At 60.5% G+C, this 906,131-nt stretch carries 846 protein-coding genes, 7 tRNA genes, 1 other RNA gene, 10 pseudogenes and 1 riboswitch (1 of these 865 running past the window's edge); of the genes and pseudogenes, 487 read left to right on the top strand and 377 right to left on the bottom strand.

Features of this window, described 5'->3' with window-relative positions:
• The first annotated feature begins 9 nt into the window (after positions 1-9).
• Positions 10-897 carry a 3-hydroxyisobutyrate dehydrogenase gene (gene mmsB / locus K3819_RS03520; protein WP_221398637.1) on the top strand — a complete coding sequence of 296 codons (888 nt, stop codon included), beginning with the start codon at positions 10-12 and terminating at the stop codon, positions 895-897.
• 94 nt (positions 898-991) lie between these two features.
• Here mmsB and K3819_RS03525 read toward each other — a convergent pair whose 3' ends face one another.
• Positions 992-1,336, bottom strand: coding sequence for a cupin domain-containing protein (locus tag K3819_RS03525; protein ID WP_007953863.1), 345 nt, complete (start codon positions 1,334-1,336; stop codon positions 992-994).
• Between the two features lie 568 nt (positions 1,337-1,904).
• Between K3819_RS03525 and K3819_RS03530 the strand changes: the two genes are divergently transcribed.
• Genes K3819_RS03530 through rfbA form a run of 5 tightly spaced genes read left to right on the top strand, consistent with a single transcriptional unit; the run spans position 1,905 to position 8,432 of the window.
• The gene (locus tag K3819_RS03530) at positions 1,905-2,876 is read left to right on the top strand and encodes a DapH/DapD/GlmU-related protein (RefSeq protein ID WP_221398638.1); all 972 of its coding nucleotides are present in this window, start codon (positions 1,905-1,907) and stop codon (positions 2,874-2,876) included.
• Positions 2,873-4,123 (top strand): hypothetical protein, encoded by a 1,251-nt coding sequence (locus K3819_RS03535; RefSeq protein WP_221398639.1) that lies wholly within the window; start codon positions 2,873-2,875, stop codon positions 4,121-4,123. Before K3819_RS03530 ends, K3819_RS03535 begins: the two co-directional genes overlap by 4 nt.
• A 22-nt stretch (positions 4,124-4,145) precedes the next feature.
• Positions 4,146-6,323 carry a prenyltransferase/squalene oxidase repeat-containing protein gene (locus tag K3819_RS03540; protein WP_221398640.1) on the top strand — a complete coding sequence of 726 codons (2,178 nt, stop codon included), beginning with the start codon at positions 4,146-4,148 and terminating at the stop codon, positions 6,321-6,323.
• 54 nt (positions 6,324-6,377) lie between these two features.
• Complete coding sequence (rfbB, locus tag K3819_RS03545; RefSeq protein WP_221398641.1) at positions 6,378-7,466, top strand: dTDP-glucose 4,6-dehydratase; 1,089 nt, start codon at positions 6,378-6,380, stop codon at positions 7,464-7,466.
• Positions 7,467-7,508: 42 nt separating this feature from the next.
• On the top strand, positions 7,509-8,432 hold the full coding sequence (rfbA, locus tag K3819_RS03550) for a glucose-1-phosphate thymidylyltransferase RfbA (protein WP_085611254.1): 924 nt from the start codon (positions 7,509-7,511) through the stop codon (positions 8,430-8,432).
• Positions 8,433-8,530: 98 nt separating this feature from the next.
• Here rfbA and K3819_RS03555 read toward each other — a convergent pair whose 3' ends face one another.
• Positions 8,531-9,667, bottom strand: coding sequence for an LLM class flavin-dependent oxidoreductase (locus K3819_RS03555; protein WP_039772929.1), 1,137 nt, complete (start codon positions 9,665-9,667; stop codon positions 8,531-8,533).
• Between the two features lie 155 nt (positions 9,668-9,822).
• On the opposite strand from K3819_RS03555, the gene K3819_RS03560 reads away from it, so the two are divergent.
• From K3819_RS03560 to K3819_RS03590, 7 genes are all read left to right on the top strand, one after another.
• A complete protein-coding gene (locus tag K3819_RS03560) occupies positions 9,823-10,698 on the top strand; it encodes an NAD(P)-dependent oxidoreductase (protein WP_221398642.1) in 876 nt (291 codons plus the stop codon).
• A 230-nt stretch (positions 10,699-10,928) separates the two neighbouring features.
• Positions 10,929-12,086, top strand: coding sequence for an oxidoreductase (locus tag K3819_RS03565; protein WP_221398643.1), 1,158 nt, complete (start codon positions 10,929-10,931; stop codon positions 12,084-12,086).
• A gap of 135 nt (positions 12,087-12,221) precedes the next feature.
• Entirely contained in the window at positions 12,222-13,322 is a 1,101-nt protein-coding gene (locus K3819_RS03570; RefSeq protein WP_039772925.1) for an efflux RND transporter periplasmic adaptor subunit, read from the top strand.
• Positions 13,319-16,396: a MexW/MexI family multidrug efflux RND transporter permease subunit gene (locus tag K3819_RS03575; RefSeq protein WP_011332346.1), complete on the top strand. Its 3,078-nt coding sequence runs from the start codon at positions 13,319-13,321 to the stop codon at positions 16,394-16,396. Before K3819_RS03570 ends, K3819_RS03575 begins: the two co-directional genes overlap by 4 nt.
• A gap of 9 nt (positions 16,397-16,405) precedes the next feature.
• Entirely contained in the window at positions 16,406-17,857 is a 1,452-nt protein-coding gene (locus K3819_RS03580; protein ID WP_221398644.1) for an efflux transporter outer membrane subunit, read from the top strand.
• Between the two features lie 130 nt (positions 17,858-17,987).
• The gene (locus K3819_RS03585) at positions 17,988-18,353 is read left to right on the top strand and encodes a helix-turn-helix transcriptional regulator (RefSeq protein WP_039772921.1); all 366 of its coding nucleotides are present in this window, start codon (positions 17,988-17,990) and stop codon (positions 18,351-18,353) included.
• Positions 18,354-18,427: 74 nt separating this feature from the next.
• Positions 18,428-18,985 (top strand): chorismate lyase, encoded by a 558-nt coding sequence (locus K3819_RS03590; RefSeq protein ID WP_221398645.1) that lies wholly within the window; start codon positions 18,428-18,430, stop codon positions 18,983-18,985.
• Positions 18,986-19,037: 52 nt separating this feature from the next.
• Here the strand turns inward: K3819_RS03590 and K3819_RS03595 are convergent, their stop codons facing one another.
• From K3819_RS03595 to K3819_RS03605, 3 genes are all read right to left on the bottom strand, one after another.
• Positions 19,038-19,313, bottom strand: coding sequence for a LysR family transcriptional regulator (locus K3819_RS03595; protein WP_007953837.1), 276 nt, complete (start codon positions 19,311-19,313; stop codon positions 19,038-19,040).
• 59 nt (positions 19,314-19,372) lie between these two features.
• Positions 19,373-19,882, bottom strand: coding sequence for a flavin reductase (locus K3819_RS03600; protein WP_007953834.1), 510 nt, complete (start codon positions 19,880-19,882; stop codon positions 19,373-19,375).
• 172 nt (positions 19,883-20,054) lie between these two features.
• On the bottom strand, positions 20,055-20,936 hold the full coding sequence (locus tag K3819_RS03605; RefSeq protein WP_221398646.1) for a LysR substrate-binding domain-containing protein: 882 nt from the start codon (positions 20,934-20,936) through the stop codon (positions 20,055-20,057).
• A 232-nt stretch (positions 20,937-21,168) separates the two neighbouring features.
• On the opposite strand from K3819_RS03605, the gene K3819_RS03610 reads away from it, so the two are divergent.
• Positions 21,169-21,933 carry a sulfite exporter TauE/SafE family protein gene (locus tag K3819_RS03610; protein WP_221398647.1) on the top strand — a complete coding sequence of 255 codons (765 nt, stop codon included), beginning with the start codon at positions 21,169-21,171 and terminating at the stop codon, positions 21,931-21,933.
• Here the strand turns inward: K3819_RS03610 and K3819_RS03615 are convergent.
• A pseudogene (locus K3819_RS03615) lies at positions 21,923-22,236 on the bottom strand (putative quinol monooxygenase). The gene K3819_RS03610 and the pseudogene K3819_RS03615 sit on opposite strands and share 11 nt — an antisense overlap.
• Positions 22,237-22,437: 201 nt before the next feature.
• Here K3819_RS03615 and K3819_RS03620 point away from each other — a divergent pair.
• The 3 genes from K3819_RS03620 (at position 22,438) to K3819_RS03630 (ending at position 24,997) form a co-directional block, all read left to right on the top strand.
• A complete protein-coding gene (locus K3819_RS03620; RefSeq protein ID WP_221398648.1) occupies positions 22,438-23,028 on the top strand; it encodes an NAD(P)H-dependent oxidoreductase in 591 nt (196 codons plus the stop codon).
• Between the two features lie 60 nt (positions 23,029-23,088).
• Complete coding sequence (locus K3819_RS03625; RefSeq protein WP_102718609.1) at positions 23,089-24,000, top strand: LysR family transcriptional regulator; 912 nt, start codon at positions 23,089-23,091, stop codon at positions 23,998-24,000.
• A gap of 103 nt (positions 24,001-24,103) precedes the next feature.
• Positions 24,104-24,997, top strand: coding sequence for an NAD-dependent epimerase/dehydratase family protein (locus K3819_RS03630; RefSeq protein ID WP_221398649.1), 894 nt, complete (start codon positions 24,104-24,106; stop codon positions 24,995-24,997).
• A gap of 135 nt (positions 24,998-25,132) precedes the next feature.
• Here K3819_RS03630 and K3819_RS03635 read toward each other — a convergent pair whose 3' ends face one another.
• Entirely contained in the window at positions 25,133-25,294 is a 162-nt protein-coding gene (locus tag K3819_RS03635; RefSeq protein ID WP_221398650.1) for a hypothetical protein, read from the bottom strand.
• A 257-nt stretch (positions 25,295-25,551) separates the two neighbouring features.
• Here K3819_RS03635 and K3819_RS03640 point away from each other — a divergent pair, with 257 nt between their 5' ends.
• The 4 genes from K3819_RS03640 to K3819_RS03655 all read left to right on the top strand — a co-directional run bounded on the left by K3819_RS03640 (position 25,552) and on the right by K3819_RS03655 (position 29,722).
• Positions 25,552-26,901 (top strand): GntP family permease, encoded by a 1,350-nt coding sequence (locus K3819_RS03640; protein WP_221398651.1) that lies wholly within the window; start codon positions 25,552-25,554, stop codon positions 26,899-26,901.
• Between the two features lie 15 nt (positions 26,902-26,916).
• A complete protein-coding gene (locus K3819_RS03645; protein ID WP_007953817.1) occupies positions 26,917-27,777 on the top strand; it encodes a MurR/RpiR family transcriptional regulator in 861 nt (286 codons plus the stop codon).
• A gap of 1 nt (position 27,778) precedes the next feature.
• Positions 27,779-29,236 carry an amidohydrolase family protein gene (locus K3819_RS03650; RefSeq protein ID WP_221398652.1) on the top strand — a complete coding sequence of 486 codons (1,458 nt, stop codon included), beginning with the start codon at positions 27,779-27,781 and terminating at the stop codon, positions 29,234-29,236.
• 117 nt (positions 29,237-29,353) lie between these two features.
• Positions 29,354-29,722 carry a glyoxalase superfamily protein gene (locus K3819_RS03655; RefSeq protein WP_064593313.1) on the top strand — a complete coding sequence of 123 codons (369 nt, stop codon included), beginning with the start codon at positions 29,354-29,356 and terminating at the stop codon, positions 29,720-29,722.
• On the opposite strand, the gene K3819_RS03660 is transcribed toward K3819_RS03655, so the two are convergent.
• The 4 genes and pseudogenes from K3819_RS03660 to K3819_RS29650 all read right to left on the bottom strand — a co-directional run.
• Positions 29,719-30,747, bottom strand: coding sequence for an AraC family transcriptional regulator (locus tag K3819_RS03660; protein WP_221398653.1), 1,029 nt, complete (start codon positions 30,745-30,747; stop codon positions 29,719-29,721). The two genes, K3819_RS03655 and K3819_RS03660, sit on opposite strands and share 4 nt — an antisense overlap.
• Positions 30,748-30,986: 239 nt before the next feature.
• Positions 30,987-31,370 carry a DUF6124 family protein gene (locus K3819_RS03665; protein ID WP_221398654.1) on the bottom strand — a complete coding sequence of 128 codons (384 nt, stop codon included), beginning with the start codon at positions 31,368-31,370 and terminating at the stop codon, positions 30,987-30,989.
• Positions 31,371-31,841: 471 nt separating this feature from the next.
• Positions 31,842-32,705 (bottom strand): methyl-accepting chemotaxis protein, encoded by an 864-nt coding sequence (locus K3819_RS29645; RefSeq protein WP_371857340.1) that lies wholly within the window; start codon positions 32,703-32,705, stop codon positions 31,842-31,844.
• Positions 32,706-32,747: 42 nt separating this feature from the next.
• Positions 32,748-33,761 (bottom strand): annotated as a pseudogene (locus K3819_RS29650) (methyl-accepting chemotaxis protein); the annotation flags it as partial.
• 244 nt (positions 33,762-34,005) lie between these two features.
• On the opposite strand from K3819_RS29650, the gene K3819_RS03675 reads away from it, so the two are divergent.
• Together K3819_RS03675 and K3819_RS03680 are read left to right on the top strand one after the other, a co-directional pair.
• The gene (locus tag K3819_RS03675; protein ID WP_221398656.1) at positions 34,006-34,677 is read left to right on the top strand and encodes a histidine phosphatase family protein; all 672 of its coding nucleotides are present in this window, start codon (positions 34,006-34,008) and stop codon (positions 34,675-34,677) included.
• Positions 34,674-35,495, top strand: a complete 822-nt coding sequence (locus tag K3819_RS03680; RefSeq protein WP_221398657.1) for a phosphatase PAP2 family protein — start codon at positions 34,674-34,676, stop codon at positions 35,493-35,495. The genes K3819_RS03675 and K3819_RS03680 overlap by 4 nt, the downstream gene beginning before the upstream one ends.
• A gap of 65 nt (positions 35,496-35,560) precedes the next feature.
• Here the strand turns inward: K3819_RS03680 and K3819_RS03685 are convergent, their stop codons facing one another.
• The 6 genes from K3819_RS03685 to K3819_RS03710 form a co-directional block, all read right to left on the bottom strand.
• Positions 35,561-36,994 carry a glycosyltransferase family 39 protein gene (locus K3819_RS03685; RefSeq protein ID WP_221398658.1) on the bottom strand — a complete coding sequence of 478 codons (1,434 nt, stop codon included), beginning with the start codon at positions 36,992-36,994 and terminating at the stop codon, positions 35,561-35,563.
• Between the two features lie 68 nt (positions 36,995-37,062).
• Complete coding sequence (rimJ, locus tag K3819_RS03690; RefSeq protein WP_134334110.1) at positions 37,063-37,650, bottom strand: ribosomal protein S5-alanine N-acetyltransferase; 588 nt, start codon at positions 37,648-37,650, stop codon at positions 37,063-37,065.
• Between the two features lie 216 nt (positions 37,651-37,866).
• Entirely contained in the window at positions 37,867-38,235 is a 369-nt protein-coding gene (locus K3819_RS03695; RefSeq protein WP_221398659.1) for a DUF6124 family protein, read from the bottom strand.
• Between the two features lie 138 nt (positions 38,236-38,373).
• Positions 38,374-38,856: an isochorismatase family protein gene (locus tag K3819_RS03700; protein ID WP_221398660.1), complete on the bottom strand. Its 483-nt coding sequence runs from the start codon at positions 38,854-38,856 to the stop codon at positions 38,374-38,376.
• A 503-nt stretch (positions 38,857-39,359) separates the two neighbouring features.
• Entirely contained in the window at positions 39,360-40,241 is an 882-nt protein-coding gene (locus K3819_RS03705) for an NmrA family NAD(P)-binding protein (protein ID WP_221398661.1), read from the bottom strand.
• A gap of 253 nt (positions 40,242-40,494) precedes the next feature.
• Positions 40,495-41,130, bottom strand: a complete 636-nt coding sequence (locus K3819_RS03710; RefSeq protein WP_221398662.1) for a glutathione S-transferase family protein — start codon at positions 41,128-41,130, stop codon at positions 40,495-40,497.
• A gap of 168 nt (positions 41,131-41,298) precedes the next feature.
• Here K3819_RS03710 and K3819_RS03715 point away from each other — a divergent pair, with 168 nt between their 5' ends.
• Positions 41,299-41,724: a MarR family winged helix-turn-helix transcriptional regulator gene (locus K3819_RS03715; RefSeq protein WP_260329026.1), complete on the top strand. Its 426-nt coding sequence runs from the start codon at positions 41,299-41,301 to the stop codon at positions 41,722-41,724.
• A gap of 66 nt (positions 41,725-41,790) precedes the next feature.
• Positions 41,791-42,339 (top strand): nuclear transport factor 2 family protein, encoded by a 549-nt coding sequence (locus tag K3819_RS03720; RefSeq protein ID WP_221398664.1) that lies wholly within the window; start codon positions 41,791-41,793, stop codon positions 42,337-42,339.
• A gap of 82 nt (positions 42,340-42,421) precedes the next feature.
• Here K3819_RS03720 and K3819_RS03725 read toward each other — a convergent pair whose 3' ends face one another.
• Entirely contained in the window at positions 42,422-43,024 is a 603-nt protein-coding gene (locus K3819_RS03725; protein WP_221398665.1) for a TetR/AcrR family transcriptional regulator, read from the bottom strand.
• Between the two features lie 172 nt (positions 43,025-43,196).
• Between K3819_RS03725 and K3819_RS03730 the strand changes: the two genes are divergently transcribed.
• From K3819_RS03730 to K3819_RS03745, 4 genes are all read left to right on the top strand, one after another.
• A complete protein-coding gene (locus tag K3819_RS03730; protein WP_221398666.1) occupies positions 43,197-43,475 on the top strand; it encodes a LysR family transcriptional regulator in 279 nt (92 codons plus the stop codon).
• Between the two features lie 141 nt (positions 43,476-43,616).
• Entirely contained in the window at positions 43,617-44,861 is a 1,245-nt protein-coding gene (gene mexE / locus K3819_RS03735; RefSeq protein WP_221398667.1) for a multidrug efflux RND transporter periplasmic adaptor subunit MexE, read from the top strand.
• Between the two features lie 11 nt (positions 44,862-44,872).
• Positions 44,873-48,067 carry an efflux RND transporter permease subunit gene (locus K3819_RS03740; RefSeq protein WP_221398668.1) on the top strand — a complete coding sequence of 1,065 codons (3,195 nt, stop codon included), beginning with the start codon at positions 44,873-44,875 and terminating at the stop codon, positions 48,065-48,067.
• Positions 48,064-49,482: an efflux transporter outer membrane subunit gene (locus tag K3819_RS03745; protein ID WP_221398669.1), complete on the top strand. Its 1,419-nt coding sequence runs from the start codon at positions 48,064-48,066 to the stop codon at positions 49,480-49,482. Before K3819_RS03740 ends, K3819_RS03745 begins: the two co-directional genes overlap by 4 nt.
• Positions 49,483-49,655: 173 nt before the next feature.
• Here the strand turns inward: K3819_RS03745 and K3819_RS03750 are convergent, their stop codons facing one another.
• Positions 49,656-50,192, bottom strand: coding sequence for a TetR/AcrR family transcriptional regulator (locus tag K3819_RS03750; RefSeq protein ID WP_260329027.1), 537 nt, complete (start codon positions 50,190-50,192; stop codon positions 49,656-49,658).
• 125 nt (positions 50,193-50,317) lie between these two features.
• Between K3819_RS03750 and K3819_RS03755 the strand changes: the two genes are divergently transcribed.
• The 12 genes from K3819_RS03755 (at position 50,318) to K3819_RS29360 (ending at position 59,968) form a co-directional block, all read left to right on the top strand.
• On the top strand, positions 50,318-50,962 hold the full coding sequence (locus K3819_RS03755; protein WP_221398671.1) for a glutathione S-transferase: 645 nt from the start codon (positions 50,318-50,320) through the stop codon (positions 50,960-50,962).
• A 71-nt stretch (positions 50,963-51,033) separates the two neighbouring features.
• Complete coding sequence (locus tag K3819_RS03760; RefSeq protein ID WP_163974008.1) at positions 51,034-52,005, top strand: alpha/beta fold hydrolase; 972 nt, start codon at positions 51,034-51,036, stop codon at positions 52,003-52,005.
• Positions 52,006-52,118: 113 nt separating this feature from the next.
• Entirely contained in the window at positions 52,119-53,117 is a 999-nt protein-coding gene (locus tag K3819_RS03765; RefSeq protein WP_163974009.1) for an NADPH:quinone oxidoreductase family protein, read from the top strand.
• Positions 53,118-53,237: 120 nt separating this feature from the next.
• Complete coding sequence (locus tag K3819_RS03770) at positions 53,238-53,936, top strand: alpha/beta fold hydrolase (protein WP_260329028.1); 699 nt, start codon at positions 53,238-53,240, stop codon at positions 53,934-53,936.
• 75 nt (positions 53,937-54,011) lie between these two features.
• Positions 54,012-54,179, top strand: a complete 168-nt coding sequence (locus tag K3819_RS29655) for an alpha/beta fold hydrolase (RefSeq protein WP_409348348.1) — start codon at positions 54,012-54,014, stop codon at positions 54,177-54,179.
• 17 nt (positions 54,180-54,196) lie between these two features.
• A complete protein-coding gene (locus K3819_RS03775) occupies positions 54,197-55,441 on the top strand; it encodes an MFS transporter (RefSeq protein ID WP_221398672.1) in 1,245 nt (414 codons plus the stop codon).
• Between the two features lie 71 nt (positions 55,442-55,512).
• The gene (locus K3819_RS03780; protein ID WP_221398673.1) at positions 55,513-55,728 is read left to right on the top strand and encodes a hypothetical protein; all 216 of its coding nucleotides are present in this window, start codon (positions 55,513-55,515) and stop codon (positions 55,726-55,728) included.
• Positions 55,706-55,927, top strand: coding sequence for a LasR-specific antiactivator QslA (locus tag K3819_RS03785; RefSeq protein ID WP_221398674.1), 222 nt, complete (start codon positions 55,706-55,708; stop codon positions 55,925-55,927). Before K3819_RS03780 ends, K3819_RS03785 begins: the two co-directional genes overlap by 23 nt.
• Before the next feature lie 1,064 nt (positions 55,928-56,991).
• The gene (locus K3819_RS03790; RefSeq protein WP_221398675.1) at positions 56,992-58,398 is read left to right on the top strand and encodes a YfjI family protein; all 1,407 of its coding nucleotides are present in this window, start codon (positions 56,992-56,994) and stop codon (positions 58,396-58,398) included.
• Positions 58,385-58,738 (top strand): hypothetical protein, encoded by a 354-nt coding sequence (locus K3819_RS03795; protein ID WP_221398676.1) that lies wholly within the window; start codon positions 58,385-58,387, stop codon positions 58,736-58,738. Before K3819_RS03790 ends, K3819_RS03795 begins: the two co-directional genes overlap by 14 nt.
• On the top strand, positions 58,722-59,702 hold the full coding sequence (locus K3819_RS03800) for an integrase domain-containing protein (protein WP_163974013.1): 981 nt from the start codon (positions 58,722-58,724) through the stop codon (positions 59,700-59,702). The genes K3819_RS03795 and K3819_RS03800 overlap by 17 nt, the downstream gene beginning before the upstream one ends.
• Positions 59,699-59,968 carry a hypothetical protein gene (locus tag K3819_RS29360; RefSeq protein ID WP_223518197.1) on the top strand — a complete coding sequence of 90 codons (270 nt, stop codon included), beginning with the start codon at positions 59,699-59,701 and terminating at the stop codon, positions 59,966-59,968. Before K3819_RS03800 ends, K3819_RS29360 begins: the two co-directional genes overlap by 4 nt.
• 162 nt (positions 59,969-60,130) lie before the next feature.
• Here K3819_RS29360 and K3819_RS03805 read toward each other — a convergent pair whose 3' ends face one another.
• From K3819_RS03805 to K3819_RS03840, 8 genes are all read right to left on the bottom strand, one after another.
• Positions 60,131-61,387 (bottom strand): integrase domain-containing protein, encoded by a 1,257-nt coding sequence (locus K3819_RS03805; protein ID WP_163974014.1) that lies wholly within the window; start codon positions 61,385-61,387, stop codon positions 60,131-60,133.
• Between the two features lie 186 nt (positions 61,388-61,573).
• Positions 61,574-61,963: a transfer-messenger RNA gene (gene ssrA / locus K3819_RS03810) on the bottom strand.
• 95 nt (positions 61,964-62,058) lie between these two features.
• A complete protein-coding gene (locus tag K3819_RS03815) occupies positions 62,059-62,337 on the bottom strand; it encodes a hypothetical protein (RefSeq protein WP_007953788.1) in 279 nt (92 codons plus the stop codon).
• A gap of 130 nt (positions 62,338-62,467) precedes the next feature.
• Entirely contained in the window at positions 62,468-65,290 is a 2,823-nt protein-coding gene (locus K3819_RS03820) for an FAD-binding and (Fe-S)-binding domain-containing protein (RefSeq protein WP_221398677.1), read from the bottom strand.
• Positions 65,287-65,958: a lactate utilization protein C gene (locus K3819_RS03825; protein ID WP_221398678.1), complete on the bottom strand. Its 672-nt coding sequence runs from the start codon at positions 65,956-65,958 to the stop codon at positions 65,287-65,289. Before K3819_RS03825 ends, K3819_RS03820 begins: the two co-directional genes overlap by 4 nt.
• Complete coding sequence (locus K3819_RS03830) at positions 65,958-67,409, bottom strand: LutB/LldF family L-lactate oxidation iron-sulfur protein (RefSeq protein ID WP_221398679.1); 1,452 nt, start codon at positions 67,407-67,409, stop codon at positions 65,958-65,960. The genes K3819_RS03825 and K3819_RS03830 overlap by 1 nt, the downstream gene beginning before the upstream one ends.
• Positions 67,406-68,230, bottom strand: a complete 825-nt coding sequence (locus K3819_RS03835; RefSeq protein WP_221398680.1) for a (Fe-S)-binding protein — start codon at positions 68,228-68,230, stop codon at positions 67,406-67,408. The genes K3819_RS03830 and K3819_RS03835 overlap by 4 nt, the downstream gene beginning before the upstream one ends.
• A gap of 150 nt (positions 68,231-68,380) precedes the next feature.
• Positions 68,381-70,075, bottom strand: a complete 1,695-nt coding sequence (locus K3819_RS03840; RefSeq protein ID WP_127796885.1) for a lactate permease LctP family transporter — start codon at positions 70,073-70,075, stop codon at positions 68,381-68,383.
• Positions 70,076-70,337: 262 nt separating this feature from the next.
• Between K3819_RS03840 and K3819_RS03845 the strand changes: the two genes are divergently transcribed.
• The gene (locus K3819_RS03845) at positions 70,338-71,105 is read left to right on the top strand and encodes an FCD domain-containing protein (RefSeq protein WP_039769141.1); all 768 of its coding nucleotides are present in this window, start codon (positions 70,338-70,340) and stop codon (positions 71,103-71,105) included.
• A gap of 50 nt (positions 71,106-71,155) precedes the next feature.
• Here K3819_RS03845 and smpB read toward each other — a convergent pair whose 3' ends face one another.
• Positions 71,156-71,638 (bottom strand): SsrA-binding protein SmpB, encoded by a 483-nt coding sequence (gene smpB / locus K3819_RS03850; RefSeq protein ID WP_007953781.1) that lies wholly within the window; start codon positions 71,636-71,638, stop codon positions 71,156-71,158.
• Positions 71,639-71,757: 119 nt separating this feature from the next.
• Between smpB and K3819_RS03855 the strand changes: the two genes are divergently transcribed.
• From K3819_RS03855 to K3819_RS03865, 3 genes are read left to right on the top strand one after another with little or no spacing between them, the layout of a single operon-like run.
• Positions 71,758-73,161, top strand: coding sequence for a sodium-dependent transporter (locus tag K3819_RS03855; RefSeq protein ID WP_039769144.1), 1,404 nt, complete (start codon positions 71,758-71,760; stop codon positions 73,159-73,161).
• A gap of 7 nt (positions 73,162-73,168) precedes the next feature.
• Positions 73,169-73,603, top strand: a complete 435-nt coding sequence (locus K3819_RS03860) for a type II toxin-antitoxin system RatA family toxin (protein WP_003221509.1) — start codon at positions 73,169-73,171, stop codon at positions 73,601-73,603.
• On the top strand, positions 73,596-73,910 hold the full coding sequence (locus K3819_RS03865; RefSeq protein WP_085611295.1) for an RnfH family protein: 315 nt from the start codon (positions 73,596-73,598) through the stop codon (positions 73,908-73,910). Before K3819_RS03860 ends, K3819_RS03865 begins: the two co-directional genes overlap by 8 nt.
• 61 nt (positions 73,911-73,971) lie before the next feature.
• On the opposite strand, the gene K3819_RS03870 is transcribed toward K3819_RS03865, so the two are convergent.
• Positions 73,972-74,499, bottom strand: coding sequence for an outer membrane protein assembly factor BamE (locus tag K3819_RS03870; RefSeq protein WP_074691914.1), 528 nt, complete (start codon positions 74,497-74,499; stop codon positions 73,972-73,974).
• A gap of 97 nt (positions 74,500-74,596) precedes the next feature.
• Between K3819_RS03870 and fur the strand changes: the two genes are divergently transcribed.
• Positions 74,597-75,001 (top strand): ferric iron uptake transcriptional regulator, encoded by a 405-nt coding sequence (gene fur, locus K3819_RS03875; protein WP_039769149.1) that lies wholly within the window; start codon positions 74,597-74,599, stop codon positions 74,999-75,001.
• A 75-nt stretch (positions 75,002-75,076) separates the two neighbouring features.
• Here fur and recN read toward each other — a convergent pair whose 3' ends face one another.
• Positions 75,077-76,750: a DNA repair protein RecN gene (gene recN, locus K3819_RS03880; RefSeq protein WP_085611296.1), complete on the bottom strand. Its 1,674-nt coding sequence runs from the start codon at positions 76,748-76,750 to the stop codon at positions 75,077-75,079.
• 240 nt (positions 76,751-76,990) lie between these two features.
• Between recN and grpE the strand changes: the two genes are divergently transcribed.
• From grpE to K3819_RS03920, 8 genes are all read left to right on the top strand, one after another.
• Positions 76,991-77,560 carry a nucleotide exchange factor GrpE gene (grpE, locus tag K3819_RS03885; RefSeq protein ID WP_039769154.1) on the top strand — a complete coding sequence of 190 codons (570 nt, stop codon included), beginning with the start codon at positions 76,991-76,993 and terminating at the stop codon, positions 77,558-77,560.
• Positions 77,561-77,662: 102 nt separating this feature from the next.
• Complete coding sequence (gene dnaK / locus K3819_RS03890) at positions 77,663-79,576, top strand: molecular chaperone DnaK (RefSeq protein ID WP_064593336.1); 1,914 nt, start codon at positions 77,663-77,665, stop codon at positions 79,574-79,576.
• A gap of 455 nt (positions 79,577-80,031) precedes the next feature.
• Positions 80,032-81,156 (top strand): molecular chaperone DnaJ, encoded by a 1,125-nt coding sequence (dnaJ, locus tag K3819_RS03895; protein WP_039769159.1) that lies wholly within the window; start codon positions 80,032-80,034, stop codon positions 81,154-81,156.
• A 9-nt stretch (positions 81,157-81,165) separates the two neighbouring features.
• The gene (gene dapB / locus K3819_RS03900) at positions 81,166-81,972 is read left to right on the top strand and encodes a 4-hydroxy-tetrahydrodipicolinate reductase (RefSeq protein WP_007953764.1); all 807 of its coding nucleotides are present in this window, start codon (positions 81,166-81,168) and stop codon (positions 81,970-81,972) included.
• 256 nt (positions 81,973-82,228) lie between these two features.
• Complete coding sequence (gene carA / locus K3819_RS03905) at positions 82,229-83,365, top strand: glutamine-hydrolyzing carbamoyl-phosphate synthase small subunit (RefSeq protein ID WP_221398681.1); 1,137 nt, start codon at positions 82,229-82,231, stop codon at positions 83,363-83,365.
• A gap of 126 nt (positions 83,366-83,491) precedes the next feature.
• A complete protein-coding gene (gene carB, locus K3819_RS03910; protein WP_039769162.1) occupies positions 83,492-86,713 on the top strand; it encodes a carbamoyl-phosphate synthase large subunit in 3,222 nt (1,073 codons plus the stop codon).
• The gene (gene greA, locus K3819_RS03915; protein WP_007953757.1) at positions 86,710-87,186 is read left to right on the top strand and encodes a transcription elongation factor GreA; all 477 of its coding nucleotides are present in this window, start codon (positions 86,710-86,712) and stop codon (positions 87,184-87,186) included. The genes carB and greA overlap by 4 nt, the downstream gene beginning before the upstream one ends.
• Positions 87,187-87,214: 28 nt before the next feature.
• The gene (locus K3819_RS03920; RefSeq protein WP_221399656.1) at positions 87,215-87,619 is read left to right on the top strand and encodes an MFS transporter; all 405 of its coding nucleotides are present in this window, start codon (positions 87,215-87,217) and stop codon (positions 87,617-87,619) included.
• A 9-nt stretch (positions 87,620-87,628) separates the two neighbouring features.
• Here the strand turns inward: K3819_RS03920 and K3819_RS03925 are convergent, their stop codons facing one another.
• Positions 87,629-87,937 carry a YhbY family RNA-binding protein gene (locus K3819_RS03925; RefSeq protein WP_007953753.1) on the bottom strand — a complete coding sequence of 103 codons (309 nt, stop codon included), beginning with the start codon at positions 87,935-87,937 and terminating at the stop codon, positions 87,629-87,631.
• Between the two features lie 101 nt (positions 87,938-88,038).
• Here K3819_RS03925 and rlmE point away from each other — a divergent pair, with 101 nt between their 5' ends.
• From rlmE to K3819_RS04010, 17 genes are all read left to right on the top strand, one after another.
• Positions 88,039-88,668 carry a 23S rRNA (uridine(2552)-2'-O)-methyltransferase RlmE gene (gene rlmE, locus K3819_RS03930; protein ID WP_007953751.1) on the top strand — a complete coding sequence of 210 codons (630 nt, stop codon included), beginning with the start codon at positions 88,039-88,041 and terminating at the stop codon, positions 88,666-88,668.
• A 202-nt stretch (positions 88,669-88,870) separates the two neighbouring features.
• Positions 88,871-90,778, top strand: a complete 1,908-nt coding sequence (gene ftsH / locus K3819_RS03935; RefSeq protein WP_011332403.1) for an ATP-dependent zinc metalloprotease FtsH — start codon at positions 88,871-88,873, stop codon at positions 90,776-90,778.
• Between the two features lie 8 nt (positions 90,779-90,786).
• Positions 90,787-91,638 carry a dihydropteroate synthase gene (folP, locus tag K3819_RS03940; protein ID WP_074691907.1) on the top strand — a complete coding sequence of 284 codons (852 nt, stop codon included), beginning with the start codon at positions 90,787-90,789 and terminating at the stop codon, positions 91,636-91,638.
• A 16-nt stretch (positions 91,639-91,654) separates the two neighbouring features.
• Complete coding sequence (gene glmM, locus K3819_RS03945) at positions 91,655-92,992, top strand: phosphoglucosamine mutase (RefSeq protein ID WP_221398682.1); 1,338 nt, start codon at positions 91,655-91,657, stop codon at positions 92,990-92,992.
• A gap of 65 nt (positions 92,993-93,057) precedes the next feature.
• Positions 93,058-93,813 carry a triose-phosphate isomerase gene (gene tpiA / locus K3819_RS03950; protein WP_007953744.1) on the top strand — a complete coding sequence of 252 codons (756 nt, stop codon included), beginning with the start codon at positions 93,058-93,060 and terminating at the stop codon, positions 93,811-93,813.
• 4 nt (positions 93,814-93,817) lie between these two features.
• Complete coding sequence (secG, locus tag K3819_RS03955; protein ID WP_011332406.1) at positions 93,818-94,201, top strand: preprotein translocase subunit SecG; 384 nt, start codon at positions 93,818-93,820, stop codon at positions 94,199-94,201.
• A gap of 22 nt (positions 94,202-94,223) precedes the next feature.
• Positions 94,224-94,309, top strand: a tRNA-Leu gene (locus K3819_RS03960).
• A 97-nt stretch (positions 94,310-94,406) separates the two neighbouring features.
• Positions 94,407-94,483 (top strand) — tRNA-Met (locus K3819_RS03965).
• A 138-nt stretch (positions 94,484-94,621) separates the two neighbouring features.
• Positions 94,622-95,080, top strand: coding sequence for a ribosome maturation factor RimP (rimP, locus tag K3819_RS03970; protein ID WP_039769696.1), 459 nt, complete (start codon positions 94,622-94,624; stop codon positions 95,078-95,080).
• Between the two features lie 47 nt (positions 95,081-95,127).
• The gene (nusA, locus tag K3819_RS03975; RefSeq protein WP_003221546.1) at positions 95,128-96,609 is read left to right on the top strand and encodes a transcription termination factor NusA; all 1,482 of its coding nucleotides are present in this window, start codon (positions 95,128-95,130) and stop codon (positions 96,607-96,609) included.
• A gap of 27 nt (positions 96,610-96,636) precedes the next feature.
• Positions 96,637-99,153 carry a translation initiation factor IF-2 gene (gene infB / locus K3819_RS03980; protein WP_221398683.1) on the top strand — a complete coding sequence of 839 codons (2,517 nt, stop codon included), beginning with the start codon at positions 96,637-96,639 and terminating at the stop codon, positions 99,151-99,153.
• Positions 99,154-99,312: 159 nt separating this feature from the next.
• The gene (gene rbfA, locus K3819_RS03985; RefSeq protein WP_007953741.1) at positions 99,313-99,714 is read left to right on the top strand and encodes a 30S ribosome-binding factor RbfA; all 402 of its coding nucleotides are present in this window, start codon (positions 99,313-99,315) and stop codon (positions 99,712-99,714) included.
• 4 nt (positions 99,715-99,718) lie between these two features.
• Positions 99,719-100,636, top strand: a complete 918-nt coding sequence (gene truB / locus K3819_RS03990) for a tRNA pseudouridine(55) synthase TruB (RefSeq protein WP_007953739.1) — start codon at positions 99,719-99,721, stop codon at positions 100,634-100,636.
• A gap of 141 nt (positions 100,637-100,777) precedes the next feature.
• Positions 100,778-101,047 (top strand): 30S ribosomal protein S15, encoded by a 270-nt coding sequence (gene rpsO / locus K3819_RS03995; RefSeq protein WP_011332409.1) that lies wholly within the window; start codon positions 100,778-100,780, stop codon positions 101,045-101,047.
• Between the two features lie 194 nt (positions 101,048-101,241).
• On the top strand, positions 101,242-103,347 hold the full coding sequence (pnp, locus tag K3819_RS04000) for a polyribonucleotide nucleotidyltransferase (protein WP_011332410.1): 2,106 nt from the start codon (positions 101,242-101,244) through the stop codon (positions 103,345-103,347).
• Positions 103,348-103,476: 129 nt separating this feature from the next.
• Positions 103,477-103,552 (top strand) — tRNA-Thr (locus tag K3819_RS04005).
• Positions 103,553-103,786: 234 nt separating this feature from the next.
• The gene (locus K3819_RS04010) at positions 103,787-104,086 is read left to right on the top strand and encodes a DUF6388 family protein (RefSeq protein WP_039769697.1); all 300 of its coding nucleotides are present in this window, start codon (positions 103,787-103,789) and stop codon (positions 104,084-104,086) included.
• 51 nt (positions 104,087-104,137) lie between these two features.
• Here the strand turns inward: K3819_RS04010 and nadC are convergent, their stop codons facing one another.
• Positions 104,138-104,986, bottom strand: a complete 849-nt coding sequence (gene nadC / locus K3819_RS04015; RefSeq protein ID WP_007953729.1) for a carboxylating nicotinate-nucleotide diphosphorylase — start codon at positions 104,984-104,986, stop codon at positions 104,138-104,140.
• A gap of 255 nt (positions 104,987-105,241) precedes the next feature.
• Between nadC and K3819_RS04020 the strand changes: the two genes are divergently transcribed.
• The 5 genes from K3819_RS04020 (at position 105,242) to K3819_RS04040 (ending at position 111,618) form a co-directional block, all read left to right on the top strand.
• On the top strand, positions 105,242-107,431 hold the full coding sequence (locus K3819_RS04020) for a DUF1631 domain-containing protein (RefSeq protein ID WP_221398684.1): 2,190 nt from the start codon (positions 105,242-105,244) through the stop codon (positions 107,429-107,431).
• A gap of 64 nt (positions 107,432-107,495) precedes the next feature.
• Complete coding sequence (gene ampD / locus K3819_RS04025; RefSeq protein ID WP_011332414.1) at positions 107,496-108,056, top strand: 1,6-anhydro-N-acetylmuramyl-L-alanine amidase AmpD; 561 nt, start codon at positions 107,496-107,498, stop codon at positions 108,054-108,056.
• On the top strand, positions 108,053-108,886 hold the full coding sequence (gene ampE, locus K3819_RS04030; RefSeq protein WP_039769185.1) for a regulatory signaling modulator protein AmpE: 834 nt from the start codon (positions 108,053-108,055) through the stop codon (positions 108,884-108,886). The genes ampD and ampE overlap by 4 nt, the downstream gene beginning before the upstream one ends.
• A 1,483-nt stretch (positions 108,887-110,369) precedes the next feature.
• Positions 110,370-111,074: a methyl-accepting chemotaxis protein gene (locus K3819_RS29660; RefSeq protein WP_371857714.1), complete on the top strand. Its 705-nt coding sequence runs from the start codon at positions 110,370-110,372 to the stop codon at positions 111,072-111,074.
• Between the two features lie 154 nt (positions 111,075-111,228).
• Complete coding sequence (locus K3819_RS04040; protein WP_221398686.1) at positions 111,229-111,618, top strand: hypothetical protein; 390 nt, start codon at positions 111,229-111,231, stop codon at positions 111,616-111,618.
• On the opposite strand, the gene K3819_RS04045 is transcribed toward K3819_RS04040, so the two are convergent.
• The gene (locus K3819_RS04045) at positions 111,619-112,395 is read right to left on the bottom strand and encodes a TatD family hydrolase (RefSeq protein WP_221398687.1); all 777 of its coding nucleotides are present in this window, start codon (positions 112,393-112,395) and stop codon (positions 111,619-111,621) included.
• Between the two features lie 3 nt (positions 112,396-112,398).
• Positions 112,399-113,394, bottom strand: a complete 996-nt coding sequence (cra, locus tag K3819_RS04050; protein WP_221398688.1) for a catabolite repressor/activator — start codon at positions 113,392-113,394, stop codon at positions 112,399-112,401.
• A gap of 306 nt (positions 113,395-113,700) precedes the next feature.
• Between cra and ptsP (K3819_RS04055) the strand changes: the two genes are divergently transcribed.
• From ptsP (K3819_RS04055) to K3819_RS04070, 4 genes are read left to right on the top strand one after another with little or no spacing between them, the layout of a single operon-like run.
• Positions 113,701-116,562, top strand: coding sequence for a phosphoenolpyruvate--protein phosphotransferase (ptsP, locus tag K3819_RS04055; protein ID WP_221398689.1), 2,862 nt, complete (start codon positions 113,701-113,703; stop codon positions 116,560-116,562).
• Complete coding sequence (pfkB, locus tag K3819_RS04060; RefSeq protein WP_221398690.1) at positions 116,562-117,503, top strand: 1-phosphofructokinase; 942 nt, start codon at positions 116,562-116,564, stop codon at positions 117,501-117,503. The genes ptsP (K3819_RS04055) and pfkB overlap by 1 nt, the downstream gene beginning before the upstream one ends.
• Positions 117,504-117,514: 11 nt before the next feature.
• Positions 117,515-119,248 carry a PTS fructose-like transporter subunit IIB gene (locus K3819_RS04065; protein WP_221398691.1) on the top strand — a complete coding sequence of 578 codons (1,734 nt, stop codon included), beginning with the start codon at positions 117,515-117,517 and terminating at the stop codon, positions 119,246-119,248.
• A 59-nt stretch (positions 119,249-119,307) separates the two neighbouring features.
• A complete protein-coding gene (locus K3819_RS04070; protein WP_221398692.1) occupies positions 119,308-120,849 on the top strand; it encodes an alkaline phosphatase in 1,542 nt (513 codons plus the stop codon).
• A gap of 54 nt (positions 120,850-120,903) precedes the next feature.
• Here the strand turns inward: K3819_RS04070 and K3819_RS04075 are convergent, their stop codons facing one another.
• Together K3819_RS04075 and K3819_RS04080 are read right to left on the bottom strand one after the other, a co-directional pair.
• Positions 120,904-123,432 carry a sulfite reductase flavoprotein subunit alpha gene (locus tag K3819_RS04075; RefSeq protein ID WP_221398693.1) on the bottom strand — a complete coding sequence of 843 codons (2,529 nt, stop codon included), beginning with the start codon at positions 123,430-123,432 and terminating at the stop codon, positions 120,904-120,906.
• Between the two features lie 132 nt (positions 123,433-123,564).
• Positions 123,565-125,886, bottom strand: a complete 2,322-nt coding sequence (locus tag K3819_RS04080; protein WP_085611309.1) for a TonB-dependent siderophore receptor — start codon at positions 125,884-125,886, stop codon at positions 123,565-123,567.
• Between the two features lie 207 nt (positions 125,887-126,093).
• On the opposite strand from K3819_RS04080, the gene K3819_RS04085 reads away from it, so the two are divergent.
• Positions 126,094-126,774, top strand: coding sequence for a Fe2+-dependent dioxygenase (locus tag K3819_RS04085; RefSeq protein ID WP_039769208.1), 681 nt, complete (start codon positions 126,094-126,096; stop codon positions 126,772-126,774).
• On the top strand, positions 126,775-127,533 hold the full coding sequence (locus K3819_RS04090; protein WP_260329029.1) for a tetratricopeptide repeat protein: 759 nt from the start codon (positions 126,775-126,777) through the stop codon (positions 127,531-127,533).
• A gap of 58 nt (positions 127,534-127,591) precedes the next feature.
• Here the strand turns inward: K3819_RS04090 and K3819_RS04095 are convergent, their stop codons facing one another.
• Entirely contained in the window at positions 127,592-128,755 is a 1,164-nt protein-coding gene (locus K3819_RS04095) for a type III PLP-dependent enzyme (protein WP_039769212.1), read from the bottom strand.
• A 585-nt stretch (positions 128,756-129,340) separates the two neighbouring features.
• Between K3819_RS04095 and K3819_RS04100 the strand changes: the two genes are divergently transcribed.
• Complete coding sequence (locus K3819_RS04100) at positions 129,341-130,255, top strand: hypothetical protein (RefSeq protein ID WP_221398694.1); 915 nt, start codon at positions 129,341-129,343, stop codon at positions 130,253-130,255.
• 54 nt (positions 130,256-130,309) lie between these two features.
• On the opposite strand, the gene K3819_RS04105 is transcribed toward K3819_RS04100, so the two are convergent.
• The 4 genes from K3819_RS04105 to K3819_RS04120 are packed head-to-tail and all read right to left on the bottom strand — an operon-like array spanning position 130,310 to position 133,734.
• Positions 130,310-131,467, bottom strand: coding sequence for a betaine/proline/choline family ABC transporter ATP-binding protein (locus K3819_RS04105; RefSeq protein WP_085611311.1), 1,158 nt, complete (start codon positions 131,465-131,467; stop codon positions 130,310-130,312).
• A complete protein-coding gene (locus tag K3819_RS04110) occupies positions 131,464-132,117 on the bottom strand; it encodes an ABC transporter permease (RefSeq protein WP_007953690.1) in 654 nt (217 codons plus the stop codon). Before K3819_RS04110 ends, K3819_RS04105 begins: the two co-directional genes overlap by 4 nt.
• Positions 132,118-132,130: 13 nt before the next feature.
• Positions 132,131-133,024, bottom strand: coding sequence for a glycine betaine ABC transporter substrate-binding protein (locus tag K3819_RS04115; RefSeq protein ID WP_221398695.1), 894 nt, complete (start codon positions 133,022-133,024; stop codon positions 132,131-132,133).
• 20 nt (positions 133,025-133,044) lie between these two features.
• Complete coding sequence (locus K3819_RS04120; RefSeq protein ID WP_172829515.1) at positions 133,045-133,734, bottom strand: ABC transporter permease; 690 nt, start codon at positions 133,732-133,734, stop codon at positions 133,045-133,047.
• Positions 133,735-134,250: 516 nt separating this feature from the next.
• Here K3819_RS04120 and K3819_RS04125 point away from each other — a divergent pair.
• Complete coding sequence (locus tag K3819_RS04125; RefSeq protein WP_011332431.1) at positions 134,251-135,834, top strand: peptide chain release factor 3; 1,584 nt, start codon at positions 134,251-134,253, stop codon at positions 135,832-135,834.
• A 336-nt stretch (positions 135,835-136,170) separates the two neighbouring features.
• Positions 136,171-136,431, top strand: a complete 261-nt coding sequence (locus tag K3819_RS04130; protein WP_064593354.1) for a hypothetical protein — start codon at positions 136,171-136,173, stop codon at positions 136,429-136,431.
• Between the two features lie 107 nt (positions 136,432-136,538).
• On the opposite strand, the gene K3819_RS04135 is transcribed toward K3819_RS04130, so the two are convergent.
• From K3819_RS04135 to K3819_RS29560, 10 genes are all read right to left on the bottom strand, one after another.
• Entirely contained in the window at positions 136,539-137,519 is a 981-nt protein-coding gene (locus K3819_RS04135) for a peptide ABC transporter ATP-binding protein (protein WP_007953682.1), read from the bottom strand.
• Positions 137,519-138,487 carry an ABC transporter ATP-binding protein gene (locus K3819_RS04140; protein ID WP_011332433.1) on the bottom strand — a complete coding sequence of 323 codons (969 nt, stop codon included), beginning with the start codon at positions 138,485-138,487 and terminating at the stop codon, positions 137,519-137,521. Before K3819_RS04140 ends, K3819_RS04135 begins: the two co-directional genes overlap by 1 nt.
• Positions 138,488-138,497: 10 nt before the next feature.
• Complete coding sequence (locus tag K3819_RS04145) at positions 138,498-139,424, bottom strand: ABC transporter permease subunit (protein ID WP_039769224.1); 927 nt, start codon at positions 139,422-139,424, stop codon at positions 138,498-138,500.
• 11 nt (positions 139,425-139,435) lie between these two features.
• Positions 139,436-140,446: an ABC transporter permease subunit gene (locus K3819_RS04150; protein ID WP_047597886.1), complete on the bottom strand. Its 1,011-nt coding sequence runs from the start codon at positions 140,444-140,446 to the stop codon at positions 139,436-139,438.
• A gap of 74 nt (positions 140,447-140,520) precedes the next feature.
• The gene (locus K3819_RS04155) at positions 140,521-142,116 is read right to left on the bottom strand and encodes an ABC transporter substrate-binding protein (RefSeq protein ID WP_085611314.1); all 1,596 of its coding nucleotides are present in this window, start codon (positions 142,114-142,116) and stop codon (positions 140,521-140,523) included.
• 78 nt (positions 142,117-142,194) lie between these two features.
• Complete coding sequence (locus K3819_RS04160) at positions 142,195-143,610, bottom strand: OprD family porin (RefSeq protein WP_064593356.1); 1,416 nt, start codon at positions 143,608-143,610, stop codon at positions 142,195-142,197.
• 177 nt (positions 143,611-143,787) lie between these two features.
• Positions 143,788-145,386: an ABC transporter substrate-binding protein gene (locus K3819_RS04165; RefSeq protein ID WP_074691859.1), complete on the bottom strand. Its 1,599-nt coding sequence runs from the start codon at positions 145,384-145,386 to the stop codon at positions 143,788-143,790.
• A gap of 300 nt (positions 145,387-145,686) precedes the next feature.
• Positions 145,687-147,312, bottom strand: coding sequence for an ABC transporter substrate-binding protein (locus K3819_RS04170; protein ID WP_064593358.1), 1,626 nt, complete (start codon positions 147,310-147,312; stop codon positions 145,687-145,689).
• Positions 147,313-147,572: 260 nt separating this feature from the next.
• Complete coding sequence (locus K3819_RS04175; protein ID WP_221398696.1) at positions 147,573-149,174, bottom strand: ABC transporter substrate-binding protein; 1,602 nt, start codon at positions 149,172-149,174, stop codon at positions 147,573-147,575.
• A gap of 419 nt (positions 149,175-149,593) precedes the next feature.
• Positions 149,594-149,755, bottom strand: coding sequence for a hypothetical protein (locus K3819_RS29560; protein ID WP_311736311.1), 162 nt, complete (start codon positions 149,753-149,755; stop codon positions 149,594-149,596).
• Positions 149,756-150,145: 390 nt separating this feature from the next.
• On the opposite strand from K3819_RS29560, the gene K3819_RS04185 reads away from it, so the two are divergent.
• Positions 150,146-150,505, top strand: coding sequence for a DUF6124 family protein (locus K3819_RS04185; protein WP_221398697.1), 360 nt, complete (start codon positions 150,146-150,148; stop codon positions 150,503-150,505).
• 186 nt (positions 150,506-150,691) lie between these two features.
• Here K3819_RS04185 and K3819_RS04190 read toward each other — a convergent pair whose 3' ends face one another.
• Positions 150,692-151,408, bottom strand: coding sequence for an SIMPL domain-containing protein (locus tag K3819_RS04190; protein WP_221398698.1), 717 nt, complete (start codon positions 151,406-151,408; stop codon positions 150,692-150,694).
• Between the two features lie 247 nt (positions 151,409-151,655).
• On the opposite strand from K3819_RS04190, the gene K3819_RS04195 reads away from it, so the two are divergent.
• From K3819_RS04195 to K3819_RS04215, 5 genes are all read left to right on the top strand, one after another.
• Positions 151,656-151,850: a hypothetical protein gene (locus tag K3819_RS04195; protein WP_221398699.1), complete on the top strand. Its 195-nt coding sequence runs from the start codon at positions 151,656-151,658 to the stop codon at positions 151,848-151,850.
• Between the two features lie 213 nt (positions 151,851-152,063).
• Positions 152,064-153,326, top strand: coding sequence for an ATP-binding protein (locus tag K3819_RS04200; protein WP_011332442.1), 1,263 nt, complete (start codon positions 152,064-152,066; stop codon positions 153,324-153,326).
• Positions 153,319-153,879, top strand: coding sequence for a response regulator transcription factor (locus K3819_RS04205; RefSeq protein WP_003221630.1), 561 nt, complete (start codon positions 153,319-153,321; stop codon positions 153,877-153,879). Before K3819_RS04200 ends, K3819_RS04205 begins: the two co-directional genes overlap by 8 nt.
• A gap of 96 nt (positions 153,880-153,975) precedes the next feature.
• Positions 153,976-155,703, top strand: a complete 1,728-nt coding sequence (locus K3819_RS04210; RefSeq protein WP_221398700.1) for an ABC transporter ATP-binding protein/permease — start codon at positions 153,976-153,978, stop codon at positions 155,701-155,703.
• Between the two features lie 131 nt (positions 155,704-155,834).
• Positions 155,835-156,584, top strand: coding sequence for a FadR/GntR family transcriptional regulator (locus tag K3819_RS04215; RefSeq protein ID WP_221398701.1), 750 nt, complete (start codon positions 155,835-155,837; stop codon positions 156,582-156,584).
• Positions 156,585-156,587: 3 nt separating this feature from the next.
• Here K3819_RS04215 and K3819_RS04220 read toward each other — a convergent pair whose 3' ends face one another.
• Together K3819_RS04220 and K3819_RS04225 are read right to left on the bottom strand one after the other, a co-directional pair.
• The gene (locus K3819_RS04220; RefSeq protein WP_221398702.1) at positions 156,588-156,809 is read right to left on the bottom strand and encodes a hypothetical protein; all 222 of its coding nucleotides are present in this window, start codon (positions 156,807-156,809) and stop codon (positions 156,588-156,590) included.
• A gap of 101 nt (positions 156,810-156,910) precedes the next feature.
• Entirely contained in the window at positions 156,911-157,285 is a 375-nt protein-coding gene (locus K3819_RS04225; protein WP_221398703.1) for a hypothetical protein, read from the bottom strand.
• 85 nt (positions 157,286-157,370) lie between these two features.
• On the opposite strand from K3819_RS04225, the pseudogene K3819_RS04230 reads away from it, so the two are divergent.
• Positions 157,371-157,460: pseudogene (locus tag K3819_RS04230) on the top strand (GntR family transcriptional regulator); the annotation flags it as partial.
• 7 nt (positions 157,461-157,467) lie between these two features.
• Here the strand turns inward: K3819_RS04230 and K3819_RS04235 are convergent.
• From K3819_RS04235 to K3819_RS04250, 4 genes are all read right to left on the bottom strand, one after another.
• Positions 157,468-157,821, bottom strand: coding sequence for a hypothetical protein (locus tag K3819_RS04235; protein ID WP_221398704.1), 354 nt, complete (start codon positions 157,819-157,821; stop codon positions 157,468-157,470).
• Positions 157,822-158,017: 196 nt separating this feature from the next.
• Positions 158,018-158,392, bottom strand: a complete 375-nt coding sequence (locus K3819_RS04240; protein ID WP_085611323.1) for a hypothetical protein — start codon at positions 158,390-158,392, stop codon at positions 158,018-158,020.
• A 102-nt stretch (positions 158,393-158,494) separates the two neighbouring features.
• Positions 158,495-158,686, bottom strand: coding sequence for a hypothetical protein (locus tag K3819_RS04245; protein ID WP_221398705.1), 192 nt, complete (start codon positions 158,684-158,686; stop codon positions 158,495-158,497).
• Positions 158,687-158,697: 11 nt separating this feature from the next.
• Positions 158,698-159,996 (bottom strand): phospholipase, encoded by a 1,299-nt coding sequence (locus tag K3819_RS04250; RefSeq protein ID WP_221398706.1) that lies wholly within the window; start codon positions 159,994-159,996, stop codon positions 158,698-158,700.
• A gap of 234 nt (positions 159,997-160,230) precedes the next feature.
• On the opposite strand from K3819_RS04250, the gene kdgD reads away from it, so the two are divergent.
• The 5 genes from kdgD (at position 160,231) to K3819_RS04275 (ending at position 166,902) form a co-directional block, all read left to right on the top strand.
• Complete coding sequence (kdgD, locus tag K3819_RS04255) at positions 160,231-161,142, top strand: 5-dehydro-4-deoxyglucarate dehydratase (RefSeq protein WP_011332448.1); 912 nt, start codon at positions 160,231-160,233, stop codon at positions 161,140-161,142.
• 61 nt (positions 161,143-161,203) lie between these two features.
• Positions 161,204-162,643 (top strand): aldehyde dehydrogenase family protein, encoded by a 1,440-nt coding sequence (locus K3819_RS04260; protein ID WP_039769256.1) that lies wholly within the window; start codon positions 161,204-161,206, stop codon positions 162,641-162,643.
• Between the two features lie 99 nt (positions 162,644-162,742).
• A complete protein-coding gene (locus K3819_RS04265) occupies positions 162,743-164,107 on the top strand; it encodes an MFS transporter (protein ID WP_039769701.1) in 1,365 nt (454 codons plus the stop codon).
• Between the two features lie 11 nt (positions 164,108-164,118).
• The gene (garD, locus tag K3819_RS04270; RefSeq protein WP_064593380.1) at positions 164,119-165,672 is read left to right on the top strand and encodes a galactarate dehydratase; all 1,554 of its coding nucleotides are present in this window, start codon (positions 164,119-164,121) and stop codon (positions 165,670-165,672) included.
• Positions 165,673-165,960: 288 nt separating this feature from the next.
• Positions 165,961-166,902 (top strand): AEC family transporter, encoded by a 942-nt coding sequence (locus K3819_RS04275; RefSeq protein ID WP_007953620.1) that lies wholly within the window; start codon positions 165,961-165,963, stop codon positions 166,900-166,902.
• Between the two features lie 37 nt (positions 166,903-166,939).
• Here the strand turns inward: K3819_RS04275 and K3819_RS04280 are convergent, their stop codons facing one another.
• The 6 genes from K3819_RS04280 to gatC all read right to left on the bottom strand — a co-directional run bounded on the left by K3819_RS04280 (position 166,940) and on the right by gatC (position 172,156).
• On the bottom strand, positions 166,940-167,320 hold the full coding sequence (locus K3819_RS04280; protein ID WP_011332452.1) for a carboxymuconolactone decarboxylase family protein: 381 nt from the start codon (positions 167,318-167,320) through the stop codon (positions 166,940-166,942).
• Positions 167,317-168,378: a calcium/sodium antiporter gene (locus K3819_RS04285; protein WP_221399658.1), complete on the bottom strand. Its 1,062-nt coding sequence runs from the start codon at positions 168,376-168,378 to the stop codon at positions 167,317-167,319. Before K3819_RS04285 ends, K3819_RS04280 begins: the two co-directional genes overlap by 4 nt.
• Before the next feature lie 46 nt (positions 168,379-168,424).
• A complete protein-coding gene (locus K3819_RS04290) occupies positions 168,425-168,799 on the bottom strand; it encodes a septal ring lytic transglycosylase RlpA family protein (RefSeq protein WP_039769262.1) in 375 nt (124 codons plus the stop codon).
• A 145-nt stretch (positions 168,800-168,944) separates the two neighbouring features.
• A complete protein-coding gene (gene gatB / locus K3819_RS04295) occupies positions 168,945-170,390 on the bottom strand; it encodes an Asp-tRNA(Asn)/Glu-tRNA(Gln) amidotransferase subunit GatB (protein ID WP_039769265.1) in 1,446 nt (481 codons plus the stop codon).
• A 10-nt stretch (positions 170,391-170,400) separates the two neighbouring features.
• Complete coding sequence (gatA, locus tag K3819_RS04300) at positions 170,401-171,852, bottom strand: Asp-tRNA(Asn)/Glu-tRNA(Gln) amidotransferase subunit GatA (protein ID WP_221398707.1); 1,452 nt, start codon at positions 171,850-171,852, stop codon at positions 170,401-170,403.
• A 16-nt stretch (positions 171,853-171,868) separates the two neighbouring features.
• Positions 171,869-172,156 (bottom strand): Asp-tRNA(Asn)/Glu-tRNA(Gln) amidotransferase subunit GatC, encoded by a 288-nt coding sequence (gene gatC, locus K3819_RS04305; protein ID WP_007953612.1) that lies wholly within the window; start codon positions 172,154-172,156, stop codon positions 171,869-171,871.
• 211 nt (positions 172,157-172,367) lie between these two features.
• On the opposite strand from gatC, the gene mreB reads away from it, so the two are divergent.
• From mreB to tldD, 8 genes are all read left to right on the top strand, one after another.
• Complete coding sequence (mreB, locus tag K3819_RS04310; RefSeq protein WP_002555108.1) at positions 172,368-173,405, top strand: rod shape-determining protein MreB; 1,038 nt, start codon at positions 172,368-172,370, stop codon at positions 173,403-173,405.
• A 176-nt stretch (positions 173,406-173,581) separates the two neighbouring features.
• A complete protein-coding gene (gene mreC / locus K3819_RS04315; RefSeq protein WP_260329030.1) occupies positions 173,582-174,676 on the top strand; it encodes a rod shape-determining protein MreC in 1,095 nt (364 codons plus the stop codon).
• A complete protein-coding gene (gene mreD / locus K3819_RS04320; RefSeq protein ID WP_064593386.1) occupies positions 174,676-175,167 on the top strand; it encodes a rod shape-determining protein MreD in 492 nt (163 codons plus the stop codon). The genes mreC and mreD overlap by 1 nt, the downstream gene beginning before the upstream one ends.
• Positions 175,168-175,369: 202 nt before the next feature.
• Complete coding sequence (locus tag K3819_RS04325; protein ID WP_085647684.1) at positions 175,370-175,966, top strand: nucleoside triphosphate pyrophosphatase; 597 nt, start codon at positions 175,370-175,372, stop codon at positions 175,964-175,966.
• A 57-nt stretch (positions 175,967-176,023) separates the two neighbouring features.
• Positions 176,024-177,481, top strand: coding sequence for a ribonuclease G (gene rng / locus K3819_RS04330; RefSeq protein WP_007953605.1), 1,458 nt, complete (start codon positions 176,024-176,026; stop codon positions 177,479-177,481).
• 75 nt (positions 177,482-177,556) lie between these two features.
• Positions 177,557-181,360: a YhdP family protein gene (locus tag K3819_RS04335; protein WP_221398708.1), complete on the top strand. Its 3,804-nt coding sequence runs from the start codon at positions 177,557-177,559 to the stop codon at positions 181,358-181,360.
• 58 nt (positions 181,361-181,418) lie between these two features.
• On the top strand, positions 181,419-182,279 hold the full coding sequence (locus K3819_RS04340; RefSeq protein WP_221398709.1) for a carbon-nitrogen hydrolase family protein: 861 nt from the start codon (positions 181,419-181,421) through the stop codon (positions 182,277-182,279).
• A gap of 5 nt (positions 182,280-182,284) precedes the next feature.
• The gene (tldD, locus tag K3819_RS04345) at positions 182,285-183,727 is read left to right on the top strand and encodes a metalloprotease TldD (protein WP_007953601.1); all 1,443 of its coding nucleotides are present in this window, start codon (positions 182,285-182,287) and stop codon (positions 183,725-183,727) included.
• 51 nt (positions 183,728-183,778) lie between these two features.
• Here tldD and yjgA read toward each other — a convergent pair whose 3' ends face one another.
• Positions 183,779-184,303 (bottom strand): ribosome biogenesis factor YjgA, encoded by a 525-nt coding sequence (yjgA, locus tag K3819_RS04350; RefSeq protein ID WP_007953598.1) that lies wholly within the window; start codon positions 184,301-184,303, stop codon positions 183,779-183,781.
• A 108-nt stretch (positions 184,304-184,411) separates the two neighbouring features.
• Here yjgA and pmbA point away from each other — a divergent pair, with 108 nt between their 5' ends.
• The 6 genes from pmbA (at position 184,412) to K3819_RS04380 (ending at position 189,690) form a co-directional block, all read left to right on the top strand.
• Positions 184,412-185,758 carry a metalloprotease PmbA gene (gene pmbA, locus K3819_RS04355; RefSeq protein WP_409348318.1) on the top strand — a complete coding sequence of 449 codons (1,347 nt, stop codon included), beginning with the start codon at positions 184,412-184,414 and terminating at the stop codon, positions 185,756-185,758.
• A gap of 161 nt (positions 185,759-185,919) precedes the next feature.
• On the top strand, positions 185,920-186,327 hold the full coding sequence (locus K3819_RS04360; protein WP_085647688.1) for a FagA protein: 408 nt from the start codon (positions 185,920-185,922) through the stop codon (positions 186,325-186,327).
• On the top strand, positions 186,308-187,684 hold the full coding sequence (locus K3819_RS04365; protein ID WP_221398711.1) for a lyase family protein: 1,377 nt from the start codon (positions 186,308-186,310) through the stop codon (positions 187,682-187,684). Before K3819_RS04360 ends, K3819_RS04365 begins: the two co-directional genes overlap by 20 nt.
• 27 nt (positions 187,685-187,711) lie before the next feature.
• Positions 187,712-188,152, top strand: coding sequence for a hypothetical protein (locus K3819_RS04370; RefSeq protein ID WP_007953590.1), 441 nt, complete (start codon positions 187,712-187,714; stop codon positions 188,150-188,152).
• 1 nt (position 188,153) lies between these two features.
• A complete protein-coding gene (locus tag K3819_RS04375) occupies positions 188,154-188,765 on the top strand; it encodes a superoxide dismutase (RefSeq protein WP_221398712.1) in 612 nt (203 codons plus the stop codon).
• Between the two features lie 31 nt (positions 188,766-188,796).
• Entirely contained in the window at positions 188,797-189,690 is an 894-nt protein-coding gene (locus K3819_RS04380) for a ZIP family metal transporter (RefSeq protein WP_221398713.1), read from the top strand.
• 38 nt (positions 189,691-189,728) lie between these two features.
• On the opposite strand, the gene K3819_RS04385 is transcribed toward K3819_RS04380, so the two are convergent.
• The 10 genes from K3819_RS04385 to K3819_RS04430 form a co-directional block, all read right to left on the bottom strand.
• Positions 189,729-190,004 carry an HPr family phosphocarrier protein gene (locus K3819_RS04385; RefSeq protein ID WP_085611337.1) on the bottom strand — a complete coding sequence of 92 codons (276 nt, stop codon included), beginning with the start codon at positions 190,002-190,004 and terminating at the stop codon, positions 189,729-189,731.
• A 15-nt stretch (positions 190,005-190,019) separates the two neighbouring features.
• Positions 190,020-190,877: an RNase adapter RapZ gene (gene rapZ / locus K3819_RS04390; protein ID WP_221398714.1), complete on the bottom strand. Its 858-nt coding sequence runs from the start codon at positions 190,875-190,877 to the stop codon at positions 190,020-190,022.
• 2 nt (positions 190,878-190,879) lie between these two features.
• Complete coding sequence (gene ptsN, locus K3819_RS04395) at positions 190,880-191,344, bottom strand: PTS IIA-like nitrogen regulatory protein PtsN (protein WP_007953580.1); 465 nt, start codon at positions 191,342-191,344, stop codon at positions 190,880-190,882.
• A gap of 11 nt (positions 191,345-191,355) precedes the next feature.
• Entirely contained in the window at positions 191,356-191,664 is a 309-nt protein-coding gene (gene hpf, locus K3819_RS04400; RefSeq protein ID WP_011332471.1) for a ribosome hibernation-promoting factor, HPF/YfiA family, read from the bottom strand.
• Positions 191,665-191,737: 73 nt separating this feature from the next.
• Positions 191,738-193,231 (bottom strand): RNA polymerase factor sigma-54, encoded by a 1,494-nt coding sequence (locus K3819_RS04405; RefSeq protein ID WP_011332472.1) that lies wholly within the window; start codon positions 193,229-193,231, stop codon positions 191,738-191,740.
• 186 nt (positions 193,232-193,417) lie between these two features.
• Positions 193,418-194,143 carry an LPS export ABC transporter ATP-binding protein gene (gene lptB, locus K3819_RS04410; RefSeq protein ID WP_007953572.1) on the bottom strand — a complete coding sequence of 242 codons (726 nt, stop codon included), beginning with the start codon at positions 194,141-194,143 and terminating at the stop codon, positions 193,418-193,420.
• Positions 194,143-194,688 (bottom strand): lipopolysaccharide transport periplasmic protein LptA, encoded by a 546-nt coding sequence (gene lptA, locus K3819_RS04415; protein ID WP_064593398.1) that lies wholly within the window; start codon positions 194,686-194,688, stop codon positions 194,143-194,145. The genes lptB and lptA overlap by 1 nt, the downstream gene beginning before the upstream one ends.
• Positions 194,675-195,247, bottom strand: a complete 573-nt coding sequence (lptC, locus tag K3819_RS04420; RefSeq protein ID WP_007953568.1) for an LPS export ABC transporter periplasmic protein LptC — start codon at positions 195,245-195,247, stop codon at positions 194,675-194,677. Before lptC ends, lptA begins: the two co-directional genes overlap by 14 nt.
• A gap of 8 nt (positions 195,248-195,255) precedes the next feature.
• Positions 195,256-195,780 carry an HAD family hydrolase gene (locus K3819_RS04425; protein ID WP_085611339.1) on the bottom strand — a complete coding sequence of 175 codons (525 nt, stop codon included), beginning with the start codon at positions 195,778-195,780 and terminating at the stop codon, positions 195,256-195,258.
• Positions 195,781-196,755: a KpsF/GutQ family sugar-phosphate isomerase gene (locus K3819_RS04430; protein WP_064593399.1), complete on the bottom strand. Its 975-nt coding sequence runs from the start codon at positions 196,753-196,755 to the stop codon at positions 195,781-195,783. It lies immediately after the preceding gene.
• A 275-nt stretch (positions 196,756-197,030) separates the two neighbouring features.
• On the opposite strand from K3819_RS04430, the gene K3819_RS04435 reads away from it, so the two are divergent.
• The 10 genes from K3819_RS04435 (at position 197,031) to hisC (ending at position 204,982) form a co-directional block, all read left to right on the top strand.
• Positions 197,031-197,843 (top strand): ATP-binding cassette domain-containing protein, encoded by an 813-nt coding sequence (locus K3819_RS04435; protein ID WP_064593401.1) that lies wholly within the window; start codon positions 197,031-197,033, stop codon positions 197,841-197,843.
• Positions 197,843-198,640, top strand: a complete 798-nt coding sequence (gene mlaE / locus K3819_RS04440; protein WP_007953561.1) for a lipid asymmetry maintenance ABC transporter permease subunit MlaE — start codon at positions 197,843-197,845, stop codon at positions 198,638-198,640. The genes K3819_RS04435 and mlaE overlap by 1 nt, the downstream gene beginning before the upstream one ends.
• Positions 198,640-199,107, top strand: a complete 468-nt coding sequence (gene mlaD / locus K3819_RS04445; protein ID WP_007953559.1) for an outer membrane lipid asymmetry maintenance protein MlaD — start codon at positions 198,640-198,642, stop codon at positions 199,105-199,107. Before mlaE ends, mlaD begins: the two co-directional genes overlap by 1 nt.
• Positions 199,108-199,118: 11 nt before the next feature.
• Positions 199,119-199,769 (top strand): phospholipid-binding protein MlaC, encoded by a 651-nt coding sequence (locus K3819_RS04450; RefSeq protein ID WP_221398715.1) that lies wholly within the window; start codon positions 199,119-199,121, stop codon positions 199,767-199,769.
• A complete protein-coding gene (locus tag K3819_RS04455) occupies positions 199,766-200,071 on the top strand; it encodes a lipid asymmetry maintenance protein MlaB (RefSeq protein ID WP_039769302.1) in 306 nt (101 codons plus the stop codon). The genes K3819_RS04450 and K3819_RS04455 overlap by 4 nt, the downstream gene beginning before the upstream one ends.
• A 115-nt stretch (positions 200,072-200,186) precedes the next feature.
• Positions 200,187-200,426, top strand: a complete 240-nt coding sequence (locus K3819_RS04460; protein WP_039769303.1) for a BolA family protein — start codon at positions 200,187-200,189, stop codon at positions 200,424-200,426.
• 22 nt (positions 200,427-200,448) lie between these two features.
• Entirely contained in the window at positions 200,449-201,714 is a 1,266-nt protein-coding gene (murA, locus tag K3819_RS04465; RefSeq protein ID WP_074691804.1) for a UDP-N-acetylglucosamine 1-carboxyvinyltransferase, read from the top strand.
• A 127-nt stretch (positions 201,715-201,841) separates the two neighbouring features.
• Positions 201,842-202,477 (top strand): ATP phosphoribosyltransferase, encoded by a 636-nt coding sequence (hisG, locus tag K3819_RS04470; RefSeq protein ID WP_007953554.1) that lies wholly within the window; start codon positions 201,842-201,844, stop codon positions 202,475-202,477.
• A 124-nt stretch (positions 202,478-202,601) separates the two neighbouring features.
• Positions 202,602-203,927, top strand: coding sequence for a histidinol dehydrogenase (hisD, locus tag K3819_RS04475; protein WP_064593403.1), 1,326 nt, complete (start codon positions 202,602-202,604; stop codon positions 203,925-203,927).
• A gap of 2 nt (positions 203,928-203,929) precedes the next feature.
• Entirely contained in the window at positions 203,930-204,982 is a 1,053-nt protein-coding gene (hisC, locus tag K3819_RS04480; RefSeq protein ID WP_221398716.1) for a histidinol-phosphate transaminase, read from the top strand.
• A 50-nt stretch (positions 204,983-205,032) separates the two neighbouring features.
• On the opposite strand, the gene K3819_RS04485 is transcribed toward hisC, so the two are convergent.
• Both K3819_RS04485 and algW read right to left on the bottom strand, forming a co-directional pair.
• Positions 205,033-205,452: a hypothetical protein gene (locus tag K3819_RS04485; protein ID WP_085611341.1), complete on the bottom strand. Its 420-nt coding sequence runs from the start codon at positions 205,450-205,452 to the stop codon at positions 205,033-205,035.
• Between the two features lie 188 nt (positions 205,453-205,640).
• Positions 205,641-206,798 (bottom strand): Do family serine endopeptidase AlgW, encoded by a 1,158-nt coding sequence (gene algW, locus K3819_RS04490; protein WP_085611342.1) that lies wholly within the window; start codon positions 206,796-206,798, stop codon positions 205,641-205,643.
• A 103-nt stretch (positions 206,799-206,901) separates the two neighbouring features.
• On the opposite strand from algW, the gene K3819_RS04495 reads away from it, so the two are divergent.
• From K3819_RS04495 to cysN, 3 genes are all read left to right on the top strand, one after another.
• Entirely contained in the window at positions 206,902-207,660 is a 759-nt protein-coding gene (locus tag K3819_RS04495) for a Nif3-like dinuclear metal center hexameric protein (RefSeq protein ID WP_085611343.1), read from the top strand.
• Between the two features lie 135 nt (positions 207,661-207,795).
• The gene (cysD, locus tag K3819_RS04500; RefSeq protein WP_007912374.1) at positions 207,796-208,713 is read left to right on the top strand and encodes a sulfate adenylyltransferase subunit CysD; all 918 of its coding nucleotides are present in this window, start codon (positions 207,796-207,798) and stop codon (positions 208,711-208,713) included.
• A gap of 9 nt (positions 208,714-208,722) precedes the next feature.
• Positions 208,723-210,621, top strand: coding sequence for a sulfate adenylyltransferase subunit CysN (gene cysN / locus K3819_RS04505; RefSeq protein ID WP_039769320.1), 1,899 nt, complete (start codon positions 208,723-208,725; stop codon positions 210,619-210,621).
• A 461-nt stretch (positions 210,622-211,082) separates the two neighbouring features.
• Here cysN and K3819_RS04510 read toward each other — a convergent pair whose 3' ends face one another.
• From K3819_RS04510 to K3819_RS04520, 3 genes are read right to left on the bottom strand one after another with little or no spacing between them, the layout of a single operon-like run.
• On the bottom strand, positions 211,083-211,988 hold the full coding sequence (locus K3819_RS04510; protein WP_221398717.1) for an acyltransferase: 906 nt from the start codon (positions 211,986-211,988) through the stop codon (positions 211,083-211,085).
• A 4-nt stretch (positions 211,989-211,992) separates the two neighbouring features.
• Positions 211,993-214,092, bottom strand: coding sequence for a phosphate acetyltransferase (pta, locus tag K3819_RS04515; RefSeq protein ID WP_085611346.1), 2,100 nt, complete (start codon positions 214,090-214,092; stop codon positions 211,993-211,995).
• Positions 214,093-214,152: 60 nt separating this feature from the next.
• The gene (locus tag K3819_RS04520) at positions 214,153-214,461 is read right to left on the bottom strand and encodes a DUF3565 domain-containing protein (RefSeq protein WP_085611462.1); all 309 of its coding nucleotides are present in this window, start codon (positions 214,459-214,461) and stop codon (positions 214,153-214,155) included.
• Here K3819_RS04520 and K3819_RS04525 point away from each other — a divergent pair.
• From K3819_RS04525 to K3819_RS04535, 3 genes are all read left to right on the top strand, one after another.
• Complete coding sequence (locus K3819_RS04525; protein WP_007959084.1) at positions 214,460-214,945, top strand: peptidylprolyl isomerase; 486 nt, start codon at positions 214,460-214,462, stop codon at positions 214,943-214,945. The two genes, K3819_RS04520 and K3819_RS04525, sit on opposite strands and share 2 nt — an antisense overlap.
• A 123-nt stretch (positions 214,946-215,068) precedes the next feature.
• Positions 215,069-215,551, top strand: coding sequence for a glutathione peroxidase (locus K3819_RS04530; protein WP_007959082.1), 483 nt, complete (start codon positions 215,069-215,071; stop codon positions 215,549-215,551).
• 157 nt (positions 215,552-215,708) lie between these two features.
• On the top strand, positions 215,709-216,812 hold the full coding sequence (locus K3819_RS04535; protein WP_064600676.1) for an NADH:flavin oxidoreductase: 1,104 nt from the start codon (positions 215,709-215,711) through the stop codon (positions 216,810-216,812).
• Here the strand turns inward: K3819_RS04535 and K3819_RS04540 are convergent.
• Both K3819_RS04540 and cysZ read right to left on the bottom strand, forming a co-directional pair.
• Entirely contained in the window at positions 216,781-218,001 is a 1,221-nt protein-coding gene (locus K3819_RS04540; protein ID WP_085611347.1) for a glycosyltransferase family 1 protein, read from the bottom strand. The two genes, K3819_RS04535 and K3819_RS04540, sit on opposite strands and share 32 nt — an antisense overlap.
• Positions 218,002-218,043: 42 nt before the next feature.
• A complete protein-coding gene (gene cysZ, locus K3819_RS04545) occupies positions 218,044-218,796 on the bottom strand; it encodes a sulfate transporter CysZ (RefSeq protein ID WP_011332493.1) in 753 nt (250 codons plus the stop codon).
• Positions 218,797-219,106: 310 nt separating this feature from the next.
• On the opposite strand from cysZ, the gene trxB reads away from it, so the two are divergent.
• Positions 219,107-220,069, top strand: coding sequence for a thioredoxin-disulfide reductase (gene trxB / locus K3819_RS04550; RefSeq protein WP_039769336.1), 963 nt, complete (start codon positions 219,107-219,109; stop codon positions 220,067-220,069).
• 180 nt (positions 220,070-220,249) lie between these two features.
• Here the strand turns inward: trxB and K3819_RS04555 are convergent, their stop codons facing one another.
• From K3819_RS04555 to K3819_RS04595, 9 genes are all read right to left on the bottom strand, one after another.
• Complete coding sequence (locus K3819_RS04555; protein WP_221398718.1) at positions 220,250-220,588, bottom strand: HopJ type III effector protein; 339 nt, start codon at positions 220,586-220,588, stop codon at positions 220,250-220,252.
• A gap of 121 nt (positions 220,589-220,709) precedes the next feature.
• Positions 220,710-221,804: a methyltransferase gene (locus K3819_RS04560; protein ID WP_221398719.1), complete on the bottom strand. Its 1,095-nt coding sequence runs from the start codon at positions 221,802-221,804 to the stop codon at positions 220,710-220,712.
• 2 nt (positions 221,805-221,806) lie between these two features.
• Complete coding sequence (locus K3819_RS04565) at positions 221,807-222,847, bottom strand: FAD-binding oxidoreductase (RefSeq protein ID WP_085611350.1); 1,041 nt, start codon at positions 222,845-222,847, stop codon at positions 221,807-221,809.
• Entirely contained in the window at positions 222,847-224,793 is a 1,947-nt protein-coding gene (locus tag K3819_RS04570; RefSeq protein WP_221398720.1) for a class I tRNA ligase family protein, read from the bottom strand. Before K3819_RS04570 ends, K3819_RS04565 begins: the two co-directional genes overlap by 1 nt.
• Positions 224,794-224,814: 21 nt before the next feature.
• Positions 224,815-226,050: a diaminopimelate decarboxylase gene (gene lysA, locus K3819_RS04575; RefSeq protein ID WP_256575337.1), complete on the bottom strand. Its 1,236-nt coding sequence runs from the start codon at positions 226,048-226,050 to the stop codon at positions 224,815-224,817.
• Between the two features lie 14 nt (positions 226,051-226,064).
• The gene (locus K3819_RS04580) at positions 226,065-226,439 is read right to left on the bottom strand and encodes a cupin domain-containing protein (RefSeq protein ID WP_221398721.1); all 375 of its coding nucleotides are present in this window, start codon (positions 226,437-226,439) and stop codon (positions 226,065-226,067) included.
• A 34-nt stretch (positions 226,440-226,473) separates the two neighbouring features.
• Complete coding sequence (locus K3819_RS04585) at positions 226,474-227,646, bottom strand: acetyl-CoA carboxylase biotin carboxylase subunit family protein (protein WP_221398722.1); 1,173 nt, start codon at positions 227,644-227,646, stop codon at positions 226,474-226,476.
• Between the two features lie 132 nt (positions 227,647-227,778).
• Positions 227,779-228,951 (bottom strand): MFS transporter, encoded by a 1,173-nt coding sequence (locus tag K3819_RS04590; protein ID WP_221398723.1) that lies wholly within the window; start codon positions 228,949-228,951, stop codon positions 227,779-227,781.
• Positions 228,948-230,246, bottom strand: coding sequence for a SidA/IucD/PvdA family monooxygenase (locus K3819_RS04595; RefSeq protein ID WP_221398724.1), 1,299 nt, complete (start codon positions 230,244-230,246; stop codon positions 228,948-228,950). The genes K3819_RS04590 and K3819_RS04595 overlap by 4 nt, the downstream gene beginning before the upstream one ends.
• Before the next feature lie 316 nt (positions 230,247-230,562).
• On the opposite strand from K3819_RS04595, the gene K3819_RS04600 reads away from it, so the two are divergent.
• The gene (locus K3819_RS04600; RefSeq protein ID WP_178076457.1) at positions 230,563-231,477 is read left to right on the top strand and encodes a LysR family transcriptional regulator; all 915 of its coding nucleotides are present in this window, start codon (positions 230,563-230,565) and stop codon (positions 231,475-231,477) included.
• 67 nt (positions 231,478-231,544) lie between these two features.
• Here the strand turns inward: K3819_RS04600 and K3819_RS04605 are convergent, their stop codons facing one another.
• The 5 genes from K3819_RS04605 to K3819_RS04625 all read right to left on the bottom strand — a co-directional run bounded on the left by K3819_RS04605 (position 231,545) and on the right by K3819_RS04625 (position 234,201).
• Positions 231,545-231,841: a DUF1244 domain-containing protein gene (locus tag K3819_RS04605; RefSeq protein ID WP_085611358.1), complete on the bottom strand. Its 297-nt coding sequence runs from the start codon at positions 231,839-231,841 to the stop codon at positions 231,545-231,547.
• 68 nt (positions 231,842-231,909) lie between these two features.
• Positions 231,910-232,281, bottom strand: coding sequence for a dihydroneopterin triphosphate 2'-epimerase (folX, locus tag K3819_RS04610; RefSeq protein WP_007957207.1), 372 nt, complete (start codon positions 232,279-232,281; stop codon positions 231,910-231,912).
• On the bottom strand, positions 232,282-232,842 hold the full coding sequence (gene folE / locus K3819_RS04615; RefSeq protein WP_085611359.1) for a GTP cyclohydrolase I FolE: 561 nt from the start codon (positions 232,840-232,842) through the stop codon (positions 232,282-232,284).
• Between the two features lie 22 nt (positions 232,843-232,864).
• Complete coding sequence (gene folM / locus K3819_RS04620; RefSeq protein ID WP_221398725.1) at positions 232,865-233,575, bottom strand: dihydromonapterin reductase; 711 nt, start codon at positions 233,573-233,575, stop codon at positions 232,865-232,867.
• Positions 233,576-233,631: 56 nt separating this feature from the next.
• Positions 233,632-234,201 (bottom strand): antibiotic biosynthesis monooxygenase, encoded by a 570-nt coding sequence (locus K3819_RS04625; RefSeq protein WP_221398726.1) that lies wholly within the window; start codon positions 234,199-234,201, stop codon positions 233,632-233,634.
• A gap of 211 nt (positions 234,202-234,412) precedes the next feature.
• Between K3819_RS04625 and K3819_RS04630 the strand changes: the two genes are divergently transcribed.
• Complete coding sequence (locus K3819_RS04630; protein ID WP_221398727.1) at positions 234,413-235,372, top strand: MerR family transcriptional regulator; 960 nt, start codon at positions 234,413-234,415, stop codon at positions 235,370-235,372.
• A 3-nt stretch (positions 235,373-235,375) separates the two neighbouring features.
• Here the strand turns inward: K3819_RS04630 and K3819_RS04635 are convergent, their stop codons facing one another.
• Both K3819_RS04635 and K3819_RS04640 read right to left on the bottom strand, forming a co-directional pair.
• Entirely contained in the window at positions 235,376-235,981 is a 606-nt protein-coding gene (locus K3819_RS04635) for a hypothetical protein (RefSeq protein WP_085608095.1), read from the bottom strand.
• 54 nt (positions 235,982-236,035) lie between these two features.
• On the bottom strand, positions 236,036-236,512 hold the full coding sequence (locus K3819_RS04640; RefSeq protein ID WP_221398728.1) for a PAS domain-containing protein: 477 nt from the start codon (positions 236,510-236,512) through the stop codon (positions 236,036-236,038).
• A 153-nt stretch (positions 236,513-236,665) separates the two neighbouring features.
• Here K3819_RS04640 and K3819_RS04645 point away from each other — a divergent pair, with 153 nt between their 5' ends.
• Entirely contained in the window at positions 236,666-237,121 is a 456-nt protein-coding gene (locus tag K3819_RS04645; protein WP_221398729.1) for a flavodoxin, read from the top strand.
• Here the strand turns inward: K3819_RS04645 and K3819_RS04650 are convergent.
• On the bottom strand, positions 237,111-237,998 hold the full coding sequence (locus K3819_RS04650; protein WP_221398730.1) for a LysR family transcriptional regulator: 888 nt from the start codon (positions 237,996-237,998) through the stop codon (positions 237,111-237,113). The genes K3819_RS04645 and K3819_RS04650 overlap by 11 nt on opposite strands.
• 95 nt (positions 237,999-238,093) lie before the next feature.
• On the opposite strand from K3819_RS04650, the gene K3819_RS04655 reads away from it, so the two are divergent.
• The 5 genes from K3819_RS04655 to K3819_RS04675 all read left to right on the top strand — a co-directional run bounded on the left by K3819_RS04655 (position 238,094) and on the right by K3819_RS04675 (position 242,036).
• Positions 238,094-238,480 carry a CidA/LrgA family protein gene (locus K3819_RS04655; RefSeq protein WP_085611365.1) on the top strand — a complete coding sequence of 129 codons (387 nt, stop codon included), beginning with the start codon at positions 238,094-238,096 and terminating at the stop codon, positions 238,478-238,480.
• The gene (locus tag K3819_RS04660) at positions 238,470-239,156 is read left to right on the top strand and encodes an LrgB family protein (protein WP_221398731.1); all 687 of its coding nucleotides are present in this window, start codon (positions 238,470-238,472) and stop codon (positions 239,154-239,156) included. Before K3819_RS04655 ends, K3819_RS04660 begins: the two co-directional genes overlap by 11 nt.
• A 132-nt stretch (positions 239,157-239,288) precedes the next feature.
• Positions 239,289-240,071: a class II aldolase/adducin family protein gene (locus K3819_RS04665; protein ID WP_039769359.1), complete on the top strand. Its 783-nt coding sequence runs from the start codon at positions 239,289-239,291 to the stop codon at positions 240,069-240,071.
• A complete protein-coding gene (locus K3819_RS04670) occupies positions 240,071-240,973 on the top strand; it encodes an alpha/beta fold hydrolase (protein WP_085611366.1) in 903 nt (300 codons plus the stop codon). The genes K3819_RS04665 and K3819_RS04670 overlap by 1 nt, the downstream gene beginning before the upstream one ends.
• 151 nt (positions 240,974-241,124) lie before the next feature.
• The gene (locus K3819_RS04675; protein WP_221398732.1) at positions 241,125-242,036 is read left to right on the top strand and encodes an SDR family oxidoreductase; all 912 of its coding nucleotides are present in this window, start codon (positions 241,125-241,127) and stop codon (positions 242,034-242,036) included.
• Between the two features lie 44 nt (positions 242,037-242,080).
• On the opposite strand, the gene K3819_RS04680 is transcribed toward K3819_RS04675, so the two are convergent.
• On the bottom strand, positions 242,081-242,338 hold the full coding sequence (locus tag K3819_RS04680) for a hypothetical protein (protein ID WP_064593445.1): 258 nt from the start codon (positions 242,336-242,338) through the stop codon (positions 242,081-242,083).
• Positions 242,335-244,395, bottom strand: a complete 2,061-nt coding sequence (locus tag K3819_RS04685) for an S-type pyocin domain-containing protein (protein WP_221398733.1) — start codon at positions 244,393-244,395, stop codon at positions 242,335-242,337. Before K3819_RS04685 ends, K3819_RS04680 begins: the two co-directional genes overlap by 4 nt.
• 719 nt (positions 244,396-245,114) lie before the next feature.
• Between K3819_RS04685 and K3819_RS04690 the strand changes: the two genes are divergently transcribed.
• From K3819_RS04690 to K3819_RS04705, 4 genes are all read left to right on the top strand, one after another.
• Positions 245,115-246,908 (top strand): DUF1302 domain-containing protein, encoded by a 1,794-nt coding sequence (locus K3819_RS04690; protein ID WP_221398734.1) that lies wholly within the window; start codon positions 245,115-245,117, stop codon positions 246,906-246,908.
• Positions 246,909-246,931: 23 nt separating this feature from the next.
• On the top strand, positions 246,932-248,299 hold the full coding sequence (locus K3819_RS04695; RefSeq protein WP_085611371.1) for a DUF1329 domain-containing protein: 1,368 nt from the start codon (positions 246,932-246,934) through the stop codon (positions 248,297-248,299).
• Between the two features lie 139 nt (positions 248,300-248,438).
• The gene (locus K3819_RS04700) at positions 248,439-250,991 is read left to right on the top strand and encodes a LuxR C-terminal-related transcriptional regulator (protein ID WP_221398735.1); all 2,553 of its coding nucleotides are present in this window, start codon (positions 248,439-248,441) and stop codon (positions 250,989-250,991) included.
• Positions 250,992-251,134: 143 nt separating this feature from the next.
• Positions 251,135-254,566, top strand: coding sequence for a dermonecrotic toxin domain-containing protein (locus K3819_RS04705; RefSeq protein ID WP_221398736.1), 3,432 nt, complete (start codon positions 251,135-251,137; stop codon positions 254,564-254,566).
• Between the two features lie 24 nt (positions 254,567-254,590).
• Here the strand turns inward: K3819_RS04705 and K3819_RS04710 are convergent, their stop codons facing one another.
• Positions 254,591-255,376 (bottom strand): IclR family transcriptional regulator, encoded by a 786-nt coding sequence (locus tag K3819_RS04710; protein WP_085611374.1) that lies wholly within the window; start codon positions 255,374-255,376, stop codon positions 254,591-254,593.
• Between the two features lie 163 nt (positions 255,377-255,539).
• On the opposite strand from K3819_RS04710, the gene hmgA reads away from it, so the two are divergent.
• From hmgA to K3819_RS04730, 4 genes are all read left to right on the top strand, one after another.
• The gene (hmgA, locus tag K3819_RS04715) at positions 255,540-256,835 is read left to right on the top strand and encodes a homogentisate 1,2-dioxygenase (protein WP_221398737.1); all 1,296 of its coding nucleotides are present in this window, start codon (positions 255,540-255,542) and stop codon (positions 256,833-256,835) included.
• A 3-nt stretch (positions 256,836-256,838) separates the two neighbouring features.
• The gene (gene fahA / locus K3819_RS04720; protein WP_221398738.1) at positions 256,839-258,143 is read left to right on the top strand and encodes a fumarylacetoacetase; all 1,305 of its coding nucleotides are present in this window, start codon (positions 256,839-256,841) and stop codon (positions 258,141-258,143) included.
• Positions 258,144-258,155: 12 nt separating this feature from the next.
• Positions 258,156-258,794, top strand: coding sequence for a maleylacetoacetate isomerase (maiA, locus tag K3819_RS04725; RefSeq protein ID WP_064593466.1), 639 nt, complete (start codon positions 258,156-258,158; stop codon positions 258,792-258,794).
• A gap of 81 nt (positions 258,795-258,875) precedes the next feature.
• Positions 258,876-260,273 (top strand): aromatic acid/H+ symport family MFS transporter, encoded by a 1,398-nt coding sequence (locus K3819_RS04730; RefSeq protein WP_221398739.1) that lies wholly within the window; start codon positions 258,876-258,878, stop codon positions 260,271-260,273.
• Here the strand turns inward: K3819_RS04730 and K3819_RS04735 are convergent.
• A complete protein-coding gene (locus K3819_RS04735) occupies positions 260,197-261,000 on the bottom strand; it encodes a SirB1 family protein (protein ID WP_085611378.1) in 804 nt (267 codons plus the stop codon). The genes K3819_RS04730 and K3819_RS04735 overlap by 77 nt on opposite strands.
• Before the next feature lie 184 nt (positions 261,001-261,184).
• Between K3819_RS04735 and K3819_RS04740 the strand changes: the two genes are divergently transcribed.
• Positions 261,185-262,204 (top strand): Glu/Leu/Phe/Val dehydrogenase dimerization domain-containing protein, encoded by a 1,020-nt coding sequence (locus K3819_RS04740; protein WP_085611379.1) that lies wholly within the window; start codon positions 261,185-261,187, stop codon positions 262,202-262,204.
• Between the two features lie 167 nt (positions 262,205-262,371).
• Here the strand turns inward: K3819_RS04740 and K3819_RS04745 are convergent.
• A pseudogene (locus tag K3819_RS04745) lies at positions 262,372-262,629 on the bottom strand (YebG family protein); the annotation flags it as partial.
• Between the two features lie 293 nt (positions 262,630-262,922).
• On the opposite strand from K3819_RS04745, the gene K3819_RS04750 reads away from it, so the two are divergent.
• Positions 262,923-263,423: a phosphate-starvation-inducible protein PsiE gene (locus K3819_RS04750; RefSeq protein ID WP_007957255.1), complete on the top strand. Its 501-nt coding sequence runs from the start codon at positions 262,923-262,925 to the stop codon at positions 263,421-263,423.
• Here K3819_RS04750 and K3819_RS04755 read toward each other — a convergent pair.
• From K3819_RS04755 to K3819_RS04765, 3 genes are all read right to left on the bottom strand, one after another.
• Complete coding sequence (locus K3819_RS04755) at positions 263,420-263,737, bottom strand: DUF3509 domain-containing protein (protein WP_085611380.1); 318 nt, start codon at positions 263,735-263,737, stop codon at positions 263,420-263,422. The two genes, K3819_RS04750 and K3819_RS04755, sit on opposite strands and share 4 nt — an antisense overlap.
• A 199-nt stretch (positions 263,738-263,936) precedes the next feature.
• Positions 263,937-265,238, bottom strand: a complete 1,302-nt coding sequence (locus tag K3819_RS04760; protein ID WP_221398741.1) for an HAAAP family serine/threonine permease — start codon at positions 265,236-265,238, stop codon at positions 263,937-263,939.
• A 63-nt stretch (positions 265,239-265,301) separates the two neighbouring features.
• Positions 265,302-266,678, bottom strand: a complete 1,377-nt coding sequence (locus K3819_RS04765; protein ID WP_085611382.1) for an L-serine ammonia-lyase — start codon at positions 266,676-266,678, stop codon at positions 265,302-265,304.
• A gap of 135 nt (positions 266,679-266,813) precedes the next feature.
• Here K3819_RS04765 and K3819_RS04770 point away from each other — a divergent pair, with 135 nt between their 5' ends.
• Together K3819_RS04770 and K3819_RS04775 are read left to right on the top strand one after the other, a co-directional pair.
• Positions 266,814-267,761 carry a LysR substrate-binding domain-containing protein gene (locus tag K3819_RS04770; RefSeq protein WP_011332523.1) on the top strand — a complete coding sequence of 316 codons (948 nt, stop codon included), beginning with the start codon at positions 266,814-266,816 and terminating at the stop codon, positions 267,759-267,761.
• 200 nt (positions 267,762-267,961) lie between these two features.
• Positions 267,962-268,369 (top strand): HPF/RaiA family ribosome-associated protein, encoded by a 408-nt coding sequence (locus tag K3819_RS04775; RefSeq protein ID WP_096819094.1) that lies wholly within the window; start codon positions 267,962-267,964, stop codon positions 268,367-268,369.
• Positions 268,370-268,440: 71 nt separating this feature from the next.
• On the opposite strand, the gene fecA is transcribed toward K3819_RS04775, so the two are convergent.
• The 3 genes from fecA to K3819_RS04790 all read right to left on the bottom strand — a co-directional run bounded on the left by fecA (position 268,441) and on the right by K3819_RS04790 (position 272,339).
• The gene (fecA, locus tag K3819_RS04780; RefSeq protein ID WP_221398742.1) at positions 268,441-270,774 is read right to left on the bottom strand and encodes a TonB-dependent Fe(3+) dicitrate receptor FecA; all 2,334 of its coding nucleotides are present in this window, start codon (positions 270,772-270,774) and stop codon (positions 268,441-268,443) included.
• A gap of 150 nt (positions 270,775-270,924) precedes the next feature.
• Positions 270,925-271,854, bottom strand: coding sequence for a DUF4880 domain-containing protein (locus tag K3819_RS04785; protein ID WP_085611384.1), 930 nt, complete (start codon positions 271,852-271,854; stop codon positions 270,925-270,927).
• A complete protein-coding gene (locus K3819_RS04790) occupies positions 271,851-272,339 on the bottom strand; it encodes a sigma-70 family RNA polymerase sigma factor (RefSeq protein WP_064600677.1) in 489 nt (162 codons plus the stop codon). Before K3819_RS04790 ends, K3819_RS04785 begins: the two co-directional genes overlap by 4 nt.
• 175 nt (positions 272,340-272,514) lie before the next feature.
• Between K3819_RS04790 and K3819_RS04795 the strand changes: the two genes are divergently transcribed.
• From K3819_RS04795 to K3819_RS04820, 6 genes are all read left to right on the top strand, one after another.
• Positions 272,515-272,820, top strand: a complete 306-nt coding sequence (locus K3819_RS04795) for a DUF3649 domain-containing protein (RefSeq protein WP_039769401.1) — start codon at positions 272,515-272,517, stop codon at positions 272,818-272,820.
• The gene (locus K3819_RS04800) at positions 272,817-274,406 is read left to right on the top strand and encodes a PepSY domain-containing protein (RefSeq protein ID WP_221398743.1); all 1,590 of its coding nucleotides are present in this window, start codon (positions 272,817-272,819) and stop codon (positions 274,404-274,406) included. Before K3819_RS04795 ends, K3819_RS04800 begins: the two co-directional genes overlap by 4 nt.
• A complete protein-coding gene (locus tag K3819_RS04805) occupies positions 274,407-274,733 on the top strand; it encodes a DUF3325 domain-containing protein (RefSeq protein ID WP_221398744.1) in 327 nt (108 codons plus the stop codon).
• A gap of 1 nt (position 274,734) precedes the next feature.
• Positions 274,735-275,301 carry an RNA polymerase sigma factor gene (locus K3819_RS04810; RefSeq protein ID WP_085611387.1) on the top strand — a complete coding sequence of 189 codons (567 nt, stop codon included), beginning with the start codon at positions 274,735-274,737 and terminating at the stop codon, positions 275,299-275,301.
• Positions 275,298-276,287: a FecR family protein gene (locus K3819_RS04815; RefSeq protein WP_085611388.1), complete on the top strand. Its 990-nt coding sequence runs from the start codon at positions 275,298-275,300 to the stop codon at positions 276,285-276,287. Before K3819_RS04810 ends, K3819_RS04815 begins: the two co-directional genes overlap by 4 nt.
• Before the next feature lie 104 nt (positions 276,288-276,391).
• Entirely contained in the window at positions 276,392-278,821 is a 2,430-nt protein-coding gene (locus tag K3819_RS04820) for a TonB-dependent receptor (protein ID WP_221398745.1), read from the top strand.
• Here the strand turns inward: K3819_RS04820 and K3819_RS04825 are convergent, their stop codons facing one another.
• Positions 278,822-279,697 (bottom strand): helix-turn-helix domain-containing protein, encoded by an 876-nt coding sequence (locus tag K3819_RS04825; RefSeq protein WP_064593498.1) that lies wholly within the window; start codon positions 279,695-279,697, stop codon positions 278,822-278,824.
• 139 nt (positions 279,698-279,836) lie between these two features.
• On the opposite strand from K3819_RS04825, the gene K3819_RS04830 reads away from it, so the two are divergent.
• Positions 279,837-280,739 carry a DMT family transporter gene (locus tag K3819_RS04830; RefSeq protein ID WP_064593500.1) on the top strand — a complete coding sequence of 301 codons (903 nt, stop codon included), beginning with the start codon at positions 279,837-279,839 and terminating at the stop codon, positions 280,737-280,739.
• 28 nt (positions 280,740-280,767) lie between these two features.
• Here the strand turns inward: K3819_RS04830 and K3819_RS04835 are convergent.
• The 4 genes and pseudogenes from K3819_RS04835 to K3819_RS04850 form a co-directional block, all read right to left on the bottom strand.
• Positions 280,768-281,226, bottom strand: a pseudogene (locus K3819_RS04835) (DUF2165 family protein).
• A 203-nt stretch (positions 281,227-281,429) separates the two neighbouring features.
• Positions 281,430-282,404, bottom strand: a complete 975-nt coding sequence (locus K3819_RS04840) for a D-glycerate dehydrogenase (RefSeq protein WP_085611390.1) — start codon at positions 282,402-282,404, stop codon at positions 281,430-281,432.
• Positions 282,405-282,969: 565 nt separating this feature from the next.
• On the bottom strand, positions 282,970-283,344 hold the full coding sequence (locus tag K3819_RS04845) for a DUF6124 family protein (protein ID WP_221398746.1): 375 nt from the start codon (positions 283,342-283,344) through the stop codon (positions 282,970-282,972).
• A 329-nt stretch (positions 283,345-283,673) separates the two neighbouring features.
• Entirely contained in the window at positions 283,674-284,642 is a 969-nt protein-coding gene (locus K3819_RS04850) for a LysR family transcriptional regulator (protein ID WP_039769420.1), read from the bottom strand.
• 182 nt (positions 284,643-284,824) lie between these two features.
• Between K3819_RS04850 and K3819_RS04855 the strand changes: the two genes are divergently transcribed.
• The 4 genes from K3819_RS04855 (at position 284,825) to K3819_RS04870 (ending at position 289,723) form a co-directional block, all read left to right on the top strand.
• Complete coding sequence (locus K3819_RS04855) at positions 284,825-286,324, top strand: efflux transporter outer membrane subunit (protein WP_085611392.1); 1,500 nt, start codon at positions 284,825-284,827, stop codon at positions 286,322-286,324.
• 139 nt (positions 286,325-286,463) lie between these two features.
• On the top strand, positions 286,464-288,656 hold the full coding sequence (locus tag K3819_RS04860) for an FUSC family protein (protein ID WP_221398747.1): 2,193 nt from the start codon (positions 286,464-286,466) through the stop codon (positions 288,654-288,656).
• On the top strand, positions 288,646-288,846 hold the full coding sequence (locus tag K3819_RS04865; RefSeq protein WP_003221811.1) for a DUF1656 domain-containing protein: 201 nt from the start codon (positions 288,646-288,648) through the stop codon (positions 288,844-288,846). Before K3819_RS04860 ends, K3819_RS04865 begins: the two co-directional genes overlap by 11 nt.
• A gap of 10 nt (positions 288,847-288,856) precedes the next feature.
• Entirely contained in the window at positions 288,857-289,723 is an 867-nt protein-coding gene (locus tag K3819_RS04870; RefSeq protein WP_085611394.1) for an HlyD family secretion protein, read from the top strand.
• 143 nt (positions 289,724-289,866) lie between these two features.
• On the opposite strand, the gene K3819_RS04875 is transcribed toward K3819_RS04870, so the two are convergent.
• Together K3819_RS04875 and K3819_RS04880 are read right to left on the bottom strand one after the other, a co-directional pair.
• Positions 289,867-290,265, bottom strand: coding sequence for a DUF4440 domain-containing protein (locus K3819_RS04875; protein WP_221398748.1), 399 nt, complete (start codon positions 290,263-290,265; stop codon positions 289,867-289,869).
• Positions 290,262-291,632 carry an MFS transporter gene (locus K3819_RS04880; protein ID WP_221398749.1) on the bottom strand — a complete coding sequence of 457 codons (1,371 nt, stop codon included), beginning with the start codon at positions 291,630-291,632 and terminating at the stop codon, positions 290,262-290,264. Before K3819_RS04880 ends, K3819_RS04875 begins: the two co-directional genes overlap by 4 nt.
• 109 nt (positions 291,633-291,741) lie before the next feature.
• On the opposite strand from K3819_RS04880, the gene K3819_RS04885 reads away from it, so the two are divergent.
• Entirely contained in the window at positions 291,742-292,623 is an 882-nt protein-coding gene (locus K3819_RS04885) for a LysR family transcriptional regulator (protein WP_221398750.1), read from the top strand.
• A 100-nt stretch (positions 292,624-292,723) separates the two neighbouring features.
• On the opposite strand, the gene K3819_RS04890 is transcribed toward K3819_RS04885, so the two are convergent.
• Positions 292,724-293,548: an SDR family oxidoreductase gene (locus K3819_RS04890; protein WP_064593520.1), complete on the bottom strand. Its 825-nt coding sequence runs from the start codon at positions 293,546-293,548 to the stop codon at positions 292,724-292,726.
• Positions 293,549-293,583: 35 nt separating this feature from the next.
• Positions 293,584-294,048 (bottom strand): hypothetical protein, encoded by a 465-nt coding sequence (locus K3819_RS04895; protein ID WP_039769436.1) that lies wholly within the window; start codon positions 294,046-294,048, stop codon positions 293,584-293,586.
• A 179-nt stretch (positions 294,049-294,227) separates the two neighbouring features.
• Between K3819_RS04895 and K3819_RS04900 the strand changes: the two genes are divergently transcribed.
• Positions 294,228-297,056, top strand: coding sequence for an RHS repeat domain-containing protein (locus K3819_RS04900; RefSeq protein ID WP_221398751.1), 2,829 nt, complete (start codon positions 294,228-294,230; stop codon positions 297,054-297,056).
• A gap of 77 nt (positions 297,057-297,133) precedes the next feature.
• Here the strand turns inward: K3819_RS04900 and K3819_RS04905 are convergent, their stop codons facing one another.
• The 13 genes from K3819_RS04905 to yaaA form a co-directional block, all read right to left on the bottom strand.
• Complete coding sequence (locus tag K3819_RS04905) at positions 297,134-298,585, bottom strand: mannose-1-phosphate guanylyltransferase/mannose-6-phosphate isomerase (RefSeq protein WP_064382465.1); 1,452 nt, start codon at positions 298,583-298,585, stop codon at positions 297,134-297,136.
• 216 nt (positions 298,586-298,801) lie between these two features.
• A complete protein-coding gene (locus K3819_RS04910; RefSeq protein WP_064593524.1) occupies positions 298,802-299,458 on the bottom strand; it encodes an alginate O-acetyltransferase AlgF in 657 nt (218 codons plus the stop codon).
• Between the two features lie 14 nt (positions 299,459-299,472).
• Positions 299,473-300,645, bottom strand: coding sequence for an alginate O-acetyltransferase (locus K3819_RS04915; RefSeq protein WP_085746987.1), 1,173 nt, complete (start codon positions 300,643-300,645; stop codon positions 299,473-299,475).
• Between the two features lie 10 nt (positions 300,646-300,655).
• Positions 300,656-302,221, bottom strand: a complete 1,566-nt coding sequence (locus tag K3819_RS04920) for an MBOAT family protein (RefSeq protein ID WP_221398752.1) — start codon at positions 302,219-302,221, stop codon at positions 300,656-300,658.
• A gap of 193 nt (positions 302,222-302,414) precedes the next feature.
• Positions 302,415-303,539 (bottom strand): mannuronate-specific alginate lyase, encoded by a 1,125-nt coding sequence (locus K3819_RS04925; RefSeq protein ID WP_085647737.1) that lies wholly within the window; start codon positions 303,537-303,539, stop codon positions 302,415-302,417.
• An 8-nt stretch (positions 303,540-303,547) separates the two neighbouring features.
• A complete protein-coding gene (locus K3819_RS04930; RefSeq protein ID WP_039769449.1) occupies positions 303,548-304,999 on the bottom strand; it encodes an alginate O-acetyltransferase in 1,452 nt (483 codons plus the stop codon).
• A gap of 10 nt (positions 305,000-305,009) precedes the next feature.
• Entirely contained in the window at positions 305,010-306,581 is a 1,572-nt protein-coding gene (gene algG, locus K3819_RS04935) for a mannuronan 5-epimerase AlgG (protein ID WP_221398753.1), read from the bottom strand.
• 26 nt (positions 306,582-306,607) lie between these two features.
• Complete coding sequence (locus K3819_RS04940) at positions 306,608-308,095, bottom strand: alginate export family protein (protein WP_085611404.1); 1,488 nt, start codon at positions 308,093-308,095, stop codon at positions 306,608-306,610.
• On the bottom strand, positions 308,092-309,603 hold the full coding sequence (gene algK / locus K3819_RS04945; protein ID WP_409348320.1) for an alginate biosynthesis TPR repeat lipoprotein AlgK: 1,512 nt from the start codon (positions 309,601-309,603) through the stop codon (positions 308,092-308,094). Before algK ends, K3819_RS04940 begins: the two co-directional genes overlap by 4 nt.
• A gap of 9 nt (positions 309,604-309,612) precedes the next feature.
• A complete protein-coding gene (locus K3819_RS04950; protein ID WP_039769455.1) occupies positions 309,613-310,782 on the bottom strand; it encodes an alginate biosynthesis protein Alg44 in 1,170 nt (389 codons plus the stop codon).
• A 35-nt stretch (positions 310,783-310,817) separates the two neighbouring features.
• Complete coding sequence (alg8, locus tag K3819_RS04955; protein WP_163974069.1) at positions 310,818-312,299, bottom strand: mannuronan synthase; 1,482 nt, start codon at positions 312,297-312,299, stop codon at positions 310,818-310,820.
• An 83-nt stretch (positions 312,300-312,382) separates the two neighbouring features.
• A complete protein-coding gene (locus K3819_RS04960; RefSeq protein WP_011332560.1) occupies positions 312,383-313,699 on the bottom strand; it encodes a nucleotide sugar dehydrogenase in 1,317 nt (438 codons plus the stop codon).
• 810 nt (positions 313,700-314,509) lie between these two features.
• The gene (gene yaaA, locus K3819_RS04965) at positions 314,510-315,289 is read right to left on the bottom strand and encodes a peroxide stress protein YaaA (protein ID WP_064382456.1); all 780 of its coding nucleotides are present in this window, start codon (positions 315,287-315,289) and stop codon (positions 314,510-314,512) included.
• A gap of 138 nt (positions 315,290-315,427) precedes the next feature.
• Between yaaA and K3819_RS04970 the strand changes: the two genes are divergently transcribed.
• The 6 genes from K3819_RS04970 to K3819_RS04995 all read left to right on the top strand — a co-directional run bounded on the left by K3819_RS04970 (position 315,428) and on the right by K3819_RS04995 (position 320,645).
• Positions 315,428-316,552 (top strand): polysaccharide deacetylase family protein, encoded by a 1,125-nt coding sequence (locus tag K3819_RS04970; RefSeq protein ID WP_221398755.1) that lies wholly within the window; start codon positions 315,428-315,430, stop codon positions 316,550-316,552.
• 349 nt (positions 316,553-316,901) lie between these two features.
• Entirely contained in the window at positions 316,902-318,296 is a 1,395-nt protein-coding gene (locus K3819_RS04975; RefSeq protein WP_011332563.1) for a PhoH family protein, read from the top strand.
• Between the two features lie 102 nt (positions 318,297-318,398).
• Positions 318,399-318,872 (top strand): cyclic pyranopterin monophosphate synthase MoaC, encoded by a 474-nt coding sequence (gene moaC / locus K3819_RS04980; protein ID WP_064382454.1) that lies wholly within the window; start codon positions 318,399-318,401, stop codon positions 318,870-318,872.
• Positions 318,869-319,111: a molybdopterin converting factor subunit 1 gene (gene moaD / locus K3819_RS04985; protein WP_064593540.1), complete on the top strand. Its 243-nt coding sequence runs from the start codon at positions 318,869-318,871 to the stop codon at positions 319,109-319,111. Before moaC ends, moaD begins: the two co-directional genes overlap by 4 nt.
• Positions 319,112-319,114: 3 nt before the next feature.
• A complete protein-coding gene (gene moaE, locus K3819_RS04990) occupies positions 319,115-319,567 on the top strand; it encodes a molybdopterin synthase catalytic subunit MoaE (protein WP_011332565.1) in 453 nt (150 codons plus the stop codon).
• Between the two features lie 301 nt (positions 319,568-319,868).
• On the top strand, positions 319,869-320,645 hold the full coding sequence (locus K3819_RS04995; protein WP_085611408.1) for an ABC transporter substrate-binding protein: 777 nt from the start codon (positions 319,869-319,871) through the stop codon (positions 320,643-320,645).
• 107 nt (positions 320,646-320,752) lie between these two features.
• On the opposite strand, the gene K3819_RS05000 is transcribed toward K3819_RS04995, so the two are convergent.
• The 5 genes from K3819_RS05000 to K3819_RS05020 form a co-directional block, all read right to left on the bottom strand.
• Positions 320,753-321,394 carry a transcriptional regulator gene (locus K3819_RS05000; RefSeq protein WP_064593544.1) on the bottom strand — a complete coding sequence of 214 codons (642 nt, stop codon included), beginning with the start codon at positions 321,392-321,394 and terminating at the stop codon, positions 320,753-320,755.
• Between the two features lie 93 nt (positions 321,395-321,487).
• Positions 321,488-322,615, bottom strand: a complete 1,128-nt coding sequence (locus tag K3819_RS05005; RefSeq protein WP_085611409.1) for an FAD-binding oxidoreductase — start codon at positions 322,613-322,615, stop codon at positions 321,488-321,490.
• Positions 322,616-322,767: 152 nt separating this feature from the next.
• A complete protein-coding gene (locus K3819_RS05010; protein ID WP_221398756.1) occupies positions 322,768-323,712 on the bottom strand; it encodes an ornithine cyclodeaminase family protein in 945 nt (314 codons plus the stop codon).
• A 124-nt stretch (positions 323,713-323,836) separates the two neighbouring features.
• Positions 323,837-325,303, bottom strand: coding sequence for an ATP-dependent RNA helicase RhlB (rhlB, locus tag K3819_RS05015; protein ID WP_221398757.1), 1,467 nt, complete (start codon positions 325,301-325,303; stop codon positions 323,837-323,839).
• A 96-nt stretch (positions 325,304-325,399) separates the two neighbouring features.
• Positions 325,400-326,056, bottom strand: a complete 657-nt coding sequence (locus K3819_RS05020) for an alpha/beta hydrolase (RefSeq protein WP_221398758.1) — start codon at positions 326,054-326,056, stop codon at positions 325,400-325,402.
• Positions 326,057-326,524: 468 nt separating this feature from the next.
• Between K3819_RS05020 and K3819_RS05025 the strand changes: the two genes are divergently transcribed.
• From K3819_RS05025 to K3819_RS05040, 4 genes are all read left to right on the top strand, one after another.
• On the top strand, positions 326,525-327,556 hold the full coding sequence (locus tag K3819_RS05025) for an amino acid ABC transporter substrate-binding protein (RefSeq protein WP_007957332.1): 1,032 nt from the start codon (positions 326,525-326,527) through the stop codon (positions 327,554-327,556).
• Between the two features lie 65 nt (positions 327,557-327,621).
• On the top strand, positions 327,622-328,803 hold the full coding sequence (locus tag K3819_RS05030; protein WP_039769483.1) for an amino acid ABC transporter permease: 1,182 nt from the start codon (positions 327,622-327,624) through the stop codon (positions 328,801-328,803).
• Between the two features lie 10 nt (positions 328,804-328,813).
• A complete protein-coding gene (locus tag K3819_RS05035; protein WP_007957335.1) occupies positions 328,814-329,911 on the top strand; it encodes an amino acid ABC transporter permease in 1,098 nt (365 codons plus the stop codon).
• Between the two features lie 11 nt (positions 329,912-329,922).
• Entirely contained in the window at positions 329,923-330,687 is a 765-nt protein-coding gene (locus K3819_RS05040; RefSeq protein ID WP_007957337.1) for an amino acid ABC transporter ATP-binding protein, read from the top strand.
• A 52-nt stretch (positions 330,688-330,739) separates the two neighbouring features.
• Here the strand turns inward: K3819_RS05040 and K3819_RS05045 are convergent, their stop codons facing one another.
• A complete protein-coding gene (locus tag K3819_RS05045) occupies positions 330,740-331,225 on the bottom strand; it encodes a type II TA system antitoxin MqsA family protein (protein ID WP_085611413.1) in 486 nt (161 codons plus the stop codon).
• Positions 331,222-331,533 (bottom strand): type II toxin-antitoxin system MqsR family toxin, encoded by a 312-nt coding sequence (locus K3819_RS05050; protein ID WP_085611414.1) that lies wholly within the window; start codon positions 331,531-331,533, stop codon positions 331,222-331,224. Before K3819_RS05050 ends, K3819_RS05045 begins: the two co-directional genes overlap by 4 nt.
• Before the next feature lie 166 nt (positions 331,534-331,699).
• Between K3819_RS05050 and K3819_RS05055 the strand changes: the two genes are divergently transcribed.
• From K3819_RS05055 to K3819_RS05075, 5 genes are all read left to right on the top strand, one after another.
• Entirely contained in the window at positions 331,700-332,359 is a 660-nt protein-coding gene (locus K3819_RS05055; RefSeq protein ID WP_085611415.1) for a FadR/GntR family transcriptional regulator, read from the top strand.
• Positions 332,349-333,653 (top strand): CynX/NimT family MFS transporter, encoded by a 1,305-nt coding sequence (locus K3819_RS05060; protein WP_085611416.1) that lies wholly within the window; start codon positions 332,349-332,351, stop codon positions 333,651-333,653. Before K3819_RS05055 ends, K3819_RS05060 begins: the two co-directional genes overlap by 11 nt.
• Positions 333,654-333,753: 100 nt before the next feature.
• A complete protein-coding gene (locus K3819_RS05065) occupies positions 333,754-334,227 on the top strand; it encodes a nuclear transport factor 2 family protein (RefSeq protein WP_085647748.1) in 474 nt (157 codons plus the stop codon).
• 39 nt (positions 334,228-334,266) lie between these two features.
• Positions 334,267-334,569 carry a GIY-YIG nuclease family protein gene (locus tag K3819_RS05070; RefSeq protein WP_221398759.1) on the top strand — a complete coding sequence of 101 codons (303 nt, stop codon included), beginning with the start codon at positions 334,267-334,269 and terminating at the stop codon, positions 334,567-334,569.
• Positions 334,570-335,296: 727 nt separating this feature from the next.
• Positions 335,297-336,232, top strand: coding sequence for a glutathione S-transferase family protein (locus tag K3819_RS05075; RefSeq protein ID WP_085611418.1), 936 nt, complete (start codon positions 335,297-335,299; stop codon positions 336,230-336,232).
• Positions 336,233-336,263: 31 nt separating this feature from the next.
• On the opposite strand, the gene K3819_RS05080 is transcribed toward K3819_RS05075, so the two are convergent.
• Together K3819_RS05080 and yejK are read right to left on the bottom strand one after the other, a co-directional pair.
• Positions 336,264-336,614, bottom strand: a complete 351-nt coding sequence (locus tag K3819_RS05080) for a glutaredoxin family protein (RefSeq protein WP_085611419.1) — start codon at positions 336,612-336,614, stop codon at positions 336,264-336,266.
• Positions 336,614-337,618: a nucleoid-associated protein YejK gene (gene yejK / locus K3819_RS05085; protein WP_039769496.1), complete on the bottom strand. Its 1,005-nt coding sequence runs from the start codon at positions 337,616-337,618 to the stop codon at positions 336,614-336,616. Before yejK ends, K3819_RS05080 begins: the two co-directional genes overlap by 1 nt.
• 396 nt (positions 337,619-338,014) lie before the next feature.
• Here yejK and K3819_RS05090 point away from each other — a divergent pair, with 396 nt between their 5' ends.
• On the top strand, positions 338,015-338,296 hold the full coding sequence (locus K3819_RS05090) for an HU family DNA-binding protein (protein WP_007957357.1): 282 nt from the start codon (positions 338,015-338,017) through the stop codon (positions 338,294-338,296).
• 123 nt (positions 338,297-338,419) lie between these two features.
• On the opposite strand, the gene rlmF is transcribed toward K3819_RS05090, so the two are convergent.
• From rlmF to K3819_RS05115, 5 genes are all read right to left on the bottom strand, one after another.
• Positions 338,420-339,442, bottom strand: a complete 1,023-nt coding sequence (gene rlmF / locus K3819_RS05095) for a 23S rRNA (adenine(1618)-N(6))-methyltransferase RlmF (protein ID WP_007957358.1) — start codon at positions 339,440-339,442, stop codon at positions 338,420-338,422.
• Positions 339,443-339,574: 132 nt separating this feature from the next.
• A complete protein-coding gene (locus K3819_RS05100; protein ID WP_221398760.1) occupies positions 339,575-342,421 on the bottom strand; it encodes a valine--tRNA ligase in 2,847 nt (948 codons plus the stop codon).
• A 199-nt stretch (positions 342,422-342,620) separates the two neighbouring features.
• The gene (locus tag K3819_RS05105) at positions 342,621-343,013 is read right to left on the bottom strand and encodes a DNA polymerase III subunit chi (protein ID WP_221398761.1); all 393 of its coding nucleotides are present in this window, start codon (positions 343,011-343,013) and stop codon (positions 342,621-342,623) included.
• 8 nt (positions 343,014-343,021) lie between these two features.
• Entirely contained in the window at positions 343,022-343,450 is a 429-nt protein-coding gene (locus tag K3819_RS05110) for a DNA polymerase III subunit chi (protein WP_064593578.1), read from the bottom strand.
• Between the two features lie 60 nt (positions 343,451-343,510).
• Positions 343,511-345,001, bottom strand: coding sequence for a leucyl aminopeptidase (locus tag K3819_RS05115; RefSeq protein WP_221398762.1), 1,491 nt, complete (start codon positions 344,999-345,001; stop codon positions 343,511-343,513).
• Positions 345,002-345,308: 307 nt separating this feature from the next.
• On the opposite strand from K3819_RS05115, the gene lptF reads away from it, so the two are divergent.
• The 8 genes from lptF to pdxJ all read left to right on the top strand — a co-directional run bounded on the left by lptF (position 345,309) and on the right by pdxJ (position 353,734).
• Positions 345,309-346,430, top strand: a complete 1,122-nt coding sequence (lptF, locus tag K3819_RS05120) for an LPS export ABC transporter permease LptF (protein WP_064593584.1) — start codon at positions 345,309-345,311, stop codon at positions 346,428-346,430.
• Positions 346,423-347,484 carry an LPS export ABC transporter permease LptG gene (lptG, locus tag K3819_RS05125; RefSeq protein ID WP_007957365.1) on the top strand — a complete coding sequence of 354 codons (1,062 nt, stop codon included), beginning with the start codon at positions 346,423-346,425 and terminating at the stop codon, positions 347,482-347,484. The genes lptF and lptG overlap by 8 nt, the downstream gene beginning before the upstream one ends.
• A gap of 172 nt (positions 347,485-347,656) precedes the next feature.
• On the top strand, positions 347,657-349,453 hold the full coding sequence (gene lepA / locus K3819_RS05130; RefSeq protein ID WP_039769508.1) for a translation elongation factor 4: 1,797 nt from the start codon (positions 347,657-347,659) through the stop codon (positions 349,451-349,453).
• A 9-nt stretch (positions 349,454-349,462) separates the two neighbouring features.
• A complete protein-coding gene (lepB, locus tag K3819_RS05135) occupies positions 349,463-350,317 on the top strand; it encodes a signal peptidase I (RefSeq protein WP_064382430.1) in 855 nt (284 codons plus the stop codon).
• A gap of 182 nt (positions 350,318-350,499) precedes the next feature.
• Positions 350,500-351,189, top strand: coding sequence for a ribonuclease III (rnc, locus tag K3819_RS05140; protein ID WP_011332589.1), 690 nt, complete (start codon positions 350,500-350,502; stop codon positions 351,187-351,189).
• Positions 351,182-352,084, top strand: a complete 903-nt coding sequence (era, locus tag K3819_RS05145) for a GTPase Era (RefSeq protein ID WP_039769512.1) — start codon at positions 351,182-351,184, stop codon at positions 352,082-352,084. Before rnc ends, era begins: the two co-directional genes overlap by 8 nt.
• Before the next feature lie 169 nt (positions 352,085-352,253).
• Positions 352,254-352,943, top strand: a complete 690-nt coding sequence (recO, locus tag K3819_RS05150) for a DNA repair protein RecO (RefSeq protein WP_039769514.1) — start codon at positions 352,254-352,256, stop codon at positions 352,941-352,943.
• 47 nt (positions 352,944-352,990) lie between these two features.
• Positions 352,991-353,734 carry a pyridoxine 5'-phosphate synthase gene (pdxJ, locus tag K3819_RS05155; protein WP_064382428.1) on the top strand — a complete coding sequence of 248 codons (744 nt, stop codon included), beginning with the start codon at positions 352,991-352,993 and terminating at the stop codon, positions 353,732-353,734.
• 52 nt (positions 353,735-353,786) lie between these two features.
• On the opposite strand, the gene mltF is transcribed toward pdxJ, so the two are convergent.
• A complete protein-coding gene (gene mltF, locus K3819_RS05160) occupies positions 353,787-355,247 on the bottom strand; it encodes a membrane-bound lytic murein transglycosylase MltF (RefSeq protein WP_011332593.1) in 1,461 nt (486 codons plus the stop codon).
• 285 nt (positions 355,248-355,532) lie between these two features.
• Between mltF and purL the strand changes: the two genes are divergently transcribed.
• Both purL and K3819_RS05170 read left to right on the top strand, forming a co-directional pair.
• Entirely contained in the window at positions 355,533-359,429 is a 3,897-nt protein-coding gene (purL, locus tag K3819_RS05165; protein ID WP_221398763.1) for a phosphoribosylformylglycinamidine synthase, read from the top strand.
• A gap of 5 nt (positions 359,430-359,434) precedes the next feature.
• On the top strand, positions 359,435-359,746 hold the full coding sequence (locus K3819_RS05170; protein WP_221398764.1) for a YqfO family protein: 312 nt from the start codon (positions 359,435-359,437) through the stop codon (positions 359,744-359,746).
• 702 nt (positions 359,747-360,448) lie between these two features.
• Here the strand turns inward: K3819_RS05170 and nagE are convergent.
• From nagE to K3819_RS05205, 7 genes are all read right to left on the bottom strand, one after another.
• Positions 360,449-362,164, bottom strand: coding sequence for an N-acetylglucosamine-specific PTS transporter subunit IIBC (gene nagE / locus K3819_RS05175; RefSeq protein ID WP_221398765.1), 1,716 nt, complete (start codon positions 362,162-362,164; stop codon positions 360,449-360,451).
• 23 nt (positions 362,165-362,187) lie between these two features.
• A complete protein-coding gene (gene ptsP, locus K3819_RS05180) occupies positions 362,188-364,701 on the bottom strand; it encodes a phosphoenolpyruvate--protein phosphotransferase (protein ID WP_221398766.1) in 2,514 nt (837 codons plus the stop codon).
• Positions 364,702-364,736: 35 nt separating this feature from the next.
• On the bottom strand, positions 364,737-365,759 hold the full coding sequence (locus K3819_RS05185; RefSeq protein WP_221398767.1) for an SIS domain-containing protein: 1,023 nt from the start codon (positions 365,757-365,759) through the stop codon (positions 364,737-364,739).
• Positions 365,740-366,846, bottom strand: coding sequence for an N-acetylglucosamine-6-phosphate deacetylase (gene nagA, locus K3819_RS05190; protein WP_221398768.1), 1,107 nt, complete (start codon positions 366,844-366,846; stop codon positions 365,740-365,742). The genes K3819_RS05185 and nagA overlap by 20 nt, the downstream gene beginning before the upstream one ends.
• A 30-nt stretch (positions 366,847-366,876) precedes the next feature.
• Positions 366,877-367,608 (bottom strand): GntR family transcriptional regulator, encoded by a 732-nt coding sequence (locus K3819_RS05195; protein WP_039769530.1) that lies wholly within the window; start codon positions 367,606-367,608, stop codon positions 366,877-366,879.
• 330 nt (positions 367,609-367,938) lie between these two features.
• On the bottom strand, positions 367,939-368,454 hold the full coding sequence (locus tag K3819_RS05200; protein WP_085611429.1) for a murein L,D-transpeptidase family protein: 516 nt from the start codon (positions 368,452-368,454) through the stop codon (positions 367,939-367,941).
• A gap of 102 nt (positions 368,455-368,556) precedes the next feature.
• Positions 368,557-369,108, bottom strand: coding sequence for an NUDIX hydrolase (locus K3819_RS05205; RefSeq protein ID WP_085611430.1), 552 nt, complete (start codon positions 369,106-369,108; stop codon positions 368,557-368,559).
• A gap of 147 nt (positions 369,109-369,255) precedes the next feature.
• Between K3819_RS05205 and K3819_RS05210 the strand changes: the two genes are divergently transcribed.
• From K3819_RS05210 to purT, 5 genes are all read left to right on the top strand, one after another.
• The gene (locus K3819_RS05210) at positions 369,256-369,855 is read left to right on the top strand and encodes a CoA pyrophosphatase (RefSeq protein ID WP_221398769.1); all 600 of its coding nucleotides are present in this window, start codon (positions 369,256-369,258) and stop codon (positions 369,853-369,855) included.
• A 47-nt stretch (positions 369,856-369,902) separates the two neighbouring features.
• Positions 369,903-370,427 carry a gamma carbonic anhydrase family protein gene (locus K3819_RS05215; protein ID WP_025112181.1) on the top strand — a complete coding sequence of 175 codons (525 nt, stop codon included), beginning with the start codon at positions 369,903-369,905 and terminating at the stop codon, positions 370,425-370,427.
• Positions 370,424-370,639 carry a DUF1289 domain-containing protein gene (locus K3819_RS05220; protein WP_007954618.1) on the top strand — a complete coding sequence of 72 codons (216 nt, stop codon included), beginning with the start codon at positions 370,424-370,426 and terminating at the stop codon, positions 370,637-370,639. The genes K3819_RS05215 and K3819_RS05220 overlap by 4 nt, the downstream gene beginning before the upstream one ends.
• A gap of 64 nt (positions 370,640-370,703) precedes the next feature.
• Positions 370,704-371,171, top strand: coding sequence for a preQ0 transporter (locus tag K3819_RS05225; RefSeq protein ID WP_221398770.1), 468 nt, complete (start codon positions 370,704-370,706; stop codon positions 371,169-371,171).
• A gap of 100 nt (positions 371,172-371,271) precedes the next feature.
• Complete coding sequence (purT, locus tag K3819_RS05230) at positions 371,272-372,453, top strand: formate-dependent phosphoribosylglycinamide formyltransferase (protein ID WP_039769540.1); 1,182 nt, start codon at positions 371,272-371,274, stop codon at positions 372,451-372,453.
• A gap of 46 nt (positions 372,454-372,499) precedes the next feature.
• Here the strand turns inward: purT and K3819_RS05235 are convergent, their stop codons facing one another.
• From K3819_RS05235 to K3819_RS05245, 3 genes are all read right to left on the bottom strand, one after another.
• Positions 372,500-373,816: an MFS transporter gene (locus K3819_RS05235; RefSeq protein ID WP_221398771.1), complete on the bottom strand. Its 1,317-nt coding sequence runs from the start codon at positions 373,814-373,816 to the stop codon at positions 372,500-372,502.
• A 235-nt stretch (positions 373,817-374,051) separates the two neighbouring features.
• Entirely contained in the window at positions 374,052-375,293 is a 1,242-nt protein-coding gene (locus K3819_RS05240) for a transporter associated domain-containing protein (RefSeq protein ID WP_221398772.1), read from the bottom strand.
• Positions 375,294-375,305: 12 nt separating this feature from the next.
• Complete coding sequence (locus K3819_RS05245) at positions 375,306-376,118, bottom strand: inner membrane protein YpjD (protein WP_039769548.1); 813 nt, start codon at positions 376,116-376,118, stop codon at positions 375,306-375,308.
• A 209-nt stretch (positions 376,119-376,327) separates the two neighbouring features.
• Between K3819_RS05245 and ffh the strand changes: the two genes are divergently transcribed.
• From ffh to K3819_RS05275, 6 genes are all read left to right on the top strand, one after another.
• Positions 376,328-377,704 carry a signal recognition particle protein gene (gene ffh, locus K3819_RS05250; RefSeq protein ID WP_085611434.1) on the top strand — a complete coding sequence of 459 codons (1,377 nt, stop codon included), beginning with the start codon at positions 376,328-376,330 and terminating at the stop codon, positions 377,702-377,704.
• A 249-nt stretch (positions 377,705-377,953) separates the two neighbouring features.
• The gene (gene rpsP, locus K3819_RS05255; RefSeq protein ID WP_003185073.1) at positions 377,954-378,205 is read left to right on the top strand and encodes a 30S ribosomal protein S16; all 252 of its coding nucleotides are present in this window, start codon (positions 377,954-377,956) and stop codon (positions 378,203-378,205) included.
• Positions 378,206-378,210: 5 nt separating this feature from the next.
• Positions 378,211-378,747, top strand: coding sequence for a ribosome maturation factor RimM (rimM, locus tag K3819_RS05260; protein WP_064593627.1), 537 nt, complete (start codon positions 378,211-378,213; stop codon positions 378,745-378,747).
• Between the two features lie 3 nt (positions 378,748-378,750).
• Positions 378,751-379,503, top strand: coding sequence for a tRNA (guanosine(37)-N1)-methyltransferase TrmD (gene trmD / locus K3819_RS05265; RefSeq protein ID WP_039769553.1), 753 nt, complete (start codon positions 378,751-378,753; stop codon positions 379,501-379,503).
• Positions 379,504-379,548: 45 nt separating this feature from the next.
• On the top strand, positions 379,549-379,899 hold the full coding sequence (rplS, locus tag K3819_RS05270; protein WP_003175895.1) for a 50S ribosomal protein L19: 351 nt from the start codon (positions 379,549-379,551) through the stop codon (positions 379,897-379,899).
• Positions 379,900-379,990: 91 nt separating this feature from the next.
• Complete coding sequence (locus tag K3819_RS05275) at positions 379,991-380,404, top strand: acyl-CoA thioesterase (protein ID WP_011332614.1); 414 nt, start codon at positions 379,991-379,993, stop codon at positions 380,402-380,404.
• 114 nt (positions 380,405-380,518) lie between these two features.
• Here the strand turns inward: K3819_RS05275 and K3819_RS05280 are convergent, their stop codons facing one another.
• A complete protein-coding gene (locus K3819_RS05280) occupies positions 380,519-382,330 on the bottom strand; it encodes a sodium:proton antiporter (protein ID WP_221398773.1) in 1,812 nt (603 codons plus the stop codon).
• A gap of 107 nt (positions 382,331-382,437) precedes the next feature.
• Here K3819_RS05280 and xerD point away from each other — a divergent pair, with 107 nt between their 5' ends.
• From xerD to K3819_RS05315, 7 genes are all read left to right on the top strand, one after another.
• Positions 382,438-383,334, top strand: a complete 897-nt coding sequence (xerD, locus tag K3819_RS05285; RefSeq protein ID WP_039769558.1) for a site-specific tyrosine recombinase XerD — start codon at positions 382,438-382,440, stop codon at positions 383,332-383,334.
• 143 nt (positions 383,335-383,477) lie between these two features.
• Positions 383,478-384,209, top strand: coding sequence for a bifunctional protein-disulfide isomerase/oxidoreductase DsbC (gene dsbC, locus K3819_RS05290; protein ID WP_039769559.1), 732 nt, complete (start codon positions 383,478-383,480; stop codon positions 384,207-384,209).
• Positions 384,210-384,341: 132 nt separating this feature from the next.
• Positions 384,342-385,646: a homoserine dehydrogenase gene (locus tag K3819_RS05295; RefSeq protein ID WP_011332618.1), complete on the top strand. Its 1,305-nt coding sequence runs from the start codon at positions 384,342-384,344 to the stop codon at positions 385,644-385,646.
• Positions 385,647-385,712: 66 nt separating this feature from the next.
• Complete coding sequence (gene thrC, locus K3819_RS05300) at positions 385,713-387,122, top strand: threonine synthase (RefSeq protein ID WP_221398774.1); 1,410 nt, start codon at positions 385,713-385,715, stop codon at positions 387,120-387,122.
• Positions 387,123-387,241: 119 nt separating this feature from the next.
• A complete protein-coding gene (locus K3819_RS05305) occupies positions 387,242-388,612 on the top strand; it encodes a transporter substrate-binding domain-containing protein (RefSeq protein WP_221399660.1) in 1,371 nt (456 codons plus the stop codon).
• Between the two features lie 118 nt (positions 388,613-388,730).
• Complete coding sequence (locus K3819_RS05310) at positions 388,731-389,138, top strand: response regulator (protein WP_085611438.1); 408 nt, start codon at positions 388,731-388,733, stop codon at positions 389,136-389,138.
• A gap of 165 nt (positions 389,139-389,303) precedes the next feature.
• On the top strand, positions 389,304-389,585 hold the full coding sequence (locus K3819_RS05315; RefSeq protein ID WP_085611439.1) for a DUF3509 domain-containing protein: 282 nt from the start codon (positions 389,304-389,306) through the stop codon (positions 389,583-389,585).
• Between the two features lie 174 nt (positions 389,586-389,759).
• Here the strand turns inward: K3819_RS05315 and K3819_RS05320 are convergent, their stop codons facing one another.
• Both K3819_RS05320 and K3819_RS05325 read right to left on the bottom strand, forming a co-directional pair.
• The gene (locus K3819_RS05320) at positions 389,760-390,653 is read right to left on the bottom strand and encodes a TIGR02285 family protein (RefSeq protein ID WP_221398775.1); all 894 of its coding nucleotides are present in this window, start codon (positions 390,651-390,653) and stop codon (positions 389,760-389,762) included.
• A 13-nt stretch (positions 390,654-390,666) separates the two neighbouring features.
• Positions 390,667-391,866: a CaiB/BaiF CoA-transferase family protein gene (locus K3819_RS05325; protein ID WP_221398776.1), complete on the bottom strand. Its 1,200-nt coding sequence runs from the start codon at positions 391,864-391,866 to the stop codon at positions 390,667-390,669.
• A 146-nt stretch (positions 391,867-392,012) separates the two neighbouring features.
• Between K3819_RS05325 and K3819_RS05330 the strand changes: the two genes are divergently transcribed.
• The 4 genes from K3819_RS05330 to K3819_RS05345 all read left to right on the top strand — a co-directional run bounded on the left by K3819_RS05330 (position 392,013) and on the right by K3819_RS05345 (position 396,316).
• Positions 392,013-392,555 carry a YaeQ family protein gene (locus tag K3819_RS05330; protein WP_064593644.1) on the top strand — a complete coding sequence of 181 codons (543 nt, stop codon included), beginning with the start codon at positions 392,013-392,015 and terminating at the stop codon, positions 392,553-392,555.
• Positions 392,556-392,609: 54 nt separating this feature from the next.
• A complete protein-coding gene (gene recJ, locus K3819_RS05335; RefSeq protein ID WP_085611441.1) occupies positions 392,610-394,319 on the top strand; it encodes a single-stranded-DNA-specific exonuclease RecJ in 1,710 nt (569 codons plus the stop codon).
• Positions 394,320-394,587: 268 nt separating this feature from the next.
• The gene (locus K3819_RS05340; RefSeq protein ID WP_221398777.1) at positions 394,588-395,694 is read left to right on the top strand and encodes an NADH:flavin oxidoreductase/NADH oxidase; all 1,107 of its coding nucleotides are present in this window, start codon (positions 394,588-394,590) and stop codon (positions 395,692-395,694) included.
• 88 nt (positions 395,695-395,782) lie between these two features.
• Positions 395,783-396,316, top strand: a complete 534-nt coding sequence (locus tag K3819_RS05345; protein WP_221398778.1) for a GNAT family N-acetyltransferase — start codon at positions 395,783-395,785, stop codon at positions 396,314-396,316.
• A gap of 157 nt (positions 396,317-396,473) precedes the next feature.
• On the opposite strand, the gene K3819_RS05350 is transcribed toward K3819_RS05345, so the two are convergent.
• Positions 396,474-398,102 (bottom strand): glucan biosynthesis protein D, encoded by a 1,629-nt coding sequence (locus K3819_RS05350; RefSeq protein WP_221398779.1) that lies wholly within the window; start codon positions 398,100-398,102, stop codon positions 396,474-396,476.
• 404 nt (positions 398,103-398,506) lie between these two features.
• Here K3819_RS05350 and K3819_RS05355 point away from each other — a divergent pair, with 404 nt between their 5' ends.
• Entirely contained in the window at positions 398,507-398,692 is a 186-nt protein-coding gene (locus K3819_RS05355) for a hypothetical protein (protein WP_007954656.1), read from the top strand.
• A 10-nt stretch (positions 398,693-398,702) separates the two neighbouring features.
• Here the strand turns inward: K3819_RS05355 and K3819_RS05360 are convergent, their stop codons facing one another.
• From K3819_RS05360 to K3819_RS05405, 10 genes are all read right to left on the bottom strand, one after another.
• Positions 398,703-398,906 carry a hypothetical protein gene (locus K3819_RS05360; RefSeq protein WP_085611443.1) on the bottom strand — a complete coding sequence of 68 codons (204 nt, stop codon included), beginning with the start codon at positions 398,904-398,906 and terminating at the stop codon, positions 398,703-398,705.
• Positions 398,907-399,006: 100 nt separating this feature from the next.
• The gene (locus K3819_RS05365) at positions 399,007-399,513 is read right to left on the bottom strand and encodes a Bro-N domain-containing protein (RefSeq protein ID WP_085611444.1); all 507 of its coding nucleotides are present in this window, start codon (positions 399,511-399,513) and stop codon (positions 399,007-399,009) included.
• Between the two features lie 406 nt (positions 399,514-399,919).
• Entirely contained in the window at positions 399,920-401,404 is a 1,485-nt protein-coding gene (locus K3819_RS05370) for an APC family permease (protein ID WP_085611445.1), read from the bottom strand.
• A 145-nt stretch (positions 401,405-401,549) separates the two neighbouring features.
• Entirely contained in the window at positions 401,550-402,974 is a 1,425-nt protein-coding gene (locus tag K3819_RS05375; RefSeq protein ID WP_221398780.1) for a gamma-aminobutyraldehyde dehydrogenase, read from the bottom strand.
• Positions 402,975-403,145: 171 nt separating this feature from the next.
• Positions 403,146-403,955 carry an ABC transporter permease gene (locus tag K3819_RS05380; RefSeq protein ID WP_085611447.1) on the bottom strand — a complete coding sequence of 270 codons (810 nt, stop codon included), beginning with the start codon at positions 403,953-403,955 and terminating at the stop codon, positions 403,146-403,148.
• Entirely contained in the window at positions 403,945-404,880 is a 936-nt protein-coding gene (locus K3819_RS05385; protein WP_085611448.1) for an ABC transporter permease, read from the bottom strand. Before K3819_RS05385 ends, K3819_RS05380 begins: the two co-directional genes overlap by 11 nt.
• A 1-nt stretch (position 404,881) precedes the next feature.
• A complete protein-coding gene (locus tag K3819_RS05390; protein ID WP_085611449.1) occupies positions 404,882-405,919 on the bottom strand; it encodes an ABC transporter ATP-binding protein in 1,038 nt (345 codons plus the stop codon).
• A 127-nt stretch (positions 405,920-406,046) separates the two neighbouring features.
• Positions 406,047-407,198 carry a putative ABC transporter substrate-binding protein YdcS gene (ydcS, locus tag K3819_RS05395; RefSeq protein WP_221398781.1) on the bottom strand — a complete coding sequence of 384 codons (1,152 nt, stop codon included), beginning with the start codon at positions 407,196-407,198 and terminating at the stop codon, positions 406,047-406,049.
• Positions 407,199-407,280: 82 nt separating this feature from the next.
• Positions 407,281-408,768, bottom strand: a complete 1,488-nt coding sequence (locus K3819_RS05400) for a gamma-aminobutyraldehyde dehydrogenase (protein ID WP_134023660.1) — start codon at positions 408,766-408,768, stop codon at positions 407,281-407,283.
• A gap of 99 nt (positions 408,769-408,867) precedes the next feature.
• Positions 408,868-409,782 carry a LysR family transcriptional regulator gene (locus K3819_RS05405; RefSeq protein WP_007954670.1) on the bottom strand — a complete coding sequence of 305 codons (915 nt, stop codon included), beginning with the start codon at positions 409,780-409,782 and terminating at the stop codon, positions 408,868-408,870.
• A gap of 176 nt (positions 409,783-409,958) precedes the next feature.
• Here K3819_RS05405 and K3819_RS05410 point away from each other — a divergent pair, with 176 nt between their 5' ends.
• From K3819_RS05410 to K3819_RS05425, 5 genes and pseudogenes are all read left to right on the top strand, one after another.
• Entirely contained in the window at positions 409,959-410,681 is a 723-nt protein-coding gene (locus K3819_RS05410) for a tellurite resistance TerB family protein (protein ID WP_221398782.1), read from the top strand.
• 81 nt (positions 410,682-410,762) lie between these two features.
• The gene (locus tag K3819_RS05415) at positions 410,763-411,755 is read left to right on the top strand and encodes a formylglycine-generating enzyme family protein (protein ID WP_260329040.1); all 993 of its coding nucleotides are present in this window, start codon (positions 410,763-410,765) and stop codon (positions 411,753-411,755) included.
• Between the two features lie 129 nt (positions 411,756-411,884).
• A pseudogene (locus K3819_RS29665) lies at positions 411,885-412,176 on the top strand (DUF533 domain-containing protein); the annotation flags it as partial.
• A gap of 57 nt (positions 412,177-412,233) precedes the next feature.
• Positions 412,234-413,226 (top strand): SUMF1/EgtB/PvdO family nonheme iron enzyme, encoded by a 993-nt coding sequence (locus K3819_RS05420; RefSeq protein WP_221398783.1) that lies wholly within the window; start codon positions 412,234-412,236, stop codon positions 413,224-413,226.
• A 92-nt stretch (positions 413,227-413,318) separates the two neighbouring features.
• On the top strand, positions 413,319-414,320 hold the full coding sequence (locus tag K3819_RS05425) for an SUMF1/EgtB/PvdO family nonheme iron enzyme (RefSeq protein WP_221398784.1): 1,002 nt from the start codon (positions 413,319-413,321) through the stop codon (positions 414,318-414,320).
• 32 nt (positions 414,321-414,352) lie between these two features.
• On the opposite strand, the gene K3819_RS05430 is transcribed toward K3819_RS05425, so the two are convergent.
• The 4 genes from K3819_RS05430 to K3819_RS05445 all read right to left on the bottom strand — a co-directional run bounded on the left by K3819_RS05430 (position 414,353) and on the right by K3819_RS05445 (position 420,412).
• On the bottom strand, positions 414,353-416,845 hold the full coding sequence (locus K3819_RS05430) for a LysM domain-containing protein (protein WP_221398785.1): 2,493 nt from the start codon (positions 416,843-416,845) through the stop codon (positions 414,353-414,355).
• Positions 416,846-416,864: 19 nt separating this feature from the next.
• Positions 416,865-417,698, bottom strand: coding sequence for a DUF4123 domain-containing protein (locus K3819_RS05435; protein WP_221398786.1), 834 nt, complete (start codon positions 417,696-417,698; stop codon positions 416,865-416,867).
• Positions 417,695-419,770 carry a type VI secretion system tip protein TssI/VgrG gene (tssI, locus tag K3819_RS05440; RefSeq protein ID WP_221398787.1) on the bottom strand — a complete coding sequence of 692 codons (2,076 nt, stop codon included), beginning with the start codon at positions 419,768-419,770 and terminating at the stop codon, positions 417,695-417,697. Before tssI ends, K3819_RS05435 begins: the two co-directional genes overlap by 4 nt.
• 126 nt (positions 419,771-419,896) lie before the next feature.
• Complete coding sequence (locus K3819_RS05445) at positions 419,897-420,412, bottom strand: Hcp family type VI secretion system effector (protein ID WP_039767797.1); 516 nt, start codon at positions 420,410-420,412, stop codon at positions 419,897-419,899.
• A 525-nt stretch (positions 420,413-420,937) separates the two neighbouring features.
• Between K3819_RS05445 and K3819_RS05450 the strand changes: the two genes are divergently transcribed.
• The 14 genes from K3819_RS05450 to K3819_RS05515 all read left to right on the top strand — a co-directional run bounded on the left by K3819_RS05450 (position 420,938) and on the right by K3819_RS05515 (position 436,512).
• The gene (locus tag K3819_RS05450; protein WP_074691247.1) at positions 420,938-422,560 is read left to right on the top strand and encodes a methyl-accepting chemotaxis protein; all 1,623 of its coding nucleotides are present in this window, start codon (positions 420,938-420,940) and stop codon (positions 422,558-422,560) included.
• Positions 422,560-423,096 carry a chemotaxis protein CheW gene (locus K3819_RS05455; protein ID WP_085647773.1) on the top strand — a complete coding sequence of 179 codons (537 nt, stop codon included), beginning with the start codon at positions 422,560-422,562 and terminating at the stop codon, positions 423,094-423,096. The genes K3819_RS05450 and K3819_RS05455 overlap by 1 nt, the downstream gene beginning before the upstream one ends.
• A complete protein-coding gene (locus tag K3819_RS05460; RefSeq protein ID WP_221398788.1) occupies positions 423,093-424,370 on the top strand; it encodes a protein-glutamate O-methyltransferase CheR in 1,278 nt (425 codons plus the stop codon). The genes K3819_RS05455 and K3819_RS05460 overlap by 4 nt, the downstream gene beginning before the upstream one ends.
• Entirely contained in the window at positions 424,367-425,050 is a 684-nt protein-coding gene (locus tag K3819_RS05465) for a chemotaxis protein CheW (protein ID WP_007954679.1), read from the top strand. Before K3819_RS05460 ends, K3819_RS05465 begins: the two co-directional genes overlap by 4 nt.
• Complete coding sequence (locus K3819_RS05470; RefSeq protein WP_221398789.1) at positions 425,047-427,341, top strand: hybrid sensor histidine kinase/response regulator; 2,295 nt, start codon at positions 425,047-425,049, stop codon at positions 427,339-427,341. Before K3819_RS05465 ends, K3819_RS05470 begins: the two co-directional genes overlap by 4 nt.
• Positions 427,338-428,348, top strand: coding sequence for a chemotaxis response regulator protein-glutamate methylesterase (locus K3819_RS05475; RefSeq protein WP_085612267.1), 1,011 nt, complete (start codon positions 427,338-427,340; stop codon positions 428,346-428,348). The genes K3819_RS05470 and K3819_RS05475 overlap by 4 nt, the downstream gene beginning before the upstream one ends.
• Positions 428,349-428,396: 48 nt before the next feature.
• Entirely contained in the window at positions 428,397-429,398 is a 1,002-nt protein-coding gene (locus tag K3819_RS05480) for a PleD family two-component system response regulator (protein ID WP_011332645.1), read from the top strand.
• A 226-nt stretch (positions 429,399-429,624) separates the two neighbouring features.
• Positions 429,625-430,720 (top strand): peptide chain release factor 2 gene (prfB, locus tag K3819_RS05485; protein ID WP_102621447.1). Its coding sequence is split into 2 segments (ribosomal slippage): positions 429,625-429,696 and positions 429,698-430,720, totalling 1,095 coding nucleotides; the frame shifts between segments, so codons are not numbered across the junction.
• A 69-nt stretch (positions 430,721-430,789) separates the two neighbouring features.
• Complete coding sequence (lysS, locus tag K3819_RS05490) at positions 430,790-432,292, top strand: lysine--tRNA ligase (protein WP_102686535.1); 1,503 nt, start codon at positions 430,790-430,792, stop codon at positions 432,290-432,292.
• Positions 432,293-432,410: 118 nt separating this feature from the next.
• Entirely contained in the window at positions 432,411-433,115 is a 705-nt protein-coding gene (locus K3819_RS05495; protein WP_011332647.1) for a TetR/AcrR family transcriptional regulator, read from the top strand.
• Between the two features lie 141 nt (positions 433,116-433,256).
• Positions 433,257-433,811: a hypothetical protein gene (locus K3819_RS05500; protein WP_102717180.1), complete on the top strand. Its 555-nt coding sequence runs from the start codon at positions 433,257-433,259 to the stop codon at positions 433,809-433,811.
• A 33-nt stretch (positions 433,812-433,844) separates the two neighbouring features.
• Positions 433,845-435,122, top strand: a complete 1,278-nt coding sequence (locus K3819_RS05505; RefSeq protein WP_064593712.1) for a flavohemoglobin expression-modulating QEGLA motif protein — start codon at positions 433,845-433,847, stop codon at positions 435,120-435,122.
• A gap of 149 nt (positions 435,123-435,271) precedes the next feature.
• Complete coding sequence (locus tag K3819_RS05510) at positions 435,272-436,186, top strand: alpha/beta hydrolase (protein WP_085612269.1); 915 nt, start codon at positions 435,272-435,274, stop codon at positions 436,184-436,186.
• The gene (locus tag K3819_RS05515; protein ID WP_011332651.1) at positions 436,183-436,512 is read left to right on the top strand and encodes a hypothetical protein; all 330 of its coding nucleotides are present in this window, start codon (positions 436,183-436,185) and stop codon (positions 436,510-436,512) included. Before K3819_RS05510 ends, K3819_RS05515 begins: the two co-directional genes overlap by 4 nt.
• Positions 436,513-436,580: 68 nt before the next feature.
• On the opposite strand, the gene K3819_RS05520 is transcribed toward K3819_RS05515, so the two are convergent.
• The 3 genes from K3819_RS05520 to K3819_RS05530 all read right to left on the bottom strand — a co-directional run bounded on the left by K3819_RS05520 (position 436,581) and on the right by K3819_RS05530 (position 438,545).
• Positions 436,581-437,375, bottom strand: coding sequence for an OmpA family protein (locus K3819_RS05520; protein ID WP_039769619.1), 795 nt, complete (start codon positions 437,373-437,375; stop codon positions 436,581-436,583).
• Positions 437,376-437,430: 55 nt separating this feature from the next.
• On the bottom strand, positions 437,431-437,835 hold the full coding sequence (locus K3819_RS05525; protein ID WP_221398790.1) for a DUF4398 domain-containing protein: 405 nt from the start codon (positions 437,833-437,835) through the stop codon (positions 437,431-437,433).
• 365 nt (positions 437,836-438,200) lie between these two features.
• Complete coding sequence (locus K3819_RS05530; RefSeq protein ID WP_011332654.1) at positions 438,201-438,545, bottom strand: hypothetical protein; 345 nt, start codon at positions 438,543-438,545, stop codon at positions 438,201-438,203.
• A 214-nt stretch (positions 438,546-438,759) separates the two neighbouring features.
• Here K3819_RS05530 and ppc point away from each other — a divergent pair, with 214 nt between their 5' ends.
• The 7 genes from ppc to K3819_RS05565 all read left to right on the top strand — a co-directional run bounded on the left by ppc (position 438,760) and on the right by K3819_RS05565 (position 446,061).
• Positions 438,760-441,390 carry a phosphoenolpyruvate carboxylase gene (gene ppc, locus K3819_RS05535; RefSeq protein WP_221398791.1) on the top strand — a complete coding sequence of 877 codons (2,631 nt, stop codon included), beginning with the start codon at positions 438,760-438,762 and terminating at the stop codon, positions 441,388-441,390.
• Positions 441,391-441,678: 288 nt separating this feature from the next.
• Entirely contained in the window at positions 441,679-442,329 is a 651-nt protein-coding gene (gene adk / locus K3819_RS05540; protein ID WP_064593717.1) for an adenylate kinase, read from the top strand.
• A gap of 94 nt (positions 442,330-442,423) precedes the next feature.
• Positions 442,424-443,098 (top strand): tRNA (adenosine(37)-N6)-threonylcarbamoyltransferase complex dimerization subunit type 1 TsaB, encoded by a 675-nt coding sequence (gene tsaB, locus K3819_RS05545; RefSeq protein ID WP_085612270.1) that lies wholly within the window; start codon positions 442,424-442,426, stop codon positions 443,096-443,098.
• 230 nt (positions 443,099-443,328) lie between these two features.
• Positions 443,329-443,637, top strand: coding sequence for a hypothetical protein (locus K3819_RS05550; RefSeq protein WP_007954720.1), 309 nt, complete (start codon positions 443,329-443,331; stop codon positions 443,635-443,637).
• The gene (locus K3819_RS05555; RefSeq protein ID WP_221398792.1) at positions 443,637-444,497 is read left to right on the top strand and encodes a DUF72 domain-containing protein; all 861 of its coding nucleotides are present in this window, start codon (positions 443,637-443,639) and stop codon (positions 444,495-444,497) included. The genes K3819_RS05550 and K3819_RS05555 overlap by 1 nt, the downstream gene beginning before the upstream one ends.
• Positions 444,498-444,529: 32 nt before the next feature.
• Entirely contained in the window at positions 444,530-445,366 is an 837-nt protein-coding gene (locus tag K3819_RS05560) for an oxaloacetate decarboxylase (RefSeq protein WP_221398793.1), read from the top strand.
• Between the two features lie 2 nt (positions 445,367-445,368).
• On the top strand, positions 445,369-446,061 hold the full coding sequence (locus K3819_RS05565) for an extensin family protein (protein WP_085612273.1): 693 nt from the start codon (positions 445,369-445,371) through the stop codon (positions 446,059-446,061).
• A 4-nt stretch (positions 446,062-446,065) separates the two neighbouring features.
• Here the strand turns inward: K3819_RS05565 and K3819_RS05570 are convergent, their stop codons facing one another.
• Complete coding sequence (locus tag K3819_RS05570) at positions 446,066-446,680, bottom strand: energy transducer TonB (protein ID WP_221398794.1); 615 nt, start codon at positions 446,678-446,680, stop codon at positions 446,066-446,068.
• Positions 446,681-446,773: 93 nt separating this feature from the next.
• Here K3819_RS05570 and K3819_RS05575 point away from each other — a divergent pair, with 93 nt between their 5' ends.
• Positions 446,774-447,556: a class I SAM-dependent methyltransferase gene (locus K3819_RS05575; protein ID WP_064593732.1), complete on the top strand. Its 783-nt coding sequence runs from the start codon at positions 446,774-446,776 to the stop codon at positions 447,554-447,556.
• Between the two features lie 45 nt (positions 447,557-447,601).
• Here the strand turns inward: K3819_RS05575 and K3819_RS05580 are convergent, their stop codons facing one another.
• Entirely contained in the window at positions 447,602-448,237 is a 636-nt protein-coding gene (locus K3819_RS05580) for a TetR/AcrR family transcriptional regulator (protein ID WP_085612275.1), read from the bottom strand.
• A 94-nt stretch (positions 448,238-448,331) separates the two neighbouring features.
• On the opposite strand from K3819_RS05580, the gene K3819_RS05585 reads away from it, so the two are divergent.
• From K3819_RS05585 to K3819_RS05595, 3 genes are all read left to right on the top strand, one after another.
• The gene (locus K3819_RS05585; RefSeq protein WP_221398795.1) at positions 448,332-449,432 is read left to right on the top strand and encodes an efflux RND transporter periplasmic adaptor subunit; all 1,101 of its coding nucleotides are present in this window, start codon (positions 448,332-448,334) and stop codon (positions 449,430-449,432) included.
• Between the two features lie 6 nt (positions 449,433-449,438).
• Positions 449,439-452,507, top strand: a complete 3,069-nt coding sequence (locus tag K3819_RS05590; protein ID WP_221398796.1) for an efflux RND transporter permease subunit — start codon at positions 449,439-449,441, stop codon at positions 452,505-452,507.
• Between the two features lie 482 nt (positions 452,508-452,989).
• Complete coding sequence (locus tag K3819_RS05595) at positions 452,990-454,384, top strand: Fic family protein (protein WP_221398797.1); 1,395 nt, start codon at positions 452,990-452,992, stop codon at positions 454,382-454,384.
• Here the strand turns inward: K3819_RS05595 and K3819_RS05600 are convergent.
• The 3 genes from K3819_RS05600 to plsB all read right to left on the bottom strand — a co-directional run bounded on the left by K3819_RS05600 (position 454,381) and on the right by plsB (position 458,108).
• Positions 454,381-455,070: a DUF4197 domain-containing protein gene (locus tag K3819_RS05600; RefSeq protein WP_221398798.1), complete on the bottom strand. Its 690-nt coding sequence runs from the start codon at positions 455,068-455,070 to the stop codon at positions 454,381-454,383. The two genes, K3819_RS05595 and K3819_RS05600, sit on opposite strands and share 4 nt — an antisense overlap.
• Before the next feature lie 22 nt (positions 455,071-455,092).
• Complete coding sequence (locus tag K3819_RS05605) at positions 455,093-455,491, bottom strand: YbaY family lipoprotein (protein WP_221398799.1); 399 nt, start codon at positions 455,489-455,491, stop codon at positions 455,093-455,095.
• A gap of 115 nt (positions 455,492-455,606) precedes the next feature.
• Positions 455,607-458,108, bottom strand: coding sequence for a glycerol-3-phosphate 1-O-acyltransferase PlsB (gene plsB / locus K3819_RS05610; protein WP_221398800.1), 2,502 nt, complete (start codon positions 458,106-458,108; stop codon positions 455,607-455,609).
• A gap of 237 nt (positions 458,109-458,345) precedes the next feature.
• Here plsB and K3819_RS05615 point away from each other — a divergent pair, with 237 nt between their 5' ends.
• On the top strand, positions 458,346-458,555 hold the full coding sequence (locus K3819_RS05615) for a cold shock domain-containing protein (protein ID WP_007954750.1): 210 nt from the start codon (positions 458,346-458,348) through the stop codon (positions 458,553-458,555).
• A gap of 153 nt (positions 458,556-458,708) precedes the next feature.
• On the opposite strand, the gene K3819_RS05620 is transcribed toward K3819_RS05615, so the two are convergent.
• From K3819_RS05620 to K3819_RS05635, 4 genes are all read right to left on the bottom strand, one after another.
• Positions 458,709-459,086: a hypothetical protein gene (locus K3819_RS05620; protein ID WP_039769649.1), complete on the bottom strand. Its 378-nt coding sequence runs from the start codon at positions 459,084-459,086 to the stop codon at positions 458,709-458,711.
• Between the two features lie 75 nt (positions 459,087-459,161).
• A complete protein-coding gene (locus K3819_RS05625) occupies positions 459,162-459,971 on the bottom strand; it encodes a putative RNA methyltransferase (protein WP_221398801.1) in 810 nt (269 codons plus the stop codon).
• Positions 459,971-461,122, bottom strand: coding sequence for a succinyl-diaminopimelate desuccinylase (gene dapE / locus K3819_RS05630; protein WP_221398802.1), 1,152 nt, complete (start codon positions 461,120-461,122; stop codon positions 459,971-459,973). The genes K3819_RS05625 and dapE overlap by 1 nt, the downstream gene beginning before the upstream one ends.
• 98 nt (positions 461,123-461,220) lie before the next feature.
• On the bottom strand, positions 461,221-463,812 hold the full coding sequence (locus tag K3819_RS05635; protein ID WP_085612282.1) for a glycosyltransferase: 2,592 nt from the start codon (positions 463,810-463,812) through the stop codon (positions 461,221-461,223).
• A 274-nt stretch (positions 463,813-464,086) separates the two neighbouring features.
• On the opposite strand from K3819_RS05635, the gene tcdA reads away from it, so the two are divergent.
• The gene (tcdA, locus tag K3819_RS05640; protein ID WP_039769652.1) at positions 464,087-464,905 is read left to right on the top strand and encodes a tRNA cyclic N6-threonylcarbamoyladenosine(37) synthase TcdA; all 819 of its coding nucleotides are present in this window, start codon (positions 464,087-464,089) and stop codon (positions 464,903-464,905) included.
• Positions 464,906-464,930: 25 nt separating this feature from the next.
• Here the strand turns inward: tcdA and K3819_RS05645 are convergent, their stop codons facing one another.
• The 4 genes from K3819_RS05645 to K3819_RS05660 all read right to left on the bottom strand — a co-directional run bounded on the left by K3819_RS05645 (position 464,931) and on the right by K3819_RS05660 (position 468,062).
• Complete coding sequence (locus K3819_RS05645; protein WP_085612283.1) at positions 464,931-465,335, bottom strand: SufE family protein; 405 nt, start codon at positions 465,333-465,335, stop codon at positions 464,931-464,933.
• A complete protein-coding gene (locus K3819_RS05650) occupies positions 465,332-466,537 on the bottom strand; it encodes an aminotransferase class V-fold PLP-dependent enzyme (RefSeq protein WP_221398803.1) in 1,206 nt (401 codons plus the stop codon). Before K3819_RS05650 ends, K3819_RS05645 begins: the two co-directional genes overlap by 4 nt.
• 150 nt (positions 466,538-466,687) lie before the next feature.
• Positions 466,688-467,722: a 2,3,4,5-tetrahydropyridine-2,6-dicarboxylate N-succinyltransferase gene (dapD, locus tag K3819_RS05655; protein WP_007954762.1), complete on the bottom strand. Its 1,035-nt coding sequence runs from the start codon at positions 467,720-467,722 to the stop codon at positions 466,688-466,690.
• Between the two features lie 31 nt (positions 467,723-467,753).
• Positions 467,754-468,062, bottom strand: coding sequence for an arsenate reductase (locus tag K3819_RS05660; protein WP_042607053.1), 309 nt, complete (start codon positions 468,060-468,062; stop codon positions 467,754-467,756).
• 236 nt (positions 468,063-468,298) lie between these two features.
• Between K3819_RS05660 and K3819_RS05665 the strand changes: the two genes are divergently transcribed.
• The gene (locus K3819_RS05665; protein WP_221398804.1) at positions 468,299-469,930 is read left to right on the top strand and encodes a Na+/H+ antiporter; all 1,632 of its coding nucleotides are present in this window, start codon (positions 468,299-468,301) and stop codon (positions 469,928-469,930) included.
• 23 nt (positions 469,931-469,953) lie between these two features.
• Here K3819_RS05665 and K3819_RS05670 read toward each other — a convergent pair whose 3' ends face one another.
• The 5 genes from K3819_RS05670 to map all read right to left on the bottom strand — a co-directional run bounded on the left by K3819_RS05670 (position 469,954) and on the right by map (position 476,472).
• Positions 469,954-470,628, bottom strand: a complete 675-nt coding sequence (locus tag K3819_RS05670; protein ID WP_221399662.1) for a hypothetical protein — start codon at positions 470,626-470,628, stop codon at positions 469,954-469,956.
• A gap of 173 nt (positions 470,629-470,801) precedes the next feature.
• On the bottom strand, positions 470,802-471,164 hold the full coding sequence (locus K3819_RS29370; RefSeq protein ID WP_260329041.1) for a hypothetical protein: 363 nt from the start codon (positions 471,162-471,164) through the stop codon (positions 470,802-470,804).
• Between the two features lie 539 nt (positions 471,165-471,703).
• A complete protein-coding gene (gene dapC / locus K3819_RS05680; protein ID WP_221398805.1) occupies positions 471,704-472,903 on the bottom strand; it encodes a succinyldiaminopimelate transaminase in 1,200 nt (399 codons plus the stop codon).
• 43 nt (positions 472,904-472,946) lie between these two features.
• Positions 472,947-475,649 (bottom strand): [protein-PII] uridylyltransferase, encoded by a 2,703-nt coding sequence (locus tag K3819_RS05685; protein ID WP_221398806.1) that lies wholly within the window; start codon positions 475,647-475,649, stop codon positions 472,947-472,949.
• A gap of 40 nt (positions 475,650-475,689) precedes the next feature.
• Positions 475,690-476,472, bottom strand: a complete 783-nt coding sequence (map, locus tag K3819_RS05690; RefSeq protein WP_039769663.1) for a type I methionyl aminopeptidase — start codon at positions 476,470-476,472, stop codon at positions 475,690-475,692.
• Between the two features lie 374 nt (positions 476,473-476,846).
• On the opposite strand from map, the gene rpsB reads away from it, so the two are divergent.
• From rpsB to ispD, 23 genes are all read left to right on the top strand, one after another.
• Positions 476,847-477,584, top strand: coding sequence for a 30S ribosomal protein S2 (gene rpsB / locus K3819_RS05695; RefSeq protein WP_008052780.1), 738 nt, complete (start codon positions 476,847-476,849; stop codon positions 477,582-477,584).
• A 190-nt stretch (positions 477,585-477,774) separates the two neighbouring features.
• A complete protein-coding gene (gene tsf, locus K3819_RS05700) occupies positions 477,775-478,638 on the top strand; it encodes a translation elongation factor Ts (RefSeq protein ID WP_064593783.1) in 864 nt (287 codons plus the stop codon).
• Between the two features lie 211 nt (positions 478,639-478,849).
• Complete coding sequence (gene pyrH, locus K3819_RS05705; RefSeq protein ID WP_011332683.1) at positions 478,850-479,593, top strand: UMP kinase; 744 nt, start codon at positions 478,850-478,852, stop codon at positions 479,591-479,593.
• A complete protein-coding gene (gene frr, locus K3819_RS05710) occupies positions 479,590-480,147 on the top strand; it encodes a ribosome recycling factor (RefSeq protein ID WP_011332684.1) in 558 nt (185 codons plus the stop codon). The genes pyrH and frr overlap by 4 nt, the downstream gene beginning before the upstream one ends.
• A gap of 14 nt (positions 480,148-480,161) precedes the next feature.
• Positions 480,162-480,917: a polyprenyl diphosphate synthase gene (uppS, locus tag K3819_RS05715; protein ID WP_007954779.1), complete on the top strand. Its 756-nt coding sequence runs from the start codon at positions 480,162-480,164 to the stop codon at positions 480,915-480,917.
• Positions 480,917-481,723: a phosphatidate cytidylyltransferase gene (locus tag K3819_RS05720; protein WP_064593785.1), complete on the top strand. Its 807-nt coding sequence runs from the start codon at positions 480,917-480,919 to the stop codon at positions 481,721-481,723. The genes uppS and K3819_RS05720 overlap by 1 nt, the downstream gene beginning before the upstream one ends.
• The gene (ispC, locus tag K3819_RS05725) at positions 481,720-482,910 is read left to right on the top strand and encodes a 1-deoxy-D-xylulose-5-phosphate reductoisomerase (RefSeq protein WP_221398807.1); all 1,191 of its coding nucleotides are present in this window, start codon (positions 481,720-481,722) and stop codon (positions 482,908-482,910) included. The genes K3819_RS05720 and ispC overlap by 4 nt, the downstream gene beginning before the upstream one ends.
• 53 nt (positions 482,911-482,963) lie before the next feature.
• A complete protein-coding gene (gene rseP / locus K3819_RS05730) occupies positions 482,964-484,316 on the top strand; it encodes a sigma E protease regulator RseP (RefSeq protein WP_221398808.1) in 1,353 nt (450 codons plus the stop codon).
• Between the two features lie 74 nt (positions 484,317-484,390).
• Entirely contained in the window at positions 484,391-486,781 is a 2,391-nt protein-coding gene (gene bamA, locus K3819_RS05735; protein WP_039769675.1) for an outer membrane protein assembly factor BamA, read from the top strand.
• A 45-nt stretch (positions 486,782-486,826) separates the two neighbouring features.
• On the top strand, positions 486,827-487,330 hold the full coding sequence (locus K3819_RS05740) for an OmpH family outer membrane protein (protein WP_003222140.1): 504 nt from the start codon (positions 486,827-486,829) through the stop codon (positions 487,328-487,330).
• A 3-nt stretch (positions 487,331-487,333) separates the two neighbouring features.
• The gene (gene lpxD, locus K3819_RS05745; RefSeq protein ID WP_085612292.1) at positions 487,334-488,389 is read left to right on the top strand and encodes a UDP-3-O-(3-hydroxymyristoyl)glucosamine N-acyltransferase; all 1,056 of its coding nucleotides are present in this window, start codon (positions 487,334-487,336) and stop codon (positions 488,387-488,389) included.
• 106 nt (positions 488,390-488,495) lie between these two features.
• The gene (gene fabZ / locus K3819_RS05750) at positions 488,496-488,936 is read left to right on the top strand and encodes a 3-hydroxyacyl-ACP dehydratase FabZ (protein WP_003222142.1); all 441 of its coding nucleotides are present in this window, start codon (positions 488,496-488,498) and stop codon (positions 488,934-488,936) included.
• The gene (gene lpxA, locus K3819_RS05755; RefSeq protein WP_221398809.1) at positions 488,933-489,709 is read left to right on the top strand and encodes an acyl-ACP--UDP-N-acetylglucosamine O-acyltransferase; all 777 of its coding nucleotides are present in this window, start codon (positions 488,933-488,935) and stop codon (positions 489,707-489,709) included. Before fabZ ends, lpxA begins: the two co-directional genes overlap by 4 nt.
• Positions 489,710-489,711: 2 nt before the next feature.
• Positions 489,712-490,842, top strand: coding sequence for a lipid-A-disaccharide synthase (gene lpxB, locus K3819_RS05760; RefSeq protein WP_221398810.1), 1,131 nt, complete (start codon positions 489,712-489,714; stop codon positions 490,840-490,842).
• An 11-nt stretch (positions 490,843-490,853) separates the two neighbouring features.
• Positions 490,854-491,480, top strand: a complete 627-nt coding sequence (rnhB, locus tag K3819_RS05765) for a ribonuclease HII (RefSeq protein WP_064379016.1) — start codon at positions 490,854-490,856, stop codon at positions 491,478-491,480.
• A 76-nt stretch (positions 491,481-491,556) separates the two neighbouring features.
• Positions 491,557-495,078, top strand: coding sequence for a DNA polymerase III subunit alpha (dnaE, locus tag K3819_RS05770; RefSeq protein WP_085612295.1), 3,522 nt, complete (start codon positions 491,557-491,559; stop codon positions 495,076-495,078).
• A gap of 139 nt (positions 495,079-495,217) precedes the next feature.
• Entirely contained in the window at positions 495,218-496,165 is a 948-nt protein-coding gene (locus tag K3819_RS05775; protein ID WP_011332694.1) for an acetyl-CoA carboxylase carboxyltransferase subunit alpha, read from the top strand.
• A 146-nt stretch (positions 496,166-496,311) separates the two neighbouring features.
• The gene (gene tilS / locus K3819_RS05780) at positions 496,312-497,640 is read left to right on the top strand and encodes a tRNA lysidine(34) synthetase TilS (protein ID WP_221398811.1); all 1,329 of its coding nucleotides are present in this window, start codon (positions 496,312-496,314) and stop codon (positions 497,638-497,640) included.
• 274 nt (positions 497,641-497,914) lie between these two features.
• On the top strand, positions 497,915-499,546 hold the full coding sequence (locus K3819_RS05785) for a CTP synthase (protein WP_011332696.1): 1,632 nt from the start codon (positions 497,915-497,917) through the stop codon (positions 499,544-499,546).
• 5 nt (positions 499,547-499,551) lie between these two features.
• Positions 499,552-500,397, top strand: coding sequence for a 3-deoxy-8-phosphooctulonate synthase (gene kdsA, locus K3819_RS05790; RefSeq protein WP_007954807.1), 846 nt, complete (start codon positions 499,552-499,554; stop codon positions 500,395-500,397).
• Positions 500,398-500,553: 156 nt separating this feature from the next.
• The gene (gene eno / locus K3819_RS05795) at positions 500,554-501,843 is read left to right on the top strand and encodes a phosphopyruvate hydratase (RefSeq protein ID WP_007954808.1); all 1,290 of its coding nucleotides are present in this window, start codon (positions 500,554-500,556) and stop codon (positions 501,841-501,843) included.
• A 171-nt stretch (positions 501,844-502,014) separates the two neighbouring features.
• A complete protein-coding gene (gene ftsB, locus K3819_RS05800; RefSeq protein ID WP_003222158.1) occupies positions 502,015-502,293 on the top strand; it encodes a cell division protein FtsB in 279 nt (92 codons plus the stop codon).
• Positions 502,290-502,997, top strand: a complete 708-nt coding sequence (gene ispD / locus K3819_RS05805) for a 2-C-methyl-D-erythritol 4-phosphate cytidylyltransferase (RefSeq protein WP_221398812.1) — start codon at positions 502,290-502,292, stop codon at positions 502,995-502,997. Before ftsB ends, ispD begins: the two co-directional genes overlap by 4 nt.
• On the opposite strand, the gene K3819_RS05810 is transcribed toward ispD, so the two are convergent.
• Positions 502,994-503,890 (bottom strand): LysR substrate-binding domain-containing protein, encoded by an 897-nt coding sequence (locus K3819_RS05810; protein ID WP_007954817.1) that lies wholly within the window; start codon positions 503,888-503,890, stop codon positions 502,994-502,996. The two genes, ispD and K3819_RS05810, sit on opposite strands and share 4 nt — an antisense overlap.
• Positions 503,891-504,006: 116 nt before the next feature.
• Between K3819_RS05810 and K3819_RS05815 the strand changes: the two genes are divergently transcribed.
• From K3819_RS05815 to rpoS, 8 genes are all read left to right on the top strand, one after another.
• Positions 504,007-505,119, top strand: coding sequence for an S-(hydroxymethyl)glutathione dehydrogenase/class III alcohol dehydrogenase (locus K3819_RS05815; protein WP_221398813.1), 1,113 nt, complete (start codon positions 504,007-504,009; stop codon positions 505,117-505,119).
• A gap of 54 nt (positions 505,120-505,173) precedes the next feature.
• A complete protein-coding gene (fghA, locus tag K3819_RS05820) occupies positions 505,174-506,019 on the top strand; it encodes an S-formylglutathione hydrolase (RefSeq protein ID WP_221398814.1) in 846 nt (281 codons plus the stop codon).
• Between the two features lie 53 nt (positions 506,020-506,072).
• Positions 506,073-506,546 carry a 2-C-methyl-D-erythritol 2,4-cyclodiphosphate synthase gene (gene ispF, locus K3819_RS05825; RefSeq protein ID WP_085612298.1) on the top strand — a complete coding sequence of 158 codons (474 nt, stop codon included), beginning with the start codon at positions 506,073-506,075 and terminating at the stop codon, positions 506,544-506,546.
• The gene (gene truD / locus K3819_RS05830; RefSeq protein ID WP_011332702.1) at positions 506,543-507,601 is read left to right on the top strand and encodes a tRNA pseudouridine(13) synthase TruD; all 1,059 of its coding nucleotides are present in this window, start codon (positions 506,543-506,545) and stop codon (positions 507,599-507,601) included. Before ispF ends, truD begins: the two co-directional genes overlap by 4 nt.
• Positions 507,589-508,338 carry a 5'/3'-nucleotidase SurE gene (gene surE / locus K3819_RS05835; RefSeq protein ID WP_221398815.1) on the top strand — a complete coding sequence of 250 codons (750 nt, stop codon included), beginning with the start codon at positions 507,589-507,591 and terminating at the stop codon, positions 508,336-508,338. Before truD ends, surE begins: the two co-directional genes overlap by 13 nt.
• A gap of 41 nt (positions 508,339-508,379) precedes the next feature.
• On the top strand, positions 508,380-509,015 hold the full coding sequence (locus K3819_RS05840) for a protein-L-isoaspartate(D-aspartate) O-methyltransferase (RefSeq protein WP_170844894.1): 636 nt from the start codon (positions 508,380-508,382) through the stop codon (positions 509,013-509,015).
• 211 nt (positions 509,016-509,226) lie between these two features.
• Positions 509,227-510,108 (top strand): peptidoglycan DD-metalloendopeptidase family protein, encoded by an 882-nt coding sequence (locus K3819_RS05845; protein WP_221398816.1) that lies wholly within the window; start codon positions 509,227-509,229, stop codon positions 510,106-510,108.
• 106 nt (positions 510,109-510,214) lie between these two features.
• Positions 510,215-511,222 carry an RNA polymerase sigma factor RpoS gene (gene rpoS, locus K3819_RS05850; protein WP_007954831.1) on the top strand — a complete coding sequence of 336 codons (1,008 nt, stop codon included), beginning with the start codon at positions 510,215-510,217 and terminating at the stop codon, positions 511,220-511,222.
• A gap of 489 nt (positions 511,223-511,711) precedes the next feature.
• Here rpoS and fdxA read toward each other — a convergent pair whose 3' ends face one another.
• Together fdxA and mutS are read right to left on the bottom strand one after the other, a co-directional pair.
• Positions 511,712-512,035, bottom strand: coding sequence for a ferredoxin FdxA (gene fdxA / locus K3819_RS05855; RefSeq protein ID WP_007908827.1), 324 nt, complete (start codon positions 512,033-512,035; stop codon positions 511,712-511,714).
• A 163-nt stretch (positions 512,036-512,198) separates the two neighbouring features.
• A complete protein-coding gene (gene mutS, locus K3819_RS05860; protein WP_221398817.1) occupies positions 512,199-514,781 on the bottom strand; it encodes a DNA mismatch repair protein MutS in 2,583 nt (860 codons plus the stop codon).
• Positions 514,782-514,991: 210 nt separating this feature from the next.
• Here mutS and K3819_RS05865 point away from each other — a divergent pair, with 210 nt between their 5' ends.
• From K3819_RS05865 to recX, 46 genes are all read left to right on the top strand, one after another.
• On the top strand, positions 514,992-515,726 hold the full coding sequence (locus K3819_RS05865) for an XRE family transcriptional regulator (RefSeq protein WP_085612303.1): 735 nt from the start codon (positions 514,992-514,994) through the stop codon (positions 515,724-515,726).
• Positions 515,727-516,258: 532 nt separating this feature from the next.
• Positions 516,259-516,441, top strand: coding sequence for a Com family DNA-binding transcriptional regulator (locus K3819_RS05870; RefSeq protein ID WP_085612399.1), 183 nt, complete (start codon positions 516,259-516,261; stop codon positions 516,439-516,441).
• Between the two features lie 7 nt (positions 516,442-516,448).
• Positions 516,449-517,030, top strand: a complete 582-nt coding sequence (locus tag K3819_RS05875; RefSeq protein ID WP_085612304.1) for a DUF642 domain-containing protein — start codon at positions 516,449-516,451, stop codon at positions 517,028-517,030.
• A gap of 94 nt (positions 517,031-517,124) precedes the next feature.
• The gene (locus K3819_RS05880; protein WP_221398818.1) at positions 517,125-517,463 is read left to right on the top strand and encodes a phage holin family protein; all 339 of its coding nucleotides are present in this window, start codon (positions 517,125-517,127) and stop codon (positions 517,461-517,463) included.
• A gap of 73 nt (positions 517,464-517,536) precedes the next feature.
• Positions 517,537-518,058 (top strand): hypothetical protein, encoded by a 522-nt coding sequence (locus K3819_RS05885; RefSeq protein WP_221398819.1) that lies wholly within the window; start codon positions 517,537-517,539, stop codon positions 518,056-518,058.
• Between the two features lie 3 nt (positions 518,059-518,061).
• Positions 518,062-518,670 carry a phage baseplate assembly protein V gene (locus tag K3819_RS05890; protein WP_039771230.1) on the top strand — a complete coding sequence of 203 codons (609 nt, stop codon included), beginning with the start codon at positions 518,062-518,064 and terminating at the stop codon, positions 518,668-518,670.
• A gap of 14 nt (positions 518,671-518,684) precedes the next feature.
• Positions 518,685-519,017 (top strand): phage baseplate protein, encoded by a 333-nt coding sequence (locus K3819_RS05895; RefSeq protein ID WP_221398820.1) that lies wholly within the window; start codon positions 518,685-518,687, stop codon positions 519,015-519,017.
• The gene (locus K3819_RS05900) at positions 519,014-520,009 is read left to right on the top strand and encodes a baseplate J/gp47 family protein (RefSeq protein ID WP_221398821.1); all 996 of its coding nucleotides are present in this window, start codon (positions 519,014-519,016) and stop codon (positions 520,007-520,009) included. Before K3819_RS05895 ends, K3819_RS05900 begins: the two co-directional genes overlap by 4 nt.
• Complete coding sequence (locus K3819_RS05905; protein WP_221398822.1) at positions 520,006-520,641, top strand: phage tail protein I; 636 nt, start codon at positions 520,006-520,008, stop codon at positions 520,639-520,641. The genes K3819_RS05900 and K3819_RS05905 overlap by 4 nt, the downstream gene beginning before the upstream one ends.
• Positions 520,642-522,180 (top strand): phage tail protein, encoded by a 1,539-nt coding sequence (locus K3819_RS05910; RefSeq protein WP_221398823.1) that lies wholly within the window; start codon positions 520,642-520,644, stop codon positions 522,178-522,180.
• A gap of 2 nt (positions 522,181-522,182) precedes the next feature.
• Positions 522,183-522,617, top strand: a complete 435-nt coding sequence (locus tag K3819_RS05915) for a phage tail assembly chaperone (RefSeq protein WP_221398824.1) — start codon at positions 522,183-522,185, stop codon at positions 522,615-522,617.
• A 109-nt stretch (positions 522,618-522,726) separates the two neighbouring features.
• The gene (locus K3819_RS05920; RefSeq protein ID WP_221398825.1) at positions 522,727-522,912 is read left to right on the top strand and encodes a hypothetical protein; all 186 of its coding nucleotides are present in this window, start codon (positions 522,727-522,729) and stop codon (positions 522,910-522,912) included.
• 2 nt (positions 522,913-522,914) lie between these two features.
• Positions 522,915-524,081: a hypothetical protein gene (locus K3819_RS05925; RefSeq protein WP_064379034.1), complete on the top strand. Its 1,167-nt coding sequence runs from the start codon at positions 522,915-522,917 to the stop codon at positions 524,079-524,081.
• The gene (locus K3819_RS05930; protein WP_011332717.1) at positions 524,081-524,587 is read left to right on the top strand and encodes a phage major tail tube protein; all 507 of its coding nucleotides are present in this window, start codon (positions 524,081-524,083) and stop codon (positions 524,585-524,587) included. The genes K3819_RS05925 and K3819_RS05930 overlap by 1 nt, the downstream gene beginning before the upstream one ends.
• A gap of 116 nt (positions 524,588-524,703) precedes the next feature.
• Complete coding sequence (locus K3819_RS05935; protein ID WP_085612312.1) at positions 524,704-525,285, top strand: phage tail assembly protein; 582 nt, start codon at positions 524,704-524,706, stop codon at positions 525,283-525,285.
• A gap of 128 nt (positions 525,286-525,413) precedes the next feature.
• Positions 525,414-527,609 carry a phage tail tape measure protein gene (locus K3819_RS05940; protein WP_221398826.1) on the top strand — a complete coding sequence of 732 codons (2,196 nt, stop codon included), beginning with the start codon at positions 525,414-525,416 and terminating at the stop codon, positions 527,607-527,609.
• Complete coding sequence (locus tag K3819_RS05945; RefSeq protein ID WP_221398827.1) at positions 527,606-527,989, top strand: phage tail protein; 384 nt, start codon at positions 527,606-527,608, stop codon at positions 527,987-527,989. The genes K3819_RS05940 and K3819_RS05945 overlap by 4 nt, the downstream gene beginning before the upstream one ends.
• Positions 527,982-528,194: a tail protein X gene (locus tag K3819_RS05950; protein WP_007954888.1), complete on the top strand. Its 213-nt coding sequence runs from the start codon at positions 527,982-527,984 to the stop codon at positions 528,192-528,194. The genes K3819_RS05945 and K3819_RS05950 overlap by 8 nt, the downstream gene beginning before the upstream one ends.
• A 9-nt stretch (positions 528,195-528,203) precedes the next feature.
• A complete protein-coding gene (locus K3819_RS05955) occupies positions 528,204-529,232 on the top strand; it encodes a phage late control D family protein (protein ID WP_221398828.1) in 1,029 nt (342 codons plus the stop codon).
• 61 nt (positions 529,233-529,293) lie between these two features.
• Positions 529,294-529,878 carry a hypothetical protein gene (locus tag K3819_RS05960; protein WP_085612316.1) on the top strand — a complete coding sequence of 195 codons (585 nt, stop codon included), beginning with the start codon at positions 529,294-529,296 and terminating at the stop codon, positions 529,876-529,878.
• Positions 529,875-530,054, top strand: coding sequence for a DUF2635 domain-containing protein (locus K3819_RS05965; RefSeq protein ID WP_039771254.1), 180 nt, complete (start codon positions 529,875-529,877; stop codon positions 530,052-530,054). Before K3819_RS05960 ends, K3819_RS05965 begins: the two co-directional genes overlap by 4 nt.
• The gene (locus K3819_RS05970; RefSeq protein ID WP_221398829.1) at positions 530,054-531,550 is read left to right on the top strand and encodes a phage tail sheath subtilisin-like domain-containing protein; all 1,497 of its coding nucleotides are present in this window, start codon (positions 530,054-530,056) and stop codon (positions 531,548-531,550) included. The genes K3819_RS05965 and K3819_RS05970 overlap by 1 nt, the downstream gene beginning before the upstream one ends.
• Before the next feature lie 67 nt (positions 531,551-531,617).
• On the top strand, positions 531,618-531,965 hold the full coding sequence (locus K3819_RS05975) for a phage tail tube protein (protein WP_007908779.1): 348 nt from the start codon (positions 531,618-531,620) through the stop codon (positions 531,963-531,965).
• Positions 531,962-532,258, top strand: coding sequence for a phage tail assembly protein (locus K3819_RS05980; protein ID WP_003222226.1), 297 nt, complete (start codon positions 531,962-531,964; stop codon positions 532,256-532,258). The genes K3819_RS05975 and K3819_RS05980 overlap by 4 nt, the downstream gene beginning before the upstream one ends.
• 130 nt (positions 532,259-532,388) lie before the next feature.
• Complete coding sequence (locus tag K3819_RS05985; RefSeq protein WP_221398830.1) at positions 532,389-534,284, top strand: phage tail protein; 1,896 nt, start codon at positions 532,389-532,391, stop codon at positions 534,282-534,284.
• Entirely contained in the window at positions 534,271-535,506 is a 1,236-nt protein-coding gene (locus K3819_RS05990; protein ID WP_039771262.1) for a DNA circularization protein, read from the top strand. The genes K3819_RS05985 and K3819_RS05990 overlap by 14 nt, the downstream gene beginning before the upstream one ends.
• Positions 535,507-535,509: 3 nt before the next feature.
• Positions 535,510-536,553: a phage baseplate assembly protein gene (locus K3819_RS05995; RefSeq protein ID WP_085612318.1), complete on the top strand. Its 1,044-nt coding sequence runs from the start codon at positions 535,510-535,512 to the stop codon at positions 536,551-536,553.
• Between the two features lie 158 nt (positions 536,554-536,711).
• A complete protein-coding gene (locus K3819_RS06000; RefSeq protein WP_221398831.1) occupies positions 536,712-537,221 on the top strand; it encodes a phage baseplate assembly protein V in 510 nt (169 codons plus the stop codon).
• Complete coding sequence (locus K3819_RS06005; RefSeq protein ID WP_007954906.1) at positions 537,221-537,619, top strand: phage GP46 family protein; 399 nt, start codon at positions 537,221-537,223, stop codon at positions 537,617-537,619. The genes K3819_RS06000 and K3819_RS06005 overlap by 1 nt, the downstream gene beginning before the upstream one ends.
• On the top strand, positions 537,609-538,652 hold the full coding sequence (locus tag K3819_RS06010; RefSeq protein ID WP_221398832.1) for a baseplate J/gp47 family protein: 1,044 nt from the start codon (positions 537,609-537,611) through the stop codon (positions 538,650-538,652). The genes K3819_RS06005 and K3819_RS06010 overlap by 11 nt, the downstream gene beginning before the upstream one ends.
• Positions 538,640-539,239, top strand: a complete 600-nt coding sequence (locus tag K3819_RS06015; protein WP_221398833.1) for a YmfQ family protein — start codon at positions 538,640-538,642, stop codon at positions 539,237-539,239. Before K3819_RS06010 ends, K3819_RS06015 begins: the two co-directional genes overlap by 13 nt.
• Positions 539,240-539,253: 14 nt before the next feature.
• Positions 539,254-540,405, top strand: coding sequence for a phage tail protein (locus tag K3819_RS06020; RefSeq protein WP_221398834.1), 1,152 nt, complete (start codon positions 539,254-539,256; stop codon positions 540,403-540,405).
• Positions 540,402-540,917 (top strand): phage tail protein, encoded by a 516-nt coding sequence (locus K3819_RS06025; protein WP_103386535.1) that lies wholly within the window; start codon positions 540,402-540,404, stop codon positions 540,915-540,917. The genes K3819_RS06020 and K3819_RS06025 overlap by 4 nt, the downstream gene beginning before the upstream one ends.
• A gap of 127 nt (positions 540,918-541,044) precedes the next feature.
• Positions 541,045-542,139 (top strand): phage tail protein, encoded by a 1,095-nt coding sequence (locus tag K3819_RS06030; RefSeq protein ID WP_221398835.1) that lies wholly within the window; start codon positions 541,045-541,047, stop codon positions 542,137-542,139.
• 7 nt (positions 542,140-542,146) lie between these two features.
• Positions 542,147-542,713 (top strand): tail fiber assembly protein, encoded by a 567-nt coding sequence (locus K3819_RS06035; protein ID WP_085612324.1) that lies wholly within the window; start codon positions 542,147-542,149, stop codon positions 542,711-542,713.
• Between the two features lie 22 nt (positions 542,714-542,735).
• The gene (locus tag K3819_RS06040; protein WP_085612325.1) at positions 542,736-543,662 is read left to right on the top strand and encodes a hypothetical protein; all 927 of its coding nucleotides are present in this window, start codon (positions 542,736-542,738) and stop codon (positions 543,660-543,662) included.
• Positions 543,662-544,129 carry a phage tail assembly chaperone gene (locus K3819_RS06045; RefSeq protein WP_221398836.1) on the top strand — a complete coding sequence of 156 codons (468 nt, stop codon included), beginning with the start codon at positions 543,662-543,664 and terminating at the stop codon, positions 544,127-544,129. The genes K3819_RS06040 and K3819_RS06045 overlap by 1 nt, the downstream gene beginning before the upstream one ends.
• A gap of 40 nt (positions 544,130-544,169) precedes the next feature.
• Positions 544,170-545,066 (top strand): phage tail protein, encoded by an 897-nt coding sequence (locus tag K3819_RS06050; protein WP_085612327.1) that lies wholly within the window; start codon positions 544,170-544,172, stop codon positions 545,064-545,066.
• The gene (locus K3819_RS06055; RefSeq protein WP_085612328.1) at positions 545,067-545,513 is read left to right on the top strand and encodes a phage tail assembly chaperone; all 447 of its coding nucleotides are present in this window, start codon (positions 545,067-545,069) and stop codon (positions 545,511-545,513) included.
• 18 nt (positions 545,514-545,531) lie between these two features.
• Positions 545,532-546,692 carry a hypothetical protein gene (locus tag K3819_RS06060; protein ID WP_085612329.1) on the top strand — a complete coding sequence of 387 codons (1,161 nt, stop codon included), beginning with the start codon at positions 545,532-545,534 and terminating at the stop codon, positions 546,690-546,692.
• Complete coding sequence (locus K3819_RS06065) at positions 546,692-546,946, top strand: hypothetical protein (RefSeq protein ID WP_221398837.1); 255 nt, start codon at positions 546,692-546,694, stop codon at positions 546,944-546,946. Before K3819_RS06060 ends, K3819_RS06065 begins: the two co-directional genes overlap by 1 nt.
• A gap of 33 nt (positions 546,947-546,979) precedes the next feature.
• Positions 546,980-547,543 (top strand): glycoside hydrolase family 19 protein, encoded by a 564-nt coding sequence (locus K3819_RS06070; RefSeq protein WP_221398838.1) that lies wholly within the window; start codon positions 546,980-546,982, stop codon positions 547,541-547,543.
• Positions 547,525-548,055: a lysis system i-spanin subunit Rz gene (locus K3819_RS06075; RefSeq protein ID WP_221398839.1), complete on the top strand. Its 531-nt coding sequence runs from the start codon at positions 547,525-547,527 to the stop codon at positions 548,053-548,055. The genes K3819_RS06070 and K3819_RS06075 overlap by 19 nt, the downstream gene beginning before the upstream one ends.
• Before the next feature lie 68 nt (positions 548,056-548,123).
• Positions 548,124-548,624, top strand: coding sequence for a CinA family protein (locus K3819_RS06080; protein ID WP_221398840.1), 501 nt, complete (start codon positions 548,124-548,126; stop codon positions 548,622-548,624).
• Positions 548,625-548,707: 83 nt separating this feature from the next.
• Positions 548,708-549,766: a recombinase RecA gene (recA, locus tag K3819_RS06085; RefSeq protein WP_003222269.1), complete on the top strand. Its 1,059-nt coding sequence runs from the start codon at positions 548,708-548,710 to the stop codon at positions 549,764-549,766.
• A gap of 8 nt (positions 549,767-549,774) precedes the next feature.
• The gene (recX, locus tag K3819_RS06090) at positions 549,775-550,245 is read left to right on the top strand and encodes a recombination regulator RecX (protein ID WP_039771298.1); all 471 of its coding nucleotides are present in this window, start codon (positions 549,775-549,777) and stop codon (positions 550,243-550,245) included.
• Positions 550,246-550,325: 80 nt separating this feature from the next.
• On the opposite strand, the gene K3819_RS06095 is transcribed toward recX, so the two are convergent.
• Positions 550,326-551,444 carry a TIGR00730 family Rossman fold protein gene (locus tag K3819_RS06095; RefSeq protein WP_221398841.1) on the bottom strand — a complete coding sequence of 373 codons (1,119 nt, stop codon included), beginning with the start codon at positions 551,442-551,444 and terminating at the stop codon, positions 550,326-550,328.
• Between the two features lie 352 nt (positions 551,445-551,796).
• On the opposite strand from K3819_RS06095, the gene K3819_RS06100 reads away from it, so the two are divergent.
• Positions 551,797-551,991, top strand: a complete 195-nt coding sequence (locus K3819_RS06100) for a hypothetical protein (protein ID WP_011332745.1) — start codon at positions 551,797-551,799, stop codon at positions 551,989-551,991.
• Here the strand turns inward: K3819_RS06100 and K3819_RS06105 are convergent, their stop codons facing one another.
• A complete protein-coding gene (locus K3819_RS06105) occupies positions 551,992-552,417 on the bottom strand; it encodes a PA3611 family quorum-sensing-regulated virulence factor (protein ID WP_011332746.1) in 426 nt (141 codons plus the stop codon). It lies immediately after the preceding gene.
• 189 nt (positions 552,418-552,606) lie between these two features.
• On the opposite strand from K3819_RS06105, the gene K3819_RS06110 reads away from it, so the two are divergent.
• The 3 genes from K3819_RS06110 (at position 552,607) to K3819_RS06120 (ending at position 554,663) form a co-directional block, all read left to right on the top strand.
• Positions 552,607-553,350: a tRNA-uridine aminocarboxypropyltransferase gene (locus tag K3819_RS06110; protein WP_085612335.1), complete on the top strand. Its 744-nt coding sequence runs from the start codon at positions 552,607-552,609 to the stop codon at positions 553,348-553,350.
• A gap of 224 nt (positions 553,351-553,574) precedes the next feature.
• Positions 553,575-554,225 (top strand): response regulator transcription factor ErdR, encoded by a 651-nt coding sequence (gene erdR, locus K3819_RS06115; protein ID WP_007954938.1) that lies wholly within the window; start codon positions 553,575-553,577, stop codon positions 554,223-554,225.
• 75 nt (positions 554,226-554,300) lie between these two features.
• Positions 554,301-554,663, top strand: coding sequence for a diacylglycerol kinase (locus K3819_RS06120; protein ID WP_003222276.1), 363 nt, complete (start codon positions 554,301-554,303; stop codon positions 554,661-554,663).
• On the opposite strand, the gene K3819_RS06125 is transcribed toward K3819_RS06120, so the two are convergent.
• On the bottom strand, positions 554,660-555,586 hold the full coding sequence (locus tag K3819_RS06125) for a LysR family transcriptional regulator (protein WP_011332748.1): 927 nt from the start codon (positions 555,584-555,586) through the stop codon (positions 554,660-554,662). The two genes, K3819_RS06120 and K3819_RS06125, sit on opposite strands and share 4 nt — an antisense overlap.
• Positions 555,587-555,730: 144 nt before the next feature.
• Here K3819_RS06125 and fpr point away from each other — a divergent pair, with 144 nt between their 5' ends.
• Positions 555,731-556,510, top strand: a complete 780-nt coding sequence (gene fpr, locus K3819_RS06130; RefSeq protein WP_007908723.1) for a ferredoxin-NADP reductase — start codon at positions 555,731-555,733, stop codon at positions 556,508-556,510.
• Positions 556,511-556,579: 69 nt separating this feature from the next.
• Here the strand turns inward: fpr and tsaA are convergent, their stop codons facing one another.
• The 6 genes from tsaA to rimO form a co-directional block, all read right to left on the bottom strand.
• Positions 556,580-557,278 (bottom strand): tRNA (N6-threonylcarbamoyladenosine(37)-N6)-methyltransferase TrmO, encoded by a 699-nt coding sequence (gene tsaA / locus K3819_RS06135; protein WP_221398842.1) that lies wholly within the window; start codon positions 557,276-557,278, stop codon positions 556,580-556,582.
• Positions 557,279-557,391: 113 nt separating this feature from the next.
• On the bottom strand, positions 557,392-558,162 hold the full coding sequence (locus K3819_RS06140; protein ID WP_221398843.1) for an SDR family oxidoreductase: 771 nt from the start codon (positions 558,160-558,162) through the stop codon (positions 557,392-557,394).
• 127 nt (positions 558,163-558,289) lie between these two features.
• Positions 558,290-558,757, bottom strand: a complete 468-nt coding sequence (locus K3819_RS06145; RefSeq protein WP_085612338.1) for a DUF1456 family protein — start codon at positions 558,755-558,757, stop codon at positions 558,290-558,292.
• Between the two features lie 74 nt (positions 558,758-558,831).
• Complete coding sequence (locus tag K3819_RS06150; protein WP_011332751.1) at positions 558,832-559,542, bottom strand: rRNA pseudouridine synthase; 711 nt, start codon at positions 559,540-559,542, stop codon at positions 558,832-558,834.
• A gap of 83 nt (positions 559,543-559,625) precedes the next feature.
• On the bottom strand, positions 559,626-560,099 hold the full coding sequence (locus K3819_RS06155) for a GNAT family N-acetyltransferase (RefSeq protein WP_221399663.1): 474 nt from the start codon (positions 560,097-560,099) through the stop codon (positions 559,626-559,628).
• A 111-nt stretch (positions 560,100-560,210) separates the two neighbouring features.
• Positions 560,211-561,548 carry a 30S ribosomal protein S12 methylthiotransferase RimO gene (gene rimO / locus K3819_RS06160; protein WP_007954955.1) on the bottom strand — a complete coding sequence of 446 codons (1,338 nt, stop codon included), beginning with the start codon at positions 561,546-561,548 and terminating at the stop codon, positions 560,211-560,213.
• Positions 561,549-561,895: 347 nt separating this feature from the next.
• Between rimO and K3819_RS06165 the strand changes: the two genes are divergently transcribed.
• Positions 561,896-563,737, top strand: a complete 1,842-nt coding sequence (locus K3819_RS06165; RefSeq protein ID WP_371857891.1) for a potassium transporter Kup — start codon at positions 561,896-561,898, stop codon at positions 563,735-563,737.
• Between the two features lie 65 nt (positions 563,738-563,802).
• Here K3819_RS06165 and K3819_RS06170 read toward each other — a convergent pair whose 3' ends face one another.
• The 5 genes from K3819_RS06170 to K3819_RS06190 form a co-directional block, all read right to left on the bottom strand.
• Positions 563,803-564,129 (bottom strand): DUF3077 domain-containing protein, encoded by a 327-nt coding sequence (locus K3819_RS06170; RefSeq protein WP_064593889.1) that lies wholly within the window; start codon positions 564,127-564,129, stop codon positions 563,803-563,805.
• 560 nt (positions 564,130-564,689) lie between these two features.
• The gene (locus K3819_RS06175) at positions 564,690-565,985 is read right to left on the bottom strand and encodes a virulence factor family protein (protein WP_221398844.1); all 1,296 of its coding nucleotides are present in this window, start codon (positions 565,983-565,985) and stop codon (positions 564,690-564,692) included.
• A complete protein-coding gene (mprF, locus tag K3819_RS06180) occupies positions 565,985-568,624 on the bottom strand; it encodes a bifunctional lysylphosphatidylglycerol flippase/synthetase MprF (protein ID WP_085612343.1) in 2,640 nt (879 codons plus the stop codon). The genes K3819_RS06175 and mprF overlap by 1 nt, the downstream gene beginning before the upstream one ends.
• 279 nt (positions 568,625-568,903) lie before the next feature.
• A tRNA-Met gene (locus tag K3819_RS06185) sits at positions 568,904-568,980 on the bottom strand.
• Between the two features lie 204 nt (positions 568,981-569,184).
• Positions 569,185-569,261, bottom strand: a tRNA-Met gene (locus tag K3819_RS06190).
• 280 nt (positions 569,262-569,541) lie between these two features.
• Here K3819_RS06190 and dinB point away from each other — a divergent pair.
• Complete coding sequence (dinB, locus tag K3819_RS06195) at positions 569,542-570,603, top strand: DNA polymerase IV (protein WP_207985213.1); 1,062 nt, start codon at positions 569,542-569,544, stop codon at positions 570,601-570,603.
• Positions 570,604-570,651: 48 nt separating this feature from the next.
• Here the strand turns inward: dinB and K3819_RS06200 are convergent, their stop codons facing one another.
• From K3819_RS06200 to K3819_RS06215, 4 genes are all read right to left on the bottom strand, one after another.
• A complete protein-coding gene (locus K3819_RS06200; RefSeq protein ID WP_039771323.1) occupies positions 570,652-571,605 on the bottom strand; it encodes a hypothetical protein in 954 nt (317 codons plus the stop codon).
• Positions 571,606-571,622: 17 nt separating this feature from the next.
• Complete coding sequence (locus tag K3819_RS06205) at positions 571,623-573,338, bottom strand: proline--tRNA ligase (RefSeq protein ID WP_039771325.1); 1,716 nt, start codon at positions 573,336-573,338, stop codon at positions 571,623-571,625.
• 115 nt (positions 573,339-573,453) lie between these two features.
• Positions 573,454-575,013 (bottom strand): AmpG family muropeptide MFS transporter, encoded by a 1,560-nt coding sequence (locus tag K3819_RS06210; protein WP_221398845.1) that lies wholly within the window; start codon positions 575,011-575,013, stop codon positions 573,454-573,456.
• 43 nt (positions 575,014-575,056) lie between these two features.
• Entirely contained in the window at positions 575,057-575,398 is a 342-nt protein-coding gene (locus tag K3819_RS06215; RefSeq protein WP_011332761.1) for an MGMT family protein, read from the bottom strand.
• Positions 575,399-575,575: 177 nt separating this feature from the next.
• Between K3819_RS06215 and K3819_RS06220 the strand changes: the two genes are divergently transcribed.
• On the top strand, positions 575,576-576,583 hold the full coding sequence (locus K3819_RS06220; RefSeq protein ID WP_064593901.1) for a DUF481 domain-containing protein: 1,008 nt from the start codon (positions 575,576-575,578) through the stop codon (positions 576,581-576,583).
• A gap of 118 nt (positions 576,584-576,701) precedes the next feature.
• On the opposite strand, the gene K3819_RS06225 is transcribed toward K3819_RS06220, so the two are convergent.
• Complete coding sequence (locus K3819_RS06225) at positions 576,702-576,911, bottom strand: cold-shock protein (RefSeq protein ID WP_002554837.1); 210 nt, start codon at positions 576,909-576,911, stop codon at positions 576,702-576,704.
• A gap of 353 nt (positions 576,912-577,264) precedes the next feature.
• On the opposite strand from K3819_RS06225, the gene dcd reads away from it, so the two are divergent.
• Complete coding sequence (gene dcd, locus K3819_RS06230; RefSeq protein ID WP_007954988.1) at positions 577,265-577,831, top strand: dCTP deaminase; 567 nt, start codon at positions 577,265-577,267, stop codon at positions 577,829-577,831.
• A 106-nt stretch (positions 577,832-577,937) separates the two neighbouring features.
• A complete protein-coding gene (locus K3819_RS06235; RefSeq protein ID WP_011332763.1) occupies positions 577,938-578,147 on the top strand; it encodes a hypothetical protein in 210 nt (69 codons plus the stop codon).
• A 39-nt stretch (positions 578,148-578,186) separates the two neighbouring features.
• Here K3819_RS06235 and pdeM read toward each other — a convergent pair whose 3' ends face one another.
• The 11 genes from pdeM to K3819_RS06290 form a co-directional block, all read right to left on the bottom strand.
• Entirely contained in the window at positions 578,187-578,843 is a 657-nt protein-coding gene (pdeM, locus tag K3819_RS06240; RefSeq protein WP_221398846.1) for a ligase-associated DNA damage response endonuclease PdeM, read from the bottom strand.
• On the bottom strand, positions 578,843-581,329 hold the full coding sequence (locus K3819_RS06245) for a ligase-associated DNA damage response DEXH box helicase (RefSeq protein WP_221398847.1): 2,487 nt from the start codon (positions 581,327-581,329) through the stop codon (positions 578,843-578,845). Before K3819_RS06245 ends, pdeM begins: the two co-directional genes overlap by 1 nt.
• Before the next feature lie 59 nt (positions 581,330-581,388).
• Positions 581,389-582,153, bottom strand: coding sequence for an ABC transporter ATP-binding protein (locus K3819_RS06250; protein ID WP_039771333.1), 765 nt, complete (start codon positions 582,151-582,153; stop codon positions 581,389-581,391).
• 13 nt (positions 582,154-582,166) lie between these two features.
• Positions 582,167-583,285 (bottom strand): succinylglutamate desuccinylase/aspartoacylase family protein, encoded by a 1,119-nt coding sequence (locus K3819_RS06255; protein ID WP_221398848.1) that lies wholly within the window; start codon positions 583,283-583,285, stop codon positions 582,167-582,169.
• 12 nt (positions 583,286-583,297) lie between these two features.
• The gene (locus K3819_RS06260; RefSeq protein WP_085612349.1) at positions 583,298-584,008 is read right to left on the bottom strand and encodes an ABC transporter permease; all 711 of its coding nucleotides are present in this window, start codon (positions 584,006-584,008) and stop codon (positions 583,298-583,300) included.
• Positions 584,005-584,733 carry an ABC transporter permease gene (locus tag K3819_RS06265; RefSeq protein WP_007955000.1) on the bottom strand — a complete coding sequence of 243 codons (729 nt, stop codon included), beginning with the start codon at positions 584,731-584,733 and terminating at the stop codon, positions 584,005-584,007. Before K3819_RS06265 ends, K3819_RS06260 begins: the two co-directional genes overlap by 4 nt.
• Positions 584,734-584,789: 56 nt before the next feature.
• Positions 584,790-585,572: a transporter substrate-binding domain-containing protein gene (locus tag K3819_RS06270; protein WP_011332769.1), complete on the bottom strand. Its 783-nt coding sequence runs from the start codon at positions 585,570-585,572 to the stop codon at positions 584,790-584,792.
• 342 nt (positions 585,573-585,914) lie between these two features.
• Complete coding sequence (locus K3819_RS06275; protein WP_221398849.1) at positions 585,915-587,603, bottom strand: ATP-dependent DNA ligase; 1,689 nt, start codon at positions 587,601-587,603, stop codon at positions 585,915-585,917.
• Entirely contained in the window at positions 587,600-588,634 is a 1,035-nt protein-coding gene (locus K3819_RS06280; RefSeq protein WP_221398850.1) for a ligase-associated DNA damage response exonuclease, read from the bottom strand. Before K3819_RS06280 ends, K3819_RS06275 begins: the two co-directional genes overlap by 4 nt.
• A gap of 198 nt (positions 588,635-588,832) precedes the next feature.
• Positions 588,833-591,283 (bottom strand): penicillin acylase family protein, encoded by a 2,451-nt coding sequence (locus K3819_RS06285; protein ID WP_221398851.1) that lies wholly within the window; start codon positions 591,281-591,283, stop codon positions 588,833-588,835.
• 144 nt (positions 591,284-591,427) lie between these two features.
• The gene (locus tag K3819_RS06290) at positions 591,428-592,072 is read right to left on the bottom strand and encodes a glutathione binding-like protein (RefSeq protein ID WP_064593916.1); all 645 of its coding nucleotides are present in this window, start codon (positions 592,070-592,072) and stop codon (positions 591,428-591,430) included.
• Between the two features lie 147 nt (positions 592,073-592,219).
• Between K3819_RS06290 and K3819_RS06295 the strand changes: the two genes are divergently transcribed.
• Positions 592,220-592,777: a cysteine hydrolase family protein gene (locus K3819_RS06295; RefSeq protein ID WP_221399664.1), complete on the top strand. Its 558-nt coding sequence runs from the start codon at positions 592,220-592,222 to the stop codon at positions 592,775-592,777.
• Positions 592,778-592,926: 149 nt separating this feature from the next.
• Here K3819_RS06295 and K3819_RS06300 read toward each other — a convergent pair whose 3' ends face one another.
• Genes K3819_RS06300 through K3819_RS06315 form a run of 4 tightly spaced genes read right to left on the bottom strand, consistent with a single transcriptional unit; the run spans position 592,927 to position 594,634 of the window.
• Positions 592,927-593,133: an SEC-C metal-binding domain-containing protein gene (locus K3819_RS06300; protein WP_007955014.1), complete on the bottom strand. Its 207-nt coding sequence runs from the start codon at positions 593,131-593,133 to the stop codon at positions 592,927-592,929.
• A 5-nt stretch (positions 593,134-593,138) separates the two neighbouring features.
• On the bottom strand, positions 593,139-593,624 hold the full coding sequence (locus K3819_RS06305) for an LEA type 2 family protein (RefSeq protein ID WP_221398852.1): 486 nt from the start codon (positions 593,622-593,624) through the stop codon (positions 593,139-593,141).
• Positions 593,625-593,655: 31 nt separating this feature from the next.
• Positions 593,656-594,132: a YchJ family protein gene (locus K3819_RS06310; protein ID WP_011332777.1), complete on the bottom strand. Its 477-nt coding sequence runs from the start codon at positions 594,130-594,132 to the stop codon at positions 593,656-593,658.
• Positions 594,133-594,136: 4 nt separating this feature from the next.
• Entirely contained in the window at positions 594,137-594,634 is a 498-nt protein-coding gene (locus tag K3819_RS06315; RefSeq protein ID WP_011332778.1) for a DUF6231 family protein, read from the bottom strand.
• 199 nt (positions 594,635-594,833) lie between these two features.
• Between K3819_RS06315 and K3819_RS06320 the strand changes: the two genes are divergently transcribed.
• The 4 genes from K3819_RS06320 (at position 594,834) to K3819_RS06335 (ending at position 597,533) form a co-directional block, all read left to right on the top strand.
• Positions 594,834-595,529 (top strand): OmpA family protein, encoded by a 696-nt coding sequence (locus tag K3819_RS06320; protein WP_064593923.1) that lies wholly within the window; start codon positions 594,834-594,836, stop codon positions 595,527-595,529.
• 89 nt (positions 595,530-595,618) lie between these two features.
• On the top strand, positions 595,619-596,341 hold the full coding sequence (locus K3819_RS06325; RefSeq protein ID WP_039771352.1) for an OmpA family protein: 723 nt from the start codon (positions 595,619-595,621) through the stop codon (positions 596,339-596,341).
• Between the two features lie 162 nt (positions 596,342-596,503).
• Complete coding sequence (locus tag K3819_RS06330; protein WP_085612355.1) at positions 596,504-596,782, top strand: DUF1145 domain-containing protein; 279 nt, start codon at positions 596,504-596,506, stop codon at positions 596,780-596,782.
• Complete coding sequence (locus tag K3819_RS06335) at positions 596,775-597,533, top strand: collagen-like protein (RefSeq protein WP_221398853.1); 759 nt, start codon at positions 596,775-596,777, stop codon at positions 597,531-597,533. Before K3819_RS06330 ends, K3819_RS06335 begins: the two co-directional genes overlap by 8 nt.
• A gap of 142 nt (positions 597,534-597,675) precedes the next feature.
• Here K3819_RS06335 and K3819_RS06340 read toward each other — a convergent pair whose 3' ends face one another.
• The gene (locus tag K3819_RS06340; RefSeq protein WP_064382929.1) at positions 597,676-598,140 is read right to left on the bottom strand and encodes a CopD family protein; all 465 of its coding nucleotides are present in this window, start codon (positions 598,138-598,140) and stop codon (positions 597,676-597,678) included.
• Positions 598,141-598,239: 99 nt separating this feature from the next.
• On the opposite strand from K3819_RS06340, the gene dinG reads away from it, so the two are divergent.
• The 5 genes from dinG to pdxH all read left to right on the top strand — a co-directional run bounded on the left by dinG (position 598,240) and on the right by pdxH (position 606,101).
• Positions 598,240-600,384 (top strand): ATP-dependent DNA helicase DinG, encoded by a 2,145-nt coding sequence (dinG, locus tag K3819_RS06345; protein ID WP_221398854.1) that lies wholly within the window; start codon positions 598,240-598,242, stop codon positions 600,382-600,384.
• A 95-nt stretch (positions 600,385-600,479) separates the two neighbouring features.
• Positions 600,480-602,960 carry a beta-galactosidase gene (locus K3819_RS06350; protein ID WP_221398855.1) on the top strand — a complete coding sequence of 827 codons (2,481 nt, stop codon included), beginning with the start codon at positions 600,480-600,482 and terminating at the stop codon, positions 602,958-602,960.
• Positions 602,961-603,066: 106 nt separating this feature from the next.
• Complete coding sequence (locus tag K3819_RS06355) at positions 603,067-604,212, top strand: EstA family serine hydrolase (RefSeq protein ID WP_011332785.1); 1,146 nt, start codon at positions 603,067-603,069, stop codon at positions 604,210-604,212.
• A gap of 113 nt (positions 604,213-604,325) precedes the next feature.
• A complete protein-coding gene (locus tag K3819_RS06360) occupies positions 604,326-605,429 on the top strand; it encodes an OmpA family protein (RefSeq protein ID WP_221398856.1) in 1,104 nt (367 codons plus the stop codon).
• Between the two features lie 24 nt (positions 605,430-605,453).
• On the top strand, positions 605,454-606,101 hold the full coding sequence (gene pdxH / locus K3819_RS06365; RefSeq protein WP_085647844.1) for a pyridoxamine 5'-phosphate oxidase: 648 nt from the start codon (positions 605,454-605,456) through the stop codon (positions 606,099-606,101).
• A gap of 5 nt (positions 606,102-606,106) precedes the next feature.
• Here the strand turns inward: pdxH and K3819_RS06370 are convergent, their stop codons facing one another.
• Positions 606,107-606,343, bottom strand: a complete 237-nt coding sequence (locus K3819_RS06370; RefSeq protein ID WP_039771369.1) for a hypothetical protein — start codon at positions 606,341-606,343, stop codon at positions 606,107-606,109.
• A gap of 166 nt (positions 606,344-606,509) precedes the next feature.
• Here K3819_RS06370 and K3819_RS06375 point away from each other — a divergent pair, with 166 nt between their 5' ends.
• On the top strand, positions 606,510-606,974 hold the full coding sequence (locus K3819_RS06375) for a glycine zipper 2TM domain-containing protein (RefSeq protein WP_007969461.1): 465 nt from the start codon (positions 606,510-606,512) through the stop codon (positions 606,972-606,974).
• A gap of 63 nt (positions 606,975-607,037) precedes the next feature.
• Here the strand turns inward: K3819_RS06375 and K3819_RS06380 are convergent, their stop codons facing one another.
• The 3 genes and pseudogenes from K3819_RS06380 to nhaA all read right to left on the bottom strand — a co-directional run bounded on the left by K3819_RS06380 (position 607,038) and on the right by nhaA (position 609,279).
• Complete coding sequence (locus K3819_RS06380) at positions 607,038-607,292, bottom strand: colicin E3-like toxin immunity protein (protein WP_085612360.1); 255 nt, start codon at positions 607,290-607,292, stop codon at positions 607,038-607,040.
• A 49-nt stretch (positions 607,293-607,341) separates the two neighbouring features.
• Positions 607,342-607,976 (bottom strand): annotated as a pseudogene (locus K3819_RS06385) (toxin); the annotation flags it as partial.
• A gap of 118 nt (positions 607,977-608,094) precedes the next feature.
• Positions 608,095-609,279 (bottom strand): Na+/H+ antiporter NhaA, encoded by a 1,185-nt coding sequence (gene nhaA, locus K3819_RS06390; protein ID WP_221398857.1) that lies wholly within the window; start codon positions 609,277-609,279, stop codon positions 608,095-608,097.
• A gap of 246 nt (positions 609,280-609,525) precedes the next feature.
• Here nhaA and K3819_RS06395 point away from each other — a divergent pair, with 246 nt between their 5' ends.
• Positions 609,526-610,620, top strand: coding sequence for a PLP-dependent cysteine synthase family protein (locus tag K3819_RS06395; protein ID WP_221398858.1), 1,095 nt, complete (start codon positions 609,526-609,528; stop codon positions 610,618-610,620).
• 48 nt (positions 610,621-610,668) lie between these two features.
• On the opposite strand, the gene K3819_RS06400 is transcribed toward K3819_RS06395, so the two are convergent.
• The 3 genes from K3819_RS06400 to K3819_RS06410 form a co-directional block, all read right to left on the bottom strand.
• On the bottom strand, positions 610,669-612,282 hold the full coding sequence (locus K3819_RS06400; RefSeq protein ID WP_221398859.1) for an NAD(P)/FAD-dependent oxidoreductase: 1,614 nt from the start codon (positions 612,280-612,282) through the stop codon (positions 610,669-610,671).
• 95 nt (positions 612,283-612,377) lie between these two features.
• Positions 612,378-613,031 (bottom strand): COG3650 family protein, encoded by a 654-nt coding sequence (locus tag K3819_RS06405; RefSeq protein WP_221398860.1) that lies wholly within the window; start codon positions 613,029-613,031, stop codon positions 612,378-612,380.
• Between the two features lie 59 nt (positions 613,032-613,090).
• On the bottom strand, positions 613,091-613,690 hold the full coding sequence (locus K3819_RS06410; protein WP_064593949.1) for a short chain dehydrogenase: 600 nt from the start codon (positions 613,688-613,690) through the stop codon (positions 613,091-613,093).
• A 103-nt stretch (positions 613,691-613,793) separates the two neighbouring features.
• On the opposite strand from K3819_RS06410, the gene K3819_RS06415 reads away from it, so the two are divergent.
• Positions 613,794-614,702, top strand: coding sequence for a LysR family transcriptional regulator (locus K3819_RS06415; protein ID WP_221398861.1), 909 nt, complete (start codon positions 613,794-613,796; stop codon positions 614,700-614,702).
• Here K3819_RS06415 and K3819_RS06420 read toward each other — a convergent pair.
• From K3819_RS06420 to K3819_RS06435, 4 genes are read right to left on the bottom strand one after another with little or no spacing between them, the layout of a single operon-like run.
• The gene (locus K3819_RS06420; protein WP_221398862.1) at positions 614,651-615,166 is read right to left on the bottom strand and encodes a DoxX family protein; all 516 of its coding nucleotides are present in this window, start codon (positions 615,164-615,166) and stop codon (positions 614,651-614,653) included. The two genes, K3819_RS06415 and K3819_RS06420, sit on opposite strands and share 52 nt — an antisense overlap.
• The gene (locus tag K3819_RS06425) at positions 615,163-615,921 is read right to left on the bottom strand and encodes a DUF2063 domain-containing protein (RefSeq protein ID WP_085612368.1); all 759 of its coding nucleotides are present in this window, start codon (positions 615,919-615,921) and stop codon (positions 615,163-615,165) included. The genes K3819_RS06420 and K3819_RS06425 overlap by 4 nt, the downstream gene beginning before the upstream one ends.
• A complete protein-coding gene (locus K3819_RS06430; RefSeq protein ID WP_221398863.1) occupies positions 615,918-616,805 on the bottom strand; it encodes a DUF692 domain-containing protein in 888 nt (295 codons plus the stop codon). The genes K3819_RS06425 and K3819_RS06430 overlap by 4 nt, the downstream gene beginning before the upstream one ends.
• 25 nt (positions 616,806-616,830) lie before the next feature.
• A complete protein-coding gene (locus tag K3819_RS06435; RefSeq protein WP_221398864.1) occupies positions 616,831-617,136 on the bottom strand; it encodes a DUF2282 domain-containing protein in 306 nt (101 codons plus the stop codon).
• A gap of 282 nt (positions 617,137-617,418) precedes the next feature.
• On the opposite strand from K3819_RS06435, the gene K3819_RS06440 reads away from it, so the two are divergent.
• Complete coding sequence (locus tag K3819_RS06440; protein WP_221398865.1) at positions 617,419-618,657, top strand: DUF2599 domain-containing protein; 1,239 nt, start codon at positions 617,419-617,421, stop codon at positions 618,655-618,657.
• 106 nt (positions 618,658-618,763) lie between these two features.
• Here the strand turns inward: K3819_RS06440 and K3819_RS06445 are convergent, their stop codons facing one another.
• The 5 genes from K3819_RS06445 to K3819_RS06465 all read right to left on the bottom strand — a co-directional run bounded on the left by K3819_RS06445 (position 618,764) and on the right by K3819_RS06465 (position 623,765).
• Positions 618,764-619,465: an ABC transporter ATP-binding protein gene (locus K3819_RS06445; protein WP_003222380.1), complete on the bottom strand. Its 702-nt coding sequence runs from the start codon at positions 619,463-619,465 to the stop codon at positions 618,764-618,766.
• Positions 619,466-620,233, bottom strand: coding sequence for a high-affinity branched-chain amino acid ABC transporter ATP-binding protein LivG (gene livG / locus K3819_RS06450; protein WP_007959160.1), 768 nt, complete (start codon positions 620,231-620,233; stop codon positions 619,466-619,468).
• Positions 620,230-621,486, bottom strand: coding sequence for a high-affinity branched-chain amino acid ABC transporter permease LivM (locus K3819_RS06455; RefSeq protein WP_039771392.1), 1,257 nt, complete (start codon positions 621,484-621,486; stop codon positions 620,230-620,232). Before K3819_RS06455 ends, livG begins: the two co-directional genes overlap by 4 nt.
• Complete coding sequence (livH, locus tag K3819_RS06460) at positions 621,483-622,406, bottom strand: high-affinity branched-chain amino acid ABC transporter permease LivH (protein WP_007959165.1); 924 nt, start codon at positions 622,404-622,406, stop codon at positions 621,483-621,485. The genes K3819_RS06455 and livH overlap by 4 nt, the downstream gene beginning before the upstream one ends.
• Before the next feature lie 231 nt (positions 622,407-622,637).
• On the bottom strand, positions 622,638-623,765 hold the full coding sequence (locus K3819_RS06465) for a branched-chain amino acid ABC transporter substrate-binding protein (RefSeq protein ID WP_085612372.1): 1,128 nt from the start codon (positions 623,763-623,765) through the stop codon (positions 622,638-622,640).
• 351 nt (positions 623,766-624,116) lie between these two features.
• Between K3819_RS06465 and K3819_RS06470 the strand changes: the two genes are divergently transcribed.
• Complete coding sequence (locus K3819_RS06470) at positions 624,117-624,422, top strand: DUF2288 domain-containing protein (protein ID WP_085612373.1); 306 nt, start codon at positions 624,117-624,119, stop codon at positions 624,420-624,422.
• Between the two features lie 293 nt (positions 624,423-624,715).
• On the opposite strand, the gene K3819_RS06475 is transcribed toward K3819_RS06470, so the two are convergent.
• Positions 624,716-626,917, bottom strand: coding sequence for a hypothetical protein (locus K3819_RS06475; RefSeq protein WP_085612374.1), 2,202 nt, complete (start codon positions 626,915-626,917; stop codon positions 624,716-624,718).
• A 198-nt stretch (positions 626,918-627,115) separates the two neighbouring features.
• Between K3819_RS06475 and K3819_RS06480 the strand changes: the two genes are divergently transcribed.
• Positions 627,116-628,012, top strand: a complete 897-nt coding sequence (locus K3819_RS06480; protein WP_178076183.1) for an NAD(P)-dependent oxidoreductase — start codon at positions 627,116-627,118, stop codon at positions 628,010-628,012.
• On the opposite strand, the gene K3819_RS06485 is transcribed toward K3819_RS06480, so the two are convergent.
• A complete protein-coding gene (locus tag K3819_RS06485; RefSeq protein WP_221398866.1) occupies positions 627,903-630,185 on the bottom strand; it encodes a bifunctional diguanylate cyclase/phosphodiesterase in 2,283 nt (760 codons plus the stop codon). The genes K3819_RS06480 and K3819_RS06485 overlap by 110 nt on opposite strands.
• A 163-nt stretch (positions 630,186-630,348) precedes the next feature.
• Complete coding sequence (locus K3819_RS06490) at positions 630,349-630,702, bottom strand: YkgJ family cysteine cluster protein (protein ID WP_039771496.1); 354 nt, start codon at positions 630,700-630,702, stop codon at positions 630,349-630,351.
• Positions 630,703-631,003: 301 nt separating this feature from the next.
• Here K3819_RS06490 and K3819_RS06495 point away from each other — a divergent pair, with 301 nt between their 5' ends.
• Positions 631,004-632,353, top strand: coding sequence for an MFS transporter (locus K3819_RS06495; protein ID WP_221398867.1), 1,350 nt, complete (start codon positions 631,004-631,006; stop codon positions 632,351-632,353).
• A gap of 181 nt (positions 632,354-632,534) precedes the next feature.
• Here K3819_RS06495 and rapA read toward each other — a convergent pair whose 3' ends face one another.
• On the bottom strand, positions 632,535-635,381 hold the full coding sequence (rapA, locus tag K3819_RS06500) for an RNA polymerase-associated protein RapA (RefSeq protein WP_039771405.1): 2,847 nt from the start codon (positions 635,379-635,381) through the stop codon (positions 632,535-632,537).
• 242 nt (positions 635,382-635,623) lie between these two features.
• Between rapA and K3819_RS06505 the strand changes: the two genes are divergently transcribed.
• Positions 635,624-635,965 (top strand): hypothetical protein, encoded by a 342-nt coding sequence (locus tag K3819_RS06505; protein ID WP_007959194.1) that lies wholly within the window; start codon positions 635,624-635,626, stop codon positions 635,963-635,965.
• On the opposite strand, the gene K3819_RS06510 is transcribed toward K3819_RS06505, so the two are convergent.
• From K3819_RS06510 to K3819_RS06520, 3 genes are all read right to left on the bottom strand, one after another.
• On the bottom strand, positions 635,935-637,146 hold the full coding sequence (locus K3819_RS06510) for an aminotransferase class V-fold PLP-dependent enzyme (protein ID WP_221398868.1): 1,212 nt from the start codon (positions 637,144-637,146) through the stop codon (positions 635,935-635,937). The two genes, K3819_RS06505 and K3819_RS06510, sit on opposite strands and share 31 nt — an antisense overlap.
• Positions 637,143-637,613 carry a RidA family protein gene (locus K3819_RS06515; protein ID WP_221398869.1) on the bottom strand — a complete coding sequence of 157 codons (471 nt, stop codon included), beginning with the start codon at positions 637,611-637,613 and terminating at the stop codon, positions 637,143-637,145. The genes K3819_RS06510 and K3819_RS06515 overlap by 4 nt, the downstream gene beginning before the upstream one ends.
• Positions 637,614-637,701: 88 nt before the next feature.
• A complete protein-coding gene (locus K3819_RS06520) occupies positions 637,702-638,568 on the bottom strand; it encodes a LysR substrate-binding domain-containing protein (RefSeq protein ID WP_221398870.1) in 867 nt (288 codons plus the stop codon).
• Between the two features lie 185 nt (positions 638,569-638,753).
• Between K3819_RS06520 and K3819_RS06525 the strand changes: the two genes are divergently transcribed.
• Together K3819_RS06525 and ccoM are read left to right on the top strand one after the other, a co-directional pair.
• Positions 638,754-638,915 (top strand): hypothetical protein, encoded by a 162-nt coding sequence (locus K3819_RS06525; protein ID WP_007959203.1) that lies wholly within the window; start codon positions 638,754-638,756, stop codon positions 638,913-638,915.
• Between the two features lie 145 nt (positions 638,916-639,060).
• On the top strand, positions 639,061-639,177 hold the full coding sequence (ccoM, locus tag K3819_RS29565; protein ID WP_007959205.1) for a cytochrome c oxidase subunit CcoM: 117 nt from the start codon (positions 639,061-639,063) through the stop codon (positions 639,175-639,177).
• A gap of 572 nt (positions 639,178-639,749) precedes the next feature.
• Here the strand turns inward: ccoM and K3819_RS06530 are convergent.
• A complete protein-coding gene (locus K3819_RS06530) occupies positions 639,750-641,225 on the bottom strand; it encodes an inorganic phosphate transporter (protein ID WP_039771417.1) in 1,476 nt (491 codons plus the stop codon).
• 376 nt (positions 641,226-641,601) lie between these two features.
• Positions 641,602-641,802, bottom strand: coding sequence for a hypothetical protein (locus tag K3819_RS06535; protein ID WP_007957826.1), 201 nt, complete (start codon positions 641,800-641,802; stop codon positions 641,602-641,604).
• A gap of 641 nt (positions 641,803-642,443) precedes the next feature.
• On the opposite strand from K3819_RS06535, the gene pcaR reads away from it, so the two are divergent.
• The 11 genes from pcaR (at position 642,444) to pcaC (ending at position 653,485) form a co-directional block, all read left to right on the top strand.
• Positions 642,444-643,286, top strand: coding sequence for a pca regulon transcriptional regulator PcaR (pcaR, locus tag K3819_RS06540; RefSeq protein ID WP_007917109.1), 843 nt, complete (start codon positions 642,444-642,446; stop codon positions 643,284-643,286).
• A 295-nt stretch (positions 643,287-643,581) separates the two neighbouring features.
• The gene (locus K3819_RS06545) at positions 643,582-644,928 is read left to right on the top strand and encodes an MFS transporter (protein ID WP_011332817.1); all 1,347 of its coding nucleotides are present in this window, start codon (positions 643,582-643,584) and stop codon (positions 644,926-644,928) included.
• Positions 644,929-645,232: 304 nt separating this feature from the next.
• Entirely contained in the window at positions 645,233-646,090 is an 858-nt protein-coding gene (locus K3819_RS06550; RefSeq protein WP_003222404.1) for a CoA transferase subunit A, read from the top strand.
• Positions 646,090-646,869 (top strand): CoA-transferase subunit beta, encoded by a 780-nt coding sequence (locus K3819_RS06555; RefSeq protein WP_085612381.1) that lies wholly within the window; start codon positions 646,090-646,092, stop codon positions 646,867-646,869. The genes K3819_RS06550 and K3819_RS06555 overlap by 1 nt, the downstream gene beginning before the upstream one ends.
• Positions 646,866-648,071, top strand: a complete 1,206-nt coding sequence (gene pcaF / locus K3819_RS06560; RefSeq protein WP_178076184.1) for a 3-oxoadipyl-CoA thiolase — start codon at positions 646,866-646,868, stop codon at positions 648,069-648,071. Before K3819_RS06555 ends, pcaF begins: the two co-directional genes overlap by 4 nt.
• A gap of 36 nt (positions 648,072-648,107) precedes the next feature.
• The gene (gene pcaH, locus K3819_RS06565) at positions 648,108-648,812 is read left to right on the top strand and encodes a protocatechuate 3,4-dioxygenase subunit beta (protein WP_011332820.1); all 705 of its coding nucleotides are present in this window, start codon (positions 648,108-648,110) and stop codon (positions 648,810-648,812) included.
• A gap of 1 nt (position 648,813) precedes the next feature.
• Entirely contained in the window at positions 648,814-649,380 is a 567-nt protein-coding gene (gene pcaG / locus K3819_RS06570; RefSeq protein ID WP_039771428.1) for a protocatechuate 3,4-dioxygenase subunit alpha, read from the top strand.
• 191 nt (positions 649,381-649,571) lie between these two features.
• Positions 649,572-650,867 (top strand): MFS family transporter, encoded by a 1,296-nt coding sequence (locus K3819_RS06575; RefSeq protein WP_085647856.1) that lies wholly within the window; start codon positions 649,572-649,574, stop codon positions 650,865-650,867.
• A 46-nt stretch (positions 650,868-650,913) separates the two neighbouring features.
• Positions 650,914-652,278 carry a 3-carboxy-cis,cis-muconate cycloisomerase gene (locus K3819_RS06580; protein WP_085612403.1) on the top strand — a complete coding sequence of 455 codons (1,365 nt, stop codon included), beginning with the start codon at positions 650,914-650,916 and terminating at the stop codon, positions 652,276-652,278.
• Between the two features lie 12 nt (positions 652,279-652,290).
• Positions 652,291-653,082, top strand: coding sequence for a 3-oxoadipate enol-lactonase (gene pcaD, locus K3819_RS06585; RefSeq protein ID WP_085612383.1), 792 nt, complete (start codon positions 652,291-652,293; stop codon positions 653,080-653,082).
• A 10-nt stretch (positions 653,083-653,092) separates the two neighbouring features.
• Positions 653,093-653,485, top strand: coding sequence for a 4-carboxymuconolactone decarboxylase (gene pcaC, locus K3819_RS06590; protein WP_221398871.1), 393 nt, complete (start codon positions 653,093-653,095; stop codon positions 653,483-653,485).
• A 23-nt stretch (positions 653,486-653,508) separates the two neighbouring features.
• Here pcaC and K3819_RS06595 read toward each other — a convergent pair.
• From K3819_RS06595 to emhA, 5 genes and pseudogenes are all read right to left on the bottom strand, one after another.
• Positions 653,509-654,395 (bottom strand): annotated as a pseudogene (locus K3819_RS06595) (methyltransferase domain-containing protein).
• Between the two features lie 187 nt (positions 654,396-654,582).
• The gene (locus K3819_RS06600) at positions 654,583-655,842 is read right to left on the bottom strand and encodes an OprD family porin (protein ID WP_221398872.1); all 1,260 of its coding nucleotides are present in this window, start codon (positions 655,840-655,842) and stop codon (positions 654,583-654,585) included.
• A 290-nt stretch (positions 655,843-656,132) separates the two neighbouring features.
• Positions 656,133-657,593 (bottom strand): efflux RND transporter outer membrane subunit EmhC, encoded by a 1,461-nt coding sequence (emhC, locus tag K3819_RS06605; protein WP_221398873.1) that lies wholly within the window; start codon positions 657,591-657,593, stop codon positions 656,133-656,135.
• A complete protein-coding gene (emhB, locus tag K3819_RS06610; protein WP_085647861.1) occupies positions 657,590-660,754 on the bottom strand; it encodes an efflux RND transporter permease subunit EmhB in 3,165 nt (1,054 codons plus the stop codon). Before emhB ends, emhC begins: the two co-directional genes overlap by 4 nt.
• 3 nt (positions 660,755-660,757) lie before the next feature.
• Complete coding sequence (gene emhA, locus K3819_RS06615; RefSeq protein WP_039771445.1) at positions 660,758-661,915, bottom strand: efflux RND transporter periplasmic adaptor subunit EmhA; 1,158 nt, start codon at positions 661,913-661,915, stop codon at positions 660,758-660,760.
• Between the two features lie 266 nt (positions 661,916-662,181).
• Here emhA and K3819_RS06620 point away from each other — a divergent pair, with 266 nt between their 5' ends.
• Positions 662,182-662,814, top strand: coding sequence for a TetR family transcriptional regulator (locus K3819_RS06620; protein WP_064593995.1), 633 nt, complete (start codon positions 662,182-662,184; stop codon positions 662,812-662,814).
• Positions 662,815-663,301: 487 nt separating this feature from the next.
• On the opposite strand, the gene K3819_RS06625 is transcribed toward K3819_RS06620, so the two are convergent.
• From K3819_RS06625 to K3819_RS06640, 4 genes are all read right to left on the bottom strand, one after another.
• On the bottom strand, positions 663,302-663,955 hold the full coding sequence (locus K3819_RS06625; protein WP_221398874.1) for a hypothetical protein: 654 nt from the start codon (positions 663,953-663,955) through the stop codon (positions 663,302-663,304).
• Between the two features lie 168 nt (positions 663,956-664,123).
• The gene (locus K3819_RS06630; RefSeq protein WP_007957862.1) at positions 664,124-665,173 is read right to left on the bottom strand and encodes an alkene reductase; all 1,050 of its coding nucleotides are present in this window, start codon (positions 665,171-665,173) and stop codon (positions 664,124-664,126) included.
• 32 nt (positions 665,174-665,205) lie between these two features.
• The gene (locus tag K3819_RS06635; RefSeq protein ID WP_221398875.1) at positions 665,206-666,369 is read right to left on the bottom strand and encodes an MFS transporter; all 1,164 of its coding nucleotides are present in this window, start codon (positions 666,367-666,369) and stop codon (positions 665,206-665,208) included.
• Positions 666,370-666,402: 33 nt separating this feature from the next.
• Positions 666,403-666,705 (bottom strand): helix-turn-helix transcriptional regulator, encoded by a 303-nt coding sequence (locus K3819_RS06640; protein WP_007957866.1) that lies wholly within the window; start codon positions 666,703-666,705, stop codon positions 666,403-666,405.
• Positions 666,706-666,876: 171 nt separating this feature from the next.
• Between K3819_RS06640 and K3819_RS06645 the strand changes: the two genes are divergently transcribed.
• Positions 666,877-667,449, top strand: coding sequence for an ACP phosphodiesterase (locus K3819_RS06645; protein WP_221398876.1), 573 nt, complete (start codon positions 666,877-666,879; stop codon positions 667,447-667,449).
• Positions 667,450-667,463: 14 nt separating this feature from the next.
• On the opposite strand, the gene K3819_RS06650 is transcribed toward K3819_RS06645, so the two are convergent.
• Both K3819_RS06650 and olsB read right to left on the bottom strand, forming a co-directional pair.
• The gene (locus K3819_RS06650) at positions 667,464-668,258 is read right to left on the bottom strand and encodes a 1-acyl-sn-glycerol-3-phosphate acyltransferase (RefSeq protein ID WP_221398877.1); all 795 of its coding nucleotides are present in this window, start codon (positions 668,256-668,258) and stop codon (positions 667,464-667,466) included.
• Entirely contained in the window at positions 668,258-669,013 is a 756-nt protein-coding gene (gene olsB / locus K3819_RS06655) for an L-ornithine N(alpha)-acyltransferase (protein WP_064594004.1), read from the bottom strand. The genes K3819_RS06650 and olsB overlap by 1 nt, the downstream gene beginning before the upstream one ends.
• Before the next feature lie 153 nt (positions 669,014-669,166).
• On the opposite strand from olsB, the gene K3819_RS06660 reads away from it, so the two are divergent.
• The 9 genes from K3819_RS06660 (at position 669,167) to K3819_RS06700 (ending at position 678,306) form a co-directional block, all read left to right on the top strand.
• Entirely contained in the window at positions 669,167-670,072 is a 906-nt protein-coding gene (locus tag K3819_RS06660) for an acyl-CoA dehydrogenase family protein (protein ID WP_085612390.1), read from the top strand.
• Positions 670,073-670,103: 31 nt separating this feature from the next.
• On the top strand, positions 670,104-671,183 hold the full coding sequence (locus tag K3819_RS06665; protein WP_221398878.1) for a serine hydrolase: 1,080 nt from the start codon (positions 670,104-670,106) through the stop codon (positions 671,181-671,183).
• The gene (locus K3819_RS06670) at positions 671,180-671,482 is read left to right on the top strand and encodes a hypothetical protein (RefSeq protein WP_039771461.1); all 303 of its coding nucleotides are present in this window, start codon (positions 671,180-671,182) and stop codon (positions 671,480-671,482) included. Before K3819_RS06665 ends, K3819_RS06670 begins: the two co-directional genes overlap by 4 nt.
• A gap of 143 nt (positions 671,483-671,625) precedes the next feature.
• Positions 671,626-672,801, top strand: coding sequence for a M20 aminoacylase family protein (locus K3819_RS06675; RefSeq protein ID WP_221398879.1), 1,176 nt, complete (start codon positions 671,626-671,628; stop codon positions 672,799-672,801).
• Between the two features lie 79 nt (positions 672,802-672,880).
• The gene (locus K3819_RS06680; RefSeq protein WP_221398880.1) at positions 672,881-674,191 is read left to right on the top strand and encodes a citrate-proton symporter; all 1,311 of its coding nucleotides are present in this window, start codon (positions 672,881-672,883) and stop codon (positions 674,189-674,191) included.
• A complete protein-coding gene (locus tag K3819_RS06685) occupies positions 674,188-675,645 on the top strand; it encodes an amidase (protein ID WP_221398881.1) in 1,458 nt (485 codons plus the stop codon). The genes K3819_RS06680 and K3819_RS06685 overlap by 4 nt, the downstream gene beginning before the upstream one ends.
• Positions 675,646-675,704: 59 nt before the next feature.
• Positions 675,705-676,475, top strand: a complete 771-nt coding sequence (locus K3819_RS06690; protein WP_221398882.1) for an IclR family transcriptional regulator — start codon at positions 675,705-675,707, stop codon at positions 676,473-676,475.
• Positions 676,476-676,556: 81 nt separating this feature from the next.
• Entirely contained in the window at positions 676,557-677,147 is a 591-nt protein-coding gene (locus tag K3819_RS06695; protein WP_085605441.1) for a YceI family protein, read from the top strand.
• A 1-nt stretch (position 677,148) separates the two neighbouring features.
• Positions 677,149-678,306 carry a phosphatidylserine/phosphatidylglycerophosphate/cardiolipin synthase family protein gene (locus K3819_RS06700; protein ID WP_064594021.1) on the top strand — a complete coding sequence of 386 codons (1,158 nt, stop codon included), beginning with the start codon at positions 677,149-677,151 and terminating at the stop codon, positions 678,304-678,306.
• Between the two features lie 81 nt (positions 678,307-678,387).
• Here the strand turns inward: K3819_RS06700 and bglX are convergent, their stop codons facing one another.
• Positions 678,388-680,679, bottom strand: coding sequence for a beta-glucosidase BglX (gene bglX / locus K3819_RS06705; RefSeq protein WP_085647872.1), 2,292 nt, complete (start codon positions 680,677-680,679; stop codon positions 678,388-678,390).
• A gap of 260 nt (positions 680,680-680,939) precedes the next feature.
• Between bglX and K3819_RS06710 the strand changes: the two genes are divergently transcribed.
• The 4 genes from K3819_RS06710 to K3819_RS06725 all read left to right on the top strand — a co-directional run bounded on the left by K3819_RS06710 (position 680,940) and on the right by K3819_RS06725 (position 684,283).
• Entirely contained in the window at positions 680,940-681,548 is a 609-nt protein-coding gene (locus K3819_RS06710; RefSeq protein WP_039771481.1) for a LemA family protein, read from the top strand.
• 13 nt (positions 681,549-681,561) lie between these two features.
• On the top strand, positions 681,562-682,314 hold the full coding sequence (locus K3819_RS06715) for a YgcG family protein (protein WP_221398883.1): 753 nt from the start codon (positions 681,562-681,564) through the stop codon (positions 682,312-682,314).
• 28 nt (positions 682,315-682,342) lie between these two features.
• On the top strand, positions 682,343-682,960 hold the full coding sequence (locus K3819_RS06720; protein ID WP_039772747.1) for a TPM domain-containing protein: 618 nt from the start codon (positions 682,343-682,345) through the stop codon (positions 682,958-682,960).
• A gap of 90 nt (positions 682,961-683,050) precedes the next feature.
• Complete coding sequence (locus tag K3819_RS06725; RefSeq protein WP_085611653.1) at positions 683,051-684,283, top strand: SAM-dependent methyltransferase; 1,233 nt, start codon at positions 683,051-683,053, stop codon at positions 684,281-684,283.
• On the opposite strand, the gene K3819_RS06730 is transcribed toward K3819_RS06725, so the two are convergent.
• On the bottom strand, positions 684,273-685,187 hold the full coding sequence (locus K3819_RS06730) for a DMT family transporter (RefSeq protein WP_221398884.1): 915 nt from the start codon (positions 685,185-685,187) through the stop codon (positions 684,273-684,275). The genes K3819_RS06725 and K3819_RS06730 overlap by 11 nt on opposite strands.
• Before the next feature lie 169 nt (positions 685,188-685,356).
• Here K3819_RS06730 and K3819_RS06735 point away from each other — a divergent pair, with 169 nt between their 5' ends.
• The 4 genes from K3819_RS06735 to K3819_RS06750 all read left to right on the top strand — a co-directional run bounded on the left by K3819_RS06735 (position 685,357) and on the right by K3819_RS06750 (position 687,627).
• On the top strand, positions 685,357-685,938 hold the full coding sequence (locus K3819_RS06735) for a DJ-1/PfpI family protein (protein ID WP_064594029.1): 582 nt from the start codon (positions 685,357-685,359) through the stop codon (positions 685,936-685,938).
• A gap of 22 nt (positions 685,939-685,960) precedes the next feature.
• Positions 685,961-686,305: a YegP family protein gene (locus tag K3819_RS06740; protein WP_221398885.1), complete on the top strand. Its 345-nt coding sequence runs from the start codon at positions 685,961-685,963 to the stop codon at positions 686,303-686,305.
• 153 nt (positions 686,306-686,458) lie between these two features.
• Positions 686,459-687,103, top strand: coding sequence for a hypothetical protein (locus tag K3819_RS06745; RefSeq protein WP_085648634.1), 645 nt, complete (start codon positions 686,459-686,461; stop codon positions 687,101-687,103).
• Positions 687,103-687,627: a hypothetical protein gene (locus tag K3819_RS06750; RefSeq protein WP_064383015.1), complete on the top strand. Its 525-nt coding sequence runs from the start codon at positions 687,103-687,105 to the stop codon at positions 687,625-687,627. Before K3819_RS06745 ends, K3819_RS06750 begins: the two co-directional genes overlap by 1 nt.
• 53 nt (positions 687,628-687,680) lie before the next feature.
• On the opposite strand, the gene K3819_RS06755 is transcribed toward K3819_RS06750, so the two are convergent.
• Positions 687,681-688,562 (bottom strand): dihydrodipicolinate synthase family protein, encoded by an 882-nt coding sequence (locus K3819_RS06755; protein WP_085666794.1) that lies wholly within the window; start codon positions 688,560-688,562, stop codon positions 687,681-687,683.
• Positions 688,563-688,588: 26 nt separating this feature from the next.
• On the bottom strand, positions 688,589-689,371 hold the full coding sequence (locus tag K3819_RS06760) for an aldolase (protein ID WP_064594034.1): 783 nt from the start codon (positions 689,369-689,371) through the stop codon (positions 688,589-688,591).
• A gap of 108 nt (positions 689,372-689,479) precedes the next feature.
• Between K3819_RS06760 and K3819_RS06765 the strand changes: the two genes are divergently transcribed.
• On the top strand, positions 689,480-690,022 hold the full coding sequence (locus K3819_RS06765) for a helix-turn-helix domain-containing protein (protein ID WP_085611647.1): 543 nt from the start codon (positions 689,480-689,482) through the stop codon (positions 690,020-690,022).
• On the opposite strand, the gene K3819_RS06770 is transcribed toward K3819_RS06765, so the two are convergent.
• The gene (locus K3819_RS06770) at positions 690,023-691,042 is read right to left on the bottom strand and encodes a DUF4917 family protein (protein ID WP_221398886.1); all 1,020 of its coding nucleotides are present in this window, start codon (positions 691,040-691,042) and stop codon (positions 690,023-690,025) included. It abuts the gene before it with no gap.
• Between the two features lie 155 nt (positions 691,043-691,197).
• On the opposite strand from K3819_RS06770, the gene yiaY reads away from it, so the two are divergent.
• Positions 691,198-692,346: an L-threonine dehydrogenase gene (gene yiaY / locus K3819_RS06775; protein WP_221398887.1), complete on the top strand. Its 1,149-nt coding sequence runs from the start codon at positions 691,198-691,200 to the stop codon at positions 692,344-692,346.
• Here the strand turns inward: yiaY and K3819_RS06780 are convergent.
• The 3 genes from K3819_RS06780 to K3819_RS06790 form a co-directional block, all read right to left on the bottom strand.
• Entirely contained in the window at positions 692,343-693,509 is a 1,167-nt protein-coding gene (locus tag K3819_RS06780; protein WP_221398888.1) for an MFS transporter, read from the bottom strand. The two genes, yiaY and K3819_RS06780, sit on opposite strands and share 4 nt — an antisense overlap.
• A 17-nt stretch (positions 693,510-693,526) precedes the next feature.
• Entirely contained in the window at positions 693,527-694,762 is a 1,236-nt protein-coding gene (locus tag K3819_RS06785) for an aminotransferase class I/II-fold pyridoxal phosphate-dependent enzyme (protein WP_085611644.1), read from the bottom strand.
• A 209-nt stretch (positions 694,763-694,971) separates the two neighbouring features.
• Entirely contained in the window at positions 694,972-695,460 is a 489-nt protein-coding gene (locus tag K3819_RS06790) for a DMT family transporter (RefSeq protein WP_064594046.1), read from the bottom strand.
• 78 nt (positions 695,461-695,538) lie between these two features.
• Between K3819_RS06790 and K3819_RS06795 the strand changes: the two genes are divergently transcribed.
• Positions 695,539-696,462, top strand: a complete 924-nt coding sequence (locus K3819_RS06795; RefSeq protein ID WP_221398889.1) for a LysR family transcriptional regulator — start codon at positions 695,539-695,541, stop codon at positions 696,460-696,462.
• A gap of 4 nt (positions 696,463-696,466) precedes the next feature.
• On the opposite strand, the gene K3819_RS06800 is transcribed toward K3819_RS06795, so the two are convergent.
• Positions 696,467-696,754 carry a type II toxin-antitoxin system RelE/ParE family toxin gene (locus K3819_RS06800; protein WP_221398890.1) on the bottom strand — a complete coding sequence of 96 codons (288 nt, stop codon included), beginning with the start codon at positions 696,752-696,754 and terminating at the stop codon, positions 696,467-696,469.
• On the bottom strand, positions 696,744-696,983 hold the full coding sequence (locus K3819_RS06805; protein ID WP_221399665.1) for a CopG family ribbon-helix-helix protein: 240 nt from the start codon (positions 696,981-696,983) through the stop codon (positions 696,744-696,746). Before K3819_RS06805 ends, K3819_RS06800 begins: the two co-directional genes overlap by 11 nt.
• 154 nt (positions 696,984-697,137) lie before the next feature.
• On the opposite strand from K3819_RS06805, the gene K3819_RS06810 reads away from it, so the two are divergent.
• The 7 genes from K3819_RS06810 (at position 697,138) to K3819_RS06840 (ending at position 702,032) form a co-directional block, all read left to right on the top strand.
• The gene (locus tag K3819_RS06810; protein WP_221398891.1) at positions 697,138-697,875 is read left to right on the top strand and encodes a hypothetical protein; all 738 of its coding nucleotides are present in this window, start codon (positions 697,138-697,140) and stop codon (positions 697,873-697,875) included.
• 35 nt (positions 697,876-697,910) lie between these two features.
• Positions 697,911-698,633 carry a hypothetical protein gene (locus K3819_RS06815; protein WP_221398892.1) on the top strand — a complete coding sequence of 241 codons (723 nt, stop codon included), beginning with the start codon at positions 697,911-697,913 and terminating at the stop codon, positions 698,631-698,633.
• A 3-nt stretch (positions 698,634-698,636) separates the two neighbouring features.
• Positions 698,637-699,053, top strand: a complete 417-nt coding sequence (fos, locus tag K3819_RS06820; RefSeq protein ID WP_221398893.1) for a fosfomycin resistance glutathione transferase — start codon at positions 698,637-698,639, stop codon at positions 699,051-699,053.
• A gap of 60 nt (positions 699,054-699,113) precedes the next feature.
• Positions 699,114-699,752 carry a LysE family translocator gene (locus tag K3819_RS06825; protein ID WP_221398894.1) on the top strand — a complete coding sequence of 213 codons (639 nt, stop codon included), beginning with the start codon at positions 699,114-699,116 and terminating at the stop codon, positions 699,750-699,752.
• Positions 699,753-699,829: 77 nt separating this feature from the next.
• On the top strand, positions 699,830-701,179 hold the full coding sequence (locus K3819_RS06830; protein ID WP_221398895.1) for a bifunctional diguanylate cyclase/phosphodiesterase: 1,350 nt from the start codon (positions 699,830-699,832) through the stop codon (positions 701,177-701,179).
• A gap of 118 nt (positions 701,180-701,297) precedes the next feature.
• Entirely contained in the window at positions 701,298-701,453 is a 156-nt protein-coding gene (locus K3819_RS06835) for a KGG domain-containing protein (RefSeq protein ID WP_074691067.1), read from the top strand.
• Positions 701,454-701,528: 75 nt separating this feature from the next.
• Positions 701,529-702,032 (top strand): DUF4142 domain-containing protein, encoded by a 504-nt coding sequence (locus K3819_RS06840; RefSeq protein ID WP_085611638.1) that lies wholly within the window; start codon positions 701,529-701,531, stop codon positions 702,030-702,032.
• Positions 702,033-702,081: 49 nt separating this feature from the next.
• Here the strand turns inward: K3819_RS06840 and K3819_RS06845 are convergent, their stop codons facing one another.
• Positions 702,082-702,492: a low affinity iron permease family protein gene (locus tag K3819_RS06845; RefSeq protein WP_039772727.1), complete on the bottom strand. Its 411-nt coding sequence runs from the start codon at positions 702,490-702,492 to the stop codon at positions 702,082-702,084.
• A gap of 224 nt (positions 702,493-702,716) precedes the next feature.
• Between K3819_RS06845 and K3819_RS06850 the strand changes: the two genes are divergently transcribed.
• The 3 genes from K3819_RS06850 to K3819_RS06860 all read left to right on the top strand — a co-directional run bounded on the left by K3819_RS06850 (position 702,717) and on the right by K3819_RS06860 (position 705,606).
• Entirely contained in the window at positions 702,717-703,802 is a 1,086-nt protein-coding gene (locus K3819_RS06850) for a type I restriction endonuclease (RefSeq protein WP_074691069.1), read from the top strand.
• Between the two features lie 161 nt (positions 703,803-703,963).
• The gene (tam, locus tag K3819_RS06855; protein WP_221398896.1) at positions 703,964-704,734 is read left to right on the top strand and encodes a trans-aconitate 2-methyltransferase; all 771 of its coding nucleotides are present in this window, start codon (positions 703,964-703,966) and stop codon (positions 704,732-704,734) included.
• A gap of 20 nt (positions 704,735-704,754) precedes the next feature.
• Positions 704,755-705,606 (top strand): hypothetical protein, encoded by an 852-nt coding sequence (locus K3819_RS06860; protein WP_221398897.1) that lies wholly within the window; start codon positions 704,755-704,757, stop codon positions 705,604-705,606.
• A 127-nt stretch (positions 705,607-705,733) separates the two neighbouring features.
• Here the strand turns inward: K3819_RS06860 and K3819_RS06865 are convergent, their stop codons facing one another.
• Complete coding sequence (locus K3819_RS06865; protein WP_221398898.1) at positions 705,734-706,462, bottom strand: bifunctional 2-polyprenyl-6-hydroxyphenol methylase/3-demethylubiquinol 3-O-methyltransferase UbiG; 729 nt, start codon at positions 706,460-706,462, stop codon at positions 705,734-705,736.
• 528 nt (positions 706,463-706,990) lie between these two features.
• On the opposite strand from K3819_RS06865, the gene K3819_RS06870 reads away from it, so the two are divergent.
• A complete protein-coding gene (locus tag K3819_RS06870; protein ID WP_221398899.1) occupies positions 706,991-707,359 on the top strand; it encodes a DUF6124 family protein in 369 nt (122 codons plus the stop codon).
• Between the two features lie 507 nt (positions 707,360-707,866).
• On the opposite strand, the gene K3819_RS06875 is transcribed toward K3819_RS06870, so the two are convergent.
• The 14 genes from K3819_RS06875 to K3819_RS06940 form a co-directional block, all read right to left on the bottom strand.
• Positions 707,867-709,126 carry a type II toxin-antitoxin system HipA family toxin gene (locus K3819_RS06875; RefSeq protein WP_085611631.1) on the bottom strand — a complete coding sequence of 420 codons (1,260 nt, stop codon included), beginning with the start codon at positions 709,124-709,126 and terminating at the stop codon, positions 707,867-707,869.
• Positions 709,119-709,436 (bottom strand): helix-turn-helix transcriptional regulator, encoded by a 318-nt coding sequence (locus tag K3819_RS06880; RefSeq protein WP_221398900.1) that lies wholly within the window; start codon positions 709,434-709,436, stop codon positions 709,119-709,121. Before K3819_RS06880 ends, K3819_RS06875 begins: the two co-directional genes overlap by 8 nt.
• A gap of 492 nt (positions 709,437-709,928) precedes the next feature.
• A tRNA-Gly gene (locus K3819_RS06885) sits at positions 709,929-710,002 on the bottom strand.
• A gap of 170 nt (positions 710,003-710,172) precedes the next feature.
• Positions 710,173-711,057: an alpha/beta fold hydrolase gene (locus K3819_RS06890; RefSeq protein WP_011332879.1), complete on the bottom strand. Its 885-nt coding sequence runs from the start codon at positions 711,055-711,057 to the stop codon at positions 710,173-710,175.
• 316 nt (positions 711,058-711,373) lie between these two features.
• A complete protein-coding gene (locus K3819_RS06895) occupies positions 711,374-712,066 on the bottom strand; it encodes a pseudouridine synthase (RefSeq protein WP_064600709.1) in 693 nt (230 codons plus the stop codon).
• Between the two features lie 33 nt (positions 712,067-712,099).
• On the bottom strand, positions 712,100-712,318 hold the full coding sequence (locus K3819_RS06900; protein ID WP_221398901.1) for a cysteine-rich CWC family protein: 219 nt from the start codon (positions 712,316-712,318) through the stop codon (positions 712,100-712,102).
• Positions 712,319-712,323: 5 nt separating this feature from the next.
• Entirely contained in the window at positions 712,324-713,811 is a 1,488-nt protein-coding gene (locus tag K3819_RS06905) for a sensor domain-containing diguanylate cyclase (protein ID WP_221398902.1), read from the bottom strand.
• Between the two features lie 167 nt (positions 713,812-713,978).
• Positions 713,979-715,751 (bottom strand): allophanate hydrolase, encoded by a 1,773-nt coding sequence (gene atzF, locus K3819_RS06910; RefSeq protein WP_221398903.1) that lies wholly within the window; start codon positions 715,749-715,751, stop codon positions 713,979-713,981.
• Between the two features lie 24 nt (positions 715,752-715,775).
• Positions 715,776-719,408 carry an urea carboxylase gene (gene uca, locus K3819_RS06915; RefSeq protein WP_221398904.1) on the bottom strand — a complete coding sequence of 1,211 codons (3,633 nt, stop codon included), beginning with the start codon at positions 719,406-719,408 and terminating at the stop codon, positions 715,776-715,778.
• Between the two features lie 280 nt (positions 719,409-719,688).
• The gene (locus K3819_RS06920) at positions 719,689-720,330 is read right to left on the bottom strand and encodes an urea amidolyase associated protein UAAP2 (RefSeq protein ID WP_221398905.1); all 642 of its coding nucleotides are present in this window, start codon (positions 720,328-720,330) and stop codon (positions 719,689-719,691) included.
• Positions 720,331-720,341: 11 nt separating this feature from the next.
• Positions 720,342-721,067, bottom strand: a complete 726-nt coding sequence (locus K3819_RS06925) for an urea amidolyase associated protein UAAP1 (RefSeq protein ID WP_074691078.1) — start codon at positions 721,065-721,067, stop codon at positions 720,342-720,344.
• 13 nt (positions 721,068-721,080) lie between these two features.
• Positions 721,081-721,869, bottom strand: coding sequence for an ABC transporter ATP-binding protein (locus tag K3819_RS06930; RefSeq protein WP_129972868.1), 789 nt, complete (start codon positions 721,867-721,869; stop codon positions 721,081-721,083).
• Entirely contained in the window at positions 721,866-722,681 is an 816-nt protein-coding gene (locus K3819_RS06935; protein ID WP_085611623.1) for an ABC transporter permease, read from the bottom strand. The genes K3819_RS06930 and K3819_RS06935 overlap by 4 nt, the downstream gene beginning before the upstream one ends.
• An 18-nt stretch (positions 722,682-722,699) precedes the next feature.
• Positions 722,700-723,767: a putative urea ABC transporter substrate-binding protein gene (locus K3819_RS06940; protein ID WP_221398906.1), complete on the bottom strand. Its 1,068-nt coding sequence runs from the start codon at positions 723,765-723,767 to the stop codon at positions 722,700-722,702.
• 63 nt (positions 723,768-723,830) lie between these two features.
• Positions 723,831-723,931, bottom strand: a riboswitch (guanidine-I (ykkC/yxkD leader).
• Between the two features lie 283 nt (positions 723,932-724,214).
• On the opposite strand from K3819_RS06940, the gene K3819_RS06945 reads away from it, so the two are divergent.
• The 5 genes from K3819_RS06945 to K3819_RS06965 all read left to right on the top strand — a co-directional run bounded on the left by K3819_RS06945 (position 724,215) and on the right by K3819_RS06965 (position 732,924).
• A complete protein-coding gene (locus tag K3819_RS06945) occupies positions 724,215-724,478 on the top strand; it encodes a hypothetical protein (protein ID WP_064383076.1) in 264 nt (87 codons plus the stop codon).
• Between the two features lie 178 nt (positions 724,479-724,656).
• On the top strand, positions 724,657-725,058 hold the full coding sequence (locus tag K3819_RS06950) for a hypothetical protein (protein WP_085611621.1): 402 nt from the start codon (positions 724,657-724,659) through the stop codon (positions 725,056-725,058).
• Positions 725,059-725,262: 204 nt separating this feature from the next.
• The gene (locus K3819_RS06955) at positions 725,263-726,462 is read left to right on the top strand and encodes a glycosyltransferase family 4 protein (RefSeq protein ID WP_221398907.1); all 1,200 of its coding nucleotides are present in this window, start codon (positions 725,263-725,265) and stop codon (positions 726,460-726,462) included.
• 46 nt (positions 726,463-726,508) lie between these two features.
• A complete protein-coding gene (locus K3819_RS06960; protein ID WP_085611619.1) occupies positions 726,509-727,369 on the top strand; it encodes a hypothetical protein in 861 nt (286 codons plus the stop codon).
• Between the two features lie 2 nt (positions 727,370-727,371).
• The gene (locus K3819_RS06965; protein WP_221398908.1) at positions 727,372-732,924 is read left to right on the top strand and encodes a calcium-binding protein; all 5,553 of its coding nucleotides are present in this window, start codon (positions 727,372-727,374) and stop codon (positions 732,922-732,924) included.
• 77 nt (positions 732,925-733,001) lie between these two features.
• Here the strand turns inward: K3819_RS06965 and K3819_RS06970 are convergent, their stop codons facing one another.
• Positions 733,002-734,114 (bottom strand): enoyl-CoA hydratase/isomerase family protein, encoded by a 1,113-nt coding sequence (locus tag K3819_RS06970; RefSeq protein WP_085611617.1) that lies wholly within the window; start codon positions 734,112-734,114, stop codon positions 733,002-733,004.
• Positions 734,115-734,246: 132 nt separating this feature from the next.
• Between K3819_RS06970 and ung the strand changes: the two genes are divergently transcribed.
• Positions 734,247-734,942 (top strand): uracil-DNA glycosylase, encoded by a 696-nt coding sequence (gene ung, locus K3819_RS06975; RefSeq protein ID WP_085611659.1) that lies wholly within the window; start codon positions 734,247-734,249, stop codon positions 734,940-734,942.
• A gap of 3 nt (positions 734,943-734,945) precedes the next feature.
• Here ung and K3819_RS06980 read toward each other — a convergent pair whose 3' ends face one another.
• The 4 genes from K3819_RS06980 to K3819_RS06995 are packed head-to-tail and all read right to left on the bottom strand — an operon-like array spanning position 734,946 to position 738,978.
• On the bottom strand, positions 734,946-735,977 hold the full coding sequence (locus tag K3819_RS06980) for an AbrB family transcriptional regulator (protein WP_085611616.1): 1,032 nt from the start codon (positions 735,975-735,977) through the stop codon (positions 734,946-734,948).
• The gene (locus K3819_RS06985) at positions 735,970-737,484 is read right to left on the bottom strand and encodes a tripartite tricarboxylate transporter permease (protein ID WP_039772694.1); all 1,515 of its coding nucleotides are present in this window, start codon (positions 737,482-737,484) and stop codon (positions 735,970-735,972) included. The genes K3819_RS06980 and K3819_RS06985 overlap by 8 nt, the downstream gene beginning before the upstream one ends.
• Before the next feature lies 1 nt (position 737,485).
• Positions 737,486-737,944: a tripartite tricarboxylate transporter TctB family protein gene (locus K3819_RS06990; protein ID WP_039772692.1), complete on the bottom strand. Its 459-nt coding sequence runs from the start codon at positions 737,942-737,944 to the stop codon at positions 737,486-737,488.
• A gap of 56 nt (positions 737,945-738,000) precedes the next feature.
• On the bottom strand, positions 738,001-738,978 hold the full coding sequence (locus K3819_RS06995) for a tripartite tricarboxylate transporter substrate binding protein (RefSeq protein ID WP_039772690.1): 978 nt from the start codon (positions 738,976-738,978) through the stop codon (positions 738,001-738,003).
• Positions 738,979-739,428: 450 nt separating this feature from the next.
• Between K3819_RS06995 and K3819_RS07000 the strand changes: the two genes are divergently transcribed.
• Together K3819_RS07000 and K3819_RS07005 are read left to right on the top strand one after the other, a co-directional pair.
• On the top strand, positions 739,429-740,100 hold the full coding sequence (locus tag K3819_RS07000; protein WP_007957980.1) for a response regulator: 672 nt from the start codon (positions 739,429-739,431) through the stop codon (positions 740,098-740,100).
• A complete protein-coding gene (locus K3819_RS07005) occupies positions 740,093-741,484 on the top strand; it encodes a sensor histidine kinase (protein ID WP_064594105.1) in 1,392 nt (463 codons plus the stop codon). The genes K3819_RS07000 and K3819_RS07005 overlap by 8 nt, the downstream gene beginning before the upstream one ends.
• Here K3819_RS07005 and K3819_RS07010 read toward each other — a convergent pair.
• The gene (locus K3819_RS07010) at positions 741,478-742,299 is read right to left on the bottom strand and encodes an HDOD domain-containing protein (RefSeq protein WP_221398909.1); all 822 of its coding nucleotides are present in this window, start codon (positions 742,297-742,299) and stop codon (positions 741,478-741,480) included. The genes K3819_RS07005 and K3819_RS07010 overlap by 7 nt on opposite strands.
• A 35-nt stretch (positions 742,300-742,334) precedes the next feature.
• A complete protein-coding gene (locus tag K3819_RS07015; RefSeq protein ID WP_085611614.1) occupies positions 742,335-743,276 on the bottom strand; it encodes a folate-binding protein YgfZ in 942 nt (313 codons plus the stop codon).
• Between the two features lie 149 nt (positions 743,277-743,425).
• On the opposite strand from K3819_RS07015, the gene K3819_RS07020 reads away from it, so the two are divergent.
• Positions 743,426-743,680 (top strand): succinate dehydrogenase assembly factor 2, encoded by a 255-nt coding sequence (locus tag K3819_RS07020; protein ID WP_007957989.1) that lies wholly within the window; start codon positions 743,426-743,428, stop codon positions 743,678-743,680.
• The gene (locus tag K3819_RS07025; protein WP_064594109.1) at positions 743,664-744,116 is read left to right on the top strand and encodes a protein YgfX; all 453 of its coding nucleotides are present in this window, start codon (positions 743,664-743,666) and stop codon (positions 744,114-744,116) included. The genes K3819_RS07020 and K3819_RS07025 overlap by 17 nt, the downstream gene beginning before the upstream one ends.
• Here the strand turns inward: K3819_RS07025 and nadB are convergent.
• Complete coding sequence (gene nadB / locus K3819_RS07030; protein WP_064594112.1) at positions 744,085-745,701, bottom strand: L-aspartate oxidase; 1,617 nt, start codon at positions 745,699-745,701, stop codon at positions 744,085-744,087. The genes K3819_RS07025 and nadB overlap by 32 nt on opposite strands.
• A gap of 559 nt (positions 745,702-746,260) precedes the next feature.
• Between nadB and rpoE the strand changes: the two genes are divergently transcribed.
• The 4 genes from rpoE (at position 746,261) to K3819_RS07050 (ending at position 750,087) form a co-directional block, all read left to right on the top strand.
• Positions 746,261-746,842 (top strand): RNA polymerase sigma factor RpoE, encoded by a 582-nt coding sequence (gene rpoE, locus K3819_RS07035; protein WP_003172477.1) that lies wholly within the window; start codon positions 746,261-746,263, stop codon positions 746,840-746,842.
• A gap of 31 nt (positions 746,843-746,873) precedes the next feature.
• Positions 746,874-747,461 carry a sigma-E factor negative regulatory protein gene (locus K3819_RS07040; RefSeq protein ID WP_039772679.1) on the top strand — a complete coding sequence of 196 codons (588 nt, stop codon included), beginning with the start codon at positions 746,874-746,876 and terminating at the stop codon, positions 747,459-747,461.
• Between the two features lie 8 nt (positions 747,462-747,469).
• Positions 747,470-748,432, top strand: a complete 963-nt coding sequence (locus tag K3819_RS07045; RefSeq protein ID WP_221398910.1) for a MucB/RseB C-terminal domain-containing protein — start codon at positions 747,470-747,472, stop codon at positions 748,430-748,432.
• A gap of 284 nt (positions 748,433-748,716) precedes the next feature.
• The gene (locus K3819_RS07050; protein WP_236189711.1) at positions 748,717-750,087 is read left to right on the top strand and encodes a DegQ family serine endoprotease; all 1,371 of its coding nucleotides are present in this window, start codon (positions 748,717-748,719) and stop codon (positions 750,085-750,087) included.
• A 77-nt stretch (positions 750,088-750,164) separates the two neighbouring features.
• Here the strand turns inward: K3819_RS07050 and K3819_RS07055 are convergent, their stop codons facing one another.
• On the bottom strand, positions 750,165-751,598 hold the full coding sequence (locus K3819_RS07055) for a M48 family metalloprotease (protein WP_085611612.1): 1,434 nt from the start codon (positions 751,596-751,598) through the stop codon (positions 750,165-750,167).
• A gap of 97 nt (positions 751,599-751,695) precedes the next feature.
• Between K3819_RS07055 and K3819_RS07060 the strand changes: the two genes are divergently transcribed.
• Together K3819_RS07060 and K3819_RS07065 are read left to right on the top strand one after the other, a co-directional pair.
• A complete protein-coding gene (locus K3819_RS07060) occupies positions 751,696-751,935 on the top strand; it encodes a sulfurtransferase TusA family protein (protein WP_007958011.1) in 240 nt (79 codons plus the stop codon).
• 32 nt (positions 751,936-751,967) lie between these two features.
• The gene (locus K3819_RS07065) at positions 751,968-753,038 is read left to right on the top strand and encodes an AI-2E family transporter (protein ID WP_039772670.1); all 1,071 of its coding nucleotides are present in this window, start codon (positions 751,968-751,970) and stop codon (positions 753,036-753,038) included.
• Between the two features lie 123 nt (positions 753,039-753,161).
• Here K3819_RS07065 and K3819_RS07070 read toward each other — a convergent pair whose 3' ends face one another.
• Positions 753,162-753,635 carry a peroxiredoxin gene (locus tag K3819_RS07070; protein ID WP_064594118.1) on the bottom strand — a complete coding sequence of 158 codons (474 nt, stop codon included), beginning with the start codon at positions 753,633-753,635 and terminating at the stop codon, positions 753,162-753,164.
• Positions 753,636-753,645: 10 nt separating this feature from the next.
• Positions 753,646-754,206, bottom strand: a complete 561-nt coding sequence (locus K3819_RS07075) for a glycine cleavage system protein R (protein ID WP_007958014.1) — start codon at positions 754,204-754,206, stop codon at positions 753,646-753,648.
• 313 nt (positions 754,207-754,519) lie between these two features.
• Between K3819_RS07075 and dapA the strand changes: the two genes are divergently transcribed.
• The 5 genes from dapA (at position 754,520) to K3819_RS07100 (ending at position 758,213) form a co-directional block, all read left to right on the top strand.
• A complete protein-coding gene (gene dapA, locus K3819_RS07080; RefSeq protein ID WP_085747220.1) occupies positions 754,520-755,398 on the top strand; it encodes a 4-hydroxy-tetrahydrodipicolinate synthase in 879 nt (292 codons plus the stop codon).
• A gap of 17 nt (positions 755,399-755,415) precedes the next feature.
• Positions 755,416-756,531 (top strand): outer membrane protein assembly factor BamC, encoded by a 1,116-nt coding sequence (gene bamC, locus K3819_RS07085; RefSeq protein WP_064383102.1) that lies wholly within the window; start codon positions 755,416-755,418, stop codon positions 756,529-756,531.
• Between the two features lie 4 nt (positions 756,532-756,535).
• The gene (locus K3819_RS07090) at positions 756,536-757,297 is read left to right on the top strand and encodes an MBL fold metallo-hydrolase (RefSeq protein ID WP_221398911.1); all 762 of its coding nucleotides are present in this window, start codon (positions 756,536-756,538) and stop codon (positions 757,295-757,297) included.
• Between the two features lie 28 nt (positions 757,298-757,325).
• Positions 757,326-758,039 (top strand): phosphoribosylaminoimidazolesuccinocarboxamide synthase, encoded by a 714-nt coding sequence (gene purC, locus K3819_RS07095; protein WP_007958019.1) that lies wholly within the window; start codon positions 757,326-757,328, stop codon positions 758,037-758,039.
• An 84-nt stretch (positions 758,040-758,123) separates the two neighbouring features.
• Positions 758,124-758,213, top strand: a tRNA-Ser gene (locus K3819_RS07100).
• Between the two features lie 193 nt (positions 758,214-758,406).
• Here K3819_RS07100 and K3819_RS07105 read toward each other — a convergent pair.
• From K3819_RS07105 to K3819_RS07115, 3 genes are all read right to left on the bottom strand, one after another.
• Positions 758,407-759,150 carry an abortive infection family protein gene (locus tag K3819_RS07105; protein WP_221398912.1) on the bottom strand — a complete coding sequence of 248 codons (744 nt, stop codon included), beginning with the start codon at positions 759,148-759,150 and terminating at the stop codon, positions 758,407-758,409.
• Between the two features lie 101 nt (positions 759,151-759,251).
• Positions 759,252-760,178, bottom strand: coding sequence for an S-4TM family putative pore-forming effector (locus K3819_RS07110; RefSeq protein WP_221398913.1), 927 nt, complete (start codon positions 760,176-760,178; stop codon positions 759,252-759,254).
• A 4-nt stretch (positions 760,179-760,182) separates the two neighbouring features.
• Positions 760,183-761,181, bottom strand: a complete 999-nt coding sequence (locus K3819_RS07115; protein ID WP_221398914.1) for an SMODS domain-containing nucleotidyltransferase — start codon at positions 761,179-761,181, stop codon at positions 760,183-760,185.
• A gap of 158 nt (positions 761,182-761,339) precedes the next feature.
• Between K3819_RS07115 and K3819_RS07120 the strand changes: the two are divergent.
• Positions 761,340-761,939: pseudogene (locus K3819_RS07120) on the top strand (transposase); the annotation flags it as partial.
• Between the two features lie 89 nt (positions 761,940-762,028).
• On the opposite strand, the gene K3819_RS07125 reads toward K3819_RS07120, so the two are convergent.
• The gene (locus K3819_RS07125) at positions 762,029-762,319 is read right to left on the bottom strand and encodes a DUF3077 domain-containing protein (protein ID WP_221398915.1); all 291 of its coding nucleotides are present in this window, start codon (positions 762,317-762,319) and stop codon (positions 762,029-762,031) included.
• A gap of 401 nt (positions 762,320-762,720) precedes the next feature.
• Here K3819_RS07125 and K3819_RS07130 point away from each other — a divergent pair.
• A pseudogene (locus K3819_RS07130) lies at positions 762,721-762,903 on the top strand (type II toxin-antitoxin system HicB family antitoxin); the annotation flags it as partial.
• A 79-nt stretch (positions 762,904-762,982) separates the two neighbouring features.
• On the opposite strand, the gene K3819_RS07135 reads toward K3819_RS07130, so the two are convergent.
• Together K3819_RS07135 and K3819_RS07140 are read right to left on the bottom strand one after the other, a co-directional pair.
• A complete protein-coding gene (locus tag K3819_RS07135) occupies positions 762,983-763,873 on the bottom strand; it encodes a DUF2950 domain-containing protein (RefSeq protein WP_221398917.1) in 891 nt (296 codons plus the stop codon).
• Positions 763,870-765,270, bottom strand: coding sequence for a DUF3300 domain-containing protein (locus tag K3819_RS07140; RefSeq protein WP_221398918.1), 1,401 nt, complete (start codon positions 765,268-765,270; stop codon positions 763,870-763,872). Before K3819_RS07140 ends, K3819_RS07135 begins: the two co-directional genes overlap by 4 nt.
• Positions 765,271-765,527: 257 nt before the next feature.
• On the opposite strand from K3819_RS07140, the gene ppk2 reads away from it, so the two are divergent.
• Complete coding sequence (gene ppk2, locus K3819_RS07145; RefSeq protein ID WP_221398919.1) at positions 765,528-766,352, top strand: polyphosphate kinase 2; 825 nt, start codon at positions 765,528-765,530, stop codon at positions 766,350-766,352.
• 61 nt (positions 766,353-766,413) lie between these two features.
• On the opposite strand, the gene K3819_RS07150 is transcribed toward ppk2, so the two are convergent.
• Positions 766,414-766,605: a DUF1508 domain-containing protein gene (locus K3819_RS07150; RefSeq protein WP_039772660.1), complete on the bottom strand. Its 192-nt coding sequence runs from the start codon at positions 766,603-766,605 to the stop codon at positions 766,414-766,416.
• 275 nt (positions 766,606-766,880) lie between these two features.
• On the opposite strand from K3819_RS07150, the gene K3819_RS07155 reads away from it, so the two are divergent.
• The 6 genes from K3819_RS07155 to K3819_RS07180 all read left to right on the top strand — a co-directional run bounded on the left by K3819_RS07155 (position 766,881) and on the right by K3819_RS07180 (position 772,462).
• Positions 766,881-767,849 carry a glycosyltransferase family 2 protein gene (locus K3819_RS07155; RefSeq protein WP_221398920.1) on the top strand — a complete coding sequence of 323 codons (969 nt, stop codon included), beginning with the start codon at positions 766,881-766,883 and terminating at the stop codon, positions 767,847-767,849.
• A 3-nt stretch (positions 767,850-767,852) separates the two neighbouring features.
• Positions 767,853-768,563: a bifunctional 2-polyprenyl-6-hydroxyphenol methylase/3-demethylubiquinol 3-O-methyltransferase UbiG gene (locus tag K3819_RS07160; RefSeq protein ID WP_221398921.1), complete on the top strand. Its 711-nt coding sequence runs from the start codon at positions 767,853-767,855 to the stop codon at positions 768,561-768,563.
• Entirely contained in the window at positions 768,560-768,946 is a 387-nt protein-coding gene (locus tag K3819_RS07165; RefSeq protein WP_064594141.1) for a GtrA family protein, read from the top strand. Before K3819_RS07160 ends, K3819_RS07165 begins: the two co-directional genes overlap by 4 nt.
• The gene (locus K3819_RS07170) at positions 768,943-771,039 is read left to right on the top strand and encodes a DUF6311 domain-containing protein (protein WP_221398922.1); all 2,097 of its coding nucleotides are present in this window, start codon (positions 768,943-768,945) and stop codon (positions 771,037-771,039) included. The genes K3819_RS07165 and K3819_RS07170 overlap by 4 nt, the downstream gene beginning before the upstream one ends.
• Positions 771,040-771,112: 73 nt before the next feature.
• A complete protein-coding gene (locus K3819_RS07175; RefSeq protein ID WP_221398923.1) occupies positions 771,113-772,039 on the top strand; it encodes a LysR substrate-binding domain-containing protein in 927 nt (308 codons plus the stop codon).
• Between the two features lie 57 nt (positions 772,040-772,096).
• Complete coding sequence (locus K3819_RS07180; protein ID WP_221398924.1) at positions 772,097-772,462, top strand: 5-carboxymethyl-2-hydroxymuconate Delta-isomerase; 366 nt, start codon at positions 772,097-772,099, stop codon at positions 772,460-772,462.
• A gap of 3 nt (positions 772,463-772,465) precedes the next feature.
• Here K3819_RS07180 and K3819_RS07185 read toward each other — a convergent pair whose 3' ends face one another.
• Positions 772,466-773,401, bottom strand: coding sequence for a LysR family transcriptional regulator (locus tag K3819_RS07185; RefSeq protein ID WP_064594151.1), 936 nt, complete (start codon positions 773,399-773,401; stop codon positions 772,466-772,468).
• Positions 773,402-773,599: 198 nt separating this feature from the next.
• A complete protein-coding gene (locus K3819_RS07190; protein ID WP_221398925.1) occupies positions 773,600-774,784 on the bottom strand; it encodes a cyanate transporter in 1,185 nt (394 codons plus the stop codon).
• A gap of 298 nt (positions 774,785-775,082) precedes the next feature.
• Between K3819_RS07190 and K3819_RS07195 the strand changes: the two genes are divergently transcribed.
• From K3819_RS07195 to K3819_RS07210, 4 genes are all read left to right on the top strand, one after another.
• A complete protein-coding gene (locus K3819_RS07195) occupies positions 775,083-776,732 on the top strand; it encodes a phosphoethanolamine transferase (RefSeq protein WP_221398926.1) in 1,650 nt (549 codons plus the stop codon).
• Positions 776,733-776,862: 130 nt separating this feature from the next.
• The gene (gene rnd, locus K3819_RS07200; protein WP_039772643.1) at positions 776,863-777,996 is read left to right on the top strand and encodes a ribonuclease D; all 1,134 of its coding nucleotides are present in this window, start codon (positions 776,863-776,865) and stop codon (positions 777,994-777,996) included.
• Positions 777,993-778,286, top strand: coding sequence for a YcgL domain-containing protein (locus tag K3819_RS07205; RefSeq protein ID WP_007958052.1), 294 nt, complete (start codon positions 777,993-777,995; stop codon positions 778,284-778,286). Before rnd ends, K3819_RS07205 begins: the two co-directional genes overlap by 4 nt.
• Before the next feature lie 106 nt (positions 778,287-778,392).
• A complete protein-coding gene (locus K3819_RS07210) occupies positions 778,393-779,325 on the top strand; it encodes a D-2-hydroxyacid dehydrogenase (protein ID WP_085648592.1) in 933 nt (310 codons plus the stop codon).
• A gap of 126 nt (positions 779,326-779,451) precedes the next feature.
• Here K3819_RS07210 and K3819_RS07215 read toward each other — a convergent pair whose 3' ends face one another.
• A complete protein-coding gene (locus K3819_RS07215; protein WP_103386836.1) occupies positions 779,452-780,045 on the bottom strand; it encodes a nitroreductase family protein in 594 nt (197 codons plus the stop codon).
• A 279-nt stretch (positions 780,046-780,324) separates the two neighbouring features.
• Between K3819_RS07215 and K3819_RS07220 the strand changes: the two genes are divergently transcribed.
• Both K3819_RS07220 and K3819_RS07225 read left to right on the top strand, forming a co-directional pair.
• Positions 780,325-780,774, top strand: coding sequence for a YcgN family cysteine cluster protein (locus K3819_RS07220; RefSeq protein ID WP_085611599.1), 450 nt, complete (start codon positions 780,325-780,327; stop codon positions 780,772-780,774).
• A gap of 20 nt (positions 780,775-780,794) precedes the next feature.
• Positions 780,795-782,024: a hypothetical protein gene (locus K3819_RS07225; RefSeq protein WP_221398927.1), complete on the top strand. Its 1,230-nt coding sequence runs from the start codon at positions 780,795-780,797 to the stop codon at positions 782,022-782,024.
• Positions 782,025-782,027: 3 nt separating this feature from the next.
• On the opposite strand, the gene K3819_RS07230 is transcribed toward K3819_RS07225, so the two are convergent.
• The 4 genes from K3819_RS07230 to K3819_RS07245 form a co-directional block, all read right to left on the bottom strand.
• Complete coding sequence (locus K3819_RS07230) at positions 782,028-782,405, bottom strand: DUF2892 domain-containing protein (RefSeq protein WP_039772634.1); 378 nt, start codon at positions 782,403-782,405, stop codon at positions 782,028-782,030.
• 81 nt (positions 782,406-782,486) lie between these two features.
• Positions 782,487-782,957 carry an RNA methyltransferase gene (locus K3819_RS07235; protein ID WP_007958066.1) on the bottom strand — a complete coding sequence of 157 codons (471 nt, stop codon included), beginning with the start codon at positions 782,955-782,957 and terminating at the stop codon, positions 782,487-782,489.
• A 189-nt stretch (positions 782,958-783,146) separates the two neighbouring features.
• The gene (locus tag K3819_RS07240) at positions 783,147-783,518 is read right to left on the bottom strand and encodes a YajD family HNH nuclease (RefSeq protein ID WP_007944009.1); all 372 of its coding nucleotides are present in this window, start codon (positions 783,516-783,518) and stop codon (positions 783,147-783,149) included.
• Positions 783,519-783,567: 49 nt separating this feature from the next.
• Positions 783,568-784,254, bottom strand: coding sequence for a hypothetical protein (locus K3819_RS07245; protein ID WP_011332930.1), 687 nt, complete (start codon positions 784,252-784,254; stop codon positions 783,568-783,570).
• 79 nt (positions 784,255-784,333) lie between these two features.
• Between K3819_RS07245 and K3819_RS07250 the strand changes: the two genes are divergently transcribed.
• Positions 784,334-784,618 carry a hypothetical protein gene (locus K3819_RS07250; protein WP_039772629.1) on the top strand — a complete coding sequence of 95 codons (285 nt, stop codon included), beginning with the start codon at positions 784,334-784,336 and terminating at the stop codon, positions 784,616-784,618.
• On the opposite strand, the gene K3819_RS07255 is transcribed toward K3819_RS07250, so the two are convergent.
• Together K3819_RS07255 and K3819_RS07260 are read right to left on the bottom strand one after the other, a co-directional pair.
• A complete protein-coding gene (locus K3819_RS07255) occupies positions 784,615-785,088 on the bottom strand; it encodes a cyclic nucleotide-binding domain-containing protein (protein ID WP_007956482.1) in 474 nt (157 codons plus the stop codon). The genes K3819_RS07250 and K3819_RS07255 overlap by 4 nt on opposite strands.
• Positions 785,089-785,196: 108 nt before the next feature.
• Entirely contained in the window at positions 785,197-787,251 is a 2,055-nt protein-coding gene (locus tag K3819_RS07260) for a S9 family peptidase (RefSeq protein WP_085611596.1), read from the bottom strand.
• Between the two features lie 99 nt (positions 787,252-787,350).
• Here K3819_RS07260 and K3819_RS07265 point away from each other — a divergent pair, with 99 nt between their 5' ends.
• The 3 genes from K3819_RS07265 to K3819_RS07275 are packed head-to-tail and all read left to right on the top strand — an operon-like array spanning position 787,351 to position 789,200.
• Positions 787,351-787,851, top strand: a complete 501-nt coding sequence (locus K3819_RS07265) for a hypothetical protein (protein ID WP_039772625.1) — start codon at positions 787,351-787,353, stop codon at positions 787,849-787,851.
• A 16-nt stretch (positions 787,852-787,867) separates the two neighbouring features.
• A complete protein-coding gene (locus K3819_RS07270; protein WP_025110635.1) occupies positions 787,868-788,644 on the top strand; it encodes a class II glutamine amidotransferase in 777 nt (258 codons plus the stop codon).
• Positions 788,645-788,657: 13 nt separating this feature from the next.
• Entirely contained in the window at positions 788,658-789,200 is a 543-nt protein-coding gene (locus tag K3819_RS07275; protein ID WP_011332934.1) for a DUF2937 family protein, read from the top strand.
• 81 nt (positions 789,201-789,281) lie between these two features.
• Here K3819_RS07275 and K3819_RS07280 read toward each other — a convergent pair whose 3' ends face one another.
• On the bottom strand, positions 789,282-790,196 hold the full coding sequence (locus K3819_RS07280; RefSeq protein ID WP_085611595.1) for a LysR family transcriptional regulator: 915 nt from the start codon (positions 790,194-790,196) through the stop codon (positions 789,282-789,284).
• Between the two features lie 146 nt (positions 790,197-790,342).
• On the opposite strand from K3819_RS07280, the gene K3819_RS07285 reads away from it, so the two are divergent.
• From K3819_RS07285 to K3819_RS07300, 4 genes are all read left to right on the top strand, one after another.
• A complete protein-coding gene (locus tag K3819_RS07285; protein WP_064594172.1) occupies positions 790,343-791,629 on the top strand; it encodes an MFS transporter in 1,287 nt (428 codons plus the stop codon).
• Between the two features lie 66 nt (positions 791,630-791,695).
• On the top strand, positions 791,696-792,448 hold the full coding sequence (locus tag K3819_RS07290; protein ID WP_221398928.1) for a 5-oxoprolinase subunit PxpA: 753 nt from the start codon (positions 791,696-791,698) through the stop codon (positions 792,446-792,448).
• Entirely contained in the window at positions 792,445-793,149 is a 705-nt protein-coding gene (pxpB, locus tag K3819_RS07295; protein ID WP_221398929.1) for a 5-oxoprolinase subunit PxpB, read from the top strand. Before K3819_RS07290 ends, pxpB begins: the two co-directional genes overlap by 4 nt.
• Complete coding sequence (locus tag K3819_RS07300) at positions 793,146-794,063, top strand: biotin-dependent carboxyltransferase family protein (RefSeq protein WP_221398930.1); 918 nt, start codon at positions 793,146-793,148, stop codon at positions 794,061-794,063. Before pxpB ends, K3819_RS07300 begins: the two co-directional genes overlap by 4 nt.
• Positions 794,064-794,189: 126 nt before the next feature.
• On the opposite strand, the gene K3819_RS07305 is transcribed toward K3819_RS07300, so the two are convergent.
• Complete coding sequence (locus tag K3819_RS07305) at positions 794,190-795,368, bottom strand: VWA domain-containing protein (protein ID WP_016771218.1); 1,179 nt, start codon at positions 795,366-795,368, stop codon at positions 794,190-794,192.
• 12 nt (positions 795,369-795,380) lie between these two features.
• Positions 795,381-796,226, bottom strand: a complete 846-nt coding sequence (locus K3819_RS07310; RefSeq protein ID WP_007911294.1) for a MoxR family ATPase — start codon at positions 796,224-796,226, stop codon at positions 795,381-795,383.
• A 201-nt stretch (positions 796,227-796,427) separates the two neighbouring features.
• On the opposite strand from K3819_RS07310, the gene K3819_RS07315 reads away from it, so the two are divergent.
• Both K3819_RS07315 and K3819_RS07320 read left to right on the top strand, forming a co-directional pair.
• Positions 796,428-796,658, top strand: a complete 231-nt coding sequence (locus K3819_RS07315) for a DUF4160 domain-containing protein (RefSeq protein WP_064594177.1) — start codon at positions 796,428-796,430, stop codon at positions 796,656-796,658.
• The gene (locus K3819_RS07320; protein ID WP_085611592.1) at positions 796,646-797,146 is read left to right on the top strand and encodes a helix-turn-helix domain-containing protein; all 501 of its coding nucleotides are present in this window, start codon (positions 796,646-796,648) and stop codon (positions 797,144-797,146) included. The genes K3819_RS07315 and K3819_RS07320 overlap by 13 nt, the downstream gene beginning before the upstream one ends.
• Here K3819_RS07320 and K3819_RS07325 read toward each other — a convergent pair.
• Positions 797,143-798,219, bottom strand: coding sequence for a DUF748 domain-containing protein (locus K3819_RS07325; RefSeq protein WP_085611591.1), 1,077 nt, complete (start codon positions 798,217-798,219; stop codon positions 797,143-797,145). The genes K3819_RS07320 and K3819_RS07325 overlap by 4 nt on opposite strands.
• A 128-nt stretch (positions 798,220-798,347) precedes the next feature.
• Between K3819_RS07325 and cysK the strand changes: the two genes are divergently transcribed.
• Positions 798,348-799,322 (top strand): cysteine synthase A, encoded by a 975-nt coding sequence (gene cysK / locus K3819_RS07330; RefSeq protein WP_011332943.1) that lies wholly within the window; start codon positions 798,348-798,350, stop codon positions 799,320-799,322.
• Positions 799,323-799,510: 188 nt separating this feature from the next.
• Complete coding sequence (locus K3819_RS07335) at positions 799,511-800,449, top strand: aspartyl/asparaginyl beta-hydroxylase domain-containing protein (RefSeq protein WP_064594184.1); 939 nt, start codon at positions 799,511-799,513, stop codon at positions 800,447-800,449.
• Between the two features lie 44 nt (positions 800,450-800,493).
• Here the strand turns inward: K3819_RS07335 and K3819_RS07340 are convergent, their stop codons facing one another.
• Positions 800,494-800,673: a hypothetical protein gene (locus K3819_RS07340; protein WP_143492905.1), complete on the bottom strand. Its 180-nt coding sequence runs from the start codon at positions 800,671-800,673 to the stop codon at positions 800,494-800,496.
• A 431-nt stretch (positions 800,674-801,104) separates the two neighbouring features.
• On the opposite strand from K3819_RS07340, the gene K3819_RS07345 reads away from it, so the two are divergent.
• On the top strand, positions 801,105-801,968 hold the full coding sequence (locus K3819_RS07345; RefSeq protein ID WP_221398931.1) for a DMT family transporter: 864 nt from the start codon (positions 801,105-801,107) through the stop codon (positions 801,966-801,968).
• A gap of 57 nt (positions 801,969-802,025) precedes the next feature.
• Here K3819_RS07345 and K3819_RS07350 read toward each other — a convergent pair whose 3' ends face one another.
• Complete coding sequence (locus tag K3819_RS07350; protein WP_221398932.1) at positions 802,026-802,934, bottom strand: DMT family transporter; 909 nt, start codon at positions 802,932-802,934, stop codon at positions 802,026-802,028.
• Between the two features lie 84 nt (positions 802,935-803,018).
• Positions 803,019-804,644: a methyl-accepting chemotaxis protein gene (locus K3819_RS07355; RefSeq protein WP_221398933.1), complete on the bottom strand. Its 1,626-nt coding sequence runs from the start codon at positions 804,642-804,644 to the stop codon at positions 803,019-803,021.
• A gap of 414 nt (positions 804,645-805,058) precedes the next feature.
• Between K3819_RS07355 and aceK the strand changes: the two genes are divergently transcribed.
• The 5 genes from aceK (at position 805,059) to K3819_RS07380 (ending at position 813,252) form a co-directional block, all read left to right on the top strand.
• Entirely contained in the window at positions 805,059-806,780 is a 1,722-nt protein-coding gene (aceK, locus tag K3819_RS07360; RefSeq protein WP_221398934.1) for a bifunctional isocitrate dehydrogenase kinase/phosphatase, read from the top strand.
• A 177-nt stretch (positions 806,781-806,957) separates the two neighbouring features.
• The gene (gene hrpA, locus K3819_RS07365) at positions 806,958-810,869 is read left to right on the top strand and encodes an ATP-dependent RNA helicase HrpA (RefSeq protein ID WP_221398935.1); all 3,912 of its coding nucleotides are present in this window, start codon (positions 806,958-806,960) and stop codon (positions 810,867-810,869) included.
• Positions 810,870-811,153: 284 nt separating this feature from the next.
• A complete protein-coding gene (locus K3819_RS07370; protein WP_221398936.1) occupies positions 811,154-812,275 on the top strand; it encodes a beta-ketoacyl-ACP synthase III in 1,122 nt (373 codons plus the stop codon).
• 135 nt (positions 812,276-812,410) lie between these two features.
• Positions 812,411-813,022 (top strand): RNA polymerase sigma factor, encoded by a 612-nt coding sequence (locus K3819_RS07375; protein WP_221398937.1) that lies wholly within the window; start codon positions 812,411-812,413, stop codon positions 813,020-813,022.
• On the top strand, positions 813,016-813,252 hold the full coding sequence (locus K3819_RS07380) for an anti-sigma factor (RefSeq protein WP_221398938.1): 237 nt from the start codon (positions 813,016-813,018) through the stop codon (positions 813,250-813,252). Before K3819_RS07375 ends, K3819_RS07380 begins: the two co-directional genes overlap by 7 nt.
• Positions 813,253-813,380: 128 nt before the next feature.
• On the opposite strand, the gene K3819_RS07385 is transcribed toward K3819_RS07380, so the two are convergent.
• A complete protein-coding gene (locus K3819_RS07385) occupies positions 813,381-814,703 on the bottom strand; it encodes a putative porin (RefSeq protein ID WP_085611584.1) in 1,323 nt (440 codons plus the stop codon).
• A 283-nt stretch (positions 814,704-814,986) separates the two neighbouring features.
• Here K3819_RS07385 and K3819_RS07390 point away from each other — a divergent pair, with 283 nt between their 5' ends.
• Positions 814,987-816,111, top strand: coding sequence for a GNAT family N-acetyltransferase (locus tag K3819_RS07390; protein ID WP_221398939.1), 1,125 nt, complete (start codon positions 814,987-814,989; stop codon positions 816,109-816,111).
• Positions 816,112-816,126: 15 nt separating this feature from the next.
• Here K3819_RS07390 and aqpZ read toward each other — a convergent pair whose 3' ends face one another.
• The 5 genes from aqpZ to K3819_RS07415 all read right to left on the bottom strand — a co-directional run bounded on the left by aqpZ (position 816,127) and on the right by K3819_RS07415 (position 821,274).
• Positions 816,127-816,822, bottom strand: coding sequence for an aquaporin Z (aqpZ, locus tag K3819_RS07395; protein ID WP_039772593.1), 696 nt, complete (start codon positions 816,820-816,822; stop codon positions 816,127-816,129).
• A 223-nt stretch (positions 816,823-817,045) separates the two neighbouring features.
• Positions 817,046-818,878 (bottom strand): ABC transporter ATP-binding protein, encoded by a 1,833-nt coding sequence (locus tag K3819_RS07400; protein ID WP_221398940.1) that lies wholly within the window; start codon positions 818,876-818,878, stop codon positions 817,046-817,048.
• Positions 818,879-818,965: 87 nt separating this feature from the next.
• Complete coding sequence (locus tag K3819_RS07405) at positions 818,966-819,529, bottom strand: peptidylprolyl isomerase A (protein ID WP_011332958.1); 564 nt, start codon at positions 819,527-819,529, stop codon at positions 818,966-818,968.
• Between the two features lie 3 nt (positions 819,530-819,532).
• The gene (locus K3819_RS07410; RefSeq protein WP_085611580.1) at positions 819,533-820,336 is read right to left on the bottom strand and encodes an alpha/beta fold hydrolase; all 804 of its coding nucleotides are present in this window, start codon (positions 820,334-820,336) and stop codon (positions 819,533-819,535) included.
• Between the two features lie 14 nt (positions 820,337-820,350).
• Positions 820,351-821,274, bottom strand: coding sequence for a LysR family transcriptional regulator (locus K3819_RS07415; protein ID WP_011332960.1), 924 nt, complete (start codon positions 821,272-821,274; stop codon positions 820,351-820,353).
• A gap of 49 nt (positions 821,275-821,323) precedes the next feature.
• On the opposite strand from K3819_RS07415, the gene K3819_RS07420 reads away from it, so the two are divergent.
• From K3819_RS07420 to K3819_RS07430, 3 genes are all read left to right on the top strand, one after another.
• Positions 821,324-821,638 (top strand): 3-phosphoglycerate kinase, encoded by a 315-nt coding sequence (locus K3819_RS07420; protein ID WP_221398941.1) that lies wholly within the window; start codon positions 821,324-821,326, stop codon positions 821,636-821,638.
• Between the two features lie 159 nt (positions 821,639-821,797).
• Positions 821,798-822,397 carry an FMN-dependent NADH-azoreductase gene (locus K3819_RS07425; RefSeq protein WP_221398942.1) on the top strand — a complete coding sequence of 200 codons (600 nt, stop codon included), beginning with the start codon at positions 821,798-821,800 and terminating at the stop codon, positions 822,395-822,397.
• Positions 822,398-822,609: 212 nt separating this feature from the next.
• Positions 822,610-823,491 (top strand): carboxylate/amino acid/amine transporter, encoded by an 882-nt coding sequence (locus K3819_RS07430; protein WP_085611579.1) that lies wholly within the window; start codon positions 822,610-822,612, stop codon positions 823,489-823,491.
• On the opposite strand, the gene K3819_RS07435 is transcribed toward K3819_RS07430, so the two are convergent.
• Positions 823,436-824,341 carry a LysR family transcriptional regulator gene (locus K3819_RS07435; RefSeq protein ID WP_221398943.1) on the bottom strand — a complete coding sequence of 302 codons (906 nt, stop codon included), beginning with the start codon at positions 824,339-824,341 and terminating at the stop codon, positions 823,436-823,438. The genes K3819_RS07430 and K3819_RS07435 overlap by 56 nt on opposite strands.
• 169 nt (positions 824,342-824,510) lie before the next feature.
• Between K3819_RS07435 and K3819_RS07440 the strand changes: the two genes are divergently transcribed.
• Positions 824,511-825,152: a hydrolase gene (locus K3819_RS07440; protein WP_007956548.1), complete on the top strand. Its 642-nt coding sequence runs from the start codon at positions 824,511-824,513 to the stop codon at positions 825,150-825,152.
• A gap of 64 nt (positions 825,153-825,216) precedes the next feature.
• Here the strand turns inward: K3819_RS07440 and K3819_RS07445 are convergent, their stop codons facing one another.
• Positions 825,217-826,515: a mechanosensitive ion channel family protein gene (locus K3819_RS07445; RefSeq protein WP_064594211.1), complete on the bottom strand. Its 1,299-nt coding sequence runs from the start codon at positions 826,513-826,515 to the stop codon at positions 825,217-825,219.
• A gap of 191 nt (positions 826,516-826,706) precedes the next feature.
• Between K3819_RS07445 and K3819_RS07450 the strand changes: the two genes are divergently transcribed.
• Positions 826,707-828,047 carry a DEAD/DEAH box helicase gene (locus K3819_RS07450; RefSeq protein ID WP_011332966.1) on the top strand — a complete coding sequence of 447 codons (1,341 nt, stop codon included), beginning with the start codon at positions 826,707-826,709 and terminating at the stop codon, positions 828,045-828,047.
• A gap of 62 nt (positions 828,048-828,109) precedes the next feature.
• Here K3819_RS07450 and K3819_RS07455 read toward each other — a convergent pair whose 3' ends face one another.
• From K3819_RS07455 to K3819_RS07470, 4 genes are all read right to left on the bottom strand, one after another.
• Positions 828,110-828,709 (bottom strand): hypothetical protein, encoded by a 600-nt coding sequence (locus tag K3819_RS07455; RefSeq protein ID WP_221398944.1) that lies wholly within the window; start codon positions 828,707-828,709, stop codon positions 828,110-828,112.
• Positions 828,706-829,305, bottom strand: coding sequence for a papain-like cysteine protease family protein (locus K3819_RS07460; RefSeq protein WP_221398945.1), 600 nt, complete (start codon positions 829,303-829,305; stop codon positions 828,706-828,708). Before K3819_RS07460 ends, K3819_RS07455 begins: the two co-directional genes overlap by 4 nt.
• A 249-nt stretch (positions 829,306-829,554) precedes the next feature.
• Positions 829,555-829,830 carry a hypothetical protein gene (locus K3819_RS07465; protein WP_085611576.1) on the bottom strand — a complete coding sequence of 92 codons (276 nt, stop codon included), beginning with the start codon at positions 829,828-829,830 and terminating at the stop codon, positions 829,555-829,557.
• 80 nt (positions 829,831-829,910) lie between these two features.
• A complete protein-coding gene (locus tag K3819_RS07470) occupies positions 829,911-830,645 on the bottom strand; it encodes a thioredoxin family protein (RefSeq protein ID WP_221398946.1) in 735 nt (244 codons plus the stop codon).
• A 176-nt stretch (positions 830,646-830,821) separates the two neighbouring features.
• On the opposite strand from K3819_RS07470, the gene K3819_RS07475 reads away from it, so the two are divergent.
• Positions 830,822-831,214: a hypothetical protein gene (locus tag K3819_RS07475; RefSeq protein WP_039772548.1), complete on the top strand. Its 393-nt coding sequence runs from the start codon at positions 830,822-830,824 to the stop codon at positions 831,212-831,214.
• 62 nt (positions 831,215-831,276) lie between these two features.
• Here K3819_RS07475 and K3819_RS07480 read toward each other — a convergent pair whose 3' ends face one another.
• The 3 genes from K3819_RS07480 to K3819_RS07490 all read right to left on the bottom strand — a co-directional run bounded on the left by K3819_RS07480 (position 831,277) and on the right by K3819_RS07490 (position 833,346).
• Positions 831,277-832,146 carry a DUF6279 family lipoprotein gene (locus K3819_RS07480; protein ID WP_221398947.1) on the bottom strand — a complete coding sequence of 290 codons (870 nt, stop codon included), beginning with the start codon at positions 832,144-832,146 and terminating at the stop codon, positions 831,277-831,279.
• Positions 832,147-832,223: 77 nt separating this feature from the next.
• On the bottom strand, positions 832,224-832,940 hold the full coding sequence (locus K3819_RS07485) for a TorF family putative porin (RefSeq protein ID WP_221398948.1): 717 nt from the start codon (positions 832,938-832,940) through the stop codon (positions 832,224-832,226).
• A gap of 217 nt (positions 832,941-833,157) precedes the next feature.
• Positions 833,158-833,346: a hypothetical protein gene (locus K3819_RS07490; RefSeq protein ID WP_170844885.1), complete on the bottom strand. Its 189-nt coding sequence runs from the start codon at positions 833,344-833,346 to the stop codon at positions 833,158-833,160.
• 351 nt (positions 833,347-833,697) lie between these two features.
• Between K3819_RS07490 and K3819_RS07495 the strand changes: the two genes are divergently transcribed.
• From K3819_RS07495 to K3819_RS07505, 3 genes are all read left to right on the top strand, one after another.
• Positions 833,698-834,534 carry a S1 RNA-binding domain-containing protein gene (locus tag K3819_RS07495; RefSeq protein WP_074691138.1) on the top strand — a complete coding sequence of 279 codons (837 nt, stop codon included), beginning with the start codon at positions 833,698-833,700 and terminating at the stop codon, positions 834,532-834,534.
• 44 nt (positions 834,535-834,578) lie between these two features.
• Complete coding sequence (locus tag K3819_RS07500; RefSeq protein ID WP_221398949.1) at positions 834,579-834,983, top strand: DUF2177 family protein; 405 nt, start codon at positions 834,579-834,581, stop codon at positions 834,981-834,983.
• A gap of 295 nt (positions 834,984-835,278) precedes the next feature.
• Entirely contained in the window at positions 835,279-836,211 is a 933-nt protein-coding gene (locus K3819_RS07505; RefSeq protein WP_221398950.1) for a DMT family transporter, read from the top strand.
• Here K3819_RS07505 and K3819_RS07510 read toward each other — a convergent pair.
• The gene (locus K3819_RS07510; protein WP_085611572.1) at positions 836,156-837,337 is read right to left on the bottom strand and encodes an MFS transporter; all 1,182 of its coding nucleotides are present in this window, start codon (positions 837,335-837,337) and stop codon (positions 836,156-836,158) included. The genes K3819_RS07505 and K3819_RS07510 overlap by 56 nt on opposite strands.
• 104 nt (positions 837,338-837,441) lie before the next feature.
• Here K3819_RS07510 and ptrR point away from each other — a divergent pair, with 104 nt between their 5' ends.
• Complete coding sequence (gene ptrR / locus K3819_RS07515; protein ID WP_221398951.1) at positions 837,442-838,335, top strand: putrescine utilization regulator PtrR; 894 nt, start codon at positions 837,442-837,444, stop codon at positions 838,333-838,335.
• A gap of 142 nt (positions 838,336-838,477) precedes the next feature.
• Positions 838,478-838,606: a PA1414 family protein gene (locus tag K3819_RS29375; RefSeq protein ID WP_003184145.1), complete on the top strand. Its 129-nt coding sequence runs from the start codon at positions 838,478-838,480 to the stop codon at positions 838,604-838,606.
• 93 nt (positions 838,607-838,699) lie between these two features.
• Here K3819_RS29375 and K3819_RS07520 read toward each other — a convergent pair whose 3' ends face one another.
• The 6 genes from K3819_RS07520 to speB form a co-directional block, all read right to left on the bottom strand.
• Complete coding sequence (locus tag K3819_RS07520) at positions 838,700-838,948, bottom strand: phosphopantetheine-containing protein (RefSeq protein ID WP_039772540.1); 249 nt, start codon at positions 838,946-838,948, stop codon at positions 838,700-838,702.
• Between the two features lie 44 nt (positions 838,949-838,992).
• Positions 838,993-839,718: an MBL fold metallo-hydrolase gene (locus K3819_RS07525; RefSeq protein ID WP_221398952.1), complete on the bottom strand. Its 726-nt coding sequence runs from the start codon at positions 839,716-839,718 to the stop codon at positions 838,993-838,995.
• Between the two features lie 82 nt (positions 839,719-839,800).
• Complete coding sequence (locus tag K3819_RS07530; protein ID WP_039772536.1) at positions 839,801-841,180, bottom strand: sodium:solute symporter; 1,380 nt, start codon at positions 841,178-841,180, stop codon at positions 839,801-839,803.
• A 76-nt stretch (positions 841,181-841,256) separates the two neighbouring features.
• On the bottom strand, positions 841,257-842,768 hold the full coding sequence (locus K3819_RS07535; RefSeq protein WP_221398953.1) for a cytosine permease: 1,512 nt from the start codon (positions 842,766-842,768) through the stop codon (positions 841,257-841,259).
• Between the two features lie 55 nt (positions 842,769-842,823).
• The gene (locus K3819_RS07540; protein WP_007956584.1) at positions 842,824-843,246 is read right to left on the bottom strand and encodes a nuclear transport factor 2 family protein; all 423 of its coding nucleotides are present in this window, start codon (positions 843,244-843,246) and stop codon (positions 842,824-842,826) included.
• A gap of 10 nt (positions 843,247-843,256) precedes the next feature.
• Positions 843,257-844,207 carry an agmatinase gene (gene speB, locus K3819_RS07545; protein ID WP_003222717.1) on the bottom strand — a complete coding sequence of 317 codons (951 nt, stop codon included), beginning with the start codon at positions 844,205-844,207 and terminating at the stop codon, positions 843,257-843,259.
• Between the two features lie 307 nt (positions 844,208-844,514).
• On the opposite strand from speB, the gene K3819_RS07550 reads away from it, so the two are divergent.
• Complete coding sequence (locus K3819_RS07550; protein WP_039772530.1) at positions 844,515-845,408, top strand: LysR family transcriptional regulator; 894 nt, start codon at positions 844,515-844,517, stop codon at positions 845,406-845,408.
• Between the two features lie 5 nt (positions 845,409-845,413).
• A complete protein-coding gene (locus K3819_RS07555; protein WP_085611570.1) occupies positions 845,414-846,010 on the top strand; it encodes a tRNA-uridine aminocarboxypropyltransferase in 597 nt (198 codons plus the stop codon).
• A gap of 122 nt (positions 846,011-846,132) precedes the next feature.
• On the opposite strand, the gene K3819_RS07560 is transcribed toward K3819_RS07555, so the two are convergent.
• Genes K3819_RS07560 through K3819_RS07570 form a run of 3 tightly spaced genes read right to left on the bottom strand, consistent with a single transcriptional unit; the run spans position 846,133 to position 851,056 of the window.
• Positions 846,133-847,494, bottom strand: a complete 1,362-nt coding sequence (locus K3819_RS07560) for an HlyD family type I secretion periplasmic adaptor subunit (RefSeq protein WP_039772526.1) — start codon at positions 847,492-847,494, stop codon at positions 846,133-846,135.
• A 10-nt stretch (positions 847,495-847,504) separates the two neighbouring features.
• Entirely contained in the window at positions 847,505-849,664 is a 2,160-nt protein-coding gene (locus K3819_RS07565; RefSeq protein ID WP_085611569.1) for a type I secretion system permease/ATPase, read from the bottom strand.
• Between the two features lie 33 nt (positions 849,665-849,697).
• Positions 849,698-851,056: a TolC family outer membrane protein gene (locus K3819_RS07570; protein WP_064383226.1), complete on the bottom strand. Its 1,359-nt coding sequence runs from the start codon at positions 851,054-851,056 to the stop codon at positions 849,698-849,700.
• Positions 851,057-851,587: 531 nt separating this feature from the next.
• On the opposite strand from K3819_RS07570, the gene K3819_RS07575 reads away from it, so the two are divergent.
• Positions 851,588-860,242: a retention module-containing protein gene (locus K3819_RS07575; RefSeq protein ID WP_221398954.1), complete on the top strand. Its 8,655-nt coding sequence runs from the start codon at positions 851,588-851,590 to the stop codon at positions 860,240-860,242.
• 243 nt (positions 860,243-860,485) lie between these two features.
• On the opposite strand, the gene K3819_RS07580 is transcribed toward K3819_RS07575, so the two are convergent.
• The 4 genes from K3819_RS07580 to K3819_RS07595 form a co-directional block, all read right to left on the bottom strand.
• Entirely contained in the window at positions 860,486-860,857 is a 372-nt protein-coding gene (locus K3819_RS07580; RefSeq protein WP_085611567.1) for a DUF6124 family protein, read from the bottom strand.
• A gap of 503 nt (positions 860,858-861,360) precedes the next feature.
• Positions 861,361-862,962 carry a hypothetical protein gene (locus K3819_RS07585; RefSeq protein WP_221398955.1) on the bottom strand — a complete coding sequence of 534 codons (1,602 nt, stop codon included), beginning with the start codon at positions 862,960-862,962 and terminating at the stop codon, positions 861,361-861,363.
• A gap of 118 nt (positions 862,963-863,080) precedes the next feature.
• Positions 863,081-863,476, bottom strand: a complete 396-nt coding sequence (locus tag K3819_RS07590) for a YbaN family protein (RefSeq protein ID WP_119430030.1) — start codon at positions 863,474-863,476, stop codon at positions 863,081-863,083.
• 10 nt (positions 863,477-863,486) lie between these two features.
• Positions 863,487-864,074, bottom strand: coding sequence for a YecA family protein (locus K3819_RS07595; RefSeq protein WP_064594261.1), 588 nt, complete (start codon positions 864,072-864,074; stop codon positions 863,487-863,489).
• A 277-nt stretch (positions 864,075-864,351) separates the two neighbouring features.
• Here K3819_RS07595 and recQ point away from each other — a divergent pair, with 277 nt between their 5' ends.
• From recQ to K3819_RS07610, 3 genes are all read left to right on the top strand, one after another.
• A complete protein-coding gene (gene recQ / locus K3819_RS07600) occupies positions 864,352-866,481 on the top strand; it encodes a DNA helicase RecQ (RefSeq protein ID WP_221398956.1) in 2,130 nt (709 codons plus the stop codon).
• 134 nt (positions 866,482-866,615) lie between these two features.
• Positions 866,616-867,050, top strand: coding sequence for a MarR family transcriptional regulator (locus K3819_RS07605; protein WP_039765478.1), 435 nt, complete (start codon positions 866,616-866,618; stop codon positions 867,048-867,050).
• 127 nt (positions 867,051-867,177) lie between these two features.
• Positions 867,178-868,965 (top strand): FimV/HubP family polar landmark protein, encoded by a 1,788-nt coding sequence (locus tag K3819_RS07610; RefSeq protein WP_221398957.1) that lies wholly within the window; start codon positions 867,178-867,180, stop codon positions 868,963-868,965.
• A 6-nt stretch (positions 868,966-868,971) separates the two neighbouring features.
• Here K3819_RS07610 and K3819_RS07615 read toward each other — a convergent pair whose 3' ends face one another.
• Entirely contained in the window at positions 868,972-871,173 is a 2,202-nt protein-coding gene (locus K3819_RS07615) for a patatin-like phospholipase family protein (protein WP_221398958.1), read from the bottom strand.
• A 71-nt stretch (positions 871,174-871,244) separates the two neighbouring features.
• Between K3819_RS07615 and K3819_RS07620 the strand changes: the two genes are divergently transcribed.
• On the top strand, positions 871,245-871,532 hold the full coding sequence (locus tag K3819_RS07620) for a SelT/SelW/SelH family protein (RefSeq protein ID WP_039765482.1): 288 nt from the start codon (positions 871,245-871,247) through the stop codon (positions 871,530-871,532).
• Here K3819_RS07620 and K3819_RS07625 read toward each other — a convergent pair.
• Positions 871,526-872,419: a DMT family transporter gene (locus K3819_RS07625; protein ID WP_007958389.1), complete on the bottom strand. Its 894-nt coding sequence runs from the start codon at positions 872,417-872,419 to the stop codon at positions 871,526-871,528. The two genes, K3819_RS07620 and K3819_RS07625, sit on opposite strands and share 7 nt — an antisense overlap.
• Positions 872,420-872,491: 72 nt before the next feature.
• Positions 872,492-873,256 carry an AraC family transcriptional regulator gene (locus K3819_RS07630; RefSeq protein WP_085611563.1) on the bottom strand — a complete coding sequence of 255 codons (765 nt, stop codon included), beginning with the start codon at positions 873,254-873,256 and terminating at the stop codon, positions 872,492-872,494.
• 132 nt (positions 873,257-873,388) lie between these two features.
• Between K3819_RS07630 and K3819_RS07635 the strand changes: the two genes are divergently transcribed.
• Positions 873,389-874,204 carry a UDP-2,3-diacylglucosamine diphosphatase gene (locus K3819_RS07635; RefSeq protein WP_007958385.1) on the top strand — a complete coding sequence of 272 codons (816 nt, stop codon included), beginning with the start codon at positions 873,389-873,391 and terminating at the stop codon, positions 874,202-874,204.
• 151 nt (positions 874,205-874,355) lie between these two features.
• Here K3819_RS07635 and K3819_RS07640 read toward each other — a convergent pair whose 3' ends face one another.
• Together K3819_RS07640 and K3819_RS07645 are read right to left on the bottom strand one after the other, a co-directional pair.
• Positions 874,356-874,946 carry an HD domain-containing protein gene (locus K3819_RS07640; protein WP_221398959.1) on the bottom strand — a complete coding sequence of 197 codons (591 nt, stop codon included), beginning with the start codon at positions 874,944-874,946 and terminating at the stop codon, positions 874,356-874,358.
• Positions 874,947-874,970: 24 nt separating this feature from the next.
• The gene (locus K3819_RS07645) at positions 874,971-875,282 is read right to left on the bottom strand and encodes a DUF962 domain-containing protein (protein ID WP_041475173.1); all 312 of its coding nucleotides are present in this window, start codon (positions 875,280-875,282) and stop codon (positions 874,971-874,973) included.
• Between the two features lie 167 nt (positions 875,283-875,449).
• On the opposite strand from K3819_RS07645, the gene K3819_RS07650 reads away from it, so the two are divergent.
• Entirely contained in the window at positions 875,450-876,511 is a 1,062-nt protein-coding gene (locus K3819_RS07650; protein WP_011332998.1) for an AraC family transcriptional regulator, read from the top strand.
• Here the strand turns inward: K3819_RS07650 and K3819_RS07655 are convergent.
• Complete coding sequence (locus tag K3819_RS07655) at positions 876,468-877,922, bottom strand: TrkH family potassium uptake protein (RefSeq protein ID WP_039765494.1); 1,455 nt, start codon at positions 877,920-877,922, stop codon at positions 876,468-876,470. The two genes, K3819_RS07650 and K3819_RS07655, sit on opposite strands and share 44 nt — an antisense overlap.
• 121 nt (positions 877,923-878,043) lie before the next feature.
• Between K3819_RS07655 and K3819_RS07660 the strand changes: the two genes are divergently transcribed.
• The gene (locus K3819_RS07660; protein ID WP_221398960.1) at positions 878,044-878,610 is read left to right on the top strand and encodes a nitroreductase family protein; all 567 of its coding nucleotides are present in this window, start codon (positions 878,044-878,046) and stop codon (positions 878,608-878,610) included.
• Positions 878,611-878,615: 5 nt separating this feature from the next.
• On the opposite strand, the gene K3819_RS07665 is transcribed toward K3819_RS07660, so the two are convergent.
• The 6 genes from K3819_RS07665 to K3819_RS07690 all read right to left on the bottom strand — a co-directional run bounded on the left by K3819_RS07665 (position 878,616) and on the right by K3819_RS07690 (position 882,834).
• Entirely contained in the window at positions 878,616-879,956 is a 1,341-nt protein-coding gene (locus K3819_RS07665) for a HAMP domain-containing sensor histidine kinase (protein WP_221398961.1), read from the bottom strand.
• Positions 879,957-880,133: 177 nt separating this feature from the next.
• Positions 880,134-880,583 carry a Spy/CpxP family protein refolding chaperone gene (locus K3819_RS07670; protein WP_085611559.1) on the bottom strand — a complete coding sequence of 150 codons (450 nt, stop codon included), beginning with the start codon at positions 880,581-880,583 and terminating at the stop codon, positions 880,134-880,136.
• Positions 880,584-880,719: 136 nt separating this feature from the next.
• Positions 880,720-881,397: a response regulator transcription factor gene (locus K3819_RS07675; RefSeq protein WP_007958370.1), complete on the bottom strand. Its 678-nt coding sequence runs from the start codon at positions 881,395-881,397 to the stop codon at positions 880,720-880,722.
• A gap of 7 nt (positions 881,398-881,404) precedes the next feature.
• On the bottom strand, positions 881,405-881,815 hold the full coding sequence (locus K3819_RS07680) for a translation initiation factor 2 (protein WP_039765500.1): 411 nt from the start codon (positions 881,813-881,815) through the stop codon (positions 881,405-881,407).
• Between the two features lie 121 nt (positions 881,816-881,936).
• Positions 881,937-882,236, bottom strand: a complete 300-nt coding sequence (locus K3819_RS07685; RefSeq protein WP_039765503.1) for a YciI family protein — start codon at positions 882,234-882,236, stop codon at positions 881,937-881,939.
• 1 nt (position 882,237) lies between these two features.
• Positions 882,238-882,834, bottom strand: coding sequence for a septation protein A (locus tag K3819_RS07690; protein WP_011333003.1), 597 nt, complete (start codon positions 882,832-882,834; stop codon positions 882,238-882,240).
• 87 nt (positions 882,835-882,921) lie between these two features.
• Here K3819_RS07690 and K3819_RS07695 point away from each other — a divergent pair, with 87 nt between their 5' ends.
• The 8 genes from K3819_RS07695 to arfB all read left to right on the top strand — a co-directional run bounded on the left by K3819_RS07695 (position 882,922) and on the right by arfB (position 890,619).
• Positions 882,922-883,785, top strand: coding sequence for a PHP domain-containing protein (locus K3819_RS07695; protein WP_221398962.1), 864 nt, complete (start codon positions 882,922-882,924; stop codon positions 883,783-883,785).
• Positions 883,786-883,798: 13 nt separating this feature from the next.
• The gene (locus K3819_RS07700) at positions 883,799-884,428 is read left to right on the top strand and encodes an L-threonylcarbamoyladenylate synthase (protein ID WP_108563655.1); all 630 of its coding nucleotides are present in this window, start codon (positions 883,799-883,801) and stop codon (positions 884,426-884,428) included.
• Positions 884,429-884,548: 120 nt separating this feature from the next.
• Entirely contained in the window at positions 884,549-885,247 is a 699-nt protein-coding gene (locus tag K3819_RS07705) for a ScpA family protein (protein WP_170844946.1), read from the top strand.
• A gap of 11 nt (positions 885,248-885,258) precedes the next feature.
• On the top strand, positions 885,259-886,284 hold the full coding sequence (scpB, locus tag K3819_RS07710) for an SMC-Scp complex subunit ScpB (RefSeq protein ID WP_221398963.1): 1,026 nt from the start codon (positions 885,259-885,261) through the stop codon (positions 886,282-886,284).
• Positions 886,285-886,286: 2 nt separating this feature from the next.
• Positions 886,287-886,478 (top strand): DUF1289 domain-containing protein, encoded by a 192-nt coding sequence (locus tag K3819_RS07715; RefSeq protein ID WP_007958358.1) that lies wholly within the window; start codon positions 886,287-886,289, stop codon positions 886,476-886,478.
• Between the two features lie 154 nt (positions 886,479-886,632).
• Positions 886,633-887,850, top strand: coding sequence for a 23S rRNA pseudouridine(2605) synthase RluB (rluB, locus tag K3819_RS07720; protein WP_007958356.1), 1,218 nt, complete (start codon positions 886,633-886,635; stop codon positions 887,848-887,850).
• An 846-nt stretch (positions 887,851-888,696) separates the two neighbouring features.
• The gene (locus K3819_RS07725; RefSeq protein WP_064378594.1) at positions 888,697-890,115 is read left to right on the top strand and encodes an amino acid permease; all 1,419 of its coding nucleotides are present in this window, start codon (positions 888,697-888,699) and stop codon (positions 890,113-890,115) included.
• 90 nt (positions 890,116-890,205) lie between these two features.
• Positions 890,206-890,619, top strand: a complete 414-nt coding sequence (gene arfB / locus K3819_RS07730; RefSeq protein WP_011333010.1) for an alternative ribosome rescue aminoacyl-tRNA hydrolase ArfB — start codon at positions 890,206-890,208, stop codon at positions 890,617-890,619.
• On the opposite strand, the gene K3819_RS07735 is transcribed toward arfB, so the two are convergent.
• From K3819_RS07735 to phhA, 6 genes are all read right to left on the bottom strand, one after another.
• On the bottom strand, positions 890,616-891,803 hold the full coding sequence (locus tag K3819_RS07735) for an MFS transporter (protein WP_170844945.1): 1,188 nt from the start codon (positions 891,801-891,803) through the stop codon (positions 890,616-890,618). The genes arfB and K3819_RS07735 overlap by 4 nt on opposite strands.
• Before the next feature lie 95 nt (positions 891,804-891,898).
• Positions 891,899-892,078 carry a hypothetical protein gene (locus K3819_RS07740; protein WP_007958348.1) on the bottom strand — a complete coding sequence of 60 codons (180 nt, stop codon included), beginning with the start codon at positions 892,076-892,078 and terminating at the stop codon, positions 891,899-891,901.
• A 73-nt stretch (positions 892,079-892,151) separates the two neighbouring features.
• Positions 892,152-892,283, bottom strand: coding sequence for a hypothetical protein (locus tag K3819_RS29380; protein WP_007958347.1), 132 nt, complete (start codon positions 892,281-892,283; stop codon positions 892,152-892,154).
• A 332-nt stretch (positions 892,284-892,615) separates the two neighbouring features.
• Positions 892,616-893,809, bottom strand: a complete 1,194-nt coding sequence (locus K3819_RS07745; RefSeq protein ID WP_221398964.1) for an amino acid aminotransferase — start codon at positions 893,807-893,809, stop codon at positions 892,616-892,618.
• Positions 893,809-894,165 (bottom strand): 4a-hydroxytetrahydrobiopterin dehydratase, encoded by a 357-nt coding sequence (locus K3819_RS07750; RefSeq protein ID WP_166495453.1) that lies wholly within the window; start codon positions 894,163-894,165, stop codon positions 893,809-893,811. The genes K3819_RS07745 and K3819_RS07750 overlap by 1 nt, the downstream gene beginning before the upstream one ends.
• Positions 894,166-894,282: 117 nt before the next feature.
• Positions 894,283-895,074, bottom strand: coding sequence for a phenylalanine 4-monooxygenase (phhA, locus tag K3819_RS07755; RefSeq protein WP_039765515.1), 792 nt, complete (start codon positions 895,072-895,074; stop codon positions 894,283-894,285).
• 280 nt (positions 895,075-895,354) lie between these two features.
• Between phhA and K3819_RS07760 the strand changes: the two genes are divergently transcribed.
• The 9 genes from K3819_RS07760 to K3819_RS07800 all read left to right on the top strand — a co-directional run.
• A complete protein-coding gene (locus K3819_RS07760) occupies positions 895,355-896,917 on the top strand; it encodes a sigma-54-dependent phenylalanine hydroxylase transcriptional regulator PhhR (RefSeq protein ID WP_011333015.1) in 1,563 nt (520 codons plus the stop codon).
• Positions 896,918-897,121: 204 nt separating this feature from the next.
• Positions 897,122-897,862: a flagellar basal body rod protein FlgF gene (locus K3819_RS07765; RefSeq protein WP_007958343.1), complete on the top strand. Its 741-nt coding sequence runs from the start codon at positions 897,122-897,124 to the stop codon at positions 897,860-897,862.
• Positions 897,863-897,907: 45 nt separating this feature from the next.
• Positions 897,908-898,693, top strand: a complete 786-nt coding sequence (flgG, locus tag K3819_RS07770) for a flagellar basal-body rod protein FlgG (protein ID WP_039765524.1) — start codon at positions 897,908-897,910, stop codon at positions 898,691-898,693.
• 53 nt (positions 898,694-898,746) lie between these two features.
• A complete protein-coding gene (gene flgH / locus K3819_RS07775) occupies positions 898,747-899,442 on the top strand; it encodes a flagellar basal body L-ring protein FlgH (protein ID WP_039765527.1) in 696 nt (231 codons plus the stop codon).
• A 27-nt stretch (positions 899,443-899,469) separates the two neighbouring features.
• Positions 899,470-900,558, top strand: a complete 1,089-nt coding sequence (locus K3819_RS07780; protein WP_011333019.1) for a flagellar basal body P-ring protein FlgI — start codon at positions 899,470-899,472, stop codon at positions 900,556-900,558.
• An 11-nt stretch (positions 900,559-900,569) separates the two neighbouring features.
• The gene (gene flgJ, locus K3819_RS07785) at positions 900,570-901,862 is read left to right on the top strand and encodes a flagellar assembly peptidoglycan hydrolase FlgJ (RefSeq protein ID WP_221398965.1); all 1,293 of its coding nucleotides are present in this window, start codon (positions 900,570-900,572) and stop codon (positions 901,860-901,862) included.
• 21 nt (positions 901,863-901,883) lie between these two features.
• The gene (flgK, locus tag K3819_RS07790) at positions 901,884-903,929 is read left to right on the top strand and encodes a flagellar hook-associated protein FlgK (protein WP_221398966.1); all 2,046 of its coding nucleotides are present in this window, start codon (positions 901,884-901,886) and stop codon (positions 903,927-903,929) included.
• 13 nt (positions 903,930-903,942) lie between these two features.
• Entirely contained in the window at positions 903,943-905,514 is a 1,572-nt protein-coding gene (locus K3819_RS07795; protein WP_085611551.1) for a flagellar hook-associated protein 3, read from the top strand.
• 116 nt (positions 905,515-905,630) lie between these two features.
• Positions 905,631-906,131: the start of a glycosyltransferase gene (locus K3819_RS07800; RefSeq protein WP_221398967.1), read on the top strand. The gene runs 3,093 nt beyond the window's last position; 501 of the gene's 3,594 nt are visible here — the first part of the coding sequence; it begins with the start codon at positions 905,631-905,633; the stop codon falls past the right edge of the window.

The raw sequence follows: 906,131 nt of genomic DNA on the forward strand, positions 1-906,131 counted from the left end.
GGAATGGCCATGAAAATCGCATTTATCGGGCTGGGCAACATGGGCGCGCCGATGGCGCGCAACCTGATCAAGGCCGGGCATTCGCTTAACCTGGTGGACCTGAACAAAACCGTGCTGGCGGAACTCGAGCAACTGGGCGGCACCCTCCGCGCTTCGGCTCGCGAAGCTGCTGAAGATGCTGAACTGGTAATCACCATGTTGCCGGCGGCGGTGCATGTGCGCAGCGTCTGGCTCGGTGAAGACGGTGTTCTCGCCGGGATCGGCAAAGGCGTGCCGGCGGTGGATTGCAGCACTATCGATCCGCAGACGGCGCGCGATGTGGCGGCGGTGGCTGCCAAACAAGGCGTGCCGATGGGCGATGCCCCGGTGTCCGGCGGTACCGGCGGCGCCACAGCCGGGACGCTGACCTTCATGGTCGGCGCCACCCCGGAACTGTTCGCCACCCTGCAACCGGTGCTGGCGCAGATGGGCCGCAACATCGTGCATTGCGGTGAGGTCGGCACCGGCCAGATCGCCAAGATCTGCAACAACCTGTTGCTCGCCATTTCGATGGTCGGCGTCAGCGAGGCGATGGCGCTGGGTGATGCACTGGGGATCGACACCACGGTGCTCGCCGGGATCATCAACAGCTCGACCGGCCGTTGCTGGAGTTCGGAAATGTACAACCCGTGGCCGGGCATCGTCGAAACGGCACCGGCCTCGCGCGGCTACACCGGTGGCTTCGGCGCCGAGCTGATGCTCAAGGATCTGGGGCTGGCCACCGAAGCGGCGCGTCAGGCCCATCAGCCAGTGGTGCTGGGCGCGGTGGCGCAGCAGTTGTATCAGGCGATGAGTCAGCGTGGGGAAGGTGGCAAGGACTTCTCGGCGATCATCAACAGCTATCGCAAGCCGCAGTAATCGTCGTCAGGCCTGTGCTCGGCACAGGTCTGCACATCCAATGCAGTAGGTGTTGCCGGGAAATCACGTCGGGTGGTTTCCCGGCTTTTTTGTATCAGGCGAACACGAAATATTTGCGCACGGTCTCGACCACTTCCCAGGTGCCCTTCATGCCGGGCTCGACCACGAAGATGTCGCCGGCGCGCAGGTGGATCGGTTCCATGCCGTCCGGGGTAATCACGCAGTAGCCTTCCTGGAAATGGCAGTACTCCCACTTCACGTAGTCCACCCGCCACTTGCCCGGCGTGCAGATCCAGGTACCCATGATCTTGCTGCCGTCTTCGCTGGTGTAGGCGTTGAGGTTGACGGTGTGCGGGTCGCCCTCGAGCTTTTCCCATTTGCAGGCGTCGAGTACGGGCAGGGGATGGGTGTCGCGCAGAACGGTGATAGGTGCGGGCATGACGGCTCCAGGCCAAAGGGACTTAGAGCCGTCACCGTAGCTTTCGCGGGTACTGTCGGAATGTCTGGGGTCGACCTCCAGATGCCTGTAAGCGCTGGGGCAAGTCTGCGTGACTCGCGAATGCGCACCATCGCTGTGCATATCAGAAGGTTTTAGTACAAGCGTGCACCACAAAAGTTCAATCAATTTTTAGACTAAAACGAGATAACCATTCTGACACCTATTGCAAAACAAAATCGTCTGTACTATAACATTCGTACTAAAGAACTATTCCTCAAAACGGAGCTTCATCTGAGTCACGGACAGACTTGAATCGGCTTTTTCTCATCTCGACAACTGACTTGGCCTTTGGCTCAAGTGTGAACTTCTATCTGTTGTTAATGAATAATGACAGTTGAATGAACCGGACAGTTAATAAGTGGCGCGGACGCAATGTTTCGCGTGCTTTGAGTTGAAGCCTTAAATGAACAGTTAATTAATTATTTGTGCACTGGCGGATTTATATCTGCGGGATACGCACGCCTATCGGAATTTTATGTGCCCGGCATCAATGGAATGAGGCTTTATTGTGGACGACATAAACGTAATTGAAGTTTCGACGACTGTTGATAGTTCAAGTGAGCTTGGCCGGCACGTCTGGGTGCGTGCCGGCAGTCGCCTGACAAACGTGCAGATCGGCGATGACTGCTTCATCGGTTTCAGATGCGATTTGCAGCACGCGTCGGTCGGCAAGTCCAGCATGTTCGCCACTGGTGCCCAGTGCCTGGGGACGGCGCAGTCGCCGGTTCGGATTGCCGAAAATGTCTGGGTGGGCGCCAAGGCCACCGTGACTGCCGGTGTTTCCATCGGTGCCGGGGCCGTGGTGGCGGCTGGCGCATTGGTGACCGCGGATGTGCCGCCGGACGCAATCGTCGTCGGTCGCCCGGCGCGGGTCATTGCCCAGCGCACTGTGGTCGAGGACGGCCGGCCGAGCCCGGAACCGGTGCTGGCCAAAGTCCGGGACCGGGCGCGCCAGGGCTTGCCGTCGATGCTCGATCGGTCCACGCAGTCGGTCGCGCGGCTCAAGTCGCTGAACCCCGACACCCCGACCTGGGACATCAGCGACGACGCCTTGATCGATGCCGAATTGCGCGGCGGAGCGTCGGTGGAGATCGCCCGGGACTGCATTCTGATCGGGCGCAGCAGCCGTCAGGGCGGCATGTCACAACTGGGTGGCATCGAACTGGGCACCGGCACGCGGCTGGCCGCCGGTGTGGTTATCGAAGCAGCTGGCGGCGTATCCGTCGGTGCCTTCAGCGAGTTGTCCGAGGGGGTCACGATCGTGGCCTCCACCCATGATCATTCTTTTCGCTCACTGCCTTGGGAGGAGGCACCGGTGCGCATTGGAAGTCGTTGCGTTATTGGCGAGGGCGCCATCTTGGTAGGTCCACTGAATATTGGTGACGGTGCCGTTATCAAACCGTATTCGGTGGTGATAAGGGATGTATTGGAAAACACTGTGGTTCATGGCGTTGTTCAACTAATGGAGATTCAAGAATGATTTTATTTGCCCCCAATCCAACCGGTTCCGGTCACAACATGCGCGCGCTGTCCATCGCTCAGGCGATTAAAAAGCATCGCCCGGACATGCCATTGACCGTGGCACTGGCTTCCTTGCAGCCGACCTTCACGCCGATGTTCGAAAAGTCCGGCGTTGAAGTTGTGGATATTGCCGGTCGCTTGGTCGATTACTCGAAAAAGAGCAACTTGTCGAAAGAACTCGACTGGAATAATTACATTGGCGGTTATATCGCCAATACCTTCTTGTCCGGCGAGCGGATTCTGTCTTACCTGGCGCTGATCGCCGAGTACAAACCGACCGCCCTGGTGTCGGACTACAACATGGCCGCCTGCCTGGCGGCGATTTTCAGTGGTACGCCGCTGGTGTTCGTCACCGAGCGCTACGACTTCACCCTGTGCCAGCTCGAAGACCATGATCTGGCCGACGGCGGTTTCGAGGTCAATGCGCTGGAAATGGCCCGGGCCCGCACCGCGCTGCACAGCCAGTTCAACTGGATGATCAATCAGAGCCAACTGGTGCTGACCGACAAACCGTATGTGGCCTCTCTCGATCAGGGCACACCGGTGGCCGAAGCACTGGTCAGCGGCAAGGCGCATTTCGTTGGTCCGATGATCCGCGACATCCATGTGCAGACCGGTTTGAACGTGCGCGAGCAACTGAACCTCGGCGACTCGCCGTTCATTGTCGCCTCGATCAGCGGCACCACCATGTTTGCCCAGAACAAGGACGCGCTGCTCGCCGCCTACCTCGACAGCTTCAAGATCCTGCGCGAGCGCAATCCGGAACTGAAACTGGTGTTGCTGGGCCGTCAGGATATCCAGGCTCAGGACGGTGTGGTTTGTGTGCCGTACTACCCGGACTGGATGGGCCTACTGCGCGAAGCCAGCCTGCTGATTTCGGCACCGGGCTGGATCACCGTGACTGAAATCGCGGCGATGAATATTCCGACCCTGTTCCTGTTGTCGTCCAAGTCCGAATACCACGAACTGGAAGCTCTGCGTCGTCTGGAGTTGCTGGGCTTCCCGACGCATATCGGATACGACCGTGATCGTATCGTCGAACTGATCCAGGGCGAACTGGAAAAAGACACCGGCGCTTCGACCTATTACGCACCGCATCAGCAAGTGGCCGCGCCGGATGGCGAAGGTGCCGCCCGCGCCGCGACGCGCATCATCGAGTTGTGCCAGGGCAGCGTTGTGTCGCTGGCCGAAAGCAAAGCCGCTTAACCTCAAGGAAGAGGGATTCACCATGTCACTGCATCCGCAGTTTCTATTTGATCAAGGCCTCAAGGACATCGACCACGGCGGCTTTTTCGCCGTGACCGATGCCAGTGGCGAGGTCGCGATTTCCAGCGACAAGCAGTTGCAGGATCAGGTCGCCGCGACGCTCTATCAGGCTGAGCACGGCGACGATGTCGAACTGCGTTTTGCCCATGACGGGCTGATGCGTTTGCATGATGCGTCGAATGGCGGTTTCCACGAACTGGCCGACCGTTACTGGACGCCGCACGGCTCCGGACGCTGCCGCACGCTGGCATTGCAACTGGACGCACTGGCAGCATTGATTGCCTATCAGCGTCGGGTGCCGCAGGACGCGGCGAACAAGGCCGCGATCCACGGCCTGCTGGAAAAGGTCGAAGCGCTCTACGCCCGTTCCACCGTCGCCGGTCTGTACAGCAGCGACTGGTCGACGCCGCTGGAGCTGGCGACCTCGATCGATCTCGACATCAGCGCCACGGCCTTGCTCGCGCGTATCGACAATCAGCCGTTGGGCCTCGGCCTGGTCGGGCACTTGCAGGTTCATGCAGATAATCTGATCGGCCGGGTGGCCGGCAGCGACAGCCAATCCTGTGTCGATGTGGCGCTGACCCGTTGCGGTGTGCGTGCGCAGGTCAGCCTGGTGCTGGCGCAACTGGCTGATGCGCGCGACGACAATGCGCTGTCGAATCTGGCCCGTTCGTTCCTGCTGCAAACCCTGGCACTGTTCCGCGATCCGGCGTACGGCGGGTATTGGGATCGGGTCGGGATCAACGGCAAGGTGCGTTGCGACTGGCACACCTCGTACAAGAATCACGAGTCGCCATTCCCGATCAAGACTGCCTACGACGTGGCGTTGCTGTTGCAGGCGATTCAGGCCTTGCCGTCCGGCGCGAGCGAAGCGGATCGGGCTTCGGTGACGGCAGCGTTGCTGGAGTTCCATGACGCCCGCAATGGCGGTCTGTTCATGGGCAAGGGCTACTTCTGGTCGACCCCGGATGACCCGACCGTGCCGTTCATTCGGCAGTTCTGGGCGCCGCCGCGTCAGCCGGGGATTTTCAGTATCGGCAACCTGACGTACCTGCCGTTGCACCTGAAAACCCTGAGAACCCAGCTCGCCGCCGCTCACGCCTTGCAGTCCATCGAACCGGCCGCTGCCGTCACTCATCATGACGATGCGGCGTTGGTAAACCGTGAGCTGCAAGTGATCGATGGCGGTGGTGATGTGCAGCGCATTCACCCGAATGGCGTGCCGACCATCAAGGTCGATCTGCAGCGTTATCTGGCGTGGCTGGCCAAGGCCCGGGCGTCGAATGAAACGCCCTACGGGCTGACCGCCGAAACCGCGCCGCTGGGTTTCCGTGCCGACAAGACCTGGCAGGTTTTCTCCGGGCTGCATGTGATTTCGGACTTGCACGCCCTGGGCCTGCAAATCGAAAACAAGGCCAGCCTGATCGATTGCATCCGGGCTTCACAAAACACCGACGGCGGATTCGCCGAGCAACCGGGGCATCTGAGCGATGTGTTCGCCACCTACTGCGCGGTGTTGTCGCTGCGAGTGCTGGGCGCGTTGCCGAACGATATCGGCGGTTGCGTGCGTTACCTGCAAGCGTGCCAGAACCCCGATGGCGGGTTCGGCGATGTGCCGGGTTTTGGCTCGGACATCTGGCACACCAACCTGGCGGTGCTGTCGCTGCACGCCCTTGAAGCCAAGGCGCCGGACGAGCAGGGCGTGATGGCGTTCGCCTTGCGCTGCCGCTCGGCCGATGGCGGTTTCGCCAACAAGCCGGGTTATCCGCCGGACGCGTTTTCGGTGTACCGCGTGGTGTCGACGCTGTTCATTCTCAACCGACGCATCGTCGATGCCGAACAGACCGTCGCCTGGCTGCAAAAGCTGCAACTGGCCAATGGCTCGTTCCATTACCGGCCGGGCAAAGCGGTCAGTCTGGTGGGCACTTACATGGCCATCGCAGCGATGTATCTGCTCGACGCGCAGCCGACGTATCTGCAGGAATCGAAAGACTGGATCGCGGCCCATCAGAAGCAGGACGGTGGATTCGGCCCGCTCAACGCGACCTCGGCGACCACCGACGAAAGCTTCGTCTGCATCCAGACGCTGCTGATTCTCGAGCAAGGGCTGTCGCAATACTGGGTCGCGTTGTTGAACTGATCCGCACACAGCATCGAAGGACGTTCAATCATCATTTTGCCAGGGGAGGCGCTGATGAAAATTTTAGTGACAGGGGGCGCGGGCTTCATTGGCTCGGCCGTGGTGCGGTTTCTGATCGAAGAGACCGAATGTGAAGTGATCAACGTCGACAAACTGACCTACGCCGGCAACCTGGAATCGCTGGCCGATGTGTCCGATTCGCCGCGTTACCGTTTCTGCCAGGTCGACATCTGCGACAAGCCGGCGCTGGACGAGCTGTTCGCACGGCTGCAACCGGATGCGGTGATGCATTTGGCCGCCGAGTCCCACGTGGACCGCTCGATCGATGGCCCGCAAGCCTTCATCGAAACCAATATTGTCGGCACCTACACGATGCTCGAAGCGGCGCGTGGTTACTGGAACCGACTGGATGCGGCGCGTCAGGCGGCGTTCCGTTTCCATCATATTTCTACCGACGAAGTTTACGGCGACCTGGAACCCGAAGATCCGGCATTCACCGAGCGCACGCCGTATGCGCCGAGTTCGCCGTACTCGGCAACCAAGGCCGGTTCCGATCATCTGGTCCGCGCCTGGCATCGCACTTTCGGCCTGCCGGTGGTGATGAGCAATTGCTCGAACAATTACGGGCCTTATCACTTCCCGGAAAAACTGATTCCCCACGTCATTCTCAATGCGCTGCAAGGCAAGCCGTTGCCGGTGTACGGCGATGGCGCGCAGATTCGCGACTGGCTGTTCGTCGAGGATCACGCCCGCGCCCTGTATGCGGTGGTCACTCGCGGTGAGGTCGGGCAGAGCTACAACATCGGCGGCCACAACGAGAAGACCAACCTGCAAGTGGTGCACACCCTGTGCGATTTGCTGGAAGCACGCGGTGCGGAGAAGCCGCCGGGCGTTGCGCACTTCCGCGACCTGATCACCTTCGTCAAGGATCGTCCGGGCCACGACAAACGCTATGCCGTCGATGCCGGAAAAATCCACGCGACGCTGGGCTGGACGCCACAGGAAACCTTCGAAAGCGGCATGCAGAAAACCGTCGACTGGTATCTGGATAACCGCGCCTGGTGGGTGCGGGTGATGTCCGGTGCCTACGCGCTGGAGCGCCTCGGCGAACAACGCGACAAAGCCAAAGCCCTCGTGGCCTGAACACTCAGTCATTCAAAACTCACTGCTTGAAAGGAAAAAAGCATGGCCAAGTACAAAGGAATTCTGCTGGCGGGCGGCGCCGGCTCGCGTCTGCACCCGATCACCCTGGGCGTCTCGAAACAGTCGCTGCCGGTGTATGACAAACCGATGATCTACTACCCGCTGTCGGTGCTGATGCTGGCGGAAATCCGCGAGATCCTGATCATCTCCACCCCGGAAGATCTGCCGGGCTTTCAGCGCATGCTCGGCGACGGCAGCCAGTTGGGCCTGAGCCTGAGCTACGCGGTGCAACCGAGCCCGGACGGCCTCGCCCAGGCGTTCATCATCGGTCGCGAATTCGTCGGTGAAGACAACGTCTGCCTGGTGCTCGGCGACAACATTTTCTACGGTGCCGGCTTCGGTGAAACCCTGCTGCAAGCGGCGGCGCGTGATGAGGGGGCGACGGTGTTCGGTTACTACGTGGCCGATCCCGAGCGCTTTGGCGTGGTGGAATTCGATGCTGCCGGCAAGGCCCTGAGCATCTGCGAAAAACCGAGCGATCCAAAGTCCAACTACGCCGTCACCGGCCTGTATTTCTACGACAACGAAGTGCTGCAGATTGCCGCCGACATCAAGCCGTCGCCGCGCGGCGAGCTGGAGATCACCGACGTCAACAACGTCTACCTGCAACGCGGCAAATTGAACGTGTCGGTGATGGGGCGTGGCATGGCGTGGCTGGATACCGGCACCCACGATGCGTTGATGGAGGCCGGCAATTTCGTCCAGGCCATCGAGAAACGCCAGGGCCTGAAAATCGCCTGCCTCGAAGAAATCGCCTACCACAAGGGCTGGATCGACGACGCGCAGTTGCTGGTGCATGCGGGCAGCATGAGCAAGACCGGTTACGGTCAGTATCTGGCCCGTTTGATCCACAATGACGTGGTGGTGGCGATGGATGCGCAGCGCCCGTTGAAAGGCGCTGCCTGATCCAGTGTGGGAGCGGGCTTGCTCGCGAAAGCGGACTTCCAGTCAACGATATTGTTGAATGTGCCGTCCTCTTCGCGGGCAAGCCCGCTCCCACAGGGTCAGTGGCCGGTCACGCTGTCGAGTTGGGCAGCTTTGACCGTGGCGCGTGGATCGGCCGACGGGGTTTGCAAACGGGCCAGGCGATTGGCGTGCGTCGGCGCTTCGGCCGCCAGCGGCGAACGGCGTTTGCGGGTTTCTTCACGCAGCACCGGCAAGACTTCCTTGCCGAACATGTCGAGTTGTTCCAGCACGGTTTTCAGCGGAATGCCGCCATGGTCGAACAGGAACAGCTGGCGCTGGTAGTCGCCGAAGTACTCGCGGAAGGTCAGGGTCTTGTCGATGATTTCCTGAGGGCTGCCGACGGCCAGCGGAGTCATTTCCATGAACTCTTCGAGGGACGGGCCGTGGCCGTACACCGGGGCGTTGTCGAAGTAGGGACGGAATTCACGGCGCGCATCCTGCGAGTTGCGGCGCATGAAAATATGCCCGCCGAGACCGACGATCGCCTGCTCCGGCGTGCCGTGACCGTAATGGGCAAACCGCGCGCGGTAGAACTCGACCAGCGCCATGAAATGCTCACGGGGCCAGAGGATGTGGCTGGCGAAAAAACCGTCGCCGTAATAGGCGGCCTGTTCGGCGATTTCCGGGGTGCGGATCGAGCCGTGCCAGACGAAGGGCGGCAGGTCATCGAGGGGCCTGGGGATCGAGGTGAAGTTTTTCAGCGGGGTGCGAAAGCGTCCGCTCCAGTTGAGGTCTTCTTCGCGCCAGAGACGGTGCAGCAGGCGATAGTTCTCCATCGCCAGTGGCAGGCCGTCGGCGATGCTTTTGCCGAACCAGGGATAGACCGGTGCGGTGTTGCCCCGGCCGAGCATCAGGTCCATGCGGCCGCCGCAGAGGTTTTGCAGCAGCGAATATTCTTCGGCCAGGCGCACCGGATCGTTGGTGCTGATCAGGGTGGTGGACGTCGAGAGAATGATGCGTTGGGTCTTGGCTGCGATGTAGGCCAGCAGCGTGGTGGGAGAGGAGGTGATGAACGGAGGATTGTGGTGCTCGCCGGTGGCGAACACGTCCAGTCCGATGTCTTCGGCCTTCTGCGCAATTTGCAGGGTGGCCTGGATGCGCTCGGATTCGCTGGGGGTACGGGCGTTGGTAGGGTCTTGTGTGACGTCGCCAACGGTGTAGATCCCGAATTGCATAAAGCCTCCTTGCCTTGGGTAAAGGTGTGTTTGAAACCCTCGCCGCGAAGAATGAATCGTCGCGGCACTTGAAATGTACGCCTGTACACGTACAATCGCAATTCTGCATCATCGTCCAAACGGCTTTGAACACCTCATCGAGAGAGGAACGCGACATGGAACTGGGATTTATCGGTCTGGGCACGATGGGCGCACCGATGGTGCTGAACCTGCTGAAAGCCGGGCATCGGGTCCGCGTGTGGAATCGTTCGACGGCACCGCTGGAGGCACTGGCCACGGCCGGCGCCGAAGCTGTCGAGACACCGGCGCTGGCGGCCCAGGCCGAGGTGCTGATCTCGATGCTCGGCGATGACACGGCAATCCGCTCAGTGTTCTTCGACGCCAAGGCGCTGGACGGTCTGCAGGCCGGCAGCGTGCACGTCAACATGTCCACGGTGTCCGTGGCGCTGGCCAGGGAACTGGCGGCCGTGCATGAAGCACGCGGCGTCGGTTACGTGTCGGCACCAGTGCTGGGGCGAGTCGATGTGGCGGCTGCCGGCAATCTGAACATTCTCGCCTCCGGGCCCGCAGAAACGCTGGCCCGGGTACAGCCGTTGTTCGATGTGCTGGGGCGCAAGACCTGGACGCTGGGCGACACGGCCGAGGTGGCCTGCGCCGCCAAACTGTCGGCCAACCTGATGATCGCGTCGGCGATCGAGTCCTTGGCCGAAGCTTCGACCCTGGCCGGCGGCTACGGTATCAGTCGCGAGGCGTTCATCGAGATGATCACCTCGACCCTGTTTGCCGTGCCGGTCTATCAGGGCTACGGCAAGCTGATGGTCGATGAAACATTCGAGCCGGCCGGTTTCAAATTGTCGTTGGGCCTCAAGGATGTCCGCCTGGCGCTGGAAGCCGGTGAAGCGGCGCAGGTGCCGCTGCCGTTTGCCAGCGTGTTGAAGGACAACCTGCTGGACGGCATGGCCCATGGTCAGGCCGATCAGGACTGGGCCTCACTGTCGAAAGTCAGTGACCGGCGCGCCGGCGTGAAGTAATCCAAAAGTTTCAAGCAACGTAACTTGTGCGCAAGTTACGTTGGCCTCTTGCGCCTTGCGTAATTGTCGGACAGTGATTGCTCTTTTATTGGGAAATGAAAGAAGTCTGATAATAGTGCTTGTCAAATGTACGACTGTAGACGTACATTTTTATCGGGGTTTAACAACAATAAAAGTTCTGTCTGTTTTTTCGTCTGCTGATCGTAAATAAATAATAGCTAGGAGCCGTTATGAAAAATCTAATGCAATGGAACAGCCTTCCCTCCGAATCCAATGAATGGCTCGAGAAGGTGCGTGCACTGAATCCGCTGATTATTCAGCACCGCGATTACAGCGAGCAGACCAATGCGACGCACAAGGATGTGATGTCCCGATTCTTCAAGGAAGGTTTTGGCCGGACCTCGGTGTCCAAGGCGTTCGGCGGGTCCCAGGTCGATATCCAGACCACCTCGGCCCTGCTGCTGGAGTTCGCCCGGTTTGACGCCTCGCTGTCCTGGCAGCTGGCGGTGCAGGTTGCGATGGGACGCCTGTCGGATTACCTGCCGGAAGCTACCTCCGAAGCGATCTACAACCACTGCGACGGTTTCGTGATCGGCGCCATCCACTCCGGTGGCGAAGCGCTGCCGATGGGCGACGAGTACCTGCTGAGCGGCAAATGGGCGTTCGCCAGCGGCTCGGCCCACGCCGACTGGCTGGTCTGCACCGCCACCGTCAAAGGCACCGAAAACAACATTACTCCGGAAGTGCGGATGTTCTTCGTCCCCGCCAGCCAGTGCACCATCCTGCCGACCTGGGACACCCTGGGCATGCGCGGCACCGGCAGCCATCACTTCCAGTGCTCCAACGTGATCGTCCACAAGTCTTTCTCGCTGGATGTCGAAACCCTCAAGCAATCCCCCGAAGCGCGCAGCTCCCGGGCCTACGCCACCGGTTACTACGAGTTCGGCACCCTGGCGGCGATGTCCACCGTGCTCGGCGTGGCCCGGGCTGCGGTCGATCATTTCCGCAATGACCGCGCCGTGAACACCGACCCGGGCCTGGAAGGGGTGATCTTCGAGAAGACCGGTCGCGCCATCTCCTCGGTGCATACCGCACAACTGCTGCTGGAGGATGCGATCCATCAGGTGATCAACCGGGGTGAAACCGTCGGCGAACCGGTCAGCGCCCGCGTCGGCCTGGCAGCCTCGGTGCTGACCGAAAACTCGGTCAATGCGGTCAACCAGATCTACTCGATGGCCGGTTCCAAAGCCGTCTACAAGTCGCACTTCCTGGAGCGTTGCTTCCGCGATATTCACACCGGTTCGAAGCACTTCACGTTGTCGCCTTTGAACTTGCACGGTATCGGCAAGTACTACCTGGATAAAACCAACGTACTGGCCGCGGCGTAACAGCGGATAAATAAAGCGGGCGCGTTTACAAGTGAAAGTTCACAGGGATCGATAACGCGCCCGTCTTTAGTTGCACCTTTATTTTCTTAAAACTCAAACTTTTGTGCTCGCAGCAAAGAGTCAAGGGAGTGCCACATGCTTGCTCGAAACATTATCAAGTCGCTGATCTTTATTGTTCTTGTGGTGGTGTTGTCCGCTGCACTGGGCTGGCGTTTCTGGTCGCCGCCACCGGCGGCGGCCGAGCAACGGATCCCCAGCACCCGGGTCGGTCTGGCCGTGGTCAAAAAGCAGCCTTACACCTACTACCTCGAGGCCATCGGCAAACTCGAAGCCCAGCGTCAGGTGCTGGTGTCGGCTGAAGTCAGCGGCAAAGTGGTGGACATCGATTTCGAGTCCGGCGATGAAGTGAAGGCGGGGCAAGTGCTGCTCAAGCTCAACGACGCGCCGGAGCAAGGCGAACTGGTGCGCCTGAAAGGCGAGTACGAATCGGCCAAGGCCCAGTTCGCCCGGGTCCAGGAACTGGCCAAGACCGGCGCCGAAAGTCGTCGCGCCTTCGACAGTGCCCGCGCTCAATACGACGCGGCCAAAGGCGACATGGAGCGCATGCAGGCGCAGATCGCTCAACGCCATATCCGCGCGCCGTTCGCCGGCACCCTCGGCATTCGCCAGGCGCACCTGGGCCAATACCTGCAGGCCGGCAGCGCGGTGGCAACCCTGACCGATCCAGGCGTGCTGCGCGTCAACTTCACCCTCGCCGAGCGCGATGGCTCGCAAGTGCAACTGGGCCAGACCGTGCAGGCCAAGGTCGATGCCTGGGGTGATGTGACCTTCGCCGGCAAGATCGTCGCGGTCGATCCGCAGATCAACCAGTCCCACACCATCAACGTTCAAGCGGTCATCACCGACACGCAAAAACGCCTGCGTCCCGGCATGTACGCACGGGTCTCGGTGACCCTGCCGCAGACCGCCGAGCTGCTGATTCCGGAAACCGCGATCACCTACAACGCCTACGGCGAAAGCGTGTTCTCGGTCTACACCGACGAGGCCGGCGTGCAGAAGGTCAAGCGCGAAAGCATCAAGGTCGGCGAGCGCCGCGATGGCTGGGCGGTGGTCGACAAGGGCCTGACCGAAGGTGTGCAGGTGGTTACGTCCGGCCAGCTCAAGCTCCACGACGGCGTGGCGGTGGAAGGTGTCCCGGACACGATTGCTCTTAAACTCAGTGGGCTGGAAAAATGAATTTCACCGACCTCTTTCTTCGCCGCCCGGTGCTGGCCGTGGTGGTCAGCACGCTGATCCTGCTGTTCGGAGTGCGCGCGCTGATGAACCTGCCGATCCGCCAGTACCCGATGCTGGAAACGTCGACCATCACGGTTACGACGCAGTATCCCGGCGCCTCTTCGGAACTGATGCAAGGCTTCGTCACGCAGCCGATCAGCCAGGCCGTGGCCTCGGTCGAGGGCATCGACTATCTGTCGTCAGCCTCGACCCAGGGCCGTAGCCAGGTGACGATCCGCATGGCACTCAACAGTGACTCCATCGCGGCGCTGACCGAGGTCATGGCCAAGGTCAACCAGATCAAATACCGCTTGCCGAAGGACGCTTACGACCCGGTGGTGGAGCGCACGTCCGGCGGCTTCACCAGCGTGGCCTACGTCGCGTTCGCCAGCTCCAACCTGACCATTCCGGAGATGTCGGACTACATCTCCCGCGTCGTCGAGCCGATGTTCGCCGGCATCGAAGGCGTGGCCAAGATCAACATCATGGGCGAGCAGAAACTGTCCATGCGCCTGTGGCTCGACCCGCAGCGTCTGGCCGGTTACGGCATGACCGGGCAGGACGTTTCGGCGGCCATCGAGGGCAACAACTTCCAGGCGGCTCCCGGTCAGGTCAAAGGCCTGTACGTGGTCAGCAACCTGCGGGTCAACACTGATCTGAACAGCGTCGAAGACTTCCGCGACATGGTGCTGCGCAACGACAACGGCCACATCATCCGTGTGCGTGACGTCGGCACCGTGGAGCTGAACGCCGCCTCCACCGACACCAGCGGCGCGATGAGCGACGTACCGGCGCTGTTCCTTGGCCTGGACGCCGCACCGACCGGCAACCCGCTGGTGATCGTCAAACGCGTGCGCGAATTGCTGCCGCAGATCCAGGAAACCCTGCCACCGGGCGTGACCGTGCAGATCCCGTTCGAAGTGGCGCACTTCATTCAGTCGTCGATCGACGAGGTGAGCTACACCCTGCTCGAAGCGCTGGTGATCGTGGTGCTGGTGATTTACCTGTGCCTGGGCACGTTCCGCACTGTGCTGATTCCGCTGGTGACGATTCCGCTGTCGATGCTCGGCGCGGCGATGCTGATGCAGATGTTTGGCTTCAGCCTCAACCTGCTGACCTTGCTGGCGATGGTTTTGGCCATCGGGTTGGTGGTGGACGACGCCATCGTCGTGGTGGAGAACGTCCACCGTCACATTGAAGAGGGCAAGAGCCCGTTCGAGGCGGCGCTGATCGGCGCCCGTGAAGTGGCGGGTCCGGTGGTGGCGATGACCTTCACCCTGGCGGCGGTGTACGCGCCAATTGGCTTGATGGGCGGCCTCACCGGCACGCTGTTCAAGGAATTCGCACTGACCCTGGCCGGTGCCGTGGTGATTTCCGGCATCGTCGCGCTGACCCTGTCGCCGATCATGAGTACCCGTCTGCTGGACGCGAAAACCAGCGAAGGTTTCATGGCGGTCAAGGCAGATCGATTCTTCCAGTACCTGTCCCGTCGTTATGGCGCGCTGCTTGGCGGTTCGCTGGCGCGGCGCTGGATCAGCCTGAGCGTGGCGCTGGTGATCTTCTTCAGCCTGCCGTTCCTCTATCGCTCGGCGCAGACCGAACTGGCGCCGCTGGAAGACCAGAACATCCTGCTGACCGCGATCAAGGCGCCGCAGCACGCCAACCTGAATTACCTCGAGGCCTACGCCCACGAGTTGTACAAGACTTTCAACGAAATCCCCGAGGGTTACAGCAACTGGGTGGCGAACGGTTCCGACGGTCTGTCCAACAGTGTCGGCGGGATCAACCTGGTGGACTGGGAAAAGCGCGGCCGCGATGCCAACACCATCCAGCCTGACTTGCAGGCGCGGGTGAACCAGATCGAAGGCACGAGCATTTTCGTGTTCCAGATGCCGCCGCTGCCGGGCTCCACCGGTGGCCTGCCGGTGCAGATGGTGATCCGCAGCGATCAGGAATACCTGGCGCTGTACAACGTGATGGATCAGCTCAAGCAAGCCGCGCAGGCCAGCGGTCTGTTCGCGGTGGTCGACAGTGATCTGGACTTCAACAATCCGGTGGTGGAAATCCAGGTCGACCGGGCCAAGGCCAACGCCCTGGGCATCCGCATGCAGGACATCGGCGAAACGCTGAACAGCCTGATCGGTGAGAAGTACGTCAACCGGTTCTCGTTCCATGGTCGCTCCTACGACGTGATCCCGCAGTCGGTGTCGGCGGATCGCCTGACTCCGGAAACCCTGAAGCTGTATTACGTGAAGGACCAGAAGGGCAATCCGGTGCCGCTGTCGACACTGGCCACTCTCAGCGTCAAGGTCGAGCCGAATCGCCTGACCCAGTTCAACCAGCAGAACTCCGCCACGTTCCAGGCCATTCCGGCGCCGGGCGTGACCCTGGGTGATGCGGTGGGCTTCCTGCAAAAACAATCGGAAGGTTTCCCCGCCGGCTTCAGTTTCGACTGGCAGTCCGACGCCCGCCAATACGTGCAGGAAGGCAACAGCCTGGCGTTCACCTTCGGCCTGGCCCTGGTGATCATCTATCTGGTGCTGAGCGTGCAATACGAGAGCTTCCGCGATCCGTTCATCATCCTGATCAGCGTGCCGTTGTCGATCTGCGGGGCCCTGGTGCCGCTGGCGCTGGGCATGACGTCGATGAACATCTACACCCAGATCGGCCTGATCACGCTGATCGGTCTGATCAGTAAGCACGGGATCCTGATGGTCGCGTTCGCCAACGAGTTGCAGCGCCAGCAAGGCATGGACCGCGTGCAAGCCATTCAGCATGCCGCGCAGGTGCGTCTGCGGCCGATCCTGATGACCACTGCGGCAATGGTGGTCGGCCTCGCGCCGCTGTTGTTCGCCAGCGGTGCCGGCGCCAACAGCCGCTTCGGCCTGGGCCTGGTGATTGTTGTGGGGATGCTGATCGGCACCTTGTTCACCCTGTTCATTCTGCCGTCGGTGTACACGCTGCTCAGTTCGATCAAGCAACCGAGCCACGCACCCGAAGCCGAGCCGGCCGGCGTGCCGCAACCCATCCTGTGAGGACGTGACATGCATTCGATTACACGTTTGATGCTGGCGCCGCTGGCGGCATCCATCCTGTTGGCGGCCGGTTGTGTGAACTACGCCGGGATCGATCATCAGGGCAAATTGCTGGCGGTCGGCGATGCGCCGTCCGACAGCCTGAAAGACAAACTGCCGCCGGCCCAATGGCCGCGTGCGGACTGGTGGACATCGCTGGGCGACCCACGTCTGGGTGCTCTGATCGAAGAGGCGTATGCCAGCAACCCGGACTTGCAGGAAGTCGCTGCCCGGGTCGCGAAGGCCAACGCATTTCTCGACCTGCGCGACGCCGAGCGTTATCCGGAAATGGACGCATCGGCGGGTGTCACTCGCGGTCGGCTGTCGCGCTTCGAGGACTACAGCGGCGAGGGCCACAAGTACTTCACCGCACGCAATCTGGCGGTCAATTTCAGCTACACCTTCGACCTCTGGGGCGGCCAGCGTGCCGCGTGGGAATCGGCGCTCAACAGCGCACGAGCGGCGGAAGTCGATCTGCAATCGTCGCGGCTGATTCTCGCGGTCAACGTGGTCAAGGCCTACAACCAGTTGGCGTATGCGTGGCAGGTCTCGGAGCTCAATCAACGGGATCTCGAACGCCTGAGCAAACTGGTGGACCTGACGGATTCACGTTACGGCTCGGGCCTCGACAACCTGTCGCAACTCAAGCAGGTGCAGAGCCTCAAGGCGCGTTCGGAATCGACGCTGATCGGCGCCAACGAAGACATCGAAATCGCCCGCCTGCAGTTGTCGGCGCTGATCGGCAAGGGCGTCGATCGTGCGCACACGCTCGAGCGCCCATCGAATCTGCAAGCGAGTGTGGTGGCATTGCCGGCGCAGTTGCCGGCCCAACTATTGGGCCGTCGTCCGGACATCGTCGCCGCACGTTGGCGCGTGCAGGCCGAGACTAAAAACGTCGAGGCGGTGAAGACCACGTTCTACCCGAACATCAATCTGGTGGCGGCGGCGGGGTCCCATGCATTGACCGGTGATGCGCTGTTCGCCGGGGTCAGCAAGTTCTGGAACGTGGCGCCGACGGTGTCACTGCCGATCTTCGATGCCGGGCGTCTGCGCTCGGATCTCAAGGCCGGCAATGCCGAACTCGACAGCTCCATCGCACAGTACAACCGGGTGCTGAATTCGGCCCTGCACGAGGTGGCGATTTCGGTGACGCAGTTGCGTTCGTTCGAGCAGCAGATCGTCGTGCAGCGCGATGCCTGTGCAATTGCCCAGTCGTCCTACGATCTGTCGCAGTCGCGCTACAAGGCCGGGGAGGACACGTTCCTCGATGCGCTTAACATCGAGCAACAATTGATTCAGGACGAAATGCGCCTGGCCTTCCTCAACAGCAAGCACATCGACAGCTCGGTTTCGTTGATGGCAGCGCTGGGCGGCGGGTTCCAGGCGCCTGCGCTGGAGACCGCGCAGAGCAGCGATTTGTAGTTGTTTTGCGGGACGCCGCCTCTGGGGCGGCTGTCGCGGGGAAAAAACATCTTGTGTATAGTCTTACTGTTCTCGTATAGACGAATACAAGACGGATTTTTCCCGCCTATATCATCAAGGGTACCTACCTATGAACGTCCCGAATCATCCCAATCAGGATCAGATCCTTCTGGAAAATGTGCTGTCCGCATTGGGAAGCCCGCTGCGCCTGACCGTGTTGAAAGTATTGGCCGATGGCCAGGAACATCCGTGCGGCCGGATCCTCAAGGGTGCATCGAAGTCGACCATGACCCACCACTGGCGGGTTCTGCGTGACAGCGGTCTGATTTGGCAGCGCCCTTACGGTCGGGAAAACCTGCTGTCCCTGCGTCGTGAAGACATGGACGTGCGTTTTCCGGGCCTGCTCGACTCGCTGCTGTCGGCGGTCAAGACCGATGAACAGACCATCAGCGTCATCAGCAAACACGAAGTGACCGAAGAAGTCGGAGCCGAGTGACAGACACCGCCGGTGAAGGGTTGGCCTTCCACGGCAACCAACAATTCACCATCACCAGGAAGGTGTGAGCGGGTATGGATACAAGTCATTACTGGTCATCGCGACCGCTGTCGGAATTGACCGGCTCCGAGCATCACTGGCTGTTTTTGCCCGGGGCACTGACCCCACGTCTGAAAGCCATGGGCGATTATTCAATCGAAGTCGTCGAGCAGTCCCATGGCCCGCTCAATCCTGAAGAAGCGCAAGCGCTGAACGTGCCGCCAAACACCATTGGCTGGGTGCGTGAGGTGGTGATGAAGCTCGATGGCGAGGCATGTGTCACGGCGCGCAGCCTGACCAGCGTGCCGGCGCTGAATGGCGACTGGGCGGAGCTGAACGGCTACGGCCGTCGACCGCTGGCCGAGATTCTCTACACCTCGGAGCAGACCCTGCGCGAGCCTTTCCAATGTGCCTTGCTGCCGCCCGGTGCGCCGTTGGCCGCGCTGTCCTATCGCTACGCGCCGCAAGCCGAACGTCTGTTGGCCCGGCGTTCGCGTTTCACCCGCAATGGTTCGGCGCTGCTGGTCAGCGAGTGCTTCCTGCCAGCGTTCTGGGCTCGGGTCGAGTACGCTCAGGCGCTCAAGTCGGCCTGATGAAATGAAACCTGCGGAAGCGAACCCCCGCAGGTTTTTTTTCGCCGGTTTTTCAGAGCCGGATCACCGCTTCGATTTGCTTGATGGCCGGCGTCAGCGCTTGCGCCAGTTGCTCGGCTTTCGAGGTCGGGCGCATGGTTCTCGACGAGCGCAGAAACAACGGATCATCGAACCGCTTGCGCAGCCGTGCCAGCGATCCGCTGATGGCGGGTTGTTTGACGTGCAGACGTTCGGCCGTGCGGGACACGCTGCGTTCGCGGAACAGCACCAGGAAAATGATGATCAGGTTCAGGTCGATATCCGCGAAGTTGTCTTCATTGAATAGCATGGTTACATCCCTGTCATGACCCGCCGGCCGGCGTCAGTCGAGGCCGGCGGGTGTCTGGATCACTGCTCGGGTGCCAGGCGCAGTTCGTCGTTCAGACGGTAGTAACTGCGGTTGAAATAGACCAGGCCTTCCGTGGCCTCGCTGTGTTGCTGCAGCTCGAGAATTTCACAGTAGAAGATGCTGTGAGTGCCGACCTCGTCGACCTTGCTGACCCGGCAATCGAGGCTGACCAGCGCCTCCTCGATCACCGGCGAACCGGTCTTGAGGGTCTGGCAGTTCACGCTGGAAAAACGCTCCTGCATGCTCAACTGCCGATTGGCGAATGCGCCGGACGTCGACTGGTGGTCGCCGGTCAGGACGTTCACACACAGCACGCCATTGGTCTTGAAATGCTCGTGATTGGACGACGAGCGATTGACGCACACCAGCAGCGTCGGCGGTGAATCCGTCACGCTGCACACCGCCGACGCGGTAAAGCCGAAACGCCCCGCAGGGCCATCGGTCGTGACGATGGTGACGGCACTCCCCAGCATCGCCATTGCATTACGAAACTCCGTTGAATCAACCATCGCGTCACCTCATTCCATGTAGGTTTAATGGAGCCGATCCGTTCTTCCTTGTCCGTTGTCGTTGTGCGAAAACGGGTATCGGGCAACACGTTCGCTCTGGCGATATAGTACGTATGTATACGTACCTTGCAAGCTATTCCTTGTGCTTAATTTGCCAAAGAAAAAAACATGTTTACGGGAGTGCCAAGGCTTGCAACAAGGCTGTGGCATAGGGCGGCAACGCGGCGATGTCGCGGGCGCACAGCAACAGTTTGCGCCTGGCCCAGCCTTCACTCATCGGCAGGGTCTTGAAGGCTTGCGGCGCGGCGCGCTGAACCGCCGCCAGCGGCACGATGCCCAGGCCGGCACCTCGGGCCACCATGCGCATCACCCCGTCGAAGCCATCGGCGCGGATGCGGATCTGCATCCGCGAGCCGCTGTGCAGCGCCTGCTCTTCCAGGTAAATCGCCAAAGCGCTGTCGGCCTGCAGCCCGACAAAGTCATGGCGCAGAGCGTCGCTGAAACTGACTTCAGTCGCCTCGGACAGTGGATGATCCAAAGGCAGAATCAGCACCAGCGGGTCGTCGCGAAAGGCTCGGGTCTGCAAGTCGGTGGTGTCGATCGCGTCGGACACAATGCCCAGATCTGCCGCGCCCTGACGCAAGGCATGGGTGATGCGGGCGCTGGGCAGTTCCTGCAGATCGATGTCGAGGTTGGGATGCTCCCGCAGAAAATCCGCCAGCACCTCCGGCAGGTATTCACTGAGCGCCGTGGTGTTACACAGCAGGCGCACCTGGCCTCTGACGCCGCGGGCATATTCGGCCAGATCCTGTTGCAGACGTTCAGCCTGTTGCAGCATCACCCGCGCATGTTGCGCCAGGGCTTTGCCGGCCGGCGTCGGCGTGACACCACGGCGCCCGCGCTCAAGAAACTCGGTGCCCAACGACGCTTCCATCGCCCGGATCCGCGCACTGGCCGCCGCCAGCGACAGATGACTGCGAGCGGCGCCGGCGGTGATGTTGCCGCTGTCGAGGATGTGCAGGTACAGGCGCAGGTCGGTGAGGTCGAAGTGCATCGGACAGCCTCAATATCAGTGGTGTCAGTCCCGGCCTCATCGCGGGCAAGCCCGCTCCCACAGGTCCCGATGTCGAACACAAGTTCTGTGTATTACGCAAAAAACTGTGGGAGCGGGCTTGCCCGCGAAGAGGCCAGTGGCCGCAAAAAATATACTAGCCTCAGGCAGAGCGAGAGGCTGCCTCAGTGTATGACAGATTTTCAGTTGATCCTCGCAGGCGCACAGTATCGCCATGAACGCACTCGCAGATTTCTATCAAAACCTCGGTCTGGCCCTGTCATTGCTGGTGATGGCGACCTTCGTCGTCGCCGGGATGATCAAGGGCGTGATCGGCCTCGGCCTGCCCACCGTCGCCATGGGGCTGCTCGGTCTGGCTATGGCACCGTCGCAGGCTGCGGCGTTGCTGATCATTCCGGCAACCCTCACCAACGTCTGGCAACTGGCGTTCGGCGGACATTTGCAGGGGCTGGTGAAACGGCTGTGGCCGATGCTGCTGGCGATCTTCCTCGGCACGGCCATCGGCGCCTTGTGGATCGGCATGGCAGGCGGGCATTGGGTGGTGCGCGGACTTGGCGCGGCGCTATTGCTCTATGCGTTGAGCGGATTGTTCCTGCCGACGCTGAGTGTCAGTCGCCGCCATGAACCATGGCTGGGGCCGTTGTGTGGCGTGATCACCGGCGTCATCACTTCGGCGACGGGGGTGTTCGTGATTCCCGTCGTCCCGTACATGCAGGCCCTGGGCTTGAGCCGTGATGAACTGGTGCAGGCGCTGGGGCTGTCCTTCACCGTATCGACCCTGGCGCTGGCCGGCGGATTGCTCTGGCGCGGGTCGCTCGGCGGCACGGAACTGAGTGCTTCGCTGCTGGCGCTGATCCCCGCTGTCCTCGGCATGTGGCTCGGCCAATGGCTGCGCCAGCGCATCAGCGCCGCGCTGTTCAAGCGAGTGTTTTTCATCGGTCTGGGCGCGCTCGGCGCCCATCTGCTGATCAGCGGTTAGCGGACGACGGACTGAGCATTTCAATCGGGCGGATATCAAAATCCCGCTCCAGGTATTCCATGCGCTGGGCCAGGAACTGCTGCATGTGCGGCAGGTTCGAGTGCACGTCCAGATGCGCCTGGCTTTCCCAGATCTCGTAGAAGATGAACAGGCTCGGGTCTTCCTTGTCGCGCAGCATGTGGTACTCGATGCAGCCGGGTTCGGCGCGGCTCGGCTCGACGTAGGCGCGGAAAACGCTTCGAAAGCCTCGGCTTTTTCCGGGCGGGTCTTGGCGTGCAGGATGAAACCCTGGCGTTCGCTCATCGCAAAAAACTCCTCAGATTTAGATGGCGGCCAATCCTACGGCAACAATCGGCAATCGATTCGTGCGTTTTACTCAAATGATTTTTGCGCCATCGGTGCTTATTCCGCGCGAGACGGATCGCTAATCTGCCGCCATTCCATTTTTCCCCTTCTCCATCCAGCGCTCTGCGCTGCGCATCGGAATCCGATCGAGGCTCTCCCATGAAAAAAGTGCTGTTGCTCAATGGCGGTAAAAAATTCGCCCACTCCGACGGTCGCTACAACGCCACCCTGCACGAAGCGGCGTTGAGCGTGCTGGATCGTGGCGGTCTCGACGTCAAGACCACCTTCATCGACGAGGGTTACGACGTCGCCGAAGAAGTGGCCAAATTCCTATGGGCCGACGTGATCATTTATCAGATGCCGGGCTGGTGGATGGGCGCACCGTGGACCGTGAAAAAGTACATCGACGAAGTCTTCACCGAAGGCCACGGCAGCCTCTATGCCAGCGATGGTCGCACCCGTTCGGATTCTTCGCAGAAGTACGGCAGCGGCGGTCTGATCCACGGCAAGCAATACATGCTGTCGCTGACCTGGAACGCACCGCAGCAGGCGTTCGATGACCCGACCGACTTCTTCGAAGCCAAAGGCGTGGACGCCGTGTACTTTCCGTTCCACAAGGCCAACGAGTTTCTCGGCATGACCGGCCTGCCGACCTTCCTCTGTGTGGACGTGATGAAACGCCCGAACATTGAGGCCGACGTGGCGCGTTACGAGCAGCATCTGACCGAGGTGTTTGGCCTCAAGGCCTGACGCTCGGCTACTATCGAAGGCCTGAGCTTGCGCAGCAGGCCTTTCGATTCGAGGACACCCGTGAAAGCCAGATCCGATGAGTTGCAGATTTTCGTCTGCGTGATCGAATGCGGTTCGATTTCCGCCGCCGCCGAGCAGGTCGGACAGACGCCGTCGGCGGTCAGCCGCACGCTGTCGCGACTGGAAGCCAAGCTCGACACCACGCTGATCAACCGCACCACTCGGCGCATGGACCTGACCGAGGAGGGCAAGTACTTCTTCGAACAGGCCAAGCTGATCCTCGACCAGATGGACCAGCTCGAAGAGCGCCTGTCTTCGCGCCAGCAGACGCCATCAGGGCGACTGCGGATCAACGCCGCGTCGCCGTTCATGCTCCACGCCGTCGTGCCGTACATCGACGAATTCCGCCGGCTGTACCCGGACATCCAGCTCGAACTCAACAGCAATGACCTGATCATTGACCTGCTGGAACAAAGCACCGACGTCGCTATCCGCATCGGCACCCTCGCCGATTCGACGTTGCATGCCCGCTCGCTGGGTTGCAGTCCGCTGCTGATCGTCGCCAGCCCCGAGTACCTTGAGAAGCACGGCGCGCCGCAGGAAGTGGCCGATCTGAGCGAACACACCTTGCTTGGTTTCACCCAGAACGAAGGCCTCAACCAGTGGCCGCTGCGTTACGTTCACGGCGACCGTTGGCCGATCACCCCGGCAATCAGCGCCTCCAGCGGCGAGACGGTTCGCCATCTGGCGCTGGAGGGGCAGGGTATCGCCTGCCTCTCGCACTTCATGACCATCGACGACATTCGCGCCGGGCGCCTCAAGGTGTTGCTGGCGGAATTCAACAGCGGTTATCGCCAGCCGATCAACGCGGTGTACTACCGCAACTCGCAGCTGGCGCTGCGCATCCAGTGCTTCCTGGACTTCATCCAGAGCAAACTGGCGGCTTACGCCAGCGCTGATTTCAAGGGCTGATTCGTGATCCCTGCGCAACAGTGATTTGGTTTTGGGCGGGTTTTTCCACAGGACTCGCCGGTCGATACTCGCTCCATCACTTACTCACGCAGGGAGTTTCTCCATGAACGTATTCGTCACCGGCGCTGCCGGTTTTATCGGCGGCTCCATCGCCACCGCTCTGGTCCAGGCCGGCCACACCGTCACCGGTCTGGTGCGCAGCGCCGAACAGGCCAATGAGCTGAAAGCGCTGGGCATCACCCCGGTATTCGGCACCCTCGACGACAAGACACTGCTGGCCGAACAGGCCCGCGCCGCCGACGCCGTGATCAACGCCGCCAGCAGCGACCATCGCGGTGCGGTCGAAGCCCTGCTCGATGCCCTGCGCGGCTCGAACAAAGTGTTCCTGCACACCAGCGGTTCGAGCATCGTCGGCGATGCGTCCGGCGGCAAATCCAGCGACGTCATCTACTTCGAAGACAACCTGCCGGAGCCGACCGTCGACAAGGCCGCACGGGTGGCCATCGACAACCTGATCCTCGCCGCCGCGCAGGACGGCGTGAACTCGGCCGTCATCTGCAACACCCTGATTTACGGCCACAGCCTGGGCGTCAATCGCGACAGCGTGCAGCTGCCGCGTCTGCTGAAGCAGGCACGTAAAAGCGGCGTGGTTCGTCACGTCGGCACCGGTCAGAACATCTGGTCCAACGTGCACATCGAAGACGTGGTGGCGCTGTACCTGCTGGCCCTGACTAAAAACGTCCCGGGCACCTTCTACTTCGTCGAAAGCGGCGAAGCGTCGTTCATCGACATGACCACCGCCATGGCCCAGGCCCTGAACCTCGGCGAGCCACAAGACTGGCCACTGAAAGATGCCGAAGCCGAGTGGGGCTACGAGATGGCCAACTACGGCCTCGGCTCCAACAGCCGCGTACGCGGCAAACACGCCCGCGAACTGCTCGGCTGGGCGCCGAAGCGCACGTCGGTGGTTGAATGGATTCGTAACGAAATGGTGTGAGGGTTGATTAAACCCGAGAGGGCTTTGCGACTAACCTGTGAACGGCTGCCTTTGGGCAGCCGTTTGTGTTTTTGGATTTGTCTTGGCGCCGAGATTGAGTGAATTCGCCACTTTTTCAGAAACTGTATGACGACTCTATTCGGCCAGAGAAAGATGCAGAAACTTGCTGTCCTTGAGCTTCAGCTTGCGTTCAATCGATTCAACGCTCTGACCCGTTTCGATGGCTGTCGAGCTGGCAATCGCGCGTATCAACGCTTCGGCAGTGAGCTTGTTGGGGCGGCGGCGCGAAGCAGTCATGGCAGGAACTCGATAGAAAGCGTCTGCCGAGTATAGCGCCTGGACTGATGTTGAAAACCTTGTGGCCCGGGCGAAACCTTCAGCCGGGTCATGAAAATCCCACCCCGCGATTTTCATTATTCGCGACAAGACATATCCAAAAACGACAAGCCTTATCCCTCCACGAAAATTACTTTCACTTCGTTTGAAAACTCGATCTCGAAATGATTTATGAGTTTCACAACCCATTCGAACGTGACCCTTTCGAGGAGTACCGCATGACACCGTCCTTCGGCTATTGGCTGCTGGTGTACGCCGCCGTTGCCATCATCGCCCTGATCGTTCTGATCGCCCGTTACCGGCTCAATCCGTTCATTGTCATCACCCTGATTTCCATTGGCCTGGCGCTGGTGGCGGGGATGCCGCCGTCCGGGGTGGTGGGGGCGTACGAGGCCGGGGTGGGCAAGACGCTGGGGCACATTGCGCTGGTGGTGGCGCTGGGGACGATGCTCGGCAAGATGATGGCCGAGTCCGGCGGGGCCGAGCAGATGGCGCGCACGTTGATCGAGCGCTTTGGCGAGAAGAACGCGCACTGGGCGATGGTGTGCATTGCATTTCTGGTGGGGCTGCCGCTGTTTTTCGAAGTCGGTTTCGTGTTGCTGGTGCCGATTGCCTTTACCGTGGCGCGGCGGGTGGGCGTGTCGATTCTGATGGTCGGTCTGCCGATGGTCGCCGGGCTGTCGGTGGTGCATGCGCTGGTGCCGCCGCACCCGGCGGCGATGCTGGCGGTGCAGGCCTATCAGGCATCGGTCGGGCAGACCTTGCTGTACGCAATTGCCATCGGCATTCCGACGGCGATCATTGCCGGCCCCCTGTACGCCAAATTCATCGTGCCGCGCATTCAGTTGCCGGCGGATAACCCGCTGGAAAAACAATTCCTCGAACGCGAACCCCTCGACAGCCTGCCGGGTTTCGGCATCACCATGGCGACCATTCTGTTGCCGGTGGTGCTGATGCTGATCGGCGGCTGGGCCAACCTGATTGCCACGCCGGGCAGCGCTTTCAATCAATTCCTGTTGTTCATCGGCAACTCGGTGATCGCGCTGTTGCTGGCGACGCTGTTGAGCTTCTGGACGCTCGGCATTGCCCAGGGTTTTAACCGCGAATCGATCCTCAAATTCACCAACGAATGCCTGGCACCGACCGCCAGCATCACCTTGCTGGTGGGCGCCGGTGGCGGGCTGAACCGGATTCTGGTGGACGCCGGCGTCACCGATCAGATCGTCGGCCTGGCCCACGAATTTCACCTGTCGCCGCTGATCATGGGCTGGCTGTTCGCCGCGTTGATGCGCATCGCCACCGGATCGGCGACCGTGGCGATGACCACGGCTTCCGGCGTGGTCGCGCCGGTGGCCATCGGTCTGGGTTATCCCCACCCGGAACTGCTGGTGCTGGCGACCGGCGCGGGCTCGGTTATCTTTTCCCACGTCAACGACGGCGGCTTCTGGTTGATCAAGGAATACTTCAACATGACCGTGGCCCAGACGTTCAAGACCTGGACGGTGCTGGAAACCCTGATCTCGATTGTCGCTTTCGCCCTGACCGTCGGTCTTTCTTACCTGCTGTAGTCGGAGTTATCCGCCATGGACATCCTTTATCAGATCCGCGCCCGTCAGGATTCCTTCAGCGCCGGTGAAGGACGCATCGCCCGTCTGATGCTCGACGACGTAGGATTTGCCGCCTCCGCCAGCCTCGAAGAGCTGGCGCAGCGGGCCGAAGTCAGCACCGCCACGCTGTCGCGCTTCGCCCGCACCGTCGGTTGTCGCGACCTGCGCGATCTGCGACTGCAACTGGCCCAGGCCAGCGGCGTCGGCAGCCGTTTTCTCGACCCGGCGGGCACGCCCGAACAGTCGGCGTTTTACGGGCAGATCGTCGGCGATATTGAAACCACGCTTCGCCAGCATCTGGCGGCGTTCGACGAATCGCGCTTCGCCGATGCGGTGAAACTGCTGGGCCAGGCGCGGATGATCCACGCCTTCGGCATTGGCGGTTGCTCGACCCTGTGCAGCGATGAGTTGCAGGTGCGACTGGTGCGTCTCGGCTACCCGATTGCGGTGTGCCACGACGCGGTGATGATGCGTGTCACCGCCGCCAGCCTCAGCGCCGAGCAGGTGGTGATCGTCTGTTCGCTGACCGGCATCACCCCGGAGTTGCTGGAGACCGTAGCGCTGGCGCGCAACTACGGCGCACGGATTCTCGCCATCACCCGCGCCGACTCGCCGCTGGCGGAACTGGCCGACATCGTCCTGCCGCTGCAAGGCGCCGAGACCTCGTTCATCTACAAACCGACGGCGGCGCGCTACGGCATGCTGCTGGCCATCGACGTGCTGGCCACCGAGCTGGCACTGGCCAATCCTGAAGACAATCAAGAACGTCTGCGGCGGATCAAACTCGCCTTGGACGAATACCGTGGCGGCGACGATCACCTGCCGCTGGGAGACTGACATGCTGTACGACACCCTGATTCGCAACGCCCTGGTCATCGACGGCAGCAACAGCCCCGGTTACGCCGCCGACGTGGCGATCCTCGACGGCCGCATCGCGCGCATCGGCGACTTGGGCGATGCCCGCGCCACCGATGAAATCGACGCCGCCGGCCGTGTGCTGGCGCCGGGTTTCATTGATGTGCACACCCACGACGACACCGTGGTGATCCGCCAGCCACAGATGCTGCCGAAGCTCAGCCAGGGCGTGACCACGGTGATTGTCGGCAACTGCGGCATCAGTGCCGCGCCGGTCAGTTTGCGCGGCAATCCGCCGGATCCGATGAACCTGCTCGGCACTGCAGCGGCGTTTGTTTATCCACGTTTCAGCGATTACCGCGCAGCGGTCGAAGCAGCCAACACCACGCTGAACGTCGCGGCGCTGGTCGGGCACACGGCGCTGCGCAGCAATCACCTCGATGATCTGTTTCGCACCGCCACTGACGATGAAATCAGCGCCATGCGCGAGCAGTTGCGTGAAAGCCTGGAGGCGGGCGCCCTTGGGTTATCCACAGGGCTGGCGTATGCGAGTGCGTTCTCGGCATCCACCGATGAAGTCATGCAATTGACCGAAGAATTGAATGCGTTCGGCGCGGTGTACACCACCCACCTGCGCAGTGAATTCGAACCGGTGCTGGAAGCAATGGACGAGGCCTTCCGCATCGGCCGCCACGCCCAGTCGCCGGTGATCATTTCCCACCTCAAATGTGCCGGCGCCGGTAACTGGGGGCGCAGTCCGCAGTTGCTCGCCTCGCTGGAAGCCGCGGCGAAAACTCACCCGGTCGGTTGCGATTGCTATCCGTATGCGGCGAGCTCTTCGACCCTGGATCTGAAGCAGGTCACTGACGCCCACCGCATCACCATCACTTGGTCGACGCCGCATCCGGACATGGGCGGTCGTGACCTGATGGATATCGCCGCCGAATGGAACCTGTCATTGTTCGACGCCGCCAAACGCCTGCAACCGGCGGGCGCGGTGTATTACGGGATGGACGAGAACGACGTGCGCCGGATCCTCGCTCATCCGCTGTCGATGGTCGGCTCCGACGGCCTGCCGGAAGACCCGTTCCCCCATCCGCGCCTGTGGGGAGCTTTCCCACGGGTGCTCGGACATTTCAGTCGTGATGTCGGGCTGTTTCCGCTGCACACCGCGGTGCACAAGATGACCGGTCTGTCGGCCGCGCGATTCGGTCTGAAGGAACGGGGCGAGATTCGTGAAGGCCACTGGGCGGATCTGGTGTTGTTCGACCCGGCGACCGTGCGCGACGTGGCGGATTTCAACGACCCGCAACGTGCCGCCCAAGGCATCGACGGGGTGTGGATCAATGGTGTGTTGAGTTATCGTGACGGCCGGGCCAACGGGCAAACAGCAGGGCGTTTCCTGGCGCGCCAGGGCGATCTGCGCGACGGCTTTCGTTGAATTTTGCTGACTGCGTCACGGTGATGGCACATTGCAATTAAAGAAAGCCATCACCAAGCCGAATTGCTGACATCCACCCCGGCTACACTCTGGGGCCAATCAGTCAGGGAGCAACCCATGAGCTTCGGCAAAACCACCCCGATCCTGCGGATTTTCGATGAAGCCAAAGCCGTGGAGTTCTACGTCGACTTCCTCGGCTTCAAGATCGATTGGCAGCATCGTTTCGAACCCGGTTTCCCGTTGTACCTGCAGGTCTCGCGCGGCGAGTGCGTGCTGCATCTGTCCGAACACCACGGCGATGCAACACCGGGTTCGGCCCTGCGGATCGAGACCGATGAGCTGGAGGCGTTTCAGCAGCAGTTGCTGGCCAAGGAATACACGTTTTCGCATCCACAGATTCAGGCCATGCCGTGGGGCAGCCAGGACATGACCATCGCCGATCCGTTCGGCAATCGTCTGGTGTTTACCAACGCGATCAGCCTCTAGCCGTCGTTCGAGACCCGGTGAATGTGCCGAAACTCACCGGGCGGCATCCCGCGTCGGCTCTTGAAGGCGCGGTGAAAGGAGCGTGATTCGCTGAAGCCCAGATACTGGGCGATGTCCTGAATCGGCAGGGTGCTGTTGAGCAGGTAATGCTCGGCCAGTTCCTGGCGCAGTTCATCGAGAATCTGCTGATACGACGTGCCGGCCTGATGCAACTGGCGTTGCAGCGTGCGTACCGACACGGCGAGATGTTCTGCCACTTGTTCCTTGCGCGGCAGGCCTTCCTTGAGCAACTGGCGCAGGGTGCTTTTCACCCGCTGCTCCAGCGAAGCATCCTCCAGCGTCGCCATCAAACTCTGCGCGTGTTCTTCCAGCGTGCGCAGCAAATGTGCATCGGCCTGGCGCAACGGCAACTGCAAATACGGCAACGGCACGATCAACGCGGAATACGCCTGATCGAACAGTACCGGGCATTCGAAAAACTGTTCGTACTGCGCCAGCGTCGTGTCCGCCGGGATCGAGTGCTCCAGCCACACCGCGGCCGGCGACAGTCGGGTATCGGCGATCCAGCGTGCGTATTGCAGCCAGGAGCCAAGCACGTTTTCCACCAGATGCCGGCGAATCCGCGGACGCTCAAAGCGACAGCTCCAGATCAGGTGCACGTGGCCGTCGTGCACCTCGGCGCGACTGACGCCCATGTCGCCCACCAGTTTTTCGAACGGCATGATGCGGCTCATGGCATCGCCCAATGTCGCGCAATTCATGGTGATGTAACCCAGCACGCTCCACGAGTTGGGCAGGACGAAATTCGCCGCGTTGAGGCCGAACAGCGGATCGCCCGAGTGTTCGCAAAAGTAATCGAGCAAGCGCTCATGGGTTTCCCCCGGCAAGCGCAGGCTGTTGTCGCTCAACTGCTGCGCCTGCAACCCGGCCGCCGCCAACGCAGGCTCGATGGCCATGCCCAGGTGTTCGGCATGGCGCAGGTACTTGAGCAGCGGTGGGACGGAGGTGAAGCCGAGCGATTGCATGACCGAATCCTCTTGATCGAGGCCGCCGGGGGCGGATGAGCGCTCTGAAAGGTAATTTGAATCCGCGAATAAAGTAAATGGCTGACGCTTGCGCGACGTTGGGGGTTGAGGTGATCAACCCTTGGAGAATTTGAGCGAGACAAGCCTTAAGTCTTTGTGACAAAGCCCGCGTCCTGCGGGCTTTGTCATTGAACGATCAAGAAGAAGCGGCGAGCGCACCGCACTCGCCATCTCCCGCATCAATCCGTCGGCACGACCTTGTCCAGCGCACGGTTAACGGCCAGTTCGGCGATCATCACGATCTGGGCGATGCCTTGCAGGGTCTTGCGGTGGCTGCCCTCGACCAGCGCCACATGATTGTTGAGCATGACGGTGGCGGAGCCGAGGGATTCGCTGGCGTCCACCAGCAGGGATTCGGTATCGGCTTCGGGGTGAGCCTGGTAGAGGGTGTTGGGTTTGTAGGGCGCGGCCATGATGTGGGCGCTGAGTGGGCCCAGGTGATAATCGAGGGCGCGTTCGGCGGCTTCGTTGAAGCGTTTCGAACCGGGGCATTCGTAGGGGGATGCCGGATCCGGGATGACTGTGGGTTCGGTGAGCGGTGGGTTTGGCGTTACCTTGAACATGGGTGACTAACCTCTGGTTAGGCCGCACCTTTTCGCCGCTAAGCAAAAGGGTGGCAGCTGTGCGCAAGTTAGCGGACCGGTAAGTCACCCAAAACCCGGCGCACCCGAAGGTGCCATGCGCACAGCCACCATCAAGTGCAGGCTTGCGCCTGACTGGATTCGACATGTGCAACCGTTGGGGGACATTCCGAACCGCTAAGTTCGGTCACTGGAAATCAGTGACGCAATCAAATTACGCAGCCAGCCCAAGGCGCACAAGCCGGCGGATTCTGGCGTAGCCGTAGGCAACGGCGCAAGGTTTTGTGGGCTTCGGGACGTATCACGGCGTGTCATTAAACACCAATCGCCAACCGTGTGTAATTGCGTTTCAGAGCGCGTCATCCACTTCCTGAAGTTGGCAATTTTCCGGGTAAAAAAGAAGGGCAGCTTTTCAGCTGCCCTTCTTTGTACATCGGTTTTCGTGTGCAGGGTTTACACGCGGAAGTGGCTCACCATCTGCTGCAACTGCCCACCCAACCGCGCCAGTTCAACGCTGGACTTGGCCGTCTCATCACTCGCCGCCGCCGTCTGCTCCGACACGTCGCGGACGTTGATGATGCTGCGGCTGATTTCTTCGGCCACGGCGCTCTGCTGTTCGGCGGCTGCGGCGATCTGCTGGTTCATCGACTGGATGTTCGACACCGTGCGGGTGATGTTTTCCAGCGAGTCGCCAGCCTTGCGGGTCAGGGCGACGCTGCTGTCGGTCAGGGCGCGGCTGTTGTTCATCACGGCGGCCACTTGCTGCGTGCCGTTCTGCAGACCGGCCACCAGGCCTTCGATTTCCTCGGTGGATTTCTGCGTGCGCTGGGCCAGGCCACGGACTTCATCGGCGACCACGGCAAAACCGCGACCGGCTTCACCGGCACGGGCGGCTTCGATGGCAGCGTTGAGGGCCAGCAGGTTGGTTTGTTCGGCCACAGCCTTGATCACGTCCATGACGCTGCCGATCTTGTCGCTTTCCTGTTGCAGCACGCTCATGGCTTCGGTGGAACGCACCACTTCGCTGGCCAGACGCTCGATCTGGGCGATGGCTTCGTTCACCACTTTGTCGCCTTCACGGGCTTCGCCGTCAGCGGCGGCTGCGGCTTGCGAGGCTTCTTCGGCATTGCGCGCGACTTCCTGCACGGTGGCAGTCATCTCGTGCATCGCGGTGGCGACCTGATCGGTCTCGACCTTCTGGCTGTTCACGCCGGCGCTGGTCTGTTCGGTCACGGCCGACAGTTCTTCGGCGGCGCTGGCGATCTGGGTCACGCCGTCGCGGATGCCGCTGATCAGGTCGCGCAGGGTCACGCCCATGCGCGCGATGCCTTGTTGCAACACGCCGAGTTCGTCGCGGCGGGTGACGATCACGTTCTGGCTCAGGTCGCCGCTGGCGATGCGGTCGACCACGGCCATGGTTTCCTGCAGCGGACGGGTGATCTGACGGGTGATGATGAAGGCAGCGATGATACCCACCAGCAACGCCAGCAGGGTGCTGATCAGTTGCAGGGTGCGGGCCTGGGCGCTTTCCGCGTCACGGCGATCGAGCTGGATCTGATACAGCTGCTCGCTCAGGCTCACGATGGTCGTGCCCTGATCGGTCATTTCCTTGCGCGCCTGCACCGCATCGGTGTTGGCGTTCTTGAAGGCCTGCAAGGCGCTGCGGTAGTTGGTCAGTGCGGTTTCCAGCTGACGCAGGGCGTCCTGTTGGGTGCTGGCGAAATGCATGTTCAGTGGCTTGAGGCTGGCGATGGCCACGTCCAGTTGGCCGACGGCTTTCTGCTCGGTCTCGGCGTTGGCGGTGGCGGTGTAGCCGCGCACTTCGTAGCGCGCCAGGATAAAGGCTTCCTTGGCGGCGGTGACGGCCTGGAACTGCTCGAAACGCTCATCGCTCAACGGCATTTGCTGGACGCGGTTGCTCAGCGCTTCGATCAGGCCGTAGGCCGTCGCGGCACTGGAGGCCATCGAGTCGCGCGCCGTGTTGCCGGTGCGGTAGGCGTTACGCATCTTGTTGAGCGAAGTCTGGTACTCGGCGATGGTCGCCGCCTGCTCCTTGAGCAGCTTGACGTTTTCCGGGCTCTTGAAGCTGCTGATCAGCTTCTGCTGTTGGGCGGCGAACCCGTCGAGGGTGGTCTGCACGTTCTGCGCGGCGGTTTCGTCGCCGTTGGTCAGCATGTATTGCAGGCGCACCACGCGCAGTTTGGTCAGGCCAGCGTTGAGCTGGGTGATGTCGCTCATCCAGTTGCTGCGGTCAATCAGGCCGCCCAGGCTGGTCCAGCCAGTGAGTGCCAGGATGCAGGTCAGGGCCAGGACGAGGCCGAATCCGAGCCCGAGTTTCAGGTTCACGCTGATGTTGCCGAACCAGCTATTCATCAAAAATCCTCCAGAAAAACGTTGTGCGTCTTGATCGTCGGTCAGGCTGGAAGATTGTTGTTTTTTTGCGCCAGCAAGGGTGTAAGCAGGACTGTATCGGCCGCAAATCCGAGAGCTGAAAGGATTTTGTCCTACGGAATTTGTAACAGGCACTCACAAGACTTTTTTCACATGGGTTTCACTGGCTGCCCACGCCGTGCTCTCTAACCTCGCCGCATCGAATGACAAGTGATGGCGGCTTTTTGTGGAATTGCGACTGAGTCTGTTCGGCGTCAAACGCTCGATTGATCTGAGCGGTCTGGCCCGTTTTCGAAACACCTGGGTGGTATTGGCGGCCTCGGTGCTGGTCATTCCGCTGACCCTCTGGCTGCTCGCCCCGGCGGCGGTGCCGGACCTTGCCCACGGCAATGTGGCCGGGGCGCAGGCGCTGAAGGACGGTTGGAGCAAAGGCGAAATCATCGTGCTGGTGCGACACGTCGAGCGCTGCGACCACTCGAAAGCCGCTTGCCTGAGCGGCCACGATGGCATCACCGATCGCTCGCGCAGTGTCGCGGTGAGCGTCGGCGCGCAGTTCGAGCAGTTGGGCCTGGACAAGGCCGACGTCTACAACAGCCCGATGGTGCGCACGGTGCAGACCGCCGGCTACATGTTCAACAAGGCGGCGACCGGCGAAGACTGGCTGATCAGTTGCAAGGGCCGGATGCTGCAGGACGCGCTCGCGCACAAAGTCCCGGGACGCAACCTGATTCTGGTGACCCACAGCGAATGCATGGCGCAGCTGGAAAAAGACCTCAAGGTGCCGGCCTCGACCCTCGGATACGGCGCATCGCTGTTTGTTTCCGCCGCCAGCCCGGCGGCCCCACAGATGCTCGGCTTCATTGAAGCCTCCGACTGGCGCACGGTGACCACCCGATGAAATCCCGCTTTTACGCTTACAACTTCGGCATCCCGCTGCTGTGTGCCGCGCTGGTGTTCCTGATGTTCGACATGACCAACATCGACATCGCCTTCAGCAATTTGCTGTTCGATCCTCTGACCCACACGTTCCCGCTCGACAAGATCCACTTCTTTGAAAAACTGACCCACAAGTGGGCGCGGATCATTCCGAACTGGACGGCGGAAATCGCCTTGATTGGCGCCATGTTGTCGTTTGTCTGGCCGCTGGTGAAACCGCAAAAGCATCCGCGTCTGGGCGGGTTTCTCGAGCGCAGTAAAGTCGCCCCGGTGCTGCGCTTTGCCGCCGAGCAGCGTAGGGATTTTCTATTTGTGGTGGTGGCTTTCGCGGTCTGCACCGGGGTGATCCATTTCCTCAAGGCACACACCAGCGTCTACTGCCCGATCGAGACCACGCTGTACGGCGGAAAGATGCCGCACATCGAGTGGTACAACAATTTCCAGCTGTTCCACGAAGCGGGCGAAGGGCGTTGCTGGCCGGGCGGTCATGCTTCCGGTGGCTTCACCATGCTGGCGCTGTATTTCGTGGCGCGTCGTTATCAGTGGCGCTTCTCCAGCGCGTTGTTGTGGGGCTCGCTGCTGCTCGGTTTTGTCTACGGCACTACGCGAGTCCTACAGGGCTGGCACTACATGTCCCACACGTTCTGGGCCGGGATCTTTGTGTGGCTGGCGTGTTTGCTGACGGCGCTGGCGTTTTACGGGCGGGCTCGTCTGGAGTTGCCGGTGTTGAGCAAGCGAGAGCGGAAGGTGTTCGGCGCACAGCCTGAGGTTTCTCTCTAAGGTCTCGCCGCTGAAATGAAAAACCCGCCATCACCGGCGGGTTTTTTGTTTGTGCTGTTGTGGTTTCAATAGCCGACGAAGTAATACGCCTGGCGCCCGACCATCATGGTCTTGTGGACTTTCAGCGGGGCGGCGGGTTCGCTGTCTCCCGATATCACGGCGATATTCGATGGCGAGGCGCTGAGGAAGTCCTTCAATTGCGCATCGGTGTCCAGGCCCTTGAGGACGCTCCGGGTATAGAACACGCTGGCGCCGCCGACCCGTTCGTTGGCTTGAAACAGTGCGACCTGATTGCCGCTCGCCTGCAGGGCCTGAATGTGTTCGGTCAGCGGCAGGAACGACAGGTGTTTATCGGCGTTCGGCAGTGCCCATTGCGCGGCGCCAAGGTAGCTGGCGATGACCACCGCCAGTATCCCCGCCGCCACTGTCTGGCGGTGACGGGCGATTCGTCCGACAAAACCGTTCCTGTGATCCTTCAACCTGTCGAACAACACGCCCGCATATTCAGCTGCAATCACTGCCGCTGCGGGTGTCATCGACATCAGGTACACCGTGCGTTTGCTCGAGGCCAGGGTGAGCAGGATGAATTGCGCGATGATCCACAGGCTGAAAAACAGCAGGTAACGGTTGGCCTTCAGCTCCTTGCGAAAATGCCACAAGCCCAGGTACACCAGAATGTTCCACGGCAGGAACGCCTGCGGCAGCTTGGCGATGTAGTAGTAGAATGGCTCGTAGTGCCCGGCTTCGACGAACGATCCGCTGAAACGCCCGACGCTGTTGGTCAGCAACACTTCGCTGACGGCCTGGACGCCGCCGCGCTGATAGAGCACGGCGAGCCAGATCATCAGCGGGATTAGCCCGACAAGGGTCAGCAAACCCGGACGCAGCCAGTCCGTCAGCTTTAAGCGCTTGTCCATCAGGTTGTCGGCCAACAGAAAAGCGAAAATCACCACCCCCGGCATCGCCAGCCCGAGCACGCCTTTGCTCAACGTAGCGATCGCAATCCCGACTACAAACAGCAACGAGTTGCCCGGGTTCGATGCTCGCTGCGCCTGAAAAAAGGCCAGCAAAGTCATGGTCACGCCGAGGGCAAGCAGAGCATCCTCGCCGACCCCGCGCACGTTGCTCCAGTAACTGGCCATGGTCGCCAGCAGAATCCCCGCCGTCCAGGCGATGGCCTTCGGGCGTTCGAAGCGGCGCAACATGGCATACAGCAGCATCACGCTGAGCAACCCGGCCACCGCCGACGCCAGTCGCACCGCCCAGGGCGAGACGCCGAAAACCCGCAGGGCGCCGGCGTCCAGCCACAGGCTCAGAGGCGGTTTTTCCAGAAAGGGCTCACCGAACAGACGCGGTGTCACCCAGTCGTTGTCCAGATGCATCTCCATCGCAATGCCCGCAACCCGGGCCTCGGTGGAACCTTGCAGTTGATGGTTGCCGAGGGCGAAAAAGAACAGCAGGGCGGCAAGCAGAAGCAGGGAAGAGGCGGCACGCGACATGGGTTCAGGCAACCGGAAGTGAGCGGAAATCCGAGCTTACGCGGCCAATCCTTAATAATTTGTGAACGTCACGACAGCGGTCGCGACCAGCGTTGCTCCGACGTTTCGAAACGCGGATTGACCCGCGCCGTCAGCACATGATCCTGCCAGCGCCCGGCAATGTTCAGGTACGCCTTGGCATAGCCTTCACGCTCGAACCCGAGGCGCTCCAGCAACCGGGCGCTGCGCTCATTGCCGGGAATGTAGTTGGCCATGATCCGGTGCAGGTTCTGGGTCTCGAACATATAGGCGATGGCCGCCTCCAGCGCTTCCTGCATCAACCCCTTGCCCTGATGCGCCTCGTCGATGTGATAACCCAAATAACACGCTTGAAACGCACCGCGAATGATCCCGCTGAAATTGCAGGCCCCGATCATCTGTGCGCCGTCCGGGGTCAGCAACGCCATATGTACCGCCAGCCCGGCTTCGAAGGCGCTGGCCTGTATTTCAAGGCGTCGGCGAATCTGTTCAGTGGAAAAGTAATCGGTGGTACGAATCGGCGACCATGGAGCGAGGTGGCGTTGATTGCGCTGGTAAAAAGCGCTTTCCAGCGGCGCCTGATCCGGGTCGAGTACCGCGAGCGTGAGGCGTTGACAGGGCAGGGTCAGCAGCGGCATCGGGTGCTCCGGGTCTCGGGATTGATCACCAGAATTGCGCGGTGGGCGGGAAAATACAAATCGCCGCCAAATTGCGGCCGAAAAAAAGCCCGCAGGAGCGCGGGCGAACCGTAGTTTCTTGAATGAGCGAGGCCAATGTACACGGCCATCACCGCCGCCGGGGTGAAGAAAAGTTCATGTCGATGAACGACTTGCGTCATCGACGAACGGTCGCTTTCAGTGCACGACAGGCACCGTCGTACGGGGCACCAGATTCACTGGATCAAGGTTCTCCACGGCGCGATTGACCAGCATTTCGGTCATGATCGACAGCTGCCGGATCGCCAGCAACCGGCTGCGCTGAGAGCCCGTGAAATCATCGGCGATGTTCGCCGTCATCATGTTGAGCGCCGCCAGGGTTTCACAGGCATGGGTCAGCAGAGTGGCCGTGTCCACGTCGGTGCGCACGGAAAAAATCTCGTTGAAAGGCAGGGTTCGACGCGGCTTTCTCACGTGCTCCTGAGGCTGGGCAAGCACAGCGGGTTCTTTCGATTCGGTCTCGTGAGACGGTGTTTGATCAGGCAGGCTTGGGTTGTCTTTTTTCATGACGAGGCTCCATGGTTTCAGGCTCCCGGCGAATCCCTTTGGTAAACCATCTGCCGGGTTGCAGCGGAGCGCGAAGACTAGCGTTTGGAAGCATCTTGAACCAGTTCATGAAAGTCGACGCGGGTTGCGGGAAATTTCCTAGGACGCCTGCATGCAGGAATGAGGTTCGTCCGACGTCAGCGTGTGCTTGAAGTGATGTTCCCATAACCGCACCCCCAGCCCGCCCGAGCTATTCAGCGACGAGCCCACCGTCAGATCCGTGAGCAACGTCGGCTGCAAACCGGCATCGAACAGCGCAAACCCGGCGGCGAGGCAGCAGGTTTCGGTTTGCAGGCCGCAGACCAGCACGCGATCCAGGTTCAGGCTTTTCAGGTATTCGATTGTGTCCGGGGATGGCGCGTAGCCGTATTTGATGAAGATGCGGTCTGCGGCGATCAGGCTGTCATCGTCCACCGCCGGGTGCCGGCCGAGCTGGCGCTGGAAGGGTGTGCGGGTTTCATCATGGCGCTCGACTGTGGCGACGCTTGGCAATTTGCCGATTAGCGATTGAATGCCGTCGATCAGCCATTGCGGCGGGGAGAAGCAGGGTTGGACGTCGATGATCAGCAGTGCCTGGCGCATGAGGTCTCCCGGGATGAAGCTCCAGATGCGACAAGGCCCGCACTGGGCGGGCCTTGTCGTTGAGAGTTGGTGGGCCGGGGTAATCTGAATCTGGCTTTTATCATATTGATTTTTATGATTAAGATTCGTTTGGATTTTTAGTTGGAATACCAACTGGAATACCTTGCGAAATTGCACGCCACTTGGCCGCGCGCTTGTATTCGGCTGACAACTGTTCACATCCGCTTTGTCTAGCGTGCTTCGTATCCGAGTTGAGCGGTGAACTGAGTAAAGCTGCCGGGGGCGACAGGCAGAAATTGATCCAATATAGCGGTCATGACTCAACTTTTGTTGATCTTAGGCTCTCTATTTCGACCGGTTTACCTGACGCCATGAAGTAGGCTCGACATTGTGCTACCAGATTCCATAACAAGGGATACTGCCCTGCAACGTGTGACACCCGGAGGCAGGTTGGCTTACGGGTGTCTGGCTATAGCAACGCTTATCGCAACTCGACAAGGGCTTTATCTGCTGAATAGTTCCTTGTGCAAGGTCACGAACGCTTGAACAGTCATCGGTGGCTGTCCCGTAACTTTGCCAATAATGGAATCCTCACCCTCGAACACGCCGTGCTGGTAGTCCTTGGCAACTTCCAGCAAATGCTGAATGAGGAAAGGCTGTAGGCCGTCGCTCTGCAACTCCTGGCGGTACTGATCCAGTGTTATCGCCACGTACTTGATCTCACGACCCAATACTCTGCCGACTTCGTCAGCTACGCCCTGCTGGTTCAGTTCAACCGGACCGTACAGCGGGTACGTCCTGCCCTTGTGGGATTGCGGGTTTTCCAAGATGGCAGCGATCAGTCGAGCCTGATCCTCTGCTGCGATCGGGGCGTGACGACCTGAACCAAACGGCAGGCGAATCTCGCCGTGTTCAACAATATGTTTGCGCCAGTGCGGGTAGATCAGCCACTGTGCAAAGTAAGTCGGTCGCAAGTGCGTCATATCCAGGCCCGACCAGTCAAACACTCGCTCGGCAGTGTAGTGATTAAGGGCCGCGTGACTCTTGGCCACGCGACGTGCGGAAATTTGAGACATGTTTACAACTGACTCTACCCCGGCTTCTTTAGCAGCGAGAGCGAAGTGGGCAGTCGCTTCAATCAAGCCAGGTGCGATTGGATAAACGAAATAAGCTCGCTTGATGCCTTCAAGCGCTGCTCGAACCGTGTTCAAGTCCAGCAGGTCCCCGACCACAACTTCGGCGCCCAATTGGCGCAGTCTGGCCGCTCGATCATCGTTCGTGCGGACCAGCGCACGTACCGCGTGTTTTTTCTCGCGCAATATTTCAACGGTTCTCCGACCGGTAAAACCGCCGGCGCCGGTAACGAGTATGGTGGGGCTTGTCATCGTTCTTCTCTCTCTTTTGGTTTCCGACTGCATAATGGGCATGACTTGTATGATGGCTGTAATATAGTTATATGATGGTTATCATCTTTGTCAACGAATTCTTCAGTTCTAGGGAAATTCAGCACGTAAGTTTTAGAGGGGGGGCGTTGCTGGCGGGGGCTGGCGGGAGGTCAGCAATCTGACGAGAGGGCTGGCAACCACCGGAACGAGTTCCCTAACGGGGGCCGGAAGACGAAGTCGTCGCGCTGATGGATCATTTTCGCGATGACGGCTTGGATTCAAATGCCTGCATGCCCAGCTTCACTGCGGGTCGGGCTTCTATCAACGCCAGCCAGCGTGCCATAAGGGGCAACTTCTCCCAATCAATTTGGTCGCGAACCGATCTTGCAAAAGTAAACGCAGAAATATCGGCCATCGAGAAGGCATCGCCCGCTATGTACCCGCCCTCGAGAAATGCGTCTGCCGTCATCAGATGTTCCAACGCTCGCCGGTTTAGTGGCGCAGATGCATCTTGTTGCCCTATCTGGCGCAGAAAAAAAGCGGCGTGGCTTGGGGCGATAACATCCGTGACGAAGAAATAAAACCGGTCGTAGACCCTATACCGTTGAGCACTCGGCCCTTGGGGCGACAGCCGACCAGGGGCCTGTTCGTCAGCGAACTGAATGATTGCATTTGACTGATTGATTACAAGGGTAGGTGAGACGCTGTGATCTACAAATGTCGGAGCCTTACCTAACGGGTTAAGCGCCAGATATTCTGGGGCACGCTGATCGCCAGAGAGAAGGTCAAGACACCTCGGGGTAAATTCTATGCCCGCTTCAGCCAAGGCGATTGCAGCTCGCAGACTGTTCCCCGTTGATGCGCCATAAAGCTCTCGTACCTCAGACATAAATTGCTAGCCTCGTAAAATAGGTTACGCGAATGCGTCCACTAGGGACGATGTATGACTGTTTCAGCAATTTTGCTGACACTCTCAGTGTCTCGTCGGCGCTGAGCACAGCCTCAGTGCCTCAATTTTGTACTTGACTGGTGTGTATTTACACATATGATGGGTGTCATGAAAAGCCCCCATGGCGCCGACCTTTGTCATTGTCTCGCCGCCAGACGCCACGCGCGTCTGCTGACCCGCCTCTACGACCGGTACTTGTCTGCTGCGAATCTTACTGTCTCGCAGTTTTCCACTCTTGCGTTGATCAATGAACATCCCAGGATTCTAATCGCCGATTTGGCAGAGGTTATGGTCATGGAAAGAACCACATTAGTTCGGGCGCTGAAGCCATTGCAGAGCGAAGGTTATATCGCTAGCCATGCTGAAGGGCCGCGTTCTGCCATCAAGCTCTCGCTCTCTGCGCAAGGACGAGCAAAGTTGAAAGAGGCCGAACCCCACTGGAAAGCTGCGCAGCGTGAGCGTGAGGATCAAATCGGCGAGGCCTCAGCTGTACTGATTCGTAACTCGCTTCTTGAGCAAGCCGTCGGCAAGTAAATTTTTTTGCATGTTTAATGTGTAATTACACAGATAATTTTCTTACCCCGAAATGAGGAAGTACTCATGAAAGCTTTTCCAAGAATTTCGTCCGAGGGTGTTGTCGATCCAGCGGAGCGAATCAGCGCGATCGACTTCGTGAATAGGCTCAATTGGTGGTTCGAGACTTGGGATGTGGAGGCGATGGTCGATGCCTTTCTACCAGAAGCCGTCGCGTATCACTTCCATGGCACCATTAGTGGTCACGATGAGATGCGCCAGTTCTTCAAGAAGGACTATCCGTATCTGATTCCAGGGGTCAGCCGACACGCTACCAATCACATTGTCGATGTCGATGAAGACGGTGTGGTGGTGCGCTATCAGAATTTGCTTGTGCGCTACGCCACGCCAGAATCGGCTGCGATGCTGGGAGATGGCCAAGCCATCGATAGCCCCGATGATTTGCCCGCTATCTGGCTCTACTCGCCAATGATGGATCGCTTGCGTCGAACTGAACACGGCTGGAAAGTCTTCGAGCGGTTCATAGGCGGTTCCACCATCAACACGAGGCTCAACCCACCGACAACTGATCCTGTTCAGCTTGCCGAGTACATGCCCCAACTAAAGCAAGCGTAAAACCTTCCATCGTCGAGCAGAAGATGATGGGGGTGTCGTTCCACACATGTTCGGCATAGCGAAGCCCTTGCTGACAGTAAAGTCAGTCTTCATCCTTTGAGCGGCGCTTAGCAGCCCGCTCTTTTTTTGCGGGAGTGACAGGCCAGGCATTAATGACCGATTGCAGAAACTGCTCAGACAGTTCAGGGTTATCCAGCGCTCTGGCAATCAGCATCGCACCCGCGATCGATGACAGGACGCGTAGTGACTCTTGGTACTTCTCTTCATGATTTTCGCCTTCAACCAACGCCATCAGGGTGTCGATTAAATGCTCGACGCCTCTGGTGAAGGAGCTGCTGACGGTGCCACCGGTACGCGCGACATCCGCACCCAATGCAGGAATGGGACAACCCTCGGTCCAGTTATCCAGATGCGCTTGTGTCAGGTACGTCTTGACGAGCTCGGGAATGGATTTGGCATTTTGCCAATCCTGAATATTGGACTCGAATGTCCGGCTGACCGCTTCTGACGCGAGCTGTTCCTTGCCGCCCGGAAACTGTCCGTAGAACCCGCCATGGGTCAGGCCAACCGAGCGCGAGAGCTCGCCGATACCAATTCCGTCGATGCCTTTTTCCCGATATAGCCGTGACGCTGCAGTAAGGATGGCTTCTTTGTTGGCTGCGGCCTGGTCTTTCGTCACTTTCATGAAATTGCTCCTGTGGCCAGGTTGGCGTCGCCTGGACATAACGATGTAGCTGGGCTGGCTTTCATGATATTCGTCATATAAAGTTGCTGCAATGGCTGTATAGGCATCTGCAGAAGTCTCGCGGATCCCATGGCTTTAGCTCAAGTCAATAATTCCCCCGTGGACCGGCCCCATGAAACGTAATGATCTGCGCAGTATCGATCTGAATTTGCTGGTGGTATTCGAAGCGCTCATCCAGGAACGCAACCTCACTCGTGCTGCTGAGCAATTGTCGCTGGGCCAGCCCGCCGTCAGCGCGGCGCTGGTGCGACTGCGAAGGCTGTTCAACGACCCTTTGTTCGAGCGCATCGGTCGCCGGATGGTGCCCACAGCGCGGGCACTGAGTGCGGCACAGACGCTGGGGCCGGCGCTGGACTCCGTTTGTACTGCGATCACCAATACCAAGGTTTGACCGGGCCGATCCCTTTTTTTGACCTTAAACATGATAGCTATCATTATTGATGATAGCCAACTTCACTCCGTTCGATTCGTCGTGACCTCGCGCGAGGCCGAGAATCCGGAAAATTCATAAATCGTCTGGCGGACACACCCCATGGAACAGTCACTCAAACCTTTGCGTTATCCCTTTGCCGCGTTGGCGCTGGTGGCGCTTGCCGCGTGTGAGCGCGCGCCCAGTGCCGTTCAGGCTCCGGGGGCGCCGCACGTCACCGTCGCCAAGGTGCTTGAGCAGCCCATTACCGAATGGGATGAAGTCACCGCTCGCCTGGAAGCGCCGGAAACCGTAGAGGTTCGTCCACGGGTTTCGGGCCAGATCGAACGCGTTGCCTTTACCGATGGCGCGCTGGTGAAGAAGGGCGACTTGCTGTTCCAGATCGATCCACGTCCGTTCGAGCATGAGGTGCATCGCATCGAGGCGCAGCTGCAACAGGCTCGCGCCACCCTGGTTCGTACCGGTAACGAAGCGCAGCGCGGCCAGCGGCTGTTGAGCAGCAACGCGATCTCCGCCGAGCTGGCCGATACCCGCACGACCACCGCGCAAGAAGCCAGGGCGGGCGTCGATGCCATTCAGGCGCAGCTGGATTTGGCGCGTTTAAACCTCAGCTTCACCCGCGTCACCGCGCCGATCGACGGCCGCGTCAGCCGCGCGGAAATCACCGCTGGCAACATCGTGACCGCCGACACCACAGCGCTGACCAGCGTGGTCTCCACCGACAAGGTCTACGCCTATTTCGATGCAGACGAACGTATGTTCCTCAAGTACAGCCTGCTTTCCCGCCAGGGGCAGCGCGGTCAAGCCACGCCGGTGTACATGGGCCTGTCGAACGAGGAGGGCAACAGCCACCTCGGGCAGATGAACTTTGTCGACAACCAGGTCAATCCGAAAACCGGCACCATCCGTGGCCGCGCGGTGTTTGACAACGCGGACGGTCAGTACACCCCCGGTCTGTATGCCCGGCTGAAACTGGTGGGCAGCGCCGCCTATCCCGGCCTGCTGATCAAAGATGAAGCGGTGGGCACCGACCTCGGCAAGAAATTCGTGCTGGTGGTCGATCAGGACAACAAAGCCGTCTATCGCAGCGTCGATCTGGGGCCGAAGCTTGAAGGCTTGCGCATCGTGCGCAGTGGCTTGCAGAAAGAAGATCGTATCGTCATCAACGGCCTGCAGCGCGTGCGGCCCGGCGCAGTGATCGATCCTCTGGATGCCCCGATGGCCAGCCCGGAAACGGTCGCCACACTGGCCCGCCAGCGTCAGGCAGTCGATGCCTCCAATCAACCGGCTTCAGCTAAATCGCCTGCGCTGGTGAAAGCTGAATCTGCCGCTGCACCTCGCGGATAAGGAGCACTGACATGAAGTTCTCCCAGTTCTTTATCACGCGGCCGATTTTTGCCGCCGTGCTGTCGCTGCTGATCCTGATCGCCGGCGCCATCTCGCTGTTCCAGTTGTCGATCAGCGAATATCCGGAAGTGGTGCCACCCACCGTGGTGGTCCACGCCAACTACCCGGGTGCCAACCCCAAGGTCATTGGCGAAACGGTTGCCGCGCCACTTGAGCAAGCCATCACCGGCGTCGAGAACATGCTGTATATGTCCTCGCAATCCACGGCTGATGGCCGGCTAACCCTCACCGTGACATTCGCCTTGGGCACCGACCTGGACAACGCCCAGGTGCAGGTGCAGAACCGTGTGACCCGCACCGAACCGAAGCTGCCCGAGGAAGTGACACGCATCGGTATCACCGTAGACAAAGCCTCACCCGAGCTGACATTACTCGTGCATCTGGTGTCGCCGGACAAGCGTTACGACATGCTCTACCTGTCGAACTACGCGATCCTCAACGTCAAGGATGAGCTGGCGCGCCTGGACGGCATCGGCGATGTGAAGATGTTCGGTATCGGCGATTACTCGCTGCGTATCTGGCTCGATCCGGATAAAACCGCGTCACGCAATCTGACCGCCACCGATGTGGTCAATGCGGTGCGCGAACAGAACCGTCAGGTCGCTGCCGGGCAACTGGGTTCGCCTCCTGCGCCGAATGCCACGAGCTTTCAGATGTCGATCAACTCGCAGGGGCGGTTGGTCAGCGAAGAAGAGTTTGAAAACGTGATCATCCGCAGCGGCCCGAATGGCGAAATCACGCGCTTGAAGGACATTGCCCGGATCGAACTGGGTTCCAATCAATACGCCTTGCGCGCTTTGCTCAATAACCAGGAAGCGGTGGCGATGCCGATCTTCCAGCGTCCGGGTTCCAACGCCATCGACATCTCCGACCAGGTGCGAGCGAAGATGGCCGAGCTGAAGAAAAACTTCCCGGAAGGCATGGATTTCGAGATCGTCTACGACCCGACCATCTTCGTCCGCAGTTCGATTGAAGCGGTGGTGCACACGCTGTTCGAAGCACTGATCCTCGTGGTGCTGGTGGTGATTCTGTTCCTGCAAACCTGGCGCGCCTCGATCATTCCGCTGGTGGCCGTGCCGGTGTCGCTGATCGGTACGTTTGCCGTGATGCACTTGCTCGGCTTCTCGCTCAATGCGCTGTCGTTGTTCGGTTTGGTGCTGGCCATCGGCATCGTGGTCGACGATGCGATTGTGGTGGTGGAGAACGTCGAACGAAACATCGAGTCCGGGCTGGAACCGGTCGAGGCGACCAAGAAAGCCATGGGCGAAGTGACCGGGCCGATCATCGCCACGGCGCTGGTGCTGTGCGCGGTGTTCGTGCCAGCGGCTTTCATCTCGGGCCTGACGGGGCAGTTCTATAAACAGTTCGCGTTGACCATTGCCATTTCCACGGTGATCTCGGCGTTCAACTCGCTGACCTTGTCACCGGCGTTGGCCGCGGTATTGCTCAAGGCCCATGGCGCGCCGAAAGACCGTTTCTCCAAAGTGCTGGACCGCTTGCTCGGTGGTTGGCTGTTCAAACCGTTCAACCGCTTCTTCGAAAAGGCCAGCCATGGCTATGTGGTTGCGGTGGCCAAAATCGTTCGCGGCAGCAGTGTGGCGTTGCTGATCTACGCCGGTCTGATCGCCATGACCTACATGGGGTTCAGCACCACGCCGACCGGCTTCGTGCCCACCCAGGATAAAAAGTACCTAGTGACCTTCGCGCAACTGCCGGACGCCGCGAGTCTCGACCGCACGGAATCGGTGATCCGGCGCATGAGCACCATCGCCATGAACGAGCCGGGCTTCGATAGCGCCGTGGCTTTTCCGGGCCTGTCGATCAACGGTTTCACCAACAGCCCAAACGCCGGCATCGCCTTTATCGGCTTGCGCCCATTCGATGAGCGCAAGGATCCCGGCTTGTCCGCCGGGGCGATTTCCGCCTCGCTCAACGCCAAGTTCGGTGGCATCCAGGACGCCTACATCGCCGTATTCCCGCCACCGCCGGTGCAAGGCTTGGGTACGATCGGCGGCTTCCGTCTGCAGATCGAAGACCGCGGCAACCTGGGCTATGACGAGCTGTATAAAGAGACCATGAACATCATCGCCAAGAGCCGAAGCGCTCCGGAACTGGCCAACCTGTTCACCAGTTACACCGTCAACGTGCCGCAGGTCGAAGCCGCCATTGACCGGGAAAAAGCCAAGACTCACGGCGTGAAGATCAACGATATCTTCGACACCTTGCAGGTATACCTGGGCTCGCTGTATGCCAACGACTTCAACCGTTTTGGCCGGACCTATCAGGTCAATGTGCAGGCCGAGCAACAGTTCCGCCAGGAGCCTGAACAGATCGGCCAGTTGAAGGTGCGCAATGATCGCGGCGAGATGATCCCGCTGGCCACGTTCGTCAAGGTCAGCCCGACATCAGGCCCTGACCGGGTCTCGCACTACAACGGTTTCCTCACCGCAGAAATCAACGGCAGTGCAGCCCCCGGCTACAGCTCCGGCCAGGCACAGGCCGCCATTGAAAAACTGCTGAAGGCAGAATTGCCCAACGGCATGACGTACGAGTGGACTGACCTGACCTACCAGCAGATCTTGTCGGGCAACACGGCCCTTCTGGTGTTCCCGCTTTGCGTGCTGTTGGCGTTCCTGGTTTTGGCTGCGCTGTATGAAAGCTGGAGCCTGCCATTGGCAGTGATTCTGATCGTGCCGATGACCCTGCTGTCGGCGATTGCCGGAGTGATCATTTCCAAGGGCGACAACAACATCTTCACCCAGATCGGCTTGATCGTGCTGGTCGGCCTGGCCTGCAAGAACGCGATTCTGATCGTCGAGTTCGCCAAGGACAAACAGGACCAGGGCATGTCGCCGTTGGAGGCGGTGCTGGAAGCCTGCCGCCTGCGTCTGCGGCCGATTCTGATGACGTCCTTCGCCTTCATCATGGGTGTGATTCCATTGGTGACATCCACTGGTGCCGGCTCGGAGATGCGTCGCGCGATGGGTGTCGCGGTGTTCTCCGGAATGCTCGGTGTGACCTTCTTCGGGTTGCTGCTGACGCCAGTGTTCTTCGTTCTGATCCGTCGCTACATCGAGCGCAAAAACGCGCGCAACGTCACCAAGCCTCATCAGGCAAACGCACTCAATCAGGAGGCACATTCATGAACACCTTGAAGCTTTTTTTACCCAGCCTTCTGGTCGTCGCGCTCACCGCCTGCACGGTGGGCCCCGACTACAAAACGCCCGACACCGCGCCTGCCAACATCGTGTCGGCGCAAGCCGGCCACTACAATCAATCGCGTTTTGAAACGGTGTGGTGGCAGCAGTTTGATGACCCCACGCTGAACCAGTTGGTGAGCAAATCCCTGGAAGGCAACCGCGACTTGCGCGTCGCGTTTGCCCGCTGGAAAGCGGCCCGTGCGATTCGTGACGACATCAGCAACGACAATTTGCCGGTCGTCACTAGCCGCGTCAGCAGTCAGCAGGGCAAGTCGCAAGTGCCGGGCCTGACCGACAGCCGAGTTAATATCGAGCGTTACGATCTGGGCCTGGACATGGCGTGGGAAGTCGATCTCTTCGGCCGGATCCAGCGCCAACTGGAATCCAGCAACGCCCAGGAAGACGCTGCGGCGGCAGACCTGTATCAGCTTCGCGTCACGATGATTGCCGAGCTGGTGGATGCCTACGGCCAATTACGCGGCGCGCAGCTGCGGGAAAAAATCGCCCTGGCGAACCTGAAAAATCAGCAGGACTCGCGCACCGTGACGGTCAGCCTGCGCGACGCGGGCGTGGGCAACGAACTCGACGTGGTGCGTGCAGACGCACGTTTGGCGGCTGTCGAAGCGACTGTTCCGCAACTGCAAGCGGAGCAGGTACGGCAGAAAAACCGCATCGCAACACTCTTGGGTGAGCGCCCGGATACATTGAACGTGTCGTTGAACCCCGCCGAGTTGCCCGCTATCGCCAAAGCACTGCCGATCGGTGATCCCTCCGAGTTGTTGCGCCGGCGTCCCGATGTGCTCGCCGCCGAGCGCAGGCTGGCTTCCGCTACGGCAGATATTGGCGTGGCCACCGCAGACCTGTTCCCAAGGGTGAGCTTGAGCGGATTCCTCGGTTTCACCGCCGGCCGTGGTTCGCAGATTGGCTCCAGCGCGGCCAGAGCCTGGGGCTTGGGACCGAGCATTACCTGGGCGGCCTTTGACCTGGGCAGCGTACGGGCGCGCATTCGGGGTGCCGACGCCAATGCCGAAGGCGCCTTGGCCACCTATGAACAACAAGTGCTGCTGGCGCTGGAAGAGTCGGAAAACGCCTTCAGCGATTACGGCAAACGTCAGCAGCGGTTGCTGTCGTTGATCAAGCAGAGTGAGTCGAGCCGTGCGGCGGCAGACCTGGCGGCTATCCAGTACAAGGAAGGCACGGTGGATTATCTGGTGCTGCTGGATGCACAGCGTGAACGGCTGAACGCCGAGGACGCTCAAGCACTGGGTGAAATTGATGAGTACCGGGGAATAGTCGCGATTTACAAAGCGTTGGGGGGAGGTTGGGACAGCGGTGATGGCAGGGTCGCGAGCATTTATTGATAGACCGATCGAACCCTCTTGGCGGAATCTCTGGCGCTAGATCAGAAGCGATTCAGAGAGCGTGTAGCGTTTGCCTCATCTTATCGTTCGTCATTGCGGTTCCAGCAGCGATTGCTCGCACTTCGCTGCTGGTCTGGACTCCACAGGCAAGGCGTGTCGAGAACTGCGGCACCTTAAGGTAATAGGCCTGCCGAGCGATACGTCTCGATTGTCTTGTCATAAACGCTGATGTCATCACGCCCCCGAGCGATCAGCTGAGCGCCCTCCACAGCCGCATAGATCGCCAGCGCCTGCTGCTGTCGTTCCTCGAGGCTCAACTGTGGCCGGCAAACAGACAACACTTCCGTCAACCAGCGCACATTCAGTTCGGTGAAGCCGTCAACCTCTATCCTCACCTCTGGCGGTAAGTCATCGTATTCGGCGGACATGATCCCGCACAGGCACATGCGATTGTCGTTGACCAGTGCCAGGCGAAATACGTCGGTGTAACCCTTCATCCACACATTCAGGTCTTCGGAATGGGCGCGTAAACCATCAAGGTACTCAAGACCATCCTCGGTGTAACGTTTGGCCAAAGCCGCACCCAAGTCACCCTTGGTAGGGAAGTGGTAGTGAATGCTCGCACTCTTGATGCCGACCTCTTTGGCCAGTTCACGAAAGCTCAAGCCGTTGTAGCCTCGGGTCTGCACCATTTTTCGGGCAACCGCCATGATCGTTTCTCGCGTATCCGTCGTCACAACTTTACCTTTCTATCGATAGATAGACGTTGACAGTGAAAATGTTCTTGCCGTAGCTTATGCCTATCGATAGGTAGATAGATAGGTATGGAGCTCGTATGAAGATTTTTGATATTCCCGGTTTTCCTAACCCACTGCGCATTCGTATTGTTCTGGCCGAAAAAGGCCTGGACTCGCAAATAGAGTTCATCAAGATCGACCTGCCCGCAGCGGAACACAAGCAACCCGCATTCCTGGCGATCAACCCGCTGGGTACCGTCCCAGTGCTGCAACTGGATGATGGCACCAACATTTCCGAATGTACCGCAATCACCGAGTATCTGGACAACCTGGACGGCAACCCGACTCTTACCGGCAAAACGCCGAAGGAAAAGGCCATCATCCACATGATGCAAAAGCGCGCGGAGTCCGAACTGGCGGATCCGGTGGGGTTTTACTTCCACTACGCCACGCCGGGGCTCGGTGCCGCTCTGCAGCCATACAAGAGTCCTGAATGGGAAGGGCGTATCGATTGGGGCAACCGTCAACGCGACAAAGCGATCGCTGGAATGCACTACTTCGATCACGTCCTGCGTAGCCAGCCATATATCGCTGGCGAGCATTTTTCCATGGCCGACATCACGGTACTTGCCGGGCTGATTTTCGCCGGTTTCGCCAGTATTGCCATCCCCGATCAGTGCAGCGCGCTCTTGGCCTGGCAGGCAAACGTGCAGCAACGCCCAAGTGTAAAAAAGCCAGCCTGATCTTGCTCCGCCCCGACTGGCAATCAGTCAGGGCGGCCTTATACCAACTCGTCTTTTTCAGGTGCCTCTATATGACCCTTTTCAACACCCGAGGGGCGTTGCGCTATACCCTGGCCATCATCGCGCTGACGACTGCGTGCTCGACATTGACTGTTCAGGCCAGCACCACCCCAGCAGAAAAAAAAGCTGCACATAGCTACACCCATCAAACCGCTCCGACCCAGTTCGTCGAAGTCGAGGGCGCGCGCCTGGCATATCGTCGCTTCGGCAAACCCAGTGGCGTGCCACTGGTATTTCTCCAGCATTTCGTTGGCAACCTAGACAGCTGGGATCCCAAAGTCATCGACGGTTTTGCCCGTGATCGTGAAATTATCCTTTTCGACAATGCCGGCGTCGCCAGTTCCAGCGGTGAAGTACCGAACACCATCGAAGGCATGGCCAAATATGCCTCCGGCCTGCTGCAGGCACTGAACGTGAAAAAGGCTGACTTGCTCGGCTTTTCCATGGGCAGTCTGATCGCACAGCAAGTGACGCTTGATCATCCGAACCTCGTGCGTCGCCTGATTCTGGTCGGTTCATCACCTCGCGGTGGAGTTGGTATGGACTCGCTGACGCCGGAATTTCAGGGCTACCTGGCGAAAAAGCGTGCCGTACCGGATGAACTGCTGCTGGACGTTTTCTTTACCCAGACCGTAGAAAGCCAGGCCGCCGGACATGAATTCCTTACCCGTCTGCGCTCACGTAGGGTCAATCGCGATGTTGATGTCGATAGCAAGACTGCACCCGCACAAGCAGCCGCCATCGCTGGTTGGGGAGCGCCAGCCGGCAACGCCAACGACTACCTGAAAGGCATCAAGCAACCGACGATGGTAGTCGCCGGCAGCCATGACATTGTCTTCTACACAGTTAATGACGTGACCTTGCAGCAGAGTTTGCCCAACGCCCAGTTGGTTATCTACCCGGATTCAAACCATGGCGCGATCTATCAATACCCGGATCTATTTTTGAAACACGCCACGCTGTTTCTCAATGGGGTGAAGTAATCGAAACAATGCACTGACGATTTGCTCGGCAGTACATGCCGCACCACCGATTAGGCTCCAAGTCAGGCCTGCGTCTACAGATCTGACGAGCGAAGAATCCAGGATCTCAGATTATGAAAGCGATTCAGTTCCGTAGCTTCGGCGGCCCCGAAGTACTCGAGTACGTCGACTTGCCAACGCCCGTGCCGGGGCCGGGAGAGGTATTGATAGACACCTCTGCGATTGGGGTGAATTTTCCGGATATTCGTGAACGGTTAGGTATGTATAACCGGCCCGAAACACGCGTTGGTGGTGTCACGCTGCCGCATGTAGCCGGACTTCAGGTGGTCGGACGCGTTTCGAAAACAGGAGCGGGCGTTGACCCTGCCGTTGTCGGGCGCAAGGTCATGGCCTTGATGCCCAAAGGCGCATACGCACAGCAGACTATTGCCGGTGCTGACATGCTGGTAATGCTGGATGAGTCGGCAAACGACGTCGCCATGGCGGGTTTACCTTGTCAGGGAGTGACTGCGTTCCTCGCTCTACGCACATGCGGGCATTTACAGTCAGGTGAAAGCGTTTTGATCCAAGGCGCCGCCGGGGGGGTTGGCAGTCTGGCTGTGCAGATTGCTAAAGCCATGGGCGCGCAGACAGTTTTCGGTACGGCCAGCACTGAAAGTCGACGCGCATTCGTGCGCAGCCTCGGGGCCGACTATGCCATTAGCTACGACACTCCCCAGTGGCCGGAGCGGGTGCTTGAACTGACCGAGGGGCGTGGAGTTGATGTGATCCTCGAAACCATCGGCGGCGAAGTGTTCGATCAGAGTTTTGAGTGTCTCGCCATGCTGGGGCGTTGTGTGGTGGTGGGCTCCACGCGGGGGCCAGGCGAGGCATTGGCGCCTCGTCGGTTGATGGCCAAAGCGCAAACCTTGACCGGCATGTACCTGCCGACGTTCTTCCAGCGCCCTACTTTGATTCGCGAGGCTTTGCAATTCCTCGCTGATTGCGTTTCAGGCGGAGTGATCAGACCAGTCATCGGCGCGACGTTACCCTTGAGCGAAACGGGGCTGGCGCACGCCTTATTGGAGCGAAGGGAAGTTCAAGGCGTCATTGTGCTGGATCCAAACCTCTAAGAGTGATTCGCCGATTCCCCTGGATTTTTCTTGCGAACGAGGAACACAGGACCTTCCGTGGCGTTGATCAGGCGGCCACATACTCATCAGTAAATACGCCCATCACGAGAGGAGCGCGCTATGCGCCGTCACGGCTTCATTGCAAGTGCAAGATGTTTGACGCTCGGACTGATGCTCGCGTGGGGCGGCCATGCGACGGCAGCCGATATTCACTACCGGTTCATCACGGTCGCTGGCAACAATATGTTTTATCGGGAGGCCGGCGATCCTCATAAACCGACCATTCTGCTGCTTCATGGTTTTCCGTCGTCTTCGCACATGTTTCGCGACCTGATCCCTGAGCTATCACCGTTTTTTCATGTGCTGGCCCCTAATTACCTCGGTATGGGAAACAGCGCCGTCCCCACCGCAGCAGCCTTGACGCGGCTTACTTTCGACGCATTAGGTCAATCGATGGAAGAGTTGGTTCGGGAGTTAGGAATTAAAAGCGCGGTGATCTACATGCAGGACTTTGGCGGCCCTGTCGGAATGCGCCTGGCGACACGTAACCCACAGTGGGTGCGCGGAATGGTCATCCAGAACACGCCGATTACGCTGGATGGATGGGAGCCCGTGAGGCTGAAAGCGATTCAGGCAAACGTTGGTCCGCAAACGCCTGAGAAACGTTCAGCCGCCGAAGCGCGGGTTGTTCTGGCGACTGACCTGTTTCTTTATCAGCACGGTGCCCGCAATCCCGATGGCCTTAATCCTGATGCGTGGGCAAACGATGCCTTTGCGCTCAGCGATCCTGAGAAACGGCGAGCTATGACGGATCTGTAGCTCGACATCGGATCAAACCTCTCGTTGTACCCGCAATGGCAAGCTTACTTGCGAAAGGCTCAACCCACCACGTTGGTGGTCTGGGGAGATGGCGACCCGATTTTTACGCCACGAGGCGCAGATTCCATCAAGGAGTTCGTACCCAGGGCTCAGATCCACCATTACAACACCGGGCATTTCGCGCTGGAGGAAGAGCATCGCGACATCGCCCAACGCATTATTCAAGTCTTTTCCGGGCAATGAGGCATCAGGAGATTGGCATGTCGGATAGAGATAATACCCCCACAGGAGAGACAGCTCACCGGGCGGATGCCTTCGCCTTCCCCTTATTGGCCGTGGTGCTTTTCGCGTTCTTCTTTGCTGCGAGTACACCTTCGCCTCTGTTCGTGGTGTTTCAGCGTCATTGGGGATTTTCCTCCGGGATGTTGACCGTCGCGTTCTCGGTGTACGCCATCGCACTGTTGGTCGCTCTACTCAGCGCCGGGTCGTTATCGGACCATATCGGTCGACGTCCGGTAGTAATCGGCGCGCTTGGTTTGCAGACCCTGGCGATGATCCTTTTTGGCTATGCCAGTGATATAAATCATCTTATTGCCGCGCGTTGTCTTCAAGGGCTGGCGACGGGCATTGCCAGTGGTGCCTTGTCCGCGGCGGTGGTCGAGGCAGCACCTGCCAGCCACAAGAAGGTAGGGGTACTGTTCAGCAGCATCGCTCCGTTAGCCGGGTTGGCCACAGGATCGTTAATCACAGGGTTATCGATGTACTGGTTCAGCACACCGGAGGTGATGGTATTCGCGGTGCTGGCGTTCATTTTCTTGATTGCCGCGGTTGGAGTGGCGATAGTCCCGGAAACGGCGGCTCGGCGTGCCGGTGCTTTGGGATCCTTGAAGCCTCGTATTTCGGTGAGTGCCAGGGCCCAGGCTGCTTACGTTCGAAGCATACCGCTGTTGCTCGCCATCTGGGCGCTGTGCGGCCTGTACATGTCACTGGCGCCCTCGATTCTTTATGGAGTATTCAACGTGAACAACGCCGGACTCAACGGTCTTACCGTTGCTGCGCTGTGCGGTCCCGCAGCCATTGCAGCAGCGGCTTTGGGCCGCTTCCTCACGCTCTCTCTTTGCGCTGCAGTGGGTGCTATAGCCATGGTCGTTGGGCTGGGTGTCCTGATCATGTCTCTGTTGGGAGGAGGGGTCGTAGTATTTTTCATCGGCACGCTAATCGCGGGAGTTGGATCTGGAGCGGGATTCTCGGCGGTTCTGCAAACGCTGGCGCCACTCGCCGAAGAACATGAGCGAGCAGAGCTCTTCGCGGCGATTTTTGTGGCCTGTTATTTGTCGTTGAGCCTGCCTCCGATCATGGCCGGATTCGGAGTCGGAGTTTTTGGCCTGCTAGACACCAGCTGGGTTTATCTCGTCGCGCTGTTACTGGTAGCTCTGACCACTAGCCTGACGCATTGGCGCGCGTATCGTGGTCATCAAATAAGCACGTCAGCTGTCCAGTCATGAGACCCGTAGGAAAGCCAGGAGGGAAGGTAGCTGCCAGGCTATGCCTGACAGAGGCGAATGACAGTCGATTTATGGATTTCGTTTTTAAAGGAACGCCACTGCCGTTGATGATGTCGGCTATGTCTAAAGTGATTCACTTCAAGGCGGGTAAAGAGTTCCGATATCTGTCCGGTATCCCGGCTCGACGCGTGCATCAACAGATCGCCGAATACTCCTCTGTCCCGTTCGCTGAAGGCTTTCCCGGTATCAGAACCCCATGGGGCAATGAATTCAGCCCAATGGATTGAGGACGGCGTTCGTTGTGCGGAGACCTGGCTTGACGGCACATCACTACCGCTATGGTGGGCACTGGCGCAGAACCGAAAGCATCATCGCTCAGGTGATATACAGGAAGCGTTCGAGGTCGGCTTTCTGCTGCGGTTGCAGCAGACGCTAATCATGCGGCATGAAACCGCCACCTCCCAATCAACCAGCTTTGATGCTTGAGGCTGTATTTGACGTTTGAGTTATTGCTTTTCCCGCCAAACCCTCCGAACTAGCGATCTTTGATCGCGCCGATCGGAGGGTTCACTCGCTCTTTCTCGAAGCCACCTCGTTCCACCTTCCCTTTCAAATTTTTGATTAGCGCTGTAGCGTCATTTCCCCATCAGTAATTACCCACGATCTCTATCGAGCGCAGCTTCGGTGTCAGTGCGGAGGTTGTCGTGGGCCATGGCTAGAGAATTGGCGACACTGGCGACATCGGCGACAACCCACGTCGGACGTGCCCTGGAGCGTGGCGACAAAAGTGGCGACAGTCGCCACTTCTTGCCCCCTAATGCCCGGAATGCTTGACTGTCTTTTCGAGTGGGTATAAAAATTGGCGCACGGATCGCTGTCGTTGACAGCACCAGCCCAGGTAGCCAGAACCTTTAAGGCTACGCCACTTGCGTGGTGGATCTCCCGAAGTGCGATTAGCGTCCGGCGGCTCGCACGGTCACTCCCCAAGAGTGATGGATGCCTACTCGACTTAATCTGCCCACTGCGGCAGACGATGGACTTCCCCTGCTGCGCTGCAGCAACCTCACCCTTCGGCACACTCAGCTGCGCCAATCCGCGCCCGTCTCTTTCTCCTGGAAAGAGACGGGCGCTCCTACCGCTGCTGCAGCCCAACTCGTACACGGCTTTGCGGCATTCCCCCTCGTGACAATCGGCGTGACAAACACCGAAATCACCAGCAACAGCGATGCAGATGGTGGTGTCGCAGCCCAAGGAATGGATTGCACCTGACTGACAGTCAGGAATGCCCCGGTCATCGCCTCACTGCCTTCACCTGACTCAGGATCTCGCGGCGCCGGTCTCGTCAGCCAGCGTAGCCTCCACCCGCCCACTTCTTCGGAAGTGTTCAGGAGGCCAGATCATGAGATGCCCAAGCTCCCGGTCGTAAAGAGCCGCCAGTCCCGCGTTAGTGGACAACCCTCACAGGTCGCAGGGGCCTTGATCCCTGATAACACTCAACAGCTGTGGCGGGAGTACGTGAGGACAACCAGCAATCACCGAGGAGAGGGCCCATGCAGCAGTTAGATCCGAAGCTTGAACTACCACGATCCCCTCGACCGTTAATCGAGTCGAATCCGGAGGCCGAACCTTATCCGGTGCAGGCGTTGGGGGGCATTCTTGGTCCCGCGGTCGAGCGCATGGCCGAGGTGATCGGCGTGCCTCAAGCACTGGCAGCACAATCGGTCTTGGCTGCCTCAGCGCTGGCCACTCAAGGTCATGCAGGCTTACACCTCGACGGAAGAAATTACCCCTTGTCGCTGTACCTGATCACGGTGGCCGCGTCAGGTGATCGCAAGACCGCCGCAGACAGGTTTGCATTGCTGCCAGCACGACAATGGGAGCGTGAACAGTGGCAGCGCTACCGCGAACAGCTCTCCCGGTACCGCGCCGCACAGCGACAGGCGCAGCGTATCAATCCTGCCGACCCCGACTCCGCAAATGACGTGCAGCTCGAAGCGGAGCCCTCTGCACCTCGGTTGATCACCACAGACCCGACTATCGAGGCCTTAATTAAGGGGCTCTGTCATGACTTGCCCAGCATGGGGCTGTTCTGTGATGAGGGCGGACAATTCCTCGGTAGCAGCACCATGAGTCGCGATAACCGTTTGAAAGCGATCACGACCTTGTCGTCACTCTGGGACGGGAGCCCGATTGATCGTGCTCGCTCCATGGTCGGTGAAAGCCTACGAGCCTACGATCGGCGCGTGAGCCTGCACCTGATGCTGCAACCGTACTTGGCCATGCAGTTACTCAGTGATCCGTTGCTGCAAGGGCAAGGCATCCTCGGTCGCTGTCTGATGACCTGGCCCACGAGTCTGGCTGGACAACGCAGCTACCAGGCTGTCGACTTGTCCAAAGACGCCGCACTAAAGCGATATCACCAACGCCTTTCGGGCCTGTTTCATCAGCCTTGGTCACTTTCCGCTGACGGTGCTCTCCAGCTATCACCGTTGAACCTCAGTCCATTGTCCCGTCGTCGCTGGATTGATTTGCATGACGCCATCGAAGCCCAGTTGGGTGAATTTGGGGAGCTGGCCAGCGTGCGGCCTAGCGGATCGAAAGCCGCCGACAACCTGCTGCGCGTCGCTGGCATTTTGGCCGTGGTGGAGGAGAGCAGTGTCGTGGAGGTCGATCATATCCAACGAGCCTCCGCTTTAATCGGCTACTACCTCAACGAGATCCAGCGCCTGACTGAACAGGAACCGGTGTGCCGGGTAAAGGAAGAGGCGGACCGGCTGCTGCGCTGGCTCCAGATCAAAGATTGGAAGCGCTTCAGTATTCGAGAGCTGAATCGCAACGGTCCCCGCTTTGCCCGTAAGAGCAGCCGTCATGCAGCTAAGCTGCTGGTCGAGTTGATTGATCATCAGTGGCTGATCACCGACGGGAATACCTTCGAGGTGCGCCATGTGCAATCTTGATGAGGCGCTGCGCAACCATCTGGCTCAGCGCCAAAAGGAGCCGAAAGTGCGATTTGTCGCCGGTACTGTCGCCACTTTGTCGCCACGTTCAAAACCAGGCAGGACGAGGGTTGTCGCCGCTGTCGCCGATGTCGCCACCGTCCGTAAAACAATCACCTCGACGACCGCCATCATTCAGAGGTTGAAAGAGGAGGGCGCGCAGCTCTACGTCACCGACGACACGCTGTGTTTTCGCCCGACTGATTGGGCTCAGATCCCCATCGTGAGCGCGCACTGGCGAGCCCTTTTGCATGATCTCGCTGCAGTCGATCAGGAACAGAAAAATGGCACGGGTCGGTAAGCGAGCGGGGCGCAATTTCGGTTTCGGTCGCCAGCTTAGCTATGCTGGACGGCAAGCACTGAAAGATCTATTTGGCGACGGCCATTTTGCTACCGTCAAAGCCCATAGCGATCGCTGGCAGGCGTTCGTGCATTGGTGTCGATCCGATGAAGGACCGAGGGTCAACGACGCGCGCCAAATCGACCGCGAGATACTCATGCGGTACGCCGTCCACGTGCGGGAGCAGGTTGATCAGGGCAACGTCGGCATTGCCACCGCGCAGAACCGACTTTCCAGCGTCAACCGAACGATGGCCGCGCTGCGCGGTGATCAGTACGTCAAAATCCCGAGTCCGAGTAAGGCGCTGGGCTTGCAGCGCTCAAGCGTGCGTAGTGAGGCTCCGCAAGGCCAAGACCGTGTGCAGGTCAAGCTGATTGCGCAAGCGCTGTTAGAGCGACAGCAAGCAAGAGTGAGTGCCATTGTGCTCCTCGCTCGGGAGACCGGCATGCGCCTGCGTGAAGCCATCTTGGCGGACCTGCCACGGCTGCAACGAGAGGCTCATCGACTGGGCAAGATCAACATCCAGAATGGCACCAAAGGTGGTCGATCAGGGGCCTCGGCACCGCGCTGGATTACGGTCACGGATCAAGTTCGCGATGCCCTGGATTGGGCCAGCGCGACCTCACCCAATGGCAGCCGGAATTTGTTGGCGCCCGACGAAAGCTACAAAGACTTTATGCAGGCAGTTGTGCGACCTGCACGGGACATCCTGCATAAGCATGGATTGAAAGGTTTTCATGAGCTGCGGGCGGCTTACGCCTGTGAGCGCTATGAGCAACTAATCGGCTTTCCTGCACCCGTTAATGGCGGTCGTGTTCATCAAGAGGATCGAGCACTCGATCAGCGAGCCCGTAAGCAGATCAGCCACGAGTTGGGACATAACCGCATCGATGTGGTGAGTGCCTACATCGGAGGCCGGCGATGACGGCCGAATTCGACATAGCGTTGTTCCTGCGCCCCATGCTCAAAGGAGCACATGCCACGCAGCAGCGGCACATCAGGCAAGCAGAAAGGATGCACGAGGTGATTCGTGAACGCTGGGGTTGCGCGACTCCCTGGTCCTGGAGAGAAAAGCACGTGAGATGGTTTCTGGAGCACTATTTACGATGCTCAGCTCCAGCTACCATCTACTACTACGAGTTAACAGCGGGGTTGATCCGCCGTAGAAAGGCAAAAGTCGTGGTTGCCTGATAGACCTTTAAGCGTGAGCCCCTGAGTATGGGAATGCGGAGCCTCCCATACTCAGGGGCTTGGCTTAAAAAGCGCAGGTATACCAGAGATCTGGCAACTGTCGTCACTCCTTTCGCCCTACACGACACGGATCGTAGCCGGTGGCGCACACCTTTCGGATGTTCAGCGAATCGGTACGACGTTGCGGTCTCTGGTTTGATTGATCGCCGATGCCGACAGGCTGCCGGTGGCCGCCTTCTGGATATGTTCACTCCACCAAGCCATCATCGGACGCCGGCGTTCGATGTAATCCGTCCGGTTGTAGGCGCTACGAACTTCGTCCTTGTCGACATGCGCCAGTGCGACCTCAATCAGCTCCGGATCCCAGCCATGCTCATTCAGGATGGTGCTCGCCATCGAGCGCAAGCCGTGGCTGACTAGACGGTCCTGAAAACCCATGCGCTTCAACGCCATGTTGGCGGTCTGGCTATTGGCATGGGTGCGGGGATTTCTATCTGAGGGGAACACGTACTCTCTGTTACCGCTGAGTTGCTTGAGCGTCTCCAGTAACGACAGTGCCTGATCGGTAAGAGGGATTGTGTGCGGCCGACGCTTTTTCATGCGCTCTGGCGGAATGGTCCAAATGCGCTTGTCGAAGTCGATATCTGCCCATCGTGTGGTGGCTGCTTCGGCAGGGCGGGTCATCGTGTGCAGTTGCCATTCGATCAGGCAGCGGGTCGTGCGCTTGATGCTGGCGTTCGCGATTTCCATCATGAGCTCGGGAAGCTCCTCAGGTGGTAGCGCAGCCATGTTCTCTTTCTTGGGTTTCTTGAACACCGCCCGAATTCCATTGAGGGGGTTCGCAAATATCAGCCCGGAATTGACCCCGTAGGTCATGATCTCGTTGAGTCGTTGGCTCAATCGTTTGACGGTTTCGAGGCTTCCTTTGGCCTCGATTGGGCGAAGGATCTTGATAACCATCGGAGCAGTGATTTTAGAGAGCGGCGTTGTTTTCATGCTTGGGAAAACATGAAGCGTCAGCGATCTCCAAATGTCTTCGGCGTAGGCTTTGGTTACGGAGTCTTTCTTCAGCTCGAACCAGGCCGTGGCCACCTTCTCGAAAGTGTGTTCACTCTCAGCAAGTTTGGCTTGCCTTACCTCATCACGCTGGGTTTTGGGATCAATGCCCAAAGCGAGTAACTCACGCGCCTCTGCGGCTTTCTTCCGGGCGTTGGCTAGCGAGAGGTCGGGGTATGGACCAAGCGCCATGTTGATACGGCTTCTGGTCAACGGCTCGCGGTAATTGAAATTCCACATCATCGAGCCGCTGGCGCGTACTCGAAGCTGCAAGCCATCGCCGTCGCTGAGGACGAAGTCTTTACCAGTTGCCTTGACTGCCTTGAGCTGGCGATCGGAGAGGCGGGTTGCGTTAGTAGGCATGGGGGCTACCTCCAGCACCGTTTTGGTATCCTGAAAATAGCATTTGGCAGTCCGGGATACCACCTGGGATACCAAAGCGCCTGGAACTCAGAAACCCTGCAAAGCCCCCATAAGCGCTGAAACCCCTGTATTCACTGGATTTCAGGCACAAAAAAAGACGTCCGTGGACGTCTTTAGATGTTGAAGTGGTGGAGCCGGGGGGATTTGAACCCCCGTCCGCCAGTACTCCGCTGTCGGTACTACATGCGTAGCCGTGTCTATTAAGTTAACCCTCAGCGACCCGACGGGCAGGGTGCTTTGGGCGAGTTGTGTAAGTTTTAGCCGCTTCGTCCACAACGTACTGCACGGCGATTCTGTTCTATATGACAATCATTTTGGGTTTACAGACATCCCCTGATGATTGCTGGACCCGAAGGTACCAGGAGTGCATGTCAGCTGCAATTAAGCAGCGAGAGCAGCACCGTATTGGTCGTCATTGGCAACTATAAGTAGTTGCAACAGTGGATTTACGACTTCTGTTACCAAGTCGGCATGCACCTAGAGTTTCGCAACCGGCGTCGAATCCTAAACGGCCCCGAGCCTGGCGCTCTGTGTGGCTTATGAGCAACAAGCCTGCGCAGTGTACGCCAAACGGCTGACAAGGCCAACCCGAAGGTTGGCCTGAGCTTCGATCAGTTGTTGGTTCCGCTGGTTTTGCGGATTTCCAGAATGGTTTGCTGGGTTTCAGCCACGCATTCGTCGATCTTGCCCTGGGCCTTGAGTGCCTGGGCCTTCTGCACACTGGCTTCTACCCGTTGATTCAGGTCGGGTGATGCCATCGCCTGCGCCTTGGCGTTGTTGATGGTTTGCAGATTGGCATCGCACAGATCGGCGGGCTTGTCGGCGGCGAACGAAGCAGACGCCATCATCGAGGCAGTAACGAACAGACCTAACAGTACAGAACGTTTCATATGAATCTCCTTGAACTGAGGGATCCAGACTTCGCTGGCCGTCAGGACGGGCAACCGAATGGAGGACAAGCCCCGATTGTTCGGGGCCTGTTCTGTGGACTGCGGTCGCTCGCAAGGGTTCTATTTTTCTTCAGACGGCGGTTGCGGGGGCTTTGGCCCGGGTTACCCGGTCCACCAGATACACCAGACCGTGGTAGTCGATTCCGCCGTGTTGCGTCAGACCGATCTCACAGGTGCGGCTGGTGGAAATCCCCTCGCTGCAATGCTGCACCGCATCCTTGAGCGTTCGCAGTGAGTGGCTGTTGAGCTCCGGCGTGGTGAAACCCTTGTCGCCGGCGAAACCGCAGCAGTGAATGCCTTCCGGGATCACCACGTTCTTGCTGCATTGGCGCGCCAGTTCGATCAGCGCCTGGCTTTCCCCAAGGTGCTGAGTGCTGCAGGTCACGTGAACGGCAATCGGTGCTTCCTGCGGCGTGAACTCGAGACGATCCATCAGATGCGTACGGATGAAGCGCACAGGGTCATACAGATCCAGGCGAACATTTCCCACATCCTGCACCAGCCGCAACGTGCAGGGGCTGGTGTCGCAATAGATCGGATCGAGCCCACCGCGACTGGCCTGGAGCAATGCGCCGATCAGTTCCTGACGCTTGTGTTCGGCCTGTTCGGCATAGCCCTTGGACGCGAAGGGCTGGCCGCAGCAGAGGTTGTCCAGATTGTCCGGGAACACCACCTGATAACCGGCCTTTTCCAGCAGACCACGGGTTTTGTTGTACAGCGACATCTGCTCCTTGTCGCCCGCCGCCGGTCCCATCACCCGCGAGACGCAGGCCGCCAGATACACGACGCGCGGGCGCTCGTCCGACACGGCCGGGCTGAAGCGAATGGCTTTTTCCGGTTGCGGCATCGCGTGGGTCCACAGCGGCACCTGACCTTTGGACAGCCGACTCAGGGTCGCTGAAAGCTTCGCCAGACGCGGTGCACCCAACAACATTCGCGCACCGTTGGCCACATGCAGGGTGAAGCGCGCACCTTGCAGGGTGGTGGCGAAATTTCCTTCGATCAAGTTGGCGGTTTTCGTATGGGTTGCGTGACGGCCGCGCAGCTTTTTCACCAGCTCGCCGGTGTTGATGCCTACGGGGCAGCGTTGCGCACACAAACCGGTCGCGGCGCAGGTGTCGATGCCCTGGTACTCGTAGGCTTTTTCCAGTTCGGTGGTGTCGATACCGGCGCGCTTTCGCGCCTGGATGTCGCGCCAGATCACGATGCGCTGGCGCGGGCTCAGGGTCAGACCTTTTGAGGGGCAGACCGGCTCGCAGAAACCGCACTCGATGCATTTATCCACAATCTCGTCGGCCGCCGGCAGCGGTTTCAGGTGCTTGAGGTGGATCTGCGGGTCTTCGCTGAGCACCACGTCCGGATTGAGAATGCCGTTGGGGTCGAGCAGGCGTTTGAGTTGCCACATCAATTGATAGGCGTCACTGCCCCATTCCAGTTCGACGAAGGGCGCCATGTTGCGCCCGGTGCCGTGTTCGGCCTTCAGCGAACCGCCGAACTCCACGGCCACCAGTTGCGCCACGTCGTCCATGAACGCCTGATAGCGTGCGACTTCTTCCGTGCTGTTGAAGCCTTGGGTGAAGACGAAGTGCAGATTGCCTTCCAGCGCGTGTCCGAAAAGGATCGCTTCGTCGTAGGCGTGTTTATCGAACAGCTCGATCAGGCGGTTCACGCCGATCGCCAGTTGTTCCACCGGGAAGGTCACGTCTTCGATGATCACCGTGGTGCCGGTCTTGCGCACGGCGCCGACGGCGGGGAAGGTGTCTTTGCGGATCGCCCAGAGGCGAGCGTTTTCGACCGGGTCTTCGGTGAAGTCGACCTGCTTTTCCACCGGGAAGCCATTGAGCGACGCCATGATCTGCGCCAGTTGTTCCTGCAGCAACGTGGAAGAGGCGGCGCGGGATTCGATCAACAACGCGCAGGCATTGTTCGACAGCTGCTGTACGAAAGCTGGCATGCCGGGTTTGTCCTGCACCGAGCGCAGGCTGCGGCGGTCGAGCAGTTCCACGGCGGACACCGGTTGGCTTTTCAGCACGGTGACGGCGTTGCAGCAGGTTTCCACATCCGGGAAAACGATCAGCGCCGAAGCCTTGTTCGGGTGGTCGATCACCGTGTCGTAAGTCACCGCGCTGATGAAGCCGAGGGTGCCTTCGGAACCGACCAGCAAGTGGCTCAAGATATCCACAGGCTCATCGAAATCCACCAGGGCGTTGAGCGACAGGCCGGTGGTATTTTTCAGACGGTATTTGTGGCGGATTCGCGCGGCCAGTTCGGCATTGGCGCGGGTCTCGCGGCCCAATGTCGCCAGGCGTTCCAGCAATTTACCGTGGCTGACTCGAAACGCCTCGACGCTGGCGGCATCTTCGGTGTCGAGTCGCGTGCCGTCGGCCAGCACCAGACGAATCCCGGCCAGCGTGTGATAGGTGTTTTGCGCAGTGCCGCAGCACATTCCGCTGGCGTTGTTGGCGACGATGCCGCCGATCTTGCAGGCGTTGATCGACGCCGGATCCGGGCCGATCTTGCGTCCGAATGGCGCCAGCCATGCGTTGGCCTGGGCACCGATCACCCCCGGTTGCAGGCGAATTTGTGTGCCTTGTCCGCGGATTTCACGCGCGTTCCAGTTATCCCCAAGCACGATCAGCACCGAATCGCTGATCGCCTGGCCGGACAGGCTGGTGCCGGCGGCGCGGAAGGTCACCGGGACCTGATCGCGCAGGGCCAGTTTCAGCAGCGCCACCACTTCGTCTTCGGACTCGACGCGGATCACCAGTTGCGGAATCAACCGGTAGAAGCTGGCATCGGTGCCGAAAGCCAGGGTCGACAGCGGATCGTCGAAGCGGCGCTCGGCCGGAATCAGTTGCTGCGCATCGCGCAGGAAAGTCGCCGGTAAGGTCATTGGTCCTCCAGGATCAACACCACCAGGTCTTTCGGGCCGTGGGCGCCGTAGGCCAGCACTTGTTCGATGTCGGCGGTTTTCGACGGGCCGGAGACCAGCAATGCATTGGTCGGCATGCCTTGGGCCCACTCGAATTCCTGCTGCACCTGATAGAAGTTGTCACGAATCTGGCTGGCCTTGAGCAGGGCGAAATGCACCGGCGGCACCAGGCTCATCAACCGTGGCTCTTCGCGGGTCGGCCAGAGAATCAGGCTGCCGGTGGCGGCGATGGCGCCGAGGGTGCCGGTGAGGCTGGCCGGGGTGTCGTTGAACAGCTCGGCTTTCCATTCCTCCATCGGCCGGTCGTAGGATTTCAGCGCCGGCAGATCAGGATTGTTCGCCCAGTGTTGTGTGATGCGCTGCCCGTGAGGCGTAGTCGGTGCGATCAGCAGGCTCGGCAACTGACGGTCGCGCAGCAATTGGGCCAGCAGCGCCGGCCACCCATCAGCGGATGTCAGGTGGATTTCGGTGTGCACCGCTTCCATCAGTTTGCGCAGTTGCGGGATCCGTTGTTCGGCGCTGTAGGTGTAGGGCTGGGTCACCAGATCGACGTCGAAGTCGTCGGCAATCGGCGTGGTGCCGGTCAGACTTTTACGCAACTTGCCGAGGATATTTTGCTTGGCGCTCATCAACGGTCTCCTTGTTTGGCCAGGTGTTCGCGAGCCATGTCATGCAATGAGCGGGCGGCGGGTTTCGGTGCACTGTGATTCTGCGTCCACGGCCCGACGTTGTTCGGCGCCAGGGCGCGCAGGCGTGTGGCGAAAAACGCAAACAGTCGATACAGGATCGGCGAGCTGTTGAGCTTCGCCCAGGCGTTCCAGATGAAACGTTCCTTGCGCGAATACTTGCTGCCCTGACCGCGCATCACTTGATGTGGCGCGTCCGGGGCTTTGACGTTTTCTTCGCGCAGGCGGCGCAGCAGTGCGGGGATGGGAATCTTCACGGGACACACTTCACCGCAGGCGCCGCATAAAGAAGACGCGCTCGGGTGATCCGGGACTTTCGCCAGGCCGACCATGTGCGGGGTGATGATTTTGCCGATCGGGCCGGGGTAAACCTCGCCGTAGGTATGGCCGCCGACGCGGGTGTAGACCGGGCAATGATTCATGCAGGCGCCGCAGCGGATGCAGTTCAAGGTTTGGCGCAGTTCGCTGTCGGCGAAAGCCTGGCTGCGACCGTTGTCGAGCAGTACCAGATGCACTTCCTGCGGGCCGTCGAGTTCATGCTCCTTGCGCGGGCCGGAGATCATGTTGACGTAGGTGGTGATCGGAATGCCCAGCGCCGAGCGGGTCAGCAATGACAGCAGCGGCACTACGTCGCGCAGGTTTTCCACGACTTTTTCGATACCGGTAACGGCGATGTGCACCGGCGGCACAGTGGTGGTCATGCGGCCGTTGCCTTCGTTTTCCACCAGCAGCAGGGTGCCGGTTTCGGCCACGGCGAAGTTGACGCCGGATACGCCGATGTCCGCTTCGAAGAATTTCTGCCGCAGGACCCTGCGACCGATCTGAATGAGTTGGTCAACGTCCTTGGTGTATTCCACGCCAAGTTTGTCGTGGAACAAGGACGCGACCTGACCGGCATTCTTGTGGATTGCCGGCATGATTATGTGTGAAGGCTTCTCGTGGTCGAGCTGGACGATGTACTCCCCCATGTCGGACTCCAGACATTCAATGTCCCGAGCCTCGAGGAAATGGTTCATCTCCATCTCTTCGCTGACCATCGATTTGCCCTTGATCACTTGCCGCGCCTCGTGAGCGCGGATGATCGAAAGGACGATGCCATTGGCCTCGTCCACCGTTTCCGCCCAGTGCACTGTCACACCGTTGCGGGTCAGGTTCTGTTCCAGTTGCTCGAGCAGGTCGGGCAACTTGGAGAGCGCACGCGCCCTGATCGAGTTGCCCAGGGCGCGCAAGTGTTCTCTTTCGTGGGCATCGCTGAAAGCCGCTGCCCGCTTGGTCATCAATGAATCCATTGCAGTGCGGAAGTTGTTCCGTAACTGCGAATCGCCCAGGGCGTTGTGTGCCCGGGTGCGGAAATCTTCTACGGCAACCGTAGGAATAATCGTGGAAGTGCTCATCGCGCACCTCCGGTTCGTTGCCAGAGAAAGCTCGCCAGGTGTTGCCCGCGCAGTGCTTCCTGCTGTTTTTCCAGCGAGCCGTTGATGTTCATCAGGCAGCCGCAGTCGGCACTGAGTACCTGATGCGCGCCGGATTCCTTCAACGCCCGGGTCTTGTCAGCCACCATCGCGCCGGAAATGTCTGGCATACGGACGCTGAATGTCCCACCGAAGCCACAGCATTCGCTTTCGTGATCGTGGTTGACCCGTTCCACGTTGCTCAACTGCGCCAACAACTCGCGGCCGTGCAGGTGGGTGTTCATTTCCCGTCGCGCTGAACACGAGGTGTGCAGCGCCACTTTAACCGGTTCGCCGCGGTCCTTGAGCTGCACCTTGCAGACGAACAGCAGAAACTCGGCCAACTCATAGGTACGGGCCGCGAGGGCCTGAACCTGTTTCAACGTTTCCGGCTCGTCCTTGAACAAGTCGGCGTAATGCTCGCGGATCATTCCGGCGCACGAACCCGACGGCACCACTACCGGATAGTCGCCGGCAAACAGCGCCAGTTGCGAGCGCGCCACCGTCCGTGCCTGCTCGGTGTAACCCGAGGTGTAGGCCGGTTGTCCGCAGCAGCTCTGCCCTTGCGGGTAGTCGACCCGGATGCCTTCGCGCTCCAGCAAGTGGATCGCGTCCATCCCGGCTTCCGGATAGAACAGGTCGACCACGCACGTGCCGAACAGGTAGACCCGCGACGGTTTCTCGCTGGGGTATTGCCGGGGTTCGGGCAGTGGCGGTGCGACGCGAGTGGCGTTGGGCACAGCGTTGTAAAAAAGCTCGCTCATCAGGCGTGTCTCCGGGTGGGCCCGGTTATCCGTCTGTTGAGGCTGCCGAATATAGAGCGCGTTGCTTTCAGCAGCCTTACAGACCGGGTTGTGAATTGCTGACACCGGAATCACGAACCGGTGTCGGTTTTTTCCATGTTGCTTGTCGGCTTAATGCACCAGCATGCCGGTGAACCAGTAGGCCTGAGCCAAAGTGATGAGGCCGACAATCGTTGCAAAGAATAGGCTGTGCTTGAGGGTGAAGCGGAACAGATCGGATTCCTTGCCCACCAGGCCGGTTGCTGCGCAGGCCACGGCGATCGATTGTGGTGAGATCATCTTGCCGGTCACACCGCCGCTGGTATTGGCGGCCACCAGCAGGGTGTCGTTGACCCCGATCTGGTGTGCGGTGGTCGCTTGCAGCGAGCTGAACAGGGCGTTGGATGAAGTATCGGAACCGGTGAGGAACACGCCGAGCCAGCCAAGGAATGGCGAGAAAAACGGGAACGCTGCGCCAGTTCCGGCAAGCACCAGAGCCATGGTCGAGGACATGCCGGAATAGTTGGTGACGAAGGCAAACGCCAGCACCATGCCGATCGACAGGATCGGCCAGCGCAGTTCGTAGAAGGTCTCTTTCAAAGTGGTCAGACCAGTTTTGAAGTTGATCTTCAGCACCAGCATCGAGATCAGCGCGGAGAAGAAAATCGCCGTGCCGGTCGCGGAAATCGGATCGAGTTTGAACACGGCCGGGATCGCGGTGGGTGCGGCAACGATGGGTGCGGTCTTGATGACCAGTTGATCAAGGTGCGGAATCGCGAAGTTGAACACCCAGGCGTACATCGAACCGCCGGCAGCGAACATGGCCTTGAAAGGCTTGAGGGTCCAGATGGTCACCAGTACGGTGAGGATCAGGAACGGCGACCACGCCTTGAAAATTTCCCCGAGGCTGTAAGGCGAAGCGACGGTGGTGCGCTTCTGGCCGAAACCGCCGACGCTGGCAGTCACCACCGAAGCGGAAACAGCACCGGCAATGTGCTGGCCGGCGGCACGTTTCGGTTGCCAGACCTTCAGGAACAGGGTCAGCGAAATCAGACTGGCAAGGGCCGACGTGATGTCCGGCAGTTCCGGGCCGATGAAGTTCGACGTGAAGTATTGGGTGACGGCAAAGCTCAAGCCTGCGACCAGCGCCGCCGGCCAGGTTTCACGCACGCCGCGCAGGCCGTCCATCATGAACACCAGCCAGAACGGCACGAACAGCGACAGCAACGGCAGTTGACGACCGGTCATGGCGCCGATCTTGAACGCATCGATGCCGGTGACTTGCCCGGCCACGATGATCGGAATCCCCAGTGCGCCGAACGCAACCGGTGCGGTGTTGGCAATCAGGCACAGGCCGGCGGCGTACAGCGGGTTGAAACCCAGGCCAACCAGCAGCGCAGCGGTAATCGCCACCGGCGCGCCGAAACCGGCGGCGCCTTCCAGGAATGCACCGAAGCAGAAACCGATCAGCAGCACCTGCAGACGCTGGTCGTCAGTGATCGACAGCACCGAGCTGCGGATGACCTCGAACTGACCGCTCTTGACCGTCAGTTTGTACAGGAACACCGCTGCCACAATGATCCAGGCAATCGGCCACAGACCATAGGCGAAGCCATATCCGGCAGCGGCGAACGCCATGTCGACCGGCATCTGGAACGCAAAGATCGCCACGGCGATGGCCAGGGCGAGCGTGATACTGCCGGCCACATGACCTTTGAGGCGGAACACCGCCAGGGCGAGGAAGAAGAAAACGATGGGGATGACGGCCGCGAGTGCGGACACGCCGAGACTGCCGAGCGGGCTGTAGAGCTGTTGCCAGGTTTGCATATGGGGTGGCCCCTAATTGTTGTTGGTCAGGCACTGTCAGCGTACTTGGTTAATTGGTAAGACCAATTTACAAGTGCTGTCGGCTAGGGTAAAAGCCTTGATGTCGGTGTGTCAATTTGCCGCCCTAAAACTTTTGTCGAACAACCGGACGGCGAGTCGGATTGCACCGGTTGAATTGGCGTCATCTGGCAGGTGTCGGCGCAGCGTCGATAGGCCAGAATAGAGAGCCCGGCGAGCGGTCGGGATGGTGGAGAGTTGAGTGATGGGGTTTGATCAGATACGTCAGCGCCGTTTGTCTGACGACATTGTCGAGCGACTGGAAGGGATGATTCTCGAGGGCACGCTGAAGTCCGGCGAGCGCCTGCCAGCCGAGCGGACACTGGCGGAACAGTTCGGCGTTTCCCGGCCCTCGTTGCGCGAAGCGATTCAGAAGCTTGCGGCCAAGGGGTTGCTGGTCAGCAAGCAGGGCGGCGGCAACTATGTCGTGGAAAGCCTCGGTTCGACGTTCAGCGATCCGCTGCTGCAATTGCTGGAAAGCAATCCCGAGGCGCAACGTGATCTGCTGGAATTTCGCCACACGCTGGAGGCATCGTGTGCCTATTACGCAGCATTGCGCGCCACGGATGTGGATCGTGAACGGCTGACGGCTGCGTTTGAAGAGTTACAGGACTGCTATTCGCGTCATGACGAAGTGAGCCGGGCGGAAGAGGGCGCGGCGGATGCGAAATTCCACCTGGCGATTGCCGAAGCCAGTCATAACGCGGTGTTGCTGCACACCATTCGCGGGCTGTTCGATTTGCTCAAGCGCAACGTGGTGACCAACATCGGTGGCATGTACAAGCAGCGCACGGAAACTCGCGACATGCTGATCACCCAGCATCGGGAGTTGTATCTGGCGATTATCGAGGGGCGCGCGGAACAGGCGCGTGAGGTGTCCAGCCGACACATTCTGTATGTGCAGGAAGTGCTGGAAGAAGTGCGCCAGGAAGTGCAGCGCATGGCTCGCGCCGAGCGACGCAAAGGGATGTAAAAAAGACCGCCCCCGTGCCGGGCGCGGGAACGGTCATTCAGGCAGAGGAATCAGTCTTCCTTGCCCTTGTTGCGCACCGCACGCTGCAACTCGCGACCGGCATCGCGTTCGCGTTCGGTATCACGCTTGTCGTATTCCTTCTTGCCCTTGCCCAGTGCGATCTCGCACTTGACCATGTGCTTGCTCCAGTACCAGGACAGGCACACGCAGGCGTAACCCTTCTGCTGCACGGCGGCGGCGAGCTTGTCCAGTTCGCGGCGGTTGAGCAGCAACTTGCGGGTACGCACCGGGTCGGCAATGACGTGGGTGCTGGCGGTCATCAGAGGCGTGATGTGGCTGCCGAGCAACCAGGCCTCGCCATCCTTGAGCAACACGTAACTGTCGACCAGTTGCAGCTTGCTTGCCCGCAGACTTTTTACTTCCCAGCCGGCCAGGACCAGACCAGCCTCGAACTTGTGCTCGATGAAGTAATCGTGTCGCGCCTTTTTGTTTTGCGCGATGGTCCCTGTTGGGTGTTTCTTCTGTTTAGCCATAGGGGCGGCATTATATGGAGATAAACGGCTGTCGGCTACGGTGATGCTGCGTGCTTGAGCAGGTTGAGTGAATCCCGGACAATGCGGCCTCTTTTTCTAACGCTTGGGCGTGATAAACGATGTCGACAGACAAGGTTTCTGTCCACGGCAGTTGGGCTAGCCGCTGGGTTTTCATATTCGCCGCGACCGGTTCGGCCGTGGGATTGGGCAGCATCTGGAAATTCCCCTACATGGTCGGGGTCTACGGTGGCGGCGCCTTCGTGCTGATGTTTCTGGCATGTATCGCGCTGATCGGCATCCCGGTAATGCTCGCCGAAACCCTGATCGGCCGCCGTGCCCGCCAGAGTCCGGCGAATGCCCTGAAGGTGCTGGCGCGGGAAGCCGGGCACTCGGGCAAGTGGTCGTGGGGCGCGTTCGCCGGGATGATCACGGCGCTGCTGATCCTGTCTTTCTACAGTGTGGTCGGCGGCTGGTCGCTGGATTACATCATCGATATGGGGCGCGGAGACTTCCAGGGCGCGACGGCCGATCAGGTCGGAGCGTACTTCGGTAATGTCATCGCCGACCCGTGGCGCATCACGCTGTGGCACACGGTTTTCATGCTGCTGTCGGCGGTGGTGATCGCCAAGGGCGTGGTTGCCGGGCTCGAGCGCAGCCTGCGGATCATGATGCCGCTGCTGTTCGTGATGGTGCTGGTGCTGCTGGGTTACAGCATGACCACCGGGCATTTCATGGAAGGCGTGCATTTCATGTTCGACTTCCACCCGGAAAAAGTCCTCGACGGCTTGCTGCCGGCCATGGGCCACGCGTTCTTCTCCCTGAGCGTGGGCGTGGGCTCGATCATGATCTACGGCGCCTACATGACCAAGGAAGCCTCGCTGTCGGGCACGGTCGTCGGTGTGGCGCTGCTCGATACCTTTGTTTCGCTGGTGGCGGGTCTGGCCTTGTTTCCGATTGTATTCGCCGGTGGTTTGAACCCGAGTGAAGGCCCGGGGCTGATGTTCGTCAGCCTGCCATTTGCTTTCGGTAACGTGCTGTTCGGCCAGTTGATGGGCGTGGTGTTCTTCGTTCTGGTGGCCATTGCGGCCTGGAGCTCGGCGATTTCCCTGCTGGAGCCAATGGTCGCCTATCTGGTCGAGCGGACTAAAATCAGCCGTGCCTGGGTGACATTCTGGTTGGCGTTCACCTGCTGGTTCGTTGGCCTGGGCACGGTGTTTTCCTTCAATATCTGGAAGGAAGCCAAATTTTTCGTGAACGATGGTGGGGTGTTCCATCTCTACCAGTGGGGTGCGGCCGGTGGCCTGGACTTCTTTGGCGTGATCGACTTCTTCACCTCGCGCATCATGTTGCCGCTCGGTGGGCTGTGCTTTGTGCTGTTTGCCGGTTGGGTGATGGGGCGTGAGGCGGTACGTGATGAATTGTCGATTCGCAGCCCGGCGCTGTTCGCCCTGTCTCTGTTTTTGATGCGCTATGTGGCGCCCATCGGCATTCTTGTAGTGTTTGCCGCCCAGCTCTGGAAGTGACGCTTACATGACGACACATATTCAACGATCGGCGCTGCTGCCTTATCCGGCGCAATTTCTCTACGACCTGGTCAATGACGTGGCACGTTACCCGGAATTTCTGCCGTGGTGCTCGTCTGCTGAAGTCCTGGAAAGCTCGCCTGAGCACATGCGCGCCAGTGTCGGCGTGGCCAAGGGCGGCCTCAGTCAGCACTTCGTGACACGAAATACGCTGGTGCCGGGGCAGTCGATCGAGATGAACCTGGAGGAGGGACCGTTCAATCAGCTGCACGGCGTCTGGGTATTCAAGGCGCTGAACGAGAAGGCCTGCAAGATCAGTCTGGATCTGTCCTTCGACTACGCCGGGCCGCTGGTCCGCGCGACGCTCGGTCCTTTGTTCAATCAGGCGGCCAATACGCTGGTGGACGCGTTCTGCCAGCGTGCCAAGCAGATGCATGGTTGAGCCGGTGATCGAAGTCGAAGTGGTGTATGCGGCGGTTGATCGTCAGGTTTTGCGTGTAATCAGTGTTGCTGAGGGTACGACGGTGCGTGCGGCGCTGATGGCGTCCGGTATTGATGCTGAATTTCCGGAGCTGGATCTGAAGAGTTGTCCTTTGGGGATCTTTGGCAAAGTGATCGCTGACCCTGATGCCCGGCGGGTTCAGGAAGGCGATCGCATCGAGATCTATCGACCGTTGTTGGCTGATCCGAAAGAGGTGCGCCGTCTGCGTGCCGCCAAGGCTGCCGAAGCCAAGGCGCGAAACAAGTAGGGTGGTCGAACGGCAGGCAATAAAAAACCCGGAATTTCCGGGTTTTTTATTGCGTCGCAAATTATTGCGGCGAGGTGTCCAGCGGTTCTGGCGTTGGAACCGGAACGGTTTCCACGCCATCGACGTCCTTCTGGATCTGATCCAGCAAGGAGCCAGGCTTGGCCGGTTTTTCCGGTTTCGGCTGCTCGGCGTTTTCAGCAGGAGCGGTCACGCTGGTGCCGCTGTCCTTGCCGAGAATCGCTTCATCACGGCTGACGCCCGGCATGAAGTCACCGGACAGACTGACAAGGCGGTCATTCGAGTCGAAAATGACACTCATGCGTTCCTGCTGGCGTTCACCGCCACCAGGTTGCAGGCTGTACAGATAATCCCAGCGGTTGGCGTGGAACGTGTCGGCAAGCAGAGGGTTGCCCATGATAAACCGTACTTGCGGCCGGGTCATTCCCGGGCGTAACTGGTCTATCATGTCCTGCGTGACGACATTGCCCTGCTGGATGTCGATTTTGTAAACCCCGGGGAATGAACAACCGGCGAGTGCGAGCAGTCCCACAAAGGTGAAACTGGTTAGCAAGAGCTTGGTGTTTTGCATCGGTGGGCGACTTCCACTATCTTGGCTGGGACAACGTAAACGCCGATCATACCCGCATTAAGAGAAGCTGCGAAGCAGCATCGCGAGAAAGCTGACCATGGTTGAAAATAGCGAACTACGCAAAGCCGGCCTTAAAGTGACCCTGCCACGGGTCAAGATCCTGCAAATGCTCGACTCTACAGAGCAGCGTCACATGAGTGCCGAGGACGTCTACAAGGCGTTGATGGAAGCTGGCGAGGACGTCGGTCTGGCCACGGTCTACCGTGTTCTGACCCAGTTCGAAGCGGCTGGCCTCGTGGTCCGTCACAACTTCGACGGCGGCCACGCGGTATTCGAATTGGCCGACGGTGGCCACCACGACCATATGGTTAACGTGGAGTCGGGCGAAGTCATCGAATTCTTCGACGAAGAAATCGAAAAGCTTCAGAAGGCGATCGTCGAGAAGCACGGTTACGAGATGGTTGATCACAATCTCGTACTGTACGTACGCAACAAAAAGTAAGCATGTCGCGCGAATTTCAGGTTCGCGAAACGAGCGAAGGCGACCCAAGGGTCGCCTTCGTGCTTTCTGGCGTGCTTAAACCTTTGCGGTGACGACCATCTTTTTCGCGTGCGCCAAAGACTCTTTGGTCAGATCGATGCCGCCAAGCATGCGTGCGACTTCTTCTATACGGTCATTCTTGCTCAGCTTCGAAACAGCCGTGTGAGTGGCCTGCTCGCCTCGCACCTTGTGCACGAACAGATGCTGATGCCCCTGAGCCGCGACTTGCGGCAAGTGCGTAACCGTCAGTACCTGTCCGCGATCCCCGAGGCGACGCAGCAACTGGCCGACGATTTCAGCCGTTGGACCGCCAATCCCCACGTCCACTTCGTCGAATACCAATGTCGGTACGCGAGAGGTCTGGGCGGTAATCACCTGGATGGCCAGACTGATCCGTGACAGCTCACCGCCGGACGCCACTTTGGCCAGGGCCTTCAACGGTTGGCCCGGGTTGGCGCTGACCAGCAGCTCGACCTGTTCCAGGCCATTGGGTTGCAGTTCGCTGCTGTTGTTGGCGCGCAATTCGATGGTGAAGCGACCGCCGGGCATGCCCAGGCGTTGAATCTCCTGCTCCACCGCGCTTGCCAGGCTGCCGGCTGCCTGATGACGCAGCTCGCTCAGCTCCTGGGCCTTTTCCTGATAATGGCGGGCATAGGATGCAAGTTCCTCGGCGAGGCGTTCGATGGATTCATCGTTGGCGTCGAGGGCTTCGATTTCGTCGAGCAGCTTCTGTTGCATCTCCGCCACTTCAGTCGGCTGAATGCGGTGTTTGCGTGCCAGTGTGTAAATGGAGTCCAGACGTTCTTCCAGATATTGCAGGCGCGCCGGGTCGGCATCGAAATTGTCGAGAAAGCGATTGAGTTCGCCGACGGCTTCTTCGACCTGGATCTGCGCACTGGTCAGCAAGCTGCTCGCTTCACCCAGCGCGCCGACCGAATTGTTCACGCTCGACAGTCGATTGAGGCTGGCCGTCAGGGCATTCAGCACGTTGCCGGAATCGCTTTCGCTGCATTGCTCGACCACTTGTCGGCAGATGCCGAGCAGGGTTTCTGCGTTGGTCAGGTTCTTGTGTTCCTGCTCCAGTTCTTCCAGTTCGTTTTCGCCGAGGCCGAGGTTTTCCAGCTCCTCGAGCTGGTAGCTGAGCAATTGATGGCGTGCACGCTGTTCGTCGCCGGAATTGGACAGGCGTTCCAGCTCCTGACGGGTCTGGCGCCAGCGCTGGGCGGCCAGGTGAACCTGGCGTGCCAGATCGGTGGCCCCGGCGTATTCGTCGAGCAGGCGCCGGTGGGTGTCGGTCTTGAGCAGGGATTGGTGTTCGTGCTGGCTGTGGATATCGATCAGCAGCTCGCCGAGTGCCTTGAGGTCACCTAGCGGGCAGGGCGTGCCATTTATATAGCCGCGTGAGCGACCTTCGGACGTGATGACCCGGCGCAGGATGCACGGACCGTCGGTTTCCAGGTCGCGTTCCGCCAGCCAGGCACTGGCCTCGGGAATATCCGCCAGATCGAAGGTCGCCAGGATATCGGCCTTGTCGGCGCCCGGTCGCACCACGCCGCTGTCGGCGCGATCACCGAGCGTCAGGCCCAGGGCGTCGAGCATGATCGATTTGCCGGCGCCGGTTTCCCCGGTAATCACGCTCATGCCGCGATCGAGTTCGAGATCGAGATGTTCAACGATGGCGTAGTTGTGTACGGACAGGTGCACCAGCATAAAGGCCGCTCCCAGGCTTCAGGTCTGGTTATTTATACAGTGTTTTGTTTCGGGCTGACAATGCCCTCGCTCAGCTCAATGGAGAAGATCCGATCAAATGCTTGTCGCGCGCAGGAATGCCAATGCAGCACTTTTTTGTAGGGTTAATCGTTGTCAGCCCTTGAAGCCTGATTTTGCGGCCCCATATACCGGGGCAGAAGCGCGAATCGAACTCGCGGACGATATTGAAAGGAGAATTCTATGGCTGACGAACAGACAGTAGATACGCAAAACCCAGAAGCCAATCAGGCGCCCGAGACTTCGGGTGATGACCTGGCGACCCGTGTACAAGTGCTCGAAGAGCAATTGGCCGCCGCGCAGGATCAATCGCTGCGCGTAGCTGCCGATCTGCAGAACGTCCGCCGCCGTGCCGAGCAGGATGTCGAAAAGGCGCACAAGTTTGCGCTGGAAAAATTCGCCGGCGACCTGCTGCCGATCGTCGACAGCCTGGAGCGCGGCCTCGAGCTGTCGAGCCCGGATGACGAAAGCATCCGTCCGATGCGCGAAGGCATCGAGCTGACCCTGAAAATGTTTCACGACACCCTCACGCGTTATCAGCTTGTAGCTGTCAGCCCGCAGGAAGGCGAACCGTTCAACGCCGTGGAACATCAGGCAATGGCCATGCAGGAAAGTGATGTCCTGGAGCCGAACAGCATTCTGAAGGTATTCCAGAAGGGCTACCAGCTCAACGGTCGCCTGCTGCGTCCGGCGATGGTCGTGGTCAGCAAGGCGCCGGCGCCAGTTTCGCCTTCGATTGACGAGAAGGCTTGAAATTAGCCGCAAGGCCCCCATTTAGAAGTCAAGCGTTTAAGTATTACCGCAGTTAGCCACCACTGCTGCGGCAAAAAAATCCAAAGTTTCGGGAGAGTGAACATGGGCAAAATTATCGGTATCGACCTGGGGACTACCAACTCCTGCGTCTCCGTGCTGGAAAACGGCGTGGCCAAAGTTATTGAGAACGCCGAAGGCGCGCGTACAACGCCGTCGATCATTGCTTACGCCAATGATGGTGAAATTCTGGTAGGTCAGTCCGCCAAGCGTCAGGCTGTGACCAACCCGCACAACACACTGTTCGCAGTGAAGCGCCTGATTGGCCGCCGCTTCGACGAAGAAGTTGTACAGAAAGACATCAAGCTGGTGCCTTACAAGATCGTCAAGGCCAACAACGGTGACGCCTGGGTCGAGGCTTCCGGCAAGCAGATGGCTCCGCCGCAAATCAGCGCCGAAGTCCTGAAAAAGATGAAGAAGACCGCCGAAGACTACCTCGGCGAAGCGGTGACCGAAGCGGTGATCACCGTTCCGGCCTACTTCAACGACAGTCAGCGTCAGGCGACTAAAGATGCTGGTCGCATCGCCGGTCTGGACGTAAAACGTATCATCAACGAACCAACCGCAGCCGCTCTGGCTTATGGCATGGACAAGGCCAAGGGCGATCACACCGTGATCGTTTACGACCTGGGTGGTGGTACTTTCGACGTTTCCGTGATCGAAATCGCTGAAGTTGACGGCGAGCACCAGTTCGAAGTGCTGGCCACCAACGGTGACACCTTCCTGGGTGGTGAAGACTTCGACATGCGCCTGATCGACTACCTCGTCGACGAGTTCAAGAAAGAGTCCGGCATGGACCTGAAGAACGATCCTCTGGCCTTGCAGCGTCTGAAAGAAGCCGCTGAGAAAGCCAAGATCGAGCTGTCTTCTTCGCAGTCGACCGACGTCAACCTGCCGTACATCACAGCAGACGCGACTGGTCCTAAGCACCTGAACGTGAAGATCTCTCGTGCCAAGCTCGAGTCGCTGGTCGAAGATCTGGTGAACCGTACCATCGAGCCATGCCGTATTGCTCTGAAGGACGCCGGTATCGACGTCAGCAAAATTGACGACGTCATTCTGGTTGGTGGTCAGACTCGTATGCCACTGGTGCAGAAGGCAGTTACCGATTTCTTCGGTAAAGAAGCACGTAAAGACGTGAACCCGGACGAAGCTGTTGCCATGGGTGCTGCGATCCAGGGCGCCGTTCTGGCCGGCGACGTGAAAGACGTTCTGCTGCTTGACGTCAGCCCGCTGACCCTGGGTATCGAAACCATGGGTGGCGTGATGACCGCGCTGATCGAGAAAAACACCACGATTCCTACCAAGAAATCGCAAGTGTTCTCGACCGCCGACGACAACCAGGGCGCCGTGACCATTCACGTCCTGCAAGGCGAGCGCAAGCAAGCCGCACAGAACAAGTCCCTGGGCAAGTTCGATCTGGCCGACATTCCACCAGCTCCACGTGGCGTTCCGCAGATCGAAGTGACCTTCGACATCGACGCCAACGGCATCCTGCACGTAGGTGCGAAGGACAAGGCGACTGGCAAAGAGCAGAAGATCACCATCAAGGCCAACTCTGGTCTGTCGGATGAAGAAATCCAGAAAATGGTGCGCGACGCCGAGCTGAACGCCGAGGAAGACCGCAAGTTCGAAGAGCTGGCCGCTGCCCGTAACCAGGGTGATGCACTGGTTCACTCGACTCGCAAGATGATCGCTGACGCTGGCGACAAAGTGACTGCAGAAGAGAAGACTGCAATCGAAGCGGCCGTGGTTGCCCTGGAAGCTGCCGTCAAAGGCGACGACAAGGCTGCCATCGACGCCAAGGTTGAAGAGCTGTCGAAAGTCTCTGCGCCGGTTGCCCAGAAGATGTACGCCGAACAGGCTCAGCCTGAAGGCGCGGCACCGCACGACGAGAAAGCTGAAAAGGCTGACGATGTTGTCGATGCCGAGTTCGAAGAAGTCAAAGACCACAAGTAAGTTGTTGGTCGCCCGGTTGACTGCCTTGCGGCGGTGACTGGTAGGATGTCGCCGCGCGGGAGCTTGCTCCCGCGTTGGCGTATCTGGAATACGCGAATTTTTACAGCATGCGACAACGGCGGATTGAGTGACTTGTTCGTTAGAGCAAGTTCAGATGACTGGGCTCCATAACCAAGGCGCTGCGACGACTCATAGCGCGCTATGGGGAGGAGCAGCAACGCAGGGTATGGTGCTCAGGCATCGAAATTGCCTAACGGACAAGTCATTCAGTCCGCCCCAGGGTGCTGGCGGTATGGCCGGGAATGCTCCTGCTTTTCGCGCCGCAAATACCGCATGAACCAAAGACCAGGATCGTTGAATTGACGTGAGTTGGGTCCGGGCCTGTATTGGGGCTCAACGAGTTTGGCGAAGCTCAGGAGGGATTTGCCGAACGTCCTCAAGAGTATGAAGAACTTATGGCTAAGCGTGACTATTACGAAGTGTTGGGTGTTGAGCGCGGCTCAAGCGAAGCAGACCTGAAAAAGGCCTATCGCCGTCTGGCGATGAAGCACCACCCGGACCGTAATCCCGGTGACAAGGCGTCGGAAGATCTGTTCAAGGAGGCCAACGAAGCCTACGAAGTGCTGTCCGATTCCAGCAAGCGTGCAGCGTACGATCAGTACGGTCATGCCGGCGTCGACCCGAGCATGGGTGGCGGCGGTGCAGGCTTCGGCGGTCAGAACTTCTCCGACATCTTCGGTGATGTCTTCAGTGACTTCTTCGGTGGCGGTCGCGGCGGTTCCCGTGGCGGCGCTCAGCGCGGCAGCGATTTGCGTTACACCCTCGAGCTGAACCTGGAAGAAGCGGTACGCGGTACGACCGTGAATATCCGCGTTCCGACGCTGGTCAATTGCAAACCATGCGACGGTTCGGGCGCCAAGAAAGGCTCGTCGCCATCGACTTGCCCGACTTGCGGCGGCATCGGTCAGGTGCGCATGCAACAAGGCTTCTTCTCGGTGCAGCAGACCTGCCCGCGCTGCCATGGCCAGGGCAAGATCATTTCCGATCCGTGCGATTCCTGCCACGGCGACGGTCGTGTCGAAGAATACAAAACCCTTTCCGTCAAAGTGCCGGCCGGTGTCGACACCGGTGACCGCATTCGTCTGTCCGGCGAAGGCGAAGCGGGCACTCAGGGTGGTCCGACCGGCGACCTGTACGTGGTGATCAACGTCCGCGAACACGACATCTTCCAGCGTGACGGCAAGCACCTGTTCTGCGAAGTGCCGATCAGCTTTGTCGACGCGGCCCTGGGTGGCGAGCTGGAAATTCCGACCCTCGACGGTCGCGTCAAACTGAAGATTCCGGAAGGGACGCAGACCGGCAAGCAGTTCCGCGTACGCGGCAAGGGCGTGGCGCCAGTGCGTGGCGGTGGTGCGGGCGACCTGATGTGTCGTGTGGCCGTCGAGACGCCGGTCAATCTGAACCGTCGTCAGCGTGAATTGCTGGAAGAGTTCCGCAGTTCCCTGGCGGACGACAACAGCCACTCCCCGAAAACCACCGGTTGGTTCGACGGTGTGAAACGCTTCTTCGGCGATCTGTAAGGAGTCGGCATGCGACGTATAGCTGTGATGGGCGCTGCCGGGCGCATGGGCAAGATTCTGGTCGAGGCGGTGCAGCAGCGCGCGCCGCTGACCGGTTTGACGGCTGCGATTGTCCGCCCTGGCAGTACGCTGATCGGTGTGGATGCCGGTGAGCTGGCTTCGCTCGGTCGAATCGGCGTGCCGCTGTCCGGGAATCTGGAGTCGGTGGCGGAAGAGTTCGATGTGTTGATCGACTTCACCTTGCCGGAAGTGATGCTGAAAAACCTGGCCTTCTGCCGCAAGGCGGGCAAGGCGATGGTGATCGGCACGACCGGGCTGGATGCTGCGCAGAAGCAGTTGCTGGCCGAGGCGGGCAAGGATATTCCGATCGTGTTCGCCGCCAACTTCAGTGTCGGCGTCAACCTTTCGCTGAAGCTGCTCGACATGGCGGCACGGGTGTTGGCGGAAGATGCGGACATCGAAATCATTGAGGCCCATCACCGCCACAAGATCGATGCGCCATCGGGCACGGCCCTGCGCATGGGTGAAGTGATCGCCAATGCGCTGGATCGTGATCTGCAGAAGGTTGCGGTCTATGGTCGTGAAGGTCACACCGGTGCCCGTGAGCGTGAGACCATCGGCTTCGCCACTGTTCGCGGTGGTGATGTAGTGGGCGATCACACGGTGCTGTTTGCCTGCGAAGGCGAACGTCTGGAGATCACGCACAAGGCTTCGAGTCGCATGACGTTTGCCAAAGGCGCGGTGCGTGCGGCGTTGTGGCTGGATGCTCGCGAGCCTGGTTTGTACGACATGCAGGACGTGCTCGACCTGCATTGAGATGTTATGAATCCGGCGCAAACGCCCTGTTTGTGCCGGTTTCAATCCGCTGAGCGACGCCCTGTCGCATTCTCCGGCCTTTCAGGCTCATTGGCGGTAGACCAAAAATCCCTTTTTCTGTAAGCTACAGCTTTAGTGTGTCCACTAAAAGCGCGCAGAATAATTCAGTGAAGAAGCGGGGTGACGTGTCCATACGTCACTCCGCTTTTTTACAACCTGCGATTGCCCTTTCATGCGTTATTTACGGGAGGTCTTCTTGACTAAGCCAGCCATACTCGCCCTTGCTGATGGCAGCATTTTTCGCGGCGAAGCCATTGGAGCCGACGGTCAGACCGTTGGTGAGGTGGTGTTCAACACCGCAATGACCGGCTATCAGGAAATCCTTACCGATCCTTCCTACGCCCAGCAGATCGTTACCCTGACTTACCCGCACATCGGCAACACCGGCACGACGCCGGAAGACGCCGAGTCCGACCGCGTCTGGTCCGCTGGTCTGGTCATCCGTGACCTGCCGCTGGTTGCGAGCAACTGGCGTAACACGATGTCCCTGTCCGATTACCTGAAAGCCAACAACGTTGTGGCGATCGCCGGCATCGACACCCGCCGCCTGACCCGCCTCCTGCGTGAAAAAGGCGCACAGAACGGCTGCATCATGGCCGGCGACAACATTTCCGAAGAGGCGGCCATCGCCGCTGCGCAAGGCTTCCCGGGCCTGAAGGGCATGGACCTGGCGAAAGTCGTCAGCACCAAGACCCAATACGAATGGCGCTCCACTGTCTGGGATCTGAAAACCGACAGCCACGCGACCATCGAAGCCTCCGAGCTGCCATATCACGTGGTTGCCTACGACTACGGCGTCAAGGTAAACATCCTGCGCATGCTGGTCGAGCGCGGTTGCCGCGTGACCGTGGTTCCGGCGCAAACCCCGGCTGCCGACGTACTGGCTCTCAAGCCGGACGGCGTGTTCCTGTCCAACGGCCCTGGTGACCCGGAGCCTTGTGACTACGCGATCAAGGCCATCAAGGAAGTGCTGGAAACCGAAATTCCGGTCTTCGGCATCTGCCTCGGTCACCAGCTGCTGGCCTTGGCCTCCGGCGCCAAGACCCTGAAAATGGGCCACGGCCACCACGGTGCCAACCACCCGGTTCAGGATCTGGACACTGGCGTCGTGATGATCACCAGCCAGAACCACGGTTTTGCGGTTGACGAAGCGACCCTGCCAGCCAACGTCCGCGCGATCCATAAATCGCTGTTCGACGGCACCCTGCAAGGCATCGAGCGTACCGACAAGAGCGCGTTCAGCTTCCAGGGTCACCCTGAAGCGAGCCCTGGCCCGAACGATGTGGCCCCTCTGTTTGACCGCTTCATCAACGAGATGGCCAAGCGACGCTAAGCGCTCGCCTTGAGACTGTAGCGAGAAGCCCCTCGAGGGCGGCCCCGGAACCGGCGGCCCCCTCGGGACTTCAGAAATCGATCAAGACGGCTTGCCGACTGACCTGCGGATTTGAGTGACAAACCCATGCCAAAACGTACAGACATTAAAAGCATCCTGATTCTCGGCGCTGGCCCGATCGTTATCGGCCAGGCCTGCGAATTCGACTACTCCGGCGCCCAGGCTTGCAAAGCCCTGCGCGAAGAGGGTTACCGCGTCATCCTGGTGAACTCCAACCCGGCCACCATCATGACCGACCCGGACATGGCCGACGCCACCTACATCGAGCCGATCAAGTGGCAGACCGTTGCCAAGATCATCGAAAAAGAGCGTCCGGATGCCGTGCTGCCAACCATGGGCGGCCAGACTGCTCTGAACTGTGCCCTGGACCTGGAGCGCGAAGGCGTTCTGGAGAAGTTCGGCGTAGAGATGATCGGCGCCAACGCCGACACCATCGACAAGGCTGAAGACCGCTCGCGTTTCGACAAGGCGATGAAAGCCATCGGCCTGGAATGCCCGCGTTCCGGTATCGCCCACAGCATGGAAGAAGCCAACGCGGTGCTCGAGCGCCTGGGCTTCCCGTGCATCATCCGTCCGTCCTTCACCATGGGCGGCACTGGTGGCGGTATCGCTTACAACCGTGAAGAGTTCGAAGAAATCTGCGCCCGTGGTCTGGACCTGTCGCCAACCAAAGAGCTGCTGATCGACGAATCGCTGATCGGCTGGAAAGAATATGAAATGGAAGTTGTCCGCGACAAAAAGGACAACTGCATCATCGTCTGCTCGATCGAAAACTTCGACCCGATGGGCGTGCACACCGGTGACTCGATCACCGTTGCTCCAGCTCAGACCCTGACCGACAAGGAATACCAGATCCTGCGTAACGCCTCGCTGGCGGTACTGCGCGAGATCGGCGTCGAGACCGGCGGTTCCAACGTTCAGTTCGGTATCTGCCCGGACACTGGCCGCATGGTCGTGATCGAGATGAACCCGCGTGTATCCCGCTCGTCGGCTCTGGCCTCGAAAGCCACCGGTTTCCCGATCGCCAAGATCGCGGCCAAGCTGGCCGTCGGTTACACCCTCGACGAATTGCAGAACGACATCACCGGCGGCCGTACCCCGGCGTCCTTCGAGCCGTCCATCGACTACGTCGTGACCAAGCTGCCGCGCTTCGCTTTCGAGAAGTTCGCCAACGCTGACGCGCGCCTGACCACTCAGATGAAGTCGGTCGGTGAAGTCATGGCTATCGGCCGTACCTTCCAGGAATCCCTGCAGAAAGCCCTGCGCGGTCTGGAAGTGGGCGTTTGCGGTCTGGACGAGAAGGTCGACCTGAGCAACCCGGAAAGCATGAGCGTGCTCAAGCGCGAGCTGACCGTGCCGGGCGCCGAGCGTATCTGGTACGTGGCGGACGCCTTCCGCGCCGGCATGACCGTCGAAGAAATCTTCGGCATGAACATGATTGATCCGTGGTTCCTGGTGCAGATCGAAGATCTGATCAAGGACGAAGAGAAGGTCAAGACCCTCGGTCTGTCCGCTATCGACCGCGATCTGATGTACAAGCTCAAGCGCAAAGGTTTCTCCGACCAGCGTCTGGCCAAGCTGCTGGGCGTCACCGAGAAGAACCTGCGTACTCACCGCCACAAGCTGGAAGTGTTCCCGGTCTACAAGCGCGTCGACACTTGCGCGGCCGAGTTCGCCACCGACACCGCCTACCTGTACTCGACCTACGAGGAAGAGTGCGAAGCCGCGCCGTCCGGTCGCGACAAGATCATCATCCTCGGCGGTGGCCCGAACCGTATCGGTCAGGGCATCGAGTTCGACTACTGCTGCGTTCACGCGGCACTGGCGCTGCGCGATGACGGTTACGAGACCATCATGGTTAACTGCAACCCGGAAACCGTTTCCACTGACTACGACACTTCCGACCGTCTGTACTTCGAGCCGGTGACCCTGGAAGACGTGCTGGAAATCTGCCGCGTCGAGAAGCCGAAAGGCGTGATCGTCCAGTACGGCGGCCAGACGCCTCTGAAGCTGGCTCGCGCCCTGGAAGCAGCCGGCGTGCCGATCATCGGCACCAGCCCTGATGCCATCGACCGCGCCGAAGACCGTGAGCGCTTCCAGCAAATGGTCGAGCGCCTGAACCTGCGTCAGCCGCCAAACGCCACCGTGCGCAGCGAAGACGAAGCTGTTCGCGCCGCTGCGAAGATCGGTTACCCGCTGGTGGTGCGTCCGTCCTACGTACTGGGCGGTCGGGCGATGGAAATCGTCTACAAGGAAGAAGAGCTCAAGCGTTACCTGCGTGACGCGGTGCAAGTGTCGAACGACAGCCCGGTGCTGCTCGACCACTTCCTCAACTGCGCCATCGAGATGGACGTGGATGCGGTCTGTGACGGCAAGGACGTCGTGATCGGCGCGATCATGCAGCACATCGAACAGGCGGGCGTTCACTCCGGTGACTCCGCGTGCTCGCTACCGCCGTATTCGCTGCCGGCGCACATCCAGGACGAAATGCGTGAACAGGTCAAGAAAATGGCCCTGGAACTGGGCGTGGTCGGCCTGATGAACGTTCAGTTGGCGCTGCAAGGCGAAGACATCTACGTCATCGAAGTCAACCCGCGTGCTTCCCGTACCGTACCTTTCGTGTCCAAGTGCATCGGTATTTCCCTGGCAATGGTCGCGGCTCGCGTGATGGCCGGTAAAACCCTGAAGGAAATCGGCTTCACCAAGGAAATCATTCCGAACTTCTACAGCGTGAAAGAGGCGGTGTTCCCGTTCGCCAAATTCCCTGGCGTTGACCCGATCCTCGGCCCTGAGATGAAGTCCACCGGTGAAGTGATGGGCGTCGGCGACACCTTCGGCGAAGCCTTCGCCAAAGCCCAGATGGGCGCCAGCGAAGTGCTGCCGACCGGCGGTACCGCGTTCATCAGCGTCCGCGATGATGACAAGCCACTGGTTGCAGGCGTGGCCCGTGATCTGATCAACTTGGGCTTCGAAGTCGTCGCCACCGCCGGCACTGCCAAGCTGATCGAAGCCGCAGGTCTGAAAGTGCGTCGCGTGAACAAGGTGACCGAGGGGCGTCCGCATGTGGTCGACATGATCAAGAATGACGAAGTCACTCTGATCATCAACACCACCGAAGGTCGTCAATCGATCGCCGATTCCTATTCCATTCGCCGTAACGCCTTGCAGCACAAGATTTACTGCACCACCACCATTGCTGCTGGCGAAGCTATCTGTGAAGCGCTGAAGTTCGGTCCCGAGAAGACCGTACGCCGCTTGCAGGATCTACACGCAGGATTGAAGGCATGAATAAATACCCAATGACCGTCCAGGGCTCCAAGGCCCTGGAAGAAGAGCATGCTCACCTGACCAAGGTCGTTCGTCCGAAGCTCAGCCAGGACATCGGTACGGCCCGCGAGTTGGGTGACTTGAAGGAAAACGCTGAATACCATGCCGCCCGCGAACAGCAGGGCATGGTCGAAGCGCGGATCCGTGACATCGAAGGTCGCCTGCAGAACGCGGTGATCATTGATGTGACGACCATTCCGCACACCGGCAAAGTGATTTTCGGCACCACCGTCGAAATCGCCAACGTCGAGACTGATGAAAGCGTCACTTACCAGATCGTGGGTGAGGACGAAGCGGACATCAAGCTCGGCAAGATTTCGGTAGGTTCGCCAATCGCCCGCGCCTTGATTGCCAAGGAAGAGGGCGATACGGTCGTCGTGAAAACGCCAGGTGGCGATATCGAGTACGAGATTGTCGAAGTCCGTCACATCTGAGGGTGGGCGCCCGTTGCGTGCGGGCGCGATGCTCTGGCAACTGGCCCAGATGTTGTGGGTCGGTGGCCTGTGGCTGGCACACCTCGGTCTGCGGCCGGTGCTGGGTCAGATTGGCCTGGCTCCGCTGCTGATCGATGAGGTTGCAAGTACGTTTGAAGTGGCGGTAGTGGGTTTTGCCGTCGCGTGCGTGATATTTCAGGCTTTGGTGCTGGTACAGGCCGAGGGCCTTGCCAGTCTATGGCGGGATTTTCGCGGGCAGGTGTTGCTGATGGCGTTGTATGCGTGTGCGATGTTTGTCGCAGTGCGTGTCGGCTGGCCGGATGCGCAGCGCTGGCAGGTGTTCAGCTTTCTTGTGTTGGGTTTTTCCGGGTTGGTGCTGGTATTGCAGCCGGTGCCGGGATGGAGTGGCAGGGTGCGCGAAGCACACCCTTGACCCTTGCCATCACTTGAAGCGATGGACGTTCGACAGTTGCTTGTTGACGCTGAAGTTCTTGCGGTAAATCAGTGCCATCTTGCCGATGACTTGAACCAGATCGGCCTTGCCGGTCTTGCACAGCTCTGCAACGGACGCCAGGCGCGCCTCGCGATCGAGGATGTTGAGCTTGATCTTGATCAGCTCGTGATCTGCCAATGCGCGTTCGAGTTCGGCTAAAACACCCTCAGTCAAACCGTTGTCAGCCACAGTCAGAACTGGTTTCAGGTGGTGACCAATGGATTTGTACTGTTTCTTCTGCTCTGGAGTGAGCGGCATAATCTGACCCTTTCGTCTGGATTCTGTAAAATGGCGGCCATTTTACCCGAGGGCTCGTGGATCCGCCCAATTAATCACGACCCTAATCAACGAGGTGCCCAATGGCGCGTTCCAAGACAAGCCTTGGTTGGCTGAAAAGACATGTCAATGATCCCTATGTGAAGCAAGCGCAGAAGGATGGCTACCGCTCGCGTGCGAGTTACAAGCTTCTGGAGATCCAGGAGAAATACAAACTGATCCGTCCGGGCATGAACGTCGTCGACCTGGGCGCGGCGCCTGGCGGCTGGTCGCAGGTCACCAGCCGGCTGATCGGTGGTCAGGGGCGACTGATCGCCTCGGACATCCTGGAAATGGACAGCATCCCGGACGTGACTTTCATCCAGGGTGACTTCACCGAGGATGCAGTGCTCGCTCAGATCCTTGAGGCTGTGGGTAATTCGCAGGTGGACCTTGTGATTTCCGATATGGCCCCCAATATGAGTGGTACGCCTGAAGTGGACATGCCAAAAGCCATGTTCCTTTGCGAGCTGGCGCTTGATCTGGCGGAAAGGATACTCAAGCCGGGTGGCAATTTCGTGATCAAGATTTTTCAGGGCGAAGGGTTCGATGTCTACCTGAAGGATGCTCGCAAGAAGTTCGACAAGATCCAGATGATCAAGCCGGACTCCTCTCGTGGCAGCTCTCGTGAGCAATATATGCTGGCATGGGGCTACCGCGGTCGTAGCGAGTAAAACGAGGTTTTTTGGCGGGGTGATAGGTTTTTCGTATTTCGCCCCGCGCGCATAAGCGAATATTGTGTAGAAAGTGTTTCACAAAGGGTTACAGACGGCGCCTGCCAGAGCTGTAGGTAATGTAGTAAGTTAGGCCGGTGAATATCATGCGAAGCGCGCGCCAGTAGCGGAGCTTGCTTCAGAGGGTAGTTAATTGAACGATATGGCAAAGAATCTGATCCTGTGGTTGATCATCGCGGCAGTCCTGGTGACGGTGATGAACAACTTCTCCAGCCCTAACGAGCCGCAGACCCTCAACTATTCCGACTTCATCCAGCAGGTCAAGGATGGCAAGGTCGAGCGCGTGGCCGTCGACGGCTACGTGATTACCGGCAAGCGCAACGATGGCGACAGCTTCAAGACCATTCGTCCGGCAATCCAGGACAATGGCTTGATCGGCGACCTGGTCGACAACCACGTCGTGGTCGAAGGCAAGCAGCCTGAGCAGCAAAGTATCTGGACCCAGCTTCTGGTAGCCAGCTTCCCGATCCTGGTGATCATCGCGGTGTTCATGTTCTTCATGCGCCAGATGCAGGGCGGCGCTGGCGGCAAGGGCGGGCCGATGAGCTTCGGCAAGAGCAAGGCGCGTCTGCTGTCCGAAGATCAGGTGAAAACCACACTGGCTGACGTTGCCGGTTGCGACGAAGCCAAGGAAGAAGTGGGTGAACTGGTCGAGTTCCTCCGTGATCCGGGCAAGTTCCAGCGCCTGGGCGGCCGCATTCCTCGCGGCGTGCTGATGGTTGGTCCTCCGGGTACCGGTAAAACCTTGCTGGCCAAGGCGATTGCCGGTGAAGCCAAGGTGCCGTTCTTCACCATTTCCGGTTCCGACTTCGTCGAAATGTTCGTCGGTGTCGGTGCCAGCCGCGTTCGTGACATGTTCGAACAGGCCAAGAAACACGCACCATGCATCATCTTCATCGACGAGATCGACGCCGTTGGTCGCCATCGTGGCGCCGGTATGGGCGGCGGTCACGACGAGCGCGAACAGACTCTCAACCAGTTGCTGGTCGAGATGGACGGTTTCGAAATGAATGACGGCATCATCGTCATCGCCGCGACCAACCGTCCTGACGTGCTGGACCCTGCTTTGCTGCGTCCGGGTCGTTTCGACCGTCAGGTGGTGGTCGGCTTGCCGGACATCCGTGGTCGCGAGCAGATCCTCAAGGTTCACATGCGTAAAGTGCCAATGGGTGATGACGTTGCTCCGGCTGTTATCGCACGTGGTACTCCGGGTTTCTCCGGCGCCGACCTGGCGAACCTGGTCAACGAGGCTTCGCTGTTTGCTGCCCGTGCCGGCAAGCGCATCGTCGAAATGAAAGAATTCGAACTGGCCAAAGACAAGATCATGATGGGCGCCGAGCGCAAATCCATGGTCATGTCCGAGAAGGAAAAGCAGAACACCGCTTATCACGAAGCAGGCCACGCCATTGTCGGTCGCGTCGTGCCCGAGCATGATCCGGTCTATAAGGTGTCGATCATCCCTCGCGGTCGTGCGTTGGGTGTGACCATGTTTCTGCCGGAAGAAGATCGTTACAGCCTGTCCAAGCGTGCGCTGATCAGTCAGATCTGCTCGCTGTACGGCGGCCGTATTGCTGAAGAGATGACTTTGGGCTTTGACGGTGTGACGACTGGTGCTTCCAACGACATCATGCGTGCGAGTCAGATTGCGCGGAACATGGTGACCAAGTGGGGTCTGTCGGAAAAACTCGGTCCGTTGATGTACGCCGAAGAAGAGGGGGAAGTATTCCTCGGTCGCGGCGGTGGCGGTCAGAATGCCAGCTTCTCCGGTGAGACAGCCAAGCTGATCGACTCTGAAGTACGCAGCATCATCGATCAGTGCTACGGCACGGCCAAACAGATCCTCACGGACAACCGCGACAAGCTCGATGCCATGGCGGATGCACTGATGAAGTACGAGACGATCGATGCCGAGCAGATCGACGACATCATGGCTGGTCGTACACCTCGCGAGCCTCGCGATTGGTCGGGCGGCACCGGTACTGGCACACCGCCTGTCATTCAGGGTGAGCGTCCGGAAACACCGATTGGCGGTCCGGCTGCCGACGTTTAAGGTTTGAAATGACTTCTGTACAGTCCCTGACCCGGTTGCCTTGCGGCAACCGGGTTCTTGATTTGGCCCGGACGCATGTCATGGGCATTCTCAATGTCACTCCTGATTCTTTTTCCGACGGTGGCCGATACAGCCAGCTCGACGCGGCCTTGCGTCATGCCGAAGCCATGGTTGCGGCGGGTGCAACGCTGATCGATGTGGGCGGCGAGTCGACCCGCCCGGGCGCGCGGGCGGTTTCTCCGTTGGAGGAGCTGGAACGTGTCGCTCCCGTCGTCGAGCTTATCAATCGCGAACTGGATGTGGTCATATCGGTCGATACGTCCACTCCGGCGGTCATGCGCGAAACAGCGCGTTTGGGTGCTGGCTTGATCAACGACGTTCGTTCGCTGCGGCGGGATGGCGCGCTTGATGCGGCGGCGGCCACGGGATTGCCCGTGTGCCTGATGCACATGCTCGGCGAGCCTGGCGATATGCAGGATGATCCGCGTTATCAGGATGTCACCCGGGAAGTGGGCGAATTTCTTGCCGAACGCATGGCTCAGTGCGAGGAGGCAGGCATTCCGGCCGAGCGGATCATTCTTGATCCGGGCTTCGGCTTCGCCAAAACCCTGCAGCACAATCTAAGCTTGTTCAAGCATATGGAAGCCCTGCATGCGTTGGGGCGGCCGCTATTGGTGGGCGTTTCGCGCAAAAGCATGATCGGCCATGCATTGAATCGCCCCGTGGGTGAGCGTCTGTATGGCGGTTTGGCACTGGCTGCACTGGCATCGGTGAAAGGCGCGCGTATATTGCGCGTCCATGATGTGGCGGAAACGGTGGACGTGGTGCGAATGCTCGCAGCCGTGGAATCAGCCGAATAAGAATGATGGAGCACTTATGAGCAAGAAATATTTTGGTACCGACGGGATTCGTGGTCGCGTCGGGGAATACCCGATTACTCCGGACTTCATGCTTAAGCTCGGCTGGGCTGCCGGTATGGCCTTTCGCAAGATGGGTGCCTGCAAGGTGCTGGTCGGCAAGGACACGCGGATTTCCGGCTACATGTTCGAATCGGCACTTGAGGCTGGTCTGACATCTGCGGGCGCCGATGTAATGCTGCTCGGTCCGATGCCGACTCCGGCCATCGCCTACCTGTCGCGTACATTCCAGGCTGAGGCCGGAATCGTGATCAGTGCATCACACAATCCGCATGACGATAACGGCATCAAGTTTTTCTCCGGCAAGGGCACCAAGCTGCCCGATGAGCTGGAACTGATGATCGAGGAATTGCTCGATACGCCAATGACTGTTGTGGAGTCGAGCAAGATTGGCAAGGTGTCGCGAATCAATGATGCGTCCGGTCGCTATATCGAGTTTTGCAAGAGCTCTGTGCCGACCGGCACCAGTTTTTCCGGACTGAAGATTGTCATCGACTGCGCGCACGGTGCCACCTATAAAGTTGCGCCGAGTGTTTTCCGTGAGCTGGGTGCCGAGGTCGTCGTTCTGTCGGCTCAGCCGAACGGTCTGAACATCAATGACAACTGTGGCTCCACGCACATGGGGCAATTGCAGGCGGCGGTGTTGTCCGAGCATGCGGATCTGGGTATCGCCTTCGATGGTGATGGTGATCGGGTGCTGATGGTCGACCACACCGGGGCGATAGTCGATGGTGACGAGCTGATTTTCATCATCGCGCGCGATCTGCATGAGCGAGGCAAATTGAAGGGCGGTGTGGTCGGTACGCTGATGAGCAATCTGGGTCTGGAGTTGGCTCTGGCGGATCTGGGTATTCCTTTTGTGCGTGCAAATGTCGGCGACCGCTATGTGATTGCCGAATTGCTGGAGCGCGATTGGCTGGTCGGGGGCGAGAACTCCGGACATGTCGTTTGCTTCAACCACACGACGACTGGCGATGCGATCATTGCGGCGTTGCAGGTGCTGATGGCATTGAAAACACGCAACGAAGGTCTGGCGCAAACTCGTCAGGCCCTGCGTAAGTGTCCTCAAGTGCTGATCAACGTGCGCTTCGGCGGTGGCGACAGCCCGCTGGAGCACCCGGCTGTCAAGGAGGCGAGCGCACGCGTAACCCAGGCTATGGCGGGGCGCGGGCGTGTGCTTTTGCGCAAGTCCGGGACAGAGCCTCTGGTACGTGTGATGGTCGAAGGCGAGGACGAAATCCAGGTTCGTGGCTATGCCGAAGAACTGGCAAAACTGGTAACTGAAGTTTCTGCCTGATTCGGCTTGCCAGCCATGATTGTGTTGGGTAACATCTGCGCCCACTTTGACCGACGAGGTACAGCATGCGTCGCCCTATGGTAGCTGGTAACTGGAAGATGCACGGTACCCGCGCCAGCGTCGCTGAGCTGATCAACGGCCTTCGTCATCTGGCCTTGCCAAGCGGTGTTGATGTCGCGGTATTCCCGCCTTGCTTGTATATCAATCAAGTGATTGATGGCTTGAAAGGCAAATCGATCTCGGTCGGTGCGCAGAATTCTGCGGTGGAGTCCATGCAAGGTGCGTTGACAGGCGAGATTGCGCCGAGTCAGTTGGTGGATGCAGGTTGTTCCCTGGTGCTTGTCGGGCACTCCGAACGCCGCCAGATCATGGGTGAGCGAGACGGAATGCTGAATCGCAAGTTCGCAGCGGCACAGGCTTGTGGCTTGATTCCGGTGTTGTGTGTAGGGGAGACCCTGGAGCAGCGCGAAGCCGGAAAGACTCTTGAGGTTGTCGGGCGTCAGCTGGGCAGTATCATCGAGGAGCTGGGTGTCGGTGCTTTTGCCAACGCAGTGATCGCTTACGAGCCGGTCTGGGCGATTGGTACCGGGCTGACTGCAACGCCGCAACAGGCTCAGGATGTGCATAAAGCCATTCGCGAGCAGTTGGCGGCAGAGAATTCTGAAGTGGCACGAGGTGTGCGGCTTCTATACGGCGGCAGCGTGAAGGCGGCCAATGCGGTCGAACTGTTCGGCATGCCGGATATCGATGGGGGGCTCATTGGTGGAGCTTCCCTGAATGCAGATGAGTTCGGTGCGATTTGTCGCGCCGCGGGAAACTGAAAAAATGCTGGAAACAGTCGTAGTCGTTTTTCATCTGCTGGGTGCATTGGGCGTAGTTGCTCTGGTTTTGCTGCAGCAGGGTAAAGGTGCGGACGCTGGCGCGTCTTTCGGAGCAGGTGCTTCAAATACTGTGTTCGGAAGCCAAGGTTCCTCTACCTTTCTTAGTAAGTTTACTGCTATACTTGCCGCCGGTTTCTTCATAACCAGCTTGGGGTTAGGATACTTTGCTAAAGAGAAGGCTCATCAGCTGACTCAAGCAGGTTTACCAAACCCGGCAGTGTTGGAAGTTCCAAAGCAACAACCGGCTTCTGATGATGTCCCGGTGCTTCAAGAGCAAAAGTCGGCTACTCCAGCGACTGACGTACCTCCAGCTCAAGAGCAGAAGTAAGAAGGGTTTCAAACGTAGTATTGCCGAGGTGGTGGAATTGGTAGACACGCAACCTTGAGGTGGTTGTGCCCATAGGGTGTAGGGGTTCGAGTCCCCTTCTCGGTACCAATTAGTCAGGAGAGCCCGCTGTTGCGGGCTTTCTTGCAGGTGGAAGGTTACATTGACCCTAAAAGGGATCGGTCGTATACTTCCGCCCCAGCTTTGTCGCGGGGTGGAGCAGTCTGGTAGCTCGTCGGGCTCATAACCCGAAGGTCGTCGGTTCAAATCCGGCCCCCGCAACCAGTTTAAGGAGCCCCTTTTAAGGGGCTTTTTGTTAGCTGGACACTTTCAACGCCGCTGTTCGACGGCGTTTCAAGGATGGGCGTTTCGCCCATTTTTTTATTTTGCATAGCATGCACATACATGCACGAGGGGGTTCAGGTGTCGAGCAAGCTAGAAGAGTTGCAGGCCTTGCTGGCCCCGGTGGTCGTGGCCCTAGGCTATGAATGCTGGGGTATTGAGTTTTCGGCTCAAGGTCGCCACTCAATGTTGCGCGTTTATATCGATAAGGAAGGCGGCGTACTGGTGGACGATTGTGCCATCGTCAGCCGTCAGATCAGCGGTGTGCTGGATGTTGAAGATCCGATCTCCGTTGAATACACCCTTGAAGTTTCCTCGCCAGGCATGGAACGCCCACTGTTCACTCTTGAGCAGTTTGCCAAATATGTCGGTGAACAAGTGAAGATCAAGCTGCGCTCGCCTTTTGAAGGTCGACGCAACTTTCAGGGCCTTCTGCGCGGTGTAGAAGAACAGGACGTCGTGGTGCAGGTAGATGACCATGAGTTCCTGTTGCCGATCGATATGATCGACAAGGCCAACATTATTCCCAGTTTTGACTGAGACGCGGATCCCGCGGATCCAATGGCTTGCGAAAGGCGAGGCGTACGATGAGCAAAGAAGTACTGCTGGTTGTTGAGTCGGTATCCAATGAAAAGGGTGTACCGGCAAGCGTAATTTTTGAAGCGCTGGAGCTGGCTCTGGCCACTGCTACCAAAAAGCGTTTTGAAGACGAAGTTGATCTGCGTGTGGAAATCAACCGCCACACCGGTTCTTACGAAACTTTCCGTCGCTGGACGGTCGTCGAAGAGAATGATCTCGATGATCCGGCCATCGAAACCTGGCCGAGCAAGGTTGCTGAAACGCACCCTGGCGCCAAGGTTGGCGACGTCGTTGAAGAAAAGATCGAGTCCATCGAGTTCGGCCGCATCGCTGCGCAGACCGCCAAACAGGTCATCGTGCAGAAAGTGCGCGAAGCCGAGCGCGCTCAAGTGGTTGACGCTTATCGCGAGCGCCTGGGAGAAATCATCTCCGGCACCGTGAAGAAAGTGACCCGCGACAACGTGATCGTCGACCTGGGTAATAACGCTGAAGCGTTGCTGGCCCGTGAAGACATCATCTCTCGCGAAACCTTCCGTGTTGGCGTGCGTCTGCGTGCGCTGCTCAAGGAAATCCGCACCGAGAACCGCGGCCCTCAGCTGATCCTGTCGCGTACCGCGCCGGAAATGCTGATCGAGCTGTTCCGTATTGAAGTGCCGGAAATCGCTGAAGGCCTGATCGAAGTGATGGCCGCCTCCCGTGATCCGGGTTCGCGTGCCAAGATCGCTGTCCGCTCCAAGGACAAACGCATCGACCCGCAGGGCGCGTGCATCGGTATGCGCGGTTCGCGCGTCCAGGCCGTGTCGGGCGAGTTGGGTGGCGAGCGTGTCGATATCGTCCTGTGGGACGACAACCCGGCGCAGTTCGTGATCAATGCCATGTCGCCGGCAGAAGTGGCGGCCATCATCGTTGACGAAGATGCCCATGCCATGGACATCGCCGTTGGCGCAGACAATCTGGCTCAGGCCATCGGTCGTGGTGGTCAGAACGTGCGTCTGGCGAGCCAGCTGACTGGCTGGACCCTGAACGTGATGACCGAATCGGACATCCAGGCTAAGCAACAAGCGGAAACCGGCGACATCCTGCGCAACTTCATCGACGAGCTGGAAGTCGACGAAGAACTGGCTCAGGTGCTGGTAGACGAAGGCTTCACCAGCCTGGAAGAGATTGCCTACGTACCGTTGGAAGAAATGCTCAACATCGACGGCTTTGACGAGGACATCGTCAACGAGCTTCGCGCTCGTGCCAAGGATCGCTTGTTGACCAAAGCCATCGCTACTGAGGAAAAGCTGGCAGACGCCCATCCGGCCGAAGACCTGCTCTCGCTTGAGGGTATGGACAAGGATTTGGCGATGGAACTGGCGGTGCGCGGCGTAATTACCCGCGAAGACCTGGCCGAGCAGTCTATTGACGATCTGCTCGACATCGACGGCATTGACGATGATCGTGCCGGCAAGTTGATCATGGCCGCCCGAGCCCACTGGTTCGAGTAATTAGGCGCGGCCTGAGGAGAGAAGTGCATGACGCAAGTCACGGTGAAACAACTGGCCGATGAGGTCAAAACACCGGTAGAGCGCCTGTTGCAGCAGATGCGTGAGGCAGGTCTGCCGCACACCGCCGCCGAAGAAAATGTGACTGACAGTGAGAAGCAATCCCTGCTGACTCACTTGAAAAGCAGCCACAAGGCGAAAGTGGAAGAACCACGCAAGATCACGCTGCAGCGTAAAACCACCAGCACCCTGCGTGTGGCTGGCAGCAAAAGCATCAGCGTTGAAGTCCGCAAGAAGAAAGTTTTCGTACAGCGTAGCCCGGAAGAAATCGAAGCCGAGCGCAAGCGTGAACTGGATGAACGTCGCGCAGTAGAAAATGCTGCCCGTCAGAAGGCTGAAGAAGAAGCCCGCGTGCGCGCCGAAGAAGAAGCGCGTCGCCAGCCTTCTGCGCCGTCCGCTCCTGCCGAAGCCGTCGCTGCCCCTGCGCCAGTGGCCGAACCCGTGCGCGAAGCTGCGCCGGTTGTGGCTGCTGCCCCAGCTGCCGACACTCGCAAGCGTGACGAACAGCGCCGTCCGGACAAACCACGTGCTGACGACAACAACCGTCGTGGCGGTGGTGATGGCGAGCGCAAAAACGCTCCGCATCGCGCGTCGGTCAAGGAAAAGGCTCCGGCTCCACGTGTGGCGCCACGCACTACCGACGAAGAAAGCGATGGCTTCCGTCGCGGCGGTCGCGGCAAGGCCAAGCTGAAGAAACGCAACGCCCACGGTTTCCAGAGCCCGACCGGCCCTGTCGTGCGTGAAGTGAAGATCGGCGAAACCATCACTGTTGGCGATCTCGCCCAGCAGATGTCGGTCAAGGCTGCCGAAATCATCAAGTTCATGTTCAAGCTGGGCACCCCGGCCACCATCAACCAGGTACTGGATCAGGAAACTGCCCAGCTGGTCGCAGAAGAACTGGGCCACAAAGTGACCCTGGTCAGCGACACCGCCCTGGAAGATTCCCTGGCCGAGTCCCTGAAGTTCGAAGGTGAAGCGGTTCCTCGTGCGCCGGTCGTGACCGTAATGGGTCACGTTGACCACGGTAAGACCTCGCTGCTCGACTACATCCGTCGTGCCAAGGTAGCTGCTGGCGAAGCCGGCGGTATCACCCAGCACATCGGTGCATACCACGTTGAAACCGAACGCGGCATGGTCACTTTCCTCGACACCCCTGGTCACGCCGCGTTTACCGCCATGCGTGCCCGTGGTGCCAAGGCGACCGACATCGTGATCCTGGTGGTTGCGGCGGACGACGGCGTGATGCCACAAACCATCGAAGCCGTTCAGCACGCTGTTGCTGCTGGCGTTCCGCTGGTGGTTGCGGTGAACAAGATCGACAAGCCGGGTGCTGATCTCGATCGCATCCGCAGCGAACTGTCGGCTCACGGCGTGACCTCTGAAGACTGGGGTGGCGACACTCCATTCGTTCCGGTTTCCGCGAAGATGGGTACCGGCGTCGACGAACTGCTTGAAGCTGTATTGCTGCAAGCCGAAGTTCTCGAACTGACCGCTACTCCTTCGGCTCCTGGCCGTGGCGTCGTGGTTGAGTCGCGCCTCGACAAGGGCCGTGGTCCGGTAGCCACCGTTCTGGTTCAGGACGGTACGCTGCGTCAAGGCGACATGGTGCTGGTCGGCTCGAACTATGGCCGCGTGCGCGCCATGCTCGACGAGAACGGCAAGCCGATCAAGGAAGCGGGTCCGGCCATTCCGGTCGAGATCCTCGGCCTGGACGGTACGCCTGACGCCGGCGACGAAATGAGCGTGGTTGCCGACGAGAAGAAAGCCCGTGAAGTGGCTCTGTTCCGTCAAGGCAAGTTCCGCGAAGTCAAACTGGCTCGCGCTCACGCCGGCAAGCTGGAAAACATCTTCGAAAGCATGGGCCAGGAAGAGAAGAAGACGCTCAACATCGTCCTCAAATCCGACGTCCGTGGTTCGCTGGAAGCCTTGCAGGGCGCTCTGAACGGCCTGGGCAACGACGAAGTGCAAGTGCGCGTGGTCGGTGGCGGTGTCGGTGGTATCACCGAATCCGACGCCAACCTGGCACTGGCTTCCAACGCTGTACTGTTCGGCTTCAACGTGCGTGCCGATGCCGGCGCACGGAAGATCGTCGAGCAGGAAGGTCTGGACATGCGTTACTACAACGTGATCTACGACATCATCGAAGACGTCAAGAAAGCCCTGACCGGTATGCTTGGTAGCGACGTTCGCGAGAACATCCTCGGTGTGGCCGAAGTCCGTGACGTGTTCCGTTCGCCGAAGTTTGGCGCGATCGCTGGTTGCATGGTGATCGAAGGTGTTGTGCACCGTAACCGTCCGATCCGTGTACTGCGTGAAGACATCGTGATCTTCGAAGGCGAGCTGGAATCCCTGCGCCGCTTCAAGGATGACGCTTCCGAAGTACGTGCCGGCATGGAATGCGGTATCGGCGTGAAGAGCTACAACGACGTCAAAGTCGGCGACAAGATCGAAGTCTTCGAGAAGGTTCAGGTTGCTCGCAGCCTCTGACTCGCGCACTTCAAGGGCCACGTCGGGCCGCCGCATGCAAGTGCGCGGCACGGCGTCAGGACTCTAAACGCAACGCCCGGTCTGGCTTTTGTCAGGCCGGGCGTTTGCCGCTTTCAGACCTTGCGGGTTTCACCGCAGGGCAGTAACAGGTAACAAATCATGGCAAAAGAATACAGCCGTACCCAACGTATCGGCGATCAGATGCAGCGTGAGCTGGCCCAGCTGATCCGTCGTGAAGTCAAAGACCCGCGCGTCGGCCTGGTCACCATTACCGCTGTGGAAGTCAGCCGTGACGTCGGTCACGCGAAGATCTTCATTACCGTGATGGGGCAGGACAACGCCGAAGACATCGCGCAAAGCATCAAGGTGCTCAACGCTGCCGCCGGTTTCCTGCGCATGCAGCTGGCCCGCGAAATGAAGCTGCGCAGCGTGCCGCAATTGCACTTCCACTACGACGAAAGCGTCGTGCGGGGTGCGCACCTGTCGGCCCTGATCGAGCGCGCCGTGGCTGAGGACAATCAGCACGTGGCTGCGGCAGAACCCGAAGACACCAAGGAGTAACTCGGTGGCTCAGGTCAAACGTATCCGTCGTAACGTCAGCGGCATCATCCTGCTCGACAAGCCGTTGGGGTTCACCTCCAACGCCGCGTTGCAGAAGGTTCGCTGGCTGCTCAACGCCGAGAAGGCCGGTCATACCGGCAGTCTCGATCCACTGGCTACCGGCGTGCTGCCGCTGTGCTTCGGTGAGGCGACCAAGTTCTCGCAGTACCTGCTCGATTCCGACAAGGGGTATGAAACCCTGGCGCAACTGGGCAAGACCACCACCACGGCGGACGCCGAAGGTGAGGTTTTGCAGGAGCGCCCGGTGACCGTTGGTCAGGCCGACATTGAAGCGGTTCTGCCGAAATTTCGTGGGCAAATCAGTCAGATACCGCCGATGTACTCCGCTCTCAAGCGTGATGGCCAGCCGCTGTACAAGTTGGCCCGTGCAGGCGAAGTAGTGGAGCGCGAACCGCGTTCTGTTACTATTGCGCGCTTGGAATTGCTGGCCTTCGAAGGCGATACTGCGCGACTCGCGGTGGATTGCAGCAAGGGCACCTATATTCGCACCCTGGTGGAGGATATCGGTGAGCAACTCGGTTGTGGTGCGTACGTCGCTGAACTGCGTCGTACCCAGGCCGGGCCTTTCACCCTGGCGCAGACCGTGACCCTCGAAGAGCTGGAAGCGGTACATGCCGAAGGCGGCAACGAAGCGGTCGACCGCTTCCTGATGCCATCGGACAGCGGCCTGCAGGATTGGCCGTTGCTGCAGTTCTCGGAAGCGAGCGCGTTCTACTGGCTCAACGGCCAGCCGGTACGTGCCCCGGATGCTCCGAAGTTCGGCATGGTGCGGGTACAGGATCACAACGGTCGCTTCATCGGTATCGGTGAAGTGAGCGAAGACGGGCGCATCGCGCCGCGTCGACTGATTCGGTCAGAATGACCGGAAACCGGTCTGTGTAACAACAGGCCGGCGAGTGTGGCTGTCAACAGGCACGGTCACTACTCATTTATAGATACAGGGATTTGTCCCTGGCCTGTTGAAACTGTTTTTGAAACGGTTTCCTGATAAAAGGATTGCCTCATGGCTCTCGACGTTCAAGAAAAAGCTCAAATCGTTGCCGACTACCAGCAAGCTGTTGGTGACACTGGTTCGCCAGAAGTGCAAGTTGCACTGCTGACCGCCAACATCAACAAACTGCAAGGTCACTTCAAGGCCAACGGTAAAGACCACCACTCCCGTCGTGGTCTGATCCGCATGGTTAACCAGCGTCGCAAGCTGCTGGACTACCTGAAAGGCAAGGACGTGAGCCGTTACAGCGCTCTGATCGCTCGCCTGGGTCTGCGTCGCTAATCAGCGATTGCGCTATGAGGTTGGTTGTCTGTCAGACGTCAGCGGGTTTCCGCCGGCGTCCGGCAGGCTCCCAGCCTCAAGTTTTATCTGGATACACGTTTTACCCTGGACAGGCGTCGGGCCGATTCCCGGCATTGCCCAAGAATTTCGCAAGAAACCAGTTCCCCCAAGAGCCACAAAGAAGGTAGGACACCGTGAACCCGGTAATCAAAAAATTCCAGTTCGGTCAGTCGACCGTTACCCTCGAGACTGGCCGTATCGCCCGTCAGGCCTCCGGCGCAGTATTGGTCACCGTTGACGACGACGTCAGCGTATTGGTGACCGTAGTCGGTGCCAAGCAAGCCGATCCGGGCAAGGGCTTCTTCCCTCTGTCCGTTCACTACCAGGAAAAGACTTACGCTGCCGGTAAGATCCCTGGCGGTTTCTTCAAGCGTGAAGGCCGTCCTTCCGAGAAAGAAACCCTGACTTCCCGACTGATCGACCGTCCGATCCGTCCGCTGTTCCCGGAAGGTTTCATGAACGAAGTGCAGGTTGTCTGCACCGTCGTTTCCACCAGCAAGAAGACCGATCCGGACATCGCTGCGATGATCGGTACCTCGGCTGCCCTGGCGATCTCCGGCATTCCGTTCGACGGCCCGATCGGCGCCGCTCGCGTTGCTTTCCACGAAAGCACCGGCTACCTGCTGAACCCGACCTACGAGCAGCAGGCTGCCTCGAGCCTGGACATGGTTGTTGCCGGTACTTCGGACGCCGTGCTGATGGTTGAATCGGAAGCCAAAGAGCTGACCGAAGACCAGATGCTGGGCGCAGTACTGTTTGCTCACGACGAGTTCCAGGTCGTAATCAACGCCGTTAAAGAACTGGCTGCCGAAGCTGCCAAGCCAACCTGGACCTGGGCACCTGCTCCAGAAGCCACCGAGCTGCTCGCCGCTATCCGTTCCGAGTTCGGCGAAGCGATCTCCCAGGCTTACACCATCACCATCAAGGCCGACCGTTATGCGCGTCTGGGCGAGCTGCGTGACCAGGTTGTTGCCAAGCTTTCCGGTGAAGAAGGCCAGCCTTCGGCTGCCGACGTCAAAGCCGCTTTCGGTGAAATCGAATACCGCACCGTTCGCGAAAACATCGTTAACGGCAAGCCACGTATCGACGGTCGCGACACCCGCACCGTACGTCCGCTGAACATCGAAGTCGGCGTTCTGCCGAAGACCCACGGTTCGGCACTGTTCACCCGTGGCGAAACCCAGGCTCTGGTAGTCGCTACTCTGGGCACTGCCCGTGACGCACAACTGCTGGACACTCTGGAAGGCGAGAAAAAAGACCCGTTCATGCTGCACTACAACTTCCCTCCGTTCTCGGTGGGCGAGTGTGGTCGCATGGGTGGCGCCGGTCGTCGCGAAATCGGTCACGGCCGTCTGGCCCGTCGTTCGGTTTCGGCCATGCTGCCTGCCGCTGACGTGTTCCCGTACACCATCCGTGTGGTATCGGAAATCACCGAATCCAACGGTTCGAGCTCGATGGCTTCCGTTTGCGGCGCTTCCCTGGCCCTGATGGACGCTGGTGTTCCGATGAAGGCACCGGTTGCCGGTATCGCCATGGGTCTGGTTAAAGAAGGCGAGAAGTTCGCCGTCCTGACCGACATCCTGGGTGACGAAGACCACCTGGGCGACATGGACTTCAAAGTAGCCGGTACCGCCAAAGGTGTGACCGCGCTGCAGATGGACATCAAGATCAAGGGCATCACCGAAGAGATCATGGAAATCGCTCTGGGCCAAGCCCTGGAAGCGCGCCTGAACATCCTCGGCCAGATGAACCAGATCATCGGCCAGTCGCGTACCGAACTGTCGGCCAACGCTCCGACCATGATCGCGATGAAGATCGACACCGACAAGATCCGTGACGTTATCGGTAAGGGTGGCGCGACCATCCGTGCGATCTGCGAAGAAACCAAGGCTTCGATCGACATCGAAGACGACGGCTCGATCAAGATCTTCGGCGAAACCAAGGAAGCGGCTGAAGCAGCTCGTCAGCGCGTTCTGGGTATCACCGCAGAGGCCGAGATCGGCAAGATCTACGTCGGCAAGGTTGAGCGCATCGTCGACTTCGGCGCATTCGTCAACATCCTGCCGGGCAAGGACGGTCTGGTTCACATCTCGATGCTGAGCGACGCTCGCGTAGAGAAAGTGACCGACATCCTGAAAGAAGGCCAGGAAGTGGAAGTGCTGGTACTGGACGTGGACAACCGCGGCCGTATCAAGCTGTCCATCAAAGACGTGGCCGCTGCGAAGGCTTCGGGCGTTTAATCACCCCGCAGCTCCAGCGCAATGAAAATGCCCCGCCGTGAAAACGGCGGGGTATTTTTTTGTCCGTGAAATATCGAGTCATTCGGCGAAGTTGCCGACCTGCAAGACCGGTGCTAGGTTTAGCCCACCGCCCGTGTAGCTCAGCCGGTAGAGCAGCGCACTCGTAACGCGAAGGTCGCAGGTTCGATTCCTGTCTCGGGCACCACCTCTCCCTTATCCTTTTGAACCGGCATTTATGTTCCACAGGTCAACTTTTTGTGGGAGAGATGTAAAGAGCCGTGTAATTCGTCATGCAAACGTCCTATATTCGGTGCCTGCATGAGCATCGCCCAGCAGTTTTCAGATGATCCCGAATGGTTCCGAAGGCCGGACAGTCCGCGTCAGAGAGATCCTTGATGATCCAGATCCATCCTCCATTCCTATGATCAGCGAGAACGCCATGACCGAATTAACTCAAGAGCAACGTCACGAAGAAGCGCTTAGAAAATACATCCTGGATGTTCCGGATCTGAAGGAAGAGATCAAGGACCTGAGTCCCGATGATCAGAAAGACCAGATCCAGTGGGCGTTCGAAGATGAAGCCGAAGCCCAGGGCCTGCAGCCGTGGGAATTGACCCTCAAGTACACCAGCACACCTGAGGAGTTCGAGGCCAAGCGCCTGGAACTGCACAAGGAAGCGGCCGAAGTATTGGGCGTCGAGTGGGAAGAGTACTGCGAGATGAACAATCTGGTGGTCTGAAACAAAAACGCCAGCCTCGAAAGGGCTGGCGTTTTTTATTGCGTGATCGACTCAGATGCTCAGGCGCATCGACAGATCCACGGCCTTCACGTCCTTGGTCATCGCGCCGATCGAGATGTAATCCACCCCGGTCTGTGCGATCGGCAGCAGCGTGCTTTCGTTGATGCCGCCACTGGCTTCCAGTTTTGCCTTGCCGCCGTTCAGGCGCACGGCTTCGCGCATGTCGTCGAGGCTCAGCTCATCGAGCATGATGATGTCGGCACCGGCGGCCAGCGCCTCCTTCAGCTCTTCCAGACTTTCCACTTCGATTTCCACCGGCTTGCCCGGGGCGATCTTGTGCGCAGCGGCAATGGCCTGCGGGATGCCGCCGCTGGCAGCGATGTGGTTTTCCTTGATCAGGAACGCGTCGTAGAGACCGATGCGATGGTTATGGCAACCGCCGCAGGTGACCGCGTATTTCTGCGCCAGACGCAGGCCCGGCAGGGTCTTGCGGGTGTCGAGCAGTTTTACCGAGGTCTCGGCGACGAAGTCCGCCAGGTACTGCGCGCGGGTCGCCACGCCCGACAGCAATTGCAGGAAGTTCAGGGCGCTGCGCTCGCCGGTCAGTAGCGAGCGGGCAGGGCCTTCCAGATGAAACAACGGCTGATTCGGCGAAACCCGTTCGCCATCGCGCACCTGCCAATGCACCGCCACCCGCGGATCGAGCTGGCGGAACACCGCATCGACCCAGGCCGTGCCACTGATGACGGCGGCGTCACGGGTGATGATGGTGGCTTTGGCCAGGCGTTCGGCCGGGATCAGTTGCGCGGTGATGTCGCCGCTGCCGATGTCTTCGAGCAACGCACGGCGCACGTTGGCTTCGATTTCGGCGGTCAAATCGGCGAGACGGAGATTCGGCATAACGGGCTCCACAAACTAAGTGGTCCGATTATAGGGGCATGGCGTCGGCCAACCCAAGGCGAGAACAGCCACGCAGCGCTGCATCCGGTCGATTTTCTTTGAGCAAACCCGATTCTGTCGTGGTCACTTCAAGGTGCCGGCGCATAGGGGAAACCCTGACGGCTCTGGCGCCGGGGACATCTTTTGCAAGATAATCCGCCTTGCATTTGACGCCATGAGTTTGACGTCGGCAAATCACCGTTTCAGGAGGCTTGGATGCACAACGACGGGAATGTAGTGCCTCTGCACAAGGCCACTACCGATCAGGCGACTCACTCGCCGCTCGCCCGCCTGCCTGTGATTCTGCTTCAGGTTCGCGACAAGGCTGCCCAGCGCCTGCGCAACGGTTTGCAGGAGCTGTTCGATAACGCCGACGACACCCTGTTCGAAATGGCCGACCGGGCACGCAACGACGTCGAACAGAACATTTTTTTCGAGGCCATGCGCGACCTGCGCCTCAAGCGCAAGAACATCGAACGCGGCTTTCTCGAGCAGTTTTTCGAAGCCTTTGTCGGCCTCACTCAATTCGATCCCGTCCCCACCGTCCTGTCTCACGCCTTGCAATATGGGGACACCTCGGCGCGCACTGATGACATGGAGCGCAGCGTCGCGGTCGAAACCATGGTCGGCCGCGTACTCAATCGCGACGGCTTCGCCCTCGATCAACTGACCGCGCGGTTCAATGCGTTGTTGGGCAAGACTCTGAGCGATCATTACAACCCGCTGGGCCCGGCGATGCTTTGCGAGTACTTCCTGCAGGCCGGGCGCAATCTGGGGGTGGAGATCAAGGTCAAGCTGATCCTGCTCAAATTGTTCGAGCGCTATGTGCTGGCCGATACCGATCAACTCTACGCCGAAGCCAACCAACTGCTGATCGCCACGGGCGTGTTGCCCGAACTCAAGCCGGCACCGGCCCGTCGTGCCATCGATCAGGCCGTGGCCAGCGTGCAGAGTGAATTCAAGGGCGTCGACAAACCTCAGACGGATGCGGGCGTGCAGGACGTCTTCGCCGCGTTGCAGGAGTTGCTGCTGCATGTGCGCGGTACCGTTGCGCCGACCCTGGAACCCAGCGCTCCCGCCCAACCAATTTCCACCCGCGACCTGCTGCGCCTGCTCTCGCACCTGCAGCAATACGTGCCGGCGCTGGCGGTGCAGGACGACTTCGATCTGCGTCATCAACTTGAACAACTGCTGACCCGGGTCAGCGTGCGCAGCGGCAAGTCGCGAATTGTCGGCGGGGCTGACGAGGACGTGATCAATCTGGTGGCCATGGTCTTCGACTGCATTCTCGATGATCGCAACCTGCCGGATTCCCTCAAGGCGCTGATTGCCCGGTTGCAGATCCCGATGTTGAAGGTCGCGGTGATCGACAAAAGCTTCTTCAGCCGCAGCAGCCATCCGGCGCGCCGCCTGCTCAACGAAATCGCCGAGGCGGCGATGGGCTGGGGCGAGTGCGACGGTAATGCGCGCGACAGCCTGTACCTGCGCATCGAGCAAGTGGTGCAGCGCCTGCTGACGGATTTCGTCGATGACCCGGCGATTTTTTCCGAGTTGCTGGCGGACTTCCTCGCCTTCACCAGTGACGAGCGCCGTCGCAGCGAATTGCTTGAACAGCGTTTGCGCGATGCCGAAGAGGGCCGGGCGAAAACCGAACTGGCTCGCCAGCGGGTCGAGCAGGCGCTCAATCAGGCTTTGCTGGGCAAGGTCCTGCCACCGTCGGTGGTGACGTTCGTGCAAGACGCCTGGAGCAAGGTGTTGCTGCTGACCTGCCTCAAGCACGGCGATCAGTCCGCCGAATGGCAGGCCGACGTGCAGACCATGGAGCAATTGATCTGGAGCGTGCAGCGCCACGACGACGCCGAAGCCGGTCTGCGTCTGCTGGCGCTGGTGCCGGGGTTGCTCAAGTCATTGCGCGACGGCCTGAGCACTTCGGCCTTCGATCCGTTTGCCACCAGCGGTTTTTTCAGTGAGCTGGAAGCGCTGCATGTGCGGCTGCTCGAACCGTTCGGCGCACCGGATCAGTCCGTGCTGCCGGAAATGATCGAAGTGTCGCAGACGATTGTCCTGCAGATGGCCGACGACGGTCTCAAGCCACGCACGCCAGCGCGCTTGCCAGCCGACGATGTCGGTCTGCGCCAGGTCGAACAGTTGCGTCTGGGCAGTTGGGTGGCGTTCGAGGAGGACGAAGAACACACTCTGCGCTGCAAGCTGGCGGCGATCATCGAGGCTACCGGCAAGTACGTGTTCGTCGACCGCACCGGCATGAAAGTGCTGGAGCGCGACCGCACGGAACTGGCCCTGGCGTTTCGTCGCGGCGCGGTGCGGGCGCTGGACGACACCTTGCTGTTCGACCGGGCGCTGGAGTCGGTGCTCGGCAATCTGCGGCGGCTCAATCGCGGCAAGTGATCGCGCGCCGGGGGCCGATCACGGCATACTGGTCGCCAACACAGTCGGCGTTGAAGGAATCGGTATGCAGTTGGATCCCGCAAGCGGGTGGTGTCACGGGGTGCAGGTCTGCCCTTCGCCCAACTTCAATGAGCGCCCGGCGGGCGAAGTCTCCCTGTTGGTCATCCACAACATCAGCCTGCCACCGGCGCAGTTCGCCACCGGCAAGGTCCAGGAATTTTTCCAGAATCGTCTGGATGTCACGGAACATCCCTACTTTGCGGGGATCGCCGACCTGCGCGTGTCGGCGCATTTTCTGATCGAACGTGACGGCAAGGTCACCCAGTTTGTCTCCTGTCTTGAGCGCGCCTGGCATGCCGGCGTTTCGGTGTTCGAGGGACGGGAAACCTGTAACGATTTTTCCGTAGGCATCGAGCTGGAAGGCACCGATGATCTGCCGTTCACCGATGCGCAGTACCAGGCGTTGACCGTGCTGACCCGGCAGATACAGGCGGCGTTCCCGGCAATCACCGTCGAGCGCATCTGCGGGCACAGCGACATCGCCCCCGGACGCAAGACCGACCCCGGACCCGCATTCGACTGGGCACGCTACCGCGCCGCCCTGGCACAAGAGGAAGGACAATGAGTTTTCTGGTGTTACTGCTGGCGGTATGGATCGAGAAGTTCTCGGCTCTGCGCCAACGGGTGCAACGCGATGGCGGATGGATCCGCGAACTGCACAAGCTTGAAACCGGTGGGCTGGCGAAACAGCCGTGGCTGGTGCTGATTGTTCTGGTGCTGCTGCCGGTGGCATTGCTGGGCTTGTTGCTGCTGGTGCTGGAGCCGGTGGCCTATGGTCTGCTGGCATTGCCGGTGCATTTGCTGGTGGTGATTTACAGCCTGGGGCGGGGTGACCTGCTCGGCGAACTCGGGCCGTTTCGCGACGCCTGGCGCCGTGAGGACCTGCAGGCCGCCGCCCATGTGGCCAAGCGTGATCTGAACATCTGCGCCGAAAGCGGCGAACAATTGCTGGAGCAAGTGCAGCGGCATCTGTTGTGGCAGGCCTACCAGAGCTTTTTTGCGGTGATTTTCTGGTACTTCCTGCTCGGTCCGGTGGCGGCACTGAGTTACCGCTTGCTGGCGCTGGCGGAGGAAAACGCCCAGAACCCGGCGGTGGCCGAACGGGCAGGGCAACTGCGTCACGCCTTCGACTGGGTGCCGGTGCGCCTGCTGGCGGCGAGCCTCGCCCTGGTCGGCAATTTCGTCGCGGTCAGTCGGGTGATGCTGCACGAGCTGCTGAACTGGAACATCAGCGCCGCGCAACTGATCAACAGGGTCGGGCTCGCGGCCGGGGAAATCCCGCCGGCCGCTGTCGGCCCCGAAGGCATCAACACCCTCGACTGCCTGTGGGAGTTGCTGCTGCGGGCGGCGGTGCTGTGGTATGCCGGATTTGCCCTGTGGACAGTGCTGGCGTAGGCCGTTCGAGTAATGAGGGGGGCAATCCCCCTCGTTAACCTTAAGTTACAAAACCTCCCTTCGATTTGAGCTATACAGAGATAGCGCCCGATAGTGGCTATCTGCTGTCGCCCCGCGCCTGCCAATAAAAACAAGAAAAAACCAAGGGAGACTTCCAGTGAAGAGCTTGCTCTATCCCGCCGTCTCGCTGATGAACCGCTTGAGCTTCGGCATGAAGTTCAGCCTGATCAGCGTGCTGTTCCTGGTGCCGATGCTGGTGACCAATTTCTATCTGGTGCGCGATTCCTACCGCGAATTCCAGGGCACCCGGGTGGAGCTGCAGAGCCTCGACCTGCTGGGCAGCAGCCTGACCCTGCGCCGGGATCTGGAAACCCTCAACAATCTGGTGCAGATCAATGTCACCCTCGGCCAGTCCGGCAAGGCCGGCAATGTCGAGGCGCAGATCACCAGTCTTGAGCAAAACGTTCTGGCGCGCCTGCAAGGGCTGACGCCCATGACCGAGGATCCGGAGCAGATCAAATTCTTCGAGGCCAAGCGCGATGAAATGATCGCCGCTTTCAAGGCCCAGCAGGCGGAAAACTCTCTGCAAAGCAAAAGTGCGCTGATTGGCAAATTGCTCGGCAATGCGCAGATTTTCAGCCAGATCGTGGCCAGTCAGGCCGGATTGAGTCGCGACAACCAGAGCGACATACGCCAGCTCAGCGAGCTGATCACCGCGATCACGCCGGCCGTCACCCAGGCCTTGGGCGAAGGTCGGGCGATGGGCTCGTATTCATTGGGCCAGGGCTTTCTCAACAGTTCGTCGAGCACCCGTTTCGACGAGTTGCTGGTGCAGATCGAAAAGCTTCAGGCCGAATATGGCCTGAAATTGCAGGATGCGCTGGGTTCGAGCAAAGCCGCCCGTGACTCCCTGAGCGCCCCGGCCGATGCCAGCAAGGCGTCGCTGAAACAGGCCGGCACCCTGATCGAAGAACAAGTGGTGATGGCCGAAACCCTCGACGCCCCATGGCAGGGTTTTTATGACCAGCTCACCGGGCTGATGGACCAGACCTATCAGCTCAACGACGCCACCCTGAAATTCCTCGACACCCAATTGCAGCAACGCCTGGGGCAAAACCGTACGCACATGGTGCTGCAAGCCGTGGCGTTGTCGCTGGTGTTCGTGCTGATTTTCTATCTCTACGGTGGCTTCTATGCCTCGACCCGCGCCACCCTGAAAAACCTCGGCGCCATGATGGACAAGGTGGCGGCAGGCGATATGACGGTGAATTTCCGCGCCAACAGCCGCGATGAACTCGGCGAGTTGGGCGAAGTGTTCAACGGTACGGTGAGGAAAATCCATGACCTGATCGAACGGGTCGGCCACACCGTTGGCGAGGTCGAGCGGCAGGCGGGGCAGGTGGAAAACGTCTCGGCGCAAAGCAATCAGGCGGTCGCCGGGCAACGCACGCAGATCGAGCAAGTGGCGACGGCGATGAACCAGATGTCGGCAACGTCGCTGGAGGTGGCACGCAGTGCGGCGGCAGCGGTCAGCAGCGCCCACAGCGTGAACGATGAAACCATCAATGGGCGCGGACTGGTGGAATCGCAGCAGGGCAGCATCGCGGCACTGGCGAGCGAAATCGATCAATCGGTGCTGGTGATCAACCAGTTGGCCAGCGACAGTCAGTCGATCAGTCGCGTTCTTGAAGTGATCAAGAGCATCGCCGAACAGACCAATCTGCTGGCGCTCAACGCCGCGATCGAGGCTGCGCGGGCCGGTGAGCAGGGGCGCGGTTTTGCCGTGGTCGCCGACGAAGTCCGCACGCTAGCCAAGCGCACCCAGCAATCGACCGAAGAAATCGAGCAGATGATCGCCAAGCTCCATGGCGGCGTCGGCGCGGCAGTGAAGGCCATGGGCGTCAGCCATCAGATGGCCAACGGCACGGTGGGGCAGTCGGAGAAAGTCCAGCAGGCGCTGGAAAACATCCTCGGCGCTGTCGGCATGATCGTCGATCAGAACCAGCAGATCGCCGCTGCTGTCGAGCAGCAGACCGCCGTCGCCCACGATATCGACCAGAACATCGTCGAGATCAACCGTGCCGGCGAGCGCACCGCAGAAGGTGCGCATCAGACCGAAGACGCCAGCCGTGCGTTGTCGGCGCAGGTGGTCGAGTTGAAGCAGTTGATCAGCGCGTTCCGGGTTTGAAGCGACCTGCCTCCTGTGAGGCAGGTTTTTTCGGAATGGCTTGTAGTACTTTTTTGCCTACATCTGTAAGCCCAATCCTGTTTTCCTCCAGGCGCTGGTTTTTCGGCTTCAATGAACCAAGATCAATTCATTGACCACTTGGAGGAGATCGCACATGTCCGTCGCAACCCTGGGCGTCCAGGGCCGCTGCGCCCACTGCCAGACCACGCTGGCACTCAAACCCTGGCAGCTGAATGCCATTTCGATTCACGAAGCGTTCACCTGTGCGAATTGCCAGAAAAGCCTGGAATTGCGTTGCCCCAAGCAGATCAAACGTTTCCGTTCGCTCGACTCACTCGGCCTGCTGCGCGCCAGTGCGCTGGTGACGGTGTGCACCGCGCTGCTGGTGGCCCTGGTGATGGAATGGGTGGGCCTGCTCAGCGTCACCGAGCAGTTGAACGGATCGCTGGTCGCGATTTTCGTGTACTTCGCGGTGATTCGTTATACCCGGCAGCGTCAGCACCTGACGCTGATTCTCGACGCGGCCAAGGCCCACGCCGACTGACTACCAGCCGAACACCTCGCAGCTGTTGGCGGTACTGGCGGCAGCGAGTTGTTGCGCACTGATGTTCATCAAAGTGGCCAGTGAGTCGCAGATCGCCGGCAGATGCGCCGGCGTATTGCGCACGCCGGGGTACATGGCGGGCGCCATGTCCGGTGAGTCGGTTTCCAGCACCACCGAATCCAGCGGCAAGTCGGCCAGCACCCGGTGCATGCGCAACGCCTGCGGCCAGGTCGGTGCACCCCCGAGGCCAAGTTTGAAACCGAGCTTGATGTATTCCCGCGCCTCTTCACGGCTGCCAGCAAAGGCGTGGATGATGCCGGCGCGTTTGAGCTTGAAGCGCTTGAGCGTGGCGATCACCGCTGCATGGCTGCGCCGTACGTGGATCAGCGCCGGTAATTCGAAATCCGCCGCCAGTTGCAGCTGCGCTTCGAACAGCGCCTGCTGGCGTTCGCGGTCGAGGGTTTCGATGAAGTAATCCAGGCCGATTTCACCGACCGCGCACAGCTGCCGATGACCCTTTAGCCGTGTCAGCCAGTCGCCTAGTGCCAGCAAGTCTTGCGGCCGATGCTGATCGAGATAGACCGGGTGCAAACCGAAGGCCGCGTACAGATCGGCATCGCTTTGCACCAGATCCCACACCCGTTGCCAGTTACCCTCGTAGACCCCGAGTACCACCATTCGCCGCACCCCGAGGGCGCGGCTTTCGCTCAGCAGCGCCGCGCGGTCGGCGTCGAAGTCGGGGAAGTCCAGATGGGTGTGGCTGTCGATCAGCTCCACGGCTCAGTCCCGGTGAATACGCTGCTTGAAGGTACGGGCGATGGCCTGCACGCCGGGCTGGTAGTCCGATTGTTCGACCGCCGCCAGCGCCAGTTCCAGCGCCTTGTCGGCGATCAACTGGTGCTGCTGGGCCATGGCGTTGACCGGCAACGGCAGGAAGTCGAGCAACTGGGTGTCACCGAATGTGCCGAGACGCAGTGGGCGCGATTTGAGCGGGAAGTCATGCAGCGCGTCGAACACGCCCTGCAGCAGCACGTAGGACGTGGTCACCAGCGCATCCGGCAAATGCCCGAGACGTTGCAGAAGTTCTTCCATCAATTGCTTGCCGCACTCGCGGCTGAAGGATTCGGCGTGCTCGATCAGCACTTCGCCCTTGAACCCGGCCAGGGCTTGCTTGAACCCGGTCGCACGTTCCTGGCTGATGCTCAGTTCCGGGCGGGCGCCCAGCAGCACGATCTGCTTTGGCTGCGGATCGAGCAGGCTTTCGGTCAGTTGCAGGCTGGCTTCGCGGTCGTCGCTGACCACCGAGCAGAAATGTTCGGCATCCATCACCCGGTCGATGGCGATGATCGGCAAGCCCTTGGCCTGTAACTGACGATAACTGTCGTCACCGGCCGGCAGGCAACTGGCGACGATCAACGCATCGCAGCGTCGAGCGCGGAACAGTTGCAGCAGTTGTCGCTCGCTGTCCGGCGCATCGTCGGAGCTGGCGATCAGCAGCTGATAGCCCCGCGCCCGGGCGCCTTGCTCCAGCAGTTTGGCGATCCGCGCGTAACTGGGGTTTTCCAGATCCGGCAGGATAAAGCCCAGGGTCCGGGTATGCCGACTGCGCAAACCGGCCGCCTGTGGATTGGGGGTAAAACCGTGCAGATCGACCACCGCCCGCACCCGCTCGACGGTGGCGTTGCTGATGCGTTGCTGTTCGGCCTTGCCGTTGATGACGTAGCTGGCGGTGGTCACGGACACTCCGGCCAACCGCGCGATATCACTGAGTTTCAACCCGGGATTTCCTTGTTTTTTCGAGCTTGCCGCGACATTTTCGCCAATCCTACCCGATTCAGGCAGGCGACCATTGTCTCAGCGCATCCGACAAGTTGGACTTCAAGGATGGGACATTATCGAGTAACGTGCCGATCAATCTAGATTAAACGTTTCAGCAAGCGTATTTTCTACGTTTTAGACGCCTTTGGCCGGTTCTGCCGTGAAACCGCCAAAACTGCCTCCTGAAAAGGATGGCCTACAGCGCCTAAGCTGCAACCATTCAAAACAATACCTGGCGTCAAACGACGCCAAAAAGGAGATCGCATGCTCGAGCTCACTGTAGAGCAGATATCCATGGGCCAGTCGGCTGTGGATAAACCCGCCGCTTTGCAATTGCTGGCCAGTCATCTGGTCGCCGATGGACTTGTCGCCGACGGCTACCTCGCCGGCCTGCAGGCCCGGGAGGCTCAGGGCTCGACCTTCCTCGGCCAAGGTATTGCGATTCCCCACGGCACCCCTGAAACCCGTGATCAGGTGTTCGCCACCGGCGTGCGCCTGATGCAGTTCCCTGACGGCGTGGACTGGGGCGATGGCCAGATCGTTTATCTGGCCATCGGCATCGCCGCCAAATCCGACGAACACCTGCGCCTGCTGCAACTGCTGACCCGCGCCCTCGGCGAGACCGATCTGGGCCAGGCCCTGCGCCGCGCCAGTTCGCCGGAAGCACTGCTGAAACTGCTGCAAGGTGCGCCGCAAGAGCTGGCGCTGGATGCGCAGATGATCGGCCTCGGGGTCTCCGCCGACGATTTCGAAGAACTGGTCTGGCGTGGTGCGCGTCTGCTGCGCCAGGCCGATTGCGTGAGCAACGGTTTCGCCGGCGTGCTGCAGCAAGTCGAAGCGCTGCCGCTGGGCGATGGCCTGTGGTGGCTGCACAGCGAACAGACCGTGAAGCGTCCGGGCCTGGCCTTCGTCACCCCGGACAAACCGATGCGTTACCTCGGCCAGCCGCTCAGCGGTCTGTTCTGTCTGGCCAGCCTCGGTGAAGCGCATCAGGCGTTGCTCGAGCGTTTGTGCGCGTTGCTGATCGAAGGTCGCGGCCATGAACTGGGCCGCGCCACCAGCAGCCGTAAAGTCCTCGAAGTGCTTGGCGGTGAGTTGCCGGCCGACTGGCCGAGCGCACGTATCGCACTGGCCAACGCCCATGGTCTGCATGCGCGGCCGGCGAAGATCCTCGCGCAACTGGCGAAAAGTTTTGACGGCGAGATTCGTGTGCGCATCGTCGACAGTCAGGACAGCGCCGTATCGGTGAAAAGCCTGAGCAAACTGCTGAGCCTCGGCGCCCGTCGTGGCCAGGTGCTGGAAATCATCGCCGAGCCGAGCATTGCCGCCGATGCCTTGCCGGCCTTGCTCGCCGCCATCGAAGAAGGCCTCGGCGAAGAAGTCGAGCCGCTGCCAGCAGTCAGTCAGCAGCGTGAAGTGATCGCCGATATCGCCGAAGTCCTGAGCGCCCCGGCCTCCGGCAGCCTGCTGCAAGCGATCCCCGCCGCCCCTGGCATCGCCATCGGCCCGGCGCACATTCAGGTCCAGCAAGCCATCGATTACCCGTTGCGCGGCGAGTCTGCCGCCATCGAGCGCGAACGTCTCAAGCAAGCGCTGGCCGACGTGCGTCAGGACATTCAGGGCCTGATTGAGCGCAGCAAGGCCAAGGCGATCCGCGAGATTTTCATCACCCACCAGGAAATGCTCGACGACCCGGAACTCACCGACGAAGTCGACACCCGCCTCAAGCAGGGCGAAAGCGCCGAAGCGGCGTGGATGGCCGTGATCGAGGCCGCCGCAAAACAACAGGAATCGTTGCAGGACGCGTTGCTCGCCGAACGCGCCGCCGACCTGCGCGACATCGGTCGCCGGGTGCTGGCGCAACTGTGTGGTATGCAGACGCCCGCCGAGCCCGAGCAACCGTACATTCTGGTGATGGATGAGGTCGGCCCGTCCGACGTTGCGCGGCTGGATCCGGCGCGGGTCGCGGGGATTCTTACCGCCCGTGGCGGCGCCACCGCTCACAGCGCCATCGTGGCTCGCGCGCTGGGGATTCCGGCGCTGGTCGGCGCGGGCGCTGCGGTGTTGCTGCTGAAACCGGGCACGCCGTTGCTGCTCGATGGTCAGCGCGGTCGCCTGCATGTGGACGCGGATGCCGCGACCCTGCAGCGCGCCAGCGAAGAGCGCGACACCCGCGAACAACGCTTGAAAGCCGCCGCCGAACAACGCCATCAACCGGCGCACACCACCGACGGCCACGTCGTGGAAGTGTTCGCCAACATCGGCGAAAGCGCCGGTGTAATCAGTGCGGTGGAGCAGGGCGCCGAAGGCATCGGTCTGTTGCGCACCGAACTGATTTTCATGGCTCATCCACAGGCGCCGGACGAGGCGACTCAGGAAGCCGAATACCGCCGCGTCCTCGATGGCCTCGCCGGTCGCCCGCTGGTGGTACGCACCCTCGATGTCGGCGGCGACAAACCGCTGCCGTATTGGCCGATTGCCAAGGAAGAAAACCCGTTCCTCGGTGTGCGCGGGATTCGCCTGACTTTGCAGCGTCCGCAGATCATGGAAGCGCAGTTGCGCGCCTTGCTGCGTTCGGCGGACAACCGTCCGTTGCGGATCATGTTCCCGATGGTCGGCAGCGTCGAAGAGTGGCGTCAGGCCCGCGACATGACCGAACGCCTGCGCCTGGAAATCCCGGTTGCCGACCTGCAACTGGGGATCATGATCGAAGTGCCGTCCGCCGCACTGCTGGCGCCGGTGCTGGCCAAAGAGGTGGATTTCTTCAGCGTCGGCACCAACGACCTGACCCAGTACACGCTGGCGATCGACCGTGGTCATCCGACCCTGTCCGCCCAGGCTGACGGCCTGCACCCGGCGGTGCTGCAACTGATCGACATCACTGTGCGCGCGGCCCATGCCCACGGCAAATGGGTCGGCGTGTGCGGCGAACTGGCGGCGGATCCGCTGGCGGTGCCGGTGCTGGTCGGCCTCGGTGTGGATGAATTGAGCGTCTCCGGGCGCAGCATCGCCGAGGTCAAGGCACGCATCCGCGAACTCAGCCTGACCCAGACGCAAACCCTTGCTCAACAAGCCCTGGCCGTGGGCAGCGCCAACGAAGTGCGCGCATTAGTGGAGGCCCTGTAATGGCCAAGATTCTCACCCTGACCCTCAACCCGGCGCTGGACCTTACGGTGCAGTTGCCACGTCTGGAGGCCGGTCAGGTCAATCGCAGCGACGAGATGCAGACCCACGCTGCCGGCAAGGGCGTCAACGTCGCGCAGGTGCTGGCCGACCTCGGTCATCAACTGACGGTCAGCGGCTTTCTCGGCGAAGACAATCTGCAAGCGTTCGAAACCCTGTTCGCCAAACGCGGTTTCACCGATGCGTTTATCCGGGTGCCCGGCGAGACCCGCAGCAACATCAAGGTCGCTGAGCAGGACGGGCGCATCACCGACATCAACGGCCCGGGGCCGGTGGTCGGCGTGGTGGCGCAACAGGCGTTGCTGGATCGTCTGGTGCAGATCGCGCCGGGGCATGACGCGGTGGTGGTCGCCGGCAGTTTGCCGCGTGGCGTCACTGCACAGTGGTTGCGCGAACTGGTCGAGCGCTTGAAAACGTTGGGCCTGAAAGTCGCCCTGGACACCAGCGGCGATGCCTTGCGCGCGGCGCTCAAGGCCGGTCCGTGGCTGATCAAGCCGAACACCGAAGAACTGGCCGATGCGCTGGGTTGTGAAGTGGTGTCCCACGCGTCTCAGGTCGAAGCGGCCAATCGGCTGCACGCCCAGGGCATCGAGCATGTGGTGATTTCCCATGGCGCAGAGGGTGTGAACTGGTACAGCGTCGGCTCGGCGCTGCATGCCACGCCGCCGAAGGTCAGCGTGGCCAGCACGGTCGGTGCCGGCGATTCGCTGCTGGCCGGCATGCTCCACGGTCTGCTCAGCGCCGACACGCCGGAACAGACCCTGCGCACGGCCACCGCGATTGCGGCGCAGGCGGTGACCCAGATCGGTTTCGGTATTCACGATGCCGCGCAACTGGCGCAGCTCGAACAGGGCGTGCGCGTGCGCCCCCTGACAGAACAATAAGAGGGTTTGTCATGAAGTTAGCCATCGTCACGGCCTGCCCGAACGGCATGGTCACCAGTGTGCTGTGCGCCCGGCTGCTGGATGCCGCGGCCCAGCGTCAGGGCTGGAGCACCAGCGTCGAAGTGGTGGATGCCGCGCACCCGGAACGCGAGTTGTCGGCGGCCACCATCAAGGCCGCCGAGTGGGTGTTGCTGGTGACCACGGGACCGGTGGACATGACCCGGTTCATCGGCAAGAAAGTCTTTCGGATCGCGCCGGCGCAAGCCCTGCAGGATGTCGAAGACGTACTGCGGCGTGGCGCCGTCGAGGCGCAGGTTTACGTCGCTGCCGAAGCGCCGCCGGTGGTTGCCAGCGCGCAAGCGCCGCGTCTGGTCGCGGTCACTGCATGCCCGACCGGCGTCGCTCATACATTCATGGCTGCCGAAGCCTTGCAGCAAGCCGCCAAGCGTCTGGGCTACGACCTGCAAGTCGAAACCCAGGGCTCGGTCGGCGCGCGAAATCCGCTGAGCGCGGCAGCGATTGCCGAGGCTGACGTGGTGCTGCTGGCGGCTGACATTGAAGTCGCCACCGAGCGTTTCGCCGGCAAGAAAATCTACCGCTGCGGCACCGGCATTGCGTTGAAGCAATCCGAAGCCACGCTGAAAAAAGCCCTGGCCGAAGGTGTCGTTGAAAACGCTGCCGGCGACGGCAAGGCCCCGGCCAAACAAGAGAAAAGTGGCGTCTACAAACACCTGCTGACCGGTGTGTCGTTCATGCTGCCGATGGTGGTGGCGGGCGGGCTGATGATCGCCTTGTCGTTCGTGTTCGGCATCACCGCGTTCAAGGAAGAGGGCACGCTGGCGGCGGCGCTGATGCAGATCGGTGGCGAGACCGCGTTCAAATTGATGGTGCCGCTGCTGGCCGGTTACATCGCCTGGTCGATTGCCGACCGTCCCGGACTCGCGCCGGGGATGATCGGCGGTTTGCTGGCGAGCACCCTGGGCGCCGGTTTCATCGGCGGGATCGTTGCCGGGTTTATCGCAGGCTATGCGGCCAAGGCGATCAGTCGCTATGTGGCGCTGCCGCAAAGTCTCGAAGCGCTGAAACCGATTCTGATCATCCCGTTGTTCGCCAGTCTGTTCACCGGGCTGGTGATGATTTACGTGGTCGGCAAACCGGTGGCCGGGATGCTTGCGGCGCTGACGCATTTTCTCGACAGCATGGGCACCACCAACGCGATCCTGCTCGGTGTGCTGCTGGGCGGCATGATGTGCGTCGACCTCGGCGGGCCGATCAACAAGGCTGCCTATGCGTTCTCGGTGGGGCTGCTCGCCTCGCAGAGTTATGCACCGATGGCCGCGACCATGGCCGCCGGCATGGTGCCGCCGATCGGTCTGGGTATCGCCACCTTCATCGCCCGACGCAAGTTCGCCCAGACCGAACGCGAGGCGGGTAAAGCGGCGCTGGTGCTCGGGTTGTGTTTCATCTCCGAAGGGGCGATTCCGTTTGCCGCGAAAGACCCGTTGCGGGTGATTCCGGCGAGCATTGCCGGCGGTGCGCTGACCGGTGCGTTGTCGATGTACTTCGGCTGCAAGCTGATGGCGCCCCACGGTGGGCTGTTCGTGCTGGCGATTCCGAATGCGATCAACCATGCGCTGTTGTACCTGCTGGCGATTGTCGCGGGCAGTCTGCTGACGGCGGTGGTGTATGCGCTGGTCAAGCGCCCGGAAGCCGTGGAACTGGCGCTGGAGCCCGCGAAGGCGTGAGGTGTCACACCGCTTTCATCTAGCGGTGCTTAAGTTTTCCTTTTTTCAGGGAGAACACCATGAGCGATTTCAATCCCGGTCGCCGGCGCGTGATGCAAGCCGTCGGCGCCGGACTGCTGATGCCGGGGCTGGCGCCGGCCGTGATCGCGTCGGTCAAGGATCGACCGCAGCTCACTGACGGCGTGCAATCCGGCGATTTGCAGGGCGACCGGGCGATGATCTGGAGCCGTGCCGACCGCCCAGCGCAGATGGTGGTGGAGTGGGACACCCGCAGCCAGTTCCGCCATCCGCGCCGCGTGGTCTCGGCGCTGGCCGATGCCCGCAGCGATTTCACCGCCCGCGTCGAGCTCACCGGGTTGCCCGCCGATCAGGTGATTTTCTACCGCGTGTATTTCAAGGACGCCCGCACCGGCGTCGCCAGCAAACCGTGGCTCGGCCATTTGCGCAGCGCACCGACCGCGCGGCGCAATATCCGTTTTGTCTGGAGCGGCGACACCGTCGGCCAGGGCTTCGGCATCAACCCCGATATCGGCGGCATGCGCATTTATGAAGCGATGCGCATGCGCCTGCCGGACTTCTTTATCCACAGCGGCGACACCATCTACGCCGACGGCCCGGTGCCGGCGCAGCTGACCACCGAGGGTGGCCGGATCTGGCGCAACCTCACCACGGAAGCCAAGAGCAAGGTCGCCCAGACCCTCGACGATTATCGCGGCAATTACCGCTACAACCTGATGGACGAAAACGTCCGTCGCTTCAACGCCGAAGTGCCGCAGATCTGGCAGTGGGACGACCATGAAGTGGTCAACAACTGGTCGCCGGGCAAGCAGCTCGACGAGCGTTATCAGGAAAAAAATATCCACACCCTGGTCGGCCGTGCGCGTCAGGCCTGGCTCGAATATGCGCCGATGCGTTTGCAGGCGGCCGATGGCGGCGGGCGGATTTATCGCAAGCTCAGTTACGGGCCGATGCTCGATGTGTTTGTGCTCGACATGCGCAGTTATCGCGGCGCCAACGACGACAATCTCGGGGCGGAAAAACCGTTCCTCGGACGCGAGCAACTGAACTGGCTCAAGCGTGGATTGAAGGCCTCGAAAGCCCAGTGGAAAGTGATTGCCGCCGACATGCCGATCGGTCTCGGCGTGCCCGACGGCGAAGTCAGTCCTGGTGTTGCGCGCTGGGAAGCGGTGGCCAACGGCGATCCCGGTCCGGCCCAGGGGCGCGAACTGGAAGTGGCCGAATTGCTCGGGTTCCTGCGGGCACATCAGGTGCGCAATTTCGTGTTCCTGACGGCGGACGTGCATTACTGCGCGGCGCATCATTACCACCCGGAGCGCGCGGCGTTCCAGGATTTCGAACCGTTCTGGGAGTTTGTCGCAGGGCCGTTGAACGCCGGCAGTTTCGGCCCCAATCCGCTGGACAAGACCTTCGGCCCGCAAGTGGTGTTCGAGAAGGCGCCGGCGGTACAGAACGCCTCGCCATTTGCCGGGTTTCAGTTTTTCGGCGAGGTGAACATCGAGGGGCAGAGCGGGGAGATGAGCGTGGTGTTGCGGGATCTGGAGGGTGTGGCGGTGTTTGAGCAGAAGCTGCAGCCAGTCTGAATCCAGTGCTGAACCTGTGGGAGCACGGTTGCTCCCACAGTTACCCAAGGCGAATCAGTAAACGTCGCGACGATAACGACCCTGTTCGATCAGGCGTTCGACTTCGGCGGCGCCCAGTACTTCATTGAGCACCTGATCCACCCCCGAAGCCATGCCTTGAAGACTGCCGCAGATGTAGATCACTGCACCGTCCGCCAGCCATTTCTTCAACTCGCCGGCTGATTCGCGCAGGCGATCCTGCACGTAAATCTTCTCGGCCTGATCTCGCGAGAACGCCAGATCGAGGCGTTCCAGATCACCGTTGATCAACCACTCTTCCAGCTCTGCGCGGCAGAGGAAGTCGTGCTCGCGATTGCGTTCGCCAAACAACAGCCAGTGACGCTGTTGATTGTCGGCGATCCGTGCCTTGAGCAAGCTGCGCAGCCCGGCAAGGCCGGTGCCGTTGCCCAGCAGGATCATCGGCACCGAAGCGCTCGGCAGATGGAAACCGCTGTTGCGGCGGACCCGCAGGCTGATGCTGCCGCCGATCTGCGCATGCTCGGTCAGCCAGCCGGAGCCGATGCCGAGGCTGCCATCGGCATGCTGTTCCTGACGCACGATCAGCTCCAGTACGCCGTCGGCGGCAATCGAGGCGATCGAGTATTCGCGCATTGCCAACGGCACCATCGCATCGACCAGCGCCTGGGCGTGCAGGCCCACCAGATGGGCGCGGTGCTCGGGCAACTGGCGGCTGGCGAGGGCTACTTCCAGCGACTCTTGCAGGCCGTTGACCTTGACGCTGGTTTCGCCACGGATGCCGAGGCCGTCGAGGAAATGCTCGATGGCCCACGGGCAATTGCGCGGCAGCACTTCCACCAGATCGCCGGCCAGCCAGCTGCGGGAGGTCGGTGCGGTCAGACCCAGCAGATAGACCGGTGCGCCGGCGCTGTCCGGGTTCATCAGCTCGCGGCGCACCAGCGTCCAATTCTCGTAGCTCGGTGCTTGCCAGGTCTCGACCGGCGTTTGCCCGGTGATCAGGCCGAGCTGGGTCTGCCAGTGGCGCAGAGCGTAAGGATCGCCGCTGTCGACTTCGACCGGGGCGAACAGGGTCTTGCCGCCGTGTTCGCTCAGCCATTGATGCAAGCGTCGGGCAAAACCGCAGAAGTGTTGATACTGCCGATCGCCGAGGCCGAGCACCGCGTAGTTGAGGCTGTCGAGGGTCGAGGCGTTCTTCAATACCTTGCGCTCGAAACCGCGCGCGCTGTCCGGCGCGTCGCCGTCGCCGAAGGTACTGACCACGAACAGCGCGTTGTTCGATTCGCGCAGATCCTGCTCGCTGACATTCGCCAGCGGCTGCACCTTCACCGGCAATCCGGCGGCCTGCAATTGCCCGGCGGTCTGCCACGCCAGTTGCTCGGCAAAACCGCTCTGGCTGGCGAAACCGATCAGCCACGCCGGTGTATCGCCGGCCGGTTGGCCGAGGCCTTTGCGGGCATCCTTGATCTGCTTTTTCTTGCGCCGGCGATCCAGGTACAACAGCCAGCCGGTGATGAAGAACAGCGGCATCAAGACGGCCGCGACGGTGACGATGATCCGCCCGACCAGACCGAAATAGCTGCCGACGTGCAGCGCGTAAATGCTGGTCAGCAATTGCGCCTTGAAGCTTTTGTCGGCGTAGCGGTCGACGCGCTTGACCACGCCGGTGGCCGGGTCGAGGGTGATCTGGTTCAGCGCGCGGTCATGGGGCGAGCTGTCGAGCAGGTAGAACACGGTCGCCGGTTGACCGGCCACTGGCGGCATGCGGATGTTGTAGGCGGCGAGGCCGGGACCTGCGGAACTGTAGATGCTGAGCCACATGGCGGCGTAATCGGCAGTCGGCGCCGGACCTTCAGGGGCCGGGCCACGACCGCCGCGCACGCGCTCGTTTTGCGGTGCATCGGAAAGCAGTCGGGTCAGGCCCTTGTTGTACCACTCGTAGGACCAGGACAGTCCGGTCAATGCCAGCAGCAGATACACCAACATGCACCAGGTGCCGAACACCGAGTGCAGATCCCAGTTGAAGCTGCGGCCCTTTTTCTTCCAGTCGAGAGTCAGCCAGACGCGCCAGCTGTGCCACTGGCGCGGCCAGCGCAGGTACAGGCCGGACAGGCAGAAGAACAGCAGCATCAGGGTGCAGGCGCCGGTGATGTTGCGACCGGTATCGCCCATGGCGAGGAACCGGTGCAATTGCAGCATCAGGGCGAAGAAATCCTGGCCGGTGGCCTCGCCCTTGAACTCGGCGGTGTAGGGATCGAAGTAGCGCATCTCGCCCCGGCGCTCGCCTTTGGGCGGGGTGAACCAGACGCGTCCGGCGCTGCCGCTTTCGGTTTCGACCGAGAGCATCGAGACTTTCTTGCCCGAGGCCGCTTCGATGTGCGCCACCAGATCGGCGGGCGGCAGCACGCCGGCGACCTGCTTCTCGACCTGTAACACCGAAGGGTTGAGGGCTTTGAGAATTTCGTCCTGAAACGAATAGGCAGCGCCGGTGATGCCCATCAGGGCCAGCACCAGCCCGGCAGTGATGCCAAAAAACCAGTGCAACTGGAACAGGGTTTTCTTCAACACGTTGCTTGCCTTGTCCGTTCGGAGGTTGTGTTCACGGCGTGCATTATGCCGTGGCTTATCGAGAAACGTTCTTTATTACGTACAAAAGCCCCGCTCAAATGAATGAACGGGGCTCGGTACTTCCCTCTTCGATCAGAAGTGGAAGTTGGTGCTCAGCAATGCCGTACGGCCCGCCGCCTGGTTGGCGAAGTGGGTCGAGAAGGCCTTGTCGTAGTAGGTCTCGTTGGTCAGGTTCTGCACGTTCAATTGCAGGTCGACGTTCTTGCTCAGCTTGTACGCCGCCATCGCGTCGTAGCGAACGTAGGAATCGACCATGGTGGTGTTGGCCACGTTGCCGAACACGTCATCCACGTAGAACGCACCGCCACCGATGGTCAGCTTCGGCGTGACCTGGTAAGTGGTCCACAGGCTGGCGCTGTTTTTCGGCGTGTTGGGCAGCTCGTTACCGTTGTTGGCCTTGTTGGCCGGCAGGTCACCACCGTCCACCTGTTCGCTGTCCATGTAGGCGTAGCCGGCGAACACTTGCCACTTGTCGGTGATCTTGCCGCTGGCGGACAACTCGATACCTTGTACACGGGTCTTGCCGGCGTTTTCGTACGAGGTGGTATCGACCTGGACACGCGCGTTTTCTTTCTCGGTGCGGAAGATGTCGGCGGTCAGCGACAGGCGATCGTTCAGCAGATCCCACTTGGTACCGATTTCGTAGTTCTTGGTGGTTTCCGGCTCCATGTCGCTCTTGAGCAGGTTGCCATTGCGATCCGGCGTGCCGCCCAGCGGGTTGCCTTCCTGACCTTCACCCAGGGTGTTGCCCGGCGGAGTGGCGGAGGTGGCGTAGGACGCGTAGATGCTGCCGTTCTCTGCCGGTTTGTAGACGATGCCGAACTGACCGGTGACGAACTCGCTGGTGTCAGCACCCTTGGAGGTGGTGCGGCCAGCGTTGTTGTAAGTCTTGTAGCCGGTTTCGAAGTGGTCGTAACGCAGGCCCATGTTCACCAGCCATTGCTCGGACAGCTCCAGGGTGTCGAACGCATACAGCGCGTAGGTATCGGACTGGGTGTCGGTGCCGGCGTAGTTGCGCGAGATCGCGCCGTTCCACGGATCGTTCGGGTTCGGGTTCGACAGCGAGGTGCAGTTGTAGCCGCTGGCAGCGCCGATCAGAGCCGGATTGCAGTTGGTGGTCACGGCCGAGGTGCGCGGCGTGGTGTCGGTGTTGACGTTGTACGAGGATTTGCTGCTTTCCTCACGGGTGTACTCGACACCGGTGGAGAAGCTGTTCTTGAAGCCGGCAACGTAGAAATTGCCGAACAGGTCGGTCTGGTTGGTGGTGGTCTCGGTGTTGCTCACACGAGTGTTCGCACGACGCCAGACGCTGCCGTTGTTGACGTTGCCCTTGCTGTCGTCCGGCTGGGTCAGGATGTAATCCTGCATGCTGGTGCCGTGACGCAGGGTGTTCTTGATCGTCAGCGAGTCGCTCAGGTCATGCTCGATGGCGAAGGTCGCGGTGTCGGTGCGGCCCTTGCGGAAGTCGCGGTCCAGACCGTAGAAATTGCTGTGATCGCCGCCGGCGTACGGCTTGTCCGGGTTGGACTTGGTGCGCGCCGCCGAGCCGCCGGCCGGAATGGTGTAAGGGATGCCCGAATCCGGCGTGTCGTTGCTTTCGAGATGGTAATAATCGAGGTTGACGCGGGTGTCGGTACCCAGGCCGAAGGCCAGGGATGGCGCGATGCCCCAGCGGTCGTAGTCGACCTTGTCGCGACCGGCGACGTTGCTCTCGTGGCTCATCAGGTTCAGACGGCCGGCAGCGGTGTCGCTGAACTGGTAGTTGCCATCCATCGTGTAGCGCTGGGTCTGGTCGGAGCCCCAGGTGAAGCCACCGTCGAACGAGTTGCCCAAGTGCGCTTTCTTGCTCACCAGGTTGATGCTGCCGCCGGCTGCGCCACGACCGCCGATGGCGGAGTTCGGGCCCTTGCTGACTTCGATGTTTTCCACGGCGAAGATTTCGCGGCTCTGGGAGCCGGTATCGCGCACGCCGTCGAGGTAGGTGTCGCCCTGGGCGTCGAAACCACGGATGAACGGACGGTCGCCCTGCGGGTTGCCGCCTTCACCGGCACCGAAAGTGATGCCCGGCACGGTGCGCAGTGCGTCCTGCATGTTCAGGGCGCCGGTGTCTTTCAGCACTTGCTGCGGGATAACGGTGACCGAGCGCGGCGTGTCGACCAGCGGCGCGGTGTACTTGGGCGAGGAGGCTTTCTCGACCTGGTAGGAGGTCGAGTCCTGGGCTTCGCCGGTGATGGCGGTGGCGTCCAGGGCGATGGCATTGCCGGTGGCTTTGCTGTCGGTTTTTTCGGCGGCGAACACCATGTGGCCTGCGGAGCCGGCGGTGATTGCCACGCCGATGGCGGAAGCGAGCAGACGTGGTGAACTTACCGGTACTTGTGCTGGTTGACGTGCCATTTTTATTCCCCTCCCCAAGGATTTGAGGCGGCGGAATATAGGGTAAACAGGTATTCGTATCAATTGCGAAACATTACTATTCGCGACAAATTTACATTCTTTACAATTTAACCTTACGGTTTTTACCAGTTCATTCGTCTAGCGGGTTTTACACAGTCAATAAGAATCAATACCATTGGCATCCTTTTGCCATCTGGTGACGTCGCCATGCTCCTGCACATCCCCGCGCTGTTCGAGAAAGACGAAGTGCAGCGTATTCGCGAGGCGCTGGAACAGGCCGACTGGGCCGATGGCAAGATCACCGCCGGCTATCAATCGGCCAAGGCCAAGCACAATCTGCAACTGCCCGAAGGTCATCCGCTGGCCAAGGAAATCGGCGCGGCGATGCTCGAACGGCTGTGGAAAAATCCGTTGTTCATGTCTGCCGCGCTGCCGCACAAAGTATTTCCGCCGTTACTCAACTGCTACACGGCGGGTGGCAGTTTCGATTTTCACATCGACAATGCCGTACGCCAGCCCAAGGGCAGCATCGAACGGGTACGCACTGATCTGTCGGCCACGCTGTTTTTCAGCGAGCCGGAGGACTACGACGGCGGCGAGCTGGAAATCCAGGACACCTTCGGCACCCAGCGGGTAAAACTGCCCGCCGGCGATATGGTGCTGTACCCCGGCACCAGCCTGCACAAGGTCAACGCGGTGACTCGCGGTGCGCGCTATGCCTCGTTCTTCTGGACTCAAAGCCTGGTGCGCGAGGACAGCCAACGCGCGTTGCTGTTCGAGATGGACGGTGCGATCCAGCAGCTTACCCAGGACATGCCCGATCACCCTTCGCTGATCCGCCTCACCGGCACCTATCACAACCTGCTGCGCCGCTGGGTCGAGGTGTAAGTGGCGGACTTTCGGTTGCGCCGCGAGGAAGTCCTCGACGGCGAACGCCTCACGGCCATGCTCGAAGAAAGTCCGGCCCGCGCGGCTCAGGCGATTCTGCTGGCGGCGGGTGAGGGCGTGCTGGAAGCGCAGGCGCTGCTTGGGCAGATCCTGCTCGATGGTCACGGGATTGCTCAGGATCAGCCGCTGGCCTTGCGCTGGTTTGAAATCGCCGCAGGGCAAGGTCATCTGATGGCGCGCAACATGCTTGGCCGCTGTCATGAGCACGGTTGGGGATGCCCGGTCGATGCCGCCAATGCTGTGCAACATTATCGAATCGCTGCCGCCGGCGGGCTGGATTGGGCGATGTATAACCTGGCCAACCTGCTGGCGACCGGGCGCGGTGTCGCGGTCGATCATCTTCAGGCCATGGCGCTGTATCAGCGCGCGGCAGAGTCCGGGCATGCCAAGTCGATGAACCTGCTCGGGCGTTATCTGGAAGAGGGGCAAGTGTGCCCGGCGAATCCGGCAGCGGCCCGTGACTGGTATCGACGTTCGGCCGAAGGCGGGGATTTTCGTGGGCAGTTCAGCTACGCGGCGGTGTTGGCGGCTGAGGGGCGCGTCGATGAGGCGTTGGTCTGGCTGGAGAAAGCGCTGGCCGGCGGTAACCTGAATTTTCTGCGCGTGGCCAGCCAGACGCTGGCGAGCGCAACCGATCCGAGAATCCAGGCGCTGGCGCAGGCCTACACTCACCGTTGCGCCGAGTTACAGGACACCTGAATCGCAGCTACAAAAAAGCCCATGACACGTCATGGGCTTTTGCTTACCGCAGCAATATTTACACGTAGAACGATTTCAGCGGCGGGAAGCCGTTGAACTCTACCGCGCTGTAACTGGTGGTGTACGCACCGGTCGACAGCCAGTACAGGCGATCACCGATCGCCAGGTTCAGCGGCAGACCGTACTTGTAGTTCTCGTACATGATGTCGGCGCTGTCGCAGGTCGGGCCGGCGATCACGACTTCTTCCATCTCGCCTTTCTTCTCGGTCCAGATCGGGAACTTGATCGCTTCGTCCATGGTTTCGATCAGGCCGGAGAACTTGCCCACATCGGTGTACACCCAACGCTCGACGGCGGTGCGGGATTTACGCGCGACCAGCACCACTTCGCTGACCAGGATGCCGGCGTTGGCGATCAGCGAACGGCCCGGCTCCAGAATGATTTCCGGCAGGTCATCACCGAAGTCTTCCTTGAGGAAGCGGATGATTTCTTCGGCATAGGTTTCCAGGCTGTTGGTGCGGGTGATGTAGTTGGCCGGGAAGCCACCGCCCATGTTGATCAGCTTCAGATGGATGCCGTCTTCTTCCTTCAGGCGCTCGAAGATCACTTTGACCTTGGCGATGGCGGCGTCCCAGACGCTGATGTCACGCTGTTGCGAACCGACGTGGAAGGAGATGCCGTATGGCACCAGGCCCAGGTCGCGGGCGAGGATCAGCAGGTCCATGGCCATGTCGGTCTGGCAGCCGAATTTGCGCGACAGTGGCCAGTCGGCGGTGGTCGAGCCTTCGGTCAGGATGCGCACATAGACTTTGGCGCCCGGTGCGGCCTTGGCGATGTTGCGCAGGTCGGCTTCCGAGTCGGTGGCGAACAGACGCACGCCCTTCTCATAGAAGTAGCGAATGTCCTTGGACTTTTTGATGGTGTTGCCGTAGCTGATCTGGTCCGGGCTGACGCCACGGCTCAGCACTTTGTCCAGCTCATAGATCGAGGCGATGTCGAAGCTCGAACCTTTCTCTTTGAGCAGGTCGATGATCTCGACGGCCGGGTTGGCCTTGACCGCGTAGTAGACCTTGGCGAATTCGAAACCGGCGCGCAGGTCATCGTAGGCCTGGGCGATCATCGCGGTGTCGATCACCACGAACGGGGTTTCCTGTTTGTCGGCGAACGCCTTCATTTTCTGAAAGGTTTCGCGCGCGAAATAGTCTTCGACCTGGATCGACATACTTGGGACTCCTAGTGGCAAACGTCGTTAATCAATGGGTGCAAATGAACGTCCTCCGTATCCCCACTTTGGTTCGCCTACTTCCCAAGGCATGTCGCCGAAAGCAAAAAGGCCATGGGAAGCGGCGTGCCCTTGGCCTTGCTGTCTCGTCGTCAGTACTTGAGCCGGATGGATCGTTTCCAGCATGGACGTTCGGCGCGAACTTTAGGGCGTGAGGGGCCTGAGATCAACAAAAAATGTCGCGTTTCTGCACACTTCCGTCGTGCGGTGCCGCTCAGTCACTGGTGTAACCGACCTGCATGACAGGCTGATGTTCCCCTTGTCGTCACTTTCCGGTGGATTGCATGCGCAGTCCGCCTATAACCCTGCACGTTTTAACTCCGAAAAAATATCGCCGTAGCGTCACCTACTGTCATTTATGACAGGTGCTTAATTTCGTGATTGTTATTAGGGTGAATGCACAGCCATCACGCTGAAATGAGTTGAAGTGTCAGTTCTGAAAATTTCAATTTTCAGGCATCTACCTGCATGTAAGGAAGTTGCGAGTCTGCAGCAGGCAACTTGGTTTTGTAGAGGGTGATTGAGATGAAGCGAATAATTTTATGGATGTTTGTATTATTGCTGTCAGGGTGCGCTACTCACGAACTTTCGCCCAAGGTTGACTCTGATCAAGGTACCTCCGGTGTTCAATCCGCTGACACTGGAACTCTGGCTACAGGGCCCGAGATCGCGGGGTATTTGACCGAGGCCTATCACAACAAGATAAACATGTGTCGTGCCAATCCCAGCGCGCCACCGTTCCTGTGCAGCGGGGTATTGCTGAGAGCGACCCAGAACTCCACAGGGTTTCATTTCTGGAATCCTAACCCAAGCTCTACCGGTGTTTCTTTTTCCTGGCTGCGTGCGGATGCAAAGTTCGGAAAGTTAGTCTTCGGGTATAATAACGGCTTTATTTTTTATCCTTATTTTTTTAAACCTGCGGGCAAGATCGAACCGGAAATCCTGTGTTTTTTTCCGGTGGACGGTGCAACGACCCTCCGTGCAGACAAAGGGTGCGGGACTCACCCTGGGTTTCCCACCAGCGCTCCATGCCAATCGCAGAATATAAATACGGCTGTGCAATACCTGGCTCATTACAACAGTCTGCCGAGCAAATACCACACCCTGTGTGGATTCGATGTGCGCGACTATCTGAATCAGGGCGCGACGACTGCTTTCAATGAAGCGGTGAAAGCACAAGGGCAAGGTGGAACCTTCGCGTTCAACACGCAAAACGAGTTTCGGCTGGAAAAGTGGGGGCAGAATCTGGGAGCGACTTTGCCGATAGAAGCGGTGTTCTACCTCAACGATACAGGCAAGGCCGGTGCACAATATGATCAGCGTGATTTCAAGACGCAAACCGGTATCTGGATTCCAATGATTCGGATAACCCTTCCACAGACGCCAGCAGCCGACGCGACATTCCAGTACATCCCCGCCGATCAGGCCATTTCCTCCTGAACAAAAAAGGGCGGTGCTTATCCACAAGCACCGCCCTTTTTTACAGACCGTTCTTCACGTCAACGCAACTTCCGCCGGCGACACGATGCTGGTCTTGCCCCCTCGGGATTTACCCGAACTCAGATACTCGGCAATTGACTCCTGAGTCACCTCGCCAAGGAACACCCGCTCGGCATCCATCACTGGCAGCCATGAGCGATTGAACTCGTACATGCGCGACAACAGGATGCGCAAATGCTCGTCGTAGGCAGCCGTGGCGTTGAACTCGCGCAGGAACTGCGCACAGGTGCCGGTCTGACGGTGCAGGTCACGACGGCGCACATAACCCAGTGCCTTGTTCTCAGCGTCAGTGACGACGACATAGCGACGGTCATGTTCGTCCATCAACTCCAGCGCGTCGGTCACCGGGGTTTCCGGGCTCACCGACGGCGCGTTGTCCGCCGCGTCTTCGGCTTTCACCAGCAGCAGACGTTTGAGGGTGCTGTCCTGACCGACGAAGTTGCTCACGAAATCGTCCGCCGGATGAGCGAGCAGGGTGTCCGGATGGTCGATCTGCAACAGCTTGCCGGCGCGGAAGATCGCGATCTTGTCGCCGAGCTTGATCGCTTCGTCGATGTCATGGCTGACCATGATCACGGTCTTGTTCAGTGCGCGTTGCATCTCGAAGAACTCGTTCTGGATCATCTCGCGGTTGATCGGGTCCACCGCGCCGAACGGTTCGTCCATCAGCAGCAGCGGTGCATCCGCCGCCAGCGCACGGATCACGCCGATCCGTTGCTGCTGGCCGCCGGACAGCTCACGCGGGTAGCGATGCAGATACTGCTTGGGTTCAAGCTTGATCATGCTCATCAGTTCGCGGGCGCGGTCATGGCATTTCTGTTTGTCCCAGCCGAGCAGTTTTGGCACGACGACGATGTTCTCTTCGATGGTCATGTTCGGGAACAGACCGATCTGCTGGATCACGTAGCCGATGTTGCGGCGCAACGTCACTTCGTCGAGGTCGGTGGTGTCTTCGCCGTTGATCAGGATCTTGCCCGAGGTCGGTTTGATCAGGCGGTTGATCATTTTCAGCGTGGTGCTTTTGCCGCAGCCCGATGGCCCGAGGAACACACAGATTTCGCCTTCATTGACGGTCAGGCTTACCGAGTCCACGGCTTTCACATCTTTGCCGTTGCTTTGAAAGGTCTTGCTGAGGTTTTGAAGTTCGATCATTTGAGGAGTCCTTTTGGAGTCAGCGAACGTTGCAGCCACTGCAAAATGAGGTCGGCGAAAATCGCCAGAAGACTGACCAGCAGCGCGCCGACGATGAGCATCGACATGTCACTGCGGCTGATGGAGGCAAGGATCAGCACGCCGAGGCCGCCGGCGCCGATGGTCGCGGCGATGGTCATTACGCCGATGTTCATCACCACTGCGGTGCGTACGCCGGCGAGGATCACCGGCACGGCGATCGGCAACTCGACCATGCGCAAGCGTTGGCCGAAGGTCATGCCGATGCCGCGAGCGGCTTCGCGAATGCCCGGCTCGACACCGGTCAGGGCGAGATAGGTGTTGCGCATGATCGGCAACAGTGAATAAAGGAACACCGCAGTGATCGCCGGCATCGGGCCGAGGCCCTGGCCGAATTTCGAGTAGAACGGCAGCAGCAGGCCGAACAGGGCAATCGACGGCACGGTCAGCAGCACCGTGGCGCTGGCCTGCAAGGGGCCGGCGAGGCTCGGGAAGCGCGTCATCAAAATGCCCAGCGGCACGCCGATGAGGATTGCCAGGCTGACGGCAATGCCGACCAGGGTGATGTGCTGCCAGGTCAGGTGCATCACCTGCTGCCAGTCGAGGTGGGAAAAGGCGTTCAGGAATTCCATGACTTTTCCTCCTTTAATTCAGTGGATGCTGGCGCAGGAAATCGGCAGCGACTTTCGACGGGCTCTCGTGATCGACATCGACCCGTGAGTTGAGCTGGCGCATGGTTTCGTCGTCGAACAGCTCGGCCAGCGGCTTGAGTTGCTCCGCCAGTTGCGGGTGGGCGTCGAGGTAGGCCTGACGCACGACCGGCGCAGCGGTGTAGTCCGGGAAGTAATGCTTGTCGTCTTCCAAAAGCTTCAGGCCGAAGGCGTTGAGGCGACCGTCGGTGGTGTAGACCAGACCGGCGAACACCTGGCCGTTACGCAGCGCGGTGTAGACCAGCCCCGCGTCCATCTGCCGGATGTTCTTGCGGGTCAGGTTCATGTCGTAGAGCTTGACCATGCCGTCCAGACCGTCGGAGCGGTTGGCGAACTCGGTGTCCAGCGCCACCAGGTGATTGGTCTTGGCTTCAGCCTTCAGCACGTCGTTCAACTGACTGATGTTGCTGATCTGCGGGTATTCCTCGGTCACGGTTTTCGGCAGGGCGAGGGCGTAGGTGTTGCTGAATTTCGACGGTGTCAGCCAGACCAGGCCTTTTTTCGCGTCGAGTTCTTTCACCCGGGCGTAGGACTGTGCGCTGTCGAGTTTCTCGGTGACATGGTTGTAGGCCACCAGCGACACACCGGTGTATTCCCAGAGCATGTCCAGTTGCCCGGTTTCGTGGGCGCTGCGGGCCAGGTTACTGCCCAGGCCACCGGTGATCTGCGCGTCGTAGCCTTTGCTGCGCAGGTATTGCGCGGTGATTTCCGCGAGCAGGGTCTGCTCGGTAAATACTCGGGCGCCGAGGCGAATCACCGGTTTGTCGGCGGCTTGGGCGATCCCTGCGAAGAGCAGCACGCAGCCCAGAATCAAACTAAGTCTTTTCATAAATATTCCTTCGCAAAGCCTCAAGACGGGCGCAAACCACGTTCCAGCCAGAGACGGCTGGCGAGGGTGACCACGCCATCGAGCAGCAGGGCCAGCAGCGCAGTGCACGCGGCGCCGAGCAGCAGTTGCGGCTGATTGTTCAGGGCGATGCCGGGGAAGATCAGGCTGCCGAGGCTGTTGGCGCCGATCAGGAAGGCCAGCGGCGCGGTGCCGACGTTGATCGCCAAAGCCACTCGCACACCGCCGACGATGATCGGCACGGCGTTGGGCAACTCGACTTTCCACAGCACCTGGCGCGGGGTCATGCCGATGCCGACAGCGGCCTCTTTCAGCGAGCCCTGGACGTTTTTCAGGCCTTCGTAGGTGTTGCGCACAATCGGCAACAGCGAGGCGAGGAACAGGGCGAAGATCGCCGGACCGCTGCCGATGCCGAGAATCCCCAGGGCAATCGCCAGCACGGCCAGCGGCGGCACGGTGTTGCCGATGTTGAAGATCTGCATGAAGCGTTCAGCGCGGCCGACCATGGTCGGGCGGCTCAGGAAGATACCGGCGGGGAGGCCCACGACAAGGGCGGCCAGCATTGAGGCGAGGACGAGAATCAGATGAGCTTGCAGGTAAAACAACAAATCGTCGCGGTAGTGTTCGATCGTGTTGATGCCGATCCAGTGGACCAGCAGGGCCAGGAGCGCGATCACCACCGCACCTCCCATCAGCCCTTTGCCATAGCGGATAGCCACAGGCGGACTCCTTTTTTTAGTCGGCGAACGCAGTCCCGTGTTCAGTGGCCGGGGTGGTCAATTTTGTTAGCCCAACTTCGGCGCCAGAAGTTCATATCCTGCGTTGCTGTTCCTCGCCATAGCGAGCTATGACTCGTCACAGCGCCTTGGCTATGAACTGCTGGCATCCAAATTTGAGCCAACAAAATTGACCACCCCGGCCACCTGCCAAGCCTTGGCTGCCGGGAGAGTCGTTCGCGAGAAGCAGCTTTTTTTCAGCCCGGCAAAAGCGGTCTGAAAGCGAGCCATGAGCGCAGCCTCGTCAGGCTAACTTGCTGATTTTTCAGCCCCTGACGAATTGTCGTAACAGGGGATGGACGTCTCCGTGCTTTAAAAGGTTCCCATCCGAGGCAGCATTTGGCCACCCTTAATGTGCTCAACGGTTCGGTTATTGAATCGAGTTGGGCTATAATCGCCGCCCTTTTTTGAATCACCGCCAGGCGATTTCCCATGACCAGACAGGCCGCCGAAGTCGCGAAACGCCGCACTTTCGCCATTATTTCCCACCCCGATGCCGGTAAAACCACCATCACCGAAAAGCTCTTGCTGATGGGCAAGGCGATTGCCGTGGCCGGTACGGTGAAATCCCGTAAATCCGACCGCCACGCGACATCCGACTGGATGGAGATGGAAAAGCAGCGGGGCATCTCGATCACCACGTCGGTCATGCAGTTCCCATATCGCGAACACATGATCAACCTGCTCGACACCCCGGGCCACGAAGACTTCTCCGAAGACACCTACCGCACCCTGACTGCGGTGGACTCGGCATTGATGGTTCTCGACGGCGGTAAAGGTGTAGAGCCACGGACCATCGCGCTGATGGACGTCTGCCGTCTGCGTGACACGCCGATCGTCAGCTTCATCAACAAACTCGACCGTGACATCCGCGACCCGATCGAACTGCTCGACGAAATCGAAGCCGTCCTGAAGATCAAGGCCGCGCCGATCACCTGGCCGATCGGTTGCTACCGCGACTTCAAAGGCGTGTACCACCTGGCCGACGACTACATCATTGTTTACACCGCCGGTCACGGTCATGAACGCACCGAAACCAAGATCATCGAGAAGCTTGATTCCGACGAGGCCCGCGCTCACCTGGGCGACGAGTACGAGCGTTTCCTCGAACAGCTGGAACTGGTGCAGGGCGCCTGCCACGAGTTCAACCAGCAGGAGTTCCTCGACGGTCAACTGACCCCGGTGTTCTTCGGTACTGCATTGGGCAACTTCGGGGTCGACCATGTCCTCGACGCTGTGGTCGACTGGGCGCCGCGTCCGCTGCCACGTGTGGCCAACGAGCGCACCGTGGAGCCGGTGGAAGAGAAGTTCTCGGGCTTCATCTTCAAGATCCAGGCGAACATGGACCCGAAACACCGCGACCGCATCGCCTTCATGCGTATCTGCTCCGGCAAGTACGAGAAAGGCATGAAAATGCGCCACGTGCGTACCGGCAAAGACGTGCGCATCGGCGACGCCCTGACGTTCTTCTCCTCCGAGCGTGAACAGTTGGAAGAGGCGTATGCCGGCGACATCATCGGTCTGCACAACCATGGCACGATTCAGATCGGCGACACCTTCAGCGAAGGCGAAACCCTGGGCTTCACCGGTATCCCGCACTTCGCCCCGGAACTGTTCCGCCGCGTACGCCTGCGCGATCCGCTGAAATCCAAGCAACTGCGCCAGGGCCTGCAACAGTTGGCCGAAGAAGGCGCGACCCAGGTGTTCTTCCCGGAGCGCAGCAACGACATCATCCTCGGCGCCGTCGGCGTGCTGCAGTTCGATGTGGTCGCCAGCCGCCTGAAAGAGGAATACAAGGTCGAGTGCTCCTACGAGCCGATCACCGTGTACTCCGCGCGCTGGATCGAATGCAGCGACAAGAAGAAGCTCGAGGAATTCTCCAACAAGGCGGTGGAAAACCTGGCACTGGACGGCGGCGGTCACCTGACCTACCTCGCGCCGACGCGGGTCAACCTGGCCCTGATGGAAGAGCGCTGGCCGGACGTGAAATTCCGTGCGACGCGCGAGCATCACTAAGCGCTGATTGGCTGCCCCCAAAACCCCGTCGCGAAAGCTGCGGGGTTTTTTATTGGCGAAAAAATGCCCTGTGGGAGCGAGCCTGCTCGCGATAGCGGATGGTCAGCCGAAGTTGGATTGGCTCATAAATCGCCATCGCGAGCAGGCTCGCTCCCACAGGAGACCTTCCACATTAGATGGATTGGGTATAGGCGTTATTTCCAACCAGTCTCTACAGCCACGGCATTTCCAGCTGCTCCACAACGTCCTATCTGGTGAACCCGGCGGATCGGAACTAGATTTCAATCAGCGTCAGGTCAGCATGAATTTCTCACCTGGAACAGGATGGACTCGGCTATGAAAAGCAGGTTGCTACGGATTTTGCTGCTGTTGAAAGTGATGGTGATGCTGTCCCTCGGCACCGCGACGGCCTGGGCCGAGTGCGAGGATCACGATACCCAGGCGTCCAGCGGGCAGGTGGGGCACAGCGCGCTGATGCTGGCCAAGTCCGAGTCCGAGCCGGGCGATCAGGGCCAGGGCGGCAGCGCCGACGATGACGACTCGACCACCGACGAGCCGGACTCCGATGATCCGGATGAGGGCGACAGCCAGACGTAGATTCCGGACAAAAGAAAACCCCTTCTTTCTCGACTGATGCGCAATCGAGGCAGAAGGGGTTGGGTCAACTCATCAACAACCCGCCCCGGGAAACGGGGCGGGTTTTCTCATGCCGCGCCGTCGAGGAATTGCTCGGCGTAGTGGCACGCGACCTGACGCGTGTCGAGCTGGCGCAGGGCCGGCTCTTCGCTGCTGCAACGCGCGGTGGCGTATGGGCAGCGCTTGTGGAACGCGCAGCCAGGCGGCGGGTTCAGCGGGTTGGGCAACTCGCCGACGATCTTGATTTTCGGCTTGTCCGGATCCGGATGGATGGTTGGGGTCGCCGACAACAGCGCCTGGGTGTACGGGTGCAGAGGACGGGCATAGATGTCGTGCTTCGGACCGATTTCCACCGGGCGACCGAGGTACATCACCATCACGTCATCGGCCACGTGCTGCACCACCGCCAGGTTGTGCGAGATGAACACGTAACCGGTGTTGAACTCCTGCTGCATGTCCATGAACAGGTTCAGCACCTGCGCCTGGATCGACACGTCCAGCGCCGAGGTCGGTTCGTCCGCCACCAGCACTTTCGGTTGCAGCATCATGGCGCGGGCCAGCGCGATACGCTGACGCTGACCGCCGGAGAACATGTGCGGATAACGCTGGTAGTGCTCGGGACGCAAGCCGACCTGCTTCATCATCGCCTGGACTTTCTCGCGACGTTCGGCGGCCGACAGGTTGGTGTTGATCAGCAGCGGCTCGGCCAGCTGATCACCGATTTTCTGCCGTGGGTTCAACGATGCGTACGGGCTCTGGAACACCATCTGCACGTCTTTGCGCAGTTGCTTGCGCTGAGCCTTGTCGGCGCCGGCCACTTCTTGCCCGGCGATTTTCAGGGAGCCGGACGACGGCTCCTCGATCAGGGTCAGGGCGCGGGCGAGGGTGGATTTGCCGCAGCCCGATTCACCGACGACGGCGAGGGTCTTGCCCGCTTCCAGCTCGAACGACACGCCGTTGAGGGCGCGCACGGTGGCGTGGCCCTTGAACAGGCCACGGGAGACTTCGTAGTGACGGGTCAGGTCGCGGGCGGTAAGTACGACGGCCATTACGCCACCTCCTGGTTCAGCGGATAGAAGCAGCGGGCGAGGCTGTGGCTTTTCGGGTCAAGGGTCGGACGCTGCGCGCGGCAGCTGTCCTGCACGTACGGGCAGCGCGGCGACAGCAGGCAGCCTTGCGGGCGGTCATAACGGCCGGGAACGATGCCCGGCAGCGTCGCCAGACGCTCGGCACCCTGGCTGTGTTCCGGAATCGCCTTGAGCAGCGCTTCGCTGTACGGGTGGGCAGGGATGTCGAACAGTTGCGGCACCTGCCCGACTTCAACGGCCTGGCCGGCGTACATCACGCACACGCGCTGAGCGGTTTCGGCCACCACGGCGAGGTCGTGGGTGATCAGCACCAGGCCCATGTTCTGCTCTTTCTGCAACGCCAGCAGCAGGTCCATGATCTGCGCCTGAATCGTTACGTCGAGTGCGGTGGTCGGCTCGTCGGCGATCAGCAGTTTCGGCTCGCCGGCAATCGCCATGGCAATTGCCACACGCTGGCTCATGCCGCCGGACAGTTGATGCGGGTAGGCATCCATACGGCTGGCGGCGCCCGGGATTTCGACTTTTTCCAGCAGTTCGATCGCACGCTTGCGCGCTTGCTTGCCGGACATTTTCAGGTGCAGGCGCAGCACTTCTTCGATCTGGAAACCGACGGTGTAGCTCGGGTTCAGCGCGGTCATCGGGTCCTGGAACACCATCGCCAGGTCTTTGCCGACGATCTGCCGACGCTGGCGGTTGTTCAGCTTGAGCATGTTCTTGCCGTCGAAGCTCAGCGAATCGGCGGTGACGATCCCCGGGTGCTCGATCAGGCCCATCAGCGCCATCATGGTCACGGACTTGCCGGAACCCGACTCGCCCACGATCGCCAGGACTTCGCCCTTGTCGACTTTCAGGTCGAGGCCGTCGACGACCGGGGTGGCGTTCTTGTCGCCGAAGCGAACGTTGAGATTCTTGATTTCTAACAGTGACATGGGAATCTCCTCAGGCGGCGTTCTTGAGTTTCGGGTCCAGCGCATCGCGCAGGCCGTCGCCCATCAAGTTGATTGCCAGCACGCTGAGCAAAATGGTCAAACCAGGCAGACTCACCACCCACCAGGCGCGTTCGATGTAGTCGCGGGCCGAAGCCAGCATGGTGCCCCACTCAGGGGTTGGCGGCTGGACGCCGAGGCCGAGGAAGCCCAGGGCGGCGGCATCGAGGATCGCCGAGGAGAAGCTCAGGGTCGCCTGAACGATCAGCGGTGCCATGCAGTTCGGCAGCACGGTGATGAACATCAGGCGTGGCAGACCGGCACCGGCCAGGCGCGCGGCGGTCACGTAGTCGCGGTTCAGCTCACCCATCACGGCGGCACGGGTCAGACGCACGTAGGACGGCAAGGACACCACGGCAATCGCGATCACGGTGTTGATCAGGCCAGGGCCGAGGATGGCGACGATGGCCACGGCCAGCAGCAGCGATGGCAGAGCCAGCATGATGTCCATCAGACGCATGATGGTCGGACCGACCACTTTCGGGAAGAAACCGGCGAACAGACCCAGCAGGATCCCCGGGATCAGCGACATCACCACCGACGACAGACCGATCAGCAGCGACAGTCGTGAACCCTGGATCAGACGCGACAGCAGGTCGCGACCCAGTTCATCGGTGCCGAGCAGGAATTGCATCTGACCGCCTTCGAGCCACGCCGGCGGCGTCAGCAGGAAGTCACGGTATTGCTCGCTCGGGTTATGCGGGGCGACCCACGGCGCGAAGATCGCGCAGAAAATCACCAGCAGCATGAACAGCAGGCCGGCGACGGCGCCCTTGTTCTTGGCGAAAGCCTGCCAGAACTCTTTGTACGGTGACGGGTACAGCAGACTTTGATCCACGGCGGTGGCGGCGGTGACTACTGAGGAAGTTGGAGTGCTCATGGGTATTGACCTCAGCGCTGATGACGGATGCGTGGGTTGGCAAAGCCGTAGAGGATATCCACCACGAAGTTGACCAGAATCACCAGGCAGGCGATTAACAGGATGCCGTTTTGCACAACCGGGTAGTCCCGGGCGCCGATGGCTTCGATCAGCCATTTACCGATGCCGGGCCAGGAGAAGATGGTTTCGGTCAGGACCGCACCGGCCAGCAGGGTGCCGACCTGCAGGCCGACCACGGTCAGTACCGGGATCAGCGCGTTGCGCAGGCCGTGCACGAACACCACGCGCGACGGCGACAGGCCTTTGGCCCTGGCGGTACGGATGTAGTCTTCACGCAGTACTTCGAGCATCGACGAACGGGTCATCCGCGCGATCACCGCCAGCGGAATGGTGCCCAGCACGATGGCCGGCAGGATCAGGTGGTGCAGGGCATCGAGGAACGCGCCCATGTCATCGGCCAGCAGGGTGTCGATCAGCATGAAACCGGTGCGCGGCTCGATGTCGTAGAGCAGGTCGATCCGCCCGGACACCGGGGTCCAGCCCAGGCTCACCGAGAAGAACATGATGAGGATCAGGCCCCACCAGAAGATCGGCATCGAGTAACCCGCGAGGGAGATGCCCATCACCCCGTGGTCGAACAGGGATCCTCGCTTGAGGGCCGCGATCACCCCGGCCAACAGGCCCAGGATGCCGGCGAACAGCAGGGCGGCCATGGACAGTTCCAGGGTCGCCGGGAAGAGGGAGGTGAACTCGGTCCATACGCTCTCACGGGTGCGCAGGGATTCGCCGAGGTCGCCGTGGGCCAGTTTGCCGATGTAGTCCAGGTACTGGGCGTACAGCGGTTTGTTCAGACCGAGGCGTTCCATTGCCTGAGCGTGCATTTCGGGGTCGACCCGACGTTCGCCCATCATCACTTCCACGGGGTCGCCGGGAATCATGCGAATCAACGCGAAAGTCAGCAAGGTGATGCCGAAAAACGTGGGGATCAACAACCCCAGTCGGCGGGCAATAAAACTAAACATCGTGTGTGGTACCTCATCAGCCGGTTAGGCGTGCCCGGTTTCCCTGGGGTCAGGGAAACCGGGAGTTTTCTTATCTACTTCACCTGGGTGGTGGCGAAGTTATTGGTTGTCAGAGGGCTGATGTGATAACCCTCTACGTTGTTGCGCATTGCGGTGAACATGCGGGTGTGGGCCATGCTGATCCACGGTTGGTCCTGATTGAACAGCACTTGAGCCTGTTCATACAGCCTGGCGCGTTCGGCCGGATCTACTTTAGCCCGTGCTTCGTCGAGCAGGGCCTGGAATTTCTCGTTGCACCAGCGCGCGTAGTTTTCGCCGTTCTTGGCCGCTTCGCAACTGAGCATAGGCGTCAGGAAGTTATCCGGGTCGCCGTTGTCGCCCGCCCATCCGGCCGAGACCATGTCGTGCTCGCCGGCCTTGGCGCGTTTGAGCATCTCGCCCCATTCCATCACGCGGATGTCGATCTTGATCCCGACTTTCGCCAGGTCAGCCTGCATCATCTGCGCGCCGAGCATCGGGTTCGGGTTGGTCGGGCCGCCACCGTTGCGGGTGAACAGGGTGAACGTGGTGCCTTCCGGTACTCCGGCTTCCTTGAGCAGGGCACGGGCCTTGTCGAGGTCACGTGGCGGGTTTTTCAGCTCGTGGTTGTAGCCCAGCAGGGTCGGCGGGTACGGATTGACCGCAACGGTCGCGTTGCCCTTGCCGAACAGGGCGTTGACGTAGGCTTCCTTGTCGAAGGCGATGTCGATCGCCTTACGCACCCGCACGTCGCTGATGTACTTGTGCTGGGTGTTCATGGCGACGTACGAGACGGTCATCGCATCCAGTTCATCGACTTTCAGATTGCTGTCTTTCTTGATGCTCGGAATGTCATCCGGTTTCGGGTACAGCGCGATCTGGCACTCGTTGGCCTTGAGTTTCTGCAAGCGCACGTTGTTGTCGGTGGCGATCGCCAGGATCAGCGCGTCAGCCGGCGGCTTGCCACGGAAATAGTCCGGGTTGGCCTTGAAGCGAACCTGGGCGTCCTTGTTGTAGCGCTGGAAGATGAACGGCCCGGTGCCGACCGGTTTGTTGTTCAGGTCGCCGGTCTTGCTGGCCTTGAGCAACTGGTCGGCGTACTCGGCCGAATAGATCGAGGAGAACGCCATGGCGATGTCGGCCAGGAACGGCGCTTCGCGTCGGGTCAGGGTGAACTTGACGGTGTTGTCGTCGACTTTCTCGACGCTTTTGAGCAGTTCCTTGAAGCCCATGCTTTCAAAGTACGGGAAGCCTACGCTCGACAGCTTGTGCCACGGGTGATTCGGGTCCAGCTGACGCTGGAAACTCCAGACCACGTCGTCGGCGTTCAGGTCGCGGGTCGGCTTGAAATATTCGGTGGTGTGAAACTTGACGCCTTTGCGCAGGTGGAACGTGTAGGTCAGGCCGTCTTCGCTGATGTCCCACGACTCGGCCAGCGCCGGAATCACTTCGGTGGTACCGGGCTTGAAGTCCGCCAGACGGTTGAAGATGGTTTCGGCCACCGCGTCGGCAGTGACTGCAGTCGTGTACTGGACCATATCGAAGCCTTCCGGACTGGCTTCGGTGCAGACCACCAAGGGTTTGGCCGAGACGCCGACAGCGACACTCAGCAACGCAGCCGCGATGGCCGCACGTAGGGGAAGCATTTTCATCAAGAACCCTCTGCAATCGGTTGAAGACAAAAAGCCGAACGGCCGACTCGTCACTGAGTCAGCCGTCGGCTGGCGGTTTTACAGGATGTTGAATGGAACGGTGGTCACCAGACGGAACTCGTTGATGCTGCCGTCAGCCTGGTTTTCGCTGGCGCGGTGCGCGGTGTAGGTCGCACGAACGGTGGTGGCTTTCAGAGGACCGCTCTGTACCGCATAAGCGGCACCGATGCCGTATTCATAGTGGTGCTCGCCGTCCATCGACTGCACGCCATCGTAGCCGCCACCCTTGTAGTGAGTGCCGTCGATGCCCCAGCCGCGGGCCTGGTAGATGTTGAACTTCAGGCCTGGCACGCCGTATTCGGCCATGTTCAGACCGTAGGCCACCTGGAAGGATTTCTCGTTCGGGCCGTTGAAGTCCGACAGCAGGGAGTTGGCCAGGTAGATACCGTTGGTTTCGTGCAGGTAGTCGAAGTACTCGTTACCGTTCACTTCCTGGTAGGAGAAGGTCAGGGTATGCGCCTGGTGGGTCAGACCGAACGACAGGGAGTAGGTGTCGTTGTCGATTTCACCGAGTTTCTTCTTACCTTCGTCCACGGTCTTGTAGTAGTTCAGACCGGTGGTCAGGGCCAGAACCGAGCTGTCCCCCAGTACGTGGGTGGCGCCGAAGTAGTACTGGTTCCACAGGTCTTCGGCCTGGGTGCCCCACAGGCTGGTGGTCAGGCTGGCGAACGGCTGGTACGAGATACCGCCGGTGTGAACGTGGTCGGCTTCGGCATCGATCGCGCCGTATTCGGAGCGGAATTTGCTCAGGCTTTCTTCGGTACGCGGCGACACGCGGTCGAACGAGGCCAAGTCAAAGGACAGGTTGTTCAGTTCTTCGCTGTGGATCGCGAGACCTTCGAAGCTCGATGGCAGCGGACGGTTGCCGATCACATCGACCTGCGGGCTGCTGAAGTTCATGCGACCGGCGGTCAGGGTGGTGTTGGAGATCCGCGCCTTGACGTTGGCCAGGCCGACTTTGCTCCACTGGCCCTGGGCTTCGCCGCCTTCACGGGTCAGGGTACGGTTGTTGCCCGCGCCTGGACGGGTGCCCGGTGCGCCGCCGTTGTTGGCCGCCAGGTTCTCGCGGTCACGCTCCAGCGCGATGGCGTTGTACGCCGCCACTTCGGTGCTGAAACCGACGGTGCCTTCGGTGAAGCCCGAGTTGTACTTGACGATGGTGCCCTGCACCCAGTTGATACGGCGGTCGGTCGGGGTGGCCACACCATCCTTGCGATAGGTGAACTTGCCGCCGCGTTTCAGTTGTTCGTTCGCGTACCAGTTTCGGGTCGTGCCGCTGATTGTGGAGCCTTCGAGAAAGCCGGTGGCTTCAGCCTGGGCGCTCTTCTCGTTGACGGTCACCGGGGTGAACGCCTGGCTTTGGGTTTCCGCATAAGCCGTGGCGGTGATGCTGCTGATGGCCAGGGCCAGTATCGCGGTATTGCTCAGTTTCATGGGTGAAGCTCCTTTACTTTCTTTTTATGCCGGCTTTTTTGGGTTGGCCGGTTATTGGTTTAGAACTCATTCACACATCGCAAACGTTTGCAAAAGGCCTGATTGGCGAATTTCGGCAAAGCGCTTGCGTGAGGGGGTAGACGGCCCCCTCAGCATTGCGGCTAATCGGTTTTTTGTTTAATCGATGCTGACACCCGAAAACACGTTGCGACCGAACGGGCTCACCTTGAACCCTTCGACCTTGGCGCTCAGCGGCTGGTTGACCGTTGAGTGGGCGACAGGCGTGATCGGCACTTGCTGCTTGAGCAGTTGCTGGGCCTGTTTATAGAGCACGGTGCGCTGGTCACGGTCGGTGACGACCTTGGCCTGTTTGATCAGCTTGTCGTAAGCCGGATCGCACCACATGGAGTAGTTGTTGCCGCCGATGGCATCGCAGCTGTACAGCGTGCCGAGCCAGTTGTCCGGATCCCCGTTGTCACCGGTCCAGCCGATCAGGCTCACGTCGTGCTCGCCATTCTTGGTGCGCTTGATGTACTCGCCCCATTCGTAGCTGACGATCTTCACTTTCAGACCGATCTTGGCCCAGTCGGCCTGGAGCATTTCGGCCATCAGTTTGGCGTTCGGGTTGTACGGCCGTTGTACCGGCATCGCCCACAGGGTGATCTCGGTGCCTTCCTTGACGCCGGCAGCCTTGAGCAGCTCTTTGGCTTTTTCCGGGTTGTAGGCGGCGTCCTTGATCGTGTCGTCGTAAGACCATTGGGTCGGCGGCATGGCATTGACGGCCAGTTGGCCGGCGCCTTGATAAACAGCGTTGAGAATCCCCTGTTTATTCACCGCCATGTCCAGCGCCTGACGCACTTCGAGCTGGTCGAATGGCTTGTGGCGCACGTTGTAGGCGATATAGCCGAGGTTGAAGCCCGGCTTCTCGATCAATTGCAGTTTCGGGTCGTTCTTCAGTGCCGGCACATCGGCCGGACGCGGGTGCAGGGTGACCTGACATTCACCGGCCTTGAGCTTCTGCACACGTACCGAGGCGTCAGTATTGATCGCGAAAATCAGGTTCTTCAGCTTCACCCGGCTCGGATCCCAGTAGTGCGGGTTGCCGGTGTAGCGAATGTTCGAGTCTTTCTGGTAGCTCTTGAACACGAACGGGCCAGTGCCGATCGGCTTCTGGTTGATGTCGCTCGGCTTGCCTTCGGCCAGCAGCTTGTCGGCGTATTCGGCAGACAGAATGGCCGCGAAGCTCATGGCGATGTTCTGGATGAACGCGGCGTCGACGCTGTTGAGCGTGAACTGCACGGTCAGCGGCCCGGTCTTCTCGACCTTGGCGATGTTCTTGTTGAGGCTCATCCCGTTGAAATACGGGAACTCGGTCGGATAAGCCTTACGGAAAGGCTGTTGCGGATCGAGCATGCGGTTAAACGTGAACAGCACGTCGTCGGCGTTGAAATCGCGTGTAGGTTTGAAGTACGGCGTTGTATGAAATTTCACACCTTCACGCAGGTGAAAGGTGTACTTGAGACCATCCTCGGAAATATCCCAGCTGGTTGCGAGGCCCGGTACTACACCGGTCGCACCTTTTTCGAACTCGGCCAGGCGGTTGTACAGCGGTTCGGCGGCGTCGTTATCGGTCGCCGTCGTGTACTGCGCGGTATCGAAACCGGCCGGGCTGCCTTCGGAGCAGAACACCAGACTGTCGCTGGCGGCGAAACTGGCGGACGTGGCGGCCAACAGGCCGGCGCCCAGCAATGCGGAAAAAACCAAGGTATGGCGCATGACGCTCCCTCTTTTTTAGTGTTTTTCAATGCGCCGCGATCCCGTCCAGGGACGTTGTAGCTGCATTGAGCTCAAACCGAAACGAACAGCAAAACCGAAAGCCCACGCAGTCACTGGTCAGAACCCGACGGTAGGGGCCGTGGGTCTGGCAGTAAATGCGCTGAGTCCTAAAGACTCGTAGGAAAAGGCGACACGTCCTAAACCATCCCGGTCAGACGGGCTGGAAAGGGCTGTAGGCAAATTCCTTACTTCTCGGCAAAAAAAACAGCGGCGACGCTGAAAACGTCGCCGCTGCCTCTTTTATTTGCTGACGCTGACGCCGTAGAAGGAGTTCAAGCCGAATGGGCTGATCTTGAAGTCCTGCACGTTGGCGCGCATGGGTTGATACACCGTCGAGTGAGCGATAGGTGTCATAGGGACTGCATCTTTGAGGACGTGCTGCGCCTCTTTGTAGAGTTCGGTGCGCTTGGCCTGGTCAGTGGTGCGCTTGGCTTCTTTCACGAGGCCGTCGAATTTCTTGTCGCACCATTTGGAGAAGTTGTTGCCACTCAGGGAGTCGCAACCAAACAACACGTTGAGCCAGTTGTCCGGATCACCATTGTCACCGCTCCAGCCAATCAGCATGCCCTGGTTCTCGCCACCCTTGGAGCGCTTGATGTACTCGCCCCACTCGTAGCTCTGAATCTTCACGTTCAGACCGATTTTCTTCCAGTCGGACTGGAGCATTTCGGCCATCAGCTTGGCGTTCGGGTTGTACGGACGCTGAACCGGCATCGCCCACAGGACGATCTCGGTACCTTCCTTGACGCCGGCTTCCTTGAGCAGCTGCTTGGCTTTCTCAGGATCGTACTTGGCGTCCTTGATGGTGGTGTCGTAGGACCACTGGGTCGGTGGCATGGCGTTGACGGCCAGTTGTCCAGCGCCCTGGTAAACCGAATCGATGATCTGTGGCTTGTTGACCGACATGTCCAGCGCCTGGCGAACGCGCAGGTCGGCCAGCGGGTTAGGCTCGTTGCTGCCCTTGACCTTGTCCATCACGTTGTAGGCGATGTAGCCCAGGTTGAAGCCGGCCTGGTCAGGCATCTTCAGCGCAGGATCGGCTTTCAGTGCCGCGAGGTCGGCCGGACGCGGGAACAGGGTGACCTGGCACTCGTTCTTCTTCAGCTTCTGGATACGTACCGACGGGTCGGTGGTGATGGCGAAGATCAGGTTGTCGATCTTCACGTCTTCAGGCTTCCAGTATTCCTTGTTGCCGGTATAGCGGATGTTGGAGTCTTTCTGGTAGCTCTTGAACACGAAGGGACCAGTGCCGATCGGCTTCTGGTTGATGTCGGCAGCCTTGCCTTCTTTCAGCAGCTGGGCTGCGTACTCGGCGGACTGGATCGACGCGAAGCTCATGGCCATGTTCTGGATGAACGCGGCGTCGACTTCTTTCAGAGTGAACTTGACGGTGTGGTCGTCGACTTTATCGATCTTGGTGATGTTGGTGTCCATCCCCATGTCGGTGAAGTACGGGAATTCGGTCGGGTACGCCTTACGGAACGGGTCATCCTTGTTAATCATGCGATTGAAGGTGAACAGCACGTCGTCGGCGTTGAACTCACGAGTCGGCTTGAAATACGGGGTGGTGTGGAACTTGACGCCTTCACGCAGGTGGAAGGTGTAAGTCAGGCCGTCATCCGAGATGTCCCACTTGGTCGCCAGACCAGGAATCACGGCGGTGCCGCCACGCTCGAACTGGGTCAGACGGTTGAACATGGTTTCGGCTGAGGCGTCGAAGTCGGTTCCGGTGGTGTATTGGCCTGGATCGAAACCGGCCGGGCTGCCTTCGGAGCAGAACACCAGGTTAGTCGCAGCGGTGGCGAAAGGTGCGGAGGCTAACAAGCCTGCGCCGACTAAAAACGGAATGACCGCGTGTTTAAGCATGTTGGCCTCATGATTTGTTGTCATTTTTTAGTAGTGAGGTACGACCTCGTGAGTCGTGCCTGCGGATACTTATGCAGGGCCCATACCCAATGCAAGATCCAGAGCGCTCGGCGGCGTCAAAGCGTGGCACGAACGTACCTTAATGTCGCATCCGTATAACTTCTGACGCATTTGACCGTTTGCGGGCGGTTTTTACGGTGCAAATCGAGCCCCAAAACGGTGCATTGGTCACGCTGTGCGCGCCGGATTGGGGCCGGGTGTTACTTATTTATACCCACGCCATAGAAGGGGGTTAGACCGAACGGACTGATCTTGAAGTCGCTGACTTCCTTGCGCAGTGGCTGGAACACCGTGGAGTTGGCGATCGGCGTGATCGGCACCTGCTGTTTCAGGATCAGTTGCGCCTGTTGATACAGTTTTACCCGTTGTGATTTATCGGTGGACACCTTGGCCTGTTGCACCAGCTTGTCGTAGGCCGGATCGCACCATTTGGCGTAGTTGCTGCCCTTCACCGCCGCGCAGCTGTAAAGCACGCCCAGCCAGTTGTCCGGGTCGCCGTTGTCACCGGTCCAGCCGTAGATCATCGCGTCATGTTCGCCATTCTTGGCGCGCTTGATGTACTCGCCCCATTCATAGCTGACGATGTTGGCCTTGATACCGATCTTCTCCCAATCCTGCTGGATCATCTGTGCCGACATCCGCGCATTCGGGTTCGAGGCGCGCTGCACGGTCATGGCCCAGAGGTTGATGGTTGTACCCGGTGCAACCCCGGCTTCCTTGAGTAGCGCTTTGGCTTTCACAGGGTCGTGCGGCGCGTCTTTTATGTTCGGATCGAACGACCATTGCGCTGGCGGCAAGGCGTTTTGCGCCAACTGCCCTGCACTCTGGTAAACCGCCTTGATGATCGCCGGTTTGTCGATGGCCATATCCAGTGCCTGGCGCACTTTGAGCTGATCCAGCGGTGGGTGAGTGGTGTTGTAGGCGAGGAAGCCGAGGTTGAAACCGGGCTGCTTCAACACCCGCAGGTTCGGGTCTTTTTCCATCACTTCGATGTCGGCGGGGCGCGGGTAGCCGCTGACCTGGCATTCGCCGGTCTTGAGCTTTTGCAGGCGGACGGCGGCGTCCGGGGTGATCGAGAACACCAGGTTGTCGAGCTTCACGTCCTCGGGTTTCCAGTAGTCCTGGTTCGCGGCGTAGCGGATCTGCGCGTCCTTCTGGTAGCGCTTGAACACGAACGGGCCGGTGCCGACCGGTTTCTGGTTGAGGTCTGCTGCTTTGCCTTCCTTCAGCAATTGGGCGGCGTATTCGGCCGATTGCACCGAGGCGAAGCTCATGGCGAGGTTTTGCACGAACGCGGCGTCGACGTTGTTCAGGTTGAAGCGCACGGTGTTGTCGTCGAGCTTTTCCACGGATTTGATCGTGGTGTTCAGGCCCATGTCGGTGAAGTACGGGGACTCGGCGGGGTAGGCCTTGCGAAAGGCGTTGTCCGGGTCGAGCAGGCGCTGGAAGGTGAACAGGACGTCGTCAGCGTTGAAGGTCCGGGTCGGGGTGAAGTAGTCGGTGGTGTGGAATTTTACGTTTTGGCGCAGGTGGAAGGTGTACTGGAGGCCGTCCGGGCTTACGTCCCATTTGGTCGCCAGACCGGGTTCGATTTCGGTGCCGCCGCGTTTGAATTGGGTGAGGCGGTTGAAGACGGTTTCGGCGGAGGCGTCGAAGTCGGTGCCGCTGGTGTATTGGCTGGGGTCGAAGCCTGCGGGGCTGGCTTCGGAGCAGTAGACCAGGGTTGTTGCTGCGTTGGCGATTGGGGTTATGGCGGTCAGGGCCAGGGTTATTAGAAGTGGTTTGAAGGTGAATCGATCCATGGAGTCCCCGGGTGCACTGGAGGTAGTTGTGGGGAGGAGGGTAGCCGGGGTTTCGGTGGGCGCGGAAATATCGTTTTTCTAGGTGAGGTGTCTATCTCGGTATATCTGGGGAGGTCGTGAACATATCCGTTTCTTCGGGTGCTGCGGCTTATGGTTCCGCCCTGACGGCGGGTCACTTTTTACAAACGCCTAAAAAGTAACCAAAAACGCTTTGCTCCTGCGTTCGGCCCCTCGCTGGGGCTCGGGGTTCCTTCGTTCCGGGATTCATCCGGGGGCATCGCCTACGGTTTGCTTCGCTGCACCTCCTCTCGATGTGTTTGGCTTCGCCAAACGGTCGCTGCGCTCCCACCCCCGGATAAATCCCTCCACTCAGCCTTCCGACGTCGTCCGAAGATCAAAAGCGGTACTCGAGCTAACGCTCATCGTGTTGAGTGGTGGAAGCCAAAGCCAAAGCCAAAGCCAAAGCCAAAGCCAAAGCCAAAGCCAAAGCCAAAGCCAAAGCCAAAGCCAAAGCCGGAGCGGAGTTGTTTGCGTTTTAAAACCTCGAGTTCACCTCGGTATCTCACGTCTGCGTATTCCATTTAAACAACGCGGTCAGTCCCCTCTCCCTCCGGGAGAGGGCTAGGGTGAGGGCAGCTTTTGAAGCTGTTTAAATCTCAACAACAACCCAGGATCCTTCCCACAAGGTTTTCAGGTTGTCCGTCGGAAGCACGATCCCTAGTCTTTGGTTGTCGCAGAAAACTCTGTGATTGGGTGTGAGAACCCTGGCAAGTGAGTGTTATTAAAACGTCAGTCCGACCATAATTGCCGCCAGCTTTTGCTGCCTGTAATTGATTTATGGCGGCTGTGTGCGGGCAGACTTTGGTCTGGCCGGAATCTCCTTGCCCGGTTTCTCACCCCGCACATAGCTGCCACCTCTTCGCCGCGTGAGAACGGCATTGGGTGGCTTCAAGTCAGCAAGGAGTTAATCAATGAACAAGGTTGTCCCCGACCCACCCCTCGAATCAACCACGCCCCTCGAAGAAGCCATGCGCGCCGAAGACCTCGCCCGCAACCGCGAAGCCATCAAACGCGCTCTCGACTATTACCTGTGCCCCAATCCTTCCAAACCGCGCCCGAGCACGATGTACATGGTCACGCCCAACGTCGACACCGAAAGCCTGCTGGCCAACGCCTGCGAGTCCCTGGCCTCGGCCAGTACCATCGCCAGCAATTTCGCCAATGAGCTCAGCGGTTCGCAGCGCAGTACGGCGCTCGGGATCCAGCAGATCATCATGCTGGCCGAGCTCGCAGTGAACCGCGCGCTGGACCGGGTTGATCCGCAAACCTGACGACCGCGTCATCGTTCATCGCGGGCAAGCCCGCTACCACAGGGTCGTGCGCGATTTCAATAAATCCACAGAACTGGTGGGAGCTGGCTTGCCAGCGATGACGGCAGAGCTGACAACACAAATCCCGGGCACAAAAAAACCGGCGATCATCACTGATCGCCGGTTTTTCATTCAGCTGTCATTCAATCACTGCATCAACACTTCAATCGAGCCATCAGCGGTCAGGCTGACCTGGCTAGTGCCGGCTTCGACTTCAGGCGTGACGGGTGCCGAATCCATGCCCGCGGCTTTCATCATCATCGGGGCGCGCATGTAGGGTTGCGGGAAGCCGTTGCTGTTGAGGTTCAGGTTGACGATTTTGTAACCCTTGCCGCCCAGGGCGTCGGTGGCCAGTTGGGCGCGGGCCTTGAAGGCGGTGACGGCTTCTTTCAGCAGTTTGTCTTCGCTGGCCTTGCGGGTCGGGTCGGCGATGGCGAAGTCCATGCCGCCCATTTTCAGGTCGGTCAGCAGCTCACCGGTGAGTTTGGACAGGGCGGCGAAGTCGGCGCTTTCCAGGCGCAGTTCGGCGCGTTCGCGCCAGCCGGTGATTTTCTGGCCCTTGGTGTCGTAGATCGGGTAGCTGTTGCGGCTGCCCTGGCGCAGGGTGATGTCTCTGACTTGCTTGGCCTGGGCCAGGGCCTTGTTCATGGTGGTGCTGACGTCGGCGGCGAGTTTGGCCGGGTCGGTGTTTTGCTCTTCGGTGTAGAGGGTCACGATCATCAGGTCGCGGGCCACTTCCTGGCTGACTTCGGCGCGCAGGGAAATCTGGTTGTAGTGCAGCTCATCGGCGGCCAGGGCCGGAAGGCTGGCGATGCTGCCGACGGTCAGGGCGAGAAGGGCGGCGCTGCGGCGAAATGTGTGCATGAAAGCTCCTTGATGAGGGCGCAGGTGATGGTTCGGGGGCCTGCGTGAAACCATCAGACTCTAGCTTTTATGATCCGGTTCGCCCAGTTACAACTTCTATACAGATGCGAGTGCACCCCGTCGGTCGGAAACGCGGGGTACCTGTTAGTTCTGACAGTAGACGGATTTCGCAGGCAGATTGAGCATGTTTGTGAGCCGTCATTGCACTCGGCTGCAAACACGACAACTGCGAATAAGGAAATTGAAGATGAATGCACAAGAACGAGCGGATGCAGAAGCTCAAGGTTATTCAGTTTGGCTCCAGGAGCGAAGTCCAGGCAATTTTTCGTATTGGGTTTTCCTCAACAACAACGAGGTCGGCGGCCCATTTGGATCAGAGCCCGAAGGTTGGGATCACGTGAAGATGCTGCAGACAAAGGGGTCGTACGGAATGGGAAACTGACGAATCTCACAAGCCGGCTATCGAGAGCAGATAGCCGGCTTTTTTGTGCGTCAGGTCGCGGTGCGCAACGCCGGAGACCGCCCATAGCGAAGACGTCCTTATAGCCGCAGAAAATCTTTGCGCCATGTGGTCGTTTGCCGCACTTTCGCCTCTCGAGCTCGCGCCTTGGTTATACTCCGTGCGATCCGCCTGGAGCGCTCATCAGGAGAGCTCATGCTCGCCCCCGTACAATTGACTTCCGCCACTCGCCAGAACCTCTGGCGGCTGACTTTCATCCGCACCCTGGTGCTCGCCGCACAGGCCGGTTCCGTGGGCCTGGCTTACTGGCTGGATCTGTTGCCGTTGCCGTGGGTGCAACTGGTGATGACCCTCGGCTGTTCGATTCTGCTGTGTGTGTTCACCGCCGTGCGTTTGCGCACTTCGTGGCCGGTGACCGAGCTCGAATACGCGCTGCAACTGGCCTGCGATCTGGTTATCCACAGTGCCTTGCTGTATTTCTCCGGTGGCTCGACCAACCCGTTCGTTTCGTATTATCTGGTGCCGCTGACCATCGCTGCGGTGACGCTGCCGTGGCGTTATTCGGTAGTGCTGTCGGGCATTGCGTTGGCCTTGTACACCCTAATGCTGACGCACTTCTATCCGCTGGAAACCCTGCCGGTCGCGCGGGAAAACCTGCAGATCTACGGCATGTGGCTGAGCTTTGCCCTGGCGGCGGCAGTGATTACGTTCTTCGCCGCGCGCATGGCTGAAGAGCTGCGCCGCCAGGAAGAGTTGCGCGCGATCCGCCGTGAAGAAGGCCTGCGCGACCAGCAATTGCTGGCCGTTGCGACTCAGGCCGCCGGTGCCGCCCATGAACTGGGCACACCGCTGGCGACCATGAGTGTGTTGCTCAACGAAATGCAGCAGGATCATCACGACCCGATGCTTCAGGAAGACCTGAAGGTGTTGAAGGATCAGGTGAAGCTCTGCAAGGAGACTCTGCAACAACTGGTGCGTGCTGCCGAAGCCAATCGCCGGATGGCGGTGGAGATGCAGGACGTTACCGAGTGGCTTGACGAGGCGCTCAACCGCTGGCATCTGATGCGCCCGGAAGCCAGTTATCGATTCCAGCGTCTGGGCCAGGGCCCGTTGCCGCGTGTGGCGCCGCCGCCGGATCTGACCCAGGCCTTGTTGAATCTGTTGAACAACGCCGCCGATGCCTGCCCGGAAAACCTTCAGGTGACCCTGGACTGGACCGCCGAAGACCTGACCATCAGCATCCGCGATCATGGCGCCGGTGTGCCGCTGGCCATCGCCGAGCAGATCGGCAAACCGTTTTTTACCACCAAGGGCAAAGGTTTCGGCCTGGGCCTGTTTTTGAGCAAGGCCAGCGTGACACGCGCCGGCGGCTCAGTGAAACTCTATAGTCATGAGGAAGGCGGCACGCTCACCGAGCTGCGCCTGCCCCACGGCGCCCGAGGAGAGCAACATGAGTGACGAAATCCAAGTCGAAGGCGAAGAACTGCCGCATTTGCTGCTGGTCGATGACGACGCGACCTTCACCCGGGTGATGGCCCGGGCCATGGCCCGTCGTGGTTTCCGCGTCAGCACCGCCGGTTCCGCCGAAGAAGGCCTGACCATCGCTCAGGCCGATCTGCCGGACTATGCCGCGCTGGACCTGAAAATGGACGGTGACTCCGGGCTGGTCCTGCTGCCGAAACTGCTGGAGCTGGACCCGGAAATGCGCGTGGTGATCCTCACCGGTTATTCGAGCATTGCCACTGCGGTCGAGGCGATCAAGCGCGGCGCCTGCAATTACCTGTGCAAACCGGCCGACGCCGACGATGTGCTGGCAGCGTTGCTGTCCGAGCACGCCGACCTCGACAGCCTGGTGCCGGAAAACCCGATGTCGGTGGATCGCCTGCAGTGGGAGCACATCCAGCGCGTGCTGACCGAGCACGAAGGCAACATTTCCGCCACTGCCCGCGCCTTGGGCATGCACCGCCGCACCCTGCAGCGCAAACTGCAGAAGCGTCCGGTTCGTCGCTGAACCTGCGCTGAACGACCATCGCCAGCCCTCGCGATAAAACGCACCGATCATCTATGATCGGTGCGTGTCTGTTCTTTTCTTTATCGAGCCTTTTCCATGAATCAGAACGCTGAATATTCCGCGGTCAACGATACTGTGCGCGGGCAGTTTTTTCGCAAGGTGTGGGCCATGATCACGCCTTACTGGCGCAGCGAAGAGAAGGGCAAGGCCTGGACGTTGCTGATCGCCGTGATTGCGCTGACGTTGTTCAGCGTGGCGATCTCGGTGTGGATCAACAGTTGGTACAAGGATTTCTATAACGCCCTGCAGAAGAAGGATGAGGCGGCGTTCTGGCAGTTGATCCTGTATTTCTGCGGCATTGCGGCGGTGGCGATTCTTGGCGCGGTGTATCGCCTGTACCTGACGCAGATGCTGACCATCCGCTGGCGTGCGTGGCTCACCGAGAACCATTTCAAGCGCTGGCTCGGGCACAAGAATTACTACCAGTTGGAGCAGGGCGGCTACACCGACAACCCTGACCAGCGGATTTCCGAAGATCTCAATACCTTCACCAGCAACACCTTGAGTCTGGCCCTGGGGTTGATCCGCACGGTGGTCAGCCTGGTGTCGTTTTCGATCATTCTGTGGGGCGTCTCCGGCAGCATCGAAGTGTTCGGCATCGAGATTCCCGGCTACATGTTCTGGTGTGCGCTGCTGTATGCGGCGGTCGGCAGCTGGCTGACGCACCTGATCGGTCGCCGCCTGATCGGCCTGAACAACCAACAACAACGTTTCGAAGCCGACCTGCGTTTCTCCATGGTGCGGGTACGTGAGAACGCCGAGAGCATTGCGCTGTACAACGGCGAACCGAACGAGAATCGTCGTCTGAGCAACCGCTTCGGGCTGGTCTGGCACAACTTCTGGGACATCATGCGGGTGTCCAAGCGCCTGACGTTCTTCACCTCGGGTTACGGCCAGATCGCAATCATCTTCCCGTTCATCGTCGCGGCCCCGCGTTACCTGACCGGCAAGATCGAGCTGGGTGAGCTGATGCAGATCAACTCGGCCTTCGGCAACGTGCAGGAGAACTTCAGCTGGTTCATCAACGCCTATGCGGACCTCGCCGCGTGGCGCGCCACGTGCGATCGTCTGCTGAGTTTCCGCCAGGCCATGACTGACAACGAAGAACGTGCACCGGCCATCGACGTGCAGAATCAGGGCGATGAGCTGAAGGTTCGTAACCTCGGCCTCGATCTGGCTGACGGTCGTCACCTGCTGACCAGCGCCGACATGACTGTGGAGCAGGGCGATCGGGTGATGCTCAGCGGTCGTTCCGGCAGTGGTAAATCCACGCTGCTGCGGGCGATGGGCCATTTGTGGCCGGCCGGGCACGGCAGCATTCGCCTGCCGGCTTCGCGTTATCTGTTCCTGCCGCAAAAGCCGTATCTACCAATTGGCACGCTACGCGATGCCTTGAGTTATCCACAACCGGGCGACACCTACGCGCCCGAGCGTTATGCACAGGTGTTGGAGACTTGCCGTTTGCCGCATCTTGTCGCGCGACTGGACGAGGCCAACCACTGGCAGCGCATGTTGTCGCCGGGTGAACAGCAACGTCTGGCCTTCGCCCGCGCGCTGCTTTACGCACCGCAATGGCTGTACATGGACGAAGCGACGTCGGCGATGGATGAAGAAGACGAAGCCACGCTGTATCAGGCGCTGATCGATCAGTTGCCCGGCCTGAGCATCGTCAGCGTCGGCCATCGCAGCAGCCTCAAGCGCTTCCATCCACGGCATGTGCGCATCGACAGTGGTCACCTGGTTGAGCAGAACGTGACCGCCTGATATGTCCAAACAAACCCTGTGAGGGCTGGCTTGCCGCCTCCCACAGGGTTTGTGTGGAAACGGAAAGTGATCGTACAACCCGCTTGAGCTATGATGCCCACAAGCCGAATTTTCGAGACAAGATGCAGACCATGGAAAACCTGATCGACACCCCGCGCCTCCCTCGCAAGCGCCGCAGCCTGGCCCAGGAACTGGTGATGGTGCTGACCGAGCAGATCCGCGACGGTCTGCTCAAGCGCGGCGACAAGTTGCCGACAGAGTCGGCGATCATGGAGGCCCATGGCGTCAGCCGCACCGTGGTGCGCGAGGCGATCTCCCGGCTACAGGCCGCAGGGCAGGTGGAAACCCGCCATGGCATCGGCACCTTCGTGCTCGATACGCCGAGCCCGAGCGGTTTCCGGATCGATCCGGCTACAGTGGTCACACTGCGTGACGTGCTGGCCATTCTCGAATTGCGTATCAGCCTCGAAGTCGAATCCGCCGGCCTTGCCGCGCAGCGTCGCAGCACCGAGCAACTCGCTGCGATGCGCGCGGCCCTTGATGCGCTGAATGACAGCGTGGCCCACGCCAGCGATGCAGTGGCGTCGGACTTCCAGTTCCATCTGCAAATCGCGCTGTCCACCGGCAACCGCTACTTCACCGACATCATGACCCACCTGGGCACCAGCATCATTCCGCGCACTCGCCTGAACTCGGCGCGACTGGCCCATGACGATCAGCAGCACTACATGAATCGCCTGAGTCGCGAGCACGAGGAAATCTACGACGCCATCGCCCGTCAGGATTCCGATGCCGCCCGCGCGGCCATGCGCCTGCATTTGACCAACAGCCGGGAAAGACTGCGCCAGGCTCATGAAGAGGCGCAGGCGCAGGAAGGCTGAGGGTTACGGTTTCACTTCGCTAGTGACGTAATCCACGCGTTCGATGGACTCATCGAAGTTGAGCAGGAATGTTTTCTCCTCGACTCTGTAGCGCTGCCCCGGGAGTGCTTCGAATTCAATGTTGTCCCCCCGATTGACGACAAGGTCGAACGTCGTTGCATCCTTTATCTCTATCGGGCTCTTTTGGATTCCGGCAGGAAAGTGGAATCGGTGAACAATGCTCATGGGATGACCCCTCATTGGTTCAGTGGCTATTGAATGTTTCAGGAGCGACTGCGCCCGGGCCACGAGGGACGCTGGCGCAGAGTTGACTTCGAGTGGCGTGATCAAGCGCCAACGGTGTCCACAATGCTGAGCACTAGCGGTACTGATAGATGGGATTGTCCAGCAATTGTGGCGGTGTACCAGATTTCTACGGATCCGTCCCTGAAACGATAGTCAAACATGTTCGTCGCGGTACTCCTTTGTTCGTCTCCCGAGGTTTGAGTTTCGAAATAAGTAGTCCAGACAATAGGTGGACTGAAACGGTCAATCTTCACCGATAGAGTTATGTTGACTCTCTGACCCGCGTCTTTGCCTGCGTAATCAAAGTTGAGCAGGAACGCTCCTTGCAAAATGGTCGTATCCAAAACGCCGTCAGGTGCTTGCGGTGCTTTGGGTGGTGCTAAGGGAACAACCTGTGAAACTTTTAGCGTCTTCATTCATGTTTCTCCTTGAATTGGAGTGCTGTGAGTGCAGTGCCAGTTAATGCGGTTACCGTTCGCCGTCTCCATCCCGTCAGGATTCGATGCCGCCGGTGCGGCCATGCGCCTGCACCTGACCAACAGCCGCGAACGGCTGCGTCAGGCGCACGAAGAGGCGCAGGCTCAGGGGTGATTGTTGCTTATCGTTCGAGTTGAACTGTCAGCAATGGGGATGACTCAGCATTACCGTTGAATCTGGTGACGGTGTAATGCAATTCGGCCTTGGCACCGGGAACAAGTTTTTTCTCAAAGACATCTTTGGGGATGGCGAAGATCACTGGCCTTCCCACCTCGGCTGCGGTCAGTACACGGATCTCTTGCCATTCGTTACCGGTCGAGGTCCTTACGTGCATGTTAATCACGTCGCCAACAACGGCCTGGGAGAAAGGCGCTACAACGCTGTGAGCGTCTCCCTTCAGTTTGCCAACGTGGAGCACACCATTCACGGCTTCTTCGAGATCCGGTGCCGCCAAGGCTTTGACTTGTGCAGTCATGATCAAACTCCTTTTCACATCCATTTGAACCCTGTTCAGAACGCAGCCATGTTGTTGCGCTGACGGAGCCGGTTCGTTAACTCCTCAGCGATTGAAGTCGGGAATGGATGTGCACGGTACCTGTTAGAAATAACAGTTTCGACGAACGGTCGATGCCTTCGGAAAGGTATGCCTGGTCTGCAGGAAAACGGCCGGCTCAGGTCTCTATATGTAGCGTCAACGGTTCGGAGGAAGGCTCCAGACTGGCCTCATCAGCAAACTTGTAGCGCAGTTCAACGGTGCTGTTCAGGTACTTTTCCAGTTCGAATCTCGGGATGCTCAGTTCGATCCCGGTCAGGCCAACCATGTCATCGAGTACGTCATCCCAGACGCCGGTCGGCTCCGACAAACCAAGCCATTCAGGCTCTTCCGGGTCATCACCGAGGATCGGGTACACATCCCAGTTCGGCGGTGTGTTCTGGCCATCGGGTACACGGACGATCAGGTCGTCATCCAGCGTCGATAACCGCAGGATGATCGAGTCGCTGGCGTGATCGGGGAATTGTGGAAGGTGTGCAGCGGCAAACGTCATGTTTCGCTCTCCTTGAAAGATCTGCCGCGATCCTTCGCGGCAGTCGTCGCACTTTACCCGGCGAATCGGTGAGGCGCGCCGGAGCAATCTTGTCCGGGCATTTCAGCTGTGGGGCAGAATCGAACGATCCACCCTGACCGCCAGTTTTCCCGGGCCGGGCTTGACGTCGAACGTCGCCTGGCCATGAGCATCCACCGACGCGCGGGCGATAGCCACGCCATCGCACAGCAATTGCAGCGGCGCACCTTTCAATGATTGGCCCGAGGCCAGTTCCAGTTTCAATTTGAGGGTCATCGAATCGCTCCTTAATTCGTGTTGCCGGTTGGGTGATAGTCCTTGAGCAGCAGGTAAGTGCTCCAGCCCCACCAGTCGTCGACGGTGGCGGTGTCGTTGAGGTTGTTGACGTCCTTGCGCCGCAGGACTTTGTTGCCCTCGACGCGGAACAGTGGCGAGAAGTTGTTGGCCGGATTCAGCACGGCTGTCAGATCCGGCAAACGTTGCAGCGCGTTGAAGGTGGTCGGCACGTTGCCGCTTGAATAAGCGGCATACACCTCGTCCGCCGAATCCTGTACGGCTTGATTCACCTGATTGCGGTTGTCGGCGTCCGTGGCATCGAAGTAGCGCTTGTCACCGAACGCCCGCCATTGCTCGCCATGGCCGTTGCGTACCTTGAGGCCGAACTTGCTGTCTTCGTCGTGCATGAAGCGGGTGATCAACGAGCCCAGGTCACTCGGCGTCACCGCGGCGGCCATGGCCTTGCGCGGCACTCGCAAATGTCCGGAGGAGAACAGGTCGGTGAGGTAGTGATCGGCAAAAGCGTTCATCGCGTAGGCCCGTTCCAGTTGCAGTTCGTCTTGGCTGGCGTGGGCGGCAGCGGCGTTTTGCAGGGCAACGGTGTGCCCGGCGATGTAGGCTTGTCGGGCCCATTCGCCGAAATGGTCGGCGTTGTTCGCCGCCAGTTTCAGATAGCGACCGAGCGGAAACAGCGCCGAGACGAAACTGCCGCCGCCGGTGATTTTGTTCCACTCTTCCGACAACGTATCTCCTAACACGTCGTAGGCCTCATGAGGCTGCTTGCCGTCCTTGATTGCCTGTTTAACCGCGTCGATCTCCTTTTGCATGATCGCGAGAATTTGCGTCGCTTCAACTTTAGAAGCGGACAGCGCTGCGAGGCTGTCGAAGGCTGCCGTGAAGCGCTGAAGGCGATCAGCCGGGGTCGATCCTTCATTGATCGGGCGGTCGACGATTCCATAGAAATCACCACCCAGTGCCAGCACCTGGCCGTAGGTCAGCGCCAACCCGTTCGGCAGATGCAGGGGCACGTTTTGCGCGAGTAGCGGCTCGGCATTTTCAACGAAGCGCAGTCGGGTGTTATCGCCGATAGCCGTGTGTTCCGCACCTTCGAAGCGCAGTTGCGGCTTGCCTTTCAAGGCTTGAGCGGGCAGGGCGGTCACGGGTTCGGCATCGCTGTGCGCGTCGGCGATGTGCAACAGCAAGTGCGGGTTTGCGGCATTGAAGGCGATGCCGCCGGGGGTAAACAAGTCATCAAAACGAGCGATGACCGGTGCAGGCTTTTCGGGGCATTTTGTTTGTAGACCGGACATTTCTTTCTCCTTGATATGTCTTCGGCAGGTTTATTTAACTGTACGTACATACAGTTAAAATCAGCCTAGTCGAGAAATTTCCTACGTCAAAAAGAAATCCTGTCCGACAAAAAATGCCCTCCAACGATGAAATGCAGTTGACGGTTATATTTTAAGTTGTACGATGACCTACAACTTCGGCGAAGGCTGAACGGTCCACTCACAAAAAAACGTTGCTACCAGGGTGTTCGAATAATGAATCCACAAGAACTGAAGTCCATCCTCTCCGCCGGCCTGCTCTCGTTCCCGGTGACCGATTTCAATGCCCAGGGCGATTTCAACCGCGCTGGCTACATCAAACGCCTGGAATGGCTGGCCCCGTACGGTGCTTCAGCCCTGTTCGCCGCCGGTGGCACCGGTGAATTCTTCTCCCTGGCTGCCAGCGAATACTCGGAAATCATCAAGACTGCCGTCGATACCTGCGCCAGCAGCGTGCCGATCCTCGCCGGTGTCGGTGGTTCGACCCGCCAGGCCATCGAATACGCTCAGGAAGCCGAGCGTCTGGGCGCCAAAGGTCTGTTGCTGCTGCCGCACTACCTGACCGAAGCCAGCCAGGACGGTGTCGCCGCCCACGTTGAAGCGGTGTGCAAATCGGTCAACATCGGTGTGGTGGTGTACAACCGCAACGTCTGCCGCCTGACCGCGCCGCTGCTGGAGCGTCTGGCCGAACGCTGCCCGAACCTGATCGGTTACAAGGACGGTCTGGGTGATATCGAGCTGATGGTGTCGATCCGTCGTCGTCTCGGCGATCGCTTCAGCTACCTCGGTGGTCTGCCGACCGCCGAAGTCTACGCTGCTGCCTACAAGGCCCTGGGCGTACCGGTCTACTCGTCGGCGGTGTTCAACTTCATCCCGAAAACCGCGATGGACTTCTACCACGCGATTGCCCGCGAAGATCACGCCACCGTCGGCAAGATCATCGACGACTTCTTCCTGCCGTACCTGGACATCCGCAACCGCAAGGCCGGTTACGCCGTGAGCATCGTCAAGGCAGGCGCCAAGATCGCCGGCTATGACGCAGGCCCGGTGCGGGCGCCGCTGACTGACCTGACCGGCGAAGAGTACGAAATGCTCGCTGCGCTGATCGACAAGCAAGGTGCGCAGTAACACACCTCTATAAACAAGGCCGCTGAGCAATCAGCGGCCTTTTGCGTCAGGAGAATGATTCGTGACCAAGCGCTATGACAACTACATCAACGGTGAATGGGTCGCCGGTAACGATTACTCGGCGAACATCAACCCGTCCGAACTGAGCGACACCATCGGCGATTACGCCAAGGCTGACCTGGCTCAGGTCAACGCCGCCATCGACGCCGCGCGCGCCGCGTTCCCGGCGTGGTCGACCTCGGGCATTCAGGCCCGCCACGATTCGCTGGACAAAGTCGGCACCGAAATCCTCGCCCGCCGCGAAGAGCTCGGCACCCTGCTGGCCCGGGAAGAGGGCAAGACCCTGCCGGAAGCCATCGGCGAAGTGACCCGCGCCGGCAACATCTTCAAGTTCTTCGCTGGCGAGTGCCTGCGCCTGTCCGGCGACTACGTGCCGTCGGTGCGTCCGGGCGTCAACGTCGAAGTCACCCGCGAAGCCCTGGGTGTGGTCGGCCTGATCACCCCTTGGAACTTCCCGATTGCCATCCCGTCGTGGAAAATCGCCCCGGCCCTGGCCTACGGCAACTGCGTGGTGTTGAAGCCAGCGGATCTGGTGCCGGGTTGCGCCTGGGCCCTGGCCGAAATCATCTCCCGCGCAGGTTTCCCTGCCGGCGTGTTCAACCTGGTGATGGGCAGCGGCCGCGTGGTTGGCGAAGCTTTGGTCAACAGCCCGAAAGTCGACGGCATCAGCTTCACCGGCTCTGTCGGTGTGGGTCGGCAGATCGCGGTCAATTGCGTGTCGCGCCAGGCCAAGGTTCAGTTGGAGATGGGCGGCAAGAACCCGCAGATCATTCTCGACGACGCCGACCTCAAGCAGGCGGTCGAGCTGTCGGTGCAGAGCGCGTTCTACTCCACTGGCCAGCGTTGCACGGCTTCGAGTCGACTGATCGTCACTGCCGGGATTCATGACAAGTTCGTCGAAGCCATGGCCGAGCGCATGAAGTCGATCAAGGTTGGTCACGCGCTGAAGGCCGGCACCGATATCGGTCCGGTGGTTTCGCAAGCGCAGCTTGAACAGGACATGAAGTACATCGACATCGGTCAGTCCGAAGGTGCGCGTCTGGTCAGCGGCGGTGCTCTGGTGACCTGCGACACCGAGGGTTACTTCCTCGCGCCGACCCTGTTTGCCGACAGCGAAGCCTCGATGCGCATCAGCCGCGAAGAGATCTTCGGCCCGGTGGCCAACATCGTCCGCGTGGCCGATTACGAGGCAGCACTGGCCATGGCCAACGACACCGAATTCGGTTTGTCGGCGGGTATCGCCACCACGTCGCTGAAGTACGCCAACCACTTCAAGCGTCATTCCCAGGCCGGGATGGTGATGGTCAACCTGCCGACCGCCGGTGTCGATTATCACGTTCCGTTCGGTGGCCGTAAGGGTTCATCCTATGGCTCACGTGAGCAAGGCCGCTATGCGCAAGAGTTCTACACGGTCGTGAAGACCAGCTACATCGGTTCGTAAATCGCTGCACCCGCGCCGGGCCTTCGCCTGAGGCCCTGCGCGGCACAAGACCAAAGAATGTTTTACCCGCATAAAAATAATCAGTGGGAGTACATCTACATGCAATCGTCCAAGCCGACTCACGTCCGCTATTTGATCCTGCTCATGCTGTTTCTGGTGACCACGATCAACTACGCCGACCGCGCCACCATCGCGATCGCCGGTTCCAGTTTGCAAAAAGACCTCGGTATCGACGCGGTCACCCTCGGCTACATCTTCTCTGCTTTCGGTTGGGCCTACGTGGCCGGACAAATTCCCGGCGGCTGGCTGCTCGATCGCTTCGGCTCGAAAAAAGTCTATGCCCTGAGCATTTTCACCTGGTCGCTGTTCACCGTGCTGCAAGGCTTCGTCGGTGAATTCGGCATGTCCACGGCCATCGTCGCGCTGTTCATGCTGCGCTTCCTGGTGGGTCTGGCCGAGGCGCCATCGTTCCCCGGCAACGCACGCATCGTGGCGGCCTGGTTCCCGACCGCCGAGCGCGGCACCGCTTCGGCGATCTTCAACTCGGCGCAATACTTTGCCACCGTGTTGTTCGCGCCGCTGATGGGCTGGATCGTGTTCTCCTTTGGCTGGGAGCACGTGTTCATCGTCATGGGCCTGCTCGGCATCGTGTTCTCGCTGGTCTGGCTCAAGGTTATCCACAGCCCGCGCCAACACCCGATGGCCAACGAAGCGGAAGTGAAGTTCATCGCCGACAACGGCGGCATGGTCGACATGGACCAGAAACAAGGCAAAAAGGCTGACGGTCCAAAGTGGGATTACATCCGCCAGTTGCTGACCAATCGCATGATGCTCGGCGTTTACCTGGGCCAGTACTGCATCAACGGCATCACCTATTTCTTCCTGACCTGGTTCCCGGTGTACCTGGTGCAGGAACGCGGCATGACCATCCTCAAGGCCGGTTTCATCGCCTCGTTGCCGGCGATCTGCGGCTTTATCGGCGGCGTGCTCGGCGGGGTGATTTCCGATTACCTGCTGCGCAAGGGCCATTCGCTGACCTTCGCCCGCAAGGCGCCGATCATTGCCGGCCTGCTGGTTTCGAGCAGCATCGTGGCGTGCAACTATGTCGACGTTGAATGGATGGTGGTCGGCTTCATGGCCCTGGCATTCTTCGGCAAAGGCGTGGGGGCTCTGGGCTGGGCAGTGGTGTCCGACACTTCGCCGAAACAGATCGCCGGTCTGAGCGGTGGCCTGTTCAACACCTTCGGCAACATCGCCTCGATCACCACTCCGATCGTCATCGGTTACATCATCAGTTCCACCGGCTCGTTCAAATGGGCGCTGGTGTTCGTCGGTGCCAACGCACTCGTGGCGGTGTTCAGCTACCTGGTGATCGTCGGCCCGATCAAACGTGTGGTCCTTAAAGAGCCGCCAACCCAGGGCGGTTCCGAAGCCACCGGCAAATTGTCTCAAGCGCATTCCTGAGGAGCGGCGTCATGCAGTTGATTGAACATTCCGACTCGCCGCGCTACATCCGCCTGCACGAGCGGGACAACGTAGTGGTAGTGGTCAACGACCAGGGCGTGCCGGCCGGCACCGCATTTGCCGATGGCCTGGTGACGGTGGATTTCGTGCCGCAGAGTCACAAGGTCAGCCTCGTGGATATCCCCGAGGGCGGCACGGTGATTCGCTACGGCCAGATCATTGGCTACGCGTTGCAGCCGATTCCCCGTGGCAGTTGGGTCAGGGAAGATCAACTGCGCATGCCGACCGCGCCACCGCTGGACAGCCTGCCGCTGTCCACCGAAGTGCCGGACGCCCAGGCGCCCCTGGAAGGCTTCACGTTCGAGGGATATCGCAACGCCGACGGCACTGTAGGCACGCGCAACATCCTCGGGATCACCACCACCGTGCAATGCGTCACCGGGGTGCTCGATCACGCGGTGAAGCGGATCAAGGACGAACTGTTGCCCAAGTACCCGCACGTCGATGACGTGGTGGCGCTGACCCACAGTTACGGTTGCGGCGTGGCCATCACGGCGACCGACGCTTACATCCCGATCCGCACCGTGCGCAATCTGGCGCGCAACCCGAACCTCGGTGGCGAGGCGTTGGTGATCAGCCTGGGCTGCGAGAAATTGCAGGCCGGACAGGTGATGCACGAGGACGATGCCTCGGTGGATCTGAGCGAGCCGTGGCTGTATCGCTTGCAGGATTCCAGTCACGGTTTCACCGAGATGATCGAGCAGATCATGGAACTGGCCGAAGTGCGCCTGAAGAAACTCGACCAGCGCCGCCGGGAAACCGTGCCGGCGTCCGAGCTGATCCTGGGTATGCAGTGCGGCGGCAGTGATGCGTTTTCCGGCATCACCGCCAACCCGGCGCTGGGTTACGCCTCAGACTTGCTGCTGCGGGCGGGGGCGACGGTGATGTTTTCCGAAGTCACCGAAGTGCGTGATGCGATTTACCTGCTGACCTCTCGGGCGCAGAGCAAAACCGTTGCCGAGGAACTGGTGCGCGAGATGGACTGGTACGACCGCTATCTGGCCAAGGGCGAAGCGGATCGCAGCGCCAATACCACGCCGGGCAACAAGAAGGGCGGGTTGTCGAACATTGTCGAGAAGTCGTTGGGCTCGATCGTGAAGTCCGGCAGCAGCGCGATCAGCGGTGTGCTCGGCCCGGGTGAGCGCTTCAAGCAGAAGGGTTTGATCTTCTGTGCGACGCCGGCGAGTGATTTCGTCTGCGGTACGTTGCAACTGGCGGCGGGGATGAACCTGCACGTGTTCACCACCGGTCGTGGTACGCCTTATGGTCTGGCCATGGCGCCGGTGGTGAAGGTTTCGACTCGTACCGAACTGGCGCAGCGCTGGCCGGATCTGATCGACATCGATGCCGGGCGGATTGCTACTGGGCGCGCGAGCATCGAAGAATTGGGCTGGGAGTTGTTCCACTACTACCTGGATGTGGCGAGCGGCAAGCAGCAGACGTGGGCGGAGAAGCACAAGCTGCATAACGACATTACGTTGTTCAATCCGGCGCCGATTACTTGATCTGCTTGAGGGGTGTGGTGCCTGTACTGGCCATGCCCTCACCCCAACCCTCTCCCGGGGGGAGAGGGGGCTGACCGAGTTGTCTTTCGTTTTACATCGACCTGAAAAATCGAATTGATTATGGATTCGGCGACGTAGTTTCAGGTCGATAATTTTCTGGAGCATCCCCGGATCAGTCCCCTCTCCCTCCGGGAGAGGGTTAGGCGGGCGGCGCTCCGATGAGGGGCTTTTGAAGGTTTTGGCTTATCATTAGCCCCCTAACGACGCTCACCTCCAAGGCTCCCCGGCATGCTGGCTATTTTTCTTGAAACCCTGAACATCACCGCGCCGGTGTTTGCCATGCTGTTTCTCGGTGTGCTGCTCAAGCGCATCGACTGGATCAACGACAACTTTATCCACACCGCTTCGTCGCTGGTGTTCAACGTCACCATGCCGGCGCTGCTGTTTCTCGGCATCCTGCACGCCGACCTGCACGCCGCGCTGCAGCCGGCGCTGCTGATCTATTTTGCCCTCGCCACGCTGGTCAGTTTTGCCGTCGCCTGGGGCTGGGCGATTTTCCGTTGTCCGCGTGAAGATCGCGGCATCTACACCCAAGGCGCGTTTCGCGGCAACAACGGGGTGATCGGCCTGGCGCTGGCGGCGAGCATGTACGGTGACTACGGGATTTCCCTCGGCGCGATTCTCGCGGCGCTGGTGATCCTGTTCTACAACACCCTGTCGACCATCGTGCTGGCGGTCTACAGCCCGGTGATCAAGTCGGACCCGTGGAGCATCTGCAAAAGCGTGGTCAGCAATCCGCTGATCATCAGCGTGATCGCGGCGGCGCCGTTCGCTTATTTCAAGATCGGTCTGCCGGGGTGGCTGGAAACCTCCGGTCAGTACCTGGCACAGACCACGCTGCCGCTGGCACTGATCTGTATTGGCGGCACGCTGTCGCTGGCGGCGCTGCGCAAGAGCGGCAACATGGCGCTCAGTTCGAGTCTGGTGAAGATGGTCGGCCTGCCGGTGATCGCCACGCTGGGTGCATGGCTGTGGGGTTTTCGCGGGGCGGAGCTGGGGATTCTGTTTCTGTACTTCGGCAGCCCGACCGCCGCCGCCAGTTTTGTCATGGCCCGTGCGGCGCAGGGCAATCATGAACTGGCGGCGGCGATCATTGTGCTGACCACGCTGATGGCGGCGATCACCACCAACATCGGGATTTTCTTCCTGCAGTGGGGCGGGTGGATCTAGCCTGAGACCGGGCTTGCTCGCGAAGGGGACAGTGCTGTCACTCAGGCTTCTGGTAACTGTCGATCACTTCCTGCGCCGCGCGAAACGCATCGATCGCCGCCGGTACGCCCGCGTACACCGCGCAATGCAGCAGCGCTTCACGGATCTCATCGACCGTGCAGCCATTGTTCAACGCGCCGCGCACGTGGCCCTTCAATTCCTGCGGGCACTTCAACGCAGTCAGTGCAGCGAGGGTGATCAGGCTGCGGGTCTTCAGTGGCAAACCTTCGCGATTCCACACGCCGCCCCAGGCGTGTTCGTTGACGAAATCCTGCAGCGGTTGGGTGAACTCGGTGGCGTTGCCCAGCGCGCGGTCGACAAACGCGTCGCCCATTACCTGACGGCGGACTTCAACCCCGGATTTCTTCGATTCGGTCATGGCACATCCCTCTTGTGGTGTTGGCGGCGCCAGGCGCGCACGGACGTGAAAAACAGAAACGTCAGCAGCGTCGGCAGCACATAAAACAGCATCAATCGCTCGAGCTTGCCGGCCAGTGGCATGCCGGTGGTGAACGACACCACGTGCAGCCCGTACGCCAGATACAAACCCAGCAGCAGGAGACCTTCGGCGCGGGTCACGCGGTAGCCCGAATAGAACACCGGCAGGCACAGCAACGCGACGCCGAGCATTACCGGCAGGTCGAAATCCAGCGCATTGGGCGAGACCGACAGCGGTGTCGGCGCGATCAAAGCGGTGAAACCCAGCACCCCAAGCAGGTTGAACAGGTTGGCACCGATCACGTTGCCCACGGCGATGTCCCGCTGACCGCGCAGCGCGGCGATCAGCGAGGTGGCGAGTTCCGGCAGCGAAGTGCCGACCGCGACCACGGTCAGGCCAATCACCCGCTCGGAGAATCCCAGGTCAGTGGCGACGACCACGGCTGCACCCAGCAGCAAGTGCCCGGCAAACACCAGCATGACCAGACCGCCGACAATCATCAGCAGGCTGGTAAACCACGGGGCCTGCGGATCGTGGGGTTGATCGGAATGCGGGCGGGCCGAGTGCCGCGACTGGCGCAGCAATAATCCGAGATACAGGGCGAGGGCGCCGAGCAACAGAATGCCGTCGAAGCGCCCGAGCTCTTCATTCCATGCCAGCACGAACACCAGCAGGCTGGCACCGATCATCAGTGGAATGTCGAGGCGCACCAATTGCCGCGATACCCGCAGCGGAATGATCAGCGCCGACAGGCCGAGGGTGACGAGAATGTTGAAAATGCTGCTGCCGATCACGCTGCTGACGGCGATGTCCGGCGTGTGCGCCTGCACGGCTTGCAGGCTGACGGCCATTTGCGGGGCGCTGCTGCCGAGGGCGACGATGGTCAGGCCGATGATCAGCGGTCGTACATGCAGACGCGCGGCCAGGCGCACGGCGGCGCGCACCATCAGTTCGGCGCCGGCGATCAGCAGGAACAGCCCGCTGAGCAATTCGATCACGCTGATCAGCGGCAAGTCGGTCAGTCCGAAAATGGTGGACGCTCCATCAGTCGTCGAGGGCCTGCACCCGAACCCGGGCTGTTCCACTGCGCAGCATACCGAGCTGTTCGGCCGCCGCACGTGAAACATCGATCAGGCGGCCACGGGTGTGCGGGCCACGGTCGTTGATGCGGACCACGACGGATTCATCGTTTTTCAGGTTGGTGACCTTCACCCGAGTGCCGAACGGCAACTGGCGGTGGGCGGCGGTCAGGGAATTCTGGTTAAACGCTTCGCCGCTGGCGGTACGTTTACCGTGGTGTTTGGCTCCGTAATAGGAGGCGACGCCGGTCTGGTCGTAACCGTGCGGGTCGATGGTGTCGGTGCTGGCGCAACCGGCCAGCAAAGAGAGCAGGGCGCAGGCGCCGAGCAGACGTTTCATTCATAAGCTCCCAAGTGATCGTTCCCACGCTCCGGCGTGGGAATGCAACCCGTGACGCTCTGCGTCACACCGCAATGGACGCGGAGCGTCCGAGGCGGCATTCCCACGCAGAGCGTGGGAACGATCCTCAGGCGCGGGGCCATCGTCAGCCTTCGAGCTTGCTTTTCAGCAGTTCGTTCACTTGCTGCGGGTTGGCCTTGCCCTTGGAGGCTTTCATGGCCTGACCGACGAAGAAGCCGAACATCTTGCCGCGCTTGGCTTCGTCTGCCGCGCGGTATTGTTCGACCTGCTCGGCGTTGGCCGCGAGCATTTCGTCCAGCACCGCCGAGATTGCGCCGGTGTCGGTAACCTGCTTCAGGCCGCGCTTTTCGATGATCTCGTCTGCGCTGCCTTCGCCGTTGGCCATCGCTTCGAACACCACCTTGGCGATCTTGCCGGAGATGGTGTTGTCCTTGATGCGCTGCAGCATGCCGCCCAGTTGCTCGGCGGAAACCGGCGAATCCTCGATGTCCAGGTTCTGCTTGTTGAGCAGGCTGCCCAACTCGACCATCACCCAGTTCGCCGCCAGTTTGGCGTCGCCGCCGATGCTCGCGACTTTCTCGAAGTAGTCCGCCTGCTCACGGCTGGTGGCCAACACGTTGGCGTCGTAGGCCGACAGACCGAAGGCACTCTGGAAGCGCTCGCGTTTCTGCGGTGGCAGCTCCGGCAGGGTGGCGCGCACGTCGTTGAGGAACGAATCCTCGATGACCACCGGCAGCAGGTCCGGATCGGGGAAGTAACGGTAGTCGTTGGCTTCCTCTTTGCTGCGCATCGGACGGGTTTCGTCCTTGTTCGGATCGTACAGACGGGTCTGCTGGATCACTTTGCCGCCGTCTTCGATCAGGTCGATCTGACGCTGGATCTCGGAGTTGATCGCCTTCTCGATGAAGCGGAACGAGTTGACGTTCTTGATCTCGCAGCGGGTGCCGAACTCGACCTGGCCTTTCGGACGTACCGACACGTTGCAGTCGCAACGCAGCGAGCCCTCGGCCATGTTGCCGTCGCAGATGCCCAGGTAACGCACCAGCGCGTGGATCGCCTTGACGTAGGCCACTGCTTCCTTGGCGCTACGCATGTCCGGCTCGGACACGATTTCCAGCAGCGGCGTGCCGGCACGGTTCAGGTCGATGCCGGTGGCACCGCTGAATTCTTCGTGCAGGCTCTTGCCGGCGTCTTCTTCCAGGTGCGCACGGGTGATACCGACGCGTTTGACCGTGCCGTCTTCCAGGGCAATGTCCAGGTGGCCCTTGCCGACGATCGGCAACTCCATCTGGCTGATCTGGTAGCCCTTCGGCAGGTCCGGGTAGAAGTAGTTCTTGCGGGCGAACACGTTGTGCTGACCGATCTCGGCGTCAATCGCCAGACCGAACATCACCGCCATGCGCACCGCTTCCTGGTTGAGCACCGGCAGCACGCCGGGCATGCCCAGGTCGATCAGGCTGGCCTGGGTGTTCGGCTCGGAACCGAACTGGGTGGAACTACCGGAAAAGATTTTCGACCGGGTGGTGAGCTGGGTGTGAATCTCCAGACCGATCACGACTTCCCATTGCATGTGTGTCTCCTCAGAAGCCGGTTGGGGTGCGAGTGTGCCAGTCAGTGTTCAACTGATACTGGTGCGCAACGTTGAGCAAACGGCCTTCCTGGAAATACGGCGCGAGCAGTTGCACGCCAACCGGCAGACCGTCGACAAAACCGGCCGGCATCGACAGACCCGGCAGGCCCGCGAGGTTGGCGGTGATGGTGTAGACGTCTTCCAGGTAGGCAGCGACCGGGTCGCTGTTCTTGGCGCCGAGTTTCCAGGCCGGGTTTGGCGTGGTCGGGCCGAGGATGATGTCGACTTCATTAAATGCGGTCATGAAGTCGTTCTTCACCAGGCGACGGATCTTCTGGGCTTTGAGGTAGTAGGCATCGTAGTAACCGGCGGACAGCGCGTAGGCACCGACCATGATCCGGCGCTGTACTTCGGGCCCGAAACCTTCGCCACGGGAGCGCTTGTACAGGTCTTCCAGGTTCTTCGGGTCTGCGCAGCGGTGGCCGAAGCGCACGCCGTCGAAACGCGACAGGTTGGAGGAGGCTTCTGCCGGGGCGATCACGTAGTACGCAGGAATCGCGTGCTGCATGTTCGGCAGGCTGATTTCCTTGATCACGGCACCGAGCTTCTGCAGCTCTTTGATGCTGTTCTGGATCAGGTCGGCGATGCGCGGGTCGAGACCTGCACCGAAGTATTCCTTCGGCACACCGATGCGCAGGCCTTGCAGCGAACCGTTAAGACCAGCGGCGTAGTCTGGCACTGGCTCATCGATGCTGGTGGAGTCGTTCGGATCGAAGCCGGCCATACCTTGCAACAAAATCGCGCAGTCTTCGGCGGTGCGAGCCAGAGGGCCGCCCTGATCGAGGCTGGAGGCGTAGGCGATCATGCCCCAGCGCGAAACGCGACCGTAGGTCGGTTTCAGGCCGGTGAGGTTGGTGAATGCAGCTGGCTGACGGATCGAACCGCCGGTGTCGGTGGCCGTTGCGGCAGGCAACAGACGAGCGGCAACCGCCGCCGCCGAACCACCGGACGAACCGCCCGGTACGTGTTCCAGGTTCCACGGGTTTTTCACCGCGCCGTACCAACTCGACTCGTTGGCCGAGCCCATGGCGAATTCGTCCATGTTGGTCTTGCCCAGAGTCACGGTGCCGGCGGCGGCCAGCTCCGACACCACGGTGGCGTCGTACGGAGCCTTGAAGTTGTCGAGCATCTTCGAGCCGCAGCTGGTGCGGATGCCCTGGGTGCAGAACAGGTCTTTGTGGGCGATCGGCGCACCCAGCAGAGCGCCGCTCTCACCATTGGCCCGGCGCACGTCGGCGGCTTTCGCCTGCTCGAGGGCCAGCTCTTCGGTGAGGCTGATGAAACTGTTGAGCTGCGGATCGAGCTGGGTAATGCGCGCCAGCAGGACTTTGGTCAGCTCTTCGGAAGAAAACTTTTTATCGGCGAGACCGCGGGCGATCTCGGCCAGAGTCAATTGATGCATTGCAGGCTCTTTCCCTTTAGTCGATGACTTTCGGAACCAGGTACAGGCCGTTTTCGACCGCTGGTGCGATGGACTGATAAGCCTCGCGGTTATTGCTTTCGGTCACGACGTCGGCGCGCAGGCGCTGACTGGCTTCCAGCGGGTGGGCCAGCGGCTCGATACCGTCGGTATTGACCGCCTGCATTTCGTCGACCAGCCCGAGAATGCTGTTGAGGGCCGAAGTGATGTGTGGAAGATCGGCGTCATTAAGGCCAAGGCTGGCCAGATGAGCGATTTTTTCCACGTCGGAGCGTTCTAGCGCCATCGGGTTTCTCCAGTGGAAAACAGGACGGACGGCGTCCGTGTGTTAGATTGTCGGAACACTACCGCACTTCTACGGTCATAAGGCCGCGATTGTGGGGCTTGGTGCACAGAAAAGCGGCCAATTTAACATATTGGCGCCTTGCCCAAAATCCCTGTCGTTGTTAGAGTTTGCCGCACTTTTTTACCCACGCGTTGCCTAGGGTCCCTTTCCCATGTTCAAGAAACTGCGTGGCATGTTTTCCAGCGATCTTTCCATTGACCTGGGCACTGCCAACACCCTTATTTACGTGCGCGAGCGCGGTATCGTCCTGAATGAGCCATCGGTTGTGGCCATTCGGACACACGGTAACCAGAAAAGTGTCGTCGCTGTCGGCACCGAGGCCAAGCGCATGCTCGGCCGTACGCCGGGCAACATTGCTGCCATTCGTCCGATGAAGGATGGCGTGATTGCCGACTTCAGCGTCTGCGAAAAGATGCTGCAATACTTTATCAACAAGGTTCACGAAAACAGCTTTCTGCAGCCCAGCCCTCGTGTGCTGATCTGCGTTCCATGCAAGTCCACCCAGGTTGAGCGTCGTGCCATCCGTGAATCGGCCCTTGGTGCCGGTGCCCGTGAAGTGTTCCTGATCGAAGAGCCGATGGCCGCTGCGATCGGTGCCGGCCTGCCGGTTGAAGAAGCTCGCGGTTCGATGGTCGTGGATATCGGTGGTGGTACCACCGAAATCGCGCTGATCTCCCTGAACGGTGTGGTCTATGCCGAATCCGTACGCGTTGGCGGCGACCGCTTCGACGAAGCGATCATCACCTACGTGCGCCGCAACTACGGCAGCCTGATCGGCGAATCCACCGCCGAGCGCATCAAGCAGGAAATCGGTACGGCCTACCCGGGCGGCGAAGTTCGCGAAGTCGACGTTCGCGGTCGCAACCTGGCCGAAGGCGTTCCACGCGCATTCACCCTGAACTCCAACGAAGTGCTGGAAGCCCTGCAAGAGTCCCTGGCAACCATCGTTCAGGCCGTGAAAAGCGCCCTGGAGCAATCGCCGCCGGAACTGGCTTCCGACATCGCCGAGCGAGGCCTGGTGCTGACCGGTGGTGGCGCGCTGCTGCGTGACCTCGACAAGCTGCTGGCCCAGGAAACCGGTCTGCCGGTGATCGTTGCCGAAGATCCGCTGACCTGCGTCGCTCGCGGTGGTGGCCGTGCACTGGAAATGATGGACAAGCACACCATGGACCTGCTCTCCAGCGAATAATCGCCGGGTGCAATACGTGGGTGAGCGCACAGGCAGCACTTTGCAGTGCTGCCTGTTGGCGTTTATCTTCTGTCAGTCTTCATCCAGGCCGGTTTGATGCCGTATGAATAAACAGAACATTTGCCTGGGAGGAGCGGCTTATTAAACCGCTTTTCGCCAAGGGCCCCTCACTGGGCGTGCGCTTGTTGGTGTTGGCCGTGCTGTCGGTCGCGCTGATGGTCGTTGATGCGCGCTTCAGTCTGCTTAAACCCGTACGCAGCCAGGCCTCGCTGGTGCTGATGGATGCCTACTGGATTACCGACCTGCCCGGACGGTTGTGGGAAGGGATCGCCAGCCAGTTCGGCAGTCGCACCGAGCTCGTCGCCGAAAATGAAAAACTCAAGTCGGAGAACCTGCTGTTGCAGGGTCGCATGCAGAAGCTTGCCGCCCTCACCGAGCAGAACGTCCGTCTGCGCGAGTTGCTCAATTCCTCCGCGCTGGTCAACGAGAAGGTCGAAGTGGCCGAGCTGATCGGCATGGACCCCAACCCCTTCACCCATCGCATCATCATCAATAAAGGTGAGCGTGATGGCGTGGTGCTCGGTCAGCCGGTGCTCGATGCTCGCGGCCTGATGGGGCAGGTGGTCGAACTGATGCCGTACACCTCCCGTGTGCTGCTGCTGACCGACTCCACCCACAGCATTCCTGTGCAGGTGAACCGTAATGGTCTGCGGGCGATCGCCAGCGGCACCGGTAACCCTGAGCGTCTGGAGTTGCGCCACGTGGCGGACACCGCCGATATCAAGGAAGGTGATCTGCTGGTCAGTTCGGGCCTCGGTCAGCGTTTCCCGGCCGGTTATCCGGTGGCGACGGTCAAGGAAGTGATCCACGATTCCGGCCAGCCATTCGCCATTGTTCGCGCCGTGCCGACCGCCGCATTGAACCGCAGCCGCTACCTGCTGCTGGTATTCAGTGACAACCGCACCGCCGAAGAACGTGCCAACGATGCCGCGCAGGCTCAGGAAAACCTCGATGCCTTTGGTGGCGGTCCGGTGGTTCCGGCCACGGTGCCGAAAATCGTCACCCCGCCTGCCGCAGCCGCAGCCGCAACCCCTGCCACGACGACAGCGCCGGCTACGCCTGCCGCCGGCACCACGCCGGCCAAACCCGCTGCGAGCAAACCGCCTGCAGCTACACCCGCGGTCAGCAAGCCACCGGCCAATCAGCCCGCTGCTCGACCAGCGGCCAAGCCGCCTGTCACTGCGCCGGCGACCACCGGGAGGCAAGAATAATGGTCGGAGCTACCGCATCGCGTAACGGCTGGATCGTCTGGCTGACGTTTATCGTCGGCATACTGCTCAGCGTGTCGCCATTGCCGATTTTCATGGAAATCCTGCGCCCGCTGTGGCTGGCCTTGCTCCTGACTTTCTGGGCTTTGTACCTGCCGCATACGGTCGGCATGGTCACGGCGTTCTGCCTGGGGCTGGCCGAAGACGTGCTGCAAGGCGATCTGCTCGGTCAGAATGCATTGATCCTGACCCTGATCACGTTCCTGGTGCTGTCGTTGCAACAACGCTTGCGAATGTTCCCGATGTGGCAGCAGAGCCTGGTGATTCTGGTGATCTTCGGCCTCGCCCAGCTCGTACAGCTTTGGCTCAGTGCCTTGACCGGCAACCGTCAGCCGACCCTCGCACTGGTCCTGCCGGCACTGGTCAGTGCCTTGCTCTGGCCATGGGTCAGCTTCGCTTTGCGTGGATTGCGCCGGCGCTACAAAATCAACTGATTCGGTCAGGCATTTGCCCGTACCAGTGCCTTGCCTCGCAAATGAAGTTCTTTTTGGGCGAGCGGCTGTTGTTGCCAGACAAGGCGCCGTGACGAGTCATAGCGTGCTATGGCGAGGAACGGCAACGCAGTATGGCAACAACAGACGCCGACCAAAGGGAACAGCATTTGTGAGGCAGGGCACCAAACAGGGAGATGTCTTGATGAAAAAGCTTTACCTCGCCTCAGGATCGCCGCGTCGGCGTGAGTTGCTCACGCAGATCGGCATCCCGTTTACCGCCATCAGCGCGGACATCGATGAAACCCCTCTCGCCAATGAATCCCCATCGGCCTACGTCGAGCGCCTGGCGCGCGGCAAGGCCGAGGCCGGGCGGCGCACCGTCGTTTGCGACTTAGCGTTTTGCGTACTGGGCGCCGACACCGCCGTGGTGCTGGACGGCAAAATTCTTGGCAAACCGGTGGACGAAGCCGATGCATGCGCCATGCTGATGATGTTGTCCAGCAAGGAGCATGAAGTGCTGACGGCGATTGCCGTGCTCGACGGCCAGCGCTGCGAGTCGCGGGTGGTGCGCAGTCGGGTGCGGTTCCGTTCGATCAGTCGCGAAGAAGCCGCCGCCTACTGGGCCAGCGGCGAACCCCGGGACAAGGCGGGTGGCTACGGCATTCAGGGGCTTGGCGCGGTGTTCGTCGCCGGCCTCAATGGCAGTTACTCGGCGGTCGTCGGCTTGCCGGTGTGCGAAAGCGCAGAACTGCTCGGCCATTTCGGCATACCCTGTTGGCAAACCCTGAACGCGCAATAAGCGTCGAACGGACCAGATGCGGCCATTATCGTGAACATGCCTGAACGAGACCCTGCCATGAGTGAAGAGATTCTGATCAACATCACGCCGATGGAATCGCGCGTGGCGGTGGTCGAAAACGGTGTGCTGCAAGAAGTGCACGTCGAGCGTACGCAAAAGCGCGGGATCGTCGGCAACATCTATAAAGGCAAGGTGGTGCGGGTTCTGCCGGGCATGCAGGCGGCTTTCGTCGACATCGGCCTGGATCGCGCGGCCTTCATTCACGCCTCGGAAATTTCCCTGCGCGAAGGTCCTGCGGTGGAAAGCATCAGTGCGCTTGTACACGAAGGCCAGAGCCTGGTGGTGCAAGTCACCAAGGATCCGATCGGTTCCAAAGGTGCGCGGCTGACCACGCAACTGTCGATCCCGTCGCGTTATCTCGTGTACATGCCGCGCACCGCCCACGTCGGCATTTCCCTGAAGATCGAAGACGAAGCCGAGCGCGAACGCCTCAAGCAGGTGGTCAGCGATTGCGTGGCCAAAGAAGGCATCAAGGAGGCTGGCGGCTTCATTTTGCGTACCGCCGCCGAAGGTGCCGGGGCCGATGAGATCCTGATGGACATCCGCTACTTGCGCCGCTTGTGGGATCAGATCAACGAGCAGATCAAGACCATCGGCGCACCGAGTGTTATCTACGAAGACCTCGGCCTGGCGCTGCGCACCCTGCGCGACCTGGTCAGCCCGAAGATCGAGAAGATCCGCATCGATTCCCGGGAAACCTTCCAGAAAACCACGCAGTTCGTCGCCGAACTGATGCCGGAAATCGCCGATCGTCTGGAACACTACCCGGGTGAACGGCCGATCTTCGACCTGTACGGCGTCGAAGACGAAATCCAGAAAGCCCTGGAACGGAAGGTGCCGCTGAAGTCCGGCGGTTATCTGGTCATCGATCCAGCGGAAGCCATGACCACCATCGACGTGAACACCGGGGCGTTCGTCGGTCATCGCAATCTTGAAGAAACCATCTTCAAGACCAACCTCGAAGCCGCGACCGCGATTGCCCGGCAGATGCGCCTGCGCAATCTGGGCGGGATTATCATCATCGACTTTATCGACATGGAAGACGAAGAGCACCAGCGCCAGGTGCTGCGTACCCTGGAGAAACAGCTGGAGCGCGATCACGCCAAGACCAACATCATCGGCATTACCGAGTTGGGCCTGGTGCAGATGACGCGCAAGCGCACCCGCGAAAGCCTCGAGCAAGTGTTGTGCGAACCGTGCAGCAGCTGTCAGGGCCGGGGCAAGCTGAAAACTCCGGAAACCATTTGCTACGAGATTTTCCGCGAGATCCTGCGTGAAGCCCGGGCCTATCAGGCCGAGGGTTATCGGGTGCTGGCGAACCAGAAAGTCGTCGACCGGCTGCTCGATGAAGAGTCCGGTAACGTGGCCGAACTTGAAGGTTTCATCGGGCGCACCATACGCTTTCAGGTCGAAACCATGTATTCCCAGGAACAATATGACGTGGTGCTGCTCTGAACCCCTGCATCACCTTTTTCCTGAAACGGCTGGCCTCAGCTTTTTGCAGTATTTTTGCCATGGGAGCCAACTGACATGGAACGTCTGACACGCATTTTGGCCGCACTGACCCGCTGGGGTCTGGGCCTGTGCGCGTTGGTTCTGGTATTGATGGCGTTGTACGTCAGTCTCGGCCGGGAACTCACGCCACTGGTGGCCGAATACCGCGCCGATATCGAAGACAAGGCCAGTGCCGCCCTGGGCATGCCGCTGCAGATCGGCGAGCTGGAAGGCAACTGGAGCGGGTTTGCCCCGATCCTGCTGGCCCACGACGTGATGGTCGGCAGCGGCGCCAACGCCTTGCGCCTGGATCGGGTGCGCGCGGTGCCGGATCTTTGGGCCAGTTTGCTCGCCCGGGAAGTACGCATCGCGCATCTTGAACTCAACGGTCTGAAGATCAGCCTCAAGGAAGGCGAAGACGGAAAGTGGGCGCTGGAAGGCTTGCCGGTGCAGCAGGACCAGCCCATGGATCCCGAGCAACTGTTCAACCGCATGCAAATGATTCAGCAACTGTCGGTGCTCGACAGTCAGGTGACGTTGCAGCCGCTGGAGCAGGCGCCGCTGACCCTCACTTATGTCGGCCTCAATCTAAAGACCGGTTCCAGCCGCCAACGCCTCGATGCGCGCCTGACCCTGCCTGACGGTCAGCCTGTGGCGCTGAGCCTGCGCACACGACTTCGTCCGAATCAGTGGCAGAACAGCGAAGTGGACGGTTATGCCAGCCTGCCGCAGAGCGACTGGTCGAAGTGGCTGCCTGAGCGCCTGACCCAACAATGGAATTTCTCCGAGATCAAGGCCGGTGGCGAGCTGTGGGTCAACTGGCGAGAGGGGGCTTTGCAGAGCGCGGCGATCCGTCTCAATGCGCCGCAACTGACCGGCGCCTACGCTGAACGCAAGCCGATCCAGATCAACAATCTGGCGCTCAATGGCTATTTCCAGCGCGGTTCCGAGGGAGCCATTGTCACACTTGATTCGCTGGCGATGAATTTCGGCGAAACCCGTTGGGAATCCCATGTCCAGATCAAACAGACTGCCGCCACCGACAAGAACGAAGAACTCTGGCATCTGCAGGCTGACCGGCTCGACCTGACGCCGATCACACCTTTGCTCAATGCCCTCGGACCTTTGCCCCAAGGCGTCGCCACCGTGGTCGAGCGCCTGAAAGTAACCGGCGGTCTGCGTAACGTGCTGCTGGATTTCCGGCCGAACGCCACCGACGACAGCAAATTCAGCTTCGCCGCCAACCTCGATCAAGTCGGCTTCGACGCCTACCACGGCGCGCCGGCGGCACGGAATGTCAGCGGCAGTCTTACCGGCAATCTCGGTGGCGGCGAGCTGCGCATGGACAGCAAGGACTTCGTCCTGCACCTCGATCCGATCTTCGCCAAGCCATGGCAATACATTCAGGCCAACGCCCGGTTGACCTGGAAGCTCGATAAAGAAGGTTTCACCCTGATCGCGCCGTACCTGAAGGTGCTCGGCGAGGAAGGCAAGATCGCCGGCGACTTCCTGATCCGCCTGCACTTCGACCACAGCCAGGAAGACTACATGGATCTGCGGGTCGGTCTGGTGGATGGCGACGGTCGCTACACCGCCAAGTACCTGCCGCAAGTCCTGAGCCCGGCCCTCGATGAATGGCTGCGTACGGCGATTCTCAAGGGCGCGGTGGATCAGGGTTTCTTCCAGTATCAGGGTTCGCTGAACAAGAACGCCGGGGAAGCGGATCGCAGCATCAGTCTGTTCTTCAAGGTGCACGACGCCGAACTGGCGTTCCAGCCAGGCTGGCCGCACGTGAGCAAGGTCAACGGTGATGTGTTCATCGAAGACAGCGGCGTGCGGATTCTGGCCAGCAAGGGTCAGTTGCTCGACACCCAGGTCAGCGATGTCTTCGTCAATATTCCCCATGTGCCGAGCGGCGAGCACAGCCACATGTTCCTCGACGGCAGCTTTGCCGGCGGGCTGGGCGATGGCTTGAAGATTCTTCAGGAGGCGCCGATCGGCACCGCCGATACTTTTGCCGGCTGGGAAGGCGAGGGTGACCTGCAAGGCAAACTCAAACTCGATGTGCCGTTGGCCAAGGGTGATCAGCCGAAAATCCTCGTCGACTTCAAAACCGCCAATGCGCGCTTGAAGCTGGCGGAGCCGAAGCTCGAACTGAGCCAGCTCAAGGGCGACTTCCGCTTCGACAGCGCCAAGGGGCTGAGCGGGCAGAACATCAGTGCCCGGGCCTTTGACAAACCGGTGACCGCGCAAATCTTCGCCGACGGCGCCCCCGGCAAACTCAAGACCCGGGTCGCGGCGTCAGGGCAGGTCGAGGTCAAGAAACTCACTGACTGGCTGGGCGTGACTCAACCGTTGCCGGTGTCCGGGACGATTCCTTACCAGTTACAAGTGAATCTGGCCGGCGCCGACAGCCAATTGATGGTCAGTTCCAGCATGAAGGGTGTGGCGGTGGATCTGCCGGCGCCGTTCGGCATGGCCGCCGATGTCGGGCGTGACACGGTGTTCCGCATGACCTTGCAGGGGCAGGAGCGGCGTTACTGGGTCAATTACGATCAACTGGCCAATTTCACCTTCGCCGCGCCACCAAGCAATTTCGCCGATGGCCGTGGCGAATTGTTCCTCGGCGCGGGTGAAGCGGTGTTGCCGGGCAACAAAGGCTTGCGGATACGCGGCGTGTTGTCCGAGCTGGACGTCAAACCTTGGCAGGATCTGCTGGACAAGTACGCCGGCCAGGATCCGGGCGGCAACGCCAAGCAGTTGCTCAGCAGCGCGGACTTCAAGATCGGCAAACTCACCGCCTTCGGCACCACCCTGGATCAGGCAGCCGTGCAGGTGAATCGCAAGCCCGGTGCCTGGGCGCTGGCCCTCGACAGCCAGCAGGCCAAAGGCACGGCGGGCATTCCTGACGCCAAGGGCGCGCCGATTGCGGTGAACCTGCAATACGTGCGATTGCCAGCGCCGGACCCGACGGTGCAGGCCGACGAAAACGCGCCGGATCCACTGGCCTCGGTCGATCCAAGCAAGATTCCGGCGCTGGATATCACCATCAATCAATTGTTCCAGGGCCAGGACCTGGTCGGTGGCTGGTCACTCAAGATTCGGCCGACCGGCAAGGGCATCGCCCTGAACAACCTCGATCTGGGCCTCAAGGGCATCCTCCTGCAGGGCAGCGGCGGCTGGGAAGGAACCCCCGGTGCCACGACCAGTTGGTACAAGGGCCGGATCGGCGGCAAGAACCTCGCCGATGTGCTCAAGGGCTGGGGTTTTGCGCCGAGCGTGACCAGCGAAGAATTCCACATGGATGTCGATGGCCGCTGGCCGGGCTCGCCGGCGTGGCTGGCGACCAAGCGTTTCTCCGGCACCCTCGATGCGTCCCTCAACAAAGGCCAGTTTGTTGAAGTGGAGGGCGGCGCTCAGGCATTGCGCGTGTTCGGCCTGCTCAACTTCAACTCGATTGGCCGGCGTTTGCGTCTCGACTTCTCCGACCTGTTCGGCAAAGGCTTGAGCTATGACCGGGTCAAGGGTTTGCTGGTGGCGACCAATGGCGTTTATGTGACGAAAGAGCCAATCAAGTTGACCGGCCCCTCGAGCAACCTGGAACTGGACGGCACGCTGGATCTGGTGGGCGACAAGGTAGATGCCAAATTGCTGGTGACTTTGCCTGTGACCAACAACCTGCCGATTGCCGCGCTGATTGTCGGCGCGCCGGCCGTCGGCGGTGCGTTGTTCCTGATCGACAAGCTGATCGGCGATCGCGTGGCGCGGTTCGCCAGCGTCAAATACACCGTCAAAGGCCCGTGGAAAGAGCCGAAAATCACCTTCGACAAGCCTTTTTGAACAGCCAGCCCCTGAACCGATGGAGTAGCATGGCCGCATACCTCTTGCGGAGTGCGCCATGTCTTTAGCGGTGATTCAAATGGTCAGCCAGAGCGATGTGCTGGCCAATCTGCGCGATGCCCGACGTTTGCTCGAACAGGCAGCCAGCGCCGGCGCGAAGCTGGCGGTGTTGCCGGAAAACTTCGCGGCCATGGGCCGTCGCGACATCGCCGATATCGGCCGCGCCGAAGCGCTTGGCGAAGGCCCGATCCTGCCGTGGTTGAAACAGACCGCCCGCGACCTCAGGTTATGGATTGTGGCCGGCACCTTGCCGTTGCCGCCGGCGGGTCAGCCTGAGGCGAAGTCCCATGCCTGCTCGCTGCTGGTGAACGATCAGGGCGAAATCGTTGCACGCTATGACAAGTTGCACCTGTTCGATGTCGACGTAGCGGACAATCGCGGCCGTTACCGCGAATCCGATGACTATGCTTATGGCAGTGGCGTGGTGGTCGCGGACACGCCGGTCGGACGACTGGGTCTGACGGTGTGCTACGACCTGCGCTTCCCGGAGCTGTACAGCGAACTGCGCGCTGCCGGGGCTGAACTGATTACCGCACCGTCGGCCTTCACCGCAGTGACAGGGGCGGCGCACTGGGATGTACTGACCCGCGCGCGGGCCATTGAAACCCAGTGCTACGTGCTGGCGGCAGCCCAGGGCGGAACGCATCCGGGGCCGCGGGAAACCTTTGGCCACGGGGCGATTGTCGACCCGTGGGGCCGCGTGCTGGCGCAGCAGGAACAAGGCGAAGCCGTGTTGCTGGCCGAGCGCGACAGCAATGAACAAGCGTCCATCCGGGCGCGAATGCCGGTGACCGGTCATCGGCGGTTTTTTTCGCAGGGCGCACAGCGACCTGCTTCAGAACACGAATTTAAGGCGTAAAACCTATGAGCGAGTTGTTGTCCTCAGTCAGTGATCACCTGTTGGCGCCCGGCGGCGTGACGATCGAGAGCCTGCAAGGCGTGCTCGGTGATCTGGCGGGTCCAGGCATCGATGCGGCCGACCTGTATTTCCAGGGGCAGATTTCCGAGTCCTGGTCGCTGGAAGACGGCATCGTCAAGGAAGGCAGTTTCAACCTCGACCAGGGTGTTGGCGTGCGTGCGCAGTCCGGTGAGAAAACCGGTTTTGCCTACAGCAACGCGATCACCCTGGAAGCCCTCGGCGCAGCGGCCCGTGCGGCCCGTTCGATTTCCCGCGCCGGGCAGAACGGCACGGTGCAGGCGTTCAGCACCCAGGACGTCGCCCAGTTGTATGCGCCGGACAACCCGCTGGAAGTCCTGAGCCGCGCTGAAAAAGTCGAACTGCTCAAGCGCATCGATGTGGCGACCCGCGCCCTCGATCCGCGTATCCAGCAGGTCAGCGTGAGCATGGCCGGGGTCTGGGAGCGGATTCTGGTGGCCTCGACCGACGGCGGCCTGGCGGCCGATGTGCGTCCGCTGGTGCGTTTCAATGTCAGTGTGATCGTCGAGCAGAACGGCCGTCGCGAGCGCGGCGGACATGGCGGCGGCGGGCGTACCGACTACCGTTATTTCCTCGCCGAAGACCGTGCCATGGGTTATGCCCGTGAGGCGTTGCGTCAGGCGCTGGTGAATCTGGAAGCGATTCCGGCACCGGCCGGGACCTTGCCGGTGGTTCTGGGCTCGGGATGGTCCGGCGTGCTGCTGCACGAAGCGGTCGGCCACGGCCTGGAAGGCGATTTCAACCGCAAGGGCAGTTCAGCCTACAGCGGACGCATGGGCGAAATGGTTGCCTCGAAACTTTGCACCATCGTCGATGACGGCACTCTGAGCGGTCGTCGCGGCTCCCTGAGCGTCGACGACGAAGGCACCCCGACCGAGTGCACCACGCTGATCGAAAACGGCGTACTCAAGGGCTACATGCAGGACAAGCTCAATGCACGCCTGATGGGCGTGGCCCGCACAGGCAACGGTCGTCGCGAATCCTACGCACACTTGCCGATGCCTCGGATGACCAACACTTACATGCTCGGCGGCCAGAGCGATCCGGCGGAAATCATCGCCTCGGTGAAAAAGGGCATCTACTGCGCCAACCTCGGCGGCGGTCAGGTCGACATCACCAGCGGCAAATTCGTGTTCTCCACCAGCGAGGCTTATCTGATCGAGGACGGCAAGATCACCGCGCCGGTCAAAGGCGCAACATTGATCGGCAACGGTCCGGAGGCGATGAGCCGGGTGTCGATGGTCGGTAACGATCTGGCGCTGGACAGCGGTGTGGGCACGTGCGGCAAGGACGGGCAGTCGGTGCCGGTGGGTGTGGGTCAGCCGACCCTGAAAATTGATGCGATCACCGTGGGTGGCACGGGCGCATAAGAAGGGATGGAGCTTCGGGTGGCGCGCGGTGCGGCCACCCGGTGGCGAATATCAGCGCAGACCGCGTTGAGTCTCGTCCAGCTCACGGATGTACTTGAAGATCTTGCGGCTCGACGCAGGAGGTTTGTTTTGCGCAACCTCGTGCTGGGCCTGACGGATCAGGGAACGCAGTTGCTGGCGGTCGGCGTCCGGATAATCGACGACGAATTTCTCCAGCACGGCATCGTCACCGGCGATCAGGCGATCACGCCAGCGTTCGAGGTTGTGGAAACGCTCGTTGTACTGACGGGTAGAGGCATCGAGTTGATCGAGCAAGGTGAGAATCGCGTCAGTGTCCTGATCGCGCATCAGTTTGCCGATGAACTGCAAGTGCCGTTTACGCGCGATGTTCGCGGTGTGCTTGGGCGCATCGGCCAAAGCCCGGCGCAAAGCGTCGGTCAATGGCAGTTTTGCCTGCAAGTCGGGCTTGAGCGTTGTAAGGCGCTCGCCAAGGTCAACCAGAGCATGCAGCTCGCGTTTGACCTGGGATTTGCTTTTTTCTCCCGTATCGAGGGAGTCGTCGTAAGAATCAACCATGGTGGCAGTCCGCAAAGAAACGCCGCCATGATAACCAGTCGGGGGCCGCTTGTCCGGCCCGGTCGCTCGAAGGCCCCAGCCGAAAGCAGAATTTGAGTGGAGATGAGCATGAGTGCAGTTGAAAGCGTCGGCCCACAGGCATTGCCGGCACTGCAGGAACAGGTCGAGCAGATCATCGCCGAAGCCCAGCGTCAGGGTGCCAGTGCCTGCGAAGTGGCGGTGTCGCTGGAGCAGGGCTTGTCGACGTCGGTGCGTCAGCGTGAGGTCGAAACGGTCGAGTTCAACCGCGATCAGGGTTTTGGCATCACGTTGTATGTCGGCCAGCGCAAGGGTTCTGCCAGCACGTCTGCCACCGGACCGGATGCGATTCGTGAGACAGTCGCCGCCGCGCTGGCGATCGCCAAGCACACATCGGAAGACGAAGCCTCGGGGCTGGCCGATGCCGCGCTGATGGCCAGGGATATTCAGGATTTCGACCTGTTCCACGAATGGGACATCACGCCGGAGCAGGCCATCGAGAAGGCGTTGCTCTGCGAAGCCGCTGCGTTCGACGCCGATGCGCGCATCAAGAATGCCGATGGCACCACGTTGAGCACTCATCAGGGCTGCCGCGTGTATGGCAACAGCCATGGTTTCATCGGCGGTTATGCGTCGACCCGGCACAGCCTGAGCTGCGTGATGATCGCCGAGGCCGATGGCCAGATGCAGCGCGATTACTGGTATGACGTGAACCGCCAGGGCAGCTTGCTGGCGGATCCTGTGAGCATTGGTCAGCGTGCAGCACAGCGCGCGGCGAGTCGCTTGGGTGCGCGCCCGGTGCCGACCTGCGAAGTGCCTGTATTGTTTTCGGCGGAACTGGCGGGTGGGTTGTTCGGCAGCTTCCTGTCGGCGATTTCCGGCGGCAGTCTGTACCGCAAATCGTCATTCCTCGAAGGCACTTTGGGGCAGAAGCTGTTCCCGGAATGGCTGACCATCGACGAGCGTCCGCATCTGATGCGTGCCATGGGCAGTGCTTCCTACGATGGTGACGGCCTGGCGACCTATGCCAAACCGTTCGTCGAGAAAGGCGAGCTGGTCTCGTACATCCTCGGCACCTATTCCGGTCGCAAACTCGGCATGCCGAGCACCGCCAACGCGGGCGGTGTGCATAACCTGTTCGTTACCCATGGCGATGAAGACCAGGCCGCCTTGCTGCGACGCATGGGTCGTGGCCTGTTGGTCACCGAATTGATGGGTCATGGTCTGAACATGGTGACCGGGGATTACTCGCGTGGTGCGGCAGGTTTCTGGGTCGAGAACGGTGAAATCCAGTTCGCAGTGCAGGAAGTGACCATCGCCGGCAACATGCGCGACATGTTCAAGCAGATCGTCGCGGTGGGTAACGATCTGGAACTGCGCAGCAACATTCGCACCGGTTCGGTGTTGATCGAAAAGATGACTGTCGCTGGCAGCTAAGCCCAGGCCGGTACACAAAAAGGCGCGTCACCCGATTGGGTGGCGCGCCTTTTTCATGTCTGCAAATTTTTTGGGCTGCTCAGGGCAGCTGAAAAGCCACCCTTGTTTTGGTTCTCATTATCATCTAATAATAAATCTCATTATCGGATGAGCCCAGGATCATGAGTTCTGCCTTGCACGAGCAGCCGTACCTCGAAAGCTGGCGCTGGATGAGTCGCCAGATCCGTTGCGCGATGGATCCCGACGAACCACGACTGATCGAACATTACCTGGCCGAAGGCCGGTATCTGGCCTGCTGCACGGCGACCTCGCCCTGGATGATCGCTGAAACCTCCTTCCGTCTGCTGCTCGACACGGCCACCGATATCGCGTTGCCGTGGCACTGGCGCAGCCTGTGTCTCGATCAAGCCTGGCGCCCCTTGCGTGAAATGGAGCGCCTGTCGCTGTGCAAGTGCCGGCTCAAACGCTGGCAAAGCTACACCTGGCAGCTCGCCACCTGCGAGTTGCAACCCTCGATTCCTCTCATTGAATTAGTCCAAGGATTTACCGATGACCAAGACACGTATTGAGCGCGACAGCATGGGCGAACTGCAGGTGCCGGTGGACGCTCTCTACGGCGCGCAGACCCAGCGCGCAGTGGATAACTTCCCGATCAGCGGCAAGCCGATGCCGACCCAGTTCATCCGCGCCCTGATTCTGGCCAAAGCGGCCGCCGCGCGCGCCAACGTTGAACTCAACCAGCTCAGCGCAGCGCAAGGCAAAGCCATCAGCGATGCCGCCCAAGGGTTGTTGGAAGGCGACTTCATGCGGCATTTCCCGGTGGACATCTTCCAGACCGGTTCTGGCACCAGCTCCAACATGAACGCCAATGAAGTGATCGCCACCCTGGCCAGCCGCTTGCTCGACGAACCGGTGAACGCCAACGACCACGTCAACTGTGGGCAGAGCAGCAACGACATCATCCCGACCACCATCCACGTCAGCGCTGCGCTGGCTTTGCACGAACAACTGCTGCCGGCGCTGTTGCATCTGGTGCAAGTGATCGAGCGCAAGGCCGAGCAGGTGCATCACCACGTCAAGACCGGCCGCACCCACTTGATGGACGCCATGCCGGTGCGCATGAGTCAGGTGCTCAACGGTTGGGCGCAGCAACTCAAGGCCAATATCGGTCACCTGCAGGATTTGCTGCCAAGCCTGCAATCCCTGGCCCAGGGCGGCACGGCGGTCGGCACCGGAATCAACGCGCATCCGGAATTTGCTGCGCGTTTCAGCCGCCAATTGAGCCAGTTGACCAACGTCCAGTTCACGCCGGGCAAGGATCTGTTCGCCCTGATCGGCTCGCAAGACACCGCTGTGGCCGTATCGGGCCAGCTCAAGGCCACCGCCGTTTCACTGATGAAAATTGCCAACGACCTGCGCTGGATGAACTCCGGCCCGCTCGCCGGGCTCGGTGAAATCGAGCTTGAGGGCCTGCAGCCTGGCTCATCGATCATGCCAGGCAAGGTCAACCCGGTGATCCCGGAAGCCACCGCCATGGTAGCTGCGCAAGTGATCGGCAATGACTCGGTGATCACCATCGCCGGTCAATCAGGCAATTTCGAGCTGAACGTGATGCTGCCGATCATTGCCCAGAATCTGCTGAGCAGCATTGAGTTGCTGACCAACTCCAGCCGTTTGCTGGGTGACAAGGCCATCGCCACCTTCAAGGTCAACGAGTCGCGCCTCAAGGAAGCGCTGTCGCGCAACCCGATTCTGGTGACCGCGCTCAACCCGATCATCGGTTACCAGAAAGCTGCCGAGATTGCCAAGCAGGCCTACAAGCAGGGTCGCCCGGTGATCGACGTTGCGCTGGAGCACACCGACCTGTCGCGCAGCCAGCTGGAAGAGTTGCTCAATCCCGAGAAACTCACCGCCGGCGGCGTGTAAGCACCGCAACCGCTTTGGAGGTTCACCATGGAGCACTGGAAACGCACGATCGAACGGGCCAATCGCTGCTTCATGCTGGGCGAGCTGATCGATGCCCGCGAGGCCTACCTGCAAGCATTGGCCCTGGCGCAGGTGTTGTTCGAGCGCTGGGCCGATGCCGACGAAGCGGTGGCGGCCTGCGTCATCTCCCACCACAACCTGGCGGATCTGCATCTGCGCCTGAATCAGCCGGAGGAGAGCGCCGAGTACCTGTGCGCGATCCACCAGCGCCTGTTGCAGACCATGCAGGACGAGCGCCTGCGTCCGGCGCTACGTGAGGCGGCGTTGCGCCAGAGCAGCAAAACCTATGTCGAGCTGCTCAATTTCATCAGCGAACACGGCGAATACCCGCGCACCCAGCGTTTGCTGCACCCGGATACCGGCAACGCGCGCCGCGCGCCTGCCCCACATCACCATGGAGTCCATTGAAATGGCTTTTACCCTGCCAGCCTTGCCTTACGCCTACGACGCACTGGAGCCGCACATCGATGCGCAAACCATGGAGATCCACTACACCAAGCATCATCAGACTTACATCAACAACCTGAACGCTGCGGTCGAGGGCACCGAATTCGCGGAATGGCCGGTGGAAAAACTGGTCGCCAGCGTCCAGCAACTGCCGGAAAAACTGCGCGCGGCGGTGATCAACCAGGGCGGCGGTCATGCCAACCATTCGCTGTTCTGGGAAGTCATGGCGCCTAACGGCGGTGGCAAACCGGACGGTGCGCTGGCCAGGGCGATCGATGAGCAGCTGGGTGGCCTCGACAGCTTCAAGGAAGCCTTCACCAAAGCCGCGTTGACCCGTTTCGGCAGTGGCTGGGCGTGGCTCAGCGTCACGCCCGACAAGAAACTGGTGGTGGAAAGCAGCGGCAACCAGGACAGCCCGCTGATGAACGGCAACACGCCGATTCTCGGGCTCGACGTGTGGGAACACGCGTACTACCTGCGTTATCAGAACCGTCGGCCGGAATACATCAGCGCGTTCTACAACGTGATCAACTGGCCACAAGTTGCTGCGCGCTATCAGGCGGCGCTGGTTTAAGTCTTCTATAAAAACAATTCCAAGGCGGACTATGGGCACTGAGACACTGGCGATCGGAAGTGGGCGCATGTTTCGTTACGCAATCGGATCGCTGCTGCTGTTGGCGGGCATGACCTTGCTGGTCGCGCATGGGCTGGAATGGCTGAATCTGGAACCGAGACTGTCGCGGGCATTGCAGGGCGGCGCGATCTGCGCCCTCGGCACCGCACTCGGGGCAGTTCCGGTGCTGGTGATCCGCAACATGCCCCAGGCGCTGGGCGATACGCTGCTGGGTTTTGGCGCTGGCGTGATGCTGGCGGCAACCGCGTTTTCGTTGATCGTACCGGGAATCGCCGCCGCCGAAAGTCTGGGACTGAGCCCATGGGGCGCCAGCGGCCTGATTTGCTTCGGCATCATGCTCGGGGCGTTCGGCCTGTATCTGGTTGATCGCCGTGTGTCGGGGGCCTCGCCGGAAATGCTCATCGGCACCGTCGAACATCCGGTGATTCCGCCACGGATCTGGTTGTTCGTGTTCGCCATCATTGCCCATAACATCCCGGAAGGCATGGCGGTCGGTGTCTCGGCGGGCGGTGGAATGCCGGACGCAGACAGTCTGGCCATGGGCATTGCCTTGCAGGATGTGCCCGAAGGGCTGGTGATTGCCCTGGTACTGGCTGGTGCCGGTATGTCGCGGGTCAAAGCGTTTTTGATTGGCGCAGCGTCAGGTCTGGTCGAACCAATGTTCGCGCTGCTCTGTGCGTGGCTGGTCAGTCTTGCCGAACTGTTGCTGCCCTTGGGATTGGCGTTGGCGGCGGGCGCCATGCTGCTGGTGGTGACTCACGAAGTCATCCCCGAGTCGCGACGCAATGGCCATGAGAAGCTGGCAAGCCTGGGGTTGCTGATCGGCTTCTGTCTGATGATGGTGATGGATACCGCGTTGGGCTGAACCGGGAGGAGGGAGCAAGCTCCCTCACTTCAAGTGTTTCAACCACCTTCGTCGAAGTAGTTGTTGATCAGTGTCACCAGCGCGTCCATGGCTTCCTGTTCCTGATGGCCTTCGGTACTCAGGTGGATTTTGGTGCCCTTGCCGGCTGCGAGCATCATCATCGCCATGATGCTTTTACCGTCAACCGTGGTTTCCGGGGTGCGGCCGACTCTGATCGTGCAATCGGGAAACTGGCCCGCCACTCCGACGAATTTTGCCGATGCGCGGGCGTGCAGGCCCAGCTTGTTGATGATTTCGATTTCACGAGCAGGCATCGCGGTGTGAATCCTTTAGCTGAGGTCGCGGTGGCGAACCTGGACGTTCTTCAGGGTCTTCTGCAGCGCCTGGCCAAGACGTTCGGTCAGGTAAACGGAACGGTGATGCCCGCCGGTGCAGCCGATGGCAATGGTGACGTAAGCGCGGTTACTCGCGGCAAAGCGCGGCAACCATTTGTGCAGGTACGTGTAAATATCCTGGTACATCTCCTCGACCTCAGGCTGCGCCGCCAGATACTCGGCGACCGGCTGATCGAGACCGGATTGCGCGCGCAGTTCAGGTTTCCAGTACGGGTTCGGCAGGCAGCGTACATCGAACACCAGATCCGCATCCACCGGCATGCCGCGTTTGAAACCGAAAGACTCCACCAGAAACGCGGTACCCGGCTCCGGCTGGTTCAACAGGCGCAGCTTGATGGTGTCGCGCAGTTGGTAGAGGTTCAGATTGGTGGTATTGACCTTCAGATCGGCCAGATCGGCAATCGGGCCCAGCAGGGCGGTTTCGTCGTCGATGGCTTCGGCCAGCGAGCGGTTGGCATTGCTGAGCGGGTGACGACGACGAGTTTCCGAAAAGCGTTTGAGCAACGTTTCGTCATCGGCGTCGAGGTACAGGACATCGCACTGGATGTGCCGGCTGCGCACTTCCTCGAGCAACTCTGGAAAACGTGACAGATGACTCGGCAGGTTGCGGGCGTCGATCGAGACGGCCACCAGCGGCTGGAGCATTTCGGTATGAACCAGCGCACGTTCGGCCAGATCCGGCAGAAGGCCTGCCGGCAGGTTATCGATGCAGTAGTAACCGTTGTCCTCAAGGACATCCAGGGCAGTACTTTTACCCGAGCCGGAACGGCCACTGACAATGATCAAGCGCATGGTTACGGCCTGTTCTGTTCTTCCAGTACAACCTGGTACAAGGCTTCGTTGCTTGGCGCGCTGCGCAGTCTGTCGCGCACGTCCTTGCGGTCGAGCATGCTGGCGATCTGGCGTAACAGCTCCAGGTGTGCATCGGTGGCGGCTTCCGGTACCAGCAGGACGAAGAGCAAGTCCACGGGCGCGCCGTCGATAGCGTCGAAATCGATAGGGGCATCAAGGTGCATCAGCGCACTGATCGGCGCTTCGCAGCCCTTGAGGCGGCAGTGGGGAATGGCGATGCCGTTGCCAAAACCGGTGGAGCCCAGTTTTTCACGGGCAATCAATGCCTCGAAGACATCTTGCATCTCCAGATCCGGAACTTCCCGGGCGATCAGGTTGGCAATTTGTTCCAGGGCTTTCTTTTTACTGCCGCCCGGCACGTTCACCAGGGAACGGCCGGGGGTCAGGATACTTTCAAGTCGGATCATGGGGGTGGGGGTTATCGACCGGTAGCGCCCTGAAGCAGGCTCTGGGTCTTTTCCTTATGCTTTTTGAGTTGTTTATCAAGCTTGTCGGTCAGCGCGTCGATCGCAGCGTACATATCGGTATGTTCCGCGTTTGCGACGACCTCATTGCCGGGAATATGCAGCGTGGCTTCGATTTTCTGCTTCAGTTTTTCGACGCACATCGTGACTTGCACGTTGGTGATCTTGTCGAAATGCCCTTCGAGCTTCTTGAGCTTGAGCTCGATGTACTCGCGCAGAGGCTGGGTAACTTCCAGTTGGTGTCCACTGATGTTGACTTGCATACAGCTTCTCCTTCGTTGCCAGTGCATAAAGCGGCAGGCCGAAGAGCCTGCCACTGGAACGCTGTAACGTGGCTTACATCAACCGCTTGCGTTCGCTCGAAGGCGCGATTCCGAGGGATTCGCGGTACTTGGCGACGGTGCGGCGAGCCACCTGAATGCCTTGTGCCTCCAGTAAACCAGCGATCTTGCTGTCACTCAACGGCTTTTTCTGATTTTCCGCGGCAACCAGTTTCTTGATGATCGCGCGGATCGCCGTGGACGAGCATTCACCGCCCTCGGAGGTGCTCACATGGCTGGAGAAAAAGTATTTCAGTTCATATATGCCCCGTGGGGTATGCATGAATTTTTGCGTGGTTACGCGGGAAATCGTCGACTCGTGCATGCCAACCGCTTCTGCAATGTCGTGCAGGACCAGCGGCTTCATGGCTTCGTCGCCGTACTCCAGAAACCCGCGCTGGTGTTCGACGATCTGGGTGGCCACTTTCATCAGGGTTTCGTTGCGGCTCTGCAGGCTCTTGATGAACCAGCGGGCTTCCTGCAACTGGTTGCGCATGAAGGTGTTGTCGGCACTGGTGTCGGCGCGGCGCACAAAACCGGCGTATTGGGCGTTGACCCGCAGGCGTGGCACCGACTCCTGATTCAGCTCGACCAGCCAGCGCTCGTTGTCCTTGCGCACGATGACGTCAGGCACCACGTATTCGGCTTCGGTGGATTCGATCTGCGAACCGGGGCGCGGGTTCAGGCTCTGCACCAGTTCGATGACCTGGCGCAGCTCGTCTTCCTTGAGCTTCATGCGCCGCATCAACTGGCTGTAGTCGCGGCTACCGAGCAGGTCGATGTAATCGGTGACCAGGCGCTTGGCCTCGGCCAGCCAGGGGGTCTTGGCCGACAGCTGGCGCAATTGCAGCAGCAGGCATTCGCCCAGGTTACGTGCGCCGATGCCGGCCGGTTCGAATTGCTGGATGCGGTGCAGGACGGCTTCGATCTCGTCCAGCTCGATGTCGAGCTCCGGATCAAAGGCGTCGAGGATTTCTTCGAGGGTTTCGTCCAGGTAGCCCTGATTGTTGATGCAATCGATCAGGGTGACGGCGATCAGGCGATCGGTGTCGGACATCGGTGCCAGGTTCAACTGCCACAGCAGGTGGCTTTGCAGGCTCTCGCCGGCGGAGGTGCGGGTGGTGAAGTCCCACTCGTCATCGTCGCTGCTTGGCAGGCTGCTGGCGCTGGTCTGGTAGACGTCTTCCCAGGCGGTGTCCACCGGCAATTCGTTGGGGATTCGCTCGTTCCATTCGCCGTCTTCGAGGTTGTCGACTGTCGGCGCGGTCTCCTGATAGGAGGGTTCCTGGATCTCGGTGTTGGGCTTCTGTTCGGCGTTGTCGGCCATGGGATCGGAGTTGTCGAAGTCGTCGCCGTCTTCCTGGCGTTCGAGCATCGGATTGGATTCCAGAGCCTCCTGGATTTCCTGTTGCAGATCCAGGGTCGACAATTGGAGCAGGCGGATGGCCTGTTGCAGCTGCGGTGTCATCGTCAGCTGCTGGCCCATTCTCAAGACTAGCGATGGTTTCATGGCAGGGGCTTAACACCTTATTCGCCGGCGCTATGCGCCATCCACTACAGGGCGCCGGAGCGCCAAACTTAAGCAAATTATATGCCTGAAACTGTCGTGTTTGCCTAGAGCGCTGTAACAATAAAAGCGTATAAAAAGGCGCTTCAACGTTACAGCACCCGGACGGCTGGTCGGATGCTGTCGCGCTTACAGGCGGAACTCGTGACCCAGATAGACTTCCTTCACCAGATCGTTGGCGAGGATGGTCGCGGAGTCGCCTTCGGCGATCAACTGGCCGTCGTTGACGATGTAGGCGGTTTCGCAGATATCCAGCGTCTCACGGACGTTGTGGTCGGTGATCAGTACACCGATGCCCTTGGCCTTGAGGTGGTGGATGATCTGCTTGATGTCGCCGACCGAGATCGGGTCGACACCGGCGAACGGTTCGTCGAGCAGGATGAATTTCGGTGCCGTGGCCAGTGCGCGGGCGATTTCTACCCGGCGGCGCTCACCACCGGACAGGCTCATGCCGAGGTTGTCGCGGATGTGGCTGATGTGGAATTCCTGCAGCAGGCTTTCCAGCTCCTTGCGACGACCTGCCTTGTCGAGCTCCTGACGGGTCTCGAGGATGGCCATGATGTTGTCGGCCACCGACAGTTTGCGGAAGATCGACGCTTCTTGCGGCAGATAGCCGATACCGGCCTTCGCACGGCCATGCATCGGCTGGTGGCTGACGTCTAGGTCGTCGATCAGTACGCGACCCTGATCGGCCTGAACCAGGCCGACGATCATGTAGAAGCACGTGGTCTTGCCGGCGCCGTTCGGGCCGAGCAGGCCGACGATCTGACCGCTGTCGATCGACAGGCTGACGTCGCGCACGACCTGGCGGCTTTTATAGGCCTTGGCCAGGTGCTGAGCTTTCAGAGTTGCCATTACTGGGTTTTCTCGTCGGTTTTCTTCTTCGGCTGGATCACCATGTCGATGCGCGGACGCGCTTCGGTGACCTTGCTGCCAGTGGCTCGACCGGCGCTGGCCAGTTTCTTCACCGTGTCATAGACGATTTTTTCGCCCTGAGTGGTGTTGTTGTCCTTGTCGACGACTTTGGCCTTGTCGATCAGAACAACGCGGTTCTGCTGTGCGTGGTACTGAATGGTCACGCCCCAGCCCTGAACGGGTTTGGCATCACCGGCAGTCTGCAACTGTTCGAAGTAGGCGAGGTTGCCGACCGAGGTCACGACGTCGATGTCGCCGTTAGGCGCACGGGTCATGGTCACGGTGTTGCCTTTGACGATCATCGAACCCTGGGTGATGATCACGTCGCCTTTGTAGGTGGCAACGCCGTTCTTGTCGTCCAGTTGGGCATCGTCGGCCTGAATGCGGATTGGCTGCTCTTGATCGTTCGGCAGAGCCCAGGCGCTCACGCTTCCCAGTGCTGCGCCCAGACTGAGCAAAATAGGGAGGGTTTTAACGAGCCTCATACTGTCCTCTTACGTTCGATAGCAGGTGTATCCTGCTTTCCTTCAAATACGCTTTCATTCCTACGCCAGTCGATACACCGCCAGCGCCGTCGATTCTAACGGGTTGCTGGGTCTGCGCATATTGCTGCTGCGGGAACACCGTCATGCGAGTGGAGGTGATCAGGGTGTCGCGGTTCTTTTCGTCGGTGCGCTTGACGCGTACCGAGTCGATCAGCTCGACCTCGGTGCCACCGGAGTTCACTTCGCCGCGCTCACTGGTCACGTGCCATGGGAAATCGGTGCCACGGAACATGTTCAGATCAGGCTTGGTGACCAGTGTAATGTCGGTCGCCTTGACGTGCTCAGCCTTGTCGGACGTCATTTCGTACTGCACTTTGCCGTCTTCGAGGTACTGGATCGTGTGCGTATTGGTCGCGTACCAGTCGATCGGGCTTTCCTCTGCCGAAACCGGCGGTTTGTCGAGGAAGCGTTCCGGGCTGATGTTCCAGTAGCCGACCGCGCCGAATATCGCTGCGATACAACCGAACAACAAGATGTTGCGAAACTTTTTGCTAAACATGGTTGGACTCACAGATACGCATTGTTGGCGGCGTCGAGGCTGCCTTGGGCGCGCAGGATCAGTTCGCAGAATTCGCGGGCGGCACCTTCGCCGCCACGAGCCTGGGTGACGCCATGAGCGTGTTCGCGAACAAAAGGTGCGGCGTTGGCCACGGCCATGCCCAGGCCTACACGGCGGATCACCGGCAGATCCGGCAGGTCGTCGCCGAGGTAAGCCACTTGTTCATAGCTTAGGCCCAGTTGCTCCAGAAGACCGTCGAGAACGACCAGTTTGTCTTCACGGCCCTGAAACAGGTGCGGGATCCCCAGGTTCTTCGCCCGACGCTCGACCACCGGGGTCTTGCGACCGCTGATGATGGCGGTCTGTACGCCAGCGTTCATCAGCATCTTGATGCCCTGGCCATCCAGTGTATTGAAAGTCTTGAACTCGCTGCCGTCTTCAAGGAAGTACAGGCGCCCGTCGGTGAGGACACCGTCGACGTCGAAAACCGCCAGTTTGATGGCCTTGCCGCGTTGCAGCAGATCGTTGCTCATTTACATCACTCCTGCGCGCAGCAGGTCGGAGAGGTTGAAGGCGCCGATCGGGCGATCCTCTTCATCCACGACAACCAGCGCGTTGATTCGGTGGTCTTCCATGATTTTCAGGGCTTCGGCGGCGAGCATTTCGGCGCGGGCGGTCTTGCCGTGCACGGTCATCACCTGGTCGATGGTGGCGCTGTGGATATCAATGCTGCGATCAAGGGTGCGACGCAGGTCGCCGTCAGTGAAGATCCCGGCCAGCTTGCCGTCGGTTTCCAGGATGACGGTCATGCCCAGGCCCTTGCGGGTCATTTCCATCAACGCGTCCTTGAGCAGGGTGCCGCGCTGTACCTGCGGCAGTTCCTGGCCGGCGTGCATGACGTTTTCCACTTTCAGCAGCAGGCGTCGGCCCAGTGCGCCGCCGGGGTGGGAAAAGGCGAAGTCTTCGGCAGTGAAGCCGCGCGCTTCCAGCAGCGCCACGGCCAGGGCGTCGCCCATGACCAGTGCGGCGGTGGTCGAGGAGGTCGGCGCCAGGTTCAGCGGGCAGGCCTCGTGCTCGACGTGAACGTTGAGGTTGACCTCGGCGGCCTTGGCCAGCGGCGATTGCGGGTTGCCGGTGACGCTGATCAGCTGAATGCCCAGGCGCTTGATCAGAGGCAGCAGAGTGACGATTTCGTTGGTGGAACCGGAGTTCGACAGGGCCAGAATGACGTCATCGCGAGTGATCATGCCCATGTCGCCGTGGCTGGCCTCGGCCGGGTGCACGAAAAACGCCGGGGTGCCGGTGCTGGCCAGGGTCGCGGCAATCTTGTTGCCGATGTGCCCGGACTTGCCCATGCCGACCACGACAACACGGCCCTTGCTGGCCAGAATCATCTCGCAAGCGCGTACGAAATCGGCGTCGATATGGGGCAACAAGCCTTGTACGGCTTCCACTTCGAGGCGAATGGTGCGTTGTGCCGATTGAATCAGGTCGCTGGTTTGGCTCATGTCAGAAATCGTATAGCCCGATGAAAAGGCGGCGATTATAGCGGTTATGTTGAAAAGCCTCACGCAAGTTCGTCGTGCTTTGTCATTCCTGGTTACCAAAACTCTGTAAATAACGCTTCCAGCCCTTCAACTCGCAGAATGCGGGCCGGTGCAGGCCTTGGGCGCTTGCCCTTTGCAGTGATATAGTTCGCCGCCAGTTCGGCCTGCCCGGGATGTAGGTGCTTTCCTCAGAAAGCCAGGCGTCCGAGTGAGAGGCTGCATCGCAAGGAGTTTAGATGAGTGCCGATAACGCCTACGCGGTCGAGCTGAAGGGAGTCTCCTTCAAGCGCGGTGCGCGGAGCATTTTCAATAACGTCGATATCCGCATCCCGCGCGGCAAGGTCACCGGCATCATGGGGCCTTCCGGGTGCGGCAAGACCACACTGTTGCGCCTGATGGGCGCCCAGTTGCGGCCATCCAAGGGCGAGGTCTGGGTCAACGGCCAGAACCTGCCGAAGCTGTCGCGCAGCGATCTGTTCGATGCGCGCAAGCACATGGGCGTGCTGTTTCAGAGTGGCGCCCTGTTCACCGATCTCGATGTGTTCGAGAACGTCGCCTTCCCGCTGCGTGTTCATACCGACCTGCCGGAGGAGATGATCCGTGACATCGTCCTGCTCAAATTGCAGGCAGTGGGGTTGCGCGGTGCGATCGAGCTGATGCCTGACGAGCTGTCCGGCGGCATGAAGCGCCGGGTCGCCCTGGCCCGGGCCATTGCCCTCGATCCGCAGATCCTCATGTACGACGAACCGTTCGTCGGCCAGGATCCGATCGCCATGGGTGTGCTGGTTCGCCTGATCCGTCTGCTCAACGATGCCTTGGGCATCACCAGCATCGTGGTATCCCACGACCTCGCCGAAACCGCGAGCATTGCTGACTACATCTATGTGGTCGGTGATGGCCAGGTATTGGGGCAGGGCACGCCGGACGAACTGATGGGCTCGGACGATCCGCGTATCCGCCAGTTCATGACCGGTGAACCCGACGGCCCGGTGCCGTATCACTTTCCAGCGCCGGATTACCGCGCAGATCTTCTGGGGAAGCGCCGCTGATGCGCAGAATTACATTAATGGAGCGTGTGCGTCGTTTCGGCCTCGCCGGAATCGACAGCGTCGCAGTGTTCGGGCGTTCGACCCTGTTCCTGTTTCATGCCCTGCTCGGGCGTGGCGGCATCGGCGGCGGGTTTGGCCTGCTGGTCAAGCAGTTGCATTCCGTCGGCGTGATGTCGCTGGTGATCATCGTGGTGTCCGGGATTTTCATCGGCATGGTGCTGGCGCTGCAGGGCTTCAATATCCTGTCGAGTTACGGCTCGGAACAGGCCGTCGGCCAGATGGTGGCGCTGACCCTGCTGCGTGAGCTGGGACCGGTGGTGACCGCGCTGTTGTTTGCCGGTCGTGCCGGCTCGGCGCTGACGGCGGAAATCGGCAACATGAAATCAACCGAACAGTTGTCCAGTCTGGAAATGATCGGGGTCGACCCGCTCAAGTACATCATTGCCCCGCGTCTGTGGGCAGGCTTCATTTCCCTGCCGGTGCTGGCGATGATCTTCAGCGTGGTCGGCATCTGGGGCGGTTCATGGGTCGCCGTCGACTGGCTGGGCGTCTACGAAGGTTCCTACTGGTCGAACATGCAGAACAGCGTGAGCTTCGGTGACGATGTGCTCAACGGCATCATCAAAAGTGCAGTATTCGCTTTTGTCGTCACCTGGATCGCCGTATTTCAAGGCTATGACTGCGAACCCACTTCCGAGGGGATCAGTCGTGCCACCACCAAGACCGTGGTTTACGCCTCGCTGGCAGTACTCGGCCTGGACTTTATTCTGACCGCTTTGATGTTTGGAGATTTCTGATGCAAAACCGCACCCTGGAAATCGGTGTCGGCCTGTTCCTGCTGGCAGGGATCCTGGCTTTGTTGCTGCTGGCCCTGCGGGTCAGTGGCCTGTCTCCGACTTCGACCACCGATACCTACAAGCTTTACGCGTATTTCGACAATATCGCCGGTTTGACGGTCAGAGCCAAAGTGACCATGGCGGGTGTGACCATCGGCAAGGTCACCGCGATCGATCTGGACCGCGACAGCTTCACCGGTCGGGTGACCCTGCAAGTGGATAAAAGCGTCGACAATCTGCCGACCGACTCCACAGCATCTATCCTGACAGCGGGTCTGCTGGGCGAGAAGTACATCGGTATCAGCGTGGGCGGCGAAGACACCCGCCTCAAGGATGGTGGAACCATCCACGACACGCAGTCGTCTCTGGTACTGGAAGACCTGATCGGTAAATTCCTGCTCAATACCGTTAGCAAAGACGCCAAATGAGGAGCTTTTGAATGATCTCTACCTTGCGACGTGGCCTGTTGGTGTTGCTTGCGGCACTGCCGCTGGTGGCTAACGCCGTGGCGGCACAATCGGCGCACGATCTGGTTCAGGACACCACGAACCGGATGCTCGCCGACCTGGCGGCCAATAAAGAGAAGTACAAGCAGGATCCGCAGGATTTCTATACGGCGCTGAACAACATCGTCGGCCCTGTGGTCGATGCCGAAGGTATTTCCAAGAGCATCATGACGGTCAAGTATTCGCGCAAGGCAACCCCGGCGCAGATGAAGACCTTCGAGGAAAACTTCAAGCGCGGTCTGTTCCAGTTCTACGGCAACGCCTTGCTCGAGTACAACAACCAGGGCATCACTGTCGATGCGCCCAAGGATGAATCGGGCGACCGCACCAGTGTCGGCATGACCGTCAAAGGCAACAATGGCGCGATCTACCCTGTGCAGTACACCCTGGAGAAGATCAACGGCGAGTGGAAACTGCGCAATGTGATCATCAACGGCATCAACATCGGCAAGCTGTTCCGTGACCAGTTCGCCGACGCGATGCAACGCAATGGCAACGATCTGGACAAGACCATCAACGGCTGGGCCGGGGAAGTCGCCAAGGCCAAACAGTCGGCCGAGCAGAACGAGAAGCCAGCCCAATGACCGAGTCGGCCATTCGTCTGGACGAAGCCAGTGAGCTGCAGCTCAGCGGCGTGCTGGATTACCGCACCGGCCCGGATCTTCGGGAACAGGGCCGGGCGCTGATCAAGTCGTGCACCGCCCCGGCATTGGTGATCGATTGCTCGGCGGTGGAGAAGTCCAGCAGCGTCGGTCTGTCGCTGCTGCTGTGCTTCATTCGCGATGCAAAGGCCGCCGGCAAAGCGGTCAGCATCCGCGGGATGCCCGAAGACATGCGCGAAATTGCTCAGGTCAGCGAACTGACCGAGCTGTTGGCGCAACCCTGAACCCGCATCAATAGAGAAGCCCCCCGTCAGAGTCCTGCGCAGCGGGGTTCGCAGGCGCGGGGCTTTTTTGTATGATGTCCGACCCGTGCGCACAGGGCGCCGATTGAGGTTGAGCATGCAGGCCGTAGAAGTGAAGAGCTTCCTTGAAGGAAAGCTGCCAGGAACGCTGGTGGAAGTTGAAGGCGAAGGCTGCAACTTTCAGCTGAACGTGATTAGTGATGAACTGGCGGCGTTGAGCCCGGTCAAGCGTCAGCAAAGCATCTATGCCCATTTGAACCCTTGGATCGCCGATGGCAGCATCCACGCGGTCACTATGAAATTTTTCAGCAGCGCGGCCTGGGCCGAGCGCACCTGAGCCCTAGGGCGTCGAGATTCTTATGGATAAATTGATTATTACCGGTGGCGCTCGTCTTGATGGCGAGATCCGCATCTCCGGGGCGAAGAACTCCGCCCTGCCGATCCTGGCCGCCACCCTGCTGTGCGATGGCCCGGTTACCGTCGGCAACCTGCCGCACCTGCACGACATCACCACCATGATCGAGCTGTTCGGTCGCATGGGCATCGAGCCTGTGATCGACGAGAAGCTCAGCGTCGAAATCGACCCGCGCACCATCAAGACCCTGATCGCCCCGTACGAACTGGTGAAAACCATGCGTGCCTCGATCCTGGTGCTGGGTCCGATGGTTGCGCGTTTCGGTGAAGCCGAAGTCGCACTGCCTGGCGGTTGCGCCATCGGTTCGCGTCCGGTCGACCTGCACATCCGTGGCCTGGAAGCCATGGGCGCGGTCATCGACGTCGAAGGCGGCTACATCAAGGCCAAGGCGCCTGAAGGCGGCTTGCGTGGCGCTCACTTCTTCTTCGATACCGTCAGTGTGACCGGTACCGAGAACATCATGATGGCTGCCGCTCTGGCCAAAGGCCGTAGCGTGTTGCAGAACGCCGCCCGTGAGCCGGAAGTGGTCGACCTGGCGAACTTCCTCAACGCCATGGGCGCCAAGGTATCCGGTGCCGGCACCGACACCATCACCATCGATGGCGTCGAGCGTCTGGGCTCGGCTTTCTACAAGGTCATGCCTGACCGCATCGAAACCGGCACCTACCTGGTGGCCGCTGCGGTCACCGGTGGCCGCGTGAAGGTCAAGGACACCGATCCGACCATTCTCGAAGCCGTTCTGGAAAAACTCCGTGAAGCCGGCGCAGAAATCACCTGTGGTGAAGACTGGATCGAGTTGAACATGCACGGCAAACGCCCGAAAGCGGTCAACGTGCGCACGGCACCGTACCCGGCGTTCCCGACCGACATGCAGGCGCAGTTCATCTCGCTCAACGCCATTGCCGAAGGCACCGGTGCCGTGATCGAGACGATCTTCGAAAACCGCTTCATGCACGTCTACGAACTGCATCGCATGGGCGCCAAGATCCAGGTCGAGGGCAACACGGCCATCGTGACCGGTACTGAAATCCTCAAGGGCGCGCCAGTCATGGCTACCGACCTGCGGGCTTCGGCCAGCCTCGTGATCTCGGCCCTGATGGCTGAAGGCGATACCCTGATCGACCGCATCTACCACATCGACCGTGGTTACGAGTGCATCGAGGAAAAACTGCAGATGCTGGGCGCCAGGATCCGTCGCGTTCCGGGCTAGTCGCTGCATCTGGACACAGGGAAGTGTCCGTTGAATTCGTTTTGATCGGGGGTGGCAACGCCCTCGATGTATGTCCGGCGCCGATTGCGACCGGACATGAGTACCTTGATAAGGACTGACGTTTCCCATGTTGACCATCGCACTGTCCAAGGGCCGCATCCTTGACGACACCCTGCCGCTTCTGGCCGAAGCGGGCATCGTGCCGACCGAGAATCCGGACAAGAGCCGCAAGCTGATCATCCCCACGACCCAGGAAGACGTTCGCCTGTTGATCGTGCGGGCCACCGACGTGCCGACCTATGTCGAGCATGGCGCGGCCGACCTCGGCGTTGCCGGTAAAGACGTGCTGATGGAATACACCGGCCAAGGCCTATACGAGCCGCTGGATCTGCAGATTGCCCAGTGCAAGCTGATGACCGCCGGCAAGGTCGGCGCGGTCGAGCCCAAGGGCCGCCTGCGCGTCGCCACCAAATTCGTCAACGTCGCCAAGCGTTACTACGCCGAGCAGGGCCGTCAGGTCGACATCATCAAGCTCTACGGCTCGATGGAGCTGGCGCCGCTGATCGGTCTGGCCGACAAGATCATCGACGTGGTCGACACCGGCAACACCCTGCGTGCCAACGGCCTGGAACCCCAGGAACTGATCGCCACGATCAGCTCGCGTCTGGTGGTGAACAAGGCTTCGATGAAAATGCAACACGCCCGAATCCAGGCGTTGATCGACACCCTGCGCAAGGCAGTGGAGTCTCGACACCGCGGCTGATGTACCTGCGCGACCTTAAGTCGCGCCCGTCTATCCGCCTCATAGCCAGAATCTCAGGTGCCCAAGCGGAACGACTGCTAAGTTAGGGCGCCTGAGTTTTTGCCATTCCTATGAGGCTCTCGCTATGACCGCACCGACTGCAATTCGCCGACTCAACGCTGCTGACCCGGATTTCGCGCATCATCTGGATCATCTGCTGAGCTGGGAAAGTGTGTCTGACGACTCGGTCAATCAGCGGGTGCTGGACATCATCAAGGCTGTGCGCGAGCGCGGTGACGCGGCGCTGGTCGAGTTCACCCAGAAATTCGACGGCCTCGAAGTCGCTTCGATGGCGGATCTGATCCTGCCGCGCGAGCGTCTGGAACTGGCCCTGACCCGCATCACTGTCCCGCAACGCGAAGCGCTGGAAAAAGCCGCCGCCCGCGTGCGCAGCTATCACGAAAAACAGAAGCAGGACTCCTGGAGCTACACCGAAGCCGACGGCACCGTGCTGGGTCAGAAGGTCACGCCACTGGATCGCGCCGGTCTGTACGTGCCGGGCGGCAAGGCGTCATACCCGTCGTCGGTGTTGATGAACGCGATTCCGGCCAAGGTCGCCGGCGTGACCGAAGTGGTCATGGTGGTGCCGACCCCGCGCGGCGAAGTCAACGAGCTGGTGCTGGCGGCGGCATGCATCGCCGGCGTCGACCGGGTGTTCACCATCGGTGGCGCGCAAGCCGTTGCCGCATTGGCCTATGGCACCGAAAGCGTGCCGCAGGTGGACAAGGTCGTCGGCCCGGGCAATATCTACGTCGCCACGGCCAAGCGTCACGTGTTCGGTCAGGTCGGCATCGACATGATCGCCGGCCCGTCGGAAATCCTCGTGGTGTGCGACGGCCAGACAGATCCGGACTGGATCGCCATGGACCTGTTCTCCCAGGCCGAGCACGACGAAGACGCCCAGGCGATCCTGGTCAGCCCGGACGCCGAGTTCCTCGACAAGGTCGCCGCGAGCATCGACAAGCTGCTGCCGACCATGGATCGCGCAACCATCATCGAAACCTCGATCAACGGCCGTGGTGCCCTGATCCACGTGCGTGACATGACCCAGGCCATCGAAGTCGCCAACCGCATCGCCCCGGAACACCTTGAGCTGTCGGTCGCCGACCCGCAGGCCTGGCTGCCGCAGATCCGCCACGCCGGCGCGATCTTCATGGGCCGTCACACCTCCGAAGCGCTGGGCGACTACTGCGCGGGTCCGAACCACGTGCTGCCGACCTCCGGCACTGCGCGTTTCTCTTCGCCGCTGGGCGTGTACGACTTCCAGAAACGCTCGTCGATCATCTTCTGCTCCGAGGCCGGCGCTTCGGAGCTTGGCAAGACTGCATCGATCCTGGCTCGTGGCGAATCGCTGAGCGCCCACGCGCGCAGCGCCGAATACCGCATCAAAGACGAAGTGAAGGGGAACTGAACATGAGTAAATTCTGGAGCCCGTTCGTCAAGGATCTGGTGCCTTACGTGCCGGGCGAGCAGCCGAAGCTGACCCGTCTGGTCAAGCTCAACACCAACGAAAACCCGTACGGCCCGTCGCCGAAAGCTCTGGCGGCGATGCAGGCCGAACTCAACGACAACCTGCGCCTGTACCCGGATCCGAACAGCGATCGGCTGAAAAACGCCGTCGCCAGCTACTACGGCGTACAGAGCAATCAAGTGTTCCTCGGCAACGGATCGGACGAAGTGCTGGCGCACATCTTCCACGGTCTGCTGCAACACGATCAGCCGATCCTGTTCCCGGACATCAGCTACAGCTTCTATCCGGTTTACTGCGGCCTTTACGGCATCACGTTCGACGCGGTGCCGCTGGATGCGCAGTTCCAGATCAACCCGGCCGACTACGCCAAGCCGAACGGCGGGATCATCTTCCCTAATCCGAACGCACCGACCGGTTGCCTGCTGGCGCTGGAAGCGGTCGAGCAGATCCTCAAGGCCAGCCCGGATTCGGTGGTTGTGGTCGACGAGGCCTACATCGACTTTGGCGGTGAAACCGCGATCAGTCTGGTCGACCGTTACTCGAACCTGCTGGTGACCCAGACCCTGTCCAAGTCCCGCTCGCTGGCGGGCCTGCGGGTCGGTCTGGCGGTCGGGCATCCAGACCTGATCGAGGCGCTGGAGCGGATCAAGAACAGCTTCAACTCCTATCCGATCGATCGTATGGCCAACGTCGGCGCGGCGGCGGCGTTCGAGGATCGCGAGTACTTCGACAAGACCTGCGCACTGGTCATCGAGAGTCGCGAATGGGTGGTTGCGCAGTTGCAGGCCAAGGGCTTTGAAGTGCTGCCGTCGGCGGCAAACTTCATCTTCGCCCGTCATCCGCAACACGATGCGGCAGGGCTGGCAGCCAAACTGCGTGAACAGGGCGTGATCGTGCGTCACTTCAAGCAGGAGCGGATTGCCCAGTTCCTGCGGATCTCGATCGGTACGCCAGAGCAGAATCAGGCGTTGATTGAGGGGTTCGGGCAGTTGTAATCGCTAAAGGAACACAGTTCCCATGCAAGTGGGAACTGTGTAGCCAAATGTCAGGCGGGATTGATGTTAGTGACGGAGAACGTTCCAGAAACTTTGTCATTATTATCAGTGATGAAGTCAAAACTCCCTTCAGCGATCTGAAGATATTTTGAGAAGGTTATCTTTAGCGTACCTTCTCGCGCGTAATAATTTTTTCCGCTTGCGTCGGTAAGCATCCAGGTCATATATGGCTCCTGAAAATCATTCTTGTACTTGGCGGAATTGGGCCCGTCCTTGACGGTGCCTGGATACCCGAATGCGATCAGGGATGTGGTATCCGTGTATCCCGCTATATAGCCACCCTTTTCTTCTCCGAAATCATGAAGATCTACCTTTTTGAATTTAACTTCTGTGCCTCCGTTCACGCTGACAACCACTTCGCCAGTGGTCTTGGAGGTTTGCAGATTTTTAAGGGCTTCTTGAATATCCATTATTGCCTCGCTCTTCCAGGAAGTTGTCGAGGTTCAAGCGTAAGACAATGTTCCAGAGAATGAACCTGTCAGATCTGGCAGGTGGAGACAACTTTCTGCTTGGTCTTTAATAGCAAGAAGTAATAAAGCAGATGTAAGGAAATGAATGTTGTATGAGCGAGTGATCCCGCTCACACAGTCAGTCTTCCTTACTCTTCTTTTTCTTTCAGCGGCGCCGGTGGCGGACGCAGACCGATTTCGGCGGTCAGCTTCAGCTCCTTGCCATTGCGCATCACTTGAATCGTGACCTTGTCGGTCGGCTTGATCCGCGCCACCTGGTTCATCGACTTGCGGCCATCGCCGGCCGGTTCGCCGTCGATGCTGAGGATCACATCACCCAGTTGCAGGCCGGCCTTCTGCGCCGGGCCGTCGCGGAAAATCCCCGCCACCACGATACCCGGACGTCCGGACAGGCCGAACGACTCGGCCAGTTCCTGGGTCAGCGGTTGCACTTCAATGCCCAGCCAGCCGCGAATTACCTGGCCGTGCTCGATGATCGATTTCATCACTTCCATCGCCAGTTTCACCGGGATCGCAAAACCGATGCCCTGGGAGCCGCCGGACTTGGAGAAGATCGCGGTGTTGATGCCGGTGAGGTTGCCGCTGGCGTCGACCAGTGCGCCGCCGGAGTTGCCCGGGTTGATCGCCGCGTCGGTCTGGATGAAGTCTTCGTAGTTGTTCAGGCCCAGCTGGTTGCGGCCGGTGGCGCTGATGATGCCCATGGTCACGGTCTGGCCGACGCCGAACGGGTTGCCGATGGCCAGTGCGACGTCGCCGATGCGGATGTTGTCGGAGCGGCCGACGGTGATCGACGGCAGGGTTTTCAGGTCGATCTTCAGGACTGCGAGGTCGGTTTCCGGATCGCTGCCGATCACTCGGGCCAGGGTTTCGCGACCGTCCTTGAGCGCCACGACGATCTGGTCGGCACCGCTGGTGACGTGGTTGTTGGTCAGGATGTAGCCTTCCGGGCTCATGATCACCCCGGAGCCGAGGCTTGATTCCATGCGCTTCTGCTTCGGTGAATTGTCACCGAAGAAGCGGCGGAACTGCGGATCCTCGAACAGCGGATGGCTCGGCTTGTTGATGACTTTGGTGGTGTAGAGGTTGACCACCGAAGGCGCGGCGATGCTCACCGCGTCCGCATAGGACACCGGCCCCTGCTGCACGCTGGTGGTCTGCGGGGCCTGTTGCAGGTTGACGTCGAGGCTCGGAAGCCCGACCCACTGCGGGTAACGCTGAATAATCAACAGAGCGATAAGCACGCCGGCCAACAGCGGCCAGCCGAAAAAACGCAGCGCCTTGAGCATTAAGCACGTCCTGGAAAAGTTGCAGGCGGGGTCAGACCGCCCATAATGTCGCGCATTATACGAGGCCGCGCGTGCCTCTGAACGGGATATTTAGGAGTCTTTCATGGCCGTCGCCCTGAGCACCCTGGTCGAAGAAGCCGACCGTTACCTTGGCAGTGCGAAAATTGCCGATTATTGCCCCAATGGTCTGCAGGTCGAGGGCCGTCCGCAGGTGATGCGCATCGTCAGTGGTGTCACCGCCAGCCAGGCGTTGCTCGATGCCGCCGTCGAAGCCGAAGCCGATCTGGTGCTGGTGCATCACGGTTATTTCTGGAAGGGCGAGAACCCGTGCATCACCGGCATGAAGCAGCGCCGTTTGAAGACGCTGCTCAAGCACGATATCAGTCTGCTCGGTTATCACCTGCCTCTGGATCTGCATCCGGATGTCGGCAATAACGTGCAACTGGCCCGTCAACTGGACATCACCGTCGAAGGGCCGCTGGACCCGGACAACCTGAAGATCGTCGGTCTGGTCGGTTCGCTGAGCGAACCAATGACCCCGCGTGACTTCGCTCGCAAAGTGCAGGAAGTCATGGGCCGCGAACCGCTGCTGGTCGAAGGCAGTGCGATGATCCGTCGGATCGGCTGGTGCACCGGTGGCGGTCAGGGCTACATCGATAACGCCATCGCTGCCGGCGTCGATCTGTTCCTCAGCGGCGAAGCCTCCGAGCAGACGTTCCACAGCGCCCGGGAAAACGACATCAGCTTCATCGCCGCCGGCCACCACGCCACCGAACGCTATGGCGTGCAGGCGCTGGGCGATTATCTGGCGAAACGTTTTGCGCTGGAGCACATCTTTATCGACTGCCCGAATCCGATCTGAGCGCCCGAACAGGCAGGCATATTCATATACCCTTTCGATCTAGTTGGCGTCCTGATTAGAAGGGGGCGCTGTGCTAGGATTCCCCGCTCGAACACGGCCCGCTGGCCGTTCATAAGAAAGCTTTCGTGAGTAGCCATGGTCGACAAACTGACGCATCTGAAACAGCTGGAGGCGGAAAGCATCCACATCATCCGCGAGGTGGCCGCCGAGTTCGACAACCCGGTGATGCTGTACTCCATCGGTAAAGACTCCGCCGTGATGCTGCATCTGGCACGCAAGGCGTTCTTCCCGGGCAAACTGCCGTTTCCGGTGATGCACGTCGACACCCGCTGGAAATTCCAGGAAATGTACAAGTTCCGCGACAAGATGGTCGAAGAGCTTGGCCTGGACCTCATCACTCACATCAACCCCGACGGCGTGGCGCAGAACATCAACCCGTTCACCCACGGCAGCGCCAAGCACACCGACATCATGAAGACCGAGGGCCTGAAGCAGGCACTCGACAAGCATGGTTTCGACGCCGCTTTCGGCGGTGCCCGTCGCGATGAAGAGAAGTCCCGCGCCAAGGAGCGCGTCTACTCGTTCCGTGACAGCAAACATCGCTGGGACCCGAAGAACCAGCGTCCCGAGCTGTGGAACGTCTACAACGGCAAGGTCAACAAGGGCGAATCCATTCGTGTGTTCCCGCTGTCGAACTGGACCGAACTGGACATCTGGCAGTACATCTACCTCGAAGGCATCCCGATCGTACCGCTGTACTTCGCCGCCGAACGCGAAGTGATCGAGAAGAACGGCACGCTGATCATGATCGACGACGAGCGCATCCTCGAGCACCTGTCCGACGAGGACAAGGCGCGCATCGTCAAAAAGAAAGTGCGTTTCCGTACCCTTGGCTGCTACCCGTTGACGGGCGCGGTGGAGTCCGAGGCCGAAAGCCTGACGGACATCATTCAGGAAATGCTCCTGACGCGAACTTCCGAGCGCCAGGGCCGGGTCATCGACCACGATGGCGCAGGCTCGATGGAAGACAAGAAACGTCAGGGTTATTTCTAAGGGGTTGTCATGTCGCACGCATCTGATTTGATCAGCGAGGACATCCTCGCCTACCTGGGCCAGCACGAACGTAAAGAGCTGCTGCGCTTTTTGACCTGCGGTAACGTCGATGACGGCAAGAGCACCCTGATCGGGCGCCTGCTGCACGACTCGAAGATGATCTACGAAGATCACCTCGAAGCCATCACCCGCGACTCGAAGAAAGTCGGCACCACCGGTGACGACATCGACCTGGCATTGCTGGTTGACGGCCTGCAGGCCGAGCGCGAGCAGGGCATCACCATCGATGTCGCCTACCGCTATTTCTCCACCGCCAAGCGCAAATTCATCATCGCCGACACCCCCGGCCATGAGCAGTACACCCGCAACATGGCCACCGGTGCGTCCACCTGTGACTTGGCGATCATCCTGGTCGACGCCCGTTACGGCGTGCAGACCCAGACCCGCCGCCACAGCTTCATCGCCTCGTTGCTGGGCATCAAGCACATCGTTGTTGCCATCAACAAGATGGACCTCAAGGGCTTCGATCAGGGCGTGTTCGAGTCGATCAAGGCCGACTACCTGAAGTTCGCCGAAGGCTTGAAGATGAAGCCGACCAGCATGCACTTCGTGCCGATGTCCGCTCTGAAGGGCGACAACGTGGTGAACAAGTCCGAGCGCTCGCCGTGGTACACCGGCCAGTCGCTGATGGAAATCCTCGAGACCGTGGAAGTGGCGGGCGATCGCAACTTCACCGATCTGCGTTTCCCGGTGCAGTACGTCAACCGTCCGAACCTGAACTTCCGCGGTTTCGCCGGTACCCTGGCCAGCGGCATCGTCAAGAAGGGCGACGAAGTCGTGGTCCTGCCGTCGGGCAAGAGCAGCCGCGTGAAATCCATCGTCACTTTCGAAGGTGAGCTGGAACACGCAGGTCCTGGCCAAGCGGTAACGCTGACCATGGAAGACGAAATCGACATCTCCCGTGGCGACCTGCTGGTTCACGCCGACAACGTTCCGCCAGTGACCGACAGCTTCGAAGCGATGCTGGTGTGGATGGCTGAAGAGCCGATGCTGCCGGGCAAGAAATACGACATCAAGCGCGCCACCAGTTACGTGCCGGGCTCCATCGCCAGCATCGTCAACAAGGTCGACGTCAACACCCTCGAAGAAGGCCCGGCGAGCGCGTTGCAGCTCAACGAAATCGGCAAGGTGAAGATCGCGCTCGACGCGCCGATCGCCCTCGACGGTTACGACAGCAACCGCACCACCGGCGCGTTCATCGTCATCGACCGTTTGACCAACGGCACCGTCGGCGCCGGCATGATCGTCGCTCAGCCGGTGACCCACGGTACGGCTACGCATCACGGCAAGCTGGCCCATGTAGCGACCGAAGAACGCGCTCAGCGTTTCGGTCAGCAACCGGCTACCGTGCTGTTCAGCGGCCTGTCCGGCGCTGGCAAGAGCACCTTGGCATACGCGGTCGAGCGCAAGCTGTTTGATCTGGGTCGTGCGGTGTTTGTGCTGGATGGCCAGAACCTGCGTCACGATCTCAACAAGGGTCTGCCGCAGGATCGCGCCGGTCGCACCGAGAACTGGCGTCGTGCCGCGCATGTGGCGCGTCAGTTCAACGAAGCGGGTCTGTTGACGCTTGCGGCGTTTGTGGCGCCGAGTGCCGAAGGTCGTGAGCAGGCGAAGGATCTGATTGGCAAGGATCGTTTGCTGACGGTTTATGTTCAGGCTTCGCCGACTGTTTGCGCCGAGCGTGATCCGCAAGGTTTGTATGCTGCGGGTGGCGATAACATTCCGGGTGAGTCGTTCCCGTATGACGTGCCGCTGGATGCTGATCTGGTGATTGATACCCAGTCGTTGTCGCTGGATGAAAGTGTGAAGCAGGTGCTGGACCTGTTGCGTAAGCGTGGCGCGATTTAAGCGTTAGCTGCGAATGAAAAAGCCCGCCGATGAGTGATTATCGGTGGGCTTTTTTTGTTGTGTGAATATCCGTTTCTTCGGGTGTTGCGGATTATGGTTCCGCCCTTACGGCGGGTCACTTTGGCAAACGCCCCAAAGTAACCAAAGGTCTGGGCCCCGGCGTTCGGCCCCTCGCTGGGGCTCGGGGTTCCTTCGCTCCGGGATTCATCCGGGGGCATCGCCTACGGTTTGCTTCGCTGCACCTCCTCTCGATGCATGCGGCTGCGCCGCACGGTCGCTGCGCTCCCACCCCCGGATGATTCCCTCCACTCAGCCTTCCGATGGGGCCGGCACGTCAAAAGCGGTACTCGAGCTAACGCTCATTGTGTTGAGTGGTGAAGAGCAGGTGCGGGAAGGGGTGCTTTGCTCTTCCGGGGGAGCACCTGACAGCCAACCACCGTCAGGCGCTCCCACACGGAAGATCAGCGTCGGTTGGGATATTCGCGGTGCATCTGCTCGAGCAATGCATCCTTGTCTTGCCACAGTTGGTTGATCCAGCCCTGGAATTGCAGGCGGTATTCGCCGTCCTGGTCGTAGTTTTTGCCGATGAACTGCGGTGGGATTTTCAGTTCTTCGAAGTGCACCACTACGTCTCGGACGTTGCCGCACAGCAGATCCCAGAAGCCAGGGCGTCCGCCGGGGTAGTGGATGGTGACGTTGACGATCGATTCCAGCTGTTCGCCCATCGCATCCAGTACGAAGGCAATGCCGCCGGCTTTGGGCTTGAGCAGGTATTTGAACGGTGATTGCTGCTGCGCGTGCTTGCCTTCGGTGAAGCGTGTGCCTTCGACGAAGTTGAAGATGCCTACCGGGTTGTCGCGGAATTTCGCGCAGGTCTTGCGGGTGGTTTCGAGGTCTTTGCCTTTCTTTTCCGGGTGTTTTTCCAGATAGGCTTTTGAATAGCGTTTCATGAACGGGAAGCCCAGTGTCCACCACGCCAGACCGATGACCGGGACCCAGATCAGTTCCTGCTTGAGGAAGAACTTCAGCGGCTGGATGCGCCGGTTGAGCACGTATTGCAGCACCAGGATGTCGACCCAGCTCTGGTGGTTGCTGGTGATCAGGTACGAGTGTTGATAGTCCAGGCCTTGCAGGCCGCTGAGGTGCCAGCGGGTGCGGCGGACCAGGTTCATCCAGCCTTTGTTGTTGCTGATCCAGGCTTCGTGGGTGTGGCTCATCAGCCAACGCGAGGCGCGGCGTGCGAGGTCGAACGGCAGCACTTTGATCAGCGCCACGAGAAACAGGAACGAGCACAGCAGGATCGTGTTCAGCGCCAGCAGCAGCGCGGCGATCACGCCGCGCAGAGGGGCAGGGAGAAAAGCCAGCATCGGGTCAGATATCCAGAGGTCGGTTGGCAGCCTGAATCGCGGTCAGGGCAATGGTGTAGACGATGTCGTCGACCTGCGCGCCGCGCGGCAGATCGTTCACCGGTTTGCGCAGGCCTTGCAGCATCGGGCCGAGGCTGACGCAATCGGCGCTGCGCTGCACGGCTTTGTGGGTGGTGTTGCCGGTGTTCAGGTCGGGGAACACGAACACCGTGGCGCGGCCGGCCACCTGGCTGTTCGGCGCCAGTTGCCGGGCCACGGTTTCGTTGGCGGCGGCGTCGTACTGCAACGGCCCGTCGATCAGCAACGAGTGCTGTTGTTCGTGGGCGAGCAGGGTGGCTTCGCGGACTTTCTCGACTTCTTCGCCGGTGGCGGATTCGCCGCTGGAGTAGCTGATCATCGCCACGCGCGGGGTGATGCCGAACGCGGCGGCCGAGTCGGCGCTTTGCAGGGCGATCTCCGCCAGTTCGCTGGCGCTCGGGTGTGGGTTCATCACGCAGTCGCCGTAGACCAGCACTTCTTCGGGGAACAGCATGAAGAACACCGACGACACCAGTGTGCAGCCCGGAGCGGTCTTGATCAGTTGAAGCGCCGGACGGATGGTGTTGGCCGTGGTGTTGATGATGCCGGAGACCAGGCCGTCGACTTCATCCAGTGCCAGCATCATGGTGCCGATCACCACGGTGTCTTCGAGTTGCTGCTCGGCCATCGGCGCGTTGAGGCTTTTGCTCTTGCGCAGCGCGACCATCGGCTCGACGTAGCGCTCGCGGATCAGGTCCGGATCGAGGATTTCCAGCCCTGGCGGCAGCGCGATGCCCTGGGCCCGGGCTACGGCTTCGACGTCAGCCGGTTTGGCCAGCAACACGCAACGGGCGATCCCGCGTTCCTGACAGATTGCCGCCGCCTGCACGGTGAACGGCTCGCTGCCTTCGGGCAGGACGATGCGTTTGTTGGCGGCCTGCGCGCGTTGAATCAACTGATAGCGGAACACCGCCGGCGACAGGCGCATTTCCCGTGGCGTGCCACAGCGCTGGTGCAGCCAGTTGGCATCGAGGTGACTGGCGACGAAGTCGGTAATGATCTCCGCACGTTCGCGGTCATCGACGGGGATTTCCTTGTTCAGGCCGTTGAGCAGGTTGGCCGTGTCGTAGGAGCCGGTGCTCACCGACAGCACTGGCAAGCCAGCCTGCAATGCGCCACGGCACAGGTCCATGATGCGTGGGTCTGGCAGGGTGTCGCTGGTCAGCAACAGGCCGGCCAGCGGTACGCCGTTAATGGCGGCTAGGCTGACGGCGAGGATGATGTCGTCGCGATCGCCGGGGGTCACCACCAGCACGCCGGGCTTGAGCAGATCCACGGTGTTGCGCATGGTGCGCGCGCAAATGATGGTCTTGGTCATGCGCCGGGTTTCATAGTCGCCGGCGTTGAGCACCTGGGCGCCCATCAGGTCGGCGACGTCGCGGGTGCGCGGAGCGTTGAGTTCGGGCTGGAACGGAATGCAGCCGAGCAGACGGAAATCACCCGTGCGCAGCAACGGCGAGTGCTCTTTCAGACGCGCGGCGAAGGCGTCCATGCTCTCGTCGGTCTTGACCTTGTTGAGGATCACGCCGAGGACTTTCGGGTCTTTCGGCCCGCCGAACAGTTGCGCCTGCAACTCGACGCGGCCGGACAGTTCGGTCAGCACTTCGTTTTCCGGGGCCGAGACCAGAATCACCTCGGCATCCAGGCTCTTGGCCAGGTGCAGGTTGACCCGCGCGGCGTAGCTGGCGCTGCGGGTTGGCACCATGCCTTCGACGACCAGCACGTCTTTGCCGATGGCGGCCTGCTGGTAGAGGGTGATGATTTCTTCGAGCAACTCGTCGAGCTGACCGTCGCCGAGCATCCGCTCGACGTGGGCCAGGCCCAGTGGCTGCGGCGGTTTCAGGCCGTGGGTGCGCGCTACCAGTTCAGTCGAACGCTCAGGGCCGGTGTCGCCCGGATGCGGCTGGGCAATCGGTTTGAAGAAGCCGACTTTCAGCCCGGCACGCTCCAGCGTACGCACCAGCCCGAGGCTGATGGAGGTCAGACCCACACCAAAGTCGGTGGGCGCGATAAAAAAAGTTTGCATGCGGATTCTCTAAGGGTGCATGGCAATGGCGATCGTCTCTGTGTGCCGATCTGCCGCAATTCAGTCGCCAAGGTTATCGCTAACCGAGCCTTGAGCGCACCAACCGCAAGCAAAGGGTTGGCCTATTTTTTCAATACGTTGCGCGGCGTCCAGCACCCACGCCCGGGACTGCCAGGGCGGGAGGTGGCGCAGGTGCTGGGTGTGGCCGCAGGAGAGCTCGGCGACCCAGTGGCCGTCCTCGTCCTGATGGAATCCGCTGACGGTCACGGGCGCCAATCGATCCCGTCTGTCCGGGTTCTGTTCGCTTTCGGGCAAATCCTTGTTTAGACTTGTCCGTTCTTCATTCTTATGCAAAAGGTCTCGCCCCATGCTGATCGCCGCCAATAAGGCTGTCTCCATCGACTATACCCTGACCAACGACGCTGGTGAGGTCATCGACAGCTCCGCCGGCGGCGCTCCGCTGGTCTACCTGCATGGCGCAGGCAACATCATCCCGGGCCTGGAAAAAGCCCTGGAAGGTAAAGAAGTCGGCAACGAGCTGGACGTTTCCGTCGAGCCGGAAGATGCCTACGGCGAATACGCCGCTGAACTGGTCAGCACCCTGAGCCGCAGCATGTTCGAAGGCGTTGACGAGCTGGAAGTCGGCATGCAGTTCCACGCTTCGGCGCCGGACGGCCAGATGCAGATCGTCACCATTCGTGACCTGGACGGCGACGACGTCACTGTCGACGGCAACCACCCGCTGGCCGGTCAGCGCCTGAACTTCAAAGTGAAGGTCGTTGCCATCCGTGACGCCAGCCAGGAAGAAATCGCTCATGGTCACGTCCATGGCGAAGGTGGCCATCACCACTGATTTTCTGCGCTAAGCTTTCGAGTACTGGAGAGGCGCCCGAGGGCGCCTTTTTAGTCCGCGGCTGTCCTTGGTGGTCTCGCCAAGTGGCTGTTTCGAGTAGAAAACGGGAATCTGGAGTTCGTCATGAGTGCTTTTCACGACCTTAAGTTGACAGCCCTGGATGGCCAGGAGCTACCGCTGGCACCCTTCAAGGGCCAAGTCGTGCTGGTGGTCAACGTCGCCTCCAAATGCGGCTTGACCCCACAGTACGCGGCGCTGGAAAACCTTTATCAGCAATACAAAGGCAAAGGCTTCAGTGTGCTGGGCCTGCCGTGCAACCAGTTTGCCGGCCAGGAACCGGGCAGTGAGCAGGAGATCCAGGAATTCTGCAGCCTCAACTATGGCGTGAGTTTTCCGTTGTCGAAAAAGCTCGAAGTCAACGGTCACGACCGTCATCAGCTCTACCGTCTGCTGGCGGGCGAGGGCGCGGAGTTTCCCGGTGACATCACCTGGAATTTCGAGAAATTCCTGCTTGGAAAGGACGGCCGGGTACTGGCACGGTTCTCGCCACGCACGGCGCCGGATGATCCTTCGGTGATCACGGCGATTGAAAAAGCCCTGAGCTGAAACACAAAAATCGCAGCCCTCGAGCTGCGATTTTTTTCGCCTGCCTTTTGACCCTTAATCATTCAGATCAATAGTGCTATCGGTTGGTTGGAACTGCGCATATTATCGCCGTCATATGATTCGCATGACCGTCGATCAATTTTTCGTGGAGCCTCCCATGCCCGTGCAAGCCCTGTTCAAACCGTTCCAGCTCGGTGCCCTCGAACTGCCGACCCGCGTGGTCATGGCGCCCATGACCCGCTCGTTTTCTCCAGGCGGTGTGCCCAATTCCAAAGTGATCGAGTACTACCGTCGTCGTGCGGCGGCCGGTGTCGGCCTGATCATCACCGAAGGCACCACCGTCGGCCATCAGGCTTCCAACGGTTACCCGAACGTGCCGCACTTCTACGGTGAAGCCGCGCTGGCCGGTTGGAAAAAAGTCGTGGACGCGGTTCACGCCGAAGGCGGCAAGATCGTTCCGCAACTGTGGCACGTCGGCAATGTGCGCCGTCTGGGTACCGAACCGGACGCGAGCGTGCCGGGTTACGGCCCGTCGGAAAAACTCAAGGACGGTCAGGTCGTGGTGCACGGCATGACCAAACAGGACATTCAGGACGTGATCGCAGCCTTCGCCCAAGCGGCGAAAGATGCCCAGAGCATCGGCATGGACGGCGTGGAAATCCACGGCGCCCACGGTTACCTGATCGACCAGTTTTTCTGGGAAGGCAGCAACCAGCGCACCGACGAATACGGTGGCAGCCTGGCCAACCGTTCGCGTTTCGCCATCGAGCTGATTCAGGCCGTACGCGCAGCGGTGGGCGAAGGCTTCCCGATCATCTTCCGCTTCTCGCAGTGGAAACAGCAGGACTACACCGCGCGTCTGGTGCAAACCGCCGAAGCGCTGGGCGAATTCCTCAAGCCGCTGTCCGACGCCGGCGTGGACATTTTCCACTGCTCGACGCGCCGTTTCTGGGAGCCGGAATTCGACGGTTCCGACCTGAACCTGGCCGGCTGGACACGCAAGCTGACCGGCAAACCAACCATCACCGTCGGCAGCGTCGGCCTCGACGGCGAGTTCCTGCAGTTCATGGTCAACACCGACAAGGTCGCGCAACCGGCCAGTCTGGAAAAACTGCTGGAGCGACTGAACAACGATGAGTTTGATCTGGTGGCGGTGGGGCGTGCGCTGCTGGTGGATCCGGACTGGGCGCAAAAAGTGCGCGAAGGCCGCGAGCAGGACATTCTGCCGTTCAGCCGTGAGGCGTTGATGACGCTGGTTTGATCGTTGTGGGAGGCTTGTCGCGCAGGTCGCGGCAAGCCCCCAGCAAATGGTTTTCAAACTGTTCGACGATAGCCGCCCAACCCTGGCGGCTGGCGTGTTGGCGTGCATTCAGGCGCACGCAGCGCAACCTTTCGTCTTCTTCCAGCAGCCACGCTGCTGCCTCGCAGAACGCCTCTTCATCCCCGGGCATCGCCAGCACGCCGTTGTAGCCATGGCGAATATGCTGGGCCGCCGCGGCCTGGTCGTAAGCCACCACCCCCAGGCCTGAGGCCAGCGCTTCCAGCACGACGTTGCCAAAGGTTTCGGTCAGGCTCGGAAACAGAAACACATCCCCCGATGCGTAGTGCGCCGCCAGTGCTTCGCCACGTTGCGAGCCGCAGAAAATCGCCTCGGGCAGTTCCTTTTCCAATGCCATTCGTTGCGGCCCGTCGCCGATCACGATCAGCTTCAGATTACGTTGTGGGTAAGTGCCGGCGAGCTTTTCGAAACTGCGCTTGAGCAGACCGAGGTTCTTCTCCGGCGCCAAGCGTCCTACGTGAATGACCGCAATGTCCTGCTCGCCAAGACCCCATTGCTCACGCAAGGCATTCAGGCGCTTGGCTGGGTGAAACAACTGACTGTCGACACCCCGGGACAGTAGCGCGAGGCGTTCGAAGTGGCGACGCTCCAGCTCCAGGCGCTGGCTGACGCTCGGCACCAGGGTCAGGGCCGAACGATTGTGAAACCAGCGCAGATAGTGGGTGAGCACGCGGGTCAGCAAACCCAGCCCGTACTGGTGGGTGTATTGCTGGAAATTGGTGTGAAAGCCGCTGACCACGGCAATACCGAGTCGGCGTGCCGCGCGCAGTGCCGACAGCCCGAGCGGGCCTTCGGTGGCGATATAGAGCACGTCCGGGCGCTGGCGCGTCCAGCGTCGCAACAGTTTGTGCATCGACGACTGCCCCCATTGCAGCCCCGGATAACCCGGTAACGGCCAGCCTCGGCACAGCAGCAGCGAGTCATCTTCACTTCGCTGCGGATCGTCAGCCTGACGCGGTCGCACCAGTTCCACCCGATGCCCGCGTGCGCGCAATCCGTCGCACAGGCGGCCAAGGGTATTGGCCACGCCGTTGATTTCCGGTGGGAAGGTTTCGCTGATGAGGGTGATATGTAGAGCTGTCGTCATGGCCTCAGTGTCGGCTGAGGCCATGTCGTGGTTGTGACGTTCGGATGATGGATTTGTGACGTGGCCTCAGCGTTGCGTCACCAGATTCTCGGCCCCGCGCTCACGCACCCAGAACAGTGTCGCGCCAGCCACGGCCGCCGGCATCATCAGGATGTTCACCACCGGAATCAGCAGCACCAGATAGACGATCCCGCCAAAGCTCATGCTCTGCCAGCGCTTCTGGCGCAGCCAGGCGAGCATTTCGTTCCAGCCGAGTTTGTGGTTGTCCGCCGGGTAGTCGATGTACTGGATTGCCATCATCCACACCCCGAACAGCAACCACAGCGGCGCGGCGACGATGTTCACCACCGGGATGAACGAGAGAATGAACAGGCCGATGGCGCGGGGCAGGAAGTAACCGAGTTTGCGCATTTCCCGGGCGAGGGTGCGCGGGATCATGGCGATCAGTTCGCCCCAACTGAAGGCCGGGAAGTCGTCGGTGCCGCGCACCACCACTTCAACCTTTTCCGCGAGGAAACCGTTGAACGGTGCGGCGATCACGTTGGCGAGCATGGTGAAGGTGAAGAACACCATCAGCGCCACCAGCACCACGAACAGCGGCCACAGGATGTAGCTGAGGAAACTCAGCCATTCGGGCAGCGACGGCATCAGCGTGTCGACCCACAGGCTGAACTGGTGACCGGCCAGATAGATCAATCCGACGAACAGCACCAGATTGATGGCCAGCGGCAGCAGCACGAACAGGCGCAGGCCAGGGCTCAAGACCAGTTTGAGGCCCTCACGCAGGTATTGCGGGCCGGACAGAACAGGGGCGGGCATAAGGTGCTCCGAGCAAGGGAAAACGCGCCGACCTTACCGACTTTGCAGAACCTGTGAAAGCGCGGCAGCGGGATCGACATTCACTGTAACAAAGACGTCCATCTCGTCAGTGTGTCGGCATAGAGACCACCTATGAGCTGGATTGTTAAACCGTATTTCCTTAATCTTGCCCCCCTCGATACGCTGCACCCAACTTTTTACAGGACTGTCGAGCTCACGCCTTCCCCAAGGTTATCCACAGTCCTTTTTTATTCCCGCCGGCAGTCCGGCGTCCGGCCAGGTGTCTTGGTCGGTCAACAGGAGCAGGTTCATGTCTGAAGTCCGTCATTCGCGAGTGATCATCCTCGGTTCCGGCCCTGCCGGTTACAGCGCTGCCGTCTACGCTGCCCGCGCCAACCTCAAGCCGCTGCTGATCACCGGCATGCAGGCCGGCGGTCAACTGACCACCACCACCGAAGTCGACAACTGGCCGGGCGACGTCCACGGTCTGACCGGCCCGGTGCTGATGGAGCGCATGCGCGAGCACGCCGAGCGTTTTGAAACCGAGATCGTCTTCGATCACATCAACGCTGTGGACTTCGCTTCCAAGCCATACAGCCTGACCGGCGACAGCGGCACCTACACCTGCGATGCACTGATCATCGCCACCGGCGCCAGCGCCCGTTATCTGGGCCTGCCGTCGGAAGAAGCGTTCATGGGCAAAGGCGTTTCGGCCTGCGCGACCTGCGACGGTTTCTTCTATCGCAACAAGCCGGTGGCCGTGGTCGGTGGCGGCAACACTGCTGTGGAAGAAGCGCTTTACCTGGCGAACATCGCCAGCAAGGTCACCCTGATTCACCGTCGCGAAACCTTCCGCGCCGAGAAGATCCTGATCGACAAGCTCAACGCCCGTGTGGCCGAAGGCAAGATCGAGCTGAAGCTGAACGCGACCCTGGACGAAGTGCTGGGCGACAACATGGGCGTGACCGGTGCCCGTCTGAAGAACAACGACGGCAGCTTCGACGAAATCAAGGTCGACGGCGTGTTCATCGCGATCGGCCACACCCCGAACACCTCGTTGTTCGAAGGTCAGCTGGAGCTGAAGGACGGCTACCTCGTCGTTCAGGGCGGCCGTGAAGGCAACGCCACCGCGACCAGCGTCGAAGGCATCTTCGCTGCCGGCGACGTGGCCGACCACGTTTACCGTCAGGCCATCACCTCGGCCGGCGCCGGCTGCATGGCGGCACTGGACACCGAGCGTTACCTGGACGGTCTGCAGAACGCTTCGTTCTAAGAAAGCAGGCACCACGACAGTGATCGTTCCCACGCTCTGCGTGGGAATGCCTCATCTGGACGCTCTGCGTCCTTGGGACGCGGAATGTCCCCGGCTGCATTCCCACGCAGAGCGTGGGAACGATCTGACGAAAAAACCGGCCAATTGGCCGGTTTTTTCATGCCTGCGATTCGCGCGGAATCAGCGGCGGGTCAGCGGTTGCGCTTCGAACTTCACGCCCGCCAGACCGTGCTGGATCAGCGCACGGATATTGCCGTGATCGCTGCCTTCAGGCGTTGCCACGACCGAACGGTAGTGTTCGCCGAACGCCAGCAGTGCTTCTTCATCGCTCAAGCCTTCCAGCAGCGCCAGACCCAAAGTCTTGCACGAACCTTCGTTCTGCCCGGCCGCGTTTTCCACGCCACCATTGTTGAACGCCTGAGGCTGGTAGTCGTAACCGGCGGCGATGAAGGCCAGGGTGTCGGCAAAAATGTGTTCGCCGCTCTTGAGGTTGGCGCGCAGGGTGTTCAGATCACTCATGACTTACGACTCCTTCTCAACAGTTACATGTGATATTCACAAATATATTCAATAACTTACACATGGTAACTTTTTCGTGCCAGATGCGCGCCGGGTAATCGCACGGACGTGAAACTTATCCCTATGCCTTGCTGGCAAGCACGGTGTCGCGACAGCCATGTGCGCGATTGAGCTGCACATCGATGTGATCGAACCGGTTTCCAGACAGTAGCGCCACCAGAGAACTTGCGCTGAAGTTCTGCCCGCCCTCGGTCAGGATCTGTACATAGAGACTCATGAGCGCCGGCAGAATCGGCCCGGCCAGATCATCGTCCAACAAGGTTTCACTGACCGCCAGACATCCTCCTGGCCTGAGGTAATGGTGAGTATTGGCCAGCAGCTTGACCTGGTAATCATGACTCCAGTCCCCCAATACAGCGGAGATCAGCACCACATCGAAGTCAGCCTCGGTCAACGGCAGGCGATCGAAGATATCCCCTGACAGGCATGAAATTCGATCGCTCAATCCCTTGCGCTCGACTTCGGCGCGAGCGAAACGCGTGGCTTTTTCCAGATCAATCATTGTGATCTGCGCCTGAGGGATCGCCTGCGCAATTTCAATGGACACCTGCCCACCGCCGCCGCCCAGATCAAGTATGCGTAACGGGGTCGCAGAACCGACTCTCGCGTTCAGCGCATCGGCAATACGAGTCCCTGCGCCAGTGCTGAACGTGTTCATGGCCGTCATGAACACATTGAAGTCTTTCTCGCTTTTATCCAGCTCGGCATAGAACTCATTGGTATCGCCGTGCGCCGAGGACAGGTGCAGACGATCGGAGATCGGTTTGCCGCTTTTAAGCGACTCGGCAAGCTGACCGAACAACGGATAGACATGACGGCTGTGGTGCTCGACCGCCGAACACATATTGTTCTTACTATGGCGTGAGAGCAGTTTCTGCGCATCGCTTGAGTTGAAGAACTTTTCATCTCGCTGAATGATCAGTCCCACCGACAAACCGAAGGACACCAGTTTCTGGACTTGCGCCGCACTTAGCTGGCACGCGTCGGCCAATTCGCTGATTGCCGTTCCTGATGTCTCATCCAGATGACTGAACAGATTCACCTCGATACAACCGAATAACGAGGCAGACAGCATATAGCCATTAACCAAGGTGTGAACCAATGCTTCGGAACTTGGCAATTTACCGCGAAAATCAATCGTTCCCTGATTCTGCATATCTATGATCCCAGTATTGAGTTGATGTAAGCCAAAGTCTTGGCCGGTGCGTACTTGAAAGCGGCTCCTTCGCCGAAAGCCAATACATGTGTGTGGGCCGGCAATGCGGTTTGCGCCTCGGGTGGCAGTGAGGCGAAGGCGTCTGCCGAGCGGGTGGTTCGTACTTCGGAGAATGAAAGCGGCAAGGGTGCGAACCGCTGCAAATGTGCCAGGGCCTTGTTCAGATGAGCGTCGGCGCGGTCAGGCAGATGGTTTGGCGCAACGTCCCAATCCGGCTGAGGAACGCCAAATAGAATCTCGCCGCATGCGGTCGGACGAGCATGGAAGCCACTGTCGTGTTCGACCACAAAGGGCAGATGCGACAGGTTATGGCCTGCAAGCCGATGAACAGTGATGGTTCGATTGCGCACTACAGCCGGCAGTCCCAAGCGTTCGAGCAGGCTCGGCGTCCAGTAACCGGTGGCAAAGATCACCCCATGCGCCACGTAACGCCCCGCTTGCGTCAACAAGTGCCGTGCACCGGCACTTTGCTCCAGAGCCAGAACCGGATGGCCGAACCGGAAGGTCACCCCAAGTCGCTCACATGCTGAACGCAGTGCATGCCATGTGAGCAGGGGATCTCTGAAACCGGCGTGTTCATCTTCCACGGCGTAATCCACAGCCCCCCATTCGATATGCGGTCTGCGGGCCTGAAGTTGCGCACGTGAAAGAACCTGCAGGCCCCTCGGACTGGCCCCGTCCAGCAAAACCTCAGCTGCCGCACCGAAGCAGTAATAACTCGGGCAGGGACGGAAATCGCCAGCCAGGCCCAGTTCCGAGTAAAAACCGTGGCTTTCTACAACCTGGGCGCTGACAACAGGGTCAGGGTCGAAAAAACGTATCCCGGCCCCGGATGCAGTCGAAGCGTTTGTTACCTGGGACATCTGCTCGATGACACACACACGCAGCTTGCGTCGGGCCAGGTGCAGTGCGGTGCACAGACCAATGAGCCCGGCACCGACGACGAGCCAGTCGTAGTGGCTGGATACCTGGCGTGAGCTCATCAGCGACCCAGCTCGCCAATCACTTGCGGCATTATGCAGCCCAAGTGCAGACGCAGCAGCGCCACGGCTTCGGTCTCCAGGTACATGCTGGTGCGTCGCTCGCCGTGATCGGCCGAGTCCTCGAAGTCGTCGGCGGTCATCCGCTGGAAGCGGCTTACCACATCAAGCAGTTGCTTGACCGAGCTGGCGTACTGTTTGACGGCATAGCCGTTGGGTACACCAAGGGCGTTGCCCAAATGGATCTTGTGCCGATTGAAAAACGTGTCGTATTCCTGGTGCAACCGAGTCCAGGAACCGGGCTGGGGGACGACTCCCGCGAATTGCCCCTCAAGTCGCTGCCGATGAGTCGCGAACAACCGTGCCAGATCAGCCAGAGTGCTTTGACGAAAGCTTTCAAATTCACTGCGATCATAGTTTTCACGGTTGACGTCGGGTCTTTTCAGCGACAGGTAAAAGCGATACCAGTCAGCAACGGCCGGTGAGGTAAATACATCGTTGGCCCAGATCGCGTGGTTGCGACTGGTGGAGAATTTCAACTGATCCAACAGCAGAAACTCATTGACCACGAACGTCATCTTCAACGCCCGTACGCCCAGTGCGGCAAATAACTGTGGGTACAGATGGGCGTAATAGAACGAGTTGTCGAAACCCATCAGGTGAATGATTTCGAAGTCTGCGGCGTTCAAGCGTTCGATTGCCCGCCCGACATCACTGATTTCCTCGCCAAATACACTCTTGTAAATGGCGGCCAGGTAGCCGGCAGCCATTTCGATCCAGGCCAGATAGGATTGCCCCCTCAATTCCGGATGTTTTGATGGCACGCCCCATTCGCTGTGGAACGTCACCACATAATCTTCTTGCTTGAGCGCTTGTTGCTTGAGCAAGTACTTCTCGAGTTTAGGTGGCGCAGTGACCTGAAAACCGGCGTGTACAAAATCGGCAGCGCATCGGCCCAGATCCAGTACACCCTTTTTACCTTGCCGCAGCGTCGGCGCCGAACCGCACAGGTTGCAGGACACATCATGCAGGTTGTAGCTGTTATTGGGACTGCCGCAGTCTTCGCACACGCACCCGTTGGAGGGCGCCTGACAGGTGGGACAACCGCCCCGGGCAAAGGCGTCAAATACTTCGATCCGGCAATCGGCACACCATGCGATGTCCTGCGGTTTGATCTGCAGAATGTCTTTGGCCAGCAGGCGCTGAATAAAGTCGTGGACGAATTCGAGGTGAAAATGACTGTCGCAATCATGCACGTCGTCGTAATCGATACCGGCATTGTCAAAGGTGCTCAGGATCGATCGACTGAAATGTTCATAGACTTCGCGGGCAGGAACGTCCTGTTGCCGAGCCTTCAGGTCGACATAGGACTGATGCTTGTCCAGACCGACAATCAGGCTGGCCGGAGTGCCTTGACTCTGTAGATAGCGCTTGATGATATCGGCACAGATATAGGGCCCGGAAATATGCCCCAGGTGCAGATTGCCGTTAGGTGTCGGTGGCGGAGTAAACAGGATCTGGCGAGTGGTCCGGGGTTCGGGTTGTGATTCTGCGTCTTCCCACCAGATACTCATGAACTCGACTGGCGACTCAGGATGAGCCTCGATGTAGTGTTCGCTGAAAGGCTTGATGTAAATAACATCCCCGGCCGAGATATCGCTGCGAGTGTTGTCCTGAACAAACGCTCCATGACCGGATACGATGATGAACGTTTCATGTTCGTGATGCAGATGCGGTTGGCTTAGTGTCCCGGCTTCAACGGTGACACAGGCAGAACCGAAGGGTGTACGCAGCGACGGCTCAGGATAGAGACGCTTGATCAGTGCATTGTATTCATGACTGGATTTGAACTGTTGGTGCTTTCTGACGACTTCCATGCTTGTCTCCCCAACTTGCAAACTGCTAATCACCGGGCACACGAATCCCCGGATGCAGACTTGTGTCTGCACCCTTCATCCGTTCTTATTTTTTTAAATCGTTTCTAGCGAAAGTAACTCGTCGAAAGTCTGACGACGACGGATAACCCTGACCGAGTCGCCATCCAGGAGTAACTCCGGGATTAACGGTCGGGTGTTGTAACTGGATGACATGCTTGCACCGTAGGCGCCGCAATCATGGAAAACCAGCAAGTCATCCACCTGTAGATCCGGCAGCAATTGGTGATCGATTTCGCCGTTGCTCTGCTGAGTGAATACATCCCCAGCCTCGCACAACGAACCCGCCACCACGGTATTGCGCCACGTCCCCCGATCCAGCACCGGGATTTTCTGAATGGCAGTGATCTGGTGAAAACTGCCATACATGGCTGGCCGCATCAGATCGTTGAAGCCGGAGTTCACCAGCACGAAATGATTTGGCCCGACATCCTTCTTAGCTCTGACCTGAGTGACCAGGCACCCGGATTCAGCGACCAGAAGGCGCCCTGGTTCGATCTCCAGCGTCACCGAATGCCCGAGATGTGCTTCGATCTGGCGACGCGCCAGATCCCAGATCCGGAAGTACTCGTCGATGTCGATCTGCGGGTCATTGTCGCGATAGGCGATCGGCAATCCGCCCCCCGCCGAGATCGCCGAAATATCGAACGGGCAACGCAATACGTGCTCGACCATGCTTGCGCAGACACGTTGCAGATGCTCGTAATCGACGCCGGAGCCAATGTGCATGTGCAGACCCACCAACTCCAGGCCATAGGTTTCGATCAGTTGGTAGCATTCAGCCAGGTTTTCATGCCAGTTGCCGTGCTTGCTGCTTGGCCCCCCGGTATTGGTTTTGCGGCTATGGCCGTGACCGAATCCCGGGTTAATCCGCAACCAGACTTTATGCCCGGGACTTGCCTTGCCCAGTTGCTCCAGCATTTGCGGTGAGCCGGCGTTGACCGGAATGTTCAGTTCGATCACCCGCTCCAGCGTCGCTTCGTCCAGGACATCACAGGTGTAAACGATTTGGGCATGCCCTTCATCGTTGCGAAATCCGGCTCTGTGAGCGCGTTCAATTTCGCCCAGTGACACTGCGTCGACCATAGCGCCCAGACTTTTCATCAACTTGAGTATTTGAAGGTTCGGATTGGCTTTCTGTGCATAGCGAATCACGTCGAATGCGCGCAACTGTGCGGTCCGGCGTCGAATGGAATCGGCGTCATAGAGCCAGAACGGCGTACCGAACTCGTGCGCCAGTTGGTTGATCAGTGAATCGTTGAAGTTGTTCACAATGAGGTATCCGTTCAAGGAGTCGGAGGGTTGAGTTCGTACCAGACATAAGACTTTCGGGACGGTTCGAGCACATTCCATTCGCCCTTGTAACCGGCGGGAAAGACCAGTTGCATACCGGGTAAAAACATGACCTGGGAGCCATGCTCGTCTTCGATCATGATCCGCCCCTCCAGCAGGCTGGCGAATTCATGCCCGGTGAAATTCACCGTAAAACTGCCCACGCTGCATTCCCAGATCCCGACCGAGAACAAACGGTCAGCGCTCTCGAACTGTTTGTGAAAAGTTTGCACGGGACGACCCTGCGTGCACTTTTCAGGTGGTGTTGCGTACTCGATCAATTCCATGGCCGGATTGGCTAGCGAGCGAACGTGGCGATTGTCAAACATGCTTTTATCTCGCGAAGGCGTTGGCAGAGCCGGCTCAGTTTTGTTCGATTTCAAACAGGTCGGCTGAGAGCCTGGCGGTTTGAAACATGAAGTCGGGTGTGTCCTGATGCTCGATCGGCCAGAACCATTCCACATGCCCTTCCCGGGTTTCGAAGTTCTGTGCGTCCCGGTCGGAAAAATCTCCCACGCCTTTATAAAGGCTGAGTTCGTGCACACCCTCGGGCAGTGCAACGGGATTGATACGGGTGATTCTTCCAGGTGCCGCTTTCAGGAAAGCGACGGCCGCCGTTCCGCGATGCTTGATCAGGGGCATGTCGTCCCAGATATCGCAATAGCTCTTGGCATGCAGGGCATAAAGGTCGACACCCAGCGAGCGATAAACCAGGTCGATGATGCGGTCGCCTGCGGGCCGGGCACCGACCTCGATAATGAAAGGCACACCGTTGACGATCTTGATCTCGACGTGTGATACGCCACGTTCGATACCCAGCGCCCGACATGCCTTTTCGGCGGTTACGCACAAGGCGTGGTAGTCCGTCCCGGCATAGGGAACGATGTGACCCATTTCAGCAAAAAAAGGACGGGGCGACAGTTGCTTGTGGGTGACGGCCGCCGCCTTGCACTCTCCAGGTCTGCAATAAACTTCGACGGAGACTTCAAGCTCGCTGTCGAGAAAGGCTTCCAGATGAATCCGCTCAGGATCGATGTAAAGAATGTCCTTGTACTTGTGCAACAACTTCGCAGCGTCATCAATCGCCACCTGCAACTCCTGCGGGTTGCTCACCAGACGCACGCCGCCACTGCCACCAAAGACACTGGGTTTGAAAATGACCTTTTCCTGATCTTTGAAGATGTAACTGGCGACACTCTCATTGACGGCCAGGGTCGGCGCGACGTTCAGCCCGGCCCCGCTCAGCTCAGTCTTCATCAGTAACTTGTCGCGGCAGCGCAGAATGACCTCGTCACTGTGGAACGGTATTGCGTATTGTCTTGCTATCGCAGCGCCAGCCTCCAGAACGAAATCATTGACCGGAATGACCGCTGCCGGTGTGAGGCCGGTCTTGCGTTCGTAGTCTTTGACCGCCTCAAGCGCGCGCACCGGATCCAGCAGGTACGGGCTGACGATGTAGTCATCGGCCAGGCTGGCTGCCGGCCTGCGCCGCTGGGCCAGGACCTCGCCTGGATAGGCCAGCACCACAACGGCCATACCCAGCGCACGCGCGGTACACAACACGGCCCGCTCCCTCATGGGTAAGTCGGCGCCGATCAACAAGGCGTAGCGATTGGATAAGGTCATATCGAATCCTCAAACTTTTACGTAGTTAGGGTGCGGCCTTTATCAGGCGCTGGCAGATGCAGTGTTCGCTTGCCCTTTGGCGAAACGAGTCGCTGAGGTCTGCAGCAGGAGCGCGATGGACAACGTGATCATCAGGAACGGCACAAACCAGGCCGTTTCGATCATTGCCAGTTGCAGGCTAAGAATCAGCAACAACACCGGCGTAGCCAGCGCATTCGCTCTGCTGACACAAAGGCCGACGGCGGCCTCGCTGTAGCGATAGGCGATCGCAGCGCGGATATGCACCCGGGCGCCGCCAAACGCCATGCCTAGAATCAGCAGACTCAGGGCCTTGAGCACAAGTGTGTCAGGCACCAGGAACCACACCAGAGCGGCGGTGATGGCAAGTGCAATCAGGCCGGACAGGAAGACCAAGAGGTTACGGCCGGTATTGCCCAGAATGATCAGCACACCGATTAACGCCATGCCCATGCCGAATACGGCGTCCAGCACACCTAACTCAAACAGCGCCCAGCCATGGCTCGACACGTACACCGGAAGCATGAAATTGAATGCTCCGAGGATGGGCCAGATCAACACCATTGGAATGAACAGGGTCAGTGGAAGCTTCGCCGGCGCTGCCAGGGCACTGCCTTCCCGGGCTTCAATCACGGCGGCGCCGTTTCGGGTGTAGCAGACCACTGCGACGAGCAAGAAGCTGACGCCCAGAAGAATGGAAAACCCCATGCCGGTCAGAATCGGCATCAGTCCGGCCGCCAGCAACGGTCCAATCATCAGCGCCGCCTGGCTGGTGGCGGTGGTCGCACCGCTGATGCGTCTGACTGTCGCTACATCCATACCGCGCTGAACCTGGGTAAACCACATATCCAGGCTGGCCTCCAGCAACATGAATATCAGCCACACAAACAGATTGGTGATCAACAGCCCGACCGTGATATCACGACACACCCCGGCGACCAGGCTCAGACCTGCGAGACAGACCAGGAACCAACTACTCATCTGGCGTCCGTTCATTCGGGTCGACAGGCGTTTGATCATCATCGGAGTAACAAACGCCGGAATGAAGGAGCAGAAAATCGCGAGTGCCAGCGGCAAGTAGCCGCCTTCATCCTGATTGAGAATGGTCCATGTCAGGGAAACCAGCAGTGCACCGGAAAACAACCGGTAAACCGTGGAACAGATTAAAAAAACGATCAGCTCTCTGCGTGTTTTCATGTCGTCAATGCTCCCTGCAAGACTTCGTTATTCAGAGTGTTGACGATCTCCCCACCCACTTCATGGGACCGCCGTGAAATAACCGAAAGCAATGTATCGCTCAGGCCATGGGTATGTTCCGACATGCCCTGGATAAAAATGTTGGGTTTGAAGTTTTCATTCATCTGCAACGCGTAATGACGGCTCAAACGCGGCATGTGTGCAGGCTCTGCCCAATAAGACTTGAGGGAGTCCAGCAGCGCCAGGTTGTTCCGACGGCTGTAGCCGGTTGCGCAGATGACGACGTCCACTTCAAGTTCCTGATGCTCGCCGTCTAGCGTCGAGACCAATGTGACGGACAACGCATTATTGCGCTCGACTACCTCGGTGAGTCGTTTGAACTTGAGCATTCCGAAGCGATCGACGTTCTCGCCAATCGTGGCTTCGTATTCTTCGCGATAAAGGCTTTGAATAATTGCCAGATCGGCCACCGAATAGTTGGTGTCGAAGTGTTTTCGAATCAGTGCCTGGCGATTGTCCGGATCCAGATAATAAATCCGGTCGATCATTTCGTTATCAAATACTTCATTTACATATTCACTGTCATCGGCTTGCTTGAACCCGATACCACTGCTGGCCACTCGAACATCTGCATGACGATAATGGCCTATCAGGTGCTGATAGATCTCCGCCGCGCTCTGTCCGGAGCCCACGACCAGAAAACGATAGCGTTTGTTCTCGTCGTATTCAGGCAGTTTTTCCAGCAACTGCGAAGAGTGGAAGACATGGGGACTGGCGCACGCCACAGGCATTGCCGGTTCACCGCCAATTGCGATGGCGAGGTTTTGTGTCCTGACGACCTGTGTGTTGCCCGTCAGCGTGTCATTGACGGTTACATCAAGAGCTACGACTTGATCACCTTCTTTAACCGGTAAAACAGATTGAACCCATGATGAGTAACGCGTTACATGATTGAAGTGACCGGCGACCCAGCGCAGGTAATCATCAAATTCCTTGCGACTGGGATTGAAGTCTCGCAGGTTGGCGAAAGAACCCAGTCGGCGATGTTCATGCAAGTAGTTCACAAATGTGAAATGACTTTTTGGATTGCGCAAGAAACAAAGATCTTTCATGAAAGAAATTTGCATTTTGGCACTGGGTAGCATCATCGGATGGTGCCAGCCATGTTTGTTCTTGGCTTCAAAGAACATGATTTTTTTGCCTTCAGTCTCTTCTTTGTAATCTTCATAAAGCGAGACTGCCAAGCCAATATGCGAAGGACCAAAACCAACGCCAACCAAATCATGCATGTCCATAAGTTGACCCCTCACCTGGGTCGATTCCGGTTAATCCGTTGGTAAACCTGATCCGCCTCTTGCTCGCACGCGCCGGCTTCCGATGATCATGTCGGCACCGCTGAATAAGGGGCAGTTGATCTCGGATCTGAAGGGCGCAGTGGCAGAGGTTTATTTTGTCGGGCCATTGTAGTTATATGGCCACTACATTCAAAATATCATTTCTTCTGAGGGGGCTTTCATTTCTGATATGCCCTGAGCAAGCTTCAAACAGCCACGCTTGTTATGCTCGCTGGCGCTTTTCAATGAATTCAGGCGGTATCTGTCTGGGGGTAGAGTGAGATTCAGTTTCAGGCAAGTCGAAATATTCTGGGCGGTCATGACCACCGGCAGCGTGACCAAGGCGGCGGCGTTGCTCAAAACCTCACAGCCGACCGTCAGCCGTGAAATCGCACGGTTCGAGCATGTCCTGGGGCTCAAACTGTTTGAACGAACACAAGCGCGCTTGCAGCCGACTACTCAGGGACTGAGTTTGTTCGAGGAGGTAAAAACCTCCTATTACGGGCTCGAACGCATCCACAATGCGGCGCAGTCGATCAAGAATTTCCAGAGCAGTCTCACGATCGCATGCCTGCCTGCTTTTTCGCAGAGCCTGTTGCCTTATGTGTGTGGTCGGTTCATCAACGCGTTCCCGGAGGTGAACATCAACATCACCCCGCAGGAATCCCCGTTGCTTGAGGAATGGATGACAGCCCAGCGGTATGATCTGGGACTGACTGAAAACAGTGAAACGCCGCCAGGTACTCGGTGTGAAAACATCTTTACCGGCGATGAAGTGTGCGTGCTGCCACTCAGTCATCCGCTGTGCGACAAAAAGGTGATTACGCCTTTGGATATGGCCGGTATCAACATGGTCAGCCTATCGGGTCAGGACCCCTACCGGATCATCTTCGACAAGATACTTGCCGACGCCCAGGTCAAGACGCGCACGGTCATAGAAACCCACAGCGCAGCAGCCGTCTGCTTCTTCGTTCAGCAAAACGTAGGGGTCGGTATCATCAATCCGCTGACGGCCTTGAGTTTTGCCGATCAGGGTGTGTGCTTGCGGCGGTTTTCGATCTCGATACCGTTTTCCGTCAACCTCATCCGACCGCTGTACCGGCCACAGACGCCAGTTGCTAACGCCTTCATTGATGAGATGAAGTTGAGATCCGGTGAGTTGCACCAACAGCTTCACACTTTGCTGGGGTAGCAACGAAGTGGAAGCTGTCTGATTCCCTGTTCGTCAGGCATGCCTGTTTTTGATACCTGGCAAGCGCCTAACCGTTGGGTCTTCCCTTGGCGAACGCCGCTTGTTGTTCGGCGCTGGCTTCTTGCTGATATTGGGCTTTCCACTCGGCGTACGGCATGCCGTAAACCACTTCACGGGCATCGTCGAGGCTGATCTCGATCTGGCGTTGGTCGGCTTCCGCCTTGTACCACTTGGACAGGCAGTTGCGGCAGAACCCGGCGAGGTTCATCAGGTCGATGTTCTGCACGTCCTTGCGGCTGTCCAGGTGGGCGACCAGCCGGCGGAAGGCGGCGGCTTCGAGTTCGAGGCGTTGTTGCTCGGTCATGATGGGCTCTGTGCAGTCAAATCGTGGCGCGGATGATAAAAGTCTGACGCCCGGAGCGCCAGACACGTTCAGCGGCTGGCGGCGAGGGTGATCGACACCGACTCGGCAAAACGCAAGGCATGCGGTTTGTCGACTTCGACTTCCGCGTACAGCACCGATTCGTTGGCCATCACCAGATCCAGCAGCTCCTGGGTCAGGCGTTCGAGCAGCGCGAAGCGGTTGCCTTCCACGTGGGCGATGATCGCCTTGGTGATGGTGCGGTAGTTCAGCGCGTGGTCGATGTCGTTGTCACGCACGGCTTCCTGTGCGGCGTACAGGATGGTCAGGTTGATCAGCACATCCTGCTTGTTGAGGATTTCGTCCTCGTTGATCCCGATAAAGGTGCGCAGGCGCAGATCCTTGACCCGGATGCGCGCCATTCCCGGTTGAAGTTGTGGCATTTATTTGCTCCGTCCAATCAATTGCAGGAACTCCTGGCGGGTGTTGCTCGACTCGCGGAAGGCGCCGAGCATGACCGAGGTGTTCATGGTCGAATTCTGTTTCTCGACACCGCGCATCATCATGCACATGTGCCGGGCTTCGATGACCACCGCGACACCGGCGGCATCGGTGACTTGCTGGACCGCCTCGGCGATCTGGCGGGTGAGGTTTTCCTGGATCTGCAGGCGGCGGGCGAACATGTCCACCAGTCGCGCGATCTTCGACAGCCCCAGCACCTTGCCCGTCGGAATATAAGCCACATGGGCCTTGCCGATGAAGGGCAGCAGGTGATGTTCGCACAACGAATAGAGCTCGATGTCGGCGACGATGATCATCTCGTCGGTGTCGGAGGCAAACAACGCGCCATTGACGATCTCTTCAACGCTCTGTTCGTAGCCGTGACACAGATACTGCATGGCCTTGGCCGCCCGCGCCGGTGTGTCGAGCAGTCCTTCGCGGTCAGGGTTTTCACCGAGGCCGATCAGGATCTCGCGGTAATTCTCGGGCAGGGAACGGGTCATGGAGCATCCTCGCGGGGGCGTATTACTTGACGTGCCGCCCGCCGTTGACGGTCAGGGTCGTGCCGGTGACATACGGGTTGTCGAGCAGGTAACGCAGGCTCTGATAGATCACTTCGCTGCCGGGTTCGATTCCCAGCGCGGACTTGGCCAGCGCCTTGGCGCGGTACGCCGCGTCGTCGTCGGGATTGAACAATAGCAGGGCTGGCGCGATGCCGTTGACCTTGATTGACGGCGCGTAGCGCGCGGCGAAGGACAGCGTGAGACTGTCGAGCCCGGCCTTGCTGGCGCAATAGCCGATGTGTTTGCTGCTGCCCTTGCGCGTGACGTCATCGCTGATGTGGATGATGTCGGCAGGGCTCGAACGTTGCAGCAGTTCGGCGCAATGCAGGTTGATCAGGTAGGGCGCCAGCATGTGGATGTTGAACATGCGGGTGAAGGCTTCAGTTTCGCCGTCACCGGTTTCCGCCAGCCATTCCGAGGCGTTGTGGACGATGGCGCGCAGGCTGTCGGTGCGGGACTTCAGTTCGGTGATGAACGCGAGGATCGAGGCTTCGCTGGAAAAATCCGCATGCAACCCGATGGCACCAAGATCTCGAAGCACCTTCACCCCCGGCCGATCGCTGCGATAGGTGAAGATCACCCGATGGCCATCTTCCAGCAGACGCTGCGCACAATGCAGGCCGACCCGCTGGCCGGCGCCGGTGATAAGGATGGGAGCGGTGGGAGAAGTCATGTACGGCTCGCGTCGAAGTCAGAGCAAAAACTATAACAGCGACGCGAGCGACGGCTTCAGCGATTTTGTGTGGAGGGTGCGGCAGGCAGCGGGCGTGCAGACGACGGGTTGAGCCAGCCGGCCAGCAGTCGGGTTGACAGCGGAATGAAGAAGTAAACCATCAACGGGGTCAGGCACAGCGTGCTGATGAAGACTCTCGGCAACAGACTCATTTCAGCGAGCAGCGGGCCCAGCACGAAGTTGAACAGCAGCGACACCGGGAAGAGCGCCAGCCAGATCGCCACGGCCTGTTTCCAGCGCGGCGGGCGATGACCGGCAGCACCGAACCAGCCTTCGATCCCGCTGACCCGATGTTCCGTCGGGTGGGCAAACAGATCGCTGCCACGGGCCAGCCATGCGGTGCGCGAAGCCGAGTGTTCCCAGGCGTGCAGGGTCTGTTCGTCGACGAAGCGGAAAATGATCTGGAATTCATCGTCGCCGGGAGGCGGGGCCAGTACGCCGGAGCCGAGATAACCGGGGAAGTCGGTGGCCAGTTGTTCGCCTTCTCGCAACCAGGCGATCAGGTCCTGATAACGACCATTGGCGACACGACGCGCGACCATCAGCGTGACGGGGGAAGTAGACATTGTGTATCTCCGTATTGCAGGTGCGTCGCTCCGGGTAGGAGTTTCGCCTGACGCAGCGCCGGGGTAGAGGGCTGCGTTTTTTGACAAGCAAGGATTATTCCTCATTTTCGTGTCGAACCAGAGACTTTCGTCCCATTTGATTGCTTGAAACCTCATAGGGCATCAGGAGTAGAATGGATCCAACTTTGCCAACAAGGACGTGTCCGCACAAATGCCTGTCATTACAGACGTTCGTCCTGCTTCGCAGGCATCCGTAGCGCTGGATCGCGAGGAGCTTTTTCCTATACGTGAAGTGGCGCGCCTGACCGGCGTGAACCCGGTGACGTTGCGCGCATGGGAGCGACGATACGGATTGATCCAGCCAACGCGCACCGAGAGTGGGCATCGCCTGTATTCGATGACCGATATCGAGCGCGTTCGCAGCATCGTCGACTGGATCGATCGGGGCGTTTCGGTGAGCAAGGTCGGCAAGATCCTGGCCAAGACCGAGCCAATGAAAATGCTGGCTCACTTCATTCCCGATGATCTGGTGCAGGCGGACTACCTCCAGTGGCAGGAACAGGTCCGGCAGGCAGTCAGTTCGTTCGACGATCAGTTGCTTGATCGGGTCTACGGTCAGATTTTCTCCACCTATGCCTTGCCTGTGGTGTTTCAAGACATCCTGATGCCACTGTGGCTGCAAATGCTCCAGCGTCAGGATGCGTTCGGACAAACCAGCGAGTGGCTGTTCTTCGATGGTTTTCTGCGAGCGAAAGTGCTGCAGCGCATCGTCGCGCTGCGGGGCTCGCAACCGCGCAAGGTGATCGTCAGCGCGCTGGCCGGTCAGTGTCGCGAGCTTGAGTTGTTGGTGGCAGCGCTGTTTCTCAGCGGCAATGACGCGGGGGTTCGTGTGCTCACCACCGGTCAACCGTTCGATGAGCTGACACTGGTGTGCGAGAAGATCAAGCCCGAGGCGCTGGTGCTGTTTTCCAATCACGCCCCGGCACCCGAGCTGCCACGTCGACTGAATCGTCTGGCGCTGAGTCTTGATTGTCAGTTGATGCTGGCGGGGGATGCGGCCGATCTGGCACAGGACAGCCTGGCGGGATCATCGGTCGGCTGTCTGGGCAATGAAGGTTCGACCATGCGCCAGCGCATGAATCAGTTCCTCGCAGGGACGCTGGATACCTGAGAATCAGGTGTGCAGGGCAGGGTGGGTCAGACGATGCTGTTGCAGGATGAACTGGCGCAGGCGCTCGGTTTCGTCGGCATCGCTCTGGCTTAACTCGTAAGCATAAAAGCCGTTTTCGGTTTCCCGCTCGAACGTGCCGCGCAGGGAAATCCGCTCATAGCCCGATGGGCTGAACCACAACGCAAAGTGCTTCGGCGGTTTGGTTTTGTTGCGCACTTCCAGCAACACACCCTTGTGCGAAACCTCGTGAACCCACAACGTTCCCGGCTGGCCCTTGGCATTTTCCAGTGCCACCGGCTCTTCCAGGGTCAGGCGCCATGGGCGCACCATCGGCCCGTCTTCATAAATGCTCGGTACGCCCAGGCGCAGGTGCAGAGCGTGGAACTCGTCTTCCACCAGATGCAGCGGGAAAGTCATCTGCTGATTTTCGAAGTTGGCCTGGATGGTGACTTGCTCATGGGCCGCCAGACGCGTGAGCAAATCACGGATCTGTGAACCACCATTGACCAGCAGGCTCGACGTCGCATCCCGCACATTGAGTTGCGGGTTGTGTTGCATGGTCTGGATGAAATCCAGCTCATCCTGGGTCAGGAGGGCGTCACGCTGCATGGCTAACTCGAAATGAATAATTACAAAGTCTTTGGTGATTGTAGTTAATGACAATTAGTTCGCTGTTTTGTTTGCGCCGTTCGTCGCTTTCAAGGCAGCAATTTCTGCTTCCAGTGCCGCAACCTGGGCTTCCAGTTGCGCCACCCGCTGCTGCGCCTTGACCTGAACCGTAACGTCCTTTTGCACACCTACGAAGTAGGTCTGCCCGTCGTCGGCATTTTTTACCGTCGAAAGAGACAGTTCGTTCCAGAAGGGCGTGCCGTCCTTGCGATAGTTGCGCAGGATTTCCCGGCATGAACCACCGTTTTTCAAAACATCGCGAATCAGTTCCAGACTGGCCTGGTCGCGATCCCCGGCCTGCAGAAATCGGCAGTCCTGATAGAGAATTTCTTCGCTGGTGTAGCCGGTCAGTTTTTCGAAAGCCGGATTCACGTAGATCAGGATGTTGTCCTGATCGCCTTCTTTTTCTGCTACCACGATCCCGTCGTTCGACGCGTTGATCACCATTTTCAGCAGGCTGGCATTGATCATCTTTGAGTCCTTTCAAGGTTGTCAGTGGCTGGCATTCTAAAAGATCGTCCAGCGCTGTCTACTGGCCACCAGCCCTTATCGAGAGCCAATCGCAACAGGGCGCCGCTGGCTGTTACTATCGCCGCTCTTTTTTTCAGTTTCAGGATCAGATTGATGAAAGTCGCCATCCTCTCCGGCTCGGTGTACGGCACGGCCGAAGAAGTCGCTCGCCACGCTCAGAGCCTGTTGAACGCCGCCGGTTTTGAAACCTTCTACAACTCGCGCGCCAGCCTCGCCGATCTCCAGGCGTTTGGCCCTGAAGCCTTGCTGGGCGTGACCTCGACCACCGGCATGGGCGAGCTGCCGGACAACCTGCAACCTTTGTATTCGGCCATTCGCGATCAACTGCCGGCGGCCTGGCGTGGTTTACCCGGCGGGGTGATCGCACTGGGTGACGCCAGCTACGGCGACACCTTCTGCGGCGGCGGCGAGCAACTGCGCGAATTGTTCGGCGAGTTGGGCGTGCGCGAAGTGCAGGACATGCTGCGCATCGACGCCAGCGAAAGCGTTACCCCGGAAACCGACGCCGAGCCTTGGCTGGAACAGTTGATCGCCATCCTCAAGGGTTGATCCCGCGTTCACGCAACAGCGCCAGCCAGGCCTGTGCAGCCTTCGACAGATAGGCACCCCGGCGCCAGATGAAGGCGATATCCCAACGCAAATAGTCCGGCGCGTTCAGGGTCAGGCGCACCACGCCTGGCCGCACCAGACCGCGCGCCACCACGCTGGGCAGCAGCACCACGCCTTGTCCGGCAGCGACCAGCGCCGCGAGAAAATCCGCCTGCCCACTGCGTCCGCCTTCCTTCGGGGTAAAACCCATCTGCTGGCAGGCCTGAAGCAAACGATCGTTGAGCACAAAACTGCGCTGATACAACAGGAACGGCGTATCGGCCAGTTCTTCCAGACCAATTTCACCTCTCGCCGCCAGTGGGTGATCCACCGGTAACAGCGCATCCAGCGGTTCATCGCAGAATGGCTGAAAGTCGAATTGCGGATCCTTCGGCAGCAGACTGCCACCCAACTCCAGCTCCCCGCTGAGCACCGCCTGTTCGATATTGCGACTGCCCCCCTCAAGCAACTGCACGCTGATGTTCGGATAGCGCCGTCGGTATTCGGCAAACAGCCCGGCAAACAATGCATCGCTGCCTAGCAATGGCAGTCCGAGACGTAACTCGCCGCGTGCCAATTGGCTGAGGTCATCCAGTTCGCTGAGCAATTCATTGCGCAACCGCAGCATGCCTTCGGCCCGTTGCAGCACCACGCTGCCGGCGGCGGTCAGGCGTATCTGCGAGCCCAACCGTTCGAGCAACGGTGTGCCGAGGCTCTGTTCGAGCTGGGCGATCTGCTTGCTCACGGCGGACTGACTGATGTGCAGGTTTTTTGCAGCTTGAGTGAAACCGCCCTGATGCATGACTTCGACGAAACTTCTGAGTTGTTTGAATTCCATGGCCTGATTCCAGATTGGAATGGCTTTGAGTCTAACAATTCGCTTCGGAGATGGCAGCCGGGTTCGTAAGATAGCCACCTGAAAGGAGCCCATCGATGAAAGCCTCGACCCTCAAATACCTCTCTCGCCTGCTGGCCGAACTGGCCGTGCTGCTCGCTCTTTACCTGCTCGGCTGCCAGATCGCAGCGTGGCTGGCCTGGCCGATTCCCGGCGGCGTGGTCGGCATGGCGCTGTTGCTGCTGGGTTTTGCGTTCGGCTGGGTCAAACCGGCGGCGCTGCAAATGGGCGCAGGCTTGTTGATGGCCGAGATGCTGCTGTTCTTCATTCCGGCGCTGATGAGCCTGCTGGATTACGGCGCGTTGCTGCGCGACGACGGCTGGCGGATCTTGTTGGTGATCGCAGCCAGTACGCTGATGGTGATGCTGGTGACCGCGTTCACCGTGGAGCTGGCCGTGCGCCTGAGGCGGTCCCATGAAGCTTGAGCTGATGCCGATGTTTTGGCTGGCGTTCACCTTGCTGGCCTATTTGTTCAGTCGCTGGCTGTATCGGCGGACCGGACGTTACGTGCTGTCGCCACTGATTCTGGTTCCCGCGTTGCTGCTCGCGCTTGCCGTGCCGTTGCACACCGCTTACGCCGAGTATTCGAGCAACACCCATTGGCTGATGCTGGTACTCGGGCCGGTCACCGTGGCGTTTGCGGTGCCGATCTGGCAACAGCGGCGATTGCTGGTGCGGCATTGGTCGGCGTTGCTGCTGGGCATGCTGGCCGGCAGTGCGGCATCGATTGCCACGTCGTTCGGCCTCGCGAAAGCGCTGGCGCTGGACAGTTCGGTGACGCTGTCGCTGGTGCCGCGCTCGATCACCACACCGTTCGCCATGCCGCTGGCGCAGGACCTCGGTGGCGTGCCTGAGCTGACAGCGGTGTTCGTGATGTTCACCGGGGTGTTCGGCGCCATGCTCGGCGGTGTGCTGCTCAAGTGGCTGCCACTGCGCAGCCCATTGGCGCGCGGTGCATTGTTCGGCGTGGGTGCTCATGGTGCGGGCGTCAGCCGCGCCCATGAAGTGGGCGGCGAAGAGGGCTCGGTCGCGGGGCTGGTGATGGTGCTGACGGGACTGCTCAATCTGTTCGCCGGGCCTTTGTTGGCGTCGTTGCTTTGACATGGATCCAAGCAGATTGCGTCGCTGACTCGTTCAGTCATCAAGCTGGCTGCCAATGCAACTACGCGACCGTCCGGGGCTGACTAGACTGCTGACACACGCAAAAACAATAAGAACGCAGAGGTGCATACAGTGAGCGTAGCCCCCGTCCCTTCGTCCGTGAACGTCAAAGATCAGGTCAGTGCCGCGGAATGGCAGACCCGGGTCGATCTGGCCGCCTGTTATCGTCTGGTCGCCCTGCATGGCTGGGACGATCTGATCTTCACTCACATTTCCGCCAAGGTGCCCGGCACCGAAGATTTCCTGATCAACCCGTTCGGCCTGATGTTCCATGAGATCACCGCGTCCAGTCTGGTGAAGGTCGACCAGGCCGGCAACAAGCTCATGGACAGCCCCTACGAAATCAATCCCGCCGGCTACACCATCCACAGTGCCGTGCACGAAGTGCGGCACGACGTGGCCTGCGTGCTGCACACCCACACCGCTTCCGGTGTTGCGGTATCGGCGCAGAAGCAGGGCGTGTTGCCGATCAGCCAGCAATCGCTGTTCGTGCTGTCGAGCCTGGCCTTTCACGCCTACGAAGGTGTGGCGCTCAACCATGAAGAGAAAGCGCGGTTGCAGGCGGATCTGGGCGACAACAATTTCCTGATGCTGCACAACCACGGTCTGCTGACCTGTGGCGGCACCATCGCCGACACGTTCCTGATGATGTTCACCTTCCAGCGCGCCTGCGACATCCAGGTCATGGCGCAGACCGGCGGTGCCGAACTGATCGCCATCGAACCGCAGATTCTGGCAGGCGCCAAGGCAATGATTGCCGGCGTCACCAAAAGTGCCCAAGGCATGGGGGGCGCGCTGGCCTGGCCGGCGCTGCTGCGCAAACTCGATAAACAAGACCCGGGGTATAGACTCTAATGCCTCTCGCCGAGATCCCTCTGAGTGTCTGGCGCAAACGCGGCCAGACGTTTGTCTTCCGTGGTCAGCCGATCCGCTACTGGACAGCCGGGCAGGGCGAACCGCTGCTGTTGATCCATGGCTTTCCGACGGCCAGTTGGGACTGGCATTACCTGTGGCAGCCGCTGTCCCAGCGCTACCGGGTGATTGCCTGCGACATGCTCGGCTTCGGCGACTCGGCAAAGCCGCTGAATCACATTTACAGCCTGCTGGAGCAGGCCGATCTGCAACAGGCCTTGCTGGCGCATCTGTCGGTCGAACAACCGGTGCACATTCTGGCCCACGACTACGGCGACAGTGTTGCTCAGGAGTTGCTGGCCCGGCATTACGAAGATCTGATCGAGGTCGCCAGTTGCGTGTTTCTCAACGGTGGTCTGTTCCCGGAAACCCATCGACCGCTGCTGGCGCAAAAACTGCTGCTCAGCCCATTGGGCTGGATGATCGGCCGGGCCTTCACCCGTGATGCGCTGGTCAAGAGCTTCCAGCAGATTTTCGGCCCGGACACCCGGCCCAGCGAAAGCGAAATGGATGATTTCTGGAGCCTGATCGAATGCAATCGCGGGCAACGCGTCATGCACAAGCTGATTCACTACATTCCCGAGCGCCGGGTTCAGCGTGATCGCTGGGTCGCGGCGATGCAGCGCGGCGAGGTGCCGCTGCGGGTGATCGATGGCGAAGTCGATCCGATTTCCGGGGCGCACATGGTCGAGCGTTATCGCGAGCTGATCCCCGACGCCGACACCGTGCTGTTGCCAGGCATCGGCCATTACCCGCAAAGCGAAGCGCCAGTGCAGGTGCTCAAGCACTACCTCGAATTTCGCGATCACTTCGTGTTGCCGCCGCGCAAGGTGGCGTGCTCCTGACTTAGTGCCCGAGGCGCCTGACGCCTCGGCACGTTTCATCATCCCCCAGCCTTATCGCGCACCATTCAGCCTCAGCCGTGTTCGTTGTGACCGCACGCCCTGTGCCTGACACTCAGGGACACTGTCCCTCAGGTCTGCTGGAGTTGCCCCGATGAATGATTCTGTGCGTTTCGAAGATAAAGTCGTGATCGTCACCGGTGCCGGTGGTGGCCTGGGACGCGCTCACGCTTTGCTGTTCGCCAAACAGGGCGCCAAAGTGCTGGTCAACGACCTCGGCGGCTCGACCCAGGGTGAAGGCGCCAACGCTTCAGCCGCTGATCGTGTGGTGGCGGAAATCCGCGAGGCCGGCGGTATCGCCGAGGCCAACCATGATTCGGTCACCGACGGCGACAAACTGGTGCAGAACGCTCTCGACGTGTTCGGCCGTATCGATGTGGTGGTCAACAACGCCGGGATCCTGCGCGACAAGACTTTCCACAAAATGGAAGACGCCGACTGGGATCTGGTCTATCGCGTCCACGTCGAAGGCGCCTACAAGGTGACCCGCGCCGCGTGGCCGCACCTGCGTGAGCAAAATTACGGCCGGGTGATCTTCACCGCCTCGACTTCGGGCATCTACGGCAACTTCGGCCAGTCCAACTACGGCATGGCCAAACTCGGTCTCTACGGTCTGACCCGCACCCTGGCCATCGAAGGTCGCAAGAACAACATCCTGGTCAACGCCATCGCACCCACCGGCGGCACCCGCATGACCGAAGGCCTGATCCCGCCGCAAGTGTTCGAACAACTCAAACCGGAACTGGTCAGCCCGCTGGTGGTGTACCTGGCCAGCGAACAATGCCAGGAAGCTTCGGGCCTGTTCGAAGTCGGCGGCGGCTGGATGGGCAAGGTGCGCTGGGAGCGCAGCCTGGGTGCCGGGTTCGATCCTCGTGTCGGGTTTTCCCCGGAAGACGTTGCGGCGCACTGGCAGCAGATCTGTGATTTCGAAGGCGCGGCGCATCCGAAGGACAACATCGAGGCGCTGAAGGAGATGATGGGGAATTTGCAGAAGTATTCGTTGTAACCCGAAGTGGCCACCAGGTGAGAGCCTGGTGGCCGATTTGCCGATCAGGTGTATCTGTTTTCGATCATGAATTTTGGAGGGGACCAGTTGGGGCCTTTAATCGCGACAGACCCTTCGCCGACTGCCAACACCCCGAGTTCAAAAAGCCTTGTGTAGGTTTCCAGCAACTCTCCGCTTTCTATGACCTCACGTCGATATCGGCCAAACATTCTGTCCAGGGAGGGAATAGCTGAGCCGAGGCCGAACACAGTCAAAACATCTTCTACTGGCTCATTTTTGACAATTTGTTCAACGATGCTCATTGCTGCCCTCCTTTTAAAAGGTTTTTGAAAAACACTTCGTCCTGTTTGTCTGCTGCCGCTATGGCATCTTCCGTGTAAAGCAAAGACTCAAGATCCGCCAGTTGGAAATCCTCCAATGTTGCGCTGTGCGCGTTGTTCCACATCGGGGATTCTTTGTCTGGCTTGAAGTCATCACTCAATCCTAGCGCTCGAAATCTCTCTAGTTCCCTAATCTCATGAGTGTAATAGCGTAAATCAGTGTCGGTGGCTGCCATTTGACCGTTCAGTATTTTTTCAAGTCGATGAATCATGATGTTGTTCGCATTTGATTGATCAAATCGTGCGATGTGTAGTTTAACCGAGGAAATGCCGGTGCCCGTGATGACTGCCTGACGCCAGTCAAGATGAAGTATCGGTCCACCTGCTTGAGCTGGATTGAAAAGTCGCCCGCTATATATTCCTCTAACAGAAGCCCCCTCATACGGACTGCTGATCACCACATACAGCGGCGCAACCCCCGAGTCCTCCGGAAAGATAATGACGAAGCGCTCCCATTCCTCCTCCAGGCTCGGGTGGAGGTCGAGCCTTCCCTCGATCGGCATGATCGGCGCGCCGCTGTATGTCTGCGGATCGGTATCGGCACTCGGGAGCAGCGTGGAGCTGTCGCCCGGGCTGATGGCCGGGGTCCAGGTCAGAATGTCGTTGGGCAAGTCGGGCAGGACGGTCTCGTAAACCCCGTTGAGCGAATCGAAGGTCGCGCGCAGCACCGGAACATCGCTGCGTACCTGAAAGTCGTCAGCGCTGACCACGAAGACTTCGGCGCCGGCGCCCATCCTTCTTGTCCCCAGTCCGACCGGTATCTGCAATGTGCCCTGGCGCTGCGCGATCTCGCGTAATGCCTGCGGCGTGGCAGAAGACAGCTCGGCCAGCGGCACGCTGACGCTGAAACGCTCACCGTTGCCCAGACGTGAAGGCGCCAGCAAAGCCGCGAAACCGACCGCAACCGGTGCCAGCAGCGAGGCGCCCAAGGCGTTGAGGCCGACGACCGCCGAGCGCAGGACCGTGAGGATCGCCGTGGCTGTCGACGGGTTCAGGCGCGCTGCGTTCGAGGCGAATGCGATCACCGGCCCGGCGCTGGCCGCCGCGCCAAAAGCTGGATAAACCCGCTGGCCTGCATCCGCTCGTGCCTGGTCACGGGCCTGGCGTGCAGCCTCTGTCTGGCGCTGCAGATCGGCAAGGGCCTTCAGGCGCGCCTGTTCAACCGCAAGCTGGCGTGCAGCGGCTTCGGCGGCAATCCGCGCCTGTTCCGCAGCCTTGCGTTGCGCCTCGGCCAGCGCCGCCAACCGCGCTTGCTCGCGGGCCTGGACTTCTTGCTGTTCCTGTTGGCGCCGCGCCGTCTCGGCCAAGGCTTTCTGGCGTTGCTGTTCTGCGGCAATCCGCGCCTGTTCGGCGGCACGGCGTGCGGTTTCTGCGGCCTGGGCCTGCGCGGCGTCATTGGCCTGTACCGCCGCCAGCCAGTTGTGCACGTTGACGTGTTGTTGATGCAGCGTCGCCAGCGTTTGTGTCAGCAATCTGACTTCCATTGCCGCGCGATAGGATTGCTTCCACAGGTTCATCCCCGGGCCGTTGGGACTCAGCACCTTGTCCACGGCGTAGGCCCGGGACAGGAACTGGTAGACCGTCTTGTCGATGGGATCGCTGCCGTAGAAGCCGTGGGACAGTTGTGCCTGCTGTTGCAGTTGCGCGTTCTTGCGCTGGATCAGCCGGTTGCGCACGCCCAGCTCTCGGCTGATCGCGGCAGCGGGCGGCAGCGGCTGGGTCGACTCTTCCAGGCGGGTCGCGGCCAGATCGACTTCAATGGCTTGCGGGATTTGTGCAGCCTTCGCCTGGTATTCCTGAGTCAGCGGGGTAATGAAGTTCTGCAACACCTGCTGATAACGGGCAGGGCTGCGCGGCGTGCCGAACGGACCGTTATAACGATTGTGATCAACAGTGGAAATGCCGGGGTTGAAATGCGGCGGTGCTTCAGCGGTTGTCCACACAGGCTCCGTCAATTCAAATGGAGGTGGTCTTTGCATATTCATATCCTTTTGAATGTGCATTGGTTTTTCAGCACATAAACATCCGAATCATTAATGGGTCTTTGCCTAATAAAGTTACAGTAGAGTTTGTGCGGAGGTGTCCGAGAAGGGTGTGGCTTATAACTTGCGTTTAAGTATGAGTTTTCGTTGCTTATACAAAGACTCAGGAAACTTCTTACGTATTAAAAGAAGTTTCCTGCGCTGAAAGGGGAAAGGCACTTCAAAACAGCGCGAGCACCACTCGATCATTTATCGGGGGGCAAAAAGCGCCCATAAAAAAGGCCGCTGCAAACGCAGCGGCCAAGGTAAGACGTTGGATCAAGGAGCTACAAATCAACGTCAGTGAACACCGGGGCGATGGATCGAAAAACGCTTCGCGCCATCAGAAATCGGTTGCCGACGACTCGGTCGCGGACTTCGTGCTTGCTGGCGGTCTGCCGTGAAAGCCCGCACAGAATAAGGGCTGGAGCGTCAGGGAAAAATAGCGATTCCGGACATGCACTGTTACGGGGCATGTAACAGTGGCGCGCACTGGCCTGGTCATTATCCGTTGTGTTGATAGTGGTTCATCCAGCCTGTTCATGGCGGGCGCAAAGCCTTGTCGCAGGTGGGGATTCATCCTTTCGAGCGACAGCGCGAATACCTCCTTGGTGCGCTTATCCTCGCCGTGGCGCGGCAGTAGGGTGGGGCCTTCTGTCACTCACCGGGGAAGACGCATGACAAAAACAACAATGCGCGCCATCTTCACGCCGCAAGCGCTGGCCGCTGCGGTGGCCTTGGGTTGCTGTGCCCAGGCGCACGCGGTCGCTTTCAATATCGGGGAAATCGAAGGCACGTTCGACTCGTCGCTGTCGGTCGGGGCGAGCTGGGGCATGCGCGATGCCGACAAGTCGCTGGTGGGTACGGTCAACGGCGGCACGGGCCAGTCTTCCACCGGCGATGACGGGCGGTTGAACTTCAAGAAGGGCGAGACCTTTTCCAAGATTTTCAAAGGCATCCACGACCTCGAACTGAAGTACGGCGACACCGGTGTGTTCGTGCGCGGCAAGTACTGGTACGACTTCGAACTCAAGGACGAAGACCGCGAGTTCAAACCGATCAGCGACAAGGGCCGCAAGGAGGGCGCCAAGTCTTCCGGTGCGCAGATTCTCGATGCGTTCGTCTATCACAACTATTCCATCGCCGACCTGCCGGGCACCGTGCGCGCCGGCAAACAGGTGGTGAGCTGGGGCGAAAGTACCTTCATCGGCAACTCGATCAACAGCATCAACCCGATCGACGTCTCGGCGTTCCGCCGGCCGGGTGCGGAGATCAAGGAGGGGCTGATTCCGGTGAACATGCTGTTCGCCTCTCAGGGGCTCACCGACCAACTGACGGTCGAGGGCTTCTATCAACTGGAATGGGATCAGACCGTCCTCGACAACTGCGGGACCTTTTTCGGGGTCGACGTGGCAGCGGACGGTTGCAACAACGGCTACACCGTCGGCAGCCCGGCGATCGCCCCGTTGGCGCCGCTGGCGGCAGCCTTCGGCCAGCCGATCCAGGTGACCCGCGAAGGTGTGATCGTGCCCCGTGGCGGCGACCGCGATGCGCGGGATTCCGGGCAGTGGGGTACGGCGCTGCGCTGGCTCGGCGACGACACTGAGTACGGCCTCTACTTCATGAACTACCACAGCCGCACGCCGACCGTCGGCACCAGTACCGCCGGTCTGTCGACCCTCGCGGCGCTGCCGGGCATGGTCGGGATCGCCAACCGCCTGGCCCCCGGCAGCGGTTCGGGACTGGCGCAAAGCGTGATGCTCGGGCGCGGTCAGTACTACCTCGAATACCCGGAAGACATTCGCCTGTACGGCGCGAGTTTCTCCACCACGTTGCCGACCGGCACCGCCTGGACCGGCGAGATCAGCTATCGCCCTAATGCGCCGGTGCAGGTCAACACCAACGACCTGACCCTGGCGCTGGTCAATCCGATTGCCGGCGGTACGGCGTCGCCGCTGGTTACCTCGCCGGGGGCCGACAACAAGGGCTACCGACGCAAGGAAGTGACGCAGATCCAGAGCACGCTGACGCACTTTTTCGATCAGGTCTGGGGCGCTGAGCGCCTGACCCTGGTGGGCGAGGCCGCCGTGGTGCGGGTCGGCGGACTGGAGTCGCGCAGCAAGCTGCGTTACGGCCGCGACTCGGTGTACGGCCAGTACGGTTTCGGCGGCGACACCGACGGTTTCGTCACCTCCACCTCCTGGGGCTATCGCGCCCGGGCGATCCTCGACTACGCCAACGTGATCGGCGGGATCAACCTCAAGCCCAACCTGTCCTGGTCCCACGACGTCGCCGGTTATGGCCCCAACGGTCTGTTCAACGAAGGCGCCAAGGCTGTCAGCGTCGGAGTCGATGCCGACTATCGCAACACCTATACCGCGAGCCTCAGTTACACCGACTTTTTCGGCGGTGACTACAACACCCTCGAAGACCGTGACTTCGTGGCCCTGAGCTTCGGTGTGAACTTCTGATCTGCCCGAGAAGGATGAATGCAATGCGCAAGATGATTCTGCAATGCGGTGTCCTGGCCCTGAGCCTGCTGGCCGCCAACGTGATCGCGGCGGTGTCGCCGGACGAAGCCAACAAGCTCGGCACCAGCCTGACGCCGCTGGGCGCCGAAAAGGCCGGCAACGCCGACGGCTCGATTCCGGCCTGGACCGGCGGTATCCCGAAAAACGCCGGGGCAGTCGACAGCAAGGGCTTTCTGGCTGACCCGTTCGCCAGCGAAAAACCGCTGTTCACCATCACCGCCGCCAACGTCGACAAGTACAAGGACAAGCTGTCCGACGGTCAGGTGGCGATGTTTAAACGCTACCCCGAAACCTACAGAATCCCGGTCTACCCGACCCATCGCACCGTGGCCGCACCGCCGGAAATTTACGAGTCGGCCAAACGCAGCGCACTCAACGTCACCAGCATCAACGACGGCAACGGCCTGGCCAATTTCACCGGTAACCGCTACTACGCGTTCCCCATTCCCAAAAATGGCGTCGAGGTGTTGTGGAACCACATCACCCGTTATCACGGCGGCAACCTGCGGCGGATCATCACGCAGGTGACGCCGCAGACCAATGGCAGTTACACGCCGATCCGCTTCGAAGAAGAGATCGCCGTGCCGCAACTGATGAAGGATCTCGATCCGGAAAAAGCCGCCAACGTGCTGACCTTCTTCAAGCAGTCGGTGACGGCTCCGGCGCGTCTGGCCGGTAACGTGCTGCTGGTGCACGAGACCCTCGATCAGGTGAAGGAACCGCGTCTGGCGTGGATCTACAACGCCGGTCAGCGTCGGGTCCGTCGTGCACCGCAAGTCGCCTATGACGGGCCGGGCACCGCCGCCGACGGCCTGCGCACCTCGGACAACTTCGACATGTTCTCCGGCGCACCGGACCGCTACGACTGGAAACTGATCGGCAAGAAGGAAATGTACATTCCGTACAACAGCTACAAGCTCGATTCGCCGAGCCTCAAGTACGACGACATCGTCAAGGCCGGGCACATCAACCAGGACCTGACGCGTTATGAGCTGCATCGGGTGTGGGAAGTGGTCGGCACGGTGAAACCGAACGAGCGGCACATCTACGCCAAGCGCCACATGTACATCGACGAGGACAGTTGGCAAGTGGCGCTGGCCGATCACTACGACGGTCGCGGGCAGTTGTGGCGAGTGGCTGAAGGACACGCGCAGTACTACTACGATCACCAGGCCCAGGCCTATACCCTCGAAGCGCTCTACGACATCATCGCCGGCCGCTACATTGCCCTGGGGATGAAGAACGAAGAGAAGCACAGCTTCGAATTCGGCTTCGAAGCCAAGGCTGCCGACTATACCCCGTCGGCCTTGCGCGCCGAGGGCGTACGGTAAGGGTTTCGATACATTGGCAAGGCAAAAGGCGACCGCACGGTCGCCTTTTTTATGGGCGCCAATCAGCGTACTGAATACTCGTCAACAAGCAGCAGGGAGAGGACTAGGGTGAGCGCACAACGATAAAAAGGCGTACCCGATGACCGCCATGACCCACGCTCCGGATCGAGCGGATTTTCTCCCGAGACTGTCTTCCCATCACCTTGCGCGGCCTCGCCTTTGCGCGGCTCTGCTCGAGTCCGCGGCGCGGGTCAAACTGATCTGCGCGCCAGCCGGCAGCGGCAAGACCGCGCTGCTCACCGAATGCCTGCTGCAGGCGCCGGTCAATTGCACCGTGTGCTGGTTGCCGCTGGCAGGTGCGTCCCTTGGCACTGGCGAGTTTTGCGAGCGGATTGCACACGCTATGGGGCTGGCCGCATCGGACGAGGCGTCACTGCTGCATGAACTGTCGCGACGGACTTCGTCGACCTGGGTGTTGCTCGACGATTACTGCCGATACCCGGAGCCTGCGCTGGATGCATTTCTCGACCGAATGCTGGCGGTCAGCAGCCCGGCCCTGACGTGGTGGATCGGTACTCGGCGGCGTCCGCCCTGCAACTGGCCGCGCCTGTTGCTCGATGATGCGTTGTACGAATGTGAAGCCGCGGCGTTGGCGCTGACCCGTGACGAGATCGCACAGGTGTTGCGCCACTTGTCCCCGGCCCAGGCCGATAGCGTGGCCGGACGCATCTTTCGGCGCAGCGGCGGTTGGTGCGCCGGGGTGCGGATGTTGTTGATGCAAAAATGCGACTGGTCGCAAAAGACCTTGCCGCAGCAACGCATGGACACCTTGCTGGACTACCTGCAACACGAACTGTTCAGCGGTCTGAGTCCGGAACTGGCCGAGGCCTGGAGAGTGCTGGCGCATTTGCCGCGGTTCAATGCCAGCCTGTGCGACCACTTGTTCGGCGCCGGCGAAGGGGCGCAATGGATGCGCGATCTGCAAACGCTGGGATGCTTTATCGAACCCTGGCGGGCCTCGTCTGAATGGTTGCAAGTCTGTTCCCCGCTGTCGCGCCTGATGCGCAGCGAGCCGTGGCCTGCCGGGCGTTCCTGGCATCGCCGGGCGTGTCAGTGGTTCACCGCCGGACGCCATTGGAAATGCGCCTTTGAACAGGCGCTGCTGGCTGAAGAGTACGAAGTCGCGGTGAGCCTGTTGCAGCACTTCAGTTTCGAGCAACTGTTCGAGGAGCAGACGGTCGTGCTGTTGTTGCGTCTTTACGAGCAACGCGGCGAGGAACTGTTAGTGGGGTCTGCGCAACTGGTCGGGTTGATCACGGCGGCGCTGCTGTTCGCCGGGCGTTTCGAACAGGCCGGTGAGTGCATCGCGCAACTGTCCCGCTTCCTGCCGCCACGGTCGGCGGATGAGCAGCGCCAGTTGATCGCCCGATGGCAGGCCCAGCAAGGGTGGTTGTTGCACTTGCAAGGATGGATGGATGCGGCACGCGAGCATTTTGAGCAAGCGTTGCAGGATCTGGCTCCGGACGCCTGGACCGTGCGGCTTCTGTGTCTGTCGGGGCGCACACAACAGGCGCTGTTGCTCGGTGAGCTGGAACTGGCCCACTCGATCAATCGCGAGGCGCTGTGCCTGGCCCGTGCACACAATTCACTGTTGTTCGAAGGCTTGCTGGAACTCGACCACGCCCAACTGCTGGAACAGCGCGGTGCACCGGCCCGCGCCGAAGCGGTGCTGGCCGGTTTCTTTGAGATGCTGGATCCGTCAGCCGAACGGCCGACGCCGTTGCTCGGCCGGATCGCTCTGCGCCGTGGGCGGCTGGCGCTGAGCATGGGGCAGCAGGCGCAGGCTGCCGGTTTCTTTCAGCAAGGGCTCGACGATTGTCTGCGCAGTTTTGATAAACGTGTGCTCTTTGGCTTTCTCGGACAGGCACAGCTGGCTGCCGATCAAGGTGATTTCCCACAGGCATTCATGCGTTTGCGCGATGCCGAACGGTTGATGCAGCAGCGACAGATTCCGGACACGGTTTATCGCGGGGCCTTGCTGCAGGCCAGCAGCGAATTCTGGCTACAACAAGGGCGGCCGGAACTGGCTCGCGAGGCATTGAGTCGCGTGCTCAAGCACTTTCGTGGACCGCGTGCGCGACAGGCGCCACCGGCGACACTGGAGCTGATTCCACGCATCGAGTGTTTGCTGGTTTTGGCCGAAGTCCGCTTGGGGCACGCCCAACAGCCGCTGGTCCGGCTGCTTGCACTGCTGGAGTCGGCGCAGGCACGCGGGATGGTCAGGCTGGAGGCCGAGTTGCTGATGACGCTGAGCGAGGCGGCGCTGATCCTTGCAGAGCCGGATCAGGCCAGGAAGTTCTTCGAACAGGGCATTCAGATCATTCAACGCTGCAACCTGCAGCAACTGCTGACCGGGCTATATGGCCGGTGCGCGGAGATTCCCTTGCACTGGCGCGTCGCAGGAACGGCGGAGCAGGCGGACGAACAATGCATGTCGCTCAATCCACTCAGCCAGCGAGAACTCAAAGTCCTGGAGCTGATTGCCTTTGGCGATTCCAATCAACAGATAGCCGAGAAGTTGTTCATCTCATTGCATACAGTAAAAACGCATGTTCGACGTATACATGGAAAGTTGGGCGTCGAGCGCCGAACTCAGGCGGTTGCAAAGGCAAAGTTGCTGAATTTATGTTGAGCTGTTTGATTCTGGATATTGCGTTTTGTATATATTGAAATAGGTGGTGGCTTTCGTTTTTTAATTGGATGGGTGATCTTCGCTCCTGTTGTGAAAGTGGCATCAAGTTACTTTCTATTTTATAAAGCAACGGAGTGTTTTAAATGGGTGCGATCGCTAAGGATTTATTTGTTGATACGGTCTTGAGAAATCCGGATGGTCAAGTGGCATTGGATAATGCCAGGCATGCCGGGGATAAGCTGAGGGGACTTCTGGAAAGTTCTTCTTCCTTGAGGGGAATTGTACGAGCCCATCTCTCGGAACAGTTCAGCTTGCTCGGCACGTCTCTTGATGTGGAGAAGTTATATATCAATGCCGGCAACATTCAGGATGGGATCGAGAGCCGGCCGTCGGGTTCGATACTCGATGTGTTTATGCAGTGTCTGGAGCGCGGAGTTGACCTGAATTATATTCAGGGAAATGACTTTGTTTATTTCAGTCCGGGGACGACTGATGCACGATTGAGAGTCGAATCCATCAAGATCACGCAAGTCGAGACCGTTCTGTTGCACGCTTTGCAGCAATTGGCAAGTTATCAGGCGAATGCACTTCGAGAGTATTGGAACAGCCCGGTTCACAGCCAGTCCGAAGCGTCGACATCTCGAAAGATATCGCTGGAGACGGCGTTTGCCGAAGCCTTGCAGGCCGAGTTGGCCTTGACCCAAGTAGCCGGTTCGCTCCGGGACTACCAGGCGCTGCGCGCCGCCGAGTTGCTGAAGGCCCGGCCACCCGGTGCATTCAAGATCAGTATCCGTTCGACGTCCGGACGTGCGCAGGATCTGGTCTCTGGCTTCGTCATGTCCTATTCCGCCATCGCGTCTTCCGAGATCAAGCTGTCCAGCGACGCTTATGGCTGGTTTCTTTATACGCCGGACAACGGTTTTGAGTATTTCTCCAGCAGTTCCGATCTGCATGCCGCAGTCTGCGGCCGACTGGCCGTGGCGCCTGATGCGATTACGTATCCTGCATTGTCGGTGAGCGTGTCCTCGCACTGTGTGGACAGCCGGCTGAAGGATCAGGAAGCGCAGTTTGCCGCGCGCCTCAGATCCAGTGAACAGCGCGAAGAGGGATTTGTCCGCGAACTGGAAAATATTCAACAGGTTTTTGCGATGCATGCCGATCTGTTCCGGCGGATCAGCGCGTTGCGAATACTGGTTAAGCGCCAGGAGTGGCCAGACTGGGTGAAGTCGGCCAGCGAAACGGTACGCCATACCTACGAAGCTCTCGAGGTTTCGAAAGCGGGATATGAGTTCGAGTATGCCCAAGTATTCAATGGGCTGTTTTCGCTACGTGATTTCGCCGTGAACAGTTTTGCCGGCTGGTGTGAAAGCGCATTGGGCATGCGTCTCGATCCGGATGCGATCAACGTCCACAGTCTGTACCGGATCAACGTCGGCGGACGCACGATCGAGCAGGAGGATACTCGCACGTTGACCGAGTTTATCGTCATCGGCCTGCATGATCCCGCCAACCGTTCGACCTTGCGTATCGAAGGCGCTCCGGCGGACAGCGGGTTGACCGTCGCCAGACTTGAAGGCTGGCTGTCCAACCGGGATCTGCGCGTGGAGTTCAGCAGGTCCCTGCCCCGCGATACCCCGCAGGCGTTTCGCGAGGCCTACTATAACTACTTGCACAGTCAGGCGGAGTTCGCGCTCTACTTCGCCCGACACTCTGCACGTTTCAATGAAGCCGACGTTGAGTTGATCACGCGCACCTTGCAGGGTGATCCTGCGGTGGAAATTCGCGGAGTAAAACTGAAATACCGGCCTTCGATTTTGCAGAACGTGCTGCTGTTCGTGCCGCGCACAGCGAGGACCCGTTACGCACTGATAAAAATGCCTCACGGCCAGTTTGAATGGGTGAAGTTCGCCGACATCTACCAGTTCATACGCTGGCTGGAATCCATGTTGTCTGATAATCGTGCCTATGCCGAATCGTTGATAGCGCCGGACGAGCTGGTTGCTGCCGGCCAGTTGATGGGGGGCGGGAAAACACCCCTGTACTACATGTATGAACTGGATCCGGTGCCGGGACTCATTGGACTGCATGCCAGTGAGCCGTTATTCAGTCATGGTGAAGTGGCGTACGCGAGTGAGGCCGCCCGTGTTCGAGCGTTGGCGCCGGCGGCCTATACATATGCCGGACCGCAGGCGTGGCAAACTTATGCTCGCCTCAGCACTGAACTCCGGGCATTGTCGATGGTGGATTCCCGGGAGAACGGCTATCCGACTTTCGAACAGTTTTCCCGTGATCTGATCAAGGGGCGGATTGAAGAGGTGCTGCTGTCGCGTGGTCAGAAGGTTCAAGTCGATCCTGACAAAATCATGATCCAGACCGACGACTTTCATCTGGATCTGACCACTGTCCTGATCGAGGAGCGCCACTTTGAAGTCCCCGCCACACCTGGCCGAACGATTGATGAAAACCCCAGGTTCTATGTGACCGGTGGTCATCCTTCGATTGAAAAACTGGATATAAGGGATCTTTCGAACTGGTCGAAAACCTTGCGTCCCGGCGACCATTACACCCGGTTTCTGAAAAGCGATTACCTGGATCGCAAGCATCCGGGCTATGAGTTCAAGCGAGCCGTGCATGCCAGAAAAATACGTTGCGAGATGCGATACGACACCTGTCACCAGCATTACTCAGGTCAACTTTCTCTGGAGGTTTTCAGGGGGATTCAACGCCTGCTCGACAACCTCGTGGAGACCGCGGGCAATGAGAATTCTCCGTTTCCGTCGAATAATAAAGAGGGGATCTACAAGTTCTGCTTGCCGAACCGGCGAGTCGTTGAAGGTGTTTATATTTTCCGGATCTCGATTTATGGGAAATTCCATGACTACCTTTACACACCCAATGCGCCGGACAGTTTGGCTGTGCGCTCGATCGACGAGTTTGTCGGTTCCATTCGTTTGCGCTTCGGGCCATTGCGGGATTACTACGCGGCACGGGTGAAGATTGACGATCAGAAGGTGGTGAACGATTACTTCGACAATCTGGTTGCCACCGTCAACGCCGTCGCACCGCCCGAGCCGGAGGGCGCGATGCGGTTGTTGGGCCTGAATATGCTCCATGACGACCGTATCTATCGCGTTCTGAGCGACATCGACGCACAGACCACGAGCCTGAACGAGGTCATTGCCGGCCTGGTGTACGACAACGTGATTTTTGCCGCCAATCTCATCAGTCTGGTAATTCCCCCGGTCGGGGTGGTCGTGACCGCCGTGGAAGTGTTCAAGAGTCTTTACGACGGTGCCAGAGCCTATGAGCTGGGCGATTACTCGACGGCCCTTGGACATGGTAAATCCGCACTGATTGGATTGGTGAGTCTTGGTAAGGCCGCTGCAGCCGGCAAACCGGTCAAGGTCACGTCTGCTCAAAAGACCTTGTTTGACCTGGGCAAGGACGCCCGGACCGTGGTGGGCTGGATGTCTCAGGCCACCGGACAGGAGCTGGGAGAAAATCGCCTGATCGAAGTCATCGAGCAAATGATGGAGGATCATCAAAACCGCAGGAGTCAGACCTCCGTGCGCTGATACACGGATCACGCCGCAAGCGTTTCAGGCTTGTGGCTCGTGCCCCATCCGCCAACTCACGGCCCGCGTCGCCGCTAGCAACCGCTGCGCCGCCGGGCCGTGTTCATCGGCGTGAAACAGCGAGGTCGGGCCGACGATGGTCAACACAGCGGCGACCTGACCAAGGGCGTTGAACACCGGTGCCGACAAGGCATCGACGCCGGGCATCAGCAAGCCGTGAACATGATGCAGACCGCGTTCGCGGATCTGCTCGCACAACGCCGCATAGGTTTTTTCGTCTGTTAGCGGATGGCCGCCGACGGCGATTTCCTGTTCGCGCAATTCATCGGTTTCCCGGTGCGGCAGGTAAGCGCCGAAGACCAGGCCGGTGGAGGAACTGAGCAACGGCAATACCGAGCCCAGTTGCGTCACCACCGTCACCGCGCGCACCGCCGGTTCGATGTGCACCACGGTCGCGCCCTGATTGCCCCACACCGCCAGGAAACAGGTTTCGTTGAGTTCGTCGCGCAACTCGGCCAGCGGCAGGGCAGCGACTTTCAGCACGTCCATACTGTTGAGGGCGGCCAGGCCCACGCGCAGCGCTTCACGGCCGAGGCCGTAGTGGTTGGTGGCGGTGTTCTGTTCGGCGAAACCGCTGGCGATCAACGCCTGCAGATAACGGTGCACCTTGCTCGCCGGCATCTGCACGTGTTCGGCCAGACGCGATAGCGAAGTGGACGGCGACAACTCGGCCAGGGCCTTGAGGATGTCGGTGCCGACTTCGGCGGAGCGGACTTTCTGTTTGCCGTTGCTGTCGCTGGTTTTTTCCATGGTGCTGCCGTGTCCCGGAACGAATGGGCGTCTTTATAGCTTGACGCTCGATAGCGAGCAAATTACGTTATGCGTAATTGAATTACGATAAAAACAACCCCGGCGTGCCAAGACCTCCGATCCAGAGCGTCCGGCCATGCCGACTCCCTGTTCAGGAGGCTCCATGAACCTCGATTCAGCCCTGGCTTACCAGTCCGGTTTCGGCAACGAATTCAGCTCCGAAGCGTTGCCCGGCGCACTGCCCGTCGGCCAGAACTCCCCGCAGAAAGCCCCGTACGGTCTGTACACCGAACTGTTCTCCGGCACCGCATTCACCATGACCCGCAGCGAAGCGCGGCGCACCTGGATGTACCGGATCCAGCCGTCGGCCAATCACCCGGCATTCGTCAAGCTGGAGCGGCAACTGGCGGGCGGCCCGTTGGGCGAAGTGACCCCCAATCGCCTGCGCTGGAACCCGCTGGACCTCCCGACCGAGCCGACCGATTTCATCGACGGTCTGGTCAGCATGGCGGCCAATTCCGCCGCCGAAAAACCGGCCGGCATCAGCATCTATCACTACTGCGCCAACCGTTCGATGGAGCGTGTTTTTTTTAATGCCGATGGCGAGCTGCTGCTGGTGCCGCAACTGGGGCGCCTGCGCATCGCCACCGAACTGGGTGTGCTGGAAGTGGCGCCATTGGAAATCGCCGTGCTGCCACGGGGCCTGAAATTCCGTGTCGAACTGCTCGATCCGCAAGCACGCGGTTACGTCGCCGAGAACCATGGCGCGCCACTGCGCCTGCCGGATCTGGGGCCGATCGGCAGCAACGGCCTGGCCAATCCACGGGACTTCCTGACCCCGGTCGCCGCCTACGAAAACCTGCAACAGCCGACCACCCTGGTGCAGAAATTCCTCGGCCAGTTGTGGGGCACTGAACTCAATCACTCGCCGCTGAACGTGGTCGCCTGGCACGGCAACAACGTGCCGTACAAATATGACCTGCGCCGCTTCAACACCATCGGCACCGTCAGTTTCGATCACCCGGATCCGTCGATCTTCACCGTGCTGACCTCGCCGACCAGCGTCCACGGTCTGGCAAACCTCGACTTCGTGATCTTCCCGCCGCGCTGGATGGTGGCCGAGAACACCTTCCGTCCGCCGTGGTTCCACCGCAACCTGATGAACGAATTCATGGGCCTGATCCAGGGCGAGTACGACGCCAAGGCCGAAGGTTTCGTGCCCGGCGGTGCGTCCCTGCATAGCTGCATGAGCGCCCACGGCCCGGACGGCGAGACTTGCACCAAAGCCATCAACGCGGACCTCAAACCGGCGAAGATCGACAACACCATGGCCTTCATGTTCGAGACCAGCCAGGTACTGCGCCCCAGCCGCTTCGCCCTCGACTGCCCGCAACTGCAATCCACTTATGACGCCTGCTGGGCCACGCTGCCCGCCACGTTCGACCCGACCCGGAGATAACCCATGACTCAGAATTCCATCACCCGCAGCTGGGTCGCCTCGGCCAACGGTCACGCGGATTTCCCGTTGCAGAACCTGCCGCTGGGCGTGTTCAGCAACAACGGTTCGGCACCGCGCGCCGGCGTGGCGCTTGGTGAACACATCTTCGATCTGCAAGTGGCGCTGGAGGCCGGGCTGTTCGACGGCGCCGCGCGCAGTGCCGTCGAAGCCATGCACGGCGGTCAGTTGAACGCCTTCTTCGAGCTCGGCCGCGACGCCCGCGTTGCCCTGCGCGAGCGTCTGCTGGAACTGTTCAGCGAAGGCAGTACCCATCGCGGCAACATTGAAGCCCAGGGCGCAAAACTGCTGCCACTGGCCGCCGATTGCCAATTGCACCTGCCGGCACGCATCAGCGACTACACCGACTTCTACGTCGGCATCGAGCACGCGCAGAACGTTGGCAAACTGTTCCGCCCGGACAACCCGCTGCTGCCGAACTACAAACACGTGCCGATCGGCTACCACGGTCGTGCGTCCACGGTGCGCGCCTCCGGTGCCGACGTGCGCCGTCCGAAAGGCCAGACCCTGCCGGCCGGCGCGACCGAGCCGACCTTCGGCCCGTGCGCACGGCTGGACTATGAGCTGGAACTGGGGATCTGGATCGGTCAGGGCAACGAGATGGGCGAGCCGATCGCCATCGGTGACGCCGCTGAACACATCGCCGGTTTCTGCCTGCTCAACGACTGGTCGGCCCGTGACATCCAGGCCTGGGAATACCAGCCGCTCGGCCCGTTCCTGTCCAAGAGCTTCATCACCAGCGTCTCGCCATGGGTGGTGACTGCCGAAGCGCTGGCGCCATTCCGTACCGCGCAACCGGCGCGTCCGCAAGGCGACCCGCAGCCGCTGCCATACCTGCTCGACAAGCGCGATCAGGATGGCGGTGCCTTCGACATCGAGCTGGAAGTGCTGCTGCTCACCGAAAAAATGCGCGAGCAGAACCTGCCGGCCCATCGCCTGACCCTGAGCAACACCCGCTACATGTACTGGACCGTCGCGCAAATGGTTGCACACCACAGCGTCAACGGTTGCCAGTTGCAGGCCGGTGACCTGTTCGGTTCGGGCACCTTGTCCGGCCCTGAAAACGGTCAGTTCGGCAGCCTGCTGGAAATCACCGAGGGCGGTAAAAAGCCGATCGAGCTGGCGTCCGGTGAAGTGCGCAAGTTCCTTGAAGACGGCGACGAAATCATCCTGCGCGCCCGCTGCGCCCGCGAAGGTTTTGCTTCGATCGGCTTCGGCGAATGCCGTGGCACCGTGCTGGCGGCACGCTGACAGGAGCGGCTCATGGATCTCTACACCTATTACCGTTCCACCTCGTCGTACCGGGTGCGGATCGCGCTGGCACTCAAGGGCCTCGACTATCAGGCGTTGCCGGTCAACCTGATCGCACCGCCCGGTGGCGAGCATCGGCAACCCGTGTACCTGGCGATCAATCCCCAGGGCCGGGTGCCGGCGCTGCGTACTGACGAAGGCAAGTTGCTGATTCAGTCACCGGCGATCATCGAGTATCTGGAAGAACGTTATCCACAGGTGCCGCTGCTGCCCGAAGACCTCGTTGCCCGTGCCCAGGTGCGCGGCGTAGCGGCGGTGATCGGCTGCGACGTGCATCCGCTGCACAACGTCAGCGTGCTCAATCGCCTGCGCGGTCTGGGGCATGACGAGCCGCAGGTCAACGAGTGGATCGGCCACTGGATCAGTCAGGGGCTGGCGACGGTGGAGCAGTTGATCGGCGACAGCGGCTTCTGTTTCGGCGAGTGGCCGTGCGTGGCGGACGTTTACCTGATTCCGCAGTTGTACGCGGCCGAGCGGTTCAACGTATCGCTGGAGGCGTATCCACGGATTCGTCGGGTGGCCGCATTGGCCGCTGAGCATCCGGCGTTCATTGCAGCGCATCCGGCGAATCAGCCGGACACGCCGAAGTAGCATTTGATGGCTCCCGTGCAGCGCACGGGAGCCATTCCGGTTACCCGCAAAAAATCATAAAAACAAAACAGGTACCTTGCGATGCACAACCAGATTGCCAGCTTCCGGGCGGCACTCGACGCCCGTCCTGTGTCCCGCTTTCAGTGGTTGCTCCTGATGCTTCTCGCCTTGCTGCTGGTTACCGACGGCTATGACGCCCAGGTGCTCGGTTACGTGGTGCCGGCGCTGGCGCAGGACTGGGGCCTGGAAAAATCCGCATTCGGCCCGGTGTTCAGCGCCAACCTGCTGGGGCTGACCCTCGGCTCCCTTGCTGTTACGCCGCTGGCCGACCGCTTCGGCGTTCGACGGATTCTGCTCGCCTGCGTGCTGATCTATGCCAGTCTCACCGTGCTGATGGTGTTCGCCGATTCCCTGAATACCCTGATGATCGCGCGCTTCATCTGCGGCATCGGCATGGGCGGTGCGATGCCCAGCGCCATGGCGTTGATGTCGGAATATTCGCCGCCACGCCTGCGCACGCTGATGGTGACGCTGGCGGCCTGCGGTTTTTCCTTCGGCGGGGCGGCGGGTGGTTTTGTCGCGGCGGGTTTTATCGACCGCTTCGGCTGGCAAGCGGTGTTCCTTGCCGGTGGTGTCACGCCGCTGCTGTTGTTTCCGTTTCTCTGGTGGATGCTGCCGGAATCCTTGCCTCGGCTGCTGCGTGACGCTCCACCGTATGCGCGCCTGCGCAAGGTCACTGCGCGGATGCTGCCGGACTGGCAACCGCCCGCCGCATCGGTTGAGCAGAACGAGCGCGAGCAGGGCAGCAAACTGACCGTGGTGGAGTTGTTCCGCAACGGTTACGCCCGCCCGACCTTGCTGATCTGGGCCACGTTTTTCGTCAGCCTGATCCTGCTGTATTTCATGATCAGCTGGCTGCCGTCGCTGCTGCTGGAAAGTGGCCTGAAGCTCAACGAAGCGAACCTGGTGACGTCGATGTTCCTGTTCGCCGGCACGCTGGGGGCGATCTGCATGGCGTGGTTCGCCGACCGATTGAAAAGCAAGGTGAGGCTGCTGTCCGGTGTGCTGGCTGGCGCGGCGCTGTGCACGATCCTGCTGGGCCTGAATCACGACAATCCGCGTTATCTGGTGGCCTGTGTGTTTGCGGCGGGATTCTGCATCATCGGCGGGCAACTGACGCTTAATGCGTTCGCCAGCAATTTCTATCCGGCCCACGTGCGTGCCACCGGCACCGGTTGGGCGCTGGGGGTAGGGCGCTTCGGCTCGGTTCTCGGGCCGCTGTTCGGCAGCCTGTTGCTGGCAATGCACATTCCGGTGGAGCAGATTTTCTTCTTCTGCGCGATTCCGGCGGTGATTGCGGCGTTGCTGATTATTCAGGTGCGTTCGCCAGCCACTGCCCTGCTCAGTGGACGACTGAGTTCGGCGGCAGATGCCCCAGCCGTTCCGTCAGGCGAAGTCGCTGAATCGGGTCGTCACTGAGCAATAGCGCGTGCTCCAGATCGAAACGCTCGGCGTTCGGGCAATCGAGGCGCTGGTACAGACTGGCCCGGGCCAGATAGTCGGCGGCGCTGGCGTTACCCAGTTCGAGCACGCGCTCGGCATCGATCAACGCGGCGATGAAGTCGTCGTGGGTCAGGTGCAACTGGCGCAGGTTGCGTGACAGGCGCTGAAGCATCTGCACCGGTTCGGCAGTCAGCAGATGGTCGGCGCTGAGTTTCATCTGGTGGCCGTACTGACGGTGCAGCAGTTCACGGCAGTCGTTCGGATACAGACGCCGTCCGCCGCAGGGATCGAGCAGGTGGTCGGCCCCGGGAACCTTAAGCAGGAAATGCCCGGGGAAGTTCACCCCGACCAGCGGAATCTCCAGGCCACGGGCCAGTTCCAGAGCGATCAGTGCCAGCGCCAGCGGCTGGCCGCGTTTGGTCTGCATGACTTTGTGCACCATCGCGGCCTGTGGGCGCAGCGGTATGAAATCATCTTGCGCGAAGCCCAGATCGGTCATCCGCCGCAACAACGGTTGCGCCAGCTCGCTGACCGGCAGCAACGGCAAGCCATAGCTGACCCGCTGTTGCAGCTCCTTGAAGTCCTGCAGCAGTGCTTCGGGATCGACTTGTTTGTCGTGTTCGGCGGCCATCCACAACGCGGCTTCGAACAGCGCGGGCGGTGAACGGTGCAGACATTCGAAAAAACGTTGGCGCGGACTCATCTCAATCTCCGGGGCATGCCTCGTTTTAGCCCCGTCTTTGCCATTCGTCCAGTGCCGGGCCGCTCTGCCATCGGGTTATGCCACAAGCCCGTGATCTGTGGCGGCGCTTATTCCGGCGCGCTTCAGCAATTTTCAGGCGCAAGCCTATACTGGCGTCTACCAGAAGTGATTCGGGAGCCTGCCGATGTTCGCTCTCATGCAAAGCACTCGCCTGGAATCGCTGCACCTTAGCGTTGATCCGGTGTCCGGATTGAAGGCGGTCATTGCCATTCATAACAGTCGCCTTGGGCCTGCCCTGGGCGGGTGTCGTTATCTTGCCTACCCGAACGACGAATCCGCAGTCGAGGACGCCATACGCCTGGCCCAGGGCATGAGCTACAAGGCTGCGCTGGCCGGGCTCGCTCAGGGTGGCGGGGTGGCCGTGATCGTGCGGCCGGCCCATGTGGAAAACCGCGCTGCATTGTTCGAAGCCTTCGGACGTTGCATCGATCAGCTCGACGGGCGCTACATCACCGCCATCGACAGCGGCACTTCGGTGGCGGACATGGATTGCATCGCCCAGCAGACCCAGCATGTCACCAGCACCACCTCCGCCGGCGACCCGGCGCCGCATGCGGCGATGGGCGTGTTCACCGGAATTCGCGCCACGGCCATGGCGCGGCTGGGCAGCGACAACCTAGAAGGCTTGCGCGTGGCGATTCAGGGGCTGGGTAATGTCGGGTTTGCGCTCGCCGAGCAGCTGCACGCAGCGGGGGCCGAACTGCTGGTCAGCGACATCGACCACGGCAAGGTGCAACTGGCGATGGAGCAGCTCAACGCTCATCCGATTGCCAACGACGCTTTGCTCAGTACGCCGTGCGACATCCTCGCGCCGTGCGGCCTCGGCGGGGTGCTCAACAGCCACACGGTCACCCAGTTGCGCTGCTCGGCGGTAGCGGGCTCGGCCAACAATCAGCTGACGCACCTGGACGTCGCCGATCAACTGGAGCGGCGGGGCATCCTGTATGCACCGGATTACGTGATCAATGCCGGCGGGCTGATCTACGTTTCCCTCAAGCATCGCGGCGAAGAACTGACGACCATCACCGCGCACCTGTCGAAGATCAGTTCGCGACTGACCGAAGTCTTCGCCCATGCCCAGGCAGAAAAACGTTCACCCGCGCGGGTGGCAGACGAGCTGGCGGAAAAGGTTTTGTACCGCTGAGATTGGTCCGGGCATGAAAAAGCCCCTGAGTCTTTCAACTCAGGGGCTATTCAATTCAGAGGCTTCGATTCAGGTGTCGATTACTTCGCAGCCTTTGCCGCCTTGGCAGGTTTGGCTGGCGCTTCTGCCGGTTCGGCCATTTCGGCCGTTTCGGTCGCCACAACCGGTGCCGCCGGTGCGTTGATCAGCTCCGACAGCGCATCAGGCTGGCTCTTGAATGCCCGGGCGAATACATCGCGGTTCTTCGCCATGAAGATCCCGACTTCTTCCACTTGCTGCTCGCTCAACGAAGGAACGGCTTTTTCCAGCACTTCGGCCAACAGTTCGGCCAGTTCGAGCATTTTGTCATGACGGTCAGCTTCGGCTTTATCCATGAACAAGCGCTCCAGATCTCGGCTGCTGCGGTATACCACTTCGACGGCCATTCACCACCTCACATGCCTTCACATTAAGTTGTCTTTGCGACTACTGTATCTATATACAGCGAAAAGGATAAGCGAATCCCTGCGCTTTGGGTAGTGGCTTTTCAATGTAGACCGGATTCGGATTTTGTCAGCCCGACGCCTGCGCACAGGTGCGACCAAACGCCACGGCGCAGGTTTCGCGGCGGCTCGCCATGATGGCGTGGCCTCTTTTCTGCATGCATCTGCGTACGTGCGCAATAACCGTCACGTCCAGCAAGCAACATCCGCTCGAACCGGGCTAAGGAACCTTCATCGTGAAAATCAACTGGGCCGAGAAACTGCGGCAAAACGTGCATCAACTGGCCGAGTCCCTGGGCAACCTGTTCGTCGAGACCTTCCACTATCTGGCGCTGTTCGCCATTGGTGCGGTAACCGCATGGGCGGCGGTGATGGAGTTTCTCGGAATGCTCGAGGAAGGGCACATCAAGATCGATGACATTCTGTTGCTGTTCATCTATCTGGAACTGGGGGCGATGGTCGGGATTTACTTCAAGACCAACCACATGCCGGTGCGCTTCCTGATCTACGTGGCGATCACGGCACTGACGCGCCTGCTGATCTCCAACGTCTCGCACCACAATCCGCCGGACATGGGGATCATTTACCTGTGCGGCGGGATTCTGCTGCTGGCGTTCTCGATCCTGGTGGTGCGTTACGCCTCGTCGCAATTCCCTTCGGTGAAAATCGAGAATCCGCACCGCAAGATCGGCACGGGTTCCAGTGAACATCCGGAAGTGGAGAAGGGCGAACTCTAAAGGCCGGCCGTTGGCCGGGGCTGATGTTTGGCCTGACGCGGTGGCGGAGCGATTCCGTCGCCGCGTGTCATGGCGTCGAGTACCGCCATGGCGCTGTGGCCCTGTTCGATGGCAATGCCGAACTGAATGCTTTGCACCAGGCGTTTGAGGCGCTTGGGGTCATTGCGCTGTTCGGCGCTGATCATCCGCTTGGCGACGATCCGTCCGCTTTTGGAGAGGGTCAGCATGATGCTGCCGTCGAGGCCCTGAATGCTCAGATTGATCTGATAGTCCGGCGCGAAGGCATCGGTAATGATCTGAAAAGGATTGTCCATGATGCGTCACCGCCTGATTGAACGTGCAGTTGTTGACCGGCCTTGATCGGGTTGGTTCGCCAAACCTGACCATCGGCCTTTCCGTGGTCCTGTCTCCTTCAGCGATGTAGCAAGGGACATGCCGGGAATATTGTCGAACAATGAAACCGGCCAAAAAGAAGGCGAGCCCCTGGCTCGCCTTCTTCGTGTGCGGCCCGTTTCAGGGCAGAACCGAGTAGATGATCGCAGACAGTGCAATCAGGCCGATCAGCACCACGAACACGTTGGATGCCTGGCCCGAATGCTGGCGCAAGGCTGGCACGCGGCGGATGGCGTACATCGGCATCAGGAACAGCAGGCAGGCAATCACCGGCCCGCCGAGGGTTTCGATCATGCCGAGGATGCTCGGGTTGAAGGTCGCCACGGCCCAGCAGCTGAGGATCATGAACAGCGCGGTCGCACGGTTCAGCCAGCTCGCCGACATCACCCGGCCACGGCTGCGCAGGCTTTTGACGATCATGCCCTGGAAGCCTTCGCTGGCGCCGATGTAATGGCCGAGGAAGGACTTGGTGATCGCCACCAACGCAATCAGCGGCGCAGCGTAAGCGATGACCGGGGTCTGGAAGTGGTTGGCCAGGTACGACAGGATCGAGATGTTCTGCGCCTTGGCCGCTGCCAGATCCGCCGGCGACAGCGCCAGCACGCAACTGAAGCAGAAGAACATCACCGTCACCACCATCATGCCGTGGGCCATGGCGAGGATGCCGCTGCTCCTGCGCTCGGCCTGCTCGCCGTAGCGCTGTTTCTGCTCGACGGCGAACGCGGAAATGATCGGCGAATGGTTGAACGAGAACACCATCACCGGGATCGCCAGCCACAGGGTCTTGAGGAACACCGACAGTTCCATCGGTTCTTGAGCACTGGCGAAGAACGCGCCGTTCCAGTTCGGAATCAGGCTGATGCCGAGCAACAGCAGCGCGGCGACGAACGGATAGACCAGCACGCTCATGGCTTTGACGATCACGCTCTGACCGCAGCGGACGATGGCCATCAGACCGAGGATCAACGCCAGCGACAGTACCGCTCGCGGTGGCGGGGCGATGTGCAATTGATGTTCGAGGAAGCTGCTGAGGGTGTTGGTCAGCGCCACGCTGTACACCAGCAGGATCGGGAAGATCGCGAAGAAATACAGCAGCGTGATCAGTTTGCCGGCGCCGATGCCGAAGTGTTCTTCCACCACTTCGGTGATGTCACCGGAGCGGCCCGACAGCACGAAGCGGGTCAGGCCCCGGTGCGCGAAGAAGGTCATCGGGAACGCCAGCAACGCCAGGATCAGCAACGGCCAGAAGCCGCCGACACCGGCGTTGATCGGCAGAAACAAGGTGCCGGCACCGATGGCGGTGCCGTACAGGCCGAGCATCCAGGTGGTGTCGAATTTGCTCCAGCCCTTGTGGGCGGTTTCGGTATTGCGTGTGCGGTCTACAGCGGGATTTTCGGCAGCGGGTGTGCGTACATCGGTCATCGTTTTTGCCTCGTTATTATTCTTGCTCGGGCTCACGTGTTACGGGCGGTCAGGGAGTGCTCCTCAGCACTCCACCCAGCTCACGGCCAGGCCGCCCCGTGAAGTCTCTTTGTATTTGTCATGCATGTCGGCGCCGGTATCGCGCATGGTGCGGATCACCCGGTCGAGAGAAATGAAGTGTTTGCCGTCGCCGCGCAGGGCCATTTGTGTAGCGTTGATCGCCTTCACCGCAGCGATGGCATTGCGCTCGATGCACGGCACTTGCACGAGGCCGCCGACCGGGTCGCAGGTCAGACCGAGGTTGTGTTCCAGGCCGATTTCGGCGGCGTTTTCCAGTTGCTCCGGAGTAGCGCCGAGCACATCGGCCAGACCCGCAGCGGCCATGGCACATGCAGAGCCGACTTCGCCCTGACAGCCGACTTCGGCGCCGGAGATCGAAGCGTTTTTCTTGCACAGGATGCCGACCGCTGCCGCGCCCAGAAAGAACGCGACCACGTCGTCGTCCGACGCGTCCGGATTGAATTTCATGTAGTAGTGCAGAACGGCCGGGATGATCCCGGCAGCGCCATTGGTCGGCGCGGTGACCATGCGCCCGCCGGCGGCGTTCTCTTCGTTGACGGCGAGGGCGAACAGGTTGACCCACTCCATCGCTGACAGGGTCGAACTGATGACGTTCGGCTTGCCGATTTCCAGCAGGCTGCGGTGCAATTTCGCCGCACGACGCGGCACATTCAGACCGCCGGGCAGGATGCCCTCGTGGCGCAAGCCTTGCTCGACGCATTCGCGCATCACCGACCAGATGTGCAGCAGGCCCTGGCGGATCTCGGCGTCGCTGCGCCAGGCCCGTTCGTTGGCCATCATCAGTTCGGACACCCGCAGGTTGTGCTGCTTGCACAGCGCCAGCAGTTCGACGGCGCTGGAGAATTCGTAAGGCAACTCGACGTCGCCGGCCGGCGCTACACCGGATTCGGCTTCGGCCGCTTCGATGATGAAACCGCCGCCGACCGAGTAGTACGTCTGCTCGAACAATTGGCCGGATGCACCGAAGGCTGTCAGCGACATGGCGTTGGGGTGGTAGGGCAGACTCTCGTCCATCAGCAGGAGATCGTGCTGCCAGTTGAAGGTGATCGAGCGTTTACCGGCCAGAGACAGTTGGCCGGTCTCGCGCACTTGCTGGATGCGCGGCTCGATGGTCGACGGATCGATGCTGTCCGGCCATTCGCCCATCAAGCCCATGACCGTTGCGCGGTCGGTGGCATGGCCGACGCCGGTGGCCGAAAGCGAGCCATATAAGCGGATTTCCACCCGCTGCACATCGTTCAGCAAATGCTGGTCGATCAGGGCCTGGGCGAAGGTCGCGGCGGCGCGCATCGGGCCGACGGTGTGGGAACTGGACGGACCGATGCCGACTTTGAATAGATCGAAAACACTGATAGCCATGCTAAACCCTTACAAGCAATGGAGTAGGAATCGCTGCCATTTTTTGTAGGACAAGCGCAATGTCGGCGATACTGCCTACCTCGCTTCAACGTGACTAACGAAACTTCCTAAGTAAGCCTTTAGCAGGACTAAACCATGAGTCGTCAATTGCATGCCCAGACTTACGTCTGGCTGCAGGTGTTTTCCTGTGCCGCGCGGCACCTGTCATTCACCCGCTGTGCCGAGGAACTGCACATCACGCCGGGGGCTGTGAGTCAGCAAATCCGACAGCTGGAAGAGCGACTGGGGTTTCGCCTGTTTCATCGCCGTGCGCGGGGCGTGGAGTTGAGCGCGGAAGGGCAGCGACTGGCGATCACGGTCAACGAGGCTTACGGCAGCATCGACGCGGAATTGCGTCGCCTCGACGCGGGGATGATCAGCGGGATTCTGCGAGTGCGCTCGATTCCGTCGTTCCTCAGCAAATGGCTGACCCCGCGCTTGCCACGCCTGCAACAGCGTTACCCGGACATCCAGTTGCGGCTGGTGGCCGAGGACAGCAGCGTGCCGTTGCATGAAGGGGATTTCGACCTGGCCATCGACCTGAACGACGGCAGCTATCCGGGATTGTTATCCACAGCCTTGCTCGATGAGCAGATTTTTCCGGTGTGCGCACCGGGCCTGTTGCGCGGACGGCCGCCGCTGCACGGGCCGGCGGATCTGGTGCATTTTCCGCTGCTGCACGACATCACCGCCTGGCGCGGCAGCTATGAATACGCGGAGTGGGAGTTTTATCTCAATGCCATCGGTTTCGAGGGCGCGGATGTGCGGCGCGGGCACACGTTCAATCGCAACCACCTGACCATCGAAGCGGCGATTGCCGGCATGGGCGTGGCGATTGCCCGGCGCACGCTGCTCAACGACGAGCTGGAGCGGGGGACGTTGATCGTGCCGTTCGGGATTTCGGTGCCCAATCACAAGCGCTATGTATTGCTTTATGCGCCGGGGGCCCTGAGCCATCCGGGCGTGCGGGCGGTGCATGACTGGCTGGTGGAAGAGGCGGGGATTTTTCGCAGCCTGCACCCGTTGGGTGATGGCCAATTGTGAGCAGATTTTTCGGGGTGGCGGGGCGACCCAACTCCCGACCTTACCAGCGCTTTACTCGGTTGTCCGGCTTTTTTTGCGAATGAATATTTATCTTTTTTAAGGGGTTGAAATGTTCGTCCGGCGGGCCGATTGTTGTAATCAAGAGGTCACGAAATCCTGTTCCAGGCCTCTTGCGAGCTAGCTGAAATAAGGGATGAACTATGCAAATCCAAGTCAACAGCGACAACCATATTCAAAGCAGCAAACGACTGGAGGAGTGGGTACGAACCACAATTGAGAGCACGCTCGACCGTTATGAGGAAGACCTGACCCGTGTCGAAGTCCATCTGAGCGACGAGAACGGTGACAAACCAGGTCCTCATGATTTGCGCTGCCAACTGGAAGCGCGGCCGAAAGGCCATCAACCGATTTCCGTCACCCACAAAGCCGATTCGCTGGAACAGGCGATCGATGGTGCAGCCGAAAAACTGGAGCACGCGCTGGAGCACCTGTTTGGCAAACTGCGCGGCAAACCGCGAGCCGCAGTGGTGCCATTTACCAGCAAGGCGAACGACGCGCTGCTGGAGGAAGAATTTCTAGAGAATGAACAGGCAGCGATCAACAGTTGATACGCTGATTTTCCAAGCCACCCAAAGAGAAAGGGCCTGCAATTGCAGGCCCTTTCTGTTTTCAGCAGGGATCAGAAAGCAACGGAGGTCTGCACGTACACCGTGCGCGGCTCACCGACATACTTGCCCTTGTTGTTGTCATCGAACGAACGGGTGAAGTACTGGGTGTTGAAGATGTTCTTCACGCCCACTGCCACGTTCAGGTCCGACAGCTGCGGGCCGAAGTCATAACCGGCGCGGCTGCTGAACAGCATGTAGCCCGGGATCTTGCCGGTACTGCCGTCGGCGCTTTCTTTCGAGGTGTTGGCGTTGTCGGCGAACTGGTCGCTCTGGAAGCTGCTGTCCAGGTTCAGTTTCCACGGCCCTTCGGTGTAACCGACGCCGATCGTGCCTTTGTGCTTGGACGAGAACGGCACACGATTGCCCTTGTTCGGCCCATCTTCGCGGATGGTTGCGTCGACATAGGCGTAAGTGGCGTAGACGTCGAAGCCGGCCAGCGCCGGGCTCAAGTCGTCGAGAGCGTAATTGACGCTGGTTTCGATGCCCTGATGCCGGGTTTCGCCACGGGCGATCACCGAATCGTTGGTCTGGTTGCTTTCGTACTGGTTGTCGAAGTTGATCAGGAATGCGCCGATCTCCGCTCGCAGCGCGCCGTTGTCGTAGCGGGTGCCGACTTCCCAGGTGCGGGCCTTCTCCGGTTTCACTTCGCCGCTGCTGACGCGGTTGGGCATCTGGCTGTATTGCACGCTACCGAACGAACCTTCGGTGTTGGCGTACAGGTTCCAGCTGTCGGACAGGTGATACAGCACGTTCAGCGCCGGCAGCGCGGTGTTGTAGTCACCCTTGTATTTGACGTTGGTCAGATTGTTTGTCTGCTGCGACTCGATCATCTCGTAGCGCACGCCCGGGGTAATGGTCCACTTGCCGATGTCGATCCGGTCATCGACGAAAAATGCATTGGCTTCCGTGCCGCCACGGGTGTCGCGGTCATTGCGGCTGTTGGTGGTCGGGTATTCGTTGCTGCTGATCGGCGTGCGATAGCGCAGTTCGTGGCCGGCTTCGTTTATGTAGCGATAGCCGACGCCGACTTCATGGCTGGTCGGACCGAGGTCGAAGCCTTGGGCGAAGCGGGTTTCCAGACCGCGCACCCAATACTCGCGCGGCGACAGCGACAGGAACGTGCCCTGATCCAGGTAACCGCTGCGCAGGGTCTTGGTGAAGAAGGTATTGGCGGTGAACTCGCGGCGATCTTCCTGATAGCGATAGCCGACATTGAACATCGTGCGACGGCCCCAGAACTGGTCTTTTGGCCGGGTCGACTGGTACGGATCGGCATCGTAATCGGCGACATTCAGGCCGCCGGGCATGTCCGCCTTGCCTTCGTAATACTGGGCCATGGCGTTGAAACTGTTGGCCTCGTCGAGCTGGTATTTGCCCTTGAGGATCAGGTCGTCGATTTCTGTATCGCTGTGCTCACGCCAGTCGCCACCGCGAGTGCCGGAGTACAACAGCGCGCCGCCCAGACCGTTGGCATTGGTGCCGCCGGCCAGCAGGTTGGCGCTGGTCTTGAAGCCGTCATGGCTGGACGATGGACTGGTTTCAGTCTGGAAACCGCCCTTGACGGTCGGCTCGTCCGGAATCGCCCGGGTCACGAAGTTGACCACGCCGCCGACGTTCTGCGGGCCGTAACGCACGGCGCCGCCACCGCGCACCACGTCCACCGCATCCATGTTGCCCATGCTGATCGGCGCGAACGACAACTGCGGCTGGCCATAAGGAGCGAACGGCACCGGGATGCCATCCATCAACACCGTCGAGCGTGCGGCCAGGCGCGGGTTGAGGCCGCGAATGCCGAAGTTCAGCGCCATGTCGTGGCTGCCGGTGCCGTTGTTTTCCGGGGCGTTCACGCCGGGAATGCGGTTGAGCACGTCACGGGCCTGGGTCGCGCCCTGGCGTTCGAATTCTTCGCGGCGGATCACGTCACGGGCACCGGGATGTTCGAAGACGTTGACCTGCGCAGCCTCACCCAGCCAGTCGCCGACCACTTTCGAGGTGTCCAGCTCCAGGGCGCTGTCGTTCGACGGTTGCAGGCTGAAGGCATTGCCACCCTCGGCGCGGGCTTGCAGGCCGGTGCCTTTGAGCAGCGCGTTCAGACCTTGTTTCGCTGTGTAGTTGCCTTCCAGACCACGGCTTTGCACACCGCTGGTGACTTGCGAGCCGAACGAGATCAGCACACCGGCTTCACGGCCGAACTGGTTGAGGGCGTTTTCCAGCGTCGACGGGGCGATGTGATAAGCCTTGGTTTCGGCGGCTTGCGCAAGTGGCAGGGCGCTGAAGCTCAGGCTGGCGCCGAGGACGAGGTTGCGCAGGGTTCGGGCCAGCGGCGTGAGGCGGGTGGGGTGCATGGAGGACGGTCCTGAGAAGGTTGAATCAAGGGGGCTTTCCTTCTCTGTCACGCCAGATCTGAAAAACGGCTCATTTATTTTTGCAGGGGACGCGGAGCGTCCGGGGCTGCATTCCCACGCGGACGTTTCGACGCCTCGACGTGGGAACGATCAGGCCTTAGCTTCGACCGTCACCCAGTAACGGGTAAAGCGCCTCACTTTTACCGGCAGGCTGATTTCCAGCAGGTCGAGAATCCGCTCGCTGTCGTCCAGTGGATAAGTCCCGGAAATCAGCAGGTCAGCCACTTTCGCATCGCAATGGAGCTGCCCGCGACGGTAGCGACCGAGTTCATCGAGGAAGTCGCCCAGACGCATGTGCGCGGCCACCAGCATGCCGTCGGCCCAGGCGCCGCTGTTGGCGTCCAGCGGTTTTGCCACGCTGACGCCGGTGGTGCTGAAGCTCAGTTGTCGGGCGACCGGCAGCAGCATCGGCGCGCGACCTTGTGCGTTCAATTCGACCCGACCTTCAAACAGTGCAATCTGCGTGCGGTCGGCAAACTGCCGTACGTTTATTCGCGCGCCCTGGGTTTTCAGCACGCCTTGGGCGGTTTGCACGTCGAAGGATTGCGTGGCGGTCAGCAGCATCTCGCCTTCGAGCAGACGGATTAAACCATCGCCCCGGACATCCGCCGCGCTGGCGGTGTTGAGTTGCAACTGGCCGTCGGCGCCGAGCGAGATCTTGCGCCGCTGACCAATCGGGCTGCGGTAATCGGCCAGCAACGATGGCAACGGATTGTGCTCGCGCATGCCCCAGGTGACCGCCGAACCGGCGCCGAGAATCAGCAACAACTTCAGCGCCTGACGACGGCTGCCGGACTTCGGTGCATTCAGTGCGGCGTGGGCCAGTGGCGACGACAACCCGCGCAACCGCGAATTGACCCGCTGAATGTGCTCCCACGCGCGGCGGTGTTCGCTGTGGGCATCGATCCATTGCTGCCAGGCTTGTTGCTGGCGCGGGTTCAACGGGCCTTGCTGCATTTCCAGCAACCAGTGCACCGCCTGTTCGGCGACCTGCGCGGAAAAATCCATCGACGGGTTCACAGGGCGAAGTAGCAGCGCATCGCTGCCTTGTTCAGATGACGTTTGACCGTGGCCACGGAAATGCCCAGTTCGGCGGCGATCTGCGGATAAGTCAGGCCATCGACCTGCGCCAGCAGAAATGCGCGTTTGACGACGCGCGGCAGGCCATCAAGCAACTGATCCAGCTCCATCAGGGTTTGCAGGATGATGGCTTTCTCTTCTTCCGAAGGCGCAACCATTTCCGGTATCTGCGCGAGCGTGTCGAGGTAGGCGCGCTCCAGGTCCTGGCGGCGGTAATGGTTGAACAGCACGCGCTTGGCCAGGGTGGTGAGGAATGCGCGCGGTTCGATAATCACTGGCGGCTCGCGGGCGGTCAGCACCCGGATGAAGGTGTCCTGAGCGAGATCGGCGGCGCTGTCCGGGCAGCCGAGTTTGCGCCGCAGCCAGCCGGTGAGCCAACTGTGGTGGGCCTGATAGAGCGATTCGACAGGATGGGCGGACGGCAACGGCATCACTCCGGGCGCATGCAGGATGCGTTAGAGAACAAGAATGGTTCGCATTGTAGGGCTGTCAGGGATGCCCGGCAATCAGACTCTTTTGCGTATGAGAATATTTATCATTAATATTGCTCGCCTGTCGTTCGGCGTCTTGGTCGGACGTTAATCGTTTCAGGGTCGAAACATGAAAGCCAAACTCGCCACACTTCCCCTGTCCTATCGTCTGGCCGTCACTTCGCGGGTGCTCGCGGCGGTGTTCGGCGGCTATTTGGTCGCGGCATTGGCCAGCGTTACGCTGACGTTGTGGCTGCCGCTGAACCGCGCCGAGGCGGTGGTGACCGGCATGACGGTTTCGTTCCTGGTCTATCTGGTGGCGGTGCTCTGGTGTTTCGCCTGTCGCACGGCGTGGTCGGCGTGGGTTGGTCTGCTGGTGCCAAGCGTGATCCTGGCGACCGTTTCCGGGGCAGCGCGCGGTTTGGGTCTGGCATGAAAGAGGGCTTCCGGCAGGCGATGGCCTGGCTGCACACCTGGACCGGGCTGGTTTTCGGCTGGCTGTTGTTTGCGATTTTTTTGACCGGAACCCTGGCCTATTTCAAAGACGAAATCAGTCACTGGATGCAGCCGGAGATCACGGCCCATCCATTGAATGCCGAAAAAAGCCTGACGCTGGCCCAGCACTATCTGCAACAAAACGCCCCCGACGCTTCGCGCTGGATCATTGGCCTGCCCGACGCCCGCGATCCCGGTCTGAGCGTGGGCTGGCAGCAGACGCCAGCCAAGCCCGGCGAACGCGGCGCATTCACTCGCAAGACGCTCGACGCGCAGACCGGTGTCGAAGTGCAGGCCCGGGAAAGCATGGGCGGCGAGTTTTTCTACCGCTTCCACTTCCAACTGCAAATGCCTTATCCGTGGGGCCGCTGGCTCTCGACCATCGCCGCGATGGTGATGTTTGTCGCGCTGATCACCGGGGTCATCACCCACAAGAAAATCTTCAAGGACTTCTTCACCTTCCGCCCGCGCAAGGGCCAGCGCTCGTGGCTCGACGGACACAACGCGGTGGCTGTGCTGGTGTTGCCGTTTCATCTGATGATCACCTACAGCAGTCTGGTGATCTTCATGTCGATGGTGATGCCGGCGAGCATCCTGGCTTCGTACGGCAACAACGTTCGAGCGTTTTACGACGAGGTTTTTCCCGAATCCAGCATTCCTGAACGGGCCAATCAACCGGCGACACTGGCACCGCTGGCGCCCCTGTTGCTGGCGGCCAGCGAGCAATGGTCGGGTGGACATGTCGGGCGTATCAGCGTGAACAATCCGGGCGACTCCAACGCCGCAGTGGTGATGTCCCGTGCGGGCTCCGACCGTGTGGTAAATGATTCCGGTAGCGCCGTGACCTTCAGCGGTGTCAGCGGACAAGTCATCGGCACAACGCCCGATCAGCCGATGGCGATGGCGGTTGCCGGCAGTTTCTACGGTTTGCACATGGGCCACTTTGCCGGGCCGGTGTTGCGTTGGCTGTATTTCATCTGCGGTCTGGCAGGCACGGCGATGATCGGCACCGGGCTGGTGATCTGGCTCGGCAAGCGTCAGCTCAAACATGCCAAGACCGGAGTGATGCCTTACGAGTTGCGGCTGGTGGAAGTGCTGAACATTGCCAGCATGGCAGGGCTGGTGGCAGCGGTCGCGGTGTTCTTCTGGGCCAATCGTCTGCTGCCGGTGAGTCTGGCCGGGCGTGCCGATTGGGAAGTGAACGCGTTTTTCATCGCCTGGGGCTTGAGCGTGGTGCACGCGATGTTGCGGCCGGGACGCAAGGCCTGGGTCGAACAGCTGTCGCTGGGGGCTGCACTGTTTATCGCGGTTCCGCTTCTTAACGGTTTGACCTCCCCTTACCACCTCGGCGTGACAGTGCCTGAAGGCGACTGGGCCTTGGCCGGTTTCGACCTGACGTGTCTGGGCAGTGGCCTCTTTCTCGCCTGGGCCGCCCGGAAAATGCAGCGCGCTGGACACACCGTCAGCGTGCAAAAGCCAGCCCGCGAAACGGCCCGGCCGATCACCCTTGAGCATGGGACGAACTGAATGCTGCTGCCGCTGTTGCTCTGTTATTGCGCTTTCACGGCGCTGTGCCTGGCGATGCCTCGGCATCATGAAGAACTGCTGGGCCACAAATCTTCGACTCGCCGTCGGCAAGGTTTGAAACTCGTGGGCTGGCTGTTGCTGGGGCTATCGCTGTGGGCAGCGGTTTCCATGAAGGGCTGGAGTTTTGGCCTGGTCGACTGGTGCGCGGTGCTGATGCTCAGCGCGCTGACTCTGGTGCTTTTGTTGCCCTATCGCCCACGCCTGGCCTTGACCATGGCCGGACTTAGCCTGCTCGCCAGCCCGGTCGCTGCATGGGCCTTGAACTGACATGCTGATCGGCCATCCTCCCGAGCACCGCGACGACGAACCCCACGGCGCCCGTGCGCATTTTCTTCAGGTGTTCCTGTCCCAGCGTTCGCAGATGGAAGCGCTGGTGAGCCGGCGCGTCGGTTGCCGGGCGACGGCAGCGGATCTGGTGCAGGATCTGTTTCTGCGTTTCTGGCGTCGGCCGCTGGTGCAGGTCGAAGAGCTCAGCACTTATCTGTTGCGCTGCGCCGGCAATATCGCCATCGATCATTTGCGCAGCGAAGGCGCGCGGGTGCGGGTCAACGAAGGCTGGCAACCGGACGAGCCGGACAGCAGCGCCAGCGAACCGCAGGCGGCGCTCGAAGCGGGCAACGATTTGCGCCATGTCGAAGCGGCGTTGCGCGCGCTGCCCGAGCGCACGCGGCAGATCTTTTTGCTCAATCGCATCCACGGGCGCAAGTACGCCGAGATCGCCAAGGCCATGGGCCTGTCCCAAAGCGCTGTGGAAAAACATATGATGCGCGCCCTCGAGGCCTGCAAGGCCAGCCTGCGCGAACCCGCGCCACGCACGCCAGGGAAAGCACCGTGAACAACTCCGACCGCGTCATCCCGACGCCCGCGCAGGAACAGGCCGCTTTTGCCTGGTTGAGCCTGTTGCACGACCGCCCCAGCACCGGCGATCAACTGACCTTCAGTCAATGGCTGCACGCTGACCCGGCCCACGCCGAGGCCTACGCCCAGGCGCAGGTGATTTGGGAATTGAGCGAAGGGCCGGCGCGCACCTTGGCCGACGAAGACGCGCTGGCGTTGCAGGGTTTGCTCAATGCGATGGATCGACCGCGCCGTCCGCAGGTCCGGCGTTGGGCCGGCGCGCTGGCCATGGCGGCCTGCCTGTTGTTGATGATCAGCCTCGGCAGCGGCTGGCAGCCGCAGCGCTGGATCGATGATCTGGGCGCTGATTACGTGTCGGCACCGGGCGAGATTCGCACCGTGACCTTGGCCGATCAGTCGCAGGTCACGCTGGATGCGGACAGTGCCATCGCCGTGGATTTCAGTCACGGCGAGCGGCATGTGCAATTGCGCCGAGGGGCCGGATTTTTCAGCGTGACTCACACGGGGGATCCCTTTGTGGTCGAGGCCGAAAAGGGCCAGGCGCGGGTGCTCGGCACTCAGTTCGAAGTGCGCCTGCAACCTCAACGAGCCCAGGTGACGGTGCTGTCCGGACGCGTCGGCGTGACGGCGTCCCGTGACGGCCAACAGCAGATTCTCACCGCCGGTCAGCAAGTGGCATACGGCGCAGGCACCGCAGAAAAACTGCACGCCGTGGACAGCGAAGCGCAACTGGCGTGGCGCCAGGGCTGGCTGACTTACTACAAGTCGACACTGGCCGATGTGGTGCAGGATCTGCGGCGCTATTACCCCGGACGGATCGTGTTGCTCAATGACGAACTGGGCGCGCGCAAGGTCAGCGGCAGCTTTCCCAGCAAGGACCCGCAAGCCGTGCTGAATTCGCTGCAAGGGGTTCTGGGATTCGAGCAGCATCAAGTGTTGGGCAAGCTGATCATCCTGCGCTGAAAATATTTTCAACTTTGTGGTGAGGTAAACCCGACCGCCATCCGTGTAGTGACTGAAACTGCGAGTCATTCGCATCCGTTGCGGTTCTACACAGGTCATGAGCAATGAAGTCCAGGGCAAAATCGGGTTCGGTCAAACAGTGGTTGGGCGTTTCAGCCTTGAGTTTTTCGGCATTGGCCCTGTTGCCGCTGAGCGTGGCGCTGGCCGCTGAATCCGTCAGCAGCCAGCCGCAAAAGCAATTCAGTTTTTCCCTGGCTGCCAAGCCGTTGCCTCAGGCCCTGAGTGATTTCAGTCGTGTCACCGGGCAGAGCGTGGTCTATACCGATGAAGCGCCATATGGTCTGACCGCTCCGGCGATCAACGGCCAGATGAGTGCCGAACAGGCGCTGCAACGTCTGCTCACCGGCTCCGGCCTGGCCTTCCGCCGCACCGACAGCCATACCCTGGCGCTCGAACCGCAACCGACCGCAGGCGCGTTGAACCTCGGCGCGACGAACATCACCTCGGTGGTCGACCAGCCGATGAGCTACCAGCCACCGGAAACCAGTTCGGTGATGCGCTCTTCCGCTTCGCTTCAGGAAATCCCGCAGACCGTCAACGTGATTGCGGCCCAGGTCATTCGTGATCAGGCACCGCGCAATCTCGATGATGCACTGGCCAACGTCAGCGGCATCACCCAGGGCAACACCTTGGGCAGCACCCAGGATTCGGTGATGACCCGCGGTTTCGGCGACAACCGCAACGGCTCGATCATGCGAGACGGCATGCCGGTGGTGCAGGGCCGTGGCATGAACGCCACCGTGGATCGCGTCGAGGTGCTCAAGGGCCCGGCCTCGCTGCTCTACGGGATTCAGGACCCGGGCGGCGTGGTCAACATGGTCAGCAAGAAGCCCGAACTGACCCAGTACAACGCGCTGACCCTGCGCGGCTCGACCTACGGCGACGGCAAGAATGGCAGCGGCGGTTCCTTCGACAGCACCGGTGCGCTGGGGGATTCCGGCCTCGCGTATCGCATGGTGCTGGATCACGAAGACGAAGATTACTGGCGCAATTTCGGCACCCACCGCGAAACCCTGATCGCACCGTCGCTGGCCTGGTACGGCGAGCGCACCAAGCTGTTGTTCGCTTACGAGCACCGTGAATTCCTGACCCCGTTTGATCGTGGAACCCTGATCGATCCACGCACCAACCATCCGCTGGATATCTCGCGCAACGAGCGGCTCGACGAGAAATTCAACGACATGGAAGGGCGCTCGGATCTCTATCACTTCGAGGCCGATCACGAACTCAACGACGACTGGAAAGCCCATTTCGGCTACAGCTGGAACCGCGAAACCTACGACGCCAGCCAGGTCCGCGTAACCGCGATCGACACCAAAAAAGGCACCCTGACCCGCAGCATGGACGGCACCCAGGGCGCGATCAGCACCGACCGCTTCACCACGGCCAGCCTCGAAGGCAAGGTCAATGTGCTGGGCATGCAGCATGATCTGGTGTTCGGCGTCGACGACGAGTACCGCAAGATCTACCGCGCCGACCTGATCCGCCAGAAAAGCCTGAGCACCTTCAGTTACGTCAACCCGGTCTACGGCCGCGAAGTTGAAGGCACCACCGTCAGCCCGGCGGACAGTGCGCAAACCGATCTGCTGCGCAGCGACTCGGTGTTCCTGCAGGACTCCATCCACCTCAACGACCAGTGGATTCTGGTGGCCGGCGGGCGCTTCCAGGAGTACGACCAGTACGCCGGCAAAGGCGTGCCGTTCAAGGCCAACACCGACAGCAACGGCCAGAAGTGGGTGCCGCGCGCGGGTCTGGTGTATCGCTATACCGACGCGTTGTCGTTCTACGGCAGCTACACCGAATCGTTCAAACCCAACTCGACCATCGCGCCGCTGAGCGGCAGCAGCACCGTGCTCGACGGCAGCATTGCGCCGGAAGAGGCCAAGTCCTGGGAGCTGGGCGCACGTCTGGATATGCCGGGGCGCATCACCGGCAACATCGCCTTGTTCGACATCAAGAAACGCAACGTACTGGTGGCTAACTCCGAAGGCCCGACGACGATTTACAGCGCCGCCGGCGAAGTGCGTTCCCGGGGCCTGGAAGTGGACCTGACCGGCCAGCTCAGCGACCGCTGGAGCATGATCGGCAGCTACGCCTATACCGACGCCGAGGTTACGGAAGATCCGGACTACAAAGGCAACAGGCTGCAGAACGTGGCGAAAAATACCGGCTCGCTGTCGGCGGTCTACGACTTCGGCAGCGTGATCGGTGGTGATCAACTTCGGGTCGGCGCCGGCGCGCGCTATGTCGGTGAACGAGCGGGTAACGCGGTCAACGATTTCGATCTGCCGAGCTACACCGTGGCCGATGCGTTCGCCACGTACGACACCCGGGTCGAGGGGCAGAAGGTCAAGTTCCAGCTCAACGTGAAGAACCTGTTCGATCGCACCTACTACACCTCGGCGGCGAGCCGTTTCTTCGTGTCGATGGGCGATTCGCGGCAGATTTCGTTGTCGAGTACGCTGGAGTTCTGATCAGCGCAAAAACGCCTGGCGATACTCGCCGGGCGTTCCACCCAGCACCTGGCGAAAGCGGTTGGTGAAGTGGCTGGCACTGGCAAATCCGCACGCCAGGGCAATCTCCCCCAGCGGCAACGCCGTGCCCCGCAACAACTCCCGCGCCCGACTCAAACGCCGCGCCAGCACATACTGATGTGGCGGCAGTCCGAAGCTCACCCGGAACATCCGCGCGAAGTGGTATTCCGACAACGCACACAACCCCGCCAGTTGCCCGAGACTGATCGGCTCGGCCAGTTGGCTGTCGATGAACTCCACCAGTTGCCGGCGTTGATGCGGCGCCAGCCCGCCCTTGAGGCGCAAGCCGTGGCGTACGCCGACCTGGCTCAACAAGGTTTGGCTGATCAGTTCGTGGGCCAGGCTGCTGGTCAGCAGACGCTCGCCAGGCTCGTCCCAATTGAGAGTGAGTAACTGGCGAAACCGTCGGGCCTGTTGCGGATCTTCCAGAAAAGTCTGTTCGCGCAGCTGCATTTCCCGGGGCTCGCGATCCAGCAGCGTGACGCAACCCAAGGCAAATTGTTCGGCGCTGAAATACAGGTGGGCCAGGCGAATGTCGCCATTGATCACCCACCCCGACTCGTGGTCGGCTGGCAGGATGCACAACTTGTCCGGACTGCCTTTGTTTCCGGGGGCGCCACGGCGGAACGTGCCGGTGCCGCCAGCGATGTAGCAGGAGAGCGTGTGATGGCTCGGCGCGTCATAGTCGCGGGCGTCGTGGTGGTTGGTCCACAAGGCTGCGGACAGGCCGTCCCCCAGCTCGGCGCTGCGCACAAGGCATGCGTTGGGCGAGCTGTTCAAGGCTTGAAAGACTTGCAGGGTATCGATGGCGGCCATGGTCGGTTCTCTTCAACGCCTTGCATCCTACTCCGTAGATGTTGCGCTGCCAGCCTGCACGCCGACAAAAGCGCAAGTTTATGCAAGCGAGGGGTGAAGGCGCAGGCGGACACTGAAACCCAATCGAGGAGTGTCTGCCATGAACCTGTCGTTGTATTTGTTGACCGTGCTGATCTGGGGCACCACGTGGATAGCCTTGAAGTGGCAACTGGGCGTGGTGGCGATTCCGGTGTCGATCGTCTATCGCTTCGGTCTCGCGGCGCTGGTGTTGTTTGCGCTGTTGCTGCTCAGCCGTCGCCTGCAACCGATGAACCGGCGCGGGCATCTGATCTGTGTGGCGCAGGGCTTGTGCCTGTTCTGTGTCAATTTCATGTGTTTCCTGACCGCCAGCCAATGGATTCCCAGCGGTCTGGTGGCGGTGGTGTTTTCCACGGCAACGTTGTGGAACGCGCTGAATGCACGGGTGTTCTTCGGCCAGCGGATCGCGCGCAATGTATTGATGGGCGGGGCGCTGGGGCTGTCGGGCCTGGGCCTGTTGTTCTGGCCGGAGCTGGCCGGGCATCACGCCAGTCCGCAAACCCTGCTCGGCCTTGGCCTGGCGCTCTGCGGCACGCTGTGTTTCTCGGCGGGCAACATGCTCTCGAGCCTGCAACAGAAGGCCGGTCTCAAGCCGCTGACCACCAATGCCTGGGGCATGGCCTACGGTGCGGCGATGCTCTCGGTGTGGTGCTTGGTCAAGGGCATTCCATTCGAGATGGAGTGGACGTCGCGCTACATTGGCGCGCTTCTATATCTGGTTATTCCGGGATCGGTGATCGGCTTCACCGCCTACTTGACGTTGGTCGGCCGCATGGGCCCGGAGCGCGCCGCCTACTGCACGGTGCTGTTCCCGGTGGTGGCGCTGAATGTCTCGGCCTTCGCCGAAGGCTATCAATGGACGGCACCGGCATTGGCGGGGCTGGTATTGGTGATGCTGGGGAATGTGCTGGTGTTTCGAAAACCCGAAGTTGCGGTTGTGGCGAAGCATGGAAAGTTGGCCTGAGATTGATTGAATCTTGAGCGTTGATTATTCAACGCTCGTTTTTCAATGTTATGAAAATCAGTACCGGTAACATGAAATCGACAATGTGCCGTGCCCAGTCTTTCGCATTCCATACTTGTGAAGTGTCCATGTCGAACCATTCAACACCGATGGTTTGCAGGCAAACATAATAGGTGAAGATCGCAATCAGCAAGCCAATGATCGAGAACCTTTTTGCCTCGTGAAAGACAGCCGCGGACTCGTTGACTTTGCGGTAGAGATAATAAGTACCGAGCAGGCAATAAGCGGTTTAGATCGCTTCCGTGGTGATGATGAACCAATAGATCCGGTGGTGCATCATCGGCGATTCAATCGCCCTGTAACGTATGTTCTCGTTGATCTGTGTTGTATCCATGCTCAGGATGTGTCCGACGTACTCATAGTTTGCCGAGTAGTCGGTCACGTTTCCGTACATCACCAGTAGTCCAAAGAAGCTGATGTAAGCCATTAGGCAGACTTTGCTGTAACGGATTAATTGATCGGTATTGGAAATTCTCACGGTTACTATTCTCCGGTGTGTTTATCTTTGTATTGGATAAAGCCGGGAAAGTTTATAGCGGGATGGTTTATTTCGTTGGCGTGTTGATTTGCAAAGTATGTATTGGCTGAAAGTTGAACGGGCAAGCACTTTACAGTACTTGCCCGATTTGTTTATCCGCGCCAGACCTGCGGGTTCACCAGATCCTGCGGACGCTCGCCGAGCAGGGCACTGCGCAGGTTGGCCAAGGCACGATTGGCCATGGCTTCGCGGGTTTCGTGAGTGGCCGAGCCGATGTGCGGCAGGGTCACGGCGTTTTTCAGCTGAAACAGCGGTGATTCGGCCAGCGGTTCCTTCTCGTAAACGTCCAGACCGGCACCGCGAATCCAGTTGTTCTGCAATGCCTCGATCAATGCCGGCTCGTCGACGACCGGGCCACGGGAGATGTTCACCAGAATCGCATCCGGCTTCATCAGCGCCAGTTCGCGATGGCTGATCAGGTGGCGGGTCTTGTCGCTGAGCGGCACCACCAGACAAACGAAGTCGGCCTCGGCCAGCAGTTGGTCAAGGCTGCGAAATTGTGCACCGAGTTGCTGTTCGAGTTCGGTCTTGCGGCTGTTGCCGCTGTAGAGGATCGGCATGTTGAAGCCGAAGCGGCCGCGACGGGCGACGGCAGCGCCGATGTTGCCCATGCCGACGATGCCCAGGGTCTTGCCGTGCACGTCGCAACCGAACAGCGGTGCGCCGACGCTGGCCTGCCATTGGCCGGCCTTGGTCCAGGCGTCGAGTTCGGCGACGCGGCGGGCGCTGCTCATGATCAGCGCGAAGGCCAGGTCGGCGGTGCTTTCGGTGAGCACGTCAGGGGTGTTGGTGAGCATGATCCCGCGTTCGTTGAAATAGGCGAGGTCGTAGTTGTCGTAGCCGACGGAGACGCTGGAGACCACCTCGAGTTTGGCGGCGTTTTCCAGTTGGGCCTTGCCGAGTTTGCGACCGACGCCGATCAGGCCGTGGGCGTGGGGCAGGGCTTCGTTGAACTGGGCGTTGATGTCGCCGTTTTTCGGGTTGGGGACGATGACGTCGAACTCCTGTTGCAGGCGTTCGATCATGGGGGGGGTGATGCGGCTGAAGGCCAGGACTGTTTTTTTCATTGGCATTGGGCTCGGCTGTTCTGGGTTGCCAAGCAAGCTAACATTCTTCGCCAGGTTTGGCTTGTCCTTGGCGGCCTCTGGGCCGACCAGGTTCTTGGGGTTTTGGGTGAATATCCGTTGCTTAGGGGGTTGCTGCTGGCGGTTCCGCTCTTACAGCGGCTCACTTTTTCAAACGCCAAAAAGTAAGCAAAAGGCTTGGCCCCGGCGTTCGGCACCTCGCTTTGGCTCGGTGTTCCTTCGTTCCGGGATTAATCCGGGGGCATCGCCTACGGTTTGCTTCGCTGCACCTCCTCTCGATGCATGCGGCTGCGCCGCACGGTCGCTGCGCTCCCACCCCCGGATAAATCCCTCCACTCAGCCTGCCGATGGGGCCGGCACGTCAAGAGCGATACTTGAGCTAACGCTCATCGTTTTGAGTGGTGGGAAGCGAACAGCGAACAGCGAATGCGGGTTGGCTTGATCGTTCCCACGCTCCGCGTGGGAATGCAGCCCGGGACGCTCTGCGTCCCATCCGAGCTGCCAGCGAATGCAGTTGTCGCTGGCAGGTCGGTTTGGTCAGAGCGGTTTAGTTGTGTGTGGGATGACGTTGTACTTCGACGTTATCCAGCACGCGGTTCACGGCGAGTTCGGCGAGCATGATGACTTGTTGAATGCCCAGAATCCGGTGTCGCTGTGGTGAGTCGACATAGGCTGCCACGTCACTGGCCATGACGCTGGCCGAGGCCAGGGATTCGCAGGCGTGGGCCAGCAGGCTTTCGTCGTCCATGTCCGGTGAAATCTGGAACATTTCGCTCGGTTTGCGGCCGGGGCATTTTTTCGGGGGAGGGTTCAGGTAGTGGTCGAGCGCGCGTTCGGCGGCGTCGTGGAGTTTGTTTGAATCGGCGGATTCGTAGGGCGAGGTGTCGTTGGTTTCAGGGGGATTCGGCGTTGGTTTCTTCATGGAAACATTACTCGATGGCTTGTTGGGTTGAAGCTGCCAGCTTTCGTTTTCCAGGCGAGAGGGTGGCAGCTGTGCACGGACTGGAAAAACCGGTCAAACCATCCAAACCCGGCAGGCCCAAGGGCCTCCCGCGCACAGCCGCCATAACATTGCGATTCAAAAAGCGCCGCAGTATGCCATGAGCATTGATGGTAGAAATCGAGTTTTCCAGACCCGGCCGCTGATGCGTCAGCGACCCCCAAAAGCCTATCCACCTCGTTTCCGAGGGACAACCGACGCGACTTGTCGGAAACGTCCCCCCAAATCACCCCGTCTGTAGGACGGTAAACTCAGTTCGCGAGCCTGGCTCCACCCAGACTCCCACTCATCTCATAAGCCGCCAGTTCCGCCTGATGCCCCGCCAATATCTCCGGCAGCGAACCACGCAGGTACTCGACCCAGGTCTTGATCTTCGCATCCAGATACTGCCGGGACGGGTAGATCGCGTACAGGTTCAGTTCCTGCGAGCGGTAGTTCGGCATCACCCGCACCAACGAGCCGTTGCGCAAGCCTTCAATCGCGGCGTACACCGGCAACACGCCGACGCCCATCCCACTGGTGATCGCGCTTTTCATCGCGTCGGCGGAGTTCACCAGGAAAGGGGAGCTGTTGATAGTGACCACTTCCTGACCGTCCGGGCCGTCGAAGGCCCATTTTTCCAGGGGGATCACCGGGCTCACCAGGCGCAGGCAGGCGTGGTTCAGCAGGTCGCTGGGTTTCTGTGCGCAGCCGTTGGCTTTCACATAGGCCGGCGAGGCGCAGACGATGCTGTAGGTGATGCCCAGGCGTTGCGAGACGAAGCCCGAGTCCGGCAGTTCGCGAGCGAGGACGATGGACACGTCGTAGCCTTCGTCGAGCAGGTCCGGCACGCGGTTGGCCATGGTCAGGTCGAAGGTCACGTCCGGGTGGGTCTTGCGGTAGCGGGCGATGGCGTCGATCACGAAGTGCTGGCCGATGCCGGTCATGGTGTGCACTTTCAATTGTCCGGCCGGGCGGGCGTGGGCTTCGCTGGCTTCGGCTTCGGCCTCTTCGACGTAGGCGAGGATCTGCTCGCAGCGCAGCAGGTAGCGCTTGCCGGCTTCGGTGAGCGCGATGCGGCGGGTCGTGCGATTGAGCAGGCGGGTTTGCAGGTGGGCCTCAAGGTTGGAGACCGCGCGCGAGACGTTGGCGGTGGTGGTATCGAGCTGCACGGCGGCGGCGGTGAAGCTGCCGGCTTCGGCCACACAACTGAAGGCGCGCATGTTTTGCAAAGTGTCCATGGGGTGCTCTCAAGGGAGATGGCAAATTGTGACACGAAGTTTCAGGGTCTGAGACCCCCGACCAAGGGATTATCTCGTTAACGGTAACAAAGATTCACAGGAATCCCAGCTTATCGCCGTTATTGCGCCCCCCTAGAATTGCGCCCACCTCGAAACATCCCCCACCTCAGGAATTCGCAGCAGTGCCGCGTCGCATCAACAGAGCGCTTTTGCCGCTCAGTGTTCTGGCTCTTTCGTTAGGTCTCGGCGGCTGCATTGGAACCGGAGGAATTGCCCCACAGGGCAAGGCTCTGGAGGCTAATGAACTGGCCACCGACGAGGCCATCGCCCACGCCGCCCGTGACGCAAACTGGCCCACCGCCCAATGGTGGCAAGCCTACGGTGACCCGCAACTCAGCCATTGGATCGACCTCGCCGTGCAGGGCAGCCCGACCCTGGCCATGGCCGCCGCGCGCGTGCGTCAGGCCCGGTCCATGGCCGGTGTCGCCGAGGCCGCCGAGTCGTTGCAGATCAATGGCGAGTCGACCCTCAAGCGCCACAACTGGCCGACCGATCAGTTCTACGGCCCCGGTGAGCTGGCCAACAGCACCACCTGGGACAACAACGCCGCGCTGGGTTTCAGTTACGCCCTCGACCTCTGGGGGCGTGAAAGCAACAGCACCGAGCGTGCGGTGGATCTGGCGCACATGAGCGCGGCCGAGGCGCGTCAGGCGCAGCTCGAATTGCAGAACAACATCGTGCGCGCCTACATCGAGCTGTCGCTGCATTACGCCCAGCGCGATATCGTGGCGGCGACGCTCAAACAGCAACAGCAGATTCTCGAGCTGGCGCAGAAACGCCTGGACGGCGGGATCGGCACCCACTTCGAAGTCAGCCAGGCCGAAACCCCGCTGCCGGAAACCCATCGGCAACTGGATGCGCTGGACGAAGAAATTGCCCTGAGCCGCAACCAGATCGCCGCACTGGCCGGCAAAGGGCCGGGCGCCGGGACGCAATTGCAGCGGCCGACCCTGTCCCTTGGCGCGGCGCTCAAACTGCCGTCGGCACTGCCCGCCGAACTGCTCGGCCAGCGTCCGGACGTGGTCGCCAGTCGCTGGCAAGTGGCGGCGCAGGCGCGCGGAATCGATGTCGCGCATGCCGGGTTCTACCCCAACGTCGATCTGGTCGGCAGCCTCGGCTACATGGCCACCGGCGGCGGGGCGCTGGAGTTCCTGACCGGCAAGAAGCTCAACTACAACGTCGGCCCGGCGATCTCGCTGCCGATCTTTGACGGCGGGCGACTGCGTGCGGAGCTCGGCGAAGCGTCGGCGGGTTATGACATCGCCGTCGCGCATTACAACCAGACCCTGGTCAATGCGCTGAAGAACATCTCGGATCAGTTGATTCGCCGCGAGTCGATGGACAAGCAGCAGACATTCGCCGCCGAATCCGTGGCCACGGCGCAGAAGACCTACGACATCGCGATGATCGCCTACCAGCGGGGGCTCACCGATTACCTCAACGTGCTCAATGCGCAGACCTTGCTGTTCAAACAACAGCAGGTTCAGCAGCAAGTGCAGGCGGCGCGGTTGAGTGCGCATGCGGAACTGGTGACGGCATTGGGCGGTGGCCTTGGCGCGGGTAAAGACGTGCCGACGGCACAACAAACCCAGGCACCGAAAACCCCGGCCCTCCTGCGTTGAACACACAACCCCTGTGGGAGCGGGCTTGCTCGCGAAGAGGGGGTGTCAGGCAGCCCATGTGTTGTCTGACACAGCGCATTCGCGAGCAAGCCCGCTCCCACAGTTTCTCCGGTGCGACTGAATTTTTGAGCACGACCAAATGACTCCCTTGCCCGCACCTTTACGCTGGCTCTACTCCCTGGAATGGCGCCGGGGCTTATTCGACTGGGCGCGCAGCGACGGCGTGACCTGGGTCTACATCTTCAAGGTGTTGATCGCCGCATTCCTCACCCTGTGGCTGGCGATGCGTCTGGAACTGCCGCAACCGCGCACGGCGATGATCACCGTGTTCATCGTCATGCAGCCGCAGAGCGGCCAGGTGTTCGCCAAGAGTTTCTACCGTTTTCTCGGCACCCTGGCCGGGTCGGCGATGATGGTCACGCTGATTTCGCTGTTCGCCCAGAACACCGAACTGTTCCTCGGCTCGCTGGCGATCTGGGTCGGCATCTGCTCGGCCGGCGCCGCCCGTTGCCGTAACTTCCGCGCCTACGGTTTCGTGCTGGCCGGCTACACGGCGGCGATGGTCGGCCTGCCGGCGCTGGCCCATCCTGACGGTGCATTCATGGCGGCGGTGTGGCGGGTGCTGGAAATCTCGCTGGGGATTCTCTGCTCGACCCTGGTCAGCGCCGCGATCCTGCCGCAGACCGCCAGTGCCGCGATGCGCAACGCCTTGTATCAGCGCTTCGGTGTGTTCGCCCTGTTCGTCACCGACGGCCTGCGCGGGCGCAGCAAACCGGAGGCGTTCGAGGCCAGCAACGTGCGCTTCATCGCCGAAGCGGTGGGGCTGGAAGGGCTGCGCAGTGTGACCGTGTTCGAAGACCCGCACATGCGTCGGCGCAACGGTCGGCTCAGTCGCCTGAACAGCGAGTTCATGGGCATCACCACCCGTTTCAACGCCTTGCATCAGTTGCTCGAACGCCTGCGCCGCAACGGTGCCGATCACGTGGAAGCGGCGATCAAACCGGGCCTGCAGGACTTGGCCGAAGTGCTCGACGGCTTCAGCGGCCGCGCCCTGACCAGCCCGGATGCGGCGCGTCTGGTGCTGGCGCTGGCGGCGTACAAGGAAGGCTTGCCGGCGCGGGTGCGCAGCCTGCGGGCGATCTTCCAGGAGAGTGAACCGAGCGACGCCGAGCAGCTGGATTTCCACACCGCATATGAGTTGCTCTATCGCTTCGTCGATGACTTGCACAGTTATGCACAGACCCACGCCTCGCTCGCCGATCACCGCCACGAACGCGAGCGCTGGGACGAGCCGTTCACCCCGCAAACCAGTTGGTGGGCTGCAGCGGCTTCGGGGATTCGTGCGTCATTCATCCTGATCGTGCTCGGCAGTTACTGGGTCGCCACTGCGTGGCCGAGCGGCGCGACCATGACCCTGATCGCCGCGGCCACCGTGGGTCTGTCCGCCGCCACACCGAATCCGAAACGCATGGCGTTCCAGATGGCCTGCGGCACGTTCCTCGGGGCGTTGATCGGCTTCGTCGAGATGTTTTTCATCTTCCCGTGGATCGACGGTTTCCCACTGTTGTGCGTGATGCTCGCCCCGGTGATCGTGCTCGGTTCGTTCCTCGCTTCGCGGCCGCAATACGCCGGCGTCGGCCTCGGTCTGCTGATCTTTTTCAGCACCGGTTCGGTGCCGGACAACCTGACGATCTACAACCCCTACACCTTCATCAACGACTACATCGCCATGGTCATGGGCATGCTGGTCTGCGCAGCGGCGGGCGCGATCATTCTGCCGCCGAACAGCCGCTGGTTGTGGCAGCGCTTGGAACAGGATCTGCGCGGGCAAGTGGTGTACGCGATCAGCGGCAAGCTCAAAGGCCTGGCGTCGAGTTTCGAAAGCCGTACCCGCGACCTGATGCATCAGGCCTATGGGCTGGCGGCCGGTCAGCCGCAGGTGCAGAAAAACCTGCTGCGCTGGATGTTCGTGGTGCTGGAAGTCGGCCACGCGATCATCGAGTTGCGCAAGGAACAGGCGATCCTGCCGGTGCACCCGGCGTATGCCGAATCCCAGCCGTGGCGCCAGGCAATCCGGGTCATGGGGCGCTCGCTGGTGCGGCTGTTCCTGCAGCCGAATTCGAGCAATCTGGAGCGCGCACTGGTCGCGGTCGATCACGCGATCAGCCGTGTCGCCGCCACCGATGAGCCGTTCGCCCCGCACTTCGATACCTCGGCGCTGCGGCGGGTGAAAAGCTATCTGCACTTCATCCGCACCTCGTTGCTCGACCCGCAATCGCCCCTTGCTGCCTACGCCATCGCCAAGCCCGAAGGACTTGCCCATGCCTCGTGAAATCGCCTTCCACGGCGTGTACATGCCGACCATGACCCTGATGTTTTTCGTCGCTGCGGCACTGGCCTGGGCGCTGGACCGGTTTCTGTCGGGGTTCGATCTGTACCGCTTCTTCTGGCACCCGGCGCTGCTGCGCCTGAGCCTGTTTACCTGTCTGTTCGGCGCGATGGCGCTGACTGTCTACCGTTGAGAACGCTCTGATGAAAAAGTTTTTCAGCCTGCTCGCGACCCTACTGGTGCTGGCCCTGGCGCTGTGGATCGGCCGCACGTTGTGGGAGCACTACATGAACACCCCGTGGACCCGCGACGGCCGGGTGCGCGCCGACATCATCAACGTCGCCGCCGACGTCACCGGTGAAGTGGTCGACGTGCCGGTACGCGACAACCAATTGGTGAAGAAAGGTGATCTGCTGATGCAGATCGACCCCGAGCACTACCGCCTGGCGGTGAAACAGGCGCAGTCCCTGGTGGCTTCGCGCAAGGCCACGTGGGAGATGCGCAAGGTCAACGCCCATCGCCGCGCCGACCTCGACAACCTGGTGATCTCCAAGGAAAACCGCGACGACGCCAGCAACATCGCCGACTCGGCGCTGGCCGATTACCAACAGGCCCAGGCACAGCTGGAAGCCGCCGAACTCAACCTCAAACGCACAGAAGTGCGGGCGGCGGTGGACGGCTACGTGACCAACCTCAACGTCCATCGCGGCGACTACGCGCGCATCGGCGAAGCGAAAATGGCCGTGGTCGACATGAACTCGTTCTGGGTCTACGGCTTCTTCGAAGAAACCAAACTGCCTCACGTGCGCGTTGGCGACAAAGCCGACATGCAGCTGATGAGCGGCGAAGTCCTCAAGGGCCACGTGGAAAGTATTTCCCGTGGCATCTACGACCGCGACAACCCGGAAAGCCGCGAGCTGATCGCCGATGTGAACCCGACCTTCAACTGGGTGCGCCTGGCGCAACGGGTGCCGGTGCGGATTCACATCGATGAAGTGCCGGAGGGTGTGCTGCTGGCGGCGGGGATCACTTGCACCGTGGTGGTGAAGCAGGACGCAGTAGATAACTGACAGACCGCGTTGTAGCCATTTGCGAGCAGGCTCGCTCCCACAGATATCACGGCGTCCAGGTATCCTGAGTACGCCACGATACCTGTGGGAGCGGGCTTGCCCGCGATGCAGGCGACTCGGTCTTACGAGGGAATACTCAGCTTCTATTCGCTGCAAAACGTCTCGTGCAGATGCCGCCAGATCACCCGTCCGGATTCGGTTTTTTCAAACACCACGGTCGAGCGCCGATCCGTGTGCAACCCGCCTGCATCGGTCTGCTGTTCGCGGTAACTCACCGTCGCACCCCCTTCATGCAAGGCAATCCCCGTAAGTTCGCCGAGTTCGATGCGGAACCCGCTCTTCTTCCCGCCCGCCATTTGAAACAACGCACGCAAGGCTTCGGAATCCAGCACGAGTCCCAGTGGCGTCACCATGGAGAACCGTGGCGAAAAACGCGTCAGCAATCGCTCCAGCGCTGCCTCGTCTTCTTCCACCGCAAACCATCGCTCGATGGCCTCATGGGCCTGGATCACTTCGTCAAAATAGTCGGTGTAGTCAGTCATGTGGATTTTTCCTGAAGGTGAGGTGCGCGCAGAAGGCTGAGCACTGTCGTCGAGTCGAAACGCAGCACGGCGGCCATCGGCAACAGGGTGAGCAGCGCGGCGGCGAGAAAGCAGTATTGGAAACCGTGGGTACCCAAGGCGCCCAGCAAAGAGCTGAGCAGCGCCGCGCCGAGGCAGAACCCGAGCTGCCGATTGATGTTCCACAGGGCGCTGGAGTGGCCCATTTTCTCCGGCGTGATGCCGACGAACGCCAGGGTCTGCGCAGTCACGCTGCACAGGCTGCCGCCCAATCCCATCAGGGCGTAGGCGAGGATCAACGGGCCGCTTGCAGGTCGGTCGATCTGCATCAGCACGACGATGCCCAGGGATTGCAGCAGCATGCCGGCGATCAGCAACGGCTTGGGGCCGGTCCGGTTGAAACAGCGTTTGCCCAGCATGATCGCCACACCCGAGGCCGCCGCCCAGGCCAGCATCAGCGCCCCGGTTTGTGCTGCGCCGAAACCGAGATCGTGCAGGTACAACACGGCAATCATATTGGTGCCGGTAAAGATGCCGGGCACGCACAGGTAGATCAGCATCGCCAGACGCAATGACGGGTTCTTGATCAGTTGCAGATCAAGCACCGCACCCGGTTTGTTCCAGCCATCGCGCAGGTAGATGCACACCGTCATGACGCTGAGCAGCAGGACACCACCCGCGAGATGGCGGGTGGCCGGGGCGCTCGCCAGACTGACGGCGATCAGCAACAGACACAGCGCGGACGCCGCCAGCAGCAGGCCGCGTACGTCCAGTGTCGGGCGTTCACTCGCAGCCTGATCCGCTTTCAACCAGCGCAGGCCCAGACCGAAAGCGAAAAGCGCCACCGGCAGGTTCAGGTAGAAAATCCAGCGCCACGACAACGCCTCGACGATCAGACCACCCGCCGCCGGCGACAGCGCCGGCACCATCAGCGCCACGAGCAAAACCACCCCCGTGAAGTGCGCACGTTGTGTCGCCGGAAACTCTCGATAGGCCAGCGCCTGGCCCACCGGCAGCAGCAATCCACCACCCAGCCCTTGCAGCAGTCGCCAACCGATCAGGCTTTCAATCGAACCGGCCTGAGCGATGAGCCCGGAGGCGACCCCGAACAGCAGCAGCGAACCGAGAATCAGCCGCCGCTCGCCGACCCGTGCAGCCAGCCACACACTCATCGGAATGATCAGCGTCAGCCCGAGCATGTAGGCGTTGGTGATCCAGGCCAGTTGCGTCACCGAAGCGTGCAACTGCGCGGCGATGTCCGGGTAGGCAATGCTGGCGGCGAACATGTTCAGCAGGTCGAGGGCGAACCCCAACAGATACACCAGCGCGACTTTCGAGCGATAGGCCATGGCAGCTTCCCTGTGATGAGGCGTGCAGGGTAGGGCGCTGGCGGCGATAGAAATACGCTGGTTTGGCTGCTAGTTTGTCAAAATTATTTTGACAGGGAGCGCTGCGAACATGGTCAGCCTGGATCGATTCGATACTTTCAAGGCCGTGGTCGAGGCGGGCTCGCTGACCGCTGCCGCCGATACGCTGGGGCAGACGCGGGCGGTGGTGAGCTTCAACCTCAAGCGGCTGGAAGAAGAGTTGGGCGTCACCCTGCTCACCCGCAACACCCGGCAATTGGCTCTGACTGATGCCGGCGAACGTTTTTATCGTCGTTGCCTGCGTACGCTGGACGAAGCGCGGCTGGCGATCGAAGAAGCACGTTCGGAACACTCGCAACTCAAGGGCACGCTGCGCATCACCACGACCGTGGAGTTCGCGCTGGCTCAGGTGGTGCCGGCGCTGGAGGTGTTTCGACAGCAGCAGCCGCAACTGAATATTCACCTGTCCACGTCCTCAACCCACGCCGATCTGATCTCCGAACGGTTTGACATGGCGATCCGCCTGGGCCGCATGCACGACTCCAATCTGCGGGCCGTGCAGTTGTCGACGTTCGAGGTGTTTGCCGTCGCGGCGCCGGGGCTGGTCGAGCGATTTGTGCCGGTCGATACGCTGGCGGTGCTGGAGTCGATGCCGACGCTGGGGCATGGGCGAGTGCCGGAAATGACGGTCAGCGACCCCGCCGGCACCGAGCATATCTATCAGCCAAAACCGGGAACCACCGCCATCGTCGCGGACAACTCCGCGACTCTGCGTGCCTTTGCACTGACCGGGCAAGGCGTGGCGATTCTGCCGCAGTGGCTGATTCAGGAACACCTGGATGCCGGGCGATTACAGCGTTTGCTGCCGGATTACCGCTTCGCCCAGCAAGGGGTTTACGCGCTGTACCCGGACACCCGGCACCTGCCACTGAAGGTGCGGGCGTTCATTGATTTCATGAAAGGCTGGGGCTGAGTGTTGGCTGGCCTGGCTTCTTCGCGAGCAAGCCCGCTCCCACATTTGGAATGCATTCCCCTGTGGGAGCGGGCTTGCTCGCGAAAGCGTCAACTCGGTCTCAGAGCTTTGCGCGCAAGCCGAACCGCTTCATCAACGTCGATTCCAGCAAGCCTTTCGGCAGCAACGTCGCGAGCAACGGCAACGCCCGGCTGCCATTGCCGATGCGGATCAGGCGTGGCGGTTTGCTCTGCTGCACAGCCTTGAGCAACTCCGCAGCAAAGTCGCTGGCCGGCGTTGGTTTGTCCTGCGAAGCCTTGGCCCGCGCCCGTATACCTTCGCGCAACGGAAACCACGGCGATTGTTCGTTAATCAGTTGTTCTGCCTCATGCCCGGCATTCTTGGCGAAGCTCGATTGAATCGCCCCCGGCTGCACTTCCATGACGCGAATCCCGAACGGCGCCAGCTCCATGCGCAATGCATCGCTCAGCGCGTGCACCGCCGCTTTAGACGCGCAATAGGCGCCGGCAAATGGCGTGACCAAAACCCCGGAAACACTGCCGACATTCACCACCAGGCCCTTGGCCCGGCGCAGCACCGGGAACAGTGCACGGGTTACGCCGACAATCGAGAACACGTTGGTCTCGAACTGGCGCTGCATGGCCGCCACACCGCCGTCGAGCAGCGGCCCCATGGCGCCGTAACCGGCATTGTTGATCAGCACGTCGAGGCCGCCGTGTTGCTGGTTGATCCGCTCGGCGAGTTGTTCCAGCGCTGCGTTGTCATTGACGTCGAGCTGCACGGCCGTGAACCCGGCCGCGCTGAGCGCCGCGACATCTTCAGCCTTGCGGGCACTGGCCCAGACCTCGTAGCCGGCGCCTTTGAATGCATCGGCGAGGGCGCGGCCGATGCCGCTGGAACAACCGGTAATCAACGCAACGGGCATGGCGCATTCCTTGTGCAAAACAGTGGGAGAGGGGATCAGTCGGAGAAACTACCCTGCAATCGCTCGGCGCGAAACTCCAGGGTTTGCGGGCGATAACCAGGACGCAACGGCGGCATCGGCAAGCAGTCTTCCCAGTTACCGCCGGGCTGCAATTCGCCGGGGCCGCGATAGCGCGGGGCGGCGTATTGATTGTCGGCCAGGTTCACGGTGTCGCCCGGCGCATACGCGGCAATGCGCCAGCGCAGTTCGGTCAGCGGCACGTCGTTACCATTGTTCAACTTGAGCAGCAGCGGACGGTCGGCGGGGCAGTGTTCGGGGGCATAGACAATGCGCAGTTCAAGGCGCGCCAGTTGCTTGACCTCGCGGTTGTCCAGCCACACCACCCACATCGCCACCAGCCCCAGGCCCACAGCGGCGGCCATCGACACCGGCAGGGCCTTGGCCGGGTAGCGCAACAGCAGGATCAGCCAGGTGATGACCAGCAAGACGCCGATGAACATGTTCGAACACTCCTTGAACTTGTGCCTGCCATCCTACCGAAGGGGCGCGGGAATGGACATTCGCGGATTGAGTAGGGTGCCGTCGGTCGGGACTGTAATTTCTGACAGTAGTCGGACGAGTGTCGCGCATGCTCAGCTATCCGAGGCAAGAAATGCCGGTCACGCGGGGAGCGCGCTCCATGAGTGTGCACATCAATACGCCGAGGATGTCTGTGGTCGACCCGCGCGGCCTGGTGGTGCGCACGGTCGACTATTGTCGAGACATCGAGAACGGACCGGTCGAGTCCCGGATCAACCGCACCCTGCATGACTCTGCGGGGCGTTCGCTGAAACAGTGGGACCCGCGACTTTGGCTGTCGCAAGCCGACGACCCGCTGACGCCGGCCAATCTGATGCAGGTGTTTGCTCTAGACGCCACGGTGATTCGCTCGGACAGCGTCGATGCCGGTACGCAAATCGAACTGAAGGGACTCGCTGCACAAACGATGTTCAGTTGGGACAGCCGTCAGACGCGGCGCGAGATCGAGCACGACAATTTGCTGCGCCCCGTCGCGATATTCGAAGAAGGAACAGGCGTGCCTCGGCGTTGTGTCGAGCGCCTGACCTACGGTCATCCCGGCAGCGGGGACCCGTCGCGCAACCAGTTCGGTCAGCTGATCCGCCATGACCATCCGGCCGGCAGCGTACTGTTCAACGCGTTTGCAATCAGCGGTGCATGCACCGAGGACACCCGGCACTTCACGCTGGATCCGCTGACACCCGACTGGCCGGAGCAGGAGGCGGAGCGTGCGCGGCTGCTGGAGCCAGGCGCCGGTGAGCTGTCGCGGTGGCGCCATGGTGCATTGGGGGATGTGCTGGAACAGACGGATGCCCGAGACAACCGGCATACATTCGAGCTGACCGTTGATGGCCGTTTGCGCGAACGCCGCCTTCAGTTGAAGGGGGAGCGTGAGCAGATCCTGGTCACTGACATTCGTTACAACGCGCAAGGCAATGTCACGCAGCAAACTGCCGGCAACGGTGTGCACACCACCCGGACCTATCGTCCCGAGGACGATCGTCTGTTGTGCCTGCGGACCGAAGACGCCCGCGGTCTCGTGCTGCAACACCTGATTTATGGATACGACAGGATGGGCAATGTCCTGCGGATTGAAGACAAGGCAATGCCGATCCGTTACTTCGCCAACCAGTGCATAGAGCCGGTCAGTTGCCTGGTCTACGACAGTCTTTACCAATTGATCATGGCGTTCGGGTGGGAAGCCGGGCGTGCCAGTCAGGGCCCGCAATCGATGGGCCGCGTCGATCCGGCGGCGGTCAGCAAGTTTCAGCAGGATTACAAATATGATTGGAGCGGCAACCTGCTCAAGCTGATTCATGTCGGACCACAAAGCCACGGACGCAAACTGCAACCGGCGAGCTACAGCAACCGCAGTCTGCCATACGAAGTCACGCCGCCTACCGATGCACAAATCAAAGCTGCATACGATCGAAGAGGCAACTTGCTGCAGCTGGAACCGGGGCGGATGTTGAGCTGGAACCTGCGTAATCAACTGCAATTGGTCAGCCCGGTCGAGCGTGCTTCCGGTATCAATGACAACGAGACCTATCTCTACGATGGCAGCAGTCAGCGGGTACGCAAGATCCGCTCCTTGTTAACCAATGCCCGAACCCTGGTTGCCGATGTGCGCTATTTGCCTGAACTGGAATTGCGCACCGACAACGGCACCGGCGAACGGCTACAGGTCATCGTCGCCGGCGGTGTCCGGGTACTGCATTGGGAGAGCTCGCCGTCCTCGGGCATCAACAATCAGTATCGATACCAGCATGTCGATCACCTGGGCTCGGTCAGTCTGGAAACCGCCGATGACGGTACGATGATCAGTCGCGAAAAGTTTCACCCTTTCGGTACCAGCGCCTGGCAGGACGGCGAATTCAGCTACAAATACATCCGTTACTCGGGCAAGGAGCGTGATGCGACCGGGCTCGACTACTTTGGTCTGCGCTACTACATCCCGTGGTTGCAGCATTGGTTGAATCCGGACCCCAAAGGCATGATCGACGGGCTCAATCTGTACTGTATGGTCGCCAATTCACCGGTCACATTTTTCGACAGCGACGGTGGAGGCAAAACCGAAGCCGCTGAATTGAACAATAGTGTGGACAAACAGCAGGCCTTGTTGTCAGCAGTCTCATCGGCCGCTGCGAACACCCGCAACTCCATCATGAATCACCTGTATGCCCGTCAACGTTTTCAGGCGCTGGGCAGGCGCATCATCACGCAGTTGGGCAGTTCCGCATTCAGCGCCGGCGCCAGCGCGGCAGGCTCCGCAGCAGGGGGCGCCATTGGCGGGTTGTTGGGTCCGGGTGGTGCGAAATTGGGTGCCGCTGCCGGGGAAAAGGCTGCGTCAATGGCAGCAGACCGCCTTGTGTCTAAAGTGGTGGACGCCTATCAACTGGATCGCGCGATCAATTTCAAAGGCAATGAAATGAATCCCAAGGCTTTCATCGAAAGCGTCGAGCCGAAAAAGAGACCGGGCCTGGCAACGCTGGGATTCGAGCTCGCGGCATCGGATCCACGTACACCCGAAGGACGCGCCCGGCTCACCAGAGTGGTGGTCGATAAAGCGATTGACAAGGTGGGTGGCGAGCTGGGTTCGGAGGTGCCGGGCCTTATAAGAACGGGGATTGAGTTTTACCATGCCTCGCAAGGATTGGATGCAGCGACACTGAGTGAAGCCTACGAACAAACGCCAGTGGTGATCGACATGCTGGAATTCAGAATGCAGGCGATCAAGGACGAACTGGCGGTATCCAATGATGCAACGGCGGAGGTCTTCGAAAAGGTTTCCGAGTTGTCGGCGCAAACTCCGGTCGTTGTTCACGCGCTGAACCGGAATCAGGACTTCATCGAGCTTGTTGCACCGACGCCCTATGCCGGCAAGCGGCAGTCGCTCAAACGAGGGGCACTGGCGAAGTCTCACGCACCCCGGCAGCATTCGTCTGCCTGAATTGAAAAAGCCCCCGCCCAACCCGCTGCGGATAGGGGACGCAGCGGGCTGGACGGGGGCTTCTTGTTACGGAACGCTTACTGCGCGATGGTTTTCACCGACACGCCGCGTTCGACCGGGGTGGAGCGACCGTAGATATCTTCGAAACGCTCGATATCGTCTTCGCCCAGGTATGAGCCCGACTGCACTTCGATGATTTCCAGCGGGATCTTGCCCGGGTTGCGCAGGCGATGCACCGAGGCGATCGGGATGTAGGTCGACTGGTTTTCAGTGAGCAGAAACACGTTCTCGTCGCAGGTCACTTCGGCGGTTCCGCTGACCACGATCCAGTGTTCTGCGCGGTGGTGGTGCATCTGCAGCGACAGGCACGCGCCCGGCTTGACCGAGATGTGCTTGACCTGGAAGCGGCCACCCATGTCCACCGAGTCGTACGAGCCCCACGGACGGTACACCTCGCAGTGGTTCTGGGTTTCGCTGCGGCCCTGGGCGTTGAGGGTGTTGACCATCTGCTTGACGCCCTGGACCTTGTCCTTGTGGGCGATCATCATGGCGTCCTTGGTTTCGACCACCACGATGTTTTCCAGACCGATCACCGACACCAGTTTGCCGTTGCCGTGGATCATGCAGTTCTTGCTGTCCTGGATCACCACGTCGCCCTTGCTGACGTTGCCGTTGGCGTCCTTCTCGTTGACTTCCCACAGCGACGACCAGCAGCCGACATCGCTCCAGCCGGCGGTCAGCGGCACCACGCAGGCGCGCTGGGTCTTTTCCATCACGGAATAGTCGATGGAGTTGTCCGGGCAGCAGGCGAAGGTGGCTTCGTCCAGGGTGACGGTGTCGGCATCCTGCTGGCTGCGCTCGAGGGTCAGCAGGCAGGTGTCATAGATGTCCGGATCATGCTTTTTCAGTTCTTCGAGGAAGCGGCTGGCGCGGAACAGGAACATGCCGCTGTTCCAGTAATAACCGCCGGACTCTACGTACTCGGTGGCGCGTTTGACGTCGGGTTTTTCCACGAAGTGCGAGACGCGGCTGACGCCTTCCGGCAGCAGCGAATCACCGGTGGACTTGATGTAGCCGTAACCGGTTTCCGGTTTGGTGGCCGGCACGCCGAACAGCACCATCTCGCCGTTTTCGGCGGCAACGGTGGCCAGAGCGAGGGCACGTTGCAGGGCTTTCTGGTCTTCCAGAACGTGGTCGGCCGGCAGCACCAGCATCAGTTCGTCGCGACCTTCATTGACCAGCATCATCGCGGTCAGGGCCACGGCCGGCGCGGTGTTGCGACCGAAGGGTTCCATCAGGATCCGCTGGCATTCCAGATTGCGGCTGGCCAACTGCTCGTTGACGATGAAGCGGTGATCCTTGTTGCAGACCACGATCGGGGTGTCCATGCCTTCGAACACCAGACGCTCGAGGGTTTGCTGGAACAGTGTGTGTTCGCCGGTCAGGGCGAGGAACTGCTTGGGAAACTGCTTGCGCGAAAGCGGCCAAAGACGTGAGCCGCTACCACCTGACAAGATCACCGGAATCATATTGTTTACTCCATTAATTCGATTGGGTTAGAGCCACGAACCTGTGTCGTTTCACTCTTGTTGTTGTCTCGTAGTCGAACTGACAACCCGGTCAAGGGTGGGAGGGGGCTTGCTCCCGAAGGCGGTGCATCAGTCGACATATCTGTTGAATGTCGGACCGCTTTCGCGAGCAAGCCCGCTCCCACAGGGGGGGAACGGCGTCAGTTCAGAAAAGGATTAGCGGGTCGACACCGGGCGTTTCACCCAGACTGGCGACAGGTTGCTGCCGTTGCCGGTGACGTACAGCACGGCTGCTTCACCGCGCTCCAGGGCGACTGGTTTGACGTCGCCGACTTTCTTGTCACCTTCGTACAGCGCCAGGCTGACTTTCACCGGGTTGATTTCACGCTCGCCACGGCCCTTGGCGGCCACGTTCGGCACCACGTCGGTCTTGCCGTCGGCGGTCTTCAGGGTCAGCGACTTGTCGCTGAGGTTCTGCACGCGCACCAGGGATTTCTGCTTGTTCTTGAACGGCGGTTCTTCGATCAGTTGCGGCGCGCCGGAAGCGTTGTTGACCAGGGTGTAGTAGTGGTCACCGGCGAGTTTGACCGGCAGGGTCTGGCTGCCGACCTTGGCACTGTAGTCGCCGCCCGGCATGAAGCTGAAATCGCTGCTGGCCAGCGGCGCGACGTCGCTCAGATTGGTGCTGCCGACGGTGGCGCTGACTTCAGCGTTGCTGGCGTTGTAGACGCGCACGAAGGTCGAGCCTTTCGGTGCAGTCGGGCCGTACAGCGCAGCGTCGCCACCGGCGAAGGCCTGGACCGACAGCACGCTCAGACCCGCAACCAGAGCGAAGCGTTTGGCGAGACGACGAGGAGTTGTAGTGAAAGTCATGGTGTACCTCTCTTTCAGTTTTGCGCCCGATCGGGCGTCTCGGATTTAGTGTTGATGGCTACGTTTTGTTGGCGAGCACCGGCTTGTTTGAGCTCTGCGACCCACTGTGGGTCGGCGTCGCCGATTTCGTTGTTCACAGGCAGATATCGTTCAGGAAACTCCCAGATCAGCACCTGTGGCGGGCTGTTCTTGAAGTCATCGCTTTTCAGGTAGCTGAGCATCGGCAGGATCGGGCCGTGACCGTCTTCGGCGTAATTGACCACGTCGCTGTGCAGCGCTTGCTTGAGCGCACCGACAAAGTTCCAGTTCGGGTTGGCGCTGTAGCTGGTGCCGATCAGGGCCACCGGCACTTCGCTGTTGGCGAACAGGGCGTCGTCCCCGGCAGGTTGCTCGACGGCCACGGTGTTGCGCTTTTGCAGCGGTTCCTTGGCCGGCATCAGGTTTTCGAACAGCGGATCCAGCGGCAGGAACAGACGCAGGTCGCCCTTGTGCGTGACCTTCTCCGCCGGGGTGGTGACGAAGCGCTGTGGCTCGCCGCTGAGCGGGAACTTGTCGGCGATGGTCCTGGCCAGGGTGTTGGCGGCGATTTCCGCGCCTTCAGGGGTCCAGTGGGTGTCGGTGCGCAGGAACACTTGCTGACCGTTCTGCTTGGCCGCTTGCAGCGGGCCGAGCAGGTCGGGGGCGAGGATCTTGTCCGCCGCGACACGGGCGTGGAAGTCCTGATAGAGGTTGGCGTGGATGCTTGCCGGTTTCACTTCACCCAGGTGTTCCGGGTACAGGCGAGCCTTGGCCGGCACGATCGCCATCACCAGTTTCACGCCTTTCTCTTTCAGGGTCTGGCGCACGCCTTCGACCAGCGCGTAGTTGCCTTGCAGGTTCAGCTCTTCGTTGACGATCGGGTTGAATTCCTCATCGCTGTACAACCACTGATCGCGACCGAGCACCACGCCCGGACGACCTTCGTTGAACAGTTTGAAATCCAGCGCGGCCCAGAGGTTGGTGCCCAGGCGCTTGATCGGGAATTCGTCGTCGTAGTGGGTTTCCACGGCTTTGGTCCAGCGACCGTTGAGCACCGTCGCATCGGCGTTGGTGCTGAAGCCGAAGAAGCTGCGCACCGACCACAGACCGAGCACCAGCAGGGTCACCAGAAACAGCGCGATGTAGAAGATGCGTAATGAGCGGGTCATGTCAGATCCCTCAGAACTGGAAGTAAAGGAACGGCGAGAAGCTTTGCGCCGAGAGTTTGAGAATCGAGGCGATGAACAGCAGCAGGATCAGCCCGCGCATCACGTAGCGCGACCAGTCCGCGGTCCAGTAGGCCGGTTGCACCTGGGCTTCGACGCCGACGGTGTAGCCAGGCTCGTGGATGCTCGCCGGGTTTTCGCCCGGGGCTGCCTTGATCATTCCCGGAGTCGCCGTGGCCGGGCCATTGGCCTCGACGTTGACTTCAGGCTTGCTCTTGGCCGGCGGCTGGTTGGTGTACAGATCGCGCAGGCCGAAGAACGCCAGGGTCACGTAAGCCACCACCAGGGTCGCCACTTGCAGGCCGGTGAGGCTGGCCTGGTTGAGTTCCGACAGCGACCAGTCGCCGAAGCTGAACATCGCGCCGTACATACGGCCGGCAACGTGCAGGTTTTCGGCACGGAAGATCACCCAGCCCATGACCACCAGCAGGAACGTCAGCGCCCAGCGGATCGGGTTGAGGCTGCGCGGCGCGGTGTTGAGGCCGAGCATTTTTTCGATCGCCAGCCACATGCCGTGCCACGCACCCCAGACGATGTAGGTGATGTTCGCGCCGTGCCACAGACCACCGAGCAGCATGGTCAGGAACAGGTTGCGATAGGTCATCAGCGTCCCTTTGCGGTTACCGCCGAGGGTGATGTACAGGTAGTCACGCAGCCAGGTCGACAGGCTGATGTGCCAGCGGCGCCAGAACTCGGTGATCGACTGGCTGATGTACGGCTGCTTGAAGTTTTCCATGAAGCGGAAGCCCATCATCAAGCCCAGGCCGATGGCCATGTCGCTGTAGCCGGAGAAGTCGAAATACAGCTGCGCGGTGTAGGCCAGTGCGCCGAGCCATGCATCGCCAGTAGTCGGGTTTTGCAGGGCGAAGCAATGGTCGGCTACCACGGCGAGGGTGTCGGCGATGAACACCTTCTTGATGAAACCCTGCATGAACCGCGTGCAGCCCTCGGAGAACTTGTCGATGGTGTGGGTGCGGTTGTTGAACTGGTCGGCCAGGTCACGGAAACGCAGCACGGGACCGGCAATCAGGTGCGGGAAGATCGCCACGAACGCCGCGAAGTCGATCAGGTTGCGGGTGGCCGGGGTGTCGCCGCGGTAGACGTCGATGATGTAGCTGATCGACTCGAAGATGTAGAACGAGATACCGATCGGCAGCAGCACGTGGGTCAGGATGAACGGCTCAAGTCCCATCGAGGTCATGATCGCGTTGATGCTGTCGACCCCGAAGTTGGCGTACTTGAAGTAGCCGAGGATGCACAGGTCCACCGCCACGCCGAGCAGCAGCCAGCGCTGGGCCGGTTTGGTGCGCACGCCGGCGGCGCCGACTTTCAGGCCGATCCAGTAGTTCCACAGGGTGACGCCGGCGAACAGCGCCAGGAAGTCCACCCGCCACCACGCGTAGAACACGTAGCTGGCGATCAGCAGCAGCAGGTTGCGATAGCGTTGCCCGCTCAGGTAGTACAAGCCGAGAAAGATCGGCAAGAACAGAAACAGGAACACGTTGGATGAAAATACCATCCCGATCTCTCCATGTTTGAACCAACAGTCAAGGGCCAAAGCCCCCCCAAACCCCCCACAAAAATTCAGAGGGCGACATCACTTCACTGTGGGAGCGGGCTTGCTCGCGAAAGCGGAGTGTCAGTCGACATATTTTTTGAATGTCAGACCGCATTCGCGAGCAAGCCCGCTCCCACAGGGTTTATCGGTGTACTCAAGAACCTTTGTTGCCCTTTTCGTGGGACGGGTCGTAGACCTTGGTCAGGTCGCCGCCGAGGCGGAAGGTCTTGAACGGCTGCATGCCGTGTTTTTTCTCGATCACATCCGGCGGGCAGGTGTAGAGGGTGCAGAACGGTTCGAGCCAGGCGAACTTCATGTCCTCTTTCAGGTCGGTCATGTCCTGCTCTTTGCCGTTCTTCTTCTCGAACTGATCCGGGTCTTTCACCCCGGCCAGTACCCGATCACCCAGGCGTTTCAGCGCGCCGTTGTTTTCCTGACGCAGATCCACACCGTTGACCTGGGCGAAACTGGCGATCATCGCCAGTGGCGGCAGGGCGTAGTTGTGATAGGCGAGGGCGCGTTGCTGACGCTTGAGTTCGTTCGGCAGGAAACCGTCGGCATCGACTTGATTGACGCCGATCTTGTATTCCTTGACTGCCCAATCGAACAGGTCGCGGCGGTTGGTCGCGACCGATGTCGCCATCACCGACCACGCGGCCCAGTACGAGTGGTTATTGGTTTTTTCCAGCGGCAGGTTGTCCCAATCGCTGACCACCTGATCAGCCATTTTGCTGAACCAGGCTTCGATCACCTGGGCTTCCTGCTGGTGCTGGGCCAGCGGATGAGAGTCGGAGAACTTCAGGCGAATGTACGAAGACGCCATGCTGCCCAGCGCCCATTTGCGCATCGACTTGCCGGTGTGGTTGAAGTCCTTGGACATCAACGCATCGGCCTTGGCCCACGCGGTGAGCCAGTTGAGTGTGCAATCGAGCTGTTCCGGGCGACCGTCGCGCATGAACTGCATCACCCGTTTGGCAGTGCCGCGTTCCAGGGTGGTGATGTCTTTGGTGGTGTCGCGGAAGGCCTTTTCCGACTGCACGTTCAGCGTCGCGCGAGCCTTGTCCGAGCCTTCGTACTTGCTGCGAAATTGCAGCGGGCCGGTGTAGGGCGTCGGCATCGCATCGCAGCCTTCGCTCTTGTCGCCGGTCTTGAATTTATCCACAGGCGCAAAATAGCCCTGTGGCGGACGCAGTGGTGCGGCGGCCTGCGCGGTGCCGGCGAAAATCGCCAGCCCGAGCAGCGTCGGCGCCAAAAGAGTTTTCAGTTTCGGATTTCGCATAGCAGACCTCATTGCCCGACCTGAGCGGTTTGTTGCCCAGCGCCCGGGAATACGTTGCGTTTGCAGATTTTCGCTTCGACTTTCTGTGGCGCGGTGCCCGCTTCCGGGCCCTGGACTTCGACCGCCAGCAGGTTTTGTGAGGCCCAGTCTTCGTCCGTGCGCAACTCAAAGGCGAAACGACCGTCGGTATCGGAGGTTTCCGGTTTCTCGATCTTGATGTCCTCGTGGCGACCGTTCATGTACCAGAGGGTGGCTTGCAGGGTTTTCACCGAGGTGTCGGCGAAGCGGATGTCGACCTGATGGCTGCTGTTCTGCAGGTTCAGGTTCTTGCTGTTGACCAGCAGTTCTTGTTTGCCGCCCGGCTTGAGCGTGGTGCTGGCGGACATTTGCGCCTCTTTGCCTTCGCAGCCGTTGTCGAGCAACGCCATCATCTGGCGATAGATGGTTTCCTGGTCGAGGCGGTACAGCGGCGAGAATTCCCAGATGAGGATTTTCGGCGGCGTCTTCTGGAATTCGTCGCTGCCCAGGTACTGCAACATCGAACCTTCCAGACCGCCGCCGGGGAAGGCGACGTTGAGAATGTCGGCGCCGATGGCTTCTTCAAGGAAACCGGCGAAGTTGTAGTTCTTGCCGCTGTGCGAAGTGCCGACCAGTGTGATTTGCGGATTGCCGGAATCACCGAACAGATCGCCGTCACCCGCTTCGCCTTTCGGCTCGGTGGTGAACTGGTCCATGTACTGGATCGCGTAACTGGTGCCGCACAGTTGCCCGGCCATGTTGTGCAGGGTGCCGGTCTTGCCCATGCGTCCGGAGCGTTTGGTTTCGAACTCACGCTTGGGAATGTCGGCGAAGGCCGGAATCTGCTTGACCTTCTCAGCGACGATTTTTGCCGTGCGCTGGGCACCGTATGGCGTCCAGTGCTGGTCGCCGCGGAAGTAGAAATCGTGGGCGGGCAGGGTCTCCGGCAGCGATTCGTTGGTCAGCGGCGAAAGGTCCGGCACCACGTAACCCATCTTGGCGAAACGGCCGAGCATGGTCTTGTAGTTGCCCAGCGCTTTCTCGTAATCGAACGCGGCTTTTTCCGCCGGGTTGAGCTTGTTGCGGTTCACCAGACCACGGGTCGGCTGGTAGACGATCACCAGTTCGACGCCTTTGGCCTTGAACGCATCGTGCAGCTGTTGCAGGCGTTTGTAGCCGGCCGGTGTGGTGTTGAACTCGGTGCGCAGGTCTTCCTGGGTCCGGAACAACCAGTCGCCCTGCGCTTGCACCAGAGTGGTGAAGTTCTGCTGATAGCGGGTGGTGTAGTTCTTCGCGTCATGGGCGGCCGGGCACAGGCTGCAGCACGGTTCGGCGGTGAACGTTGGCGCTTTCACTTCGTCCGCGCGGGCGCCGTTGCTGGCCGCCAGAATGCCCACGGTCAGGGCCGACAGGCTGAGTAATTTGATCAGGTGTGGGTGCATAAAATTGTCCTCAGTCCCGCATTTCGGTCTGGCGTTCGACAGGGTCGATCAGCACGGCTTTCTGCTGGCGCACCAGCAGGTCGAGAATTTCATCCTGGCGCTCGCCGAGGATGCCGTTGAAGCTGATGCCGCTGGATTTGGTCGGCGCCAGCATCGACACGCGATACAGCTCGACACTCAGGGGCGAATCGATCGACAGCGGGCCGCTGCCGTTGGCCGCCAGTTCACCGCCGACCACGATCAGCGAGACCTGGGCGTCGAACGGGTCGAGCTTGATGTCACGGTCGGTGTCGGTCAGGTCCTTGATGTGCCCGTAGACGCCGGTCAGGCCGTTGGCCATGGCGACGTTTTCGTAGAGGCGGATGTTCACGCTGTTACGAATGCGGATGCCGTGGCGCTTGTTGCTGATGACCTTGTTGCCCCACAGCAGGTTGTCGGCGGACTCGTAGAGGGTGATGCCGTCGGTGTGGTTCTTGTAGATCTCGTTGTAGGCGATCAGGTTGTTCACGCTGTTACGGTCGATCACCAGCCCCGAGAGGTGGTTGTCGTAGCTTTTGTTGTTGAAGATGAAGCTGTCGTTCACCTCACGGGAAATGATGATCCCGTGCTTCTTCTTCGTGCCGTACACCGTATTCTCGGCAATGATCAGACCGTGAGAACGGTCGTGCGGGTCGATGCCGTAGACGATGTTGTCCTTGTAAGTGTTGCCCTTGACCACGAAGTCGCGGGTCTCGTAGCAGTAGAAGCCGTACCACATGTCCGAGAACTCGGAGCCGACGATCCAGCCGGTCGGCTCGGGACGCTTGAGCACCTTGGCCATGTTCGGCGTGTACTGGGAAATACTCACACCGTAGGACTTACTGTTGGCGTAGCCGAAGCTGGCCATCTTGCTGTTGACGATGTAGGTCTCGGTGCCGCCCCAGGCCAGCAGGAACGGGCGAAATTCCTTCGGCGAACGGAAGGTCGCCGGGCCGTTTTCCTTCTCGCGCCAGCCAGTGATTTTGGTATCACGCACGAACAGCTGGCCGTCGTTGACCAGGAACGAACCGGCCTCCTGGGACAGGCGCAATTCCTGGGTCTGGCCGTCGATCTCGAGGATGCCTTTGCGGCCGACCACGATCGGCAACTTGGCCAGGTAGACGCCCGGCGAGGTTTCGCTGAAGTACTGCTTGGGCAGTTTCTGCGCCAGCTCTTTCAGGTTCATGTAGCCGTCGTCGACGAAGATCGCCTGCGGGATGCCGTGCTGACGCACCACCCATTCGGCCATCTTGTTGTCGCCGCCGATGAAGTCCTTCAGGGCGTCTTCCTGCATCATCCGGCGCACGCTGATCTTGCCCGCTTTGCTGCGCACGATTTTCGCGGCGGCGGCTTCGGCGGTGTAGCCGGAGAGGTCGGGCAATTTCGGCTTGGCCAGTTCCAGCGCTTCGGTCGGCGCGCTGCTGACGGTGTAGGTCTTGGCCTGTTGCAGCTCCTTGGCGGTGGTCGCGGGTTTGGCCGGTTCCACACTGGCGAAGGCGCCGGCCGAGGCCAGCAGCATCGCGCCGGCCAGCAGGCTGAGTGAGCCTTTGCGGGCACTGTTCATGTCGGGCACTCCCTTGGCGGTCAGCATCAGAAGCGCCAGATCACGTCGATGAACGCGCGGTGCATGTACGAATCGACCTGGCTGCCATAGGCGTCACCCGGCTTGAACACGCCGCCACGGAAACGCACCAGCGCCGACGGTTCGTCGATCGACTGGCTCAGCGCCGCCGGCAGCAAGCCTTGCTTGAAGTACTTGGTGACCACCAGATCCATTTCCTGGCCCAGATCCTTGTTGCCGTCCTGCAGTGGCAGGGAAGTGCTGGAAAGGATCGCGCCGGTGACGTCGTCGGTGTTGTTCTCCACGGCGTTGATGCCGTTGCTGCCCACCGGCTTGTTGCCGTCCACGCGCCAGAACTTGTGGTAGATCAGGCTGGCGTCGTACTGGTCGTTGAGCATCCACGAACCGAACAGGGTGGCGGTCTGCATGTTGTTCATTTCGCCACGGAAGGCCTCGCCGAAACGGTGAACGCGGGAGCGAGTACCGGTGTAGTTCGAGCGGTTGCTTTCCAGGCCGTTCTGTTCGTAATCGGCGCTGGCACGGGCATACGCCGCACCGACCTGCCATTGCGGATCAAGGCGCAGACGCACACCGATGTCGGTGGCCCAGCCGTCGACGTTGTCACTGCGCTTGGCCTGGGCCGGGCGGGTGCCGTCGGCGTTGAGGGCGTTGACCGTGTCGCGGTCGCCGCTCATGCCGGTGATGCTGCCCCAGTAGTTGACGGTGTTGGTGTTGCGCCAGTTGTAGGCGTCGCTGTCTGCGGTCAGGCCGAGCCAGCTGATGTCGCCGTTTTCTTTCTTGTCCAGCGAATCGCCGGCCACGCCTGGCTCCGGATAGTCGAGCTTGCCGTCGTCGTGGGTGTGGTGACCGCGAATCCCGACCCAGTTGCCCGGTGTCCACTGGTAAGCGGCATCGGCGTAGGCGTGCAGGCGATCCTTGTCTTTGGGGGCCAGCTCTTTCAAGTCGGTGCGGTATTCGCTGAAGCGTTCGGCGACACCGGCGTTGGCGCGCAGCAGGGTGGTATCGAAAGTCCAGTTCAGGGCTTCGATGTTGGTGTCGCGCCACTGGCCGTCGTCGTTGCGCAGGCGCTGGCGACCGAACTTGAGGATCTCGCCGGGGTAGGGCGTCAGGCCGCTGTAGCCGACCCAGAACTCGCGCATCGCCAGGTAGTTTTTCTTGGTCTTGCGGTCGCCGTTGTCGGTGGTCTGGGTGCCCTCGCTGTCGGACTGCTGCAGGGTGTCGGTCTCGATGATGTCGGTCGAGGTCACGGCCTGGCCCATGGCATAGGCGCTCCACGCGCCGCTTTCGCCGTAGACCCACGGACGCAGATCGAGGCCGATGCCGTTGACGTCGCCGCCGCTGGCGGTGCCGAGGTCGCGGTCGTCTTCGGACTGGCCGGTGATTTTCACTTCGAGGCCGAAGTTCTTCGATTCAGTCATCGCGGCCAGGGTCGGGCAAGACCAGATCAACGCGAACGTGAGGCCAATGCCGGCCTTCACAAAGGGATTCAATTTCATGGTTTTTCCTCGCCGTCTTCTTCTTGCAGGGCGTGCAGTTGCAGCGTGTTCGGGCTCAGGGCGCCACGGGTCGCCTGTTCCTGTTGCAGCAGGCGCTGGGCTTCGGCCAGGCGCTCGGGCGGCAGTTGGGCGGCGAGGGTGGTCGCCAGCTCATCGGCTTGCGGAGTGTTTTGGGCTTTGGCCAACTGGCTGAACACATAGGCGTTGAGCGGGTTGGGCTTGGTGCCCTTGCCTTGGGAAAACAGCTGGGCGATGGCGAAGTCGGCGCTGTTCTGGCCGTTGCGCGCAGCGGTCAGCAGATGGTCGAGGGCCTTCTGCGGATAGACCTTGCCCAGGTAGCCACGGCGGTAGATCTGGCCGAGGTAGTAATCGGCAGCGACTTCGCGGCCGACGGCTTTCTGGAAATGTTCCTCGGCGACTTTGGCGTCGGCCGGGACCAGTTTGCCTTCGTAGTAAAGCTTGCCCAGCAACAGCTCGGCGCGCGGCTGGTCGGCGGCGCGGCCGTTGTCCAGGTACTTCATCATCTGGTCGACGTCGCCCAGTTCCGGGAAGTCGTAGAGCAGTTGCGCGAGGGTGACCCACGACGCCGGGTAACCCGGCGCGATCGGCTCGAGCAGCGACTGCGCGGTTTTTTCGTCGGTCTTGCCCAGGGTCGAATCGGCCAGCACACGGGCCACGGAGTCCACCCGCTGAGCACTGACGGTGCCGCGGCTGTAACCGGCCTGCAGTTGTTTGATCAGCTCGGCCTGTTGCTCCGGCGCGCCACGTTTCTGATAGACCGTGGCCAGCTCGACGTAGCAGATGTCGGTGGTGTTGAGCGCGGCCTTGCAGATTTTTTCCACGTCATCCAGATGCTGGTCGTACGTGCCCTGGGTGCGATACAGCAGCACCTGTGCCAGACCTGCTTCCGGGTAACCGGATTTGCGCCATTGATCGATCTGCTGTTGAGCGTTGATGTTCGGGAAGCTGTGCGGGTATTGCAGGTACAGCATCGCGAGCGGGATCAGCGTGTTGCCTTCGCCACTGGCGGCGGCCTTTTTCAGCAGGCTTTCGGCTTCCTGATGCTCGGCTTCGGTGGAGCCGGGCTTGGCCACCAGCAAACGACCGAGTCGGGCCTGGGCACGCGGCGAAACACTGGCGGCGGCGCGGTAGGTGGCTTCGGCCTGTTTCATTTGTTCCGGATCGCGGCTGTCGACCTGGATGTCGGCAAGGCCCACCTGGGCTTCGCTGTACCCCAGATCGGCCAGCGCACGGTAGTTCTGCGCGGCGGTCGCGGTGTCACCGCGCTTGAGCGCTTCGTTGGCCAGGCGCTGGTCGGGCAGGCCGGCGCAACCGGCCAGACTCACTGCCAATGCAACTGCACACAGAGGACCCATGTGGGAGCGGGCTTGCTCGCGAAGGCGGAGTGTCAGCCCACACTGATTCTGAATGTTGAACCGCATTCGCGAGCAAGCCCGCTCCCACAGGGGACGCGGCGTATTCGAGAGAGTTGGAATCGTCACGGGCATGTCCTCGACTTAAAGACCGGCAGCCATGGCTTTGTCGATCAGCCAGTTCAGGTTCGGACCACGGTCGCTGTTGACTTCCACCGGGCGGCCGGCGAAGCGGCTGTCCAGCGGCTCGTCAGGCTGGATCTGCACACGGATGTCGGAGGACAGGTCGGCACTTTTCAGGCTGGTGCTGCTGACGATCTTGCCGGTGCGGGTCTTGTCTTCGCCGGCGATCTGGAAGCTCACCGGGGTGCCCGGACGCACGTCGCCGAACTGGCGATAGGAGAAGCGCGCATCGACGGTGGCCTGGGTGTTGCGCGGCACCAGCTGGAAGATCACGTCGCCCTTGCTCGCGTATTGACCGTCGGCCACCAGTTGCTGGGCCACGGTGCAATCGCACGGCGAGGTCAGGGTGCCGGTCATCTGTTTGCCGAACAGTTCTTCAACCTTGGCCGGGGAAAGTTGATCTTCTTCCAGGTGACCTTTGAGTACGTCGAGCATGCTGGTGCTGAACGTCGCCAGCGGTGCGCCCTTGGCGGCGACGCCGTCGGACTTCACCAGGCTCTGCACGGTGCCGTCGCGCGGCATGGTGATGTTCATCCCCGGCACGCTGACCAGACCGGCCTGCGCATGGCTGACGAAGTACATGCTGTACACCGATTTGAAAATGAAACCCGCCGCCACCAGCCCGACCGCGAAGATACCGGCGCTGAACGTCACCGCTTTCAGACGCCCGAACGGGGTCATGCCGGAGTCGCCGTCCTTGACCTTGCGGGCCTTGGTGAAGTTGTCGCGCTGCAGGGTTGCCAGCACTTCGCCGATGCTGACGATGTCGCCGGCCAGGTGCGAAGTGATCAGGTGGCGCAGGGTGGAAATGTCCTGCGGCTCGAGGTTCTGGAACTGGCAGCCAGCACGACCCGTCTGGCGGTCGTAGGAGCGCACTTGCAGTTCAACGTCCATGGCCAGGCCGAGGTTGTCGATGACGAACTGCAGACGCGCCTTGTACACCTCGCCGACGGTCAGCGGCAGTTGTCCGGCGTTGAACGCCAGACCACCGGCGGACAGGTCGAGGACCCGCGCTTCAACCGGAGTCCGGTCGGGGCCGAAGAAGCGCAGCTTGGCCGGGATTTTCACACGGGCGTGCTGACGCTGGGCTTCGGATTCATGCACTACGTTGGCGTTGACGGCGGTATTCATGGGGGCGATTTCCTTGTTAATTCAATAGGGGCAGGTCAGACCATCATCAGCAGCACGGCGACGAAAATGCTGCCGGCGGAGAAGGTCATGGTCCGAGACGACCAGGTGTTGAACCAACGTTGAAAGCTGGCGAGATCACGGGTCAGGGAAGTGGGTTGGCGAGTCCAGGATTGTTGGTCGAGGCGGAAGAACACGTAGATCTTCACCAGCGCACCGACGATCTGGTTGTAATAGAGAATTGCCGGGTAAGCCGGGCCGATCCGGTGGCCTGAGCAGGACAGCAGCAGCGTCAGAATCAGACGGGTAATGCCGATCCACAGCAGGTAAACCAGGATGAACGCGGTGCCGTACTTGAAGCTGGCGATGATTGCCACGGTCAGGCCGAGCAGCGAAGTCCACATCGATACGCGCTGGTCGAACAGCACCACCGAGGTGAAGGCGCCGAGGCGTTTTACACCCAGGCCCAGCGCTCGGGAGTTCTGGCGCAGGTTGTTGCCGTACCAGCGGAACATCAGTTTGCGGCTGGCCTTGATGAAGCTCTTTTCCGGCGGGTGTTCAACGGTATTGATCGCCGCATCCGGCACGTAGAAGGTGTCGTAGCCCAGACGCATCAGGCTGAACCAGCTCGACTTGTCGTCGCCGGTCAGGAATTTGAACCGGCCCAGACGCCAGTGTTGCAGCGAGTCACTTTCAACGTCGGCGATGAATTCCGGGTTGGTGACCACGGTGGCGCGAAACACCGACATGCGCCCGGTCATGGTCAGCACGCGTTTGGACAGGGCCATCGAGCACATGTTGATGTGGCGCTGGGCGAAACGCAGCTTGTGCCATTCGCTCATGATGTAGCCGCCGCGCACTTCGCAGAACTCGTTGGTGGTCAGGCCGCCGACGTTGCCGAACATCTGGAACCACGGCACGGTTTTGCGCACGACGCCTTCGCCTAGCACGGTGTCGCCATCGATCACGGCCACCACGGCGCGGTCGTCCGGCAGGTGACGGGAGATCGCGCGGAAACCATAGGCCAGGCCATCGCGTTTGCCGGTGCCGGGAATGCGTACGAAGTCGAGTTTCACGCGGTCTGGCGGATTCATCCGCGCCCACAGTGCCTTGACCAGCAGCTCATCGGACATTTCGACGATGGAACAGACCACGGTGGTCGGCAGTTCGCAGTCGATGGCTTCGCGGATCACCGAGCTGTAAACCTGCGCGGTGGTCAACGCGTCGATGCGGAAACTGGTGACCATCAGAAACACATGGGACGGGTCCGCCGCCTTACCCAGCTTGCGAACCTTGCGGCGCAGGTGCGGGTAGACGATGTAGAGAAAAATCATGCCGCGCACAAAGTGCGTGGCACCCATCGAGTAGCGCCAGATACCTACGGCGCCAATCAGGAAAATGAAGTCCTTCGACTCGGAGTCGAATGTGGACGTGGGCAGCATCAGGGCCAGGCCCATCAGCAGGCTCAGAAACAAAAGCCAGCCGGCGGATTGCAGAAAAAAATGTTTGAGCTTGGACATGACCGTCATCCGAAGGTGATGGGGGCTTCAAGCCGCCCGCCGATTCACGGCGTGCGGCCTGAAGCTCGAGGCTTGCTGCTGCGTTACCAGCAGATCCCTTCGGTGCGGCTACCGGCGCTGGTGGCCTTGGACATGAAGCCCACCAGGTCGATCACCTGCTTGCCCTGCGGCGCTTCTTCGGCGAGGGCGCGGAACTTCTCGTCGCGGTTGCCGAGGATGATCACGTCGGAGTTGTCGATCACCGAATCGAAGTCCGAATTGAGCAGGGACGATACGTGCGGGATCTTCGACTCGATGTAGTCCTTGTTCGCGCCGTGGACACGGGCGTACTGGACGTTGCTGTCGTAGATGCTCAGGTCGTAGCCCTTGCCGATCAGCATCTCGGCCAGTTCCACCAGCGGACTTTCGCGCAGGTCGTCGGTGCCGGCCTTGAAGCTCAGGCCCAGCAGGGCGACTTTGCGTTTGTCGTGGCTTTCAACGATGTCGAAGGCGTTCTGCACTTGCGATTCGTTGCTGCGCATCAGCGAGTTGAGCAGCGGCGCTTCGACGTCCAGGGAGCCGGCGCGGTAGGTCAGGGCGCGCACGTCTTTCGGCAGGCACGAACCGCCGAAGGCGAAGCCCGGGCGCATGTAGTACTGCGACAGGTTGAGGGTCTTGTCCTGGCAGACCACGTCCATCACTTCGCGGCCATCGACGCCCACCGCTTTGGCGATGTTGCCGATCTCGTTGGCGAAGGTCACTTTGGTGGCGTGCCAGACGTTGCAGGTGTACTTGATCATCTCGGCGACGGCGATGTCCTTGCGGATGATCGGTGCGTCGAGTTCTTCGTACAGCGATTGCAGAACGTCACCCGACGCCTTGTCGAACTCGCCGATGACGGTCATCGGTGGCAGGTCGTAGTCGGCGATTGCGGTGGATTCACGCAGGAACTCAGGGTTGACCGCCACGCCGAAATCGACGCCGGCCTTCTTGCCGGAGCAGTCTTCGAGAATCGGGATGACAACGTTTGCCACGGTGCCCGGCAATACGGTGCTGCGCACCACGATGGTGTGGCGGGTGGACTTTTCACGCAGGACAAAACCGATCTCGCGGCATACCGCTTCGATGTAGTTCAGTTCCAGGTCGCCGTTCTTTTTGCTCGGCGTACCGACGCAGATCATCGACAGGTCGGTGTCGCGAATCGCTTCGGCGAAGTTGGTCGTGCCGCGCAGACGACCGGTCTGGATACCTTGTGCGAGCAACTCACCCAAGCCCGGTTCAACAATGGGAGATTTGCCAGCGTTGATCATGTCGATCTTGTCTTTGGCAACATCGACGCCAACCACGTCATGGCCCCGTGCAGACAGGCAACCGGCACATACTGCGCCAACGTAACCCAAACCAAATATGCTGATGCGCATCGCAATTACCTCTGTATATATCAGGCCTTAGAGGGCCGGAGTTAATGGTGTTCAGCGTTCATTAGTGCACTCGAAAGTGCGGCATACAGGCGCCACAATGCCGTGTGCAGGCATACTAAGTTTCGAGTGTCTAAATAAGTGCACTCAAGATGTGCGTAACCAGGCCTTGTTGTTATGACGTGCCCTGTTATGCAGCCGATCTTCTTTGGAGAAGACTCTTGTGCAATCGTCTTGCGCGCTCGATGTCAGGATTAAAGTCCCGTAAATCAAGCGGTTGGGTGCTCAGGCGAGCACGTTTATAAGGGCGCGGCCATGGCCTTTGTAGGGGATATTAATGGTGCGTATCTCCTGTCCATCGTCTGGTTTGAGACTAGTTAGTCATCTAGGCAAGTTGCTGTGACAACTTGGTTACATGGCTATCTGCTCCGCGTAAGTTATCTCGTACAAACTCGGCGAGAATCGTTACCGGTGGTATGAGCTATGCATTCGGACGAAGTTCCTGTCCGCTCATCGCGAAATCTGAAATTTCTTGAAATATTGTCAGAGATGGCACCAGTATCAATTTGATAGCAGTTTCGTTTTCGACCTTTAATAACAGGCGAAAAATCACGTTAGATAGTTTTGTGCCACTACGGTGAAAAAATTTAGGTGCCACTACTGAAAAAAATGATCAGTGTCGAGTGAAACTAATCTTAGAAAAGACAGGGAGGTTTTTCTGGCGCCAGTAAAATGGCGAAATGTTGCGAGGGATTTTTGACATCGTGCGAGCTGCACGACTCTTCATATAAAGAGTCGTGCATTAGGCATGCTTTATTCGGGGGCGTGATCGCGTAGAAAAACCAGATTATCCGGTTTCGATTGCTCGGCGCTGTAGCGATAACCCTGCACATCGAACTGTTTGAGCAGGGCCGGATCGTTGATTTTTTCCTGGATCACGAAACGGCTCATCAGGCCTCGGGCCTTTTTCGCGTAGAAACTGATGATCTTGTATTGGCCGTTCTTCAGGTCCTTGAACTCGGTGTTGATGATCCGCGCATTCAGCGCTGTGCGTTTCACCGCCGAGAAATACTCGTTGGATGCCAGGTTCAACAGCACGTCATCGCCCTGATCGGCCAGTGCTTCGTTCAGCCATTCGCTGATGCGCGTGCCCCAGAAGGCGTACAGGTCCTTGCCTCGGGCGTTGGCCAGTTTGGTGCCCATTTCCAGGCGATACGGCTGCATCAGGTCGAGCGGGCGCAGCAGGCCGTAGAGGCCGGAAAGCATGCGCAGGTGCTGTTGCGCGTAGTCGAAATCGGCTTCGCTGAACGACTGGGCGTCGAGACCGGTGTAGACGTCACCCTTGAACGCGAGCAGCGCCTGCTTGGCGTTTTCCGGCGTGAACGCTGGTGTCCAGCTGCCGAAGCGCGCGGCGTTGAGGCCGCCGATCTTGTCGGACACGTGCATCAGTTCGCTGATCTGCGCCGGGCTCAGTTCGCGCAGTTGCTGGATCAGTTCCTGGGAATGGTCGAGGTATTGCGGCTGAGTGAAGCGCTGGGTCGCCGGCGGTGTTTCGTAATCGAGGGTCTTGGCGGGGGAAATCACCATCAGCATGAAGTCGTCTCCTTTAATCGTGGGGGCGATTCTAGGGGGTTGGGACGGATCACTCCAGCTATCAGGTCCATAGGTGATCGGCGGTTTGCCAGCCGGATCGGCTATAGTGCGGCGCGGGTTTTGTTATGGAGACACCCTTTGCGCATTGTTCTTTTCTTCACCGCGTGGCTGTTGAGCGTCGGTGCCGTTGCGGCGCCGGGCGATATCGCGACGCTGGATCGCAGCACCTGGCCGGAAAAGCTCGACAACCCGACGCTGTTCGATGTCGCCTCGCGGGCGGAAATCCTGATGTTCGCCCGCGGTCTGCTCGGTACCGAAGCGCTGGACGAGGCGGCGCTGGCCCAGCGCCTGGGGCTGCGCACAGTCAATCTGGAGGCGATCAACAGCCTGCGCGAGCGCCTGTGGCAGCGTCTGCTCGCCAACTACAACTTTGCCCAGCAAAGCTGCGATCAGGATGCCTCGTTCTGCTTCCTCGTCGAAGACCTGCCGACCCTGCGCGAGCAGGCCGCCAAATTCGTGGTCAGCGACGAAAGCTATTACACCAAATGGGCCGAGCCGAGCCGAATCTTCCATCTGCAATACCTCGATGAACTGATGCGCAAGGCTGCGCTGTCACCGCAGACCAGCAGCGAACTCGATCATTTCGGTGACTACGAGCGCAACGGCGACGATATGCACGATCGCCTGTTTCTGCTGAGTTTCGACAGCGCCGCCAACCTGCAACCGGACAACACCGACTGGCTCGCCGAGTACTTGCGCAAGTCGAACCTGAGCGGCACCTTCTTCATGTTGGGCAAGGATGTTCAGGCACGATTGGCCGAGCGTTCCGTCAGCAGCCTGCAAGCGGCGTTTTCGCAGCAGTGCGTCGGCGTGCAGGGCTGGGAGTTCCGCTCCCACAGCCACTGGCAGGACTGGCAGGATTCGGTGCGGCGCAGTGCCGATCTGGTCAAGAACAAGTTGCCGGAGAACTACGTGCCGCTGTTCCGTCCGCCGGAAGGCCAACGTCGCAGCGATGCCCAGGGGTTCTTCAACAGTCAGGGCCTGCAAGTGGCGCTGTGGGACATCGATGCCCAGGACGGCGCCGGCAAGCTCAAGGGCAGCCAGAGCGCGCAACGGGTCCTGACCCTGATGCTGTTGTGGCGGCACGGGGTGATCAATTTCAACATGAAGCAGGATGCGGTGAAGACCGCGTTGCCGTGGCTGATCACGCAAACCGCGCAAAGCGGCATCGGCTGGGAAGACTGTCAGGACGCGTTTCGCTGAAAAACGGCAAGAGCCCGGAAACATTGGGCTTGGGGTGAATTTTTTGCAGAATTCGATGCAGGCGGACTTCCGACTCTAACGGGGGCAGGGCAGTCCGCCAAGGGCTTTTCGTCACTTTGCAAAATAAACTTCAAAAAAGCGTCAAAGTGCTTTTTTCTGTCACGGGTTTTGGAGTATTACGAAGTCAGACCGCCGAAACCTGCAACACAGGTGGCGTCTTCCAAGACCCATTTTGTGTGCGGTTCACCTGCTATCCCGACAAAAGCTGTGCAGGTGGATTCGGCAGTCACTTCGAGGCGCAGCACCGCCGAGGTATTGCGTCGAATGGCTCCCACAAAGGTGACCGAGTATGGATGATCACGGACGTAGCCCTTCCTCCAACCAGCCAATCCTTTATGTACTCGATACCAACGTACTGATTCACGATCCGAACGCCCTGCTGAATTTTGAAGAACACCACGTCGCGATCCCGATGACCGTGCTTGAAGAGCTGGACAAGCTCAAGAGCGGGCATCACAGCGTGGCCGCCGAATGCCGTCAGGCGATCCGGCTGATCGACAAGACCCTGGGCGATGCCTCACCCGATGATGTTGAACAGGGCGTGCCGATCCAGCGCGGCAAGGGCGGTCCGAAGGGCTTGCTGTCGATTCTGATGAGCAAGCAGGCCGAATCGAACCTGATTCTGCCCGAGCATCTGAACGACAACAAAATCATCAACCAGCTGATCGACCTGCACACCCGCGAACCGAGCAAACCGGTGGTGCTGGTCACCAAAGACATCAACATGCGCCTCAAGGCGCGCGCCTGCGGGATCGACGCCGAGGACTACAGCACCGACCAACTGGTCGACGACGTGTCCCTGCTGCCCAACGGCTATCACAACATGACCGGCTCTTTCTGGGACCGCGTGAGCAAGGTCGAAACCCGTCAGGACCACGGCCGCACCTGGCATCAGGTACAGCTGATCGACAACCTGCCTGCCGTGCACATCAACGAATTCATCATTGATGAGCAGGGCTTCGTCGGCTGGATCAAGGAGATCGAAGAAGACAAGCTGCTGATCCTCGACCTGCACCAGGAACCGCTGCTGCACCAGGAAGCCTGGGGCCTCAAGCCACGGGACATCTATCAGAGCCTGGCGCTGTACGCGCTGCTGGATCCGGATATTCACCTGGTCAACCTGTCCGGTGCCGCCGGCTCGGGTAAAACCATTCTGGCGCTGGCGGCTGCGATCGAGCAGACCATGGTCAGCAAGCGTTATCGCCGCATCATCGCCACCCGCAGCGTGCAGGGCCTGGACCAGGAAATCGGCTTCCTGCCCGGCACCGAGGCGGAAAAAATGGAGCCTTGGCTCGGCGCCATCACCGACAACCTCGAAGCCTTGCACATGGATGACGAAAACACCCATGGCAGCGTCGACTACATCCTCAGCAAAGTGCCGTTGCAGTTCAAATCGCTCAACTACATTCGCGGTCGCAGCTTCCAGCAGAGCCTGATCCTGATCGACGAATGCCAGAACCTCACGCCGCACCAGATGAAAACCATCATCACCCGGGCCGGCGCCGGTTCCAAAGTAGTGTGCCTGGGCAACCTGGCACAGATCGACACCCCTTACCTGTCCGCGACCAGCTCCGGGCTGACCTACCTGACCGAACGTTTCAAGGATTTCCCCAACGGTGTGCACATCACCCTGCAAGGGGTGCCTCGCTCGATCCTGGCCGAATACGCCGAATCGCATCTGTAACCGTCCACAACCAACCGGGCGGCCCCAAAGCCGCCCGGTTTTTTATGTGCGCAATTCTGACCCCCAGGTTTACAATCGACGCTCCTGATCAGGAGTAATCCCGTGCTGACTCATCTCGATTCCCAAGGTCGCGCCAACATGGTCGACGTCACCGAAAAAGCCGTGACGTTCCGTGAGGCGACGGCCCAAGCGCTGGTGCGCATGCTGCCCGACACTCTGCAGATGATCGTCAGCGGCGGCCATCCCAAGGGCGACGTGTTCGCCGTGGCGCGCATTGCCGGCATTCAGGCGGCGAAGAAAACCAGTGATCTGATTCCCCTGTGCCATCCGTTGATGCTGACTGGCGTCAAGGTCGAACTCAGCGCCGAAGGCGATGACACGGTACGCATCGTGGCTCGCTGCAAACTGTCCGGGCAGACCGGCGTCGAGATGGAAGCGTTGACCGCCGCCAGCGTCGCCGCGCTGACGATCTACGACATGTGCAAGGCCGTGGACCGTGGCATGACCATCGAAAGCGTGCGTCTGCTGGAGAAGGTCGGCGGCAAGAGCGGGCATTTCCAGGCGGAGCAGCCATGAACCTGACCGTGAAGTTTTTTGCCCGTTACCGCGAGGCGCTGGGCGTGGATTCGGTGGAGGTCGAGGGTGATTTCGCCACCGTCGATGACGTTCGTGCGTTGCTGGCGCAGCGAGAGGGCGCCGAGGTGCTGAGCGAACAGAACCTGATGTGTGCGCGCAACGAAGACCTCTGCCAGCTCGACGAGCCGGTGGTGGACGGCGACGAAGTGGCGTTTTTCCCCACCGTGACCGGAGGCTGAGCCATGGGGATTCGGGTGCAATCCGAACCGTTCGATCCGGGTGCCGAAGTCAACGCGATGCACGCGGCCAACGTCGGCGTCGGCGCGGTGGTGAGTTTTGTCGGCTACGTGCGCGACTTCAACGATGGCCTCGATGTCGCCGGAATGTTCCTCGAACACTATCCGGGCATGACCGAAAAGGCCCTCGGCAAGATTGCCTTGGAGGCCGAGCAGCGCTGGCCGCTGTTGAAGCTGGAAGTGCTGCACCGCATCGGCGCGCTGGAACCGGGCGAGCCGATCGTGTTTGTCGCCGCCGCCAGCGCCCACCGCCAGGCGGCGTTCGACGCCTGCGCCTTCGTCATGGATTACCTGAAAACCCGCGCACCGTTCTGGAAGAAAGAGAACACCAGCGACGGCCCGCGCTGGGTCGAAGGCCGTGACAGCGATCATGCGGCGGCGGATCGCTGGAAGCAGTAGATTTTGTGCTGTACTCCCGGCCCTCTTCGCGAGCAAGCCCGCTCCCACAGGGAAATGCATTCCAATGTGGGAGCGGGCTTGCCCGCGAAGGCGCGATCCGCAACACCGAAAACGCTCCGGTTTTCCCACCCGACCAACAGCAGGAAGCAATCTCTTTTGCCTGATTGACGGCTTGTACGTAAAAGTCCAGTATGGATTTACAAGTACAAAAAACAGCCTCGTGCTTGAAGCTCCAGGCTTACCGCTTGCAGCTGCTCTTCTTCGTCTTGCCAAACCAACAACAACCCGCGAGAGAACGAACATGAAGAAATTTCCCCTCATCACCGGTCTGGCATTGAGCCTGTTGGCCTGCAGCAGCGCGTTCGCCGCCGAGAAAACCCTGCGCATCGGTATCGAAGCGGCGTATCCGCCCTTCGCCTCGAAAACCGACAAGGGTGAGATCGTCGGGTTCGACTACGACATCGGCAATGCCCTGTGCGCGCAGATGCAGGTCAAATGCGTGTGGGTCGAGGGCGAGTTCGACGGTCTGATTCCTTCCCTGAAAGTGAAGAAAATCGACATGGCGCTGTCGTCCATGACCATCAACGAAGACCGCAAGAAGTCGGTGGACTTCACCCACAAGTACTATTTCACCTCGTCGCGGCTGGTGATGAAGGAAGGCGCGAGCGTCGATGACCAGTACGCCAGCCTCAAAGGCAAGACCGTCGGCGTGCAGCGTGCAACCACCACCGACCGTTACGCCACCGAGGTGTTCGAGCCCAAGGGCATCAACGTCAAACGCTATGGCAACAACGAAGAAATCTACATGGACCTGGCGGCCGGGCGTCTCGACGCAATCTTCGCCGACACCATCCCGCTGAACGACTTCCTGTCGATGCCGCGCGGCAAGGGTTACGCCTTTGTCGGGCCTGAGCTGAAGGATCCGAAGTACGTGGGCGAGGGCGCGGGGATTGCGGTGCGCAAGGGCAACACCGAGCTGGTCAGCCAGTTGAATACCGCCATCGACGGCATTCGCGCCAGTGGCGAGTATCAGAAGATTTCCGAGAAGTACTTCAAGTCCGATATCTACGGCGACTGATAGTCCGCCATCGCTGGCAAGCCAGCTCCCACAGAGATTTTCGATATACACAAAACCTGTGGGAGCTGGCTTGCCAGCGATGAGGCCTTAACATTCACCGCAAATCTTCAGCCCTTCAATTCCTTCAAATGCTTGTACACCGTCGCCCGCCCCATGTTCAGCACATTGGCCACATAGTTCGAGGCGCTTTTGCCCTTGAATGCCCCTTCGGCGTGCAGCGCCAGCACCAGTTCGCGTTTGTGATCGCGGGTCAGCAGGTTCAGGCTCAGTTGCCGCTCGCGTAGCCAGGCGTGCAGGAAGGTGTTGATCCGCTCCTGCCAGTCATCGCGAAACAGCGAGTCCGGTTGCGGGATCAGTTTGCTCGGCGAGAGGAACAGGTCCAGCGCAGCCTTGGCGTTCTCGAACAGCGAAATATTCAGGTTGATGCACAGCACCGCCAGCGGATGCCCTTCGCTGTCGCGCAGCACGGTACTCAGGCTGCGAATTTTCTGGCCGTCCCAGTTGAGCTTTTCGTACGGGCCGATGTTCCGTTCGCTGACGTCTTCGCTGAGCATGTCTTCCAGCGACGACTCATCGCCGATCACCCGTTTCGACAGATTGTTGGCGATATAGTCGACCTTCTGCGTGCGCAGGTCGTGCAACACCACTTCGGCGTGGGGAAAGAACAGCGTGGCAATGGCGTCGGCGATGGCGTGGTAGTTATCCAGCGCGGCGTCATGCAGCTCGGGCGTGTGTTCGGGGGCGGTCATAACTGTGGAGCTCCAGGCAACGTCAACGCCCCCGTGATCCGGGGGCGTTGCGAGTGTGCCGCAATCCGTCGGGCGCGTCATCCGGGTGGACGGTCAGGCCAGGCGGGCAGGGGCGAGCATGGCGGCGGTCAGGCCGAATTGCTGAAGGTGTTCGGGTAACGATTCACCACGCACCAGCGCCGCACTGGCCTGGCCCATCGCCGGTGAGGTCTGGATACCGTAACCGCCCTGGGCCGCAACCCAGAACAGCCCGGGCACCTGCGGATCGAACCCGGACAGCAAATCGCCGTCGGCGACGAAACTGCGCAGGCCGGCCCAGGTGCGGGTCGGGCGGCGGATGGTCAGGGTCGTCGCTTCCTCGATCTGGTAAATGCCCATGGCAATGTCCAGCTCTTCGGGCTGTACGTCGTGGGGCTCGACCGGGTCGGCGTTGGCCGGCGAGCCGAGGAACATCCCGGCGTCGGGCTTCATGTAGAAGGATTCGTCGAGGCTGACCAGCATCGGCCAGTGATGAATATCCACGCCTTCGGGGCCGGCGAAAATGAACGCGGCCCGGCGTTTCGGTTGCAGGCCCAGCGGCCGGGCACCGGCCAGGGCAGCGATCTTGTCGGCCCAGGCGCCGGCGGCGTTGATCACGACGGGAGCGCTGAAGGTCTGGCCGTTGGTCTGCACTTGCCAGATACCGTCGGCATCGCGGCTCAGGCCGAGCACTTCGCAATCGGTCTGCACCTGGCCGTTGTTGCGGCGGATACCGCGCAGATAGCCCTGATGCAGGGCGTCGGTGTCGATGTCGCTGGCGGTCGGGTCATAGATCGCGCCATGGACTTTCTCCCGGCGCAGGATCGGCAGCCGCGCGCAGGCTTCATCCGCGCTGAGCAACTGCATCTGCGGCACCGTGGCCTTGGCGCTGAGGTATTGATTGTTCAGCTCGGCGGCGTCGCCGGTGAAGTCGACGGTCATTTCGCCGCGCGGGGTCAGCAGCGGGTGCTCGCAGAAACCGCTGGGCGGATGGTCGAAGAATTCGCGGCTGGCCTGGGTCAGCGCCCGGACCTGTGGCGTGCCGTACGCGGCGGTAAACAATGCGGCCGAGCGCCCGGTGGAGTGATAGGCCGGGTGCGACTCGCGCTCCAGCACCACGACCTTGCCGTGCTGCGACAGCCAGAAACCGGTGGAAGCACCGGCAATCCCGCCGCCGATGATGATGAAATCTGCATGACTCATGGAGTTCTCCAGTGTGTACGCAATATCAAGGAGTTTGCTGTTCTCCATGTGGGAGCGGGCTTGCTCGCGAAGGCAGTGTGTCATTCGCTGAATAAGTTGCCTGACACGGCCTCTTCGCGAGCAAGCCCGCTCCCACAGGGGGAGGCTTGGTGTTACAGGCTCAGGTGATAAACCGCATTCGCGAGGGCGATGTCTTCCAGGCCCAGACCGATGGAGCGGAAAAACACGTGACGGTGGTAGTCGGGGCGCTGCACTTTTTCGCTGAGCAGATCCGCCAGGTCACCGAGGATCGCACTGTGGTCCCAGCCATGTTGTTCGCTGGCGATCAGCATCTCGCCGGCCGAGCCCGGGGTGGTCAGACGATAGTCGCAGAACACCTGCATGTCGTTGAGGCTTTGCGGCGGCACTTCGTGGGCGCGCGGTGCGTTGGTGCTGATCGAGGTGATCAGCGCCGGTTTGCTCAAGGTTGCCGGGTCAATCACCGGGCCTGCGGACGAAGTGCAGAGCATGATCACGTCGGCCCCGGCGATGGCGGTTTCGCGGCTGTCGGCGATGCTCACCCGTGGATCGAGGGCGTGCAGTTGGCGGGCGGTTGCCGGGTCGTCGCTCAAGGTCGGCGAGTACACACTGATGTTCTGCCAGTCGCGCAAGGTTTTGACGTAATGCAGATGCGCCTGGGCGACCTTGCCACTGCCGATGATTGCCAGTCGCGTGGCTTTCAAGGGGGCGAGGGCATCGACCGCCACGGCGGTGGTCGCAGCCGTGCGGGCGGTGGTCAGCTCGCCGGCATCGCAGAGCAACAGCGGCTGGCCGGTGTGCATCGACATCAGCAGTGTCCACGCCGTCACCAGCGGGCCTTGTTCGCGAACGATGTACGGCGAGGTCTTGACTCCGTACACGCCGTCTTCGGCCAGCACGCCGAGATAGTTGATGAAGTCCCCGGCGCCCTGGGGGAATTCCACCAGTTGCTGCGCCGGTTGCACGGCATGCCCGGCCGCCAGGTCGCGGAACAGCTTGCGCAGGATCTGCGGCACATCGATCCGGGCCAGCAGCTCGCGGGCCTGGGTTTGGTCGATCACGTAAGGCGTACTGGACATGTTGGACTCCGCAGATTGTTTCTAAACTAATTTGTCCATTATGGACTTTTAGTTTTGTTGAACAATATCCGGGCGAAAAAAAAGCGCAGTCCGTTGCCGGCTGCGCTTCGCTTTATAGCGTCGCTTACTGTGGACGCTTGCGCTCAACCGCCCGCAATAGATGGGTCGGCGGCGTTTCACAGCTGATCTTGCGACCGAGTTTTTCTTCGATGGACGGCAACTGATAGGAGTCGTCTTCACCGGCAAAGCTGATCGACACGCCGTCGGCGCCAGCACGACCGGTACGACCGATGCGGTGCACGTAGTCGTCCGGGACTTCCGGCAGGGTGAAGTTGATCACGTGGCTGATGCCGTCGATGTGGATGCCGCGACCGGCCACGTCGGTGGCGACCAGCACCCGGATCTTGCCTTCGCGGAAGCCTTCCAGCGTCTTGATCCGCTTGTGCTGCGGCACGTCGCCGGACAGTTGCGCGGCGTTGATGCCGTCACGCACCAGGCGCTCCTCGATGCGGCGCACTTCGTCCTTGCGGTTGGCGAACACGATCACTCGTTCCCAGCCGTTGTCGTTGACCAGGTTGAACAGCAGTTTGTATTTGTCGGCACCGGCCACCGCGTAGATGTGTTGCTCGACGTTCTCGTTGGCCACGTTGGTGACTTCGATTTCGACGATCGCAGGATCGGTGGTCCACTGCTTGGCGAGGTTCATCACGTCATCGGTGAAGGTCGCGGAGAACAGCAGAGTCTGGCGCTCGCTTTTCGGCGGGGTCTGGCGAATGATCTGCCGGACCTGTGGGATGAAGCCCATGTCGAGCATGCGGTCGGCTTCGTCCAGCACCATCACTTCGACCATGTCCAGATGCACGTCACCGCGCTGGTTGAAGTCAAGCAGGCGGCCCGGGGTCGCGACGAGGATGTCGCAATGGCGCGCTTCGAGGTGCTTGAGCTGCTTGTCGAAGTCCATGCCGCCGACGAACGTCATGACGTTGAGGCCGGTGTACTTGGTCAGGTCGGCGGCGTCCTTGGCGATCTGCACCACCAGCTCGCGGGTCGGCGCGATGATCAGCGCCCGTGGCTCGCCCATGTAGCGCTCTTTCGGCGGCGGGGTCTGCAGCAACTGGGTGATGATCGAGATCAGGAACGCGGCGGTCTTGCCGGTGCCGGTCTGCGCGCGGCCGATGGCGTCTTTGCCGGCGAGGGTATAACCCAGCACCTGGGCCTGGATCGGTGTGCAATACGGGAAACCCAGGTCGTGGATGGCGTGCATCAGTTCCGGGGCGAGCTTGAAATCGTGGAAGCGGGTCTTGCCTTCCTGCGGCTCGACGACGAAGTCTTCGAGTTTCCAGGGAATCACCGGCGCCTTGGGCTTGGGTTCGCGACGTGGTTTGGCCGGTTTCGGTGTTTCGCTGCGGGCCGGCTCGGTAGCGGGCTCGGCAGCTGGAGCGGGTTTCGGTTCGCGTTTGGGCGTCTGGCGGTCGGCCTGGCTGGCATCGTTGCGATGACCGGGGGCGTGCGACGGCGCAGTGGGGACTGGCGCGAGCTGCTCAGCCTCGCTTTTACCGAACATTTTCTTGAGTGCTTTGAGCACGGTCATCTCATCAATTGGTTAAGGAATGTACGCCGGCCAGTGTAATGCAAGAAACGGGCGCGGCGTAGTGGGATGATCAAAGGGCGACCCCTGTCGCAATTGTCAGCGCAGGCGTTCGCTCAACCATGCGCCGATGTCGCGAATTTCTTCGGGTAACACTTCGTGCTCCATTGGGTATTCCTGCCATGTCACGGTGACACCATGGGCCTTGAGATACTCATAAGCCGTGCGTCCCATGGAGTTCTGCACCACGTTGTCAAACTGGCCGTGCAGCGCCAGCACCGGAATCCGCTGCTGGCTGGCGGACAACTCCAGTTCATCGCTGAACGTCGGCGCGTATGTCGATAGTGCCAGCACCCCGCCCAACGGCCCCTGCCATTTCAGAAACGCGGTGTGATAGACCACGGCGCCACCCTGGGAAAAACCGGTGAGAAAAATCCGCGAGGCGTCTATTCCGCTGCTTCGCTGTTCTTCGATCAATTCGATGATGCGGTCGGCGGAGGCTTCCAGCTCATCGCGGTCGATCGCCCGGGCCGGGCTCATGGCCTTGATGTCGTACCAGCTCGGCATGGCATATCCGCCATTTATCGTCACTGGACGGGTCGGCGCCTGGGGCAGGACGAAACGCGTGCTCAGCAGGCTTTCCTGAAGCGCTTCGGCCACCGGCAGAAAGTCGTAGCGGTCGGCGCCGAGGCCGTGCAGCCAGATCACGCAGGCGTCTGCGGGCTTAACAGGCTGAAGAATCAAGGGCTCGGTCATGTCTGCTCCAAAAATGTGCGGGCGCTCTCATTAAGTGCGTGGTTCGAGTGCGCGTCCGGTTGATCCGTTAAGAAGATGTCGCAAGGTTACAAGTTTTGCTATTGACCTGTCGCCGAATCGATTCCGCGACAGGTGTGGTACGGGCTTTGCTATGGAAGGTTCTGTACGAAACATCCTACGCGTGGCGGTAACACTATCAGTGTATGACCCGCGACGGGATGGCAACGAATCCGGTGATGGATGTTCGCCAATGGCCGCAACGGGCTTAGCGAACGTGAAAGGGCTACCGCCCGTTCGGCCGACTGGTGAGAAGTGAGTTGTCCATGATGTGGATTGTCTCCTACTAGACTCATAGCGAAGGTCCTGCGTCGGTTGACCCCAAAAAAAGCCAACACGGGTCAACAACGCCTCAAAAGGGTGCGACTGGACTCAAGCTCCGACACAACAAGAGCAAAACTGGAGGTTTGAATGAAGATGTTGAAATCCACTCTGGCGATCGTGACTGCTGCTGCAGTACTGGGTGTCAGCGGGTTCGCTCAGGCGGGTGCAACCCTGGATGCAGTGAAGAAGAAAGGTTTCGTGCAGTGTGGCGTCAGCGATGGCTTGCCAGGTTTCTCGGTTCCGGATTCCACCGGCAAGATCGTGGGTATCGATGCTGACGTCTGCCGCGCCGTGGCCGCTGCCGTGTTCGGCGATGCGACCAAGGTCAAGTTCAGTCAGTTGAACGCCAAAGAGCGTTTCACCGCGCTGCAGTCGGGCGAGATCGACATCCTGTCGCGCAACACCACCATGACCAGTTCCCGTGACGCGGGCATGGGCCTGAAATTCCCGGGCTTCATTACCTACTACGACGGTATCGGCTTCCTGGTAAACAACAAGCTGGGCGTGAAGAGTGCCAAAGAGCTGGACGGTGCAACCATCTGCATCCAGGCCGGTACTACCACCGAGCTGAACGTTTCCGACTACTTCCGCGGCAACGGTCTGAAATACACCCCGATCACTTTCGACACCTCCGATGAAAGCGCCAAGTCGCTGGAATCCGGTCGTTGCGACGTGCTGACCTCCGACAAGTCCCAGCTGTTCGCCCAGCGCAGCAAGCTGGCTTCGCCGAAGGACTACGTGGTTCTGCCGGAAACCATTTCCAAGGAACCCCTGGGCCCGGTCGTGCGTAACGGCGACGACGAGTGGCTGGCCATCGTGCGTTGGGTTGGCTACGCGCTGCTGAACACTGAAGAAGCGGGCATCTCTTCGAAGAACGTCGAAGCCGAAGCCAAAGCGACCAAGAACCCGGATGTCGCTCGTATGCTCGGCGCAGACGGCGAATACGGCAAAGACCTGAAACTGCCGAAGGACTGGGTCGTTCAGATCGTCAAGCAAGTCGGCAACTACGGCGAAATCTTCGAGAAAAACCTCGGCAAGAGCACTCCGCTGGAAATCGACCGCGGCCTGAACGCGCTGTGGAACAACGGCGGCATTCAATACGCACCACCAGTGCGCTGATGGTTCTGTCACCCGGCAGGCCAACTGCCGGGTGACGTTCTGTTCCATTATTTCCGGGGCACTTCATGCAAAATTCAATCGGCGCACCAAAGCAGAGGCTCAGCCTCAGCGATCCACGAGTGCGTGCGTGGGTATTTCAGATCATCACCATCGTGGCGGTGGTCTCCCTGGGCTGGTATCTGTTCGATAACACCCAGACCAACCTGCAACACCGGGGTATCACTTCGGGGTTCGACTTTCTGGAGCGCAGTGCCGGGTTCGGCATCGCTCAACACCTGATCTCCTACACCGAAGCGGACAGTTATGCCCGGGTGTTTGTCATCGGCCTGCTCAACACGCTGCTGGTGACCTTCATCGGCGTGATCCTGGCCACGATCCTCGGCTTCATCGTCGGCGTCGCGCGCCTGTCGAAGAACTGGATCATCGCCAAACTGGCAACGGTGTACGTGGAGGTGTTCCGTAACATCCCGCCACTGCTGCAGATCCTGTTCTGGTACTTCGCGGTGTTCCTGACCATGCCGGGGCCGCGCAACAGCCACAACTTCGGCGATACCTTCTTCGTCAGCAGCCGTGGCCTGAACATGCCGGCCGCGCAAATGGCCGACGGTTTCTGGGCGTTCGTGATCAGCATCGTGGTGGCCATCGTCGCCATCGTGCTGATGAGCCGCTGGGCCAACAAGCGCTTTGAAGCCACCGGCGAGCCGTTCCACAAGTTCTGGGCCGGTCTGGCGCTGTTCCTGGTGATCCCGGCGCTGTGCGCGCTGATCTTCGGTGCACCTGTGCACTGGGAAATGCCGAAACTGCAGGGCTTCAATTTCGTCGGTGGCTGGGTGCTGATTCCGGAACTGCTGGCCTTGACCCTGGCGCTGACGGTGTACACCGCCGCGTTCATCGCCGAGATCGTGCGTTCGGGCATCAAGTCGGTCAGCCACGGCCAGACCGAGGCGGCGCATTCGCTCGGCCTGCGCAACGGCCCGACCCTGCGCAAGGTGATCATTCCGCAAGCGCTGCGGGTCATCATCCCGCCGCTGACCAGCCAATACCTGAACCTGGCGAAGAACTCCTCGCTGGCGGCCGGTATCGGTTATCCGGAAATGGTTTCGCTGTTCGCCGGCACCGTGTTGAACCAGACCGGTCAGGCGATCGAAGTCATTGCCATCACCATGAGCGTGTACCTGGCGATCAGTATCAGCATTTCCCTGCTGATGAACTGGTACAACAAGCGCATCGCGCTGATCGAGCGGTAAGGAATAGCGCATGAGTACTCATACTTTCAAACCCGACATGCCACCGCCGGCCAAGGTCTTCGGCCCGATGGCGTGGATCCGCGCGAACATGTTCTCCAGCTGGCTCAACACCCTGCTGACCCTGTTCGCGTTCTACCTGATCTATCTGGTGATTCCGCCGATCCTCAGCTGGGCGATCATCGATGCCAACTGGGTCGGCACCACCCGTGCCGACTGCACCAAGGACGGCGCCTGCTGGGTCTTCATCCAGCAGCGTTTCGGTCAGTTCATGTACGGCTACTACCCGCCGGAACTGCGCTGGCGCGTGGACCTGACCGTGTGGCTGGCGGTCATCGGCGTGGCGCCTTTGTTCATCAAGCGCGTGGCGCACAAGGCGGTGTACGGCCTGAGCTTCCTGGTGGTCTACCCGATCGTTGCCTGGTGCCTGCTGCATGGCGGCGTCTTCGGCCTCGACACCGTGGCGACCAGCCAGTGGGGCGGTCTGATGCTGACCCTGGTGATCGCCACTGTCGGCATCGCCGGTGCGTTGCCGCTGGGGATTGTCCTGGCGCTGGGCCGGCGTTCGAACATGCCGGCGATCCGTGTGGTCTGCGTGACCTTCATTGAGTTCTGGCGCGGTGTGCCGTTGATCACGGTGCTGTTCATGTCCTCGGTGATGCTGCCGCTGTTCCTGCCTGAAGGCATGAACTTCGACAAGCTGCTGCGGGCGCTGATCGGCGTGATCCTGTTCCAGTCGGCGTACGTCGCCGAAGTGGTGCGTGGCGGTCTGCAAGCGATCCCCAAGGGCCAGTACGAAGCCGCGGCCGCGATGGGCCTCGGTTACTGGCGCGCCATGGGCCTGGTGATTCTGCCGCAAGCCCTGAAGCTGGTGATTCCCGGCATCGTCAACACCTTCATCGCGCTGTTCAAGGACACCAGCCTGGTGATCATCATCGGCCTTTTTGACCTGCTCAACAGCGTCAAGCAAGCCGCTGCCGATCCGAAATGGCTGGGCATGGCCACCGAAGGCTACGTGTTCGCCGCCCTGGTGTTCTGGATTTTCTGTTTTGGTATGTCGCGCTATTCCATGCATCTGGAACGCAAGCTCGACACTGGCCACAAGCGTTAGGAGTTTTTTCGATGAGCGAAGCAATCAAAAAGCCAGTGGGCCCTGAAGGCATCATTCAGATGCAGGGCGTGAACAAGTGGTACGGCCAGTTCCACGTGCTGAAAGACATCAACCTCAATGTGCGTCAGGGCGAGCGTATCGTGCTGTGCGGTCCGTCGGGCTCCGGCAAGTCCACCACCATCCGCTGCCTCAACCGTCTGGAAGAGCACCAGCAGGGCCGCATCGTGGTCGATGGCGTGGAGCTGACCAACGACCTCAAGCAGATCGAAGCGATCCGCCGCGAAGTCGGCATGGTGTTCCAGCACTTCAACCTGTTCCCGCACCTGACCATTTTGCAGAACTGCACCCTGGCGCCGATGTGGGTACGCAAGATGCCCAAGCGCAAGGCCGAGGAAATCGCCATGCATTACCTGGAACGCGTACGCATTCCGGAGCAGGCGCACAAGTACCCGGGGCAACTGTCCGGCGGTCAGCAACAGCGTGTGGCGATCGCCCGCGCACTGTGCATGAAACCGAAAATCATGCTGTTCGACGAACCGACCTCGGCACTCGACCCGGAGATGGTGAAAGAAGTACTCGACACCATGATCGGCCTCGCCGAAGACGGTATGACCATGCTCTGCGTAACCCACGAAATGGGCTTCGCCCGCACCGTGGCCAACCGCGTGATCTTCATGGACAAGGGCGAAATCGTCGAGCAGGCGGCACCGAACGACTTCTTCGACAATCCGCAGAATGATCGGACGAAGCTGTTCCTGAGTCAGATCCTGCATTGAGATCTGATGAATAAAATAAACCCGGCCTTGTGCCGGGTTTGTTTTTTGTGGGTCAGGAGGCGGTAAGGGCTTCTTGTTCTTTGTGCTCGGTGAACTTGAAAGCCCCTCTCAAGTCAGCCCCTTCGGCCAGGTTTCTCGCATCGGCAAGCAAGTGTGGATAGCGATCCAGCAGACGCATGAGTAGCATCAATGCTTTCGGCGGAAGTACCTCGCCGCGTTCGTATCGTGAAAATGCGTTGTGCCCGCCTCCTGAAAGCAATTGCACCGTTTCCTTTTGCGTCAGATGCAGTTTGCGGCGGATCCTTTTCATTTCGTTACCTATCATTTTTCTACAGGCGAGAACGAGTTCATCGCATGCATCCGAATAGCGCTGCCCGCACTCGTCATCCAATTCGACCTCGCCGCACTTCTTGCACTCCCAGCCCGACAAGTCGTCGATGCGACGCTCCATTCCCCTGGCGCTCAAGGTTTCGCCTCGACCTTTGAAATGCACCATGCCTTCCGGGGCGCCGCAACTGAAACACAGCTGCGTGTTCATGAATTGTTCTCCTTGAAGGAGATCACGGGTGGGCGCCTGTCGTAGTGATAGGACACCTTGATGTAAATCTCCAAACCATGTGATTGGATGTGATAGACGTCTTGCCAGATACGATGGTCGTCATAAGGCGTCATCGATTTGTACAGCATGCCGCGCTGCAGTCTGAGAACGATTTCCTGCATTTCTGCGAGACTCAGTTCGAGTGCAGTCCCAGTCTTTCTCGCCGTGTGCGTGAATGCCTTCCAACCGAGTCGCCTGACATCCGCCTTGATCACTGCCAAGTCGTAATGGGGTGTGTTCTTTTCCATAAGAAACCAAAACCCTGTCCCTGAAATTACCCTTAAAGGGTAATTTTGACTAATCGAAAATCCCGCTCCATTTGTCTCTCTCTGACCCTAGGTGGTTGCCGTCCTACGCGGAGCTGACTAACATGTCAGAAAATTCATCCTATGATTGGATGAAAGGGCAAATCCTATGTCAGACATTTCTCCACTTATTAAGCGATCCCTGGTCGATCAGGCCCTGGACCAATTGCGCCAGCGCATCACCGATGGCAGCTGGCAGGTCGGTCAGCGTCTGCCGACCGAGCCTGAGCTGTGCGCAGAACTCGGCATCAGCCGCAACACCGTGCGCGAGGCGATGCGGGTATTGGCGTTCTCAGGGTTGATCGAGATTCGTCAGGGTGACGGCAGTTACCTGCGGGCGGTGGTCGATCCGATGGACACGCTCAAGGCACTGTCCAAATGCTCGCTGGATCAGGCCCGGGAAACCCGGCACATCCTTGAAGTCGAGGCCATCGGCCTGGCCGCCTTGCGTCGGACCGACGACGACCTTGTGGCTCTGCGCGAGGCACTGGGGCACGCCGGCAGTCACTACCACGGCGACCTCGACAGCTACATCGCCTGCGATCTGGTGTTCCACCGCCGTCTGGTGGACGCCGCGCACAACCCGACCCTCAGCGAGCTGTATCGCTATTTTTCCAGCATCGTCGGCGCGCAATTACGCCAGACCCTGAACATCGTCCCCCGTCGACAGGAAGTCTTCGATTTGCACGTCGCCTTGCTTGAGGCCGTCGAGCAGCGCGATCCGGAGCGGGCCAAAGCCCTGTCGAGGCAGTTGATCAATGAACCTTGAAACCGAGAAAACCATGTCCCGCCCAGAAGTCTCCCCAGCACCCGTTCGCAAGGCCGAGCTCGAAGAGTTGTTGATCGATGCCGAAGCCGATGACGAACAAGTGCAGCAAAGCCATCCGCTGGTGCGGCGTCCGTGGCTGTTGCTGCTGGGGCTGATTCTGGTGGCGTTGAACCTGCGACCGGCGCTGTCGAGCATGGCGCCGCTGCTCAGCGAGGTGTCGAGAAGCCTCGGTTTGTCCGCCGCTCAAGCGGGGTTGCTGACGACGTTGCCAGTGCTCTGCCTCGGTCTTTTCGCCCCGCTGGCCCCGGTGCTCGCGCGGCGTTTCGGTGCCGAGCGGGTGGTCTTGGGGATTCTTCTGACACTGGCCGGCGGCATTATCCTGCGCAGCAATTTCGGTGAGATCGGTCTGTTCGCCGGCAGCGTGCTGGGTGGCGCGAGCATCGGCATCATCGGCGTGTTGCTGCCGGGTATCGTCAAACGCGACTTCGCCAAACATGCCGGCACCATGACCGGTGTCTACACCATGGCCCTGTGCCTGGGCGCGGCGATGGCGGCGGGGTCAACCGTGCCACTGAGTGAGCACTTCGACCACAGCTGGGCCATGGGCCTGGGCTTCTGGGTGATTCCGGCGCTGGTTGCCGCGGTTTTCTGGCTGCCGCAAATCGGCCAGAAGCACGGTGCGCACAACGTTGCCTACCGGGTACGCGGTCTGCTGCGGGATCCGCTGGCCTGGCAGGTGACCTTGTACATGGGTCTGCAATCGTCGTTGGCCTACATCGTGTTCGGCTGGTTGCCGTCGATCCTCATCGGTCGCGGGCTGACGCCAACCCAGGCCGGTCTGGTGCTGTCCGGTTCGGTGATCATCCAGCTCGCCAGCTCCCTGGCGGCACCGTGGCTGGCCACCCGCGGCAAGGATCAGCGGCTGGCGATCGTGGTGGTAATGGCGCTGACCCTTGGCGGCCTGTTCGGTTGCCTCTACGCGCCGATCGAAGGCCTTTGGGGCTGGGCGATCCTCCTGGGCCTGGGGCAGGGCGGTACGTTCAGCCTGGCGCTGACCCTGATCGTGCTGCGCTCGCGGGATTCCCACGTGGCGGCGAACCTGTCGAGCATGTCCCAGGGCTTTGGCTACACCCTCGCGTCGATGGGGCCATTCGCGGTCGGCGTGGTGCACGACTGGACCGGCGGCTGGAACGCCGTGGGCTGGATCTTCGGTATCATCGGTGCCGGGGCGATCCTCGCCGGCCTCGGTGCCGGTCGCGCGCTGTACGTGCAGGTGACAAGCGAAAAGGTCTGACGCGCACACATTGTCGGTATTCGAAATGCGAATGCCGATAGTGTTTCAGGCGTTTGCGGATTATCGTGCTGGCAATCTGTACCTTTCCTGGAGATTGCCCATGAGTGAAGAAGCCCACAGCGCCCTGATCACCCGTTTCTACCAGGCTTTCCAGCGCCTCGACGCCGAGGCCATGGCCGCCTGCTACACCGACGACGTGGTGTTCAGCGATCCGGCCTTTGGCGAGCTGCGCGGTCGTGATGCCGGCGACATGTGGCGCATGCTCACCACTCGCGCCAAGGACTTCTCCCTGACCTTCAACAACATCCGCGCCGACGAGCGCAGCGGCGGCGCCCACTGGGTGGCGACCTACCTGTTCAGCCAGACCGGCAACGTTGTGATCAACGACATCCAGGCACGCTTCGTCTTCCGCGACGGCAAGATCTGCGAACACCACGACCACTTCGATCTGTGGCGCTGGTCGCGTCAGGCGCTGGGCTTCAAGGGCCTGCTGCTGGGCTGGACGCCACTGGTGCGCAACGCCGTCCGCGCCCAGGCGCTGAAAGGGCTGAAGGCATTTCAGGCGAGTCGCTGATAAGATCGCGGCCTGTTTTCCTTACGCCTGAATTGCCCCGTGACCAGCCTCAGCGAAAATCCTCCCGATGCCGACGTTCCAGTGAACAAGTCCTGGTTCGTCTACCTCGTACGCGCCGCCAACGGCTCGCTGTACTGCGGGATCAGCAATGATCCCGTGCGCCGTTTTGCCAAGCACCAGAGCGGCAAGGGCGCGCGGTTCTTTCTCTCAAGCCCGGCGATGGCGCTGGTCTACACCGAGCGTTGTCGCGACAAAAGTGATGCGTTGCGCCAGGAGCGGTTGATCAAGAAGCTCAGGAAGAGTGCGAAGGAATGTCTGGTGGCGTCTTATCGGCCTGACTGAATACGCCCTCGAACCTTGTAGATATCCCTTCCGTAGATTCGGCACGTTGCATAAACAACAGGCAAGAAAAAACCGCCCTTGTAGGCGGTTTTTTCTGTAAACCTCGGTTTGCGGCCGGGGTTTACCGCATCTCACTGGATACACTGGCGCAGGCCAAGAGTATTCGTCTTTACGTCACCAGGCAAGCCTTGAAACACCCATTCCAGAGAATGCGATTTTGAGCTCATTTGTTTAAATGACGGTATAGCAATCCGATTACTATTCGTCCGCTCGCATGCCAATGCAGCTTTGAGGTCTGGCTGATCGACGTAACGGTTTCATGCCCTCTGACATGGGGTTGCTCCCGTGCCGGAATGATTTTTCAGGGGGATCACAACCGGCCGCCTCATTGGGTACATTGGCGTGTATTCCGAAGGCGTACGTGGTCCGGTAAGCACGCTGGAGGTTTGGCCCTCAACCGGAGGCCAAAACGTATGAAGCTTTTGCTGCGTACTCTGAGCCTCGTATGGAGGTCGTTCAAAGCGTTTCGCTTTTTACGAGTTCCTGCGAGATCACTTCGATGACCTGATGTAAGGTACTTGATGTGGAAAGCCGTCTCAGCCTTGGCTGAGGCGGCTTTTTAGTGCCTTATCAACCTGACTGATCAGTTCCCATCAGCCGGATCCGTAGGCTGCGAACGAATTGCACGCTAAGCTGCGGGCTCATTTTCTGTGCGGCGGAGCCGAGCATGTCCGAGTTGATTCTGCATCATTACCCGACCTCTCCATTCGCCGAAAAGGCCCGGCTGCTGTTGGGTTTCAAGGGCTTGTCCTGGCGCTCGGTGCACATCTCGCCGGTGATGCCGAAACCGGACCTGACTGCCCTGACCGGTGGCTACCGCAAGACCCCGGTGCTGCAGATCGGCGCCGATATCTACTGCGACACCGCGCTGATCGCCCGCCGCCTCGAGCAGGAAAAGGCCCAGCCTTCGTTCTTCCCGGAAGGCCAGGAGATGATCGCCGCCAGTTTCGCCGCCTGGGCCGATTCGGTGGTGTTCCAGCATGCGGTGAGCCTGGTGTTCCAGCCGGAATCGGTGGCAGTGCGTTTCGGCAAGTTGCCGCCGGAAGCGATCAAGGCGTTCCTCGCCGATCGTGCCGGACTGTTCAGCGGCGGCAGCGCGACCAAGCTTTCAGCCGAACAGGCCAGGCACAATTGGCCGCCCCTCATGGCGCGTCTGGAGCAGCAGTTGCAGCGTGAAGACGGTGACTTCCTGTTCGGTGAGCCGTCGATTGCCGACTTCGCCATGGCCCATCCGCTGTGGTTTCTCAAGGCCACGCACGTGACGGCGCCGTTGGTGGATGCTTATCCGGCGGTGTCGGCGTGGCTGGGGCGTGTGCTCGGTTTTGGCCATGGCGCGGCCAGCGAGATGAGTTCGGAGGAAGCACTGGAGATCGCGCGCAGCTCTAAGCCCGTAGCGTTGCCGGATGAGGTGTTCACTGATCCGAACGGGTTCGTGGCAGGTCAACAGGTGCTGATCGCAGCGACAGACTACGGTGTTGATCCGGTGGCCGGTGAGCTGGTGTTTGCCGGTCGCGAGGAGCTGATCCTGCGCCGTGAAGACGAACGTGGCGGGGTGGTGCATGTGCACTTCCCGCGTTTCGGTTTCCGAATCGAGAAACGCTGAAACAACCGAGGGAGCCGATTGGCTCCCTCGTTCATTTCAGTGCAGCGAGAATTTCGTCGGGATCAAACCCGCGAATCAACGTGCCGTTGACGTCGATCAGCGGAATCCCGCGTCCGCCCAGCGCTTCGTACGCCTTGCGTGCCTCGGTATCCTTCTCGATATCGAATTCCTTGAACGCAATGCCTTTCTGATCGAGAAAGCGCTTGGTCTGCTTGCAGTAGCCGCACCAGTCTGTGGCGTACAGCACGACCTTGGCGTTGGCGCGGACCTGCTCGGACGCCATCTGCGACGGGTTGAACACCCGCTCGATCTTGCCCCAGTTCTGATAGACCACAACCACCAGCAGAACCAGCGCAACCTTTTTCAGCACATTGCCGAGCATCAGTTGCGACGCTTCAACTGATCGGTGAGCGAGGTCGGCAGGCCTTTGATGACCAGGGTCCCGGCTTCTTCGTCGTATTCGATCTTCGAGCCCAGCAGGTGCGCTTCAAAGCTGATCGACAGGCCTTCGGCGCGACCGGTGAAGCGACGGAACTGATTGAGCGTGCGCTTATCCGCCGGGATCTCCGGCGACAGGCCGTAGTCCTTGTTGCGGATGTGATCGTAGAAGGCCTTCGGGCGTTCTTCGTCGATCAGCTCCGAGAGTTCTTCCAGGCCCATCGGCTCGCCGAGCTTGGCCTGGCTGCTGGCGTAGTCGACCAGGGTCTTGGTCTTCTCGCGGGCGGAATCTTCCGGCAGGTCTTCGCTCTCGACGAAGTCGCTGAAGGCCTTGAGCAGGGTGCGGGTCTCGCCCGGGCCGTCGACCCCTTCCTGGCAGCCGATGAAGTCGCGGAAGTACTCCGAGACCTTCTTGCCGTTCTTGCCCTTGATGAACGAGATGTATTGCTTGGACTGCTTGTTGTTCTGCCACTCGGAAACGTTGATCCGCGCCGCCAGGTGCAGTTGACCGAGATCGAGGTGGCGCGAAGGCGTCACATCCAGTTCATCGGTCACCGCCACGCCTTCGCTGTGGTGCAGCAGGGCGATGGCCAGGTAATCGGTCATGCCTTGCTGATAGTGGGCGAACAACACGTGGCCGCCGACCGACAGGTTCGATTCTTCCATCAGCTTTTGCAGGTGCTCGACCGCGACCTTGCTGAACGCGGTGAAGTCCTTGCCGCCTTCCATGTATTCCTTCAGCCAGCCGCTGAACGGAAACGCACCGGACTCCGGATGGAACAGCCCCCAGGCTTTGCCCTGTTTGGCGTTATAGCTCTCGTTGAGATCGGCGAGCATGTTCTCGATGGCTGCGGACTCAGCCAGTTCGGAGTCACGGGCGTGCAGGACTGCGGGTGTGCCGTCGGGTTTTTTGTCGATCAAATGGACGATGCAATGACGGATCGGCATAGGCTTCTCGGCTGGTGGAAGGGAGGAGGGCGGGCTCCCCCGAAAAAGCGCCCAGTGTACCGCAACCACTGGATTTGGCGCGGGGTGAAGGGCAAATCCGGGTCACCCGGCGGCCCTTATGCATTTATTTACCGATTTAGCGCAATAAACCTGACCATTTGGCTAGCTAGAGGCGGATATTTCCTTGTCTCTGTGCTAGTTTTGCCCGGTCTTGTGCGAAGTCACCGCGACAAGCATGCATTCAGCTTTTGTCAGGTCGAACCAAACCTTGATTTCGGCATCTATAACCCCGACTCGTCGTGGTTATCGCCGAGGGTGCCAGATCCAGAAGATCGGGCTCGATGGCTGACACTGCACTCTGCAATCCATATGAATTTGATAGGGAAGGAACACTACATGGCTCTTACTAAAGACCAACTGATCGCCGACATCGCTGAAGCTATCGACGCGCCGAAAACCACCGCGCGTGCCGCTCTGGACCAACTGGGCCAAATCGTTGCCGATCAGCTGGAAAACGGTGCCGAAATCACTTTGCCAGGTATCGGCAAGCTGAAAGTGACCGAGCGTCCTGCCCGCACTGGCCGTAACCCATCGACTGGCGCTGCCATCGAAATCCCTGCCAAGAAAGTGATCAAGCTGGTTGTGGCCAAAGGCCTGACCGACGCTGTGAACAAGTAAGACGCAGCGATAAAAAAACCGTGCGCCGGAGTGATCCGGGCACGGTTTTTTTGTGCCTGCCGATTGTGTTTCAGCAGTAGCAGCGGCTGCTTTGCGAATTAGCGCCGCCCCAGCTGAAACGTATTACTTGCGCACCCAGCGTTCGCGCCGCCAGATCTGCTGCTCGGACTTGGTCTGGAAAGTCCAGGCGACGAAGCGGCTCTGCTTTTGCCCCTGTGACATCTCCACCACCTGGCTTTCCAGCGCGCCGGCCTTCTTCAGTGCGGTTTCGATGGCAGGCAGGTTCGAGGCTTTCGAGACCAGGGTGCTGAACCACAACACCTTGTGCGCAAAGTTCGCGCTTTCGGCGATCAGTTGCGTCACGAAACGCGCTTCGCCGCCTTCACACCACAGTTCGGCCGACTGCCCGCCAAAGTTCAGTACCGGCAGTTTGCGTTTCGGGTCGGCCTTGCCCAAGGCGCGCCATTTACGCTCGCTGCCCTTGGTGGCCTCTTCCATCGAGGCGTGGAACGGCGGGTTGCACATGGTCAGGTCAAAGCGCTCGCCTGGCTCCAGCAGGCCGATCAGGATGTGCTTGCGGTTCTCCTGCTGGCGCAGCTGGATGACCTTGTTCAGGTCGTTGGACTGGACGATAGCCTTGGCGGCGGCCACGGCGGTCGGATCGATCTCCGAGCCGAGGAAGTGCCAGCGATATTCGCTGTTACCGATCAGCGGATACACGCAGTTGGCGCCCATGCCGATATCCAGCACATTGACGATGGCGCCGCGCGGGACCACGCCGTCGTTGTTGCTGGCCAGCAGGTCAGCCAGGAAGTGGATGTAGTCGGCACGGCCCGGCACCGGTGGGCACAGATAATCGGCCGGGATGTCCCAATGCTGGATGCCGTAGAACGACTTGAGCAGCGCCCGGTTGAACACTCGCACCGCATCGGGACTGGCGAAGTCGATGCTTTCCTTGCCGTACGGGTTGGTGATCACGAACTTCGCCAGTTCCGGCGTGGTCTTGATCAGCGCCGGGAAGTCGTAACGACCCTGATGGCGATTGCGCGGGTGCAGGCTGGCTTCTTTACGCGGTTCCACGGGCTTGGCCGGGGTAGCGGAGTCAGGCTTCTTGCGCGCAGGTTTCGGTGTACGTGGGGCGTTCATGGGCGTGGTCGATTCGGGTAGGGCTGAAAGTGGCGGCCATTGTCCCACAGGGAGCCATGTTGTTGGCCGGAAAAGTGCCGGGCACAAAAAAGGGAGGCCGGTGCGGGCCTCCCTTTTCAGTGCGATACGCGGTTACAGGCTGGCAATCCGCGCGTGCTGCTCGGCCAGTTTGCCCAAGGCCTGTTCAGCCTCGGCCAGTTTGGCGCGCTCCTTCTCGATGACTTCGGCCGGGGCCTTGTCAACGAAACCGGCGTTGGACAGCTTGCCGCCAACCCGCTGGACTTCGCCCTGCAGACGCAGGATTTCCTTGTCCAGACGCGCCAGCTCGGCGTTCTTGTCGATCAGACCGGCCATCGGCACCAGCACTTCCATCTCGCCGACCAGCGCGGTGGCGGACAACGGTGCTTCTTCGCCAGCGGCGAGAACGGTGATCGATTCCAGACGCGCCAGCTTCTTCAGCAGCGCTTCGTTCTCGGTCAGGCGACGCTGGTCTTCAGCGCTGACGTTTTTCAGGTAGATCGGCAGCGGTTTGCCCGGGCCGATGTTCATTTCGCCACGGATGTTACGCGTGCCGAGCATCAGGCCCTTGAGCCATTCGATGTCGTCTTCGGCCGCCGGATCGATGCGCTCTTCGTTGGCCACCGGCCAAGGTTGCAGCATGATCGTCTTGCCCTGAATGCCGGCCAGCGGCGCGATGCGTTGCCAGATTTCTTCAGTGATGAACGGCATGAACGGATGCGCCAGACGCAGCGCCACTTCCAGTACCCGAACAAGCGTGCGGCGGGTACCGCGCTGACGCTCGACCGGCGCGTTTTCGTCCCACAGCACTGGCTTGGACAGTTCCAGGTACCAGTCGCAGTACTGGTTCCAGATGAACTCGTACAAGGCTTGCGCCGCCAGGTCGAAACGGAACTGATCCAGTTGACGGGTCACTTCGGCTTCGGTGCGTTGCAGTTGCGAGATGATCCAGCGATCCGCCAGCGACAGCTCGTAGGCTTCGCCGTTCTGGCCGCAGTCTTCGCCCTTGTCCAGAACATAACGCGCGGCGTTCCAGATCTTGTTGCAGAAGTTGCGATAGCCTTCGACGCGGCCCATGTCGAACTTGATGTCGCGACCGGTGGACGCCAGCGAGCAGAAGGTGAAGCGCAGGGCGTCGGTGCCGTAGCTGGCGATGCCGTCGGCGAACTCGTCGCGGGTCTGCTTCTCGATCTTCTTCGCCAGTTTCGGCTGCATCAGACCGGAAGTGCGTTTCTGCACCAGGGTTTCGAGCTCGATACCGTCGATGATGTCCAGCGGGTCCAGGACGTTGCCCTTGGACTTGGACATCTTCTGACCCTGGCCATCACGTACCAGACCGTGCACGTAAACGGTCTTGAACGGAACCTGCGGCGTACCGTCCTCGTTCTTGATCAGGTGCATCGTCAGCATGATCATCCGGGCAACCCAGAAGAAAATGATGTCGAAACCGGTGACCAGCACGTCGGTGGAGTGGAATTTCTTCAGGAACTCGGTCTTTTCCGGCCAGCCCAGGGTGGAGAAGGTCCACAGGCCCGAACTGAACCAGGTGTCGAGAACGTCGTTGTCCTGTTGCAGCGCAACGTCCGGAGCGAGGTTGTGCTTGGCGCGCACTTCGGCTTCGTCGCGACCGACGTAGACCTTGCCCGACTCGTCGTACCATGCCGGGATCCGGTGGCCCCACCACAGCTGACGGCTGATGCACCAGTCCTGGATGTCGCGCATCCACGAGAAGTACATGTTTTCGTACTGCTTCGGCACGAACTGGATGCGACCATCTTCAACGGCAGCAATCGCAGGCTCGGCCAGCGGCTTGGTGGACACGTACCACTGGTCGGTCAGCCACGGCTCGATCACGGTGCCGGAGCGGTCGCCTTTCGGCACTTTCAGGTTGTGGTCGTCGACGCTGACCAGCAGGCCGGCGGCGTCGAACGCGGCAACGATCTGCTTGCGCGCTTCGAAACGCTCGAGACCGGCGTACTCGGCCGGAATCTTGCCGTCGATGCTGTCGTTCAGCGTGCCGTCGAGGTTGAACACCTGCGCTGCCGGCAGCACGTTGGCGTTCTTGTCGAAGATGTTCAGCAGCGGCAGGTTGTGGCGCTTGCCGACTTCGTAGTCGTTGAAATCGTGGGCCGGGGTGATTTTCACGCAGCCGGTGCCGAATTCAGGATCGCAGTAATCGTCGGCGATGATCGGAATGCGGCGGCCGACCAGCGGCAGCTCGACAAATTTGCCGATCAGGGCTTTGTAGCGCTCGTCGTTCGGGTTCACCGCGACGGCGGAGTCGCCGAGCATGGTTTCCGGACGGGTGGTCGCGACAATCAGGAAATCGTTGCCTTCAGCGGTTTTCGCGCCGTCGGCCAGCGGGTATTTCAGATTCCACAGGAAACCTTTCTCGTCGTGGTTTTCCACTTCGAGGTCGGAAATCGCCGTGTGCAGTTTGGTGTCCCAGTTGACCAGACGCTTGCCGCGATAGATCAGACCGTCTTCGTGCAGGCGCACGAAGGCTTCCTTAACGGCTTCCGAGAGGCCGTCGTCCATGGTGAAGCGCTCGCGGCTCCAGTCCACGGACGAGCCGAGACGGCGGATCTGACGGCTGATGTTGCCGCCGGACTGATCCTTCCATTCCCAGACTTTCTCGAGGAATTTTTCGCGGCCCAGATCGTGGCGATTCTGGCCCTGGGCTTCGAGTTGACGCTCCACCAGCATCTGCGTGGCGATACCGGCGTGGTCGGTGCCCGGCTGCCACAGGGTGTTGCGACCCTGCATGCGGCGGAAACGGATCAGGGCGTCCATGATCGCGTTGTTGAAACCGTGACCCATGTGCAGGCTGCCGGTGACGTTCGGCGGCGGGATCATGATGGTGTAGGAGTCGCCCGCGCCTTGCGGGGCGAAGTAGTTCTCGGACTCCCAGGTGTTGTACCAGGAAGTTTCAATGGCGTGCGGCTGGTAGGTCTTATCCATGCGCGGCGGGACCCTATTGGCATTTATTCAGGAAAAGCCGGGAAGTATAGCGGGGCAAGGGGCGCAGGGCGAGCGGGGCGGGCCGGGTGGAGGCTTAAATGTGGGAGCTGGCTTGCCAGCGATGCAGGCGCCGCGGTTTTTCAGGAAAAGCGCGGTGATGCTATCGCTGGCAGGGCAGCTCCCACAGGAGATCAGGGAATTATTCGTACTGGCCGAGAAGCCGTTCCATCCGCGCCTCGAGGCGACGTTTGATTTCGGTTTCGATGTGCGGCGCGAAATCGTCGATCACGTCCTGCATGATCAATTGCGCAGCAGCGCGCAGTTCGCTGTCCAGGTGCAGGATAGCGTCGGGGCCTTTATCCACAGGCGCAGCGGCAGGCTGCGGGGCAGGCGTCGGCGCGGGTGCCGCTTCGACGGCTTGCGGTGTGTTGTCGACCGAATCGAACAACATCGGAATCTGTTCCTGTTCGCCATCATCGACCGTGTCGGTCAACAGCGGCGGTTGCAGGTTGTCATCGCCGAGCAGCTGGCGGATCGACTCGAGGTCATCCAGCAGGTGTGCGGGTTTTTGCAGCGGTTTTGGAGTGTCCATCGGCGTACTCAGAGTCGCTGTAAACGGTGGTCTTGCAGAGGATAGCCCTGTTCGCGGTAGAAACGGAAACTCTCCCGCGCCGCAGTGCGAATCGCCGGATCTTCCACCACAACCTCCGCCACCCGGGCGAATTTGTTGGCGAAAACCGGGACTTTCAGGTCGAGGTTGACCAGCAAGTCTGCGTGCTGGCCGCAGTCATCGCCCAGTCCCAACACGATCAGTCCTTCCGGTTCGCTCTCAGCCGGGCCGTGAGGCACGAAGGTTTCGCCCTTGAACGCCCACAGTCGCGCATCGAGATCATCACGCTGGGCGGCATCGCTGCAATGCAGGTAGATGCGATGGCCCATGCGCCAAGCCTTGTCAGTGAGCTTGCAGGCAAAATCCAGACGCGCCGAAGGATCGGCGCTGGGCAGGATATAAAAGTCGACTTTGGTCATTGCGGTTCCTGAGCCTTGAACGGCGCCGCCCGAAGGCAGCGCCGCCCAGGTTCATCGGTTTCAGGCTTTGGCGCGATCCAGCAGGTATTGAGTCAGCAACGGAACCGGACGGCCAGTGGCGCCCTTGTCCTTGCCGCCGCTGGTCCAGGCGGTGCCGGCGATGTCCAGGTGCGCCCAGTTCAGGTTTTTGGTGAAGCGCGACAGGAAGCACGCAGCGGTGATGGTGCCGGCCTTCGGGCCGCCGATGTTGGCGATGTCGGCGAACGGGCTGTCCAGTTGCTCCTGGTACTCATCGAACAGCGGCAGTTGCCAGGCGCGGTCGTCGGCAGCCTTGCCGGCGCTCAGCAGTTGCTCGATCAGTTCGTCGTTGTTGCCCAGCAGGCCCGACGTGTGGGCGCCCAGCGCAACGACGCAGGCACCGGTCAGGGTGGCGATGTCGATCACCGCCTGCGGCTTGAAGCGCTCGGAGTAGGTCAGGGCGTCGCACAGCACCAGACGGCCTTCGGCGTCGGTGTTGAGGATTTCCACGGTCTGGCCGCTCATGGTGGTGACGATGTCGCCCGGACGCGAAGCGGTGCCGCTCGGCATGTTCTCGGCGCAGGCCAGGATGCACACCAGATTGATCGGCAGCTTCAGTTCCAGCACGGCGCGCAGGGTACCGAACACGCTGGCGGCGCCACCCATGTCGTACTTCATCTCGTCCATGCCGGCGCCCGGCTTCAGGCTGATGCCGCCGGTGTCGAAGGTGATGCCTTTACCGACCAGCGCGTACGGCTTCTCGGATTTCTTGCCGCCGTTGTATTGCATGACGATCAGGCGCGGCGGCTGGGCGCTGCCCTGGCCGACGGCGTAGAACGAACCCATGCCCAGCGACTTGATCTTCTTCTCGTCGAGGACTTCGACTTTCAGATCCTTGAACTCTTTGCCGAGGTTCTTGGCTTGCTCGCCGAGGAAGGTCGGGTGGCAGATGTTCGGCGGCAGGTTGCCCAGGTTACGGGTGAATGCCATGCCGTTGGCGATCGCGGTGGCGTGGTTCACGGCGCGTTGCACTTCAGCCTGAGCGGCCTTGATGGTCAGCAGGGTGATTTTCTTCAGGGCGCGCGGTTCGGCTTTCTGGCTCTTGAACTGGTCGAAGGTGTATTCGCCATCGACCAGGGTTTCGGCCAGCAGACGGGTCTTGCCGTAGCTGTCGCGGTTCTTGACGATGATTTCATCGAGTGCCAGCACGGCGTCGCTGCCACCCAGGCCTTTAAGCGTGTTGAGGATGCCGGCGACGATCTTGCGGAACGGACGGTCGCCCAGTTCTTCATCCTTGCCCACGCCGACCAGCAGCACACGTTCGGCTTTCAGGTTCGGCAGGCTGTGCAGCAACAGGCTCTGGCCGACCTTGCCGGCCAGGTCGCCACGCTTGAGCACGGCGCTGATGGCGCCGCCGCTCAGTTCGTCGACCTGCCTGGCGGCAACGCTGAGTTTGCGGCCTTCGCCGACGGCAACCACCAGGGTGGCGGTTTTCAACGTTTCTGGGCTAACGCTTTTTACAACCAGTTCCATGTCCGGATCCCTGAATGAATGGTCAACACGCAGGCGTTCGACGTGTCCGCCGTCGCCTGCTTATAGAGAGAAGAGGCGCAGGCCAGTGCCTGCGACAGAGGCGGCAGTTTGAACCTCGCTCACCGCGCCTGACAACCCTCGGTTGTACGATCTTCAACGGATTGCATGCTTGCGTGAGTGTGCGCAGTGACAGGCGCCCTCAATCACAGGATAATGCCGCATCTTTTTTCGACGGCTCTGCCTTGCGGGCCCGTCGATACGTTTGCTTGTTTGGCCGCCTTAGCCTGACAACCCTGGAGTGTCTGGTTTGATCGTCTTCCGTTATCTGTCCCGCGAAGTCCTGTTGACCCTGAGTGCGGTAAGCGCCGTGCTGCTGGTCATCATCATGAGCGGTCGCTTCATCAAATACCTTGCCCAGGCCGCTGCGGGCCAGCTCGATCCGGGATCACTGTTCCTGATCATGGGCTTCCGTCTGCCGGGCTTCCTGCAACTGATCCTGCCACTGGGCCTGTTTCTCGGGATCCTGCTGGCGTACGGCCGGTTGTACCTGGAAAGCGAGATGACCGTGCTCTCGGCCACCGGCATGAGCCAGCAGCGTCTGTTTCGCATGACCCTGTTCCCGGCCACCCTGGTGGCACTGGTGGTGGCGTGGCTGAGCCTGAGCCTGGCCCCGCAAGGCGCCAACCAGTTCCAGCTGCTGCTGAACAAACAGGACGCCCTGACCGAATTCGACACCCTCGAGCCCGGCCGCTTCCAGGCCCTGCGCGACGGTACGCGGGTGACCTACACCGAAACCCTGAGCGACGATCGGGTCAACCTTGGCAGCGTGTTCATCTCGCAGAAGAACCTCGGCGCCAACCAGAAAGATCGCGGGATTTCCGTGCTGGTGGCGGAAAAGGGCCGTCAGGAAGTGCGTCCCGACGGCAACCGCTACTTGATCCTCGACAATGGCTACCGCTACGACGGCAGCCCGGGTCAGGCCAACTACCGCGCCATCCACTACGAAACCTACGGCGTACTGCTGCCCAAGCCGGATGTCAGCGAGGAAGTCACCGACCGTGACGCCATGCCGACTTCGTCCCTGCTGGGCAGCGACGACATTCGCTCGAAAACCGAACTGCAATGGCGCCTGTCGCTGCCGTTGCTGGTGTTCATCGTGACCCTGATGGCGGTGCCGCTGTCGCGGGTCAACCCGCGTCAGGGGCGTTTCCTCAAGCTGCTGCCGGCGATTCTTCTTTATATGGCTTACCTGACCATCCTGATTGCCGCCCGCGGCGCCCTCGAGAAAGGCAAGATTCCACCGGCGCTCGGCTTGTGGTGGGTGCACGCGATCTTCCTGGTCATCGGCCTCGGTCTGTTGTACTGGGAGCCTCTGCGCCTGAAGCTGGCCAGCCGTCGCAGCGCAGCGCTGGAGGTGGCCCGTGGTTAAACTCGACCGCTACATCGGCAGCAGCGTGTTCATGGCGATCATCGCGGTGCTGGCGATCATTCTCGGCCTGGCCACCTTGTTTGCGTTCATCGACGAGATGGGCGATGTCAGTGACACCTACACCCTGGTCGACGTCCTGAGCTTCGTGCTCCTGACCGCGCCGCGGCGTATGTACGACATGCTGCCGATGGCGGCGCTGATCGGCTGCCTGATCGGCCTCGGCAGTCTGGCGAGCAGCAGTGAGCTGACCGTGATGCGCGCCGCCGGTGTGTCCATCGGGCGCATCGTCTGGGCGGTGATGAAGCCAATGCTGGTGCTGATGCTGGCCGGCGTGCTGATCGGCGAGTACGTGGCACCGGCCACCGAAAGCATGGCTCAGGCCAACCGCTCGCTGGCGCAAGGCAGCGGCGACGCGCAGAGCGCCAAGCATGGCATGTGGCACCGTCAGGGCGAGGAGTTCATTCACATCAACTCCGTGCAACCCAACGGTCGTCTGTACGGCGTGACCCGCTATCACTTCGACAAGGAGCGCCATCTGCTGAGCTCGAGCTTCGCCAAGCGCGCCGAGTTCGACACCGATCACTGGCAGCTCACCGACGTGACCACCACCAAATTCCACGAGCGCAGCACCGAAGTGGTCAATACGCCGGTCGAGCGCTGGGATGTCTCCCTGAGCCCGCAACTGCTGAGCACCGTGGTGATGGCGCCGGAGTCGCTGTCGATCACCGGCCTGTGGGGTTACATCCACTATCTGGCCGATCAGGGCCTGAGCAATGGTCGTTACTGGCTGGCATTTTGGGTCAAAGTGTTGCAGCCGCTGGTGACCGCCGCGCTGGTGCTGATGGCGATTTCCTTCATCTTCGGTCCGTTGCGTTCGGTGACCCTCGGTCAGCGGGTGTTTACGGGCGTGCTGGTGGGTTTCACCTTCCGCATCGTTCAGGATCTGCTGGGTCCATCCAGCCTGGTATTCGGTTTCTCGCCGCTGTTCGCGGTGCTGGTGCCGGCCGGCGTGTGTGCGCTGGCAGGTGTCTGGCTGTTGCGCCGAGCCGGTTGATGAACAAGGTTTCACCCACGCTTTAGCCTTGAAAACGCCTCGGTCGCCAGACCGGGGCGTTTTTGCATGCAATCCGGGTGACAGGCGAACGTGACGCTTGCGCCGTGTATCAGGTACAATTCCCGGCTATTTTTCGGCGGGCCAAGCCTGCAGCCTTTTTGAGTGTTGATCCGTGAGTGATTTGAGTCATATCCGCAATTTCTCCATCATCGCCCACATTGACCATGGCAAGTCGACGCTGGCTGACCGTTTCATCCAGATGTGCGGTGGCCTGGCCGAGCGTGAAATGGAAGCCCAGGTACTGGATTCCATGGATCTGGAGCGCGAACGCGGGATCACCATCAAGGCCCACAGCGTTACCCTCTATTACAAGGCCAAAGACGGCGTCACCTACCAGCTGAACTTCATTGACACCCCGGGCCACGTCGACTTCACCTACGAAGTCAGCCGTTCCCTGGCGGCCTGTGAAGGTGCGTTGCTGGTGGTCGATGCGGGGCAGGGCGTTGAAGCCCAGTCCGTGGCCAACTGCTACACCGCCATCGAGCAGGGCCTCGAGGTCATGCCGGTCCTGAACAAGATCGACCTGCCACAGGCCGAGCCTGACCGCGTCAAGGACGAGATCGAGAAGATCATCGGCATCGACGCCACCGACGCCGTCACCTGCAGCGCCAAGACCGGCCTGGGTGTCGACGAAGTGCTCGAGCGTCTGGTCGCCACCATTCCTGCGCCAACCGGCAATATCGAAGATCCGCTGCAAGCGTTGATCATCGACTCCTGGTTCGACAACTACCTGGGTGTTGTCTCCCTGGTGCGCGTGCGTCATGGCCGCGTGAAGAAGGGCGACAAGATTCTCGTCAAGTCCACCGGCAAGGTGCATCTGGTCGACAGCGTGGGTGTGTTCAACCCGAAACACACCGCCACCGCTGACCTGAAGGCCGGCGAAGTGGGTTTCATCATCGCCAGCATCAAGGACATTCACGGTGCACCGGTCGGTGACACCCTGACCCTGAGCTCCACCCCGGACGTTCCGGTGCTGCCAGGTTTCAAACGCATCCAGCCGCAGGTTTACGCCGGTCTGTTCCCGGTCAGTTCCGACGACTTCGAGGACTTTCGCGAAGCGCTGCAGAAACTGACCCTGAACGACTCGTCGCTGCAATACACGCCGGAAAGCTCCGACGCGCTGGGCTTCGGCTTCCGTTGCGGCTTCCTCGGCATGCTGCACATGGAAATCATCCAGGAGCGCCTGGAGCGCGAATACGACCTGGACCTGATCACCACGGCGCCGACGGTAATCTTCGAACTGGTGCTGAAAACCGGTGAAACGATTTACGTCGACAACCCGTCGAAGCTGCCGGACGTCTCGTCGATCGAAGACATGCGCGAGCCGATCGTGCGCGCCAACATCCTGGTACCGCAGGAGCATCTGGGCAACGTCATCACTCTGTGCATCGAGAAGCGCGGTGTGCAGGTCGACATGCTGTTCCTCGGCAATCAGGTGCAAGTGACCTACGACCTTCCGATGAACGAAGTAGTCCTGGACTTCTTCGATCGTCTGAAATCCACCAGCCGCGGCTATGCTTCGCTGGACTACCATTTCGATCGTTACCAATCGGCTAATCTGGTGAAACTGGACGTGCTGATCAACGGCGACAAGGTCGACGCTCTGGCGCTGATCGTGCACCGTGACAATTCGCACTTCAAAGGTCGCCAGTTGACCGAGAAGATGAAAGAACTGATTCCTCGTCAGATGTTCGACGTGGCCATCCAGGCTGCCATTGGCGGTCAGATCGTCGCCCGGACAACCGTCAAGGCACTCAGAAAGAACGTATTGGCCAAGTGCTACGGCGGCGACGTCAGCCGTAAGAAAAAACTGCTTGAGAAGCAGAAGGCCGGTAAGAAACGCATGAAACAGGTCGGCAACGTGGAAATTCCACAAGAAGCCTTCCTCGCCGTGCTCAGGTTGGAATAGTCAGGTCCTATGTCACTAAATTTCCCGCTGTTGCTGGTCATTGCCGTGTTCGTCTGCGGTCTGTTGGCGTTGCTCGATCTGTTGATCCTGGCACCGCGTCGGCGTGCCGCCATCGCCTCCTATCAGGGCAGCGTCAGCCAGCCTGATGTGGTGGTGGTCGAGAAGCTGAACAAGGAACCGCTGCTGGTCGAATATGGCAAGTCGTTCTTCCCGGTGCTGTTCATCGTGCTGGTGCTGCGTTCGTTTCTGGTGGAGCCGTTCCAGATTCCGTCCGGCTCGATGAAACCGACCCTGGACGTTGGCGACTTCATTCTGGTGAACAAGTTTTCCTACGGGATCCGTTTGCCGGTGATCGACAAGAAGATCATCGAAGTCGGTGACCCGCAGCGCGGCGATGTGATGGTGTTCCGCTACCCGAGCGACCCGAACGTCAACTACATCAAGCGTGTGGTCGGCCTGCCGGGCGACACCGTGCGGTACACCGCCGACAAGCGTCTGTTCGTCAACGGCGAGTCGATTGCCGAACAACTGGTCGGCTCCGAGCCGGGTACGCTGGGCAGCGCGGAACTCTACAAGGAAAAACTCGGCGCCGCCGAGCACCTGATCCGCAAGGAAATGAGCCGCTACCGCGCCACGCCGGACCATACCTGGACCGTGCCGGCCGGGCACTACTTCATGATGGGCGACAACCGCGACAATTCGAACGACAGTCGCTACTGGGATGATCCGAACATTCCCAAGGATCTGCTGGGCATGGTTCCCGACCAGAACATCGTCGGCAAGGCCTTCGCGGTCTGGATGAGCTGGCCGGAACCGAAACTCAGCCACCTGCCGAACTTCTCGCGGGTCGGCCTGATCAAGTAAACAAACACGGCGCTGTTGACCACAGCGCCGAATGCATTTCTGGCGTCGGCACAACCGGCTCCGGGGCATGAAGCCACGATATTCAGGACGTCATTTTTGAACACAGCGTTAATTGTCCCAGGCCTGCGCCGTATCCCGGCGATGGCAGTGGAATCCAGCCACGAACTCAGCGTGGGTAAACCGTGAGCGTTTCTCTAAGCCGTCTCGAGCGTCAGCTCGGTTACACCTTCAAGGACCAGGAACTGATGGTCCTGGCCCTTACGCACCGCAGCTTTGCCGGACGCAATAACGAGCGTTTGGAATTCCTCGGCGATGCGATCCTCAATTTTGTTGCCGGCGAAGCCTTGTTCGACCGTTTCCCGCTGGCGCGCGAAGGCCAGTTGTCGCGTTTGCGCGCACGGCTGGTAAAAGGTGAGACGCTGGCGGTACTGGCCCGCGGTTTCGATCTGGGCGATTACCTGCGTCTGGGTTCCGGCGAGTTGAAGAGCGGCGGTTTCCGTCGCGAGTCGATTCTGGCCGACGCCCTGGAAGCACTGATCGGTGCGATCTACCTCGACGCCGGCATGGAAGTCGCCCGCGAGCGCGTACTGGCCTGGCTGGCCGGCGAGTTCGAAGGCTTGACGCTGGTCGACACCAACAAGGATCCGAAGACCCGCCTGCAGGAATTCCTGCAATCGCGCGGCTGCGAACTGCCGCGTTATGAAGTGGTGGATATCCAGGGCGAGCCGCACTGCCGTACCTTCTTCGTCGAGTGCGAAGTTGTCCTATTGAATGAAAAAAGCCGGGGTCAGGGTGTGAGCCGTCGCATTGCCGAACAGGTAGCGGCCGCCGCAGCACTGATTGCCCTGGGTGTGGAGAATGGCAATGACTGATACAAACGCAACGCGCTGTGGCTATGTTGCCATCGTCGGCCGTCCCAACGTGGGCAAGTCCACGCTGCTGAACCACATCCTCGGCCAGAAGCTGGCGATCACCTCGCGCAAGCCGCAGACCACTCGCCACAACATGCTCGGGATCAAGACCGAGGGCGATGTGCAGGCGATCTACGTCGACACCCCCGGCATGCACAAGGGTGGCGAAAAAGCCCTGAACCGCTACATGAACAAGACCGCTTCGGCGGCGTTGAAAGACGTCGACGTGGTGATCTTCGTGGTCGACCGCACCAAGTGGACCGAAGAAGACCAGATGGTGCTCGAGCGCGTGCAGTACGTGACCGGCCCGCTGATCGTCGCACTGAACAAGACCGACCGCATCGAAGACAAGGCCGAGCTGATGCCGCACCTTTCGTGGTTGCAGGAACAGCTGCCGAACGCGCAGATCATTCCGATCTCGGCGCAACACGGGCACAACCTCGACGCCCTGGAAAAGGTCATCGCCGACCATCTGCCGGAGAACGATCACTTCTTCCCGGAAGACCAGATCACCGACCGCAGCAGCCGCTTCCTCGCCGCCGAACTGGTGCGCGAGAAGATCATGCGCCAGCTCGGCGCCGAGCTGCCGTACCAGATCACTGTGGAAATAGAAGAGTTCAAGCAGCAGGGGGCGACGCTGCACATCCATGCGCTGATCCTCGTCGAGCGCGACGGCCAGAAGAAAATCATCATTGGCGACAAGGGCGAGCGCATCAAGCGCATCGGCACCGAGGCGCGCAAGGACATGGAGCTGCTGTTCGACTCCAAGATCATGCTCAACCTGTGGGTCAAGGTGAAGGGCGGCTGGTCCGATGACGAGCGTGCGCTGCGTTCGCTGGGTTACGGCGACCTGTAACACCGGTTTTCTGCTGCACCAGAGACCCCCCTGTGGGAGCGGGTTTGCTCGCGAATGCGCCGTATCAGTCGACATATGTTTTGACTGACTTACCGCTTTCGCGAGCAAGCCCGCTCCCACATTAGTTTTGGGTTTGTGTGTAAAACTGCGTTTCGTCATCGAGAACTCAATGTCGCAAAGCCCGCCTCCCGCCCAACCCGCCTACGTCCTGCATTCGCGCGCCTACCGCGAAACCAGCGCCTTGGTGGACTTCCTCACGCCGCAAGGTCGGCTGCGGGCGGTGTTGCGCAGTGCGCGGGGCAAGGCCGGGACGCTGGCGCGCCCGTTTGTGCCGCTGGAAGTGGAGTTTCGCGGCAAGGGTGAGTTGAAGAACGTCGGGCGCATGGAGAGTGTCGGCAACGCCACGTGGATGGTCGGCGAGGCGCTGTTCAGCGGTCTGTATCTCAATGAGCTGTTGATCCGCCTGTTGCCCGCCGAAGATCCGCATCCTGCGGTGTTCGATCATTACGCTGCCACGTTGCTGGCATTGGCCGAGGGGCGGCCGCTGGAACCGCTGTTGCGCTCCTTCGAATGGCGGCTGCTCGACGACCTCGGTTATGGCTTTTCCCTGAACACCGACATCAATGACGAACCCATCGCTGCGGATGGCCTATACCGCTTGCAGGTGGATGCCGGGCTCGAACGGGTCTATCTGCTGCAACCCGGTCTGTTCAACGGCACCGAACTGCTGGCCATGGCCGAAGCCGACTGGTCGGCCCCCGGCGCGTTGTCCGCCGCCAAGCGCTTGATGCGACAAGCGCTGGCCGTGCATCTGGGCGGTCGTCCCCTCGTCAGTCGCGAGCTGTTTCGCAAGCCCTGATCTCACCGTATGCTGTGCGCCGAATCTTTCCATTCAGGAGCGCATCCGTGACCACCAGCAATCGCATTCTTCTTGGCGTGAACATCGACCACGTCGCCACCCTGCGTCAGGCCCGTGGCACGCGCTATCCGGATCCGGTCAAGGCTGCGCTGGACGCGGAAGAGGCGGGCGCTGACGGCATCACCGTGCACCTGCGCGAAGACCGTCGGCACATTCAGGAGCGCGACGTGCTGCTGCTCAAGGATGTGCTGCAAACCCGCATGAACTTCGAAATGGGCGTCACCGAAGAAATGATGGCGTTCGCCGAGCGCATTCGTCCGGCGCACATCTGCCTGGTGCCGGAAACCCGTCAGGAGCTGACCACCGAAGGCGGTCTGGATGTGGCGGGGCAGGAAGAGCGGATCAGGGCGGCGGTCGAGCGTTTGTCGAAGATCGGCAGCGAAGTGTCGCTGTTTATCGACGCCGACGAGCGGCAGATCGCTGCGTCGAAGCGCGTCGGCGCACCGGCCATCGAGCTGCACACCGGACGTTACGCCGATGCCGAAACACCGACCGAAGTGGCTGAAGAACTCAAGCGTGTCGCGGACGGCGTGGCCTTCGGTCTGGCCCAGGGCCTGATCGTCAATGCCGGCCATGGCCTGCACTATCACAACGTCGAGGCGGTTGCCGCGATCAAGGGTATCAATGAGCTGAACATCGGTCATGCGCTGGTGGCGCATGCTCTGTTCGTCGGTTTCAAGTCGGCGGTGTCGGAGATGAAGGCGTTGATTCTGGCGGCTGCCAAACACTAAGTTTCAACATCTCGTGGGAGCAAATTGCTCCCACATTTGTTTTGGGGATGGGTTAAAGCGGGGCGGGCTCTTGAGCCGGTTTCGATTTGTCGATCCCCGGCACATGCAGATTGCCCTCGGCCACCTGATCGCCTTCAAGCTGCGGCTGGGTCACCCAGGTGAGGATGTCGTAGTAGCGACGGATGTTCGCCACGAAATGCACCGGTTCGCCGCCCCGGGCGTAGCCGTAGCGGGTCTTGCTGTACCACTGCTTCTGCGACAGGCGCGGCAGGATCTTTTTCACATCCAGCCACTTGTCCGGGTTCAACCCTTCCTTGGCCGCCAGTTTGCGCGCGTCATCCAGATGACCGCTGCCGACGTTGTAGGCCGCCAGGGCAAACCAGGTGCGATCCGGTTCCTGGATCGATTCGTCTAGCTGATCCTTCATGTAGGCCAGGTACTTGGCGCCACCCATGATGCTCTGCTTCGGATCGAGGCGGTTGGACACGCCCATGGCCTGGGCGGTGTTCTGGGTCAGCATCATCAGCCCGCGCACGCCGGTCTTCGACGTGACCGCCGGTTGCCACAGCGATTCCTGATAACCGATCGCCGCCAGCAGGCGCCAGTCGACTTTCTCTTTCTTGGCGTAGGCCTTGAAGTGCTGTTCGTATTTGGGCAGCCGCTGCTGCAAATGCTGGGCGAAGGTGGTGGCGCCCATGTAGCCGAGGACGTCGACGTGGCCGTAATAACGGTCTTTCAGGCGTTGCAGGGTGCCGTTCTTCTGCACCTTGTCCAGATAACTGTTGATCTCGTTGAGCAGGCTGTTGTCTTCGCCGGCCGCCACGGCCCAGCTCTGGCTGCGCGCGTCGCCGAGGTCGAAGGCGACGCGGATGTTGGTGAAGTACACCTGGTTCATCGCCACTTCGTTGGAGTCGACCAGGGTCAGGTCGATCTGACCTTCATCGACCATGCGCAGCAGGTCGACCACTTCAACGGCGTCGGACTCTTCGTATTGAATGCCAGGATATTTCTGTTTCAGCTCCGCCAGTTGTTCGGCGTGGGTGCTGCCCTTGAGCACCATGATCTTCTTGCCCACCAGATCGCCGGCGTCGGTGGGGCGTGACTGGCCGTTGCGGTAGATGATCTGCGGGGTGACTTCGAGGTAGGAGCGCGAGAAGCGAACCTGCTTCTTGCGCTGTTCGCTGCTGACCAGGCCGGCGGCCGCCAGTACCGGGCCGTTCGGCTTGCCGACCTGATTGAACAGGTCGTCTAGATTGTCGGCGGTTTCGATCTTCAGCTCGACCCCCAAATCGTCGGCAAAGCGCTTCACCAGCTCGTATTCGAAGCCGGTTTCACCGCTGCGATCCTGAAAGTAGGTGGCGGGGCTGTTTCGGGTGACCACCCGCAGCACACCATCCTCCTTTACGCGCTCGAGTGTGTTGGGTTTATCAACACAGCCACTGAGCATCAGGAAGAGTCCGGTAGCGATCAGCCATTTGGCGTATCGCGGACGCAAAGCCGTTGGGGAAAACATGTGCGCAGTATACGCAAAGGACAACGGGCGCCATATCTCGACAGTCGAGGGGTTGTCTGCTAGGCATCACAAAACCGCGCGAAACCCCGCAGAAACGGGCCCGAAAGGCATTTTGTGACAGAAAAAATAACCCGCCTTGCAACACCCCATAAATTTGACCCTCAAGGCAGGAACGCCACTCGACATCCGGGTGCAACCGTGCGTAGCGTTTCGGGTGATGTTGAGGGCGGTTTAGGCTAGAATGCACGGCCTCAAAGCACACCCCTTCCCGAGGCTGTCCCGAAGATGTTGATCCTGCGCGGCGCTCCTGCCCTTTCTGCCTTTCGCCACAGCAAACTCCTTGAGCAACTGAGCCAGAAGGTTCCAGCTGTCAGTGGCCTGTATGCTGAATTCGCTCACTTCGCCGAAGTCACCGGCGTCCTGACCGGCGACGAACAGCAGGTGCTTGCGCGCCTTCTGAAGTACGGTCCAAGCGTTCCGGTTCAAGAGCCGACCGGTCGTCTGTTCCTGGTGTTGCCACGTTTCGGCACCATCTCGCCATGGTCGAGCAAGGCCAGCGACATCGCCCGCAACTGCGGCCTGAGCAAGATCCAGCGCCTGGAGCGCGGTATCGCGTTCTACGTGGCCGGTCAGTTCAGCGAAACCGAAGCGCAGCAGATTGCAGACGTATTGCATGACCGTATGACTCAGATCGTTCTGGCCAACCTCGAGCAGGCCGCCGGTCTGTTCAGCCACGCCGAACCGAAGCCGCTGACCGCCATCGACATCCTCGGCGGTGGTCGCGCCGCGCTGGAGAAGGCCAACGTCGAACTGGGCCTGGCCCTGGCCGAAGACGAGATCGACTATCTGGTCAACGCCTTCAACGGTCTCAAGCGCAACCCGCACGACATCGAACTGATGATGTTCGCCCAGGCCAACTCCGAGCACTGCCGCCACAAGATCTTCAACGCCAGTTGGGATATTGACGGCGAGAGCCAGGAAAAAAGCCTGTTCGGCATGATCAAGAACACCTATCAGATGCACAGCGAAGGCGTGCTGTCCGCTTACAAGGACAACGCTTCGGTGATCGTCGGCAACGTCGCCGGCCGCTTCTTCCCGGATCCGGAAACCCGCCAGTACGGCGCGGTGCAGGAGCCGGTGCACATCCTGATGAAGGTCGAAACCCACAACCACCCGACCGCGATCGCTCCGTTCCCGGGCGCGTCCACCGGTTCCGGTGGCGAGATCCGCGACGAAGGTGCAACCGGTCGTGGCGCCAAGCCGAAAGCCGGCCTGACCGGTTTCACCGTGTCGAACCTGCAGATCCCGGGCTTCGAACAGCCGTGGGAAGTGCCGTACGGCAAGCCTGAGCGCATCGTCAACGCGCTGGACATCATGATCGAAGGCCCGCTGGGCGGCGCCGCGTTCAACAACGAATTCGGCCGTCCGGCCCTGACCGGTTACTTCCGTACCTTCGAACAATCGATCACCACCCCGCACGGTGACGAAGTTCGCGGTTACCACAAGCCGATCATGCTGGCTGGCGGCATGGGCAACATCCGTGAAGAACACGTCAAGAAAGGCGAGATTCTGGTCGGCTCCAAGCTGATCGTGCTCGGCGGCCCGGCGATGCTGATCGGTCTGGGCGGCGGCGCTGCTTCCTCCATGGCCACCGGCACCAGCTCGGCGGATCTGGACTTCGCTTCCGTTCAGCGTGAAAACCCTGAAATGGAGCGTCGCTGCCAGGAAGTCATCGACCGTTGCTGGCAGCTGGGCGACAAGAACCCGATCAGCTTCATCCACGACGTGGGTGCGGGCGGTCTGTCCAACGCCTTCCCGGAACTGGTCAACGACGGCGACCGCGGTGGCCGTTTCGAACTGCGCAACATTCCAAACGACGAGCCGGGCATGGCCCCGCACGAAATCTGGTCCAACGAATCCCAGGAACGTTACGTTCTGGCAGTCGGCCCGGCCGACTTCGAGCGCTTCAAGGCGATCTGCGAACGTGAGCGTTGCCCGTTTGCCGTTGTCGGTGAAGCCACCGCCGAGCCGCAACTGACCGTGACCGACAGCCATTTCGGCAACAACCCGGTGGACATGCCACTGGAAGTGTTGCTGGGCAAGGCGCCGCGCATGCACCGTTCGGTGGTTCGCGAAGCCGAGCTGGGCGATGACTTCGATCCGTCGAACCTCGACATCAGTGAAAGCATCGAACGCGTCCTGCACCACCCGGCCGTGGCGAGCAAAAGCTTCCTGATCACCATCGGCGACCGCACCATCACCGGCCTCGTGGCCCGTGACCAGATGGTCGGCCCTTGGCAGGTTCCGGTGGCCGACGTGGCCGTCACCGCCACCAGCTTCGACGTCTACACCGGTGAAGCGATGGCGATGGGCGAGCGCACTCCGCTGGCACTGCTGGATGCTCCGGCGTCGGGCCGCATGGCCATTGGCGAAACCCTGACCAACATTGCCGCTTCGCGCATCAACAAGCTCTCCGACATCAAACTGTCGGCGAACTGGATGTCCGCTGCCGGCCACCCGGGCGAAGACGCGCGTCTGTACGACACCGTGAAAGCGGTCGGCATGGAACTGTGCCCTGAACTGGGCCTGACCATTCCGGTTGGCAAGGACTCGATGTCCATGGCCACCCGCTGGAACGACGATGGCGAAGACAAGACCGTCACCTCGCCGATGTCCCTGATCGTGACCGGTTTCGCGCCAGTGGCTGACATCCGTCAGACCCTGACTCCGGAACTGCGCATGGACAAGGGCACCACCGACCTGATCCTGATCGACCTCGGTCGCGGTCAGAACCGTATGGGCGCCTCTATCCTCGCGCAGGTTCACGGCAAGCTCGGCAAGCAGGCTCCGGACGTCGACGACGCCGAAGACCTGAAAGCGTTCTTCGCCGTGATCCAGGGCCTCAACGCCGACGGTCATCTGCTGGCTTACCACGACCGTTCCGACGGTGGTCTGCTGACCACCGTGGTGGAAATGGCCTTCGCCGGTCACTGCGGTCTGAGCCTGAACCTCGACAGCGTTGCTGAATCCTCGGCAGAAATCGCCGCCATCCTGTTCAACGAAGAACTGGGTGCCGTGATCCAGGTTCGTCAGGACGCGACCCCGGACATCCTCGCCCAATTCAGCGCGGCTGGTCTGGGCGACTGCGTGTCGGTGATCGGTCAGCCGATCAACAATGGCCAGATCAACATCACCTTCAACGGTGACACCGTGTTCGAAGGCCAGCGTCGTCTGCTGCAACGTCAGTGGGCCGAGACCAGCTACCAGATCCAGCGTCTGCGCGACAACGCCGACTGCGCCGAGCAAGAGTTCGATGCGCTGCTGGAAGAAGACAACCCGGGCCTGAGCGTCAAGCTGAGCTACGACGTCAACCAGGACATCGCCGCGCCTTACATCAAGAAAGGCATCCGCCCACAGGTTGCGGTACTGCGTGAGCAGGGCGTCAACGGTCAGGTGGAAATGGCGGCTGCGTTCGACCGCGCCGGTTTCAACGCGATCGACGTGCACATGAGCGACATTCTGGCCGGCCGCGTCGACCTGAACGAGTTCAAGGGTCTGGTGGCCTGCGGTGGTTTCTCCTACGGCGACGTTCTCGGCGCCGGTGAAGGGTGGGCCAAGTCCGCACTGTTCAACAGCCGTGCCCGCGATGCGTTCCAGGGCTTCTTCGAACGTAACGACAGCTTCACCCTCGGCGTGTGCAACGGTTGCCAGATGATGTCCAACCTGCACGAGCTGATCCCGGGCAGCGAGTTCTGGCCGCACTTCGTGCGCAACCGCTCCGAGCAATTCGAAGCGCGCGTGGCGATGGTTCAGGTTCAGGAGTCGAACTCGATCTTCCTGCAGGGCATGGCCGGTTCGCGCATGCCGATCGCCATCGCTCACGGTGAAGGCCATGCCGAATTCGAAAGCGAAGAGGCACTGCTGGAAGCCGATCTGTCGGGTTGCGTGGCGATGCGTTTCGTCGACAACCACGGCAAGGTCACCGAAGCCTACCCGGCCAACCCGAACGGTTCGCCGCGCGGGATCACCGGCCTCACCAGCCGCGACGGTCGCGTGACGATCATGATGCCGCACCCGGAGCGTGTGTTCCGTGCCGTGCAGAACTCGTGGCGTTCGGAAGACTGGAACGAAGACGCACCTTGGATGCGTATGTTCCGTAATGCTCGTGTGTGGGTGAACTAAGCGCTGTGTACAAGCTCGCGTTTTTTGTTCCCGACAGCCATGTTGAGGTGGTCAAGGACGCTGTGTTCGCTGCCGGTGGTGGGCGGATTGGTGACTATGACCACTGTGCTTGGCAGGTGCTTGGCTCTGGTCAGTTTCGGCCTCTGGACGGCAGTCAGCCGTTCATTGGTCAGGTTGGGCAGGTTGAGCGGGTCGAGGAGTGGAAGGTTGAGCTTGTCGTTTGCGATGAGTTGATTCGCGCGGTAGTGGCGGCTCTTAAGTTGAGCCATCCCTACGAGACGCCGGCTTATGAAGTGTGGCGGCTGGAGGATTTTTGATCTTCCTTGGCTGCTGATACGGGAAACCCGCTGGAAGTGATTTCAGCGGGTTTTTTGGTTTTTTGGTTTTGGGATTGAGTGAATATCCGTTGCTTCGGGTGTTGCCACTGGCGGTTTCGCCCTTACGGCGAGTCACTTTTTTCAAACGCCAAAAAAGTAACCAAAAACGCTGGGCCCCGGCGTTCGGCACCTCGCTTTGGCTCGGTGTTCCTTCGTTCCGGGATTCATCCGGGGGCATCGCCTACGGTTTGCTTCGCTGCACCTCCTCTCGATGCATGCGGCTGCGCCGCACGGTCGCTGCGCTCCCACCCCCGGATAAATCCCTCCACTCAGCCTTCCGAAGGGGCCAAAAGATCAAGAGCTTTACTCGAGCTAACGCTCATCGTGTTGAGTGGTGGGAAGTGGGAAGCGGGAAGCAGGAAGCAGGAAGCAGGAAGCAGGAAGCAGGAAGCAGGAAGCAAAAGGTAGCTGTGTACTGCTTGATCGTTCCCACGCTCCGCGTGGGAATGCAGCCCGGGACGCTCCGCGTTCCATTTTCGAATGTTTAAAGATGTGTGGGATTTACCGAATCTTCCCATTTGCTTTGAGCTTGCCCCTCGGAAGCTCCGGTCCTGCGGTGGTTGCTTCAAATGAAACAGGAAACCCGGCCTAGGCCGGGTCTCTTGTTTGTAATCGCTTAAAGTCAAAACTGGATGGCGACCATCAGACTTTTGCACTCACCTCACTCCGATTGACCAACCCCTCCAGCGCCACACTCAAACTCTGCGCCCGCTCACCCACCAGCAAGTGCCACACGCCATCCTCCAGCGGGCTCACGCCCAGACATCCAAGTTCTTTCAATCGGCTTTCCGACAGCGCTTTGCCATCGGCCAGTTGCAGGCGGATGCGGCTCATGGCGATGCAGTCGAGTTGCAGCACGTTGTCGCTGCCGCCCAGGGCGCTCAGCCATTGCTGGGCTTGCGGTGCGGCTATAGCAACGGGCTCGCTGGTTTCGACGACTGTGACAGGAGCAGCCACTACGACTCGGCCCAATGCGGGCATCGCCAGGCGGATTTCGTCGGCAATGCTGTCGGCCATCGGCCCGACGACCACCTGCAAACTGCCGCCCTTGCCCGGACGTACCACGGCCATTGCACCCAGTGCTTTCAAATCGGCATCGGAGGCTTTGTTGCGATCGACCATTTCCAGTCGCAGCCGCGTGGTGCACGCGCCGACGGTGACCAGATTCTCGGCACCTCCCAAGGCTTTGATGTACGCAGCGGCGCGCTCGTTTTCTGTCAGCACGGATTTCTCGGCAGCGGCCACGTCTTCACGTCCCGGCGTTTTCAGATTGAAACGGCGGATACAGAAGTCGAACACCGCGTAATAGATGACGGCATAAACCAGTCCCACCGGCACCACCAGCCAGCCGTTGGTGGAGCGTCCCCAGCCCAGCACCATGTCGATGAAACCACCGGAGAAGGTGAAGCCCAGATGAATGTTCAGCGCATTGGTGATCGCCATCGACAACCCGGTCAGCAACGCATGCACCAGATACAGCAGCGGCGCCAGAAACATGAAGGCAAATTCGATGGGCTCGGTCACCCCGGTCAAGAATGAGGTCAGGGCCATCGACAGGAAGATCCCGCCCATGACCTTACGGCGTTCCGGCAGGGCGTTGCGGTACATCGCCAGGCACGCGGCCGGCAGGCCGAAGATCATCATCGGGAACATGCCGGTCATGAACTGGCCGCCCTTGGGATCGCCGGCGAAGTAACGCGACAGATCGCCAGTGACCAGAGCGCCGGTGGTCGGGTCGGTGAAGTTGCCGAACACGAACCACGCCATGTTGTTGAGGATATGGTGCAGGCCGGTGACGATCAGCAGGCGGTTGAACACGCCAAACACGAAGGCGCCAAGGCTGCCGCTTTCCATCATCAAGGCGCCGAAGCTGTTGATGCCGTGCTGGATCGGCGGCCAGATGTAGCCGAACACCACGCCCAGACCGACCGCCGCGAACCCGGTGACGATCGGCACAAAACGCCGGCCACCGAAAAAGGCGAGGTACTCCGGCAGCTTGATGTCCTTGAAACGGTTGTACAGCGCGCCGGCCATCAGGCCGCTGACGATCCCGGCGAGCATGCCCATGTTGATGCTGGCGTCGAGCACCTTGAGGGTGGAGATCATCACCAGATAACCGATCACCCCGGCGAGGCCGGCGGTGCCGTTGTTGTCCCGGGCGAAACCGACCGCGATGCCGATGGCGAAGATCATCGCCAGGTTGGCGAAGATCACCTGACCGGCGTCGTGGATGATTGCGATGTTCAGCAGGTCAGTGTCGCCCAGGCGCAGCAGCAGGCCGGCGATCGGCAGGATCGCGATCGGCAGCATCAGCGCGCGGCCGAGGCGTTGCAGGCCTTCGATGAAGAGTTGGTACATGGCGATTGTCCTTGTTGTTTTTGTTAGCGCAGAGGCCAATGTTGATGACAGGCATGACGCACCGCGGCGGCGCTGCTCAGCTTGAGCAAGTCCCGGGCGAGGCGTTGGCATTCGGCTTCGTGCAGCTGGCGCACGCGGTCCTTGATTTCGCCGATCTGTACCGGGCTCACCGACAGTTCGGTCACGCCCAGGCCGATCAACACCGGCGTCGCCAGTGGATCCGAGGCGAGGGCGCCGCACACGCCGACCCAGCGTTTATGCACCGCCGCGCCTTCGCAGGTCATGGCGATCAGGCGTAGCAGCGCCGGGTGCAAGGCATCGACCCGTGCGGCGAGGCCTGAGTGGTCGCGGTCCATGGCCAGGGTGTATTGCGACAGGTCGTTGGTGCCGATGGACAGGAAGTCGGCGTGTTCGGCCAGTTGCTCGGCCTGCAACGCGGCGGCCGGGACTTCGATCATCACGCCGATTTCCGGACGTTGATTGATGCCCAGTTCCAGACACAGCGCATCTACCCGTTGGCGGATGTGCAGCAATTCGTCGACCTCGGTGACCATCGGCAGCAGGATCCGGCAACGCTGCAACGGGCTGACTTGCAGCAGCGCACGCAGTTGCTGATCGAGGATTTCCGGGCGGGCCTGGGCCAGGCGAATGCCGCGCAGGCCGAGCACCGGGTTGGCTTCCACTGGCAGTGGCAGGTAGTCGAGTTGCTTGTCGCCGCCGACGTCGATGGTGCGGATGATCACCGACTTGTCGCCCATGGCATCGATCACGGCTTGATAGGCAGCGCGTTGCTCTTCGACGTCCGGCGCAGTGTGGCGATCGACGAACAAAAACTCGGTGCGCAACAGGCCGACGCCATCGGCGCCATTGGCAAACGCATCGGCTGCTTCGTGGCTGGAAGCGACGTTGGCGACCACTTCGATGGATACGCCGTTGCGGGTTTCGGCCGGCAGATGGGCCTGAGCTTGCTGGGCGTCGCGCCGTTGTTGACGGTCGATCTGCGCCTGCTGCACTTCGGCCAGACGCTCGGCATTCGGCGTCAGCTCGAGGCGACTGCCGTCGGCGTCGAGGACCACCGACAGGCCTTGCGCTTGATCGAGCAGCGCCGAGCCCAGTGCGACCACGCACGGCAGGCCTTTGCCCTGAGCCAGAATCGCCACGTGGGAAGTCGCGCCACCTTCGGCCATGCACAAACCGGCGACGCCTTGCGCGCTCAGTTGCAGCAGGTCCGACGGCGTCAGTTCGTGGGCGGCGACGATGGCGCCGACCGGCACGTCGTAGTGCCAGGCTTCGCCGAGCAGGGCGCGCAGCACTCGTTGCCTGAGGTCGCGCAGATCGTTGGCGCGCTCGGCCAGCAGTGGGCTGCCGGTGTTTTGCAGCACTTCGCATTGCGCATCGATGGACTGGCTCCAGGCGTGGGTCGCCGCCGTGCCGGTTTCAATCGATTGCTGGGCGGCGTCGAGCAAGGCCGGGTCTTCCAGCAAGGCCAGGTGCGCGGCGAAGATCGCTTCCTCGTCGGCATTGCGCTGTTTTTTCGCCTGGACGAGGGTGCCGTCGATTTCGCTGCGAACCTGATTAAGCGCGGTGTCGAGAATCTGTAGTTGATGCTCGGGCTGATGATTGCCGGTGTCCGCCGGCAGGCTGATCGCGTTCAGACGAAACAGCGGCCCGCCCACCAGTCCCGGCGCGGCGCACACACCGTGCAACACGCCAGCCTCGGCCGAGCGATTGCGTGGAGCGGCGGCAACCGGTGCGGCGGCATGATGGTCTTCGGGCAGTGCGGTGGCCAGTGCGGTGAGCAAGGCTTGCAATGCCGCTTGTGCGTCCGGGCCCTGGCAACTGACCTGCACTTCGTCCTGCTCGCCAATCGCCAGGCCCATCAAGCCGATGAGGCTGTTGCACGATGCCGACTTGCCGGCGAAATGCAGCTGCGACTGGCTCTTGAACCCTTGCGCCGTCTGGCGGATCAACGCCGCCGGGCGCGCATGCAGACCGCCGCGATGGGCAACCTGCACGTGACCGAGAACTTCCGGGCCGCCGAGTTCTTCTGCATTCGCCGCTGTACTGTGACGAGCGATGATGTGCAGCAGCGGCTCGCCGACCTTCACCGTTTTCAGGGTGATGGGGCGCGCCTGGAAATCCTGGCTGTTGGTCAGGATCAGCAGGCTGACCAGGCTTTTGCACTGGCGGCCGACCTTGTCCAGGTCATAGCGCAGCAGCGGCTGGCCATTGCTGACCCGCGCGCCTTCCTTGACCAGCATCGAGAAGCCTTCACCCTGCAACTCCACCGTGTCCAGACCGAGGTGCAGCAACAGCTCGGCGCCGTTGTCGGCGCGCACGGTCAGCGCATGGCCGGTGCGGGCGACGTGGATCACTACCCCGGCGCAGGGCGAATACAGGGTGTCGTTCAGCGGATCGATGGCAATGCCGTCGCCCATCGCGCCGCTGGCGAACACCGCGTCCGGAACGTTGGCGAGCGTGAGCACCGGGCCGCTGAGCGGGGCGCTTAAAGTCAGCTCTTTATTGTTGTTGTGCATGGCTCGGTCTCATCAGGAAAACGTTCGGTTCGGACTCAGTGCGTACGGGTGACTTTGCTCAGGTGTCGCGGCTGATCCGGGTCCATGCCACGGGCCACGGCCAGACCGGCCGCCATCACGTAGAAACTCTGAATCGCGAGGATCGGATCGAGGGCCGGGTGCTCGGCACGGCTGAGGGTCAGGTCGCGCTCGCTCACGTCATTCGGCGCGGCCAGCAGCACGCGGGCACCGCGCTGACGCATCTCGGCTGCCAGGCTCAGCAGGCCGGCCTGTTCGGCGCCGCGCGGGGCGAACACCAGCAACGGGTAGTGTTCGTCGATCAGGGCCATCGGGCCGTGGCGGACTTCGGCGCTGCTGAAGGCTTCGGCCTGGATCGCCGAGGTTTCCTTGAATTTCAGCGCGGCTTCCTGGGCGATGGCGAAACCGGCGCCCCGGCCGATCACCATCAACCGCTCGCAATCGCGCAGGGCGTCGATGGCCGGGCTCCAGTCCTGTTGCGCGGCTTCGCGCAGGCCTTCGGGCAGGGCGTTGTGCGCCTCCAGCAATTCGGCGTCTTCTTTCCAGTGCGCGATCAGACGGGCGCTGGCGCTGAGGGTGGCGATGAAACTCTTGGTCGCGGCGACACTGCTTTCGGTGCCGGCCAGTAATGGCAGGCTGAATTCGCACGCAGCCTCCAGCGGCGAATCGGCGGCGTTGACCATCGACACACTGAGCGCGCCGCGCTTGCGCAACAGGCGCAGGCTGTTGACCAGATCCGGGCTCTGGCCCGACTGGGAAAACGCGAACGCAACCTGACCGCTGACCTTCAAAGGCGCCTGTTGCATGGTCACCACCGACATCGGCAACGACGCCACCGGAACCCCCAGTTGCTGCATGGTCAGGTAGGCGAAGTAGCTCGCCGCATGGTCGGAGCTGCCACGGGCAACGGTCATCGCCACTTGCGGCGGCTGACGACGCAGGCGCCCGGCGATCTCGATCATTGGCGAGTCGAGCTGTTGCAGTTGGGCTTGCACGGCCTCGAATGAGGACAGCGCCTCCTCAAGCATTTTTGAAGTCAATGTCTTCTCCTTCGACCATGACGGCGGTCAGTGTGAGTGAGCGATCCAGCCGCACGCAGTCGGCCCAGGCGCCAGGTGCAAGGCGCCCGCGTTCGGTGATGCCGAGATAGTCGGCGGGGAATTGCGAAAGACGTTGCGAGGCCTCGGCGATCGGCAGACCGATCTTCACCAGATTGCGCAGGGCCTGATCCATGGTCAGGGTGCTGCCCGCCAGGGTGCCATCGGGCAGGCGCACGCCGCCCAGGCATTTGGTGACGGTGTGGCTGCCGAGCTTGTATTCGCCGTCGGGCATGCCGGCAGCGGCTGTTGAGTCGGTCACGCAGTACAGGCAGGGGATCGAACGCAGGGCCACCCGGATCGCGCCGGGGTGCACGTGCAGCAAGTCCGGAATCAGTTCGGCGAATTTGGCGTGGGCCAGCGCCGCACCGACGATGCCCGGCTCGCGGTGATGCAGCGGGCTCATGGCGTTGTACAAGTGGGTGAAACTGGTGGCGCCGGCTTCGAGGGCGGCGACGCCTTCCTCGTAACTGCCGAGGGTGTGGCCGATCTGCATGCGGATGCCACGGCTGCTGAGTTCACGAATCAAACCGTCATGGCCGGCGATTTCCGGGGCGATGGTGATCACTCGAATCGGCGCCAGTGCCAGATAGTCTTCGACCTCGGCCATCAACGCGGTGTGGGCAAAGTTCGGTTGTGCGCCGAGTTTGCCGGGATTGATGTAGGGGCCTTCAAGGTGAACGCCGAGAACCCGGGCGGCACCTTTCGGGCGCTGTTCACAGAACTCGCCGACTTCCCTGAGCACGCTGGAAATCTCGGCGCTCGGTGCGGTCATGGTGGTGGCGAGCAACGAGGTGGTGCCGAATCGCACGTGGGTCTTGGTGATGGTCTCGAAGGCGCTGGCGCCTTCCATGATGTCCTTGCCGCCGCCGCCGTGGACGTGCAGGTCGATGAAGCCCGGCAGCAGATAAGGCAGGTCATTGGTCGCCGGATCGCAAGGCACGCCTTCGATCGACACGACTCTGCCGTGTTCGTGGATCAGCCGGCCGCGAACCCAGCCGTCAGCGGTGAGGATGTTGTCTTCGGACATTTCGCTTCTCTCGTTTGGCCTGGCTGCTGATCAGCGGCGCAGCTCTGCAACAAAGTCGTAGTAGTCGTTGCGGCAATAGGTGTCGGTGACTTCGATCGGCGTGTTGTCTTCCAGGTAGCCGACCCGGGTCATCAGCAGCATCGCGGTGCCGGGGGCGATGCCGACCAGTGCGGCGAACTCGTCCGAGGCATTGATGGCCTGGATGTGCTGCAGGGCGCGCACGATCGGTTTGCCGATGCTGTCGAGGTGTTCGTAGAGGGAATCGCCCACCACCTGTGGCTTGGGCATGATCGAGGCGGGCAGGGTGCTCATCTCGATGGCCATCACGGTGTCGTCGGCCTTGCGCAGGCGTTTCATGCGCGCGACCTTGTCGTTCGGCGACAGGCCGAGGCGGATCAGTTCTTCGTGGGTCGGCAGGGTGATTTCCCGCTCCAGCCATTGCGAGCTGGGCACGAAGCCCTTGAGGCGCAGCATCTCGCTGAAACCCGACAGGCGCGACAGCGGTTGTTCAAGGCGTGGGGTGATGAAGGTGCCGGAACCTTGCAGGCGGCGGATCAAACCTTGATCGAGCAGGACTTCCAGCGCCTTGCGCGCGGTGACCCGGGAAATCCCCAGCAGTTCGCTGAGATTGCGCTCCGACGGCATCGCCTGTTCGGCTTTCCACTGGCCGGCATGGATCGCCGCCTCCAGATTGCGCGCCAGTTGCAGGTACAGCGGCGTCGGCTGGGAGTCGTCGGGACGTAGGGCGTGGAGGTCGTTCATGTAAGGCTTTTCCGGCGCTGATATAGGATTGTTGTCGCTCGGTTGTCGGGCGAAAACTAATACCACTTGCATACCATGTCAACGCGTCGGAAATGCCTGTAGGCCTATGGGTTCGAGGGTTTCAAGGTGGGTGGTTTCAAGTGGTATTAGAGGTGGACTGTAAAACGCAAAAAATCGCAGTCTGCGGCTGTTCTGGCGGGTGAAAGTGGTATCACCGTTCAGGCCTGGCCGCAGGCTGCGATCTTTTGAATTTATTTTTTACGGGCGACCAATGGTCAGGAGAAAGGGCCGCTTCGCGGCCCGGAGGGAACAGGTGCCCTGGCTACGGAATCAGGGGCGGATTTCGATCATCGTGCCATCCGGCACCAGGTTCCAGACTTCGCGCATGTCGACATTGCGCATGGCAATGCAGCCGTCGGTCCAGTCCAGGGTGTGGAACAGTTGTTCGGGAGTGTCCTCGGAGTCCGGCGTGCCGTGGATCATGATCATTCCGCCAGGCTCGACGCCTTCGCGGCGGGCGCGGGCGGAGTCGCTGATGTTCGGGTAGGAGATGTGCATCGACAGGTTGAATTTGTCGCTGGTCTTGCGCCAGTCGATCCAATAGAAACCTTCCGGCGTGCGTTTGTCGCCTTCAATCAGTTTCGGGCCTTTTTTCGCGCCTTTGCCCAGGGAAATGCGATAGCTCTTGAGGGGCTTGCCGTCGGCGATCAACTGCAGTTGATGAGCCGATTTGAGCACCAGTACTTTTTCGATGAGCGGGGTGTTCGATGGCGTCACGGTGGTCACGAATGACGCTTGGGAGACGGTGACGAACGACAGGCAGAACAGGGCAAGCAACCAGCGCATTGAAACGATTCCCCAGAAATGAAGCAGATACTTTATTTATAGATAGTGTGCAGGCGCTGTCGCGGGCTGCGTAAGCCGGTTATCGGCCGGCCATCGTCGAAATCAAGTGATGGCTGGTTGAGTGAGCGGCGGGATCGATTCGGAGCGCACCGGATAGACCTCGACGCGCCGGTCAGCGAAAAAGCATTCAAGGGTCCGGCCCACCGTACGGAACGCCAGTTCGTCCCAGGGAATATCCGCTTCGTCGAACAACTGCACTTCCAGGCTTTCGGGGCCGGCGGCGAAGTCCAGATCCGCCAGCTCGGCGCGGAAAAACACATGTACCTGGCTGATGTGCGGCACGTCGATCAGGGTGTAGATGCTCAGGTTGCGTACCCGGGCGCAGGCTTCTTCGGAGGTTTCGCGGATGGCGGCCTGTTCGATGGTCTCGCCGTTCTCCATGAAACCGGCAGGCAGCGTCCAGTAACCGAGGCGTGGCTCGATGGCGCGGCGACAGAGCAGGACCTTGGTGCCCCAGGTCGGTACACAACCGGCCACGATATTGGGGTTCTGGTAGTGAATCGTCTGACAGCTGTCGCAGACGAATCGCAGCCGCGAGTCGCCTTCGGGAATGCGCTGGGTCACCGGGTTGCCGCACTGGCTGCAAAATTTCATGCTGGGGTTCCTGAATGCTGCGCCTATCTTGGCGTGCAGCGGTGTCAGTCGGCAAGTTGTCGTTTCGCGACATGACCCCCGTTCGGGGGTTGGGCGGTCGCAATGATTGGTGCATGATGCAGGGTAAGGCACCGATCGAGAACACTTATGCTGGACGAGCTACTGCACCGGGTAAGCAATCACACGCCGCGCACGCTGGAGACCGACACGCGTTTCCCCGAGGCCGCTGTCCTGGTGCCGATTACTCGCAGTGACGAACCCGAACTTGTCCTCACCCTGCGGGCCAGCGGGCTTTCGACCCACGGCGGCGAAGTCGCCTTCCCGGGCGGGCGTCGGGATCCGGAAGATCCGGACCTGGTGTTTACCGCTCTGCGTGAAGCCGAAGAGGAAATCGGCCTGCCGCCGGGACTGGTCGAAGTGATCGGTCCGCTCAGCCCGCTGATTTCCCTGCATGGCATCAAGGTCACTCCGTATGTCGGGGTGATTCCCGATTTTGTCGAATACCAGGCCAATGATGCCGAGATCGCTGCGGTGTTCAGTGTGCCGCTGGAGTTCTTCCGCAAGGATCCGCGCGAACACACCCACCGCATCGACTATCAGGGTCGCAGTTGGTACGTGCCGAGCTATCGTTACGGCGAATACAAGATCTGGGGGCTGACGGCAATCATGATCGTCGAGTTGATCAACCTGCTCTATGACGCCAAAATCAGCCTGCATCAACCGCCCAAAAGCTTCGTCAATACCTGAAGCCATCGTTCGAATGGCCAGCCACCGTGAGCCCTGAGGAAAACAAGATGAAATACCGCCTGGGCGACGCCCGTGTCGACACCCATCCGCAGAGCTGGGTCGCCCCCAACGCCGTGCTGGTGGGCAAGGTCAGACTGGAAGAGGGCGCCAACGTCTGGTTCAACGCCGTGTTGCGCGGCGACAACGAACTGATCCTGATCGGCAAGAACAGCAATGTGCAGGACGGCACGGTGATGCACACCGACATGGGCTATCCGCTGACCATCGGCACCGGCGTGACCATCGGCCACAACGCCATGCTCCACGGCTGCACGGTCGGCGACTACAGCCTGATTGGCATCAACGCGGTCATCCTCAACGGCGCGAAGATCGGCAAGAACTGCATCATCGGCGCCAATTCGCTGATCGGCGAAGGCAAGGAAATTCCTGACGGTTCGCTGGTGATGGGCTCGCCGGGCAAAGTGGTGCGCGAACTGACCGAGCCGCAGAAGAAGATGCTCGAAGCCAGTGCCGCGCACTATGTGCATAACTCCCAGCGCTATGCGCGCGATCTGGTCGAGCAGGAAGAATGACAACCCCGGAAAGACCTGTCGCCTCGCCGTGCGTGAGCATTTGCGCGCTGGACGAAGACGATATTTGCACCGGTTGCCAGCGCACGGTCGAGGAGATCACTCGCTGGAGCCGCATGACCAATGATGAACGCCGGGTTGTGCTTGGGCTGTGTCATGAGCGGGCCAAGGCCAGTGGCCTGGTCTGGATGATCGGCAAAACGCCAGGGCAATAGCCGATTTGATTGGCGCCATCGAAGGGCTGAAGTAACCTGTGCGCCAAATTGACAGGTCACGCCCATGATTTTCCTCATCGCTTACATCAGCAGTGTCGTGCTGATCAACTTCGCCTTCTCCACCGCGCCGCATCTGGACATCATCTGGTCGGCCTGGGGCGGGCTGGTGTTCGTGCTGCGCGACATGGTGCAGACCCGTTTCGGTCATGGCACGATCGTGGCGATGCTCGCAGCGCTGGTGCTGTCCTATGTCACGTCCGATCCGTCGATTGCGCTGGCCAGCGCCACGGCATTCGCGGTCTCCGAGTGCATCGACTGGCTGGTGTTCACCATTACCAAGCGCCCGTTGCGCGACCGCTTGTGGATCAGTTCGGCGCTGAGCATTCCGCTTGATACCTTCATCTTCTTTGGCATGATCGACCTGCTGACGCCGCCGGTGCTCATCACTGCTCTGGCCTCGAAGTTCGCCGGTGTTACCGCCGTCTGGCTGATCATGGCCTGGCGCGAACGCAAACAGGCTGTCGCCGGCTGAAGCCAAACCCTCAGGTTCATGTAAAATGCCGCGCTTTCTCCCCATGGAAAGCGCGTCTGGCGTTGCTTTCCTCGATGATCCGCTTCTTTGAGGACCTGAGATGACCCGTATCGGAACTCCATTGTCGCCGACCGCGACCCGCGTATTGCTGTGTGGCTGTGGTGAGTTGGGCAAGGAAGTGGTAATCGAGCTGCAGCGCCTGGGCGTTGAAGTGATCGCCGTTGACCGTTACGCCAATGCGCCGGCCATGCAGGTTGCCCATCGCAGCCACGTGATCAACATGCTCGACGGCGCCGCCCTGCGTGCAGTGATCGAAGCCGAGAAGCCGCACTTCATCGTGCCGGAAATCGAAGCCATCGCCACCGCCACCCTGGTCGAACTGGAAGCCGAAGGCTTCACCGTGATCCCGACCGCTCGCGCCGCGCAACTGACCATGAACCGCGAAGGCATCCGTCGTCTGGCTGCCGAAGAGCTGGACCTGCCGACTTCGCCGTACCACTTCGCCGACACCTTCGAGGACTACAGCAAGGCTGTTCAGGACCTTGGCTTTCCGTGCGTCGTGAAGCCGGTGATGAGTTCGTCGGGCAAGGGTCAGAGCCTGCTGCGCAGCGCCGATGACGTGCAGAAAGCCTGGGATTACGCGCAAGAGGGTGGTCGCGCCGGCAAAGGTCGGGTGATCATCGAAGGCTTCATCGATTTCGACTACGAAATCACTCTGCTGACCGTGCGTCACGTCGGCGGCACGACGTTCTGTGCGCCGGTCGGCCACCGTCAGGAGAAGGGCGACTATCAGGAATCCTGGCAGCCACAGGCCATGAGCCCGGTGGCGCTGGCTGAGTCCGAGCGCGTTGCCAAAGCCGTGACCGAAGCGTTGGGCGGTCGTGGCCTGTTCGGCGTCGAGCTGTTCATCAAAGGCGATCAGGTGTGGTTCAGCGAAGTGTCGCCGCGCCCGCACGACACCGGTCTGGTGACCCTGATTTCTCAGGACCTGTCGCAGTTCGCCCTGCACGCCCGGGCGATCCTCGGTCTGCCGGTGCCGCTGATCCGTCAGTTCGGCCCATCGGCTTCAGCGGTGATTCTGGTGGAAGGCCAGTCGACCCAGACTGCATTCGCCAACCTCGGTGCTGCACTGAGCGAGCCGGATACCGCGCTGCGTCTGTTTGGCAAGCCTGAAGTCAACGGTCAGCGCCGCATGGGTGTTGCACTGGCCCGCGACGAGTCGATTGAAGCTGCTCGTGCCAAAGCGACCCGTGCTTCCCAGGCTGTTGTTGTAGAGCTGTAATCACGCCATCTGATCGCTCCCGCCCGCGCGGGAGCGATCTTTGCGCTTACACCACCTGATTCAGGTCGTTATTGCGCGTCTCCTTCAGGCACAGCACAGCGATCAGGCTGAGCACCGCTGCCGCAGACACATACCCGCCGACGTAACTCAAACCGCCCATCGCCACCAGTTTCTGCGCGAAGAACGGCGCCGCCGAGGCCCCGACAATCCCGCCGAGGTTGTAGGCCGCCGATGCGCCGGTATACCGCACGTGCGTCGGGAACAGTTCCGGCAGCAGAGCGCCCATCGGGGCGAATGTCACGCCCATCAGGAACAGCTCGATGCACAGGAACAGGGCCACGCCCCAGGTCGATCCCTGAGTCAGCAACGGCTCCATCAGAAATCCGGAAAGAATCGCCAGCACACCGCCGACGATCAGCACCGGTTTGCGTCCGTAACGATCACTGGCCCATGCCGACAGCGGCGTCGCGGCCGCCATGAACAGCACCGCGAAGCACAGCAGACCGAGGAAGGTCTCGCGGCTGTAACCCAATGTGGATACGCCATAGCTCAGGGAAAACACGGTCGAGATGTAGAACAGCGCGTAACACACCACCATGGCGGCGGCGCCCAGCAGCGTCGGTGCCCAGTATTGGCTGAACAGCTCGACCAGCGGCACTTTCACTCGTTCCTGGCGGGCAATGGCATTGGCGAACACCGGGGTTTCGTGAAGCTTGAGGCGCACGTACAGTCCGACCATCACCAGTGCGGCGCTGAGCAGGAACGGAATTCGCCAGCCCCAGCTTCGGAACTGTTCGTCGTTGAGGGTCATGGCCAGCGTCAGGAACAGACCGTTGGCGGCCAGAAAGCCAATCGAAGGGCCGAGTTGCGGGAACATGCCGAACCACGCCCGTTTGCCTTTCGGGGCGTTTTCGGTCGCCAGCAGCGCCGCGCCACCCCATTCGCCCCCCAATCCCAGGCCCTGGCCGAAGCGCAGCACGCAGAGCAGGATCGGTGCCCAGGCGCCGATACTGTCATAACCCGGCAGCACGCCGATCAGCGTGGTGCAGACACCCATCAGCAGCAGTGAGGCCACCAGCGTGGATTTACGGCCGATGCGGTCGCCGAAGTGGCCAAACAGCGCCGAGCCCAGCGGTCGGGCGAGGAAGGCGATGCCGAAGGTCAGGAAGGCGGAGAGCATCTGCGCCGTGCCGGAGGTCTGCGGGAAGAACACCGGCCCGATCACCAGCGCGGCAGCGGTGGCGTAGACGTAGAAATCGTAGAACTCGATGGCCGTGCCGATGAAACTCGCGGTGGCCACGCGGGTGGCGGAGTTGGTCGGTTGGGCGGGCGTGGTGTCGCTGTAAGCGGTACTGGTCGTCATGCGGTGATCCCTGACAGTCATGAGCTCCGTTGGAGCGAATTATTATGGTCGAACACCCAGGGATGTGGGATGAGGCGCGATCGCTGCTTCAGGTAGGAACAGTCGTCGGTGTGATGCGGATATTGCCGATGAACCGGCCGGAACCAGTCGGGTGCGGGGTAAGCACGCGGTTCGGCGGGGCTTGGGTAAGCCCCGCGATTATAGGAAGGTGGCTAACGATTGAACAAGGGGCTGCCTAGCGGGCCGTGACCAACGCCGGAGCGGAAGAGGTGTGCCAGATCAGCACCTTGCTCACCCGGTTCTCTTCGGTTTCGAGAATCTCCAGCCGGTAGCGGCCGATCTTCAGGCAGACCGCGCTTTCCGGGATGGTTTCCAGCGCTTCGGTCACCAGGCCGTTGAGGGTCCGGGGGCCGTCGCTGGGCAGGTGCCAGCCCAGGCATTTGTTCAGTTCGCGGATCGACGCGGCGCCGTCGATCACCATGCGGCCATCGGCTTGTGGGTGGATGTGCGGGTTGTCGAGGCTGTGTTCGCTTTCGAATTCGCCGACGATCTCTTCGAGAATGTCTTCCAGGGTGACAATCCCCAGCACTTCGCCGTACTCGTCCACCACCATGCCCAGCCGCCGCTGCTGCTTGTGGAAGTTCAGCAGCTGCAGTTGCAGCGGGGTGCTTTCGGGAACGAAGTAGGGCTCGTAACTGGCCGCCAGCAAGGCTTCGCGGGTCAGGTTGCCATTGTCCAGCAAATGGCGGACCTGCCGGGTGTTGAGCACCGCCTCGACCTGATTGATATCGCTGTGAAACAGCGGCAGACGAGTACGACGGTTGTGGCGCAGTTGCTCGGTGATTTCTTCGATCGGATCGTCGAGGTTGATGCCGTCGACATCGCTGCGCGGCACCAGAATGTCGTTGACCGTGATGTTATCCAGCGCATGGATGCCCGAAACCGGGTGCGGGCGCACTGGATGATCGGGGTCATCATGACGCTCCGCCGGCACATCGTCTTCGCTTTGTTGCACCACCTGGGCCTTGCGGATGAACGGGCGCATCAGCAAACCACTGACGCGGCTGAGCAGCCAGGCAAGCGGGTAAACGACCTTCAGCGGTACTGCCAGCAGCGTATTGCCGAACGACAGCACCGCATCCGGATAACGCTGGGCAAGGGCGCGGGGGAAATAGTCGGCAAAAACCAGCAGCAGGGCGCCGGCGCCAAGGCAAGCCGCCCAGGGGCCGTTTTCTTCACAGAGAAAGATTGCCAGCAGCGTGGCCAGAATAACGGCGAGGGCGCGGCACAGGGTATTGCAGAGGATCAGGCTGTCGAGCGGGAAGCTGAGCTTGGCCAAGGGCTTGTCGCTGGCGCGGGATGCGGTGCGTTGCGCGAGCAGGTGCTGTTGCGCCGCTTCGACGGCGGTAAACAGCCCTGACCAGAGAATCAGCAGGGCAAATACCGCGAGCATCGGCCCTATGGGCAAACCGTCCATTTATGCCGCCCGTCAGATGTGCAGGATGTATTCACGGACCAGTTTGCTGCCGAAATACGCGAGCATCAGCAGGCAGAAACCGGCGAGGGTCCAGCGGATTGCCTTGTGTCCGCGCCAGCCGAGGCGGTTACGGCCCCACAGCAGGACGCTGAACACGATCCAGGCCAGGCAGGCCAGCAGGGTTTTATGCACCAGATGCTGTGCAAACAGGTTCTCGACGAACAGCCAGCCGGAGATCAGCGACAGCGACAGCAGCGTCCAGCCAGCCCAGAGGAAGCCGAACAGCAGGCTTTCCATGGTTTGCAGTGGCGGGAAGTTCTTGATCAGCCCGGACGGGTGCTTGTGCTTGAGCTGATGATCCTGCACCAGCAGCAACAAGGCCTGGAACACCGCGATGGTGAACATGCCGTAGGCGAGGATCGACAACAGGATGTGCGCGAGGATGCCCGGTTCTTCATCGATGATCTGCACCGTACCGGCCGGCGCGAACTGCGCCAGCAGCACCGTGATCGCACCCAGCGGGAACAGCAGCACCAGCAGGTTTTCCACCGGAATCCGTGAGCAGGCGAGCAGGGTCAGGGCAATGACCGCCGCAGCGATCAGGCTCGAAGCACTGAAGAAATCCAGGCCCAGACCGATCGGCGTCAATAAATGCGTAAGCAGGCTGGCGCTGTGGGCCAGCACGGCGAGAACGCCGAGCGAGACCAGCAGGCGCTTGTTGGCCTTGGCGCCAGTGGCCAGGCGGGTGCCCTGATAGAGGGTCGCAGCGGCGTAGAGAAGGGCGGCGGCGAGGGTGGTCAGCAAACTCGGTGACAAGGGGAGCATAAATCCTGTTAGGCAAGCCCGAAAGGGGCTGAGTTTGGCATAGAACCGCCGTTGCACGAAAGACCGGCAAGCTGACAGCGAGGTGTCCGCCAGCCGCAGTCTTCGCTATAATCCGCGACCTGCCCACGCCGCAGGCTCGCCGAGCACATGTTGATTCCGGTCTGGGCCGCCATTATCCCGGTCTACACAGGGCCTGAAAGGATCGCGCAATGTTTGAAAACTTAACCGACCGTCTCTCGCAGACGCTGCGCCATGTCACCGGCAAGGCGAAGCTGACCGAGGACAATATCAAAGACACCCTGCGCGAAGTGCGCATGGCGTTGCTCGAAGCCGACGTCGCCCTGCCGGTGGTCAAGGACTTCGTCAATTCGGTCAAGGAACGCGCTGTCGGCACAGAGGTGTCGCGCAGCCTGACGCCGGGCCAGGCGTTCGTTAAGATCGTCCAGGCCGAACTCGAAAGCCTGATGGGCGCGGCCAACGAAGACCTGAACCTGAGCGCCGTGCCGCCCGCCGTCATTCTGATGGCCGGTCTGCAGGGCGCGGGTAAGACCACCACTGCCGGCAAGCTGGCGCGCTTCCTTAAAGAGCGCAAGAAAAAGTCGGTCATGGTCGTGTCGGCGGACATCTACCGTCCTGCTGCTATTAAACAGCTGGAAACCCTGGCCAACGACATCGGCGTAACGTTCTTCCCGTCCGACCTGAGCCAGAAACCGGTCGACATCGCCAACGCAGCTATTAAAGAAGCAAAACTGAAATTCATCGACGTGGTCATCGTCGACACCGCCGGTCGTCTGCACATCGATGAAGAGATGATGGGCGAGATCAAGGCGCTGCACGCCGCGATCAACCCGGTTGAAACCCTGTTCGTGGTCGACGCCATGACCGGTCAGGACGCGGCCAACACGGCCAAGGCCTTCGGTGATGCGCTGCCGCTGACCGGTGTGATCCTGACCAAGGTCGACGGTGATGCCCGTGGCGGTGCCGCGCTGTCCGTTCGCGCGATCACCGGCAAGCCGATCAAGTTCATCGGTATGGGCGAGAAGAGCGAAGCACTCGATCCGTTCCATCCTGAGCGTATCGCTTCGCGGATCCTCGGCATGGGCGACGTGCTCAGCCTGATCGAACAGGCTGAGGCGACCCTCGACAAGGACAAGGCCGACAAACTGGCCAAGAAGCTGAAGAAGGGCAAGGGCTTCGACCTCGAAGATTTCCGCGATCAGCTGCAACAGATGAAGAACATGGGCGGCCTCGGCGGGCTCATGGACAAGCTGCCGAGCATCGGCGGTGTCAATCTCTCGCAAATGGGCAATGCCCAGAGCGCCGCAGAGAAGCAGTTCAAACAGATGGAAGCCATCATCAATTCCATGACCCCGGCCGAGCGCCGCGACCCTGAGCTGATCAGCGGTTCGCGCAAGCGCCGGATCGCCTTGGGCTCCGGCACCCAGGTGCAGGACATCGGTCGCTTGATCAAGCAGCACAAGCAGATGCAGAAGATGATGAAGAAATTCTCCGCCAAGGGCGGAATGGCGAAAATGATGCGCGGCATGGGCGGAATGTTGCCCGGCGGCGGCATGCCAAAGATGTAAAAGAACTCGCCGGTCGTCGCACCGGCGCAGTCCCGCAAGGAAGCGGGATCCACAGCAAACCCGCACTCGGCGGGAGCTGACCGGCCGTGTTAAACGACGGCCCCATATGCAAATCTGCACGGCATGCCACAGGCGCCGGAAAAAGTCATTTGCAAAAGTCCGGATATTCCTTAGAATATGCGGCCTTTCGGGCACCCATGCCCGCTGTGCATTTAGATTTGCAGCACCGACTACAGGAACGATGTTCACATGCTAACAATCCGTCTTGCCCTTGGCGGCTCCAAAAAGCGCCCGTTTTACCACCTGACCGTAACCGACTCCCGCAACCCGCGTGACGGTTCCCACAAAGAACAGGTTGGCTTCTTCAACCCTGTTGCCCGTGGTCAGGAAATCCGTCTGTCCGTGAACCAAGAGCGCGTTGCCTACTGGCTGAGCGTTGGTGCACAGCCTTCTGAGCGTGTTGCTCAGTTGCTGAAGGAATCTGCCAAGGCTGCAGCCTGAGCAGTATGAGCGCGACGCCAGAAAAAGCTGATGACCTGATCGTTGTCGGCAAGATTTTTTCGGTTCACGGCGTTCGCGGCGAGGTGAAGGTCTTTTCCTTTACCGATCCGATTGAAAACCTGTTGGGCTATCGCAACTGGACGCTTCGGCGCGAAGGCATAGTGAAACAGGTCGAGCTGGTCAGCGGCCGATCCACTCAAAAGGATCTGGTTGTGAAGCTCAAAGGCCTCGACGATCGCGATGAAGCCCGTCTTCTGAGCGGTTACGAGATTTGCATCCCGCGAAGCCTTTTGCCCGACCTGACCGCCGACGAGTACTACTGGTACCAGTTGGAAGGTCTGAGCGTCATCAACCAGGACGAACAATTGTTCGGCAAGGTTGATCACCTGTTGGAGACCGGCGCGAACGATGTATTGGTGGTCAAGCCCTGCGTTGGCAGCCTGGATGATCGCGAGCGGTTGTTGCCCTATACGGAGCAATGCGTGCTGGCAATCGACCTGGAAGCAGGCGTGATGAGGGTGGAATGGGACGCGGACTTCTAAGCAATGGCCAGCCTGCGCGTAGACGTCATTACGCTGTTCCCCGAGATGTTCTCGGCCATCAGTGAGTACGGCATTACCAGTCGTGCGGTCAAACAGGGGCTCTTGCAGCTGACCTGTTGGAATCCGCGGGATTACACGACGGATCGGCATCACACTGTGGACGATCGCCCGTTTGGCGGTGGTCCGGGCATGGTGATGAAGATCAAGCCCCTGGAAGATGCTCTGGTTCAGGCCAAGGCAGCAGCCGGGGAGGCGGCGAAGGTGATTTACCTGTCCCCCCAAGGCCGTCAACTGACTCAGTCGGCGGTACGCGAACTGGCGAAATCGGATGCATTGATCCTGATTGCCGGTCGCTATGAAGGCATTGACGAGCGCTTTATTGAGGCTCATGTCGATGAAGAGTGGTCGATTGGTGACTATGTGTTGTCTGGCGGCGAGCTGCCGGCCATGGTCATGATCGATGCGGTTACACGACTGCTGCCCGGAGCTTTAGGGCATGCGGATTCCGCTGAGGAAGATTCCTTTACGGATGGTCTGCTGGATTGCCCGCACTACACCCGACCTGAGGTGTATGCGGATCAGCGTGTTCCCGACGTGTTGCTGAGTGGCAATCACGCGCATATCCGGCGTTGGCGTTTACAGCAGTCCCTTGGCAGGACCTTTGAACGACGCGCCGATCTTCTGGAAAGCCGCTCGCTTTCTGGAGAAGAGAAGAAGCTGCTCGAGGAATACATCCGCGAGCGGGACGATAGTTAACAACGTATCGATGGTAGATCAGACGATTTACCTTAGGAGCACAGCATGACCAACAAAATCATCCTTGCACTCGAAGCAGAGCAGATGACCAAAGAAATCCCTACCTTTGCCCCAGGCGACACCATCGTCGTTCAGGTGAAAGTGAAGGAAGGCGATCGTTCCCGTCTGCAAGCGTTCGAAGGCGTTGTCATCGCCAAGCGTAACCGCGGCGTGAACAGTGCGTTCACCGTTCGTAAAATCTCCAACGGTGTTGGCGTAGAACGTACTTTCCAGACCTACTCCCCGCAAATCGACAGCATGGCTGTCAAGCGTCGCGGTGACGTACGTAAAGCCAAGCTGTACTACCTGCGCGACCTGTCGGGTAAAGCAGCTCGCATCAAGGAAAAACTGGCTTAAGTCCAGCTTCCGATGCAGAAAAAAGCAGCCTACGGGCTGCTTTTTTGTTGCCCGCAATTTATCCACCGCATTTCTGTTTCAGGCCTGACCCATGACCCCTCGCGAGCAAGAAATCGAACGCCGCACCGAACTCTCGGTGACCCGCGTGACCAAGGCGGTTTTTCCGCCGACCACCAACCACCACAACACCCTGTTCGGCGGCACCGCGCTGGCCTGGATGGACGAAGTGTCCTTCATCACCGCCACGCGCTTCTGCCGTTTGCCGCTGGTGACAGTGTCGACCGATCGCATCGATTTCAATCATGCGATCCCGGCAGGCTCCATCGTCGAACTGGTTGGGCGGGTGATCAAGGTCGGCAACACCAGCCTCAAGGTCGAGGTGGAAGTGTTCGTTGAAAGCATGAGCTGCGACGGTCGTGAGAAAGCCATTCACGGGCAGTTCAGCTTTGTTGCCATCGATGATGACAAGCGTCCGGTGCCGGTGCTGCCGGGTTTCGCGGCCTGATCCAGCACCGAGCCGCGGCATTCGCGGGCAAGCCCGCTCCCACGCGTTTTGTGTTGTCCGCTGATGATGTGTTCGACATGGACACTGTGGGAGCGGGCTTGCCCGCGAATCTATTTATGCAGCGGCCTTGGCCTCAGGCTGAATCAGCGCCAGCAACGTCCACCCAGGCCCCGGCTTTAGCACGGTTTCCGGCGTCACGACATGTACCCAGCCGCTGTCATCGCGCATGAACAGTAGCGTCGCGCGATTGCCATGCAGCGCACGGTAATCGTCCCAGCCAAACCCGTCCGTCAGCGTCGTGCTGTAAAGATCGGCACCTTGCCCCAGTTGACTGGCGAGTCTGGCGTAAGTCAGCGCCTCGCTCCCCAGTTGATTGCCGCGATGTTCGAGGCTGGCGCGGTGCTTGTCGCTGCGCCGACTTTCCTGACCACTGGCCAGGCCGAACAGGCGTTGATGGCCGAAGTCATGACGAAAACGCATGGCCGCCAGCGTATTGAGTTCGCCCGACGGTGACAGCGCCAGCAAATGCCCCAGTCCGACCAGGTCCAGATGCGCATCGGCATGCTGCGAGGCCGGATTGCCGAAGTAGGTCGGCAAGCCATCCATGCGCGCGGCGCGGATATTTTCCCAGCTTGAATCCGTCAGCAGCACCCGGCTGCCCAGCTGTTGCAGCGACTTGCCGAGCAGGCGCGCAGGCCCGTTCGCCCCGACGATCAGGAAGCCGCTGGGCGCTGGCTCCGCAACTTTCAACAGCCGGGCCAGTGGCCGAGCGGTCGCACTTTGCAGCACGACGGTGCCGATGATCACGGCGAACGTCAGCGGCACCAGCAACAGCGCGCCTTCATGGCCCGCTTCATCAAGTCGAATCGCAAAGATCGCCGAGACCGCCGCCGCGACAATCCCGCGCGGGGCAATCCAGCACAACAGCGCACGTTCACGCCAACTCAGGCTCGAACCGGCGGTGCTCAGCACCACGTTCAACGGTCGGGCGATCAGCTGAATCACCAGCAACAGGATCAACACCAGCGGCCCGAGACCGATCAACGCGTTCAGATCCAGTCGTGCCGCCAGCAGAATGAACAGCCCGGAAATCAGCAGCACGCTGAGGTTTTCCTTGAAGTGCAGGATGTGCCGCACATCCACACCCTTCATGTTCGCCAGCCACATGCCCATCAGTGTCACCGCCAACAGCCCTGATTCGTGCATGGTCTGGTTGGCAGCGATGAATATCCCCAGCACCGCGGCGAGCGATGCCAGATTGTGCAAATACTCCGGCAGCCATTGGCGCCGGATGATCGTGCCGAGCAGCCAGCCACCGGCGATGCCAAACCCGCTGCCGCAGACAATCACCCCGCCGAAGGTCAGCAGGCTCTGTTCCAGGCCGTGGCCTTCGGCCCGGGCGATGATGAAGCTGTAGGCCACCACCGCGAGCAGTGCGCCGATCGGGTCGATCACAATCCCTTCCCAGCGCAGGATATTGGCGATCGAAGCCTTCGGTCGCACCACGCGCAGCATCGGCACGATCACGGTCGGCCCGGTGACCAGGGTCAGGCTGCCGAACAGGATGGCGAGCAGCCAGTCGAAGCCCAGCAGCCAGTGGGTCGCGACCGCAATCACTACCCAGGTCGAAAGGGCACCGATTGTGACCAGTCGATGCACGACGCTGCCGATCTCGCGCCATTCCGACAGGTGCAGGGTCAGGCTGCCTTCAAACAGAATCAGTGCCACCGCCAGCGACACCAATGGCATCAGCAACGGGCCGAACATTTCCTGCGGGTCGAGCCAGCCCAGCACGGGGCCCGCCAGAATGCCGGTCAGCAGCAGAAACAGAATCGCCGGCAGCTTCAGGCGCCAGGCGAGCCATTGGCAGCCCAGTGCGGCAGCGCCGATACCACCGAAAGCCAACAGAATTTGCTGCTCGTTCATTGAAGCTCCCTGTTCCTTGAAATAGCGGGCTATGAAAGACTAGCGGCCATTTCAACCGTTCACTCTTTATTTGCGCGCAGTGCCAAACCTGCGTGTCTTGAGCGCCCATGCCTGCCATCGACCACCCACTGATCGACCAGTTTCTCGACGCCCTCTGGCTGGAAAAAGGTCTCTCCGACAACACTCGTGACGCCTACCGCAGTGATCTCGCGCTGTTCAACGGCTGGTTGCAGGACAAAGGTCTCGAACTGGTCAATGCCGGTCGAGAACTGATCCTCGATCACCTGGCCTGGCGTCTGGAACAGAACTACAAACCTCGCTCTACGGCGCGATTTCTCTCCGGTGTGCGTGGTTTTTATCGCTATCTGCTGCGGGAAAAACTGATTTCGGTTGATCCGACTTTGCGCGTGGATATGCCGCAACTCGGTCGGCCGCTGCCCAAATCCCTGTCGGAAGCCGACGTCGAAGCGCTGCTGAAGGCGCCGGACTTGAGCGAAGCCATCGGCCAGCGCGATCGCGCCATGCTCGAAGTTTTGTATGCCTGCGGCCTGCGTGTCACCGAGCTGATCAGCCTGACGCTGGAACAGGTCAACCTGCGTCAGGGCGTGTTGCGGGTGATGGGCAAGGGCAGCAAGGAGCGGCTGGTGCCGATGGGCGAGGAGGCGATTGTCTGGGTCGAGCGCTACCTGCGTGACGGTCGCGGCGAGCTGCTCGGCGGGCGCCCGAGCGATGTGCTGTTTCCCAGTCAGCGCGGCGAGCAGATGACTCGCCAGACCTTCTGGCATCGAATCAAGCATCAGGCCAAGGTCGCCGGGATCGGCAAGTCACTGTCGCCGCACACCTTGCGTCACGCGTTTGCCACCCATCTGCTCAACCATGGCGCCGACTTGCGGGTGGTGCAGATGCTGTTGGGCCACAGCGACCTGTCGACCACGCAGATCTACACTCACGTCGCCCGGGCACGTTTGCAGGATCTGCATGCCAAACATCACCCGCGCGGCTGAGCGCCGTTTGTCTTGCGACAGGCGCATTCGGCCACGGGAGCCTTATGTGGTAGGCTTTGCCGGTTTGCACGATGGGCGGTTATGACCCGGTGTTCCGGCACGGGCGTTCTGATCGTTCCATTTGTCCGCCTTCAGGAGTTCTCATGCGTCTGACCCAGATTTTCGCCGCCGCAGCCATTGCGTTGGTCAGCACCTTTGCCGTCGCCGATGACGCGGCCGACAAAGCGATTCGCCAAAGCCTGGAAAACCTCCAGCTCGACGTGCCGGTCGATACCATCACCGCCAGTCCGCTGCCAGGCCTGTACGAAGTCAAGCTCAAGGGCAGTCGCGTGCTCTACGCCAGCGCCGACGGCCAGTACATCGTTCAGGGCTACATGTTCCAGCTCAAGGACGGCAAACCGGTCAACCTGACCGAGAAGACCGAGCGCCTGGGCATTTCCAAACTGATCAATGCGATCCCGGTAGCCGAGACCGTGGTTTACCCGGCCGTGGGTGAAACCAAGTCGCACATCACCGTTTTCACCGACACCACTTGCCCGTACTGCCACAAGCTGCACGCTGAAGTGCCCGAGCTGAACAAGCGCGGCATCGAAGTGCGTTACGTCGCGTTCCCGCGTCAGGGTCTGAATTCGCCGGGTGACGAACAGCTGCAAGCGGTGTGGTGCTCGAAAGACAAGAAAGCGGCCATGGACAAAATGGTCGATGGCAAGGAAATCAAGGCCGCCAAGTGCGATAACCCGGTTTCCAAACAGTTCGCCCTCGGTCAGTCGATCGGCGTGAATGGTACACCGGCCATCGTTTTGGCCGACGGACAAGTCATTCCGGGCTACCAGCCTGCGCCACAAGTCGCCAAACTGGCGCTGGGCGCGAAGTAATTCGCATCGTCACGCTCAGGCGTTGACGAGCGTGGTCCGGCGGCAGGATTGCCGGGCCATCAACAGAGAGCCGCGAACCTGCGGTTGTTTTCACGGCCGGCCTCGTGTCGGCCGTTTTATGGGGAGTTCACAGTGAAACCGGTCAAAGTAGGCATCTGTGGGTTAGGGACCGTCGGTGGCGGAACCTTCAACGTACTTCAGCGCAACGCCGAGGAAATTGCTCGTCGTGCCGGGCGTGGAATCGAAGTGGCACAAATTGCCATGCGCACGCCAAAGCCTCAGTTCCAGACGACCGGTATTGCGATTACCAACGATGTCTTCGAAGTGGCCACGAACCCTGAGATCGACATCGTCATAGAGCTGATGGGCGGCTACACCGTTGCCCGCGAGCTGGTACTCAAGGCCATCGAGAATGGCAAGCATGTGGTCACCGCGAACAAGGCTCTGATTGCCGTTCACGGTAATGAAATTTTCGCCAAGGCACGCGAGAAAGGCGTGATCGTGGCGTTCGAAGCGGCGGTAGCCGGCGGCATTCCGGTGATCAAGGCGATCCGTGAAGGCCTGTCCGCCAACCGTATCAACTGGGTCGCCGGGATCATCAACGGCACCGGCAACTTCATCCTCACCGAAATGCGCGAGAAGGGTCGCACCTTCGAAGACGTGCTGGCCGAGGCGCAAGCGCTGGGTTACGCCGAAGCTGATCCGACTTTCGACGTCGAAGGCATCGACGCGGCGCACAAGCTGACGATCCTGGCGTCGATCGCATTCGGTGTTCCGCTGCAGTTCGACAAGGCTTACACCGAAGGCATCACCAAGCTGACCACCGCCGACGTGAATTACGCCGAAGCGCTGGGCTACCGCATCAAGCATCTGGGCGTGGCACGCAGCACCGCCGCCGGTATCGAGCTGCGCGTACACCCGACGCTGATACCGGCCGATCGCCTGATAGCCAACGTCAACGGTGTGATGAACGCGGTGATGGTCAACGGTGACGCTGCCGGTTCGACCCTGTTCTACGGCGCCGGCGCCGGCATGGAGCCGACCGCTTCGTCGGTGATCGCGGATCTGGTGGACGTGGTTCGCGCCATGACGTCCGACCCGGAAAACCGCGTGCCGCACCTGGCCTTCCAGCCGGACTCGCTGTCGGCCCATCCGATCCTGCCGATCGAAGCCTGCGAAAGCGCCTACTACCTGCGCATTCAGGCCAAGGACCATCCGGGCGTACTCGCTCAGGTGGCGAGCATCCTCTCGGAGCGCGGCATCAACATCGAGTCGATCATGCAGAAGGAAGTCGAGGAACACGACGGCCTGGTGCCGATGATTCTGCTGACCCACCGCGTGCTGGAACAGCACATCAACGACGCGATCGCCGCCCTCGAAGCGCTCGCGGGCGTGGTCGGTCCGGTTGTGCGGATCCGCGTCGAGCACTTGAACTAAGCCGATCTCCTTCACCGGTCCCGCCAGCGGGGCCGGTGTCGTGAACACTGTCCATTGGAGTCAGTCATGCGTTACATCAGTACCCGCGGCCAGGCACCGGCCCTGAATTTCGAAGACGTCCTGCTGGCCGGTCTCGCCACCGACGGCGGTCTGTACGTCCCGGAAAACCTGCCACGTTTCACCCAGGAAGAAATCGCTTCCTGGGCCGGCCTGCCGTATCACGAGCTGGCCTTCCGCGTCATGCGCCCGTTCGTCACCGGCAGCATTCCGGACGCCGATTTCAAAAAGATTCTTGAAGAAACCTACGGTGTGTTCGCCCACAACGCCGTTGCGCCGCTGCGTCAGTTGAACGGCAACGAATGGGTGCTGGAGCTGTTCCACGGCCCGACCCTGGCGTTCAAGGACTTCGCCCTGCAACTGCTCGGTCGCTTGCTCGACTACGTGCTGGAAAAGCGCGGCGAGCGCGTGGTGATCGTCGGCGCCACCTCCGGTGACACCGGTTCGGCCGCCATCGAAGGCTGCAAGCACTGCGAAAACGTCGATATCTTCATTCTGCACCCGCACAACCGCGTGTCCGAAGTGCAGCGTCGGCAGATGACCACCATCCTCGGTGAGAACATCCACAACATTGCCATCGAAGGCAACTTCGATGACTGCCAGGAAATGGTCAAGGCCAGCTTCGCCGACCAGAGCTTCCTCAAGGGCACCCGCCTGGTTGCAGTGAACTCGATCAACTGGGCGCGGATCATGGCCCAGATCGTTTACTACTTCCACGCGGCCCTGCAATTGGGCGGCCCGGCGCGTTCGGTGTCGTTCTCGGTGCCGACCGGCAACTTTGGCGACATCTTCGCCGGCTATCTGGCGCGCAACATGGGACTGCCGATCAACCAGCTGATCGTCGCCACCAACCGCAACGACATCCTGCACCGCTTCATGAGTGGCAACCAGTACGTCAAGGAAACCCTGCACGCCACGCTGTCGCCGTCGATGGACATCATGGTCTCGTCGAACTTCGAACGCCTGCTGTTCGACCTGCACGGTCGCAACGGCGCGGCAATTGCCGGGCTGATGGATTCGTTCAGGCAGGGCGGCGGTTTCAGCGTCGAACAGGAACGCTGGACCGAAGCACGCAAACTGTTCGACTCGCTGGCCGTGGACGATGCGCAAACCTGCGAAACCATCGCCGAAGTCTACGAGCAGACCGGTGAAGTGCTGGATCCGCACACCGCCATTGGCGTGAAAGCCGCGCGCGAATGCCGTCGCAGCCTGGACATCCCGATGGTGATTCTGGGCACGGCGCATCCGGTCAAGTTCCCGGACGCGGTGGAGAAAGCCGGTGTAGGAAAAGCTCTCGAACTACCTGCACATCTTTCTGATTTGTTTGAGAGAGAAGAGCGCTGCACCGTCCTGCCGAATGAGCTGAAAGCCGTGCAAGCCTTTGTCAGTCAGCATGGCAACCGAGGCAAGCCCCTCTAAGCCCGCAAAGCTGTCACATTTTGAAGCCCGTCTCCTGACGGGCTTTCTTGTTTATGCATGCCACACTGCCCGGGTTTCACCCACGAAGGACGGGTGAGTCGATGACGAAGGATGTGGCAATGCGGTTTTTTTCAGGATTGAAACCGGCGCTGTGCTGGTTGTGTGTGTGGGCGATGTTCGGGGTGTCGCAGTGGACCGAAGCGGCCCATCTGGCGAGGCATTCCGATGGGGTGACAACTGTTCAGCCTATCGAGCTGGATGAGCATGAGCGACAGTGGATTCGAGATAACCCCAGAGTGACGGTCGCCTCGGTGCAGTACCCGTTGTATCTGTTTCAGGATGAACATGGTCATTGGAGCGGCTTGAACAACGATGTGCTCACGCATATCAGCGCCATGACCGGATTGCAGTTCGTCCATCAGGAGTCGTTCTCCACCGATCACATGCTGGAACGGCTTCAGAGTGGCGTGGCCGATATCAGCACGACCCTGGCGATGAACGACGAGCGCAAGGCATTCCTGGACTTCAGTCACGCGTTCGGCGGTGCTGGCTGGGTATTCGTCGGTCATTCGGGCGAACCGGCGATACAGTCGTTCGAAGCGCTGGCAAAGCGGGTATTGGTCCTGCCGGCCCGGCATGCGCTGGAGGACAGCATTCGACGTGACTACCCGTCGATCCAGATCCGCTCGGTGAAAACGTATGCCGAGGCGCGAGCGCTGGTCGAGAGTGGCGAGGCCTACGCCACCATCGAGAACGAGATCGGGGCTCAGCTGTTTCCCTCGGGCCTGCTCAAGGTCGGTGGTCTGGTGGAGGGCAAGTGGGAGGCGGATCATCTGGCGGTACGCAAAGGGCTGCCTGAGCTTGTGAGCATCCTCAACAAGGCATTGGGCGCTTTCTCGGCGGCCGAACTGCGTGCCATGCGCCTGAAATGGCTGGACGGCGTTGCTCCCGCTCCGGTTCCCTCGATCGGTTCGCTCCTGATCAAGTGGGGGTGTTGGGCGATGGGCGCGCTTGGGGTGTTCGGACTATTGCCCTTGCTGTGGAACCGCCGTTTGGCGGCCGAGGTAAAGCAGCGACGGGCGGCAGAAAAGGATCTAAGTGATCAACTGGCTTTCCAACATGCTTTGATCGATGCGATGCCCGATCCCGTATTCGTTCGCGATCTGCAGGGGCGGTTGATCATGTGCAATCGCAGTTATGAAGATGCGCTGTCGGTTCGGCTGGAGCAGGTACAGGGCCGGAAGCTGTTCGAGATCGATGCGCTTCCACAGGCCACGGCACTGATGCTGCACGAAGAATTCATGGCGCAGCTGGGCACTCGTAAAACACGTTTCAGCAAACGGCAGCTAGTGTTCAAGAGCGGCCCCCGTCAGATCTACCAATGGACGGTGCCGTTTTACAGTGCGGATGGAAAACTGCGTGGCCTGCTGGGTGGCTGGACGGACATTACCGAGCGGCGGAAGGAGAGTGGATGTCGATGTCTGCATTAAAGATGGGAAAATTCCTATAAAACGTGGCTACTTTTCTGATGGGAGGCTTAGGACGACTGCCCTAGAGTGACAGGCCACAGCGTCGTGAATCCGCGATTGCCGCTCCAGAGGTCGTCCCATGCGCTCGCTCAAGATCCTGATTCTAGAACCCAATCCGTTCCAACTGATGGCGTTGCACCAGATGCTCAACGCCATCGGTATCTACGATGTGCTGACCGCGCCGTCGCTGGGTTCGGCAAAGCGGTCACTGGAACGTCGCGGGGCGGTCGACATCACCCTGTGCAATCCACAATTGCAGAACGGGGACGGGTTGGCGCTGATCCGGCATCTGGCCGAGCGGCAGGACGCGCGGGCGATGATTCTGCTGGGGGCCGTGACTCCCAGCCTGCTGCAAGAGCTGGAAACCTTGCTCGGCGAACACGGGATCACCTTGCTGGGCCGCCTGCACACGCCGGTGTCGGCGGTGTTGATGAGGAGTCTGCTGGACACCTACATGACAAGCCACCGGCATTGCGTGGACGCTTGAACCCCCATGGTTATTTTCCTGTCATCTTCACCCTGCATGCTCCGATAGGCCGGTGACGCTCCGGGAGAGGCCGGCGACAAGCAGAACTTTCCTCTCGGGCCGGTGGTCATTTACTGTGAACACGCCCCAGGCACTGTGTTTTCGGACTATTGAGTGGAGATCGAGATGGAAAGTATCAGTCTATTGCTCGGTGAGGCTCTGAGCCCGTATCAAGTGACGTTGACCCCTCGGGGTCGCCATGGCGAATGCCTGGTGACTTTGAAGAACGGCAACGGCGCGATCGTGGTGGAGCGCGAATTCAATCAGGCGCAATTGAGCGACAAGCGTCAACTGACAGATGTGGTCGACGGTCTGCACCGTGACATCCTGATTGCCGAAGGCCGGCTGGAACCCTGTGTGATCGCCGCGTTGCGAAACGCAGCCCTCGACAAGCACCCGGCCCTCTGAAACTGATTTTTCATTTGTGGGAACCTTCCTGCATCCAGGTCGGTCAGACCCGGTAACAGCAGGAGCAAGCATTGTGCTCCGGTGCTTGTCGCTTGCTGCTACGGGTCTTTGATACAGGCCACGTTTAACCCCGAGTCGTCTCCCCACTTCTCGGGGTTTCTTTTTGCCCGGATTTCACTGCGCGGCTTGTCGCTGGAAGAAAATCCGCGCCTGTTCCAGATAATCCTGACGCCTTTCGGGGTCGAGCCAATCGGCGTAGAGCTGGTTGAGATGATCGTGGGGCAGGGTGCGCAACAGCTGATTGATCTCGGTGATCGCCTGTCGACCCGCCGCGGTGTCGGTGCAGCCGACATGGCCCGACAGGTACTTGCCCGTGCCGCGAATCGGGAAGAACAGCAGTTCGTCCTCGGTGATCTCGGCCTGGCGCGCCTGATAACGGATTTCCGGCCAGTAACCCAGCACCACCTGCAAACGTCCCAGGCGCTGCATCGACAGCAGGCTGCTGAGCGCATCGTTGCCGTAATGGGGCGTCAGCGCGCCGCTCGGTGCCTGATGCAGCAATGTATCGATGTACTCGCCATAACTGCGCTCGGCTACCACGCCGACTTTTCGCTCGCCGTTGGCCAGAAATGCCGACAGGTCGACTTCATCGTCGACCAGAAACGGCTTCAGCACTTCGCGATCTCTCTGACGCACCACCAGGCCATTGCTGACAGCGCGAAACGCGGGGATGGAGAAGGCGATCCATTGCGCCCGCTCCCTGTTCCAGATCAGCGAAGGATCGCAGGCGAAGGGATGTTCATGCAGCATTTGAGTGCCACGGGCGCGATTGACCCGCATCAAGGTGTGTTCGTATTGCGGCATGCCGGCAATCAGCATCGGCATCAATTGATCGATAACGCCCTGGCCCTTTTTCGGACCCTCGAAGATCGTCAGTGGCGGCAGGTCGCGCAACAGCCAGATCAGCGTCGGTTTGGCCTGCGCCCACGCTGGCAGTACCATCAGGAACAGCAGGCCGAACAACCGCCAGGTCCACCAATGGTGGGCGCGGTTCGAGGCCGAGGGCATCAGGGGCTTCAGCTCAGATGGCTCCGTCTTCGCGCAGCCGGGCGATCTGCTTCTCGTCGTAGCCAAGATCGTGGAGTACCTGCGCATTGTGCTCACCGAGCTGCGGTCCGACCCATTCGGACGTGCCGGGTGTCTCAGAGAGTTTCGGCACGATGCCCGGCATCTTGAAAGGTTTGCCGTCCGGCAGTTTGGCGTGCAGGAACATTTCCCGGGCCAGGTATTGCGGATCGTTGAACATGTCTTCGGCACTGAAGATCCGGCTGGCCGGAACTTCGGCCTGATTCAGCAGATCCAGCACGGTTTGCAGCGGCAGCGAATTGACCCAGCGATCGATCACCCCATACAACTCGTCACGACGGCTGTCGCGCCCGTCGTTGCTGGCCAGCACCGGGTCGTTTGCCAGATCTTCACGGCCGATGATCAGCATGAAGCGCTTGAAAATCGCATCGCCGTTGGCGCCGATCTGCACATGTTTGCCGTCGGCACTGGTGTGGATCGACGACGGGGTGATGCCCGGCATGATGTTGCCGGTACGCTCACGAATGAAGCCGAAGACATCGAACTCCGGCACCATGCTTTCCATCATGGCGAAGATCGCTTCGTACAGCGCCACATCGACCACCTGGCCGAGGCCACCGTTGACCTCGCGATGACGCAAGGCCATCAACGCGCCGATCACGCCCCACAAAGCCGCAATCGAATCGCCGATGGAAATCCCGGTGCGTACCGGCGGGCGGTCTTCGAAACCGGTGATGTAGCGCAGGCCGCCCATGGATTCGCCGACCGCACCGAAACCTGGCTGATCTTTCATTGGCCCGGTCTGGCCGAAACCGGACAGGCGCACCATCACCAGTTTCGGGTTCAGCGCATGCAGGGTTTCCCAGCCCAGGCCGAGTTTTTCCAGCACGCCGGGGCGGAAGTTCTCGATCAGGATGTCGGCTTCACCCAGCAGTTTTTTCAGGATCGCCAGGCCATCGGGGTGTTTGAGGTTCAGCGTCAGGGACTTTTTGTTGCGCGCCTGGACGAACCACCACAACGAAGTCCCTTCATACAGCTTGCGCCATTTGCGCAACGGATCCCCGCCGTCCGGCGACTCGATCTTGATCACTTCGGCGCCGAACTCGCCGCAGATGCGCGAAGCAAACGGCCCGGCAATCAAAGTACCCAATTCAATGACTTTCAGACCGCTGAGCGGTTTGTTGGCGAACGGCATGCGAGATCCTGTAGGACAAGGCTGAGCAGATAGAGCGTTTTAACATAGCTGGCTGTCAGTCGCGCAAGGTTGATCGCCATCAATTCGTGGATTGCCTACAGCATCGGTTAGACTTGCCGACTTTCCTCGTATCAAGAAGCCCGTTCATGGCCCAGCCGTCCACTACCTACAAATTCGAACTGAACCTCACCGACCTTGACCGCAGCGTCTACGAGAACGTGAAGCAGACCATCGCCCGCCATCCTTCGGAAACCGAAGAACGCATGACCGTGCGGCTGTTGGCCTACGCGCTCTGGTACAACGAGCAACTGTCGTTCGGGCGTGGTCTGTCGGACGTGGATGAACCTGCGCTGTGGGAAAAGAGCCTGGACGACCGCGTCCTGCACTGGATCGAAGTCGGCCAGCCGGATGCCGATCGCCTGACCTGGTGCTCGCGCCGCACCGAACGCACCAGCCTGCTGGCCTACGGCAGCCTGCGCGTCTGGGAAGGCAAGGTGATTCCGGCGATCAAAAACCTGAAGAACGTCAACATTGCCGCTGTTCCGCAGGAAGTGCTGGAAACCCTGGCCAAGGACATGCCCCGCGTCATCAAGTGGGACGTGATGATCAGCGAAGGCACGATCTTCGTCACCGACGACCGTGGCCAGCACGAAGTCCAGCTCAGCTGGCTGCAAGGCGAGCGCGGTTAATTCCGCGTTACTCCCGAAAAATCCCACGTATTCAAGAGAAGCTTCTGTCACCCCATGCGTATCGATCCTCGCCCGTTGCCCGCCACTCTGCCGTTTCTCGGTGAACTGCCACCGCTACTGACCCGCCTGTACGCGGCGCGGGGCGTGCAGTCCGAGGCGGAGTTGGACAAGAGCCTGGCGCGGCTGATTCCGTTCCAGCAGCTCAAAGGGATCGATGCGGCGGTTGATCTGCTGGTGACGGCGCTGGAGCAGCGTCAGCGGATCCTGATCGTCGGCGACTTCGACGCCGACGGCGCGACGGCCAGCACCGTGGGCGTGCTCGGTCTGCGCCTGCTGGGCGCGGCGCACGTCGATTATCTGGTGCCGAACCGCTTCGAATATGGCTACGGCCTGACCCCTGAGATCGTCGAAGTCGCGATGACCCGCGAGCCGCAACTGTTGATCACCGTCGACAACGGCATTTCCAGCGTTGAAGGTGTCGCGGCCGCGAAGCGCCATGGCCTGAAGGTTTTGATTACTGACCACCATTTGCCCGGCGATGAGCTGCCGCAAGCCGATGCGCTGGTCAATCCGAACCAGCCCGGCTGCGAGTTTCCGAGCAAGGCGCTGGCCGGGGTCGGGGTGATTTTCTATGTGTTGATGGCCTTGCGCGCACGCCTGCGCAGCCTCGGCTGGTACGAGAGCAAGCCGCAGCCGAACATCGGCGAACTGCTGGATCTGGTGGCGCTGGGCAGCGTTGCCGACGTGGTGCCGCTGGATGCCAACAACCGGATTCTGGTGCACCAGGGTCTGGAGCGAATTCGCGCCGGACGTGCGCGGCCGGGGATCAAGGCGATCCTGGAAGTGGCCAAGCGTGAAGCTTCGCGCATTACGTCTACCGACCTCGGTTTCATCGTCGGCCCGCGCCTGAACGCGGCGGGGCGTCTGGATGACATGAGCCTGGGCATCGAATGCCTGCTGACCCACGACCCTGCGCTGGCCCGGGAAATGGCCGCACAACTGGACGGCATGAATCAGGACCGCAAATCCATCGAGCAAGGCATGCAGCGTGAAGCGCTGGCCCAGCTCAAGGACTTGCCGGTCGAGTCGATGCCGTTCGGTTTGTGCCTGTTCGATCCGGAATGGCATCAGGGTGTCATCGGTATTCTGGCTTCGCGGATGAAGGAGCGTTACTTCCGCCCGACCATCGCCTTCGCCGATGCCGGTGACGGTCTGCTCAAGGGCTCTGGGCGTTCGGTTCAGGGCTTTCATATTCGTGATGCGCTGAGCGTGGTCGCGGCGCAGCATCCGGATCTGATCGCCAAGTACGGCGGTCACGCGATGGCGGCAGGCCTGACTTTGCCGCAGGAGAATTTTCCGTTGTTCGCCGAGGCCTTCGACGCCGAAGTGCGCAGGCAGCTTCGCGAAGAGGATCTGACCGGGCGCCTGCTGTCGGACGGCACGCTGGCGGTCGAGGAATTTCATCTGGAGCTGGCCCGCGCCCTGCGTCACGCCGGGCCGTGGGGCCAGCATTTCCCGGAGCCGCTGTTTCATGGCGTGTTCCAGTTGGTCGAGCAGCGAGTGGTCGGCGAGCGGCACCTGAAAGTGGTGCTGAAAACCGAATGCGGTTCGGTGAAGCTGGATGGCATCGCCTTCGGCATTGATCGTGATATCTGGCCGAACCCGACGATCAAATGGGTCGAACTGGCCTACAAGCTCGATCTGAACGAGTTTCGCGGCAATGAGACCGTGCAACTGATGATTGCCCACATCGAACCGCGCTGAGTCCATCGCGAGCAGGCTCGCTCCCACCAGGACAACACCGTACCTGTGGGAGCGAGCCTGCTCGCGAAGGGGGACGTTCACACACTGAATCACTCTGAACCCTGCCTCATCCCCAGTTGTCGACTAGGCTCTAAGCACTGCTTGATTGGCCTTGTGACGTCTTGTCGAATTTTTTGCCCGCGGGGGCGGGTGCTGCACCTTTTTCCTGTCACTCGTCGACTTTTCAAACAGAACCCTGGAGCCTGCCCACTGATTTGAGAGGTGCCCCATGAGTCTGCTGCTTGAACCCTTTACCCTTCGCCAACTGACCCTGTCCAACCGCATCGCCGTGTCGCCCATGTGCCAGTACTCCAGCGTCGATGGCCTGGCCAATGACTGGCATCTGGTGCACCTCGGCAGCCGTGCGGTGGGGGGCGCTGGCCTGGTATTCACCGAAGCCACGGCAATCACGGCCGACGGGCGGATCACCGCCGAAGACTTGGGCCTGTGGAACGACGAACAGATCGCACCGTTGCAACGCATCACCCGTTTCATCACCGCCCAAGGCGCAGTGGCCGGCATTCAACTGGCCCATGCCGGGCGCAAGGCCAGCACCCACCGGCCGTGGATCGGCAAGCACGGCAGCGTCAAACCGGAGGACGGTGGCTGGACGCCGGTCGGGCCTTCGCCGATTGCCTTTGACCCGCAACACACCCAACCGAAACAGCTGGATGAAGGGCAGATCGCCCAGGTCATTCAGGACTTCGTGGCCGCGGCCAAACGCGCGCTGACCGCTGGTTTCAGTGTGGTCGAGGTGCATGCGGCGCACGGTTATCTGTTGCACCAGTTTCTGTCGCCGCTGAGCAATCAGCGCCGCGACCAGTACGGTGGTTCGTTCGAAAATCGTATTCGTCTGGTGCTGCAAGTGACTGAGGCGGTGCGCGCCGTATGGCCGGAAGAACTGCCGGTGTTTGTGCGCCTTTCGGCTACCGACTGGGTCGAGGACGGCTGGAATCCCGATGAAACCGTGGAGCTGGCGCGACGCCTGAAAGCCTTGGGGGCTGATTTGATCGATGTGTCATCGGGCGGCACGGCAGCCAACGCCGAAATCCCCGTGGGTCCGGGATATCAGACGCGCTTCGCCGAACGGGTGCGCAAGGAGTCAGGCATCGCCACCGGCACCGTGGGAATGATTACCGAGCCTGCGCAAGCCGAGCACATCCTGCGGACCTGTCAGGCCGACATCATCTTCCTCGCCCGTGAGCTGCTGCGTGATCCGTACTGGCCGCTGCACGCCGACGATGACCTGGGCGGCCGCAAAGCGGTGTGGCCGGCGCAGTATCAACGTGCGACCCATCGTGATCAGCCGATTCATGAGTCTGATCTGCGGGATTGATCCGACCTGTCGCAGCGCCTATAAAACCCGCCATTGAAAAGGCGGGTTTTTTCTTGCCTATCGTTTGGAATGCAAAGGAATGGATCGCATGTTGATCGAACGAGAGCTGACGGAATCCGACTTGCCGCTGCTGGCGCTGATCGACCGCAGTGAACTGGTTGAGGCGTGCTATCGCGTAGAAAACGGTGAGCTGGTTCTGTATCCGGTGCGTTTCGACATGCGCGGGTGGCCCGAAGGGGAGGCAGAGGAGAATGCGCGGGTATTGGAAAAATGCTGGCGCAGCGGCGGTTGGCTACACGGGCTTTTCGATGGCGAGACACTGGTGGCGGCGGTGGTTGTGGATAACCGGGTTATTCACAATCAGGGTCTGAACATGCGGCAGTTGAAGTTCCTGCACATCAGCCGTGCCTGGCGTGGGCAGGGGCTTGGCGGGCGATTGTTTGCCCTGGCCTGCGCCCATGGTCGGAGGATCGGCGCCGAAGCGCTGTATGTCTCGGCGACCGAGTCGCGCAATACCGTGGAGTTCTATCAGCGTCAGGGTTGCCGGTTGGTTGATCACCCGGATCCTGAGTTGTTTGATCAAGAGCCCAAAGACATTCATCTGTATTGCCCACTGACCTGACGCAGTGCCTTCCATCCGATGTTGAATATTCTGACGCTTTCGCGAGCAAGCCCGCTCCCACCCTGGCTCCGTGTCGGTCACACGCTGTGTGATCGAACCAGATCCAATGTGGGAGCGGGCTTGCTCGCGAAGAGGCCCGGGCAGGCGCCTCAAAACATCAAGGATACTTGCGCTTGTCCGGCGCCGGCGGGAAGTACTGGTACAACCAGGTCTCGCTCAGCGTGCGGTCATTGGTGCGTATGAACAGTCGCAGCTCAACCGGCTCCACGCTGTCATTGGTCGGGTACCAGTCGAACAGGATCCGGTAACCCTTGATGTCATCCAGCACCAGCACGCTGAAATCCTGCACCTTGCCGTTGGAGCAGGTCACCACCGGTTCGATCCCGGTGCCCTGCGGCAGGCGATCCAGGCCGCCACCGGTGAAGTCCACAGCAAAGCGACGGGCCCAGACCGGCGGGTAATGCTCGCCCGGTGCCCAGCCTTCGACGAATCCACCCATGCCCGAGCGAGTCGCATGCACCCGCGCCAGCGGCGTGCCGACCGGCGGCAGGGCGCTCCAGTAGAGCTTGTAGCCGTAGTTCAGCGAATCGCCGGCGGCTACCGGTTTCTTCGGCGTCCAGAACGCAACGATGTTGTCTAGGGTTTCGCCGGTTGTAGGAATTTCCAGCAGATCGATAGAGCCTTCGCCCCACGCGGTTGTAGGTTCTACCCACAGGCTCGGACGTTTGCTGTACCAGTCGACGGTGTCCTGATAGTTGGCGAATTCGTGGTCGGTCTGCACCAGACCGAACCCTTTCGGATCGGTGTCGGCGAAGGCGTTGAATTGCAGGGTCGCCGGGTTGTTCAGCGGGCGGCAGATCCACTCGCCGTTGCCGCGCCACATGGCCAGACGATCCGAGTCATGGATCTGCGGGTGAATGGTGTCGCACATCCGGCGCTCGTGGGTGCCGCAGCTGAACATGCTGGTCATCGGCGCGATGCCCAATTGTTCGATGGCGGCGCGGGCGTTGATGTGGGCGTCGACTTCCATTACCACGCGTTCGGCCTGGCAGTCGATGTCGAAGCGATAGGCGCCGGTCGCGCTCGGCGAGTCGAGCAGGGCGTAGACCACAAAGCGGGTCGCGTTCTGATCCGGGGTTTCGAACCAGAACTTGGTGAAGTCGGGGAATTCTTCGCGTTTCTTGGCGTAGGTGTCGACGGCCAGGCCACGGGCGGAGAGGCCATATTGGCCAGTGGCATCCACCGCGCGGAAGTAGCTGGCGCCGAGGAACGACACCACGTCATGCCGATCCAGTTCCGGCGCCTTGAACAGCTTGAAGCCGGCAAACCCCAGATCCCCCTTGAGCTGCTGGGTGTCGACCGAAGTGTTTTCATAGTTGAACAGCTGAGGGCGGAAATGCACCTCGCGGGCCGTGCGGGTCTTGGGATCGACGCTGTACATGCGCACCGGCTGACGGAAACCCATGCCGACGTGGAAGAACTGCACATCGAGCTGCCCCTTGTTTTCCTTCCACAGCGAATGCTCGCCGTCATAGCGGATCGCATTGAAGTTCTGCGGGGTCATGGTCGCCAGGGTCGGCGGCAGCACCTGTTTGGTGTCCTGATAAGCGCTGCCGGCCAGTTGTTTGGCCTGGCGCTTCAGCGTTTCGAAGTCGAAGGCCTGTGCTTCACCGTCGGCGGCACCGCCAGAGGCGGCCCAGGCGCGTGCGGCGAGCAGGCCGGAGGCGGAAAGGCCGGTGTAAGCCGCAATGGCCATGGACGCTTTGAGCAAATTCCTGCGGTGCATAAATACAACCTGTCGTGGACAATCCCGCGCCGTTCCTGGCACGTACTGGATCAGAAATTACGGTTCGGACAAGCCTTCGGCCAAACGCTACGGACTAGTAACAGATGCCCGCTAGCTTAATCGGTTCGCCGATTTTGCAAAATTCATTGATAGCACGGCGACAGCGTCTCAATGAAACAAGACGTTACGGTTATTTATCTCACAGACTTTTCTGATTTATAGGGCATATCTGCTTTTTTCGACTAATTACTCTAAAAACAGCTTTTCAGCGCCGATTTAATTTCTATTCTATGGGCATCGCCGGTCACGACCCATCCGACCGGCAGGGCTCAAATCGCTGCTTAAAGGAGCAGGGCGATGCGGTTTTCGAGAAATTTCTGACGTACTGGAAAAGGACATCGTCCATGACAAAAGGACAAGGCATCACCGAAATGTTAGGCATCTTTCCCTGCCTCACCAACGTCCGGCGAAGACGCCGGCTCAGTCCTGACGAACTGAAACTGGTGGAGCGTTACCGCGAGTTGTCGGAGAGCGACCGGATTGCGATGCGGTATCTGGTGGATGCGATGAGGAGTGTTTCGCGGTTTTGAAACAGGAGGTTCACCGTGAAAGCCATTTGGCTTTCACGGTGGCCAGATCAATCAACTTACCCGCGTCAGCGTCGGCGATGCCGACATGGATTGCGTGCAGATGCTCGGCAACCGCACATTGTTTGACGAGTTTTTGCAGGTAGTCTTCAGCAAAATTCTCGTCACTCGGGATGATTTCGAGAATGGGCTGAAGTGCGGGGATGGCGTTGCGCATCAGTTAGGGACTCGCTCAGAAATGTGTCGAGGTTGATGGTGAACATTGAAGGGGCTGACTCTGGAGTCCGCCCCTTTTTTCATTGGGCCAAGTGAGGCCGTCAGCTACATGTCCCCGATACCTGATAGGGCTGCTGACCGAGCACCAACTCCGGCATATCACGCCATTTCACCCAAGCCTGTTGTTGCCAGTGCAACAGCGGCACGGTGACGCCTGCCCAATGCACCGAGCTCAGGCTTGGGCAGTTTTCCGCTGTTGCTGAGCTGGTTTCCCGCAGGATGGGAATCACCTCATTGCTCAGCCATTGGCGCAGATTGCGGTTTTCCGGAATGAAATGATGGACGAGCAGCGCGTACATGCCGGATTCGCTGACCATCGGGGTCTCGACAACATCGCCGTCCTTGCGCAGGCGGACGGTGCGGCGTTGGTCGGGGTCAAGTTTGAGCGTGACGCGTGGGTTCAAGGGATGGCCCATCATGCGGCCCAGATCTTGAGCGCAGAACCAGGCTTGATGATCAAGCAGGAGGGCGTGGAGGAAGCGGTTGTGGCGGGTGAAGACGGTGGGAGTGAAATATTCAGTATTCGGATTGTGAGTAGGTGCTGGCATGAGATGACTTCCGTTTCGAGTAGGAAAGTCGCCACCAACTCTTCGAAAAGTTGGGTGGCGAACCGAGTGGCGTTCGAAGTCGGGTTACTTCCTGTCGAAACGGAAAAGGCGGAAGGCCCGCGCCACACGGCCCGCCATAACGCAGAACTGAAGTTGCAAAGCAGCCGCAGTTCAATGGGGGCACGCAAGCACCGTTTTGACAGATTTCCGGCTTCGACCCCGGGCCGCTGATTGGGCAGCGACGGGGTAAAGCCTATCGGTCAGGCGCTAGCGGCGCCAAGTCTACTCTGCCGACGCCATTCGTAGGAAAGGGGACTGAATGCTGAGGGTTCGGTCTGTAGGAAGCGAGTAACTGACGCTGAAAGAAATCAGCCCCGAAATTGTGATAAATCCGGGGCTGTTTTTCTTAGCGACTAACTTTCCAGGCATCCCCAGCCGGCGCCTTCCCATGGTCATACGGCTTGCCAATCCACATGTAAACCAGCCCCAGCCCAATCACGATCACCGTGCTCAGCACCATCGCGTAGTTGATGTACCACGCTGCATCCGGGGTGCGGGGCCAGGCCATGTTGATGATTGCGCCGACGCCATAGACCAGCGCGCCGATGTTCACCGGCCAGCCCCAGGCGCCGAGGGTGAATTTGCCGCTGGGTTTCCAGCCTTTGCTACGGGCGTACAGGGCGGCGAGGACGATCATCTGGAATGCGAGGTAGATGCCGATCGCGGCGAAGCTGACGATGGTGGCCACGGCGTCTTGCAGGAAGAAGCCGAGGGCGATGATCAGGCCGGGCAGGACGCCGGACACGAACAGTGCAGCAACCGGCACCTGAGTCGTAGGAGAAATCTTTTTCAGCAGTCGGCTGCCGATGACCATTTCATCGCGAGCGTAGGAATACAGCAGACGACTCGCCGCAGCTTGCAAGCTGATGACGCAGGAGATGAAGGAAATCATCACCACGCCCATCACCACTTTCGAACCGATCGGGCCGAAGGCGTTGTTGAGGATGGTGGTGACCGGGTCCTTGTCGGTGCCGTTGATCACCGCTTGCATGTCCGGCACGGCGAGGATCAATGCCAGGCAAGCGAACATCGCCGCGATACCGCCGATGTAGATGGTCATGCGCATGGCCACCGGGATTTTCTTGCTCGGGTTCGGGGTTTCTTCGGCCACATCGCCGCAGGCTTCGAAGCCGTAGTAGAGGAACATCCCCGCCAGCGACGCGGTGAGGAACGCCGGCAAATAGGAGCCGTCGACGCTGATGTCGAAAGTGTTGAACAGCACGCTGATCGGTTGGTGACGCTCGAAAATCAGCAGGTACACGCCGACGATCACCGCGCCGACCAGTTCGCAGAGGAAGCCGAACATGGCGATCCGCGCCAGCACTTTGGTGCCGCTGAGGTTCACCAGTGTGGCGAACAGCGTCAGCACCAGGGCGATGACGATGTTGGTGTTGTTGCTCGGTTCAAAGCCCAGCATGGCCGCGAGGTACGGGCCGGCGCCGACCGCAACGGCGGCGATGGTCACGCACAGGGCGATGGAGTAGATCCAGCCGACCATCCACGCCCATTTTTTACCCACCAAGCGGCGCGCCCAAGGATAGACGCCGCCGGAAATCGGGAACTGCGAAACCACTTCGCCGAAGATCAGGCACACCAGCAGTTGCCCGCAACCGACCAGCAAATAGGCCCAGAACATCGGTGGCCCGCCAGCGGCCAGGCACAGGCCGAACAGGGTATAAACCCCTACGACCGGTGACAGATAAGTGAAGCCCAGTGCGAAGTTTTCCCACAGGCTCATGCTGCGGTTGAAGTTGGAGGTGTAGCCCAGTTGGCGCAGTTGTTCGGCATCGCTGTCGGCAACGGCGGCTGAGAGATCGGGTGATGCACTCATGTGTGTTTGCTCCGTGAAATCGGCAGATTTCGGATGGCCGAAACCGTGGCGGGGCCATGAAGACGCCGCCCGGATCGGTAGTTATTGTTTTGAATGCCTGGTGATGCGGATGACCGGTTTCTGCCTTGAAGCCGGGGGGATGCCTTTAGTGCTTGAACATCACATGCCGAACCGTGGTGTAGTCCTCCAGCCCGTACATGGACATGTCCTTGCCGTAGCCGGACAGTTTCTGACCGCCGTGGGGCATTTCGCTGACGAGCATGAAGTGCGTGTTCACCCAGGTGCAGCCGTACTGTAACCGCGCGGACAGGCGATGCGCGCGTCCTACATCCGCCGTCCACACCGAAGACGCCAGGCCGTAGTCCGAATCGTTGGCCCATTCCAACGCCTGAGCCTCATCGGTGAATTTGGTCACCGACACCACCGGCCCGAACACTTCGCGACGGACGATTTCGTCGTCCTGCTGGGCGTCGGCCAGCACGGTCGGCTCGAAGAAGAAACCACTGCCTTCGACAGCCTTGCCGCCAGTGATCAAGCGAATGTGCGGTTGCGCCACGGCGCGTTCGACAAACCCGGCCACGCGGTCGCGATGCTGGGCGGTGATCAGCGGTCCCAGTTCGGTCGACGGATCATCCTGCAAACCGTACTTGATGCTGCTCACCGCTGCGCCAAGCTTCTCGACGAACTTGTCGTAAATACCTTGCTGGGCGTAGATCCGGCACGCGGCGGTGCAATCCTGGCCGGCATTGTAGAAGCCGAAGGTGCGAATACCTTCGACCGCCGCATCAATGTCGGCGTCGTCGAAGATGATCACCGGGGCCTTGCCGCCCAATTCCATGTGCATGCGTTTGACGCTGTCGGCGGTGCTGGAAATGATGTTCGAACCGGTGGCGATGGAGCCGGTCAGCGACACCATGCGCACTTTCGGATGGGTCACCAGCGGACTGCCCACGCTCGGCCCACGTCCGAACACCAGATTGAGTACACCGGCCGGGAAAATGTCCGACGCCAGTTCGGCCAGACGCAACGCGGTCAGCGGGGTTTGTTCCGACGGCTTGAGCACCACGGTATTACCGGCGGCGAGGGCCGGGGCGATTTTCCAGGCGACCATCATCAGCGGGTAGTTCCACGGCGCAATGGACGCGATCACGCCCACCGGGTCGCGGCGGATCATCGAGGTGTGTCCGGGCAGGTATTCGCCGCCGGCCGAACCGCTCATACAACGGCTGGCGCCGGCGAAGAAACGGAACACGTCGGCAATCGCCGGGATCTCGTCATTCAGCGCGGCGCTGTAGGGTTTGCCGCAGTTGTCCGATTCCAGTTTGGCCAACTCTTCGCCGTGGTCTTCGATGGCGTCGGCGAGTTTGAGCAGCAACAGTGAACGGTCTTTCGGTGTGGTCTGCGACCATTCGGCGAAGGCACTGTCGGCGGCGCGCACGGCGGCATCGACCTGGGCTTCGGTGGCCTCGTTGATTTCCACCAGCAGTTCACCGCGTGCCGGGTTGAGCACCGGTTGCGCCGGGCCTTCGCCGTTGACCAGTTGGCCGTTGATCAAGAGTTTGGTTTGCATGTTGTTGTCCTCTTCGAAGCCATTGTTATTTTTCTGAAGAAACCGGGTTCCATTGTGGGAGCGGGCTTGCTCGCGAAGGCGTTGGGGCAGCCGACATCAATGCTGAATGTGATGGCCTCTTCGCGAGCAAGCCCGCTCCCACATTTCGATCCAGTTTCTTCAGTTATTCGGTTATTTGCCGCCGCTGCCGGCCACGCTCTCGCCACCCCGGGTCAGGTAGTAGGCGCCGAGGATCGGCAGCATGGTCACCAGCATCACCAGCATCGCCACGACGTTGGTCACCGGCACGTCCCGTGGGCGGCTCAGTTGATTGAGCAACCACAGCGGCAAGGTGCGTTCATGGCCGGCGGTGAAAGTGGTGACGATGATTTCGTCGAACGACAGCGCAAACGCGAGCATGCCGCCAGCGAGCAGCGCCGAGCCGAGGTTCGGCAGGATGATGTAGCGGAAGGTCTGCCAGCCGTCGGCACCGAGATCCATCGACGCTTCGATCAGACTGTGTGAAGTGCGGCGCAGACGGGCGATGACGTTGTTGTAGACGATCACCACGCAGAACGTCGCGTGACCGACGATGATGGTGAACATCCCCGGCTCGATCCCCAGTGTCCTGAAGGTCGCCAGCAGCGCGATCCCGGTGATGATCCCCGGCAGCGCAATCGGCAGAATCAGCATCAGCGAAATGCCCTGTTTGCCGAAGAAGTCCCGACGATAAAGCGCCGCCGAAGCGAGGGTGCCGAGCACCATGGCGATCAGCGTGGCGATGGCTGCGATCTGCAAAGACAGCTTGATTGCTTCCAGCACGTCCGGCCGGGAAAACGCCACGCTGAACCAGTGCAGCGTGAAGCCTTTCGGTGGAAAACTGAACGCCGCGTCTTCGGTGTTGAAGGCGTAGAGGAAGATGATCAGGATCGGGAAGTGCAGAAACACCAACCCGCCCCAGGCTGCGATTTTCAGGCCTAAAGAGGCTTTCTCAGAGTGCATCGAAGGCCCCCAGTCGTTTGACGATGGACAGGTAAATGGCGATCAGCACGATCGGCACCAGCGTGAACGCTGCGGCCATCGGCATGTTGCCGATTGCGCCCTGTTGCGCGTAGACCATGCTGCCGACGAAGTAGCCCGGTGGGCCCACCAGTTGCGGCACGATGAAGTCGCCCAGGGTCAGCGAAAACGTGAAGATCGAACCGGCCGCGATGCCCGGCACCGACAGCGGCAGAATCACCTGCATGAAGGTCTGACTCGGCTTGGCCCCGAGGTCGGCGGAGGCTTGCAGCAACGATGGCGGCAGGCGTTCCAGCGAGGCCTGGATCGGCAGGATCATGAACGGCAGCCAGATGTAGACGAACACCATGAACCGGCCCAGATGCGAGGTCGACAGGGTGCTGCCGCCGACCCCGGGAATCCCCAGAATGAACTGCAGCACCGGCTCAAGCCCCAGGTGCTGGACGAACCACTGTGCCACGCCGCCCTTGGCCAGCAGCAGCGTCCAAGCGTAGGCCTTGACGATGTAACTGGCCCACATCGGCATCATCACCGCGATGTAGAAAAACGCCTTGGTCTTGCCGGTGGTGTAGCGCGCCATGTAGTAGGCAATCGGGAACGCGACGATGGCGCTGGCAATCGAGACCACGATGGCCATGCTCAGGGTGCGCAGGATGATGTCGAAGTTCGACGGCTGAAACAGCGCGGCGAAGTTGGCCAGAGTCAGGTCGGGCGTCACCGCCATGGTGAAGTCATCGAAGGTGTAGAAACCTTGCCACAACAGCACCAGTAGCGAGCCCAGATAGATCGCGCCAAACCACAAAAGCGGCGGCACCAGCAGCATCGACAGATACAGGTTCGGCTTGCGATAGAGCAGGTTGGAAAACCTGCGCAACGGCGCCGATTGCGGGAGGGCGAGGGCGGTCATGTCACACCCCGCTCGCAACGGTGTCGTGCAGCGCAATCATCGCTTCCCGCGCCCAGCGTGCACTGATGCGCTGACCGGTCTGGTGCTGCGCGCTGCTGTCGATCCACTGAGTGTTGGCCTGGCTGATGCTCAGGGTCTGGCCGTTTTCCAAGGTCAGTTCATAGCGTGTGGCGCTGCCCTGATATTGAATGTCGTGGAGCAGACCACTGACTTCGATTTCATGGCTGGCCAGCGGGCCTTCGGCGAAACGCACGTGTTCCGGGCGGATCGAGAACGGCTGTGGATGGCCGCTGAGCTGGCGCGCCAGATCGCCGCGAATCACGTTCGAGGTGCCGACGAATTCGGCGACGAAGGTGGTTGTCGGTTTCATGTACAGATTGCGCGGCGTGTCGACCTGTTCGATGCGGCCCTTGTTGAACACGGCCACGCGGTCGGACATCGACAGCGCTTCAGTCTGATCGTGGGTGACGAAGATGAAAGTGATGCCGAGTTGGCGTTGCAGCTTCTTCAACTCGCTCTGCATCTGTTCGCGCAGTTTCAGGTCGAGGGCGCCCAACGGTTCGTCGAGCAGCAGCACTCGCGGGCGATTGACCAGCGCGCGGGCGAGGGCAACACGCTGGCGCTGACCGCCGGACAACTGCACCGGTTTACGCGCGCCGTAGCCGCCGAGGGCGACCATGTCCAAGGCTTCTTCGGCGCGCTTGTGGCGCTCGGTTTTGCTCACGCCTTTGACCTTCAGGCCGTAGGCAACGTTGTCCAGCACGTTCATGTGCGGGAACAGCGCGTAATCCTGAAACACTGTGTTGACGTCACGTTGATAGGGCGGCAGGCCGGCGGCTTCGGCGCCGTGAATGCGGATCGAGCCCGCGCTCGGTTGCTCGAACCCGGCGATCAGGCGCAGGCACGTGGTCTTGCCGGAGCCTGAGGGGCCGAGCATGGAAAAGAACTCGCCGTCCTGGATGTCGATGGAAACCCGGTCAACGGCCTTCACCTCGCCGAACTGCCGGGAAACGTTGGTGAACTGGACTGCAAGCGTCATGGTGCGGTGCTCCAAAAAGGCGAGGGCCGTCGCAGCGGCCCTGCCTGGACTTCTGAAAAACAGTGTTCGAGTTGATCGTTCCCACGTCGACGCCTCGACGGGGGAACAAACGGGCTAGGGCGGCGTGTCAGCGGCCGCCCATAATCGCAATGTAATCCTGCGTCCACCGGCTATACGGCACAAACTTCCCACCCTCAGCCTGCGGTGTTTTCCAGAAAGCGATCTTGTCGAACTGATCGAACCCGTTGGTCTTGCAGCCTTCAGCGCCAAGCAACTCACTGCCCTGACACGCCGCCGGAACCGCCGGCAACGAACCGAACCATGCCGCCACATCACCCTGGACTTTCGGCTGCAGCGACCAGTCCATCCACTTGTAGGCGCAGTTCGGGTGTTTGGCCTCGGCGTGCAGCATCGTGGTGTCGGCCCAGCCGGTGGCGCCCTCTTTCGGCACGGTCGAAGCGATCGGCTGTTTCTCGTTGATCAGGCCGTTGACCTGATACGGCCAGGCGCTGGACGCGACCACGCCTTCGTTCTTGAAGTCGCTCATCTGCACCGTGGTGTCGTGCCAGTAACGGTGGATCAGCTTCTGCTGAGCGCGCAACAGTTCCAGCACAGCCTTGTACTGATCTTCGGTGAGCTGGTACGGATCCTTGATCCCCAGCTCAGGCTTGGTGGATTTCAGGTACAGCGCCGCATCGGCGATGTAGATCGGGCCGTCGTAGGCCTGCACGCGACCCTTGTTCGGCTTGCCGTCAGGCAGGTTCTGCGCGTCGAACACCACGTTCCAGCTGGTCGGCGCGGTCTTGAAGACGTTGGTGTTGTACATCAGCACGTTCGGGCCCCACTGGTACGGGGTGCCGTAGGTCTGATTGTTGACCACGTACCACGGCGCGTCTTTCAGGCGCGGGTCGAGGGATTTCCAGTTCGGGATCAACGCGGTGTTGATCGGCTGCACACGCTTGCCGACGATCAAGCGCAACGAGGCATCGCCCGACGCGGTCACCAGGTCGTAACCGCCCTTGGCCATCAGGCTGACCATTTCGTCAGAGGTGGCGGCGGTTTTCACATTGACCTTGCAGCCGGTTTCCTTCTCGAAACCGGTCACCCAGTCGTAGGCCTTGTCGCTTTCACCGCGTTCGATGTAGCCGGGCCAGGCGACGATATCCAGCTGGCCTTCGCCGGCGCCGACGGCTTTCAGCGGCTCGGCGGCCTGCAGGCCGGCGCTGGCCAGCAGGGCGGTGGTGATTGCACTGAGCAGTGCGGTCTTGTGCACGAACATGGTGAACCCTCTTCTTTAAATTATGGTCGGGGCAGTTGTGAACGCGGTGAAGCATGCCGTGGTCGGCTTGTTATTAGCGTAGTCAGAGATGCTGGCCGTGGCGGGCCATGATGTGCCGCACCACGCTGTAGTCCTGTAGCGAATCGCTGGATAAGTCTTTGCCGTAACCGGAGCGTTTCAGCCCGCCGTGGGGCATTTCGCTGACCAGCATGAAATGGCTGTTGATCCAGGTGCAGCCGTATTGCAGCCGCGCGGCGACCTGCATCGCCTTGTCCAGGTTCTGGGTCCAGACCGACGAGGCGAGGCCGTATTCCGAGTCGTTGGCCCAGTCCACCGCTTGCGCCAGTTCGTCGAAACGGGTCACGGTCACCACCGGGCCGAACACTTCGCGCTGGACGATTTCATCGCTCTGTTTGCAACCGGCCAGCAGGGTTGGCTGATAGAAGAACCCGGCGCCGGAATGCACTGCCGCGCCGGTTACCCGCTCGATGTGTGGCTGACCGAGGGCGCGCTCGACGAAACTGGCCACGCGGTCGCGCTGACGGGTGCTGATCAGCGGCCCGATTTCGTTATCGGCATCGCGTTTGCCGGCAAAGCGAAGGCTGCTGACCGCCGCGCCAAGTTCGGCCACCAACTTGTCGTGAATCCCGGCCTGGGCGTAGATCCGGCACGCGGCGGTGCAATCCTGCCCAGCGTTGTAATAGCCATAAGTGCGCACGCCTTCGACCACCGCTTTGAGATCCGCGTCGTTGCAGACGATCACCGGGGCTTTGCCGCCGAGTTCGAGGTGCGTGCGTTTGAGGGTTTTGGCGGCGGCCTGGAGGATTTTCTGGCCGGTGACGATATCGCCGGTCAGCGACACCATCCGCACTTTCGGGTGGCCAACCAAGTGACTGCCGACGCCTTCGCCGCCACCGCAGACGATGTTGATTACCCCGCGCGGCAGGATCTCGGCCAGTGCCGGGGCCAATGCCAGAATCGACAGCGGCGTGTGCTCGGATGGCTTGAACACCAGCGTATTGCCGGCGGCGAGGGCCGGGGCGATCTTCCACGCGGCCATCATGATCGGGTAGTTCCACGGCGCAATCGAAGCGACGACGCCAATCGGATCGCGGCGCACCATGCTGGTGTAGCCCGGCACGTATTCGCCGCTGAGCTGCCCGGTCTGGCAGCGCACGGCGCCGGCGAAGAAGCGGAATACATCGACGGTGGCGGTCAAGTCGTCTTGCCGCGCCAGATGCAAAGGCTTGCCGCAGTTCAGGGCTTCGAGGCGGGCGAGGTGGTCAGCGTGTTTTTCGACGGCGTTGGCGATTTCCAGCAAGAAGTTCGAGCGTTGTTGCGGGGTGGTGCGCGACCACTCGGCAAAGGCGCGGTGGGCGGCGAGGATGGCGGCTTCGACTTGCTCGGTGCTGGCTTCAGCGATCTGGGTCAGGACTTCGCCGGTGGCCGGGTTGAGGATCGGTTCGACAAAACCCTGGCCGGCGACCAGTTCGCCGTCGATCAGCAACGCGGTGTGCATGGGGGTCTGCGCGCCAGCCATTTTCCGTGATCTCTTTTCTTGTATGGCCATGTTGCTCCCTGTTCCGGGAGCCGACCGTCTTATCGATGCAGCAAGACTAGTGCGCGGCTCCGGGGTCGACAAATTCTAAATACTGAAGGTGGCATTCGATTAAATAGATGGCTTGCGTCCGCCGTGGGGCTGTTCGCGGGCAACGGTCAGGAAAGGATCGACCAGCGCGGGGCGGGCGGTGCCACGACGCCAGGCCAGACCGACGTCGAGGGTCTGGTTGAGATCGGCAATTGGCCGCGCCTCGATGATGTCGCCTTCCAGCGACCATGGGCGATACGTCATGTCCGGCTGGATCGAAACACCGAGGCCCGCCGCTACCAGGCTTCGCACTGCCTCGGTGGACGCGGTTCTGAGGGTGATTTTTGGTTGCAGTCCGGCGCCACGCCACAGACGTTGGGCGTTGCGATCCATCTCGTCGACGTTCAGTTGAATCAACGGCTCCCGGGCGACATCGGCGAGGTTGATGCTGTCGTGTTCCAGCAGCGGGTGCTGGGCCGGCAGCCACAAACGGTGCGGCGAGTGGGTCAGCACTTCGGTCTGCAAGGCATGGCGGTCTTCGAGGTTGGAGAGGATCAGCACACCGACATCGATCTCGCCGCTGACCAGCAAATGCTCGATGTACGGCCGCTCGTCTTCCATCACCCGGATCTCGACATTGGGGTAGGCGCGCTGGAAACGGGTGAGCAAATCCGCCAGGTAATAACCGGCCACCAGACTGGTCACCCCGACGATCAACTGCCCGGCGACCTGATCGGTGCTTTGTTGCAGGCTGCGTTTGGCATTGTCCACGGTGGCCAGAATCAGGTGCGCCTGGCGCAGGAACTGGTGGCCCTGATGGGTCAGCGTCATGCCCTTGGCGTGGCGATTGAACAGGCTGACGCCGATTTCTTCCTCCAGTTGCTGGATGGCCAGGGTCAGGGTCGATTGGGAAATGAACGCGGTTTGCGCAGCGGCGGAGATCGAGCCGGTCTCGGCCACGGCGATGAAATGGCGGATCTGACGCAAGGTCATCATGGAAGGTTTACCCGGTGGGCGGTTTTTATAGATTGCCTCGAGTGTATATCTATTTTCGCGAAGGGCTGCCGTGGGCCAGGCAACATCTGGAAGCACACTCGCAACCAGGTGACGGGCACTTTCGAACTAGGCTGAGGGCCTTATTGATCCGGATAACCCCTGTTTGGAGACGGAACATGAACACCCGTGGATTGCTCGATCAACTCCTCAAGTCCGGCCAGGATCTGTTGCAGAACAAGGCGGGCGGGGCGCAGAACAAACCGGCTGCCGGTGGTTTGGGCGGTTTGCTGGGCGGATCTTCCAGTAACGGCGCACTCGGCGGCTTGCTGTCAGGCGCAGGCGGCGGTGCCCTGGCGGCCGGCGCCATGGGCCTGCTGCTGGGCAGTAAAAAGGTCCGTAAGGTTGGCGGTAAAGTCGCCCTCTACGGCGGCCTCGCCGCCCTGGGCGTGATCGCCTACAAAGCCTACGGCAACTGGAACGCCCAAAAAGGCACCGCCCCACAAAGCGAACCGCAAACCCTCGATCGCCTGCCACCGGCACAAGTCGAACAACACAGCCAGGCCATCCTCAAAGCCTTGGTCGCCGCCGCCAAGGCCGACGGCCACATCGACGACCGCGAACGCCAACTGATCGAAGGCGAATTCACCAAACTCGACAACGATCAGGAACTCAAACACTGGCTCCACGCCGAACTCAACAAACCCCTCGACCCCACCGACGTCGCCCGCGCGGCGAGCACGCCGGAGATGGCTGCCGAGATGTACGTGGCGAGCGTGATGCTGGTGGATGAGGAAAACTTCATGGAGAAGAGCTATCTGGATGAACTGGCGCGGCAACTGAAGCTGGAGCCGGGGTTGAAAGTGGAGCTGGAGAGGCAGGTGAGGGTGGCTTTGGTGTAAGCGGAGGTATTCAGGTTTTTATGAGACAGGGCAGGGGATGTTAAGGTTTGGCCTTTGACGCACCTTATAAGGATATTGCCCGTGTTACGTCAGTTTTTACTCGCCCTTCCGGCCATGTTTTTTCTGGCCGGTTGCGGGGCCGAGTCCGGCTCATTGCCCGTCAGCATGAACCTGACACCGGAAAAAGTCGCGTCGATTGCGGAAACTATTAAAACCAAGTATCCGAACCTATCCAGCGAGATGCGCGAAAAGGTCCTCAACACCGTAGTTCAGTCGATTGACAACATGGTGTTTATCGAAGGTGGCCAGTTTGATATGGGCGACTTTGGATGGGCTTGCGAATACGATGAAAAAAATGTGTGTACGTGGCCTTGCGGGCAAGAGCCGGAGCAGCTTTGTCATATCAGCAGGAAGGGCAATGACGATTTCGTCCATCCGGTAAAGTTGAGCAGTTACTATCTATCGAAATATCAGGCTACGTTGGCGGATTTCGATCTTTTTTTTGTGGCTAATGGAAAGCCGCTCTATGACGCAGAGGATCGAAAACGCAAAGATTTGGAAAATCTTTATTTGCCTAACCTTCCTGCACCAACTCAAAGCTGGCAGGAAGCAAAAGATTATTGCACTTGGATTGGTTCTTTAAGTGGTTACGAAGTAGACCTGCCGACAGAGGCGCAATGGGAGTTTGCAGCCCGCAACCGTGGGCAGCACATCCTGTTTCCTACTGATACTGGGAGTCTTGATTACGGTAAGAATTTTCCTTTCGAAAATGAAGAGGAAAATTTCCCAGTGAATCGTTTTGCACCTAATCCTATGGGGTTCTATGGTATGGCTGGTAATTCCACCGATTGGGTTAATGACTGGTACGATGAAAATTATTACAAAGTTTCTCCTGTAGACAATCCTCAGGGGCCGGAAACGGGCGAAAAGAAGATCAGGAGAGGATCTACAACTTTGGACGCGCCACTGTCTGCGGCACCTCTCATCCGCCGTTGGCCTGAAGAGTTAGTGCAAAAATATCATTCAAGCGATACAAGTTTTAGGTGTGCAATTCAGTCCAGTAAGCCGCTTTAGTATTTCAGGCTGAAGGCGTCTTCTGCACCTTCATTTTTAGACCCCAAACGAAGAGGTGACAGGTTTGTTTTTCAAAGTGTCAATCTGTCACCTTTTTTTGTCGTAGAAGCCCTTGTAGCCATCGACTAAGCCGACAGCCACATCGATGATCGCGAACGTCAATTGATCCACGAATTACCAAACTCCACAACGACCAGCAATTTAAGTCCTGGCTTCACACCAAACTCCATAGCTCCTTGAGCCTGCCGACGTTGCGCGGATAGCAACGGAGGTGTATGTGCCGAGCGTGATGATAGGAATGGAGAGGTGGTATCTGGATGAGCTGGCTCGGCATTTGAAGCTGGGGCCGGGGTTGAAGGCTGAGTTGGAGAGGCCGGTCAGGTTGGCTTTTGTGGAGGAGGAGGTATTCAGGTTTTTGTGAGACACGGCAGGGGATGTTAAGGTTTGGCCTTTGACGCACCCTATAAGGAAATTGCCCGTGCTACGTCAGTTTGTGCTTGCCCTCCCGGCCCTGTTTTTTCTGGCCGGCTGCGAGGCCGAATCCGGCCCATTGCCAGTCAGCAAAAGCCTGACACCGGAAAAGGTCGCGTCGATTGCGGCAACCATCAAAACCAAGTACCCCAACCTCTCCACTGATCTGCGTGAAAAGGTCCTCAACACCGTAGTGCAGTCGATTGACAATATGGTGTTTGTCGAAGGTGGCCAGTTTGATATGGGTGACTTTGGCTGGGCTTGCGAATACGACGAAACGGATGTTTGTGCTTGGCCTTGCGGACAGGATCCGGACCAGCTTTGTAATATCAGCAGTAATGGCGATGATGACTTTGTTCATCCGGTCAAACTGAGTTCCTATTATTTTTCAAAGTTTCAAGTCTCGCTGGGTGATTTCGATTTGTTCTTTATTGCAAACGGAAAACCTCTGTTTGATGCTGAAAAGCGCGAACGTGAAGATTTGAAGTTTCGCTATCAACGTGATTTGCCTGCATTTACCAAAACTTGGCAAGAGTCCAAGGATTATTGTCACTGGATTGCCAGCCTTAGTGGTTATTCGGTGGATTTGCCTACCGAGGCGCAGTGGGAATTTGCTGCCCGTAATCGCGGGCAACATATTCTTTTTCCTACTGATACAGGTAGTTTGAGTTTTGGGAAAAACTATCCTGTGGAAGGAAGCGGTAGAACGTTTTCAATTGCTAAATTTCCACCCAGTCCACTGGGTATTTACAGTCTTGCAGGTAACGCGACTGACTGGGTTAATGATTGGTACGATGAGGAATACTACCGACAGTCACCAGTGGAAAATCCTCAAGGACCGGACAAAGGTACATATAAGGTTAAGCGAGGCTCCTACTATCCAGAAGGCCCAATGTCCGCCGCATCTATAGTTAGACGCTGGCCGGATAAACCAGAACAGGAAGCCTATTATCCTGGTACTGGTTTTCGCTGCGCTATTCAGTCAGAGGGGCGTCTGTAATGACTGCTTCTCTCAAGCGTTTTTTCCATTGGTGAATATGTCAATGTTGGTCTGGTGGTGGCGATGCTCTTAGATGTTTAAGGATGATAAGGATGTTGTCAGTTTTGTGTCGGCGGATATTTGTCTTTGCGTTGGCTTTTATAATTATCGGCTGCGAAGCAGAACATGATCCGCTGCCAGTCAGTAAGAGTCTCAGTTCGAAAAAGGTCGCATCGATCGCGGAAACTATAAAGACTAATTATCCGAATCTCTCCACTGAACTGCGCGGGAAAATACTCAATATGGTAGTTCAGTCGATTGATAATATGATTTTTGTCGAGGGAGGCCAGTTTGATATGGGTGACTTTGGCTGGGCGTGTGAGTATGACGAAAGAAATGTATGTGCTTGGCCATGCGGGCAAGATTCGGATCAGCTTTGCAGTATAAGTCCTGATAGTGATGATGATTTTGTGCATTCGGTAGTGCTGAGTGGGTATTATATTTCTAAGTTTCAAGTGGTTCTGGGTGATTTTGATTTGTATTTTGTTGTAAACAAAAAGTCTCTATTCGATCAGGAGTACCGAGAGCGTGAAGATCTAAAATTTAGATATCAGCCTAGTTTGCCTGCGCCAACTAAAACTTGGCAGGATGCCAGAGATTATTGCCAGTGGCTGGGGGATCTAAGTGGCTATGCGGTGGGGCTGCCGACTGAAGCTCAATGGGAATACGCTGCGCGCAGTCGTGGGAAAAAGCTTTTATTTCCTACGGACAGTGGAAGTCTGGACTTTGGGAAAAATTTCCCAGTCGAAGACGAGGAGAATAACTTTCCAGTGGATCGCTTCGCACCTAATCCATTGGGGATATATGGTTTTTCTGGTAACTCAACTGATTGGGTTAGTGACTGGTACGATAAAGACTATTACAAAGTTTCTCCTCTTGAAAATCCGCAAGGACCAGAATTTGGTACTCAAAAAATCAGGCGCGGCTCAACGGTCTTGGAAGCTCCATTATCTGCCGCTCCAATGGTCCGTCGCTGGGCTGTGGGCCCAATACAAAAATATCATACGAGTGATGCAGGTTTTCGATGTGCTGTTCAGTCAGTATCATTAAATTAGTATAGAAATTAAGGCGCTGAAAGCGCCTTTAATTAAGCCAAATTGTCAAAGTGGCTGCTCCGCCTTGCTGCTATCAACGTCTTTTCTTTACGCCAAGGCTGGCCGGGGCTCCACGCAAGCATTCCATATTCCTGCGCCTTGCTGTCAATATTTACTGCTAACGTCCCAATGAAACGGTTAAATTGTTGCTGCTCCTTCCCATCAAGTAAGGAGTTTAGACGATTCAGACTTTTCATTGCATTAACCTTGCTGCCATCTTTTGAGCAGCATTCTAACACCTCAATGAAGTGTCTCCAGCTGCGTAGATGGGAAAGTAATAATACAGCAGCTTTTTCCTGGTCTTCAGCCCAGCTTTCCACAAAGCTTTCGGTTAATAAATGAAGCATCGGGCCAATGGTTTCAGGTGGTAAAATTTCAAGTGGTATTTTCTTGTTTTTTATTTTAATAGCCTGGTTGTTGATTAGATATTTTGCGAGATTTTGGGCTTCTACCTTGGTTGCCTGTCGATCGTCCCACCAAAGTCCAATCTTTCGAAAGCCCTCATCAAATGCTTCGCCTGGCTGCGTAGCTATTCTGAACATTCCTCTTGCCATATAGTTGAAGGCATCCTTGCTCACCGCCAACTGATAGTGGAAGTCTGCTTTTGATAGCGCGTTGCAAAAGACATAGATCAAATCACCAATTTTTTCTAAGTCTATCGACGTACCAAAGCCACCACCTGCACCCGGTCCGAAAACTAAGCTTGCCTTGCAATTAATTGCCAATCGGTCTGCGCGAATTTCAATCCCAAAATCAAAACTCGCCCCGATTCCAAGTGCGACATTCCCCTCCGCCTTGATTTCCACCAGACTCGACCAGTCCGTACTGCCACTGTCATTCGCCTGTCCGGGCGTGATCTTGCCCACACCTTGTTTGGTGGAATCAAGCCACTTCAACGTTCCGGTTACGGTTCCGCCACCTTGAACGCCCGCGAATGCGTTGCCCTTCAGGCCGAGGCTGCCACCGCGTTTCTTGTCGACGGCGAGGTCGGGCGTACTCAACAGTGCGGTCACACCGGAGGCTTCTGCTTCCTTGGGTTTGTATTGGGCTTTGGCACCTGCCTGGCCTTGCGCGGTGGCGCCAAGGAAGCAAGACAATTCCACCTTGCCGTCGAGCCGGAAGATGCCAATGTCGCTGACCACTTCCTTGCCTTCGGCATTGCGGTACGGCATGCGCACCACGTAGCCACCCTGGTCGGGAAAGTAGCTCTTGAGTGCAACGGAGCCTTCGGCCAGAGAGATTGCTGCGCTGCCTTTGACGCCGAGTTCGATGTTGCCTTTGCCGGGTTCCCAACTGTTGATACCGGCACTGGCCGTGGCGGCAAAACGGAACGCGTGGGCTTCGGCCGACACGGCGTACATCGCAGAGTCCGCTTCGTTGGAGGTCCAGGAGCATTCTTTGTGCAGTGCGTTGAGCAGGTTGTCGTCCTTGCTCGTCCACGATGTGAATTTGGCTTCCAGGCTCCCCAGAGGGCTGGTTTTGCGACCATCATTGACCGCCGTACGGATGTCCTTGATCAGATCCTTGGCCAGATTCTTGTCCAGTGGTTTGCCTTGCATCACCTTGGTAGGGACTTTGACACTCCAGGTGAGTTGTTCTCGGGTGCGTACCGGAATGTAGTGGCGGCGAGACGGGTCACGGAAGGAAATGTATTCGACCACCGTAATCCCGGTTTTGACCTGCTTGCCTTTCTGGGTGTCCGAGGCTTTCCCTTTGCCATGTTTGATGTCTGGTGCTGCACCGTTGGCACTGGTGGAGCTGTCGCCGGCTTCGGCTTTGCCTTGTGCGGTAATCCGGTTGCGCAGTGACTGAATCTCCGCGTTGAGCTCGGCAACTTTTTTGGCTTGCAGGCCTTCCCAGTTGGTCTCCAGATAGTTGCCTTCGAATGCGGGCTGCGGCTTGTAGCGCTGATACCAGTCACGGGCCTTTTGCACGGTCGCCAGTTGGCCTTGCAGATCCTCCTTGCGCTCGATGACAGTTTTCGGTTTTTCCACCGGGGGAGGGGAACGTTGCAGCAGGCCTGCTTCCTCGGCCTTCGCGTTCCAGTCATCTTTGACACAACGCGAGCAGGAGCACCCCGCCTGAGGATCCTTGGTCTTGGCGCATTTGCTGGCTTCGGTCGCCTTGGCCAGATTCTGATGCAGCTCGTCCATGAGTTTTTTGACGAGGTCGCTCTGCTGCTTGAGGTCTTTCGACTCTTTTTCAGTCAGCACGTAAAAGTGTTCATCTCCGGTGATGTGTACGACATCGACCAGTTCGTCCTTGCACTCGACGGCACCTTTTACAGCCGTTGTGCTTTGGTTGTCGGCGTGTTTGGGTGGCGGCAGGGCTTTTGCTGCAGGTAATTTCAGAACCCAGCCGACCTTGATGTGATTGGGATCTGTGATGATCGGGTTCAGTCCCCGAAGATCCGCCACGGAGCATTTGTTGGCGGCGGCAATGCTGCCAAGAGTGTCGCCGCTCTTAACGGTGTAGGTGTCGCTCATTGCGCATCGTCCTTGTGATTCACAGGCTTTCCAATTGCATCAACTTGTCGCCTAGCGCGACGTCGTCACGCGCCAGTAATTCGGCGGCCGGTGACTGATCCCAGAAACTGTCGCCACGCTGGATGGCGACTCGAAGCCATCGCTCCTGGTCGGCCATTTGCTCGTAGCCCATGTCCTGTCCGGCCAGCAATTGGCGGTGGACGAATTCGACGGCGTCCTCCGTGGGCAAGACTTCCTGATAATCGTCGGCAAAACGGGTCGCAATGACCTTTAGCCTGCCCTGCTCGATCAGCGCCTGGCGCTCCTGGCTCAAATGCAGCCAGCCCGGAGCCTGAGTTTCCGTTGAAGCGCTTTGAGGCGACTTGGCGTAATACCGCCAGCCGATCTCATTGCGCCAGGCTATGCCACTGAAGGGGCCGATGAATTGGGCTTTTTCAGCTTCGCTGAGGCTGAATAGCAGAGGCTCCAGCCAGCGCGGTTCATAGAAGCGCATCATTTGCTGAGGGTCTTCATCGGTTTTCACGGTCAGCAGACTGCGCCAGTGTTCAATGCCCTGATCCAGCAAGGCCGGATCACTCAACCAGGCGACACACCCTGCATCGGATTGCTCCAGCAGTTTGCTGGCGTAACTCGCAGCCGAATGCTTTTCCGGGTACATGACTACGTAGGGGCCAGCAGGCTGGAGCTCGGCGTAAGGCGTGTTTGTAAACAATGGAATACAGCTGGGCCTGGATTGTTCTTCACCTCGAAACAGGTGGCTCAGCAGGTCCGGATCAAAACTGCGATCCAGAATCAGGCACATTGCCCCGGTTGTCGCAGGCTGCTCGAAAGGCGACTGGATGGAGGTAATCATGCTGACGCTCCCGTCTGGTGAACCGGACAGCACCCGGTCGCGTCGAGATGACATGACGGCGTCGGCAACAGCACGCCTGCCTTTGACTGTGCCTTGAAGGAGCCGAGGGAGGGTTTGACGACTTGGCCAGCCTTGTCCGCATCCGCCTGCTTCAACACGCCCGGCATCAGTGGGGCGGCGCCGGTGCCGCTGCCCGGTCCACCACCGGAGTTGATGTTGATCGCCGGCCCGCTCATGGTCACGCCGCCGCCATCGATCTTGATGAAGCTGCCACCGCCGACCAGCGTCAGTTCGGCCCCAGCCTCCAGCACCACCTTCATGCCACTGCTCAGGTGAATTTCCTGGCCGGCGTCGATGAATTGTCCGGTGCCGATCTTGATGTGCTGGTTCACGCCCACGGTCAGGTGGTCGTTGGCCCGTGCTTCGACTTTGCGGTCTTCGTAGACGGTGTGGTGTTCTTCGGCCTTGAATTCCGTGTAGCTGTTTTTTTCCACGACGTCGTGGCGTTCGTTGCCGACGCGGATTTTCTGGTCGTGTTCGATGTTCTCGTCCCAGTCGCGCTGGGCGTGGAGGAAGATCTGTTCCTGGCCTTTCTTGTCTTCGATGCGCAGTTCGTTGAAGCCGCCGCCGCCCATCGAGCTCAGGGTCTTGAAGGTGGTGCGGGTCTTGTTCGCCGGCAGGGCGTAGGGGACGGTGTTTTCCTTGTGGTACAGGCAGCCGCTGATCAGCGGTTGGTCGGGGTCGCCTTCAAGGAATGTCACCAGCACTTCCATGCCGATGCGCGGGATGGCGATGCCGCCGTACTGGGCGCCGGCCCAGGCGCTGGAGACGCGCAGCCAGCAGCTGGTCTTGTCGTCGGCCTGACCTTCACGATCCCAGTGGAACTGGACTTTGACGCGGCCGTATTCGTCGCAGTGGATTTCTTCGCCTTTCGGCCCGGTGACCACGGCGCTCTGGCTGCCGAGGATGCGCGGTTTCGGGTGGCGCAGGGGCGGGCGGTTCGGCACGTCCCACGGGGTGGCCTGGAAGCGGTTGCGGTAACCCTGATGGAAATCGTCTTTGAGCGCGGTGGTGTCGCTGGTGACCGACTCTTCCAGCACCTGCGGCTGCTTGCCTTCGTGGTGGACTTCGGTGAGCAGCCACAGGTCATTCCACTTGGCCTTCGGGTGTTCTTTGAGTGCGAGGAAATGGCCGCTGACCAGCAACGGCTGATCGCTCTTGCCTTCGGCGAGCTGGAAGTCGCTGCGGTGGCGTTCGAGGGCGCGTTTTGCCAAGTGTTTGCCGCGCTCGCGGTCGACGAAACGGCCCGGGTAATCGTAGTCCTCGAGGTCGGGCAGGGCGTCGCCGCGGTTTTCGCTTTCCAGCGTCAGGCGCGGTTTTTCGAAGTCGTAGTCGCGGCGGGTGGTGCGGCTGGTGCGGGTTTCCAGGCGCAGGTCGAAGCGTTTGATCACCGGGTCGCTGGCGACCATGCCGGAGTCCTGCTGATAGGCCACCGGCGCCAGTTTCTTGAACACCGTCTGGTCATCGCCGAACACCAGTTTGTGGCCCGTGGCGCTGTGCTGGAAGTGGTAGTGAATGCCTTCTTCTTCGCACAGGCGCTGGATGAAATGCAGGTCCGATTCGTCGTATTGCACGCAGTAAATGCGCTCGGGGTAGATCGAACCGGTCTGGAAGGCGTAGGCGTTGCCCTGGATGCCGTGCTCTTCGAGGACCTTGCCGATGATTTTCGGCACGCTGAGGTTCTGGAAGATCCGCTGGTTGATCCGGTGCGCGAGATACGCCAGTTGCGGGCGCAGGGTCACGGAATAGCGCGTCAGGCGCTTGCCGGAATCGCCTTGCGCGGCGCGGTAGATCAGGCCGTGGATGCCGCTGCCGTCGGGCGACAGCTGCAGGAAGGCCGGTTTGTGCAGCAGGGTTTCGAGGTCCAGCGACGGCTGCTCACTGACCAGCTCCACCTCGAACACAAAAGGCTGGCTGATGGCTTCCCGACCGGTCAGGGTAAACACCTGGAAATCGGCGGAAAGACCTTCGATGGTCAGGGCAAAGTGGGTTTCATTGGCCGGCGCGAACATCCCTTGTTCCTCGTGCTGTACAGCGGCGTTCGTCGACCGTTAACGATCGACGCACGCGAAATTCTGGAGGGGCGTAAACAACATCGACCAGCAGAGCTGGCCGATGCTTGTAACGATCAGCCGTAATTAAACGACTGGAGCACGCCAGTCATCGGAACCCGAAGTACCGGATACTTCGTGGGTCCAGGTGATTTTGCGGTAGGTGAACTGCACTTCTTCCAGGTGGGTGAAGTGGGCGTTCGATGGATCCTGGCAGTTGTGCATCTTGTTGTTGATGGCGACGATGATCGCGTCTTCCAGTTTGGTGGTGTAGTAGTGCTCTTGGGTACCTTGAGCCGAAGTGCGGTACCACTGGATAACGATTTCGCTCATGCGCTCGCCGGAGGTCAGAGCGGCTTGCAGCAGTGGCGAAGCCTTGTCGTAGACTTTGGTGATGATCACTGGCTTGTGAACGCGCTGACCGGTTGGCTGACCGGATTGCGGGTCACGCGGGATGATCACGTCGTGGCTGAAAGCCTGAACCATAACCTGGTCTTCGTGGCCTTCCTGGTAGGTGTTGCCAACGGAGTCGGCGGTGAAGGCGCCGGCAGTGATCAGGCCTTGTTTTTCGCCGGTAACCGACATGTACGCTGGTGTTGCCATGGGAGGTGCTCCTTGCGGATAAAGTTAGGGTGCCCGGGAGGCGAAATCGCCCGGTGGGTGCCTGACTGTTATCAAGGAGCGTGCCAGCTTTTGGTGCGTCCCCGGGAGCCGGGGACTTGACCGCTCTGGCTCGCGTGTTTGAGCGTTTTTTGAACAGCGATGAAAGCAAAAGTGCGCAACTTCTTGCGCAGTACTGCGCAAGAAGTTGCGCACTCGGCTACAGGCGACGGTAACCGGGGGCTGTAGCGAAATAAGGCGGCGATTTCGCGAATCAAGTGCGCAAGAAGTTGCGCACCATGGCACATGGCTACTGCCTCTTCGGATCATCTAAAACTGAAATGACCAATCCATCGCCCCTTTTTGCCATTGCGTCACTGGCACGCCACCCTCCGATTCCTTGAAAGTCCCTGTCCAGAGCCCACCCCGTTTAATGCCGGAAGGCCAGAGCGCGGCAAACCGTCTTATAAATGAAACACCGCCCTCAGCTATACTCCCCCGCATTTCGACCCGCCCCGAGGACTGACTGTGAAGAACTGGACGTTGCGCCAACGCATTTTGGCGAGCTTTGCGGTGATTATCGCCATCATGCTGTTGATGGTGGTCGTCTCGTATTCGCGGCTGCTGAAAATCGAAGCCAGTGAAAACAGCGTCCGTGACGACGCGATTCCCGGCGTCTATTACAGCTCGATGATTCGTGGCGCGTGGGTCGACAGTTATCTGCAAACACAGGAACTGCTGGGGCTCAAGGAAGGGCAGGGCATCAGCAGTGAAGATGCGGCCGATTACAAGGCTTTCGAATCTCGGCTTCAGGAACAAATGGCCAATTATCGTGGCACGGTGGTCACGGACGAGGACAAGCTCGAATTCGCGGCGTTCGAGAAATATCACGATGCCTACCTGAAAATTCAGGATGCGGTGCTCGATTTGCACAAGCGCAATCTGGAAGCCGACGCCGTCAAGCTGTTCCACGAGCAATTGACTCCGACCTGGTACTCGGGCCGGATGAAGCTCAACGACATCATTGGCGAGAACAAGAAAGTCGCCGACAAGGCCATGGCCAACATTGATGAGGCCGTGGCGGCGGCCAAGGTCAGCATGTTCGTCTCACTGCTGGTGGCCGTGCTGGCCGCCGGTTTCTGCGGTCTGCTGCTGATGCGCGCGATCATGGCACCGATGAACCGCATCGTGCAGATCCTCGACATCATGCGCACCGGCGATCTGAGCAGCCGCTTGAACCTCGACCGCAAGGACGAGTTCGGTGCCGTGGAAACCGGCTTCAACGACATGATGACCGAGCTCACCTCGCTGGTGTCCCAGGCCCAGCGCTCGTCGGTACAGGTCACCACATCGGTGACCGAGATCGCCGCCACTTCCAAGCAGCAACAGGCGACCGCCACCGAAACCGCTGCGACCACCACTGAAATTGGCGCGACATCCCGCGAAATCGCGGCAACCTCTCGCGACCTTGTACGCACCATGACTGAAGTCTCCACTGCCGCCGATCAGGCCTCGGTGCTGGCCGGTTCCGGGCAACAAGGCCTGGCGCGGATGGAAGACACCATGCACTCGGTGATGGGCGCGGCGGATCTGGTGAACGCCAAACTGGCGATCCTCAACGAGAAGGCCGGCAACATCAATCAGGTGGTGGTGACCATCGTCAAGGTCGCCGACCAGACCAACCTGCTGTCCCTGAACGCCGCGATCGAAGCGGAAAAGGCCGGTGAATACGGTCGCGGTTTCGCCGTGGTCGCCACCGAAGTGCGGCGTCTGGCGGATCAGACCGCCGTCGCCACGTATGACATCGAACAGATGGTCCGCGAGATCCAGTCGGCGGTGTCCGCCGGGGTGATGGGCATGGACAAGTTCTCCGAGGAAGTGCGGCGCGGCATGGCCGAAGTGCAGCAGGTCGGCGAGCAGCTGTCGCAGATCATCCATCAGGTGCAGGCGCTGGCGCCGCGGGTGTTGATGGTCAACGAAGGCATGCAGGCCCAGGCCACCGGCGCCGAGCAGATCAACCACGCGCTGGTGCAGCTGGGTGATGCCAGCAGCCAGACCGTCGAATCGTTGCGTCAGGCCAGTTTCGCCATCGACGAACTGAGCCAGGTGGCCGTGGGCCTGCGCAGCGGCGTTTCGCGATTCAAAGTCTGATGAGCGAAATCACCGCCAAACGCAGCGCTGCGCCGGTGGCGAAGCAGGCGTTGTTCCTGCTGTTTCGCATCGGCAGCGAACGCTACGCCTTGCGTGCCATGGAAGTGGCCGAAGTGCTGCCGCGCCTGCCGTTGAAGCCGATTGCCCGGGCGCCGCACTGGGTGGCGGGGGTGTTCGCCTACCGTGGCACAGTGGTGCCGGTGATCGACCTCAGTGCCCTGACCTTCGGCCATCCTGCGCAAGCGCGTACCAGCACGCGACTGGTGCTGGTGCATTACCGCGTGGATGACTCGCAACCCTCGCAATGGCTGGGCCTGATCCTCGAACAGGCCACCGATACCCTGCGCTGCAACCCGGCTGATTTCCAGCCGTACGGCCTCGACAATCGTCAGGCGCCGTACCTGGGCCCGGTGCGTGAGGATGCGCAGGGGCTGGTGCAGTGGGTGCGGGTCAACGACTTGCTGGACGAGTCGGTGCGCACGTTGCTGTTCCCGACACCGCCGCTGGATCCGGCGCGGCTTGAGGAGCAGCCATGAGCAGCGACCAGCGCTTCTTCGATTTCCTCAAGGAACGCATCGGCCTCGACGTCGCTTCGGTCGGGCCGGCGATCATCGAACGGGCCGTGCGCCAGCGCATCACCCTGTCGCAAACGGTGAATGCCGATGAGTACTGGCAGACCCTGCAAGGCTCGCGGGATGAACAGCAGGCGCTGATCGAAGCGGTGATCGTCCCCGAGACCTGGTTTTTCCGTTACCCGGAATCCTTCGCCACGCTGGGCAAACTGGCGCGCAAACGCCTGGGCGAATTGAACAATATGCGCGCGCTGCGCATCCTCAGCCTGCCGTGTTCCACGGGCGAAGAACCCTATTCGATTGCCATGGCGTTGCTCGATGCCGGCCTCAAGCCCCATCAGTTCAAGGTCGATGGCATGGACGTCAGCCCCTTGTCAGTGGACAAGGCGCGGCGGGCGCTGTACGGCAAAAACTCGTTTCGCGGCCAGGAACTGGACTTTCGCGAGCGGCATTTTTTCGCCGAGAACGAGGGCTTTCGGGTAAATGAAATCGTCCGCGAACAGGTGCGCCTGCAGGTCGGCAACGTGCTCGATCCGTCATTGCTGGTCAACGAGCCGCCGTTCGATTTCGTGTTCTGCCGCAATCTGCTGATCTATTTCGATCAGCCGACCCAGCAGCAGGTGTTCGCCGTGCTCAAGCGCCTGACCCATGTCGATGGCGTGCTGTTTATCGGCCCGGCCGAGGGCAGTCTGCTTGGGCGGTTGGGCATGTGTTCGATCGGGATTCCACAGTCCTTCGCCTTCAGCCGTCACAGCGAACCGCAGCCCGAACCGTTGCCGATGCCGACCGCGATTGCGCTGCCGTTGCCTGTGCGCCAGCCGCTGCGCAGCACGCCACCGCCGCCGGTGCGTAACCGTCCGTTTGCTGGCGTGACGCCTTTGCCGGCGACGGCTAAAAGCACCAACTCCGAAGCGGCGACCTTGCTGGCCAACATCGCCGCCCTGGCCAACGAAGGCAAAAGCGCCGAAGCCCGGGCCGCGTGCGAGCAGTATTTGCGCAGCCATGAGCCGGTGGCCCAGGTGTTTTACTGGCTCGGCCTGCTCAGCGATGTCGCCGGCAGCGCCTTCGAAGCCCAGGGCTTTTACCGCAAAGCGTTGTACCTCGAGCCGCAACACCCCGAAGCCCTGATGCACCTGGCCGCCTTGCTGCAGGCCCAGGGCGACACGGCCGGCGCCAGACGATTGCAGGAGCGCGCCGCCCGCAGCGACCGCACCGCCGACAGTGAGCGTAAACGATGATCCCGTCCGACACCTTGAACGTCACCCACGAAGACGCCCGGGCTATCGACGATTGCTGGAATCGCATCGGCATCCACGGCGACAAGTCCTGTCCGCTGCTGGATGAGCACATCCATTGCCGCAATTGCTCGGTGTATTCCGCTGCCGCCACGCGCCTGCTCGACCGCTATGCGTTGCAGCAGGACGAGCGCGATCCGGTGGCGACCCAGGTCGAAACCGAGCTGAAGACCCGTTCGCTGCTGATGTTCCGCCTCGGCGAAGAATGGCTCGGCCTGGCCACCCGCAGTCTGGTGGAGGTCGCGCCGTTGCAGGCGATTCACTCGCTGCCGCACCAGCGCTCCCGGGCCTTGCTCGGCGTGGCGAACGTGCGCGGTGCGCTGGTGGCGTGCCTGTCGCTGGTTGAACTGCTGGACCTCGACAGCAACGCGGCCCCGGCGACCGGCGCGCGGATCATGCCGCGCATGCTGATCATCTCGGCCCAGGGCGGGCCGGTGGTGGTGCCGGTGGACGAAGTCGACGGGATTCACGCCATCGACGAGCGAATCCTCGACGCCGCGTCGCGGTCCGGCGCACAGGCCAGCGCCAAATACACCCGAGGCGTGTTGCCTTTCAAAGGTCGCAGCCTGCGTTGGCTGGATGAAGAACAGTTGCTGTCCGCCGTGTCCCGGAGCCTCACATGACCCCCGAGCAAATGCGCGACGCCTCCTTGCTTGAGCTGTTCAGCCTCGAAGCCGAAGCCCAGACCCAGGTGCTCAGCGCCGGGCTGCTGGCGCTGGAGCGCAACCCGACCCAGGCCGATCAGCTCGAGTCGTGCATGCGTGCGGCGCACTCCTTGAAAGGCGCGGCGCGGATCGTCGGCATCGACAGCGGCGTCAGCGTCGCCCACGTGATGGAAGATTGTCTGGTCAGTGCCCAGGAAGGCCGATTGTTCCTGCGCCCGGAACATATCGACGCGCTGTTGCAGGGCACCGACTTGCTGATGCGCATTGCCACCCCGGCCAACGCCCCCCAACCGGCGGACATCGAGGCTTATGTGGCGTTGATGGGCGGATTGCTCGATCCGGCGGCGCCGCCACTAGTGCCCGCCGCTGCGAGTGCGCCGCTGATGGCCGAGTTGCAGCTTCAGCCACCGTCGGTGGCGGAGCCTGCGCCGGTTGAAATCCCGGTCGAGGTTGCCGAACCGGAACCCGCGCCGCGCAAGAGCAAACGCGCCACCGAAGGTGGCGAGCGGGTGCTGCGGGTCACCGCCGAACGTCTGAACAGCCTGCTCGATCTGTCGAGCAAATCCCTGGTGGAAACCCAGCGTCTCAAGCCGCACCTGGCCACGATGCAGCGCCTCAAGCGCATGCAGAGCAACGGTCTGCGGGCACTGGAGAGTCTCAATGTGCACCTCAAGGAACATGCCCTGAGCCTTGAAGCTCAGGAAGCGCTGGAGGATGCGCGGCGTTTGCTCGCCGAATCCCAGCAACTGCTGGCAGAAAAAAACGCCGAACTCGACGAGTTTGCCTGGCAGGCCAGCCAGCGCGCGCAAGTGCTTTACGACACCGCACTGGCCTGCCGCATGCGGCCGTTCGCCGATGTGCTGTCCGGGCAGGTGCGGATGGTGCGCGACCTCGGCCGCAGCCTCGGCAAGCAGGTACGGCTGGAGATCGAGGGCGAGAAGACCCAGGTCGACCGCGATGTGCTGGAGAAACTCGAAGCCCCGCTGACGCACCTGCTGCGCAACGCGGTCGATCACGGCATCGAAACCCCACAGGAACGCCTGCTCAAGGGCAAGTCGGAGGAAGGCCTGATCCGTCTGCGCGCCTCGCATCAGGCCGGTTTGCTGGTACTGGAACTGAGCGATGACGGCAACGGCGTGGATCTGGAAAAGGTCCGGCGCAGCATCGTCGAACGTCAGTTGTCGCCGGCCGAAACCGCCGCCCAGTTGAGCGAAGAAGAACTGCTGACCTTCCTGTTTCTGCCGGGTTTCAGCCTGCGCGACAAGGTCACCGAGGTCTCCGGTCGCGGCGTCGGCCTCGATGCCGTGCAGCACATGGTCCGCCAGTTGCGCGGCGCGGTGGTGCTGGAGCAGACGGCGGGCGAGGGCAGCCGTTTCCATCTAGAGGTGCCGCTGACCCTGTCGGTGGTGCGCAGCCTGGTGGTGGAAGTCGGCGACGAGGCCTACGCTTTCCCGCTGGCGCACATCGAGCGCATGTGCGACCTGGCGCCGGAGGACATCGTGCAGGTCGAAGGGCGCCAGCATTTCTGGCACGAGGGCCGACATGTCGGGCTCGTCGCGGCCAGTCAGTTATTGCAACGTCCGGCCAGTCAGAACAGCGGCGATACGCTGAAAGTCGTGGTCATCCGCGAGCGCGATGCGATCTACGGCGTGGCGGTCGAGCGCTTCATTGGCGAGCGCACGCTGGTGGTGCTGCCGCTGGACGAGCGGCTGGGCAAGGTGCAGGACATTTCCGCCGGGGCCTTGCTCGACGATGGCTCGGTGGTGCTGATCGTCGATGTCGAAGACATGCTGCGGTCGGTGGACAAACTGCTCAACACCGGGCGTCTGGAGCGCATTGCCCGCCACGGCCATCAGGCGGCAGAAGCCGCGCGCAAGCGGATTCTGGTGGTCGACGACTCGCTGACCGTGCGCGAACTGCAACGCAAGCTGCTGCTCAATCGCGGTTACTATGTCGCCGTTGCGGTGGACGGCATGGACGGCTGGAACGCCCTGCGCTCCGAGGATTTCGATCTGCTGATCACCGACATCGACATGCCGCGCATGGACGGCATCGAGCTGGTCTCGCTGCTGCGCCGCGACAACCGTCTGCAATCGCTGCCGGTGATGGTGGTGTCCTACAAGGATCGCGAGGAAGACCGCCGCCGTGGACTGGACGCCGGGGCCGACTATTATCTGGCCAAGGCCAGTTTTCATGACGACGCCCTGCTCGACGCAGTGGTTGAGCTCATCGGAGGAGCGCGGGCATGAAGATCGCAATCGTCAACGACATGCCTTTGGCAGTGGAGGCCCTGCGTCGCGCGCTGGCCTTCGAGCCGGCGCATCAGGTGCTGTGGGTCGCCAACAACGGCGCCGAAGCGGTGCGTCTGTGCGCGGAAAACACCCCGGACCTGATCCTGATGGACCTGATCATGCCGGTGATGGATGGCGTCGAGGCCACCCGGCGGATCATGGCCGAGAGCCCGTGCGCGATCGTCATCGTCACCGTGGACCGCCAGCAGAACGTGCACCGGGTGTTCGAGGCCATGGGCCATGGCGCGCTGGACGTGGTCGACACCCCGGCCATCGGCGGTGGCAATCCTCAGGAAGCGGCGGCGCCGCTGCTGCGCAAAATCCTCAATATCGGCTGGCTGATCGGCGAGAAAACCGCCCGCTCGCGCCCGGCACCTGCGACACCGCGCAGTACCGCCTCGCGCCAGCGACTGGTGGCGATCGGCTCTTCGGCCGGTGGCCCGGCGGCGCTGGAAGTCTTGCTCAAGGGCCTGCCGCGCCACTTTTCGGCGGCCATCGTGCTGGTGCAGCATGTCGACCAGGTGTTCGCCGCCGGCATGGCCGAATGGCTGGCCAGCGCCAGCGGCCTGGACGTGCGTCTGGCTCGCGAAGGCGAACCGCCGCAGGCCGGCGCGGTGCTGCTGGCCGGCACCAATCACCATATTCGTTTGCTCAAGAACGGCACGCTGGCCTACACCGCCGAGCCGGTCAACGAGATCTACCGCCCCTCGATCGACGTGTTTTTCGAAAGCGTCGCCAATTACTGGAACGGTGACGCAGTAGGGGTTTTATTGACAGGGATGGGACGCGACGGGGCGCAAGGGCTTAAGCTCATGCGCCAACAGGGTTACCTGACCATCGCGCAGGATCAGCAAAGCAGTGCGGTGTACGGCATGCCCAAGGCCGCAGCGGCCATCGACGCGGCCGTAGAAATCCGTCCACTGGAAAAGATAGCGCCACGATTGCTGGAGATATTCCCCAAATGAATACGTCCATCGGCAATCCTGGCCCCCGCAGCACTCAGGTGACCGCCCATGAATGACTTACAGATCGATGACATCAAAACCGACGAGAACGCCGCCATGGTGTTGTTGGTGGACGATCAGGCGATGATCGGCGAAGCCGTGCGCCGTGGGCTGTCGAATGAAGAGAACATCGACTTCCACTTCTGCTCCGACCCGCATCTTGCCGTGGCCCATGCGGTGCGGATCAAGCCGACCGTGATCCTGCAGGATCTGGTGATGCCGGGCCTCGACGGTCTGAGCCTGGTGCGCGAATACCGCAATCACCCGGCGACCAAAGACATTCCGATCATCGTCCTGTCGACCAAGGAAGACCCGCTGATCAAAAGCGCGGCGTTCTCCGCCGGGGCCAACGATTACCTGGTGAAACTGCCGGACAACATCGAACTGGTGGCGCGGATCCGCTATCACTCGCGGTCCTACATGACGTTGCTGCAACGGGACGCGGCCTACCGCGCGTTGCGGGTCAGCCAGCAGCAATTGCTCGACACCAACCTCGTCCTGCAACGGCTGATGAACTCCGACGGCCTGACCGGGCTGTCGAACCGCCGGCACTTCGACGAATACCTGGAACTGGAATGGCGCCGCTCGTTGCGCGACCAGAGCCAGTTGTCGTTGCTGATGATCGACGTCGATTACTTCAAGTCCTACAACGACACCTTCGGCCACGTCGAAGGCGACGAAGCCTTGCGCAAGGTCGCCACGGCCATCCGCGAGGCCAGTGCCCGGCCGTCCGATCTGCCGGCGCGTTATGGCGGCGAAGAATTTGCGCTGGTGCTGCCCAACACCTCGCCGGGCGGGGCGCGACTGGTGGCGGAAAAGCTGCGCCAGACGGTCGCGGCGCTGAAGATTCCGCACAATGCGCCGGCCGAAGGGTCGAGCCTGACCATCAGCATCGGTCTGGCGACCATGGTGCCGGAGTCGGGCAGCGACTGCCGGTTGCTGATCTCGGCGGCGGATCGCGGTTTGTACCTGGCCAAGAACAACGGGCGCAATCAGGTCGGCATCGAATAGGTACGCGATTCCCTTGTGGGAGCGGGCTTGCTCGCGAATGCGGTGGGTCGTTCAGCAATGATGTCGACTGATACTCCGCCTTCGCGAGCAAGCCTGCTCCCACAGGGGATCTGTGTCAGGCCCTGTCAAGTGAATCGCCTTAACAGCCGCCGGACGGGCTGCCGTGACAGCTTGATTACGTTATACTCGCCGGCTTTCAAAAGTTCGCCAACGAGTGCTGCCCGTCATGGAAATCAACCCGATCCTGAACACCATCAAGGACCTGTCCGAGCGCTCCGAAACTATTCGGGGGTATCTTTGACTACGATCAAAAGCATGAGCGTCTGATCGAAGTCAATCGCGAGCTTGAAGATCCTGCCGTCTGGAACAAACCTGAATACGCCCAGGAACTGGGCCGCGAGCGCGCTGCGCTGGCGCAGATCGTCGATACCCTCGACGAACTGAACGGTGGCCTGGCCGATTGCCGCGAGCTGCTGGACATGGCCGTTGAAGAGAACGACGAGGGCGCGGTCAACGACGTCGTCGAAGTCCTTCAAGGTCTCGAGGAGTCGCTGTCCAAGCTCGAATTCCGCCGTATGTTCAGCCACGAGATGGACCCGAACAACGCCTACCTGGACATCCAGGCCGGTTCCGGCGGCACCGAAGCCCAGGACTGGGCCAACATCCTGCTGCGCATGTACCTGCGCTGGGCCGACAAGCGCGGTTTCGACGCGACCATCATGGAGCTGTCGGCCGGTGAAGTCGCCGGGATCAAAGGTGCGACCGTGCACATCAAGGGCGAATACGCCTTTGGCTGGCTGCGTACCGAGATCGGCGTGCACCGTCTGGTGCGTAAGAGCCCGTTCGACTCCGGCAACCGTCGCCACACCTCGTTCTCCGCAGTGTTCGTCTCGCCAGAGATCGATGACAAGGTGGAAATCGAAATCAACCCGGCAGACCTGCGGATCGACACCTATCGTTCCTCCGGTGCCGGTGGTCAGCACGTAAACACCACCGACTCGGCCGTACGTATCACCCACGTACCGACCAACACCGTGGTGAGCTGCCAGAACGAACGTTCCCAGCACGCCAACAAGGACACCGCCATGAAAATGCTGCGGGCCAAGTTGTACGAGCAGGAAATGCAGAAGCGCAACGCGGCGTCCCAGGCGCTGGAAGACACCAAGTCGGATATCGGCTGGGGGCACCAGATCCGTTCGTACGTGCTCGATGCGTCGCGGATCAAGGATCTGCGCACCAACATCGAACGCAGCGACTGCGACAAGGTACTCGACGGCGACATCGACGAATACCTGGAAGCCAGCCTGAAATCGGGGCTGTAAGCTTTCAACCGACCTCAAGTCCCCCGTCGCCGGCGGGGGCAACGAACCTGTGATGGAAAATTTAAAGACATGAGCGACCTACAACTCGATCCGCAAGCCCTGCAACAGGAAGAAAACTCCCTGATCGCTCTGCGCAAGGAAAAGCTTGCTGCCGAGCGCGCCAAGGGCAATGCCTTCCCGAACGACTTCCGCCGCGAAAACTACTGCGAAGCACTGCAGAAACAGTACGCGGACAAGACCAAGGAAGAGCTGGCAGAGGCTGCGATCCCGGTCAAGGTTGCAGGTCGCATCATGCTCAACCGTGGCTCGTTCATGGTGATCCAGGACATGACCGGTCGCATCCAGGTCTACGTCAACCGCAAGACCCTGTCCGAAGAAACCCTGGCCGCGGTGAAAACCTGGGACATGGGCGACATCATCGCCGCCGAAGGCACCCTGGCCCGCTCCGGCAAGGGCGACCTGTACGTCGAGATGACCAGCGTGCGCCTGCTGACCAAATCCCTGCGCCCGCTGCCGGACAAGCACCACGGCCTGACTGACACCGAACAGCGCTACCGTCAGCGCTACGTTGACCTGATCGTCAACGAAGACGTGCGTCAGACCTTCCGCGTCCGTTCGCAAGTGATCGCGCATATCCGCAGCTTCCTGATGAAGCGCGACTTCCTCGAAGTCGAAACGCCGATGCTGCAGACCATTCCTGGCGGCGCCGCGGCCAAGCCGTTCGAAACCCACCACAACGCGCTGGACATGGAAATGTTCCTGCGTATCGCACCGGAGCTGTACCTCAAGCGCCTGGTGGTTGGCGGCTTCGAAAAAGTGTTCGAGATCAACCGCAACTTCCGTAACGAAGGCGTTTCGACTCGTCACAACCCAGAATTCACCATGTTGGAGTTCTACCAGGCTTACGCCGACTACGAAGACAACATGGACCTGACCGAAGAACTGTTCCGCGAGCTGGCGCAGCTGGTTCTGGGCAGCACCGACGTGCCGTACGGCGACAAGGTGTTCCACTTCGGCGAGCCGTTCGTGCGCCTGTCGGTGTTCGACTCGATCCTCAAGTACAACCCAGAGCTGACCGCCGATGACCTGAACGACATCGACAAGGCTCGCGCCATCGCCAAGAAGGCCGGCGCCAAGGTGCTGGGCTTCGAAGGTCTGGGCAAGCTGCAGGTGATGATTTTCGAAGAGCTGGTCGAGCACAAGCTGGAACAGCCGCACTTCATTACCCAGTACCCGTTCGAAGTGTCGCCGCTGGCCCGTCGCAACGATGACAACCCGAACGTCACAGACCGCTTCGAGCTGTTCATCGGCGGCCGTGAAATCGCCAACGCCTACTCCGAGTTGAACGACGCGGAAGACCAGGCCGAGCGTTTCATGGCGCAGGTGGCCGACAAGGACGCCGGCGACGACGAAGCCATGCACTACGACGCCGACTTCGTTCGCGCGCTGGAGTACGGCATGCCGCCGACGGCCGGTGAAGGTATCGGCATCGACCGTCTGGTGATGCTGCTGACCAACTCCCCGTCGATCCGCGACGTGATCCTGTTCCCGCACATGCGGCCGCAAGCGTAAGTGTTTCAATAAAAAAGCCGCCTGAAATGGGCGGCTTTTTATTGCCTGTCTGGTACAAACGTATCAAATGGTTAATTTTGAAGAAAACAACAGAGGTATGCCTGTCGTGATCGGTGCAATGGCTCAAGAGGGTGCAGCGGGAATCGCCACTGCGGTCGCTGAAAGTGTTCAGTACCAAGGCCGCAAGGCCAGCCGGCAGGGCAGTGAACAGCGTCGACAGGACATTCTCGATGCGGCGATGCGCATTGTCGTGCGCGACGGTGTGCGGGCCGTGCGTCACCGGGCGGTGGCGGCCGAGGCCGGTGTGCCATTGTCGGCCACCACGTATTACTTCAAGGACATTGATGACCTGCTCACCGATACCTTCGCCCAGTACGTCGAGCGCAGCGCGGCCTACATGGCCAAGCTGTGGATCAACAACGAAGGCCTGCTGCGCGAAATGGTGGTCAGCGGCGACGGCAGCCCGGAGTCGCGTTCGCAACTGGCCGACGATATCGCACGGTTGATGGCTGATTACGTGCATCGGCAACTGGTCAACCGTCGCGAGCATTTGATGGCCGAGCAGGCGTTCCGCCAAGAAGCGCTGCTCAACCCGCGTCTGGCGGAACTGGTGCGTTCCCATCAGCAGATTCTGTTGCAGGGCACCTGCCAGTTGTTCCAGGTATTGGGCTCCCGCGAGCCGCAGCAGGATGCCAAGGTGTTGACGGCGATTATCGGACGGATGGAATATCAGGGCCTGCTCAACGACGCCGAGCCTTTGGCCGAAGAGGACATGCTCGGCATTCTGACGCGCTATATGCACCTGGTACTCGCGTCGGTCTGATAGCCGATGGAGGTCCCTTGTGGGAGCGGGCTTGCTCGCGAATACGGTGGGTCAGTCAACTGAAGTGTTGAATGTGAAACCGTATTCGCGAGCACGCCCGCTCCCACAGGGGAAGGTGTTTCAGGTTCTAGGGAGTGTCGAATGAAAGCCTGGCGTGGCGTGCTGATCGCCTTGTCGTTCCTGCTGCTCAGCGGATGTCTGGTGACCTTCAAGGAGCCGCTGCCCGCCAGTGAACCGGCGCCCAAGGGCCTGCTCGGCCAATGGTCGAGCACCAATGCCTGGGGCGAGCCGATGAATCTGGAGCTGACGCGCCTGGGCAACGACCGCTATCAGGCGGTTGCGTATTTCAAAGCCAAACCCCGGGAGCGTGAAGCCTATCCGTTCACGGTGTCGCGCCATGGCAACCGCTGGTACCTGTCGGCGAAGGTGCCGGCGCAATACGGCGGGCACTTCACCATTGCCGGTTTCGAGATCACCGACAAGCGCGAGCTGGTGATCTACAACCTCGACCTCGAACAGATCAACCAGGCCATCGCCCAGAAGACCCTCGACGGCCAGGGCTTCCAGACCGATGACGGCGAAGGCGTGCAGGTCGACAGCCCGCTTGAAAAGGTCTTTGCTTACCTCGACGACCCGGCCAATTCCGATGTCTTCGTCGAAGCGGCGCGCTATCAGCATCAAGCCAAAGCCAAATAATTCAGTTCGTCACGTTTTCTACAGGAGTTTCGGGTGGACGATTACCAGCAGACGATACGCATTCTGTCCGATCGCATAGTGCTGGCGCAGACGCCGATCCGCGTGCTCGACGCGGTCAAGTGGGACGAGAACATCCGCAAGGGGTTCCTCAAGGCCAAGGGCAAGGAATTGCCGGCGGTGGATCGCGACTACTACCTCAACCGGCCGCTGTCCTTCGATTCGAGCAAGGTCAAGCTGGAATTCCAGAACATCGAGCGGGACATCACCCGCCAGCTCGGCCAGTTCAACCCGGTCGGCCAGATCATGCGCCGCATGTGCAAGGAATACCGGATGGTGGTGCGCATGCTCGAAGCGCGCGGCACCGAGGATTTCGGCCTGATTTCCCAGGAACTGTACGGCGCCGCGTCCGATGCGTTCCACGCCGGTGACCCGACCCTCGCCGACCTCGGCCTGATGATGTCGGACTATCTGAACAACATCGACGGCCGTGGTGACCTGAAGGACGAACCGAAGATCCTCACCGCCAAGGACGCCGTGCACCTGTTGCAAACCCGCCTGAACAAGGTGTTCGGCGAGGCCGAGGAAACCATCCGCGTGTTCGAGTCCGACGGCATCGTCGCCGACGCGGCGGCGGGTGCCGACTACATCAAGATCCGCACCGACGCGATGTTCAACGACCGCGACGTGCGGGCGCTGGAAGTCCACGAAGGCCTGGTGCACGTCGGCACCACGCTTAACGGTTTGAACCAGCCGATCTGCACCTTCCTGTCCAAGGGCCCGCCCTCGTCGACGGTGACTCAGGAAGGCCTGGCGATCCTGATGGAAATCATCACCTTCGCCTCCTACCCGAGCCGTCTGCGCAAACTGACCAACCGCACCCGCGCCATTCACATGGTCGAGGAGGGCGCGGACTTCCTGCAGATTTTCGAGTTCTTCCGCGAGCAGGGCTTCGAGATGGCGGAAAGCTACGGCAACGCCAGTCGGGTTTTCCGTGGTTCGACGCCGACCGGTCTGCCATTTACCAAAGACTTGTCCTACCTCAAGGGCTTCATCATGGTTTACAACTACATTCAGTTGGCCGTGCGCAAGGGCAAGCTCGAGCAGATCCCGCTGTTGTTCTGTGGCAAGACCACGTTGGAAGACATGCGAACCCTGCGTCAGCTGGTGGACGAAGGATTGGTGGTGCCGCCGAAGTACCTGCCGGACCAGTTCCGCGACATGAATGCGTTGTCGGCGTGGATGTGCTTCTCCAACTTCCTCAATCACTTGAGCCTGGACCGGATCGAGGCGGATTACTCCAACATCCTGTAACCAACCAATATCCCTTGTGGGAGCTAGCCTGCTAGCGATGGCGGTCAACGTTCAAAAGTGAAGTTGCCTGACACGCCGCCATCGCGAGCAGGCTCGCTCCCACAGGTTTGATCTGTGTTCCAACCCGAAATTTTGCGAGGTTTCACCGGATGAGAATCCTCGGCATCCTTTGCCTGCTCCTGACCCTCGGCGGTTGCAGTTCCTTGCTGTTCTACCCCGAACCGGGTCAGCTTTTCACGCCAGAAAAGGCCAAGCTCGAATACCGCACCGTCACCCTGACCACCGCCGACGGCCTCAAGCTGAATGCCTGGTGGCTGCCGGCCAAACCCGGGGTTGAGGTCAAGGGCACGGTGCTGCACCTGCACGGCAACGGCGGCAATTTGCCGATGCACCTGGGCGGGAGCTGGTGGTTGCCGAAGAACGGCTATCAAGTGCTACTGGTGGACTATCGCGGTTACGGTTTGTCCGAGGGCGAACCGAGCCTGCCGGCGATCTATCAGGACATTGATGCCGCCTTCGCCTGGCTGGACAAGGCGCCGGAGGTCAAAGGCAAACCGCTGGTGCTGCTGGGCCAGAGTCTCGGCGGGGCAATGGCCGTGCACTGGCTGGTGCAACATCCGGAAAGGCAAAAACAGCTCAAGGCCCTGGTACTCGACGGCGTGCCCGCCAGTTACCGCAGCGTCGGCCAATACGCCCTCAGCACCTCATGGCTGACCTGGCCGTTTCAGGTGCCGCTGTCATGGCTGGTGCCGGACAGCGACAGTGCGATCAACGCCATGCCGCAGCTCAACGGCGTGCCGAAACTGATCTTCCACAGCCTCGACGATCCGCTGGTGCCCCTTTCCAACGGCATCCGTCTGTATCAAGCTGCGCCGCCACCGCGTGTGCTGCAGCTGACTCGGGGCGGGCATGTGCAGACCTTCGGCGACCCGGTCTGGCGTCAGGTGATGCTGCGCTACCTCGACGATCCCGAACACTTCAACGGCCTGCGCCGCCTCGGCGAGATCCCGAATTATCCAACACCCCCGAATTCTGAAGACGAACCACCAGAGAGTCCGCAATGAGTGAAGAACGTAACGCCATCCCGCTGATCATCACCGGCATCTGCAGCATCCTCGGCACCGTCGGCGCCCTGTGGTACTACGGCTACCTGCACTTCGCCAAACCTGAGGATGCGTTGCTGCTCAACGACTTCACCATGCTCAAGACCGTTCCCGGCGAAGACTACAAGGTCTCCCTGACCCCGGCGCCGCAAGTGGCGCAATGCATCGATGGCGTGCTGGTGCTGTTCGACACCGAACAGAAAGGCCTGACCGGGGTGCTGGTCAACAGTCAGAAAAAGGCTGTGCGCTGCATGGGCCAAGAGACGCCGCAGAAGCTCGAAGAGTAAATCTGCGACGGACAAAAAAGCCCCGCCTGATCAAATCAGGCGGGGCTTTTCATTTACCGCTCAGCGAATCAGTGCGCGGTCGAGCTCACGGCCGAACGCGGCATCACTGGCTGGTTGTCGTTGGAAATGGTCACTTCCACGCGACGGTTCATCGCACGGCCCGAGACCGAGGTGTTATCCGCCACTGGGTATTCCTTGCCATAACCCTGTACGACGATACGCGAAGGGTCTACACCCATCTTGATCAGCGCAACCTGCACCGAAGTCGCGCGACGCTCGGACAGCGACTGGTTGTAGCTCGCGGTACCGGTGCTGTCGGTGTAGCCCTCGACGATCACTTTGCGATCAGGGTTTTCCTGGAGGAACTGCGCCAGTTTGTTGATGTTCACCAGACCGCTGGATTTCAGGTCGGCCTTGTTGGTGGCGAACAGCACATCACCGAAAGTCACCAGCGTGCCGCGGTCGGTCTGCTTGGCGTTGAGACTGTCCTGCAGCTGTTTGATCTGCTGATCGCGGGCATCCAGACGGGCCTGGGCACGTTGGGCGGCGGCGTTCTTCAGGTTGTTTTCAGCGGTGCGCAGAGCGATGGTCTGCTTGGCCACTTCTACGCGCTGGTTGGTCAGATAAGCCAGTTGATCGACCTTGGCGGCGTCTTCTTTATCCAGATAAGCCTTGTCGGCCTTGTCCAGATAGTCGCTGGCGTCCTTGGTTTCCAGCGCTGCGACCTTGCTTGCCTGCGGGTTGGCCTGCAGGCCGGCGTAGTTGGTGCGTGCCTGTTCCAGGTTCGGGTTGGGCGGCGTGGAGCAGGCAGCCAGGGCAACGCTTGCAGCCAGGAGAGCGGGGATCATCAGTTGTTTACGCATAATCGTTCGTCCTTTATATCGATAAGAGTTTCAGCCTTGCGGTCGGGATGCGCGCTTACTGCACTGGGCGCTGACTTTCCTGACGCAGTTCCTGAACACCTTTCTGGGAGTCCTTCACAGCCAGTTCGGCCTTGGCTGCCTGAGCCTTGCGTTCGGCAACGCGGGCATCCCACTCGGCCTGCTCGGACAAGCGACGGGCTTCGTCATACTTCTTGTCGTGCATGGCGATTTCGGCTTGCTTCAGCTTGTCCTGAGCTTGCTTCATCTCCACAGCGGCGAACTCGGTACCGCCAGCGCTGATCGCGCTGTTGACTGCCGATTGAGTGACGGCGTATTGCTCGGTCGGTGGATTGCCGGCACAACCGGCCAGCACGAAGCTGGTGCCGATGGCCAGAGCAGCCAGTTTCAGACCGCGCAGGTGGGAGAACGAGGTTTGGGTCTTCATGGTCTTCAACTCCATTGGTTAACTCCTTGGAAGCTTCGAAATCCATCCTGGTCGAGGAGTGACAACCGTCATGTGTCAGCGCGTTTTGAAACGCTCGTTCCAGGCGTGGTTACCTGTTCCGACCGAAGGCATTTTTCAAAAGTTCAGAAAAGATGGCCCATCGCCAAAAAAAACTTTGACCGATCGGACAGGGCTCTAAACCGGGAACTTTGGCGGTGGGCAGAGGTACGCGCGGGCGAGAAACGGCGCAAAAGCGGAGGGGGGACACAGTCCCTGTGGGAGCTGGCTTGCCAGCGATGAGGCCATCAAATACAGCACATGTGCTGCTGAACTGACGCCATCGAGGGCAAACCATTCCCACCGTTCTGAAGGGTCAGGAATCAGTGTTTCTGCTTCCCGGCAGCAGCCGACAAGTCATGCAGATGACGCCGCGACAACGCGAGAAAACGCGGGGTCGGGCCGACATCCTCATACAGCGGATCGCCTTCTTCGTCGGTGGCGACCACGGTCGAGCCTTTCACATACGGCAGGCTCGCTTCGAACTCCTCGAGGGCGGCGCCGATCAGCTCGCCGAGCAGTTCTTCGGCATGGCGTTTGGGGTACATCTCGGCAATCGCCGCCAGCCGTGCGGCGGCTTCCACGTCCAGATGAATCGTGTAGCCGGTATCGGTCAGGCGACCCTTGGCGGTTTCTTCCCAATGCTGGGCGAGTTCACGGATTTTCATAAAAACCTCATGTCGCACCTGCTCATGGCAGGTCTTGGTGAGTGTCCGGCGTCTGCCGGCGGCAAGCCGTTGTGCGGCTTACTGTTGAGACTAGCTGCAACCCTCAAGGTTTAAAGTCCCTTCGTCGTCTGCTTGTAAGAAGCGTCCCGGAGCGGCACTCTCTGTTCATCCACTCACTTGCGATCCGTCACCGATTACTGCTGGAGAGATGCTGATGACCGATATTGATGCACGCTTGCGCGAAGACGTTCACCTGCTCGGTGAGCTGTTGGGCAACACCATTCGTGACCAGTACGGCGAGGCGTTTCTCGACAAGATCGAGCAGATTCGCAAGGGCGCCAAGGCCGACCGGCGCGGCTCGATGGACGCCGAACTCAGCGCCAGCCTCAATCAATTGAGCGAAGACGAACTGCTGCCAGTGGCGCGCGCGTTCAACCAGTTTCTCAACTTGGCGAACATCGCCGAGCAGTACCAGCTCATTCATCGCCGGGAAGAGACCCAGGCCGCGCCGTTCGAGTCCCGCGTGCTGCCGGAACTGCTCGCCCGCCTGCGCAACGAAGGGCACAGCGCCGAATCCCTGGCCCGGCAACTGGCGCGGCTGGAAATCGAACTGGTGCTCACCGCGCACCCGACCGAAGTGGCCCGGCGCACGCTGATCCAGAAGTACGACGCGATTGCCGCGCAACTGGCAGCCCAAGATCATCGTGACTTGACCACGACCGAACGCGAGCAGATCCACAACACCCTGCAACGCCTGATCGCCGAAGCCTGGCACACCGAAGAAATCCGCCGCACCCGACCGACCCCGGTGGACGAAGCCAAGTGGGGGTTTGCGGTGATCGAACATTCGCTGTGGCAGGCGATTCCCCACCATATGCGCAAGGCCGATCAGGCGCTGTTCGCCGCTACCGGTTTGCGCTTGCCGCTGGAAGCTGCGCCGATCCGCTTCGCTTCGTGGATGGGCGGCGACCGTGACGGCAACCCGAACGTGACCGCTGCCGTGACCCGCGAAGTGCTGTTGCTGGCACGCTGGATGGCGGCGGATCTCTACCTGCGTGACGTCGATCACCTGGCCGCCGAACTGTCGATGCAGCAGGCCAGCGAAGCGCTCAAGGCCCGGGCCGGGGACAGTGCCGAGCCGTATCGGGCAGTGCTCAAACAATTGCGTGAACGGCTGCGCGCCACACGTAACTGGGCCCATGCATCGCTGACCGCAACCACCCCGGCACCGGCCGATGTGCTGCACAACAACCGCGACCTGCTCGATCCGCTGGAGCTGTGTTTCAACTCGCTGCACGAATGCGGCATGGGCGTGATCGCCGACGGGCCGTTGCTCGATTGCCTGCGCCGGGCCGTGACCTTCGGTCTGTTCCTGGTGCGACTCGATGTGCGTCAGGACTCGTCCCGCCATAGCGCGGCCATGAGCGAAATCACCGATTACCTCGGCCTCGGCAAATACGAGGAGTGGGACGAAGAACAGCGCATCAGCTTCCTGACCCGCGAACTGCAAAACCGTCGGCCGTTGCTGCCGGCGCATTTCAAACCGTCGGCCGACACCGCCGAAGTGCTCGCCACCTGCAAGGAAATCGCCGCCGCGCCGGGCGCTTCGCTGGGCTCCTACGTGATCTCCATGGCCGGTGCCGCTTCCGATGTGCTCGCGGTGCAGTTGCTGCTCAAGGAATCCGGCGTACTGCGGCCGATGCGCGTGGTGCCGCTGTTCGAAACCCTCGCCGACCTCGACAACGCCGGCCCGGTGATCGAACGCCTGTTGCTGCTGCCGGGTTACCGCGCGCGCCTGCAAGGCCCGCAGGAAGTGATGATCGGCTATTCCGACTCGGCCAAGGACGCCGGCACTACCGCCGCGGCCTGGGCGCAGTACCGGGCGCAGGAGCGGCTGGTGGAAATCTGCCGTGAGCAACAAGTCGAACTGCTGCTGTTCCACGGTCGCGGTGGCACCGTGGGCCGGGGTGGCGGTCCGGCGCACGCGGCGATTCTGTCGCAGCCGCCGGGGTCGGTGGCCGGACGTTTCCGCACCACCGAGCAGGGGGAAATGATTCGATTCAAATTCGGCCTGCCGGACATCGCCGAGCAAAACCTCAATCTGTATCTGGCGGCGGTGCTCGAAGCGACCCTGTTGCCTCCGCCGCCACCAACCCCTGAATGGCGGCATCTGATGGACGAACTGGCCGCCGACGGCGTCGCTGCTTACCGTGCGGTGGTGCGGGAGAACCCGCAATTCGTCGAGTATTTCCGCCAGTCCACACCGGAGCAGGAGTTGGGCCGCTTGCCGCTGGGCAGCCGTCCGGCCAAGCGCCGTGCTGGTGGCATCGAAAGCCTGCGGGCGATTCCGTGGATCTTCGGTTGGACCCAGACGCGCCTGATGCTGCCGGCCTGGCTCGGCTGGGAAACCGCACTGAACAATGCGCTGGAGCGCGGCGAAGGCGAGTTGCTGGGGCAGATGCGCGAGCAGTGGCCGTTCTTCCGCACCCGCATCGACATGCTGGAAATGGTGCTGGCCAAGGCCGACGCCGATATCGCGCTGTCCTACGACGAGCGTCTGGTGGAGCCGGAGTTGCTGCCGTTGGGTGCGCACTTACGCGACCTATTGTCGCAGGCCTGTTCCGTTGTCCTCGGCCTGACCGGTCAGTCGCAGCTACTGGCACATAGCCCAGACACCCTGGAATTCATCCGTCTGCGCAACACCTACCTCGACCCGCTGCATCTATTGCAGGCCGAGTTGCTGGCGCGTTCGCGGCAGCAGAATGTCGAGCAGGGCAGCCCGGTGGAACAGGCGTTACTGGTGTCTGTGGCGGGGATTGCCGCCGGTTTGCGAAATACCGGCTAAGGTTTTCTGCGTGGGGCGGGGCACCCGGGGCGAACCTCGGGTGCCGTTTATTGACTGTAGGAAAAATGCGGTCAGGCGACAGTTAATGATGGGGTTGCGACTTGGGGAACCGCGTCGCAAGGTCGCGGCGGGCGCCGGTTTCTCCGACTTTTGGCGTCTTGTGTGGGCGCAGCCTGCTGTGTATCTTGATCAGCCTTTGGCCGTTTGGGCGGCCACGACCCGTTTTATGAGATTGGCCCCACGAGGCGAATCCGTTGTTTTTTATATAAAAAATTGAGGAGCACATCGATGCGCGTCATTCTGCTGGGAGCTCCCGGGGCCGGTAAAGGTACTCAGGCTAAGTTCATCACCGAGAAATTCGGCATTCCGCAAATCTCCACCGGCGACATGCTGCGTGCTGCGGTCAAGGCCGGCACCGAGCTGGGCATCAAGGCCAAGAGCATCATGGATGCCGGCGGCCTGGTGTCGGATGACCTGATCATCGCGCTGGTCAAGGACCGTATCGCTCAAGCCGATTGTGCCAAGGGTTTCCTGTTCGATGGCTTCCCGCGCACCATTCCTCAGGCTGAAGCGCTGGTGACTGCCGGTGTCGAGCTGGACGCCGTGGTCGAAATCGCCGTTGAAGACGAAGAAATCGTTCAGCGTATCGCCGGTCGTCGCGTTCACGAGGCCAGCGGCCGCGTTTACCACATCGTCTACAACCCGCCGAAACTGGCCGGCAAAGACGACATCACCGGCGAAGAGCTGGTACAGCGCAAGGACGACACCGAAGAAACCGTGCGTCATCGCCTGTCGGTCTACCACTCGCAGACCAAGCCGCTGGTGGAGTTCTACCAGAACCTGTCCGCCAAGAACGGTGGCAAGCCGAAGTACAGCCATATCCCTGGCGTCGGTTCGGTTGAAGCGATCACCGCCAAAGTGCTTGAAGCACTGAGCTGAAAAACCTGATCCGCTGCATCATCCACGGCCCGCTTGCGGGCCGTAGTTGTTTATACTGACGCACTTTTTCCCCACCTGATTTACGGACACATCGATGAGCACCTTGCTGGCCCTGGACACCGCGACTGAAGCTTGCTCCGTTGCCTTGCTGCATGACGGCAAGGTCACGAGCCATTACGAGGTGATCCCGCGCCTGCACGCGCAGAAACTGCTGCCGATGATCCAGCAACTGCTGGCCGACGCCGGCACCACCCTGCAAGCGGTGGACGCCATCGCCTTCGGCCGTGGCCCGGGCGCATTCACCGGTGTGCGGATTGCCATTGGCGTGGTGCAAGGTCTGGCCTTTGCGCTGGATCGCCCGGTGTTGCCGGTGTCGAACCTGGCCGTGCTGGCGCAACGGGCTTATCGCGAGCACGGCGTGAGCCAGGTCGCGGCCGCCATCGATGCGCGGATGGATGAGGTGTATTGGGGCTGCTACCGCGAGACGGCCGGGGAGATGCGTCTGGTGGGCGCCGAGGCGGTGTTGCCGCCGGAAGTCGCCGCATTGCCGGACGATGCTTCGGGTGACTGGTTCGGTGCTGGCACTGGTTGGGGTTATGGCGAACGCATCGCTGTAAACCTGAGCGGGTTCGACGCTGGCATGCTGCCCCATGCCGAAGACCTGCTGACCCTGGCGCGATTTGCCTGGGAGCGCGGTGAAGCGATTCCGGCAGACGACGCCCAGCCGGTTTACCTGCGCGACAAAGTGGCCACCCCCAAGGCTCGTTGATCCTCGAAATCAAGTTTTCCCAATCGCGAGCAGGCTCGCTCCCACATGAGTGTCGCAAATCATGTGGGAGCGAGCCTGCTCGCGATGCGCTCATCGGCAAACACCAATCGTCCGTTTCTAACCCCGCGCTTTAAACCTTTTGCCTTTTATGTGTTCTAGTTATCACTCGGCGATTTGCTAAGTCGGTCAGGTGCCGCTAAATTGCCATCATCGATACCGAGCATGACTTTATGCGTATAGACGGCGTTTCCACTCATTCCTACCCCATCAAGCGCAAGCCTCGCAAAGGCAATCCGGCGCTGGATGAGTCCGTCGACGATATCGACGGCGAGCTGGAATTCCCGACCGAAGAGCAACTGGCTGCCCGTGCCGCCAAAGCCACCGCGCAACGCCTGAGCAATCTGCCCGCCCGTCAACAAGACATGATTTATCACCGCGCGATGAAGAAAAGCGTGGCCATGGCCCTGGCCAGCTACCTGAGCACCGCCGGTTTTGTCGATTGGGATGCAGACGTGCTGGGCCTCGATCTGTACATCTGATGGATTTGCCTTACTACCTCGGTTGCCCGTCCTGGAGCGAAAACGCCTGGCGCGAGTATCTGTATCCGGTAGACGCCAGGACCTCCGATTTCCTCGGACTCTATTCGCAAGTGTTCAATGCCGTGGAAGGCAACACGACCTTCTACGCCAGCCCGTCGCCGGCCACCGTGCAGCGCTGGGCCGAGGTGATGCCGGAGCACTTTCGCTTCACTGCCAAGTTTCCCGGTGACATCAGCCACAGCGGCGATTTGCGCGATCAACTGACTGCCGCCGAAACCTTCCTCCAGTTGCTCAAGCCGCTCGGTGAGCGCGTCTCGCCAATGTGGCTGCAACTGTCGAAAAGCTTCACCCCGCACCGCTTGCCGGAGCTCGCCGCGTTCATCGATGCGCTGGATTGTCCGCTGGCAGTGGAAGTGCGCCACGAACAGTTCTTCGCCAAGGGCGAGAGTGAGCGACTGCTGAACCGGCTGCTGCTGGATCGCGGCGTGGAGCGCATCTGTCTCGATCCGCGCGCGCTGTTCAGTTGCCTGTCCACCGAATCGTCAGTGATCCACGCCCAATCAAAAAAGCCCCGCGTGCCGACACGGCCGGCAGCGTTCACTCAATTCCCGCAGGTGCGCTTCATCGGCCATCCGGAGCTTGAGGCCAACGACCCGTTCCTGGTGCCGTGGGTGGCGAAAATCGCCGAGTGGATCGAAGAGGGCCGCACGCCGTACATCTTCCTGCACACCGCCGACAACATTCTTGCGGCGAAGCTGGCGCAACGTTTTCACGCACAACTGATGCAACGTTTGCCTGGCCTGCGACCTTTGCCTGAGCTATACAGAGAACCCGCCGCTGAGCAACTTGGCCTGCTCTGAGGCGGATTTCTTTCCTGCCCAGGAGCCTGCCGATGGACGCCCAAGCCCGTCAACAACAAGCCCGTAAAGCCGAAACCTTCAAAGCCCTGCACGAACGCCCCGGGATTTTCGTGATTCCCAATCCGTGGGATGCCGGTTCCGCGAAGATGCTCGTCAGTCTCGGCTATCAGGCGCTGGCGACCACCAGCGCCGGTTATGCGTTTTCCCAAGGCAAGCCCGATGGTGGCCTGAGTCTTGACGATACGCTGGCCAATGTCCGGGAGATTGTCGCGGCCACGGATTTGCCGGTGGCAGTGGATCTGGAAAACGGCTTCGCCGACGCCCCGGCCGAATCGGCACAAAGTCTGATCCGCGCAGCCGAGGCGGGCGCCGTGGGTGGTTCGATCGAAGATGCCACCGGCCGGGAAGACTCGCCGATCTACTGTTTCGAACACGCGGTGGCAAGGATCGAAGCCGCCGTCGCTGCCGTGCGCACCTTGCCGTTTCCCTTCACCTTGACGGCCCGTGCGGAAAACTACCTGCACGGCAATCCCGATCTCAACGACACCATCCGCCGCTTGCAGGCCTTTGCCGAAGCCGGCGCCGACGTGTTGTACGCGCCGGGCCTGCGCACCGCCGAAGAAGTCCTCGCGGTAGTGCGCGCAGTGGCGCCGAAACCGGTCAATGTGTTGATGTCCGGCGGCTTGAAACTGACCGTGCAGGAGCTGGAAGAAATGGGCGTGAAGCGGATCAGCACCGGCTCGGCGCTGGCACTGGCGGCATTGGGTGAGTTTTTCCGCGCGGCTGAAGAAATCCAGCAGTCCGGCACGTTCACCTTCACCTCCCGTTCGATGCCGTACGCCAAGGCCAATCAATTCTTCAAGGGATGAGCATGGGGCGCTGGCTGGTGTTGGCAGGCCTGCTGATCATCGGTGGCGGGCTGATCGGCGTCTGGCGCGGTTGGCTCGATGTGCCGCCGCAGTGGAACCCGTGGGCGCCGCTGGACGTGCAGGCGACGCCCAACTGGCTCACGGGTTACAAGTTGATGCGCCTGCGCAGCGATCCGCTGTTGTGCCAGCAGGCATTGGGCAGCTCTGGCCTGCGGGTTTCGCCACAGGCCGACAGTCCGGATGCCAAATGTCCGTTGATCAGCGCTTTGCGCGTGCAGGGCGGCGGGGTGGGGCTCAGCAGCAGCTTTCTCGCCAGTTGCCCGTTGGCCGTGGCGTTTGCGATGTTCGAGCGCCATACGTTGCAACCGGCGGCGCAGCAGGTCTACGGTCAATCCGTGGCGCGGGTCGATCATCTTGGCAGCTTTGCCTGCCGCAACGTCTACAACCGCGAGAGCGGCGCGCTCAGCCGCCACGCCAGCGCCGATGCCCTGGACATCGCCGGCTTCCGCCTGGCGGATGGTCGTGCGATCAGCGTGCTCAAGGACTGGCCGAAGCAAAACCAAGACGCGCAGTTTCTACGTCAGGTGCGCGATGGCGCCTGCGAGGTGTTCAGTGTGGTGTTGAGTCCGGATTACAACGCCGCCCATCGCAATCACTTTCATGTCGATGTCGGGCGCTGGAGCGTGTGTCGCTGAGGAATCAGGCGGCGATGCGCAGGTTCTGCTGAACGATTGGGCGTACCCAGCCGTTATCGAAGTCCAGGGCTTTCTGCTGCTCGACGATGGCTTCCGGCGGGAATGGCGGGTACGGCTGCAGCAGATCCAGGTCGAACTCGGCAATCGGCAGGTACAGCGGTTTTTTCTGCGGGGCAGGGCCTGGCTCCGGAATCGGCTGGCCGTTGTTGATCACGACCGGACGAACCCAGCTGCTGTCGAAATCCTGCTGCTTTTGCTGAGTCTTGATTTCTTCTGGCGGGAACGGAGGGTACGGCTCGGCCAGCGTCATGTCGATCTCGGCAATCGGCAGGAACAGCGGCTCCGGCGGACGCACCTCGGTTTCAACCACATCGCATTCACGCTGGCTGACGATGTGCGCGTGCAGTTCGCTGCCGACAGTCGGTTCTTCAGGGCTTTCCAGGTCAATCGGTGGGAACGTGCCGCAGGCCGGCACCACATCACTCGATTGTTCGGCCAGTGCCTGGGCAAAGAAATCCTGCCACAGGTGGCTGACGCCGCCCAATGCTTGAGTGTTATGACGGCTGAAGTCGCCTGTGGGCGAAATGTAGCCAATCGATGTGGGAAGAATGCCTGACATTTTTTTCGGTTGACGCTCAGCTCTGGCAAAATGCGCGTTGATTGGGTTATCGGCGGTTTTTGCCGATCCTTAACTTTTTTGAGCGTGTTTTCCATGATTGAGCAACCCGCGGCCTGCCGCATCCATGTCGAGGCCCTCGGCCCGACGTTCGAAGCGCAGGCCGAGCAGTGGGCGCAACGCCTGAACCTGCCGTTGCAGGTGGCTGATGGCGAGTTTGCCCTGCAGGTCGGCGAGCAGGGTTTGCAGCTGCAACAACTGGGGCCGGATGCGCCGGGACCGGTGCGGGTCGACTTCGTCGAGGGCGGTGCGGCCCATCGCCGGTTGTACGGCGGCGGCAGTGGGCAGATGATCGCCAAGGCGGTCGGCATCGCCCAGGGCGTGCGTCCTCGGGTGCTGGATGCCACGGCAGGGCTGGGCAAGGATGCGTTCGTGCTGGCCAGCCTCGGTTGCGAGATGAGCCTGATCGAGCGTCAGCCATTGATCGGCGCGTTGCTGGAGGATGGTCTGGCCCGCGCTGCGGAAGACTTCGAGGTGGCGCCGATCGTGGCGCGGATGAAGCTGCTCAAGGGCAACTCCATCGACGTGATGCGCAATTGGGAGGGCGAGCCGCCGCAGGTGATCTACCTCGACCCGATGTTCCCGCACCGTGAGAAAACCGCGCTGGTGAAGAAGGAAATGCGCCTGTTCCGCCCGTTGGTAGGCGATGACCCGGATGCACCGGCCTTGCTGGAAGCGGCGTTGGCGCTGGCCACGCACCGGGTGGTGGTCAAGCGCCCGCGCAAGGCGCCGTGCATCGAAGGGCCGAAGCCGAGCCATGCGCTGGATGGCAAATCCAGCCGCTATGACATCTACCCGAAGAAAGCGCTCAAGGCCTGAGCCGTCGCATAAGAAAATCCCACGCATGGCGTGGGATTTTTGTTTTCAGGGTCGAAAAGCCCGCATGAACAGCCCGACCACTTCCTGCACATGACTTTCCGCCGCCTCGCCGGTCAGCGGCTCACCGCAGCCGTACAACAGGCGGAAATTCCCGGCGCCCTTGATCAGGCAAAAGAAGTGCTCGGCGGCGTTGTGCGGGTTGTCGATGCTCAGCACGCCGGTTTCGTGAATCCGCCGCAGCAAACGTTCCATTCCCTGCACCATGCGCTGAGGGCCGGCCTCGAAGAAGATCAGTGACAGGTTGGGATCCTGACTGCCCAAGGCCATGATCAGACGATGCAGGTTCACCGATTCATCGCTGTTGATCAGGTGGTGAAAGCCTCGCGCAATGTTCAGCAACACATTTTCCACCGCGATGCCGTCCGGCAATTCGAAGAACAGCGGCGGCAATTGCTCCTCGCATTTGGCCACTACGGCGGCGGAAAACAGCGTCTCCTTGTCGTTGAAATGGCTGTAGACCGTCAGCTTCGACACGCCAGCCTCGGCGGCCACCGCGTCCATGCTGGTGTTGGCATAGCCATGACTCAGGAACAGGATTTTCGCCGCCTCGAGAATCGCCTGGCGCTTGGCCGGATCCTTCGGTCGGCCCGGGCCGTTTGGAGTGGAAAGATTGTTCGACATTCTTCGCTTTTAATACTGGACTGGTGAGTTTGCTATTAATAACATACCGGCCAGTATAATTATTCCAAGCCTCCTTAGCGAAAGGTCCTTCACCATGTTCCGCCATGCGTTGTCCTTTGCGGTGCCAGTCAGTCTGGCGTTTTTATTGTCGGCATGTGGCAAGGAAGAGGTGACGCAAGTCAGCGTGCGACCGGCCATGGTGGTGCAGCCAGAGCCTTCGGCGCAGGCGATGGAAAGTTATCCGGGTGAGGTTCGCGCCCGCTACGAACCCGATCTGGCGTTCCGCATCGGCGGCAAAGTCAGCCGACGACTGGTCGACGAAGGTCAGCGGGTGAAGGCCGATCAGCCACTCGCCGAGCTCGATCCGCAGGATGTACGCCTGCAACTGGAAGCCACCCGGGCCCAGGTTGCGGCCGCCGAAGCCAACCTGAACCTGGTGCGTGCCGAGCGTGACCGCTACAAGACCCTGATGGAACGGCAGATGGTCAGCCGCTCGGCCTACGACAATGCCGAAAATCTCTACCGCTCCGGCGAAGCCCGCCTCAAACAGATCAAGGCCGAATTCAACGTCTCGACCAATCAGGCCAGTTACGCCGTGCTGCGCGCGCCCCAGGATGGCGTGGTGGCCAAGCGTTCGGTGGAGGTCGGGCAGGTGGTCGCCGCCGGGCAGACCGTTTTCACTCTCGCCACTGACGGCGAACGGGAAGTGCTGATCAGCCTGCCGGAGCAGAGCTTCGGCCGCTTCAAGGTCGGCCAGCCAGTCTCGGTGGAGTTGTGGACGCAACAGAACCAGCGCTTCGCCGGGCAGATCCGCGAGCTGTCGCCGGCAGCCGATCCGAAATCCCGCACCTTCGCCGCACGCATTTCATTCACCGCCGGCAAGGTCCCGGCAGAACTGGGCCAGAGCGCCCGGGTCTTCGTGCAGACCGCCGATGTCATCCCGCTGTCGGTGCCGCTCTCGGCACTGACTGCCGAAAACGGCGCGACCTACGTCTGGGTCGTCAGCGCCAACAACACCCTGAAAAAGACCCCGGTGCGCGTCGGCCCGTTCGGTGAGAAAACCGTGCCGGTGCTCGAAGGCCTGAACGCCAGCGACTGGGTGGTCGCCGCTGGCGTTCACGTATTGCTGGAAGGGCAGCAGGTGCGTCCGGTGGATCGCTCCAACCGCGTGGTCAATCTGGCGGACAAGGAGTAATCCCCGATGGGTTTCAATCTTTCCGCCTGGGCGCTGCGCAATCGCCAGATCGTACTGTTCCTGATGCTTTTGCTGGCGATTGTCGGTGCCTTGTCCTACACCAAGCTCGGCCAGAGCGAAGACCCGCCGTTCACCTTCAAGGCGATGGTCATCCAGACCCGCTGGCCCGGCGCAACGGCTCAGGAAGTCTCGCGCCAGGTTACCGAACGCATCGAAAAGAAACTGATGGAAACCGGCGAGTACGAGCGGATTGTTTCGTTCTCGCGCCCCGGTGAATCCCAGGTCACGTTCATTGCCCGCGACTCGATGCATTCGGTGGAGATTCCGGATCTCTGGTATCAGGTGCGCAAGAAAGTCAGCGACATTCGCCAGACCCTGCCGCCGGGCATTCAGGGGCCGTTTTTCAACGATGAGTTCGGCACCACCTTCGGCAATATCTATGCGCTGACCGGCGACGGTTTCGACTACGCGGTGCTCAAGGATTACGCCGACCGCATCCAGATCCAGCTGCAACGGGTCAAGGACGTGGGCAAGGTCGATCTGCTCGGTTTGCAGGACGAGAAGGTCTGGGTCGAGCTGTCCAACGTCAAACTCGCCACCCTCGGCTTGCCGCTGGCAGCCGTGCAGCAGGCGCTGGAGGAACAGAACGCGGTGTCCACCGCAGGGTTTTTCGAAACCGGCAGCGAGCGTTTGCAGCTGCGGGTGTCGGGGAATTTTCAGACAGTCGACGAGATCAAGAACTTCCCGATCCGGGTCGGGGATCGTACGTTCCGCATCTCCGATGTCGCTGACGTGCGGCGCGGTTTCAACGATCCTCCGGCACCGCGCATGCGCTTCATGGGCGAAGACGCCATCGGTCTTGCGGTAGCGATGAAGGACGGCGGCGACATTCTGGTGCTGGGCAAGGCCTTGGAAATCGAATTCGCCCGCATCCAGAAAAACCTGCCGGCCGGCATGCAATTGCGCAAGGTCTCCGACCAGCCCGCAGCCGTGAAAACCGGCGTCGGCGAGTTCGTCCAGGTGCTGGTCGAAGCGCTGGCCATCGTGTTGCTGGTGAGCTTCTTCTCCCTCGGCGTGCGCACCGGCATGGTGGTGGCGCTGACCATTCCGCTGGTGCTGGCGATGACGTTCGCCTGCATGTATTACCTCGGCATCGGCCTGCACAAGATTTCCCTCGGTGCGCTGGTACTGGCGCTGGGTTTGCTGGTGGACGACGCGATCATCGCCGTGGAGATGATGGCGATCAAAATGGAGCAGGGCTTTGACCGGATCAAAGCCGCCAGTTACGCCTGGACCAGCACCGCGTTCCCGATGCTCACCGGTACGCTGATCACCGCCGCCGGTTTCCTGCCAATTGCCACGGCGCAATCCGGCACCGGCGAATACACCCGCTCGATCTTCCAGGTGGTGACCATCGCCTTGCTCGCATCCTGGGTAGCGGCGGTGGTGTTCGTGCCGTATCTGGGGGAAAAGCTCCTGCCGGATCTGGCGAAAATTCACGCGGCCAAACACGGCACGGCTGACGGCCACACTGATCCCTACGGCACGCCGTTCTACCAACGGGTACGGCGTCTGGTGGAGTGGTGCGTACGTCGGCGCAAAACCGTGATCGTGCTCACCGTGCTGCTATTTGTTGCGTCGCTGGCGTTGTTCCGGTTCGTGCCGCAGCAATTCTTTCCGGCTTCCGGGCGACTGGAGCTGATGGTCGATCTGAAGCTTGCCGAGGGCGCCTCGCTGGCCAATACCACGGCCGAAGTCAAACGGCTGGAAGCGATGCTCAAGGATCACGCTGGCATCGACAACTATGTCGCTTACGTCGGCACCGGTTCGCCACGTTTCTATCTGCCGCTGGATCAACAACTGCCGGCGGCGAGCTTCGCCCAGTTCGTCGTTCTGGCGAAAACCATCGAGGAGCGCGAAGCGCTGCGCACCTGGCTGATCGACACGTTGAACGAGCAGTTCCCGGCCTTGCGCTCGCGGGTCACGCGCCTGGAGAACGGTCCGCCGGTTGGCTATCCGGTGCAGTTCCGCGTCACCGGCGAACACATCGAGGAAGTCCGTGCTTTGGCGCGCAAGGTGGCGGCCAAGGTGCGCGAGAACCCGCATGTGGTGAATGTGCATCTGGACTGGGAAGAGCCGAGCAAGGTCGTGTACCTGAACATTGATCAGGATCGCGCCCGGGCACTGGGTGTGAGCACGGCGAATCTGGCGAAATTCCTTCAGAGTTCGCTGACCGGCTCCAGCGTCAGCCAGTACCGCGAGGACAACGAACTGATCGAAATCCTCCTGCGCGGCACCGTGCACGAGCGCACCGAACTGTCGTTGCTGCCGAGTCTGGCGGTGCCGACCGACAACGGTCGCAGCGTCGCGCTGTCGCAGATTGCCACGCTGGAATATGGCTTCGAGGAAGGCATCATCTGGCACCGCAATCGTCTGCCGAACGTGACCGTGCGGGCGGACATCTATGGCAAGGAACAACCGGCAACGCTGGTGAAGCAGATCATGCCGACGCTTGATCCGATCCGCGCCGAATTGCCGGACGGCTATCTGCTGGATGTCGGCGGTACGGTCGAGGATTCGGAGCGTGGGCAGAAGTCGGTGAACGCCGGGGTGCCGATGTTCATTGTCGTGGTGCTGACGTTGCTGATGGTGCAATTGCGTAGCTTCTCACGCACGGCGATGGTGTTTCTGACGGCGCCGCTGGGGTTGATCGGAGTGACGCTGTTTCTGCTGGTGTTCCGTCAGCCGTTCGGGTTTGTGGCGATGCTCGGGACGATCGCGCTGTCGGGGATGATCATGCGTAACTCGGTGATTCTGGTGGATCAGATCGAGCAGGACATCGCCGCCGGGCTCAAGCCGTGGCAGGCGATTATCGAGGCGACCGTGCGGCGGTTCCGGCCGATTGTGTTGACGGCTTTGGCGGCGGTGTTAGCGATGATTCCGCTTTCTCGCAGTGTGTTTTTTGGGCCGATGGCGGTGTCGATTATGGGGGGGTTGATTGTTGCTACTGCTTTGACGCTTTTGTTTTTGCCGGCGTTGTATGCGGCTTGGTTCCGGGTTCGCAAGGAGTCTTGATTTGGTTTGGTGAGCTTGGCGGCCTTTGGGCCGGCCATGCTCTGGGTGTTTTGGGTACATATCCGTTGCTGCGGTAACGGCTTCTTATGGTTTCGCCCTTACGGCGAGTCCCTTTGGCAAACGCCGGAGTGCCGGCCCAGCCCAAAGGAACCAAAGGTCTGGGCCCCGGCGTTCGGCCCCTCGCTGGGGCTCGGGGTTCCTTCGTTCCGATGGGGCCGGCACGTCAAGAGCTGTACTCGAGCTAACGCTCATCGTGTTGAGTGGGTTGGCTACGTCATATTTTTGAGGAAACCCGTTTCAACTGTGGGAGTTAGCCTGCTAGCGATGGCGGTCTGTGGGCCGACCTATTTCTTTTGAGAGCAAGCAGCTTTGTAGGACCTTGCGCCGTCTCCTACGTTTTTTTCAGACGCCTCCGATATTGAGTCGCTGTGTTGGCGGTGCTGTACTCGAGGCTGTTTTTCAGCCTTGGTTGAGCAGCGTTGATGAAGAAACCGCCGGTATTGAAAGGTCGGGCCGATCCGGTCTTTGAGTTGTTGATGCGCGCGCCTCACAAGCAGCGTCTGGCGGACTATCTTGCGTTGCTCAAGCCGCTGGATGATCAGGGGCGGTATCTGCCTTTTGAGGATTTGCGGTATCGCTGGGCCAGCGGGCTGGATTCGCGTTTGTGTTGGGCGCTGGTCAAGAAGGCGCGTGTCGCTCAGTACATTCATCTTCTGCGTTTGGGGGAACCGGCGCAGTGGGGGAAGTTTGTGCCGACGCCAACCGCGCAGAAGGCCCTTTCAGTGGTTGATCGGCAAACCACGACGGCGTCGCTGGAATACATGACCAGCCAGATAGGCGAGCGGGCGTATTTCAGTTATCTGCTCAACGATCTGATCGAGGATGAGGCGATCAGCAGCAGTCAGCTGGAGGGCGCCGCGACCACCACTCGTGTTGCCAAGGACATGCTCAAGCAACGGCGCCAGCCGCGGACGCCGGATGAGCGGATGGTCATGGGTAATTACCGGATGATGAATTTCGCCTGGGAAAAACGTTACGAGCCTTTGAGCGTGAGGTTGATTGCGTCGATGCATCGGGTCGGTGTCGAAGGCATTGATGACGCGCAGTACGACCCCGGACTTTTCAGGACGAACGATGAAGTGGTGGTGCAGGACGGCGAAGGAAATACCGTGCACTCGCCACCGCCTGCGGTCGGATTGGTGAGGCGACTGGATTTGCTCTCGCAGTGGATCAATCAACCACAGGGTTCACCTCGGCAAAAAAACTACCTGCATCCGCTGATCAAGGCGATCACGCTTCACTTTGCCCTGGGCTATGAACATCCCTTTCGCGACGGCAACGGGCGGGTCGCCAGGGCGCTGTTTTACTGGTTCATGTTCAAGCATGAGTTTTCGGCATTCCGCTATATCGCGATCAGTCTTTTACTGCGCAACGCGCCGGTAAAGTACGGGCGGTCGTATTTGCACAGCGAGGCTGATGAGCTCGACCTGACGTACTTCATCGAGTTTCAGTGTTCGGTGATTTTGCGGGCGGTGGAGGGTTTTACCGATGTGTACCGCAAGAGTGTGGCGTACAGCGAAGGCTTCGAGCGCTGGTTGACCTGTTCGGGCTTTTTTGATCGGCTGACAGAGCGGCAGCGGGCCATTTATCAGGTGGCCAGGAGCGGGGTGGCGAAGGAGTTCACGGCGGGGAACGTCAAGGAGCATCTTGGTTGTGCCTACAACACAGCGGTGTCGGCGTTGAGCGGGTTGGTTGAGCTGCAGGTTTTCGAGAAGAAGAAAATGGGACGCGAGTGGGTGTACTTTTTACGTGTGTCTGCTGGCGACGGATTGAACAACGGGAGTGAGAAAACTCACTCCCGTGTGGTGCCGGTTTAGAGCGTACCGAACACTTTTTTCGCCAGACTCGTCGCCGCAGCGGCCGGGTTCTTGCGAATGGTTTCTTCCTGTTTGCCGATCATTTCGAACAGGCCATTCAGCGCTTGTTCGGTCACGTAGCTTTCGATATTGGCGCTCTTCGCATCCACCACGCCGAAGGTTGCGGCCTGGCCGGCGAAGGCGTTGTATTTCTGGGCTACGCCGACTTTGTCGGTTGCCTGCTTGACGATCGGCAGGAACTTGGTGCGGATCTGTTCGCGGCTGGATTTGTCCAGGTATTGAGTAGCAGAGTCGTTGCCGCCGCTGAGGATGCCTTTGGCGTCTTCCACGCTCATTTTCTTCACGGCGTCGACGAGGATAGGCTGGGCCTGGGTGACGGCGGTTTCCGCGGCCTTGTTCATGGCGGTTTCCAGTTCTTCAACTTGAGCGCCCATGCCGAAGGCTTTCATCTTGCCGGCGACTTTCCCGAGTTTGCCCGGCAGTTCGATCTTCACGTCCGGGTTGTTGCTGAAGCCGCCCGGGGTGCCGAGTTGTTTGACGGCCAGTTGCGCGCCCTGGGTCAGGGCATCCTTGAGGCCACCGGTGGCGTCGCCTTGCGACAGGTCGCTGAGGGACAGGGCCAGTGCGTTGGCGGAGATCATCAGGCCCGCGAACAGGCCGGCGAAGCGAAGGGTAGGACGGAGCATGGCGGCTTCCTTGTTGAGAGAGTTAGCGGGCGGCGTCGACGCGGATCTTCAGTGGCTGCGGATCCTTGCCATCAAGCTGCACGGCATGGTTTTCGGTGGTGATGAACATCAGCTCGCCGTTGACTTCGATGCGCGCGCTGACCGAGTAGCGGTGGCCGGGTTTGACCTGGGCCGGATCGTAGCTCAAGTGGAACGGCAGCGGCACCTGGCCTTTGACCGGGCCTTTCTGTTCGTCGAGTACCACGGCCGGAGCGTCGGCCAGCGAAACGTCCTGCAGGCTCACACTCAAGGTCGCACTGGGTGGCAGGGCGATGCGTTGCAGGTAGAACACTTCGCCGTCGAGGCTGACCTTGCCGGCCGGTGAGGTCGACTGGCAGGCGCTGAGCAGGGCAGCGGCAGCGAGAACGGTCATTTTTTTCATGGTAAATATCCTTTCATTGTGGGAGCGGGCTTGCTCGCGAAGGCGGTGTGTCACCCAACAGCGATGTTGAATGTTGAACCGCTTTCGCGAGCAAGCCCGCTCCCACAGGTTTGCATCAGGTCTCGGACTGAGCGGCGGGCTGATCGGCCGCATCTTCGCTGCGATGCAGTGCCACCTGACGGATCGACAAGCGAATCTCCGCCGGCAACACCCGTTTGGCCGCGCCTTCGGCCAGTTCGCCGAGCAGTTCGTGGTAGCTCAACTTGCCGGCTTCGTCGCGACGCAGTACGTCGAGGTCGAGCAGGGTCTGGATGAAGTGGCGGAACAGGCTCTTGTCGAAGAACTCCGGTGCGTTCAGGCCGTGCAGGATCGACAGGCGCTGGGCCATGACCGTGCACAGGTCTTCCAGCTCTTCGGCGCTGATGCTGTTCTGGCCGCTGTTGAGCAGCAGGGAAACGGTCATGTAGAAGCGTTGCAAGGTTTGGGCGATGCTCTTCGACAGCAGGGTCAGCAGCACGAAATGCCGCGAGCTCGGTGCCGGGCGCAGGTACACGTCTTTCTCGAAACGCAGCAGGCCTTGTTCGACGAACGCTTCCAGCCACTGATCGATCACCGCATCCAGTTCGTCCAGCGTCCAGCGAATGAACAGCTCTGATTGCAGGTACGGATACAGCGCGCGGGTGTAGCGCAGGATCTGTTCGCGGCTCATGCGCGAGGTGCTCTGGAAGAAGCTCGCCAGCAGCGCCGGCAGGGCGAAGATGTGCAGCACGTTGTTGCGGTAATAGGTCATCAGGACGGCGTTCTGCTCGTCCAGATAAAGAATCTTGCCCAGCGCATCGTTCTGCTCGGACAGCAGATCCATGTCCTTCACGTGCTCGATCAGCGCGCGGCCATCGCCTTCCGGCAACGTGGTGTGCGGCGAGTACGGGACCTTGCGCAGCAGCGCCAGATACAGATCCAGCACCCGCGCCATGGCCCGATCATCCAGCGCCAGGCGGGTGGTCGACAGCAGCGCCAGCGCCACCAGGTTGACCGGGTTGATCGCCGCCGCTTCGTTCAGGTGCTGCGCGACTTTTTCGCCGAGGCGATTGGTGGTTTCGTTGAGCCACGCCGGCTTGTACTGCGGGCCGAGTTCCTGCTGGCGCCAGTCGGGCTGCTCGCTGTCGAGGAACTCCGCGAGTTTGATCGGTTCGCCGAAGTTCACCGCCACCTGGCCGAAGCGCTGCTTTAGCGCGCCGATGACTTTGAAGATGTCGAAGATCGATTCTTTCTTCTTGCTCGCGCCACGCAGCTCGCCGAGGTAGGTGCGGCCTTCGAGCACGCGCTCATAACCGATGTACACCGGCACAAACACGATCGGCATCCGCGCCGAGCGCAGGAAGCTGCGCATGGTGATTGCGAGCATCCCGGTTTTCGGTTGCAGCATGCGCCCGGTACGCGAGCGACCGCCCTCGACGAAGTACTCGACCGGGAAACCTTTGGTGAACAGGGTGTGCAGGTATTCGTTGAACACCGAGGTGTACAGTGGATTGCCCTTGAACGTGCGGCGCATGAAGAACGCGCCGCCACGGCGCAGCAGGCTGCCGATCACCGGCATGTTGAGGTTGATCCCGGCGGCGATGTGCGGCGGGGTCAGGCCATTGCGGAACAGCAAGTACGACAGCAGCAGATAGTCGATGTGGCTGCGGTGGCACGGCACGTAGATCACTTCGTGACCCTGGGCGACCTTCTGCACGCCTTCGATGTGGTTGACCTTGATCCCGTCGTAGATCTTGTTCCAGAACCAGCTCAGCACCACTTCCAGAAAACGGATCGCGGTGTAGGTGTAGTCCGAGGCGATCTCGTTGCCGTAGCGCAGGGCCTGGGCCTTGGCTTTTTCCGGGGAGATGTTTTCGCGCTCGGCTTCGTCGAGGATCGCTTGCTTGACCAGCGGCTGGTTGAGCAGGCCTTTGACCAGGTTGCGGCGGTGGGAAATGTCCGGACCGATCACTGCAGCCTTGAGGTTGCGGAAGTGCACCCGCAGGATCCGCTGGGCCATGCGCACCGTGCGCTCGTGGCCCTTGTTGTGTTCGATCAGTTCGCGCAGGTGGATCGGTGCGGAGAATTGCACGCGGGTCTTGCGCCCCAGAATCATGATGCTCAGCAGGCGACGCAGACGCCCGGTGACGGCCCAGCTGTCGGCGAACAGCAGTTTCCACGGACTGTTTTCGCTGTCCGGCGACTGGCCCCAGAACACGCTGACCGGAATGATCTGCGCGTCTTCGGCAGCGTTCTGGCTGAGGGCGCTGACCAGTCGGGTCAGGGTCGGCGGTGCACCGCGCTTGTCCTGGCGACCGAGCCAGTCCGGGTCCGGCGTCAGGTAGAAAAACGCTGCCGGTTCGATCAGCGAACCCACGGACACCGGCAGCACCGGGCGCGGCAGGCCGGCCTTGGTGCACTCGGTGTCGACCACCGCCAGATCAGTCAGCGATGGATTTTGCAGGACGTAGAACACCGGACGACTGCGGTCGAGGTTGAGGGTGAACGACGACTGGTTGATCGTCTCGGAGCGAACCCAGAGATACAACAGTCGGCGCAAGGTGCCAAACACAAGACGGCGGAACGGGGAACGGGTCATACGGCTTCTGCGTGAGTGGATAAACCGAGCGTTTGCTCGGGCGGTCGACAGTTTGCCGGATTCACGGAAAATCGGCAAAAAAGCGGCGAAGTAATCTCCTGTTGAGAGTTTTGCCGCCTGTCATATACTCGGCGATCTGTCGCCGGGGCCCTTTTATGGACGTCGGACGCAGGCTGACGTTCCTCAAAGGCTTTCCTGCGAAAAGCCTGTTCAATAATAAAAAAGGAGTATGAACAGATGGCAACACGTGAAACCGGCAACGTGAAGTGGTTCAACGACGCCAAGGGCTACGGCTTCATTCAGCGCGAAGACGGGGTGGACGTGTTCGTGCACTACCGCGCGATCCGTGGCGAAGGCCACCGTTCGCTGACCGAGGGTCAGCAGGTTGAATACGCGGTGGTGGAAGGGCAGAAGGGGTTGCAGGCTGAAGACGTTGTAGGCCTGTAACGCAAATCTTCAGAACACCGAAAATCATTGTGGGAGCGAGCCTGCTCCGGGCGGCGTTCCGACGATTGCGGTGTATCAGTCAGCCTTGATATCGACTGACACTACGCAATCGCGAGCAGGCTCGCTCCCACATTGTCATTGTGTTGCTGGTTTTTAAGCCGTTTTCCAGGTGATCTCTTCTTCACCATCGGCGCTGATCCGGATCCAGCGATCCGCCGTTTCTTCACCTTCTTCTTCAACCCACGTCCCCGGCGCACAGCGCACTTCGACGTTCAGCGCGGCAAAGGCTGCCCGGGCGCAGGCGATGTCGTCGTCCCAAGGGGTCGCATCGCTTTCCAGGTACAGGCTGTTCCACTTGCCCACGGCTTTCGGCAGCCAGGTCACCGGGATGTTGCCGGCCTTGCACTTGTACGTCTGACCTTTCTGTACCCAGTCGCTGCACGGGCCGAGGGCGGCGCCCAGCCAGGCGGAAATGGCCTTGTGGTCGACGTCGGCGTCTTTCAGGTAAATCTCGATGTCCGGTTGGCGCATGGATATCCTCACTGCGGGTCTGAAAAATCCATTCGCGGATTTAGCCGGCCCCGGGTCGTTGCCCGGGACCAAAAGTTATTGAAGAACGAAATAATCGTAGCGCATCGAGACCGTGGTCACGAACGGCTCGGGCTGTTCGATCACCGCCGCGCGGCGCTCGGCACTGGCGCGCCAGCCGTGGGGCGTCATCGCCAGCAGGTTGGCGCGATCCTCGGGCTTGTCCAGCGTCAGTTTGAATTCCAGGGTTTCACTGTGCGCCAGCGCCATGCTTTCCGGCACCAGGGCCAGGTGCTTGTCGTCGGTGTACTCGCGCACTTCGTCGTACAGGCGCTCGCGCAGTTCCATCAGATGGCCGCTGGTCGGGCCGACTTTCATCAGGCCGCCGCCAACACTGAGCAGGCGTTTGGCCTCTTCCCAGTCCAGTGGGCTGAAGACGCTGGCCAGAAACTGGCAACTGCCGGAGGCCAGTGGCACCCGGGCCATGCTGGCGATCAACCAGGTCAGCGCCGGGTTGCGTTTGCAGGCGCGTTTGACCGCTTCCTTCGAGATGTCCAGCGCGTAACCGTCGGCGTCGGGCAAAGCCTCGGCGATCTGCGCGGTGTAGTAACCCTCGCCACAACCGATATCGACCCAGCGCGCCGGCGCATAACTCGCCGCCAGTTCCGCCAGGCGCTTGGCCACTGGCGCGTAATGCCCGGCGTTCAGAAAGTCGCGGCGGGCCTCGACCATCGCCTGATTGTCACCGGGATCGCGGCTGTTCTTGTGCTGCACCGGCAGCAGGTTGAGGTAACCCTGGCGCGCACGGTCAAAGCGGTGGCCGGCGGGGCAGACCACGCCGTTGTCCACCGCGTTTAGCGGTTCACTGCAGATCGGGCACGCGAGCATCAGACGAGCAACTTGATCAGGGTCTGGTAGTAGATCTCGGTCAGCACGTCGAGATCGGCCGCCAGCACGCGCTCGTTGACCTGGTGGATGGTTGCGTTGACCGGGCCCAGCTCAACAACCTGCGTACCCATGGTCGCGATGAAACGACCGTCGGAGGTGCCGCCGCTGGTGGACGCCTTGGTCTCGCGGCCAGTGATGTCCTTGATGCTCGACGACACCGCGTCGAGCAGCGCACCCGGCTCGGTGAGGAATGGCAGACCGGACAGCGCCCAGTCGATGTGCCAGTCCAGGCCGTGCTTGTCGAGGATGTCGGCGACGCGTTTCTGCAGCCCTTCAACGGTCGACTCGGTGGAGAAGCGGAAGTTGAACACCGCCACCAGATCGCCCGGAATCACGTTGGTCGCGCCGGTGCCGGAGTTGACGTTGGAAATCTGGAAACTGGTCGGCGGGAAGAAGTCGTTGCCGTGATCCCAATGCTCGGCTGCCAGCTCGGCCAGAGCCGGGGCAGCGAGGTGGATCGGGTTCTTCGCCAGATGCGGATAGGCGACGTGGCCCTGGACACCGCGCACGGTCAGTTTGGCGCCGAGGGAGCCGCGACGACCGTTCTTCACCACGTCGCCCACCAGCGTGGTGCTCGACGGTTCGCCGACGATGCACCAGTCCAGACGCTCGTTACGGGCGGCCAGGCGCTCGACCACAGCCTTGGTGCCGTGATGCGCCGGGCCTTCTTCGTCGCTGGTGATCAGGAACGCGACCTTGCCCTTGTGATCCGGGTAGTCGGCGACAAAGCGCTCGGCGGCGACTGTCATCGAAGCCAGGCTGCCTTTCATGTCCGCCGCGCCACGGCCGCAGAGCATGCCGTGCTCGTCGATCACTGCGTTGAACGGGTCGATCTGCCACGCAGTAACCGGACCGGTTGGCACCACGTCGGTGTGGCCGGCGAAGCACAGCACCGGGCCTTCGTCTTTGCCGTGAGTCGCCCAGAAGTTATCCACATCTTCGATGCGCATCGGTTCCAGCTGGAAACCGGCATCGCCCAGGCGCTGCATCATCTGCTTCTGGCAATCGGCGTCGACCGGCGTCACGGACGGACGGCGGATCAGGTCGATGGCGAGTTGAAGGGTCGGCGAAAGGTCGGCGTGGGCCGTCATGGAAAACTCCGAAAGCTGGGGGGCAAGGCGCGCAAAATGGCGGTTATCTTAAAGCAAAACGGCGACCATTGGCCGCCGTTTAGTGCATCGGTGAGGATTTAGACCACCGGTGCCGGTTCAGGCGCAGCCGCAGGTTTTGGCAGCGACGACAGGAACGCCATGATCAGCGCCGCCACGTACGGCAGCGACTGCACCAGCAACATGGCCACCCAGAAGCGCATGTCGTTGCTCGGAATGCCCTGCACCAGGAAGATCCCCAGCGCCGCGCCCCACAACAGCAGCATGATGAACAGCTCTTCCCGGGCTTCGGAAATCGCCACCCAGAAGCCATGGTTGTCGGCGTTTTTCGGGGTGCGGAAGAACGGAATGCTGCTGGTGAAGAAGCCGTACAGCACCGCTTTGGCGATGGTGTGCGACAGCGCCAGACCGGCCAGTGCCGCGCAGAATGCATCCTTGAGGTTCACGCCCACGGCGCGACGGTAGAGGAAGATGATCTTGCCGACCTTGAACACGAACAGCGCCAGCGGCGGGATCGCGAAGATCAGCAGCGGTGGGTCGACCCGTTGCGGCACGATGATCATCGCCGCCGACCACAACAGCGCGCCGACGGTGAAGAAGATGTTCATGCCGTCCGCCACCCAAGGCAGCCAGCCTGCGAGGAAGTGGTAACGCTGGCCGCGAGTCAGCTCGGTGTCTTTGCCGCGCAGCAGGCTGCGGGTGTGACGCTTGATGATCTGGATCGCGCCGTAGGCCCAGCGGAAACGCTGTTTCTTGAAGTCGATGAAGGTGTCCGGCATCAGACCCTTGCCGTAACTGTCGTGGTAATACGCCGCCGACAGGCCTTTCTCGAATACCCGCAGACCGAGTTCGGCGTCTTCACAGATGCACCAGTCGGCCCAGCCCAGTTCTTCCAGAACCGAACGACGGGTCATGGTCATGGTGCCGTGCTGGATGATCGCGTCGCGGTCGTTGCGGGTGACCATGCCGATGTGGAAGAAGCCTTTGTATTCGGCGTAGCAGAGCTTTTTGAAGGTGCTTTCGTTCTGGTCGCGATAATCCTGCGGCGACTGCACCACGGCGATTTTCGGGTCGGCGAAGTGCGGCACCATGTGCTTGAGCCAGTTCGGGTGCACGCAGTAGTCGGAGTCGATCACCGCGATCACTTCGGCGTCCTTGGCGGTGTGCGGGATCAGGTAGTTCAGCGCGCCGCCCTTGAAGCCGGCCAGAGGCGAGACGTGGAAGAACTTGAAGCGCGGGCCGAGCGTTTCGCAGTAGTCGCGCACCGGTTCCCAGACCGCCGGGTCCTTGGTGTTGTTGTCGATGATCAGGACTTCGAAGTCCGGATAGTCGAGGTTGGCCAGGGCGTTGAGGGTCTGTTTGACCATCTCCGGCGGCTCGTTGTAGCAGGGCACGTGGATCGAAACTTTCGGGCGGTAATCAGAATCGCCGACCACCGGCAGGAATTCACGCCGGCGTTTGTGAATCCACACCGCTTCGGCCAGTTCGTGGGCCTCGGTCAGCAACACGATGAACACCCCGAGCGCACCGAGCGCCAGCAGGAAGCCCACCGTCAGGCTGAACCACGTGCTGTACTGCTGGCTGTAGTCGTAACCGATCCACACCAGCACCGAACCGCACAGAAACGCGATAAAGGTCAGGAAGGTACGGCCGCGCTGACGCAGGGCCGAGCCGTCGATCATCAGCAGGGTCAGCGACAGCAGCGCCAGCACCACCGAACCGATGGCCAGCACGCGCCATTGCGGGATCGCCACCACCGGACCTTCGAAGTTGAATTTCTGCTGGCGCGCGGCGTTGAACACGCCCCAGTAGGCGCCAACCGAACCTTCGTCGCTGGCCTTCCACGGCTGGTCAAACGCTTCGATCACGAAGTAGTTGAAGCCCTGGCGGTTGAGTTTGTTGACCAGCGTGCGCAGGTAGATCGCCTGATCCGCCGGCGACGCATCGGCGCCACCGCGCATGCGGCCGTTGCTCGGCCAGCCCACTTCGGACAGCAGCAGCGGTTTTTTCGGGAACATCTTTTTCAGGTCGCGGGCGCGGTCGAAAACGAACTGCCCGGCCTTGTCCACCGGAATGAATTCCCAGTAAGGCAGGACGTGGGCGGCGATCAGGTCGACGTGTTTGGCCAGTTGCGGGTATTTCTCCCAGATATGCCATTGTTCGGAGGTGGTGACCGGTACCTTCACCGCTGCACGGACACGATCCAGCAGGACGATCAGGGCCTCAGGCGTGATTTCCTCCCGGAATAATGCTTCGTTGCCGACCACCACGCGAACCACACTGCGCGAAGAGTTGGCCAACTCGATAGCTTTAGCGATCTCCCGCTCGTTGCGCTCCTGGTCGGGGCTGATCCAGATCCCCAGGGTCACGCGCAGGCCGAATTCTTCTGCCAGTTTCGGGATGTCCTGCAGGGAGCCGTCGACCGAGTAGATGCGGATGTTGTCCGTCAGCTTGCTCATGATCTCCAGGTCGCGGCGCATTTCATCGTCGGACGGATACTGATCCTTCTGTGGGAACTGTCCCTGCTGGAACGGTGAATAGGAGAAACCGGAGATCTGCTCCGGCCAGTTCGGCGCGGAAACGGGGCGGTTGATCAGCGCCCAGAAACCGGTGAACAGGGCGGCGATTGCCAGAACCACCACCAGGTTGAGTCCAAATTTACGCGATGACATAGCTGTGTCGGGTTCCAAAGGCTGTGGAACGAAGGGTCGGCTGGTTGACGCCAGGAGGGCGCGCATCCTACACCGGCAGTTCGCTGAGTCCTACAAGAGACAGGGAAATGCCGGACGTTGGGCAATCCAACCTGACTTAAGTTCTTTCGTTTCAGTGTGTAAGACAAATCTTTGTTACGTGCAGCTTCAATTAAAGCAGGCGCGTTCGCCGTTCATAGCGCAAAGATGCTCTTGGCCGCCGACGGCCCTATAATGCGCGCCGGTTTTCAGGGTAATGGTCATGAGTACAGAAGATCCGCGGTTTGCAGGCATCGCCCGTTTGTATGGCATCGAGGGCCTTGAGCGCCTGCGTGCAGCCCATGTGGCGATTGTCGGCGTTGGCGGCGTCGGTTCCTGGGCGGCGGAAGCCATGGCCCGTTGCGGGGTGGGCGAGATTTCGCTGTTCGACCTCGACGACGTCTGCGTCAGCAACGCCAACCGCCAGTTGCACGCGCTCGACAGCACCGTCGGCAAACCCAAGGTCGAGGTGATGGCCGAGCGTCTGCGCGGGATCAACCCGGACTGCAAGGTGCACGCCGTGGCGGACTTCGTCACCCGCGACACCATGGCCGAATACATCACGCCGAACATCGACTGCGTGATCGACTGCATTGATGCGGTCAACGCCAAGGCTGCGCTGATCGCCTGGTGCAAGCGCCGCAAGATTCAGATCATCACCACCGGTGGAGCTGGCGGACAGATCGATCCAACGTTGATTCAGGTCTGCGACCTCAACCGCACCTTCAACGATCCGCTGGCTTCGAAAGTGCGTTCAACGTTGCGCCGTGACTACGGTTTCTCGCGAACCGTGACCCGCCATTACAGCGTGCCGTGCGTGTTCTCCACCGAACAGCTGCGCTATCCGAAGCCGGACGGCAGCATTTGCCTGCAGAAGAGTTTTGTCGGTGACGGCGTGAAACTGGACTGCGCCGGCGGGTTTGGCGCGGTGATGATGGTGACGGCGACGTTCGGCATGGTCGCGGCGACCAAGGCCGTAGACAAGATTGTGGCGGGCGTGCGGCGACCGGCGGATCGGGTCAAGCCTCAGGCCTGAAGCATAGGGCTGCCCAGCAGCCCTTTTACTGCGCCAGCTCGTTCATCCGCTGCAGCACGGCATTCAAGCCATTGCTGCGCGACGGCGACAACTGCCGCGACAGTCCCAATTGATTGAACCACTCCGGCAGATCGATTTGCTGCAACTCGGCGGCCGACAAGCCGTTGACCCGCAACAGCAACAACGCCACCAATCCGCGAATCATCCGCGCATCGCTGCCTGCTGCGAATTGCCAGTGACCGTCGCGCAACTCTCCAACCAGCCACACCTGGCTTTCACAGCCGTGCACCCGATTGGCCTCGCACTTGTCCGCATCGCTCAACGGCGGCAGGCGGTCACCAAATTGCATTAACAGCCGCGCCCGCTGTTCCCAGCCGGCGGCGTTCTGAAACGTTTGCAGCGCGTCGGCGGCCTCGACCGGCAGGCTCATCGCAACAGCTCCAGCGCCTGATCCAGCGCTTCAAAGAACCGCTCCAGATCTTCGGAATCGTTGTACAGCGCCAGCGACACACGAATCGCCCCGGCCAGTTCGAAACGCTTGAGCAACGGCATCGCGCAGTGGTGTCCGGCACGCACGGCGATGCCCTGTTCGGTCAGCAAGTGCGCAAGATCGGCGTTGTGCACACCTTCCACGACAAAACTGACCAGCGCCAGTTGCGGCTTGCCCAGCAGACGGATGCCATTGCGGGCAGCAAGGCCGCGCAACAGATAGTCGTGCAGCGCCGCTTCGTGGGTGGACACGGCGTCCTGATCCAGACCGGCCAGATAATCGAGGGTCGCGCCGAGGCCGATCACGCTGGCAATCGGCGGCGTTCCCGCTTCGAAACCCAGTGGCGCCGGGCGGAAACGCGCGTCGTGATAATTGGCTTCCAGCACCATTTCGCCACCGAACTGCCACGGGCGCAGTTGTTCGAGCGCGGCGTTGCGCCCGAACAGCACGCCAAGGCCATCGGGCCCGTACAACTTGTGGCTGGAAAACACATAAAAGTCGCAACCCAGCGCCTGCGCGTCATGCCGGCCGTGAACCACGCCTTGAGCGCCATCGACCACGGTCAACGCGTTGTGCGCCTTGGCCATTGCCAGCAGTGCCGGCAACGGTTGCCAGGCGCCCAGTACGTTGGACAACTGGCTGACCGCCAGCAAGCGAGTGCGCGGACCGATCAGGTGAACGGCAGCAGCGAGGTCGATCACGCCGTCATCGTCCAGCGGCAGGATCACCAGTTTGAGGTCGCGACGTTGTGCCAGTTGCTGCCACGGCAGCAGATTGGCGTGATGCTCCAGGGCGCTGATGACAATTTCATCGCCTGGAAGGAAAAGATGTTCCAGGCCGTAAGCCAGGAGATTCAGCGCACTGGTGGCGCCGTGGGTGAAGATGATCTGCCCGCTGTCACCGGCATTCAGCCACTGGGCAACCTTCAGGCGGCTGTCCTCGAACGCCTGCGTGGCGTGGGCGCCGGGCAGATGCTGAGCACGATGCACGTTGGCCGCGCCATTGGCGTAGTAATGCGCCAGCGCGTCGAGTAGGGCCTGGGGTTTTTGCGTGGTGGCGGCGTTGTCCAGATAGGTCTGGTCTTGCCGTTGCAGGGCGGCGATGGCCGGGAAATCGGCGCGCCAGGGGGAGGGAATCATCACGGTTTCAAGCCCTGGTGAAGATGGGCGGGTTAACGCCGAACCCTGTGGGAGCGGGCTTGCCCGCGAATGCGTCGTGTCAGTCAAAATGAAGGGTGACTGACACACCGTCTTCGCGAGCAAGCCCGCTCCCACAGGAGGTCACAGCGGCGCTTAGTTGTGAGCGTGCAGCGCTTCGTTCAGTTCGATCGCCGATTTGTGGGTTTTGCATTCCACAGCGCCGGTTTCCGAATTGCGACGGAACAGCAGGTCGGTCTGACCGGCCAGTTCACGAGCCTTGACCACTTTGACCAGGTTGTTGTGCTCGTCCAGCAGCGCCACCTTGGTGCCAGCGGTCACGTACAGGCCCGACTCGACGGTGTTGCGGTCGCCCAGCGGGATACCGATACCGGCGTTGGCGCCGATCAGGCAGCCTTCGCCGACCTTGATCACGATGTTGCCGCCGCCCGACAGGGTGCCCATGGTCGAGCAGCCGCCGCCCAGGTCCGAACCCTTGCCAACGAAGACGCCAGCGGAAACGCGGCCTTCGATCATGCCCGGGCCTTCGGTGCCGGCGTTGAAGTTGATGAAACCTTCGTGCATCACGGTGGTGCCTTCGCCCACGTAGGCGCCCAGACGCAGGCGTGCGGCGTCAGCGATACGCACGCCGGCCGGTACCACGTAGTCGGTCATTTTCGGGAACTTGTCCACCGAGAACACTTCCAGCAGCTCGCCGCGCAGACGGGCTTCGAGTTGCAGCTCGGCCAGTTCGCTCAGGTCGATCGCGCCCTGGCTGGTCCAGGCCACGTTCGGCAGCAGCGGGAAGATCCCGGCCAGGCTCACGCCGTGCGGCTTGACCAGGCGATGGGACAGCAGGTGCAGCTTGAGGTAAGCCTCAGGAGTCGAAGTCAGTTGCGCGTCTTCGGCCAGCAGGGTCGCGACCAGCGGCTTGTGGCTTTCGGCCAGGCGAGTCAGCAGCTTGCCTTGCACCGCGTCGATGCCTTTCACGGCTTCAGCCAGTTGCGCAGCCTGTGCGGTGGTGAAGGTGATGGCCTGGTTGCCTTCGGTGTAGCCGAGGATCGGTGCAACTGCGGCAACCAGTTCGGCCGAAGGGTTCAACAGCGGCTGGGCGTAGAACACTTCCAGCCACGCGCCTTGACGGTTTTGGGTGCCGACGCCGAAGGCAATACTGAACAGGGAGTTGGACATGTGAATACCTCTACAAAAAGTGACGGGCTGCTTACTTGAGCGCGGCCGCGTAGATATCTGGCTTGAAGCCAATCAGGGTTCGGTCACCGAGATCGAGCACCGGGCGCTTGATCATCGAGGGTTGAGCGAGCATCAGTTCGATGGCTTTCGACTGGTCGAGATCGGCTTTGCGTTCGTCGTCGAGTTTGCGAAAGGTCGTGCCTGCGCGGTTCAACACCGTTTGCCAGCCATGCTCGTCGCACCATTGGGTCAGGTGCTCACGGTCAATGCCGGCGGTCTTGTAATCGTGGAAGTCATAGCTGACAGCGTGTTCATCGAGCCAGGTGCGCGCCTTTTTCATGGTGTCGCAGGCTTTGATGCCGAAAAGGTGCAACGTTTTGCTTGAAACGGTCAAGGAATTGCCCCCTTTACAGGTGCTGGAAAAAAATGGTGTCGGATTATGCCATGACCAGACGGTTTCGCGGCGCCGGGGTTGCTTTTGCTGAGGGGGCTGCGACATAGGTGCAACGGTCACGCACAGCCTAAGCGGCTAATATGGCAGTTTCAACGCTGTCGATTGTCCGGGATTTCCGCTCTATGCAAACCGCTTATACCGTCCTGATCCTGCTGATGCTGGTCAGTGTCTCGCGCCTGGTGGGACGGGTGATTCCGCTGCCGCTGCCACTGGTGCAGATCGCCGCCGGTGCCTTGCTGGCCTGGCCGACCCTCGGCCTGCACGTGGCTCTTGATCCGGAGCTGTTCCTGTTTCTGTTCCTGCCACCGCTGCTGTTTTCCGATGGCTGGCGCATGCCCAAGCGGGAATTGTGGCGCCTGCGCGGGCCGGTGCTGACGCTGGCGGTCGGGTTGGTGCTGTTTACCGTGGTCGGGGCGGGCTACTTCATTCATTGGCTGCTGCCGACGATTCCCTTGCCGGTGGCCTTCGCGCTGGCGGCGGTACTGTCGCCAACGGATGCCGTGGCCGTCTCGGCCATTTCGCAGAACCGCTTGCCCACACCATTGATGCACATGTTGCAGGGCGAGGCGCTGATGAATGACGCTTCGGGCCTGGTGACGTTCAAGTTCGCCCTGGTCGCGGCGGTTACCGGTGCGTTTTCCCTGGCCAACGCCAGCCTGACCTTCGTACTGGTCGCGGTCGGCGGGCTGGCAGTGGGTGTGGCGCTGAGCTGGCTGGTCGGCCGGTTGCGCGCCTGGATGATCGCCCGGGGCTGGGACGATCCGGCGACCCACGTGGTGTTCATGTTGCTGCTGCCATTCGCCGCTTACGTGCTGGCCGAACGGCTCGGCGCGTCGGGCATTCTTTCGGCAGTGGCGGCGGGGATGATGCAGAGCTGGCTCGATCTGCTGCCGCGCCAGACCAGCACCCGGTTGCTCAATCGCAGCGTGTGGTCGTTGCTGGAGTTTGCCTTCAACGGTTTGATTTTTCTGCTGCTCGGCCTGCAGCTACCGGACATCATTAAAGCGGTGGTCAGCCACGAGACGTCGTTGTGGCCGACCCTGTTCTATCGCTGTCTCGATGTGGTGGCGATCTTCCTGGCGCTGGTCCTGTTGCGTTTTATCTGGGTGCAGAGCATCTGGCGTCTTTCGGTGCTGTTGCGTCGCCTGCGTGGGAAGGGGGATCTGACGCAAGTGCCGACCGCCCGTTCCTGCTGGTTGCTGACCGTTGGCGGTGTGCGCGGTGCGGTGACCCTGGCGGGTGTGATGTCGGTGCCGATGCTGATGGGCAGCGAGGTGTTTCCCGAGCGCGACCTGCTGATCTTCATCGCCGCCGGGGTGATTCTGTTGTCGCTGGTGACGGCGTGTATTGCGCTGCCATTGCTGTTGCGTGGTATCGAAAAAAGCCCGGACGACAAGCGTCGTCAGGAAGTCCGTGACGCCTGGCGCAAGACCGCGGAAGCAGCGATTCATGCGCTGGAGACCGAAGAGGTCAATCCGCAGGATGCCGCGCAAGCCGCGCTGGCAGCGGAGCTCAAGGCGCGGATCATGTCCGAGTACCGCCATCAGCTGGAGGTGTTCAACGAATCCGCCGAAGCCCAGGCATTGGCGTTCCAGATGGATCTGCTGGAACGCCGCTTGCGCCTCAAGGCATTGCGGGCGCAGCGCCTTGAGTTGTACAGCCTCAGTCGTCAGCATCAGATTGGTGATGACGTTTTACGGGAAGTGCTGGGCGAACTGGATTTGAGTGAGGCCAATCTGGGGCAGGTCAAATGATCCAGGCGGCCCTGGCCCACTGGCTACGCCGTCTGTGCAGCAGGGTACGGATAGGCCTTCGCCATGAAGGCCTTGTCCTTTTCACTGAGCACTCGATTCAGATCAATCTTGAAATCGCCGTGGGTCCAGTCCTGGCGAACGGGGTAATGCATGATCGATTTCGGATCGTAAGGCGAATAGTCGAACGAGCCTGCATCGAGCAGGTTGAAGTAGCGTTCATCGACAGACTGGCGCGCGTAATCGTCTTCATCGGCGTCTTCGGCCACGCCGTGTGAGGCGTAAACCGCAGGTTTGTTCCAGGGAATGTTTGACTCCGGGTGCAGGTGCTCATGTTCGGCTCCCAATGCGTGCCCGAACTCATGCATGACATTGGCGGCGAAGAACGCTGGTGCTCGCAGGTCCGGTGACAGCCTCATGGTCGGGTCTGGCGCTTCGACCAATAGGGCGTTGTTACCGATGACAGACCAGTAAATACCGGGCTCGCTTTTGATACGAATATCCCCTGAGTCGCCCTCGACAAAATCGAACTTCAGGTTGATGTGAGGCAGCCAGTTGCTCGCTGCGGTTTTGACAGCCTCTTTGAACGCCTGGTCGCCATTCAGAAAGGCAATTCGCAATGTCTGGCCAGGCGTCCAGAAGTGAGCCGGTTTGCCGGCTGCGCGTTTTTTTCGGCGAGACTGGTTGATTGTTTGAATCATGTTCAAGTGTCCTTACTTGCAGGAAATAATTAACGTGTCCAGCAACTCGATGAGTTCGGGTGGTGAAGTTATTGTTGATCGTGAAAGTATGAAAGTTGTTTGATGTAAGTGGGTGTGTTCAATCCAGTTTCGTCAGGCGTTGCACCTGACGAATGTTGTTTTGAAGCAGGCATTTATTTCGGATAAAGCAGTTTCATCAATTGTTTGTCTTTTTTACTGATCTTGCGGTTGATCGGGACTTCCCAGTTGCCGATGGTCAAATCGTTCGATATGGGATGGTGCATGATCGATCGCCTGTCGTAGTTCGTATAAAGCGCATCCAGCGTATCGAAGGACGCGAACAGATTGCGGTCGACCTGTTCGCGGGTCAGCGGATTCATTTCCCGATTTCGGTAAAACGCGTACACCTTGGGTTTGTCCCACGGAATATTGGCTTGAGGGTGCTGATGTTCGTGCAGGGCCCCCAGCGCATGGCCGAACTCGTGAACCACGATGGTTTCGAAATCGGCATGTTCCGGTTTGACGCCCAGATTCATCGTCGGATGGTCGGGATGAATCAATAGCGCATCAGTGCCGAGCACCGAACTGTTGGTATTGTTCCGAGTGGCGATGCGGATATCACCTTTCAGATCGTCGACGAATTCAAACTTGAGGTTGATATAGGGCAGCCATTTACAGGCTGCCTTGATAATCGCGACCTTAAGGTCTGGGTCGGGTGTATCGATGAATGCGATTTTTAACGTGCGGCCATTTGCCTAGAGTTTCGAGTAATTGACCACGGAGCGTTTGCGGCGAGAGCCGGGTGCGCTGTGTGTACCGGCATTTGCCGGATTCTCGCTGATGGCGGCTGTGTAAGCGGCCTGATCGTCAGGCCATTGAATCAGTTGGCAATCCAGAAGTTCTTTCATTGTTCACTTCTTCCATGAAGTTAAAGTTGGCGTTGGTTCACGCGCAGCGAGTGGCGCGACTCAAGACTAACGTCTGGCCGGCACAGGAATGAGATACAAAAAACAAGGGAAGTGTTACGTGATATTTGACCACCCGTGCCGGATTGGCCGGCACGGGCATTCAGACATTACTTGTGGCGCAGGACGAAGTCGCGAATACGCTCGGCCGCTTCGACGCACTCGGCCAGCGGCGCAACCAGCGCCATCCGCACGCGCCCGGCGCCCGGATTGACGCCACCGACGTCCCGCGACAAGTACGAGCCCGGCACCACGGTCACGTGTTCTTCGGCAAACAGATCCCGGCAGAACGCGGCATCGTCGCCTTGCACATTCGGCCACAGATAAAAGCTGCCATCCGGGCGCTGCACGTCCATCACCGGGCTGAGGATCGCCAGCACGGCATCGAACTTCTCGCGATACAGCGCACGGTTGGCGCGCACGTGCACTTCGTCATTCCACGCTGCGACGCTGGCCAGTTGGGTCTGAACCGGCATCGCGCAGCCGTGGTAGGTGCGGTACAGCAGGAAGCCCTTGAGGATGTCGGCATCGCCGGCAACGAAACCGGAGCGCAGACCCGGCAGGTTCGAGCGCTTGGACAGGCTGTGGAACACCACGCAGCGCTTGAAGTCTTGGCGGCCCAGTTCTGCGCAGGCACTGAGCAGGCCCGGCGGCGGGGTTTGTTCGTCGAAGTACAGTTCGCTGTAGCACTCGTCGGCGGCGATCACGAAGTCGTATTCGTCGGCCAGGGCGATCAGTTTTTTCAGCACATTGACCGGAATCAGCGCACCGGTCGGGTTGCCCGGCGAGCACAGGAACAGGATCTGGCAGCGCCTCCAGATCTCCGGCGATACCGCATCGAAGTCCGGATTGAAGCCGTTCTCGTCCAGGCACGGCAGGTAGTGCGGCTTGGCGCCGGCGAGGAACGCCGCACCTTCGTAGATCTGATAGAACGGGTTCGGGCTGACCACCAGTGCGTCGTCGCCACGGTTGACCACGGTCTGGGTGAAAGCGAACAGCGCTTCACGGGTGCCGTTGACCGGCAGCACATTGCGCGCCGGGTCGATCCAGCCGTTCGGCACGTTGAAACGACGTTCGCACCAGGCCGCGATGGCTTCGCGCAGGGCCGGGATGCCGAGGGTGGTCGGGTACACCGCCATCTGATCCAGATTGTTGGCCAGCGCCTCGGCGACAAAGCTTGGCGAGCGATGCTTCGGTTCGCCGATGGACAGCGCGATCGGGCGCTTGTCCGGGTTTGGCGTAACGCTGCCGAGCAGGGCGCGGAGCTTTTCGAACGGGTAGGGCTGAAGCTGGGACAGAGCGTTGTTCATCGGTGCGGGATCTCGTGCAAAGCGGTTGAATCCGGGCGCGCAATCAAATGCTGATGCGCGACAGTTTGATATCGGGTTCCTGATTGACGCTCAACTGTTCGACGATGGCATCCTGCAAACGGCTGCACAGCAGCGGGTCGGACAGCGGTTGATTGTGGGCGTCGGTGATGAAGAACACGTCTTCCACCCGCTCGCCCAAGGTGGCGATTTTGGCGTTCTGCAGCGACAGGTCGAACTCGAGGAAAATCCCGCCGACCCGTGCCAGCAGGCCTGGACGATCCGGCGCAGTGAGTTCCAGTACGGTTACCGGACGCTGGGCGTCGTTGTGGATCGTCACCTGCGGGGCGAACGCAAAATGCTTGAGCTGGCGCGGCACCCGACGCTGGATGATCGTCGGGTAGTCGGCCGGGTTGCGCAGGGCTTCGGTCAGTCCCTCGCGAATCTGCTTGACCCGGACCGGATTGTCGCCGATCGAGTCGCCATCGGTGTCGAGCACGATGTAGGTGTCGAGGGTGAACTGGCTGCTGGACGTGATGACCCGGGCGTCGTGAATGTTCAGATTGAGCTGATCCATCGCAGCCACGGTCACGGCGAAGAAGTCGTGCTGGTCCGGCGCATAGATGAAGATCTGCGTGCCGCCCTCGAATTCGCGCTGGGTGGTTTCCTTGATCAGCACCAGCGGGCCGCCGTCAGCCGGTTGCTGGAGAATGGCGTCGGTGTGCCAGGCCACATCGCCGGCGGTGTGGCGCAGGAAGTAGTCGTCGCCCAGCTGCGCCCACAATTGCTCGACGTCATCCGGGTCGGTGCCGCCGCGTACCAGGATGTCCAGTGCTGCGCTCTGGGTCTGGCGGATCTGTTCTTCGCGATCCACCGGGTTCTCCAGGCCGCGGCGCAGTGCACGCTTGGTCTCGGTGTAGAGCTGGCGCAGCAGACTGGCACGCCACGAGTTCCACAGCGTCGGGTTTGTCGCGTTGATGTCGGCCACGGTCAGCACGTACAGGTAGTCGAGACGTGTCTCGTCACCGACCGCCAGCGCGAAGTCATGGATCACCTGCGGGTCGGACAGGTCCTTGCGCTGGGCGGTGGTCGACATCACCAGGTGGTTCTGCACCAGCCACACGATCAGGCGGCTGTCCCACACCGGCAATTGATGGCGCTGACAGAACGCTTCAGCGTCCACGGCACCAATTTCCGAGTGATCACCATGCCGGCCCTTGCCGATGTCGTGGTACAGGCCGGCCATATAAATGAGTTCAGGCTTGGGCAGTTTCGCCATCAGCTTGGCGGCCAGCGGGAATTTCTCCGACACCTGGGTGTACTGCAATTTGCGCAGGTGCTTGATCAGGTTCAGCGTGTGCGCATCGACCGTATAGATGTGAAACAGGTCGTGCTGCATCTGCCCGACAATGAAGCCGAATTCCGGCAGATAGCGCCCGAGAATGCCGTAACGGTTCATCCGCCGCAGGTTGCGGTGGATGCCGATCTTGCACTTGAACAGCTCGATGAACAGGCTGGTGTTGCGGATGTCGTTGCGAAAGTTGTCGTCGATCAGGTGACGGTTTTCCCGCAGCAGACGAATGGTGTCGGCGCGTACACCTTTGATTTCCGGCTGCTGGGCCATCAGCACGAAGATCTCGAGCATGGCGAACGGCGTGCGGCGGAATACGTTGTCGTTGCGTGCCTCGATGTAACCGTCGTGCAGTTGGAAGCGCGAGTTGATCGGCTGTGGCGGCGCTTCGTCTTCCGGGGCGAGGATGACTTCCTCGAAGTGCTGGATGATCAGGTCGCTGAGCTGGGCGATGCTCATCACCACCCGGAAATACTGCTGCATGAAGTTTTCGACGGCCTGTTTGGCGTCGTCGCCTTCAAAACCCAGCAGCCCGGCGATGGTGCGCTGGTGATCGAACAGCAGGCGGTCTTCGGAGCGACCGGCGAGCATGTGCAGGGCGTAACGCACTTTCCAGAGGAATTCCTGAGAGGACGCCAGCAGGGCGTTTTCACTCTCGACCAGAAAGCCTTCGCCGGCCAGGGCGCGCAGGTTCAGGGTGCCGTACTGACGACGGGCTACCCACAGAATGGTCTGAATATCCCGTAGTCCGCCGGGCGAGCCTTTGACGTTGGGTTCCAGGTTGTATTCGGTGTCGTTGTACTTGTGGTGGCGAGCCTTCTGCTCGGCGCGCTTGGCCAGGAAGAACTCCTTGCTCGGCCACATGTGTGCGGTGCTGGTGACGTCGAGCATGCGCTGGCGCAGGCGCTCGGGGCCGCAGATGGTGCGGCTTTCCATCAGGTTGGTGACCACTGTCAGGTCGGCGCGGGCCTCTTCGGCGCATTCGTCGACCGAACGAACGCTCTGACCGACTTCCAGGCCGATGTCCCACAGCAGGGTGAGAAAACGCTCGATGGAATCGCGGAAGATTTCGTGGTCGGCGCTGTCCAGCAGGATCAGCAGGTCGATGTCGGAGTAAGGGTGCAGTTCGCCGCGACCGTAGCCGCCGACCGCGACCAGCGCGATGTCGGCGTCTTCGCTCCAGTCGAACTGGTCCCAGGCCTTTTGCAGGATGTTATCGACGAACCACGCCCGATCTTCGATCAGTCGCCGGATGTCGCGACCGGCCCGGAAGCGTGAATCGAGCACCTCGCGGGCCTGGCGGATCGCCTTCTTGAACGCCGCGATGGGACTCGCTTTCAGGGCCAGTTCAGCCTGGAACTGGCCGCGGTCGAAGAGTTCGGGATCCACCTGCGGCATCGATTGACTTTCCTTCTATAGGCTGGGAACGGTGTCTGGGTCAGGCCGAGATGCGCGGGATGGTGTCGTCGCTGCGCAGGGTGAAGATCTCGTAGCCGGTGTCGGTGACAAGCAAAGTGTGTTCCCACTGTGCCGACAGCTTGCGATCCTTGGTGATAGCGGTCCAGCCGTCGCCCAGTACTTTGGTGTCGGCCTTGCCCTGGTTGATCATCGGCTCGATGGTGAAGGTCATGCCGGCCTTCAGTTCCATGCCGGTGCCGGCACGGCCGTAGTGCAGGATCTGCGGCTCTTCGTGGAACACCTTGCCGATGCCATGGCCGCAGAATTCGCGAACCACCGAGAAACCGTTCTTTTCCGCGTGTTTCTGGATGATTTCGCCGATGTCGCCGAGGCGGCAGCCGGGTTTGACGATTTCGATCGCCTTGTACATGCATTCCTGGGTGACCTGCGACAGGCGCTCGGCCCAGACCGGCACGGTGCCGACGTGGAACATGCGGCTGGTGTCGCCGTGGTAGCCGTCCTTGATCACGGTGACGTCGATGTTCAGGGTGTCGCCGTTTTTCAGCGGCTTGTCGTTCGGGATGCCGTGGCAGACCACGTGGTTGATCGAGGTGCAGATCGACTTCGGGTAGCCCTTGTAGTTGAGCGGGGCAGGGATGGCCTGCTGGACGTTGACGATGTAGTCGTGGCAGATCTGGTTCAGCTCATCGGTGGTCACGCCAGGCTTGACGTGCTCGGCAATCATTTCCAGCACATCGGCGGCCAGTTTGCCGGCGACACGCATGCCAGCGATGTCCTCGGGGGTTTTGAGGGTGACGGTCATACAGGCTCTCTCTGCGCTCGACGGCGCTTGCTGATACGAACAGGGGCGCGGCTGTTGATTTGGCGGCCCCGAAAAACGCGATTCTAACAGACCAAAGGCGCAAATCCGCGCCTGCGTGCATCGCTTCTCTCTATACAATGCGGCGCATTGTCCCGATTCCAAGGGGCTGGCGCGCATGTCCCTGACGCGATTGCAGATTCCGGGTTCCGTTTGCGTCGCCCCTGTGGTATAAAATGCGCCGCTTTCCGGGGATAGCTCCGGGAGCATTAACCCACACACGTGTCGACACGATGGCCTGGGTGCCTTTGATCCTCGGATCAATGGTTGGTCATTGGGATACGTGGAGGCCCAACCCGACTTATCAAGGAACTATCATGTCCCAAGTCAACATGCGCGATATGCTGAAGGCCGGTGTGCACTTCGGTCACCAAACCCGTTACTGGAATCCGAAAATGGGTAAATACATTTTCGGCGCGCGTAACAAGATTCACATCATCAACCTTGAAAAAACCCTGCCAATGTTCAACGAAGCTCTGACTTTCGTAGAGCGTCTGGCCCAGGGCAAAAACAAGATTCTGTTCGTCGGCACCAAGCGTTCCGCTGGCAAGATCGTTGCTGAAGAAGCAGCACGTTGCGGTTCGCCGTATGTCGATCACCGCTGGTTGGGCGGCATGCTGACCAACTTCAAGACCATTCGTGCTTCCATCAAGCGTCTGCGTGACCTTGAAGTACAAGCCGAAGACGGTACTTTCGCCAAGCTGACCAAGAAAGAAGCGCTGATGCGCACTCGCGATCTTGAGAAGCTGGATCGTTCCCTGGGCGGCATCAAGGACATGGGCGGTCTGCCAGACGCACTGTTCGTGATCGACGTTGACCACGAGCGCATCGCGATCACCGAAGCCAACAAGCTGGGCATCCCGGTCATCGGCGTTGTCGATACCAACAGCAGCCCGGAAGGCGTTGACTACATCATCCCAGGCAACGATGACGCAATCCGCGCTATCCAGCTGTACATGGGTTCGATGGCTGACGCAGTCATCCGCGGTCGCAACAACGTTGCTGGCGGTACTGTAGAATTCGCAGCTGAAGAAACTCAGGCTGCAGCTGAGTAATTGACGCCCTGGCGTTGACTCAGTAAGCAAAAAGGGGGCTTGGCCCCCTTTTTGCCACCTCGAAAACCATCTGTCGGCAGCGCAGCTACAGCATCTGTAACGTGCAGCGGCTACAAACAGGTTCGGGAAGAATTGAACGCCCGTTCGATCGGGTGGAATGGTTGAAAACCTATCCAAGAGGAATTTGAAAATGGCAGCAATTACTGCAGCGTTGGTCAAAGAACTGCGCGAGCGTACCGGCGAAGGCATGATGGATTGCAAGAAAGCCCTGGAAAAGGCTGGCGGCGACATCGAAAAAGCCATTGATGACATGCGTGCTTCGGGCGCCATCAAGGCTGCCAAGAAAGCTGGCAACGTTGCCGCTGAAGGCGCTATCGCCATCAAGGACGACGGCAAGGCTGCCGTTCTGATCGAAGTCAACTCGCAGACCGACTTCCTGGCTCTGCAGGACGACTTCAAAAACTTCGTTGCTGCCAGCGTTGACAAAGCATTCGCTGACAAGCTGACCGATGCAGCTCCGCTGATCGCTTCTCAAGAAGCCGCTCGCGAAGCACTGGTTGCCAAAGTAGGCGAGAACGTCAACATCCGTCGCCTGGTGCGCGTAGAAGGCGACGTAGTCGGCACCTACCTGCACGGCAACAAGATCGGTGTTGCTGTTGTCCTGAAAGGCGGCGACGTCGAGCTGGCCAAAGACATCGCAATGCACGTTGCTGCAAGCAACCCTGAGTTCCTGCTGCCTTCGCAAGTCTCCGACGAAGCGATCGAGCGTGAAAAGGCTGTGTTCCTGCAGCTGAACGAAGAAAAAATCAAAGGCAAGCCAGAAAACATTGTTGAGAACATGGTCAAGGGCCGTATCAGCAAGTTCCTGGCAGAAGCAAGCCTGGTTGAGCAGGCGTTCGTCAAGAACCCTGAAATCAAGGTTGGTGAGCTGGCCAAGAAAGGCGGCGCTGAAATCGTTTCCTTCACCTACTTCAAAGTAGGCGAAGGCATCGAGAAGCCGGTCGACAACTTCGCTGAAGAAGTTGCTGCCCAGCTGGCTGCCGCCAAGCAATAAGACGGTTTTTCAACTGTCGCCCGAAAGAGGCTGCCCGCTCACGCGCGCAGCCTCTTTTCAGATAGGGTTACCAATTTTTAATTGGTTTCCCCTTGGAACTGACTTACAAAGCCATGTTCCGATGGCGCTGAAGCAGCGCCAAGCTAGAGTGAACGCCAGCTGTAAACAGCTCGCAAAGAATTTTTAAAATACGCCGCAGGAGAGATTCGCAATGGCTCAGCAGGGCAGTGGTTATCAGGCTCGCTATAAACGCATTCTACTCAAGCTTAGCGGCGAGGCCCTGATGGGCTCGGAAGAGTTCGGGATCGATCCGAAAGTGCTCGATCGCATGGCGCTGGAAGTCGGCCAACTGGTCGGCATCGGCGTTCAGGTCGGTCTGGTGATCGGCGGTGGCAACCTGTTCCGCGGTGAAGCGCTGAGCAAGGCCGGCATGGATCGGGTCACGGGCGACCACATGGGCATGCTGGCCACTGTGATGAACGCCCTGGCCATGCGCGACGCGCTGGAACGTGCCAATATCTCCGCCATCGTGATGTCGGCCATCTCCATGGTCGGTGTAACCGATCACTATGACCGTCGCAAGGCCATGCGCCACCTGAACTCCAAGGACGTGGTGATCTTCGCGGCCGGTACCGGCAATCCGTTCTTTACCACGGATTCGGCAGCCTGCCTGCGCGCTATTGAAATCGACGCTGATGTCGTGCTCAAGGCGACCAAGGTCGATGGCGTCTACACCGCTGACCCGTTCAAAGACCCGCATGCCGAGAAGTTCGATCATCTGACATACGATGAAGTACTGGATCGCAAGCTGGGTGTAATGGATCTGACGGCTATCTGCCTGTGCCGCGATCACAAGATGCCGCTGCGCGTATTTAACATGAACAAGCCGGGCGCCCTGCTGAACATCGTGCATGGTGGCGCTGAAGGCACTCTGATCGAGGAAGTCCAACAATGATCAACGAAATCAAGAAAGACGCTAAAGAGCGCATGACGAAGTCCGTTGAGTCCCTGGCTCACAACTTCGGCCGTATCCGCACCGGTCAGGCGCACCCGAGCATCCTGGAAGGCGTGATGGTGCCTTACTACGGCGCTGATACCCCGATCAAACAAGTGGCCAACATCACCGTCAAGGATGCCCGTACCCTGCAAGTCGTTGCGTTCGAGCGCAACATGCTGGGTGCCGTGGACAAGGCCATCGGCAGTGCAGGTCTGAACCTGAATCCTACCAACCTGGGTGAGTTGTTGCTGATCAGCATGCCGGCCCTGACTGAAGAAACCCGTCGCGGTTTCACCAAGCAGGCGCGTGATGTGGCTGAAGACGCTCGTGTTGCTGTGCGCAACATCCGTCGCGATGCCAACAGCTCCCTGAAGGATCTGGTCAAGGAAAAGGAAATCAGTGAAGACGAAGAGCGTCGCGCAGCCGGCGAGATCGACGATCTGACCAAGAAGTTCGTGGCTGAAATCGACGCCAAGCTGGCCGAGAAAGAAAAAGACCTGATGGCCGTATAAGGGTCGAGTTTTAAATGGACAAGACCAAGCAGACTGCGCCGTCCGCGGTGCCGCGCCATGTCGCGATCATCATGGATGGCAATAATCGCTGGGCGAAAAAACGCTTCATGCCGGGTGTCGCCGGGCATAAAGCGGGCGTGGATGCTGTACGGGCGGTGATCGAGGTGTGTGCCGAGGCCAAGGTCGAGGTACTCACCCTGTTCGCTTTTTCCAGTGAAAACTGGCAGCGCCCGGCCGATGAGGTGAGCGCCTTGATGGATCTGTTCTTCAAGGCGTTGCGTCGTGAGGCCAAGCGCCTGAACGACAACAACATCAGTCTGCGCATCATTGGTGATCGCACGCGGTTCCATCCCGAGCTTCAGGCAGCCATGCGTGAAGCTGAAGCGATGACCGCCGGTGCCAACCGTTTCATCCTGCAAATCGCTGCCAACTACGGCGGTCAGTGGGACATTGCGCAAGCGGCACAGCGTCTGGCGCGTGAGGTTCAGGCCGGGCATTTGCGGCCGGAAGACATCACCCCGGATCTGCTGCAGACCTGTCTGGTCACTGGTGATCTGCCGTTGCCTGATTTGTGCATCCGCACCGGCGGCGAGCATCGCATCAGCAACTTCCTCTTGTGGCAGTTGGCCTACGCCGAGTTGTACTTCTCCGACCTGTTCTGGCCGGACTTCAAACACGAAGCCATGCGCAATGCGCTGGCCGATTTCGCTTTGCGCCAGCGTCGCTTCGGTAAAACGAGTGAGCAGGTCGAAGCTGGAGCCCGGGTTTAATGCTTAAACAACGCATCATCACTGCACTGATTCTATTGCCGATCGCCCTGGGTGGTTTTTTCCTGCTCGAAGGGTCCGGTTTTGCCCTGTTCATCGGGCTGGTCGTGAGTCTGGGTGCCTGGGAGTGGGCACGCCTGGCCGGCTTCACCGCGCAGGCATTCCGTGTCGGCTACGCGGCGGTGGTCGCGCTGATGCTGTTCGTCATGTACATCCTGCCGGGGCTGGCACCATGGGTGCTGGGCGCGTCGGTGATCTGGTGGGTGCTGGCGACCTGGCTGGTGCTGACGTATCCGCGCTCCAGCGAGCATTGGTCCAGCGCCGCCGCCAAGCTGGTAATCGGTTTGCTGATTCTGTTGCCTGCCTGGCAAGGGCTGATGCTGATCAAGCAATACCCGCTCGGTAACTGGTTGATCATGGCGGTGATGGTGCTGGTCTGGGGGGCTGATATCGGGGCGTACTTCTCCGGTCGTGCGTTCGGCAAGCGCAAGCTGGCTCCGCAAGTCAGTCCCGGCAAAAGCTGGGAGGGCGTGTATGGCGGTCTGGCGTTAAGTCTGGTCATCACTACGTTGGTCGCGCTGTTCCGTGACTGGACGGTGGCACAACTGTTCAAGGGTTTGATCGGTGCGGCGGTGATTGTCTTCATCTCGGTGGTGGGCGATCTGACCGAAAGCATGTTCAAACGCCAGTCCGGCATCAAGGACAGCAGTAATCTGCTGCCCGGCCATGGTGGTGTACTGGATCGCATCGACAGCCTGACGGCGGCGATCCCGGTATTCGCGGTGCTGTTGTGGATGGCGGCGTCGTGAGTCGCCCACAGCAGATTACCGTCCTGGGCGCGACCGGTTCGATCGGTCTGAGCACCCTGGATGTCATCGCCCGGCATCCGGAGCGTTATCAGACCTTCGCCCTGAGCGGTTTTACCCGCCTGAGCGAACTGTTTGCCCTGTGTGTCCGTCATCTTCCTAAATATGCAGTAGTGCCGGAGGTCGGCGCCGCTCGCAACCTGCAGGATGATTTACGAGCCGCGGGCCTGCCGACGCAGGTGCTGGTCGGCGAGGAAGGATTGTGTCAGGTCGCTGCTGCACCCGAGGTGGATGCCGTCATGGCCGCCATCGTCGGCGCTGCCGGCCTGCGCCCGACTCTCGCGGCAGTCGAGGCGGGCAAGAAGATTCTTCTGGCCAACAAGGAAGCGCTGGTCATGTCCGGCGCCTTGTTCATGCAGGCGGTGCGCAAGAGCGGTTCGGTCCTGTTGCCGATCGACAGCGAACACAACGCGATTTTTCAGTGCATGCCGCAGGACTTTGCTCGCGGGCTGAGTAATGTTGGGGTCCGTCGGATTTTGCTGACGGCTTCCGGTGGTCCGTTTCGTCAAACGCCGATGGCCGAACTGGCGCATGTTTCACCGGATCAGGCCTGTGCGCACCCGAACTGGTCCATGGGGCGCAAGATTTCGGTGGATTCGGCCAGCATGATGAACAAGGGGCTCGAACTGATCGAGGCCTGCTGGTTGTTCGATGCCAAGCCATCGCAAGTCGAAGTGGTGATTCATCCGCAGAGCGTGATTCACTCGCTGGTCGATTATGTGGACGGCTCGGTGCTGGCGCAGTTGGGCAATCCCGATATGCGCACGCCGATTGCCAACGCCCTGGCCTGGCCAGAGCGCATTGATTCGGGCGTGGCGCCGCTGGATCTGTTCGCTGTGGCGCGCCTGGATTTCGAAGCTCCCGACGAGGAGCGTTTCCCGTGCCTGCGCCTGGCGCGGCAGGCCGCCGAGGCGGGAAACAGTGCCCCGGCCATGCTCAACGCGGCGAATGAAGTGGCGGTTGCCGCGTTTCTCGACGGACGGGTTCGCTACCTGGAAATCGCGAGTATCATCGAGGAAGTCTTGAATCTCGAGCCTGTGGTGGCGCTGGATGATCTCGATGCGGTGTTCGCCGCTGATACAACCGCCCGGACATTGGCCGGGCAGTGGTTGAGTCGTCACGGCCGATAGGTCTTGCAATACATGGCTTCACGCGGCACTGGACAGGATTGCGGAGAAAGTAGATGAGCGCGCTCTATATGATTGCCGGCACCCTGATCGCTCTGGGTGTGCTGGTCACCTTTCACGAATTCGGCCACTTCTGGGTCGCGCGTCGCTGTGGCGTCAAGGTTCTGCGTTTCTCCGTTGGCTTCGGCATGCCGCTGCTGCGCTGGCACGACAAGCAGGGTACGGAGTTCGTAGTCGCCGCGATTCCGCTGGGTGGCTACGTCAAGATGCTCGACGAGCGCGAAGGCGAAGTGCCGGCCGATCAGCTTCATCAGTCATTCAATCGCAAGTCTGTTCGTCAGCGTATCGCCATCGTCGCGGCCGGCCCTGTGGCCAACTTCCTGCTCGCGCTGGTGTTCTTCTGGGTGTTGGCCATGCTCGGCAGCGAGCAGATTCGCCCGGTCATCGGTTCGGTGGAGTCCGGCAGCATCGCCGCAACGGCTGGGCTGAGCGCCGGTCAGGAGATCGTCGCCATCGACGGAGAGCCGACCTCGGGCTGGGCTGCGGTCAACCTGCAGTTGGTGCGACGCCTGGGGGAAAGCGGCTCACTGCAATTGATGGTGCGCGAGCCTGGCTCCACGGCTGACTCACCTCGTGAGCTGGCGCTCGATAAATGGCTCAAAGGGGCTGACGAGCCGGACCCGATTCGCTCCCTCGGTATTCGTCCTTGGCGTCCCGCGTTACCGCCAGTGCTGGCCGAGCTCGATCCGAAAGGTCCGGCCCAGGCGGCAGGGCTGAAAACCGGTGATCGTCTGTTGACGCTTGATGGCAAGGCGCTGGATGACTGGCAGCAGGTGGTCGATACCGTTCGTACGCGTCCTGATACCAAAATCGTGCTGCGCGTCGAGCGCGACGGTGTTCAAATCGACGTCCCTGTGACATTGGCTGCGCGTGGCGATAAAAAGTCGCCAAGCGGTTACCTTGGGGCGGGCGTGAAGGCTGTCGACTGGCCGCCGGAAATGATTCGCGAGGTCAGCTACGGGCCTTTGGCGGCGATTGGCGAGGGTGCCCGTCGTACCTGGACCATGAGCGTACTGACGCTGGATTCACTGAAGAAAATGCTCTTCGGCGAGCTCTCGGTAAAAAACTTGAGTGGACCGATAACCATTGCTAAAGTGGCGGGCGCTTCTGCCCAGTCGGGCGTCGCTGATTTCCTGAATTTCCTTGCTTATCTGAGTATTAGCCTGGGGGTTCTGAATTTGCTGCCCATTCCTGTACTGGATGGGGGGCATTTGTTGTTTTATCTGATCGAGTGGGCGCGTGGTCGTCCCTTGTCGGATCGGGTGCAAGGTTGGGGGATACAGATCGGTATCAGCTTGGTGGTCGGGGTGATGTTGCTTGCTCTGGTCAACGATCTGGGTCGTCTGTAACGCTTCGCTGAATTGCGAATCTGCCGCATTTTGCGGCAGTTTGTTTATTGCCAGTTGGAATAAGAAAGGACTTCATGAAACGTCTGCTGCTAACTGCGGTTCTCACCGTATTGATGATCGCCGAAGTTCACGCCGAGTCCTTCACTATCTCTGATATTCGCGTCAATGGCCTCCAGCGGGTCTCCGCGGGTAGCGTCTTTGGTGCCTTGCCGTTGAACGTCGGCGAGCAGGCGGATGATCGTCGCCTGGTGGAATCCACTCGTGCGCTGTTCAAAACCGGTTTCTTTCAAGATATCCAGCTGGGCCGCGAAGGCAACGTTCTGGTGATCACTGTCGTCGAGCGTCCCTCGGTCGCCAGCATCGAGATCGAAGGCAACAAGGCGATCTCCACCGAAGACCTGATGAAAGGCCTCAAGCAGTCCGGTCTGGCCGAAGGCGAGATCTTCCAGCGCGCGACCCTCGAAGGCGTGCGTAACGAGCTGCAACGTCAATACGTTGCACAAGGTCGTTACTCGGCTACCGTTGATACCGAAGTGGTCTCGCAGCCGCGCAACCGCGTCGGCCTGAAAGTGAAGATCAACGAAGGCACCGTCGCCGCCATTCAGCACATCAACGTGGTGGGCAACACGGTTTTCCCCGAGGAAGACCTGACCGACCTGTTCGAACTGAAAACCACCAACTGGCTGTCGTTCTTCAAGAACGACGACAAGTATGCCCGTGAAAAACTGTCCGGTGACCTGGAGCGTCTGCGTTCCTACTACCTGGACCGTGGCTATATCAACATGGATATCGCTTCGACCCAAGTGTCCATCACCCCGGACAAGAAGCACGTCTACATCACCGTCAACGTCAACGAAGGCGAGAAGTACACCGTTCGTGACGTCAAGCTCAGCGGTGACCTGAAAGTCCCTGAGGACCAGGTCAAGTCGCTGTTGCTGGTGCAGAAAGGTCAGGTGTTCTCGCGCAAGCTGATGACCACCACTTCCGAACTGATCACCCGTCGTCTGGGTAACGAGGGTTACACCTTCGCCAACGTCAACGGCGTGCCACAACCGCACGATGAAGATCACACCGTCGATATCCTGTTCGCTGTCGATCCGGGCAAGCGTGCCTACGTCAACCGCATCAACTTCCGTGGCAACACCAAGTCCGAGGACGAAGTGCTGCGCCGTGAAATGCGTCAGATGGAAGGTGGCTGGGCTTCGACCTACCTGATCGACCAGTCCAAGACCCGTCTGGAGCGTCTGGGCTTCTTTAAAGAGGTCAACGTCGAGACCCCGGCCGTGCCAGGTGTCGACGACCAGGTTGACGTGAACTACAGCGTGGAAGAGCAGGCTTCCGGTTCGATCACCGCCAGCGTCGGTTTCGCCCAGAGTGCCGGTCTGATCCTCGGTGGTTCGATCACCCAGAACAACTTCCTCGGTACCGGTAACCGCGTCAGCGTCGGCCTGACCCGCAGCGAATACCAGAGCCGCTACAACTTCGGCTACGTTGACCCCTACTGGACCGCCGATGGCGTGAGCCTGGGTTACAACGCGTTCTACCGCACCACCGACTACAAAGACCTCGACGTCGACGTAGCGAGCTATGCGGTAGACAGCCTGGGTGCCGGCGTGAACGTGGGCTACCCGATCAGCGAGACTTCGCGTCTGACCTTCGGCCTGTCCGCTCAGCAGGACAAGATCAAGACCGGCCAGTACACCGTTGACGAGATTTTCGACTTCGTTAAGCGTGAAGGCGACAACTACCTGAACTTCAAGGCTTCGGCCGGCTGGTCCGAGTCGACCCTGAACAAGGGGGTGCTGCCAACCCGTGGTCGTTCCCAGAGCCTGACCCTGGAAACCACCATTCCAGGCAGCGATCTGTCGTTCTTCAAGCTCGATTACCGTGGCCAGTTGTTCCAGCCTTTGAGCGAGAACTACACCATGCGCCTGCACACCGAGCTGGGCTATGGCGATGGTTACGGTTCGACCGACGGCTTGCCGTTCTATGAAAACTACTATGCTGGTGGTTTCAACTCGGTCCGCGGCTTTAAAGACAGCACGCTGGGTCCACGCAGTACCCCTAGTCGTGGCGCCGGTGTGACCGGTAACGCCGGTACGTTGCGTGACCCGGATCAGGATCCGCTGCCGTTCGGTGGCAACGTGTTGATCCAGGGTGGTGTCGAGGTGTTGTTCCCGCTGCCATTCGTCAAGGATCAGCGTTCGCTGCGTACTTCGGTATTCTGGGACGTGGGTAACGTATTTGACTCCAAGTGCGAGAAGACTACCAACGCGACTGTCGGCTCGACTTCTGCCACCCAATGCAACGACATCAGTCTGAGCAACATGGCCAGCTCCGTCGGTGTCGGCGTGACCTGGGTCACCGCACTGGGCCCGCTGAGCTTTGCACTGGCGATGCCGATCAAGAAACCGGATGAAGCTGAAACTCAAGTGTTCCAATTCTCCCTGGGCCAGACGTTCTAAGCGTCTGACCCAAGACAACGACAATGGATTTTGTAGGAGTGCATCGTGCGTAAGTTGACTCAATTGGTTCTCCTGGCCTCCGTACTGGTGGCAGGCCCGGCATTTGCCGACATGAAAATCGCCGTCCTGAACTATCAGATGGCTCTGCTGGAATCCGACGCGGCGAAGAAGTACGCCGTGGATGCCGAGAAGAAGTTTGGCCCGCAACTGACCAAGCTCAAGACCCTGGAAAGCAGTGCCAAGGGCATTCAGGATCGTCTGATGGCCGGTGGCGACAAGATGCAGCAAGGCGAGCGCGAGCGTCTGGAGCTTGAGTTCAAGCAAAAGGCTCGTGACTTCCAGTTCCAGTCCAAGGAGCTGAACGAAGCCAAGGCTGTTGCCGACCGTGAAATGCTCAAGCAACTGAAGCCGAAACTGGATAGCGCAGTGGAAGAAGTCATCAAGAAAGGTGGTTTTGACCTGGTGTTCGAGCGTGGCGCAGTGATCGATGTCAAACCTCAGTACGACATCACGCGCCAGGTTATCGAGCGCATGAATCAGCTGAAGTAACCCATGACCGTGACTATCAAGCTCGGCCAGTTGGCCGAGTTCCTCGGCGCCACCCTGAGTGGCGACCCCGAGAAGCAAATCACTGGGCTAGCCACCTTGCAGGAGGCTGGCCCAGCTCAGTTGAGCTTTCTGGCAAACCCCCAATACCGTAAATACCTGGCTGGCACGCAAGCCGCAGCCCTGTTGCTCAAGGCTGCCGACGCGGAAGGTTATGCCGGTAATGCGCTGGTGGTGCCGGATCCTTACCTGGCTTACGCACGCATTTCCCATCTGTTCGATCCGAAGCCCAAGGCCGCTGCCGGCATTCATCCGACGGCAGTGATTGCCGAGGGTGCCGTGGTCGATCCGAGCGCCAGTATCGGTCCCTTCGTGGTGATCGAAGCCGGTGCTCGAATTGGTGCGGGTGTGACACTCGGCGCGCATTGCGTTGTCGGTGCGCGCAGTGAAATCGGCGAGGGCGGCTGGCTGGCCCCGCGGGTCACGCTGTATCACGATGTGCGGATCGGCAAACGCGTGGTGATCCAGTCTGGTGCCGTACTTGGTGGTGAAGGCTTCGGCTTCGCCAACGAGAAGGGCATCTGGCAGAAAATTGCCCAGATCGGTGGCGTGACCATCGGTGACGATGTGGAGATTGGCGTGAATACCGCCATCGACCGCGGTGCGCTGGCCGATACCGTGATCGGCAATGGTGTGAAGCTCGACAACCAGATTCAGATCGCCCACAACGTGCAAGTCGGTGACCACACCGCCATGGCCGCGTGCGTGGGGATTTCCGGCAGCACCAAAATCGGCAAGCACTGCATGCTCGCCGGGGGTGTTGGCCTGGTAGGGCACATCGATATTTGCGACAACGTATTCCTGACCGGGATGACCATGGTGACCCACTCGATTACCGAGCCGGGTGCCTATTCTTCCGGCACAGCCATGCAACCGGCGGCCGAATGGCGCAAAAGCGCGGCCCGTATTCGTCAGCTCGATGACATCGCGCGACGTTTGAAACAGCTGGAAAAGCGCTCCGGGGAAGTGACCCCTGGCGGTAATGCTTCATCTGAAGGCTGATACCATTTCCATATCAAGTGTGCACAGCCTCTGGACTGCCTCCTTGATTTGCTAGAGGAGTGCGCGTCAGTCGCGCTCCCAATCTTTACATAGGCTTCCCCCCGAAATGATGGACATCAACGAGATTCGCGAATACCTGCCTCACCGTTACCCGTTCCTGCTGGTGGACCGGGTAGTGGAGCTGGATACGGAAGGCAAGCGCATTCGCGCCTACAAGAATGTCAGCATCAACGAGCCGTTCTTCAACGGTCACTTCCCAGCGCACCCGATCATGCCGGGCGTGCTGATTATCGAAGCCATGGCTCAGGCTGCCGGGATCCTCGGTTTCAAGATGCTTGACGTGAAACCGGCCGACGGCACCCTTTATTACTTCGTCGGCTCCGACAAACTGCGTTTCCGCCAGCCAGTGCTGCCGGGGGATCAGTTGATCCTCGAAGCCAAGTTCATCAGCTGCAAGCGTCAGATCTGGAAGTTCGAATGCCAGGCTTCGGTCGACGGCAAACCGGTCTGCTCGGCTGAAATCATCTGTGCGGAACGCAAGCTATGAGTTTGATTGACCCTCGCGCAATCATCGATCCATCGGCCGTCCTGGCTGATGGCGTCGAGGTCGGCCCGTGGTCGATCATCGGTGCAGGTGTGGAAGTCGGCGAGGGTACGGTCATCGGGCCACACGTGATCCTCAAAGGTCCGACCCGTATCGGCAAGCACAACCGCATCTACCAGTTTTCCTCGGTAGGCGAAGACACGCCGGACCTGAAATACAAGGGCGAAGAAACCCGTCTGGTGATCGGTGACCACAACGTCATCCGTGAAGGTGTGACAATCCACCGTGGCACCGTTCAGGATCGTTCTGAAACGACTCTGGGTGATCACAACCTGATCATGGCCTATGCCCACATCGGACATGACAGCGTCATCGGCAACCACTGCATTCTGGTCAACAACACCGCGCTGGCCGGCCATGTACACGTTGATGACTGGGCAATCCTGTCCGGTTTCACCCTGGTTCATCAGTACTGCCACATTGGCGCCCACAGCTTTTCCGGCATGGGTACAGCGATCGGCAAGGACGTCCCGGCGTTCGTCACCGTATTCGGCAACCCGGCCGAAGCGCGCAGCATGAACTTCGAGGGCATGCGCCGTCGCGGTTTCAGCGAAGACGCCATTCACGCGCTGCGCCGTGCGTACAAAACGGTGTATCGCCAGGGCCTGACCGTCGAGCAGGCGCTGGCCGAACTGGCCGAGCCGTCCGCCCAGTTCCCGGAGGTCGCGATGTTCCGTGACTCCATCCAGTCGTCGACCCGCGGCATCACCCGCTGACCATGGCCAATCTGCGTATTGCGCTGGTGGCGGGGGAGGCTTCCGGTGACATTCTGGGCGCAGGCCTGATGCGTGCCCTCAAGGCACAGCACCCTGCGGTGGAGTTCATCGGTGTCGGTGGCCCGCTGATGCAGGCCGAAGGCCTGACTTCCTATTTTCCGATGGAGCGTCTGTCGGTCATGGGCCTGGTGGAAGTCCTGGGACGCTTGCGTGAACTGCTCAAGCGCCGCAAAGACCTGATCGCTACGCTTATCGCTGAAAAACCGGATGTGTTCATCGGCATCGACGCACCGGATTTCAACCTCAATATCGAACTCAAGCTGCGTCAGGCCGGAATCAAGACCGTGCACTACGTCAGCCCATCGGTGTGGGCGTGGCGGCAGAAGCGGGTGCTGAGGATCCGCGAAGGCTGCGACCTGATGCTCACGCTGCTGCCGTTCGAAGCCAGCTTCTACGAAGAGAAGGGCGTACCGGTGCGGTTCGTCGGCCATACGCTGGCCGATACCATTCCGCTGGAGGCTGATCGCGCCGCCGCGCGTGCCGAACTCGGTCTGCCGGACGGTCCGCTGGTGGCTTTGATGCCTGGCAGCCGGGGTGGCGAGGTCAGTCGACTGGGTGCGTTGTTCCTGGATACCGCCGAACGCCTGCGTGCCATGCGCCCGGGTGTGCGTTTCGTCATACCGTGCGCCAACCCTGAGCGTCGTGCCCAGCTCGAGGAGCTGCTGGCCGGTCGTGATCTGCCGGTGACCTTGCTCAATGGCCAATCTCACCTGGCCCTGGCGGCGTGCAATGCGGTCCTGATCGCGTCGGGCACGGCGACCCTGGAAGCGCTGCTGTACAAGCGCCCGATGGTCGTGGCCTATCGTCTTGCGCCGCTGACGTTCTGGATTCTCAAACGCATGGTCAAGAGCCCGTACGTGTCCCTGCCGAACTTGCTGGCCCAGCGACTGCTGGTGCCGGAATTGTTGCAGGATGATGCGACGGTCGAGGCGCTTGCCCAGACCCTGTCGCCGTTGATCGATGGTGGCGAAGAGCAGACCCGTGGCTTCGACGAGATCCATCGCACCCTGCGCCTGGACGCTTCCAATCAGGCGGCTGACGCCGTTCTGAACCTGATCGGGCAAACACGATGAGCAAGACAAGCATGCAGATGGGCCTGGATTTCACCCTGGTCGCCGAAGTCGAAGAGCTGGTGGCCGGCGTCGATGAAGTCGGTCGCGGTCCGTTGTGCGGAGCGGTCGTCACCGCAGCGGTGATCCTCGATCCGAATCGGCCGATCCTCGGTCTCAACGACTCGAAAAAACTCACCGAAGCCAAGCGCGAAAAGCTCTACGACGAAATCTGCGAGAAGGCGCTCAGCTGGTGCATCGCCCGCGCCGAGGTCGAAGAAATCGACGAGCTGAACATCCTTCACGCCACCATGCTGGCGATGCAACGCGCGGTCGCTGGCCTGCACATCCAGCCGAAACTGGCGATGATCGACGGCAATCGCTGCCCGAAACTGCCGATGCGTTCCGAAGCGGTGGTGCAGGGCGACGGCAAGGTGCCGGCGATTGCAGCGGCATCGATTCTGGCCAAGGTCAGCCGCGACCGCGAGATGGCGGCGTTCGAATTGATCTACCCGGGTTACGGCATCGGCGGCCATAAAGGCTATCCGACCCCCGTTCATCTGGAAGCGCTGTCACGCCTCGGGCCGACGCCGATTCACCGGCGTTCGTTTGCCCCGGTGCGTCAGGCTTACGAAGCGCTGGAAGGCCTGACGCAGGTTTAGCGGCAAGGCTGATGTTTTGTTCGGGGCCCGGTACAATCCGGGCCTTGTTGTCTCTATGTAACTGGACAGGATCACTATGCCGGCTTCATTCGTTCATCTACGCCTGCACACTGAGTACTCCCTGGTCGATGGGCTCGTGCGGATCAAGCCGCTGGTCAAGGCCCTGACCGGCATGGGCATGCCGGCCGTTGCGGTGACCGACCAGAACAACATGTGTTCGCTGGTCAAATTCTATAAAAACACCATGGGTGCCGGGATCAAGCCGATCTGCGGCGCCGACCTGTGGCTGTCGAACAAGGACCCGGATGGTCCGCTGAGCCGCATCAGCCTGCTGGTCATGAATGCCCAGGGCTATCGCAACCTGACCGAATTGATATCCCGTGGCTTCATCGACGGTCAGCGCAACGGCATGGTCATCATCGAGCGCGAGTGGGTCGCCGAGGCCAACGAAGGCCTGATCATGCTGTCCGCCGCAAAGGAAGGCGAGATCGGCATGGCCATGATCGGCGGCAACCCCGCCGAAGCTGAAACCCTGGCGCGCGAATGGATGGCGGTGTTCCCGGATCGTTTCTATCTGGAAATCCAGCGCACCAATCGTCCGAACGACGAAGAACAGTTGCACGGTGCCGTGGCCCTGGCCGACAAGCTCGGCGCGCCGCTGGTAGCCACCAACGACGTGCGCTTCATCAAGCAGGAAGACTTCGCCGCTCACGAAACCCGCGTCTGCATCGGTGAGGGCCGGGCCCTCGACGATCCGCGGCGTTCGAAGAACTACAGCGACCAGCAGTATCTGAAAAGCGCCGAGGAAATGGCCGAGCTGTTCAGCGACCTGCCGGATGCGATCGAGAACACCGTCGAGATCGCCAAGCGTTGCAACATCGATGTGAAACTGGGCAAGCACTTCCTGCCGGATTACCCGATTCCCGATGGCATGACCATCGACGAGTATTTCCGCAAGGTCTCGTTCGATGGGCTGGAAGAACGCCTCAGCGTGCTGCTGCCCAAGGACACCACCGAGGACTACGAGGCCAAGCGTCAGGTCTACGTTGACCGGCTGAATTTCGAGCTGGATATCATCATCCAGATGGGGTTCCCCGGTTACTTCCTGATCGTGATGGACTTTATCCAGTGGGCCAAGAACAACGGCGTGCCGGTGGGCCCTGGCCGAGGGTCGGGTGCCGGATCGCTGGTGGCCTATGTACAGAAGATCACCGACCTCGACCCGCTGGAATATGACCTGCTGTTCGAACGTTTCCTCAACCCGGAACGGGTATCGATGCCCGACTTCGACGTCGACTTCTGCATGGATGGTCGCGACCGGGTGATCGATTACGTGGCCGAAAAGTACGGCCGCAACGCGGTGAGCCAGATCATCACCTTCGGTTCCATGGCGGCGAAGGCTGTGGTCCGCGACGTGGCGCGGGCCCAGGGCAAGTCGTTCGGCCTGGCCGATCGCCTGTCGAAGATGATTCCGTTCGAAGTCGGCATGACCCTGGAAAAAGCCTACGAGCAGGAAGAAATCCTGCGCGACTTCATCAAGGTCGATGAAGAAGCGGCGGAAATCTGGGAGATGGCGCGCAAGCTCGAAGGTGTGGTGCGTAACGTCGGTAAACACGCCGGTGGTGTGGTGATCGCGCCGACCAAGCTGACCGACTTCTCGCCGATCTATTGCGACGAGGCCGGCGACGGTCTGGTGACCCAGTTCGACAAGGACGACGTCGAGGCGGCCGGTCTGGTGAAGTTCGACTTCCTCGGCCTGCGGACCCTGACGATCATCGACTGGGCGCTGAAGACCATCAACCGTGACCGCGCCAAGGTCAACGAACCGCCGCTGGACATCGCGTTCATCCCGCTGGATGACAAGCCGACTTATCAGCTGCTGCAAAAAGCTGAAACCACCGCGGTGTTCCAGCTTGAATCCCGCGGCATGAAAGAGCTGATCAAAAAGCTCAAGCCCGACTGCCTCGAAGACCTGATCGCACTGGTGGCCCTGTTCCGTCCGGGCCCGCTGCAATCGGGCATGGTGGATGACTTCATCAACCGTAAACACGGTCGCGCTGAACTGGCGTATCCGCACCCGGATTACCAGTACGAAGGTTTGCAACCGGTACTGGCGCCGACGTACGGCATCATCCTGTATCAGGAACAGGTGATGCAGATCGCCCAGGTCATGGCCGGTTACACCCTCGGTGGTGCGGACATGCTGCGTCGGGCGATGGGCAAGAAGAAACCCGAGGAAATGGCCAAGCAGCGCGGCGGTTTCATTGAGGGTTGTGCGTCGAACAATATCGACGCGGATCTGGCCGGTAACATTTTCGACCTGGTGGAAAAATTCGCCGGTTACGGCTTCAACAAATCCCACTCCGCCGCCTACGGCCTGGTCTCGTACCAGACCGCCTGGCTGAAAGCCCACTACCCGGCGCCGTTCATGGCCGCGGTACTGTCGGCGGATATGCACAACACCGACAAGGTCGTGACCTTGATCGAGGAAGTGCGCACGATGAAGCTGCGCCTCGACGCGCCGGACGTGAACACTTCGGAGTTCAAGTTCACGGTGAACGACGAAGGCCGCATCGTGTACGGCCTGGGCGCGATCAAAGGTGTCGGTGAAGGCCCGGTGGAAGCGATCACCGAGGCCCGTCAGGCCGGCCCGTTCAAGGATCTGTTCGACTTCTGCGCCCGGGTCGACCTCAAACGCATCAACAAACGCACGCTGGACGGTCTGATCCGCAGCGGCGCGCTGGATCGCCTCGGCCCGTACTTCCATGACGAGCAAAAGGCTTACCAGGCCAATATCGACCGCAACCGCGCCGTGCTGCTGGCGGCGATGGAAGAGGCGATCAAGTCGGCCGAGCAGACCGCGCGCACCCGCGACAGTGGCCACGCCGACCTGTTCGGCGGGTTGTTCGTCGAGGAGGACGCGGACGTTTACGCGGTCCACCGCAAGGCGAAGGAGCTGACCCTCAAGGAACGGCTCAAAGGTGAAAAAGACACCTTGGGCCTGTACTTGACCGGCCATCCGATCGACGAATACGAAGGCGAAATCCGCCGTTTCGCCCGCCAGCGCATCATCGACCTGAAACCGGCCCGGGACACCCAGACTGTGGCGGGGATGATCATCGCCCTGCGGGTGATGAAGAACAAAAAGGGCGACAAGATGGGCTTCATCACCCTCGACGACCGCTCCGGGCGGATCGAGGCGTCGCTGTTCGCCGATGCGTTCCACTCCGCGCAATCGCTGCTGCAGACCGACGCAATGGTGGTGGTCGAAGGCGAGGTCAGCAACGATGACTTCTCCGGCGGCCTGCGCCTGCGGGTCAAGCGGGTGATGAGCATGGAAGATGCGCGCACCAACCTCGCCGAGAGCCTGCGCCTGAAGTTGCAGACCCAAGACCTGAAAGGCGATCAGCTACGCTGGTTGGGTGAATTGCTCAAGCGTCATCGCGGGGCGTGCCCGATCACCATGGAATACACCAGTCCCGATGCGAAGACCTTGCTGCAGTTCGGCGAGACCTGGCGGATTGACCCGGCGGATGCCTTGATTCAAGCCCTGCGTGACCAGTTCGGGCGAGACAACGTCTTCCTCCAATACCGTTGACCGGGAGGTGCCATCAAAGCGCCTGCCCACAACCTGAATTTTTAATCTCGACCTCAGCGCGCCTCTCCCTTAAGGTAGGGCGCGAATAGACAACCGGCCGGCCCAAGCTCATTTGGGACACGACCCAAGACGGACGCCTATGAACCCGAATTTTCTAGATTTCGAACAGCCGATCGCCGACCTGCAAGCCAAGATCGAAGAGTTGCGCTTGGTCGGTAATGACAATTCGCTGAATATCGGCGATGAGATCTCCCGCCTGCAGGACAAGAGCAAGACGCTGACCGAAGACATCTTCGGCAAGCTGACCAGCTGGCAGATCGCACGTCTGGCGCGTCACCCGAAACGTCCTTACACCCTGGACTACATCGAGCACATCTTCACCGAGTTCGACGAACTGCACGGTGATCGTCACTTCTCCGACGACGCGGCCATTGTGGGCGGCGTGGCACGTCTGGAAGACCAGCCAGTGATGGTGATCGGTCACCAGAAGGGCCGTGAAGTGCGTGAAAAGGTACGCCGCAACTTCGGCATGCCGCGTCCGGAAGGTTACCGCAAGGCCTGCCGCCTGATGGAAATGGCCGAGCGTTTCAAGATGCCGATCCTGACCTTCATCGACACTCCGGGCGCGTACCCTGGCATCGATGCTGAAGAGCGTAACCAGAGCGAAGCGATCGCCTGGAACCTGCGCGTCATGGCCCGCCTGAAAACCCCGATCATCGCCACCGTGATTGGTGAAGGTGGTTCCGGCGGTGCACTGGCGATCGGCGTGTGCGATCAGCTGAACATGCTGCAGTACTCGACCTACGCGGTGATCTCGCCGGAAGGCTGCGCTTCGATTCTGTGGAAAACCGCAGAGAAGGCGCCGGATGCTGCTGAAGCGATGGGTATCACCGCCGAGCGTCTGAAAGGCCTGGGCATCGTCGACAAGGTGATCAGCGAGCCTCTGGGCGGCGCCCACCGTGATCCGGCCGCTGCCGCAGCATCGATCCGCGCCGAGCTGAGCTCGCAACTGGCGATGCTGAAGAAGTTCGACAACGAAGCGCTGCTCAAGCGTCGTTATGATCGTCTGATGAGCTACGGTCTCTAAGTCGAGCCGTTTCGGCCAACGATGCAAAACACTGTGGGAGCGGGTTTGCCCGCGAATGCGATGTAACATTCAACAATTGTGTTGGCTGTTTCATCGCTTTCGCGAGCAAGCCCGCTCCCACATTTGGTTTGTGAAAAGGTAGAAAAATGGGTCAGCCCTCGATTGATTTGCCTTCCAGGCTTCTGCGCAATCTCAAGCCCTGGCTCGGTGCTTCCCATTGGCGCATCGCCTTCTCCGGCGGCCTCGACTCCACCGTTCTGCTGCACCTCCTGGCCAATCTCGCCAAAACCGAATCCCTTCCGGCGCTAAGCGCCATTCATGTTCATCACGGCCTTCAGGCTGCGGCCGATGCGTGGCCGGCGCATTGTCAGGATGTCTGCGACGAACTGTCGGTGCCGTTGCAAGTGCAGCTTGTGCAGGTGCAGCCGGGGGCGAGTTTAGAGCGCGCGGCACGGGATGCGCGCTATGCGGCGTTCAGTGCGGCGACTCAGGCCAATGATGTGCTGCTGACCGGGCAGCATCGCGACGATCAGGCTGAAACGCTGTTGTTCCGTCTGCTGCGTGGCGCCGGCGTGCGTGGGTTGTCCGGAATGCCGGCCACGCGAGCGCTGGGGCAGGGCAGTCTGGTGCGGCCGTTGCTCGACATCACACGCGCAGAGCTGGAAGCCTATGCGCGGGACCATGGCCTGCGTTGGGTCGAGGATCCTTCGAATCAGGATCGACAGTTTTCGCGCAACTATCTACGGCATCAGGTTCTGCCGTTGCTGAGCGGTCGCTGGCCTCAGGCGTACGCCAGCATGGCCCGCAGTGCGGCGCATCTGCGTGAGGCGCAAGGTTTGCTCGATGAGCTGGCGCAAATCGATCTGGCTACTGCGAAATTGCCCGCTGAGTTCGAGTGGTCGGGATTGCCATCGCTGGAGTTCGCGGCCATCGCGAAATTGTCCGATGCCCGTCAGCGAAATGCACTCAGCCACTGGCTTGGACCTTTGACCCGACTGCCGGATACCGACCATTGGTCGGGTTGGGTCGATGTGCGTGACGCCGGCAACGATGCCTCGCCGATCTGGCGTCTGGCGGATGGCGAGCTGCACCGAAGCGCCGGTCGCCTGTGGTGGCTCAGCGGACAATGGTTGCGTACACCGGTGGTCAGCGGCGACTGGCACGAGCCGTCGCTGGCGCTACGCTTGCCCGATAACGGACGTGTCATGTTCAGCGGTCAGACTCCCGCCGGGCCGCTGCAAGTCCGCTATCGGCAGGGCGGCGAGGTGATGCATCTGGCGGATCGCGGTCATCGTGATCTCAAGCGCCTGCTTAATGAGCGCGCGGTGCCGGGCTTCGTGCGTGGCAGATTGCCGCTGCTGTTTCGCGGTGAAGAATTGCTCGCCGTGGCGAACCTGCCGGGGCTCGACGGCCATGTGCTGGAAGGCTGGCGATTGCATTGGCAGCCCTCGGACGAAGATCAAGGTTTGAGATGAAGGGGGCATTCCGGTAGACTACGCTCCCTTCTTGATACAACTTCTGTGGATTCGCCTGAATTGCAGGAGTTGCCGATTACCAAGCAGTCTTTGCTGGGCGATTCCAAAAAATGTGTAGCGAGCAACGTACCGGTGTTTTCACTTCCGGTCTGTCCCAACGCGGCGGTTTTTTTGAAAGGTGCACTGTGATTAATGCAGGTGATCGGGGGCTTCGGCCTTCCTTCGCTTTCCCCGGCGGCTCGGACCGCTTTAACGCAGACTTCTAGGGTTTTTCATGACGCGCTACATATTCGTCACGGGCGGTGTTGTTTCTTCTTTGGGGAAAGGCATTGCATCGGCTTCATTGGCGGCCATCCTGGAGGCGCGGGGGCTTAAGGTCACCATGCTGAAGCTGGATCCGTACATCAACGTCGACCCGGGCACCATGAGCCCGTTCCAGCACGGTGAAGTGTTCGTCACCCACGACGGCGCCGAGACCGACCTGGACCTGGGCCACTACGAGCGGTTCATCCGCACGACCATGACCCAGAACAACAACTTCACCACCGGCCGTGTCTACGAGCACGTGCTGCGCAAAGAGCGTCGTGGTGACTACCTGGGTGCAACCATCCAGGTGATTCCGCACATCACCGACGAAATCAAGCGTCGCATCATCAAGGGCGCCGGCGATGCCGACGTGGCCTTGGTGGAAATCGGCGGTACTGTTGGCGACATCGAATCGCAACCGTTCCTCGAAGCCATCCGCCAGTTGCGTGTGGAAGTCGGCTCCAAGCGCGCGATGCTGATGCACCTGACCCTGGTTCCGTACATCGCCACCGCTGGCGAGACCAAGACCAAGCCGACCCAGCATTCCGTGAAGGAACTGCGTTCGATCGGCCTGCAGCCAGACGTGCTGATCTGCCGCTCCGACCATCCGGTGGATGTGTCGTCGCGTCGCAAGATCGCGCTGTTCACCAACGTTGAAGAGCGTGCGGTGATCTCCCTGGAAGACGTCGACACCATCTACAAGATCCCGGCCGTACTGCACGCCCAGGGTCTGGACGATTTCGTCGTCGAGCGTTTCGGCCTGCAATGCAATGGCGCCGACCTGTCCGAGTGGGAAAAGGTCGTCGATGCCAAGCTGAACCCGGAGCACGAAGTCACCATCGCGATGGTCGGCAAGTACATGGAACTGCTGGACGCCTACAAGTCGCTGATCGAAGCGATGAGTCATGCCGGCATCACCAACCGCACCAAGGTCAACCTGCGCTACATCGATTCCGAAGACATCGAGAACCAGGGCACCGCGCTACTGGAAGGCGTCGACGCGATCCTCGTACCGGGCGGCTTCGGTCTGCGCGGCGTGGAAGGCAAAATCACTGCCGTTCAATACGCTCGCGAAAACAAGGTTCCATACCTGGGTATCTGCCTGGGCATGCAAGTGGCGGTCATCGAGTTCGCCCGTAACGTGCTGGGCTGGAAAGACGCCAACTCCACCGAGTTCGATCGTGCCAGCGGCCATCCGGTTGTCGGCCTGATCACCGAGTGGGAAGACGCTACCGGTGCCGTTGAAGTGCGTACCGAAGCGTCCGACCTGGGCGGCACCATGCGTCTTGGCGCTCAGGAATGCCTGCTCGAAGCCGGCTCCAAGGTGCACGACTGCTACGGCAAGGATGTGATTGTCGAACGTCACCGTCACCGTTACGAAGTGAACAACAACCTGCTGCCGCAAATCATCGAAGCCGGCCTGAAAATTTCCGGTCGCTCTTCCGATGCTGCGCTGGTTGAAGTGGTCGAAGCGCCGGATCATCCATGGTTCGTCGCTTGCCAGTTCCACCCTGAGTTCACCTCGACGCCACGCGATGGCCATCCGCTGTTCAGCGGCTTCGTCAAAGCGGCATTGGCTCAACACCAGAAGAAGGCGTAACCCCGATGGCACAGAAGATCATCCGCGTCGGCGACATCGAGATTGCCAACGACAAACCCATGGTGCTGTTCGGCGGCATGAACGTGCTGGAAAGTCGTGACATGGCCATGCAGGTTTGCGAAGAGTACGTGAAGGTCACCGAAAAACTCGGTATCCCTTACGTGTTCAAGGCCAGCTTCGACAAGGCCAACCGTTCTTCTGTGACCTCCTATCGCGGTCCTGGCCTGGAAGAAGGCATGCGCATCTTCCAGGACATCAAACAAGCCTTCGGCGTACCGATCATCACCGACGTCCACGAGCCTGACCAGGCCGCGGTCGTCGCTGAGGTCTGCGACATCATCCAGCTGCCGGCCTTCCTGTCGCGCCAGACCGATCTGGTCGTCGCGATGGCCAAGACCAATGCCGTCATCAACATCAAGAAAGCCCAGTTCCTCGCGCCTCAGGAAATGAAACACATCCTGAACAAGTGCGTGGAGGCGGGTAACGATCAGTTGATCCTCTGCGAGCGCGGTTCGAGCTTCGGCTACAACAACCTCGTGGTCGACATGCTCGGCTTCGGCATCATGAAGCAGTTCGAGTACCCGGTATTCTTCGACGTAACCCATTCGCTGCAAATGCCTGGCGGTCGTTCCGATTCCGCCGGCGGTCGCCGCGCCCAGGTCACCGACCTGGCCAAGGCTGGCATGAGCCAGTCGCTGGCGGGCCTGTTCCTCGAAGCGCACCCGGATCCCGACAACGCCAAATGCGACGGCCCTTGCGCCTTGCGTCTGGACAAACTGGAGCCATTCCTGGCCCAGCTCAAAGCCCTGGACGAACTGGTGAAGAGTTTTCCGACGGTAGAAACCGCGTAAACCTCAATTCTCCGGTAAAGTACCGCACGATTTGTCGCTCATGCCCTCGGGTATGAGCGTTGTCGTCTGCAAGCTGCCCGCTGCACACCACTTGCCGACGGTAAAAAGATTTCCTCTAGCTGCGTCGTTTTCGTCAACTTTGGAGTGTTTACAACAATGGCAAAAATCGTCGACATCAAAGGTCGTGAAGTTCTCGACTCCCGTGGCAATCCCACCGTGGAAGCGGACGTGCTTCTCGACAACGGCATCATCGGCAGCGCCTGTGCGCCGTCCGGTGCATCCACTGGCTCGCGTGAAGCGCTCGAGCTGCGTGATGGCGACAAGAGCCGTTACCTGGGCAAGGGCGTGCTCAAGGCGGTAGCCAACATCAACGGTCCGATCCGCGATCTGCTGCTGGGCACCGACCCAAGCGACCAGAAAGCCCTGGATCACGCGATGATCAAGCTGGACGGTACTGAAAACAAAGCGACCCTGGGCGCCAACGCCATCCTCGCCGTATCCCTGGCTGCGGCCAAGGCGGCTGCACAGGATCAGGACCTGCCGCTGTACGCTCACATCGCCAATCTGAACGGCACCCCGGGTGTGTACTCGATGCCGGTTCCGATGATGAACATCATCAACGGTGGCGAACACGCCGATAACAACGTCGACATCCAGGAATTCATGGTTCAGCCGGTTGGCGCCAAGTCTTTCTCGGAAGGTCTGCGCATGGGCACCGAGATTTTCCATCACCTCAAAGCCGTGCTGAAGGCCCGTGGCCTGAGCACTGCTGTCGGTGACGAAGGTGGTTTCGCGCCGAACCTGGCTTCCAACGAAGACGCACTGAAAGTGATCTCCGAAGCGGTGGCTAACGCCGGTTACAAGCTGGGCACCGACGTGACCCTGGCTCTGGACTGCGCGGCCAGCGAATTCTTCGAAGACGGCAAGTACAACCTGTCCGGCGAAGGCCAGGTGTTCACCGCTGAAGGTTTCGCCGACTACCTCAAAGGTCTGACCGAGCGTTACCCGATCATCTCGATCGAAGACGGTCTGGACGAGTCCGACTGGGCTGGCTGGAAGATCCTCACCGACAAGATCGGCGAGAAGACCCAACTGGTCGGTGACGACCTGTTCGTGACCAACACCAAGATCCTGAAAGAAGGCATCGATAAAAAGATCGCCAACTCGATCCTGATCAAGTTCAACCAGATCGGCACACTGACCGAAACCCTGGAAGCCATCCAGATGGCCAAGGCTGCCGGTTACACCGCCGTGATCTCGCACCGTTCGGGCGAAACCGAAGATTCGACCATCGCCGACCTGGCTGTGGGTACTTCGGCTGGCCAGATCAAGACCGGTTCGCTGTGCCGTTCCGACCGCGTTTCCAAGTACAACCAACTGCTGCGTATCGAAGAGCAGTTGAATGGCAAGGCCAAGTACAACGGTCGCAGCGAGTTTCGCGGCTGAGCAGTAAATGATAGAAAGACACCGGATTGTGTCGGAAAAGTCGTGACAGCGATGGATTTGCCACTAATCTGATGCCTTATATGCACAAGCCTGGATATTCCAGGCTTCGTGCTATCAGATGCTTCAAAGTTTTGGCGTGGCTGTCTTTTTTCACTGGATACCTGATATTCGATGCGCAGTCCTTACTGGTTGTTTCTCGTTTTGCTCTTGCTGCTGGCCGGTCTGCAGTACCGCCTGTGGGTGGGCAATGGCAGTCTGGCGCAAGTCGCCGAACTGAATCAGCAGATTGCTGATCAACACGCCGAGAACGAAGCCTTGCTGGAGCGCAACCGGGTGATGGACGCTGAAGTCAGCGAGTTGAAGAAGGGCATGGAGACCGTTGAAGAGCGGGCTCGTCACGAACTGGGCATGGTCAAGGACGGCGAAACCCTTTACCAGTTGGCCCAATGATCGACTCCCTGCCGGCCTTCTGGGCCGTGATTCCTGCCGCGGGCGTCGGTGCCCGAATGGCTGCGGACCGTCCCAAGCAGTACTTGCAACTGGGCGGGCGCACAATTCTCGAACACAGCCTCGGCTGTTTCCTCGATCACCCAAGCCTCAAGGGCCTGGTGGTCAGTCTTGCCGTTGATGATCCTTATTGGCCGAATCTGGCCAGCGCCAGCGATCCGCGCATTCAACGGGTTGACGGTGGTGCCGAGCGTTCCGGCTCGGTGCTCAACGCCTTGCTTCATCTGCACGCCCAAGGTGCCGATGATGACGATTGGGTGTTGGTGCACGATGCGGCACGACCGAACCTGAGCCGTGATGATCTCGACAAATTGCTTACTGAACTGGCGAACGATCCGGTCGGCGGCTTGCTGGCCGTGCCGGCGCGCGACACCCTGAAACGGGTCGACAAGCACGGTCGTGTGGTGGAAACCGTGGATCGCAGCGTGATCTGGCAGGCCTACACGCCGCAGATGTTCCGCCTCGGTGCCTTGCACCGTGCACTGGCCGACAGTCTGGTGGCTGATGCCGTGATCACCGATGAAGCCTCGGCAATGGAGTGGTCCGGCATGGCGCCGCGCCTGATCGAAGGTCGAGCGGACAATCTCAAGGTCACCCGGCCTGAAGATCTGGAATGGCTGCGCCAGCGCTGGACCAACCGTCGTTAAATCCGATACTCAGGCCGTTCGGCCAAACCTTCCTTGAGAAAGTCCACCAGTTTGCGCACCTTCGGCGACAAGTGCCGCTGCTGCGGATACAACGCCCACACCGCTGTATTCGGCGGTTGATGCGCCTCCAGTAAAGAAATCAACGCGCCGCTGTGCAGATGCTCCAGCACGTAATAGTCCGGCAACTGACACAGTCCGACGCCTTGTAGCGCCGCATCCAGCACCGCTTGCCCACTGTTGCAGCGCCAGTTTCCCTGCACCCGCTGGGAAAATTCCCGCCCGTTCTGCTCAAGCTGCCAGATGTCCGAGCTGCCGATCAGGCAATTGTGCCGTCCCAGTTCCGACAAACTGTGTGGGCGCCCGTACCGTTCCAGGTAGGAAGGCGACGCACACAGATACATGCGCCGCGGTGCCAGCCGGGTCGCCACCAGCCGGGAATCCTGAAGCCGGCCAAGACGGATCGCCAGGTCCAGGCCTTCATGCACCAGATCGAGTTGGCGGTTGGTCAGTTCAATGTCGATGCGCAGTTGCGGGTAGTGCCCCATGAACCGCGTCACCAGCGGCACAATGAAACGCTCGCCATACGCCACGGCACAGGTCATGCGCAGCATGCCTTTGGGTTCGCTGGTCAGATCGCCGACCGCGCGCAAGGCTTCTTCGCGTCCGTCCTGCAGACGTTGGCAATGTTGCAGAAAGGTCTGGCCGGCCTCGGTCAGGGTGACGCGCCGAGTACTGCGATACAGCAGTCGCGTCTGCAAACGCTCCTCCAGCCGTACGATTTGTCGACTGATGTGCGAGGAAGAAACGCCTAGGCGTTCCGCAGCGGCGGTGAATTGGCTGCATTCGGCAACGGCGACGAACTCGTCGATGCCTTCCCAGCGGTTTTCGGACATAGGGATTATCCCTGTATGGCAATAATGTTTTGCTTTTGCCCGGATTATTCATCAAGCAGCGCTGGACTACACTCCCTGTCTGCTTTTTTATTCAATGGATTCACTGGAGAGTCAGCATGATCAAGTCGCGCGCCGCCGTTGCCCTCGAGGCCAAGAAGCCGCTGGAAATCGTAGAAGTCGATGTCGCCATGCCCAAGGCCGGTGAAGTATTGCTGCGCGTGGTGGCTTCCGGTGTTTGCCACACTGACGCTTACACCCTGTCCGGCGCGGACCCGGAAGGTATCTTCCCGTCGATCCTCGGCCACGAAGGCGGTGCCATCGTTGAAGCGATCGGCGAAGGCGTGACCTCGGTGGCCGTCGGCGACCATGTGATTCCGCTGTACACCCCGGAATGTGGCCAGTGCAAATTCTGTAAGTCGGGCAAGACCAACCTGTGTCAGGCCATTCGGGCCACCCAGGGCAAGGGCCTGATGCCGGACGGCACTTCGCGCTTTTCCTACAAGGGCCAAACGATTTTCCACTACATGGGTACTTCGACCTTTTCCGAATACACCGTGCTGCCGGAAATCTCCGTGGCCAAGATCTCCAAGGACGCGCCGCTGGAAAAGGTCTGCCTGCTCGGTTGCGGCGTGACCACCGGTATCGGCGCAGTGATCAACACCGCCAAGGTCAAGCCGGGTGACACCGTGGCGATTTTCGGCCTCGGCGGCATCGGTCTGTCGGCCGTGATTGGCGCGGTGAAGGCCAAGGCCTCGCGCATCATCGCCATCGACATCAACCCGGCCAAGTTCGAAATCGCCAAACAACTGGGTGCCACTGACTGCGTGAACCCGAAAGACTTCGACCGCCCGATCCAGGAAGTGATCGTCGACATGACCGATGGCGGCGTCGACTTCTCCTTCGAATGCATCGGCAACGTGCAGCTGATGCGCGCAGCCCTCGAGTGCTGCCACAAGGGCTGGGGCGAGTCGGTGATCATCGGTGTTGCCGGCGCCGGCCAGGAAATCGCCACCCGTCCGTTCCAACTGGTGACCGGTCGCGTCTGGCGCGGTTCGGCGTTCGGTGGCGTGCGTGGCCGGACCGAACTGCCAAGCTATGTCGACATGGCGCAAAGCGGCGAAATCCCGCTGGATACCTTCATCACCCACACCATGGGTCTGGAAGATATCAACAAGGCCTTCGACCTGATGCACGAAGGCAAGAGCATCCGTACCGTCATTCATTTCTGATCAATCCCGATGCCACGGCCGCCACCGCGCGGCCGTGGTGCGTAGGAGTCCTACATGAGTCTGGAAAACATCTCCTGTCAGAAGAGTTTCGGCGGATGGCACAAGCGCTATCGCCATCGTTCCGAAGTGCTCGGTTGTGACATGGTGTTCGCCGTGTACCTGCCGCCCCAGGCAGAGCAGGGCGGCAAGCTGCCGGTGCTGTACTGGCTGTCGGGCCTGACCTGCACGGACGAGAACTTCATGCAGAAGGCCGGTGCCATGCGCATGGCGGCTGAACTGGGGCTGATCATCGTGGCACCTGACACCAGTCCGCGCGGCCCGGATGTACCGGGTGATCCCGACGGGGCCTGGGATTTCGGTCTCGGTGCCGGGTTTTATCTGAATGCCACGCAGGAACCCTGGTCGCGGCACTATCGGATGCATGACTACGTTGTGCAGGAATTGCCTTCACTGGTTGAAGCGCATTTCCCGGCGTCGGACAAACGCAGCATCAGCGGCCATTCCATGGGTGGTCACGGTGCGCTGGTCTGTGCGTTGCGCAATCCGGGGCGTTATCAGTCAGTGTCAGCGTTCTCGCCGATCAATAATCCGATTGATTGTCCGTGGGGCCAGAAAGCGTTCTCCCGCTATCTGGGCGAAGACCGTTCGAAGTGGCGCGAGTGGGATGCCTGTGCGCTGATCGCCGAGGCGGACGAAAAGCTGCCATTGCTGGTCGATCAGGGTGACCGCGACGATTTCCTCGCCACCCAACTCAAACCGGAAGCCCTGCAACAAGCCGCAAAACAAGCGGGCCACCCGCTGACGTTGCGTCTGCAACCGGGCTACGACCACAGCTATTTCTTCATCGCCAGCTTCATTGACGACCACTTGCAGCATCACGCACGCGCTCTAGGCGCCTAATGCCTGACAAAGCAGGTAGAATCACGCCCTGACAAAATTCGGGGCGTTTTTTTATGCGTATTGGCCACGGCTATGATGTGCACCGTTTCGCTGAAGGCGATTTCATTACTCTGGGCGGCGTGCGAATCGCACACCGCTTCGGGCTGCTCGCTCACTCCGACGGTGACGTCCTGCTGCACGCCTTGAGCGACGCCTTGCTCGGCGCGGCGGCGCTGGGTGATATCGGCAAGCATTTCCCGGATACCGACCCGCAATTCAAGGGCGCCGACAGCCGTGTCCTGCTGCGCCATGTGGTCAGTCTGATCCACGCCAAAGGCTGGAAGGTCGGCAACGTCGACAACACCATCGTGGCCCAGGCACCGAAAATGGCCCCCCATATCGAATCGATGCGCGCGCTGATTGCCGCGGATCTGCAAGTAGAACCGGATCAAGTGAACGTGAAAGCCACCACCACCGAGAAGCTCGGCTTCGTCGGTCGCGAAGAAGGCATTGCCGTGCATTCCGTTGCCTTGTTGCTGCGCGCATGAACGAACTGCAACTGCTCGGCCCGCGGGCCTATGGCGATGCCCTCGGCACCGCGGTCCTGAAAGCCATCGCCGAAGATTTCCAGGTCGATGAAGTCCTCGACATTCCGTTCAGCGGTGACGGCGAGCACCTGTGGATCTGGGTCGAGAAGCGCGGCCTGAATACGGAAGAGGCCGCACGCCGTATCGCCAAGGCCGCCGGCGTGCCGCTACGCACGGTGAGTTACGCCGGTCTGAAAGACCGTCAGGCGCTGACCCGCCAGTGGTTCAGCGTGCAATTGCCGGGCAAGGCCGATCCGGATCTGTCGGCGGCGGAAAACGACACGCTGAAAATCCTCAAGACCACTCGCCACAAGCGCAAGCTGCAACGCGGTGCGCATTCGGCCAACGGTTTCACGTTGCGCCTGACCCAGTTCAATGGCGACAAGGCCGCCATCGACGAGCGTCTGCAACTGATCGCCAAACAGGGCATCCCGAATTACTTCGGCGCCCAGCGTTTCGGCCATGACGGTGGCAACGTTGTCGATGCCCGCTCCTGGGCCGCGCGCAAGGCACTGCCGGAGCAGCGCAATGTGCGCTCGCGCCTGCTGTCGACCGCGCGCAGTTTTCTGTTCAATCAGGTGCTCGCAGCACGGGTCGCCGATGGCACCTGGCAGCGTGCCCAGGTCGGCGATCTGCTGGCGTTCACCGATAGCCGCAGCTTTTTCCCGGCCGGTGAAGCCGAGTGCAGTGATCCGCGTCTGGCGATTCTCGACCTGCACCCGACCGGTCCGCAGTGGGGCGAAGGTGACTCGCCGGCGGCCGGGGTTGTCCATGATCTGGAGCAGGGGATTGCCGCACGCGAGGCGGATCTGCGCGATTGGTTGATTAATGCCGGTATGAGCCACGAACGTCGCATCCTGCGGCTGCCCATTGGCGGGTTGACGTGGCATTATCCCGAGCCTGACATTCTGCAACTGGAATTCGTCCTCCCGGCCGGATGCTTCGCCACCGTATTGGTGCGCGAACTCGTTGATCTGGTGCCGGTGGGGCAGACGGACAGCCCATGCGTATTCTGATTTCTAACGACGATGGGGTGACTGCGCCCGGTCTTGCCGCGCTTTATGCTGCGCTGGCGGATTACACCGAGTGCGTGGTTATCGCCCCGGAACAGGACAAGAGCGGTGCCAGCAGTTCGCTGACACTCGACCGTCCATTGCACCCGCAATACCTGGCCAACGGCTTTATCAGCCTCAATGGTACGCCGACCGACTGCGTTCATCTGGGGCTCAACGGTTTGCTTGAACGTGAGCCGGACATGGTGGTGTCGGGGATCAACCTGGGCGCCAACCTGGGTGATGACGTGCTGTATTCCGGGACCGTGGCAGCCGCCCTCGAGGGCCGCTTTCTCGAGCGCCCGTCGTTTGCCTTCTCGCTGGTTTCGCGGCAGGTCGACAACCTGCCCACGGCCGCCTACTTTGCGCACAAACTGGTCGAAGCCCATGCCGGGCTCGATCTGCCTCCGCGCACGGTATTGAACGTGAATATTCCGAATCTGCCGATCGATCACATTCGTGGCATTCAACTGACCCGTCTCGGCCATCGCGCCCGTGCGGCGGCGCCGATGAAAGTCGTGGACCCGCGCGGCAAGGCCGGTTACTGGATCGCTGCGGCAGGGAACGCGGAAGACGGCGGGCCGGGCACCGATTTCCACGCGGTGATGCAGGGTTACGTATCCATCACTCCGTTGCAGCTCGATCGCACCTTCAATGATGCCTTCAGAGGTCTCGACGGCTGGCTGGAGGGGCTCAATTAATGGCTCGTGAACAAGACGACAGGCTGCGCAGCGGCATCGGGATGACGTCCCAGCGAACCCGTGAGCGCCTGATCCAGCGTCTGTATGAAGAGGGCGTTTCCAACGCCAGCGTGCTGGAAGTGATCCGTCGCACCCCGCGGCACCTGTTCGTCGATGAAGCGCTGGCGCACCGGGCCTATGAGGACACCGCGCTGCCGATCGGCAACAACCAGACCATTTCCCAGCCTTATATGGTGGCGCGCATGAGCGAGCTGCTGCTGGAAGCCGGGCCGCTGGATAAGGTGCTGGAGATCGGCACCGGTTCCGGTTACCAGACGGCGGTGCTGTCGCAACTGGTCGAGCGGGTGTTCTCGGTGGAGCGCATCAAGGTGCTGCAGGATCGGGCCAAGGAGCGCCTGGTCGAGCTCAACCTGCGCAATGTGGTGTTTCGCTGGGGCGATGGCTGGGAAGGCTGGCCGGCGCTGGCGCCGTATAACGGCATCATCGTCACGGCGGTGGCGACCGATGTGCCTCAGGCTCTGCTTGATCAACTGGCACCAGGCGGGCGGATGGTGATCCCGGTCGGCTCCGGTGAAGTGCAGCAATTGATGCTGATCGTGCGCGAAGAAAACGGCTTCTCCCGACACGTTCTCGGGGCGGTGCGTTTCGTGCCATTGCTCAATGGGCCGCTGGCCTGAGCATTTGTTCAAGGCTGCTGAATTCCTGTCGAGCGTGCCTGTCTTACAGCGGCAGCGAGTGTTTAAACAGGACGGATCGTCTACAAGCAAACGTGTGCGCCGAGCGATAGCGCTTCTATAAAGGTAAAGCCGGTTGCGCCCGTTATACTTGCGAAGTTTCATGCCGGAATCGGTATTCCACATTTTTCAGCCACCACAAAGGGAGCGGCGGGTGAGTCTCACAGTCATTGCGCAGCGTATGGGTAACACGAGCTTTCAGCGCCTGGTGACTGGCCTTGTCTTGAGCACCTTGCTGGTCGGTTGCTCCAGCACAAAATCGAACAACGTTCGGGTCGTCGATCGCAACAATACGGTGGCCCAGCGTCCGGTCGTGACGACCGGGCAGTATGTAGTCCGTCCGGGCGATACCCTGTTTTCCATCGCTTTTCGCTACGGCTGGGACTACAAAGCCCTCGCCGCCCGGAACAATATTCCTACGCCATACACGATACATCCGGGTCAGACGATTCGCTTCGACGGCCGTACCGGTTCAACGTCGACGGCGGTCGTCAGCAACTCCGGTTCTTCAGCGTCTTCGTCCAGCAAAACCACGGTTATCCGGCGCCAGGCAAATGGCACGACAACCACCACAACCACGGGTTCCGGCGCGGCTTCAACGACGGTTGTACCGTCCGTCGCCAACAAGCAAACACCTGCTCCACTGCCTCCACCGGGCCCGGCCCCGACCGGCTGGGGATGGCCATCTAATGGCATTCTCATTGGAAAATTCTCTTCAAACGGTAGTTTGAATAAAGGAATTGATATCGCCGGAGATTTGGGACAGCCTGTTTTAGCTGCGTCTGATGGGACGGTGGTATACGCCGGGAGTGGCTTAAGGGGCTACGGCGAATTGGTCATCATCAAACACAGCGAAACCTACGTCAGTGCTTACGGACACAACCGTCGGCTGTTGGTACGGGAGGGGCAGCAGGTCAAGGTCGGACAGACAATTGCCGAAATGGGGTCAACGGGTACAGACCGGGTGAAACTGCATTTTGAGATTCGCCGACAAGGTAAACCTGTAGATCCGCTGCAGTTCCTGCCAAGACGTTGATTTGCAGACCAGCCTGTTCCGTCACGTAGAGGGGACAGGCTCCAGCGTTGCCAAGGATAAAGGCGTCGCTTGAGCTTGGGGTCGAACTCACCAAAGGACTATAACAATGGCTCTCAGTAAAGAAGTGCCGGAGTTTGACATCGACGATGAGGTTCTCCTGATGGAGACCGGCATCGATTCGGATTCGATGTCGAATGATGAAGGGGCTGCTCCACCTTCCGTTCGTGCCAAATCCAAACACTCCGCTTCACTTAAACAACATAAGTACATCGATTACACTCGGGCACTTGATGCCACGCAGCTGTACCTCAACGAAATCGGCTTTTCCCCTCTGCTCTCCCCGGAAGAAGAAGTTCATTTTGCGCGCTTGTCGCAAAGTGGCGATCCTGCCGGGCGCAAGCGCATGATTGAAAGTAACCTGCGGCTGGTGGTCAAAATCGCCCGGCGTTACGTCAATCGGGGGCTGTCGCTGCTGGATCTGATCGAAGAGGGCAACCTCGGATTGATCCGCGCGGTGGAAAAGTTCGATCCCGAGCGCGGCTTCCGCTTCTCGACCTACGCGACCTGGTGGATCCGTCAGACCATCGAACGCGCAATCATGAATCAGACCCGGACCATCCGGTTGCCGATCCATGTAGTCAAGGAGCTCAACGTGTACCTGCGGGCTGCACGGGAGCTGACGCAAAAGCTCGACCACGAACCTTCACCCGAAGAAATTGCCAACCTGCTGGAAAAACCGGTGGGCGAGGTCAAGCGCATGCTGGGCCTGAACGAGCGGGTTTCTTCGGTCGACGTCTCGCTGGGTCCGGATTCGGATAAAACCCTGCTCGACACCCTGACGGATGACCGTCCGACCGATCCGTGCGAACTGCTGCAGGATGACGACCTTTCGCAGAGCATCGATCAATGGCTCTCGGAACTGACCGACAAGCAACGCGAAGTGGTGGTACGCCGCTTCGGCCTGCGCGGTCACGAGAGCAGCACGCTGGAGGATGTAGGCCTGGAGATCGGCCTGACCCGGGAACGGGTGAGACAGATCCAGGTGGAAGGCCTCAAACGCCTTCGGGAAATTCTCGAGAAAAACGGCCTGTCGAGCGAGTCGCTGTTTCAATAAGCCGCCCGCCTGACCGCTATGCAGAAAGCCCCGACTGGTTCGGGGCTTTTTGTTTGTGTGCTGAAAGCGGCAGGTACTCCCACCTTGTAGGTTTGCGCTGTAAGCCTTTGCTGACTGTATCGTAAGTGTTCGTTATTTTTACACTGCTGCCGAAGGCGATTGCGTTCATCGATGATTAGTAAAATATTGATTTATATGGTTATTTTTTAATGTTAAGGGCTTATGACAACAGGTTCATGCGCTGAGAGCCGGTTGCCCCCTGCGGGGAACTCGCTAGTATCTGGGTTGTGTCGACGGATAGACACGCCCTTCAAGGAAGAGGGGAATGGACATCGCAGGACGCGATTCATCAGGACGATGAAAAGGAACACAGGGAATAGGGAAAAAATGTGGGCGGGTCAAACCGCCCCTTTTTTTGCCTGAAGAAAAGCCAAACCCGCAAAAACAAAAAGGCCCGCGAGGGGCCTTTTCATTCGAACGCGGGACAGATCAGCGTTCGAGGTCTTTGATCTTGCCTTTGACGCCATCCCACTCTTCGGCATCCGGCAGCGATTCTTTCTTCTCGGTAATGTTCGGCCAGATTTCGGCCAGCTCGACGTTCAGCTGAATGAATTCCTGCATTTCTTCCGGAACTTCGTCCTCGGAGAAAATGGCCACGGCCGGGCATTCCGGTTCGCACAGGGCGCAGTCGATGCACTCATCCGGGTGAATCACCAGGAAGTTCGGGCCTTCGTAAAAGCAGTCCACCGGACAGACTTCTACGCAGTCGGTGTACTTGCACTTGATGCAGTTGTCGGTGACGACGAAGGTCATTTCTAATTTTCTCCTCAGGCGGCGGCAGCGTTGCCCCTTCACGGTTGGGGTCGCCAGGTTCGGGAGCGATGTCTGCCAGCCAGGCTATTAGCCAGCAGCATCCCGAACCGCGCGAGATTCTAACAGCTTGAAGCCGTTTGCGTTATATCCGGTTCGTCGGTGCTTAGATCCGGTTCTTTAGTGCATAGAGCATTTCGAGTGCACGACGCGGTGTGACGTCATCCAGATCGAGCTTAGCCAACTCATCCAGCACCGGATGCGGGAGGCTGGCAAACATGTCGCTCTGCTGCGGTGTCGCCGGTTTGCCCTTGACGGCCGGTTTTGGCGCCTCATGCGGCAGCGCGGTATCTTCCAGGCGGCTCAAGTGCTCACGAGCACGTACGATCACTTCGCTTGGCACACCGGCCAACTGTGCGACCGCGAGGCCGTAACTCTGGCTTGCCGGCCCCGGCAACACGTGGTGCAGGAACACAATGCGTTCGTTGTGCTCGGTGGCGTTGAGGTGCACGTTGGCCACCAGCGGTTCGGCTTCCGGCAACACAGTCAGTTCGAAATAGTGTGTCGCGAACAGAGTATAGGCCCGCAATTGCGCCAGACGCTCAGCCGCTGCCCAGGCCAGGGACAGGCCGTCGAAGGTGCTGGTGCCGCGACCAACTTCGTCCATCAGTACCAGGCTGCGCTCGGTAGCGTTATGCAGAATGTTCGCGGTCTCACTCATTTCCACCATGAAGGTCGAACGCCCACCGGCGAGGTCATCGCTGGAACCGATCCGGGTAAAGATCCGGTCCACCAGCGACAGTTCGCAACTCGCTGCCGGCACAAAACTGCCGATATGTGCCAACAGCACGATCAGTGCAGTCTGGCGCATATAGGTGGATTTACCGCCCATGTTCGGGCCGGTGATCACCAGCATGCGGGTGTTGTCATCCAAGCTCAGGTCGTTGGCCACGAACGGCGTGGTCAGCACTTGCTCGACCACCGGGTGACGGCCCTGGGTGATACGCATGCACGGTTCGCTGACGAACGTCGGGCAATTCAGGTCGAGATTCAGCGCACGTTCGGCGAGGTTGCTCAGCACGTCCAGTTCGGCGAGAGCCGAGGCGGTGTCCTGCAATGGGGGCAACTGGCTGATCAGATCTTCCAGCAATGCTTCATAAAGCATCTTCTCGCGGGCCAGGGCACGGCTCTTGGCCGACAGTGCCTTGTCTTCGAACTCTTTCAGCTCTGGCGTGATGAAGCGCTCGGCACCTTTGAGGGTCTGACGGCGAATGTAATCTGCGGGCGCCGACTCGGCCTGTTTGCTCGGCAGTTCGATGAAGTAACCGTGGATGCGGTTGTAGCCGACTTTCAGGTTGGCGAGGCCGGTGCGGGCCTTTTCCCGGGCTTCCAGATCGATCAGGAACTGGCCGGCGTTTTCGCTCAGCGACTGCAGCTCGTCGAGCTCGCTGTCGTAACCGGTTTTCAGCACGCCGCCGTCGCGGATCACCGCCGGCGGGTTGTCGATGATGGCTTTTTCCAGCAGCGCGGCCAGTTCCGGGTACGTGCTGGTGGTGGTCGCCAGGCGTTGCAGGTGCGGCGCTTCCAGGTCAGCCATTGCCACTTGCAGTTCAGGCAACGCGCCGAGTGCATCACGTAGGCGGGCGAGGTCGCGAGGGCGGGCATTGCGCAGGCCGATCCGCGCCAGAATCCGCTCGATGTCGCCGATTTCCTTGAGCTGCGGTTGCAGGTTTTCAAAGCGATAGCGGTCGAGCAGGCAAGTGATCGAGGTCTGACGCGCCAGCAACACGGTCAGGTCGCGCAGCGGACGGTTGAGCCAACGTGTCAGCAAACGGCTGCCCATGGCGGTCTGGCAACGGTCGACCACCGATTGCAGGGTGTTGTCGCGGCCACCGGCCAGGTTGGTGTCGAGCTCCAGGTTACGGCGGCTGGCGCCGTCCAGCACCACGGTGTCGTCCAGCCGTTCATGACGCAGGCTGCGCAGATGGGGCAGGGCGGTGCGCTGGGTTTCCTTGGCATACGCCAGCAGGCAACCGGCGGCGCCGATCGCCAGGGTCAGGGTTTCGCAACCGAAGCCTTTGAGGTCCTGGGTGGAGAATTGCTGGCAGAGACTTTTCAGCGCCGAATCACGCTCGAAATCCCACGGCGCGCGGCGACGAACGCCACGGCGTTTTTCCGCCGGCAGATCCTTCGGCCAGTCATCCGGGATCAGCAACTCGACCGGGTTGACCCGCTCCAGCTCCGCCAGCAGGTTTTCCCAGCCCTTGATCTCCAGCACGGTGAAGTTGCCGCTGGTGATGTCCAGCACCGCCAGGCCGAACAGGCGCTCGTCGCCCAGCACCGCCGCGATCAGGTTATCGCGACGCTCATCCAGCAACGCCTCGTCGCTGACCGTACCGGGGGTAATGATTCGCACCACTTGGCGCTCCACCGGCCCCTTGCTGGTGGCTGGATCACCGACCTGCTCGCAGATCACCACCGACTCGCCGAGCTTGACCAGTTTCGCCAGGTAGCCTTCCGCCGCGTGATACGGAATCCCGCACATCGGAATCGCCTGACCCGCCGACTGCCCGCGCGCGGTCAGGGTGATGTCCAGCAACTTGGCTGCCTTCTTCGCGTCTTCGTAGAAGATCTCGTAGAAGTCGCCCATGCGGTAGAACATCAGCTGGTCCGGGTGCTGATTTTTCAGGCGCCAGTACTGCTGCATCATCGGAGTGTGGGAGGACAGGTCGGAGACGGCTTTATTCATCGGATTGTCAGGTAACTCGTTGGAAGGTGTGGGGCAAAAGCGCGGCAGTGGCCGGGCTTTTCCGCGATGGGCGCAAGGTTACCATGGGCGGTCTGTCGGACGCAGGCATCGCGGCCGGGTGACAGCTATATGGCGCAAAAAGCTCGACTATGCACGATTTATGCAAATCAGCATTTGTCTTCGCGAAAAACTTCAAGCACTATGCGCGTTATGCAAAAACGCAACGTATCTACCGTCTTAAGAGCACTGCTCGACCAGCACGGGATCTCCCCCACGGAGCTTCACCGTCGCACCGGCGTGCCTCAATCCACGCTCTCGCGGATTCTCAGCGGGAAGATCGTCGATCCTTCGGATAAACACATCTCGAAGATCGCCGAGTACTTTGCCGTGAGCACCGATCAGTTGCGCGGGCGCGCGGATGTTGCGCCCGCCAGCAACGGCGGACGCGACGAGTTGCATTCCGAACTCAAGGACATAAGCCTGTGGGACGACGACACCCCCGTCGATGACGACGAGGTGTCGGTACCCTTTCTTCGCGAGGTTGAATTGGCTGCTGGATCAGGAAGATTCGTCATCGAAGAGAGCGAGCGCTCGAGCCTGCGCTTCGGCAAGCGCAGCCTGCGCCATAACGGTGTGCAGTTCGATCAGGCCAAATGCGTGACGGTACGGGGCAACAGCATGTTGCCGGTGCTGCGCGACGGTGCCACGGTTGGGGTCAACGCGGGAAAATGCGGGATTGGCGACATCATTGATGGCGACCTTTATGCGATCAACCACAACGGTCAACTGCGGGTGAAGCAGCTTTATCGCCTGCCCACCGGTATCCGCCTGCGCAGCTTCAATCGCGATGAGCATCCGGACGAGGACTACAGCTTCCAGGACATGCAGGAAGAGCAGATCGTCATCCTCGGTCACGTCTTCTGGTGGGGCATGTACGCCCGGTAACCTGATTCCTTTCTGACAAAACCCGCCTCGGCGGGTTTTTTTTCGCCTGTAGAAAACCGGCCAATCCTTGAATGGCGGGGCTTTCATGCATTCGCGCATTTCCAGTGCATAAATAAATGCATTTGCGCATTGACTGTATATGCATCCATGCATATTCTTGCCACCAAGCCGCTCGACAAAGCGGCTGGCAACAACAGCTCTTTAGTTCCACAAGAACAGGCAGCGATGAACCGGCCTCAACGGTTCAGAGGGTTGGCAACTGACCCGGGTGTGCAGCGTAAAGCACCAGAAGCAGTTATCCGGCGGGCAGGGACCGCGGTCGGAAAAACAATTTGAATGGACTCGTACCGCGCCAGTAGCGCCGAAAAGTCAGCTTCCTTCACGTACACAGGATTGAAGGAAGGCGAAGGAGCGCATTACTGAAAAGCCCGGCGAAATGCCGGGCTTTTTGGAATGCCTGCCTGACGCAGGCCGCTTCAACGGAGCTTCACGACATAAACCCAGTCAGGCGGAGAATCAAAAGGACTTGCAGATGTTGAAAGAATGCCGCTGTGGCCATTGCAAACGACTGCTCGCCCGGGTGGGTGAGTACACAGAACTCCAGATCAAATGTTCCCGCTGCGGAACATTGAATCATGTGAAGGCCGCGAGCCTCGAGCGATCGCCTGTGAGCGACATGAGCACATCAAGTGCACAAGACTATCCGACTCTATAGGTAAAAAATGAAATCGATCAAAACTCATCTGGGTTCGATGCTGTTGTCCCTGACGCTGCTGGCTGCCAGCGGTTCCGCCTTTGCGGCCGAACTGGTTGTCAATGGAAGCTTTGAAACTCCTGGCTGCGCTAACGACTGCATCTTGAATACACCCGCTCAGGCTGACTTCATCAACGGCTGGACAACGTTCCTGTCCGGTGTCGAGTACATTAATGTCCGCGCCGCCATCGGCAGTTCGGTTGCTGCGGACGGCGCAATGGCCGTTGATCTTGCCAACTATGTTTACGAAAACGGCGGCGGAATTCAGCAAAACATCAACACCGTCGTGGGCGCAAAGTATCGCCTGACTTTCAGCGCCGGTAACTCGAAGTATGTGAATCGCACCGGCAATGGTGTCATCAACGTCAAGGTAGCCGGACAAACCACAAGCTTCGACACGCCTGTGGCGATAGGTGATGCAACCGTATGGGAAACAAGAACCCTGGACTTCACCGCCACTACTTCGCAAACGACCCTGAGCTTCTGGAACGAGCAGAATCCCAATGCTCATTTCGCGTTCATTGACAAGGTCAGCGTAGTACCTCTTTAAGGGATAGCCGGCGGGCACTCCTTGAGTGCCTGCTTTCAGAGACATCGTTTGAGATCAAAATACATCACACATCAAACTTTCAAGGAGGCGTGACATGACAAGCGAGCAACAAGCGTTGGCAGACATGCCGATCTGGCTGGTCATCCTCCTTGCCGTCGTGGGCGGGGTGTCCGGCGAAATGTGGCGCGCCGACAAGGAGGGCGCCCGTGGCTGGTCACTGCTGCGGCGCCTGGCCCTGCGTTCCGGCGCCTGCATGATCTGCGGCGTCTCGGCGATCATGCTGCTGTACGCCGCCGGCATGTCGATCTGGGCTGCCGGGGCATTTGGTTGCCTGACGGCAATGGCCGGTGCCGACGTCGCTATCGGCCTTTACGAACGTTGGGCTGCCAAGCGTATCGGCGTCTGCGAAGTTCCTCCGCGCGACCCGCAGTAACCCCTTCACTTTCCTGTCTCGCTGCACGCCGTGCGGCGGGACTTCGCGTGGACATCAGAAAAGGAGGTCAAGCATGCCCACACCGATCCAGCAGCCTTCGCAGCTGTTCACGGCGATGGCGACAGCCTTGCGCAACAGCTCCGAGCTGAACGTGCAGGTCGGCAATCACGATGACTTCACGGCCCCCGGCGACAAGGCCTGGGTGTTGATCGACATCGAGCGAAATGCACCGGGAGAGCGCGCCGCCAATGGGCGCATTGCCCATGTGCTGACGCTGTCGTTGCAAGTCATTCCGGCGCTGTCCGCCACGGCATTTGCCGCCTGTGATCTGATCGCCGCGCTGAAGAACCTGATCACCGACAACCGCTGGGGCTTGCCCGGCGATCAATGCGATCTGCCGATGAACATCGATGGAATGCCGTCATTGCTCGTCCGCGCCGATCAGCCGAGCAAAGCCTGGACGCTGTCGTTCAACCAGACCCTTTACCTGGGCCCGACCTTGCTCGACGACCCGCTCGGTACACCGAAATTCGCCCGCACCTGGGAAGTCAGCGACATCGACGATCCCGACCAATACACCTCGCTGGAGGCCTGATCGATGTTCGACGCGTTACTGCGAATGCAGCTGGGCCCGATCATTGAACGCCTGGCGGAAATGGAAGCGGAGATCGAAGACCTGCACCGGCGTGCCGAAAGTTATTGCCGCATCGGCATCTGTCAGGAAGTCGATGCCGCCAGTAACACCTGCAGAGTCAGCCACGGCGGATTGCTGACACCCGCCATCAAGTTCTTCAACCCCAGCGCCGGCGCGCAGAGCGAGTCGCGAATCCCGACGGTGGGCGAACAGTGTCTGCTGTTCAACTACGGCAGCGGTGAAAGCGGCGCGCAAAGTGTGGCGCTGTTCGGGCTTAACAGTGACCGTTTTCCACCGACCTCGACGGTGCCGACGTTGACCCGTCGCGTCCATCAGGACGGCAGCGAAAGCGGCTACGACGACGCCACGCACACGCTGCATTGGCAAAACGGTCCGGCAGCCTTCAACGGCTCCCGCGAGTCGCTTGAGCTGAGCATCGGCCCGGCACGGCTGGCGATGACTCCGCAAGCGATCAACCTGCAACTGGGCGCGGTCGGCCTGACCATCGACGCCTCGGGCGTGCACTTCAGCGGCCCGCTGGTGGATCACCAGGGCCGCGTTATCAGCCCCTGAATCAAGAGCTTCCCATGATCGGAATCGATAGAGACAGCGGGGCCACGGTCGACGACTGGCTGCAATTCGTGCAGCGCGCGACCCGGGCCCTGACCACGCCGCTGGGCACCCGGCAAAAACGGCCCTTGTACGGTTCGCTGATCCCCACGCTGCTGGGGCAGAACCTGGGCGACGACGTCCTGTTGCTCGCCCAGAGCCACGCGGCCCAGGCGTTCTACAACCCGCAAAACGGCATCGGCGATTTCCAGCCCGGCGTGATCGTCGCCACCCGACAGGGCGCCGGTTTGCTGCTGCGGTTTGCCGGTACCTGGAAAAACCGCCAACAGACTTTCGAGGTCGTGACATGAGCATGTTGATCCCCGGCCAGAACCAGTTGGCCGAACCCTCCTTGATCAAGGTCGATGCCTTCGAGGATCTGCTCGCCGAGTTCAAGACCTTCGTGGTCGAGTACGTCGGCGCACGTTCGCCGCAGAGCGCGGAAAAGCTCAAGACCAGCCTGGAAAACGAAAGCGAACTGCTGACCCTGGCTCTGGAGGCCTTTTGCGTTCGCCTGCAAACCCACGAACGCAAATACAACGCCCGCATCAAGCAGATGCTGGCGTGGTGGGCCACCGGCAGCAACCTTGATGCGCGGTTGGCGGACATGGGCCTGGAGCGACAGTTGCTCGATCCGGGCGACCCGGCGGCATTCCCGCCGGTACCGGCGATTTACGAGAGCGACGATGACGCCCGGCTGCGCTATTACCTGGCGCCCCATGCGCCGGCGGCGGGTTCGCGGATGCAGTATCGCCGTGAGGTGTTCACCCTCGGCGAGCGGCCGACGGTGAAAGTCGAATCCACCGATGCCGGTGTGGTGAACGTCACGTACACCTTCGACCCGGACGGCCTCGCCGCACAGGTCAAGGACGGTAACGGTCGCCGCACGGCGCCTGGTGAAGTGCAAGTCACCGTGCTTGCCCGCGAGGGCGACGGTACACCGTCCCCGACATTGCTCGACGGCGTGCGCCGACACTTTTCCCGGCCCGATGTCTGTCCGGAGACCGACAAGGTCACGGTCAAAGGCGCCGAGATTCAGCGCTACACAATCCGCGTCGTCGCGAAGATCAATTCCGGCCCGGATTCGGGCCTGACCAAGGTCGCCGCGCAGCAACACTTGCAGGCCTACGCCGACAGCTGCCATCGCCTGGAGGGCCGGGTCGACCCGAGCTGGATCGACTACACACTGCACAGCGCCGGCGCCGTGCAATTGCAGATTCTTGAACCGCTGACGCCCATCGTCTGCAGCGCGTTTCAAGCGCCGTACTGCACGGCGGTCGAGGTCGAGGTGCAGACGCTATGACCGATCAGACACCGCGTCCGACCCTGCTGCCAGCCAACAGCTCGGCGCTGGAACGGGCACTCGACATCGGCTTCGGCGCATTGCTTGATCGCGTTGCGCCGCCGTTTCCCGAACTGATGAACCCGAGTTCGACACCCGTCGCTTTCCTGCCGTATCTCGCGGCAGATCGTGGTGTTGCCGAATGGAGCACCGACGCACCGGAAGCGGAAAAGCGCCTGACCGTCGAACTGGCCTGGCCCACCGCGCGCCAGGCCGGCACCCGCAAGGCGCTGGAGAATGCCGCCAAGGGTTTGCAGCTCAGGCCGGAAATCCGCGCCTGGTACGAACAGACCCCGCCCGGCGAGCCTTACAGCTTCACCGTACGCGCCTTCAGCGAACAACCCTACAGCGAAGAAATCGACGCCCGTCTCGACCGACGCCTGGCTGATGCCAAGAGCGAGCGGGACGTGCTGTCGGTGTCGGTAGGGCTTAGCGCCTTCGGCAATCACGTCATCGGCGCCGCGACCTTCTGCGGTGAGTTGACCACGGTCTATCCGGTGTTCATCGAAGGGCTCGAGACATCCGGCGAGGCCTTCATGGCGGCTGCGCTGTACACCGTCGAAACATCCACTATTTATCCTCAGGGGGCCTGAATGGCTGACTATTACACCCTGCTCACCAACGCAGGGATTGCCTACGAAACGGCGTGCAAGGCCGCGGGCCTGCCGATCAAGCTGACGCAGATTTCCGTCGGCGATGGCGGCGGCGCGGTCTACAACCCGGCCGCGACGGCTACTGCGCTGAAACGCGAAGTCTGGCGCGGACCGCTCAACGCGCTGTTCCAGGACGAGAAAAATCCGAGCTGGCTGCTCGCCGAAGTGACCATCCCGCCGGACGTCGGTGGCTGGTACGTGCGTGAAGCCGGTCTGTGGACCGACACCGGGATTCTCTACGCCATCGTCAAATACCCGGAGTCGTTCAAACCGGTGCTGGCCACGTCCGGCTCGGGCAAAGAGTTCTACATCCGCTCGATTTTCGAGACCAGCAATGCCTCGCTGGTGACGCTGCTGATCGATGACACGGTGGTCAAGGCGACCCGTGCGTGGGTGACAGGGTATGTAGCGGATGAGCTAGCGAAGCTTGATACCAAGCAGTCTGTACGTGTTGCCACTACCAGCAATATCGCGCTGAAAGCTTCACAAACTATTGATGGTGTTGCGGTCGTTGCGGGAGACAGGGTGCTGGTAAAAAACCAGACATCAGCGAAAGACAATGGACTGTACGTTGTTGCAAATGAATTCTGGGTTCGCACAAAAGATTCCGACTCAAATCTCAAAGTAACGGCAGGCCTGACCGTATCTGTTGAGCAGGGTACCACTCAAGCCGACACGATCTGGCAGCTTATTACCGACGCCCCTGTGCTCCTCGGCACTACTGCTTTGGTGTTTCAAAACATCACCTTCGGCTTTGCACCGCTCAGTTCTCCGATATTTTCCGGTAGCCCGACAGCGCCAACAGCTAACGTTTTTAGCAATGATGATGCTCTGGCAACTACGAAGTTTGTCCAACGAGCGCTGGGTAATTACGCCGGCCAGACAAACTATGACTCCAGCACCCAGTTAACCGTTGCCGATGTCGGGAAACTGTCGATCTTTACCACAGCAGGTTCGACGGCGACGCTCCCCGATTGGAACAGCGTGCCTCCGGGGGGCTTGGTACATCTGACAAGCACCGGGGGGCTAACTGTCAAAACCCGAGCAGGGGAAACCTTCGGAGCTGTAAACACAACCAATTTGACGAGCGTTGTGCTTCAACCAGGCAATTTTGCGGTTTTCCGGCGGTTGTTGCTGGGGCCCGGCTGGAGTCTGGATTCCGGTGATGCTGCGCTGAAATATTCGCCGATGTTTTCCACCAACGGGGCAGTAACCGGATATATGAAACATCCGGGTGGGGCCATAGAGCAGTGGGGACAAGGCACTACTGATGCATCAGGAAATGTCTACATCACCTATCCGCTTGCTTTCCCCAGTGGCATGCGCGCAATCAATTGCACTCATTCGGGTTCATTAGCACTTATGAGTTGCATCGTTTTTGGCTCCGATGAGAAGACCAGATGCACGCTTCGCATTCAGAACGGAAGTAACACTACTATGCCCGGTTGGGTCATTTACTGGCGAGCAATAGGGATCTGAATATGACTGACACTATTTACTTCAGTCCTTCTACGTGTGGCGCCTATCTCCCAAGCGTGCACGAGACAGGCATTCCTGACGATGTCGTTGTCGTTCCGCTGGGGGAATGGGAGTCGTTGCTGGATGAATTAGCGAAAAGTCCCAAGAAAATCGGCGCAGGACCGGATGGCCAGCCGATTCTGGTTGACCCTGCTCCAGTCGATTTCACGACTCTCGAAGCGAACGAAATCGGGTGGCGTAACGTCCGACTGTCAACCACCGACGGTTTAGTCGCAAGGCACCGAGATGAGGTGGAGAGCAGCTCTGCAACCACACTCACTGCTGCACAGTATTCGGCACTGCAAGACTATCGCCGGCAGTTGCGAGATTGGCCGCAAGATGATGATTTCCCTTTGCGCGAATACCGACCTCAAGCCCCCGTCTGGTTGTTGGAATAGACCCGATAAACGCCGTCTCCGGGGGCATTTTCTTTCCCCCACAAAAACACTCAACACCCGCCAAAGCCCCTCCCTTTGAGGGGCTTTCCCGTTTATGGAGAAACGAAAAATGGCAACCCGCCAAACCTACACCGTGCTCGTTCCATTCCCCACCGGCGGTGGGCACTGGTCGAGCGTCGGCCAGGAACTCGAGCTGCTCGATGTCGAGGCCAGTGCCCTGCACAGCGCCGGTCGACTGGAGCTGAAAACATCTACCACCAAGGCCGTGAAGGCCGCTGCCAAGAAGGCTGACTGACTATGGCTGAGGTTCTGAACTTCGAGCACAACGGCATTACCGTCAATGCCACCGAATCCCCCGAGGCCATGGGTGGCCTGGGTGACAACGTCATCGGTCTGGTCGGCACCGCGCCGAAAGCCGATCCGCTGATTCCGCGTAACGCACCGTTTCGCATCAACAGTTTCACCACCCACGCGCTGCTCGATCCGACAGGTTCGGAAGAGGGCACCCTGTACCACGCGGTTTACCAGATCCTCAAAGTGGTCAAGGTGCCGGTCTACGTGGTGATCGTCGAAGCGGGCGCGACCCCGGCTGACACCGTCAACGCGGTAATCGGCGGTGTTGAGCCAGCCACCGGTCGCAAGCTCGGTCTGGCGGCACTGGGCAGCGTCCCGGAAGACCTGACCATCATCGGCGCACCGGGTTTCACTGGCACTAAAGCGGTGGCCAGCGAGTTCGCCTCGTTCGGCAAGCGCATCAAGGCCCGTGTGGTGCTGGACGGCAAGGACGTCTCGGTCGCCGATCAGGTGCTGTACAGCCAGGAACTGGGCGGCGCTGACCTCGGTTTCGACCGTTGCCTGGTGGTGCACAACATGCCCGCCGTGTACTCGAAAGCCGCGAAGAAAAACGTGTTCCTCGCGCCATCCAGTCTGGCGATTGCCGCGCTGGCCAAGGTCAAGCAATGGGAAAGCCCGGGCAACCAGGTGACCTACGCCGAAGACGTGTCGCGGGTCGTTGAGTACAACATCCTCGACACCTCCACCGAAGGCGATCTGCTCAACCGCTACGGCGTCAGCTATTACGCCCGCACCATCCTTGGCGGCTTCTCGCTGCTGGGCAACCGCTCGATTACCGGCAAGTTCATCAGCTACGTCGGTCTGGAAGACGCCATCAGCCGCAAGCTGGTGAAGGCCGGCCAGAAAGCCATGGCGAAGAACCTGACCAAGTCGTTCATGGATCAGGAAGTCAAACGCATCAACGACTGGCTGCAAACCCTGGTCGCCGACGAAACCATTCCCGGCGGCAGCGTGTACCTGCACCCGGAACTCAACAGCGTCGAGAAGTACAAGAACGGCACCTGGTACGTGGTCATCGACTACGGCCGCTACGCGCCGAACGAACACATGGTTTATCAACTCAACGCCCGCGATGAAATCATCGAGCAGTTCCTGGAGGACGTTCTCTAATGTTTACCAACCGCGTAAGACAGGCCATCGCGGCCACCCTGCAAGGTCTGCCGTTGTCGGCGACTGTTGAGGAATTCACTCCGCCGAAGATCGACTTCGACATGGAAAGCATGACGGGCGGGCGCTTCATCGTTGAGGAAATGGCCAAGAGCGCCAAGGCGCTGAATGCCACGCTCAAGCTGCAAGGCACTGGCGCTGAAGTGCTGCTGGCGATGGGCGTGAAACTGGGCGACGACATTCTGCTGAACGTGCGTGAAGCCGGTCAGGATCAGGACGGCAACACCTGGTTCACCTATCACACCATCGGCGGCAAGCTCAAAACCATGGGGGAGGAAGCAATCAAAATGGGTGGCAAAGCCCTGACGACTCTTGAGTTCTCCTGCCGCACCTACAACCGCCTGGAAAACGGCATTCCGGTGATCGACATCGACGTGCGCACCCAGAAGTTCGTGCTCAACGGCGTCGACATTCTCGGTGATGCCCGGCGTGCGGTGCTGATGCCGTAACGCTGTAAGCAAACCAGGCACTCGCCCCTGTGGGAGCAAGCCCGCTCCCACATTGGGCCAGTGTGACTGGCCGATGTTTAGCAACACCCCCTCAAGAATCACCAAGGAATTCATACATGTCGTGGATGCCACCCAAGCATGATCTGTTGTCGCCGATCACCGGTGACGACGGCTCGCAGATCGAATCGATCCAGCTCAAGCCGCTGTTCTACGCCGCCCAAAAAGAGGCGCTGGAACGCGCAGGCGACGATGAGGACGACCAGTTCTTCGAACTGGCGCTGCTGGCCACCGGCTTGTCGGTCAAGGAACTCGACCAGCTCAAGCGTCCGGACTACGTGACCATCGCGCAGTACGTGCACGAGATGTCGACCCGTCCGGCGTCGTACTTTCTCGAACAGGTCGAAGACGCGGAACAGTCCGACGATCCCGATCAGGTGCAACTGCTGTTGCCGCTCGCCGTCACCGGCCGCACCGTGACTTCGCTGAGCCTGGAAATGCCGGCGCTGCGGGCCACCAAAGTGATGAAGAAACTGAAAACGGCCAAGGAACGCGCCGAGTTCATCACCGCCCATTGCACCGGCCTGATGATCCCCGATCTGGCCCTGTTGAGCGTGCCGGACTGGACGCAATTGCAGGTGCGCATCGACGATTTTTTAAACCAGCCGGCGGCCTTCTTTCAGAACGCGACATCGAAGTAATCCTCGATATCGTGCCGCTCATTTACCCGGTAAGTGAGGCGGAGATTCTGGAGTGGGACGCCGAAAAGGCGTTGCGCCGCTACGACATAGCGATCACTCGCCTTGGCGTGAAACAGGAGTAGAGCGGCATGGCAGAGAGCAAGATTTCGCTCATGAATGCCGGCGACAGCGCCGGCGCAGGATTTGGCAGTATCACTCTGAGCATGGCTGCGCTCGCAGGTGCTGGGCAAACCGCGTTGGATCAGACCAGCGACCTGCGCCAGGCACTGCTGACGGCCAGCGGAAAAATCGTGCTGCTGACTTCGGCAATCGATGCATTGAGCGTGACCCTGTCCGCCTTGCGTGGGTTGCCACAGGCTGCGAGTGCCGGAGCGAAGAGTGAGTCATCCGGCGGGCATAAAACACCGGAAAAATCCTCCGGGGGCGCTGAGCCTCCCGAGACGCGCAAGGCCGCGATGGCCATGGATTCGGCGGCGGCCACGCTTGCGAGTGTGGCGCAGCTCTCCCGCGATGACGGGAAAGACATGGCACTCACGAGCTTGAAAATGGCCAGTGCCACCCTGGTGGCTGCCGGAGGCACTACCGGGGTCGAGCTGGTCAGGATTGAAACGCTGGCGGCCAAGGCGGGAATCGGCAACGAAGCGGTAAACGCCGAGGCGAAGAAACTCGAGTTGCTGAACTTTGCCAGCGATGCGGCGATCACCGCATCGGCATTCAAGGTTACAGGGCTGGAAGCCGGCGAAATGTTGAAGGTCTGGCGCACCTCGATGAAGCTCTCGCGTGATCAAGCCCTTGATCTGGCGGACGCGGCCAACCATCTCGGCAAAATGCCCGGCGATGTGCAGACCGCGGACATCGGTTCTGTCTTGCAGCAGTCGGGCGAGGCGGCAATCAGCGCAGGCTTGCAACCGGAACAGGCTGCGGCATTGACGGCAGCGTTGCTCAACAGCGGCACGAAAAAAGACGATGCCGGCAATGCGCTGAAGAACATTTCCAGTGCGCTGGGCAAGGGCGATCAAGCCTCCATGGCCGAGAAAGGTGCCTGGAAGCAGTTGGGCCTGGATCCCAAGGCAGTGGCCGAAGCCATGCGTGATCCTGACAAACAGAATGCCCAAGGCGCTGTTTTGTCGGTGCTTGCGGCCTTGAATACCAGACCGGTGGAGCAGCGCTCGACATTGGCCCGGACATTGTTCGCGGACAGTGGAGACGCCGCGTTGTCGCTGTCTCAGGACCTCGGCAAGGTGAACGAAGCCTTTTACCTGGTCAGCGACAAAAGCCGATACGCGACATCGAAGCTGGGTGATAAAAGCTCGGTGAAAGAGTCTGCACTGGCACTTGCCAACACTCAGCAGGGGCAGTGGAACATCAAGAATGCCCGTGAGGAACGTTTGGCGGTCGCCAAAGGCAATGCACTGGCGCCGGATATCGAAACGCCCGGTGAGAGCCATTCAATAGACAGGCTGAGCGATCTGGCCGAAACCTACCCGAAAACCACGGGTGCAGTTCTGACCGCGACGGCCTGGATCAAACCGGTGTTCGACGCCGTGACCGATGCGGTGGTCGGTGAGCTGAAAGACCGGGGAGGCAAATGGATCGTTGATAAAGCTGCCAGTTCCCTTCCCGGTCGTTCAAAGCTCGGCTTGTCTGCAGCAACCTCTGCGACGGCCGTGGCTGAAACTCAGGGCCTGGCTCTGGCCGGTCGCAGTGCCAGTGCTGGCAACGGTCTGAAAATACTCGAACAGACTGCAAGGGTTGCTACACCGCGGCTGGAGCCTGTGCTTGCATCGGTGCAGCCGGCCTCGCGCTGGATGCCTTGGCAGGCGAAGGCGGCGATTGGTGCTTCGGCTGTCGCCGCAGGTATTGCCAGCGGTGACAAACAGCAGATCGCGCAAGGTCTCGGTGCCGCTGGTGGCGCCTGGGCTGGTGCGGTCGCCGGCAGCTCGATCGGCGCCTCCATCGGCAGTGTGGGACTGGCGCCGGGCATGGCACTCGGCGGTCTGATTGGTGGACTGGTCGGGGGATGGCTGGGCGCTGAGGGAGGAGGCTTTTTAGGTGAGAAGCTCATGTCCAGCGCGCCGGACAAACTCGCCCCGCCGGCCGAAGTCGCCAAAGATCTGGCGGGCGCACAGACGCAGAACCAGCAAGTTTCCTTCGCTCCGACGATCCAGGTCACCTGTCCTGCACCCGACACGGCTCAGCAAATTCATTCGATTATCGAACAACAGCTGTCCGGCCAGTTCCACGGACCTTTCATGTCGCTGCTGACCACCAACCCCTTGGGCACGCGCCGCGATGCAGCCCTGACTGACGGAGCCGGTACATGAAACAACAAATGGCACTGGGCAGTTTCATCTTCGGCCTGTCCCGGAATTTTGCGTACAGCACGCTGGCGCGAAAGTCCGATGGTGGCTGGACGGAACTGCCGATCCTGACCAGCAAACCCAAATCCCATCAGAGCGGGCAGAAACCTGAAACCCTGACCATCTCCGGCACCTCGATGTACGCCGTGGGGATGGAACGGCTCGATGAACTGCGTGCGCTGCAAGCACTGCGTGCACCGTTGCCGTTGATTGACGGCATCGGCCGCAACTGGGGTTTGTGGCGGATCAACAGCATCGACGAAAACCAGAGCGAGGTCATCGATGACGGCACCGCGATGGTAATCAAGTGGGTCATCGGATTGTCGGAGTTCAACAATGCGTAAGGTACGAAGCGTGGCCGGTGATTCGGTGAATCTTTTGCTGTACCGCGAAACCGGTCGCAGCGATGACAGCGCCGAAGAAGCCCTCTGGACACTCAACCCGACCCTGGCCGAGCACGGCCCGATTCTGCCGGCAGGTGTCTGGGTGACGCTGCCGGAGCTCGACTCGAAACCGGCTGCAATCAAACCGGTTCTGGCCTGGGATTAAGGAGGCTGCATGGCACAGGGATTTACGCCGGCGATCGACATCTACGGCGCCAACGCGGCTCTGCTCAACCAGCGCCTGATCAGTTGGGAACACATCGATGCCGCTGGAATGGAGTCCGATCAACTGACGCTGGTGCTCGACCTGGAAGGCCTCGAAGGCTTGCCGACCCTAGGCGGCACCATCGGCCTGCGGGTGGGCTATCTGGAGACCGGACTGGTCGAAAAGGGCCAGTTCAAGGTCACTCGACTGACGCCGACGCTGTTCCCGCTGCGCCTGACACTGGTCGCGACCGCCGCGCCATTCAGCGGCAAGGACGACACTGGATTCAAGGAAAGGCGCACGGCCAGTCATGGCCCCACGACGCTTGGCGGGCTGTTTCGCAAACTGGTTGAGCGGCACGGTTTCTCGCCGCGCGTGGATCCCGAACTGGCGCTGATCAGGATCGCTCATGTCGACCAGTCGAACGAAACCGACATGAGCTTCATCACACGTCTGGCGAAAAAGTACGACGCGGTGGCCAAACCGTTCAACGACCTTTACGTACTGGCGAAACCGGCACAGCTCAAAAACCTGTCGGGCCAGGTGATACCGGACGTCAGGCTGTCGGTGACCCACAACAATCGGCCGGGCGATCACGCCTTCATCAGCGCCACGCTGGAAGAGACTGCCCGCACCCAGAATCAGGGTTGCAAAACCTCATTCTGGGACGGTGCTCTCGGCAAGCTGCGGGAGGTGATCACCGGTTCCGAACCCTACAAGGTCATCCGCCAGAAACTGGCCAGCGAAGAAGAAGCCAAAACCATCGGCGAAGCCGAAGTGCGCAAGATGCTGCGCGAGAAATACAAGCTGAAGGTCACCTGCCCGGGCGATCCACTGCTGGCAGCCGAAGGTCTGCTGGTACTCGACGATACCTGGCCGGACTTCATGCGCGGTCGCTGGTCGATTGAAAAGGTCACGGCCAGCGGCAAGCGCGAGGAAAGCTATCGCTGCCTGATCGAAGCGACCGGCCGGGATCCCGAGGCAAAAGCCAAGGACTGATCCCCCGGTCTCACCGCCACACGCATCACTGTGGCCACTCCCACATCCTGGAACGCTCCCCATGAAGATCTCTCCGATCCTCACGCAGCTGCGTGCGCAATGCCCAAGCCTTGCCGGCCATATCGCGACAGGTGTCGACCTGGCGCTGTTGCAAGGTGACCCGAATCTGCCGATGCCCTCGGCCCATGTTTTACCGCTGGCCGACGTAGCCAGCGCCAGCACCGCACAGAACTCCTACAGCCAACCGATCCGCGACCGCCTTGAAATCATCCTGGCACTTGATGCCACGGACGCCACAAAAGCGCTGGATCTGTTGCACGACCTGCGCGCCGAACTGTGGCGTGCACTGGTGGGTTTCAAACCCGATTCCAACTACAGCGCCATCGTTTACGACGGCGGCGAAACGGTCTCGATCAACAGCAGCCGTGCGTTCTACCGGCTGCGCTTTTTTGCCGAGTTCCAGCTGGGCCGCAATCTGCCAAGTCAGCCTGCGGAGAGTTGGCACGAACGCGAACTGGACGGTTTGTCGTCCTTTACCGGGGCCACCGTGCGGGTCGATGCGATCGACCCGGCCGACCCCAACCTGAAACGCCCGGGCCCTGACGGGCGCGTGGAAATGACTTTCTCTGGAGACGTAACCCCATGAGCAACCGCATCACCGTAGTGCCGGCCCCTGGCCGTGCCGTGCCGGACCCGGAAGCCGGCGACCTGCTGCCACTGGAAGGCCGTGAAGTGCTGGACAGCGCCTGGTGGCGCCGGCGTCTGGCCGACGGCGATATCACCCTCAAAACCGCAACAGCCAAACAAAAGGGAGCCAAATAATGGCGATCGGATTCAGCAACATTCCTGCGGACATTCGTGTACCGCTGTTCTATGCCGAAATGGACAACTCGGCCGCCAATAGCGCGTCCTCGTCCATGCGCCGCCTGATCGTGGCGCAGGTCAACGACAACATCGCTCCGAGCGAAGTCGGCAAACTGGTGCTGGTCTCCAGCGTGGCGCTGGCCAAGAGCATTGGCGGTCAGGGCTCGATGCTCGCGTCGATGTACGAGACCTTCCGCAAGGCCGACCCGATCGGTGAGATCTGGTGCCTGCCGCTGCACAACGCCACCGGCGCCATCGCCAAAGGCGTGCTGACCCTGACCGGCACCGCGACTCAGGCCGGCGTGCTCAACCTGTATGTCGGTGGCGTCCGCGTCCAGGCCACCGTGGTCAACGGTGCCACCGCTGCCCAGGCGGCCACCGCCCTGGCACAGAAAATCAACGCCACCGCCGATCTGCCGGTGAGCGCTGCGGCCGCCGAAGGCGTCGTCACTCTGAACGCCAAATGGACCGGCGAGAGCGGCAACGACATCAGCCTGCAATTCAATCGCCTGGGCAAGAGCAACGGTGAAGAAACCCCGGCCGGCCTGACTACCGCGATCACCGCCATGACCGGCGGCGTCGGTGTGCCTGACCAGGTTGAAGCGGTTGCTGCACTGGGTGATGAGCCGTTCGAATTCATCGCGCTGCCATGGTCCGACCTGGCCACCCTCAACACCTGGCAAGCGGTGATGGACGACAGCACCGGTCGCTGGTCGTGGGCCAAGCAACTGTTCGGTCACGTCTACAGCGCCAAGCGCGGCACCGTCGGCACGCTGGTGGCAGCCGGTCAGGCACGCAACGACCAGCACATGACCATTCAGGCGCTGGAACCGGGCGTTCCGCAACCGGTGTGGGTACAAGCTGCAGCACTGGCCGCGCGCACTGCGGTGTTCATCTCCGCCGACGCCAGCCGTCCGACCCAGAGCGGCAGCCTGCCGGGCGTCGATCCGGCCCCGACGAGCGAGCGCTTCACCCTGACCGAGCGTCAGTCGCTGCTCAACTACGGCATCGCCACCGCGTACTACGAAGGCGGCTACGTGCGCATCCAGCGCTCGATCACCACCTACCAGAAGAACGCTTACGGCCAGGCCGACAACTCGTACCTGGACAGCGAAACCATGCACCAGTCGGCGTTCATCGTGCGTCGTCTGCAAAGCGTGATCACCAGCAAGTACGGTCGCCACAAACTGGCTTCCGACGGCACCCGTTTCGGCGCCGGCCAGCCGATCGTCACCCCGGCGACCATTCGCGGCGAGCTGATCGCCCAGTACGCCAAGCTCGAACTCGAAGGCCACGTGGAAAACGCCGAGCTGTTCGCCGAGCACCTGATCGTCGAGCGCGACGTGCAGGACCCGAGCCGCGTGAACGTGCTGTTCCCGCCGGATTACATCAACGGTCTGCGCGTGTTCGCACTGCTCAACCAGTTCCGCCTGCAGTACGACGACGTCGCCTGATCGGCCCGTCTGACACTGTGATTTCAGCCCACCTTGCGTGGGCTTTTTATTTGAAGGGAGTAACACCATGGGTCAACTGATTGCAGGCACCTGCTACGTCAAGGTCGACGGTGCACAACTGACTATCAATGGCGGCTGCGAAGCCCCGCTGATGGCCGTCAAACGCGAAACCGTCGTGCCGGGTTTCTACAAGGAAACCGACATCGCGCCATCGTTCAAGGTGACCGCGCTGCACACCGCCGACTTCCCGCTGAAGAAGCTGATCGAAGGCACCGACATCACCGTCACCTGCGAATTCAGCAACGGCAAAGTCTACGTACTGGCCGGTGCCTACCTGGTCGAAGAGCCAGTCTCCAAAGGCGATGACGCCACCATCGAACTGAAATTCGAAGGCATCAAGGGGACCTGGCAATGAGCGGCGCCGTGAAGCTTCAGGTTGCGATCGAAGCTCACGGCGAGCCCCTGACCGAACTCGTCCTGCGCCGTCCGACGGTGCAGGAAGTGCGAGCGATCAAGGCGCTGCCGTACAAGATCGACAAGAGCGAAGAGGTCAGCCTCGACATGGACGTGGCGGCCAAATACATCGCCGTGTGCGCCGGCATTCCGCCGTCGTCGGTCAACCAGCTGGACCTGGCTGACCTCAACGCGCTGAGCTGGGCTGTTGCGAGTTTTTTCATGAGTGCGGCGTCGGAGCCATCACCGACCTGATTTCGGTCGCCTATGACCTGGCCTGGTTCTGGAAGGTTGACCCCGAACAGATGATGGCCAGGCCACTGGATGTGCTTCGCGAATCGCTGGAGCACGCGCAACGGATCAATGCGATGCAGCAGGTGCAGTGATGGCAGAAGAAACCAAAGCTAAAGCGTCGGTGCTGCTTACCGGCATCGACGAACTGTCACCCAAACTCGGCGCCCTGCGAGTGAAGGTCGATGACTTCAAGAAAAACCTCGAACAGACCGGCCTCGGCAAACTGGACATCAGCGGTCTGTTCAAGGGCGGCAGCGTGATTACGCCGTTCGTGGACGGCATCAAATCCGCCGCAGCCTTTCAGGGCAAGCTTGCCGAGGTCAGCGAGACGGCGAAAACCGTCGACCTGCCGGATACGCCAAAAGCCGCCGCGCAGAACATGAACGTGTTCAGCGCGTCGATGGAAAAGGTCTCCGCTGCGGTGGATGCCGCACTCGTACCTGCCGTGGGTGCGCTGGTGGTCGGGCTGGAGCCGATGCTGACCCAGGTCGGCAGCCTGCTGGCCGACAACCCGAAACTGGTCGAAGGCCTGGCAGCGGGGGCGATTGCGTTTTCCGCCATGCAAACCGCCGTGACCGGCATGACCCAGGTGATGGACGTCATGAGCATGGTGCTCAAGACCAATCCGATCATGCTGATCGCCATGGGCGTTGCGTTGGCGGCCGGTTTGATCGTGGCCAACTGGACACCGATTTCCGCGTTCTTCACCGGATTGTGGGAGGGCGTGAAAAACGCCGGAGCCAGTGCAATGGCGACGTTGCGCTCGGTGCTCGACTGGCGGCCGCTGGATGCACTGGCGGCGTTGTGGGAACCGGTCACCGGTTTCTTCTCGGGAATCTGGGACAAGGTCAAGGCTGTGACCGCGCCAGTGATCGACTTCTTCAAGTCGGTTTTCTCGTGGTCGCCCGCAGGCCTGATCCTGGAAAACTGGGGGCCGTTGACCGGTCTGTTTTCGGCGATCTGGGAACTGCTCAAGGCCTTGAGTGTGCCGGTGATGGCGTTCCTCAGAAACCTGTTTGACTTCTCGCCAATGCAGATGATCGACAGTGCATGGGGCGGTGTGGTCCGGTTCTTCGAACCGATGTTCAGCAGCCTGCGAAAAGCCGCGCAACCGGCCAAAGAATTCCTGGTGTCGTTGTTCGACTTCTCGCCGATGCAGATGATCACCAGCGCTTGGGGCGGTGTTGTTGCGTACTTTCAGCCGGTGTGGACGACGCTGCAATCGGCCGTGCAAATCACCCGGGATACGCTGCGGGCACTGTTCGATTTTTTCCCGATGGAAATGATCACCAGCGCCTGGGGTGGTGTCGTCGGATTCTTCGATCCGATCTGGACGGCACTGCAAACGTCAGTGCAACAGGTCAAAGGTTTTTTCACCGGTCTGTTCGAGTGGTCGCCGCTGGAGCAGATTGCGCAGTACTGGCAGCCCATCGGTGAGGTTTTCTCGGCGCTGTGGGGTGTTGTGCTGGCGCTGTCCGCGCCGGTCGTGGATTTTTTGCACGGCCTGTTCGAATGGAAACCCCTGGATCAGATCATCGAGAGCTGGGGGCCGATTGTCGGGTGGTTCGGCGAGCTGTGGCAAAAGCTGCAAACCGTCATTGCACCGATCAAGGAACTGTTCGACGGTGGCTTCGCCGGGCTGATCGCCAAGGTCACCGGCAAGGTCGAAACCCTGACCGAAGCGCAACGCCAGACCAATGCCGAAGGCAAGGGCGAACTGGCGCCAGCGTTCTTCGGTGCCAGTGCGAAATCCGAGGGTGGCAGTGCGTTGCAGGGCGGTTCGTTGCCGCAATCCTCAGGCGCCCTGATCCAGCAAAGCGCCGCCAACAACCGCACGCAACTCGAAGGCGGCCTGACAGTACGCTTCGAAAACGCGCCGGCGGGGCTACGCACCGATCAACCGCAAACCAATCAACCGGGGCTGGCGCTCAGTTCGCGCATCGGCTATCGCTCGCTCTCCATGGGAGGTTCCAATGAACTGGCGTGACCGTTTGTTGCCGGCATCCTTTCGCGGTGTCGGTTTCTGGATCGACCAGGCGAAAACCCCGGTCGGTCGCAAGGGGCAGCTGCACGAATATCCGCAACGCGACCTGCCGTTTTTCGAGGACCTCGGCCAGCAGGCCAAGACCCACGACCTGACGGCGTTCATCATCGGTGCCGATTGCCTGGAGCAGCGCGACAAGCTGCTCCAGGCCCTGGAGCAGGGCAGTGGCGAACTGGTGCATCCGTGGCTGGGACGCTTGCAGGTCAAGGTCGGCGAGTGCGACATGACCCACACCCGCCAGGACGGCGGGATGGTGACGTTCAGCCTGAAGTTCTACCCCGACCGGCCGCTGCCGTTTCCGACGGCGACGGTCAGCACGCAAAAAGTCCTGCTGATCAAGGCCGAAGGTTTACTCGGCTCGGCGGTGGCGCGTTTCGAACAGGCGATGACCCTGATCAAGGCCGCGCGGATCGGCATCGCCAATCTGCGCAACAGCCTCACCGGCGTGTACGACGTGATCAAGGAGCAGCTCAAACCGCTGATCGCGCAGTACAAGCAGATCACCGAGCTGGTCAGAGCCGTGAAGGAACTGCCCAAGGAAGTGGCGGCGGAGTTCAAGGGGTTGCTCGGCGATATCAAGGAGCTGAAGGCATTCGCGAAGGAGGGCTACCGTGGCGTGATTGCCGACGTGTCCCAACAGATCGAAGCCATCCGCAAAGCCGATGCGCCGAAAATCACCACCGGCAAGGACACCAACGCCGCGGCGCAAGCGATGGCCAACCTGGTGCAGGACACCCTGATCGTCAAAGTGGCGCAGTGGGTGGCCTCGATGCCGGTGGCGTCGACGCCGGTGAAACTTACCTCGACACCCTCGCTGGACCAGCAATCGAAGCAGCCGGTCACGCGCCAGGAAGTGCCGGTCACCGACGATCTGCAAACGCTGCAAAAAGAGTTGAACGAAGCGCTGCAAAAGGCTCAGGACAAGGCCGACCCCGCGCACTACCAGGCCATCGCCGATGTGAAGGAAGCGCTGATCGCGCACCTCAAGGCCGTGGCTTCGTCCGGTGTGCGACTGGTCAGCAAAACCTTTCAGGAAACCTTTCCGGCAGTGGTCGTGGCCTACAAACAGTTTGGCGACGCCACCCGTGTGACCGAGGTCATTCAGCGCAACGGTCTGTCTCATCCGAGCTTCCCACCCAACGAAGTCAAAGTTTCCAGGGAGTGAGCCATGAGCGAGATGGACAACCGCGTCACGCTGACCGTCGACAACATGGAATACGGCGGCTGGAAAAGCGTGCAGATCACCGCGGACCTGGAGCGCCAGTTCCGTACCTTCAAACTCGACATCACCTGGCAATGGCCGGGGCAGACCGTGGATCAGCGGATCAAGGCCGGCGACCCGTGCGAAGTGCGGATCGGCCAGGATCTGGTGCTCACCGGTTATGTGTTCAAGGCCCCGATCAGCTATGACGGGCGGCAGATCAGCCTGAGCATCGAAGGCAGTTCCAAGACCCAGGATCTGGTCGATTGTGCGGCGCGAAATATCCCCGGCCAATGGCAGGAACAGCCGCTGTTGAACATCGTCCAGGCCCTGGCCGGGGAATACTCGCAGTTTGTGGTCAACGAGATTCCCGAGACCGCACGCCTGAGCAAACACACCATCGTTCCGGGTGAAACGGTGTTTCAGTCGATCGACCGTTTGCTCTCGCTGTACCGGGTGTTTTCCACCGATGACGCCGAAGGTCGGCTGGTGCTGGCCAAACCGGGCAGCGGCGGCCGCGCGAGCGATGCGCTGGAGCTGGGCAAGAACATTCTCTCGGCCAATGCGCCGATGGATCACAGCCAGGTGTTCTCCGAATACCGGGTGATCGGCCAGCAGAAGGGCAACGACAAGAAGAGCGGGGCGGCGGTCAGCGAGGTTGAATCCAGCGCCACCGACCTGAGCTTCAAGCGTCGGCGCACCACGATCATCAACGAAGGCTCGCAACTGACGTTCGAACTGGCCCAGCAGCGGGCCCAGTGGGAAAGCGCCACGCGCATGGGCCGGGCGCTGACCACCACGTATCAGGTGCAGGGTTGGCGCCAGTCCAACGGCGATCTGTGGCGCCACAACACGCTGGTGAAGGTCAAGGATCCGGTACTCGGTTTTGATGGCGACATGCTGATCTCCAAGGTGACGTATTCGCTGTCGGCACAAGGCTCGGTGACCACGCTGCAAGTGGCGCCGCCGCATACCTTCGATCCTGACCCGACGCCCCCCAAAAAAACCTGAGCCTGACGCCGAACCTGACTGGCATCACCTGGCCCTGTGGGAGCGGGCTTGCCCGCGATAGCGGTGGTTACCGCAAACACCACTTTGCCTGACACACCGCCATCGCGGGCAAGCCCGCTCCCACAGGTTTTGTGTTGGCAAAGTCCTGAGGACAATTCATGAGCCTACTGACACGCCTGCTGGCGCGCGGCACTGTCGTGCTCGCCAATTCGGCATCCAAGCTGCAATCGCTGCAAATGCGCCTCACCGCCGGTGAAGTGAACGACGACATGGAGCACTTCGAACCCTACGGCTTCACCAGCCATCCGCTGGCCGGTGCCGAAGGCGTCGTCACGTTTCTCGGCGGCGACCGTTCCCACGCCATCGCCCTGGTGGTCGCCGACCGCCGTTACCGCCTGCAATCGCTGGCGGCCGGCGAGGTGGCGATCTACACCGACGAGGGCGACAAAATTCACTTCAAGCGGGGGCGGATCATCGACATCGAAACCGCCACGCTCAACATCCGCGCGAGCACCGCGGTGAACTTCGACACGCCGGTGATCAACCAGACCGGCAAGATCGTCTCCACCGGCGATCAGTTGGCCGGCGGCATCAGCCAGATCAAACACGTGCACGTTGGCGTGCAGGCGGGCAGTGGCCAGACCGGCGCGCCGGCGGGAGGTCAGTGATGCTGTTCAGTCAGAACCTCCACGCCGCGCTGACCCGTGCGGTGCTGATCAGCCTGTTCACATGGCGCCGTGCCGCCGACGACGATGCCCTCGATGACGAGGAGCGTTTCGGCTGGTGGGGCGACACCTTTCCCACCGTGGCCGACGATCGCATCGGCTCGCGGCTGTGGCTGTTGCGCCGGGTCAAGCTGACCCGCCAGACCCAGATGGACGCCGAGTTCTATGCCCGCGAAGCCTTGCAATGGCTGATCGATGACGGCCATTGCAGCGCCATCGACATCATCAGCGAACGCCTCGACGCCCAGCGCCTGAACCTGCGCACGGTCCTGACCCTGGCCGACGGCGAACGCCTGGACATCAACCCCGATAACAGTTGGCAGGTGATCTATGCCGTTTGAAACCCCTTCGCTGCCGGTGCTGATCAAGCGCACCCAAAGCGACCTGGCCGGCGATTCGCTGCGCCAGTCCGATGCGCAAGTCCTGGCCCGCACACTCGGCGGCGCCGCTTATGGCCTGTACGGCTACCTCGACTGGATTGCCGAGCAGATCCTGCCCGACACCGCCGATGAATCGACCCTGGAACGCATCGCCGCGCTGCGCCTGAACCAGCCGCGCAAACCGGCGCAGGTCGCCACCGGCAACGTCAGCTTCAACGCGACGGCGGGCGCGGTGCTGGACGCCGATACGTTGCTGCAGTCGAGTGACGGTCGCACCTTCAAAGTCACCGCCAGCCGCACCACCGTCAATGGCGTCAACAGCACCAGCATCGCCGCGCTGGAGGCCGGCAGCCTGGGCAATGCCGAGGCCGGGCTGGCGTTGACGCCGGTGCAGCCGATCACCGGCGTGGTCGGCAACAGTTTTGTGGTGCTGGCGCCGGGACTGAACGGTGGTGTGGCGCGGGAAAGCCTGGAGTCGTTGCGCTCGCGGGTGATTCGTTCTTATCGCGTGATCCCTCACGGCGGTTCTGCCAGCGACTACGAGACCTGGGCGCTGGAAGTGCCGGGCGTGACTCGTGCCTGGTGCCGAGGCGGCTTCCTCGGGCCGGGCACCGTCGGCGTGTACATCATGCGCGACGATGATCCGCAACCGGTGCCGAATGCCGAGCAACTGGCCGAAGTGCAGGCCTACATTGAGCCGCTGCGCCCGGTGACCGCCGAAGTGCATGTACGTCCGCCGGTGCAGAAACCGGTGACCTATCAACTGAAGCTGACCCCCGACACCACCGCCGTGCGTGCCGCCGTCGAAACCCAGTTGCGCGACCTGCATAACCGTGAAGCCGACCTGGGCGAAGATCTGTTGATCAGCCACATCCGCGAAGCGATCAGCAGCGCGGCGGGTGAAACCGATCACGTGCTGTCGGCGCCGCTGGCGAACGTGGCCGCGGGTGACAGCGAACTGCTCACCTTCGGGGGTTGCGTATGGCTGCCATAAGAACCGCCGCGCAATACCAGGCGCAACTGCGCGCCTTGCTGCCGAGCGGTCCGGCGTGGGATCCGGAGCGCGTGCCGGAACTCGAGGAAGTGCTGCAAGGCGTCGCCGTCGAACTGGCGCGCCTCGACGCCCGCGCCGCCGACCTGCTCAACGAGATGGACCCGGCCGGCGTCAGCGAACTGGTGCCGGACTGGGAACAGGTGATGAACCTGCCCGACCCGTGCCTCGGCGCCACGCCGCTGTTCGACGACCGTCGCCTCGCCGTGCGCCGCCGCTTGCTGGCGGTCGGCAGCCAGGCCGTCGGCTACTACCTGGAAATCGCCAAAAGCCAGGGTTACCCCAACGCCACCATCACCGAACTCGAAGCCCCGCGCATGGGCCGTTCGCGTTTCGGCTCAGCGCATTGGGGCACTTGGGAAGCGCAGTTCATGTGGACGCTCAACACTGGCGGCCGCTTGCTGCTCGGTCGGCGTTATGGCGCGAGTTACTGGGGCGAACGCTTCGGCGTGAATCCGGGCTCGGCGCTGGAGTGCCTGATTCATCGGGCGGCACCGGCGCACACCAAGGTGCACATCAACTATGACTAGGAAGGAGTGACGGGATGGATTATCCGAAGAGTGTGCCCAGCGCCGGTCTGGTGAACGGGAAATTTATCGATGAAAACCCGTTGACCGGGACGCCGGGGTCGCTGATCCCCGCTGACTGGGGCAACGGCGTTACGCAAGAAATCATCAATGTGATCAAGGCTGGGGATCTGACCCCGGACGAGAAGAAATACGATCAGTTGTTGCAGGCGATTCAGAGCGTTTCGGCCAAGGGCTGGAATCAGGATCTGGCGTTGCCTTTGGCAGCGTTGCCGTTGCCAACAGTTGCCACGACGGATGCACGGATGCCGATTACGCCAGCGGCCGCATCGACCAGTGGCGGGCGAGTGTCGGTGCCGGCGGGTGTTTACGTCAGCATCGGTCAGGAAGTGGTGGCGGGGCAGTTGGGACGCTCGCGAACGTTCACCACTCAGGCCTGGAGCAGCGCCGATCTGTTACCGAGCTCGAGTTACTTTCTGCGAGCGCAGGTGGTGGGTGGTGCGCTGACGTTTTACATGCAGCGCGGGACGATTTATGACGCCAGCCCTGATGGCTTGAAGGGGACGGTCAATGGTGCGGCGGGGGGTGGGTTCCAGTCGACACCGCTGGATATCTGTCTCGCGTGGGTAGTCACGGCGGGTCCAGGATCTGTGCCGATTGTCCGGCAGATCTACAACCGTAACCGGTTGTCCTGGACTCAAGTGGTCAATGGCAATGGCGTGGTCTATCTGCCGCTTGACCCTCATGCGCGAACAGCGCGTCTGGTGGTCGGGAATCCGACCCCACACCCGACGGCTATCACTGATGTGTCGTTTGCACCGGGCGGCTGGCTGGGAGGGAATTACTGTTTCCTCAATCCGACTATCAGTACGTCCAATAATTGGGACGGTTGGGGAACGGCAGGCGCATCGGTGGGAATCTTCACCAGTAACGTCGTCAACGACACCACGCTTTCAACGTTGACGGCCGGTTTCGATCACTCGGAACTGCGTTCGCTGTGGCAGGTGTACCAAGCCGAGCACACCTGGAACGCAGGGAATGCCGCCAGTGACGAATTGCTATTCGGGATGGGGATCAAAAGTTTTTCTCAAACCGATTATTCGAACGGCATAGCAGTCAATTTCACGGCGGCCGTGAATGTGCATTTGTCTTGGGAGTTGATCCGATGAACATCATTCAGGAACTGCATCAATTCGAAGACGGCTTGCGTCCGGTACCACCTTCTGCCGCCCATGACTGGGACGGTGAGCAATGGCTTGCCAGCGCTGACAAAGCCGCGTTACTGGAGCAGCAGGAAACCGAACGCCTGTGCGCCGGGGTCGATGCCGTCGCCGACAGTGCGCGCACGACTTTGGCCGGCGATCCGCTCAAAGCCCTGGAATACGCCCAGGCCGCCATCGACGCTCAGGCCTTCCAGGACGCCGGCTACCCGAAAAAGGAAGTACCGCTGTCCGTCGCTGCCTGGGTCGCCAAGGGCCGTTCGGCAAAGCAGTCGGCCGAGCAGATTCTGGACAAGGCCGCCCAGCTCAGTGACAGCCTTCTGACCCTGCGCACCTTGCGCCTGAAGGCCAAGACCCAGATTCGTGCTTGCGCAGGCAAAGGTCAGATGGATCAGGCCCGAGCTGCCGCCGATGAGGCGCTGCAGGCCATTCGTGAACTGACCGCCAACCCGGCCTCGTAACCGCAATCGCACCACCCAAGCCCACTTCATTGTGGGCTTTTTATTTTCAGGAACAGAGACGTCTGCGTCGCGGCGAAAGCTTGCGCGCGGCCACGTTTCATTTGTCATTACAGAGGAACGAGCACCCATGGATTACCCAAAAAGTGTCCCCAGCGTCGGCCTGGTCGATGGCCGCTTCGTCGATGAAAACCCGGTGGCGGGAACGCCGGGTTCTTTGATTCCGGCGGTGTGGGGCAACAGCGTTACGCAAGAAATTCTCAACGTGATTACCGGCGCCGGGCTGGCAGCCGCCGAGGCCGATACCGGTCAGTTGCTCAGAGCCATTCAATCGATTGTCGGCAATGCCAGTCCGATGCGTTCGGTGATAACACGGCTGACTGCATCCAAGGCGTTGACTGACCCGGAGCTGGGGCTGGTGCTGATTGATGGCGGATCCAGTGCCGTGACGGTGACCTTGCCGTCGGCAAACGCGGCGCTGGGTGTACGCGATGTGATTGTTCGGCGCATGGATAACAGCGGCAACCGATTGATCGTTCAGGCGTCAGGTTCCGACCGCATTCGTTTTCACACGCACCTGTCACCCAGCGGTTATCCGTTTCTGGTGTTGATGGGCGGCGGGGACTGGTGGCAGTTGCGCAGCGATGCCGCCGGTAGCTGGTGGCCGGTCGGCCGGTTTGACAACACTCCACTTGGCCGGCCGTTTTTCGAGACAACCACCTTGCTCAGTCCCGGTGGTTACGGTGCGCTCAATGGCACGGTCATGAAACGTGCCGAGTGGCCCTGGTTGTGGGACCACGCCCAGCTTTCCGGAATGTTGGGCACCGAGGCCGCGCGTGCGGGCAACGAAGGTAAATGGACGTCGGGTGACGGTGCCGCAACCTTCCGAGGCCCTGAAGGGCGCGGCGAGTTTCTGCGAGTGCTGGACGAGGGGCGGGGCGTGGATGCGGCACGTGCGATGGGTTCTTTTCAGGTGGGCTCGACGCATTCGTATGCCATGGGCGCCAATGGTGCCGGAGCGGTCGGCGCGTGGTGGTCGGACAGCCTGACGAGTTTCGGTGCCGATACTCGTGAAGAACCGCAATACGTGTCCGGGCTGTACAACGGTGGCCCGGTCTTCCCTGCCGGTACGAGTTATCAGCGGGATGCCGCCAACGCCCTGCTGCTGGCGTTCAAGTCCCGCCCTCGCAACATCGCCTATCCCGGCCGTATCAAGCTCATCTGAGGTGCTTATGTTCAATTATCTGTTTGACGGCTCGGGTGCCTTGTCCGGGCCTGTCGAGTTTTTTGTGACCCCGGGCATCGGTATTCAACTGCCCAGCAATGCGGTGGAGTTGTCCTTCGAGTTGCCCGCGCCAGAAGCCGGTCGTACCTGGGCCCTGATCAACGGTGTACCGCGAGAGGTGATTGACCGGCGCGGTCCGGTTTTTCGCAAGGACGGCGGCGGGCAGCAGATCTGGAGTGAGTTGGGGGAGTTGCCCGATACCCTCACAACGCAGCCCTGGCCGGGGGAATTTCATGTGTGGCGCGGCGACGCCTGGCAAGTGGATGAGCAGGCCCGTTTGCTCAGCATCCGCCAGCAGATGCTGGAACAGCGCGACACGCTGCTGCGCGACGCCGTCCTGCGCATCGCCCCCCTGCAATACGCCGAAGACATCGGCGACGCCAGCCATGAAGAGCAACTGCAATTGCTCGAATGGAAGCTCTACAGCGTCGAGCTGAACCGTATCGAAAAACAGGCCGGCTTCCCCGGCGAAGTCATCTGGCCGGCAGTGCCCGGCGCAACCGTAACCAACTGACTGCAGCACAGGGAACCGTGCAATGGATTATCCAAACAGCATCCCCGGCGTCGGCCTGGTCAACGGCGGTTTTGTCGATGAAAACCCGGTTGCCGGCACACCGGGTTCATTGATCCCCGCCGCCTGGGGCAACAGTGTCACGCAAGAAATTCTCAACGCCATCAAGGCGGCCGGACTGACGCCGGACGAGAACAAAACCAACCAGCTGGCAACGGCCATTGGCGCTCTGGTCGACTTCACCAAACTGAAAAACACCCCGACCACGCTGGCGGGCTACGGCATCACCGATGCAGTGGGACGTTTGTTGGCGGTCAGACAGATCGAGACAGTAGGGATCACGGTTTACCGCCCCAACCCCAATGCGAAAAGGATTCGCGTCCGGCTGGTCGGCGCGGGTGGTTCCGGGGGGGGATGTGCACCTGTCGAGGTGAGCACTCTGCGAATTGGCGGAGGCGGTGGCGCCGGTGCCTATGCGGAAGGTCTGTACGACGTGACAACGGACATGCTCGCCGGCGTGCCTGTCACGCTGGGCGCTGGTGGCGCGTCCCGCACTGTGGCTGGCTTGGCGGGGGGCGGTGCCTCGTTCGGCTCTTTGATGAGTGCAGCCGGCGGCGCTGGCGGACAGATTCTGGCTGTCGCCGTGGGACCCACGGCGAACGGCTTCGTCCAGGGCGGCTCCGGTGGTCAGGTGGTCACAGGCGGCAATCTGACCAACGCCCGCGGCATGAGCGGCGGTTTCGCGATGTTCAACAACAATTGGGGCGTGCTTTCCGGTACCGGAGGGGCCAGCCCGTTTGATGGCGGTGCGTCGTCCACCGGTATCAACGGCAATGGCTATGCGGGGGTTCGTGGTTCCGGAGGTGGAGGTACCTGCTCCAACAACACGTCTGTGTCGTTTATGAGCGGTGCCGGTGGCAACGCTTTCTGTGAAATCTGGGAGTACGCGTAATGGTCATGTATGCACGCATTGAAAACGGTGTCGCGGTCGAAGTGATCGACACCGGTGACTACGCAATCGAGCAACTCTTCGCGCCTGCTTTCGTCGCGGCGATGGTGCAAGTGCCCGAGGGTGTGAGCGTCGAAATCGGCGCGCCGATGCCCGAGGCGGCTCGCGCTATCGAGCCTTTGCGGGAACCGCAAAGTCCTGTCATCGCTCAACCCCCAATGGTCGAGGACAAGGAGCCTCTGGCGGCAGAGCGAGTCTGGCGCCAGTCCGCGCTCGCAGCCACCGAATGGCAAGTCACCCGCCACCGCGACGAGCAGGAACTGGGACGCGGAACAACGCTCAAGGCCCAGCAATATCTGGAGCTGCTTGAGTACCGCCAGGCGTTGCGCGACTGGCCAGGTGCCGGCGCATTTCCGTCATCCGTTTCACGGCCCTCAGTGCCGCAGTGGTTGGTCGGCCAGATTGGCTGAGGCCCTCACGCAACCATGTATTCAGATAAGGAGATAAATCTTGGACTACCCCAATAGTGTTCCCAGCGCAGGTCTGGTGAACGGCAAGTTTGTCGATGAAGACCCGGTCACCGGCAAGCCGGGATCCTTGATCCCGGCCAGCTGGGGCAACGGCATCACTCAGGAGCTGCTGACCGTCATTCAGACCGCTGGCCTCACGCCGTCCGAGACTCGAACCGATCAAGTGCTGACGGCATTGCGCAGCAATAAACTGTTTGCGACCGCGCCGCAGTTCGACAACAGTCAGTCGGTGGCCACCACCGGATTCGTGAGTCGCAGCGGTATGCAGTTTTCCGGTTTCGTGTCGTATGCGGTCAGCACCGCTCTGACGGCAGCCAACGTGGGGGGGATCGTCAGTTTCGCCAGTGCGACGCCCATTACCGCAACCTTGCCGACCATTGCCGGAATCGCTCATGCCAGCACTTTGCATATCGCCAATGCCGGCAATGGTGTCCTGACGATCAATCCGTTTGGTTCTGAAGTCATTGAAACGAGTAACGGCACGTTCGGGGCACTCAGTCTCGGCATCGGTGATTCGGCACAACTGGTCAAACTGAGCGGGCAATGGCGCCTGTATGGAGGCTCGATCAGTGACCGATACGCGGCAGCTCATTCCGGCGTCTATGGCAATGTCGGCTACCAGCGCTTTCCCAGCGGCAACATCGATCAATGGGGAGTAGGCACGACCGATGCCAACGGTGATGTCTACGTCACCTTTCCCATCGCATTCCCGACCACATTTTCATCGATCGTCGCCATGCATTCGGGGGGCGATGCAGCCATGGTCATTCAGTACGCGGGATCGGGAAGCAAAACCGGATGCCGTTTGAGAGTCCGCAGCTACAACGGAACCGTCTCGCCAAACTGGGGCATCAATTATTTTGCAAAGGGCTACTGAATGAACCCGTTCAATGTGTTGTTCAGCGCAAGTACCCGGGGCGCTTATGTACCCGGTATCAACGTCTCGGATATTCCCGAGGATGTGATCGAAATTCCTCAGGCGTACTGGATCTCCCTGTTGCAGCAATTGGCCGTCTCGCCAAAGGTGATTGGCGTCAATAACGGTAACGGGTTTCCGATTCTGGTGGATCCGCCGCCGCCGAGTCCCGAAGAAGCAGCCGATATCGAACGCCAGTGGCGTACGGCGCAACTGGCCGCGACCGATGGCCTGGTGGCCCGTGATCGCGATGAGCTGGAGGACGGCGGTGGCACCACGCTGACCACCGAGCAATACGCCGAACTGCAAACCTTTCGGCGAGCGCTGCGCGACTGGCCCCAGGCCTCGTTTTTTCCGTTCAGCGAGCATCGTCCTGTAGCGCCGCGCTGGTTGGCCTCGGCGCTCTAGCAGATAAAGGAAACGGAAATGGATTACCCGAAAAGCGTTCCCGGCATCGGGCTGGTGAACGGCAAGTTCGTCAATGAAGACGTCGTAGGTGGATTGCCGGGATCGTTGATTCCCGCGACCTGGGGCAACGGTGTCACCGATGAGTTGTTGAATGTCGTCAAGTCTGCGGGCCTTGAGCCGAGCGAAAACGATGCGACGCAGTTGCTCCTGGCAATCAAAAAGATAAGCCAGGCCGGTGAAGATAAACACGCCGCGGATATCGGCGCTGCCAATCTCTACATGGCCAACTACGTGCCGGCCATCACGACGTTGAAGGACGGGCTGGCGCTGCGCTTCACGGCAGGCAATGCCAATACCGGAGCGAGTACCTTTGCGCCGAATGGCTTGCTGCCCAAGCCGCTTTTGAGTCTGGCGCAGAGTGCATTGCGCCCAGCGGAGATTGTCGCAGGCAGTGTTTGCTCTGTGGTTTACAGCGCTTTGCTGGACAGTTGGCTGCTGGTTTACGCCAGTGGCGGCAACGCCAACAGCGGTCGATTGCTGGGGATCAAGACGTTCACCTCGTCGGGAATTTATGTACCGACGACGGGGATGAAAAATGTGCTGGTCAAGGTGCTGGGTGGCGGCGGTGGCAGTGGTGGAATAGCCGCGACCAACGGCAGCCAGGTTTCACTTGCCGGTGGCGGTGCTTCCGGAAGTTATGCCGAAGCATGGATTTCTTCAGCCGTCATAGGTGCGAACCAAGTCATTACCGTGGGTGCAAAAGGTGCAGCCGGAGCTGTTGCAGCAAGTGCCGGCCCAGGTGGGACCAGCTCCTTCGGCTCCTTGGTGTCTGCACCGGGCGGCGGCGGATCTCCCTCTCTCGGAGTCATCAATGTCACTGATTTTGGCTTGTTCGTCGGTGGCTTTCCGAGCACGAGCGCTACCGGCGGCAATATTGTTAACAGTTCGGGTGCGGCCGGCAGTCCGGGGATCAACGTCACTGGCTCAATTCTGGCCGGGCATGGCGGGAACTCTCCGTTGGGTGGCGGTGGCTCTGGTAGCAGCGTGGCCCTGAGTCTTGCAGCACCAGGAACCGGCTACGGGGCAGGCGCCGGCGGCATTGCCAACGCCCTCAACCAACCGGGCAGACCCGGCGGTTCTGGCGCCCCCGGCGTCGTGATCATTTACGAGTACGCCTGATGAAAACCTACGCACGCGTTGTTGAAAACACGGTGGTCGAGCTGTTCTCGAGCGATGGAAACATGGTCGAGATGTTTCATCCGGAGCTGCTCTGGGTTGACATCACCGATATCACGCCCGCGCCGCAAATCGACTGGTCGGCCAACTTCGGCACCCTTGGCTGGGTGTTTTCGTCGCCGGAAGAAAGTGCCCCGGAGGGAACCCTGAAAACCCTGGCAAAGAAATGGCTGACTGGTCTCGGCCGCCAACCGTGATTCAATCGGCGCATCCAGGGAGGACCGAGCATTATGCAAATCACTGAAGACAACCTACTCAACATCATGCCCAACGCCCGCCGCCAAGCGGGCGTTTTTGTTTCACCGCTCAACGATGCCATGGCGCGCCATCGCATCGACACGCCCAAACGCATTGCCGCGTTTCTCGCCCAGATCGGACACGAATCGGGGCAATTGCAGTACGTGCGTGAACTGGGCAACAACCAATACCTGAGCAAATACGACACCGGTACGCTGGCCTTGCGTCTGGGCAACACGCCCGAGGCCGATGGCGACGGGCAGAAGTATCGCGGGCGCGGGCTGATCCAGATTACCGGCCGCGCCAACTATCGCCAGTGCAGCCTCGGGCTGTTCGGTGACGAGCGCTTGCTGGCGCTGCCGGAACTGCTGGAGCAACCGCAATGGGCGGCCGAGTCCGCCGCGTGGTTCTGGGCGCAGAACGGCCTGAACGAGCTGGCGGATCAGGATCAGTTCAACAGCATCACCCGGCGGATCAACGGCGGGTTGAACGGCTTGCAGGATCGACTGGAGCTTTGGGGGCGGGCGAGGGCGGTGTTATGCCAGCCTTCGGTTTGAGCGTCTGGCGGCTGCTCGGCCTGGTGCTGCTGGCCGCAGTATCGGCAGCGCTGGCCTGGCAGTTTCAGGACTGGCGCTACGGTCGCCAACTGGCCGAGCAGGCGCGGTTGCAGGCCGAGACCCTCAATCAACTGACTTCGGCTGCCGCCACCGCGCAGCAGGCCGAGCAGGACAAGCGTCTGGCCCTGGAGCAACGGCTCACGGCCAGTGAACAAACCCATTATCGAGCACTGAATGATGCCCAACGTGATCAGGATCGCCTGCGCGATCGTCTTGCCACTGCTGATCTGCGCCTGTCAGTCCTCATCGACGCAGGCGACGCTGCCCAAGGCTGCGGTGTGCCAGCCACCTCCAGCACCGGCGGCGTGGATCATGCAGCCGTACGCGCCCGACTTGACCCGGCGCATGCTCGACGAATTGTCGCCATCACCGGCGAAGGCGACCGCGGACTGATTGCCTTGCAGGCCTGTCAGGCCTATATCAGAGCGCTGGCGCCTGCACATTTTGAATAAGCTTGTGTATTGAAAGCGCAACCGGCTCGTGTACGGTGGTACCCATTCCATCCGATCCGGAGCGCGCCGTGAAAGAAATCACTCAACTGGCGGCCGAACTTGGCCGACGTCTGCAATTGCTTAACGCTCACGTCACGACGGCCGAGTCCTGTACCGGTGGCGGGATTGCCGAAGCCATCACTCGCATTCCAGGGAGTTCGGCGTGGTTCGAGGCGGGTTACGTGACCTACTCCAACCGCCAGAAAACCCAGCAACTGAATGTACCGACGGAGCTGTTCGGCACCGTGGGTGCAGTCAGTCGCGAAGTGGTCGAGGCCATGGTGCGCGGCGCCCAGGAAAAAAGCCTGGCGCGGTTTGCCGTGGCGGTCAGCGGCGTGGCCGGGCCGGACGGTGGTTCGCCGAACAAACCGGTGGGCACCGTATGGCTGGCCTGGGGCGTGGGCGACCAGATTTCCAGTGAGGTTCAGCACTTCGCCGGCAACCGCGACGAAGTCCGCCGACAAACGGTGAAGGCCGCGCTAGAGGGCTTGCTGCGACTAGCGGCACGAGAAATCGAAAATCAGGGGTAGGCGATCCGTGAACGCTGTGGAATAATACTGGCTACTTATACAGGTGTTGGCCGTCAGGCCTTATTGATTACGTGAGGACTTTAATGGACGACAACAAGAAGAAAGCCTTGGCTGCGGCCCTGGGTCAGATCGAACGTCAATTCGGCAAGGGTGCCGTAATGCGTATGGGCGATCAGGACCGTCAGGCGATCCCGGCCATTTCCACCGGCTCTCTGGGTCTGGACATCGCACTCGGCATCGGCGGCCTGCCAAAAGGCCGTATCGTTGAAATCTACGGTCCTGAATCTTCCGGTAAAACCACACTGACGCTGTCCGTGATCGCCCAGGCTCAAAAAGCCGGTGCGACCTGCGCCTTCGTCGACGCTGAACACGCCCTCGACCCTGAGTACGCCGGCAAGCTGGGCGTCAACGTCGACGACCTGCTGGTTTCCCAGCCGGACACCGGCGAACAGGCCCTGGAAATCACCGACATGCTGGTGCGCTCCAACGCCGTTGACGTGATCATCGTCGACTCCGTTGCCGCTCTGGTACCGAAGGCTGAAATCGAAGGCGAAATGGGTGACATGCACGTGGGCCTGCAAGCCCGTCTGATGTCCCAGGCGCTGCGTAAGATCACCGGTAACATCAAGAACGCCAACTGCCTGGTGATATTCATCAACCAGATCCGCATGAAGATCGGCGTGATGTTCGGCAGCCCGGAAACCACCACCGGTGGTAACGCGCTGAAGTTCTATGCTTCGGTCCGTCTCGACATCCGCCGTACCGGCGCGGTGAAGGAAGGCGACGAAGTGGTCGGTAGCGAAACCCGCGTCAAGGTTGTGAAGAACAAGGTGGCTTCGCCGTTCCGTCAGGCCGAGTTCCAGATTCTCTACGGCAAGGGTATCTACCTGAACGGCGAGATGATCGACCTGGGCGTGCTGCACGGTTTCGTCGAGAAGTCCGGCGCCTGGTATGCCTACGAAGGCACCAAGATCGGTCAGGGCAAGGCCAACTCGGCCAAGTTCCTGGCGGACAACCCGGAAGTCGCGGCCAAGCTTGAGAAGCAACTGCGTGACAAACTGCTGTCGCCAGCTGTGATTGCTGATTCCAAGGCTTCTGCGGTCAAAGAGACCGAAGACGACCTGGCTGACGCCGACATCTGATTGCACCGATGACAACCGCCGTACTCGATACCCTCGTCGCGGTGCGGCGAACCGCCATGGACCTGCTCGCACGTCGCGAGCATGGTCGAGTCGAGCTGACGCGCAAACTGCGTCAGCGTGGCGCTCCCCCCGAGATGATCGAAACCGCCCTCGACCGTTTGACGGAAGAAGGGCTGCTTTCCGAAGCCCGTTATCTTGAAAGCTTTGTTTCCTATCGCGCCCGCTCCGGTTACGGCCCTCTGCGGATTCGCGAAGAACTGAGCCAACGCGGTTTGCAACGCGCCGATATCGAACTCGCCTTGCGTGAGAGCGGTATCAACTGGCAGGAGCAGCTAACGGACACGTGGCAACGGAAGTTCTCCGGACAGCTTCCCGGCGATGCCAAGGAACGCGCCAGACAAGGTCGATTCCTGGCGTACCGGGGATTCTCGATGGAGATGATCAACCGTTTGTTCAGCGGAAGAGGGATGGACGATTAAATCGCTCCAGCTTCAGCTCAGCTTCATCTAAAAAGTAAAAACGGCCCGCTATTTCGATAGCGGGCCGTTTTTTTTTGCCTTCACGTTACCTTCGACGGTTCGCGGGTGCTTTGCGCGGTCTGGGGTTTTGACTGGGCCCAGTTTTCCGGCAGGTTGATGTAGTCCACCAGTTCCCGCAGACGCCCGTGATTCCGGGCATTGAACGCGAATGCCAGGCGCGTCAGGTGACTGAATTGAGCTTCGTCGTGCTCTTCGCCGGCGTAGGCGTGTTGATGGAACTGATCACTCAGGCACAGATCGGCAAAAGCCTCCTGCATATGGTCGAGGGCCTGATCGCTAAGTTTGTGATTCATGCGAATGACAAACTGGCGCTTGAGCCAGCGGCTGGAATGGAAGTTGCCGTAGAACTGGTTGATCTGCTCCACCGCCTCTTCAACGTTGTAGACCAGGCGCATCAGCTTCATGTCGGTCGGCAGGATGTAGCGGTTTTCCTCCAATTGCTGACGGATGAAGTCCAGTGCGCCTTGCCAGAACGTTCCGCCCGGTGCGTCCAGCAGCACCACCGGCACCAGAGGGCTTTTGCCGGTCTGGATCAGCGTGAGCACTTCCAAAGCTTCGTCCAGGGTGCCGAACCCGCCTGGGCACAAGACCAGCGCATCGGCTTCCTTGACGAAGAACAGCTTGCGGGTGAAGAAGAAATGGAACGGCAGCAGGTTATTGGTACCGTCCACGGTGGGGTTGGCGTGTTGCTCGAAGGGCAGGGTGATGTTGAAGCCCAGGCTGTGATCGCGACCGGCCCCTTCATGGGCGGCGGCCATGATGCCGCCGCCGGCACCGGTGATGACCATCATGTTCGAGCGGGCCAGCGAGGCCCCGAGTTCCCGAGCCATGGCGTAAAGGGGATGTTCGACCGGTGTACGAGCCGAGCCGAACACCGTGACCTTGCGTCGTCCCTTGAACTGTTCGAGCGTGCGAAACGCCTGCTCCAGTTCGCGCAGGGCTTGCAGGGTGATCTTGGCATTCCAGCGGTTGTGATCTTCCTGGGCCATGCGCAGCACGGTCAGGATCATGTCGCGGTAGATGGGGGAATTCGGGCTGTTGGGTGACACCAGGTTGAGTTGTTCTTCGACCTTGCTGATGAGGTCGTGGCCGCTTTCCTGAAAATGACGGCTGAGCAGGTCATTCGGTTGGTAAGGCATGCAACTTCTCCTTCTGCACAGAGCTTCCGGCCCTGACGTGCGACGTCAGTACCGCGCTGCAAGAAAACAAACAGCCGGCAGCTCCTTTCCTGCCGTTAATAAAAGATCGGGAATACGTTGAATCTAGACCCTCAATGCATTTTTCGCTCATTGAGCATCGCGCCGCAAAGTCTTTGCTGGCAACTGCTTATTGCCGCTTTGCGAAGTGTTTTCACCGCTCGTCCGATGCAGCGTCGAGGGCTGAATGCTCTGATTTACTAAGTTAAAGGCGCCGTACGACAACTTTGCGTCAACGAGCGTACGCAAGGTGCACGCTATTCAAGGATTTGCGGGTGGCAAGGAGGCGGGACACATGACCAGAGTCATTCTGGAGATCGATGCGCAGCTGTATCGATTGTTGAAAGCATCGGCCGAGACCAACCATGTGAGTCTCGAAGAGGAGTGCTGCCGACGCCTGGCGGGAGGGGAGCGCCGCTCGCGTTACTTGCAGGCCTTGCTGGCCGAACTGCGCGCCGAGGATGAACAGCGGCGCGCCACGTCGAGATGATTACTTCTTCTTCGCTGGAGCCGCTTTCGGGCAATCCGATTCCTGGTAGCTGGCGGAGCCGATCGCCTTGTTGGTTTTCACTTCGGTGAAGTCGTAACGCATGATCGCGCCCTTGGCCATCAGCTTGCGGTACGACGGGTTGTTGCAGACCGAAGCGCCCAGCTGGAAATACACGGCTTTGGGATCGGCGCGCATTTTGTCGGCGTGGCTCTTTTGCACGCTCAGGTGATTGACCAGCGTGGTGCCTTCGACGGTGTAGCCCTGATCAAGAATGTCTTCGTTGATCGCCCGTGGCGTGCCGACGCTGCTTTGTGCGGCGACATTGCGCAGCTCTCGGTTCAGATTCTGCTCACTCAGGGATGCAGCCTGAGCGCTGAAGGACGAAGCCAGCAGAATGGCAGCGGTGGGAACGATAAGGCGCAGCATGAAACTCTCCTGGTTCAGTGACTGGTGGTTCGACCAGCCACGTGACTGTGCGTTCAGTGGCGGCGAATTATAGGGGAGCCGGTCGGGAGGGTACAGGCTTGTGCCCGTCGCTCTGGTAAACTGCCGCCCTTTATTGCCCTGCCGAGTGTCGTTCGTGTCGAGTTTTCCTGTCTGCCGGTGCCGCCTGCGATGAATCATGTCCCCAACGCCGTGGCCCGCCTGCGCGACCAGCGCGAGGATGAAGGCATCAAGCCGATCCAGGCCCGTGGTTTTCGCTCCCCGCGCTGCCGCGATTGCCGGGTGATCATCAGCCATTGCCTGTGTGCCTGGCGGCCCACGGTCGATGCGCGCTCGGGCGTTTGCCTGATCATGACCGGCAAGGAAGTGTTCAAACCCAGCAATACCGGCTGGCTGATCGCCGACATCGTGCGCGACAACCATGCCTTTATCTGGTCGCGGACCGAGCCCGACGAGCAACTGCTGGCGCTGCTGAACGACCCGCAATGGCAGCCGTATCTGGTGTTTCCCGGCGAGTACGTCGAACCTTCGCGGGTGACCAACACCTTGGATCTCGATAGCAGCAAGCGCCCGCTGTTCATTCTGCTGGACGCGACCTGGACCGAAGCCCGGAAGATTTTCCGCAAGAGCCCGTATTTCGACCGCTTGCCGATCCTCAGCCTGTTGCCCGACAAACTGTCGCGCTATCGCCTGCGCCGTTCGACCCGCAGCGAGCACCTGTGCACCGCCGAAGTGGCGGCATTGTGCCTGGAACTGGCCGGCGATTCGGACGCGGCGTCGGCGCTGGATGCCTATTTCGATGTGTTCAGCCAGCATTACCTGGGGGCCAAGCAGCAACTGGACGTCAATGTGTCGACGCCGGCCCACGCCGAATTGCTGCCCTATATCCGAAACGCGGCGCCAGTACCGGCCTGATCCTGGCCCATACTGCTAAAGCAGTGGCCGTGCGGCTTGACCACCCCGGCTTCGCTGGTCATGCTTGGCGCCGATTGGGGTGCGGCCAAGGTTTGAAACGCCGCTTTTGTTCGTGATTGGCGTTGAACGTGCCCCTGTGGATGCCGCTGCCGGGCGGTATCTGGATTTGCTTTGGCACGACCCGAATGCGCGGGCCTGCCATCAAAAACAGGATCATTTGAAAAATGGCCACATACGACATCCTGATTGCCGATGATCACCCTCTTTTTCGTAGCGCACTGCATCAAGCGGTGACGATGGGCCTTGGCCCGGATGTACGCATGGTAGAAGTGGCGAGCATCGCCGAGCTGGAAACCCGCCTGACCGAAAAGGCTGACTGGGATCTGGTGCTGCTGGACCTGAACATGCCGGGTGCTTTCGGGTTTTCCGGGCTGGTGATGCTGCGCGGCCAATACCCGCAGATTCCGGTGGTGATGGTTTCGGCCCAGGAAGAAGCCTCGGTGATGGTCAAGTCCCGGGAATTCGGCGCCAGTGGCTTCATTCCCAAGTCCAGCGACCTGAGCGTGATTCAGGAAGCGGTGCGCAAAGTGCTGGATGGCGACGTGTTCTGGCCGCCCCAGGCATTCGAGGCGGTCAGCGTTTCGGATGAAGCCAAGGCCGCCAGCGATGGCCTTGCGAGCCTGACACCGCAGCAGTTCCGGGTGTTGACCATGGTCTGCGAAGGCTTGCTGAACAAGCAGATCGCCTACGAGCTGAGTGTGTCGGAAGCGACCATCAAGGCCCACGTCACGGCGATTTTCCGCAAGTTGAACGTGCGGACCCGGACCCAGGCAGCTTTACTGCTGCAACAACTTGAGTCAATTCCGAGCCAGTAAGCACTGGCGTCTTCACGCTTTTTTGACTTTCGTTGATCTAGCTTCCCCACTTCCTTTCGGTCGGTTATCTACTTTATGTCACCTTTCAAGGGCCAGACGGGCCTGAAACGCATCCTCAATGCATCCGGTTATTCGCTGGACGGCCTGCGCGCCGCCTTCACCGGCGAAGCGGCTTTCCGGCAACTCGTGCTGCTCAACGTGGTGCTGATTCCGCTGACGTTTTTCCTTAATGTCAGCCGGGTCGAGCAGGCGCTGCTGATCGCTGTATGCCTGCTGGCGCTGATCGTCGAGCTGTTGAATTCGGCGGTGGAGGCGGCTATCGACCGCATTTCGCTGGAGTTGCACCCGCTGTCCAAGAACGCCAAGGACATGGGCAGTGCCGCACAATTTGTGGCACTGAGCATGATCGCTCTGGTGTGGGCGGTGATTCTGCTTTAAGCAATGCTCGGCAGAACGATCTCGTCGCTGCGCTGGACCCCGGCGGTGAAGGCGCGGCACAGATCGAGGAATTCGCGCATGGCGGAGGTTTGGTACTTCTGTTTGTGCCAGATGAAATAGAACTGCCGCGCCAGATCCAGATCCGGCGTCTCCACCGGCACCAGGCTGCCGCGCCGGAAGGCGTCACGCAGCGCCAGGCGCGAAATGCAGCCAATCCCCAGACCTGATTCCACCGCGCGTTTGATCGCTTCGGTGTGTTCCAGCTCCAGCCGGATGTTCAGCGCGCTGCGGTGATGCCGCATCGCCTGATCGAACGTCAGGCGCGTCCCCGAACCCTGTTCCCGCAAAATCCACGCTTCATGGGTCAGTTCCTCCATGGTCGCGCTGCCGCGTTTGGCCAACGGATGCTGTGGGGCGCAGAACACCACCAATTCATCCTCGACCCAGCTCTGTACTTCGATGTCCGGGTGGCTGCAATCGCCCTCGATTAGACCCAGATCAATTTCGTAATGCGCCACTTGTTGCACGATATTGGCAGTGTTCTGCACATGCAGCTTTACCTGACTTTCCGGGTGGCGCTGCATGAAACCGCCGATCAGCAGCGTCGCCAGGTAATTGCCGATGGTCAGGGTCGCGCCCACCGACAGTGAGCCGAAACCGGATTTGCCGTTGAGCAGGTCTTCGATTTCCTTGGCCTGATCGAGCAGGGCCACCGCTTGCGGCAACAACTGTTTGCCTAGGGCGTTGAGGCTCAGGCGTTTGCCGGCGCGATCGAACAGCTGGCAGCTGGACTGGCGCTCCAGTTCGGTGATGGACGTGCTGGCGGCCGATTGCGACAGGTTGAGCAGACCCGCAGCACGGGACACGCTTTCCTGCTGGGCGACGGCGACGAAGACTTGCAGTTGACGAAGAGTAAATCGCATATCGATATAACCGATAACCCTTATCTTAATAATCCAGTTAACAGATATTGTCGGCGCTATTAGAATGCGATGCAATTGCGCACCGTCGGCATTCTTCAACACGAGCCGGGCAGGCGCAGATCAATCTCCAGGAGTCCCACGTACATGAGCAACATGAACCACGAGCGTGTCCTCAGTGTTCATCACTGGAACGACACTCTGTTCAGCTTCAAGTGCACCCGCGATCCGGGCCTGCGCTTCGAGAACGGTCAGTTCGTGATGATCGGCCTGCAACAGCCAAACGGCCGCCCGCTTATGCGCGCTTATTCGATCGCCAGCCCGAACTGGGAAGAGCATCTCGAGTTCTTCAGCATCAAGGTGCAGGACGGTCCGCTGACCTCCCAGCTGCAGCACCTGAAGGAAGGCGACGAGATCATCATCTCGAAAAAACCGACCGGCACCCTGGTGCTGGACGACCTGAACCCGGGCAAGCATTTGTATCTGCTGAGCACCGGCACCGGTCTGGCGCCTTTCATGAGCGTGATCCAGGACCCGGAAACCTACGAGCGCTTCGAGAAAGTGATCCTGGTTCACGGTGTTCGTTACGTCAACGAAGTCGCCTACCGCGAATTCATCACCGAGCACCTGCCGCAGAACGAGTTCTTCGGCGAAGCGCTGCGTGACAAGCTGATCTACTACCCGACCGTGACCCGCGAACCGTTCGAGAATCAGGGCCGCCTGACCGATCTGATGCGCAGCGGCAAGCTGTTCAGCGACATCGGCCTGCCACCGATCAACCCGCAGGACGACCGCGCGATGATCTGCGGCAGCCCGAGCATGCTCGACGAGACCAGCGAAGTGCTCGACAGCTTCGGCCTGAAGATCTCGGCGCGGATGCGCGAGCCGGGTGACTACCTGATCGAGCGCGCATTCGTCGAGAAGTAATCCCGACGATGCCGACAGAAAAGCCCGCGTTGCCTGAGAAGGCAGCGCGGGCTTTTTCGTTTTCGCGATTCAGTCAGCGGCGGGAATAACTTCCAGGACGCGGATCTGCTCAGGCACAGGGTAGTGCCAGCGCACGTCCAGATCCCAGAACTGCGCGCCGTATTCGCGCTCTGGCGCGGGCGTCTGATAGGCCGGACGCGGATCCTGGGCCAGGCATTGCTCGATCAGCTCGACCAGCGGCTCGGCCAGGCGCTGAGCGTGGGTGTGCGCCTGTTGCAGTGCCGTGTCCGTCCATTGCACGTCGATCAGGTGCGGCGCGGCACTGGCGATGCTGTTGGAGGCGTCAGTAATGATGTCGGCGTAGGGCACGTAGGGTTTGACGTCGAGAATCGGCGTGCCGTCCAGCAGGTCGATGCCGGAGATAAACAGGCGATTGGCCTCGACCTTGTCCAGCTTCACCACTGACTGGCCGATGCCGTTCGGCCGGTGCGTGGCGCGGGTGGCGAACACGCCCATGGACTTGTTGCCACCCAGGCGCGGAGGGCGGACCTTGAGGCGTGGTTTTTCTTCCAGCGCCTGATGGAACAGGAACAGCAGCCAGACATGACTGACCTGCTCGAGCCCCTGCACAGCGTCGCCCTGATCGAACGGCGCCACCAGTTCCAGCACGCCACGGGCAGCGGGGGCCAGTTGCGGCTGGCGCGGGATGGCGAACTTCTCCTTGAAGCAGGAGCGGACGAAGCCGATGGGGGAGACGCTGTAAGTCATGGTGTGCATTCGAAGCGGAGCAGGGCGGGCATGATAACCCGGCAGGCTTCAAGTCTGGTGCTAACAGATCTGGCGCCATCGCTGGCTTGCCAGCGATAGCTTCACCGCCGATGTCAGAGGCTGAACCCTCCATCCAGCGGAATGATATTCCCGGTCATGTAGGCCCCGGCGGTACTCGCCAGGCTGATCGCCAGCGCCGCCATCTCTTCCTCGCGACCCCAGCGTTTCATCGGGATCAGCGCGGTGTCCTCGGCAAGCGCCTGCTGGTCGTTGCCGATGTGCTGGGTCATCTTGCTCGGGAAGCGCCCCGGTGCGATGACGTTGACGTTGATGTGCTGACTCACAAGCTCCCGGGCGAGAATCCGCGACAGTTGATGCAGGGCCGCTTTGCTCGGTCCGTAGGCGTAGGCCTGTTCGCCGAAGGAAGAAATCCCCGCCACCGAACCGATGTTGATGATCCGCGCCGGATTGGCTGCCGACCCGGATTGGCGCAGCAACGGCAGAAACTGCTGGATGCAACTGAACACCGAGGTCACGTTGAGCTGCATGACTTTCTCCCAGCCCTTGACCGGGTAGCTCTCCAGCGGTGCGCCCCAGGTGGTGCCGGCGTTGTTCACCAGAATGTCCAGATGAGTGATCTGCTCGCCCATTCGCGCAACCAGCTCTTTCACGCCTTCTTCGGTCGCCAGATTCGCCGCCATGCCCTGACAAGCGCCCAGAGCACTGAGTTCTTCAGCGGTTTGATGACAGGCTTCCGCGTCACGGGAACAGACGTACACGCGGGCGCCGGCTTCGACAAAGGCCTTGGCGATCATTTTGCCGATACCGCGGGTGCCGCCGGTCACCAGGGCGGTGCGGCCTTGCAGGGAGAAATACGGGTGCATGGCGAATCCTGAGGGCTAGGGTTCAGTACACCCTAGTCGCCGGCCGCGAAAAGCGGAGCCACTATTTTTGGAAGGAATGGAGGGGCATGCATGAAAACGGCGACCGAAGTCGCCGTGATCGAATGGGTCAACCGCGAACGCGCAGGGTCAGGCCCTTGAGGAAGTTGCGCAGCAACTGATCGCCGCACGGGCGGTAGTTGGTGTGGCCGACCTTGCGGAACAATGCGCTCAGCTCAGGCTTGGACACCGGGAACTCGGCAGCCTTGAGGATCGCGTGCATGTCGTCTTCCTTCAGTTCGAAGGCCACGCGCAGCTTTTTCAGGATGATGTTGTTGGTCACCGGCACTTCGATCGGCAGCGGCGGACGGCTTTCGTCCTTGCCGCGCTTGAAGATCACCAGGCCGTCGAGGAAGTGCGCGATGACTTCGTCCGGGCAGCGCACAAAACCTTCTTCGTCTTCTTCCTTCTTGTCGAGGTACGTCACGACATCAGCCAGCGTGACGTCCAGGCCGCCGAGTTTGATGATCTCGACCACTTTCTTGTCGCTGATGTCGAGCATGTAGCGCACGCTGCGCAGAACGTCGTTGTGAACCATGTGTGCAATCCTGATCTTTTCGCTGTGGGCATCGCGCGGACGCGATGCCGGAAATGTAGGGTGGCTTGCGAGCCTTAGAATTTCTCTTTGCCGGACAGGTAGCGCCATTGTCCGACCGGCACCTTGCCAATGGACACGCCGCCGATGCGGATGCGGCGTATGCCGATGACCTTCAGGCCGACCGCTTCGCAGAACTGAGCGATGATCCCCGGCTGCGGGTTCTTCATGGCGAAGCGCAGACGGTTTTCGTTCTGCCAGCTGGCCTTGACCGGCGGCAGCTCCTTGCCCTTGTGGGTGAGGCCGTGCTGCAGGCGATTGAGACCGTGGGCAACCATGTCGCCTTCGACTTCGACCACGTATTCCTGCTCGATCTTGGCCGCGTCGGCGGTGAGCTTGCGCAACACCTTCCAGTCCTGGGTGAACACCAGCAGGCCGCTGGCCTTGGGTTGCAGGTCGGCGCTGGCGGTCAGGCGCAGGAAGTGCCCGCGCAGCGGACGCTTGCCGTAGCGGTGTTCTTCGCTGAGGGTTTCGGCGTTCAGCGACTGCATGGCGCTGTCGACATCCATGCCCGCCGGCACGTTGAGCAGGATAGTCACCGGCTCTGGCGCGGTGGCCTTGGCGTCCTTGTCGAGCTCGACTTTCTGGTCGCCGACCTTGAACTGCGGCTCGTCGATGACTTCGCCGTCCACGGTGACCCAGCCGCCCTCGATGAACAGCTCGGCCTCCCGGCGGGAGCAACCGACCAGCTCGATGAGGCGTTTGGAGAGGCGAATCGGGTCAGTCATGACAGGGGCCGTAACAAAAAAGGGGTGGGCATTGTACCTGCCTGGGGCCGGTTAAGCCCGATTGCATTTGCGCCGTGTGGCTTTTAGCCGCGTACCGCGCGCTGCTCCGGTTGTTTCAGACGCATATGCAGCAGTGGATACGGCTGGCCCATGCCATCGACCTCCGAGCGGCCGATCACCTCGAACCCTTGCTTGAAGTAAAACCCCAGAGCCTGCGGGTTCTGTTCGTTGACGTCCAGTTCGTCGGCGTTCAGGTGCTCCATGGCGTACTTCAGCAGTTTCTTGCCAAGGCCCTGGCCGCGATGAGCCGGGTCGATGAACAGCATTTCGATCTTGCCCGCCGCGACACCGGCAAACCCGGTGATGTGCTGGCGGCTGTCCCGGGTGCAGATCAGCATCACCGCATCGAGGTAGCGGGTCAGCACCAGATTCTTCAGCAGCTCGATGTAGGATTCCGGCAGGAAATCATGAGTCGCGCGAACCGAGGCCTCCCAGACCCGGGTCAGTTCCTGATAATCGCTGAGTTTCGGCGTGTGGATGACCGAATGCTGACGCATGCCCGATAGCCTCTTTGTCATGGATGAGGGAGTCCTTCCCCTCACAAACTCTAGCCGTAAAAAAGCCCCGCATCTCGTAAAAGAGAGCGGGGCTTTCTGTATTTTTCGCGCTTAGATCTGTTCGGCCCAGAGGTCGTATTCGTCGGCATCGGTCACCTTGCACCAGACCTTGTCGCCGGGCTTGAGGTTGCTGCCGTTGTCGATGAACACGTTGCCGTCGATTTCCGGGGCGTCGAAGAAGCAGCGGCCGACCGCGCCTTGCTCGTCGACTTCGTCCACCAGCACTTCGATTTCACGGCCGATGCGCATTTGCAGGCGCGCCGAGCTGATGGCCTGCTGGTGCGCCATGAAGCGCTCCCAGCGATCCTGCTTGACGTCGTCCGGAACGATGTCGAGGTTCAGGTCATTGGCCGGCGCGCCTTCGACCGGCGAGTACTGGAAGCAGCCGACGCGGTCGAGCTGGGCTTCGGTCAGCCAGTCCAACAGGTACTGGAAGTCTTCTTCGGTTTCGCCCGGGAAGCCGACGATGAAGGTCGAACGGATGATCAGGTCCGGGCAGATTTCGCGCCAGTTCTTGATCCGCGCCAGGGTCTTGTCTTCGAACGCCGGGCGTTTCATCGACTTCAGGACTTTCGGGCTGGCGTGCTGGAACGGGATGTCCAGGTACGGCAGGATCTTGCCGGCGGCCATCAGCGGGATCAGCTCGTCGACGTGCGGGTACGGGTAAACGTAGTGCAGACGGACCCAGACGCCGAGGGTGCTCAGCGCTTCGCACAGTTCGGTCATGCGGGTTTTCACCGGCGCGCCGTTCCAGAAACCGGTGCGGTATTTGACGTCAACGCCGTAGGCGCTGGTGTCCTGGGAAATCACCAGCAGTTCCTTCACGCCGGATTTGACCAGGCGCTGGGCTTCGTCGAGCACGTCGCCCACCGGACGGCTGACCAGTTTGCCGCGCATCGACGGGATGATGCAGAAGCTGCAGCTGTGGTTGCAGCCTTCGGAAATCTTCAGGTATGCGTAGTGACGCGGGGTCAGCTTGATGCCTTGCGGCGGCACCAGGTCGATCAGCGGGTTGTGATCCTGCTTCGGCGGCACGACTTCGTGCACGGCGTTGACCACTTGCTCGTACTGCTGCGGACCGGTGACGGCCAGCACGCTCGGGTGCACGTCACGGATGTTGCCTTCTTCCACGCCCATGCAGCCGGTCACGATGACCTTGCCGTTTTCCTTGATCGCTTCACCGATGACTTCCAGCGATTCGGCCTTGGCCGAGTCAATGAAGCCGCAGGTGTTGACCACGACCACGTCGGCGTCCTGATAGGTGGACACCACGTCATAGCCTTCCATGCGCAGCTGGGTCAGGATGCGCTCGGAGTCGACCAGTGCTTTCGGGCAACCCAGAGAAACGAAGCCAACCTTTGGATTGGCCGGCGCAGGAGTGGTGGACATGTCTAACCTCGGTGTTTTGTGACATCGATTACCTGACTCAGGAACCGACGGACGGGCGCTTAAGGCGCGCCTCTGATCAAAAAGTGCGCAATTCTAGCGACGAGCAGCGCACTTGACCAGCTTTATGCAGGGAAATACGACGAGTGCTGCGCTATGCTTCGCGCCGTTGCGCTTTACTGAATTTTTACAGTCAAGAAAACGTCTGTTACAGGGCGTAAAAACGCGCATGCTGCACACAAAGCATAGTGCTTCATATAAGAAGCCGGTCTGGGAATCAGGAGTGTTGGATGGGTCAGGCAAGTAGTCACGCGGCAGGCGCCGAAGGTTCGGCCACCAAGCCGCTGAGCATGCTGGTCGCGGCGGTCGGGGTAGTTTACGGCGACATCGGCACGAGCCCGTTGTACACCCTCAAAGAAGTGTTTTCCGGCGCTTACGGTGTGCCCGTCAATCACGACGGGGTGCTCGGCATTCTGTCGCTGATTTTCTGGTCGCTGATCTGGGTCGTTTCAATCAAGTACATGATGTTCGTCCTGCGCGCCGACAACCAGGGCGAAGGCGGGATCATGGCGCTCACCGCGCTGGCGCGGCGGGCAGCGGCGGGGCGCAAGCGATTGCGTACGTTGCTGGTGGTCTGCGGGCTGATCGGCGCGGCGCTGTTCTATGGCGACAGCATGATCACCCCGGCGATTTCCGTGCTCTCGGCCATTGAAGGTCTGGGCCTGGCCTTCGACGGCATCGACCACTGGGTGGTGCCGCTGTCGCTGGTGGTACTGGTGGCGCTGTTTCTGATCCAGAAACACGGCACGGCGCGGATCGGTATTCTGTTCGGGCCGATCATGGTCACCTGGTTCCTGGTGCTCGGCGCCCTCGGCGTGTACGGCATCAGCCACACCCCGGAAGTGCTGCACGCGATGAATCCTGTGTGGGCGGTGCGGTTCTTCACCGTCCATCCGGGCATGGGCGTGGCGATCCTCGGCGCCGTGGTGCTGGCGCTGACCGGTGCCGAAGCGCTGTACGCCGACATGGGCCACTTCGGCCGCAAGCCGATTGCCCGTGCGTGGTTCCTGCTGGTGCTGCCGGCGCTGGTGCTGAACTACTTCGGTCAGGGCGCCTTGTTGCTGGAGAACCCGGACGCCGCGCGCAACCCGTTCTACCTGCTGGCGCCGAGCTGGGCGCTGATTCCGCTGGTCGGTCTGTCGACCCTGGCCACGGTGATTGCCTCCCAGGCCGTGATTTCCGGCGCGTTTTCCCTGACCCGTCAGGCGATCCAGCTCGGTTACATCCCGCGCATGTACATCCAGCACACCTCCAGCGACGAGCAGGGCCAGATCTACATCGGTGCGGTGAACTGGTCGCTGATGGTCGGCGTGGTGTTGCTGGTCATCGGCTTCGAATCCTCCGGCGCCCTGGCTTCGGCCTACGGCGTGGCGGTGACCGGGACGATGCTGATGACCACGATTCTGGTGTCGGCAGTCATGTTGCTGCTGTGGAAATGGCCACCGATTCTAGCGGTTCCGGTGCTGCTCGGTTTCCTGCTGGTGGACGGTCTGTACTTCGCTGCCAACGTGCCGAAAATCGTCCAGGGCGGTGCCTTCCCGGTAATCGCCGGTATCGCGCTGTTCGTGCTGATGACCACCTGGAAACGCGGCAAGCAACTGCTGGTCGAGCGCCTCGACGAAGGCGCGCTGCCGCTGCCGATCTTTATCAGCAGCATCCGCGTGCAACCACCGCATCGCGTGCAGGGCACCGCCGTGTTCCTCACCGCCCGCTCCGACGCGGTGCCGCACGCGCTGTTGCACAACCTGCTGCACAACCAGGTACTGCATGAGCAAGTGGTGTTGCTGACCGTCGTCTACGAAGACATCCCGCGCGTCCCGCCATCGCGCCGCTTCGAAGTCGAAGCCCACGGCGAAGGCTTCTTCCGGGTGATCCTGCACTTCGGCTTCACCGACGAGCCGGACGTGCCACAGGCACTGAAGCTGTGCCATCTGGATGATCTGGACTTCAGCCCGATGCGTACGACCTACTTCCTCAGCCGCGAAACGGTCATCGCCTCGAAACTCGAAGGCATGGCCCGTTGGCGAGAGGCGCTGTTTGCATTCATGTTGAAGAATGCCAACGGCAACCTGCGGTTCTTCAATCTACCGCTGAACCGGGTGATTGAGTTGGGGACGCAGGTGGAGATGTAACCCGGCGTCATCAAAAAGCCCTCGTCAGCCTAGTGACTGGCGGGGGCTTTTTCGTTTTTGTGCTGTTACATGCTTTCTGGCAGTTCTGCCTCAGATTCGGTCTTCGTTCGCGCAGGCCGCGGCATCAGGGCCTTCATCACGTCGTCGACCAAGGCCTTGCCGATTATCGTCAGGTAATGCGCGGCCCAGGCGTGGCGGTCGCTTTCCTTGTCGTAGGCGGCGTCCTCGGCGAAGGATTTGGCGAGGAACAACAGGTCTGAAGCCTGGGACAGTGCTTCGACGATGGGGACGCCGGAGCGAACGTTGAGTAACGCCTGATCCGAGCTGTAGAGGAAAGAGGTGAAACCGATGGTCGTCAGGTCTGAAGGTGATGAAGGACTTTGTTTGCTCATTGTTTCGCTCCATAAAACGAGGAGCTGCCGCATTCGTTACCACACGAATGGGTGGCAGCTGTACGCAGGGTGGTAAACCGGGGGAGCAAAGAAACCGGCAGACCCGAAGGTCTCCCACGCACAGCCGCCATGACTCGAATTGCAGGCATAAAAACACCTGAGCCGTGTTTGGAATGCTGTTGCACTTTGCCTTGCCGGGTTACCACACCCGATCACTGAAATAGTCAGCGACCTCTGGAGAGTATCCCGTCGAAAAACAGCGCAACAGGGCGGCAAAGTGCCCAAACACGAGATTAGGAGTTTGCCTACAAGGTATGCGGACGTCATCTGATATTGCGACACCAGACGTAAACGAAACTAAACGTTGATGGCGGTTTTGCGCGGCTTTGGTGCGGCAGATGAATGTGGAGTTGACGACTCGAAAAGGCCAATGAAGCAGGTGTCCACGTTTTATGGAATGTGGACACCTGGCGTTTTCAGTTTCATGAAGAGTCAAGCATTGAATGAAAAAGCCCCCGCAACCCTAAGGTTGCGGGGGCTTTTCGTTGGTGCGCTTCAGATCACTCTTCCGCCACCTGCGCCGTGTTCTGGCGCTTCTCGATCAAGTCCACCAGTCGCTTGGCCAGCGCCGGGTAGTTCTCGTCGAAGTGGTGGCCACCAGGCAGTTTCACTGCTTCGCCCACCGCCGTTTTGTCGGTGCAGCCGCTTTCGTCAGTTTCTTCTTCACCGTAGATGCACACGACCTTGGCCGGTGGCAGCTTGGCCATTTCCGGGCCGGTGGCGGCTTCTTTGCCGGCGTTGCCGAGCCAGCCTTCGACTTCGATTTCGAAGCTGCCGGTGCGGGCGAAGGCCAGCAGGATGATTGCGTCGACGCGTTGCTGCTCGGTTTCCGGCAGGCGGTTGTAGATGGCCGGGAGGACGTCGGCGCCGAACGAGTAACCGGTCAGGATGAAGCGTTTGGTGCCCCATTTCTGGCGGTAGTGCTGCATCAGTTCGGTCAGATCCAGCGCGCTCTGTTCCGGGCTCTTGTGCTGCCAGTAGTAGCGCAGGGTGTCGATGCCGACCACCGGGTAGCCAATCTTGGCCATTTCACCGGCCACGTCGCGGTCCAGATCTCGCCAGCCGCCGTCACCGGACAGGAACAGGGTGACAGTGTCCTTGGCCTGGCCGGCCGGGACTTCCACCACCGGGATCTGCAGGCCGCCGTTGGCCTTGTCGCCGCCGACGAGGATCTTGCGCAGTTCGTTGTTCAGCACTTGCGGCAGGTTGATGTCGTAGTCGCTGATGCTGGTTTCGGCGTTCGGTTGGTCGCGCACGAAACCGGCGCTGGTGTCGTCCGGGTTGTCGTTCCACGCCACCAGCCAGTGGCCGTGGGCGGCGGCTTTTGGCAGCAGGTGAGTGCAGCCGGGTTTTTCCAGGGCCAAGTCGACCGATACGGCCTGTGCCTTGTCGTCTTTCTGTTCGGACAGCCAGCGCCACGCCAGGACGGCGCCGGGGCCGATGCCGCTGACCAGGGTCGCCGGGCCGTTCAGTTCACGCAGGCCGGCTTGCAGGGCGCGGCTTTGCAGCAGGCAGTCCTTGGGCAGGATCACCTGGACGATCTGCGCCGAGGCGCTGCGGCTCAGGGTGCTCAGTTGCTTGTCACTGAGCTTCTGGTCGTCGTTGACTGCCACCAGCACCTGCGCCTTGGGCTTGGTGCCGGGGATGACCCGGGTCATGGCGGCGCCATCGGCCGGGGTGAGCTGTTCGAGGGTCGGTTCCGGTGCCGGGCGTTTGAGGTACCAAAAACCGCCACCGACAATCGCGGCCAGCACCAGCAGTGCGACCAGGATGTACTTCAGGGAGCGTTGAATCATCAGCGTTTCACCAATCCAGTCAAGCCGCCCGCGATCAGGGCAGCAGTGTCGGCCAGCGCCACCAGCGGATCCAGTCCGGCGGGCACGGCCATATAACGGGGTTCCCAGTCAGGCTGGAACTTGTCTTTGAAGCGGCGCAAGCCTTGGAAGTTGTACAACTGCTCACCACGGCGGAAAACCATCGAGCCCAGACGCTGGGTCAGTGGTGCCCCGCGCCGGGGTTGCAACCCCGACAGCGGCACCATGCCCAGGCTGAAGCGCGCGTATCCGTGACTCTTATAGTGTTGAATCAGACCGACCATCATGAATTCCATGGTCAGCTTGGGGGCGTCCGGGTGCGCACGCATCAGGTCGAGACTGGCCAGGTCGTGGCTGTAGGTCTCGAGCAGGTTGGCGAATGCCACCGGGCGCCCTTCGAAGCGAATCACCGCGATGCGGAAATGCTTCAGGTAATCGTCGCTGAAACGGCCAAGGGAGAAGCCTTTCTCGCGCACGTTCTTGCCGGTCAGCCAGGCATCGGAAATCACCTTGAGCTCATCCATCGGCGCCTGGCCCGGCTCATGGATCTCCAGCGACAGACCATCGCGGGTGCCACGATTCCAGGTGTAGCGCAGGTCCTTCATCTCCTTGCCCTTGGCTTCCAGGTCAAAGCGATGCAGATCGACCCGGGCTTCCTCGCCCAGCTTGATCGCGGTCAGGCCGATGTCCATGTAGTACGGCAGGTTTTCGGCGCGCACCTGATAGAACACCGGGCGGGCATGATGGATGTCGCACAGGTCGCGGAACTGCCAGATCATCTCGGCCCGTTGCTGGCCAGGGCCGATCGGGTCGTACAGGGCCACCAGACTGCGGCCGCGGCGGGCGTACATCAGGAAGGCTTCGTCGTTGGGATGAAACAGCAGCGCCTTGTCACCGGTCAGGGCGAGGCCGCCGTCCGGTTGCGAGGAGGCCATCAGGATCTTCGAGGCGCGTTCCAGCTCATCGGGTGTCGGCAGATGGATCACCGGGCGAGCGGTGCGCAGCAGCCAGGTCAGGGCGATCACCAGCAGCAACACGGCGGCGCCGAGCAGCGAGCGCAGACCGCGCGGGGCGTCGGCGTCGAGGGTGAACTGCCACCACAGTTGATGGCTGTACGGAACGTCCTGATAAGCGAACAGCAACAGCCAGGTCGAAGCACCGAGTACGCACAGGCTGGCCACCAGATACAGCGGCGAGAACGGCAGTTCGGTCAGACGGCTCGGGCGGTAGAACGAGCGACGGAACACCCCCAGCAGCGCGGCGGTGAGGGTCATCAGGGTCGCTTCTTCCCAGTCGAAACCCTTGAGCAGCGAGAGCAGGGCGCCCACCAGCAACAGAATGGTGGTCAGCATCCACGCCGCCGACAACCGGCGACGCAAGCCCTGGGCGAGCATCAGGCACAGCACGCCGATCAGGCTGGCGCCAAAGTGCGAGGCGTCGACCAGGCGGTGAGGAATCAGAAAGCCGATGTGTTCCAGACGGGTGTCGATCTCTGGCGTCGCGCCGGAAAACAGCAGCACCACGCCGGACAGGAACACCAGCACCGCGAGAATCGGTGCCGCCAGACCGGAGGCTGCACGCATCGTCTGCGACTGAAACAGACGCTGGCCTTCGTTGAGCAGCAACAGCACGCAGGCCACCAGCAACGGCAGCACCACATAGATCAGGCGATACAGGAGCAGGGCAGCGGCCAGTGGCGCGGCGCCAAGCTTGTCGGCGAACGCCGCGAGCAGAATCGCTTCGAAGACCCCCACGCCACCCGGAACGTGACTGAGTACGCCTGCCGCCAGCGCCAACAGATAAACCAGCAGGAACGCACCGAAGGGCGGCGCTTCCGGCAGCAGCAGATAAAGGACGGTCGCAGCGGCGGCGACGTCGAGGGCGGTGATGACTAGTTGCAGGAAGGTCAGGCGGCGACCCGGCAGGCGCAGGGTACGACGACCGGCCCGGACCAGCAGGTTGTCCGGATAAGGTTGTTCCGGCAGGCGACGGCGATAGATGCCGATAGCCAGGATCGCGCCGAGCAGCAGCACCACGCCGGCAATCGTCCCCAACAAGGTCTCGGACAACCCCAGTGCCTGCGATGCAGCAGGCAGGTTGCTCAGGGTCGCAAGGGCAGCCAGCGGCGGCAGGGCACAGCCCAGCGACAGGCTGGCGAACAGGGTCATGTGCGCAACTTCGGAAGCGCCCAGGCCATGCCGTGCATATAAACGGTAACGCACCGAACCGCCGGACAGCATCGACAGGCCGATGGCGTTGCCGATGGCAAACGCGGTGAAGCCGCCAAGGGCCAGAACTTTCGGTGCCAGCGTCACGCGGGCGTAACGACTGGCCGACCATTCATAGCCGAGCAGAATGATGAAGCCGACGACCGTCGCGCCGAGGGCGCCGAGCAGGGCCGGTTTCGGCACCTCCAGAATCGAGTCGTGCAGTGCGTCGAGATCGAGTTCGCTGAGCAAATGGCGACAGGCAATCAGCGCAATGGCGAACAACAGCAGTGTGACCGCCAGACCGATCGGCTGGCGGTATTTGCTGATCCGATCCAGCAGGCGCAGACGCTCAGGCTTGATCGGTGGGGTCGCTGTGACGGTGTCTTGTGAATCAGACGAGTTGGCGCGCATCAATCACCTCTTGGATTGTGCGCGACAGGATGGAGGTATCCAGCCAAGTTACCAATCCCTGTAGAAAAAAATAATCACAAAATACTACGCCTCTCACCGGGTATCGGCGAGGGCAGGTCTTGGATTGCAGATGCCTTGTCCGCGACTCAAGCATAGTCGCAACTCGGCGAATCTTCAGATCCTGAACGGTTCACTGCACAGTGACAGATCATTGTTGCGAAAGGACTTTTTCCACAGATACAAAAAAGGCCACTCTTTCGAGTAGCCTTTTTTGATGTTTGGTTGCGGGAGCCGGATTTGAACCGACGACCTTCGGGTTATGAGCCCGACGAGCTACCAGACTGCTCCATCCCGCGTCTGTGTGGCGGCATTCTACAGGCGAACGGCGAGGTGTCAACCGATAATCCCGTGATGGGTCAAATAAGTGTGCAATCGCGGCAAACGGTCGCAGGGGGAGCGCTAAGTTTCGGAATCGGAACGATTTCCGCTTGGCGCGACTGGATCCGAAAAACCGACGCGCACAAAAAAGGCCAATCTTTCGATTGGCCTTTTTTGATGTTTGGTTGCGGGAGCCGGATTTGAACCGACGACCTTCGGGTTATGAGCCCGACGAGCTACCAGACTGCTCCATCCCGCGTCTGTGTGGCGGCATTCTACAGAGGAACGCCGGAGTGTCAACCTTCAATTCGGATAAAACCTGTTCAGCTTCAATTGGTTAGCGCTGACGGACGGTCTTTTGCTCGGCTGCAGGTCAGGCAGGACAAGGGTTTTAGCTCTATTGGAGGTTGCTTTTCGATTGAGAAAATAAATTCAAAGGCGGTTTCCTACAAACTGTAAAGAACATTCATACCACTGGTGCTATATACAGGTGTCAGTGAGATACTGCCGGTCCGGCTCGCCATGTTTCCTTTTCTGTCATGACTCAGCGAAAAATCATCCACGTCGACTGTGACTGTTTCTACGCCGCCATCGAGATGCGGGATGACCCGAGCCTCGCCGGCAAGCCGTTGGCGGTGGGTGGCTCGGCGGACAGGCGCGGGGTGATCGCCACCTGCAACTATGAGGCGCGGGCCTATGGCGTTCGTTCGGCGATGTCGTCCGGACATGCCCTGAAGCTGTGCCCGGACCTGACCATCGTCAAGCCACGCATGGATGCCTATCGCGAGGCGTCGAAGGAAATTCATACGATCTTCAGCGATTACACCGACCTTATCGAGCCGCTTTCCCTGGACGAAGCCTATCTCGACGTCTCGGACAGCGCGCACTTCGGCGGCAGCGCCACGCGGATCGCCCAGGACATTCGCCGCCGGGTTTCCAATCAATTGCACATCACCGTCTCCGCCGGCGTGGCGCCGAACAAGTTTCTGGCCAAGATCGCCAGCGACTGGAAAAAGCCCAACGGCTTGTTCGTGATCACCCCGGACCAGGTCGAAGACTTCGTCAGTGGCCTGCCGGTGAGCAAGCTGCACGGGGTGGGCAAGGTCACGGCCGACAAGTTGAGCAAGCTCGGTATCAGTGACTGTCTGCAATTGCGCGAGTGGGACAAGCTGGCGCTGGTGCGGGAGTTCGGCAGTTTCGGCGAGCGTTTGTGGAGTCTGGCCCGTGGGATCGATGAGCGGCTGGTGCACAACGACAGTCGTCGTCAGTCAATCAGTGTCGAAAACACCTACGACGTCGATCTGCCGGATCTGCGCAGTTGCCTCGACAAGCTTCCGGAACTGTTGGAAACCCTGAAAACCCGCATGGCGCGGATCGACAGCAGCTACCGGCCGGGCAAGCCGTTCGTCAAAGTGAAGTTTCACGATTTCACCCAGACCACACTGGAGCAGGCCGGGGCAGGGCGGGATCTGGGCAGTTACCAGTTGATGCTGACGCAGGCGTTCAACCGCGGAGGCAAACCGGTGCGATTGCTGGGGGTGGGTGTGCGGCTGGAGGATTTACGCGGCGGTTTCGAACAAATGGAGTTGTTCGAACGATAGGCGGACAAAAAAATGCCCGAAGCAGGTTCGGGCATTTTTTCAGGGGGTTCAGTTCGGCCCCGGATCCGCCACCAGACGCCCCGCATCCCGGGTCAGGGACTTGAGGAATTCGGCCTGCAACTCGGGATCGTTGCGGGTCAGTTCGATCAGGCTTTGTTCCAGTTCACTGGCTTCTTCTTCCAGACCCAGTTCCGACAGACGCTTGACCCGGTGCACCCATTGGCTCACTTCGTCGTCTTCCAGATCGTCGTAGATCAGCCCGTGAGCTTCCAGCAGCTTGCCACGCAGATGACTGCTGATCGCCAGAGATGAATCGGAATGCACGTCATCCTTGCCGTCTTCGACGCTGATCTGCAGTTTGCCTACATGATTGAGGTCGTTTTCGGCGAACGGGCTGTCCAGCAGGTTCAGGCGCAGCACGCCGTTGCGATCGGTGGTCATGTCGAAGGTCTGCTTGCCGGCCTTGACCTGAACCGGGCGCTCGCTCCATGGCAGGCTCGAATATTCCGTGCGCTTGTCGCGCTGGACTTCGTCGATACCGGCCAGGTTCTGTTGTGCGCGACCGTTGGATTGCACGTTCATGAACGGGTTGAGCCCGGCGAAACCGTAGCTGAGCCAGTCCCGTGTCACGCTGTCGGGCAGATTGCCGAGGGCAAACACGTTGACCACGTTCGCGCCGACGCCGCCGACCACCGCCACCGCGCCCAGCGGAATCTCGTAGATCTCCCGCCATGGCTGGTAAGGCGTGTAACGGTCGTAATGGCGGGTGACCTCGAACTCGGTGACCTCGAAAGTCTTCTGTTCGTTGATCTTCACGCGCCGTTGCGGCAGCTCAAGCACCTTGGGCTCGCCGACATCGATCTGCAGGCTGTGATCGAGCAGTTTGCGCTCGACACGTTCCTCGTGCTCGCTGCGTTGTGACATGTGATTGGCACAGCCGCTGACCAGCAGGGTGCCGCACAGGGCGGCACCACCGAGGCCTAAGGTGTTTCGCTTGAACATGACGTCTCTATCTGGTTTCAGCGGCGGATACGGGCCTGAAGGAAGGACAGCACGTCGGCAACCGGCAGCGCTTGCGCCTGGCCTTCGGTACGGCTCTTGTATTCCAGGTTGCCTTCGGCGAGGCCGCGATCGCTGACCACGATACGGTGCGGAATACCGATCAGCTCCATGTCCGCGAACTTGATGCCCGGGCTGGTTTTCTTGTCGCGGTCGTCCAGCAGCACTTCGAAGCCGGCCGCGGTCAGTTCCGCGTACAGCTTGTCGGTGGCTTCACGCACCAGCTCGGTTTCATAGCGCAGTGGCACCAGAGCGATCTGGAACGGTGCCAGGGCGTCGCTCCAGATGATGCCGTTCTCATCGTTGTTCTGCTCGATGGCGGCAGCCACCACGCGGGACACGCCGATACCGTAGCAACCCATTTCCAGGGTCACCGGCTTGCCGTTCTCGCCCAGCACTTCGCACTTCATCGCCTTGCTGTACTTGTTGCCCAGCTGGAAGATGTGCCCGACTTCGATGCCGCGCTTGATTTCCAGGGTGCCCTTGCCGTCCGGGCTCGGGTCGCCGGCCACGACGTTGCGCAGGTCGGCCACGGTCGGAACCGGCAGATCACGCTCCCAGTTCACGCCGAAGTAGTGCTTGTCGTCGATGTTGGCACCGATGGCGAAGTCGCTCATCAGCTCCACCGAACGGTCGATGATGATCGGCAGCGGCAGGTTCAGCGGGCCGAGGGAGCCGGCGCCGGCGCCGATGGCGTCACGCAATTCGGCATCGGAGGCCATGACCAGCGGGCTGGCAACGCCTGGCTGGTTGGCAGCCTTGATTTCGTTCAGCTCGTGGTCGCCGCGAATGATCAGGGCGATCAGCTTGCCTTCTTCTTCGGCGTGCACGATCAGGGTCTTGATGGTCTTTTCAATCGGCAGATTGAATTTTTCCACCAGGGCCGCGATGGTCTTGGTGTCTGGCGTATCGACCAGACGCAGCTCTTCGCTTGGCGCGGCGCGCGAGGTTTCACGCGGCACGGCTTCGGCTTTCTCGATGTTCGCTGCGTAGTCGGAACCGTTGCTGAAGACGATATCGTCTTCGCCGGACTCGGCCAGCACGTGGAACTCGTGGGAACCGGCGCCACCGATCGAACCGTTGTCGGCTTCCACCGGACGGAATTTCAGGCCCAGGCGGGTGAAGATGTTGCAGTACGCTTCGTGCATGCGGTCATAAGTGATCTGCAGCGACGCCTGATCCGCATGGAACGAGTAGGAGTCCTTCATGATGAATTCCCGACCGCGCATCAGGCCGAAGCGTGGACGGATTTCGTCACGGAATTTGGTCTGGATCTGGTACAGGTTGATAGGCAGCTGTTTGTAGCTGCTCAATTCGTTGCGCATCAGATCGGTGATCACTTCTTCGTGGGTCGGGCCCGCGCAGAAATCACGACCGTGGCGGTCTTTGATGCGCAGCAGCTCCGGGCCGTATTCTTCCCAGCGACCCGATTCCTGCCACAGCTCGGCCGGTTGGGTGCTCGGCATCAACACTTCCAGAGAGCCGGCGGCGTCCATTTCTTCACGAACGATGGCTTCCACCTTGCGCATCACTCGCAAGCCCATCGGCAGCCAGGTGTACAGGCCCGAGGCGAGTTTGCGGATCATGCCGGCGCGCAGCATCAGCTGATGGCTGATCACGACCGCGTCGGAAGGCGTTTCTTTCTGTGTGGCGAGCAAAAATTGACTGGTGCGCATGGTTGGCCGTTGTCGGTTGCTATGACTGGAAATGACGGAGCAGTGTAACGGCGAGATCCGCCGACGTACAGAAGTGCAGCCCCGGCGCAAACCCTCTCGCCGGGTGCGAGATGTCTTACGATTCTTCCACGACGGAGGTCGGTGCAGGTTCCGGCGTCGGCGTCGGGCCTTCGCGACGGCTTTCCTGGAACCAGTGCAACGCGATCAGCACCAGGGTCGGAACGCCGAGCAGCGCGGTGATCAGGAAGAAGTTGTGATAACCGAACTTCTCCACCATCACCCCGGAGTAGCCGCCGATCAGGCGTGGCAGCAGGAGCATGATCGAGCTGAGCAGGGCGTACTGGGTGGCGGAGAACTTCAGGTTGGTCAGGCTCGACAGGTAGGCGACGAACGCTGAGGTGGCCAGGCCGGAGCTGAAGTTGTCGAGAGAGATCGTCACCACCAGCATCTGCAGGTTCGGGCCCATGTCGGCCAGCATCAGGAACAGCAGATTGGTGCCCGCCGACGCGGCACCGCCGATGAACAGGATCGGCAGGATGCCGAAGCGCACGATCAGCAGACCGCCCATGCCGGCGCCGACGAGGGTCATGATCAGGCCGAAGATCTTGCTGACGCTGGCGATCTGGTCCTTGGTGAAACCCTGGTCGATGTAGAACACGTTGGCCATCACGCCCATCACCGTGTCGGACATCCGATAGGTGGCGATCAGGCCGAGCAGCAGCAACGCCTGCCAGCGGTAGCGCAGGATGAAGTCGTTGACCGGCGTCAGCACTGGCGCCAGACCGCGACGGCCCATGGCCGAGAGGCACAGGCAGGTCAGCGTGGTGTAGAGAATTGCGCGCAGGAACGCCCGGTCTTCCAGCAGCAGGTCCAGCGGGCTTATGTCGCCAAACAGCACGCTGGCGAAATCGGTGTTGTAGAGCTGGGTGAACATGGCCGGCACGGAGACCAGCAAAATGATCAGCACGAACACCGACATCAACTGATGCATGAAGGTGTAACGCCCCGCCTGCAGCTGGGTGCGCAACGGCACCGGCGGCTCGCGCATCAGCAGGGTGGTGAGCAGGGCAGGCACCATCAGGGCACCGAACAGCACGTAGGTGCCGGTCCAGGCCGAATGCTGGTACTTGAAGCCTGTAGAGCCGAAGCCCTCGGCGAAGAACAGCGCACCCGCGGTCGCGAGCAGGGCGGCGATCCGATAGCCGGACATATAGCTGGCGGCCAGCGCGGCCTGGCGGCTGTCTTCGGCGATTTCCAGGCGATAGGCGTCGACCGCGATATCTTGGGTGGCGGAAGCGAACGCCACGACCACGGCGATGGCTATCAGCCAGGACAGGTGTTTCTGCGGGTCGCAAAAACCCATACCGATCAGGCCGAGGATTACCAGCGTCTGTGAGAGCACCAGCCACGAACGGCGGCGACCCAGCTTGCCCAGCAACGGCAGGCGCCATTGGTCGAGCAGGGGCGACCAGACCCATTTGAAGGCGTAGGCAAGACCGATCAGGCTGGCGTAGCCGATCGTCTCGCGGGCTACACCGGCTTCACGCAGCCAGACCGAAAGTGTCGAGAACACCAGCATGTACGGCAGGCCGGCGGCGAAACCCAGCAACAACAGCACGAGCGTCGAAGGACTGGCATAGGCGGCGAGCGCGGCGCGCCAGGTTTTACGGGGCATGGGCTGAAGTCTGCCTCAAGATTGCGAAAACAAAGCGCGCACTCTAACCGCTGTGCTCTACCGGACGCCAGCCATGGCGCCGAATATCCACACGATTGTTCAGGACGGTGATGCCTTCCATGCGCAATCGCGCCCGCTGTTCGTCCCCGGACGGGCTGCCCGCCGGCAGGCTGATCCGACCGCCGGCGCCGAGCACGCGGTGCCAGGGCAGTTTGGTGTCGCCGGGCAATTGGCTCAGGGTCCGGCCGACCCAGCGGGCGGCGCGCCCCAACCCCGCCAGTTCGGCCAACTGACCATAGCTGACGACTTTGCCCTCAGGCACTTGGGCGAGGGTGGAATAGAGTGCCGTGCGTCGGATTTGCGGATCGTTTTCGCAGGCATGCATCGGGTCTGTCACGTGCGCGGTTCCTGAACTTGATCGCGTTATGTGCTTAAGCGTAATCGGTGGATGGGCAATTGAGAAATGAACTCAACAGAATTAGCCGGGTCACTCCTTGTCAGGGAATTATTCCTACGGATAATGCCGACCCTTTTTTCGCAAACTTGAGTCTTCGATTCGCTTATGTTGTCCAGAACCCTGCTGTGCCTTGCTGTCTTCAGTGCGTCCACACCTTTGCTTGCCGACACCGTCTGGTTGAAGAACGGTGACAAGCTGAGCGGTAAAATCACGCTGTTCGACGGCGGCAAGTTGCTGGTCCAGACCCAGTACGCCGGGGCCGTTACCATCGACTGGAAGCAGGTCAAGACCCTGGAGAGCGATCAGGAACTGCTGGTCAAGCAGGACGCCTACAACGGCGAGAAGGCCAAGTCCCTGAGTGCTGCCGAAGATGGCAAGGTCACATTGGCCAACGGCGAGGCGCCGAAAACCGTGGAGTTGGCGAGCATTCAGCAGATTCTCAAGCCCAAGCCGGTGGTCGAGGATCTGGTGTGGAAGGGCAACGTCGATCTGGCGCTCGACTACCAGCGCGCCGAGAAAGATACCGACGACTACGATGTCGGCTTCAAGACCACTGCTCGTCACGGCCGCTGGCGCCATATCGCCGAGGGCGAATACAACCGCGAAGTGCAGGACGACGTGACCACCACCGATAACTGGCGCGCCGAGTACTCGCTCGACCGCTTCCTCACTGATCAATGGTTCTGGCAGGGGCGGTTGAATTACAAGCGCGATCACATCGAAGAGCTGGCGCGCCAGCGCGTGGTGGGTACCGGCCCGGGTTACCAGTTCTGGGATGACGAGCTGGGAGCGTTCTCCCTGGGTTCGCTGCTCAACCGAACCGATTACGAGTACCGCGATGGCAGCAAGGACAACTTCTATTCGGTCGCCATGAAGTGGGACTACAACCGCTACCTGATCGGCAAGAAAGTCGAGTTCTTCACCAATGGCGAAGTCGGCAAGCCCCTCTCCGGCGTAGCCGACTACGCACTCGATGCGGAAATGGGCCTGCGCTACAAAGTCACCGAGTGGGCCTCGCTCAACCTCAAGGCCGAACGCGACATCATCAGCGGCACCGAGGATGCGGACCTGAGCAAGACCCGCTACACCGCCGGTTTCGGCGTGGCCTGGTAAGCAACGCAAAAGATCGCAGCCTTCACGGGCTGCGATCTTTTTTTGCGCCCGGAAAAACAGACGCCCACAAAAAAGCCCCGCTTTTGAGGGCGGGGCCTTTTTCTAAAGAAGCTACAAGTTAGATAACTTGTACTTCTTCAGCTTGCATGCCTTTCTGACCGCGGGTAGCGATGAAAGAAACCTGTTGGCCTTCTTTCAGGCTTTTGAAGCCGTCGGATTGGATAGCTTTGAAGTGAACGAACAGGTCGTCACCGGATTGTGGAGTGATGAAGCCGAAGCCTTTTTCATCGTTGAACCACTTAACGGTACCGGTTTGGCGATTAGACATGGTGTAACTCCTTGAACAAAGATAACTGCGACTCAGGAAGAACCCTGGCCGAGACTGAGTGCAAAGAGCAGGAAAAATTCTTGTAGATGGTTGGATCGAAATTCAACATATCGTGTAGAGATTCTCAGTGACACAAGCAGCACAGTGGCGCCACCTTAACCCTTTTTCCGGAACGTGCCAATGCTTCTTGCGAAGGTTTCTCTGTTTTAGGGATCGACGGTGTGACGGTTCGTCGCGAAGCCGCGTAAATCCCGCACGTTCGGCGAGAATTGCACCCCGCACTTTGAACCCGGCGGCGCGCCCGGTAAGATGCCGGACAGATTTTTTCCACCTCGCTATTCAGGACACCCGCCATGAGCATCAAATCGGACAAGTGGATTCGCCGCATGGCGCAGGAACACGGCATGATCGAGCCATTCGTCGAGCGCCAGGTACGCGGCAGCGACGACAGCCGTGTGATCTCCTACGGTGTGTCGAGCTACGGCTACGATGTGCGCTGCACCAATCATTTCAAGGTGTTCACCAACATCAATTCGGCCATCGTCGATCCGAAGAATTTCGACGCCGGCAGCTTCGTCGACGTCCACAGCGACGTCTGCATCATCCCGCCAAACTCCTTCGCCCTGGCCACGACCGTTGAGTACTTCCGTATTCCACGCAACGTCCTGACCATCTGCCTGGGCAAGAGCACTTACGCCCGTTGCGGCATCATCGTCAACGTCACCCCGCTCGAGCCGGAGTGGGAAGGTCAGGTGACCCTGGAGTTCTCCAACACCACCAACCTGCCGGCGAAGATCTACGCCAACGAAGGTGTGGCGCAGATGCTGTTCCTGGAGTCCGATGAGGAATGTGAAGTCTCCTACAAGGACCGTGCCGGCAAGTATCAGGGCCAGCGTGGCGTGACCCTGCCGCGTACCTGATCCGTCCATCCGGCAGTTACCGGGAATTCTTCGGCGGGTAGACACTCTATGAGGTGTACTGCCCGTTTCGCGAACAGCGGGACGGGCCTTCGCCGAGGAGTGCTCCATGAAGATCGATCCGCAAATCACTGCCGAACTGGCAAGGCTCGAGCCCAATCAGGTTGGCGTAATGGCCTGGTCGTTGTTGGCACACCCCCCCATCACCACGGCCGGCGGAATCCCTCACCAGCCCGATCCCGATACCCCCAACGAAGAACCGACCGAGCCCGGCGAACCTACGTTGCCGGACAAACCGCCACCCGCGCCCGTCGCCTGATTGAACGTATGGCCCGTCGGCTGAATCCTGAACAGGACGTCAGCCGACGGGCCATATTTCGTTGTCGCCAATGACAAAGATCCGACAGCTGTCTTCCTTCTCCACCGGATAACCGCCGGTGAAGGCCCCGAAGGCCGGCAGCAGACTTAAGCGTTCTCCCAGTCTGAAACACGGCAGCCGCAAACGCTGACGCCCCTTGCCGTTCAACCGATAGACCGGGTGGACGTGTCCAGCAAGCACGTGACGCTCAGGATGCGGATCGGGTTCGTGCTGCAACGCGAAGGGGCCGAGCAGCAACGGCTCCGGCACCACCCGAATGTTCAGCGACTGCGGCGGATCACCGGCACGTTTATCGTGATTACCGCGAATCAGCGTGATCGGCAGATCGGCGTGGCGTGAGCGCCACTCAGCCAAAACACTCAAAGTGCCCGAGGCATGCGAACCGGGCCCGTGCAGAAAATCCCCAAGAAAGATCAGTTGCCGACACGGCAGTTTCGCCAGCAACTGCTCGATCACGGCGATATTGCTGGTCGTAGTGCCCTGCGGCACCGGCTGCCCCAGGCGACGATAAGCGGCCGCTTTGCCGAAATGCACATCGGCAATCAGCAGCGTCTGCTGCGCCGGCCAGTACAGCGCCTTTTCCGGCAGCAACCAGAGTTCTTCGCCCGCCAGACGCACGGGGTAGGGCGCGTTCATCAGGATTGGCCCTTGTCGGCGGTTTTCTCCAGATCGCCGACCATACGCCGGATGCGGTCAGCGAGTTTTTCCGAGCTCATGCTTTCGCGCATGCGTTCCACCAGCAATGGAAAGCCGAGCGGTGTCGGACGTTTGATCAAGTGCATATCGAGTTTCATCCGGTTGATTCGCTCCAGTGTCTGCTCCAGCCGACGAATATCCAGTTCTTCCCGCAGGACTTCTTCCCCGGCCTGCGCCAGCAGCAGATTGTCGGCGTCGTATTGTTTGAACACTTCGAAGAACAGCCCGCTGGAGGCCTGGACCTGACGAGTACTTTTCGGCGCGCCGGGGTAACCGGCGAACACCAGTCCGGCAATCCGTGCAATTTCCCGAAACCTGCGCAGCGCCAGTTCGCCCGCGTTGAGGCTGGCCAGCACATCCCTCAACAAACCCTCGGGACTGAGCAGGGCGCGATCCAGTTGCGAGGACCAGTCGATGGGCGTGGCGCTGAGCAGTTCCAGCCCGTAATCGTTGACCGCAATCGAGAAGGTCACAGGCACGCGCTGACTGACCCGCCACGCCAGCAGGCTGGCCAATCCCAGATGCACCTGACGTCCGGCAAACGGGTAGAGGAAAAGGTGCCAGCCTTCGCGGGATTTCAGCACTTCGGCCAGCAGATTGTTGACGGTCGGCAGGCCTGACCAGCGCATCTGCGTTTCCAGTAACGGGCGCAAGGCCTGCATTTCCGGGCCGGCAAACTCGCCTTGTGCCGCCGCGCTGAACCGGCTGACCACCGCTTCGGCCAATTCATTGGAGAGCGGCATGCGCCCGCCATTCCAGCGCGGCACCGCGGCTTTTTTCGCCGTGCTGCGTTTGACGTAGGCGGTCATGTTTTCCACCCGCACCAGCTCCAGCAAGCGACCGGCGAACAGAAAACCATCGCCGGGTTTGAGGCGTGCGATAAAGCCTTCTTCAACGCTGCCCAGTTGTTTGCCGCCACCGCCCTTGCTCCAGAACTTCAGATGAATGCTGGCATCGCTGACGATGGTGCCGATGCTCATGCGATGGCGGCGCGCCAGGCGGGCATCGGGGACGCGCCAGATTCCGTGCTCATCCGGCTCGACCCGGCGGTAATCCGGGTACGCCGTCAGCGACATCCCGCCGTGGCGCACGAACGCCAGCGCCCAGGTCCAGTCGGCGGGTGTCAGGTCACGATAGGCCCAGGCGCCACGGACTTCTTCGTACAGCTCATCGGGAACAAAGCCACCGCCCAAGGCGATGCTGACCAGATGCTGCACCAGCACATCCAGCGGTTTGTGCGGGGACAGTCGCGGTTCGATCCGCCGCTGTGCCACGGCATCGCCAGCGGCCGCAGCTTCGATCAGCTCCAGGCTGTGGGTCGGCACCAGGGTGACCCGCGACGTTCTGCCGGGCGCATGCCCCGAACGTCCGGCACGCTGCATCAGCCGCGCCACGCCTTTGGCCGAGCCAATCTGCAGCACCCGCTCCACGGGCAGGAAATCCACCCCCAGATCCAGACTTGAAGTGCAGACCACGGCTTTGAGTTGGCCATTCTTCAGCGCTTGCTCGACCCAGTCGCGAGTGTCGCGGGACAGCGAGCTGTGATGTAGCGCGATCAACCCGGCCCAATCTGGCCGCGCTTCCAGCAAGGCCTGATACCAGATTTCCGATTGCGCCCGGGTGTTGGTGAACACCAGGCTGCTGGCGCAGACGTCCAGTTCGGCGACCACCTGCGGCAACATCTTCAGACCGATGTGCCCGGCCCAGGGAAAGCGTTCGATCGCCGGTGGGAGCAGCGTGTCGACCTTGAGCGACTTTTCGCTTTGCCCCTGAATACTGACGCCACCGCCCTGTGGGATCAGCACCTGTTCGGCGTGGGACTGATTGCCGAGCGTTGCGGAAACGCCCCAGACGATCAGCCCCGGGTGCCAGCGGCGCAGTCGGGCGAGGGCCAGTTGCAATTGCACGCCGCGCTTGTTGCCGAGCAATTCGTGCCACTCATCCACCACGACCATGCGCAGCGTCGACAGCGCCGTTTGTGCGTCCGCCCGGGCGAGCATCAGGGTCAGGCTTTCCGGGGTGGTGATCAACGTGGTGGGCAGGCGCCGGTTCTGCCGGGCACGTTCGCTGCTGCCGGTGTCGCCGGTGCGCAGGCCGACGCTCCAGGGGATCTGCAGATCGTCCAGCGGCGCTTGCAGGGCGCGCGCGGTGTCGGCGGCCAGCGCCCGCATCGGGGTGATCCACAAGACAGTCAGCGGTTCGGCGGGTGGTTTGCGTTTACGGGTGGTTTCAGCAACAGGCCCGGAGCGGGCAAAGCGATTGAGCGCGGCAAACCAAACCGCGTAGGTTTTACCGGCGCCGGTGCTGGCGTGCAGCAGGCCGGACTCGCCACGTTTGACTGCGGCCCACACCTGTTTCTGAAAGGCGAACGGCTTCCAGTCGCGGGCGCTGAACCAGTGTTTGGCGAAGTCGGTGGAAGTGCCCATGCCGGCGACGTGTGCTCTGAAGATGTTCCTTCAATGACCGCGCCGACCGGGCAATAGTTTTACTTGAGATTGCCGCTGAGAAATTGCTTCAGGCGTTCGCTCTTCGGATTGCCCAGCACTTCTTCCGGCGCGCCTTCTTCCTCCACCAGCCCTTGATGCAGGAACAGCACCTGGCTCGAGACCTTGCGGGCAAAGCTCATTTCGTGGGTGACCATGATCATGGTCCGGCCTTCCTCGGCCAGGCCCTGAATCACCTTGAGCACTTCGCCGACCAGCTCCGGATCGAGCGCCGAGGTCGGTTCGTCGAACAGCATGACTTCCGGCTCCATCGCCAAAGCCCGGGCAATCGCCACCCGTTGCTGCTGGCCGCCGGAGAGGAACGCCGGGTACTGATCCGCCACCCGCGCCGGCAAACCGACCTTTTCCAGATAACGCCGCGCGCGGTCGTCGGCTTCCTGTTTGCTGCAGCCCAGCACCCGGCGCGGGGCCATGGTGATGTTTTCCAGCACGGTCATGTGGCTCCACAGGTTGAAATGCTGGAACACCATCGCCAGCCGCGTGCGCAGGCGTTGCAGTTCATCGGCGTCGGCGACGTGCATGCCGTGGCGGTCGGTGACCATGCGGATCGCCTGGCCGTCGAGGCTCATCGCGCCGTCGTTGGGTTGTTCGAGAAAGTTGATGCAGCGCAAAAAGGTGCTTTTGCCCGAGCCGCTGGCGCCGATCAGGCTGATCACGTCGCCGGTCCTGGCCTTGAGCGACACGCCTTTGAGCACCTGATGGTCGCCATAGCTTTTGTGCAGGCCTTCAACGGTCAATTTGTACATGGGACAGGCATCCTCAAGGCGAAAGTAGATAGCCGCTGCGATAGGCTTCGGCGCCCGCGACGTGGGCGATCACCATCCCGGCGGTGGCCATGCGCCGCAGCGAGCGGGCATAGAGCAGACCGGAAGCGGTGCAATGGACTGGCGTGACCCGGTCGCTGATCGGGTCGATGATTTCGGCGATTTTCTGCCCGGCTTCCAGAAGCTGGCCGGGCGTGGCGGTATAGACCAGCAGGCCACCGACGGGGGTGGCCACCGGTTCCACGCCGGCCAGCGGTGTGGCGGGGTGTGGCAGGGCGGGCAAGGCTTTGGGTTCGCCAACGATGGCGCCGAAATGGATCAGGTAATCGATCAGCGCCTGGCAATCGCGACTGGCCAGCGGATGGGTGACATCGCCCTGACCGCGCAACTCGACGGTGACCGAGAAACTGCCCAGTGGGATCTCGAAGTGTTCGCCGAAGCGCTCCTTCAATTGCCACCACAACAGGGTGAAGCACTCATCGAATGACTGGCCGCCGGAGTCGGTGGCCAACAGGCTTGCCTGGGATTCGATATAGCGCGCCAGCGGCTCGACCTGCGGCCAGGCCTCGGGCGTGGTGTAGAGGTGAACCACGGATTCGAAATCGCAGTGCAGGTCGAGCACCATGTCCGCATCGCAGGCCAGCCGTTGCAGGGTCAGGCGCTGGGATTGCAGCTGGGTCGTGGCGGTGTGGCGGGCGAGGGCATTGCGCAGGCTGGCGCGGATCAGCTCGAGGTTGCGCTGCGGCTCATCGCTCAGTTGCGCTTCGATTTCGTTGCCGATTTCTTCGCTGAGGTCGACGAACCAGCGGTTGAAGTTCTGCCCGCTCTCCAGCTCGTAGCGGCCCAGCGGCACGTCCATCAGCACCTGTTCGAGGCCGACCGGGTTGGCTACCGGCACCAGCACGATTTCGCTGCGCAGGCGGCCGGCGGCTTCCAGCTCCGCCAGACGCTGCTTGAGGTGCCAGGCCACGAGCATGCCGGGCAGTTCGTCGGCGTGCAGCGAGGACTGGATGTAGATCTTGCCCTGGGCCTTGTCCGGGCCGAAGTGAAAGCTGTGGATCTGTCGTGCGGTCCCCGGCAGCGGGGTCAGCAGGTCGTGTATCTGATGACGCATCTCTAAAGGGTCCTAGTGGGTCGGGCCGAGGAACGCCAGCCATCGGCGTTCGGCAAGGCGGAACAGGCCGACCAGCGCAAAGGTGATGGTCAGGTAGATCAGCGCGGCGATGCCGAACGACTGGAAGGTCAGGAAGGTCGCCGAGTTGGCGTCCCGCGCGACTTTCAGGATGTCGGGGATGGTCGCGGTGAAGGCCACGGTGGTCGAATGCAGCATCAGGATCACTTCGTTGCTGTAGTACGGCAACGAACGGCGCAGCGCCGACGGCATGATCACGTAGGCATACAACTTCCAGCCGGTCAGGCCGTAGGCCTTGGCCGCTTCGACTTCGCCGTGGTTCATGCTGCGGATCGCCCCGGCGAAAATCTCCGTGGTGTAGGCGCAGGTGTTGAGGGCGAAGGCCAGGATCGTGCAGTTCATCGCATCGCGAAAGAAACTGTCGAGCAGCGGCTGCGCGCGCACGGCGGCCAGGCTGTAGATCCCGGTGTAGCAGATCAGCAGCTGGATATAGAGCGGCGTGCCACGGAACAGGTAGGTGTAGAACTGCACCGGCCAGCGAATGTAGAAGTGCGAGGAAACACGGGCAATCGACAGCGGAATCGACACGATGAAACCGAAGAAGATCGAGGCGCTGAGCAGCCACATCGTCATCGCAAGGCCAGTGATGTTCTGACCGTCGGTATAAAGGAAGGCTTTCCAGTATTCCTGCAGGAGTTCGATCATCGTACGGCCTCCCGGGCACCGGCGGCGTAACGGCGTTCGAGCCAGCGCAGGATGATGTTCGAGGCACTGGTGATCAGCAGGTAGATCAACGCGGCGAGGACCAGGAAGTAAAACAATTGATAGGTGCTCTTGCCGGCATCCTGCGCGGCCTTGACCAGATCGGCCAGGCCGATGATCGAAACCAGCGCGGTGGCCTTGAGCATCACCATCCAGTTGTTGCCGATGCCCGGCAGGGCGAAGCGCATCATTTGCGGGAACACCACGAAACGAAAGCGCTGGCCGCGCTTGAGACCATAGGCGGTGGCGGCTTCGACCTGACCGCGCGGCACGGCGAGAATCGCCCCACGGAAGGTTTCAGTGAAGTACGCGCCATAAATGAAGCCCAGGGTCAGGACCCCGGCGCTGAACGGGTCGATCTCGATGTATTCCCATTCCAGGTAATCGGTGAGCGTCGTCAGCCAGGTTTGCAGGCTGTAGAAGATCAGCAGCATCAGCACCAGGTCCGGCACCCCGCGAATCAGCGTGGTGTAGAGCTGGGCGGGCAGGCGCAGCAGTTTGACTTTTGACAGCTTGGCGCTGGCGCCGAGCAGGCCGAGCAACACGGCCACCAGCAGCGACAACGCCGACAATTTGATGGTCATCCAGGTGCCCTCCAACAGCAAAGGGCCAAAACCCTTGAGGCTGAAGGCGGAGAGCCCCAGATTTTGTAAGAGGTTTTCGAACATAAATCAGCAACCTGACTGAATGAAAAAGGCGCCCATCGAGGATGGGCGCCGGGGCATTATTTGCCGCTGTACAGATTCAGATCGCCAAAGTGTTTCTTTTGAATCTCTGCGTATTTGCCATCATCGTGTAACGCTTTGATACCTTTATCCAAAAGCGCTTTCAGCTCGGTGTTACCTTTCTTAATACCGACAGCGGTCTTGGCTGGCAGCAAGTGGTTGTCGACCGGCTTGCTGACTTCATAATCGGCGCCCTGCGGCGACTTCAGAAAGCCCAGTTCGGCCTGCAACATGTCCTGAATGCCCGCATCGAGACGGCCGGAGGTCAGGTCGGAATACACCTGGTCCTGGTTCTGATAGGCCTGGGTTTTCACACCGGCCTTGTCCAGCACGGCTTTGGCATAGGCTTCCTGGATGGTGCCTTGCTCGTAGCCGACGGTTTTGCCTTTCAGGGAAGCGACGTCGTCGGTGATGCCCGAACCTTTTTTCGACACGTAGGCCGTCGGGCCGGAGAACAGCTCGCTGGAGAAGTCGATGACTTTTTCGCGGGCTTCGGTAACGGTCATCGACGAGATCACGCCGTCGAATTTATTGGCCTTGAGGCCCGGAATCATGCCGTCGAAGTCGCTTTCGACCCATTTGCACTTGACCTTCAGCTCGGCGCAGATGGCGTTGCCCAGATCGATGTCGAAGCCAACCAGGCTGCCGTCTGCCGCTTTCGACTCGAACGGTGCGTAGGAAGGGTCAACGCCAAACCGCAGTTCTTTGTATTCCTTGGCCAGCGCGGAGCCGGCGGCCATGCACAACGCCAGTGCAGAAAGGGTCAGCAATGCTTTTTTCATTATTCAATCCCTAAGAACCAATATGAGCGCTTGTGGCGCGGAATGATTGTTACTGGAGCGCTTACGACTTATAGAAAGTAGCAATTTCCGAACCAGAGTCCCGAACAAGTGTTTTAAAAGGTGTAGCAAGTGCATGCTGGGGCCGGTCAGTGCACGAAAACGGGCACGGAGAATCAGTTGCACTGTTTATGGGCGTGATTGTTCCCATGCTCTGCGTGGGAATGCCTCAACGGACGCTCTGCGTCCGGCGCTGGATGGGACGCGGAGCGTCCCGGCTGCATTCCCACGCGGACGGTTCGACGCTTCGACGTGGGAACGATCGGGGAGGCGTGGGGGAAGGGATCAGACCAACAGGTCTTGCAAGGTCGCCAGGCTGTCGGCCTCGTCCACGGTTTTGTCCTGGCGCCAGCGCAACATGCGCGGGAAGCGCACGGCGATGCCGCTCTTGTGTCGGCGGGAGAGGGCGATGCCTTCGAAACCCAGTTCGAACACCAGACTCGGCTTGACGCTGCTGACCGGGCCGAATTTTTCGACTGTGGTCTTGCGCACGATGCTGTCGACTTCGCGCATTTCCGCGTCGGTCAGCCCGGAATAGGCCTTGGCGAAGGGCACCAGCGCCCGGGCACTGGAACCAGGCGGGCCGTCCCACACCGCAAAGGTGTAATCACTGTAAAGGCTGGCGCGGCGACCGTGTCCGCGCTGGGCGTAGATCAGCACCGCGTCGACGCTGAACGGGTCGACCTTCCATTTCCACCACACGCCCATGTCCTTGGTGCGGCCGACGCCGTACATCGCGTCCCGGGCCTTGAGCATCATGCCTTCGACCCCCAGGCGCCGGGAGGCTTCACGCTGGCGGGCGAGATCGAACCAGTCGTCACCGGTCAGGGTCGGCGACGGCAGCAGCACCGGGTTGTTGCAGCGGGCGATGACCTGCTCCAGTTGCTCGCGACGCCTGACCTGGGGCTGGTTGCGCCAGTCTTCGCCCTGCCATTCGAGCAGGTCGTAGGCGAGTATCACCACCGGCGCGTCTTCGAGGATTTTGCGGTCCAGTGACTTGCGGCCGATCCGTTGTTGCAACAGTGCGAAGGGTTGCACCGCCGGGGCTTCTGTCGACTGCGGATCGAACGCGTCTTCGGTGACCGGGCGGTTGTTCTTCCAGACTACGATCTCGCCGTCGATCACCGTGCCGTCGGGTAAACCGTGCAGCAGCGTGTCGAATTCGGGAAAACGCTCGGTGACCAACTCCTCGCCGCGCGACCAGACCCACAGTTTCCCGTCACGCTTGACCACCTGTGCGCGAATGCCGTCCCACTTCCATTCCACCTGCCAGTTGCTCGGCGGCCCGAGCAGGGCCTCGAAGGTTTCAACCGGTTGCGCCAGCGCATGGGCGAGGAAGAACGGGTAGGGCTGGCCGCCGCGCTGGGCGTGCTCGTCGCTGGATTCGGGGGCGATCAGTTTCAGGTAAGCAGCGGCGTTCGGCCGGTTGGACAGGTCGGTGTAACCCACCAGCCGTTGCGCCACGCGTTTGCTGTCGAGCCCGGCCATGGAGGCAAGGGCGCGGGTCACCAGCAATTTGGACACGCCGACCCGGAAGCTGCCGGTGATCAGTTTGATGCACAGCATCAGGCTCGGCCGATCCAGTTGCGCCCACAGAGCGGGCAATTGGTGGGCGAGGTATTCCGGGGTTTCACCGCGCAGGGGCAGCAGTTTGTCTTCGATCCATTCGGCGAGCCCGGCCTGCGACGTGTGCGGGTGTTCCGGCAGCACCAGCGAAATGGTTTCCGCCAGATCGCCGACCGCTTGATAGCTCTCCTCGAACAGCCATGGCTCAAGCCCGGACGTTTCAACAGCGAGTTCGCGCAGAACTCTCACCGGAACCAGTTGCCGTGGCCGCCCACCGGACAAAAAGTACACGGCCCAGGCGGCATCTTGCGGTTGCGCCTGGGCGAAGTAGGTTTGCATCGCCGCCAGTTTGGCGTTGCTCGAGGTGGTGGCGTCGAGTTCGGCGTATAACCCGGCGAAGTCTTTCACGGTTGCACCTCGGCCATCGCAGGCGTGGCGCTGGAAAGCTCTTCTTCATCGTCACCGTATTCGGTGTTGAAACCCTGAGCGTCCAGACCTTGCTCGCGCAGATGCCGCACCAGTACGCCAATCGAGCCGTGGGTGACCATCACCCGCTCGGCGCCGGTCTGTTCGATGGCCCACAACAGGCCGGGCCAGTCGGCGTGATCCGAAAGCACGAAACCGCGATCGACCCCGCGCCGCCGACGGGTGCCGCGCAGGCGCATCCAGCCGCTGGCGAAGCTGTCGCTGTATTCGCCGAAACGGCGCATCCAGCTGCTGCCGCCGGCCGAGGGCGGGGCGATAACCAGCGCCTGGCGCATCATCGGGTCGTTCTTTTTCACCTCGCCGGCGTAGATCGTCGGCGGCAGGTAGACGCCTGCCTCGCGGTACACGCGGTTCAGCGGCTCCACCGCCCCGTGGCTGAGGATCGGCCCGAGGGTTTCGTCGATGCCGTGGAGAATCCGCTGGGCTTTGCCGAACGAATAGCAGAACAGCACGCTGGCCTTGCCGGCCTCGATGTTGGCCTGCCACCACTGATTGATTTCGGCGAACACCTGCGCCTGCGGCTGCCAGCGGTAGATCGGCAGGCCGAAGGTCGATTCGGTAATGAAGGTGTGGCAGCGCACCGGTTCGAACGGCGCGCAGGTGCCATCGGGTTCGATCTTGTAATCGCCTGACGCGACCCAGACTTCGCCGCCGTATTCCAGCCGCACCTGGGCCGAGCCGAGCACATGACCGGCGGGATGAAAGCTCAGGGTGACGCCGTGGTGGGTCAGGCGCTGGCCGTAGTCGAGGGTTTGCAAGTTGATGTCCGCGCCCAGACGCGCACGCAAAATCCCTTCGCCGGCGCTGGCGGCCAGGTAATGCTGATTGCCGCCACGGGCGTGGTCGCCGTGGGCATGGGTGATTACCGAACGCTCGACGGGCCGCCACGGGTCGATGTAGAAATCCCCGGCAGGGCAGTAGAGGCCTTCGGGGCGGGCGATAACAAGGTCCATGGCATTACCGGAATGGAGGGACTTGTTAGCTATGAGGTTGGCGCGAAGTCAGAAGTTCTATTGATTTTCTGAACTGTCGCATGATCGTTCCCACGCTCTGCGTGGAATGCCTCAAGGGACGCTCTGCGTCCAGTGACGCGGAGCGTCACGGGCTGCATTCCCACGCAGAGCGTGGGAACGATCGAGACTGTGGGGGGATTACTTGCCGGGAGTCAGGGTCAACCGCGTCTTGCCATACACCCGGTCAAAGTTCTGCGGCTGCATCGGCAAGCCAATGTACTGGCCTTTGAGCCACGGATCGATGCCGTTCAGGTAGTTCGGGCTGACCGGATTCCCGGATTGCCCCGTCCCGTTCTGCCCCATCAACGGCTCGCTCTGACCGAAGTCGACGATGAAACGCATCGACGGCGCACGGGTGGTGTTGAAGTCCTGGCCCCAGGCAAACGCCGCGGTGTTGAGCGTGGTGTGGTCGCCGCCCCCCGCGATCGGGCCGCGAACGGTCTGGCCGCTGGCATTCTTCCACTCGTAGCGGTGCAGTTTGCCCCACTGCCAGGCTCTGCGATCACCGCCCAACTGACTGTCGCCAGCGCTGATCGCTGCCGCCAGGCTGCGGGCGAGGATCGCCGGTTTGTCTTCTTTTTGCGGGGTGCGGGCGTCGTCCCAGAACGGACTGTCTTCGCGGCCCAGCAAGTGATCGGCCTGGGCGGCGTAGAACAGATCGCCATTGGCGACAAAGGCTTTCCACGCCGGGCTGCCTTGCGGGCCGAGTTCGTCGAGGAAGATCTGCTTCATGCTTTCCTGCAGGAACAGCTCGTAGATCGCCGCATCGGCGGAAGTCGGGCTGAGCTTGCCGTCGAACGCCATCAAGCGGGTATAGGCTTCGCGCGCCTTGCTGCGCTCGGCTTCCGGCAGTGCGTCGATCGCCTGTTTCAGCGGCTGCGCCATGCCCGGTGCCTCGAACATTTTCTTCAGTTTGGCGGCGAAGGTGGTGGTCTGGTCGTACTGCATGGCGATCACGCTGCGACCGTCATGTTTGCCGCTGCCGGCCAGTTCCGCCAGGCGCTCGCCACGCTCCGGCGCTGCCCAGGAATTGGACAGTTGCATGCCGTAGCCATGGGGAATGACCCGCTGGTTGGCGGTGCCGAGCCAGCCCTGGGCCGGATCCTGATCGTACGGGTGCAGCATCGGGTCGGCGTAACCGTCCCAGTCGTAGCGACCTTCCCAGCCCGGCGACGGCAGCAGGCCTTCACCTTCGCGGCGGTTGGGGAAGCGCCCGGTAACTTGCCAGCCAATGTTGCTGGCGTCAGCAAACACCAGGTTCAGCGCTATGGCGCGGATTTCCCGGCTGGCGTCCGAAGCGCGTTCCACGTTCTGGGCGCGGCTCAGATCGAAAAACGCATCGAGGGATTTGTCATCGGTAAAGCTCGGGGTCTGCAAGGCCAGGCCAAAGCCTGCGCCCTGAGCAGCGGCCTGGGTGCTGTTGAGCAGCGCGCCATGGCGGGTTTCGTACACGGCTTCGCGAATCGGCCGCTGGCCTTTGACGAAATAGGTTTCGTTGCGCACGGCGACCGGTTGCCACTTGCCGTTGACCTCGTAGGACAACGTGCTGCCCTGACGACGGATTTTTTCCAGGAACAAGTCCTGGTTATCGCCGAGCACGCTGGTCAGGCTCCACGCCACCTTGCCGTTGAAACCGCCGAGCACCATCGGCAGACCGGCCACGGTCACGCCAGCGGCCTGGTATTTCGGTGCGCGAATCTGCACGAAACTCCACAGCGATGGCGCCGCCAGCGGGCCATGGCTGTCGCTGGCCAACAGGCTCTTACCGCTGCGGCTGCGTTGCGGGGCGATGGCCCAGTTGTTCGACGACTGAGTGCCCAGCAGATTGATGGCGGCCAGTTGTTCGCTGGCGTTGCTCAGCTCCGTCAGCCCCGGAATCTGCCCGTTGAGCTTGATGCCTTGCAGCTTGTCGGCTTCGGCCAGCGGCAGGTTTTCGTCGGGAGCGGACGGGGTCAGCCACGCGAGTTTGTCGTTGGTCACGGTCTGCGCCAGCACCAGCGAAGCGATTTCTTCCGGCAGGTTGGCCGACTGGCTGAAGTTCAGCAGGCAGAAGATCAGCGCCGAATCTTCGGGTTTCCAGTATTCAGGCTTGTAGCCGCTGGAAGCCAGATCCCCCGGCAGTTTGTCGGCGTAGCGGAACAGGTAGGCGTTGACGCCCCGGGCATAGACTTCGAAGAAGCGCTTGAGCCGTGGCGACGAAGCCTTGTACAGCTCGCCGGCGCTTTTCTTCAGGTTGACGGCGCGCATGTAGCGGTCGGCGTCGAGCATCGACGAACCGGACATTTCCGCCAGACGGCCCTGAGCCAGCAGGCGCAGGGTGACCATCTGATTGATCCGGTCGCTGGCGTGAACGTAGCCGAGGGCGAACAGTGCGTCGTGGAAGCTGTTGCTTTCGATCAGCGGCATGCCCATGGCATTGCGGCGTACCGAAACGTTCTGCGCCAGGCCCTTGAGCGGCTGCACACCGGAGGTCGGCGGGAGGGTGTCCTGGGCGTTCCAGGTCTGACAACCGGTCAGGCTCAGAACACCGGCCACTGCTGCGGCAACGCCGAACCGGGGAAGAAAATGTGAAAGGGCTGGCGAGGCCATGGCAAAGCTCCTGCGGGGGTGTAGAGGCTGGGGGCGCAATAAAGCCGCTACGTTAGTGAGCAGGAGGGGGCCGCGCAAGCGGGGCGAGCGGTTATTTCTTCCCGTTGATCGTTCCCGTGCACAGGAACGATCAGGCCGGGTGACTCAAGCCTTCGGCGGATTGATCTTCTGCACCAGCGCGTAGGCCTTCACGGTCGCCGGGCGATCCTTGATGTGGTTGAACCAGCGCTGCACATTCGGGAAGTCTTCCAGATTCTGGCTCTGCCATTTGTGGGAGACGATCCACGGGTAGATCGCCATGTCGGCGATGCTGTATTCACTGCCGGCCACGAACTCGTTGTTGGCCAGTTGCTTGTCCAGCACCCCGTACAGGCGGGCGGTTTCATCGATGTAGCGCTTGATCGCGTAGGGGATTTTTTCCGGGGCGAACTGGCTGAAATGATGGTTCTGCCCGGCCATCGGCCCCAGCCCGCCCATTTGCCAGAACAGCCATTGCAGCGCCACCTGGCGGCCACGCAGGTCCTTGGGCAGGAACTTGCCGGTCTTTTCCGCGAGGTACAGCAGGATCGCCCCGGATTCGAACAGCGACAACGGCTCGCCACCGTCGGCCGGCTCATGATCGACGATCGCCGGGATGCGGTTGTTCGGGGCGATTTTCAGAAAGTGCGGCTGGAACTGCTCGCCCTGGCTGATGTTGATCGGATGCACGTCGTAGCGCAGGCCCGCTTCTTCGAGGAACAGGGAAATCTTGTGGCCGTTGGGCGTGGTCCAGTAATACAGGTCGATCATGGAAAGCTCCAAATCAGGAAAATGGCTTACGTGCGGACAGCAAACGCCGGCTTCAGGTTGTCCTGTGTGCGTTCGATAGCTTGCTTAATCCCAGGAGGTGATGCTCAAGTACGGGAAATTCAATGACCCCGCGTGAGAAAAATCGCCATGGCGCTCAAGGCCAACGCTGCACTGATCATCATCGACCAGCAAAAAGGCATTCTGCAGCCGCGTCTGGGGCGGCGGAATAATCCGTCGGCCGAGGAGCGGATTCTTGAGCTGCTGAGTTTTTGGCGGCGCAGCGGACGGCCGGTGATCCACGTGCAGCACCTGTCGCGCTCGCCGGATTCGGTGTTCTGGCCCGAGCAGTCAGGCGTGGATTTTCAGGAAAGGTTTCTGCCGCAGGACGGCGAATGGCTGATCCAGAAGCAGGTGCCGGATGCGTTTTGTGCGACCGGGCTTGAGGCGAAGTTGCGTGAGGCGGGGATCGGGCAGTTGATCATTGTCGGCGTGGCGACAAACAACTCGGTGGAATCCACGGCGCGCACGGCGGGCAATCTGGGGTTCGAAGCGTGGGTGGCGGAGGATGCCTGCTTTACCTTCGACAAGGCCGACTATTTCGGCACTTTGCGTTCGGCGCAAGAGGTGCATGCGATGTCGCTGGGGAATCTGCACGGGGAGTATGCGACGGTGGTCGGCACCGGGCACATTCTGGCGGCAGGCTGAAAAAGCTTCCGGTGAATGGGCCGGCCCCTTCGCGAGCAAGCCCGCTCCCACATTCGACCGTATTCCTTCTGACGGAATGCAATCAAATGTGGGAGCGGGCTTGCTCGCGAAGTCGGTATCTCAGGCGAAGAAGATAATTGCCTGAAACATCAAGCGCCGTGGCACTTCTTGAATTTCTTGCCGTTGCCGCAAGGGCAAGGGTCGTTGCGGCCAACGTCTTTCAGGGCGTTGCGCACCGGTTCCTGGTGGGCGTGGCCGCAGTTCGGGCCGTGGACATGGCCATGGTCGTGATCATGGTGGTGATGGTCATGATCGTGGTTGCAGTCAGGGCCATGGACATGAGGTTGCTGGGTCATCGGGGTCACTCCGTAATCAAATCGGCGGGGATTATCACGCCATTGCGCGCCAGGTGCACGTAGTGAGCGATGAATAAACCGGTTTCCATCTCGCCTTCCAGTCGATAGGGAATCTGCTGGTTCGGGTTTTTCAGCATTTTCACCACCTCTTTCACCTTCGGCCACAGGTTGGTACGGATTGGCACCTTGTAAAACGCGCTGCTTTTGGGGGTCACCGTGATCCAGTGTTCGTGCTCGCCTTCGGCCAGCAGCATGTCGGCCAGGTGTATGCGGTATTCCAGGCCGCGCACGGTCAGGTCACTGTCATTGGGGTTGTCGATGCGAAAGTGCAGGATGAATTTCTGTTCCAGCAACTTGGCGCGCACCACTTCGACTTTCACCAGGTGCACGGCGGGGTCGCGGGCGTCGTCGGTAAACCATGACGCGCAGCCGCCGAGCCCCAGAAACACGAGCAGTGAGAAAGCCTGGAATGTGCGCCAATGACCGAGCATGGTTTAACTCCCTTTGCTGCCCAGTCTAGCCTCAGCTGCCGAAATACCCCGCACAGCATTTCTTGAACTTCTGGCCACTGGCGCACGGGCAGGCGTCGTTGCGGCCCAGCTTCAGTTGCACGGTCGGGTCGATGAAGTACCAGCGCCCGCTGTTCTGCACGAACGACGAGCGCTCGCGGTGGCTGTGTTCGCCCTGACCGTCATGCCAGCGCGCGGTGAAGGTGACGAACGCGTGCTCCGGCTGGCCGCCGAGCACTTCCGAACTTTCCACGTCCAGACCGAGCCAGGTGCTCTGGGCGCTCCAGTTGCTGATCGACTGGCGATCCAGCCCCGCTTGCTGGGCGGGCAGGGTGGTGGCCACCAGATAATCGATCAGGCCCAGCACGTAGGCGCTGTAGCGCGAGCGCATCAGGGCTTCGGCGCACGGGGCCGGGTGGCCGGCGTGATAGTGACCGCAGCAGGCATCCAGCAGGTTGCCGCTGCCGCAAGGGCAAATGGCTGTACTCATTGCATTACCACCAGTATTTCCCGAAGTTTTCCGGATTGGCCCAGAACCGTGAGTTGAGCCAGTCGGGGACTTGTTTGTAGTCAAGCAGATCGTAGGTGAACAGGGTCAGCACCTGTTCGTCGCGGGCGAAGCGTTCGCTGGCTTGCAGGGCCAGGGAATAAAAGTCGGTTTCCTGCCAGCCGCTGGCCGGCAGATCCGCCAGCACCGCGATGCGGCTGGCGTTGAGGTTGCGGATCCCGCCCAACAGATTCAGGCCGTCGCGCTTGGGCAAATGTTCCAGGCAATCGACCACCAGCGCCAGGTCGAAACGCCGCGCCGCAAGTTCCGCCGGTAACGCACCGGGCGCGGCGTGCGCGACGCAGGTGTCCGGGTGCGCTTCCTTGAAGGCAGCCAGCGCCGGGAACTCGCTGGCGCCGATCAGCAGCAGACGTGCCGGGGCGTAGCGGTCGAGCAGGGCGGCCAATGCCTGCTGCGGCGTGCGGGAAGAAATGGCGACGTTCATCGAAGCTCCTCAATCAGAGCGCCAAGACTAGCCTGCCCGGGCGCCAAGGCCTAGATCTCTGTCCTGAGGGTTTGCGGCAAATTCGTCGAAGTCCCGTGAACAGGCGCACAAACAGCAATGGCCTATTGCTGGCGGAGATTAAAACTCCGGTCTTTACTCCCTGAATCGGTTCTAAGCCGATCCCTCAGGAGAAAACTAGATGAGCATAGTTCGGACAGCATTACCCTTGGTTCTGCTAACCAGTGTGTTGACTGGTTGCGCAGGTTTGCAGAAAACCGACTGGCCGACCTGTGCGGCAGTCGGTGGTGTCGTCGGTGCGGGGCTCGGTGCGACCGAAAGCTCCGCATGGGCGGGGTATGGCGCGTTACTCGTCGGCGGTACGGCAGCGGCCTATTGCTGGGTTCACGGTGACGGCGATGAAGACGGCGATGGTGTGCCGGACAGTCGCGACAAGTGCCCGGGCACGCCTAAAGGCGTACAGGTCGATGCCGACGGCTGCCCTCCACCAGCCCCTGCACCAGTGGTCGAAGAAGCTGTGGTTGTCAAGGAAGAAACCATTGTCATCCGCGATGTGCACTTCCAGTTCGACAAGGCCACGCTGACCCCGTCCGACAAACTGGTCCTGGATAAGGTCGCTTCGCGCCTGAAACAGGAATCCAGCACGGCACAACTGACCGTGACCGGTCACACCGACAGCGTCGGCAGCGATGCCTACAACCAGAAACTGTCGGATCGCCGCGCGCACTCGGTGGTCAAGTACCTGGTTGAAAGCGGCGTACCGCAAAGCAGCTTCGTGTCGGTGACCGGTGCCGGTGAAAGCCAGCCGGTGGCAGACAACAAAACTGCCGACGGTCGCGCGCTGAACCGTCGTACCGAAATCAAAATCAACCGCTAGCCCCCTCGCGTCCGCGGCTTGTGCAGTCGCGGATGCGGGTCTTTACTCCTGTGTAACCGGTATGGGCCGGTGACACAGGAGCTTTAACGATGAGTGTTCTTACAAGGTCCGTCTTGCCGGTTCTGCTGCTGGGCAGCCTGTTGACCGGTTGCGCCACCCACAGCGATGGCACCGCTCCCCTCAATCAACGTACCTGGCCGATCTGCAGCCTTATTGGCGGACTGGTCGGCGGCGGTCTCGGCGCGCTCGAAAGCAGCGGTTGGGCCGGCGGAGGCGCTGCGCTGGGGATCCTCACCGGCGGATTGATCTGCTATGCCCAGGATGGCGATGAAGACGACGACGGCGTGTTCGATCGCCGCGACCGTTGCCCCGATACCCCGGCCAACACCCCGGTCGACCACCGTGGCTGTCCGCTGCCGCAATATCCGGTCACCGAGAAACCGGCCGAACCGGCCCCGCAAACCGAAGTCATCACCCTCAACGATGCCGGCAACGTGCTGTTCGACTTCGACAAGTCGGATTTGAAACCGGCCGCAAAAAGCCAGCTCGACACGTTGATGGACAAACTGCGCAATGCCGATGTGGTGAGCATCAAGGTCATCGGCCACACCGACAGCAAGGGTTCGGATGCCTACAACCAGGCGCTTTCGGAACGTCGCGCCAGCAGCGTGGCGGAGTATTTGCTGAGTCAGGGCCTGGCGCCGAACAAACTCACCAGTGAAGGGCGCGGCGAGAGTGAACCGGTCGCCGATAACAACACGGACGAGGGGCGTGCGCAGAACCGTCGGGTGGAACTGCACATCAATCGCTAGCATGTGTCTGTAGTCCGCAGGCTAGAGCTGTCGGTCGACGATCCTCGTCGAACCGGCAGCCATCCGGCGGTGGATCGGTTTTTTTCATTTTTCCCTCTGGCTTATCCCCTGCAGAAGCCGTTACTGTGCGCCCAAAGAATAATTCGCAACACGGGGGAGCGTATGAAGGTGTTCTGTGGGCTGGGGCGATTGTTGACCCTGCTGTTCTGCTGCGTGGTGCTGGCCAATCAGCTGGTGCCGTTTGTTCATCCGCTGCACCTGCTGGTCAATCTGGCCGGCGCTCTGCTGCTGGCGATCCACGTGCTCGAAGTGCTGCTGTGCAACCGCAGCCTCAAGGGTCGTCCGCACCCCTGGCGTGATCGTGGCCGCATCCTGCTGTTCGGCGTCTTCCACCTGCAAACCATCCCGGCCCCGGCCGCTCCGGAGGCTTCCCATGCGTAAACTCTGCCTGCTCGCTGCATTCATCAGTCCATTGGCCTGCGCCCAGGTGGTCAGCGTCGAAACCAACTCGCTGATGCGTCTGCCGAACACTGCCAGCACTTTGCAGTTGGAAAAACTGGTGGTCGCCGACTACGGCACCTTGCTGATTCCCTCGAACGTGACCGAGCTGAGTGTCGGTGAACTGCAACTGGGCCACGAAGCGCGTATCGCCATCGTTCCGAGCGAACAGGCGCTGGAGATGAAAGTCAGCCGCGCCGAACTCGCCGAAGGCAGCCAGATCACCGCCCGTGGCGCACCGGGCACCTACGAAAAAGCTGCCCGCGCCGGGCGCAATCTGAATCTGCAGTTCAAGGCGTTGAACGCGCCGAAACTGGTGGTCGATGCCCGTGGTGGCACCGGTGCGCCGGGATTTGTCGGGCTTGATGGCGCCAACGGTCAGGAGCCGGGTTGCACCTGGGGTCAGGCGGGACACGGTTTTGATGGCAGCAACGGCAGCGATGGTCAGCCGGGTGCACCGGGCGCGCTGGTGCGACTTGAAGTACCGCGCGAGTTTCCGGCCGAGCTGATCAAGGTCGAAGTCGCCGGCGGTGCCGGTGGGCCGGCCGGTCCTGGCGGCAAACCGGGGGCGGGTGGCAAGTCCAAGGGCTGCCTGGTGTATCGCGCCGACGGCGGCAAGAGCGGCAAGCCGGGGGCTGACGGGCAGCCGGGGCCAGCGGGTGCGGCGGGGGCTGTGACCGTACAGCGCCTGTAATCGATTGCTCCCACCCTCTACGTTGATCGTTCCCACGCTCTGCGTGGGAATGCCTCTAGGGACGCTCCGCGTCCAGTGACGCGGAGCGTCACGGGCTGCATTCCCACGCAGAGCGTGGGAGCGATCAGGTAAAACGCGCTTGTCAGAACGAGGGGCGTGCAGCAGCCACCGCCACCAGCACCACCCCGACCAACAGGTTGAACCCCACCACCTTGCGAATCCGCCCCAGCACCGCCGCGCCCGCCGGCCAGTCCTTCGCCTGCACCGCCGTGCGCAATTCAGGCAGCATCAATGCTTGAATCCGGATGAACAGCGCGGTCATCACCACATACAACCCCATCATCACCTGCACATAACGCGGCGCGTTGTCGAAGGCGATGTGTTGCAGATGCAACATGCCCACCCCGGTCACCGGCAGCAGAATCACCGCCCCCCACACCCAACGAAAAAAACCTTGAAACACTTCCACCCAGAGCGTCAGGCGCCCGGGACCGTCCAGGGCCTTCATCGCCGCAGGGCGCAGCACCATCCAGGCGAAAAACATACCGCCGACCCACACCAGCGCGGCCAGTACATGGATGGGGTAAACGAGGCTAAAAGGTGTCATTGGGGTACTCCGATCTGCGCAGGATTGATTCGCGGGGTATGATAGCCCCCCATCCGAACCACTGAAAATTTATCCAGCGTTTTTTGCGCCCGACACTCAATGATCAGCACTGAACTCAAAACCACGATCCAGGGCGCCTACTCGCGTTTTCTAGAGGCCAAGAGCCTCAAGCCGCGTTACGGCCAACGCCTGATGATCGCTGAAGTCGCCAAGGTCCTCGGGGATATCGACACCGACGAAGAAGGCCGGCGCAGTGGCGACCCCGCGATTGTCGCGGTGGAAGCCGGCACCGGTACCGGCAAGACCGTCGCCTACAGCCTGGCCGCGATCCCGACCGCCAAACTGGCTGGCAAGCGCCTGGTGATCGCCACCGCCACCGTCGCCCTGCAAGAGCAGATCGTCTACAAGGATTTGCCCGACCTGATGCGCAACAGCGGGCTGAACTTCAGCTTCGCCCTGGCCAAGGGCCGTGGCCGCTACATGTGCCTGTCCAAGCTCGACATGCTGTTGCAGGAAGGCCACGCACAGACCGCCACCGCCCAGCTGTTCGAGGAAGAAGGCTTCAAGATCGAGGTCGACGAGGCCAGCCAGAAGCTGTTCACCAGCATGATCGAGAAGCTCGCCGGCAATAAATGGGACGGCGACCGCGACAGCTGGCCCAACGCGCTGGAAGACGCCGACTGGGCGCGCCTGACCACCGATCACAGCCAGTGCACCAACCGTCACTGCCCGAACTTCGGCCAGTGCGCCTTCTACAAGGCGCGCGAAGGCATGGGCAAGGTCGACGTGATCGTCACCAACCACGATATGGTGCTGGCCGACCTCGCACTGGGCGGCGGGGCCGTGTTGCCCGATCCGCGCGACACCATTTATGTATTCGACGAAGGCCACCACCTGCCGGACAAGGCCATCGGCCACTTTGCCCATTACACGCGCCTGCGTTCCACCGCCGACTGGCTGGAAACCACCGCCAAGAACCTCACCAAACTGCTGGCTCAGCACCCGCTGCCGGGTGACCTCGGCAAACTGATCGAGCAGGTGCCGGAGCTGGCGCGGGAGATCAAGACCCAGCAGCAGTTCATGTTCACCGCCTGCGAACAGATCGCCGACTTCAAGCCCGGTGAAGATGTCGAAGGCCGCGAACGTCCGCGTCACCGCTTCATCGGTGGGGTGATTCCCGAGTACATGCGCGAGATGGGCATCGAGCTGAAAAAAGGCTTCGCCCGCCTCAACGACCTGTTCACCCGCCTGACGGATCTGCTCAAGGAAGGCATGGACGGCGAAGTCAACATCGGCATCGCCAGCAATCAGGCTGAAGAGTGGTATCCGCTGTTCGGTAGCCTGTTGTCCCGTGCTTCCGGTAACTGGGAGCTGTGGACCGCGTTCACCGCCGAAGACCCGGAAGACAATCCGCCGATGGCCCGCTGGCTGACCCTGGCCGAAAGCGGTTCGCTGTTCGACATCGAGGTCAACGCCAGCCCGATCCTTGCCGCCGAAACCCTGCGCCGCAGCCTGTGGAACGTGGCCTACGGCTGTCTGGTGACTTCGGCGACCTTGACCGCACTTGGCACGTTCGACCGCTTCCGCATGCGCGCCGGCCTGCCGAAGAAAGCCGTCACCGCCGTGGTGCCGAGCCCGTTCCATCACGCCGATGCCGGTGTGTTGCGGGTGCCGGACCTGAAGGCCGACCCACGCGATGCCGCCGCCCACACCGCCGCGATCATCCGTGATCTGCCGGAACTGGTCGAAGGCTCGCGCGGCAGTCTGGTACTGTTTTCGTCGCGCAAGCAGATGCAGGACGTGTTCGACGGCCTCGACCGCGACTGGCGCAAGCAAGTGTTCATTCAAGGCAACCTGTCGAAACAGGAAACCCTGAATAAGCACAAGGCGCGGGTCGATGGCGGCGATTCCAGCGTGCTGTTCGGTCTCGCCAGTTTTGCCGAAGGCGTGGACTTGCCGGGCGCCTACTGCGAACACGTGGTGATCGCCAAGATCCCGTTCTCGGTGCCGGACGATCCGGTCGAAGCCGCACTGTCGGAATGGATCGAAGCCCGGGGCGGCAATCCGTTCATGGAAATCTCGGTACCCGACGCCTCGCTGAAGCTGGTCCAGGCCTGCGGCCGTCTGCTGCGCACCGAAGAAGACCGCGGCACCATCACCTTGCTGGATCGGCGGCTGGTCACCCAGCGCTACGGCAAGGCGATCCTCAATGCGTTGCCTCCTTTCCGTCGTGAAATATCCTGAGACATCGGTGGGCAGTTTTGCCCGCCGCGCTGTCTATCTCTCTGTCACTGCTTTTCCATTGGCCCTTGCGGGTCGTTAGGGAGAATTCCGTTCTCATGATTCGTCGTTCGTTGCCTGCCGTTTTTGCCCTGGTTTTCGCTGCGCCTTTATTCGCGGCACCTGCCGGCCAGCAGACCCTGTTCAACTTTGTCCGCCCCGCCGATGTGGTGAAAGTGGCGACCGAAAACGCCGACCTGCCGCAAGCCAACGCCGAGCAGACTCCCGAGGGTGAAGTGCTGCGCCGGGTGACGTTCAACCCGACGGCTCGCCCGACCTTGCGTCTGTCCCCGCAGACCGGTGCCTGGGACTGGTCGCAGTCCGGCATGATGAGCCTGCGCATCCAGAGCGCGATGAACTGGGCGGTGACCGTCTACGTGCAAATCCAGAGCAACGACGGCAAGACCCTGGTCAGCCGCGTCGACCTGCCGGCCGGCCCGGCGCAGACCTTGCTGGTGCCGTTGACCGCGACCTCGCCACTGAGCCAGGGGATGAAGGCCGGGCCGGTGATGCCGATGACGATCGACGGGCAGCGCATCCTGCTGGCGAGCAGCAGCGGTGAGCTGGATCGCAGCCAGGTGGTATCGGTCAGCCTGTCGATGGACCAGCCGAAAGCCGCGCAAAGTCTCTTGCTCGAGCGCTTTGGCGTGCAGGACGAAGGCGAGGTGATCAAGTCCGCCTATGGCCATCTGGTGGATGCTTATGGCCAGTCGACTCGCGGCAAATGGCCGGAGAAAGTTGCCAACGACGAACAACTGAAATCCGCCGCCGCCAAAGAACAGCAACAACTGAACACCTGGCTGGCCGAGCGCGAAAAATCCTCGCTGGACAAGTTCGGCGGCTGGAGCAAAGGCCCGGCGTTCAAGGCCAGCGGTTTCTTCCGCACCGAAAAGCGTGACGGCCGCTGGTATCTGGTGACGCCCGAGGGGCATCCGTTCTATTCCCTGGGCGTGAACACCGTCAGCCCGGAGGTCAACCAGACCTACGTGGCCGGTCGCGAATACATGTTCGAATCCCTGCCCAAACCAGGAGAGCCGCTGGCCAGCCACTTCGGCGAAGGTGATAACCGTGGCGGCAACGGCGCCGATCAGGGTCGTGGCTACAACTTCGGGCGTTGGTACGACTTCTACGGCGCCAACCTTCAGCGCTTGTATGGCGAGCCCTGCACTCCGGACAGCGGCAACAAGGCCGGAGTGGCCGAAGCCGCCAGGGCCGGGGCCGCTGAAGAAGCGGCGACCAACGCCAGTGCGCCGGTAGCCGCCTCCGAACAGCCGAAATCCGGGGTTGCCGAGTCGGCAGCCACCAGCGGGCAAAGCGTCTCGGCACCCTGCAAAAACACGGTCGACGAGCAAAAGTGGGCCAGCCACACCCTTGATCGTCTGCAAGCCTGGGGCTTCAACACTGTCGGTAACTGGAGCGCCCCTGTCCTTGGCGACGCCGAGCGCATGCCGTACACCTTGCCGCTGTCGATCGTCGGCGATTACACCAGCATCAGCACCGGCACCGACTGGTGGGGCGGCATGCCTGACCCGTTCGATCCGCGCTTCGCCATGGCCACCGAACGCGCCGTGGCGATTGCCGCCCGCGATCATCGCGATGATCCGTGGCTGATCGGCTACTTCGCCGACAACGAACTGGCCTGGGCCGGCCCCGGCGATGATCCGAAATCCCGTTACGCGCTGGCCTACGGCACCTTGAAAATGACCACCGACGTTCCGGCCAAACGCGCGTTCCTCAAGCAGTTGCGCGACAAGTACCGCAATCAGGCGGGGCTGTCGAAGGCCTGGGGCATTGATCTGCCGGCATGGGAATTGATGGAAGACCCGGGTTTCGAGGCGCCGCTGCCGAACCCGGAGCATCCGGAAATCGAGGCCGACTTCAAATACTTCCAGAAGGTCTTCGCCGACACCTACTTCAAGACCATTTCCGACTCGCTGAAATGGCACGCGCCGAACCAGTTGCTGCTCGGCGGCCGTTTCGCCACCAGCACCCCGGAAGCCGTGGCGTCCTGCGCCCAGTATTGCGACGTGCTGAGCTTCAACATGTACACCCTGCAACCGCAGGACGGTTATGACTTCGCAGCGCTGCGCAACCTCGACAAACCGGTGCTGATCACCGAATTCAACTTCGGCTCCACCGACCGTGGCCCGTTCTGGGGCGGCGTGACCCCGTTGAGCAAGGAAGAAGATCGCGGCCCTGCCTATGCCAACTTCCTCAAACAGGCGCTGAGCGAACCGTCGATTGTCGGCGTGCACTGGTTCCAGTATCTGGACCAACCGGTGACCGGGCGCCTGCTCGATGGCGAGAACGGCCACTTCGGTCTGGTTGGCGTCACCGATCTGCCGTTCCAGGGTTTTGTCGAAGCCGTGCGCAAGAGCAACCTGGCCACCGTCGATCAGTTGAGCAAAGACGCGCAGAAAGCGGCTGCCGCAGCGGTCAAGGCCGGCCACGAAGCCGAAGGCGGCCGCAAGGCTGACGCCGGCAAAGGCCCGGGGCAGGGCGCAGGCCACACCGGCGGGCATTCCGGCAACGGTCACTGAGCATTACGAAACCTGAAGACCGCCCGGCCCGCAGCGGTTCCCAAAAGCCTCACGGGCTGGAACAATGCGGGCCACTTTGTAGAGCGTTTTCGCGGGGGAGTTGCGGGTGCAGATTCAGGGACATTACGAGCTTCAATTCGAAGCGGTGCGCGAAGCCTTCGCTGCACTGTTCGACGATCCCCAGGAACGCGGCGCCGCGTTGTGCATCCGGGTCGGCGGGGAAACCGTCCTCGACCTCTGGTCCGGTACCGCCGACAAGGACGGCGCCGAAGCCTGGCACAGCGACACCATCGCCAACCTGTTCTCCTGCACCAAGACCTTCACCGCCGTCACCGCGCTGCAACTGGTCGCCGAAGGCAAGTTGCAGCTCGATGCGCCGGTCGCCCGTTACTGGCCGGAATTCGCCGCCGCCGGCAAGGAATCCGTCACCCTGCGCCAACTGCTTTGCCATCAGGCCGGTCTACCGGCCCTGCGCGAATTGCTCGCGCCGGAAGCACTGTACGACTGGCAGACCATGGTCGACGCCCTCGCGGCCGAAGCACCGTGGTGGACGCCGGGCACCGGTCACGGTTATGCCGCGATCACCTACGGCTGGCTGATCGGCGAATTGCTGCGGCGCGCCGACGGTCGTGGGCCGGGGGAATCGATCGTGGCGCGGGTCGCGAAACCGCTGGGGCTGGATTTTCATGTCGGTCTGGCCGACGAAGAATTCCATCGCGTGGCGCACATTGCCCGTGGCAAGGGCAACACCGGCGACGCCGCCGCCCAGCGCCTGCTGCAAGTGACCATGCGCGAGCCGACGGCGATGACCACCCGGGCCTTCACCAATCCGCCGTCCGTGCTCACCAGCACCAACAAGCCGGAATGGCGCCGCATGCAGCAACCGGCGGCCAACGGCCACGGCAATGCGCGCAGTCTGGCCGGGTTCTACGCCGGTCTGCTCGACGGCAGCCTGCTGGAAAGCGAAATGCTTGACGAACTGACCCGCGAACACAGCCTCGGCGAGGACAAGACCTTGCTGACCCGCACCCGGTTCGGTCTCGGTTGCATGCTTGATCAACCCGACGTGCCGAATGCCACCTACGGCCTCGGCCCGCGTGCATTCGGGCATCCGGGTGCGGGTGGTTCCATCGGTTTTGCTGATCCGGAGCACGATGTGGCCTTCGGATTTGTGACAAATACCCTTGGGCCGTATGTCCTGATGGATCCGCGCGCGCAGAAGCTGGCGCGGGTACTTGCCACTTGTCTGTAAAGCGTCGTCCGAGGTTCCAGGGCCGGAACCTCATGGCGAATTTCGTTTCAAAGCGTCTGTTTATCCGGGCGAAAGTCCTCTGATTGTTCACTAATTATTTTTGTGGGTTTCCAATGTCGTCCAAACAAACTCTCGCCCTGGCCCTGTGTTTCGCAATGACCGGTTGTGCACAGACTCCGAAGAACGACGCCGATGGCGGCAGCTGGTGGCCGTTCGGTTCTTCCGACAAAGTCGCAGCCAAGGAACCGGCTCCGACGCCTGCGCCGTTGAAACCGGCCGCCACCGCGCCTGTGGCCAAGGCCGAGAGCAGCAGTCCCTGGTACTGGCCGTTTGGCTCCGACGACTCGGCGGCCAAGCCTGAAGTGAAAGCTGAGGCCAAACCCGAGGCCAAACCGGTCGAAGTCGCCAAGGCTGAAGCCGACAAGGGCGGCAAATGGTGGTGGCCGTTCGGCGGCAAGGAGCAGGACACGGCCAAAGTCGTGCCGATGCCCGATCCGAAAGTCACTCAAGCCTGGCTGGATGACTACGAACCGCGCCTGCGCACCGCGATCAAGGACAGCAATCTGCAACTCGAGCGCCGTGAAAACGTGCTGGTCGTGACCGCGCCGGTGGAAGGCTCGTTCAACCCGGATCGCCCGGCCATGCTGCTGCCAGTGACTCTCGGCCCGTTCACTCGCGTCGCGAAAATCCTTGAAGCCGACCCGAAAACCGCCGTGCTGGTGCTGGGTCACAGTGACACGACCGGTGCCGCTCCGGCCAACATCAAGCTGAGCCAGGAACGCGCCCAGGCCGTGGCGGCGATCTTCCGCCTCAGCGGTCTGCAGCGTGATCGCCTGATGCTGCGCGGCATGGGTTCCGAAGCACCGCGTGCCGCCAACGACAGCGTTGAAGGTCGCGCCCTGAACCGTCGTGTCGAACTGCTGGTGACCCCGCAGAACACCATGGTCGCGCTGCTGAGCAAGTACAACATGCCGGCACCGAAGCCAGTGACCATGGTCGCTGCCCAGGACGTCAAGCCTGCCGCCAAACCGGTGACCCCGGCGCCAGCTGCGAAGAAAGCCGCTGTACCGGCCACCAAAAAGGCTCCGGCCAAGAAAGCTGCTGCCAAGGCTCCAGCGAAGAAGGCCCCGGCCAAGGCTCCGGCGAAAAAGACCGCACCCGCCAAAGCCTCTGCAACCGACAAGAAAGTCGCTGCGACCGATACCACCAAAAAGTGATCCGCTAACGAAAAGGAATGCGCCGTGACCCAGTCTCTGGCAGATATGCGTCGTGATTACACCCGGGACGGCCTGACCGAGGCGCAAGCCCCGGCCGAGCCCTTTGCGTTGTTTCACCAGTGGTTTGCCGAAGCGGTGAAAACCGAACAGGCGCCAGTGGAAGCCAACGCGATGACCCTGGCCACGGTGGATGCGGACGGCCGTCCGCATTGCCGCATTCTGCTGCTCAAGGGACTGGACGAGCAGGGCTTCACCTTCTTCACCAACTACGAAAGCGCCAAGGGCCAGCATCTGGCGGCGAACCCGTTCGCTGCCATGACGTTCTTCTGGCCGACCCTCGAGCGCCAGGTGCGGATTGAAGGGCGGGTGCTGAAGGTCTCGCCTGAAGAGTCCGACGCGTATTATCAGGTGCGGCCGCTGGGCAGCCGACTCGGCGCCTGGGCCTCACCGCAGAGCCGGGTGATCAACGGCCGGGGTGAACTGGAAGACTTGCTCAAGGCGACCGAGCAACGCTTCACCGACACTCAGCCTCACTGCCCGGAACACTGGGGCGGTTACCGCCTGCTCCCCGAGCGCATCGAGTTCTGGCAGGGCCGCGCGAGCCGTCTGCACGATCGCCTCAACTACCGTGTGCAGGGCGCCGATTGGATTCTTGAACGTCTGGCACCCTGAGCAGTCTACCGAGCGGGATAGCCTGCCGCAGCGGCTTCGAGCCACTTCGGCAGGTCCCGGCGCTTGATCTTCTGCGCCTGAGCCTGCTCCAGCCGTTCGAGCATGAACGCGCGTTTGCCTTCATCCTTGCCGGCCAGTGACAATGCCAGATCGCGATCCATCCAGCGTTTGATCCGTACATACAGCCACCAATGGAAGTACAGACCGGCGGCGGTGGTGACGACAATGATGAAGTAATCCATGGAAATCCTTGGGTCGGCGGCGCAGGAAATGGAATTTGGCGCTACTGTTGGGTGAGTTCGCGGGCGCCTGTACCGGGCCTGAATGAAAGCAACTTAATCCGGGCGACGCCGTGACAGGCGTCAAGCTGCGGAGTTTAATGAATACCTGTCCTTTGGAGTTGATGCTATGCGTAAGTCTGTTCTGCTGGTTGCTTCCTTTTCCACGATGGCGATGTTGCTGACCGGCTGCCAGTCGAGCCTGACCGGTGACTCCTACTCCCGTGACGAAGCGCGTCGCGTGCAGACGATTCGCATGGGCACCATCGAATCCCTGCGTCCGGTGAAAATCGAAGGCACCAAGACCCCGATCGGCGGCGCTGCCGGTGCAGTGGTTGGCGGCGTCGGTGGCAGCGCGATCGGCGGCGGCAAAGGCAGCATCGTTGCAGCCGTTATCGGTGCGGTAGCTGGTGGCCTGATCGGCTCGGCCACTGAAGAAGGCCTGACCCGCACACAAGGTGTTGAAATCACCGTGCGCGAAGACGACGGCAGCATGCGCGCCTATGTGCAGCAAGTGCAGGAGAATGAAGTGTTCCGCGTGGGTGAGCGGGTACGGATTTCGACTGTTGGCGGGACCAGCCGCGTTTCGCACTAAGCGCAAACGAGCGGTAAAAGAAAACCCCGATCAGGTGACTGGTCGGGGTTTTTTGTTTGGTGTTCACCAGTGATCGCGGTAGACGAATGCGATTTGGTAGTCATAAGAAGATGAATCAATGACGTGCTTAAAGTGCGGTTGAAGAATACTCACCCAGTGCAAGAGCAAATCGAATCCGCCGTTGTTTATATTATTTTCAATTGGCATGCCGAGTGATTCGATTACAGAGCCGTCGTCACCGAAGTCTTTCGTTAATTCCTCTCCTACGCCCAGTTCGGTTTCCTTGTCATACCATTCGAGTCTGGCTTTCAATCCCATAAATCCCTCACAAATACTTTTTGATGCTTCGTTTTTTCCCTTTAGGGGGATCTAGTTGCTTGCCGGTGTAGAAGCCGTAGCCCTTGAGGCTGCCATCAGCCTGCTGTTCAACGCGCAAGCGCACACGGGTTCGGGCCTGTTTGAGGGCGAGTAACTGGTCTTCGGTATAGAGCGCGCTATCGCCCAGGTTCGATGGCATGAACATCGCCACCAAACCGAGCAGCGGGCTGATGGCGGCAGTAGAGGCCATCGCGGGCAATGCCTTGAACGCCTGACCGGCAAGGGCAAAAGTGCCCAGCCCCGCAGGGATTGCGGTGCCGCTTATTTTCTTGAGTGCGACGCCACCGCTGTCATCGGCTTCCCGGCCACCCAGCAATATCAGCTCGCCGTAATCCTTCAGGCTGTCTGTCGGCACCATCCCCGAAGGATTCGAGTAATCGATGATCGCATCCGGCAGCTTGCACGACTTGGCAAACACGCAGCCCGCGCGCACCGGCTCAGGCTTGTTCGCCGCCACCTCACGGCTGCGCTCGAAGGCATCCTGTCTCGCCAGCATGGCGTCGTACTTGTCTTGTCGGTCTTGCTGATCGGCCAGTTCGGTGGCCGTCATGTAGCGGTAAGTGACGTGATGCCCGTCGCCCGCGGTGGGTTGGGAACCCGGGGAATGTCCTTTTGAACAGCCACTGATTGTCCTTTCGTTCATGCATCGGCAGCCCTCTAAAGGGGCTGCACGACGTTAACGAAGCAGGAAAATCGTGGCTGTAGGACTCGTCTCTAAAGACGTGGGGATTGTTCGCTACGGCTATCGCAGCGCAGTGTTCTTTCTGCTCGCCGCCAACGTCACCGCATAACCGATCAATGCCGCAAACACCGAGCCGGTGAGAATGCCCATTCGGTCCATCCCGGCGTATTCACTGGCGCCCGGCACGAAGGCGAGGGAGCCGACAAACAGGCTCATGGTGAAGCCGATCCCGCAGAGGATCGCCACGCCCAGCACCTGGCCCCAGTTGGCGCCGTGGGGCAGGGCGGCGATGCCGATTTTTACGGCGAGCCAGGTCAGGCCGAACACGCCGAGAGTCTTGCCCAGCAGCAGGCCGACGGCGATGCCCATCGGGACGTGGTGGGTGAAGCTTTCGGCGGTCACGCCGGTCAGCGACAGGCCGGCGTTGGCGAAGGCGAACAGCGGCAGAATGCCGTAGGCGACCCACGGGTGCAGCGCGTGTTCGAGGGCCAATAGCGGCGAAGGCTCGGCATTCTTGGTGCGCAGCGGGATGCAGAATGCCAGGGTTACGCCGGCCAGCGTGGCGTGGACACCGCTCTTGAGCACGCAGACCCAGAGAATCAAACCAATGATCATGTACGGCCCGAGCTTGACCACCCCGAGCCGGTTCATCGCCACCAGCGCCGCGATGCACGCCGCCGCCAGGCCCAGCGACAGGGTCGACAACTCACCGGAGTAGAAGATCGCAATGATCACGATGGCACCGAGGTCATCGATGATCGCCAGGGTCATCAGGAACAGCTTCAGCGACACCGGCACGCGCTTGCCGAGCAAGGCCAGTACGCCGAGGGCGAAGGCGATGTCGGTAGCGGTCGGAATCGCCCAGCCATCGAGGGCGGCCGGGTTGTCGCGGTTGAGGAACCAGTAGATCAGTGCCGGCACCAGCATGCCGCCGATCGCCGCCGCACCGGGCAGGACGATCTGCGACGGTTTGGACAACTGACCGTCGAGGACTTCGCGCTTCACTTCCAGGCCGATCAGCAGGAAGAACAGCGCCATCAGGCCGTCGTTGATCCACAGCAGCAGAGGCTTGGCGATTTTCAATGCGCCGATCTGCGCCACCACCGGGGTGTCGAGCAGGCCGTTGTACAACCACGACAGCGGCGAGTTGTTGATGATCAGAGCCAGGATGGCCGCGGCGATCAGTAACAGACCGCTGGCAGCTTCCAACTGAAAGAAACGCGTGAAAGTGCTACGCAGAGGCAAGGTCGCTCTCCATCGATAAAGTCAAAAGGTGGCACACCCTAACCCGTACCGTTAGTTGTTAAAACAAAAGTTATATTCTTTTTTGTTATATATGGTTACAGGCATCGGCCCCCACGTGCAGGAGAGCCTAGCAGTTGCCCAAGGGATTGAAGTTCAGCTGTATCTGTCGGTGCCGTAGGTTTTTTCCTAAGCTTGGGGGCTGAGCCTGTAAAGGCACTTCTGCCCGATTCAACGAGAACGACAGCCATGAGCGACAACCGACAGTGGGCCCGCGAAGCCATCCGGATTATCGAAGCGGACTTCCAGCGCAGCGCCGACACCCACCTGATCCCCTTGCCGCTGCCGGGGTTTCCGGGCATCGAGTTGTATTTCAAGGATGAATCCAGCCACCCGACCGGCAGCCTCAAGCACCGGCTGGCCCGTTCGCTGTTTCTCTACGCCTTGTGTAACGGCTGGCTCAAGCCCGGCGCACCGGTGATCGAGGCGTCCAGCGGTTCGACGGCGATTTCCGAAGCGTATTTCGCGCGGATGCTCGGCCTGCCATTTATTGCGGTGATGCCGGCGACCACCTCCAAGGAGAAGATTGCGCAGATTGCGTTCTACGGTGGCCAGAGTCATCTGGTGGACGATCCGACGCAAATCTACGCCGAATCCGAACGCCTGGCCCGCGAACACGACGGGCACTTCATCGACCAGTTCACCTACGCCGAACGCGCCACCGACTGGCGGGCGAACAACAACATCGCCGAATCGATCTTCCAGCAAATGCGCTACGAACAGCACCCATGCCCGGCCTGGCTGATTTCCAGCCCCGGCACCGGCGGCACCACCGCGACCCTCGGGCGTTACGTGCGTTATCGCCAGCACTGCACCCGTGTGCTGTGCGCGGATGCCGAGCGTTCGGTGTTTTTCGACTTTTACCAGACCGGCGACGCGAGTTTGCGTCTGGACCACGGTTCGCGGATCGAAGGCATCGGCCGGCCTCGGGTGGAGGCGTCGTTCCTGCCGAAGGTGATCGATGCGATGGTCAAGGTGCCGGATGCCTTGTCTCTGGCGGCCATGCATTACCTGGCGCAGCGTCTGGGCCGCCATGTGGGCGGGTCGAGCGGCACCAACCTGATCGGCGCGCTGATGGCGGCCCAGCAGATGAAAGCAGCGGGGGAGTCAGGCTCGATCGTGGCGATCCTGTGCGATGGTGGCGAGCGTTACGCGGACACCTATTACGATCAGGCGTGGCTCAAGGCGCAGGGCTATGAGCTGGAGGGATTGATAGCGGCTGTGGCGGCGAGTGCCGAGAAGGGTGAGGCGCTGCCGGCCTCGGTTCTGCGCGCCAATATTTGATACACCCGGAAGATGTGGGAGCAAGCCCGCTCCCACAATTTTCCGGTGTCAGGTCTCGAGACCGAGAATGTCACGCGCCACGGCTTCCGCGATGCGAATCCCGTCCACACCCGCCGACAGAATCCCGCCCGCATAACCCGCGCCTTCACCGGCCGGGAACAGACCTTTGACGTTCATGCTCTGCAGCGCCTCGTTACGCGTAATGCGCAGCGGCGACGAGGTGCGGGTCTCGATCCCGGTCAGCACCGCATCGTGCAGCGAATAACCGCGAATCTGCTTTTCGAACGCCGGCAAGGCTTCCCGAATGGCTTCAATGGCGAAGTCCGGCAAGGCCAGGGCCAGATCGCCCAATGCCACGCCCGGCTTGTACGATGGCTCGACTTCACCCAGCTCGGTCGAAGGAATGTCGTTGATGAAGTCGCCGACCAGTTGCGCCGGCGCCTTGTAGTCGCTGCCGCCGAGGATGAAGGCGTGGGACTCCAGACGTTCCTGCAGCTCGATCCCGGCCAGCGGGCCGCCTGGATAGTCGACTTCCGGGGTGATGCCGACGACGATGCCGGAGTTGGCGTTGCGCTCGTTACGCGAGTACTGGCTCATGCCGTTGGTGACTACGCGGTTCGGCTCGGAAGTCGCCGCCACCACGGTGCCGCCCGGGCACATGCAGAAGCTGTAGACCGAGCGGCCGTTCTTGGCGTGGTGCACCAGTTTGTAGTCGGCGGCGCCCAACTTGGGGTGGCCGGCGTACTTGCCGAGGCGCGCACGGTCGATCAGCGATTGCGGGTGCTCGATGCGGAAACCCACCGAGAACGGCTTGGCCTCCATGAACACGCCACGGCTGTGGAGCATGCGGAAGGTGTCGCGGGCACTGTGGCCGAGGGCCAGGACCACGTGTCTGGAGTGCAGGATTTCGCCGCTGGCCAGCTCGACGCCGACCAGTTGGCCGTCTTCGATCAGCACGTCGGTGACGCGTTCCTGGAAGCGCACTTCACCGCCCAGAGCGCGGATCTCCTCGCGCATGGTCTCGACCATGCCGGTCAGACGGAACGTACCGATGTGCGGTTTGCTGACGTAGAGGATTTCTTCCGGCGCGCCGGCCTTGACGAACTCGTGCAGGACTTTACGGCCGAGGAATTTCGGGTCCTTGATCTGGCTGTACAGCTTGCCGTCGGAGAACGTGCCCGCGCCGCCTTCGCCAAACTGCACGTTGGACTCGGGGTTGAGCACGCTTTTGCGCCACAGGCCCCAGGTGTCCTTGGTGCGTTGGCGCACTTCGGTGCCGCGTTCGAGGATGATCGGCTTGAAGCCCATCTGCGCCAGTAGCAGGCCGGCGAAGATCCCGCACGGACCGAAACCGACTACGATAGGGCGCTGGCTCAGGTCGCTTGGCGCCTGGCCGACGAATTTGTAGCTGACATCCGGCGCCACGTTGACGTTACGGTCGTCGGCGAACTTGCCCAGCACTTTGGCCTCGTCGCGCACTTCGAGGTCGATGGTGTAGATGAAGCACAGTTCGGAGGACTTTTTGCGCGCATCGTAGCTGCGCTTGAACAAGGTGAAATCGAGCAGGTCATCGCTGGCAATGCCCAGGCGTTGCACGATGGCAGCGCGCAGGTCTTCGTCGGGATGGTCGATCGGCAGCTTGAGTTCGGTGATTCGTAACATGACAGGATCCGGTTCGCGGGGCGCACAACTGCGCCAGGGCGTTTGAAGGCGGCGATTATAAGCCGCATCGGCCGGATCCCGTGAGGGTAAAACGATCAGTCGTTGCGCGAGCCGCCGAAATACCCGCAACCGCGCTGTACCTGGCCGTCGATACGCAACTCGGCGCTCATGTGCTGCACGCTGCCAGTGCTGCTGTCGACGCAGCGCTGCGGCGCCACCCACAGTTCGATGCGCTGGTTGTTGGCTTCGCTGCTGAGATTGAAACGACCGTCGCCCAACTGCTCTTCGACGTAAGGCACGGCGAGCGGTGGCTGGCCTTCGCGGTCGATGACCAGGCCCTTGCCGCTGACTTTTACGTTCCACTCCGGGCCATGGCCGGCGGCGCGCAGGATCAGCTGTTTGAAGTTGGGATCGTCGCAGGCGCTGCCGGAGCGTTCGACGCGATAGAGCTGAGTCAGGTCGAGGCGGTCGCCGGCGATCTTCCCGCGCACGTCGGCGAACAGCTTGCCTTGCTCATCGGCCAGGGTGGCGGCCTCTTGCAGGACGCTGGTGCCGCCGATGTCATTGACTACGTATTGGCGCTGCTCGCTGCAGGCCTGGAACACCAGTTTGCCGTCGGCAGCGGTCAGTTGCCCCTGCATCCGCGTCTGGCCGACGTGAGAGGCGCTTTCCCGCGCGCCATCGAACAACTGGCACGCGGCAAACAACGGGAGCAGGGCAACAACGATCAGGGAACGGGCAACACGCATCTTCGGCTCTCCAGACAAGTGCCGCCACGTTACGCAGGCTGACCGTTCATCACAAGGGTTTAGCCCACGTGAAATGTCTGACCTGTCTGCAAGCCTTCGACACTCTTGGCGTAGGCCAATGCCACATCCGCCGCAGGAACCGGCTTGTAGCCACGGAAGTACGGAGCGTAGCTGCCCATGGCTTCGACCAGCACGGTCGGGCTGATCGAGTTTACGCGCAGGCCGCGTGGCAGTTCGATGGCGGCGGCACGCACGAAGCTGTCCAGCGCGCCGTTGACCAGTGCAGCCGAGGCGCCGCTGCGGATCGGATCGTGGCTGAGCACGCCGGTGGTGAAGGTGAATGATGCGCCGTCGTTGGCGAATTCGCGGCCGATCAGCAGCAGATTGACCTGGCCCATCAACTTGTCTTTGAGGCCGAGGGCGAAGCTGTCTTCGGTCATGTCACCCAGCGGGGCGAAGGTCACGTTGCCGGCGGCGCAGACTAGAGCGTCGAACTTGCCGGTCTGTTCGAACAGCTTGCGAATCGATGCGCTGTCGCTGATATCCACCTGATAATCGCCGCTGCTGCGGCCGATACGAATGACTTCATGACGCTGCGACAGCTCTTTGTCCACGGCCGAACCGATGGTGCCGCCCGCGCCGATCAACAGAATTTTCATCGTGATTGCCTCAAGTGATTGAACGAGGTTTCAGTCTAGAGTGGTTTTTTCTGCGGATAAGCGCACTAATGGGCAACCTTTGGTTTTCAATTGGAAACAATCCATGAGCGAGATGGATGATCTGGCGGCGTTCGCGGTGTTGATCGAGGCGGGTAGTTTTACCCTGGCGGCGCAGCAATTGGGGTGCAGCAAGGGACAGTTGTCCAAGCGCATCAGTCAGCTGGAGGCGCGGTTTTCCGTGGTGTTGCTGCAACGCACCACGCGTCGTCTTAGCCTGACGGCGGCCGGTGCGGCATTGTTGCCACAGGCTCAGGCGCTTGTCGTCCAGGTGGAGCGAGCGCGTCAGGCGTTGGCACGATTGAAGGACGACATGGCCGGTCCGGTGCGTATGACGGTTCCGGTGTCGCTGGGAGAAACCTTCTTCGACGGCCTGTTGCTGGATTTCTCGCAGAAATACCCCGAGGTGCAGATCGAACTGGAGCTGAACAACAGCTACCGCGACCTGTCCCGCGAAGGTTTCGATCTGGCGATCCGCACTGAAGTCGCCAATGATGAGCGACTGGTGGCCAAGCCGCTGCTGGCCTGGCAGGAAATGACCTGCGCCAGCCCTGACTATCTGGAGCGCTTTGGCGAACCGCTGACGCCGCAGGCGCTGGCCGAGCACCGTTGTCTGCTCAACAGTCATTACAGCGGTCGCGAGGAATGGCTCTATCACCAACAGCACGAACTGCTGCGGGTGCGGGTGTCGGGACCGTTCGCCAGCAATCACTACAACCTGTTGAAGAAAGCCGCACTGGCCGGCGCCGGGATCGCTCGCTTGCCGTCCTATCTGTTGCAGACGGAATTGGCTGACGGCCGATTGCGCTGGCTCCTGCGCGATTTTCAGACTCGACGCATGCCGATGTATCTGGTGCACCCATATCAGGGCGGTCTACCGAAACGCACCCAGGTGCTGGCAGATTACCTGATCGGCTGGTTCAAGCTCAGCGGCGAGGCGCTGGACCGGTTGTAGTGCCTGGCGATCAGGTGATCGATCGACAGTTTGCCCGGCCCGGTCGCCATCAGGTACAGCAACACCGCCATCCAGGTGCCGTGGGTCGGGTACGCATCCGGATACACGAACAGCTGAATGGTCAGGGTCATGCCCAGCAATGCCAGCGCCGAAAAGCGCGTGGCGAAGCCGATGAGGATCAGGATCGGGAAAAAGTGTTCGGCGAACGCTGCCAGGTGCGCGGCGATTTCCGGCGACAGCAGCGGCACGTGGTACTCGCTCTTGAACAGCGGAATCGTCGAGTCGGCAAGACGTGGCCAGCCGAACTCGAAGGTGCCATCGATCAGGTCGACGGCCAGCCCTTCGACCTTGGTCTGCCCGGATTTCCAGAACACCGCCGCGATGGAAAAACGCGCGATGAAGGCGATCAGGCTGTGAGGGATTTTTTCCAGCAGCGCGATGGCGCGGGCAATGAGACTGTTCATGACAACACCTTTGGGTGGAAATGAGTGATGACGTGGCGGCTGATGAGCAGGGCGAGGGTCTGGCTGAGGTCGAAGGCCTCGGCGGATTCCAGCGCTTGCGTGAGTGACAGGCCAGCTTTGAGCTGGCGAATAAACTGGCTGGCGCCGCGATCCACGGTGAACACCTCGACTTCCAGTCCGTTGCGCAGGATCAGCGCGTGTTGAGCGTGATGCAGATCGATCCCGGCCAGGGTCGCGTCGTGCTGATGCGCGGCCCAGATGTCCACCACGGCGAAGTTTGAATCGAGCAGATGCAGCGAAGGGTGCAGGCCGATGCGCAGTTCGTTGAGCGCATCGGCATCGGCGAATACAGCGGCGATTCGCTCCTGACTCAGGGGTAACACATCGGCAGCGTGGTAGGCCTGCGTGCGCAAGCGTTCCAGCCTCGCGATATCGGCCAGATAGGGAACGCACGCGGCTGGTTCGAACTCACTGATGAAGTCCGCCAGTTCACGGCCGTAGTCGCTCATCAACGGACTGTGTGGCGGATGGCTTTGCACAAAAACTCCGGCCATGGCCCGAAAGAATTCGTCACCCACCAACTGCCTCACCACGGGATAGCTGTCGGCCAACGCGTTGATCAGCGAACCCTGCACGTTGTTGCGGTACACCGCGAAACGGCTGGCTGGATCGGCGCCGTTGGCACTGCACAAACCGTCGGGGCAGGGCAGAACGATATCGAGCAACGCTGCGCTGAATGCGGCTTGAGTGCTCATGGCCGACCTCCCGCGAACAGCAACAGCTCATCGGCCTGCTGCGCTTCCGCCAACAGCACGTTGAAGGCCGGCACCTGATTGTCCCGTTCGATCAGCGTCGCCACCGGGCCGACACGTTCCAGCGCTAGCCGGTACAGCGACCAGACCGCTTGATCGATCGGTGCGCCGTGATCGTCGATCAGCAAGCGATCACCGAGGCTGTCGGCATCTTCGGCAAACCCCGCCAGATGAATTTCGCTCACTGCATGCAGCGGCAGGGCATCGAGGTAAGTCAGGGGATCGCGCTGATGGTTGATGCACGAGACGTAGACATTGTTCACGTCCAGCAACAGACCGCAGCCAGTGCGCCGGATGACTTCACGGATGAAATCGGCTTCGTCGATGGTCGAGCGCTGGAACGCCAGATAGGTCGCCGGGTTCTCCAGCAGCATCGGACGCTTGAGGGTGTTCTGTACCTGGTCGATGTGTTCGCAGACGCGGTTCAGCGTCGGCGTGTCGTAAGCAAGGGGCAGCAGGTCATTAAGGAACACCGGGCCATGGCTCGACCAGGCCAGGTGTTCGGAAAAGGAGTGGGGTTGATAGCGCTCGATCAGTGCCGCCAGGCGTTTGAGGTGCTGGACATCCAGCGCGCCTTCGGCACCGATGGACAGCCCGACGCCATGCAGCGAGAGCGGATACGCCTCGCGAATCAATCCCAGAAAATGATGAAACGGGCCGCCGGCCACCATGTAGTTTTCGGCGTGGACTTCGAAGAAACCGATGTCCGGACGTGAATCGAGCACTTCGCTGAAGTGCTCGCTCTTGAGTCCCAGCCCGGCACGGGACGGGAGCCCGGTGAGGGCTGCCCGAGTGCGGCGCAGGGCATGGTCGCAGGATGTGATCATGATCGACACTCGGGCGGCTCCCGGATCAGGACTTGGCTTTGAACGCTTCGAGCTGACCGAAACCGGTCGGCGAGGTTTTGCTTTCGGTGGTGGCGCAGCTGCCTTTCGGAACCAGCTTCCAGGCGTTGGCCTGATAATCCATTTTCGCGGTGCCGGCACAGGTGGTGCCTGCGCCTGCGGCGCAATCGTTCTTGCCTTTCATGGCCACGCCGAAGCATTTTTCCATGTTGTCGTCAGCGGCGTGGGCGGTGGAGACGGCAGCAATGCTCAAGGCGGAACCGAGGGCCAGAACCAGGGCGGTGGCGGACAGGGTGCGGGTGGTAGCAGTCATGATGTTTCTCCGGTTTGAACTTGGGTTTGAACAAGCGATTGCGCTTGCTTGCCCCACTAGAGAAACGACCTCGGGATGCGTTACAGCCCGGACAATTTTTTTTTGGATTGACAGTGCGCCAGAACATCACCCACATCTCGCGCTCGACCATTCGTCGCAAATGCCCATCAACCTGTAATTTCTGACAGTAGCCAACGACGTGCCACCGGCGTTCCATTGTCACGGGAGCCGCGCCGATCAGCGTGTGCTCAGTGTGCCCTCGGTATCAAGGAGATACAGGCCATGAGAAAACGTCTGAACAGGTTCGTCCCGTTATGTATGTTTGCGTTGCTGTTGCAGAGCACTGGCAGCTATGCCGAATCGTGCGCGGAGACACTGAAAACGGTTGAAGAGTTGTACAACAACACAGTGGCCAGTTGCGGGCCGGACCCGGCGTCGGACTGTTCAGGGTTGATCATTCGCGGCACTCACCGTGCCGATCCGGCGAAAGGGCAGCAATGGGATGTCTGGAATCCCAGTCCCACCGCCCTGAAGCTGGGCACTTTCGCTGCTTCCTACATGCGTGCCGACACCATCAGCTACGCCGATCCGGGAATGAGTACTCAGAACGGCTATATCATCAATCCAGTGGACCGGGTGCGTAATCCCGAGACACCGGTGCACGTCTATTGCGTATTCCCCAACGATGCCTGGACCGACTATCGAGACGACCGGGGGTGTGGCAACAACCAGAACACCGCCCAGACCGAGGCGGTGTGCCAGGCTATGGTTCCGCCGATAACCAATGCCAAAGCCTGGGTCGCCCACTTCACCAGATTCAACAACGACAAGATGCAGGATCAGTTGCAATGTGGCTTCAACATGCGCAACCCCATGAGCAGCAAGGAACGGGTCGATGCCTTCCGCAACTTCATGGAGGCGCGGCGAGTGATCAACTCTCGTGAGTTCCAGACCCAGACCGAGTTGCGCCTGGGTAATCCGAAAACCGATGAATTGCCGATTCTGGCGTTCTTCTACAGCGATCAACGCGGCTTGAATGATGCCTTGGCCAATCAGCGCGACTACAAGGCCAAGACCGGCAAGGAGCGCAATGTGATCAAGATCAACTTCCCCAAAACACCGACCGCCAAGGCGACTTTTTCCTGCGTAGCGGCCACACCCGAACCGACCCCGAAATTCTGTGAAAAGTACATTGAATCGAGCTCCTGGAGTCAGCGCCCCGACCCTGTGCTCGGGCCGAATACCTGGTCGTTGCAGGTCGTGCCTACCGCTTGCGGCCGGGCGATCAAGGAAGATCAGACCGACCGGATGTTTGCCGAGCTGTACAACAAGCACAAGGACGATGCGCAATGGCGTGAGTACAGCGTCAATGGCGGATCGCTGCGTCGGCAGATGGTTTGTCATTTCCAGCATGTCTATCAGGGCCAGGCCGTGAGGGACAAACCGGTCTGGAACCTTGAGCCGGCCCGGCCATACGTCGATCAGGCCACGGCCCTGAAGATGGATTGCAATCCCTATTGACGGTCGCAGTGTCCAGCACTGAGCTGCCGGTACCGCAAAGGTGCCGGCATTCTCAGGGCATAAAAAAAACGGCCCCGGAGGGCCGTTCGTTATCGCGCGCGATCCATCAACCGCCGAGATACGCCTCGCGCACTTTCGGGTCGGTCAGCAGCGCTTCGCCAGTGCCTTGCATCACCACCCGGCCGTTCTCCAGAACGTAGGCGCGGTCAGCGATTTTCAGCGCCTGGTTGGCGTTCTGTTCGACTAGGAACACCGTCACACCGTCCTTGCGCAGCTGTTCGATGATGTCGAAGATCTGCTGGATGATGATCGGTGCCAGGCCCAGCGACGGCTCGTCGAGCAGCAGCAGTTTCGGCTTGCTCATCAGCGCACGGCCAATGGCGAGCATTTGCTGTTCGCCGCCGGACATGGTGCCGCCGCGCTGGTTGAAGCGTTCTTTCAGGCGTGGGAAAAGTCCGAGAACCTTGTCCATCTGTTCCTGATAGTCGCCCTTGTCGGTGAAGAATCCGCCCATGGACAGGTTTTCTTCGACGGTCAGACGGGCAAATACTCGACGGCCTTCCGGCACCACGGCAATGCTCTTGCGCATGATCTGCGACGAGTCCTGGCCGACCAGTTCCTCACCCATATAGCGGATGCTGCCGCTGTGGGCCTGCGGCGAACCGCAGAGCGTCATCAGCAGGGTGGACTTGCCGGCACCGTTGGCGCCGATCAGGGTCACGATCTCGCCCTGGCGGACTTCGACGTTGACGCTGTGCAGGGCCTGGATCTTGCCGTAGAAGGTGGAAACGTTTTCGAACTGCAGCATTTACGCTTCCCCCAGGTAGGCTTTGATCACTTCAGGATTGTCACGGATCTGCTCCGGCGTGCCGTCGGCCAGGGGCGTGCCCTGGTTGATTACGACGATGTGGTCGGAAATGCTCATGACCAGTTTCATGTCGTGTTCGATCAGCAGCACGGTCACGTTGTGCTCTTCACGCAGCACGCTGATCAGCGCCTTGAGGTCTTCGGTTTCCTTCGGGTTCAGGCCGGCGGCCGGTTCGTCGAGCATGAGGATCCGCGGACGGGTCATCATGCAGCGGGCGATTTCCAGGCGACGTTGCTGACCGTAAGCCAGGGTGCCGGCAGGGCGGTTGGCGAACTCTTTGAGGTTGACCTTTTCCAGCCAGTACTCGGCGAACTCCATGGCCTCGCGCTCGCTCTTGCGAAACGCCGGGGTCTTGAACAGGCCGGACAGGAAGTTGGTGTTCAGGTGACGGTGCTGGGCGATCAACAGGTTCTCGACCGCCGTCATGTCCTTGAACAGGCGCACGTTCTGGAAGGTGCGCACCACGCCTTTGAGGGCGATCTTGTGGCCCGGCAGGCCGTGGATCGGCTCGCCGTCCAGCAGGATGCTGCCGCCCGATGGCTGGTAGAAACCGGTCAGGCAGTTGAACACGGTGGTCTTGCCCGCGCCGTTCGGCCCGATCAGTGCCACCACCTGTTTCTCTTTGACGGTCAGGGCCACGCCGTTGACCGCCAGCAGGCCGCCGAAGCGCATGCTCAGATTTTCGACTTTCAGGATCTCGCGGCTCATTTGCGCAGCTCCATGTGAGGACGTTGCATGGGCAGCAGACCTTGAGGTCGCCAGATCATCATCAGCACCATCAGGGCGCCGAACATCAACATGCGGTACTCACTGAACTCACGCATCATTTCCGGCAGCAGGATCATCACCACGGCCGCGAGAATCACGCCCAACTGCGAGCCCATGCCACCCAGCACCACGATGGCGAGGATGATCGCCGACTCGATGAAGGTGAACGATTCCGGCGTCACCAGACCCTGACGGGCGGCGAAGAAGCTGCCGGCGAAACCGGCGAAGCTCGCGCCCAGGGTGAACGCCGACAGCTTGATCACGGTCGGGTTGAGACCCAGCGCACGGCAGGCGATTTCATCTTCACGCAGCGCTTCCCACGCACGGCCGATCGGCATGCGCAGCAGGCGGTTGATGATGAACAGCGCCGCCAGCGCCAGCAGCAGGGCGACCAGGTAGAGGAAGATCACCTTGTTGATCGAGTTGTATTGCAGGCCGAAATACTCGTGGAAGGTTTGCAGGCCTTCCGCAGCCTTGCGTTCGAAGGTCAGGCCGAAGAACGTCGGTTTCTCGATGTTGCTGATGCCGTTCGGGCCGCCGGTGATGTCGGTCAGGTTACGCAGGAACAGGCGGATGATTTCCCCGAAGCCGAGGGTCACGATCGCCAGGTAGTCGCCGCGCAGACGCAACACCGGGAAGCCGAGCAGGAAGCCGAACGTCGCCGCCATCAGGCCGGCAATCGGCAGGCAGATCCAGAAGCTCAGGCCGTAGTAGTGCGACAGCAGCGCGTAGCTGTAGGCGCCGACGGCGTAGAAACCGACGTAACCCAGGTCGAGCAGACCGGCCAGACCGACCACGATGTTCAGGCCCAGGCCGAGCATCACGTAGATCAGGATCAGCGTCGCGATGTCCACCGCGCCACGGGAGCCGAAGAACGGCCACACCAGCGCACCGATGATCAGCGCGATGATGAAGTAGCGCTGGGTGGAAGGCAGGGTCAGGAAGTTGCTGGCCTTGGCCGGGATCAGCGGCATGCCCGGCGAAGAACGCCACGCCTTGCTGATCTGCTGGTTGAACAGCACCCGCAGGAACATCAGCACCGAGCAGATGGCGATGGTCGCCAGAATGGCCGGGCTGGTGTTGTGCACTTCCAGGTTGATGCCGACGATGGTCAGTTTCAGACCCAGTACCGGATAGGCCACGGCCCAGACCAGCAAGGCGCTGAACAGCGCCTGTTTAAGATTCCTAGTCATACTTTCTCAACCTCCGGACGGCCCAGAATGCCGGTCGGACGGAACAACAGCACCAGAACCAACAAGCCGAAAGCCACGACGTCCTTGTACTGGTCGCCGAAGATATCGGCGCCAAAGGCTTCCGCCACCCCGAGCACCAGCCCGCCGAGCATGGCGCCGGGGATGCTGCCGATCCCGCCCAGTACCGCGGCGGTGAAGGCCTTGAGGCCGACGAGGAAACCGGCGTTCGGGTTGATCACGCCGTATTGCATGCTCAGCAGCACGGCCGCGACGGCCGCCAGCGCAGCACCGATGACGAAGGTCAGGGCGATGATGTTGTTGGTGTTGATGCCCAGCAGGTTGGCCATCTTGATGTCTTCGGCGCAGGCGCGGCAGGCGCGGCCCAGGCGAGAGCGGGAGATGAACAGCGTGAGGCCGAGCATGGCGATCAGGGTCACCACGAACACCACGATTTGCATGTAGGAAATCAGCACTTCATGTGCGCCACCCGGGCCGAAGGCGAAGTTGCCCGGAATCAGGTTGGGGATTGCTTTGTCCTTGGAGTCTTGCGCCAGCAGAACCGTGTTCTGCAGGAAGATCGACATACCGATCGCGGAAATCAGCGGGATCAGACGGTTGCTGCCGCGCAACGGGCGGTAGGCAATGCGTTCGATGCTGTAACCGTAGGAACTGGTGACGACGATGCTGGCGATGAACGCCACGGTCATCAACAGCGGGACGCTTTCGAGTCCCATCATGGTCAGCCCGGCGATGGCGATGAACGCCACGTAGGAACCGATCATGTACACCTCGCCGTGGGCGAAGTTGATCATTCCAATGATGCCGTAGACCATCGTGTAGCCGATGGCGATCAGGGCATACATGCTGCCAACGTTCAAGCCGTTAACCAGCTGTTGGAAGAAGTGATAGATGTCAGGCATTACAGCGCTCCTAAAAACCTGATACGCATTTCACTGGTGGAGTCATTTTCCCGCCCGGTCCCGTGGATCTATATCCACTTCGAATCCGGGTTTTGCCAGCGAACCGCTGATGACGGTTTTGAGATTTTCAGGTGGGGAGACTGGCGGATCACGCCAGCGCGGCCCAATACATTCGTAAAACAAAGCCCACGGCACGCCGTGGGCTTTATTGGCAGTCAGTCAGGCAGCGCCTTACTGAGGCGACACTTCGGTTTTAGGTTTGCCGTTGTGCCACTCGTAAACCACGAATTTGAAGTCCTTCAGGTCGCCCTTGTCGTCGAAGCTCAGGTCGCCGGTAGGTGTCTTGAAGGTGCCTTTGTGGATGGCTTCAGCCACCTTGGCAGCATCTTCGGACTTGGCAGCCTTGATACCTTCGGCAATCACTTCAACGGCCGAGTAGGACGGGAACACGAACGGACCGCTCGGGTCTTCTTTCTTGGCCTTGAATGCATCGGCCAGGGCCACGTTGGCCGGATCCTGGTCGAAGGACTTCGGCAGGGTCACCAGCAGGCCTTCGGACGCGTCCTTGGCGATCTGGGTGATCGAGTCGTTACCCACGCCTTCCGGACCCATGAACCTGGCTTTCAGGCCTTTTTCCTGGGCTTGACGCAGGATCAGGCCCAGCTCCGGGTGGTAGCCGCCGTAGTAGACGAAGTCGACGTTGGCTTGCTTGAGCTTGGCGATGATCGCGGAGAAGTCCTTGTCGCCGGCGTTGACGCCTTCGAACACGGCAACCTTGGTGCCTTTCTTCTCGAGGGTGGATTTGACGGCGGTAGCGATGCCTTCACCGTACTGCTGCTTGTCGTGCAGCACGCCGACGATTTTCGGTTTCACGTGATCGGCAATGTAGTTACCGGCGGCAGGGCCCTGGGCGCTGTCCAGACCGATGGTGCGGAAGACCATTTTGTAACCACGGTTGGTGATGTCCGGGCTGGTGGCAGCCGGGGTGATCATGATCACGCCTTCGTCTTCGTAGATGTCCGAAGCAGGCTGGGTGGAGCTGGAGCACAGGTGACCGACCACGAACTTGACGCCGTCGTTGACGACCTTGTTCGCGACCGCTACCGCTTGTTTAGGATCGCAGGCGTCATCGTATTCAACGGCTTCGAGCTTCTTGCCGTCGACGCCGCCCTTGGCGTTGATCTGTTCGATGGCCATTTTCGCGCCACTGAACTGCATGTCGCCGTACTGGGCTACTGGACCGGTTTTAGGGCCGGCGATACCGATCTTGATGGTGTCAGCTGCGAACGAATGGCTGGCAACCCCGGCCAGAACCATAGCGGCAAACAGTTTGGAAATCTGCTTAGTAGCCTTAGTCATAGTGCTCCACTCTTACTGTTGTATTTTTTAGAGTCCTGACGCCGTAGCAGCAGAACCGGGACAGATATCTGGGCGATACCCTCCGGAAAAGCCCCCGGCAACTGTACCGGTACAGTGTAGAGCGCCGGTTGTTGGCCTGGGAAGCTGGCGCCAGGGGGCAAAACCTGAGGGTGTCGCTTTAATGAAAGAAAAAGACAGAATTGCGGCGGGACGTTCAGAGGGCTTGTGCCCCAATCATCAGCATTCCTTGGCGTTCCTGCTCTTTTCGTTCGGTACGGCCTTTTGCAACCGGGTTTTTCTGCCGGACCACCGACGTTATCATTCGCGCCGATTTCTTTTCCGGACAGTCCCATGAATCAAGAACCTAGCACCCTCTATGCCAAGCTGCTTGGTGAAACCGCATCTATTACCTGGAAAGAGTTGGAGCGCTTCTATGCCCAGGGTGCCCTATTGTGGGTCGACGCCAGCCTGGATTTGATCGCGGTCGCCGAGGCCGTGGCATCGGATCAGGGCGAGAAAGTCGCTGCCTGGCTGGCCGAAGACAAGGTCGCCAAGCTGTCTGAAACGCGGGCGCTGGATATTTTCGAGCGTGATCCCGAGATGTGGGCGGTGGTAGTCCGGCCGTGGATCCTGATCCAGGAAAGAGCAGCGACCTGACGGGTTGCACCCTATTGGTGCGGGCGCTGACCGGAAAAAAGTGTGTAGCGGAGTAGCGTGATGGCCGATTGCCGTAGAGAAATGCCACAGGCGGGGGTGGCATAACGGTGACGTAAACGTAACGGGCACAGTTTATTGAGCAGCCTGACGGCTGCTTAATTGTTTCGGGATGTTGGAAAGGCTGAATAAATCGGGGAATTTGAGCGCCCCATCGCGAGCAGGCTCGCTCCCACAGGAAACGCATTCCAATGTGGGAGCGAGCCTGCTCGCGATGGCGGCGCCTCGGTCTGATGTCAGACCGAGTAAGTCTTGCCCGTATGGTTATTGAGGGAAATAACCTTGGTCTTGCCGATCCGGTGACGGTAGATCTCGCGCAGGTACTTGATCGACTTCTTCACGCAATCGCGCGACAGGCGAATGTCATTGATCGAGACAAACTTCTCTTTGTCGTTGATCAACTCGCGGTACTTCTTCTCGTACATCGGCTTGATCGCGTACCAGTTGGTATCGAGGATCTTCGCCGGGTTCTCGAATTCGTTGAGCAGGTCGTCGATGCGGTCCTCGTCGAACTCTTCCTGAATGATGAAATCGAGGATCGAGTTGTCCAGGGTCTCGTCGAAACGGTACGGCGTCTTGGCAAAGCAACGCTTGATGAATGCCACGATCAGCGTCAGGAAGTCGTCCGACAGGCACGGGCTCTTGGCGATCAGGGTGGTCAGCGACAGGTTGGCCGAGGCGCCGATCACCAGCGCGTAGCGCTTGAGCGTGGTGTTGGGGAACAGGCTGTTGAGGTGAGTCTTCAACCGGTTCAGGTCCATGTACGACAGCTTGTAGTCTTTCGGCAGCGAAACGATCGAGACCACCGACGAGCAGTTCTTGAAGAAGTGCAGGTCGTGCAGCGCAGCCGCGTCGTAGCCGGAGTTCTTGTATTGCTCAAGCGAGGCGCGATAACGCTTGGACTCGATCGGCAGCAGGCTGATGCCTTCGATGGCCTGGGTCACCTTGTTGAAGTGCGGCAGGTCGATCGAGCGGAAAAACAGGTCGTCGATGTTCAGGCGCTGCGGCTCTTTGTCGAACACCTTGAACTTGTCGCTGCTCGGCGGCGGGGTTTCCGGCACCACGGATTCGGCGTAGGCAATCGCCACCGGGCCGGCCAGACTCATGAACAGGTCGTTGGCGTCCAGGCGAATGGTCTCGCCGATGTCGATGCCGGCGCGACGGAAATAGTTCTGGTCGTAGTCGGTCGTGACCGCCTGGGCCGTCAGAATGTTGAAGATCTGCTGCGAGATGTATTGGTTGGCGTGCTTCTCCATCGCATTGACATCAATGTTCTGGATGTTGCCGTCATCGCTCTCTTCGGCGTAACGCATGATGTCGTTGGAAATCAGCATCATCGCGTTCCATGGGCGGATACGGCCCATGACGCTGGCTTCGCTGCTGTCTTCGTTGGCGAAGTTGTACGAGAAATCCCATTCTTCCGAGAGGTATTTGCACAGCAGGCGGCCGGCGTTGATGTGCAGCGCCTCAGACATTTCGCTGCGGTGGTCGGAAATGTTCGGCAGCACGCAGATGCCGCTGGTGAAGATCGGTTCGAACACGAAGGAATGACCGCTCTTGCCGTCATGCTCGTCCATCGGCTTGGTGTCGAACGTCTTGTTCATGTACGAGTGCTGCTGGGCCAGGCCGAATTCCGAGGCCATGCCCGAACCGGTACCACCGCCGGCACTGAAGATCGAGAAATACAGGCGCGACTGGTTGGCCTTGATGCCGCAGCTGTCGATCAGGTACGAGTGGATCATTTTCCAGTCAGGGCTGGAGAAACGCTGGGTGTCCTTGTTCAGGATGATCTTTGCCAGGTACTGGCCGAGGATCGGCGCGTTACCGGCGCCACCGGCGTGGACTTCGGACAAGTCCATGATCTTCATCTTGCTGTAGTCGCGCAGGAAACCGCTTTTTTCGCCCTTGCGCGAGAAACGGATACGCCCGGCAATGTCCTTGTCGAGGTCGCCGAGCATCACCAGCGGTTCCACCAGGAACACCGGTTTGGTCGACTTGTTCGGGCCGATCCGCAGGTTCTGCTTGATCCACTGGGCCGGGCCGTAGCCTTTGTCGGAGGCCAGGCGACGGTCAGCCGCGCGATCTTCGCTGTTGAATTCGTTGAGGTAGAACTTGCGCGCGTTGTACACCAGCTCCGCCACGTCGAGGGCGATGTTGGAACCGCAGCGACCGAGGCCGATCAGGCACACCGACGGGAATTCCTGATCGTTGTGCTGTTCGTTGTCGCCTTCCAGGTGCGGCGGGCGCGGGAACACCAGGTCACGCAGGCCATCGAGGTTGTCGAGGATGCGGTCGGTATTGGTTTCGGTGAAGTACAGGTATTGCTGGGTGCCCAGCGGGCGCGAGGGGGGCAATGGTTTCATCGGGGCAGGGCTGTTCGCCGCAGGGCTCAGAGTCAGATCGGATACCGCAGTGGCCGGATTGTTTTTAGAAGTCATTGAGCGCCATCTACCTGGACTGGTTGGTTCAACGACCGCTGTCGTCGAACCTCACGGAATGGGAATCTCGCGTCTTTTTCTTGCGCGTGTTTGGCCCGTGCGTCAGGGGGTATGACCTGAGTGCCGCGCGGGGGAATCCTTTCCTGATTGATGATGGATCGGCCATTATTCGGCGATCTTTAATCAAAAGGAGGCTAAATGATGTCAACGCGACCTTCGTTGGGTTTTGCCGGAATCGGCCTGATGGGCCTGCCGATGTGCCGCCGTCTGCTGGCCGCCGGTTACCCGCTGACCGTGTGGAACCGCAACCCGGCCAAGTGCGCGCCGCTGGTCGAGGCCGGCGCCCGGCAGGTGGCGACTCCCGCCGAACTCTGTGAGCAGGCTGACGTGCTGATGCTGTGCCTGGCCGACACGGCGGTGGTGCGCGAAGTGGTGTTCGGTCCGGCCGGCGTGGCTGAGGGGGCGAAACCCGGTCAGTTGCTGGTGGATTTTTCCAGCCTCGAACCGACGGCCACCCGTGAAATGGCGGCCGAACTGGCCGACAAGACAGGCATGGCCTGGCTCGATTCGCCGGTGTCCGGCGGGGTGGTCGGCGCCGAAGCCGGCAGCCTGGCGATCATGGTGGGCGGTGATGCAGCGGATCTTGATCGCGTACGACCGGTACTGCTCGAACTCGGGCAGCGCGTCACGCACATGGGTGGCGTCGGCGCCGGTCAGGTGACCAAGGCCTGCAATCAGATGATCGTCGCCTGCAACGCTTTGGTGATCGCCGAAGTGGTGGCGCTGGCCGAGCAGGCCGGGGTCGATGCCAGCCTTATCGCCGATGCGCTGGCCGGTGGTTTTGCCGATTCCAAACCGTTGCAGATTCTTGCACCGCAAATGGCCGAAAGCCGTTTCGAGCCGGTGAAATGGCACGTGCGCACGCTGCTCAAGGATCTGGATACCGCGGTTAAGTTTTCCCGGGAAACCGGTTCGGCCACACCGATCAGCGGATTGGCCGCACAACTGATGCGCCTGCATGGGGCACAAGGCTTTTTGCAGAAGGATCCAGCGACACTGGTGCAAATGTACCGCGCGCCAGACTCAGCGGATTGAGCACGTGCGCGTGTTTGCGCTGGTTGATTTCCTCCAGTACCGGGCGCAGTTCGGCCAGTGGCACCGGACGGCTGAGCAGGTAGCCCTGAATGAAGTCGCAGCCCGAGCGCTCGAGGAATTCGTATTGCTCCAGGCTTTCGACGCCTTCGGTGACCACCTGCAAATGCAGGGTGTGCGCCATGACGATGATCGCCTGGACGATTTCCATGTCGGCGGTGGCCTTGGGGATGTCGAGGATGAACGAGCGGTCGACCTTGAGGGTGTTGAGCGGCAGGCGCTTGAGATAGGCCAGCGACGAATAGCCGGTGCCGAAGTCGTCGATCGACAATGACACGCCGAGGGCGCGGATCTGCCGCAGCAGCACCAGGGTGTTGGCGATGTTGCCCATCAAGGCGTTTTCGGTGACCTCCAGTTCCAGCCGTTCCGGGGCGACCCCGGCGCTGCGCAAGGCGTGCTCGATTTCATTGGCCAGCTCTTCCCGGGCCAGATTCAACGGTGAGCAGTTCCAGGCGATCTTCAGCTCTTCACAGCCATGGCGCGACAGCTCGCCGAGATCTTCACAGGCCTTGCGCAGGACCCAGTTGTCGAGCTCGGCAATCAGGCCGTTGTTTTCGGCGATGGCAATGAAGCGATCCGGGGTGAGCAGGCCGTGCACCGGGTGCTGCCAGCGGATCAGCGCTTCGAGCTTGGTGACCTTGCCGGTCTTGAGTTCGAAGATCGGCTGGTAATACAGCAGCAGACCGTTTTCCTGACGCAGCGCGTGGCGCAGCTCTTCCTCCAGTTGCAGTTCGAGGCTGGCGCGGTTTTTCAGGTTGGAATCGAAAAAGTGCACGCCGTTGCGCCCGGCGCCTTTGGATTGGTACAGCGCCAGATCCGCATGCTTGAGCAGTTCATCGCAGGTCGAGCCGTCCTCGGGAAACAGGCTGATGCCGATGCTGGTGGTCATCACCATGCGTCGTCCGGCAAGTTCGATCGGTTCTTTCATCTTGAGCATGATGCGCTGAGCCAGATTGCGCGCTTCTTCGCGGTCGCGCAGGCCGATGAGGATGCAGAACTCGTCGCCGCCGAATCGCGCCACCACGTCTTCATGGCTGCGCACCGAGCCCTTGATGTGCTGGGCGATGACCTTGAGCAGTTCGTCGCCGGCGTCATGGCCGAGGCTGTCGTTGATGCGTTTGAAGTGGTCGATGTCGAGGAACATCACCGCCAGCATCCCGCCTTCGCTGGATTTCTGACTGAGTTTTTCGGCGAAGATCTGATTGAAACCGCGTCGGTTGATCAGGTTGGTCAGGGCGTCGTAGTTGGCCACGTGCTGCAGCGACATGCGCGCCTGATCAAGCTGGCTGAGCAGGGCGTTGACCCGGCGCAGATCGTGTTCCTTGTTCTGCAGCTTCTTGTCGGCCAGCGCGGCGCTGATCGCGCTGCCCAGGATCAGCAACGTGATCAGGGCGACGGTGAGGCCCAGTTGCAGGTGACTGGATTGCGACGCCAGGATCGGCAATTGCCCCTCGGGCAGCACCAGTTGCAGCGCCGCCATGCCGGTGAAATGCATGCTGAGGATGCCGGCGCCGAGAATCAGCGCGGCCAGGTATTTGAGCATCTGGATGTGCAGGCCACTGCCTTCGCGCAAGTTGCCGGCGACCCACAACGCCGCGAAGCTGGCGCCGATGGCGATCACGATCGACGACAGGAACAGGGTGGGCTCGTAGTAGGCCGTGGCGGCGGATTCGATGGCGGCCATGCCGACGTAATGCATGCCGGCGATGCCGAGGCCGATGACGATGGCGGTCTTGAGGTACTGCAGCAGGTTCGGTTGGGGCGTGCTCAGGGTGTGCATCGCCAGCCAGGACGCCAGTAACGCGATCACCAGGGAAAACAGGGTCACGGGCAGGTCGTACTGGATGTCGATCGGCGCCTGGAACGCCAGCATGCTGATGAAGTGCATCGCCCAGATGCCGCCGGCCAGGCAGGTTGCGCCGATCCAGCGCCACAGGCGTTGCGAACCGGGCTCTTCAGCGTGGGCGACCCGTTCGGCCATGTCGAGGGTGGCAAAACTCGCGGCGCAGGCAACCAGATAGGCCACCAGCACCAACAGGGGATTGTGTGTGCAATTGAGGATGACCTGCCCGCTCTCCGGCTGCTCGGCAACAAATTGCAAACCAAGCCACTCCATAGCATGCCCCGTCTCTGAATACGTCCTTACTGCGTCATCAACGCAGGCGAATGTTTGCAGTATAGAGGCGGTTTTTGCCGTGCAAGCGGTAGTGGCACATTGGCGCTAATGATTTCGGCATTAGCGTCATAGCGATTGGCTCTAAGCGTTGAAGCGCCTGAATTCAGGCGACTTCGTTCCAGTGCGGTTGCAGCGGTGGCAGGCCGAAACGGGCACGTGCCTTGTCGCAGTCGGTATTCTGTTCGCCGTTTTCCCACGACGCTTCGAACTCCCGGCAGGGGCTGGAACGCTTGTCGTAGATCGTGCAACTCACGGCTGTTCCGACTTCGCCCTCCAGCGCGGTGCAGCGCGGCGCCTTGCGGTCGGTGCCGATCATCGCGACCCGGCTGGGCGTGATCTGGGTGACCAGTTCATCGGGCACGGTCCCGCCGGAGGATGCGCATTCACCCCAGAAAAATGACACACGAAAATGGGAACAGCAGGCACCGCAATTCAGACACGGACTGACTTCGGACATGGGCGGGATATCAAAGGGGTTGATCGGCAGGATCCGGACGGATCCGGCGGCCATTCTAGGCTTCGCCACGGCGTTGGGAAGGGGGGCGTGAAAGTATTTTTTCATTGCCGGATTTTTCTGCAAAACCCCCGGTTTTCGGGGGATTCGAAGCATTTCAAGGGCTTACGTTTCGTTACACGGCCATGGCCCGTCATCAGGCTTGCGAATGATCACAGACAGCCCCGACGAGCGTGACTAGATTGCAGGTTCCGGGCTCGATGCGTTGGCAGTGAAGCCCTAATAACAATAAAGAGACGGACCCATGCAGAACTCGACCCAAGCGGCGAATGCCTGGCGCATTCTGTTCCTGCTGTTCCTTGCCAACCTGTTCAACTTCTTCGATCGCACCATACCGGCGATCATCATCGAGCCGATCCGCATGGAGTGGCACCTCAGCGACTTCCAGCTGGGGATCGTCGGCACCGCGTTCACTCTGGTTTACGCGATTGCCGGATTACCACTGGGCCGCCTGGCCGACACCGGTTCGCGCAGCAAACTGATGGGCTGGGGCCTGGCGACCTGGAGCGCGCTGACGGCGGTCAACGGTCTGGTCGGCAGTTTCTGGAGTTTCCTGCTGGTGCGCATGGGCATCGGCATTGGTGAAGCCAGTTACGCGCCCGCCGCCAACTCGCTGATCGGCGATCTGTTCCCGGCCCATCGCCGGGCCCGGGCCATGGGCATTTTCATGCTCGGCCTGCCGCTCGGATTGCTGCTGGCCTTCTTCACCATCGGCTGGATGGTCAAGGCGTTCGACAGCTGGCGCGCGCCGTTCTTCATCGCCGCCGTGCCGGGGCTAGTGCTGGCGGTGTTCATGTTCTTCATCAAGGAACCCAAGCGCGGTGCGGCGGAAACCGTGCAGGTGTCCCAGGAGAAAGTCGACAAGCCGATCCGCCGCGTCCTCGCCGTGCCGACCTTCCTGTGGCTGGTGATGGCCGGGCTGTGCTTCAACTTCGCGACATACGCCTGCAACTCATTCCTGGTGCCGATGCTCCAGCGTTATTTTCTGATGCCGTTGCAGGAAGCGGCGGTGGCGACCGGGGTGATCGTCGGTGTGACCGGATTGATCGGCCTGACCCTCGGTGGCTGGATTGCCGACAAGATTCACCAGGGGGTGGCCAACGGGCGACTGCTGTTTGCCGCGTTCAGCCTGATCATCTCGACCCTGTGCACGGCGTGGGCGCTGCATGCCGGGCGCATCGAGATCGGGGTGTTCGTCGCGGTGTTCAGTGTGGGCTGGCTGTTCGCCTACAACTTCTACACCTGTGTGTACACGGCGATTCAGGACGTGGTTGAACCGCGCCTGCGGGCCACGGCGATGGCGCTGTTCTTTGCCGGGTTGTATTTGCTGGGGGGCGGTCTGGGACCAGTGGTGGTCGGTGGTTTGTCGGATCACTTCGCCAAGTCGGCGATGGCCGCCGCGGGCGCCGAGCAGATGACCGAGGCGTTCAAGGCCGTCGGGCTGCATGATGCGATGTACCTGATTCCGGTGGCGTTGTTCCTGACCATGGTGTTCCTGTTCCTCGCCTCGCGCTGTTTTGTGCGGGATGCGAAGCGGATGAAGGACGGGCTGGTGGCGGTGGTTGAGCCAGAGGGCGCAGCGGTGACTGCGTAATCGCTTTCGCGAGCAAGCCCGCTCCCACACTCGACCGCATTTCCTCCTGAAGGAAACCGGCCAACTGTGGGAGCGGGCTTGCTCGCGAAGAGGCAATCAGCCGCGCAGGATAAATATCAGGCAAACAAAAAGGCCCGCATCGCTGCGGGCCTTTTCATTTTGGGCGATGGAGCAGGGCGGTTTAGCCCGCCACCAGCACCCGGATCGCTTCCAGTCGCAGCGCGGCCTTGTCGAGCATCGCCAGACCTTGTTCACGCTGCTTGCGCAGGGCGTCCAGTTCGCTGTCGCGCACGGTCGGGTTGACCGCCTGCAACGCGGTCAGGCGTGCCAGTTCTTCGTCGGTGTCGGCTGCCAGACGGCGGCGGGCCTCGGCGACGCGCTCGGCGTGACGCGGGGTGACCTTGTCTTCACCGGCGTTGATCCGTGGCGTCAGCTGATCGCGCTGGGCCTGGATGAACTTGTTGGCGCTGGCGCGCGGCACGCTTTCCAGTTGATCGTTCAAGGTCTCGAACGCCACGCGCGATGACAGGTCGTTGCCGTTGGCGTCGAGCAGGCAGCGCAGGGCGGCCGGCGGCAGGTAACGGCCCAATTGCAGCGAACGCGGGGCAACCACTTCGCTGACGTAGAGCAGTTCCAGCAGCACGGTGCCCGGCTTGAGCGCCTTGTTCTTGATCAGCGCGACGGCGGTGTTGCCCATCGAACCGGACAGCACCAGATCCATGCCGCCCTGCACCATCGGGTGTTCCCAGGTGATGAACTGCATGTCTTCGCGTGACAGCGCCTGGTTGCGGTCGTAGGTGATGGTCACGCCTTCGTCGTCGCCCAGCGGGAAACTGGCGTCGAGCATCTTCTCGCTCGGCTTGAGGATCAGGGCGTTTTCCGAATGGTCTTCGCTGTCGATGCCGAACGCGTCGAACAGGGTTTCCATGTAGATCGGCAGGGCGAACTGGTCGTCCTGTTCGAGGATGGCCTCGACCAGCGCTTCACCTTCGCCGGCGCCGCCGGAGTTGAGTTCCAGCAGGCGGTCGCGACCGGTGTGCAGCTCGGCTTCCAGGCGCTCGCGCTCGGTGCGCGCCTCGTCGATCAGCGCTTGCCACTCGCCGTCGTCGGCCTCTTCGAGCAGCGGCAGCAGGCGTGAGCCGAACTGATGCTGCAATGCGTTGCCGGTCGGGCAGGTGTTGAGGAACGCGTTCAGTGCTTCGTGATACCACTGGAACAGGCGCTCTTGCGGGCTGGTTTCCAGGTACGGCACGTGCAGTTCGATGATGTGTTTCTGGCCGATCCGGTCGAGACGACCGATCCGCTGTTCCAGCAAGTCCGGGTGCGACGGCAGGTCGAACAGCACCAGGTGGTGGGCGAACTGGAAGTTGCGACCTTCACTGCCGATTTCCGAGCAGATCAGCACCTGTGCGCCGAACTCTTCGTCGGCGAAGTAGGCGGCGGCGCGGTCACGCTCGAGGATGTTCATGCCTTCGTGGAACACCGTGGCCGGGATGCCGGAGCGCACGCGCAGGGCGTCTTCCAGGTCCATCGCGGTTTCGGCGTGGGCGCAGATCACCAGCACTTTGGTGCGCTTGAGCATTTTCAGCTGGTCGATCAGCCACTCGACGCGCGGGTCGAATTTCCACCAGCGTTCTTCTTCGCTGGCGTCCGGCTGGGCCTGGAAACTGACTTCCGGGTACAGCTCGGCGTGTTCGCCCAGGGGCAGTTCGAGGTATTCGTCCGGGCATGGCAGCGGGTACGGGTGCAGTTTGCGCTCCGGGAAACCCTGCACGGCGGCGCGGGTGTTACGGAACAGCACGCGGCCGGTGCCGTGGCGGTCGAGCAGTTCACGCACGAGGCGGGCGCTGGCTTCGGTGTCGCCATCGTTGACGGCGGTGAGCAGGGCTTCGCCTTCGTTGCCGAGGAAACCGTGGATGGTCTTGTGCGCGGCCGGCGACAGGCGACCCTTGTCCAGCAGCTCCTGAACGGCTTCGGCCACCGGGCGATAGTTTTCGCTCTCGGCGCGGAAGGCGGCCAGGTCATGGAAACGGTTCGGGTCGAGCAGGCGCAGACGGGCGAAGTGGCTGTCCTGGCCGAGTTGTTCCGGGGTGGCGGTGAGCAGCAGCACGCCGGGAATGACTTCGGCCAGCTGTTCAACCAGCGAGTATTCCGGGCTGACTTTCTCTTCGTGCCACACCAGGTGGTGGGCTTCGTCGACCACCATCAGGTCCCAACCGGCAGCGAACAGGGCGTCCTGTGCCTTTTCATCGTCGACCAGCCACTCCAGTGCCACCAGGGCCAGCTGGGTGTCTTCGAACGGGTTGGTGGCATCGCTTTCGATGAAGCGTTCTTCGTCGAACAGCGCGACCTGCAGGTTGAAGCGGCGGCGCATTTCCACCAGCCATTGGTGCTGGAGGTTTTCCGGCACCAGGATCAGCACGCGGTTGGCGCGGCCCGACAGCAACTGGCGATGGATCACCAGGCCGGCTTCGATGGTCTTGCCCAGACCCACTTCGTCCGCCAGCAATACGCGCGGCGCGATGCGGTCGGCGACTTCACGGGCAATGTGCAACTGGTGGGCGATCGGTTGCGCACGCACGCCGCCCAGGCCCCAGAGCGAAGACTGCAACTGGCGGCTGGTGTGTTCCAGAGTGTGATAACGCAGGGAGAACCACGCCAGCGGATCGATCTGCCCGGCGAACAGACGGTCGCTGGCCAGACGGAACTGAATGAAGTTCGATAGTTGGGTTTCCGGCAGGGTGACCGCTTCGTTCTGCGCGTTGAGGCCGTGGTAGACCATCAGGCCGTCGACGTCGTCGACTTGCTGGACAGTCATCTTCCAGCCTTCGAAGTGAGTGATCGAGTCGCCGGGCGAGAACCGCACGCGGGTGAGGGGCGCATTCCGTAGCGCGTACTGGCGAGTCTCGCCAGTGGCCGGGTAAAGCACGGTCAACAAGCGGCCGTCCTGTGCCAGAACGGTGCCTAAACCAAGCTCTGCTTCGCTGTCACTGATCCAGCGTTGCCCCGGTTGATACTGCTGCGCCATGCTGCCTGACTCCCACCTTGAAAAAGCGGGCTATCTTAACGGAATGAGGGCCCGAGGCCAAAGGATAAGGAGCCTCGGCCCGGCTTTTAACCGCAATCGGCCAATTGCAGGGAAGATTAGGTCATGCATCGGTTTTACGGGATGTTGCGGCACCCTTGAGTGCCAAACCGGTCACAAGTTTGCGACCGATGGCTCAAGGCACCCCTGGCGCCGCCGATAACCTTCTGACAGGAGACCCTCATATGCTGCCACCGATGCTCCCCCTGAGCGCCGTGCCGATCACCTCCCAGCAGGATCCGATCCGCCAGCGACCGGATATTCCCCCTGTGGTGCCGGTGCAGGAAAGCTCAAACGAAAGCACCATCGACCTGCAAAAGCGCGATCCGGAAGAGGACGGCTATCTGCTGCGCGAAGAGCAGCGTCGCCAGCAGGAACGCGATCGCCGTCGCCGCGAAGCCGACGACGACCCCGAAGCTCACCTCGCCGTGCCCGGCACCGAACTGAATGCCGACAACACCGTGCCGGTGGCGCCGTTGATGGAAGATCAGCCGCGTCAGGGGCTTTGGGTCGACATCGAAATCTGAGGCCGGGCGGCCAGCTCTGTCAGGTTTTCCAGCAACACGTCGATTTCTTCTTGTGTGTTCAAGTAGCTCACCGCCACCCGCGCAATATTTGTCAGCCCGCGCGCCTGCATGTCCAGCGGCGTGTAGGCCACGCCATTGGCGCCGATGTTGATTCGTCGTTCGGCCAACGTCTGTTTCAGCGCCACGCTGTCCCAGCCTTCAAGCGTGAAGGCGATCAGCCCGGATTGTTGATTGGCCGCGCCGAGATCCCTCAGTGTCAGACCGGGAATCGCCTTCAGTCGTTGGCGCAATCCGCTGCTCAGTTGTTCGATGCGCTGGCGGACGGGGATCGCGCCGAGGCGGTTGTACTCCTCCAGCGCATTGGCCAGACCGGCCAGCAGGGCCAGCGATACCTCGCTGGTTTCAAAGCGGCGGGCGTCGTCACGCAGAGTAAAGCGCTTGCCGTCCCACGGCGCCGACAGTACATCGCGTTGCACGGGGAGCAGCCGTTGCAGGAATTGCGGCCGGATGTACATCAACGCCGTGCCGCGCGGCCCGCGCAGGAACTTGCGTCCGGCACCCTTGAGCACGTCGCACTGCAAGGCCTGAACATCGCAGGGCAACTGTCCCAGTGCCTGGCCGGCGTCGATGAAATAAGGGATGCCGTGGCGCCGCGCGACATTGCCGATCTGCGCGGCGGGGTTGATCAGACCGCCGTTGGCCGGCAGCCAGGTCAGTGCGATCAGCCGCACCTGGCCGTCGATCATTTGCGCCAGGGCATGCGGATCGACTGCACCGTGGGCGTCGCAAGGAATCACTTCGAGCCGCGCGCCGGCCTTCACCGCTTCGGTCATGCACGCCAGATTGCCGGCCCATTCATGACGACCCACCAGAATCCGTTCGCCGGGCTGCCACGGCCCCAGCGCGTTGAACGCCTGGCTCCAGGCCGCCGAGCCGCTGCTGGCGAAGGCGATGTCTTCGGGCTGGGCGTTGAGCAGGGCGGCGGCCGCATTGCGCGCGCGTTCCTGGACCCGGTTGTCTGCCGACTCCATCGGCCCGCCGAGTGCTTCGCGTTGCAGCTGTTCGATCACTGCATCGAGGGTGGCGTGGCTTGGCAGCGAGGCGCCGGCGTGGTTGAAGTGGATCACCTGGGCGCAGCCGGGCGTGGCGGCGCGCAGCCGCAAGATGTCGTCGATGTTCACGGCTTGAGCTCGAAGATTGCGTCGATTTCCACCGCGACGCCGGCCGGCAGGCTCGCCACGCCGACCGCGGTGCGCACGTGTCGGCCCTTGTCGCCGAGGGCGTTGACCAGCAGATTCGAGGCGCCGTTGGCGACGACGCCCTGAGCCTTGAAGTCCGGCGTGGCGGCCACGAAAACCCCGAGGCGCAGAATGCGCACCAGTTTCGACAGGTCATCGCCCAGCGCATGGCTCAACTGGGCGAGCAGGCCCAAGGCAGCCAGTTCAGCGGCGTTGGCGCCTTCTTCGTCGGAGATCGCTTCGCCCAGTCGTCCGATGAACGCAGGTTTGCCGTCGAGCAATGGAACCTGCCCGGAGATGAACAGCTGGTTCTGGCTGACCACGTGGTTGACGTAGTTGGCGATCGGCTGGCTTGGTTCGGGCAGACGCAGGCCGAGTTGTTGAACGCGTTGGCTGAGGGAATCGGTCATGGGAAGTCCTCCTGAGTGAGGGCTTCAGCATGTTAGTGCGAGCGAAGGGCGACAAACGGATAGATTTAATCCGACGCATCCAAAAAACTCATGCGTTCGCGGTTTCCTCCAGCCACTGGCAGAAACTTTGTGCCGCCGATGTGGGCGGGCGTTGTGGGGTTACCAGCCAATAACCGATCTCGCCGAGCATCGGCGGCGTGTCGAAGGCTGGCACCAGCGCGCCTTCCTTGATTCGCCGTTCGATCATTCGCTGGCGGCCCATGGCAACGCCCTGGCCGGCAACCGCGGCTTCGACGACGATGTTGTAGTCGTGCAGCATGACGCTGGGCACATGAGCCAGATCGATGCCGCTGTGTTGCTGCCAGTCGATCCACTCGAACGGCTGGTACGACTTGGCCATCAGCAACGGCCCTTTGCTCACGCCCTTGGCCTTGAACGCCGGGCTGCACACCGGCGTCAGGGTCTCGCCCATGAACCGGCGGGCCTGAACTTTCGGCCAGCCGCCCTTGCCGTAGCGGATCGCCAGATCCACCTCGCCGGCGTCGACATCCGCCAGTTGTACGGCGGGCAGCAGTTCGACGTGGATGTTCGGGTAAGTTGCGTTGAAATCCGCCAGACGCGGCGCCAGCCACAAGGTGGCGAAAGAGGCGAGCAGGCCGATGCGCAGGTTGGTGGGGCGTTCGCCGCGCAGGTCGTGGGTGGCGGCGGCAATCGCGGCGAGGGCCGGTTCGATCTGCCGGTAGTAGTGTTCGCCGGCGGGTGTCAGATCGATCGCCCGGGTGCGGCGCACGAACAGTCGCTGATCGAGGAACTCTTCGAGTTTGTGCACCTGATGGCTGATCGCACTTTGGGTCACCGACAGCTCATCGGCAGCCTTGATGAAACTCAAATGACGGGCCACGGCCTCAAAGGCACGCAAGGCCATCAGCGGTGGCAGGTCCTGATGCAGGGGCACGGCGCAGATCCTTCGGGTTCAGGGCGAGGCGCCGATTGTGCAAGCAAATCCGGTGGGCGGTACATGAAATGTTGTAGAGGGTTCAGGCGAGTGGCTGGTCAGCGTTCGCGCCAGGCCGCATTATTGGCGCAGTCCTGCCGTTGAAGCGGCAGTTGTGATTCAGTCCAAGCGATGCACCGAACGCCATGAGCCAAGACGACAAGCTGATCGACCTCAACACCGAACGCGCCAAGCGGGTTCATGACCTCAACGAGAAGCGCCTGAATGAAGTACGCCAGGCTTTCGAGCAGGCCATGCCGTTGGGTAAACCGAAGAAAAAGCCGAAAAACAAACCGAAAAAGCGTTGATCTCCCCTGCATCCGTTGATGCAGGTCAGTTATTTCCCTTCCTTTCCTCCTCTCTGTGACCGGCATTGATCCCGGTCAATTCCTGCGCCTGCCTGATTGGTTAACTTAGTTCCATCGCAGCAAAGCAGGGGCCAGGAGGCCAGTCATGTTTTTCGATAACGTGGTGTTTGCCGGGGTCCTGACTGTGGGCCTGATGGTTCTGTTTTTTGCAGGGTTTGGATTTTTTATCTGGAAGGATGCGAACAAGCGCAAGAAGCCTTGATTCTTCCGGATTTGATGAGCACGCAAGGCATTTTGGGCAACTTCGGTTGCCCTTTTTTTTTGTGTCTTGGCGGCCGTTGGGCCGACCATGCTTTGGGTTGTTTTGGGTGAATATCCGTTTCTGCGGGTGCTGCCGCTGGCGGTTTCGCCCTTACGGCGAGTCCCTTTTTCAGACGCCAAAAAGGAACCAAAAGGCTGGGCCCCGGCGTTCGGCACCTCGCTTTGGCTCGGTGTTCCTTCGTTCCGGGATTCATCCGGGGGCATCGCCTACGGTTTGCTTCGCTGCACCTCCTCTCGATGCATGCGGCTTCGCCGCACGGTCGCTGCGCTCCCACCCCCGGATAAATCCCTCCACTCAGCCTTCCGATGGGGCCGGCACGTCAAGAGCGGTACTCGAGCTAACGCTCATCGTGTTGAGTGGTTAGAGGCGAAAAGCGACTGCTTTTGCTTTTGCTTTGATCGTTCCCACGCTCCGCGTGGGAATGCAGCCCGGGACGCTCTGCGTCCCATTTCTGGAAGCAACAAAAAAGGCGTGATCCTTGCGAATCACGCCTTTTTCATTACAGCGGTCTATCAGCTGCCCAGCGCCTTCGAGGCCAGCCAGAACAGGCCGGCCGACAGGGCCACGGTGGCTGGCAGGGTCAGGACCCAGGCCAGCAGGATGGTTTTCACCGTGCCGCCTTGCAGGCCGCTTTTGTTGGCGACCATGGTGCCGGCCACGCCCGAGGAGAGGACGTGGGTGGTGGACACCGGCAGGCTGAAGATGTTGGCCATGCCGATCAGGCTGGCGGTGGTGATCTGGGCCGACATGCCTTGCGAGTAGGTCATGCCTTGCTTGCCGATCTTCTCGCCGATGGTCAGTACCACGCGTTTCCAGCCGACCATGGTGCCAAGGCCCAGGGCCAGGGCGACCGCCAGAATCACCCAGAACGGGGCGTATTCGGTGGTGGTGGTCAGGTCTTTGCGCAGTTTGTCCAGGTCAGCCTTTTCACGCGGGGCGAGGCCTGGCAGTTTGCTGACTTTCTTCGCAGTGTCGTCCAGGCAGAGCAGGTAACGACGCACTTCGATGCGGCTTTCCGCGGACAGCGAGTGGTAGTCGGCTACACCTTTGAGGGTGTCGAGCAGGGCGGCGATGGTCGGTTCGGTCTGTTGCGGGTTGCAACGGAATTTCTCCGGCAGGTCGCCTTCCACGCTTTTGCCCAGGGCCAGGAATTCACCCAGGGTGTCGGCGTTGCGCTTGTAGAACTGGCTCAGGTGCAGGGTCGCGTCGCGGGTACGTTCGATCTGGTAGGTGGTGCTGTTCAGGTCGAGTACGAACTGCGCAGGCACGATACCGATCAGTACCAGCATGATCAGGCCGATGCCTTTCTGGCCGTCGTTGGAACCGTGCACGAAGCTCACGGCCATGGCCGAGATCACCAGGACCAGGCGGTTCCAGAACGGTGGGTGCTTCTTGTCGTCGATCTTGCGGCGCTGTTCCGGCGTCTTGTGCATCTTCGACAGCGGACGCCACCACTTCAGGCCGATCAGCACCAGCGCGGCGATCAGGAAGCCGGCCATTGGCGAGAACACCAGCGAGGCACCGATATCGATCGCTTTCTGCCAGTTGACGCCGTCAGCCAGTGGAATTTCGTTGATCAGGGCGTTGGCCAGGCCGACACCGAGGATCGAACCGATCAGCGTGTGCGAACTGGAGGCCGGGATACCGAAGTACCAGGTGCCCAGGTTCCAGGCGATCGCGGCGGCGAGCAGCGAGAACACCATCGCCAGACCATGGCCGGTGTTCACGTTGATCAACAGTTCTACCGGCAGCAGGTGCACGATGGCATACGCCACGCCAACGCCGCCCAGCAGTACGCCGAGGAAGTTGAACACGCCCGAGAAGAACACCGCCAGGTGAGGCGGCATCGCTTTGGTGTAGATAACAGTGGCTACCGCGTTAGCGGTGTCATGAAATCCATTGATGAACTCGAAGGCGAGGACAAATGTCAGGGCGAGCAGGAGGCTCACAAGCACCCAGGCATCCAGTCCGCTGAATAAATCGATCATGAAGGTTTTCTGACCCGGTCATAAGGGGGCGCGATTATGCCAGAAAAGACTGGAAATCGATCCCCTACCTGCTCATCGGTAACATTCTTCAACGAATTAATTTGTATCAGGGGGCATTACCCAAGCTTTTTGCAGGGATTTTCAAGCCTTTGATTCTATTGGGAAAAATGCGAGGAGTCGGGGGATTGGCCGGTTGTCGGGAGGGGGCCGAAACTTGTATGAAATATCTGAGAAACGCGTCTGACATGCTCCCAGCCTGTGCAATACAGGGGGAGTTGGCCGCTGCCCGCGGGTAGCGGGCGCGCAAGGCATCGTCAGCCCACCGTGCTTGTAACCCGGTGAGTACGCTTACCCTCGAAAGATGCAAAGGACGGCGTCAAGGCTCTTCGGCTTTGAGTTCCTCTTCCATTTTTTTCAGTTCTTGCTGGAAGACCTGATCCTGAACGGTAGGGCGTTTACGCCAGGCTTTGCGTTCTGGTTCGGGCTGGGCGGCGTAGGTGGTGACTTCCCCGCCGTAAACTTCCTTGTAACGTTGTTCCTGGCGCTCAAGTTCCGCGCGCAGTTCGTCTTTCGTCACAGTGCTACCTGTATGAGTTGAGATAAATGTCTGGTGAACGCACTGCACGAATCATTTAACCGAATCGCCAACAAGGACTTGCCTGTACAGGCAGCGGTGTTGTCGGGAAGACGGTCAGGACTTCCATGTAGCAGGCGGCTACGGCACCAGATTAAAACTGACGCAGCATCAGTTTCCTGTTTCAGCGAGCGCGCTGGCGGTGCATGAATAATGAGCATCAGGCGCTGGCCGGGGCCGGCAGCGATGGACATCGCGCCAGCGGGTGGCACCGTCGGCAAATAAAAGCGCGGTGTCACTGAGGTGCATTATAGCGGCCGAATCGGGATTGCCTATCTTTGCCAAGTTAAAAACGGTTCTGGATGTGTGATTGTTTTGTGACGTCCAACTTTCATCAATAGTTGCATCGCCGTTGCGCAGTGTTTGATTTCTGGCGCCATTTAGTCGGACAACTAAGGCGCTTAAACCGCACCGGCGTTCCAAGTTCAAATCTGTTGCGCACAACCCAAACGAGGAGGTGAGGGCGATTGCGATTATCGGTCGACGGTTCGATAATCGCCCGGTGTTGGCGGTCTGTCGCTTGTGTATCTGCCGACGAGCCGCTTGTATAGCCGTTGATCCGAACAAGAAAAAAAGGACCTGACATGAACGATCAAATGCGCAATTCCTTCACCTCGGTAGCGCCGCCGATCGTCGCTTCGCCGGCCAAGCGTATCCAGGCCCTGACCGGCGATCCGGATTTCATGACCTCCCTGGCCCGTGGCCTGGCGGTGGTGCAGGCGTTTCAGGAGCGCAAGCGCCACCTGACCATCGCCCAGATCAGCCACCGCACGGAAATTCCCCGCGCCGCCGTGCGCCGTTGCCTGCACACACTGATCAAGCTCGGCTACGCCACCACCGACGGGCGCACTTATTCGCTTCTGCCGAAAGTGCTGACCCTCGGTCACGCCTATCTGTCGTCGACGCCGCTGGCGGTCTCGGCCCAGCCGTACCTCGACCGCATGAGCGAGCAACTGCACGAGGCCTGCAACATGGCCACGCTGGAAGGCGACGACATTCTCTACATTGCCCGTTCGGCCACCACCCAGCGTCTGATTTCGGTGGACCTGTCGGTGGGCGGGCGCTTGCCGGCGTACTGCACGTCTATGGGGCGAATCCTGCTGGCGGCGCTGGACGACACCTCGCTGCGCGAATACCTCGACCACGCCGAACTGGTGGCCAAGACCAGCCGCACGATTCACACCCCCGACGCCTTGCTCGAATGTCTGCAGGAAGTCCGGCAGCAGGGCTGGTGCATCGTCGATCAGGAACTGGAACAAGGTCTGCGTTCGATTGCCGTGCCGGTGTATGACGCTTCCGGCCAGGTGGTGGCCGCGCTCAATGTCAGCACCCACGCCGGTCGGGTCAGTCGTACCGAGCTCGAGCAGCGCTTTCTGCCGGGCCTGTTGAGCGCCAGTCGCGACCTCAGTGCGCAGTTGTTCGCCTGATGAAGCTGTTCGATAAACGCACAGAGTTGCGTTTATCGAATTGACGCTAAAACCCCCGGATCATTAATGTCGCGGCAGCGTCATCCGGCGCGAATGTGAATGAGCCCGCCGGATCGTCGACTCCCATAATAATGACAAGAGGCAACTTCCCATGCGCACGTTCCCCGACTGTCGCCGCTCCCGTTCCTGTTGCCGGTATTAGCGCAACGCCTGATTTCTTCCTTATATAGTTGTGACCGTGCCGCTCTCTGGCCGGCCGCCGTTCGACTGCGTTTTCTTGCGTGGAATAAAAATAATGAACCAGCCTCAGTCCGCTGTAGGTCACTGCCTCGACGTGCAGTCCTTCATCAATGCCCAACCGATCTCGCGCTATCAGTGGCGCGTCGTGATCCTGTGTTTCCTGATTGTGTTCCTCGATGGCCTCGATACCGCGGCCATGGGTTTTATCGCGCCGGCCCTGTCCCAGGACTGGGGCATCGACCGCGCCAGCCTCGGCCCGGTGATGAGTGCCGCGCTGATCGGAATGGTCTTCGGTGCGCTGGGCTCCGGGCCGCTGGCTGACCGCTTCGGGCGAAAAGTCGTACTGGTCGGCGCGGTTTTTCTGTTCGGCGCTTTCAGCCTGGCGTCGGCCTACGCCACCAATGTCGATCAGTTGCTGGTGCTGCGTTTCCTCACTGGTCTGGGACTGGGCGCCGGGATGCCGAACGCCACCACGCTGCTGTCGGAATACACCCCGGAGCGCAAGAAGTCCCTGTTGGTGACCAGCATGTTCTGCGGCTTCAACCTGGGCATGGCCGGTGGCGGGTTTATTTCGGCCAAGTTGATCCCGGCATTCGGCTGGCACAGCCTGTTACTGATCGGCGGGATCCTGCCGCTGATCCTCACCGTGGTGTTGCTGCTCTGGCTGCCGGAATCGGCGCGTTATCTGGTGGTGCGCAATCGCGGCACCGACAAGGTGCGCAAGACCCTCGCACCGATTGATCCAGCCATCGTCGCGCAGGCCGCGAGTTTCAGCGTGCCGGAACAGAAGACCGTGAAAGCGCGCAACGTGTTTGCGGTGATTTTTTCCGGCACCTACAGCGTCGGCACGTTGCTGCTGTGGCTGACCTATTTCATGGGTCTGGTGATCGTGTACCTGCTGACCAGTTGGCTGCCGACCCTGATGCGCGACAGCGGCGCAAGCATGGAGCAGGCGGCCTTCATCGGTGCGCTGTTCCAGTTTGGCGGAGTGTTGAGCGCGGTGGGCGTAGGCTGGGCGATGGACCGCTTCAATCCGCACAAGGTCATCGGCATTTTCTACCTGTTGGCCGGGGTGTTTGCCTACGCGGTCGGGCAGAGCCTGGGCAACATCACGCTGCTGGCGACGCTGGTGCTGGTGGCGGGCATGTGCGTCAACGGCGCGCAATCGGCGATGCCGTCGCTGGCGGCGCGGTTTTATCCGACCCAAGGCCGGGCGACCGGTGTGTCGTGGATGCTCGGGATCGGCCGCTTCGGCGCGATTCTCGGGGCGTGGATGGGCGCGACCCTGCTGGGCCTGGGCTGGAATTTCGAGCAAGTGCTGACGGCGCTGGTGATTCCGGCGGGCCTGGCCACGGCAGCGGTGGTGATCAAGGGGTTGGTCAGTCACGCGGACGCGACCTGAGTTTCATTGCAGGATCGTTCCCGCGTCGAACTGGCCGCAGAGGTTGCTCCGCGTTCGGCTTCGGAAGGGACGCGGAGCGTCCCGGGCTGCATTCCCACGCAGAGCGTGGGAACGATCAGCGGCTTTCCCGCACGCAGTGCGGGAGTGATCATTAGGCAGATAACAATCTGTTCGATAAACGAACACTCAGTCGATTATCGGATTGTTTGGTGAAAATCAGCGGCTTAATCTTCAGTGACTCCGGCGCAGAACCTCGCGCCTTTTTATTCACTGGCGATTCATTACAAAAACGGGAGCCCGCTCCATGGCTGAGATCCTTTCGCTGCACGACGCGGTGAAGCAATTCGTCAACGACGGCGATACCGTCGCGCTCGAAGGCTTCACTCACCTGATCCCTACGGCGGCGGGTCATGAAATCATTCGTCAGGGCAAGAAAGATCTGACCCTGGTGCGGATGACGCCTGACCTGATCTACGACCAACTGATCGGCGCCGGCTGTGCACGCAAGCTGATCTTCTCCTGGGGCGGCAACCCTGGCGTGGGTTCGCTGCACCGTCTGCGCGACGCGGTCGAGAAGCAATGGCCGCACGCGCTGGAAATCGAAGAACACAGCCACGCCGACCTGGCCAATGCCTACGTCGCCGGCGCCTCCGGCCTGCCGTTCGCGGTGTTGCGGGCCTACGCCGGTTCCGACCTGCCGAAGGTCAACCCGCTGATCAAATCCGTGACTTGCCCGTTCACCGGTGAAGTGCTGGCAGCGGTGCCGTCGGTGCGTCCGGACGTGACCGTGATCCACGCCCAGAAAGCCGACCGTCAGGGCAACGTGCTGCTGTGGGGCATTCTCGGTGTGCAGAAAGAAGCCGCACTGGCCGCCAAGCGTTGCATCGTCACCGTCGAAGAAATCGTCGACAACCTCAACGCGCCGATGAACGCCTGCGTGCTGCCGACCTGGGCCTTGAGCGCGGTCTGCCATGTACCCGGTGGCGCGCATCCGTCCTACGCCCACGGTTACACCGAGCGTGACAACCGCTTCTACCAGGCGTGGGACCCGATCGCTCGCGACCGTGAGACGTTTACCGCGTGGATCAACGAATACATCCATGGCTGCGCTGACTTCAGCGAGTTCCAGGCCAAGTTGGCCGCTGCTTCGGAGGCCAAGTAATGACCTACACCACCAATGAAATGATGACCGTCGCCGCAGCCCGTCGCCTGAAGAACGGCTCGGTGTGCTTCGTCGGCATCGGCCTGCCGTCGAAAGCCGCCAACCTGGCGCGCCTGACCTCGTCGCCGGACGTGGTGCTGATCTACGAGTCCGGCCCTATCGGCGCCAAACCCAGCGTATTGCCACTGTCGATCGGTGACGGCGAGCTGGCGGAAACCGCTGACACCGTCGTGCCGACCGGTGAGATTTTTCGCTACTGGCTGCAGGGCGGGCGCATCGACGTCGGTTTCCTCGGCGCAGCCCAGGTCGACCGTTTCGGCAACATCAACACCACCGTGGTCGGCGACTATCACCAGCCGAAAGTACGCCTGCCGGGTGCCGGTGGTGCGCCGGAGATCGCCGGCTCCGCGAAAAGCGTGCTGATCATCCTTAAACAGTCGGCGCGTTCGTTTGTCGACAAGCTCGATTTCATCACCTCGGTCGGCCATGGTGAGGGTGGTGATTCGCGCAAACGTCTGGGCCTGCCGGGCGCCGGTCCGGTCGGGATCATCACCGACCTGTGCATCATGGAGCCAGAAGAGGGCACCCACGAATTCGTGGTTACCGCACTGCACCCGGGCGTGACCCGCGAGCAAGTGGTCGCCGCCACCGGTTGGGCAATCCGTTTTGCTGACAACGTTGACACCACCGCCGAGCCGACCGAAGTCGAGCTGACCGCCCTGCGCGATCTCGAAGCCCGCACCGCAGCGGCCCACGGCCAGGCACCGGGAGAAGCATGATGCGCGACGTTTATATCTGCGATGCGATTCGTACCCCCATCGGTCGTTTCGGTGGCGGTCTGGCGGCTGTTCGCGCCGACGACCTGGCCGCCGTGCCGATCAAGGCCCTGATGGAGCGCAATCCGTCGGTGGACTGGAGCGCCATCGACGAAGTATTCCTCGGCTGCGCCAACCAGGCCGGTGAAGACAACCGCAACGTCGCGCGCATGGCGTTGTTGCTGGCGGGTCTGCCGGAGAGCGTTCCGGGCGTCACCCTCAATCGCCTCTGCGCGTCGGGCATGGATGCCATCGGCACCGCGTTCCGCGCCATTGCCAGCGGTGAAATGGAGCTGGCGATTGCCGGCGGCGTCGAGTCGATGTCCCGCGCACCGTTCGTGATGGGCAAGGCTGATGCGGCGTTCTCGCGCAACATGAAGCTGGAGGACACCACCATCGGCTGGCGTTTCATCAACCCGCTGATGAAGGCCCAGTATGGCGTTGACGCGATGCCGCAGACCGCCGACAACGTCGCCGACGACTACGAAGTTTCCCGCGAGGATCAGGACGCTTTCGCCCTGCGCAGTCAGCAACGTACTGCCGCTGCCCAGGCTGCCGGCTACTTCGCCGAGGAAATCGTTGAAGTGCGGATCGCCCACAAGAAGGGCGAAACCGTGGTCAGCCAGGACGAACACCCCCGCGCCGACACCACGCTAGAAGCGCTGAGCAAACTGAAACCGGTCAACGGCCCGGACAAGACCGTCACCGCCGGCAACGCTTCGGGCGTCAACGACGGTGCCGCCGCGCTGATTCTGGCCTCGGCCGAAGCGGTGAAAAAACACGGCCTGACCGCTCGCGCCAAAGTGCTCGGGATGGCCAGTGCCGGGGTCGCGCCACGGGTGATGGGCATCGGTCCGGTGCCGGCGGTGCGCAAACTCACCGAACGCCTCGGCGTGGCGGTCAGCGATTTCGATGTGATCGAACTCAACGAAGCCTTCGCCAGTCAGGGCCTGGCGGTGCTGCGTGAACTGGGACTGGCGGACGACGCGGCCCAGGTCAACCCGAACGGCGGCGCGATTGCCTTGGGCCACCCGTTGGGCATGAGCGGCGCGCGGCTGGTGCTGACTGCGCTGCATCAGCTGGAAAAGACCGGTGGCAAGAAAGGTCTGGCGACCATGTGCGTCGGTGTCGGCCAGGGCCTGGCCCTGGCCATCGAACGCGTCTGACGCAAGCCGTGACGAAAAAGAACAGAGGAAAGCGAAATGACTGACAAGCCTGGTTACCGCCGCCCGCAGGAAGGCACCCAGCCGCCGTACCTGCACCCGACCTATCAATCCACCAATCTGCGCTCGCCGTCCAAGCCGTTGGTGTTTCTGCCGCATTCGCTGTCGGAAATCACTGGGCCGACCATCGGTGCCGAGCGTGTGGCCGATACCGACAACGATTTGACCGCCCAGCATCAGGGTGAACCCCTCGGTGAGCGGATCATCATTCACGGGCGTGTGCTCGACGAAGACGGTCTGCCGGTCCCGGGAATTCTGGTGGAGATCTGGCAGGCCAACGCCGCCGGTCGCTACAACCATGCCCGTGACCTGCACGACGCGCCGCTGGACCCGAATTTCACCGGCACCGGCCGCACCGTGACCGACGCCGACGGCTGGTATCAGTTCCAGACCATCAAGCCCGGCGCCTATCCGTGGGGCAACCACCACAATGCCTGGCGTCCGGCGCACGTGCATTTCTCGCTGTTCGGGCCGAGCATCCTGACGCGCCTGGTCACGCAAATGTATTTCCCGGGCGACCCGCTGCTGGCCTACGACCCGATCTACAACTGCGTGCCGGACACCTCGGCCAAGGAACGCCTGATCGCCGCTTTCGATCTGGAAAAAACCATTCCGTCCTACGCCCTCGCTTATCGCTGGGACATCGTGCTGCGCGGCCGCGAAGCCACGCCGATGGAGAAATGAGATGACCCTGACTGCGACCACGTCCCACACCGTCGGGCCGTATTACCACATCGGCCTGACCTGGCTGAACCGTGAAAACCTCGCCAACGAACTGACCCTCGGCCAGCGCGTGGCGATCACCGGGCAAGTGGTGGACGGCAACGGCGATGTCGTCAACGACGCCATGCTCGAAGTCTGGCAGGCCAACGCCGCCGGCAAATATGACCACCCGGAAGACGAGCAGGCCAAGCCGCTCGATCCGAATTTCGAAGGCTTTGGCCGGGTGCCGGTGGATGCGGAAGGGCGCTTTCGTTTCACCACCATCAAGCCGGGCACGGTTGAAGGCCTGAAGGGCTCGACCCAGGCGCCGCACCTGGTGGTGCTGGTGTTTGCGCGCGGTCTGGTGAAGCACTTGCTGACGCGTATTTACTTCGAAGGCGATCCGGCGAACGTCAATGATCCGTTGCTCGAATGCGTACCGGCCGAGCGCCGCGATACGTTGCTGGCGAAGCCGGACGCGGCGGGTGTCTATCAGTGGAATGTGATCCTGCAGGGCACTGATGCGGAGACCGTGTTCTTCGATTACTAAAGTCATTACACATCCCCTGTGGGAGCGGGCTTGCTCGCGAAGAGGGTGTGTCAGTCGACAGTGATGTTGGCTGATCCAACGCCTTCGCGAGCAAGCCCGCTCCCACAGAGATTTGCGGCGCAGAGTGTCTGTGGAACGGGGCTGTTGCAAAGTGTGTCTAGACTCTCACTGTCCCTATCGAGTGAAAAACAATGACAACCACCACCTCCCATTACACGGGTGAAGAGCGCAGCAAGCGCATCTTTGCCATTGTCGGCGCGTCGTCCGGCAACCTCGTCGAATGGTTCGACTTCTACGTCTACGCCTTCTGCGCGATCTATTTCGCCCCGGCGTTCTTCCCCTCCGACAATCCCACGGTGCAGCTGGTCAACACGGCAGGCGTATTCGCCGCCGGGTTCCTGATGCGACCGATCGGCGGCTGGATTTTCGGCCGGGTCGCGGACAAGCACGGGCGCAAGAACTCGATGCTGATCTCGATCCTGATGATGTGCTTCGGCTCGTTGCTGATCGCCTGTCTGCCGACCTACAAGGACATCGGCGTCTGGGCGCCGCTGCTGCTGTTGTTCGCGCGTCTGCTGCAAGGCCTGTCGGTGGGCGGTGAATACGGCACCACCGCGACCTATATGAGCGAAGTCGCGCTCAAGGGCCAGCGCGGGTTCTTCGCCTCGTTCCAGTACGTGACCCTGATCGGCGGGCAACTGCTGGCGGTGCTGCTGGTGGTGATCCTGCAACAGTTCCTCTCTGAAGAAGAATTGCGTGCCTACGGCTGGCGAATTCCGTTCGTGGTCGGTGCGGCCGCCGCGCTGATTTCGCTGTTCCTGCGCCGTTCGCTGAAAGAAACCACCAGCAAGGAAATGCGCGAGAACAAGGACGCCGGCAGCATCCGCGCACTGTTCCGCGATCACAAGGCTGCGTTCATCACCGTGCTCGGCTATACCGCCGGCGGCTCGCTGATTTTCTACACCTTCACCACGTACATGCAGAAGTACCTGGTGAACACCGCCGGCATGCACGCCAAGACCGCCAGCTACATCATGACCGGCGCGCTGTTCCTGTACATGTGCATGCAGCCGCTGTTCGGCATGCTCGCCGACAAGATCGGCCGGCGTAACTCGATGCTCTGGTTCGGTGGCCTCGGCACGTTGTTCACGGTGCCGATCCTGCTCAGCCTGAAAAGTGTCGGCAGCCCGTTCCTGGCTTTCGTGCTGATCACCGTGGCGCTGGCGATCGTCAGTTTCTACACCTCGATCAGCGGTCTGGTGAAAGCCGAGATGTTCCCGCCGGAAGTCCGCGCCCTCGGCGTCGGCCTGGCCTACGCGGTAGCGAATGCGATCTTTGGTGGTTCGGCAGAATACGTGGCCCTGAGCCTCAAGGCTGGCGGCATGGAAAACGCGTTCTACTGGTATGTCACGATCATGATGGCCGTGGCGTTCCTGTTCAGCCTGCGCCTGCCCAAAGAAGCGAAGTATCTGCACCACGATCTTTAAACCGATGCGCGCGGGCCACAACGGCCCGCGCCGGCAAGGACTGTTTATGACTCAGCGACCGGGCAATCAATTGTTCGATGCCTACTTTACTGCCTGCGATATGCGCGACGTGTTCTGCGATCAGGGTCGGGTGCAGGCGATGCTCGACTTCGAAGCGGCGCTGGCCCGGGCCGAAGCGCGTGTCGGGTTGATTCCGGCGGGCGCCGTCGAGTCGATCGAAAACGCCTGCCGCGCCGGACTGTTCGATTTCGCAGCGCTGGGCGAGGCGATTGCCACGGCCGGCAATTCGGCGATTCCGCTGGTCAAGGCATTGGGCAAACAGATTGCCGCGACCGATGCCGAAGCCGAGCGCTATGTACATCTGGGCGCCACCAGTCAGGACGTGATGGATTCCGGTCTGGTGCTGCAATTGCGTCAGGCGCTGGAATTGATTGAAGGGGAACTGGCGCAACTGGCCGACGCTCTCGCCATTCAGGCGCAGCGCCACGCCGCGACGCCGCTGGCCGGGCGCACCTGGCTGCAACATGCGACGCCGGTGACGCTCGGCATGAAGATCGCCGGTTGGCTCGGTGCGATCACTCGCAGCCGTCAGCGTCTGCGCGAGCTCAAGCCACGGCTGCTGGTGCTGCAATTCGGTGGCGCCTCCGGCACCCTCGCGGCGCTCGGCGAACAGGCGTTGCCGATCGCCCAGGCGCTGGCCGAAGAACTGCACCTGACCCTGCCGGAACAACCGTGGCACACCCAGCGCGACCGCATCGTCGAGTTCGGCGCGGTGCTCGGTCTGATCGCCGGCAGCCTCGGCAAGTTCGGCCGCGACATCAGCCTGTTGATGCAGACCGAAGCGGCGGAAGTGTTTGAGCCGTCGGCGCCGGGCAAGGGCGGTTCCTCGACCATGCCGCACAAACGCAACCCGGTGGGCGCGGCGGTGTTGATCGGCGCCGCCACCCGCGTGCCGGGGTTGGTGTCGACGCTGTTCAGCGCCATGCCGCAGGAACACGAACGCAGCCTCGGTCTGTGGCACGCCGAATGGGAAACCCTGCCGGAGATCTGCTGCCTGGTGTCGGGCGCACTGCAACAGGCGCGGCTGCTGGCCGATGGTCTGGAGGTCGATGCTGCGCGCATGGCCCGCAACCTGGAGTTGACTCAAGGCCTGGTGCTGGCAGAAGCGGTGAGCATCGTGCTCGCGCAACGGGTCGGCCGCGACACCGCGCATCATCTGCTCGAGCAATGCTGCAAACGGGCGGTGGCCGAACAGCGCCATCTGCGTGCGGTCCTCGGTGACGAACCGCAGGTGACCGCCGAATTGAGTGCAACCGAACTGGATCATCTGCTCGATCCCGCCCATTACCTCGGCCAGGCACAGGTCTGGGTCGAGCGGGCAGTGGCCGAACACAACGCATTGTCTGACTGAAAGGAGAGGGCTGTGGCTTTCGTTCAACTCGCCGATGGCGAACTGCATTACTCATTGGAAGGCCCGGTCGATGCGCCGGTACTGGTGCTGTCGAACTCGCTGGGCACCGACCTGCACATGTGGGACGTGCAGATGCCGGCCTTTACCGAACATTTTCGCGTGCTGCGTTTCGATACTCGCGGGCACGGCCAGTCGCTGGTGACGCCGGGCCCGTACAGCATCGAGCAACTGGGCCGCGACGTGCTGGCGCTGCTGGATGCGCTGCACATCGAACGCGCGCATTTCTGCGGTCTGTCGATGGGCGGCCTGATCGGCCAGTGGCTGGGGATCAACGCCGGCCAGCGGCTGAACAAACTGATCGTCTGCAACACGGCGGCGAAAATCGGCGATCCGTCGGTGTGGAACCCGCGCATCGAAACCGTGCTGCGTGATGGCCCGGCGGCGATGGTCGCGTTGCGTGATGCATCGATTGCCCGCTGGTTTACTCCGGACTTTTCCGCCGCCCATCCGGCAGCAGCGAAGCAAATCACCGACATGCTGGCCGCGACCCATCCTGAAGGTTACGCCGCCAACTGCGCAGCGGTGCGCGATGCGGATTTCCGCGAGCAGTTGGCGTCGATCACGGTGCCGCTGCTGGTGATCGCCGGTACCGAAGATGCGGTGACGCCACCGTCCGGCGGGCATTTCATTCAGGAGCATGTGCGCGGCGCCGAGTACGCCGAGTTTTATGCGGCGCACCTTTCCAACGTTCAGGCCGGCGACGCGTTCAGCGACCGCGTGCTGACCTTTTTGCTGGCCGATTAAGGGGATTTCTGTGGACGAGAAACAACGTTACGACGACGGCATGCAAGTGCGCCGCGCGGTGCTCGGCGATGCGCACGTTGATCGCAGCCTGACCACGCTGACCGAGTTCAACTCGGAATTTCAGGAGATGATCACCCGTCACGCCTGGGGCGACATCTGGACCCGACCGGGCCTGCCACGCCACACCCGCAGCCTGATCACCATCGCCATGCTGATCGGCATGAACCGCGAAGGTGAACTGAGGTTGCACCTGCGGGCGGCGGCCAACAATGGCGTGAGTCGCGGCGAGATCAAGGAAGTGATCATGCAGAGCGCGATCTACTGCGGGATTCCGGCAGCCAATGCGACGTTCCATCTGGCTGAATCGGTGTGGGATGAGCTGGGTATCGAATCCCGGGATTGACCGCGACTGAGCGGATGCCATCGCTAGCGGGCTAGCTCCGACAGTGAAATGCGGTCCATTGTGGGAGCTAGCCTGCTAGCGATGGCGGTATTTGCCGCGCCGATTGAAACCTTGGCGACAATGAAAATCCGCTTGAACGGAAACAGCGTGTGGCCGTTTTCCTCTTGCGGATAATGCGCGTGCACCCGCATCAGGTAGTGATAAATGAAGCGCGCCTGTTCCTCTGACGTCAGTTCCTGCATCACCGGCCGCAGCGCCGACACCTTTACCCAGTCATAAACCGGCGACTTGCCGTCGACCACCTGCAACTGCTCGGTTTCCCAGATATCCAGCGACTCGGTCAACGGGGCCAGCAACCGGTAGTAATCCTCCAGCGACAACAACGTCCGCGCTGCCATGCGCTGGCGCAATTGCGCAGTGCCGATGGGGCGGCCGCAGGGTCCGGCATGGTTGAGGGTGTCGAGCATCAGCTGATACCACAGCGCATCACGCCAGTCCGGCATATGCGCGGCGAGGCACCCGCCGGGGTTTATGTGGCCGAGCAGACGGGGCAGCAGTTGCTCATGGTCGTCGATAAAGTGCAGCACGGCTGCGGCCAGCAGCAGGTCGGCCGATTGCTCGGGTTGCCAGTCGAGCAGGTTGCAGTGCTGCCACGACGCCTTGATCGGCAGGCTGCGGGCCTGATCGAGCATCTGTGCCGAACTGTCGAGCCCCGCAACTGCGCACGCGGCCAGCGTTCGGCCAACAGTTGCGTGGCAATGCCGGTGCCGCAACCGAGGTCATAAATGAGTTTCGGATCGTTCAGTTCGACGCGGCCGAGCAATTCAACGACCGGTTGTTGCCTGAGACGGGAAAACTGCTGGTACGCCTTGGCGTCCCAGTCGGGTGGCGTGTTGAGGCGAGTGATCATGAGGTGATCCTCCGGTGATCAGCAGTGTCTTCCGATGACAGCCTGGCTCGAGTCTTGGGGACCAACATCAACAGATAACGGAAGCGGGAAGGGTGAGGCACCTGAGTCCTTCAGGTGATTCCACTCTAATCGACGCCCGCCGAAGTGCCACACATCCTGACGGGTGGCACCTAAGGGGGATTGATACCTACAGCAAACCGATCGGATAGCTGACAATCAGGCGGTTCTCGTCGAACTCGTTGTTGCTGAAGTCGCGGCGCATGGTCGAGTTGCGCCATCTGACGTTCAGGTTCTTCAGCGCGCCGCTCTGCACGGTGTAGCCCAGTTCCGATTCGCGGCCCCATTCCTTGCCGTCGGTGATGGTGCCGGTGTGCACGTTGTCGCCGCTGATGTAACGGTTCATCAGGGTCAGGCCGGGGATGCCCAGGGCAACGAAGTTGTAGTCGTGACGGACCTGCCAGGAGCGTTCCTGCGCGTTGTCGTAGCTGGCGTTGTAGCTGTCGTTGGCCAGGGTGCCGCCGCTGGTGCCGTTGACGCGCATCCAGGCGCTGTCGCCGGTGAGTTTCTGCAGGCCGACGTAGAAGGTGTGGCCACCGTATTTTGCGGAGAACAGGCCTGACCAGGTCTTGTTGTCGAGTTCGCCGGCGCGGGCGCTGCCGTCGTCCTTGCCGTAGAAGAAACCGAGGTTGGCGCCCAACGTCCAGTCGCCGAGCGGCTGGCTGTGGATCAGGTTGACGTATTGCTGGCTGTAGATGTCGTTGAGTTCGGCGTTCCACAGGCCGATCTGGGTGCGCTTGTCGTTGAACACGTATTCGCCGCCCTGAAAGTTGAAGCGATCGGAGGTGAACGCGGCTTTGCCGGTCATCGACATGTCGCTCATGCTGCTGTCGTCGCGCGGACTGTTGGCGCGGAACTGGCCGCCGTAAAGGGTCAGGCCATCGATTTCCTTCGAGGTGATCTGGCCGCCGCGAAAGGTCTGCGGCAGCGAGCGGCCGTCGTCCGAGCGCAGGATCGGCAACACCGGCATCCACTCGCCGACCTTCACTTCGGTTTGCGACAGCTTCGCCTTGAAGGCGACGTTGGTGCGGCCGAAGTTGTCCGCCGGGCGTCCGTCATGATCCAGCGGCAACAGTTGCGTGCCGCCGGTGCCTTTGCCGCCATCGAGCTTCACCGAGTACAACCCCAGCACATCCAGACCGAACCCGACGGTGCCCTGGGTGAAACCGGATTTGGCGTCGAGGATGAAGTTCTGCGTCCACTCTTCAGCCTTGCCCTGAGCCTTGGTCGGGTTGGTGAAGTTGCGATTGATGTAGAAGTTGCGCAGGTTCAGGTTGACCTTGGCCCCGTCGATAAAACCGGTTTCTTCTGCCGCAGCGGGCAGCGCGATGCCGGCCAGGGCGAGGGCGATCAGACCGGGAAGTGCGTAGGGCGCAGGGGAGGTTGTCATGGGCTCGGGTCTCTCTTGTTTTTTTTGGGGCAAACGGGAGCGCTGCGGCCGTTTTTCAAGGCGCAGACATACGATGGATTCAGAGGCGAAGCGGCGGCGATCAGCCGGGAGGAGCAGGGCGCGGGAGCATGGTGTCGAACCTGTTGTTATTGGTTTTGTGGCTCGAATGGTGCGGGGCGCGGGCGAGGCGATTCAATCGGCGAAAGTGGAATTTGGGCGATTATCGAACGCAAGATTTGCGGGCAACAAAAAGCCCACCAAACGGTGGGCTTCTTGTATTCAGCAGATGATCAGAACAACTTCATCTTCGGCGCTTCTTCTTTGAGCGGCTCGTTCTGCGCGGTCTGCGCATTCCAGCCACCGCCCAGGGCCTTGTACAGGTTGACCGCACTGGTCAGCTGCGCGAGGCGGTCGGTGATCAGCGATTGTTGCGCGCTGAACAGCTGACGCTGGGCATCGAGGAAGGTCAGGTTGCTGTCGACGCCAATGCGATAGCGACGCTCGGCCAGGCGGTAGTAATCCTGGTTCGCCTGAACGAAATCACGCTGGGCCTGCAACTGCTCGGTGTAGGTCTGGCGCGCGGCCAGGCCGTCGGCGACTTCCTGGAAGGCCGTTTGAATGGACTTCTCGTAGTTCGCCACGCCAATGTCCTTCTGGATCTTGGCGTAGTCGAGGCTGGCGCGCAGGCTGCCGGCGTTGAAGATCGGCAGGTTGATCTGCGGCTGGAACAGCCACGTGCCCGAACCACCCTTGAACAGGCCGGACAGATCCGGGCTCAGGCTGCCCGCGTTGGCGGTCAGGCTGATGCTCGGGAAGAACGCTGCACGGGCTGCGCCGATGTTGGCGTTGGCGGCCTTCAGGTTGTACTCGGCCTGAAGGATGTCCGGACGACGTTGCAGCAGATCCGACGGCAGACCGGCCGGCACGTCGGCCAGCAGGTCATCCGACAGCGGTTTGGCCGCTTGCAGGTTGGCCGGGATGCCGGTGCCGAGCAGCAGGGTCAGGCTGTTTTCGTCCTGGGCCACCTGACGGGTGTAACGCGCCAGTTGTGCCCGGGCGTTTTCCACCGAGGTACGCGACTGCGCCAGGTCCAGCGCCGAAGCTACACCGACTTCGTTGCTGCGGCTGGTCAGCTTGTAGCTTTCCTCGAAGGCACCGAGGGTGTCCTGGGTCAGCTTCAGCAGTTCCTTGTCGGCCTGCCAGGTCAGGTAGGCGTTGGCCACGCTGGCCACCAGGCTGATCTGGGTGCTGCGGCGCGCTTCTTCGGTGGCGAAGTATTGTTGCAGCGCTTGTTCGCTCAGGCTGCGAACCCGACCGAACAGGTCAAGTTCGTAGGCGCTGATGCCGACGGTAGCGGAGTAGGAACTGCTGATGGCCGCTTCACCGGTCTGTGACGCACGGGCCGGAACCCGCTGACGACTGCCGCTGGCATTGGCCGACACGGCCGGGAACAGGTCGGCACGCTGGATGCGGTATTGAGCCGCGTAGGCGTCGATGTTCAGCGCCGCGACACGCAGGTCGCGGTTGTTTTCCAGGGCCACCTGGATCAGCTGCTGCAGGGCCGGGTCATGGAAAAACTGCTTCCAGCCCTGCTCGGCAGCGGCCTGCGCCGGTGCCTGGGCCGGCGAGTACGCCGGGCCCTGCGGGTATTGGCCCGCCACCGGTGCTTCCGGCTGCTGATAATCCGGTATCAGCGAGCAACCGCTCAGCACGAAGGCGGCGACTGCGATGGAGAGTAGCGACTTGCTCATTGGCCAGCCTCTTTAGGAGTTTCTATGGCGTCATCCTTGCCGGCGTTTTTGCGCTGACCCATGGACGACACAGTGACGAAGAACAGTGGAACCCAGAATATCGCCAGGATCGTCGCGGTGAGCATACCGCCAATCACGCCGGTACCGATCGCGTGTTGACTGCCCGAGCCTGCGCCGGTGGAGATAGCCAACGGTACAACACCGAGGACGAAGGCCAGCGACGTCATGATGATCGGTCGCAGACGCATGCGGCAGGCTTCAATCGCCGCATCGCGCAGACTGCGTCCCTGCTCGTGCAATTCCTTGGCGAACTCGACGATCAGAATGGCGTTTTTAGCCGCCAGACCGATGGTCGTCAACAGACCCACCTGGAAGTACACGTCGTTCGACAGACCGCGCAGGCTGGTGGCCATCAGTGCACCGATGATCCCCAGCGGTACCACGAGCATGACCGCGATCGGAATCGACCAGCTTTCATACAGCGCCGCCAGACACAGGAACACCATCAGCAGCGACAGGGCGTACAGCGCCGGAGCCTGCGAACCGGACAGTCGTTCTTCGTACGACAGACCGGTCCACGAGATACCCACACCGGCCGGCAGTTTCTTGGCAATCGCCTCGACTTCGGCCATCGCTTCACCGGTGGAGTAACCCGGCGCCGGGGCACCGAGGATCTCGACCGCTTCAACGCCGTTGTAACGCGCCAGCTTCGGCGAACCGTAGATCCACTCGCCCTTGGCGAACGCGGAGAACGGAACCATGGTGCCGGCGGCGTTGCGCACGTACCACTTCTTCAGGTCTTCCGGGCTCATGCGCGAGTCTGGCCGGCCCTGCACGTACACCTTCTTCACCCGACCACGGTCGATGAAGTCGTTGACGTAGCTACTGCCCAGCGCAATCGACAGGGTGTTGTTGATGTCGGAGATGGTGATGCCCAGGGCACTGGCCTTCTCGTCATCGATTTCCAGCTGGAACTGCGGTTCATCGTTCAGACCGTTCGGACGGACCTGCGTGAGCACCTTGCTCTGCGCGGCCATGCCGAGGAACTGGTTGCGCGCGGCCATCAGTTGTTCGTGACCGATACCGGCGCGGTCCTGCAGGAACACGTCGAAACCGGTGGCATTACCCAGCTCCAGTACGGCCGGCGGGGCGAAGGCGAACACCATCGCATCGCGGAAGCTGAAGAAGTGCTGCTGGGCGCGGGCCGCCAGTTTGAACACGCTGTTGTCGGCGTTACGTTCGCCCCACGGCTTGAGCATGATGAACGCCATACCCGAGCTTTGGCCACGGCCGGCGAAGTTGAAGCCGGTCACGGTGAACACCGACGCTACGGCGTCGCCTTCACCGCCGTCCTTGGTCGGACGCAGCAGGAACTCACGCATTTCATCCACCACCACCTGAGTGCGCTGGGCACTGGAACCGGCGGGTGTCTGCACCTGGGCGAACAGAACGCCCTGGTCTTCTTCCGGCAGGAACGCGGTCGGGATGCGGGTGAACAGCCAGATCATGCCGACCACGATCAGCAGGTACGCCAGCAGATACGGCGCCTTGCGCGACAACATGTTGCCGACACCGCGCTCGTAGCTGTTGACGCCACGGTCGAAGTTGCGGTTGAACCAGCCGAAGAAACCCTTTTTCGGCGTGCCGTGCTCACCGTGCGGAATCGCCTTGAGCATGGTGGCGCACAGCGCCGGGGTGAAGATCAGCGCGACCAGTACCGACAGCGCCATGGCCGACACGATGGTGATCGAGAACTGCTTGTAGATCACACCGGTGGAGCCGCTGAAGAATGCCATCGGCAGCAACACCGCCGACAGCACCAGGGCGATACCGACCAGGGCGCCCTGGATCTGGCCCATGGATTTCTTGGTCGCTTCCTTCGGTGACAAGCCTTCTTCGCTCATCACCCGCTCGACGTTTTCCACCACGACAATGGCGTCGTCCACCAGCAAGCCGATGGCCAGCACCATGCCGAACATGGTCAGGGTGTTGATGCTGAAACCGGCCGCTGCGAGGATGCCGAAAGTACCGAGCAATACCACCGGCACGGTCATCGTGGTGATGACGGTGGCGCGGAAGTTCTGCAGGAACAGGAACATCACCAGGAACACCAGCGCAATCGCTTCGACCAGGGTGTGAACCACGCCTTTGATCGACTCGGTCACCACCGGGGTGGTGTCGTACGGGAACACCACTTCCATGCCTTGCGGGAAGAACGGCTTGAGGTCGTCAATCGTCTTGCGCAGTGCCTTGGCGGTGTCGAGGGCGTTGGCGCCGTTGGCCAGTTTCACCGCCAGACCGGACGCCGGGCTGCCGTTGAACTGGGCGCTGATCGCATAGTTCTCGCCACCCAGGCCGACGTCGGCGACGTCTTTGAGGCGAACCTGCGAGCCGTCCTTGTTGACCTTGAGCAGAATTTCTTTGAACTGCTCGGCAGTCTGCAGACGGGTCTTGCCGATGATCGTGGCGTTCAGCTGCTGGCCCTGCACGGCAGGCAAGCCGCCGAGCTGACCGGACGAAACCTGGACGTTCTGCGCCGCAATCGCGGTTTTCACGTCGACCGGGGTCAGGTTGAAGTTGTTCAACTTGGCCGGGTCGAGCCAGATGCGCATCGCGTACTGGGCACCGAAGACCTGGAAGTCACCGACACCGGCGGTCCGGGAGATCGGGTCCTGCATGTTCGACACGATGTAGTTGGACAGGTCGTCCTTGGTCATGCTGCCGTCACGCGACACCACGCCGATCACCAGCAGGAAGTTCTTCACTGCCTTGGTCACGCGGATACCCTGTTGCTGCACTTCCTGCGGCAGCAGCGGGGTGGCCAGGTTCAGCTTGTTCTGGACCTGGACCTGCGCGGTGTCGGAGTTGGTGCCTTGCTCGAAGGTCGCGGTGATGGTCATGCTGCCGTCGGAGTTACTTTCCGAGGACACATAACGCAGGTTGTCGATACCGTTGAGCTGCTGCTCGATCACTTGCACCACGGTGTCCTGAACCGTCTGTGCCGAAGCACCCGGGTAGGTCACCGAGATTGCAATGGCCGGTGGCGCAATGCTCGGGTACTGGTTGATTGGCAGTTTCAGGATCGAAAGTGCCCCGACCAGCATGATCACCAGGGCAATTACCCAGGCGAAAATCGGACGGTCGATGAAAAATTTTGACATGGATTACTCCCCTTTGCCGCCGGCGGCTTTGTCAGCTGCCTGAGCGGGGGCCGGGTTCTTTTTGCCGACGTTGGTCGCTTCGGTCGGTTTGACCTCAACACCCGGTTTGACGAATTGCAGCCCTTCGGTGATCAGACGATCTCCGGCCTTCAGGCCGTCTTCGATCAGCCACTGGCTGCCGACGGTGCGGCTGGCCTTGAGCTGACGCAGCTCGACCTTGTTGTCCGGACCGACGACCAGCGCAGTCGGGGTGCCCTTGAGGTCGCGGGTCACGCCTTGCTGCGGCGCGAGGATCGCGGCGCTGTTCACACCGGCCTGCAACTGCGCGTGGACGAACATGCCCGGCAACAGAGTGTGATCCGGGTTCGGGAACACGGCGCGCAGGGTCACGGAACCGGTGGTCTGGTCGACCGACACTTCGGAGAATTCCAGCTTACCGTCGAGCTTGTACTGGCTGCCGTCTTCGAGGGTCAGCTTGACGGCAGCGGCGTTGTCGCCGGCCTTCTGCAGACGACCGCTTTCCAGTTCGCGACGCAATTCCAGCAACTCGACCGAGGACTGGGTAACGTCGACGTAGATCGGGTCCAGTTGCTGGATCACGGCCATCGCGTCGGTCTGGCCGCTGCTGACCAGCGCGCCTTCGGTCACCGAAGAACGGCCGATGCGACCGGAGATCGGTGCGTAGACCTTGGTGTAACGCACGTTGATCTGCGCGCTTTGCAACGACGCTTCCGATTGCAGGCGGTTGGCTACGGCGGTGTCGTATTCCTGACGGCTGACGGCCTGCTCGTCGACCAGTTGCTTGTAGCGGTCGGAGATCGACTTGGTCGAACGCAGGTTGGCTTCGGCGCTTTTCAGGGTCGCTTCATAAACCGACGGATCGATCTGATACAGCTGCTGGCCGGCTTTGACATCGCCGCCTTCCTTGAACAGACGCTTGAGAATGATGCCGTTGACCTGCGGACGAACTTCGGCGATGCGGAATGCACTGGTGCGGCCCGGCAGTTCGGAAGTCAGAGTAAAGGCTTGTGGTTGCAGGGTGACGACGCCGACCTGAGGAGGTGGTGCGGCGGGAGCCGCCTCTTCCTTTTTACATCCGCTGAGCAGCGATGCCAGGGCGACGGCAGTGACCAGAGCGGTAACAGCTGGCTTGAATTGCATGAAGATCCTCGGGTCAGGCGCGCGAAAAGCGCACAAGAAGTGTGGAAGGGTAAAAAAGGGTTATCGGGTGGATAAGTAGCTTGCTAATGAATATACTTACGTTCATGGTTGTTTGTAAACACCTTGGCGTCGTATCCATCCTGTTACAAAAGTCGTCGCAAGGTCTGAAATTGTAGGCCGGGGAGCAGATCCGCGAGAGATCGACCCTTTTTTATTCAGCGGATATTCAGCCATCCCTGAAACATCCTGTTTGAGGTTTTACTGCCATGGTCCGTCGTACCAAAGAGGAAGCTCAGGAAACGCGCAGCCAGATTCTCGAAGCGGCCGAGAAAGCCTTCTATGAGCGGGGCGTGGCGCGCACGACATTGTCGGATATCGCGACCCTGGCCGGGGTGACGCGCGGAGCCATCTACTGGCACTTCAGCAACAAGGCCGATCTGTTGCAAGCCATGCTCGATACTCTGCATGAGCCGTTGGACGAACTGGCCAAGGCCAGCGAAAGCGAGGACGAACCCGATCCACTGGGCTGCATGCGCCAATTGCTGATTCATTTGTTTCATAAAGTTGCACTGGATCCGAAGACCCGGCGTATCAACGAAATTTTGTTTCATAAGTGCGAGTTCACCGATGAAATGTGCGATCTGCGTCAGCAGCGCCGGACCGCCAGCCTCGATTGCAATGTGCGGATCGCGCTGACACTGAGTAACGCGGTCAATCGTGGGCAGTTGCCGGCGGACCTCGACACCGCCCGGGCAGCCATCAGCATTCACGCCTATATCGACGGCCTCCTTTATGGATGGCTCCTGGCGCCGGACGCCTTCGATCTGTACGCCGAGGCGGAGCGTTGGGTCGATACGGGGCTGGACATGCTGCGCTGGAGCCCCAGCCTGCGCAAATGAAACAAAATTCGTTATTGGTCCGTGGGTGTCAACCGTGATGTTGAAAATGAACGGTGCTTCACGCACGCTGCGGTAATGGGCTGCTTTTATATACGCACGTTCACTTGATTGACAGATTGCTAGCTCAGTATTTTGTAGGGATTTTGTGTCTGGAATGTGAGAGAGGGTAAGTGCCAGACAATCAATCCTGACGTGATCCCCTATTGGAGCTGCGTCAGACCTACGATAAACAAAAAGCCCCGACTCTTTCGAGTCCAGGGCTTTTTTCGTGTTTCTGTAATTGACGAATACTGTCGGGTAGTCGATGTGGCCGACCGTGGAGCATCCTTGAGTGCATACCGCTTTACGATCAAAGGAATCTTTTTACTTGAATGGTTGCGAACTATGTAATCTCAGTTCCCGACAGCCCAATAATTGGTTATACGGGCGGCGGTCGTACTTAACCTAAGTTGATCACTATGGCATAGCTATAAGGGCGAGCGGGCTGTTACCGGGTTATATGAGATTCGCAGGTCAGTGGTTTTTTGCCAATAGAACGAACGTTATGTTCGCGTTTGGGGATTATTTTCGTGTCAAAGGCGAACGGTTCATAGGGGGCCGTTAACTTTACTGAGGTTGTGAAATGAAAGGCCTGTTTTTCACCGGAGTAAGTAAACGCATGTCCGACGGGGGTGGATCTACGCCGTTTCGCCCCACCAGAAATCGCTGGAGGCGTGCTGCGTAGTATGAACTGCACGTAGGTCCAAGGGTGGATGACCAGATCCTTTCCTTGGAATCCACTGGTATCCCAGCTGCATTGGGTGAGTGAAAATTTTTCCGAGGTTCCGTTGTAGATATTGATCAGAATACTGTTATTGCCTTCGTGTTTAATCGTATTCCAGGTTTTCTCTTCGTGTTGTTGAGCTTTTTTGATAACGGTTTTAAATTCATCTTCGGGTTTTGAGTGGTTAGTGGTCTTGGTGGGTTCGTCGTCGGTGATGCTGGAAAGCACAGTACCTAAAATGCCAGCGGCGACTGGATTAATTAAATAGGTTGAGCTTGATAAAATGGAGTTTAGAGTAGTGTTTTCGAATGTTTTGATTTGAGTTTCTTCATGATTGTTTTCGTCTTTTGAAGCGGTGTTGTTTGTTGTGTCATTCATGACGGTTTCTCTTTTTGTTTAGTTGGAGGGTGCGAAAATAACAGTACCAAGGTCGATGTGCATGCGAGCTATGTAATGGTTTATTTCGCAAGTAGTCGCCCCCCCCCTGATAAACAAAAAGCCCCGGCTCTTACGAGTCCGGGGCTTTTGAATTGCAAGGCGTAGTGATTACAACGTTGGGTAGTCGAGGTAACCGACCGCACCTTTGCCGTAGAAGGTTTCCGGGTGCGGCTCGTTCAGCGGCGCATCGGCCTTCAGACGGGCCGGCAAGTCCGGGTTGGCAATGAACGGGATGCCGAATGCCACGGCGTCTGCTTTGCCCTCGGCCAGCCAGGCGTTGGCGCTGTCCTTGGTGAAGCGCTCGTTGGCAATGTAGGCGCCGCCGAAGGCTTCTTTCAGTTGTGGGCCGAGGCTGTCGGCACCTTCTTTCTCGCGGGAGCAGATGAAGGCGATGCCACGCTTGCCCAGTTCGCGGGCGACGTAGGTGAAGGTCTCGGCCAGGTTGTCGTCGCCCATGTCATGGGAGTCGGCGCGCGGTGCCAGGTGCACACCAACACGGCCGGCGCCCCAGACTTCGATCGCGGCGTCGGTCACTTCCAGCAGCAGACGGGCACGGTTTTCCAGGGAGCCGCCGTAGATATCGGTGCGCTGGTTGGTGCTGCTTTGCAGGAACTGGTCGAGCAGGTAGCCGTTGGCGCCGTGGATTTCCACGCCGTCGAAACCGGCGGCCTTGGCGTTTTCCGCACCGACGCGGTAAGCGTCGACGATGTCGGCGATTTCAGCGGTTTCCAGTGCACGCGGGGTTGGATAGTCGGCCAGCGGGCGAACCAGGCTGACATGGCCTTTAGGCTGGATGGCGCTCGGGGCAACCGGGGCTTCGCCGTTCAGGTACGACGGGTGGGAGACCCGGCCGACGTGCCACAGTTGCAGGACGATCTTGCCGCCGGCCGCGTGAACGGCCTTGGTCACGTTGGTCCAGCCGCGCACCTGGTCGTTGGACCAGATGCCCGGGGTGTCCGGATAGCCGACGCCCATCGGGGTCACCGAGGTGGCTTCGCTGAGGATCAGGCCGGCCGAGGCGCGTTGTACGTAGTACTCGGCCATCAGCGCGTTCGGTACGCGGCCTTCGTCGGCGCGGCAGCGGGTCAGCGGCGCCATGATGATGCGGTTGGACAGCTCGAGGTCGCCCAGTTTGATCGGATCGAAAATTGTTGCCATGAGATACAACCCTCGTGAGGTAAGTGAGTGAATCAGTTAGCGGTGGCCAGCTCGGGATTGCCGTTCTGGCGGAATGTGATCAGGGTCACCAGCAGGGCCAGGACAGCCAGCGCAGCAGCGGCGAGAGGCACGCTGGTCAGGCCGTAGCCGTGGGCGATGACGCTGCCGCCGACCCAGGCGCCGAGGGCGTTGCCGACGTTGAAGGCGCCGATGTTCAGGGTCGACACCAGGTTCGGTGCGGCCTGGCCGTAGGTCACGACGTTCACTTGCAGGGCCGGCACGGCGGCGAAACACGCGGTAGCCCAGAGGAACAGGGTGATTTCGGTGGGGATCAGCGCGATGCTGGTCCAGGTCAGGACGGTAGAGGTCACGGCCATGGCGATGAACACGCCGATCAGCGTCGCGGCCAGGCCCTTGTCGGCCAGTTTGCCGCCGATGATGTTGCCGACGCTCAGGCCCAGGCCGATGAGCATCAGGGTCCAGGTCACGCCACGGGGCGAGACACCGGTGACATCGCCCAGCAACGGCGCGACGTAAGTGAACAGAGTGAATACTGAAGCGGCGAACAGCGCGGTCATGCTCAGCGACAGCCAGATGCCGGCGCCCTTGAGGGCGGCCAGTTCGGCGCGCATGTCGAGTTTTTCTTCGTCACGTTTGGCCGGCAGGAAGCGGATCAGGCCGATCAGCGCGATCACACCGATCACGGTCACTGCCCAGAAGGTCGAGCGCCAGCCGGCTTCCTGACCGAGGGCGGTGCCCAGCGGTACACCCAGCACGTTGGCCAGGGTCAGGCCGGTGAACATCAGGGCCACGGCCGAGGCGCGTTTGTTCGGCGCCACCAGGTTGGCCGCGACCACCGAACCGATGCCGAAGAACGCACCGTGGCAGAGGGCGGTAACCACTCGGGCGAACATCAGCACGTTGTAATCAGTGGCGATGGCGCAGAGCAGGTTGCCGATAATGAAGATGCCCATCAGCGTAACCAGTGCAGCCTTGCGCGGCAGTTTTGCAGTGGCCATTGCCATGAACGGCGCACCAATCGCCACGCCCAGGGCGTAGCCGGTCACCAGCCAGCCGGCACCGGGAATCGACACACCGAGGTCGGCCGCGACATTGGGCAGCAGACCCATGATGACGAACTCGGTGGTGCCGATGGCGAAGGCGCTCAAGGCGAGTATGAGTAGCGAGAGGGGCATCGTTTAATCCTTTTGGCTGGCTGACGTTAAGGGTCAGAGCTCTTTGCTGAGGGTGCTGAGGAACGCCTGGATCACGTCCTCGTTGCGTTTGAAAAAGTGCCACTGGCCGGCCTTCTGGCTGCTGATCAGCCCGGCCCGTTGCAGGGTGGCCAGGTGGGCGGAGACGGTCGATTGCGACAGGCCGCAGCGTTGATCGATCTGCCCGGCGCAGATGCCGTACTCGTGGTTGTGGATCTGTTCCGGAAACTGGGCCTTCGGGTCTTTCAGCCAGTTGAGGATGTCTCGCCGTACTGGGTGTGCCAGGGCTTTTATTATTTCGTCGAGGTCAATGTTCATGGCTGGGTGCTCGTGATGTGTGTAGCGCTATATCGCGATGAGGCGAACTTTATATCGGTACTTCGCGATACACCAATATGAATTTGATCTGACGACCGCTTAAATCGGTATATCGGGTTATAACGATATGTGAGGTGTAAACAACCGCGGGCGCGGTGCTAAGCTGCGCCCATGAACTATCTCGCACATTTACACCTCGGTGGCCAGCGCCCCGGTCAACTGCTCGGCAGTCTGTATGGCGATTTCGTCAAAGGGCGGCTGCAAGGGCAGTTCGACCCGGAGATCGAAGCGGCGATTGCCCTGCATCGGCAAATCGACGTGTTCACCGATCGCCACCCATTGGTGGATGCCTCACTGGCGCGCTTTTCAACGACTCGCCGTCGTTACGCGGGCATCGTCCTCGACGTGTTTTTCGACCATTGCCTGGCCCGCGACTGGACGCTGTACGCCGACCGTCCGTTGCGCCAATTCACCACCGACGTTTACCGCGTGCTGTCCAGCGAACGGCAATTGCCCGAGCGCCTGGCGAAGATCGCCCCGCACATGGTCGCCAATGACTGGTTGGGTTCGTATCAGGAGTTCGAAGTGCTGGAGCAGGTGTTGCGAGGGATCTCCCGACGCCTGACCCGACCCGAAGAACTGGCGGGGGCGATGGAGGAATTGCGGCGGTTGTATGAACCGTTGAGCGAAGACTTCCGCTTGTTCTACCCACAGCTGCAGGACTTTGCCGGCCGGCAGCTGTAGATAGACGTTGCCGATCAGGCCGCGATCAGATCGCCCGCGTGTTGCGCTTCGACCGGTTTGACCACATCACCGAACAAGGCTTTCTGCACCGCTTGCTGGGCCTCGTACGCCAATGCCGCGCGCTCCCGGCCCTGGCAGGCAATCGGCTTGAGCAGATGGATTTCGACATCGCCGCAGTCATTGCTGAACAGACGCATCAGGTGCGAAAGCAGATCATCGTCACCAATGAACGGCGCCAGCGAATCGATCTTGCCGTCGCGCAGGTAACGGATCGCCACCGGTTGCAGCTTCACCTCGGAATCGATTGCCGCCGACAGCAAACGACCATGAAAGGTACGCAGCGAACGGCCATCGGTGGTGGTGCCTTCCGGGAACATCAGCAGTGGATGATCGGTTTGCAAATGGCGGGTCATCTGCTTGCGGATCAGTTGGCTGTCGCCCGAACCGCGACGGATGAACAGGCTGCCGGCTTTCGCCGCCAGCCAGCCGGCCACCGGCCAGGTGCGCACTTCGGCCTTGGACAGAAACGACAGCGGCGTGAGCATCCCGAGCAGCGGAATGTCGGTCCACGACACATGGTTGCTGACCCACAGCATCGGCTGTTTCGGAAGCTCGCCATGCACGGTCACGCGAAAGGGCAGGGCATTGCTCAGACGCGCCATGAAAAACCGCGACCAGCGCTGCCGACGCTCCATCGAATGGGCCAGCCCCAGACGTTCGAATACTCCGAAGACACTGGCCATGCTCAACCCCAGTGTCACCACCAGCAGCACTCGCGCGATCCGCGCGTACACCCGCAGCCGGCTCATCACACGGCCGCCTTGAAGTGCTTGGCGTAGCGCGGGCAGAGTTCGTCGCGCTTGAGCAGGATGAACACGTCGGCGACCTGGAAGTCTTCGTCCCAGCACGGCTCGCCGCAGATCTTCGCGCCCAAGCGCATGTAGGCCTTGAGCAGCGGCGGCATTTCGGCGATCACGTTCGACGGAATGTCGAGGCTCGGCAGCGGATTCTTCGGCTCGGCGCGCAGATGTTCGGTGCACAGATAGCGTTCGCGCAGACGCTGCATGATCGCGTGGGCCTGTATGCCGCCGTCCTGCATCGGGATGCTCGCGCAACCCATCAGATAGCTGTAGCCGCCCTGATTCAGCACTTCGGCCAGCTCGCCCCAGAGCACGGCGATGGTGCCGCCGTTGCGGTAGGCCGGGTCGACGCAGGTGCGGCCGATTTCCAGGATCGGGCCTTGTAGATGCGCGAGGCCGTGCAGGCTGAATTCTTCTTCGCTGTAGAACTTGCCCAGGCTGCTGGCGGCGGTGTGATCGAGCAAACGGGTGGTCGCCACCAGGCGGCCGGTGTTCAGGTCACGCACGCCGATGTGGCTGCAGTGAACATCATAGTCATCCATGTCCAGACCCAGCTCCGCGCCGTTCAGCTTGGCGTTGAACTCGCCGCTGAACACGTTGAAGCGCAAGGCCTGGGCTTGCTGCAAGGCCTCGGCGCCGATCAGGCGTTCGGCTTGCAGGCGGCGTTCATTGCCGGTGTCGCTGATGCGGGCGATCTGAGTCATGTGAATCTCCGTACGGGCCTTGAACCCGTCATGGGTTGCAGCCGATCGACTTTCTTTATGCAGCCGTGTTGTGCAAAGTCAGGCTATGTAGCCCCGGTGTCATCGCCATGAATGTTTGGTGATGCTTATATGACAGCCCACGAGGAGCCTCTGATGACCTGGTCGACCCTGCTTGAATGCCGCGAACGCCTGCCCGCCGTTGCCGATCTGGCGGAGGGCTTCGCCACGTTGCTGCAGCAACTGGGTAGCGTGACGCCGTTCGAACTGGCGGTGGCGGGAGGGCGGCGAATGGCGACGCCGGGGCTGGCGTTTCTGGTGGGTTATCAGGCGGCGTTGCGCATGCTCTGGCCGAGCGCGCCGCCGAGCCTCGGCGCGATGTGTGCGACCGAGCAGCGCAGCCTGCGCCCGGCGGACATGCAGACCCGGCTCACGGATCTGCGCCTCACCGGGCAAAAGGATTTCGTCACCGCCGGCGATGCGGCGGACTGGCTGCTGATCGCCGCGCGCAGTGAACAACCCGGCGAATCACCGCGCCTGAGCCTGGCGGTGGTGTACCCCGGCGAACCCGGCGTGCGGGTGGAAAAACTCCCGGCGCTGCCGTTGATGCCGGACGTCAGCCATGGCCGGCTGCATCTCGACGATGCGTTGTGCGAGTTGCTCGCGGGGGATGGCTGGGATGCTTACGTCAAGCCGTTCCGCACCCTTGAAGACGTTTACGTGTTGAGTGCAATGACCGCGTGGTTGTACGGCGTCGGTCAGGACAGCGGCTGGCCCCAGCCGCTGCAATTGCGCTTGCTGGCGCTGCTGGCCGGGTGCGCGGAGGTCAGTCGCCAGCCGCCGAACAATCCCGCCGGGCATGTGTTGCTCGGTGGTTTGTTTGCGCAGTTCGACGGGCTTAAAACGGAAGTCGATCAGGCCCTGCGCAACGGCGATCCTGAGTGGGCGGCGATGTGGCAGCGCGATCAGTCGGTCATGCAACTGGCGGCGGGTGCGCGGGCCAAACGCCTGGCCAAGGCGTTGGCGGCAAACCAAAACACATCTGTCATGAACGCCGGCTAGTCTTCTCAGGTTCATCCCCAGAGCTCTCACCATGTTCAAAGGCCTGTCCCTGTTTCTGCTGCTGATCAGCTTCACGGTTCAGGCCGAACAATGGCCGGGCGAGCAATGGCCGAGCGGCCCGAAATTTACCGGCCCGGCCGTCGATGCATTGGAGGCCTATGCCTTCCCGACCCGCGATGACAACACCCGCAAAGGCATCCGCACCGACGCCTTGCTGGTGATCCGCGACGGCCAGCTCATCTACGAACGCTACGCTGCCGCGACCACCGCCGACACCCCGCACCTGACCTGGTCGATCAGCAAAAGCCTGATGGCCACGGTGTTCGGCGTGGCGTACGGCGAAGGCCTGTTCAAGCTCGATGACCCGGCCGCGAAATATTACCCGGTGCTGGAAAAACACCCGGCCGTCACGATCAAGGATCTGCTGCACTGGGCCTCGGGCATCGACTGGCAGGAAGACTATGAATACGCCCCGTTGAAATCCTCAGTGGTGGCGATGCTCTACACCCGTGGCCACCGCGACATGGCCGCCTTCACCGCCAATCACGACCGCTACGCGCCAGCGGGTCAGGCGTTCCGCTATTCCAGCGGCGACAGCAATCTATTGGCCGCAGCCCTGAAGACCATCGTCGGTCCGCAACGTTATCCGGACTATCCGTGGACAGCGCTTTTCGATCCCCTGGGCATCCGCCATGCCACGTGGGAAACCGACGCGACGGGCACCTTCGTCGCCTCCTCCTATGCCTATATGACGGCCCGGGATCTGGCGCGAATCGGCCTGCTGATGGAACGGGACGGACGCTGGAACGACCGGCAGTTGCTGCCCAAGGATTGGGTCGCCTTCAACCGCCAACCCTTCGCCGGCTACAAGGCTCATCAGGACGAAGCCGTGCCCGGCGGCCAGTGGTGGCTCAATCGCCCGGCAGACGGCGCGCCCTCTCCATGGCCCGACGCACCGCCCGACACCTTCGCCGCCCTCGGCCACTGGGGCCAGGCGCTGTACGTGATCCCGAGCGAAAAACTGCTGATCGTGCGCTACGCCGATGACCGCGACGGCAGTTATCGCCACAACGAATTGCTCAAGCGCGTGCTCGGGGCGGTGCGGCCATGAAAGTGTTCAGACGCATCCTGCTGGTGCTGTTGATCGTGCTGTTGGGCTGGGGCTGGCACGAGCGCGAAAACCTGTGGGCCTTCCCGGACATCATCAGCGCCTACACCGCCAAGGAATATTGCTCGTGCCGCTACGTCATGAACAACGACGCCGAGTATTGCCGGGGCTACGTGAAGCAGTGGCTGCCCAGCGAACTGACCGATGACCGCACGCAAAAAATCGTCACCGCCAGCGGCCTGGGACGCAGCAACAGCGCCCAATGGTTAGGCGAACGGCAGGGCTGTCGCCTGCAACCCTGATCCGGTTCCACCCTGTGGAACCACATTCGATTGTCCTCTCGCGTGTCTCGCGGTTATCTGGCGGTGAGCACGACCTGCCGTTCACGTGTCGTGAAACAACACCGAACAACAAGACCGGGAACACCCGCGCGAGGAGATCCGTCATGCCCCGACATCAGCACATTCTGGCCTGGCTCAACGATGTGGCCGGCGACCTGCACGCCACCCGCCAGGACATTCACGCCCACCCTGAACTCGGTTTCGAGGAAAGCCGCACCTCGGCGCTGGTCGCCAGGTCGCTGGAAGAGTGGGGTTATGAAGTTCACACCGGGGTCGGCAAGACCGGCGTGGTCGGCGTGCTGCGCAACGGCAGCAGCACACGCAGACTCGGGCTGCGGGCCGACATGGATGCGCTGCCGATCATCGAGAACACTGGCGTCGCCTACAGCAGCCGGCATCAAGGCTGCATGCACGCCTGCGGCCACGACGGGCACACCGCGATGCTGCTCGGCGCGGCGCGTTATCTGGCCGCGACCCGTCAGTTCGACGGCACCCTGACGCTGATTTTCCAGCCCGCCGAAGAGGGCCAGGGCGGGGCCGAAGCGATGCTTGCCGATGGCCTGCTCGAACGCTTCCCGTGTGATGCGCTGTTCGGCATGCACAACATGCCGGGCCTGCCGGCGGGACATCTGGGCTTTCGCGAAGGGCCAATGATGGCTTCGCAGGACTTGCTCACGGTGACCATCGAAGGCGTTGGCGGTCACGGCTCGATGCCGCATCTGGCGGTGGATCCGTTGGTGGCCGCAGCCAGTGTGGTGATGGCTTTGCAAACCGTGGTCGCGCGCAATATCGATGCGCAGCAGGCGGCGGTAGTGACAGTCGGCGCGCTACAGGCCGGCGAGGCTGCGAACGTGATCCCGCAACAGGCGATCCTGCGCCTGAGCCTGCGTGCGTTGAATGCCGAAGTCCGCGTTCAGACACTGGACCGCGTGCGCTCGATCATCGAGTCCCAGGCCGAAAGCTTCGGCTGCACCTCGACCATCGAACACCGCCCGGCCTACCCGGTGCTGGTCAACCACGCCGCCGAAACCGAGTTCGCTCGTCAGGTCGGCGTCGAACTGGTGGGCGCCGATGCCGTCGATGGCAACACTCCGAAACTGATGGGCAGCGAAGACTTCGCCTGGATGCTCCAGCGCTGCCCCGGCGCGTACCTGTTCATCGGCAACGGCTTGGCGCGGCCGATGGTGCATAACCCGGCGTACGATTTTAACGATGACATTCTGCTGACCGGCGCGGCGTATTGGGGCGCGCTCACCGAGAGCTGGCTCAAGCCGGCCTGATTTCTTCACTTTTTGCTGCCGCTGGAACGCAGGTGCGCACGCGCCTGCGTGGTCAAACCACAGCTTCTGGAGAATCCCCATGCAGACTTCGAACGCAGGCGTTTCGCGCACCCGGCAAGTGGTCGCCGCCGTCATCGGCAACGCCCTGGAATGGTACGACTTCATCGTTTATGGCTTTCTGGCGAGCATCATCGCCCGGCAGTTTTTCCCGTCCGACGACGACTACGCCTCGCTGCTGATGGCGCTGGCGACCTTCGGCGTCGGCTTTTTCATGCGCCCGGTGGGCGGCATCCTGCTCGGCATCTACTCCGACCGCAAAGGGCGCAAAGCCGCGATGCAGATGATCATCCGCCTGATGACCGTGTCCATCGCCCTGATTGCGTTCGCGCCAAACTACGCCGCCATCGGTATGGGCGCGCCGCTGTTGATCGTGGTGGCGCGAATGCTTCAGGGCTTTGCCACGGGCGGTGAATATGCGAGCGCCACGGCATTTCTGGTGGAGAGCGCGCCGGCCCATCGCAAGGGGTTGTACGGCTCGTGGCAACTGGTCGGGCAATGCCTGGCGGTGTTCAGCGGCGCGGCGATGGTGGCGCTGGTCACGCACCTGTTTTCCCCCGAGGCGCTGGACAGTTGGGGCTGGCGGATTCCGTTCGTGCTCGGCCTGTTGATCGGCCCGGTGGGCTTGTGGATTCGCAAGCACATGGAAGAGCCGGAAGAATTTCTCGAAGCGCGCAAGAAAGCCAAAGGCGCAGCGCCGGGCCTGTGGCAGGTACTGCGCGAACATCGCCGCAGCCTGTTGGTGTCAATGGGCCTGGCGTGCGGGGCGACGGTGTCGTTCTACGTGGTGCTGGTGAACATGCCGACCTTCGCCCACAAGAACCTCGGCCTGCCGCTGGATCAGGTGTTGCTGGTGCAAATGCTCGCGGTAGCGCTGATGACCGTGGTGATTCCATTGTCCGGCGCGCTGTCGGATCGCCTCGGTCGGCGGCCGGTGCTGATGGCCTTCACCCTGGCGTTTTTCGTCATGGTTTATCCGTTGTATGTGTGGGTCGCGGCAGCGCCTTCGATCGAGCGCCTGCTGGTGATGCAACTACTGCTGTGCGCGGCGATTGGCGGGTTCTTCGGCCCGGCGCCGACGGCACTGGCCGAGCAATTCCCGATTGAAGTGCGCTCCACCGGCGTGTCGGTGGCCTACAACGTGGCGGTGATGGTGTTCGGTGGTTTCGCGCCGCTGATCGTCACCTGGCTGAGTAAAGTTCTGAACACCCCGGTGGCGCCGTCGTTCTATGTGTTGTTCGCTTGCCTGCTGACACTGCTCGGTACCTACTGTTTGCAGGAGGCACCACGCGCGAAGAAATCCGTTGCGCTCAACCTGGGAGTGAAACCGTGAGTCCGTTGGCCATTGATCCGATTGTCGCCCTCGACGCCGATGCGCTGTCCCGGGTGATCCATGCCCGCAAGGTGTCGTGCCGCGAGGTAATGCAGGCCTACCTGACGCACATTGATCGCTTCAATCCGGCGGTCAATGCGCTGGTTTCTCTGCGTCAGCAAGACGTGCTGCTGCGCGAGGCCGATGAGTGTGATCGGCAACTGGATCGCGGCGAATCCCGAGGCTGGATGCACGGCATGCCCCAGGCGATCAAGGACCTGGCGGCCACCGCCGGGTTGCGCACGACCTTGGGTTCGCCGCTGTTCGCCGAGCAAGTGCCGCAGCACGATGCGATCAGTGTGGCGCGGGTTCGCGACTGCGGCGCGATCATCATCGGCAAGAGCAACGTCCCGGAGTTCGGCCTCGGTTCGCAGACCTACAACAGCGTGTTCGGCACCACCACCAATGCCTACGATCCGGGCCTGATCGCCGGCGGCAGCAGCGGCGGGGCGGCAGTGGCGCTGGCCCTGCGCCTGTTGCCGGTGGCCGACGGCAGCGACATGATGGGCTCGCTGCGCAACCCGGCGGCGTTCAACAACGTGTTCGGCTTCCGACCGTCCCAAGGCCGCGTGCCCCATGGGCCGATGCCGGAAGTGTTCGTCCAGCAACTGGCCACCGAAGGGCCGATGGGGCGCACGGTCACCGACGTCGCGCGGTTGCTCTCGACCCAGGCCGGCTACGATCCGCGCGTGCCGCTGTCGCTGGCCGATGAACCACGGGACTTCGGCCTGGATCTGCAACAGGACTGCAGCGGTCTGCGCCTCGGCTGGCTCGGCGATTACAACGGCTATCTGCCGATGGACGACGGTGTGTTGAGCCTGTGCGAAGCGGCGCTGGCGGATTTCAGTGCGCTGGGTTGTCACGTTGAGGCCTGTCAGCCGGACTTCTCCATGGAACGCCTGTGGCAGACCTGGCTCACCCACCGGCATTTTCTGGTGCAGGGCAGCCTCGGCGGCGCCTATGCTGATCCGCAAAAGCGGTCGCTGCTCAAACCCGAAGCGCAATGGGAAATCGAGGGCGGTCTGCGTCTGACGGCAGCCGAGGTCTATCAGGCGTCGGTGGCGCGCAGCGAGTGGTATCGCGCGTTGAGCGAGTTGTTTGAGCGTTACGATTTCCTGCTGCTGCCCACCGCCCAGGTGTTCCCTTTTGATGCACAGCAAGCGTGGCCGCGAGTTGTCGGCGGGCAGACCATGGACACCTATCACCGCTGGATGGAAGTGGTAATAGGCCCGACGTTGGCGGGGTTGCCGAGCATCAGCGTGCCGGTCGGTTTCAACCCGGCCGGGTTGCCGATGGGCCTGCAAATCATCGGCCCGGCCCAGGCGGATCGGGCGGTGCTGCAACTGGCCTACGCCCATGAACAGCTGACCCGCTGGGTCGAACGGCGACCGCCGGCATGCCTGCAATCGGCCTGAGCGGCCCGCATCTTGCTGCACGAAGTGATCTTTCATCCGTATCCATGGAGGTCGAACACATGGGCAGCAAGGCAGACACCGGTAGCGTGCGCTCGGTCGAACGGGCGCTGGCCATCGTCGAGTTGCTTGGCGAGCATCAGGCGTTGGGGCTGGAAGAGTTGCACTACCTGACGACTCTGCCCAAGGCCACGGTGTCGCGCATGCTCGCGACCTTGCAGGAGCAGGGCTGGATCTATCGCGGCCTCAGCGACCGCCGCTACCGGTTGTGCGCCAAGCGACTGTTCGGTGATCGACAGCAACGCTTCAAACGCCACCTGGTGGAAAGCGCCGCGCCGATGCTGCTGGAGCTGAGCGAGCGTACCGGGCTGGTGGCGGATCTGTCGTGCTTCGACGGCGAACGGGTTGAAGTGATGGAAAGTGCGATTCCGCAGATCTTGCGCAAACGCTATCCGAACAACTGTCAGATCGTTGGCCATCACGCCAGCCTGTTTCATTCGGCCATGGGCCGGGCCTGCCTTGGCGAACTCGACAGCCAGGACGTGAAACGTCTGGCCGAGCGCGAACAATTGGCGGATGACGGTGTATTGCAGGCCACCGAACAAGCCTTGCATCAGGGCTTCGGCCAGCGCACTGAAGGTTATTGGGAATACCCGGTGCGCCTGCCGTTCCTGATTCGCGCGGTGGCGTTGCCGATTCGTGCGCAAGGGCGGCTGGTCGGCAGTATGGCGCTGCACTGGCCAATGGATCAGGCGCCGGTGGAACGGGTGCTGAGCCTGCACCTCAACAGCCTCGCGTCGACCATCGGCGAGGTGCAGCAGGCATTGGCCTGAGTGTTTGCACAGACTGACAGTTTGCAATAACGCCAAGGCCAGTTAAGGTTCGTGCACGTTTATCGGCCCCACGAGTTTTCAATGTTCAACCGTTCTCTGTGCAACGCCTTCGCCGGCCTGCTGCTGGGCGCCGCTGCGCTGCCGGCTCAGGCCAACTGGTATCTGGACGGCGAGTCGTCGCGGCTGTCGTTCGTCAGCACGAAAAACGCCAACGTATCCGAAGTGCAGCGCTTTCTGGTGCTGCACGGCAAGGTCGATCCCGACGGGCGCGCCGTGGTCGAAGTCGAGCTGGACTCGATCAACAGCGGCATCCCGCTGCGCGACGAGCGCATGCGCAAGGAGTTGTTCCAGATCGAACAATTCCCCGAAGCGACCATCACCACCCAGATCGACCTGCGCCCGATCAACGATCTGGCCCCCGGCGCGCAGCTCGAATTGCGCCTGCCGCTGACCGTCAACCTGCACGGCAAACAGCACGAATACCCCGCCGAGCTGCTCGCCACACGCCTTGATGACCGGCGCTTTCAGGTGGTGACCCTGGAGCCGCTGGTGATCAGCGCCGAGGATTTCGATCTTCTGCCGGGCCTGGAAAGCCTGCGCAACATGGCCGGCCTGTCGGCCATCAGTCTGTCGGTGCCGGTGGGTGCGGTGCTGATCTTCACGGCGCGCTGACATGCGCGGCGCGGTGTTTCCGTGGCGTGATGGCAATCGCTTCGAGCTGTTGATCGACGGCCCGCAATTCTTCCCGCGCATGCTCGACGAGATTGCCCGCGCCCGCGAGCAGATCGAACTGGAGCTGTATCTGGTGGAGGCCGGTGCCTGTGCCGAAACCATCGTGCAGGCGCTGGTGCTGGCGGCGGAGCGGGGCGTGCGGGTGCGTTGCCTGTTCGACGACTACGGCAGCCTCGCCTTCACCCTCACGTTGCGCCGGCGGCTGACCGGAGCCGGGGTCGAGCTGCGTTTTTACAACCGGCTGAACTGGCGGCGCTGGGTCGGCAATTTCTATCGCGATCATCGCAAGCTGTTGCTGGTCGACCAGCGTCTGGCGGTGGTTGGCGGGACCGGGGTCACCGACGAGTTCTGGACGCCGGGCCATGACACCAGCGAATGGCACGAGGTCATGGTGCAGATCACCGGCCCGCTGGTGCTCGACTGGCAACTGCTGTTCGACCGTCAATGGATCGCCAACCGCCATCGCCGGGCCTGGCGGCCCAACGCGCATTTTGGTCTGCCACGATTGCCGCGCGTGCCGGACACGGGCGAGGGCATGGGCCGCGTGGCCTACGCCGACGCCCGCCAGCATCGCGACATTCTGCAATCGCTGTTCCGCGCGCTGAACAGCGGCCAGCAGCGGATCTGGCTGGCCACGCCGTACTTCCTGCCCACCTGGAAGATCCGGCGTTCCCTGCGCAAGGCCGCCGCCCGTGGCCTCGACGTGCGCCTGCTGCTGACCGGGCCGCGCACCGATCACCCGTCGGTGCGTTATGCCGGGCATCGCTACTACCCGCGCCTGCTCAAGGCCGGGGTGAAAATCTACGAGTACCAGCCGTGTTTCCTGCACCTGAAAATGGTGCTGGTGGACGACTGGGTGAGCATCGGTTCGTGCAATTTCGATCACTGGAATCTGCGCTTCAATCTTGAGGCGAATCTGGAAGCGCTGGACCCGTCATTGACGGCAGCGGTGGCGGCGAGTTTCGAGAAGGACTTCGGCCTGAGTCAGCAGGTGAGTCTGGAGGAATGGCGGAAACGGCCACTGTGGCGGCGGGTGAAGCAGCGGATCTGGGGCTGGGTGGATCGGGTGGTGGTCAACTTGCTCGACAGACGCGGATAACTCTGATTCCGAGCATTCCATAAGTCTAATGTGGGAGCGGGCTTGGTCCGGGCGGCTCCCACATTGTTTACGCAGTGTTACTTACAGCAACTCAAAGCTCTGCTGCGTCACGTCCTGGGAATCCAGGCCGATCTGCACGTTGAACTTGCCAGGCTCGGCCGCGTACTTGAGCTGGGCGTTGTAGAACTTCAGGTCATCTTCGGTGATGGTGAAGTGCACGACTTTCTGCTCGCCGGCCTTGAGCATGATTTTCTGGAAGTTCTTCAGCTCCTTGACCGGACGGATCATCGACCCGGTGACGTCCTGGATATACAGCTGCACTACGGTTTCGCCGTCACGCTTGCCGGTGTTCTTGACCATGACACTGGCGTCGAGCTTGCCGGTGGCGTTCAGGGTGGTCGAGGACAGCGCCATGTCGCTCAGGCTGAAATCGGTGTAGCTCAGACCGAAACCAAACGGGAACAGGGGACCGGTGGTGTCATCGAAATACTGCGAAGTGTAGTTGCCCGGTTTGCCCGGCGTGAACGGCCGGCCAATGCTCAGGTGGTTGTAGTAGGTCGGGATCTGGCCCACGGAACGCGGGAAGGTCACCGGCAGTTTGCCCGACGGGTTGTAGTCGCCGAACAGCACGTCGGCGATGGCGTTGCCGCCCTCGGTGCCGCTGAACCAGGTTTCCAGAATCGCGTCGGCCTGTTCCTTCTCCTCGAGGATGGTCAGCGGACGACCGTTCATCAGCACCAGCACCAGCGGCTTGCCGGTGGCTTTCAGGGCACGGATCAGCTCGCGCTGGTTTTCCGGGATGTTCAGGTCGGTGCGGCTCGACGATTCGTGGGACATGCCACGGGACTCGCCCACCGCTGCAACCACTACGTCAGCGTCCTTGGCGGCTTTCACCGCTTCGTCGATCAACACGTTGGCCGGGCGCGGGTCATCGACCACTTCCGGCGCGTCGAAATTGAGGAAGTTCAGGTAGTCGAGCACCTTCTTGTCGCTGGTGATGTTGGCGCCACGGGCGTAGATCAGGTTCGCCTTGTCGCCGATCACATTGCTCATGCCATCAAACAGGGTTACCGATTGCGCCGGACGACCGGCGGCCGCCCAGCTGCCCATCATGTCGATCGGAGCCTTGGCCAGCGGGCCGACCAGCGCAACTTTGGCGGTTTTCTTCAGCGGCAGGGTTTCGTTCCGGTTCTTCAGCAGCACCAGGCTGCGACGCGCCACTTCACGGGCGTCGGCGCGGTGCAGGCGACTTTCGGCGTAGGTGTCGGCCGGATCGTCTTCAGCCTTGCCGATGCGCAGGTACGGGTCCTTGAACAGGCCCATGTCGTACTTGGCGGCGAGGACTTCACGCACGGCGTTGTCGATGTCTTGCTGTTCGATCTCGCCGGACTTGAGCAGTCCCGGCAGCTCTTTGCCGTACAGGGTGTCGTTCATGCTCATGTCGATGCCGGCCTTGATCGCCAGCTTCGCCGCTTCCCGACCGTCGCGGGCCACGCCGTGCTTGATCAGTTCGAAGATCGCGCCGTGGTCGCTGACCGCCAGGCCCTTGAAGCCCCAGTCCTTGCGCAGCAGGTCGTTCATCAGCCAGGTGTTGGCGGTGGCCGGGATGCCGTTGATCGAGTTCAACGCCACCATCACGCCGCCGGCGCCAGCGTCGATGGCTGCGCGGTACGGTGGCAGGTAGTCCTGGTACATCTTCACCGGGCTCATGTCGACGGTGTTGTAGTCGCGACCGCCCTCGACCGCGCCGTACAGGGCGAAGTGCTTGACGCTGGCCATGATGCTGTCGGCCGCGCTCGGCGTGTCGCCCTGATAGGCCTTGACCATGACTTTGGCGATGCGCGAGGTCAGGTAGGTGTCTTCACCGAAACCTTCGGAGCTACGGCCCCAGCGCGGGTCGCGGGAGATGTCGACCATCGGCGCGAAGGTGATGTCGAGGCTGTCGGCGGCGGCTTCCTTGGCGGCAACGCGCCCGGACTGGCCGATGGCGTCCATGTCCCAGCTAGAGGCCAGCGCCAGCGGAATCGGGAAAATCGTACGGTGACCGTGGATCACGTCGTACGCGAAAAACATCGGAATCTTCAGGCGGCTGCGCATGGCCGCGTCCTGCATCGGACGGTTTTCCGGGCGGGTGATCGAATTGAAGGTGCCGCCGATGTTGCCGGCGGCGATCTCTTTGCGGATCAGCTCGCGGGGCATTTCCGGGCCGATGCTGATCAGGCGCAACTGGCCGATTTTCTCGTCGAGGGTCATCTGTTTCATCAGATTACTGATGAACGCATCCTTGTTTTCCAGGGGGACCGGGGTCGTGGCGGCCAGTACTTGATGACTGGCCAGGCTGACGAACAGGCCCAGCAAACACAGCTTCTTCATGAATAGTTTTCTCAAGGGCCTAAACGGCGTTACAACACCGGCCAGCCAAAATGTAGGGAGCGACTATTGTTGTTCGGGTGCTGATTCAGAAAACGACAGCCGAATGTACGTCGAACGTTTCGGCGACGTGATCGCGCAGGGCCTCTTTTTAGCCCATCGGCCCGCCGCAATCCAGTGGCGGGGGCGATTATGCCCCAACCGTCGGCTGAGAATGTTTCGCGATTCATTATTCATGAAATGTGCAAGGGAGCACCCGTCCGATGAATGTCAGTCCTGTCTACCGCTCGCGTTTGCAGGTCGCCACCCTGCTGGTGCTGGCCACGTTGTTGACCGCCTGCGGCATCAACAACATCCCCACCCTCGACGAACAGGCCAAGGCTGCCTGGGGCCAGGTGCAGAACCAGTATCAACGGCGTGCCGACCTGATCCCCAATCTGGTGGAAACCGTGAAGGGCTATGCCAAACACGAGGAAGCAACCCTGACCGCCGTGATCGAGGCCCGGGCCAAGGCGACGTCGATCCAGGTCGATGCCAGCACCCTCGACAACCCGGAAAAGCTCAAGCAGTTCCAGCAGGCCCAGGATCAGCTGACCGGTGCATTGAGCCGGTTGATGGTGGTGTCCGAACGTTATCCGGACCTGAAAGCCAACCAGAACTTCCTCGCCCTGCAATCGCAACTTGAGGGTACGGAAAACCGCATCGCCGTGGCGCGTCGGGATTTCATTCTGGCGGTGCAGAAATACAACACCGAGATCCGCACCTTTCCCGGTCGTCTGTGGCACAGCGTGATGTACAGCAATTTGCCGATACGCGAGACCTTCGAAGCCACCAGCCCCGGCGCGGACAAGGCCCCGGAAGTGAAGTTCTGAGCCGGGGATGCCCATGCGTGTGTTGAAGATGGGCCTGGTGCTGATGCTGTGGCTGTTTGCCGTCAGCGCCCGGGCCGAGTTGACCTTTCCGGCGCTGACCGGGCGGGTGGTGGACGAGGCGCAGATGATCGAGCCGTCAGTGCGCGCGCAACTGAGTCAGCAGTTGCAAGCCCACGAACAGGCGACCGGCGAACAGTTGGTGGTGGTGACACTGCCGAACCTGCAAGGCGCCACCATCGAGGACTATGGCGTCGAACTCGGCCGGCATTGGGGCATCGGCCAGAAGGACAAGAACAACGGCGCCCTGTTGATCGTCGCCCGGGACGAGCGCAAATTACGCATCGAAGTCGGCTACGGGCTGGAGGACCGGCTGACCGACGCCCAGAGCTCGGTGATCATTCATCAGGTGATCACGCCGTCGTTCAAGGCCGGCAATTTCAGCAAGGGCATCAGCGACGGTGTCGCGGCGATGCTGGTGGTGCTGGGTGGCAATCCGCTGGACGAGCCGTCCACGGTGTATGAATCGGCCGGCGATCCTGCGGACGATTTCGTCTCGCGGCACCCGGCGTTGTTCGTATTTCTGGTGATGTTGTTCATCCTGACTGTTTTTGTCTGCCAGATGCTCGGTATCCTTCCCGCCGGCCGGGGCGGCTCCGGAGGAGGGGGCGGCTTTGGTGGCGGTGGATTTGGCGGCGGCGGAGGCGGCGGGGGCTTCAGCGGCGGCGGTGGCAGTTTCGGCGGGGGCGGGTCCTCCGGCGGCTGGTGATAACAATAATGAGCAGGCACTTCACGACATGGCATTACTGACTGAACACGAACAACGCAAGGTCGCCGAGGCCATCGCCCGGGTCGAGCGCGACACCGACGCCGAACTGGTGACGGTGCTCGCGGCCCGCGCCGACGACTACGCGTACATCCCGCTGCTGTGGGCCAGCCTGCTGGCGCTGGTGGTGCCGGGGATCGTGCATTACCTGACCGGCTGGCTGACCATGCACAGTCTGTTGCTGGTGCAGTGGGTCAGTTTTGTCGTGCTGTGCCTGGTGTTTCGCCTGCCCAGGGTCACCACTCATCTGATCCCGCGCCACGTCCGGCACTGGCGCGCCTCGAACCTGGCGCGGCGGCAGTTTCTCGAACAGAACCTGCATCACACGGTGGGCAGCACCGGCATGCTGATTTTCGTCTGCGAGGCGGAGCGGTATGTGGAGATTCTGGTGGACGAAGGGATTTCCAAAAAGCTGGATAACAAGAGCTGGGACTCGATTGTCGCGGCGTTTACCGAGCAGGTGCGGCAGGGGCAGACGTTGCAGGGCTTTGTTACCTGTATCGAGGCGTGCGGCGAGTTGCTCAAGGTGCATGTGCCGGTGACGCAGGTCAGGAATGAGTTGCCCAATCGCTTGGTGGTGTTGGGATAAGCCGTTCGGGAAATTAGCCGTGCCCTCGAACGCCATCCCCCCTAAACTAGCGGCCATTCCCGATTTGCCCGTCCGAGGCCGCTTTTTCCCATGTCCGTTACCGCTCCTTCCGCATCCGCCAAACCGGCGCCCGATCACCACGCCCGGTTCATCGAGCTGCTGCAAACCAGCCTCGAACTGAATGGTTTCATCAAACTGGTGCTGGCCAAGTACGTCGGCGAAGAAGCGGATCTGCAGCGGATCATCATCAAACCGGTGACGGTCAAGGCGCAGCCGTGCCTGTCGTTCGTTTATCGCTACAAGACTCGCGACATCACCAAGAACCTGCCGCTGGACGAAGCGGTGGCGACGATTGCCGGGCTGCTGCCGGCGGCGTTCAAAAATGCGCATTTGCTGGCGCTGACGGACGAAGCCCAGCTCGAATACAGCAAAAAGGGCAAGAGCTCGCTGTTCATGAGCAAACCTCAGCAATTGCGTGAAGTGCCGTCCGCCGAGCACAACCGCGAGAAAAACCGCTTCCTCGATCTGAACCGGCCGTTCCTCAACGATCTGGGCGTGACCAACGCCCAGCACGAGCTGATCCCGGCGATGTCGCGCAAGTGGAAGCAGATCAACAAGTTCATCGAAGTCTTCAGCCACGCGCTGACCTCGTCGCCGCTGGCCCTGGACAAACCGGTGCGGGTGGCGGATTTCGGTTCGGGCAAGGGGTATCTGACGTTCGCCATTCATGACTATTTGCGCAACACCCTGAAGGCCGAAGGCGAAGTCACCGGCGTCGAGTTGCGTGAAGAAATGGTCAACCTGTGCAACACCGCCGCGCAGAAACTCGAACACCCGGGGCTGGTGTTCAAATGCGGTGATGTGCGCAGCGTGGCGCCGAGCGAGCTGGACGTGATGATCGCCCTGCATGCCTGCGACATCGCCACCGACTACGCGATCCACACCGGCATCCGCTCCGGCGCCTCGATCATCATGTGCTCGCCGTGCTGCCACAAACAGATCCGCTTGCAGATCCAGAGCCCGGCGCTGCTCAAGCCGATGCTGCAATACGGTCTGCACCTGGGCCAGCAGGCGGAAATGGTCACCGACAGCCTGCGCGCGCTGTTCCTGGAAGCCTGCGGTTACGAGACCAAGGTGTTCGAGTTCATCTCGCTGGACCACACCAACAAGAACAAGATGATTCTGGCGGTGAAGCGCGCCGAGCCGGTGGACCCGACTCAGTTGCTGGTGAAAATTCAGGAGTTGAAGGCGTTCTACCAGATCAGCGAGCACTGCCTCGAAACCCTGCTGCTCGCTGACGGCCTGCTGAAGCTCAAGGCTTGAGCTGAACCGCGGCCGGTAATGTGCCCGGTTGAGCCGGGCGCACCGCGGTCTTGCGCCCGAGCATCACTGTCGCGATCACCCCGCAGGCGAACAGCCAGGTGATCGGCTCCACGTGTTCCCCGAAGAACAACGCGGAAAACGCGATGGTGAAGAAGATCTGCAACAACTGGATCTGACTGACCCGGGCAATGCCACCCATGGCCAGCCCGGCGTACCAGGCGAAGAACCCCAGAAACTGCGAAAACAGCGCGACGTAACCGAACGCCCACCAGGTTTTTGCCGATACCGCGCCCTGATGCTGCAACGCCAGGTACAGCACCGGGCCGATCAGCAGCGGCGTCGACAGCACCAGCGCCCAGCAGATCACCTGCCAGCCGCCCATCTCCCGGGCCAGACGCCCGCCCTCGGCATAACCCAGACCACCCACCGCAATCGCACCCAACATCAACAAATCCCCGGCCTGAATGCTGCCGGCACCGGTGTACAGCGCGTATCCCAGCACCAGCGCACTGCCCAGTGCGGCGCAGGCCCAGAAGGCTTTTGAGGGACGTTCATGGGACAACCACGCCGCATAAAGCGCCACGCACAACGGCTGCAAACCGTTGACCAGCGCGCCATGGGAGGCCGGCAGGGTCTGCATGGCCCACGCCGACAGCACCGGGAAACCTAGAATCACCCCGGCGATCACCAGGCTCAGGCCTTTGACTTGCTTCCAGGTCGGCCACTTTTCCCGTCGCCACAACAACAGCGCTGCTGCCGGAATCGCCGCGAACAACGCGCGGCCGAGGCCATTGAGCAGCGGGTGCAGTTCCTGCACCACGATGCGGGTGAAGGGCAGGGTGAGGCTGAAAATCACCACGCCGAGCAGGCCGAGGGCCATGCCGGTGTTTTCGCGCGAAGACATGAGGGCAACCAGATTCGAAGATGACAGGAAGGTGTCTTCATCTAGCCACAAACCACGGCAGTCGGGCTGTTACAGCTGAGCGCAGAGTTATCCATACAGTTTGCGAACGCCATCGCGGTCCTTGGGCTACTGTGAATATTCCTGCGCATTCACCAGAGGAGCCCTGCCCATGGCCGCGAAAAAGATTCTGATGCTGGTCGGCGATTACGTCGAAGACTACGAAGTGATGGTGCCGTTCCAGGCCCTGCAAATGGTCGGTCACACCGTGCATGCCGTGTGCCCGGACAAGGCCGCCGGCAAGACCGTGCGCACCGCAATTCATGACTTTGAAGGCGACCAGACCTACAGCGAGAAGCCCGGTCACCAGTTCGCCCTGAACTTCGATTTCGCCAAGGTCGATGCCAAGGATTACGACGCCTTGCTGGTGCCCGGCGGGCGTGCGCCGGAATACCTGCGGCTGAACGAAAAAGTCCTCGAACTGGTGCGTGCTTTCGACAAGGCCGGCAAGCCGATTGCCGCCGTCTGTCACGGCGCGCAACTGCTGGCGGCGGCGGGGATTCTCGAAGGTCGCGAGTGCAGCGCGTATCCGGCCTGCGCCCCGGAAGTGCGCCTGGCCGGCGGCACCTACATCGACATCCCGGTCACGGACGGCCATGTCCAGGGCAACCTGGCCACTGCGCCCGCCTGGCCGGCGCACCCGAAATGGCTGGCCGGTTTCCTCGGATTGCTTGGAACCAGAATCACCCTGTGACACATCGAAAAGGAGAAACACCATGTCTGGATGGTATGAGTTGAGCAAAAGCAGCAACGGCCAGTACCGGTTCGTGCTGAAAGCGGCGAATGCCGAAACCATTCTGACCAGCGAGCTGTACACCAGCCGCGCGGCTGCCGAAAACGGCATCGCCTCGGTGCAGGCCAACAGCCCGCTGGACGAACGCTACGAGAAAAAATCGACGAAGGACGGTCACCCCTATTTCAACCTCAAGGCGGCCAATCACCAGATCATCGGCAGCAGCGAATCCTATTCATCGGACGCGGCGTGTGACAAGGGCATCGCCAGCGTCAGGGCCAACGGGCCGTCCAAGGTGATCAAGGACAAAACCCTGCCGGTGCTTTGAATCACCCATGACGTTCAGTCGCCAAATCTTTGGCGACTGAATTCTGGCTATGTGCCATCATTTCGCTTATCCTCCGCCGCCAATCCAAGGAAGGGGCGCGAGATGACTCTTTCGCGGAATTTTTGAACAACTGCCGCCAGAGTTTTCCCACTGATGATCCGCCTTTTCGCTGTCCTGACCCTGCTGCTCGGCTTGAGCGGCTGCTATAGCCTGTCCCCGACCCAAATCGATGATGAACTCGCACCGAGTGCCGATTCCGGCACCGCGTATCTGGTGGGTGTGGTCGGCATCTGGCCAAAAGCATCCTATGCGGCCCAGGAACAGATGCTGCTGATCCGCAAGCGTGGCAGTGACGAATTCGCCAGCGCGCGCCTGCACAACGAGTTCTATGCCCGTACCGCACGAGACGTGCGCGAGACAGGTCATGGCATCGGCACGCTGTTCGTGATGCCGCTCAAACCCGGTCGCTACGAGATCTACAACGTGCGATTCGATCGCGGCAGGTCGGTGTCCTGGAGCCGTGAAGACTTCACCATCGGCATGCAGCTTGAAGCGGGCAAGGCTTACTACATCGGTGACTTCCGTGCCGGCTGCGTGTCCCCCAGCGACAGCACCTGCCTGTTTCTGCACAGCGATCATCTCGAACGCGACGCCGCGCTGGTCCGCGCCAGATATCCGCAAGTACCCGGCCTGCAACGACTGGACATGCCGAACCTGTACACCGCCACACCGTTTATTCGTGAAGAGAACGGCACCAGCGCCTCCGTCTACAAAGCCATGCTCTCGGGGAAATTCTAATGCTCATCAAACGTCTGCTTCTGGGCTTGCTTCTGCTGCTCGGCGGCTGCCAGGCCACCCATTCGCTGAAGGCGCCGGACGTCGATTACAGCAGCCAGCAATTGCCGGCCATCAACGTCAGTGTGATCGGCATGCCGAGCTGGATGCTGCGTGACGAATTGCGTCGGCGTGGCACCTTTGAAGAAGTGAAGGCCGGCCGCAGCGAAGACGGCTACAACGTTTTGGTGATTGCCAACAGCGATGTCGGCGGGATTCAGCCGCAGATGCTTCTGAGCGCCTTCACTCTGTTTCTGGTGCCGGTGCCGGTGAGTTTCGACAGCACGGTGGTGTTCAGCCTCAGCCATGGCAAGCAGATACTGGGCGTGTACACCGTGAAGAATCACACCGAATCCTGGCGCGGCGCATTCAATGCCTCGGGCGGTCAGTTCGAACACATGCGCTTGATCAGCGACACGTTCATCGCGCAGATTCTCAAGGATCAGCCGTTCCACCGCGAAGCCATGAAGCGCGCCGCCAGCCTCTGATCGACGGCCACAATAAATCCCGCCCGGCGTAAACCGGGCGGGATTTTTTTCGTTCAACGCAAGGTGTTCAGCAAGGCCTGCAATTGCGTACGCCCGGCCTCAGCCAGCGGGAACACCGGCAAACGCGGATCGCCGACCTCCAGACCGGTCAGTCGCAGACCGGCCTTGATCGTCGCCGGCAAGCCGCCCTTGAGGATGAAGTCCAGCAGCGGCAACTGGCGGTAGAACAGCTCCCGCGCCTTGCCGAGATCCCCCGCCAGCGTGGCTTCGTACAAATCCAGGTTGAGTTGCGGGATCAGGTTCGGTGCCGCCGTGCACCAGCCCTTGGCGCCGGCGGCGAACGCTTCCAGCGCCAGCGGGTTGCAGCCGTTGTAGAACGGCACCCGGCCTTCGCCCAGCAGTTGCAGCTTGTGCATGCGCTGGATGTCGCCGGTGCTCTCCTTGACCATGGTCACGTTTTCCACGCCGTTGACGATGCGCAGGATCAGCTCCACGGACATGTCGGTGCCGCTGGTGGCCGGGTTGTTGTAGAGCATGATCGGGACGCCGATGCTGTCGCCGATGGCGCGGTAGTGGGCGAGGATTTCCGCCTCGGTGAGTTTCCAGTAGGACGTCGGCAGCACCATCACCACGTCGGCGCCATGGGCTTCGGCGAAGCGTGCGCGGCGCACCGCTTTGGCGGTGGTCAGGTCGGACACGCTGACCACGGTCGGCACGCGTTTGGCCACGTGCTTGATGCTGAATTCGGCGACCTGGTCCCACTCCGCATCGCTCAGGTAGGCGCCTTCGCCGGTGCTGCCCAATGGCGCGATGGCGTGGACGCCGCCGGCGATCAGACGGTCGATGGAGCGGCCGAGGGCCGGCAGGTCGACGCCTTCGCCATTGGCGCCGAACGGGGTGATGGTGTAGCCGATGATGCCGTGAATGTTGGACATGAGAGTGCTCCGCAAGGATGAGGTGTTCAGTTCAGGCAATCGGCGTGCTGCCGCAGGTTCTGCCGGGCGTAGTAGTTGAAGGCCGCGGCGTGGCGTTTGGGTTTCGACACCCAGTCATGGGCCTCGCGGCCGAGCTCGGGAATGATCGGTTTGATCGTCCCGGCGGCCATTGCCAGCAGTTGCAGTTTGGCGGCACGTTCGATCAGTTGCGCGATGACACAGGCTTCCTCGATGGTCGTGCCGGTGGACAACTGACCATGGTGGGAAAGCAGGATCGCCCGTTTGTCGCCCAACGCACCGGCAATCAGTTCGCCTTCTTCGTTGCCCACCGGCACACCCGGCCAGCCTTCAAGGAACGCGCAATCGTCGTACAGCGGGCACAGGTCCATGTGGGAAATCTGCAGCGGCACTTCCAGCATCGACAGCGCGGCAATGTGTGTCGGGTGGGTGTGGATGATGCAGTTCACGTCCGGTCGGGCGCGGTACACCCAGCTGTGGAAACGGTTGGCCGGGTTGGCCATGCCGTGGCCTTCGAGTACTTCGAGGTCTTCGTTGACCAGCAGCAGATTGCTCGCGGTGATTTCATCGAAACCCAGTCCCAGTTGCTGAGTGTAGTAAGTGCCTGGCTGCGGGCCACGGGCGGTGATCTGCCCGGCGAGGCCCGAATCGTGGCCGTTCTCGAACAGGATCCGGCAGGTCAGGGCCAGCTTTTGCCGGTCTGTCCACGTATTATCCGCCAGGGTTTTTTGCATCTGGGTCAGCGCTTGCTTGACCAGTTCGTCTTTGGGTAGTGCTAATGTCTTCGCCATATCCGTGTCCTGTGGTGGTTGCCATGGATGACACTTAAGAGGCTATATGACACTTTGTGTCATTGGCAAGGACAAATCGTCTTTCCTTTGCTGGATTAATCGCTTCGCATGTCTATCCGTTTGAAATTATTGAGAAAAAAACTTGGCGTAACCCTTGAGGCACTGGCCGAGAAATCCGGCATGACCAAGAGTTACCTGTCGAAGGTCGAGCGCGGGTTGAACACGCCGTCGATTGCCGCTGCGCTGAAACTGGCCAAGGCGCTGAACGTGAAAGTCGAGGAGCTGTTCTCCGAAGACAACGTCAGCCTCGACAGCTACAGCCTGGTGCGCAGCCACGAACGCCAGTCGCTGGCGGCCAACGACCACAGCCCCGGTTATGCGGTGCTGGCCCATCAGGTCAGCGAACGCAGCCTACTGCCGTTCATCATTTATCCGCCGAGCGAATTCACCGACAAGACTTTCAAGGAACACTTGGGCGAGGAATTTCTGTTCGTCCACGAAGGCCAGGTCGAAGTGGACTTCGTGAACGAACGGGTGCTGCTGGAGCGGGGCGATGCGCTGCACTTCAATGCGCAGAAACCCCACCGCATCCGTTCAGTGGGCGAGGTGCAGGCGCAGTTGCTGGTGGTGGTGCACAGCGGCGAGGAGTGATCAGACCTCGACCGGCACCGACAGCTTCGGATGGCCCAGCGCATGGCTCTTGGAATCAAAAAACCGCAACTCGACGCCCGTGCCCTCGAACACCTTGGCGTAGTGACGCTTCTGATGCTGGATGAACGCCGCGCTGCGCGGGTAGATCGAGATCGCCACGGTCTTCGGTTTCGCCAGGCGCAGAGCGCGCACGAGGTGGCTGTCCTGCTCGCCGAGGGCGTGGCCGAAGATGCACAGATTGTCGCCGTGACCGAGTAACTGGTCGTAGCAGAACGACAGGTAATCGGAACTGCGGATGGTTTTGAGCTTGTCGGCGCTCGGTCCTTCATTGACGAACAGCGGCACGTCGTCGAGCGTCTTGATCGTGTTGTTGATCGCGAAGCTGCCGAGCAGCGTGCCCTCGGTGGCGGTCAGTTTGCGCGCGGTGCCGTCCTGGTTGCGCACCAGATGCAGGCCACCGTGCAGGTACAGCAGACGCGGTTTGTCCGTGCTGCTGTCGCACAGATCGAAACTCGCATCCGGGCCGTTGAACAGGTCGTCGATCGCCTCGCCCTGATGTTGCAGGGCCCAGTAATTGAGCAAATCGTAATTGGTGGTGAACACCGTGCGATAACGCGCCAGTTCGCTGTTCAGGGTCGTCAGGGTCGAGGCTTCGATCAGCCGCCACGGGATGTGCACCGCGTGCACCGTGTTGATCAGCGCTTCCTTGATCGCGTAGTAGCGGTTGCGCGGCGCGGCCGAGCTGACGGCCAGCGCCTTGTTGACCCGACTGGTGGTTTTCAGCGCGCCGAGCACCTGCTCGAAACTGCGCGTTTGCAGGGCGTCGAACACGCTCAGTTCCGACGGGCTCAGGGGCTTTTCTTCCACCGTGCGGGCATTTTCGAACAGCGAGTCGTAGCCGAAATCGTCCCACACTGCACGACTGGCGCCGTTGCCCAGCAACAGACCGCTGAAGTCAGTGGTGGCGCGCAACGCGTTCCAGTCTTCGAGGGTGGCGTCGACATCCAGAAAATCGGTCATTGCAGGGCACGTCTCAAAACAAAGGGGCAGATGGACGGCGACTTTATCACGAGCGGGCATTGAGCCAGATCAACATCCGCCGTGACCGATCGGTCGATCCTGTGTGCATCCGCCGAATTGCACGAGTCAATTCGGCTCCAGTCAGGAGACGCGCCATGAGCAGCACCTTTTTCATTCCCGCCGTAAACATCATGGGCAGCGGCTGCCTTGACGACGCCATGAACGCGATCCGCAACTACGGTTTTCGCAAGGCGCTGATCGTCACCGACGCCGGGCTGGCCAAGGCCGGGGTGGCGACGATGATTGCCGAGAAACTGGCGATGCAGGACATCGATTCGGTGATCTTCGACGGCGCTAAACCCAACCCGAGCATCGTCAACGTCGAGGCGGGGCTGGCGCTGCTCAAGGACAGTCGCTGCGACTTCGTGGTGTCGTTGGGCGGCGGTTCGCCCCACGACTGCGCCAAGGGCATTGCGTTGTGTGCCACCAACGGCGGGCAGATCCGCGACTACGAAGGCGTCGATCAATCGACCAAGCCACAACTGCCGCTGATCGCCATCAACACCACCGCCGGCACCGCCAGCGAGATGACCCGGTTCTGCATCATCACCGACGAAACCCGCCACGTGAAAATGGCCATCGTCGACCGCAACGTCACGCCGCTGCTGTCGGTCAACGACCCGGCACTGATGGTCGCCATGCCGAAAAGCCTGACCGCCGCCACCGGCATGGACGCGCTGACCCACGCGATCGAAGCCTACGTCTCCACCGCTGCCAACCCGATCACCGACGCCTGCGCGCTGAAGGCAATGACCCTGATCAGCAACAACCTGCGCCTGGCCGTTCGCGATGGCAGCGACCTGGCCGCGCGGGAAAACATGGCCTACGCGCAGTTCCTCGCGGGCATGGCGTTCAACAATGCGTCCCTCGGCTACGTGCATGCGATGGCGCACCAGTTGGGCGGTTTCTATGATCTGCCTCACGGGGTGTGCAACGCGGTATTGCTGCCGCATGTGCAGACATTCAACGCGCAGGTCTGCGCCGATCGTCTGACCGACGTGGCCCACGCCATGGGCGCCGACATTCGTGGTTTCAGCCCGGAGGAGGGCGCCAAAGCCGCGATCGATGCGATTCGTTGCCTGGCCAGGGACGTGGAGATTCCCGGTGGCCTGCGTGATCTGGGCGCCAAATGCACCGACATCCCGGTGCTCGCCGCCAACGCCCTGAAAGACGCCTGCGGCTTCACCAATCCGCGGGCGGCGGATCAACGGCAGATCGAGGAGATTTTTCGCAGCGCGTTTTAAGCGGGCAGGCGAACGGGCGTGCCTCTCGTACAGAGCAGCGCGCCCAACGCTAGAATGCAGCACAGCAACGACAGCGGCCACGCTTGCGGACTGGCGAACAGGCTGGCCACGGCGCCGATCAGCGCCGCCATCAATTGGTGAATGAACCCGCTCAGGGCCATCGCGTAGGCGCCGGCAATCGGCGCGCCATCGTTGGCCCGTGACAGGCTGATCGGATAGTTCAGCGACTGGCCGAACACGGCAACGCAATAAGGCAGCCAAAGCAGCCAGGCCATCGAGCTGGCCAACAGACTGCCAGCCAGCATCACGCCAGTGCCGGCCATCACCAACGCGACCCCCAGTGTCATCAACCGGTGCTGACCGATACGCAGTACAAAGCGATTGACCGCCAGCGCCCCCAGAAAATATGCGGCGCTGATCGGCCAGCCCAGCAACCCATATTCAGTCGCCGACCAGTTGAACGGGCCTTGCAGAATCAACGGCGCAGCGCTGTTAAATGCGATGATCACGCCATAACCCAGACCGCCCGCAAGCGCCGACAGCAGAAACGCCCGATGGATCAGGATCGTTCGATAGACCGCCCAGGGTGAAGCGGTTGTGGGCGCTTCGACGAGTTTCGGGAAACTCAGGCGCGAGACTATCGCGGCCATCAACAGACTGACCGCGCCCAGCAGATAAAAGATCGCCTGCCAGCCCAGCGTCACCTGAATGAGCGAACCGGCGTATTGCCCGATCCCGAGCGCGACAACGAATGAAATCGAAATCCACGACAACGCCTTCGCCAGCAGATCCCCCCGAAAGCTGTCACGAATCAGCACCCGCGCCATCACCGAAATGCCGCTGGCGCCGATCCCCTGAAGCAGTCGCAGCAGCAGGAACGACTCCAGCGTCGCACCCAGCGGCAGTGCCAGATTCGCCACGCCATAAATTCCCAATGCCGCCAGCAGCACCGGTTTGCGGCCGATGCGCTGGGCCAGACTGCCCCACAGCAGCATCGGCAGCGCCATGCCGATCAGGTACAGCGACAAACCCCAGGCCACTTGCGATGCATCGACCCGCAAATGCCCGGCGATCTGTGGCAGCGCCGGCAGATAAATGCTCATGCCCAACTGGGCGAGGAACACGGTGGAGCAAGTGATGAGCAGGATGAGGCTGGGGTTCATGAGTCGTCCGTAAAGGTTCAGCGGTGGCGAGGGTGACCGCGCGTCATTAACAGACCGGTGATCAAATCACAAAAGCGGTGGATCAGGGTCGATTCCATGTCGGCGCGCAGGGTCACGCGGATCGCGGCTTTGCCCTGGGCTACCACCGGGAAAAACACGGCGCTGGTGAAAAAACCGTGTTCGGCCAGTTCAACGGCGATTTGCGTGGCCAGGGCGGCCTCGCCGCAGTTGATCAAACGGATGGCCATGGAGCTGCCGTGCTGCTCGGTGCTCAAGAGGCTGTCGAACAGGTGGATGTTGGCCTGGAGCCGAACCTGCAGTGCCCTCAGTTCTGCGCTGCGATGCACCTGGATCGACGCCAGGCCCGCACCGATGGCCGCGCAATTGAGACTTTGCGACCAGTTGCTCGGGCCGCCGTAACGCTGGATCAGTTTCTTCTGTCGCGGATTGCCGAGCATGACCAGACCGCCGCTTGCCCCGAACGATTTGGCCAGCGAAGCGACGATCAGGCAGTCCTCCTCCAGCGCCGGCATTCTTGGTCGAACAAGACCTGCGCCGTTGCTGCCGACCGCTGACAACGCATGAGAATCATCCAGATAAAGGAACAGGCCGTAACGCTCCTTCAGATACAACAGACCGTCCAGATTGGCGACGCCCCCCATGCTGTAGGCGCCGTCGGCGATGTAGGCGACGGTGGAGTGGCGCTGGCACACCGATTCGAGAAAATCCATGTCGTTGTGGGGGCAGGTCAATACCTGGGTCTCGTCGGCGCAACTGGCCTTCAGGTGATTCATCGAGTAATGGGCCAGGCGATCAAACACCATCACCGGCGGGCGGTTCTGGGTGAACACGCCACTGGCCAGCAGTGGCAGGATACCGGCGCTCGCGGCGCTGCAGGACAGAGTGGTCAGACACACCGCGCCAAACAATTGCGACAACTCGCTTTCGTATTGCTCGAGCAGCGCCAGCTTGCAGCGGTTTTTCGAGTTGGCAACGCGCAACGTACCGGTTTCACGCAGCGCCGTGATGGCCCCCTCAAGCAGCGCGGGGTGGTGATCGAGGCCCAGATAGGAGGTGGTGCAGAAATGATGGAACTGGCGCCCGTGCTGATCGAGCAAGTGATTACAGCCTGTGACCTCGACGTTGAGGGCGGCGATTTTTCCAGCTTCCGCAGCCTCCCAATCGTGGTCTGCCAAAGCGATGACCTTGCGGTAATTGGAGAAAGTGTTGGCGGATTCCGACAGGTGATTCATAGGCAGCTCTCCTTGAGCAGGGCAATCCATGGGGTGTTGCAAATTGTGTGTGTTGCCAGACTTTACAGAGAGCTATGCAGGGTCAGAATAGGCTGCGTCCGATAGCATTGACGGCTGTTGGAGATTTGCTTGTAGGGCGAAGCCTTGCCGGGCTGTGAGGCGATGAAATGCCCGACAAGTCCGGTGCTGGAGAGCCTACGCTTGAACCCTTATCCAACGGCTGTGGCGCTCTTTTCCAGTGTCGGGGAGAACTGGATCAACGCCACTCCCGCCATCAACAAGACTGCGCCGAACAGGCGCGGCAATGTCAGGTGCTTCTCCACCAGCCCGAACAGGCCGAAGTGATCCAGCACGATTGACGTGATCATTTGCCCGGCCAGGGCCAGCGCCAGAAATCCCGAAGCCCCCAGCTTCGGCAGCAACACCACCGCCAATGCGACGAAGCACACCCCGAACGCCCCGCCGGTCCACATCCACAGCGGCAGCTTGCCGAGCGGGGCCAACGACGGCAGTGGCAAGCGCAGGACGATAATCACCGGCAACAACACCAGCACGCTCACCACCAGCGAGGTGAACGTCGCCCACAGCGGATGCCCCAACCCCCGCGCCAGATTGATATTGATCGCACTTTGAAACGGCACCACCGCTCCGGCAAATACCGCCAATAGCAGCAAACCGACCCACTGCATCGTTCCCATGATCGTTCTCCGGCAAGGTTTTGCTGGACTCTAGGGTATTCGTCGCGCAGATTTAAATTCTGTTTTGGTATTCGGAACATGCATCGAATGAATGATCTGCGCCGCATCGACCTCAATCTGCTGGTGATCCTCGACGCCTTGCTCGGTGAACAACACGTGACCCGCGCTGCCGAGCGCCTGCACCTGAGTCAACCGGCGGTCAGCCACGCGTTGGCGCGTCTGCGCGACTTGCTCGGTGATCCATTGTTGGTGCGTGCCGGTTCGGGGCTGGTGCCCACCGCGCGGGCGCTGGAGCTGGCGGCGCCGCTGGCCGAAATTCTGGCCCAGGTGCAATCGCTGCTGGCGCCGAACACCTTCGATCCTGCCAGCGCCCGTCGGACCTTTCGCCTCGCGATGTCGGACTACGGCGCGGCGATCATCCTGCCCGGGCTGATTCGCACTCTGCGCGCGGAAGCGCCGGGCATCGATCTGCAAATCAGCCATGCCAGCCGCGAAGGCATGGTCGAAGGCCTGCTCAACGGCGACATCGACCTCGCCGCCGGCGTGCTCCCCGAATTGCCCGGCGAACTGCGTAGCACGCCGCTGTTCGAGGAGCGCTACGTGTGTTTGCTGGATCGCCACAGCCTGCCGGCCGACGGCCAGCTCGACCTGCCAACCTATCTCTCCCGTCCCCATGTCTTGCTGGAAATGCGCGGCAGCGGCACCCCGGAAATCGAACGCACCCTGACTGCCCTGCGCGAACGCCGCCGCGTCGCCATCAGCCTGCCGCACTGGAGCGCTGCGCCACGTTTCATCAGCGGCACGGACCTGATCCTGACCGTCGCTTCGCGGGCGTTGAATGAGGTGGATGACCAATCGCTGATCGTCGTACCGCCACCGTTTGAAATTGCACCGTTCACCTTTGTGTCGGCGTGGCACAAGCGGCGGGGTGGGGATCAGGCGTTGAACTGGTTGAATCGGCGGATTGAGCAGGGGATAGCAGGGACTCTGGCAGGGCTTTGATTCGTCATATCCAGGCAGTGGGCGGCAGGCGACGGGTATGGAAAATCCGCAACACTTGTAAACGGCCGTGGCGAACGCGGTAAGGGATCAGGTAAGGACGGTCTGGCACAACCCATTCCCGGGTTCCGGGCAAGCGGCCCTCACGCCCCACGGCTGGAAATTGTGCGAGTTGATCGACAGTGGCAAGCATGTCGTGAACAAATTCGGCGGCTGCCTTGGGGTTCTCTCTCGCGATGTAAGCCGCTTCGTCATCGAGATTTCTTAATGCAGTCTTCAGCCAATCAACGTGCATTGGCGCTCCATTTGTTTGCGATTTCCCTGACGTCTTCGGCGGAAGCGAAATCCCCTGCATCGGCTTCGTTCAGCGCTTTCTGTATTTCTTCGATCTGCCAGGCTTCGCGCGCGATGTACTCGCGAAGGGCATCGACCGCCAGGTAAGACTTGCTGCGTCCGGTGGCTTTGGCGAGCGTGGCGAGGGTGTCCGCCAGTTCATCTGGAAGACGTAGAGACATGACTGACATGGCGATCTCGGCGTAGTGGTTTGTAATACGGGACACTACAGTGTCATACAGAATCAGACCAGTTCCACTGGTCAGTGATCCGGACAACCGATGGGTTGAATCGCCGAATTGAGCAGGGGATAGTGCGCGGCTGAAAAACATCAAGGAGCGGGGCGTGACAGTGAAGTCTGGGGTTGTTGTGGGGCTGGCGCTTTGTGGGGCGCTGATGGCGGGGCAGGTGTTGGCTGATTGTGTGCCTGCGCCGGTGGCGGGTGATCTGGATTTCTCCGTGTGCAAGGAGTGGCCCGCTTACCCGGGGTTGAACATCAGCGCGAATGCGAAATTTGAGCGTAGCTCCGTGCCGGGTGCCACCGACACGAGCGGCACCTATGATTTCATTTTATCTGTCTTGAAAAGCGACCAAACAAAACCGGTTGCCACTTATCACCAACCCTCCGCTTTCTTCTCGGGTGGGGTGGCATTGCGAGATCTCTCGCTCGATACCGCGCGCTACAAACTAACCCCAGAAGTACGGGCGTTTGGCGTTCGCGTGCAATTCACCAATGCCTCTCGCCTCAACCCGCTTGAAGAAACGCACCTCTCTCTTTATGTGAGAGAGGGCGATAAGTTACGTCCCGTGCTCAGTCAATTAGTGGTTTATGAGTACGGCGGTGAATGGGACGGTGATTGCGCCGGCGAGCGATATGAGACGACCAGAACGGTAGAAATTGCCAAGACCAGCTCCCATGGTTATGCCGATCTGATCATCAAAACCAAGACGACAGGGACGACCAATGTCGTCGAAGGCGATACTTGTGAAGACAAAATCAGCGTCAGCAGCCCTGAACTGACAACCCTTCACTACGACGGAAAATCCTACGTCCTGCCTAAAGGTTTCAAAGCCATCGAGTGATACAGAGCCAACGCGACTTATTTCAAGGAAGAACAATGCTCATCCCAACCCGACTTTTCATCGCCCTCGGCTTGCTGGCCATCACCGCTCCAGCCCATGCCCAGGTTTCCTGCGTCACCAAGGATTACGACGACCAGTCATTGGCCCGCTGCAAGGCATGGCCGGCGTTCAAGGATCAGGCGATTGCCCTCAAATCCACCTACGTGCCGGATGCTGGTAGTGACGATGCCGGTGTGTTTGATCTGGATCTGGCGATCATCGACACCAGCAACTGGAAGACGCTGGCGACGTATGCGAAACCCGGTGCCTACAATTCCGATGCCATTCGTTTCACCGATCTGCTGGTCGATACCGCTCGCTATCGGCTGGCCCCGGATGTTCGCGCGTTCGGGCTGCGGTCAAAGTTCTCGCACAATTCAAGCGCCATTCCCTACGAAAAAACCGACCTGACACTTTATGTGCGCGAGGGTAATAAACTGCGCCCGGTACTTGATGGCCTGGTGGTCTACAAAAACAACGGTGAGTGGCTGGAAAACTGTGTGGGTGAAGGTCAGCAAATTCGCCGAACCGTGGAAATCGGCCCGACCAGCCACAATGGTTATTCCGACCTGATCGTCACCTCAAGCGGCACGGCGATGAAAACCGTCAAGGCCGGCAAGGAGTGCGTTTCCCGGGATTCCCCACTGAAGAAAACCCAAATCACCCTGACCTACGACGGCAAGCAATACACCATTCCCGAAGACCTCAGAGGTTACTGACCGATGCTCACCGGCCTCAACCACCTGACCCTCGCCGTCACCGACCTGGACCGCAGCCTCGCGTTCTACCGCGACGTGTTGCAGCTGCGAGTCGAGGCCACGTGGGACGCCGGTGCCTACCTGTCGCTCCCGGGCCTGTGGTTGTGCCTGTCCCTCGATCCGAAGCGCCATCCCGAGCCCGCCGCCGACTACACCCACTACGCCTTCAGCATTGGCGCGGCGGATTTCCCGCGGTTCGTGCAACAGCTGCGCGCCGCCAACGTGCAGGAATGGCGCGACAACCGCAGCGAAGGCGCGTCGTTCTACTTCCTCGACCCGGACGGTCACAAGCTCGAAGCCCACGTCGGCGATCTGGCCTCGCGACTGGCCGCGTGTCGGCAAAAGCCCTACGCGGGCATGGGTTTTTTCAACGAGTCGTGAATATTCACAAACTGCTGGGATAGACTGGCGGCCACGTTTTCCGGGACTTGCAGGTTTTCCATGACTCCATCGTTGCTAATGGCCGTGCTGGCCTCGGGTTTCATTTACGGCATTACACCGGGGCCGGGCGTGCTGGCGGTGTTCGGTATCGGCGCCGCGCGAGGACGACGGGCCGGGGCGGGGTTTCTGTGCGGGCACCTGCTGGGCGATGTGATCTGGTGCAGCACCGCGCTGATCGCGATTGTCGGCGCCCGGGAAATCGGCAGCACCGCATTCGATGTACTCGGCGTACTCAGCGGCCTGTACCTGTTCTGGCTCGGCTGGCGTGCGGTGCGGGCCAAACGCAGCAACGGCGATCAACCCCAGGGCGCGGCGCGTCAGCCGTTCTGGCACGGCATCCTGTTCGGCCTGACCAACCCCAAGGCCTACCCGGTGGCGGTGGCGACCTTCACCGCGCTGCTGTCGAGCCGCGCCGAATTGCTCAACTGGTCGATGCTGCCGATGCTGATCACCTTGAGCTTCCTCGGCGGATTGCTCGCCTACGCTATCCTCATTGGCATCGTCGGGGCGCGGCAGGTGCGTACGTTGTACCAGCGTCATGAACTGGCGATCACCCGGTTGTGCGGGATCATGTTCATCGGTTTTGCCATCAACGCGCTGGTGCATGCGCTGCCAGGGTTGATGCCGAACAAGGCTTGAAAACATTCGCTGGGATGCGAGTTCGAGGTCACGGATGGTTGAACAGTGCTGCATTGTCCGGACACCTTTTCTGAACCATGGAAAGCCGAAACTCCGCGCCGTTGGCGAGTTACATCGATCTGTTGCTGGACGCCGTCTGTGCCGTGGACAAGCAGGGCCGTTTCGTTTTTGTCAGCGCAGCCTGCGAGCGGATTCTCGGCTACACGCCTGACGAGCTGATCGGCCAGTCGATGATCGACTACGTCTACCCGGCCGACCGTGAGCGCACCCTGGCTGCCGCGAGCGACATCATGGGCGGCGAACCCAAGCACAATTTTGAAAACCGTTATGTACGCAAGGACGGCAGCGTCGTGCATATCCTGTGGTCGGCGCGCTGGTCGGAGGTCGACCAACTGCGCATCGCCGTGGCCCGGGACATCACCGAGCGCAAACTGGCCGAGTCGCGTCAGGCGGCGCTGTACGCCATCTCCGAAGCGGCCCATGCGGCGGAGGATCTGCTGGCGCTGTTCAAGCGCATTCACATGATTATTGGCGAGTGGCTGCCGGCGCTGAATTTCTCCGTGGCGCTGTACGACGAACATTGCGCGCAGCTGAATTTCCCCTATCACGTTGACGATGACGAGTTGCAACCGGAGCAACCCGGGACAGTCACCGGGCGTCTGTGTGCGGAGGTGATCCGCAGCCGCCAGCCAATCCTCCTGACCCCGGATTGCCCCCACGCGCCGCCGGAGTTCGCCGCGCTGGTGGCCGGGCAGCAATCGCCGTGCTGGCTCGGCGTACCGCTGAGCTCGAAAGACCGCACCATTGGCGCGCTGATCGTCAAAAGCCTGCCCGGCGGCGAGCGCTACACCGAACGCGACAAGGAACTGTTGCAATACGTCTGTGCCCAGGTCGCCACCGCCATTGAACGCCAACAACTGCACGCCCGCCTGCGGCGCATGGCGCAATACGATCAACTGACCCAGTTACCCAACCGTGAGCTGCTGCGCGAACGCCTCAAGGCTGCCCTGAACCATGCGCGGGAACAGTCCGGGCACATGGCGCTGCTGTACGTCGATCTGGACCGCTTCAAACAGGTCAACGACACCTTCGGACACACGGTCGGCGACATGCTGTTACAGGCGGTGGCCAACCGGCTCAAGGGCTGCGTGCGCGAGACCGACACCGTGGCGCGAATCGGTGGCGACGAATTCGTGGTGCTGCTGCACAGCGTCCACGCCGCCGACGATGCCGACAGCGTGGCGGAAAAGATCCGACAGGTATTGGTGCAACCCCTGCGCCTGGACGGGCACAACCTGCACATCGAACCGAGCATCGGTGTGGCGCGGTATCCCGAGCACGGACGTGAGGAACAGCAACTGTTCCGCCACGCCGACCAGGCCATGTACGCCGCCAAACGTTTGAATCATCGGGCGCTGGACCACTGACTGGCAGCTCACCGTTCGTCGCGGCGACGGCAACTTTTCTAAACCTTTGGCGGTCAGGAAATTCTCAATCTAGGCGGGCACCTGCTCGCCGCGATCAAATACCAAGGGGTAGAGAATCATGCCTAATTCAAGAAACTCGAACTCGGGAAACTTCGCCAACGATAAGACCAAGGCGTCTGAAGCCGGTCGCAAAGGTGGGAAAACCACCACCACGACGGTCGACAAAGAGCCTAAAACCGAGATGGGCCGCAAGCCTGCTCAAAAGTCGAAGTAGTCGGTGAAGGTTGTTTTGATTGAGAGGCGGGGGCGCAAGCTCCCGCTTGAATCTGCAAAGAAGGAGGGCGCGACCATGAGCCGGATGGCCACCCGAGTACGCCACATCAGTTTTGTCAGCCTGCTGGGGTTTTTCGCCAGCAGCGCGTTTGCCCAGTCGCCCGCCGACTTCATCAATGAGGCCTCGGCCAAAGGCATGGCCGACATCGAGGCCAGTCGTCTGGCGCACAGCAAGGCCGAGTCCAAAGAGGTCAAGGATTACACCATCGTCGTCATCAACGACCGCACCACCGCCAACCAGCATCTGGCGAAAATCGCCAAGAAACTGGACCTGCCGGTGGCGCCCCGCGAAGAAGTTGCCGACAAAGCCAAAGCGCTGATGCCCGAAGTTAAAGAAGGCGCCAGCTTCGATCAGGCCTACGCCGCCAGCCAGGTCAAAGCCACGGAAGAGGCCATTCAGCAGATCCAGCAGGAGGCTCAGACCACCGACGTGCCGGAGATCAAGGCGTTTGCCGACGAGACCCTGCCAAAACTGCAGAGTCATCTGGAAATGGCCCGAGCCCTTCAGGCCAGTCGCTGAATCCGCAGCAATGAAAACGGCGCTTTTTTTGCGCCGTTTTTTTTGCCTGTCAGCATTCATTCAGATCCTGCTTCGGCTTGCTCTTATCTCCCAGACCTTCCAGGTCAAACACCTCATTCTCACCCATCGCCCGGTAATGCCGACGCAGCGCCTCCAACTGCTTGAGATCCAGCGACTCCAGCCCGAGCATTGCGTTCTGTGCCTCCTTGTTCACCCGCAGCAGTTCATCAAGTTTCAAATGCAGGATGTCGGTGTCGCGGTTCTGGGTGTTCTGGATCAGGAACACCATCAGGAACGTGATGATCGTGGTCGAGGTGTTGATGATCAGTTGCCAGGTATCGTTGTAATCGAAAATCGGCCCGCTCAACCCCCAGAGCCCGATCAGAATCAACGCCCCCATGAACGTCTTGGGGCTGCCGGCCCAGAGGGCGAGCTTCTGGGAGATTTTTGCGAATTTCATGGTTGTGTTCCTTGTGGGGGGCGCTTGAAATTCAGACATCGGAGGGGGGCGGAAAATTCTACTTACAGAGACTTGCGGTCTTTGAAACTTGACTGTTCCAGGTCACGGTTTTGAACACTTTTGGAAGTGGGAACTTTCTTTGTATGGGTTTGCGTCTAGGATGAAATGGCAGTCAATTTGCCAGCATGCGAGTGCACGGATAGAAACCCAGTCAGAGGCCGCTCATGGAATTCTTCGAAAAGTTAGCCAGTCTTGCCGCCAAAGTCCGGTTGCAGAGCGCTGCAATCCAGACGGAAGAAGCGACAAAAAATGCGTTTGTCATGCCTTTCATCAGTACTGTTCTGGGTTACGACGTGTTCGACCCGACAGAGGTGACGCCGGAATTTGTTTGCGATATCGGTACGAAGAAGGGCGAAAAAATCGATTACGCCATCATGAAAGAGGGCGAAGTGCAGATCCTCATCGAGTGCAAGAAAATCGGCGAGCCACTGCACATCAATCACGCCTCGCAGCTGTTCCGTTATTTCCACGTAACCAGCGCTCGAATCTCCATCCTCACCAACGGCCAGGTCTACAAGTTCTTCACTGACCTGGATGCGCCGAACAAAATGGATGAAAAACCCTTCCTTGAACTGGACCTTCTGGATATCGATGAGTATTCGGTGCCAGAGCTCATCAAACTTACAAAGTCTGCGTTCGACGTTGATTCGATCATCAACGCGGCGGGTGAGCTGAAGTACGTCAGCCAGATCAAAAAAGTTATCGCCTCGCAAGTCAGCAAGCCGGATGACGATTTCGTCAAAGTGTTTGCTTCGCGAGTCTACGACGGAGTCATTACGCAGAAGGTGCGGGATCAGTTTCACGAACTGACGAGAAAAGCGGTCGTTCAATTTCTCAATGACCAGATCAATGACCGCCTCAAGTCGGCCATGAGTGGTGCGATCCAGCCGGCGCTAGCGTCTATTCCGGCCGCGTCTGGAGGGACGGATCCGGTAGATCCCCGTGACGAGTCCGACGATAAGGTTTTGACTACTCTGGAGGAACTGGAGGGGTATCACATTGTTCGTGCATTGGTTCGATCTGTGGTCGATGCCAAACGAATCGTTCAGCGCGATACACAGAGCTACTTTGGCATCCTGCTGGACGATAACAACCGAAAGCCGATTTGCCGCCTGCATTTCAACCGTTCGCAGAAGTACATTGGCATTTTCGACGAGGAGAAAAACGAAACTCGCCATCCCATTAATTCCGTGGATGATATCTACGAGTATTCAGATCAGTTGAAGAAGACCGTGGGCTATTACGACTAGTGTGGGACTTTCCAAAAAACCGGCCATCGGCCGGTTTTTTTATGCAAGCGAAGTCCGCGAAAAAGGTGCTTGCCGCCGTCACGTCTTAAGTCGGATAGGGAATGCACAGGGAGTCGATGTATCGTAGCGAACCACTGCAAAAGTCCTGACAGGAGAACGCAATGACCTGGTCCGCCAAGCAATACGTCACTTTCGAAGATGAACGCACCCGCCCGGCCCGCGACTTGCTGGCGGCGATTCCCACGCCCGAGGCACGTTCTGTGGTCGATATCGGATGTGGCCCCGGCAATTCGACCGAGTTGTTGGTGGAGCGTTTTCCGGGGGCGAAAGTGCAGGGGCTCGACAGTTCTGCGGACATGATCGATGCCGCGCGCAAGCGTCTGCCGCAGTTGCAGTTCGCGGTGGCGGACATCGATAAATGGGCGGATGCAGGGCCATTCGATGTGATCTTTGCCAACGCGGTTTTGCAGTGGGTGCCGGATCACGCGACGTTGCTGCCGGCGCTGGCGGGCAAGTTGGCGCAGGGCGGCAGTCTGGCGATTCAGATGCCGGACAACCTCAACGAGCCGTCCCATCGGTTGATGCGTGAAGTGGCGGCCAACGGGCCGTGGGTCAGCAAACTGGCGGACGCGGCGGGGCAGCGGACCGAGATGGCGGATGCCCGTGACTATTTCTCGATGTTGCGGCCGCATTGCGCGCGGGTCGATGTGTGGCGCACGACGTATCACCATCAGTTGGCGGGCGGGGCTTCCGGCGTTGTCGAGTGGTTCAAGGGCAGCGGTCTGATTCCGTTCCTCAGTCCGCTGACGGAAGCGGAGCGAGCGGATTATCTGGCGCAGTATCTGGCGGAGGTCGCGAAGGCGTATCCGGCGCTGGCGGACGGTTCGGTGCTGTTGCCGTTTCCGCGACTATTTATTGTCGCGACTCGATGAACGCTAGTAGATTATTTGTTATGGGTATTCTTATTGGTGCTGGTGGAGAAGGGTGTGTGAGCAATATTGCGTTGAAGAAATTTGATTCCTTGGCAATAGAGTTTTCTAAGGTTTTTTTTCATCGATCGGTAAAAGGTGCATGGAGGTATCGGCACTTTAAATTCGCTATTTTTATGTTTGCTTGTATGTTGATTAGTTGTGCGCTTTTTTCATTTTCTGGCCTTTTTATAAAGCAAGGTTTGTTTGATTTTATATCGTTGATTTTTTTGTTTTTGATGGTATTTTTTGAGATTGTTGCAATTGTGATTCTTGAAAAGTGGTATGAACCAATATGGCGCTCGATAAGCCTTCGCAAGGCGGGTTTGCTTGGTTATGGGGCAATTTATAGTCGGCGAGACCTGCATCATTACAAAGAAAAGTGGTTGAAACGGGCGTTTTCTGTAACTCCTGACCGATATATCGAGTTGGTCAAGGCCGTTGTTGAGGCAGAGGAGCTGAGAAAAGCTTCTAAAGGACGTATGAAGCATTTAGGGGATAGGTTTTTGTCTGGATTTTTTAGCCTTAAACCACTAGGCGGGTTGTCGCTTTTCTCTATTCTGTTTGTGGTTGGAAGTGTGTTGTTAAAGGTTGCTGGCTCTAATTATAAGATGGTAGTGGAGAATGTTGAGTTGATTTTTTCAGAGTTTTGGGTTCGGTTTGCTGTTTGGGGGTTGATGTTTGTTTTGTGTGTGATGTGTGTTGGTATACTCCTAATGGTAGGAGGTGGAGTTTTGCAAATGATTTTAGAAAGAAAGATGGGTATCTGTTCTCCTACATCTAGAGAGCGCCTCATTTGGCAGTTGATCAATTCGTCTGTAGTGGTCCTTAAATAAATCGAGTTGTGGGTATGTATTCTTGACTGACACCACGTTTCGTGGTGTTCGAGAGTGAAAGGCTCATTTTTTTCTACGAAACTTTACGGAAAGGGGAGAGCACTATCGCAATTCTCCCCGTGACGGTTTAACGCTCCACGGAAATTAACATCATCATCGGCCGCTCACGCTCCTCGGAGAGCGCCGGTTGTGCGGCCACCTCGGCATCGCTCGGCCCCCATTCATTGACATGTTGAATCGTGAATCCGGCGTCGATCAGTGTGTTGAGCAAAGTCCCGACCGTACGATGCTGCTTGATCACGCCGTCGGCCAGCCAGTTGGTCACCCGTTCGCCTTCCCTCTGATAACTGTCCAGCGGCCATTGCTTGTTGCCTTCGCTGTCGACCAGCCAGCCCGGATTGCGCGGCGCCATGAAGATCGGGTGCTCGATGGAAAACACAAAATGCGCACCGGGTTTAAGCGCCGCATGCAGCTTGGTAAACAGCCCCGAAAGATCCTTGATGTAGTGCAGTGCCAGTGAGCTGTAGGCCAGATCGTAAGTGCACGCAGGCAAGTCGAGGTGTTCCAGGTCGGCGCGTTCGTAGCGGATGTTTGCAGCTGAGGTGGTTTCTTTCGCCCGCTCGAGCATTTTCTCCGAGACATCCAGACCCAGCACTTGGGCAGCGCCGTGTTCGCTGGCCCAGCGGCAGAACCAGCCGTAGCCGCAGCCCAGATCCACCACCTGCAAACCGTGCAGGGAGGGCAACAAGGCTTTCAGCGCCGGCCATTCCGGCGCGGCATCGAGGCCGCCGATGGAGCGGTTCATCTGGCTGTAGCCGTGGAAAAATTCGGGGTCGTCGTAGATGTTCTGGGTCATGGATTGCTGCTCTTTTGAGTTTGATTTGGGTGGCTCGCAGGCCACGGTTTTGAATCCCTCGAACGGTGATGGCGCGTATTCGTCGATGGCCGCGCAGGGGGAGGGTGGTGGGTGATGGGGAAATGCTAGCGGGTCGTGGCGAGTGTGAGAACCGGCGGAGTGTTGGGGATCTGTAAACGCGGTTTTTCGCTACGGGATGTTTAAAGCATTAGCCCTGTTTACTGAACCTTCCCACACGGTTTTCAGGTTGTCCGTCGGAAGTGCGGGCTCTAGCCTGTGAGGGTCGCTGATGAATCGGCGACCGGGATTGGAACCCCGGCGACTTCCCAAAAAAGCAAAAGCAGCTTTCATGACGTATGCTTGCCCGCCTTCCTGGTGTGCACTCTGTTATGGCGGCTGTGCGCGAGAGACTTCGAGTCTGTCGGGTTTTTGGCTTTTTTCGCCCGGGTTCCAACTCGCGTACAGCTGCCACCTCTTCGATTGGAACCGAGTAGGTCAGCTCCACCTATCGACTAGAAAGAAGCCATTATGAAGAAGCCAACCCCGAATCCCCCCGAAGTCGAAACCGACCCAACATCCCCGTACACCTCAGTCGACTCCAGAAAACTCAACGACGCCGCCAACCGCGCCCTCGATCACTACCTCTGCCCCGGCGCCCATGTCATGGGCACGACCAACCAACCCGACCCGATGTACTTCGCCAACCCGGCCTACGACACCGAATCCCTGCTGGCCAACGCCAGCGAATCACTGGGCTCGGCATCCGAAATGCTCAACAACTTCGCCGCCACCCTTGACCCCACCCACCGCAGAACCGCGATAGGCATTGCGCAGTTGGTGATGCTGGGGGAATTGGCGGTGAATCAGGCGCTGGATCATGTTGAGGTGAAGGGCTGAATTGCAACTGTTCTGGCAGACAAAAAAAACCGGTTACGCGACCGGTTTTTAGTTTCATTTCAACCTGGCTGCAAAGCGTCGAGTGTTGTTGAAGTCCGCATCGGGCGAGTATTCGAGTCAGTATTTCAGACGCAATGTTCGTGTGGGTGACAGAGTTCAGCCCAATAAATAGCAAAATATAGTGAAATCTAATGGTGTATAGGGATATCTGCTATACATCGATATATTCGTGTAGAGACAAGCATTTGTGAGGCTTACATGGATCCATACCGTAATCCATTCGCTCCAGGCGCAGGCAGCAGACCGCCTGAGTTGGCAGGACGCGACGCAATCCTTGAGGCAGCCAGGATTTCATGTGGGCGAGCCATCAATGGACGAAGCGCTCGATCCATCATGCTTCTTGGATTGAGAGGCACAGGTAAGACGGTACTGCTGAACGAGATTGGAAAAATTGCGAGGGAAGAGGGCTTCTCGTTTCAAAGGTTGAAATAGAAGCTTTGCTGTATTTCAGCGAAGCCGCTCGACGTTTTCATCGATTCGTTTCTGGATGGTCTGCAACGTGTCCTGAGTGATGACGCCGGGGTACATCGTTTCTGCCATCGTCGCGAACTGATCAGCCACCTCGCAGAATCGGGCGATGATGCCGTCGGCCGTTTCAGCCGATACTTCCGCTTCCTCTGCAAGATCGAGCATGGCTTTTCGGCCGATCTCCAAAGCTTCGCCCATAACGTCCATCTGGTGGTATCCGCCGGGACCCTCGCAGAAGGTCACATCGTAGGCTGGCGCCAGCGTCCACTGGCCGGATTTCGACATTATGTAGGCGAAGTTCTTCGGGTGGTCATCGCGATTGTTGAACGCGACGTTAAAAACTACACGCTCAAACGCGAGCGCTTTCTCCCGAACGTCATTAGTGCACAGGTGGGTCGCACGCAGGAAGTTGACGTAGTCCAGCGCACCGGCATTCTGGAAATCGGCGGCCGTGAAGGCTGCGAGACTTTGCATCGGCACGCGTAAGTCGTCTTCGCGATCAAAGCGTTTGGTAGCAAACGCTGCCAGCCCGTTCGGCAGGCTGAAGTACTGAGTGTCAGGTGTCTTTATTCCACACATCCGCAAGCATTCGGCGTAGACCATTTCGATGGCACATACCTCGGGATGCTCCTGCCGGGCGGGAAACTTGACCAGCCAGGCCTCGAAGCCTGATCTGGCTATGGTGGTAAAGGTGCCTGTTCGCGGATCGCGATAGACCAAGGCTTTTGGTCTGGCACCCTGCGGAGATCCACCCACCAGCAACAGCTGTTGCAAGAACTCGCCACCCTCACCCTTGAGGACTTCCTGCACCTCGGCAGCCAGCAGATCAATGGAGACCTCAACTTGCGGCTCCAGCGCCTCGGGTGCCACCGGCTCGAATGACATTGCGCCCATGGCATTGTTGCCGATGTAAGCGAGGCGCTCGAGCGGGCCGATGCGTGCAGAGTTAAGGCCGCGTCGCTTGAACAAGCGATCCATCAGAAGCATGCCCCACCCATCCGGCAGTGCATCGTAGACCGGTCCAGGCAAACCCAGTTGATGGAGCGGAAAGTCACGCCTTAACTTGGGGCCTTCCAATGGAAGTCTGTACGCCGACAATTCCAGGCCTCTACTCTTTGCCTCGTCGCTGTACTCGAACACGATCAATGGGCGACCGGTGATAGCCGTCGTGGAAACGAGCGTGCCCCACCGCCAGTGTTCACCCCAGCCGTCGTAGTAGACGTCCACTCGTTCAAGCATTTCCTGATGTCCTTTTTATGCGCTGACGCTTGGAGCTGTCTTCGTAACGAAGGATGTCGTCCAGGCTGTCCAGTTTTGGCAAGAACAGGTCTTCGATTTCCTGGACGCGCCCCACAACCATGGCCACTCGGACTACGGTTTCGAAACTGACATTCCGCCCGGCTTCAAGGTTGGCCACCGTATTGGTGCCGACACCGGCGCGAGCAGCCACATCGGCTTGTGTCATCTGCAGGGCTATCCGCTCTGTGCGCAGGCGTTGGCAGAGCCGTTTGACGATCTCGCTTGGTTTGCTGAAGCTTAATTCCAGCATGGTGTGCCTTATGTCGCATAAAGGTCGGTTAATACCCAAAATTATAGAGTTAACCTTCATGCGTCAATTCAGTTAACTCCATTTTGATATGAGTTAACTGCAATTTATGTTTATAAGCCACAATAATGCAGAATTAAATTGTTGATGGTCAAACCGCTCCAGCCTGGCTTACGTTGAGCACTCCATCGAAACCATTTCAATCTCATACCCTTGATCGTCTCCGGACGAGACGCAGCCGGGGAGGCATGCGGATCTCTCCCCGAATCTCTCCCTTGAGGCCGAACGCTTCGATAACGAGCGCTCACGACATGAGTGACTGACTGTCAGGAGCGTAAGCGCAGACGGAGGGAATTCAATCAACGTGTTGTTTCTGAATGGTTCAAAGCTGGCTGCTCGGTACCAAATCCCGGACACAAAAAAACCGGCCATCAAGGCCGGTTTTTTCTGTTTGCGCATCCCCCGTCAAACCACGACGCAGGACATAAATTCGATTGGAGCGGGTGAAGGGAATCGAACCCTCGTTATCAGCTTGGGAAGCTGGAGTAATGCCATTATACGACACCCGCTCAGAGCGGCTGACTTTGTACCAGACTCGGCCACGGATTTGAAGTTTTCTTTGCACGCGAACTACGGAAAGTCCTGAAACAGAGCCGAAATCGGTCAATCGCGGGCAAGCGCTGCGGGCTGCAGGACGGCTGAATCTCAGCCTCGCAGGCTTGCTCGCGACGACACTGTTTCAAATGGCCAATGCATGGTGATCCTGGACAAACTGGTAACGCGTTCGGCTGGCCTGTTGCGCCGGTTTCAGGAAACCGAGCAGGGCGTTCTGGCTGTCCCGGCAGGCGGATTTGTGTTCCATGTCGAGGAAGTGCCCGGTGGCCTGAAGGGTGGTGAAGGTGCTCTGCGCGACGTGGTTGCCGAACAGTCGGGCGTCTTCGGCGGCGGTGTATTCGTCCCATTCGCCGTTCAGGAACAGCACCGGTACGTTGATTTTCTTCGCCGCGTTCAAATAGCACTGACGGTCGCTGTGTAGCACGTCGTTGATGTGGAAATGCATCTGCCCGTATTCGTGCTCGGCCAGGCTGCTGACGTGGCGATAGTTGAAGCGCTTGAACAGCGACGGCAGGTGTTTGCCGATGGTGTCGTTGACGAGGTGCCCGACTCGGTCGCCGTCGCGTTTGCCGAGGCATTCGACGCCGCGTTCGAGGTAATCGAGCATGTGCGCGTTGATTACTGGCGAGAACGAGCTGATCACGGCTTTTTCAATGCGCCGAGGCTGATGCGCGAGGGCGACCATGGTCGCGGCGCCACCCCAGGAGAACGACAGCACGTGTTCGGCCGCGAAGTGATCGATCAGCTCCAGCAGGATCAGACCTTCAACTTCTTTCGTCAGATGTTTCTCGTGGCGGTTGTGGACTTTCGACTTGCCCGCGTAGGGCTGGTCGTAGCAGACCACATTGAATTGCGGGTGCAGATTTTTCACGGTTTGTGCAAACGACGCAGTCGTGGCCATCGAGCCGTTGACCAGGATGATGGTCTTTTCTGCGGCGTCTGCGCGATAGAACTCCGTGTAAACCCGATACTGACCCTGTATATCCAGCACAGCGATTTCTGGCCTCATGTCATAAGACTCCTGGCAAGCAAGCGGGTATGCGCGCAAATGAGATTGCACGAGCTTTGTGACAGGTAGGCATATGCCTGGAATTTTGTGGCCCATGTCGATCCGGTACGGCAGGTCGACGGGTGTTGTTATTGGCGGGCAGTCTGCCGGCTGAGGCGCAGCCCTGATGGGCTGTCTACCGACAAAAAGTTTCTTGGATGTTATGTGTGACTCATCGGTCACAATTTGGCCGACGACCTGATTCAAGCAGGGGGATCCGGATCGCGCAAGTGCCGTTGGTAAATTGTTCGACAACTTCTGCTGAGCGGTCGGCTGCTTAGAACAAATGAATCTCTTCGGTGCGCAAAGCGCGGTACTCGCCCGGTTTTAGCGCGTGATCGAGCGGCAGCGGGCCCATGGATTCGCGGTGCAGGCGCAGCACTTTGTTGTTGAAGTGGCCGAACATGCGCTTCACCTGATGGTAACGACCTTCGACGATGCTCAACCGCGCAGTTCGCGGACCGAGCACTTGCAGCTGCGCCGGTTGGGTGGTCAGGTCTTCGAAGGCGAAGTAGATCCCCTCGGCGAACTTGATCGCATATTCCGGGCCGATCTCCTGTTCGGTCTCGACGTAATAGACCTTCGGCAGTTTGGTCTGCGGCTGGGTCAGGCGCCGCGACCAGCTGCCGTCGTTGGTGATCAGCATCAGCCCGGTGGTGTTGAAATCCAGCCGCCCGGCGATGTGCAGGTCGTCTTTGTCTGGCTCGTGGATCAGGTCGAGCACGGTCGGATGCTCGGGATCGCGGGTGGCGCTGACGCAGCCCTGCGGTTTGTACAGCATGAAGTAGCGCGCCGGTTTGCCGGGTTGCAGCACTTCGTCGTCGACCTCCACGCGGCTGAACTCAAGGACTTCGCTGTGGGGATCGCTGACGACTTTTCCGTCAATGCGCACGCGCTTTTCCACCAGCAACAGGCGAACCTGCTTGCGGTTGTAGCGGGGCAGGTTACTCAGGAAACGGTCGACACGCATGATCAGCAATCGGCAGGAAGCGGGGCGCGCATCTTACGGGATCGACGGCCTGGCCGCTTGCAGTTGCGCCTCGACCTGGGCGCAGCGCGGGCACAGGCAGGACTTGTCGCGCAGTTCCGGCGGCAGGGCTTCGAGCACTGCCGGATCGATGGAAACGCCGTAGCACCAGCAGGCGCGGTCGGCGGTGCGCGGGTCGGCCAGGGTGCAGTCGTTGCGGGCGCCGCAGGCCGGGCAGAGGTCAGGTGTGTTCATGAGTGTCAGGCATAGGTCGAGTGAGGCATTTCCACGCAGGTGCGGTTGCGGCCGGTCTGTTTGGCCCGGTACATTGCATGATCGGCCCGGGACAGCAGACTGTGCAAGGTGTCATCCGGTTGCAGGGTGGTGGCGCCGATGCTGACGGTCAGATTCAGGGTGTAACCGTTGTAGGCATATTCATGCTGTTCGACGTGCTGGCGGATCTTCTCGGCAATCTTCTGACCGGTTTCGCCGTCGGTGTCCTTCAGCAGCACGATAAATTCCTCACCGCCCCAACGGCAGACAATGTCGGAATGCCGCAGACAACTTTGCAGGTCCCGGGCGAAACCGATCAGCACCTGATCGCCGGCCATGTGCCCGTAGGTGTCGTTCAAAACCTTGAAGTGATCCAGATCCAGCAGCAACGCGGTCAGCGGTTTCGGCTCACGGTGCGCTTCGTGCAGCGCTTGCACGGCGAGCAGGTCGAAGCCGCGGCGGTTGGGCAGTTCGGTGAGGCTGTCGAGGGTGGCCTGGGCGTGGATCTTTTCCTGATAGCGGCGGATCAAGCGGTTGACCAGGGCCAGCACGATCAGCGTCACCAGCAGGCAGATCAGCAGGTTGAGGTACAGCGACTGGCGGATTTCGCTCAGCGCGCCGTCTTCGCGTTTGTCGACAAACAGGTACCAGTTCAACTCTGGAATAAACCGCACGTTGAGGAAATGCCCCTGGCCATGGGTGGAATATTCATAGCTGCCGCTGTGGGGTTTGGGCAGCTGGCTGACCAGGCTTTTCATGCTGTCGAGGTCGGTCAGGCTTTTCCCGACCCGCGCACCTTCCGGCCCGCCCTCGGCGCCGGTCAGCACCAGTCGGCCGAAGGTGTCGACGAAGTACACACTGCGTTGATAGCGCTGCTGGTACTTGTCGATCAGCTTGATCACCGCGTCTACCGTCAGTCCTACACCGGCAGCGCCGATGAAGCGATCGTTGTAGTCGTAGACCTTGTAGTTGATGAAGAAGGTCATGTTGTCTTTGTTGGCCAGGTCCGGGTCGACGTTGATCTCGTACGGATCCTTCATGTCGCGCACGCGGAAGTACCAGGCATCGCGCGGCTCGTCGATTTTCACCTGCTTGAGCACGCCCTTGGCGTGGTAGTAAGTGTGGGTGGTATTGGAGACGAAAAACGCGGTGTAGGCGCCGTAGTGGGTCATGACCTCGTCGAGGTAGCGGGTCATCTGGTCGCTGTCCTTCTCGCCGTTCACCACCCAGTCGCGCATGAAGGTGTCGCGGGACATCATCGAGGAAATCAGGATCGGTCTGACGAGGTCTTTCTGGATTTCCGAGTACACCGTGTCGGAGGTCAGCGGCAGTTCGGTGTTGACGATGTTGTCGCGGATCGACGCCCGCGAGGCGTAGTAGCTGAGCAGCGAAGTAGCAAGGAAACCTGCGCCGAGCAGGGCGACCAGGGTCAGGACCAGCGAACGTTGGGAGTGAAACGCAGATCTGAGCGGCATTGGCAATTCCGTTGACAGTGACCCGATGGGCAGCATTCTAGTGGCACTGCGGGGAAAAGACTGCGGGATTTGTGCCTGAAATGCGGGGGGATCAGCCGGGCAGGGGTGTCTGGAGAATGGCTCACTCATCCAGCCCCCTCCCGGAACGAGAGGGGGCGGTGTTCGGATCAGTTTCCGGTTTGCAGATATGCTCGCCACCCACCCAAATGGCTGATGTCGGTTGCACCTTCCAGGCCGTAGGGTTCGCAGATGAATCCGCTTTCCCAACGGCCATCCGCCAGTTGCACCTTGCCCAGCCCCAGCGGCGCCGGGATGCCGGTCAGGAACGAGCCCAGCTCACGGCTCGGCAATTCCCAGACTTCCACCTCGATGGCCACGCCACCTTCGGCCACGCGCAGCATCCCCGGACGCAACGGTGGACCGCCGGCCAGGGCATAGAGTTTGTAGTCCTTCGAGCTGTAGGTGGCCTCGATCAGGCGTGCTTCGCGCTGGCGCAGTTGCCAGTTCAGGGCCAGCCCGTCCAGGTGCGCACCGCAGACCACCAGTCGTGCACGGTCATGGCGCGCCGGGTTGTTTGGCGTCGGCAGCCCGGGATCCTGCTGGCGCTGCAAGGCATCGGCCACGCCCAGCAGATACTGATCGGTGAACGCCCGGCCAAGCAGCGTCACACCCCACGGCAACCCGTTGGCCATGAAACCGCTGGGCACGGCGACGGCGGCGTAATCGAGCAGGTTCATGAAGTTGGTGTAGTAGCCCAATTCGGAATTGCGCAGCACCGGTTCGGCGTCGAGTTCCGCCAGCGTCACCGGACGACCGATGGTGGGCGTGAGCACGCAGTCGAGTCCTTCCAGCGCTTTATCGCAAACGGCTTTCAGCGCTTGCAGGCGGTATTGCGCACGGAACGTCTGCACGCCGCTGACGGCCGGTGCTTTGGCCAGCACCGCGCGGATCACGGGCAGCACTGCTTCGGGATTTTCTTCCATCAACTCGCCGGCCACGCTGTAGCGCTCGGCCACCCAAGGCCCTTCATAAAGTAACCGCGCCGCTTCGAGGAACGGCGACAAGTCCAGCTCGACCGCTTCACCGCCCAGAGCTTTCAGACGGTCGATGGCATCGCCGAACAGCAGCGGGCCTTCCTCACAGCCGAAAAATTCCAGGTCTTGCGCACGCGGTACACCGAAGCGAAACGGCCGTGGCGCACCGAACGCGGTGCCGTCGTTCCATGACGGATTGCTGCGGCTGTATTCGTCCCGTGGATCGAGGCGCGCAGTCAGCGCCAGTAGCTGACTGGCTTCCCGCGCCGTTGCGGTGAACGTGGTGACGCAATCGAGCGTGCGACAGGCCGGCAGCACGCCGGCGGTGGAAATCAGGCCTTTGCTGGCCTTCAGTCCAACCAGATTGTTCAACGCCGCCGGCACCCGGCCGGAGCCGGCGGTGTCGGTGCCCAACGCGAAACTGGCTACACCGAGCGCCACGGCCAGTGACGAACCGGCGCTGGAGCCGCCCGACGGATACTCCGGCAACACGCTGTTCGGGCAGGCGCCGTAAGGCGAACGGCTGCCGTTGAGGCCGGTGGCGAACTGGTCGAGATTGGTCTTGCCCAGCGGGATCGCCCCCAGCGCCAGCAGTTGCTCGACGATGGTCGCCGAACGCTCAGGCACATAGGCGAACGCCGGGCACGCGGCGGTGGTGGGAATGCCGGCGAGGTCGATGTTGTCCTTGATCGCGAACGGCACGCCATACAACGGCAGGCTGTCGAGGTCGCGACCGTCGAGGGCGGCCAGATACGGTTCCAATTCTTCGACGCTGAGCAAGTGGATGAACAGGTGGTAGTCCGGGTTCAGCGCCGCCGCCTTGTCCCGCAGCGCCAGCAGCAGTTGCCGCGGTGTGGTGTCGCCATTGCGGTAGGCCTGGCGCAGGGCATCGAGTTGCAGATTCATGGGTTGATCCTTTGGCAAATGGTTTCAGTCGAGTTCCAGCACCACGACCCGTTGTCCGGCACGCACCGCCGATCCCGGCTGCACGCGAATGTCCTGCACCACCCCGGCCATGGGCGCGAGCACGGGGATTTCCATCTTCATCGACTCCAGAATCACCAGCACATCACCGGCCGCCACGCGGCTGCCGACCTCGACCTGCACCTGCCAGAGGTTGCCGGCAATGTGGCTATCGATACTCTGCTGGCCGCTGGTCAGCGGTGTGTCTTCGCTGCTGTCCGGCACGGCTTCTTCGCTGTCGAAGTGCGCCTGGCCACTGGCGATCCAGCGTTCACGCTCAGCCTGGAAGGCACCCTGTTGCTGCGTCCGGAAGGCGTCGATGGTCTCGGCTTCGCGTTGCAGAAAGGCCTGGTAGTCGGCGAGGTTGAGCTGGCTCTGTTCGATGTCGAGGTCGAAGCGGCCGAGAGGAAAGTCGCGGCGGATGCGCAGCAGTTCTTCGGCGCTGACCGGGTAGAAACGGATCTGATCGAAAAACCGCAGCAGCCACGGTTTGCCGTCGAACGCGGCGACTTCGCGATAGCGGTTCCACATCTGCAAGGTGCGCCCGACAAACTGGTAACCGCCGGGGCCTTCCATGCCGTAGACGCACATGTAGGCGCCGCCGATGCCCACCGAGTTCTCGGCGGTCCAGGTGCGTGCCGGGTTGTACTTGGTGGTCACCAGCCGATGGCGCGGGTCGAGCGGGGTGGCGACCGGCGCACCAAGGTAGACATCACCGAGGCCCATCACCAGATAGCTCGCGTCGAACACCGTGCGTTGCACCTCGTCGAGGTTCGGCAGGTCGTTGATGCGGCGGATGAACTCCAGGTTGCTCGGGCACCACGGCGCGTCCTTGCGTACGGTGGTCATGTATTTCTCGATCGCCAACTGGCAGGCCGGATCGTCCCAGGACAGCGGCAGATGGACGATGCGCGACGGTACTTGCAAGTCCTGGGCGGCGCACACCGCATCCCATTCACCGGCGACGATGCCGAGCAGATCGGCCAGCGGCAATTGTTCGGGCTGGTAGTGGATCTGCAACGAACGAATGCCCGGTGTCAGGTCGATCACGCCGTGCAGGTTTTTGCCTTCCAGCGCTTGCATCAGGGCATGGGCGCGAAAGCGCAGGACCAGATCCAGTTCCGGCGCGCCGATTTCCAGCAGCAGATGGGTATCGCCGGACACACGCCCGACCAGCCGCTTGTCGTCCTGACCCAACTCCAGAACCACAGGCGAAACCAGACCCTGTGGGAGCTGGCCTGCCAGCGATGGGGCCCGAGCAGACACCGCGTCAACTTCATCGCTGGCAGGCCAGCTCCCGGAGGCATCCCATTTCAGGGCGAGATCGCGGGCAGTCTTGAGATCGACCGGCTCAAACTGCACCTTGTCCCCGGCCTTGAGCTGACCCAGTTGCCAGAGATCCGCCTCGATCACCGTCACCGGGCACACGAAACCGCCAAGGCTCGGGCCGTCCGGACCGAGGATCACTGGCATGTCGCCGGTGAAGTCCACCGCACCGATGGCATAGGGGTTGTCGTGAATGTTCGATGGATGCAGCCCGGCCTCGCCGCCGTCGGCGCGCACCCACTCTGGTTTCGGCCCGATCAGGCGCACGCCGGTGCGGCTGGAGTTGAAATGCACTTCCCATTGCGTGGCGAAAAAGGTGCCGATGTAGTTTTCAGTGAAATATTCAGGCGCGCCATGGGGGCCGTAGATGACGCGGATCCGGCGCAGGGCAGGTAATTCGCTGACGTGATGGGGGGCTAATGTCTGCCCGACGCTGCGGTCGCTCAGTGGGGCCAGGTGCAACACGTCCCCGGCGCGCAGAGCGCGCCCGCCATGCCCGCCGAACTGACCGAGGGTGAAGGTGCTTTTGCTGCCCAGATAGTCCGGCACCTGCAGGCCGCCGCGCAGGCACAGGTAGCTGCGGGCGCCAGCGTCGAGCAAACCGCCGAGATGTAACTGGCTGCCTGCTTCGATCAACAGCACGGTGTTCATCGGCACCGCTTCGCCGTCGAGGGTCAGCGCCAACGGCGCCCCCGTCACCGCCACCACCGCGTCGCAATTGAAGCGCAGCAGCGGCCCGTTCATGGTGATTTCCAGTGCCGCCGCGCCTTCGGCATTGCCCAGCAAGCGATTGCCCAGACGCAACGCGCGGCTGTCCATCGGCCCCGAGGGTGGCACGCCGACCGCCCAGTAACCGAGGCGACCGGGGTAGTCCTGGACGCTGGTCTGGGTGCCGGCGCTCAGCACTTCAAAGGTGTTGGCTCGATACACCAGACCTTCCAGGCAACGGGTCCACGGCTGGCCGCTGGCGAACGGTGTATCGAGCAGAATCTGCCGCAGGTAATCGCGGTTGGTTTCCACGCCGTACAGCAGGCTGTCGCCGAGGGCCTGGTGCAGTTCGGCGCGGGCCTGTTCGCGTGTTGGCGCCCAGCTGATGAGTTTGGCGATCATCGGATCGAAGTAGGGCGGGATCTCGCAACCGGCCTCGACCCAGGTGTCGATGCGCAGTTGAATGCCGTTGGCCGCAGGAAACTCCACAGCGGTCAGCAGCCCTGGGCTCGGCTGGAAATCGCGCCCCGGATCCTCCGCGTACAGCCGCGCCTGAATCGCGTGGCCGTCCGGTTTCAGGCCCTCAAACAAAGTGCTCAGCGGCGGCAGATCTCCCGCCGCCAGTTCAATCATCCAGCGCACCAGATCAACGCCCCACACCTGTTCGGTGACGCCGTGTTCGACCTGCAGCCGGGTGTTCACTTCCAGAAAATAGAAGCGCTGCGCATCGCTGTCGAAGACGAATTCGACGGTGCCGGCGCTGCGGTAATTCACCGCTTTGGCCAGTTTGATCGCCGCCGCGCACAGCGCATCGGCCATGCCGTCGGGCAGGTTCGGCGCCGGGGTTTCCTCGAGGACTTTCTGATTGCGCCGCTGCACCGAGCAGTCGCGCACGCCGAGGGCGATCACTGCGCCTTGGCCGTCGCCGAACACCTGGACTTCCAGATGCCGCGCACGCTGGATGTACTTCTCGATGAACACTCCGGCGTCGCTGAAGTTGTTCTGGCCAAGGCGCTTCACCGCTTCGAACGACTCGCTCAGTTCGCTGGCGTTGCGGCACACGCGCATGCCGATGCCGCCACCGCCAGCGGTGCTTTTGAGCATCACCGGATAACCGACCTCTGCGCCGGCAGTCAGCGCGGCGTCGAGGCTGTCGAGCAGTTCGGTGCCTTCGAGCATCGGCACGCCGTGCTGTTTGGCCAAGGCGCGGGCGGTGTGCTTGAGGCCAAACACCCGCAGCTGTTCCGGAGTCGGGCCGATGAAGGCAACGCCGTGGTTGGCGCAGGCTTCGGCAAATGCGGCGTTTTCCGAGAGGAAGCCGTAGCCGGGATGGATCGCTGTGGCGCCAGTGGCTTTGGCGATGGCGAGGATCTTTTCGACGGCCAGATAGGTGCCGGCCGCTGCGCCTTCACCGAGGCTGTGGGCTTCGTCCGCTTGCAGGATGTGCAGGCTGGCGGCATCGGCTTCGGAGTACACCGCAACGCCTTCGACGTGCAGTTCACGCAAGGTGCGCAGAATGCGGCAGGCAATCGCGCCACGGTTGGCAATCAGGACTTTTTCGAACATGGCAAAACCCCTGAAGGGGATGCGGGCCGTCCCGCAGTTTTTCGATGAGCGCCGGGGTCGTCCCCGACGGCAAAATCACAATTTCGAAAGTCACCATTGACCTTGTGGGAGCGGGCTTGCCCGCGATGGCGGTGTGTCAGTCATCATCAATGTTGGCTATGCCGACGCCATCGCTGGCAAGCCAGCTCCCACAGGGTTTAGGGGTGTTTTGGGGATTTCAGGCACTGGCCGGAACGGGCCTGGCACAGGGCGAAAAGCCAACGGCGCAGACGGGCGAATGTCAGTTCCATACCAGTAGCTCCGCAGGTGTCGGGTTGTAGGCGTTGCACGGGTTGTTCAGTTGCGGACAATTGGAGATCAGCACGATCACGTCCATCTCGGCGCGCAGGTCAACGTACTTGCCCGGCGCGGAAATGCCGTCCTCGAAAGTCAGGCCGCCGTCGGTGGTCACGGGCACGTTCATGAAGAAATTGATGTTCGGCCCGATGTCGCTTTTGCCCAACCGACCGTCGTGGGCGCAGGCGCGCAGGTAGTTGTCGCGGCAGCTGTGCATGTAGCGTTTTTCCAGGGCGTAACGCACGGTGTTGCTCTCTTGCGCGCAGGCGCCGCCAAGGGTGTCATGGCGGCCGCAGGTGTCGGCGATGATGGTCAGCATCTGTTTGCCAAGGTTGGAATACAACACGCTGCCGGTGCTCAGGTACACGCTGTTCTGCCGGCGCAAAGTGCGTTGCACGTCGTAGCGCTCGCGGGGATTGGCAAGGCTGTAGAACAGCGTATCGACCGCCTGGTTGCCCTCAAGGTCGAGGATGCGCAGGGTCTGGCCGGCCTTGACCTCCATCAGCCAGGGTTCGCCGGCCGGGATGGTGGCGCGGTACACCGCAGCGTCGGGTTGTTTTTGCGAAGTGGCGATAGCAACTGACATGGCGATGATCCTCAGGCGAACAAACGGTCGGTGTTGATAAAGCCGCGCTCGTTCTCCGGGCGCGAGGTACGGCAGTGCTCGGCAACGCTGGCGTCGGCGTTCATCCAGCTCAGCTTCAGCGGTTTTGGCGCGTAGTCGGGCGACGGGTCCATCGGGTGTTGCAGGGCAGTGAGGACAACGAGGGTGTCCATCGGTGCGTACAGCTCGATGTAGTCGCCGGCCTTCGAATGGCCTTCGACGAAATGGAATCGCCCGGCTTCATCGACGTTGACCCGGCTGAATAGGTTGAGGGTCATCAGCAGGTCGGACAGGCCCAGGCCCCACTTGCCCAGTTCTACCAGCAGGTTGTCGGTGCCGTTGCGAAAGAAGCCGTTGCGCAGTTCCTGATAGCGGCCCTGGCCGTATTTTTCCGCGACCTCTTCAGCGCACAGCACACCGCCGAGGCTGTCGCTCCAGCCGCAGGTGTCGGCAGTGATTGCCGCCAGTACGCGGCCCATGTCCGAGTACAGGCAATGGCCGGTGGTGAGCTTGGCGGTGTGTTGGCACTTGAGGCTGTCGGGCAGGTTCAGGCGCTCAGTTTTCTCATTGGCGTTGAGCAGGGTCAGGCTGACGTTGGCACCACCGCGCAGGTCGGTCAGGCGCAGCAACTGGCCGCGTTTCAGGACGAAGGAACGGTGGCCGCCGCCGGGCAGGGTTTCTTCGGCGAAGGGTGGAAACAGTTGGGTCGAATCAGTCATGGGAGCAGTCCTCTCAGGCAATACGAAGCGTGCCGGCCAACGCGGCGGGCAGGGCGTCGACGGCGGCGCGTTGGGCACGGCGGTCGCTGTTCAAAGGGATGTCGTAGGTGATGCGGGCGCCATAGGCGCCGGGGGCGTGCGGGTCGAGGCGGACCTTGTCGAACACCAGCAGGCGGGTGCCGAGGCTGAAACCTTCGGACAGGTCGTGGGTGACCATGAACACGGTCAGTTGCGTTTCGCGCCAGAGCGCCAGCAGCAGCGCGTGCATGTCCTTGCGAATGCCCGGATCGAGCGCGCCGAACGGTTCGTCGAGCAGCAAAACCCGCGGTTTCATGATCAGCGCCTGGGCGATCGCCAGCCGCTGTTGCATGCCGCCGGAGAGCTGCGCGGGGTACTTGTCCAGCGCATGGCCGAGGCCGACTTTGTGCAGCAGCGCCGAGGCCTGTTCGCGGGCGTCTTTTTTCGCGCTTCCGAACAAGCGCCCGAGCAGCGGAGCGCGCGGCAATTCCAGGCCGATCGCAACATTGTCCAGCACGCTCAGATGCGGGAATACCGAGTAACGCTGGAACACCACGCCACGGCTGGCATCCGGCTCTCGGGCCAGCGGCTGGCCGTCGAGCAGAATTTCGCCGCGACTGGCAGTTTCCTGCCCCAGCAGCAGGCGCAGGAAGGTCGACTTTCCGCAGCCCGAAGCACCGACCAGCGTGCAGAACTCGCCCTCGTTGACGTTGAGGTTCAAGCCTTCGAGCACCACTTGGTCGGCGTATTGCTGCCAGACGTTTTTCACCGTGATGAAGCTCATTTGGCCGCCCCCTCATACCAAGGGAATGCCCGACGGGTCAGGTATTTGAGGCCCCAATCCATCAGCCAGGCGAGCAGGGTGATCCAGACCACGTACGGCAGGATCACGTCCATCGCCAGGTAGCGGCGCACGAGGAAAATCCGGTAGCCCAGACCGTCGGTGGAGGCGATGGCTTCGGCGGCGATCAGGAACAGCCACGCCGAACCGAGCATCAGCCGCAGCGAGATCAGCAGACGCGGCAACAGTTGCGGCAGCACCACACGCAGCATCAATGTCCAGGTCGAGGCGCCGAGAGTCTGCGCCTTGATCAGCAGTTCGACGGGGATGTCCCGGGCCCGCTGTTCCAGATCTCGGGCCAGAGCCGGGGTGATGCCGATCACGATCAGCATCACTTTCGACAGTTCGCCGAGGCCGAAGACGATGAACAGGATCGGCAGGATGGCCAGTGGCGGCACCATCGACAGCACCGTCAGCATCGGCGACAACGGTGCGCCGAACAGCGGCAGGGTGCCGGCGGCCATGCCCAGGCATAACCCGGCCAGTGCGGCGATGCCGAGGCCGATGGCCAGGCGTCGCAGGCTCGACGCGGTGTCTTGCCAGAGCAGGTATTCACCGGTGCGGCTGTCGGCGTTGAAGGCCAGGCGTTTCACCGCGTCGGTCATCTGCACCGCGCTGGGCAGCAGCTTGTCGTTGGGATTGTCCGCCAGGCGCTCGGCCGAGCCCATGAAATAGGCGAACAGCACCAGGGCGAACGGCAGGATCACCAGCAACAGGCGACTCGGGCGATCCGGGTGGCGATTGATCAGGCGCATGGCCAAATCCTCCGTGTCTTACAGCTTGGCGTCAGCGGCCATCTGCACGTAGGTCGGATCGAAACGCAGCTTGAGGTTGCCGGTGTCGCCGCTGGTCACGCCGTTGGCGAATGCCATGCCGACCGCGCTGGTGTCTTTCGCGCCTTCACCGAGCAAACCGTGCTGGAACGAGAACTCGGCGACCCTGCGCATGGTTTCCGGCAGTTGCTTGCTGGTGGCGAACGCCAGGGCTTCTTTCGGTGTGGCGAAGAGTTTGGTGGTGTCCAGTTGCGCCTGGAATCCGGCCAGGTCGGTGCCCGAGGCTTTGGCCATGTGCTCCAGCGCGGCTTTGCTCGCCGCGTTTTTCGCGTTCATCAACTCGACCACTTCGAACCACGCGCCGGTCAGTGCCTTGCCCAGGGCCGGGTTGTCTTTAAGGGTGGCGCTGTTGACCACCATCATGTCCATGATTTCGCCGGGGATCTGGCTGGAGTTGAAGACTTCGGTCACGCCCGGTTTGGCCTTGATGTCCGAAAGCATCGGGTTCCAGGTGGTGACGGCGTTGACCTGTTCGGTGTTGAAGGCGGCGGAAATGTCGGCGTCGGAGGTGTTGACCACTTTCAGGTCTTTTTCGGTCAGATCGACCGAGTCCAGTGCGCGGGCCAGCAGGTAATGCGAGACCGACAGTTCGACCAGGTTGACGTCCATGCCCTTGAGGTCGGCGACTTTCTTGCCGTCGCCTTTGAGGACGATGCCGTCATTGCCGTTGGAGAAATCGCTGACGATCAGCGCGGTGCTGTCGACGCCGCCGGCGGCCGGTATGGTCAAGGCATCCATGTTGGTCATGGTGCAGCCGTCGAACTGGCCAGCGGTGTACTGGTTGATCGACTCGACGTAATCGTTGAGTTGCACGACATCAATCTTGATCCCGTACTTCTTCGCCCATTTGTCGACGATGCCCTGGCTGCCGGCGTATTCCCATGGCATCCAGCCGGCATAGATCGTCCAGCAGACGCTGAAGTGGTCTTTCTGCGCGGCGGGGGATTGAGTGCTGATGAGCGCGGCGAACGCGGCGGCGAGCAGGGCGGGCAAACGTAGTCGGGACATGGTGGCTTCTCCAGTTGATCAAGGGCGGACAGGAAGGCAACGCGGCACCGCGAACGGTGGCTTGTCTCCCGGGCTTTTGTCCCGCCGTGTAACCTCAACTGGAGGTCGCCAACTCTCGGACCAGCCACTCGCAGATGCGAGCCGGAACCCTAGTCAGCCATTGCAAATTGTGGTGCCGCGAACCTGTGATGACTCCTGCACGGGTTTGCTAAAGCGAGAGGCGTGCCAAGTCGGGTCGGGCCCTCTGCTACGGGCGTTCGTGAGGTTGCGGTTGATGGCGAACGCCTGTGGGCGCTTTGTGTTGGTGCGCGGTTGCACCGTCATGCAGCGTCCGCTGCCGCTGATCCGATGCCCCTGAGGGTTGGGCACTCGGTAGCGGTCAGCCAGTCAAATCTGATGTCAGCCGGTCTGTGCCGACTGCTGTCACAGGTCTTTCAGGAGGCCGCCATGCGTATTTCAAAATTGCTACGTCGGGTGCTGCTGGGAGCAGTGCTCGGTCTAGGGCTGTCCGGCTGTTACTACTACGCCGGCGGCTACGATGTTTACTCCACGCCCTATTACTATCCCGGCTATTACTCGCCCTATTACTACGGTGGTTATTACGGCCCGCGTTACTACGGTGGCGCCCGCTATTACTACGGCGGCCATGGCTATCGCGGCGGCTACGGACGGGGTTATCACGGCGGCGGATACCACGGTGGGCACCACTAATCAGCGGCTGAATGACGGCGTTTCTGCATGAACAAGGTTTCATGAATCACTTGTTTCAAGTTGTTGCAGAAACGCACCGGATGCCGAAATCGCTGTCAGATATTTCGTCAGTCGCCGAATGAAAGACTGACGCCTGCCAGCGTCGCTGGTGTGGCTACCCGCGGTCCAGGAGGCCGCCATGTATCGCCGAATTCTTCTGTTTACCGTGATGCTTTTTTCCCTTGGCGGATGCGTCCCTTATTCCTACGGAGATGGCTACTACAGCTCAGAGGTCTACACATCGCAGGCACCTTCGTATTACAGCGGTGGCACTTATTACACCGGCGGCAGCACGTATTATTCGGCGCCGCGCTACTACCAGCCTGCACCACGCTATTACCAACCGGCTCCACGCTATTACTCGGCGCCTCGTTACTACCAACCGGCCCCGCGCTACTACGAGAACCGTCGCTGGCACGGTCATGATCGCGGACGCTGGGACGACCACCGTCGCAGTGGCTGGGATGACCGCCGGGGTCGTGGCAACTACGACCGTCACAGTGGACGCGGCGACTACAACCGACACGGCAACCGCTGGTAACCCCCCGCAAAAAAGCGGCGCATTGAGCGCCGCTTTTTTTGTGCCTGTTTTTTGCGTTGGTGTGGTTTCGCACCATCTCCTAGGGGGTTCTCGGAACCCTCCTACAGTTTTATTTCTGGGCATTTGTTAGCGTTTGTATGCACATGTTGATGTTGAAAAACTTCAATTTCATGGAGGTGTATAAGCGCGGGATATTGCTCGGATATGAATCTTCTTATCATTCATCAGAATTTTCCCGGTCAGTTTCGTCATGTGGCGTTGGACGCATTGCGCAGGCGTCTGGGCGTCATTGCAATTGGGCGCGATACAGCGCCAGGTATTGCCGGGGTAAAGTTATTTCGATATCGACCATCAAGGAAGATGATTAATGGCGTTCATAACTATTTGTACAGATATGAAGAGGCTGTTTCGGACGGGCAACAAGTTCAACGAATATTGAAGAGACTCAGCCAGGCAGGCTTTCGGCCTGATGTAGTTCTTGCCCATCCTGGGTGGGGTGAAACGCTATTCGTCAAAGATGTTTACCCCGATGTGCCGCTAGTTCATTTCTGTGAGTACTATTACCGAGCGCGTGAGGCAGACTCTGGTTTCGATCCTGAATTTCCCTGTGCGATGGATGCGTCTTCAAGGCTTAGAGTCTTGAATTCGATGCATCTTGTGAATGTCGAGCAGTGTGATGTCGGGATTGCACCTACACAATGGCAGCGCGGTCTTTTTCCGAAAGTATATCAGTCTAAAATTCGCGTCATTCATGAAGGGGTTGTTCAATTTGCAGAGTCGGAAAAGGTCGAATCTGTAACTCTGCCGAGTGGTCGCGTGTTAAGAACAGGTCAGCCTATCGTGACTTATGTCGCCAGAAACCTCGAGCCGTACCGAGGCTTTCATAGTTTTATGAGATCCATTCCCTATATTCAGGAAAAGTGCCCGAGCGCGCAGGTCATTGTAGTGGGTGGGGATGATGTCAGTTATGGGCGGATGCCCATTGGATACCCCAACTGGCGAAGCAAGATGGTCGCGGAGGTGGATATTGATATTTCCAATGTTCACTTTGTTGGGAAGTTGCCTTATCAAACATACAGATCGGTTCTGAGTCTTTCAAAAGCTCACGTGTATTTGACATATCCATTTGTTTTGTCCTGGTCTCTGTTGGAAGCAATGGCATCTGGCTGTGTTGTCGTAGGTTCAAATACCGCTCCCGTGCAGGAAGTTATCGAAGATGGATTTAACGGGATACTTGTGGGCTTTTTTGACGCTGAGGAAATCGCCACGGCAGTGTGCAGGGTTTTAAAGTCTTTCGGTGGTTTTGAGTCTATGAAGGATGCGGCGAGGTTGAAGGCAAGCGAATTCGATGTGGTTAAAGGAGTAAGCGGTTACTTTGAAGTGTTTAAGGAGTTGATGAGGTGAGTTGTTTCGAGTGATGTGATTGGTCATTTTAAAATGGAGATTTGAAATGCTTAAGATGTCTCGCAAGGAAGTTTTTCGCCAGTGCAGAAGGGGGATTAAATATGGAGTGTTACTAGCGATCTGTTATTGGGTCGTTGATTTCTGTATCCGATGGGAGGAGGCCGCAGAGGCGCGGGAGATTTATCAGAAGAAACAAGGGGAATGCAGCAGGAAGCTGGCGGGTATGGAGCAGGTCCCGATACTTGGCGGCAGCCTGCTGGATCGTACAAGGATTCCCGGGTTCTATTTTGGATCGACATTAAGGAGCGACGGTTCCTGTATTGCCGATCTTCTTGATGGGTCATTCTGGTGGACGGGAAAAGAACTGGTTCCTGTATATGAAACTCTTGGGGTAGAACCACCCACCAGCTGGACGCATTACCACGTTACCGCCAGGCTTTACACCAGAAGGGATACCACGGAACCGCACAATATGGGCGGACGGCATGGGGATTGGCCGGATGAGCTGGTTGTAAAGCTGAAGAACTACCCAGGCCTGGAACTTTGGCTTACCGCATCACCACCCAGTATCAAAAATGAATTCTCTGTTCGAACGTTTGTTATGCACGACTGGCGCCGGCGTGATGGAACACCACGGACGATAAATTGTGATGGTTTAAATTCGCCAGAATCTAAAGCTTCGGCCAGTGGTTTGAGTAAAGCATATCTTCTGAAAATGAATAAGGAACAGTTGGAGAATTTGGAGTTTGGCAGTTTGCGTGCGTACTGTACGGTCGAGTTGCATAGTTTTGACTTTGCAGGTGGGGATGGCCGTATACATTTGGGTACAGAAGGATTACGGGGTGCTCCTGAAGCGCTTAAGTCTGTTAGTGACTATCTTTCACGTTCAATTATTACAGGGAAGTAAATGTGACTTATATATTCAGCGATTTGGAAAAGACGGCAATTTTGCAGGCTGCAAATGTTTGTGATGGGATGGAATTCAATGTCGAGCGGCAAGAGTATCGTGCTGTGGCGGTAGAGGGGCGAAACTGTGCTGTACTTTACCGCGCATTGTCAAATATTTTGGGTGAAAAGTTTTTAGATTGTTCTGCGTTCGATGAGAACGTAATGGGCATTTTTAAAAATGCCAAACTCTGGCTCGATGTAGCAATTGATGCGAATGGCGGGGTGGGCGCTTACTCTACGTTGATCCGAGCCTACACCCTGCGGCAGGGGGAGTTGAGGCTAAATAAAAAGTTTAGCGATTTCAAGATGCAAGAGTCATCTAATCAGGTGGCTGTCAATTTCATGAACGCGCTGATAAAAGGGTCCGTTGAACATGATTTGGCGCCATGGGCTGTGCCCTCCATAAGCCAAATTGCAGCAATCGATGCGAGCGCTATTGGTAAAGTATTATTTCGTGAAGATGTTGGTGACATTGATACAGCTACCAGTCGTAATGCGGGATGGTCTGGAACAATCGGCTTTAGCCTGCTGGGTGGAGAAAGACCCTATGAAACCTGGCGATTGATCTCCGCCGGTGATCCGGATTCCCACATCAAAGGTAATCATGACCTCGCCAAGTTCAATAGGCTCGATGACCTAAAGAATATTCTGTTTTCCGTGGACTCATACAGTGTTGCATTGCAGGCAGTGATTAAAAACTTCGGGTCGAATATGGTTGAAAGCCTGTTTTCAGTCCTGCCCGAACAGATAAACATCGCTCTTGCCAGTGGCAGCATCAATCCGCTGATTCAGCATGTGGTGAAAGGTACGCCCATCTCACCTATTGTCAGCCTGATATTGCGATATAACCTGAATGATTTCTTTGACATGCTCAGGCGAACCTACGACGGAAACTCGGCCGCCACGCCTACCACCGACGAAACCTTCGCCTCCAATGCCTACACATTTTTCTCCGCACTTTCTCCGTCTCAATCGCAAAGCATCGTTACCAGAACCATTGGCGAGTATGGCAGTGCCAAGGACTGGGCAACGTTGGCCAGTCAGGCAACGCCAATCGGCGCCGCATTACGCAATTCCCTCAAGCAACTAAGCGAAATAGTGATTGAGCGGGCCGACGGTTTTTCCGGACGCGAACTGGAGCTTTACGATCCCGAAACGGGGGAGGGTTTCATCACTGAGCAGTGGCTTGCCGATCGTTCTGAAATGCTGGCCCGGCTGATTTCCCGAACCAATGGATCGTTCGGTCGAAACACTGTCCAGACCTTTTCCTATTCGGATTTGGCTTCAGGCAGACAGGCCCCGATGACCACAGGCGTCTCAAACCCTCTGGTCATGTTTGGTGATGACGGCGGACGATCATTTGGTGGCGGAACGAATACCGATCATCTTTACGGCGGTGGCGGCAACGATTCAATCAGCGGACTTTCCGGTAATGATTTTATCCAGGGGGCTCGCGGTAACGACTTTTTGAGTGGAGGCGATGGGAATGACGCGTTGCACGGGATGGTTGGTGATGATGTTTTGGTGGGTGGAAAGGGCAACGACTCTCTGACGGGAGGGGCGGGTAACGATCGATACGAGTTCTCCAGCGGAGATGGAGTCGACGAAATTTTTGATGCGGACGTTGGGGGCGCGTTGCTGATAAATGGACTTCCGATCCCACCTCTCGAACGCAGTGCTCCGCTCAGCAATATCTGGCTTACGGAAGATCGAGCCATCAGCTTGACGCTCATTGAAGATCTGGCTGAAAACACGCTGAACATTAAATACGGACTGAGTGATCTCATCGTCGTAAAGAATTTCAAGCCAGGGATGCTCGGCATTGATCTTCCTGATTACCAAAGCCAGACCCTCTCCGTCCCCGACCTGGTCCTTCAAGGCGACTGGAAAGTTAAAGATAACGACCCGAATGTTCGCGGAGATCAGCCTTCCTTTGATGAGTTGGGCAACGCCGTGCATTTGCCCAATGTTAAGCAGAGGAACAAAGCCGACCTGCTTTATGGATCACCGAAAGATGACCTGATCGTTGGTCTTGGCGGGTCTGATCGATTGTTCGGCAAGGACGGCAATGACCGTTTATTCGGTGACAAGCAGTCGACGCTGGAAAATGCCTTTGCCGATGCAACAAAGGGAAAGACCAGCCGTGGCGACTGGCTGGATGGTGGGCAGGGTGATGACCTGCTTGTCGGCACTGCCTCGCGAGACGTGCTGCTCGGCGGGATCGGTCGAGATACCTTGGTCGGGGGAGCTGGTGATGACAATTTATCCGGTGATGAAGCAACGGGCGCACATGAGCAAAATTGGGAATACAAGCAAATCAACGTTCAAATCCCCGGTGGAGTCACTAGCTTTCGTACCGTCTTCGAGAACTCCTCTTTGAACCAACCCTTGGAGGGGGGCAATGACGTTCTCTATGGCCAAGGGGGCCGGGACTTTATCAATGGAGGCTGGGGAGATGATCTGCTTGACGGCGGAAGTGAAGACGACACGTTGGCCGGGGAGGGAGGTAATGACACGCTGGCTGGCGGGAGTGGCGATGACACATTGTTTGGAGACAACCTCGATTGGGGTGGCGGTCTCCACGGCAGCCACCATGGCAACGATTTTTTGCAGGGCGGCGATGGCGATGACGCTCTAGCCGGCAACGGTGGTAACGACGTGCTGTACGGTGGCGCTGGCAATGATGTTCTGAACGGAGATGACAGCGTACTGCAAGGAGTTTCGGGTGATGCGGCGCATTTTTTCGGGATTGATTTTCTGGATGGCGGCGCGGGGGACGATACCCTCTGGGGCGGAGGTGCGGATGACTTACTTTTCGGTGGCAGCGGTAACGACGAATTGGTTGGTGATTACCATGAGCACCCAATTCGTTACCACGGTGATGATTATCTCGATGGCGGTGCGGGTGACGACACACTCCGTGGGTTGGGTGGCTCCGACACACTGAGAGGCGGATCAGGCGCCGACGCTCTGGATGGCGATGAGCCCAACTTGCAAACGGGCGGAACCAACGATGACCACATTCAAGGTAATTCAGGAAACGATACGCTCTGGGGTGGTTTGGGCGCCGATACGCTTTTGGGCGGTGCCGATGATGACTTTTTGATGGGGGACTACGAGCAAACATCCGAAGCAGAACATGGCGCTGATTATCTTGATGGCGGTTCAGGCAACGACACTTTGCTGGGCGGTGGCGGAAACGACACGCTGGTTGGCGGGGAGGGAGTCGATTATTTGCGCGGCGGCCCTGGCGATAACGTGTTTGAGGGTGGTGCCGGCAACGATTATCTGGAAGGGATGCAGGGTAACGATGTTTTCTACTTCGGAGTGGGTGATGGACTGGATGTTGTTACCGATACCGGTGGCAACAACGTCGTAAGTTTTGGCGATGGATTTTCTGCGGAGAACTTGCAAGCCAAGATCGTTAATCTTGATGCGGGCACGGCGTTGCGGCTGTCGAATGGTATTGGTGACGCGCTTCTGATTCGTCACCATGAGAAATGGGCAGGTTCGACGTTCAGGTTCAACGATGGCGTGATCCTGAATTTCCAGGATGTAATCAAATTAACGGTGCAACCGGTAGATGTAAGAGATCCGTCCGCGACAATTGCTACGGTGCCCGATGCCGGAAAAATGCAGGACATTGAGAGCGAAGCAGTCGTCCAGACACTGCCCGATGACTTAGCCGCTTCTACTGAGAGGGAAGGTAGTGAAACCAGTCGTCACATCGACTGGGATAGCCTTTTTCTTTCGGAACTGAAAGCAAAGCGCTCAGCGGACAGGCAGGCATCAGGATTTGCACTGAACGATCAGGGTGTTTGGGTTAGAAGTCATATTGCTACCGACGAAAGTGGTTATGCCATCAGCGCCGAATTGATCCATGAGGACGTTGAAGCCGGGGTCTTTTCCAAGACACCTGAGTGGATGGGAGCGATTGCCGCTGACGCCGTGGTGACTGAAAGGCAGTCAATTTCTGCAACGAAAACCACGTTCAAGTTTGTAAAAGCTGAAACTGCGCAATTACCGAAACAAAAGCCAAAATATTACCCATCTGGCTCCAGTTATTCGGGGTTCTCGTTCAACGTGGGTGATGCTGTAGTCGAAGATATAGACCACTCGGGCGCCATTAAGGGTTGGTATGTGTATCCCGCTGGCAGTTTTGAAAATCATGAAACTGTTCGTAAAGCCTTTCGCTGGAGCTCTACTACCCAAACGATCAAGCATAAAGTTGTTCATGGTAATGACGCTGGCGGCAGGGTAAATCTCGAAGTGGGAAATCTCTTTCATGGCGGTGCAGGAGATGACTTGGTGGTTACCCATGCTGGTTCAGTGCTTGATTACGGCGGGGTGAACGACAGGATCCCAGGCGCATTTTTATCGGCTGGCGCAGGCAACGACACACTGCTTGGCTCTGCGGGTGCCGATTATTTGATCAGTGGGCCGGGAGAAGATTGGCTTTACGGCGAAAACGGTCCCGACACTTACATCGTTGGAGCGCATGATGGCGCAACCACCATTATTGCGGACGTGCTTAACCCTGTTTTTTCGAGTCCTGAGGTTGGCGCTTCCGGGTGGAGTGAAGAGTTTGGGGCGCTTGATATTGATACAGTCGTTCTTCCGGAAGAGGCGAAACCAGATAAGTTGAAGCTAACCTGGGGCGCTGTGTTGGTTGAGACGGTAAATATCGAACTCTCACCCGCCCCACCACGTAGCGCTCATCGTCAACCGCCTCGGGCCCAGATGTTGTACACCACACTCGATATCGAATGGGGCGGAACTCAAAAAGTACGAATCGTTTTGCCCAATCCGGATGACATCGGTGGTTCCGGTATTGAACGGGTGAGGTTTTCTGACGGGTCGAGCATCAGTTTTAAAGATCTCGTTAGCCGATTAGGCATCGCCCCCGATACTTATCATCACGGCATCAACGTTCAGGACGCTACTCAGGTTAAGTCCTTTCGAGACAACCATTTTCTCCCCCTCGTGGGCGGTCGCGGTAATGACACCCTCAGAGGCGCTGGTGAAATAAGAGGGATGCAAGGCGATGATCTGCTTTGCGGTGGCTCTGGCGATGATGTGCTTTACGGTGGGCAGGGCAATGACACTTTGTCCGGTGGCGGGGGTAATGATGTGTATAAATATGATGGTCTCGGACGAGATCTGGTAGTCAATGCCGGTGGCGGAACTGACGGTATAGACTTTTCAGAAGTCGGACTGTCCATTGACCATCTAAAGTTCCACCGTGAACGGGATGATCTCGTCATCGTAGTCAGTTATGGCATGTCGCCAAAGATTCGTGTCTCCGAACACTTTTCAGGAGGCAATGCCGCTATCAGCTTCATCAGCGTTCAAGGAGAAGAGGGAGGTGTTGAAAATTACACGGCGAATCAACTCGCTGAGCTTTTGCACCCTCTACCTCCGTTGCGGGACGTAGAGGATATCTTGCCGAGAAATGATGAAGAGGCGTTGCGGGCAATGAAGGAAATAATCGCGTTTTACGAGTTGAATGTTTGATCGCAGATAGTTTTGCAACTGGCTCAAACTTCCCGCGACAGAGCTCAAGAGACTGCCATCGCGGGCAATGATCGGTTTTAGTATTGCGACAGATCCGCCAACGGATGCCGCCCCTCCCAGACCTTGTGAAAGTGCGCCTCGACCACCGCGTCCGGCACCCGGGCGATGTCCGGCCAGTGCCAGTGCGGTTTTTGATCCTTGTCGATCAGCCGCGCCCGGACCCCTTCGCTGAATTCCGGATGCCGGCAGCAATTGAGGCTCAGGGTGTATTCCATCTGAAAGACTTCGGCCAGCGACATGTGGCGGGCGCGGATGATCTGTTCCCAGACCAGATGCGCGGTAAGCGGCGAACCTTCGCTCATGGTTTTCGCGGCACGGGCAATCAACGGGTCGCTGCTGTCGCGATGCAGGCTGATGGCTTTCCAGGCGCAGATCACGTCGCTGACATCCAGCCATTCATCGATCTGCTGCCGACGCGGCAGCCATTGCGCCTCAGGCATCTGCGCCACGGCTTCCTGCTGCAGTGCCTTGAGCAGGCTGTTGAGCTGCATGGCGGTCTGTTCCTGCCAGTTCAACTGCAACAAGCCGTCGATCAATTCCTGCTGCTGTTCGTCGAGCAGGAAGCGGTCGGCCAGGTCCAGATCAATCGCATCGCGACCGTTCATGTGCGCGCCGGTCAAGCCAAGGAACAAACCGAGCTTGCCCGGCAGCCGCGAGAGGAACCAACTGGCGCCGACATCCGGGTACAGGCCGATGCTGATTTCCGGCATCGCCAGACGACTGCTCGGCGTGACGATCCGGATGCTCGCGCCTTGCAAGAGGCCCATGCCACCGCCCAGCACATATCCGTGTCCCCAGCAGATCAACGGTTTCGGATAGGTGTGCAGGCTGTAGTCCAGGTGGTATTCAGCGTTGAAAAACTGGGCGGCCAGCGGCGGCACCTCACCGGGATGGGCGCGACAGGCTTCCACCAGGCTGCGCACTTCGCCGCCAGCGCAGAAGGCCTTGGCGCCGTTGCCGCGCAGTAGCACGCAGACGATTTGCGGATCCTTGGCCCAGGCGTTCAGTCTGTCACTCAGGGCGTGGATCATCGGCAGGGACAGCGCATTGAGCGACTTTTCGGCATCCAGCGTGGCCACGCCGATGCGCGCGCCGTCGGTGCCGGTGAGTTCTTCGAAGTGCAGATTCATCGTGACCTCGATCGGGAATTTGAACGATCAGTATGATCGCTGTGTGGGAAAGTGCCGGATCTGCGTCAGATCAATTGACAAGCGTGGTCGGCTTTCCTAGGGTTCGCCCCATTGTTTTTGCCGGGTATGACCATGACTGCTGACGACCGTATCAAACTCGAACCGAGCTGGAAGGAGGCACTGCGTGCCGAATTCGACCAGCCCTACATGGCAGAGTTGCGCACTTTTTTGCAGCAGGAGCGGGCGGCCGGCAAGGAAATCTATCCGCCGGGCCCGATGATCTTCAACGCGCTGAACTCGACGCCGCTGGACAAGGTAAAAGTGGTCATCCTCGGCCAGGACCCATACCACGGCCCGGGCCAGGCCCACGGCTTGTGCTTCTCGGTGCAACCGGGCGTGCCGGCGCCGCCATCGCTGGTCAATATCTATAAAGAGTTGAAGCGCGACCTGAACATCGACATCCCTAATCACGGCTATCTGCAGAGCTGGGCCGATCAGGGCGTGTTGATGCTCAACACCACCATGACCGTCGAACGCGCCAACGCCAATGCGCACAAGGACAAGGGCTGGCAGTTCTTCACGGATCGGATCATTGAAGTGGTCAGCCAGAAACAACCGCATCTGGTGTTCATGCTCTGGGGCGCCCATGCGCAGAGCAAGCAGAAGCTGATCGATGCCACCAAACATCTGGTGCTGACCTCGGTGCACCCGTCGCCGCTGTCGGCCTATCGCGGCTTTCTCGGTTGCGGGCACTTCAGCCGCACCAATAAATTCCTGGAGCAGAACGGCGAAGCTCCGATCGAGTGGCGCCTGCCGTTGGTAGTCTGAAACTCAGGGCTGGCGGTTCCAGTATTTGAACAACGGTTCCGCCAGAAACAACACGAACAACAACCGCATCACCTGCATTGCCGTCACCAGCGGCACCGACAGTTGCAGGGTCTCTGCCGTCAGGCTCATCTCGGCGATCCCGCCGGGCATCATGCCCAACGTCAGCGAGCGCAGATCCAGATGGGTCAGCGCACTCAATCCCAACGCCGCCAGTGTCGCGATCAACATGGTCAGCGCCGTGCCGATCAATGTGCGCCCCATGAACGACGGGGCGCGGCGGAAGAACTGGCGGTTGAAGTGACACCCCAGACCGCTGCCGATCAACCACTGGCCAATCTGACTGCCGCCATTGGGCAAACCGATGTGCAGATCCCAGCCGATGCTCACCGCCGCGCTGACCAGCAGCGGACCGAACAGCCAAGGGTTGGGTTGACGCAGACGTTGCCAGAGCCAGGCGAGCAAGCCACCCGCCGGAAAAAGAATCGCCAGCCAGCGCCAATCGACGCTGCCGGCGTGTGAAATCGGGGTGCCGTCACCCAGCAGATACTTGAACGCCGCCGGAACACACAACACCACCACCAACACCCGCAGACTCTGCCCGGCCGCGACATGGCTGAGCAGCGCGCCGTTGCGGGCGCCGAGGTTGACCATCTCGCCGGAGCCGCCGGGCATGCTGGAGAAAAATGCCGTGGCGCGATCCTCGCCGGTGCGGCGCATCAGCCACACGCCGACCACCGCCGAAAGGCTGGTGACCAGCGCGCCGAAGAAGATCAGGCCGAAGTGGCCGAGCACCTGCTCCATCACCAGCGGGGTGAAGTGCAGGCCGATGCCGATCCCGACGATCCACTGGCCGCACTTGCGGCCGCCAGGGATTTCAGCCAATTGCCACGGGGTCAGGCAGCGCACCAGGATGATCGCCAGCAACGAACCGACCATCCACGGCAGCGGCCAGCCGATCTGGCTGGCGATGTAGCCGCCAAGCAAACCGACCAGCGGGGTTCCCCACCAGGTTTTGAGGGAGAGCCGATCAGACATCGGCAACGGCGCGTTGCGCGGCCGAGCGTTTGCGCCAGATGCGCAGCAGCGGCATCAGCAACATGATGGCAGTCAACACCCAGACGCCGAAGGTGATCGGACTCGACCAGAGGATTTCCAGCGCACCGTTGGAAATCGACAGCGCCCGGCGCAGGTTCTGCTCCATCAGCCCGCCGAGGATGAACCCCAGCAGGACTGGCGACAGCGGGAAATCCAGTTTGCGCAGGATGTAGCCGAAGATGCCGATGCCGACCATCAGGAACAGGTCGAACGTGGTTGCATGTACGGCGTACACACCGATCCCGGTGATGATCGCGATGACCGGCACCAGAGCCCAGTTCGGCACGGCGAGGATACGGGTGAAGATGCGGATCATCGGGATGTTCAGGATCACCAGCATGATGTTGGCGATGAACAGCGAAGCGATCAGGCCCCAGACGATGTCCGGCTGTTGCTGGAACAGCAGCGGGCCGGGGGTGATGTTGTACAGCGACAGGGCGCCGATCATCACCGCCGTGGTGCCCGAACCCGGAACGCCGAGGGTCAGCATCGGCACCAGCGCGCCGCAAGCGGAGGCACCGATGGCGGTTTCCGGTGCGGCGAGGCCGCGGGCGTCGCCCTGACCAAACTTGCCGCTGGCGCCGGCGATACGTTTCTCGGTCATGTAGGCCACGGCGCTGGCCAGGGTCGCGCCGGCACCCGGCAACACGCCCATGATGAAACCGAGCAGGCCGCAACGGATGTTCACTACGAACACCGACGCTGCTTCCTTGAAGTTGAACATCATCCGCCCGGTGGCTTTCACCGCTTCCTGGCCGCGATGGGTTTTTTCCAGCAGCAGGAGGATTTCGCTGACCGAGAACAGGCCCAGTACCAGCACCACGAACTGAATGCCGTCAGTCAGGTGAATGTTGTCGCCGGTGAAACGGTAAACGCCGCTGTTGGCGTCGATGCCGACGCTGGACAGGAACAGGCCGATCAACGCCGCAATGAAAGTCTTCAGCGGTCGGTCACCGGCCATGCCGCCGAGACAGACAATCGCGAACACCATCAACACGAAGTATTCCGCCGGACCGAAGGCAATCGCCCATTTCGCCAGCAGCGGGGCGAACAGCACCATGCCGCAGGTGGCGATGAAGGCGCCGATGAACGAACTCCATGCCGACAACGACAATGCCACGCCGGCCAGGCCTTTGCGGGCCATCGGGTAACCGTCGAGGGTGGTCATCACGGTGGAGGCTTCGCCCGGAATGTTCAGCAGGATCGAGCTGATCCGGCCGCCGTATTCGCAGCCCAGATAGACCGCCGCCAGCAGGATCAGGGCAGATTCCGGCGGCAGTCCGAGGGCGAACGCGATCGGGATCAGCAACGCCACACCATTGATCGGACCCAGGCCCGGCAACAACCCGACTACGGTGCCGATCAACGTGCCGGTCAGGGCCGTGACCAGGTTGTACGGACTCAGCGCGACGCCGAAGCCCTGACCCAAATAACCGAGAGTATCCATATCAGTTCTCCAGAACGTCGAGCAGGCCGAGGGGCAGCGGAACGTCCATCACGCGGTCGAACAACACGTACAAACCAATCGCCATCAGCGTCGTGACAATGACGCTGGGCACCCAGCGCCCGCCATACAGGCGCGCCATCGGGATGCCGATCAGAATGCTGCTGAGGATGAAGCCCAGCGGTTCGAACAAACCGGCGAACACCAGCAGCAAGGCGACGCAGATCGCGATCTTGGTCAGGGTTTCGCGATCCAGCGGCGGTTCGTCCTCGCTGTGTTTGATCGGTGCCGGGCGGAACACCATGTACAGCAGCGCCAGGCCCATCAGGCCGAGCATCAGCAATGGAAACGCCCGAGGGCCCACCGGTTCGTAGGAAAAAGCCGCCTGATACGGCCACGCCATCAGTGCCAGGCCGGCACAGGCCAGCAACAGCACCGAGGCAAAAATGCGTTGAATAAGCATGAGGGAACTCCTGCCATGGCCCCGGTGAGAGGGCCATGGACGCTAGACAGAGACGATCACTGAATCAGGCCGAACTCTTTGGCCAGCACCTTGTAGTCCGCCACCTGTTTCTTGACGTAGGTGTCCAGCTCGGGACCGGTCATGGCGAACGGGAACAGCTCACGCTGATCGCGCAGCTTGGCGAAGTCGTCGGAGGCCAGGAGTTTGTCGAAGGAGTCTTTCCACCAGGCGTAGTCTTCATCGCTGACTTTTGGCCCGAGGTAGAAACCGCGCACCACTGGCCAGACGATGTCGTAGCCTTGCTCGCGCGCGGTAGGGATGTCCTTCATTTCCGGCTCGTCCAGGCGTTTCTCGGCAAACACGGCCAGCAGGCGCATGTCGCCGCTCTGGATATGCGGCATGGAGTCGGAAATGTCGGTACTGCCGACCTGGATATGACCGCCGAGCAGGGCGGTGGCGATCTCGCCGCCCCCTTCGAGGGCGACGTAGCGCAGGTCGCGCGGGTTGATCCCGGCGGCTTTGGCGATCAGCGCAGTCTGCATCCAGTCCTGGCTGCCAACGGTGCCGCCGGAGCCAATGACCACGGAACTCGGATCTTTCTTCAGCGCCTGCACGAGATCATCGAGGGTTTTGTAGGGCGAATCGCTTTTCACCGCGATGGCGCCGTAGCTGGTGCCGACTGCCGCCAGCCAGCGCACGTTGGTTTCATCGAACCGACCGAACTTGCCCTGGGCCAGGTTCAACAGCGATCCGCTGGACCACGCCACCAGCGTGCCGGCATCGGCCGGACGCTGCGCCACAACGGCGTTGTACGCCACCGCACCGACGCCACCGGGCATGTAGGTCACGCGCATCGGTTTGGTCAGCAGTTTTTCGTTGACCAGCGCGCTTTGCGCCAGTTTGCAGGTCAGGTCGAAACCGCCACCGGGGGAGGCCGGGGCAATGCATTCGGGGCGTTTCGGTTCGGCCATCAGTTGGCCGGCGAACAGCACGCAACCGGCAGCGAGGGCGAAACGGCGCAGGGATCGGTTCATGAGTGTCTCCACGGGAGTTGTTGTTTTTGGGGATGTTTCAGGTGCGGCGGTTTCGCGCGCGCAGGCTAACAGGCTCAGACCCGGACGGGTTGAACGCCGCGCAGCCGACGATGGCGCTGACAAGCGAAAACGGGGAAATTCGAAAGGAAGAATGAAACGGGTCAACCTGAAGCTGTGTGGACAGCATGGTGCAGTACCTCGTTATTGTTCTTATTGGCGAAAACGCATCGAGGCGTTTTTCGAGAGCTACGTTTTGAAACTACGGTGTATGAACAGGCAAAACGGCGAAGGTCGGCAGTCGGGACCTTCGGTGAAACGACTCTAACGGCCCAACCTTTCGCTAACCTTTCAGTATTCTTTCGCGTGTTTTCGGGCTTCACAGTGGCGGTTGCGGCTGTAAACTCCGCCGCAAAGAATGGCGTCGGCCATCCCTGAATGAGGTAGAGATCCATGCGTGTCCTGCTCGTCGAAGACCATTTGCCGCTGGCCGAAAGCGTCGCCCAGGCGCTCAAGAGCACCGGTCTGACCGTGGACGTCTTGCACGACGGCGTGGCTGCCGACCTGGCCCTGGGCAGCGAGGAGTACGCGGTGGCGATCCTCGATGTCGGTCTGCCGCGCATGGACGGTTTTGAGGTGCTGGCGCGCCTGCGGGCCCGGGGCAAGAATCTGCCGGTGCTGATGCTGACGGCCCGCAGTGACGTCAAGGATCGGGTCCATGGGCTCAATCTCGGCGCCGATGACTACCTGGCCAAGCCGTTCGAACTCACCGAGCTCGAAGCACGGGTCAAGGCGTTGCTGCGCCGCAGTGTGCTTGGCGGCGAACGCCAGCAGCGCTGCGGTGTGCTGGCCTATGACCTCGACACCCGACGCTTCACCCTCGGCGATGAATTGCTGACGCTGACTTCTCGCGAACAAGCGGTGCTCGAAGCGCTGATCGCCCGTCCGGGTCGAGTGATGAGCAAGGAGCAACTGGCTGCGCAGGTGTTCGGTCTCGACGAAGAGGCCAGCCCCGATGCCATCGAAATCTACGTGCACCGCCTGCGCAAGAAGCTCGACGGCCATTCGGTGGCCATCGTGACGTTTCGCGGTCTGGGCTATTTGCTGGAAAGCCGCGATGCATAAGCCCAGCAGCCTGCGCTGGCGGCTGCTGTGGAACCTCGCGCTGCTGCTGGTGGTGTTGATGCTCGCCAGCGGATTGAGTGCGTACTGGAACGGTCGCGAAGCCGCCGACACCGCCTACGACCGCACGCTGCTGGCCTCGGCGCGGACCATTGCTGCCGGTCTGTCGCAGCGCGATGGCAGTCTCAGTGCCGATGTGCCGTACGTGGCGCTCGATACCTTCGCTTACGACAGCGCCGGGCGCATCTATTACCAGGTCAACGACATCAACCAGAAGTTGATTTCCGGCTACGAAAATCTGCCGGGCCCGCCGCCGGGCACGCCGAGAACCGACAGTTATCCCGCCCTGGCGCGGTTTTACGACGCGAAATATCAGGGCCAGAACGTGCGTGTGGTCAGCCTGCTCAAAGCGGTCAGCGAGCCGAACATGAACGGCATGGCTGAAATCCGCGTTGCCGAAACCGATGAGGCGCGCGTCAGCATGGCCCGCAGTCTGGCGGCAGATACCTTGCTGCGGCTGGGCATGTTGGCGATTGGCGCGCTGTTGCTGGTGTGGTTTGCAGTGAGTGCTGCGCTACGGCCGATCGAACGTCTGCGCACGGCAGTGGAAGAGCGCCAACCTGACGACTTGCGTCCGTTGCCGCTGGTGGAGGTCCAGCATGAGTTGTCGCCGCTGGTGCGTGCGCTCAACCATTTCACCGAACGCCTGCGTGGCCAGTTCGAGCGGCAGGCGCAATTCATCGCCGATGCAGCCCATGAGCTGCGCACGCCACTGGCGGCGCTCAAGGCGCGACTTGAACTGGGCTTGCGCTCGAACGAGCCGCAGACCTGGCGCGAAACGCTGGAATCCTCGGCACAAAGCACGGATCGCCTGACCCATCTGGCCAATCAGTTGCTGTCGCTGGCTCGAGTGGAAAACGGCGCCCGGGCGATTGCCGAGGGCGGTGCGCAGTTGCTCGATCTGAGTCAGTTGGCGCGAGAACTGGGCATGGCCATGGCTCCACTGGCCCATGCGCGGGGTGTCGCGCTTGCGCTGGAAGCGGACGAGCCGGTATGGCTGCGTGGCGAGCCGACATTGCTCAACGAGTTGCTGAGCAATCTGGTGGACAACGCGCTGGCCCACACGCCGCCGGGCGGCAACGTGATTCTGCGGGTCAGGGCGCCGGCGGTGCTGGAGGTTGAAGACGATGGGCCGGGCATTCCGCTCGAAGAGCGGGATCGGGTTTTCGAGCGTTTTTACCGGCGCAACCAGCAGGTGGCCGGTTCCGGGCTGGGGTTGGCGATTGTCGGGGAAATCTGCCGCGCGCATCTGGCGCAGATCAGTCTGCACGATGGTGAGCAGGCGGGTTTGAAGGTACGGGTGAGTTTTGTCGCCGGTGATCAGTAGAACATCGACCGCGATTCTTCCAGATCGGCGCACAGCGCCTTGTTTTCCGGATCGATACCAAGCTTGCGGAACGCCGGCACGCTGAACGGATCGATGCGGGCCAACGGATGGTTGGTGTCCTTGTGGCAATACAGGCTGGCCACTTGCACGATGTCGACGTAATCGATGTGCTGCGATTCGCGCTTGAGGTCCTGATACAGCCCCGGCAGCTCCACCAGGCGCTCCGGAAACTCCCAGACCCGCAGCAATTTGTCGCCGAGCAACGGGTGAATGTGATCGATCACATGATTGAGGCTGACCGGGTCGGACAGCAATTCGTAGTGGTCTTCGGCGTAGGTCAGGATCGGCAGCACGCCGATCTGATGAACCAGTCCACCGAGCGCAGCCTGGTCGGGCTTGAGCTGGGTGTAACGGCGGCAGAGGGCGTAGCTGACGCCGGCGATCTCCAGGCTTTTGCGCCAGACTTCGCGCATCTTCTGTTCGACCACGTCGGAGCGGGCGTGGAAGATCTGCTCCATCACCAGACCGATCGCCAGGTTGCTGCTGTAGTTGACGCCGAGCCGGGTGATGGCGGTGTGCAGGTCGGTGACTTCCTGGGTGGCGCGCAGCAGCGGGCTGTTGACCACTTTGATCAGACGCGCCGACAGCGCCGTGTCACGGCCGATCACTTTGCTCAGGTCGCTGACGCTGATGTCCGGATCTTCCGCGGCCTTGCGAATCTGCAGGGCCACTTCCGGTAACGTTGGCAGAACCAGGTCATCGTTATCGATGGCCTCAACCAAATCCTGTTGGACCTTATCCGCCAGCTCACTCATGTCGTTTCTCTAGGGTGTTGCAACAAATGCTGCGATCAACGCTGGATTTCGCGGTCGCGATCCAGTTCGTATGGCAGGTCGAGCAAGTGCAGCGCCGGACCTTCGGCCGAGCCCAGATGCAAGTCGCCCGCTTCGGCAGCTTCGGCCTGCAACACCGCCAGCAGTTCAATATTCTTTTCGGTACGGGCGGCCAGCACCACTTCGCCGATGGAACTGCCGTGGCTCGGGGCGAACAGCGCGGTGCCGGGCTCCGGCAACTCAGCAGCGTCCAGTTGCACGCGATACAGGCGACGCTTGAGTTTGCCCAGGTATTGCATGCGCGCGACGATTTCCTGGCCGGTGTAGCAGCCTTTCTTGAAGCTCACGCCGCCGACGGCTTGCAGATTGAGCATCTGCGGGATGAACAGCTCGCGGGTGCTCGGCATGACCTGACCGATCCCGGCGCGAATCTGGCCCAGCAGCCATTGATTCAGTTCGCCTTCGCTCAATTGCGCGGACAGTTTGCCTTTGACGGTGTCGGCCTGATCGGCGGGCACCCAGAGTTCGGCACGGTTCGGGGAGACGCGAATTGCGATCAGCCCTTCGTGGCGGGCCACGCTGTCGGTTTCTGCCGGCAGTTCCAGACCCAGGTTGCTCAGGGCCGCATTGTCATGATCGAGGCCGAAGCGCACCCAGGAGGCGCTTTCGTCGGTCAGTTTCGATTTGGAGAACACCGCGTACTTTTTCAGGTCCGCCAGTTGCGGCTCCAGCAGTTCACCCGCCATCGCCAGCAGCACGCCGTCGCCTTCCAGCACGATGCGGAAGCTCGACTGCATCCGGCCTTTCTGCGTGCAGCGGGCGCCGAGGCTGGCTTGGGTATCGCTCAGGTAATTGATGTTGCAGGTCAACTGGCCTTGCAGGAATTTGCCGGCATCCGCGCCGCGAACCGCGAGAACGCCTTCATGAGACAGGGTGCAGAAAAAAGCAGAATCGGCCATGGGTCATCGCAGGGTAAATAGACTGGGGCACATCATAAGGGGGTGGTGTTGAAATGGGTAGTTCATAAAGGATCTATGGTGCCCGACCAAAGCCGACTGTTCGGGCCGCTTCGGGCCTGTATACTTGCGGCCTATTTGAGGAGGGCTCCATGGTCGAACAAGTTGAACTGAATCGCCTCTTTTGGCACAGCCGTCGCGGCATGCTGGAACTCGACGTGTTGCTGGTGCCGTTCGTGAAAGAGGTCTACGCCAATCTGAACGAGGTGGATCGCGCGCTGTATGTCCGCCTGCTCGAGTGCGAGGATCAGGACATGTTCGGTTGGTTCATGGAGCGCAGCGAATCGGAAGATCCCGAGCTGCAACGCATGGTTCGCATGATTCTGGACCGTGTCCAGCCCAAGTAATACGTTCGAGTGCCGCTGGCATGCCTCACGGCAGTTGCTGGCGGCGTATCTGCTGGCCCAGGCATTCGCGCTGGGTTCTCTGTTTCTATTGTCGATTCCGTTCTGGACCGTTTTGCTCGGGGCGTTCGCGTGTCTCGGCCATGCGGCCTGGGTGTTGCCACGGCAGATTCTGCTGAGTCATCCCAAGGCATTTTGCCGATTGCGCCGGGACGCCGATGGCTGGCAATTGTGGAACCGGGCCGATGGCTGGCAAGCGGTGCAATTGCGCCCGGACAGCCTGGCGCTGCCGCTGATCGTGGTGCTGCGCTTTCGATTGCGTGGTGAGCGGCGAGTCAGATCGATCTGCGTGCCGCGGGATGCACAGGCGGCGGATCTGCACCGGCGCCTGCGGGTTCGCCTGAAGTTCAGCCGGCGTAGGTGGGCGGCACCAGAATAGTGTCGAGCGCTTCGGGCAGCAGGTTCGGGTAGTCGAGGGTGTAATGCAGGCCTCGGCTTTCCTTGCGTTCCATGGCCGAACGGATCATCAGTTCCGCCACTTGCGCCAGGTTGCGCAGCTCGATCAGATCGCGACTGACTTTATAGTTGCTGTAGAACTCGTCGATTTCGTCCAGCAGCAGACGCACCCGATGCTGTGCCCGTTGCAGGCGCTTGTTGGTGCGCACGATGCCCACGTAGTCCCACATGAAACGCCGCAATTCGTCCCAGTTGTGGGCGATGATCACGTCTTCGTCGGAGTCGGTCACCTGGCTGGCGTCCCAGGCCGGCAGGGCGTGTGGAATCGCCACATCGGGAAGTTGCTCGAGAATGTCCGCCGCTGCCGAGCGGGCGTAGACGAAGCATTCGAGCAGCGAGTTGCTGGCCATGCGGTTGGCACCGTGCAGACCGGTGAAGCTGGTTTCGCCGATGGCGTACAGGCCGGGCACATCGGTGCGGCCCTGTTGATCGACCATCACGCCGCCGCAGGTGTAATGCGCGGCCGGGACGACCGGGATCGGTTGTTTGGTGATGTCGATGCCGAATCCGAGGCAGCGCTCGTAGACGGTCGGGAAGTGCGATTTGATGAAGGCTTCGGGTTTGTGGCTGATGTCGAGGTAGACGCAATCGACACCCAGACGCTTCATCTCATGGTCAATGGCGCGGGCGACGATGTCCCGTGGCGCCAGTTCTGCACGTGAGTCGAAGCGCTGCATGAAGCGTTCGCCATTCGGCAACTTCAAATGGGCGCCTTCGCCACGCAGAGCTTCAGTTACCAGAAAACTCTTGGCTTGTGGATGATAGAGGCAGGTGGGGTGGAACTGGTTGAACTCCAGGTTCGCCACCCGGCAGCCCGAACGCCACGCCATGGCGATGCCATCACCGCAGGCGCCGTCGGGGTTGCTTGTATATAGATAGACTTTGGCAGCGCCGCCGGACGCCAGGATCACGAAGCGTGCGCCGAAGGTATCGACTTCGCCGGTTTTGCGGTTGAGCACGTAGGCGCCCAGGCAACGTTCGCCCTCCAGCCCCAGCCGGCGTTCGGTAATCAGATCGACCGCTACCCGCTGTTCGAGCAACTCGATGTTCGGGCGTTCTTTGGCCTGGGCCAGCAGGGTCGTGAAAATCGCGGCGCCGGTGGCGTCGGCGGCGTGGATGATGCGGCGATGGCTGTGGCCGCCTTCGCGGGTCAGGTGAAATTCGAAACCGCCGTCTTCAGTGCCGGACTGATCGTCGCGAGTGAAGGGTACGCCTTGATCGATCAACCACTGGATCGCTTCCTTGCTGTGCTCGACGGTGAAACGCACCGCGTCTTCGTGGCACAGGCCGCCGCCGGCATTCAAGGTGTCATCGACATGGGATTCGACGGTGTCGGTGTCGTCCAGCACGGCCGCGACGCCACCCTGGGCCCAATAGGTCGAGCCGTTGGCGAGGTCGCCTTTGCTCAGTACGGCGATGCGCAAGTGACCGGGCAGGGTCAGCGCGAGACTCAAACCGGCAGCGCCGCTGCCAATCACCAGGACATCGTGTTGAAACTGTTGGCTCATTTCAGGATTCCGCTCAAAGCGACCCGGGTCGGGGTTGGCGCAGGACAGGCGAATGGGCGAGTCGAGACAGCCACACAGCCCACTAGTATATAGAGGGGTTGGGCGGCACAATAGCCGGGCCGATATGGCATTGTGAAACTACCGTGACGGAAATATACGGACGCTTTGTCGGGAAGTTTTCTTCACCGGTTTTGGGGAAAAGCGACTGTATCGCAGATGAAACACGCTTTTTCCGCTCACGGTTGCACAATGTCGGCGCGGCACGTCTATAAATATTTGGAACTTTTGCCAGAGGCTCAAGATCAATAGACAGTTGCCCGAAACAAGGGACAGTGTCGGCTTCAATGCGGAACCTGCGATTGGGTTCTTGCCGGCGAGCCGATGACAAGATTATTCGCGCAGCCGGTTCATCCCGCGCTGCGTTTTTCGTGCGTGCCAAATCAGAGCCCGCAGGAAACTTGCTTGGAGGGGGAGAACTTTTGCGAAAAGCCCGAGTCTATGTTTGCAAGTCCGGTCGTTTGGTCATGCAAGCCTCCTTCGAGTTTATCGAGGAGTGTTCATGCTAACCCAGGAAGAGGATCAGCAGCTGGTCGAACGCGTTCAGCGTGGCGACAAGCGAGCTTTCGATCTGCTGGTGCTGAAGTATCAGCACAAAATTCTCGGGTTGATCGTGCGTTTTGTGCACGACACCCATGAAGCCCAGGACGTCGCACAAGAAGCCTTTATCAAGGCGTATCGAGCGCTTGGAAATTTCCGCGGCGACAGTGCGTTTTATACGTGGCTGTACCGCATCGCCATTAACACGGCGAAGAACTATCTGGTTTCACGCGGCCGCCGGCCGCCGGATAGCGATGTAAGTTCCGAAGATGCAGAGTTCTATGACGGCGATCACGGCCTGAAAGATCTCGAGTCTCCTGAACGGGCATTACTGCGGGATGAGATCGAAGGCACCGTCCATCGAACCATTCAGCAACTGCCGGAGGATTTGCGCACAGCGTTAACTTTGCGCGAATTTGATGGTCTGAGTTACGAGGACATCGCGAGCGTCATGCAATGTCCGGTTGGTACCGTGCGCTCCCGGATTTTCCGCGCCCGGGAGGCCATCGATAAAGCCCTGCAGCCGTTGTTGCAGGAAAACTAAAGACAGCGGCGACAGCCAAGAGAGGAACGCCATGAGTCGTGAAGCCCTGCAGGAATCGCTGTCCGCAGTGATGGATAACGAGGCGGACGAACTGGAATTGCGTCGAGTGCTCAATGCACTGGACGATGTTGAAACCCGTGAAACCTGGGCTCGTTACCAGATCGCTCGGGCAGCCATGCACAAGGATTTGTTGCTTCCACGTCTGGATCTCGCTGCGGCCGTTTCTGCTGCGTTGGAAGACGAAGCGACCCCTGCCAAGGTGTCCCGCGGCCCATGGCGTAGCCTTGGTCGTCTGGCCGTAGCCGCTTCGGTGACTGTTGCCGTTCTGGCGGGTGTTCGCCTGTACAACCAGGACGAAATCGCCGGCGTCGAACTCGCTCAGCAATCCAATCAGCCAGTGTTGGCCACACCTCAGGTCAAAGGCCCGGCGGTATTGGCAGGCTATAGTGAGAGTTCGGAAGCTACTGGCCCAATGGCCAATGGTGTATTGCAAGGTCAGCCAGGCTGGCACGATCAGCGTCTGCCAGGTTACCTGCGTCAACACGCTCAACAGGCTGCCTTGAAAGGCACCGAGAGCGCGCTGCCTTATGCACGTGCAGCAAGCCTGGAAAACCGTTAAGGGGGATCATGCGCGCCATACCTCTACTTTCGCTTCTGCTCAGCGGCTGGTTCATTGTTCCAGCCCACGCCGACGAGGCTCAGGACTGGTTGACCCGCCTGGGCCAGGCCGAGCAGCAGCAAAGCTTTCACGGCACATTCGTTTACGAGCGTAACGGTAGTTTTTCTACCCACAACATCTGGCATCGCGTCCAGAATGGCCAGGTCCGCGAGCGTTTGCTTCAGCTCGATGGTTCGGCTCAGGAAGTCGTGCGCATTGATGGACATACTCAATGCGTCAGCGGCACCCTGATTGCGGGTCTGGGAGATTCTCCCAATTCCGCCGCTCGGCCTCTCGATCCTCAAAAGCTGAAGAACTGGTATGAGCTTGCCGTCATTGGCAAGTCGCGTGTGGCCGGGCGTGAAGCGGTGATCGTATCGCTGACGCCACGGGATCAGCACCGCTACGGTTTCGAACTGCATCTGGACAAGGAAACGGGTCTGCCGCTCAAGTCGCTGCTGTTGAACGACAAGGGGCAGTTACTCGAGAGATTCCAGTTCACGCGACTGGATACCTCTGAAACTCCATCCGACAAAGATCTGCAAGCCAATTCCGATTGCAAGACAGTCACCCTCGACAGCGACAAGGCTTCTGCGGTCAAGACCGCACAGGTCTGGCGTTCCGACTGGCTGCCTCCTGGCTTCGAGCTCACCAGCAGCTCCTCGCACAAGGACCCGGAAACCAAGACCCAGGTCAACAGCCTGATGTATGACGATGGTCTTGCCCGCTTCTCCGTGTTTCTCGAGCCGCTGAACGGCGCAACCGTCACCGATACCCGGACTCAGTTGGGCCCGACCGTTGCCGTATCCCGCCGTTTGACTACGCCTCAAGGCGAAATGATGGTTACGGTAGTTGGCGAGATTCCAATCGGGACCGCCGAACGGATTGCCCTGTCGATGCGCAATGATGGCGCTGCAACCAGCAAGCAGTGAGCTGATTCCAGCTATCTCCACTTCGTCTTCGAGACGTGAAATGTTTGCTGAGCATTTTCATTTGCAAAACAGCCAAAAATTTTTTATAGGTCAGAGCCTCTCGGCTCTGGCCTTGTTTGTTGTTCCCGGAACAAAAATGCCGGCCTGTGGTTCCCGGTGTTCCTTGCTCCATATCGCTTAACCCTGCTCGTCGTAACGGGAGCTGTATGTCGATACCAAGCTTGAAGTCTTATCTCTCCATTTTCGCCACGGTGCTGGTGCTCGGTCAGGCTGTTCCTGCAGCCATGGCGGCTGAAGCGGTCAGCCCGGCCAGCCTGCCTGATTTCACCCAACTGGTCGAACAGGCCTCGCCTGCGGTGGTGAATATCAGTACCACGCAAAAGCTGCCGGATCGCAAAGTGAACCAGCAGATGCCTGACCTTGAAGGCTTGCCACCGATGCTGCGCGAGTTCTTTGAGCGCGGCATGCCGCCGCAACAGCGTTCTCCGCGTGGTGATCGCCAGCGTGAAGCGCAATCGTTGGGTTCGGGCTTCATCATTTCGCCGGATGGCTACATTCTGACCAACAACCACGTGATCGCCGATGCCGACGAAATCCTAGTGCGTCTGGCAGATCGCAGTGAAATGAAGGCCAAACTGATCGGCACCGACCCACGTTCCGACGTCGCGCTGCTGAAAATCGAAGGCAAGGATCTGCCAGTGCTGAAGCTTGGCAAATCTCAGGATCTGAAAGCCGGCCAGTGGGTCGTGGCAATCGGTTCGCCATTCGGCTTTGACCACACCGTGACCCAAGGCATTGTCAGCGCCGTCGGCCGCAGCCTGCCGAACGAAAACTATGTGCCATTCATCCAGACCGACGTGCCGATCAACCCGGGCAACTCCGGTGGCCCGCTGTTCAACCTGAACGGTGAAGTGGTCGGGATCAACTCGCAGATCTACACCCGTTCCGGTGGCTTCATGGGCGTGTCGTTCGCCATTCCGATCGACGTGGCCATGGACGTTTCCAACCAGCTGAAAAGCGGTGGCAAGGTCAGTCGTGGCTGGTTGGGCGTCGTCATCCAGGAAGTGAACAAGGATCTGGCCGAGTCGTTCGGTCTGGACAAACCGGCCGGTGCGCTGGTTGCACAGATTCAGGATGACGGCCCGGCTGCCAAGGGCGGCCTGCAAGTGGGTGACGTAATCCTGAGCATGAACGGTCAACCGATCGTCATGTCCGCTGACCTGCCACATCTGGTGGGTGCGTTGAAGGCCGGCGCCAAAGCCAATCTCGAAGTGATTCGTGACGGCAAACGCAAGAATGTCGAGCTGACTGTCGGCGCCATCCCGGACGAAGACAAGGAGCTGGATGCGCTGCCCAAATCCGGTGCCGAGACCAACAGCAATCGCCTGGGTGTATCGGTCGCCGAACTGACCGCCGAGCAGAAGAAAACCTACGACCTGAAAGGTGGTGTGGTAATCAAGGAGGTGCAGGACGGTCCTGCGGCCCTGATCGGTCTGCAACCGGGCGACATCATCACGCACCTGAACAACCAAGCCATTGGCTCTTCGAAGGAGTTCGCCGAGATCGCCAAGGCGCTGCCGAAAAACCGTTCGGTGTCGATGCGCGTTCTGCGTCAGGGTCGTGCCAGCTTCATCACCTTCAAACTGGCTGAATGATCCAGTTATCTAAGAAGTAAAAAAACCGCCTCGAAAGAGGCGGTTTTTTTGTGTCCGGAATTTGTCTCGGCGCGAGCTTAACCCATCATGTCCTTTACCATGCGCTCCTGCTCCATCAGTTCGCGCTGGCGGGCATCGATGCGTGAGGACAGCGGGAAGTTGCTGCCGGCCTTGCGCTTGGCGAAGTCCAATTGCTGGATCGCCTGGCGGTAATCGCCGACCAGCGCGAAATACTCGGCACGGGCCTGATGCAGGCCAATTATGTTGCCGGACAGCCCGCGAGTTTCTGCGACCTGATACCAGACGTCCGGATCGTCCGGACGCGATTTCAACAAGCCCTCCAGCGCTTTCTCTGCATCGGCGGTACGGTTCTGTTTCAGCAGCAGATCGACGCGCACCTGATTCAGCGGGTAATTGCCGGGGTACTGACCGAGCATCCGGTCAACCCGGGACTGGGCATCGGCCAGCTTGTTGTTGGTGATGTCCAGATCGACCTGCGCCAGGTTGTAGATGATCTCGTTCGGCGATTTGGCCAGCAGTTGCTTGAGATTCTCTCGGGCTTCATTCAACTGACCGCCCTTGATCTGGGCGATCGCCAATCCGTAACGGGCCACATCGTTGTTCGGATTATCGTCCAGTTGCGCGCGAAAGCGCTTGGCGCCGAGCCCCGGCGTTTCTTCGTAGGTCAACTGCACCCGCGCGCGGATCAGTTGATAGCGCTTGCTGTCTTCGATACCGCCGGGTTTTGCCTGCTCGGCGCGGTTGCGGGTGTCGGCGATCCGCGATTCGGTGACCGGGTGAGTCAGCAGGAATTCCGGCGGTTTGGCATCAAAGCGATACTGGCGCATCAAACGCTCGAACATGGTCGGCATCGAGCGCGGATCGTAGCCGGCCTTTTCCAGGTTGAGGATGCCGATGCGGTCGGCTTCCTGTTCGTTCTGGCGCGAGAAACGCCGTTGTTCCTGGATCGCCGCGGCTTGGGTACCGGCTATTGCTGCAATGCCGGCGTCACCGGCGCCGGCAGCGGCGATCACGATGCCGGCCAGCAGCGCCGCCATCATTGGCACCTGCATCCGCTGCGAAGCCTCGACGCCACGGGCGAAGTGGCGCTGGGACAAGTGAGCCAGTTCGTGGGCCAGTACCGAGGCATATTCGCCCTCGGTCTGGGCATTGAGGAACAGGCCGCCGTTGACCCCGACAATCCCGCCTGGTGCCGCGAAGGCGTTGAGCTGCGGGCTGTTGATCAGGATGAATTCCAGGCGTCGGTCATTGACCTGGCTGGTTTCCACCAGCTTGTAGACGCTGGACTCGACGTAGTCCTTGAGTTGTGGATCGTTGAGCTGCGAAACCTGGCTGCGCAGCAATGCCAGCCAGGCGCGACCCAGTTGATATTCCTGTTGTGGCGAGACGATGGCAGAGCTGGCGTCACCGAGTGACGGCAGGTCGTCGGCGAAGCCCGGTGAGGCGAGCAGGCAAGCGAGCGTCAGCAGGGTAGGGCGCAGAAATGTCATGCACAAAGCCTTAATCGACAAAGACCTTACTGTAGCCGGACACCGGGCCTGCGACCAGATATTCTAGGCAGCCTGACCACCTGATCCGGAGTGACGCATGACCGACGCTGTAGCCCATGACTGTGAACTGGACGCCAGTGGCCTGAATTGTCCGTTGCCGTTGCTCAAGGCCAAAATGGAGCTGAACAAGCTGCCCAGTGGCGCAGTACTCAAGGTGATTGCCACGGATGCTGGCTCGCAACGCGACTTTCGCACCTTTGCCAAATTGGCCGGTCATACGCTGCTGCGTGAAGAGGACGAGGCGGGTGTCTACCGTTACTGGCTGAAAAAAGCCTGAAACCGACCGCGTAAATGACCTAAGGAAAATTGATGTTCAAAGTGTTGCGCGACTGGATTCAGCGCTACTTCTCCGATGAAGAAGCCGTGGTGCTGGCGGTGCTGCTGTTTCTCGCCTTCACCGCGGTACTGACGCTTGGCGGAATGCTCGCGCCGGTGCTGGCCGGGATGGTGCTGGCGTATCTGATGCAGGGGCTGGTGCTCACGCTTGAACGTCTGCGCGTGCCCGGTGGGGCGGCGGTCGGTCTGGTGTTTGCACTGTTCATGGGCGTGCTGATGGTGTTCATCGTCGTGGTGCTGCCGCTGCTCTGGCATCAGTTGATCACGCTGTTCAATGAATTGCCGGGGATGCTCGCCAAGTGGCAATCGCTGCTGTTGTTGCTGCCCGAGCGCTATCCGCATCTGGTCTCCGATGAGCAGGTGCTGCAAGCGATCGAAGCGGCGCGAGGCGAGATCGGCAAGTTCGGCCAGTGGGCGTTGACGTTCTCGCTGTCGAGCCTGCCGCTGCTGGTGAACATCATGATCTATTTGGTGCTGGTGCCGATCCTGGTGTTCTTCTTCCTCAAGGACCGGGCGATGATCGGCGAGTGGGTGCGCGGCTATTTGCCACGAGAGCGGGCACTGATCACTCGGGTCGCCGAGGAAATGAACCGGCAGATCGCCAACTACATTCGCGGCAAGGTCATCGAGATCGTGATTTGTGGCGGCGTGACCTACATCGCCTTCGTCGCCCTCGGATTGAACTACGCAGCACTGTTGGCGTTACTGGTGGGCGTGTCGGTGGTGGTGCCGTATGTCGGCGCCGTGGTGGTGACCGTGCCGGTGCTGCTGATTGCGCTGTTCCAGTGGGGCTGGAGCGATCAGTTCATCTATTTGATGGCGGTCTACGGGATCATCCAGACCCTGGACGGCAACGTGCTGGTGCCGTTGCTGTTTTCCGAGGCGGTCAACCTGCACCCGGTGGCAATCATCTGCGCGGTGCTGTTGTTCGGCGGGTTGTGGGGATTCTGGGGAGTGTTCTTCGCGATTCCGCTGGCGACGTTGTTCAAGGCTGTGCTTGATGCCTGGCCGCGCAAGGAGCCGGTGGTGGCGCCACTGCTCTAGAAAGCGGATTATTCGTTGAGTCTTATGGCCCCGTCGCGAGCAAGCCCGCTCCCACATTAGACCTCGGTCAACTGTGGCAGCGGGCTTGCTCGCGAAGGCGTCAGTGAAGTCGACGCAGAAATATCAGGCCTTGTTCAGCGCCTGAGCAGCAGCCAGCACTGCATCCACATGTCCTGGCACTTTCACGCCGCGCCATTCCTGACGCAGTACGCCGTTCTTGTCGATCAGGAACGTGCTGCGATCAACGCCCAGGTATTCCTTGCCGTAGAGTTTTTTCAGCTTGATCACGTCGAACAGTTGGCAGACGGCCTCGTCCTTGTCGCTGATCAGCTCGAACGGAAACTCCTGCTTGCACTTGAAGTTCTCGTGGGACTTCAGGCTGTCGCGGGAAATGCCGAAGATTTCCGTGTTGGCAGCCTTGAATGCTGCGTATTGATCACGAAAGCCCTGGCCTTCGGTGGTGCAGCCCGGGGTGCTGTCCTTCGGATAGAAGTAGATCACCACTTGCTTGCCCTTGAGGGCCGACAGGCTGACAGTCTGCCCGCTGGTGGCAGGTGCTTCGAAATCCGTAACCGGTTGGTCGATGACAACGGCCATGAAAGCTTCCTTACATTGGGTTCTGTGGGCGCCACGGTTCGATCAGTGCATCCAGGTTCATGGCGTCGGCGAAATCCAGGAACTGGTCCCGCAGCCAACTGATCTGGGTGCCGGCCGGCAGGGTCACGGTGAACGTGGCGTTGAGCATGGTGCCGCCGGTCTGCGGTGCCTGATAGGTATCGCAGGTCAGGTTTTCCAGCTCGACGTTGTGATCCATGAAGAACTGGCACAGCTCGTTGATGATGTCCGGACGGTACGCCGAAGACACGTAAGCTACGTACGGCAGGGCTTGCGGACGATTTTCCAGGGCGGCGCTGCGCACCACATTGACGGTGAACGCATGACGCTTGGCCAGCACTGGCAGGCTGCCTTCCAGGCGGGCCAGGGCGTCCCAGCTGCCGGAGACTTCGAGCACCAGCGCGCTGCACTCGCCGTGGCGGGTCAGGCGCGAGGTGACGACCGCACAGCGGTTTTCATGGCTGGCGCGGCACAGGACGTTGGTCAGCTCCATGGGATTGGCGCCGAGGGCACTGATGACAAGGAATTGTTCGCGAACTGTGGGGGTGGACATGCAGCATTCCTAAAGCGATGAGCGGTCGGTAGGGAGAGGGCGTTGATTGCCGGGGCAATGCCTGTCCGGAAGACCCGATTCGTGTGGCGCTACGGCTCCATGAACAAGCAAGCGTACGGCAACGACACTGGAACGGGGCCTGGGAGGCCGAAACGGGAGACTGGAACCCGGCGTACAAGCTGATCAGTACCGATCAAAGTCTGAAGGGTAGCGAAAAGCGGCGCCAAGGGGAATGGCGGCACAGTACTTCGCTTGTGCAAGCATCTTGGCGCCAGTACCATTACCGCTCTCTTTTTCCGGCAGGAGCGGTTTCATGATTGCGGGCAGTATGGTGGCACTGGTCACACCCATGGATGCACAAGGGCGTCTTGACTGGGACAGCCTCAGCAAACTCGTGGACTTCCATCTCAAGAACGGCACCCATGCCATTGTCGCGGTCGGCACCACCGGCGAGTCGGCAACCCTTGATGTAGAAGAACACATCGCCGTCATCAAAGCCGTGGTCAAACAGGTTGCCGGTCGTATTCCGGTGATCGCCGGTACTGGCGCCAACTCGACCCGCGAAGCGGTCGAGCTGACCCGCAATGCCAAAGAAGCCGGTGCCGATGCCTGCCTGTTGGTCGTTCCGTACTACAACAAGCCGACCCAGGAAGGCCTGTACCAGCACTTCAAGCACATCGCCGAAGCGGTCGACATCCCACAGATTCTCTACAACGTTCCTGGCCGCACCTCCTGCGACATGCAGGCCGAGACCGTGATCCGCCTGTCCACCGTGCCGAACATCATCGGCATCAAGGAAGCGACCGGCGACCTGAAGCGCGCCAAGGCGATCATCGACGGTGTGAGCAAGGACTTCATCGTGCTGTCCGGCGATGATCCGACCGCAGTCGAGCTGATTCTGCTGGGCGGTAAAGGCAACATCTCCGTCACCGCCAACGTCGCCCCGCGCGAAATGGCCGACCTGTGTGAGGCCGCGCTCAAGGGCGACGCCGAGACCGCACGGGCCATCAACGAAAAACTGATGCCGCTGCACAAGGACCTGTTCATCGAAGCCAACCCGATTCCGGTGAAGTGGGCTTTGGTCGAAATGGGCCTGATGCACGAAGGCATCCGCCTGCCGCTGACCTGGCTGAGCACACCTTGTCATGAAACGTTGCGCTCGGCCCTGCGCCAGTGCAGCGTCCTGGTTTAATTGAGGAAGTACAACGCATGAAGCGAATGGCCGGACTTTCCGCACTTGCCTTGATTATCTCCAGCACCAGTGGCTGCGGATGGGTCTGGGGCCCGGAAGGTTATTTCCGTGACCGTGGTAGCGATTACCTGGAAGCGCAACAGACTGCACCGATGCAACTGCCACCGGACGTCAGCACCTCCAAGCGCCTGGATCCGCTGCTGCCGATCCCGCGCAACGTGGCCGACGACACCGCCAAGGGTGAGTACATCGTTCCGCGTCCTCAACCACTGTCGACCGTGGCCGACGCCAGCGACTACTCGCTGCAGAAGAGCGGTGATTCGCGTTGGGTCATGGCCCAGCATCCACCGGCCGAAGTCTGGCCAGTGGCGGTGCAGTACTTCCAGGACAACGGTTTCCGTCTGGATGAACAGCGCCCGCAAACCGGCGAATTCACCACCACCTGGCAGCATTCCGACGAACTGTCCGCCGCCATGGCCAAGCGCCTGAGCGCCGCCGGCGTCAGCACCGACAGCGAAACCCGCGTGCGGGTGCGCATTGAGCCGGGCGTGCAGCGCAACACCAGTGAAGTCTATGTGGTCAGCGCCGAGCGTCCTGCCGGCAGCACCGCCAATGTCGATTTCACCAACCGTTCGGTCAACACCGGCCTCGACGCCGCGCTGGTCGACGACATGCTCGCGAGCATGAGCCGTACCTCCGAGAAGGGTGGTTCGGTGTCGATGCTGGCTTCGCGTGATTTCGATACCCCGAGCCGTGTCAGCCTGAGCGAAGACGGCAGCGGCAACCCGGTACTGAACGTCGGTACGGACCTGGATCGTGCCTGGTCGAGCGTCGGTCGTGCGCTGGAGCAGGGCGAATGGCGCGTTGAAGACATCAACCGAAGCCTGGGTCTCTACTACATCAACTTGTCCGAGAAGGCCGAGAAGAAAGACGAGAAGCCTGGTTTCTTCAGCAGCCTGTTCGGCAGCGCGCCGACCAAGGAAGAAGTTGAAGCCCGCGCCGAGCGTTATCAGGTTCGCCTGAGCAAGGTCGGCGAGAACGTTCAGGTGACCGTCGAGAAAAACATCAACACCGTTGCGCCAGCCGATGTGGCCCGCAAAGTGTTGAGCGTGATTCAGGACAACCTGGGCTGATCCAATGCGTTTTGCCGTTCTCGGCAGCGGTAGCCAAGGGAACGGCACGCTGATCGCCAGTGCTGATACGTATGTGCTGGTTGATTGTGGTTTTTCCCTGCGGGAAACCGAAAAACGCCTGTTGCGCCTGGGTGTGACCCCGGCGCAACTGAGCGCGATACTCGTAACCCACGAACATGCCGACCACGTGCATGGCGTGGGTTTGCTGTCTCGGCGCTACAATCTGCCTGTCTACCTCAGTCGCGGCACACTGCGCGGGATGCGCAAACCGATTGAACCTGCCGGTTTCGTGACCGGTGGCGAGCAGTTGCAGATCGGTGCTCTGAACATCGGGGTCATTGCCGTGGCCCATGATGCACAGGAACCGACCCAGTACGTATTCAGCGATCAAGAGCAGCGGCGCTTCGGCCTGCTGACCGACCTGGGTTCATACTGCGAGCGGGTGCTGGACGGCTATCGGGATCTCGATGCGTTGATGATCGAGTCCAACCATTGTCGCGACATGTTGGCCCGTGGTCATTACCCGTACTTTCTCAAGCAGCGGGTCGGCGGCGAGCTAGGACATTTGAACAACCATCAGGCGGCATTCCTGGTGGCCGAGTTGGGCTGGCAAGGCCTGCAACACCTGGTCCTGGCCCATCTGAGCAGCAAGAACAACCTGCCGCAGCTGGCCCGGCAATGTTTTGTCGACACCCTCGGGTGCGACCCGGACTGGCTGCAACTGGCCGATCAAGATTCAGGGCTCGACTGGCGCCACATCGCCTAGCCCATCTACTTAGCAAGCGGAGCCCATCATGGAAAAACGTGAAGAACTCTACCGCGGCAAAGCCAAATCGGTTTACAAGACCGACGACGCTGACCGCTTGATCCTGCTGTTTCGCAACGACACTTCGGCGTTCGACGGCAAGCGCATCGAGCAGCTCGACCGCAAAGGCATGGTGAACAACAAGTTCAACGCCTTCATCATGCAGAAACTCGAAGCGGCCGGCATTCCGACCCAATTCGACAAACTGCTGGCCGACAACGAAGTGCTGGTGAAAAAACTCGACATGATCCCGGTCGAGTGCGTCGTGCGTAACTACGCCGCCGGTAGCCTGGTCAAGCGTCTGGGCGTCGAGGAGGGCATGAAGCTCAACCCGTACACCTTCGAACTGTTCCTGAAGGACGACGCCAAGGGCGACCCGTTCATCAACGAATCCCACGTCGTGGCGTTCGGTTGGGGCACCGCCGAGCAACTGGCGCGCATGAAAGAACTGTCGCTCAAGGTCAACGAAGTCCTGAGCAAACTGTTCGACGACGCAGGCCTGTTGCTGGTGGACTTCAAGCTGGAATTCGGCGTGTTCAGCGACGGCTCCATCGTCCTGGGTGACGAGTTCAGCCCGGACGGCTGCCGTCTGTGGGACAAGGACACAAAGAAGAAGATGGACAAGGACCGCTTCCGTCAGGGCCTCGGTGACGTCATCGAAGCCTACGAAGAAGTCGCCAACCGTCTGGGCGTACCGCTTTAATCGACGCAAGCATCTGATAGCACGGAAAAAATTTCGTCTGGGGGTTTCCCATTCAGCGAAAGTGTTGTTATGATGCGCGCCGTTGGAGAGATGCCAGAGTGGCCGAATGGGACGGATTCGAAATCCGTTGTACCTTCACCGGTACCTAGGGTTCGAATCCCTATCTCTCCGCCATACATAGAAAAAGCCCCGTAGCTGAGAAGCTGCGGGGCTTTTTTGTTTGCGTTGGGAAAGCGTGTTTGGCTACAGGGGCCGTGCGGATCGTATTGCCTGCGTAGAGAAAATAAATCTGTTCCCGGTGCTGCGCGTTTGTTCGTGCGCCGTTTACCTTCTGCTAAAAAGTCAGAACGGCTCCTTTGCTCGGGTATCAGACGGGTTTGGTAGATTTAGCCTCCCATGTGCCGAGCAGGTATAGAGCAAGCGAGCCTGCCAGGTTCACAGCCAGTTCAGCATGCCTTGGAGCTGGTTTCACGCCAGCTTTACCTGTGCCATGGGAATCGCTCAGGCGGTTCCTCAAAGCCCCCAGTCCTTCGACTACGGACGTGCAGCCGCCAAGGATCTGCTTGAATACCTTTTCTGTGTGTTGTGAGGGTGCAAGATTGAGCAATTCAGCCGTTTGACGGTAAAGCTTGTTGAGGTCTGGGGTATCGTCATAGTCGATCCCAGCTTCTTCTAGGATGTGCTTGCAAACCGATTCGAGAAGGGTGCGCGCCATAGTAATTGCGCCTTCTGGATCAGTGGTGCGGCGCTCCAGTGATTTCGTCCATGCGACTCTCACATGCTCGGAATCAAACCGCTCGATTGCACCAGTGACAACGTGGTCTGCTGGTGACGATCCACCTTTTTCTACGTAGTCAAGCAATGGGCGAAATTCATCCCACAAGTAGGTTCGGCGTTCGGCATAGGTGCCGTACTCGTTCTTGATGAACTGCCAAAACTGACTGAGGCTGCGGCAGCTGCTCACGCACCGTGGGACCATCGTCGCAAGGGTAGGGTCGTCGAGAATCGTGCGCCTGAGCATCAGATACGCGGTGTCGTCCTCGTTACCGCCCGTAGCCTGCGAGACCAGCATGTGCTGTAGCGCTTCTGCTTCTTCTGAAAGTGGATGCATCTCTTGGCCTCCTGCAACCGGCTATGGACAGTCTCACTCGTTGAAGTGAAATGAAAATGTGCTAAGGAAAGGTCAGAAGCTCATTAGAGGAAAATTGGTAATTACCTAAATCTTTCTTCAAGTTGACGTGTGGTCAGGCGCATAATGTTTTCATCAGGATTACGCAAAATTTTGTAGAAAAAATCAGGAATTAACCAGTCGCTTTTTCGTTTTACATACAATTGGTCTTGAATTGCTTCAATGGATTTGTAAATTTCAGAATCGTTTTGATTTTGTGCCGCATTGGTAAGTGATTGGTCTAGACACTCAAGTAACCGTTCTGAATTGGAAATAGAGGTTTTATTTTCTTTTAGGGTGTTGTAGCCATAATCCAGGGTTGGACCAAGCAAAGCTGTCAAATTCGTAACGATAGCTGATGCAGAAAGGTCGAATGCAAAGCACAATATAAGAGCTGCTGCGAATATCAGAATGCCGAAAATTAGCACAATGTAGTTTATTTTTTTACGCAAGCTGGCGTCCCAATAGAGCGAAGAGTTCTGACATATCAGGATTTGAAATTTATGTTGAACTGCGTCGCTTTTGACGGCATACCAATCTCGCAGTTTCGCGTCTGTGTGTTTTCGGAGATACCATTCGCCATGTTTAACAATGTCTTCGCTTCTCGGCTGTGAGCCAGCTAAGGCGCTATTCCACCCAAGATTAAATATTTCCCTATCAAATTTTTCCTGAATTTTTGCAGCCAGCTCTCTTGTTGAATCAATTTTTTCGCCAATAATCAGCTTATCTATGGTTAGGACAATGATTGATGCTACGGCCAGCCAGTTCGAATAGTCGCGCTGTTGGAAATTGAAATATTTTGCAAGCTCTTCTGAATTCAGCCCAATAGATAAGAATGTTAAAACGGTCATCATCACAACGTTGAGCATGATATAGCCGTTGTTGTATTTCTTAGCTATAGAGTATAGCCTCCTGAAAGCAGCAATTTTCTGTATGTTTTCAGGGGTATTCTGTTTATTTTTGATAGCCATACTGTTACCCATACGTGGGAAATTCGCTGCCGAAAATTTCACGCCATTTGTTGATAGACCCTTTTTGGTCCTTCTCCGTTTCTAAGCGTCTCGCTTCAGTAGCTCTCTGATAGTCAAGACTAGCTCGGGCGCTGATGCTTATTTTTTGTTCGAAGCTAAGGGTGTTAAGATCGCCCTGAAAACCTTTGGGATCTGCAACGTATTGATATACAGCTGATGAGATATGATTGAAAATAGCTGGTAAGGACATGTCCACAAACTGCGAACAGTCCGTTCGGTTTTGATAGTAATTTAAGATAATATTTTCTAATAGGTATGAACCCATTGTGTGCATTGTCGAACGGCTATTCCAGAATTTCACCGTTCTGATTACGTTAAGTAAATTACCATTGTTTTGTTGGTTGATTGAGGCTGTCCGATTTTTGTCGACGCGTGGATCGGCTTTTTTCCAATCACCGCTACCGTTAGGGATGATGTAAAAATTCTTTCCAAACTGCTCGACGGTAAGGAAACATGGGACAATATCGAACGACCAATCCTTGTTAACCAAATTTAGTAATACTACTTCTTGTCGTCTGTTTATCTCTGCGCTTCTATAATGGTAGATATTTGCCAGACTTGATTTGAGTTTGTTGAGTATTTTTATTGAACTTATCGTTTTGTTGTCATCTTTTGTGTACTGGTAGAGCCTGCTGGACGTGTCCGTGAGGCTGAGCGTGATGTTGTTTGGATCATAGTCGTTATACGTCGCTCCCTGCGCCATTAGACAAAAAAACATATCTACGTCATCAAGGGGTCTTTTCTTGGTCCGCCGCGAAAATGACCCATAATTTATGTCTGCGTCAGTATAAAGGTATGGGAAATAATCGACTGTGGCCTGTAGGCCTTGAATTCGGCTTCGTAAATTATCTCTATCCAGTCGAGCGGCTTTGGTATCTTCGGGATCTAAATTAACGGAATTTTGTAGGAATTCGTTAAAAGCATTGATCACAGTGGTAGCCATGTCGCGTCCTTTTTTGAGAGTCCTTGCCTCCAATTGGATCACAAAATTCAGCGAGTCGCTATCAATGTGCCACCTGCTTCTGACGAGGTTCGGATGTAGTGGTCTAATGAAACCAGACACCCATTTAGGCGAGAATGTTCGCCAGACAGAGGTGTCTGATGACCAAGCAATGTCGTTCCTTTTCCGCTGAATTCAAACGCGGGCGGTAGGCCTCGTGCTCGTTCAAGGCTATAGCCATATCGAAGCCTGCCGTTCGCTCGGAGTGTTCGAGTCCGAACTGCGACGCTGGGTCAATCAGCTCCAGCAGGAGCGCAATGGCGTCACTCCGCACAGTAAAGCGCTGACGCCTGAGCAGCAGAAAATCCAGGAACTGGAAGCTCGAATCGCTCGTCTTGAGCGGGAGAAATCCATTTTAAAAAAGGCTACCGCGCTCTTGATGTCGGAAGAGCACGAGCGCACACGCTGATTGATCATTTGATTGCTCGAGAGCCGGTCGATTGGCTTTGCACAGTCTCTGATGTCTCTCGTTCGTGTTACTACCCCCACCGCCTCAGGCGCCGAACTCCAGACGTTGAGCGGGTTCGGTTGCGCAGTCGAGTCAATGAGCTGTTCACCAGAGTCGAAGCGCTGCCGGCAGCCGCAGCATCGTGTCGATGATGAAGGAAGATGGCGAGCAAATCGGACGATTCAAGGTGGGTGGCCTCATGTGGGACCTTGCGTTAGTCAGCAAACAACCTGAATCACATGCCTACAAACAGTTTTCCCTCTGTCTGTATTTGAAAAGCCCCATGTCTAAACAGCAGCGGGGCTTTTTCCTTTTTCTGGAGGGCGGTGCGTGACGTAATCGTTATTTTTCTGTGCTCAGCGTTCTTGCAGGCCTCGGCGAAACAGCCTTCACCACATCATCAAGAACCGCCTTACCCATCTCCGTCAAGAAATGCGCAGCCCAGGCATATCGGTCCGTTTCTCTAATGAACGCCGCATCTTCTGCAAGTGCCTTGGCGAGGGCCAGCAAATCAGAAGCTTGAGCCAACGCCTGGCTGACAGGCACCCCGGCGCTGACATGAAACAAAGGAATGTCTGAGCAATACAGAAAGGGCGTAGCCCCAGTGGTTTTTTCTTCAGGTGCATCATGCATGTGTAACTCCTTGACTGTGAGGAGCTGCCACTTTCGTTTCCAAGCGAATGGGTGGCAGCTGTGCGCAGGTTGGAAACCGGGAGTCAAGGAGACCGGCACGCCCGAGGGCGTCCCACGCACAGCCGCCATAAAGCAAATTTACGGGCGTAAGAAGTCGCCAGCATTTGTCAGGGGCGCTGTTGCGTGACTCGTCGGGTTTCCAAGCCCGGCCGCTGAATAGGCAGCGACGTCTTGAGAATATCCCGCCGAAAGAAAGGCCAACAAGGCAGCAACCGGCCGTTATGCACAGCTACAGCTCATTCACACGCAACTCGCGGATTCTGCCTACAAGCTCGTTTTGAGTCACCTGATTATTCTTGTCGGCGTGATGCTCAAGCCTGATAACGACAAGGAAGTACCCGATGAACGTGATGGGCTACAACGGCTTCACCGCCCGCATTGGGTACAGCGACGAGGACGGTCTTTTTGTTGGTCATATCGAAGGAATAAAAGATGTTGTCGGTTTTCATGGTGAGTCGATCAACGAACCCCGTAAGGCATTTGAAGAAGCAGTCGCAGACTATCTGGAAACTTGCGCCAAGCTCCGATAAGTAAAAGAAAGCCCCGTAGCTGAGAAGCTGCGGGGCTTTTTCGTTTCTGATCCGGCGCAATTCGACACCCCAACTACTTCTGCCCCAAATCCACCACCTCCCAACTATCATCCGGATCAAACCGCGTCATCGCCTTCGCCACCTTCTCCCCATCCGGCCCCAGATCCTTCTGAAAAACCTGGCCCTCATGGCTGATCATGAAGCTCATCACCCCGGTGTCGGCATACTTCGCTGGCCAGGCGATCAAGGCGAATCCGCGGCTCATCTTGTCTCCAATCAGATAGCTGTAGGCGCCGCCCGGGGCTGACGGGCCTTGGGCGTCGAGGATGCGGAAGTGGTAGCCGTGCCAGTCTTCGTCGTTGATGGCCTGGCCGAAGGCGGGGCCGAGGGGGCTGATCTGGCCGCTGTCGTCTTCTGGCCAATAGAGGCCGTCGTGTTTGCCGGGGGAACTGAAGATTTTCTGTGCGTATTCGAGGGCGCCGTCGCGGTCTTCCGAGGCGTAGTCCATTTGCGCGTCGTGGTAGGCCAGCGCCGATTGCACTGCCGCCAGTTCGTTGCGGCCGATGCGACGGGCACGGATTTCGACCTGCGCGGCTTTCATGTCGAAGCGCCAACCGGTTTTGTCTTTGATGAGGGGGATGGGCAGCGTCCAGTGATCGGGCCCGACGGAGAGTACGGCCTTGTTGTCGCCGGTCTTTTCCAGGGTGTGCTGTTCGCGGTATTGCTGCAGGAAGGCATCGACATCGCTGCGCTGCACGCCTTCACGGGGAATGAAGCTGTGCCATTCCTCGCCCAGCAGTTCGGTCAGGCGTTTTTGATCGGCGTGTTGCGTGCCGAGGGCTTCGACGAAGGCGTCAGCGGCTTTTTCCGGGGTTGGAAACACTTGCTGGGCCGAGGCGAGACTCGAAAATGCGAGGCCGGCCGCGAGGGTCAGGCAGTTTTTGACCAGAGAATGGATGTTCATCGACGGCCACCTCCTCTCTGACGCATGCCCCCGCCGGATGGCCGGCTGATCTGATGTCCGGCGGCGCGTGAAGTATTGGGACGTTGCGCAGAAATCTGGCTGGCACGGCCGCGATCAGCCTGGACGCGGGTCTGGGACGGAGAGCGCGCGCCGGCGAAGGCGTTGTTTCGCGCACTGCCCGCGGCGGGTCGGTTTTGATTCGCACGGGTTTCACGTTGATTGACGCCGGGCTGGCGCGCCTCCCGTGTGTTGCCTTGAGCGCGGTCGGCGGCTCTGGGCCTGTCCGCACCGCCCTGCATCCGGTTGCCGGCATTGGCGGATTGCGCTTCGCGGACTTGATTGCGGGCTTCCCGATTGCTGGAGGCGGGGCGTTCGAAACCGGCTCTGTCCATCGAACTGCGCGCCCGTTCCCGAGCCTGCGTCCGCTGCGCGTTGTCCCCGCGATAGGCATCACGCTGAGCCGCGCCATCCAGCTGCCGGCCATATTGCGTACGGCTGCGGTTGTCACGATAGGGCACGCCATCGCGATGCACGGTGTTGTGCTGCCACTTGTTCTGGTTGTTGGTGATCCGGTTGTTGGCGTTGATGTTGTTGTAACGGTTTACATCGATGTCGATATCGTTATTGCTCCAATCGCAGTCGCCCCACAACGACGCGACGACCGCCACGCCCGTACCGAAAGCCAATCCTGCCACCAGTGCCTGACCCGGGTAATAAGCGGGCGGCGGTGGGTAATACACCGGCGGCGAGGCCGGATAAGGCCAGGTGCCGTAAGTGGTCGTCGGGTTATAGGTCGGAACGTAGACCACCTGCGGATCGGCGGGCTGAATGATGATGGTCGTGTTGTCGGCCGGCTTGGTTGTCCCGGCAGAGATGGGCGGCGTTACGTTCTGCACCGTCACATTCTGATATTGATTGCTCTGCAGATTGCCCGCCGCCTGCGCCTGACGCCGCAAGCGCTGAACGCCGGCCATGAGTTCGTCAGGCTGGGCCAGGAAGGCATCCCCCAGACGCTGCACCCAGACCGGATCCTGCCCCAGTGTCGCCAATACCTGCGGAAACGCCACCAAGGCCTGCACGCTCGGGTCCCACGTCTGGCTGGCCACTTGCTTGACCGCGTCATCGCCCTTGGCATCCGGATGGGCCTTGGACCAGGTCACGGCTTCGGCGACTTCTCCCGGATAGGTGGCGGCCATCAGCACTTGAGCGAGCAGTGGATCGGGATACAGCGCAATCGACGCGAGCATCTGGTCGAGCTGCTCCGTGGTAAACACGGCATCTTTGGCCGGAACGGTAGCCGCCGCTTGGGCCTCAGGCGCATCCGCGGCCTGCACCAGGACCGGTGCAGCGCTCAAGGCGAGCATGAGCGACGCGGCACGCAAGAGCGAACTGTGCATGACCTCTTCCCCACATCCAGATGGCAGGTTTGCAACACGCGAGGCATCAACGGCCGACATCGGAAGCTGCGCCGTGATGGAGAATGGTTGGCGATTGGCGTTCCGTCAAAAACTGCACAGGCTTTTTCGCAATAAGCACGTTGCCTGAGCGTTACCGCCCGTTTGCTTGCGTTTTGCGATAAATGACTAAACTTTCCGGTTCCAGGTCATGCATTGCCGACGAGCCTGGCTGTCGTTCCAACCCGAGAGGTCTGGTCATGGCAAAGGGAAAGAAGAAAGGCTCGCCCCGAGAAAAACCTGACGAACATATAAAACTGTCGAACAAGGACTACCTTGCCGAGTTGCGCCGCCTGCATATCGAACTGGTGAAAATGCAGGAGTGGGTGAAGGCCGAAGGCATCAAGATCTGCATCATCTTCGAAGGCCGCGACGGTGCAGGCAAGGGCGGCACCATCAAGGCGCTGACCGAGCGGGTCAGCCCGCGAGTCTTTCGCGTCATCGCGTTGCCGGCCCCAACCGATCGCGAGAAGAGCCAGATGTACCTGCAGCGCTATCTGCCGCATTTGCCGGCGGCCGGCGAAGTGGTGATCTTCGATCGCAGTTGGTACAACCGCGCCGGCGTCGAGCGGGTGATGGGCTTTTGCACGGACAAACAGGTCGACAAGTTTCTCAAGACCGTGCCGCTGGTGGAGCGCGCAGTTGTCGGTTCGGGGGTGATCCTGCTCAAGTACTGGCTGAATGTCAGTCAGGAAGAACAGACCCGGCGCCTGGAGGCGCGCATTGTCGACGGTCGCAAGATCTGGAAGCTGTCGCCGATGGACCTCAAGTCCTACAGCCGCTGGTATGACTACTCCCGGGCGCGGGACGACATGATCGAAGCGACCGACACCGATTACGCTCCATGGCTGGTGGCCAACTCGAACGACAAACGTCGGGCGCGGCTCAATATCATCTCGGATCTGCTCAGTCGCATCCCCTACAAGGAGGTGCCGCGAGAGAAGGTGACCTTGCCCAAACGGCAGAAACCGGGCGGTTATAAAGAGTCGGATTATCCGTTCAGGCACATTCCCGAGAGGTTCTGAAACCGCATTCGTTCAGTCGCCGGAGCTGCCAATACAGGCAGCCCGGCGTCTTGGGTTTTCCTCAGATCTCCTTGACCGGTGTCTCACCCTTCACACCTTTGATCAACTCGATCACATGCAGACAATCCGCCTTGTTCACGTACGATTCGCCACTGGCGACCGTCTCGTGATTCCCCGCCCTTAATCTCCAGCGCCATTGGCCTTTACCGGTGCTCGGGGTGCCTTTGGATTGCCTGTAAATCTCGAAATACATTCAATTCGCTCCATGCGATGCGTTTGTGCGACAACCTGTCGCTTCGACGCAAGCCTAGCGGAGCGCGGTTTTTTGGCTATCGAGGATTTGTTTCCAATCGTTGGAGAATGTTTCCGTCAGGTGCGGGGCAGAGCGTCGGGATCGACCTTTGGATTGGCAGGTACGTCCTCGCGGCGCCCTTGCGTGACCTGGTTGGGTGCTGCTTAATACGGCGAGGCTCATGGCGTCGAATCCGTTTCGGCGACCCATCAACACTATAAGAAAAGAGCACTCCATTGACCCATCCGCACGGAACGCAACACGCGGGCCCGGTGACGCTGTCGCTGGTAGTGCCCGTATTCAATGAAGAGGACAGCCTCGACGGTTTTCTCCTGCGCATTCGTCAGGTTTTCGAGCAAGAGACGCTGGTCGAGCTGGAACTGGTGTTCGTCAATGACGGCAGTTCCGATACAACACTGGAGCGCTTGCTGCACTGCCAACAGAGCGACTCGCGCATCCGTATCGTCGATCTGAGCCGTAACTTCGGCAAGGAGGCGGCGCTGTCCGCCGGTTTGCAGACGGCCACCGGGCAAGTCGTGGTGCCAATCGATGTCGATCTGCAGGACCCGCCCGAGGTCATCCTGCAAATGATCGAGCGCTGGCGCGAAGGTTTTGAAGTGGTGCTTGGCCACCGCATCAGCCGGCGCAACGACTCCTGGGCCAAGCAGACTTCCGCCGGTTGGTTCTATCGCCTGCACAACAAAATTGCCGAACAGGCATTACCGGAAAACGTCGGTGATTTCCGGCTGATGGATCGCTGCGTGGTCGACGCGCTGCTGACGCTGCCCGAATCCCGGCGCTTCATGAAAGGTCTGTTCGCCTGGGTCGGATTTCGCACCACCCAGGTCGAGTACGAACGCCCGGAGCGGGCGGTGGGGCAGAGCAAGTTCAATGGCTGGCGGCTGTGGAATTTCGCCCTCGAAGGCATTACCAGTTTCAGCACCGAACCGTTGCGGATCTGGACGTATCTGGGAGCGCTGGTCTCTCTGGCGTCATTCGCCTTTGCGATGTTCATTGTGCTGCGCACGCTGATTCATGGCGTTGACTTGCCCGGTTACGCCTCGCTGATGGTGGCCGTGACGTTTCTCGGCGGTTTGCAGTTGATTGGCATCGGCGTGCTCGGCGAGTACCTGGGCCGCACTTATATCGAAGCGAAGCGCCGGCCGGTTTTCCTGGTGCGCCGCATCTACGAATCCAAGGACTGACAGATGGACCTCAAGGAAACCGACATCCTCGGCGACAGCATCGGCGAGCATTGGTATTACTGCTCCAAAGCGGCCGCCACCCGCCGCTTGCTGGGTGAAACGCCGATCAAACGAATTCTCGACGTCGGCGCCGGTTCAGGATTCTTCTCCCATCATTTGTTGAGCCACACAGCGGCGCGCGAAGCGTGGTGCGTGGACATCAGCTACCCGGCCGATTCGAGCGCCACCACCGCCGGTAAACCGGTGCATTACCGTCGCTCGATCGACAACGTCGACGCTGATCTGGTGTTGCTGATGGATGTGTTGGAGCACGTCGATGACGACCTCGGCCTGCTCAAGTCCTACGTCGATAAAGTGCCATCCGGCAGCCGCTTTCTGATGACCGTGCCGGCGTTCCAGTTCATGTGGAGCGGGCACGATGATTTCCTCGAACACAAGCGTCGCTACACACTGACGCAGTTCGAAAACCTGGCCGCCGATGCCGGGTTGCAGGTTGAACGAGGCGCCTACTATTTCGGCGCGGTGTTCCCCATTGCGCTTGCCTCCCGTCTGTTGCCTGGTGCTGCCCATGGCTCGGCCCCCCGTTCGCAGCTCAAGCGCCATCATCCGCTGGTCAATTCCGTCCTGAAGACGCTGTGCCGACTTGAGCTGCCTTTGATGGGCACGAACCGTCTGGCGGGTTTGAGTGTGTTCGTGCTGGCGCGCAAGCCGTGACACCCACCGAAAGATCCGCCTTGATCCAGCGCGGCTTGCGCTTCGCCGTGACCGGTCTGTTTGTCACCGCATTGCATGCGTTGGTGGCGGTGCTGTTCATCAACTTCGTCAGCCCCCTGCCTCCGTTGGCCAACGGTGTGGCTTTTATTGTGGCGACGTTGGTGTCCTACGTGATCAACACTACCTGGAGTTTCTCGGCCCGACTGCACGGTAAAACCCTGCTGCGTTTCATGCTGGTTTCGGCGGGTGGCTTTCTGTTGGCGATGTTCGTGGCCTGGGCGGCACAGATGGCAGGGCTGCACTATCTCGCCGGAATCGGTGCCGTGGCGCTGACGATTCCGGCATTCACCTTTGTACTGCACAACTTCTGGACGTATCGATGAAGGACTCACAGGAGCACCCGGCACTTTCCCTGTTGCCATTGTTTTTGGGTGCTCTGGTGTTTTTTCTGGTGGTCGGACCGCAAGCGCTGAACCCGCAGAACATTACCTGGCTGGAGCAGGGCGATCCGGCCACGCATTATCTGGGCTGGGCGTTTTTCCGACATTCGCCGTGGACTTTCCCGCTCGGGCTCAATCCGTCATATGGATTGGAACTGGGTAGCGCGATCATTTTTTCCGACTCCAATCCACTACTGGCGCTGTTGTTCAAACCATTCAGTGCCTGGTTGCCGGACACCTTTCAGTATTTCGGATTGTGGCTGCTGGCCTGCTGTGTCCTGCAGGCCTGGTTTGGCTGGAAACTGATGGGGCTGATGACGGCCAATCCCGTGATTCGACTGCTGGGTGCCGGGCTGCTGGTGTTCTCGCCAGCGATGTTCTTGCGCATGGGCGGGCATCTTTCACTGGCCGGCCATTTCCTGATCCTGGCTGCGTTATACCTCGCGCTGCTGCCGAACCTGCGCCGACGGCGCTTGGCCTGGGGCACCTTGCTGGCGGTGACGGCATGGGTGCACGCCTATCTGCTGGCCATGGTTGCGCTGATCTGGGTAGCGGATCTGCTGGGCAAGACATTCAATCAGTCACTGGCCCGGCGTCAGGGTTTGATCGAGGGCGGCATGCTTTTCGCCCTGGTGAGCATGTGTTGCTGGCAGGCCGGGTACTTCAGCATTGCCGATGGTGCGGCCTCGGGCGGTTTTGGTTTGTACCGGATGAATCTGCTGTCGCCCCTCGACCCGGCCGGCTGGTCATTGATCCTGCCCGACCTGCCGAAGGCTGACGGAGATTACGAAGGTTTCAACTACTTTGGCCTGGGCGTTCTGTTGCTGGTGCCGCCGGCTTTTTTGGCCTGGCTGCGCAACCGGCATTCCTTGAAGGATGAAGTACGTGCTCGTCCATGGCTGTTGCTGGTCATGCTCGGTTTATGGCTTTTCGCGCTGTCGAACCGAATAGGCATTGGGGCGTTGACGTTCGAGTATCCGCTGCCGGATGGCGTCATTGCCCTGGCCAGTATTTTTCGGGCCTCGGGGCGGATGTTCTGGCCGGTGTTGTATGCCTGCATCCTGACCATGATTTTTCTGGTGATACGCGGTTACCGGCCACGCATCGCCATCGCTCTGCTTGCCGTCGCGTTGTTGATCCAGGTTGCCGACACCCGCAGCGGATGGATGGCTATCAGGCAGGGGAAAATGCTCGCGCCGTCATCGGTCTGGAGTAGCCCGATGGTTGATTCCTTCTGGGCCAGTGCTGCTGCGCGTTACGCCAATGTGCGCAGCCTGATGCCGCAGAATCAGAGCGATCGCTGGCAGATGATCGCCGGTTTCGCAGCGACCCACGGGATGAAAACCGATGCGGTGTATCTGGGACGCATGAGCACTTCGGCGCTGATGCAAGCACAACAGAAAGCACGCGCGATGTTCGATTCGGGGCAGTACGACGCGGACTCCTTGTACGTTCTTGATGACGACGCTCTGGTCGATGCCGCATGGAGCATCAGCAGTGAAACCGATCTGCTGACGCGCGTGGACGGGGTAGCGGTACTGGCGCCTGGCTGGAAGCGCTGCAGGGAATGCCTGCAGATGCCTGATGAAGGGCAGCAGATATTGCTCACGCCCCTCACTCGTCCAGGGCAGACGCTCACCTTCAACTATCGCAACCGACAACTGGCCAGCGGCTGGACGAAACCGGAAAGCTGGGGGACGTGGACGGAAGGACAACAGGCGAAAATCCAATTGAGAGTATTGCCACCGGCACGCTCGATCGTGATCGACGCATTGGCATTCATTCAGCCCGGGCACCCCGGCCAGCGGGTGATCGTCAGCCTGAATGGCCAACAGGTACTGGAGACCCGTTTGACGCAGTTTCAAGGCAACCGCCTGGAGATTCCGATCAGTGCCGCGCTCAACCAGCGCCTCGGGAGGGATGACCGGCTCGACATCGAATTGCAGCTGCCGGATGCCGTCAGCCCTCGGCAGCTGGGTATCAACGACGATTCGCGGATTATGGGCTTGGGGCTGAAGACGTTAACGGTGCAATGACGCAGCGTTTCGATGGACGCCGCCCCCACGGCCTTTCTACACTGCCGCCATCTGGGGATCGGGGGGGCAATGGATGAACCGCAATGAACTTCGCAAGGCCGACATCAACCTGATGGTGGTGTTCGAGACCTTGATGCTCGAACGCAACGTGACGCGGGCCGCCGAGAAGCTGTTTCTCGGCCAGCCGACCATCAGCTCGGCGCTCAACCGTCTGCGCACCCTGCTTAACGATCCGTTGTTCATTCGCGTCGGTCATCGCATGGAGCCGACTGCTCGTGCCGAAGACATTTATCGCCATCTCAAGCCTGCGCTCGACTCGCTGTCGGTAGCGTTGAGCCTGACCCGGGATTTCGATCCCGCCGTCAGCACCATGACGTTTCGCATCGGTCTGTCGGATGACGTCGAATTCGGTCTGCTGCCACCGTTGTTGCGCGCCTTGCGCCAGGAGGCGCCGAGCGTGGTGTTCGTCGTGCAGCATGTCGATTACTGGCGGATTCCCGATCTGCTGGCCGCGGGCGATATCACCGTCGGCATCAGCCAGACCCGCGGCCTTCCGGCCAATGCCAAGCGCAAATTGTTGCGGCACATTCAGCCGAGCATCCTGCGTGCCGACAAGTCCGACACGCCGCTGACCCTCGATGAATATTGCGCACGTCCTCACGTGCTGGTTTCCCACACCGCGAATGTCAGCGGCTACGCCGATGAGTGGCTGGCAGACATCGGCCGCACCCGTCAGGTGGTGTTGTCGGTGCCGCAATACAGTTCGTTGCCGGCGCTGCTGGCGGGCACCGATCTGATCGCCAGCCTGCCGGACTACACCGCCGACGCCATGGCCGCTTCCGGGCTGCTGTTCAAGGAGCCGTTCCCGTTCAAGACCCCGACTCTCGACCTGTCGATGGTCTGGCTCAGCCACGTCGACAGCGATCCGGCGGAGCGCTGGCTGCGTTCGCGGCTGGAGCAATTCATGAGTGAGCGGCCGGTGATGTCGTCGTTGGCGTGAGTCAGGCGTTGCTGTGTTATATCTACGGCCTTTTTGCCGAACCTCTGGAGCACTGACATGCCACACCTGCACCTGGAATACACCGCCAACCTGCCGCAACTGAACGCCGACCTGGCGTTGATCCGGCTCAACAACACGCTGGTGGGCTCCGGTCAGTTCATGCAGGAATTCGATATCAAGAGCCGCGCGATCAAGGTTGAAACCTTCAAGGTCGGCACCGCCATGAACGAGCGCGCCTTTGTGGCGGTAAGGCTGGCGCTGCTCAGCGGTCGTTCCTCGGAGATCAAGACGCAACTGTCGCAGAGCCTGTTGGCGGTATTGCAGGATCTGTGTGAATGGCCGGCCGGGGTTGAGGTGCAGTTGAGTGTGGAGCTGCTCGACATTGACCGGGGGGGCTACAACAAGATCGCCATCGGCGTGTAGAACTCAGGCCGTTTCCAGCTCCGCGCAGGTCTTGATGACCTGCTCGCGCAGCCAGAGGTTGGCGCTGTCCTGATCGACGTTGTGGCTCCACTGCATGTCGAGGGTGAACCCCGGCAGACCGTTCGGCGCCTCGCAGTGGTTGAACACGGCATCGTTGGTCAGCAAACGCTGGATACGCCGGGGCAGGGTGAGGATGAAATCGGTACCGGTGATCATCTTCAACGCCGCGCTGTAACTGTTGGAGCGGGCGACGATCTGGCGTTTCTGCGCCTGGCGCGCCAGCCAGCCATCGACCATGTTGGTGGTCGACGTCCACGGTGTCGGGAACACATGCCGGCGTTCGGTGAAGGCTTGCAGGCTCAGGCGCGGCTCCAGCGGCGTGGCGCGTTTGTCGAAGACGCAGACCAGGTCATCTTCCAGCAGCATGCGTGACTTCAGGTCGGCGTGGCTGCGATGGAAGTGTGGGCCGAAGCAGATCACCAGATCGAGGCTGCCGTCGCGCAGCTCTTCGACCGGCACGTCGGTTTCGAACTTGTGCATGTTGACCATCACCGGCAAGTCATCGAAGTCGAAGCGCTTCAACATTCGCGGCAGGATCAGTTGTTCGAAGTATTCCGGGGCGCAGATGTTGAAGGTCACCGGTTGCGCCATCGGGTCGAAGGTCGGGGCGCCGGCGTGGCACAGGTTGATGCTTTCGAGGATTTTCTGCACATGGCCGTACATGCTGCTGGCCTTGTAGGTCGGGCGCATGCCCGTGCGGGTGTTGACGAACAATTCGTCTTCGAAGCTGGTGCGCAGTTTTTTCAGGCAGTAACTGACAGTGGACTGACTGACGAACAGCGCCTCCGAGACGTCGGTGACGCTGCTTTGCTCATACACGGCGACAAACACCATGAGATCCTGCATGTCGAGCTTTCTAAGCAAGTTACTGTTCAGCATCCGTTCTGTCTCGCTGTGCTCCTTGCGCCGAATCCGCGCAAACGTGTGCGCATGATCGTAACGGAACGATGGTGCCAGGAGAAAGCCCTGTAGGACATTTCACGGTCAGTTGTGGGACAGAAAGTTTTAGTAACACGACGTGCCCAATCAAACCCGGCAAAGATGGCCAGAAGCCTTTATCCAGACGGGTCGGCCAGATTAATCCATGTGCCGCGCGTAATGCCGCGGGTTGAAACGCGGCACCATCAGCAGCATGAGCGCCATCACCGCCGTCAATGACCACCAGGCCCATTCGAAGCTGCCCAGTCGATCGCGAACCATCCCGGCCATCAACGGCGAGAGCCCGGCAATCAGGTAGCCGATGCCTTGTACGAATGCGGTCAGCCCGCCGGCTCGTTGCGGTTCGTCGAGGTGATCGAGGGATACGATCAGGCTCATCGGAAACAGTCCGCCGATGCCTAGCCCGAGCAGGCAGGGCCACAGCAGGCTCAGGTGCTGCGGGCTGAGGATCAGACCCAGGAATCCGGCGATGATCAATCCGAGCAGAGCGCCGAGTACCAGGCGTCGGTCACGGCTGCGATTGGCGATGGCGGGCACCACCAGCCCGGAAATCACCTCCATGGCCGTCAGAAAACCCAGCATCAGGCCGGCGTTTTGTTCGCTCCAGCCTTTTTCCACGTAGTACGGCGCCAACCAGGCGAGCACGCAGGTGTAGGACGCGGTGCCCAGACCGAAGAAGATCGCGAGCAACCAGGCGCGGGAATTCGTGAAGAAAGATTCTTTTCTGACAGCGGCCCGGGTGGTCTCCGGTGACGTGGCGCGGGTTGCCCACCACACAGGAATGGCGAGCAGTGCCAAAACCGCCCAGACCGCCAGACCTGCCCGCCAGTTGCCGGTCTCCACCATCACCCACGGTGCGAACGATGCGGCCAGCGCCGCGCCGCCCATGATCGAAGTGACGTAAAGCCCCATGCACAGCGCCACGTTGTCGGGAAACCGCGATTTGATCAGCGCTGGCATCAAGGCCTGGATCAGTGCAATGCCGATCCCGGCCAGCACGGCGCTGGCGATCAATTCCCCCGCCGAGTCGAGAAACAACCGCGACAGCGTTGCCACGCCAATGATCAGCAACGACAGCAGCACCGTGCGTTGTTCACCAAGGCGCTGGCTGACCGCCATGCCGAAGAACATCGCCAGCCCCATCGCCATCACCGGCAGCAGCGTCAGCAACGCTGCGAGGCTGAAACACAGCGGTATATCGCCGCGAATGGCCGAGAGCAAAGGCCCCACCGCCGCCATCGACGGGCGCAGGTTGAGGGCGACCAGGATGATGCCGAGCATCAGCCAGAGGGCGGGGCGGGCAGCGGCGCGAACGTTTTCCATCTTCAAACCTTTGAACCAGAGACTGTCGATTAGGCGGGCAGGCGAGCGGGGCGGCAAATCAGAAAGTCGGGAGCGCTATCGAGAAATTCGATACGGCGTTTTCGTTGCCCGCGACTGAACCACAGCTGAATCATTCTCAAATACGCTGCAAGTTTCATGGTTATTTCATGGGCCAACTAATCGTTGGCTTCTTTTTCACAAAAAATTGATGGTTGCCTGCATAAAGTTTGTGTGGTCTGAGTCAATGAAATTTTCACAATTGACGACGGCACTTATTTCAAGGAAATCGCCCCTCGCCATGTTCAAGTTAAAAGCCGTGCGCCCGGAATGGGTGACGTTGTTTGCCAGCGCCTTTCTTTTGACCGGATTCAATTTCGTTCTCTGGCAACACCTGTTCGACATCACCGCTGCGGACGGCAAGGGCATTGCCATGCGCATTGCGTTCGGGGTGATGATCTTCGCGGCGTATAACATCGTGTTGACGTTGCTGGCGTTTCGACCCGTATTGAAACCCGTATTGACGTTGTTGTTCATGGTCAGTGCCGGCGTGGCGTATTTCATGAGCCAATACGGGGTCATGATCGATGCCGGCATGTTTCGCAACTTTGCCGAAACCAATGCCACGGAAGTTCGCGACCTGCTGTCTTTGAAGTTGCTGGCTTATATCGTTTTTCTGGGTGTCTTGCCGTCCTGGTTGTTATGGAAAGTTCCAGTCAACTATCGTCGCTGGCATCGCGAGTTATTAAGCAAAGTTGTGGTGAGTGTCGCGTCGGTTGCCGTCATTGGCGGCGTGGCGCTGGCCAACTATCAGGGGTTGTCCTCGCTGTTTCGCAATCACCACGAAATTCGCCTGATGCTGGTGCCGAGCAACTACATCGGTGCTTCGGCCGGTTATCTGCGCGAGCAGGTGGCTTCGGCGCAGCAACCGTTTGTCACGATCGGCGAAGACGCCCAGCGCAATGCCGCCGTGCAGAATCATCCGCGCAAATCCCTGACGGTGCTGGTGGTGGGGGAGAGTGCCCGGGCGGAAAACTTCGGCATCCTCGGTTATAACCGCGACACCACGCCGAAACTGGACAAGGAAGCCGGCCTGATCGCCTTCACCGACGTGCATTCCTGCGGCACGGAAACCGCTGTGTCGGTGCCGTGCATGTTCTCCAACATGGGCCGCAAGGATTACGACGCCAGCAAGGCGAAGAATGAGGAAGGGCTGCTGGACGTACTGAAACGGGCCGGGATCGACGTGATCTGGCGCGACAACCAGTCCGGCTGCAAGGGCACCTGCGATCGCGTCACCCTGCAGGACGTCAGCAACCTGAAAGACCCGGCGCTGTGCGCCAACAGCGAATGCCGCGACGAAATCCTGTTGCAGGGCCTGCAAAGCTTCATCGATCACCTGGACAAGGACACCGTGCTGGTCCTGCACCAGATGGGCAGCCACGGCCCGGAGTATTTCAAGCGTTATCCAAAGGAATACGAGCACTTCACCCCGGTATGTGAAAGCAATGCGCTGAACAATTGCAGCCGCGAGAGCATCGTCAACGGGTACGACAATACGCTGGTGTACACCGACCATGTGTTGTCGAGCCTGATCGACGTACTGCGCAGCAATCAGGACAAGGTCGATACCGCCATGCTGTACCTGTCCGACCATGGCGAATCCCTGGGCGAATACAACCTGTTCCTCCACGGCACGCCGTACATGCTGGCGCCGGAGCAACAGAAACACGTAGCGATGCTGGCGTGGTTCTCCGACAGCTATCAGAAGTCCTACTCGGTCGACACCCATTGCCTGCAAATGAGCCGCGACAAGCCGCTGAGCCAGGACAATCTGTTCCACTCGATGCTCGGTCTGCTGGAGGTGCAGAGCAAGGTCTACCAGCAGGATCTCGACCTGTTTGCCGGCTGCCGGGGCGCGGTGATCGACGGCGTGTTGGCCAAGGACTGAGCCGGCAGACTCACTCTGTAAGACTATTCTTTCCCTCAGGCAGGAGATTTCATCAAGCTCTTGCCCTGTAGAGGCGCGGAAAGCGCCGGTGGCGATATATACTGCGCGCCATTCTTGAAGGGAGAGCCGTGTGGCCATCGATATTCACTGGATTCGCGACAACGATAGCCTCGCGCAGTTTTGCGCCGAGTGGCAGCAGCTGCCGTTCGTTGCCCTCGACACCGAATTCATGCGGGTCGACACCTTCTACCCGATTGCCGGGCTGTTGCAGGTCGGCGACGGCAAACGCGCCTACCTGATCGACCCGCTGACCATCAACGCCTGGCAACCCTTGGCCGCGTTGCTGGAAAACCCGGCGGTGCTCAAAGTCCTGCATGCCTGCAGCGAAGACCTTGAAGTCCTGCTGCGCCTGACCGGCAGCCTGCCGGCGCCGCTGTTCGACACGCAACTGGCCGCTGCCTACCTGAACCTCGGGTTCTCGATGGGCTATTCGCGTCTGGTGCAGGAAGTGCTCGGCATCGAACTGCCGAAGGGTGAAACCCGTTCCGACTGGCTGCAGCGTCCGTTGTCCGACACGCAAATCAGCTATGCCGCCGAAGACGCCGTGCATCTGGCGGAGGTTTTCGTACAACTGCGTCCGAAACTGTCCGACGACAAATACGCCTGGGTACTGGAGGATGGCGCCGAACTGGTTGCCAACCTGCGCCGCGAGACCGATCCGTACGAGGTGTATCGCGAGGCCAAACTGGCGTGGAAACTGTCCCGCGCCCAACTGGCCGTGCTGCGTGAGCTGTGTGCCTGGCGTGAACGCGAAGCCCGCGCCCGCGACTTGCCGCGCAACCGCATCGTGCGTGAGCATTCCCTGTGGCCGCTGGCCCGGACCCAACCGGACAACCTCAGCGCGCTGGGCAAGATCGAAGACATGCACCCGCGTACCGTGCGTCAGGACGGCGAGTTTCTGCTTGATCTGATCAAGCGCTCTGGCAGTGTGGGGCCTGATCAATGGCCGCCAGCCGTGCCGGAGCCGTTGCCGATCGAAGCCGCCGCGCTGATCAAACAGCTGCGGGCGCTCGGTCAGGCTGAAGCGGAACGTCTGGGCATCGCGCCGGAACTGATGCTGCGCAAGAAAACCCTCGAAGCGCTGGTCAAAAGCGGCTTCCCCGAGGGCCCTTACCAATTGCCTGATTCGCTGCGTGGCTGGCGCCGCGAATTGATGGGCCAGAAGCTGCTCGACAGCCTGGCCACCGCCGGAGAACAGCCTTGAAACGTATTTGTTCCATTTATCAAAGTTCGAAGAAAAGCGGCATGTACCTGTACGTGCTCAAAAGCGATGCGCTGGAGCGCGTGCCGGAAGGCCTGATGGCGGCGTTCGGCAAGGCGAAGCATTCCTTCGATCTGGTGCTGACCCCCGAGCGCAAGCTGGCCAGCGAAGACATCGCCGTGGTCCTGGAAAACCTCGAAAAGCAGGGCTATCACCTGCAAATGCCACCGGCCGAGGAAGAGTACATCGAACACTTGCCCGAAGAGTTGCTGCGACGCAACGATCCGGTCTGATCCGCGAGGCCCTGTCCTGGGCCTCTGGTAACCCCTGGAACGGTTTTTACGGCGACGGCTGCCACGAAGTGGACGGCCGCCTGCACGGTTTGCGAAAGGTTTGAAGATGCGCGTTCTGATTGCTGAACACGACCACGCGATATACGCCCGACTGCTGCGTCAGGCGGCCCCCGAGCTTGAAGTGCTGACCAGTGGCGACTCCGCCGAACTGGCTCGCCAGGCTGCTGATTGCCCGGTGTGGCTGGGCCAGCCGGATCTGTTGGCGACCCTGTTGCGTCAGGGCCACGAGCCACAATGGCTGCAATCGACCTGGGCGGGCATCACGCCGCTGCTGGCCGACGGCCTGCGCCGGGATTACCGCCTGACCCGGGCGGTCGGCATTTTCGGTCAGGTCATGGCCGAGTACGTGCTGACCTACATGCTCGGCCACGAGCGCGAAGTGCTGGCGCGGCTGGTCAGCCAGGTCGAGCGCAAGTGGGACAACCGCACCGGCCAGAGTCTGGTCGGACGAAAGGTGCTGATCGTCGGCACCGGTGACATCGGCCAGAGCGTGGCGCAGTTCCTGCTGCCGTTCGGCGTCGAGTTGTATGGCATCGCCAGCAGCGCCCGCGAACAGGCGCCGTTTGTCGAAGTCGGTTCGATGGCGGACTTGCCGCGTCTGGTCGGCGAAGTGGATTACGTGGTCAACCTGCTGCCCAACACCGAGCACACCCACGACATCTATGACGCTGCGCTGTTCAAGCAATTCAAGCCGACCGGGTTGTTCATCAACGCCGGGCGCGGTGTGGCGGTGGTCGATGCAGATCTGGTCGAAGCATTGAAGGAAGGCCATCTGGCCGGCGCGGTGATCGACGTCTGCCGTCAGGAGCCGCTGCCGCAACGGCATCCGTTCTGGACCGCGTGGGGCTTGCTGCTGACCGGGCACAGCTCGGCGCCGACCTCGCCGCCGATGATGGTGCAGTTGTTTCTGGACAACTTGCGGGCGTATCAGGCGGGAGAGGCGTTGCGCGGGGAAGTGGATTTCGCACGCGGTTACTGATTCACCGCAGTGAAAAATGTGGAAGCGGGCTTGTTCGCGAACGCGGTTTGTCAGTCAGCCAAGTCGTCGACTGGTAAGCCCTCTTCGCGAGCAAGCCCGCTCCCACAGTTCGTTTTGCAGTGTGGCTTAGAGGGTGAAATCGCCTTCAGCCGCCAGTTCGCTCAGCGGACGACGCGGGCTCGGCGTTTCCCGTGCTTGCAGGTATTCGGCCAGGGTTGCCTTGTCCCCCAGCTTGCCCACCGCCACGGCGGCATGCAGCGCGTAACCTTGCGGAATGTTCAGCTCCTTGCGGGTCAGTTCCTGATCGAAGCCGGCCATGCCGTGGGTGTGCCAGCCGCTCAGGCTCGCTTGCAGTGCCAGATGGCCCCACGCCGAACCGGTGTCGAAGGTGTGCCACAGCGCTGGCGTTTCTTCGGTGGCGCCCGGTGCAGTGAAGGTGGTTTTCGAAATCACGATCACCAGCGCCGAAGCGTGCTGTGCCCAGCTGCGGTTGAATTCATTGAGCAGGCCCAGGTAACGCTCCCAGTTCGGCGTGTCGCGACGGGCGTAGAGAAAACGCCACGGCTGCGAGTTGTACGCCGATGGCGCCCAGCGTGCAGCTTCGAAGAAGCTCAGCAGGGTTTCTTCCGGGATCGCTTCGCCGGTGAAGGCGCGGGGCGACCAGCGATCGGTGAACTGCGGGTGAATGGCGTATTCGGCAACGCGAGGGTTGGCACTCATCGAAAGATTCCTTGCTACGTTTGAGGACAGGTTGGAAGCGAAACCCGGCGGGATCAGTTGGGCTGAACGATGGGGTTGTGGCGCAAGCCTGCAGTTCACCGGATGCGACGCGGTCGAGCGTTAATGGCATCCGGCAAAGGCCTGGTGTGACCGGCAAAGCTACTTGGCCGTGCAAAAACTGACAAGCCCTGCACAACCGGCAGTCGCCAGCGCTTGGATCACGGGGCCTTGGGCACTAGACTGGCGGCCTTTTCACCACCTGATGTTGATGCTTGAGCCATGGCCGCCAAAGTCGAACCGTTCTGGATACGCAAAACCCTCGATCAACTCGATCACGAGGAATGGGAATCGCTGTGCGACGGTTGCGGCCTGTGCTGCCTGCAAAAGCTCGAGGATGAAGAAGACAACAGCGTCTATTACACGCGCATCGCCTGCAAACTGCTGGACCTGAAAACCTGCCAGTGCAGCGATTACCCGAACCGCATGCAGTTTGTCCCGGACTGCATTCAGCTCACTCCGGGCCAGGCCGAAGCGTTCAAATGGCTGCCGCCGACCTGCGGTTATCGGCTGGTCAGCGAAGGCAAGGACCTGCCGCTGTGGCATCACCTGGTCTGCGGTGATCGCGACGCGGTGCACCACGAACGGATTTCCCAGTCCGGGCGCATGCTCGCCGAAGGCAGCGTGCCGGAAGACGACTGGGAAGATCACCTGATTTTCCGCGCAGGTTAACGATTGACCAAGGAGCAGGTATGGCGACGGGATTGCGCCGGGCGCTGATCGTCACGCTGCTGGCGCTGAGTGCGCCGGTGTGGGCGGCGAAGAAAGTCGATCTGGATTATCAGGTACGCCTGCTGCCGCAGAGCGATCAGGCCGAAGTGCGCCTGACCCTCGCCAAGGGCGAAGCGGTGCGCAGCCTGGATTTCGACCTCGGCGATGGCAGCCACTACAGCGACTTCAAGGCCGACGGCCAGTGGCAACTGACGCCGGGCAAACCGGCGCGCGGGGTCTGGCGCCCGACGGCGGACAAGGCCAGCCTGACCTACCGCGTACGCATCAGCCACGGCCGCAAGAACGGCAGCTTCGACACGCGCATGACCCCGACCTGGGCGCTGATGCGTGGCGATGAACTGGTGCCGCCAGCCAGGCTCGATCAGCAGGACGGCATCGAGCTGGTCGCGCGCCTGCACTTCGAATTGCCCGACGGCTGGAAGAGCGTCGAAACCGCCTGGCCGCGCATCGGCAAGAACAAATTCCGTATCGACAATCCGTCACGCCTGTTCGACCGCCCGACCGGCTGGATGCTCGCCGGCCACCTCGGCAGCCGCCGCACGCGGTTGGGGGAAACCGAAGTCACCGTGGCCTCGCCGCAAGGGCAGGGCATGCGCCGGATGGACGTGCTGACGCTGCTGACGTTCGTTTGGCCACAGGTGCAGGCGGTGTTTCCCCGCCATCCGAGCAAACTGCTGATTGTCGGCGCCAACGACCCGATGTGGCGCGGCAGTCTGGCGGCGCGGGAGTCGATCTACCTCAACACACGGTTGCCGCTGGTCAGCGAAAGCGGCAGCAGCGCACTGGTGCGCGAACTGGCACAGGTGTTCGGACGGATCAACGACGAGCAGCGCAGCAACTGGATCAGCGAAGGGTTCGCCGAGTATTACGCCATTGAACTGGTGCGCCGTGCCGGCGGCATGAGTGACGAGCGTTATCAGAGCTTGCAGGCGAAACTGACCAAGGACAGTCAGAAAGTCACGACCCTGCGCGGCGAGCAGATCAGCCCGGCGCAGCTGTCGAAAGCGGTGTTGCTATTGCAGGAGCTGGACGGCGAGATTCGCCTGAAGACCCGCAACAAGCGCTCGCTGGATGATGTCCTGCGCGGGGCGATGCATCTGGGGACGGTGGACACCAAAGAGTTTGTGCAACTCGCCGAAAGCGTTCTCGGCGAGTCGTCCAAGGTCCTTGATAGCGGGTTGCTTCGGTAGCGGTCAAACCCCGGCTTTCGGCGATTTCACCGAGTCATTGCCGGTCACGGTGGCGGTGTTGGTCGCCGCCTCGGCATTGGCCTTGAGCTTGCTCAGTTCTTCACCGGCTCGCTCGATCTTTGCCCGCACGTTGTTCATGTCCTGACGGCTTTTCTCCAGCAGGCTTTTCACCGAGCTGTGGCCGGTGATGCCGCGGGCCATGGCCACGCCGCCAATCGCCACCTGAATCAGCCCGAATACGCCGCCACGGCGCAGGCCCTTGCCGACCATGATCACGCCGCCGGCCAGCGAACCGATGCGCTCCCAGCCTTCGACGTTCTGCTCGGGACGGCTCTGAAACGGGGTGGATTCGATACGTTCGACGCGTTTGAGCTCGGTCATGATCTTTCTCCAGGCAATGAGTAATGGATAAACAAGCTGACTGCGCAGGCGGTCAGCTCGTTCCATCGGATGTGCGGCGTTTCAGCGGAATTTCGGTCCGGAGCGGGTGTTCAGGCCTTTGGCCATGCGGTCGTAGAGCACGACGTTGACCGTGGCGGCGAGGTTCATGCAACCGGTGGTCGGGATGTACACGACGTCTTCGCACCAGTCGCGGATCTCCTGATCCAGCGAGCCGTCTTCTGGGCCGAAGATGTACAGGGCGCGATCCGGGTGGGTGTATTCCGGCAGCGGGCGGGCGCCGTCGACCAGTTCCACGGCAACCGGGACGCAATTGAGTGGCAGGATCTTTTTCAGGTCGTCGATGCCGATCAGCGGGATGTCGTAGTGCACGCGCTTGGTATCGGTGACGAAATCGGCGGCGCGCTCATAGCGCTTGCCGGTGTAGAACACGGTCGACACGCCGTAGCAGCCTGCGGCGCGCATCACCGAACCGACGTTTTCCGGTGATTTGGGGTTATACAAACCAATGCAGCTGTACCGTTTGTCTGCCACGAGCGGGGTGCCTTCGGGAAAAAGAGGGCGATTATACGGGGATTGGGGGAGGGCGGGCAGATTCAGGACAGATCGTTCCCACGCTCTGCGTGGGAATGCCTCAATGGACGCTCTGCGTCCGCTTTGGGACGCGGAGCGTCCCGGGCTGCATTCCCACGCGGAGCGTGGGAACGATCAGAGTTGGGGAACTCAGTCTTCTTTCTTCATCAGCCCGGCCAGCGCCGCAAACGGATTGTGTGTGGCCTTGGCGATTTTCGGCGTGCTCAGCGAGCCTTCGCCGAAGTACTGCTGGTCGGTGTAGCGCGAGTGTTCGTTGTCGTGGCAGTACAGGCACAGCAGCTCCCAGTTGGAACCGTCCTGCGGGTTGTTGTCGTGGTTGTGGTCGCGGTGATGCACGGTCAGCTCGCTCAGGCGCTTGCCGGAAAACTCACGAGCGCAGCGGCCGCACACGTGCGGGTACATCTTCAGGGCCTTGTCGCGGTAGCCCATTTCCTTGTCGCGCTGGTTGTCGGCGAGGATGCGATCCAGCTTCGAGGTGTTGGTCGGGGTGGACGAACTCATGGGTTCACCTTTGTAAAAAGACTAATGACGGTTATGACGCAAGTTTAGCTCAGCCCTTGAGCTTCTCGGCAATCCAGATCGTGTGGCGCGTGCCCTTGTTGCCGTGGGCGAAGACTTGCACTTCCTCGGCCTTGAAACCGGCCTTCTTCAATTTGTCTGAAAACTGCCGGTCGGCGCTGGCCGACCACACCGCCAGCACGCCTTTGGGCCGCATCGCTTTGGCGCAGGCGGCCAGGCCTGCGGCGGAATACAGCCAGCTATTGGCCTTCTGGGTCAGGCCTTCGGGGCCGTTGTCGACGTCGAGCATGATCGCGTCGAAGCCGTTCGGCTCACTTTGCAGCACCTTGGCTACGTCTTCCTGACGGATCACCGTGCGCGGGTCGAGCAGCGGGCGCCCGGACTTTTCACCGAGCGGGCCGCGGTTCCACTCGACCACGCCGGGCACCAGCTCGGCGACCACCACTTCGGCGCTCTTGCCCAGATGCTTGAGCGCGGAGGCGAGGGTGAAACCCATGCCCAGGCCACCGATCAGCACGCGCGAGTTCGGCCGACCGGCGACCTTGCGGCACGGGATCTCGGCCAGCGCATCTTCGGAACCGTGCATGCGGGTGTTCATCAATTGGCCGCCGTCGCCGCCCTGGATCTTGATGACGAAGTCCTCGCCATACTCGAACAGGCACAGGGCGCCACCGTTGTCAGGGATCGGCGTGGTGTCGAGCAGAACGAAACGTTTCATGGAAATCTCTACAGGGGGGAAGGCAAGCCGGCGCGTTGGGAGTAGCCTGAAGGCAGACTTCAGGCCAACGGAGCCCTTGATGAAGCGCACCATTCTAACGGTCATTACCCTGGCCGCGCTCTCGATAACTGCCGTACAGGCGCAACAGACGATTCCCGTCAGCCCGACACCGCAACCGGGCTCGCCCGGCACGGCGACGCCAACCCCGTATCCGCAGATCAGCCCGGTGCCGATTCCCAAGGCCGGCCCCGGCAGTGGCGGCCCGCCACTGGTGCCGATCGAAATGCCCAGCCCGCCGACCAAGGATCAGCCATTGCCGGGCCTGGAACAGAACGACAGCAAACCCAAATCCCCGGGGGGCTAGATCTGTTGGGCGGCGAGCTGGCCGTCGGCCATGCGCAGGCGTTTGGACAGGGAGACGGCGAGGGCGCGGATGATCTTGGCGGCGATCTTCGGCGCGTCGTTGAGCATTTTTTCCAGCGAGTCCTTGCCGAGGTTGAGCAACTGACAGTTGCTCGCCGCCACGCAAGTCGCTGAACGGCGTTCGCCGTCGAGCACGGCCATTTCACCGAACGCCCGGCCGCTGCGCAGGGTGGCCATGGTCACGACCTGGCCGTCGCCGCCGGTTTTCTGCACGGCCACCTGGCCGGTGTGGATGATGCACATGAAACTGCCGGCATCGCCTTCGCGAAAGATCGCTTCGCCTTCAGCCACGGTGCTGATGCTGAAGTAACCCGAAGCGGCGGCGAAATCCGCCAGTTGCAATTGATCGAACAGGCCGCAGTCCATCAGCCAGTCGCGGATTTCGTTGTTCAGTAGGGTTGGTTCTGACATGTCATGCGGTCTTTTTGTTGTGTCGGGTGGCAGGCTCGCCACCGGGGGCCGATCTGCTTATCGGCTCCCGGTGCCCGGAATTAAGACCTGACTGACCGGCGGAGTTCCTCAGGCAATGCCCAGAACCTTGAAAACAAATGCATATTCGAGCGCTACGTCACGTAATCCCTGATAACGCCCGCTCATGCCGCCGTGGCCGGCGCCCAGTTCGGTCTTGAGCAGCAATGGATTGTCATCGGTCTTGGTCGCACGCAACTTCGCCACCCACTTGGCCGCTTCCCAATATTGCACGCGGCTGTCGTTGTAGCCGGCGATCACCAGTGTTGCGGGATACGCCTGTGCAGTGACGTTTTCGTACGGCGCATAGGCCTTGATCCGCTCGTAGACTTCCGGCTCTTCGGGATTGCCCCACTCGTCGTATTCGGTGACGGTCAGCGGCAGATCCGGGTCGAGCATGGTGTTGAGCACGTCGACGAACGGCACTTCGGCAATCGCCACACCGAACAGGTCCGGACGCTGATTGAGCACCGCGCCGATCAGCAGGCCACCGGCGCTGCCACCACTGATCGCCAGCTGTGGCGCGGTGGTGATGCCGTTGAGGATCAGGAATTCGGCGCAGGCAATGAAGTCGCTGAAGGTGTTGTGCTTGTGCTCCTGCTTGCCGGCGCGGTACCACGCTTCGCCCAGTTCACCGCCGCCGCGAACGTGGGCGATGGCGAACGCCATGCCGCGATCCAGCAGGCTCAGCCGCGCGTGGGAGAACCACGGATCGAGGCTCGAACCGTAGGCGCCGTAACCGTACAGGTACAGCGGGACTGGTTTGCCAACCATTTCCCGTTTCATCACCAGGCTGATCGGCACCTGGGTGCCGTCCGGCGCGGTCGCCCACAGGCGCTGACTGACGTAGGCGTCGGCGTCGAACGGGCCGAGCACCGGGGTTTCCTTGAGCACAGTCTGTTCGCCGGTGGCGAGGATCAATTGCCGAACCTGAGCCGGACGGTTCAGCGCTTCATAGCGCAGGCGAATGCGGTCGCTTTCGAATTCCAGGCTGTTTTGCACATAGAGGCTGTAGGCCGCGTCCGGCAATTGCACGCGATAAGGCGCCAGACCGTGTGGGCGAACTTCGATGATCGGCAGACCACCTTCGCGCAGGCTCAGCGTCAGGGCTTCGGCGTTGAGGGTCACGCCATCGAGCATCACCGAATCGCTGTGCGGGATCAGGTTCTGCCAGTCGGCTTCGCTCGGTGCGATGCCGGTGTCCGGCGCCTGATACAGGGCGAAGTTGATGCCGTCGCGGTTGGTGCGGATGAACCAGGTCCATTCACCATCGAGTTTGCCGTGATCGACGTCGTATTCGTGATCCTCGACCCGTGGCGCCAGGCAAGTGAATGGCTGGTGCGGCTGATGGGCGTCCAGCGCCCAGACTTCGCTGGTGGTCTTGCTGCTCAGCGACAACAGCAATTGCTGCTCGGAGCTGGCGCGGTAGCAATGCAGGAAGAAACGCCCGTCTGGCTCGTGGAACACCTCTTCGGCGGCCGTGCCGTCGAGGCGATAGCGGAACAGCTTGTGCGGGCGATGGGTGTCGTCGAGCACGCCGAAGAACAGGGTCAGGCTGTCATTGGCCCAGGTCATGCTGCCGTCGCAGTCCTGGAATTCCAGTTCGCTGACACGCTCGCTGGATAATTCCTTCACGAACAGCGTGTAAATCTCGTCGCCCGAGGCGTCGACGCTGTAGGCCAGACGCTGGTGATCCGGGCTGATGCTGAAGGCGCCGAGGGAGAAAAAGCCGCCGTTGGCCAGGGCGTTCGGATCGAGCAGCAGTTGTTCGCGGCTTTCGTCGAGGGTCAGGCTGTCATCGGCCGGGCGCGGGCAGCGGTAGTGACGGGCATATTCGTCACCCGCTGTGGTGCGGGTGTAATACAGGTACGGGCCCCATGGCGAGGGGAGGGACAGATCGGTTTCGAGGATCCGGCCCTTGATCTCTTCGAACAGGGTTTCGCGCAGCTCGGCCTGATCGGCGGTCTGTGCCTGCTGGTAGTCGTTTTCAGCCTTGAGGTAGTCGAGCACCGCGTCGGTGTCGCGTTCCTGCAGCCAGGCGTACGGGTCGTGACCGGCGGCCTTGTGGGCAATCGGGGCGCTGCTGACGTTGGCGGATACGGGCATGGAAAGCTCTCGGACATGACAAATAAGGGCCGCACGGACGGCGGGGAAGCCTGACGTGCGAAAAGTCGTTACTATAAGCGCCTCTTTGCCTGCCTTGCCATGGACACCATGACCGAGAACGACTATCTGATCGCCTGGGGCCTTTACGCCTTTGCCGCCGTGGGCTGCCTGCTGGTGTGGATGCGCATGACCCGCTGGATGTGGCGCTGGCTGCGTGAGCCGCTGCGTGTGTTGATGGCGGTGTTGCTGTTCAGCCCGACCATCATTGACCCGGTGAAGGAAAAATTCGCCCCGGCCATCGCCATCACAGCGCTGGATCTGGCGTTCAAGGTCGGCAACAACGCCTGGCGCGCCATTTCCGAACTGCTCATGTACGCCATGATCGCATTCGGCCTGTACCTGATTTTCGTGCTGATCCGCCTGCCGATCGAACGCGCCTCCAAGGCCCGCCGGGAGCAGGCTGAAGCCGCCCGCGCAGCGGCCCGTGCCGATGACGAGCGCGACGCCGATCAACCGTTCGGCGGTGCCGGCGATGACCGCTACGGTCGCCCGCCGGTGCCGAGCAATCCGCAGCGCATGCGGGTCGAGCCGCGTCTGTAATCACGAGAGTCCGCACATGTGTGAATTACTGGGCATGAGTGCCAACGTGCCGACCGACATCGTGTTCAGCTTCACCGGGCTGATGCAGCGCGGTGGTCGCACCGGGCCACATCGCGACGGCTGGGGCATTGCCTTCTACGAAGGGCGCGGGTTGCGCCTGTTCCAGGACCCGGCGGCCAGCAGCGAATCGGAAGTGGCCAATCTGGTGCAGCGCTATCCGATCAAGAGCGAAGTGGTCATCGGCCATATCCGTCAGGCCAACGTCGGCAAGGTCTGCCTGTCCAACACCCACCCGTTCGTCCGCGAACTGTGGGGGCGCAACTGGTGCTTCGCGCACAACGGTCAACTCGCCGATTTCACCCCGATCAAGAGTTTCTACCGTCCGGTCGGCGATACCGACAGCGAAGCGGCGTTCTGCGATTTGCTCAATCGGGTACGTGCAGCGTTTCCGGAACCGGTCGATATAGAAGTGCTGCTGCCGGATCTGGTCGCGGCCTGCGCCGAATATCGCAGCAAAGGCGTGTTCAACTGCTTGCTCAGCGACGGCGACTGGCTGTTCTGCTATTGCTCGACCAAACTGGCGCAGATCACCCGACGCGCACCGTTTGGTCCGGCACGGCTCAAGGACGTCGATGTGATTGTCGACTTCCAGGCCGAAACCACGCCCAACGACGTGGTCACGGTGATTGCCACCGAACCCTTGACCGAAAACGAAACCTGGACCCGCTACGAACCGGGCCAATGGAGCCTGTGGCGACGCGGCGAATGCGTCAGCCAAGGCACGACCGAATAAGGATTGCACCCCCATGTTGCTCAGTTATCTACGGCTGGTGTTGTTTGCGGCGGGCCTGTTGATCGGTGTCCAGGTGCCGGGCTTCATCAACGATTACGCCAAGCGGGTCGAAGCGCACCTGATCGAGGCGCAGACCGGTCTGCGCGGCTTCCAGGGCACCGCCGAGCAGTTTTTCAAGGGTGATATCCAGGCGCTGGTCGCCCACTATCGAGCCAGCGAAGATCCGGTGTTTCGCAGCGATGCCGACAGCCTGAGCACCTTGCTCAACCGTCAGCTGGCGCTGGACAAGCAATTCCAGGCGATGCAGGGCCCGTGGTACATCCGCTTCCTGCAAGTGGTGCTGGCCGCCGACCCGGACATCCGCAAGGAAACCTGGAATGGCTACAGCTACCAGATCCTGCTGACGCCGGAAGCGATGATCTGGGGCATGAGCGGCGCGATGTTGCTGTCGTTCGGCCTTGAATGCCTGTTCCGTCTGATCGACTGGGTGGTGCTGGGCGGCAAGCGCCTGCGCCAGAGCCGGCCGATCGAAGACCGGGATGTGCGCGGGCTCTGAGCCTCAACGGATACTCCGCGCTGGGCTTGCGAGGGACGCGGAGCGTCCCGGGCTGCATTCCCACGCAGAGCGTGGGAACGATCAAGGGGCGAGCACGACGTAGTTCTCGCCCACCTTGCGCGCATATTCCTCCAGCACCTGCTGACACAGCGTCACAATCTCCTCGACCCATTCCACGCCGACCCGCCACGACACCACCACCTGCAGGTTCGGCGGACGCTGTTCGATGTCAAGCAGGGTCAATTCCCCTCGCGCCAGTTCCTCGGCCACCAGTACCGGCGGCAACGCGCCAATACCGAATCCGTCGCGCAACAGACGGGTGATCGCCGATACCGAATTCACACAGTTCAACCGTGGCGCCAGCACGCCCTGGGCCTGCATCAGCGCCAGAATGTCCTGATGCGGCCGGGAGTTTTTCGAGTAGGTGATGATCCGTTCCTGCGCCAGGTCGGCGAGGCTTTGGTAGTCGCGGTTGTAGATCGAATGGCTGGCGACGATCCAGCCGATCGGGTGGCTGGCCAGCTCCAGGCTGCGCACGCTTTCCTGGCGCACCAGGTCGGTTTGCAGGATCAAATCGAGAAAGCCTTTTTGCAGCTGATCGCAGAGGTTCAGCGAGGTATCCGCCACCAGCTCGATTTCCACCCGAGGGTACAGATCGGTCATCTGCGCCACCAGCGGGCTGAGCCAGGTGTGGATCACCGTGTCCATCACGCCGATACGTACCCGGCCGACCTTGCTCGATCGGGTCTCGATCGACTGCTTCAGCGCCTGCATCGTGTCGAGCATCTGCTCGGCATAATCCAGCACTTTCAAACCTTCGGGCGTCAGACTAACGCCGCGTGAATCACGCAGGAACAGCTTCACCCCGAGCTCGCCTTCGAGCACCGCGATCCGGCTGGAAATCGAAGCCTGGGTGGTGAACAGCTTGTCGGCGGTCAGGCGAAAACTTTTCAGCCGGGCGACCCAGACGAAGGTTTCGAGAAACTTCAGGTTCATGGCAACAAATTTTTCTTATGTCTTGGGCGGGTTTTTATTCGTTGGACGCGACCGGGTGACGCACCCAAGAATCGACGCATCCGGTTCCCACGATAGGCGTCGTCGGAGCTTCGAACAAGACCAATAAAAGCCTGCGGAGACATGCCATGAGTGCGCCCGACACCCTCGACCTCCCCAAGACTGCGGCCCGTCCCGGCCCGTTCGACTGGTATCGCAACATCAATCAGCAGGAGCGCCGGACCTTCTGGAGCTGCAAGATCGGCTACGGTCTGGACGGCATGGACACCCAGATGCTCAGCTTCGTGGTGCCGACCCTGATCGCGATGTGGGGCATCACCACCGGCGAAGCCGGCCTGATTCACACCAGTACCCTGATCGCTTCGGCCATCGGCGGCTGGGTGGCGGGGATTCTCTCCGACCGCATCGGCCGCGTGCGCACCCTGCAACTGACGGTGCTGTGGTTTGCCTTCTTCACTTTTCTCTGCGGCTTCGCTCAAAACTACGAACAGCTGCTGATCGCCCGCACACTGATGGGCTTCGGTTTCGGCGGCGAGTGGACGGCTGGCGCCGTGCTGATCGGTGAAGTGATCCGCGCCAAGGATCGCGGCAAAGCGGTGGGCATGGTGCAATCCGGCTGGGCGCTGGGTTGGGGGCTGACGGCGATTCTCTATGCGCTGCTGTTCTCGGTACTGCCGCCGGAGGATGCCTGGCGCGCACTGTTTATCCTCGGCATCGTGCCGGCGGTGTTCGTGATTTTTGTCCGGCGTCTGGTGAAAGATCCGGAGATTTATCGCGAAGCCAAAGCCAAGCAAACCCCGGACAGCCCGTCGAAGTTCTACGAGATCTTCGCCCCCGGCATGCTCTTCACCACAATTCGCGCCTCGTTGCTGACCACCGGCGCCCTCGGTGGTTATTACGCGATCACCTCCTGGCTGCCGACTTTTCTGAAGAACGAACGCGGTTTGAGCGTACTCGGCACCGGCGGTTATCTGGCGATGGTGATCATCGGTTCCTACGTCGGTTATGTGATCAGCGCCTATTTGACCGACCTGCTGGGCCGCAAGAAGAACTTCATCCTGTTCGCGGTCGGCTCGTTCACCATCGTTCTGCTCTACACCCAATTGCCGGTCAGCAACGGCGTGATGCTGTGGCTGGGTTTCCCGCTGGGCTTCTTTGCGTCGGGGATTTTCAGTGGCATGGGCGCGTTTCTCACCGAGCTGTTTCCAACCCGGATTCGCGGCTCGGGGCAGGGCTTCTGCTACAACATCGGCCGGGCACTGGCGGCGTTGTTCCCGCTGTTGATCGGGTTGCTCAGCCAGAAAGTGCCGCTGAGTGTAGGCATCGGTGCCTTTGCGGCAGTGTCCTACGGCGTGGTGATCCTCGCGGCATTGAGCCTGCCGGAAACCCGTGGCAAACAACTGGACGCGCAGTAACTGATAACCTGCGGGACACTGTCTGTCCCACAGCAAAAAAAGAAAAGAACTACAGGAGTGTTCACCGTGAGCCGCCTGCTATTGAACTGTGACATCGGCGAGAGCTTCGGCAGCTGGACCATGGGTCTGGACGCGGAAGTCATGCCCTTCATCGACTGCGCCAACATTGCCTGCGGTTTCCACGCCGGCGACCCGAGCATCATGCGCAAGACCGTCAGCCTGGCCCTCAGTCATGGCGTGCAGATCGGTGCGCATCCGGCCTATCAGGATCTGGTGGGGTTTGGCCGGCGCTCCATGGCCTACACCGCCCAGGAGCTGCAAGACATCCTGCATTACCAGATCGGCGCCCTCGACGGCATTTGTCGTGCCCAGGGCGGGCGGGTCAGTTACGTCAAACCCCACGGCGCGATGTACAACGACATGATGGCCAACCCGGCACAGCTGCGAGCGGTGATTCAGGCCGTCGCGGCTTACGATCGCAGCTTGCCACTGATGCTGATGGCCACCCGCGATAACACGGCCGCGAAACAGCTTGGCGACGAATACGGCGTGAGCCTGTGGTTCGAAGCCTTCGCCGACCGCGCCTACGACAGTGCCGGCCGACTGGTTTCGCGACAACTGCCGGGCGCGGTGCATCACGATTCCGAAACCATTATCGGGCAGGCGCTGACCATCGCCCGTGGCGACAACCTCACCGCCAGCGACGGCAGCGCGCTGCACCTGCAAGCCGACACGCTGTGCGTGCACGGTGACAACGCCAGTTCAGTGGCGGCCGTGCAACGCATTCGTCAGGCCCTGAACGAGCAGAGCGCGCCATGAACCCGCGGGTGGAAGTGGTGGCGCTGGATTGCCTGATGCTGCGCTTGTTCGATGAAATCGCCGAAGCCAACATGCCGTGGATGCTCGCCGCCAGTGAGCGGCTGCGCGCGGTGTTCGGCGAGCATTTGGTCGATCTGGTGCCGTCGTACACCACGTTGATGGTGCATTACGATCTGACCGCGTTGAGCCCGAATCAGGCGCGGGAGTTGATCGCCGAAGCGCTGATCGACCTGTCGCCGAATGCGCACACCGACGTCAAGTGTCATGTGTTGCCGGTGTGGTACGACCTGAGCGTCGGACCGGAATTGAGTCTGCTGTCACAACGAAGCGGTTTGGCGGTGGAAGAAGTGATCCGCCGTCACAGTGCTCGTGAATATCAGGTGTTCGCCCTAGGCTTTGCGCCGGGTTTCGCGTTCATGGGGCTGGTGGAAGAAATTCTCGCGGCACCACGTCTGAATACCCCACGCAAGAAAGTCGCCGCCGGCAGCGTCGGCATCGCCGAGCGGCAGACAGCGGCGTATCCGGTGGTGTCTCCCGGTGGCTGGAACCTGATCGGGCGTACGCCGGCAAAACTGTTCGACCGTGAACGCGATGGCTACAGCCTCATGCAGCCCGGCGATACCGTGCGTTTCGAAGCGGTGAGTCATGCCGAATTCATCCGTCTGGGCGGTGATGACACGCCTCTGGAGGCCCTGGCATGAGCCGACTGACGATTGAAGCGAGTACGCCGCTGTGCCTGTTGCAGGATGCCGGGCGGTTTGGCGTGCGGCATCTGGGCGTGACTCAGGGCGGCGCGGCGGACTGGCGGTCGATGGCCTGGGCCAACTGGCTGCTGGGCAATGACCTGGATCTGCCGGTGATCGAAATCACCCTCGGCGGGTTTACGGTGGTGGCGCAAGAGGATTGTCTGCTGGCAATGGCTGGCGCGGATCTTGGCGCGCAGATCGAAGGTGAGGGGTTGGCGCCGTGGCGCAGTTTCAAACTGCGCAAAGGGCAGACCTTGAAGTTCACTCAGCCGTTGCTGGGCGCGCGGGCCTATCTGGCGGCGCCCGGCGGTTTCAGTGCGCCGAAAGTGCTGGGCAGCAGTGCTACGGTGGTGCGTGAGGAGCTTGGCGGTCTTGATGGTTTTGGATTGCCGCTGGCCAAGGGCGCTTCGCTGAGTTATCAGGGCGAAACCCTGTTGGTGCGTGAGGTTCCGGCGGAGCATCGACCGGACCTGCGCCTCGACGCACCGCTCGATCTGGTGCTCGGCGCGCAAATCGGTCAGTTCAGCGGGCAGAGTCTGTTCGATGCCTTCAACCGTGCCTGGACGCTGGACAGTCGCGCCGATCGCATGGGTATTCGTCTGTTGGGCACGGCGTTGCAGTATCAGGGCAAACCGATGATTTCCGAGGGCATTCCTCTGGGTGCTGTGCAGGTTCCGCCGGACGGGCAGCCGATCGTGTTGCTCAATGATCGGCAGACGATTGGCGGCTATCCGCGATTGGGCGCGTTGACGCCGTTGGCGCTGGCTCGACTGGCGCAGTGTCTGCCGGGGGCGAAGGTCAGGTTGCGCCCGGTGGTGCAGGAAGTGGCGCACCGGGAGCATGTCGAATATCTGCGGCGCTTTACTTGATCGTTCCCACGTCGAGGCGTCGAACCGTCTGCGTGGGAATGCCGCTCGGGACGCTCCGCGTCCCAGTGACGCAGAGCGTCACTTGATACGTTCCCAGGCATACCGTTCGACGTGGGAAGAATCCGGTTACTTGGACAGAAACCGCATCCCTTCTTCCAGCCCGCGCAACGTCAGCGGATACATCTGGTCCTCGATCAAATCCCGCACGATATTGGTCGACGAGGTGTAGCCCCACGTATCTTTGGGGTACGGATTGATCCAGATGAGCTTCTTGTACTTCTCCATGAAGCGCTGCATCCACACGTAACCCGGCTCTTCGTTCCAGTGCTCGACGCTGCCGCCGGCCTGGGTGATTTCATAAGGCGCCATCGCGGCGTCACCGATGAAGATCACTTTGTAGTCAGCGCCATACTTGTGCAGCAGGTCCTGGGTCGACGTGCGCTCGGAAGTGCGGCGCATGTTGTTCTTCCACACCGATTCATAAATGAAGTTGTGGAAGTAGAAGTACTCCAGATGCTTGAACTCGGTCTTGCAGGCCGAGAACAGTTCCTCGCAGATCTTCACGTGGGCGTCCATCGAGCCGCCGATGTCGAACAGCAGCAACAGCTTCACCGTGTTGCGCCGTTCCGGGCGCATCTGGATGTTCAGCAGGCCGGCATCCTTGGCGGTGTGGTCGATGGTGCCGTCGATATCCAGCTCTTCCGCCGCGCCCTGACGCGCGAATTTGCGCAGGCGGCGCAGGGCGACCTTGATGTTACGGGTGCCCAGTTCAACGGAGTCGTCGAGGTTCTTGTACTCGCGCTGATCCCAGACTTTCACCGCTTTGCCCTGGCGCTTGCCGGCATCGCCGACCCGGATGCCTTCCGGGTTGAAACCACCGGAGCCGAACGGGCTGGTGCCGCCGGTGCCGATCCATTTGTTGCCGCCGGCGTGGCGTTCCTTCTGTTCTTCCAGACGTTTCTTGAACTCTTCGATCAGCTTGTCCAGACCGCCGAGGGATTGGATCTGCGCACGTTCCTCGTCGCTCAGCGAACGCTCGAATTCCTTGCGCAGCCAGTCTTCGGGGATCAGCGCCTGCAAGTGATCGTCGAGCTTTTCCAGGCCATTGAAGTAGGCGCCGAACGCACGGTCAAACTTGTCGAAATGCCGTTCGTCCTTCACCAGAATCGCCCGCGACAAGTAGTAGAATTCGTCCATGTCGGCGAAGGTCACGCGCTGTTTCAGTGCGTTGATCAGGTCGAGCAGCTCGCGCACCGACACCGGCACCTTGGCTGCACGCATTTCATTGAACAGGTTGAGCAACATGGCGTCAGCCTCTTAGCGGGTGCCGCGACGGCTCATGAACGCCAGGCGCTCAAGCAGTTGCACGTCCTGTTCGTTCTTCACCAGCGCACCGGCCAGCGGCGGGATGGCTTTGGTCGGATCGCGTTCGCGCAGCACCGCTTCGCCGATGTTGTCGGCCATCAGCAGTTTCAGCCAATCCACCAGTTCGGAGGTCGACGGCTTCTTCTTCAGGCCCGGCACCTTGCGCACGTCGAAGAACACGTCCAGCGCTTCGCTGACCAGATCCTTCTTGATGTCCGGGTAGTGAACATCGACGATTTTCTGCAGGGTGGTGCGGTCGGGGAAGGCGATGTAGTGGAAGAAGCAGCGGCGCAGGAAGGCGTCCGGCAGCTCTTTCTCGTTGTTGGAGGTAATGATGATGATCGGACGTTTCTTGGCCTTGATGGTCTCGTCGATCTCGTAAACGTAGAACTCCATCTTGTCGAGTTCCTGCAACAGGTCGTTGGGGAACTCGATGTCGGCCTTGTCGATTTCGTCGATCAGCAGAATGACCCGCTCTTCGGACTCGAACGCTTCCCAGAGCTTGCCCTTCTTCAGGTAGTTGCGCACGTCGTGGACTTTTTCATTGCCCAGTTGCGAGTCGCGCAGACGGCTGACCGCATCGTACTCGTACAGGCCCTGATGGGCCTTGGTGGTGGACTTGATGTGCCAGGTGATCAGCTTGGCGCCGAACGATTCGGCCAGTTGCTCGGCGAGCATGGTCTTGCCGGTGCCCGGTTCGCCCTTGACCAGCAGCGGCCGCTCCAGGGTGATGGCGGCGTTGACCGCCAGCTTCAGGTCATCGGTGGCGACGTAGGCCTGGGTGCCTTCGAACTTCATCTGCTAATCCTCGAACGGTAACGCCGACCTGAACGGGCAGGGCGGGGGCGAAATAATCGGATGCCCGACTATAACGCGCGGCCCGGTCGACTGTGAACGCAGACGGCTTATTCAGTCTCTGAATGGGGCGTCACATGTTGACTCAGTTTCGGCACGAGGCCAGTATTCCAGGTATCGCCGATTTGGCGATAGCCTTCGGGCATGACTACCAAATACCGATTTCGCGAAAAATACCGCATTCAGTTGCGCGAGAAGGATCACCCGCCACCCCATGTTCACCTGACCGGTGGTGGAGTGGATGTGATGCTGAGCCTGGAAACCGTCGAGGTCATGATGGGCAAGGCACCGCCACTGATCGTCAAGGAAGCGTTGGCGTGGGTTTCGGCCCATCAGACGCAATTGCTGGAGGACTGGAAACGATGTTACCCATGAAGCGGCCACGATTGGCCGCAGTGCAGGCTGTTGGCGATGCTTGCCTGTCGCTGACCTTTATTGATGGCCAACGGCTGAACCTGGACTTGAGCCGCGATCTGCAAACCTATCCGGGGCTCGCTCCGCTACTGGACGCTGAAGTGTTTGCAACCGCTGAGTTGGGTGACGACGGCTGGAGCGTGGAGTGGCTGGAACCGGATATCCAGATTGGTGCCGATACCTTGTATCGGGACGCGCTCGCGCAAAATGCGCCGGACGAAAACACACGGATTTTCATGGATTGGCGCGCTCGCACCGGACTACCGTTGAATGAGGCGGCCGAAGCATTGGGTGTCAGCGCCCGCAGCATCAGTCGCTACAGTAATGGTCGGGAAGCGGTGCCGCGATCATTGGCCCTGGCCTGTCTGGGTTGGGATTCGTTGCAAGAGAAGCCTGCACTGATCGCGGCAGAGGTTAACGGGCGTTACATCGTCAACCGTAAAACTTAGCCCGCGTCCGGCTTCGGCCGTTCATACCGGGCATTGAAGGCCTGGATGAATCCGTTGCGCAAAATCTGCAAAAACGCTTCGAACGCGTTGATATCTTGCTGGTGCACGCTGCCGCTGAGTTCGACTCGGGTGGCAAACTGGTTTTTGCCCTGGTTTTTCAGCACGGTTTCCGTGCCGCCGACCAGTGCTTCCCAGATCGAGCGGAAGATCCCCTTGTTCTTGTTCTCGACATCTTGCTGCCAGTTGAACACGTCCACGTCGCGCAGCAGCGGTTTGATGTAGCCCTTGAGCTGGCCCTTGTTGGCGGCGGCTTCGATGACCACGTCGCCGTGGCCGGCGTTGAAGTCGAATTTGCCGTAGGCCGAGGCGAAATCGTTCATGCGCTTGAGTTCGATGTCGCGGGCCCGCAGGCGAAATTCGAAGTCTTCGAAATTGCTCAAGGGGTCGAAGGTGGCTGTGGTTTCCAGCGGGGCATGCCCCAGCAGCAGAGCCTTGCCTTCGAAGCGAGCGTCGCGTTTGCCCTCCTTGTCGACCACGTTGGTCAGGTTATAAATGCTGGCGTCGACGTTGGTTGCATTCATGTTTACCGGTGGTTTGGAGTTGAAGTTGCGAAAGCTGATCCGCCCATCGCTGATCTGCACTTCGTCGAGCGTGATAGGCAACAGTTTGCCCAGTTGCTCACGCCAGTCGGTGCCCTGACCGGTCTGGGAGTTCTGCTTGTTGGCACCACCATCGACGAAGTTCACCTGAGGTTTAAAGAATTTCACCTGTGCCACGACAGCATGGTCGTACCAAAGCGAGTGCCAACTGACAGACAGGTCGATAACCGGCGCATCGACGAACGGCACCGGCACCTTGCCGTCGGCCTTGACGATTTTCAGGCCATTGATCTTGTAGGCCCCGCGCCAGAGCGCCAGGTCCACGTCAGTGATCTGGCCGCGGTAGTCGCCCATGTTGGCCAGCTTGTCATTCAGATAGTCGCGCACGAGGTAGGGCAGGGCGATGTGCAGGGCGACCAGTAATACAACGAGAGTGGCGAAAATCCACAATGGCCAACGGTAGCGACGCTTCATGGCAGCAAATTCCGAACGGTATAAAGCGATTGACTGCCGCCTGCCGCAGACGTTCGGCCCGACTGGACTGACAAGAGCAACAGGCTTACCTTGGAGAGCTGAATTCAACGCTGCACAAGGACCCAGCCATGAGCCGTATTTTTGCTGACAACGCCCATTCCATCGGCAACACGCCGCTGGTGCAGATCAACCGCATCGCGCCCCGTGGCGTGACCATTCTGGCCAAGATCGAAGGTCGCAACCCGGGCTACTCGGTCAAGTGCCGGATCGGCGCCAACATGATCTGGGACGCCGAAAGCAGCGGCAAACTCAAGCCGGGCATGACCATTGTCGAGCCGACCTCCGGCAACACCGGCATCGGCCTGGCATTTGTCGCTGCCGCGCGCGGTTACAAATTGCTGCTGACCATGCCGGCCTCGATGAGCATCGAGCGACGCAAGGTGCTCAAGGCGCTGGGCGCCGAGCTGGTGCTGACCGAGCCAGCCAAGGGCATGAAAGGCGCTATCGAAAAGGCCAACGAAATCGTAGCCAGTGACGCGGGCAAATACTTCATGCCGGCCCAGTTCGATAACCCGGCCAACCCAGCCATTCATGAAAAGACCACTGGCCCGGAAATCTGGAATGACACCGATGGCGCCATCGATGTGCTGGTCGCAGGGGTCGGCACCGGTGGAACCATTACCGGTGTGTCGCGGTATATCAAGAATACGGCGGGCAAACCGATTCTGTCGGTGGCGGTGGAACCGGTGTCTTCGCCGGTGATTACCCAGGCGCTGGCAGGTCAAGAAATCAAGCCGAGCCCGCACAAGATTCAGGGCATCGGCGCCGGTTTCGTGCCGAAGAACCTTGATCTGTCGATGGTTGACCGGGTCGAGCTGGTGACGGATGACGAGTCCAAGGCCATGGCCCTGCGCCTGATGCAGGAAGAGGGGATCCTGTGCGGGATTTCCTGCGGTGCGGCCATGTCGGTGGCGGTGCGTCTGGCGGAGACCCCGGAAATGCAGGGCAAGACCATTGTGGTGGTGCTGCCCGACTCCGGTGAGCGTTATCTGTCGAGCATGCTGTTCAGTGATCTGTTCACCGATCAGGAGAACCAGCAGTAAGGGGGCACGTTGATTCAGGTCAGCCAGGGTTCAGGATCGTTATGTTAATAAGTGCTTTGTTGCGCAATTCTTAACACTGAATCTTGAGTCGGGCGGGTTTTTCCCGGAGCCGGTAGTGTTTATCATGGCCGGCCGCCATCTCGGGTAAATGACATGGCGTGGCGTTGTCTTATTTCAAGGAGTTGTTGATGACCTTTTCGTTAGCCGCCAAGGTGTCGGTGTTGCTGCTGTTTGTGGGCAGCATCCTCTACGTGCATTTGCGCGGCAAGGCGCGTTTGCCGGTGTTGCGGCAGTTCGTCAACCACTCGGCGCTGTTCGCCCCGTATAACGCCTTGATGTACCTGTTCTCGGGCGTGCCGTCCAAGCCGTATCTGGATCGCAGCAAGTTTCCGGAGCTGGACGTGTTGCGCGATAACTGGGAAACCATTCGCGACGAAGCCATGCATCTGTTCGACGAGGGTTATATTCGTGCCGCCGAGAAGAACAACGACGCCGGTTTCGGCTCGTTCTTCAAGAAAGGCTGGAAGCGTTTCTACCTCAAGTGGTACGACAAACCGCTGCCATCGGCCGAAACCCTGTGCCCGAAAACCGTGGCGCTGGTCAGTGCCATCCCCAACGTCAAAGGCGCGATGTTCGCGCTGTTGCCGGGCGGCAGCCATTTGAACCCGCACCGCGATCCGTTCGCCGGCTCCCTGCGTTATCACCTGGGTCTGTCAACGCCAAACTCCGACGATTGCCGAATCTTCGTCGACGGTCAGGTCTACGCCTGGCGCGACGGTGAAGACGTGATGTTCGACGAGACCTACGTGCATTGGGTCAAGAACGAAACCGAACAGACCCGCGTCATCCTGTTCTGCGACATCGAGCGGCCGCTGAGCAGCCGCCTGATGACCCGCATCAACCGCTTCATCAGCGCCTGGCTGGGCCGTGCCACGGCACCGCAGAACCTCGACGACGAGCGTGTCGGCGGGATCAACCAGGCTTACGCCTGGAGCAAGAACTTCAGCGACAGGTTCAGTGGTGCGGTCAAACAGTGGAAACGCCGCAACCCGAAGGCCTACCGTGTGCTGCGGCCGGTGCTGGCGGTGGTGGTGTTGACGTTGCTGGGGTATTGGCTGTTTGGTTGAGGCTGGAAGCAGAAACAAAAAACCGCTCCTTGTGAGCGGTTTTTTTATGCGGGGAAGGTAAAGGATGCGCCGGCGAGAACACCTCCCGGCTCTTCCGCTGCTGGATTAGCCAATGCCTCTCTAATTCGGAGTAACTCCTTTTCAGATAATTCTCCAGCAGAGCGCTTTCCTTTGGCCCTCATCGATTTGGCGCCTGGCGCTTTGTTCTCGGCGACAGTTTTCATGGCGTCTCCACTATGGTCGTTGCAATTGCAAACGAGCCTATGCGCCTGCCTCCTGCCTGTCGCTACTGGCCCTTTGTCCAAGTCGTTGCAATCCATGTCGCGGGCTGGTTATAGTCGGCGCTCGTGAGTCGCACGACCCATTGTCCAACCCTTCAAAAAGATCAGCCCAGATGCCTGCATCCCTCATCAACGCGGTAGTCGATTCAGCGGTCAACGCTGGCGTCGTGCCGTGCGGGAATCAGCAGCCTGTGCAGATCAGTCATTACCCTCCACCTGTCAGTAGCACGCCGGTGTGCGCAGTCGTATCACCGCCGGGCGTTGGTGTTTCGGGCTGATCAGCGTTTGCTGCTGACCCCTGTGCCCGCCTGAAAAAACCTACTGAATTTCAGCTTCGGCTGAGTTGGCTATTTGCCTGACTACAGGTGGTATTCATGTTTGTCCTTTCGAAAAAGTCCGCGCTCGCGGCGGCGTCCACGAGCCTGTTCGTTCTGCTGTGGAGCAGCGGGGCGATCTTCTCCAAGTGGGGGCTGGCTCACGCTTCACCCTTCGCCTTTCTGCTGATCCGGTTTGTGATTGCCCTGTGTGGGCTGGTGCTGCTGGTGCCATTGCTCAAGTTGAGGTTGCCCAAGGGCGGCAAGCCGATGCTGTACGCGATGGCCACCGGGGTGGTGTTGTTAGGGGCTTATCAGATTTTCTATCTGCTGGCGCTGGATCTGAAGGTCACGCCCGGGGTGATGGCGACCATCATGGGCGTGCAACCGATCCTGACGGTGGTGCTCATGGAGCGGCAGCGTTCGGCGAGCCGAATGTTTGGGCTGGCGTTGGGACTGGCCGGTCTGATCATGGTGGTTTACCAGGGCATCGGTCTGGCCGGAATGTCGCTGGCGGGGATGTTGTTCGGGCTGCTGGCGCTGGCGAGCATGACCTTCGGCTCGATCATGCAGAAGCGCATCACCGACAATCCCCTCGGCACGCTGCCGGTGCAGTATCTGGCCGGTCTGCTGCTGTGCGGGATTTTCGTGCCGTTCCAGCCGTTTCACTTCGAGCACAGCGCCGGTTTCATTGTGCCGGTGCTGTGGATGGGACTGGTGGTTTCCGTGCTGGCGACGTTGCTGCTGTACCGGCTGATCGCCCGGGGCAATCTGGTCAATGTCACCAGCCTGTTCTATCTGGTGCCGGCCGTGACGGCGGTGATGGACTACCTGATCTTTGGCAATCGCCTGGCGGCGTTGAGCGTGCTGGGGATGCTGCTGATCATCGTCGGTCTGGTATTCGTATTCCGTAAATCGGCGTAACAGCCGCGCATGAAAAAGGCCCGGGAGGAAACTCCCGGGCCTTTGTGCATCTGCCAATCAGCGGGCGGTGGCTTCTGCCGGCTTCACCACAGCGGGTTTCAGCACCAGCCACAGCGCAATGGCGATCAATACCCCGCCATACACGTGGGCCATCGACAGCGGCTCATCGAGAAAAAGCGCCCCCCACAACACGCCGAATGGCGGAATCATGAAGGTCACGGTCATCGATTTCACCGGCCCGATGGAACTCAGCAGGCGGAAGTAAATGATGTAGGCAAACGCAGTGCAGCCCAGCCCAAGGCCCAGCAGCGACAGCCAGACATTCCAGCCACCCCAGCTCACCGGCGGCGCAGTGATGACGCTGTAACCGAACAGCGGCAACAGAAACAGGGTTGCACCGAGCATGCTGCCCAGCGCCGACAGACGACTGTCGAGGCCGCCGGCCTGATCCAGCCAGCGTCGGGCGAGGAACCCGGCGAAGCCATAACAGGTGGTTGCGAGCAGGCAGGCCACCGCGCCCATCAGCAAGTGCAGATCGAACGCGACCGGGCCGGCGCGGGTCAGCACGCCCACCCCGAGCAGGCCGAGGAACACCCCGGCGAGTTTGGCCAGCGTGAGTTTTTCACTGAAGAACAAACCGCCGATCAACACGCCCATCAATGGCGTGGTGGCATTGAAGATCGCCGAATAACCGGCCGGCAGCACCTGGGCGGCGACCGAATACAGCGTCGCCGGCACGCCGGAGTTGATCACGCCAAGCAACATCACAGTCTTGAGCTTGCCTTTGAAATCCCAGCTGATGCGCATCAGCCCGAGAATCACCAGCAAGCCGACGGCGGCGATGGAAACGCGGAAGAATCCGGTCGGAACCGTACCGATCGCGGGAGCGATGATGCGCATGAACAGGAAGCTCGCGCCCCAGATGGCAGCCAGCGACAGCATGCGGAAAATATCGACGGGGCTCACGGGCCACTCCTTCCTTGATCGGGACGAGAGTGTTGCCGAGGGCCCCGGCGATGGCAACCGCTAATCGGGCATTTAATTGTCTGATCAGATCACGAAGCGCGTGACCAGTGCGTTCAGGTCGACGGCCAGCCGTGACAGTTCCTGACTGGCGGCAGAGGTCTGGGTGGCACCTGCTGCGGTTTGTGTCGACAGATCACGGATGGTCACCAGGTTCTGATCGACCTCCCGAGCCACCAGCGCCTGTTGCTCGGCGGCGCTGGCGATTACCAGGTTGCGCTGGTTGATCTGTGAAATCGACGCGGTGATTTTCTCCAGTGCATGGCCGGCACTGTTGGCGCGACGCAGGGTATGGCTGGCCTGCTCGGCGCTGTTTTGCAAGGCGCCGACGGTGGCACTGGTGCCTTGCTGAATGCTGCTGATCATCAGCTCGATTTCTTCGGTGGAGTTCTGCGTGCGCTGGGCCAGCGAGCGGACCTCGTCGGCAACCACTGCGAAGCCACGTCCGGCCTCGCCGGCTCGCGCGGCTTCAATCGCAGCGTTCAGGGCCAGCAGGTTGGTCTGCCCGGCGATGCCGCGAATCACCTCCAGCACCTTGCTGATGTCCTGAGCCTGAGTCGCAAGGCCCTCGGCCTGTTCGGACGCGCCCAGCACCGCGCTGACCAGTTCCTGAATCGAACTGATGGTCTCGCTGACCTGCACATGCCCGTGCTTGCTGTCCTCGTTCGAGGCTTCGGAGGCCTGGGCACTGGACACCGCATTGGCGGCCACTTCATCCACCGCCGTGCTCATCTCGGTGACCGCCGTGGCGGCCTGCTCGATCTGGTCATTTTGCTGTTGCAGGCCGCGGGTGCTCTGTTCCATCACTGAACTCATTTCCTCGGCGGCGGAGGCCAGTTGCTGGGCCGACTCGCTGATGCCGCGAATGGTCGAACGCAGATTGCCCTGCATCTGCGCCAGCGCCGTGAGCAATTGCGCCGCTTCATCACGACCCTCACTGTCGATGCGACCGCTGAGGTCTCCCGAAGCAATCTGCCGTGCCGCGTTCAGCGCCTGATTGATCGGCGTGGTGATGCTGCGGGTCAGCAACCAGGCCAGCAACAACGTGGCAATCAGGGCGATGACGATGATCGCGGCGACGATCCACAGCGCCTGCTGGTACATCGCCGCCGCGGACTTGGCGGCGGCATCCGCGCCTTGCTGATTGAGGCTGATCATTTGCTCAAGGGTCTTGTCGAGCACCGTGCCCTGGGGCGCCAGTTCAGTGGTCAGGCGCGCGTAGGCTTGTTCGTTTTGTCCGGCATCGATCTGTTTGATGATCTGGTCGAGGATGCTCAGGTACTTGGCCGTGTCGGCGCTCAAACCTTCCAGCATCGCTCGCTCCTGGTCATTGGCGATCAGGGCCTTGTGGTCGTCGAGGCGCTTGAGCAATTCCTGACGTTGCGCGGTGAGAATGCCTTTGCTGCGTTCGCGAACGACAGCCTGAGTACTGGTGATCAGGCGCAGGGATTCAAGACGGATGCTGGCGATATTCGCCGCTGCGTCATGGATGCTTTCGATGCTGGGCATCCACGATTCCTCGATCACCGCCGCGCTCTCGCGCAGGGTTTTCATCTGGCCCAGACCGAACAGGCCGACCACCACCAGCAGACTGGCCAGAACGGCAAAACACAAACTGGCGCGCAAACCTATGCGCAGATTCCGGATAGACATCAATGTGCTCCTTGGGGATTGGGGGAGAGGTCGTCCTCGTGGACCGAGGATCTTGTTGTAAGGCGGGTGATGGCGGGCTATATATCAAAGTGCCACTATCTTGGTAAGGCCATTTTTAACCGGGGTGGCACGCGATGGACGAGAAGGAACTAGCCGGGAAAAGCGCGGATTAGAGACGTCGCTACCGGGTTGGATCCGAAACCCAGAAGAAACGCGGGCTGGCGTTCAGCGATAGGGAGAAGCCGAAGGGACGTTTATTGACCGAACGGTCGATTAAAAAACTTTGATAAAAACTGTGTCGTTGTACAACCCGCAAGAGGATTTAGCCGAAATTGCGCTTCTCCTGCGCCTGCTTCCGTGGCTAAGCTCAGGCCTTCGAGCACAGATTCTCCAATTCCCGCAGAGGTCTCATCTATGCCGCAGCAATGGCCAGCCACCGACATCGCCCGCCTGATCCTCGATGGCTTTGACGATTACCGCGAGCATTTCCGGCGGATCACCGACGGCGCCCGGGAGCGCTTCGAGCAGGCCCGCTGGCAGGACACGCAAACCGCGTCGGCGGCACGGATCAACCTCTACGAAGAAAAGGTCGGTGAAACCGTCGCCCGTCTGCGCGAGTACTTCGAGCCGGACACGTTGATGGATGTCACCTGCTGGCCACTGGTGAAAAGCGCCTACATCAGCATCATCGACCTGCGCTTCGACGATGAACTGTCCGAGACCTGGTACAACTCGATTTTCTGCAGCCTGTTCAGCCACGACCTGATCAGCGACGGCTGCATGTTCATCCACACCACGCGCCCGAGCCTGCGTCGGGCACGGGCCGCGCAAACCCGCACCTACAAGCCCCAAGGGCAGATCTCGGGCATGCTTGCGAGCATCTTTGCCGATTACCGCTTCAGCGAGACCTACGCCGATTTGCCCGGCGACTTGCTGCGTCTGGAAGCGCAACTGCGCGAGAACCTGCCGGACTGGGTGTGCAAGGACCCGGAGCTGAGCGTCGAGCTGTTTTCCTCGGTGCTGTACCGCAACAAGGGCGCGTACCTGGTGGGGCGCATCTACACCAACGACGATCAGTGGCCGTTGGTGATTCCGTTGCTGCACCGCGAAGGGCGCGGGATTCAGATCGACGCATTGATCACCGACGAAGCGGAGGTGTCGATCATCTTCTCCTTCACCCGTTCGTATTTCATGGTGGATGTGCCGGTGCCGGCGGAGTTCATCGGTTTCCTCAAACGCATCCTGCCGGGCAAGCACATCGCCGAGCTGTACACCTCGATCGGTTTCTACAAGCACGGTAAATCGGAGTTCTACCGCGCCCTGATCAATCACCTGGCCAACACCGATGACCAGTTCATCATGGCGCCGGGCGTGCGCGGCATGGTCATGAGCGTGTTCACGCTGCCGGGCTTCAACACTGTGTTCAAGATTATCAAGGACCGTTTCTCCCCATCGAAAAACGTCGACCGCGCCACGGTGATCGAGAAGTACCGACTGGTGAAAAGCGTCGACCGCGTCGGGCGCATGGCCGATACCCAGGAATTCGCCGACTTTCGTTTTCCCCTGAGCAAATTCGAGCCGGCGTGCCTGGCGGAGCTGCTGGAAGTCGCGCCGTCCACGGTGTCGCTGGAAGGCGAAACCGTGCTGATCCGCCACTGCTGGACCGAGCGCCGAATGACGCCGCTTAATCTCTATCTGGATAACGCCAACGAAGCCCAGGTGCGCGAAGCGCTGGAGGATTACGGCCTGGCGATCAAGCAACTGGCGGCGGCCAACATCTTTCCCGGCGACATGCTGCTGAAGAACTTCGGCGTCACCCGCCATGGCCGGGTGGTGTTCTACGACTACGACGAGATCTGCTTTCTCACCGAAGCCAACTTCCGCCACATTCCGGCACCGCGTACGCCGGAGGACGAAATGGCCTCCGAACCGTGGTATTCGATCGGGCCACTGGATGTGTTTCCCGAGGAATTTCCGCCGTTCCTGTTTGCCGATGCAGCGCAGCGCAAGCTGTTCGATCAGTTGCATGGCGAGTTGTACAACGCTGATTACTGGAAGGGGCTACAGGAAGCGATTCGGGCGGGGAAAGTCATTGATGTCTTTCCGTATCGGCGCAAAGGCCTGGATAACGAATAAAGCAGCCGCAAGCCGCAAGCCGCAAGCAGCAAGCAGCAAGCAGCAAGCTACAAGCAGCAAGCTACAAGCCTCAAGTCAAACGCCGCTTTCAACTTGCGGCTTGTAGCTTGCCGCTTGTAGCTGCTTTTCTGCGACAATCGCGTCCTTGCGCCACTAGACGACCGAATTGCGTACCCGATGACCGACGAATCGCCCTCCATCGACAAACTGCTGAAAAACCTCGATCACGCCATGCTCGCCGACCGCCACCGGCTGCGGCGGCAGTTGCTTGAGCTGCGCAAGAAACCCGACGAGGCCAAGCTGGCCCAGTGGGTGGTGCGCATGCAGACGTCCTGCGACCAGGTGCTGGCACGCAAGGCCAGCCTGCCGGTGATCCGTTACGACGACAGCCTGCCGATTGCAGCCAAGCGTGACGAAATCAAGAAGGCCCTGGAAAAGCACCAGGTGCTGATCATCGCCGGTGAAACCGGCTCGGGCAAAACCACCCAGTTGCCGAAAATCTGTCTGGAGATCGGTCGCGGCCAGCACGGTTTGATCGGCCACACCCAGCCTCGGCGGATCGCGGCGCGCAGCGTGGCCAGCCGGGTTGCCGAAGAACTCGGTACACCGCTGGGCGCGCTGGTCGGTTATCAGGTGCGCTTCGAAGACCAAAGCGATTCGAACACCCTGATCAAACTGATGACCGACGGCATCCTGCTGGCGGAAACCCAGAACGACCGTTATCTCGAACGCTACGACACGATCATCGTCGACGAAGCCCACGAACGCAGCCTCAACATCGACTTCCTGCTCGGTTACCTGAAAACCCTGCTGCCGCGTCGCCCGGATCTGAAAGTCATCATCACCTCGGCGACCATCGATCTGGAGCGTTTCTCCAAGCATTTCGACGATGCGCCGATTGTCGAAGTGTCCGGCCGCACCTTCCCGGTGGAAACCTGGTATCGCCCGCTGACGCTCGAGCAGGACGAAGAAGGCAACCGCGTCGAAGACGACCTGACGGTGGATCAGGCGATTCTCGCCACCCTCGACGAAATCGCCGCCTATGAGCGAAGCGAGCGCCGCAGTCCCGGTGATGTGCTGGTGTTCCTGCCCGGCGAGCGCGAGATTCGCGACGCCGCCGACATGCTGCGCAAGGCCCAGCTCAAACACACCGAAATCCTGCCGTTGTACGCGCGCCTGTCGCCGGCCGAGCAGCAGCGAATTTTCCAGTCGCACCCCGGCCGTCGTGTGGTGCTGGCGACCAACGTTGCCGAAACCTCGCTGACCGTGCCGGGCATCCGTTACGTGATCGACAGCGGCACCGCGCGCATCAGCCGCTACAGCTATCGCGCCAAGGTCCAGCGGCTGCCGATCGAAGCGATTTCCCAGGCCAGCGCCAACCAGCGTAAAGGTCGCTGCGGCCGGGTCGAGCCGGGTATCTGCGTGCGCCTGTACAGCGAAGAGGATTTCCTCGGTCGTCCGGAATTTACCGACCCGGAAATCCTGCGCACCAACCTCGCGGCGGTGATTTTGCAGATGCTCCATCTGCGCCTCGGTGAGATCACCGATTTCCCGTTCATCGAGCCGCCGGACGGCAAGGCGATCAGCGACGGTTTCAACCTGCTGCAAGAACTCTCGGCGGTGGATCGCAACAGTCAGTTGACCCCGCTCGGCCGTCAGCTGGCGCGTCTGCCGGTGGACCCGCGCATGGGCCGCATGCTGCTTGAAGCCGCCAAACTCGGCAGCCTGCAGGAAGTGCTGATCGTCGCCAGCGCCATGTCGATTCAGGATCCGCGCGAGCGTCCGCCGGAGCGTCAGCAGGCCGCTGACCAGGCCCACGCTCAGTGGAAGGACGCCGATTCGGACTTCGCTGCGCTGGTCAATCTGTGGCGAGGTTTCGAAGAACAGCGCCAGGCGCTGACCGCCAGCCCATTGCGCAACTGGTGCCGCAAGAATTTCCTCAACTACCTGCGCCTGCGCGAGTGGCGCGATTCCCACCGTCAGTTGAGCCTGATCTGCCGCGACTTGCAGCTGAGCCTGAACAAAGAGCCGGCGGACTATCCGAAGCTGCACAAAGCGGTACTGGTCGGCCTGCTCAGCCAGATCGGCCAGAAAACCGAGGACGGCGATTACCTTGGCGCCCGTCAGCGGCGGTTCTGGATTCACCCATCGTCGGGCATCGGCAAGAAGCGCCCGCAGTGGGTGATGACCGCCGAACTGGTGGAAACCACCAAGCTTTATGCGCGGATGGTGGCGAAGATCGACGCCGACTGGATCGAACCGCTGGCCGGGCACCTGATCAAGAAAAACCACTTCGAACCGCACTGGGAGAAAAAGCGCGGCCAGGTCGTGGCGTTCGAACAGATCACCCTGTTCGGCCTGATCGTGGTCGGTCGTCGACCGGTGCATTACGGGCCGGTGGACCCGGTGGTTTCGCGAGAGCTGTTTATCCGCGAAGGCCTGGTGCGCGGCGAGATTCAGTCCCGGGCCAAGTGCCTGACCGCCAACAAACAACTGCTGGAGCAGCTCGACGAACTGGAAGCCAAAGCCCGTCGCCGGGACATCCTGGCCGACGAGGAAACCCTCTACGCGTTCTACGACGCGCGTTTGCCGGCGGAGATTCACCAGACCGCTACGTTCGACAGCTGGTACCGCGTCAACAGCCAAAAAGATCCGCAACTGCTGATCATGCGCGAGGAGGACGTGCTGGCCCGCGAAGCCAGCGAAGTCACCGCCCAGCATTACCCGGACACGCTGCACATCGGCGATCTGGAACTGGCGCTGAGTTACCACTTCGAACCGAATCACCCGCGTGACGGCGTGACCCTGCGTGTGCCGGCGCCGCTGTTGCCGATGCTGCCACCGGAGCGTCTGGAATGGCTGGTGCCGGGACTGATCGAGGCCAAGTGCATCGCGCTGGTGCGCAACCTGCCCAAGGCTTTGCGAAAAAACTTCGTGCCGGTGCCGGATTTCATCAAGGCCGCGCTGCAACGCATGACCTTCGCCGAAGGCTCGTTGCCGCAAGCGCTGGGTCGCGAACTGCTGCGCATGACCGGTGCGCGGGTCAGCGATGAAGCCTGGGCCGAAGCGGCGCAGCAGGTTGAAAGCCACCTGCGGATGAACCTGGAAATCGTCGACGGCCAGGGCAAGTTCCTCGGCGAGGGCCGGGATCTGGCCGAGCTGACCGCACGTTTCGCCGAAGCCAGCCAGGCCGCACTGGCGGTGCCGCAAAGTGCGAAAAGCCAGCAACCGGTGGAGGCCAAGGTCTTTGCGCCGGTGGCGGAAAAGACCCAACAGAAGATCGCCGGGCTGTCGATGACGGTGTATCCGGCGCTGGTGGAAGAGGGCGGTACGGTCAAGGAAGGGCGATTTTCTACCCCGGCGGAAGCCGAATTCCAGCACCGCCGCGCCTTGCAACGTCTGCTGCTGCAGCAACTGGCCGAACCGGCGAAGTTCCTGCGCGGCAAGTTGCCGGGCCTGACCGAACTGGGCCTGCTGTACCGCGAACTGGGGCGGGTTGATGCGCTGGTCGAAGACATTCTGCTGGCCAGCCTCGACAGCTGCATTCTTGACGGTGAAGACCCGTTGCCCCGTGACGGCGCAGGGCTGGCGGCACTGGCCGAGCGCAAGCGCGGCAGCTGGACCGAGCACGCCGAACGGGTGGCACGCCTGACTCTGGAAATCCTCAAGCTCTGGCACGGTCTGCAAAAGCGCTTCAAGGGCAAGATCGACCTGGCTCAGGCGGTGGCGCTTAACGATATCAAGCAGCAGCTCAGTCATCTGGTGTATCCGGGCTTCGTCCGGGAAACGCCGATGCTCTGGCTCAAGGAGTTGCCGCGTTACCTGAAAGCGGTCGAGCAGCGTTTCGAGAAGCTGGGCGCGCAAGTGCAGAAGGATCGGGTCTGGAGCGGCGAGCTTGCCGGGCTCTGGACGCAATACCAGACCCGTGCCGCCAAACATGCCCAGGAAGGCAAGCGCGATCCGCAGCTCGAGCTGTATCGCTGGTGGCTGGAGGAGTACCGGGTTTCGCTGTTCGCCCAGCAGTTGGGGACGAAGGTGCCGATCTCCGACAAACGCCTCAACAAGCAGTGGACGCAGGTGGAACCCTAGCGAGTGCCTGATCGCTCCGTGGGAACGATCACAAATTCCCCTTGTGGGAGCAAGCTCGCTCCCACATTGGGAAGGTCGTGACGCTTGGGAAAGGCGCCAAAACCTCGGGTTTATGGCAAACTTCGCCACCATAAATGCCGTTTTCGCGTCCCAGAGCCTTTGCCGGGCCGCGCAACGGAATAAAGCGATGCCAGGTTTTTGCGTCCCTGATACGGGAATGGACCCTTTGCGTGTTGGCACGTCGGTGCCAGCACTTTCTGCCTGAACAGATTAGAGAAACGACCATGCATAACGTCGTCATCAGCGGCACCGGCCTGTACACCCCGGCCAACAGCATCTCCAACGAAGAGCTGGTGCAGTCTTTCAATACCTACGTCGCCCAGTTCAACGCGGACAACGCCGACGCCATCGCCAGCGGCGAAGTCCAGGCCCTGACCGAGTCCAGCGCCGCGTTCATCGAAAAAGCTTCCGGCATCAAGAGCCGCTTTGTCATGGACAAGGACGGCATCCTCGACCCTGCGCGCATGGCGCCACGCCTGCCGGAGCGTTCCAACGACGAATGGTCGGTGCTCTGCCTGATGGCCATCGGCGCTGCCGAACAAGCCCTGCAACGTGCCGGCAAGACCGCCGCCGACATCGACGGCGTGATTGTCGCCTGCTCCAACCTGCAGCGCGCCTACCCGGCCATCGCCATCGAAGTCCAGGAAGCGCTGGGCATCCAGGGTTTCGGTTTCGACATGAACGTGGCCTGCTCGTCGGCGACCTTCGGCATCCAGCAAGCGGCCAACACCGTGCAACTGGGCCAGGCCCGGGCGATCCTGATGGTCAACCCGGAAGTCTGCACCGGTCACCTGAACTTCCGTGACCGCGACAGCCACTTCATCTTCGGTGACGCCGCCACGGCGGTGATCATCGAGCGCGCCGATCTGGCGACGTCGAAACACCAGTTCGATGTGGTCAGCACCAAACTGCTGACCAAGTTTTCCAACAACATCCGCAACAACTTCGGCTTCCTCAACCGCGCGGCGGAAGAGGGCATCGGCGCCCGCGACAAACTGTTCGTGCAGGAAGGCCGCAAGGTGTTCAAGGATGTCTGCCCGATGGTGGCCGAGCTGATCGGCGAGCACTTGGAAGAGAACAAGCTCAACGTCGGTGACGTGAAGCGCTTCTGGCTGCACCAGGCCAACCTGAGCATGAACCACCTGATCGTGCGCAAGTTGCTGGGCCGCGAGGCCACCGAAGAAGAAGCGCCGGTGATTCTCGACACCTACGCCAACACCAGCTCCGCCGGTTCGGTGATCGCGTTCCACAAATATCAGGACGATCTGGCAGCCGGTTCGCTGGCGGTGTTGAGTTCGTTCGGTGCCGGTTATTCGATTGGTAGCGTGATTCTGCGCAAGCGCTAAGTGCGAGTTCATTTCCTCTTAATCGCGCTGACGTTTCCTACATCCGAATCGGCGCGAGCGCTGTAATTTTCGAAACTGGCGGCAGGAGAGATCCTGCCGCTATCATTTTCGGAGTCAGGAAAAGGGGATTGATGGATGGCGGTTGACGACACACAACTGCTCGAGCGGTTGTTGGCAGGCGAACAGAAAGCCTTCAAGGAACTGGTCAGCACCTATCAAAGCCCCATGCGCGCGGTCGCCTACGCGATTGTCGGCCAGCGCCACGTCGAAGAAGTGGTGCAGGACGCGTGGCTGTCGGTGGTGCGTAATATCGGCCGTTTCGAGGGGCGCTCCAGTCTCAAGACCTGGCTGCTGACCATCACCGCCAACTCGGCCAAGAGCCGCTACAAACTCAATCGTCGCGAAGTGTTGCTGGATGATCTGCCGTCCCCCCACGGCACCATCGACGACAATCGCTTCTCTCCCGGCGACGGTCACTGGCTGGTCGCACCGTTCGCCTGGCACCAGGACACGCCCGAAGCGTTGCTGACAGAAGGCGAGCTGCGTGAATGCCTGGAGCATACGTTGCTCAGTCTCTCCGAACTTCAGAGCAGTGTGCTCACGCTGCGCGAGCGTCAGGGGCTGGAGCTGGAGCAGATCTGTAATCTTCTGGAGATCTCGCTCTCCAATGTCCGCGTGTTGCTGCACAGGGCACGCTTGAAGGTCTTCGCGACCGTGGAGCATTTTGAGGAGACGGGAGAATGTTGACCTGCAAGGAGCAAGTGGCGCGATCCAGCGATTATCTCGATGGCCAGTTGAGCTTTCGCGAGAGACTGATGGTGCGTCATCACCTGATGTTCTGCCGCAATTGCCGGCGGTTCATTCGCCAGATGCGTTTGATGCAGGCGACGTTGCGGGCGATGCCGCAAAAGCCTGAAGAGGGCGTGGACGCGTTGGCCGAGCAACTGGCACAGCTGCGGCGCAAGGATCGATCCTGAAAACACAGACTGGCGCGGCCGCAGCGAACGGATGATGGGGATCGCTGCGGCCGCGCCAGTCTGTTGAAGCCTCTTCAAACGATGGAACCGGATGTAAACCCATCGTTTGAAGTCTGTTGCCGGGTTGCTTAGAACTTCGCTTCCGCATCCAGCTGCAGGGTGTTGGTGTCTGCATCACGCTGGGTACGGCTGGAGAAGTCGGCCTTGGTCAGGAAGTAAGTCGCACCGATGGCGAAGTTTTTGTCGATGTCGTAGCCGACCTTGAACTTGTGGCCACGGGAACCGGTGGTGCCGTTGGCGAAGTCCGAATCGGTGAAGGCGCCGACCACAGCGTTGCGCTGCACGTCACGATAGTTGTAGTCGAGGTTCAGGCCGAAGACTTTCGACTTGGCACCTACCAGCCACGCGGTGTCCTGATCGGTCACTGCATCGTTGTTCTTCACGTACTGACCGTAGAACGACAGCGGCATTGGCAGGCCGCCGATGTCGACCTGGCTGAAGCCTTCGTACAGACGGAATTCGTTGTCGGCCGAGTTGCCGTTGACGGCCAGGGCGCACGGCGTGGAGGTGCCGGTGCAACGGCTGTCTTCGTCGTTCTGGTAGGCGTAGACGCTGCCGCCCAGGGTCAGTTTCAGGTTGTCGGTGATGGCGAAGCGGCTGCCCAATTGGCCGGCGGTCAGGCGCAGGTCGTGACGGAACTGCACGCCGTCGCCATCGACGTTGTCCTTGAGGTTGTAGTTACCCAGGCTGCCGAACAGTTCGACGCTGCTGCCCAATGGATACTTGTAGGTAACGGCCAGACCTTCCGGGTTGATGTCGCTGTCCCAGATCACGTCGCCCATGCTCACCCACGGTTGCAGCATCTTGCCGCCGATGATGTGCAGGTTCTTGATCTGGTCCGGGTGGTAGTCGATGTAGCCCAGGTCGAGCCAGATCTGCTTCTTGTCGAAGTAGTTGTCCTGGTCCTGGTTGGTCGAACGGGCGTCGTCGCCGCCGCCGGTGGCGATACGGATGCCGGTGTCGACTTGCGGGTTGATCTCGGTGTACGCACCCAGACGGGCACGGATGCGCTGGCGATCCTTGTCGCGGCCGCCGTTGTTCGGCTCGCCGTCGATCTTGATGGTTTCCTGACGGATACGCACGTCACCCTTGAACTGGGTCTTGGCGGCCCAGGCCAGTTTCTGGTCGAAACTGGTGAGCTCGTTGGTTTTCTTCGCGGTCGCCGCGATTTGCTCGTTGGTCTCTTGCTGCGCTTGTTGCGCGATCTGCTGGGCCTTCTGATCCTTGGCCAGTTCAGTTTGCAGTTCAACGTACTGCGCCTGGGAAATAGAACCGTTAGCCTTGAGCATGTCGAGCAGTTTGGCGTCGACTGCGGCACTGGCCGGAACACTCATGGCCAGCAACAAGCCACCGCACAGGGCCGCCGCAGTTTTCGTGGAAGCAAGACGCATAGCAATCTCCGAAGATGAAAAGGGGATGGCTGAACCATCCTGGGCACAACCGACGGTTTGACGGTCGGAAAACAGTGTCCGGGGTAGAACCCGGCGCTCTAAAAACAGGCGCCAGTATCGCGATGGTTTATGACAGAGCAGTGGCACGATGATGGCAGGTTGATGACGATACAAAGCTGCCGTGAACTATTGATTTAGAGCGCTGTCGCGTAATCGGACGTGGGCAACGCCCCGCCGATCAGCGATACTCGCCGGGCGTTCACGCCCGAAAGTGGAGAGGAAAATGCCGCTGCAACGTCTGCATAAACTGTCGGAAATTCCAGCGTCCGACTGGGATGTTCTGGTCCCGCAAAACCAGCCGTTTCTGCGCCACGCCTTCCTGGCTTCGCTGGAGGACAGCGGCAGCGTCGGCCCGCACACCGGCTGGCAAGCGGAGCATTTGCTGCACGTCGAAGCGGGGCGCGTGATCGCCGCGTTGCCCGGTTATCGCAAGTGGCACTCCTACGGGGAATACGTGTTCGATCACGGCTGGGCCGATGCCTGCGCCCGGGCCGGCATCGATTACTACCCCAAGTTCCTCAGCGCCGTGCCGTTCAGCCCGGTCAGCGGCCCACGGTTGTTGGCAGCGAATGTCGAAGATGGATTCGAGCTGCTCAAGAGCCTGCCGGGGTATCTGGAAATCGAAGAGCTCTCCAGTGCTCACATCAACTTCACCGACGCGTTCACTGATGCCGCCATGGCCGAGCAGCCGGGCTGGTTGCAACGCATCGGCTGTCAGTACCACTGGCAGAATCGCGGCTACCGCGACTTTCAGGACTTCCTCGACGTGCTCGCCTCACGCAAGCGCAAGCAGATGCGTAAAGAGCGCGAACAAGTGGCGGGACAGGGCTTCGAGTTCGAATGGCTGGAAGGCCGCGAACTGGACGAGGCGCAGTGGGATTTCGTCTATGCCTGTTACGCCAATACATACGCGGTGCGTCGGCAGGCGCCGTATCTGACCCGGGAATTCTTCAGCCTGCTGGCCGAGCGCATGCCGGAATCGATTCGCGTGGTACTGGCCCGGCAGGGCTCACGGCCGGTGGCGATGGCGTTCAGCCTGGTGGGCGGCGACAGCTTTTACGGGCGTTATTGGGGATGCCTGGCCGAGTTCGACCGGCTGCACTTCGAAACCTGTTTCTATCAGGGGATGGATTATGCGATTGCCCAGGGCATTCAGCGTTTCGATGCCGGTGCCCAGGGCGAGCACAAGCTGATTCGCGGCTTCGAACCGGTGATCACCCATTCCTGGCATTACCTGCGTCATCCCGGTTTGAAAGCCGCGGTCAAAGACTTCCTGCACCAGGAGCGCGCCGGTGTACTGGCTTATGCGGAAGAGGCGAGGAGCGCCTTGCCTTATCGGCAAGCCTGATCCTCGCCGACTCCCTCAGCTGTCTTCCTTGCCCAGCCAGCGATAGAGCACGCCGCCGACCACCGCACCCAGCAACGGCGCGACCCAGAACATCCACAACTGTGCGATGGCCCAGCCGCCGACCATCAGCGCCGGGCCGGTGCTGCGGGCCGGGTTGACCGAGGTGTTGGTCACCGGAATCGAGATCAGGTGGATCAGCGTCAGGGCCAGGCCGATGGCGATCGGTGCCAGTCCTGCCGGGGCGCGTTTGTCGGTGGCGCCGAGGATGATCACCACGAACATGGCGGTCATCACCAGCTCGGTGACGAAGCCGGCGGCCATCGAATATTTGCCCGGCGAGTGCTCGCCATAACCGTTGGAGGCCAGGCCGGCGGCGATGTCGAAGCCTTCCTTGCCGCTAGCGATGTGGTAGAGCAGTGCCGCTGCCAGAATCCCGCCGATCACCTGGGCGATGACGTAGGCAGGCAGTTCCTTGGCCGGGAACCGACCGCCGACGACCAGACCGACCGACACGGCCGGGTTGAGGTGACAGCCGCTGATGTGGCCTATGGCAAACGCCATCGTCAGCACCGTCAGACCAAACGCCAGGGCGACCCCCAGCACGCCGATTCCCAAGGGTGAAGACGCGGCAATTACGGCACTGCCGCAACCGCCCAACACTAACCAGAACGTACCCAACAACTCAGTGACTGAACGTTTGAACAGAGACATGAGAGTGTCCTTGATAGACGTACTATCGAGACTGGATCGAGTGGTGCTTCCTTGCAGATTTACGACAGGTTCCGTTCCGGAGCCTTGGGTCAGTACAGCAGGGTTCATGCGAATTTCCAGCAGGCGATAAAAAACCGCCAGAGCCCGTAGTTAAAGGGCTGTGGCGGTTTTATCTCACATTGATCATTCCCACGCTCCGCGTGGGAACGATCAGAAGCGCGGTTCAATCGATGCCGACAAACCCTCCGGTCTGGTGCGCCCACAACCGCGCATACAACCCGCCATGGGCCAGCAGTTCGGCATGGTTGCCGCTTTCGGCGATCTTGCCGTTCTCCAGCACCACCAGCCGGTCCATCCGGGCAATGGTCGAGAGGCGGTGGGCGATGGCGATCACGGTCTTGCCCTGCATCAGGGTTTCCAGGCTTTCCTGAATCGCCGCTTCCACTTCCGAGTCCAGCGCCGAGGTCGCTTCGTCCATGATCAGGATCGGCGCGTCCTTGAGTAGCACCCGCGCAATGGCGATCCGCTGACGCTGACCGCCGGACAGTTTCACCCCGCGTTCGCCGACATGGGCGTCGAATCCGGTGCGTCCTTCGGCGTCCGACAGCAGCGGAATGAACTCGTCGGCGCGGGCCTTGCGCACCGCTTCCCAGAGCTCGGCGTCGGTGGCGTCGGGCTTGCCGTACAGCAAGTTGTCGCGGATCGAGCGGTGCAGCAGCGAGGTGTCCTGGGTGATCATGCCGATCCGCGCACGCAGGCTTTCCTGGCCGACTTCGGCGATGTCCTGGCCGTCGATCAGGATCCGCCCACCCTCGACGTCGTACAGGCGCAACAGCAGGTTGACCAGGGTCGACTTGCCGGCGCCGGACGGGCCGATCAGACCGATCTTCTCGCCGGGTTTGATGGTCAGGTTGAGGTCGCCGATGATGCCTTTCTTCTTGCCATAGTGAAAATCCACGTGCTCGAAACGCACTTCGCCACGGGCCACGGCCAGCGGTTTGGCCTGCTCCCGGTCGGTGACGCTGACCGGTTGCGAGATGGTCTGCAGACCATCCTGGACCATGCCGATGTTTTCGAAGATGCCGGTGACCACCCACATGATCCAGCCGGACATGTTGACGATGCGGATCACCAGGCCGGTTGCCAGGGCGATCGCGCCGACGCTGATCAGCGATTGCGTCCACAGCCACAGCGCCAGCGCGGTGGTGCCGACGATCAGCAGGCCGTTCATGGTGGTGATGGCCACGTCCATGCTGGTGACTACGCGGCCGGCCAGTTGGGCTTTTTCGGTCTGTTCCTGAATCGCCTCGCGGGCGTAGTGCTGTTCGAAGTTGGTGTGGGCGAACAGCTTCAGGGTGGCGATGTTGGTGTAGCCGTCGACGATCCGGCCCATCAGCTTCGAGCGCGCATCGGATGCCTCCACCGAGCGATCCTTGACCCGTGGCACGAAGTAATAGAGTGCGCCGATGTAGGCGGCGATCCACGTCAGCAGCGGGATCATCAGGCGCCAGTCGGCCTCGGCGAACAGCACCAGCGAACTGATCGCGTAGATCAGCACGTGCCACAGCGCATCCACCGCTTGCACGGCGGAATCGCGCAGCGAGTTGCCGGTCTGCATGATGCGCTGGGCAATGCGCCCGGCGAAGTCGTTCTGGAAGAAATTCAGGCTCTGCTTGAGCACGTAACTGTGGTTCTGCCAGCGGATCAGGCTGGTCATGCTCGGGCTCAGGGTCTGGTGCACCAGCATGTCGTGCAGCGCCAGGAACAGCGGGCGCAGCAGTAACGCTACCACCGCCATCCACGCCAGTTCGACGCCGTGCACCTTGAAGAAGTCGACGTTCGGCGTGCCCTGGGCGAGGTCGATGATGCGGCTCAGATAACTGAACAGCGCCACTTCGATCAGTGCACCGAACAGGCCGACGATCAGCAGGGCGACGAAACTCGGCCAGACCTGCTTCAGGTAATAGGTATAGAAGGGCAGAACGCGGTCCGGCGGAGACGCCGTCGGGGCGTCGCGGAATATGTCGATCAGTTGTTCGAAACGGCGATAGAGCATCAGATAACCGCCCGGAGCACGGGCTCTCCTTTTATCAGTGTGAGCGGCGCAGGATTGAGCTGCGCCGCTCGATATGCCCTGTAAAGCTTAGTCGATGCGCTTGGCCGACTTGATGATCACAGGGTCGACCGGCACGTTTTGCATGCCCTGTTTGGTGGTGGTCTGGGAGTTGACGATGATGTCGACCACGTCCATGCCCTTGACCACTTTGGCGAACACCGCGTAACCGGCGTCACGGCCCGGATCGAGGAAGGCGTTGTCGGCGACGTTGATGAAGAACTGGCTGGTGGCCGAATCCGGGTTGGAAGTACGGGCCATCGACAGGGTGCCACGAACGTTATGCAGACCGTTGCTGGCTTCGTTCTTGATCGGGGCCTTGGTGTCTTTCTGTTGCATCTGCTGGGTGAAGCCGCCGCCCTGGGCCATGAAGCCCGGGATCACGCGGTGAAAAATCGTGTTGTTGTAAAAGCCGCTGTCGACGTACTCGAGGAAATTCTTGGTACTGATCGGCGCCTTGACCGGATCCAGCTCGATTTCGATCTGGCCGTTGGTGGTGTCCAGCAGCACGTGCGGTGCTTTTGCCGGCGTGGCAGCCATCAGGTTGGCAGCGAACAGCACGGTGCCGGCGGCGAGGGCGAGTTTTTTCAGCATGGGTCAGTGATCCTGAGGGTGATTTTCGGCTGTGGCGAGGAACTCCAGCAGCGTTTGATTGAAGCGTTCGGGCTGGTCGAGCGGGGTGGCGTGGCGCGAATCGGCGATCACCACCAGCCGCGCATCGGGCAGCAGTCTGACATAGGTTTCTTTCAGCGAAACGGGGGTGTAGTCCCGGTCGGCGCTGACGACGAGGGTTGGACAGGTGACCCGGGAAAGTCGTTCCTGGACCCCCCAGCCAACAATCGCATCGAAGCTGGCGAGATAAGCACGTTTGTCGTTTTTTGCCCAGCGTTCGGCCATCTTCTGACGCAAATCCGCCTGCTCCGGTTTGGGGAACAGCTTGGCGCCAAGGGCCTTGCCGATGGTGGCGAGGCTGAGCACACGCATCAGGCTCCAGCGCTTGAACCACTGCCAGTAATCGTCGCGGGTACGCACCTTGACCTCGGGCGCGCTGTTGACGATGGTCAGGCTCTTGAGCATCCGCGGCTGATCGACGGCGAGCTGAAAGCCGATCATGCCGCCCATGGACAACCCGGCGTAGTGCACCGGGCCGAGTTTCAAATGCTCGATCAGGGCGACGATGTCGGCGCTGAACCCGGCGATGCTGTAGCGCTCGCGGGGCTTGTCGGAGCGGCCGTGACCGCGCACGTCCGGGACGATCACCCGGTAATGCGCGGCCAGGGCGGGAATCTGCATTTCCCAGTCCAGGGTGCTGGAGCCCAGACCGTGAACCAGCAGCAACGGATCGCCGTGGCCATATTCCTCGTAGTGCAGGTTGCAACCTTCATGCTCGAAATACGCCATCGGTGAACTCCGTGTCAGGCTTGTTCGGGGGCGGCGAACGGTGCGTCCAGCGGCAGGGTGTCGAAGGTGCGCAGCAGTTCGATGAGGATTTGCGTGGCTGGGCCCAAGGGTTTGTCCTTGTTCGAATACAGATAGAAACTGGAGTTGCGGTTGCCGCCTCTGTCCAACGGTAGCAGCTTGAGCGAGCCGTCTTTCAGTTCCCGCTCGATCATGTGGCGTGGCAGCCAGGCGAATCCCAGGCCACTGCTGACGAACGTCGCAGCCGTGGCGAGACTGCCGACGGTCCAGCGCTGCTCGGCGCCGAGCCAGCCGACGTCCCGAGGTTGCTGGCGGCCGGAGTCGCGGATCACCACTTGCATCTGGGTTTCCAGGTCCTGAAAGCTCAGCTCGCGGTTGAGCCGATGCAGCGCATGATCAGGATGGGCGACGGCGACAAATTCGACATCGCTCAATTCCGCGCCGAGGTAACCGGGAATGCTCAGGCCGGTGATGGCCAGATCGGCCACGCCTTCGAGCAGCACTTCTTCGACGCCCGACAGCACTTCCTCACGCAGACGCACCCGGCAGCCACGGCTCTGCGGCATGAAAGCAGTCAACGCCCGCACGATACGGGCGCTGGGGTAGGCGGCGTCCACCACCAGCCGCACTTCGGCTTCCCAACCCTGCTCCATATGATGGGCGAGGTCTTCCAGTTGGCTGGCCTGTTTCACCAGTTGTCGCGAGCGGCGCAGCAACACGCCGCCGGCTTCGGTCAGCACAGCCTTGCGGCCGTCGATGCGCAACAGCGGCACGCCGAGCTGATCCTGCATGCGGGCGACGGTGTAGCTCACCGACGATTGCGAGCGGTGCAGGGCCTCGGCGGCCTGGGCGAATCCGCCGTGGTCGACCACGGCCTGCAACGTTCGCCATTGATCAAGGGTCACGCGGGGCGCTTTCATCAATAGCTCCTCTTGTCCTAAGCTGGCGGTCCCTCATGGAGACTGCCGAATGAAAAAATTCTGTTGTGTGTTGCTGGCGCTGCTTCCGCTGACTGCGTTCGCGTACCCGATCGATGTGGAGAAAGATCTCAAGGGCCTGAAGATCGACTACAACGCGTTCGACACCGATAACGACATCGGCTCCATCCAGGTCAACAACTACGGCGACGTCGACGCAACCTGCAAGGTGGTATTCACCAACGGCCCGGAAGCGCCGCGCACCCGCAACATCGAAGTGGCCGCGGGCAAGCATAAAAACGCCACGGCCAAGTTCACCCGGACCATCATCAAGCTGCGCATCAAGCTGAGTTGCACCCCGAAATAGCGTCACGGGCCTGTGGGAGCGGGCTTCCACAGGCTAAGGCTTGCATCTAAACGAATTTTTCGATGCTTTGCAGCAATTATTTGCGCTTTTTCATCGATACGACACTGTTTAACCTTCACTCCATCGACTTACAACATTCTCGGATGGAGGCTACACAACATGTCCCGCGTTCTGATCATCGAAAGCAGCGCCCGCCAGCAAGACTCGGTTTCCCGTCAACTGACCCAGACCTTCATCAGTCAGTGGAAAGCGGCGCATCCGGCCGATCAGATCACCGTACGTGACCTCGCCGTGAATCCGGTGCCGCACCTGGACATCAACCTGCTGGGCGGCTGGATGAAATCCGCCGAGCAGCGCAACGACAGCGAGCAGGCCTCGCTGGACCGTTCCAACGAATTGACCGATGAATTGCTGGCTGCCGACGTGCTGGTGATGGCCGCGCCGATGTACAACTTCGCCATCCCGAGCACCCTGAAAGCCTGGCTCGACCACGTACTGCGTGCCGGCGTGACTTTCAAGTACACCGAAACCGGCCCGCAAGGTCTGCTCAACGGCAAACGTGCCTACGTGCTGACCGCTCGCGGCGGGATCTACGCCGGCGGCCCGGCGGATCATCAGGAACCGTACCTGCGTCAGGTGATGGGCTTCATCGGCATTAACGACGTGACCTTCATCCACGCCGAAGGCATGAACCTGGGCGGCGACTTCCAGGAGAAAGGCCTCAACCAGGCCAACGCCAAACTGTCCCAGGTCGCTTGATATGTTAATCGCCAGATAATCGCCGATTGTTCTAGTGACCTGGCGCAACCCCTTCAAGGCTCTACGCGCATCGAACCTCCCTTTGCACTTGTTGCTCCTGAGTGCTGTAGCCCGATTGAACGCTTTAGCGAGATCGGGCTTTTTTTTGCCCGGGATTTAGCGATGGCTGACAAAAAACGCTATCGTCGCCGCCATTCGAAATCGAGGCGAGCATGGGCTATCTACTTTTTGTCACGCTGATCCAGGCGTTTTCCTTCAGTCTGATCGGCGAATACCTGGCCGGTCATGTCGACAGCTACTTCGCGGTGCTGGTGCGGGTCGTGCTGGCCGGGCTGGTGTTTATCCCGCTGACCCGCTGGCGTTCGGTGGAACCGGCGTTCATGCGCGGCATGCTGCTGATCGGCGCGTTGCAGTTCGGCGTGACCTACGTCTGCCTGTATTTGAGCTTCCGCGTGCTGACAGTGCCGGAAGTGCTGCTGTTCACCATCCTCACGCCGTTGCATGTGACGCTGATCGAAGATGCGCTCAACCGACGCTTCAATCCGTGGGCGCTGATCGCCGCACTGGTGGCGGTCGCAGGCGCGGCGGTGATTCGCTATGACCGGATCAACCCGGACTTCTTCATGGGCTTTTTGCTGCTGCAACTGGCCAACTTCACCTACGCCGCCGGGCAGGTGCTGTACAAACATCTGGTGGCGAAACACCCGAGCGATCTGCCGCACTACCGACGTTTCGGCTTCTTCTACCTCGGTGCACTGGCGGTGGCGTTGCCGGCGTTCCTGCTGTTCGGTAAATCCAACTTCCTGCCCGAAGCGCCGCTGCAATGGGGCGTGCTGGTGTTCCTTGGTCTGGTCTCCACCGCACTCGGTTTGTACTGGTGGAACAAGGGCGCCTGCCTGGTCAACGGCGGCACCCTGGCGGTGATGAACAACCTGCACGTGCCGGTGGGGCTGCTGCTGAACCTGCTGATCTGGAATCAGCATGAAGAGCTCGGGCGGTTGTTCCTCGGTGGCAGCGTGATTCTGGCGGCGGTGTGGATCAGCCGGTTGGGGATTCGCAAGCCGGCGCCAGTTGCCCCACCAGAAACTCGATAAACGCCCGGGTCTTCTGCGGCACCCGTCGCGCCGACGAATACACCGCGTTGATGGTGATTGCCGGGGCTTGCCATTCACAGAGCACCGGCACCAGACGCCCGGCCGCCAACGCCTCTTCGACGATGAAGTCCGGCAGCAGCGCAATGCCCATGCCGGCCTCGGCCGCTTGCGCCAGCAGGTCGCCGTTGTTGGCGTGCAACGGCCCGGTGACGTTGACGCGCTGGGTCTCCTTGCCGTTGCACAGTTGCAGGCTGACACCGCTCTGCAGATAGCCGTAGTTCAAGCATTGATGTGAGCGCAGATCCTGCGGGGATTGCGGCGTGCCCGCGCGTTCGAGGTAAACGGGGGAGGCGACCATGATTCGTGGGGCCGGCGCCAGTTGTCGGGCGATCATGGTCGAGTCGGGCAGGCTGGCGATGCGGATGGTCACGTCGAAGCCGCCGCGCACCGGGTCGACCTGCTGGTCGCTGAGCACCAGTTGCAGCTCGATGTTCGGGTGCTGCTCGTGGAACAGCGGAATCAGCTTGCCCAGCCGTCGCAGGCCGAACGACATCGGTGCGTTGACCCGCAACACCCCGCGCAATTCGCCCACCCCGTCCCGCGCTCGCTGCTCGGCCTCGTCCAGTGCCGCAATCACTTCCCGCGCCGCTTCGAAATATTCGGCACCGGCTTCGGTCAGGTGCAGGCTGCGGGTGGTGCGTTGCAGCAGCTGCACACCGATGGCTTCTTCCAACGCCTGAATCTGTTTGCTGACTTTCGAGCGGGGCACGTCCATGGCCCGGGCGGCGGCTGCAAAGCCGTTTTCGCCGACCGTCACCACGAACGCGCGCATGCATTCGATGCGATCCATGATTGTCCCTATTTTAGAATCAATGATTCTCGATTTTAGGGAATTGTCCCTTTATAGGCTAGCCCCTAAAGTGACATCCAAGCCGAGACAACAACGCCGCAGACGGCAAAACGCCTCGACTCACCAATACCTAATCGAAACTTTGAATCGACATCAAAAGGAACGCGCCATGTCTATCCGTGAACTGCTGAACCCAACCAACTCCGCCCTGATCCTGATCGACCACCAGCCGCAAATGGCTTTCGGCGTACAGTCGATCGACCGTCAGACCCTGAAGAACAACACCGTTGGCCTGGCCAAGGCTGCCAAGATCTTCAACGTGCCGACCATTTACACCTCGGTCGAAACCGAAAGCTTCAGCGGCTACATCTGGCCGGAATTGCTGGCAGTACACCCTGAGCAGAAACCGATCGAGCGCACCTCGATGAACTCCTGGGAAGACAAGGCGCTGGTTGACGCCGTGAAGGCCACCGGGCGCAAAAAGCTGATTATCGCCGCGCTGTGGACCGAGGTCTGCCTGACCTTTCCGGCCCTGGAAGCCCTGGCTGAAGGCTACGAGGTGTACATCGTCACCGACGCGTCCGGCGGCACTACCAAAGAAGCCCACGACATGTCGGTACAGCGGATGATTCAGGCGGGCGCAGTACCGGTGACCTGGCAGCAAGTGCTGCTCGAGTACCAGCGTGACTGGGCGCACAAAGACACTTATCAGGCAGTGATGGACCTGGTGCTGGAACACAGCGGAGCGTACGGCATGGGCGTCGATTACGCCTACACCATGGTGCACAAGGCGCCGCAGCGGCAGGCCTGATACATCGGCGGGACAAAAAAAGACGCAACCGGGGTTGCGTCTTTTTTTGCGTTTGAAGAAAGCGTTACATCAGATGTTTTTCGGCTTCCGGAATATGGCTCGCGCCAAGGACTGCCGGCAATATCCCGGAACGCAGATCCCCACCACTCGGCTGCTGATACAGACTCAACCCGAACTCCGGCAGCACCGCCAGCAGGTAATCGAAAATATCCCCCTGGATCCGCTCGTAATCGGCCCACACCGTGGTGGTGGTAAAGCAGTAGATTTCCAGCGGGATGCCCTGGGCGGTGGTCTGCATCTGGCGGACCATGCAGGTCATGTTCGGCTGGATCTCCGGGTGACTCTTCAAGTAAGCCAAGGCATAGGCGCGGAAGGTGCCGATGTTGGTCATGCGCCGGCGGTTGGCCGACATCGCCGCGACGTTGCCCTGCGCCTCGTTCCAGGCCTTGAGCTCGGCTTTCTTGCGGCCCATGTAGGCGGTCAGCAGGTGCACCTGGGAGAGTTTTTCTTCTTCGTCGTCGCGGATGAACCGCACACCGCTGGCGTCGATGAACAGGCTGCGCTTGATCCGCCGCCCGCCGGACTGCTGCATGCCGCGCCAGTTTCTGAACGATTCGGACATCAGGCGCCAGGTCGGGATCGAGACGATGGTCTTGTCGAAATTCTGCACCTTGACCGTGTGCAGGGTGATGTCGACCACATCGCCATCGGCGCCGACCTGCGGCATTTCGATCCAGTCGCCGACCCGCAGCATGTCGTTGCTGGTCAGTTGCACGCTGGCGACGAACGACAGCAGGGTGTCCTTGTAGACCAACAGAATCACCGCCGACATCGCACCCAGACCCGACAGCAGCAACAGCGGCGAACGGTCGATCAGGGTGGCGACGATGATGATCGCGCCGAACACGTACAGGACCATTTTCGCCAGTTGCACATAACCCTTGATCGAGCGGGTGCGGGCGTGTTCGGTGCGGGCGTAGATGTCCAGCAGTGCGTTGAGCAGGGCGCTGACCGACAGCAGCAGGAACAGAATGGTGAACGCCAGGGCCACGTTGCCGAGGAACACCATGGCGGTCTTGCTCAGTTCCGGCACCAGGTGCAGGCCGAACTGGATCACCAGCGATGGCGTCATCTGCGCCAGACGCTGAAACACCTTGTTATGGCGAAAGTCGTTGATCCAGTGCAACGCGGGCTGGCGACCGAGCATGCGGCTGGCATGCAGGATGAGGTAGCGCGCCACTCGTCCGAGGACCAGCGCGATCACCAACAACAGGAGCAGCGCCAGGCCGGCGTGCAGGAGCGGGTGCTGATCGAGGGCACCCCAGAGGTCTTGGGCGTTGAGCCAGAGCTGTTTGAAATCCATGAGCGAAACGATTCTTCTGTAAGACGCGACGGGCGATTAGAGCATTTAAGACGCTGTGTATTACCGTTGGAGACAAATCGAGCAACAAAAAAGCCACTGATTACCGTGGATTTCACAAAGAAACTCGGCCTGAGCGCTCGAAACCGGTAACCTATGCAGCTGATTTTTTGCATATCTTCGAGGTAGCACCCGTGTTTTCCCAATTCGCCCTGCACGAACGCCTGCTCAAAGCCGTGGCCGAGCTGAAATTTGTCGAGCCAACGCCTGTGCAAGCCGCGGCCATTCCGCTGGCGCTTCAGGGGCGTGACCTGCGGGTGACGGCGCAAACCGGTAGCGGCAAGACCGCCGCTTTTGTTTTGCCGATCCTCAACCGCCTGATCGGCCCGGCCAAGGTTCGCGTCAGCATCAAGACCCTGATCCTGCTGCCGACCCGCGAGCTGGCCCAGCAGACCCTGAAGGAAGTCGAACGCTTTTCGCAGTTTACTTTCATCAAGTCCGGCCTGATCACCGGCGGTGAAGACTTCAAGGTCCAGGCCGCCATGCTGCGCAAGGTGCCGGACATCCTGATCGGCACCCCGGGCCGGATGATCGAGCAATTGAACGCCGGCAACCTCGACCTGAAAGAAGTCGAAGTGCTGGTGCTCGACGAAGCCGACCGTATGCTCGACATGGGTTTCGCCGAAGACGTGCAGCGTCTGGTCGACGAATGCCCGAACCGTCAGCAGACCATGCTGTTCTCCGCCACCACCGGCGGTTCCGGCCTGCGCGAGATGATCGCCAAGGTGCTGAACAATCCCGAGCACCTGCAGCTCAACGCAGTCAGCCAGCTGAACGACACCACCCGTCAGCAAATCATCACCGCCGACCACAATCAGCACAAAGAACAGATCGTCAACTGGCTGCTGGCCAACGAGACTTATCAGAAGGCCATCGTCTTCACCAACACCCGGGCCATGGCCGACCGTATCTACGGTCGCCTCGTCGCCCAGGAATACAAGGCGTTCGTGCTGCACGGGGAGAAAGACCAGAAAGATCGCAAGCTGGCGATCGACCGTCTGAAGCAGGGCGGCGTGAAGATTCTGGTGGCCACCGACGTGGCGGCCCGTGGCCTGGACGTTGACGGCCTGGATCTGGTGATTAACTTCGACATGCCACGCAGCGGCGACGAATACGTGCACCGCATCGGTCGTACCGGCCGTGCCGGCAACGACGGTCTGGCGATCTCGCTGATCTGCCACGGCGACTGGAACCTGATGTCGAGCATCGAGCGTTATCTGAAGCAGAGCTTCGAGCGCCGCACCATCAAGGAAGTCAAAGGCACCTACGGCGGACCGAAAAAGGTCAAGGCCTCGGGCAAAGCCGTCGGCGTGAAGAAGAAAAAGACCGACGCCAAGGGCGACAAGAAGAAAACTGCCGCCAAAACCCCGACCAAGCGCAAGAGCGCCAACCGTCCGAAACCGGACGCTCTGGTGAGCAGCGACGGCATGGCCCCACTGAAACGCCGCAAACCGGCAGCGCCAGCGGCTGAGTAAGCCGTTTCAGGCAGACAAAGAAAAACCCGGACATGGTCCGGGTTTTTTATTGCCAGCGTTTATTAGCTGCCCAGCAGGCCAGTGGTGTCGGCATCAAAGCGCCGCTTGGCCTGATCGGCTGCCGGTTTGAGCTGTGCGAGCAGGGCGGCCTCGCTGTACAGCCCGGTCAGTGCCAGCTCTTTTGGCGTTGGGTCGATCGGGATCAAAACGTCTTCGTCCGCCGCATGCAGCCAGATCGCCACAAGGTGCAGCGCCGACACAAACAGCATCCGCAGCTCAACGGTTTTGCCCTTCAGCTGTGGCGTTTGCTCTGCCAGTTTCAACGCATCAACCGTGGCGGCCGCCAGGTTGCCGTGGTTCAGCGAGGCGAACTCGACGTGACCACGTACTTCGGCCAATTGCGCATCGGCAATCGACACCCCGCCGGAGAACACCAGATAATGCCAGTCGCCCGCTCGGGCATTCTTCAGGCCTTTGCCCTGGCTCAAGTCGTCCAGACTGAGCGAGTAGCCGCGATAGGCCTCGCTGAGGCTGATCCCGGCGGGCGCGGCGCTGGCGAACTGGCGATTGACGCCAAAGCCCTGGGTCTGCAACGCGGCCTGCAGGGCCGGACGCAAAGTCTGCACGCCGTTGGAAGGCGCCTTTGGATAAGTCAGTTTCATGATGCCGCCCCCTGGTTTTTCGCCGTGAAGTAGGTGTGGGTCCAGTTGCCGCCGCCGTTGTAGGAACCGGGGAACGAGTTCAGGGCGCGGGTCGAATAGCCGTAGATCGAATCCGCAACCAGCACGTAATTGCCGTTGGTGCCGTAGATCGCCAGAAAGTGCGCACCGCCGCCGTACCAGGCGCAACGCAGGCCGATCGGGCGGCCCATGTTGATCTGGTTCTGGATGGCCGACATTTGCAGCGAGCCCGAATTCATACCGTTGAAACTGCGGGTGATCTTCAGCGCAACGTCCAGATAGCCGTAGACGTTGCACGGCCCCGGTTGATTGCAGCAGTTGCGGTCCAGTGCGGCGCTGGCAACGGCGCATTGGGTCCAGGACCCGGTGCCGTAATAATTGCCGACCGAGGCGGAAGCGGCGGCCCAGCACCAGTTGGTCTGGGTCTGTTGCTGCATCGTGAAGTTCAGGCTGGCGGCCGCGAGGGCGCGTTGTTGTACAGCCGCCTCGACCTCGACCAGTTGCGGGTCGAGCAGATGGCTGATCAGACATTCGGGCAGGGTGTTGCCGGTGAATGCCGTTGTTTCAGTGGTTAACATTTTTCAATCCTCCATGAATGAAAACAAACGTTCCGCGTTTGCGGGATAACGGTACTACCGAGCGATCGGTGGGTAAGGGTTGCCATCTCCGATGGCCGGCTCCGATCAGGCTCGGGGTAACCCTAGGTGTGAATATGCATTTGTGCAAATAACAAAATGCACTAATGCAAATTTCCGAACAGAAGGAAGCAGGCTTTGGTATCGATCCAGCCCGATCGATGCCAAAGCCTGCCGTTGTCTGAGCGGGTGTTATCCCTCGGTTTTCTTCTCCGCCGAACCCAGTTCCTTTAAGCGCTGATCGATCAACTGGCATTTGTCCGGGAGGTCGGCGGAGGCAGTGCCCAGGTCCATTTTCTGCAACTCGGCGTTGATCTCCTTGGCCTTGGTCGGGTTTTGCTCGGTGAGCTTCGCGACTTCCTTGGCCAGTTGGTCGCGTTTGGCGGTGGCTTCTTCCGGCGTACAGGCCCAGACGGGCAGGGCGCAGGCAAGCGTGGCGGCGAGGGTGAGCTTGAGCAGGGTTTTCATGGGAGCAGGCCTCAGTTCCGGTTAAGGCGGGTTAACCGGTTGAGGGTTTTCAACCGTGAAAAGTTCAGTGTGTTAGCGGCTCAGTCTCCATGGCAGCAACCGGATTTTGCGGCGCCGTCGTAGCGGTCATGATGCCGCACCCATTCCATGATCTCGTCCTCGTTCCGGCCCTTGGGCGTGAGGTCGAGGTAGTTGTAGGCGCCGACCAGCATGTCCAGGCCGCGGGCATAGGTTGAGTAGGTGTGGAAAATCTCGCCGTTGTCAGCGCGATAGAACACGCTCAGCCCGGGCATTTCTTCCTCGGCGCTGTCGGTCTTTTCGTAGTTGTACGTAGCCTTGCCTGCTTCGACATCCTCAGCGCGAGCACACACGCCAAAGTCGTAGTTGAAATCGCAGCCGTCCGACGACACCCAGTCGAATGTCCAGCCCATCCGGCGCTTGAAGGCCTGGAATTCGGCGAACGGTGCGTGGGACACCGCCACCAGCGCAATATCGTGATGGGCCAGGTGTTGGTTGGCGCCGTCGATGTGGTCGCTGAGGAATGAACAGCCCGGGCAGCCTTCCTCCCAGCCCTTGGCGAACATGAAGTGGTAAACGACGAGCTGGCTGTGTTTGCCGAACAGGTCGGCAAGTTTCAATTCGCCGTTCGGGCCCATGAAGCGGTAATCCTTGTCGACCTTCACCCAAGGCAGGGCGCGGCGTTTGGCGCTGAGACGGTCGCGTTCCCTGGTGAAGGCCTTTTCATCGGCCAGATGCTGCTTGCGGGCGGCGAGCCATGCTTCGCGCGACACCACCGGATGATTCTCAACGTTCATGATGATTTCTCCTGCGGGGTTGAAACCGTCTGTCTCAGACTAGTCGTTCAACACCCCGCGAAATCGACAGACCGCCGGTCGGTCGGGGCGCGGAATAATCCTGAACGCTGACGCAGCGCTCCGGTCACAACCTGTGAACGCGCCAAAAAATCACGCGCACCGGAGGTTGAATCAGGATGACGACTTATAACTGGGATTTGATTGAGCGCCTGCTGCATGAAGTGCAGAACGGCGCGGGCCACAGCTTCGCGCCACGGTCATTCGCCGAAGACTATGCGGCAGAAAAAGCGGCAGCGGGCGAGCCGATCGAGAATCTGGATCACCTGAAAACGCTCGCCTGCGACTACGAAAAGCTGCTGCTGGAGCGCGGCTACATCGAGCCCCGTGGCGAAGATGAAGGCAGTACCGGCAACAACTTCAGCCTGACCCCGCGTGGCTCCAGCCTGTTGAGCCTGATCGACAGCAGCATTCCCGGCAACGATCATCCGCGTCAGGTGCTCGATGAGCAGGAAGATGCGCTGGATGAGCTGACATTCGATGAGGTGGCCTCCAAGGCGCAGATTGCCTGAGCCTTTGCACAAAAAAATGTGGGAGCGATCTTGCTCGCTCCCACATGGGTTTTTCAGTGATCTCAGCTTTTTTGCGCAGCCTTCAGGCACTTCAAATCATTGAAGTCCTTGCGCACCCCCTCGATTTTTTTCAACAGGCGCTGCCTTTGCTGCGGCGTGCTCTCTGCCATCAGATCGACGAACAGCGAACGGGCCTGCGCCTCGGTATTGGCGTAGGCCTTTTGGTAATCCGGGGTCCATAAACGCTCGCGATTGACCAGAAGGGTCTCGATCCGTTGTGGGAATTCAGGACTTTTGCGTTGCGCGACTGCCGCGCTGAACTGCTTCTGCCAGTGGGCACGGTTGGCGATCCATTGGGTGTTCTGATCGCCCAGGGAAGTCGACCAGGCCATCACGCGCTGTTCCTGCTTGGCGCTCAACGGGCCGAGCCAATCGTTGAGACGCTTGTCCATGCGCGCGCCTCGTTCGGCAATCTGCTGCGCCAGTGGTGGCTTGAGGTATTCCTGCTGGCGCTTTTGCAGATCCTTGGCAAAGGCGTCGTTCATTTCAGCGACCTGCCGATCATCCAGCCCTTGCAGCAATTCAATCGCCGACGGGGTGATTTCCCGGGCGGTTTCGGCGATCGCCTGCTTGGCTTCTGCGGTGCGGGCCTGGAGCGCTGCGTCGGTGACCTGATTGGTCTCGACCATGGTTTGCAGGCGATCCAGCCAATCGAGATAACCCGGCAATTGCGTGGTGCAATGCCAGTTCAAGTGTTCCTTGAGTCGCTCGTTGAACCAGTCCTTTTGCTCGCCGTTCATGTCCAGGTAGTCGCTGAGCGTCCACGGAATGATCACGTCGAGGTTGCGATAAGCCAGGCCGACACGGCTGCAGGCGCCGAGGGCAAGGGTCAGGATCAGTAGAATCGCGATGCGTTTGAACCAGCTAGACATGGGCGAGTCCTTGCGAAAGCCAGCCTTGAGGGTCTGATTCTCATGTGAACACAGGATGGCCCCGGCAGTTCAGCCCATTAAAAGAACGGGCGTTCGGCCTTGAGCGTGACCAGCCCGTCACACTGACTGTTATGCCCGGAATAGGCCGAGCAATCGCTGCCGCTGAGGCTCGAATTGCTGTAGATCAGGTCGAGGTCGATGCCCATGAACGGCCGGGAAAGTTTCACCGACCAATCGGTAAAACTGCTGACATAACCCCCGTCCACCGAGACCGGCGTGTTGAGCTGATGGGTGGTGTATTTCATGCTGATCCCTATGCCGAACGGCTGATTGCCGCCCAGGTCGGCAAACAGGGTGTTGTTCTGTTTATCCGGATCGTTGCTCAGGGCGATGCCGATCCGGCTGCCGAGCAGGGTCAGGCCACCGAACAGTTCCTGGCTGTCGAGGGTGTCGACCTTGGGGTAGCTGTAATGGATCATCCCGACTTCGTAGCCGAGGGTCTGATCGAAAGGTTGTTTAAAACCGACGTAGGAGTCGATTTCGAGATTCTTCCCCGGCGTGAGGCCCATGCTCGGTGCGTACTGGCCAACATACAGGCCGCTGTCATGGCTAAGATCCAGGCCGCCGTGGAACGAGCCGACTGCCGAAGGTTTGACCAGCCCCTGGGCCATGCTGCGGCTGGGCGTGGTGCCGAGCTTGAGGTCGAACTCACCGAGTTCACGCTGGAAAATCTGCGCGTGCGCGGCCGTGCTCGCCAACAGGCCTACAAGCAATAAACAGGATGATTTGAGCATGCGTCACTCCTTGAGCAGCGAGCGCAGGGCGATAAAGCCTGCTGAAACGCTTGATCCAGACGCGTGCAAGGATACCGGCGAATGATCGGCATCGAGGGCCGTTCGTCGATTTCTGCTGTTTTGAATGTTTGATTAAACGCGAGAGAGGTCTTGCGAGGGATCCGGTCCAGACGCTTCGAAACTCAAAGCGCCTTTGGACTGGTGTGCTGCGGGGGTGTTACTTCTTGCCCAGGCTGATCTGCTTGGACGGGCCGAACGTCTGGCCGCTGACGCCCTTGGCAATTTGCTGGATTTCGCCGCCGGACTTGAGGAATGCCGCGATCTGATCGTTGATCGATTCGCTGGTTTCAACGGCTGGAGCTGGCTTTGCTTTGCTGGAGGATGCTTTTACACGCATGGCGGCCATTAACCTGTAGAAAAGTAACTCGGCCAGGCATCGTACAGGAATAACTTGACAATTGCTTGGTAAATATCCCCCGGAATAACCCAGTGGGCAGGTGGATTATTCGTGATTAATTATTCGAAATACCCAGCTAACCTGCTGTTTTAAATAACAACATTTAGACGATTCCATGATGTTCGGCGCTGCCGGGATCGCGTGAAAGCCGTCACGCTGGCCTGACGAGCGGCGCCCATCCAACGCGAAATCCAGGAAAATCAAGGCTTCCCACAGATTTTCGCGCGGCCGGCCGATCGGACGGCCAACCAGCACGGCAAAACCGGGTAGAATGCCGCCCACGCAATGAGGGTATTGGAAATGGCTTTAGTCGGGCGTTACAACAGTTTGCAAGTGGTTAAACACACTAACTTCGGTTTATATCTGGACGGCGGTGCCGACGGCGAAATTCTTTTGCCCAACCGTTATATCCCCAAAGATATTCCCAGCGAAGATGAAGACTGGCTCAATGTTTTCATTTATCTGGACAGTGATGACAAACTTATTGCCACCACTGAAAAACCAAAAGTTCAGGTCGGTGAATTTGCCAGTTTGAAAGTTGTTGAAGTCAACAGCATCGGTGTGTTCCTTGATTGGGGCCTGCCGAAGGATCTGCTGCTGCCTTACTCCGAAGAAAAACGCCAGTTGACCGCCGGCGAGTACTGCGTGGTGCATGTCTACCTCGACAAGCACACCCGCCGCATCACCGCCACCGCGCGCCTGGATCGTTATCTGGACAAGACCCCGGCCAACTATAGCGCTGGGCAGGAAGTTGATCTGCTGGTCGCCGAAGCCACCGACATGGGCTTCAAGGCGATCATCAACAACAAGCATTGGGGTCTGATTCACAAGAATGAAATCTTCAAGTTCATGCGGGCCGGCATGCGCGAGAAAGGCTTCATCAAGGAAGTGCGCGCCGATGGCAAGATCAGCCTGAGCCTGCAACCGGTGGGGCAGGAAGCGGCCAGCAGCCTCAACTCGAAGATCCTCGCCAAGTTGCGCGAAAACGATGGCACCCTGGCCGTCAGCGACAAGAGCGATCCGGCACTGATCAGCAGCCTGTTCGGTGTCAGCAAGGGCAACTTCAAGAAGGCCATCGGTTCGTTGTACAAGAACGGTCAGATCGTCATTCATGCCGATCGCATTGAACTAACCTGAGTCTTGCGTGGCCCATGTTGCATGGGCTTACTTGAGATCGGCAGATGAAAAAAGCGTTGATTGCCTACGTTGCCACACTGCTGGCGTTTCTTCTGCTCGACGGGCTCTGGCTCGGCGTGTTGATGGCGCCGACCTATCGCGAACTGCTCGGTTCGCTGATGCTCGAAAAACCGTTGCTGGTGCCGGCAGCGGTTTTTTATTGCCTGTACGTTATCGGCTGTGTGGTGTTTGTGGTGCTGCCGTCGCTGACCTGGCAACGCGCCGCCCGCATGGGCGCGCTGCTCGGGCTGGTGGCTTATGGCACCTATGACCTGACCAACTGGGCGACGTTGCGCGGCTGGTCGGCGCAGGTGTCTCTGATGGATTGGGCCTGGGGGACGTTTGCCACGGCGCTGGCCTGTATGGTCGGATTTTTTGTGACCAGCCGGGTTGGTAGATCAGTCCGTTGATTTCGGTCGCCTGAACTGACGCCATCGCTGGCAAGCCAGCTCCCACAGGTGATGTGGAGGTTCTGCAAACCCGAGCACGACACGGACTTTGTGGGAGCTGGCTTGCCAGCGATTGACGGCGCAGCCGTCAGCCAATCACCACTGACGTTTCAGGAGAATCAAATGTCTTTTCCAGTCGGCTTTTTCTGGCTGACTGGTTAATAATCCACTCACTATTTTTCGCCCCGGACAAAGAGCCGGGGCTTTGTTTGACCATTGGAAAAACTGCCATGTCGTGTGTGTTCGAGGTGTCGAGGTGAGCGCCAGTCGGCGCAGTGCCGACGGGTTTGCCCTGCAAGTGATGATCGGCCTGTGCCTGATCTGGGGCGTGCAGCAGGTGATGATCAAGTGGGCGGCGACCGACATTGCGCCGGTGATGCAGGCGGCGGGGCGGTCGGGAATTTCCGCGTTGCTGGTAGGACTGCTCATCTGCTGGAAGGGTGGCTGGGATCAGGTCGGTGCTACCTGGCGCGGCGGCTTGCTGGCCGGTGCCTTGTTCGGTCTGGAGTTCCTGTTCATCTCCGAAGGCTTGCAGTTGACCACGGCGGCGCACATGTCGGTGTTCCTCTACACCGCGCCGATCTTCACTGCGCTGGGCGTGCATTTTCTGTTGCCGAGCGAGCGTCTAAGACCGGTGCAATGGCTGGGGATCTTCATGGCGTTCGTCGGGATTGCCGTGGCGTTTGCCGGTGGCGTGTCGTGGGACAACCTCGACCGCCGCATGTTGATGGGCGATGCTCTCGGCGTGCTGGCCGGTGCCAGTTGGGGCGCGACCACCGTGGTGGTGCGCGCTTCGCGTCTGTCGGAGGCGCCGGTGACCCTGACCCTGTTCTACCAGTTGATTGTCGGTTTCATCGGCCTGTTGCTGATCGCACTGCTCAGCGGCCAGATCACCCACGTCAGCCTGACCGCCGTGGCGGTGGGCAGCGTGCTGTTCCAGGGGCTGGTGGTGTCTTTCTTCAGTTACCTGACCTGGTTCTGGCTGCTGCGCCGTTATCTGGCGGCCAACCTTGCGGTGTTTTCCTTCATGACGCCGTTGTTTGGCGTGACCTTCGGCGTGGTGCTGCTCGGCGAAGAACTGAGCCTGAACTTCATCATCGGTGCCGTGCTGGTGTTGCTCGGCATCACCTTCGTCAGCGCGGAACAGTGGGTGCGTCGGCGTTTGCGCAAAGCCCTCGGCCAGCCGTAACGGATTTGCACGCCAGACCGCCGGCAATCAGCAGGCCGCTGCCGGCGATCACCAGCGCCGGTTGCAGGCCACCGCTGAAGTGGCTGCTGACCGCCGCCAGCAACGGCCCGCTGAGCTGACCGACGGCGAAGCATGCGGTGAGCAGGCCGGCGTTGCGCTGGGTGGCGTGGGGTGCCAGTTCCCGGGAGCGTTGCATCACCAGTTGCATGCAGGCCAGGAACGGCGTGCCGCACAGGATCACACCCAGTGCCAGACCGAGGCCGCTGCCCAGCAGGCAAGCGAAAACTCCCGCAGCCTGCAGCCACAAAGTCGCCATCAACCAGTGCCGGGTGGTTTCCGGATCGTGCCGACGCAAACTCACCAGCAGCACACCAATCGCGGCGCCGAGGCCGAAGCACGGCCAGAACAGATCCGCCTGCCATTGCCCGTGGAACTGCGCGTTGGCCATCTGCGACAGGAATGTGGCCGGAATGATGTAGCCCACGCCGTACAAGGCATACACCAGCGCCAAACGTCCAATGCCACGATTTGACGAACCGACCGCAGTCGGTGCGACCGGCACACCGACACCCGGTTGCGGCAGGATCCGCACGATCCCCAGCAGCATCACCAGCGCCACGGCGGCATAGATCAGCCACAAGGTGGCGGAAGTCTGCTGCGCCAGATGTGAGAACAGCGCCAACAGCCCCGTCAGAAAAATCCCCAATCCCGGCCCGGCAAACACCAGCGCCCCCAACCGTGGACGACCCGCCGCCGCAGCCAGCGGCTGACTCAACGCAGTAATCATCACCAGCACCCAGGCGCTGGCCACTCCGGTGCCGAACCGCAGCAACAGATGCGACCAGAAACCGTTGGCCCAGAACGACGCCAGGGTCAGCAACACACACAACCACAAGCCACCATGCAGGCGCCGCTGCACCTGATCCGGCCGCCGGGAAAACATCGCATCCACCGCACCGAGCAAATAACCGAGGTAGTTAGCCGCCGCAATCAGACCGGCGGCGGTCAGGTCGATCTGGCCTTCGCTGAGCAGGTGCGGCAGTTGCGGGGTGAGGGCGAAACGCCCGATGCCCATGGCCATCATCAGGGCGATGAAACAGGCGGATAAGCGAATCAGCGGTGACATGGTCTGAATTCCGTTGGAGGATCAATGACCGTCAGGCTAGGACTGATTGACTTTCTTTAAAATTGAATAATAGTGAGTAACTTGTTCTGTTCAGGAGAAAGGTTGTGGAGTTCAGCCAATTGCGGATCTTCCAGGCCGTGGCGGAGGAGGGCTCGATCACCCGCGCCGCCGAACGTTTGCACCGCGTGCCGTCGAACCTGTCGACCCGGCTTAAACAGCTGGAGGAGCAACTGGGTGTCGAACTGTTCGTCCGTGAGCGTCAGCGTTTGCAATTGTCGCCTGCGGGAAAAGTCCTGCTGGACTACACCGGCAAACTGTTCGCCCTGCGCGATCAGGCCAGCGCGGCGGTGATGGGCGGGCAGCCGGCGGGGGATTTCGTGCTCGGCACGCTGTACAGCACCGCCGCGATCCATTTGCCGGCGCTGCTGGCGCGCTATCACAAGCAATATCCGGCGGTGAATCTTCAGGTGCAGTCCGGACCCAGTGGCGAGTTGCTCGAAGGCCTGCTCACCGGGCGCCTCGACGCCGCGCTGGTGGACGGCCCGCCGCAACTGGCCGGGATTGACGGTGTGCCGTTGTGCAACGAGCGACTGGTGCTGATCAGCGAGGCCGATCACCCGCCGGTGCGCAGCGCCAAGGATGTCGAAGGGCGGGCAGTGTTCACCTTCCGCCATGGCTGCGCCTATCGCGCACGGCTGGAAGCGTGGTTCGCCCACTATCAGGCGGTGATGGGTCGGGCGATGGAGATCGAGTCCTATCAGGGCATGCTCGCCTGTGTGATTGCCGGCAGCGGTGTGGCGCTGATGTCGGAGTCGATGCTCGCCAGCCTGCCGGGGCGCGAAAGCGTGGCGGTGCATCCGCTGGCCGAACCTTTTGCCAGTGCGACAACATGGCTCATGTGGCGTCGGGGCATGGTCGGTGCCAACCTCAACGCGTGGATTGAACAGCAGCAGGCGCTCTATCCCGTGGCTGGCGAGGACGTGCGGGAAACGGCTTGAACGAACGGTCAGGGATTTGGATCAATTCAGTAACAGATCATTGCGGATTTGGCCGAGCATTGCGTAGGACTTCGGACTATTATCAGTGCGAAGCGGCCTCAGAATTCCGGACGCTCAGCACCACCCTGAAGGGGGCATGACGATGAAAGAGAAAATTCAAAACTGGCTGCACGATTTGGGTGTTGCCCTCGGCTTGATCGAACCGCCTCTGCAACCGGTCCCGATTCGCACCGATGACGAACAGCGTCGGCGTCAGCCACGTCGGCGGTAATGCCCCGCTTTGAAGGATCAAAGGATTTAAACGCCAAAAGATCGCACCCGGCCGTCGCTCCATGGAGTGGCGGCCGGGTGCGATCTTTTGTTTTCAGTGACGCCCGATTTCCATCAGAAACCGGCTCAGGTCATTCACGGTTTTCGCAGTCTTGAGCATCCGGTCCTCTTCGGCGGTGAAGGCCGTCAGCCCGAATTCATCTTCCAGATGGAAGATCAGATCCTCGATATCCGCTTTTTCCAGCCCCAGTTGCGCGAGGCTGGTGTGGTCGTCGAATTCACGATTTTCCAGCAGGCGCAGGATGAATCGGTGCACGGCAGCGCGCACGGCAGCTCTTCTCATGGCAGATATTTATTGTGGTTGATCTGACTGAAGTACAGCAGGCCTCAGGCGTGCCGGCGCAACCATTCGTCAATCATCCCGCGCAAATGCGCCCCGGAAAAACTGCCGAAGTGCCCGCCATGCACCGTGCGGATCTTCAGCCCCTGCAAGCGCCGCAGGCTGGCGGCGTAGTCGTCGAGGTTGGAATGGTAGGCGTCTTCGATCAACGGCCCGTCGTAAATGATGTCGCCGCTGAACAGGGTTTCGCTGGCCGCTTCATAGAGGCTGATCCCGCCCGGTGAATGCCCCGGCGTGTGCAGCACCTGCAGCGTGCGATTGCCCAGGTCCAGCACATCGCCGTCCTCGACAAAACCAGTGGCCGGCGCCGCCTTGACCCGATATTCGGCGTAGCACAACGGGCAATCCGGGTGCGCTTCGAACATGTCGTCGCCGACGAAGGCCCGGCTCAGATCGTTCTCGCCATCCGGCGCTGCCAGAATGTCCGCCTCGGCGGGATGCACCAGCCGTTCGGCAAATTCGTGATGCCCGGCGATGTGGTCGAAATGGCAATGACTGGCCACCGCCACCAGCGGCCGCTCGGTCAGCCACGGCAGTTGCTCGCGCAGGCTGACCAGCCCGGAACCGCTGTCGAGCAACAGATCCTTGTCCCGGCCCTGAACGTGCCACAGGTTGCAGCGGTAGAACGGGCGGATGAACGGCTCGTGAATCAGCCGAATGCCGTCGCTCAGGCTTTGCACTTCGAACCACTGATCGCGAGAAACAATCTTCATCAAGCATTTTCTCCAGACGAAAAAAACGGGTGTGGCAACCGACGCCACACCCGCCGAAGAAAGTTGTTGCTACCGCTTCAGCTTAGATCGCGCTGGCCACCACGTTTGGGCGGCGGGACATCAGGCTGACCACCACAAAACTCACCAGACCCACAGCCAGGCTGTAGTAGATCGGCGTGTTGGCATCCAGACCATCCTTGAACATGAACAGCAGGGCGGTGGCGAAGCCCAGGCCCATGCTGGCGATGGCGCCGGCGGTGGTGGCGCGTTTCCAGAAGATCGCACCGATCAGCGGGATCAGCATGCCGCCCACCAACAGGTTGTACGCGAGGGTCAGGGCGCTGATCACGTCGTTGACCACCAGCGCGATGCCCAGCACCACGACACCGGTCAGCAGGGTGAACAGGCGGTTTACCCCCAGGCTCGACTGTTTGCCGCCACGCAGTTTCGGCAGCAGGTCTTCGGTCAGGGTGGTGGCAGCGGCGAGCAGGCCGGCGCTGGCGGTGGACATCATCGCGGCCAGGGCAGCAGCGATCACCAGGCCACGAATGCCATCCGGCAGCGACAGTTTGACGATCGCGGCGAAGGCGTTGTTGACGTTGTCCAGATCCGGGATCAGCACGTGCGCCGCCATGCCGATCAGGGCACAGGCCAGACCGTAAAGGATGCAGTAGATGCCTGCGAAGCTACCGGCGTACTGAGCCACTTTTTCGTTCTTGACGGTGAACACCCGTTGCCAGATGTCCTGACCGATCAGGATGCCGAAGAAGTAGATCATGAAGTAGGTGATGATCGTGTCCCAGCCGATAGTGGTGAAGCTGAAGGCGGTGGCCGGCAGTTTCAGCACCAGTTCGTCCCAGCCGCCGACGCGGTACAGGCAGATTGGCAGGAGGATGAACATCAGGCCGACGGTCTTGATGATGAACTGGACGATGTCGGTCAGGGTCAGCGACCACATGCCGCCGATGGCCGAGTAGATCACCACCACGCCACCGCCGAGCAGTACCGAGATCCAGAACGGCAGGCCGAACAGCACTTGCAGCACGGTGCCGATGGCGAGGATCGAGGTCACGCCGATCATCAGCGCGTAGGCCAGCATGATCGCCGCGCTCGCCGAGCGGGCCATCGGGTTATAGCGTTTTTCCAGGACCTGGGTAACGGTGTAGATCTTCAGTTTCAGCAGCGGCTTGGCCAGGAACAGGTTCAGCGCAACGATGCCGCAACCCAGTGCCGCGCACAGCCAGAAACCGGAAATGCCGTGCACGTAGCCCAGGCGCACAGTGCCGACGGTGGACGCGCCGCCGAGAACGGTCGCAGCCATGGTGCCCATGTACAGGCTCGGGCCGAGGTTACGCCCGGCCACCAGGAAGTCCTCGTTGGTCTTGGCCTTGCGCATGCCGAAGTAGCCGAGCAAGAGCATGCCGGCGGCGTAGATGAGGACGACGAATAAATCCAAAGCCATGATGGCGTGTCTCCGATTGTCTTTTTTATGGTGAAACAAATTGGTTCTATGAGGCTGCCCGCTCCCACAGGGTTGATCAGGCAGCCTGACGCAGCGCCGCTTCAGCCGGCGCATGGACGCCTTTGCTGCGGGGATCCTTCGGGCCGTAGACCAGCGCCGGCTCCGGGAACAGGCTCAGCAGCATCAGGTACATCACCGAGGCCAGACCGAGGGTCACCAGCAGGCTGATGTCGATGCCGCCGGCCAGTTCACCGAGCGGGCCGACGAACTGCCCCGGCAGATTGACGAAGCACAGGCCGACCGCCGCGCTCGGGATCCACGCGCCCAGGCCGCGCCAGTTCCAGCCGTGGCTGAACCAGTAGCGTCCGCCTTGCTCGCCGCGCGTGAACACTTGCAGGTCGTCCGGGCAGTAGAAGCCGCGACGCACCACCAGGCCGATGATCATGATCACCATCCACGGGGTGGTGCAGGTGATGATCAGCACCGCGAAGGTCGACACGCTCTGCACCAGATTCGCCGCAAAGCGCCCGATGAAGATGAAGGCAATCGACAGCACGCCGATCAGCAACGTCGCCTTGACCCGTGAAAGCAGACGCGGGAACACGCTCGACATGTCCAGCCCGGTGCCATACAGCGACGTGGTGCCGGTGGACATGCCGCCGATCACCGCAATCAGGCACACCGGCAGGAAGAACCAGCTCGGCGACACCGCCAGCAGACCGCCGACGTAGTTGTTGGCCGCGATGTAGTCCGGCGCCTGGATCGCCACGATGGTCGCGGTGGTCAGGCCGAACAGGAACGGGATGAAGGTGGCGATCTGCGACAGAACCACCGCCGCCATGATCCGCTGGCGCGAGGTTTCACGCGGGATGTAGCGGGCCCAGTCGCCGAGGAACGCACCGAAGGAAATCGGGTTGCTCATGGCCACCAGTGCGGCGCCGATGAACGCGGCCCAGAAGCCTGGCTGGCCGAGGCTGACGGTGCCGGCGTAGTGCGCATCGAACGGGCCGGCGAAAGCGAAGATGCCCAGCAGGAACAGCAGGCTCGCGCTCCACACTGCGACCTTGTTCACCCACAGCAAAAAGCGGAAGCCGTAGATGCACACGGTCAGCACCAGAATCGCGAACAGACCGTAGGCCAGGCCCAGGGTCAGGTCGGTTTCCGGCAGGCCGATCAGGCGTTTCGCACCACCGATCAACGCATCTCCCGAACTCCACACCGAGAGCGAGAAGAAGGCGATGGCGGTCAACAGCGACAGGAACGAACCGACGATCCGCCCGTGCACGCCGAAGTGCGCACCGGACGACACGGCATTGTTGGTGCCGTTGAGCGGGCCAAACAGGCCCATCGGTGCAAGGATCAGCGAGCCGAGCAGCACGCCCGAGACAATCGCCCAGACGCCCGCCTGAAAGGACAGGCCGAACAGCACCGGGAAACTGCCGAGCACGGCGGTGGCAAAGGTATTCGCGCCGCCAAAGATCATGCGGAACAAGTCCACGGGACCGGCGGTGCGTTCGTTGTCCGGGATCTGTTCGACCCCGTGGGTTTCAATCTGCGTAAGGCTTTGGTCTTTGTTGTTGTTATTCATGATCTGCTCCGATCATAAAGGCGCGCTCATCGTGCGTGAGCGTCACCTGTCTTGGCTAAGGGGATGGCAGCCCTTCCGGCATTGCGGACAAATGTTCGTGGCAGGCCAGCCAATGGCCTTGTTGTTCTAGGCTCGACGCTTGTTTTCTGAAAACAATCGTCTCGCGCTCCTGGCTGAAGTGTTGCTCCCCTTGCATGCGCAGCTCGGTGGCCACGTCATGGATGAAAATCGCCACGTCACCCTGCAGGCTGACGAAGGCGTTGCTCGAGGTGCAGGACAGCACCTCGAAGCCATCCTCGGCGCGCCAGCTGTCCCACAACGCCTGATAGGCATCGCGCGACAGCAGGGGCTGTTCGAGGGTGTAGAACACAAAGCTCGCATCGGCGCTGAACGCGCCGAAGTAGGCTTCGCGATCGTTGCGGGCGAAGGCGGACACCAGATCGGCGGCCGCTTTCAGAACCTGATCACGTTCGTTCATGACCCGACCCTCAGCGGTGGACCACGCCCGGCAGTACGCAGAGCATTTCGTACAGCAGATTGGCGGCCAGCAGCGAGGTGTTGCCGGTGGTGTCATAAGCGGGCGAGACTTCTACCAGATCGCAGCCGATCAGGTCGAGGCCCTGGCAGCCGCGAACGATTTCAATCGCCTGAATGGTCGTCAGACCACCGATTTCCGGGGTGCCGGTGCCTGGCGCCCAAGCCGGGTCGATGCCGTCGATGTCAAAGCTCAGGTACACCGGGCCGCCACCGACTTTCTCGCGCACTTCGGCCATCAGCGGCGCCAGCGACTTGTGCCAGCACTCTTCGGCCTGCACCACGCGGAAGCCCTGATCGCGGCTCCAGTTGAAGTCGTCGGCGGTGTAACCCTGCGCCCGCAGACCGATCTGCACCACACGGTCGCAGTCCAGAAGACCTTCCTCGACCGCACGGCGGAAGGTCGTACCGTGGGCGATCTTCTCGCCGAACATGTGATCGTTGACGTCAGCGTGGGCATCGATGTGCACCAGACCGACCTTGCCGTGCTTTTTGTGGATCGCACGCAGGATCGGCAGGGTGATGGTGTGGTCGCCACCCAGGGTCATCGGGATCACGTTGTGCTCGAGGATGTTGTCGTAGGCTTCTTCAATGATGCGCACGGCGTCGAGCAGGTTGAAGGTGTTGATCGCCACGTCACCGATGTCGGCAACCGACAGCGAGTCGAACGGCGCAGCGCCGGTGGCCATGTTGTACGGGCGGATCATCACCGATTCGGTGCGGATGTCGCGCGGCCCGAAGCGGGTGCCGGGGCGCAGCGAAGTACCGATGTCCAGCGGCACGCCAACGAAAGCGGCGTCCAGACCGGCAGCGGTCGGTACATGGGGGAGTCGGAGCATGGTGGCGATGCCGCCGAAGCGCGGCATTTCGTTGCCGCCCAGTGGTTGGTGAAGAATCTTGTCCACGGGTAGGGCCTCATCGTCTTTGTTTTATTTATGTCGGCACGCCGTATTCGCAAGGTCACGGGCACCGCTGTGGGCCGATTCTGCGAAATGTAGTGGGGCGGAAGAATCGCTACGGGCAAATACTTAGTTCAGAAATTTCTAAACTAATGCCAGACTTCCCCACGTGCTCGTTCCCACGTCGAGGCGTCGTACCGTCTGCGTGGGAATGTATCCACGGACGCTCCGCGTCCAGCCGTAATCGCAGGTGACGCAGAGCGTCACGGGCGGCATTCCCACGCAGAGCGTGGGAACGATCCTTGGAGTAGACATGGCCAACGCTTTACCCGACCTGAAACTGTTGCGCATCTTCGTCAGCGTCGTGCGTCATCAGGGGTTTGCCAACGCGCAGCAGGAACTCAACCTGTCGACCTCGGCGATCAGCACCTACATGAGCCAGCTCGAAGCCGCGCTGGGTCTGGTGCTGTGCCATCGCGGGCGCGGCGGTTTCAGCCTGACCAGCAAGGGCGAGCTGTTCCATCAGGAAACTCTGCGCCTGCTCGCGGAGCTTGAAGGTTTCGAGCAATACGCCGCCGCGCTCAAGGGCGAACTGCGCGGCACCCTCAACCTCGGGGTGATCGACTCCACGGTCAGCGACAAGGCCCTGCCGTTCGCCGAAGCCATCGGCGCCTACAGCCAGGAACACCCGGCAGTGCATTTGCATTTATCGGTGATGAGCCCGTATGAGCTGCAACTCGGCGTGCAGGACAACCGCCTCGACCTGGCCATCGGCGCGTTCTCCACGCGCATGAGCGGTCTGGTGTACATGCCGCTGTACCGCGAGCAGCACTGGCTGTATTGCAGCAACAGGCACCCGCTGTTCAACGAACGGCGGATTCCCGAACAGGTCATCACCCAGCAACGCATGGTCGGACGCGGTTACTGGAGCCAGGCCGAACTGGCCCGTCACGGTTTCAAACACAGCGCCGCGACCGTGGAAAGTATGGAAGCGCAGCTGATACTGGTGCTGTCCGGGGCCTACATCGGTTACCTGCCGGAGCACTACGCCCAGGCCTGGGCCGACAAGGGCGACCTGCGGGTGCTGCTGCCGGCAACCTTCGGCTATCAGGCGCCGTTTTCCATGATCATGCGCCGTGGCCGCAGCCGCGAGCCGCTGATCCAGACCTTCCGCGATCTGCTCAAAGCGCAGCTCAATCAGGCATAAAGAACATGTCCAGACCCCAATGCCCGCGCTGCCTGCGCCCACAAACTCATTGCCTGTGCCCGCTGATCCCCAGCCTCGACAGCCGCACTCGGGTGTTGCTGTTGCAGCACCCGAGCGAGGTCAATCACGCGCTCAACACCGCACGGCTGGCAGCGCTCGGGTTGAACAATGCCGAGCTGATTGTCGGCGAAGTGTTCGAGGATTTGCCCGCGCTGCTGAACCGGCCGGGGTATCGGGCACGGTTGTTGTTCCCGGCGGATGATGCGCAGCCGATGCAGGCTTACGCCGCGTCCGATGAACCGCTGTTGCTGGTGGTGCCGGATGGCACATGGCGCAAGGCGCGCAAGATGCTGCACCTCAATCCCTTGCTGGCGGCGTTGCCACGGGTGACGCTGGCCGAGGGCGGGGTTTCCCGGTATCGGCTGCGCAAGGCACCGGGGCCGGGGGCGTTGTCGACGATTGAGGCGATTGTGCAGGCGTTGCAGACGCTGGAGGCGCCGGCCTCGTTTGAGCCGTTGCTCAGGCCGTTTGAAGCGCTGATCGAGGGGCAGATTGCGGCGATGGGCGAGGAGACCTTTAAGAAGAATCATGGCGAAAGATAGGTGTTGGTAATGCCGGACTCTTCGCGAGCAAGCCCGCTCCCACAGGGAGAACGCATTCCAAATGTGGGAGCGGGCTTGCTCGCGAAGGGGTCAGATTATTCACCGCAAAGTCCGGATCATCACTAGCGTTCGCGCATCGCCTCGGTCCGGGCTTTCAGCACCGGTTTGAGCAGGTAATCCAGCACGCTTTTCTCCCCGGTAATGATGTCCACCGTCGCCACCATCCCCGGAATGATCAGCAGCGGTTTCACATCCCCGCCCAGATGGTTTTTGTCGGTGCGCACCTGGATCAGGTAAAAGCTGTTGCCCTTGTCATCGGTAATCGTATCGGCGCCGATCAGCTCAAGCTTCGCGCTCAGCCCGCCGTAGATCGTGTAGTCGTAGGCGCTGAACTTGACCATGGCTTTCTGGCCCGGATGCAGGAACGCCACGTCCTGAGGGCGGACCTTGGCTTCGATCAGCAGGTTGTCTTCCAGCGGCACGATTTCCACCATGTCACTGCCCGGCTGCACCACGCCGCCGATGGTGTTGACCTTCATTTGCTTGATCACCCCATGCACCGGCGAAGTCACGGTGGTGCGGCTGACACGGTCGTCGATGGCGATGCTCGACGCGGTGATTTTCGACAGGTCGGTGCGTTTCTCGTTGAGCTCCTTGGCCGCTTCGGAGCGGAAGGTCTGTTCCGATTCGTCGATCTTGCTGCGGATCTCGGCGATGGCCGATTCGGCGCGGGGAATGGCCAGGGTCGTGGCGTTCAGGGAACCGCGGATTTCCACGGCACTGCGCTTGAGCCGCAGGATCTCCACCGGTGACACGGCACCGGTCTTGACCAGCGGTTCGGACATGTTCATTTCCTGATTGACCAGCGCCAGGCTCGAACTGTATTGCCCCTGTTTCGAGCGAAACTCCGCCAGCTCCTGAGTCTTCTGCCGCAGCTGTTCGCTGAGAGTTCTCTGTTCGCTGGCCAGCCGCCGCTGCCGTTGTTCGTACAGTGAACGCTCGTCCTCGGCCACTTGCGGCGCCTTGGCGATCACTTCGTCCGAGAGCTTGAACGGCCGGCCTTCGGCTTCAGCGGACAAGCGTTCGACCTGCGCGGTCAAGGCATAACGATCGGCCTCGCTCTCACCCTTGTTCGACAGAAACCGCGTGTCGTCCAGGCGCAGCAGTTTGTCGCCCTTATCGACCATTTGTCCTTCGCGCACGAAGATCTCGGTGACGATCCCGCCTTCGAGGTTCTGGATCACCTGGACCTTGCTCGACGGAATCGCCTTGCCTTCGCCCATGGTCACTTCCTGCAACACCGCGAACTTGGCCCAGACCAGCGCACTGATCAGCAGCGCCGCCGCCAGCCACACGGTGATGCGCGACCAGCGTGGCGAATCCTGCAGCGAGGCGCCGGCGGTTTCCGGCATGAATTCGGCTTCGGCGCTTTTACCGAAGCTGTCGAAATAACCGCGGGGTTTTGAAGGTGAGGAAGCCGACATGGGGTAACTCCTAGACCGCTGCCGAGCCGACCCGGCCCTTGCGCAGCGCATCGATGACCGCTTCTTTCGGACCGTCGGCGACGATCCGGCCGTTGTCCAGCACCAGCAACCGGTCCACCAGGCTCAGCATTGAAGTGCGGTGGGTGACCAGCAACAAGGTTTTGCCCTGCACCCAGCCGTGCAGCTTCTGGCGCAAGACGTCTTCGCTGCTGTTGTCCATGGCGCTGGTGGGTTCGTCGAGCAGCATGATCGGCGGGTCGAGCAACAGCGCCCGCGCCAGCAATACGGCTTGGCGCTGGCCGCCGGAGAGCAATTGCCCGCGCTCGCCCACCGGCCGGTCGAAGCCTTGCGGGTGCTGGCGGGCGAGCTCGGTGACGCCGGTCAGTTCAGCCACTTCGAGCATCCGTGAATCGCTGATGTAGCGGGCGCCGAGGGTCAGGTTGTCGCGCAGGCTGCCGGCCAGCAGCGGCAGGTCATGGGCGACGTAGCCGATCTGCTGGCGCAGGTCGGCGACATCCAGTTGCCGCAGGTCGAGGCCGTCGAGCAGCAACTGGCCTTCGTCCGGTTCGTAGAAGCCCATCACCAGTCGCGCCAGGGTGCTTTTGCCCGAGCCGCTGCGGCCGATGATGCCGATCCGTTCGCCGGGTCTGACGCTGAAACTGACGTTGCTCAGGGCCGGGGCGTTCTGACCGTTGTAGTGGAAGGTCACCGCGTTGGCGTCCAGCGCACCTTGCAGTTGCGTGCGCTCCAGCGGCCGCTGTTTGCCGTCGCGTTCCTGAGGCAGGGACATCAGCGCATCGGTGCTTTTCATGGTCAGTTGCGCTTGCTGGTAGCGGGTGATCAGCCCGGCGATCTGGCCCAGCGGCGCCAGCACGCGGCTGCCGAGCATGTAAGTCGCCACCAGTGCGCCGACGCTGAGATTGCCGGCGATGATGCTGTAGACCCCGGCCACAATTGTCGCCATCCCCGAAAACTGCTGGATGAACAGCGTGCCGTTGGTGGCCAGCGCCGAGAGATTACGCGCGTGGCTGTCGAGGCGGGTGAGGGCGCCGTGGGTGCTTTCCCATTTGTGTTGGCGCTCGCTTTCGGCGCTGCACGCCTTGAGGGTTTCCAGGCCGCCGAGGGTTTCGATCAGCAACGCCTGACGCTCGGCGCCGAGGCTGAGGCTTTTCTGCACGGTGTCGCGCAGACGGGCCTGAATGATCATTGCGAAAACAATGGTGATCGGAAACGCCAGCAACGGAATCACCACCAGCCAGCCGCCGAGCAAGCCGATCACCACCAGCATCAACACCACGAAGGGCAGGTCGATCAGGCTGGTCAGGGTCACGGCGGTGAGAAATTCGCGCAGGCCCTGGAAGTCGTGAATGCTCTGGGCGAAGCCGCCGATGGTCGCCGGCCGGGCTTTCATTGCCATACCGGTGATGCGTTCGAATAAAGTCGCGGAAAGGATCACATCGGTTTTCTTGCCGGCGGTGTCCAGCAGGTGCGCGCGCACCACTCGCAGCACCAGTTCGAAACCGGTTCCGATCAGCAAGCCGATGGCCAGCACCCACAGGGTCGACGTGGCCTGGTTTGGCACCACGCGATCGTAGGTCTGCATGACGAACAGCGGCACCATCAGGCCCAGCAGGTTGATCAGGAAACTGGCGAGGATCGCGTCGCTGTAGAGCCATTTCGACAGCTTCAACGTGTCGCGAAACCACGCCTGCACTCGCGGCACCAGCGGTGAGCGCAGGTCTTCCAGTTCATGCCGTGGCCGGGCGAACAGGGCCTGGCCGCTGTAGTGTTCGGTGAGTTCTTCACGGCTGACCCATTGCTCGCCGCCGTCGGCTTCGCTGGGCAGGATCAGCGCCTTGCCGTCTTCGCTAAAACGCCGCAGCACTGCCGTGCGCCCGTTGCCCAGCAGTAACAGCACCGGCAGATTCAGCGGTGAGATGTCCTTGAGTTCCCGGCGCAGCAAGCGCGCCTGCAACCCGGCCCGGGCTGCGGCGCGCGGCAGCAGGTCGAGGCTCAGGCGTTGTTTGTCCAGGGGCAGCCCGGCGCTCAGGCTGGCGCGACTGACCGTCGCGCCGTGCAGTTTGCAGAGGATCAACAGACCGTCGAGCAACGGGTCATCGAAGCTCAGCCGCGGATCGATCCCGGTGTTACCGGGTTGCATGCTGGTCATATTGATCGCTCCCCTGGCACTACATCATCGGAACTACTTCAGTTCAGGCAAGCGCGCTTCGTTTTTCACCTCGGTCGCAGCAATCGCATCGGCCGGCAGCACCACCCGCTGCTTGCTTAACAACTGGCCCATGTTCGCCAGCACGCGGTACATCGAGTATTCCTCGGTGTAGCGGATTTCGGTGTAGCGACGGTTGGCGTTGTACAGCTCGTTTTCACTGTCGAGCACGTCCAGCAGGGTGCGCTGGCCGAGGCCGAACTGATCCTGATACGCAGCGCGCACACGCTTGGTGGTCTCGGCGTATTCGCGGGCGGTCGGGGTCTGTTTCTTGGCGTTAAGCATGGCGTTCCACGCCAGGTGAATGTTCTCGTTGAGCTGGCGCAGGGCGTTGTTGCGGATGTCCATCGCCTGGTTGATCTGGTGCGCATCGGAGGCCAGTCGCGCCTTATCGCTGCCGCCACGGAACAGGTTGTAGTTCATCACCACGCCGACCCGCCATTCGTTGTCGTGGCCCTCGTCACCCTGCACGTTATTGTTGGCGCCGACGGCGGCTTCCGCGTCGAAGCGCGGGTAGAACGGCGACTTGGCGACTTCGTACTGGCTCTCCGCCGATTGCACGTCAGCCTGGGCGGATTTCAGATACGGGTTGTTCTCGACCATGCTCTGCTGGGCTTCAGGCAAGGTGGCGGGCAATTCGCCGCGGGTCGAGGCTGGGGTTTCCAGCTCATCCGGCATGCGCCCGACCACGCTGTAGAAGTTGGATTCGGCATCCGCCAGATCGACTTCGGCGGTGTCGAGGTTGTTCTGCGCCAGCGCCTTCCGGGCCACCGATTGATCGGAGTCGGCGGTGCTGCCCACCCCGCGCTCGGTGCGCAGGCCAATCTGGTCGTTGACCCGCAAGTGCGCCTGCAGGTTGTTCTTGGCCAGGGTCACCAGTTCGCGACGCTTGAGCACTTCGAGGTAGACCTCGATGGTGCGCAGGGCCAGATCCTGGGCGGTGCCTTGCGCGTAATAGGCGCGTGAGTTGGAAACGCCCTTGGTGCGTTCGACTTCGTTGGCCGTGTTGAAACCGTCGAACAGCATCTGCCGCAGCCGCAGCTCGGACTGGGTGTAATTGAGGATTTCGGTGTGGTGGTTACCGAAGGCCCGGGTGTTGGTGTTGTCGCTGTAGCCGCGCCCGTAAGCAGCGTTCAGATCCACCGACGGATAGAAGCCGCCCTTGGCGACCTTCACCTGTTCATCAGCCGACAGGCGCGCATCCACGCGCGAGGCCAGTTCGGGGTGGGTAGCGATGGTGCTCTGGATCGCTTCGGTGAGGTTCATGGCCTGGGCTTGGGAAGTGCAAGCCATGGCCAGCAAAACCGCGCTGCAGAGGGGGGTTAGTACGCGCATGGGTGCATCTCCCTGAGTCCTGATGGTGTTTCGCTGTCGCCAATTTATTGACGATATTTTTAGTAAAAAGCGTTTCATGCCTGTAACAACAGAGCTAAGAACATCCTGAAGCGTAGCTAAGAAAAAATTTTCATAAGGGTTATGCCAAAAAAAACTTATGCGGTTCGCCAAATCCAGCACATTGTTCCACTCGAAAGCCTTTGTTTTATGCGCTTTAGGGAGCACAGAAAGGCTTGAGGAAAGTTCCACTCACTTTGCGACATACGGCGAAGTACTGCTAAAGGGGAGGGACGCGTAGCGGCTGATGAGCGACAGATTTTTGTCACTCGGGTGATTCACCACCGTTACGTAGCGCTAGTGGGCCTGCTGCAGCGAACAGATATTCCAAGTGCTTGATTTCGCTGGAGTTTCTGAACCTGCACAACCTGCGAAACGAACTGTCGAGGTGCGAGCGTCGCCCCGACAACCCGCTTGAGCCATGGGCTGCTTCGCAAACCAGCGCCGACGGTGGTCGGCAGCGGAGGAATGCACATGGCAACGCTCATCGGGATCGTCACTAAAGTCATTGGTCAGGTTTTCGCTCAGTCGGCGGACGGCACTCGTCGCGCACTGGTCGAAGGCGATCGTCTGTTTGCAGGGGATCAATTGATCACCGGGGCGCAGGGGGCGGTTGCCGTTCATCTGCAAAACGGCCAGGAACTGACCCTCGGCCGCGACAGCAGCCTGACCATGACCGGCCAATTGCTCGCCGATCAGGCGGCTCACGTCAATGCACCGGAAGCGGTGACCCCGAGCGAGTCGCAACTGACCGACGTCGAACAGATCCAGAAAGCCATTGCCGCCGGCGATGACCCGACCCAATCCGCCGAAGCGACAGCGGCCGGCCCCGGCGCCACCGGTGGTGCGCCGGGCGCACTGGGTGGCGGCCACAGTTTCGTGTTGCTGACCGAAGTGGCCGGCCGGGTCGATCCGGTCATCGGTTTCCCCACCGCCGGTTTCAATGGCATTCCCGAGTTTCCCGAAGAACGCCACAACGCGGTGATCGACAACGGTGACGACACCGCGCCGATCACTCCACCACCACCGCCAGTCAACAATCCGGTAACACTCACCGGGCTGTCTGTTGCCGGTGGCGAATTGAATCTTAACGAAGCCAATCTGCCCGACGGTTCCGCTGCCAACCCTGGCGCGCTGACCCAGACCGGCAGCTTCACGGTGTCGGCGCCGGACGGTCTGAGCAGCCTGAGCATCGGCGGCATTAACGTGATCGTCGGTGGCGTGCCGATCGGTTTCCCGCAATCGATCACCACGCAACTGGGCAACACCCTGACCATCACCGGCTACAACCCGGCCACCGGCACGGTCAGCTACAGCTACACCCTCAACGGCAACGAAACCCACGCGGCGGGCGACGGGACGAACAACCTCAGCGAACAGTTCACTGTGATTGCCGGCGACAGCAATGGCGACACCGCGACCGGCACGCTCGACGTCAACATTACCGACGATGTCCCGAAAGCGTTCGATGACAACAATGGCACGGCCTCAGAGACCCAACTGACCCTGACCGGCAACGTCCTGACCAACGACGTGCAAGGCGCCGACCGTGTACCTGTCGGCGACAACGCCGGCCCGATCACCCCCGGCACCTTCATCGGCACTTACGGCACGTTGGTGCTCAACGCCAACGGCACCTACACCTACACGCTCAATACCAGTGATGCGGACTTCAAGAATCTGCATGGCGGTGGCAATGGCACCGAGACTTTCACTTACACCCTGACCGATGCCGACGGTGACACCAGCACCGCGAACCTCGTTTTGCAGATCCACAACAACGACGACCCTGTGATCATCAACGGGTTGAACGTCGAGGGCGGTGAACTCACCGTCTACGAAAAAAACCTCGGCGACGGCAGCGACCCGGACTCGGGAGCCCTGACCCAAAGCGGCACCTTCACCATCACCGCACTGGACGGCGTCACCACGCTGACCATCGGCGGCATCGCCGTGGTCACCAATGGCGTGGCGGCAGGTTTCCCGCAATCCATCGTCACTCCGTTGGGCAGCACCCTGACCATCACCGGTTTCAACGCCGCCACCGGTGTTGTCAGCTACAGCTACACCCTGGTCGACAACGAAGCGCATCCAACCGCCAATGGCGCCAACGTGCTCAACGAGCAGTTCGCCGTGACCGTGGTCGACGACAACGGCACCACCGCCAATGCGACGCTGGACGTGAACATCGTCGACGACCTGCCAAAAGGTGTGGATGACAGCAACGCCGGCACTGCTTCGGAAACCAATCTCACACTGAGCGGCAACGTCCTGACCAACGACGTGCAGGGTGCCGACCGCGTGCCAACCGGCCCGAATGCCGGCCCGATCACGGCGGGCACTTTCACCGGGACTTACGGGACTCTGGTACTGAACGCCAACGGTACTTACACCTACACCCTCAACACCAGCGACGCCGATTTCAAAGCGCTGCACGGCGGCGGCAACGGCACTGAAACCTTCACCTACACCATCACCGATGCCGACGGCGATACCAGCACCGCGAATCTCGTGCTGCAAATCCACAACAACGACGACCCGGTAATCATCAACGGCCTCGACGTGAATGGCGGCGAGCTCACCGTCTACGAGAAAAACCTCGGCGACGGCAGCAACCCCGATGCTCCAGCGCTGACCCAAAGCGGCACCTTCACCATCACCGCGCTGGACGGCGTCACCACGCTGACCATTGGCGGCATCGCCGTGGTCACCAACGGCGTGGCGGCAGGCTTCCCACAATCGGTGACTACGCCACTGGGCAGCACGCTGACCATCACCGGTTTCAACGCCGCCACCGGCGTTGTCAGCTACAGCTACACCCTGGTCGACAACGAAGCGCACCCGACTGCCAACGGCGCCAATGTCCTGAACGAGCAGTTCGCCGTGACCGTGGTCGATGACAACGGCACCACCGCCAATGCCACGCTGGACGTGAACATCGTCGACGACCTGCCAAAAGGCGTGGACGACAGCAACGCCGGCACCGCTTCGGAATCCAACCTCACCTTGAGCGGCAACGTCCTGACCAACGACGTGCAGGGCGCCGACCGCGTACCGACCGGCCCCAATGCCGGCCCGATCACGGCGGGTACGTTCACCGGGACTTACGGGACCCTGGTGCTGAATGCCAACGGCACCTACACCTACACGCTCAACACCAACGATGCAGACTTCAAAAACCTGCACGGCGGCGGCAACGGCACCGAGACCTTCACCTACACCATCACCGATGCCGACGGCGACACCAGCACCGCCAACCTGGTGCTGAACATTCACAACAACGACGATCCGGTGGTCCTCAACGGCCTCGACGTGAATGGTGGCGAACTCACCGTCTACGAGAAAAACCTCGGCGACGGCAGCAGCCCTGACGCTCCAGCGCTGACCCAAAGCGGCACCTTCACCATCACCGCGCTGGACGGCGTCACCACACTGACCATCGGCGGCATTGCCGTGGTCACCAACGGTGTGGCGGCTGGCTTCCCACAATCGGTGACCACGCCACTGGGCAGCACGCTAACCATCACCGGCTTCAACGCGGTGACTGGCGTCGTCAGCTACAGCTACACCCTGGTCGACAACGAAGCGCACCCGAATGCCAACGGCGCCAACGTGCTCAACGAGCAGTTCGCCGTGACCGTGGTCGATGACAACGGCACCACCGCCAATGCGACGCTGGACGTGAACATCGTCGACGACCTGCCAAAAGGCGTGGACGACAGCAACGCCGGCACCGCTTCGGAATCCAACCTCACCTTGAGCGGCAACGTCCTGACCAACGACGTGCAGGGCGCCGACCGCGTACCGACCGGCCCCAATGCCGGCCCGATCACGGCGGGTACGTTCACCGGGACTTACGGGACCCTGGTGCTGAATGCCAACGGCACCTACACCTACACGCTCAACACCAACGATGCAGACTTCAAAAACCTGCACGGCGGCGGCAACGGCACCGAGACCTTCACCTACACCATCACCGATGCCGACGGCGACACCAGCACCGCCAACCTGGTGCTGAACATTCACAACAACGACGATCCGGTGGTCCTCAACGGCCTCGACGTGAATGGTGGCGAACTCACCGTCTACGAGAAAAACCTCAGCGACGGCACCAGCCCCGACACCCCGGCGCTGACCCAGAGCGGCACCTTCACCGTGACGGCCCTCGACGGTCTGCAAACCCTGACCGTGGGCGGCATCGCCGTGATGACCAATGGCGTGGCGGCCGGCTTCCCGCAATCGACCGTCACCCCGCTGGGCAGCACGCTGACCATCACTGGATACGACCCGGCCACGGGCGTGGTCAGCTACAGCTACACCCTGGTGGATAACGAAACCCATCCGACCGCCAACGGCGCCAACAGCATCACCGAGAACTTCAACGTGGTGGCGACGGACACCGACGGCAGCACCGCCACCGGACAGATCAACGTCAACATCATCGACGACCTGCCGACCGCCAAACCCGACGCGACGTCGGTGCAGGAGGGCGGCACCGTCAGCGGCAACGTGCTGGACAACGACATCGGCGGCGCCGACGGCCCGGCAGCCAGTGGCGCGGTAGTGGGCGTGCGCGCCGGCTCCGACACCTCGACCTCGGCCATCGGCGGCCTCAACAGCAACATCAACGGCACTTACGGCTACCTGACCCTCGACGCCAACGGCAACGCGGTCTATCACAGCAACCCGAATGCCGTGAGCGGCCCGGGTGCGGTGGATGTGTTCGTGTACACCGTGCGCGATTCCGACGGCGATGAAAGCATCACCACCATCACCATCGACGTCTACAACAGCTGCCTCAAAGCCGTCAGCGACACCGACGTCACCGTGTACGAAAAAGCCCTCGACCTGACCAAGGACGGCCAGGATCTGGCCGCTGGCACGGTCACCGGCAGCGATCCGACCAGCACTGGCGAAACCGCGTCGGGCACGCTGGTCGGCTCGGTCACCGGCGCGGTCGGTGCGATCAGCTACGCGCTGGTCGGCAGCGCCACCGGCAACTACGGGCAAATCGTGCTCAACCCCGACGGCACATACACCTACACCCTGACCTCTCCGGCCAGCACCACCCCGCACGCCGATGACGGCGCCAACACCCTGACCGAAACCTTCACCTACCAGGCCACCGATTCGCTGGGCAACGTCGTCACCAGCACCCTCGTGGTCAGCATCGTCGATGACGTGCCGAAGGCGATCAACGACAGCAACGCCAGCACCGCGTCGGAAAACCAGTTGACCCTCAACGGCAACGTGCTGACCAACGACGTGCAAGGCGCCGACGTGGTGGCGACCGGCCCGAATGCCGGCCCGATCACCCCCGGCACCTTCACTGGCACTTACGGCACCCTGGTGCTGAACGCCAACGGCACTTACACCTACACGCTGAACACCAACGATGTGGACTTCAAGAACCTGCACGGCGGTGGCAACGGCACCGAGACCTTCACCTACACCCTGACCGATGCCGACGGCGACACCAGCACCGCCAACCTGGTGCTGAACATTCACAACAACGACGATCCGGTGGTCCTCAACGGCCTCGACGTGAATGGTGGCGAACTCACCGTCTACGAGAAAAACCTCAGCGACGGCACCAGCCCCGACACCCCGGCGCTGACCCAGAGCGGCACCTTCACCGTGACGGCCCTCGACGGTCTGCAAACCCTGACCGTGGGCGGCATCGCCGTGATGACCAACGGCGTGGCCGCCGGCTTCCCGCAATCGACCGTCACCCCGCTGGGCAGCACGTTGACCATCACCGGATACGACCCGGCCACGGGCGTGGTCAGCTACAGCTACACCCTGGTGGATAACGAAACCCATCCGACCGCCAACGGCGCCAACAGCATCACCGAGAACTTCAACGTGGTGGCGACGGACACCGACGGCAGCACCGCGACCGGGCAGATCAACGTCAACATCATCGATGACTTGCCGACCGCCAAGGCCGACACCGGCTCGGTGGCAGAGGGCGGCACGGTCAACATCAGCGTGCTGGGCAATGACATCAGTGGCGCGGATGGCGCTGCGATCGTGGTCGGCGTGCGCGCCGGCGGCAACACCGCGACCTCGGCCATCGGCGGCCTCAACAGCAACATCAACGGCAACTACGGCTACCTGACCCTCGATGCGGCGGGCAATGCGGTCTATCACAGCAACCCGAACTCGGTGAGCCCGCCGGGCGCTACCGATACTTTCACCTACACCATCCGCGACAGTGACGGCGATGAAAGCACCACCACCATCACCGTCAACGTCGCCGACAGCAAGCTTGTGGCCTCGACCGATCAGGACGTCACCGTCTATGAAAAAGCCCTCGACCTGACCCAGGACGGACAAGACCTCGCCCCCGGCACGGTCACCGGCAGCGAGCCGGGCAACACCGGCGAAACCGCGACCGGCACGCTGGTCGGTTCAGTCAGCGGCGGCAGCGGGGCGATCACCTACACCCTGGTCGGCAGCGCCACCGGCACCTATGGGCAGATCCAGCTCAACGCCGACGGCACCTACACTTACACCCTGACCTCGGCGCCGAAAACCACGCCGAATGCCAACGACGGGCCGAACACCCTGAGCGAAAGCTTTACCTACAAAGCCACCGATGCGCTCGGCAACAGCACCACCAGCAACATCGTGGTCAACATCGTCGACGACGTGCCAAAAGCCGTGGCGTCGGATCGTTCGGTGGCGGCGGTGGAGATCGACTCCAACATCCTCATCGTCCTCGACATCTCCGGCAGCATGGCCGACGCCTCCGGCGTGCCGGGCCTGTCGCGGCTGGAACTGGCCAAGCAGGCGATCAGCGCCTTGCTCGACAAGTACGATGATCTGGGCGATGTGAAAGTGCAGCTCGTCACCTTCAGCAGCAACGCCACCGACCGCACTTCGGTGTGGGTCGATGTCGCCACGGCCAAGACCCTTCTGGCCAGCCTCAGCGCGGGCGGCGGCACCAACTACGACGCCGCTGTGGCGACCATGTACAACGCGTTCAACACCTCGGGCAAACTCACCGGGGCGCAGAACGTCGGCTACTTCTTCTCCGACGGCAAACCCAACGAGGGTGACATCGGCACCGCCGACGAAGCGACGCTCAAGGCGTTCCTCGATGCCAACAACATCAAGAACTACGCGATCGGCCTGGGCAGCGGCGTGAGCAACGCCAACCTCGATCCGCTGGCGTACGACGGCATCACGCACACCAACACCAACGCGGTGGTGGTCACCGACCTCAATCAACTGAACTCGGTCTTGTCCGGCACGGTGCAGGGCGCGCCGGTCACCGGTTCGTTTATCGGCGAGGGCGGCACGTTCGGCGCCGATGGCGGGTTCATCAAATCCATCGTGGTCGACGGCACCACCTACACCTATGACCCGAAAGCCAACGGCGGTCAGGGTTCGCTGGTCGCCAGCGGCGGCGCCAACCACGGCACGTTCAACACGGTGAACAACACCCTGAGCATCGCCACCAACAACAGCGGCACCCTGGTGGTCAACCTCGACACCGGCGACTACAGCTACACCTCGCAAAAAACCACCGCCGTGGTGATCACCGAAAACATCGGCTTCACCCTCAGCGACAACGATGGCGACCTCGCCAGCTCGACGCTGACCGTGAAAGTGATCCCCAACGCGCCTCCGGTGGCGGCGGACGACCACATCATCACCAACGTGCTGTCGGGCAACATCGTGGTGCCGGGCGAACTGTTGCTGGCCAACGACACCGACCCCAACGGCGACACCCTCAACGCTACGCCAACCTCGTTCAACACCGGCTGGGTCTCCAGATCGGCAGACTTCACCGGCAGCGGCGCGATCAGCTTCACCGGCACCAACGCCAACACCGCCGCCAATCAGAACCTGGCCAACGTGCGTAACTCGTTCAGCGCCAACGCCGCCACCATGACCGCCGTGCTGGTGGTCAGCGGCTACCTCGGCGCGGTGACCAACACCAACGCCAACGATGAAGACCGCATCACCGTCAACCTGCGCCAGGGCGAAACCCTCAACCTGGACCACAACCTGGCGGCCGGTCACATCACCATGGAGTACTCGATCAACGGCGGCGCTTACATTGCCCTCGCGGACGGCCAGACCCTGACCGCGACGTCCGACGGCGTCTACCAGATCCACATCACCAACATCAGCAACACCACGGGCAGCAACGCCAACGCGGCGGAGAACTACCAGCTGACCATGACCCTCAACTACGCCGGGGCCCACGACATCACCCCGGACTACCACGGCACCTACACCGCCAACGACAACCACGGCGGCAGCGACACGGCAAACGTGACCATCAGCTATCAGGACGGCCACACCCTCACTGGGACCTCGGGCGATGACGTACTGGTGGCGGGCACCGGCGACAACATCATCAATGCCGGCGACGGCAACGACGTGCTCACCGCTGGCTCCGGCAACAACGAACTGCACGGCGGCGCCGGCAACGACTTGCTCTACAGCGGCCCGGGCAACGATTTGCTCGACGGTGGCACTGGCATCGACACCGCCAGCTACGCCCACGCGACCGCCGGGGTGACGGTCAACCTCGGCCTGCTCGGTGCGCAAAACACCATTGGCGCCGGCACAGACACCCTGACCGGCATCGAAAACCTCGTCGGCTCGAACTTCAACGACACCCTCACCGGCGACAACAATAACAACGTGATCAACGGCGGCCTGGGCAACGATATCCTCAACGGCGGCGGGGGCGATGACCTGCTGATCGGCGGGATGGGCAACAACACCCTGACCGGCGGACCGGGTGCCGACACCTTCCAGTGGCTCAAGGGCAACAGCGGTCACGACCTCGTCACCGACTTCACCCCCGGCACCGACAAGCTCGACCTGTCGCAACTGCTGCAAGGTGAAAACGGCACGTCGGCGTCACTGGATGACTACCTGCACTTCACCGTCACCGGCAGCGGCGCCTCGGTCATGACCAGCATCGACGTCAGCGCCATGGCCGGCGCCACGCCGAACCAGACCATCGACCTGGCCGGCGTCAACCTCGCCAGCCACTACGGTGTGACGCCGGGGGCGGGTGGGTTGATCGCCAGCGGGCACGACACGGCGACCATCATCAACGGCATGCTCAATGATCATTCGTTGAAGGTGGATACGGTTTGATCTGAACGCTGAAACGACAAAACCCGCCGCCCCGATCAAACGGGACGGCGGGTTTTTCATGCCGCAAGTGATGTGTTGCCTGGGAGTGAGCCTTCGTCGGATCGCCGCCCGGAGCAAGGTCATGCGTCTAGCACACCTTTAAACCACGCCGCCGTACCTGTGGGAGCGGGCTTGCCCCGGGCGGCGATCCGACGAAGGCGTCATGTCTGTCACGCATTATTCGCGACGGTGCATTTACCTTCTTTACACCGCTGCTTCGGTTTTCAACTCCAGATTATCCAGCACCCGATTCACCGCCAGCTCACCCAGCATGATCAACTGCGCAATCCCCAACAACACATGCCGGTGCGAGCCATCCACCAGCCCGGCGAAGTCATTGGCCATGGTCTTGGCCGAAGTCAGGGTTTCGCAGGCGTCGGCCAGCAGTTCTTCGCTGTCGATACCGGGGGCGATGAGGTAGCGGGTGTTGGGTTTGAGCAATGGTTTTCGGGGGAGCAGGGGATTGAGGTAGTGATCGAGCGCGCGCTCGGCGGCTTCGTGGAATTTCTTGGAGTCGAGGGTTTCGTAGGGGGAAGTCGAATCGACTTCGGGCGGGTTTGGCGTTGGTTTGATCATGGCGAATCTCCGTGATTGGATTTAGCCGCCACGACTCATCGCTAAACAAGTAAAGGTGGCGGCTGTACGCAGGTTAGCGATCCGGGTCACAGAAACCCCGGGTAGACCCGAAGGTCTCCCACGCACAGCCACCATTACGCCAAGTGCAGAGAAGAGACTGCAATCGGGATTGGGCGTTGTTGCGTCTGTATGGAGCCGGATCGCTAAACCCGATCGCTGTTTTTCAGCGACCGCCAAACAATAGAACCCGTCCCCAAGGCGCACAAGCCGGCGGATTCTGGCGGATGCGTAGGCAATGGCGCAAGGTTGTGTGGCTTTGCGGACATAACCTTAAACACACTTCAACAGCTGCGTTGGCTCGTACCCGAAACGACAAAACCCGCGCTCCCAATTTAATGGGAGCGCGGGTTTTCAGGGTCGGGGGTGGTAAACAAATGCGTCCCCTTTTCTCGTCCTTATATAAATGCGTCCCCTTGTAACATCCGCTCTCCACACGTGGTTAGTTAATATGTAATTGTAAAATTGTCTATGTAAGAGTAGCTGCCACCATCTTTAAGCACCATGGCTTTTATTTTTCTGCCAGCTGGCGCAGAAAATTGCATCCAGTCTGCTGTTGGGAATGTAATTTCGCTAATAACGTAATTATTTTCGTCTAGGAACTTTGCAGTGCCCTTGTGACGGGACACAATTCCAAACTTGATGGTGCTAGCTGCGTTATTTAATGTAATTCTGATACTCGCGGATAGGGCGATATATAAGCTTTTGCCAGTAATCAACGACCCTTGAGTGAGATCTCCTTTCAAGTGAACATGGTCACTCTCCGCCTTCACCGTCATCGTAGGAAAAGGTCTCTCGGTGTTGATGGGTATCGAGCCGAGAACGCCAGTTTCAAATTCTTCGTAAGCCGTACGAGCCACAACCTTCAGATTGCGCACATTCGAAAAGGTGTCTGTGCTGTGATATCGCGATTTAGCATACAAACGACGGTCGCCCAGCTCCACGTCAATTGTGATTTCCCAAACTCCCGTCGTTTCATCGGCCTTTGCTTTGCCCTTGGGTACAGCGCTCGGGCCACTGCCATCATAGATTTCAACCTCGTGGCCCTTGCTCGCTGTACCCCTGAGTTTCAAGGAAGTACTGACGGTTTCGGTGCCTTCCGGCACTTCCCGATTGTCGGCGTCCAGTACATTATCCAGCGTCGGCGTGACCAGAGCCGTTACGGTCAGTTTGTACTCCTGCGAGCTTTGCCCCGAACCATACAACGCCTTGGCCGTGAAACTGTGAAGCACGGCTGTCAGGCCGGTCACCAGCAGGGTCCAGATGCCGGTTCCCAGATCGGCCACGGGCTGACCTTGGGACACGCTGCCCAGCAGAACATCGACCTTCTGGCCCTTGGCGGCGACGCCCGACAGGGTGACCGCCGTTTCCACGGTGAATCCGTCCGGCGGAATCTCGTCCCCGCTGGGTGAGCCTTTTGCCGAGGTGATGACAGGCTTCACGTCGGCTAGTAGCACGGTCAGGGTTCTAGGCGGAGTCGAAACAGGCCCCGAATCATAGTTGCCTTTAATTGCATAACTATGAGGCCCTGATGTTTGAACACCCGTGTTATAGGTCCAGTTGCCATTCCCATCCACGGCGATCAGCCCCAGCTGAACCCCGTCGATCAGTAGATAAATGGTTGAGTTCGGCCTGGCTGTTCCGCTCATTGCAAACAACGTATCAGAAGTACCGGTGCCCTCAGGAATTTCTACTCCGCTGATCAAGCCTTTGATCGAATCAATCGTCAGCGTCTCGGCTGCACCCACGGTCAAGACCCATTGGTGAGAGGGCGCCGAACTTGAGTTTGCACGCAAGCCAAAGGTGTGCACCCCGTCAAGCATATTCAGCTCCCGATGAAGGTATCGACCGCTCTGGTTGTACACGCTGCCGGCCGGTGTCAGAACTCTAAGGGCGCCGTTATGGTTATCGATTATTTCAAGCGGATCTCCGTGCGGCCCGTCAGCACCTATTTCGATGTCTTTGGATTGCGTGGTGTCGGGGTTATTCAGCGGAGTTCCACCGGGATACGTGGTGAGGAAAGAGAAAAACGGATTCTGGGTACTCATGAGAAACGCTCCTTCGTTGACTTAGTCGTTTCTGCCGGATACAGAAGCGGGCCTGTCACATGAAGCGCCACCAGATAAATGTTGCGCACCTGTCAACTCTGACAGTTACGACAAAAGGTCAGGACTTGCGCAACGTCTTCTGCCGCAAGATATAAACCGTCACCAGCACTGCACTGGTCAGCATGAACCCCCGCGCCCACACCAGCGGGACCAGGTAGCACGAGAACAGAATGCTCACCCACATCAGCCCGATCGCATAGACCTTGCCCTTGAGCGGTATGCCGTTGCCATCGAGGTAGTCGCGGATCCATGGCCCGAGCCGGGGATGCTCGACCAGCCATTGATAGAAACGCGGAGAGCTGCGGGCGAAGCAGGCGGCTGCCAGCAGGAGGAAAGGGGTGGTGGGGAGAACAGGCAGGAAAATCCCGATCACCCCCAATGCCACGCTCAGCCAGCCGATGGCCAGCAGGATGTAGCGCAACATCAGGGGGCGGTTGCCTATGGGATTGTCCATAGGCCGGATCTTAGTGGTGACGTGGCTTGAGGATCGCCGGTTTTTCGTCGGGCGCCTGGCACAGCAGGTACAGCGCGGTCAGGGCTTCCGGGATCTGCACAATCATGTCGTCCATCAGGTTGGCGTCCTTGGCGATGTCTTCGAACTCAGGCTGTTCGTCGAAAAGGCCCGAACCGACCATGATCGGCAGGAGCATTTCGCTGACTTCTTCTTCGGCGGTTTCGAACCAGGCCGCTTCGCGCAGGAACACGCCTTCCATGAAGCCGATGCACCAGCCGCGCAGTTCGGAATCGTCCGGGTCGTCGCCCAGGTCCAGCTCGCATGGCAGCTCGAACTCTTCGTCCGACGCCAGTTGGCGGGCGATGTGGGCCTTGAGGCCGATCAGCGTGGCTTCGATCTCTTCACGCTGCGCTTCGCTGCTGTAGTGCGGCTCTTCGGCGAACAGGGCGTCGATCCATTCACGCTCCGGCACCACGTCGGCGCAGATCGACAGCGCAGTCAGGTAACCGTGAGCGGCCACGTAGTCCAGCGCCTCTTCATGCAGCTCGTCGGCGTCGAGGAAGACTTGCAGGCGGGTTAGTTGCTCGGCGAAGGACATTAAAGGGCTACCTTGGGGGAATAAACAATGCGGGAATTCTAGGCCTTCTTGAGCCCTCAAGCCAGCCGCACGGCAGATTTGCCCGCACAAGCTTCTTCTCGGCGGTGCCCTCTGCCGGGGAGGGCTCGGGTATACTGCCGCGCTTTGCGATCCCTGCCGGTGTCGCGGCTGATTGTGTAGGGCGCGATGCAATGCGCGCTTACGTTTTGTTTAAAGCAGCCTCGGCTGTCTTGAACCAGCCTGTGCAGGGATGTTTCGGTGGATTTTTGGAGTTTTTATGCTCGAACAGGCTCAACGCGTCCTCAAGGACATCTTCGGCTACGACAGTTTCCGTGGCCGTCAGGGTGCAATCATTGAGCGCGTGGCCAGTGGCGGTGATGCCCTTGTCCTGATGCCGACCGGCGGTGGCAAGTCCCTGTGCTTCCAGGTGCCGGCGCTGTTGCGCGATGGCCTGGCGGTGGTGGTTTCGCCGCTGATTGCGCTGATGGACGATCAGGTCGCCACCCTCGAAGAGCTGGGCGTTGCCGCCGCCGCGTTGAACTCCACATTAAGCGCTGAACAGCAGCGCGATCTCGCCAACCGGATCAAGCGTGGCGAAGTGAAGATGCTGTATCTGGCGCCGGAGCGGCTGGTGCAGCCGCGCATGCTGTCGTTTCTGCAAGGCTTGAACATCGCCCTGTTCGCCATCGACGAAGCGCACTGCGTATCGCAATGGGGCCATGACTTCCGCCCGGAATACCTGCAACTGGGGCAGTTGGCGGAAATGTTCCCCGACGTGCCGCGCATTGCCCTGACCGCCACCGCCGACAAGCGTACCCGCGAAGAAATCGTCACCCGCCTGCACCTGCAGAATGCCGAGCGTTTCCTCTCGAGTTTCGACCGGCCGAACATCTTCTACCGCATCGTGCCCAAGGAGCAGCCGCGCAAGCAGTTGCTGGCGTTCCTTGCCGAGCGGCGCAGTGACGCCGGCATCGTCTACTGCCTGTCGCGCAAGAAAGTGGAGGAGGTGGCCGCTTTTCTCACCGAGCAGGGCTTCCCGGCGCTGCCGTATCACGCCGGTCTGCCCAACGATCTGCGCGCCTATCACCAGAAGCGCTTCCTCAACGAGGAAGGCCTGATCATGGTCGCCACCGTGGCGTTCGGCATGGGCATCGACAAACCCAACGTGCGCTTCGTCGCTCACCTCGACCTGCCGAAATCCCTTGAAGCCTATTACCAGGAAACCGGACGCGGTGGCCGTGATGGCCTGCCGGCGGACGCCTGGATGGCTTACGGTCTGCAAGACGTGGTGATGCTCAAGCAGATGCTGCAGAACTCCGAGGGCGACGAGCGCCACAAGCGTCTGGAGCAGCACAAGCTCGATGCCATGCTCTCGCTCTGCGAAGAAACCCGCTGCCGCCGTCAGGCGCTGCTGGCGTATTTCGATGAAGACATGCCGGAGCCGTGCGGTCACTGCGACAACTGCACCGACGGCGTGCAGACCTGGGACGCCACCGAGCCTGCGCGTCAGGCGCTGTCGGCGATCTATCGCACCGGCCAGCGTTACGGCGTCGGCCATCTGGTGGACGTGCTGCTGGGCAAGGACAACGAAAAGGTCCGCAGCTTCGGTCATCAGCACCTGTCGGTGTTCGGCGTGGGCAAGGCGCTGGGGGAGAGCGAATGGCGCTCGCTGTTCCGCCAGTTGGTGGCCCGTGGTCTGGCGGATGTCGATCACGAAGGCTATGGCGGCCTGCGATTGAGCGATACCTGCCGGCCTTTGCTCAAGGGCGAAGTGACCCTTGAACTGCGCCGCGACCTCAAACCACAAATCACCGCCAAGAGCGGCAGCAAGAGCCAGGCCAGTCAATTGGTGCGTGGCGAAGAGCGCGAACAGTGGGAAGCCTTGCGCGCCCTGCGGCGCAAACTGGCGGAAGAACACGGCGTGCCGCCGTACGTCATCTTCCCCGACTCGACCCTGCTGGAAATGCTCCGCAGCCAGCCGACCTCGCTGGCGGACATGGCCCGGGTCAGCGGCGTCGGCGCGCGCAAGCTGGAGCGTTACGGCGAGGCCTTCCTCGAAGTGCTCGGCGGCGAGGCCGAGGCGCCGAAAGTGGTGGCCGACGTGCGTCACGAACTGATCACCCTGGCCCGCGCCGGCATGACGCCGTTGCAGATCTCCGGTCAGTTGCAGTGCTCGGAAAAGAATGTCTACACCATGCTCGCCGAAGCCATTGGCAAGCAGCAACTGTCGCTGGAACAGGCGCTGGACCTGCCGGAAGACCTGATGGGCGAAGTACAGGATGCTTTCCTCGACGGCGAAGGCGAGTTGCCGTCGGTCGCCGAAGTGGCCGAGCTGTTTGCCGGTCGTGTTCCGGAAGGCGTGCTGTATTGCGTAAGGGCTGCGCTGCAATCCGAGTTTGAAATGTAAGAGGGCGTTTGTGCCAACCGTTATACGGTTGTAACGATTCAGTACAGGACGCCTCTTGCCTATAGCCAAATGTCATGCTTAGCTGACTAATAATTAGTTTTTCTCTATTTGTTCAGTCTAATCATGAGTGTTTTATGCCGTTAACCGATCAACACCGTTTTGGCATGCAATTGGCCCAGATGTCCCGTGGCTGGCGTGCCGAACTCGATCGCCGGCTGGCCGGCCTGGGCTTGTCCCAGGCGCGTTGGCTGGTGCTGCTGCATCTGGCGCGCTTCGAAGAGGCGCCGACCCAGCGGGAGCTGGCGCAAAGCGTCGGCGTCGAAGGGCCGACCCTGGCCCGTCTGCTCGACAGCCTGGAAAGCCAGGGCCTGGTGCAACGCCAGTCAGTGATGGAAGACCGCCGGGCGAAAAAAATCGTGCTGTGTGCTCCGGCCCTGCCGCTGATCGAACAGATCGAAACCATCGCCACGCAACTGCGCAAGGAATTGTTCGAAGGCGTCGACGAAGCGGATTTGAAGGTGTGCATGCGGGTTCACGGGCACATTCTGGCTAACCTGGAAAAGTCTTGAGGCATAACCGCGTGCCGTTTTTTTGAGAGATCGCGCTGGGCGGACTATAAGAACTACTGGGCAATATCGTGTTCGTACCGGATGTGCGAACGCATAGAAGTCGGTTTTGCTTATACAAGGGATGCTCATGCTCGGAAGTCGGCACGTAGTACTGCGTTGCGCCAACTCGCTGCTGGTGGCCGGTGTTCTCACCTGGTCCACCGCCTCATTGGCGCTGGGGCTCGGTGACATCACCGTGCATTCAGCCCTCAATCAGCCGCTCAAGGCTGACATCGCGCTGGTGGATGTCGGGGGCGTCAGTGAAAGCGAACTGGCGGTTCGTCTGGCCTCGGCGGACGAGTTTGGCCGCGCCGGTATCGAGCGCGTGTTTTTTCTCAATGACCTCAAGTTCACCCCGATCCTGCGCGCCAATCGCAACATGATCCGGGTGACTTCGACCAAACCGGTCAACGAACCCTTTCTGAATTTCCTGGTGCAGCTCGATCAGCCCAACGGCCACCTGCTGCGCGAATACACCGTGCTGATCGACCCGCCGGGCTCACCGGGAATTGTTCCGGCCACCGACGAGCCAACGGCGCGCGCGCAATCCTCGGAATTCCCGACCCCCGAGGCTCCCACCGCAACTACGCCGGCCAAACCTGCTGCGCCGGTGCAGCCACCGGCTCCGGTCGCCGCCGCGCAGGCCGAACAACTGGCGGCGAGTCTTGTGCAGAACCAGCAACTGCAAAAAACCATCGATGCATTGAACGTGAAGCTTCAGGCGCAGGAAGTGCTGATCGCTGACGGCAAGAAACAGCTCGGTGATTTGCAGGCCCGTCTGATTGAAGTGCAACAGGCACCCCCAGTGACCGCAGCGCCCGTGGCACCTGTGCCGGCGCCGGTCATTGCCCCGGTCGAGGCTCAAGAGGATTCACTAAACTGGCCGCTGCTCGGCGGATTGTTGCTGGTATTGGGGTTGCTGGTGGCGGGGTTGTATGTGCGCCGGCAACGCCAGCAGGCGCAAGGGACTGCTGCGCCGTTGCCGTTCCTGCCGGTACGAAACGAACCCCCGGTCGACGACGCCGAACCGATGCAGTCGAGTGCCATTCACAGTGCTGTCGAGCATCGCGAGGAACACGCCAACGGCGATGTGCTGGAAGCGGTCGGCATTTATCTGGCTTACGGACGCCTGGGCGAGGCCGCCGGCCTGTTGCGCGATGCGTTGCAGCGGGAGCCGGAGCGCATCGACCTTGGCGTGCAGTTGCTTGAAGTGCTGGGGCGGCAGGGCGACACGCCGATCTATGACGAGCAGGAAAACCGCCTGCGCCAGCTCGGGGTCGAGGATCAGCGCTTGCAGGAGATTCGCGCCCGCTACCCGAAACTGGCCAGCGCCGCACCTCTGGCGGCAGCGGCTCCGGTGATTGCCGCGCTGCCGATCGAACCCCCTGTGGAGCCGGAACCCGAAGACAATTTCGAACTGAACCTGGATCAGCTCTCGATGGCGTCGAGTTGGGATCTTGAGGAGACTCGCTCCACCACCGACGTACCTGAACAGGCGCCATCAACGCTCGGCTCCGATCTGCAGGTACTGCCACAGGATTTCGAATTGCCGGAAACCCTGCCCGACGATACCGAAACCGCCGAACTGGAATGGATCGCCGAGCCGGAAGCGCAGCCGCTGGACGAGGACTTTCTCAACGAATTTGGCGATCCCGGCATGTCGCTCTCGCTGGAGCCGCTGGAGCTGCAGGCCCCGGAACCCGAACCCGAACCCGAACCCTCGGACGCCGCCAACGCCGGCAAACTCGAACAGGCCCAGACCTGCATCGACGACGGCGATCTCGACAGCGCCATTGCCTTGCTCAACGAACTGCTCAAGGAAGCCGACGAACCCCTCAAGCAAACGGCGCGCACGCTGTTGGCGGGGATTCGCTGACCGCTGTCAGAAGGTCTGCCCGAGGTTCAGGTACACCGCCTGCTCATCCGCATCGTTCAGTCCATAGCTGAAGTTCAGCGGCCCCAGCGGCGTATCGAAGCCGATGAACACGCTGGCGGCGTTGATGTAGCCACTGTCGAACTCGTTGTCGTTGTTCCACGCCCGGCCGCGTTCCAGCGAGGCGCCGGCGTACAGCGGGAAGTCCAGCGGCAGGTACGAGCGCGGGGTGAGACGGCGGTAATACACCGCACGCATCAGACTGACGTTCTGCCCGGAGATCGCGTCCTCGCGGAAACCGGACAATTGCCGGGCACCGCCGAGCAGGAAACTGGAGGTCACCACGTTGGCATCGTCCAGCGTTCGACCGTAACGACCGCCCAGGATCAGCGTATCCGGGCCGCTGCTCATGGCCTTGTCCAGTTTGAATTCCCACTGCCGGTAGCGCGTGTCGGAACCCAGGCTCGGCTCGAACTGCACCAGGGTCAGGCCGATGTCTTCGCCTTCGTGGGGGTAGTAGACGTTGTCCAGCGAGTCGAAGGAATACTTCAACGCATAGAACCCTTCGTTGAAGTTTTCGCTCGGCAGATCCTGATCGCCGATCCGCACATCGGCCTTGCCCCAGGCCTCGCCGACGCCGAAACGCACTTCGCCGCTGTTGCCGATCTGACGGCCAACATTGAGGCCGAAGCCGTAGCGCTCGACGCGATACTGGGCGATCGGATCGTTGTCCAGCACCGAGTCGACGTTCTGTGCGGCGAACGACGCATAAGGCGCCACGAAGTAGCGAGAGCCCACGTCCAGCGGTTGATAGAACTCGCTGTACAGTTCTTGTTTATCGCCGATTTGCGCCCGGGTCAGCCATTCCGCGCCGAGCCGGTTGATGCCGTTCATGCGGTAACTGGCGCCGAGGTTGAAGGCGCTGTCGCCGCGCATGTCGTCCGACAGGCTGAGGCCGACCCGCAGGTAATCGGTGCCGGTGCGTTTGCCGCGCGCGCTGATCACCAGCGTGTGATCCGTGCCCTTGTGCACCACGCGGTATTGCACCTGCTCGAAATAATCGAGGCCGTACAGGGTGCCCATGTCGGTTTGCAGGCGACCCAGGTCCAGCGGTTCGCCGATGTGCTGGCGGATGTAGTAGCGGATCACGTCATCGCCGACTTTCGAGTCGTTCTCGACCTTGATCGCAGTGATGATCGGCGTGCGCTGGCCCGGCGCGCGGGCGGCGTTGAGCTCGGCGTCCTGCGACTGCACCGGTTTGAGGCGGGCAAGGCGCACGTTCAGGGCCTGGGTCGCTCGGTAGCCGGCGTCGATCATTTCCTGGCCACGGCCGAAGTCGGTGGAACCGAAGCTCGCCAGCGGCGGCTGGATCAGCACGTCATTGGGGTGCAGGGTCGCCAGTTGCTCTTCGGAGTTGCGTCGGGTCATCAGGGTGATCGACTGGTTCAGCACATCGACCACGGTCACCAGTTGCTTGCGGTTGCGCAGCGGGGTGCCGATGTCGACCACGATGGCCACGTCGACGCCCATTTCCCGCGCCACATCGAGGGGAATGTTGTCGGTCATGCCACCATCCACCAGCAGTCTGCCGTCGAGTTCGACCGGGGCGAACACTGCCGGGATCGACATGCTGGCGCGGATCACCTGGGGCAGATGGCCCTTGCGGAACACCACTTTTTCGCCGTTGGCGATGTCGGTGGTCACGGCGCGGAACGGTATCGGCAGCTTGTCGAAATCCCGGGTGTCGCTGGTGTGGGCCAGCAGGCTTTCCAGCAGCAGCGCGAGGTTCTGGCCTTGAATGACGCCCAATGGCAGGCCGAGACTGCCGTCGTCGCGAAAGCTCAGCTTCTGTTTCACCAGAAAATCGCGGTCGTCCTGCTTGCGCCGGAACGGTACGTCTTTGCGGGGCGGAGCGTCGGACAATGCCTGCTGCCAGTCGATGGTCAGGGCGAGTTTTTCCAGCTCGTCAATCTTGTAGCCCGAGGCGAACAACCCGCCGACCACCGCGCCCATGCTGGTGCCGGCAATCGCATCGATCTTGATACCTTGCTCTTCCAGCGCCTTGAGCACACCGATGTGCGCCAGGCCACGGGCCGCGCCGCCGGACAGCACCAGGCCGACTTTCGGGCGTGTGGTCTCACTGGCATGGGCGCTGACACCAGCGAACAGGGGTAGGAAACCAAGCAACAGGCAGATCAGCAGACGACGCATCGTGAGTCTCGGGGCGAGCGATAAAGCCGGCTATTATAGCGGCGCCCTCTGGCTCAGGAGTTTCAGCAATCATGACCGTCACAAAACCGGAAATCGTCATCACCTATTGCACGCAATGCCAGTGGCTGTTGCGCGCCGCGTGGCTGGCGCAAGAGCTGCTCAGCACCTTCGGCGACGACCTCGGCAAAGTGTCCCTGGTGCCGGGCACCGGCGGGATATTCCACATCACCTGCAACGACGTGCAGATCTGGGAGCGCAAGGCCGACGGCGGCTTCCCCGAGGCCAAGGTGCTCAAGCAGCGGGTGCGCGACCGGATCGACCCTGACCGCGACCTCGGCCACAACGACCGTACTCAGTGAGAGGCCGCCTCAGCCGCGACGGTTTTCTTGTCGCTGCTGCCTGACATCCGGCTCGACACCACGATCGCAACGATGATCAGCGCGCCGCCGATCAGCATGCGCAGGGTCGGATCTTCATCGAACAGCAGCCAGGCCACGGTAATTCCGTACACCGGCTCCATGGCGAACACCACCGCGGCGGTGCGCGCCTTGATTACCGCGAGGCTGGCGACGAACAGACTGTGGGCGACGCCGGTGCAGAACACCCCGAGCAGACCGATCCACAACCAGTCGATGGCCCGCACTTCGCTCAGTTGCGGCGCCGCCACCGGCAGCAGACACAACGCCACCACCACGTTCTGACACAGCGCTGCCTGCACCGCCGGGATGCGCCCGGAGCTGGCGCGGTTGGTCAGGGACAACAGGGAAAACAGCAGGCCGGACAGAATCGCCCAGAGCAGGCCGGTGGTCGCGCCGCTGGCCAGATCGAACGCCGGCGTCACCAGTACCAGCCCGACACTGACCAGCACCACCAGCACGATTTCATTGATGCGGATGCGTTCGCGAAAGATCAGCCCTTCGAGGATCACCGTGAAGGCCGGGAAACTGGCGAAACCCAGGGTCGCGATGGCAACGCCCGCGACCTTGACCGCAATGAAGAAACTCACCCAGTGCCCGGCCAGCAGCACACCGCTCAGGGCCAGTCGCCGCCAGTCGACGGCCTGCAGTTTCTGCCAGCCGCCCTGTTGGGCGAAGCGGGCGAAGAACGCCAGGGCCAGCACGGCAAACGCGGCGCGCCCGAACACGATGACGGCGGGCGTTGCGGCCGCGAGTTTGCCGAAGACGCCGGTCAGGCCGAACATCAGTGCGCCGATATGCAGGGCGCCGAGGGCGGTACGGGGAGTCATTGCAGTCCTTTTTCCAAACACCATTACAGGCACACATTGAAGCGTGTAACGGCGCAAAAGTCTGTCGGCAGGCTATCGACTTTTGTCGTCAGCCTCGCGTCGCAATTGTGTAGGAGACGTACCGAACTCACGCAGGACGGCGGCCGAGAACGCGCTTTGCGAGTTGTAGCCGACCCGGCTGGCCACTTCACCGACGGGCAGCGTGGTGTTGCGCAACAGCGCCACGGCTTTGTGCAGCCGGCGGCTGCGAATGTAGTCCATCGGTGTCTGCCCGCATTCGGCGACGAACCGCGCATGCAACCGGGCGCTGGACAATCCGGCGATGCGCGCCAGATCCGCGACTTGCAACGGATAGGCCGCGTACTGCTCGATGTGCGCGTCGAGTGCCGCGTAGGGCAGGCGGCGCGCGACGATCTCGCCGGGTGGCACGTGGTTCAGGCTTGCCAGCAACAACACCGCGCCCTGTTGCGCAATCAGCGGATCGTCCACCGGACTGTTCGCCAGCCAGTTGACCAATTGACCTTGCCCGGCATCCAGCGACAACCGCGCGGCGTTGTCCAGCAGGCGACGACTGGCATCGGCGTGATCGCCCAGCGAGCGCGCCAGCCATTGTTCGTCCGGCACATCCAGCACCAGACAACGGCTGCCCTTGGGACTGCCGCACGCGTGATGCGCGCCGGCGGGGATCACCACGAAGCTCTGCTGCAAGACCTGGCTGCCACGCCCTTCGACTTCGAAATCCAGCGCGCCGGACAGGCCGAACACCAGTTGCGCGTGGTCGTGGCTGTGGGCGATCAGGTCGTGGCTGTAATGGCGCAGGGTCAGGATCGGTTGCATGGTGGTCTCCGGGCGAGCCGCCAGTCTACACCGGCGCAGGGGCGACGCGTTTGTCACACGACTGACGCACACCTGTCATGGTCGATTAACCGGGCGCGCGCACAGTGGCGAAAACATCGCAGAGGGTTGCCCATGACCAGCGCCGAGCTCGCCAGACCCAGCCGTAAACAACGGGTTCGCACCCTGTGGATCTCCGACGTGCACCTGGGCACGCGGGATTGCCAGGCCGAGCATCTGTCGCAATTTCTCAAGGGCTATCACGCCGACAAGATCTACCTGGTCGGTGACATCATCGACGGCTGGAAACTGCGCGGCGGCATGTACTGGCCCCAGGCGCACACCAACGTGATCCGCCGTTTGCTGACCATGAGCAAACGCGGCACCGAGGTGATCTACGTCACCGGTAACCACGACGAATTCCTGCGCCGCTATTCGAAACTGATTCTGGGCAACATCCAGTTGGTGGACGAAGCGGTGCACGTCACCGCCGATGGCCGGCATCTGCTGGTGATTCACGGCGACCAGTTCGACGTGATCACCCGTTACCACCGCTGGCTCGCGTTCCTCGGCGATTCGGCCTACGAGTTCACCCTGACCCTCAACCGCTGGCTCAATCACTGGCGGGCGAAATACGGTTACGGCTACTGGTCGCTGTCGGCCTATCTCAAGCACAAGGTGAAGACCGCGGTCAGCTTCATCAGCGACTTCGAAGAAGCCATCGCCCACGAATGCGTGAAGCGCGAGTTGCACGGGGTGGTCTGCGGACACATTCACCACGCCGAGATCCGCAAGGTCGGCGAGGTGGATTACCTCAATTGTGGCGATTGGGTGGAGTCGTGTACGGCGCTGATCGAGCACTGGGACGGCACGATCGAGCTGTATCGCCTGGCCGATGCGCAGGCGCGGGAGGCCGAACTGAAAGCGGCGAAGGTTGCCGAACTGGCTTAGGATCTCTGGTGGTTTCGATGGCCTCTTCGCGGGCAAGCCCGCTCCCACAGACCGCGTCGCTCATAGATTCTGTGTACGGCGCGAAACCTGTGGGAGCGGGTTTGCTCCGGGCGGCGATCCGACGAAGAGGCCGGCACAGCCGACATCACACTCAGGCCGAGCTGTGCTCTTCCATTGCCGCCTTGTAGATCGAGTTTTTCGGCTGGGCAAACAGCCTTTCCATCATCGGCTCGAAGAAGCTCAGCGGCAGGGTGTCGTACTCGGGGTCGAATGCCGCTGCGTCGTATTTGGCGCAGAACTCCGCGGTCGCCAGAAACTGCGGGTGGTCGCTGAACTGCTCGCGCAGGTGCCGATCCATGCCCAAGTGATGGAAGAAGTAGTAGCCCTGGAAGATCCCGTGCTTTTCCACCATCCACAGGTTTTCGGCACTGACGAACGGCTTGAGGATGGCGGCGGCAATGTCCGGGTGATTATAGGAGCCGAGGGTGTCGCCGATGTCGTGGAGCAGGGCGCAGACCACGTATTCCTCGTCACGGCCGTCGCGAAAGGCGCGGGTCGCGGTTTGCAGCGAGTGGGTCAGGCGATCCACCGGGAAACCGCCGAAATCGCCTTCGAGCAGTTTCAGGTGGGCCATGATCCGGCCCGGCAGTTGGCGGGCGTAGGCGCTGAAATCCGCCGCAATGATCGCCCAGTCTTCCTGCGTGCCGTCCTTCATGTGGGTGAAACGGGCATTGGCATTCATCGGCAGTCCTCTTGGTCGGAATTTCTAGAACGGCACGCGGCCCAGGATCATGTCGCGGTACATGACGAAGTCGCCGAGCAGGCTGTAGAACGGGTGCTGGAAGGTGGCCGGGCGGTTTTTCTCGAAAAAGAAATGGCCGACCCAGGCAAAGCTGTAGCCGGCCAGCGGCAACGCAAGTAAAAGCAGCCAGGCGCCCTTGGCGATGGTCAGGGCGAGAATGAAGATCACCAGCGTCGTGCCGATGAAATGCAGGCGACGGCAGGTGCTGTTGCTGTGCTCGCTGAGGTAATACGGATAGAACTCGGCGAAGCTGTTGAAAGGCTTGAGGGTTTCCACGACTGCGATCTCTGTGGCTATTGTTCTGATTGCAAGTTGTTCGGCGGGTAGCTTATTTGAGTCTAGAGTGATCATTGGCGTCGGCCAGTGACAATCGGCGCCACTTTACTATCCTTGGGAAATCGGCCGTAGTATGCGGCTTACCATGTCATCCAAGAAAAAACGCCATGAGCGAAAGAACGACTTCTGCAAGCTGGGCGATGGGGATTGTCAAAGCACTGGAAATGGACGGCCTGGATTGCCGGGTTCTGTTCAGACAGCTGGGGCTCGACTACGCGGCGCTGGAGGATCCGGACGCACGCTTCCCACAGGATTCCATGACCCGACTCTGGCAACGGGCGGTCGAGCTGTCCGGGAATCCGGCGATCGGCCTGAACATGGGCAAGGTGGTGCGGCCGGCTTCGTTCCATGTCGCGGGCTATGCACTGATGTCCAGTAATACGCTGGCGGAAGGTTTTCAGCGTCTGGTGCGTTATCAGCGGATCATCGCCGAAAGTGCCGACCTGAGTTTTCGCCTGCTCGACGAGGGTTATGCGCTGATCCTGACGGTGCACGGCGATCATCTGCCACCGACCCGCCAGAGTGCCGAAGCCTCGCTGGCCTGCGCACTCGCGCTGTGCGGCTGGCTGACCGGACGCACGCTGCACCCGCGCAAAGTGCTGGTGCAGGGTGACGAGCCGGATGATCTTGAACCCTACAAACAGGCCTTCCATGCACCGCTGGTGTTCAACGCACCGTATGACGCGCTGATCTTCGAACGGGCCGACATGGAAGCGCCGCTGCCCACGGCCAACGAGGCGATGGCGCTGCTGCATGACCGGTTTGCCGGGGAATATCTGGCGCGTTTTTCCGAAAGCCGCGTGACCCACAAGGCGCGTCAGGTGTTGTGCCGCCTGCTGCCGCAGGGCGAACCCAAGCGCGATACGGTGGCGCAGACCCTTCATCTGTCGCAGCGAACCTTGCAGCGACGCTTGCAGGAGGAGGGCACCAGTTTTCAGCAGTTGCTCGATGACACCCGCCGCGAACTCGCCGAGCAATACCTGGCGCAGCCGAGCATGACCCTGCTGGAGATTGCTTACCTGTTGGGGTTTGCCGATCCGAGCAATTTCTTCCGCGCCTTCCGCCGCTGGTTCGACACCACGCCCGGCGATTACCGGGCGCGCTTGCTCGAGGCGCCGAAGGCAATCAGTGACGCCAGAACGCCGGAATACACAGTACAAACACCGTAATGATCTCCAGTCGGCCGAGCAGCATGCCGAACGACAGAATCCACTTGGCCGCATCCGGCAGGCTGGCGAAGTTGCCGGCCGGGCCGATGGTCTCGCCCAGGCCCGGGCCTACGCCGGACACGGTGCTGGCGGCGCCGGTCAACGCCGTCATCCAGTCCACGCCCAACAGCGACAGCAACAGGGCGATCACGCAGATGGTGATGGCGAAGAAGAACGAAAAGGTCAGAATCGAACGGACGATCTCTTCGTCGAGGCGGTGACCGTTGTACTTCTGTTTGATCACCGCACGCGGGTGAATCAACTGGTTAAGGTTGGCCTTGAGTAGGATGTAGGCGACCTGGAAACGGAAGATCTTGATCCCGCCCGCCGTCGAGCCGGAGCAGCCGCCGACGAAGCCCAGATAGAAGAACAGCATCAGCGAGAAGTTGCCCCACAGGCTGTAGTCCCCCAATGCAAATCCCGTCGTCGTGACTACTGATGTCACGTTCAGCGCCACATGCCGTAGCGCGTCCAGCCAGTGCAGGTTGGTGGTCCACCAGTACCAAGTGCCGAGCACCAGCCAGGTCGCCAGCAACATGCCGAGCAAACCCTGCACCTGTTGATCCTTGATCAGCGCCCGGCGGTTGCCGCGCAGTGTCGCTACGTACAGGGTGAACGGCAGGCTGCCGAGAATCATCACCACCACGGCCACCCAGTGCACCGCCGGTTGCGTCCACTTGGCCAGGGACTGGTCGGAGGTCGAGAACCCGCCGGTGGAAATCGCTGACATCGCGTGGTTGATCGCATCGAATGGGCTCATCCCGGCCCACCAGAACGCCAGGCTGCCGAGAATCGTGATGCCGACGTAGGCTGCCACGATCAGCCGCGCCACCATGTGCGAGCGAGGCATGACCTTTTCCGAGCGGTCCGAGGATTCGGTCTGGAACAGCCGCATGCCACCGATGCGCAGCAGCGGCAGGATCGCCACCGCCATGCCGATGAAGCCGATACCGCCGATCCAGTGCAGCAGCGAGCGCCACATCAGGATGCCGGGGGACATGTCGTCCAGATGGTTGAGCACGGTCGACCCGGTGGCCGTGATGCCGGACATGCTTTCGAAGAATGAGTCGGTGTAGCTGATGTGCTGGGTCAGCAAAAACGGCAGCGCGGCGAAAATGCATACCACCAGCCAGCTGCTGACGGTCAGCAGGTACATGTCCCGGGGGCGCAGGTGAATGTGTTCCGGGCGGCCGGGAATGACCAGCGCGAGGCCGGCGACGAAGGTGATCATGCTCGCCCAGAGGAACGACGGCAGATCGCCGGTGCGCTCGAAAATCACCAGGGTGGCCATGGGCACGACCATGGCGACGGCCAGGGTGATCAGGAAGATGCCGATGATGAAACCAATGATCCGTAAGGTCGGCAACGCCATGAAGTCCGCTCGGGCTGATGTGGGAAGGGCGCCATTCTACCTGCGGTGCAAGGCATGTAAACCGACGCGTCTGGATCACTTGCAGCTAGAATAGCCGGACATTTTTTTCAGGAGGTGGCCGATGCAGGCTCTCGACGCTTTGCTCAACCGTGTTTCCGTTCCACGACTGATCGATCCGGCCCCCACTGCCGCACAGCGCGAAGTGCTGTTTACCGCCGCGACCCGTGCACCGGACCACGGCCATTTGCAGCCGTATCGCTTCCTGACCGTCGAAGGTGCGGCGCGTGAGCAGATGGGCGAGTTGCTGGCCGAAGCTGCACAGATGCAGGAAGGCGAAGTCACCGAAGCGATGATCGACAAGGCACGCAACGGCCCGCTGCGGGCGCCGCTGGTGGTCGTGGTCATCGCCAAGTTGCAGGATCACGTCAAATACCCAAAGGCCGAGCAATTGCTGGCAGCGGGCTGTGCGGCGCACGGGATTCTGCTGGCGGCTTACGCGCAGGGGATTGGCGCGGTGTGGCGCACCGGTGATCTGGCGTACTCGAAACATGTCGCCAAGGGTTTGGGCCTGACGGATGACGAAGAGGTGATTGCCTTCCTGTACCTCGGCACGCCGCAGAAAGAACCGCGGGTGGCGGAGAAAGTTGATCTGGTGGAGTTTGTCAGCGCGTGGTCGGGTAAAGCCTGACTCCATCAGGGCTGAACAACAGCCCCTGGCTCCAGCGGTAATTCCAGACTGGCCACAAATCCGCCCTGCGGGTGATTGGCGAGCACCAACGTCCCGCCATGCCGCTCCGCCGCCCGCCGGGCAATTGCCAGTCCCAGGCCGTGACCCGCAGCGGTCTGCCCCGGTGCCCGATAAAACGGTTCGCCCAACTGGCTCAGATGCTCGGCCTGCACCCCGGGCCCATGGTCACGCACGCTGACCACGATCCGCTCGCCCTGACGTGACGCCTGCATTTCAATCGACTGCCCGACCGGGTTGAAGCGCTGGGCATTGCGCAGCAGGTTGTCCACGGCGCGTTCGATCATGGTCGGCCAGCCTGTCAGATTGAGCGCCGGCTCGGCCTCCAGACGCACGGTCTGCTCTGGCGAACCCAATTGAGCGTCTTTTTGCAGCGTGGCGAGCAGGGCATTCAAATCCACCTCTTCGGCGCTGGCGTTGTCGGCATCGACTCGCGCCAGCACCAGAATTTCACTGATCAGCGCTTCCAGGCGATCACACTCGCGGGTCAGGCGCGGCCAGAGTTTTTCCCGTTCTTCGGGGCTTGCACGTTCGGCCAAAGCCAGGGCGATACGCAGCCTGGCCAGCGGTGAGCGCAATTCGTGAGACACGTCGCGCAACAACTGGCGCTGACTGCCGATCAGGCTTTGCAGGCGTGCGCCCATGCGGTTGAAGTCATTGGCCAGCACGCCGAATTCATCACGACGGTTGGCCAGTTGCGCCAGGCTGTTCTGCTGATAGGTGGTCTGGCCGAGGTCATGCACCGCGCCGCGCAAACGGCTGAGCGGACGGGTGATGGAAAAGGTCACCAACAGGCTGAACAGGGTCAGCACCACCAGCGCGATGCCCAGCGCACTCAACGGCCAAAGCAGGCTTTCGCGGTGCCAGGCGTCGAGTTCCGGGTGCGGGATGCGGTAGATGAAGAGGTAGGTGTCGCCGCTTTTGTCGCTGGTGAATTCGTCGGTCAGACGGCGCCAGGGCAGGCGTCGGTCATCGTTGTTCTGCCGCGCCTCGAAGGCGGCCGCGCGCCGGGGGAAGGTACCGCGCACTACCGGGTCGCCGCTTTCGTTGAGCACCTGCACGTCGATGTGGTACTGGCGCTTGCGCTGTTCGAGGATGTCCTGGGCGGCGTCTTCGCCCTGGGCTTCGTAGGTCTGCGTCCATTCGGCAGCCAGGGTGTTGAGGCCCGGATGGCGGCTGAGGATCCAGGCGTCCTGGTTGAGCATGTGCCCCAGCAGAATGGAAAGCCCTGCAACCAGAGCGATGGCCAGCCAGAAGCTGGCGAGGATACGCCAGAACAATGAACGCACAGAAAATCCTCAAACAAAAACAAATCTAATGTGGGAGCGGGCTTGCTCGCGAATGCGGGGTGTCATCACTGATGATGTCGACTGAAACTCCCTCTTCGCGAGCAAGCCCGCTCCCACATTTGAATTGAGTGGCAACAGATCCGACGGCGTTTAGCCGTCGGGTCCGGGGTTACTGCATTATTGCGCCTTTTGCGGCTGTTGCGCTTTCCAGGCTTTGAACTCGGCCCATTCGGCGCGACGTTCGGCCCGTTTCTTCTGGATCTCGTCGAATTTCTTCTGTTGATCCGGTTTCAGCACGGCGCGAACATCGGATTCGGCTTTCTTGTGGTTGGCCGCCATCTCGTCCTTCATGGCTTTCTGGTCGGCTGGCGAGAGTTTCTCCAGGTATTTTTCGACCGTCTGTTTACGCTCGTGCATCTGCTCGCCCATGATCTTGCGGATCTGCTCGCGCTGTTCGCGGGACAAGTCGAGCTGGCTGTACGGGCCTTTGCCGTGCATGCCGTGCATCTGACCGCCATGGCGCGGGCCGTCCAGCGGGCCACCCATCGGGCCGCCATCCTGTGGCATGGCCATGGCGACGGTCGGCAGGGCAGCGGCGAACATCAGAGCGATAAGAGTCTTGCGCATGGTGAATCTCCTTTGTCTCGTTCCCGGTACGTTCCGGATGAGTACAGATTACGGAGACCAAGGTCAGCGGCGGTCAGCGCTGTGTAAAGCTTGGGTAAACACGTTTTCGCGCCGACCTGACAAAACTGACAGACGATCAGAGGCTGTAGTAGTAGCCACGGCTGCGCAGGGCCACGATGCGCGGGCGGCCGTCGGGGTGCGGGCCGATCTTTTTGCGCAGGTTGCTGACGTGCATGTCCAGGCTGCGGTCGTACAGGGTCAGCTTGCGGCCGAGGGCGATCTGCGCCAGTTCCTGTTTGTCCAGCGGCTCGCCCGGTTGCTTGAGCAGGGCTTCAAGCAGACGGCTTTCGGAGACGGTGAGGGTGAATTCCTTTTCGTCGATGCTGACCACGCCGCGCACCGGGCTGAAGCTCAGGTCGCCCAGTTCGAGCTGGGTCGACACGGCGGCCGGGTGGCTGCGGCGCAGCACGGCGCGGAGGCGGGCGGTCAGTTCGCGTGGATCGCAAGGTTTGGCCAGGTAATCGTCGGCGCCCAGTTCCAGGCCGAGAATCCGGTCCAGCGGCTCGCCCCGGGCCGAAAGCATCAGCACCGGCAGGTCGGCATGATCGCTACGCAGTTGCTTGAGCAGTTCCAGACCGCTGCCGTCGGGCAGCATCACGTCCAGCACCACGGCCGCCGGCGCGGTTTCGGCCAGCGCCTTGCGGGCACTCTGACCATCGTGGCAGGCCCGGACCTGAAAGCCTTCCTGGCTCAGCCAGCTACTCAGGAGTTCACACAACTCCTGGTCATCATCAATCAGTAACAGCTCGCTCATGACTCACTCAATTTAGCCATTGCCGACGTTTTCGGCTTGCTCCACTGGCAAAGATACCGCAGAGCAGCGCCAATAGCGCTACCCCGGCCCCGGTGACGAACCATTGCTGCTGTTCGGTCAACAGGCGCGGCAGCGGGCTGGCCTGGGCTTCCTTGAGTTGCAGCTTCAGACGCTGGTTCTCCTGGCGCAACCGGGCGAGCTGGGCGCTTTCGCGGGTGTTGTCGGCATTTTGCAGTTGTTTGCTCAGTTCTTCCCGTTGCTGCTCGCTGGCCTTCAGGCGCTGCTGCAACTCGGTGATCTGGCTGCCGGCGCTCAATGAAAGCGGCGTGGAGCTGTTGCCTTCGGTGCTTTCTTCACCATGGGCGGGCGCCATGATCGACAACGTGACCAACATCAGACACAACGGACCCTTGCGCATCGCGACTCCTGTTTCCAAATGGATATTGGGCAGGTTGTCGGCCGGCAAACGAGAATAATGAGCGATTGAGAACGCGATGAACCGACAAGGTTCATCGCGCTGAGGGCTTTTGCGGGGGAGGTTACGGCAGGACTTGCTTGAACGGCTTCACGACAACATTGGCGTAGACGCCGGCGGCGACGTACGGGTCGGCATCGGCCCAGGCTTGCGCCGCGCTCAGGGAGTCGAATTCGGCGACGATCAGGCTGCCGCTGAAACCTGCTGCGCCCGGATCATTGCTGTCGACCGCCGGGTGCGGGCCGGCCAGCACGATGCGGCCTTCGCCCTTGAGCACTTGCAGGCGTTCAAGGTGTGCCGGGCGCGCGGCGAGGCGGGCTTCCAGGGAGTTGGCGACGTCGGTGGCAATGATGGCGTAGAGCATGTCAGTCCTCGGTTTTTGGCGTTGTGGTATCGGCGTCGTGCAGGTGACGGGACAGGTAGATGCCCTGACCGACCAGGAACAGCACGGTCATGCCCAGGCTGCCGAACACCTTGAAGTCCACCCAGATGCTCTGGAAGGTGAAGGCGACGAACAGGTTGGCGGCCCCGCAGAACAGGAAAAAGGCGATCCAGGCGATGTTAAGGCGGGTCCAGACCGGATCCGGCAGAGTCAACGCGTGACCCATGATGCGCTTGATCAGCAGGCGGTCACCGATGAAATGGCTGCCGATGAAGGCCAGGGCGAACAGCCAGTTGACCACCGGGGCTTTCCATTTCAGGAAGGTTTCGCTGTGAAAGGCCAGGGTCAGGCTGCCGAACACCAGGCAGGCGATCAGGGTCAGCCACTGGCTCTTCTCCAGCTTGCGCTGCTTGATGAAGAGCGCGCCGTACACCACCAGGGAGCTGATGATCAGCATGGCGGTGGCACTGTAAATGCCGCCTACCGTCAGTTCATGGCCGGCAACGTCGACGGTGCGTGGATCGAGTTTGTAGACGATGAAGAACAGCAGAAGCGGGATGAAATCGATGAATTGTTTCACAGTGAGAGCCAGAAGCTGGATGTGGCGGCATAATAACAAACATATGGGCGCGCGATAGCGCCAGCTGATTTGAGGTAACACATCCCCGTGAATGTTGATTTGCACTGCCACAGCACGGCCTCCGATGGCGCCCTGGCGCCTGCGGCACTGGTTGCGCGTGCGTTCGAGAACGGCGTGCGAGTCCTGGCCCTGACCGACCACGACACCCTCGAAGGCCTCGCCGAAGCGCGCACGGCCGCCGAGGCGCTGGACATGCAACTGGTCAACGGCGTCGAATTGTCCTGCACCTGGGGCGGGGCGACCATTCACGTGCTCGGCTACGGTTTTGACGTCAACGCCGCGCCGTTGGTCGAGGCGATTGCGAAGTTGCACGACGGCCGCTGGCTGCGGTCAGAAGAAATAAGCCGCAAGCTCGCCCTCAAGGGCATGCCGAATGCGCTCGACGGCGCGCGGCAGATCCAGCAGGAATTGGGCGACAGCGGCAACGCGCCGGCCCGCCCGCATTTCGCCGACTGGATGGTGCGTGAAGGTTTTGTAAAGGATCGCGCCGAGGCGTTTCGTAAATGGCTCGGCGCCGGCAAACTGGGGGACGTCAAGCAGCACTGGCCGACCCTGGAAGACACCGTCGGCACGTTGCGCGCCGCCGGCGCCTGGGTCAGCCTGGCGCATCCGTGGCACTACGATTTCACCCGCAGCAAGCGCCGAAAGCTGATTGCCGACTATATTCAAGCGGGCGGGCATGCGATCGAAGTGGTCAACGGTCATCAGCCTGCGGAACAGGTGGGCAGCCTTGCCATCCTTGCCCGTGAGTTCGGTCTGCTGGTCAGCGCCGGCAGTGATTTCCATGGCCCTGGTGGCTGGTCCGAGATCGGCCAGTACCGGCCGGTGCCGGAGGACCTTCCACCCCTGTGGGGTCGGTTCAAACATGACCCAGTTATTGCCGCCGTCTGAACAGGTAGAGAATGTGAGTCAATTTTTCCAGATTCATCCGGAAAACCCGCAAGCGCGCCTGATCAAACAGGCGGTCGAGATCATCCGCAAGGGCGGAGTGGTGGTCTATCCCACGGACTCTTCCTACGCAATCGGCTGCCAGATCGGCGACAAGAACGCCATCGAGCGCGTTCGACGCCTGCGTCAGCTCGACGAAAAGCACAACTTCGCACTGATCTGCAGCGACCTGTCGCAACTGGGCAATTACGCCAAGATCGACACCGGGACCTTTCGAATCCTCAAAGCCCACCTGCCGGGGCCGTACACCTTCATTCTCAACGCCACCCGCGAAGTGCCGCGCCTGTTGCTGCATCCGAAGAAGCGCACCATCGGTCTGCGGGTGCCGAGCCATCCGATCGCGCTGGCGCTGCTGGCCGAACTGGGCGAGCCGTTGATGAGCGTGACCCTGATCATGCCGGGTGATGAAGACCCGTTGAGCGACCCGTACGAAATGCGCCAGTTGCTCGAACATCAGGTGGATCTGATCATCGACGGCGGTTCCGGCGGTATCAAGGCCTCCACCGTGATCGACCTCACGGGCGACGATCCGGAAGTGATCCGCGTCGGTTGCGGCGATCCCGCGCCATTCATGGTCGAGGCCTGAATGTCCGCAGTGGAAACCGTTGATCCCCAGGCCGGTGCCCAGCAGGAACTGCCGTTTGCCATGGTCTACGGCCAGGCCGTCACGGAAATGCCGCTGGACCTGTACATCCCGCCGGATGCGCTGGAAGTCTTCCTCGAAGCCTTCGAAGGCCCGCTCGACCTGTTGCTGTACCTGATCCGCAAACAGAACATCAACATCCTCGACATCCCCGTGGCGGAAATTACCCGCCAGTACATGGGCTATGTCGAGCTGATGCAGTCGGTGCGCCTGGAACTGGCCGCCGAGTACCTGGTGATGGCCGCGATGCTGGCCGAGATCAAGTCGCGGATGCTGCTGCCCCGGGCCGAAACCGTCGAGGACGAAGAGGACGACCCGCGCGCCGAACTGATTCGCCGTCTGCAGGAGTACGAACGGTTCAAGGCTGCCGCTGAAGGCATCGATGGCCTGAGCCGGGTCGGTCGCGACGTGATCGTGCCCAAGCTCGATGCCCCGGAAGCCCGCGCGCGCAAGCTGTTGCCGGACGTGGCGCTGGAAGAAATCCTGATGTCCATGGCCGAAGTGCTGCGCCGCGGCGACATGTTCGAAAGCCATCAGGTCAGCCGCGAGGCGCTGTCCACCCGCGAGCGCATGAGTGACGTGCTGGAGCGGCTCAAGGGCGGCGGTTTTGTGCCGTTCGTCGAGCTGTTCACCGCCGAGGAGGGCAAGCTCGGGGTGGTAGTGACCTTCATGGCGATCCTTGAACTGGTCAAGGAATCCCTGATCGAGCTGGTGCAGAATGAGCCGTTCGCCGCGATCCACGTGCGAGCCCGAGCCGAATAACGAGTCCCGATATGAACCTGACTGAACCCCGCGAGCTGGCGTCCCTGCTTGAAGCCTTTCTGTTGGCCTCGGGAAAGCCGCAATCCCTCGAGCGCCTGTATGAACTGTTCGAAGAGGGCGAGCGCCCGGAACCGCCGGTCTTCAAGAAAGCCCTGACTCTGCTTGGCAAGTCCTGCGAGGGCCGGGCGTTCGAGCTCAAGGAAGTCGCCTCCGGCTATCGCCTGCAAATCCGTGAAAAGTTCGCACCGTGGGTCGGTCGCTTGTGGGAGGAGCGTCCGCAGCGCTATTCCCGCGCACTGCTGGAAACCATGGCGCTGATCGCCTACCGCCAGCCGATCACTCGGGGCGAAATCGAGGACGTGCGGGGCGTGGCGGTCAACACCAACATCGTCAAGACGCTGATCGAGCGCGAGTGGATTCGCATCGTCGGTTACCGCGACGTGCCGGGCAAACCGGCGATGTTCGCCACCACCAAGGCGTTTCTCGACCACTTCAACCTGAAGAACCTCGACGATCTGCCGCCGCTGGCCGAGCTGCGCGAGATCGAGGCGGAACCGGTGCTCGACTTCGACGACGCTCCGGTGCCACCGGGCTTGCAGGAACTGGCCGACGCCAGCGCCGAGCCGGAAGAACCGAAGGAGGAAACCAGTTTCCACACCCTGCTGCTGGAACTGGACAGCATGGAGGAGGGGATCAAGACCGACTTCGACGACTTGCTGCGTGACGGGGTGGGCGGCGAATCGCTGCCGACCGAGTTTGAATCCGATCCGGTCGAGCCGCCGCACGAGGGTGAGCCAGAACCTGAGTTCGAGCCTGAATTTGAGACTGAGAGTGAGTCTGAATTTGAGCCGGAGCCCGAGCAGGAAGACGATGTACTCGGCGTGGCCGAAGCCCGGGAAAAACTGCTGGCTGCCGTCGCCCGGCTGGAACAGCCCGCGCCGGAACCCGCCGCTGAGGAAGAACTGAGCGAAGAAGAGGCCGAGGCCCGCGCCCTGGCCGAAGCCATTGAAGCCGAACGCCGCGAGTTCGAGGATTGAGCATGAGCTCGACCAAGGACCCGTGCATCAGCGTCTGCAAGTTCAGCGACGACATCTGCCTCGGCTGCGGCCGCAGCAAGCGCGAGATCCGGGCCTGGAAGAAACTCGACAAGGACGACAAGCGCACTGTATTGGCCGAAGCCGCGCTGCGTCTGATCAAGCTCGGGGCCACCGGTCGGCGGAAAAAGAAATAACCTTGGCCTGATCGACTAGTCTCTGATGCGCGCGCGGCCACATCCGCGTATGATTCGCGACCCTTCGGCGATCCCTTCGCCCGAAAACCCAGATTTCAACGTTTCAGCGGCTCAATTCAGCGCCGCTGAACAGACCACACCGGGAGGTGCCCAGATGAGTGACATCAATCAGAAAGACGACCAGGAAATCGGCCCAGCAGGCGAAAAGCTGCAGAAAGTTCTCGCCCGTATCGGCGTCGGCTCGCGCCGTGACGTCGAATCCTGGATCGCTGCCGGCCGGATCAAGGTCAATGGCAAAGACGCCACCTTGGGCCTGCGCGTCGACATGCACGACGCCATCACCATTGACGGCAAGGTCATCAAGCGCGAAGAAGCCGCCGAGTCGGTTCGCCGCGTGATCATGTACAACAAGCCCGATGGCGAGATCTGCACCCGTGACGACCCGGAAGGCCGTCCGACCGTGTTCGACAAGCTGCCGCGTCCGAAAGAAGGCCGCTGGATCAATATCGGTCGTCTCGACATCAACACCACCGGTCTACTGATGTTCACCACCGACGGTGAACTGGCCAACCGCCTGATGCACCCGTCCTACGAGATGGACCGTGAATACGCGGTGCGTGTGCGCGGCGAAGTCGATGACGAGATGATCGAACGCCTGAAGGCCGGCGTGGTGCTGGAAGACGGCCCGGCGCGGTTCACCGACATCCAACAGGCACCGGGCGGCGAAGGCTTCAACCACTGGTATCACTGCGTGGTGATGGAAGGCCGCAACCGTGAAGTGCGTCGCCTGTGGGAATCCCAGGGCCTGGTGGTCAGCCGCCTGAAGCGCGTGCGTTTCGGTCCGGTGTTCCTCAACTCCGACCTGCCGATGGGCCGCTGGCGCGAAATGAGCCAGTACGAAGTCGACGTGCTGAGCGCCGAAGTCGGCCTGACCCCGGTGGCGATGCCGCAACTGAATGCCAAGAGCAAAGACAAGCTCGACCGCATGCAGCGCAAGTCGTCGCGTCCGATGGCCCGTACCGAGCGCGTGCGTACCCTGCGTCCGGCCAACGGTGCGCCGATTGGCGCCGGTCCGCGTCCGGTTCGCGAGCCGCAGATCGAAGGCGAGCGTCCAGGTCGCAAACCGGCAGCGCGTCCGGATGGCGAACGCGGTCCACGCACGCCGCGTCCGGCCAATGGCCGTACCGAGCGTGGCGAAGGTCGCGGTACGCCGGTGGCGGATCGTCCAGTCGACACCAAGCGTCCGTCCAAGCCATCGCCGAAGCGTCCAGGCATCAAGCTGGCTGATGATGACAAGCCGTCGGGCAAGCGCCGTGGCGCACCGGCCGGTTCCGGCCAGCGTCCGGGTTTCGGTCGCAAGAAGCCGGAATAACGCGGTTGTAAGCTTCGAGCGGCAAGCTTCAAGCTGAAAACAGAAACGCCAACCTCAGGGTTGGCGTTTTTTTTTGGACTTTTTATTTCTTTTTTTGGCGTGTTTTTCTTGGTTTAAAACAAAAAACTTAACGCCTTTCAAATAGTTAGCCAGCTAACGTCAATGACCGGACGCCGCTTCGATGGGTCTGGAGTGGAAACTTTACGTTACGCACTGTCAGTGAATGTTTACGAAAAAGCCGCCGCAGTCCCGTGAACCGGCTGCCTTTGTCAGGCTGTAAGGAAAATCTGCCGCAGCCACGCCCGCCGGGCCTTGCGCAGCGCTCTGGCGTGCTTGTTTCAGCGTCGTTTGGAGGGTGAGATGCGCGGCATGCCTGTCGTGCAGGTGCATAACAAGAAGGAGGCGCAATGAACGCCGTAATCCATTTTCACTTCTCCACGTGGGGCCGATTTTCCATCGTCCACGCCGATGGCCTGCAAAGGCCTGACTCAATTTTTGCAGCCGCCCGGGCTTCCCGGGGTGGACACATGCAATCCCGGCAACCGACACGCTGATCCGGCGAGGTCTGGCAGCAGGGGGTTAGCGGTGTACAATGCGCCGCGTTTTAACTGTGACCCTCTGCGTAATCGCGCAAACCTCAAGGTTTATCCGCCTTGTTCACTCCGCCGCGTCACAAGCGTGTCGGGTTCGATTTCGTCACAGATAAAAACAAACAGGTGACGCATGACCGTTGTAAAAAAGCTGAATTCCTGGTGCCTGCGCTGGGGTTTGATCAAGGTTGGCTGAAATCGCAACCTTGCAGCAACGTCTACTGAACATCATCAAACCTTGCGTGAGACCTTTTTCATGAGTGGACAAAACTCGCAATCAGGCGAGCTGAAACGCGGCCTGAAAAATCGCCATATTCAACTGATCGCCCTCGGTGGCGCGATCGGTACCGGACTGTTCCTCGGCTCGGCCGGGGTGCTGAAATCCGCCGGCCCGTCGATGATCCTCGGCTATGCCATCTGCGGCTTCATCGCCTTCATGATCATGCGCCAGCTCGGCGAAATGATCGTCGAAGAGCCGGTGGCCGGCTCCTTCAGCCACTTTGCGCACAAATACTGGGGCGGTTTCGCCGGTTTCCTGTCGGGCTGGAACTGCTGGATCCTGTACATCCTGGTGGGCATGTCGGAGCTGACCGCGGTCGGCAAATACATCCACTACTGGGCGCCGGAGATCCCGAGCTGGGTCACCGCTGCCGCGTTCTTCGTGCTGATCAATGCGATCAACCTGGCCAACGTCAAAGTCTTCGGTGAAGCCGAATTCTGGTTCGCGATCATCAAGGTCGTGGCGATCGTCGGCATGATCGCCCTGGGCAGTTACCTGCTGGTCAGCGGCCATGGCGGCCCGCAAGCCTCGGTCAGCAACCTGTGGTCCCATGGTGGCTTCTTCCCGAACGGCGTCAGCGGTCTGGTGATGGCCATGGCGATCATCATGTTTTCCTTCGGCGGTCTGGAAATGCTCGGTTTCACCGCAGCCGAAGCCGACAAGCCGAAAACCGTGATCCCGAAAGCGATCAACCAGGTGATCTACCGGATCCTGATTTTCTACATCGGCGCACTGGTGATCCTGCTGTCGCTGACCCCATGGGACAGCCTGCTTGAAACCCTCAACGCTTCGGGCGATTCCTACAGCGGCAGCCCGTTCGTGCAGGTGTTCTCGATGCTTGGCAGCAACACCGCCGCGCACATCCTCAACTTCGTGGTTCTGACCGCGGCATTGTCGGTGTACAACAGCGGCACCTATTGCAACAGCCGCATGCTGCTGGGCATGGCCGAGCAGGGCGACGCGCCGAAAGCGCTGGCGAAGATCGACAAGCGCGGCGTGCCGGTGCGTTCGATCCTGGCGTCGGCGGCGGTGACTCTGGTGGCCGTGCTGCTCAACTACCTGATCCCGCAACACGCGCTGGAACTGCTGATGTCGCTGGTGGTTGCAACGCTGGTGATCAACTGGGCGATGATCAGCTTCTCGCACTTCAAGTTCCGCCAGCACATGAACAAGACCCACCAGAAGCCGCTGTTCAAGGCGCTGTGGTACCCTTACGGCAACTACATCTGCCTGGCGTTCGTGCTGTTCATTCTCGGCGTGATGCTGCTGATCCCGGGCATCCAGATCTCGGTGTACGCGATCCCGGTGTGGGTGGTGTTCATGTGGGTCTGCTACGTGATCAAGAACAAGCGTGGTGCGCAACAGGCACTGCACGCAGCGAGCGCAGCCAAGTAAGCGTCGTTGCAAAAACACCAAACCCGGCCAAGTGCCGGGTTTTTTGTACTTTCGCGGTATCCTGCGGGTTCTGATCAGGGACGCTTTTCCATGCTGGTGATTTCCAACAATGTGCATCTGCCGGATGCCGAGATCGAACTGACGTACATCCGCGCCCAGGGCGCCGGCGGGCAGAACGTCAACAAGGTCTCCAGCGCCGTGCACCTGCGCTTCGACATTCCGGCCTCGTCCTTGCCCGAGTTCTACAAGGAGCGGCTGCTGGCGCTGCGCGACAGTCGCATCACCGGCGACGGCGTGCTGATCATCAAGGCCCAGCAGTACCGCACGCAGGAACAGAACCGCGCCGATGCGCTGGAGCGTCTGACCGAGTTGATCCTCAGTGCCACCAAGGTTGAGAAGAAGCGGCGGCCGACCAAGCCGACACTGGGTTCCAAGAAGCGTCGGCTCGAATCGAAGACCAAGCGCGGCAGCATCAAGGCCGGGCGCGGCAAGGTGGATTTCTAGTCTTCGCGGTACTTCGCCGTGTGGCGGTACAGATAGACACTCAGTGCCAGGCCGCTCAAAGAGGCGAGGGCGGCGAACAGGAAGATCGAGGCAAAACCGAAGCCTGCTGCAATCGCCCCTGCCAGCGGCCCGGTGATGCCCAGCGACAAGTCGATGAACAACGAATAAGCCCCGACCGCCGCGCCACGGCTGGAGGCCGGCACCAGGTTCACGGCTTCCACGCCCAACGCCGGGAACACCAGCGAGAAACCGAAACCGCTCAATGCCGCGCCGGCCAGTGCCCAGTGCGCGTCCGGCGCCAGCCACAGCAACAGCAGACCCAGGGTTTCCACCGACAGGCAGGCAATCGCCACACGAAACCCGCCGAGGCGGTTGATCAGGTTGCCGAACAGCAGGCGTGCGCCGATGAAGCTGGCGCCGAACAGGCTCAGGCACAGCACCGCGTTATCCCAGTGCTGCGTGGCGTAATACAGGGTGATGAAGGTGGCGATGGTGCCGAAACCGATCGAGCCCAAGGCCAGTCCGCAGCCGTGCGGGAAGACGCGACCGAGAACGTGCATGAACGGCAGGCGCTCGCCGGCCACGATCGGCGCTGCGGTTTTCGGCCAGGCCAGCAGCAGCCCCAGCGTGGCGAGCAGCAGAATGCTCACACCCATGCTCCACAGACCGAAACGGCTGACCAGCCACACCCCCAGCGGCGCACCGACCGCCAGCGCGCCGTAACTGGCGATGCCGTTCCACGAGATGACCTTGGCGGTGTTGGCGGCACCGACGCGGCCGATGCCCCAGCCGATCGATCCCGAGCCGACCAGACTTTCCGCGCTGCCCAGCACCAGGCGGCCGACGAACAGGCTGATCAGGCTCAGCAGCGGCAGGTTGGGCGTCCACGCCGAAATCAGCATGAACACACCGCTCAAACCACAACCGGCCAGACCGATCATCACCGCACGTTTGCTGCCCTGGTTGTCGATGATCTTCCCGGCATACGGGCGGCTGAGCAGGGTGGCGAGGTATTGCACGCTGATCACCAGCCCGGCGATGACCGCGCCGAAGCCCAGGTCGCTGTGCACATACCCTGGCAGCACCGCCAACGGAATGCCGATGTTCAGGTAGCCGATGAAGGTGAACAGGACGATGGAAACGACTTGCAGCGTGACCGCCAGGGGGCGCTGGGGTTCTGGCATAGAGGACGACATGAATTACGATCCACGGGAAGAGCAGAATAGATAGGCTGCTCATGATACCGATGCGGACGCGTCCGGGGCGGGGAAAAGTAAAACTATTTGGCCGGGGCGACCAATTGCGTGGTGACCAGGGCGGCCAGCGCGTTTTCTTCGCTGCCGAAACGGGCGAGCAGGGCGGCCTGTTTCTCGGGCGAGAGACGGCTCCAGATCTCGATCATCTTTTCGGTGGCACCGATCAGGATCTCGGCCTGTTGTTCATCGAATTCTTTGGACATGGCAACTCAGGTTTCAGGCAGTGTGGAAAGCGCATGTTAGCGCTTTCCACACGGTCTGTACGGCGGGTGTTGCTTACTCTTCGCTGTCGGCCGGACGGCTCTCGGCGGCTTCTTTCGGCTCGGGCTGTTGGGCACCGGCTTGTTGCGTGGTCGTCTGCTCAGTTTCGTGCAGGCTTGGGAAGGGGAGATTCGGAATCTCGTGCATGGTTGCGCTCCTCGCTAAGTCTGTTGATAGATCTGGTAGATCCGCGCTTTCAGAAAGCCTGCGCAGGATACAGCAAGAAAAATGACAATCAGACTTTTAAATCCATTTGGTTCGACGGGCGGGATTGTCTAGACAAGTGCGACAGGGTGACGCAGGGCAAATGTGGGCGAGCCTGCTCGCGATGAGCGCGCCTGATCGTTCCCACGTCGAGGCGTCGAACCGTCCGCGTGGGAATGCAGCCCAGGACGCTCCGCGTCCCTGCCCAAGCGGACGCGGAGCGTCCATTGAGGCATTCCCACGCGGAGCGTGGGAACGATCAAGACCAGGGGGGGTTATTTGCAGACGCTGGCGATCGCTTCGGCCAGCAGGTCGAGGCGTGTCGCATCAATCCCGGCAACGTTGGCCCGGCCCGAGCTGACCATGTAAACGCTGTGATGATCGCGCAGGTTCTTCACCTGTTCCGGCGACAGCCCGGTGTAGGAGAACATCCCGCGTTGCACGCCGATGTGCGCAAAACGCTCGCGCAGACCGTGCGGTTCCAGCGCTTCCACCAGACCGCTGCGCAATTGGGCGATGCGCAGACGCATGGCTTCCACTTCGTCGGCCCAGCGGTGTTTCAGCTCCGGGTCGGCGAGGATCGTGGCGACCACAGCCGCGCCGTGATCCGGCGGCGTCGACCACAGGTTGCGAGCGATGTGCGCCAGCTGGCTGCGGATGTCGATCAGCTTGTCAGCGGTTTTCGCGCTGACGATCAACGCACCGGTGCGGTCGCGATATAAACCGAAGTTCTTCGAGCAGGAGCTGGTGATCAGCAGCTCGGGCAACTCGGCGGCGAACAGCCGGGTCGACCATGCATCCTGCTCCAGACCGTCGCCAAAGCCCTGGTAGGCAAAGTCGATCAGCGGCAGCAGATCGCGGCGACGGACCACCTCCAGCACCCGCTGCCAGTCGTCGTGGCTCAGGTCGAAACCGGTCGGGTTGTGGCAGCACGCGTGCAGCAGCACCACATCGCCTTTCGGCACTTCATTGAGCACGGCGAGCATCGCATCGACGTCGAGGCGGTTATCGCTGCCGACGTACGGGTAATGGCTGATCTTGACCCCGGCGGCCGCGAAAATCGTTTCGTGGATCGGCCAGGTCGGGTTGCTCAGCCATACACCCTTGCCCGGCAGGCATTGGGCGATGAAGTCCGCCGCCAGACGCAGGGCGCCAGTACCGCCCGGCGTTTGGGTGGCGCCGGCGCGTTGCTCGGCGATCAGCTTCGAATCGACGCCAAGCACCAGCTCATTGATCACCTTGCCGAACAGCGGATTGCCGTGGCCACCGATGTAGGTCTTGGTGTCCTGGCTCTCGACCAGACGCGCCTCGGCGATTTTCACCGCCTCGGGGATCGGCGTCAGGCCCTGGGCATCCTTGTAGACGCCCACGCCAAGGTCGAACTTGCGCGGGTTGGAATCCTGCGCGTAGGCCTCCATCAGACCGAGGATCGGGTCGCCGGGCACTCGGCCGATGGCGTCGAAGTGCATTACTTGCGTCCTTCTGCGGTCTTGGCCACTTCGTCAGTGCGCGCGGCCATGATGAAGTCGTTGCGATGCAGGCCTTTGATGGAGTGGCTCCACCAGGTCACGGTGACTTTGCCCCACTCGGTCAGCAGGCCCGGGTGGTGACCTTCGGCCTCGGAGATCTCGCCGACGGCGTTGGTGAACGCCAGCGCGTGTTTGAAGTTCTTGAACAGAAAGACTTTTTCCAGCTGCATGATGCTGTCGCGCACTTCGATGTTCCAGTCAGGGATCTGCTTGATCAGGATCGGCAGTTCTTCATCGCTGACTTGTGGGGCATCGGCACGGCAGGCTTCGCAATGGGCTTGGTTCAAAATGGACATGGTTTGATTCCTGAGATCGGATGTCTTTTTTATAAGAGCTGTTACGGTCGTCAATGTCGCCACGCTAAACCAAAGTGGCGACGACGGACAGACTCACTTGTAAGCAAAAGTCGCGGGTCACGCGGCTTTCGGTTTTGGCGGAAACTTCGGTGCGTGCAGACCCAGCTGCATGCCTTGCTTGACCATGGCCATGATGTCTTCGTGGGCCAGGTCGAACAGGCGCTTGAGGTTCGGCAGGACAAAGTACAGCGGCTGCAGGATGTCGATGCGATACGGCGTGCGCATGGCTTCCAGCGGATCGAAGGCCTGATGCTCGGGCTCGTCCGACAGCGAGTAAACAGTTTCTTTTGGCGAGGACAGGATGCCGCCGCCGTAGATGCGTTTGCCTTGCGGGGTGTCGACCAGGCCGAACTCGATGGTCATCCAGTACAGACGCGCCAGATAAACGCGTTCTTCCTTGGTCGCCTGCAGGCCGAGCTTGCCGTAAGTGTGGGTGAATTCGGCAAACCACGGGTTGGTCAGCAGCGGGCAGTGGCCAAAGATCTCGTGGAAAATGTCCGGCTCCTGCAGGTAGTCCAGTTCTTCACGGGTACGAATGAACGTGGCCACCGGAAACTGCTTGCTGGCGAGCAATTCGAAAAAGGTCTGGAAAGGGATCAGCGCGGGAACGCGGGCAACCTGCCAACCGGTGGTCTCGCCGAGCACCTTGTTGATCTCGCCCAGTTGCGGAATGCGGTCATGGGGCAGACCGAGTTTTTCGATACCGTCTAGGTATTCCTGGCACGCACGACCCTCGATCACTTTCATCTGGCGGGTGATCAGCGTGTTCCACACCGCGTGTTCTTCGGCGGGGTAGTCGATAAAACCTTGCGCATCGGGCTCGCGGGCCACGTATTGCGTCTGCTTCATACTGCTCTCCTGCGAGGGGAATTTCGTTCTTGTTATGTCCTGCGATGGACTGAGAAATACCCCGGAATGTTCGTTGTTGCAGCAGGTTGAAGACTGGTCGAGTAGGAAAACTCCCTTAAATTCGTAAAATTTTCGTTACGCTTCGTGCGATAAGTCGTGTTTGCGGTGACTGTCGGGTTTGAAAAGGCCAATGGCTGTCACATAATCTTGACGACTATCTTGCGCACTGCGCAGAAAATTCCGGCGTCAGACCGGCTCTTCACCTGTTTCGGGCCTTTATATGCGTATCAAAGTCCATTGTCAGAACCGCATCGGCATCCTGCGCGACATTCTCAATCTGTTGGTGGAGTACGGGATCAACGTCGCCCGTGGCGAGGTGGGCGGTGAGCATGGCAACGCGATCTACCTGCATTGCCCGAACCTGATCAACATTCAGTTCCAGGCGCTGCGACCCAAGTTCGAGGCGATTGCCGGGGTGTTCGGCGTCAAGCGGGTAGGGTTGATGCCCAGCGAGCGGCGGCACATGGAGTTGAATGCGCTGCTCGGTGCGCTGGAGTTTCCGGTGCTGTCGATCGACATGGGCGGCTCCATCGTGGCGGCCAACCGGGCGGCGGCGCAGTTGCTCGGGGTGCGGGTGGACGAGGTGCCGGGGATTCCGTTGTCGCGTTACGCCGAAGATTTCGATCTGCCGGAACTGGTGCGCGCCAACAAATCGCGAATCAACGGCATGCGGGTCAAGGTCAAGGGCGACATCTTTCTGGCCGACATCGCGCCGCTGCAATCGGAACACGACGACAGCGAGGCCATGGCTGGTGCTGTGCTGACGCTGCACCGCGCGGACCGGGTCGGCGAGCGCATCTATAACGTGCGCAAACAAGAGTTGCGTGGCTTCGACAGCATCTTCCAGAGCTCGAAAGTGATGGCGGCGGTGGTGCGCGAAGCGCGACGCATGGCACCGCTGGATGCGCCGTTGTTGATTGAGGGCGAAACCGGCACCGGCAAGGAATTGCTGGCGCGGGCCTGCCACCTGGCGAGCCCGCGTGGTCAGTCGCCGCTGATGGCGCTCAACTGCGCGGGGTTGCCGGAGTCGATGGCCGAGACCGAACTGTTCGGCTACGGCCCCGGTGCCTTTGAAGGCGCTCGGGCCGAAGGCAAGCTCGGGCTGCTGGAGCTGACGGCGGGCGGCACGCTGTTCCTCGATGGTGTCGGCGAAATGAGCCCGCGCTTGCAGGTGAAACTGCTGCGATTCCTGCAGGACGGCTGCTTTCGGCGGGTGGGCAGTGATGAAGAGGTTTACCTCGATGTGCGGGTGATCTGCGCAACCCAGGTCGACCTGTCGGAGCTGTGCGCGCGCGGCGAATTTCGCCAGGATCTGTATCACCGCTTGAACGTGCTTTCGCTGCACATCCCGCCACTGCGCGAATGCCTCGACGGTTTGACGCCGCTGGTGGAGCACTTTCTCGATCAGGCCAGTCGGCAGATCGGCTGCCCGCTGCCGAAACTGGCGCCGGCGGCGATGGATCGGCTCAGTCACTACCACTGGCCGGGCAACGTGCGGCAACTGGAGAACGTGCTGTTCCAGGCGGTTTCGCTGTGCGACGGCGGCACGGTCAAGGCCGAGCATATTCGCCTGCCGGATTACGGCGTGCGTCAGCCGCTTGGCGATTTCTCCCTCGAAGGCGGGCTCGACGAAATTGTCGGGCGCTTCGAGAAGGCGGTGCTGGAGCGCTTGTATTCCGAGCATCCGAGCAGCCGGCAACTGGGCAAGCGGCTCGGGGTTTCCCATACGACCATCGCCAACAAGTTGCGTGAGTACGAAGTCGGCAAGGACGCGTCGGAGTGATCACGGCCGGATCGGGTGTTTGCCGCCAAGCGGCATGACACCGCCGGTTTTTCGTCTTCGATACATTTCCCTTCTCCCCGCAAAATCCCTCAAGTCCTTTGTTTACCGGGTCGTGGGCCGCCAGAAAAAAGTTGGTCTGCAAATTGCTTATGGCTCAGCAGTACAGCGGTGGGCGGCAAACGTCCGGCATGCAGAGGAAAGAGTGTGGACAAGTACCTTTATGTGGCAATGACCGGCGCCAGCCAGAACGCACTGGCGCAAAAGGCTCATGCCAACAACCTGGCGAACATCTCCACCAACGGTTTTCAGCGCGACCTGGAACAGGCGCGTTCGATGCCGGTGTTCGGTGACAGCTTTCCGGCGCGTGCGTTTGCCATGAGCGAACGGCCCGCCACCGACTTCACGCCGGGCTCGCTGGTGCAGACCGGTCGTGACCTCGACGTCGCCGTGTCGGGTAACGGCTGGATCGCCGTGCAGAACCCCAATGGCGGTGAAAGTTACGTGCGCACCGGCAGCCTCAATATCGATGCCCTCGGCGTGTTGCGTGCCGGCAACGGCATGCCGGTCATGGGCAATGGCGGGCCGATCGCCGTGCCACCGGAGCAGCAGGTGGAAGTTGGTGAAGACGGCACCATCAGTATCCGTGCGATGGGCGAGGGGCCGCGCGTCATGGCCGAAGTCGACCGGATCAAGCTGGTCAACCCGGACATCAAGAACATGAACAAGGGCCTGGACGGTTCGATTTACACCAAGGACGGCCAGCCTGCGCCGGCCGATGCCAACGTCAAACTGGTGTCGGGTTTCCTGGAGTCGAGCAACGTCAATGCCGTGGAAGAGATGACGTCGGTGCTGGCCCTGGCCAAGCAGTTCGAACTGCACGTCAAGATGATGAACACCGCCAAAGACGACGACCAGGCCATGGCTCGGGTCTTGCAGATCAGCTAATTATCAGAACGTCGCGCCGTAAAACAGGCGCACGAGGAGAATCGAATGCTTCCGGCTCTATGGGTTGCCAAAACCGGTCTGTCCGCCCAGGACACCAACCTGACCACCATTTCCAACAACCTGGCGAACGTGTCGACCACGGGTTTCAAACGTGACCGCGCCGAGTTCCAGGACCTGCTGTACCAGATCAAGCGTCAGCCAGGCGCCCAGTCGACCCAGGACAGCGAACTGCCGTCGGGTCTGCAAGTGGGTACCGGTGTGCGCATCGTCGGCACCCAGAAAAACTTCACCGCCGGCAGCCTGCAAACCACCGAGCAGCCGCTGGACATGGCCATCGACGGTCGCGGTTTCTTCCAGATCCTGCAGCCGGACGGCACCACGTCCTACACCCGTGACGGTACTTTCCACCTCGACTCCAACGGCCAGATCGTCAACGCCAGCGGTTTCGCCCTGGAACCGGCCATCGTCATCCCGAACAACGCCCAGACCTTCACTGTGGGTCGTGACGGCACCGTGTCGATCACCACCGCCGGCAACGCCGCATCGCAAGTGATCGGCAACCTGCAAACCGCCGACTTCATCAACCCGGCCGGTCTGCAAGCGGTGGGCAACAACCTGTTCCTGGAAACCGCCGCTTCCGGTGCACCGCAAGTCGGTACGCCGGGCCTGAACGGTTTCGGTACCACCCTGCAGAACACCCTGGAAACCTCCAACGTCAGCACCGTGGAAGAGATGGTCAACATGATCACCACCCAGCGCGCGTACGAGATGAACTCCAAGGTGATCTCCACCGCCGACCAGATGCTCTCGTTCGTAACGCAGAATCTGTAATCAAGTCTATGAGGCGGCCATGAGGCTGCCTGCAACACCGTGAGGTAAGGGTCATGAAGCGCTTTGTATCTGTTGTGGCATTGAGCGGGGTCGTCTCGCTCGCGGGCTGCGTCGCTCCGACGCCCAAGCCCAATGATCCTTACTACGCCCCGGTGTTGCCGCGCACACCGTTGCCGTCGGCCGCCAACAACGGCTCGATCTATCAGGCCGGTTTCGAGCAGAACCTGTACAGCGACCGCAAGGCGTTCCGGGTCGGTGACATCATCACCATCACCCTGAACGAGAGAACCCAGGCCAGCAAGAACGCCAACTCTCAGGTGGCCAAGAACAGCAAGACCGGCATCGGCCTGACGTCGCTGTTCGGCAGCAGTGCAACCACCAACAACCCGATCGGCGGCAATGACCTGAGCCTGAGCGCCAGCTATGAAGGCGACCGCGCGACCAAGGGTGACAGCAAGGCCGCCCAGGGCAACACCCTGACCGGCTCGATCACCGTGACCGTCGCCGACGTGTTGCCCAACGGCATCATCGCCGTGCGTGGCGAGAAGTGGATGACCCTCAACACCGGCGACGAGCTGGTGCGGATCGCCGGTCTCGTGCGTGCCGACGACATCGCCACCGACAACACCGTGTCCTCGACCCGGGTTGCTGATGCGCGCATCACCTACTCGGGCACCGGTTCGTTCGCCGATGCGAGTCAGCCAGGCTGGTTCGACCGTTTCTTCCTCAGCCCGCTGTTCCCTTTCTAGGTGGCTACGTTGAATTTCAAGAGCCTCATGCTCGCTGCGGCGTTGATGTCCGCAGCCTTTGGTGCCCACGCAGAGCGGCTGAAAGATATCGCCAGCATTTCCGGCGTGCGTTCCAACCAGTTGATCGGCTACGGCCTGGTGGTCGGTCTTAACGGCACCGGCGACCAGACCACGCAGACCCCGTTCACCCTGCAGACCTTCAACAACATGCTCTCGCAGTTCGGCATCAAGGTGCCGCCGGGATCGGGCAACGTGCAGCTGAAAAACGTTGCGGCAGTGTCGGTGAGTGCCGATCTGCCGGCGTTCGCCAAACCGGGTCAGCAGGTCGATATCACCGTGTCGTCCATCGGTAACTCCAAGAGCCTGCGCGGCGGCACCCTGTTGCTGACCCCGCTCAAGGGTATCGACGGCAACGTCTACGCCATCGCCCAGGGCAACTTGGTGGTCGGCGGTTTCGATGCTGAAGGTCGTGACGGTTCGAAGATCACCGTCAACGTTCCGTCGGCCGGTCGCATCCCTGGCGGGGCGTCGGTCGAGCGTTCGGTGCCGAGCGGTTTCAACCAGGGCAACAGCCTGACGCTGAACCTCAACCGTTCCGACTTCACCACCGCCAAGCGCATCGTCGACAAGATCAACGACATGCTCGGCCCAGGCGTGGCCCAGGCCATCGACGGCGGTTCGATCCGTGTGACCGCGCCGCTCGATCCGAGCCAGCGCGTCGACTATCTGTCGATCCTGGAAAACCTCGAAGTCGATCCCGGTCAGGCGGTGGCGAAAGTCATCATCAACTCGCGTACCGGCACCATCGTCATCGGCCAGAACGTGAAGGTATCGCCGGCCGCCGTGACCCACGGCAGCCTGACCGTGACCATCACCGAAGACCCGATCGTCAGCCAGCCGGGCCCGCTGTCCAACGGCCAGACCGCCGTAGTGCCGCGCTCGCGGGTGAATGCCGAACAGGAAGCCAAGCCGATGTTCAAGTTCGGCCCGGGTACCACCCTCGACGAGATCGTCCGTGCGGTGAACCAGGTCGGCGCCGCGCCGGGTGACCTGATGGCCATCCTTGAAGCACTGAAGCAGGCCGGCGCGTTGCAAGCCGACCTGATCGTGATCTGAGGACGCCGACCATGGATATGCGCAAAAGCGGTCTGGTCAGCAGCAGCGATTCGGGTTCGTACTCCGACCTCAATCGTCTGAACCAGCTCAAGGTCGGCGACAAGAACAGCGACGCGAACATGCGCAAGGTCGCGCAGGAATTCGAATCGCTGTTCCTCGGTGAAATGCTCAAGTCGATGCGCTCGGCCACTGAAGCGCTGGGCCAGGACAACCCGCTCAATACGCCGGCGGCCAAGCAATATCAGGAAATGTACGACCAGCAACTGGCGGTCTCCATGTCCCGCGAGGGCGGGGGTATCGGCCTCGCCGACGTGCTGATGCGCCAGATGTCGAAGAACAAACCAATGGCGCCGGGCGAGGCGGCGGCCGCATCCGCCGCCAAGCAGGAGGAAGCCAAAGCCAAGGCCGCTGCCGTGGCCACGCCGATTGCCGCCGGCACCGTGGCTACGAATGGTCCGTTGTCGCGACTCAATGGCGAGCGTCCGCTGTGGGCGTCGCGTTCGGTGCATGCGCCGAGCACCGAACTGACCCATCGCAATGACATGGAAATGATCAACCAGCGTCGTCTGGCGCTGCCGCCGAAACTGGCGGATCGCTTGCTCGCAGGTCTGGTGCCGTCAGCCACGCCGGCGGCGACCACTCAACTGCCGCAACGCGCCACGACCGCCGCTGCCACCGGTTCCGGCCCGCTGTACAACGGCGACTGGCTGGCCCGTGCCGAGGCAGATAAAGCTTCGGGCGGGCAGATGCAGATTTACGGCCGCGCCATGGCGCAGATCCCGCTGGCACCGGCAAAGAAAGCGTTCGGCAACGCCGACGAATTCGTCAACACCATGCTGCCGATGGCGCAGGAAGCCGCCGCGCGAATTGGCGTCGATCCGCGTTATCTGGTGGCTCAGGCTGCGCTGGAAACCGGCTGGGGCAAATCGGTCATGCGCGCCCAGGACGGCAGCAGCAGTCACAACCTGTTCGGCATCAAGGCCAGCAGCAACTGGAAGGGCGATTCGGCCCGGGCGATCACCAGCGAATTCCGCAACGGGCAGATGGTCAAGGAGACGGCCGAGTTCCGTTCCTACGCCTCGTACAAGGACAGCTTCCACGATCTGGTGACGTTGCTGCAGAGCAATAATCGCTATCAAGATGTGTTGAAGTCGGCCGATAACCCAGAACAGTTTGTACGCGAATTGCAGAAGGCCGGTTACGCGACCGACCCGAACTACGCGACGAAGATTTCGCAGATTGCCAGGCAGATGACGGTCAATCAGAACTACGCTGCGGCCGGCGTTTCAACAACGCCCTTATAAACACAAGGTAAGGTTTGAATCATGAGTTTGCTCAATATCGGGATGTCGGGGTTGGCCGCGAGTTCATCCTCTCTGGCTGTGACGGGTAACAACATTGCCAACGTCGACACCGCCGGTTATTCGCGCCAGCAAACCGTGCAGGGCACTAAGTCCTCGATTCAGTACGGTAACGTGTTCATCGGTACCGGTACGACCCTCGCCGACGTGCGTCGGGTGTACAACTCCTACCTCGAATCTCAGCTGCGTACCGCCACGTCGCTCAATAGCGAAGCCGCCGCTTTCGGTGCGCAGGCCACCGCACTGGACGGCTCGCTGTCCGACACCAACACCGGCCTGACCGGCGTGCTGCAGAAATTCTTCACCTCGATGCAAGGCGTATCGACCTCGGCCACCGACGACACTTCCCGTCAGTCGGTACTGACCGGCGCGCAGGCCCTGACCAGTCGCTTCAACGCGCTGGCCAAGCAGATGAACGATCAGAACGCCACGCTCAATGGCAACCTGTCCGACATGGCGTCCCAGGTGAACAAGCTGGCAACCTCGATTGCCACGCTGAACCAGAAGATCGGCGAGATCTCCACCAGCGGCGGCCAGCCGAACGATCTGCTCGACAGCCGTAACGAAGCCGTGCGTCAGCTCTCCGAGCTGACCGGCGCGCAAGTCGTTGAGCGTGGCACCAGCTTCGACATCTACATCGGCAGCGGCCAGCCGTTGGTCATCGGCAATACCACCAATACCCTGAGCACCGTGCCGCTCAAGGGTGACCCATCGCGCATGGGCATCCAGATGGATCGTGGTTCGAGCACCATCGACATCACCTCGGCGATGACCGGCGGTGAAATCGGCGGTCTGCTGACTTATCGCAAGGAAGTGCTCGATCCTGCACTCAACGAGCTGGGTCGTGTGGCACTGGTCGTTGCCGACCAGATCAACCGCCAGCAAGCCCAGGGCATCGACAAGAACGGTGACTTCGGCGCAGCGATTTTCAACAACATCAACAGTGCCGCCCTGATCAGCCAGCGCAGTATTGCCCAGTCCGGCAATAGCGCAGGTTCGGGCAACCTTGATGTCACCATCAAGGACACCGGCAAGCTGACCACCAGCGACTACCAGGTCACCTTCACCAGCGCGACCAACTATACGGTCAAGCGCTCCGACGGCACCGACATGGGTTCGTTCAGCACTACGACCACGCCGCCTCCGGTAATCGACGGCTTTACCCTGGCCCTTAACGGTGGTGCCCTGAGTGCCGGCGACACGTTCAAGGTCACCCCGACCCGCAACGCGGCGGCCAGCATCCAGACCGTGCTCACCGACCCGAAGAAAATCGCGGCAGCCGCACCGTTGACCGGCGTGGCCAGTGCCAACAACTCAGGCACCTACACTCAGCCGACGCTGACCGACGTCGTCGATATCTACAACCCGGCGTCCCAGGCGGAGCTACAGAACGCGCTCAAGTATTCGACCCCGGTCAAACTGGTATTCGGTGCCACCACCAGCGGCAGCCAGACTTACAACATGGTTGATGCCAAGGGTGCCACGATCGGTTCCGGCGTCATCGTTCCCGGTCAGGCGAACACCCTGAACCTGAAGATCGGCATGGTCGACTCCACCGGTGCTCCGGTGATGGACACCACCGTCATCCCGAACGTGCAAAAGACCTTCACCGTGCAGACCACCGTGGGCGCGACGCCGAAGTCCGGCGAAACCTTCACCATCAACCTGACCGGTGCGGCCTCTTCGGACAACCGCAACGCCCAGGCGCTGGTCGGCTTGCAGACCAAACAAACCGTTGACACCGGCACGGCGAGCAGGGGCATCAGCCTGACCGACGCCTACAACAAACTGGTGACCAACGTCGGTACCCAGGCCGCCCAGAGCAAGTCCGACGGTGCGGCCACCACGGTGATTCTGGATCAGGCCCAGGGTGCGCGGGACTCGCTGTCCCAGGTCAACCTGGATGAAGAGACCGGCAATCTGGTCAAGTATCAGCAGTACTACACAGCGTCTTCGCAGATCATCAAAGCTGCGCAGGAAACTTTCGCCACGCTGATCAACAGCCTTTAAGGAGCCGTAATTCATGCGCATTTCCACCGCCCAGTATTACGCGACACAAGCTGCCCAATATCAGCGCAACTACAGCAAGACGGTCGCGACCGCCAACGAAGCCAGCAGCCTGCAGCGCATCAACACCGCCGCCGACGATCCGATCGGGGCTGGTCGGTTGCTGCGCCTGGGTCAGCAGGCCGCGATGCTCGATCAGTACAAAGGCAACATCGACACCACCAAGAGCTCGCTGACTGTTCAGGAATCTACGCTGACGGCCATCACCGACGCCTTGCAGCGCGCCAAGGAGATCGGGCTGGCAGCCAACAACGGCATCGCCACCGACAAGGACCGCCAGGCTTACGCCGCCGAGCTGAGCCAGATCCAGCAACAAGTGCTGGGCCTGATGAACTCCAAGGACGCCAACGGCAATTACCTGTTTTCCGGTTCGAAAACCGATACCGCGCCGTACTCGCAGAACGCCGATGGCACCTACACCTACAACGGTGACCAGACCCAGATCAACCTGGGCATTGGCGATGGTTTGTCGGTGGCCACTAACACCACCGGTTGGGATGCTTTCCAGCAGACCATCAATACTGCGCGCACCCAGACCAACATGACGGCTCCGGCCGTTGATGACGGTCGCGTTGTGCTGACCAACGGTGTCGTTGGCAGCGCGGCGACTTACAACTCCAAGTTCACGGCCGGCCAGCCGTACACCGTGGACTTCATCAGCAGCACTCAGCTGAAGATTACCGATGCCTTGGGCAACGATGTGACGGCCGAAGCCAGCCAGAACGGTCTGATCAGCAACAGCAACGGCGCGAACCAGACGGTCAGCTTCCGTGGCGTCGACATGAAGTTGAACATCAACCTCAAGGCCGGCGACACCAACCCGGACGCGGTCATTGCCGGCCACAGCTTCCAGCTGTCGGCTTCGCCGGACTCGTTCACCACTTCGCGCAGCCCGGGCAACCCGTCGACCGCGGTCATCACCGGTTCCAGCGTGACCAACCAGGCAGCCTACGACGCGGCCTTCCCGTCGGGCGGCGGCGCAGTCCTGAAGTTCACCAGCGCCACTGCGTTCGACCTGTACGCGGCGCCTGTCACTGCCGACAGCAAGCCGATCTCGTCGGGTACCGTGGCTGGCGGCAACGCCACGGCAGCGGGTGTGACCTTCGCCCTCGGCGGCACGCCCGCGGCCGGTGACCAGTTCTCGATCCAGTCCAACAACCACCAGACCCAGAACGTGCTCGACACCCTGGGCCAGATGGTCACGGCGCTGAACACCCCGATCGACGGTGATCCGGTGGCCAAGCAGAAATTCCAGGGGGCAATGGAGTCGGCACTGGGCAACATCGACAGTGCCGCCAACCAGATCGGCAGTGCGGTGACGTCCATCGGTGCCCGCGGGCAGTCGCTGGATGACCAGAGCACCACCAACCAGAGCCTGCAACTGGCGAACGCCACCACCCAGGGCACGATCCGTGATTCGGATCCGGCCGAAGTGATGACCCGTCTGACCTTGCAGCAGACCATGCTGCAGGCCTCGCAACTGGCGTTCAGCAAAATCTCTCAGTTGGGCCTGTTCAACAAGATCTGATCCTGAACGGGCGCGCAAGCGCCCGTTTGCTCTGACCGCTCTGTATCAATCGTCTTTTTTTGCGGTTTCAAAGGGCTCGCTGTTCCGGGCGGGTTCCCGCCGCTTGCGAGTCCGCCGTGAATTCACTTCCCCTTGTCAGCCTCGTCATTCCTGCCTTCAATCCGCGCTTCTTCGAGCGGACATTGAACAGTGCTGTCAGCCAGACTTACAGCCCTCTGGAAATCATCGTCTGCGATGACAGTCGGGGTTCCGAGATCGAACGCATCGTCGCGTCGGTCATCGAGCAGTCCGGCGTCGAGGTGCGCTACGTGCGCAATCCGCGCACCCTGGGAATGATCGGCAACCTCAAGGCGTGCCTGAGTCAGGCGCAGGGCGAGTTCATCAAGTTCCTGTGCGACGACGATCACTTGTATGCCGACTGCATCCGGCAGCAGGCCCAGGAGATGATGCGTGAAGAGGTCAGGCTGGTACTGGCCCAGCGACTGTTCTGGGATGCGCAGGACATCATCCTGCCCGCGCGCCTGGAAAACACATCGTTGTCGCCGCACAGCGGTCTGTTCAAGGGCGACGATCTGCTGGGCATCTTCGAGAAATTCCCGGTCAACGTCCTCGGTGGA

This window comes from Pseudomonas sp. 3-2, assembly GCF_019710535.1.
Taxonomy (GTDB): domain Bacteria; phylum Pseudomonadota; class Gammaproteobacteria; order Pseudomonadales; family Pseudomonadaceae; genus Aquipseudomonas; species Aquipseudomonas pharyngis.

Excerpts from the sequence above, each read along its gene's own strand:
- ung (WP_085611659.1), top strand. The coding sequence starts at position 734,247 with ATGACTGCTGACGACCGTATCAAACTCGAACCGAGCTGGAAGGAGGCA.
- K3819_RS05940 (WP_221398826.1), top strand. The coding sequence starts at position 525,414 with ATGGCAGAGAGCAAGATTTCGCTCATGAATGCCGGCGACAGCGCCGGC.
- K3819_RS06830 (WP_221398895.1), top strand. The coding sequence starts at position 699,830 with ATGGAAAGCCGAAACTCCGCGCCGTTGGCGAGTTACATCGATCTGTTG.
- K3819_RS05315 (WP_085611439.1), top strand. The coding sequence starts at position 389,304 with ATGGAAAGTATCAGTCTATTGCTCGGTGAGGCTCTGAGCCCGTATCAA.
- K3819_RS03840 (WP_127796885.1), bottom strand. The coding sequence starts at position 70,075 with ATGCAAACCTGGCAACAGCTCTACAGCCCGCTCGGCAGTCTCGGCGTG.
- K3819_RS05670 (WP_221399662.1), bottom strand. The coding sequence starts at position 470,628 with ATGATTCAAACAATCAACCAGTCTCGCCGAAAAAAACGCGCAGCCGGC.
- nagE (WP_221398765.1), bottom strand. The coding sequence starts at position 362,164 with ATGTACCAACTCTTCATCGAAGGCCTGCAACGCCTCGGCCGCGCGCTG.
- K3819_RS06600 (WP_221398872.1), bottom strand. The coding sequence starts at position 655,842 with ATGACAACCTCCCCTGCGCCCTACGCACTTCCCGGTCTGATCGCCCTC.
- K3819_RS04840 (WP_085611390.1), bottom strand. The coding sequence starts at position 282,404 with ATGAAAAAAACAGTCCTGGCCTTCAGCCGCATCACCCCCCCCATGATC.
- fahA (WP_221398738.1), top strand. The coding sequence starts at position 256,839 with ATGACTCAGAATTCCATCACCCGCAGCTGGGTCGCCTCGGCCAACGGT.
- trxB (WP_039769336.1), top strand. The coding sequence starts at position 219,107 with ATGTCTGAAGTCCGTCATTCGCGAGTGATCATCCTCGGTTCCGGCCCT.
- K3819_RS06825 (WP_221398894.1), top strand. The coding sequence starts at position 699,114 with ATGACTCCATCGTTGCTAATGGCCGTGCTGGCCTCGGGTTTCATTTAC.
- K3819_RS06625 (WP_221398874.1), bottom strand. The coding sequence starts at position 663,955 with ATGAATGACACAACAAACAACACCGCTTCAAAAGACGAAAACAATCAT.
- mlaD (WP_007953559.1), top strand. The coding sequence starts at position 198,640 with ATGCAAAACCGCACCCTGGAAATCGGTGTCGGCCTGTTCCTGCTGGCA.
- K3819_RS07745 (WP_221398964.1), bottom strand. The coding sequence starts at position 893,809 with ATGCACTTCGACGCCATCGGCCGAGTGCCCGGCGACCCGATCCTCGGT.
- K3819_RS05320 (WP_221398775.1), bottom strand. The coding sequence starts at position 390,653 with ATGCCCTCGGCCTCGAACCGCGCCCACCATTGGTGGACCTGGCGGTTG.
- pyrH (WP_011332683.1), top strand. The coding sequence starts at position 478,850 with ATGGCTCAGCAGGGCAGTGGTTATCAGGCTCGCTATAAACGCATTCTA.
- K3819_RS07530 (WP_039772536.1), bottom strand. The coding sequence starts at position 841,180 with ATGGCTTTGGATTTATTCGTCGTCCTCATCTACGCCGCCGGCATGCTC.
- pfkB (WP_221398690.1), top strand. The coding sequence starts at position 116,562 with ATGGCCAAGATTCTCACCCTGACCCTCAACCCGGCGCTGGACCTTACG.
- K3819_RS05920 (WP_221398825.1), top strand. The coding sequence starts at position 522,727 with ATGGCAACCCGCCAAACCTACACCGTGCTCGTTCCATTCCCCACCGGC.
- K3819_RS07555 (WP_085611570.1), top strand. The coding sequence starts at position 845,414 with ATGTCCAGACCCCAATGCCCGCGCTGCCTGCGCCCACAAACTCATTGC.
- K3819_RS04010 (WP_039769697.1), top strand. The coding sequence starts at position 103,787 with ATGACCGAATTAACTCAAGAGCAACGTCACGAAGAAGCGCTTAGAAAA.
- K3819_RS03635 (WP_221398650.1), bottom strand. The coding sequence starts at position 25,294 with ATGACTGCTTCGCGCCGCCGCCCCAACAAGCTCACTGCCGAAGCGTTG.
- K3819_RS04235 (WP_221398704.1), bottom strand. The coding sequence starts at position 157,821 with ATGACTGCACAAGTCAAAGCCTTGGCGGCACCGGATCTCGAAGAAGCC.
- K3819_RS07050 (WP_236189711.1), top strand. The coding sequence starts at position 748,717 with ATGGCGGCTGAAGCGGTCAGCCCGGCCAGCCTGCCTGATTTCACCCAA.
- K3819_RS04535 (WP_064600676.1), top strand. The coding sequence starts at position 215,709 with ATGCCCGTGCAAGCCCTGTTCAAACCGTTCCAGCTCGGTGCCCTCGAA.
- K3819_RS04530 (WP_007959082.1), top strand. The coding sequence starts at position 215,069 with ATGAGTGCTTTTCACGACCTTAAGTTGACAGCCCTGGATGGCCAGGAG.
- K3819_RS04095 (WP_039769212.1), bottom strand. The coding sequence starts at position 128,755 with ATGTCGATCCAGGTCGAAGACTATTTCGCGCGCGAAACCTTTCAGAAA.
- rpoE (WP_003172477.1), top strand. The coding sequence starts at position 746,261 with ATGCTAACCCAGGAAGAGGATCAGCAGCTGGTCGAACGCGTTCAGCGT.
- K3819_RS03600 (WP_007953834.1), bottom strand. The coding sequence starts at position 19,882 with ATGGTTGATTCAACGGAGTTTCGTAATGCAATGGCGATGCTGGGGAGT.
- lpxA (WP_221398809.1), top strand. The coding sequence starts at position 488,933 with ATGAGTTTGATTGACCCTCGCGCAATCATCGATCCATCGGCCGTCCTG.
- K3819_RS06005 (WP_007954906.1), top strand. The coding sequence starts at position 537,221 with ATGCTGTTCAGTCAGAACCTCCACGCCGCGCTGACCCGTGCGGTGCTG.
- dapC (WP_221398805.1), bottom strand. The coding sequence starts at position 472,903 with ATGAACAACGCTCTGTCCCAGCTTCAGCCCTACCCGTTCGAAAAGCTC.
- K3819_RS03815 (WP_007953788.1), bottom strand. The coding sequence starts at position 62,337 with ATGAAACGTTCTGTACTGTTAGGTCTGTTCGTTACTGCCTCGATGATG.
- K3819_RS04225 (WP_221398703.1), bottom strand. The coding sequence starts at position 157,285 with ATGAAGACGCTAAAAGTTTCACAGGTTGTTCCCTTAGCACCACCCAAA.
- K3819_RS04735 (WP_085611378.1), bottom strand. The coding sequence starts at position 261,000 with ATGAGTCCGCGCCAACGTTTTTTCGAATGTCTGCACCGTTCACCGCCC.
- K3819_RS06780 (WP_221398888.1), bottom strand. The coding sequence starts at position 693,509 with ATGAACCCCAGCCTCATCCTGCTCATCACTTGCTCCACCGTGTTCCTC.
- K3819_RS03805 (WP_163974014.1), bottom strand. The coding sequence starts at position 61,387 with ATGCCTACTAACGCAACCCGCCTCTCCGATCGCCAGCTCAAGGCAGTC.
- K3819_RS07680 (WP_039765500.1), bottom strand. The coding sequence starts at position 881,815 with ATGCGCAAGGGTCCGTTGTGTCTGATGTTGGTCACGTTGTCGATCATG.
- K3819_RS07715 (WP_007958358.1), top strand. The coding sequence starts at position 886,287 with ATGAGCTCGACCAAGGACCCGTGCATCAGCGTCTGCAAGTTCAGCGAC.
- K3819_RS06205 (WP_039771325.1), bottom strand. The coding sequence starts at position 573,338 with ATGCGCACCAGTCAATTTTTGCTCGCCACACAGAAAGAAACGCCTTCC.
- smpB (WP_007953781.1), bottom strand. The coding sequence starts at position 71,638 with ATGGCTAAACAGAAGAAACACCCAACAGGGACCATCGCGCAAAACAAA.
- K3819_RS07660 (WP_221398960.1), top strand. The coding sequence starts at position 878,044 with ATGCAGGCTCTCGACGCTTTGCTCAACCGTGTTTCCGTTCCACGACTG.
- K3819_RS06940 (WP_221398906.1), bottom strand. The coding sequence starts at position 723,767 with ATGTCCCGACTACGTTTGCCCGCCCTGCTCGCCGCCGCGTTCGCCGCG.
- K3819_RS06735 (WP_064594029.1), top strand. The coding sequence starts at position 685,357 with ATGGCCGCGAAAAAGATTCTGATGCTGGTCGGCGATTACGTCGAAGAC.
- glmM (WP_221398682.1), top strand. The coding sequence starts at position 91,655 with ATGAGCAAGAAATATTTTGGTACCGACGGGATTCGTGGTCGCGTCGGG.
- K3819_RS04120 (WP_172829515.1), bottom strand. The coding sequence starts at position 133,734 with ATGGGAGGTGCGGTGGTGATCGCGCTCCTGGCCCTGCTGGTCCACTGG.
- K3819_RS07285 (WP_064594172.1), top strand. The coding sequence starts at position 790,343 with ATGAGTGCGCCCGACACCCTCGACCTCCCCAAGACTGCGGCCCGTCCC.
- K3819_RS05840 (WP_170844894.1), top strand. The coding sequence starts at position 508,380 with ATGACGTCCCAGCGAACCCGTGAGCGCCTGATCCAGCGTCTGTATGAA.
- dcd (WP_007954988.1), top strand. The coding sequence starts at position 577,265 with ATGAGCATCAAATCGGACAAGTGGATTCGCCGCATGGCGCAGGAACAC.
- K3819_RS06525 (WP_007959203.1), top strand. The coding sequence starts at position 638,754 with ATGAGCCAAGACGACAAGCTGATCGACCTCAACACCGAACGCGCCAAG.
- K3819_RS07190 (WP_221398925.1), bottom strand. The coding sequence starts at position 774,784 with ATGGAAAACGTTCGCGCCGCTGCCCGCCCCGCCCTCTGGCTGATGCTC.
- K3819_RS05600 (WP_221398798.1), bottom strand. The coding sequence starts at position 455,070 with ATGCTCCGTCCTACCCTTCGCTTCGCCGGCCTGTTCGCGGGCCTGATG.
- K3819_RS04645 (WP_221398729.1), top strand. The coding sequence starts at position 236,666 with ATGAAAGTCGCCATCCTCTCCGGCTCGGTGTACGGCACGGCCGAAGAA.
- K3819_RS07550 (WP_039772530.1), top strand. The coding sequence starts at position 844,515 with ATGGCCAACGCTTTACCCGACCTGAAACTGTTGCGCATCTTCGTCAGC.
- K3819_RS04150 (WP_047597886.1), bottom strand. The coding sequence starts at position 140,446 with ATGTTTAGTTTTATTGCCCGCCGACTGGGGTTGTTGATCCCCACGTTT.
- K3819_RS05405 (WP_007954670.1), bottom strand. The coding sequence starts at position 409,782 with ATGATGACCTTGCGTCAGATCCGCCATTTCATCGCCGTGGCCGAGACC.
- K3819_RS07670 (WP_085611559.1), bottom strand. The coding sequence starts at position 880,583 with ATGCGCAAGACTCTTATCGCTCTGATGTTCGCCGCTGCCCTGCCGACC.
- K3819_RS05565 (WP_085612273.1), top strand. The coding sequence starts at position 445,369 with ATGGGGCGCTGGCTGGTGTTGGCAGGCCTGCTGATCATCGGTGGCGGG.
- K3819_RS05595 (WP_221398797.1), top strand. The coding sequence starts at position 452,990 with ATGAAGAAACCGCCGGTATTGAAAGGTCGGGCCGATCCGGTCTTTGAG.
- K3819_RS04430 (WP_064593399.1), bottom strand. The coding sequence starts at position 196,755 with ATGAGCCAAACCAGCGACCTGATTCAATCGGCACAACGCACCATTCGC.
- K3819_RS03555 (WP_039772929.1), bottom strand. The coding sequence starts at position 9,667 with ATGCAATTCGGGATCTACACCGTTGGCGACGTCACACAAGACCCTACC.
- K3819_RS04210 (WP_221398700.1), top strand. The coding sequence starts at position 153,976 with ATGAATCAGAACGCTGAATATTCCGCGGTCAACGATACTGTGCGCGGG.
- infB (WP_221398683.1), top strand. The coding sequence starts at position 96,637 with ATGACGCAAGTCACGGTGAAACAACTGGCCGATGAGGTCAAAACACCG.
- K3819_RS06870 (WP_221398899.1), top strand. The coding sequence starts at position 706,991 with ATGAAGAAGCCAACCCCGAATCCCCCCGAAGTCGAAACCGACCCAACA.
- K3819_RS04205 (WP_003221630.1), top strand. The coding sequence starts at position 153,319 with ATGAGTGACGAAATCCAAGTCGAAGGCGAAGAACTGCCGCATTTGCTG.
- K3819_RS06270 (WP_011332769.1), bottom strand. The coding sequence starts at position 585,572 with ATGAAAAAAGCATTGCTGACCCTTTCTGCACTGGCGTTGTGCATGGCC.
- kdsA (WP_007954807.1), top strand. The coding sequence starts at position 499,552 with ATGGCACAGAAGATCATCCGCGTCGGCGACATCGAGATTGCCAACGAC.
- K3819_RS07500 (WP_221398949.1), top strand. The coding sequence starts at position 834,579 with ATGAAAAAAGCGTTGATTGCCTACGTTGCCACACTGCTGGCGTTTCTT.
- nadC (WP_007953729.1), bottom strand. The coding sequence starts at position 104,986 with ATGCCGAATCTCCGTCTCGCCGATTTGACCGCCGAAATCGAAGCCAAC.
- K3819_RS07435 (WP_221398943.1), bottom strand. The coding sequence starts at position 824,341 with ATGGATCGCATCGAATGCATGCGCGCGTTCGTGGTGACGGTCGGCGAA.
- K3819_RS06700 (WP_064594021.1), top strand. The coding sequence starts at position 677,149 with ATGCGCGGCGCGGTGTTTCCGTGGCGTGATGGCAATCGCTTCGAGCTG.
- K3819_RS06635 (WP_221398875.1), bottom strand. The coding sequence starts at position 666,369 with ATGCCCCTCTCGCTACTCATACTCGCCTTGAGCGCCTTCGCCATCGGC.
- K3819_RS07525 (WP_221398952.1), bottom strand. The coding sequence starts at position 839,718 with ATGAAGATTGTTTCTCGCGATCAGTGGTTCGAAGTGCAAAGCCTGAGC.
- K3819_RS06950 (WP_085611621.1), top strand. The coding sequence starts at position 724,657 with ATGTATCGCCGAATTCTTCTGTTTACCGTGATGCTTTTTTCCCTTGGC.
- K3819_RS04340 (WP_221398709.1), top strand. The coding sequence starts at position 181,419 with ATGTCTTTAGCGGTGATTCAAATGGTCAGCCAGAGCGATGTGCTGGCC.
- K3819_RS07430 (WP_085611579.1), top strand. The coding sequence starts at position 822,610 with ATGGGCTATCTACTTTTTGTCACGCTGATCCAGGCGTTTTCCTTCAGT.
- K3819_RS06545 (WP_011332817.1), top strand. The coding sequence starts at position 643,582 with ATGAACCAGCCTCAGTCCGCTGTAGGTCACTGCCTCGACGTGCAGTCC.
- K3819_RS04905 (WP_064382465.1), bottom strand. The coding sequence starts at position 298,585 with ATGATTCCGGTGATCTTGTCAGGTGGTAGCGGCTCACGTCTTTGGCCG.
- K3819_RS04675 (WP_221398732.1), top strand. The coding sequence starts at position 241,125 with ATGAATGATTCTGTGCGTTTCGAAGATAAAGTCGTGATCGTCACCGGT.
- fur (WP_039769149.1), top strand. The coding sequence starts at position 74,597 with ATGGTTGAAAATAGCGAACTACGCAAAGCCGGCCTTAAAGTGACCCTG.
- ppc (WP_221398791.1), top strand. The coding sequence starts at position 438,760 with ATGACCGATATTGATGCACGCTTGCGCGAAGACGTTCACCTGCTCGGT.
- K3819_RS04335 (WP_221398708.1), top strand. The coding sequence starts at position 177,557 with ATGGAACGTCTGACACGCATTTTGGCCGCACTGACCCGCTGGGGTCTG.
- K3819_RS07000 (WP_007957980.1), top strand. The coding sequence starts at position 739,429 with ATGCGTGTCCTGCTCGTCGAAGACCATTTGCCGCTGGCCGAAAGCGTC.
- K3819_RS04455 (WP_039769302.1), top strand. The coding sequence starts at position 199,766 with ATGACCGAGTCGGCCATTCGTCTGGACGAAGCCAGTGAGCTGCAGCTC.
- uca (WP_221398904.1), bottom strand. The coding sequence starts at position 719,408 with ATGTTCGAAAAAGTCCTGATTGCCAACCGTGGCGCGATTGCCTGCCGC.
- K3819_RS05445 (WP_039767797.1), bottom strand. The coding sequence starts at position 420,412 with ATGGCAACACCAGCGTACATGTCGGTTACCGGCGAAAAACAAGGCCTG.
- K3819_RS04770 (WP_011332523.1), top strand. The coding sequence starts at position 266,814 with ATGAGTCGTCAATTGCATGCCCAGACTTACGTCTGGCTGCAGGTGTTT.
- K3819_RS06530 (WP_039771417.1), bottom strand. The coding sequence starts at position 641,225 with ATGATCGATTTATTCAGCGGACTGGATGCCTGGGTGCTTGTGAGCCTC.
- K3819_RS04215 (WP_221398701.1), top strand. The coding sequence starts at position 155,835 with ATGGAAAACCTGATCGACACCCCGCGCCTCCCTCGCAAGCGCCGCAGC.
- K3819_RS04125 (WP_011332431.1), top strand. The coding sequence starts at position 134,251 with ATGACCAGACAGGCCGCCGAAGTCGCGAAACGCCGCACTTTCGCCATT.
- K3819_RS05240 (WP_221398772.1), bottom strand. The coding sequence starts at position 375,293 with ATGGACGGTTTGCCCATAGGGCCGATGCTCGCGGTATTTGCCCTGCTG.
- mreD (WP_064593386.1), top strand. The coding sequence starts at position 174,676 with ATGGTCGGAGCTACCGCATCGCGTAACGGCTGGATCGTCTGGCTGACG.
- K3819_RS06290 (WP_064593916.1), bottom strand. The coding sequence starts at position 592,072 with ATGATCGACCTGTATTACTGGACCACGCCCAACGGCCACAAGATTTCC.
- K3819_RS06105 (WP_011332746.1), bottom strand. The coding sequence starts at position 552,417 with ATGCTGCGCCTTATCGTTCCCACCGCTGCCATTCTGCTGGCTTCGTCC.
- K3819_RS05310 (WP_085611438.1), top strand. The coding sequence starts at position 388,731 with ATGCGCTCGCTCAAGATCCTGATTCTAGAACCCAATCCGTTCCAACTG.
- K3819_RS03835 (WP_221398680.1), bottom strand. The coding sequence starts at position 68,230 with ATGAGCGAGCTTTTTTACAACGCTGTGCCCAACGCCACTCGCGTCGCA.
- K3819_RS05910 (WP_221398823.1), top strand. The coding sequence starts at position 520,642 with ATGGCTGACTATTACACCCTGCTCACCAACGCAGGGATTGCCTACGAA.
- K3819_RS29560 (WP_311736311.1), bottom strand. The coding sequence starts at position 149,755 with ATGGAATACGCAGACGTGAGATACCGAGGTGAACTCGAGGTTTTAAAA.
- fpr (WP_007908723.1), top strand. The coding sequence starts at position 555,731 with ATGAGCAACATGAACCACGAGCGTGTCCTCAGTGTTCATCACTGGAAC.
- K3819_RS06645 (WP_221398876.1), top strand. The coding sequence starts at position 666,877 with ATGAACTATCTCGCACATTTACACCTCGGTGGCCAGCGCCCCGGTCAA.
- K3819_RS04110 (WP_007953690.1), bottom strand. The coding sequence starts at position 132,117 with ATGGAATTCCTGAACGCCTTTTCCCACCTCGACTGGCAGCAGGTGATG.
- lysS (WP_102686535.1), top strand. The coding sequence starts at position 430,790 with ATGAGCGACCTACAACTCGATCCGCAAGCCCTGCAACAGGAAGAAAAC.
- K3819_RS07335 (WP_064594184.1), top strand. The coding sequence starts at position 799,511 with ATGACCTTTTCGTTAGCCGCCAAGGTGTCGGTGTTGCTGCTGTTTGTG.
- K3819_RS05875 (WP_085612304.1), top strand. The coding sequence starts at position 516,449 with ATGAAATCGATCAAAACTCATCTGGGTTCGATGCTGTTGTCCCTGACG.
- K3819_RS04245 (WP_221398705.1), bottom strand. The coding sequence starts at position 158,686 with ATGACCCTCAAATTGAAACTGGAACTGGCCTCGGGCCAATCATTGAAA.
- K3819_RS05625 (WP_221398801.1), bottom strand. The coding sequence starts at position 459,971 with ATGCTCGCGTGCCCGATCTGCAGTGAACCGCTAAACGCGGTGGACAAC.
- K3819_RS05025 (WP_007957332.1), top strand. The coding sequence starts at position 326,525 with ATGAAGATGTTGAAATCCACTCTGGCGATCGTGACTGCTGCTGCAGTA.
- K3819_RS06945 (WP_064383076.1), top strand. The coding sequence starts at position 724,215 with ATGCGTATTTCAAAATTGCTACGTCGGGTGCTGCTGGGAGCAGTGCTC.
- K3819_RS05635 (WP_085612282.1), bottom strand. The coding sequence starts at position 463,812 with ATGTCATCGCGTAAATTTGGACTCAACCTGGTGGTGGTTCTGGCAATC.
- K3819_RS06245 (WP_221398847.1), bottom strand. The coding sequence starts at position 581,329 with ATGGGCACTTCCACCGACTTCGCCAAACACTGGTTCAGCGCCCGCGAC.
- cysK (WP_011332943.1), top strand. The coding sequence starts at position 798,348 with ATGAGCCGTATTTTTGCTGACAACGCCCATTCCATCGGCAACACGCCG.
- K3819_RS03720 (WP_221398664.1), top strand. The coding sequence starts at position 41,791 with ATGAAAGCTTTTCCAAGAATTTCGTCCGAGGGTGTTGTCGATCCAGCG.
- K3819_RS06675 (WP_221398879.1), top strand. The coding sequence starts at position 671,626 with ATGCCCCGACATCAGCACATTCTGGCCTGGCTCAACGATGTGGCCGGC.
- K3819_RS03565 (WP_221398643.1), top strand. The coding sequence starts at position 10,929 with ATGAAAAATCTAATGCAATGGAACAGCCTTCCCTCCGAATCCAATGAA.
- K3819_RS05775 (WP_011332694.1), top strand. The coding sequence starts at position 495,218 with ATGAACCCGAATTTTCTAGATTTCGAACAGCCGATCGCCGACCTGCAA.
- dapD (WP_007954762.1), bottom strand. The coding sequence starts at position 467,722 with ATGTCCAACTCCCTGTTCAGTATTGCCTTCGGCGTCGGCACCCAAAAC.
- K3819_RS07170 (WP_221398922.1), top strand. The coding sequence starts at position 768,943 with ATGAAGGACTCACAGGAGCACCCGGCACTTTCCCTGTTGCCATTGTTT.
- K3819_RS03760 (WP_163974008.1), top strand. The coding sequence starts at position 51,034 with ATGACCCTTTTCAACACCCGAGGGGCGTTGCGCTATACCCTGGCCATC.
- pmbA (WP_409348318.1), top strand. The coding sequence starts at position 184,412 with ATGAGTGCAGTTGAAAGCGTCGGCCCACAGGCATTGCCGGCACTGCAG.
- lepB (WP_064382430.1), top strand. The coding sequence starts at position 349,463 with ATGTCACTAAATTTCCCGCTGTTGCTGGTCATTGCCGTGTTCGTCTGC.
- K3819_RS03770 (WP_260329028.1), top strand. The coding sequence starts at position 53,238 with ATGCGCCGTCACGGCTTCATTGCAAGTGCAAGATGTTTGACGCTCGGA.
- K3819_RS05050 (WP_085611414.1), bottom strand. The coding sequence starts at position 331,533 with ATGGAAAAGAACACACCCCATTACGACTTGGCAGTGATCAAGGCGGAT.
- flgJ (WP_221398965.1), top strand. The coding sequence starts at position 900,570 with ATGGATATGCGCAAAAGCGGTCTGGTCAGCAGCAGCGATTCGGGTTCG.
- K3819_RS05195 (WP_039769530.1), bottom strand. The coding sequence starts at position 367,608 with ATGAACGACCTCCACGCCCTACGTCCCGACGACTCCCAGCCGACGCCG.
- K3819_RS05925 (WP_064379034.1), top strand. The coding sequence starts at position 522,915 with ATGGCTGAGGTTCTGAACTTCGAGCACAACGGCATTACCGTCAATGCC.
- K3819_RS07390 (WP_221398939.1), top strand. The coding sequence starts at position 814,987 with ATGCCGCTGCAACGTCTGCATAAACTGTCGGAAATTCCAGCGTCCGAC.
- K3819_RS04940 (WP_085611404.1), bottom strand. The coding sequence starts at position 308,095 with ATGAAATTGAATCCCTTTGTGAAGGCCGGCATTGGCCTCACGTTCGCG.
- K3819_RS03580 (WP_221398644.1), top strand. The coding sequence starts at position 16,406 with ATGCATTCGATTACACGTTTGATGCTGGCGCCGCTGGCGGCATCCATC.
- ftsH (WP_011332403.1), top strand. The coding sequence starts at position 88,871 with ATGGCAAAGAATCTGATCCTGTGGTTGATCATCGCGGCAGTCCTGGTG.
- K3819_RS06415 (WP_221398861.1), top strand. The coding sequence starts at position 613,794 with ATGAGCGAGATGGATGATCTGGCGGCGTTCGCGGTGTTGATCGAGGCG.
- recQ (WP_221398956.1), top strand. The coding sequence starts at position 864,352 with ATGCTCGAACAGGCTCAACGCGTCCTCAAGGACATCTTCGGCTACGAC.
- K3819_RS06690 (WP_221398882.1), top strand. The coding sequence starts at position 675,705 with ATGGGCAGCAAGGCAGACACCGGTAGCGTGCGCTCGGTCGAACGGGCG.
- rng (WP_007953605.1), top strand. The coding sequence starts at position 176,024 with ATGAGTGAAGAGATTCTGATCAACATCACGCCGATGGAATCGCGCGTG.
- K3819_RS05075 (WP_085611418.1), top strand. The coding sequence starts at position 335,297 with ATGTCCGAGTTGATTCTGCATCATTACCCGACCTCTCCATTCGCCGAA.
- gatC (WP_007953612.1), bottom strand. The coding sequence starts at position 172,156 with ATGGCGCTAGAACGCTCCGACGTGGAAAAAATCGCTCATCTGGCCAGC.
- K3819_RS06095 (WP_221398841.1), bottom strand. The coding sequence starts at position 551,444 with ATGCCTTACCAACCGAATGACCTGCTCAGCCGTCATTTTCAGGAAAGC.
- K3819_RS06800 (WP_221398890.1), bottom strand. The coding sequence starts at position 696,754 with ATGCACGTTGATTGGCTGAAGACTGCATTAAGAAATCTCGATGACGAA.
- rpsO (WP_011332409.1), top strand. The coding sequence starts at position 100,778 with ATGGCTCTCGACGTTCAAGAAAAAGCTCAAATCGTTGCCGACTACCAG.
- K3819_RS04960 (WP_011332560.1), bottom strand. The coding sequence starts at position 313,699 with ATGCGCATCAGCATATTTGGTTTGGGTTACGTTGGCGCAGTATGTGCC.
- yiaY (WP_221398887.1), top strand. The coding sequence starts at position 691,198 with ATGAGCAGCACCTTTTTCATTCCCGCCGTAAACATCATGGGCAGCGGC.
- carB (WP_039769162.1), top strand. The coding sequence starts at position 83,492 with ATGCCAAAACGTACAGACATTAAAAGCATCCTGATTCTCGGCGCTGGC.
- K3819_RS07070 (WP_064594118.1), bottom strand. The coding sequence starts at position 753,635 with ATGGCCGTTGTCATCGACCAACCGGTTACGGATTTCGAAGCACCTGCC.
- lptA (WP_064593398.1), bottom strand. The coding sequence starts at position 194,688 with ATGAGGCTCGTTAAAACCCTCCCTATTTTGCTCAGTCTGGGCGCAGCA.
- K3819_RS05055 (WP_085611415.1), top strand. The coding sequence starts at position 331,700 with ATGTCAGACATTTCTCCACTTATTAAGCGATCCCTGGTCGATCAGGCC.
- K3819_RS07440 (WP_007956548.1), top strand. The coding sequence starts at position 824,511 with ATGTCTATCCGTGAACTGCTGAACCCAACCAACTCCGCCCTGATCCTG.
- K3819_RS05020 (WP_221398758.1), bottom strand. The coding sequence starts at position 326,056 with ATGACCGAGCCCTTGATTCTTCAGCCTGTTAAGCCCGCAGACGCCTGC.
- K3819_RS04805 (WP_221398744.1), top strand. The coding sequence starts at position 274,407 with ATGCTGCTGCCGCTGTTGCTCTGTTATTGCGCTTTCACGGCGCTGTGC.
- K3819_RS07105 (WP_221398912.1), bottom strand. The coding sequence starts at position 759,150 with ATGCATCCACTTTCAGAAGAAGCAGAAGCGCTACAGCACATGCTGGTC.
- K3819_RS05060 (WP_085611416.1), top strand. The coding sequence starts at position 332,349 with ATGAACCTTGAAACCGAGAAAACCATGTCCCGCCCAGAAGTCTCCCCA.
- K3819_RS06020 (WP_221398834.1), top strand. The coding sequence starts at position 539,254 with ATGGATTATCCGAAGAGTGTGCCCAGCGCCGGTCTGGTGAACGGGAAA.
- K3819_RS03715 (WP_260329026.1), top strand. The coding sequence starts at position 41,299 with ATGAAAAGCCCCCATGGCGCCGACCTTTGTCATTGTCTCGCCGCCAGA.
- recN (WP_085611296.1), bottom strand. The coding sequence starts at position 76,750 with ATGCTGGTGCACCTGTCCGTACACAACTACGCCATCGTTGAACATCTC.
- K3819_RS05390 (WP_085611449.1), bottom strand. The coding sequence starts at position 405,919 with ATGACGCTTGCAGTCCAGTTCACCAACGTTTCCCGGCAGTTCGGCGAG.
- K3819_RS04130 (WP_064593354.1), top strand. The coding sequence starts at position 136,171 with ATGAAAAGCAGGTTGCTACGGATTTTGCTGCTGTTGAAAGTGATGGTG.
- emhA (WP_039771445.1), bottom strand. The coding sequence starts at position 661,915 with ATGCAATTCAAGCCAGCTGTTACCGCTCTGGTCACTGCCGTCGCCCTG.
- K3819_RS29380 (WP_007958347.1), bottom strand. The coding sequence starts at position 892,283 with ATGCACGAGATTCCGAATCTCCCCTTCCCAAGCCTGCACGAAACTGAG.
- scpB (WP_221398963.1), top strand. The coding sequence starts at position 885,259 with ATGAACCTGACTGAACCCCGCGAGCTGGCGTCCCTGCTTGAAGCCTTT.
- K3819_RS06875 (WP_085611631.1), bottom strand. The coding sequence starts at position 709,126 with ATGCTTGAACGAGTGGACGTCTACTACGACGGCTGGGGTGAACACTGG.
- K3819_RS03855 (WP_039769144.1), top strand. The coding sequence starts at position 71,758 with ATGTCGACAGACAAGGTTTCTGTCCACGGCAGTTGGGCTAGCCGCTGG.
- K3819_RS07255 (WP_007956482.1), bottom strand. The coding sequence starts at position 785,088 with ATGTCAGAACCAACCCTACTGAACAACGAAATCCGCGACTGGCTGATG.
- fghA (WP_221398814.1), top strand. The coding sequence starts at position 505,174 with ATGAGTCTGGAAAACATCTCCTGTCAGAAGAGTTTCGGCGGATGGCAC.
- K3819_RS07015 (WP_085611614.1), bottom strand. The coding sequence starts at position 743,276 with ATGGCCGATTCTGCTTTTTTCTGCACCCTGTCTCATGAAGGCGTTCTC.
- K3819_RS03765 (WP_163974009.1), top strand. The coding sequence starts at position 52,119 with ATGAAAGCGATTCAGTTCCGTAGCTTCGGCGGCCCCGAAGTACTCGAG.
- K3819_RS04220 (WP_221398702.1), bottom strand. The coding sequence starts at position 156,809 with ATGAGCATTGTTCACCGATTCCACTTTCCTGCCGGAATCCAAAAGAGC.
- ispF (WP_085612298.1), top strand. The coding sequence starts at position 506,073 with ATGCGTATTGGCCACGGCTATGATGTGCACCGTTTCGCTGAAGGCGAT.
- K3819_RS06155 (WP_221399663.1), bottom strand. The coding sequence starts at position 560,099 with ATGCGTCAGCATTCGGTCATCCACACGCCGAAACTCAGCGATTATCAG.
- K3819_RS06720 (WP_039772747.1), top strand. The coding sequence starts at position 682,343 with ATGGCATTACTGACTGAACACGAACAACGCAAGGTCGCCGAGGCCATC.
- K3819_RS06995 (WP_039772690.1), bottom strand. The coding sequence starts at position 738,978 with ATGAACCGATCCCTGCGCCGTTTCGCCCTCGCTGCCGGTTGCGTGCTG.
- K3819_RS05460 (WP_221398788.1), top strand. The coding sequence starts at position 423,093 with ATGAGCAGCGACCAGCGCTTCTTCGATTTCCTCAAGGAACGCATCGGC.
- K3819_RS07240 (WP_007944009.1), bottom strand. The coding sequence starts at position 783,518 with ATGAGTTCGTCCACCCCGACCAACACCTCGAAGCTGGATCGCATCCTC.
- K3819_RS07795 (WP_085611551.1), top strand. The coding sequence starts at position 903,943 with ATGCGCATTTCCACCGCCCAGTATTACGCGACACAAGCTGCCCAATAT.
- tpiA (WP_007953744.1), top strand. The coding sequence starts at position 93,058 with ATGCGTCGCCCTATGGTAGCTGGTAACTGGAAGATGCACGGTACCCGC.
- mexE (WP_221398667.1), top strand. The coding sequence starts at position 43,617 with ATGGAACAGTCACTCAAACCTTTGCGTTATCCCTTTGCCGCGTTGGCG.
- K3819_RS06850 (WP_074691069.1), top strand. The coding sequence starts at position 702,717 with ATGGAATTCTTCGAAAAGTTAGCCAGTCTTGCCGCCAAAGTCCGGTTG.
- K3819_RS04670 (WP_085611366.1), top strand. The coding sequence starts at position 240,071 with ATGCCTCTCGCCGAGATCCCTCTGAGTGTCTGGCGCAAACGCGGCCAG.
- K3819_RS06630 (WP_007957862.1), bottom strand. The coding sequence starts at position 665,173 with ATGGCAACAATTTTCGATCCGATCAAACTGGGCGACCTCGAGCTGTCC.
- K3819_RS05525 (WP_221398790.1), bottom strand. The coding sequence starts at position 437,835 with ATGGAGTTGAAGACCATGAAGACCCAAACCTCGTTCTCCCACCTGCGC.
- K3819_RS05100 (WP_221398760.1), bottom strand. The coding sequence starts at position 342,421 with ATGGATAAGACCTACCAGCCGCACGCCATTGAAACTTCCTGGTACAAC.
- recJ (WP_085611441.1), top strand. The coding sequence starts at position 392,610 with ATGCGTATCGATCCTCGCCCGTTGCCCGCCACTCTGCCGTTTCTCGGT.
- K3819_RS06295 (WP_221399664.1), top strand. The coding sequence starts at position 592,220 with ATGGCGCTCAAGGCCAACGCTGCACTGATCATCATCGACCAGCAAAAA.
- K3819_RS06310 (WP_011332777.1), bottom strand. The coding sequence starts at position 594,132 with ATGAGTACAGCCATTTGCCCTTGCGGCAGCGGCAACCTGCTGGATGCC.
- K3819_RS04175 (WP_221398696.1), bottom strand. The coding sequence starts at position 149,174 with ATGGATCGATTCACCTTCAAACCACTTCTAATAACCCTGGCCCTGACC.
- K3819_RS03710 (WP_221398662.1), bottom strand. The coding sequence starts at position 41,130 with ATGTCTGAGGTACGAGAGCTTTATGGCGCATCAACGGGGAACAGTCTG.
- K3819_RS05035 (WP_007957335.1), top strand. The coding sequence starts at position 328,814 with ATGAGTACTCATACTTTCAAACCCGACATGCCACCGCCGGCCAAGGTC.
- K3819_RS04760 (WP_221398741.1), bottom strand. The coding sequence starts at position 265,238 with ATGACCGATGTACGCACACCCGCTGCCGAAAATCCCGCTGTAGACCGC.
- K3819_RS04590 (WP_221398723.1), bottom strand. The coding sequence starts at position 228,951 with ATGAAAACACGCAGAGAGCTGATCGTTTTTTTAATCTGTTCCACGGTT.
- K3819_RS06360 (WP_221398856.1), top strand. The coding sequence starts at position 604,326 with ATGTCGTCCAAACAAACTCTCGCCCTGGCCCTGTGTTTCGCAATGACC.
- K3819_RS04290 (WP_039769262.1), bottom strand. The coding sequence starts at position 168,799 with ATGAAACGTCTGCTCGGCGCCTGCGCCCTGCTCTCTTTGCTGGCCGGT.
- K3819_RS05005 (WP_085611409.1), bottom strand. The coding sequence starts at position 322,615 with ATGAGTCATGCAGATTTCATCATCATCGGCGGCGGGATTGCCGGTGCT.
- K3819_RS07410 (WP_085611580.1), bottom strand. The coding sequence starts at position 820,336 with ATGGCGTATTTCGAGCATGAAGGTTGCAACCTGCACTACGAGGAATAT.
- K3819_RS07325 (WP_085611591.1), bottom strand. The coding sequence starts at position 798,219 with ATGAAGCGTCGCTACCGTTGGCCATTGTGGATTTTCGCCACTCTCGTT.
- K3819_RS06065 (WP_221398837.1), top strand. The coding sequence starts at position 546,692 with ATGAAAACCTACGCACGCGTTGTTGAAAACACGGTGGTCGAGCTGTTC.
- K3819_RS06405 (WP_221398860.1), bottom strand. The coding sequence starts at position 613,031 with ATGCGTGTTGCCCGTTCCCTGATCGTTGTTGCCCTGCTCCCGTTGTTT.
- K3819_RS04250 (WP_221398706.1), bottom strand. The coding sequence starts at position 159,996 with ATGTCCGGTCTACAAACAAAATGCCCCGAAAAGCCTGCACCGGTCATC.
- K3819_RS04950 (WP_039769455.1), bottom strand. The coding sequence starts at position 310,782 with ATGAATACCGCCGTCAACGCCAACGTAGTGCATGAATCCGAAGCCCAG.
- K3819_RS07675 (WP_007958370.1), bottom strand. The coding sequence starts at position 881,397 with ATGAGCGAGCTGTTACTGATTGATGATGACCAGGAGTTGTGTGAACTC.
- K3819_RS04740 (WP_085611379.1), top strand. The coding sequence starts at position 261,185 with ATGTTCGCTCTCATGCAAAGCACTCGCCTGGAATCGCTGCACCTTAGC.
- K3819_RS03865 (WP_085611295.1), top strand. The coding sequence starts at position 73,596 with ATGGTTGAGCCGGTGATCGAAGTCGAAGTGGTGTATGCGGCGGTTGAT.
- plsB (WP_221398800.1), bottom strand. The coding sequence starts at position 458,108 with ATGACCCGTTCCCCGTTCCGCCGTCTTGTGTTTGGCACCTTGCGCCGA.
- K3819_RS06725 (WP_085611653.1), top strand. The coding sequence starts at position 683,051 with ATGTCCGTTACCGCTCCTTCCGCATCCGCCAAACCGGCGCCCGATCAC.
- K3819_RS07060 (WP_007958011.1), top strand. The coding sequence starts at position 751,696 with ATGACCGACGCTGTAGCCCATGACTGTGAACTGGACGCCAGTGGCCTG.
- K3819_RS06795 (WP_221398889.1), top strand. The coding sequence starts at position 695,539 with ATGCATCGAATGAATGATCTGCGCCGCATCGACCTCAATCTGCTGGTG.
- K3819_RS07150 (WP_039772660.1), bottom strand. The coding sequence starts at position 766,605 with ATGTATTTCGAGATTTACAGGCAATCCAAAGGCACCCCGAGCACCGGT.
- K3819_RS06465 (WP_085612372.1), bottom strand. The coding sequence starts at position 623,765 with ATGACTAAGGCTACTAAGCAGATTTCCAAACTGTTTGCCGCTATGGTT.
- alg8 (WP_163974069.1), bottom strand. The coding sequence starts at position 312,299 with ATGTCCAAGCTCAAACATTTTTTTCTGCAATCCGCCGGCTGGCTTTTG.
- K3819_RS05900 (WP_221398821.1), top strand. The coding sequence starts at position 519,014 with ATGAGCATGTTGATCCCCGGCCAGAACCAGTTGGCCGAACCCTCCTTG.
- K3819_RS05030 (WP_039769483.1), top strand. The coding sequence starts at position 327,622 with ATGCAAAATTCAATCGGCGCACCAAAGCAGAGGCTCAGCCTCAGCGAT.
- K3819_RS06325 (WP_039771352.1), top strand. The coding sequence starts at position 595,619 with ATGAGTGTTCTTACAAGGTCCGTCTTGCCGGTTCTGCTGCTGGGCAGC.
- K3819_RS06150 (WP_011332751.1), bottom strand. The coding sequence starts at position 559,542 with ATGACTGACCCGATTCGCCTCTCCAAACGCCTCATCGAGCTGGTCGGT.
- K3819_RS04105 (WP_085611311.1), bottom strand. The coding sequence starts at position 131,467 with ATGATCGAACTTCAAAACCTCAGCAAGACCTTTCAAAGCAACGGCAAA.
- K3819_RS05000 (WP_064593544.1), bottom strand. The coding sequence starts at position 321,394 with ATGACCGCCCCCGAACACACGCCCGAGCTGCATGACGCCGCGCTGGAT.
- rplS (WP_003175895.1), top strand. The coding sequence starts at position 379,549 with ATGACCAACAAAATCATCCTTGCACTCGAAGCAGAGCAGATGACCAAA.
- K3819_RS07625 (WP_007958389.1), bottom strand. The coding sequence starts at position 872,419 with ATGACTCCCCGTACCGCCCTCGGCGCCCTGCATATCGGCGCACTGATG.
- K3819_RS06805 (WP_221399665.1), bottom strand. The coding sequence starts at position 696,983 with ATGTCAGTCATGTCTCTACGTCTTCCAGATGAACTGGCGGACACCCTC.
- K3819_RS06660 (WP_085612390.1), top strand. The coding sequence starts at position 669,167 with ATGACCTGGTCGACCCTGCTTGAATGCCGCGAACGCCTGCCCGCCGTT.
- frr (WP_011332684.1), top strand. The coding sequence starts at position 479,590 with ATGATCAACGAAATCAAGAAAGACGCTAAAGAGCGCATGACGAAGTCC.
- K3819_RS06750 (WP_064383015.1), top strand. The coding sequence starts at position 687,103 with ATGCTCATCAAACGTCTGCTTCTGGGCTTGCTTCTGCTGCTCGGCGGC.
- tssI (WP_221398787.1), bottom strand. The coding sequence starts at position 419,770 with ATGTTCGCGCCGGCCAATGAAACCCACTTTGCCCTGACCATCGAAGGT.
- K3819_RS04100 (WP_221398694.1), top strand. The coding sequence starts at position 129,341 with ATGAAGCGAATAATTTTATGGATGTTTGTATTATTGCTGTCAGGGTGC.
- K3819_RS04140 (WP_011332433.1), bottom strand. The coding sequence starts at position 138,487 with ATGTCACTGTTAGAAATCAAGAATCTCAACGTTCGCTTCGGCGACAAG.
- K3819_RS03725 (WP_221398665.1), bottom strand. The coding sequence starts at position 43,024 with ATGAAAGTGACGAAAGACCAGGCCGCAGCCAACAAAGAAGCCATCCTT.
- K3819_RS06665 (WP_221398878.1), top strand. The coding sequence starts at position 670,104 with ATGTTCAAAGGCCTGTCCCTGTTTCTGCTGCTGATCAGCTTCACGGTT.
- K3819_RS05480 (WP_011332645.1), top strand. The coding sequence starts at position 428,397 with ATGAATGACTTACAGATCGATGACATCAAAACCGACGAGAACGCCGCC.
- dnaK (WP_064593336.1), top strand. The coding sequence starts at position 77,663 with ATGGGCAAAATTATCGGTATCGACCTGGGGACTACCAACTCCTGCGTC.
- K3819_RS03785 (WP_221398674.1), top strand. The coding sequence starts at position 55,706 with ATGAATTCAGCCCAATGGATTGAGGACGGCGTTCGTTGTGCGGAGACC.
- K3819_RS05220 (WP_007954618.1), top strand. The coding sequence starts at position 370,424 with ATGACAACCCCGGAAAGACCTGTCGCCTCGCCGTGCGTGAGCATTTGC.
- K3819_RS05555 (WP_221398792.1), top strand. The coding sequence starts at position 443,637 with ATGGATTTGCCTTACTACCTCGGTTGCCCGTCCTGGAGCGAAAACGCC.
- K3819_RS06340 (WP_064382929.1), bottom strand. The coding sequence starts at position 598,140 with ATGACACCTTTTAGCCTCGTTTACCCCATCCATGTACTGGCCGCGCTG.
- K3819_RS06145 (WP_085612338.1), bottom strand. The coding sequence starts at position 558,757 with ATGGTTCACAACGACGTTCTGCGCAGCGTGCGCTACATGCTCGACATC.
- aceK (WP_221398934.1), top strand. The coding sequence starts at position 805,059 with ATGCCGCAGCAATGGCCAGCCACCGACATCGCCCGCCTGATCCTCGAT.
- K3819_RS06350 (WP_221398855.1), top strand. The coding sequence starts at position 600,480 with ATGATTCGTCGTTCGTTGCCTGCCGTTTTTGCCCTGGTTTTCGCTGCG.
- secG (WP_011332406.1), top strand. The coding sequence starts at position 93,818 with ATGCTGGAAACAGTCGTAGTCGTTTTTCATCTGCTGGGTGCATTGGGC.
- yaaA (WP_064382456.1), bottom strand. The coding sequence starts at position 315,289 with ATGCTGATGGTGATTTCCCCCGCCAAGACCCTCGATTACGAAACACCG.
- K3819_RS04200 (WP_011332442.1), top strand. The coding sequence starts at position 152,064 with ATGCTCGCCCCCGTACAATTGACTTCCGCCACTCGCCAGAACCTCTGG.
- K3819_RS04080 (WP_085611309.1), bottom strand. The coding sequence starts at position 125,886 with ATGGCACGTCAACCAGCACAAGTACCGGTAAGTTCACCACGTCTGCTC.
- aqpZ (WP_039772593.1), bottom strand. The coding sequence starts at position 816,822 with ATGTCTCTGTTCAAACGTTCAGTCACTGAGTTGTTGGGTACGTTCTGG.
- K3819_RS04585 (WP_221398722.1), bottom strand. The coding sequence starts at position 227,646 with ATGGCCGTTGTGGTGCTGGCCTATCCAGGCGAGGTCCTGGCCCAGCGG.
- K3819_RS05570 (WP_221398794.1), bottom strand. The coding sequence starts at position 446,680 with ATGTCAGGCATTCTTCCCACATCGATTGGCTACATTTCGCCCACAGGC.
- K3819_RS03640 (WP_221398651.1), top strand. The coding sequence starts at position 25,552 with ATGACACCGTCCTTCGGCTATTGGCTGCTGGTGTACGCCGCCGTTGCC.
- algG (WP_221398753.1), bottom strand. The coding sequence starts at position 306,581 with ATGAACAGTGCCCGCAAAGGCTCACTCAGCCTGCTGGCCGGCGCGATG.
- K3819_RS29660 (WP_371857714.1), top strand. The coding sequence starts at position 110,370 with ATGTCGGCAACGTCGCTGGAGGTGGCACGCAGTGCGGCGGCAGCGGTC.
- K3819_RS05065 (WP_085647748.1), top strand. The coding sequence starts at position 333,754 with ATGAGTGAAGAAGCCCACAGCGCCCTGATCACCCGTTTCTACCAGGCT.
- K3819_RS05010 (WP_221398756.1), bottom strand. The coding sequence starts at position 323,712 with ATGTCCAGTACGCCTTACGTGATCGACCAAACCCAGGCCCGCGAGCTG.
- K3819_RS05325 (WP_221398776.1), bottom strand. The coding sequence starts at position 391,866 with ATGCCGTTCGCCAACAAACCGCTCAGCGGTCTGAAAGTCATTGAATTG.
- arfB (WP_011333010.1), top strand. The coding sequence starts at position 890,206 with ATGCTGGTGATTTCCAACAATGTGCATCTGCCGGATGCCGAGATCGAA.
- K3819_RS07425 (WP_221398942.1), top strand. The coding sequence starts at position 821,798 with ATGTCCCGCGTTCTGATCATCGAAAGCAGCGCCCGCCAGCAAGACTCG.
- K3819_RS05235 (WP_221398771.1), bottom strand. The coding sequence starts at position 373,816 with ATGACGACCAGTACCGCTTACAGCGACACCACGCCCGCCCAACCGACC.
- K3819_RS06790 (WP_064594046.1), bottom strand. The coding sequence starts at position 695,460 with ATGGGAACGATGCAGTGGGTCGGTTTGCTGCTATTGGCGGTATTTGCC.
- K3819_RS06010 (WP_221398832.1), top strand. The coding sequence starts at position 537,609 with ATGCCGTTTGAAACCCCTTCGCTGCCGGTGCTGATCAAGCGCACCCAA.
- K3819_RS05970 (WP_221398829.1), top strand. The coding sequence starts at position 530,054 with ATGGCGATCGGATTCAGCAACATTCCTGCGGACATTCGTGTACCGCTG.
- dnaE (WP_085612295.1), top strand. The coding sequence starts at position 491,557 with ATGCCGGCTTCATTCGTTCATCTACGCCTGCACACTGAGTACTCCCTG.
- K3819_RS06925 (WP_074691078.1), bottom strand. The coding sequence starts at position 721,067 with ATGACTGATTCGACCCAACTGTTTCCACCCTTCGCCGAAGAAACCCTG.
- pxpB (WP_221398929.1), top strand. The coding sequence starts at position 792,445 with ATGAACCCGCGGGTGGAAGTGGTGGCGCTGGATTGCCTGATGCTGCGC.
- K3819_RS06765 (WP_085611647.1), top strand. The coding sequence starts at position 689,480 with ATGTCTATCCGTTTGAAATTATTGAGAAAAAAACTTGGCGTAACCCTT.
- K3819_RS06470 (WP_085612373.1), top strand. The coding sequence starts at position 624,117 with ATGAATCAAGAACCTAGCACCCTCTATGCCAAGCTGCTTGGTGAAACC.
- K3819_RS07725 (WP_064378594.1), top strand. The coding sequence starts at position 888,697 with ATGAGTGGACAAAACTCGCAATCAGGCGAGCTGAAACGCGGCCTGAAA.
- K3819_RS06505 (WP_007959194.1), top strand. The coding sequence starts at position 635,624 with ATGCTGCCACCGATGCTCCCCCTGAGCGCCGTGCCGATCACCTCCCAG.
- K3819_RS07230 (WP_039772634.1), bottom strand. The coding sequence starts at position 782,405 with ATGACCGAGCTCAAACGCGTCGAACGTATCGAATCCACCCCGTTTCAG.
- K3819_RS03800 (WP_163974013.1), top strand. The coding sequence starts at position 58,722 with ATGGCACGGGTCGGTAAGCGAGCGGGGCGCAATTTCGGTTTCGGTCGC.
- K3819_RS05350 (WP_221398779.1), bottom strand. The coding sequence starts at position 398,102 with ATGCACCGCAGGAATTTGCTCAAAGCGTCCATGGCCATTGCGGCTTAC.
- K3819_RS06550 (WP_003222404.1), top strand. The coding sequence starts at position 645,233 with ATGGCTGAGATCCTTTCGCTGCACGACGCGGTGAAGCAATTCGTCAAC.
- K3819_RS06070 (WP_221398838.1), top strand. The coding sequence starts at position 546,980 with ATGCAAATCACTGAAGACAACCTACTCAACATCATGCCCAACGCCCGC.
- K3819_RS07640 (WP_221398959.1), bottom strand. The coding sequence starts at position 874,946 with ATGAATGCCAATGCCCGTTTCACCCACATGAAGGACGGCACGCAGGAA.
- K3819_RS05345 (WP_221398778.1), top strand. The coding sequence starts at position 395,783 with ATGTTGATCGAACGAGAGCTGACGGAATCCGACTTGCCGCTGCTGGCG.
- hisG (WP_007953554.1), top strand. The coding sequence starts at position 201,842 with ATGTTGACCATCGCACTGTCCAAGGGCCGCATCCTTGACGACACCCTG.
- hmgA (WP_221398737.1), top strand. The coding sequence starts at position 255,540 with ATGAACCTCGATTCAGCCCTGGCTTACCAGTCCGGTTTCGGCAACGAA.
- K3819_RS06680 (WP_221398880.1), top strand. The coding sequence starts at position 672,881 with ATGCAGACTTCGAACGCAGGCGTTTCGCGCACCCGGCAAGTGGTCGCC.
- K3819_RS06580 (WP_085612403.1), top strand. The coding sequence starts at position 650,914 with ATGACTCAGCGACCGGGCAATCAATTGTTCGATGCCTACTTTACTGCC.
- K3819_RS05110 (WP_064593578.1), bottom strand. The coding sequence starts at position 343,450 with ATGACCAAAGTCGACTTTTATATCCTGCCCAGCGCCGATCCTTCGGCG.
- tsf (WP_064593783.1), top strand. The coding sequence starts at position 477,775 with ATGGCAGCAATTACTGCAGCGTTGGTCAAAGAACTGCGCGAGCGTACC.
- K3819_RS06980 (WP_085611616.1), bottom strand. The coding sequence starts at position 735,977 with ATGTCTGATCGGCTCTCCCTCAAAACCTGGTGGGGAACCCCGCTGGTC.
- K3819_RS06170 (WP_064593889.1), bottom strand. The coding sequence starts at position 564,129 with ATGAGCAAACAAAGTCCTTCATCACCTTCAGACCTGACGACCATCGGT.
- K3819_RS05475 (WP_085612267.1), top strand. The coding sequence starts at position 427,338 with ATGAAGATCGCAATCGTCAACGACATGCCTTTGGCAGTGGAGGCCCTG.
- K3819_RS04925 (WP_085647737.1), bottom strand. The coding sequence starts at position 303,539 with ATGCGAAATCCGAAACTGAAAACTCTTTTGGCGCCGACGCTGCTCGGG.
- K3819_RS06140 (WP_221398843.1), bottom strand. The coding sequence starts at position 558,162 with ATGCACCCGTATTTCTCCCTGCAAGGCCGCACCGCCCTGGTGACCGGC.
- K3819_RS05885 (WP_221398819.1), top strand. The coding sequence starts at position 517,537 with ATGCCCACACCGATCCAGCAGCCTTCGCAGCTGTTCACGGCGATGGCG.
- K3819_RS03845 (WP_039769141.1), top strand. The coding sequence starts at position 70,338 with ATGGGGTTTGATCAGATACGTCAGCGCCGTTTGTCTGACGACATTGTC.
- K3819_RS04995 (WP_085611408.1), top strand. The coding sequence starts at position 319,869 with ATGAAGAAATTTCCCCTCATCACCGGTCTGGCATTGAGCCTGTTGGCC.
- K3819_RS07475 (WP_039772548.1), top strand. The coding sequence starts at position 830,822 with ATGACGACTTATAACTGGGATTTGATTGAGCGCCTGCTGCATGAAGTG.
- K3819_RS04800 (WP_221398743.1), top strand. The coding sequence starts at position 272,817 with ATGAAAGAGGGCTTCCGGCAGGCGATGGCCTGGCTGCACACCTGGACC.
- erdR (WP_007954938.1), top strand. The coding sequence starts at position 553,575 with ATGGCCACATACGACATCCTGATTGCCGATGATCACCCTCTTTTTCGT.
- K3819_RS05400 (WP_134023660.1), bottom strand. The coding sequence starts at position 408,768 with ATGGCCATACAAGAAAAGAGATCACGGAAAATGGCTGGCGCGCAGACC.
- K3819_RS03925 (WP_007953753.1), bottom strand. The coding sequence starts at position 87,937 with ATGCCGCTCACTCCAGAGCAGAAGAAACAGTACAAATCCATTGGTCAC.
- K3819_RS07480 (WP_221398947.1), bottom strand. The coding sequence starts at position 832,146 with ATGTCTAGCTGGTTCAAACGCATCGCGATTCTACTGATCCTGACCCTT.
- dsbC (WP_039769559.1), top strand. The coding sequence starts at position 383,478 with ATGCGTCTGACCCAGATTTTCGCCGCCGCAGCCATTGCGTTGGTCAGC.
- K3819_RS07455 (WP_221398944.1), bottom strand. The coding sequence starts at position 828,709 with ATGAAACTGACTTATCCAAAGGCGCCTTCCAACGGCGTGCAGACTTTG.
- lptB (WP_007953572.1), bottom strand. The coding sequence starts at position 194,143 with ATGGCAACTCTGAAAGCTCAGCACCTGGCCAAGGCCTATAAAAGCCGC.
- ptsP (WP_221398766.1), bottom strand. The coding sequence starts at position 364,701 with ATGCACAACAACAATAAAGAGCTGACTTTAAGCGCCCCGCTCAGCGGC.
- K3819_RS06895 (WP_064600709.1), bottom strand. The coding sequence starts at position 712,066 with ATGCGTGTCGACCGTTTCCTGAGTAACCTGCCCCGCTACAACCGCAAG.
- K3819_RS06215 (WP_011332761.1), bottom strand. The coding sequence starts at position 575,398 with ATGCATGCCTGCGAAAACGATCCGCAAATCCGACGCACGGCACTCTAT.
- K3819_RS03745 (WP_221398669.1), top strand. The coding sequence starts at position 48,064 with ATGAACACCTTGAAGCTTTTTTTACCCAGCCTTCTGGTCGTCGCGCTC.
- K3819_RS07615 (WP_221398958.1), bottom strand. The coding sequence starts at position 871,173 with ATGCGTCGTCTGCTGATCTGCCTGTTGCTTGGTTTCCTACCCCTGTTC.
- K3819_RS05865 (WP_085612303.1), top strand. The coding sequence starts at position 514,992 with ATGCAAAAACGCAACGTATCTACCGTCTTAAGAGCACTGCTCGACCAG.
- K3819_RS07305 (WP_016771218.1), bottom strand. The coding sequence starts at position 795,368 with ATGTTGCTCAACCTGTTCAATGAAATGCGTGCAGCCAAGGTGCCGGTG.
- K3819_RS06045 (WP_221398836.1), top strand. The coding sequence starts at position 543,662 with ATGGTCATGTATGCACGCATTGAAAACGGTGTCGCGGTCGAAGTGATC.
- rpsP (WP_003185073.1), top strand. The coding sequence starts at position 377,954 with ATGCTAACAATCCGTCTTGCCCTTGGCGGCTCCAAAAAGCGCCCGTTT.
- K3819_RS07415 (WP_011332960.1), bottom strand. The coding sequence starts at position 821,274 with ATGAAAGCGCCCCGCGTGACCCTTGATCAATGGCGAACGTTGCAGGCC.
- grpE (WP_039769154.1), top strand. The coding sequence starts at position 76,991 with ATGGCTGACGAACAGACAGTAGATACGCAAAACCCAGAAGCCAATCAG.
- K3819_RS03575 (WP_011332346.1), top strand. The coding sequence starts at position 13,319 with ATGAATTTCACCGACCTCTTTCTTCGCCGCCCGGTGCTGGCCGTGGTG.
- K3819_RS05645 (WP_085612283.1), bottom strand. The coding sequence starts at position 465,335 with ATGAGCCTGCCGGTCGAGGCCGCCGACGCGCTGCAAACGTTTCAGAAC.
- rapZ (WP_221398714.1), bottom strand. The coding sequence starts at position 190,877 with ATGCGCTTGATCATTGTCAGTGGCCGTTCCGGCTCGGGTAAAAGTACT.
- K3819_RS06335 (WP_221398853.1), top strand. The coding sequence starts at position 596,775 with ATGCGTAAACTCTGCCTGCTCGCTGCATTCATCAGTCCATTGGCCTGC.
- K3819_RS07320 (WP_085611592.1), top strand. The coding sequence starts at position 796,646 with ATGTTACCCATGAAGCGGCCACGATTGGCCGCAGTGCAGGCTGTTGGC.
- tcdA (WP_039769652.1), top strand. The coding sequence starts at position 464,087 with ATGGTCATGAGTACAGAAGATCCGCGGTTTGCAGGCATCGCCCGTTTG.
- K3819_RS06060 (WP_085612329.1), top strand. The coding sequence starts at position 545,532 with ATGGATTACCCGAAAAGCGTTCCCGGCATCGGGCTGGTGAACGGCAAG.
- ccoM (WP_007959205.1), top strand. The coding sequence starts at position 639,061 with ATGTTTTTCGATAACGTGGTGTTTGCCGGGGTCCTGACTGTGGGCCTG.
- K3819_RS07265 (WP_039772625.1), top strand. The coding sequence starts at position 787,351 with ATGGACACCATGACCGAGAACGACTATCTGATCGCCTGGGGCCTTTAC.
- K3819_RS07565 (WP_085611569.1), bottom strand. The coding sequence starts at position 849,664 with ATGACCAGCATGCAACCCGGTAACACCGGGATCGATCCGCGGCTGAGC.
- K3819_RS07020 (WP_007957989.1), top strand. The coding sequence starts at position 743,426 with ATGGTCGAACAAGTTGAACTGAATCGCCTCTTTTGGCACAGCCGTCGC.
- K3819_RS06865 (WP_221398898.1), bottom strand. The coding sequence starts at position 706,462 with ATGACCCAGAACATCTACGACGACCCCGAATTTTTCCACGGCTACAGC.
- K3819_RS05660 (WP_042607053.1), bottom strand. The coding sequence starts at position 468,062 with ATGAAAAAGGCGCGCACCTGGCTCGATGAACACGCTGTCAGCTATGAC.
- K3819_RS06425 (WP_085612368.1), bottom strand. The coding sequence starts at position 615,921 with ATGAGCACTCAAGCCGCATTCAGCGCAGCGTTGCTCGATATCGTTCTG.
- K3819_RS06380 (WP_085612360.1), bottom strand. The coding sequence starts at position 607,292 with ATGGGATTGAAAGCCAGACTCGAATGGTATGACAAGGAAACCGAACTG.
- K3819_RS04425 (WP_085611339.1), bottom strand. The coding sequence starts at position 195,780 with ATGAGCAACGATCTGCTGCAACGCGGCAAGGCCATCAAACTGGCGGTT.
- K3819_RS07540 (WP_007956584.1), bottom strand. The coding sequence starts at position 843,246 with ATGAACGAACGTGATCAGGTTCTGAAAGCGGCCGCCGATCTGGTGTCC.
- K3819_RS06455 (WP_039771392.1), bottom strand. The coding sequence starts at position 621,486 with ATGACTAGGAATCTTAAACAGGCGCTGTTCAGCGCCTTGCTGGTCTGG.
- K3819_RS05340 (WP_221398777.1), top strand. The coding sequence starts at position 394,588 with ATGAGTCTGCTGCTTGAACCCTTTACCCTTCGCCAACTGACCCTGTCC.
- K3819_RS04625 (WP_221398726.1), bottom strand. The coding sequence starts at position 234,201 with ATGTCTACTTCCCCCGTCACGCTGATGGTCGCGCGTCGTGTCGCCAAT.
- K3819_RS05465 (WP_007954679.1), top strand. The coding sequence starts at position 424,367 with ATGATCCCGTCCGACACCTTGAACGTCACCCACGAAGACGCCCGGGCT.
- mlaE (WP_007953561.1), top strand. The coding sequence starts at position 197,843 with ATGCGCAGAATTACATTAATGGAGCGTGTGCGTCGTTTCGGCCTCGCC.
- K3819_RS07010 (WP_221398909.1), bottom strand. The coding sequence starts at position 742,299 with ATGAGTGAGCTGGCGGATAAGGTCCAACAGGATTTGGTTGAGGCCATC.
- K3819_RS06320 (WP_064593923.1), top strand. The coding sequence starts at position 594,834 with ATGAGCATAGTTCGGACAGCATTACCCTTGGTTCTGCTAACCAGTGTG.
- K3819_RS06985 (WP_039772694.1), bottom strand. The coding sequence starts at position 737,484 with ATGGATACTCTCGGTTATTTGGGTCAGGGCTTCGGCGTCGCGCTGAGT.
- K3819_RS06880 (WP_221398900.1), bottom strand. The coding sequence starts at position 709,436 with ATGCTGGAATTAAGCTTCAGCAAACCAAGCGAGATCGTCAAACGGCTC.
- K3819_RS04605 (WP_085611358.1), bottom strand. The coding sequence starts at position 231,841 with ATGACCGAGCAACAACGCCTCGAACTCGAAGCCGCCGCCTTCCGCCGG.
- K3819_RS05435 (WP_221398786.1), bottom strand. The coding sequence starts at position 417,698 with ATGATTACCTCCATCCAGTCGCCTTTCGAGCAGCCTGCGACAACCGGG.
- K3819_RS05225 (WP_221398770.1), top strand. The coding sequence starts at position 370,704 with ATGATTTTCCTCATCGCTTACATCAGCAGTGTCGTGCTGATCAACTTC.
- K3819_RS03860 (WP_003221509.1), top strand. The coding sequence starts at position 73,169 with ATGACGACACATATTCAACGATCGGCGCTGCTGCCTTATCCGGCGCAA.
- ispD (WP_221398812.1), top strand. The coding sequence starts at position 502,290 with ATGATCGACTCCCTGCCGGCCTTCTGGGCCGTGATTCCTGCCGCGGGC.
- K3819_RS07075 (WP_007958014.1), bottom strand. The coding sequence starts at position 754,206 with ATGTCCACCCCCACAGTTCGCGAACAATTCCTTGTCATCAGTGCCCTC.
- rimM (WP_064593627.1), top strand. The coding sequence starts at position 378,211 with ATGAGCGCGACGCCAGAAAAAGCTGATGACCTGATCGTTGTCGGCAAG.
- K3819_RS03705 (WP_221398661.1), bottom strand. The coding sequence starts at position 40,241 with ATGACAAGCCCCACCATACTCGTTACCGGCGCCGGCGGTTTTACCGGT.
- K3819_RS07090 (WP_221398911.1), top strand. The coding sequence starts at position 756,536 with ATGCGTTTTGCCGTTCTCGGCAGCGGTAGCCAAGGGAACGGCACGCTG.
- K3819_RS04695 (WP_085611371.1), top strand. The coding sequence starts at position 246,932 with ATGCGCAAGATGATTCTGCAATGCGGTGTCCTGGCCCTGAGCCTGCTG.
- K3819_RS03870 (WP_074691914.1), bottom strand. The coding sequence starts at position 74,499 with ATGCAAAACACCAAGCTCTTGCTAACCAGTTTCACCTTTGTGGGACTG.
- K3819_RS05410 (WP_221398782.1), top strand. The coding sequence starts at position 409,959 with ATGAACACCCGTGGATTGCTCGATCAACTCCTCAAGTCCGGCCAGGAT.
- era (WP_039769512.1), top strand. The coding sequence starts at position 351,182 with ATGACTGATACAAACGCAACGCGCTGTGGCTATGTTGCCATCGTCGGC.
- K3819_RS03605 (WP_221398646.1), bottom strand. The coding sequence starts at position 20,936 with ATGCACTTCGACCTCACCGACCTGCGCCTGTACCTGCACATCCTCGAC.
- purC (WP_007958019.1), top strand. The coding sequence starts at position 757,326 with ATGGAAAAACGTGAAGAACTCTACCGCGGCAAAGCCAAATCGGTTTAC.
- xerD (WP_039769558.1), top strand. The coding sequence starts at position 382,438 with ATGCCTGCCATCGACCACCCACTGATCGACCAGTTTCTCGACGCCCTC.
- K3819_RS04920 (WP_221398752.1), bottom strand. The coding sequence starts at position 302,221 with ATGGTATTTTCATCCAACGTGTTCCTGTTTCTGTTCTTGCCGATCTTT.
- kdgD (WP_011332448.1), top strand. The coding sequence starts at position 160,231 with ATGAATCCACAAGAACTGAAGTCCATCCTCTCCGCCGGCCTGCTCTCG.
- K3819_RS06075 (WP_221398839.1), top strand. The coding sequence starts at position 547,525 with ATGCCAGCCTTCGGTTTGAGCGTCTGGCGGCTGCTCGGCCTGGTGCTG.
- dapB (WP_007953764.1), top strand. The coding sequence starts at position 81,166 with ATGCGACGTATAGCTGTGATGGGCGCTGCCGGGCGCATGGGCAAGATT.
- K3819_RS07630 (WP_085611563.1), bottom strand. The coding sequence starts at position 873,256 with ATGCAACCGATCCTGACCCTGCGCCATTACAGCCACGACCTGATCGCC.
- rluB (WP_007958356.1), top strand. The coding sequence starts at position 886,633 with ATGAGTGACATCAATCAGAAAGACGACCAGGAAATCGGCCCAGCAGGC.
- K3819_RS07045 (WP_221398910.1), top strand. The coding sequence starts at position 747,470 with ATGCGCGCCATACCTCTACTTTCGCTTCTGCTCAGCGGCTGGTTCATT.
- K3819_RS05455 (WP_085647773.1), top strand. The coding sequence starts at position 422,560 with ATGAGCGAAATCACCGCCAAACGCAGCGCTGCGCCGGTGGCGAAGCAG.
- K3819_RS06420 (WP_221398862.1), bottom strand. The coding sequence starts at position 615,166 with ATGAACAGTCTCATTGCCCGCGCCATCGCGCTGCTGGAAAAAATCCCT.
- K3819_RS06395 (WP_221398858.1), top strand. The coding sequence starts at position 609,526 with ATGAGCGACAACCGACAGTGGGCCCGCGAAGCCATCCGGATTATCGAA.
- K3819_RS03775 (WP_221398672.1), top strand. The coding sequence starts at position 54,197 with ATGTCGGATAGAGATAATACCCCCACAGGAGAGACAGCTCACCGGGCG.
- K3819_RS04240 (WP_085611323.1), bottom strand. The coding sequence starts at position 158,392 with ATGACGTTTGCCGCTGCACACCTTCCACAATTCCCCGATCACGCCAGC.
- K3819_RS06755 (WP_085666794.1), bottom strand. The coding sequence starts at position 688,562 with ATGTCCAACATTCACGGCATCATCGGCTACACCATCACCCCGTTCGGC.
- K3819_RS04755 (WP_085611380.1), bottom strand. The coding sequence starts at position 263,737 with ATGGACAATCCTTTTCAGATCATTACCGATGCCTTCGCGCCGGACTAT.
- mutS (WP_221398817.1), bottom strand. The coding sequence starts at position 514,781 with ATGAATAAAGCCGTCTCCGACCTGTCCTCCCACACTCCGATGATGCAG.
- K3819_RS06445 (WP_003222380.1), bottom strand. The coding sequence starts at position 619,465 with ATGCTGCAGTTCGAAAACGTTTCCACCTTCTACGGCAAGATCCAGGCC.
- K3819_RS07610 (WP_221398957.1), top strand. The coding sequence starts at position 867,178 with ATGCTCGGAAGTCGGCACGTAGTACTGCGTTGCGCCAACTCGCTGCTG.
- K3819_RS05870 (WP_085612399.1), top strand. The coding sequence starts at position 516,259 with ATGTTGAAAGAATGCCGCTGTGGCCATTGCAAACGACTGCTCGCCCGG.
- K3819_RS04495 (WP_085611343.1), top strand. The coding sequence starts at position 206,902 with ATGGCCGTCGCCCTGAGCACCCTGGTCGAAGAAGCCGACCGTTACCTT.
- rbfA (WP_007953741.1), top strand. The coding sequence starts at position 99,313 with ATGGCAAAAGAATACAGCCGTACCCAACGTATCGGCGATCAGATGCAG.
- emhC (WP_221398873.1), bottom strand. The coding sequence starts at position 657,593 with ATGAGCAAGTCGCTACTCTCCATCGCAGTCGCCGCCTTCGTGCTGAGC.
- K3819_RS05935 (WP_085612312.1), top strand. The coding sequence starts at position 524,704 with ATGTCGTGGATGCCACCCAAGCATGATCTGTTGTCGCCGATCACCGGT.
- hisD (WP_064593403.1), top strand. The coding sequence starts at position 202,602 with ATGACCGCACCGACTGCAATTCGCCGACTCAACGCTGCTGACCCGGAT.
- bamA (WP_039769675.1), top strand. The coding sequence starts at position 484,391 with ATGAAACGTCTGCTGCTAACTGCGGTTCTCACCGTATTGATGATCGCC.
- K3819_RS04450 (WP_221398715.1), top strand. The coding sequence starts at position 199,119 with ATGATCTCTACCTTGCGACGTGGCCTGTTGGTGTTGCTTGCGGCACTG.
- ampE (WP_039769185.1), top strand. The coding sequence starts at position 108,053 with ATGAGTTTTCTGGTGTTACTGCTGGCGGTATGGATCGAGAAGTTCTCG.
- K3819_RS03655 (WP_064593313.1), top strand. The coding sequence starts at position 29,354 with ATGAGCTTCGGCAAAACCACCCCGATCCTGCGGATTTTCGATGAAGCC.
- K3819_RS06480 (WP_178076183.1), top strand. The coding sequence starts at position 627,116 with ATGATGTCAACGCGACCTTCGTTGGGTTTTGCCGGAATCGGCCTGATG.
- K3819_RS04890 (WP_064593520.1), bottom strand. The coding sequence starts at position 293,548 with ATGCCCGTTGCGTTGATTACCGGTTGTTCCAGCGGCATCGGCCGCGCC.
- yejK (WP_039769496.1), bottom strand. The coding sequence starts at position 337,618 with ATGCCGATCCGTCATTGCATCGTCCATTTGATCGACAAAAAACCCGAC.
- K3819_RS06835 (WP_074691067.1), top strand. The coding sequence starts at position 701,298 with ATGCCTAATTCAAGAAACTCGAACTCGGGAAACTTCGCCAACGATAAG.
- K3819_RS07420 (WP_221398941.1), top strand. The coding sequence starts at position 821,324 with ATGAAAAAATTCTGTTGTGTGTTGCTGGCGCTGCTTCCGCTGACTGCG.
- dinG (WP_221398854.1), top strand. The coding sequence starts at position 598,240 with ATGATCAGCACTGAACTCAAAACCACGATCCAGGGCGCCTACTCGCGT.
- K3819_RS07460 (WP_221398945.1), bottom strand. The coding sequence starts at position 829,305 with ATGTTAACCACTGAAACAACGGCATTCACCGGCAACACCCTGCCCGAA.
- K3819_RS06265 (WP_007955000.1), bottom strand. The coding sequence starts at position 584,733 with ATGTTCGAAAACCTCTTACAAAATCTGGGGCTCTCCGCCTTCAGCCTC.
- K3819_RS07595 (WP_064594261.1), bottom strand. The coding sequence starts at position 864,074 with ATGTCCTTCGCCGAGCAACTAACCCGCCTGCAAGTCTTCCTCGACGCC.
- K3819_RS05530 (WP_011332654.1), bottom strand. The coding sequence starts at position 438,545 with ATGAAAATCCGTGAACTCGCCCAGCATTGGGAAGAAACCGCCAAGGGT.
- lpxB (WP_221398810.1), top strand. The coding sequence starts at position 489,712 with ATGGCCAATCTGCGTATTGCGCTGGTGGCGGGGGAGGCTTCCGGTGAC.
- K3819_RS06935 (WP_085611623.1), bottom strand. The coding sequence starts at position 722,681 with ATGCGCCTGATCAATCGCCACCCGGATCGCCCGAGTCGCCTGTTGCTG.
- mreB (WP_002555108.1), top strand. The coding sequence starts at position 172,368 with ATGTTCAAGAAACTGCGTGGCATGTTTTCCAGCGATCTTTCCATTGAC.
- K3819_RS04460 (WP_039769303.1), top strand. The coding sequence starts at position 200,187 with ATGCAGGCCGTAGAAGTGAAGAGCTTCCTTGAAGGAAAGCTGCCAGGA.
- K3819_RS07225 (WP_221398927.1), top strand. The coding sequence starts at position 780,795 with ATGGCGACGGGATTGCGCCGGGCGCTGATCGTCACGCTGCTGGCGCTG.
- K3819_RS04040 (WP_221398686.1), top strand. The coding sequence starts at position 111,229 with ATGTCCGTCGCAACCCTGGGCGTCCAGGGCCGCTGCGCCCACTGCCAG.
- fdxA (WP_007908827.1), bottom strand. The coding sequence starts at position 512,035 with ATGACCTTCGTCGTCACCGACAACTGCATCAAGTGCAAGTACACCGAC.
- K3819_RS03685 (WP_221398658.1), bottom strand. The coding sequence starts at position 36,994 with ATGTCGCGTGCCGCCTCTTCCCTGCTTCTGCTTGCCGCCCTGCTGTTC.
- K3819_RS03695 (WP_221398659.1), bottom strand. The coding sequence starts at position 38,235 with ATGAAAAAAGACAACCCAAGCCTGCCTGATCAAACACCGTCTCACGAG.
- K3819_RS03660 (WP_221398653.1), bottom strand. The coding sequence starts at position 30,747 with ATGCAATCGCTCGGCTTCACCTCCGTCCCACCGCTGCTCAAGTACCTG.
- fecA (WP_221398742.1), bottom strand. The coding sequence starts at position 270,774 with ATGCACCCCACCCGCCTCACGCCGCTGGCCCGAACCCTGCGCAACCTC.
- folE (WP_085611359.1), bottom strand. The coding sequence starts at position 232,842 with ATGACCCGTTCCCTGCCCGAGAATTACCGCGAGATCCTGATCGGCCTC.
- K3819_RS06175 (WP_221398844.1), bottom strand. The coding sequence starts at position 565,985 with ATGATTCAACGCTCCCTGAAGTACATCCTGGTCGCACTGCTGGTGCTG.
- K3819_RS05425 (WP_221398784.1), top strand. The coding sequence starts at position 413,319 with ATGTTGTCAGTTTTGTGTCGGCGGATATTTGTCTTTGCGTTGGCTTTT.
- rnhB (WP_064379016.1), top strand. The coding sequence starts at position 490,854 with ATGCAGATGGGCCTGGATTTCACCCTGGTCGCCGAAGTCGAAGAGCTG.
- K3819_RS06900 (WP_221398901.1), bottom strand. The coding sequence starts at position 712,318 with ATGAACACACCTGACCTCTGCCCGGCCTGCGGCGCCCGCAACGACTGC.
- surE (WP_221398815.1), top strand. The coding sequence starts at position 507,589 with ATGCGTATTCTGATTTCTAACGACGATGGGGTGACTGCGCCCGGTCTT.
- K3819_RS04520 (WP_085611462.1), bottom strand. The coding sequence starts at position 214,461 with ATGGGGCGAGACCTTTTGCATAAGAATGAAGAACGGACAAGTCTAAAC.
- K3819_RS03665 (WP_221398654.1), bottom strand. The coding sequence starts at position 31,370 with ATGTTCAAGGTAACGCCAAACCCACCGCTCACCGAACCCACAGTCATC.
- K3819_RS03750 (WP_260329027.1), bottom strand. The coding sequence starts at position 50,192 with ATGGCGGTTGCCCGAAAAATGGTGCAGACCCGAGGCTACAACGGCTTG.
- K3819_RS05785 (WP_011332696.1), top strand. The coding sequence starts at position 497,915 with ATGACGCGCTACATATTCGTCACGGGCGGTGTTGTTTCTTCTTTGGGG.
- K3819_RS04635 (WP_085608095.1), bottom strand. The coding sequence starts at position 235,981 with ATGCAGCGTGACGCCCTCCTGACCCAGGATGAGCTGGATTTCATCCAG.
- mltF (WP_011332593.1), bottom strand. The coding sequence starts at position 355,247 with ATGTTTTCCCCAACGGCTTTGCGTCCGCGATACGCCAAATGGCTGATC.
- K3819_RS06840 (WP_085611638.1), top strand. The coding sequence starts at position 701,529 with ATGAGCCGGATGGCCACCCGAGTACGCCACATCAGTTTTGTCAGCCTG.
- K3819_RS06165 (WP_371857891.1), top strand. The coding sequence starts at position 561,896 with ATGCTGGTCGCGGCGGTCGGGGTAGTTTACGGCGACATCGGCACGAGC.
- K3819_RS07115 (WP_221398914.1), bottom strand. The coding sequence starts at position 761,181 with ATGGCTACCACTGTGATCAATGCTTTTAACGAATTCCTACAAAATTCC.
- K3819_RS03820 (WP_221398677.1), bottom strand. The coding sequence starts at position 65,290 with ATGACCTTACCGGCGACTTTCCTGCGCGATGCGCAGCAACTGATTCCG.
- moaD (WP_064593540.1), top strand. The coding sequence starts at position 318,869 with ATGAACCTGACCGTGAAGTTTTTTGCCCGTTACCGCGAGGCGCTGGGC.
- K3819_RS06040 (WP_085612325.1), top strand. The coding sequence starts at position 542,736 with ATGGATTATCCAAACAGCATCCCCGGCGTCGGCCTGGTCAACGGCGGT.
- K3819_RS04660 (WP_221398731.1), top strand. The coding sequence starts at position 238,470 with ATGAAGCTTGAGCTGATGCCGATGTTTTGGCTGGCGTTCACCTTGCTG.
- K3819_RS05515 (WP_011332651.1), top strand. The coding sequence starts at position 436,183 with ATGAGTGAAGAACGTAACGCCATCCCGCTGATCATCACCGGCATCTGC.
- K3819_RS05995 (WP_085612318.1), top strand. The coding sequence starts at position 535,510 with ATGAGCGAGATGGACAACCGCGTCACGCTGACCGTCGACAACATGGAA.
- K3819_RS05615 (WP_007954750.1), top strand. The coding sequence starts at position 458,346 with ATGGCAACACGTGAAACCGGCAACGTGAAGTGGTTCAACGACGCCAAG.
- tsaA (WP_221398842.1), bottom strand. The coding sequence starts at position 557,278 with ATGACTTACAGCGTCTCCCCCATCGGCTTCGTCCGCTCCTGCTTCAAG.
- K3819_RS05385 (WP_085611448.1), bottom strand. The coding sequence starts at position 404,880 with ATGACCGCCCTCGCCCTCCCGCAATCGGCGCCGTTGCGCAGGTTTTCC.
- K3819_RS06490 (WP_039771496.1), bottom strand. The coding sequence starts at position 630,702 with ATGTCCGAAGTCAGTCCGTGTCTGAATTGCGGTGCCTGCTGTTCCCAT.
- K3819_RS04280 (WP_011332452.1), bottom strand. The coding sequence starts at position 167,320 with ATGACCGAATCGAAGAAATCCGGGGTTGAAGTCCGCCGTCAGGTAATG.
- bglX (WP_085647872.1), bottom strand. The coding sequence starts at position 680,679 with ATGAAGAAGCTGTGTTTGCTGGGCCTGTTCGTCAGCCTGGCCAGTCAT.
- K3819_RS05560 (WP_221398793.1), top strand. The coding sequence starts at position 444,530 with ATGGACGCCCAAGCCCGTCAACAACAAGCCCGTAAAGCCGAAACCTTC.
- K3819_RS05950 (WP_007954888.1), top strand. The coding sequence starts at position 527,982 with ATGCGTAAGGTACGAAGCGTGGCCGGTGATTCGGTGAATCTTTTGCTG.
- K3819_RS04565 (WP_085611350.1), bottom strand. The coding sequence starts at position 222,847 with ATGAGCTCACGCCAGGTATCCAGCCACTACGACTGGCTCGTCGTCGGT.
- K3819_RS06035 (WP_085612324.1), top strand. The coding sequence starts at position 542,147 with ATGTTCAATTATCTGTTTGACGGCTCGGGTGCCTTGTCCGGGCCTGTC.
- cysD (WP_007912374.1), top strand. The coding sequence starts at position 207,796 with ATGGTCGACAAACTGACGCATCTGAAACAGCTGGAGGCGGAAAGCATC.
- K3819_RS07560 (WP_039772526.1), bottom strand. The coding sequence starts at position 847,494 with ATGTCGGCTTCCTCACCTTCAAAACCCCGCGGTTATTTCGACAGCTTC.
- moaE (WP_011332565.1), top strand. The coding sequence starts at position 319,115 with ATGGGGATTCGGGTGCAATCCGAACCGTTCGATCCGGGTGCCGAAGTC.
- K3819_RS05280 (WP_221398773.1), bottom strand. The coding sequence starts at position 382,330 with ATGAACGAGCAGCAAATTCTGTTGGCTTTCGGTGGTATCGGCGCTGCC.
- K3819_RS07140 (WP_221398918.1), bottom strand. The coding sequence starts at position 765,270 with ATGCACAGTTCGCTCTTGCGTGCCGCGTCGCTCATGCTCGCCTTGAGC.
- K3819_RS04020 (WP_221398684.1), top strand. The coding sequence starts at position 105,242 with ATGCACAACGACGGGAATGTAGTGCCTCTGCACAAGGCCACTACCGAT.
- yjgA (WP_007953598.1), bottom strand. The coding sequence starts at position 184,303 with ATGGTTGATTCTTACGACGACTCCCTCGATACGGGAGAAAAAAGCAAA.
- rpoS (WP_007954831.1), top strand. The coding sequence starts at position 510,215 with ATGGCTCTCAGTAAAGAAGTGCCGGAGTTTGACATCGACGATGAGGTT.
- K3819_RS07585 (WP_221398955.1), bottom strand. The coding sequence starts at position 862,962 with ATGAGTACCCAGAATCCGTTTTTCTCTTTCCTCACCACGTATCCCGGT.
- dnaJ (WP_039769159.1), top strand. The coding sequence starts at position 80,032 with ATGGCTAAGCGTGACTATTACGAAGTGTTGGGTGTTGAGCGCGGCTCA.
- purT (WP_039769540.1), top strand. The coding sequence starts at position 371,272 with ATGACCCGTATCGGAACTCCATTGTCGCCGACCGCGACCCGCGTATTG.
- pcaR (WP_007917109.1), top strand. The coding sequence starts at position 642,444 with ATGAACGATCAAATGCGCAATTCCTTCACCTCGGTAGCGCCGCCGATC.
- K3819_RS06920 (WP_221398905.1), bottom strand. The coding sequence starts at position 720,330 with ATGTCAGTTGCTATCGCCACTTCGCAAAAACAACCCGACGCTGCGGTG.
- K3819_RS04895 (WP_039769436.1), bottom strand. The coding sequence starts at position 294,048 with ATGTTCATCGGCGTCTTGCTGGTCATCACCTGGCTGATCCTGCTGTTG.
- pcaF (WP_178076184.1), top strand. The coding sequence starts at position 646,866 with ATGATGCGCGACGTTTATATCTGCGATGCGATTCGTACCCCCATCGGT.
- K3819_RS04810 (WP_085611387.1), top strand. The coding sequence starts at position 274,735 with ATGCTGATCGGCCATCCTCCCGAGCACCGCGACGACGAACCCCACGGC.
- atzF (WP_221398903.1), bottom strand. The coding sequence starts at position 715,751 with ATGAATCTGCAACTCGATGCCCTGCGCCAGGCCTACCGCAATGGCGAC.
- K3819_RS04820 (WP_221398745.1), top strand. The coding sequence starts at position 276,392 with ATGAAGTCCAGGGCAAAATCGGGTTCGGTCAAACAGTGGTTGGGCGTT.
- K3819_RS04845 (WP_221398746.1), bottom strand. The coding sequence starts at position 283,344 with ATGAAGAAACCAACGCCGAATCCCCCTGAAACCAACGACACCTCGCCC.
- K3819_RS03570 (WP_039772925.1), top strand. The coding sequence starts at position 12,222 with ATGCTTGCTCGAAACATTATCAAGTCGCTGATCTTTATTGTTCTTGTG.
- K3819_RS05960 (WP_085612316.1), top strand. The coding sequence starts at position 529,294 with ATGAAGATCTCTCCGATCCTCACGCAGCTGCGTGCGCAATGCCCAAGC.
- uppS (WP_007954779.1), top strand. The coding sequence starts at position 480,162 with ATGGACAAGACCAAGCAGACTGCGCCGTCCGCGGTGCCGCGCCATGTC.
- K3819_RS07040 (WP_039772679.1), top strand. The coding sequence starts at position 746,874 with ATGAGTCGTGAAGCCCTGCAGGAATCGCTGTCCGCAGTGATGGATAAC.
- K3819_RS05915 (WP_221398824.1), top strand. The coding sequence starts at position 522,183 with ATGACTGACACTATTTACTTCAGTCCTTCTACGTGTGGCGCCTATCTC.
- algW (WP_085611342.1), bottom strand. The coding sequence starts at position 206,798 with ATGCTCAAGGCGCTGCGTTTTTTCGGCTGGCCGCTGTTGGCCGGCGTG.
- rhlB (WP_221398757.1), bottom strand. The coding sequence starts at position 325,303 with ATGACCGTGCTCAAAGCACTCAAGAAAATGTTCGGTAAAAGCGAGGCT.
- K3819_RS06315 (WP_011332778.1), bottom strand. The coding sequence starts at position 594,634 with ATGAACGTCGCCATTTCTTCCCGCACGCCGCAGCAGGCATTGGCCGCC.
- K3819_RS07345 (WP_221398931.1), top strand. The coding sequence starts at position 801,105 with ATGTTTGTCCTTTCGAAAAAGTCCGCGCTCGCGGCGGCGTCCACGAGC.
- K3819_RS06785 (WP_085611644.1), bottom strand. The coding sequence starts at position 694,762 with ATGAATCACCTGTCGGAATCCGCCAACACTTTCTCCAATTACCGCAAG.
- K3819_RS06330 (WP_085612355.1), top strand. The coding sequence starts at position 596,504 with ATGAAGGTGTTCTGTGGGCTGGGGCGATTGTTGACCCTGCTGTTCTGC.
- K3819_RS06670 (WP_039771461.1), top strand. The coding sequence starts at position 671,180 with ATGAAAGTGTTCAGACGCATCCTGCTGGTGCTGTTGATCGTGCTGTTG.
- K3819_RS04265 (WP_039769701.1), top strand. The coding sequence starts at position 162,743 with ATGCAATCGTCCAAGCCGACTCACGTCCGCTATTTGATCCTGCTCATG.
- K3819_RS03610 (WP_221398647.1), top strand. The coding sequence starts at position 21,169 with ATGAACGCACTCGCAGATTTCTATCAAAACCTCGGTCTGGCCCTGTCA.
- K3819_RS07300 (WP_221398930.1), top strand. The coding sequence starts at position 793,146 with ATGAGCCGACTGACGATTGAAGCGAGTACGCCGCTGTGCCTGTTGCAG.
- ftsB (WP_003222158.1), top strand. The coding sequence starts at position 502,015 with ATGCGCAGTCCTTACTGGTTGTTTCTCGTTTTGCTCTTGCTGCTGGCC.
- algK (WP_409348320.1), bottom strand. The coding sequence starts at position 309,603 with ATGCCCGTGACGATTCCAACTCTCTCGAATACGCCGCGTCCCCTGTGG.
- K3819_RS03700 (WP_221398660.1), bottom strand. The coding sequence starts at position 38,856 with ATGCGCCAGGCACTGCTGATCATCGACGTCCAACCCTGCTTCTCCCCG.
- K3819_RS03595 (WP_007953837.1), bottom strand. The coding sequence starts at position 19,313 with ATGCTATTCAATGAAGACAACTTCGCGGATATCGACCTGAACCTGATC.
- K3819_RS04370 (WP_007953590.1), top strand. The coding sequence starts at position 187,712 with ATGGAGCACTGGAAACGCACGATCGAACGGGCCAATCGCTGCTTCATG.
- K3819_RS06280 (WP_221398850.1), bottom strand. The coding sequence starts at position 588,634 with ATGGACCTTGTTATCGCCCGCCCCGAAGGCCTCTACTGCCCTGCCGGG.
- K3819_RS04730 (WP_221398739.1), top strand. The coding sequence starts at position 258,876 with ATGCACAACCAGATTGCCAGCTTCCGGGCGGCACTCGACGCCCGTCCT.
- truD (WP_011332702.1), top strand. The coding sequence starts at position 506,543 with ATGAACGAACTGCAACTGCTCGGCCCGCGGGCCTATGGCGATGCCCTC.
- K3819_RS04115 (WP_221398695.1), bottom strand. The coding sequence starts at position 133,024 with ATGAAAAGACTTAGTTTGATTCTGGGCTGCGTGCTGCTCTTCGCAGGG.
- K3819_RS06730 (WP_221398884.1), bottom strand. The coding sequence starts at position 685,187 with ATGTCTTCGCGCGAAAACACCGGCATGGCCCTCGGCCTGCTCGGCGTG.
- K3819_RS04650 (WP_221398730.1), bottom strand. The coding sequence starts at position 237,998 with ATGGAATTCAAACAACTCAGAAGTTTCGTCGAAGTCATGCATCAGGGC.
- K3819_RS06220 (WP_064593901.1), top strand. The coding sequence starts at position 575,576 with ATGTTGTCCAGAACCCTGCTGTGCCTTGCTGTCTTCAGTGCGTCCACA.
- K3819_RS06485 (WP_221398866.1), bottom strand. The coding sequence starts at position 630,185 with ATGGAGTGGCTTGGTTTGCAATTTGTTGCCGAGCAGCCGGAGAGCGGG.
- K3819_RS05590 (WP_221398796.1), top strand. The coding sequence starts at position 449,439 with ATGGGTTTCAATCTTTCCGCCTGGGCGCTGCGCAATCGCCAGATCGTA.
- K3819_RS03830 (WP_221398679.1), bottom strand. The coding sequence starts at position 67,409 with ATGAGCACTTCCACGATTATTCCTACGGTTGCCGTAGAAGATTTCCGC.
- K3819_RS05815 (WP_221398813.1), top strand. The coding sequence starts at position 504,007 with ATGATCAAGTCGCGCGCCGCCGTTGCCCTCGAGGCCAAGAAGCCGCTG.
- K3819_RS04155 (WP_085611314.1), bottom strand. The coding sequence starts at position 142,116 with ATGAAAATGCTTCCCCTACGTGCGGCCATCGCGGCTGCGTTGCTGAGT.
- K3819_RS06305 (WP_221398852.1), bottom strand. The coding sequence starts at position 593,624 with ATGCTCGGTCATTGGCGCACATTCCAGGCTTTCTCACTGCTCGTGTTT.
- K3819_RS06250 (WP_039771333.1), bottom strand. The coding sequence starts at position 582,153 with ATGTACAAATTGACCGTTGAAGGCCTGCACAAAAGCTATGGCGACCAT.
- tilS (WP_221398811.1), top strand. The coding sequence starts at position 496,312 with ATGGGTCAGCCCTCGATTGATTTGCCTTCCAGGCTTCTGCGCAATCTC.
- mprF (WP_085612343.1), bottom strand. The coding sequence starts at position 568,624 with ATGCGCGCCAACTCGTCTGATTCACAAGACACCGTCACAGCGACCCCA.
- K3819_RS07650 (WP_011332998.1), top strand. The coding sequence starts at position 875,450 with ATGAGCGAAAGAACGACTTCTGCAAGCTGGGCGATGGGGATTGTCAAA.
- K3819_RS04825 (WP_064593498.1), bottom strand. The coding sequence starts at position 279,697 with ATGGCCGCCATCGATACCCTGCAAGTCTTTCAAGCCTTGAACAGCTCG.
- K3819_RS07135 (WP_221398917.1), bottom strand. The coding sequence starts at position 763,873 with ATGAACATCCATTCTCTGGTCAAAAACTGCCTGACCCTCGCGGCCGGC.
- rimJ (WP_134334110.1), bottom strand. The coding sequence starts at position 37,650 with ATGCCGCTGCTGACCCTGCCCTGTCAACGCCTCACGCTCGCGGTACTC.
- K3819_RS06435 (WP_221398864.1), bottom strand. The coding sequence starts at position 617,136 with ATGACTGCTACCACCCGCACCCTGTCCGCCACCGCCCTGGTTCTGGCC.
- K3819_RS05575 (WP_064593732.1), top strand. The coding sequence starts at position 446,774 with ATGATTGAGCAACCCGCGGCCTGCCGCATCCATGTCGAGGCCCTCGGC.
- pcaG (WP_039771428.1), top strand. The coding sequence starts at position 648,814 with ATGACCCTGACTGCGACCACGTCCCACACCGTCGGGCCGTATTACCAC.
- K3819_RS07055 (WP_085611612.1), bottom strand. The coding sequence starts at position 751,598 with ATGACATTTCTGCGCCCTACCCTGCTGACGCTCGCTTGCCTGCTCGCC.
- K3819_RS06030 (WP_221398835.1), top strand. The coding sequence starts at position 541,045 with ATGGATTACCCAAAAAGTGTCCCCAGCGTCGGCCTGGTCGATGGCCGC.
- K3819_RS03680 (WP_221398657.1), top strand. The coding sequence starts at position 34,674 with ATGAAATCCCGCTTTTACGCTTACAACTTCGGCATCCCGCTGCTGTGT.
- K3819_RS05200 (WP_085611429.1), bottom strand. The coding sequence starts at position 368,454 with ATGCGCTGGTTGCTTGCCCTGTTCTGCCTGTCGTTCGTCACCGTCTCC.
- K3819_RS06640 (WP_007957866.1), bottom strand. The coding sequence starts at position 666,705 with ATGAACATTGACCTCGACGAAATAATAAAAGCCCTGGCACACCCAGTA.
- K3819_RS04365 (WP_221398711.1), top strand. The coding sequence starts at position 186,308 with ATGACCAAGACACGTATTGAGCGCGACAGCATGGGCGAACTGCAGGTG.
- K3819_RS04070 (WP_221398692.1), top strand. The coding sequence starts at position 119,308 with ATGAGCGATTTCAATCCCGGTCGCCGGCGCGTGATGCAAGCCGTCGGC.
- K3819_RS04555 (WP_221398718.1), bottom strand. The coding sequence starts at position 220,588 with ATGAGTGATCTGAACACCCTGCGCGCCAACCTCAAGAGCGGCGAACAC.
- K3819_RS07470 (WP_221398946.1), bottom strand. The coding sequence starts at position 830,645 with ATGAACGTTGAGAATCATCCGGTGGTGTCGCGCGAAGCATGGCTCGCC.
- K3819_RS04640 (WP_221398728.1), bottom strand. The coding sequence starts at position 236,512 with ATGATCAATGCCAGCCTGCTGAAAATGGTGATCAACGCGTCGAACGAC.
- folP (WP_074691907.1), top strand. The coding sequence starts at position 90,787 with ATGACTTCTGTACAGTCCCTGACCCGGTTGCCTTGCGGCAACCGGGTT.
- hpf (WP_011332471.1), bottom strand. The coding sequence starts at position 191,664 with ATGCAAGTCAACATCAGTGGACACCAACTGGAAGTTACCCAGCCTCTG.
- K3819_RS04185 (WP_221398697.1), top strand. The coding sequence starts at position 150,146 with ATGAACAAGGTTGTCCCCGACCCACCCCTCGAATCAACCACGCCCCTC.
- K3819_RS05105 (WP_221398761.1), bottom strand. The coding sequence starts at position 343,013 with ATGGACACTCCAAAACCGCTGCAAAAACCCGCACACCTGCTGGATGAC.
- gatB (WP_039769265.1), bottom strand. The coding sequence starts at position 170,390 with ATGCAATGGGAAGTCGTGATCGGTCTGGAGATTCACACCCAGCTCACC.
- nusA (WP_003221546.1), top strand. The coding sequence starts at position 95,128 with ATGAGCAAAGAAGTACTGCTGGTTGTTGAGTCGGTATCCAATGAAAAG.
- K3819_RS04165 (WP_074691859.1), bottom strand. The coding sequence starts at position 145,386 with ATGCGCCATACCTTGGTTTTTTCCGCATTGCTGGGCGCCGGCCTGTTG.
- K3819_RS07780 (WP_011333019.1), top strand. The coding sequence starts at position 899,470 with ATGCTCGCTGCGGCGTTGATGTCCGCAGCCTTTGGTGCCCACGCAGAG.
- K3819_RS03535 (WP_221398639.1), top strand. The coding sequence starts at position 2,873 with ATGATTTTATTTGCCCCCAATCCAACCGGTTCCGGTCACAACATGCGC.
- K3819_RS05520 (WP_039769619.1), bottom strand. The coding sequence starts at position 437,375 with ATGCGTAAACAACTGATGATCCCCGCTCTCCTGGCTGCAAGCGTTGCC.
- rpsB (WP_008052780.1), top strand. The coding sequence starts at position 476,847 with ATGTCCCAAGTCAACATGCGCGATATGCTGAAGGCCGGTGTGCACTTC.
- K3819_RS06515 (WP_221398869.1), bottom strand. The coding sequence starts at position 637,613 with ATGACCGATTCCCTCAGCCAACGCGTTCAACAACTCGGCCTGCGTCTG.
- rimO (WP_007954955.1), bottom strand. The coding sequence starts at position 561,548 with ATGTCCACCACTCCTGCGCCGGCCAATCCAAAGGTTGGCTTCGTTTCT.
- K3819_RS06300 (WP_007955014.1), bottom strand. The coding sequence starts at position 593,133 with ATGACCCAGCAACCTCATGTCCATGGCCCTGACTGCAACCACGATCAT.
- K3819_RS05245 (WP_039769548.1), bottom strand. The coding sequence starts at position 376,118 with ATGCTCCCCTTGTCACCGAGTTTGCTGACCACCCTCGCCGCCGCCCTT.
- K3819_RS04375 (WP_221398712.1), top strand. The coding sequence starts at position 188,154 with ATGGCTTTTACCCTGCCAGCCTTGCCTTACGCCTACGACGCACTGGAG.
- K3819_RS06400 (WP_221398859.1), bottom strand. The coding sequence starts at position 612,282 with ATGTTACGAATCACCGAACTCAAGCTGCCGATCGACCATCCCGACGAA.
- K3819_RS04690 (WP_221398734.1), top strand. The coding sequence starts at position 245,115 with ATGACAAAAACAACAATGCGCGCCATCTTCACGCCGCAAGCGCTGGCC.
- rfbA (WP_085611254.1), top strand. The coding sequence starts at position 7,509 with ATGGCCAAGTACAAAGGAATTCTGCTGGCGGGCGGCGCCGGCTCGCGT.
- cysZ (WP_011332493.1), bottom strand. The coding sequence starts at position 218,796 with ATGCCCGCCCCTGTTCTGTCCGGCCCGCAATACCTGCGTGAGGGCCTC.
- K3819_RS05585 (WP_221398795.1), top strand. The coding sequence starts at position 448,332 with ATGTTCCGCCATGCGTTGTCCTTTGCGGTGCCAGTCAGTCTGGCGTTT.
- K3819_RS29370 (WP_260329041.1), bottom strand. The coding sequence starts at position 471,164 with ATGAATCTGGGCGTCAAACCGGAACATGCCGATTTCGAAACCATCGTG.
- mmsB (WP_221398637.1), top strand. The coding sequence starts at position 10 with ATGAAAATCGCATTTATCGGGCTGGGCAACATGGGCGCGCCGATGGCG.
- K3819_RS04510 (WP_221398717.1), bottom strand. The coding sequence starts at position 211,988 with ATGCTGGCTTTTCTCCCTGCCCCTCTGCGCGGCGTGATCGCCGCGCTG.
- K3819_RS06015 (WP_221398833.1), top strand. The coding sequence starts at position 538,640 with ATGGCTGCCATAAGAACCGCCGCGCAATACCAGGCGCAACTGCGCGCC.
- tsaB (WP_085612270.1), top strand. The coding sequence starts at position 442,424 with ATGAGCACCTTGCTGGCCCTGGACACCGCGACTGAAGCTTGCTCCGTT.
- K3819_RS07270 (WP_025110635.1), top strand. The coding sequence starts at position 787,868 with ATGTGTGAATTACTGGGCATGAGTGCCAACGTGCCGACCGACATCGTG.
- K3819_RS03795 (WP_221398676.1), top strand. The coding sequence starts at position 58,385 with ATGTGCAATCTTGATGAGGCGCTGCGCAACCATCTGGCTCAGCGCCAA.
- K3819_RS06430 (WP_221398863.1), bottom strand. The coding sequence starts at position 616,805 with ATGATCACATCCTGCGACCATGCCCTGCGCCGCACTCGGGCAGCCCTC.
- K3819_RS03790 (WP_221398675.1), top strand. The coding sequence starts at position 56,992 with ATGCAGCAGTTAGATCCGAAGCTTGAACTACCACGATCCCCTCGACCG.
- K3819_RS03755 (WP_221398671.1), top strand. The coding sequence starts at position 50,318 with ATGAAGATTTTTGATATTCCCGGTTTTCCTAACCCACTGCGCATTCGT.
- K3819_RS06955 (WP_221398907.1), top strand. The coding sequence starts at position 725,263 with ATGAATCTTCTTATCATTCATCAGAATTTTCCCGGTCAGTTTCGTCAT.
- K3819_RS03730 (WP_221398666.1), top strand. The coding sequence starts at position 43,197 with ATGAAACGTAATGATCTGCGCAGTATCGATCTGAATTTGCTGGTGGTA.
- K3819_RS07620 (WP_039765482.1), top strand. The coding sequence starts at position 871,245 with ATGACCGTCACAAAACCGGAAATCGTCATCACCTATTGCACGCAATGC.
- K3819_RS06475 (WP_085612374.1), bottom strand. The coding sequence starts at position 626,917 with ATGACTTCTAAAAACAATCCGGCCACTGCGGTATCCGATCTGACTCTG.
- K3819_RS05550 (WP_007954720.1), top strand. The coding sequence starts at position 443,329 with ATGCGTATAGACGGCGTTTCCACTCATTCCTACCCCATCAAGCGCAAG.
- olsB (WP_064594004.1), bottom strand. The coding sequence starts at position 669,013 with ATGACTCAGATCGCCCGCATCAGCGACACCGGCAATGAACGCCGCCTG.
- K3819_RS07160 (WP_221398921.1), top strand. The coding sequence starts at position 767,853 with ATGGACCTCAAGGAAACCGACATCCTCGGCGACAGCATCGGCGAGCAT.
- fos (WP_221398893.1), top strand. The coding sequence starts at position 698,637 with ATGCTCACCGGCCTCAACCACCTGACCCTCGCCGTCACCGACCTGGAC.
- K3819_RS04850 (WP_039769420.1), bottom strand. The coding sequence starts at position 284,642 with ATGGACACTTTGCAAAACATGCGCGCCTTCAGTTGTGTGGCCGAAGCC.
- K3819_RS04705 (WP_221398736.1), top strand. The coding sequence starts at position 251,135 with ATGGGTGCGATCGCTAAGGATTTATTTGTTGATACGGTCTTGAGAAAT.
- K3819_RS05665 (WP_221398804.1), top strand. The coding sequence starts at position 468,299 with ATGCAAACCGCTTATACCGTCCTGATCCTGCTGATGCTGGTCAGTGTC.
- K3819_RS06745 (WP_085648634.1), top strand. The coding sequence starts at position 686,459 with ATGATCCGCCTTTTCGCTGTCCTGACCCTGCTGCTCGGCTTGAGCGGC.
- K3819_RS04900 (WP_221398751.1), top strand. The coding sequence starts at position 294,228 with ATGAGTGTGCACATCAATACGCCGAGGATGTCTGTGGTCGACCCGCGC.
- pdeM (WP_221398846.1), bottom strand. The coding sequence starts at position 578,843 with ATGAACGCGCCCTACCCCGTGCGTCTGGCGGGCGAAGAACTCTGGTTG.
- K3819_RS07400 (WP_221398940.1), bottom strand. The coding sequence starts at position 818,878 with ATGCTCTATCGCCGTTTCGAACAACTGATCGACATATTCCGCGACGCC.
- K3819_RS04595 (WP_221398724.1), bottom strand. The coding sequence starts at position 230,246 with ATGGACATGCATGATTTGGTTGGCGTTGGTTTTGGTCCTTCGCATATT.
- K3819_RS05375 (WP_221398780.1), bottom strand. The coding sequence starts at position 402,974 with ATGCAAACCAAACTCTTGATCAACGGCCAACTGGTCAACGGCGAAGGC.
- K3819_RS07280 (WP_085611595.1), bottom strand. The coding sequence starts at position 790,196 with ATGAACCTGAAGTTTCTCGAAACCTTCGTCTGGGTCGCCCGGCTGAAA.
- K3819_RS04190 (WP_221398698.1), bottom strand. The coding sequence starts at position 151,408 with ATGCACACATTTCGCCGCAGCGCCGCCCTTCTCGCCCTGACCGTCGGC.
- K3819_RS07635 (WP_007958385.1), top strand. The coding sequence starts at position 873,389 with ATGACCAGCGCCGAGCTCGCCAGACCCAGCCGTAAACAACGGGTTCGC.
- K3819_RS06495 (WP_221398867.1), top strand. The coding sequence starts at position 631,004 with ATGCAGAACTCGACCCAAGCGGCGAATGCCTGGCGCATTCTGTTCCTG.
- bamC (WP_064383102.1), top strand. The coding sequence starts at position 755,416 with ATGAAGCGAATGGCCGGACTTTCCGCACTTGCCTTGATTATCTCCAGC.
- K3819_RS05990 (WP_039771262.1), top strand. The coding sequence starts at position 534,271 with ATGAACTGGCGTGACCGTTTGTTGCCGGCATCCTTTCGCGGTGTCGGT.
- K3819_RS05090 (WP_007957357.1), top strand. The coding sequence starts at position 338,015 with ATGGCTCTTACTAAAGACCAACTGATCGCCGACATCGCTGAAGCTATC.
- livH (WP_007959165.1), bottom strand. The coding sequence starts at position 622,406 with ATGCCTGACATCTATCACTTCTTCCAACAGCTGGTTAACGGCTTGAAC.
- K3819_RS07740 (WP_007958348.1), bottom strand. The coding sequence starts at position 892,078 with ATGTCCAAAGAATTCGATGAACAACAGGCCGAGATCCTGATCGGTGCC.
- folX (WP_007957207.1), bottom strand. The coding sequence starts at position 232,281 with ATGCCACAACTTCAACCGGGAATGGCGCGCATCCGGGTCAAGGATCTG.
- ptsP (WP_221398689.1), top strand. The coding sequence starts at position 113,701 with ATGCTCGAGCTCACTGTAGAGCAGATATCCATGGGCCAGTCGGCTGTG.
- K3819_RS06000 (WP_221398831.1), top strand. The coding sequence starts at position 536,712 with ATGAGCCTACTGACACGCCTGCTGGCGCGCGGCACTGTCGTGCTCGCC.
- K3819_RS06970 (WP_085611617.1), bottom strand. The coding sequence starts at position 734,114 with ATGAATCTGCACTTCGAAGAACTCACCGGCACCGACGGCGCGCGCATC.
- K3819_RS04540 (WP_085611347.1), bottom strand. The coding sequence starts at position 218,001 with ATGGCCTCAGCCGACACTGAGGCCATGACGACAGCTCTACATATCACC.
- K3819_RS07465 (WP_085611576.1), bottom strand. The coding sequence starts at position 829,830 with ATGAAAACCCTGCTCAAGCTCACCCTCGCCGCCACGCTTGCCTGCGCC.
- K3819_RS07275 (WP_011332934.1), top strand. The coding sequence starts at position 788,658 with ATGTTGCTCAGTTATCTACGGCTGGTGTTGTTTGCGGCGGGCCTGTTG.
- K3819_RS07605 (WP_039765478.1), top strand. The coding sequence starts at position 866,616 with ATGCCGTTAACCGATCAACACCGTTTTGGCATGCAATTGGCCCAGATG.
- greA (WP_007953757.1), top strand. The coding sequence starts at position 86,710 with ATGAATAAATACCCAATGACCGTCCAGGGCTCCAAGGCCCTGGAAGAA.
- K3819_RS07195 (WP_221398926.1), top strand. The coding sequence starts at position 775,083 with ATGTTCAAGTTAAAAGCCGTGCGCCCGGAATGGGTGACGTTGTTTGCC.
- K3819_RS06210 (WP_221398845.1), bottom strand. The coding sequence starts at position 575,013 with ATGCCCCGTAAAACCTGGCGCGCCGCGCTCGCCGCCTATGCCAGTCCT.
- K3819_RS07185 (WP_064594151.1), bottom strand. The coding sequence starts at position 773,401 with ATGCTGAACAGTAACTTGCTTAGAAAGCTCGACATGCAGGATCTCATG.
- K3819_RS05975 (WP_007908779.1), top strand. The coding sequence starts at position 531,618 with ATGGGTCAACTGATTGCAGGCACCTGCTACGTCAAGGTCGACGGTGCA.
- K3819_RS05605 (WP_221398799.1), bottom strand. The coding sequence starts at position 455,491 with ATGAAAAAAATGACCGTTCTCGCTGCCGCTGCCCTGCTCAGCGCCTGC.
- murA (WP_074691804.1), top strand. The coding sequence starts at position 200,449 with ATGGATAAATTGATTATTACCGGTGGCGCTCGTCTTGATGGCGAGATC.
- K3819_RS07210 (WP_085648592.1), top strand. The coding sequence starts at position 778,393 with ATGCGCGTTCTGATTGCTGAACACGACCACGCGATATACGCCCGACTG.
- K3819_RS07510 (WP_085611572.1), bottom strand. The coding sequence starts at position 837,337 with ATGTCACCGCTGATTCGCTTATCCGCCTGTTTCATCGCCCTGATGATG.
- K3819_RS06575 (WP_085647856.1), top strand. The coding sequence starts at position 649,572 with ATGACAACCACCACCTCCCATTACACGGGTGAAGAGCGCAGCAAGCGC.
- K3819_RS04910 (WP_064593524.1), bottom strand. The coding sequence starts at position 299,458 with ATGACTTTCACTACAACTCCTCGTCGTCTCGCCAAACGCTTCGCTCTG.
- K3819_RS04360 (WP_085647688.1), top strand. The coding sequence starts at position 185,920 with ATGAGTTCTGCCTTGCACGAGCAGCCGTACCTCGAAAGCTGGCGCTGG.
- K3819_RS04195 (WP_221398699.1), top strand. The coding sequence starts at position 151,656 with ATGAATGCACAAGAACGAGCGGATGCAGAAGCTCAAGGTTATTCAGTT.
- K3819_RS07405 (WP_011332958.1), bottom strand. The coding sequence starts at position 819,529 with ATGCTGAAAAAACTCGCCCTCGCCGCCGGCACCGTGCTGTTCGCTGCC.
- K3819_RS05205 (WP_085611430.1), bottom strand. The coding sequence starts at position 369,108 with ATGAAATTTTGCAGCCAGTGCGGCAACCCGGTGACCCAGCGCATTCCC.
- K3819_RS04875 (WP_221398748.1), bottom strand. The coding sequence starts at position 290,265 with ATGACTGACTACACCGACTATTTTGACGAAGTGATCCAGGCCCATGAG.
- K3819_RS06890 (WP_011332879.1), bottom strand. The coding sequence starts at position 711,057 with ATGAGGCCAGAAATCGCTGTGCTGGATATACAGGGTCAGTATCGGGTT.
- K3819_RS05955 (WP_221398828.1), top strand. The coding sequence starts at position 528,204 with ATGGCACAGGGATTTACGCCGGCGATCGACATCTACGGCGCCAACGCG.
- K3819_RS07380 (WP_221398938.1), top strand. The coding sequence starts at position 813,016 with ATGTTGACCTGCAAGGAGCAAGTGGCGCGATCCAGCGATTATCTCGAT.
- recA (WP_003222269.1), top strand. The coding sequence starts at position 548,708 with ATGGACGACAACAAGAAGAAAGCCTTGGCTGCGGCCCTGGGTCAGATC.
- lpxD (WP_085612292.1), top strand. The coding sequence starts at position 487,334 with ATGACCGTGACTATCAAGCTCGGCCAGTTGGCCGAGTTCCTCGGCGCC.
- recX (WP_039771298.1), top strand. The coding sequence starts at position 549,775 with ATGACAACCGCCGTACTCGATACCCTCGTCGCGGTGCGGCGAACCGCC.
- K3819_RS06990 (WP_039772692.1), bottom strand. The coding sequence starts at position 737,944 with ATGCTTATTCAACGCATTTTTGCCTCGGTGCTGTTGCTGGCCTGTGCC.
- K3819_RS06905 (WP_221398902.1), bottom strand. The coding sequence starts at position 713,811 with ATGCCGCTCAGATCTGCGTTTCACTCCCAACGTTCGCTGGTCCTGACC.
- K3819_RS04680 (WP_064593445.1), bottom strand. The coding sequence starts at position 242,338 with ATGAGCATCGTTGAACAAATTGTCAAAAATGAGCCAGTAGAAGATGTT.
- K3819_RS04830 (WP_064593500.1), top strand. The coding sequence starts at position 279,837 with ATGAACCTGTCGTTGTATTTGTTGACCGTGCTGATCTGGGGCACCACG.
- K3819_RS06740 (WP_221398885.1), top strand. The coding sequence starts at position 685,961 with ATGTCTGGATGGTATGAGTTGAGCAAAAGCAGCAACGGCCAGTACCGG.
- K3819_RS07260 (WP_085611596.1), bottom strand. The coding sequence starts at position 787,251 with ATGCCCGTATCCGCCAACGTCAGCAGCGCCCCGATTGCCCACAAGGCC.
- K3819_RS07580 (WP_085611567.1), bottom strand. The coding sequence starts at position 860,857 with ATGATCAAACCAACGCCAAACCCGCCCGAAGTCGATTCGACTTCCCCC.
- K3819_RS04435 (WP_064593401.1), top strand. The coding sequence starts at position 197,031 with ATGAGTGCCGATAACGCCTACGCGGTCGAGCTGAAGGGAGTCTCCTTC.
- K3819_RS07220 (WP_085611599.1), top strand. The coding sequence starts at position 780,325 with ATGGCCGCCAAAGTCGAACCGTTCTGGATACGCAAAACCCTCGATCAA.
- dapE (WP_221398802.1), bottom strand. The coding sequence starts at position 461,122 with ATGACGGCCCACGCCGACCTTTCGCCGACCCTTCAACTCGCCATCGAC.
- K3819_RS29360 (WP_223518197.1), top strand. The coding sequence starts at position 59,699 with ATGACGGCCGAATTCGACATAGCGTTGTTCCTGCGCCCCATGCTCAAA.
- K3819_RS04525 (WP_007959084.1), top strand. The coding sequence starts at position 214,460 with ATGCTGATCGCCGCCAATAAGGCTGTCTCCATCGACTATACCCTGACC.
- K3819_RS05495 (WP_011332647.1), top strand. The coding sequence starts at position 432,411 with ATGGCTCAAGAGGGTGCAGCGGGAATCGCCACTGCGGTCGCTGAAAGT.
- K3819_RS05580 (WP_085612275.1), bottom strand. The coding sequence starts at position 448,237 with ATGTCGAACAATCTTTCCACTCCAAACGGCCCGGGCCGACCGAAGGAT.
- K3819_RS03590 (WP_221398645.1), top strand. The coding sequence starts at position 18,428 with ATGGATACAAGTCATTACTGGTCATCGCGACCGCTGTCGGAATTGACC.
- K3819_RS06440 (WP_221398865.1), top strand. The coding sequence starts at position 617,419 with ATGAGAAAACGTCTGAACAGGTTCGTCCCGTTATGTATGTTTGCGTTG.
- K3819_RS06650 (WP_221398877.1), bottom strand. The coding sequence starts at position 668,258 with ATGAGCCGGCTGCGGGTGTACGCGCGGATCGCGCGAGTGCTGCTGGTG.
- K3819_RS04870 (WP_085611394.1), top strand. The coding sequence starts at position 288,857 with ATGAAAAAGTTTTTCAGCCTGCTCGCGACCCTACTGGTGCTGGCCCTG.
- ydcS (WP_221398781.1), bottom strand. The coding sequence starts at position 407,198 with ATGTTCGTGCACAAGACCGCACTGCTCAGTGCAATCACCACCGCCCTG.
- K3819_RS04930 (WP_039769449.1), bottom strand. The coding sequence starts at position 304,999 with ATGCACCCACACCTGATCAAATTACTCAGCCTGTCGGCCCTGACCGTG.
- K3819_RS04860 (WP_221398747.1), top strand. The coding sequence starts at position 286,464 with ATGACTCCCTTGCCCGCACCTTTACGCTGGCTCTACTCCCTGGAATGG.
- K3819_RS06120 (WP_003222276.1), top strand. The coding sequence starts at position 554,301 with ATGTCACCTTTCAAGGGCCAGACGGGCCTGAAACGCATCCTCAATGCA.
- ampD (WP_011332414.1), top strand. The coding sequence starts at position 107,496 with ATGCAGTTGGATCCCGCAAGCGGGTGGTGTCACGGGGTGCAGGTCTGC.
- K3819_RS03740 (WP_221398668.1), top strand. The coding sequence starts at position 44,873 with ATGAAGTTCTCCCAGTTCTTTATCACGCGGCCGATTTTTGCCGCCGTG.
- K3819_RS06960 (WP_085611619.1), top strand. The coding sequence starts at position 726,509 with ATGCTTAAGATGTCTCGCAAGGAAGTTTTTCGCCAGTGCAGAAGGGGG.
- K3819_RS06055 (WP_085612328.1), top strand. The coding sequence starts at position 545,067 with ATGAACCCGTTCAATGTGTTGTTCAGCGCAAGTACCCGGGGCGCTTAT.
- pta (WP_085611346.1), bottom strand. The coding sequence starts at position 214,092 with ATGCAAACTTTTTTTATCGCGCCCACCGACTTTGGTGTGGGTCTGACC.
- K3819_RS04975 (WP_011332563.1), top strand. The coding sequence starts at position 316,902 with ATGGATGATCACGGACGTAGCCCTTCCTCCAACCAGCCAATCCTTTAT.
- thrC (WP_221398774.1), top strand. The coding sequence starts at position 385,713 with ATGCGTTACATCAGTACCCGCGGCCAGGCACCGGCCCTGAATTTCGAA.
- K3819_RS04085 (WP_039769208.1), top strand. The coding sequence starts at position 126,094 with ATGCTCCTGCACATCCCCGCGCTGTTCGAGAAAGACGAAGTGCAGCGT.
- K3819_RS05305 (WP_221399660.1), top strand. The coding sequence starts at position 387,242 with ATGCGGTTTTTTTCAGGATTGAAACCGGCGCTGTGCTGGTTGTGTGTG.
- K3819_RS06375 (WP_007969461.1), top strand. The coding sequence starts at position 606,510 with ATGCGTAAGTCTGTTCTGCTGGTTGCTTCCTTTTCCACGATGGCGATG.
- garD (WP_064593380.1), top strand. The coding sequence starts at position 164,119 with ATGCAGTTGATTGAACATTCCGACTCGCCGCGCTACATCCGCCTGCAC.
- K3819_RS05720 (WP_064593785.1), top strand. The coding sequence starts at position 480,917 with ATGCTTAAACAACGCATCATCACTGCACTGATTCTATTGCCGATCGCC.
- lptC (WP_007953568.1), bottom strand. The coding sequence starts at position 195,247 with ATGTTTAGCAAAAAGTTTCGCAACATCTTGTTGTTCGGTTGTATCGCA.
- K3819_RS07110 (WP_221398913.1), bottom strand. The coding sequence starts at position 760,178 with ATGGCTATCAAAAATAAACAGAATACCCCTGAAAACATACAGAAAATT.
- hrpA (WP_221398935.1), top strand. The coding sequence starts at position 806,958 with ATGACCGACGAATCGCCCTCCATCGACAAACTGCTGAAAAACCTCGAT.
- ptsN (WP_007953580.1), bottom strand. The coding sequence starts at position 191,344 with ATGATCCGACTTGAAAGTATCCTGACCCCCGGCCGTTCCCTGGTGAAC.
- nadB (WP_064594112.1), bottom strand. The coding sequence starts at position 745,701 with ATGAGCCAACAGTTTCAACACGATGTCCTGGTGATTGGCAGCGGCGCT.
- ffh (WP_085611434.1), top strand. The coding sequence starts at position 376,328 with ATGTTTGAAAACTTAACCGACCGTCTCTCGCAGACGCTGCGCCATGTC.
- K3819_RS04275 (WP_007953620.1), top strand. The coding sequence starts at position 165,961 with ATGCTGGCTATTTTTCTTGAAACCCTGAACATCACCGCGCCGGTGTTT.
- K3819_RS06860 (WP_221398897.1), top strand. The coding sequence starts at position 704,755 with ATGGGTATTCTTATTGGTGCTGGTGGAGAAGGGTGTGTGAGCAATATT.
- K3819_RS03540 (WP_221398640.1), top strand. The coding sequence starts at position 4,146 with ATGTCACTGCATCCGCAGTTTCTATTTGATCAAGGCCTCAAGGACATC.
- K3819_RS05080 (WP_085611419.1), bottom strand. The coding sequence starts at position 336,614 with ATGCTCGGCAATGTGCTGAAAAAGGTTGCGCTGGTTCTGCTGGTGGTT.
- gatA (WP_221398707.1), bottom strand. The coding sequence starts at position 171,852 with ATGCATCAATTGACTCTGGCCGAGATCGCCCGCGGTCTCGCCGATAAA.
- K3819_RS07490 (WP_170844885.1), bottom strand. The coding sequence starts at position 833,346 with ATGGCCGCCATGCGTGTAAAAGCATCCTCCAGCAAAGCAAAGCCAGCT.
- K3819_RS05930 (WP_011332717.1), top strand. The coding sequence starts at position 524,081 with ATGTTTACCAACCGCGTAAGACAGGCCATCGCGGCCACCCTGCAAGGT.
- K3819_RS05980 (WP_003222226.1), top strand. The coding sequence starts at position 531,962 with ATGAGCGGCGCCGTGAAGCTTCAGGTTGCGATCGAAGCTCACGGCGAG.
- rlmF (WP_007957358.1), bottom strand. The coding sequence starts at position 339,442 with ATGAACGCCCCACGTACACCGAAACCTGCGCGCAAGAAGCCTGACTCC.
- K3819_RS04065 (WP_221398691.1), top strand. The coding sequence starts at position 117,515 with ATGAAGTTAGCCATCGTCACGGCCTGCCCGAACGGCATGGTCACCAGT.
- K3819_RS05500 (WP_102717180.1), top strand. The coding sequence starts at position 433,257 with ATGAAAGCCTGGCGTGGCGTGCTGATCGCCTTGTCGTTCCTGCTGCTC.
- K3819_RS07065 (WP_039772670.1), top strand. The coding sequence starts at position 751,968 with ATGTTCAAAGTGTTGCGCGACTGGATTCAGCGCTACTTCTCCGATGAA.
- hisC (WP_221398716.1), top strand. The coding sequence starts at position 203,930 with ATGAGTAAATTCTGGAGCCCGTTCGTCAAGGATCTGGTGCCTTACGTG.
- ppk2 (WP_221398919.1), top strand. The coding sequence starts at position 765,528 with ATGGCAAAGGGAAAGAAGAAAGGCTCGCCCCGAGAAAAACCTGACGAA.
- K3819_RS29645 (WP_371857340.1), bottom strand. The coding sequence starts at position 32,705 with ATGGGCGTGACCCTGCGCGACCTGATCAGCGGCATCCGCGACGGCGTG.
- K3819_RS07385 (WP_085611584.1), bottom strand. The coding sequence starts at position 814,703 with ATGCGTCTTGCTTCCACGAAAACTGCGGCGGCCCTGTGCGGTGGCTTG.
- K3819_RS05355 (WP_007954656.1), top strand. The coding sequence starts at position 398,507 with ATGACAAAAGGACAAGGCATCACCGAAATGTTAGGCATCTTTCCCTGC.
- K3819_RS05470 (WP_221398789.1), top strand. The coding sequence starts at position 425,047 with ATGACCCCCGAGCAAATGCGCGACGCCTCCTTGCTTGAGCTGTTCAGC.
- K3819_RS04685 (WP_221398733.1), bottom strand. The coding sequence starts at position 244,395 with ATGCAAAGACCACCTCCATTTGAATTGACGGAGCCTGTGTGGACAACC.
- flgK (WP_221398966.1), top strand. The coding sequence starts at position 901,884 with ATGAGTTTGCTCAATATCGGGATGTCGGGGTTGGCCGCGAGTTCATCC.
- rseP (WP_221398808.1), top strand. The coding sequence starts at position 482,964 with ATGAGCGCGCTCTATATGATTGCCGGCACCCTGATCGCTCTGGGTGTG.
- adk (WP_064593717.1), top strand. The coding sequence starts at position 441,679 with ATGCGCGTCATTCTGCTGGGAGCTCCCGGGGCCGGTAAAGGTACTCAG.
- K3819_RS07685 (WP_039765503.1), bottom strand. The coding sequence starts at position 882,236 with ATGCTCTACGCCATCATTGCCACCGACGTCGCCAACTCCCTGGAAGCC.
- K3819_RS05945 (WP_221398827.1), top strand. The coding sequence starts at position 527,606 with ATGAAACAACAAATGGCACTGGGCAGTTTCATCTTCGGCCTGTCCCGG.
- K3819_RS05880 (WP_221398818.1), top strand. The coding sequence starts at position 517,125 with ATGACAAGCGAGCAACAAGCGTTGGCAGACATGCCGATCTGGCTGGTC.
- K3819_RS06100 (WP_011332745.1), top strand. The coding sequence starts at position 551,797 with ATGACCAGAGTCATTCTGGAGATCGATGCGCAGCTGTATCGATTGTTG.
- K3819_RS07215 (WP_103386836.1), bottom strand. The coding sequence starts at position 780,045 with ATGAGTGCCAACCCTCGCGTTGCCGAATACGCCATTCACCCGCAGTTC.
- emhB (WP_085647861.1), bottom strand. The coding sequence starts at position 660,754 with ATGTCAAAATTTTTCATCGACCGTCCGATTTTCGCCTGGGTAATTGCC.
- rlmE (WP_007953751.1), top strand. The coding sequence starts at position 88,039 with ATGGCGCGTTCCAAGACAAGCCTTGGTTGGCTGAAAAGACATGTCAAT.
- K3819_RS04160 (WP_064593356.1), bottom strand. The coding sequence starts at position 143,610 with ATGAAACTGAGCAATACCGCGATACTGGCCCTGGCCATCAGCAGCATC.
- maiA (WP_064593466.1), top strand. The coding sequence starts at position 258,156 with ATGGATCTCTACACCTATTACCGTTCCACCTCGTCGTACCGGGTGCGG.
- K3819_RS04485 (WP_085611341.1), bottom strand. The coding sequence starts at position 205,452 with ATGGATATTCAAGAAGCCCTTAAAAATCTGCAAACCTCCAAGACCACT.
- K3819_RS07125 (WP_221398915.1), bottom strand. The coding sequence starts at position 762,319 with ATGCATGATGCACCTGAAGAAAAAACCACTGGGGCTACGCCCTTTCTG.
- K3819_RS04700 (WP_221398735.1), top strand. The coding sequence starts at position 248,439 with ATGACCGCCATGACCCACGCTCCGGATCGAGCGGATTTTCTCCCGAGA.
- K3819_RS04915 (WP_085746987.1), bottom strand. The coding sequence starts at position 300,645 with ATGACCCGCTCATTACGCATCTTCTACATCGCGCTGTTTCTGGTGACC.
- K3819_RS05370 (WP_085611445.1), bottom strand. The coding sequence starts at position 401,404 with ATGAGTGCATCACCCGATCTCTCAGCCGCCGTTGCCGACAGCGATGCC.
- K3819_RS04560 (WP_221398719.1), bottom strand. The coding sequence starts at position 221,804 with ATGCAGAATCAGGGAACGATTGATTTTCGCGGTAAATTGCCAAGTTCC.
- livG (WP_007959160.1), bottom strand. The coding sequence starts at position 620,233 with ATGAGCCGCGAGATCCTGAAAGTCGAAAATCTGAGCATGCGCTTCGGC.
- K3819_RS06110 (WP_085612335.1), top strand. The coding sequence starts at position 552,607 with ATGAATCATGTCCCCAACGCCGTGGCCCGCCTGCGCGACCAGCGCGAG.
- K3819_RS05365 (WP_085611444.1), bottom strand. The coding sequence starts at position 399,513 with ATGCCAGCACCTACTCACAATCCGAATACTGAATATTTCACTCCCACC.
- K3819_RS05810 (WP_007954817.1), bottom strand. The coding sequence starts at position 503,890 with ATGTCCGAAAACCGCTGGGAAGGCATCGACGAGTTCGTCGCCGTTGCC.
- rfbB (WP_221398641.1), top strand. The coding sequence starts at position 6,378 with ATGAAAATTTTAGTGACAGGGGGCGCGGGCTTCATTGGCTCGGCCGTG.
- K3819_RS03585 (WP_039772921.1), top strand. The coding sequence starts at position 17,988 with ATGAACGTCCCGAATCATCCCAATCAGGATCAGATCCTTCTGGAAAAT.
- K3819_RS07570 (WP_064383226.1), bottom strand. The coding sequence starts at position 851,056 with ATGCGCGTACTAACCCCCCTCTGCAGCGCGGTTTTGCTGGCCATGGCT.
- K3819_RS06620 (WP_064593995.1), top strand. The coding sequence starts at position 662,182 with ATGGTCCGTCGTACCAAAGAGGAAGCTCAGGAAACGCGCAGCCAGATT.
- tam (WP_221398896.1), top strand. The coding sequence starts at position 703,964 with ATGACCTGGTCCGCCAAGCAATACGTCACTTTCGAAGATGAACGCACC.
- K3819_RS04765 (WP_085611382.1), bottom strand. The coding sequence starts at position 266,678 with ATGGCTATCAGTGTTTTCGATCTATTCAAAGTCGGCATCGGTCCGTCC.
- K3819_RS05965 (WP_039771254.1), top strand. The coding sequence starts at position 529,875 with ATGAGCAACCGCATCACCGTAGTGCCGGCCCCTGGCCGTGCCGTGCCG.
- K3819_RS07310 (WP_007911294.1), bottom strand. The coding sequence starts at position 796,226 with ATGAAGTTCGAAGGCACCCAGGCCTACGTCGCCACCGATGACCTGAAG.
- K3819_RS06845 (WP_039772727.1), bottom strand. The coding sequence starts at position 702,492 with ATGAAATTCGCAAAAATCTCCCAGAAGCTCGCCCTCTGGGCCGGCAGC.
- K3819_RS03630 (WP_221398649.1), top strand. The coding sequence starts at position 24,104 with ATGAACGTATTCGTCACCGGCGCTGCCGGTTTTATCGGCGGCTCCATC.
- K3819_RS05040 (WP_007957337.1), top strand. The coding sequence starts at position 329,923 with ATGAGCGAAGCAATCAAAAAGCCAGTGGGCCCTGAAGGCATCATTCAG.
- K3819_RS06260 (WP_085612349.1), bottom strand. The coding sequence starts at position 584,008 with ATGATCGAACTCCTGCAGGAATACTGGAAAGCCTTCCTTTATACCGAC.
- K3819_RS06025 (WP_103386535.1), top strand. The coding sequence starts at position 540,402 with ATGAACATCATTCAGGAACTGCATCAATTCGAAGACGGCTTGCGTCCG.
- K3819_RS06930 (WP_129972868.1), bottom strand. The coding sequence starts at position 721,869 with ATGAGCTTCATCACGGTGAAAAACGTCTGGCAGCAATACGCCGACCAA.
- K3819_RS07175 (WP_221398923.1), top strand. The coding sequence starts at position 771,113 with ATGAACCGCAATGAACTTCGCAAGGCCGACATCAACCTGATGGTGGTG.
- trmD (WP_039769553.1), top strand. The coding sequence starts at position 378,751 with ATGGCCAGCCTGCGCGTAGACGTCATTACGCTGTTCCCCGAGATGTTC.
- K3819_RS04170 (WP_064593358.1), bottom strand. The coding sequence starts at position 147,312 with ATGCTTAAACACGCGGTCATTCCGTTTTTAGTCGGCGCAGGCTTGTTA.
- K3819_RS06125 (WP_011332748.1), bottom strand. The coding sequence starts at position 555,586 with ATGCGATTTACTCTTCGTCAACTGCAAGTCTTCGTCGCCGTCGCCCAG.
- K3819_RS03780 (WP_221398673.1), top strand. The coding sequence starts at position 55,513 with ATGGATTTCGTTTTTAAAGGAACGCCACTGCCGTTGATGATGTCGGCT.
- K3819_RS29375 (WP_003184145.1), top strand. The coding sequence starts at position 838,478 with ATGAAAGAGAAAATTCAAAACTGGCTGCACGATTTGGGTGTTGCCCTC.
- K3819_RS04630 (WP_221398727.1), top strand. The coding sequence starts at position 234,413 with ATGCCTGTCATTACAGACGTTCGTCCTGCTTCGCAGGCATCCGTAGCG.
- K3819_RS05685 (WP_221398806.1), bottom strand. The coding sequence starts at position 475,649 with ATGCCGCAGGTGGATCCCGAACTCTTCGACCGCGGCCAGTTCCAGGCT.
- K3819_RS04325 (WP_085647684.1), top strand. The coding sequence starts at position 175,370 with ATGAAAAAGCTTTACCTCGCCTCAGGATCGCCGCGTCGGCGTGAGTTG.
- K3819_RS03645 (WP_007953817.1), top strand. The coding sequence starts at position 26,917 with ATGGACATCCTTTATCAGATCCGCGCCCGTCAGGATTCCTTCAGCGCC.
- K3819_RS03825 (WP_221398678.1), bottom strand. The coding sequence starts at position 65,958 with ATGAGCGCCAAGCAAAATATCCTCGGCAAGTTGCGTAAAAGTCTGACC.
- K3819_RS05620 (WP_039769649.1), bottom strand. The coding sequence starts at position 459,086 with ATGCGCCAACCGGACATCGAGATTTACCTGAAAGACGCCGACGTCGAC.
- K3819_RS07495 (WP_074691138.1), top strand. The coding sequence starts at position 833,698 with ATGGCTTTAGTCGGGCGTTACAACAGTTTGCAAGTGGTTAAACACACT.
- K3819_RS06200 (WP_039771323.1), bottom strand. The coding sequence starts at position 571,605 with ATGTTCAAGCGAAACACCTTAGGCCTCGGTGGTGCCGCCCTGTGCGGC.
- fabZ (WP_003222142.1), top strand. The coding sequence starts at position 488,496 with ATGATGGACATCAACGAGATTCGCGAATACCTGCCTCACCGTTACCCG.
- K3819_RS04710 (WP_085611374.1), bottom strand. The coding sequence starts at position 255,376 with ATGGAAAAAACCAGCGACAGCAACGGCAAACAGAAAGTCCGCTCCGCC.
- flgH (WP_039765527.1), top strand. The coding sequence starts at position 898,747 with ATGAAGCGCTTTGTATCTGTTGTGGCATTGAGCGGGGTCGTCTCGCTC.
- K3819_RS05330 (WP_064593644.1), top strand. The coding sequence starts at position 392,013 with ATGGCCCAGCCGTCCACTACCTACAAATTCGAACTGAACCTCACCGAC.
- K3819_RS07750 (WP_166495453.1), bottom strand. The coding sequence starts at position 894,165 with ATGTCCATTTTGAACCAAGCCCATTGCGAAGCCTGCCGTGCCGATGCC.
- K3819_RS07375 (WP_221398937.1), top strand. The coding sequence starts at position 812,411 with ATGGCGGTTGACGACACACAACTGCTCGAGCGGTTGTTGGCAGGCGAA.
- K3819_RS07180 (WP_221398924.1), top strand. The coding sequence starts at position 772,097 with ATGCCACACCTGCACCTGGAATACACCGCCAACCTGCCGCAACTGAAC.
- pcaH (WP_011332820.1), top strand. The coding sequence starts at position 648,108 with ATGACTGACAAGCCTGGTTACCGCCGCCCGCAGGAAGGCACCCAGCCG.
- K3819_RS04385 (WP_085611337.1), bottom strand. The coding sequence starts at position 190,004 with ATGCCTGCTCGTGAAATCGAAATCATCAACAAGCTGGGCCTGCACGCC.
- K3819_RS07355 (WP_221398933.1), bottom strand. The coding sequence starts at position 804,644 with ATGTCTATCCGGAATCTGCGCATAGGTTTGCGCGCCAGTTTGTGTTTT.
- K3819_RS04655 (WP_085611365.1), top strand. The coding sequence starts at position 238,094 with ATGAAAGCCTCGACCCTCAAATACCTCTCTCGCCTGCTGGCCGAACTG.
- K3819_RS07340 (WP_143492905.1), bottom strand. The coding sequence starts at position 800,673 with ATGAAAACTGTCGCCGAGAACAAAGCGCCAGGCGCCAAATCGATGAGG.
- K3819_RS07760 (WP_011333015.1), top strand. The coding sequence starts at position 895,355 with ATGCGTATCAAAGTCCATTGTCAGAACCGCATCGGCATCCTGCGCGAC.
- K3819_RS05115 (WP_221398762.1), bottom strand. The coding sequence starts at position 345,001 with ATGGAACTGGTTGTAAAAAGCGTTAGCCCAGAAACGTTGAAAACCGCC.
- K3819_RS06255 (WP_221398848.1), bottom strand. The coding sequence starts at position 583,285 with ATGCGTCATCAGATACACGACCTGCTGACCCCGCTGCCGGGGACCGCA.
- K3819_RS07735 (WP_170844945.1), bottom strand. The coding sequence starts at position 891,803 with ATGCCAGAACCCCAGCGCCCCCTGGCGGTCACGCTGCAAGTCGTTTCC.
- K3819_RS03525 (WP_007953863.1), bottom strand. The coding sequence starts at position 1,336 with ATGCCCGCACCTATCACCGTTCTGCGCGACACCCATCCCCTGCCCGTA.
- K3819_RS05985 (WP_221398830.1), top strand. The coding sequence starts at position 532,389 with ATGGCAGAAGAAACCAAAGCTAAAGCGTCGGTGCTGCTTACCGGCATC.
- K3819_RS05360 (WP_085611443.1), bottom strand. The coding sequence starts at position 398,906 with ATGCGCAACGCCATCCCCGCACTTCAGCCCATTCTCGAAATCATCCCG.
- K3819_RS06760 (WP_064594034.1), bottom strand. The coding sequence starts at position 689,371 with ATGGCGAAGACATTAGCACTACCCAAAGACGAACTGGTCAAGCAAGCG.
- K3819_RS06235 (WP_011332763.1), top strand. The coding sequence starts at position 577,938 with ATGAAGATCGATCCGCAAATCACTGCCGAACTGGCAAGGCTCGAGCCC.
- phhA (WP_039765515.1), bottom strand. The coding sequence starts at position 895,074 with ATGAAGCAGACGCAATACGTGGCCCGCGAGCCCGATGCGCAAGGTTTT.
- K3819_RS04135 (WP_007953682.1), bottom strand. The coding sequence starts at position 137,519 with ATGGCCGTCGTACTTACCGCCCGCGACCTGACCCGTCACTACGAAGTC.
- K3819_RS07575 (WP_221398954.1), top strand. The coding sequence starts at position 851,588 with ATGGCAACGCTCATCGGGATCGTCACTAAAGTCATTGGTCAGGTTTTC.
- K3819_RS05430 (WP_221398785.1), bottom strand. The coding sequence starts at position 416,845 with ATGAGCGACACCTACACCGTTAAGAGCGGCGACACTCTTGGCAGCATT.
- K3819_RS07520 (WP_039772540.1), bottom strand. The coding sequence starts at position 838,948 with ATGAGAAGAGCTGCCGTGCGCGCTGCCGTGCACCGATTCATCCTGCGC.
- purL (WP_221398763.1), top strand. The coding sequence starts at position 355,533 with ATGTTGATCCTGCGCGGCGCTCCTGCCCTTTCTGCCTTTCGCCACAGC.
- K3819_RS07315 (WP_064594177.1), top strand. The coding sequence starts at position 796,428 with ATGACTACCAAATACCGATTTCGCGAAAAATACCGCATTCAGTTGCGC.
- K3819_RS04405 (WP_011332472.1), bottom strand. The coding sequence starts at position 193,231 with ATGAAACCATCGCTAGTCTTGAGAATGGGCCAGCAGCTGACGATGACA.
- K3819_RS04380 (WP_221398713.1), top strand. The coding sequence starts at position 188,797 with ATGGGCACTGAGACACTGGCGATCGGAAGTGGGCGCATGTTTCGTTAC.
- K3819_RS07370 (WP_221398936.1), top strand. The coding sequence starts at position 811,154 with ATGCATAACGTCGTCATCAGCGGCACCGGCCTGTACACCCCGGCCAAC.
- K3819_RS03920 (WP_221399656.1), top strand. The coding sequence starts at position 87,215 with ATGCTCTGGCAACTGGCCCAGATGTTGTGGGTCGGTGGCCTGTGGCTG.
- K3819_RS05905 (WP_221398822.1), top strand. The coding sequence starts at position 520,006 with ATGACCGATCAGACACCGCGTCCGACCCTGCTGCCAGCCAACAGCTCG.
- dinB (WP_207985213.1), top strand. The coding sequence starts at position 569,542 with ATGACTCAGCGAAAAATCATCCACGTCGACTGTGACTGTTTCTACGCC.
- K3819_RS05890 (WP_039771230.1), top strand. The coding sequence starts at position 518,062 with ATGTTCGACGCGTTACTGCGAATGCAGCTGGGCCCGATCATTGAACGC.
- K3819_RS06410 (WP_064593949.1), bottom strand. The coding sequence starts at position 613,690 with ATGAAAATTCTGTTGATCGGCGCGGGCGGCACCATCGGTTCGGCCGTG.
- flgG (WP_039765524.1), top strand. The coding sequence starts at position 897,908 with ATGCTTCCGGCTCTATGGGTTGCCAAAACCGGTCTGTCCGCCCAGGAC.
- K3819_RS06715 (WP_221398883.1), top strand. The coding sequence starts at position 681,562 with ATGCGTGTGTTGAAGATGGGCCTGGTGCTGATGCTGTGGCTGTTTGCC.
- K3819_RS03560 (WP_221398642.1), top strand. The coding sequence starts at position 9,823 with ATGGAACTGGGATTTATCGGTCTGGGCACGATGGGCGCACCGATGGTG.
- dapA (WP_085747220.1), top strand. The coding sequence starts at position 754,520 with ATGATTGCGGGCAGTATGGTGGCACTGGTCACACCCATGGATGCACAA.
- K3819_RS04885 (WP_221398750.1), top strand. The coding sequence starts at position 291,742 with ATGGTCAGCCTGGATCGATTCGATACTTTCAAGGCCGTGGTCGAGGCG.
- K3819_RS06555 (WP_085612381.1), top strand. The coding sequence starts at position 646,090 with ATGACCTACACCACCAATGAAATGATGACCGTCGCCGCAGCCCGTCGC.
- K3819_RS05045 (WP_085611413.1), bottom strand. The coding sequence starts at position 331,225 with ATGAACACGCAGCTGTGTTTCAGTTGCGGCGCCCCGGAAGGCATGGTG.
- K3819_RS05215 (WP_025112181.1), top strand. The coding sequence starts at position 369,903 with ATGAAATACCGCCTGGGCGACGCCCGTGTCGACACCCATCCGCAGAGC.
- K3819_RS04775 (WP_096819094.1), top strand. The coding sequence starts at position 267,962 with ATGCAAATCCAAGTCAACAGCGACAACCATATTCAAAGCAGCAAACGA.
- K3819_RS07590 (WP_119430030.1), bottom strand. The coding sequence starts at position 863,476 with ATGGACAATCCCATAGGCAACCGCCCCCTGATGTTGCGCTACATCCTG.
- nagA (WP_221398768.1), bottom strand. The coding sequence starts at position 366,846 with ATGTCCGAAGACAACATCCTCACCGCTGACGGCTGGGTTCGCGGCCGG.
- K3819_RS06285 (WP_221398851.1), bottom strand. The coding sequence starts at position 591,283 with ATGGCCTCGCCAGCCCTTTCACATTTTCTTCCCCGGTTCGGCGTTGCC.
- K3819_RS06710 (WP_039771481.1), top strand. The coding sequence starts at position 680,940 with ATGAATGTCAGTCCTGTCTACCGCTCGCGTTTGCAGGTCGCCACCCTG.
- K3819_RS07485 (WP_221398948.1), bottom strand. The coding sequence starts at position 832,940 with ATGCTCAAATCATCCTGTTTATTGCTTGTAGGCCTGTTGGCGAGCACG.
- K3819_RS04580 (WP_221398721.1), bottom strand. The coding sequence starts at position 226,439 with ATGTTTGACAATCGCCACGTTCGCTCGCTAGCCAATCCGGCCATGGAA.
- K3819_RS04865 (WP_003221811.1), top strand. The coding sequence starts at position 288,646 with ATGCCTCGTGAAATCGCCTTCCACGGCGTGTACATGCCGACCATGACC.
- K3819_RS05275 (WP_011332614.1), top strand. The coding sequence starts at position 379,991 with ATGACCCCTCGCGAGCAAGAAATCGAACGCCGCACCGAACTCTCGGTG.
- K3819_RS04880 (WP_221398749.1), bottom strand. The coding sequence starts at position 291,632 with ATGGCCTATCGCTCGAAAGTCGCGCTGGTGTATCTGTTGGGGTTCGCC.
- K3819_RS05210 (WP_221398769.1), top strand. The coding sequence starts at position 369,256 with ATGCTGGACGAGCTACTGCACCGGGTAAGCAATCACACGCCGCGCACG.
- K3819_RS07005 (WP_064594105.1), top strand. The coding sequence starts at position 740,093 with ATGCATAAGCCCAGCAGCCTGCGCTGGCGGCTGCTGTGGAACCTCGCG.
- folM (WP_221398725.1), bottom strand. The coding sequence starts at position 233,575 with ATGACTTCTCCCACCGCTCCCATCCTTATCACCGGCGCCGGCCAGCGG.
- map (WP_039769663.1), bottom strand. The coding sequence starts at position 476,472 with ATGACCGTCACCCTCAAAACCCCCGAGGACATCGCTGGCATGCGTGTC.
- rapA (WP_039771405.1), bottom strand. The coding sequence starts at position 635,381 with ATGGCGCAGCAGTATCAACCGGGGCAACGCTGGATCAGTGACAGCGAA.
- K3819_RS04145 (WP_039769224.1), bottom strand. The coding sequence starts at position 139,424 with ATGAGCACTCCAACTTCCTCAGTAGTCACCGCCGCCACCGCCGTGGAT.
- K3819_RS06225 (WP_002554837.1), bottom strand. The coding sequence starts at position 576,911 with ATGTCTAATCGCCAAACCGGTACCGTTAAGTGGTTCAACGATGAAAAA.
- K3819_RS06370 (WP_039771369.1), bottom strand. The coding sequence starts at position 606,343 with ATGGATTACTTCATCATTGTCGTCACCACCGCCGCCGGTCTGTACTTC.
- K3819_RS06815 (WP_221398892.1), top strand. The coding sequence starts at position 697,911 with ATGCTCATCCCAACCCGACTTTTCATCGCCCTCGGCTTGCTGGCCATC.
- cysN (WP_039769320.1), top strand. The coding sequence starts at position 208,723 with ATGTCGCACGCATCTGATTTGATCAGCGAGGACATCCTCGCCTACCTG.
- K3819_RS06770 (WP_221398886.1), bottom strand. The coding sequence starts at position 691,042 with ATGACCGATTTTCTGGATGTCGACGCCACCCTCGAAGACTGGAACGCG.
- K3819_RS07655 (WP_039765494.1), bottom strand. The coding sequence starts at position 877,922 with ATGGCGTTGCCGACCTTACGGATCATTGGTTTCATCATCGGCATCTTC.
- K3819_RS05895 (WP_221398820.1), top strand. The coding sequence starts at position 518,685 with ATGATCGGAATCGATAGAGACAGCGGGGCCACGGTCGACGACTGGCTG.
- K3819_RS06695 (WP_085605441.1), top strand. The coding sequence starts at position 676,557 with ATGTTCAACCGTTCTCTGTGCAACGCCTTCGCCGGCCTGCTGCTGGGC.
- K3819_RS03620 (WP_221398648.1), top strand. The coding sequence starts at position 22,438 with ATGAAAAAAGTGCTGTTGCTCAATGGCGGTAAAAAATTCGCCCACTCC.
- K3819_RS05510 (WP_085612269.1), top strand. The coding sequence starts at position 435,272 with ATGAGAATCCTCGGCATCCTTTGCCTGCTCCTGACCCTCGGCGGTTGC.
- K3819_RS07245 (WP_011332930.1), bottom strand. The coding sequence starts at position 784,254 with ATGAAACGTTTCGTTCTGCTCGACACCACGCCGATCCCTGACAACGGT.
- tldD (WP_007953601.1), top strand. The coding sequence starts at position 182,285 with ATGAGCGAGTTGTTGTCCTCAGTCAGTGATCACCTGTTGGCGCCCGGC.
- K3819_RS04795 (WP_039769401.1), top strand. The coding sequence starts at position 272,515 with ATGAAAGCCAAACTCGCCACACTTCCCCTGTCCTATCGTCTGGCCGTC.
- K3819_RS05380 (WP_085611447.1), bottom strand. The coding sequence starts at position 403,955 with ATGCACTCTGAGAAAGCCTCTTTAGGCCTGAAAATCGCAGCCTGGGGC.
- K3819_RS07445 (WP_064594211.1), bottom strand. The coding sequence starts at position 826,515 with ATGGATTTCAAACAGCTCTGGCTCAACGCCCAAGACCTCTGGGGTGCC.
- recO (WP_039769514.1), top strand. The coding sequence starts at position 352,254 with ATGTCGCAAAGCCCGCCTCCCGCCCAACCCGCCTACGTCCTGCATTCG.
- K3819_RS07250 (WP_039772629.1), top strand. The coding sequence starts at position 784,334 with ATGAAGCGCACCATTCTAACGGTCATTACCCTGGCCGCGCTCTCGATA.
- K3819_RS03650 (WP_221398652.1), top strand. The coding sequence starts at position 27,779 with ATGCTGTACGACACCCTGATTCGCAACGCCCTGGTCATCGACGGCAGC.
- eno (WP_007954808.1), top strand. The coding sequence starts at position 500,554 with ATGGCAAAAATCGTCGACATCAAAGGTCGTGAAGTTCTCGACTCCCGT.
- K3819_RS07535 (WP_221398953.1), bottom strand. The coding sequence starts at position 842,768 with ATGAATAACAACAACAAAGACCAAAGCCTTACGCAGATTGAAACCCAC.